The sequence below is a fragment of the Massilia sp. Leaf139 genome (genome assembly GCF_001424165.1).
Lineage (GTDB): Bacteria > Pseudomonadota > Gammaproteobacteria > Burkholderiales > Burkholderiaceae_D > Telluria.
In genome coordinates this window covers 168,639-1,076,573 of record NZ_LMOJ01000001.1, presented here as the reverse complement: position 1 = coordinate 1,076,573, position 907,935 = coordinate 168,639, and the positions used below count along the sequence as shown (strand labels likewise).

At 66.1% G+C, this 907,935-nt stretch carries 794 protein-coding genes, 17 tRNA genes, 3 pseudogenes and 4 riboswitches (2 of these 818 running past the window's edge); of the genes and pseudogenes, 314 read left to right on the top strand and 500 right to left on the bottom strand.

Features of this window, described 5'->3' with window-relative positions:
• The 5 genes from ASF77_RS04740 to ASF77_RS04720 all read left to right on the top strand — a co-directional run.
• Window positions 1-201: the end of a tripartite tricarboxylate transporter substrate binding protein BugD gene (locus tag ASF77_RS04740; protein WP_056335126.1), read on the top strand. Its footprint begins 774 nt before the window's first position; 201 of the gene's 975 nt are visible here — the last part of the coding sequence; its start codon lies beyond the left edge, outside the window; it ends in the stop codon at window positions 199-201.
• Between the two features lie 153 nt (window positions 202-354).
• Window positions 355-825 carry a tripartite tricarboxylate transporter TctB family protein gene (locus tag ASF77_RS04735; RefSeq protein WP_056336407.1) on the top strand — a complete coding sequence of 157 codons (471 nt, stop codon included), beginning with the start codon at window positions 355-357 and terminating at the stop codon, window positions 823-825.
• 12 nt (window positions 826-837) lie between these two features.
• A complete protein-coding gene (locus ASF77_RS04730) occupies window positions 838-2,340 on the top strand; it encodes a tripartite tricarboxylate transporter permease (protein WP_056335122.1) in 1,503 nt (500 codons plus the stop codon).
• 305 nt (window positions 2,341-2,645) lie between these two features.
• Window positions 2,646-3,731 (top strand): porin, encoded by a 1,086-nt coding sequence (locus ASF77_RS04725; RefSeq protein WP_056335117.1) that lies wholly within the window; start codon window positions 2,646-2,648, stop codon window positions 3,729-3,731.
• Window positions 3,732-3,812: 81 nt separating this feature from the next.
• Window positions 3,813-4,286, top strand: coding sequence for a PaaI family thioesterase (locus ASF77_RS04720; protein WP_162244826.1), 474 nt, complete (start codon window positions 3,813-3,815; stop codon window positions 4,284-4,286).
• 71 nt (window positions 4,287-4,357) lie between these two features.
• Here ASF77_RS04720 and ASF77_RS04715 read toward each other — a convergent pair whose 3' ends face one another.
• Window positions 4,358-4,768, bottom strand: a complete 411-nt coding sequence (locus ASF77_RS04715) for a hypothetical protein (protein ID WP_156648725.1) — start codon at window positions 4,766-4,768, stop codon at window positions 4,358-4,360.
• A gap of 164 nt (window positions 4,769-4,932) precedes the next feature.
• Window positions 4,933-5,373 carry a hypothetical protein gene (locus tag ASF77_RS04710; RefSeq protein ID WP_056335104.1) on the bottom strand — a complete coding sequence of 147 codons (441 nt, stop codon included), beginning with the start codon at window positions 5,371-5,373 and terminating at the stop codon, window positions 4,933-4,935.
• A gap of 31 nt (window positions 5,374-5,404) precedes the next feature.
• On the opposite strand from ASF77_RS04710, the gene ASF77_RS04705 reads away from it, so the two are divergent.
• Complete coding sequence (locus tag ASF77_RS04705; protein WP_056335100.1) at window positions 5,405-5,851, top strand: hypothetical protein; 447 nt, start codon at window positions 5,405-5,407, stop codon at window positions 5,849-5,851.
• A gap of 95 nt (window positions 5,852-5,946) precedes the next feature.
• On the opposite strand, the gene ASF77_RS04700 is transcribed toward ASF77_RS04705, so the two are convergent.
• Complete coding sequence (locus tag ASF77_RS04700; protein WP_082493554.1) at window positions 5,947-6,765, bottom strand: IclR family transcriptional regulator; 819 nt, start codon at window positions 6,763-6,765, stop codon at window positions 5,947-5,949.
• 511 nt (window positions 6,766-7,276) lie between these two features.
• Here ASF77_RS04700 and ASF77_RS04695 point away from each other — a divergent pair.
• From ASF77_RS04695 to ASF77_RS04675, 5 genes are all read left to right on the top strand, one after another.
• On the top strand, window positions 7,277-8,140 hold the full coding sequence (locus ASF77_RS04695; protein ID WP_056335097.1) for a branched-chain amino acid ABC transporter permease: 864 nt from the start codon (window positions 7,277-7,279) through the stop codon (window positions 8,138-8,140).
• Window positions 8,140-9,162, top strand: coding sequence for a branched-chain amino acid ABC transporter permease (locus ASF77_RS04690; RefSeq protein ID WP_056335094.1), 1,023 nt, complete (start codon window positions 8,140-8,142; stop codon window positions 9,160-9,162). Before ASF77_RS04695 ends, ASF77_RS04690 begins: the two co-directional genes overlap by 1 nt.
• Window positions 9,155-9,919 carry an ABC transporter ATP-binding protein gene (locus ASF77_RS04685; RefSeq protein ID WP_056335090.1) on the top strand — a complete coding sequence of 255 codons (765 nt, stop codon included), beginning with the start codon at window positions 9,155-9,157 and terminating at the stop codon, window positions 9,917-9,919. The genes ASF77_RS04690 and ASF77_RS04685 overlap by 8 nt, the downstream gene beginning before the upstream one ends.
• On the top strand, window positions 9,906-10,613 hold the full coding sequence (locus ASF77_RS04680) for an ABC transporter ATP-binding protein (RefSeq protein WP_056335087.1): 708 nt from the start codon (window positions 9,906-9,908) through the stop codon (window positions 10,611-10,613). Before ASF77_RS04685 ends, ASF77_RS04680 begins: the two co-directional genes overlap by 14 nt.
• An 83-nt stretch (window positions 10,614-10,696) precedes the next feature.
• The gene (locus tag ASF77_RS04675; RefSeq protein WP_082493553.1) at window positions 10,697-11,878 is read left to right on the top strand and encodes an ABC transporter substrate-binding protein; all 1,182 of its coding nucleotides are present in this window, start codon (window positions 10,697-10,699) and stop codon (window positions 11,876-11,878) included.
• Between the two features lie 3 nt (window positions 11,879-11,881).
• Here ASF77_RS04675 and ASF77_RS04670 read toward each other — a convergent pair whose 3' ends face one another.
• From ASF77_RS04670 to ASF77_RS04640, 7 genes are all read right to left on the bottom strand, one after another.
• Window positions 11,882-12,271: a CzcE family metal-binding protein gene (locus tag ASF77_RS04670; protein WP_229445235.1), complete on the bottom strand. Its 390-nt coding sequence runs from the start codon at window positions 12,269-12,271 to the stop codon at window positions 11,882-11,884.
• A gap of 349 nt (window positions 12,272-12,620) precedes the next feature.
• Entirely contained in the window at window positions 12,621-13,826 is a 1,206-nt protein-coding gene (locus ASF77_RS04665) for a CaiB/BaiF CoA-transferase family protein (RefSeq protein ID WP_056335085.1), read from the bottom strand.
• A 45-nt stretch (window positions 13,827-13,871) separates the two neighbouring features.
• On the bottom strand, window positions 13,872-14,663 hold the full coding sequence (locus tag ASF77_RS04660) for an oxepin-CoA hydrolase, alternative type (protein ID WP_056335083.1): 792 nt from the start codon (window positions 14,661-14,663) through the stop codon (window positions 13,872-13,874).
• A complete protein-coding gene (locus ASF77_RS04655; protein ID WP_056335081.1) occupies window positions 14,660-15,799 on the bottom strand; it encodes an acyl-CoA dehydrogenase family protein in 1,140 nt (379 codons plus the stop codon). Before ASF77_RS04655 ends, ASF77_RS04660 begins: the two co-directional genes overlap by 4 nt.
• 10 nt (window positions 15,800-15,809) lie before the next feature.
• Window positions 15,810-17,018 carry an acyl-CoA dehydrogenase family protein gene (locus ASF77_RS04650; protein ID WP_056335078.1) on the bottom strand — a complete coding sequence of 403 codons (1,209 nt, stop codon included), beginning with the start codon at window positions 17,016-17,018 and terminating at the stop codon, window positions 15,810-15,812.
• 10 nt (window positions 17,019-17,028) lie between these two features.
• Window positions 17,029-18,210 (bottom strand): acetyl-CoA C-acyltransferase, encoded by a 1,182-nt coding sequence (locus ASF77_RS04645; RefSeq protein ID WP_056335077.1) that lies wholly within the window; start codon window positions 18,208-18,210, stop codon window positions 17,029-17,031.
• A gap of 24 nt (window positions 18,211-18,234) precedes the next feature.
• Window positions 18,235-20,427 (bottom strand): 3-hydroxyacyl-CoA dehydrogenase NAD-binding domain-containing protein, encoded by a 2,193-nt coding sequence (locus ASF77_RS04640; protein WP_082493552.1) that lies wholly within the window; start codon window positions 20,425-20,427, stop codon window positions 18,235-18,237.
• A gap of 248 nt (window positions 20,428-20,675) precedes the next feature.
• Here ASF77_RS04640 and ASF77_RS04635 point away from each other — a divergent pair, with 248 nt between their 5' ends.
• From ASF77_RS04635 to ASF77_RS04580, 12 genes and pseudogenes are all read left to right on the top strand, one after another.
• Window positions 20,676-21,482: an IclR family transcriptional regulator gene (locus ASF77_RS04635; RefSeq protein ID WP_056335071.1), complete on the top strand. Its 807-nt coding sequence runs from the start codon at window positions 20,676-20,678 to the stop codon at window positions 21,480-21,482.
• A gap of 155 nt (window positions 21,483-21,637) precedes the next feature.
• Complete coding sequence (locus ASF77_RS04630; protein WP_056335067.1) at window positions 21,638-22,810, top strand: ABC transporter substrate-binding protein; 1,173 nt, start codon at window positions 21,638-21,640, stop codon at window positions 22,808-22,810.
• 165 nt (window positions 22,811-22,975) lie between these two features.
• The gene (locus ASF77_RS04625) at window positions 22,976-23,848 is read left to right on the top strand and encodes a branched-chain amino acid ABC transporter permease (protein WP_056335065.1); all 873 of its coding nucleotides are present in this window, start codon (window positions 22,976-22,978) and stop codon (window positions 23,846-23,848) included.
• Entirely contained in the window at window positions 23,845-24,798 is a 954-nt protein-coding gene (locus tag ASF77_RS04620) for a branched-chain amino acid ABC transporter permease (protein ID WP_056335060.1), read from the top strand. Before ASF77_RS04625 ends, ASF77_RS04620 begins: the two co-directional genes overlap by 4 nt.
• Complete coding sequence (locus ASF77_RS04615) at window positions 24,785-25,498, top strand: ABC transporter ATP-binding protein (RefSeq protein WP_056335057.1); 714 nt, start codon at window positions 24,785-24,787, stop codon at window positions 25,496-25,498. The genes ASF77_RS04620 and ASF77_RS04615 overlap by 14 nt, the downstream gene beginning before the upstream one ends.
• Complete coding sequence (locus tag ASF77_RS04610) at window positions 25,491-26,192, top strand: ABC transporter ATP-binding protein (RefSeq protein ID WP_056335052.1); 702 nt, start codon at window positions 25,491-25,493, stop codon at window positions 26,190-26,192. Before ASF77_RS04615 ends, ASF77_RS04610 begins: the two co-directional genes overlap by 8 nt.
• A gap of 40 nt (window positions 26,193-26,232) precedes the next feature.
• Window positions 26,233-26,435 (top strand): annotated as a pseudogene (locus ASF77_RS23505) (acyl-CoA dehydrogenase family protein); the annotation flags it as partial.
• 20 nt (window positions 26,436-26,455) lie between these two features.
• Window positions 26,456-27,630, top strand: a pseudogene (locus ASF77_RS04600) (acyl-CoA dehydrogenase); the annotation flags it as partial.
• A gap of 332 nt (window positions 27,631-27,962) precedes the next feature.
• On the top strand, window positions 27,963-30,842 hold the full coding sequence (locus tag ASF77_RS04595) for a diguanylate cyclase domain-containing protein (protein ID WP_056335044.1): 2,880 nt from the start codon (window positions 27,963-27,965) through the stop codon (window positions 30,840-30,842).
• Window positions 30,843-30,924: 82 nt separating this feature from the next.
• Complete coding sequence (locus tag ASF77_RS04590) at window positions 30,925-31,677, top strand: DUF2076 domain-containing protein (RefSeq protein ID WP_056335041.1); 753 nt, start codon at window positions 30,925-30,927, stop codon at window positions 31,675-31,677.
• A 69-nt stretch (window positions 31,678-31,746) separates the two neighbouring features.
• Window positions 31,747-33,093, top strand: a complete 1,347-nt coding sequence (locus ASF77_RS04585; RefSeq protein ID WP_056335038.1) for an MBL fold metallo-hydrolase — start codon at window positions 31,747-31,749, stop codon at window positions 33,091-33,093.
• On the top strand, window positions 33,090-33,797 hold the full coding sequence (locus ASF77_RS04580; RefSeq protein ID WP_056335035.1) for a hypothetical protein: 708 nt from the start codon (window positions 33,090-33,092) through the stop codon (window positions 33,795-33,797). The genes ASF77_RS04585 and ASF77_RS04580 overlap by 4 nt, the downstream gene beginning before the upstream one ends.
• Before the next feature lie 127 nt (window positions 33,798-33,924).
• Here the strand turns inward: ASF77_RS04580 and ASF77_RS04575 are convergent, their stop codons facing one another.
• Complete coding sequence (locus ASF77_RS04575; protein ID WP_056335033.1) at window positions 33,925-35,142, bottom strand: YeeE/YedE family protein; 1,218 nt, start codon at window positions 35,140-35,142, stop codon at window positions 33,925-33,927.
• Between the two features lie 385 nt (window positions 35,143-35,527).
• On the opposite strand from ASF77_RS04575, the gene ASF77_RS04570 reads away from it, so the two are divergent.
• A complete protein-coding gene (locus ASF77_RS04570) occupies window positions 35,528-35,839 on the top strand; it encodes a hypothetical protein (protein ID WP_056335028.1) in 312 nt (103 codons plus the stop codon).
• An 86-nt stretch (window positions 35,840-35,925) separates the two neighbouring features.
• Here the strand turns inward: ASF77_RS04570 and ASF77_RS04565 are convergent, their stop codons facing one another.
• From ASF77_RS04565 to ASF77_RS04550, 5 genes are all read right to left on the bottom strand, one after another.
• Entirely contained in the window at window positions 35,926-36,456 is a 531-nt protein-coding gene (locus ASF77_RS04565) for a GNAT family N-acetyltransferase (RefSeq protein ID WP_056335024.1), read from the bottom strand.
• A gap of 100 nt (window positions 36,457-36,556) precedes the next feature.
• Window positions 36,557-37,165: a PH domain-containing protein gene (locus ASF77_RS04560; RefSeq protein ID WP_056335021.1), complete on the bottom strand. Its 609-nt coding sequence runs from the start codon at window positions 37,163-37,165 to the stop codon at window positions 36,557-36,559.
• A 70-nt stretch (window positions 37,166-37,235) separates the two neighbouring features.
• The gene (locus tag ASF77_RS24025; protein ID WP_156648724.1) at window positions 37,236-37,376 is read right to left on the bottom strand and encodes a hypothetical protein; all 141 of its coding nucleotides are present in this window, start codon (window positions 37,374-37,376) and stop codon (window positions 37,236-37,238) included.
• Window positions 37,373-37,978 carry a hypothetical protein gene (locus tag ASF77_RS04555; protein ID WP_056335018.1) on the bottom strand — a complete coding sequence of 202 codons (606 nt, stop codon included), beginning with the start codon at window positions 37,976-37,978 and terminating at the stop codon, window positions 37,373-37,375. The genes ASF77_RS24025 and ASF77_RS04555 overlap by 4 nt, the downstream gene beginning before the upstream one ends.
• The gene (locus ASF77_RS04550) at window positions 37,978-39,807 is read right to left on the bottom strand and encodes an acyl-CoA dehydrogenase (RefSeq protein WP_056335014.1); all 1,830 of its coding nucleotides are present in this window, start codon (window positions 39,805-39,807) and stop codon (window positions 37,978-37,980) included. The genes ASF77_RS04555 and ASF77_RS04550 overlap by 1 nt, the downstream gene beginning before the upstream one ends.
• Window positions 39,808-40,002: 195 nt before the next feature.
• Between ASF77_RS04550 and zwf the strand changes: the two genes are divergently transcribed.
• From zwf to ASF77_RS04535, 3 genes are all read left to right on the top strand, one after another.
• A complete protein-coding gene (zwf, locus tag ASF77_RS04545) occupies window positions 40,003-41,475 on the top strand; it encodes a glucose-6-phosphate dehydrogenase (RefSeq protein ID WP_056335011.1) in 1,473 nt (490 codons plus the stop codon).
• A 329-nt stretch (window positions 41,476-41,804) separates the two neighbouring features.
• Complete coding sequence (locus tag ASF77_RS04540; protein WP_229445233.1) at window positions 41,805-44,840, top strand: M12 family metallo-peptidase; 3,036 nt, start codon at window positions 41,805-41,807, stop codon at window positions 44,838-44,840.
• Window positions 44,841-44,920: 80 nt separating this feature from the next.
• Window positions 44,921-45,487, top strand: coding sequence for a cohesin domain-containing protein (locus ASF77_RS04535; RefSeq protein ID WP_082493606.1), 567 nt, complete (start codon window positions 44,921-44,923; stop codon window positions 45,485-45,487).
• A gap of 52 nt (window positions 45,488-45,539) precedes the next feature.
• On the opposite strand, the gene ASF77_RS04530 is transcribed toward ASF77_RS04535, so the two are convergent.
• Window positions 45,540-46,109, bottom strand: a complete 570-nt coding sequence (locus ASF77_RS04530; protein WP_056335005.1) for a hypothetical protein — start codon at window positions 46,107-46,109, stop codon at window positions 45,540-45,542.
• A gap of 539 nt (window positions 46,110-46,648) precedes the next feature.
• Here ASF77_RS04530 and ASF77_RS04525 point away from each other — a divergent pair.
• Window positions 46,649-47,344 carry a trimeric intracellular cation channel family protein gene (locus tag ASF77_RS04525; protein ID WP_082493551.1) on the top strand — a complete coding sequence of 232 codons (696 nt, stop codon included), beginning with the start codon at window positions 46,649-46,651 and terminating at the stop codon, window positions 47,342-47,344.
• A 7-nt stretch (window positions 47,345-47,351) separates the two neighbouring features.
• On the opposite strand, the gene ASF77_RS04520 is transcribed toward ASF77_RS04525, so the two are convergent.
• Window positions 47,352-48,254 (bottom strand): cupin-like domain-containing protein, encoded by a 903-nt coding sequence (locus ASF77_RS04520; protein ID WP_056335003.1) that lies wholly within the window; start codon window positions 48,252-48,254, stop codon window positions 47,352-47,354.
• 94 nt (window positions 48,255-48,348) lie between these two features.
• Window positions 48,349-50,145, bottom strand: coding sequence for an amidohydrolase (locus ASF77_RS04515; protein WP_056334999.1), 1,797 nt, complete (start codon window positions 50,143-50,145; stop codon window positions 48,349-48,351).
• A 114-nt stretch (window positions 50,146-50,259) separates the two neighbouring features.
• Between ASF77_RS04515 and ASF77_RS04510 the strand changes: the two genes are divergently transcribed.
• The 5 genes from ASF77_RS04510 (at window position 50,260) to ASF77_RS04490 (ending at window position 55,182) form a co-directional block, all read left to right on the top strand.
• Window positions 50,260-50,934 carry a hypothetical protein gene (locus tag ASF77_RS04510; RefSeq protein ID WP_229445232.1) on the top strand — a complete coding sequence of 225 codons (675 nt, stop codon included), beginning with the start codon at window positions 50,260-50,262 and terminating at the stop codon, window positions 50,932-50,934.
• 256 nt (window positions 50,935-51,190) lie between these two features.
• Complete coding sequence (locus ASF77_RS04505; RefSeq protein WP_056334994.1) at window positions 51,191-51,946, top strand: hypothetical protein; 756 nt, start codon at window positions 51,191-51,193, stop codon at window positions 51,944-51,946.
• A gap of 12 nt (window positions 51,947-51,958) precedes the next feature.
• Window positions 51,959-52,837 carry a DUF3365 domain-containing protein gene (locus tag ASF77_RS04500; protein ID WP_056334991.1) on the top strand — a complete coding sequence of 293 codons (879 nt, stop codon included), beginning with the start codon at window positions 51,959-51,961 and terminating at the stop codon, window positions 52,835-52,837.
• Window positions 52,838-52,850: 13 nt separating this feature from the next.
• Entirely contained in the window at window positions 52,851-54,317 is a 1,467-nt protein-coding gene (locus tag ASF77_RS04495; protein WP_056334988.1) for a serine/threonine-protein kinase, read from the top strand.
• Window positions 54,318-54,333: 16 nt separating this feature from the next.
• Window positions 54,334-55,182, top strand: a complete 849-nt coding sequence (locus tag ASF77_RS04490) for a PP2C family serine/threonine-protein phosphatase (protein ID WP_082493550.1) — start codon at window positions 54,334-54,336, stop codon at window positions 55,180-55,182.
• 7 nt (window positions 55,183-55,189) lie between these two features.
• On the opposite strand, the gene tagF is transcribed toward ASF77_RS04490, so the two are convergent.
• The 7 genes from tagF to ASF77_RS04455 all read right to left on the bottom strand — a co-directional run bounded on the left by tagF (window position 55,190) and on the right by ASF77_RS04455 (window position 66,088).
• Window positions 55,190-55,858 (bottom strand): type VI secretion system-associated protein TagF, encoded by a 669-nt coding sequence (tagF, locus tag ASF77_RS04485; RefSeq protein WP_082493549.1) that lies wholly within the window; start codon window positions 55,856-55,858, stop codon window positions 55,190-55,192.
• The gene (tssM, locus tag ASF77_RS04480) at window positions 55,855-59,412 is read right to left on the bottom strand and encodes a type VI secretion system membrane subunit TssM (protein WP_056334985.1); all 3,558 of its coding nucleotides are present in this window, start codon (window positions 59,410-59,412) and stop codon (window positions 55,855-55,857) included. Before tssM ends, tagF begins: the two co-directional genes overlap by 4 nt.
• A gap of 71 nt (window positions 59,413-59,483) precedes the next feature.
• The gene (gene icmH / locus ASF77_RS04475) at window positions 59,484-60,797 is read right to left on the bottom strand and encodes a type IVB secretion system protein IcmH/DotU (RefSeq protein WP_056334982.1); all 1,314 of its coding nucleotides are present in this window, start codon (window positions 60,795-60,797) and stop codon (window positions 59,484-59,486) included.
• Window positions 60,798-60,803: 6 nt separating this feature from the next.
• Window positions 60,804-62,135, bottom strand: a complete 1,332-nt coding sequence (gene tssK, locus ASF77_RS04470) for a type VI secretion system baseplate subunit TssK (RefSeq protein WP_056334980.1) — start codon at window positions 62,133-62,135, stop codon at window positions 60,804-60,806.
• A gap of 52 nt (window positions 62,136-62,187) precedes the next feature.
• Window positions 62,188-63,714 (bottom strand): type VI secretion system-associated FHA domain protein TagH, encoded by a 1,527-nt coding sequence (gene tagH / locus ASF77_RS04465; RefSeq protein WP_056334977.1) that lies wholly within the window; start codon window positions 63,712-63,714, stop codon window positions 62,188-62,190.
• Window positions 63,715-63,764: 50 nt separating this feature from the next.
• Window positions 63,765-65,684 carry a type VI secretion system Vgr family protein gene (locus tag ASF77_RS04460; protein ID WP_056334970.1) on the bottom strand — a complete coding sequence of 640 codons (1,920 nt, stop codon included), beginning with the start codon at window positions 65,682-65,684 and terminating at the stop codon, window positions 63,765-63,767.
• Window positions 65,685-65,698: 14 nt separating this feature from the next.
• A complete protein-coding gene (locus ASF77_RS04455; RefSeq protein WP_056334966.1) occupies window positions 65,699-66,088 on the bottom strand; it encodes a DUF4280 domain-containing protein in 390 nt (129 codons plus the stop codon).
• Between the two features lie 111 nt (window positions 66,089-66,199).
• Here ASF77_RS04455 and ASF77_RS04450 point away from each other — a divergent pair, with 111 nt between their 5' ends.
• Window positions 66,200-67,540, top strand: coding sequence for a tetratricopeptide repeat protein (locus tag ASF77_RS04450; RefSeq protein WP_056334964.1), 1,341 nt, complete (start codon window positions 66,200-66,202; stop codon window positions 67,538-67,540).
• A gap of 47 nt (window positions 67,541-67,587) precedes the next feature.
• On the opposite strand, the gene ASF77_RS04445 is transcribed toward ASF77_RS04450, so the two are convergent.
• From ASF77_RS04445 to ASF77_RS24020, 13 genes are all read right to left on the bottom strand, one after another.
• Window positions 67,588-67,815 (bottom strand): hypothetical protein, encoded by a 228-nt coding sequence (locus tag ASF77_RS04445; protein WP_056334961.1) that lies wholly within the window; start codon window positions 67,813-67,815, stop codon window positions 67,588-67,590.
• A 16-nt stretch (window positions 67,816-67,831) separates the two neighbouring features.
• Window positions 67,832-68,314, bottom strand: coding sequence for a hypothetical protein (locus tag ASF77_RS04440; RefSeq protein ID WP_156648723.1), 483 nt, complete (start codon window positions 68,312-68,314; stop codon window positions 67,832-67,834).
• 61 nt (window positions 68,315-68,375) lie between these two features.
• On the bottom strand, window positions 68,376-68,873 hold the full coding sequence (locus ASF77_RS04435; protein WP_056334956.1) for a hypothetical protein: 498 nt from the start codon (window positions 68,871-68,873) through the stop codon (window positions 68,376-68,378).
• 20 nt (window positions 68,874-68,893) lie between these two features.
• Window positions 68,894-71,602 (bottom strand): type VI secretion system ATPase TssH, encoded by a 2,709-nt coding sequence (tssH, locus tag ASF77_RS04430; protein ID WP_056334953.1) that lies wholly within the window; start codon window positions 71,600-71,602, stop codon window positions 68,894-68,896.
• Between the two features lie 30 nt (window positions 71,603-71,632).
• Window positions 71,633-72,676: a type VI secretion system baseplate subunit TssG gene (gene tssG / locus ASF77_RS04425; RefSeq protein ID WP_082493547.1), complete on the bottom strand. Its 1,044-nt coding sequence runs from the start codon at window positions 72,674-72,676 to the stop codon at window positions 71,633-71,635.
• Entirely contained in the window at window positions 72,661-74,535 is a 1,875-nt protein-coding gene (gene tssF, locus ASF77_RS04420) for a type VI secretion system baseplate subunit TssF (RefSeq protein WP_056334950.1), read from the bottom strand. The genes tssG and tssF overlap by 16 nt, the downstream gene beginning before the upstream one ends.
• On the bottom strand, window positions 74,532-75,041 hold the full coding sequence (gene tssE / locus ASF77_RS04415; protein WP_056334946.1) for a type VI secretion system baseplate subunit TssE: 510 nt from the start codon (window positions 75,039-75,041) through the stop codon (window positions 74,532-74,534). The genes tssF and tssE overlap by 4 nt, the downstream gene beginning before the upstream one ends.
• On the bottom strand, window positions 75,034-75,870 hold the full coding sequence (locus ASF77_RS04410) for a type VI secretion system accessory protein TagJ (protein WP_056334942.1): 837 nt from the start codon (window positions 75,868-75,870) through the stop codon (window positions 75,034-75,036). The genes tssE and ASF77_RS04410 overlap by 8 nt, the downstream gene beginning before the upstream one ends.
• A gap of 104 nt (window positions 75,871-75,974) precedes the next feature.
• Window positions 75,975-76,472: a type VI secretion system tube protein Hcp gene (locus ASF77_RS04405; RefSeq protein WP_056334939.1), complete on the bottom strand. Its 498-nt coding sequence runs from the start codon at window positions 76,470-76,472 to the stop codon at window positions 75,975-75,977.
• Between the two features lie 72 nt (window positions 76,473-76,544).
• Entirely contained in the window at window positions 76,545-78,035 is a 1,491-nt protein-coding gene (gene tssC, locus ASF77_RS04400) for a type VI secretion system contractile sheath large subunit (protein WP_056334937.1), read from the bottom strand.
• A gap of 17 nt (window positions 78,036-78,052) precedes the next feature.
• The gene (gene tssB / locus ASF77_RS04395; protein ID WP_056336379.1) at window positions 78,053-78,562 is read right to left on the bottom strand and encodes a type VI secretion system contractile sheath small subunit; all 510 of its coding nucleotides are present in this window, start codon (window positions 78,560-78,562) and stop codon (window positions 78,053-78,055) included.
• A 112-nt stretch (window positions 78,563-78,674) separates the two neighbouring features.
• Window positions 78,675-79,745: a type VI secretion system protein TssA gene (gene tssA / locus ASF77_RS04390; protein ID WP_056334933.1), complete on the bottom strand. Its 1,071-nt coding sequence runs from the start codon at window positions 79,743-79,745 to the stop codon at window positions 78,675-78,677.
• 209 nt (window positions 79,746-79,954) lie between these two features.
• Window positions 79,955-80,128 carry a hypothetical protein gene (locus tag ASF77_RS24020; RefSeq protein WP_156648722.1) on the bottom strand — a complete coding sequence of 58 codons (174 nt, stop codon included), beginning with the start codon at window positions 80,126-80,128 and terminating at the stop codon, window positions 79,955-79,957.
• Window positions 80,129-80,179: 51 nt separating this feature from the next.
• Here ASF77_RS24020 and ASF77_RS04385 point away from each other — a divergent pair, with 51 nt between their 5' ends.
• On the top strand, window positions 80,180-81,961 hold the full coding sequence (locus ASF77_RS04385) for a serine/threonine-protein kinase (protein ID WP_156648721.1): 1,782 nt from the start codon (window positions 80,180-80,182) through the stop codon (window positions 81,959-81,961).
• Window positions 81,962-81,996: 35 nt separating this feature from the next.
• On the opposite strand, the gene ASF77_RS04380 is transcribed toward ASF77_RS04385, so the two are convergent.
• The gene (locus ASF77_RS04380) at window positions 81,997-82,551 is read right to left on the bottom strand and encodes an OmpA family protein (protein ID WP_162244825.1); all 555 of its coding nucleotides are present in this window, start codon (window positions 82,549-82,551) and stop codon (window positions 81,997-81,999) included.
• A gap of 434 nt (window positions 82,552-82,985) precedes the next feature.
• On the opposite strand from ASF77_RS04380, the gene ASF77_RS04375 reads away from it, so the two are divergent.
• Both ASF77_RS04375 and ASF77_RS04370 read left to right on the top strand, forming a co-directional pair.
• Window positions 82,986-84,551, top strand: coding sequence for a ShlB/FhaC/HecB family hemolysin secretion/activation protein (locus ASF77_RS04375; protein ID WP_162244824.1), 1,566 nt, complete (start codon window positions 82,986-82,988; stop codon window positions 84,549-84,551).
• Window positions 84,552-84,612: 61 nt separating this feature from the next.
• A complete protein-coding gene (locus ASF77_RS04370) occupies window positions 84,613-89,745 on the top strand; it encodes a YDG domain-containing protein (RefSeq protein ID WP_082493545.1) in 5,133 nt (1,710 codons plus the stop codon).
• Between the two features lie 21 nt (window positions 89,746-89,766).
• On the opposite strand, the gene lldD is transcribed toward ASF77_RS04370, so the two are convergent.
• From lldD to ASF77_RS04330, 8 genes are all read right to left on the bottom strand, one after another.
• A complete protein-coding gene (gene lldD / locus ASF77_RS04365) occupies window positions 89,767-90,900 on the bottom strand; it encodes an FMN-dependent L-lactate dehydrogenase LldD (protein WP_056334915.1) in 1,134 nt (377 codons plus the stop codon).
• Window positions 90,901-90,996: 96 nt separating this feature from the next.
• Entirely contained in the window at window positions 90,997-92,313 is a 1,317-nt protein-coding gene (locus ASF77_RS04360; RefSeq protein WP_056334911.1) for an MFS transporter, read from the bottom strand.
• A 288-nt stretch (window positions 92,314-92,601) separates the two neighbouring features.
• Complete coding sequence (locus tag ASF77_RS04355) at window positions 92,602-93,987, bottom strand: HlyD family efflux transporter periplasmic adaptor subunit (RefSeq protein ID WP_056334908.1); 1,386 nt, start codon at window positions 93,985-93,987, stop codon at window positions 92,602-92,604.
• Window positions 93,984-95,528 carry an FHA domain-containing protein gene (locus ASF77_RS04350; protein ID WP_056334905.1) on the bottom strand — a complete coding sequence of 515 codons (1,545 nt, stop codon included), beginning with the start codon at window positions 95,526-95,528 and terminating at the stop codon, window positions 93,984-93,986. The genes ASF77_RS04355 and ASF77_RS04350 overlap by 4 nt, the downstream gene beginning before the upstream one ends.
• 15 nt (window positions 95,529-95,543) lie before the next feature.
• Window positions 95,544-97,001 (bottom strand): efflux transporter outer membrane subunit, encoded by a 1,458-nt coding sequence (locus ASF77_RS04345; protein ID WP_056334901.1) that lies wholly within the window; start codon window positions 96,999-97,001, stop codon window positions 95,544-95,546.
• 17 nt (window positions 97,002-97,018) lie between these two features.
• Entirely contained in the window at window positions 97,019-98,992 is a 1,974-nt protein-coding gene (locus ASF77_RS04340; RefSeq protein ID WP_156648720.1) for an HD domain-containing phosphohydrolase, read from the bottom strand.
• Window positions 98,993-98,999: 7 nt separating this feature from the next.
• On the bottom strand, window positions 99,000-99,419 hold the full coding sequence (locus ASF77_RS04335) for a DUF4399 domain-containing protein (RefSeq protein WP_082493544.1): 420 nt from the start codon (window positions 99,417-99,419) through the stop codon (window positions 99,000-99,002).
• A gap of 16 nt (window positions 99,420-99,435) precedes the next feature.
• Window positions 99,436-99,918: a DUF4399 domain-containing protein gene (locus ASF77_RS04330; RefSeq protein ID WP_082493543.1), complete on the bottom strand. Its 483-nt coding sequence runs from the start codon at window positions 99,916-99,918 to the stop codon at window positions 99,436-99,438.
• A gap of 129 nt (window positions 99,919-100,047) precedes the next feature.
• Between ASF77_RS04330 and ASF77_RS04325 the strand changes: the two genes are divergently transcribed.
• Window positions 100,048-101,130: a formylglycine-generating enzyme family protein gene (locus tag ASF77_RS04325; protein WP_056334894.1), complete on the top strand. Its 1,083-nt coding sequence runs from the start codon at window positions 100,048-100,050 to the stop codon at window positions 101,128-101,130.
• 10 nt (window positions 101,131-101,140) lie between these two features.
• Here the strand turns inward: ASF77_RS04325 and ASF77_RS04320 are convergent, their stop codons facing one another.
• Window positions 101,141-103,168, bottom strand: a complete 2,028-nt coding sequence (locus ASF77_RS04320; RefSeq protein ID WP_056334891.1) for a serine/threonine-protein kinase — start codon at window positions 103,166-103,168, stop codon at window positions 101,141-101,143.
• A 348-nt stretch (window positions 103,169-103,516) separates the two neighbouring features.
• Between ASF77_RS04320 and ASF77_RS04315 the strand changes: the two genes are divergently transcribed.
• The 10 genes from ASF77_RS04315 to ASF77_RS04270 all read left to right on the top strand — a co-directional run bounded on the left by ASF77_RS04315 (window position 103,517) and on the right by ASF77_RS04270 (window position 107,678).
• A complete protein-coding gene (locus tag ASF77_RS04315; RefSeq protein WP_056334886.1) occupies window positions 103,517-103,810 on the top strand; it encodes a hypothetical protein in 294 nt (97 codons plus the stop codon).
• A gap of 53 nt (window positions 103,811-103,863) precedes the next feature.
• Entirely contained in the window at window positions 103,864-104,139 is a 276-nt protein-coding gene (locus ASF77_RS04310) for a hypothetical protein (protein ID WP_056334884.1), read from the top strand.
• 15 nt (window positions 104,140-104,154) lie between these two features.
• Complete coding sequence (locus ASF77_RS04305; RefSeq protein WP_056334877.1) at window positions 104,155-104,406, top strand: hypothetical protein; 252 nt, start codon at window positions 104,155-104,157, stop codon at window positions 104,404-104,406.
• Window positions 104,407-104,485: 79 nt separating this feature from the next.
• On the top strand, window positions 104,486-104,692 hold the full coding sequence (locus ASF77_RS04300) for a hypothetical protein (RefSeq protein ID WP_056334873.1): 207 nt from the start codon (window positions 104,486-104,488) through the stop codon (window positions 104,690-104,692).
• Window positions 104,693-104,940: 248 nt separating this feature from the next.
• Complete coding sequence (locus ASF77_RS04295; RefSeq protein WP_056334870.1) at window positions 104,941-105,138, top strand: hypothetical protein; 198 nt, start codon at window positions 104,941-104,943, stop codon at window positions 105,136-105,138.
• A 430-nt stretch (window positions 105,139-105,568) separates the two neighbouring features.
• Complete coding sequence (locus ASF77_RS04290) at window positions 105,569-105,844, top strand: hypothetical protein (protein ID WP_056334868.1); 276 nt, start codon at window positions 105,569-105,571, stop codon at window positions 105,842-105,844.
• Window positions 105,845-105,909: 65 nt separating this feature from the next.
• Window positions 105,910-106,161, top strand: coding sequence for a hypothetical protein (locus ASF77_RS04285; RefSeq protein WP_056334863.1), 252 nt, complete (start codon window positions 105,910-105,912; stop codon window positions 106,159-106,161).
• 51 nt (window positions 106,162-106,212) lie between these two features.
• Window positions 106,213-106,500, top strand: a complete 288-nt coding sequence (locus ASF77_RS04280; protein ID WP_056334859.1) for a hypothetical protein — start codon at window positions 106,213-106,215, stop codon at window positions 106,498-106,500.
• A 95-nt stretch (window positions 106,501-106,595) separates the two neighbouring features.
• The gene (locus ASF77_RS04275) at window positions 106,596-106,880 is read left to right on the top strand and encodes a hypothetical protein (RefSeq protein ID WP_056334856.1); all 285 of its coding nucleotides are present in this window, start codon (window positions 106,596-106,598) and stop codon (window positions 106,878-106,880) included.
• A 39-nt stretch (window positions 106,881-106,919) separates the two neighbouring features.
• Window positions 106,920-107,678, top strand: a complete 759-nt coding sequence (locus ASF77_RS04270) for a PP2C family serine/threonine-protein phosphatase (protein ID WP_056334854.1) — start codon at window positions 106,920-106,922, stop codon at window positions 107,676-107,678.
• A 10-nt stretch (window positions 107,679-107,688) separates the two neighbouring features.
• Here the strand turns inward: ASF77_RS04270 and ASF77_RS04265 are convergent, their stop codons facing one another.
• Genes ASF77_RS04265 through ASF77_RS04255 form a run of 3 tightly spaced genes read right to left on the bottom strand, consistent with a single transcriptional unit; the run spans window position 107,689 to window position 112,813 of the window.
• Window positions 107,689-108,966, bottom strand: coding sequence for a sigma-54-dependent Fis family transcriptional regulator (locus ASF77_RS04265; RefSeq protein WP_056334851.1), 1,278 nt, complete (start codon window positions 108,964-108,966; stop codon window positions 107,689-107,691).
• A gap of 7 nt (window positions 108,967-108,973) precedes the next feature.
• Window positions 108,974-112,036 carry a peptidase domain-containing ABC transporter gene (locus ASF77_RS04260; protein ID WP_056334850.1) on the bottom strand — a complete coding sequence of 1,021 codons (3,063 nt, stop codon included), beginning with the start codon at window positions 112,034-112,036 and terminating at the stop codon, window positions 108,974-108,976.
• A gap of 15 nt (window positions 112,037-112,051) precedes the next feature.
• Window positions 112,052-112,813, bottom strand: coding sequence for a peptidylprolyl isomerase (locus ASF77_RS04255; protein WP_056334842.1), 762 nt, complete (start codon window positions 112,811-112,813; stop codon window positions 112,052-112,054).
• On the opposite strand from ASF77_RS04255, the gene ASF77_RS24015 reads away from it, so the two are divergent.
• Window positions 112,794-114,341 carry a patatin-like phospholipase family protein gene (locus ASF77_RS24015; RefSeq protein WP_162244823.1) on the top strand — a complete coding sequence of 516 codons (1,548 nt, stop codon included), beginning with the start codon at window positions 112,794-112,796 and terminating at the stop codon, window positions 114,339-114,341. The genes ASF77_RS04255 and ASF77_RS24015 overlap by 20 nt on opposite strands.
• Window positions 114,342-114,720: 379 nt before the next feature.
• On the top strand, window positions 114,721-115,506 hold the full coding sequence (locus ASF77_RS24010; RefSeq protein ID WP_156648718.1) for a hypothetical protein: 786 nt from the start codon (window positions 114,721-114,723) through the stop codon (window positions 115,504-115,506).
• A gap of 38 nt (window positions 115,507-115,544) precedes the next feature.
• Here the strand turns inward: ASF77_RS24010 and ASF77_RS04245 are convergent, their stop codons facing one another.
• The 10 genes from ASF77_RS04245 to ASF77_RS04200 all read right to left on the bottom strand — a co-directional run bounded on the left by ASF77_RS04245 (window position 115,545) and on the right by ASF77_RS04200 (window position 127,974).
• The gene (locus ASF77_RS04245) at window positions 115,545-117,143 is read right to left on the bottom strand and encodes an NAD(P)/FAD-dependent oxidoreductase (protein WP_056334837.1); all 1,599 of its coding nucleotides are present in this window, start codon (window positions 117,141-117,143) and stop codon (window positions 115,545-115,547) included.
• Between the two features lie 85 nt (window positions 117,144-117,228).
• On the bottom strand, window positions 117,229-118,188 hold the full coding sequence (locus ASF77_RS04240; RefSeq protein WP_056334834.1) for a glycoside hydrolase family 43 protein: 960 nt from the start codon (window positions 118,186-118,188) through the stop codon (window positions 117,229-117,231).
• Between the two features lie 145 nt (window positions 118,189-118,333).
• Entirely contained in the window at window positions 118,334-121,090 is a 2,757-nt protein-coding gene (locus ASF77_RS04235) for a TonB-dependent receptor (RefSeq protein WP_162244822.1), read from the bottom strand.
• A 165-nt stretch (window positions 121,091-121,255) separates the two neighbouring features.
• Window positions 121,256-122,413 carry an ABC transporter ATP-binding protein gene (locus ASF77_RS04230; protein ID WP_056334829.1) on the bottom strand — a complete coding sequence of 386 codons (1,158 nt, stop codon included), beginning with the start codon at window positions 122,411-122,413 and terminating at the stop codon, window positions 121,256-121,258.
• Window positions 122,414-122,429: 16 nt separating this feature from the next.
• Complete coding sequence (locus ASF77_RS04225; protein ID WP_229445231.1) at window positions 122,430-123,272, bottom strand: carbohydrate ABC transporter permease; 843 nt, start codon at window positions 123,270-123,272, stop codon at window positions 122,430-122,432.
• On the bottom strand, window positions 123,269-124,195 hold the full coding sequence (locus ASF77_RS04220) for a carbohydrate ABC transporter permease (RefSeq protein ID WP_229445230.1): 927 nt from the start codon (window positions 124,193-124,195) through the stop codon (window positions 123,269-123,271). Before ASF77_RS04220 ends, ASF77_RS04225 begins: the two co-directional genes overlap by 4 nt.
• Window positions 124,196-124,206: 11 nt before the next feature.
• Window positions 124,207-125,514, bottom strand: a complete 1,308-nt coding sequence (locus ASF77_RS04215; protein ID WP_229445228.1) for an extracellular solute-binding protein — start codon at window positions 125,512-125,514, stop codon at window positions 124,207-124,209.
• A 31-nt stretch (window positions 125,515-125,545) separates the two neighbouring features.
• Complete coding sequence (locus tag ASF77_RS04210) at window positions 125,546-126,541, bottom strand: glycoside hydrolase family 43 protein (RefSeq protein WP_056334823.1); 996 nt, start codon at window positions 126,539-126,541, stop codon at window positions 125,546-125,548.
• A 130-nt stretch (window positions 126,542-126,671) separates the two neighbouring features.
• Window positions 126,672-127,622, bottom strand: coding sequence for a LysR substrate-binding domain-containing protein (locus ASF77_RS04205; RefSeq protein ID WP_056334821.1), 951 nt, complete (start codon window positions 127,620-127,622; stop codon window positions 126,672-126,674).
• A gap of 154 nt (window positions 127,623-127,776) precedes the next feature.
• Entirely contained in the window at window positions 127,777-127,974 is a 198-nt protein-coding gene (locus ASF77_RS04200; RefSeq protein ID WP_056334817.1) for a hypothetical protein, read from the bottom strand.
• Window positions 127,975-128,244: 270 nt separating this feature from the next.
• On the opposite strand from ASF77_RS04200, the gene ASF77_RS04195 reads away from it, so the two are divergent.
• The 3 genes from ASF77_RS04195 to ASF77_RS04185 all read left to right on the top strand — a co-directional run bounded on the left by ASF77_RS04195 (window position 128,245) and on the right by ASF77_RS04185 (window position 131,095).
• Window positions 128,245-129,633 carry an ethanolamine ammonia-lyase subunit EutB gene (locus ASF77_RS04195; RefSeq protein ID WP_056334815.1) on the top strand — a complete coding sequence of 463 codons (1,389 nt, stop codon included), beginning with the start codon at window positions 128,245-128,247 and terminating at the stop codon, window positions 129,631-129,633.
• A gap of 11 nt (window positions 129,634-129,644) precedes the next feature.
• Window positions 129,645-130,454 carry an ethanolamine ammonia-lyase subunit EutC gene (eutC, locus tag ASF77_RS04190; protein ID WP_056334813.1) on the top strand — a complete coding sequence of 270 codons (810 nt, stop codon included), beginning with the start codon at window positions 129,645-129,647 and terminating at the stop codon, window positions 130,452-130,454.
• Between the two features lie 74 nt (window positions 130,455-130,528).
• The gene (locus ASF77_RS04185) at window positions 130,529-131,095 is read left to right on the top strand and encodes a gamma carbonic anhydrase family protein (RefSeq protein WP_056334810.1); all 567 of its coding nucleotides are present in this window, start codon (window positions 130,529-130,531) and stop codon (window positions 131,093-131,095) included.
• A 21-nt stretch (window positions 131,096-131,116) separates the two neighbouring features.
• On the opposite strand, the gene ASF77_RS04180 is transcribed toward ASF77_RS04185, so the two are convergent.
• The 6 genes from ASF77_RS04180 to ASF77_RS04155 form a co-directional block, all read right to left on the bottom strand.
• Entirely contained in the window at window positions 131,117-132,562 is a 1,446-nt protein-coding gene (locus ASF77_RS04180; protein ID WP_056334808.1) for an NAD-dependent succinate-semialdehyde dehydrogenase, read from the bottom strand.
• 154 nt (window positions 132,563-132,716) lie between these two features.
• Complete coding sequence (locus ASF77_RS04175; RefSeq protein WP_056334803.1) at window positions 132,717-134,036, bottom strand: VWA domain-containing protein; 1,320 nt, start codon at window positions 134,034-134,036, stop codon at window positions 132,717-132,719.
• Window positions 134,037-134,069: 33 nt separating this feature from the next.
• Window positions 134,070-134,753, bottom strand: a complete 684-nt coding sequence (locus tag ASF77_RS04170) for an SOS response-associated peptidase (RefSeq protein WP_056334800.1) — start codon at window positions 134,751-134,753, stop codon at window positions 134,070-134,072.
• Between the two features lie 177 nt (window positions 134,754-134,930).
• Window positions 134,931-137,486 (bottom strand): prolyl oligopeptidase family serine peptidase, encoded by a 2,556-nt coding sequence (locus ASF77_RS04165; RefSeq protein WP_082493541.1) that lies wholly within the window; start codon window positions 137,484-137,486, stop codon window positions 134,931-134,933.
• Between the two features lie 206 nt (window positions 137,487-137,692).
• Window positions 137,693-139,888 carry an OsmC domain/YcaO domain-containing protein gene (locus tag ASF77_RS04160; RefSeq protein WP_056334797.1) on the bottom strand — a complete coding sequence of 732 codons (2,196 nt, stop codon included), beginning with the start codon at window positions 139,886-139,888 and terminating at the stop codon, window positions 137,693-137,695.
• A 128-nt stretch (window positions 139,889-140,016) separates the two neighbouring features.
• Window positions 140,017-140,685, bottom strand: coding sequence for an NUDIX domain-containing protein (locus tag ASF77_RS04155; protein WP_056334792.1), 669 nt, complete (start codon window positions 140,683-140,685; stop codon window positions 140,017-140,019).
• Window positions 140,686-140,832: 147 nt separating this feature from the next.
• Between ASF77_RS04155 and ASF77_RS04150 the strand changes: the two genes are divergently transcribed.
• From ASF77_RS04150 to ASF77_RS04120, 7 genes are all read left to right on the top strand, one after another.
• Complete coding sequence (locus tag ASF77_RS04150) at window positions 140,833-141,885, top strand: hypothetical protein (protein ID WP_056334790.1); 1,053 nt, start codon at window positions 140,833-140,835, stop codon at window positions 141,883-141,885.
• A gap of 10 nt (window positions 141,886-141,895) precedes the next feature.
• Window positions 141,896-142,810 (top strand): VWA domain-containing protein, encoded by a 915-nt coding sequence (locus ASF77_RS04145; RefSeq protein WP_056334788.1) that lies wholly within the window; start codon window positions 141,896-141,898, stop codon window positions 142,808-142,810.
• Between the two features lie 2 nt (window positions 142,811-142,812).
• Complete coding sequence (locus ASF77_RS04140) at window positions 142,813-144,021, top strand: adenylosuccinate synthetase (RefSeq protein ID WP_056334785.1); 1,209 nt, start codon at window positions 142,813-142,815, stop codon at window positions 144,019-144,021.
• 127 nt (window positions 144,022-144,148) lie between these two features.
• Window positions 144,149-145,426 (top strand): sterol desaturase family protein, encoded by a 1,278-nt coding sequence (locus ASF77_RS04135; protein ID WP_082493540.1) that lies wholly within the window; start codon window positions 144,149-144,151, stop codon window positions 145,424-145,426.
• 176 nt (window positions 145,427-145,602) lie between these two features.
• Window positions 145,603-146,193, top strand: a complete 591-nt coding sequence (locus ASF77_RS04130) for an HD domain-containing protein (protein WP_056334782.1) — start codon at window positions 145,603-145,605, stop codon at window positions 146,191-146,193.
• 25 nt (window positions 146,194-146,218) lie between these two features.
• Complete coding sequence (locus ASF77_RS04125) at window positions 146,219-146,977, top strand: class II aldolase/adducin family protein (RefSeq protein ID WP_056334777.1); 759 nt, start codon at window positions 146,219-146,221, stop codon at window positions 146,975-146,977.
• A gap of 33 nt (window positions 146,978-147,010) precedes the next feature.
• On the top strand, window positions 147,011-147,892 hold the full coding sequence (locus ASF77_RS04120; protein WP_056334774.1) for a bile acid:sodium symporter family protein: 882 nt from the start codon (window positions 147,011-147,013) through the stop codon (window positions 147,890-147,892).
• 46 nt (window positions 147,893-147,938) lie between these two features.
• Here the strand turns inward: ASF77_RS04120 and ASF77_RS04115 are convergent, their stop codons facing one another.
• Window positions 147,939-150,155 (bottom strand): molybdopterin-dependent oxidoreductase, encoded by a 2,217-nt coding sequence (locus ASF77_RS04115; protein WP_056334771.1) that lies wholly within the window; start codon window positions 150,153-150,155, stop codon window positions 147,939-147,941.
• A 219-nt stretch (window positions 150,156-150,374) separates the two neighbouring features.
• On the opposite strand from ASF77_RS04115, the gene ftsZ reads away from it, so the two are divergent.
• The 8 genes from ftsZ (at window position 150,375) to ASF77_RS04075 (ending at window position 160,997) form a co-directional block, all read left to right on the top strand.
• Entirely contained in the window at window positions 150,375-151,574 is a 1,200-nt protein-coding gene (gene ftsZ / locus ASF77_RS04110; RefSeq protein WP_307180130.1) for a cell division protein FtsZ, read from the top strand.
• A 1,006-nt stretch (window positions 151,575-152,580) separates the two neighbouring features.
• Window positions 152,581-154,101 carry a pilus assembly protein TadG-related protein gene (locus tag ASF77_RS04105; protein ID WP_082493539.1) on the top strand — a complete coding sequence of 507 codons (1,521 nt, stop codon included), beginning with the start codon at window positions 152,581-152,583 and terminating at the stop codon, window positions 154,099-154,101.
• The gene (locus tag ASF77_RS04100) at window positions 154,098-154,586 is read left to right on the top strand and encodes a TadE family protein (protein ID WP_056334769.1); all 489 of its coding nucleotides are present in this window, start codon (window positions 154,098-154,100) and stop codon (window positions 154,584-154,586) included. The genes ASF77_RS04105 and ASF77_RS04100 overlap by 4 nt, the downstream gene beginning before the upstream one ends.
• A complete protein-coding gene (locus tag ASF77_RS04095) occupies window positions 154,573-155,175 on the top strand; it encodes a TadE/TadG family type IV pilus assembly protein (RefSeq protein WP_082493538.1) in 603 nt (200 codons plus the stop codon). The genes ASF77_RS04100 and ASF77_RS04095 overlap by 14 nt, the downstream gene beginning before the upstream one ends.
• 1,258 nt (window positions 155,176-156,433) lie before the next feature.
• Window positions 156,434-156,808 carry a hypothetical protein gene (locus ASF77_RS04090; RefSeq protein WP_056334761.1) on the top strand — a complete coding sequence of 125 codons (375 nt, stop codon included), beginning with the start codon at window positions 156,434-156,436 and terminating at the stop codon, window positions 156,806-156,808.
• 44 nt (window positions 156,809-156,852) lie between these two features.
• The gene (locus ASF77_RS04085; protein ID WP_056334758.1) at window positions 156,853-157,479 is read left to right on the top strand and encodes an integrase domain-containing protein; all 627 of its coding nucleotides are present in this window, start codon (window positions 156,853-156,855) and stop codon (window positions 157,477-157,479) included.
• A gap of 1,226 nt (window positions 157,480-158,705) precedes the next feature.
• Window positions 158,706-159,719 (top strand): hypothetical protein, encoded by a 1,014-nt coding sequence (locus ASF77_RS04080; RefSeq protein WP_056334755.1) that lies wholly within the window; start codon window positions 158,706-158,708, stop codon window positions 159,717-159,719.
• Between the two features lie 144 nt (window positions 159,720-159,863).
• A complete protein-coding gene (locus ASF77_RS04075; protein WP_056334753.1) occupies window positions 159,864-160,997 on the top strand; it encodes a diguanylate cyclase in 1,134 nt (377 codons plus the stop codon).
• Between the two features lie 52 nt (window positions 160,998-161,049).
• On the opposite strand, the gene ASF77_RS04070 is transcribed toward ASF77_RS04075, so the two are convergent.
• The 3 genes from ASF77_RS04070 to ASF77_RS04060 form a co-directional block, all read right to left on the bottom strand.
• Window positions 161,050-161,535, bottom strand: coding sequence for a universal stress protein (locus ASF77_RS04070; RefSeq protein WP_056334751.1), 486 nt, complete (start codon window positions 161,533-161,535; stop codon window positions 161,050-161,052).
• A gap of 164 nt (window positions 161,536-161,699) precedes the next feature.
• A complete protein-coding gene (locus ASF77_RS04065; protein WP_056334747.1) occupies window positions 161,700-162,137 on the bottom strand; it encodes a universal stress protein in 438 nt (145 codons plus the stop codon).
• Between the two features lie 343 nt (window positions 162,138-162,480).
• A complete protein-coding gene (locus ASF77_RS04060; protein ID WP_056334745.1) occupies window positions 162,481-165,219 on the bottom strand; it encodes an EAL domain-containing protein in 2,739 nt (912 codons plus the stop codon).
• Between the two features lie 203 nt (window positions 165,220-165,422).
• On the opposite strand from ASF77_RS04060, the gene ASF77_RS04055 reads away from it, so the two are divergent.
• The 8 genes from ASF77_RS04055 (at window position 165,423) to ASF77_RS04020 (ending at window position 174,367) form a co-directional block, all read left to right on the top strand.
• Entirely contained in the window at window positions 165,423-165,884 is a 462-nt protein-coding gene (locus ASF77_RS04055) for a universal stress protein (protein ID WP_056334742.1), read from the top strand.
• Window positions 165,885-168,434 (top strand): cation-translocating P-type ATPase, encoded by a 2,550-nt coding sequence (locus tag ASF77_RS04050; protein WP_056334737.1) that lies wholly within the window; start codon window positions 165,885-165,887, stop codon window positions 168,432-168,434.
• 41 nt (window positions 168,435-168,475) lie between these two features.
• A complete protein-coding gene (locus tag ASF77_RS04045) occupies window positions 168,476-169,300 on the top strand; it encodes a universal stress protein (protein WP_056334734.1) in 825 nt (274 codons plus the stop codon).
• Between the two features lie 171 nt (window positions 169,301-169,471).
• Window positions 169,472-169,768 (top strand): hypothetical protein, encoded by a 297-nt coding sequence (locus ASF77_RS04040; protein WP_156648715.1) that lies wholly within the window; start codon window positions 169,472-169,474, stop codon window positions 169,766-169,768.
• A gap of 15 nt (window positions 169,769-169,783) precedes the next feature.
• The gene (locus ASF77_RS04035; RefSeq protein WP_056334729.1) at window positions 169,784-170,626 is read left to right on the top strand and encodes a universal stress protein; all 843 of its coding nucleotides are present in this window, start codon (window positions 169,784-169,786) and stop codon (window positions 170,624-170,626) included.
• A 33-nt stretch (window positions 170,627-170,659) separates the two neighbouring features.
• Complete coding sequence (locus ASF77_RS04030; protein ID WP_056334726.1) at window positions 170,660-171,715, top strand: NAD(P)-dependent alcohol dehydrogenase; 1,056 nt, start codon at window positions 170,660-170,662, stop codon at window positions 171,713-171,715.
• A 29-nt stretch (window positions 171,716-171,744) separates the two neighbouring features.
• Entirely contained in the window at window positions 171,745-172,569 is an 825-nt protein-coding gene (locus tag ASF77_RS04025) for a universal stress protein (protein WP_056334723.1), read from the top strand.
• 10 nt (window positions 172,570-172,579) lie between these two features.
• Entirely contained in the window at window positions 172,580-174,367 is a 1,788-nt protein-coding gene (locus tag ASF77_RS04020; protein ID WP_056334720.1) for an alpha/beta hydrolase, read from the top strand.
• A 4-nt stretch (window positions 174,368-174,371) separates the two neighbouring features.
• On the opposite strand, the gene ASF77_RS04015 is transcribed toward ASF77_RS04020, so the two are convergent.
• The 5 genes from ASF77_RS04015 to guaB all read right to left on the bottom strand — a co-directional run bounded on the left by ASF77_RS04015 (window position 174,372) and on the right by guaB (window position 184,028).
• Window positions 174,372-174,959 (bottom strand): NAD(P)H-dependent oxidoreductase, encoded by a 588-nt coding sequence (locus ASF77_RS04015; RefSeq protein ID WP_056334716.1) that lies wholly within the window; start codon window positions 174,957-174,959, stop codon window positions 174,372-174,374.
• Window positions 174,956-177,652, bottom strand: a complete 2,697-nt coding sequence (locus ASF77_RS04010; RefSeq protein WP_056334713.1) for a bifunctional acetate--CoA ligase family protein/GNAT family N-acetyltransferase — start codon at window positions 177,650-177,652, stop codon at window positions 174,956-174,958. Before ASF77_RS04010 ends, ASF77_RS04015 begins: the two co-directional genes overlap by 4 nt.
• Window positions 177,653-178,014: 362 nt before the next feature.
• Complete coding sequence (locus ASF77_RS04005) at window positions 178,015-180,480, bottom strand: DNA polymerase II (RefSeq protein WP_082493536.1); 2,466 nt, start codon at window positions 180,478-180,480, stop codon at window positions 178,015-178,017.
• A gap of 263 nt (window positions 180,481-180,743) precedes the next feature.
• Window positions 180,744-182,354 (bottom strand): glutamine-hydrolyzing GMP synthase, encoded by a 1,611-nt coding sequence (gene guaA, locus ASF77_RS04000; protein ID WP_056334710.1) that lies wholly within the window; start codon window positions 182,352-182,354, stop codon window positions 180,744-180,746.
• A 213-nt stretch (window positions 182,355-182,567) separates the two neighbouring features.
• A complete protein-coding gene (gene guaB / locus ASF77_RS03995) occupies window positions 182,568-184,028 on the bottom strand; it encodes an IMP dehydrogenase (protein ID WP_056334701.1) in 1,461 nt (486 codons plus the stop codon).
• Between the two features lie 173 nt (window positions 184,029-184,201).
• Between guaB and ASF77_RS03990 the strand changes: the two genes are divergently transcribed.
• Window positions 184,202-184,705 (top strand): DUF4124 domain-containing protein, encoded by a 504-nt coding sequence (locus ASF77_RS03990; protein WP_229445224.1) that lies wholly within the window; start codon window positions 184,202-184,204, stop codon window positions 184,703-184,705.
• Window positions 184,706-184,717: 12 nt separating this feature from the next.
• On the opposite strand, the gene ASF77_RS03985 is transcribed toward ASF77_RS03990, so the two are convergent.
• From ASF77_RS03985 to ASF77_RS03975, 3 genes are all read right to left on the bottom strand, one after another.
• The gene (locus tag ASF77_RS03985; protein WP_056334693.1) at window positions 184,718-185,902 is read right to left on the bottom strand and encodes a GGDEF domain-containing protein; all 1,185 of its coding nucleotides are present in this window, start codon (window positions 185,900-185,902) and stop codon (window positions 184,718-184,720) included.
• 176 nt (window positions 185,903-186,078) lie between these two features.
• Window positions 186,079-186,387 (bottom strand): RnfH family protein, encoded by a 309-nt coding sequence (locus ASF77_RS03980; protein WP_200934124.1) that lies wholly within the window; start codon window positions 186,385-186,387, stop codon window positions 186,079-186,081.
• Window positions 186,380-186,811, bottom strand: coding sequence for a type II toxin-antitoxin system RatA family toxin (locus tag ASF77_RS03975; protein WP_056334689.1), 432 nt, complete (start codon window positions 186,809-186,811; stop codon window positions 186,380-186,382). The genes ASF77_RS03980 and ASF77_RS03975 overlap by 8 nt, the downstream gene beginning before the upstream one ends.
• A 110-nt stretch (window positions 186,812-186,921) precedes the next feature.
• Between ASF77_RS03975 and smpB the strand changes: the two genes are divergently transcribed.
• Complete coding sequence (smpB, locus tag ASF77_RS03970) at window positions 186,922-187,371, top strand: SsrA-binding protein SmpB (protein ID WP_056334686.1); 450 nt, start codon at window positions 186,922-186,924, stop codon at window positions 187,369-187,371.
• Between the two features lie 220 nt (window positions 187,372-187,591).
• Here the strand turns inward: smpB and ASF77_RS03965 are convergent, their stop codons facing one another.
• The gene (locus ASF77_RS03965) at window positions 187,592-188,758 is read right to left on the bottom strand and encodes a multidrug effflux MFS transporter (protein ID WP_056334682.1); all 1,167 of its coding nucleotides are present in this window, start codon (window positions 188,756-188,758) and stop codon (window positions 187,592-187,594) included.
• Window positions 188,759-189,053: 295 nt separating this feature from the next.
• Here ASF77_RS03965 and ASF77_RS03960 point away from each other — a divergent pair, with 295 nt between their 5' ends.
• Window positions 189,054-189,461: a hypothetical protein gene (locus ASF77_RS03960; RefSeq protein ID WP_056334676.1), complete on the top strand. Its 408-nt coding sequence runs from the start codon at window positions 189,054-189,056 to the stop codon at window positions 189,459-189,461.
• Window positions 189,462-189,472: 11 nt separating this feature from the next.
• Here ASF77_RS03960 and lepB (ASF77_RS03955) read toward each other — a convergent pair whose 3' ends face one another.
• The 3 genes from lepB (ASF77_RS03955) to ASF77_RS03945 all read right to left on the bottom strand — a co-directional run bounded on the left by lepB (ASF77_RS03955) (window position 189,473) and on the right by ASF77_RS03945 (window position 191,591).
• Window positions 189,473-190,144, bottom strand: coding sequence for a signal peptidase I (gene lepB / locus ASF77_RS03955; RefSeq protein ID WP_056334674.1), 672 nt, complete (start codon window positions 190,142-190,144; stop codon window positions 189,473-189,475).
• A 92-nt stretch (window positions 190,145-190,236) separates the two neighbouring features.
• Window positions 190,237-190,422, bottom strand: coding sequence for a hypothetical protein (locus ASF77_RS03950; RefSeq protein WP_056334670.1), 186 nt, complete (start codon window positions 190,420-190,422; stop codon window positions 190,237-190,239).
• Between the two features lie 2 nt (window positions 190,423-190,424).
• The gene (locus ASF77_RS03945; RefSeq protein ID WP_056334667.1) at window positions 190,425-191,591 is read right to left on the bottom strand and encodes a PepSY domain-containing protein; all 1,167 of its coding nucleotides are present in this window, start codon (window positions 191,589-191,591) and stop codon (window positions 190,425-190,427) included.
• Between the two features lie 124 nt (window positions 191,592-191,715).
• On the opposite strand from ASF77_RS03945, the gene ASF77_RS03940 reads away from it, so the two are divergent.
• Window positions 191,716-193,923 carry a TonB-dependent siderophore receptor gene (locus ASF77_RS03940; protein WP_056334664.1) on the top strand — a complete coding sequence of 736 codons (2,208 nt, stop codon included), beginning with the start codon at window positions 191,716-191,718 and terminating at the stop codon, window positions 193,921-193,923.
• Window positions 193,924-194,299: 376 nt separating this feature from the next.
• On the opposite strand, the gene ASF77_RS03935 is transcribed toward ASF77_RS03940, so the two are convergent.
• The 5 genes from ASF77_RS03935 to ppsA form a co-directional block, all read right to left on the bottom strand.
• The gene (locus tag ASF77_RS03935) at window positions 194,300-195,109 is read right to left on the bottom strand and encodes an SDR family oxidoreductase (RefSeq protein ID WP_056334661.1); all 810 of its coding nucleotides are present in this window, start codon (window positions 195,107-195,109) and stop codon (window positions 194,300-194,302) included.
• Window positions 195,106-196,026, bottom strand: a complete 921-nt coding sequence (locus ASF77_RS03930) for an SPFH domain-containing protein (protein ID WP_056334658.1) — start codon at window positions 196,024-196,026, stop codon at window positions 195,106-195,108. Before ASF77_RS03930 ends, ASF77_RS03935 begins: the two co-directional genes overlap by 4 nt.
• Window positions 196,027-196,065: 39 nt before the next feature.
• A complete protein-coding gene (locus tag ASF77_RS03925) occupies window positions 196,066-196,488 on the bottom strand; it encodes an NfeD family protein (RefSeq protein ID WP_056334655.1) in 423 nt (140 codons plus the stop codon).
• A 9-nt stretch (window positions 196,489-196,497) separates the two neighbouring features.
• On the bottom strand, window positions 196,498-196,890 hold the full coding sequence (locus ASF77_RS03920) for a hypothetical protein (protein ID WP_156648714.1): 393 nt from the start codon (window positions 196,888-196,890) through the stop codon (window positions 196,498-196,500).
• A gap of 1,170 nt (window positions 196,891-198,060) precedes the next feature.
• Window positions 198,061-200,496, bottom strand: coding sequence for a phosphoenolpyruvate synthase (gene ppsA / locus ASF77_RS03915; RefSeq protein ID WP_082493535.1), 2,436 nt, complete (start codon window positions 200,494-200,496; stop codon window positions 198,061-198,063).
• Between the two features lie 179 nt (window positions 200,497-200,675).
• Here ppsA and ASF77_RS03910 point away from each other — a divergent pair, with 179 nt between their 5' ends.
• On the top strand, window positions 200,676-201,524 hold the full coding sequence (locus ASF77_RS03910; protein ID WP_056334644.1) for a pyruvate, water dikinase regulatory protein: 849 nt from the start codon (window positions 200,676-200,678) through the stop codon (window positions 201,522-201,524).
• Window positions 201,525-201,565: 41 nt separating this feature from the next.
• Here the strand turns inward: ASF77_RS03910 and ASF77_RS03905 are convergent, their stop codons facing one another.
• Both ASF77_RS03905 and ASF77_RS03900 read right to left on the bottom strand, forming a co-directional pair.
• Window positions 201,566-203,971 carry an ATP-binding protein gene (locus tag ASF77_RS03905; RefSeq protein WP_056334641.1) on the bottom strand — a complete coding sequence of 802 codons (2,406 nt, stop codon included), beginning with the start codon at window positions 203,969-203,971 and terminating at the stop codon, window positions 201,566-201,568.
• Between the two features lie 33 nt (window positions 203,972-204,004).
• Complete coding sequence (locus ASF77_RS03900) at window positions 204,005-205,438, bottom strand: S41 family peptidase (RefSeq protein WP_229445222.1); 1,434 nt, start codon at window positions 205,436-205,438, stop codon at window positions 204,005-204,007.
• 274 nt (window positions 205,439-205,712) lie between these two features.
• Here ASF77_RS03900 and ASF77_RS24005 point away from each other — a divergent pair, with 274 nt between their 5' ends.
• Both ASF77_RS24005 and ASF77_RS03895 read left to right on the top strand, forming a co-directional pair.
• Entirely contained in the window at window positions 205,713-205,886 is a 174-nt protein-coding gene (locus ASF77_RS24005) for a hypothetical protein (RefSeq protein WP_156648713.1), read from the top strand.
• A gap of 62 nt (window positions 205,887-205,948) precedes the next feature.
• Window positions 205,949-206,932 carry an HDOD domain-containing protein gene (locus tag ASF77_RS03895; RefSeq protein ID WP_056334636.1) on the top strand — a complete coding sequence of 328 codons (984 nt, stop codon included), beginning with the start codon at window positions 205,949-205,951 and terminating at the stop codon, window positions 206,930-206,932.
• A gap of 10 nt (window positions 206,933-206,942) precedes the next feature.
• On the opposite strand, the gene fdhD is transcribed toward ASF77_RS03895, so the two are convergent.
• Complete coding sequence (gene fdhD, locus ASF77_RS03890) at window positions 206,943-207,788, bottom strand: formate dehydrogenase accessory sulfurtransferase FdhD (RefSeq protein ID WP_056334633.1); 846 nt, start codon at window positions 207,786-207,788, stop codon at window positions 206,943-206,945.
• The gene (locus ASF77_RS03885) at window positions 207,785-210,088 is read right to left on the bottom strand and encodes an FdhF/YdeP family oxidoreductase (protein ID WP_056334630.1); all 2,304 of its coding nucleotides are present in this window, start codon (window positions 210,086-210,088) and stop codon (window positions 207,785-207,787) included. The genes fdhD and ASF77_RS03885 overlap by 4 nt, the downstream gene beginning before the upstream one ends.
• Window positions 210,089-210,265: 177 nt before the next feature.
• Here ASF77_RS03885 and ASF77_RS03880 point away from each other — a divergent pair, with 177 nt between their 5' ends.
• From ASF77_RS03880 to ASF77_RS03870, 3 genes are all read left to right on the top strand, one after another.
• Window positions 210,266-211,093: a metallophosphoesterase gene (locus ASF77_RS03880; RefSeq protein WP_056334629.1), complete on the top strand. Its 828-nt coding sequence runs from the start codon at window positions 210,266-210,268 to the stop codon at window positions 211,091-211,093.
• Between the two features lie 242 nt (window positions 211,094-211,335).
• Window positions 211,336-213,795 carry a PAS domain-containing methyl-accepting chemotaxis protein gene (locus ASF77_RS03875; RefSeq protein WP_082493534.1) on the top strand — a complete coding sequence of 820 codons (2,460 nt, stop codon included), beginning with the start codon at window positions 211,336-211,338 and terminating at the stop codon, window positions 213,793-213,795.
• 2 nt (window positions 213,796-213,797) lie between these two features.
• The gene (locus ASF77_RS03870; protein ID WP_056334623.1) at window positions 213,798-215,117 is read left to right on the top strand and encodes a chemotaxis protein CheW; all 1,320 of its coding nucleotides are present in this window, start codon (window positions 213,798-213,800) and stop codon (window positions 215,115-215,117) included.
• On the opposite strand, the gene ASF77_RS03865 is transcribed toward ASF77_RS03870, so the two are convergent.
• The 18 genes from ASF77_RS03865 to rpsB form a co-directional block, all read right to left on the bottom strand.
• Complete coding sequence (locus ASF77_RS03865; protein ID WP_056334620.1) at window positions 215,107-215,694, bottom strand: DUF6151 family protein; 588 nt, start codon at window positions 215,692-215,694, stop codon at window positions 215,107-215,109. The two genes, ASF77_RS03870 and ASF77_RS03865, sit on opposite strands and share 11 nt — an antisense overlap.
• 35 nt (window positions 215,695-215,729) lie before the next feature.
• Complete coding sequence (locus ASF77_RS03860; RefSeq protein ID WP_056334613.1) at window positions 215,730-216,926, bottom strand: EAL domain-containing protein; 1,197 nt, start codon at window positions 216,924-216,926, stop codon at window positions 215,730-215,732.
• Between the two features lie 85 nt (window positions 216,927-217,011).
• Window positions 217,012-217,794: an RNA methyltransferase gene (locus ASF77_RS03855; protein WP_056334611.1), complete on the bottom strand. Its 783-nt coding sequence runs from the start codon at window positions 217,792-217,794 to the stop codon at window positions 217,012-217,014.
• A complete protein-coding gene (gene rnhB, locus ASF77_RS03850) occupies window positions 217,791-218,462 on the bottom strand; it encodes a ribonuclease HII (RefSeq protein ID WP_056334608.1) in 672 nt (223 codons plus the stop codon). The genes ASF77_RS03855 and rnhB overlap by 4 nt, the downstream gene beginning before the upstream one ends.
• Before the next feature lie 114 nt (window positions 218,463-218,576).
• A complete protein-coding gene (gene lpxB / locus ASF77_RS03845) occupies window positions 218,577-219,749 on the bottom strand; it encodes a lipid-A-disaccharide synthase (protein ID WP_056334605.1) in 1,173 nt (390 codons plus the stop codon).
• Window positions 219,724-220,512 (bottom strand): acyl-ACP--UDP-N-acetylglucosamine O-acyltransferase, encoded by a 789-nt coding sequence (gene lpxA / locus ASF77_RS03840; RefSeq protein ID WP_056334603.1) that lies wholly within the window; start codon window positions 220,510-220,512, stop codon window positions 219,724-219,726. The genes lpxB and lpxA overlap by 26 nt, the downstream gene beginning before the upstream one ends.
• Complete coding sequence (gene fabZ / locus ASF77_RS03835; protein WP_056334600.1) at window positions 220,512-220,994, bottom strand: 3-hydroxyacyl-ACP dehydratase FabZ; 483 nt, start codon at window positions 220,992-220,994, stop codon at window positions 220,512-220,514. The genes lpxA and fabZ overlap by 1 nt, the downstream gene beginning before the upstream one ends.
• Window positions 220,987-222,075, bottom strand: coding sequence for a UDP-3-O-(3-hydroxymyristoyl)glucosamine N-acyltransferase (gene lpxD, locus ASF77_RS03830; protein WP_229445220.1), 1,089 nt, complete (start codon window positions 222,073-222,075; stop codon window positions 220,987-220,989). Before lpxD ends, fabZ begins: the two co-directional genes overlap by 8 nt.
• A 2-nt stretch (window positions 222,076-222,077) precedes the next feature.
• Window positions 222,078-222,620, bottom strand: coding sequence for an OmpH family outer membrane protein (locus ASF77_RS03825; RefSeq protein WP_056334598.1), 543 nt, complete (start codon window positions 222,618-222,620; stop codon window positions 222,078-222,080).
• A gap of 41 nt (window positions 222,621-222,661) precedes the next feature.
• A complete protein-coding gene (gene bamA, locus ASF77_RS03820) occupies window positions 222,662-225,019 on the bottom strand; it encodes an outer membrane protein assembly factor BamA (protein ID WP_056334594.1) in 2,358 nt (785 codons plus the stop codon).
• Between the two features lie 90 nt (window positions 225,020-225,109).
• On the bottom strand, window positions 225,110-226,447 hold the full coding sequence (rseP, locus tag ASF77_RS03815) for an RIP metalloprotease RseP (protein ID WP_056334591.1): 1,338 nt from the start codon (window positions 226,445-226,447) through the stop codon (window positions 225,110-225,112).
• A 27-nt stretch (window positions 226,448-226,474) separates the two neighbouring features.
• Window positions 226,475-227,653 (bottom strand): 1-deoxy-D-xylulose-5-phosphate reductoisomerase, encoded by a 1,179-nt coding sequence (gene ispC, locus ASF77_RS03810; RefSeq protein WP_056334588.1) that lies wholly within the window; start codon window positions 227,651-227,653, stop codon window positions 226,475-226,477.
• A 14-nt stretch (window positions 227,654-227,667) separates the two neighbouring features.
• The gene (locus ASF77_RS03805) at window positions 227,668-228,501 is read right to left on the bottom strand and encodes a phosphatidate cytidylyltransferase (protein ID WP_056334585.1); all 834 of its coding nucleotides are present in this window, start codon (window positions 228,499-228,501) and stop codon (window positions 227,668-227,670) included.
• An 8-nt stretch (window positions 228,502-228,509) separates the two neighbouring features.
• A complete protein-coding gene (gene uppS / locus ASF77_RS03800; protein ID WP_056334582.1) occupies window positions 228,510-229,268 on the bottom strand; it encodes a polyprenyl diphosphate synthase in 759 nt (252 codons plus the stop codon).
• Window positions 229,269-229,446: 178 nt separating this feature from the next.
• On the bottom strand, window positions 229,447-230,007 hold the full coding sequence (gene frr / locus ASF77_RS03795) for a ribosome recycling factor (protein WP_056334580.1): 561 nt from the start codon (window positions 230,005-230,007) through the stop codon (window positions 229,447-229,449).
• Window positions 230,008-230,040: 33 nt separating this feature from the next.
• Window positions 230,041-230,757 carry a UMP kinase gene (pyrH, locus tag ASF77_RS03790; RefSeq protein ID WP_056334576.1) on the bottom strand — a complete coding sequence of 239 codons (717 nt, stop codon included), beginning with the start codon at window positions 230,755-230,757 and terminating at the stop codon, window positions 230,041-230,043.
• A gap of 211 nt (window positions 230,758-230,968) precedes the next feature.
• A complete protein-coding gene (tsf, locus tag ASF77_RS03785; protein ID WP_056334574.1) occupies window positions 230,969-231,877 on the bottom strand; it encodes a translation elongation factor Ts in 909 nt (302 codons plus the stop codon).
• A gap of 171 nt (window positions 231,878-232,048) precedes the next feature.
• Window positions 232,049-232,798 (bottom strand): 30S ribosomal protein S2, encoded by a 750-nt coding sequence (gene rpsB / locus ASF77_RS03780; RefSeq protein ID WP_056334571.1) that lies wholly within the window; start codon window positions 232,796-232,798, stop codon window positions 232,049-232,051.
• 389 nt (window positions 232,799-233,187) lie between these two features.
• Here rpsB and map point away from each other — a divergent pair, with 389 nt between their 5' ends.
• The 5 genes from map (at window position 233,188) to ASF77_RS03755 (ending at window position 239,883) form a co-directional block, all read left to right on the top strand.
• Complete coding sequence (gene map / locus ASF77_RS03775) at window positions 233,188-234,012, top strand: type I methionyl aminopeptidase (protein ID WP_056334568.1); 825 nt, start codon at window positions 233,188-233,190, stop codon at window positions 234,010-234,012.
• 5 nt (window positions 234,013-234,017) lie between these two features.
• Window positions 234,018-236,597 (top strand): [protein-PII] uridylyltransferase, encoded by a 2,580-nt coding sequence (locus ASF77_RS03770; protein WP_056334566.1) that lies wholly within the window; start codon window positions 234,018-234,020, stop codon window positions 236,595-236,597.
• Between the two features lie 27 nt (window positions 236,598-236,624).
• Window positions 236,625-237,371 (top strand): pseudouridine synthase, encoded by a 747-nt coding sequence (locus tag ASF77_RS03765; RefSeq protein WP_056334563.1) that lies wholly within the window; start codon window positions 236,625-236,627, stop codon window positions 237,369-237,371.
• A gap of 257 nt (window positions 237,372-237,628) precedes the next feature.
• Window positions 237,629-239,128, top strand: coding sequence for a peptide MFS transporter (locus tag ASF77_RS03760; protein WP_200934123.1), 1,500 nt, complete (start codon window positions 237,629-237,631; stop codon window positions 239,126-239,128).
• Window positions 239,129-239,352: 224 nt separating this feature from the next.
• A complete protein-coding gene (locus tag ASF77_RS03755; protein ID WP_056334560.1) occupies window positions 239,353-239,883 on the top strand; it encodes a GNAT family N-acetyltransferase in 531 nt (176 codons plus the stop codon).
• Here the strand turns inward: ASF77_RS03755 and ASF77_RS03750 are convergent.
• From ASF77_RS03750 to ASF77_RS03740, 3 genes are read right to left on the bottom strand one after another with little or no spacing between them, the layout of a single operon-like run.
• The gene (locus ASF77_RS03750; RefSeq protein ID WP_056334557.1) at window positions 239,880-241,223 is read right to left on the bottom strand and encodes an ATP-binding protein; all 1,344 of its coding nucleotides are present in this window, start codon (window positions 241,221-241,223) and stop codon (window positions 239,880-239,882) included. The two genes, ASF77_RS03755 and ASF77_RS03750, sit on opposite strands and share 4 nt — an antisense overlap.
• A 12-nt stretch (window positions 241,224-241,235) precedes the next feature.
• Window positions 241,236-242,705: an ATPase domain-containing protein gene (locus ASF77_RS03745; RefSeq protein WP_056334553.1), complete on the bottom strand. Its 1,470-nt coding sequence runs from the start codon at window positions 242,703-242,705 to the stop codon at window positions 241,236-241,238.
• A complete protein-coding gene (locus ASF77_RS03740) occupies window positions 242,706-243,119 on the bottom strand; it encodes a hypothetical protein (protein WP_156648712.1) in 414 nt (137 codons plus the stop codon).
• 212 nt (window positions 243,120-243,331) lie between these two features.
• Between ASF77_RS03740 and ASF77_RS03735 the strand changes: the two genes are divergently transcribed.
• Window positions 243,332-245,134: a DUF885 family protein gene (locus tag ASF77_RS03735; protein ID WP_056334548.1), complete on the top strand. Its 1,803-nt coding sequence runs from the start codon at window positions 243,332-243,334 to the stop codon at window positions 245,132-245,134.
• Between the two features lie 392 nt (window positions 245,135-245,526).
• Here the strand turns inward: ASF77_RS03735 and def are convergent, their stop codons facing one another.
• The 6 genes from def to ASF77_RS03705 form a co-directional block, all read right to left on the bottom strand.
• Entirely contained in the window at window positions 245,527-246,063 is a 537-nt protein-coding gene (def, locus tag ASF77_RS03730; protein ID WP_056334545.1) for a peptide deformylase, read from the bottom strand.
• Window positions 246,050-246,949: a UTP--glucose-1-phosphate uridylyltransferase GalU gene (gene galU, locus ASF77_RS03725; RefSeq protein WP_056334542.1), complete on the bottom strand. Its 900-nt coding sequence runs from the start codon at window positions 246,947-246,949 to the stop codon at window positions 246,050-246,052. Before galU ends, def begins: the two co-directional genes overlap by 14 nt.
• A 25-nt stretch (window positions 246,950-246,974) precedes the next feature.
• Complete coding sequence (gene ligA / locus ASF77_RS03720; protein ID WP_056334539.1) at window positions 246,975-249,305, bottom strand: NAD-dependent DNA ligase LigA; 2,331 nt, start codon at window positions 249,303-249,305, stop codon at window positions 246,975-246,977.
• 49 nt (window positions 249,306-249,354) lie between these two features.
• On the bottom strand, window positions 249,355-250,497 hold the full coding sequence (locus tag ASF77_RS03715) for a cell division protein ZipA C-terminal FtsZ-binding domain-containing protein (protein ID WP_056334536.1): 1,143 nt from the start codon (window positions 250,495-250,497) through the stop codon (window positions 249,355-249,357).
• Window positions 250,494-254,018, bottom strand: coding sequence for a chromosome segregation protein SMC (gene smc / locus ASF77_RS03710; RefSeq protein WP_082493532.1), 3,525 nt, complete (start codon window positions 254,016-254,018; stop codon window positions 250,494-250,496). The genes ASF77_RS03715 and smc overlap by 4 nt, the downstream gene beginning before the upstream one ends.
• Before the next feature lie 125 nt (window positions 254,019-254,143).
• Window positions 254,144-256,492 (bottom strand): DUF1631 family protein, encoded by a 2,349-nt coding sequence (locus tag ASF77_RS03705; protein ID WP_056336344.1) that lies wholly within the window; start codon window positions 256,490-256,492, stop codon window positions 254,144-254,146.
• A 251-nt stretch (window positions 256,493-256,743) separates the two neighbouring features.
• Between ASF77_RS03705 and ASF77_RS03700 the strand changes: the two genes are divergently transcribed.
• Both ASF77_RS03700 and ASF77_RS03695 read left to right on the top strand, forming a co-directional pair.
• Window positions 256,744-258,051, top strand: coding sequence for a methyl-accepting chemotaxis protein (locus ASF77_RS03700; RefSeq protein WP_056334532.1), 1,308 nt, complete (start codon window positions 256,744-256,746; stop codon window positions 258,049-258,051).
• A 226-nt stretch (window positions 258,052-258,277) separates the two neighbouring features.
• On the top strand, window positions 258,278-258,592 hold the full coding sequence (locus ASF77_RS03695; RefSeq protein WP_056334530.1) for a hypothetical protein: 315 nt from the start codon (window positions 258,278-258,280) through the stop codon (window positions 258,590-258,592).
• 283 nt (window positions 258,593-258,875) lie between these two features.
• Here ASF77_RS03695 and ASF77_RS03690 read toward each other — a convergent pair whose 3' ends face one another.
• Window positions 258,876-259,436, bottom strand: coding sequence for an ATP-dependent Clp protease proteolytic subunit (locus ASF77_RS03690; protein ID WP_056334527.1), 561 nt, complete (start codon window positions 259,434-259,436; stop codon window positions 258,876-258,878).
• A gap of 170 nt (window positions 259,437-259,606) precedes the next feature.
• A riboswitch (glycine riboswitch) is annotated at window positions 259,607-259,693 on the top strand.
• 16 nt (window positions 259,694-259,709) lie between these two features.
• Window positions 259,710-259,815, top strand: a riboswitch (glycine riboswitch).
• A gap of 67 nt (window positions 259,816-259,882) precedes the next feature.
• Here ASF77_RS03690 and gcvT point away from each other — a divergent pair.
• The 3 genes from gcvT (at window position 259,883) to gcvP (ending at window position 264,422) form a co-directional block, all read left to right on the top strand.
• Window positions 259,883-261,001: a glycine cleavage system aminomethyltransferase GcvT gene (gene gcvT / locus ASF77_RS03685; protein WP_056334523.1), complete on the top strand. Its 1,119-nt coding sequence runs from the start codon at window positions 259,883-259,885 to the stop codon at window positions 260,999-261,001.
• Between the two features lie 36 nt (window positions 261,002-261,037).
• Window positions 261,038-261,418: a glycine cleavage system protein GcvH gene (gene gcvH, locus ASF77_RS03680; RefSeq protein ID WP_056334520.1), complete on the top strand. Its 381-nt coding sequence runs from the start codon at window positions 261,038-261,040 to the stop codon at window positions 261,416-261,418.
• Window positions 261,419-261,521: 103 nt separating this feature from the next.
• Complete coding sequence (gcvP, locus tag ASF77_RS03675; RefSeq protein WP_056336341.1) at window positions 261,522-264,422, top strand: aminomethyl-transferring glycine dehydrogenase; 2,901 nt, start codon at window positions 261,522-261,524, stop codon at window positions 264,420-264,422.
• 173 nt (window positions 264,423-264,595) lie between these two features.
• On the opposite strand, the gene ASF77_RS03670 is transcribed toward gcvP, so the two are convergent.
• Window positions 264,596-266,317 carry a methyl-accepting chemotaxis protein gene (locus ASF77_RS03670; RefSeq protein ID WP_082493531.1) on the bottom strand — a complete coding sequence of 574 codons (1,722 nt, stop codon included), beginning with the start codon at window positions 266,315-266,317 and terminating at the stop codon, window positions 264,596-264,598.
• 320 nt (window positions 266,318-266,637) lie between these two features.
• Between ASF77_RS03670 and ASF77_RS03665 the strand changes: the two genes are divergently transcribed.
• Window positions 266,638-267,618, top strand: coding sequence for a DUF3108 domain-containing protein (locus ASF77_RS03665; RefSeq protein WP_162244821.1), 981 nt, complete (start codon window positions 266,638-266,640; stop codon window positions 267,616-267,618).
• Between the two features lie 9 nt (window positions 267,619-267,627).
• On the opposite strand, the gene ASF77_RS03660 is transcribed toward ASF77_RS03665, so the two are convergent.
• From ASF77_RS03660 to ASF77_RS03615, 10 genes are all read right to left on the bottom strand, one after another.
• Window positions 267,628-269,799: a TonB-dependent siderophore receptor gene (locus ASF77_RS03660; RefSeq protein WP_082493530.1), complete on the bottom strand. Its 2,172-nt coding sequence runs from the start codon at window positions 269,797-269,799 to the stop codon at window positions 267,628-267,630.
• Window positions 269,800-270,015: 216 nt separating this feature from the next.
• Window positions 270,016-271,695 carry a peptide chain release factor 3 gene (locus ASF77_RS03655; RefSeq protein WP_056334512.1) on the bottom strand — a complete coding sequence of 560 codons (1,680 nt, stop codon included), beginning with the start codon at window positions 271,693-271,695 and terminating at the stop codon, window positions 270,016-270,018.
• A gap of 146 nt (window positions 271,696-271,841) precedes the next feature.
• Window positions 271,842-276,455: a pilus assembly protein gene (locus tag ASF77_RS03650; RefSeq protein ID WP_056334508.1), complete on the bottom strand. Its 4,614-nt coding sequence runs from the start codon at window positions 276,453-276,455 to the stop codon at window positions 271,842-271,844.
• Between the two features lie 55 nt (window positions 276,456-276,510).
• The gene (locus tag ASF77_RS03645) at window positions 276,511-277,095 is read right to left on the bottom strand and encodes a hypothetical protein (protein WP_229445218.1); all 585 of its coding nucleotides are present in this window, start codon (window positions 277,093-277,095) and stop codon (window positions 276,511-276,513) included.
• 11 nt (window positions 277,096-277,106) lie between these two features.
• Entirely contained in the window at window positions 277,107-278,264 is a 1,158-nt protein-coding gene (locus ASF77_RS03640) for a PilW family protein (RefSeq protein ID WP_056334505.1), read from the bottom strand.
• A 13-nt stretch (window positions 278,265-278,277) separates the two neighbouring features.
• Entirely contained in the window at window positions 278,278-278,706 is a 429-nt protein-coding gene (locus tag ASF77_RS03635; protein WP_056334503.1) for a hypothetical protein, read from the bottom strand.
• Window positions 278,703-279,323 (bottom strand): Tfp pilus assembly protein FimT/FimU, encoded by a 621-nt coding sequence (locus tag ASF77_RS03630; protein WP_056334501.1) that lies wholly within the window; start codon window positions 279,321-279,323, stop codon window positions 278,703-278,705. The genes ASF77_RS03635 and ASF77_RS03630 overlap by 4 nt, the downstream gene beginning before the upstream one ends.
• Before the next feature lie 8 nt (window positions 279,324-279,331).
• Window positions 279,332-279,745: a type IV pilin protein gene (locus ASF77_RS03625; protein ID WP_056334498.1), complete on the bottom strand. Its 414-nt coding sequence runs from the start codon at window positions 279,743-279,745 to the stop codon at window positions 279,332-279,334.
• 141 nt (window positions 279,746-279,886) lie between these two features.
• The gene (locus tag ASF77_RS03620; RefSeq protein ID WP_056334496.1) at window positions 279,887-281,206 is read right to left on the bottom strand and encodes an ATP-binding protein; all 1,320 of its coding nucleotides are present in this window, start codon (window positions 281,204-281,206) and stop codon (window positions 279,887-279,889) included.
• Window positions 281,203-281,874 (bottom strand): response regulator transcription factor, encoded by a 672-nt coding sequence (locus tag ASF77_RS03615; protein ID WP_056334493.1) that lies wholly within the window; start codon window positions 281,872-281,874, stop codon window positions 281,203-281,205. The genes ASF77_RS03620 and ASF77_RS03615 overlap by 4 nt, the downstream gene beginning before the upstream one ends.
• A gap of 277 nt (window positions 281,875-282,151) precedes the next feature.
• On the opposite strand from ASF77_RS03615, the gene ASF77_RS03610 reads away from it, so the two are divergent.
• On the top strand, window positions 282,152-282,961 hold the full coding sequence (locus ASF77_RS03610; protein ID WP_056334488.1) for a Crp/Fnr family transcriptional regulator: 810 nt from the start codon (window positions 282,152-282,154) through the stop codon (window positions 282,959-282,961).
• A gap of 127 nt (window positions 282,962-283,088) precedes the next feature.
• On the opposite strand, the gene ASF77_RS03605 is transcribed toward ASF77_RS03610, so the two are convergent.
• The 11 genes from ASF77_RS03605 to ASF77_RS03555 form a co-directional block, all read right to left on the bottom strand.
• Window positions 283,089-284,564 (bottom strand): CHASE3 domain-containing protein, encoded by a 1,476-nt coding sequence (locus tag ASF77_RS03605; RefSeq protein ID WP_082493529.1) that lies wholly within the window; start codon window positions 284,562-284,564, stop codon window positions 283,089-283,091.
• Between the two features lie 262 nt (window positions 284,565-284,826).
• Window positions 284,827-285,459 carry a response regulator transcription factor gene (locus tag ASF77_RS03600; RefSeq protein ID WP_056334485.1) on the bottom strand — a complete coding sequence of 211 codons (633 nt, stop codon included), beginning with the start codon at window positions 285,457-285,459 and terminating at the stop codon, window positions 284,827-284,829.
• Window positions 285,460-285,733: 274 nt separating this feature from the next.
• Complete coding sequence (locus tag ASF77_RS03595) at window positions 285,734-286,147, bottom strand: MerR family transcriptional regulator (RefSeq protein ID WP_056334482.1); 414 nt, start codon at window positions 286,145-286,147, stop codon at window positions 285,734-285,736.
• A gap of 47 nt (window positions 286,148-286,194) precedes the next feature.
• Window positions 286,195-286,554, bottom strand: coding sequence for an integration host factor subunit alpha (locus tag ASF77_RS03590; protein WP_056334478.1), 360 nt, complete (start codon window positions 286,552-286,554; stop codon window positions 286,195-286,197).
• Between the two features lie 109 nt (window positions 286,555-286,663).
• A complete protein-coding gene (pheT, locus tag ASF77_RS03585; RefSeq protein ID WP_056334475.1) occupies window positions 286,664-289,090 on the bottom strand; it encodes a phenylalanine--tRNA ligase subunit beta in 2,427 nt (808 codons plus the stop codon).
• A 131-nt stretch (window positions 289,091-289,221) separates the two neighbouring features.
• The gene (gene pheS, locus ASF77_RS03580; RefSeq protein WP_056334472.1) at window positions 289,222-290,238 is read right to left on the bottom strand and encodes a phenylalanine--tRNA ligase subunit alpha; all 1,017 of its coding nucleotides are present in this window, start codon (window positions 290,236-290,238) and stop codon (window positions 289,222-289,224) included.
• Window positions 290,239-290,418: 180 nt separating this feature from the next.
• Entirely contained in the window at window positions 290,419-290,778 is a 360-nt protein-coding gene (gene rplT / locus ASF77_RS03575) for a 50S ribosomal protein L20 (protein ID WP_056334468.1), read from the bottom strand.
• Between the two features lie 20 nt (window positions 290,779-290,798).
• Window positions 290,799-290,996 (bottom strand): 50S ribosomal protein L35, encoded by a 198-nt coding sequence (gene rpmI, locus ASF77_RS03570; RefSeq protein WP_026354218.1) that lies wholly within the window; start codon window positions 290,994-290,996, stop codon window positions 290,799-290,801.
• Window positions 290,997-291,356: 360 nt separating this feature from the next.
• Window positions 291,357-291,902 (bottom strand): translation initiation factor IF-3, encoded by a 546-nt coding sequence (gene infC / locus ASF77_RS03565; protein ID WP_267875179.1) that lies wholly within the window; start codon window positions 291,900-291,902, stop codon window positions 291,357-291,359.
• A gap of 27 nt (window positions 291,903-291,929) precedes the next feature.
• The gene (thrS, locus tag ASF77_RS03560; protein ID WP_056334463.1) at window positions 291,930-293,840 is read right to left on the bottom strand and encodes a threonine--tRNA ligase; all 1,911 of its coding nucleotides are present in this window, start codon (window positions 293,838-293,840) and stop codon (window positions 291,930-291,932) included.
• A 206-nt stretch (window positions 293,841-294,046) separates the two neighbouring features.
• Window positions 294,047-294,123 (bottom strand) — tRNA-Val (locus tag ASF77_RS03555).
• 150 nt (window positions 294,124-294,273) lie between these two features.
• Here ASF77_RS03555 and ASF77_RS03550 point away from each other — a divergent pair.
• Window positions 294,274-295,227 (top strand): cation diffusion facilitator family transporter, encoded by a 954-nt coding sequence (locus ASF77_RS03550; RefSeq protein WP_056334459.1) that lies wholly within the window; start codon window positions 294,274-294,276, stop codon window positions 295,225-295,227.
• Between the two features lie 69 nt (window positions 295,228-295,296).
• The gene (locus tag ASF77_RS03545) at window positions 295,297-296,244 is read left to right on the top strand and encodes an NAD(P)/FAD-dependent oxidoreductase (RefSeq protein WP_056334454.1); all 948 of its coding nucleotides are present in this window, start codon (window positions 295,297-295,299) and stop codon (window positions 296,242-296,244) included.
• A gap of 72 nt (window positions 296,245-296,316) precedes the next feature.
• On the opposite strand, the gene ASF77_RS03540 is transcribed toward ASF77_RS03545, so the two are convergent.
• The 6 genes from ASF77_RS03540 to ASF77_RS03515 are packed head-to-tail and all read right to left on the bottom strand — an operon-like array spanning window position 296,317 to window position 302,275.
• The gene (locus ASF77_RS03540) at window positions 296,317-296,949 is read right to left on the bottom strand and encodes a hypothetical protein (protein WP_056334451.1); all 633 of its coding nucleotides are present in this window, start codon (window positions 296,947-296,949) and stop codon (window positions 296,317-296,319) included.
• Window positions 296,946-297,875, bottom strand: coding sequence for an MlaD family protein (locus ASF77_RS03535; RefSeq protein ID WP_056334448.1), 930 nt, complete (start codon window positions 297,873-297,875; stop codon window positions 296,946-296,948). Before ASF77_RS03535 ends, ASF77_RS03540 begins: the two co-directional genes overlap by 4 nt.
• 10 nt (window positions 297,876-297,885) lie before the next feature.
• Window positions 297,886-298,692, bottom strand: coding sequence for an ABC transporter permease (locus tag ASF77_RS03530; protein ID WP_056336335.1), 807 nt, complete (start codon window positions 298,690-298,692; stop codon window positions 297,886-297,888).
• A gap of 52 nt (window positions 298,693-298,744) precedes the next feature.
• A complete protein-coding gene (locus ASF77_RS03525) occupies window positions 298,745-300,982 on the bottom strand; it encodes a bifunctional (p)ppGpp synthetase/guanosine-3',5'-bis(diphosphate) 3'-pyrophosphohydrolase (RefSeq protein WP_056334445.1) in 2,238 nt (745 codons plus the stop codon).
• A gap of 13 nt (window positions 300,983-300,995) precedes the next feature.
• Window positions 300,996-301,346: a RidA family protein gene (locus ASF77_RS03520; protein ID WP_056334442.1), complete on the bottom strand. Its 351-nt coding sequence runs from the start codon at window positions 301,344-301,346 to the stop codon at window positions 300,996-300,998.
• Window positions 301,347-301,384: 38 nt separating this feature from the next.
• Window positions 301,385-302,275, bottom strand: a complete 891-nt coding sequence (locus tag ASF77_RS03515; protein WP_056334441.1) for an alpha/beta fold hydrolase — start codon at window positions 302,273-302,275, stop codon at window positions 301,385-301,387.
• 166 nt (window positions 302,276-302,441) lie between these two features.
• Here ASF77_RS03515 and ASF77_RS03510 point away from each other — a divergent pair, with 166 nt between their 5' ends.
• Together ASF77_RS03510 and ASF77_RS03505 are read left to right on the top strand one after the other, a co-directional pair.
• Complete coding sequence (locus ASF77_RS03510; RefSeq protein ID WP_056334438.1) at window positions 302,442-303,236, top strand: 3-hydroxybutyrate dehydrogenase; 795 nt, start codon at window positions 302,442-302,444, stop codon at window positions 303,234-303,236.
• A 168-nt stretch (window positions 303,237-303,404) separates the two neighbouring features.
• On the top strand, window positions 303,405-304,049 hold the full coding sequence (locus ASF77_RS03505; RefSeq protein WP_056334436.1) for a CatA-like O-acetyltransferase: 645 nt from the start codon (window positions 303,405-303,407) through the stop codon (window positions 304,047-304,049).
• Between the two features lie 10 nt (window positions 304,050-304,059).
• Here ASF77_RS03505 and ASF77_RS03500 read toward each other — a convergent pair whose 3' ends face one another.
• Window positions 304,060-305,127: a DUF5694 domain-containing protein gene (locus ASF77_RS03500; RefSeq protein WP_056334433.1), complete on the bottom strand. Its 1,068-nt coding sequence runs from the start codon at window positions 305,125-305,127 to the stop codon at window positions 304,060-304,062.
• Window positions 305,128-305,298: 171 nt separating this feature from the next.
• Between ASF77_RS03500 and ASF77_RS03495 the strand changes: the two genes are divergently transcribed.
• The 3 genes from ASF77_RS03495 (at window position 305,299) to ASF77_RS03485 (ending at window position 308,100) form a co-directional block, all read left to right on the top strand.
• A complete protein-coding gene (locus tag ASF77_RS03495) occupies window positions 305,299-305,880 on the top strand; it encodes a TetR/AcrR family transcriptional regulator (protein ID WP_056334429.1) in 582 nt (193 codons plus the stop codon).
• 90 nt (window positions 305,881-305,970) lie between these two features.
• Window positions 305,971-306,675 carry an SDR family oxidoreductase gene (locus tag ASF77_RS03490; protein WP_056334427.1) on the top strand — a complete coding sequence of 235 codons (705 nt, stop codon included), beginning with the start codon at window positions 305,971-305,973 and terminating at the stop codon, window positions 306,673-306,675.
• Between the two features lie 12 nt (window positions 306,676-306,687).
• A complete protein-coding gene (locus tag ASF77_RS03485) occupies window positions 306,688-308,100 on the top strand; it encodes an MFS transporter (protein ID WP_056334423.1) in 1,413 nt (470 codons plus the stop codon).
• Here the strand turns inward: ASF77_RS03485 and ASF77_RS03480 are convergent, their stop codons facing one another.
• The gene (locus ASF77_RS03480; protein WP_056334418.1) at window positions 308,101-309,627 is read right to left on the bottom strand and encodes a tetratricopeptide repeat protein; all 1,527 of its coding nucleotides are present in this window, start codon (window positions 309,625-309,627) and stop codon (window positions 308,101-308,103) included.
• A gap of 95 nt (window positions 309,628-309,722) precedes the next feature.
• Here ASF77_RS03480 and ASF77_RS03475 point away from each other — a divergent pair, with 95 nt between their 5' ends.
• The 3 genes from ASF77_RS03475 to ASF77_RS03465 all read left to right on the top strand — a co-directional run bounded on the left by ASF77_RS03475 (window position 309,723) and on the right by ASF77_RS03465 (window position 313,115).
• Window positions 309,723-311,021: an amidohydrolase family protein gene (locus ASF77_RS03475; protein ID WP_056334414.1), complete on the top strand. Its 1,299-nt coding sequence runs from the start codon at window positions 309,723-309,725 to the stop codon at window positions 311,019-311,021.
• 152 nt (window positions 311,022-311,173) lie between these two features.
• Entirely contained in the window at window positions 311,174-312,475 is a 1,302-nt protein-coding gene (locus ASF77_RS03470) for a dicarboxylate/amino acid:cation symporter (protein ID WP_056334411.1), read from the top strand.
• Window positions 312,476-312,662: 187 nt separating this feature from the next.
• Window positions 312,663-313,115: a YciI family protein gene (locus tag ASF77_RS03465; RefSeq protein ID WP_056334407.1), complete on the top strand. Its 453-nt coding sequence runs from the start codon at window positions 312,663-312,665 to the stop codon at window positions 313,113-313,115.
• Window positions 313,116-313,161: 46 nt separating this feature from the next.
• On the opposite strand, the gene ASF77_RS03460 is transcribed toward ASF77_RS03465, so the two are convergent.
• A complete protein-coding gene (locus ASF77_RS03460; protein ID WP_156648711.1) occupies window positions 313,162-313,455 on the bottom strand; it encodes a hypothetical protein in 294 nt (97 codons plus the stop codon).
• Window positions 313,456-313,554: 99 nt separating this feature from the next.
• A complete protein-coding gene (locus tag ASF77_RS03455; RefSeq protein ID WP_056334398.1) occupies window positions 313,555-314,271 on the bottom strand; it encodes an SIMPL domain-containing protein in 717 nt (238 codons plus the stop codon).
• A gap of 163 nt (window positions 314,272-314,434) precedes the next feature.
• Between ASF77_RS03455 and ASF77_RS03450 the strand changes: the two genes are divergently transcribed.
• The 3 genes from ASF77_RS03450 to ASF77_RS03440 all read left to right on the top strand — a co-directional run bounded on the left by ASF77_RS03450 (window position 314,435) and on the right by ASF77_RS03440 (window position 316,826).
• Window positions 314,435-314,830 (top strand): BlaI/MecI/CopY family transcriptional regulator, encoded by a 396-nt coding sequence (locus ASF77_RS03450; protein ID WP_056334393.1) that lies wholly within the window; start codon window positions 314,435-314,437, stop codon window positions 314,828-314,830.
• The gene (locus tag ASF77_RS03445; protein ID WP_056334389.1) at window positions 314,827-316,098 is read left to right on the top strand and encodes a M56 family metallopeptidase; all 1,272 of its coding nucleotides are present in this window, start codon (window positions 314,827-314,829) and stop codon (window positions 316,096-316,098) included. The genes ASF77_RS03450 and ASF77_RS03445 overlap by 4 nt, the downstream gene beginning before the upstream one ends.
• Before the next feature lie 110 nt (window positions 316,099-316,208).
• Complete coding sequence (locus ASF77_RS03440; RefSeq protein ID WP_056334385.1) at window positions 316,209-316,826, top strand: hemolysin III family protein; 618 nt, start codon at window positions 316,209-316,211, stop codon at window positions 316,824-316,826.
• On the opposite strand, the gene ASF77_RS03435 is transcribed toward ASF77_RS03440, so the two are convergent.
• The 4 genes from ASF77_RS03435 to ASF77_RS03420 form a co-directional block, all read right to left on the bottom strand.
• Window positions 316,801-317,187, bottom strand: coding sequence for a hypothetical protein (locus tag ASF77_RS03435; protein ID WP_056334383.1), 387 nt, complete (start codon window positions 317,185-317,187; stop codon window positions 316,801-316,803). The genes ASF77_RS03440 and ASF77_RS03435 overlap by 26 nt on opposite strands.
• Window positions 317,174-317,707: a hypothetical protein gene (locus ASF77_RS03430; protein ID WP_156648710.1), complete on the bottom strand. Its 534-nt coding sequence runs from the start codon at window positions 317,705-317,707 to the stop codon at window positions 317,174-317,176. The genes ASF77_RS03435 and ASF77_RS03430 overlap by 14 nt, the downstream gene beginning before the upstream one ends.
• Before the next feature lie 112 nt (window positions 317,708-317,819).
• Complete coding sequence (locus ASF77_RS03425) at window positions 317,820-318,470, bottom strand: 3-oxoacid CoA-transferase subunit B (RefSeq protein ID WP_056334378.1); 651 nt, start codon at window positions 318,468-318,470, stop codon at window positions 317,820-317,822.
• A gap of 20 nt (window positions 318,471-318,490) precedes the next feature.
• Window positions 318,491-319,189, bottom strand: a complete 699-nt coding sequence (locus ASF77_RS03420) for a CoA transferase subunit A (RefSeq protein WP_056334376.1) — start codon at window positions 319,187-319,189, stop codon at window positions 318,491-318,493.
• A 185-nt stretch (window positions 319,190-319,374) separates the two neighbouring features.
• On the opposite strand from ASF77_RS03420, the gene ASF77_RS03415 reads away from it, so the two are divergent.
• Complete coding sequence (locus ASF77_RS03415) at window positions 319,375-319,935, top strand: PAS and helix-turn-helix domain-containing protein (protein WP_056336332.1); 561 nt, start codon at window positions 319,375-319,377, stop codon at window positions 319,933-319,935.
• Window positions 319,936-319,993: 58 nt separating this feature from the next.
• Here ASF77_RS03415 and ASF77_RS03410 read toward each other — a convergent pair whose 3' ends face one another.
• Window positions 319,994-321,010 carry a LacI family DNA-binding transcriptional regulator gene (locus ASF77_RS03410; protein ID WP_056334373.1) on the bottom strand — a complete coding sequence of 339 codons (1,017 nt, stop codon included), beginning with the start codon at window positions 321,008-321,010 and terminating at the stop codon, window positions 319,994-319,996.
• Between the two features lie 270 nt (window positions 321,011-321,280).
• On the opposite strand from ASF77_RS03410, the gene ASF77_RS03405 reads away from it, so the two are divergent.
• From ASF77_RS03405 to ASF77_RS03380, 6 genes are all read left to right on the top strand, one after another.
• On the top strand, window positions 321,281-323,725 hold the full coding sequence (locus ASF77_RS03405) for a TonB-dependent receptor (RefSeq protein ID WP_056334370.1): 2,445 nt from the start codon (window positions 321,281-321,283) through the stop codon (window positions 323,723-323,725).
• A 71-nt stretch (window positions 323,726-323,796) separates the two neighbouring features.
• Entirely contained in the window at window positions 323,797-325,131 is a 1,335-nt protein-coding gene (locus tag ASF77_RS03400) for a GH1 family beta-glucosidase (protein ID WP_056334369.1), read from the top strand.
• Window positions 325,132-325,172: 41 nt separating this feature from the next.
• Entirely contained in the window at window positions 325,173-326,228 is a 1,056-nt protein-coding gene (locus ASF77_RS03395) for a glucokinase (protein WP_056334366.1), read from the top strand.
• Window positions 326,215-327,546, top strand: coding sequence for an MFS transporter (locus ASF77_RS03390; protein WP_056334362.1), 1,332 nt, complete (start codon window positions 326,215-326,217; stop codon window positions 327,544-327,546). The genes ASF77_RS03395 and ASF77_RS03390 overlap by 14 nt, the downstream gene beginning before the upstream one ends.
• Window positions 327,543-329,753 carry a heme-degrading domain-containing protein gene (locus ASF77_RS03385; RefSeq protein ID WP_056334358.1) on the top strand — a complete coding sequence of 737 codons (2,211 nt, stop codon included), beginning with the start codon at window positions 327,543-327,545 and terminating at the stop codon, window positions 329,751-329,753. The genes ASF77_RS03390 and ASF77_RS03385 overlap by 4 nt, the downstream gene beginning before the upstream one ends.
• On the top strand, window positions 329,753-330,742 hold the full coding sequence (locus ASF77_RS03380) for a Gfo/Idh/MocA family protein (protein WP_056334355.1): 990 nt from the start codon (window positions 329,753-329,755) through the stop codon (window positions 330,740-330,742). The genes ASF77_RS03385 and ASF77_RS03380 overlap by 1 nt, the downstream gene beginning before the upstream one ends.
• A 60-nt stretch (window positions 330,743-330,802) precedes the next feature.
• Here the strand turns inward: ASF77_RS03380 and ASF77_RS03375 are convergent, their stop codons facing one another.
• Complete coding sequence (locus ASF77_RS03375; protein WP_056334352.1) at window positions 330,803-331,222, bottom strand: thioesterase family protein; 420 nt, start codon at window positions 331,220-331,222, stop codon at window positions 330,803-330,805.
• An 80-nt stretch (window positions 331,223-331,302) separates the two neighbouring features.
• Complete coding sequence (locus ASF77_RS03370; protein WP_056334349.1) at window positions 331,303-332,079, bottom strand: SDR family oxidoreductase; 777 nt, start codon at window positions 332,077-332,079, stop codon at window positions 331,303-331,305.
• A gap of 186 nt (window positions 332,080-332,265) precedes the next feature.
• Here ASF77_RS03370 and ASF77_RS03365 point away from each other — a divergent pair, with 186 nt between their 5' ends.
• The gene (locus tag ASF77_RS03365; protein WP_200934122.1) at window positions 332,266-333,942 is read left to right on the top strand and encodes an electron transfer flavoprotein-ubiquinone oxidoreductase; all 1,677 of its coding nucleotides are present in this window, start codon (window positions 332,266-332,268) and stop codon (window positions 333,940-333,942) included.
• 277 nt (window positions 333,943-334,219) lie between these two features.
• On the top strand, window positions 334,220-335,413 hold the full coding sequence (locus ASF77_RS03360) for a porin (RefSeq protein ID WP_056334345.1): 1,194 nt from the start codon (window positions 334,220-334,222) through the stop codon (window positions 335,411-335,413).
• Between the two features lie 83 nt (window positions 335,414-335,496).
• On the opposite strand, the gene ASF77_RS03355 is transcribed toward ASF77_RS03360, so the two are convergent.
• The 7 genes from ASF77_RS03355 to ASF77_RS03325 form a co-directional block, all read right to left on the bottom strand.
• Window positions 335,497-336,162: an amino acid ABC transporter permease gene (locus ASF77_RS03355; protein ID WP_056334342.1), complete on the bottom strand. Its 666-nt coding sequence runs from the start codon at window positions 336,160-336,162 to the stop codon at window positions 335,497-335,499.
• Between the two features lie 3 nt (window positions 336,163-336,165).
• Window positions 336,166-336,987 (bottom strand): transporter substrate-binding domain-containing protein, encoded by an 822-nt coding sequence (locus tag ASF77_RS03350; protein ID WP_082493603.1) that lies wholly within the window; start codon window positions 336,985-336,987, stop codon window positions 336,166-336,168.
• 76 nt (window positions 336,988-337,063) lie between these two features.
• On the bottom strand, window positions 337,064-337,471 hold the full coding sequence (locus tag ASF77_RS03345; protein ID WP_056334338.1) for a hypothetical protein: 408 nt from the start codon (window positions 337,469-337,471) through the stop codon (window positions 337,064-337,066).
• Window positions 337,472-337,553: 82 nt separating this feature from the next.
• Complete coding sequence (locus ASF77_RS03340) at window positions 337,554-338,015, bottom strand: metallophosphoesterase family protein (RefSeq protein ID WP_056334335.1); 462 nt, start codon at window positions 338,013-338,015, stop codon at window positions 337,554-337,556.
• Window positions 338,016-338,034: 19 nt separating this feature from the next.
• Window positions 338,035-338,328, bottom strand: a complete 294-nt coding sequence (locus ASF77_RS03335) for a DUF378 domain-containing protein (protein WP_082493527.1) — start codon at window positions 338,326-338,328, stop codon at window positions 338,035-338,037.
• A 131-nt stretch (window positions 338,329-338,459) separates the two neighbouring features.
• Window positions 338,460-339,101, bottom strand: a complete 642-nt coding sequence (locus tag ASF77_RS03330) for a DUF882 domain-containing protein (protein WP_056334332.1) — start codon at window positions 339,099-339,101, stop codon at window positions 338,460-338,462.
• Between the two features lie 70 nt (window positions 339,102-339,171).
• Window positions 339,172-339,693 carry a GNAT family N-acetyltransferase gene (locus ASF77_RS03325; RefSeq protein WP_056334330.1) on the bottom strand — a complete coding sequence of 174 codons (522 nt, stop codon included), beginning with the start codon at window positions 339,691-339,693 and terminating at the stop codon, window positions 339,172-339,174.
• 225 nt (window positions 339,694-339,918) lie between these two features.
• Between ASF77_RS03325 and ASF77_RS03320 the strand changes: the two genes are divergently transcribed.
• The 3 genes from ASF77_RS03320 (at window position 339,919) to ASF77_RS03310 (ending at window position 342,644) form a co-directional block, all read left to right on the top strand.
• Window positions 339,919-340,932 carry a sulfate ABC transporter substrate-binding protein gene (locus ASF77_RS03320; protein WP_056334327.1) on the top strand — a complete coding sequence of 338 codons (1,014 nt, stop codon included), beginning with the start codon at window positions 339,919-339,921 and terminating at the stop codon, window positions 340,930-340,932.
• A gap of 267 nt (window positions 340,933-341,199) precedes the next feature.
• The gene (locus ASF77_RS03315) at window positions 341,200-342,198 is read left to right on the top strand and encodes a serine hydrolase (protein WP_373961564.1); all 999 of its coding nucleotides are present in this window, start codon (window positions 341,200-341,202) and stop codon (window positions 342,196-342,198) included.
• Between the two features lie 182 nt (window positions 342,199-342,380).
• Window positions 342,381-342,644, top strand: coding sequence for a hypothetical protein (locus ASF77_RS03310; protein WP_056334319.1), 264 nt, complete (start codon window positions 342,381-342,383; stop codon window positions 342,642-342,644).
• A gap of 245 nt (window positions 342,645-342,889) precedes the next feature.
• Here the strand turns inward: ASF77_RS03310 and recD are convergent, their stop codons facing one another.
• The 4 genes from recD to ASF77_RS03290 form a co-directional block, all read right to left on the bottom strand.
• Window positions 342,890-344,830 carry an exodeoxyribonuclease V subunit alpha gene (gene recD, locus ASF77_RS03305; RefSeq protein ID WP_056334316.1) on the bottom strand — a complete coding sequence of 647 codons (1,941 nt, stop codon included), beginning with the start codon at window positions 344,828-344,830 and terminating at the stop codon, window positions 342,890-342,892.
• Window positions 344,831-344,833: 3 nt separating this feature from the next.
• Complete coding sequence (gene recB, locus ASF77_RS03300; protein ID WP_056334314.1) at window positions 344,834-348,487, bottom strand: exodeoxyribonuclease V subunit beta; 3,654 nt, start codon at window positions 348,485-348,487, stop codon at window positions 344,834-344,836.
• Window positions 348,484-351,894 (bottom strand): exodeoxyribonuclease V subunit gamma, encoded by a 3,411-nt coding sequence (gene recC / locus ASF77_RS03295; RefSeq protein WP_056334311.1) that lies wholly within the window; start codon window positions 351,892-351,894, stop codon window positions 348,484-348,486. The genes recB and recC overlap by 4 nt, the downstream gene beginning before the upstream one ends.
• 92 nt (window positions 351,895-351,986) lie before the next feature.
• Window positions 351,987-355,049: a CHASE domain-containing protein gene (locus tag ASF77_RS03290; RefSeq protein ID WP_056334308.1), complete on the bottom strand. Its 3,063-nt coding sequence runs from the start codon at window positions 355,047-355,049 to the stop codon at window positions 351,987-351,989.
• A 159-nt stretch (window positions 355,050-355,208) separates the two neighbouring features.
• Between ASF77_RS03290 and ASF77_RS03285 the strand changes: the two genes are divergently transcribed.
• Window positions 355,209-357,230, top strand: a complete 2,022-nt coding sequence (locus ASF77_RS03285) for a prolyl oligopeptidase family protein (protein ID WP_156648753.1) — start codon at window positions 355,209-355,211, stop codon at window positions 357,228-357,230.
• Window positions 357,227-357,742 carry a GNAT family N-acetyltransferase gene (locus ASF77_RS03280; protein WP_056334303.1) on the top strand — a complete coding sequence of 172 codons (516 nt, stop codon included), beginning with the start codon at window positions 357,227-357,229 and terminating at the stop codon, window positions 357,740-357,742. Before ASF77_RS03285 ends, ASF77_RS03280 begins: the two co-directional genes overlap by 4 nt.
• A gap of 340 nt (window positions 357,743-358,082) precedes the next feature.
• Here ASF77_RS03280 and ASF77_RS03275 read toward each other — a convergent pair whose 3' ends face one another.
• Entirely contained in the window at window positions 358,083-358,697 is a 615-nt protein-coding gene (locus tag ASF77_RS03275) for an acyl-homoserine-lactone synthase (RefSeq protein WP_056334300.1), read from the bottom strand.
• Between the two features lie 210 nt (window positions 358,698-358,907).
• Between ASF77_RS03275 and ASF77_RS03270 the strand changes: the two genes are divergently transcribed.
• Window positions 358,908-359,129 carry a hypothetical protein gene (locus ASF77_RS03270; RefSeq protein WP_373961751.1) on the top strand — a complete coding sequence of 74 codons (222 nt, stop codon included), beginning with the start codon at window positions 358,908-358,910 and terminating at the stop codon, window positions 359,127-359,129.
• Here ASF77_RS03270 and ASF77_RS03265 read toward each other — a convergent pair.
• Window positions 359,104-359,817, bottom strand: coding sequence for a LuxR family transcriptional regulator (locus tag ASF77_RS03265; protein ID WP_229445215.1), 714 nt, complete (start codon window positions 359,815-359,817; stop codon window positions 359,104-359,106). The two genes, ASF77_RS03270 and ASF77_RS03265, sit on opposite strands and share 26 nt — an antisense overlap.
• A 397-nt stretch (window positions 359,818-360,214) precedes the next feature.
• Here ASF77_RS03265 and ASF77_RS03260 point away from each other — a divergent pair, with 397 nt between their 5' ends.
• Together ASF77_RS03260 and ASF77_RS03255 are read left to right on the top strand one after the other, a co-directional pair.
• The gene (locus tag ASF77_RS03260) at window positions 360,215-365,140 is read left to right on the top strand and encodes a HAMP domain-containing protein (protein WP_056334294.1); all 4,926 of its coding nucleotides are present in this window, start codon (window positions 360,215-360,217) and stop codon (window positions 365,138-365,140) included.
• Window positions 365,128-365,991, top strand: a complete 864-nt coding sequence (locus tag ASF77_RS03255; RefSeq protein WP_229445213.1) for a CheR family methyltransferase — start codon at window positions 365,128-365,130, stop codon at window positions 365,989-365,991. Before ASF77_RS03260 ends, ASF77_RS03255 begins: the two co-directional genes overlap by 13 nt.
• Window positions 365,992-366,152: 161 nt before the next feature.
• Here the strand turns inward: ASF77_RS03255 and ASF77_RS03250 are convergent, their stop codons facing one another.
• Window positions 366,153-366,779, bottom strand: coding sequence for a glutathione S-transferase family protein (locus tag ASF77_RS03250; RefSeq protein WP_056334291.1), 627 nt, complete (start codon window positions 366,777-366,779; stop codon window positions 366,153-366,155).
• Between the two features lie 77 nt (window positions 366,780-366,856).
• Window positions 366,857-368,407, bottom strand: a complete 1,551-nt coding sequence (glpD, locus tag ASF77_RS03245; RefSeq protein ID WP_229445212.1) for a glycerol-3-phosphate dehydrogenase — start codon at window positions 368,405-368,407, stop codon at window positions 366,857-366,859.
• Between the two features lie 178 nt (window positions 368,408-368,585).
• On the opposite strand from glpD, the gene ASF77_RS03240 reads away from it, so the two are divergent.
• Window positions 368,586-369,218 (top strand): hypothetical protein, encoded by a 633-nt coding sequence (locus ASF77_RS03240; protein ID WP_056334285.1) that lies wholly within the window; start codon window positions 368,586-368,588, stop codon window positions 369,216-369,218.
• 67 nt (window positions 369,219-369,285) lie between these two features.
• A complete protein-coding gene (locus tag ASF77_RS03235; RefSeq protein WP_156648709.1) occupies window positions 369,286-369,651 on the top strand; it encodes a hypothetical protein in 366 nt (121 codons plus the stop codon).
• Between the two features lie 384 nt (window positions 369,652-370,035).
• On the opposite strand, the gene ASF77_RS03230 is transcribed toward ASF77_RS03235, so the two are convergent.
• Window positions 370,036-372,177, bottom strand: coding sequence for an ATP-dependent helicase (locus ASF77_RS03230; protein ID WP_056334280.1), 2,142 nt, complete (start codon window positions 372,175-372,177; stop codon window positions 370,036-370,038).
• Window positions 372,178-372,663: 486 nt separating this feature from the next.
• Complete coding sequence (locus tag ASF77_RS03225; protein WP_056334277.1) at window positions 372,664-372,879, bottom strand: hypothetical protein; 216 nt, start codon at window positions 372,877-372,879, stop codon at window positions 372,664-372,666.
• 184 nt (window positions 372,880-373,063) lie between these two features.
• On the opposite strand from ASF77_RS03225, the gene ASF77_RS03220 reads away from it, so the two are divergent.
• The 8 genes from ASF77_RS03220 (at window position 373,064) to ASF77_RS03185 (ending at window position 379,604) form a co-directional block, all read left to right on the top strand.
• Window positions 373,064-373,258, top strand: a complete 195-nt coding sequence (locus tag ASF77_RS03220) for a hypothetical protein (RefSeq protein WP_056334274.1) — start codon at window positions 373,064-373,066, stop codon at window positions 373,256-373,258.
• Between the two features lie 44 nt (window positions 373,259-373,302).
• Window positions 373,303-373,875: a chromate transporter gene (locus ASF77_RS03215; RefSeq protein WP_056334272.1), complete on the top strand. Its 573-nt coding sequence runs from the start codon at window positions 373,303-373,305 to the stop codon at window positions 373,873-373,875.
• Window positions 373,872-374,465 (top strand): chromate transporter, encoded by a 594-nt coding sequence (locus ASF77_RS03210; protein WP_056334269.1) that lies wholly within the window; start codon window positions 373,872-373,874, stop codon window positions 374,463-374,465. The genes ASF77_RS03215 and ASF77_RS03210 overlap by 4 nt, the downstream gene beginning before the upstream one ends.
• Window positions 374,466-374,554: 89 nt before the next feature.
• On the top strand, window positions 374,555-375,394 hold the full coding sequence (gene fghA, locus ASF77_RS03205; RefSeq protein WP_056334265.1) for an S-formylglutathione hydrolase: 840 nt from the start codon (window positions 374,555-374,557) through the stop codon (window positions 375,392-375,394).
• A gap of 93 nt (window positions 375,395-375,487) precedes the next feature.
• Entirely contained in the window at window positions 375,488-376,063 is a 576-nt protein-coding gene (locus ASF77_RS03200) for an Hsp20/alpha crystallin family protein (RefSeq protein WP_082493524.1), read from the top strand.
• 90 nt (window positions 376,064-376,153) lie between these two features.
• Window positions 376,154-376,882: a phosphoribosyltransferase gene (locus ASF77_RS03195; RefSeq protein ID WP_082493523.1), complete on the top strand. Its 729-nt coding sequence runs from the start codon at window positions 376,154-376,156 to the stop codon at window positions 376,880-376,882.
• Window positions 376,879-378,075 (top strand): SRPBCC family protein, encoded by a 1,197-nt coding sequence (locus ASF77_RS03190; protein WP_056334258.1) that lies wholly within the window; start codon window positions 376,879-376,881, stop codon window positions 378,073-378,075. The genes ASF77_RS03195 and ASF77_RS03190 overlap by 4 nt, the downstream gene beginning before the upstream one ends.
• Window positions 378,076-378,251: 176 nt before the next feature.
• Entirely contained in the window at window positions 378,252-379,604 is a 1,353-nt protein-coding gene (locus ASF77_RS03185; RefSeq protein ID WP_056334255.1) for an erythromycin esterase family protein, read from the top strand.
• 279 nt (window positions 379,605-379,883) lie between these two features.
• Here the strand turns inward: ASF77_RS03185 and ASF77_RS03180 are convergent, their stop codons facing one another.
• Window positions 379,884-380,540, bottom strand: coding sequence for a zinc ribbon domain-containing protein (locus ASF77_RS03180; RefSeq protein WP_056334252.1), 657 nt, complete (start codon window positions 380,538-380,540; stop codon window positions 379,884-379,886).
• Window positions 380,541-380,811: 271 nt separating this feature from the next.
• Here ASF77_RS03180 and ASF77_RS03175 point away from each other — a divergent pair, with 271 nt between their 5' ends.
• Complete coding sequence (locus tag ASF77_RS03175; RefSeq protein WP_056334249.1) at window positions 380,812-381,294, top strand: (2Fe-2S)-binding protein; 483 nt, start codon at window positions 380,812-380,814, stop codon at window positions 381,292-381,294.
• Entirely contained in the window at window positions 381,291-383,537 is a 2,247-nt protein-coding gene (locus ASF77_RS03170; RefSeq protein ID WP_056334245.1) for a xanthine dehydrogenase family protein molybdopterin-binding subunit, read from the top strand. The genes ASF77_RS03175 and ASF77_RS03170 overlap by 4 nt, the downstream gene beginning before the upstream one ends.
• A gap of 26 nt (window positions 383,538-383,563) precedes the next feature.
• Here the strand turns inward: ASF77_RS03170 and ASF77_RS03165 are convergent, their stop codons facing one another.
• A complete protein-coding gene (locus ASF77_RS03165; protein ID WP_056334243.1) occupies window positions 383,564-383,905 on the bottom strand; it encodes a hypothetical protein in 342 nt (113 codons plus the stop codon).
• 255 nt (window positions 383,906-384,160) lie between these two features.
• Between ASF77_RS03165 and ASF77_RS03160 the strand changes: the two genes are divergently transcribed.
• The 5 genes from ASF77_RS03160 to ASF77_RS03140 all read left to right on the top strand — a co-directional run bounded on the left by ASF77_RS03160 (window position 384,161) and on the right by ASF77_RS03140 (window position 391,763).
• Window positions 384,161-385,315, top strand: coding sequence for a pyridoxal phosphate-dependent aminotransferase (locus ASF77_RS03160; protein WP_056334240.1), 1,155 nt, complete (start codon window positions 384,161-384,163; stop codon window positions 385,313-385,315).
• A complete protein-coding gene (locus ASF77_RS03155; RefSeq protein ID WP_056334237.1) occupies window positions 385,312-387,558 on the top strand; it encodes an ATP-binding protein in 2,247 nt (748 codons plus the stop codon). Before ASF77_RS03160 ends, ASF77_RS03155 begins: the two co-directional genes overlap by 4 nt.
• 240 nt (window positions 387,559-387,798) lie before the next feature.
• Window positions 387,799-389,439, top strand: a complete 1,641-nt coding sequence (locus tag ASF77_RS03150; protein WP_056334234.1) for a Na+/H+ antiporter — start codon at window positions 387,799-387,801, stop codon at window positions 389,437-389,439.
• 82 nt (window positions 389,440-389,521) lie between these two features.
• Window positions 389,522-390,643: a DNA topoisomerase IB gene (locus ASF77_RS03145; RefSeq protein WP_056334231.1), complete on the top strand. Its 1,122-nt coding sequence runs from the start codon at window positions 389,522-389,524 to the stop codon at window positions 390,641-390,643.
• A 28-nt stretch (window positions 390,644-390,671) separates the two neighbouring features.
• Entirely contained in the window at window positions 390,672-391,763 is a 1,092-nt protein-coding gene (locus ASF77_RS03140; protein WP_056334229.1) for an L-dopachrome tautomerase-related protein, read from the top strand.
• Between the two features lie 111 nt (window positions 391,764-391,874).
• Here ASF77_RS03140 and pncB read toward each other — a convergent pair whose 3' ends face one another.
• Together pncB and ASF77_RS03130 are read right to left on the bottom strand one after the other, a co-directional pair.
• Window positions 391,875-393,077, bottom strand: a complete 1,203-nt coding sequence (gene pncB, locus ASF77_RS03135) for a nicotinate phosphoribosyltransferase (protein WP_056334226.1) — start codon at window positions 393,075-393,077, stop codon at window positions 391,875-391,877.
• A 16-nt stretch (window positions 393,078-393,093) separates the two neighbouring features.
• Window positions 393,094-393,585, bottom strand: a complete 492-nt coding sequence (locus ASF77_RS03130; RefSeq protein WP_056334223.1) for an SET domain-containing protein — start codon at window positions 393,583-393,585, stop codon at window positions 393,094-393,096.
• Between the two features lie 225 nt (window positions 393,586-393,810).
• On the opposite strand from ASF77_RS03130, the gene ASF77_RS03125 reads away from it, so the two are divergent.
• A complete protein-coding gene (locus ASF77_RS03125) occupies window positions 393,811-394,170 on the top strand; it encodes a nuclear transport factor 2 family protein (protein ID WP_056334220.1) in 360 nt (119 codons plus the stop codon).
• Between the two features lie 245 nt (window positions 394,171-394,415).
• Window positions 394,416-395,321 carry a helix-turn-helix domain-containing protein gene (locus ASF77_RS03120; protein WP_162244819.1) on the top strand — a complete coding sequence of 302 codons (906 nt, stop codon included), beginning with the start codon at window positions 394,416-394,418 and terminating at the stop codon, window positions 395,319-395,321.
• Between the two features lie 21 nt (window positions 395,322-395,342).
• Here the strand turns inward: ASF77_RS03120 and ASF77_RS03115 are convergent, their stop codons facing one another.
• From ASF77_RS03115 to ASF77_RS03035, 18 genes are all read right to left on the bottom strand, one after another.
• The gene (locus ASF77_RS03115) at window positions 395,343-397,019 is read right to left on the bottom strand and encodes an AMP-binding protein (RefSeq protein WP_056334216.1); all 1,677 of its coding nucleotides are present in this window, start codon (window positions 397,017-397,019) and stop codon (window positions 395,343-395,345) included.
• Window positions 397,020-397,164: 145 nt separating this feature from the next.
• Window positions 397,165-397,695: a hypothetical protein gene (locus ASF77_RS03110; RefSeq protein ID WP_156648708.1), complete on the bottom strand. Its 531-nt coding sequence runs from the start codon at window positions 397,693-397,695 to the stop codon at window positions 397,165-397,167.
• A gap of 36 nt (window positions 397,696-397,731) precedes the next feature.
• Entirely contained in the window at window positions 397,732-399,402 is a 1,671-nt protein-coding gene (locus ASF77_RS03105) for a 4Fe-4S binding protein (RefSeq protein ID WP_056334210.1), read from the bottom strand.
• A gap of 85 nt (window positions 399,403-399,487) precedes the next feature.
• Window positions 399,488-400,273 carry a DUF3306 domain-containing protein gene (locus ASF77_RS24000; protein ID WP_056334208.1) on the bottom strand — a complete coding sequence of 262 codons (786 nt, stop codon included), beginning with the start codon at window positions 400,271-400,273 and terminating at the stop codon, window positions 399,488-399,490.
• An 8-nt stretch (window positions 400,274-400,281) separates the two neighbouring features.
• Complete coding sequence (locus ASF77_RS03095; RefSeq protein ID WP_056334205.1) at window positions 400,282-400,722, bottom strand: DUF3305 domain-containing protein; 441 nt, start codon at window positions 400,720-400,722, stop codon at window positions 400,282-400,284.
• Entirely contained in the window at window positions 400,722-401,408 is a 687-nt protein-coding gene (locus ASF77_RS23995; RefSeq protein WP_156648752.1) for a hypothetical protein, read from the bottom strand. Before ASF77_RS23995 ends, ASF77_RS03095 begins: the two co-directional genes overlap by 1 nt.
• Window positions 401,408-401,869, bottom strand: a complete 462-nt coding sequence (locus ASF77_RS03085) for a hypothetical protein (protein ID WP_056334200.1) — start codon at window positions 401,867-401,869, stop codon at window positions 401,408-401,410. Before ASF77_RS03085 ends, ASF77_RS23995 begins: the two co-directional genes overlap by 1 nt.
• Before the next feature lie 8 nt (window positions 401,870-401,877).
• Entirely contained in the window at window positions 401,878-402,978 is a 1,101-nt protein-coding gene (locus ASF77_RS03080) for a formate dehydrogenase subunit gamma (RefSeq protein ID WP_229445211.1), read from the bottom strand.
• 9 nt (window positions 402,979-402,987) lie between these two features.
• Window positions 402,988-403,206 carry a hypothetical protein gene (locus ASF77_RS03075; RefSeq protein ID WP_056334197.1) on the bottom strand — a complete coding sequence of 73 codons (219 nt, stop codon included), beginning with the start codon at window positions 403,204-403,206 and terminating at the stop codon, window positions 402,988-402,990.
• Window positions 403,203-403,886 carry a formate dehydrogenase FDH3 subunit beta gene (gene fdh3B / locus ASF77_RS03070; protein WP_056334196.1) on the bottom strand — a complete coding sequence of 228 codons (684 nt, stop codon included), beginning with the start codon at window positions 403,884-403,886 and terminating at the stop codon, window positions 403,203-403,205. The genes ASF77_RS03075 and fdh3B overlap by 4 nt, the downstream gene beginning before the upstream one ends.
• A gap of 22 nt (window positions 403,887-403,908) precedes the next feature.
• On the bottom strand, window positions 403,909-406,728 hold the full coding sequence (locus tag ASF77_RS03065) for a formate dehydrogenase subunit alpha (RefSeq protein WP_056334193.1): 2,820 nt from the start codon (window positions 406,726-406,728) through the stop codon (window positions 403,909-403,911).
• Between the two features lie 19 nt (window positions 406,729-406,747).
• On the bottom strand, window positions 406,748-407,020 hold the full coding sequence (locus ASF77_RS03060) for a twin-arginine translocation signal domain-containing protein (protein WP_229445210.1): 273 nt from the start codon (window positions 407,018-407,020) through the stop codon (window positions 406,748-406,750).
• The gene (locus tag ASF77_RS03055; RefSeq protein WP_082493518.1) at window positions 407,013-407,708 is read right to left on the bottom strand and encodes a molecular chaperone; all 696 of its coding nucleotides are present in this window, start codon (window positions 407,706-407,708) and stop codon (window positions 407,013-407,015) included. The genes ASF77_RS03060 and ASF77_RS03055 overlap by 8 nt, the downstream gene beginning before the upstream one ends.
• A 118-nt stretch (window positions 407,709-407,826) precedes the next feature.
• A complete protein-coding gene (locus tag ASF77_RS23485; RefSeq protein WP_082493517.1) occupies window positions 407,827-407,949 on the bottom strand; it encodes a DUF2474 domain-containing protein in 123 nt (40 codons plus the stop codon).
• Window positions 407,949-408,956 (bottom strand): cytochrome d ubiquinol oxidase subunit II, encoded by a 1,008-nt coding sequence (gene cydB / locus ASF77_RS03050; RefSeq protein WP_056334187.1) that lies wholly within the window; start codon window positions 408,954-408,956, stop codon window positions 407,949-407,951. Before cydB ends, ASF77_RS23485 begins: the two co-directional genes overlap by 1 nt.
• Window positions 408,957-410,411, bottom strand: a complete 1,455-nt coding sequence (locus ASF77_RS03045) for a cytochrome ubiquinol oxidase subunit I (RefSeq protein ID WP_056334184.1) — start codon at window positions 410,409-410,411, stop codon at window positions 408,957-408,959. It abuts the gene before it with no gap.
• Window positions 410,412-410,517: 106 nt separating this feature from the next.
• The gene (locus ASF77_RS03040) at window positions 410,518-410,946 is read right to left on the bottom strand and encodes a VOC family protein (RefSeq protein ID WP_056334182.1); all 429 of its coding nucleotides are present in this window, start codon (window positions 410,944-410,946) and stop codon (window positions 410,518-410,520) included.
• Between the two features lie 233 nt (window positions 410,947-411,179).
• Window positions 411,180-413,027 (bottom strand): DUF885 family protein, encoded by a 1,848-nt coding sequence (locus tag ASF77_RS03035; protein ID WP_056334180.1) that lies wholly within the window; start codon window positions 413,025-413,027, stop codon window positions 411,180-411,182.
• A 202-nt stretch (window positions 413,028-413,229) separates the two neighbouring features.
• Here ASF77_RS03035 and ASF77_RS03030 point away from each other — a divergent pair, with 202 nt between their 5' ends.
• From ASF77_RS03030 to ASF77_RS02990, 9 genes are all read left to right on the top strand, one after another.
• Complete coding sequence (locus ASF77_RS03030) at window positions 413,230-413,631, top strand: TraR/DksA family transcriptional regulator (protein WP_056334177.1); 402 nt, start codon at window positions 413,230-413,232, stop codon at window positions 413,629-413,631.
• Between the two features lie 267 nt (window positions 413,632-413,898).
• Window positions 413,899-415,116: a metal-dependent hydrolase gene (locus ASF77_RS03025; RefSeq protein WP_056334174.1), complete on the top strand. Its 1,218-nt coding sequence runs from the start codon at window positions 413,899-413,901 to the stop codon at window positions 415,114-415,116.
• A 174-nt stretch (window positions 415,117-415,290) separates the two neighbouring features.
• Window positions 415,291-416,613, top strand: coding sequence for a sigma-54 dependent transcriptional regulator (locus ASF77_RS03020; RefSeq protein WP_056334171.1), 1,323 nt, complete (start codon window positions 415,291-415,293; stop codon window positions 416,611-416,613).
• A gap of 622 nt (window positions 416,614-417,235) precedes the next feature.
• Window positions 417,236-419,260 (top strand): hypothetical protein, encoded by a 2,025-nt coding sequence (locus ASF77_RS03015; protein WP_056334168.1) that lies wholly within the window; start codon window positions 417,236-417,238, stop codon window positions 419,258-419,260.
• 95 nt (window positions 419,261-419,355) lie between these two features.
• The gene (locus ASF77_RS03010) at window positions 419,356-419,814 is read left to right on the top strand and encodes a hypothetical protein (RefSeq protein WP_056334165.1); all 459 of its coding nucleotides are present in this window, start codon (window positions 419,356-419,358) and stop codon (window positions 419,812-419,814) included.
• Entirely contained in the window at window positions 419,811-420,497 is a 687-nt protein-coding gene (locus ASF77_RS03005; protein ID WP_056334162.1) for a C39 family peptidase, read from the top strand. The genes ASF77_RS03010 and ASF77_RS03005 overlap by 4 nt, the downstream gene beginning before the upstream one ends.
• An 8-nt stretch (window positions 420,498-420,505) precedes the next feature.
• A complete protein-coding gene (locus ASF77_RS03000; RefSeq protein ID WP_056334159.1) occupies window positions 420,506-421,021 on the top strand; it encodes a hypothetical protein in 516 nt (171 codons plus the stop codon).
• Window positions 421,022-421,045: 24 nt separating this feature from the next.
• The gene (locus tag ASF77_RS24795; protein ID WP_229445206.1) at window positions 421,046-422,533 is read left to right on the top strand and encodes an acetate kinase; all 1,488 of its coding nucleotides are present in this window, start codon (window positions 421,046-421,048) and stop codon (window positions 422,531-422,533) included.
• Window positions 422,534-422,762: 229 nt separating this feature from the next.
• On the top strand, window positions 422,763-423,458 hold the full coding sequence (locus tag ASF77_RS02990; protein ID WP_056334156.1) for a hypothetical protein: 696 nt from the start codon (window positions 422,763-422,765) through the stop codon (window positions 423,456-423,458).
• Between the two features lie 57 nt (window positions 423,459-423,515).
• On the opposite strand, the gene ASF77_RS02985 is transcribed toward ASF77_RS02990, so the two are convergent.
• Together ASF77_RS02985 and ASF77_RS02980 are read right to left on the bottom strand one after the other, a co-directional pair.
• On the bottom strand, window positions 423,516-424,532 hold the full coding sequence (locus tag ASF77_RS02985; RefSeq protein WP_056334152.1) for a chemotaxis protein CheB: 1,017 nt from the start codon (window positions 424,530-424,532) through the stop codon (window positions 423,516-423,518).
• Window positions 424,533-424,700: 168 nt separating this feature from the next.
• Window positions 424,701-425,867: a 4-hydroxybenzoate 3-monooxygenase gene (locus ASF77_RS02980; RefSeq protein WP_056334149.1), complete on the bottom strand. Its 1,167-nt coding sequence runs from the start codon at window positions 425,865-425,867 to the stop codon at window positions 424,701-424,703.
• A 126-nt stretch (window positions 425,868-425,993) separates the two neighbouring features.
• Here ASF77_RS02980 and ASF77_RS02975 point away from each other — a divergent pair, with 126 nt between their 5' ends.
• Entirely contained in the window at window positions 425,994-426,905 is a 912-nt protein-coding gene (locus ASF77_RS02975) for a helix-turn-helix domain-containing protein (RefSeq protein WP_056334147.1), read from the top strand.
• A gap of 247 nt (window positions 426,906-427,152) precedes the next feature.
• On the opposite strand, the gene ASF77_RS02970 is transcribed toward ASF77_RS02975, so the two are convergent.
• A complete protein-coding gene (locus ASF77_RS02970; protein ID WP_056334144.1) occupies window positions 427,153-427,926 on the bottom strand; it encodes an IclR family transcriptional regulator C-terminal domain-containing protein in 774 nt (257 codons plus the stop codon).
• A gap of 67 nt (window positions 427,927-427,993) precedes the next feature.
• Here ASF77_RS02970 and pcaH point away from each other — a divergent pair, with 67 nt between their 5' ends.
• The 5 genes from pcaH (at window position 427,994) to ASF77_RS02940 (ending at window position 434,254) form a co-directional block, all read left to right on the top strand.
• The gene (gene pcaH / locus ASF77_RS02965; RefSeq protein ID WP_082493516.1) at window positions 427,994-428,761 is read left to right on the top strand and encodes a protocatechuate 3,4-dioxygenase subunit beta; all 768 of its coding nucleotides are present in this window, start codon (window positions 427,994-427,996) and stop codon (window positions 428,759-428,761) included.
• Window positions 428,762-428,786: 25 nt separating this feature from the next.
• The gene (locus ASF77_RS02960; protein WP_056336302.1) at window positions 428,787-429,308 is read left to right on the top strand and encodes a hypothetical protein; all 522 of its coding nucleotides are present in this window, start codon (window positions 428,787-428,789) and stop codon (window positions 429,306-429,308) included.
• A 17-nt stretch (window positions 429,309-429,325) separates the two neighbouring features.
• Window positions 429,326-430,723, top strand: coding sequence for a 3-carboxy-cis,cis-muconate cycloisomerase (pcaB, locus tag ASF77_RS02955; protein ID WP_056334138.1), 1,398 nt, complete (start codon window positions 429,326-429,328; stop codon window positions 430,721-430,723).
• Window positions 430,724-430,726: 3 nt separating this feature from the next.
• The gene (gene pcaD, locus ASF77_RS02950; RefSeq protein WP_056334136.1) at window positions 430,727-432,004 is read left to right on the top strand and encodes a 3-oxoadipate enol-lactonase; all 1,278 of its coding nucleotides are present in this window, start codon (window positions 430,727-430,729) and stop codon (window positions 432,002-432,004) included.
• A gap of 1,824 nt (window positions 432,005-433,828) precedes the next feature.
• The gene (locus tag ASF77_RS02940) at window positions 433,829-434,254 is read left to right on the top strand and encodes an ankyrin repeat domain-containing protein (protein WP_082493515.1); all 426 of its coding nucleotides are present in this window, start codon (window positions 433,829-433,831) and stop codon (window positions 434,252-434,254) included.
• A gap of 255 nt (window positions 434,255-434,509) precedes the next feature.
• Here ASF77_RS02940 and ASF77_RS02935 read toward each other — a convergent pair whose 3' ends face one another.
• Both ASF77_RS02935 and ASF77_RS02930 read right to left on the bottom strand, forming a co-directional pair.
• Window positions 434,510-435,466, bottom strand: coding sequence for a PDR/VanB family oxidoreductase (locus tag ASF77_RS02935; protein ID WP_056334127.1), 957 nt, complete (start codon window positions 435,464-435,466; stop codon window positions 434,510-434,512).
• The gene (locus tag ASF77_RS02930; RefSeq protein WP_056334124.1) at window positions 435,463-436,506 is read right to left on the bottom strand and encodes an aromatic ring-hydroxylating dioxygenase subunit alpha; all 1,044 of its coding nucleotides are present in this window, start codon (window positions 436,504-436,506) and stop codon (window positions 435,463-435,465) included. Before ASF77_RS02930 ends, ASF77_RS02935 begins: the two co-directional genes overlap by 4 nt.
• 239 nt (window positions 436,507-436,745) lie before the next feature.
• Between ASF77_RS02930 and ASF77_RS02925 the strand changes: the two genes are divergently transcribed.
• Window positions 436,746-437,243 carry a MarR family winged helix-turn-helix transcriptional regulator gene (locus tag ASF77_RS02925; protein WP_056334121.1) on the top strand — a complete coding sequence of 166 codons (498 nt, stop codon included), beginning with the start codon at window positions 436,746-436,748 and terminating at the stop codon, window positions 437,241-437,243.
• Between the two features lie 125 nt (window positions 437,244-437,368).
• On the opposite strand, the gene ASF77_RS02920 is transcribed toward ASF77_RS02925, so the two are convergent.
• The 8 genes from ASF77_RS02920 to ASF77_RS02885 form a co-directional block, all read right to left on the bottom strand.
• Complete coding sequence (locus tag ASF77_RS02920; protein WP_156648750.1) at window positions 437,369-438,484, bottom strand: ABC transporter substrate-binding protein; 1,116 nt, start codon at window positions 438,482-438,484, stop codon at window positions 437,369-437,371.
• Window positions 438,485-438,753: 269 nt separating this feature from the next.
• Window positions 438,754-439,455: an ABC transporter ATP-binding protein gene (locus ASF77_RS02915; protein ID WP_056334116.1), complete on the bottom strand. Its 702-nt coding sequence runs from the start codon at window positions 439,453-439,455 to the stop codon at window positions 438,754-438,756.
• Window positions 439,448-440,200, bottom strand: a complete 753-nt coding sequence (locus ASF77_RS02910) for an ABC transporter ATP-binding protein (protein ID WP_056334113.1) — start codon at window positions 440,198-440,200, stop codon at window positions 439,448-439,450. The genes ASF77_RS02915 and ASF77_RS02910 overlap by 8 nt, the downstream gene beginning before the upstream one ends.
• Window positions 440,197-441,174 (bottom strand): branched-chain amino acid ABC transporter permease, encoded by a 978-nt coding sequence (locus ASF77_RS02905; RefSeq protein WP_056336298.1) that lies wholly within the window; start codon window positions 441,172-441,174, stop codon window positions 440,197-440,199. Before ASF77_RS02905 ends, ASF77_RS02910 begins: the two co-directional genes overlap by 4 nt.
• A 74-nt stretch (window positions 441,175-441,248) precedes the next feature.
• On the bottom strand, window positions 441,249-442,115 hold the full coding sequence (locus tag ASF77_RS02900; protein ID WP_056334110.1) for a branched-chain amino acid ABC transporter permease: 867 nt from the start codon (window positions 442,113-442,115) through the stop codon (window positions 441,249-441,251).
• Between the two features lie 83 nt (window positions 442,116-442,198).
• Window positions 442,199-443,401 (bottom strand): 3-oxoadipyl-CoA thiolase, encoded by a 1,203-nt coding sequence (pcaF, locus tag ASF77_RS02895; protein WP_056334107.1) that lies wholly within the window; start codon window positions 443,399-443,401, stop codon window positions 442,199-442,201.
• A 15-nt stretch (window positions 443,402-443,416) separates the two neighbouring features.
• Window positions 443,417-444,055, bottom strand: a complete 639-nt coding sequence (locus tag ASF77_RS02890) for a CoA transferase subunit B (RefSeq protein ID WP_056334105.1) — start codon at window positions 444,053-444,055, stop codon at window positions 443,417-443,419.
• On the bottom strand, window positions 444,052-444,717 hold the full coding sequence (locus ASF77_RS02885) for a 3-oxoacid CoA-transferase subunit A (RefSeq protein ID WP_056334102.1): 666 nt from the start codon (window positions 444,715-444,717) through the stop codon (window positions 444,052-444,054). Before ASF77_RS02885 ends, ASF77_RS02890 begins: the two co-directional genes overlap by 4 nt.
• 191 nt (window positions 444,718-444,908) lie before the next feature.
• On the opposite strand from ASF77_RS02885, the gene ASF77_RS02880 reads away from it, so the two are divergent.
• Window positions 444,909-445,769: an IclR family transcriptional regulator C-terminal domain-containing protein gene (locus ASF77_RS02880; protein WP_056334101.1), complete on the top strand. Its 861-nt coding sequence runs from the start codon at window positions 444,909-444,911 to the stop codon at window positions 445,767-445,769.
• A 233-nt stretch (window positions 445,770-446,002) separates the two neighbouring features.
• Here the strand turns inward: ASF77_RS02880 and ASF77_RS02875 are convergent, their stop codons facing one another.
• Window positions 446,003-447,109 carry a porin gene (locus ASF77_RS02875; protein WP_056334097.1) on the bottom strand — a complete coding sequence of 369 codons (1,107 nt, stop codon included), beginning with the start codon at window positions 447,107-447,109 and terminating at the stop codon, window positions 446,003-446,005.
• Window positions 447,110-447,329: 220 nt separating this feature from the next.
• On the opposite strand from ASF77_RS02875, the gene ASF77_RS02870 reads away from it, so the two are divergent.
• Window positions 447,330-448,502 (top strand): ABC transporter substrate-binding protein, encoded by a 1,173-nt coding sequence (locus ASF77_RS02870; protein WP_056334095.1) that lies wholly within the window; start codon window positions 447,330-447,332, stop codon window positions 448,500-448,502.
• Window positions 448,503-448,692: 190 nt separating this feature from the next.
• Window positions 448,693-448,926: a DUF4142 domain-containing protein gene (locus ASF77_RS24790; protein ID WP_056334092.1), complete on the top strand. Its 234-nt coding sequence runs from the start codon at window positions 448,693-448,695 to the stop codon at window positions 448,924-448,926.
• Window positions 448,927-449,072: 146 nt separating this feature from the next.
• On the opposite strand, the gene ASF77_RS02860 is transcribed toward ASF77_RS24790, so the two are convergent.
• Genes ASF77_RS02860 through ASF77_RS02845 form a run of 4 tightly spaced genes read right to left on the bottom strand, consistent with a single transcriptional unit; the run spans window position 449,073 to window position 452,884 of the window.
• Window positions 449,073-449,417 carry a hypothetical protein gene (locus ASF77_RS02860; RefSeq protein ID WP_056334089.1) on the bottom strand — a complete coding sequence of 115 codons (345 nt, stop codon included), beginning with the start codon at window positions 449,415-449,417 and terminating at the stop codon, window positions 449,073-449,075.
• Window positions 449,418-449,424: 7 nt separating this feature from the next.
• Window positions 449,425-450,324, bottom strand: coding sequence for an alpha/beta fold hydrolase (locus tag ASF77_RS02855; protein WP_056334085.1), 900 nt, complete (start codon window positions 450,322-450,324; stop codon window positions 449,425-449,427).
• 12 nt (window positions 450,325-450,336) lie between these two features.
• Window positions 450,337-451,554, bottom strand: coding sequence for a PAS domain-containing sensor histidine kinase (locus ASF77_RS02850; RefSeq protein ID WP_056334082.1), 1,218 nt, complete (start codon window positions 451,552-451,554; stop codon window positions 450,337-450,339).
• Window positions 451,544-452,884, bottom strand: a complete 1,341-nt coding sequence (locus tag ASF77_RS02845; protein WP_056334081.1) for a sigma-54 dependent transcriptional regulator — start codon at window positions 452,882-452,884, stop codon at window positions 451,544-451,546. Before ASF77_RS02845 ends, ASF77_RS02850 begins: the two co-directional genes overlap by 11 nt.
• Window positions 452,885-453,096: 212 nt before the next feature.
• Between ASF77_RS02845 and ASF77_RS02840 the strand changes: the two genes are divergently transcribed.
• The 3 genes from ASF77_RS02840 to ASF77_RS02830 are packed head-to-tail and all read left to right on the top strand — an operon-like array spanning window position 453,097 to window position 457,509.
• A complete protein-coding gene (locus ASF77_RS02840) occupies window positions 453,097-454,383 on the top strand; it encodes an efflux RND transporter periplasmic adaptor subunit (RefSeq protein WP_229445204.1) in 1,287 nt (428 codons plus the stop codon).
• Window positions 454,384-454,408: 25 nt separating this feature from the next.
• Window positions 454,409-455,089, top strand: coding sequence for an ABC transporter ATP-binding protein (locus ASF77_RS02835; RefSeq protein WP_056334078.1), 681 nt, complete (start codon window positions 454,409-454,411; stop codon window positions 455,087-455,089).
• Window positions 455,086-457,509, top strand: coding sequence for an ABC transporter permease (locus ASF77_RS02830; protein WP_267875165.1), 2,424 nt, complete (start codon window positions 455,086-455,088; stop codon window positions 457,507-457,509). Before ASF77_RS02835 ends, ASF77_RS02830 begins: the two co-directional genes overlap by 4 nt.
• Window positions 457,510-457,550: 41 nt before the next feature.
• Here the strand turns inward: ASF77_RS02830 and ASF77_RS02825 are convergent, their stop codons facing one another.
• Window positions 457,551-458,360, bottom strand: coding sequence for an alpha/beta fold hydrolase (locus ASF77_RS02825; RefSeq protein ID WP_056334074.1), 810 nt, complete (start codon window positions 458,358-458,360; stop codon window positions 457,551-457,553).
• Between the two features lie 126 nt (window positions 458,361-458,486).
• On the opposite strand from ASF77_RS02825, the gene ASF77_RS02820 reads away from it, so the two are divergent.
• From ASF77_RS02820 to ASF77_RS02805, 4 genes are read left to right on the top strand one after another with little or no spacing between them, the layout of a single operon-like run.
• A complete protein-coding gene (locus tag ASF77_RS02820; RefSeq protein WP_056334071.1) occupies window positions 458,487-458,864 on the top strand; it encodes a cupin in 378 nt (125 codons plus the stop codon).
• Window positions 458,865-458,881: 17 nt separating this feature from the next.
• Window positions 458,882-459,556 (top strand): cupin domain-containing protein, encoded by a 675-nt coding sequence (locus ASF77_RS02815; protein WP_056334068.1) that lies wholly within the window; start codon window positions 458,882-458,884, stop codon window positions 459,554-459,556.
• Window positions 459,557-459,610: 54 nt separating this feature from the next.
• Complete coding sequence (locus tag ASF77_RS02810) at window positions 459,611-460,237, top strand: FG-GAP repeat protein (protein ID WP_056334064.1); 627 nt, start codon at window positions 459,611-459,613, stop codon at window positions 460,235-460,237.
• Between the two features lie 39 nt (window positions 460,238-460,276).
• The gene (locus ASF77_RS02805; protein ID WP_082493513.1) at window positions 460,277-461,335 is read left to right on the top strand and encodes a serine hydrolase; all 1,059 of its coding nucleotides are present in this window, start codon (window positions 460,277-460,279) and stop codon (window positions 461,333-461,335) included.
• 16 nt (window positions 461,336-461,351) lie between these two features.
• Here the strand turns inward: ASF77_RS02805 and ASF77_RS02800 are convergent, their stop codons facing one another.
• Window positions 461,352-461,771, bottom strand: coding sequence for a MarR family winged helix-turn-helix transcriptional regulator (locus ASF77_RS02800; RefSeq protein ID WP_229445203.1), 420 nt, complete (start codon window positions 461,769-461,771; stop codon window positions 461,352-461,354).
• 164 nt (window positions 461,772-461,935) lie between these two features.
• Between ASF77_RS02800 and ASF77_RS02795 the strand changes: the two genes are divergently transcribed.
• From ASF77_RS02795 to ASF77_RS02775, 5 genes are all read left to right on the top strand, one after another.
• Complete coding sequence (locus tag ASF77_RS02795) at window positions 461,936-462,772, top strand: p-hydroxycinnamoyl CoA hydratase/lyase (protein WP_056334055.1); 837 nt, start codon at window positions 461,936-461,938, stop codon at window positions 462,770-462,772.
• A gap of 112 nt (window positions 462,773-462,884) precedes the next feature.
• Complete coding sequence (locus ASF77_RS02790; protein ID WP_056334051.1) at window positions 462,885-464,330, top strand: aldehyde dehydrogenase; 1,446 nt, start codon at window positions 462,885-462,887, stop codon at window positions 464,328-464,330.
• Between the two features lie 12 nt (window positions 464,331-464,342).
• Window positions 464,343-466,199, top strand: coding sequence for a feruloyl-CoA synthase (locus ASF77_RS02785; protein WP_056334048.1), 1,857 nt, complete (start codon window positions 464,343-464,345; stop codon window positions 466,197-466,199).
• Between the two features lie 33 nt (window positions 466,200-466,232).
• Window positions 466,233-467,399 carry an ABC transporter substrate-binding protein gene (locus ASF77_RS02780; RefSeq protein ID WP_056334045.1) on the top strand — a complete coding sequence of 389 codons (1,167 nt, stop codon included), beginning with the start codon at window positions 466,233-466,235 and terminating at the stop codon, window positions 467,397-467,399.
• Window positions 467,400-467,505: 106 nt separating this feature from the next.
• Window positions 467,506-469,242: a tannase/feruloyl esterase family alpha/beta hydrolase gene (locus ASF77_RS02775; RefSeq protein WP_056334041.1), complete on the top strand. Its 1,737-nt coding sequence runs from the start codon at window positions 467,506-467,508 to the stop codon at window positions 469,240-469,242.
• A 653-nt stretch (window positions 469,243-469,895) separates the two neighbouring features.
• Here ASF77_RS02775 and ASF77_RS02770 read toward each other — a convergent pair.
• Window positions 469,896-471,413 (bottom strand): BCCT family transporter, encoded by a 1,518-nt coding sequence (locus ASF77_RS02770; protein WP_056334038.1) that lies wholly within the window; start codon window positions 471,411-471,413, stop codon window positions 469,896-469,898.
• A 327-nt stretch (window positions 471,414-471,740) separates the two neighbouring features.
• On the opposite strand from ASF77_RS02770, the gene ASF77_RS02765 reads away from it, so the two are divergent.
• On the top strand, window positions 471,741-472,091 hold the full coding sequence (locus tag ASF77_RS02765; RefSeq protein WP_056334036.1) for a DUF4148 domain-containing protein: 351 nt from the start codon (window positions 471,741-471,743) through the stop codon (window positions 472,089-472,091).
• Window positions 472,092-472,188: 97 nt separating this feature from the next.
• Window positions 472,189-472,686, top strand: a complete 498-nt coding sequence (locus tag ASF77_RS02760; RefSeq protein ID WP_056334032.1) for a MarR family winged helix-turn-helix transcriptional regulator — start codon at window positions 472,189-472,191, stop codon at window positions 472,684-472,686.
• Window positions 472,687-472,701: 15 nt separating this feature from the next.
• Here ASF77_RS02760 and ASF77_RS02755 read toward each other — a convergent pair whose 3' ends face one another.
• From ASF77_RS02755 to ASF77_RS02745, 3 genes are read right to left on the bottom strand one after another with little or no spacing between them, the layout of a single operon-like run.
• Window positions 472,702-472,917 carry a DUF2783 domain-containing protein gene (locus ASF77_RS02755; protein ID WP_056334030.1) on the bottom strand — a complete coding sequence of 72 codons (216 nt, stop codon included), beginning with the start codon at window positions 472,915-472,917 and terminating at the stop codon, window positions 472,702-472,704.
• Window positions 472,902-474,584, bottom strand: coding sequence for an FAD-dependent oxidoreductase (locus ASF77_RS02750; RefSeq protein ID WP_056334026.1), 1,683 nt, complete (start codon window positions 474,582-474,584; stop codon window positions 472,902-472,904). Before ASF77_RS02750 ends, ASF77_RS02755 begins: the two co-directional genes overlap by 16 nt.
• Before the next feature lie 26 nt (window positions 474,585-474,610).
• A complete protein-coding gene (locus ASF77_RS02745) occupies window positions 474,611-475,573 on the bottom strand; it encodes an MBL fold metallo-hydrolase (protein ID WP_056334023.1) in 963 nt (320 codons plus the stop codon).
• 92 nt (window positions 475,574-475,665) lie between these two features.
• On the opposite strand from ASF77_RS02745, the gene ASF77_RS02740 reads away from it, so the two are divergent.
• The 3 genes and pseudogenes from ASF77_RS02740 to ASF77_RS25185 form a co-directional block, all read left to right on the top strand.
• A complete protein-coding gene (locus ASF77_RS02740) occupies window positions 475,666-476,592 on the top strand; it encodes a LysR family transcriptional regulator (RefSeq protein WP_056334021.1) in 927 nt (308 codons plus the stop codon).
• A 70-nt stretch (window positions 476,593-476,662) separates the two neighbouring features.
• Window positions 476,663-476,896, top strand: a complete 234-nt coding sequence (locus tag ASF77_RS02735) for a hypothetical protein (RefSeq protein WP_056334019.1) — start codon at window positions 476,663-476,665, stop codon at window positions 476,894-476,896.
• A gap of 23 nt (window positions 476,897-476,919) precedes the next feature.
• Window positions 476,920-477,132 (top strand): annotated as a pseudogene (locus tag ASF77_RS25185) (homogentisate 1,2-dioxygenase); the annotation flags it as partial.
• 58 nt (window positions 477,133-477,190) lie between these two features.
• On the opposite strand, the gene ASF77_RS23985 reads toward ASF77_RS25185, so the two are convergent.
• From ASF77_RS23985 to lepA, 21 genes are all read right to left on the bottom strand, one after another.
• Window positions 477,191-477,349 (bottom strand): hypothetical protein, encoded by a 159-nt coding sequence (locus ASF77_RS23985; protein WP_156648705.1) that lies wholly within the window; start codon window positions 477,347-477,349, stop codon window positions 477,191-477,193.
• A gap of 33 nt (window positions 477,350-477,382) precedes the next feature.
• The gene (locus ASF77_RS02725) at window positions 477,383-479,614 is read right to left on the bottom strand and encodes a TonB-dependent siderophore receptor (protein ID WP_156648704.1); all 2,232 of its coding nucleotides are present in this window, start codon (window positions 479,612-479,614) and stop codon (window positions 477,383-477,385) included.
• Window positions 479,615-479,728: 114 nt separating this feature from the next.
• Window positions 479,729-480,472, bottom strand: a complete 744-nt coding sequence (locus ASF77_RS02720) for an LrgB family protein (protein WP_056334008.1) — start codon at window positions 480,470-480,472, stop codon at window positions 479,729-479,731.
• Entirely contained in the window at window positions 480,465-480,815 is a 351-nt protein-coding gene (locus ASF77_RS02715; protein WP_056336287.1) for a CidA/LrgA family protein, read from the bottom strand. Before ASF77_RS02715 ends, ASF77_RS02720 begins: the two co-directional genes overlap by 8 nt.
• Window positions 480,816-480,936: 121 nt before the next feature.
• Window positions 480,937-481,110, bottom strand: a complete 174-nt coding sequence (locus ASF77_RS23980; RefSeq protein ID WP_156648703.1) for a hypothetical protein — start codon at window positions 481,108-481,110, stop codon at window positions 480,937-480,939.
• Window positions 481,111-481,241: 131 nt separating this feature from the next.
• Entirely contained in the window at window positions 481,242-481,493 is a 252-nt protein-coding gene (locus tag ASF77_RS02710) for a hypothetical protein (RefSeq protein WP_056334005.1), read from the bottom strand.
• Window positions 481,494-481,565: 72 nt separating this feature from the next.
• Window positions 481,566-481,639, bottom strand: a tRNA-Cys gene (locus ASF77_RS02705).
• A 78-nt stretch (window positions 481,640-481,717) separates the two neighbouring features.
• Window positions 481,718-481,793: transfer RNA gene (locus ASF77_RS02700), tRNA-Gly, on the bottom strand.
• A 28-nt stretch (window positions 481,794-481,821) separates the two neighbouring features.
• Window positions 481,822-481,897 (bottom strand) — tRNA-Gly (locus ASF77_RS02695).
• Between the two features lie 39 nt (window positions 481,898-481,936).
• Window positions 481,937-482,012 (bottom strand) — tRNA-Gly (locus ASF77_RS02690).
• Between the two features lie 86 nt (window positions 482,013-482,098).
• Window positions 482,099-482,174: transfer RNA gene (locus tag ASF77_RS02685), tRNA-Gly, on the bottom strand.
• 88 nt (window positions 482,175-482,262) lie between these two features.
• Window positions 482,263-482,841, bottom strand: coding sequence for a CDP-diacylglycerol--glycerol-3-phosphate 3-phosphatidyltransferase (pgsA, locus tag ASF77_RS02680; protein WP_056334001.1), 579 nt, complete (start codon window positions 482,839-482,841; stop codon window positions 482,263-482,265).
• A 209-nt stretch (window positions 482,842-483,050) separates the two neighbouring features.
• A complete protein-coding gene (gene uvrC / locus ASF77_RS02675; protein ID WP_229445202.1) occupies window positions 483,051-485,159 on the bottom strand; it encodes an excinuclease ABC subunit UvrC in 2,109 nt (702 codons plus the stop codon).
• 26 nt (window positions 485,160-485,185) lie between these two features.
• Window positions 485,186-485,590 (bottom strand): holo-ACP synthase, encoded by a 405-nt coding sequence (acpS, locus tag ASF77_RS02670; protein WP_056333997.1) that lies wholly within the window; start codon window positions 485,588-485,590, stop codon window positions 485,186-485,188.
• Window positions 485,587-486,357 carry a pyridoxine 5'-phosphate synthase gene (pdxJ, locus tag ASF77_RS02665; protein WP_056333994.1) on the bottom strand — a complete coding sequence of 257 codons (771 nt, stop codon included), beginning with the start codon at window positions 486,355-486,357 and terminating at the stop codon, window positions 485,587-485,589. Before pdxJ ends, acpS begins: the two co-directional genes overlap by 4 nt.
• A gap of 26 nt (window positions 486,358-486,383) precedes the next feature.
• Window positions 486,384-487,178 carry a DNA repair protein RecO gene (gene recO, locus ASF77_RS02660; protein ID WP_056333991.1) on the bottom strand — a complete coding sequence of 265 codons (795 nt, stop codon included), beginning with the start codon at window positions 487,176-487,178 and terminating at the stop codon, window positions 486,384-486,386.
• Window positions 487,179-487,212: 34 nt separating this feature from the next.
• Complete coding sequence (gene era / locus ASF77_RS02655) at window positions 487,213-488,268, bottom strand: GTPase Era (protein ID WP_373961526.1); 1,056 nt, start codon at window positions 488,266-488,268, stop codon at window positions 487,213-487,215.
• Window positions 488,269-488,287: 19 nt separating this feature from the next.
• The gene (gene rnc / locus ASF77_RS02650; protein ID WP_229445201.1) at window positions 488,288-489,058 is read right to left on the bottom strand and encodes a ribonuclease III; all 771 of its coding nucleotides are present in this window, start codon (window positions 489,056-489,058) and stop codon (window positions 488,288-488,290) included.
• Between the two features lie 185 nt (window positions 489,059-489,243).
• Complete coding sequence (locus tag ASF77_RS02645) at window positions 489,244-489,669, bottom strand: DUF4845 domain-containing protein (RefSeq protein ID WP_229445200.1); 426 nt, start codon at window positions 489,667-489,669, stop codon at window positions 489,244-489,246.
• A 6-nt stretch (window positions 489,670-489,675) separates the two neighbouring features.
• Window positions 489,676-490,593 (bottom strand): signal peptidase I, encoded by a 918-nt coding sequence (gene lepB / locus ASF77_RS02640; protein WP_056333984.1) that lies wholly within the window; start codon window positions 490,591-490,593, stop codon window positions 489,676-489,678.
• Window positions 490,590-492,383: a translation elongation factor 4 gene (lepA, locus tag ASF77_RS02635; protein WP_056333981.1), complete on the bottom strand. Its 1,794-nt coding sequence runs from the start codon at window positions 492,381-492,383 to the stop codon at window positions 490,590-490,592. Before lepA ends, lepB (ASF77_RS02640) begins: the two co-directional genes overlap by 4 nt.
• A gap of 41 nt (window positions 492,384-492,424) precedes the next feature.
• On the opposite strand from lepA, the gene ASF77_RS23975 reads away from it, so the two are divergent.
• Entirely contained in the window at window positions 492,425-492,658 is a 234-nt protein-coding gene (locus tag ASF77_RS23975; protein WP_156648702.1) for a hypothetical protein, read from the top strand.
• A gap of 127 nt (window positions 492,659-492,785) precedes the next feature.
• Here the strand turns inward: ASF77_RS23975 and ASF77_RS02630 are convergent, their stop codons facing one another.
• The 13 genes from ASF77_RS02630 to ASF77_RS02570 form a co-directional block, all read right to left on the bottom strand.
• Window positions 492,786-493,046 (bottom strand): glutaredoxin family protein, encoded by a 261-nt coding sequence (locus ASF77_RS02630; protein ID WP_056336262.1) that lies wholly within the window; start codon window positions 493,044-493,046, stop codon window positions 492,786-492,788.
• Window positions 493,046-494,494, bottom strand: coding sequence for a DegQ family serine endoprotease (locus ASF77_RS02625; protein ID WP_056333977.1), 1,449 nt, complete (start codon window positions 494,492-494,494; stop codon window positions 493,046-493,048). The genes ASF77_RS02630 and ASF77_RS02625 overlap by 1 nt, the downstream gene beginning before the upstream one ends.
• Window positions 494,495-494,720: 226 nt before the next feature.
• Window positions 494,721-495,020 carry a sigma-E factor negative regulatory protein gene (locus tag ASF77_RS02620; RefSeq protein WP_056333974.1) on the bottom strand — a complete coding sequence of 100 codons (300 nt, stop codon included), beginning with the start codon at window positions 495,018-495,020 and terminating at the stop codon, window positions 494,721-494,723.
• A gap of 109 nt (window positions 495,021-495,129) precedes the next feature.
• Complete coding sequence (gene rpoE, locus ASF77_RS02615; RefSeq protein WP_056333972.1) at window positions 495,130-495,732, bottom strand: RNA polymerase sigma factor RpoE; 603 nt, start codon at window positions 495,730-495,732, stop codon at window positions 495,130-495,132.
• Window positions 495,733-495,792: 60 nt separating this feature from the next.
• A complete protein-coding gene (locus ASF77_RS02610; RefSeq protein ID WP_056333969.1) occupies window positions 495,793-496,281 on the bottom strand; it encodes a protein YgfX in 489 nt (162 codons plus the stop codon).
• A gap of 204 nt (window positions 496,282-496,485) precedes the next feature.
• A complete protein-coding gene (fabF, locus tag ASF77_RS02605) occupies window positions 496,486-497,733 on the bottom strand; it encodes a beta-ketoacyl-ACP synthase II (RefSeq protein WP_056333966.1) in 1,248 nt (415 codons plus the stop codon).
• A gap of 36 nt (window positions 497,734-497,769) precedes the next feature.
• The gene (acpP, locus tag ASF77_RS02600) at window positions 497,770-498,009 is read right to left on the bottom strand and encodes an acyl carrier protein (RefSeq protein ID WP_020653257.1); all 240 of its coding nucleotides are present in this window, start codon (window positions 498,007-498,009) and stop codon (window positions 497,770-497,772) included.
• A gap of 191 nt (window positions 498,010-498,200) precedes the next feature.
• The gene (gene fabG / locus ASF77_RS02595; RefSeq protein WP_056333963.1) at window positions 498,201-498,938 is read right to left on the bottom strand and encodes a 3-oxoacyl-ACP reductase FabG; all 738 of its coding nucleotides are present in this window, start codon (window positions 498,936-498,938) and stop codon (window positions 498,201-498,203) included.
• 41 nt (window positions 498,939-498,979) lie between these two features.
• Window positions 498,980-499,918 carry an ACP S-malonyltransferase gene (gene fabD / locus ASF77_RS02590; RefSeq protein WP_056333960.1) on the bottom strand — a complete coding sequence of 313 codons (939 nt, stop codon included), beginning with the start codon at window positions 499,916-499,918 and terminating at the stop codon, window positions 498,980-498,982.
• Between the two features lie 41 nt (window positions 499,919-499,959).
• Window positions 499,960-500,943, bottom strand: coding sequence for a beta-ketoacyl-ACP synthase III (locus ASF77_RS02585; RefSeq protein WP_056333957.1), 984 nt, complete (start codon window positions 500,941-500,943; stop codon window positions 499,960-499,962).
• A 29-nt stretch (window positions 500,944-500,972) separates the two neighbouring features.
• Window positions 500,973-501,995: a phosphate acyltransferase PlsX gene (gene plsX, locus ASF77_RS02580; RefSeq protein WP_056333954.1), complete on the bottom strand. Its 1,023-nt coding sequence runs from the start codon at window positions 501,993-501,995 to the stop codon at window positions 500,973-500,975.
• A gap of 188 nt (window positions 501,996-502,183) precedes the next feature.
• Window positions 502,184-502,366: a 50S ribosomal protein L32 gene (rpmF, locus tag ASF77_RS02575; RefSeq protein ID WP_028104096.1), complete on the bottom strand. Its 183-nt coding sequence runs from the start codon at window positions 502,364-502,366 to the stop codon at window positions 502,184-502,186.
• 179 nt (window positions 502,367-502,545) lie between these two features.
• The gene (locus tag ASF77_RS02570) at window positions 502,546-503,043 is read right to left on the bottom strand and encodes a DUF177 domain-containing protein (protein ID WP_056333951.1); all 498 of its coding nucleotides are present in this window, start codon (window positions 503,041-503,043) and stop codon (window positions 502,546-502,548) included.
• Window positions 503,044-503,258: 215 nt separating this feature from the next.
• On the opposite strand from ASF77_RS02570, the gene ASF77_RS02565 reads away from it, so the two are divergent.
• Together ASF77_RS02565 and ASF77_RS02560 are read left to right on the top strand one after the other, a co-directional pair.
• Window positions 503,259-503,894 carry a Maf-like protein gene (locus ASF77_RS02565; RefSeq protein ID WP_056336259.1) on the top strand — a complete coding sequence of 212 codons (636 nt, stop codon included), beginning with the start codon at window positions 503,259-503,261 and terminating at the stop codon, window positions 503,892-503,894.
• Between the two features lie 15 nt (window positions 503,895-503,909).
• A complete protein-coding gene (locus ASF77_RS02560) occupies window positions 503,910-504,659 on the top strand; it encodes an SAM-dependent methyltransferase (protein WP_056333948.1) in 750 nt (249 codons plus the stop codon).
• Between the two features lie 39 nt (window positions 504,660-504,698).
• Here the strand turns inward: ASF77_RS02560 and ASF77_RS02555 are convergent, their stop codons facing one another.
• The 8 genes from ASF77_RS02555 to aceA form a co-directional block, all read right to left on the bottom strand.
• Window positions 504,699-505,973 (bottom strand): EAL and HDOD domain-containing protein, encoded by a 1,275-nt coding sequence (locus ASF77_RS02555; RefSeq protein WP_056333945.1) that lies wholly within the window; start codon window positions 505,971-505,973, stop codon window positions 504,699-504,701.
• Between the two features lie 207 nt (window positions 505,974-506,180).
• Entirely contained in the window at window positions 506,181-507,413 is a 1,233-nt protein-coding gene (gene rlmJ / locus ASF77_RS02550; protein ID WP_229445199.1) for a 23S rRNA (adenine(2030)-N(6))-methyltransferase RlmJ, read from the bottom strand.
• A 220-nt stretch (window positions 507,414-507,633) separates the two neighbouring features.
• Window positions 507,634-508,332, bottom strand: coding sequence for a hypothetical protein (locus ASF77_RS02545; RefSeq protein ID WP_056333942.1), 699 nt, complete (start codon window positions 508,330-508,332; stop codon window positions 507,634-507,636).
• Entirely contained in the window at window positions 508,329-508,775 is a 447-nt protein-coding gene (locus ASF77_RS02540) for a hypothetical protein (RefSeq protein ID WP_056333938.1), read from the bottom strand. The genes ASF77_RS02545 and ASF77_RS02540 overlap by 4 nt, the downstream gene beginning before the upstream one ends.
• A 1-nt stretch (window position 508,776) precedes the next feature.
• Window positions 508,777-509,928, bottom strand: coding sequence for a hypothetical protein (locus ASF77_RS02535; protein WP_162244818.1), 1,152 nt, complete (start codon window positions 509,926-509,928; stop codon window positions 508,777-508,779).
• Window positions 509,909-510,541: a penicillin-binding protein activator LpoB gene (locus ASF77_RS02530; protein WP_056333933.1), complete on the bottom strand. Its 633-nt coding sequence runs from the start codon at window positions 510,539-510,541 to the stop codon at window positions 509,909-509,911. The genes ASF77_RS02535 and ASF77_RS02530 overlap by 20 nt, the downstream gene beginning before the upstream one ends.
• Window positions 510,542-510,554: 13 nt before the next feature.
• A complete protein-coding gene (locus tag ASF77_RS02525) occupies window positions 510,555-511,070 on the bottom strand; it encodes a hypothetical protein (protein ID WP_056333930.1) in 516 nt (171 codons plus the stop codon).
• A 266-nt stretch (window positions 511,071-511,336) separates the two neighbouring features.
• A complete protein-coding gene (aceA, locus tag ASF77_RS02520; protein ID WP_056333927.1) occupies window positions 511,337-512,635 on the bottom strand; it encodes an isocitrate lyase in 1,299 nt (432 codons plus the stop codon).
• A 450-nt stretch (window positions 512,636-513,085) separates the two neighbouring features.
• On the opposite strand from aceA, the gene ASF77_RS24775 reads away from it, so the two are divergent.
• Entirely contained in the window at window positions 513,086-514,021 is a 936-nt protein-coding gene (locus tag ASF77_RS24775) for a PEP-CTERM sorting domain-containing protein (RefSeq protein WP_156648700.1), read from the top strand.
• Between the two features lie 61 nt (window positions 514,022-514,082).
• On the opposite strand, the gene ASF77_RS02510 is transcribed toward ASF77_RS24775, so the two are convergent.
• The 3 genes from ASF77_RS02510 to ASF77_RS02500 form a co-directional block, all read right to left on the bottom strand.
• Complete coding sequence (locus ASF77_RS02510; protein WP_056333921.1) at window positions 514,083-515,285, bottom strand: MFS transporter; 1,203 nt, start codon at window positions 515,283-515,285, stop codon at window positions 514,083-514,085.
• A gap of 268 nt (window positions 515,286-515,553) precedes the next feature.
• Window positions 515,554-518,160 carry an ATP-dependent chaperone ClpB gene (clpB, locus tag ASF77_RS02505; protein WP_056333919.1) on the bottom strand — a complete coding sequence of 869 codons (2,607 nt, stop codon included), beginning with the start codon at window positions 518,158-518,160 and terminating at the stop codon, window positions 515,554-515,556.
• A 114-nt stretch (window positions 518,161-518,274) separates the two neighbouring features.
• On the bottom strand, window positions 518,275-519,168 hold the full coding sequence (locus ASF77_RS02500; protein WP_056333917.1) for a LysR family transcriptional regulator: 894 nt from the start codon (window positions 519,166-519,168) through the stop codon (window positions 518,275-518,277).
• Window positions 519,169-519,277: 109 nt separating this feature from the next.
• Here ASF77_RS02500 and ASF77_RS02495 point away from each other — a divergent pair, with 109 nt between their 5' ends.
• Window positions 519,278-519,694, top strand: coding sequence for a TerB family tellurite resistance protein (locus ASF77_RS02495; RefSeq protein WP_056333913.1), 417 nt, complete (start codon window positions 519,278-519,280; stop codon window positions 519,692-519,694).
• Window positions 519,695-519,697: 3 nt separating this feature from the next.
• Complete coding sequence (locus tag ASF77_RS02490; protein ID WP_056333912.1) at window positions 519,698-520,678, top strand: TerC family protein; 981 nt, start codon at window positions 519,698-519,700, stop codon at window positions 520,676-520,678.
• Between the two features lie 51 nt (window positions 520,679-520,729).
• Here the strand turns inward: ASF77_RS02490 and yiaA are convergent, their stop codons facing one another.
• The 7 genes from yiaA to ASF77_RS02455 form a co-directional block, all read right to left on the bottom strand.
• On the bottom strand, window positions 520,730-521,155 hold the full coding sequence (yiaA, locus tag ASF77_RS02485) for an inner membrane protein YiaA (protein ID WP_056333909.1): 426 nt from the start codon (window positions 521,153-521,155) through the stop codon (window positions 520,730-520,732).
• A gap of 179 nt (window positions 521,156-521,334) precedes the next feature.
• Window positions 521,335-521,733: a fluoride efflux transporter CrcB gene (crcB, locus tag ASF77_RS02480; RefSeq protein ID WP_229445197.1), complete on the bottom strand. Its 399-nt coding sequence runs from the start codon at window positions 521,731-521,733 to the stop codon at window positions 521,335-521,337.
• Complete coding sequence (moaE, locus tag ASF77_RS02475; protein ID WP_056333906.1) at window positions 521,730-522,200, bottom strand: molybdopterin synthase catalytic subunit MoaE; 471 nt, start codon at window positions 522,198-522,200, stop codon at window positions 521,730-521,732. Before moaE ends, crcB begins: the two co-directional genes overlap by 4 nt.
• Window positions 522,197-524,869: a DUF349 domain-containing protein gene (locus ASF77_RS02470; protein WP_056333903.1), complete on the bottom strand. Its 2,673-nt coding sequence runs from the start codon at window positions 524,867-524,869 to the stop codon at window positions 522,197-522,199. The genes moaE and ASF77_RS02470 overlap by 4 nt, the downstream gene beginning before the upstream one ends.
• Window positions 524,870-524,968: 99 nt before the next feature.
• Window positions 524,969-525,559, bottom strand: a complete 591-nt coding sequence (locus tag ASF77_RS02465) for a hypothetical protein (RefSeq protein WP_056333900.1) — start codon at window positions 525,557-525,559, stop codon at window positions 524,969-524,971.
• A gap of 262 nt (window positions 525,560-525,821) precedes the next feature.
• On the bottom strand, window positions 525,822-526,802 hold the full coding sequence (locus tag ASF77_RS02460) for a DUF2804 domain-containing protein (RefSeq protein ID WP_056333898.1): 981 nt from the start codon (window positions 526,800-526,802) through the stop codon (window positions 525,822-525,824).
• A complete protein-coding gene (locus ASF77_RS02455; RefSeq protein ID WP_056333895.1) occupies window positions 526,799-528,037 on the bottom strand; it encodes a winged helix-turn-helix domain-containing protein in 1,239 nt (412 codons plus the stop codon). The genes ASF77_RS02460 and ASF77_RS02455 overlap by 4 nt, the downstream gene beginning before the upstream one ends.
• 131 nt (window positions 528,038-528,168) lie before the next feature.
• Between ASF77_RS02455 and ASF77_RS02450 the strand changes: the two genes are divergently transcribed.
• The 9 genes from ASF77_RS02450 to ASF77_RS24480 all read left to right on the top strand — a co-directional run bounded on the left by ASF77_RS02450 (window position 528,169) and on the right by ASF77_RS24480 (window position 538,707).
• The gene (locus tag ASF77_RS02450; protein ID WP_056333892.1) at window positions 528,169-529,410 is read left to right on the top strand and encodes an exonuclease SbcCD subunit D C-terminal domain-containing protein; all 1,242 of its coding nucleotides are present in this window, start codon (window positions 528,169-528,171) and stop codon (window positions 529,408-529,410) included.
• Window positions 529,407-533,168, top strand: coding sequence for an AAA family ATPase (locus ASF77_RS02445; RefSeq protein ID WP_056333890.1), 3,762 nt, complete (start codon window positions 529,407-529,409; stop codon window positions 533,166-533,168). Before ASF77_RS02450 ends, ASF77_RS02445 begins: the two co-directional genes overlap by 4 nt.
• An 87-nt stretch (window positions 533,169-533,255) precedes the next feature.
• Window positions 533,256-533,465: a hypothetical protein gene (locus tag ASF77_RS02440; protein ID WP_056333887.1), complete on the top strand. Its 210-nt coding sequence runs from the start codon at window positions 533,256-533,258 to the stop codon at window positions 533,463-533,465.
• Window position 533,466: 1 nt separating this feature from the next.
• Window positions 533,467-534,618 (top strand): class I SAM-dependent methyltransferase, encoded by a 1,152-nt coding sequence (locus ASF77_RS02435; RefSeq protein WP_156648699.1) that lies wholly within the window; start codon window positions 533,467-533,469, stop codon window positions 534,616-534,618.
• 65 nt (window positions 534,619-534,683) lie between these two features.
• Window positions 534,684-534,760: transfer RNA gene (locus tag ASF77_RS02430), tRNA-Met, on the top strand.
• 68 nt (window positions 534,761-534,828) lie between these two features.
• Window positions 534,829-535,062: a hypothetical protein gene (locus tag ASF77_RS02425; protein WP_056333881.1), complete on the top strand. Its 234-nt coding sequence runs from the start codon at window positions 534,829-534,831 to the stop codon at window positions 535,060-535,062.
• 28 nt (window positions 535,063-535,090) lie between these two features.
• Entirely contained in the window at window positions 535,091-536,497 is a 1,407-nt protein-coding gene (gene dbpA / locus ASF77_RS02420) for an ATP-dependent RNA helicase DbpA (RefSeq protein WP_056333878.1), read from the top strand.
• Window positions 536,498-536,690: 193 nt separating this feature from the next.
• Entirely contained in the window at window positions 536,691-538,217 is a 1,527-nt protein-coding gene (locus ASF77_RS02415; RefSeq protein WP_056333875.1) for a hypothetical protein, read from the top strand.
• A gap of 10 nt (window positions 538,218-538,227) precedes the next feature.
• Window positions 538,228-538,707, top strand: a complete 480-nt coding sequence (locus ASF77_RS24480) for a TssQ family T6SS-associated lipoprotein (RefSeq protein ID WP_082493510.1) — start codon at window positions 538,228-538,230, stop codon at window positions 538,705-538,707.
• A 50-nt stretch (window positions 538,708-538,757) separates the two neighbouring features.
• Here the strand turns inward: ASF77_RS24480 and ASF77_RS02405 are convergent, their stop codons facing one another.
• From ASF77_RS02405 to apbC, 13 genes are all read right to left on the bottom strand, one after another.
• The gene (locus tag ASF77_RS02405; RefSeq protein WP_056333872.1) at window positions 538,758-540,356 is read right to left on the bottom strand and encodes an amidase; all 1,599 of its coding nucleotides are present in this window, start codon (window positions 540,354-540,356) and stop codon (window positions 538,758-538,760) included.
• Window positions 540,357-540,510: 154 nt separating this feature from the next.
• Complete coding sequence (locus ASF77_RS02400) at window positions 540,511-541,086, bottom strand: elongation factor P (protein ID WP_056333870.1); 576 nt, start codon at window positions 541,084-541,086, stop codon at window positions 540,511-540,513.
• 68 nt (window positions 541,087-541,154) lie between these two features.
• Complete coding sequence (gene earP, locus ASF77_RS02395) at window positions 541,155-542,321, bottom strand: elongation factor P maturation arginine rhamnosyltransferase EarP (protein WP_056336238.1); 1,167 nt, start codon at window positions 542,319-542,321, stop codon at window positions 541,155-541,157.
• A gap of 71 nt (window positions 542,322-542,392) precedes the next feature.
• Window positions 542,393-542,468, bottom strand: a tRNA-Glu gene (locus ASF77_RS02390).
• Between the two features lie 44 nt (window positions 542,469-542,512).
• Window positions 542,513-542,588, bottom strand: a tRNA-Glu gene (locus ASF77_RS02385).
• Window positions 542,589-542,640: 52 nt separating this feature from the next.
• Window positions 542,641-542,716 (bottom strand) — tRNA-Ala (locus tag ASF77_RS02380).
• A gap of 88 nt (window positions 542,717-542,804) precedes the next feature.
• Window positions 542,805-542,880, bottom strand: a tRNA-Glu gene (locus ASF77_RS02375).
• A gap of 29 nt (window positions 542,881-542,909) precedes the next feature.
• A tRNA-Ala gene (locus tag ASF77_RS02370) sits at window positions 542,910-542,985 on the bottom strand.
• Window positions 542,986-543,097: 112 nt separating this feature from the next.
• Window positions 543,098-544,501, bottom strand: a complete 1,404-nt coding sequence (gltX, locus tag ASF77_RS02365; RefSeq protein WP_056333867.1) for a glutamate--tRNA ligase — start codon at window positions 544,499-544,501, stop codon at window positions 543,098-543,100.
• Window positions 544,502-544,531: 30 nt separating this feature from the next.
• Window positions 544,532-548,257, bottom strand: coding sequence for an AMP-binding protein (locus ASF77_RS02360; RefSeq protein WP_082493509.1), 3,726 nt, complete (start codon window positions 548,255-548,257; stop codon window positions 544,532-544,534).
• Complete coding sequence (locus ASF77_RS02355) at window positions 548,250-549,632, bottom strand: aminotransferase class I/II-fold pyridoxal phosphate-dependent enzyme (protein WP_156648698.1); 1,383 nt, start codon at window positions 549,630-549,632, stop codon at window positions 548,250-548,252. The genes ASF77_RS02360 and ASF77_RS02355 overlap by 8 nt, the downstream gene beginning before the upstream one ends.
• A gap of 41 nt (window positions 549,633-549,673) precedes the next feature.
• Window positions 549,674-552,223 (bottom strand): diguanylate cyclase domain-containing protein, encoded by a 2,550-nt coding sequence (locus ASF77_RS02350; protein ID WP_056333864.1) that lies wholly within the window; start codon window positions 552,221-552,223, stop codon window positions 549,674-549,676.
• Window positions 552,224-552,656: 433 nt separating this feature from the next.
• Entirely contained in the window at window positions 552,657-553,745 is a 1,089-nt protein-coding gene (gene apbC / locus ASF77_RS02345) for an iron-sulfur cluster carrier protein ApbC (protein WP_056333861.1), read from the bottom strand.
• Window positions 553,746-553,893: 148 nt separating this feature from the next.
• Between apbC and metG the strand changes: the two genes are divergently transcribed.
• The 6 genes from metG to ASF77_RS02315 all read left to right on the top strand — a co-directional run bounded on the left by metG (window position 553,894) and on the right by ASF77_RS02315 (window position 560,429).
• A complete protein-coding gene (gene metG, locus ASF77_RS02340) occupies window positions 553,894-556,038 on the top strand; it encodes a methionine--tRNA ligase (RefSeq protein WP_056333860.1) in 2,145 nt (714 codons plus the stop codon).
• 129 nt (window positions 556,039-556,167) lie between these two features.
• The gene (locus tag ASF77_RS02335; protein ID WP_056333857.1) at window positions 556,168-557,484 is read left to right on the top strand and encodes a hypothetical protein; all 1,317 of its coding nucleotides are present in this window, start codon (window positions 556,168-556,170) and stop codon (window positions 557,482-557,484) included.
• A gap of 73 nt (window positions 557,485-557,557) precedes the next feature.
• Window positions 557,558-557,758, top strand: coding sequence for a DUF3460 family protein (locus tag ASF77_RS02330; RefSeq protein WP_056333854.1), 201 nt, complete (start codon window positions 557,558-557,560; stop codon window positions 557,756-557,758).
• 66 nt (window positions 557,759-557,824) lie between these two features.
• Window positions 557,825-558,658, top strand: a complete 834-nt coding sequence (locus ASF77_RS02325) for a ScpA family protein (RefSeq protein WP_229445268.1) — start codon at window positions 557,825-557,827, stop codon at window positions 558,656-558,658.
• Between the two features lie 41 nt (window positions 558,659-558,699).
• Complete coding sequence (panC, locus tag ASF77_RS02320; RefSeq protein WP_056333851.1) at window positions 558,700-559,539, top strand: pantoate--beta-alanine ligase; 840 nt, start codon at window positions 558,700-558,702, stop codon at window positions 559,537-559,539.
• A 131-nt stretch (window positions 559,540-559,670) separates the two neighbouring features.
• Window positions 559,671-560,429 (top strand): PilZ domain-containing protein, encoded by a 759-nt coding sequence (locus ASF77_RS02315; protein WP_082493507.1) that lies wholly within the window; start codon window positions 559,671-559,673, stop codon window positions 560,427-560,429.
• Window positions 560,430-560,837: 408 nt separating this feature from the next.
• Here ASF77_RS02315 and ASF77_RS02310 read toward each other — a convergent pair whose 3' ends face one another.
• From ASF77_RS02310 to flhD, 15 genes are all read right to left on the bottom strand, one after another.
• Window positions 560,838-562,043 carry an EAL and HDOD domain-containing protein gene (locus ASF77_RS02310; RefSeq protein ID WP_056333848.1) on the bottom strand — a complete coding sequence of 402 codons (1,206 nt, stop codon included), beginning with the start codon at window positions 562,041-562,043 and terminating at the stop codon, window positions 560,838-560,840.
• Window positions 562,044-562,095: 52 nt separating this feature from the next.
• Window positions 562,096-562,755, bottom strand: coding sequence for a protein phosphatase CheZ (cheZ, locus tag ASF77_RS02305; RefSeq protein WP_056333845.1), 660 nt, complete (start codon window positions 562,753-562,755; stop codon window positions 562,096-562,098).
• Between the two features lie 2 nt (window positions 562,756-562,757).
• The gene (cheY, locus tag ASF77_RS02300) at window positions 562,758-563,150 is read right to left on the bottom strand and encodes a chemotaxis response regulator CheY (RefSeq protein WP_056333842.1); all 393 of its coding nucleotides are present in this window, start codon (window positions 563,148-563,150) and stop codon (window positions 562,758-562,760) included.
• 134 nt (window positions 563,151-563,284) lie between these two features.
• The gene (locus ASF77_RS02295; protein WP_056333839.1) at window positions 563,285-564,346 is read right to left on the bottom strand and encodes a chemotaxis response regulator protein-glutamate methylesterase; all 1,062 of its coding nucleotides are present in this window, start codon (window positions 564,344-564,346) and stop codon (window positions 563,285-563,287) included.
• Between the two features lie 27 nt (window positions 564,347-564,373).
• Window positions 564,374-564,976 carry a chemoreceptor glutamine deamidase CheD gene (gene cheD, locus ASF77_RS02290; RefSeq protein ID WP_056333836.1) on the bottom strand — a complete coding sequence of 201 codons (603 nt, stop codon included), beginning with the start codon at window positions 564,974-564,976 and terminating at the stop codon, window positions 564,374-564,376.
• A 21-nt stretch (window positions 564,977-564,997) separates the two neighbouring features.
• Complete coding sequence (locus ASF77_RS02285) at window positions 564,998-565,864, bottom strand: CheR family methyltransferase (protein WP_056333832.1); 867 nt, start codon at window positions 565,862-565,864, stop codon at window positions 564,998-565,000.
• Window positions 565,865-565,926: 62 nt separating this feature from the next.
• Complete coding sequence (locus ASF77_RS02280; protein WP_056333829.1) at window positions 565,927-566,421, bottom strand: chemotaxis protein CheW; 495 nt, start codon at window positions 566,419-566,421, stop codon at window positions 565,927-565,929.
• An 18-nt stretch (window positions 566,422-566,439) separates the two neighbouring features.
• On the bottom strand, window positions 566,440-568,587 hold the full coding sequence (gene cheA, locus ASF77_RS02275; RefSeq protein WP_056333827.1) for a chemotaxis protein CheA: 2,148 nt from the start codon (window positions 568,585-568,587) through the stop codon (window positions 566,440-566,442).
• A 39-nt stretch (window positions 568,588-568,626) separates the two neighbouring features.
• Window positions 568,627-568,992: a response regulator gene (locus tag ASF77_RS02270; protein WP_056333823.1), complete on the bottom strand. Its 366-nt coding sequence runs from the start codon at window positions 568,990-568,992 to the stop codon at window positions 568,627-568,629.
• 61 nt (window positions 568,993-569,053) lie between these two features.
• Window positions 569,054-569,602: a hypothetical protein gene (locus tag ASF77_RS02265; protein ID WP_056333818.1), complete on the bottom strand. Its 549-nt coding sequence runs from the start codon at window positions 569,600-569,602 to the stop codon at window positions 569,054-569,056.
• A gap of 17 nt (window positions 569,603-569,619) precedes the next feature.
• A complete protein-coding gene (motB, locus tag ASF77_RS02260) occupies window positions 569,620-570,552 on the bottom strand; it encodes a flagellar motor protein MotB (protein WP_056333815.1) in 933 nt (310 codons plus the stop codon).
• A 44-nt stretch (window positions 570,553-570,596) separates the two neighbouring features.
• On the bottom strand, window positions 570,597-571,457 hold the full coding sequence (gene motA, locus ASF77_RS02255) for a flagellar motor stator protein MotA (protein ID WP_056333813.1): 861 nt from the start codon (window positions 571,455-571,457) through the stop codon (window positions 570,597-570,599).
• 154 nt (window positions 571,458-571,611) lie between these two features.
• Window positions 571,612-572,373, bottom strand: a complete 762-nt coding sequence (locus ASF77_RS02250) for a trans-aconitate 2-methyltransferase (protein WP_156648697.1) — start codon at window positions 572,371-572,373, stop codon at window positions 571,612-571,614.
• A gap of 8 nt (window positions 572,374-572,381) precedes the next feature.
• Complete coding sequence (flhC, locus tag ASF77_RS02245; RefSeq protein ID WP_056333810.1) at window positions 572,382-572,966, bottom strand: flagellar transcriptional regulator FlhC; 585 nt, start codon at window positions 572,964-572,966, stop codon at window positions 572,382-572,384.
• A 111-nt stretch (window positions 572,967-573,077) separates the two neighbouring features.
• The gene (gene flhD, locus ASF77_RS02240; RefSeq protein ID WP_047826184.1) at window positions 573,078-573,395 is read right to left on the bottom strand and encodes a flagellar transcriptional regulator FlhD; all 318 of its coding nucleotides are present in this window, start codon (window positions 573,393-573,395) and stop codon (window positions 573,078-573,080) included.
• A gap of 610 nt (window positions 573,396-574,005) precedes the next feature.
• Here flhD and kynU point away from each other — a divergent pair.
• The 4 genes from kynU to ASF77_RS02220 all read left to right on the top strand — a co-directional run bounded on the left by kynU (window position 574,006) and on the right by ASF77_RS02220 (window position 577,940).
• Window positions 574,006-575,265, top strand: coding sequence for a kynureninase (gene kynU, locus ASF77_RS02235; protein ID WP_056336212.1), 1,260 nt, complete (start codon window positions 574,006-574,008; stop codon window positions 575,263-575,265).
• Between the two features lie 9 nt (window positions 575,266-575,274).
• Window positions 575,275-576,114, top strand: coding sequence for a tryptophan 2,3-dioxygenase (gene kynA, locus ASF77_RS02230; protein ID WP_056333807.1), 840 nt, complete (start codon window positions 575,275-575,277; stop codon window positions 576,112-576,114).
• 58 nt (window positions 576,115-576,172) lie between these two features.
• Window positions 576,173-576,718 carry an alpha/beta hydrolase gene (locus tag ASF77_RS02225; RefSeq protein ID WP_056333805.1) on the top strand — a complete coding sequence of 182 codons (546 nt, stop codon included), beginning with the start codon at window positions 576,173-576,175 and terminating at the stop codon, window positions 576,716-576,718.
• An 88-nt stretch (window positions 576,719-576,806) separates the two neighbouring features.
• Entirely contained in the window at window positions 576,807-577,940 is a 1,134-nt protein-coding gene (locus tag ASF77_RS02220) for an acyltransferase (protein WP_056333801.1), read from the top strand.
• 366 nt (window positions 577,941-578,306) lie between these two features.
• Here the strand turns inward: ASF77_RS02220 and htpG are convergent, their stop codons facing one another.
• Window positions 578,307-580,226 (bottom strand): molecular chaperone HtpG, encoded by a 1,920-nt coding sequence (gene htpG, locus ASF77_RS02215; protein WP_056333799.1) that lies wholly within the window; start codon window positions 580,224-580,226, stop codon window positions 578,307-578,309.
• 134 nt (window positions 580,227-580,360) lie between these two features.
• Between htpG and ASF77_RS02210 the strand changes: the two genes are divergently transcribed.
• The 3 genes from ASF77_RS02210 to ASF77_RS02200 all read left to right on the top strand — a co-directional run bounded on the left by ASF77_RS02210 (window position 580,361) and on the right by ASF77_RS02200 (window position 583,729).
• A complete protein-coding gene (locus tag ASF77_RS02210; RefSeq protein ID WP_056333796.1) occupies window positions 580,361-580,822 on the top strand; it encodes a RidA family protein in 462 nt (153 codons plus the stop codon).
• A 98-nt stretch (window positions 580,823-580,920) separates the two neighbouring features.
• Window positions 580,921-582,114 carry a PLP-dependent aminotransferase family protein gene (locus tag ASF77_RS02205; RefSeq protein ID WP_056333793.1) on the top strand — a complete coding sequence of 398 codons (1,194 nt, stop codon included), beginning with the start codon at window positions 580,921-580,923 and terminating at the stop codon, window positions 582,112-582,114.
• A 256-nt stretch (window positions 582,115-582,370) separates the two neighbouring features.
• Window positions 582,371-583,729, top strand: a complete 1,359-nt coding sequence (locus ASF77_RS02200; protein WP_056336209.1) for a diguanylate cyclase — start codon at window positions 582,371-582,373, stop codon at window positions 583,727-583,729.
• Here the strand turns inward: ASF77_RS02200 and ASF77_RS02195 are convergent.
• From ASF77_RS02195 to ASF77_RS02185, 3 genes are read right to left on the bottom strand one after another with little or no spacing between them, the layout of a single operon-like run.
• Window positions 583,726-585,291, bottom strand: a complete 1,566-nt coding sequence (locus ASF77_RS02195) for an FGGY-family carbohydrate kinase (RefSeq protein ID WP_056333790.1) — start codon at window positions 585,289-585,291, stop codon at window positions 583,726-583,728. The two genes, ASF77_RS02200 and ASF77_RS02195, sit on opposite strands and share 4 nt — an antisense overlap.
• Window positions 585,288-586,886, bottom strand: a complete 1,599-nt coding sequence (locus ASF77_RS02190; protein ID WP_056333787.1) for a glycerol-3-phosphate dehydrogenase/oxidase — start codon at window positions 586,884-586,886, stop codon at window positions 585,288-585,290. Before ASF77_RS02190 ends, ASF77_RS02195 begins: the two co-directional genes overlap by 4 nt.
• On the bottom strand, window positions 586,883-588,475 hold the full coding sequence (locus ASF77_RS02185) for an FAD-binding oxidoreductase (protein WP_056333784.1): 1,593 nt from the start codon (window positions 588,473-588,475) through the stop codon (window positions 586,883-586,885). The genes ASF77_RS02190 and ASF77_RS02185 overlap by 4 nt, the downstream gene beginning before the upstream one ends.
• Window positions 588,476-588,549: 74 nt before the next feature.
• Here ASF77_RS02185 and ASF77_RS02180 point away from each other — a divergent pair, with 74 nt between their 5' ends.
• The 4 genes from ASF77_RS02180 to ASF77_RS02165 all read left to right on the top strand — a co-directional run bounded on the left by ASF77_RS02180 (window position 588,550) and on the right by ASF77_RS02165 (window position 593,054).
• On the top strand, window positions 588,550-589,596 hold the full coding sequence (locus tag ASF77_RS02180) for an AraC family transcriptional regulator (RefSeq protein WP_056333782.1): 1,047 nt from the start codon (window positions 588,550-588,552) through the stop codon (window positions 589,594-589,596).
• A gap of 113 nt (window positions 589,597-589,709) precedes the next feature.
• On the top strand, window positions 589,710-590,921 hold the full coding sequence (gene dapC / locus ASF77_RS02175; protein ID WP_056336206.1) for a succinyldiaminopimelate transaminase: 1,212 nt from the start codon (window positions 589,710-589,712) through the stop codon (window positions 590,919-590,921).
• Window positions 590,922-590,936: 15 nt separating this feature from the next.
• A complete protein-coding gene (dapD, locus tag ASF77_RS02170) occupies window positions 590,937-591,761 on the top strand; it encodes a 2,3,4,5-tetrahydropyridine-2,6-dicarboxylate N-succinyltransferase (RefSeq protein WP_056333779.1) in 825 nt (274 codons plus the stop codon).
• Window positions 591,762-591,914: 153 nt separating this feature from the next.
• The gene (locus ASF77_RS02165; protein ID WP_056333777.1) at window positions 591,915-593,054 is read left to right on the top strand and encodes a PilT/PilU family type 4a pilus ATPase; all 1,140 of its coding nucleotides are present in this window, start codon (window positions 591,915-591,917) and stop codon (window positions 593,052-593,054) included.
• A gap of 3 nt (window positions 593,055-593,057) precedes the next feature.
• Here the strand turns inward: ASF77_RS02165 and ASF77_RS02160 are convergent, their stop codons facing one another.
• The 4 genes from ASF77_RS02160 to ASF77_RS02145 all read right to left on the bottom strand — a co-directional run bounded on the left by ASF77_RS02160 (window position 593,058) and on the right by ASF77_RS02145 (window position 595,936).
• Window positions 593,058-593,303 carry a hypothetical protein gene (locus ASF77_RS02160; protein ID WP_056333774.1) on the bottom strand — a complete coding sequence of 82 codons (246 nt, stop codon included), beginning with the start codon at window positions 593,301-593,303 and terminating at the stop codon, window positions 593,058-593,060.
• Between the two features lie 56 nt (window positions 593,304-593,359).
• Window positions 593,360-593,659 (bottom strand): antibiotic biosynthesis monooxygenase, encoded by a 300-nt coding sequence (locus tag ASF77_RS02155; RefSeq protein WP_056333771.1) that lies wholly within the window; start codon window positions 593,657-593,659, stop codon window positions 593,360-593,362.
• A gap of 118 nt (window positions 593,660-593,777) precedes the next feature.
• Entirely contained in the window at window positions 593,778-594,554 is a 777-nt protein-coding gene (locus ASF77_RS02150) for a class I SAM-dependent methyltransferase (protein ID WP_056336203.1), read from the bottom strand.
• Window positions 594,555-595,018: 464 nt separating this feature from the next.
• Window positions 595,019-595,936 (bottom strand): LysR family transcriptional regulator, encoded by a 918-nt coding sequence (locus ASF77_RS02145; protein ID WP_056333768.1) that lies wholly within the window; start codon window positions 595,934-595,936, stop codon window positions 595,019-595,021.
• A gap of 96 nt (window positions 595,937-596,032) precedes the next feature.
• Here ASF77_RS02145 and ASF77_RS02140 point away from each other — a divergent pair, with 96 nt between their 5' ends.
• On the top strand, window positions 596,033-596,668 hold the full coding sequence (locus tag ASF77_RS02140; protein WP_056333765.1) for an NAD(P)H-dependent oxidoreductase: 636 nt from the start codon (window positions 596,033-596,035) through the stop codon (window positions 596,666-596,668).
• A 31-nt stretch (window positions 596,669-596,699) separates the two neighbouring features.
• Here ASF77_RS02140 and ASF77_RS02135 read toward each other — a convergent pair whose 3' ends face one another.
• Complete coding sequence (locus tag ASF77_RS02135) at window positions 596,700-597,740, bottom strand: OmpA family protein (protein ID WP_082493503.1); 1,041 nt, start codon at window positions 597,738-597,740, stop codon at window positions 596,700-596,702.
• Between the two features lie 212 nt (window positions 597,741-597,952).
• On the opposite strand from ASF77_RS02135, the gene ASF77_RS02130 reads away from it, so the two are divergent.
• The 4 genes from ASF77_RS02130 to ASF77_RS02115 are packed head-to-tail and all read left to right on the top strand — an operon-like array spanning window position 597,953 to window position 602,398.
• Window positions 597,953-598,309 (top strand): arsenate reductase, encoded by a 357-nt coding sequence (locus tag ASF77_RS02130; RefSeq protein WP_056333757.1) that lies wholly within the window; start codon window positions 597,953-597,955, stop codon window positions 598,307-598,309.
• Window positions 598,306-599,445: a succinyl-diaminopimelate desuccinylase gene (gene dapE, locus ASF77_RS02125; protein ID WP_056333754.1), complete on the top strand. Its 1,140-nt coding sequence runs from the start codon at window positions 598,306-598,308 to the stop codon at window positions 599,443-599,445. The genes ASF77_RS02130 and dapE overlap by 4 nt, the downstream gene beginning before the upstream one ends.
• Window positions 599,446-599,488: 43 nt before the next feature.
• A complete protein-coding gene (prmB, locus tag ASF77_RS02120; protein ID WP_056333752.1) occupies window positions 599,489-600,379 on the top strand; it encodes a 50S ribosomal protein L3 N(5)-glutamine methyltransferase in 891 nt (296 codons plus the stop codon).
• Window positions 600,380-600,397: 18 nt separating this feature from the next.
• Window positions 600,398-602,398 carry an ATP-binding cassette domain-containing protein gene (locus ASF77_RS02115; protein WP_056333747.1) on the top strand — a complete coding sequence of 667 codons (2,001 nt, stop codon included), beginning with the start codon at window positions 600,398-600,400 and terminating at the stop codon, window positions 602,396-602,398.
• Between the two features lie 101 nt (window positions 602,399-602,499).
• On the opposite strand, the gene ASF77_RS02110 is transcribed toward ASF77_RS02115, so the two are convergent.
• From ASF77_RS02110 to ASF77_RS02100, 3 genes are all read right to left on the bottom strand, one after another.
• Window positions 602,500-602,976, bottom strand: coding sequence for a chemotaxis protein CheW (locus tag ASF77_RS02110; protein WP_056333744.1), 477 nt, complete (start codon window positions 602,974-602,976; stop codon window positions 602,500-602,502).
• A gap of 94 nt (window positions 602,977-603,070) precedes the next feature.
• Window positions 603,071-604,966: a flagellar assembly protein A gene (locus tag ASF77_RS02105; protein WP_056333740.1), complete on the bottom strand. Its 1,896-nt coding sequence runs from the start codon at window positions 604,964-604,966 to the stop codon at window positions 603,071-603,073.
• A gap of 205 nt (window positions 604,967-605,171) precedes the next feature.
• On the bottom strand, window positions 605,172-605,606 hold the full coding sequence (locus ASF77_RS02100; protein WP_056333737.1) for a hypothetical protein: 435 nt from the start codon (window positions 605,604-605,606) through the stop codon (window positions 605,172-605,174).
• Between the two features lie 262 nt (window positions 605,607-605,868).
• Between ASF77_RS02100 and ompR the strand changes: the two genes are divergently transcribed.
• The 5 genes from ompR (at window position 605,869) to ASF77_RS02075 (ending at window position 609,866) form a co-directional block, all read left to right on the top strand.
• Window positions 605,869-606,570 carry a two-component system response regulator OmpR gene (gene ompR, locus ASF77_RS02095; protein ID WP_229445267.1) on the top strand — a complete coding sequence of 234 codons (702 nt, stop codon included), beginning with the start codon at window positions 605,869-605,871 and terminating at the stop codon, window positions 606,568-606,570.
• A gap of 47 nt (window positions 606,571-606,617) precedes the next feature.
• Window positions 606,618-607,952, top strand: a complete 1,335-nt coding sequence (locus ASF77_RS23960) for a sensor histidine kinase (RefSeq protein WP_056336200.1) — start codon at window positions 606,618-606,620, stop codon at window positions 607,950-607,952.
• Between the two features lie 18 nt (window positions 607,953-607,970).
• The gene (locus ASF77_RS23955) at window positions 607,971-608,948 is read left to right on the top strand and encodes a threo-3-hydroxy-L-aspartate ammonia-lyase (protein ID WP_056333731.1); all 978 of its coding nucleotides are present in this window, start codon (window positions 607,971-607,973) and stop codon (window positions 608,946-608,948) included.
• The gene (locus tag ASF77_RS02080) at window positions 608,948-609,328 is read left to right on the top strand and encodes a RidA family protein (protein WP_056333728.1); all 381 of its coding nucleotides are present in this window, start codon (window positions 608,948-608,950) and stop codon (window positions 609,326-609,328) included. The genes ASF77_RS23955 and ASF77_RS02080 overlap by 1 nt, the downstream gene beginning before the upstream one ends.
• Window positions 609,329-609,461: 133 nt before the next feature.
• Complete coding sequence (locus tag ASF77_RS02075; RefSeq protein ID WP_082493599.1) at window positions 609,462-609,866, top strand: DUF4124 domain-containing protein; 405 nt, start codon at window positions 609,462-609,464, stop codon at window positions 609,864-609,866.
• A 132-nt stretch (window positions 609,867-609,998) separates the two neighbouring features.
• Here ASF77_RS02075 and ASF77_RS02070 read toward each other — a convergent pair whose 3' ends face one another.
• The 4 genes from ASF77_RS02070 to ASF77_RS02055 form a co-directional block, all read right to left on the bottom strand.
• The gene (locus ASF77_RS02070; RefSeq protein WP_056333721.1) at window positions 609,999-612,869 is read right to left on the bottom strand and encodes a bifunctional diguanylate cyclase/phosphodiesterase; all 2,871 of its coding nucleotides are present in this window, start codon (window positions 612,867-612,869) and stop codon (window positions 609,999-610,001) included.
• A gap of 169 nt (window positions 612,870-613,038) precedes the next feature.
• On the bottom strand, window positions 613,039-613,797 hold the full coding sequence (locus ASF77_RS02065; protein ID WP_200934121.1) for a hypothetical protein: 759 nt from the start codon (window positions 613,795-613,797) through the stop codon (window positions 613,039-613,041).
• Between the two features lie 203 nt (window positions 613,798-614,000).
• A complete protein-coding gene (locus tag ASF77_RS02060; RefSeq protein ID WP_056333716.1) occupies window positions 614,001-614,864 on the bottom strand; it encodes a PhzF family phenazine biosynthesis protein in 864 nt (287 codons plus the stop codon).
• Window positions 614,865-614,936: 72 nt separating this feature from the next.
• Window positions 614,937-615,860 (bottom strand): pirin family protein, encoded by a 924-nt coding sequence (locus ASF77_RS02055; RefSeq protein WP_056333713.1) that lies wholly within the window; start codon window positions 615,858-615,860, stop codon window positions 614,937-614,939.
• A 160-nt stretch (window positions 615,861-616,020) separates the two neighbouring features.
• Window positions 616,021-616,204, top strand: a riboswitch (yybP-ykoY riboswitch).
• Here ASF77_RS02055 and mntP point away from each other — a divergent pair.
• Entirely contained in the window at window positions 616,205-616,777 is a 573-nt protein-coding gene (mntP, locus tag ASF77_RS02050; RefSeq protein WP_056333708.1) for a manganese efflux pump MntP, read from the top strand.
• Between the two features lie 16 nt (window positions 616,778-616,793).
• Here mntP and ASF77_RS02045 read toward each other — a convergent pair whose 3' ends face one another.
• Together ASF77_RS02045 and ASF77_RS02040 are read right to left on the bottom strand one after the other, a co-directional pair.
• The gene (locus ASF77_RS02045) at window positions 616,794-617,258 is read right to left on the bottom strand and encodes a VOC family protein (protein WP_056333704.1); all 465 of its coding nucleotides are present in this window, start codon (window positions 617,256-617,258) and stop codon (window positions 616,794-616,796) included.
• A gap of 123 nt (window positions 617,259-617,381) precedes the next feature.
• The gene (locus ASF77_RS02040) at window positions 617,382-618,278 is read right to left on the bottom strand and encodes a LysR family transcriptional regulator (RefSeq protein WP_056333701.1); all 897 of its coding nucleotides are present in this window, start codon (window positions 618,276-618,278) and stop codon (window positions 617,382-617,384) included.
• Window positions 618,279-618,377: 99 nt separating this feature from the next.
• Between ASF77_RS02040 and ASF77_RS02035 the strand changes: the two genes are divergently transcribed.
• Window positions 618,378-619,580 (top strand): MFS transporter, encoded by a 1,203-nt coding sequence (locus tag ASF77_RS02035; RefSeq protein ID WP_056333698.1) that lies wholly within the window; start codon window positions 618,378-618,380, stop codon window positions 619,578-619,580.
• 20 nt (window positions 619,581-619,600) lie between these two features.
• Window positions 619,601-620,410, top strand: coding sequence for a 2,5-didehydrogluconate reductase DkgB (gene dkgB, locus ASF77_RS02030; RefSeq protein ID WP_056333694.1), 810 nt, complete (start codon window positions 619,601-619,603; stop codon window positions 620,408-620,410).
• A 90-nt stretch (window positions 620,411-620,500) separates the two neighbouring features.
• Here dkgB and ASF77_RS02025 read toward each other — a convergent pair whose 3' ends face one another.
• Window positions 620,501-621,199, bottom strand: coding sequence for a glutathione S-transferase (locus ASF77_RS02025; RefSeq protein ID WP_056333690.1), 699 nt, complete (start codon window positions 621,197-621,199; stop codon window positions 620,501-620,503).
• Window positions 621,200-621,469: 270 nt separating this feature from the next.
• Here ASF77_RS02025 and ASF77_RS02020 point away from each other — a divergent pair, with 270 nt between their 5' ends.
• A complete protein-coding gene (locus ASF77_RS02020; RefSeq protein ID WP_082493502.1) occupies window positions 621,470-622,429 on the top strand; it encodes a DUF535 family protein in 960 nt (319 codons plus the stop codon).
• Window positions 622,430-622,560: 131 nt separating this feature from the next.
• Window positions 622,561-622,659: riboswitch (TPP riboswitch) on the top strand.
• 83 nt (window positions 622,660-622,742) lie between these two features.
• Window positions 622,743-624,872 carry a TonB-dependent siderophore receptor gene (locus ASF77_RS02015; protein ID WP_056333687.1) on the top strand — a complete coding sequence of 710 codons (2,130 nt, stop codon included), beginning with the start codon at window positions 622,743-622,745 and terminating at the stop codon, window positions 624,870-624,872.
• Here the strand turns inward: ASF77_RS02015 and ASF77_RS02010 are convergent.
• Both ASF77_RS02010 and pnuC read right to left on the bottom strand, forming a co-directional pair.
• Window positions 624,869-625,393, bottom strand: coding sequence for an AAA family ATPase (locus tag ASF77_RS02010; protein ID WP_056333685.1), 525 nt, complete (start codon window positions 625,391-625,393; stop codon window positions 624,869-624,871). The two genes, ASF77_RS02015 and ASF77_RS02010, sit on opposite strands and share 4 nt — an antisense overlap.
• Complete coding sequence (gene pnuC / locus ASF77_RS02005; protein WP_056333682.1) at window positions 625,390-625,983, bottom strand: nicotinamide riboside transporter PnuC; 594 nt, start codon at window positions 625,981-625,983, stop codon at window positions 625,390-625,392. The genes ASF77_RS02010 and pnuC overlap by 4 nt, the downstream gene beginning before the upstream one ends.
• A 277-nt stretch (window positions 625,984-626,260) precedes the next feature.
• On the opposite strand from pnuC, the gene ASF77_RS02000 reads away from it, so the two are divergent.
• The 6 genes from ASF77_RS02000 to ASF77_RS01975 are packed head-to-tail and all read left to right on the top strand — an operon-like array spanning window position 626,261 to window position 633,463.
• Entirely contained in the window at window positions 626,261-627,508 is a 1,248-nt protein-coding gene (locus ASF77_RS02000) for an efflux RND transporter periplasmic adaptor subunit (RefSeq protein ID WP_056333680.1), read from the top strand.
• A 19-nt stretch (window positions 627,509-627,527) separates the two neighbouring features.
• A complete protein-coding gene (locus ASF77_RS01995; protein WP_056333677.1) occupies window positions 627,528-628,190 on the top strand; it encodes an ABC transporter ATP-binding protein in 663 nt (220 codons plus the stop codon).
• Between the two features lie 9 nt (window positions 628,191-628,199).
• Window positions 628,200-629,447, top strand: a complete 1,248-nt coding sequence (locus ASF77_RS01990; RefSeq protein ID WP_056333675.1) for an ABC transporter permease — start codon at window positions 628,200-628,202, stop codon at window positions 629,445-629,447.
• Window positions 629,447-630,646 carry an ABC transporter permease gene (locus tag ASF77_RS01985; RefSeq protein ID WP_056333672.1) on the top strand — a complete coding sequence of 400 codons (1,200 nt, stop codon included), beginning with the start codon at window positions 629,447-629,449 and terminating at the stop codon, window positions 630,644-630,646. Before ASF77_RS01990 ends, ASF77_RS01985 begins: the two co-directional genes overlap by 1 nt.
• Before the next feature lie 31 nt (window positions 630,647-630,677).
• Window positions 630,678-632,099, top strand: a complete 1,422-nt coding sequence (locus ASF77_RS01980; protein ID WP_056333669.1) for a sigma-54 dependent transcriptional regulator — start codon at window positions 630,678-630,680, stop codon at window positions 632,097-632,099.
• Window positions 632,096-633,463, top strand: a complete 1,368-nt coding sequence (locus tag ASF77_RS01975; RefSeq protein ID WP_056333664.1) for a PAS domain-containing sensor histidine kinase — start codon at window positions 632,096-632,098, stop codon at window positions 633,461-633,463. Before ASF77_RS01980 ends, ASF77_RS01975 begins: the two co-directional genes overlap by 4 nt.
• 80 nt (window positions 633,464-633,543) lie before the next feature.
• On the opposite strand, the gene ASF77_RS01970 is transcribed toward ASF77_RS01975, so the two are convergent.
• Window positions 633,544-635,682, bottom strand: coding sequence for a S46 family peptidase (locus tag ASF77_RS01970; protein ID WP_056333661.1), 2,139 nt, complete (start codon window positions 635,680-635,682; stop codon window positions 633,544-633,546).
• A 186-nt stretch (window positions 635,683-635,868) separates the two neighbouring features.
• On the opposite strand from ASF77_RS01970, the gene ASF77_RS01965 reads away from it, so the two are divergent.
• Together ASF77_RS01965 and ASF77_RS01960 are read left to right on the top strand one after the other, a co-directional pair.
• Entirely contained in the window at window positions 635,869-636,897 is a 1,029-nt protein-coding gene (locus ASF77_RS01965; protein ID WP_082493501.1) for a bile acid:sodium symporter family protein, read from the top strand.
• Between the two features lie 96 nt (window positions 636,898-636,993).
• Entirely contained in the window at window positions 636,994-637,974 is a 981-nt protein-coding gene (locus ASF77_RS01960) for an SDR family oxidoreductase (RefSeq protein WP_056333658.1), read from the top strand.
• A 138-nt stretch (window positions 637,975-638,112) separates the two neighbouring features.
• On the opposite strand, the gene ASF77_RS01955 is transcribed toward ASF77_RS01960, so the two are convergent.
• From ASF77_RS01955 to ASF77_RS01920, 8 genes are all read right to left on the bottom strand, one after another.
• Complete coding sequence (locus tag ASF77_RS01955) at window positions 638,113-639,513, bottom strand: efflux transporter outer membrane subunit (protein WP_056333655.1); 1,401 nt, start codon at window positions 639,511-639,513, stop codon at window positions 638,113-638,115.
• Between the two features lie 7 nt (window positions 639,514-639,520).
• Complete coding sequence (locus tag ASF77_RS01950) at window positions 639,521-642,811, bottom strand: efflux RND transporter permease subunit (protein WP_056333652.1); 3,291 nt, start codon at window positions 642,809-642,811, stop codon at window positions 639,521-639,523.
• The gene (locus tag ASF77_RS01945) at window positions 642,808-645,906 is read right to left on the bottom strand and encodes a multidrug efflux RND transporter permease subunit (RefSeq protein WP_056333650.1); all 3,099 of its coding nucleotides are present in this window, start codon (window positions 645,904-645,906) and stop codon (window positions 642,808-642,810) included. Before ASF77_RS01945 ends, ASF77_RS01950 begins: the two co-directional genes overlap by 4 nt.
• Window positions 645,907-646,042: 136 nt before the next feature.
• Window positions 646,043-647,416, bottom strand: coding sequence for an efflux RND transporter periplasmic adaptor subunit (locus ASF77_RS01940; protein WP_056333647.1), 1,374 nt, complete (start codon window positions 647,414-647,416; stop codon window positions 646,043-646,045).
• A 282-nt stretch (window positions 647,417-647,698) separates the two neighbouring features.
• Window positions 647,699-649,555: a signal peptide peptidase SppA gene (sppA, locus tag ASF77_RS01935; protein ID WP_056333644.1), complete on the bottom strand. Its 1,857-nt coding sequence runs from the start codon at window positions 649,553-649,555 to the stop codon at window positions 647,699-647,701.
• Window positions 649,556-649,581: 26 nt separating this feature from the next.
• A complete protein-coding gene (locus tag ASF77_RS01930; protein ID WP_056333641.1) occupies window positions 649,582-651,051 on the bottom strand; it encodes a sodium:solute symporter in 1,470 nt (489 codons plus the stop codon).
• A gap of 185 nt (window positions 651,052-651,236) precedes the next feature.
• On the bottom strand, window positions 651,237-651,668 hold the full coding sequence (locus tag ASF77_RS01925) for a hypothetical protein (protein WP_056333638.1): 432 nt from the start codon (window positions 651,666-651,668) through the stop codon (window positions 651,237-651,239).
• Between the two features lie 122 nt (window positions 651,669-651,790).
• Complete coding sequence (locus tag ASF77_RS01920) at window positions 651,791-653,287, bottom strand: NYN domain-containing protein (protein ID WP_056333635.1); 1,497 nt, start codon at window positions 653,285-653,287, stop codon at window positions 651,791-651,793.
• Between the two features lie 365 nt (window positions 653,288-653,652).
• On the opposite strand from ASF77_RS01920, the gene ASF77_RS01915 reads away from it, so the two are divergent.
• Window positions 653,653-655,311, top strand: coding sequence for a phosphoethanolamine transferase (locus tag ASF77_RS01915; RefSeq protein ID WP_056333633.1), 1,659 nt, complete (start codon window positions 653,653-653,655; stop codon window positions 655,309-655,311).
• Window positions 655,312-655,320: 9 nt separating this feature from the next.
• On the opposite strand, the gene ASF77_RS01910 is transcribed toward ASF77_RS01915, so the two are convergent.
• Window positions 655,321-655,740, bottom strand: a complete 420-nt coding sequence (locus tag ASF77_RS01910) for a DUF1810 domain-containing protein (RefSeq protein WP_056333630.1) — start codon at window positions 655,738-655,740, stop codon at window positions 655,321-655,323.
• Window positions 655,741-655,802: 62 nt separating this feature from the next.
• Between ASF77_RS01910 and ASF77_RS01905 the strand changes: the two genes are divergently transcribed.
• The 5 genes from ASF77_RS01905 to ASF77_RS01885 all read left to right on the top strand — a co-directional run bounded on the left by ASF77_RS01905 (window position 655,803) and on the right by ASF77_RS01885 (window position 660,723).
• On the top strand, window positions 655,803-656,018 hold the full coding sequence (locus tag ASF77_RS01905; protein WP_056333627.1) for a DUF3820 family protein: 216 nt from the start codon (window positions 655,803-655,805) through the stop codon (window positions 656,016-656,018).
• 107 nt (window positions 656,019-656,125) lie between these two features.
• Complete coding sequence (locus ASF77_RS01900; protein ID WP_056333624.1) at window positions 656,126-656,521, top strand: response regulator transcription factor; 396 nt, start codon at window positions 656,126-656,128, stop codon at window positions 656,519-656,521.
• Window positions 656,518-657,570, top strand: coding sequence for a HEAT repeat domain-containing protein (locus ASF77_RS25095; RefSeq protein WP_056333621.1), 1,053 nt, complete (start codon window positions 656,518-656,520; stop codon window positions 657,568-657,570). Before ASF77_RS01900 ends, ASF77_RS25095 begins: the two co-directional genes overlap by 4 nt.
• Before the next feature lie 22 nt (window positions 657,571-657,592).
• Window positions 657,593-659,044 (top strand): glycosyltransferase family 2 protein, encoded by a 1,452-nt coding sequence (locus ASF77_RS01890; protein ID WP_056333618.1) that lies wholly within the window; start codon window positions 657,593-657,595, stop codon window positions 659,042-659,044.
• 41 nt (window positions 659,045-659,085) lie between these two features.
• Entirely contained in the window at window positions 659,086-660,723 is a 1,638-nt protein-coding gene (locus ASF77_RS01885) for a hypothetical protein (protein ID WP_056333616.1), read from the top strand.
• A gap of 16 nt (window positions 660,724-660,739) precedes the next feature.
• Here ASF77_RS01885 and ASF77_RS01880 read toward each other — a convergent pair whose 3' ends face one another.
• On the bottom strand, window positions 660,740-663,073 hold the full coding sequence (locus tag ASF77_RS01880) for an ATP-binding protein (protein WP_056333613.1): 2,334 nt from the start codon (window positions 663,071-663,073) through the stop codon (window positions 660,740-660,742).
• 166 nt (window positions 663,074-663,239) lie between these two features.
• Here ASF77_RS01880 and ribA point away from each other — a divergent pair, with 166 nt between their 5' ends.
• The 3 genes from ribA to ASF77_RS01865 all read left to right on the top strand — a co-directional run bounded on the left by ribA (window position 663,240) and on the right by ASF77_RS01865 (window position 666,368).
• Window positions 663,240-663,890, top strand: coding sequence for a GTP cyclohydrolase II (ribA, locus tag ASF77_RS01875; protein ID WP_056333610.1), 651 nt, complete (start codon window positions 663,240-663,242; stop codon window positions 663,888-663,890).
• Between the two features lie 83 nt (window positions 663,891-663,973).
• A complete protein-coding gene (locus ASF77_RS01870; RefSeq protein ID WP_229445194.1) occupies window positions 663,974-665,398 on the top strand; it encodes a serine protease in 1,425 nt (474 codons plus the stop codon).
• Window positions 665,399-665,408: 10 nt separating this feature from the next.
• Window positions 665,409-666,368 carry an FHA domain-containing protein gene (locus tag ASF77_RS01865; RefSeq protein WP_056333606.1) on the top strand — a complete coding sequence of 320 codons (960 nt, stop codon included), beginning with the start codon at window positions 665,409-665,411 and terminating at the stop codon, window positions 666,366-666,368.
• A 156-nt stretch (window positions 666,369-666,524) separates the two neighbouring features.
• On the opposite strand, the gene ASF77_RS01860 is transcribed toward ASF77_RS01865, so the two are convergent.
• From ASF77_RS01860 to ASF77_RS01845, 4 genes are all read right to left on the bottom strand, one after another.
• Window positions 666,525-667,124: a phasin family protein gene (locus ASF77_RS01860; protein WP_056333603.1), complete on the bottom strand. Its 600-nt coding sequence runs from the start codon at window positions 667,122-667,124 to the stop codon at window positions 666,525-666,527.
• Window positions 667,125-667,425: 301 nt separating this feature from the next.
• A complete protein-coding gene (locus ASF77_RS01855) occupies window positions 667,426-667,980 on the bottom strand; it encodes an NADPH-dependent FMN reductase (protein ID WP_056333600.1) in 555 nt (184 codons plus the stop codon).
• A 78-nt stretch (window positions 667,981-668,058) separates the two neighbouring features.
• Window positions 668,059-668,367 carry a hypothetical protein gene (locus ASF77_RS01850; protein WP_056333597.1) on the bottom strand — a complete coding sequence of 103 codons (309 nt, stop codon included), beginning with the start codon at window positions 668,365-668,367 and terminating at the stop codon, window positions 668,059-668,061.
• A gap of 3 nt (window positions 668,368-668,370) precedes the next feature.
• Window positions 668,371-669,630 (bottom strand): MFS transporter, encoded by a 1,260-nt coding sequence (locus tag ASF77_RS01845; RefSeq protein WP_056336188.1) that lies wholly within the window; start codon window positions 669,628-669,630, stop codon window positions 668,371-668,373.
• 386 nt (window positions 669,631-670,016) lie between these two features.
• Here ASF77_RS01845 and ASF77_RS01840 point away from each other — a divergent pair, with 386 nt between their 5' ends.
• Window positions 670,017-670,247, top strand: coding sequence for a hypothetical protein (locus ASF77_RS01840; RefSeq protein ID WP_056333595.1), 231 nt, complete (start codon window positions 670,017-670,019; stop codon window positions 670,245-670,247).
• A gap of 67 nt (window positions 670,248-670,314) precedes the next feature.
• Here ASF77_RS01840 and sugE read toward each other — a convergent pair whose 3' ends face one another.
• The 24 genes from sugE to ASF77_RS01720 form a co-directional block, all read right to left on the bottom strand.
• Window positions 670,315-670,632 carry a quaternary ammonium compound efflux SMR transporter SugE gene (gene sugE / locus ASF77_RS01835; protein ID WP_056333591.1) on the bottom strand — a complete coding sequence of 106 codons (318 nt, stop codon included), beginning with the start codon at window positions 670,630-670,632 and terminating at the stop codon, window positions 670,315-670,317.
• Window positions 670,633-670,764: 132 nt separating this feature from the next.
• Window positions 670,765-671,277: a 2-C-methyl-D-erythritol 2,4-cyclodiphosphate synthase gene (gene ispF / locus ASF77_RS01830; RefSeq protein ID WP_056333588.1), complete on the bottom strand. Its 513-nt coding sequence runs from the start codon at window positions 671,275-671,277 to the stop codon at window positions 670,765-670,767.
• A gap of 7 nt (window positions 671,278-671,284) precedes the next feature.
• A complete protein-coding gene (ispD, locus tag ASF77_RS01825) occupies window positions 671,285-672,001 on the bottom strand; it encodes a 2-C-methyl-D-erythritol 4-phosphate cytidylyltransferase (protein ID WP_056333585.1) in 717 nt (238 codons plus the stop codon).
• Window positions 671,998-672,711 (bottom strand): hypothetical protein, encoded by a 714-nt coding sequence (locus tag ASF77_RS01820; protein WP_056333582.1) that lies wholly within the window; start codon window positions 672,709-672,711, stop codon window positions 671,998-672,000. Before ASF77_RS01820 ends, ispD begins: the two co-directional genes overlap by 4 nt.
• Before the next feature lie 19 nt (window positions 672,712-672,730).
• Window positions 672,731-673,288, bottom strand: a complete 558-nt coding sequence (locus ASF77_RS01815; protein ID WP_056333579.1) for an NUDIX domain-containing protein — start codon at window positions 673,286-673,288, stop codon at window positions 672,731-672,733.
• Between the two features lie 30 nt (window positions 673,289-673,318).
• Window positions 673,319-673,639, bottom strand: coding sequence for a DUF2818 family protein (locus ASF77_RS01810; protein WP_056333575.1), 321 nt, complete (start codon window positions 673,637-673,639; stop codon window positions 673,319-673,321).
• 10 nt (window positions 673,640-673,649) lie between these two features.
• A complete protein-coding gene (gene nuoN, locus ASF77_RS01805; RefSeq protein ID WP_056333572.1) occupies window positions 673,650-675,152 on the bottom strand; it encodes an NADH-quinone oxidoreductase subunit NuoN in 1,503 nt (500 codons plus the stop codon).
• 15 nt (window positions 675,153-675,167) lie between these two features.
• Window positions 675,168-676,670, bottom strand: coding sequence for an NADH-quinone oxidoreductase subunit M (locus ASF77_RS01800; RefSeq protein WP_056333568.1), 1,503 nt, complete (start codon window positions 676,668-676,670; stop codon window positions 675,168-675,170).
• 22 nt (window positions 676,671-676,692) lie between these two features.
• Window positions 676,693-678,807 (bottom strand): NADH-quinone oxidoreductase subunit L, encoded by a 2,115-nt coding sequence (gene nuoL / locus ASF77_RS01795; protein WP_056333565.1) that lies wholly within the window; start codon window positions 678,805-678,807, stop codon window positions 676,693-676,695.
• Between the two features lie 41 nt (window positions 678,808-678,848).
• Window positions 678,849-679,157: an NADH-quinone oxidoreductase subunit NuoK gene (gene nuoK, locus ASF77_RS01790; RefSeq protein WP_056333562.1), complete on the bottom strand. Its 309-nt coding sequence runs from the start codon at window positions 679,155-679,157 to the stop codon at window positions 678,849-678,851.
• Window positions 679,154-679,825, bottom strand: coding sequence for an NADH-quinone oxidoreductase subunit J (locus ASF77_RS01785; RefSeq protein WP_056333559.1), 672 nt, complete (start codon window positions 679,823-679,825; stop codon window positions 679,154-679,156). Before ASF77_RS01785 ends, nuoK begins: the two co-directional genes overlap by 4 nt.
• A gap of 23 nt (window positions 679,826-679,848) precedes the next feature.
• Complete coding sequence (gene nuoI / locus ASF77_RS01780) at window positions 679,849-680,337, bottom strand: NADH-quinone oxidoreductase subunit NuoI (RefSeq protein ID WP_056333554.1); 489 nt, start codon at window positions 680,335-680,337, stop codon at window positions 679,849-679,851.
• A gap of 14 nt (window positions 680,338-680,351) precedes the next feature.
• On the bottom strand, window positions 680,352-681,437 hold the full coding sequence (gene nuoH / locus ASF77_RS01775) for an NADH-quinone oxidoreductase subunit NuoH (protein ID WP_082493500.1): 1,086 nt from the start codon (window positions 681,435-681,437) through the stop codon (window positions 680,352-680,354).
• Window positions 681,437-683,773, bottom strand: coding sequence for an NADH-quinone oxidoreductase subunit NuoG (gene nuoG / locus ASF77_RS01770; RefSeq protein ID WP_056333552.1), 2,337 nt, complete (start codon window positions 683,771-683,773; stop codon window positions 681,437-681,439). The genes nuoH and nuoG overlap by 1 nt, the downstream gene beginning before the upstream one ends.
• 21 nt (window positions 683,774-683,794) lie before the next feature.
• Window positions 683,795-685,090: an NADH-quinone oxidoreductase subunit NuoF gene (gene nuoF / locus ASF77_RS01765; protein ID WP_056333549.1), complete on the bottom strand. Its 1,296-nt coding sequence runs from the start codon at window positions 685,088-685,090 to the stop codon at window positions 683,795-683,797.
• Window positions 685,087-685,575, bottom strand: a complete 489-nt coding sequence (nuoE, locus tag ASF77_RS01760; protein WP_056333546.1) for an NADH-quinone oxidoreductase subunit NuoE — start codon at window positions 685,573-685,575, stop codon at window positions 685,087-685,089. The genes nuoF and nuoE overlap by 4 nt, the downstream gene beginning before the upstream one ends.
• Before the next feature lie 20 nt (window positions 685,576-685,595).
• On the bottom strand, window positions 685,596-686,849 hold the full coding sequence (locus tag ASF77_RS01755) for an NADH-quinone oxidoreductase subunit D (RefSeq protein ID WP_056333543.1): 1,254 nt from the start codon (window positions 686,847-686,849) through the stop codon (window positions 685,596-685,598).
• Window positions 686,849-687,442, bottom strand: a complete 594-nt coding sequence (locus ASF77_RS01750) for an NADH-quinone oxidoreductase subunit C (protein WP_056333539.1) — start codon at window positions 687,440-687,442, stop codon at window positions 686,849-686,851. The genes ASF77_RS01755 and ASF77_RS01750 overlap by 1 nt, the downstream gene beginning before the upstream one ends.
• Window positions 687,443-687,458: 16 nt before the next feature.
• The gene (locus ASF77_RS01745; protein WP_056333529.1) at window positions 687,459-687,938 is read right to left on the bottom strand and encodes an NADH-quinone oxidoreductase subunit B family protein; all 480 of its coding nucleotides are present in this window, start codon (window positions 687,936-687,938) and stop codon (window positions 687,459-687,461) included.
• A gap of 3 nt (window positions 687,939-687,941) precedes the next feature.
• A complete protein-coding gene (locus ASF77_RS01740) occupies window positions 687,942-688,301 on the bottom strand; it encodes an NADH-quinone oxidoreductase subunit A (RefSeq protein WP_056336180.1) in 360 nt (119 codons plus the stop codon).
• 169 nt (window positions 688,302-688,470) lie between these two features.
• Window positions 688,471-688,555, bottom strand: a tRNA-Leu gene (locus tag ASF77_RS01735).
• A 268-nt stretch (window positions 688,556-688,823) separates the two neighbouring features.
• Window positions 688,824-689,309, bottom strand: coding sequence for a preprotein translocase subunit SecG (secG, locus tag ASF77_RS01730; RefSeq protein WP_056333526.1), 486 nt, complete (start codon window positions 689,307-689,309; stop codon window positions 688,824-688,826).
• Between the two features lie 75 nt (window positions 689,310-689,384).
• Window positions 689,385-690,137: a triose-phosphate isomerase gene (gene tpiA / locus ASF77_RS01725; protein ID WP_082493499.1), complete on the bottom strand. Its 753-nt coding sequence runs from the start codon at window positions 690,135-690,137 to the stop codon at window positions 689,385-689,387.
• 148 nt (window positions 690,138-690,285) lie between these two features.
• A complete protein-coding gene (locus ASF77_RS01720) occupies window positions 690,286-691,266 on the bottom strand; it encodes an NAD(P)H-quinone oxidoreductase (protein ID WP_056333520.1) in 981 nt (326 codons plus the stop codon).
• Window positions 691,267-691,526: 260 nt separating this feature from the next.
• Here ASF77_RS01720 and ASF77_RS01715 point away from each other — a divergent pair, with 260 nt between their 5' ends.
• Window positions 691,527-692,897, top strand: coding sequence for an SGNH/GDSL hydrolase family protein (locus ASF77_RS01715; protein ID WP_056333519.1), 1,371 nt, complete (start codon window positions 691,527-691,529; stop codon window positions 692,895-692,897).
• Window positions 692,898-693,093: 196 nt separating this feature from the next.
• Here ASF77_RS01715 and ASF77_RS01710 read toward each other — a convergent pair whose 3' ends face one another.
• From ASF77_RS01710 to ASF77_RS01700, 3 genes are all read right to left on the bottom strand, one after another.
• Window positions 693,094-695,952, bottom strand: a complete 2,859-nt coding sequence (locus ASF77_RS01710; RefSeq protein ID WP_082493498.1) for a pitrilysin family protein — start codon at window positions 695,950-695,952, stop codon at window positions 693,094-693,096.
• Window positions 695,953-696,272: 320 nt separating this feature from the next.
• Entirely contained in the window at window positions 696,273-696,893 is a 621-nt protein-coding gene (locus tag ASF77_RS01705) for a tetratricopeptide repeat protein (RefSeq protein ID WP_056333516.1), read from the bottom strand.
• A gap of 63 nt (window positions 696,894-696,956) precedes the next feature.
• Window positions 696,957-697,724 carry a GIN domain-containing protein gene (locus ASF77_RS01700; protein ID WP_056333513.1) on the bottom strand — a complete coding sequence of 256 codons (768 nt, stop codon included), beginning with the start codon at window positions 697,722-697,724 and terminating at the stop codon, window positions 696,957-696,959.
• Window positions 697,725-698,114: 390 nt separating this feature from the next.
• Here ASF77_RS01700 and ASF77_RS01695 point away from each other — a divergent pair, with 390 nt between their 5' ends.
• Together ASF77_RS01695 and ASF77_RS01690 are read left to right on the top strand one after the other, a co-directional pair.
• Window positions 698,115-699,542, top strand: coding sequence for a pitrilysin family protein (locus tag ASF77_RS01695; protein WP_229445190.1), 1,428 nt, complete (start codon window positions 698,115-698,117; stop codon window positions 699,540-699,542).
• A gap of 11 nt (window positions 699,543-699,553) precedes the next feature.
• Window positions 699,554-700,972 (top strand): pitrilysin family protein, encoded by a 1,419-nt coding sequence (locus ASF77_RS01690; protein ID WP_056333508.1) that lies wholly within the window; start codon window positions 699,554-699,556, stop codon window positions 700,970-700,972.
• Between the two features lie 451 nt (window positions 700,973-701,423).
• Here ASF77_RS01690 and ASF77_RS01685 read toward each other — a convergent pair whose 3' ends face one another.
• The 7 genes from ASF77_RS01685 to ASF77_RS01655 all read right to left on the bottom strand — a co-directional run bounded on the left by ASF77_RS01685 (window position 701,424) and on the right by ASF77_RS01655 (window position 708,485).
• On the bottom strand, window positions 701,424-702,380 hold the full coding sequence (locus ASF77_RS01685) for a hypothetical protein (RefSeq protein ID WP_056333505.1): 957 nt from the start codon (window positions 702,378-702,380) through the stop codon (window positions 701,424-701,426).
• Between the two features lie 115 nt (window positions 702,381-702,495).
• Window positions 702,496-704,385 (bottom strand): response regulator, encoded by a 1,890-nt coding sequence (locus ASF77_RS01680; protein ID WP_056333501.1) that lies wholly within the window; start codon window positions 704,383-704,385, stop codon window positions 702,496-702,498.
• A gap of 25 nt (window positions 704,386-704,410) precedes the next feature.
• Window positions 704,411-705,736 (bottom strand): sensor histidine kinase, encoded by a 1,326-nt coding sequence (locus tag ASF77_RS01675; RefSeq protein WP_229445188.1) that lies wholly within the window; start codon window positions 705,734-705,736, stop codon window positions 704,411-704,413.
• 10 nt (window positions 705,737-705,746) lie between these two features.
• A complete protein-coding gene (locus tag ASF77_RS01670) occupies window positions 705,747-706,778 on the bottom strand; it encodes an ATP-binding SpoIIE family protein phosphatase (RefSeq protein ID WP_056333495.1) in 1,032 nt (343 codons plus the stop codon).
• Window positions 706,766-707,245, bottom strand: coding sequence for an anti-sigma regulatory factor (locus ASF77_RS01665; RefSeq protein ID WP_056333492.1), 480 nt, complete (start codon window positions 707,243-707,245; stop codon window positions 706,766-706,768). The genes ASF77_RS01670 and ASF77_RS01665 overlap by 13 nt, the downstream gene beginning before the upstream one ends.
• On the bottom strand, window positions 707,242-707,601 hold the full coding sequence (locus tag ASF77_RS01660) for an STAS domain-containing protein (RefSeq protein WP_056333488.1): 360 nt from the start codon (window positions 707,599-707,601) through the stop codon (window positions 707,242-707,244). Before ASF77_RS01660 ends, ASF77_RS01665 begins: the two co-directional genes overlap by 4 nt.
• Before the next feature lie 17 nt (window positions 707,602-707,618).
• On the bottom strand, window positions 707,619-708,485 hold the full coding sequence (locus tag ASF77_RS01655) for an STAS domain-containing protein (protein ID WP_056333485.1): 867 nt from the start codon (window positions 708,483-708,485) through the stop codon (window positions 707,619-707,621).
• Between the two features lie 367 nt (window positions 708,486-708,852).
• On the opposite strand from ASF77_RS01655, the gene ASF77_RS25090 reads away from it, so the two are divergent.
• Window positions 708,853-708,984, top strand: a complete 132-nt coding sequence (locus ASF77_RS25090) for a hypothetical protein (protein ID WP_267875156.1) — start codon at window positions 708,853-708,855, stop codon at window positions 708,982-708,984.
• Window positions 708,985-709,062: 78 nt separating this feature from the next.
• Here ASF77_RS25090 and pnp read toward each other — a convergent pair whose 3' ends face one another.
• Complete coding sequence (gene pnp, locus ASF77_RS01650) at window positions 709,063-711,165, bottom strand: polyribonucleotide nucleotidyltransferase (RefSeq protein ID WP_056333482.1); 2,103 nt, start codon at window positions 711,163-711,165, stop codon at window positions 709,063-709,065.
• Between the two features lie 188 nt (window positions 711,166-711,353).
• Window positions 711,354-711,623 (bottom strand): 30S ribosomal protein S15, encoded by a 270-nt coding sequence (gene rpsO, locus ASF77_RS01645; protein WP_056336174.1) that lies wholly within the window; start codon window positions 711,621-711,623, stop codon window positions 711,354-711,356.
• 178 nt (window positions 711,624-711,801) lie between these two features.
• Between rpsO and ASF77_RS01640 the strand changes: the two genes are divergently transcribed.
• Together ASF77_RS01640 and ASF77_RS01635 are read left to right on the top strand one after the other, a co-directional pair.
• On the top strand, window positions 711,802-712,308 hold the full coding sequence (locus tag ASF77_RS01640) for a hypothetical protein (protein ID WP_056333479.1): 507 nt from the start codon (window positions 711,802-711,804) through the stop codon (window positions 712,306-712,308).
• A gap of 66 nt (window positions 712,309-712,374) precedes the next feature.
• Complete coding sequence (locus ASF77_RS01635) at window positions 712,375-712,974, top strand: choice-of-anchor J domain-containing protein (RefSeq protein ID WP_056333477.1); 600 nt, start codon at window positions 712,375-712,377, stop codon at window positions 712,972-712,974.
• Window positions 712,975-712,976: 2 nt separating this feature from the next.
• Here the strand turns inward: ASF77_RS01635 and ASF77_RS01630 are convergent, their stop codons facing one another.
• Window positions 712,977-713,855, bottom strand: a complete 879-nt coding sequence (locus ASF77_RS01630; protein WP_056333474.1) for an alpha/beta hydrolase — start codon at window positions 713,853-713,855, stop codon at window positions 712,977-712,979.
• Between the two features lie 99 nt (window positions 713,856-713,954).
• Between ASF77_RS01630 and ASF77_RS01625 the strand changes: the two genes are divergently transcribed.
• Window positions 713,955-714,674: a hypothetical protein gene (locus ASF77_RS01625; RefSeq protein ID WP_056333471.1), complete on the top strand. Its 720-nt coding sequence runs from the start codon at window positions 713,955-713,957 to the stop codon at window positions 714,672-714,674.
• A 49-nt stretch (window positions 714,675-714,723) separates the two neighbouring features.
• Here ASF77_RS01625 and ASF77_RS01620 read toward each other — a convergent pair whose 3' ends face one another.
• The 10 genes from ASF77_RS01620 to ASF77_RS01575 form a co-directional block, all read right to left on the bottom strand.
• Window positions 714,724-716,268, bottom strand: a complete 1,545-nt coding sequence (locus ASF77_RS01620) for a 2-isopropylmalate synthase (protein WP_056333468.1) — start codon at window positions 716,266-716,268, stop codon at window positions 714,724-714,726.
• 61 nt (window positions 716,269-716,329) lie between these two features.
• Window positions 716,330-717,193, bottom strand: a complete 864-nt coding sequence (pssA, locus tag ASF77_RS01615) for a CDP-diacylglycerol--serine O-phosphatidyltransferase (RefSeq protein WP_056333465.1) — start codon at window positions 717,191-717,193, stop codon at window positions 716,330-716,332.
• A 151-nt stretch (window positions 717,194-717,344) separates the two neighbouring features.
• Window positions 717,345-718,109, bottom strand: coding sequence for an SIMPL domain-containing protein (locus tag ASF77_RS01610; RefSeq protein ID WP_056333462.1), 765 nt, complete (start codon window positions 718,107-718,109; stop codon window positions 717,345-717,347).
• Between the two features lie 192 nt (window positions 718,110-718,301).
• Window positions 718,302-719,318: a ketol-acid reductoisomerase gene (gene ilvC / locus ASF77_RS01605; protein ID WP_056336171.1), complete on the bottom strand. Its 1,017-nt coding sequence runs from the start codon at window positions 719,316-719,318 to the stop codon at window positions 718,302-718,304.
• 70 nt (window positions 719,319-719,388) lie between these two features.
• Entirely contained in the window at window positions 719,389-719,880 is a 492-nt protein-coding gene (ilvN, locus tag ASF77_RS01600; RefSeq protein ID WP_056333459.1) for an acetolactate synthase small subunit, read from the bottom strand.
• Window positions 719,881-721,611 carry an acetolactate synthase 3 catalytic subunit gene (locus ASF77_RS01595; RefSeq protein ID WP_056333456.1) on the bottom strand — a complete coding sequence of 577 codons (1,731 nt, stop codon included), beginning with the start codon at window positions 721,609-721,611 and terminating at the stop codon, window positions 719,881-719,883. It lies immediately after the preceding gene.
• A 534-nt stretch (window positions 721,612-722,145) separates the two neighbouring features.
• Window positions 722,146-723,033 (bottom strand): ABC transporter permease, encoded by an 888-nt coding sequence (locus tag ASF77_RS01590; protein WP_056333453.1) that lies wholly within the window; start codon window positions 723,031-723,033, stop codon window positions 722,146-722,148.
• Complete coding sequence (locus ASF77_RS01585; RefSeq protein WP_056333451.1) at window positions 723,030-723,875, bottom strand: ABC transporter ATP-binding protein; 846 nt, start codon at window positions 723,873-723,875, stop codon at window positions 723,030-723,032. Before ASF77_RS01585 ends, ASF77_RS01590 begins: the two co-directional genes overlap by 4 nt.
• A 13-nt stretch (window positions 723,876-723,888) precedes the next feature.
• The gene (locus ASF77_RS01580) at window positions 723,889-724,896 is read right to left on the bottom strand and encodes an ABC transporter substrate-binding protein (RefSeq protein ID WP_082493497.1); all 1,008 of its coding nucleotides are present in this window, start codon (window positions 724,894-724,896) and stop codon (window positions 723,889-723,891) included.
• A 13-nt stretch (window positions 724,897-724,909) separates the two neighbouring features.
• Entirely contained in the window at window positions 724,910-725,785 is an 876-nt protein-coding gene (locus tag ASF77_RS01575) for a TauD/TfdA family dioxygenase (protein ID WP_056333441.1), read from the bottom strand.
• Between the two features lie 240 nt (window positions 725,786-726,025).
• Here ASF77_RS01575 and ASF77_RS01570 point away from each other — a divergent pair, with 240 nt between their 5' ends.
• The 4 genes from ASF77_RS01570 to ASF77_RS01555 are packed head-to-tail and all read left to right on the top strand — an operon-like array spanning window position 726,026 to window position 728,295.
• Window positions 726,026-726,595 (top strand): RNA polymerase sigma factor, encoded by a 570-nt coding sequence (locus tag ASF77_RS01570; protein ID WP_056336168.1) that lies wholly within the window; start codon window positions 726,026-726,028, stop codon window positions 726,593-726,595.
• Window positions 726,592-726,993, top strand: coding sequence for a DUF3619 family protein (locus ASF77_RS01565; protein WP_056333438.1), 402 nt, complete (start codon window positions 726,592-726,594; stop codon window positions 726,991-726,993). Before ASF77_RS01570 ends, ASF77_RS01565 begins: the two co-directional genes overlap by 4 nt.
• On the top strand, window positions 726,990-727,775 hold the full coding sequence (locus ASF77_RS01560) for a DUF3106 domain-containing protein (protein WP_056333435.1): 786 nt from the start codon (window positions 726,990-726,992) through the stop codon (window positions 727,773-727,775). Before ASF77_RS01565 ends, ASF77_RS01560 begins: the two co-directional genes overlap by 4 nt.
• Entirely contained in the window at window positions 727,762-728,295 is a 534-nt protein-coding gene (locus ASF77_RS01555; RefSeq protein ID WP_056333432.1) for an RDD family protein, read from the top strand. Before ASF77_RS01560 ends, ASF77_RS01555 begins: the two co-directional genes overlap by 14 nt.
• Before the next feature lie 93 nt (window positions 728,296-728,388).
• On the opposite strand, the gene ASF77_RS01550 is transcribed toward ASF77_RS01555, so the two are convergent.
• The 12 genes from ASF77_RS01550 to ASF77_RS01495 all read right to left on the bottom strand — a co-directional run bounded on the left by ASF77_RS01550 (window position 728,389) and on the right by ASF77_RS01495 (window position 737,763).
• Window positions 728,389-729,123, bottom strand: coding sequence for an rRNA pseudouridine synthase (locus tag ASF77_RS01550; RefSeq protein WP_056333429.1), 735 nt, complete (start codon window positions 729,121-729,123; stop codon window positions 728,389-728,391).
• On the bottom strand, window positions 729,120-730,151 hold the full coding sequence (gene ltaE / locus ASF77_RS01545) for a low-specificity L-threonine aldolase (protein ID WP_056333425.1): 1,032 nt from the start codon (window positions 730,149-730,151) through the stop codon (window positions 729,120-729,122). Before ltaE ends, ASF77_RS01550 begins: the two co-directional genes overlap by 4 nt.
• Window positions 730,152-730,156: 5 nt before the next feature.
• Window positions 730,157-731,062 carry an SAM-dependent methyltransferase gene (locus tag ASF77_RS01540; protein WP_056333423.1) on the bottom strand — a complete coding sequence of 302 codons (906 nt, stop codon included), beginning with the start codon at window positions 731,060-731,062 and terminating at the stop codon, window positions 730,157-730,159.
• Complete coding sequence (gene iscX / locus ASF77_RS01535; protein WP_056333420.1) at window positions 731,049-731,243, bottom strand: Fe-S cluster assembly protein IscX; 195 nt, start codon at window positions 731,241-731,243, stop codon at window positions 731,049-731,051. Before iscX ends, ASF77_RS01540 begins: the two co-directional genes overlap by 14 nt.
• Window positions 731,244-731,257: 14 nt before the next feature.
• Window positions 731,258-731,599: an ISC system 2Fe-2S type ferredoxin gene (gene fdx, locus ASF77_RS01530; RefSeq protein ID WP_056333418.1), complete on the bottom strand. Its 342-nt coding sequence runs from the start codon at window positions 731,597-731,599 to the stop codon at window positions 731,258-731,260.
• A gap of 63 nt (window positions 731,600-731,662) precedes the next feature.
• Window positions 731,663-733,552, bottom strand: coding sequence for a Fe-S protein assembly chaperone HscA (gene hscA, locus ASF77_RS01525; protein ID WP_056333415.1), 1,890 nt, complete (start codon window positions 733,550-733,552; stop codon window positions 731,663-731,665).
• Window positions 733,553-733,731: 179 nt separating this feature from the next.
• Window positions 733,732-734,247, bottom strand: coding sequence for a Fe-S protein assembly co-chaperone HscB (hscB, locus tag ASF77_RS01520; protein WP_056333412.1), 516 nt, complete (start codon window positions 734,245-734,247; stop codon window positions 733,732-733,734).
• Between the two features lie 7 nt (window positions 734,248-734,254).
• Window positions 734,255-734,578 carry an iron-sulfur cluster assembly protein IscA gene (iscA, locus tag ASF77_RS01515; protein WP_056333409.1) on the bottom strand — a complete coding sequence of 108 codons (324 nt, stop codon included), beginning with the start codon at window positions 734,576-734,578 and terminating at the stop codon, window positions 734,255-734,257.
• A 27-nt stretch (window positions 734,579-734,605) separates the two neighbouring features.
• Entirely contained in the window at window positions 734,606-734,992 is a 387-nt protein-coding gene (gene iscU, locus ASF77_RS01510) for a Fe-S cluster assembly scaffold IscU (protein WP_056333406.1), read from the bottom strand.
• 24 nt (window positions 734,993-735,016) lie between these two features.
• Complete coding sequence (locus tag ASF77_RS01505) at window positions 735,017-736,273, bottom strand: IscS subfamily cysteine desulfurase (RefSeq protein WP_056333404.1); 1,257 nt, start codon at window positions 736,271-736,273, stop codon at window positions 735,017-735,019.
• 13 nt (window positions 736,274-736,286) lie between these two features.
• Window positions 736,287-736,778 (bottom strand): Fe-S cluster assembly transcriptional regulator IscR, encoded by a 492-nt coding sequence (gene iscR / locus ASF77_RS01500; protein WP_056333401.1) that lies wholly within the window; start codon window positions 736,776-736,778, stop codon window positions 736,287-736,289.
• A 214-nt stretch (window positions 736,779-736,992) separates the two neighbouring features.
• Window positions 736,993-737,763, bottom strand: a complete 771-nt coding sequence (locus tag ASF77_RS01495; protein ID WP_056336165.1) for a hypothetical protein — start codon at window positions 737,761-737,763, stop codon at window positions 736,993-736,995.
• Between the two features lie 145 nt (window positions 737,764-737,908).
• On the opposite strand from ASF77_RS01495, the gene ASF77_RS01490 reads away from it, so the two are divergent.
• A complete protein-coding gene (locus tag ASF77_RS01490; protein ID WP_056333395.1) occupies window positions 737,909-738,349 on the top strand; it encodes a CBS domain-containing protein in 441 nt (146 codons plus the stop codon).
• A 115-nt stretch (window positions 738,350-738,464) separates the two neighbouring features.
• Here ASF77_RS01490 and maiA read toward each other — a convergent pair whose 3' ends face one another.
• Together maiA and ASF77_RS01480 are read right to left on the bottom strand one after the other, a co-directional pair.
• Window positions 738,465-739,109 carry a maleylacetoacetate isomerase gene (maiA, locus tag ASF77_RS01485; RefSeq protein ID WP_056333391.1) on the bottom strand — a complete coding sequence of 215 codons (645 nt, stop codon included), beginning with the start codon at window positions 739,107-739,109 and terminating at the stop codon, window positions 738,465-738,467.
• The gene (locus ASF77_RS01480; protein ID WP_056333385.1) at window positions 739,106-740,146 is read right to left on the bottom strand and encodes a fumarylacetoacetate hydrolase family protein; all 1,041 of its coding nucleotides are present in this window, start codon (window positions 740,144-740,146) and stop codon (window positions 739,106-739,108) included. Before ASF77_RS01480 ends, maiA begins: the two co-directional genes overlap by 4 nt.
• A gap of 110 nt (window positions 740,147-740,256) precedes the next feature.
• Between ASF77_RS01480 and ASF77_RS01475 the strand changes: the two genes are divergently transcribed.
• From ASF77_RS01475 to ASF77_RS01440, 8 genes are all read left to right on the top strand, one after another.
• Window positions 740,257-741,177 carry a LysR family transcriptional regulator gene (locus tag ASF77_RS01475; protein WP_056333384.1) on the top strand — a complete coding sequence of 307 codons (921 nt, stop codon included), beginning with the start codon at window positions 740,257-740,259 and terminating at the stop codon, window positions 741,175-741,177.
• A gap of 71 nt (window positions 741,178-741,248) precedes the next feature.
• Entirely contained in the window at window positions 741,249-741,812 is a 564-nt protein-coding gene (locus ASF77_RS01470) for a gamma-glutamylcyclotransferase (RefSeq protein WP_056333382.1), read from the top strand.
• A 101-nt stretch (window positions 741,813-741,913) separates the two neighbouring features.
• The gene (locus tag ASF77_RS01465; protein ID WP_056333380.1) at window positions 741,914-742,990 is read left to right on the top strand and encodes a trypsin-like peptidase domain-containing protein; all 1,077 of its coding nucleotides are present in this window, start codon (window positions 741,914-741,916) and stop codon (window positions 742,988-742,990) included.
• Window positions 742,987-744,102 (top strand): effector-associated domain EAD1-containing protein, encoded by a 1,116-nt coding sequence (locus ASF77_RS01460; RefSeq protein ID WP_056333378.1) that lies wholly within the window; start codon window positions 742,987-742,989, stop codon window positions 744,100-744,102. Before ASF77_RS01465 ends, ASF77_RS01460 begins: the two co-directional genes overlap by 4 nt.
• A gap of 70 nt (window positions 744,103-744,172) precedes the next feature.
• Window positions 744,173-747,097 carry a hypothetical protein gene (locus ASF77_RS01455; protein WP_056333375.1) on the top strand — a complete coding sequence of 975 codons (2,925 nt, stop codon included), beginning with the start codon at window positions 744,173-744,175 and terminating at the stop codon, window positions 747,095-747,097.
• Window positions 747,098-747,163: 66 nt separating this feature from the next.
• Window positions 747,164-747,412, top strand: coding sequence for a hypothetical protein (locus ASF77_RS01450; protein WP_056333372.1), 249 nt, complete (start codon window positions 747,164-747,166; stop codon window positions 747,410-747,412).
• A 91-nt stretch (window positions 747,413-747,503) separates the two neighbouring features.
• Entirely contained in the window at window positions 747,504-747,866 is a 363-nt protein-coding gene (locus ASF77_RS01445; protein WP_056333368.1) for a hypothetical protein, read from the top strand.
• A gap of 43 nt (window positions 747,867-747,909) precedes the next feature.
• Window positions 747,910-750,312: a PAS domain-containing hybrid sensor histidine kinase/response regulator gene (locus ASF77_RS01440; protein ID WP_162244817.1), complete on the top strand. Its 2,403-nt coding sequence runs from the start codon at window positions 747,910-747,912 to the stop codon at window positions 750,310-750,312.
• Window positions 750,313-750,339: 27 nt separating this feature from the next.
• Here the strand turns inward: ASF77_RS01440 and ASF77_RS01435 are convergent, their stop codons facing one another.
• The 4 genes from ASF77_RS01435 to ASF77_RS01420 form a co-directional block, all read right to left on the bottom strand.
• Window positions 750,340-751,518, bottom strand: a complete 1,179-nt coding sequence (locus tag ASF77_RS01435; protein ID WP_056333363.1) for a PA0069 family radical SAM protein — start codon at window positions 751,516-751,518, stop codon at window positions 750,340-750,342.
• 56 nt (window positions 751,519-751,574) lie between these two features.
• Window positions 751,575-752,195 (bottom strand): tRNA-uridine aminocarboxypropyltransferase, encoded by a 621-nt coding sequence (locus tag ASF77_RS01430; protein WP_056333360.1) that lies wholly within the window; start codon window positions 752,193-752,195, stop codon window positions 751,575-751,577.
• Between the two features lie 34 nt (window positions 752,196-752,229).
• A complete protein-coding gene (locus tag ASF77_RS01425; RefSeq protein WP_056333358.1) occupies window positions 752,230-752,796 on the bottom strand; it encodes an NADPH-dependent FMN reductase in 567 nt (188 codons plus the stop codon).
• 99 nt (window positions 752,797-752,895) lie between these two features.
• The gene (locus ASF77_RS01420) at window positions 752,896-755,103 is read right to left on the bottom strand and encodes a response regulator (RefSeq protein WP_056333354.1); all 2,208 of its coding nucleotides are present in this window, start codon (window positions 755,101-755,103) and stop codon (window positions 752,896-752,898) included.
• 249 nt (window positions 755,104-755,352) lie between these two features.
• Here ASF77_RS01420 and ASF77_RS01415 point away from each other — a divergent pair, with 249 nt between their 5' ends.
• Window positions 755,353-756,618, top strand: coding sequence for a dienelactone hydrolase family protein (locus ASF77_RS01415; RefSeq protein ID WP_056333351.1), 1,266 nt, complete (start codon window positions 755,353-755,355; stop codon window positions 756,616-756,618).
• A gap of 131 nt (window positions 756,619-756,749) precedes the next feature.
• Window positions 756,750-757,922, top strand: coding sequence for a triacylglycerol lipase (locus ASF77_RS01410; protein WP_056333349.1), 1,173 nt, complete (start codon window positions 756,750-756,752; stop codon window positions 757,920-757,922).
• A 3-nt stretch (window positions 757,923-757,925) separates the two neighbouring features.
• On the opposite strand, the gene ASF77_RS01405 is transcribed toward ASF77_RS01410, so the two are convergent.
• Both ASF77_RS01405 and ASF77_RS01400 read right to left on the bottom strand, forming a co-directional pair.
• Window positions 757,926-758,861, bottom strand: a complete 936-nt coding sequence (locus tag ASF77_RS01405) for a pyridoxal-phosphate dependent enzyme (protein WP_056333346.1) — start codon at window positions 758,859-758,861, stop codon at window positions 757,926-757,928.
• A gap of 7 nt (window positions 758,862-758,868) precedes the next feature.
• Window positions 758,869-760,773: a PAS domain-containing sensor histidine kinase gene (locus ASF77_RS01400; protein ID WP_056333344.1), complete on the bottom strand. Its 1,905-nt coding sequence runs from the start codon at window positions 760,771-760,773 to the stop codon at window positions 758,869-758,871.
• Window positions 760,774-761,014: 241 nt separating this feature from the next.
• Between ASF77_RS01400 and ASF77_RS01395 the strand changes: the two genes are divergently transcribed.
• Window positions 761,015-763,273, top strand: a complete 2,259-nt coding sequence (locus ASF77_RS01395; protein ID WP_056333341.1) for an ATP-binding protein — start codon at window positions 761,015-761,017, stop codon at window positions 763,271-763,273.
• A 14-nt stretch (window positions 763,274-763,287) separates the two neighbouring features.
• Window positions 763,288-763,743: a response regulator gene (locus tag ASF77_RS01390; protein WP_056333338.1), complete on the top strand. Its 456-nt coding sequence runs from the start codon at window positions 763,288-763,290 to the stop codon at window positions 763,741-763,743.
• A gap of 19 nt (window positions 763,744-763,762) precedes the next feature.
• Here ASF77_RS01390 and ASF77_RS01385 read toward each other — a convergent pair whose 3' ends face one another.
• Window positions 763,763-765,424: a response regulator gene (locus ASF77_RS01385; RefSeq protein ID WP_056333336.1), complete on the bottom strand. Its 1,662-nt coding sequence runs from the start codon at window positions 765,422-765,424 to the stop codon at window positions 763,763-763,765.
• A 168-nt stretch (window positions 765,425-765,592) separates the two neighbouring features.
• On the opposite strand from ASF77_RS01385, the gene ASF77_RS01380 reads away from it, so the two are divergent.
• Together ASF77_RS01380 and ASF77_RS01375 are read left to right on the top strand one after the other, a co-directional pair.
• On the top strand, window positions 765,593-765,886 hold the full coding sequence (locus ASF77_RS01380) for a hypothetical protein (RefSeq protein WP_200934119.1): 294 nt from the start codon (window positions 765,593-765,595) through the stop codon (window positions 765,884-765,886).
• Between the two features lie 73 nt (window positions 765,887-765,959).
• Complete coding sequence (locus ASF77_RS01375) at window positions 765,960-767,456, top strand: amidase (RefSeq protein ID WP_056333330.1); 1,497 nt, start codon at window positions 765,960-765,962, stop codon at window positions 767,454-767,456.
• Window positions 767,457-767,620: 164 nt separating this feature from the next.
• Here ASF77_RS01375 and ASF77_RS01370 read toward each other — a convergent pair.
• Window positions 767,621-767,696: transfer RNA gene (locus ASF77_RS01370), tRNA-Asn, on the bottom strand.
• Window positions 767,697-767,830: 134 nt separating this feature from the next.
• Between ASF77_RS01370 and purT the strand changes: the two genes are divergently transcribed.
• From purT to ASF77_RS01355, 3 genes are all read left to right on the top strand, one after another.
• Window positions 767,831-769,042 carry a formate-dependent phosphoribosylglycinamide formyltransferase gene (gene purT, locus ASF77_RS01365; protein ID WP_056333327.1) on the top strand — a complete coding sequence of 404 codons (1,212 nt, stop codon included), beginning with the start codon at window positions 767,831-767,833 and terminating at the stop codon, window positions 769,040-769,042.
• A gap of 145 nt (window positions 769,043-769,187) precedes the next feature.
• Window positions 769,188-771,305 carry a TonB-dependent siderophore receptor gene (locus tag ASF77_RS01360; RefSeq protein WP_082493495.1) on the top strand — a complete coding sequence of 706 codons (2,118 nt, stop codon included), beginning with the start codon at window positions 769,188-769,190 and terminating at the stop codon, window positions 771,303-771,305.
• A 13-nt stretch (window positions 771,306-771,318) separates the two neighbouring features.
• A complete protein-coding gene (locus ASF77_RS01355) occupies window positions 771,319-772,455 on the top strand; it encodes a PepSY domain-containing protein (protein WP_056333324.1) in 1,137 nt (378 codons plus the stop codon).
• A 41-nt stretch (window positions 772,456-772,496) separates the two neighbouring features.
• Here ASF77_RS01355 and ASF77_RS01350 read toward each other — a convergent pair.
• The 3 genes from ASF77_RS01350 to ASF77_RS01340 all read right to left on the bottom strand — a co-directional run bounded on the left by ASF77_RS01350 (window position 772,497) and on the right by ASF77_RS01340 (window position 774,037).
• Window positions 772,497-772,572: transfer RNA gene (locus ASF77_RS01350), tRNA-Asn, on the bottom strand.
• A gap of 125 nt (window positions 772,573-772,697) precedes the next feature.
• A tRNA-Asn gene (locus tag ASF77_RS01345) sits at window positions 772,698-772,773 on the bottom strand.
• Between the two features lie 52 nt (window positions 772,774-772,825).
• Window positions 772,826-774,037, bottom strand: coding sequence for an amino acid aminotransferase (locus ASF77_RS01340; RefSeq protein WP_056333322.1), 1,212 nt, complete (start codon window positions 774,035-774,037; stop codon window positions 772,826-772,828).
• 115 nt (window positions 774,038-774,152) lie between these two features.
• Between ASF77_RS01340 and uvrB the strand changes: the two genes are divergently transcribed.
• Together uvrB and ASF77_RS01330 are read left to right on the top strand one after the other, a co-directional pair.
• On the top strand, window positions 774,153-776,258 hold the full coding sequence (uvrB, locus tag ASF77_RS01335; RefSeq protein WP_056333320.1) for an excinuclease ABC subunit UvrB: 2,106 nt from the start codon (window positions 774,153-774,155) through the stop codon (window positions 776,256-776,258).
• Between the two features lie 103 nt (window positions 776,259-776,361).
• Window positions 776,362-776,652: a hypothetical protein gene (locus ASF77_RS01330; RefSeq protein ID WP_156648695.1), complete on the top strand. Its 291-nt coding sequence runs from the start codon at window positions 776,362-776,364 to the stop codon at window positions 776,650-776,652.
• Window positions 776,653-777,111: 459 nt separating this feature from the next.
• Here ASF77_RS01330 and ASF77_RS01325 read toward each other — a convergent pair whose 3' ends face one another.
• The 20 genes from ASF77_RS01325 to ndk form a co-directional block, all read right to left on the bottom strand.
• Entirely contained in the window at window positions 777,112-777,573 is a 462-nt protein-coding gene (locus ASF77_RS01325) for an RES family NAD+ phosphorylase (protein ID WP_056333314.1), read from the bottom strand.
• 121 nt (window positions 777,574-777,694) lie between these two features.
• On the bottom strand, window positions 777,695-778,135 hold the full coding sequence (locus tag ASF77_RS01320; protein WP_056333310.1) for an FKBP-type peptidyl-prolyl cis-trans isomerase: 441 nt from the start codon (window positions 778,133-778,135) through the stop codon (window positions 777,695-777,697).
• Between the two features lie 206 nt (window positions 778,136-778,341).
• The gene (locus tag ASF77_RS01315; protein WP_056333307.1) at window positions 778,342-780,384 is read right to left on the bottom strand and encodes an ATP-binding protein; all 2,043 of its coding nucleotides are present in this window, start codon (window positions 780,382-780,384) and stop codon (window positions 778,342-778,344) included.
• A gap of 1 nt (window position 780,385) precedes the next feature.
• The gene (locus tag ASF77_RS01310; protein WP_056333302.1) at window positions 780,386-780,982 is read right to left on the bottom strand and encodes a MarC family protein; all 597 of its coding nucleotides are present in this window, start codon (window positions 780,980-780,982) and stop codon (window positions 780,386-780,388) included.
• Between the two features lie 157 nt (window positions 780,983-781,139).
• Window positions 781,140-781,679: a phosphoribosyltransferase gene (locus ASF77_RS01305; protein ID WP_056333298.1), complete on the bottom strand. Its 540-nt coding sequence runs from the start codon at window positions 781,677-781,679 to the stop codon at window positions 781,140-781,142.
• Between the two features lie 150 nt (window positions 781,680-781,829).
• On the bottom strand, window positions 781,830-783,146 hold the full coding sequence (locus ASF77_RS01300) for an adenylosuccinate synthase (protein ID WP_056333295.1): 1,317 nt from the start codon (window positions 783,144-783,146) through the stop codon (window positions 781,830-781,832).
• A 3-nt stretch (window positions 783,147-783,149) separates the two neighbouring features.
• Window positions 783,150-784,304, bottom strand: a complete 1,155-nt coding sequence (locus tag ASF77_RS01295; RefSeq protein ID WP_056333292.1) for an ATP phosphoribosyltransferase regulatory subunit — start codon at window positions 784,302-784,304, stop codon at window positions 783,150-783,152.
• A 355-nt stretch (window positions 784,305-784,659) separates the two neighbouring features.
• Window positions 784,660-785,535: a protease modulator HflC gene (gene hflC / locus ASF77_RS01290; RefSeq protein WP_056333287.1), complete on the bottom strand. Its 876-nt coding sequence runs from the start codon at window positions 785,533-785,535 to the stop codon at window positions 784,660-784,662.
• On the bottom strand, window positions 785,535-786,833 hold the full coding sequence (gene hflK / locus ASF77_RS01285; RefSeq protein ID WP_056333281.1) for an FtsH protease activity modulator HflK: 1,299 nt from the start codon (window positions 786,831-786,833) through the stop codon (window positions 785,535-785,537). The genes hflC and hflK overlap by 1 nt, the downstream gene beginning before the upstream one ends.
• Before the next feature lie 5 nt (window positions 786,834-786,838).
• Window positions 786,839-788,065: a GTPase HflX gene (gene hflX, locus ASF77_RS01280; RefSeq protein WP_056333278.1), complete on the bottom strand. Its 1,227-nt coding sequence runs from the start codon at window positions 788,063-788,065 to the stop codon at window positions 786,839-786,841.
• 5 nt (window positions 788,066-788,070) lie between these two features.
• Window positions 788,071-788,307: an RNA chaperone Hfq gene (hfq, locus tag ASF77_RS01275; protein ID WP_019141241.1), complete on the bottom strand. Its 237-nt coding sequence runs from the start codon at window positions 788,305-788,307 to the stop codon at window positions 788,071-788,073.
• Between the two features lie 186 nt (window positions 788,308-788,493).
• The gene (gene der / locus ASF77_RS01270) at window positions 788,494-789,837 is read right to left on the bottom strand and encodes a ribosome biogenesis GTPase Der (protein WP_056333274.1); all 1,344 of its coding nucleotides are present in this window, start codon (window positions 789,835-789,837) and stop codon (window positions 788,494-788,496) included.
• A gap of 9 nt (window positions 789,838-789,846) precedes the next feature.
• Entirely contained in the window at window positions 789,847-791,001 is a 1,155-nt protein-coding gene (gene bamB, locus ASF77_RS01265; RefSeq protein ID WP_056333271.1) for an outer membrane protein assembly factor BamB, read from the bottom strand.
• Between the two features lie 88 nt (window positions 791,002-791,089).
• Window positions 791,090-791,755, bottom strand: coding sequence for a tetratricopeptide repeat protein (locus tag ASF77_RS01260; RefSeq protein WP_056333266.1), 666 nt, complete (start codon window positions 791,753-791,755; stop codon window positions 791,090-791,092).
• 53 nt (window positions 791,756-791,808) lie between these two features.
• Window positions 791,809-793,146 (bottom strand): histidine--tRNA ligase, encoded by a 1,338-nt coding sequence (gene hisS, locus ASF77_RS01255; RefSeq protein ID WP_156648694.1) that lies wholly within the window; start codon window positions 793,144-793,146, stop codon window positions 791,809-791,811.
• A 120-nt stretch (window positions 793,147-793,266) separates the two neighbouring features.
• A complete protein-coding gene (gene ispG / locus ASF77_RS01250; protein WP_056333257.1) occupies window positions 793,267-794,541 on the bottom strand; it encodes a flavodoxin-dependent (E)-4-hydroxy-3-methylbut-2-enyl-diphosphate synthase in 1,275 nt (424 codons plus the stop codon).
• Window positions 794,542-794,648: 107 nt separating this feature from the next.
• On the bottom strand, window positions 794,649-795,689 hold the full coding sequence (locus tag ASF77_RS01245; RefSeq protein WP_056333253.1) for a RodZ domain-containing protein: 1,041 nt from the start codon (window positions 795,687-795,689) through the stop codon (window positions 794,649-794,651).
• Between the two features lie 7 nt (window positions 795,690-795,696).
• Entirely contained in the window at window positions 795,697-796,482 is a 786-nt protein-coding gene (gene pilW / locus ASF77_RS01240; protein WP_056333248.1) for a type IV pilus biogenesis/stability protein PilW, read from the bottom strand.
• Between the two features lie 23 nt (window positions 796,483-796,505).
• The gene (gene rlmN / locus ASF77_RS01235) at window positions 796,506-797,675 is read right to left on the bottom strand and encodes a 23S rRNA (adenine(2503)-C(2))-methyltransferase RlmN (RefSeq protein WP_056333242.1); all 1,170 of its coding nucleotides are present in this window, start codon (window positions 797,673-797,675) and stop codon (window positions 796,506-796,508) included.
• 100 nt (window positions 797,676-797,775) lie between these two features.
• Window positions 797,776-798,189: a nucleoside-diphosphate kinase gene (gene ndk / locus ASF77_RS01230; RefSeq protein WP_056333238.1), complete on the bottom strand. Its 414-nt coding sequence runs from the start codon at window positions 798,187-798,189 to the stop codon at window positions 797,776-797,778.
• Between the two features lie 259 nt (window positions 798,190-798,448).
• Here ndk and ASF77_RS01225 point away from each other — a divergent pair, with 259 nt between their 5' ends.
• On the top strand, window positions 798,449-799,135 hold the full coding sequence (locus ASF77_RS01225; RefSeq protein WP_056333233.1) for a Bax inhibitor-1/YccA family protein: 687 nt from the start codon (window positions 798,449-798,451) through the stop codon (window positions 799,133-799,135).
• 49 nt (window positions 799,136-799,184) lie between these two features.
• Here the strand turns inward: ASF77_RS01225 and ASF77_RS01220 are convergent, their stop codons facing one another.
• The 8 genes from ASF77_RS01220 to ASF77_RS01185 form a co-directional block, all read right to left on the bottom strand.
• Window positions 799,185-800,831, bottom strand: a complete 1,647-nt coding sequence (locus tag ASF77_RS01220; protein ID WP_156648693.1) for a hybrid sensor histidine kinase/response regulator — start codon at window positions 800,829-800,831, stop codon at window positions 799,185-799,187.
• A 133-nt stretch (window positions 800,832-800,964) separates the two neighbouring features.
• The gene (gene rlmD, locus ASF77_RS01215) at window positions 800,965-802,314 is read right to left on the bottom strand and encodes a 23S rRNA (uracil(1939)-C(5))-methyltransferase RlmD (RefSeq protein WP_056333224.1); all 1,350 of its coding nucleotides are present in this window, start codon (window positions 802,312-802,314) and stop codon (window positions 800,965-800,967) included.
• Between the two features lie 173 nt (window positions 802,315-802,487).
• Window positions 802,488-803,519, bottom strand: coding sequence for an RNA polymerase sigma factor RpoS (gene rpoS, locus ASF77_RS01210; protein ID WP_056333221.1), 1,032 nt, complete (start codon window positions 803,517-803,519; stop codon window positions 802,488-802,490).
• Between the two features lie 51 nt (window positions 803,520-803,570).
• Window positions 803,571-804,500 carry a peptidoglycan DD-metalloendopeptidase family protein gene (locus ASF77_RS01205; protein WP_056333215.1) on the bottom strand — a complete coding sequence of 310 codons (930 nt, stop codon included), beginning with the start codon at window positions 804,498-804,500 and terminating at the stop codon, window positions 803,571-803,573.
• Window positions 804,501-804,555: 55 nt separating this feature from the next.
• Window positions 804,556-805,434, bottom strand: coding sequence for a protein-L-isoaspartate(D-aspartate) O-methyltransferase (locus ASF77_RS01200; RefSeq protein ID WP_056333211.1), 879 nt, complete (start codon window positions 805,432-805,434; stop codon window positions 804,556-804,558).
• Window positions 805,431-806,168, bottom strand: coding sequence for a 5'/3'-nucleotidase SurE (gene surE, locus ASF77_RS01195; RefSeq protein ID WP_056333206.1), 738 nt, complete (start codon window positions 806,166-806,168; stop codon window positions 805,431-805,433). Before surE ends, ASF77_RS01200 begins: the two co-directional genes overlap by 4 nt.
• A 136-nt stretch (window positions 806,169-806,304) precedes the next feature.
• Complete coding sequence (locus ASF77_RS01190; RefSeq protein ID WP_082493494.1) at window positions 806,305-808,926, bottom strand: tetratricopeptide repeat protein; 2,622 nt, start codon at window positions 808,924-808,926, stop codon at window positions 806,305-806,307.
• A gap of 8 nt (window positions 808,927-808,934) precedes the next feature.
• The gene (locus ASF77_RS01185) at window positions 808,935-809,543 is read right to left on the bottom strand and encodes a toll/interleukin-1 receptor domain-containing protein (protein WP_056333200.1); all 609 of its coding nucleotides are present in this window, start codon (window positions 809,541-809,543) and stop codon (window positions 808,935-808,937) included.
• Window positions 809,544-809,724: 181 nt separating this feature from the next.
• Here ASF77_RS01185 and ASF77_RS01180 point away from each other — a divergent pair, with 181 nt between their 5' ends.
• Complete coding sequence (locus ASF77_RS01180; RefSeq protein WP_056333194.1) at window positions 809,725-810,699, top strand: NADPH:quinone oxidoreductase family protein; 975 nt, start codon at window positions 809,725-809,727, stop codon at window positions 810,697-810,699.
• Between the two features lie 83 nt (window positions 810,700-810,782).
• Here the strand turns inward: ASF77_RS01180 and ASF77_RS01175 are convergent, their stop codons facing one another.
• Together ASF77_RS01175 and ASF77_RS01170 are read right to left on the bottom strand one after the other, a co-directional pair.
• Window positions 810,783-812,813 carry an ATP-dependent DNA helicase gene (locus ASF77_RS01175; RefSeq protein WP_056333190.1) on the bottom strand — a complete coding sequence of 677 codons (2,031 nt, stop codon included), beginning with the start codon at window positions 812,811-812,813 and terminating at the stop codon, window positions 810,783-810,785.
• A gap of 34 nt (window positions 812,814-812,847) precedes the next feature.
• Window positions 812,848-813,048, bottom strand: coding sequence for a YdcH family protein (locus tag ASF77_RS01170; RefSeq protein WP_056333185.1), 201 nt, complete (start codon window positions 813,046-813,048; stop codon window positions 812,848-812,850).
• A gap of 186 nt (window positions 813,049-813,234) precedes the next feature.
• On the opposite strand from ASF77_RS01170, the gene ASF77_RS01165 reads away from it, so the two are divergent.
• Window positions 813,235-814,032, top strand: coding sequence for a PP2C family serine/threonine-protein phosphatase (locus ASF77_RS01165; RefSeq protein WP_056333180.1), 798 nt, complete (start codon window positions 813,235-813,237; stop codon window positions 814,030-814,032).
• Window positions 814,033-814,079: 47 nt separating this feature from the next.
• Here ASF77_RS01165 and ASF77_RS01160 read toward each other — a convergent pair whose 3' ends face one another.
• The 6 genes from ASF77_RS01160 to ASF77_RS01135 form a co-directional block, all read right to left on the bottom strand.
• Window positions 814,080-814,769 carry a hypothetical protein gene (locus ASF77_RS01160; RefSeq protein ID WP_056333175.1) on the bottom strand — a complete coding sequence of 230 codons (690 nt, stop codon included), beginning with the start codon at window positions 814,767-814,769 and terminating at the stop codon, window positions 814,080-814,082.
• 33 nt (window positions 814,770-814,802) lie between these two features.
• A complete protein-coding gene (zapE, locus tag ASF77_RS01155) occupies window positions 814,803-815,900 on the bottom strand; it encodes a cell division protein ZapE (protein ID WP_056333172.1) in 1,098 nt (365 codons plus the stop codon).
• 122 nt (window positions 815,901-816,022) lie between these two features.
• Window positions 816,023-817,456, bottom strand: a complete 1,434-nt coding sequence (lpdA, locus tag ASF77_RS01150) for a dihydrolipoyl dehydrogenase (protein WP_056333166.1) — start codon at window positions 817,454-817,456, stop codon at window positions 816,023-816,025.
• A gap of 14 nt (window positions 817,457-817,470) precedes the next feature.
• Window positions 817,471-817,842, bottom strand: a complete 372-nt coding sequence (locus ASF77_RS01145) for a PspC domain-containing protein (protein ID WP_056333161.1) — start codon at window positions 817,840-817,842, stop codon at window positions 817,471-817,473.
• A gap of 126 nt (window positions 817,843-817,968) precedes the next feature.
• Window positions 817,969-819,237: a 2-oxoglutarate dehydrogenase complex dihydrolipoyllysine-residue succinyltransferase gene (odhB, locus tag ASF77_RS01140; RefSeq protein ID WP_056333156.1), complete on the bottom strand. Its 1,269-nt coding sequence runs from the start codon at window positions 819,235-819,237 to the stop codon at window positions 817,969-817,971.
• A gap of 78 nt (window positions 819,238-819,315) precedes the next feature.
• Complete coding sequence (locus tag ASF77_RS01135) at window positions 819,316-822,180, bottom strand: 2-oxoglutarate dehydrogenase E1 component (protein ID WP_056333151.1); 2,865 nt, start codon at window positions 822,178-822,180, stop codon at window positions 819,316-819,318.
• Window positions 822,181-822,563: 383 nt separating this feature from the next.
• Here ASF77_RS01135 and ASF77_RS01130 point away from each other — a divergent pair, with 383 nt between their 5' ends.
• The 9 genes from ASF77_RS01130 (at window position 822,564) to ASF77_RS24605 (ending at window position 832,562) form a co-directional block, all read left to right on the top strand.
• Window positions 822,564-823,232, top strand: a complete 669-nt coding sequence (locus ASF77_RS01130) for a PepSY-associated TM helix domain-containing protein (RefSeq protein ID WP_056333147.1) — start codon at window positions 822,564-822,566, stop codon at window positions 823,230-823,232.
• A gap of 31 nt (window positions 823,233-823,263) precedes the next feature.
• Window positions 823,264-823,788 carry a DUF2271 domain-containing protein gene (locus ASF77_RS01125; RefSeq protein ID WP_056333143.1) on the top strand — a complete coding sequence of 175 codons (525 nt, stop codon included), beginning with the start codon at window positions 823,264-823,266 and terminating at the stop codon, window positions 823,786-823,788.
• A 12-nt stretch (window positions 823,789-823,800) separates the two neighbouring features.
• A complete protein-coding gene (locus tag ASF77_RS01120) occupies window positions 823,801-824,628 on the top strand; it encodes a DUF4198 domain-containing protein (RefSeq protein ID WP_056333138.1) in 828 nt (275 codons plus the stop codon).
• A gap of 7 nt (window positions 824,629-824,635) precedes the next feature.
• Window positions 824,636-825,640 carry an FAD:protein FMN transferase gene (locus ASF77_RS01115; protein WP_056333135.1) on the top strand — a complete coding sequence of 335 codons (1,005 nt, stop codon included), beginning with the start codon at window positions 824,636-824,638 and terminating at the stop codon, window positions 825,638-825,640.
• A complete protein-coding gene (locus ASF77_RS01110; protein WP_056333130.1) occupies window positions 825,637-826,971 on the top strand; it encodes a sulfite reductase subunit alpha in 1,335 nt (444 codons plus the stop codon). The genes ASF77_RS01115 and ASF77_RS01110 overlap by 4 nt, the downstream gene beginning before the upstream one ends.
• Window positions 826,972-827,464: 493 nt before the next feature.
• The gene (locus tag ASF77_RS01105) at window positions 827,465-829,762 is read left to right on the top strand and encodes a catecholate siderophore receptor Fiu (protein ID WP_056336159.1); all 2,298 of its coding nucleotides are present in this window, start codon (window positions 827,465-827,467) and stop codon (window positions 829,760-829,762) included.
• Between the two features lie 168 nt (window positions 829,763-829,930).
• Window positions 829,931-831,457, top strand: a complete 1,527-nt coding sequence (locus ASF77_RS23950; RefSeq protein ID WP_056333126.1) for an ATP-binding protein — start codon at window positions 829,931-829,933, stop codon at window positions 831,455-831,457.
• Complete coding sequence (locus tag ASF77_RS01095; protein WP_056333122.1) at window positions 831,454-832,107, top strand: response regulator; 654 nt, start codon at window positions 831,454-831,456, stop codon at window positions 832,105-832,107. The genes ASF77_RS23950 and ASF77_RS01095 overlap by 4 nt, the downstream gene beginning before the upstream one ends.
• A gap of 83 nt (window positions 832,108-832,190) precedes the next feature.
• On the top strand, window positions 832,191-832,562 hold the full coding sequence (locus ASF77_RS24605) for a hypothetical protein (protein ID WP_056333117.1): 372 nt from the start codon (window positions 832,191-832,193) through the stop codon (window positions 832,560-832,562).
• A gap of 43 nt (window positions 832,563-832,605) precedes the next feature.
• Here the strand turns inward: ASF77_RS24605 and ASF77_RS01085 are convergent, their stop codons facing one another.
• Complete coding sequence (locus ASF77_RS01085) at window positions 832,606-833,862, bottom strand: hypothetical protein (protein WP_056333114.1); 1,257 nt, start codon at window positions 833,860-833,862, stop codon at window positions 832,606-832,608.
• A gap of 152 nt (window positions 833,863-834,014) precedes the next feature.
• On the opposite strand from ASF77_RS01085, the gene ASF77_RS01080 reads away from it, so the two are divergent.
• Together ASF77_RS01080 and ASF77_RS01075 are read left to right on the top strand one after the other, a co-directional pair.
• A complete protein-coding gene (locus ASF77_RS01080; protein ID WP_056336156.1) occupies window positions 834,015-834,476 on the top strand; it encodes a DUF421 domain-containing protein in 462 nt (153 codons plus the stop codon).
• A 217-nt stretch (window positions 834,477-834,693) separates the two neighbouring features.
• Window positions 834,694-835,284: a CHRD domain-containing protein gene (locus tag ASF77_RS01075; protein WP_056333109.1), complete on the top strand. Its 591-nt coding sequence runs from the start codon at window positions 834,694-834,696 to the stop codon at window positions 835,282-835,284.
• Here ASF77_RS01075 and gluQRS read toward each other — a convergent pair.
• Window positions 835,281-836,174 carry a tRNA glutamyl-Q(34) synthetase GluQRS gene (gene gluQRS / locus ASF77_RS01070; protein WP_056333105.1) on the bottom strand — a complete coding sequence of 298 codons (894 nt, stop codon included), beginning with the start codon at window positions 836,172-836,174 and terminating at the stop codon, window positions 835,281-835,283. The genes ASF77_RS01075 and gluQRS overlap by 4 nt on opposite strands.
• A gap of 147 nt (window positions 836,175-836,321) precedes the next feature.
• Window positions 836,322-836,816 (bottom strand): nuclear transport factor 2 family protein, encoded by a 495-nt coding sequence (locus ASF77_RS01065; protein ID WP_056333100.1) that lies wholly within the window; start codon window positions 836,814-836,816, stop codon window positions 836,322-836,324.
• Window positions 836,817-836,937: 121 nt separating this feature from the next.
• On the opposite strand from ASF77_RS01065, the gene ASF77_RS01060 reads away from it, so the two are divergent.
• Window positions 836,938-837,318: a hypothetical protein gene (locus ASF77_RS01060; protein WP_056333097.1), complete on the top strand. Its 381-nt coding sequence runs from the start codon at window positions 836,938-836,940 to the stop codon at window positions 837,316-837,318.
• 9 nt (window positions 837,319-837,327) lie between these two features.
• Here ASF77_RS01060 and rnk read toward each other — a convergent pair whose 3' ends face one another.
• The 8 genes from rnk to ASF77_RS01020 all read right to left on the bottom strand — a co-directional run bounded on the left by rnk (window position 837,328) and on the right by ASF77_RS01020 (window position 844,443).
• Entirely contained in the window at window positions 837,328-837,735 is a 408-nt protein-coding gene (rnk, locus tag ASF77_RS01055; protein WP_056336153.1) for a nucleoside diphosphate kinase regulator, read from the bottom strand.
• Window positions 837,736-838,217: 482 nt separating this feature from the next.
• The gene (gene gltA, locus ASF77_RS01050; protein ID WP_056333092.1) at window positions 838,218-839,519 is read right to left on the bottom strand and encodes a citrate synthase; all 1,302 of its coding nucleotides are present in this window, start codon (window positions 839,517-839,519) and stop codon (window positions 838,218-838,220) included.
• Window positions 839,520-839,575: 56 nt separating this feature from the next.
• Window positions 839,576-839,839: a succinate dehydrogenase assembly factor 2 gene (locus ASF77_RS01045; protein WP_056333088.1), complete on the bottom strand. Its 264-nt coding sequence runs from the start codon at window positions 839,837-839,839 to the stop codon at window positions 839,576-839,578.
• A gap of 285 nt (window positions 839,840-840,124) precedes the next feature.
• Window positions 840,125-840,835, bottom strand: coding sequence for a succinate dehydrogenase iron-sulfur subunit (locus ASF77_RS01040; protein ID WP_056333085.1), 711 nt, complete (start codon window positions 840,833-840,835; stop codon window positions 840,125-840,127).
• A 53-nt stretch (window positions 840,836-840,888) separates the two neighbouring features.
• On the bottom strand, window positions 840,889-842,670 hold the full coding sequence (gene sdhA / locus ASF77_RS01035; protein ID WP_056333084.1) for a succinate dehydrogenase flavoprotein subunit: 1,782 nt from the start codon (window positions 842,668-842,670) through the stop codon (window positions 840,889-840,891).
• A 2-nt stretch (window positions 842,671-842,672) separates the two neighbouring features.
• Window positions 842,673-843,041 carry a succinate dehydrogenase, hydrophobic membrane anchor protein gene (sdhD, locus tag ASF77_RS01030; protein ID WP_056333081.1) on the bottom strand — a complete coding sequence of 123 codons (369 nt, stop codon included), beginning with the start codon at window positions 843,039-843,041 and terminating at the stop codon, window positions 842,673-842,675.
• A 2-nt stretch (window positions 843,042-843,043) separates the two neighbouring features.
• Window positions 843,044-843,466, bottom strand: a complete 423-nt coding sequence (gene sdhC, locus ASF77_RS01025; RefSeq protein WP_056333078.1) for a succinate dehydrogenase, cytochrome b556 subunit — start codon at window positions 843,464-843,466, stop codon at window positions 843,044-843,046.
• Window positions 843,467-843,675: 209 nt separating this feature from the next.
• Window positions 843,676-844,443, bottom strand: a complete 768-nt coding sequence (locus tag ASF77_RS01020; protein WP_056333075.1) for a GntR family transcriptional regulator — start codon at window positions 844,441-844,443, stop codon at window positions 843,676-843,678.
• Window positions 844,444-844,744: 301 nt separating this feature from the next.
• Here ASF77_RS01020 and ASF77_RS01015 point away from each other — a divergent pair, with 301 nt between their 5' ends.
• The 5 genes from ASF77_RS01015 to ASF77_RS00995 all read left to right on the top strand — a co-directional run bounded on the left by ASF77_RS01015 (window position 844,745) and on the right by ASF77_RS00995 (window position 850,993).
• Window positions 844,745-845,734, top strand: a complete 990-nt coding sequence (locus tag ASF77_RS01015) for a malate dehydrogenase (protein ID WP_056333072.1) — start codon at window positions 844,745-844,747, stop codon at window positions 845,732-845,734.
• 150 nt (window positions 845,735-845,884) lie between these two features.
• Entirely contained in the window at window positions 845,885-846,874 is a 990-nt protein-coding gene (locus ASF77_RS01010; protein ID WP_056333069.1) for a CoA ester lyase, read from the top strand.
• Window positions 846,874-847,428: a hypothetical protein gene (locus ASF77_RS01005; RefSeq protein ID WP_056333067.1), complete on the top strand. Its 555-nt coding sequence runs from the start codon at window positions 846,874-846,876 to the stop codon at window positions 847,426-847,428. Before ASF77_RS01010 ends, ASF77_RS01005 begins: the two co-directional genes overlap by 1 nt.
• A 111-nt stretch (window positions 847,429-847,539) precedes the next feature.
• On the top strand, window positions 847,540-850,248 hold the full coding sequence (acnA, locus tag ASF77_RS01000) for an aconitate hydratase AcnA (RefSeq protein ID WP_056333065.1): 2,709 nt from the start codon (window positions 847,540-847,542) through the stop codon (window positions 850,246-850,248).
• Between the two features lie 259 nt (window positions 850,249-850,507).
• The gene (locus ASF77_RS00995) at window positions 850,508-850,993 is read left to right on the top strand and encodes a hypothetical protein (RefSeq protein WP_056333062.1); all 486 of its coding nucleotides are present in this window, start codon (window positions 850,508-850,510) and stop codon (window positions 850,991-850,993) included.
• Between the two features lie 128 nt (window positions 850,994-851,121).
• Here the strand turns inward: ASF77_RS00995 and ASF77_RS00990 are convergent, their stop codons facing one another.
• Together ASF77_RS00990 and ASF77_RS00985 are read right to left on the bottom strand one after the other, a co-directional pair.
• Window positions 851,122-851,802, bottom strand: a complete 681-nt coding sequence (locus ASF77_RS00990; protein ID WP_056333059.1) for a Fe2+-dependent dioxygenase — start codon at window positions 851,800-851,802, stop codon at window positions 851,122-851,124.
• 90 nt (window positions 851,803-851,892) lie between these two features.
• Complete coding sequence (locus ASF77_RS00985) at window positions 851,893-854,223, bottom strand: TonB-dependent siderophore receptor (protein WP_056333056.1); 2,331 nt, start codon at window positions 854,221-854,223, stop codon at window positions 851,893-851,895.
• Window positions 854,224-854,513: 290 nt separating this feature from the next.
• Between ASF77_RS00985 and ASF77_RS00980 the strand changes: the two genes are divergently transcribed.
• Entirely contained in the window at window positions 854,514-855,770 is a 1,257-nt protein-coding gene (locus tag ASF77_RS00980) for a DUF2863 family protein (protein WP_056333053.1), read from the top strand.
• Between the two features lie 74 nt (window positions 855,771-855,844).
• Here ASF77_RS00980 and ASF77_RS00975 read toward each other — a convergent pair whose 3' ends face one another.
• The 5 genes from ASF77_RS00975 to ASF77_RS00955 all read right to left on the bottom strand — a co-directional run bounded on the left by ASF77_RS00975 (window position 855,845) and on the right by ASF77_RS00955 (window position 859,519).
• A complete protein-coding gene (locus tag ASF77_RS00975) occupies window positions 855,845-857,002 on the bottom strand; it encodes a serine hydrolase (RefSeq protein ID WP_056333049.1) in 1,158 nt (385 codons plus the stop codon).
• Entirely contained in the window at window positions 856,999-857,475 is a 477-nt protein-coding gene (locus tag ASF77_RS00970) for a CYTH domain-containing protein (protein ID WP_056333047.1), read from the bottom strand. Before ASF77_RS00970 ends, ASF77_RS00975 begins: the two co-directional genes overlap by 4 nt.
• A 2-nt stretch (window positions 857,476-857,477) precedes the next feature.
• The gene (locus ASF77_RS00965; protein WP_056333043.1) at window positions 857,478-858,599 is read right to left on the bottom strand and encodes a M14-type cytosolic carboxypeptidase; all 1,122 of its coding nucleotides are present in this window, start codon (window positions 858,597-858,599) and stop codon (window positions 857,478-857,480) included.
• 70 nt (window positions 858,600-858,669) lie between these two features.
• The gene (locus ASF77_RS00960; RefSeq protein ID WP_056336149.1) at window positions 858,670-859,032 is read right to left on the bottom strand and encodes a hypothetical protein; all 363 of its coding nucleotides are present in this window, start codon (window positions 859,030-859,032) and stop codon (window positions 858,670-858,672) included.
• 196 nt (window positions 859,033-859,228) lie between these two features.
• Complete coding sequence (locus ASF77_RS00955) at window positions 859,229-859,519, bottom strand: KGG domain-containing protein (RefSeq protein WP_056333040.1); 291 nt, start codon at window positions 859,517-859,519, stop codon at window positions 859,229-859,231.
• A 351-nt stretch (window positions 859,520-859,870) separates the two neighbouring features.
• Between ASF77_RS00955 and ASF77_RS00950 the strand changes: the two genes are divergently transcribed.
• From ASF77_RS00950 to ASF77_RS00930, 5 genes are all read left to right on the top strand, one after another.
• Window positions 859,871-860,770 (top strand): hypothetical protein, encoded by a 900-nt coding sequence (locus ASF77_RS00950; RefSeq protein ID WP_156648692.1) that lies wholly within the window; start codon window positions 859,871-859,873, stop codon window positions 860,768-860,770.
• A 360-nt stretch (window positions 860,771-861,130) separates the two neighbouring features.
• Entirely contained in the window at window positions 861,131-862,129 is a 999-nt protein-coding gene (locus tag ASF77_RS00945; RefSeq protein WP_229445173.1) for a glycosyltransferase family 2 protein, read from the top strand.
• Between the two features lie 7 nt (window positions 862,130-862,136).
• A complete protein-coding gene (locus ASF77_RS00940; protein ID WP_056333029.1) occupies window positions 862,137-863,450 on the top strand; it encodes a glycosyltransferase in 1,314 nt (437 codons plus the stop codon).
• A gap of 22 nt (window positions 863,451-863,472) precedes the next feature.
• Entirely contained in the window at window positions 863,473-864,057 is a 585-nt protein-coding gene (locus ASF77_RS00935; RefSeq protein ID WP_056333025.1) for an HAD-IIIA family hydrolase, read from the top strand.
• A complete protein-coding gene (locus ASF77_RS00930) occupies window positions 864,032-865,096 on the top strand; it encodes a glycosyltransferase family 9 protein (protein WP_056333022.1) in 1,065 nt (354 codons plus the stop codon). The genes ASF77_RS00935 and ASF77_RS00930 overlap by 26 nt, the downstream gene beginning before the upstream one ends.
• 60 nt (window positions 865,097-865,156) lie before the next feature.
• On the opposite strand, the gene ASF77_RS23945 is transcribed toward ASF77_RS00930, so the two are convergent.
• The 3 genes from ASF77_RS23945 to ASF77_RS00920 form a co-directional block, all read right to left on the bottom strand.
• Window positions 865,157-865,498, bottom strand: coding sequence for a hypothetical protein (locus ASF77_RS23945; protein WP_156648691.1), 342 nt, complete (start codon window positions 865,496-865,498; stop codon window positions 865,157-865,159).
• A 229-nt stretch (window positions 865,499-865,727) separates the two neighbouring features.
• Window positions 865,728-865,804: transfer RNA gene (locus ASF77_RS00925), tRNA-Pro, on the bottom strand.
• Window positions 865,805-865,909: 105 nt separating this feature from the next.
• A complete protein-coding gene (locus ASF77_RS00920) occupies window positions 865,910-867,796 on the bottom strand; it encodes an MFS transporter (protein ID WP_056333019.1) in 1,887 nt (628 codons plus the stop codon).
• A gap of 284 nt (window positions 867,797-868,080) precedes the next feature.
• Here ASF77_RS00920 and ASF77_RS00915 point away from each other — a divergent pair, with 284 nt between their 5' ends.
• Complete coding sequence (locus ASF77_RS00915) at window positions 868,081-868,293, top strand: hypothetical protein (protein WP_056333017.1); 213 nt, start codon at window positions 868,081-868,083, stop codon at window positions 868,291-868,293.
• Between the two features lie 10 nt (window positions 868,294-868,303).
• On the opposite strand, the gene ASF77_RS00910 is transcribed toward ASF77_RS00915, so the two are convergent.
• Both ASF77_RS00910 and ASF77_RS00905 read right to left on the bottom strand, forming a co-directional pair.
• The gene (locus tag ASF77_RS00910) at window positions 868,304-869,623 is read right to left on the bottom strand and encodes a homoserine dehydrogenase (protein WP_056333014.1); all 1,320 of its coding nucleotides are present in this window, start codon (window positions 869,621-869,623) and stop codon (window positions 868,304-868,306) included.
• Between the two features lie 24 nt (window positions 869,624-869,647).
• Window positions 869,648-870,874 carry a pyridoxal phosphate-dependent aminotransferase gene (locus ASF77_RS00905; RefSeq protein WP_056333012.1) on the bottom strand — a complete coding sequence of 409 codons (1,227 nt, stop codon included), beginning with the start codon at window positions 870,872-870,874 and terminating at the stop codon, window positions 869,648-869,650.
• A gap of 156 nt (window positions 870,875-871,030) precedes the next feature.
• Between ASF77_RS00905 and ASF77_RS00900 the strand changes: the two genes are divergently transcribed.
• From ASF77_RS00900 to ASF77_RS00890, 3 genes are all read left to right on the top strand, one after another.
• The gene (locus ASF77_RS00900; RefSeq protein ID WP_056333009.1) at window positions 871,031-871,417 is read left to right on the top strand and encodes an Mth938-like domain-containing protein; all 387 of its coding nucleotides are present in this window, start codon (window positions 871,031-871,033) and stop codon (window positions 871,415-871,417) included.
• A 175-nt stretch (window positions 871,418-871,592) separates the two neighbouring features.
• On the top strand, window positions 871,593-872,063 hold the full coding sequence (locus tag ASF77_RS00895) for a peroxiredoxin (RefSeq protein WP_267875153.1): 471 nt from the start codon (window positions 871,593-871,595) through the stop codon (window positions 872,061-872,063).
• A 254-nt stretch (window positions 872,064-872,317) separates the two neighbouring features.
• A complete protein-coding gene (locus ASF77_RS00890) occupies window positions 872,318-874,096 on the top strand; it encodes a PhoH family protein (RefSeq protein ID WP_056333007.1) in 1,779 nt (592 codons plus the stop codon).
• 176 nt (window positions 874,097-874,272) lie between these two features.
• On the opposite strand, the gene ASF77_RS00885 is transcribed toward ASF77_RS00890, so the two are convergent.
• From ASF77_RS00885 to rpsF, 7 genes are all read right to left on the bottom strand, one after another.
• Window positions 874,273-875,283, bottom strand: a complete 1,011-nt coding sequence (locus tag ASF77_RS00885; RefSeq protein ID WP_056333004.1) for an inorganic phosphate transporter — start codon at window positions 875,281-875,283, stop codon at window positions 874,273-874,275.
• A 24-nt stretch (window positions 875,284-875,307) separates the two neighbouring features.
• Complete coding sequence (locus ASF77_RS00880) at window positions 875,308-875,934, bottom strand: DUF47 domain-containing protein (RefSeq protein WP_056333001.1); 627 nt, start codon at window positions 875,932-875,934, stop codon at window positions 875,308-875,310.
• 87 nt (window positions 875,935-876,021) lie between these two features.
• Window positions 876,022-877,407 (bottom strand): replicative DNA helicase, encoded by a 1,386-nt coding sequence (locus ASF77_RS00875; RefSeq protein ID WP_056336142.1) that lies wholly within the window; start codon window positions 877,405-877,407, stop codon window positions 876,022-876,024.
• A 119-nt stretch (window positions 877,408-877,526) separates the two neighbouring features.
• Window positions 877,527-877,979 (bottom strand): 50S ribosomal protein L9, encoded by a 453-nt coding sequence (rplI, locus tag ASF77_RS00870; protein ID WP_056332999.1) that lies wholly within the window; start codon window positions 877,977-877,979, stop codon window positions 877,527-877,529.
• A 36-nt stretch (window positions 877,980-878,015) separates the two neighbouring features.
• Window positions 878,016-878,306 carry a 30S ribosomal protein S18 gene (gene rpsR / locus ASF77_RS00865; protein ID WP_056332995.1) on the bottom strand — a complete coding sequence of 97 codons (291 nt, stop codon included), beginning with the start codon at window positions 878,304-878,306 and terminating at the stop codon, window positions 878,016-878,018.
• 41 nt (window positions 878,307-878,347) lie between these two features.
• Window positions 878,348-878,641, bottom strand: a complete 294-nt coding sequence (gene priB, locus ASF77_RS00860; protein ID WP_056332993.1) for a primosomal replication protein N — start codon at window positions 878,639-878,641, stop codon at window positions 878,348-878,350.
• A 44-nt stretch (window positions 878,642-878,685) separates the two neighbouring features.
• Window positions 878,686-879,075, bottom strand: a complete 390-nt coding sequence (rpsF, locus tag ASF77_RS00855; RefSeq protein WP_056332990.1) for a 30S ribosomal protein S6 — start codon at window positions 879,073-879,075, stop codon at window positions 878,686-878,688.
• 232 nt (window positions 879,076-879,307) lie between these two features.
• On the opposite strand from rpsF, the gene lexA reads away from it, so the two are divergent.
• The gene (gene lexA, locus ASF77_RS00850) at window positions 879,308-879,955 is read left to right on the top strand and encodes a transcriptional repressor LexA (RefSeq protein ID WP_056332987.1); all 648 of its coding nucleotides are present in this window, start codon (window positions 879,308-879,310) and stop codon (window positions 879,953-879,955) included.
• 82 nt (window positions 879,956-880,037) lie between these two features.
• Here lexA and ASF77_RS00845 read toward each other — a convergent pair whose 3' ends face one another.
• From ASF77_RS00845 to ASF77_RS00755, 20 genes are all read right to left on the bottom strand, one after another.
• Entirely contained in the window at window positions 880,038-880,811 is a 774-nt protein-coding gene (locus ASF77_RS00845; RefSeq protein ID WP_056336139.1) for a tetratricopeptide repeat protein, read from the bottom strand.
• Between the two features lie 96 nt (window positions 880,812-880,907).
• Window positions 880,908-882,158, bottom strand: a complete 1,251-nt coding sequence (locus tag ASF77_RS00840) for a cystathionine gamma-synthase family protein (protein ID WP_056332982.1) — start codon at window positions 882,156-882,158, stop codon at window positions 880,908-880,910.
• A gap of 12 nt (window positions 882,159-882,170) precedes the next feature.
• On the bottom strand, window positions 882,171-883,697 hold the full coding sequence (purF, locus tag ASF77_RS00835; RefSeq protein ID WP_056332980.1) for an amidophosphoribosyltransferase: 1,527 nt from the start codon (window positions 883,695-883,697) through the stop codon (window positions 882,171-882,173).
• 50 nt (window positions 883,698-883,747) lie between these two features.
• The gene (locus ASF77_RS00830) at window positions 883,748-884,236 is read right to left on the bottom strand and encodes a CvpA family protein (protein ID WP_056332977.1); all 489 of its coding nucleotides are present in this window, start codon (window positions 884,234-884,236) and stop codon (window positions 883,748-883,750) included.
• A gap of 16 nt (window positions 884,237-884,252) precedes the next feature.
• Window positions 884,253-885,227, bottom strand: coding sequence for an SPOR domain-containing protein (locus tag ASF77_RS00825; protein WP_056332975.1), 975 nt, complete (start codon window positions 885,225-885,227; stop codon window positions 884,253-884,255).
• Between the two features lie 11 nt (window positions 885,228-885,238).
• On the bottom strand, window positions 885,239-886,537 hold the full coding sequence (folC, locus tag ASF77_RS00820) for a bifunctional tetrahydrofolate synthase/dihydrofolate synthase (protein ID WP_056332971.1): 1,299 nt from the start codon (window positions 886,535-886,537) through the stop codon (window positions 885,239-885,241).
• Between the two features lie 74 nt (window positions 886,538-886,611).
• Window positions 886,612-887,484 carry an acetyl-CoA carboxylase, carboxyltransferase subunit beta gene (gene accD / locus ASF77_RS00815; protein ID WP_056332968.1) on the bottom strand — a complete coding sequence of 291 codons (873 nt, stop codon included), beginning with the start codon at window positions 887,482-887,484 and terminating at the stop codon, window positions 886,612-886,614.
• Between the two features lie 264 nt (window positions 887,485-887,748).
• Window positions 887,749-888,024: a hypothetical protein gene (locus ASF77_RS00810; protein ID WP_056332965.1), complete on the bottom strand. Its 276-nt coding sequence runs from the start codon at window positions 888,022-888,024 to the stop codon at window positions 887,749-887,751.
• A gap of 120 nt (window positions 888,025-888,144) precedes the next feature.
• Window positions 888,145-888,945 carry a tryptophan synthase subunit alpha gene (gene trpA, locus ASF77_RS00805; RefSeq protein WP_056332962.1) on the bottom strand — a complete coding sequence of 267 codons (801 nt, stop codon included), beginning with the start codon at window positions 888,943-888,945 and terminating at the stop codon, window positions 888,145-888,147.
• A 124-nt stretch (window positions 888,946-889,069) separates the two neighbouring features.
• Window positions 889,070-890,347: a tryptophan synthase subunit beta gene (gene trpB / locus ASF77_RS00800; RefSeq protein WP_056332959.1), complete on the bottom strand. Its 1,278-nt coding sequence runs from the start codon at window positions 890,345-890,347 to the stop codon at window positions 889,070-889,072.
• Window positions 890,298-891,023, bottom strand: coding sequence for a phosphoribosylanthranilate isomerase (locus ASF77_RS00795; protein ID WP_056332956.1), 726 nt, complete (start codon window positions 891,021-891,023; stop codon window positions 890,298-890,300). The genes trpB and ASF77_RS00795 overlap by 50 nt, the downstream gene beginning before the upstream one ends.
• A 113-nt stretch (window positions 891,024-891,136) precedes the next feature.
• Entirely contained in the window at window positions 891,137-891,937 is an 801-nt protein-coding gene (gene truA, locus ASF77_RS00790; RefSeq protein ID WP_056336136.1) for a tRNA pseudouridine(38-40) synthase TruA, read from the bottom strand.
• A gap of 8 nt (window positions 891,938-891,945) precedes the next feature.
• Window positions 891,946-895,023, bottom strand: coding sequence for a FimV/HubP family polar landmark protein (locus tag ASF77_RS00785; protein WP_162244816.1), 3,078 nt, complete (start codon window positions 895,021-895,023; stop codon window positions 891,946-891,948).
• 439 nt (window positions 895,024-895,462) lie between these two features.
• The gene (asd, locus tag ASF77_RS00780) at window positions 895,463-896,590 is read right to left on the bottom strand and encodes an aspartate-semialdehyde dehydrogenase (protein ID WP_056332949.1); all 1,128 of its coding nucleotides are present in this window, start codon (window positions 896,588-896,590) and stop codon (window positions 895,463-895,465) included.
• 27 nt (window positions 896,591-896,617) lie between these two features.
• Window positions 896,618-897,715 (bottom strand): 3-isopropylmalate dehydrogenase, encoded by a 1,098-nt coding sequence (leuB, locus tag ASF77_RS00775; protein WP_056332946.1) that lies wholly within the window; start codon window positions 897,713-897,715, stop codon window positions 896,618-896,620.
• Between the two features lie 8 nt (window positions 897,716-897,723).
• The gene (gene leuD, locus ASF77_RS00770; protein ID WP_056332943.1) at window positions 897,724-898,371 is read right to left on the bottom strand and encodes a 3-isopropylmalate dehydratase small subunit; all 648 of its coding nucleotides are present in this window, start codon (window positions 898,369-898,371) and stop codon (window positions 897,724-897,726) included.
• 34 nt (window positions 898,372-898,405) lie between these two features.
• On the bottom strand, window positions 898,406-898,528 hold the full coding sequence (locus ASF77_RS25085) for an entericidin A/B family lipoprotein (protein WP_156648690.1): 123 nt from the start codon (window positions 898,526-898,528) through the stop codon (window positions 898,406-898,408).
• Between the two features lie 30 nt (window positions 898,529-898,558).
• Window positions 898,559-899,959, bottom strand: coding sequence for a 3-isopropylmalate dehydratase large subunit (gene leuC / locus ASF77_RS00765; protein ID WP_056332941.1), 1,401 nt, complete (start codon window positions 899,957-899,959; stop codon window positions 898,559-898,561).
• Window positions 899,960-900,190: 231 nt separating this feature from the next.
• Window positions 900,191-902,086: a chemotaxis protein CheA gene (locus ASF77_RS00760; protein ID WP_056332938.1), complete on the bottom strand. Its 1,896-nt coding sequence runs from the start codon at window positions 902,084-902,086 to the stop codon at window positions 900,191-900,193.
• Entirely contained in the window at window positions 902,086-902,958 is an 873-nt protein-coding gene (locus ASF77_RS00755; RefSeq protein ID WP_056332935.1) for a protein phosphatase CheZ, read from the bottom strand. The genes ASF77_RS00760 and ASF77_RS00755 overlap by 1 nt, the downstream gene beginning before the upstream one ends.
• A 387-nt stretch (window positions 902,959-903,345) precedes the next feature.
• On the opposite strand from ASF77_RS00755, the gene ASF77_RS00750 reads away from it, so the two are divergent.
• From ASF77_RS00750 to ASF77_RS00740, 3 genes are all read left to right on the top strand, one after another.
• Entirely contained in the window at window positions 903,346-903,813 is a 468-nt protein-coding gene (locus ASF77_RS00750; RefSeq protein WP_056332932.1) for a universal stress protein, read from the top strand.
• 78 nt (window positions 903,814-903,891) lie between these two features.
• Window positions 903,892-904,536: a response regulator transcription factor gene (locus tag ASF77_RS00745; RefSeq protein WP_056332929.1), complete on the top strand. Its 645-nt coding sequence runs from the start codon at window positions 903,892-903,894 to the stop codon at window positions 904,534-904,536.
• 448 nt (window positions 904,537-904,984) lie between these two features.
• Entirely contained in the window at window positions 904,985-905,782 is a 798-nt protein-coding gene (locus ASF77_RS00740; RefSeq protein WP_056332926.1) for a Crp/Fnr family transcriptional regulator, read from the top strand.
• Between the two features lie 240 nt (window positions 905,783-906,022).
• On the opposite strand, the gene ASF77_RS00735 is transcribed toward ASF77_RS00740, so the two are convergent.
• From ASF77_RS00735 to ASF77_RS00725, 3 genes are all read right to left on the bottom strand, one after another.
• On the bottom strand, window positions 906,023-907,138 hold the full coding sequence (locus tag ASF77_RS00735) for a glycine zipper 2TM domain-containing protein (RefSeq protein WP_056332921.1): 1,116 nt from the start codon (window positions 907,136-907,138) through the stop codon (window positions 906,023-906,025).
• A gap of 81 nt (window positions 907,139-907,219) precedes the next feature.
• Complete coding sequence (pdeM, locus tag ASF77_RS00730) at window positions 907,220-907,870, bottom strand: ligase-associated DNA damage response endonuclease PdeM (RefSeq protein WP_056332917.1); 651 nt, start codon at window positions 907,868-907,870, stop codon at window positions 907,220-907,222.
• A protein-coding gene (locus ASF77_RS00725; protein WP_056332913.1) for a ligase-associated DNA damage response DEXH box helicase crosses the window boundary here: on the bottom strand, window positions 907,867-907,935 show its 3' end. 2,388 nt of this gene lie beyond the right edge of the window; 69 of the gene's 2,457 nt are visible here — the last part of the coding sequence; its start codon lies beyond the right edge, outside the window — the gene reads right to left on this strand; its stop codon occupies window positions 907,867-907,869. The genes pdeM and ASF77_RS00725 overlap by 4 nt, the downstream gene beginning before the upstream one ends.

Here is a 907,935-nt window from a genome sequence, read left to right as displayed (position 1 = left end):
CCGAAGCCGATCGTCGACACCCTGGCAGGTGCCCTGCAGACGGCGCTGAAGGATCCGACCGTCAAGCAGCGATTCGCCGACCTCGGCACCGAGCCGGTCGCGGAATCGCGCGCCCGTCCGGAAGCCCTGCGCGCCCACGTCAAGGCCGAAATCGAGCGCTGGCAGCCGATCATCACCAAGGCCGGCGTCTACGCCGACTAAACCGACGGCAAGCAAGCCGCGAACCGCCACGCCGCAGCATGGGCGTGGCCGGTTCGCTGCGCGTGCGCCGTGGGACTGCGATCCCGCCGGCGCATCCGCATGCAGCACAGCATTCAAGAGCAACGCATCAGCAATAACAAGAAGGAGCGCGCAGTGGCATCATTCATCCGCCATCCAAAGGATTTTTGGATCGGCATCATTTTCCTGTTCTTCGGCATGGCCGCGGTCGTCATCGGCCTCGACTACCCGATGGGCACGGGCCGGCGCATGGGCCCGGCCTACTTCCCCACCGCGCTCGGCGCACTGCTCTGCCTGGTGGGCCTGGTGGGCGTGATCCGCTCCTTCCTGCGGGAGGGCGAACCGGTCGGCAAGTTCCACATCCGCGAAATCGTCCTGATCCTGCTGGCCGTCATCCTGTTCGGCTTCCTGATGCGCAATGCGGGCCTGGTGCCGGCGGCGCTGGTGCTGGTGCTGCTTTCCGCCTACGCCAGTCCCAAGTTCACCTGGGGCCCGTCGCTGCTGCTCGCGGCCGGCCTGGCCGCGTTCGCGGTCATCGTCTTCGTCAAGCTGCTCGGCTTGCCGATGCCCATCCTCGGCCCCTGGTTCGGCCAGCTCGGCATGTAAGAAAAAGAAAACATGGAAATCTTTGCCAACCTCGGACTGGGCCTGGAAACGGCCTTCACCCTTACCAATCTGGCCTATTGCCTGATCGGCGTGTTCGTCGGCACCGCCGTCGGCGTGCTGCCGGGCCTGGGCCCGATCGCGACCATCGCGATGCTGCTGCCGGCCACCTTCGGCCTGCCGCCCGTCTCGGCGCTCATCATGCTCTCGGGTATTTACTACGGCGCGCAGTACGGCGGCTCGACCACAGCCATCCTGGTCAACCTGCCCGGTGAATCCTCTTCGGTGGTGACTGCGATCGACGGCTACCAGCTGGCGCGCCAGGGCCATGCCGGCAAGGCGCTCGCCACGGCCGCGCTCGGTTCTTTCTTCGCAGGCACCGTCGCCACCATCCTGCTGGCCCTGTTCGCGCCGCCGCTGGCCGACCTGGCCCTGAAATTCGGCCCGGCCGAATATTTCGCCCTGATGGTGCTGGGCCTGGTCGCCTCGGTCGTGCTGGCCAGCGGCTCGCTCCTCAACGCGATCGGCATGGTCATCCTCGGCCTGCTGCTGGGCCTGATCGGCACCGACGTCAACTCGGGCCAGGCGCGCTACACCTTCGACATGCCTGAACTGGCTGACGGCATCAATTTCGTGATCGTCGCGATGGGCATGTTCGGCATCGGCGAAATCATCCGCAACCTCGAGCACGACGAGTCGCGCACCGTGATGATGAAGAAGGTCAAGGGCCTGATGCTGACCAAGGACGACTTCAAGCGCATCATCGCGCCGGTGCTGCGCGGCACCGGCCTCGGTTCGGCGCTCGGCATCCTGCCTGGCGGCGGCGCCATGCTCGCGTCCTTCGCCGCGTATTCGATCGAGAAGAAGATCTCGAAGAACTCGGCCATGTTCGGCAAGGGCGCGCTCGAAGGCGTGGCCGCGCCCGAAGCAGCCAACAATGCCGGCGCCCAGACCTCGTTCATCCCGATGCTGACCCTCGGCATTCCGTCGAACCCGGTGATGGCGCTGATGATCGGCGCGATGATCATCCAGGGCATCCAGCCGGGCCCGGCCGTCATGACCGAGCAGCCGGCGCTGTTCTGGGGCCTGATCGTCTCGATGTGGTTCGGTAACCTGTTCCTCGTCGTGCTGAACCTGCCGATGATCGGCCTCTGGGTCAAGATGATCACGGTGCCCTACCACCGCCTGTATCCGGCCATCCTGATGTTCTGCTCGATCGGCGTCTTCAGCCTGAACAACAACGAGTTCGACGTCTGGCTGATGGCCCTGTTCGGCCTGTTCGGCTATATCTGCGCGAAGCTGGGCGCCGAGCCGGCGCCGATGCTGCTCGGTTACATCATCGGCCCGATGATGGAGGAATACCTGCGCCGCGCCCTGCTGCTCTCGCACGGCGACCCGATGGTGTTCGTCCAGCGTCCGATCAGCGCCACCATGCTGGCCCTGGCGGCGCTGGCGATGATCATCGTGCTCTTGCCGTCCCTGCGCAAGAAACGGGAAGAAGCCTTCCACGAAGAGTAATTGCAAAAAACCCGGCATGGCGATGCCGGGTTTTTTTTCGCGCGCACGCAATATGACTATCACGCGGCGTGCGCATTCACCTGCTTGCACCCTGATCTATCTCATCTTGAACACACTTCTTGTGCGATTTTGCACAAAGACTTCGCAAGTGAGATTAAGTCGTTGACAATATTGACCCAAGAAAATACAGTTTCATTATAGATGGCACAGTTCCACCAAGAGAAACGCCGCCGCTATACCCGAAGTACCTTGCCGTCCGGCCTCGTCGGGGCCGGAGCACCTCGAAAACCCAGGAGACCGCATTAATGAAGAAGACCATCCTTGCAATGGCCGTGCTCGCTGCTTGCATGTCGACCGCGTCGGCGCAGACCAGTGTCACCATCTACGGCATCGTCGATGCCGGCCTTACCCACACGACCAATGATGGCCCGATCGGCGACCGCACCACGGTCGAAGCCGGCCAGCTGCAAGTCTCGCGCTGGGGCTTCAAGGGTACCGAAGACCTGGGCGGCGGCCTGAAGGCCCGCTTCGGCCTCGAAGGCACCCTGCTCAACGACACCGGCGCCGCCGGCGTCGCGACCGGCGCCGTGCCGACCACCGCCCTGTTCGACCGCGAAGCCACCGTCGGCCTCAGCGGCGCCTTCGGCTCGATCGACATCGGCCGCCAGAACATTCTCGGTATCGGTTCGGTCGGCCTGGCCGACCCGCTGGGCCTGGCTTTCGCGGCCACCAGCCCGAACGTGCTGTTCGGCGGCATGAACCACGCCGGCGTCTACGGTGCCTACGGCGCCAACGGCAGCGGCAGCGCCCTGCGTCAGAGTAACTCGGTCAAGTATGTCTCGCCGACCTTCAGCGGCCTCGGCTTCGCCGTGATGCGCGCCTTCGGCGAACAGGGCGCCGGCATCCAGAAGAGCTCCTACCAAGGCGCTTCGGTGTTCTACAACGCGGGCCCGTTCGGCGTCGCCGGCGCTTACGCGCGCATGAAGAACAACCTCGATACCGACCTGCTGACCTCCTACGGCGTCGGCCTGAAGTACAGCCTGCCGGCGGCCGTCATCAAGGGCACCTACATCGCCAACAAGTTCGATGTCAGCCAGCGCAAGATCGCCGTCATCGGCGTCGGCGTCGACGTGCCTGTCGCACCGGCCGTGACCCTGACCGGCGCGTTCTACAACACCAAGCGCTCGGGCGACCTGCGCGACGATTCGCAGCAGTACCACGCGATCGCCAAATATGCCTTCAGCAAGCGCACCGTGGCCTACGGCGCCTACAGCCGCGCCAACACCGACGCGGTCGTAACCGCGACCGGCATCAACCTGGCGCAAGGCTTCGTGGCTGTCGGCAGCGACCAGGCAAATCGCTTCACCGCCGGCGTGATGCACATGTTCTAATGCTGGACGGTTCGGCAAGGTAAGATGCAACACCACGGCGGCCCTCGGGTCGCCGTTTTTTTTGGCTACACAGATTCAACCATGACAACACAAGACAAGGACGGCCACGACGTGGCCTCAGTATCCGTACCAGCGGGATTCGAGCGCCTCAAGCGGGGCGGCCCCTACATGGCCAGCCTTGGCGACCTGTACTGCCGGCGCGAGGGCGACGCCATCACCATCGCGATGCGCATGGCCGACCAGCACACCAACATGCGCGGCATCGTCCACGGCGGCATGCTGGCCAGCCTGGCCGATTCGGCCCTCGGCCTCGGTTTGACCATGTCCTGCGAGGGCCGCAACTCCTTCGTGACCGTCAACCTCGGCAGCGATTTTCTCGATGCGGCCCGCCCCGGTGACTGGGTCGAGGCGCACGTGCGCATCGGCCGCATCGGCGCGCGCGTCGCCTTTGCCGAATGCGACCTGATGGTGGGCGAACGGCGCATCCTGCGCGCCAGCGGCGTGTTCGCGGTAATGAAGGCCTTGACGGCAGCCCAGCTCGACGCGGGTTACTAGCCGCCCAAGGTCAGCGCGCGCAAAAAAGCCGCGCACCTTGCGATGCGCGGCTTGGCGTGGAGCGATCCGCCTCAGCGGCGGCAGCTCAGGCGCAGCGTGTCGTTTTCGCGCGTGCTGACCTGTTGCGGCTGATCGTCGCCGCAGCGGTAGACCACGGTCAGGCGCTTGCCAACACCGATGGCCGGATCGCCGCACAGTCCGTTGTCGGCGCGCACGGCGCCGCCGTTGCGCTCCATCTCCTGACGCACGGCCCGGCGTGCATCGCACATGGCGCCGCGCGCCCCGTATTCCGCGCGTTCGATGTGCAGGCGGTTACCGCCGCCCGGGCGGCCGTAATCGTCGCGCCCCGCGCGCTGGCCGGCGGCAAAGCCATCGTCATAGCCGCGGCGGTACTCGGCGCTTTGGGCAAAGGCGGACGCCGACGCGGCGCCCAGGGCCAGGACGGCGACGAAACGCATCAGGTGTTGGCGAGCGAGTGACATTTTTTTCTCCCGGATTAAAGAATATCGTGCCGGATCGATTCCAGTTCGGCTTGCACGTAGGGGCACAGTGTGTCACCGAATCGCAGTGGAAGCTGTTGAAGGCGCTGTAAGACAAGTATCAATCTGTAAGTAGAACGAAGAGCCCGCGGGGAAGAGGCCATGCATCATACGGAATGATCCTCGATACGCTGGAGATACCAGCAACCGGCACGGCGCACGAAATGATAGGTCAGCAGCCAATCCGTGTCCGGCTTTTCGATCCGCACCGTCGCACTTCCCGCACTTCCCGCACTTCCACTGCCTTTACGCACGCTGGATGTGCTCAGCTGCAAGCCATTATCGCGGGCGTAGCTTCTCATCGTCGGCAAGGCCGCGTCATCTTCTCTCGATAGCGGCGTCGCGACCGTTTCGTCGATGACCTTTCCGTCTTCATAGCCGATTTCGTGTCGCAGGATGGGCATCGGATACAGCGTGCGCGCAAGGGCAAAAGTTTTATCGCGCGCAAAAGCGTCGATGAAGCGGGCGAATGCTTCGGGTGCGCCGGGTTTGCAGCCGGCCAGCGCATTCAAGGGCAGGAGCAGGCTCAGTAAGATCAAATAAGGCATCGATGGCGGCTTTCGTTCATTACAATGCAGTATGAACGCGAAGTATTACCCATTCGGTGCAGAAATGGCTACCCTCGATTTAAGCTGGTTCGATTCTCCGGAGGACGAATTCCAATTACAAAGATTGGACGAATCCATTTCCTACTTATCGGGCCGGGATACGGATCGCCGGGATATCGAGGCGCTGTTGGCCATATTCGAGCGTTTTCCCGAGCATGACGGTTTCGGCGTGTTCTGGGCCATCCTCCATTGCCTGGAACGCCTGCCCGGCTATGAACCGGCATTGCTGGAATCGGTGCGCCGTACACCAGGCAACTTCAATCTGCTGATGATCAAGCGCATGCTCAACAGCGGGATCACGCAAAGTGGAGACCAATCGCTGGCCGAACTAATACAGGAGATCGCGGACTCGCATCACGCGGGCGAGCGCGCACGCCAGATTGCGAAGCGCTTGCTGCCCCCCTCCGGTAAGGCATAACAAATGCATGGCTGGTACCAGCAAGCGTTTCACCTCGCCGGCGCCTCACTATGCTTTGCCCGGCAGACCACTACCCCCATAGGCGCGTTCCGTCCTCAGGACTCCAGCCGCGCCGCGATCTCGATCAGGCGCGGACGCACTTCCTCGAGCAGGAAGGCCTGCGACACGCTCGAGGACGGCCCGCCGCAGTTGATCGACATGAGCTGGTTGCCGCCGATGGGAACGAAGCCGGCGGCGATGCCGTTGACATCCTTCTGCCACTCGCCGAAGGAGGTGGTGCAGCCGTACTGCGCATAGTCGCGGGTGCCGCGTTCGATCGCGTCGAGCAGGGCCTTGTAGGCCATCTCGTCGATCTCCTGGTAGCGATCCAGGATGTCCTTGCGCTCCTGTTCAGTGGCCTTGACCAGATAGGCGCGGCCGATCGCCGATACCGCCAGCGGCATGCGCGAACCGACCTGCAGCGACAGCGCCAGGGCGGCCGTGCTGCGGCAGACTTCGATGGTGATCATCGACAGGCGGTCGCGCACGGCGATCGAGACCGTGGTGCCGGAAAAGTCGGCCAGCTCCTGCATCATCGGGCGCGCCAGCTGGCGGATGTCGAGGCGGGCCAGCATCGCGCTGCCCAGGCCGAGCGTTGCCGTGCCGAGGACGAAGCGGCCGCCGCTTTCCTGCACCAGGTAGCCCAGGCGCGTGAGCGTGTAGGTAAACCGGGTGACGGTGGATTTGGGCAGGCCGCAGCGTTCGGCGATCTGCTGGTTGGTCAGGCCCTTGTCGGCCGAGCGAAAGCACGACAGCACCTCCAGCCCGCGCGCTAGCGCCGTGATGAAGTAGCGCTCCTCGTTCTTGCGCGCAGCGTCGAAGCCGTCGGCGCCATCGGGATCGATCCCGCTCGTATTCGTATCGCTCGACTGCATCGATGCACCCCGGTTTGGATGTTGGAAAGCGGCCTGGCCGTCTTTCTCGTGAAAAGAGGCTTTGCCGCTGGACGCAAGGCATGGCACACTGGCCTTGCCTTGCCGGCAGATGAGTTGCCGCAACACATATAGTTTCGTTTTGTGCTGGCTCACCAGCGTTGGTGTTTGTGCCTCGACAACAAAACGTTGCTACTCATCTGAAATTATCGTATCCTTTTTTTGTTCCATTTTACACCCTGTAGTTTCGCAGAGTAAAACCAAAATCGCTGAATCCATCGGGAGCGCAGCTTGCGCGCCCACTTCGAGGAGTCGCATGTTCACGCATCATGTGTTGGCGAATACCACGGCGGGCCGCCCGGCCCGCACTGGCGCAGTCCGCGGCGCCATGCCCTCCCCGTTCCCCCGTTCCAAGCCACGAGGTGCGCGTATGCCGTAAGCACGTCTCGTCCCCGCAGCATCCAAATCAAATAACGACGCACCAAGCGCTCACACCAATAATGGAGACACGATTTTGGAGCTTTTCCTGCAACAAGTCCTCAACGGGCTGACCCTTGGCGGGGTCTACAGCCTGGTCGCACTCGGGCTCACTCTCGTCTACGGCATCCTGCACGTACCGAACTTCGCGCATGGCGCCTTCTACATGGCGGGCGCCTATTCGGCCTTTTTCATCATGACCAAGCTGGGCCTCGGCTACTGGTGGGGCATGCTGGGCGCGGCCGTCGTCGTCGCCCTGATCTCGGTGCTGTCCGAGCGCCTGGTGTTCCATCCGCTGCGCAAGGCCCCTTACCTGCACCACATGATCGCCTCGATCGGCATCCTGCTGTTCCTGGAAGCCGGCGCCCAGGCCATCTGGGGCGCGGACTTCCACCGCATGGAGACACCCTATAACCAGCTGATCGAATTCGGCGGCCTGACCCTGCCGGCGCAGCGCCTGCTGATCATCGCCGCGGCCTTCCTGCTGGTCGCACTGCTGCAGCTGTTCCTGAAAAAGACCATCACCGGCGCTACGATCGTCGCCATGGCCCAGAACCGCGAAGGCGCGGCCCTGGTCGGCATCGACGCGACGCGCGTAGCGATGCTCACCTTCGCCATCGCCGGCGCGCTGGCCGGCGTGGCAGCCGTGCTGTACGCGCCGATCAACCTGGTCTACACCTCGATGGGCAACCTCGTGATCACCAAGGCCTTCGTGATCATCGTGCTGGGCGGGATGGGCAGCGTGCCGGGCGCCATCGTCGGCGGCCTGATCCTGGGCTTCGCCGAAGCCTTCGGCGCCTTCTACATCTCGACCGACTACAAGGACATCATCGCCTTCGCGATCCTGGTGCTGATCCTGTCCGTGCGCCCGCAGGGCCTGTTCGCCAAGGGAGCCCACTGATGAAACTCTTCACTCCTACCGTCGGCTGGAGCCTGCTGCTGGTGCTGGCCGTCGCCTTCCCCTACCTGGCGGGTAACGACTACCACCTCACCGTGATGTCGACGGCCTATATCTACGCCATCGCCACCATCGGCCTGAACCTGATCACCGGCTACACCGGCCAGTACAACCTGGCCCACAGCGGCTTCATGGCGGTCGGCGCCTACACGGTCGGCATCCTGACGGTCGACCATCAGGTGCCGTTCTGGATCGCCTTCGCCCTGTCCGGCGTGTTCGCGGCCATCCTCGGCTTCTTCGTGGGCCTGGTGTCGCTGCGCCTGAAGACCCACTTCTTCTCGATCTTCACCCTGTGCGTAGGCTACATCATGTACCTCGTGATCGAGAAATGGGAAAGCCTCACCCACGGCACGGTCGGCATCATCGGCATCCCGGCGCCGGAGTCCTTCGCGGGTCTCGATTTCTCGTCGCCACGCCCGCAGTACTACCTGGTGCTGTTCTTCCTCGTCGCCAGCCTCTGGATCATGCACCGCATCGTGCGCTCGCTGCTGGGCCGCACCTTCATGGCGATCCGTAACGGCGACGACCTGGCCCAGGCGCTCGGGATCAACCTGATGCGCAACAAGCTGCTCGCCTTCATGCTGTCGGTCTTCTTCTCGGGGCTGGCGGGCGGCCTGTACGCGGGCTTCGTCCGCTTCATCGGCCCAGGCGTGGCCAGCGTCGAGCACACTTTCGACATGACGATCTACATGCTCGTCGGCGGCATCGGCACCCTGCTCGGCCCCCTGCTGGGCGCGATCGGCATGCCCTGGCTGACCCAGTACCTGCAGGTGCTGCAGGACTACCGCTTCGTCGTCTTCGGCCCGCTGCTGGTGATCCTGGTGATCTTCCTGCCGTACGGGATCGTCGGCACCTACATGAACCGCAAACGCCGCAAAGAAGCGCAGGCGGCACAAGCCGCCGCGCCGGCGGCCCCGGCCCCGGTCTCGACCCTGAACACCGCGAAAGGAGCGACCCATGCTTGAAATCGATTCGCTCACCAAGCGCTTCGGCGGACTGGCGGCCGTCAACGACGTCAGCGTGAAGTTCGCACGCGGTACCATCAATGCCATCATCGGCCCGAACGGCGCCGGCAAGACCACCTTCTTCAACCTGGTCAGCGGGGCGATCGTCCCGACCAGCGGCAAGGTGGTCTTCGACGGCAAGGACGTGACCGGCCTGCGTGCCGACCAGGTCGCGCGCCTCGGCATGGCGCGCACCTTCCAGAGCACGACCCTGTTCGACACGGCCACCGTGCTCGACAACCTGATCGTCGGCCACCGCCTGCGCACGCAGTCCGGGCTGCTCGACGTGATCCTGGGCTCGAAACGGCTGAAGGATGAAGAACGGGTCTGCCGCGAAAAGGCGCGCGCCGCGCTCGATTTCGTCGGCCTGTCGCACGTGGAAAACCGCATTGCCGGCGATATCTCGCAGGAAGAAAGAAAACGCGTCGCCTTTGCGCTGGCGCTGGCCACCGACCCGACCCTGCTGCTGCTGGACGAACCGGCCGGCGGCGTCAATCCCGAGGAGACCGTCGGCCTTGCGCGCCTGATCCGCAAGATGGCCGACAGCGGCCTGACGGTCTGCCTGATCGAACACAAGATGGACATGATCATGAATCTCGCCGACAAGATCCTGGTGCTGAACTATGGCGAGAAGATCGCCGAAGGCACGCCCGCCGAAATCCGTGCCAATCCGGTCGTGATCGAAGCCTACCTGGGGAGCGAACATGCTGCGGCTTGACAAGGTCTCCCTCTCCTACGGGAGCTTCCGCGCCCTGCACGACGTCTCGATCCACGCCGACGAGGGCGAGCTGGTCGTCCTGCTCGGCTCGAACGGCGCGGGCAAGAGCTCGATCTTCCTCACCATGAGCGGCCTGCAGAAAGCCAGCACGGGCAGCATCCGTTTCGCCAATCACGAGCTGGTCGGCCGCAAGCCCTCGCAGATCGTGGCCGACGGCCTGGTGCACTGCCCGGAAGGCCGCAAGCTCTTCCCCGGCATGTCGGTGCTGAAGAACCTGACGCTGGGCGCGTATGTGCACCGGCGCGATGCCAAAGGTACGCAGAAGTCGCTGGAAGAAGTGTTCGCGCTGTTCCCGATCCTGCACGAGAAGAAGGACATGCCGGCCGGTTCCCTCAGTGGCGGCCAGCAGCAGATGGTGGCGATCGGCCGCGCGCTGATGGGCCGCCCGAAGGCGCTGCTGCTGGACGAGCCTTCGCTGGGCCTGGCGCCGCTGGTCGTCAAGCAGATGTTCGAGGTGATCGCGCGCATCAACAAGGCCGGCACCACGGTGCTGCTGGCCGAGCAGAACGCGTATGCTGCGCTGAACATCGCCAGCCGCGCCTATGTGATCGAACAGGGCCGCATCGTGATGGAAGGCGGCCGCGACGAGCTGCTGAATAACGAGCAGGTACGCAAAGCATATATTGGAGCATAGATTCACGGAGCATAGATTCACGGCGCATAGACGTCGAACCCACCGTAGCAACCACAACAAGTAAATCTTCAGGAGACACAAAGATGAAAGTGCAAGCCAAGTTCACCCGCCGTACCCTGCTGGCCGCCGCGGCCGCCACCCTTGCCTTCGCCGCCGGCGGCGTGCAGGCGCAGGAAGTCATCAAGATCGGTTTCTCGGGGCCCCTCTCCGGTGGCGCCGCCCTCTACGGCAAGAACGTCCTGAGCGGCATGGAGATGGCCGCCGCCGAGATCAACGCCAAGCCGCTGCAAATCGGCGGCAAGAATTACAAAGTCGAGATCGTTTCGCTGGACGACAAGTACAACCCGGCCGAGACCGGCATCAACGTGCAGCGCCTGGTGCAGCAGCACAAGACCGCCGCCGTGCTGGTACCGCACTCGGGCGGCGTGTTCGCGGTGCAGGGCATGAACGAGAAATCGAACCTGCTGCTGCTGGCCTACACGAGCCTGCCGCAGGTGACCGAGCGCGGCAACAAGCTGACCATTCGCATCCCGCCTGATTTCACCGGCTACATCGGCCCGTTCACCAAGGCCATGATGAGCAAGCACGGCAAGAACGTCGCCATGGTGCAGGCCGACCACGATTACGCCAAGGCCTGGGCTGCCCTGTTCAAGCCGGCCTGGGAAGCCGCCGGCGGCAAGGTCGTCGCGGAAAACCCGATGTCCTACAACAAGGCCACCGACTTCTACTCGGGCGTGTCGCGTGCGATGCAGGCGAAGCCGGACGTCATGTTCATCGGCGGCGCCTCGGAGCCGACCGCACTGGTCGCCAAGCAGGCGCGCGAGCTGGGCTTCAAGGGCGGTTTCATCATCCTCGACCAGGCCAAGATCGACGAAATGGCCAAGGTGGTCGGCGGCATCGCCCCGCTGGAAGGTTCGATCGGCGTGATGCCGCTGGCAAACGACGACCGTCCGGAAGCCGTTGCCTTCACCCAACGCTACCGCAAGCTGAACCCGGGCAAGGATCCAAGCACCGAGATCAGCCTGAACTACTCGGCCGTGCACGCGACCGTGGCCGCCATGAAGCTGGCCGGCACCACGACCGACGCCACCGCGATCCGCGCCCAGATGGAAAAGGCCTTCACCACCCTGCCGGCCATGTACAACCCGAACGACATCGACGGCCTGGACAGCAAGGGCGGCACCATCGCCAATACCATCCTGGGTACGGTCGAGGGCGGCAAGATCAAGGGCCAGTTCCTGCGTGCTTTGAATGCTGGCAAATAAGTCTTAACGGATCACCGTCGGGAGCCTGGTATCCCGGCGGTCGTGATCGTTGAACTGCGCCCGTTCCGAGTAGAGCGGATTGGGCGCGACGTACACCCGCAATGGATGTCCCAGGGCGCCGCTCGGCGCCACCTGGTTCAGGTCGAACACCTGGACGAGCGGGCTGACATCGAAACTCCAGCCGAACTCGCCGCTGCCATTCACGAAGCGAATGGTATCGCCGGCCACCACATTAATCGAATGCATGTTCGGACTCAGGTTGACCGTACGGGTCGCGGCCGAGGCCGGCACGGGCGTCCCGAGCAGATCGGCGCGCGGCGTGACCGCGGTGGCCGACATACAGGCCGTCAGCAGGGTGACGATGACGGCGGGAAGGAGCGGACGGGCTGACATGATGCTTCCTCCAAAGCGGGTGGATCTTCCATCAATCTAGCCCGTGGCGCGCGGAATGAAAGCGCGGCAGGAGGAAATAATTTGGGGTGTTGGTATGGGGAATTCGTGAAGGTTTGCATGGGGACGTAACGTAGGGCGGGCATGCCCGCGTAACACCACCCGCACCGACGCGGCGGTAATGACGCCACGTTCGTTCACATACCATCGGGGCGCATGCATTCGGGTCGCGGCATGCGTTGCACCATGCATACGCACGTACGCGTGGGCATGTCCACCCTACGGTGCTACGGGCGGTGGCGTACCGTAGGGCGGGCATGCCCGCGTTAAACCGCCCGCCCCCACGCGGCGCTCAAACGACCCCGCGCTCCTTCAATCCCGCGAGCTTCTCTTCCGACAGCCCCAGCAACTCGCCGAGCACATCGTTCGTCCCCTCCCCCAGCGTCGGCGGCGCCCGCCGCACCGGGAGCCGCTCGCCATTGAAGCGGTAGGGCGAGGCCATCACATCCACGCTGCCCGCCACCGGATGCGCCATCTTCGTCACCAGGCCGGCATCGACCGCGCGCGGCGAGGTCATCGCCTCGTGCAGGCCCGCCACCTCGCCGCAGGGAATGCCGACCCGCGCCATACGCTCGAGCAGATCCTTGCGCTTGCGCGCGAACACGGCGTCGCGCAGCTTGGGCGCCAGTTCCTCGCGGTGGATGGTGCGCTCGAGATTGGTCTTGAAGCGTTCGTCCTCGGCCAGATCCGGCCGCTCGATCACCTCGGTGCAGAAGCGCAGGTACTGGCCGTTATTGCCGACGGCGATGACCAGCGGCCCGTCCGCCGCCTCGTACACGCCGTAGGGCATGATCGATGGGTGGGCGTTGCCGTAGCGCGGAGGATCGTTCCCGCGCAGCAGGGCTTCCAGGCCGTAATACGCCGTGATCATCAGGCCGCAGTCGAACAGGGCCATGCCGACGTGGCGGCCGACGCCGGTTTTCTCGCGCTCATACAGCGCGGCCAGCACGCCCTGGGCCGCGTACATGCCGGTCATCATGTCGACCGCCGCGACGCCGAATTTCAGCGGCGGCTGGGTCGGTTCGCCGTTCAGGGCCATCAGGCCGGTCTCGCCCTGGATCACCAGGTCGTAGCCGGGCCGCGCCGCCTCCGGCCCGGTGCGGTCGTAACCGGTAATGGAACAGTAGATCAGGCCCGGCTGTTCCTTCACCAGTTCGTCGTAGCCGAGGCCGAGACGTTCGATGTCGCCGAACTTGAAATTCTGGATGACGATGTCGCTCTTGCGGATCAGGTCGCGCGCGATCTGCTGGCCTTCAGGGGTCTTCAGATCCAGGCAGACCGAGCGCTTGTTGCGGTTGACGCTGTTGAAGTAGGCCGTCTCGGTGTTCCCGACGCGCATGCCCCAGTCGCGGGTGTCGTCGCCGCGCACCGGGTGCTCGACCTTGATCACCTCGGCACCCATGTCGCCCAAGACCATGGCGCACCAGGGCCCAGCCAGCACCCGCGACAGGTCGAGAACGCGCACGCCGGCCAGCGGCAGTGAGGATGTGTTTGTCACGATGAGTCTCCTGTACGGCCGGGCGCCGATGCCCCGGCCTTTTTTCTAGTGCTTCCCGCGCAGCGAAGCGAAATCCGGCGCGCGTTTCTCGAAGAAGGCGCGGATGCCTTCCTGCGCCTCGTCGTCGCCCTGCGATTCGGCCATCAGCGCCGCTTCCAGGTCGAGCTGCTCGCCCAGGCTGGCGTGGCCGGCATTCTCGCACAGGCGCTTGATGCGCGCGGCCGCGTTGGCTGGGCCGCCTGCGATGCGCTCAGCCAGGCGCAGCGCCTCTTCGACCGCCGTGCCGGGCTCCACCAAACGGTTCACCGCGCCCAGCGCATACAGGCGCGCTGCGGGAATCCGCTCACCCAGCAGGCACAGTTCCATCATCTGCTGGCGCGGCAGGAATTGCGAGAGGAAGGCGGTGGCGCCGCCGTCTGGGCTCAGGCCGACCTTGATGTAGGCCATGGTGAAGAAGGCGTCCTGCGCCGCGACCAGCATGTCGCAGGCCAGCGCCAGCGACATGCCGGCGCCGGCCGCCCCGCCCTCCACCGCCGCGATCACCGGCTTCGGACAGGCGCGCAACGCGCGGATCTGGTCGTGCAGGCGGCCGATCTTTTCCAGCCGCTCGGGGATTGTCAGGTCGCGCCGCGTGGCCAGCTGGCGCAGGTCGCCCCCGGCGCAAAAGAAGTCGCCGTCGCCCGCGAAGACGATGGCGCCAATGGCCGGATCAGCCGCCGCTTCGTTCAGAGCGGCAGGCAGCGCGTCATACAGCTCTGGCGTGATGGCATTCCTCGCCGCCGGATTGCTGTTGACGAGGATGCGCACCGCACCCTCGGTGCGAACGAGGAGGCTCATGCAGCCTGCCGTCCGAGCGCGATGTAGCGCTCGAGGTGGTGATCCTCGTCGCCCAGCTGGTGGTCGATCATCACCAGGCGCTTGGCGTAGTGGGCCAGCGGCAGTTCCCAGGTCATGCCGATGCCGCCGTGGAGCTGGATGCATTCTTCAGCCACCAGGGCGCCGATGCGGCCGATGCTCATCTTGGCGGCGGACAGCGCGCGCTCGCGCGTGATCCGGTCCGCGTCCAGGGCGGCGGCCGCGTTGATGACGGCGGAACGCGCCTGCTCGATTTCCAGCAGCAGATCGGCCATGCGGTGCTGCAGGGCCTGGAAGCTGCCGATCGGGACGCCGAACTGCTTGCGGGTGCGCAGATAGTCCAGCGTGGCCGCTTTGGCCGCTTCCATCGCGCCCAGCGCTTCCGCGCACAGGGCCAGGATGCCGCGCCCGGTGGCGCGTTCCAGCGTGGCGTAGCCTTCGCCCTCGGCGCCCAGGAGCGCGCCGGCTTCCAGCAGCACCTCCTCGAAACGCAGCTCGGCCACATGGCCGCCGTCGATGGTCGGCGTGCCGCGCACGGACAAGCCCGCGGTGCCCGACGGCACCAGGAACAGCGAGATGCCGGCTTCGTCGTCGACCGCGCCGGCCGTACGCGCCGAGACCACGAAGAGACCGGCCTGCTCGCCCACCGGCACGACGGACTTGACGCCGTTGAGCACCCAGCCCTCGCCGTGGCGCGTCGCGATCAGGCCCACGCGCGCCAGTTCGTAGTGCGTGTCCGGCTCGTCGTGGGCGAAGCTGGCGATCGTGCTGCCGTCGGCGATGCCGTCAAGGAGCGCTCGCTGCCCTTCGTTGCCGGCCGTGGCGATCGCTTCGCCGGCCAGCACGGCGCTGGCAAGCAGGGGTTCCAGCACCAGGCCGCGGCCCAGGGCTTCGAAGACGACGGCGATGTCGAAGCCGCCGCCGCCGAAGCCGCCGTCTTCTTCGCGCAGCAGGGCGCCGATGACGCCCAGTTCGGCGAAGTGGTTCCACATCTCGGCCGAATAGCCTTCCGCGCTGCCGGCGATCTTGTTGCGGACTTCAAAACCATAGCGCTCGGCGATGAAGCGGTTCAGGCTGTCGGCGAGCATGCGCCGTTCTTCGGTGTGTTCGAAATTCATGGTCGTTCCCTTACAGCCCGAGGATCATCTTCGAGATGATGTTCTTCTGGATCTCGTTGGAGCCGCCGAAGATCGACAGCTTGCGGTTGTTGAAGTACTGCGCCGAGGCGGCCGCCGCGAAATCGGGGCCGAAGGGCTCGCCCGTGTAGTCGGCGTCGAGCATGTTCTGGGTGAAAGGACGCGCATGCACGCCCATCGCACGCCGCGCCAGCGAGGTGATCTCCTGGCGGATCTCGGTGCCGCGGATCTTGAGCATCGAGCTCTCCGCACCCGGCACGCCGCCGCCGGCCACCGCCGCGATCACGCGCAGGTTGGTCGTCTTCATGTTTTCCAGGTCGATCTCGACACGCGCCAGGCGCGCGGCGAAACTCGGATCTTCGAGCAGCGGCTTGCCGTTACGGGTCTGGCGCGCGGCAATCTTCTTCAGGCGCGCCAGGGCCGCCACCGAGAAGCCGACGCCGGCGATGTTGGTGCGCTCGTAGGTCAGCAGGTATTTGGCGCAGGTCCAGCCGGCGTTTTCCTCGCCCACCAGGTTTTCAAGCGGGACGCGCACGTCGGTGAAGAAGACCTCGTTGACTTCATGCTCGCCGTCCAGGGTGATGATCGGGCGCACCTCGATGCCGGGCGAGGTCATGTCGATCAGCAGGAAGCTGATGCCGGACTGCTTCTTCGCCTCGCGGTCGGTGCGCACCAGGCAGAAGATCATGTTGGCGTGCTGGCCGAGGGTCGTCCAGGTCTTCTGGCCGTTGACGATGTAGTGCTCGCCCTGCACGTCCGTGCCGCGCACGGCGGTCGTCTTCACGGCCGCCAGGTCGGAGCCGGCGCCCGGTTCCGAATAGCCCTGGCACCACCAGTCGGAGCCGTCCAGGATGCGCGGCAGCCAATAAGCCTTTTGCGCCTCGTTGCCGTACTTGATCAGCACGGGGCCGAGCATGTTGACGCCGAAGGGCACGATGCGCGGCGCGTGGGCGATGGCGCTCTCGTTCTCGAAGATGAACTTTTCGACGGCGCTCCAGCCCGGGCCGCCGTACTGCTCGGGCCAGTGGTTGGCCAGCCAGCCGCGTTCGTTGAGGATGGCGTGCCATTCCTCCATGTCGGCCTTGGTCAGGTGTTTGCCCTCGGCGACCTTGCTGGACAGGCGTTCGGGGAGCTTCTCGGCGAGGAAGGCGCGCACTTCGGCGCGGAAGGCTTCTTCTTGCGGGGTGAAATTCAGATCCATAAAGGCTTCCTCAGAAAATCTCGAACAGGCCGGCGGCGCCCATGCCGCCGGCGATGCACATCGTGACGACCGCGTACTTCGCCTTGCGGCGGCGGCCTTCCAGCAGGATGTGGCCGGCCAGGCGGGCGCCGGTCATGCCGAAGGGATGGCCGATCGAGATCGCGCCGCCGTTCACGTTCAGGCGCTCCTCGGGAATCCCGAGCTTCTGCTGGCAGTAGATCGCCTGCGAGGCAAAGGCTTCGTTCAGCTCCCACAGGTCGATATCCTCCACCTTCAGGCCGAAACGCGCCAGCAGTTTCGGCACCGCGAACACGGGGCCGATGCCCATCTCGTCCGGCTCGCAGCCGGCGACCGCCATGCCGCGGAAGGCGCCCAGCGGCGTCAGGCCGAGGCGCTCGGCCTCTTTCGCTTCCATCATCACGCAGGCCGAGGCGCCGTCCGAGAGCTGCGAGGCATTACCGGCCGTGACGAATTTGCCTTCGCCCATGACCGGCGCCAGCTTGGCGAGACCCTCGTAGGTGGTGCCGCGGCGGTTGCAGTTGTCCTCGCTGACCGTCACCTGGCGCTTGGTGACTTCCTTGGTTTCCTTGTCGGTGACGGCCATGGTGGTAGTGCAGGCGACGATTTCGTCGGCATAGCGGCCGGCCAGCTGGGCTTCCTCGGTCTTGCGCTGGGATTCGAAGGAGAAGCGATCCTGCGCCTCGCGCGAGATGCCGTAACGCGCGGCGACGATGTCGGCGGTCTCGATCATCGGCATGTAGAGGGCCGGCTTGTTCTCGAGGATCCACGGATCCATGCCGGAATCACCCGAATCGCGGGTGCGGATCTGCGAAATCGACTCGACACCGCCCGCGATCACGGCCGGGGCGCCGTCGACCACGATGCGGCCGGCGCCGATGGCGATCGCCTGCAGGCCCGAGGCGCAGAAGCGGTTGACGGTGGTGCCGGCGATGCTGATCGGCAGGCCGGCCCGGATGATGGTCTGGCGCGCGACGTTGCGGCCGGTCGTGCCTTCCGGATAGCCGCAGCCGAGGATGGCGTCCTCGATCCGGGCCGGGTCGATGCCGGAGCGTTCGACGGCGGCGCGCACGGCGAAGGCGGCCAGTTCCGGGCCGGTGGTGATGTTGAATTCGCCGCGGTGCGCTTTCGTGAGCGGAGTACGGGCGGTTGAAACGATGACGGCTTCGCGCATGGCGAGTCTCCTAGATTGATTCTGTTATTTGTTCAGGCTGGCGAAGTTCTCGCCGCGTTCGACCAGCTCGACCAGCAGCGGCGACGGCTGCCAGAACAGCGGGTCTTCCTTCGCGAATTCGCGGATATCGGCCAGGATCTTGTCGAGGCCGACCGTGTCGGCGTAGTGCATCGGGCCGCCGCGGTAGCGCGGGAAGCCGTAGCCGTGCACAAAAGTCACGTCCACGTCCAGCGGGCGCAGCGCGATCTTCTGGTGCACGACGTTGGCGCCTTCGTTGATCATCGCGGCCAGGTAGCGGCGCACGATCTCCTCGTCGCTGAAGGTCTTCGGCACGATGCCGGCGCGCCGGCGTTCGGCGTCGATGATGGCTTCGACTTCCGGATCGGGCGTGCCGACCCGGGCGCCTTCGGGATACAGGTAGTAGCCGCGGCCCGTCTTCTGGCCGAACCAGCCGCGCTCGCACAGGCGATCCGGGATCTGCACATAGCGCGCCTCCGGGTTGCGGGTAGCGGCGCGGCGCTTGCGCGTGGCCCAGCCGATGTCGCCGCCGGCCAGATCCGAGACCTGGAAGGGCCCCATCGGATAGCCGAAGTCGCGCACCGCCTTGTCGATCTGGTAGGGCGAGGCGCCGTCTTCCATGATCGCCTGCGCGGCGGCGCCATACACGGCCAGCACCCGGTTGCCGATGAAGCCGTCGCAGACGCCTGCCCGCACCGCCGTCTTCTTCAGCTTTTTCGCCAGCTCGAAGGCGGTGGCGACGACGTCGGCCGCCACCTTCGCCGGTACCACGATCTCCAGCAGCTTCATGATGTTTGCCGGCGAGAAGAAGTGCAGGCCGATCACGTCCTGCGGGCGGCCGATGCTGGCGGCGATCTCGTCGATGTCGAGGTAGGAAGTATTCGTGGCCAGCACGGCGCCCGGCTTGCAGACGCGGTCGAGTTCCTTGAACACGGCCTGCTTTACCGCCATGTCTTCGAACACGGCTTCGATCACCAGGTCGGCCTGGCCGAGGGCGTCGTAGCGGCTGCTACCCGAAAAACGCGCCATGATGGCGTCCTTCGCCTCGGGCTTGATGCGGTTCTTGGCGATCAGGCCGTCGTAGACCTTTTCGACGTTGGCGCGGCCGCGCGCCAGCGCCTCGTCGTCGCGCTCGATCATCACGACCGACAGGCCGGCATCGAGCACGGCCACCGCAATGCCGGCGCCCATGGTGCCGCCGCCGACAATGCCGACGCTCTTGACCTCACGCGGCTGCGCCGAGCGGGTCTCGGGTGCCTTGGCCGCTTCGCGTTCGGCGAAGAAGGCGTGCACCAGGCCGGCGCGCTGCGGCGATTCCAGGCATTCGATGAAGAGCTTGCGCTCGAGCGCCATGCCTTCGTCGAAAGGCAGGTCGAGCGCGCCCTGCACGGCGTCGACGATTTTCAATGGCGAGAACAGGCCGCGCGCTTTCTTGGCCGTCTCGGCACGGGCGGCGTCAATGGCGCCTTGCGTGGCGGCGCGGTCGTCCAGGGCCGATGCCTGACTGGTGCGGCGCGGAGCGGCGCCAGCGGCGACCAGTTCGCGCGCATAGGCCAGGCCGGCGGCAGCTGCGTCCTCGCCTTCGGCCAGCTTGTCGACCAGGCCGAGTTTCTCTGCTTCCCTGGCGCCGATGTGGCGGCCGCTGAGCATCAGTTCCAGCGCCGCCTGGGCGCCGATCAGGCGCGGCGTGCGCTGGGTGCCGCCGGCGCCGGGCAAGAGGCCGAGCAGCACTTCGGGCAGGCCCAGTTTCGCGCTGCCGAGCGCGACCCGGTAGTGGGCACCCAGCGCCACTTCCAGGCCGCCGCCCAGGGCCGCGCGGTGAATCGCGGCGATGACCGGCTTGGCGCAGGCTTCGATGCGATTGCAGACGTCCGGCAGCGCGGGAGCCTGGGGCGGCTTGCCGAATTCGCGGATGTCGGCGCCGCCGAGGAAATTGCGGCCAGCGCCGGCGATGACGACCGCCTTGACGGTGGAATCCGCGTCGGCGGCTTCGATCGCCGCGAGCAGGCCACGGCGCACGTCGACGCCGAGCGCGTTCACGGGCGGGTTGTCGATCGTGACCAGAAGGATGTCATCGATGCAGGTCTGTGCGACGCTGGCAGGTGCGGCGGTGGTGTTCAAGCCTGTCTCCTTGGTGATGTTCGCTTGGCGTTTCGCTGTGCGAAATGGTGTTTTGCAAATCTTGGCGAAATCAACCATACATAAGTTTGGCCGGCCTGTAAATCCCCTTTTGTGGACAGGATTTCCGGTGTAATTACGCCCCGTGAAGGAGGCTTTCCGATTTCCACGCCTATCGATGCTTCATAGGACAGCGGAATATTCGTTCCGCAGTGCGAACGGCAATTTCACTAAACTGTTGACACTTTTCTTCCGGCTGTGTGAATATCCGCTCAGACCCGGCCCCAGACGCAGGGCACCGGGACAACGCAGTCGCAGCAAAGGAAGCCATGCAAGACGAGATCGAATCATTCGAAGACGATGCAGCCAAAGACCGCCAGTTCGTGACGGCCCTGGCGCGCGGCCTGGAGATTTTGCGCTGCTTCCGCCCCGGCGAGACCTATCTGTCGAACAGCGAAATGGCCAAGCGCACCGGCATGCCGAAGCCGACGATCTCGCGCCTCACGTATACGCTGACCCGCCTCGGCTACCTCACCTATTCTCCCGACCAGGGCCGCTACCAGCTGGGCGCCGCCGTGCTGGCCCTCGGCTACACGCTGCTCGCCAACCTCGACGTGCGCAAACTCGCGCGTCCGGCGATGCAGGCCCTGGCTGAATACGCGCAATGCAGCGTGGCGATCGGCATCCGCGACCGCCTGTCGATGGTGTATGTGGAGGCTTGCCGCGGCAGCGCCGCCGTGACCTTGCGCCGCGACGCCGGCTCGCGCATCCCGCTGGCGACCACCGCGATGGGCAAGGCCTACCTGTGCGGCCTGCCGCAGAACGACCGCGACTTCCTGATGGATCACATCCGCCTGCAGACCGAGACCAACTGGCCGAACATCAAGGCCGACCTCGAACAGGGTTTCAGGGATTACCAGGATCGCGGTTTCGTGATGTCCTCGGGCCTGTGGGACGCGAACATCAGCGCGGTCGGCGTGCCGCTGGTCGATCCCGATCCGGCCAAGACCATGGCCTTCAATTGCGGCGGCCCCTCCTTCCTGCTCCCGCGCGAAAAGCTGGTCGAGGATCTGGGCCCGCGCCTGGTGCAGCTCGTGCGCGGCGTCGAAATGAGCATGGGCCGCAACCTCGGCTGAGCAGCATCCCGATATATGCCGGGCCGCAGCGCGGCCTGGCGCCCCCGGCCTTGTCCGGACAGTTGAAAAAGGCAGTAAAGACCTTGCCGGCGGCGCGCGAACACCGCAACGCCGGCTGCAGCAAACCCCGTGAACATTACTGAAAAGGTGGAGACATGAAGAAGGCAACAAGCATCGTCCTGGCAATCGTGGCGGCAAGCGGCGCGGCAGCCACAGTGAACGCTCAGGCGGAAGAATTCAAGGTCGGCGTGCAGATCCCCCTGACCGGCCCGCTGGCGCGCGTCGGCATGGGCACGCAGGAAGGCATCCGCGTCGCCGCGGAAGTCTTCAACAAGACCAACGGCAAGCACACCATCAAACTGGTGACGGTGGACGACGAGTCGGCCCCGGCCAAAGCCGTGGCGGCCGTCGAAAAGCTGGCCAGCGAAGGCGTGGTCGCCGTCACCGGCGGCTACGGCTCGAACAACATCTCGCCCGCGTCGGACGCTGCGGGCAAGCTGGGCCTGGCCTACATTACCTCGGGCGGCGTCGACGACGGCCTGGTGCAGGCCGGCCGCAAGAATTTCTTCCGCATTAATAACACCGCCGGCTACCAGAAAGCGCTGGTCGGCCTGATCTCCGACCTGGGCGTGAAATCGGTCTCGATCATCTACTCGACCAAGGACGCCACCGAAGGCCTGGCCACCGACGTCCAGAAGACCCTCGGCGCCAAAGGCATCAAGGTCGGCATGCACGCTTTCGACCCGGCCATCACCGACTTCAAGCCGATCATGAACAAGGTCAAGCTGCAAGACCGTTCGGAATTCATCGCCATGGTCGGCTACGAGAACGACTACGTCGGCATCCTGCGCGCCGCCCGCGTGCTGAAACCGACCTCGGTCAAGGCGATCGCCGGCGTCTGGTCGCTGGCCACGCCGAAGATGGCGGCCGACTTCCCGGATCTGATGCCGAAGGTGTACGGCACCGCCGTGCTGCCCTTCCCGGTGAACTTCACCACGCCTGAAGGCAAGGCTTTCGGCGAAGGCTACAAGAAGCTGCACAACAAGGAGCCGGATTACCTCGGCCAGTTCGGCTACGTGCAGTCGATGCTGCTGTTCCAGGCGATCGCACGTGCGGCCGACGCCGGCACCATCAAGAAGGGCGGCGTGATCGAAGAGCTGCGCAAGACCGACACCCAGACCCTGATCGGCCGCGTGCAGTTCAACGCCGGCGGCGACAACCCGAACTTCGTTCAGCGCATGGGCCAGCACCAGGGCAAGGAAGTCGTGCTGGTGTGGCCGAAGGATTCGGCCAACGGGAAACCGCAATATCCAGGCGTGCCTTGGTGATGGAACCTCGATAAACCTACTGCGCGTTGTCCTGGCGGTCTGCGATGCTCGCCGTACTACTCGTACGGCTGCGCTTCTCGACCGCCAGGCCTGCCGCTCGCTACGGTTTCTCGAGGCTCCGTGACGTGCGTAGGTAATTAGCATGAAACAGATTGGAATGCAGACATGACGGAATTAATCTTGCAGTCCGTGTACTCCGGGCTGCTGCAGGGCGGCTCCTACGCCCTGATCGCCCTGGGCCTGGCGCTGGTGTTCGGCGCCATGAAGGTGATCAACCTGGCGCACGGCGAATTGGTGCTGCTGGCGGCCTATATTGCCTACACGGTCGAAACGAAGCTGGGCTGGAACCCGGCGATGGCCATCCCTGTCGCGGTGCTGGTCGTCACGATCACCTCCGCCCTCCTCTACTTCGTCGTTGGCCAGATCAAGACCAACCGCGAAATCAATTCGCTTACCCTCACCTATGGCGTGGGCGTGATCCTTACTAACCTGGTGCTGATGATCTGGAGCGCCGACGTGCGCGCCACGAGCTCGTCCTGGATGCAGGAAGCCTTCATCGTCGGCGACCTGTACAGCATGCGCAGCGAAGTGCTGTTCTTCGGCGTCTCGATCGTGCTGATCGTCGGCCTGTGGTGGTGGCTCTCGCGCAGCTGGTATGGCCGCGCCGTGCGCGCCGTCTCCAGCAACCGCGACGCCGCCAAGCTCATGGGCATCAACCCGGGCCGCACCGAACTGGTCTCCTTCCTGGTGGCCGGCCTGCTGGCCGCCTTCGCCGGCGTGGCCCTGTTCAGCTATGGCGTCATCAGCCCGGCCACCGGCAGCGTGCTGACCGTGAAGGCCTTCATCATCACCGTGCTGGCCGGTATCGGCTCGATTCCCGGTGTGCTGATCGGCGCGGTACTGCTCGGGATCGCCGAGTCGCTGACGGTGACCCTCGCCAGCTCGGCCCTGCAGGAACTGGCCGGCATGGGACTCTTCCTGCTGGTTCTCTTTGTCATGCCTAACGGCTTGTTCGGTGCTGCCCGGAGGCGCGGATGAAACTCAACAAACTCCTCATCGTTATCCTGGCCGCCACCTATGTCGGCGTGCCGCTCCTGCTGGGCGGGAACGCCTATGTGATGAGCCTCGTGATCGCCTCGCTCGTCATCGGCGGCATCGCCCTCTCCTGGGCGCTGCTGGGCAACCTGGGCGGCATGGTGAGCTTCGGTCACGCGGCTTTCTTCGGCGTCGGCGCCTATACCTCGGCGGTGCTGTCGATGCAGCACGGCGTGCCGGTGTTCGTCGGTCTCGTCATGGGGGGCCTCGGCGCGGTGGTGGCGGCCATCACCATGCTGCCGGTGCTGCGCCTGCGCGGACCCTACTTCGCGCTGGCGATCCTTGCCTATGCCCACATCTTCCGCATCCTCGCCACCGAGTGGCAGTCGGTCACGGGCGGCTCGGGCGGCATCGCCAGCATTCCGCGCCTGCCTGAATTGTTCGGCATCGACTTCAGCGGCAAGGTCGGCAACTACCTGGTAATCCTGACTATCGTGCTGCTGTTTGCCTGGGTCTACGACATCATCCGCCGCAGCCCGCACGGCCTGGCCCTGCGCGCCATGCACGACAGCGAGGACGCGACCCGCGTCGTCGGCGTCAACAACACGCTGCTCAAGGGCCTGATGCTGCTGGTCTCGGCCTTCATGTGCGGCGTGGTCGGCGCCTTCAATGCCCACTACATCAATTTCCTGGAGCCGGACTACGCCTTCTCCGCCGGCTGGGTGACGATCCCGATCGTCGCGGCGATCTTCGGCGGCTACCGCACGATCACCGGCCCGCTGGTGGGCGCCGTGGTGGTGTATCTGGTCGACCAGCTGTTCGTGAAGAACATCATGCCGACCGGCCACCAGCTGGTGCTGGGCGTGGTGCTGGTGGGGATGATCATCGCCAGCCCGGATGGCCTGTTCGGCCTGGTGAAGAAGTTCATGAGGAAAAAAGATGCTACAGCTTGAAAACGTGACCGTGCGCTTCGGCGGCCTCACCGCCGTCAATGACGTCTCGCTCAACATCGGCACCGGCGACGTCGTCGGCCTGGTCGGCGCCAACGGCGCCGGCAAGACCACGCTGTTCAACGCCATCTCGGGCCTGGTGCGCCCGACCGCGGGCCGCATCGTGTTCAACGGCGTCGACGTGCTGAAGGCGCCGATGTACCAGCGTGCCCGCATGGGCATCGGCCGCACCTTCCAGATCCCGCAGCCGATGCACGAACTGACCGTACGCCAGAACCTGCAGGTGTCGCAGCGCTTCGGCACCGGACGCATCGACCCTGCCCGCATCGAGGAGATCCTCGCCTTCACGGGCCTGACGGCCAAGGCCGAACGCGACGCCTCCACGGGCCTGGCGCTGACGGAACTGAAGGCGCTGGAAGTGGCGAAAGCCCTCTCCACCGACCCCAAGCTGCTGCTGCTGGACGAAGTGCTGGCCGGCCTCGAGACCAACGGCAAGCGCGCCTTCATGCAGATGCTGAAAGGCCTGCACCAGAAGTTCCAGGTCGGGATCTGCATCATCGAGCACGACATCGAGACCATCAGCAACCTGTGCGAGCGGGTCGCGGTGCTGAACTTCGGCCAGCTGATCGCGGAAGGCACGCCGTCCGAGGTGTTCAGCAATCCGGAAGTCGTGAAAAGCTACACGGGAGCAGACCATGCTTGAGATTAGCAACCTGCGCGCCGGCTACGGCGCCATCAACGTGCTGTGGGACTTGTCGCTCAGCGTACAGCCGGGCAAGCTGACCACCATCATCGGCCCCAACGGCGCCGGCAAGACCACGCTGCTGCGCGCGATCATGGGCCTGGTGCCGGTCAACCAGGGCACGATCACCCTGAACGGCAAGCCGCTCAACGGCACGCCGACCTGGGAAATGAACGACGTCTCGATGGCGATGATCCCCGAGGGCCGCATGGTGTTTCGCGACATGACGGTCGAGGAAAACCTGATGATGGGCGCTTTTGCGCCCCAGCACCGGGCCAGCGCCAACGCCAACCTGGAAAAGTCGTATCTCATGTTCCCGCGCCTGCGCGAACGCCGCAAGCAGCTGGCCGGCTCCCTCTCGGGCGGCGAAGCGCAGATGCTGGCGATGGCGCGCGGCCTGATGAGCGACCCGAAGCTCCTCATCATCGACGAGCCGTCGCTCGGCCTGGCGCCGGTGATGGTGAACGAATTGTTCGAGATCCTTGGGCGCCTGAAGGGCGACGGTCGTACCATCGTGCTGGTGGAGCAGAACACCCAGCGCGCAGTCGGCGTCGCCGACCACGTCTACCTGATGCAAAGCGGGAAAGTGGTGCTGTCGCAGGCGGCTTCCGAGGTCAGCCTCGACCACCTGCACGACCTGTATTTTGCACGCTGATTTCGCGCGCTGATTCTATCTATATATTGAAGAGACCATCATGACCAAGACCGCATTCCACTGGGACGATCCGCTGCTGCTCAACAGCCAGCTCACCGACGACGAGCGCATGATCCGCGACGCCGCCGCCTCCTACTGCCAGGACAAGCTGCAGCCGCGCATCCTGGAAGCCTTCCGCCACGAGGCGATGGACACGACCATCTTCCGCGAGATGGGCGAACTCGGCCTGCTCGGCCCGACCATNAACCGAGACCAGGACATCCATGAACCATTCCGATTCGCCACGCAAGGCCGCCTTCCACTGGGACGATCCGCTGCTGCTCAACAGCCAGCTGACCGACGAGGAACGCATGATCCGCGACGCCGCCGCTTCCTACTGCCAGGACAAGCTGCAGCCGCGCATCCTGGAAGCCTTCCGCCACGAGGCGATGGACACGACCATCTTCCGCGAGATGGGCGAACTCGGCCTGCTCGGCCCGACCATTCCCGAACAATACGGCGGCCCCGGCCTGAACTATGTGGCGTATGGCCTGATCGCGCGCGAAGTCGAGCGCGTCGATTCGGGCTACCGCTCGATGATGAGCGTGCAATCCTCGCTCGTGATGGTGCCCATCTACGAATTCGGCAACGAGGCGACCAAGCAGAAATACCTGCCGAAGCTGGCCACCGGCGAATGGATCGGCTGCTTCGGCCTGACCGAACCGAACCACGGCTCCGATCCGGGCTCGATGGTCACGCGCGCGCGCAAGGTCGACGGCGGCTATGCGCTGACCGGCAGCAAAATGTGGATCACCAATTCGCCGGTCGCCGACGTGTTCGTCGTCTGGGCGAAGGACGATGAAGGCGCGATTCGCGGCTTCGTCCTCGACAAGGGCATGGAAGGCCTGAGCGCTCCTGCCATCCACGGCAAGTTCGGCCTGCGCGCCTCCGTCACCGGCGAAATCGTGATGGACAATGTGTTCTGCCCCGAAGAAAACGCCTTCCCCGACGTGCGTGGTTTGAAGGGCCCGTTCACCTGCCTGAACTCGGCGCGCTACGGCATCGCCTGGGGTGCATTGGGTGCAGCGGAGGCCTGCTGGCAGACGGCGCGCCAGTACACCATGGATCGTCACCAGTTCGGCAAACCGCTGGCGGCGAACCAGCTGGTGCAGAAGAAGCTGGCCGACATGCAGACCGAGATCACCCTCGGCCTGCAGGGCTGCCTGCGCCTGGGTCGGATGAAGGACGAGGGAACCGCCGCTGTCGAGATCACCTCGATGATGAAGCGTAATTCCTGCGGCAAGGCGCTCGACGTGGCGCGCGTCGCGCGCGACATGCTTGGCGGGAACGGCATCTCCGATGAGTTCGGCATCATCCGCCACATGGTCAACCTCGAAGTCGTGAACACCTATGAAGGCACGCACGACATCCACGCCCTGATCCTGGGCCGGGCGCAGACNAGTTCGGCATCATCCGCCACATGGTCAACCTCGAAGTCGTGAACACCTATGAAGGCACGCACGACATCCACGCCCTGATCCTGGGCCGGGCGCAGACGGGTATCGCGGCGTTCTGACGCCGGACGCGTGGACGGCGGAGCCGTCCACGCTTCGACACAAGCGGCGAACTTGCATTCCGGGCATGGCCGAACCGGCAAGCTGTCCCATCCAGGCGACAGAACGATGCCGCCTTGCCATCGCCAAGGACGCCCTGCGCGGCAAGACCGTTTTGCCTTTGAAATACCCATGGTAAGCTGCTGAGCTGCAATTTTCTTGCTTACCGCAAACACCCATGTTGTCTTCTTTCCGTTCGGGCCGCCTGGCCCTGGCGCCCGCCCTCGCCGCCGTATCGGCCGCCATCGTGCTCCTGATGACCCTGATCACGCTGCAACTGGTCGGGCAGACCCTGGCGAAACAGGCCGAAGCCGACATCGGCCAGACCCTGGCCGAGCTGGCCTTCCAGACCACCGACAAGCTCGACCGCGGCATGTACGAGCGCTACCGGGAAGTGAAGCTGATGGCCGAGCGCCACGGCATCACCGACCCGGCCGTGCCGGTCGAAGTGAAGCGCGCCGCCCTGCAGAGCATGCAGAGCACCCACCCGTATTACGCCTGGATCGGCATGACCGACAACCGCGGCACGGTGCGCATCGCCACGGGCGGCCTGTTGGAGGGCAAGGACGTGTCGAGCCGCCCCTGGTTCGCGGCCGCCTACGAAGGCGTGCACCTGCACGACGTGCATGAGGCGGTGCTGCTGGCCAAGCTGCTGCCGAACCCGACGCGCGAGCCGAAGCGTTTCTTCGACATCGCCTTTCCCTACCGCGGCCCGGACGGCGTCATTCAGGGCATCTTCGGCACCCACCTGAGCTGGCAGTGGGCGGCCGCGGTGGAGCGCTCGGTGCTGCGCCCGCTCGCCGCGCGCGAATCGGTCGATACCCTGATCCTGAGCCGCAACGGGGTGGTGCTGCTGGGGCCGAAAGACTACGCCGACAAACAGCTGAACCAGGAGAGCTTCCGGCGCGCGCTGCGCGGCGGGAACGACTCCGTCATCGAAACCTGGCCGGACGGCAGGCGCTACCTGGTCGGCTACAGCCGCAGCGTCGGCCACGAATCCTATCCGGGTTTGGGCTGGGTGGTGGTCGTGCGCCAGCCGCTGGAGCGCGCCTTTGCGCCCGTGGCCGAGCTACGCGAGCAGATCCTGTGGGCCGGCCTCTGCGCTGCAGCCATCGTGTCGCTGCTGGTATGGGCCTTCGCCCGCGACCTCGCACGTCCCCTGCAAACGCTGGCGCGCCAGGCCGATGCGCTCCGTAGCGGCGACGCGCGCACGCTGCCGCCCCTGTCCAGCCGCCTGACCGAAGTGCAGATCCTGCGCAGCGCCTTCGATGCCCTGCTCTCCAAGCTGCTCGCCAACGAGCAGGGCCTGCGCGAACTGAACGCGGGCCTGGAAGCGCGCGTGGGCGAGCGCACCGCGGAACTGCACCGCGCCATCGAGGAGACGCGCAAGGGCGAAAGCCGTGTCAAGGCCATCATCGATACGGCGCTCGACGCCTTTGTGGGCATCGACAGCGACAACCGGATCACGGACTGGAATCCGCGCGCCGAGGAGATCTTCGGCTGGACACGTGCGGAAGTGTTAGGCCGCACCGTGTCGGAAACGATCATCCCGCAACGCTTCCGCCAGGCCCACGAAGCCGGCATGCGCCGCTTCGCGGCGAGCGGCAGCTCGGGCGTGGTAGGCCAGCGCATCCAGTTGTCGGCGCTGCGCCGCATTGGCGAGGAATTCCCGGTCGAAATGACCATCGGCCAGATCCACGCGGGCGAAGCGTCCTTCTTCGGCGCCTTCATCCAGGACATCTCGGAGCGCAAGCGCATCGAGGACGAACTCGCGCGCGAACGCGAACTGCTGGGCGCCGTACTCGACTCGATCGACGTCGGCGTGGTGGTCTGTTCCAGCGCCGGCGAGATCACCCTGTTCAACCGCGCCGCCCGCGACATCCACGGCTTGCCGCCGGCACCGCTCGCGCCTGAGGACTGGGGCGGCCATTACCGGCTGTTCGACGCCGACGGCGAAACCCCGCTGTCGGCGGAGCAGATTCCGCTGTTCCGGGCCCTGCACGGGCAGCTGGTCGAAAACAGCGAGTTGACCGTGAAACCGCTGGACGCGCCGCCGCGCTTCCTGTTCGCCAGCGGCCGCGCCCTGCATGCCGCCGACGGAACCGGCATCGGCGCCGTCATCGCCCTGAAGGACGTGACGGCCCTGAAGGAGTCGGCACGCCGCCTGGAGGCGAGCGAGCGCAGCCTGCGCACCATCACGAACAACCTCCCGGTGCTGATCGGCCATGTCGGCCGCGACGAACGCTATCGCTTCGCGAACGCGACCTACGCAAGCTGGTTCAAGGTGCCGCCGGAGGAAATCGTCGGGTGTTCGATCGAGGAGGTCATGGGCGGCGCGCTCTATCGCGAGCATGCGCCCGTGCTCGAGCGCAGCCTGGCCGGAGAAACCGTGCGCTTCGAGGTTGAGCTGCCGATGGACGACGGTATGCGCACCGTCGAGATCACGCGCATTCCCGACATCCACGACGGGGTCTACAACGGTTTCTATGTGCTGGGCGCCGATGTCACGGCCGCACGGCGCCACGAAGAGGAGCTCTCCAGGCTGGCACGCGTCGACACCCTGACCGGCCTGCCGAACCGGCGCGCCTACCACGAGCACCTCGAGGCAGCCTTGCAGCGTGCGCGCCGCGCCGGCAGCGGCGTGGCCCTGATGTTCCTTGACGTCGACCGCTTCAAGCAGGTCAACGACACCCTGGGCCATGCCGCCGGCGACGCTGTGCTGCACGAGTTCGCCGGGCGCGTGCGTGGCGCCGTGCGCGCGACCGATACGGTGTGCCGCCTGGCGGGCGACGAATTCACCGTCATCCTCGAAGGACTGAAGTCGCCGGGCGAGGCGGCCCTGGTGGCGGCCAAGATCCTGAAGGCTTTCGAGGCGCCCTTCCTGCTCGAGAGCGGCGCGCGCACCGTCTCGACCAGCATCGGGGTGGCCTATGCCGACGTCCACCCGGCCGACACGGCCCTGCTGGGTGCGGAAGCGGACAAGGCCCTGTACCAGGCCAAGAGCGCGGGACGGGCGCGCTTCGCGGTGTCGCGCCTGGAGGCGGTTCCCGTCTGCTGACCCGTCGCGTCGCCACCCGCGCGCTTGAAAGCACCCGAACTGGTGCAAAATCGACCAATCAAGCCAATGTGGAGGTGACACGATGAGTCCGCAAGATGCGCAGCTACTCCAGGATTTCCTGAACCAGCTCGTCCAGGCCCGCGGCCTGCCGAAGGATCCCGAGGCCGAGGCCATGATCGCGAAGGCCGTCTCCTACCAGCCCGACGCGGCCTACCTGCTGGTGCAGCGCGCCCTGCTCCAGCAGCAGGCGCTCGACAACGCCAAGGCCGAGATCGCGCGCCTGCAAAGCCAATTGCAGGGCGGCCGGCAGACGGGGGGCTTCCTCGATCCGAACGGCTGGGGCAACAGCGCAGGCCAGCGCCAGCCCGCACAGGCCTATGGGGGCCAGGTGCAGCAGCAGCCGTATCAGCAGCCGCCACAGCAACAGCACTATCACCAGCCCTCGATGTCGAGCCGCCTGGGCGGATTCTTCCGCGGCGGCGGTCTCGGGGGCATGGGCGGCAGGATGGGTGGCGGCATGGGCGGAGCGCTCGGGAACATCGCCTCGACCGCGGCGGGCGTGGCGGCCGGCGCTTTCCTGTTCCAGGGGTTGGGCAACCTGTTCGACCGGGACAACCACGACGGCAACGGCTTCCTCGGCGATAACGACAGTTTTACTTCGCTGACTTCGCCGGTCGACGAGGGCAACCTGAACGCGGGCGGCAATACCGACAGCCTGATCGGCGACAGCGGCGCCGGGGACAACAGCTCCATGCTCGACGACCTCGGCATGGACAGCGACAACTTCGCCGGCGATAACTACGACGGCGGGTCGGACGACAGCGGTTACAGCTGAACCACAGGGCGGGCCGGGGCAGGCGTGTTAACATGGCGTCCGCCCCACCCCACCTTTTTTGCAGAATCTATGACGCTTCACATTTCCCGGATCCTGCACGCCGGTTACGTCTTCGACTGCGAAGGCACGCGCATCGCCTTCGATACCATTTTCGAGAACCCGTTCAGCCGCAACTGCCACGCCTTCCCCCCGGTGCGTTTCGAACGCGAGCAGATCCGCCGGCTGCGGTTCGACGCCGTCTTCATCTCGCACTTCCACGACGACCACTGCTCGCTCGACAGCCTGGATCTGTTGGAGCGCACCACGCCGATCCACATCTACTGCCAATTCGACGAACTGTTCGCCATGGTGCGCGCGCTCGGCTTCGTCGACGTGCATCCCCTGACGATCGACCTGCCGGTGCGGATTGGCGCGATCACGGTCACGCCGCGCGTCGCCATGGATCCCGACGTCGATTCGATGTTCCAGGTCGAGGCCGCGGGCGTAAAAGTGCTGAACGTGGTCGATTCGTGGATCGATCCCGACACCCTTCCTGCACTAGCCGCACACGGCCCCTGGGACATGGTGCTCTGGCCCTTTCAGACCATGCGCGAGATCGAGGTGCTGTCGCCCTCGCGCGCCACACCGGCGCCGGCGCATCTGCCGGAGGAATGGATCGACCAGCTGCGGGCGTTGAAGCCGCGCTACGTCGTACCCAGTTCCTGCCAGTTCCTGCAGGAGGAATGGTCGTGGTACAACCGCAGCTTCTTCCCGGTCAGCTACCGCCAGTTCGCGCAGGAAGTCGAAGCGGCGCTGCCGGATGTGCGCGTGGTGCGCATGAACCCCTCGGTCTCGTTCCGGCTCGAACCCGGCGCGCTGGCGCCGGCCGCGCCGCTGGACTGGGTCGTACCTGTGGGCGAACAGGATGTCGACTACGCCTACAATCCGGACGCGCTACCACCGGCCACGGGCGAGATCGCACGCCGCTTCCCGGCCCTGAGCGACGCGCAGCGTGCGTTCGTGGAGGCCTGGTGCGACGGCGGCATGCTCGACAAATACCGCGGCATGGAATTGCCCGAGGACAGCTATTTCGAGACGCCGCGCCTGTGGCGCCTCTCGGTCTTCGATCACGAGGGCGTCGAGACGCGCCGGCACTACCGCGTGCAGGGCGACAGCATCGAAGCGGCCGCTTTCGATGCGGCGCCGCTGGCCTGGACGACCGAGATCCCGCTGGCCAAGCTGTATGCCGGACTGGCCCTGGGCGAATCGCTCACCTCGATGTACATGCGCATCAACGACACCCGCTTCGACGCCGCCATCGAAGCAGAGCTGGCGACGGCGGAGCTGGTCGACGACCCGCTGATCCGCTGCCTTTTCAACGACGCCTTCGGCGCCTACCAGGCCGCGCAACTGCGCCGGCTGAAAGACCTGGAATGACCATCACCATCCTGCCCTACCGCGCCACCCTCGAACAAGCCTGCGACTGGCTCGCGCAACAGACCGAATCGCCATGGAACCTGGCGCGCCTGATCGAGCACGGCGTCACGCCCTATGTCTGGCTCGACTACGATGCGGCCTACCCGGAAATCTTCGGCGACGCCAACGGTGGTTATGCCGCGCCGATCTTTTATGAAGGCGACACCGCGCGCCTGGCCGCCGGCAGCGACGACGTCCTGATCACGCGCACGAAGGACGCCTACAAGATCGTGACCGCGCTGCCTGCGCCGGGCTTCCGGCGCGAACTGCACGAACTGCGCTTCCTGAAAAAGGATCTGGAAAAGCTGGTGAAAGCGGTGAAGCGCGCGGCCCTGCCGCCGCCCGAGCCGAAAGCGGTAGCCGAGTCGACTGCCGGCATCTACAAAGAGGAAGCGCTCGTTGCCTTCGGCTCACTGGTGAAGATGGATCTGGACAAAGCGTTAACGGGAGGCGGCGGCATCTTCGGCGACGACGGCGCCCGCATCAAGGCCAGCACGAAAAAGGCGAAGTCGAAGATCGTCTGGAACCCTGTCGTGCTGGCGCTCGGCCTGCACGACGTCTACCGCGTACCCCTGCGCGGCCTGTCGCGCGCGTTTTCAGCCCACGATTTCCTCGACCCGTGGCGCGACGAATGGGAGCGCAGCCTCGCGCTCCTGGGCCACTAACGATTATCAAACCGTAGGGTGGGCACCCCGTGCCCACGCGGACGTTCGCACTGCGTTGCTACCGAACGCGCTAACGGCTCAATCAAACCACCCCGCAACGCCGCGGATCATTCGAATCGTGCGGACATCAACACCCCGACGCCTTCACCCGCTCCACCTCCAGCCCGAACAGCGGCCGCAGGCGCGTCCCCAGCACGTTCCCGATGAACGCAAACACCAGCCACAGCCACCCATGCAGGCTGCCCGACACGATGCCGCTGAAATAGGCGCCGATATTGCAGCCATACGCCAAGCGCGCCCCATACCCGAGCAGCAGGCCGCCGACGACGGCCGCAATCAACGACCGCAGCGGCAGGCGCCAGACCGGCGCATAGCGCCCGGCCAGCGCAGCCGCCAGCATCGCACCGAGCACGATGCCGATGTCCATCACCGTCGTCACGTCCTGCGACAGCGGCGCGGCCAGCGCGGCGGCATTCGCCTTGGTCGACCAGTAAGTCCAGCTGGCGACGTCGATGCCAATCGCGGACGCCGCCTTGGCGCCCCACAGGGCGAAGGCCGAGGTCACGCCCCAGGGCCGGCCGGCAAGCGCCAGCGTCGCGAAGTTCAGCAGCACCAGCGCCAGCGCACCGGCCACCAGCGGCCACGGGCCGTACACCCAGGGCGAACGATCGGCATGGCGCATGACCGGATCGACCAGGCGGCCGTGACGGCGCTTCTCGACGACGACCGTGATGGCGGCGATCGCCGCGAACACGGCCCAGTTCAGCGCCAGCGCCGGCGTCAGGCCCAGGGTCTTGACCAGCGAGATCGGCGCCAGCTGAGGCAGCGAAGTCCAGAACGGCATGTGGGCAGTGGCGATCAACGAGCCGACGATGAAGAAGAACAGCGTTACAAGCATGCGCGTGCTGCCGCCGCCGACCGTGTACAGCGTGCCCGAGGCGCAGCCGCCACCCAACTGCATGCCGATGCCGAAAATGAACGCACCGACGATCACCGACGTGCCGGCCGGCGAGACCAGCCCGCTCACCGGGTTGCCGAACAGGGTGCCGCTGGCGAGCGCCGGGAAGAACAGCGCCACGCCGACGGCCAGCATCAGCATCTGCGCGCGCAGGCCGGCGCCGCGCCCATCGGCGATGAAGACGCGCCAGGCGGAGGTGAAGCCGAAGGCGGCGTGGTACAGCGACAGGCCGAGCAGCGCGCCGACGACGAACAGGAGCGCCTGTTTGGGGCCGACGTTCGTCGTCAGGAACCAGGCCCCGAGGGCGATCAGGAACAGGGACACGGCGAACGGCTTCGGATTGATGGCGGCGCCGGGACGCAGGGTCGGGGAAGCGGGAGTGGACATGGCGGGAAAGGCGGTTGACGGCGAAGCCCGCCATTCTCGCGCATTTCGGCGGGGCTTGCAGGAGACGGCGAGGTTCGGGGCGACGGTGGATGGACTGCACACGCGGCGCGAGCGAAGACGGTATGCCTCGGCGACGCGGGTTCCATACCTCGCCAAAATGTCTGGTATCACGAGAAAAAATTAGCGCGCGATGCTGCACTGCAGCATAATTCGGCTGTCTCCTCTATTTTGGCATGCAAGATAGCTTCCGCCCGCTACACTGCTAGCGGGATTTTTTGTCCAGAACACCAGCGTCTGCACCACCCACCGCGAGCGCTGCCTCCCGAACGAATCGGCGCATCCCGGCCCTGCAGCACCATCCGTCTCGCGTCATCTCGAACCGATCATGAAGAAATCAATCGCGCTATTCTGCTTCGCGCTGTCCACCGCCCCCGCCTCGGCAGCGCAACCCGCCGAGGACAGCACCGCATTCTGCACCCAGCTCGCTTCCGACATCGCTGCCCGCAGTGCGCTCTTTTCGACCGTCGTCCACACGACGCCGGGACTGGCGGACATTGGTCCGTCGGCACCGGCGGACATGCGCCAACGCGCGCACGACAAGGAAGTCGCACTGCACGACATCGCCAAGGAAATCTGGTCGCTGCGCACGCGGATGGCTTACCTGGACTGCGCCCAGGCCAGGACGTTCACCTACTAAGAGCACCTGACAACGCTGCCATGGCTGCGTTGCCGGCCTTGCCCTGACAGTGTCGTCAGGCGCTTCAAGCCTGGCGTGCTGCAGGTTCAGACCGCAAAGCCTTCGCGCTCGCGTGTATACACGCCGACCGACTTCCCGTACAAGGGCATGTCCGTTTCATAGGCCATGCCAAGGCGCATGGCAACGCGGCGCGACGAGACATTGTCCGTATCGATGAGCGCGCGCACTTTCGGTTCGCGCCGGGTCTCGAAGGCATGGCGCAAGACTGCCGCCGCCGCTTCGTTCGCGAATCCCCGGCCCCAGAAGGCGCGGTAGGTATTCCAGCCGAGTTCCATCATGGTGGCGTCCTCGCGAAAGAACGCACCGATATGCCCGATGAGCCGGCCGGTTTCCTTCTCTTCGAGCGCCCACCATCCGGCGCCATGGATGAGCCATAAGCCTGCTTGCGACGAGAAGATCCGCCATGCGCCCTCGCGGTCGACCGTACCCAGGTGGGCGGCGCTGACCGGGTCGGCGAGATGCGCTGCGAACGCCGCGAAGTCTTCGCGCCGATATTCACGGAGCACGAGACGATCCGTGTAAAGGTAGGGAACAGTTGCCTTGAATTCGCTTTGCATGCGCTCGATTCCAATGTGGTCGATTCCAAGTGCTCGATTCCATGTGCTGCTGGATAAGCACCTGTTGCCGGCGATGAGTGCGGTGCGCGTCCGGAGCGCCTCAGTTGTGGATGTACTTCGTGAACACGTCACTGAAATCGCGCTTGGTATGCGTCTCCAGCATCGCCTTGTTCAACGCGCCCAGGAGCTCCTCGAACTGGCTCACCAGGCCGCCCGCGCCGGGCGCGATATTCAATTTGTGTACCGAGGCCGTCGCATCGAGCGTGCGAAGCGCGTTATCGCGTCCCACCGCGTCGCGGTGCTGCTGCTTGCCGATCGTGATCAGGGCTTTATAAATGTCCTTGAGCTGCTCGATGAAAGTCTTCTTGACGTCGATCGAGAAAGCCGTGGTGTCCATCCGGAATTTGAGCTCGATGTCCATGTCCAACGTGCCGGCCGTTTCGATGCTCACGCCGGAGACCTGGTGCGCGGCATAGTCGTAGCGCTTGATGGTGCGCTTCGAGGACACGGCCGAATCGCCGTCGACGTGGATCAGCGCCAGGTTGGTGAAGCAGTATTCGTCCTTCTTGCTCTTGATGAGGAAGAAGATCTGCTCACCGTCTTCGCTGAACAGATAATCGTCCGCATCGACCTTGTTGTAATCGGCCGGCCCGATGATGACGCCGATATCGCTGATGCCCAGTGCTTCCGCCGCCAGTTTCTTGAACATGATCGTCCTCGTATGATGAAAAAAGCCACATTACCACTATTTAACTGCAGCAAGTAACTCTTCAGTGCCCTTACTCGCGCCGATCGGTGTCGTCGGCAAGGTCTTCCTCGAGTTCCTTTTCGAAGCGCTTGCGGTCGCGCGCATTGGTGACCAGCACCCAGACCAGGACGGCAAGCGCCAGGATGGCGAAGAGCACGACGACGCCACTCATGATGAGGCCGCCTCGAAGGCCGACTTCGCCGCCAGGAAGCGGCGCAGCGCCGTTTCCGGGTCGAGCCCGGCCATCACCAGGTTGACGACTTCCCGCTTGTCGCCCGAGGTAATGTTCTTGCAGGCCTCGCGGTGGGCGCAAAAATAGGCATACCAGGACACTTCGGCCGGGCGCTCCTTGCGCGGCTTGAAGCGCGCCGGCACCGCCGCGCGTGCGCCGCGCACGTAGTCAGGCAACGCCGCCAGCGCGGGCGTCCAGTCGAAGGCGGCGACCGCTCCGCGCGCCGCTTCCCAGTCGCCGGCAAACGCCGGCGCCGGACGCATGGTCGCCGGATGCACGGCCAGGCAGGCCAGATCCGGATAGCCGCCCTCGAGGCAGAACGCGCTCACGAACCGCAGCTTGGCGGCGATCCCGAGTACCTCGGCGCGCGCCATTGCCGCGTCGTGCGGATCGAGGAAGCGTCCGAGTTCGAGCAGCTCGGCATACCCGATCGGCGCGGCGCCGTTCTTGCGCACGTGATGCACCAGCGCCTCGGCCAGGCGCGCGCCGATCTCGATGTCGTTCAGCGTGAGCTGACCCGCCGGGTCGAAGGGTTCGGCCATCAGAACCACGCGTCCTGCATGTCGAGCGTGGTCGTGTCGACCGTTTCCAGCAGGTCGAGCTGCTGGGCCGCCTTCGGCAGTTCCCAGTTGAAGAAGTAGCGGCAGGCCTGCAGCTTGCCGCGATAGAAGTCATCCGCACCCTTTTGCGCCACCATTGCCTGCTCCAGCCACATCCAGGCGATCACCGCGTGGCCCACCGCCTCCAGATACAGGCTGGCGTTGGCCAGGGTCTTGTTCATGTCGCCGGCGCCGTACAGCGTCGCCGTCACCTTGCCGATGCGCCCCCAGAGCGCCTCCAGCTGGCCGGCATAGGCGCCCAGGCCGGCGTCGTCGAGCGCGCGCGCACGGGCGATGCTGGCCGCGACCTCCTCGCCCACCGCCTTGAACAGGGCGCCGCCCTGGATCGCCACCTTGCGGCCCAGGAGGTCGAGGCCGTGGATGCCGTGCGTGCCTTCGTGGATCGGGTTCAGGCGGTTGTCGCGGTAGAACTGCTCGACATTGTATTCGCGCGTGTAGCCGTAGCCGCCGTGCACCTGGATTGCCAGGCTGTTGGCCTCGGTGCACCACTGCGACGGCCAGGACTTGGCGATCGGCGTGAGGAAATCGAGCAGCATGCCGGCGCGGGTCTGTGCCTCGGGCGATTCACCCGTGCGCTGCTCGTCGACCAGGCGCGCGCAGTACAGGATCAGCGCCAGCGCGCCTTCCGTGTAGGCCTTCTGGGCCAGCAGCATGCGGCGCACATCGGTGTGCTCGATGATCGCGACCTGCGGCTTGGCCGGATCCTTCTCGGCCGGATGGCGCCCCTGAGGGCGGTTGCGCGCATAGTCGAGCGCGTGCAGGTAGCCGGTCACGCCGAGCACGGTGGCGCCCAGGCCGACGCCGATGCGCGCCTCGTTCATCATGTGGAACATGTTGGCCAGGCCCTTGTGCGGCTCGCCCACCAGGTAGCCGATGGCGCCGGCGCGGCCGCCCGGCTTGAACTTGCCCTCGCCAAAATTGAGCAGGCAGTTGGTGGTGCCGCGGTTGCCCATCTTGTGATTCAGGCCCGCCAGCGCGATGTCGTTGCGCTCGCCGAGCGAGCCGTCCTCGTTGACCAGGTACTTCGGCACGATGAACAGCGAGATGCCCTTCACGCCGGGGATCAGCTTGCCGTCCGGGCCGGGGATCTTGGCCAGCACCAGGTGCACGATGTTCTCGGCCAGTTCGTGTTCGCCGGCCGAGATCCACATCTTGTTGCCAGTGAGGCGATACTGGCGCTCGCCCTCGGGGCCGTCGACGGCGTCAAGCTCGGCGCGGGTCGTGATGTCGGACAGGCTGGAGCCGGCCTGCGGCTCGGACAGGCACATGGTGCCGAAAAAACGTCCGGCCAGCTGCGGCCGCACGAAGCGTTCGACCTGGCGCGGCGTCGCCGTCTTGAGCAGCGTGTTGGCGTTGCCCATCGTGAGGAAGGTGTAGGCGGAGGTCGCCACGTTCGCGGCCGTGAAGTACGCCGCGATGGCGCGGTCAACGACGTACGGCAGCTGCATGCCCTCGTAGTCGTAGTCCTGGCCTGCCGCCATGAAGCCGGCCGCGCAGAAAGCGTCGAGCGCCGTCTTGACTTCCGGGATCATGGCGACGCGCTCGCCGTCGAAGTGCGGCTCGTTGGCGTCGCTCTTCTTGTTATGCGGCGCGAACAGGTCGGTCGCGATCTGCTCGGCCGTGTCCACGGCCGCGCTGAAGGTCTCGCGGCTATGGTCGGCGTAGCGCGCGCGGCGCGTCAGGGACTCGACGTCGAGCCATTCGTAGAGCAGAAAATCGATGTCGCGGCGGTTCAGGATGGTGGATTGCATGGCGTCCCCTCGTTGTTATCGTTTGGTCTACTGCAAGGATAACCGATCCGCGGATTCTCGCGAAGCCGCCGCCTTGGGGCCAGCCCGGCGCGCGCCGTGCCATCCGGGTTTGCGATCTAGGCTATAGTATTTGACACCCGAACACGCTCGCGTTTTGCCGCCGAGCGTCGATCACAAATTCTAAAGGTTGAAACCATGACCCCACCGACCGCGCCCGCAGCCAATTCCGCCCTCCCCCTCGACATGACCATCTTCGGCGGCATGGGCGACCTGGCCATGCGCAAACTCCTGCCGGCGCTGTACATGGCTTACCTGCACGGCAACCTGCCGCCCTCGACCCGCATCCTTTCCACCGGCCGCCAGCAGCTCGACCGCGACGCCTACCTGGCCCATGTGGAAGCGCATTCGCGCGGCTTCATCGCCGCCGCGAACTTCAACGACAAGACCTGGGACGGCTTCCTGCAGCTGCTCGAATACGTCATGCTCGACGTGCAGGCGGCGCCCGACTTTTCCAGCCTGGCCGCGGCCTCGCGCCCGGGCGCCGAGCGCGTGTTCTACCTGTCGACCGCGCCCGCGCTGTTCACCACCATCTGCGACAAGCTCGCTGGCTCCGGCCTGGTCGACGCCAACGCGCGCGTGGTGCTGGAAAAGCCGCTGGGCACCGACCTCGCCTCGGCGATCGAGATCAACGAAGCCGTCGGCAAGCACTTCGCCGAATCGCAGATCTACCGCATCGACCATTACCTCGGCAAGGAGACCGTGCAGAACCTGATGGTGCTGCGCTTCGGGAATTCGATCCTGGAGCCGATCTGGCGCGCGCCGAACATCTCGAGCGTGCAGATCACGGTGGCCGAGGAAGTCGGCGTGGGCAGCCGCGCCGGCTTCTACGACGGCACCGGCGCCATGCGCGACATGGTGCAGAACCACCTGCTGCAACTGCTGTGCATCGTGGCGATGGAGCCGCCGACCTCGCTCGCGCCCGACGCCGTGCGCGACGAAAAACTGAAGGTGCTGCGTTCGCTGCGGCGCCTTGGCCTGGCCGACATCGCGCGCGACACCGTGCGCGGCCAGTACGGCCATGGCGTCAGCGGCAACCAGGAAGTGCCGGGCTACCTGGAGGAGAAGAACGTCCCGCCCGACACCAGCACCGAGACCTTCGTCGCCCTGCGCGCCCACATCGACACCTGGCGCTGGTCGAAGGTGCCCTTCTATCTGCGTACCGGCAAGCGCATGGCGCGCCGCTCTTCGAAGATCGTCATCGAATTCGCCAACCCGCCCTTCCCGCTGTTCCCGGGCGCGCCCGGCGGCGTCGCCAACCGGCTGGTGATCGAGCTGCAGCCGGAAGAGGCGATCAAGCTGCAGATCATGGCCAAGGAGCCGGGCAGCGGTATGCAGATGCAGCAGGTCGCGTTGAACCTCGACCTGCAGTCGGCCTTCCAGCAGCGCCGCGCCGAAGCCTACGAGCGGCTCCTGATCGACGTCGTGCGCGGCCGCCTGACCCACTTCATGCGCCGCGACGAACTCGAAGCGGCATGGTCTTGGGCCGATCCGATCATCGACGGCTGGGCCACCCTGGGCGAGAAGCCGCATGCGTATGCGGCCGGTTCCTGGGGGCCGCCGGAAGCCTTTGCGCTGCTCGCGCGCGACGGCTTCAGCTGGGTCGAATAAGTCCCTGATCACCGCAAGGCGTGGCGCCGTCCGCGGCCACGCCGCTCGCACTCTTCCCTTCCCGCACGCGCCCGCGCGGTGCCCGCCCGCTCCCGCTCCGCACCGGGAGCGGGCTCACTATTCCCTAACCGCACCGTTTTTGCACCGCGCCGGGACGCTTTGCGAAATATTAATTAATTTCTTGCGTTAAATATAATTTCGGCAATATTATCGATCCAGCGTTGTTGCATTGTTTGCATCGAACGAGGGACATACTCCTTGCGAACTGGCAGCGCCCGCATGAGACGCACGAAGCCATCGGATCCAGAACCCATCGTAAAGGATATTGCATGAGCAAGAAAGCCTCGACCCCGCCGTCCGGCGGGTTGCAACAGATGCGTACTTCCCCCGGCAAGCCCCGCACCCTCGCGCTCTGCATGGCGCTCGCCCTGTGCGGCGCCGTGCCGCTGGCGCAGGCGGCCGCCGTCCACGCGCCGGTGACGAACCAGCGCGCCGCAGCCCACTGGCAGGATGTCGCCTTGCCGGCCGACGCCGCCGGCGCACCGACGGCGAAAGCGGCGACGGCCGCCACCGCGGGCGCCGCGGCGCGCACGCCGGCCCTCAAGCTGCGCCGTGCGCGCGGCGCCGTGCTCGACCTGGCCGGCATGCAGTCGCTCACGGCGGGCGCCCCGGCCGAACGCAGCAGCCGCGCCATGGCCAGTCCGCTGACGGTCGACCTGCCGCACCCGGACGGCGGCTACCAGCGCTTTACGCTGGTCGAGTCCTCGATCATGGAACCAGGGCTGGCGGCCAAGCATCCCGGCATCAAGACCTATAAGGGCCGCGGCATCGACGATCCGGCTGCGACCCTGCGCATGGACATCACGCCGCTCGGCCTGCATGCCTCGGTGCGCTCGCCGAACGGCGGCTGGTATGTCGACCCCTACTACCAGCACGACACCAGCGTCTACGCCAGCTACAGCCGCGCCGACCTGATCAACCAGCACGGCCCGCTGGTGGAACGCGCGGCGCCCGACGCGCAACTGAGCCTGTCGCGCTCCTTCTACAAGCAGGGCGACGCGGTCGAAGTGCGCGGCGCGGGCTTCGCACCCGGCGCCAGCGTCAGCCTGTCCGTGCGCGGCGCGGACGACACGCCCGCGCTCCACACGGCCAGCGCCACGGCCGACAAGAACGGTGCGATCGCCGTCATGCTGCCGGCAGGCGCCAGCCGCACCGGCGCCTTCGAGGTGAGCGCCAGCGCGAACGGGCAAACGAGCGCCGCGCCCTTCCAGGTGGTCGACGCCGCCATGGCCGCGAACGCGATGGCCGGCGGCCAACTGCGCACCTACCGCCTGGCCCTGGTGACCGATCCGAGCTACGCGAACTATTTCGGCGGCGGCGCCAACGTCACCGCGGCCAAGGTCACGCTGATCAACCGCGTCACCCAGATCTACGAGGACGAGACCGCGATCCGCCTGGTGCTGATCGACGCCACCGATGCCCTCAATCTCGACACCGACGCCCAGATGACCGGCGCGAACGGCCCCTGCGGCGCGGCCGCCTGCTACACCCCGGCCCAGGCCTCGACCTGCGGCAGCAGCCTGCTGTCGCGCAACCGCATCGTCGCCGGCCTGCTGGCGGGCGCCAGCAACTTCGACGTCGGCCACATCGCCCTCGGCCTCGATGGCGGCGGCATCGCCAGCCTCGGCGTCGTCGGCGGCAATGCGAAAGCGCAGGGCTGCACCGGCCTGCCCTACCCGACCGGCGACTTCTTCGCGGTCGACTACGTGGCGCACGAGCTGGGCCACCAGTTCTCGGGCAACCATACCTTCAACGGCGTCACCGCCAACTGCGCCGGCACCAACCGCAGCGCGGCCAATTCGGTGGAGATCGGCAGTGGTTCGTCGATCATGGCCTACGCCGGCATCTGCAGCACCGACAACCTGCAGACGCACAGCGATCCGTACTGGTCGCAGCGCAGCTTCGACGAAATCGTCGCCCATACCTCCGCCGCGGAGACCATCGTCAACGAAGTGCAGGTGGCCGCGCTCACCGGCTTCAATACCGATGGCCGCCAGTTCCAGCTCGCCTGGAACGGCGCCCTGTCGGCGCCGATCGTGCGCGGCACGAACTACACCGCGCTGGGGGTGAAGGCGGCGATCGAAGGCATGGCCGGCTGGCCGGCCGGCGCGATCGCGACCGTCTCGGCGCTCAGCGACGCCGCCTTCACGGTGACCTTCGGCGGCGCGCTGGCGGGCACGAACGTCGCCCAGCTGACGCTCGAGAACTGCAGCGGCTGCAGCGGCTATGTCGGCGAGATCGCCGTCGGCGGCCCCACCACGCGCCGCGGCGCCGTCTCGGCCATGGAGAACAATGCGCCAAGCGTCACTGCACCGGCCGGCTACACCATCCCGGTGCGCACGCCCTTTGCCCTGACCGGCAGCGCGCTCGATCCCGACGAGGACCCGCTCACCTATATGTGGGAGCAGAACGACCGCGGCGGCGCCGCCGGCACGGGCCTGGTCAACAACACCAAGCTCAATGGCCCGCTGTTCCGCCAGTTCGGCACCCGCGCGGTCGTCGTCGGCCTTGACACGCTGGAATACAACTCGCCCGGCGAAAACCACACGACGGCCGATCCGACCCGGGTCTTCCCCGACATGGCGCAGATCCTGGCGAACAACACCAATGCGCGCAGCGGCGCTTGCCCGGCCGCGAGCACGCCGCCGACGCCCGCGCAGATCGAGTGCTTCTCGGAGTTCCTGCCGACCGCCGCCTACGTCGGCCTGGTCAACGTGAATGCCGCGCCGGCCGCGCTGAACTTCAAGCTCACTGCGCGCGACGGCCGCGGCGGCGTCAACAGCGCCACCACGAAACTGGTGCTGGCGCCATTGGCCGGCCCCTTCCTCGTGACCGCGCTGAACACGCCGGCGACGCTCGACACCGGCTCCACCCAGAACGTGACCTGGAGCGTGGCCAACACGGACGTGGCGCCGGTCGATACCGCCAACGTGAAGATCAGCCTCTCGGCCGACGGCGGCAAGACCTGGCCGTACGTGCTGGCCGAGTCGGTGCCGAACAACGGCAGCGCAAGCGTCAAGCTGCCGGCGGTCGTCACCCAGGCCGCGCGCATCAAGGTGGAGGCGGTCGGCAACGTGTTCTTCGACGTGTCCGACGCCGACTTCGCGATCCGTCTCGGCGGCGACGCCAACGGCGACGGCATCGTCGACTGCGCCGACCTGGCGCTGGTGAAAGCCTCGCTCGGCAAACGCAGCGGCCAGGCCGGCTTCGATGCACGAGCCGATCTCAACGGCGACGGCATCGTCGACCTGCGCGATGTGAGTTATGTGAACCAGCGTCTGCCGAAGGGCACGAGCTGCGCATGAACGGTGTGCCGGCCGGGGACGAACCGGCCGGCACGCATGAACGAATTTCAGACAAACACATGTTTATCAAGGACAAACAAATGTCGAAGTGGAAAAATGTAATCGCCGCCGCCCTGCTCGCCGCCAGTTCCCAGGCCTGGGCCGTGCCGACCCTGTCGACCGAAGTAACGCCGAACCCGGCCACCGTCGGTTCGAGCGTCGATGTCGACGTGCGCATCGCCGATGTGACCGACCTGTACGGCTACCAGTTCACGCTGAACTACGATGCCAGCGTGCTGCGCGCGATCGGCTACGGTGAAGGCGCCTTCCTCGGCACGGCCGGCACGACCGACAGCTTCGGCGGTTTCGTCGATAACGGCGCGGGCACGATCTCCTTCGTCTACGGCTCGCTGGTGGGCGCGATTCCGGGCGCGAGCGGCAGCGGCAGCCTGGCGCAGTTCCGCTTCGAAGCCCTGCGCGCCGGCAGTTCGACGCTGAGTTTCTCGGATCTGCTCTTCCTCGACAGCAGCCTGCGCGACATCGCCGTCACGCTCGATGCGCCGGCCGAAGTCGGCGTCGTTCCGGAGCCTGCCAGCCTGGCCCTGTTCGGCATCGGCCTGGCCGGCGCCGCGGCCCTGCGCCGCCGCCGTCCGTCCGCTCAGGCCTGAAATCCGCGCCCCGCAGCGCCGGGGCGTTTTCCAGGCCGGCGTTACGCGCTCGTCACATGCACGTCACATGCGCGTCGCGCCGCGGCGTCCACCCCAGGCGCGCTTCGATCAGGCGCCGATAAGGTGTGTCGATGTGGGCCGGCGTGCGCCGCACGTATTCTTCGGCGGCGGCGCGGCGTTCGGGGTCGAGCCCGTCAAGACGGGCCACGACTTCCGTGGCCGAGGCGACCCGCCCGTTTTTCCCGCCGAACTTGGCGGGGAGCGCCGTCCATACGGCCGCATCGATACCGCGCCCGCGCAGCCAGTCCTTGATACGGGCATCCTCGACAGCGCCGTCGCGCGCCGGAATGCTGCCGATCCAGTCCGGCCGTGCCGCCGTAATCTTCTCGCGCGCACCCAGCATCGCGCGCGCCGCATCGAGGTCGCCCGTCGCCAGATAAGCCCAGTAGGTCGGCATCAACTTCGCCTCGTCGCACAGCACCAGCGCCACTTCGGCGCTGTCGTCGCTGTCGCGCGCGAATTCGAGCGGCAGGCGCGGGCCGCCGGGATGCCAGCCGGAAGCCAGGCGCAGGGGGTGGGGTTTCCACAGGAGCGAACCCCAGGCGATGCAGACGATGTTCATGGTAGGCCGATCAAATAAGGAGGTGTCCAGTCTAGTCCGCCTGAGGGAAACGGCGAGCACGGCTTTACAAGGTATGCCTCCTCCCGTGGCCTGCCGCATCGCCCTCAGGCCAGCGAGCGCGCGATCCACCTCCTGATCCAGGCCTTGCGTGTCGTTTCCGTGTCGCAGGTGCTTCCCTCGACAACGGTCAATCGTAGTAAGGACATTTCTTGCGTCTGCACGGAGATCAATTTCCAATGGGAAATACACTCGCCAGCCAACACCCCACTCCGACTCGAAAGGAAGGCAAACGATGTCACCCTCAAGGAAACTAATCATTCCCGGCATCGCAATGCTCCTGGTGGATCGCCTTCATACCTGATCCTCGGCGCCAGGTATGCCGCCTGTTGTATCTTGCGATCCCGCCCAGGCGGTGGCGCGGAAGTGAGGTGGGCACTTGTACCCACCTAAAATAACGCGCCACCGCCAAGGTTCCCTCCTCCGTACAGACACGCTATCATGGCGGGTTCCGCAGCCGTTCCCCAGCAAAGGTAGTCACAGTGTTTGACGTTCTCTCGCTCGACATGGGCGCCGCCATGAAGACCCTCGTGCTCACGCTCGACCTGGTCGGCACCTTCGTCTTCGCCCTCAGCGGCGCTACCGCCGGCGCCCGCCGCCGCCTCGACATCTTCGGGGTGCTGGTGCTGTCCTTCGTCGCCGCCAACTCGGGCGGTATCGTGCGCGACCTCCTGATCGGCGCCACGCCGCCGGCCGCGATCAGCGACTGGCGCTACCTCGCCGTCTCGATGCTGGCCGGCGTCGTCATCTTCTTCTGGTACCCCGTCATCAACCGCCTGCGCTCGCCCGTGCTGTTCTTCGACGCCGTCGGCCTGGCCCTGTTTTGCGTGGCCGGCGCCCAGAAGGCGCTGGTCTACGGCCTCGCGCCCGGCATGGCCGCCCTGCTCGGCATGTTGACCGGCATCGGCGGCGGCATCGCCCGCGACGTGCTGCTCTCGAACGTGCCGGCCGTGTTCAGGTCGGACATCTATGCCGTTGCCGCGCTGGCCGGCGCCGGCGTCGTCGTCCTCGGCGACGCCCTGCAGTTGCCGACCACGGCCACCGCGGTGGCCGGCGCGCTGCTGTGCTTCGGCCTGCGCATGGTCGCCGTCAAGTACGACTGGCATCTGCCGCGCGCGCGTATCCCGGAACACACGTCCGGTCAGCGCGAAGTCGACGAGCGCGACGACAATCGCTGATCCGGATTCAGGGAGAGGCGTGTAGCAGCGCCAATGGCATGGTGCGCGACCAGCGGTTCGACGACAGAGAAAAGCTCAGCGAACGCACCTGGTGGAACCAGCCGGCCGGCACGTACAGCATGTCGCCCGGCTGCACGACCAGTTCCACCAGCGCCGCCTGGCGCGCCAGCGGGAAGCGTTCGTAGTCCGGCGCTTCCGGATCGAAAGGAGAGCCGAACAGCAGCGCGTTCGCTTCGCGCGGATAGAGGAATGCGTCATGGTGCGGCGGGGCCAGGAAGATCCGCTTCGATCCCCAGATCTGCACGAACAGGTTGTCGTCGTAATCGGCATGCAGCGGCGTCACCGTGCCCGCCGGGCCGAGCCAGAAACGCGGCGGGCCGGGCTTGGTGAAATAGGCGGGCCAATGGCAGAAGCGGTTCAGTTCACGCAGTTCCAGATTGCCCAGGTAAGGCGGCAGGCCTGCCGCGCCGCTGTCGGCCAGCGCCAGGTACTCGCGCATCGACATGTCCCGCATCGCGCGGTCGGACGCAAAGGCCGTGTTGACGTAGTCGCCGACGCGGGCCCGCACCGGCAGCGCGCTGAAGCGTTCGCGCAGGGTCTGCGGAGTGAAGGAGGCCAGCGGCCAGCGGCTGGCCACGCCCGCCATCAGAAAGGGCATGCCTCCCGCGGCCCGCGCCAGGAAGCCGGACGCGTCGAGCCTGCCCAGGCGCGGGATCTGCGTGAACGGCGGCAGCCGCTGCGCGCCCCCCTTGATCGCCGCCCGCATGGCGTCGATCGAGGACACGCCGCGCATGTCGGCATCGCGCCGTTCGCGCGCCGCCTTGCGCGCCGCCGTTTCCTCCGGCGTCAGGCGCGGCGGCAGGCGCTGCAATTGCGCCTGGCCCGCCTGCACATCATCCTTTTCTACCATCTCACCACCCTGCGACACCTTCGATTCATCGTCCCGCCATTCGAGACAGGCGACAGGATAGCGTATCGCGCGGCGAACCGCGCAAGCGGCGGCGCTAGGACTGCGGTGTCCGGACGAGATCTCCGGCCTCGTAGACGACTTTTCCACCCACCACAGTCTGCACGACCTTGATGTTAGCGATCTCGTCTTCTGGAACAGTGATGACATTCCGGTCGAGGACAATCAGGTCGGCCAGCTTGCCCACTTCCAGCGACCCGGTCGACTTCTCCTGGCGCAGCGTGTAGGCCGCGTCGATCGTGGCCGCGCGCAGCACGGCGGCGCGCGGCATGCCGGGTTGCGACGTCAGCCTGCCGGCGAATTCGGGGCCGGCATCAGGCGCAGCGCGGCGGGTGACGGCGACCTTGAAGGCGAACGGCAGGTTCAGCGGATCGACCGGCCAGTCGCTGCCGTAGGCGACACGGGCGCCGGCGTTCAGCAGCACGGCCTGCGGTTCGACGCGGGCATGGCGCGCCGGGCCAAGATAGTCGCGCAGCGCGCCGACCGTGTCGGGCGCCGGCTTGGCCCACTGGAAGGACACGACCGGCGTCGTGCCGAGGCGGGCGAAGCGCGGGTAGTCGGCTGGGTCGACGATTTCGGCGTGCGCCAGCGCCGGCCGCATCTCGAACCCGGGGCGCCCGGCGCGCAGGCGTTCGATGGCGTCGAGCGAGGCGCGCACGGCGCGGTCGCCGTCGGCGTGGATGTGCGCATCGATGCGCGCGTTCGCCAGATCGGCCAGCGTGGCATCGAGCGCGGCCGGGGGAAAATAGTCCGCCGGCCCGCGATTGGCGCCGGGCCGCCAGTCCGGCCGCCCGGCCGTCCCCATGTCGGCCAGATAGGGTTCCAGCATGGCGCCGGTAAAGGCCGGGGCGGCGATCACGCCGTCCATGAAGAGTTTGGCGTGGCGCACCTGCATCGACGGCCGCACGCGCGTCGGCCCCTGGTCGAAGCGCTTCTTCTGCGCCAGCAGCGCGGCAACGGCGCTGCGCGGGGTGGCGCCCTTGTCGAGGTCGATCAGCGGCGCGAAGTGTGCGCGCGCGCTCAGCCTGCCCTGGCGCTGCAGCTTCCTGAAGGCCGTCATGGTCTCGACGTCCGTCCAGGCGTCGAGGAAGCTGGTAATGCCCTGCCGGCGCATCGCGTCCAGCGCGGCGGTGGACGCCGCCAGGTTTTCGGCCGCGGTCAGCGGCGGCAGCCGGCGCATGGCCAGTTCCTGGGCGGCGTCTTCGAGCAGGCCGGTGGCGTGGCCGTGGGCATCGCGTACGATTTTGCCGCCGGCCGGATCGGGCGTGCCGCGGGCGATGCCGGCCAGGGCGATGGCGCGCGCGTTGAGCAACACAGAGTGGCCGAAGGAAGAACGCACCAGGATCGGGCGCCTCGTGCGCAAACCCGCCAGCGTTGCCGCACTGGTGCTGACGCCGTCCGGCTGCATCCCCTGCTGGAACCAGTTAACCACCACCAGCGGGCGATCCGGCTCCTTCGCCGGCTCGCGATCCAGGCAGGCCTGGATGCGCGCCTGGAACTGCGGCACGCTCAGGCGCGCGTAGTCCAGGCTGCAGTCGAGCAGGCGGCTGCCGCCGGACTGCGGATGCATGTGGGCGTCGACCAGGCCAGGCATCAGCATGCGCCCCTGCAGGTCGATCACGCGCGTGCTTTTCCCTGCCAGGGCCAGCGCGCCGGCGTCGGCGCCGACGTGGACGATACGTCCCGCGCGGACGGCCAGCGCCTGGTGCACGCTGTCCTGCGCGTCGACCGTGTGGACATGGCCGTTGTGGTAAACCAGGTCGGCCGGCGGCGCCGCATGCGCCGGGATGGGCGCGGCGGCGAGTGCGAAGACGAGAACGGCGATGGGGTACATGGGTCTCCCGGTCGGCTGCGGTCGAGGAAGGCGAGGAACGCGCATGAACCACTTTACGCACACGCGGCTTGCTTCTACTATGCACGGCTTCACCGTCCCGCTCAAGAACCCATGATGTCCGCATACCTGCCATCCTTTTTCGCACGCCTGCGCGCCTGCCTGCTGCTGCCGCTTCTGTTATCCCTGCTGCTGCCCCTGCAAGCCGCCGCGGCCGACCCCAGCCACGGCGTCCACGGCATGGTGCTCTTCGGCGACCGCGATGGCCTGTACGCCGCGCACCTGCCGCTGTTCCGCGCGCCGCACGACAGCCAGATCGTGCTGAAGCTGCGCTTCGCCGACGCCGAACAGGAGCGCGCCATGCGCGCGCGCCTGGACGGCAAGACGGCCTTGTGGACGATCGAACCCGAACACTTCGCCTTGCGCCGCCTGGCGCCGGATGCGGCGGCGCCCCTGCGCGAGTTCAGGGCCAGCATCGTCGAGGGCCATTTCGAGCGCGGCGGCGCGGTGCGCCTGAAGGATGCAGCGCTCGTGGTCGAGCGCGTGGTGCTGCACCGCGGCCTGTCGGCGCAGCCGGCGGTGCGGGCAAGCGCACGCTACGAGCCGATGGGCCGCTTCCTGGTCAAGCTGGTCGACAGCCGCCCGGACTTCGACCATATCGTGCTGCTCGAACGCGCAGCAAGCGCGCCGATCGAGGTGCCGAAGCACGGCGTCGAGGCCAACCTGACGGAACTGGCGCGCCATGTCCCGCTCGTCGGCACCGTCTATTACGACACGGCCGACCTGCGCTGAGCCGCGCCGGATGGCCTCGCGGCCCGCGGAAAAACCATGAACAACTGTTCAATTTTTTCTTGCGAGCGCGATGTGCACATGCTAATTTTGCTCCGTGCTGTTGCGTCCGGCATACAGGCGCCAATGACCGCACCTCGCCGTTGTTCGTTGCTATAAAATAATTGATCACCCGGTGCGCGCCCTCATCGGCGCGCACGATCCTCGATGTGCCGGAGCAATGGGAGCCACAGTGTCGCGACACCTGCATGCGCTTGTTTTGCTTGCTCTGCTCCTGCTTGCGCTTCCCTGCTTCGCCGCGCGGGCCGCGCCGCCCTCGTCCCCCATCGTCATCACCTACGCCGAGCAGGCCGCGCGTATTGCGCGCGACACCAGCCTGTACCGGGCCGGCCGCGGCGTCGCCCTGCGCGAGGACGACCTGCTCGAATCCGGCAGCGGCGCGCTCCAGTTCGACGCCGGCGGCGCCAGCTTCGCGCTCGGCCCCGCCTCGCGCATTTTCATCGACAAGGGTGGCGAGATCGTGCTGCTCGAGGGCTGGCTCAAGCTGCGCGGCCTGCCGGCCCGGCCGCTCGCGGCCGCCACCGCCCACCTGCGGCTGGCCAGCAGCGGATCGACCGTCATCCTGCATGCCGGCGCCGCCGCCAGCGAGCTGTTCGCCGAAGCGGGCGAGGTCGTCGTGCACGAAACGGGGACGGGCAAGCGCAGGCCTGGCGCCAGCGTCCCGCACGAACACTTCGCCGTCCGCGCCGGCATCCTGCCGCTGCGCCTGGCCGAACGCGCCCCGCCCGACTTCCTCGCCGCCATGCCGCGCGGTTTTCGCGACGAACTGGTGCCGCTCGCTCTGAATGGCCCGGCGACCCAGCCGCGCCGTGAACGCGGCGCGCGCTTCGCCGAGCTGGCGCCCTGGGTGAACGGCCATCCGCTGCTGCGCCAGCGCCTCCAGGCCAGATTCGAACCACCTCCATCGCCGCGGCCGGCGCGCCCGGCGCCCGCGCTTCCCTCCACCATCCAGTGACAAGGCCAGGCCATGAGATTGTCGATCGCGGCAAAATTCAACATCGTCTTCCTGTCGATCTTCGCCGTCGGCTTCGGCGCCGCCAGCCTGGTGACGAACCACCTGCTGCAGCAGAACGCACGTGAAGAGACGCTGCAGAACGCGCGCCAGCTGATGCAGTCGGCGCTGGCCGCGCGCAGTTACACGGCGGCCCAGATCGCGCCGCTGCTGGAGACCCAGCTCAAGTACAAATTCCTGCCGCAGTCGGTGCCCTCCTTCGCCGCGACCGAGCAGCTCGGCCAGCTGCTCAAGCAGTATCCCGACTTCAGCTACAAGGAAGCCACGCTCAACCCGACCAACCTGCGCGACCGCGCCGCCGATTGGGAAGCGGATCTGATCAACACCCTGCGCGCCAAGCCGGCGCTAGCCGAACTGGTGGGCGAGCGCAGCACCTCGATCGGCCCGGCGCTGTACGTGGCGCGGCCGCTGCAGATCAAGAACGAGGCCTGCCTGCGCTGCCACAGCGTCCCCGACGCGGCGCCCAAGACCATGCTCGACATCTACGGCCGCAACAACGGCTTCGGCTGGAAGCACATGGAGGTGGTCGGCGCCCAGGTGGTGTCGGTGCCGATGGAGGTGCCGCTGCGGCGCGCCAGCGCCATGCTGCACACCTACATGCTGTCGATGCTCGGCATCTTCGTGTTCCTGTTCATCGCGCTTAACCTGATGGTGCATTACTTCGTCACGCGCCGCATCACGCGCATGTCGCGCCTGGCCGACCAGGTAAGCCTGGGCCAGTTCAACGACGAGGAGTTCGAGGTGAAGGGCAACGACGAACTGGCGACGCTGGCGCGCTCGTTCGCACGGATGCGTTCGAGCCTGGCCTCGGCCATGAAGATGCTGGACGAGTGAAGGACGCGCCCGCATGATCGCGCAGCTCGGCAAATACCGGATCGACGGCATCCTCGGCAAGGGAGCGATGGGCATCGTCTACAAGGCCTTCGATCCGGGGATCGAGCGCGTCGTCGCCCTCAAGACGATCCGCAAGGAGCTGTTCAGCGAGGGCGAACAAGCGGAGCTCATCGGCCGCTTCAAGAATGAAGCGCAGGCCGCCGGGCGCCTCAGCCACCCCGGCATCGTCACCGTCTACGATTACGGCGAGGATTCCGACTCGGCCTATATCGCCATGGAATTCGTCGAGGGCACGGCGCTCGACACCCTGCTCGCGCCCGGCCGCCCGACGCCGCCGGCGCGCGTACTGGCCTGGATGGGCGACCTGCTGGCGGGGCTCGAGTACGCCCACGCGCGCGGCGTCGTCCACCGCGACATCAAGCCGGCCAACCTCCTGATCACGGCCGCCGGCGGGGTCAAGATCACCGACTTCGGCATCGCCCGCATCGAATCCTCGACGCTGACGCAGGCCGGCTCGATGATCGGCACGCCCAGCTACATGTCGCCCGAGCAGTTCCGCGGCGAGCCGGTGGACGGGCGCGCCGACGTCTTCTCGGCCGGGGTCGTGCTCTACCAGCTGCTCACCGGAGCACGCCCTTTCAGCGGCTCGGCCTCGATCGTGATGCAGCAGATCCTGAACGAAGAACCGGCGCCGCCGTCCGCGCTCCTGCCCACACTGGGCGCCGGCTTCGACGCGGTGCTGGGGCGCGCCCTGGCCAAGGCGCCGGAGGCGCGCTACCCGTCGGCGCGCGCCTTCCACGATGCGCTGCTGGCGGCCGCGCGTGCCAGTGGACGGGATGCCGGCGCCGACCCCGATGCCACGATGCTGGCCGACGACGACCGCACCGTGCTGGCACCCGTCGACGCCCCGCGCACGGCGGCGCCGGCCGCCGAGGCCACCGGCACCGGCACCATCGATACCCTCACTCCGTGGAAGCGGGAAGCCCTGCCCGAGGTCGAGGCGAGCCTGGCGCGCCAGATCGGCCCGATGGCCAGGTTCCTCTTGACGAAGGTGGCCGACAAGGCCGACGGCCTCGACGCCCTGGCCGAACTGCTGCTGCCGCATATTCCGTCCGATCTGGGGCGCATCCAGTTCCAGCAGTCCCTGGCCCAGATCGGCAAGAAGCTCGACGCCACGGGAACCGGCACTGGCGCCGGCGCCGTGCGCACGCCGACCCAGGCCGGCACGGCCACGACGACGCGCAGCCTCGCGTCCGCTGCGCCGGCCGCGGCCGCCGCGGTTTCGGAAGGTTTCGACGAGGCCTATGCCGCCGCCACCGGCGACAAGCTGGTGGCCATCATCGGCCCGATCGGGCGCGTGCTCGTCAAGCGCGCCATGAAGCAGACCGGCGACCGGCTGGCCTTCCTCCAGCTGCTCGCCAGCCACATCGACAACCCGGGCGAACGCAGCCGCTTCCTCCTCGAAGCCGGCGCCCGCTGAGGACAGGAGCCATGCCATGACCGCGCCGATTCCCCTCTCGCCGCCGCGCCTGCACCAATTGCCGGGCACCCTGGTGGCCGGCGCCACCGATGTCGGCCCCGTCCGCAGCAGCAACGAGGACAACTACCTGCTCGACGAGGCGCTCGGCCTGGCCATGCTGGCCGACGGCATGGGCGGGCACGCCGCCGGCGAGGTGGCTAGCGCCGGCGTCCTGAGCGAGCTGCGCGCCTACCTGGCCGAGCACGCGCCCGCCCTGCCGGCGGCGATCGCCGACCCGCAGCACGCGCTCGATCCCGACGCCACCTGGTCCGATCCGGCGGCGGGCGCCATGCGCCTGCTGCACGCGGCCGTCACCCATGCCAATGCCCGCCTGTACGCACAGAACCGCGCGCGCAACCGCGCCGACGGCGGCGGCATGGGCAGCACCCTCACCGGCTTCTGGCGCCCCTCCGCGATGGCGCCCCTGGTCGCCTTCCATGTCGGCGACAGCCGCCTGTACCGCCTGCGCGGCGGCGTGCTGGAACAGCTCACGCGCGACCAGACCCTGTACCAGCAGGCGCTCGAGAGCGGCATGTTCGACCGGCTGCCCGCGCGCAACCTGCTGCTGCAGGCGGTCGGGCCCTCGCCCGCCGTCACGGCCGAGGTGCGTTCGCACCTGGTCGTTGCGGGCGACGTGCTGATGCTGTGCAGCGACGGTCTGCACGGCAGCGTGCCGCATGGAGACATCGAGGGCGCGCTGGCGCTGTCCACCGTCCACAACCTCGATGCGGTCTGCGCACGCCTGATCGAGATGGCGAAGGTGTATGGCGGGCGCGATAACATCACGGTGGTGGTGGCGCTCTGCACGGGCGGCCACGAAGGCTGATGGCGCCTCAGGGCCGCCGGTCGTCCCAGCCGTGCACCGCCCAGCGGCCGTCGAGCAACGCCGCGAACGCGTGCCGCGGCGGCAGGCCGGCGCAGATCGCCAGGCACGGCGCGACCTGAACCGAGCCCTCGCTCCACCATGCGCTTTCGCCGCTTCCCGGCCGGTCGCCGCCATCCACAAGGGTCACACGCGGTTCGCCTGCCGCGCGGGCATGCAGCGGCGCGTGAGCGGCGGCCGACGGCGGGCCGCCCAGCGCCATCAGCGCCGCATCGAAGGCATCCAACGCGAAATCCTCGTCCAGCACCGACAAGGCCAGCGCTTCGAGCCCTTCGAACCAGCCCGCGTGCACGTCAAGGAGGGACGGCGCCCCGTCGAACGCGGCCGCCAGCAGCAGCGGAAAGCAGCGTCCGACCCGGTCGTGGCTCGGCATCATGACGCCCGCCCAGGCCTGCGCGCCGCAGACGCCGGGGGCCGCCACGAAGCGCCACAAGGGGCTGCTCAGCCAGGTCGGCAGCCAGGCCTCGCCGAGGTCTGCCCTGCTCTGCAGCAGGCCTTCCTGCAACCAGGCGTCGAAGCGGTGGCGCACGGCTGGCGGCATCCGGCGCGCGACGAAGTCGCCATGGCTGGGCAGCTTGCCGAAGAAGCCCGGGGCCGTTGTCTGCGAACGCGCGCTCACCAGCCCGCCGGGCAGCGGAAGCCCTCCAGGGTCTCGCGCCGGAACGGGTTGATCACGCTGCTGGCGGTCAGCTGATAGCTCATCCTGCGCCCGTCGAGGTCGAACCCGAGCGTGTAGCGCTCGCCCTGGGCGCCCGGCTGCAGCGTGCCCTTGTCGATCATGCGGAACCAGGCCCAGGGCCCTTCGCTGCGCAGCTCCGTGCGCAACGGCGGCGTCGCTTCGAACTGCACCTGGCCGCCGCCCTTCCCGGAGGGCAGCGTCACCGGCACCGGGCGCGCCGGGGTGCCGGGCGCGTACACCACCTGCTGGCCGTCGATGTCGAGCACCACCTTGGCGAGCGCCGGGTCGCCCGCCTGCGGCGCCAGCTCGAAGCGCAGCGAAGGCTGGCGGCCGCCGCCGCTGAAGAACATCTCGCGCACGCGGGCCGCGCGCTGGAAGGCGTTCAGCACGTCCTGGCCGATACCGAGCGGCGCACTTCCCGTGTCGCGCCAGCGCCACTGGGCGCCCGCCATGTCGACCTGCGCGGCCAGGTTCTTGGTGAAGAAGTCGTCCATCAGGCCGCCCGGGCCGAAGAAGCGCCCGAAGTCCTCGAGTGTGGCGTCGCGGCCGGCGCCGCGCACCAGCGGGTACCGGCCGGCGATGGCGTCGCGGCAGAAGTTCGCGCCCTCGGCCGCCCACAGCGCGCGCAGGCGCGCCCGCTCGCTGCCCAAGGTCAGGTTCGAGCCTGCGCTGTCGACGTTCTGCAGCATCTCGCCCAGCGGCGGCGGCGTGCCTTCGGCGGCGCGCTTGATCTTCTGTAGCGCCTCCCCGCCCGGCGCCGGCGTGCCGGCGCGGCGCGCGCGGTCGGCGGCGTCGAAGAACTGCGAGGCATCCTTCAGCAGCGCCAGCTGGGCGTCGAGCGGCCCCGGCGCATCCGGCGTGCCGACCAGCTTGTGCAGCGGGGCGAAATGGCGGTCGACCGGATTGGCCGACTCGGGCTCCGGCGGCGGCGCCTCTTCGGCGCCGAGCGCCGCCTCGAGCTTCTTGCGCGCCTCGGACAGCTTGTTGCGCACCGTCGCGTCGAGCGCCACCGGCGACTTCGCCGCTACCGACTCCAGCTTGGTTTCGCGCGCCGCCACCGTGAGGAAAGCCTTGAGGGGCGAGTCGGCGCCGGCCAGCGCATTGGTGATGCGCGCGCCCTGGTCGAGCGAGGAGAACGGCGCGATGCGCACGTCGCCCAGCAGCGCATCCCAGGCCCGGATGTAGTCCGCGTAGTAGAGGCGCAGCACGGCCGCGTTCATCTGCTCGCCCGTGAGGGCGCCGAGCGCGCCTTCGGCCTCGCGCCGGTCGAGCACCCAGCTGTCCTTGGCGATGTCGGCCAGCGCCGCCGGCGCGCCCGCGAGCAGCGCCCGGTAGCCGGCCACGCTGTACAGGCCCGGCACGCCGCGCGTGAGCGCCTCGCCGCTTTTCCGCGCCAGGAGCGCCGAGACATCGCGCCCGGCCGCGCGGTTGACGCTGATTTCCGGCAGGCGCGCGGCCGCCACCTTGCGTTTCAGGCGGTTGTAGACGCGCTCCGGCAGCGGCATCAGCGCCAGGGTCGAGCGCACCTTGGCCACCAGGGCGGTGTCGAGCGCGGGCGGCGCGGCCGCGGCATTGGCAGGGTCGAGCAGCGCGCCGATGTGGGCGGCCAGCTCGTCGCGCTGGGCGGGTGTCGCCTGGGGCAGGCTGCGGCGCCAGTCGACGTCGAACCAGGCCTGCACCGATTCGGGTTCGAGGTGATTCGGCTGGCCCAGCATCAGGTAGACGCGCAGGGTTTCGTAGAGCTGCTCCTGGTTGTTGGCGTCGCCGCGGCGCAGCACCTCTTCCAGCCGCTCGGTCATGCGCGGCAGCAGGGCCGAGCGCAGCAGGCGTCCATAAGCCAGGCGCGCGCCGGCGCCGAGCTTGTCGCTCTGGTTCAGGCCGAAGCGGTCGAGCAGCGGCGGGCCAACCAGGCGTTCCTCATAGCCGCCGGGGAGCGTGCGCGCGGTGTTCAACATCGGCAGCGCGTCGAGCACCGTGCCGCCGCTAGGCGCCGAGGCCACCAGTTTGGCCAGCGCATCGGTGCGGGCATCGACTTCGTTCACGGTGCGCAGGTTGCGCAGGTAGCTGGTGGCCAGCGCGGCGCCGAGCAGCAGCACGGCCAGGGCGGCGGCCGCGGCGCCGATCCAGCGCAGGCGGCGGCGCCGCTCTTCGAAGCGCGGGTCGATGCCGGCCAGGCCCGCCTCCTTGAAGATCAGGTCGCGCAGCAAGGCGGTGATGAAGTAGCTGCGCCCGCTGACCGCGTTCGGCGGCAGCACCTTGCGGTCGAGCCCGAAGCTCGCGGCCAGCGCGCCCATCACGCGGTCGATCGGATTGCCCTCTTGCGTGCCGCTGGTGAAGTAGACGCCGCGCAGCTGCGCGCCCTGCTCGAAGCGGGTCGGCTCGAACACGGCGTCGAGGAAGCCCTTCAATACCTCGCCCAGGCCGGCGAACTGCTGCGGGAAGCGGTACAGCAAGGCGCGCCGCTGCAGGTCGCGCTCTTCCTGCAGGCGGTTCAGCACGCGCGCCTGCAGGCGCTGCTCGAGTTCCAGGAAGCGCGCCGGGAAGGCGGCCAGCGCGGCCGCGCCGGCGCCCTCCCTGGCGTCGAGCGGAAAGGTCACGCCCCAGACCTGGGCCCGCTCCTCGCGTCCCAGCGTATCGAAGAACTCCATGAAGCCGGCCAGCAGGTCGCACTTGGTCACCGTGACGTAGATCGGGAAGCTGCTGCCGAGGCGTTCGTGCAGCTCCTTGATGCGGGCCCGGATCGCCAGCGCCTGCGCCTGGCGCGCGGCCGGCCCCTGCTGCAGCAGGTCGGCCACGCTCAGGGCGACGATGATGCCGTTGATCGGGCGGCGCGGCCGATGTCTTTTTAACAGCCCGAGGAAGCCGTGCCAGCCGGCCTGGTCGACCTGGGCATCGCTGTCCTGGGTCGTGTAGCGCCCCGCCGTATCGAGCAGGACGGCGTCGTCGGTGAACCACCAGTCGCACTGGCGCGTGCCGCCGACACCGCCGATGGCGCCCGGCCCCATGCTGTCGGCCAGCGGAAAGCGCAGGCCGGAATGGAGCAAGGTCGTGGTCTTGCCGCTGCCCGGCGCGCCGACGAACATGTACCAGGGCAGCTGGTACAGGTACTGGCTGCCCCACGGCTGCTTGCCCGGCGCAGCCTTGCGCAAGACCGCCATCGCCTGCTGCATGCGCTGCTGCAGGGCCGCCTGCTCCTGCAGGGCGGCCGGTGCGCTCGCAGGCGAATCGGCCGGCGCCAGTGTGTTCGCGGCCGCCAGGCTTGCCATCAGGCGCCGGTTCGCCAGGTGCGCGGACAAGGCCTTGCCGCCATACCAGAGCGCCCAGGCCGCGAACATCAGCAGGATGAAGAACCAGCGCACGCTCGACGAGGCAAAGGGCTCCTTGCCGTCGAAGGCGAGCAGCGGCGCCTCGAACCAGAACACCAGCGCCAGCAGCGCCACGCCGATCAAGGCGAGCACCGGGCGCTTGAACAACGGGGAAAACAGACGTTTCATGATCTTCCGCCGCAGCGGCCAGTAGTCTAAAGAACGGTTCGGTATGCAGCGCCAGGGTTGGCTAGGGTTGGCTAGGGTTGACTCACTGGCGCCAGCACCACCACGTCCACGCGGCGGTTGCGCGCGCGCCCGGCCGGGCTGTCGTTCGGCACCAGGGGTTCTGCGTCGCCGCGCGCCTCGACGCTGTAGCGCGACGCCGGGCCGGCGCGTGCCGCCAGCGCATCGAGCACGCTCTGGGCGCGCGCTTTCGACAGGTCGTAGTTCGACGGGAAGCGCGCCGAGACGCCGGGCCGCGTATTGTCGGTGTGGCCGATGACGATCACCTTGCCGGGCAGGGTCGCCAGCGCCTCGCCGATGCGCGCCAGCAGCCCCGTCATGCCGGCGTTGACCTCGGCGCTGCCGGAACCGAACATGCCCTCGCCGCGCAGGGTGATCATGGTGCGCCCCGCCGTCTCGCTGACGGTCACCAGACCCTGCGCCACCTCCGGCGCCAGGAAGCCGGCCACGCGTGATGGCGCCGCCGGCGCGGCAGGTGTCACGGGCGCGGCCGGCGCACGCTCCTGGCGCAGCGCGGAGAGCTTGGCGAACACCGGGTCGGAAGCGCGGTTCAGGATGGTGGAAGCCGTCAGGTGCGCCGCCAGCAGCAGCACCCCGGCGACCGCGGCCAGCACCCAGACCGGCGTGCGCCGCAGCGGCGAGGCGCTCGGGGCGGCGGCGCCGCGCCAGTGCGGCGACAGGTCGGTTTCCAGCGGGCCGCGGTGCTGGCGGATCAGGGCCAGCAGGCGCTCGCGCAGGGTCGCCAGCTGCGCCTGGCCGCCCTCGACCAGGCGGAAGCGCCCTTCCAGGCCGAGGGCCAGGCACAGGTACATCAGCTCCAGCAAATCCAGGTGCTGAGCCGGATCCTGGCTCAGGCGCTGCAGCACGAGGAAGAATTTTTCGCCGCCCGAGGCCTCGTTATGGAAGGCGACCAGCAGGCTGCGCGAACCCCAGACCCCGCTGCCCCAGGCGGTGCCGGCGATCGCCTCGTCAAGCAGGGTGCAGAGCGCGTAGCGCGCGGCGGCGATGGCTTCGAGCGGCACTTTGGCGGCGCGCGCCTCGGTCTCGAAAGTGCGGATGGCCTGGGCCAGCCGTTCGCGTAGCTGGCCCAGATCGGGCGGCTGGGCGGTGAAGCGCAGCGGGACGACCAGGTCGAGCAGCGGGTTGGCCGCGCGCACCAGCGGATTGAGGCCGCTGTCCGGCGGCACCGCATGCACCGGCACCGCGGTGTCGGGCGGCGGCGGCGTGGCCGCTGCGGCCTGCGCCGGCGCGCGCCGTCCGCCAGGATTCAGCACCAGCATGGTCGCATCCGGATCCTGCTTCGGTACGGGTGGCTCCTGTGTGCTCATGGCGCTCTATCTCCTGATGGCCCAGAACTGCATCTGCAAACCCGGGAAGTCGCCGGCCACGTGCATCGCAAAGCCGGCCGACTGGTGCAGGTGCTGGAAGTATTCGCTGCCGCTGTCGAGTTCGAAATAGGTATGGCCGGCATAGAACGGCAGCTGGCGCGGCGCCACCGGCAAGGGGCGCAGCCCGATGCCGGGCAGCTGCAGGTTGACCAGGTCGCGGATCTTTTCCACCGAGCCGATCTTGACCTGGGCCGGAAAGGCGCCGCGCAGGGCTTCCGGCGGCATGTGCGCGTTCACCACCAGCACGAAGACCGCCGAACGCAGCAGCTCGCGATCCGGCACCACCGCAACCCGGATGCCGAACTGGCGCTCGTCGAGCGGAATCGGCACGGCGCCGGTGTCGAGTACGGTCGAGAGCGCGCGCCGCAGGTCGGCGATCACGGGCGCGAAAGTCTCGCCGAGCGCGTCATGGCGATAGATCGGGTAGGCGGCAGCGCGCTTGCCTGGTTCGGTGAAAGTGGCCAGCTCGCCGGCCAGCGAGACCAGCGTCGCATACAGGGTCTCGGGATGGATGCCGCTGGCCCCGGCCAGGTGGATCATCAACGGCTCCACCCGGTTCAGCAGCTGCAGCAGCAGGAAATCCTTGATTTCGGCGGCGCCCGCGGTGCCGGGCTGCGACAGGCGCGCCGCCAGCAGGTCGCCACGCGCATGCAGCAGGCCCACCAGCTCGTCGGCGAAGGCCGCCAGACGCGGCGCGGCGCGGTAATCCAGGCACGGCGGGCTGTACTCGGGATCGATCACCAGCCGGTCGTCGGTGCGGCGCTCGACGATGCGCGCGACGCCCAGCGTGGCATAGGCGTTGGCCACTTGCGGCGCCAGCGCCAGGCGCAGGCGCAGCTTGCCGATCTGGACGGAGGCGCTGTTGTCCAGGCCATTGCTGTCCCAGACCTCGTAGTCGTCGCTGCGGTGGCGTGCGAAGTTGTCGACACCGTCGCCGTCGGCCACCTCGGCGACGCCGTGGCGGCGCAGGGGCAAGGCCAGCACCACCGCCACGTTGCGCGCATCCGGCGGCAGGTCGAGCGGCAGCGGCAACTCGTCGTCGGCAGGCAGCATGAAGGGCGTCCCGTCGGGCAGCACGCCGCTGCAGGAGCGCAGCGCCAGCTTGCCCAGCGCCAGCTGGTGCTCGTCGATCTGCAGCTCCGAGAAGCCCCAGCTATAGGGGCGCAGCGCGCCGACCCGGGTCTCGAGCTGGCTTTGCCAATAGCGGTCGTGCTGCTGCAGGTGCTGCGGCTGCAGCAGCATGCCTTCGGACCAGACCACCTTGTTCTTCCACGCCATGGTGCCCTTTCAGATAAGGATCAATGCGAATGAATGAGGAGGACTGCGACGCTCACCCCTTGGCCGCGCGCAGGCGCGCTACCTGCTGCTCGTAGGCCTCCGAAAATCTTTCGCCGTACAGGCGCTGCAGGTCGTCGTCGGCCTCGCGCGCAATCTCGCCGTACAGCTCCACCAGCCGATCCCACATCTTCGCCTTGCGGTTCGAAGACAGCATCTTGTCCATCACGGTCGGCACGGCCAGGCGCGCCTCGATGCGGGCCGGGTCGAAGCGGTGCAGCACCGCGCCCAGGGCCGCGCGCATGCCGGCGATGACGGCCAGCTCGTGGGCACGCAGGTCGTCGAAGGCGCTTGCCATGGCTTCGCGCGGCGGCATGTAGCCGGCCATCGCGCCCGTCAGCATCTGGGTCAGCGCCGCGTCGGGATTTGGGAAGAACTTGAGCGGGTTGTTGGAGCGGATCGACAGCATGGTCATCTCGATCCGGCTTTCCTTCTTCGTGAGCGCGCGCGCCATCAGCACGTCGATGGTACCGGCGGTGGCCTCGCGCAGCATGGCGCCGACCAGTTCGGCGACTTCGGTGGCTGGACGCTGCAGCTTGAGGTCGGGCAGGCCCAGGCCGCGCAACAGGGCTTCCAGCACGGCGTCGTCGGCACCGGCGGATGCAGGCGGCGCGGATTGTACGGGAGCGGCCGCGGGTGCAGGTGCAGGTTCAGGTGCAGGCACGGCCGGCGGCTCCGGCGCCACCACCGCGGTGGCATCAAGATCCGTCTCGACCGGGAGCGGCGCCGGCGCGGGCACGGGTGCGGATGCAGCCGGTGGCGCTACCGGAGCGGGCGCCGCCGCCGGCGCGGCCGGGAAGAAATCGGCCAGCGGATCGTAGTTGTCCGGGATGGCGAAGCCGCCGGAGGATGGGGCCATCGCGGGTGCGGGTGCCGGCGTGGGCGCCGGCGCGAGCGGCATGGCCGCCAGCTCCGGCGACACATGGTCGCTCTCGGCCGCCCGCCGCGGCGCTTGCGGTGCCGCGCCGAACAGGTTCAGGCCGAGCGGATCGCCGCCCGCCCCCTGGCCGGGCCCGACGTCGAGGATGCTGGCGTACGCCAGCGCATCGACATAGGCCGGCGCCGCGGCCGGCGCCGGCGGGGCCGGTGCAAAGGCGCCGAAATCCAAGGGCGGCAGCTGCACCGGCGCCGGCGGCGGGGGCGGTTCGAACAGGGGCAGCGCGGCGTCGTTGACGGGCGCCGGCGCCAGCGGCATGGCCGGCGGCGCCGCCTCGATCACCGCCTGCAGAAGATAGTCGCCGATCAGCACGCGGTCGCCGTGGGCCAGCGCCACCTGGCTGCCCTTGCCGAGCGGGCGGTCGTTGACCACGCTGGCGTTGCTGCCCAGATCCTCCAGCATGAAGCTGCCGCCCTGCGCGAACACCCGCGCATGCACGCGCGAGATGAACTTGCTGGGGTCGTCCAGCACCAGCGCGTTCTCGGGCGAGCGGCCGATGCTGCCGCCCGCCTCGGTGAAGCGCACGGCGGGCGCCGGCGGCACCGGCTGGTTACGGAAGGTGAGAATACGCAGGGTCAGCGGCATCGTGTCTCAGGGTTGCTCAGGGTTAGCTACGCGCACTCGCGCGAAAAACATTAATTGATCTGCACCAGCGCGCCGCCGATCGTCATCACGCCGCCGGCCTTGATGTCCATCATCGCGCCCGCCGAGACCTTGGCGTTGGCGTCGGCGGCGACCTCGATCTCGGGCGCCTTGATCGTGATCTTGGCGGCCTCGATCTTGATGCTGCTGCCGCCTACCTTCAGTTCGATCGAGGTGCCCGCCTCGATGACGATGGTGGTGCCGACCTTGACGTCCTGCTTGCCCTTGATGTCCACGCTCTGGTTGTTGTCGACCGTTTCGAACTGGTCGTGGCCCACCTTCAGGGTCTGGTCGTTCTTGATGTCGATGGTCTGGTTGCCCTTGTCGGCGGTCTCGAAGCCGACCTTGAGGGCATCGTTGTTCTTCACCACGCGCAGGAAGTCGCGCTCGGCGTGCATGAAGATTTCCTCCTTGTCCTTCTTGTCTTCGAAGCGCAGCTCGTTGAAACCGGCGCCGCCTTTCGAGGACTGGCTCTTGACGGTCGATTTGGTCTGCTCTCCCGGGAGTTCGTATGGCGGCATGGCGTCCGAGTTGTAGACGCAGCCCGTCACCAGCGGCCGATCCGGGTCGCCTTCCAGAAAGCTGACCACCACTTCCATGCCGATGCGCGGCACCGCCATCGCGCCCCAGCCCTTGCCGGCCCAGCCCTGCGCCACGCGCACCCAGCACGAGCTGTTCTCGTCGTCCTTGCCCAGCCGATCCCAGTGGAACTGCAGTTTCACGCGGCCGTACTTGTCGGTCCAGATCTCTTCGCCCGCCTTGCCGACCACGATCGCCGTCTGCGGCCCGTGCACGATCGGACGCGCGACCGTGGCGGTCGGCCGGTAGGGGAAATCGTGTCCGATCGCGCTCAGGCTGCAGCTCACCTCCAGCGCTTCCGCGTCTTCGCCGCTGCCGTAGCCGCCGTCGCTGATGTGGTAGCGCGCAGCCGTGACCAGGTACCGGCGTCCGTCCGCGCCGCCCGGATCGTGGTCGAGCGCGAACAGGCCGCCCGGATACAGGCCGCGCGCGTCGGTAGTGGCCGCGATCTCCTCGGTCTGGCCGTGCAGGCGCTGCAGCCGCGCCTTGGCGAGCACGTCGCCCTCGCGCGCCTCGGCGTACCGGCCCGGGTAATCGTAGACCTGGTAGTCGGCCTGGCCGAAGCCGGCTTCGATCTGCGCGCTCGCCTGCAGGCCGCCGCTGATGCTGGCGCCGGCCTTTTCATAATTGAAATCGTTCAGCACACATTGGCTCGACTGGATCTCGCCGGACGCGCTCCATTGGGTCACGCTCTCCTCGCGCAGGCCGGTACGGTTGCGCTCGGGCGCGAACTTCAGGCTGTCGTAGCCGTCGATCGGCGCATGGGTGTTCGAGGCGTCGCACAGCACCATCGTGTGGCTGTCGGCCGTATAGGTGAAGTGAAAATAGATGCCGGCGTCTTCCAGCAGGCGGCAGACGAAATCGAAATCGGTCTCGCGGTACTGCACGCAATACGGCAGCGCCGCGTAGTCGCCGGTCAGGCAATGGAGGTCGAGCGAGGCCGCGCCGCCGTACTGGGCGCACACTTCCTTGACGATGTCGGGCACCGACTTGTCCTGGAAGATGCGCGAATCGGCGCGCTTCTTCAACAGCCACAGCCAGGGATGCACGACGGCCTCGTAGGCGGCCAGGTCGCCGCTGGCGCCGAGGGCGCCGAAGCGCGTGACGATGCCGTGGAAGTGGCGCGACCCGCCGCCAGTCAGCTCCATCTCGACGCCCATCGGTTTGCCCAGCACGTCGGCGATGGCGATGGCGCTGTCGGTGCTGAGCAGCTGAATGCGGAAGACCGGCAGGCGTCCGAGCCGCTCGTCGGTCGTCATCGAACGAAACAGCAGAGCGTCGGGGCCGAGGGCGGACGTGACGGCAATCTGGCGATGCGCTTGGATGGGTCGCATGGTGTCGGCGCTGGTCAGGGGATCATGGTCTTGGCGGTGCCCGGCGTGCTGAAGGCGATCACGCCGCCGTAGTTGCACAGGCATTTCGACACGTTGTCGAGCGCCGGCATCTTCCCGATCGTGACGGTCGGTGCGCCGGTCACCCAGGGCGAGGCCGTGGCGGGCACGCAGGGCATCGGCGTGAGCACGCCCTGCGCGGCGGCGGTGGCGGCGGCGACCGCCGGATTGGCCATCGAGCTGCAGACGCCGAAGGGCTGGATGTTCACCAGCGGTTTGTGATCGAGGATGTTGGCCGCGGGCGGGCCTTCGCACAGCACCTTATTGGCGGGCAGGACGACCAGCGAGGACGGCGCCGCGCCGAAACTGCAGGTCATCATCGCTCCCATCGACACCTGATTCGGCATGTCCTGTCTCCCGTACGCCGCACCCCATTTGTTCAATAAGTATGGGGGAAGATGTACATCGTTGCAATATTTTGATTTAAGCTCGCAGCATCTTCTTCGGCAGGAGTGCACATGTCCAGAAAACCGCATACCGCCCGTACGCATGCGCGCCGAGCCCCGCTCGAGACAGCCCTGCGCGAGGCCATCGGTGCGCACCGGAGCGGCCGGCTGAACGAGGCCGAGCGGCGCTACCGCGCCCTGCTCGCAGCGGCGCCCGATCAACCGGATGCGCTGCACTTCCTCGGCGTGCTGCTGCACCAGCAGGGCCGGCGCGAAGCCGCGCTCGCGCTGATCGGGCGCGCGCTCGCCGCGGCGCCCGGCTACGTCGACGCCCGCAACAACCTCGGCAACGTGCAGAAGGAACTCGGCCTGGCCGATGGTGCGGAACAGAGCTTTCGCGCGGTGCTCGCCGCCCGTCCGGAATATGCGCCGGCCTGGAATAACCTGGGCGTCGTGCTCAAGGCCCAGAATCGCGGCCGGGAAGCGGTCGAGGCCTACCGGCGCGCGCTCGCGCTGGCGCCGGACTTCGCCGACTGCTGGGCCAACCTCGGCAACGCGCTGCGCGCTCTCGGCGACCTGCAGGAGGCGATGACGGCCTATTGCAAGGCCATCGAACTGGCGCCGCAAAGCATCGACGCCTACCACAACCTCGGCCAGGCCCTGGTGTCGAGCCGACGCACGGCCGAGGCGCTGGAGGTCTACCGGCGCTGGCAGGCGCAGCAGCCCGACAACCCGGCGATCGCGCACATGATCGCGGCCGTCGGCGGCGACCCGGCGCCCGGCCGCGCCAGCGACGCCTATGTGCAGACGACCTTCGACCGTTTCGCCAGCAGCTTCGACGAGGTGCTGAGCAGCCTCGATTACCGCGCGCCGGCGCTGTGCGGCGCGCTCGTGGCCGAGCTCGCCGGCGCGCCCCAAGGATTGCTCGACGTGCTCGATGCCGGTTGCGGCACTGGCCTGTGCGCGCCAATCCTTGCGCCCTGGGCGCGCGCGCTCGACGGCGTCGACCTGTCGCCGAAGATGCTGGAAAAGGCGGCCGCGCGCGGCGGCTACCGCCGCCTGGACGCGGCCGAGCTGACCGCCTGGCTGGCGACGCACCCGGCTAGTTACGACCTGGTCGTCTCGGCCGATACCCTGTGCTATTTCGGCGCGCTGGAAGACGTGAGCACGGCCGCCGCGTGCGCGCTGCGGCCCGGCGGCCTGCTGGTCTTCACGGTCGAGGAATGCGCGGGCGACGGCGCGCCGCCCTTCCGCCTGAATGCGCACGGCCGCTATAGCCATGGCGAGGCATATGCGCGCGGCGTGTTCAAGCAGGCCGGCCTGGAGGTGGCCGCGCTGCGGCGCGCCGTGCTGCGCACCGAACTGGACGCACCCGTGGGCGGGCTGGTGATCGGGGCGCGCCGGGCGGCCTGAGCCGGCGCGGCGCCGCCGATGCGGGTAATTGCGGCGGCCATCAGGGGCTACTCGTCGTCTCGCTGCACCAGCCGTTCGTAAGGCGGCAGGTTGACGATCGACTTGGCCGCCTCGGCGTACACGTCCTCGAGATCGTCGGCCGCGATCTCGTACTGCAGCAGCAGTTCCTCGTCGCCCGGCACCACCCGGTCGTCGGGCAGCGTGCGCAGCCTGCGTATCTCCGCATCGATTGCCTGCACCGCGAGGGCAAGCGTCTTTCCACTGATTTCCGGCATGGCAGTTCCTTATCGTTTATTTGACCGCTTTTGCAAGCGCGATGCTGCGCACCACGGCCGCGCGCGCGAAGGTGTCGAGCGCCCCCTTGAAGGCATCGACCGTCATCGGGATCTTGGGCTCGATCTGGTAGTGCGTCGCCCTGACCGTCCTGGCCCGGTTCTGCTTCGCTCCCTTGCCCTTATGGAGCACGATCCCCTCAGGATAATCGGTTCCGTTCGGGATCTGGAAGTAGCGCCAGTCGTCGTGGCCGAACCAGCCGCTCTTGTCGTGCAGCGAGGTGCCGCCCTTCGTCTGCACCTCGAGTTCGCCGCTGACGTCGTTGCGCTTGATGTCGATGTCGGCCTGGCTGACGCGCTTGACCTTGTCGGCATCGTAGTATTCGGTCGCTTCGAAGCGCGGATAGAGGAGGCCGTCGCGCGCCACCCCCTCGATATGGAACTCGCCGTCGGATTGGCCGGTCTTCATGGCCCGGAACAGATCTGTCTTCGTCGTTGGCATGCCGTTTCCTTCCTCTGAAAAGCGTTGTATGAAATACGTCCCCGCCCGCCCGCGCGCCGGCTTACTGTCCGATATCCTTCCTCTCCAGATAGCCATCCGGCACCGCATACTCGAAATGCGTGTGGGTGCCGCAAGGCGTGACGATCACCTTCTTCATCGTCGCGACGATGTCGACACCTTTCGGACAGAACTTCGCCGTCGTCCGCAAGGGCAGCGTGCCGTCGGCCTGCGCCGCCGTCCAGATCGCGCTGACGACGCTGTCGTACCAGTTCGACTCGCCGATCGTGATCACGGTGCAGGGCCCATCCGGGCTGTTGAGACGGCGGTGATTCGCCAGCACCAGCTCCCACACATAGCGCCCGGCAATGTCGTAGTTCGGATCGGCCGCATTCGGCAATTGCGAGCCCATGTGCCCGCCGACAGCTGCCTTGTCGCCCACGATCACCAGGGCGCAGCAGGAGTCCACGTGCGGAAAATACAGTTCGTCGTCCTCGTTGGCCCATCCGGCATACGCCTTGCCGCCCACGGCCAGTGCTGGTTCGTACAAGCTCACGCGCATCGCATCTCCTATCCGGGTGATCAGTCGGCAAAATCGTAGGTGAACTCTCCGCCCTCGGCCCCGACGCGCACGCCGCCCACGGCTCCTCCGCTCATCATCCGCGTCAGGAAGGCGCGCGAGATATCGGGCAGCATGGTGTTGGTGAGAATGGCGTCGATCATGCGCCCGCCCGACTCCGACTCGGTGCAGCGCGACACCACCAGGCGCACCACCTCATCGGTGTAGGCAAACGGGATCTTGTAGCGCGCCTCGACGCGCTTCTTGATGCGCTCGAGCTGCAGGCGCACGATCTGGCCGAGCATCGCGTCCGAGAGCGGGTAATAGGGGATCGTCACCAGCCGTCCCAGCAAGGCCGGCGGGAACACCTTCAGCAGCGGCGCGCGCAGCGCCTTGGCCATCTCCTCGGGCTCCGGCATCAGCTCCGGATCCTTGCACAGGCCGGCGATCAGGTCGGTGCCGGCGTTGGTGGTGAGGATGATCAGGGTGTTCTTGAAATCGATGAAGCGCCCTTCCCCGTCTTCCATGAAACCCTTGTCGAAGACCTGGAAGAACATCTCGTGCACGTCGGGATGGGCCTTTTCGACCTCGTCGAGCAGCACCACCGAATAGGGCTTGCGGCGCACCGCCTCGGTCAGCACGCCGCCTTCGCCATAGCCGACATATCCCGGCGGCGCGCCCTTCAGCGTGGAGACCGTGTGCGCTTCCTGGTACTCGCTCATGTTGATCGTGATGAGGTTCTGCTCGCCGCCGTACAGCGCCTCCGCCAGCGCCAGCGCCGTTTCCGTCTTGCCCACGCCCGAGGTACCGGCCAGCATGAAGACGCCGATCGGTTTGCTCGGATTGTCCAGGCCCGCGCGCGAAGTCTGGATGCGCTTGGCGATCATCTCCATCGCATGATCCTGGCCGATCACGCGGCTGCTCAATGTGCGCGCGATGTTGAGGATGGTCTCCATCTCGTTCTTCGCCATGCGCCCGACCGGAATGCCCGTCCAGTCGCCCACCACCGAGGCCACGGCCTGGTAGTCCACGGTTGGCAGGATCAGCGGATGCTCGCCCTGCAGTCCGGACAGGCCCGCCTGCACCTCCTTCAGTTCGGCCATCAGGGCGCCGCGTTCTTCGGGCGCCATGGTCGGCTCGGCGCCAGCTGCGACTTCGAGCCGGCTGCCGGTGCCCTCGACCGGCTGGCCGCCGTCGCGCAGCCGCGCGCGCAGGGCCAGCAGCTTGTCGACCAGGACGCGCTCGCCGTTCCAGCGCGCTTCCAGGTTCGCGAGGCGCTCGCGCTCGAGCGTCAGCAGGTCGTTGGCATCCGCCGCGCGTTTTCCCGTCTCGATGCCGATCGCGCCCTCGCGCCGGATGATCGCCAGCTCCGTCTCCAGCGCCTCGATGCGCTTCCTGCTGTCGTCGACCTCGGCCGGCGTGGCGTGCAGGCTGACCGCCACCCGCGCGCAGGCGGTGTCGATCAGACTGACCGATTTGTCGGGCAGCTGGCGCGCCGGGATATAGCGGTGGCTGAGCCGCACCGCCGCCTCCAGCGCCTCGTCGAGGATCTGAACCTGATGGTGCTTTTCCATGGTCGAGGCGACGCCGCGCATCATCAGGATCGCCCGCTCCTCGCTCGGCTCGTCCACCTGGATGCTCTGGAAGCGCCGCGTCAGGGCCGGATCCTTCTCGATGTGCTTCTTGTATTCGGCGAAGGTGGTGGCGCCGATGGTGCGCAGGGTGCCGCGCGCCAGTGCGGGTTTCAGGAGGTTGGCGGCGTCGCCGGTGCCGGCCGCGCCGCCGGCGCCGACCAGGGTATGGGTTTCGTCGATGAAGAGGATGACCGGCTTGCTGCTGGCCTGCACCTCGTCGATCACCGAACGCAGGCGCTGCTCGAACTCGCCCTTCATGCTGGCCCCGGCCTGCAGCAGGCCGACGTCGAGCGTGCGCAGTTCCACTTCCTTCAGCGAGGGCGGCACGTCGCCGCGCGCGATGCGCTGCGCGAAGCCTTCCACCACGGCGGTCTTGCCGACGCCGGCCTCGCCTACCATGATCGGGTTGTTCTGGCGGCGCCGCATCAGGATGTCGATCATCTGGCGGATTTCGTCGTCGCGCCCGACGATCGGATCCATCTTGCCGCTCCTCGCCTGCTCGGTCAGGTCGACCGTGAATTTTTTCAGGGCTTCCTGCTTGCCCATCGCGGCCGGAGCGATGGCGCCCGAGGCCTCGCCGGGGGCGGCGGCGTTGAAACCGTCGGTCGCGGCCATCGCGCTTTCCGGCGACTCCTTCAGCAATTTGGCGAAATTGTCGCTCAGGTGTTCCAGCTTGATCTTCTCGAACTGGCGTGACATGCCGTACAGGGCATTCCTGAGGCCCGTCGTCTTGAGCAGGCCGACGATCAGGTGGCCCGAGCGGATCTGCGACTCGCCGAACAGCAGGGTGCCGTAGACCCAGGCCCGCTCGACCGATTCCTCCAGCTGCGACGAGAGATCCGTGACCGAAGTCGAGCCGCGCGGCAGGCGATCGAGCGCGGCGGTCAGGTCGCGCGCCAGCGCCGCCGGGTCGAGCTCGTACTGGCGCAGGATGCGCACCAGATCCGAATCCTGCAGCTGCAGCAGCTGGTGCATCCAGTGCACCAGTTCCACGTACGGATTCCCGCGCAGCTTGCAGAACACGGTGCTGCTTTCGATCGCCCGGTAGCACAGGCTGTTGAGCTTTCCAAACAATGCCACACGACTGATATCGGCCATGACGTCCCCTCCCTGGTATTCCCGCGTTGGTTATTCTCTTGTGTGTTGCTGCCTCTGCGTGCCCCCGTGATCGATGCGGTCGGGTTGGATCAGCATCCCGTCGGGATCGCGGCAAGCCGGGGTGCTCGCCACCCAGCTGCTCCAGCCGATCCGGGTCGGGCCGCCCAGGCGCAGCGGCGGCCGTTCATCTTTTCTGAGCACCAGGCGCAGATCCCAGTCGAGGCCCATGCCGGCATAGCTGCGTACCCAGTCGCGCAGGCGGCGCAGGCTGTCCCCGCCCGGCAGGAAGCGCTCGTAGTCGGCGTAGCCCACCGGGCCGATCACGATGCGGAACTTGTGCTGGCAATCCCAGACGCTCTTGCCGAGCACCAGCGACCTGCCCAGGCGGTTGCCGTCTTCCGGCATACCGATGCGGCTCTGCACCTCGGGCGGCAGCCGCATCCAGTGGCCGACGAACTGTTCGATCCGCACCGGCAAGCCGAAATAGCTGCGCAGGATGGTGACCAGGCTTGCGGCCGGGCGCGTCTTGTTGGCCAGCAGGCCGGCGAAATGGAGCTTGGCGAAGTCGCCGATCTCGTCGCGCTCGCGCAGGGCCGGGGCGCCGATGCCGAACAGGCTGCCGACAAAGGCGGAAAAGCGGTCGCCATCGTCGCGGTCGAGGCTGATCACCGGTTCGCTCGCCGCCCGTGCGCGGTAGAACAGCGAGACCATGCGGTGGTGGAAGACGTCGAGAAAGGCCAGCATGGTGGCGTCGCCGCCCTGGCGCAGGCGGTCGCGCACGTATTCCGTAATATGCAGCGGCAGCGGGCCGTTGGCGCCCATCAGGCCGAAGAAGTTGACGGCCAGGCGCGCCCGGCCCTCGCCGTCGGCGCGCTTGAAACCCGCCAGCGCGCCCGGATGGAACACCAGTTCCGCATCCTGGCCGAAGCGCACCGCATCGTCGCGTGGACGCAGCGAAGTGCCGATGCGCGGCAGCTCGGGCCGCGCGTTCTCGATCAGGCGCAGCACCTGGTAGAAATCCATGCGCGCCGCCTCGCGTTCGAGCAGCAGCGCCAGCTCTACAGGATCGCGCATGCGCCCGCCTTTGCCGGCCAGCGCATGATCTCGCCGCGCCCCACAGTCCGGATGGTCGTTTCGGTGAACGCATTGATCGACGCGTACTGGGCGAAGAATTCGCTCAGCACGGCCCCCAGCACGAAGGCGCCGCTGCCCTCGAAGGCGGCGTCGTCGAGCGTGACGGTGATGCCGATGCCGCGCCCCACCGCGATCGGCCCGGGCGAAGGCATGCGACGCGTGACCGCTTTCGAGGAAATCGAACGCACGCCCTCGACCTGGCGCTGGGCGTTCAGGTCGGAGCGGTGGCAGTACAGGGCCAGCATTTCGCGCAGCGCGACCGCGCCCTGGTCGGGATCGGTGTCGAGCAGCGACAGGTAATTGAGCGAGAGCCCGTTCAGCAGGCGCCAGGCCACGCTGCCCTCGGCGAACGAGGGATAGGGCTGGCTCGGCCCGGCGACGCAGCGCACGGCCGTCACCGGGGCGCCGTCGTCGAGGATGAAATCGGTCTTTCCGACGCCGATCGGCATCGATAGCGGCAGGTCGCGGTTGGTGCACCAGACCGACAGGCCGAGCTGGCGCAGGTCGGCCGAGTATGGCGCTTCGGCGGCGTCGACGATGGCGATGAAGGCTTCGCTGCCGACATAGCTCGAACGCGGCCCGTCGCGGCGCTGGCGCTGCGACAGCTGGCGTGGCTCGCGCCGCAGCTGAAAAAAGGCCCGCCCCCGCTGCGGCATGCCGATGTCGCGCGCCTCGTAGAAGGGCTGGAAGGACTGCTCGGCGCCGGGGCCGGTGCCGTAGCCGGTTACCGACTCGACCTGATAGACCTCGTAGTCGAGCGGACGGGTGCGGTCGACCAGCACGTGGTATTCGAACTGCTCGCCGCTGACGTTGATGCGGTCGGCGCGGCGCTGGAACAGGTTCACGGCCGGGGTGCAGTGCAAGGCGAGGTTGGAGGCGTCGAGCGTCTTTTCCAGCTGCGGGTCGAGCCGGTTGAGGAGGATGGTGAGTTCGATCTCCTTGTCCGGACAGCCGCGCAGCGCCGCCTGCAGGCCGCCGATCTCGACGAACTGGAAGCGCTGCGGGAAGGCGAAGTATTCCTGCAGCAGGCGGTAGCCCGCGAAGCTGCGCTCGCCGCTCGGCAGCAGCGCCTCGTCCTCGGCGAAGCCGGGCTGGCGCAGCGCCGTCTTCGGCAGCAGCCGGTGCCAGGCAGCGGGCCGCGTCACCGGCGTCGCCAGCACGCCCTCGACGCCGGCCAGGAGCGACTCCAGGATCCGCACCGGCATCTCGTCGGCGCCGCGCAGGTGCAGGCTCAGGACGTCGAGCGGCAGGTCGCGAAAGGGCGCGCCGCTGCTGCGCAGGCGCAGGCGCAGCCCGGCCTTGGCCTGGGCCGGCAGCTGCAGGTTCAGGCCGGCCTGGCTGCCGCCCAGGGCGAACAGCTTGGCTTCCACCAGTTCGATCGGCCACAGGGTCAGCGCGTGCGCGGTGCGGTATTCGCAAGCCGTGTTGTCGCCCTTGCCCAGCACGCTGCGCATGGCGCTGCCGCGCGGGACGACGAAACCCTTCTGCAGGGCCGGATTGGCGAAGTCGGGCTGGAGCTGCACCACCGTCATCGACGGCGTCGGCGCCAGCAGGTGCGGATAGACCAGCTCTGCCAGGTGCTGGGTAAAGCGCGGGAATTCGGCGTCGAGCTTCATCTGCACGCGCGCGGCCATGAAGCTGAAGCCTTCCAGCAGACGCTCCACATACGGGTCGGCGCATTCGAAGCCGTCCAGGCCGAGGCGGCCGGCGATCTTCGGGAATTCCTGGGCGAACTCGCCGCCCACTTCGCGCAGGTGCTGCAGCTCCTGGCTGTAATAGCGCAGCAGGCGCGGGTTCATGCGGCGCTCCTGCCGCTCATCTCCGACACCAGCACGGCGCCCCGCTCGAGGTCGAGTTCGGTCTTCAGGTAGAGGCGCTCCGGATAGGGCTGGGCCCAGAGGTCGGCTTCGATGTCGAAGGTCAGGGTGTTTTTGTCGGCGCTGGCCATGCGCGCCTTGACGCTGACCGTATTGCGGATCAGGCGCGGCTCGAAGTCCCAGATCGCCTGGCGGATGCCGCGTTCGAGCTGGGCGACGTTCAGGCTGCCGACCGCGTGGCCGGACATGGCGGGAATGCCGTAGTTGAGCACCGAGTTCGCGACGTGCGGCAGGCTCGCCGTGCCGGCCACCGAGAGCAGGTTGGTCGTATTCAGGAGCCAGGCCAGGTCGCGCAGCACGCCCGCACGCAGGGTGCGCAGCGACAGCACGCGCCGGTCGCGCGGCTCGCTGCTGGCGCCGGGTTCGTCGTCGCTGAGGCGGTCGAGAAGGCTCGGCTGCAGGCGTTCGCGCGGCGCCAGTTCAGCCATGGACTGCTCCGCCCTCTCCCGCGGCGATCTCCGTTTCGGCCTCGGCGTCCGGTTCGAACTCGATCAGGCGTACGTCCATCAGCGCGTAATCGCCGGCGTCGCTGGCGAACATGCGCTGGCCGACGCCGGCGTCGCCCGCGCCATGCGCCACCCATTCGGTGCGGCGCGCCAGCAGCAGGGCGTCGTCCTGCAGCGCCAGCGTTCCCTCGTAGCGGGTCGGAATCAGGCCGACCGTCTGCGCGCCGTTGGCCCAGGTGAAGCTGGCCGCGCTCCAGACGGTGTCGCGCAGGTCGCTCGGGGCCTCGAGTTCGATGCGGCGGATGCGGCAGAAGGGAATCCAGAAATAGCGGCCGTTGACGATGGCCTCGAGCACCGGGCCGAGGCGGCTGTCGGCGTCGCCCAGCCAGGCGAAAGGTGCGCCGTCGATGCTGCCGGGCGAGGCCGGCGCGCACTCGAAGGCTTGGGCGCGGGCCGCCGCGGCGCGCGCCGGATCGCTGCGGTCGTGGCGCAGCGCGTCGATCAGCTGGGCCAGCCAGGGCTGGGGCTCGCCGAAGATCAGCGGCGCGCGCTTGCCGGCGAAGATGTCGGCGCGCAGCGCCTCGCACTGGATCGCTTCGCGGTAGGTCTGCACCATCGGCAGCGTGGCTGCGTCGAGTTCGCCGGCCACGTTCAGCTGGGTCAGCGCGCGTTCCCATTCGCCGCGCACGCACAGCAGCTGGAACAGGAATACGCGCAGGCGGGCGTCGCTGCCGTTCTTGCGCACCTCGGCCTGCAGCGCGGCCAGGGCGCCGCCGAGGTCTCCATCACGAATGAGCTGTTGCGCGGTCATGCGGTGCTCCTCCGCCGGCGGTCGGCGGCGAAAAAAATCGGTGGATACGTGAAAGGTGCCGCCGCGGCGGGCGCGGCGGCACGATACTGCAGCTCAGTGCATGCTTAGGCCACGTCGCCGTGGTTCTCGGCGATGTCCCAGGTGAAGGTCTTGTCGCCCGCCACGGTACCCTTGGCGTCTTGCGGCGTGTAGGCGAAGCTGACCTTGGCGAAGTTGAGCGTGACGTTCTCGGTCAGGCGATCCTCGCCGCCGCTGCCGCCGGTCGAAACCGAAGTCACCAGCACCTCCTCCATCGTGATGCCGATGTACTTGGTCTGGCCCTCGCCCGCCTTGCGTGCCATGAGCACGCACTTCTCGATGTGGGTGCCCTTGGCCAGCGCGTTCATCAGCGCATGGCTCGAACTGTCGACATACTTGGTGAACGACAGATCCTGGAAGTTGGCCTTGCCGGCGCCCCCGCCCCCGCCCATGTGGGTCGTGCCCGACTGGCTCATGCCCCAGCTCCAGGCCAGAACGTCGATGTCGCCTTTCGGGCCCTGCACCTTGTCGCGCGACTCGCCCTTGATCTTGGCGCCCATGTTGATGAACATATCCAATGCCATGTCTTCTCTCCTCTGAGGCCGGTCACCCATGGACCGGCGTTGGTTGAACATCCCGAGTTAGGTTCTTTGTACTCAAGCCGCTTTCGCCGACGGCAGCTTCGACACCAGGCGCAGCGACACGGTCAGGCCTTCGAGCTGGTAATGCGGGCGCAGGAAGAACTTCGACGTGTAGTAGCCCGGATTGCCTTCCACTTCCTCCAGCACCACCTCGGCTGCCGCCAGCGGCTTCTTCGCCTTGGTCGATTCGCTCGAACTGGCAGGATCGCCGTCGACGTACTGCATGATCCATTTGGTCAGCCAGCGCTGCATCTCGTCCTTTTCCTTGAACGAGCCGAGCTTGTCGCGCACGATGCACTTCAGGTAGTGCGCGAAGCGCGTGGTCGCGAACAGATAAGGCAGGCGCGCCGCCAGGTTGGCGTTGGCAGTGGCGTCCGGATCGTCGTATTCAGCCGGCTTGTGCAGCGACTGGGCGCCGATGAAGGCGGCGAAATCGGTGTTCTTCTTGTGCACCAGAGGCATGAAGCCGTTGGCCGCCAGCTCCGCTTCGCGCCGGTCGGAGATCGCGATCTCGGTCGGGCACTGCATGTCGACCCCGCCGTCGTCGGTCGGGAAGGAATGCACCGGCAGGCCCTCGACCGCGCCGCCGGACTCGATGCCGCGGATGCGCGAGCACCAGCCGTACTCCTTGAACGAGCGGTTGATGTTGACGCCCATCGCATAGGCCGCGTTGGCCCAGGTGTAGTTCTTGCTGCCGGGCGCCGCGGTGTTTTCCTCGAAGTCGAATTCGTCGACCGGATTGGTGCGCGCGCCGTAGGGCTGGCGCGCCAGGAAGCGCGGCATGGCCAGGGCCACGTAGCGCGAATCCTCGGATTCGCGGAAGGAGCGCCAGGCGGCATGCTCGGGGGTCTGGAAGATCTTGGTGAGGTCGCGCGGATTGGCCAGCTCCTGCCAGGATTCCATCAGCATCACCGAGGGTGCGGCGGCGGCGATGAAGGGCGCGTGGGCGGCGGCGGCCAACTTCGACATCGACGCGAGCAGCTCGACATCGGGCGCGCTGTTGTCGAAATAATAGTCGGCGACGATGGCGCCGTAGGGCTGGCCGCCGAACTGGCCGAACTCCTCCTCGTACATCTTCTTGAAGATCGGACTCTGGTCCCAGGCCGTGCCCTTGAACTTCTTGAGCGTCTTGCCCAGGTCGTTCTTCGAGATGTTCATCACCCGGATCTTGAGCATCTCGTCGGTCTCGGTATTGTTGACGAGGTAGTGCAGGCCGCGCCAGGCGCCTTCGAGCGACTGGAATTCCGGCGTGTGCAGGATCAGGTTGATCTGGTCGGACAGCTTCTTGTCGAGGGCGGCGATCAGGCTCTCGATCGTCGCGAGGACGTCGCCGGAAACCAGCTTGCTGCCGACCAGGGCCTGCTCGGCCAGCGTACGTACGGCGTTCTCGACCGACTCGCGCGCCTTGTCCGATTGCGGCTTGAATTCCTTTTGCAGCAGGCTGCCGAAGTCGCTCAGCTCCAGCGTGCCGCTGTCCCGTTCCATCTGTGCTTGTTGTTCAGCCATCGTGTCCTCCGCCGGTCTCAGGATTGTTGTTCTTGCGGCTTGGGCGCCGAAGTCAGGGCCTGCATGAGGGCAGGTTCGGCGAGCAGCTTGGCGATCAGTTCCTCGGCGCCGGTCTTGCCGTCCATGTAGGTCATCAGGTTCGAGAGCTGGGTGCGCGCCTCCAGAAGCTTGTTGAGCGAGCCCACCTTGCGCGCCACGGCGGCCGGGGTGAAGTCGTCCATGCTCTCGAAGGTCATCTCGACCGCCAGGTTGCCCTCGCCGGTGAGCGTGTTCGGCACCTGCACGGCGACGCGCGGCTTCATGGCCTTCAGGCGCTCGTCGAAGTTGTCGACGTCGATCTCGAGGAACTTGCGCTCGGCGACCGGCGCCAGCGGCGCGACCGGCTGGCCGGACAGGTCGGCCATCACGCCCATCACGAAGGGCAGCTGCACCTTCTTCTCGGCGCCGTAGACTTCGACGTCGTACTCGATCTGCACGCGCGGCGCGCGGTTGCGTGCGATGAACTTCTGGCTACTCTCTTTGCCCACGATTGACACCCCCTTGAATGAACGACACGGTTGTTTTTTTCCGAACCTCTGCGGTTCCAACGTTCCAACGTTCTGCTGTTCTGTGGTACTGCGCGAATCCGCCGCCGGCGGCCTAGTAGTCGCTGGCCTGCTCCGTGCCGTCCGGCCCGCGGATGACGTTCAGTTGCGGGACGCCGTCCGGCGCCAGATCCTGCATGAGTTCGAAGAAGTTCATCGGCACCAGGCGCTTGGCGCGCGCGAGCAGGATCGGGATCGGGCTCGATGGTTCATGGCGGGCGTAGTAGTCGGCCAGCTTGTCGAGCATGCGCAGCACGTCCTCGCGGCTGTCGATGTCGCCGCTGATGCCCATGCGCGCGCCGCGCGGCACGGCCCCGCCGGGAACGGCGATCGCGCCCGCCGCGGGGAGCGCGTCGGACGCGGCGTCCCCTTCCGCCTGCGCTCCCGCGCCGCCCTGGCGCGCCAGGAAATCGTGGGCCTTGCGCAAGGGACGGCTGAGGGCGTCGAGATTGAGCGCCTGCGAGCTGCCGACCTGGCGCACCAGGATCACTTCGATATTCACCACGCTGTCGAGGGCGCCCTTGACGGCGGAGACGGCGGCGGCCAGCTTCTCCGGATCGAGGTCGGCGATCGCGCTCTCGAGCGAGGCGGTGGCGATCTTTTCCTGCCCGGCCGGCGGCGCCTGTTCGCCGTTGGCGACTTCGAGCAGCTTGATGGTGAGCGGGCCGAGGCCCGGCAGCACGACCAGCGTCGCCTCCTTCAGTTCGCGCACCAGGGTGCCGCTGTCGGCGAGGATCGCCAGGGAATTGATGCGCAGGGTCGGATCGTTGCCGTCGTCGGCGTCGAGCAGCGGATGGACGCTGTCCCAGCGCGTGTCGAGCAGGCGCTCGATCAGGCGCAGGCCGTCGGCCAGGCCGGCGATGCCGGACAGGGCAAGGTTCGCGCGCAGCAGGTGGATCGCCAGGCGCAGGTCGCGGCTGCGTTCGAGCAGCGCGGCGGCCATGCGCCGCACGACCTTCCAGTCGGGCGGAACGGCGGGGGTGATGGTCTCGCCATACTGCACTTCGGGCTTGCCGAGTGCTTCCTGTTCCAGGGCGAGAAAGGCCGGGTCGTATTCCAGATCCGGCCCGCAGGGCGTGTCTGGGCCGATCTCCAGCAACAAGGCATCGACATCGATAGTGCTCATCCGTACTCCGGCAACATGCAGCGTTAGCGTTACATGAATAGAACCGTGTAGCTGTTTATGCGCACCCGTTACATAGACGCGTGCGCCACCTGGATGGCGCCCGGCCCGCCTGTTTGTAGGTTGACCGGGAGATCTTGGACAGAACAAATACTAAACGAACTACCAAGAATAAATACACAAAAATTATCGTTTTTTTCAAAAATAGTTGTTTATTCGAGCACGCGGCCATACGCCTCGGCGCCGGCCCATGCACGCCGCGTGGCGCAGGCGCGTTCGGCATACGGCCCGCAGGAACAGGCGTCCTGCGAAGGCGCCGGAAAATCGGCGCTGCCTTGCGTGTCCATCGCATCGCGCGCCAGCCTTGCCATGGAAGTTGATGACAAGCCGCCGCCGAGTGGCACATAATGAATAATCCAGTCCGCGATCGACCACCCATGAGCCATCCGCCCGACGACGACCGCACCGTTCTCTCCATTTCCGGCACGGCGCCGCCGCCGAACGCGCACGAGCGCGGCAATGCGCTGCCGGCCGGTACCCGGCTGGGCGAGTTCGAGATCACGGGCGTGCTGGGCGAAGGCGGCTTCGGCATCGTCTACTGCGCGCTCGACACTTCGCTCGAACGCCAGGTCGCGCTCAAGGAGTACATGCCCTCCTTCGCGTGGCGCGCGACCCAGGCCCACGTCAGCGTCATCTCCAGCCAGAACGCGGACAGCTTCGAAGCGGGCCGGCGCAGCTTCATCAACGAGGCGCGCCTGCTGGCCCAGTTCGACCATCCCTCGCTGGTCAAGGTCTACCGCTTCTGGGAAGCGAACGGCACCGCCTACATGGTGATGCCGTATTACCGCGGCCCGACGCTGAAGGAAGCGCTCAAGGCGCGCGCCGAGCCGCCTGACGAAGCCTGGCTGCGCGCCCTGCTCGCGCCCCTGCTCGACGCGCTCGAGGTGATCCACCAGCACCAGTGCTTCCACCGCGATATCGCGCCTGACAACATCCTGATGCTCGAGGAAGGACGCCCGCTGCTGCTCGACTTCGGCGCGGCGCGCCGCGCGATCGGCGACATGAACCAGGCCTTCACCGTCATCCTCAAGCAGAACTACGCGCCGATCGAACAGTATGCCGAGATGCCGGGCATGCGCCAGGGCGCCTGGACCGACCTGTACGCGCTGGCCTCGGTGGTGCACTTCGCCATCGCCGGCGAGGCGCCGCCGCAGGCCGTGGGGCGCATGCTGGCCGACCCGTATGTGCCGCTCGCGGCGCGCTACGCCGACCGCTACAGCCGCGCTTTTCTCGAGGCGATCGACCGCGCCCTCGCCTTCCGGCCCGAGGAGCGGCCGCAAAGCGTGGCCGAGATGCGCGCGCTGCTGGGCTTCGATGCGGCGCCGCGCGAGAAGACCGAAGCACGGCCGGCGCCGGCGCATGCGCCGGCACCTGCGCCCGCCTCTATGGCTGCAACTACGTCTGCATCCACGCCTGCCGCGTCCCCTGCCGCCGCAACGCAACGCAAGGGCCGAAGCACCATGCTCCTGGCGGGGCTCGGCGTCGCCGTACTCGGCGCGGCCGGGCTATTCGCCTACCTGCAGCGGGAGGCGCCGCCGCCCGTCCCGGACAGCACGCCCGCGGCCGCAACAGAAGCAGCGCCCGCGCCATCCGCACCACCGGCGCCGCCCGCGCCCGCATCCACGCCGGCAGTCACCCCCGCATTCACGCCCAACGGCGCTCTCGACGCCCTGCTGGCCGGCGCCAGCCCGGAGCGCAAGGTGAGCGTCGAGGTGCCGAACACGCGCCTGCGGATCGACCGCGACCGCTTCAGCTTCTCGATCCGTTCCTCGCATCCGGGCCACGTCTACGTCTACATGGTCGGAACCCGTGGCGACGACTTCCACCTGCTGCTGCCGAACGCAGTGGACAAGGACAACCGCATCCGGCCCGGCGAGGTACTCAGCCTGCCGCGTGCGAAATGGAAGTTCGTGGCCTCCGGGCCGGCAGGCACCGACCGCTTCGTGGTGATGGTGTCGGATGCGCCGCGCGACTTCGGCGCGACGGGCCTGGGCGCGGGCGACCCTTTCCCCGCCTTTCCGCTCGAGCGCGCGGCCGCCTTGCAGCGTGCCCACACCGGCGCCGCCCCTCTGTACGCGGGCGTTCCCAGCTGCGCATCGGCGCCCTGTCCGGCCGCCTACGGCGCGACGGCATTCACCATCGACGAGGTGGCGAACTAGCCCAAGCCGCCAGCCAGGTACGCCTTGGCAAACGATCAGCGCGACAGGTTGACGATGGTGACGCGGCGGTTCTCGGGCGCGTCCGGATTCTGCCGATCGATCGGTTCGCTGTCGCCCTTGCCGACCGCGTCCAGCCGCGCGCGGTCGATGCGCGCGGTGTCGACCAGGTAGTCGCGCACCGATTCGGCCCGCAACTGAGACAGCTTCAGGTTGGCGGCGGACACTCCGCGCGGATCGGCATGGCCCTCGATGGCGAAGCGCGCGGCCGCCAGCTTCTCGGACGCCAGCGCCTGCCCGACGACGTCGAGCGACTGGCGCGCACGCGGGGTCAGGTTGGCGGAGTTGGTGTCGAAGGTGATCGTCAGCGAGACCTTGGCCGGCTTCGACGATACCGGCGCGGTGCCAACGTCGTCGCGCACCATGCGGATGCTGCGGGTACGGACGGGCGGCTTGGGTTCCGCTGGCGCCAGGGCATCGACCAGGGTGCCGACGTCGACATGCCCTTCCTTGAGCACCGGGCCTTCCTGGGCCAGCGCGGGCAAGGCAACGGCCAACGAAGCCAGGGCGGCCAGCAGCGAACGTGCATTCATGTCGAACTCCTCGGTCATTAATGGTTCCAGGGAAAATCGATGCGCCGCAGCGGCCGGCGGCCGCTTGGAGCGGACTTGTCAGGAATCGTAGCCGACCCCGACCCAATGTTCAATGACTTTGCGTTGCCGTCTGCCGGCGGGCCGGCACCGGCTCGACCGGTTGCGCCTTCACCACACGTTCAAAATCAATTTACCAACAATTAAATTTAGCGCACTATCTTAAAAACTATTTATCTAGTTATCGGCCGCGTTGTTGCCGGCCGTCGAGATCACCGGTCGCGCAAGCGGAACCACGACCGCCCCTGCAAGTCGAGGGACGGCAAGCATCCCTGCTGCCGTCCTACAGGAGAATACCGATGGCCAGGTCTGCCCGCGTTCCAGGTTTGCCGCGTTTTTCGCCGCGTCCTTCGCCGTGTCTTTCGCCGATCTTGCGCGTGCTCTTGCAGGCAGGCGCCCTGTGCTTTGCCGTCCCTGGGTTCGCCGCAGGCCAGCAGGGCGCGGCGCCCATTTCCGGCGTTCGCGTCGAGGGCAACACCCTGCTGCCCGAGCCTCGGCTGGCGGCGCTGACGGCGGGCCTGGCCGGCACCCGGCCCGGCATGGCGGAGCTGGAAGCGCTGGCGCTGCGCATCCAGAACGCCTACCGCGACGCCGGCTACGGCGGCGTCGTCGCCTATGTGCCGGCCCAGGAGAGCACCGACGGCATCGTCGTGGTGCGCGTGGTCGAGGGCAAGCTGGCCGCGGTGCGGGTCAGCGGCAACGCCCACTTCGACACGGCCAACGTGCGCGCCGGGCTCCCCAGCCTGCGCGAAGGGACGACGCCGCTGGTGCGCGCGGTCGACCGCGAGATCCAGCTCAGCAACGACAATCCCGCCAAGCAGGTGCAGGTGACGCTGGCGGCGGGCGCGCGCCCCGGCGAGATCGACGCCGAGGTGGGCGTCGCCGACAGCAACCCGCTGCAGTACCTGCTCGGCTACGCCAATACCGGCACCCGGAGTTCGGGCCGGCACCGCATCAGCGTCGGCGTCCAGAACGCCAACCTGTTCGGCCGCGACCACGTCGGCACCCTGCAATTCCAGACCTCGCCGGAGAACCCCGACCGCGTACGCATCTTCAGCGCCGGCTACCGGCTGCCGCTGTATGCGCAGGCCGCTTCGATCGACGCCTTCGTGGCCCACTCCACGGTCAGCATCGGCACCACCCTGACGACCGCCGGCCCGCTCTCCTTCACCGGCAAGGGAACGGTTGCCGGGCTGCGCATGAACCGCCATCTCGACCGGATCGGCGAATACGACCATCACGTGACGGTCGGGCTGGACTGGCGCGACTACGACGACGAGTGCTCGGTCGGCGACTTCGGCGCGGCCGGCTGCGGCGCCGCCGCCGTCGATCTGCGCACCGTCCCGCTGAGCATCGCCTATGGCGGCCAGCGCGACGGCAAGCTCATCGACTACGGCGTTCATGCGGCCCTGTCGGTGAACGCCGGCGGCAGCGACGGAGCCGCGTTCGAAGCGGCGCGGCGCGGGGCGCGGCGCCATTACGCGATCGCGCGCCTGACCGGCTTCGTCGACCGCAGCGTCGGCGTGTTTTCCATCGCGGCGCGCGTGGAACTGCAATACAGCCCGCACCAGTTGATCGCGGCCGAGAAGTTCGGGCTGGGCGGCGCGGCCAGCGTGCGCGGCTACCTGGATCGGGAAGTCAGCGGCGACACCGGCTACCTGGTGCGTCTGGAAGCCTCGGCGCCCATGCCCGGCCTGGCCGAGGGCCTGCGCCTGCGGCCTTTCGTCTTCCTCGACCATGGCCGCGTACGCAACCACGGCGACGCGCCCTGCCGCGACCTCGCCACCCGTTCCTGCGACCTGAGCGGCGCCGGCATCGGCACCCGCGTCGCCTTCCGGCGCAACGCCAGCGCCAGCGTCGACATCGGACGCGCCCTCTCGCGCGGCACGTCCACGTCCGCGCGCGACGTGCGCGGCCACGTCGCCATCAACCTCGTTTTCTGAAAGGCGCTGCTCGCGGCGCCCTCCTTCATCGAACCACGCCACCGAACCGACAGGCCCCATCATGAAACCCTCTTCCGGATTACGCGCAGTCCACTCCGTGCGTTGCGCCAGCTTCCGCCGGCATGCGGTCGCGGCGGCCGTCGCGGCGGCCTTCGGTACCGCAGCACCCGCATGGGCGCAGTTGCCGACGGGAGCGACGGTCGTCAACGGCGCCGCCGACATCGCCACCCGCGAGGGCCAGATGACGGTCAGGAACACGCCCAACGCCGTCCTGAACTGGGAGAGTTTTTCCATCGGCGCGAACAACGGCGTGCACTTCGAACAGGCCGGCGCGGCCAGCAAGGTGCTCAACCGCGTGGTCGGCAATGACCCGTCCAGCATCCTCGGCAGGCTGTCCTCGAACGGCGCGGTGTGGCTGCTCAATCCGAACGGCGTGCTCTTCGGCGAGAACGCGCGGGTCGACGTCGCCAGCCTGGTCGCTTCCACCCTCGCGCTGTCGAACGAGGACTTCCTGGCCGGGCGCCACCGTTTCGAAGCGACGGGGCTGCCCACCGCATCGGTGCTCAATGGCGGCGAGATCCGCACCAGCTTCGGCGGCCATGCCTGGCTGCTGGGCGGCACGGTGCGCAACAAGGGCCTCGTCCAGAGCCCCGGCGGCCAGATCGTGCTGGCCGCCGGCGACAGCATCGAGCTGGTCGATTCGGGCATGCCGCGGGTTGGGGTGCGCGTCAGCGCGCCCGCCAACGAAGCGCTCAACGTCGGAAGTCTGCTGGCCCCGCGCGGCGGCAGCATCGACGTCCATGGCGGCATCGTCAACCAGCAGGGCATCGTGCGCGCCGACAGTATCGGTACCGATCCGGCCGGGCGCATCCTGATCCGGGCCCAGGGCGACGTTAATCTGTCCGCCGCCAGCCAGGTCGGTGCCGACGCAGCCGGCGGCAGCCGCGGCGGTGACGTCAGAATCGAATCGGCGGGCGGTACCGCGCTCGTCGACGGCAGCGTGACGGCCACCAGCGCCGGCGGGCTCGGCGGGCGGCTGCAACTGCTGGCCGAGCGGATCGGACTGGTCGGGGAGGCTGCGGTCGATGCCTCGGGCGCAAGCGGCGGGGGCGAAGTGCTGATCGGCGGCGACCTGCAGGGCGCCAACCCGGCCGTGCCGAACGCGCAGGCGGCGTTCGTCGGGCCCGGCGCGACGATCAAGGCCAATGCCACCGGGGCCGGCGACGGCGGCAAGGTCGTGGTCTGGGCGAATGCGGCGACCCGGGTCTACGGCGGCATCGAGGCCAAGGGCGGGGCCGCAGGCGGCGACGGCGGCTTCGTCGAGACCTCGGGGCTGTACCTGGAGGCGCATCCGAAAACGCTCGACGTCAGCGCCCCGCAGGGCAAGCAAGGAACCTGGCTGCTCGATCCGGGCGACATCGCCATTACCGATACCACCGCCACCGTGTTGAGCGACTCGGCTACTTTTACGTCGTCGACGGATTTCACGACCATTGGGGCGCCCGAAATCTCAGCGAAGCTGAGCGCGGGCACGAATGTCATCATCAGCACTGGGGGCGGCACTTTTCCCGACCAGGACGGCGGGTTCCGACAGGGCAATATTTCAGTCGAAGCCGATATCTCTCCCGGGGACGCTGACGAGCCCGGTTCGCTGACCTTACGCGCCCACAATGACATCATCCTGCGTGAAGACGTGCAGATCGCGAGCATTGGCGGGCCAATGGGGGTGACCCTGGTCGCCGACCTGGACGGCGTGGACGGCGGCGGGATTACGCTCGAACCCGGGAGCGAAATTCTCTCGGCGGGCGGCGACATCCGGCTCAATGGAGGCCGAGTGCTTATTCAAGACCCCGGCGACAACTTCTTCCAGCAATTGCCGACGAGGAGGATTTCGATTCAGGGTGCCAGCCTGAACTCCGAACAAGGCGTTATCGACCTTCACGCTGACACTATTGAACTCGATAACGCAACCCTGTCCTCGTCGAACTCAGAAGATGCGATCGTGATAAAGACAGGCACGTTCTCAAACAACGGCAGCCAGCTGCAACCCGGCCCCGGCCGCTGGCTGATCGAACTCGACGGCGGCTTCGATCAATTAGCGCAGACGACGTTCGGAGGAATCAGCTACGACTTCATCCAGGTCGGCGGAGACTCCGGTTTCATGGAGAACAACATCGACAACGGCGTGGTGTTAGGGAATGGGCTTGAGATGCGCATTACGCTCAACGCCACGCGCTTTTACGACGGCACGACGACCGCCACCTTCACCGACGCGCTTGTCAATAGCTGGCCCAATGACCTCGTGCTTACGCCGAGCAGTAACGGCGTGCCTGTTCGGGGCACTTTCGACAACCGGAACGTAGGGCAGGCGAAGTCCATCTCCTACACGATCAACGGCAACAGGGCCGACTTCTTCGAGGTCTCGCGCAACGGCATACCCGTGTACGGCGTCGACCAGGTCTACCTTGGAGAAATTACGCGCAGGGAGGTCGGCTACGCCATTGCCGCTTCTGACAAAGACTATGATGGCAACCGTACGGCCCAAGTGAGAGGCAGTGTCCCTGGCCTGCTCGCTGGCGATAATGTCGCCTTGACCGGGCTGAACGGCCTGTTCGACACGAAGGATGTGGGCACGCGCAAGACGGTCACGGTCACCGGCGCCGCGCTGACCGGGACGGACGCCGGCAACTACACCTTGACGGGCCCGACGACGACGACTGCCGATATCACGCCACTGGAAGTCAACTACACGCTCTCCGCAGCCAACAAGGTATACGACGCCACCCGCACTGCGCCGATCTCCGGTGTCGTCTCGGGCCTGCTGGCCGGCGACGACGTTTCCTTCGCCGTCTTTACCGGCCTGTTCGACACGAAAACCGTCGGCACCGGCAAAACGGTGACGGTGACGGGCGCCGCGCTGGCCGGCGCCGACGCCGGCAATTACTCCCTGACTGGGCCAACCACGACCACGGCCGACATCACGCCGAGGCCGGTCGGCTTCGACATCAGCGCGGCCAACAAAGTCTACGACGGTACCCGCGCGGCCACCGTGTCCTACAATCTCCCCGGCCTGCTCGCCGGAGACGACATCAGCGTCACCGGCTTGAGCGGCCTGTTCGATACGAAGAATGCCGGCACCGGCAAGACGGTGACGGTCAGCGGCGGTGTGCTGACCGGGGCGGATGCGGCCAACTATACCTTGTCGGCATCGGCCACGACCATTGCCGACATCACGCCGCGCCCGACCACGGCCAACATCACCGGCGCCGACAAGGTCTACGACGGCACGCGCCGCGCCTGGATTTCGTTCGGCGCATTCCCGAGCGTGCTGCCCGGCGATTTCGTCACGATCGGCACCAGCGAAATCCTATTCGAGGACAAGAACGTCGGCGCGGACAAGCTGATTACCTTCACGACCAGTATCATGACCGGCGCCGACGCCCCCAACTACGTGCTGACCGGGCCGCTCACGACGCGCGCCTCGATCACCCCGCGGCCGCTGGAAATCGGCATTGCCGGCCAGGTCAGCAAGGAGTATGACGCGACCACCGGCGCCAGCCTGGCCGGCGTCCAGTACATCCTGAACGGCGCGATCGCGAACGACGCCCTCACCGTTGCCGGCCCCGCCGTCGGCAGCTACGACTCCGCCAACGTCGGCCAGCAAAAGCGCGTCAGCGTCAGCGGCTTCACCGTCGCCGGCGCCGACGCGCCCAACTACAGCGTCGGCGGCGTACGCCTGGCCAGTACGGCCTCGAATCCGGTGGAGGTCACGGCGGGCGCCGATATCGGCACCATTACCCCGGCCACCCTCACCTACCGCGCCACGCCTGCCGTGCGCGAGGCGGGCCAGGCGGGCGCGCCCCTGGACGGCACCGTGACCGGCTTCAAGGGCGGCGACAGCCTGGCCACCGCCACCAGCGGCAATCTGCTGTGGACGAGCGGCGCGGCGCCGCAGGCGGCGCCGGGCAGCTATGCCATCGAGGGCGGCGGCCTGCTCGCGGCGAACTACCTGTTCGTCCAGGCACCCGAAAACGCCGCCGCGCTGGTGGTGCGCCAGACCGTCTTCCCGACCGCCGCCGTGCAGACCGCGAACGCGAGCGGCAACACGGCGATCGAGTCGGCCGTCCAGTCCGCGCAGATCCTGCCCGACACCGCCGGCGAGGCGAGCGGTCTCCTCGACGCCTCGAGCCCGGCGGCCACCCGCGGTTTCAAGGCGGTGCGCATCGGCGCGATGGGCCAGGACGAGCTGCGGCGCATGCTCGACGAGCGGCGTGACTTCAAGAAAAAGCTGTTCGCCAACGCGGTGCACAAGCTCGAACTCGATCCGAGCCTGGCCGACCTGCGCCCCTGCACGACCGTCGTCGAGGCCAGCTCGGGCGCCTGCCGCATCACGGCCGCCCAGCTCGACCTGATGCACGCTGCGAAAAAAGGGGCGCCCGCGCCGGCCAGGAAGGTGCTCGCGAAAACGGCGACCCTGCCGCAGATCGAACGCAAGATCGCGCTCCTGGTCGGGATCAACGAGTATGCCGACAAGACCATTCCGCAGCTGGAGAATGCGATCCCCGACGTGGACGCCATTGGGCGCCTGTTCGCCGAAAAGCTCGGCTACGAGGTGCGGATCCTGCGCAACCCGGACAAGGCGGAAATCGTGCGCAGCCTGAACGCGCTGTCGACGGAAATCGACGGCTCGGACAGCGTCGTCGTCTACTACGCTGGCCATGGCTATTCGCTGGAGAAGGACGGCGCCGGCTACTGGCTGCCCAGCGATGCCTCGGCCAGCGATCCACGCCAGTGGATCTCGAACAGCGACATCGCGCAGCTGCTCTCGAACGTGCGCTCGAAGCAGCTGGCCCTCATTTCCGACAGCTGCTATTCGGGCGCCTTTGCGCGCGAGGGCATGGAAGCGGTCGGGCGCAACGTCAGCGCCGACGATGTGCTGGCCAAGCGTTCGGTGGTCGTGCTGTCCTCGGGCGGCGACGAACCGGTGGCCGACGAGGGCAAGGGCAACCACTCGATCTTCGCCTGGAACCTGATGCAGGTGGTGGGCGGGGTGGCCAACTGGAAGCCGGGCAGCACGGTCTTCGACGACGTGCAGGCCGGCGTGCGCAAGGAATTCCCGCAGACGCCGAAGTACGGATCGGTGACGGCGGCCGGCCACCAGCGCGGCGGCGACTACCTGTTCGAGCTGCGCTGAAGCGCTGCGCGGGCGGCCGCCTTATTCGGCTAGCAGGTGCGGCCCGATCTCGCGCACCGACTTCACGCCGGTCAGCACCATGTTGGTACGCAGGTCTTTTTCCATGATGGCCAGCAGGCGTTCGACGCCGGCCTGGCCGCCGTGGGCGAGCGCATAGATGAAGGCGCGGCCCAGCAGCACGCCGTCGGCGCCCAGCGCGAGCATGCGGAACACGTCGGTGCCGGTGCGCACGCCGCCGTCGGCGAAGATCGCCAGCTTGCCCTTGACCTGCTGCGCGATCGCCGGCAGCACCCGCGCCGAGGACAGCGTGCCGTCGAGCTGGCGCCCGCCGTGGTTCGACACCACGATGCCGTCGGCGCCGAAGGCCAGCGCGTCGCGCGCGTCGTCCGGGTCGAGGATGCCCTTGATGATCATCTTGCCCTGCCACTCGTCGCGGATCCACTGCAGATCCTTCCAGGCGATCTCGGGATCGAAGTTGGCGCCCAGCCAGCCGATGTAGTCGGTCAGTCCCGTGGCGTGGCCGCGGTAGGCGGTGATGTTGCCGAGATCGTGGGGACGGCCGTGCACGCCCACATCCCAGGCCCAGCGCGGATGCAGCATGGCCTGCAGCACGCGCCGCAGCGGGCCGTTGGCGCCGCTCATGCCGCTGTGGGCGTCGCGGTAGCGGTTGCCCGGCACCGGCATGTCGACCGTGAACACCAGGGTGCGCGAACCGAGCTCCCAGGCGCGCCGCATCACGTCGCGCATGAAGGCGCGGTCTTTCAGCACGTACAGCTGGAACCAGATCGGCTTCGAGGCCTGGGCCGCCACTTCCGCCAGCGGACACACCGAGACGGTCGACTGGATGAACGGGATGCCCTGGCGGCAGGCGGCGCGCACCGCCTGCACTTCGCCGCGCCGCGCATACATGCCGGCCAGGCCGATCGGCGCCAGCGCCATCGGCAGCGCATAGTGCTCGCCGAACCAGTCCACGCCCAGGTCGAGCTGCTCGGAGCCGCGCAGCACGCGCTGGCGCAGGCGCACGGCCTGCAGGTCGTCGACATTGCTGCGCAGGGTCTGCTCGGCGCCGGCGCCGCCGTCGAGATAGTGGAACAGGAAAGGCGGCAGCTTGCGCCGGGCGGCTTCGCGAAAATCGGTGGCGGACGAAATGATCATGAGGGTCAGCGATGCGGGTGATGCTTGAGCTTACGGCAACGCATGCCCCTCTGGCAACAAAAATCCCCGCCGCGCGGGCCGTCCCTAACCTCGTCCTTACTCCAGCGCGCGGTTGCGCGACTCGACGTCGACGCAGGCAATGGCCAGCGCGCCGACGACGAGGAAAGCCGCCAGCATCGCCAGCGAGAGCGTGAAGCGGGTCGCCATCACCGGCGCCACGATGGTCGGCGCGAACAGGCCGCCGAAGCGGGCCACGGCGCCGGCCATGCCCATGCCGCTGGCGCGCAGGTCGGTCGGATAGACCTCGGGCGTGAAGGCATACAGCGCCCCCCAGGTGCCCAGCAGCGCAAAGCTCATCAGGAGGGTCGAGCCGACCACCAGCGCCGTCGACGTCCCCAGGCTGTAGCACATGCAGCCGACGGCGCTCAGCAGCAGGAAGCCGATCAGGGTCGGCTTGCGGCCCCAGCGCTCGACGCCATAGGCCGACAGCGCGAAGCCCGGCAGCTGGACGACGGCCAGCAGGATCAGGAATTCCTGGCCGCGCATGAAGCCGAAGCCTTCCGCGCTGAGCTTGACCGGCAGGTAGACGAAGACGCCGTAATAGGCGATCGAGATCAGCGCCCAGGCCACGCACAGGGCGATGCTGCGGCGGCGCAGGACGTTTGAAAACAGCGCGCCCAGCGAACGCTTGACGTGTGCGTCGGGCGCCAGCGCGGGAATCGCAGCATCGCGCCCGTTCACCGCCGCCACCCTGGCCAGCACGGCGCGCGCCGCTTCCGGCTGGCCGCTGCGGTTCAGGTACATCGGCGACTCGGGAATGAAGAGGCGCAGCACGACCCCGACCAGGGCCGGCAGGCCGGTGACGAAAAAGATCACGCGCCAGGCGTCGTCGCCCCAGCGCACGGCCACCAGGGCCAGCACGGCGAGGAAGATGGTGCCGACCGCCCAGAAGGATTCGAGCAGCACCAGCCAGCGCCCGCGCCGGTCGCTCGGCAGGAACTCGGCCATCATCGTGTAATCGACCGGCAGCGTGCCGCCGACACCGATCCCGGTCAGGAAGCGCAGGGCCAGCAGCCAGGTGAAGTCCGGAGCAAAGGCGGACGCGACACCGAACACGGCGTCGATCACCACCGCCCCCATCAGCACCGGCCGCCGCCCGATGCGGTCGGCCAGGCGGCCGAAGACGAAGGCGCCGACCAGCATCCCAACGAAGAACAGGGTGCCCGTCTGCAGCGCCTGCGGGACGGGAATGCCGAAGGTCTTGGCGATCGAGGGCGCGGAAAAGCCGATCGACAGCACCTGCATGGCGTCGGCCATCCAGACCAGGCCGAAGATCATGAACAGGCGGTACTGGAACTTGCCGACGCCTGCGGTCTGGATGCCCTGCTCAACGGTAATGGGGGCTGTCGCCATCCTGTATCCTCTTGGTTTAGCTGTTCTTATGTTTTTGTGGAAAAACGTAGTTTTGCTTAAGGTAGGGCGCATTGTGCTGCTTGTGCAGGCGAGTGTGCACAAAAGTTGTAAGGAGAACAGTGCAATGGGAGACATAAGGAGGACAAAAAAAACGGGCGGAGCGGCGTTTTCAAGATGCGGGTTGTTTAACGCGGGCATGCCCGCCCTACCTTAAGCGGCGGTTTCGATTTGTAGGGCGGGCATGCCCGCGCGTACGTACCGCCGCGCACCCCACCGTGTCCCGTACCCTCACCCGCCGATATTCCTGAACGGATCGAGCGCCAGGTCGATCAACCTCCGCTCGCGCACGACGATTTCCGCAATCGCCGTCATCCCGTAGCGCAGCGGATAGGTCGTCTCCCCGACGCGGTACTGCGCCTGCTCCAGCGACACCCGCCCCTCGTACACCGGCTGTTTGGTCTGCAGCGACGGCTTGGTCGCGGGCGAGATGTATTGCAAGGTGCCGCGAATCAGCCCATAGCGCTGGTAGGGAAAGGCATTGAACTTCATCTGCACGGCCTGCCCCTCGCGCAGGAAGCCGCGGTCGTGCTCGGCGATTTCGATTTTGAGGATCGGCCGCGCATTCCTGGGCGCGATGCCGCCCAGCGGCGCGTTCGCCTGGATCTTGTCGCCCGGCTGGGTCGAAGTGACGTCGGTGATCACGCCATCCACGGGCGCGACGATGCGCAGGAAGTTCTCCTTGTCGATGTTCTCGAACTTGATGCGCGCGGCGGCGTCGGCCACCAGGCGCGCGGTCTGCACCTGCAGGCGCAGCTTGTCCTCGGCGTTGGCAACTTCGCGCTCGGCAGATTCCGCCTGCAGGCGCAGCTTCTCCAGCTCCTGGCCGCTGGTCTCCAGGCTGGATCGGGCCTGGGTCGACTCCAGGCTCTGGCGCGCCGCCAGCTCGGTCACGCGCGCCTGGGCCACGCGCAGGGCGTTTTCGGCGGCCAGCAGCTCGTTCTTCTTGCTCTCCACCTGCAGCTGCGAGACCCCGCCGCCGCCCGGCAGCGCGAACAGGCGCGCGAACTTGTCGGCTTCGAGCCGGGCGGCGTCGCGCGCGCGCTGGGCGTCGGCGACGTTCGTGCGCGCCTCCTGCTGCTGGGCGCTCTGGCCCTGGGCCAGGCTGGCCGTGCCCTCGGCCAGGCGGCGGCGGTGCTGGCGCTCCTCGACTTCGGTCGCTTCGCGCAGGGCGGCGGCGTTGCGCTCCAACAGCGCCTTCTTCTCCGGGAATTCCTTCCACTCGCGCTCCGCATCCTCGAGCTTCAGGCGCGCTTCCAGGGCGTTGCGCGCCGCCTCGATCGCGCCGCGCGCATAGATCCGGGCCACCACGTCGCCCGCCTTGACCGGCTGGCCCTCGGCGATGTAGATGTTACTCAGTTCGCCGTCGATGGGCGCATACAGGCGCCGCACCTCGGAAGCCGGCGCCAGGGTACCGTTAGCCGTCACCAGCACGTCGGCGTGGCCGAAGAAAGACCAGAACAGCGCCGCCAGCACCAGCCCGACCATCGCGTACACCAGCGCCTGGGTGAAGCGCCACGGGTTGGCGGTGAGGATCGAAATCCCTTCGGCGCTATGCTCTTCCAGCGCTTCGGACAGGGGCGTCAGCCCCTGCGGCTTGATCCAGTCCGGTTTCATGGCGCACTCCTGGCCAGCGCCAGGCGGCGCAGGTCGCTGAGCGCCGTGGCGTAGGTGTCGCGGTAGGCCGGCACGTGGGCCGAGATGGTTTCGAAGGCGCGCTGGTAAGCCTCGTTACGTTCGTCCCACTCTTTTAATAGCTGCGCGATGCGGGCGGCGTCGGCCGCACCCGCCACGGGCGCGCCGGCCCCGCCGCGTGCCGCGACAAAACCTTCCAGGCCGGTGATCCAGTCCAGCGCGTCGAGCAGGGGCGGCAGCTCCGGGTTGTAGCGGCCACCGGCGCGCAGCACCGTGACCTGACGCGCCGCCCTGTCGAACTGCCTGGCTTCGAGCGCCGCCATCCAGGCGGGCAAGTGCGCCTTGAGCAGCGCTTCGGTCGACAGCGCGCGCAGGCGCGCATTGCCCGGATCGTCGGCCAGTGCGGCACTTGCCCGCGCCGCGGCCTGCGGGTAGGCACGCTCGGCCAGCAGGTCTTCCACCGCGCGCTCGGCGCTGCCGATGCCGAGCCCCGCCCACACCAGCGCGCCGGCGACAATGACGACGCCGACCAGCGACAGGCGCAGGCGGCGCCGGTTCAGCCGGCCGCTGCCGCCCAGTGCCGCGTACAGGCCGTCGAGCATGACGCCGGCGCGGTTCTGGGGCGGCACGGTGGCGTCCTCGGCATCTAGTATCGGCGCGGCGTCGGGCGCATCCGCCGGCGCCGGATCGACGCAGAAGATGTCGAGGAAGGAATCGGCGGCGGCGACAAAGGTCGTGCGGTCGGCGGCCGCCGCCGGATGAAGCGCGCCGATGCGCGTCAGGGTCGGGTCGCGCGCCACCGCCTCCCATTCCAGGGCGACGCGGTAGACGAAATGGCGTCCGCCGAAGGCGAGGACGTCGCCTTCCTGCAGCGCCACCGCGTGTTCGTCCAGCCGCACGTCGTTCACAAAAGTGCCGTTGGTACTGCCCAGGTCTTCGATGTGGAGCTGGCCGCCGCGCAGGAACAGGTGGGCATGGCGGCGCGACAGGTAGTTCACCTGGGCCGGATCCATCTCCTTGTAGCGGGCAAAGGCGTCGTCGGCCTTGCTGACCATGAAGGGGAATTCGGTGACGACGATCGGCTGCATCCCGGCGCCGCCTTCGGGCACCAGGGTCAACGAGGCCAGCCGCGCCTGCGATGTCTGCGGCGCGTGGCCCGCGCCCGCTTCCATCTGCACCCGGAACACGAGCGTCTTGCCGAGCCCAAGCAGGTCGCCGTCGTGCAGCGCGGCGATGGCCTGGCGCACCGGGACGCCGTTGACGGTGCTGCCGTTCTTGCTCCCCAGTTCGGCAAAATACACGGCGCCATGCTCGCAGAAGATGCGCGCATGGCGGCGCGAGAGGTCGGCGGCGAGATCGTTCGGATAGCTGTCGAAAGGCGCCTCGGTGCGGCCGATGGCGAACAGGTTGTCGTGGATGCGGATCGGGCCCAGCTCCGGGTGCGAGACCGGCGCCAGCACGATCATCAGCCGCCCGGCGGGCGCGGCGCGCGGCGCGGCGAGCATCGCATCCGAGGCGCTCATGCTGCGCCTCCCCGGTCAGCGCGCCGACGGATCGCGCACCGCATTCTGCACCGCATTTTGCACCGCATTCTTCACATTCACCGGCGGCCAGCCCCCGCCCAGCGCCTTGTACAGCGTCACCGTATCGGACAGGATCTGCTGGTGGTTCGCCAGCAGCGCCAGCTGCGAGGCCAGCAGCGTGCGCTGGGCCTCGAACACTTCCAGCTGCGACACCATCCCTTCCTTCAGCTGGGCCTCGACCTGGGCCGCGACCACGCCCAGGCGCTCGGCCTGCTGTTCAAGCTCGACGCGCTGGCGCCGGTGCGCATCCAGGTTCACCAGCGCGTTCTCCACTTCCTCGAAGGCGGCCATCACGACGCGCCGGTACTCGCCCTCGGCCACTTCGGTGCGCGCCTCGCTGGTCTTCAGGCGCGCCTTGACGCTCGGGTCGAAGATCGGGAAGTTGATACTCGGGAGCAGGCCGAAAGTGAAGGATTTCAGCAACGAGCCGAGCGCGAAGCTGGAACTGCCGCCGCGCCCGGTCAGGCTGATCGAGGGCAGCTGGGCCAGTTTCGCCTGGCCGACCAGGTCGTAGGCCGCCAGCACCCGGTATTCGGCGGCCACCACGTCCGGGCGCCGTTTGAGCAGCTGCGAAGGCAGGCCTTCGGGCACCGTGGGCAGCTGCACCCTGCCCTGCAGCGATCCGGCGGGCACGCTGAAGTCGCCGGCCGGCGTGCCGAGCAGGGTCGCCAGCGCATTCCCGGCCAGGGCGCGCAGGCGGCCCAGTTCGATCAGGTCGCGGCTCAACTGGTTGATTTCCGCGCGCTGCTGCAGCACGCGGGTCTGCGGGATCAGGCCCTGCCCCATCATCGCCTCGTAAGTGGACAGGATCGCCCGGTTCTTTTCCAGGGTGAGCTCCTGCTGGCGGATCTGCTCGTCGAACTGCATGATCTGGAAATAGGTCGTCGAGACGTCCGACACCAGCGACAGGTAGCCGGCGCGCCAGTCCGCCTCGGTGGCGTTGAAGGCGGCCGTTTGCGCCTCGACGCCCTTGGCCACCTTGCCCCAGACGTCGATCTCCCAGTTCACTTGCGTGCCGAGGTTGAACTGCTTGCTGAACTTCTGGCCGGTGCTCTTTTCGAAGCTCGCCCCCGCGCCGGCGTCCAGGGTCGGCAAGGCGCCGGCGCGCGCCTCGCCGATCTCGGCGCCGGCCACGCGGATGCGCGCCGTCAGCACCTTCAGGTCGAAGTTGGAAGCGAGCGCGCGTTCCACCAGGCCGTCGAGGTAGGGATCGCGGAACTGCTTCCACCAGTCGGGCGCGATCATCTCGGCTGGCGCCACCGGCAAGCCCTGCTGGCTCGACCAGGCCGTCTTGGCCGGGGTCTCCGGCGTCTTGAACGGCTTCATGCTGACGTCGGCGCAGGCGCACAGCAGCGCCGCGATGGCGGCCAGCGCCGCGCGGTGCAGATTGAGCCTGGTCGGCAGCGGTGTCATGACGGCCTCCGGCGCCCTCACGCGTGGGCGCGCGCCTCCCATCCTTTGGCCTCGACGAATACCTTGAACAGGCGCGCATCCAGGTGGCCGGCGCGGCATTCCTCGCCGATCAGATCCAGCGCGCGCTCGACCGGTACCGCCTCCTTGTAGGGCCGGTCGCGCGCCGTCAGGGCGTCGAAGATGTCACTGATCGTCAGGATGCGCGTCTGCAGGCTGATCTCGGCGCCCTTCAGGCCCATCGGATAGCCGGAACCGTCGAGCTTTTCGTGGTGGCCGTGGGCGATCGCCGGTACCCCGGCCAGTTCGCGCGTCCAGGGAATCAGGATCAGGAAGGAATAGGAATCGGCGACGTGGGCCTCGATCTGGCGCCGCTCGTCCGGTGTCAGGCAGCCCTTGCCGATGCTGAGCGCGCCGAACTCGTCGTCGCTGAGTAGGCGAAAGTCCGGGTCCTCGTGGCCGGCGCAGGCATGGTGGCGGATCGCTTCGAGCTCGGGCAGCGGATTGCTGTGCGAGACCGAGGGCTCGTTGGCGCGCACGATGGTGGCGAAGAAGGCGTCGAGCCGCATCCGCTCCTCGCGCAGTTCGTGTTCGATGCGCTCGCATTCGCGGCGGAAGGCGGCCATCCCGAGTTCGCCTTCCAGGTGGCGCCGCGCCAGGCCGCGCCAGGCATGGCGTTCGAGGCAGGCGTGGGCGTAGCGGAAGCGCTGTTCGAGCAGGCGCATGTCGGCGTGGTGCAGCTTCTTCTCTTTGCGCAGCACGTGCTCGCGCACGCCCACCTTGCCGAAGTCGTGCAGCAAGGCGGCGTAGCGGATTTCCTGCAGCTGGGCCGGCGAAAAGGCGGCGCGCCGCAGCGTGGCGTCGTCAGCGCGCGCCATCGCCATCGCCAGGTTTTCGGCATAGTCGGCCACGCGGAAGGAGTGGCCCGCCGTCACCGGGTCGCGCTCCTCGATCGCCTGTACCGAGGCGCACACAAAACCGTCGAGCAGGCCCTTGATATCCGAGTACAGTTGAAAATTCTTCAGGGCCACCGCGGTTTCGGCGCAGACCCCGCTCAGGATCTCGAGGTCGGCCTCCTGGAAGGCGTGCGGGTCGGACGAGGTGTCGACCTGGATCAGTCCCAGCACGTCCTCGCCCAGGATCAGCGGCACGCACATCACCGAGAGGATGGCCTGGGACACGATGGATTCATGGGCGGCGTAGTTGCGGTCGGCCAGGGTGTCGACCGAGAGGATGGCGCGCTTTTTCACCAGCACCTGGTCGACGATGGTGCGCGAGATGCGCACCTGGGCCGGGTCTTCCACGCCGCCGCCGCGGCGGCGCGCGGCCACCGGGCGCGGCGCTTCGCCGGGGCGCAGTTCGCCATCGCTGTCGCACAGCATGATGAAGGCGCGCTCGGCCGGCGGGAACAGGTCGAAGATAAAATTCATCAGCTTTTCGATCAGCGTCGCCTGGTCGGTGACGGCGCCCAGGGCGATGCTGACCTGGGCCATCGCGTGCAGGCGGTGCACGGTTTTCTCGAGATCGGTGCGCTCGGCATGCGCGGCGTCGACCACGGGTGCGAAGCGGGTGGCGTCGACCGAGCGCGTGATCACGGTGGCGGCGTTGGCCTGCTCGGGCAGCATCAGCGAGTGGAATATCAGCTGGGCCGAGGCCAGGGCCAGCTCGTCGCCGTCGCGCAGCACATGCCAGGCGCCCGGCGCCAGGCGCTCGCCGCAGACGAAGGTGCCGTTGCGCGAGTGCAGATCCTCGACAAAATACTGCGCACCGCGGCGGCGGATGCGCGCATGGCGGCGGCTGATCGTCGGCTCGGGAATGCAGATGTATCTATTCGAGGCCAGCGCATCCTGGCGGTCGCGCCCGAGCACGGCTTCGTCGTGCAGCGCGAAGACGGCGCCCGCCGGTTCCGCCGCGCCCATCCACTCGACATAGGCGCGCACCGGGTCGCTGGAAGCGGCGCTCCCCGTGGCGGCGAATGCGGGTGTGGGTTCCATGATGTCCCTAGCGCACGGTGATCGTGATCTTCTTCGAGGTCACCGGCGGCACGTGCGGCACGTGGTTCTCGTCGCCCATCAGCAGTTGCAGCGTGTGCTTGCCGGGCGGGAGCTCGATCATGGTCTCGGTCTCGCCGGCGCCGTAGTGCAGGTGATTCCGGTCGGACGGGATCGGCTGGCCGGCGGCCGGCAGCTCGGTGTCGATCAGCAGGTGGTGGTGGCCGGTGTTTGGAAAGGCGACGCCCTTGGGCGCCACGCCCATGTGGCGCAGGCCGAACCAGACGCGGAAGGGCTTGCCGGCCGCGAGCACCTGACCGTCGAGCGGCCAGCCGATATAGCAGTAGGCGTTGGCGGGCGCGGTGGCCGAGCCTGCCGTGCCGCTTGCGAGCGCGGCCACCAGAGCGAGGACGGCGAAAGATGTGCGCATGATCGTCTCCGCCGCCTCAGCGCACCGTGATGGTGATCTTCTTCGACATCACGGGCGGCTTGTGCGGCACGTGGTTCATGTCCCCCAGCAGCAGCTGCAGGGTATGGGTGCCGGGGGGCAGTTCGATGCGCGCCTCGGTCTCGCCCGCGCCGAAGTGCAGGTTGTTGCGGTTGTTGGGGATCGGTTCCGTCATCGACGGCAGCTCGGTATCGATCAGCAGGTGATGGTGGCCGGTGTTCGGCACGTTCGCGCCCTTGGGTGCGACGCCCATGTTGCGCAGTCCCATGCGCACCCAGAACTTGCCGCCGGTGATGACGGTGCCGTCGTAGGGCCAGATGAAGTACAGGTAGGCGTTGTTCGGGTTCGCGGGAGGATTTACAGATGCGTTCACAGGCGCGCCTGCGGCCGGCCCCGCCGCGACCTGGGGCGCGGCGGGGCCATGAACACTTGCTGCCGACAGCGCAAGCAGCAGCGCAAACAGGCAGGCGATGGGGCGCATGATGAAAACTCCAGCCGAGGTCGTATGGATGTGCGCATCGATACAGTAAATCTGTCACACTCTCAGTCAGATCGCAAGTCAAATCCTGTGTCAAATCCTGTCATATGCAGCGTGGACGAGGAGCCATTTATGCGGCACAAGCTGTTAATGGTATGCGTACTGGCCGGGCCCGCTTTGACGCTTTCCGGCACTGCCCAGGGCTTCATGCAGGCGCCAGGCATCGTCCCCAAAGCGAGCCCCGAACAGTTCGAACTGGCGTTCTGGAATTCGATCAAGGACAGCACCCACGCCAGCGATTACGAGGCCTACCTGAAGGCTTATCCAAAGGGGCGCTTCGCGGCGCTGGCGCAGTCCCGCATGGCGCGTCTGAAGGCGCCGGCGGCGCAGGCCGGGACGCTGTCAGCTGTTCAGCCGCCGGCCGCGGTGCAGGCCCCGCCCGCCAAGGCGCCCGCGCCCGCCGCGTCAAGCCCCGCCCCGGCGGCCACCGTCCGCGCGGGCGGCGAGTTCAAGGATTGCGCCGCCTGCCCGCCGATGGTCTCGCTCCCCGCGGGGGTGTTCACGATGGGGAACGACGCGAGCGACCCGAGCGAGAAGCCGGCGCACCGGGTCGGCATCGGCGCGCCCTTCGCCATCGGTAAATACGAAGTCACGGTGCAGCAGTGGAATGCCTGCGTCGACGCGCGCGGCTGCCAGCGCATCGCGCAAGCGCCGAACACGGCGCCGAATGCGCCGATCCGCGACGTCAGCTGGGACGACGCCCAGCAGTTCGTGCGCTGGCTGAGCGCCGTCAGCGGCAAGCCCTACCGGCTGCCGAGCGAAGCGGAATGGGAATTCGCTGCCCGGGGCGGCACCACGAGCGCCTACTGGTGGGGCGCCCAAATGGCGCCGGGCAAGGCCAACTGCAAGGATTGCGGCGCGCCCTACAGCGCCGAGCGGCCGGCCAATGTCGGCAGCTTCGCCGCCAACCCCTTTGGCCTGCACGACACCAGCGGCAGCGTCTGGGAATGGGTAGCCGACTGCTGGCACAACAACTTCAAGGACGCCCCTGCAGACGGCCGCGTCTGGGACGCGCCGAATTGCCGCGTGCGCGTGATCCGCGGCGGCTCCTGGCGCGAAGGCACCGCCTACATGGTCGCCTCGACCCGCTTCAAGTACGACGCCGGGGTGCGCCAGTCGCAGAACGGGTTCCGGGTGGCGCGCAGCCTGAAGTAATGACAGCAGCTCATTCGCGGGCGCGCGTGGCGACCGGCAGGAATTCGACGCCGATGGCACCGGCGCTGCTGCGCGCGCGGATCTGCTCCAGGCTGGCCGCGACGCCCGCCAGGTAGTCGGGCGTCGCCTCGGTCTCGCGCCGCAGCGTGCCGAACAGCGGTTCCGGCGTCGTCACCAGCACCACCACCAGGCCGGCGCCGGCTGGTTTGCCGATCTGCCAGTCGCCAGGCCTGCCGATGGTGACGCTGTGGCGCGGCGGCGCCCGGTTGTCCAGGGCGAGCGCGTTCGGCAGCAGGTGGATCACGCCGGCGGGGGGCAGGTAGGCGTCGACGGTCATGAAGGAGGCGGCGTTCGGCGTCGTCACGGCGACCATCAGCGAATCGCCCTCGCTCAGGCCGGCCTCGGTCGCCCCGGCCAGGCGCAGCGCGGCGCCTCCGCCCGCCTGACGATGCGCCAGCCAGTAAGGCGCGAACGCCGTCACCACCGGGCACAGCGCGGGATCGACTTCGCGCACGGCCAGCTCGATCTTCGCCACGCCGGGCAGCGCCTGCAGCGGCGCGCGCACGCCCGCTTCGCCGATTGCCGCCGAGACCACGCCCTGCACCTGCACCGAATCGGCGCCGGCGCTGGCGAGCAAGGCCGCGCAGGGAATGCCGGCCAGGGCCGCGGCCAGTGCCTCCGGCGTGGGCGGCGCAGTAGCGGCCGCCACCGGCGCCGGCTCGGCCTCGGCCGCCGGGGCCGTCGCGGTCGCCGCCGCCGGCGCCGCAGGAGAGCGCCCGAACAGGTACCAGCCGCCCACCGCCAGCGCGGCCAGCGCCACCGCGGCGGCGCTCGAGACCGCCACCAGTTTGCCGCGCGTCTTCGTTCCGCTCGCGCCGAAGTCGGCCAGGAAGCGCGCCACCGTCTGCGTACGCGCCTCGCGTTCCAGCGCCAGCGCGCAGCGCAGCGCCTGCCACTGGCTGCGTCCCAGGCCCGGCGGGCGCTGCGGCTTCATGCCGGCGCCGCGCGCCTGCGCCGAAGACAGGCGGTTGAAGGGATGGCGGCCGGTCAGCAGCTCGTAGGTGATGCAAGCCAGTGCGTAGATGTCGTCGCGCGGATCGGGCTCGCGCTGCTCCAGCATTTCCGGGCTGGCATAGGCCGGGGTGAGCGCGCCCAGGCTGCCTGGGTCGAAGACGGTAACGTCGACGTCGGCCTCGGTCTTCTGGAACACGCGGGCAATGCCGAAATCGATCACCTTCACGGCGCCGCCGGCGGTGACGATCACATTGCCCGGCTTGAAGTCGCAGTGGACGAAACCGCGCCCGTGGGCGTAGGCCAGTGCATTGCCCATGCCGTTGACGATGGGCAGCACCTGGGCATAGAGCATGCCCGCGAAACCGGGCGCGCGCAGCACCTGGCTCAGGGGTTTGCCGGGCAGGTATTCCATGGTGAGATAAACCATCGGCCCGTCGCGGTCGAAATCGTAGACCGAGACGATGTTCGGATGCGCCAGCGCCTGCGCCTTGCGCGCCTCGCGCTGCAGGGCGATCAGCGACTTCGGGTGGCCGCGGAACTGCACGTTCAGCACCTTGATCGCGATATACGGATTGCGATCGGAGGCTTCAAGTTTACGCAGGTCGAGCGCTTTATAGACGGTGCCCATGCCGCCGAAGCCGATGCATTCCTCCAGGACGAAGCGGCCGTTGAGGGTCTCGCCCACGCCCTTCATGCGCTCGGGTTCGTTCGCCAGCTCGTCCTCGATGCGCGGTGCTGGTGGCGAAGCTTGCGGCGCCGCATGCGCGCCCGGCCGGGTCTGCACGAACGTGTCGTCGCCGCCGAGGCGCTGGCGCGCCGCGATCAGGCGGCCGATGCGCAATTGCACTTCCTTGTAAAGCTCGCCGGGAAGCGGGGCGCGCGCGTGCTCCTCGCTCAGCAGCTCGAGCAGGCGGCCGGGACTTTCGGGCGCGCTCTCCAGCACCCGGTCGAGCTGCGCCAGGAATTCGGGATGCTGCAAGGCGCCGCTCTGCAACTGCCGGAGCGCGTGCGCGAAACTGTCCATGATGTGAGGTATCGGGAGGTCTCAATGCGGGCCGCTAGCTTGAGACTAGCATGAAGCGCTCGATGATCAAGCCTTTGCGGCACCTCAATCCGGCCGGGCAGTTCGATGTGTTGGATACGACCCGACAGGCAGGCGACAACTGTCGGATGGCGCCGAACAGCCTTCGCCTCCTGCGCTCTCCCAGCGCTTTCGCAACCCCTGAGTAGTAACGATATAAACCGTTTGCATTCAAGGACTTGTTGGCGCCGAGGCGGCCCTGGCGCATACCTGGCACGCCTTTCGCTACATGTCCATCGAGCGCACAACACTGCCTCGACACCAAACCACTTACCAATCAGGAGAATCACCATGAAAACCTTGATCATCGCAGACCTGGCCCGTACCGAACAACTCGACCGCAGCGCCATGGCCGGCGTGCGCGGCGGCTTCAAGATGGGCATGCCGTCGTATTCGCCGTCCTACTCGCTCGGCAACGTGAACTACGCGCCCAGCTTCGATTCCTCGATCACCGCCACCCAGAACCTGGCGCAGATGCAGGAAGTCGTGACCGCCACCGCCAACGGTTCGGCCTTCCTGAACGGCGTGCACGTCGACAGCGATGTCGACCAGCGCGGCGAAAACAAGATCATCCGCCACGGCTGATCGTCCAGCCAAGATTCCACCATTCACCATCCACGCATTCAAGGAGCATCATCATGAACAAACTCACCATCACCGACCTGGCCTCGACCCAGGAACTCGACCAGCGCAGCATGGCCTGCGTCCGCGGCGGCTGGAGCATGGCCGCGCCCTACTGGAAAGCCGGCGACCTGACTTATGCGCCAGTGCACGACTCCTCGATCACGGCCACGCAGAGCCTGCTGCAGGGACAAAGCGTGACCACGGCCACCGCCAACGGTTCGGCATTCCTGGGCGGCGTCCATGTCGACAGCGACGTCGACCAGCGCGGCGACAACAAGATCATCGGCTAAGCGAAGGACATCGTCATGTCATCCATCGCCATCGCGGATCTGGCGCACAGCGCCGAACTGGACAACCGAGCCATGTCGGTCGTACGGGGCGGCAGCGGCTTCGGCCAGGACGTCAACGTGAACGTCAACCTCAAGCAGCAGATCGGGCAGTTCCAGCAAATCGGCATCAATGTCCTCAATGGAAACGGCGTCATCGGCGCCGGGTTCAAAGGGCCGGAGATCGACCTGGACGCCGTGCTGCGGGCGGAAAACAACGTGCTACTCTGACCGCACGCCGTCCGCTGATTCAACTCTCCATCCCGGCAACGGGATGGAATCCGTTAACGCTTTATTCCCAGGAGGCCCCATGGCTACCATCGTCATCAAGGATTTACCGGAAAGTAGCGAACTCGATCGGCAGGCGATGTTCGCCATCGCCGGCGGCTCGCGCCTGCGCGCGGGCGGCGCCGGCCGCGCTGCCGGTGCGCACGCGCAGGCGCATGGGCGGCGCATGCGCCTGTTCGACCTGGCGCCCGCTGCAAGAAGCAGCCAGGCGCCGACGCGGCCGCGCTGACGTCAAGCCTGCCACGCGAAACCGTCCAGTCGATGGCTGGACGGTTTTTTTTTCGTCCGCGGCTTTTCGATGAGTGTTGGGCTGCAGCCGTCAGCGCTGCCGGCCTGTTGGTGTGAGGCCGACGCTTTGCGGTGCTCGCGCCCTGCCTTCCCCCGTGGCCAGGGCTGGCACGCCGCATGCTCTATCGGAATCGTGAGCCAAACAAGCGCTCCGCACTTTTCGAAACCAGCCATCAAGGGGAACACATCATGAACATCCACAAACACATGGAAGCCATTTTCGTCGTCGCGCTCGTGGCGGTCGGCGTGGGGACGTTTGCTTACGACAGCCTGCCGCAGGCGAATGCGGTGGGGTCGGCGGCGAAGTCGGCGGCGGTGACGCGCGATGCGGTGTCGGATGCGCGGGCGATCGTGGTGCGGGCGCCGACCATGCCGCGGCGTGCGTGAGCGTCGGGGGCGGCTGCGTGCAATGCGTGGCCGCCCTGGTTTTGTGGGTGGCAACTATTTGTAGTCTCCCCGTCTCTTCTGTTTTGTTCATGGGCCCTTTGGGGCCTTTTTTATTTTCTGCTGCCGGTGGTGTGGAGGACGCGGGCGGAGACGCGGCGGTGCGTAACGCGTGGGCATGCCCACCCTACGGGTCTGTTGGGTGGGTGACGACAGCGCTGCGAAATGTGTTGGATTGGGGCCGTCACTGGACGTGTCCGTGCGTCTTTGTCGACGCGATGCGAAAGATGCAGGTGGCTTCGCGAATCTTATATAAACCAATGACTTACGCGCGCCGCAGCGGATTTCGAGGCTCCTGGCACGCCTCTCGCTATATGTCCATCGAGCGCAAACGAATTGCCTCACCAACCCAAACCACTTCAGGAGAATCACCATGAAAAGCTTGATCATCACCGACCTGGCCCGCACCGAACAACTGGATCGCCATGCCATGGCAGGCGTGCGCGGCGGCTTCAAGATGGGTACGCCCGGCTATGCCTTCGGCGACGTGAACTACGCACCCAAGTTCGACTCGTCGATCACCGCGACCCAGAACCTGGCGCAGATGCAGGAGGTGGTGACCGCCACCGCCAACGGTTCGGCCTTCCTGGGCGGCGTCCACGTCGACAGCGATGTCGACCAGCGCGGCGAAAACAAGATCATCGGCTAATGCGATTGGCTGCGCAGCGGCGAACCCGCCGCGCATCCTCCGCCACCCACATCAAGGAGAACACCATGTCATCCATCGTCGTCAAGGATCTCGCCCACAGCGCCTCACTCGACCAGGGCGCCATGGCGCTGGTCTCGGGCGGTAACGCCTTCGGCCCCAAGGTCAACGTGAATCTCAACATCGACCAGGAGATCACCCAGTTCCAGCAGATCGGCATCAACGTCCTCAACGGCAACGGCGTGATCGGCGCCGGCTTCAAGGGCCCCGACATCGACGTCGCCGCCAAGCTGTTTGCCGCGAACAACGCCGTGTTCTAAGCCCCTATCCAAACCAGATCCGTCCATATCATTCATTTCAGGAGAACCATCATGAACACCTTGACCATCACCGACCTGGCCCGCAGCGAGCAGCTCGACCGCCCGACCATGGCCGCCGTGCGCGGCGGCTGGAAAGTGGCCGCAGCTAGCTACACTACCGCCTACAGCTACGGCGACCTCAAGCTGGCCGGCAGCTATGATTCCTCGATCACCGCCACCCAGAACCTGGCGCAGATGCAGGACGTCGTGACGGCCACCGCCAACGGCCCGGCCTTCGTGAAAGGCGTACACGTCGACAGCGACGTCGACGGGCGCGGCGAGAACAAGATCATCGGCTAATCTGCCACCGGTGCCAAACATGATCTACACTGGGGAGACCAGCCCCTCTCCCCAGTGGCGATCGTTTTTTTAGAACATCTACGCGGAGACGCATCATGGCGAAGATTACGATCAGCGACCTGCCGGCCAGCACCACCCTGGATCGCAAGGCCATGGCGGCGATCCGCGGCGCCGGTGCGCCCTGGGTCTTCGGCTGGATCCGGCCCTTCGTGCCGGCCTCGCCGAGCCAAGTCCCGGTCATCAATTTTTACCAGATCAATAATTTTGCCGACCAGATGATCAACCAGTTCCAGACGGTGTCGATCAACACCTCCGGCGCCGGCGCCGCGGTCAACGTGGTCGTCGACGAGAGCAGCGTGAACAATGCGCTGCTGCGCTAGCAGCCAGACAGGAGCGCAGCACCCAACCCGGACGATGCGATGGCCATGGATAGCCAATTGCACTGGACGTGCGCCGCGCACAGCGACGTCGGCCTGGTGCGCAGCCGCAACGAGGATGCCTACCTGGCGCAGCCGCAGCGCGGCCTGTGGGCCGTGGCGGACGGCATGGGCGGCCATGCCTTCGGCGACCTCGCCAGCCATGCCGTGGTCGACGCCCTGGCCGCCCTGCCGGCGCCCGCATCGCTGGCCGACTTCATTGCCTTCGCACGCACGCGGCTCACGGGCGTGAACGAAGCGCTGCGCCTGGAGGCACGCACGCGCCAGGTGCCCGTGATCGGCAGCACCGTCGTCGCCCTGCTCGCCTTCGGCATCGAGGCCGCCTGCCTGTGGGCCGGCGACAGCCGCGTCTACCTGTACCGCCAGGGCCGCCTGCAACAGCTCACGCGCGACCACAGCCAGTACGAGGCCTTGAAAGCCAGCGGCGCGGATCTCGCCGCCGCCGCGGCCAGCCCCAACATGATCACGCGCGCGGTGGGCGCAGCCGACGCCATCGAATTCGACGTGGCGCCCCTGACGGTGCGCGACGGCGACCTGTTCCTGCTCTGCAGCGACGGGCTCAGCACCCCGGTCGAAGAGGCCGCGATTGCGGCCACGCTGGCCGCGGGCGACTGCACGGCGGCCGCCCACGAACTGGTGAACCTGGCCCTGAACAAGGGCGGGCGCGACAACATCACGGTGGTCGTGGTGCGCGTCGATGACCTATCGAGCGACAAGACCGTCGTCAATCCCGCCCTGTGAGCGCCGCCGCTCAGTGCTTGCGGAAGTCCTTCGAATGCAGGCCGTGCTTTTTCAGCAGGATCTGCAGGTGCGAGCGGTTCATGTCCCAGCGCCGTGCCAGCTCGGCCACCGTGCCGCCCACTTCTTGCAGGCCGCGCTCGAGGCAGCTGCGTTCTGCCTCGTCGCTGGCCAGGCGTTTGGCCTCGGCCATCGAGGTGCTGGCCGCCACGGCTTCCTGCGCGACGGCGGCGCCCTGTGTCGCCGGCCGGATGTCTTCCGGCAGGTGCGCCAGATCCGCCGTCTCGCCGGCCAGGCAGGAGATGCGGTACATGATATTGCGCAGTTCGCGGATATTCCCGGGATAGGTATAGCGCAGCAGGAACTCGCGCAGGCGCGGGCTGAGCGCAACGGGCCGCCGTTTCAGGGCCTCGGCCGACTCGTCGCCGTAATACGCGATCAGCAGCGGAATCTCGTCGGCGCGCTCGCGCAGCGGTGGCAGGGTCACGTGGATCACGCTGAGACGGTAGAACAGGTCCTCCCGAAACGTCCCCTGTTCGATCAGCTTGCGCAGGTTCTTGTTGGTCGCGGCAACGATACGCGCATCGACCGAGATGGTTTCGTCGGAACCGACGCGCTGGATCTCGTGCGACTGCAGCACGCGCAGCAGTTTCACTTGCCCTGTCAGCGGCAATTCGCCGATCTCGTCGAGGAAGATCGTGCCCTTGTGCGCGCTTTCGAACTTGCCCTTGCGGTCCTTGTCCGCGCCGGTAAAGGCGCCGCGCTTGTGGCCGAACAGTTCGGATTCGAGCAGGTTGTCGGGAATGGCGCCGCAGTTCACCGAGATATAGGGCTTGTCGACGCGTGAGCCGTTGGCGTGGATGACCTTGGCCATCAGCTCCTTGCCGGTGCCGCTTTCGCCGTCGACCAGCACCGGCAGGTCGGTCGGCGCCGCCTTTTCCGCGATTTCCAGCGCGTCGAGCAGCTTCGGGTTGTCGCCAAACGTCCCTTCGAAGACGAAGCTGCGCGCCAGCAGCGCCTGGCGCCGCTCGCCGGTGGACAGTTCGGCCACGGGTTCGGCCGGCATCTCGACGCGGCGTTCCGTCCCGATTGCCTGCACGAAGCGCTCCTTGTGCGACAGCCCCATCACTTCGTCGCGCAGGGTGTTCGCCTGGCGCAGCAGCTTTTCGATGTCGGGCCGCTCGATGCGCGTGGCCCAGCGCAGGGTCGAGCGCATGATCTCGATCTTTTCCAGCAAGGCCGCGTACGACATGGCCGAGCCGCGCTCGCCGCCTGGGTCGTAGAGTTTCATTGCAGTGTCACTCGCTGCCCAACTGCTTCTGCACCAGTTCGTAGTACATGCCGCGCCGCGCCAGCAGTTCCTCGTGGCGCCCCTGCTCGACGATCTTCCCTTCGTAGAGCACGACGATCTTATCGGCCCGCATGATGGTGCTGAGCCGGTGCGCGATGATGACGGCCGTGCGCCCGGCCAGGATCGCTTCCATGTTGGCCATGATGTTGCTCTCGGACTGGGTGTCGAGCGCCGACGTCGCCTCGTCGAAGACCAGCAGGCGCGGGTCGTGGTAGAGCGCGCGGGCGATGCACAGGCGCTGCACCTGCCCGCCGGACAGCCCGATGCCGCGCTCGCCCACCACCTGCTCGTACCCGAGCGGCATCTTGGCGATGAAGGCATGGGCGTCGGCCATCTTCGCCACCTCCTCGATTCGCCTGCGGTCGGGACTGTCGTCGCCGCTGGCGATGTTCTCGGCAATCGTCCCCGAAAACAGCAGATTGCTCTGCATGACATAGCCGACCTGCGCCCGGTAGTAGTCCTTGTCGATGGCGCTCATCTCGTAGCCGTCGACGATGATTTTTCCTTCGGAAGGCGGATAGAAGCCCACCAGCAGCTTGGCCAGCGTGGTCTTGCCCGAACCGCTGCGCCCGACGATGGCGACCAGCTCGCCCGGCTTGATGTCGATGCTGATGTCCTCCAGCACCCAGGGCGTATCCTCGCCGCCATAGCGGAAGTACAGGCGTTCGAGCTTCAGTTCGCCCTGCAGGTCGGGCAGGATCACGCGCGAGGCGAGATCGGCCGGCTTCTGCTCGGGTTCGATGTCGAGCACGTCGCCCAGGCGCTCCATAGCGACCGTGGCGTCGGCCATGCGGCTCCACAGGCCGACGAGGCCCATGAGCGGGCCGAGCACGCTGCCCATCAGCGCATTGAAGGCCATCAGCTGCCCGATGGTGAGTTCCCGCGCCAGCACCAGCGTGGCGCCGGCCCACAGGATGACGATGGTGGTGGCCGAGTTCAAGATCTGGCTGGCCAGGCCGACCAGGATGTTGAAGGACTGCGAGCGGTACTGCACTTCCAGCGCCTTGACGTACTTCTTTTCCCATTTCAGGCGCACCGGACGCTCGCTGCCCATGCCCTTGATGGTCTCGATGCCGCCCAGCGCCTCCATCAGGAAGGACTGGGCATCGGTCGAGACATTGAACACCTCGCGCGCATAGTCCTTGATCTTCGGCGTCACCAGCACAGTGAGCGCGATGATCGGGATGACGAAGCCGATCAGCAACAGGGTCAGCTTGACGTTGTAGAGGAAGAGGATGGTGAAGTAGATGAAGACCATCAGCAGATTCAGGAGCGTCGTCACCGTCGACTCGGTGAGGAAGGCGCGGATGGTCTGATTTTCGGAGAAGCGCGCCAGGATGTCGCCCGTCTTGCGCTTGGCGAAGAAGGAATACGGCAGCGACATCGTGTGCTTGAAGAACTGGGCCATCATCGAAAAATCGAGATTGCGCACCATGTAGTTCGACAGGTAGGCGCGCAGGGTCGACATGATCTGGCTGAACACGGTCGAAATCACCAGGCCCAGGATCAGCAAGTGCAGCAGCCCCAGGTTCTGGTGCACCAGGACGCCGTCGAGGATGTTCTGGATGATCATCGGCGGCACGATGCCCAGCATCTGGATCACGAAGGTGGCGAGGAAGAGCTGCAGCAGGATCTTTTTATACGGCTGCAGGTAGCTGACGAAGCGCAGCCAGGGCGAACGAGCCGCTTCGAGCCGCACCAGCTGCTGGCCGGGCGTGAACACGAGGCAGGTGCCGCTCCAGCCGCGCTCGAATTCTTCCACGCTCATCTTGCGAAAACCCACCGCCGGGTCGGCCATCCACACCTGGTTCGGGGAGATGCCATACACGATGACGTAGTGGTAGCCCTCCCAATGCGCGATGAAGGGCAGCTCGAAGCCGAGCAGTGCGTCGAAGGTGCACTGCACGCCGCGCGCGCCGAAGCCCAGCGCCTCGCCCGCGCGCGCCAGGCTGTCGAGCGTGGCGCCCTGGGTGGTGACGTTGGCCAGTTCGCGCAGCTTACCGAGGGTCATGTTGATGCCGTAGTGGCGGCACAGCATGGCCAGGCAGGCGGCCCCGCAATCCATCTCCTCGGCCTGCTCGACCCAGGCGAAGCGCTTGATGATCTTTTCGCCGGCCTTGGGTGTGGAGGCCAGATCCAGCACGACCGGACGCTTGCGGCGCTCGGCCAAGCGCTTCTGGCGCTGCAGCTCGCGTTCGAAAAAGCGCACGCGCTCCTCGATCACCTCGCGGAACTTCGCATTGCGCTCGAGGATGAAGTGGGCCGACTTTTCCGGAATGACGAGCAGCACCGCCTCGCCGGCGGCGACGACACTGGCCGGCTGCTCCTGGCGCATCAGGCAGGCCTTTTCGCCGAAGATCTCGCCGGGGCCGAGCGTGGCCAGCACATAGTCGTCGCCGCCGTCGTGCACGACGACGCGCACCTGCCCCTGGCGCACGACATACAGGCGGCGGTCGTCGCGCGCGTTCTGCTTGAGGATTTCCGTGTCCGGCTTGACGCGCTTGACGCCGACGCTGCGTACGAACTCGTCGAGCTCGGATTTGTCGACCTTGCCGCGCAGTTCGAACAGGCGCGCCACCAGGCCGCCGGCCGAACTGATGGCCACGTAATTGTTGATGAACTCCAGCGCCGCCAGATTGCGCGCCAGGAGCGGCTCGATCGCGCCGCGCGGGATGAACCACAGCTCGGTCTTGAGCGCGGCGCGCGCCGACAGCTCGTGGCGGTAGGGGCGCAGCATGGCGACTTCGGCGAACACCTCGCCGGTCTTGCGCACCCCCATGCTGAATTCCTTGCCGTGCTCCTCGCTGAACACGCGCACCGAGCCGGACTTGATGACGACCAGGCCTTCGGCCAGGTCGCCGGCGCTGCAGATGGCGTCGCCAAAGGCATACGAACGCGACTCGATCGATTCGGCCAGCGCGTCGAGTTCTTCCGGCGTGAAGCCCGACAGGATCTCGACCGAGGACAGGAAGGCCGCCGCCGTATTCCCCTGTTGCGTCGATTGCTCCATCTGACGCCTTGTCGATCAGCGCGCGGGACAGGCTTCGATGATGTGTTCCTGCGCCCGCGCCGCCAGCCAGTCCTCGCGCAGCAGGCGGCGCACCTCGACCGCCGTTTCCTCGTCCAAGGTGGCCGGATACTTGGCGTTGACGGCGTAGATCTCGAACAGGCCGGGCGCGCCCGCCGGGAACGGCCCCAGCAAATCGCCGGCCGCGGCATTGAAGACGCGCGCCTCGAGGTCGGGCCGCAGCGAACCGCGCAGCACCTTGCCGATCACGCCGCCATTCTCGCGGGCCTCGCCCACCGAATGCTCGGCCACCATCTCGGCGAAGCTGTCCGGATCGTCGGTCAGCGCCGACATCATCTCCTTGGCCTTGTTTTCGGAGTCGAGCACGATATGGCTGATCTCGACGCTGTCGAAGCGCGGCGAATTCAGCTTGAAGTACTGTTCGACCGCCTTCTCGCTGCAGACTTGGGCCATCATCTTCTCGTGGTACAGGCCGTCGGTGATGAAGTCCTCGAACTCGTCCAGGCTCACGCCCAGCGCATCGAGGTAATGATTCATGTCGGCCGCCCGGTGCAGCCCGCCGATGCGGCGGAACTGGTCGGCGCGCTCCTGGATCTCCTCGGGCGCCAGCGCCACCCCCGCTTTGCGCGCGGCGTGCACGGTCAGCTTCTCGCGTACCAGCTGCTCGACGAGTCCCTCGAACTGTCCGGTAAGCTTGAGTGTCCTGATGAAGTAATCGGTATCGATGATCTCGTCGTCGATGCGCACGATCCCGGCCATATCTCCCCCTGGCGTTATCCCTTATGTGTGGGACTGCCTGGCGCGCGATTTGTTCAATCGGCCGGTGATGGCTGCCATGCGCGAGTGCGAAAATTGCCGCACCGGGTTTTCGCGCGAGTTGAAGTATCTGAAACACAGTAGCGTGCTTACCAGGGTTACAGTGCATGCCCAGCAGCCGAGGCATAAAGGCGCACCTGCCGATGGGCTTTGTACGCTGAAATCCCGTGCGGATGAAACGTCGCGATATGTAATCGATAAGCGTACGCTACGGAGTATTTCCTCGAAACATAAACCAAGTTATCATCTTGAAAATATGACACAAGGGAATGGCATGGTCAGGAAGTTCAAATTTGTATCATTATCCGGCGGGGGATATAGAGCTGCCCTATATAACGCAGGTGTACTGCGTGCCCTGCATGCCGCTAATATCCTCTATGACGCCGATATGATTGTCAACGCAGTCTCCGGCGGCTCGATTCCAGCAGTGCTGTGGAGGCACTACCTGAAAGCCGGGCCGAATTGGCCGACGTATTGGCCAGAAGATGCACTCCTTGAGCTTGTGTCCTCGACGCCGAGGCTCGGTGGCCGATTTAACTGGACTCTACGAGGGCTGCACTTCCGATCTACTAAAGCATGGCAGAAATTTCTGGAAAATTGGTGGGCGCGTCTTCCTACTTTACCTAAAGGCTCGGGAGGCGAGCCCACTTTCCTGATCGAAGCGTTGAACTACCATACTGGAGAGTTTTGGTCGTTCGACCGGCATGGATTTGCCCCGGCTACACGGAATTATCTCAAAACAAGGACGTCGATCGACGCGATAGCGATGTCAGAGATTCAGGCAATTGCTGTCGCAACAGCTTTCCCCATTTTGTTCCAAGGGCTGAGCACGCATTATCCCCGCAACCCACATCGGACTGTCCACTTGAAGGATGCAGGCTTGGTCGACAACATGGCGATCATGCCGCTTTTGCCGATACTCCGTCACGATCACGTTCATTCTCCTGTCGGAACCGTGGAACGCTGGATTCTTTCGAACGCAGGATCTCCCCTGGCTGTGACCTCTAGTTTCGAGGGCGCTTTCATGCCGGGCGGTTTGGGTCGGCCTTCCAAGATTGGCCTGATCGATCATTTATTCAGGCTGACGGGCGATCTTGCACAGCCTGCATTTGTCCACCAACTCGCCGGAATCCTGCGGGATTATGCCGGTGTCAAATTCATTGGCGTCGCTCTGGGAACCAGCGCTGACGGTGAGGCGCCCTGGTGCGTCAATTCCCGCTTCAAAGCACCGTCGAACATGTCCACGCACCTCGGTTACGTTTCGAAAGCCGCGGCGCTGTGTGTGATGGCGGAAGGTGCGCAAGCAATGAGTAAGGCATTGTTGTTGAACGGGCTGATCAACCCAAATCAGCGATCGAATCTCGAACAATTCATGACTGAGCTTGCTAACTCTGTTGGCCGAACTGCTCTACCTAGCAAACTGTCGGCGAATTACTGGATACAACGCTTTAGAGGAGCCTCACGCAGTTAGACAATACGGATGAGCCCGCAATTACCGTGTCGCGCAGATCGTTTCGGCATCAGCCAATCAGTTGACCCGCTCCATGCAAATGAAACAAGGCGCGTATCTTGTTAATTCTGCCGGACGAGGCTGGTTCGGAAATTGACGCAGCGGACTTGCTGGCATGCGCCGCAGCAGGCTCGGTCGACGGAATAATTACCACGGTGTCGAGCTCGATCAATTCCGACGTTGGTCGGGATTTTCCACGACACATCGGCGGGCTAATTACGCTTAAGTTGGCTGCGGAGTTTCTGCGATGAAACGACGATTACAACAAGTTTGCAATATGGCTGTTCAGACTGGGCCGACTTGATATGATAATCATTCGTCGCACACAGGATAATCGTAAATGAAAAGCAATTTAGTAGTAGTAGCACCTGACGAAGTGGTTGCCGCTGCGCGGGCAGCCGAAACCGACGGCGAAGAAGCATCGAATCTATCAAAAGTCTCAAAAGCGCTGGGACGTTACCTCTTCTATGGCCCGGGCGTGCTGATACTCGATGGTGCAGAAGCGCTCGCAGCTTGGGTGAAAGCGCGGCAGAATGGCGTCAACGTCACCCAAATCAGCGCTTCGGAAGCATCGGACTTTACATTTCCTCCAGGCCACCCAAGAGACGGTGTCCTGTACGTCGCTCATCCTGCAACGAGTGGCGTTTACTTTACTGTCGCTTCATTTCATCGGCTCGCTTTTGAGCACAAATTTTCCGAGGCTGTCGATTTGCTAATGCATCTGGGTGCAACCGAGATCAAGGTCAAGCATGTCCAGGGCTGGTCGCGCGAATTTGCAGCCAAGATGGCGGGGCCTCTTTCCGCTACCGAGGTGGATATACAGGTATCGTCGCAAAAAGCCAATGCGTCCTCCCTTCTTTATGAAGCTCACTTGGAAGGCAATACGCAACCTAGGATTCCTGACTCCCTCGTCTGGTATCAACACGAGCCAACTTGGCAGTCGATCGCCAAAGGGAGGATCGAATTTGGACTGACCGAATTCTCGCTTACGGTCAATTACGAGGATGACTTCGGAGTCAACGCTGGCTTGAAGCTTAATGCTGGAAAAGCAGGCCTCGATCTCGGCGGCACATTCGAGGATCATCAGGCGACAACCTGGCAAATACATGGGAAGTTCGCGAAATAGTCTTTCGCTGAGCCGTTAGAAGGAACCCCGCCAACGTCTCAACGCGGACTCGCGAAATCCCGCAACACCTCGCGCGCCGCGTTATGCCCCGGCGCCCCGGTCACGCCCCCGCCCGGATGCGTCCCCGACCCGCAGGTGTACAGCCCCGCCACCGGCCCGCGGTAATCGGCATGGCCCAGCATCGGCCGCGCGGCGAACAGCTGGTCGAGGCCAAGGGCGCCGTGGAAGATGTCGCCGCCGACCAGGCCGAAGGTGCGCTCCAGGTCGAGCGGGCTCATGATCTGGCGGCCGAGCACGGCGCGCTTGAAGTTGGGCGCGTAGCGGTCGACCGTGTCGATGATCAGGTCGGCGACCTCCTCGCGGTGCGCGTCCCAGCTGGCGCCGTCGGGCAGCTGCGGCGCGACGTGCTGGCAGAACAAGCTGGCCACGTGCCGGCCCGGCGGCGCCAGGGTCGGGTCGAGCGTGGACGGGATCAGCAGCTCGACGATGGGCGCGCGCGACCAGCCGAAGCTGCGCGCATCCATGTAGGCGCGCTCCATGTACCCCAGGCTGGGCGCGATGATGATGCCGCTGCCGTGGTGCTCGGCCGCTTCCTTGCCCGGCAGGCAGCTGAAGTCGGGCAGCTCGGACAGCGCCACGTTCATGCGGAAGGTGCCGGAACCGCAGCGCCAGGCGCGCATGCGGCGCAGGAAGTCGTCCGGCAACGCGCCCGGGTCGACCAGCTTGGTGTAGAGCAGGCGCGGGTTGAGGTTCGAGACGACCACCTTCGCATCCAGCCGTTCGCCCTTGGCTGTGACGACGCCCGTGGCTCGGCCTCCTTCCATCAGCACCTCGGCCACCGGGCAGCCGGTGCGGATCTCGACGCCGAGCGCCTCTGCCGCCCTGGCCATCGCCTGGGTGATGGCGCCCATGCCGCCGATGGCGTGGCCCCAGGCGCCCTTCTTGCCGTTGACCTCGCCGAACACGTGGTGCAGCAGGACGTAGGCCGAGCCCGGCGTGTAGGGGCTGGCGTAGTTGCCGACCACGCTGTCGAAGCCATAGGCCGCCTTGATCGGCGCGCTGTCGAACCAGCCGTCGAGGTAGTCGCCGGCCGACTTGGTGAACAGGTCGAGCAGTTCGCGCTGGCTGGCGAGCGAGAGCTTGCGCATGCGGTTGCCGAGTTTGCCCGCCTTGATCAGTTCGGGCAGCGCGGCGAGCCAGGAGCCGTCGACGCGGTTGGGCGGCGTTTCGAGCACCAGCTCGCGCAGCAGGTCGGCCGCGCTGTCGAGGTGGGCGCTGTAGGCGTCCAGGCGGTCGGCGTCGCGCTGCGAGAATTTCGCCACCTCGGCATGGGTCTTGCCGGCGCCGAGCTTGAGGTAGCTGCCGTCCTCAAAAGGCAGGAAATTGGACAGGGGCCGCTCGACGATGCGCAGGCCATGCGCGGCCAGCCCCATGTCGCGGATGACCTTGGGGTTCAGCAGCGAGACCGTGTAGGCGGCGACCGAGTTGCGAAAGCCGGGATGGAATTCCTCGGTCACCGCGGCGCCGCCGACGACCTCGCGCGCCTCGAGCACCGTCACCTTCAATCCGGCGCGGGCCAGGTAAAAGGCGCATACCAGGCCGTTATGGCCGCCTCCGATGATGACTGCGTCGCGCATCCGCTTGCCTCCGTGGGGAACACGGCCATTTTGCGCCTTGCCGCGGCAAAGCGCACCTGCCAGGATGATGAGGTAGGCGCGCGCTTCAGCGCGCCGGCGCCGGCTGCGGCCCGCTGCTCGGGCCTCCGGTCACGGGCCGGTCGCCTTCCCAGTCGAGGCGGTCGATGCACATGCGGCGCGTGGTCTGGGCCACGTCCCAGGCGTGATACACGATCCAGGTTTCGCTGCCGTCGGGCGAGGTGGTGAAGGAATTGTGGCCGGGGCCGATGACGGCGCCGGGCCGGCTGCGCATCACCAGCGCCTCGTGACCGCCTTCGGGGCTGCGGTAGGGGCCGAGCGGATGGTCGGCCACGACATAGCTGATGCCGTAGTTCTCGCGCTCCCAGGCGCCGCCGCTGTAGAAGCAGTAGACCTGGCCGCCGTGGGTCTGCACGAAGGCGCCCTCCACCGTGTGCCAGTCGTAGACTTGCCCGTACATCGTGCGCCCCTTGCGGAACACGTGCCAGTCCTGGTGCGGGCGCACCACCACCTGCGGCTTGCCCTCCAGGGTGCGCATGTCGACCAGGCGGTCGACCACGATGCCGGTGCCGACCCGCTGCTCGCCCTCGATCTCGAGGAAGTCGACGCAATAGAACAGGTACCACCCGCCGTCGCTGTGGCGGTACGGGTGGGCGTCGATCGAGAACAGCTGATCCGGCACCAGGATGCCGCCCGTGTCCTCGAAGGGCCCGGCCGGATCGTCGGCGACCGCCACGCGCAGCTTCTGGTCGGTGCCTTCCGGCGCCGAGCCCGACGAGTAATACATGTAGAAGCGGCCCTCGTGAAAGGCGACTTCGGGCGCCCAGTAATGCTCGGCGCCGTTGGGCAGCAGCGCGTGGCCGAGCGCTTCCCATTCGACCAGGTCATGCGAACGCAGCACCGGGATCTGGCGTCCGTCCGCGCCGCCGGGCGCAGTGCCGTAGGCATAGTAGACGCCCTCGTGCTTCAGCACGAAGGGATCGGCCATGGTGTCCGGGTAGACCGGGTTTTGATAAGTGCGCTGCATCGTCTCTCCTCTTACATCGGCTTAACGGGGGCGCGAGAAACCGTAGCGAGCGGAAGAAGTCTTGGCCGAGAAGCGCAGCTGTACAAGCGTACAGCGAGCATCGCAGGCCAAGAATTCGGCGCGCAGCAGGTTGATCGCGCCTCCGTTACATTTTGTAGCGCAGGCTCAGTCCATAGGTGCTCTGGTTGTAGCGGATGTCGCGCGGCTGGTAGGGGCCGAGCGAGCTTTCGAACTTCTCGCGCGTCAGGTTGATGCCGTCGAAGTGGATCGACAGTTGCGGCGTGATCTCGTAGCCGATCGACAGATCGACGAAGGTGGCCGCCTTGACGATCCGATCCTGGAAGAACGGCGGCTCCTGGATCTCCTCGACGTAATCGCCGCGGCGGGTCGCGGCCAGGCGGCCGGTGATGCCGTGCCCCTCGTACAGCAGCGCCAGGTTGTAGTTCTTCTTCGCCACGTTCAGCAGCGCCGTGTCGACGAAGTTGTCGCCGCCGGCGATCGTCCGGCTCTGGTTCTTGCCCGAGATGTGCGTGTAGTTGAACTGCGCACCGAAATTGCTCCACGGGCCGGGCAGGAAGTCGAAGAACTTCTGCACGCTCAATTCGGCGCCGCGCAGCGAGCCTTTGCCCGAGTTCTGCGGCCGGGTGACGCGGTAGGTCTGGCCGTTGATGGTCTCGTCGCGGGTGAAGGTCTGCAGGTAGCCGTCGATGTCGCGGTCGAAGAGCGCGATCTGGGCATAGCCGTTCTTCGCGAAATAATATTCCAGCGTGGCGTCGAGGTTGGTCGAGCGGGTCGGCTTCAGGTAGGGATTGCCGGCGCCGCCGCTACCCGGCGCATTCACGGTCGGCGGGATCAGCGACAGGGCCGGATTGAGGAGACCGAAGTCCGGACGGGTAATGGTCTTCCCGACCGTGAAGTGCGACTGCAGCCCTTCGCTCCAGCTGACCACCGCCGAGGCGCTCGGGAGGAAGTTCGTTTCCGAGGTCTTCATGTCGACATCGGTCACCACGTCGCCGATGCGGTTCTGGCCGCGCAGCTCGCGGTTCAGGCGGATGACGCGCGCGCCGACTTCGCCGTTGACCTCGACCCCGGCCAGGTTCGTCTTCCAGCGTCCGGCCAGGTAGAGGGTGGCGCTGCGTTCGCGCTGGTCGAACAGGCGGGTCGGGTCGTCCGGCACGCGGCCGCTGGCCACGCCGTAGCCGTTGCGCACGCGGTCGGCCTGGTCGATCAGGAAGTCGGACGATGGCGTGTACCACGGGCCGCCAAGCCGATCCAGGCCCGGCACGAGCTGCTCGAAGTCGGGGCCGAAGGCGCCGATCGGAGTCGGACGCGTACCCGTGAAGTCGGCATGCCCTTCGCCGCTGTGGTAGCTGGCCTTGCGTGCCGACAGGCGCACGCCGCCCAGCAGGGTCGTGAACAGGCCGTCGCCGCCCAGGCGGTACACGCCGTCCGAGCGCCACTGGAACTGGCTGCCCAGGTCTTCGCGCCAGTTCTGCACCAGGCCGCGCAGCACGAACTGGCTCGGGTCGCGCAGGGCGTTGGGGCTGGTCGGCGTCGAGACCGAGCTGTAGCCGCCATGGCCGTCGGCGCCATAGGCGAACACGCCGGAACTCGCGCCCGGAATCTGCTGGTCGACGATGATGGTGTCGTTGACGAACTTCGAGCGCGTATAGCCCAGCTGGGAATTGACCGTGACCGGGCCGTTGGCATACTTCAGGCCGAGGCTGAGGTAGTGCGTCGTGGTGCGTTCGTCCTGGCCCCAGGTGCTGGTGGCGGTGAACGGATCCCAGTCGTAGGGGCCGCCGAACTGCGCCGCCGCGGCATTCGCCGACAGGATCGGGCAGATGGTGCCCAGGCGGGTGTTGCAGTGCGCGCCCTGGGGCGCCAGCACCACATTGGTCAGGCGCGGCGCCCAGGTGACGATGTCGAGGATGTAGTTGACCGCGTTGCGGCCCTGGTAGCCCATGCCCAGGTACTGGGCGCTCGCCTCCAGGTTGCGGTTGATCTTCCAGCCGAAGGCGCCGTGCACGCTCTGGCGTTCGCGTTCGCCGCTGTTGTAGATGCCGCCGATGTTGGGCAGCTGGCCCAGCACCTCGCCCGGCGCCGCCGCGAAGGGCGGCGTGTTGCCGATGCGGGTGGCGGTGCCGTCGGGACGCACCGAGAACACATTGGTCGGGCGGTCGACCCATTGCACCGGGTAGCCCCAGTTCTCGCGGTTGACGTGGACGTCGAACAGCGCGCCCATCTCGCCCATGCTAGTTTGCCAGCGGTTGCTGACGGCGAAGCCGCCGCCCGGATTATGCTTGTCCTTCGTTGCGCTGCTGCCGGACACCTTGTTCAGGCGATCCTCGATATAGCCGCTGGCCGAGAAGCCTTTCGCATCGAAGGGCGAGCGCAGGCGGATGTTGACGGCGCCGGCCATGCCGCCCTCGAACTGGCTGACGCTGGCCGATTTATAGACTTCCATGCCGCCGATCGACTGCACCGGCATGTCCTGGTAGGCCAGGCGGCGGCCGGCGGCGGTGAAAATCTCGTTGCCGTCGAAGGTGGTGGCGACGTCAGGCAGGCCGCGGATGATGACGGTGCTGGTCTGGCCGCGGTCGCGCTGCACCTGCACCCCGGCCACGCGCTGGAGGGCATCGCCGGCCTGGCGGTCGGGGAACTTGCCGATGTCCTCGGCGTTGATGGCGTCGACCACCTGCAGCGAATCGCGCTTGATCTGCTCGGCCGACCGCAGGGCCTGGCGCATGCCCGTCACCTGCACCACGGCGGGCGCCGGCTGGGCGGCATCGCCGGTGGCGCTGGCGGTGGCGTCGGGGGTGGTTTGCGCCAGCGCCTGCGTCCCGTATGCCGACATCAGCATGATGGCGGCGCAGATCGGCTTGACTTTCAATCGTGTCATGCATGTCTCCTGGGTTTTATGGAAAGGGATCACATCGAAGGGATCGCACCGCCTGCCGGTCATTGCCGGCTTCGGCCGTAACACATCTTAAAAGAGCCAAACAGGCGTCACCAATAACGAAACGCGCTGGAGCTATCCGAAATCGTCATGGCATGCACAGCGCATTCACGGCCGGGCCGGCTGCGCCAGCGGTTCGGCCGTGCTCTCCACCCATCCGGGGTCGAACACGCGGCCGTCGGCGTCGAACAGGAAGGCGCGCGTGGCCGGGAATACCAGTTCGACCTGGCTGCCGGTCTTGGGCGGCGCGGTATCGGCGTCGCACTTCACCGCCACCATCTCGCCGGCACCCGCGACCTGGGCATAGACCAGGGTCACGTCGCCCAGGTATTCGACCAGGGCGACCGTGGCCTGAATTCCGGCTCCAAGACCGCCGCCCTGCCCGCCGGGACGGGCGATCTGCAGGTGCTCGGGACGCACGCCGAGGGTGACGCGCGCGCCCGCCTGCGCCCGCGCGACGTCGGCCGCGACCTGAACGCGCGCGCCGTCGGCCAGCAGTACGCCCGCGCTGCGCCCGCCGTCGGCGGCCAGGGTGGCCTCGAAGAAGTTCATGCGCGGCGAGCCGAGGAAGCCGGCGACGAATTTGTTGGCCGGGCGTTCGTACAGGTCGAAGGGCGTGCCGACCTGCTCGATGCGCCCGCCGTTCAACACCACGATCTTCTGCCCGAGGGTCATCGCCTCGACCTGGTCGTGGGTCACGTAGATCATGGTGCTGTTCAGTTCCCGGTGCAGGCGCGCCAGTTCGACGCGGGTCTGGCCGCGCAGGGCCGCGTCCAGGTTCGAGAGAGGCTCGTCGAACAGGAAGACCTCGGGCTTGCGCACGATGGCGCGCCCGATCGCCACGCGCTGGCGCTGGCCGCCGGAAAGCGCCTTCGGCTTGCGCTCCAGCAGATGCCCGATCTGCAGGATCTCGGCGGCGCGCCCCACCCGCTCGGCGATCTCCGCCTTCGGCACCTTGGCCAGTTTCAGGGCAAAGCCCATGTTCTCGGCCACGCTCATGTGCGGATACAGCGCATAGCTCTGGAACACCATTGCGATGCCGCGCCTGGCCGGCTCGATCGTGTTGCTGACGCGCCCGCCGATTTCCAGCGTGCCCTCGGTGATGTCTTCCAGGCCCGCGATGATGCGCAGCAGGGTCGACTTGCCGCAGCCCGAGGGGCCGACGAAGACGACGAATTCGCCGTCCTCGATGTCGAGGTCGATGCCCTTGATGACGCTGTTGTTCTCGTACTGCTTCTTGATGCCGCGAAGGCTAACCGATGCCATGTTCTCTCCTGAATGTTCAGCCCTTGAGGCCGCTCGCGGCGAGGAAGCCTTGGGTAACGCGGCGCTGGAAAATCACATACGTCAGCCCCACCGGCAGCGCCCCGATCAGGGCCGCCGCCATCAGCTGGGCGTAGCGCACTCCGAACGCGTCGTAGGTCTGGGTCAGTCCCAGCGGGATCGTCATCATGTCGTTCGAGGTCACGATGATGAAGGGCCAGAGGAAGTTGTTCCAGGCGCCGATGAAGGTGACGATCGCCATCGCCCAGACGATGTTCCCGGACAGCGGCAGGTAGACGCTCCACAGCACCCGCAGCGGGTTGGCGCCGTCCATCACGGCCGCCTCGCGGAAGTCCGCGGGAATCGCGTCGAAGAACTGCTTGAAGACGTAGATCACCACCGGCGACACCACCTGCGGCAGCACCAGCCCGGCATAGCTGTTGATCATGCCGAGCTGGTTCATGGTACGGAACAGCGGCACCAGCAAGGCCTCGAAGGGCAGCAGGAAGGCCAGCATGGCGACCCCGAACAGGAGCGAGCGTCCGCGGAAACGCAGCTGGGAAAAGGCATAGGCCGCGCCCAGGCTGATCGCCATCGTCACGACCGTCACCAGGAAAGCCACCAGCGCGCTGTTGAACAGCCAGCGCGGCAGGTTGCCGGCGCTGAGGGTCTTGGCGAAGGCGTCCAGCGTCCAGGTCTGGGGCAGCCAGTGGAAGGTGGCGGAGACGGTTTCGTGCTCGGGCCGCAGCGCGGTGGACACGGCCCACAGCAACGGGAACATCCAGAGGGCGGCCAGCACCACGGCGGCCGTGACGGCGGCGATGCTCCAGCCGAGTTGCGAGCGCTTGGTGTTCATGCTCATGCCGCCCTCCTCGCCACCAGGCGCGCCAGCAGCGACAGGGCGATCACCACAAAGACGAAGGCCATCGCGATCGCGGCGGCGTAGCCGGCGTCGCTCTGGGTAAAGGCGGTTTCGTACATGTAGTGCAGGGTCACGCGGGTGGTGTTGAAGGGGCCGCCGGTCGTCAGAATATAGGTCTGCCCGAACACCTTGAGCGAGGCGATCAACTGCAGCAGCAGCGCCGTGCCCATCACCGGACGCAGGGCCGGCCAGGTAATGGCGCGAAACAGCGTGAAGCCGCGCGCACCGTCGAGGGCGGCGGCTTCGTACTGGTCGGCCGGGATGTTGCGCAGGCCCGCCAGCAGCATCAGCATGTTGAAGCCCACAGTCCACCAGACGGTGCCGATGGCGACGGCCGGCATGGCCCAGTGCAGGTCGGCCAGCCAGGCGCGCTGGCCGCCGACGATGTGGTTGACGATGCCGGACGACGGCTGCAGCATCCAGTCCGCGATCAGCGTCATGACGGAAATCGGCAGCACGAAGGGCAGGAAAAAGGCGCCCTGCAGCCAGGATTGAAAACGCACGAAACGGTGCACCAGCAGCGCCATCACCAGGCCGAGCGCGGCGAGCGGAATCACGGTGAGCAGCGCGAACCAGAAGGTATTGCCGAGCGAAGCCCAGAACGAGGCGTCCTGTACCAGGGTCGCGTAATTGGCCAGGCCGACGAAGGCGTTGGTGCGCGTGAGGCTGCTCTCGGTCAGGCTCAGATAAAAGGTCTGCAGCGCGGGCGCGAGGAAGAACAGCAGGAAAGCGATCACGAAGGGCGCCAGCAGCAGCGCGGCGGGCAGGCCTTCGGTGCGCACGCCGCGTTTCGCGGCCGCGCGGCTGGGCGCGATTTCAGCGGGGGCCAGGGGTGCGGCAGGATTCGACAAGGGCATCGGCATCGGCATTTCCTTCAATAGCGCGGCGGCGGCTTGCGCAGCAGGCGCGACGCTTCTTTTTCGAACATCGTGAGCGCCTGGATCGGGGTCAGCTGGCCCGAGAGCGCCGCCGGCAGGAACTTCGAGGCCATCGCCTGCACCGGCCCGGCGGCGCCCATGTACCAGCCGCCCGGGTCGTAGACCACGTTCTGGGCGGCGGCCGCATACAGGGCGTTGGGCATCAGGGCCAGCGCCTGCGGCGACTCGGCCACCGGGCGGTAGGCCGGCACGTGGCCGCCTTCGGCCCAGCCCATCGAATGGCGGCTGATCCAGGCCATGAAGGCGAGCACCGCCCTCGCCCTGCCGGGCGCCATCGGGCTGCCCTCGTTGGCGGGAATGGCGAAGGCGTGCGAATCCGTCCAGGCGCTGGCGTCCTGGTACAGGCGCGGCAGCGGCACGATGCCGTAGTCGAAGCCGAGCGTGCCGGCTTTCGAGGCACGCACCAGCTCCGGCACTTCCCACACGCCGTTTAGCATGAAGCCGGCGCCGCCGCCCATGAACTGGCTGGTCGAGGCCGGGTAATCGAGGCCGGCCTGGGCGTAGCCGCGCGTAAACCAGGCGCTAATCTTGGCGAGTTCCTCGACGCCGGCGCTGCCATAGGCGAAGCGGCCGTTCTCGATCACGGCCACCTTGCGCTGGGCCAGCAGCGACAGGCACAAGCGCCAGATCGCGTACGAACTCTGGCTCGCCTCCATCGCGAGGCCGGCCTTGCCGGTACGCTCGCGCACACCGCGGAAGGCGGCGGTAAGGGCTTCGTAGCCGACGATGGGTTTGAGTTTGCCGGCGCCGTCGAGCAGTCCGGCCTGGCTCGCCAGGTTCTTGTTGTAGTAGAGGACGAGCGGGTGCAGGTCGAGCGGGATGGCATAGCTGGCGCCCTTGTAGCGCGACTTTTCCCACTGGCGCGGGAAGTAATCGCTACCCTTCAGCCCGGCCGCGGCCAGTTCCGCCTCGCTGATCGGACGCAGCACGCCGCCTCCGGCCAGGTTCGGCAGGCGCGAGAGGTGGACGGTCGCCAGGTCGGGGCCGGCGCCCACCACCGACGAGGTGATCAGCTTGGTATAAAAGGGTTCGCCCCACTTGAGCGTGGTGCTGACCACGCGCACCGCGCCCTGGCTGGCGTTGAACTCGTCGATCAGGGCGCGCATGCGCGCACCGTCGCCGCCGCTCAGGAGCGTCCACAGCCGCAGCTCGATCCGCGCGGGCGGTTGCGCCAGCGCCGGCCTGCCCGACATCCCCAGCCCGGACAGCACCGAGGCGGCCATCAAACGTCTGCGTTGTACCATGGTCTCCAATCCCGAAACTCCATTATCGCCCTTAGCGGATCAGGGTCGTGCCTTGCACCACCGGTTTTCCGTCCACCCACTCGAGCCGGTCGATGTAGAGGAAGCGGCGCTCGGCGCGCTTGCCGTCGGGTTTCAGTTCCCAGGCGTGGTAGGCGATGTATTCCTGCCCGTTCGCCTCGAACACGGCTTGGTGGCCCGGCCCGAACAGCTTCGCTTCGCGGCTGGTCTTGAGAAAAGGGCCATCGCCGACCGGCTCGCAGGGCCCGACCGGGCCCGCGCAGGTGGCGTAACCCGCCGCATAAGTGCCGTCGCCGAAATCGTTGGCTGAATACAGGAGCACGTATCTACCGCCACGCTTGACCATGGTCGGCGCCTCGATCACCTTGCCTTCCCAGGTGCGGCCGTTGGTCAGCAGGCGGGTCGGCTGGCCGACGACCTGCAAGCCGTCGGGCCGCAGTTCCTGGGCGAAGATATGGGTCGGCTGCTTGCAGCAGTTGCCGTCGCTTTTAAAGTAGAGGTAGAGGCGGCCGCCATCGAGGAAGGGGCTGGCGTCGATGGTGCCGCCCAGCTCGGCCTGGCAGACCAGCGGCTTGCTGGCCTTGTCCACGAACGGCCCGGCGGGCGAACCGGCCTCCGCCGCGCCGATGCACTGGCGATCCGAGGCCAGATCGTGCGCCGTGTAATACAGCACGTAGCGCTCGCCCAGCTTGATGACTTCCGGCGCCCAGACGTGCGGCACCTCCTTGCGCACCCAGGACGCCAGGGCCGGCATGGCGTCGGGCAGCGGGCGCCAAGTACGCAGGTCTTCCGAACGCAGCAGCTGCACATTCTTGTTGTTGGCGTTGGTCGCGTAGGCGTAGTAGGCGCCCTTGTCGGGCAGGACGAAGGGATCGGGGAAGTCGCCGATGGTGCTGATGTCCGGGTTGGCGGCTGCGCTGGTGGCGGCATCCTGATGGGCGCACCCGCCCGCAAGCAGCGCGCCTGCGCCCAGGGCGGCCAGATTGAATAAGCGGCGTAAATCGTTCATGGACGGCGGTCTCCTCGCTGTGCGCATCGTGTGCGTCTGGTATGGAAGAGATCATACTGAGCACGGCACGCGCTTTCCAATAACGAAATACGCGGGAGATATGCCAAATCCGTATTCGTCAGGGTCGACATCATGTGCGCTGGCGCGGGCCGAGGCCGGCGGCTTCGCGCAGCGCCGCCAGCATGGCCTCGGCCGCGGGCGACAGGTGGTGGCGTTTGCGCGTCACGATGCCGTAGACGTCGGTGCGCAGATCGATGGCGAAGAGCAGCACGGCCAGGGTGCCGGCTTCGAGCGCCGGCTGCACCAGCGCGCGCGAGAGCGGCACGATGCGGTCGCTGCCCGCCAGCAGCGGCGGCACCAGCGGCAGCGAGACGGTTTCGACGATGTCGTAGGGCTGCTCCAGCCCGCGCGCGATGAAGAGCGCCATCAGCTGCTCGCGCACCCGCCCGGCCGCGGGCAGGATCCAGGCGGCGCCGGCCAGGTCGTCCAGCGTCAGGTCGCTGCGCCCCAGCCACGGATGGCCGGCGCGCACGATCAGGCTTTGCGGCTCGTCGGCGAGCGGCTCGAAATCGAGTTCGGCCGCCGAGGACGGATCGACGATGCGGCCGATGACGATGTCGAGCTCGCCGCCGCGCAACTGCTCGACCATGGCCTTGCTGGTGTCGACCGAGACCGCGACCTGGGTGCGCGGACTGCGTTCCTTGAGCAGCTTGACGGCCCGCGGCACCAGGGAGGCTGCGGGCGTCAGGACGCTGCCGACGCAGACGCGCCCGCCGACGCCGGCCACGCCCTGCATGATCTCCTGGTGCGCCGCGTCCATCTCGGCCAGCGCGGCGCCGGCGCGGCGGATCAGCACCTCGCCATACCAGGTCGGCACCACCCCGCGCGGCAGGCGCTCGAACAGGGCGACGCCGAGCGCGTGCTCCAGTTCGCCGATCAGCTTGGAGGCGCCGGGCTGGGTCAGGCCGGCCGCTTCCGCCGCATGCACGATCGAAGCGTGACGGCCCAGCTCCACCAGCAGCACCAGGTGGCGCGTCTTGAGGTGAAAGCGGATGAAGCGGGTCGAGGACGAGTCGCGCATACCACATTGTGAAATTTCTATTAATAAATCATAAAGCATTGCTCCAGCGAAGGTCAAATGCGCGCGTGCGCCGTGTCACCATTCGGCAACGCTGCACTAGCCGGATAAACAAAAAGCCCACCGAGGTGGGCTTTCCGTATCGATGCGCCTGGCGCTAGTTGACGACCGTGACCCCGATGTCGCCCTTGAAGATCGCCATCTGCAGGTCGAAATCGTCGACCACGCCGCCGGGGCGGCCGTCGACCAGCACGGAAATCGCGCGCCCGCCTTTTAGTTGTTGCATTTCTTCCTGCGACAGCGCGCGGGCGGCGCCGCTCTCGTGTGCCAAGTCCTTGATAACCAGGGTGTTCATGATCGTGCTCCTCGATATGGTGGATGATGAAAAATGAGCTTGCGAAGGCGCTCGCCATGAACGTTGCATGGAGCGTGCCAGGCGCTGCATGCCCGCGTGGACTGGGTCGCGGGACGCAATGTCGGCTTGCAGCCAACAACGCGGCCCACTCTGTTGGGCGCGGCCGGCCACACTTGAACCATGCCGGTGCTGACAGATGGTGCCCGACTGTGGCAGGATCGATTCCGATGTCGAGGCAGCGCGCAGACCTTCAATAAGGAGACGCAAGCCATGAGCCGGATCACCCATGGAGTCGGCGGTCGCACATACATCTTCGCCGGCCTGCGCGAACTGCTGGCCAAGGCCACGCCCGCGCGTTCGGGCGACCACCTGGCCGGCGTGGCGGCCGGCAGCCTTGAAGAACGCGTCGCGGCGCAGATGGCGCTGGCCGACCTGCCCTTGTCCACCTTTCTCAACGAGGCGGTGGTGCCCTACGAGCTTGATGAAGTCACGCGCCTGATCCTGGACAGCCACGATGCCGCGGCCTTCGCGCCGATCCGGCACCTGACGGTGGGCGGCCTGCGCGACTGGCTGCTGGGCAATGCGGCAGACGCGGCGACCCTGGCGCAGGTCGCGCCCGGCATCACGCCGGAAATGGCGGCCGCCGTCTCGAAGATCATGCGCATCCAGGATCTGGTGCTGGTCGCGCGCAAGTGCCGCGTGATCACCCGCTTTCGCGGCACCATCGGCCTGCCCGGCACGCTCTCGACCCGCCTGCAGCCGAACCACCCGCGCGACGATACCTCCGGCATCGCGGCCAGCCTGTTCGACGGCCTGATGCACGGCAGCGGCGACGCCGTCATCGGCATCAATCCGGCCACCGACAACGTCCAGCAGGTAGTGAAACTGCTCGGCATGCTCGACGAGATCATCGCGCGCTATGCCATTCCCACCCAGTCCTGCGTGCTCACCCACGTGACCACCACCCTGGCCGCGATCGAGCGCGGCGCGCCGGTCGACCTGGTGTTCCAGTCGATCGCCGGCACCCAGGCCGCGAACGCCAGCTTCGGCATCGACCTCGCTCTGCTGCGCGAGGCGCAGGCGGCTGCCATTTCGCTCGGGCGCGGCACCGTGGGCGAGAACCTCATGTATTTCGAGACCGGCCAGGGCAGCGCCCTGTCCAGCAACACCCACCACGGACTCGACCAGCAGACCTGCGAGGCCCGCGCCTATGCGGTGGCGCGCGCCTTCCAGCCGCTGCTGGTCAATTCGGTGGTCGGCTTCATGGGGCCGGAATACCTGTACGACGGCAAACAGATCGTCCGCGCCGGCCTGGAAGACCATTTCTGCGCCAAGCTGCTCGGCCTGCCGATGGGCGTGGACGTCTGCTATACCAACCACGCCGAGGCCGACCAGGATGACATGGACGTGCTGCTGACGATGCTGGGCGCGGCCGGCTGCACGTTCGTCATGGGCGTGCCCGGCGCCGACGACATCATGCTGAACTACCAGACCACCTCCTTCCACGACGCCCTGTATGCGCGCCGCGCGCTCGGGTTGCGGCCGGCGCCGGAGTTCGAGGCCTGGCTGCGCGGCCTCGGCATTTTCACGGGCGACGCGCAAGCGACGCTGGGCGGCGCGGTGCCGCTGCCGTTCCGGCACGCGCTGTCTTTCACCTGAAGGAGCCCATCATGTCCGACATCAGCACCGATGGCGATCCCTGGCGGATGCTGCGCCAGTTCACGGCCGCCCGCATCGCCCTTGGCCATACCGGGATCAGCCAGCCTACCGGCGCCCAGCTCGACTTCCAGATGGATCACGCGCGGGCGCGCGACGCGGTTCATGCGGCGCTCGACAGCGCGCGCTTGGCGGAGGATCTCGCGGCCGTGTGGCCGGCGGCCGAGCCGCCGCTGGTGCTGCACAGCGCGGCAAGCGACCGCCATGTCTACCTGCAACGGCCCGACCTGGGCCGCAGGCTGGACGAGCGCTCGCGCGCCCTGCTCGCGGCGCGCGGTGCCGAGGCCTCATCTCCCTGCGACCTGGCGCTCGTGGTGGCCGACGGCCTCTGCGCCCTCGGCATCGGCCAGCATGCCGCGCCCCTGCTGGCGGCGCTGCGCGCGGAACTGGCGCAGGAGCCGTGGCTTGTCGCGCCGCTCGTCATTGTCGAACAGGGCCGCGTGGCGATCGGCGACGAGATCGGAGAATTGCTGGGCGCGAAGATGGTGGCGCTGCTGATCGGCGAGCGGCCGGGCCTGAGTTCGCCCGACAGCATGGGCCTGTACCTCACCTGGGCCCCGCGCGTGGGACTGACCGACGAGCGCCGCAACTGCATATCGAACATCCGGCCGGCCGGGTTGAACATGCTGGATGCGGCGCGCAAGCTGCACTACCTGCTGCGCGAGGGCTTCCGGCGCGGGCTCACCGGCGTCGAGCTCAAGGACGAGATGGAGGACGATGTCAAAGCGCTGGACGGCGATGGAGCACGCGCCTTCCTGTTGTGATTGCGCTGCCCAGCGGTGCGCGGCCAGGGGAGCAGGCATGCGTAGAATGGGCCATACTACTGCGGAGGCTTGCCATGTCCATCAGCAGCTACCTGAGTTTCGTACCCACCATCGGCGCCCTCGCCTACGTACACGAGTCGGCCCAGGTGATCGGCGACGTGCGCATCGGCGAGGACAGCTCGATCTGGTGCAATGCCGTCCTGCGCGGCGACGTCAACCACATCGAGGTCGGGCGCTGCACCAACATCCAGGATTTCACGATGGGCCATGTCTCGCACCGGCGCGAGCAGAACCCGGACGGCACGCCGCTCATCATTGGCGATTACGTCACCATCGGCCACGGGGTGATCCTGCACGGCTGCAGCATCGGCAACGATTGCCTGATCGGCATGGGCGCGATCCTGATGGACGACGTGGTCGTGCAGGACCGGGTCATGCTCGGCGCCGGCAGCCTGGTCGCGCCGGGCAAGGTGCTGGAAAGCCGCTACCTGTACATGGGACGGCCGGCACGGCAGGCGCGCGCCCTTACGGCGGAGGAAATCGCCTACCTGCGCTATTCGGCCGAGCACTACGTCCGGCTCAAGAACAATTACCTGATGCCGGAGAAGGCAGCGCCGGGGGTGGCGCTGCCCGCGGACTGAACGGCTTATTTTCCGGCCGGATCAGATCCCGACCATCGACACCGCCTTGGTGTTGAGGTAGCCTTCCATCGCCTCCGGGCCGCCCTCGGTGCCGTAGCCCGAATCCTTGATGCCGCCGAAGGGCATCTCGGCGCTCGGCGTGGCCGGCTGGTTGATCCACACCATGCCGACCTCCATGCGGTTCATCAGGAGCTGGGCGTTCTTGATCGAGCGCGTGAAGGCATAGCCGGCCAGGCCGTAAGGCAGGCGGTTGGCTTCGAGGATCGCGTCCTCCAGGCTGTCGAAGCCGCGGATCGCCGCGACCGGGCCGAAGGGCTCGTCGTTGAACACGCTCGCTTCCAGCGGCACGTCGGCCAGGATGGTCGGCGCGAAGAAGTTGCCGGCCTCGCCAATGCGCTGGCCGCCGAAAGCGAGCGTCGCGCCCCTGGCCTGGGCGTCTTCCACCACTTTCGACATGGCGGTAACGCGGCGCGCATTGGCCAGCGGGCCGAGGGTGGTGCCCTCTTCCAGGCCGTTGCCCAGCTTCAGGCGCTCGGCATGCGCAACGAAGGCGCGGGTGAACTCGTCCTTGACTGCGTTATGCACCAGGAAGCGGGTCGGCGAGATGCAGACCTGGCCGGCATTGCGGAACTTCGCGCCGCCGGCCGCCTTGACGGCCAGCGCCACGTCGGCGTCCTCGGCCACGATCACCGGCGCATGGCCGCCCAGCTCCATCGTCACGCGCTTCATGTGCGCGCCTGCCAGCGCGGCCAGCTGCTTGCCGACCGGGGTCGAGCCGGTGAAGGTGACCTTGCGGATGACCGGGTGCGGGATCAGGTAGCTGGAAATCTCGGCCGGATCGCCGAACACCAGGCCGACGACGCCCGGCGGCAGGCCGGCGTCGACGAAGCACTGCAGCAGCGCGGCCGGCGAAGCGGGGGTCTCTTCCGGCGCCTTGCACAGGAAGGAGCAGCCGGTGGCCAGCGCCGCGCCGAGCTTGCGCACGATCTGGTTGATCGGGAAGTTCCATGGCGTAAAGGCGGCAACCGGGCCGACCGGTTCCTTCAGTACCAGCTGCTGCGCGGCCGGATTGCGCGAAGGGACGATGCGGCCGTACACGCGCATGCCTTCGGCCGCGAACCAGTCGATGATGTCGGCGCCGGCCATTGCCTCGCCCTTGGCTTCCACCAGCGGCTTGCCCTGCTCCTGGGTCAGCAGGCGCGCGATGTCGCCGGCGCGCTCGCGCAGCAGCTGCGCCGCGCGGCGCATCAGGGCGGCGCGCTCGGCCGCCGGCACGGCGCGCCAGGTCTCGAAGCCTTTCTGCGCCGCCGCCAGGGCGCGGTCGAGGTCGGCGATCGACGCGTGGGCGACGGTGCCGATCGGCTGGCCGGTGGCCGGGTTAACCACGGAGATCGTCTTGCCGCCGGTGGCGTCGAGCCACTCGTTGGCGATCAGGAGGCGGGTATCTGGGTAGCTGGACGTGGTCATGGCGGGTGGATTCCTGTGTTTGGAAAAAAGCTATCTTAACCCGACTGCAACGGCCTTGCAGCGCCCCGGATGATGGCGGCAGGGCTGAGGGCGGCGGTCGCCTTCGGCCGGGCCATCCTGGCCGCGCCTGGGAAGAGCGGCGCCGGCGTCCTTATCAGCCGATCAAGCCGGCCCGGGTAGCCTGCGCGACCCAGCCCGGATACTCTGTCATCAGCAGATCGTACAGCGCGGCGTCGGAATGCTCGTCCGGACTGGCGACCGAGAAGAAATCGGCGTTGTCGATCAGGCGGCCATCGAGATCGTCGAGCTTTTCCAGGAAGGGAAAGTCCGAGTCGGCAAAGCTGGCGAGGCGTTTGCTCTTCGATTTCCTGCCTTTGCCGATGCCCATGAACTGCCAGAAGATCGGCTCGCGGCTGGCCCAGCGCAGCTGGCGTTCGGTAAAGGCCTGGTCGGAGGTGCCGCCGTCGGTGACGAACATGACGTACACCGGCAGCGCCGCCTTGCATGGCGTGCTGCGCTCGCCGCCACCGCCATCGGGAAAATAATGGCGCCGCACCGCTTCCATCGCCGCGCCATAGCGGGTGTCGCCTTCGAGCGGATGGCGGGCGATCATGCCGGCGACATAGCCCGACCAGTTGCCGAGGCCCATGGCCTCGCCGCGATGCACGTTGCGGCCGAACAGGAACACGTCGATGGCGCCATCGTCGTCGAACTGGCAGCCGAGCGCCAGGATGCGTTCTGCAAAACGCTGCACCAGACCCTTGTGGTACAAGCCGCTCATCGAGCCGGAGATGTCGAGCACCAGGCACACCCGGGCGCGGTGCGCCGCGAGTCCCGCCTTGGCCAGGGACACGCCCGCCGACTTGACCAGGCTGACCAGTTGCGGTGCGGCCTGCTCGACCCGCTTCTCGAGGTTCACGACGGGTGCCTTCGCCGCCGGCGGCGCCGTTTGCGTCTGGGCGACGTCGGCGCCGAAATGCGTCACCAGCGCCGCCAGTCCGCCATCGAAGCCCTGGCCGACCGCCGCGAAACGCCATCCCCCGTCCCTGCGGTAGAACTCGCCGAGCATCACCGCCTGTTCGGATGCGAAGTCGCGCCCGGTGAAATCGAAGCGGGCGAACTCGCCATCCTGCGCCACCAGACGCAGGTGTCCCGCCTGCAGTTGCGCCAGGCTGCCGGCGCCATCGACGCTGGCCGTGATCACGACCCGTTCCACGGCCTGCGGAAGCCGCCCGAGCTGGAACGCGAACCCGTTCGCATCGCCGCCGACGGCGCTGCTGCGCACGCCGCCGCATGGCGTGGCCGGCTGGTTAAAGAAGGTCATGTAGGGCTCGCCGAACAGCTTGCCCCGCCCATCGAGGGAAAAGCAGGCGAAGTCGAGCGCCACACCCCGCGCCGACACGCCGGCCTGCACACCGCCATCCGCTGCGAACCCGGCCAACTGCAGCCGCTCTCCTCTCGACAGTTGTTTCATGCATCCTCCATGTGGACAAGACGTCTCGGTTGATCAGAACAGCTCGAGGTTCGATGATGCCGGCACCGCCTTGCGCGCGGCCGCTGGCGCCGGCCAGTCGCGCATGCCTGAAGCCGGATAGTGGCGCAGGAAGCTGCGCGCCAGTTCGAGGTCGGTGCAGGCCAGCCAGTCGCCGACCTCGTCCTGCGGCAGGATCACCAGCGAGCGCTTCTCGTCGTCGGGCTTGTGCATGCGACGCATCAGCGGGTGCGTGTCGGCGTTGATGGTGATCTGGGTGAAGGAGGTCTGCGTGCCGCCGTCTTCCTCCGCCCACTCGCGCCACAGCCCGGCCACATAAAACAGCGACTCGTCGCGCATGCCGATCGCATGGCGCACGGCGCGCCCGCTTTCGTAGCAGGGCTCGAAAAACCAGGCCATCGGCACCGCGCACAGCTGCAGGCGGCGCCAGGCGGGCGCGAAGGAGCGCCGCTCGCCGAGCGATTCGGCGCGCGCGTTCATGGTGTCGAAGGGCTTGATCTCGGGCGGGATCCGGCGCCGCGGCACCATGCCGTAGCTCGCCAGGCAGGCGGCCGGACGGCCATCCGCATCGGCGCGCAGGATCGGGGCCAAGTAGTCCTTCCAGGTCTCTTCCGGCCAGCGCCAGTCGGCCGGCAGGTCGCTGAAGGCGCCAAGGGTGCCGAACTGCTCGGGGGTGGGCGGGCGGTAGTTGACGCACATGGGGAAATCTCCGTCAGAAAACGCCGGGCACGGCGTGCAGGCGGGCCGCGCTGGACGTTAACGCGCACGCCGCGCCGTGGACGACGATTATGCCACGGCGCGTTTGAACTGGATGATGGCGGCAGGACGAAAAAAAGCCCGCCGAAGCGGGCTTTCCTGTCCGGGCAACGCCCAGGATCAGCGGCTGGCCGTCTTCTGGCCGGTCGGCGCGTTCTTCACGTAGCGGTCGAACCAGTTCAGCATCTCGTACACCAGCTGCTCGTTCGACTCGCGCGCCGCGTACCAGTGCGGCTCGTAGGGCAGCATCACCAGGCGCGTGACGCCGCCGTTGCCGCGGATCGCCTCGTACAGCTTGGTCGACTGCAGCGGCGTGGTGCCCGGGTTGGCGTCGTCGCCGCCGTGCACGATCAGGAGCGGGGTCTTGAGCTTGTCGGCGTAGAAGAAGGTCGAGGCCTTGGTGTAGACGTCCGGCGCTTCCCAGACCGAACGCCGCTCGTTCTGGAAGCCGAACGGCGTGAGCGACTTGTTGTACGAGCCGCTGGTGGCCGCGCCGGCGCGGAACAGGTTCGAATGCGCCAGCAGGTTCGCCGTCATCAGCGCGCCATGGCTGTGGCCCGTCACGCCGACGCGCTCCGGATCGGTCACGCCCAGGCGCACCGCTTCGTCCACCGCCGCCTTGGCGTTGGCCACCAGCTGCTCGGTGTAGGTGTCGTACGCCTTGCGCGGATCGCCCACGATCGGGAAGGCGGCACTGTCGATGATCGCGTAGCCCGACAGCAGCAGCAGGCGGTACTGGCGCAGGCGGGTGAAGGTGGCCTGCGAACCGGTGGTCTGCCCTGCCTTGGAGGCGTCCGCGTAGTCGAGCGGATAGGCGTTCAGGATGGTCGGCAGGCGCGTGCCTTCCTTGTAGCCCGGCGGCGTGTACAGGGTGAAGGACAGGTCGACGCCGTCGGCGCGCTTGTATTTCACCAGGCGCTTCTTGATCTCGCGTACCTGGGGCACCGGGTCGACCAGGCGCGTGAGCTGCACGCTCGTGGACGCATAGCCCGGCTCGCCCTTCTCGGCCGCCGTGCCCGCACCCACCGTGCGCACGAAGGCGTTCGGCGTTTCCGCCGCCGACTGGTACCAGGTCAGCAGGCGGTTCGGTTCGTTGTTGGCGAAGCCGATGAAGTACTCGTACGCGTTCGCGCTGCTGCGGAACAGGCGTTCCGTTGCCTGCGTCTTCAGGTTGAACTTGTCGAGGAAGGGACGATCGCCGGCCGGCGAGGAACCGGCGCCGGACATGAACATCGTGTCGCCGTCGACGCGGATGACCGAGAAGCCGTTGGCCAGCTGGCGGCGCACCGGCGCGCCCGGATCGGCGTACTTCTCGTCGCTCGACATGTCCCACAGCAGTCGGCGCGAATTCTGCGCGTCGTCGACGTTGATCTGCCAGGTGCGGCGCCATTTGCGGTTGACGTCGTAGTCGGACAGCAGGGCCACTCCGGGCTGCTCGCTCCAGTTCAGGCCCGCGTAGCGCTGCTGGGTGCGGGTGATTTCCTTCGGCGCCGCGTTGAACGGGGCCTTCAACATCATCAGCTTGTCGCGTTCGGCCGCCTGCACCTTCGGGTCGCCGCCGTCGAGCGCTTCGGCCCAGACCAGGGTCGCCGCATCCGTCGGACGCCAGCTGAAGTTGCGCGGGCCGACCGGCACGCCGCGGTTCGGCACGCGGTCGGCCAGCGGCAGCGATGCCAATTCGCGCACGACCGGATTGGCGCCCTTGGCGCCGCGCGCGGCCAGATCCCACAGGCCGATCTGTTTCGGGAAGCGGTCGAAGGTGGTCACGTACGAGTACGGCGGACGGATCTCGGTCACGACCGCATGGCGGCCATCGGGCGCCACGGTGAGTTCCTCGTACAGGCCGGGCTTGCCGACCGAGGTGATCTTGCCGGTGGCGGCATCGACCAGCGCCAGCTGCGAGGTGCCGTAATGCTCGAACAGCGCTTCGTCGTGGCGGTTGCGCAGGGTGTCGCGGTTTTCATAGGTGCTGCTGGTGCCGGTGGCGCCCAGGGATTCCTGGATGCCGGGACCGTCCGAACCCGGCGGCGCGGCCGGCGGCGCCTTTTGCGCGTGCACCAGCTTGACCAGCAGGCTTTTTTGATCGGGCATCCACTGCATCTGGTCGCCGAACATCTGGTTCAGGCGCACACCCGGCAGGCGGCGCACGGCGCCGGTCTTGGCGTCGCCGACCCAGAGTTCGACGGCGCTGGTCGTGATGTTCTCGAAGGCGAAGCGCTGGCCGTCGGCGCTCCAGACCGGGCGGCGCGGGCAGGCCCCGGCCGGCAGTTTCACCGCAGTCTGCTTGCCGTCGGCGACCTGCACCAGGTCGATCGCGCTCACGCAGGGCGGAATGCCGTAGCCGCCCGGGGTGTCGTGCTGGCTGTGGTTGCCCGGCTCGATACGCACGCCGGCCAGGCGCAGGAAGGGCGTGGCCACCTTGGCGATCGACGGATAGTCCTCCATCGTCACCAGCATCAGCTTGTCGCGGGTCGGGCTCAGCGACGGCGACGGCGAGGCCGGGGCGCGCATCACATCGAGGATTTCCTTCGGCGGCTGGTTGTAGACGCTGGTAGCGGGGGCGCCGGCAGGCGCATTTGCAGGGGTGGCTGCCTTGGGTGCGGCGACCGCGGTGGACGCCAGGCCGGCGGCGAGCGCGGCGCTGACCAGGCCGGATAACAGGTGCTTCTGCTGCATATCTTCTCCGTCGTTTGAATGATGTGACCACGGAGAGGCAACACCCCACGCGTGATGCCTGACATTGCCATACAACTATTTCCATAGCAACATCAAACGGGGGCTGGAAAACTTACGATACAAAACTCTTTACGGATGACGCAAGGAGCAGGCCGCAGCGGTTCGTAGGGTGGACGGCTCCGCCGTCCACGCGCCACGACCTCAGGTCAACGAGCCGCCTTCGCCCGCGCCGCATGCAGCTTGCGGTAGCTGTCGATCAGGCGGTGATGGCGATCGAGCCCTTCGAGCTTCATGCTGGTCGGCGTCAGGCCGAAGAAGCGCACGCTGCCGTCGACCGAGCCGAGCGCGGCATCCATGCGCGCGTCGCCGTACATGCGGCGGAAGTTGTGGACATAATCGCTAAGCTCCAGCTCGTCGTCGAGCACCACCTCCAGCACCACGTTCAGCGCCTGGTAGAACAGGCGGCGCTCGACGGTATTGTCGTTGTACTGCAGGAAGGCGCCGACCAGGTCGTGCGCGTCTTCGAACTGTTCCAGCGCGAGGTGGATCAGCAGCTTCAGTTCGAGCACGCTGAGCTGGCCCCACTCCGTGTTCTCGTCGAACTCGATGCCGATCAGGCTGGCGATGTCGGAATGCTCGTCGAGCTCGTTGTTCTCGAGGCGGTCGAGCAGCGCGGCCAATTGGTCGTCGTCGAGGCGGTGCAGGTTCAGGATGTCTTCGCGGAAGAGCAGCGATTTGTTCGTGTTGTCCCAGACCAGGTCTTCGACCGGGTAGATTTCCGAGTAACCCGGCACCAGGATTCGGCAGGCGACCGCACCGAGGTCGTCGTAGACCGCCGTATAGACCTCCTTGCCCATCTCTTCCAGGATGCCGAGCAGGGTCGCGGCTTCCTGGGCGTTCGAATCCTTGCCCTCGCCCGAGAAATCCCATTCGACGAAATCGTAGTCGGACTTGGCGCTGAAGAAGCGCCACGACACCACGCCGCTGGAATCGATGAAGTGCTCGACGAAGTTGTACGGCTCGGTCACGGCCTCGCTGGCGAAGGTCGGCTGCGGCAAATCGTTCAGGCCTTCGAAGCTGCGCCCCTGCAGCAGTTCGGTCAGGCTGCGTTCCAGTGCGACTTCGAAGCTCGGGTGCGCGCCGAACGAGGCGAAGACGCCGCCGGTACGCGGATTCATCAGGGTGACGCACATCACCGGATACAAGCCGCCCAGCGAGGCGTCTTTTACCAGTACCGGGAAGCCCTGCTCTTCGAGGCCCTGGATGCCGGCCACGATGCCCTGGTACTTCGCCAGCACCTCTTGCGGCACGTCGGGCAAGGCGAGCTCGCCTTCCAGGATTTCGCGCTTCACGGCGCGCTCGAAGATCTCGGACAGGCACTGCACCTTGGCCTCGACCAGCGTGTTCCCGGCGCTCATGCCGTTACTGGCGTACAGGTTCTCGACCAGGTTCGATGGGAAGTACACGGTCGCGCCGTCGGACTCGCGCACGAAGGGCAGCGAGACGATGCCGCGCTTGGCGTTGCCCGAGTTGGTGTCGACCAGGTGCGAGCCGCGCAGCTCGCCGTCCGGATCGTAGATCGGCAGGCAGTACTCGTCGAGGATCTCGGCCGGCAGCTTGTCGCCGCGTCCCGGCTTGAACCAGCGCTCGTTCGGATAATGCACGAAGTCCGCGTCGGCGATGTCCTCGCCCCAGAACACGCCGGCATAGAAGTGGTTGTTGTTCAGGCGCTCGATGTATTCGCCCAGGGCCGAGGCCAGCGCGCTTTCCTTGGTCGCGCCCTTCCCGTTCGTGAAGCACATCGGCGAATGCGCGTCGCGGATATGCAGCGACCACACGTTCGGCACGATGTTGCGCCAGGAAGCGATTTCGATCTTGATGCCCCAGCTGGCCAGCTTGGCCGACATGTTGGCGATGGTCTGCTCCAGCGGCAGATCCTTGCCGGGGATGAAGGTCTGCGCGCCGGCGTCCGGCTGAAGGGTCAGCAGGGCCTGGGCGTCCGCGTCGAGGTTCGCGACCTCTTCGATCACGAACTGCGGCCCTTCCTGCACGACCTTCTTGACGGTGCAGCGTTCGATCGAGCGCAGGATGCCCTGGCGATCCTTGTCCGAGATGTCGGCCGGGAGCTCGACCTGGATCTTGAAGATCTGCTTGTAGCGGTTTTCCGGGTCGACGATATTGTTCTGCGAAAGGCGGATATTCTCGGTCGGGATATCGCGGGTATTGCAGTACAACTTCACGAAATAGGCCGCGCACAGGGCCGACGAAGCCAGGAAGTAGTCGAAGGGGCCCGGCGCCGAGCCGTCGCCCTTGTAGCGGATCGGCTGGTCGGCGATGACGGTGAAGTCGTCGAACTTGGCTTCGAGGCGCAGCTTGTCGAGGAAGTTGACTTTGATTTCCATGGAAGACATCCAAATAATAGTGTGCAAAACACGAAGCCCTGTCGGGACAGGGCTTCATGACGCGCGATTGTCTCACATCGGCGCACCCCGTGTCTGCGGCGACGGCAGCGGCGCGCGCCAGCCAAGCGCTAGATCGTCCGCTTCAGCTCCTGCAAGCCGGTGCCCCTGCGCCGGTACAGATCCGGCGCCCGGTGCTGCCCGCCCTTGCGGCGCTGGCCGGTCGGCTCGATCATCCCTTCGTCCAGCACCTTCTTGCGGAACGCGGCGATGTTGGTCGTCGAGCCGGTCACCTGCTCGTACACCGCGTGCAGTTCGGGAATCGTAAATTCCGGCGGCAGCAGGAAGGTCAGCAGCGACGAATAGGTCGACTTGCTGCGCAGACGCGCGATGGCCATGGCGGCGATGGCGTTGTGGTCGAAGGGCAGACCGGGAATCGCGTCGGCCGGCACGAATTCCAGCCCTTCGATGGGCGTCTCTTCCAGCACCTGCTCCGGCACCAGCGAGTAATACGCGACCGACAGCGACCAGCGGCGCGGGTCGCGCGTGCGGCCGGAGAAGGTGTAGAGCTGCTCCAGGTAGGGCGGATCGATGCCGAGTTTGGTGCGCACGACGCGCCGGGCCGCATCCTGCGCGTCCTCGTCCTCGTCGGTATGGATGGTGCCGCCCGGCAGCGCGAGGGCGCCGCAATACGGCTCCTGCGCGTTCTTGCGCGTTGCGAGCAGCAGCGACAGGCGCCCGTCCTGGATGGTGAAGAGCGTCACATCGACCAGGGCCAGCGGATCTTCGTATCGATTCATGATTTTAGTCAGCTGCCATTAACGTCAGGATCATACGATACGGCGTCGCCGTTGCACATAGGACAAAAGTGCTGGATCGGCTCGTTTGTTGTTAGTTGCATTTTACGATAAACATGTTAAGCTGCTCGCATCGATGGGAGAACCAGGATGAATACCGACTTCGCAACGCTGTCCGCCGCTGCCTTGCTTGCCATTCCCGAAGACCGGCCCGAGCGTCTCTTCAAGGGCGGCCTTGACGAGGCCAAGAAGGCCTACCGCCTGCTGGCGATGCGCTGGCACCCGGATCGCAACCGCGACCCGAGCGCGCTGGCCGTGTTCCAGCACATCGGGCGCATGCTCGGCAAGGCGGAAGAAAAGATCGCGCTCGGCGCCTGGCCCGGCCGGGGAAGCCTGCAATTCGCCGCCCGCGACGGCAAGGCCTACGAGATCAACTACCTGCGCCGGCACCGCTTCGAACTGGGCACCATGTATGTGGCCGGCAGCGTCGTCGCCTTCGAGATCGAACGCGTGCACGCCGACCTGATCGACAACGCGGAGCGCGTCATCAAGGGTTTTGCTTATGCCGACGACGGCATGCGCGAACAGATCGCCCGCCACCTGCCGCCCTTCCCCTTCGCCGCTGCGTTCGAGACCACAAATGCGTACGTCATCGTCATGCGCAAGCGCTCGGATCTGCTGCTGCTGCGCGACGTGCTCGACCACTTCGACGGACGCATGGATCCGCGCCACGTCGCCTGGATCGTCAGCGCGCTCCTCAACCTGTGCTGCTACTTCGACTATGCGGGCGTCACGCACAACGCGCTCTCGCCCGATACCTGTTTCATCTCGCCGGAGGAACACAGCGTGTCCGTCCTGGGCGGCTGGTGGTACGCGGCCCGCAGCGGCGAGCGCATGGCGGCGGCGCCGGCACGCACCCTCGACTGGGCGCCGCACCAGCTGCTGGCCACCAAACGGGCCGACATCCGCACCGACCTGGAACTGGTGCGCGCGCTAGGTCGCGAACTGCTGGGGGACATCGGCGGCACGCGCCTGGGACGGGAGCACACCGCCAGGCAGGCCATGGTCGACTGGCTGCGCCTGCCCGCATCCGGCGACCCCATCGAGGAATACCGGATCTGGCGAACCCAGGTTCTGCACGACAGTTTCGGCGCACGTCGCTTCGCCGAACTGCCGCTCACACAAAGCGATCTGTATCGTTAAGGAGAACATCATGGGTGGAGCACGTTGGGATGCGGACGACTGGAAACGCGCCTCGAAGGCCACGGCGGGCAAGCGCACCGAGGACATCTTCACGTCCTCGGGCATGCATCCGAGCCTGAATCCGTACGGGATGCTGCGCGAGTCGCGCGACTCGCTCGTCAATCCGAATTCGAATGCGATCATCATCGCGCTGGACGTCACCGGCTCGATGGGGATGATTGCCGATGCGATGGCGCGCGAGGGGCTGGGCACGCTGGTCGAAGAGATCCTCAAGCGGCAGCCGGTATCCGATCCGCACATCCTCGCCTGCGGCATCGGCGATTCCTATTACGACGAAGCGCCGCTGCAGGCGACGCAGTTCGAGGCCGACATCCGCATCGCCGACCAGCTCAAGATGATCTGGCTTGAGAAAGGCGGCGGCGGCAACAGCCACGAGGGCTATCACCTGCCCTGGTATTTCGCCGCGCAGCACACGCAGATCGACTGCTTCGAGAAGCGCAACAGGAAGGGCTACCTGTTCACCGTCGGCGACGAGGAACCGCCGGAAGAACTGCTGGCCGCGCATGCCAAGGCGATCTTCGGCGACTCGCTGCAGCGCGACCTGTCGGCGCAGGAGCTGCTGACGCTGGTCTCGCGCATGTACCACGTCTTCCATGTCGTGGTCGAGGAAGGCAACCACGCGCGCGCGCACCTGCCGCGCGTGCTGAAGAAGTGGAACGCCCTGCTCGGCCAGCGCGTGCTGCGCTTGAAGGACTACCGCAGGCTGGCCGAGGTGGTCGTTTCGGCGATCGAAGTCAACGAGGGCCGCGACCGCGAGACGGTGGCGAAGAGCTGGTCGGGCGACACCTCGGTCGTGGTCGCGCATGCACTTGGGTCGCTGCCGGCCAGCCGCATTCAGTCGCTCCTCGGCCTGGTGAGGTTCTAGCCATGGCGCGCACCGCGAAAGCCGTCATCGGCGCCAACTACGGCGACGAAGGCAAGGGCCTGATGACCGACTACCACGTGGCTCCCGCCGGCGCAAAGGGCATCGTGGTGCGCTTCAACGGCGGCGCCCAGGCGGGCCACACCGTCACCACGCCGGGCGGCACGCGCCACGTGTTCTCGCACATCGGCAGCGGCGCCCTCGCCGGCGCCGCGACCTACCTGGCGCGCCATTTCGTCTGCCATCCGACGATGTTCTTCAAGGAGCTCGCGACCTTGCCGGCACCACCGCAAGTCTTCGTCGACGACCGCGCGCCCGTATCGACCCTGTACGACATCCTGATCAACCAGATCGCCGAGCGCCACCGCGGCAATAGCCGCCACGGCAGCTGCGGGATGGGCTTCGGCGAGACCATCGAACGTAATCTCGATCCGGCGTTCGCCCTGACGGTCGCCGACCTGCGCCAGGGCGCCGGCTACCTGCTGCACCGCCTGGCCGCGATCCGCAGCAGCTATGTGCCGCGGCGCCTGGCCCAACTCGGCATCGATACCCTCGACACCGAAGCGACCGAGTGGCTTGCCAGCGACGTTGCCATGCAGGGCTACGCCCATGCCGCCATGCGGTTCTGCCGCGCCACCCAAGCAGCGCGGCCGGACGTGCTCGCGGATTACGATCAGGTCGTCTTCGAGGGCGCCCAGGGCCTGCTGCTCGACCAGGAACGCGGCGCCTTTCCGTATGTGACGCGTTCGCATACGGGCGTCCGCAACGCATTCGAGGTCGCCGCGGAGGCCGGCATCGATGCGATTGACGTTACGTACGTCAGCCGCGCCTATCTCACCCGGCACGGCGCCGGGCCGCTGGCGCGGGAGCTGCCGGGCAGACCGTATGCGGGCATTCGGGACGAGACCAACGTGCCGAACGAATTCCAGGGGGCGCTGCGGTTTGCGCATCTGGATCTGGATTTGTTGGAGCGGACGATTCGCACCGATTTCAGGGATGCGTTGATTTATTCCGCCATCACCGCGCGCCTGGAGCTCGCGATCAGCTGTCTGGATCAGGTTGGTTCGAGCGTTTCGTATTTCGAGGATGGGGAGTTGAAGGCTGCGGCGCCTGAGGCGATGGCCGCGCACCTGGCGCGACGTCTTTGCGCCAGTGCCTTATATACGACTTGGGGGCCGGGTCGGGAAACAGTCAATCGCACCGAAGCCGTTTAGAACTCCCGCTTTATCTTAATTACCACGGTTCGCTTCGACGTAAAACAAAGATGTTTCCGCTGAGCTAGTTTTCTAAAAGAAACTAATGTAGCCTGCTCTGCCGATTGAACACTTTACTTTAATCCCTATGTCGAACCAGACTCCCGATCCAGCGCCGAGTACGTCCATCTCGACTGCCGCGCTCATTCCCCGCGTCGGTGATATCGTCGACGACGCCGCCGGCTTACTCAATGCCGACGGCGAACTCACACCGGGTAAAAGCATGATCACGACGGTGATCGCCTTGAGCTTGGGCTTTCTGAGTTTCATGGGCGTGCTGGCATTTCTATTTCCGCAGTATCTGATGACACCGGAACTGCGCAAAGCCTATAACGTCGACTGGTGCCGCGCGCTGCTTTTCGCGGGCCTGCTGGTTTCCGGCACCCTGTCGCTCTTCAATATCGTTTTCAACCGGCGCCGTAACGTGAACGTCCTTGCGTTTGCGTTTGTATTGATCACGATTGCGCTGGGGGGCTCCAAAGTCCCTGTCGGCGATTTTCCCGACCACACGCCCTATCTCGGAATGGACTGGCTGGTGCTCGACCTGCTCGGCTCCACCACCGTCTTCGTAATTCTCGAAAAGCTGTTCCCGCTGTATAAAAACCAGCCGGTTTTTCGCAAGGAATGGCAAACAGACCTCATCCATTTCGGCGTGAATCACTTGCTGGTCGGTTTGATGCTGTTGATCGTGAACTTCTTCATCCACCGCGCGCAAATCATCGTGATCGGCGAGGAAGGACTCCAGCAATTCATCAGCTCGATCGGCTTCCTGCCGCAGCTGTTGCTATGCCTGCTCGTTGCCGACCTGGCCGAATATGCCGTGCACCGGGCTTACCACGAAGTGCCCTGGCTGTGGAAAGTCCATTCCGTCCACCACAGCGTGAATACCCTGGACTGGCTGGCCGGCTCCAGGCTGCACATGCTGGAGATCATCGTTACCCGGATCGGCGTTCTCACGCCGCTGTTCCTGCTCGGTTTCGACAAGAGCGTCGTCGACATGTATATCGTCATCGTCGGTTTCCAGGCCGTGTTCAACCACGCCAACGTGCACATCCCCTGGGGCCCGTTGAAATACCTGATCGTGACGCCTGATTTTCACCATTGGCACCACAGCAGCGAAAAGGTAGCTATCAACAAAAACTACGCAGCCCATTTTGCCTTCATCGATTACCTGTTCGGCACTGCAGTGAAGACGGATCAGCGGTTTCCGAAGACTTATGGGGTGGTCGGTAGCAAGATACCGGATGGGTATTTGAAACAGCAGGCGTATCCGTTCGAGAAGCTGCAAACGAAAACCGTGCTCCAGACTCCGGATGCCATGCAAATGGCAGAGGAAGAACAGAAGCCTGCCGAGCACGTCAGCTGAACCCGCAGCCGGTTTACTTGCAAAGCTCGCCAAGGCGAGCTTTTTTATTTGCTCGGCCTCTGTATTGGTATCAAACGCCTCTGCAATAAAAAAATTTTAATCTGACAGCGCGTCTTGTCATACCATCGTCATCGAACCCCAGCGGTTCTTCCTAGAAAAAAGAACAGGAGACGACGATGAACACGCGTGCAAGTTTCAGCAATATGAAGGACAGCACCCGCGACGACTGGCAGCTGATCGGCCAGGAATTCGCGCCCTATGCCAAAGCCCTGCCCGACCGCATTCTGGCGCACCTGAAAATCCTCGAGGGCGACTACGGCGGCTTTCCGGTCGACCGCTACACGCATTCGCTGCAAACCGCGACCCTGGCATTGAAGGACGGGCGGGACGAGGAATATGTGGTGTGCGCCCTGCTGCACGATATCGGCGACACGCTGGGCAGCTTCAATCACCCCGATATCGCGGCGGCCATCCTCAAACCCTTCGTGAGCGACGCCAATCACTGGATGGTGCAGAACCACGGCATATTCCAGGGCTATCACTTCTTTCATCACCTGGGCCTGGATCGCGAAATGCGCGAGCAGTTCGCGGGCCATGCGTTTTACGACATCACCGCCGAATTCTGCGACCTGTACGATGCGCCGGCATTCAACCAGGCAGGCGAAACGCTGCCGCTCGCCGAATTCGAGCCGATGGTGCGCCGTGTGTTCGAAAGGCCGCGCCGCAGTATTTATAGCGCCGCCAAACCTGCCGCACAAACCGCCTGAACTCAACTCGCCGGAGGAACCCGCCATGCACATCCCTTCCATGAAAGACCAGGTCAGCGCCGACGAATGGCAACTGCGCTGCGACCTGGCCGCCTGTTACCGGCTCGTCGCGATGTACGGCTGGACGGACTTGATCTTCACGCACATCAGCGCCCGGATTCCCGGGCCTGAGCATCACTTCCTGATCAACCCCTACGGCATGATGTTCGACGAGATCACCGCCTCGTCGCTGATCAAGGTCGACCAGGACGGCAACAAGCTGTCCGAGTCGGCCTTGCCGGTCAACCGCGCCGGTTTCGTCATCCACAGCGCCATCCACGCCGTGCGCGATGACGCGGCCTGCGTGATCCACACCCATACCCGCGCCGGGGTGGCGGTCAGCGCCCAACGGAATGGCGTGCTGCCGATCTCGCAGCAATCGATGTTCGTGCTCGCCTCGCTGGCCTATCACGACTACGAAGGCGTGGCGCTGCACGATGCGGAAAAGCCGCGGCTGCAGGACGACCTGGGCAGGGCCCACTTCCTCATGCTGCGCAACCACGGCATGCTGACGGTCGGCCCCAGCATCGCGGACGCCTTTCTCTCGATGTACATTTTCGAGACCGCCTGCCAGATCCAACTGGCCGCGCAGGCGGGCGGCGGCGAGCTGCTGATGATTCCAACGGAGATCCTTGGCAGCACTGCTGAATCGATGCGGGCCCAGACCTCGGGACAAGGCGGCGCGTTCGCGTGGCCTGCCCTGATCCGCAAGCTCGATCGCGTCGACGAGAGCTATCGCACCTGAGCGGTCACCCACTACAACAACAAGGAGACATCAATGAACGACTTCATTACGCTGCTGCCGACCCTCTTGATCGGCGCCCTCGCCCTGATCATGTTCGGCCTGGGCCTGTCGCTCACCGTCGGCGACTTTCGTCGCCTGCTCGGCCACCCGAAACCGGTGGTGCTGGCGCTCGTGCTGCAGGCCTTGGTGCTGCCCGCGATCTGCTATGGCCTGATCCTGGCGTTCGACGTATCGCCGGTCTATGCCGTCGGCCTGATGCTGCTCGCCGCCTCGCCGGGCGGCGTTTCGGCGAATTTATACAGCCATCTGTTCGGCGGTAACGTCGCGATGAACATCTCGCTCACCGCCATCAACACGGTGCTGTCGATCGTCAGCCTGCCCCTGATCGGCAACTTCGCGATCAATACCTTCGCCAAGACGGGCCAGGTCGTGCCGATGCAGACAGGGAAGGTGATCGAGGTGATCGGCATCGTGCTAGTGCCGGTCTTGATCGGCATGTTCGTGAAAAGCCGCGCGCCCGCCTTTGCCGCCCGCGCCGAAACGCCGATGAAGCGCTTCTCGATGGTGGTGCTGGCCGCGCTGGCGCTGATCGCCATCGCCAAGGAGTGGACGGCGCTGACCGGCTCGTTCGCGTCGATCGGCCTGGCCGTCATCGCCTTCAACGCGCTGAGCCTGGGACTGGGCTACTACGTGCCGCGCATGATGGGACTGGACAAGCCGAATGCGATCGCGATCGGCTACGAGATCGGCATCCATAATTCGACGCTGGCGATTTTTGTGGCGGTGTCGGTGCTCGGCGACTTCCAGCTGATGGTGCCGGCGGCGATCTACTCGGTCAGCATGTATGTGCTGGCGACGGCTTTCGGATTCTTGGTGTTGGGGAGGCAGCCGGCTGCGGTTGCGGCCCGGGCCTGACGAATGACCCGTAGCGTGGGCGGGTTTCCCGCCCACGCTACAAGTACTACAAAGGCGCCATTTCGACCGGCACGCCCGACAGCACCGCGTTCCCCGACAAAGGATCGCGCAGATTCTCGTCCAGCAGCGCGTTCAGGTTAACCCCCGGCCGTTCGGCCGCTACGCCCAGCCGGATGCCCTCGAGGTCATGGCCCCAGCCATGCGGCAGGCTGACCACCCCGGGCATCATCTCGTCGCTCACTTCCACCTGCACCTCGATGCGGCGCGCGCCGTTACGCAGCTGCGCCATGCCGCCGTCGGCCAGGCCGAGACGGGCGGCGTCGAGCGGATGCACCAGCGCCGTGCAACGGTAGGCGCCCTTGGCCAGCACTGGCAGGTTGTGCATCCAGCTGTTGTTCGAGCGTAGCTGGCGCCTGCCGACGATCACGAGATCCGGTGCGGGCGCGGCGAGGTCGGCCGCCACCCTTTCCAGGTCGTCGAGCAGCATGGCCGGGGCCAGTTCGATCTTGCCGGAGGGCGTACGCAAGGCTTCTGGAATCCGCTGCGTCATCGGCCCCAGGTCGATCCCGGACGGCGCCTGCCGAATCTTCTCCAGCGTCAGCCCGCCCGGCGCCTGGCCAAAGCCGTCGCCGTAAGGGCCGGTGCGCAGCGCCAGGTCGAGCATGCGTTCCGGCCCGCGCTGCGGCGCCAGCGCCGTCATTATCTGCGGAGCAGCCGCTCCGAAACCCTTGTCCAGTTCCTGCGCCAGGAGGGCGTCGTCGAAGGCCGCGATGTCGGCTCCAACCCCCTTCCCCTGTGCGATCGCGGCGATACGCAGCAGGCTCTCCCACTCATCGGGCATATCCGGCTGGCGCGCCAGCACCGGCGGGCTGTAGCGCGCGTGATTACGGTGCGAGAACTGGGTGAAGGTGACGTCGTAGTGCGCGTCCTCCAGCGGCGACGGCCCCGGCAGGATCACGTCGGCGTGGCGCGAGGTCTCGTTGAGGTAGATGTCGAGGCTGACCATGAACTCCAGCTTGTCCAGGGCGGCGGCCAGGCGCGGGCCGTTGGGGCTTGATAGCACCGGATTGCCGGCAATCGCGATCAGGGCCTTGATCTGTCCCGGGCCGGGCGTGTCGATTTCCTCGGCCAGGCAGGTGATCGGCAGCTCGCCCGCCACCTCCACCGCGCCCGATACGCGCGAGCGATGGCGGCCGCTGACGACCCCGCGCCCGACGCCCGGCTTGCCGCGCGTGTTCGCGGCGAAGGCCGCGGCCTTGGGGAACATGGCGCCACCCTCCTCGTCCAGGTGGCCGGTCAGGACGTTGAGCACATCGATCAGCCACGAGCACAGGGTGCCATACTCCTGGGTGCAGGTGCCGATGCGGCCGTAGATGGCGGCGCGCGGCGTCGCGGCGAGCGTGCGGGCCAGGCCGCGGATGGTAGCCGCATCGATGCCGCAGCGCGCCGCGACGCGCTCGGGCGCGTAGTCCCGCACCGCCGCGGCAAGTGCTTCGAACCCGTTGCAGTGCGCGGCCAGCCGGCCCGGGCGCACCAGGCCTTCGTCGAACAGCGTGTGCGCCATCCCGAGCAGGAAGAAGACATCGGCGCCGGGACGGATGAAATGGTGGGCATCGGCGACATCGGCCGTCTCGGTACGGCGAGGATCGACCACGACCATCTTGCCGCCGCGCGCCCGCAGCGACCTGGCCTTGCCGCGGAAGTCCGGCACCGTCCACAGGCTGCCATTGGAGACCATCGGATTGCCGCCCAATATCAGCAGAAAATCGCAGCGTTCGATATCGGGCACGGGCACCGACAGCCAGCTGCCGAACATGAGTCCAACGGAGAGCATTTTCGGCACCTGATCCACGCTCGACGCCGAGAACATGTTGCGGGTGCCCAGCGCCCGGGCCAGGCGCGGGAAGTAGAGCATCAGGCTCATCTTGTGCGAGACCGGATTGCCCAGCACCGTCGCCACCGCGTCCGGCCCACCGGCCGCGATGATCGGCGGCAGGCGCCGCGCGATCTCCGCATAGGCTTCGCTCCAGCTGGCTTCGACGAACTTGCCGTCGCGCTTGATGAGGGGCACACGCAGGCGGTCGGGGTCGTCGTGCAGATCCTTCAGGCCGATGGCCTTGGGACAGAGGAAGCCTTTCGAGAAGACGTCATCCTGATCGCCGCGGATGCGGACGACGCGGCCCGCTTCCACGTCCAGTTCGAGGCCGCAACTGGCTTCGCAGAAGGGGCAGATGCGGTGGGCAATTGCGGTCGAAGCTGTCATGGCGATCCCTGAGGAAGGAAAAATCGAACGTTCGTACGATTCTGAGTCAGGGAGGAGACGGCTGTCAAGCAGGCCAGGACGGTCGGCATGTTCCGCTGCGAGAACGTAGGCGTGCCACCCTTTTACGGTACATGCACGCAGTCTTACAAATCGTTGCGATTGAAACGATTTTAGCCTATCGTGCGCGGCCCGACAGCAAGTAGGCTAACGGGCTCGGTGTTGCCTGGCAGTCAGAGCGACAAGTCCACGGACATCCGACCGCAATTTCTTCATACGGAGTTTCCTTTGTCCGAATCAAAACTTCCCCATGCGCAGACGGTTATCAAGGTCATCGGCGTCGGCGGTGCCGGCAGCAACGCCATCAACCGGATGGCTTCAATCGGCCTGCATACCTTCGACTTCATTTGCGCCAATACCGACGCGCAAGCGCTGGCGGCAACCGCAACCGACAAACGCATCCAGCTCGGCGAGAGCGGTCTCGGCGCCGGCAGCGACCCGGCGGTCGGGCGCGATTGCGCGACCCGCGAACGCAGCCTCATCGCTGATGCCCTGAAAGGCGCGGACATGGTGTTCATCACCGCAGGCATGGGCGGCGGCACGGGTACCGGCGCCGCTCCCGTGGTCGCGGAGGTGGCGCGCGAGCTGGGCATCCTGACCCTGGCCGTTGTATCGAAACCCTTCGAATTCGAAGGCCCGCGGCGCATGCGCGTGGCGGAAGAAGGCATCGCGGCGCTGGCACGCTGCGTCGACTCGCTGATCATCGTCCTGAACAGCCGCCTCGAAGAGGTGCTGGGCGAGGACGTCACACAAAAGCAGGCGTTTGCCGCCGCCGACGAGGTGCTCAGCAAGGCGGTGACCGGGATCGCGGACATCGTTGCCGTGCCAGGCATGATCAACGTCGACTTCGAAGACGTGCGCACGGTTATGCGCCAGACCGGCATGGCGATGATGGGCACTGCCCAACACGCCGGCGACGACCGTGCCGTCAAGGCCGCCGAAGAGGCGATCGCTTGTCCGCTGCTCGACGGCCCGAACCTGCGCGCAGCGCGCGGCGTGCTGGTCAACATCGCGGCATCCGAGGAAACGCTGAAGCTGCGCGAAACCAAGCTCGTGATGAACGCCATCTGCGGACAGACCAACGAAGACGCGATCATCAAGTTCGGCGCGGTGTTCGACGAGACGCTGGGCGATGCCATGCGGGTGACGGTGGTTGCGACGGGATTGAATCGGCCCAGCGACTTTACGCTGGGGACGCGGCGGTCGCCGACGCCGCGCGTAGGTGCCCAGCCGCACTCGGTGCTGCGCCAGACGGCATTGCCTGGATCGGTTCGTCCGACATCGGCACAGCATGAGCAACGGTCGGGATCGCTGTCACGCCAGTCGGCTTCGACGAGCGGTGACGAGTGCCAGCAAGGCTAAGGGAAGCATGCTCGACAACGCACGCTGCGGATCATTCTCCCGATCCGTAGCCTCTTCAGACCAACTGCCGCCGTCGCCGGTCTCGACCTTGGGTCACGTCGATCCAGGCCCGTCACGGTCATCGATCGCATATTCCATATCGGGTTGAGGCGTCTCCATTACCCTCGTTCAGAGGAAACCGCTTCACCATTCTGTCCCAGGCGCCGGAAGCCTTCATCAGAACACGATTGATTTCTGAAACTACGTCCTCCGCCTCGTCGAATTGTCCTTCACGCGCCAGGCTCTCGGATTCGCGCAGTGCGTCTCTAACGGGTTCGTACATGCAGATCTTCTCAAGAGCCGGCGCTAGTTCTTCCAGCGCTTCTCGAAAGCGCAGATAGCTTATCTCGAATAAGTAGTCAGTTCGTTATTCTTGGCATCATAAGTGATGATGCCCTGCACCCCTACCAGGTCGATTTCAAATTCCACGATCGTCATTTTGCGCGGCAAATCCATTCCTTCGTATCAGCTGAATCTTGGGTTGCAGCTAAAGGTTTATACTGCCCACACAGAACAGCATTACCACCACGTTCGCTCGCGCAATCCAGGAAGTCCCTGGAGTTCTGCAAGCTGAAGATCTGCACCAACGTCACACCTATTCATCCAGCTGCCACACCTAATCGAAAATGAAGCATTGATTTCGCTGGGGTGGCACTTCGGTTTAAAAAAGCCTCATGAATACGGGGGTCTTATCATTCCAGCGGATTTCGTATATTGCCGCGCTGGCAATCACTCCCACTCGTAGCTCCTACACGCGATTGCACGGCTCGCTGGCGACGGTTGCGGCAAAGTTCAGCAGCTCGGCTACCCAATGCGAGAGTTCGCTGTGCACTTCCCTTCGTCTGCCGAACGTTCGTCTCCCATCCAGCTGCAAGCTCAAGTTGTTGCTGATAATCAATTACTTCGTTGTAGGTACTCCTAAAATCGAGGTGCACCACGCTCCCGTTGTGTAACCCGAGGCGGACCTATGTTCACGTGTGAGCAATCAACAGCAAGACCAAGCTACGCCCAAAGCGTCGGGCGCCGGTATTCCGGCTCACTTCGTTTGCCCTTCCGCCGCCAGGAAGGCGCCTTCGCTATCATGTGTGCCGGCTCCTTGATCGTGATGCTCGGCATGTGTGCTGTAGCCCTCGACCTGGGGCAAATGTATAACCGGAAGGCCGAGCTCCAGGGCATGGCAAAGGCGGTTGCGTTAGCAGCAGCGGGCCAGCTTGACGGGACGGTAGTGGGCGTTACCAGTGCGTTGACGAAGGCTGCTGCGATCGCGGCTACTTACCGCCATACGTATGGCAGCTCGTACACCTGGACTGATTCGGCCGTTCGGTTCAGCAAATCGCCGGCGCCCGCGGGCGACTGGATAAGCGCGGAAGGAGCAAAGGCCCAGCCTGCAGAAGTTTATTATGTGGAAGTTGACACGACTCGCTTGAATGATGGTTCCGGAACCGGCACCACCTTCATGGCAGGCGTGCTATCCCCTGCCCTCTCCTCGTTCACCATTAGTGACCGTGCAATAGCAGGACGGGCAAACTTGAAGATTACGCCGCTGGCGATCTGCGCAATGTCACCGGATCCAGGCGGGCTGCGAACGAATCCTGGCCCGCCCCCACTCGCCGAGCTGGTGGAATTCGGATTCCGCCGAGGCGTGAGCTATGACCTGATGGCGCTCAATCCGAACGGTACCGGCGGCGAAAACTTCGTCGTCGATCCCTTCGCTTTGCCTGGAAAGCCATACTCCAGTGCGAACACGACGCCTTCGAAAGTCGGCCCGTCCGTGTGTGCGGGAAAAATTTGGGCCCCAGGAGTAATGGGCGCACCGATTCATGTATCGCGTCCATTTCCGCTTGCGTCGCTCTTTAATCAGCTGAACTCCCGTTTCGATGACTACGCGAGCGGCGAGTGCAATCCGAACGGGGCACCGCCGGACTTCAACATCAAACCGTTCAGCAGAGCCACCGTAGCCTGGATGGGCCATACCGGCAACCAAACGGCGAAGCCATATACCGACGGCGGACGCGCGGAAACGGTGGCGGATCCCCTCGCTACGCCAGCCGGTACCACTGCAGACAATTACGGCGTGCTGTGGTCGTACGCGAAGCCTGCGAAGTACATCTCGTATTCAGCTGGCAGTAGCGAGCCGAAAAATGGCTACGCCACCTTCGGCACGAACGACTGGGGAAGTTTATACAAGCCGAAGCCGACCGTTTCAAATTATCCGGCCGGATCGAACACACCGTACCAGGCGACCTTCGGGAACAACTACAGCGCCCCAGCCGCGGCGCGCTTGGCGATGTCGCAGGTCGGACGCAGGGTGCTGAACATCCCCTTGCTGTCCTGCCCTGTTCCTGCTGGCGCCGATGTGACCGCTACGGTTCTGGGCATAGGGCGCTTCTTCATGACGATCCCGGCCACGAGTACGACGATTAGTGCGGAATTCGCAGGCACGATCCCCGAGTCTGCGCTCGTCGGCAAGGTGGAGCTATTCCAATGAGCAACGACATCACGAACCCAGGGCGCCGGCAAAAGGGTGCTGCGGCGGTTGAACTTGCCGTGATACTTCCGATCTTGCTTGTCTTCTTTACAGCGCCATTGTTCTTTGCGATCTATTTTTGGCACTACACCGTGGTGCAGAAGGCCGCACAAGATGGGGCACGCTATCTCTCGACTATATCCGAACAGGAAATGCGTGATCCGACCCTTGCACTCGCTGCAGCGGACACTGCCCGAGGAATCATCAGGTCGCAACTTACCGAACTGATCCCCGCCCCAAACAGCATCACCGTCGTCCTGCATTGTGGGACATCTGCCAATGGCATGATCAATCTGTGCACCGGGGTCGAGGACGGCCCGTTGCCCGAGAACGTCGACGTCGGCATTCAGTTCCGTTTGAAGGATCAGTTTTTTGGTTTAGTCAATACCGGAAGATACGGCTGGCCGGTTTCCGCAGTTGCAACGGTGCCCTATGTCAGCAATTAAGCTTCCCCGTGCCTTGCCGCAGAAAACGCACCAGCGTGGTGTTGCTGCGGTTGAATTTGCGCTCTTGATACTGGTGTTCCTCTCATTCGTGTTATGCATCATCGAACTTGCCCGCATTATGTATCTGTACAACACTTTCCAGGAAGTGACGCGCAGTGCTGCGCGCGGCGCGTCGTCAGCGAACTTCCAGGATCAGACCGCGCTCGATCGCATACGCTACCTTTCCATATTCCGCCAAATGCCTGGCGAGCTCCCCCTCGGCATGCCAGTTACGCATGAGCACGTCCGCATCGATTATCTGGCGCTCGTGCGCGACGCAGACGGAACCCTGACCCCGACAAGAATCGACCGGGGCGCCTTGCCGGCGAGTCCTGCGGCGAATCGTCAGACATGCCACACGAATCCGAACGCTCCCACATGTGTAAGACTGGTGCGAGCACAGATTTGCAACCCGGGAGTTCCTGTCGAATGCGAGCGGGTTCAGTACCAGATGCTGTTTCCACTGCTCAGGCTGACCATACCCCTGCCTCGCGCGACGACCACTGCCACCGCAGAGTCACTCGGGTATGTGCCTGGCGAGGCGCCATAAGTAACCGCTTTACGACCTTCGTCAGTAAGCTAGCGGATGACCATCGTAGGCAGAATGTCACAAGCCACGCTTACCCCTAGTCCAACGATGCGTAGCCGCACTTTCGGTGCGCTTGCGGCCGGGATTCTTGGTCTTGCCCTGCTCGAGACTGGGTGCTTTCTCGTCGGTGCACCGGCAGCGGCTTACATGCTTGGCTTAGCGATGGGCGGCACACTCGTTACCGTAATGTCTCTACGTTTTCTACGGTACTGGCCCAGCGGCCACCAGCTGGCAGCAAATTGTAGCGACGGGAGGCCATTTCAAATGCCGCGCGTAATCTACCTGATGGCATGTGCGCTCATCGGTGCCGCTGGATCCCTTGCCGCAGATGCTCTGGCGAGCGGTCTGGCTCTCGCCTTTTTCTTATTCGTGTTTGGAGTAGCGTTCCTGCCATGGGCGAAGATCGCACGAACTCGCGCGCACTGCTTCGGATATGGAGCAGCCGGAGGTCTTGGCATCAGCGGGGCACTACTATCCGGATACGCTCAGCTAAATCCCTTAATGCTCGCTGCAGCGGCCTGGGTTTTGTGGTTGACCACAATTGCCGCTTGGATCCAAATAGTTGTTGAGGAGAAGCGGCAACAGCGGCGCGTGCCCATAAAATCGTTAGCCCGACCTCACTTAGTACCAGCGCCTGACGATGTCCCCCAGTACTAATACGGCTGCGGACAGACATCTGATGCGTATCAATCCGGAACGCCGCACGCTCAGGCCGTCTGGATTAGTACGAGACCAGTCACCTTCCTTGCCGTCGACATCAGACACGAACCGCGCTGCAGCCTGCCGACCAAAGCGGCAGTGATCTGCACTTCCTAAGAGAAAACATGTTCCAGCCCGACGTCACCGCCTTGCGGTGGCCTGTCGCTCCCGGCACTAGAGGCCGGGGCGACAGGTGAACTGGGCAATCGTCCGTGCGGCCCGGTGGGAGGGCCGAAGGATAGCGGCGAAGGAACATGACTTGATATCCAAGCAGGGCCTGCCACGGCAACATTGGCAGGGCTCGCCGCGACGCGAGTCGTCGCGGATCCGCTTCGGCGGGGCAATGCTCACTGGCGAAAGCTCAACGCATTGTAGAAGCACATTTTGAAGACTCCCAGGCCGCGAGGCCACTCTATCCGCTGACGCGCCCGGGCCGTGTGTCAGGTTCTCTACCCAAGCCTGCCGTGCTGCGTCGCCAGAACGCGGCACTATGAAATGCCCGGCGCTTACAGGAGTGGACATGCGACACAAGAGCAAACATTCAGGCGGCTGGAAGCGTCAGCTGCAGGCGCTCATCGACGCTCACAATGGAATGCACGCGAAGCGCGGCAAAGTGATTTCATACAAGACGCGTGCGGAGCAGGCAGCTTCCTTGTTCCGGATATTCACGAGGCTGCGCGAGCTCGGTTTCCGGCTCGACAACCCAGCCCACCTCGGAGGCCGCCACATCGGGTTTCTCATGCGCGACTGGACGGCCGATCCAACACTGCCAGCCGAGCTGGCGGGCCACGGTGTTAGGTACGAGGCGCACGAGGCTCCGGCAAGGCCGGCATACATCCAGCAACAACTCAGTTTTTACGTGCCCTTTCCACATGGATCGGCAAGCCGGGACTAGTGCAACGGGCAGACACCTATGTCGCAGCAGAACTGGTGACCCGGATGACCACGGCGCAAGCCGGCCGCAGTTGGGAAGGCAACGGCATCGACGCTGAAGCCGTACTAGTGGCAGTGGCGAAACGCGACCCGCGCACGGCAGTGATCCTGGAGGTTATGCTCGCGTTCGGGCTGCGGCGCAAGGAAGCAGTGATGCTCGTGCCCAGGCTGGCCGAGGTGCCTGCCCACGCCCTACCCGCCTCGGCGTCCCCTGGCTCCTACCTGGCGTTCTTGCGAATTAAGCGCTGCAGCAAAGGCGGCCGCCTGCGCTACACTGCTATTCGCAACCCGGCACAGACGCGGGCTCTGTCACGCGCGCTCGAAGCCGCGCCGCACGGCTCCCACATCGGGCACCCGGGCCTGTCATTGAAACAAGCTCTGAGGCGCTTTTCCAACACGCTGCATCGAGTTGGCGTGAACCGACGGGTGCTGGGCGTCACCGGTCATGGCCTACGCCAACAGTTCGCGGCTGATCTGTACGTCGAGCTCACAGACTTCGCACCGCCGGTACGAGGCGGCGATGTAATCGATTCCGCGACGATGCAGGCTGCGTATCTTGCCGTAACCGAGCAGCTTGGTCATGGCAGGCCCCAGATTGCGGGGGGTACCTCGGGCGTCGGGACGGCCGGATAGCTCGTGTACCTGTCGTTCCTGCTCTGGCCGCAGTACGCGTCGATGACTGAACAGTTCGTCGTGCGTACGTGGAGATCTGACCAGATTGCCAAGCGGCCCCGTCGCATATAAGGTCTCAAGAGGACGGCGCTGGCGCCCCAGTCTGCAGCTAGCAGCTCCTGCGCGTTGATCGCTCTTTCTCCTTGTAGTCCCGTTCGCCAGCTTCGCTACGTTCGTTGTGGCGCTCCCAACGAGCCGGCAAGCTTGACCGGTTAACTCTCCAAGGCAGGCAGTCGGCCACAGTTATCGGGTCGATAACGCCTCCCTCTCCGCAGCGTGGGCCAACTCTTTCTGCTCATGTCCTTCTTTCTTTACGCCCCCACGACCTTTCACGCCTTCCACGACCATGACGACAGGTTCTGCCCTGTTCCTCATCCTCGCGACTCGTTCCCGAAAGGATGGTAACGCATTGATTTCGCACTCATCCACCGTATTGCAGTGGGCAGTCTGGCCAGCGAGCCGCGGAACCAGAGGTACCTCCACCATCATGCGTCGTCGAGCGAAAACGCCTACTATCGAAGGGGGTGAAAACACCAATTCCCCACCAGTGAGAAATTTTCGGCCTGCGGTTCCGGATACCCTGTGTGCGGACTAGGCAGAGGTGCGATGTCGGCCGCCACTGACGCGAGTGCCGATCCCTTGACGGTGATGACTACCAGATCCTGCATGCCCAGTTCCCGGGCACTGGCAGATACCGCCGCCAGCAGGGCCAGGAGCAGCGCATTACCTTTGCACAGGCGCCAGCCACGCTCGTTGAGTGCCGCGAGCTTGGCATCGTAGGTGCATGCACTCACTTGCGCTCAACTTCCCGGCTGACTACTGGCGGCAAGCCGTGTGCCGATGAAGTTGCCGATGGTGCAGGCGCAGGCGCCGACGATACCCACTTCACTCGTCTACGGGGCTTGCCGAAGACGCAAAAAAGCGGCGACGGATTTGCTACGGCGGGACATTGCTCATCCTCGAAAGCTGGGCGCATCGAAGGAGCACATGTATATAGACTCCCAGGCCGGAAGGCGGAACACTATCCACCGACACTCCTGAACCACGTATCAGGTTGCATCCAAACTCACCATGCTTCGCTAGTTGTGGTTAAGCAAGCGATGCCTTTCTGATTTCGATCAATCTGTCCAACCAGGACGCGCAATAGCCTCGGAATTCTTCTTCATTTCTTGTGCAAGGGAGTTGACATGAACAGGTGCGCTAAGTCGTTTATTACCAGTGCAGCGGTACTGGTGGCAGCTCCGGCCTTCGTTGCAGCCCAGGACACTGAGCGCGCCGGCGTCCTGTACCGCGTCGTCGTGCCCGATCCGCCGCTTCACGACATCAATAACCGGGGCCAAGGGATCGGCAACTTCGTGACGCCAAGCGGCGTCACCCACGGCTTCATCGATACCGACGGCGTGCGTACCGACCTCGGCTCGCTCGGGGGCTTCAGCACCGCTGGCGCCATCAACGACCGCGGGGAGGTCGCCGGGCTGTCGCTCGGGGTCGACGGCCGCGTCCACCTGTTCCTGTATGCGCGCGGCGTGATGCGCGACCTCGGCGCCGTCGGCGAAGACGCCAGCGTATCCGGTATTAACAATCGCGGCGACATCACCGGCAACCACACACCGGCGAACGGTCGTAACGTTCCATTCCTGTACACGAATGGCGTCTTACGGGATATTCCAGCCTACGATCCGGACTATCCCGCATATTCGCGCGGGATCAACGACCGCGGCCAGGTGGTCGGCTTCGCCGGCCCGGAGCAGGCCGTGGTCTGGGCACGCGGACGCGTGCGGGTAATCGGGCCCCGGATTGCTCACTGGAGTCTGCCGGAAGATATCAACGAACGCGGCGACATCGTCGGTGCAGCCGGACTGCCGGGCTCGGCAGGGCGATCCGATGGACGTGCTTTCCTCTACAGAAATGGTCAGACCACGGATCTGGGCACCCTGGGCGGACCGTTTGCGTTTGCCGTGGCCATTAACAATCGCGGACAGGTGGTTGGCGGCGCAAATATCCGCTGGCTCGAGACAGGCGCTTTTCTTTATGAGCATGGCAGACTGACCAACCTCAGCGAGCGGCTGATACCCGGGAGCGGCTGGCAACTTGAAGCCGCAGTGGATATCAACGACCGTGGGCAGATCCTGGCCTGGGGATTTCGGGACAACCAGTACCGGATTGTCCGCCTCGATCCCGTTGGGCGCCATAGGCACTAGGGTTAGGGCTGGCGCGGATTGCCGTTGGTCGTGCAGCCCGGAGCGATCCGTGTCTGATGGCGGTTGCCGTTCCCGTGTGGGATTGGCGCCACGCCAGTGACCAGTCGATGCTGCGTTCAGGTCGACCGCCTGTGTGGAGGGGTCATGCACACAGTCGAACGGGGCGATAGCGGCCTGGAGGAACTTCAGCGCCTGTTCCAGCCGCTCGAAGGCGAGCTCGAACAGCATTTCGACGCCCAGGTGGATGCCGGTCTGGCGCAATTGCTGCCTGTGCTCGGCCCGGTCTTCGGCGTGTTCGTGATCCTGTTCGCCGCCTGGGACGCCTGGCTCGATCCGGAGCGCGCCCTGCTCACGGTGTGCGTAAGGATCGCCATGGTGCTGCTCGGCGCGCTGGCCTATGCGGGCGGGCGGCTGCGCTGGAACGCCGCCTGGCGCTGTGCCTGGCTCTATGCGACGCACGCTGGCGCAATGGTGATCTGCGCCACCCTGGTCGCGCGCGGCCTGGTGCTGGCGCTGCCGGGCCTGACCGGCGCCCTGTTCCTGCTCGCGCTCATCGAACCGCGCCCGCACCGCTTCCTGCTCGCCACCTTGCCATCCTCGATGCTGCTGGCGCTGCTGGCGTCGCTGACCCTGGCCCCGGCAATGTTCCTGAACACGCTGTTGCTGTACGGGCTTTCCTGGCCTCTGGCCTTCGGCGTGGCCCTCGCCAACCTGCACCTGCGGCGGCGCCTCTTCCTGGCCGAGCAGACGGTGCTCGATGCAGTGCGCCACGACAGCCTCACCGGCGCGCTGTCACGCGCCTACGTGACGGAGCTGGCGCAGCACGACCTGCTGCTGGCCCGGCGCCATGGCCGTCCGCTTGCGGTAGCGATCCTCGACATCGATCACTTCAAGCGGGTCAACGATACCTGGGGGCATGCTGTCGGCGATCAGGCCCTGTGCGCGATGGTGAAGGCCTGCAAGGGCAGCCTGCGCGCAAGCGACTACATCGGCCGCATCGGCGGCGAGGAGTTCGTTTGCGTGATGCCCGAGACCGGCGCGGGCGACGCGCTGGCCTGTGCCGAACGCATGCGCACTGCGGTCGCGGCAGTGACTCTTGCCAGCGCGGCGGAGCCGCTGCGTTTCAGCATCAGCGCTGGCGTCGCCGTGCTCGACTCTGGACATGCCTCCTGGAACGACCTGCTGCGCGAAGCCGACGGTGCCCTTTACGTGGCGAAGGAAACCGGCCGTAACCGGACAGCACTGGCGCCTCCAGCGGTGCCTAGGGCGCCGGGTTGAAGGCCTGTATGTCGCGGTCGATCGCGGCCCGGACTTCGGCCCTGTCCCATGCTCAGGGCGACGGCGACTGGCCGAATTCGGGTAGCGCCGCATCGCGCGGATCGCGCAACAGCAGCACCGGTATCGAGGACCAGGCCAGCACATGCTGGGCGACGCTGCCGGTGAACAGCGTGTTGGCGTCGAAGGGGCCGTGCGCACCCATGACGATAAGGTCGCAACCGTGCTCCTTGGCCGCCTTGACGATCTCGCGCCCCGGTGCGGAGCCGATCCGGGTGGCAGTGGAGCAAGCGACGCCGCCGTGCGCGGCGATGTGGGCGACGGTAGCGACGTGCGCATCCGCGGCCCCGGTGGCCCGGCGCAGTTCGGCGCCCGCGTCGACGGATGCGAGCGTGTCGGAGGGCAGTGAAAAATGCGGTTGCGCGACCGAGAACGCGACGATCCGGCGCGCCCCCGTACCGGCCAGCAGCACCGCGACCTGGGCGGCACGCAAGGCCAGATCAGAGCCGTCGGTGGCGACGAGTATTTTTTCGATGATCATGATGAAGCTCGGGTTCGTGGGAGAGGAGTCCACACTGGTGAGAGCGGGCGGCGCGGACAGCGCTTAGCGCCGGCTCGCATCTCAGGCATGACCGATCCGATAGCCGCTGGCAGGACTGGCATCCAGGGGCTCTCGACATCGCTGCAGGCCGGCTTGCTCTTTCTTCAGCGATACACCATCACCGGTATCGCACTGTGTACCAGCACCTTCTGCGTTTCGCTGCCCAGCAGCAGGCCCTTGATCCCTTTGTGGCCGTGCGAAGCCATCAGGATGAGGTCGCATCCCCTGTCGCGCGCGGTCGAGATGATCGCCTCGTGGGCACTGTCTCCGCTGGCCTGCACGACCGTGCAGGGAACGCCTGCCTCCAGCGCGGCCTGCTCGACATCGCCCAGGATGCGACGGGCGCGCCGGGCCGCTTCCTCCTCGTAGCTTTCCGGGGTCGCCTCCAGCATCTCGGGCCTGAACGTCAACGAATGGAACGGCGGTATGACCGTCAGCCCGATCACGGCGGCGCCCGTCTCCCTGGCCAGCGCGACGCCAGCCAGGATCGCCCGCTGCGAAGCGGACGAGCCGTCGGTGGGGATCAGAATACGCTTGAACATGGCAGCTCCTCCATGAAACCCTGCGTGCACCGGTATCGTCACGGCCCATGGCCGGAGTTACCCTGTCGCGCAGAACGAGCACCGGGAGGGGAGGACGAGCGCGAACATGTCGGCAAATGACTCCCACCAGAAGCGTCGTCACCGCGCGATCGCCGTGCGCGCGCATTGATGTAGATCAGGATGGCCCTGGTAGTCAGTACAAGCAATGATGTAGATCAAACCTACAAACTGTAATTTCACGGTTTCTAGACGACCATGTGTACCTGGACGTCGACTTCCCGCCAGCGTCGCCCTCCGCGGACCATCTCCGCCGGGGCCGAGGAACGGCCCCCGCAGGAAACGCTCAGCCAGCCCGCGCGTCTTCGGATACGCCGGCAAGTCCGGCATCGTCCGGATCGGCCGTATCGCCGGCGGTCGCCCAAATCTCGCGGCTACCCAGCAATGACAGCGCCGCAGCCTCTTCCAACGGACGGCTGAGCAGAAATCCCTGGTACTGGTCGCAGTCCATTTCGCGCAGGATCGACAGCTGCGCCTCCGTTTCGACGCCTTCGGCAACGACCTGCAAGCGCAGGCCACGTGCAAGGTTGACGATCGAGCGTGCGATCGCCGCGCTGTCGTCGTCCCTGTCCAAGTCGCGCACGAATGCGCGGTCGACCTTCAGGCGGGAGACCGGGAAGCGCTTCAGATAGGCAAGGCTCGAGTAGCCTGTGCCGAAGTCGTCGATCGACAATTCGACCCCGAGCGCCCGGATCGCATGCAGCAGGCGGTCGACCTCTTCCTCACGGCTCATCAGCGCGGTCTCGGTGATTTCGAGCTCGAGGCAGCCGGGCGACACGCCGTGGCGCTCGAGCGAGCCACCGATGGTAGCCAGCAAGGATTTTTGGTAGAACTGCCGCGGCGACAGGTTAGCCGCGATCTTGACGGGACGTCCCAACTGGCGCGACCATTCGCCAATCCGGCGGCAGGTTTCGTCGAGCACCCAGGCCCCGATCGGGAGGATGAGGCCGGAACGCTCGGCCACCGGAATGAACTGGGCGGGAGAAACCTCGCCCAGGATCGGATTGCTCCAGCGCAGCAGCGCTTCGAAGCCGACGACCTGGTTGCCATGGACGCTTGCCTTGGGCTGGAACACGAGACGCAGTTCCCCGAGCTCGAGTGCGCGGCGCAGGTGTGCTTCCAGCGTCAAGCGCTGGTCGAGATCGGGCTGCATGTGCGGAGAAAAAAAGTGGATCGCTTCTGCCAGTTCGACCCCGTGCCCGCCGCATGCCCGCTGGGCACAGCCGTAGAGCGCCTCGGCGTTGCCGGCATCCTGGGGAAACAGGGCCGCTCCCAGCACGGGGCCGAGAAAGAACTCGCGGCCATCGAGCGCCAGCGGCGCCGCGCACTGTCCAAGCAGCCGGCTGGCAAAGGCTTCCACGCTCGCCCTGCCCTCGCGGGCATCGACCAGCAAGGCAAACTCGGCACCGCCCATGCGCGCCGCCACGGCCCGGTCATCGGTGAGCATTTTCAGGAGTTCGCCGATCTTCGCCAGTGCCCGTTCGCCGGCAGCATGGCCGAGCAGGTCGGCAACCTCGTGCAAGCGTTCGAAAACGAGCACCAGCACCGCGAGCGGGGCCCCTTCGGTGCCGGCAAGCGCCATCCGTCCTGCGAGCAAGTGGGCGAACCGGGCCCGGTTGGGCAGCCCGGTCAGGACGTCGAACTCCGCCAGATACCTCAGCCTTGCCTCGGCGCGCTCGCGTTCGGTGATATCGGTCAGCACGTTCACCAGCTGTACCTCGCCGGGCTCCGCCACCAGCCTGGTCGTCAGCTGGATGACGGTACGCGTCTCGCCGCTTCCATCGCGCATCGGGCCGACCGTCTCCGCACGCGCGCCGTCGGCAAGCAATGCCTGGTACCGGACACGCCGCTCCTCCGCCGATGCGCCGAACACGCATTCTTCGCCCGCTCCGATCACCTCTTCTTTCGCGCGCCCCGCCAAGCGGGCAAAGGCCGAGTTCGCCATGACGATGCGTAGTCTGGCGTCCAGCACCCAGACCGGTGTTCCCACCGCGTCGATGATGGACGAAAGGTAGGAGAAGCTGTTACCGAGCCGGGCCTCGCTGGCGGACAGGCGCCCGATCAGCCGCTGCTGCCGGCGCGCGTCGCGCGCCACGCGCCAGGCAAGAAAGGAGAGCACGGCGGCAAGGAGCACGAAGAAGGTCACGGCCGTCCAGAGCCGGCCGTACCATGAAGCGAGCGCCGCGCTGCGGTTCATGCCGGCAATGACCACCAGCGGATACGCACTGACTGCGTCGTACCCGTAGAGGCGGTCGATACCGTCGAGCGGGCTGCCCGTCGCGAACGTCCCGCGCGCGGCGCGAGGCAGCCGTTCGCGGAACAGCGGGGTATCGAGGAAGGAACGTCCGATCCCGGCGCCGAATGCCGGCCCGCGCACGAGCATCGTGCCATCGCGGTGAAACAGCGTGACCGAACCGCCGGCGCCGAGCGCGACCAGGCTGTATAGCCGCTGGAACTGATCCGAGTCGACCTGGGCGATGACCGCCCTGCCGGGTCTGCCGTCGCGGGCGGTCAAGGGACGCACGAAGTTGATGAAAGCACGTCCGGACGCGGGATCGATGTCCGACACGTGGATCGACACGCCGGCCCGGGACTGCACAGGAACCGGCAGGCGTGGCACCGGCGGCAGCGCGGGGCCGGCCGAACCGGGAGGAACGACGCTTGCCAATACCTGTCCGTCAACATCGACCACGGCAAGCCTGCTGAGATAGTCGAGGGCGCCGCCGGAGTGCTCGTCGCGCAGGATCTCCTCGACGCCGGCAGCGCCACGAAACCGGAAAATGCTGGCGGCCCGTACCGTCGTCCCGTCGACGGCTTTGGCCACGCTCAGCGTCTGGGCGGCGAAGGCCACTGAAATATTGCGCAGCGAATTCTCCTGCGCACGCAGCGTGTCGCCGTAATTGGCGCGCAGGATCGATACCGTCAGCAGCCCAAGTGCAAGGATCAGTCCGCCTGTGACCAGCACCAGCCGCGCCAGGGGATAGCGCGGTTGGTCGTGCGGTGCCGGGCGTTCCGGTGCAGTCATGGGGTTCCTGTCGATAACGTCTGGAGTGCGCCCCGATTGTACAGCACCCCGGTTGCGTCCCAGACACGGCGGCGTACCGGCGCGTCACGCGCACTGGCAGGCTAGGTGTTTTTGATCTACGTCAAGGACGTACCAAGTCGCGGCCCCCAATCTGGCTTTGGTGCGCCTTGACACAAACAATGCGGGCCGACAAGGAGAACGCTATGTATCACCGGATTCTCGTACCGACTGATGGTTCCGAACTGGCCATGGCGGCCGTCAGCGCCGCGGTCGACTTCGCACGGGTGTGCGGCGCCGACATTGTCGCGCTGGCCGTCGCTTATCCGGAGCCTGTGCTGCTCTCGGCCGAGGGTGCGCTCGCGGCCGGTGGCGACGGCGGCGTCGATGTGCTGCTGGAACAGGCGCAGCGCCACGTCGCGTGGGTGGCAGATGCGGCCCGCGCCGCCGGCGTTCCATGCACGGCCATGACCGCCTACAGCGCCACGCCGGCGGACGAGATCGTCGCGCTTGCCGGTGCCAGGCACTGCGACTTGATCTTCATCGCGTCCCATGGACGGCGTGGACTGGGCCGGCTGATTGCCGGCAGCGTGACGCAGCAGGTGCTCGCGCGTTCGCCGGTGCCCGTCATGGTCTACCACCCGCCTGCCACCCACACGCCGGCCTGAATGAACACGCCCGACGCCCAGGCCGGACTCAGCGCCGACGAAGCGGCCCGCAGGCTCGCTCGCGACGGCCCCAACGGGTTCCCGGACGCCGCGCGGCGCGGCTGGCATCTCCTCGTCTGGCAAGCCGCGCGCGAGCCAATGTTCCTGCTCCTGTTCGCGGCAGGGCTGCTCTACCTGTTGCTCGGCGAGCTGCACGAAGGAGTGCTGATGTTCGCGCTCGTGCTGGCGACGCTCGGCATGACCTTGTACGAAGAAGCAAAAGCGCAGCGCGCGCTCGATGCACTGCGTGATCTGAGCACCCCGCGAGCCTTCGTCATCCGCGACGGACGCAGGCTGCAGGTCGACAGCCGGGAAGTGGTCGTCGGCGACCTCTGCGTCATCGGCGAGGGCGACCGCGTGCCGGCCGATGGCGTCCTGGTCGCGGGCCAGGAGATCCAGGCTGACGAGTCCCTCCTGAGCGGCGAATCCGAGCCGGTTTCCAAGCGTCCTGGCAGCCCCGAGGCCACGGAGCCCGCCCGGCCAGGGATGGAGGCGCCTTCCTTCCTGTTCTCGGGTACGCTGGTGGTGCGCGGGCACGGCCTGTTGCGGGTCGCGGCAACCGGCGTCAACAGCGCCATAGGCGGCATCGGCCGGTCACTGGCTGGCCTGGCGCCGGCGCAGTCGCCCCTGCAGCAACAGATGGCCGCCGTGATCGCCCGCTTCGCCCTCGCCGGTGCCGCGATCAGCCTGCTGCTGGTCGTGTACTACATGGCGCAGGGCGCCGCCCTGCTGCAGGCGCTGCTGGCCGGGCTGGCGCTGGCGCTGGCCATGCTGCCGGAAGAATTCGCGGTCGTGCTGGCCCTGTTTCCGGCCTTGGGCGCGTCGCGCCTGGCCCGCGCAAATGTCCTGACGCGCCAGTTGAGCGCGATCGAAACGCTCGGCGCCACCACCGTGCTGTGCGTCGACAAGACGGGCACCCTGACCGAAAACCGGATGAGCGTGGCGGCCATGTACGCCGATGGCGTCGAGTGGCAGGCCGGCATACCGGCCGGCGGGATCTTGCCCGGCACGCTGTCCGCCCTGCTCGACGCCGGCATGCTCGCCAGCCGCGCGGACGGCTTCGAGCCGATGGATCAGGCCCTGCACCGCCTCGGGGCCGAATTCGCCGAGACCGGCGGAGCGGCCCGCGCCGGCTGGACACTGGCGCGCGAGTACGGGATGAGCGCGCAGATGCGTGCGGTCGCACACGGCTGGCATCCCGGAGCGGGCGCGAGCGGCGTGGTGGCAGCCAAGGGTGCCCCGGAGGCCATTGCCGACCTGTGCCACCTGGCGCCCGCGGCGGCGGCCCCCCTGCTCGCCGCCGCCGACGCCATGGCCGCGCGCGGCCTGCGGGTGCTGGCCGTGGCGCAGGCGGGGCACGACGCGGCGCCCTGGCCGGATGCAATCCACGACTTCGCTTTCGTCCCGCTCGGGCTGGTCGGATTCGCCGACCCGCTGCGTGAAGGCGTCCCGCAGGCGGTGGCCGAATGCAGGGCCGCCGGCATGCGCGTCATGATGATTACCGGCGATTACCCGGCGACCGCCCTCAACGTCGGGCGCCAGGCCGGCCTGGCAGGAATGGCGCCGCTGAGCGGGACGCAGATAGCGTCGATGGACGACGACGGGCTGGCGCAGGCCTTGCGCACTACCGACGTCTGCGCGCGCGTCGTCCCTGACCAGAAGCTACGCATCATGCGCGCCCTGCAGCGCACCGGCGAGGTCGTCGCCATGACCGGCGATGGCGTGAACGACGCTCCGGCGCTGCAGGCGGCCCACGTCGGGATCGCAATGGGCATGCGCGGCACCGACGTTGCCCGCGAGGCCGCCGACCTGGTGCTGACCGACGACCATTTCGCCTCCATCGTGCGCGCCGTGCGTCTCGGCCGCCACATCTACGCGAACATGCGCAAGGCGATGGTGTACATCGTTGCAATCCATGTGCCGACCGCCGGCCTCGCGCTATTGCCGGTCATGCTAGGCTGGCCGGTCGTCCTGCATCCGATCCATATCGTGTTCCTGGAGCTGGTGATCGACCCGGCCTGCGCACTGGCTTTCGAGAACGAGGCCGAGGAGCCCGACCTCATGCGCCGTCCACCGCGCCGGCGCGATACGCCCCTGCTCGACAGGCAAACCCTGGTATTGGCCCTGGCGCAGGGACTGGTCGTGCTCGGCACGGTCATCGCGGCCTATGCCTGGGCACTGGCCGCGTTGCCCGTGGGACAGGCGCGGGCCTTTGCCTTCGCCGCCCTCGTGGCGGCCAACGTCGGCCTCATCTTTGGCAACCGTTCGCGTACGCTGACCCTGCTCGAAGCCCTGCGCCGGTCGAACCGCGTTGCCTGGATCGTGTCCGGCGCGGCGCTATGCGCCCTGGCCGCGGCACTGTATGCCGAACCGCTGGGGCGGCTGTTCCAGTTCGAGACGCCGCCGCTGCGCCATGCGTTGGCCGCCGTGGGACTCGGGCTCGCGGCCGCGCTTCCCTTCGACCTGCTTAAGCTGGCGCGGCGACGTGCGTCGCATGCCGTACCCGCCTGAGCGGCAGAAACCCTGCACCCGATCAGCCAACGGAGGCTTTCATGGACTACCAGACCATCCTGGTACATGTCGACGCTTCAAGGCGCGCCGATACCCGCATCGCCCTGGCTGCGCAGCTGGCGCTGCGCCACGACGCCCATCTCGTCGGTGCCGCGCTCACTGGCGTATCGCGCTACTACTACCGAGAAGGGGGTGCCGACCTGGCGCGCACCGTGCTCGCGCCGCACATGGACGAGATCTACCGCAAGACCGAACGCGCGCTCGACGATTTCACGCGCATCGCGACCGGCGCCGGTGTCCGTTCGCACGAACGGCGCCTAGTGGACGACGAGGTTGGCGCTGGCCTCGCATTGGCCGGGTGTTACGCCGACCTGCTGGTGCTGGGGCAGTCGGCCCCGGATGCGCGCCCGGCGCCCACCGGCGGCGACCTGGCGGCCCATGTGCTGCTCGCCTGCCCACGTCCGCTGCTCGTGGTTCCCTACATCCAGCGCGAGACGGCGATCGGGAGCCGGGTGCTGGTTGCCTGGAACGGCAGCGCGGAGGCGGTGCGCGCCCTGGTCGCGGCGCTGCCCCTTCTACGCCTGGCCGACAGCGTCACCGTGGTCGGATTCGGCCCGCCTGACGCACCTGCTGCCGAACCGGACTTATTGCCGTATCTGGCGCGCCACGGCATCGCGGCGCAGTTGCTGTCCGAGTCGCCACGCCTCGACAGCGGCGAACCCTTGCTGTCGCTCGCGGCCGACTGCGGAACCGATCTGCTGGTGATGGGCGGCTACGGCCGCGCTCGGCTCAGCGAGCTGCTGCTCGGCGGCGTGACAAGGTCGATCCTGCAGGCCATGACGGTTCCCGTACTCATGGCGCACTGATCCGAGGCCATCATGCTGCGCTGCCGTCCAGCCCTTTGCGCAAACGTGCGACGGGATGAACTTGATCTGGATCATAGCCATCGCCGGCCAGGGCGCCAGACTTTGTTAGGTATGGCGCTGCTTCACTTGCGTCGATGTCCCATCCGGTATCGCGAGCCTTGGGAGGCGCGCATGGCAAGACGAACTTTCGATCCAGTAGACGGCTCCACTGCGTCGATGGCCACTGTCGATCACGCCGTCGGTTTCGCGCACGACTGCGGTACGCGGCTCGTCGGGCCGCACGTCGCGCCCCTGCCGCCACGCCTGAGCGAAGGCATCGCCGAGGTCGTGCATGGTCTCGGGTGCGGCCTCGCCGTCAAAGCCCCCCACGGTAAAACGGCGGGACATGCCATGCCGGGCAGCCAGACGACAGCGGCGCTGTCGCACAGCCCGGTTCCCGCGCTGGTGCTGCCGCCTTGCCGCGCCTGACACGACGAGTTGGCCATGCGTTTCAAGACCGTTCTCGTCCATGTGGATCTGTCGCGTCATGCCCCCGTCCGCATCGCGCTCGCCGCCGCCCTTTGCGCGGAGCATGGCGCCCACCTGATCGGCGCTGCCATGACCGGCATTTCGCGCACCGTCTTCCCGCGCGGCTACGACGCGCCCGCCGGCACCCTGCTGGCCAGCTACGTCGATCCGCTGGTTCAGACCGCGCGGCGCGCGCTCGGCGACTTCGAGGACATTGCGGGTCGCCGCGGCGTCTCGCACGAGTCGCGCCTGGTGAGCGACCAGGCGCCCGAGGCGCTGGCCCTGCTGGCGCGCTTCGCCGACTTGGTGGTGGTCAGCCAGGATGATCCCGACGAGAGCCTGGGCTACCTGCCCTCCGCCTCACGCATGCCCGATTTCGTCGTGTTCAACGCGGCGCGCCCTGTGCTGGTGGTACCGCGCGCCGCCACTCAGGGCGCCGGCCCGCGCCGGGTGCTATTGTGCTGGAACGGCAGCCGCGAAGCGGCGGTGGCGCTGGCGTCCGCCGTACCCCTGCTCCAGCGGGCCACCTACGTAGGCCTGGCCGTGTTCACGCACGTCTTCCCGGGCGAAAGCGCCGGCGGTGCGGAACTCGACGATGCACTCGCTTTCCTCAAGCGCCACGCGGTGCGCGCGGAACGGGTGCTGCGCGACCCCGGCCGCGACACCGGCCGCGCCATTCTCGCGCTGGCCGCAGAGCTGGGCTGCGACCTGGTCGTGATGGGGTGCTTCGGCCATTCGCGATTCGAAGAGCTGCTGCTCGGCGGCGCCAGCAGGACTGTCCTGCAGGAGGCGGCGCTGCCCGTGCTGATGGCGCGCTGACCCGCCAGTCTTCCCATACCACAGGAGAACGCGATGACGAACATGAACGCAGCGGTATTCACGGGGCCCGGGCGGATCGTGCTCGGCCGCAAACCGGTGCCGCACGCCGGCCCAGGCGAAGCGATCGTCAAGATCACCATGACCACGATCTGCGGCACAGACATACATATCCTCAAGGGCGAGTATCCCGTTGCCGACGGCCTGACGGTCGGGCACGAGCCGGTCGGCACGATCGCGGAGCTGGGGGCCGGGGTGACCGGCTATACCATCGGACAGCGTGTGGTCGCCGGCGCGATCAGCCCCTGCGGCCAGTGCTTTTCCTGCCTCGACGGCCACCAGGCCCAGTGTGGCGGTCATGCCATCGGCGGCTGGCGCTTCGGCAATACCATCGACGGCTGCCAGGCCGAGTATGTCCGGGTGCCCTTCGCCATGGCCAACCTGGCGCCGATTCCGGACGGCCTCACCGACGAGCAGGTACTGATGTGCCCGGACATCCTGAGTACCGGCTTCGGCGGCGCCGAGAGCGGCGGCATTCGGATCGGCGACACGGTGGCGGTGTTCGCCCAGGGGCCGATCGGCCTGTGCGCGACCGCCGGCGCACGCCTGCGCGGCGCTTCGCGCATTATCGCCATCGACAAGGTGCCGGAACGGCTGGCCATGGCGCGGCGCCTCGGCGCCGACCACGTCGTCGACTACAGCGAGCGCGATCCGGTCGAGGAAATCATGCGTCTCACGGACGGCCTGGGCGCCGACGTGGCCATCGAGGCGCTCGGTACCCAGCAGACGTTCGAGAGCTGCCTGCGCTGCCTGCGCCCCGGCGGCACCCTGTCCAGCCTCGGCGTGTATTCGGGCAAGCTGACCATGCCGGTGGACGCCTTCTCCGCCGGCCTCGGCGACCACCGCATCGTGACGACGCTGTGCCCGGGCGGCAAGGAGCGCATGCGGCGCCTGATGAACATCGTCGCTTCCGGGCGGCTCGACCTGCAGCCGCTGGTGACGCATCGGTTCCCCCTGGAGCAGATCGAGGCAGCCTACGAACTTTTCGCCAACGGGCGCGACGGCGTCCTGAAGGTGGCCATCGTTCCCTGAGAGGCGCCCGTCGCCGAGAAAGGATTGTCATGTACAAAACCATCGTTGTCCACGCCGACGACAGTCCCGCCATGGAGGCGCGCCTGCGCGCCGCGGCTTCGCTCGCCGACGCCCACGGTGCGCACTTGGTCGGTGCCGCCACGACCGGCGTGTCCTGGGCCAACTGGGCCATGCTGACGAGCGCGATGCCGGTCATGCCGGGCGACGATTTCGACGTGCTGCGGGCGCAGGGCCGGAAAAGCCTGGAGCGCTTCAGCGAAGGTGCGCGCCGGCTCGGGGTGGCCTCGTTCGAGGAGCGCTTGGTCGAGGACGAAAGCGGCAGGGCCCTGCTGCTGCAGTCGCGCTACGCCGACCTGGTCGTCGTCGGCCAGCTTGGCGCCGGCACCTCCACGGTCAGCGGCTTGCCCCAGTACCTTGCGCTGCACGGCCCGCGGCCGGTGCTGGCCGTGCCGGATGCTTACGCCGGCGCGCCGCTGACCGACAGCATCGTGGTCGGCTGGGACGGCAGCGTGCCCGCGCTTCGCGCGATCGCCAGCGCACTGCCGCTGCTGGCCCGCGCCCGCAGCGTCCGGCTGGCGCTGATCAATCCGGAACGCGAGACGGGCTTGCATGGCGATGAACCGGGGGCTGACATGGCGCTCTACCTGGCGCGCCACGGCGTCCCGGTCGAGGTGCTCGTCGAGCGCACCGAATGGCCGGCCGGCGAGGCCCTGCTGCGCCTCGCCTACGATCACGATGCCGGACTGCTGGTCAGCGGCGCCTTCGGCCACAGCCGCTACCGCGAGATCGTGCTGGGCGGCGTGACGCGCGTCCTGCTCGAACGCGCCCCGCTTCCCGTCCTGTTCGCCCACTGAAGGATCGAATATGAACCAGCCAGGATTTCCGACCGCCGCCCAGCGCGAACGCGACGCCAGCGCCTGGCAAGGTACGCATCACCATTATCCTGAGGCCGCGGTCGAGCACGCGGCGGCCGACCTGGCGCTCAATGCCTGGATCGGCCGCTTCACGGGGCATGTGTCGCCGGCGGCACTGGCGCTTGCCTGGCTCGACTGGAGCAGCCACCTGCTGCTCTCGCCTGACAAGCAGGCCGAGCTGGCGACGCATGCCGTCTCCGCCGCCTGGCGCTGGCTGGAGTATTGCGGCGGCGCCCTGGCAGCCAGCCCGACTAATCTTGCCGGTCCGGTGGCGCCGCTGGCCCAGGACAAGCGCTTCGTCGATCCTGCCTGGGAACACTGGCCCTGGAATGCGCTGAGCCAAGCTTTCCTGCTGCAGCAGCAATGGTGGCACCGCGCCACCAACAGCGTGCGCGGCGTCTCGCAGCACCACGCCGACGTGGTCACGTTTGTCACGCGCCAGTTGCTCGACGGCGTGGCGCCATCGAACTTCGTGGCAACCAATCCGGTCATTCAGCAAGCCACGCTCGAACGACACGGCATGAACCTGGTAGCCGGCGTGGCCCACGCAGCCCAGGACGCCTGGCGCGCCGCAAGCGGCCAGGCATCCCTTCCCGGCCTGCTTCCCGGGCGCGAGGTGGCGACAACGCCTGGCAAGATCGTGCTGCGCAACCGCCTGGCCGAACTGCTGCGCTACGATCCGGTCACGCCGCAGGTGCATACGACGCCGCTCCTGATCGTGCCGGCCTGGATCATGAAGTACTACATCCTCGACCTCTCGCCGCACAATTCGCTGGTGCGCTACCTGGTCGGGCAGGGGCATACCGTGTACGTCATCTCGTGGAAGAACCCGGGATCGGCCGAGCGCGACCTGGGCCTGGACGATTACCGCCGGCTCGGCATCATGGCCGCCTTAGACGCGATCGTACGCGAGACCGGGGCGCCCCGGGTGAACGCCTGCGGCTACTGCCTGGGCGGTACGCTGCTGGCGATTGCGGCCGCCGCGATGGCGCGCGACCATGACCGGCGCCTCGCGAGCCTGACCCTGCTCGCAGCCCAGGTCGACTTCACCGAGCCTGGTGAACTGTCGCTGTTCATTGATGAGAGCGAAGTGAGTTTTCTCGAAGCCACCATGTGGAGCCAGGGCTACCTCGACACCCGCCAGATGGCCGGTGCCTTCCAGCTGCTACGCTCGAACGACCTGATCTGGTCGCGCCAGGTGCGCCACTACCTGCTCGACGTGCCGGAGCGCCAGACCGACCTGATGTCCTGGAACGCCGACGCCACCCGCATGCCCTACCGCATGCATTCCGAATACCTGCGCCGGCTGTTCCTGGACAACGACCTGGCCAGCGCGCGCCTGATGGTCGACGGCAGGCCCGTGGCCCTGCCCGATATCGCGGCCCCGATCTTCGCGGTCGGCACCCGTACCGACCACGTCGCGCCCTGGCGCTCGGTGTACAAGGTCGGGCTACTCACCGATGCCGAAGTCAGCTTCCTGCTCACCTCGGGCGGTCATAACGCCGGCGTCGTCGCGCCACCGGGCGAGGCCGGCCGTAGCTACCAGATGGCAACCCAGGCGCCAGATGCACCCTACATTGATCCCGAGCGCTGGCAGCACGAAACGCCGGTGGTCGAGGGCAGCTGGTGGCCGGCCTGGGAAGCCTGGCTGGCGCACCATGCGGGGCCGCTTGTGGCGCCACCTGCGCCGGTGCAAGGCGGCGAGAGCGCGCCAGGCCGCTATGTGATGGAGGCTTAACCCTTCAGCGCGCCGCGGCCCCCAGCTGGCGCATGTGCGCGCACCAGCGTTCGACGCGCTGCGGCGTCAGCGCGCCCGCCCCGCCGACCAGGCTCGTACGCACCGGCCCGATGCCGGCGAAGCCGAGGATATTGCGCTGCAGGGCCTTCAGGCTGTGCGCACGGTAAAACACGCGGTACACCGCGGCGGGCATGCCCATGGTCACGATCACGCGCGCACTGCGCCCGCCCAGCAGGCCCGCGTGGAGGGGATTGCGCGCATCGGGCGCAATCGCGAAGCCCGGCCGCGCCACCTGCTCGAGAAAGCCTTTCAGCATCGCCGGCATGTCGCCCAGCCACAGCGGGTAGACCAGCACCAGGTGGTTCGCATGCGCGATTGCGCCCTGCGCCGCTTCCAGTTCATGCGGCACCGGGCCGTGCTGCCAGTCTTCCGCGCTGCGCAGCAGGGGGAAGTCGATGCGCGCAGGCTCGATCGTTTCGACCGCGTGGCCCGCGCCGCGCGCGCCGTCAGCATAGGCCTGCGCCAGCACGTGGCACAGGTGCCGCGCGTGGCAGTCGGGATGGCCCTGCACGATCAGGATGCGCCGGCTCATCGCGCCGCCCGTTCCGGGTCGAGGACGCAGCGCAAACCTACCGCGCCGTCGCCGTCCGGCTGGATCGTAAAGCCATGATGCCGCGCCAGCGCCTGCATGCCCAGGTTCTCCGCCAGCGCGACGCCGGTGATCTCGCGCAGACCACGCGCGCGGCAGTAATCGACCAGCGCCGCCATCAGGAGCGTGCCCAGGCCCTTGCCCTGCAGGTCAGAACGAACCACGATCGCGAATTCGCCCGCGACGTTGTCGGGATCCGTCACGACCCGCACCACCCCGAGCGTCTCGCGGCCATCCGCGGTCGGGCGCGTCAGGATGAAGGCCATCTCGCGCGCGTAGTCGATCTGGGTGAAGCGCGCCAGCTGGGCGTCAGACAGCTCGCGCGCACTGCCGAACATCCGGAAATGCACGTCCTGCGGTGTCAGGGCGCGGAAGAAGGCCTGGTGCGCCGGCGCGTCTTCCGGGCGGATCGGGCGCAGGGTCAGCACGCCGAGGCCGGTATCGACCTGGCGCTCGAGCGCATCCGGGTAAGGCAGGATCGCCAGCCGCGCCAGCGGATCGGCCCCTGCGCCGGTGTCAGTGGACAGCGCCAGCCGCATGCGGGCGTCAAGAGCGAGCACGCCGGCGCTGTCTGCCAGCAGCGGATTGATGTCGAGTTCGCACAGCTCGGGCAGGTCGGCCGCCATCTGGCCGACCCGCACCAGCACGTCGCAGACGGCGTCGAGGTCGGCCGGCGGCGTGTCGCGAAAGCCCGCCAGCAGGCGCGCCACGCGGGTGCGCGAGACCATGTCGCGCGCCAGCACCCGGTTCAGCGGCGGCAGCCCGACCGCCTGGTCGGCATTCGCTTCCACCGCCACCCCGCCCTGGCCGAACAGGACGACCGGACCGAACACCGGATCGACCGAGAGGCCGACGATCAGTTCCAGCGCATGCGGGCGCCGCGCCATCGCCTGAACCGTAAAGCCGAACAGGCGCGCTTCCGGGCGCAGGGCCTGCACACGTTCGCGTATCTGCGCCAGTGCCGCCGACAGGGCCGCGGCGTCGCCGATATCGAGCACCACCCCGCCGACGTCCGACTTGTGGGGAAGGTCGGGCGAGACGATCTTCAGCGCGACCGGGTAGCCGATCCGCGTTGCCGCCGCCAGCGCCTCGACTTCGTCCGGAACCACTTCGGTGACGACCGAAGGGATGCCGTAGCAGGTCAGGATTTGCTTGGCGCCGGCCTCGCCCACGGCTGCGCAGCCGGCCGCGAGCAGGCGCGCCACCTGGGCGCGTGCGCCGGCCCGGTCGGGCGGAGCGAGGCGCCCGGCGGCAGGGGCCTGCATCAGCAACGCCTGGTTGCGGCCGTAATCGACCAGTTGCATCAGGGCGCGCACCGCTTCCTCGGGCGTGTCGAACACCGGCAGGCCGGCGTCCAGGCACAGCCGGCGCGCCTCGGCCACGCTGGCGCCGCCCAGCCAGCAGCACAGCACCGGTTTCGCCGCCGTACGCAGCAGCGGCAGCAGCACCCGCGCGACCTCGGCCGCCGGCACGATCGCGGTCGGCGCATGGATCAGCAGCACGGCGTCGGCATCGGGTGCGGCCAGCAGCACCTCCAGCGCATGGCGGTAGCGTGCCGCCGGCGCGTCGCCGACGATGTCGACCGGATTGGCGCGCGGCCAGTTCGCCGGCAAGCCTTCGTCCAGCCGTGCCAGGGTGGCCTCTCCCAGGCGCGCCAGGGTACCGTGGGCGTCGGCCAGGGCGTCGGTCGCCATCACGCCGGGGCCGCCGCCGTTGGTCAGGATGGCCAGCCGGCCGGTGCCCGGACGCAACCGGTGCGCCAGCATCGCGGTGGCGTCGAACAGTTCGGCCGTGGTATGCACGCGCAGCATGCCGGCGCGGCGCAGGGCGGCGTCGACCACCAGGTCGGCCCCGGCCAGCGCGCCGGTATGGCTGAAGGCCGCGCGCGCCGCTTCCGGCGCCCTGCCCGCTTTCACGATCACCGTCGGCTTGGCGCGCGCCGCGCCGCGCGCGGCCGACATGAACTTGCGCGCCTGGCGGATCGTCTCCGCGTACACCAGGATCGCGTCGGTGCCCGGGTCGCCAGCGAGGTAGTCGAGCAGGTCGCCGAGGTCGACGTCGGTGCCGTCGCCCAGCGAAATGAAGGAAGAAAAACCGATGCGGCGTTCGCGCGCCCAGTCCAGTACGGCCGTCACCAGCGCGCCGGATTGGGCGACAAAGGCGAGGCGTCCAGGCAGCGCCGCGGCCGGCGCGAAACTGGCGTTCAGCCCGATCCCAGGAACCAGCAAGCCTACGCAATTCGGGCCGAGGACGCGCAGCAGCCAGGGCCGCGCCGCATCGAGCATGGCCTGGCGCAGGCTCGTGCCGTCCGGCCCCGGGGCCTCGAGCCCGGCGCTGAGCACGACCACGGCGCGGCAGCCGCGGGCTCCCAGCTGCCCGATGATGCGGGGCACCGTGATCGCCGGCGTGCACACGACCGCCAGCGCCGGCGCGCGCGGCAGGCGCGATACATCGGAAAACACCTCCATCCCGAGCAGCTTGCGGTACTTCGGATTGACCGGCCACACCGGGCCCTCGAAGCCGCCGCTGACCAGATTGGCGAGCACCGTGGATCCAACGCTGCCAGGTCGCGCAGAGGCACCGACCAGCGCTACGGAATCGGGTTTAAAGAAGCGGCTCAGGTTGCGGACGCTCATCGGGTTCTCCTGCGCGTGAACAAGGTGACCAAGTGCGAGCTTAACTCCGCAGCACGACAAAGAACGGGCCGCTATTTGACTTGCATCAAACGCACACACAATGGGCGGGCCAGGTGCGGCGCAGAAGAGCATCTCTCGCCCCGCGTACATGAATCGCTCCCTTCCGGCGTTTACGTAGCACCATACTCCGCACATTAGCAAATGCCATCGGCATGTGAGCATGGCAATGGGGCGTTGCGCCAGTGCGCTGCCTGGCAGCAGGCCTGTGTGGCCTCCGCGTGGGGTTCGGCCAGGTGAAACATGGTTCGATCCATTGACCGCACTAATTCAACGCGCGCGGTGTGGCAAATCCGGAAATATCGTCAGAACAACGCCCCCTGCGGGCTGGTAAGGCGCGCAAAACTGTCGCCGACAAAAGGCAGGATGCCGTCGGCGACGGGTTCCAGTTGCTTCGTCAGGTAGTGTTCATAGTCGATCGGCGAGCGCTTCCCTTCCGTCCAGGCTTCCATCGGTTGGGGCCCGGCCGTCGTCATCAGGTAGCGAATCCAGCCGCCGTTGCGGTATTGCGCGCCCCGGCCGCGGGCGATATGGAAATCGTCGGCGATGCGGGCGGCGCGCACGTGGGGCGGCACGTTGCGCTCATAGTCCTGGAGCGGCCGGCGCAGGCGCTTGCGGTAGACGAGCAGGTCGTCGAAGTCCCCGCGCAGGGTGCACGCCACGTAGTCGCGCACGTAATCCTCGTAGGGTTCGCGCCGGAAAATGCGGCCGTACAGGCCCTGCTGGAACTGCTGCGCCAGCGGCGTCCAGTCGGTGCGCACCGTCTCCAGGCCCTTGTACACGATTTCCTCGCCACCGCCGGGTGTGCCGGCCAGGCCGGCATAGCGCTTCTTGCTGCCTTCGTCGGAGCCGCGCACGGTCGGCATCAGGAAGCGCCGGAAATGAGTATCGTACTCAAGCTCGAGCGCACTCTCGAGTCCGAGCTCTTCGCGCAGGTGCTTGCGCCACCAGCCATTGACGTGCTCGACCAGTTCGTTCCCGATGCGCAGCGCGTCAATGTCGGCGTGGGCGCCGCCGAGCCATACGAACGTGGAGTCCGTGTCGCCGTAGATGACCTGGTAGCCGCGCGCCTCGATCAGCTCGCGGGTGCGGTGCATGATCTCGTGGCCGCGCATGGTGATCGAGGACGCCAGCCGCGCGTCAAAAAATCGGCAGCCGGTCGTCCCGAGCACGCCGTACATGGCGTTCATGATGATCTTCAGCGCCTGCGACAGCGGCTGGTTGCCGGCGCGCTTGGCCGCCTCCCGCCCCTCCCACACGCGCGTGACGATGCCGGGCAGGCAGTGCCGGGTGCGCGAGAAGCGCGCGCCGCGAAAGCCCGGCACGGTGTCGGGCTCAAGCTCCTCCAGGCCCGCGACCAGTCCCACCGGATCGATCAGGAAGGTGCGGATGATCGACGGGTACAGGCTTTTGTAGTCGAGTACCAGCACCGAATCGTAGAGGCCCGAGCGCGAATCCATGACGAAGCCGCCCGGGCTGTCGGCACCGGGCACGTCGCCGATGTTGGGCGCCACCCTGCCCAGGCGGTGCATGAGCGGAATGTACGCGTGCTCGAACGCGGCGACCGATCCGCCGCTGCGGTCGGCCGCCAGGCCCGTGACGCTGGCGCGCTCCAGCAGGAAGGCCATCAGGTCGGTCTTCTCGAAAATACGGGTGACCAGTTCGCAGTCCTTCAGGTTGTAGCGCGCCAGGGCCGGTTTGTCCTGCGCGAACATGCGGTCGATGGAGGCCATGCGGTCGTAGGGATTGTCGATCGCTTTGCCCTCGCCCAGCAGGCTTTGCGCCACATTCTCCAGGCTGAACGAAGGAAAGCTCCAGGTGGCCGAACGCAGCGCCTCGATGCCGTCGATGACGAGCCGTCCCGGGAGGCACGCAAAATAGCGCGAATCACGGTCCGTGCCACGCTCCCCGCCGGCCTTGGCATTGGCATTCGCGTTGATCCGCCACTCCATCGACGCACCGCCGCGGCCGATGCGCAGGGGATGCCCTAGGCGCTCGGCGTGCTCTTGTAACACGCGCAGGTCGAACCCGATCACGCTCCAGCCGATGATGGCGTCCGGATCGTGGCGTGTCATCCACGCTTCGAGCTTCTCCAGCAAGGCCAGGCGGCTGTCGCAATACTCCAGCTCGAAGTCGAGGCCCGTCGGATCGCCGTTCGGCGGCCCCAGCATGTACACCTGGCGCTGGCCGCAGCCTTCCAGGCCGATCGAGCGCAGCTCGCCATGCATGGTGGTCTCGATGTCGAGCGAGACGGTGCGCAGCCGTGGGCGGTAACCAGGCGCCGGTTTCATGTGCGCGGCCAGCAGCAGTGCCGGGTCGCCAGGGGCCGGCGTCCCCGTGAACGCCACCGGCGCCGTGATGAAGCGCTCCATCAGGTAGCGCTCGGGCGGACGAATGTCCGCCTCGTAGACGTCGACCCCATGCTCACGCAGGCGCTTCTCCAGCCGCAACAGATGGCGGTAGTGGCGGCAGTACAGTCCAAGTACAGGACGCCCGCGGAAGTCGCACAAGGCCAGCGGGCGCAGTTCGACACCACGTTCCCGCTGCAACAAACTTCTTGCCGCCGCTTCCTGCTCGGCCGGGACGAAGGCGACCGCCTCCGCCGCCGGCAGGCGCAGGCGGCATGGGCCGTCGTCGGTGGCGAGCCAGAGCTCGACCTCGACGCCGCCGTTACCATCGTCGCCTTGGTTGCCGCCGTGGTCGCCGCCGTGGCCGCCGATATCGCGCCAGTGGCGCGTCAGCAGGAAGCCCGTCCTCGCTGTGTCACTCATGAATGCTTATGTGGTGCGATGCGACCCATCGGGCAAAGGCGGCAGTTTATCAAATCCCTCGGAACGTCTGACAAAACTGCGAAACCGCTTTCTGCAACCCTGCGTCCCAGAAGCTTTTTCCTGCAGAGGTTCGCCGATCGCGAAACCCAACAAAGCTGCCCGCTCATGGCCTGCTGCCGAACTGAACAATAAAAAAGCCCCTGATATCAGGGGCTTCGGTCTGCACTATTGCCTGAACTTGCCAGTCATTGCCGAGCCATTCATTATTCCCACTCGATCGTCGCCGGCGGCTTCCCCGAAATATCATACACAACGCGATTAATCCCACGCACCTCGTTGATGATCCGGTTCGACACCTTCCCCAGCAGCGAATGCGGCAAATGCGCCCACTGCGCCGTCATGAAGTCCAGCGTCTGCACCGCGCGCAGCGCGACCACGTATTCGTAGGTGCGGCCGTCGCCCATCACGCCGACCGATTTCACCGGCAGGAAGACGGCGAAGGCCTGGCTGGTCGCTTCGTACCAGTTCACCGGCGCCTTGCCGGCGTCGATGCCGGCCACCGGCGGCAGTTCGAACGGGGTGTTGCGCAGTTCTTCGATGAAGATGGCGTCGGCTTCGCGCAGCAGGTCGGCGAATTCCTTTTTGACTTCGCCGAGGATGCGCACGCCCAGGCCCGGGCCTGGGAACGGGTGGCGGTAGACCATGTTGTGCGGCAGGCCCAGCGCCACGCCGAGTTTGCGCACTTCGTCCTTGAACAGTTCGCGCAGTGGTTCCAGCAGCTTCAGGTTCAGGGTTTCCGGCAAGCCGCCCACGTTGTGGTGGCTCTTGATGGTCTGGCCTTTCTTGCCCTTGCCTGCCGACTCGATCACGTCCGGGTAGATCGTGCCCTGGGCCAACCATTTGGCGTTGGTCAGCTTGCCGGCTTCGACCTGGAAGACTTCGACGAATTCGCGGCCGATGATCTTGCGCTTCTGTTCCGGGTCGTTCACGCCAGCGAGGTGGCCGAGGAACTGGTCTTCGGCGTCGATGCGCAGCACTTTCACGCCGAGGTTCTTCGAGAACATGTCCATCACCATCTTGCCCTCATCCTTGCGCAGCAGGCCGTGGTCGACGAAGACGCAGGTCAGCTGGTCGCCGATGGCGCGGTGGATCAGGGCGGCGGCGACGCTCGAATCGACGCCGCCGGACAGGCCGAGGATGACTTCATCGGTGCCGACCTGCGCGCGGATCTTTTCGACGGCTTCGCCGATATAGTCCGGCATGTTCCAATCGGATTTGCAGCCGCAGATCTCGTGCACGAAGCGGCCGATGATGGCTTCGCCCTGGGTGGTGTGCGTGACTTCCGGGTGGAACTGCAGGGCGTAGAAGCGGCGTTCCTCGTCGGCCATGGCGGCGACCGGGCAGCTGTCGGTGGAGCCCATCAGCTTGAAGCCTTCCGGCATTTCCAGCACCTTGTCGCCGTGGCTCATCCAGACCTTCAGCATGCCGTGGCCCTCGCTTGTCACGAAGTCGTTGATGCCATTCAGCAGCTTGGTGTGGCCGCGCGCGCGGACTTCGGCGTAGCCGAATTCGCGTACCTTGCCGTTTTCGACCTTGCCGCCGAGCTGGGCGGCCATGGTTTGCATGCCGTAGCAGATGCCAAGCACGGGCACGCCGAGTTCGAAGGCGGCTTGCGGGGCGCGTGGGGAGTCGCCTTCCAGGGTCGAGTTGTGGCTGCCGGAGAGGATGACGCCGGAGGCGCCGTAGTTGCGCACGAAGTCGTCGCCGATGTCGTAGGGGAAGACCTCGGAGAAGACGCCGGCGTCGCGGACGCGGCGGGCGATGAGTTGGGTGACTTGGGAGCCGAAGTCGAGGATCAGGATTTTGGAGTGCATGTGGCCGATATAAAGAAGTAATTCAGATTCAGGGCAGCGCGTGGCGTCGCGTAAGATCGGACGGTGCGAACGCGTGGGCACGGGTGCCCGGTGAAGCCGTCGGTGAAGCCATTGGCCTCACCGACCCCGTACGGTGCGCAGCCGATCCAGGCGAGCCCGGACGGCGGCGGAAGCATATAAAGAAAGCGGCCACGAAGGGCCGCTTTCCACGCATTATTCCGAACGGTAGTTCGGCGCTTCCTTGGTGATCTGGACGTCGTGGACGTGCGACTCGCGCATGCCCGCCGAGGTGATCTCGACGAATTCCGCCTTTTCGCGCAGTTCGTCGATCGTCGCGCAGCCGCAGTAGCCCATCGACTGGCGCACGCCGCCGACCAGCTGATAGATGATCGCGAGCACGCTGCCCTTGTAGGCGACGCGGCCTTCGATGCCTTCCGGGACGAATTTTTCGACCTTGGCCGACGCTTCCTGGAAGTAGCGGTCGGCCGAGCCTTCGGCCATCGCGCCCAGGGAGCCCATGCCGCGGTAGGACTTGTAGCTGCGGCCCTGGTAGAGGATGACTTCGCCCGGCGCTTCTTCGGTGCCAGCGAACATCGAACCCATCATGACGGTCGATGCGCCCGCGGCCAGTGCCTTGGAGATGTCGCCCGAGAAGCGGATGCCGCCGTCGGCGATACAGGGCACGCCCGTGCCTTCGAGGGCTTCGGCCACGTTCGAGATCGCGGTAATCTGCGGCACACCGACGCCGGCGACGATACGGGTGGTGCAGATCGAGCCGGGGCCGATGCCAACCTTGACCGCATCCGCGCCATGCTCGACCAGCGCTTTCGCAGCGGCCGCGGTGGCAATGTTGCCGCCGATGACGTCCACGTGCGGATAGGTCTGCTTGATCCATTTCACCGCGTTCAGGATGCCCTGCGAGTGGCCGTGGGCGGTGTCGACCACCAGCACGTCGACGCCGGCGGCGACCAGAAGCTCGACGCGTTCCTTGTCCTTCTCGCCCACGCCGACCGCCGCACCCACTAACAGCTTGCCCTGCGCATCTTTCGATGCAAACGGGTGCTCGTGCGACTTCATAATGTCTTTCACGGTGATCAGGCCGCGTAGCTCGAAGGCGTCGTTGACGACCAGCACGCGCTCGAGGCGGTGCTTGTTCATCAGGCGCTTGGCCTCTTCGGTATTCGCTTCCTCATTGACGTACACGAGTTTCTCGCGCGGCGTCATCTTGGTGCGGGTTTCGGCGTCGAGGTCTTCTTCGAAGCGCAAGTCGCGGTTGGTGATGATGCCGACCACCTGCTTGCCTTCGACGACCGGGAAGCCGGAGAAGCCGTGCTGGTGCTGGAGGGCGATGACGTCGCGGATCTTCATCGTCGGCGGGACGGTGATAGGATCGCGCAGGACGCCCGCTTCGAAACGCTTGACGCGCGCTACTTCCCGGGCCTGGTCGGCCGGGCGCAGGTTCTTGTGGACGATGCCGATGCCGCCTTCCTGCGCCATCGCGATCGCCAGGCGGGCCTCGGTCACGGTGTCCATCGCGGCCGAGAGCAGCGGGATGTTGAGCGTGATGTTGCGAGTCAGCTTGGTGCGAAGGGAGGTGTCGGCCGGAAGAACATTGGAGTAGGCCGGGACGAGCAGCACATCATCGAACGTGAGTGCTTTTTGAAGTAGACGCATAGCATTTTCCTATAGGCGCAAAAGCGAATTATACAGAATGCAGCGAAAGTCGTCGCACGTTGCCTAAAAATGACCCTGTTTCAGCCGTTCTATCGCCGTTCCACAGCCGTTCATTGACAGCCACGGTGAATCGTGAGGAAATCATGAATCGTGTCCACAGGAAATATTTGCCCATGTCTTCCCCGCATCTCCGGCACCTGGCCGGCGCCCTCCTGCTCTGCTGCGCCGGCTTTGCGCAGGCCCAGTTCGTCTGGATCGGCCCGAACGGCAACCGCGTCTATTCCGACCAGCCGCCGCCGCCCGGCACGCCGGCTTCGAAGATCCTGAAGGCGCCCGGCCGCCCTGCCCCGGCGCAAGAAGCACCGGAATCAGCGGCAGCGCAAGAAGCCGACGCGCCCGCCAAGCCGAAGCCGGGCGCGACGCTGGCCGAACGCGAAGCCGACTACCGCAAGCGCACCAAGGCGCGCGAGGAAACCGACGCCAAAGCCCAGGCCGAAGCGAAACGCATGGCGGCACGCGCCGAACATTGCGAGGGTGTGCGCAAGAATGCGCGCCTGTATCAATCGGGCATCCGCATTGCCGACATCGGCCCGGACGGCCAGCGCCGCTTCCTGAGCGAGGCCGAACGCGCGGCCGCCGCCGAGCGCAATGCGCAACAGCTGGGCGAGTGCCGCTAGCATGCGCAACACTCAGCCGCGCTGCGCACTCGCTGAGCTGCGCGGCGGCATGGGCGCGCTGACCACGCGGTTGCGGCCGTCGGCCTTGGCCGCGTACAAGGCAGCGTCCGCCCTTTCCATCATCCCTGCCAGCGTTTCATCCGGCGCCAGCGTGGCGACGCCGATGCTGACGGTATAGGCGATCGGCAGCGTCGCCGGCCCCAGCGGCAGCGACCGGTCGAGCGCGGTGCGCAGGCGCGCCGCCACCTCCAATGCCGTCTGCCCATTCGCGTCGGGCAGCAGCACGGCAAACTCCTCGCCGCCCAGGCGTCCGCAATAATCGATCTTGCGGATCACTTCCTGCGCGTGCGTCACGATGTCGCGCAGCACACGGTCGCCGCTGGCATGGCCGTGGGTGTCGTTGATGCGCTTGAAATTGTCGGCGTCGAAGACCAGCAGCGACAGGCTGCTGCCTTTGCGTGCGGCGCGCGCGTGCTCGTGCTCGGCGAAGGTGAAGAAGGCGCGGCGCGACCAGGCGCCGGTCAGGTGGTCGTGGTCGGCGGCGTAGGCGGTGTCGTGCAGCACGCGGGCGTTGGCCATCATCACCGCGCCCAGGGTCAGGGCCGGCAGCGCCAGCGCGCCGACGGCGAAAAAGGCGAGGTTCACCGGCGCCGGATCGAGAAAACCGATGGGCGTGCCCACCTGCAGGCCGTAGAACAAGCCGCGCGCCGCGTGCACCGAACCGAGCACGAAGGCGGTGCGCCGGGTGAACAGGAACGCGTAGCGCAGGCGCGGCTCCTGCACCGGCATGATCGTGCGTCCGATGGCGACGTAGACCGAGGCATGGAAGATCGACACCAGCACTGAGCGCAGCGGCAGCGAATCGACGCCGAAATGGAAGAAGCTCAGGCCGGCCATGACGGCCAGCATGCCTCCGACCAGGGGCTTTATCGGCACCGGCAGGCCCAGATGGCGGCGGAAACCGGCCAGCATCAGGGCGACGGAACCGAGGAAGAGCGCGTTGGCCAGCTCGATCGAGAGCAGGTCGGGCACCACGCCGCGCGCGGCAAACAGCAACAGCGACAGCACGGCGGCGGCATTGGCCTGGCCCCATTCGCGGATGCCCTCGAGCTTGCTGTGACGCAGCGAGGCCAGCACGAACAGCATCACCGCCGACAGGGCGGTCGTCACCAGCAGGAGACTCAGGGCACTCAGCATCGTACCTCGGCAGACAAGAGAACAGAGCAAACAGCGGCGACGCCGCACGGAGCTCTCAAGCCGGGTCGATCCTGGCGCCCGCCAGGATAATGCAATGCGGATGAAAGCGCGCCATCTTAGCAAAGATTGACGCGCACCACACACTCGGTTAGAACGCCGTCACTACAAGCAATGTCTTATTGAGCCGGCTTCGACGCAACGGCTTCTTTCTTGGCAGCGCGCTTGCGGCGCGAATCCTTGGGGTCGGCCACCAGCGCGCGGTAGATTTCGATGCGGTCGCGCGCGCGCAGCACGGTGTCGAGCGTCTTTTTCTTGGCGTAGATGCCGACCGGCTGGGTGACCAGATTAATCTCCGGAAATTCCGTGAGCACGCCGCTGGCTTCGATCGCCTGGCCGATGGTCGTACCCTCCTCCACCTCGAGCGCGCGCAGGAATTCCTGGCGCGGCGTGGCGTAGCTGACGACGACGGCCAAACGCTCAACCATAGACGACCTCGGCGCGCTTGCAGAAGGAATCGACCATGCTGTTGGCAATCATGCCGAAGACCGGGCCGACCAGCTGCTCCAGGATGATGCTGGAGAACTCGTAGTGCATGTCGAAGTCGATCTTGCAGGCGTCCGCACGCAGGGCCTTGAAGTTCCAGGTGCCTTCCAACATCTTGAAGGGGCCGTCGACCAGATGCATCTTCATCTGCGTCGGGCGCAGGTTGTGGTTCGAGGTGGTGAAGCTCTGCTTGACGCCGTGGAAGTTGATGCCGAGGCTGGCCACGAGCTTGTCCTCGCTGCGCTCGATCAGCTTGACGCCGTTGCACCAGGGGAGGAACTTTGGATAATCTTCCACTTTCGCCACCAGATCGAACATCTGTTCAGCGCTATAGCCCAAGAAAACTGATTTGTGCACTACTGCCATTGGTCAACCGTTTGTTATGATGTTGGACAAGTTGCAATTTGCGCCTTGTGGTTTTGAAAACCCAGGCGCGATAGCTGTAGTTTAACCGACCCGCGGATTTTCGCTATTTCATGAGCATCGCTGACAACAAAAAAGCATTTTTCGACTACTTCATCGAGGACCGTTACGAGGCGGGCCTGGTGCTCGAGGGCTGGGAAGTCAAGGCCATCCGCGAAGGACGCGTCAACATCAAGGAGGCGTACGTGGTCGTGCGCGGCGACGAGCTGTTCCTGTTCGGCTGCCACGTGAGCGCGCTCACCACCGCCTCCTCCTTCAGCCACCCCGAGGCGCTGCGCACCCGTAAGCTCCTCCTGCACCGCGCCGAGATCGACAAGCTGCGCGGCAAGGTCGAGCGTTCGGGCTATACGCTGGTGCCCTTGAACCTGCATTACAAGGGCGGACGCGTGAAGTGCGAAGTGGGCCTTGCCAAGGGCAAGAAGCAGCACGACAAGCGCGCCACGGAGAAGGATCGCGACGCCAAGCGCGAAGTGCAGGCAGCGATGAAGACCAACAAGCGTTGACCGGTGCGCGCCGTCGTCATGGCGGCGCGGTATGCAATAGGGTCAGGCCGTGTAAGGTAGGGCGGGCATGCCCGCGAGTGATCGCCCGCGACCGTAACGCGTGGGCTCGGTGAGCCCACCGTACAGTGCACAGCCGATATCAGTGAAGATGATGTTGGCGGTCGAGTAACGTAGGGTGGGCTCCCCGAGCCCACGCGTAACCGCCGAGCAGCCACCTGCCTCAAGCCAGCTTACTGGCCCGCCACGCCCCAAAACTCAGCACCAGCCCCACGCCGACGCCGCACGCCAGCTTGAACGCGCTGTCGAACAGAATCGGCGCCACCAGCCCCGATACCAGGGCGAATGACATCATCTGGATAAACCCCAGCATCGACGAGGCCAACCCGCGGTTGTCCGGGAACAGCTCCAGCGCATTCATCTGGATCGCCGGCATCGCCACCGCGAGACCGAAGGTATAGATCGCCAGCGGCAGCACCGCCCAGGGAATCGCAGCCGGGAAGACGGCGTTGTAGCCGATGTTGAAGGCGACGGCGACCGCCATGGTGCCGAAGCCGATCCATTTCAGGCGGCCCGGCGCCATGTGCGCGGCGCGCTTGCCGCCCCAGGCCGAGCCGAGCACCATGCCGCCGATCAGCGGGATGAACATCCAGGCAAAGGCGGTTTCCGGCAGGCCCAGGATCACCATCACGAAGTTCGCCGCCGAGCCGATATAGAGCGAGAGGCCACCGAAGGCCATGCCCACCGACAGCGAGAGCAGCAGGAATTGCGGATGGCGCAGCACCTTCAGGTAGTTGCGCGCGATCGTGCCGGGATGGAAGTCCTGGCGCTTCTCGACCGGCAGGCTCTCCGGCAGCAGGCGCAGGGTCATGGCGATCAGCAGCAGGCCGAAGGCGGCCAGGAAGACGAAGGTCGAACGCCAGCCGAAATGCACGTGCAGCCAGCCGCCGACGATGGGCGCGATGGCCGGCGCCAGGCCGAACACCATCATAATGTGCGACATCATCTTCTGCGCCTCGGCGCCCTTCAGCCGATCCTGCACGATGGCCTGGCCGATCACCGAGCCGGCGCCGGCCGACAGGCCCTGCAGCGCGCGGCAGGCCAGCAGCCAGCCGAAGGTGGGCGCAAACGCAGCGCCGACCGAGCCGATCGTGTAGAGCACGAGGGCGACGAGGATCACGCGGCGCCGGCCGAAGGAGTCCGACAGGGTGCCGTAGAACAGCATCATGAAGGCGAAGGTAAACAGGAAGACGGAGAGCGTCTGCTGCACGGCGACCGGCCCCACACCGAAGTCGCGGCCGATGGCCGGCATCGAGGGCAGATAGGTATCGATCGCAAGGGCGCCGGCCATGCCGAGGCAGGCCAGGACGACGGTGAGGGTTCTGTACATCGGGGACTTTCGGTGAAACGCCCGCTGCAAGGGGCGGCGGGCAAGGCCGGAATTGTACAGAGATTTGCGTGGGGCGATCGGGAGCCGGGCCGTTTTGCCTCCCGCGACACGATACGAAAATCGCCGTATCGAGCCGAATCGCGAGTCATGCCGCCTGCATCTGCCTTTTCCCGAACCGAGACAGTTTCGTGATGCCCGCGCTTAGTTCCCTTGTGCCCGCTTGCACCGCTACTAGACTGAAGATGTCCGCCAGCGCCAGCGTGCCATGGCGGCCCATTCTTGCGAAGGAACCATCATGCGCCCGCTTCCCCTCCTGCTTTCCGCTTTACTGCTGCCCTGCGTCGCCTTTGCGCAGACCGATTCCAGCGCCCTGCCCGACCCGGTCTCGACCGTGCAGGTGACGGCCCCCGTCAAGACGATGCGGATCCAGCCCGACCAGGCCAAGGATCTGATCGGCTCGTACGCCATGTCCAATGGCTGGACCATGAAAGTGCGCCCGAGCTCGCGCTTCATCGACGCGGCCATCGACGAGCGGCAGCCGATCCGGCTGGTGCAGGTGGCGCCCTACCGCTTCGTCTCCAGCGACGGCAACGTCACCATGAATTTCAAGGAAGGCGATGGCGAGGACATGACGATGAGTTATGTGCCGGATCGGCGCCTGGCACAGGTCGTCGTCGTCCGGGCGCGCATGGCGCAGCGCTGATTCCTCTAGGGTCAATCGCGCAGCGACATCCCGAAGCGCTCGAAGCGCGGCGCCCAGTTGCCCAGCGTATCGGCCGAGACCAGCACCCGCTCGGCGCGGCCGATCAGCAGGTTGCGCGGCACGAAGCCGTAGTAGCGCGAATCGATGCTGTTGTCGCGGTTATCGCCCAGCATCATGTACTGGCCGGGCGGCACCGTCACCGGGCCGAAGTCGCGCAGCGGCGTGTCGATGCGCGGGATCAGCTGGACGCGGCGGGTGCGGCCGTCGCTATGTTCGACCAGGCGCAGCGCCGGCACCTGGGCGGCGCCGAGCGGCTCGGTCACCTGCTGCACGCTGTCGTAACGGGCGGGCTGGCCGTTGATGACGAGGACTTCGTCGCGCATCTCGACCACGTCGCCCGGCAGCGCGATCAGGCGCTTGATCAGGCGCGTGCCATCGCGCGGCGAGCTGAAGGTGACGACGTCGCCGCGCTGCGGCTCGCCGGTCTCGGTAATCACGTGGTCGGTGAGCGGCACCTTGACATTGAAGGCAAGACGATTGACGAAGACGACGTCGCCTTCGAGCAGGTTGGGCCGCATCGAGGCCGAGGGAATCGGGTTCCAGTCCGCGACGGCCGTGCGGAACACGCCGAACAGCAGCATGAACAGAATAAAACCCTTGTTTGCGCGGATGAAGCCCTTCATTGCAGTCTCCCGATGATTGTGGTTGGTGTGACCACGTTTATACGGGGCAATCCTTTAGGGAGACTTAAGCTTCAGGCAACTTAAGTCTGGCCTCAGCGAGTCCTCGGGTCACCCTTGCGCAGGCTGTGCCAGCCTCCAACGGCGACCGGCACGCCCAGCGCGAAAGCGGACACGATGTCCCAGATCCCGTCGCCCAGCAAGGCGCTGACCAGGCCGATGGAAGTGAGCACGCCGAGCAGGATCGGCATGCCCCACAGGTGCAGGAAGCGCTTGTTCATCTTCAATCTCCGGTACGGACGAGGGCCGGCGTGGCCAGCGGTGCGCCACTCTGCGCGACGGCCTGGGCATGGCGCTTGACGGCGCGGCCGCGCTGCACCCACAGGTACAGGCCGCTGCCCAGCACGACGATGGTGGCGATGTCGAGCAGCGCCCACAGGAACTGCATCCAGCCGCCGCCGTAGTCGCCGAAGTGCAGCGGCTGCGAAATCAGGAGCGCCGTCAGGTACCACGGCAGGTCGCGGTGGTCGGTAATGGCGCCGGTCTGGGCGTCGATCAGCACCGGCTTGTACAGGCGCGACGAGAAGGCCTCGTTCCCGCGCATGTAGACGCCGTAGTGATGCGGGCTGGCGAAGGGCGTGCCGGGGAAGGCGACAAAGGCGACCTGCATGCCGGGCGAGGCGCGCTCGGCCAGGCGGACGGCGTCCTCCATCGAGGCGAGTTTGGTCGGCGGCGGCGCGCCGTGGTAAGGCGCGAGCATCTCGGCGATCTCGGTCGCCTGCCAGTACTTCAGCAGCACGTCGGCCCAGGTGTTGACCATGCCGGTCGCGCCGACCACCAGCGCCCACACCAGGGTGACGATGCCGAGCAGGTTGTGCAGATCGAGCCATTTCAGGCGGCTGGTACGGCCGTGGCGCACGGTGCCGAAGTCCTGCTTGCGCATGAAGGGCGCGTACAGCACCACACCGCTGACGATGGCGACCAGCAGCAGCAGGCCCATGAAGCCGAGGAAGAGTTTACCCGGCAGGCCCGCGAACAGATCCACGTGCAGGCGGAACATGGTCGACATGAAGGCGCCGCCCTCGAAGGCCGGCTCGGTGATGACCTTGGCCGTGCGCGCGTCGACGGCGATCGGCTTGTAGTGTTCGTCGGTCGGATGGTCGCCCAGGGTGACGTTCCAGATATTCGGCTCGTCCGCCTCTTGCGACATGTACATCATGATCTTGTTCGGATACAGGGCGCGGCCGGCGGCGATGACCTCGTCCAGGTTGGCGCGGCCAACCTTCGGATCGACGGCGGGCGCCTCCACGTCGTTGCCCAGCAGGTGGCCGATCTCGTGGTGATAGATCAGCGGCAGGCCGGTCAGGCATAGCAGGAGCATGAAGACGGTGCAGACCAGGCTGCTCCATTTGTGGATCCAGCTCCAACGGCGTAGGGATTGCGAGGACATGGGTGTGATGGTAGATGCTGAGCCCAGATAATAATGGTTCTCATTTACAGCCGCAAGCTTTGCGCGCATAATAATGATACCTATTCTCATCTAGTAATTATTTAGTCAAGAAAAATATCGCCCCATGAACCAGCCCCGCTTCAGCCCGACCTTTGCCCTCACTCCCCTCGCCTTCGGCGCCGCTCTCCTGGTTGCTGCGCAAGCCAACGCCCAGACCACCGCGCCGGAAACGCCCGAGCAGCCGATCCAGACCGTCGTCGTGACCGCCTCCGCCGACGCCTCGGCCCAGGGCCTGCCCAAGGATTACGCCGGCGGCCAGGTCGCGCGCGGCGGCCGCCTCGGCCTGCTCGGCAATGTCGACTTCATGGACGCGCCTTTCAACACCACCAATTTCACCCACGCCCTGATCCAGGATCAGCAGGCGCGCAGCGTGGCCGACGTCGTGCAGAACGACCCGTCGGTGCGGGTGGCGCGCGGCTTCGGCAACTACCAGGAGCTGTACGTGATCCGCGGCTTCGCCGTCAACTCGGACGACCTGGCCTATAACGGTTTATATGGTTTGCTGCCGCGCCAGTTCGTCGCCTCCGAACTGCTCGAGCGCGTGGAAGTGTTCCGCGGCGCGAACAGCTTCGTCAACGGCGCCGCGCCGGGCAACGGCGGGATCGGCGGCATGATCAACCTGCTGCCCAAACGCGCGCCGAACAAGCCGCTGAACCAGGTCACGCTCGGCGTCGAAAGCGGCGGCCAGGCCTATGCCGCCGCGGACGTGGCGCGTCGCTTCGGGCCCGAAGGCCGCGCCGGCCTGCGCATCAATGCCGTGCGCCGCGACGGCGAAACGGCGATCGAGGGCGAAGAGCGCGAACTGGGCGTGTTCTCGATCGGGGCCGACTACCGCGGCCGCGACTTCCGTGTCTCCGCCGACGCCGGCTACCAGAACCACAAGCTGATGAACGCGCGCCCGAGCGTGACCGTCAACGCCGGCCTGCCGATCATCGCAGCGCCCGACGCCGACAGCAACTGGGCCCAGCCCTGGACGGAATCGAAGGAACGCGACGTCTTCGGCACCCTGCGCGCGGAGGTCGACCTGCCGGGCGGCGCGGTGGCATGGGCCGCGCTGGGCGCGCGCAAGGGCAACGAATCGAACGTGCTGTCTTCGGCCACCGTCACGGCCCTCGACGGCGGCGCCGTCATGACCCGCTTCGACAACGTGCGCGTCGACCGCGTGCGCACCGGCGAGATCGGCGCGCGCACCGAACTGCGCACCGGGCTTGTGAAGCACAATGTCGCGGCCACGGTGTCGGCCAACTACAACGAGCAGTACAACGCCTATGCGATGAGCGATTTCGCCGGCTTCGCGACCAACATCTACCGTCCGATCGTCAGCGCCGCGCCCTCGAACACCTTCTTCACCGGCGGTAACCTGGCCAACCCGGTACGGATCCAGCGCACCATCCTCAGCAGCGCTGCGATCGCCGACACCCTCGCCTTCGCGGACGATAAAGTGCTGCTCACGCTCGGCCTGCGCCACCAGCGTATCCGCGACGCCGCCTTCGCCTACGGCACCGGCGCGCCGACCCCCGACTACGACTCCACGGCGAACACGCCGGTAATCGGCCTGGTCTACAAGCCGATCCCGGGCCTGTCGCTGTACGCGAACTATATCGAAGCGCTGCAAAAGGGTGTGGTCGCCAGCAACGGCGGCTTCGGCCCGCGCCTGAACAACCAGGGCGCCGTGTTCGCGCCCTATGTCTCGCGCCAGAAGGAAGTCGGTGTGAAGGTCGATGCCGGCAAGTTCGGCGCCAGCGCAGCCCTGTTCACGACCGGCCAGCCGCAAACCTATGTGTCGAACAATACCTTCGGCCTGTTCGGCGAGCAGCGCAACCGCGGGCTAGAACTGTCGGTCTTCGGCATGCCGGCCAAGGGCCTGCGCCTGCTGGGCGGCGCCACCCTGCTGGAAACCCAGCAACGCCGCACCAATGGCGGCCTGACCGACGGCCGCGAAGCCATCGGCGTGCCGGAAATCCAGCTGAACCTGGGCGCCGACTGGGACGTGCCGGGCGTGCCGGGCCTGGCCCTGAACGCGCGCGCGGTGCACACCGGCACCCAGTTCGCCGACGCCGCCAACCTGCAGAAGCTGCCGTCCTGGAACCGCCTCGACATCGGCGCGACCTGGGCCACGCGCCTGCTGGAGCGCGACGTGACGCTGCGCGCGCGCATCGATAACGTCGCGGACAAGAATTATTGGGCGTCGTCGGGTGGGTATCCGAACTTCGGGTATCTGGTGGCGGGTGCGCCCCGGACGATCACGGTGTCGGGGTCGGTGGATTTTTGAGCGACGTGTGATGGTGCGGGAGCCGGAGCGGATCAAGCGACCTAACGCGTGGGCTCGGGGAGCCCGGTGAACCCGTCATGGAGGCCATTGGCCTCCATGACCCCGTACCTTATGCCACGGTCTCGATTTTTACCGCGACGGTTGTGCACCACGCGTTCAAACAGCCGCATCAACGCGGCTCGACGTCATCCGTCAACGCCGCTAATGCGATCCGCCCCCCCGTTTTCGGATACGACGGGTGCGGATTATTGGCAAACGCCGGAACCGATCACGCGAAGAACGCGGGCATGCCCGCCCTACGGTACACAGCTGTCTCGACAAGAATCGAGACCGTTCCATAACGTAGGGCGGGCATGCCCGCGTTCACACCCTCGCATCAACGCGGCTTGACGTCATCCTTCAAGGCCGCCAACGCAATCCGCTCTACCATCCCCGGCGCCAGCAGCTTGAGGAAGCGCCCCAGCTTCCCCTTCGCCGTCATCACCACCTCGCGCCGGCGCGCATCCATCCCCTCGATGATCAAGCGCGCGCATTCCTCCACGCTCATCGCATCCTCTTCCTTCAAGCCGCTCGCACCGGCCGTCTCGCCCTGCGCATTGAAGCCGCGGTAGCGGATTTTCGTGGCGACCACGCCCGGATAGGCCGTCGTCACGCTCACCCCCGCACCCTTGAGCTCCGCCCGCAGCGCCTCGAAAAAGCCCGTCATCGCGAACTTGGTCGCGCTGTAGGCAGTTCGTCGCGGCACGCCCACCAGCCCGGCCAGCGACGACACCGCGACGATGCTGCCGCGCATGGCCTTCAGATGCGGCAGCGCGGCCTGGGTGCACCAGACGCTGCCCCACAGGTTCACCCGCATCAGTTCTTCGTACCAGCCCAGATCCTCGACCTCCTCGAACAGCGCATGCGCCGAACGGCCCGCATTGTTGACCAGGACGTCGATGCGCCCGAAGCGTTCGACGGCGCTGATGACCAGCCGGCGGCACTGGATCTGCACGCCGACGTCGGTCGGCACGCACAGCGTCTGCGCACCGAAGGCGGCGCATTCGGCCGCAACGGCGTCGAGCTGGGCTGCATTGCGGGCGGCCAGCACCAGTGCGACGCCCGCGCCCTCTTTCGCCGCCAATTGGCGCGCGATCTCGGCGCCGATGCCGTCCGAGGCGCCGGTAATCACGATGACGCGGCTCATTTCTGCGTCTTCACGATGTGCAGCGCGCTGGCGATCAGGCCGCTCATCTCGCCCAGGTTGGCCGGCACGATGATCGAGTTATTCGTCTTGGCCAGGTTGCCGAAGGCGTCGACATAGTGCTCGGCCACGCGCAAATTCATCGCGTCCTCACCGCCCGGTTCGCGGATCGCCGCGCCCACCTGGCGCAGCGCGGTGGCGCTGGCTTCGGCCAGGGCGACGATGGCGTTGGCCTCGCCCTGGGCGCGGTTGATCGCGGCCTGGCGCTCGCCTTCCGAGCGTGCGATGGCCGCTTCGCGTTCGCCCGAAGCGATGTTGATCTGTTCCTGGCGCCGGCCTTCGGACGCGGCGATCAATGCCCGCTTCTCGCGCTCGGCCGTGATCTGGCGCTGCATCGAATGCAGGATCTCGGCCGGCGGCGTCAGATCCTTGATCTCGTAGCGCAGCACTTTCACGCCCCAGTTCGCGGCCGACTCGTCGATGGCGTTGACGATGGTGGTGTTGATGTGGTCGCGCTCCTCGAAGGTTTTATCCAGTTCCATCTTGCCGATCACCGAGCGCAGCGTCGTCTGCGCCAGCTGGGTGATGGCCTGGATGTAGTTCGAGGCGCCGTAGGAGGCGCGCATCGCGTCCGTCACTTGGAAGTACAGGATGCCGTCCACCTGCAATTGCGTGTTGTCCTTGGTGATGCAGACCTGGGGCGGCACGTCGAGCGGGATTTCCTTGAGCACGTGCTTGTAGGCGATGCGATCGACGAAGGGAATCACGATGTTCAGGCCCGGCGCCAGCGTTGCGTGGTATTTGCCGAGGCGTTCGACCACCCAGGCGTGCTGCTGCGGCACGACATTGATCGTCTTGAAGACGAACACGATGGCAATGACGAAGATGACAAGTGCGACGATCTCGAACGAAAATTCCATGAGGATCTCTTATAGATGAGTTACTTGTATTAGTTTTACTTATGAATTGGAAACAATCAGGCGATTGCCGCGCACCTCGACGATACGGTAATCGCCCGCTTCCGGCAGCGCGCCCGGCCCCAGTTCCACATCCCACAGCGCGCCGCGGTACATCACGCGGGCGCGGCCGTCCTGCCAGCCCGGCACGGCGACGCGCGCACCGATGTCGAGGTTGACGTTCCGGTCACGGGTGGCATCGGTCTTGGCCGGCCGCCCGAAACGGCTGCGGTGCAGGATGGCGGTGGCGACCAGGCCGACGGCGGCCGCGACCAGGGTCTGGAGCGCACCGCTCATGCCCAGCAGCGCGGCGACGCCGCCAAAGGCCAGGCCGATGGCGATCATCAGCAAATAGAAGGTTCCGGTGAGCAGTTCGGCGATCACCAGGATTCCCGCGCCCACCAGCCAGTTCATCCAGTCGGACATGCTGTCTCCTCAGCCGCTCTTGCGCGGCGTGTAAATCGGCGACACCGGCGCCTTGGCCTCGGGTGCCTTGCACGAACGCTCGCAGCGCCCGTACGCCGTCTCGCAGGCGGCGGTGCGCTGGATACGGCGGTTCGCCACGGCCGTCTGTTCGCCGGCCTTGACTGGTATCGACGTCGGTGCGCCCGTGCGCGATGCGGTGCGCGCCAGCTGGTTCTTTTCCTGCATCACCAGCAAGCCCTCGCCGTCTTCGGCAGCCAGTTGCGCCACATCGGCTTTGCAGGCACGACGCTCGCTGTCGCAGACGGAGTGGCAGAAGCCGGGATCGGCGGCGACTGCACCGGTGGACAGCAGCGAGCCGGTCAAGGCAAGCACCAGGGATGCAATGCGGGATGCTAGGCGCATGAAGGTCTCCAGTCTTGGTGAGCATCCCTCGCCACTGGGAAGGTAGCGAGAGTTTCCAAAAGTCTAACTAGTTCTGAGGATGAGTCAAGCACTTTGTTGCCATTAGGCTATTTCCTTATAAGGGCAATGCGTTAGCGCCCAGGCACGCCTCGCTCAGCAATGCCGTCTGCGGTTGCCGGTTGGCGCAAGGCCCGTCGGAAATACTTACAAAGATGGGCAAGAGGTAGCGTCACTCAGCACTTAAACCCTTGAAAAGCTTCGTTAATTTTCTCTGGATTCCGATCGGTACGGAATTTGCATTACTGTCGCTGATTGCAATGACGGCATCGGCATAGGTAAGAAGATAATCATGAAAATACGCACACGACATATTCGTTCAGTTCGATCGAAGCCTGAGCGCACGACCCTGAATCGGTTTCCCCTGGTCGGTCTTGCGATCGTACTGGCCAGTGCAGCGCTAGCATACGGCATCCTCCGCTTTTGTTTTTCTTTCGCAAGCTCGTGAGCACAAATACTGTCTATTCAGCACCCGGCCAACAATCGCTGGTGAGGTCGCAATTGAGCGCCTTTATGATCATATTTGCACTACCATAGCCATGCTTCACAGGTAGCCATTCGCGACTCTTTGCCCGCGATCCGGGTCCGCCAAAAATACAAGGTAATCAATTCGTCCTGCTGCCATATTGGCCGCGCAGGTAGCTATGTTTCGCTCCGATTTTGCCGCGTAATTCCATATACGGGTCGGTAGCGTGACTCACCGCAAGGTTTCGGTAAACGGTAGTTCGGCTGAAAGATGAATCATGTTAATGAACGAGTTATCGAGGGCCATTGGTACAATCGATGGTACCCCTGCAACACCCCTGTCTCCGAACACACATGGCTATGTTCGAAATAACGATGGTCTGACAAAAATTGTGTACCGGGCGCAGTTGATTCGGCGTCTGGCCGGCACGGGCGCGGCGCGCATCTTTTTGAGGTGCATGGGTGTCGAGGCCTCGCTGACCGCACGCGTCGTCTCGTCGTCACTCTCCAACCTGAGACGTTAGTCCAGCATCGATTGTCGTCGAGAAGTTTTGTAGAACGCTCATAAAAAAACCCCGCGACCGTGAGGAAAACGGGGTTCGTTCATGCAGCCTGACAACGCAGGCTGCATGCTTACTTGGCTGCCACTTACTTGGCTGCCAGCTTCTGCCAGGTATCGATGACCGAATCGGGATTGAGCGACATCGACTCGATACCCTGCTCCACCAGCCACTCGGCGAAATCGGGGTTGTCCGACGGCCCCTGGCCGCAGATGCCGATGTACTTGCCCTGCGCGCGGCAAGCCTTGATGGCCAGCGACAGCATGGCTTTCACGGCCGGGTCGCGCTCGTCGAAGTCCTTGGCCAGCAGCTCCATGCCGGAGTCGCGATCCAGGCCCAGGGTCAGCTGCGTCAGGTCGTTCGAGCCGATCGAGAAGCCGTCGAAATACTGCAGGAACTGCTCGGCCAGGATGGCGTTCGATGGCACTTCGCACATCATGATGACGCGCAGGCCGTTTTCGCCGCGCTTCAGGCCGTATTTCGCCAGCAGCTCGATCACCTTCTCTGCCTGGCCCAGGGTACGCACGAACGGGATCATCAGCTCGACGTTGGTCAGGCCCATCTCTTCGCGCACGCGCTTCATGGCGAGGCATTCCATCTCGAAGGACTCGGCGAAGTCCTCGGCCAGGTAGCGCGCCGCCCCGCGGAAGCCCAGCATCGGGTTCTCTTCGTCCGGCTCGTAGCGCGAACCGCCGATCAGCTTCTTGTACTCGTTCGACTTGAAGTCGGACAGGCGCACGATGACCGGCTTCGGCCAGAAGGCGGCGGCGATGGTCGCCACGCCTTCGGCCAGCTTGTCGACGTAGAAGGCCTTCGGCGAAGCGTGGCCGCGCGCGACCGATTCCACTGCCTTTTTCAGGTCGGCGTCGATGTTCGGGTACTCGAGGATGGCCTTCGGGTGTACGCCGATGTTGTTGTTGATGATGAATTCCAGGCGCGCCAGGCCGACGCCGTTGTTCGGCACCGACTGGAAGTCGAAGGCCAGCTGCGGATTGCCGACGTTGAGCATGATCTTGGTCGGGATCGGCGGCAGTTCGCCCCGCGAAACCTCGGTGATCTCCGTTTCCAGCAGGCCGTCGTAGATCTTGCCTTCGTCGCCTTCGGCGCAAGAGACGGTGACAAACGTGCCGTCCTTCAGGGTTTCGGTCGCGTCGCCGCAGCCGACGACGGCCGGCACGCCCAGTTCACGCGCGATGATCGCCGCGTGGCAGGTGCGGCCGCCACGGTTGGTGACGATCGCCGAGGCGCGCTTCATGACCGGTTCCCAGTTCGGGTCGGTCATGTCGGCCACCAGCACGTCGCCCGGCTGCACGCGCTCCATTTCCGAAGGGTCGGTGATGACGCGCACCGGGCCGGCGCCGATCTTCTGGCCGATGGCGCGGCCGTGGGTCAGCACGGTGCCGGTGCCTTTCAGGCTGAAACGCTGCTGGGCGTCGGTCGCCTTCTGCTGCGATTTCACGGTTTCCGGACGCGCCTGCAGGATGAACAGCTTGCCGTCGCGGCCGTCCTTGCCCCACTCGATGTCCATCGGACGGCCGTAGTGGTTCTCGATGATGACCGCATACTTGGCCAGCTCGACCACTTCCTCGTCGGTCAGCGAATAGCGGTTGCGCAGTTCGATCGGCACGTCGACCGTCTTCACCGAACGGCCGGCTTTCGCCTCACTGGTGAATTCCATCTTGATCAGTTTCGAGCCGATGTTGCGGCGGATGACGGGCTTCTTGCCCTGTGCCAGCATCGGCTTGTGGACGTAGAACTCGTCCGGATTGACCGCGCCCTGCACCACCGTTTCGCCCAGGCCGTAGCTGGAGGTGATGAAGACCACGTCCTTGAAGCCCGATTCGGTATCGATCGTGAACATGACGCCGGCGGCGCCGACATCCGAGCGCACCATGCGCTGCACGCCGGCCGACAGCGCGACCTCGGCGTGGGTGAAGCCCTTATGGACGCGGTACGAGATGGCGCGGTCGTTGTAGAGCGACGCGAAGACGTGCTTCATCGCTTCCAGGATGTTGTCGATGCCGACCACGTTCAGGAAGGTCTCCTGCTGGCCCGCGAAGGAGGCGTCCGGCAAGTCTTCGGCGGTGGCCGAGGAACGCACGGCGAAGGACATCTCGGCGGTGGAATCGGCAACCAGGCGTTCGTAGTAGCTGCGGATTTCCGCTTCCAGGCGCGGCTGGAACGGGGTGTCGATGATCCACTGGCGGATCTCGGCGCCGGCGGCGGCCAGCGAGCGGACGTCGTCGATGTCCAGGCCTTCGAGGCGGGTGGCGATGCGTTCGGCCAGCGGCGCGCCGCCGTCAATGGAGTGCTCGAGGAAGTCGCGGAAGGCCTGCGCCGTGGTGGCGAAGCCGGTCGGCACGCGCACGCCGGCTTCGGCGAGCTGGCTGATCATTTCGCCGAGCGAGGCGTTCTTGCCGCCGACCGATTCGACATCGGTCATGCGCAGGTTCTCGAACGGGGCAACGTAAACACTTGTGCCTTGTTCGGGATCCTTCAATGCTGCGTTGGACAGGTTTGTCATGGTGAAACACCCTTACTTGATGATAGAAATCTGTACGAGCAGGCCGCGGCGTGCGTTCTTGTTATTCTTGGCGCCGTGCAGCACAATGCAAAAAACCGTTGCCGAGCATTCTACCTTGTGTGCCCCCGATTCACATCGCACAACACTGCAAACCTGACAGCATTCCTTAAAAAAATACCATGACAGTTGAAGGCCGCCCTCCGCTTCCCCCGCCGACCCGCACCGTGTTTTTCGTGTCCGACGGCACCGGCATCACCGCCGAAACCTTCGGCCACGCGGTGCTGAGCCAGTTCGAAATGCGCTTCCGCCAGATCCGCATTCCTTTCATCGACACGATCGAAAAGGCCAAGGACGCCGCGCGCCGCATCAACGAACACTACGCCGCCGACAACCAGCGCCCGATCGTGTTCTCGACCCTGGTCAAGCACGACCTGTCGGGCGTAATCCGCGCCTCGAACGGCATGCACATGGACCTGTTCCAGACCTTCGTCGCCCCGCTCGAGATGGAGCTCGGCGTGAAGTCGACGCACACGATCGGCCGCATCCACAACGTGGTCGATTCCGAGGAATACAAGAACCGCATCGAGGCGATCAACTTCTCGCTGGCGCACGACGACGGCCAGTCGCACAAGAACCTGGCCGAGGCCGACGTGATCCTGGTGGGCGTGTCGCGCTCCGGCAAGACCCCGACCAGCCTGTACCTCGCCATGCAGTACGGGATCAAGGCCGCCAACTATCCGCTCATCCCCGACGACTTCGAGCGCGGCAAGCTGCCCTCCTCGCTGCCGCCTTTCAAACACAAGCTGTTCGGCCTGACCATCACGCCCGAGCGCCTGGCGCAAATTCGCGAGGAACGCCGTGCCGGCAGCAAGTACGCCTCGATCGAGAACTGCCGTTACGAAGTCAACGAGGCGGAGATGATGATGAAGCGCGAGGGAATCCGCTGGCTGTCGTCGACGACCAAGTCGATCGAGGAGATCTCGACGACGATTCTTCAGGAGATCAAGCCGGATCGGCGCGAGTACTGACGAGGAGACGCCGGCCTCACGCGTGGACTTGAAAGTCCAGCCTACCCGCCTCCGCGCACCGCCCCCAGCACCTGCCCCAGCCGCTCGATGTTCATCGGCTTGACGAAGTGGTGCTCGAAGCCGCTCGACTTCGACAGGATGCGGTCGTGCGCCTGGCCGTAGCCGGTGAGGGCGACGAACAGCGCGCCGCCGGTGGCCGGGTCGGCGCGCAGGCGGCGCGCCAGTTCGTAGCCGTCCATCTCGGGCAGGCCGATGTCGAGGATGAAGACCTCGGGCGGCTCGCGCCTAGCGCTCGCCAGCGCCTGCAGCGGATGGGCTTCCACGCGCACCTGGTGGCCCTGCGCTTCGAGCAGGACGGCGAGCGACTCGGCGGCGTCGACGTTGTCGTCGACGATCATGATGCGCAGCGGCGCCGGGCCGGCCAAGGCGCCTTCGCGCGCCGCCCCTTCCAGGCGCTCGCGCGTGCCCTGGGCCACGGCCGGCAGGCGGATCGTGAAGGTGCTGCCGGCGCCGGGGCCGTCGCTGGCGGCCGTCACGCTGCCGCCGTGCAGCGCCACCATCGTCTTCACCAGCGCCAGGCCGATGCCGAGGCCGCCCTGGGCGCGATCCGGCGTGCGCTCGGCCTGGGTGAACAGCTCGAAGACATGCGGCAGCAGCCGGGCGTCGATGCCGATGCCGTTGTCGATCACGGCGATGTCGACCCAGTCGCCTTGCGCGTGCACGGCCAGCGTGATCTCGCCGCCCTGCGGCGTGTACTTGGCCGCGTTGTTGAGCAGGTTGGCGATGGTCTGCACCAGGCGCGTGCGGTCGCCCAGCACGGTCGCCTGCGAGGCGTCGGTGCGCACGGTGAGCGCGTGGTGGCGCGCCTCGATCAGGGGCCGCGCCTGCTCGACGGCGTTGACCACCGCACCCTTGATGTCGACCAGTTCCTTGTCCAGCTCGACCAGCCCGCGGGTGACGCGCGAGACGTCGAGCAGGTCGTCCACCAGCGCCGTCATGTGGCGTACCTGGCGGCTGATGACTTCACTCGCCTTTTTGGTGCGCGGGTCGGCGGAGTTCGTCAGGCGCAGCATCTCGGCGGCGGTGCTGATCGGCGCCAGCGGATTGCGCAGCTCGTGCGCCAGCATGGCGAGGAACTCGTCCTTCTTGCGGTTCGATTCGCGCAGCTCGAACTCGGCCTGGTAGCGATCCGAGACATCGACCGTCACGCCGCGGATGCGCAATGGCTTGCCTTCGGCGTCGAACTGCACCTTGCCGCGGCTGTCGAGCCAGACCTGGCGGCCGTTGTCGGGACGGATGAAGCGCAGCACTTCCTGGTAGGCGCCGGCGCCGGCGATCGCATCGCGGTGGGCGCGTGCGATCCGCTCGCGGTCGTCGGGATGGATGTGCTGGCCCACGCCGCCCATCTGGTCGGGCGCGAAACCCATCACGGCCGCGCCGTTGTCCGAATACACCAGCTGGCCGGTCGCGAGATCCCAGTCCCAGACCACCATCTTGGCCGCGTCCATGCCGTCGCGCAGGCGCTCCTCGCTCTCGCGCTTGGCCTGCTGCGCCTCGATCGAATCGGTGACGTCGTAGCCCTGGGCGAAAATGCCGATCGTGGTGCCGTATTGGTCCTTGTAAGGCTGGTACATCAGGTCGACCCAGCGCTGCACCAACGGGCCGTCGGGCTCGTACTGCACCTGGAGCGGCATGGCGCGCGTCGTCCAGGGTTGGCCGGTGCGATAGACCTGGTCGAGGAATTCCTCGAAACCCTGGCCGGCCACCTCGGGCAGCGCTTCCCACACGGCCTTGCCGACCAGTTCGCGGTGGCCGACCAGCTGGTAATAGGCTTCGTTCACCATCTCGAACACGTGCTTCGGCCCCATCAGCACCGCGACGAAACCGGGCGCCTGGTTGAACAGGCTGCGCAGGTGCTCGCGCTCGTTGTTCAGGATGCGCGAGAGCGCCTCGTGCATCTGGGCGCGGTTGAAGTTGCCGGCATTGCTGTCGCTCGGCGGCGTCAGCTGCAGGGTAGCGACCTCGGACTGCTGGTCGAAGCGATACAGCTCGGTGACGTCGACCGGGTTCTGGAACACCAGGATCGGCTCGCCGTCCGGCCCCAGCACCGGCGTGTGCACGGTGCTCCAGTAGCGTTCCTCGTACTTCTTCCCGGTAGGCGTATCCACCTCGACCGCATAGCGCACGAATGCGGTGGTATCGGGCTCGCCCTTGGCCAGCGCGCGCAGCAGCGAGGCCTTGACCTCGTCGATGTTGGTCGCCTCCGGATTGTCCGGCTCGGCCGGGAAGGCTTCGAAGACATAGCGGCCGACGATCTCTTCCTCGGTGCGCTGTACCGAACGCAGGTAGGCGCCGCTGGCGCCGACGATCGTCAGATCCGGCGACATCACGAGGTACGGATAGGGCGAGGCGCGAAACAGCGCCTGGTAGTCCGATAGGGTCATCATGCGCGCGATTGTCGCATGGATGACGGCGCGCGCCTAACTGGACGGGGCTTTCACGCGCGAGTCCGCCAGATCCGCTTCCACCGCCTTCAGCAGCGCCGCGTTCGACCACACCACGTCGCGCACCTCGATGCGCGGCCGGTAGAACTCGCCGTTGCCGCGCTTGCGCTTGACATAGACCTTGTTCGGCACGATTACCCGCGCCAGGCCCGAGTCCACATCCGCGCTGCGCACTTCCATGTAGGTCGAGTCGGCCGAACTGGGCGCGCCGACCAGGGTCGTGTTCGGGAAGCGCGTGAACACATCGATCGCATCGAGGCAGGCGCTGGCGCAGTTGCCCGGCACGATGACGTAGACGGGACGCGTAAAGGGCGGCCCGTCCTCGGCGGCGGCGGCCGTGGCGGGCACGGGGGTCTCCTCCTTTTCGACATAGAAGCGCTTGCCCTGCGCGAGCGCCATGCGCATGCCTTCTCCATGGGTTCTGGCCCAGTCGGCGCCCTCCGGATTGCCCTCCTTTTCCAGCCGCCCGACGATCGACAGCATGTAGGCCGTATTGTCGGGCGAGGCGCGCCACCACACCTCCACGCCCGCGTCGTAGGCCGCACTCGCCTGCGTCACGCGCGCCTTGCCCCACAGGGCCTGGGCGAACCACAGGCTCCAGTCGGAATTGCCGCCCTGGTTCTTGCGCAGGTCGATCACGACCGCATCGAGCGCCAGCCAGCGCGCACGCCGGGCGGCAACGTCGGCAAACATGGCGCGGTAGGCCGCGCGTTCCTTTTCGTCGGGCTGGAAGGTCGGCATCGAGACCCAGTACAGGTTCTTGCGCGGCTCGGCCACGCCGACCGGGCCGCCCTCGCCCCAGCTGCTGTCGGCCAGCCAGCGCTCGCCCTCGGCATCGAAGGCGCGCCAGGACAGCGCGTGTTCCGTCACCTGCCCGCCCAGTTCGAAACGGCAGCGCTGCGGCAGCGCGACGAAGGGATTGTGCTTGTCGATGAAAACGCGGCGCGCGGCCGACCACCACTGGCCGTCCTCCTTCACACGCCCCTGGAAGCTGAACACGTTGTCGCGGATGAGTTGTTGCGCATCCTTGCCGTCGCAGCCGAGCAGCCTGCTGCCGGCGGCGGGCGCACCCGGCTGGGCCGAATGGACATACAGGGCATCGCCGCGCCAGACGCTGACAAAACCCGGCCAGCGCGCGGGCGGCAGGCTGGCCTCGTCGATGCGCGGGTAGGCGCCGGCATGGCCGTCGCCGATACGGACATTGAAGCCCATTATCGCCGCCATGTAGCCTGGGGCGTCGACCACGCGCTCGGCCAACGCCAGACCGTGCACGCGCGCCGCTTCGAGGTTCGGCCCGAAGGCCGGATTGTGCGGGTCGTGCGGCCCGGGATGGTTCTCGCGCGTGATCCGTACGGCGGCTTCGATGTCGGCGCGGGCGGCGGCGCGCCAAGCCTGCGGCGAATCCGGCAAGGCGGGGGCCGCTGTGGCAGCGAACGAGCCGAATAAAACCGGAAGGCCAAGGGCGATCAGCCGGCGGAGACGGCCTTGGGGTGACGAAGTGGCGCGCATCGAGGATCCATGATCAGGCAAATAAGTTGCCAAATCATAATCACATAGTTTTGGTTCAGCAACAATTTTTACGCCCTAAACCCCTTGTGACAATCCGCGTATTTGTTGCCGATTTTTAAGTCTATACTGCCGGGCTGCGTCATCACCCGGATGCGCTTTTCAAGGAATTATTCCCATGCTTGAAACCATCGCCCTCCAGGCCCAACTCATCGGTCTTGTCATGCTGGGCTTCGGCTACCGCAAGTCGAGCGAGAGCATCATGCTCGGCGGGGCACTGTGCCTGCTGCTTGGCGGCGGTATTCCCGATTTCGTGGCCGGCTTCATCGACGGCCTGAACGCCGCGGCCTGAAGCCTCTCCGCCGCCCGCCTCCTGTAGAATCAAGGTTTACAGGATTTTTACGGCAGCGGCACATGGGTTGGCTGGACAAACTGTTGGGTGGCGAAACGACTGCACGGCCTGCGGCCGGCCTGGCGTCCGCGCAGCGGCAGCTGCACGGTTCCGATCCGGCCACGAGCGCCGAGATCGACGCCGCCTTCTACCGCTGGCTGGCGGCGGCGCGTCCGCCGCGCGCCACGCAGCAGGTCGAGGCGCGCATCCTCGACGAGCTGGCGCGCCTGGCCGCCTCCCCGGTCGCCGGCGCCGCGCTGGTGCCGCGCATCCCCGAGATCATTCCCCAGCTGATGCGCACCCTGCGCGCCGACGACATGAACGCGGCCGAACTATCGCGCCAGCTCAGCGCCGATACCGTGCTCGTGGCCGAGGTCTACCGCGAAGCGAACCGGCCGGCTTATCTGCCGCGCTACCATTCCGGCCCGCCGGTCAACAGCATCCAGTCTGCGATCATGCTGCTCGGGCAGAACGGCATGCGCATGCTGCTGGCGCGCGTCGCCTTCCGTCCGATCGTCAGCATGCAGAACGGCGTGCTGGCCCGGCGCACCGCGCCGGTCATCTGGCGCCAGTCGGAAAAGAGCGCGCTCGCAGCCAGCCTGCTGGCCCCTGGCCTGCGCGCCAACGCCTTCGAGGCCTACCTGGCCGGGCTGATGGAAAACGTCGGCCTCGTCGTCGCCTTTCGCCTGATCGACGGGATCTGCGGCGACGCGGCCCTGCCCTGGTCGGATTCCTTCATCGCCACCCTGTTCGCACAGTCGCGCCTCCTGTCCGCGCGCATCGCCGCCCTGTGGGAGTTTCCGGACAGTGTGAGCGAGGCGATCGAAGGCGCCGGCCGCGACGACGCCGGCGCGCTGGCCGGGGCGCTGGCCCTGGGCGACCGCCTGGCCAAGCTGCGCATGCTGGTCGACGGCGCCGAATATGGCGCCGACGATCCTTTTGTGACCGAGGGCCTGGGCGAAGCGGCGCTGGCCGTGTTCGAGAAATTGGGCGACGAGGAAGAGTAAGCGCGCCGGTTCAGGGCAGCAGCCGCTGCGGATGGCTGTAGACGACATGGCGGCCGCCGCGCACGAAGCCGGCCAGGATCAGGCCGGCGCCCTCGGCCATGCGCACGGCCAGCGCCGTCGGCGCCGAAATCGCGCCCAGCAAACCGAAGCCGGCGCGCGCCGCCTTCTGCACCATCTCGAAACTGGCGCGGCTGGTGACCACCGCAAAGCCCCCGTCAAGCGCGCTGCCGGCGCGCGCCAGCGCCCCGACCAGTTTGTCGAGCGCGTTGTGGCGGCCCACGTCTTCGCGCACGCACAAGAGCGTCCCATCGGGCGCGGCCCAGGCGGCGGCATGCACGGCGCCGGTCTCCTGGTGCAGACGCTGGCGCGCGGCCAGCTCGCCCATCGCGTGGTGCAGGGCCGCGGCGCTGAAGCTGCCTGCGGCCGGCAGCGGCCGGCATGGGTCGGGCAGGCAGGCGTCCTGCTCGAAATAATCGAGGCTGTCGACGCCGCACAGGCCGCAGCCGGTTTTGCCGGTACGCGCCATGCGCGCACCCTTCAGGCGCGCCATGGCGCCCGCCGCGATGCGCAGCTCGACCGTGACGCCGCGGGCCGTGTGCGCGACCTCGATGTCGTAAACGTCGCGCGGGTGGCGCACGATGCGCTCGCCCAGCGTGAAGCCGAGCGCGAAGTCTTCCAGGTCGAGCGGCGAGGCCAGCATCACGGCCTGGGTGATGCCGTTGTAGACCAGGGCGACGGGCACCTCCTCGGCCACCAGTTCGCTGCCCTCTTCCACCCGGCCGTCCGCGCAACGGCTGGCGGGAAGGCGCCGCGTCCCTTCGGGCGCGGCGCCGAGGAAGGGTTCGGCCGCGTTCATGCCGCGCTCCCGCTGCGTTCGACCAGCACGTCGATCGCCTTCGCCGCCGGCACCTTGCTCTCCTTGGCGTGATGCCAGAGCGGGATCAGCGGATTACATTCGGGGAAGTAGCCGGCGATCGTCCCTTGCGGGATATCGTAGGGCACTACCGCCAGGCCGCCGACCTCGCGCGCCACGCCGTCGCCGCCGGCGCCGCGCAGGGTCACCAGCTCGCCTTGCGCGAAGCCGCGTTCGGCCATGTCGGCGCGGTGCATGAAGACCACCCTGCGGCTGCCGTAGACGCCGCGAAAGCGGTCGTCGTGGCTGTAGATCGTGGTGTTGAACTGGCCGTCGCTGCGCACCGTGAACAAGCGCATGGTGGCCGGGCCGCCCTTCAGGTCGGGGTTGCCCTGCAATTCTTCCGGCACCGTGAACTCGGCCTTGCCGCTCTCCGTCTTCCAGACCCGGTGCGCCGCACCGACGGGTTTGCGAAAGCCGCCCGGCGTCCACATGCGCGCGTTAAAGTCATGGAAGATGTCCGGGTAGGTCTCGGCGATCGCCTCGCGGATGCGGCCGTAGTCGTCCACCCAGCCCTGCCAGTCGGCGCGCGGGTTCGCGTCCAGCGTCGCCTGCGCGATGCCGGCCACGATGGCCGGTTCCGACAGCAGCGTGTGCGCCGCCGGTTCGGCCATCCCGCGCGAGCCGTGGATGCAGGCCGTGCTGTCTTCGATCGTGACCGATTGTTCGCCGCCGCGCTGGCGGTCGATTTCGATCCGGCCCAGGCAAGGCAGGATGTAGGAGGCCTTGCCGTGGATGACATGGTTGCGATTGAGCTTGGTGGCGATCTGCACCGTCAGCGGAATCTCGCGCCAGGCCGCTTCCATCAGCACGGTCTCCGGCACCGCGCGCAGAAAATTACCGCCGAGGGCGATAAAGGCCGGCACCTGCCGCGCCAGGATCGCCTCGCAGGCCTCGACCGTGTTCATGCCCTTGTCCCGCGGCGGCTCGAATCCGTATTGTTCCTTCAGCTTGTCGAGCGGCGCCAGCTCGGGCTTTTCGGTGATGCCGACCGTGCGCTGGCCCTGCACGTTCGAGTGCCCGCGCACCGGACAGACGCCGGCGCCGGGCTTGCCGATGTTCCCGCGCAGGAGCAGCAGGTTGACGATCATCGCCACGTTCTGCACGCCGTTGCGGTGCTGGGTCAGGCCCATGCCGTAGACGCCGAGCACTGCGCCGGCGCCAGCGTACACGGCGGCCGCGCGTTCGAGTGCCACGCGTTTCAAACCCGACTCGGCTTCGATCGCGTCCCAGCCGCAGGCGCGCACGGCCGCTTCGAAGTCGGCGAAGCCGTGGGTGTGCTCGGTCAGAAAAGACATGTCGAGCACGCGCTGTTCGCCCTCCGCCAGGGCCGCGTCGTCGAGTGCGAAGACCGCCTTGCACAGTCCCATGATGGCGGCCGTGTCGCCGCCCGGTTTCACCTGATGGTACTGGGTGCTGATCGCCGTCTCGCTCCCGCTCAGCATCTCGGCGGGCGACTGCGGGTTGGTGAAGCTCACCAGCCCGCGCTCGCGCAGCGGATTGAAGGTGATGATCTGGACGCCGCGGCGGCGCGCTTCCTGCAGCTGGTGCAGCATGCGCGGGCTGTTGACGCCGACGTTCTGGCCGAAGAAGAAGATGCAGTCGGTCTGGGCGAAGTCGTCCAGCACCACGGTGCCGACGCCGTCGCCGATGGTCTTCTGCAGCGCCACCGAGGTGCTCTCGTGGCACATGTTGGAACTGTCGGGCAGGTTGTTGTTGCCGTACATGCGCGCCAGCAGGCCGTACATGTAGGAGGTTTCGAGCGAGGCGCGGCCGGAACTGTAGAACACCACCTTGTCGCGCGCGGCCGCCTTGAGCTGCGCGCCGATCTCGGCAAACGCCGTCTCCCAGCTGACGGCGCGGTACTTGTCGCTGGCCGCGTCCCAACGCAGCGGCGTCGTCAGGCGGCCCTGGCCTTCGAGCTCGTGGTCGCTCCAGGCTTCCAGTTCCGTCACCGTATGGCGCTCGAAGAAGTCGGCGCCGATACGCTTGCTGGTGGTTTCCCAGGCGGTGGCCTTGGCGCCGCTCTCGCAGAATTCGAAGGGATGCGGATTGGCCGGCTTGGCCCAGGCGCAGCTGACGCAGGCATAACCGTCGGTCTTGTTCTGTTTGAGCAGCAGCGCGCTGTCCTTGAGCGCCGCGCGCTGGTCGAACAGGATGTGCGCCACCTCGCCCACCGAACCCCAGCCGCCGGCCGGCATCGTCGCCGGCTTGATACGTAGATTGTCCGCGTCCTTGCTCATGCTGTCCCCTGCTTTCGCCTGTTCGATGACGCACCCTAGCCGGTGTCGCGGCCGGCCTCTGTGCGCTTGCGCACCGAGGGCGAGCAAGGCTGGCCGGAGCCGGGTCGAAGCCGGGTCGAAGCCGGGTCGACTCTCAGGCCGACGGCAAGGCCCGTCCAACCCGGCTATACTGCCGCCATGCGCATCCAGCTGTTTTCCGACCTTCACCTCGAACGCTATCCGGCCTTCCAGCCCGCATTGGCGCCGGACGCCGACGTGATCGTCCTCGCCGGCGACATCGGCTCCTACCAAGCCGGTTCGCGCTTGGGCGGCAGCGACTTCGGCCTGGAACGCTTCGCCCCGGCGCTCGGCGCAACGGGCGCGCGGGTGCTCTACATCCCCGGCAATCACGAATTCGACGGCCTCGATTTCGAGGAAACCCATGCGCGCCTGCGCGCCACCTGCGAGCGCCTCGGGATCACCTGGCTCGACCGCGAGACCGTCGCCATCGGCCACGTGCGCTTCATCGGCACCACGCTCTGGGCCGACTTCGATGCGCTGGCCGCAGGCCACGAGTTGACCCGGCAGCTGCAGCTGCGCGAGAAGGCCATGCGCGCCGCCAACTACTACCTCAACAAGAACACGACCCTGCGCGCCGGCGAACCGGTGCTGGCCGATGGCTGGCGCGCGATGGCGCTCGACTGCCAGGCCTGGCTGCGCGCGGCCCTCGCCGTTCCCTTCGACGGGGTCACGGTCGCCGTCACCCATTTTGCCCCGAGCCTGCAGAGCGCCGATCCGCGCTACGGCGTCACGCCCGGCACGGCGGGCTTTTGCAATGCGCTCGACGACCTGCTGCCGCTGGCCGACGTCTGGATGCATGGCCACCTGCACTGCATGAACGATTATGTGGCCGCAGGGAATGTGGACGGCCGTTCCTGGTCGTGCCGGGTAGTCGCCAATCCGCTGGGCTACCTCAGCAAGGGCGAACAGGAAGGCTTCCGCCCCGGGCTCATGATCGAACTCTAATGCGCCCCGGCGCTTGCCCGGTCGAGCGTTGCTGCGCGGCAACATTGTGCGCATTTGCGTAAATTGATGATTGCCCGCAAGGGTGTCAAAAGATACAATCCTATTTCCGTATGGAAACTGATTGATTTGGGCGTTCTGCCTTCACTCGGTTTCCATTTTCCGTTTCGGCGTGGCCAGCGCGGTGCAATTTCGCCTGGGATCAGCATACCGCCGCCGGGCCAACCACTTTCGACCGTCCATCCATGCACGCACCTGCCGATCAGACCCAGCCGCCCGTCACCTGCACACGCCTCGACCTCGCATTAGCCGCTCTCGACGCCATCCACCGCGTGCAGGCGGTGGTCGAATTCGACTTGAACGGCAACGTCATCCACGCCAACCACAACTTCCTGGAGGCGATGGGTTACGCGCTGGGCGAGGTCGTGGGCCAGCATCACCGCATGTTCTGTGCCCGCGACTTCAGCGCCTCGAACGCCTACCGCGACTTCTGGGACGAACTCGGCCAGGGCCATCCGAGCAGCGGCGAGTTCATGCGCTTAGGGAAGAACGGCCGTCCGGTATGGCTGCAGGCCTCCTACAACCCGGTGTTCGACGGCGAGGGCCGTCCCGTCAAGGTGATCAAGTTCGCGACCGACATCACGGCCGCCAAGCTGCAAAGCGCCGACAACGCTGCCAAGATCGACGCCATCAACCGCGTGCAGGCCGTGATCGAATTCGGCCTGGACGGCCGCATCCTCGACGCCAACGACAACTTCCTGGGGACGATGGGCTACACGATCGAGGAGATCCGCGGCCAGCACCACCGCATCTTCTGCGCAGCCGATTACGCCGCCGCGCCAGCCTATGCCGAGTTCTGGGAACACCTGGGCGCGGGCGAACTGCATGCCGGCGTCTACAAGCGCCGCCACAAGAGCGGGCGCGACGTCTGGATCAACGCCTCCTACAATCCCGTGTTCGGCCCGGACGGCAAGCCGATGAAGGTCATCAAATACGCCACCGACGTCACCGAACGCATCCAGCGCAATGCCGACGTCAACGGCCGCATGGCCGCGATCGACCGCGCCCAGGCTGTGATCGAGTTCGACCTCGAGGGCCGCATCGTGCACGCCAACGCGAACTTCCTCGACACCCTCGGCTACAGCCTGGACGAGGTGGTCGGCCAGCACCACGCGATCTTCTGCGAAGAGGCCTACGGCCGTTCGCACGAGTACCGCAGCTTCTGGAAGCACCTCGCCGCCGGCGAATTCCACAGCGGCGAATTCAAGCGCGTGGCCAAGGACGGCCATCCGGTCTGGATCCAGGCGACCTACAACCCGATTCTCGACGCCGACGGCAAACCGGTGAAGGTGGTGAAGTTCGCCACCGACATCACGGCCGTCAAGGCCCGCAACGCCGACTTCGAAGGCAAGAACCAGGCCGTCGACCGGGTACAGGCCGTGATCGAATTCGACCTGCAGGGTAAGGTGCTGCACGCGAACGAGAACTTCCTGAAGGTGATGGGCTACGGGATCGACGAGGTGCGCGGCAACCACCACCGCATGTTCTGCGACCAGGGCTTTGCCCACTCGCCGGAATACCTGGCATTCTGGGACCGTCTCGGCCGGGGCGAGTACAACGCCGGCGAATACTGCCGCATCCGCAAGGACGGCAAGCAGGTCTGGATCCTGGCCTCCTACAATCCGATCTTCGACGCCGAGGGCAAGCCGGTGAAGGTCGTGAAGTTCGCGACCGACATCACGGCGCAAAAGCGCATGGCCGCCGAGATCAAGGGCAAGCTCGATGCGATCGGGCGTTCGCAGGCCGTGATCGAATTCGACATGCGCGGCAACGTGCTGGCCGCGAACGACAACTTCCTGCGCACGATGGGCTATGCCGAGGAAGAAGTGCTGGGCGCGCACCACAGCATGTTCTGCGAGACCGAGCACGTCAAGAGCGCCGCCTACCGCCACTTCTGGGCCAACCTGGCCCAGGGCCAGTTCCAGTCGGGCCGCTTCAAGCGCCGCGGCAAGCACGACGCCGACATCTGGATCCTGGCCACCTACAACCCCATCCTCGACGTCAACGGCAAGCCCTATAAAGTCGTGAAGTTCGCGATGGACGTCACCGACCAGGTGCACCGCGAGGAGCTGGTGAGCGCCAAGGTCAAGGAGATTTCAAGCGTGCTCGCGTCGCTCTCGCAGTCGATCGGCGAGATCGCGCGCGGCTCGCAGCAGTCGGCCGAGATGGCCGGCCGCGCCCAGGGCGACGCCGCCGCCGGCAGCAAGCTGCTGGGACGCTCGCGCGACGCCATCGGCGCGATCCAGAAGGCGTCCGGCGACGTCCACGAAATCATCGAAACCATCGGCGACATCGCCGGCCAGACCCATCTGTTGGCCTTCAATGCCGCGATCGAAGCGGCCCGCGCGGGCGAACACGGCAAGGGCTTCTCGGTCGTCGCCAACGAGGTGCGCAAACTCGCCGAGAAATCCGCCCTGGCGGCGCGCGAGATCTCCAAACTGATCAACGAAACCGTGACCCGCGTCGGCGAAGGCACGCGCCTGTCGAGCGAAGTCGAGGACGCTTTTGCCCGCATCGTCGATTCGATCACCCGCACCAGCGGCTCGGTGGCGGCGATCCACGCCTCGACCAGCGCCCAGGCCGGCGCCACCCACGACGTGTCCTCGCTGCTGGCCGAGCTGGAACGCATCGCGACGGAACGCTGAGCGTGGGCGCTCCCCTCCCTCATCCCACCCTGCGCCTGGCCGCGGCGCACGTCGGCGCGGTGCGCCTTGGCATTCCGGCCGAGGCCGTGGTGCAGGCCATTCCCGTGCCGGCCCAGCAGGCGCTGCTGCCGCGGCGCCAGGGGGCGCTGGCCGGCGTCGTGCTGCACGAGGGCGCGCTGGTGCCGGTGGTCGACCTGGCGCGCTGGGTCGATGTCGGCCAGCCGCGCGGCGAGCGCCTGGGCAGCGCGCGCATCCTGGTGCTGCGCCAGGACGGGCGCACGCTGGGCCTGCAAGTGGACAGCGTCGACGGCCTGGTCGAGGTGCCCGGCGCGGACGTCGCGCGCCTGCACCACGACGAAGACGCGGAAGAAGTTTTTCATAGCGCCGCGCGAGTGCCGGACAGCGGCATTATCCTCAGCGTGCTCGACGTCGGCCACCTAGCGGCGCTGGCGGCCAGCTGGCACCAGGCCGCGCCACCGGTCGACATTCCCGCGACCGAGCAAGCCGGGACGCCCGCGGGACGCGACTATGCGCTGCTGCAGCTGGACGATGTCCTGCTCGGCGTGCCGGCCGGCGATCTGGTCGAGGTGATGCGCATGCCGGCACTGGAGCGCTTCGGCGCCGGCATCGACAGCGCCTGGTGCGGGTGGCGCGGCCGCCACCTGCCCGTGTTGGCGGGCGGCGCCCTGCCCGGCTTGCCGTCGGCGGATGTTGCGCCGCTGCTGGCAGTGCTCGAACATGGCGGCCTGGCGCTCGGCCTGCCGGTGCGCTCCGCCCTCGCGCTGCGCTCCTTCGCGACCGAAGGCGACGGCGAACTCGTCGCGACCGTCTACGACGAGGACGGCCAGGAAGTGCGCCTGCTCGCCACCGCCGCCCTATTCGCGCGCTTCCCGGAAGCACTGCTCAGCAAGCCGGAGGAAACCGGCGGCGCCAGGGCGGCGCAGGATGGCGGCGTGCCGAACGAGGAAGCCTACATCGTGTACGAGGCCGGCCAGCCGGCGGCGACGCCGATCGGCGCGGTCGAGCAGATCGTGCCGTTGAGCGCGGGCGGCGGCGCGACGATGCCCTGGGACGGCGGCGCCCTGCCCCTGGTCGATCTACGTCCGGTTCAGGAGGCGGGCATGCCGGGACATGTGCTGGTCGCATCGCATGGCGAAAGGCGCACCGGCTTCGTGGTGACCCGGGTCGCGCTCCTGATCCCGGCCGGCAGCGCCAGGCTGTACCGCCTCGGCGCCGGGCGCGGTTTCGTCACGGTCGACACGGCCGCCGGCCAGGCCAGCTACCGGATCGTCGACCTGGCGGAAACCACCGTCAAGGGGTGACGGCGGCGCGCTCCTCGCGCGTCAGCACGCGCGGCGTGCGCACCGGCGCGCCGGCCGTGTCGAAGAAGGGATTGTCGCGCCAACCGCCATCCAGGCGCGCCTTGACCAGCATGGTGCCGAGGCTGGCGACGGCGAACACGGTCGCCACCGGCGTGGTCTTCGCCGGCCCATGGGCCGAACCGGTGTTGGCCGTGATGTGCGAGCGCCCCAGCCGCCGGTCCAGTTCCTCGTCCGGTGCGGCCAGGCAGGTGCGCACCAGGCCGAGGTAGGCGGCTTTCGGATTGCGCGGCGTGTTGCCGACCGGCGTATCGCAGCAGGACGCATACCAGCGGTAGATACCCTTCGGGCTGAGAGACAGGCAGGCCAGGTGCTCCAGGCCCTTGGTGAAGCGCACGCCGCTCGGCAGCATGGCCTCGACCTCGGTGCCGCCCGACGCATCGAGCACGGCATCCTGCGCCTTCAGGAAGCGCGCAAAGGCCTGGCAATCCTTGCAGTAGCAAATCGCCCGCGCCTTTACGCGCGACGCATCGACTTCGCCTTCGAGCTTGCCGCAACGGCAGCGCAATGGAATGTTCATCCGCCTTCTCCTTCAGAGTGAGAAAACCGAAGCCTTCAGAAGAAATGCCGCCAATCCTCTAACCAGCCCGGGAAGGCGGAGGCCTCCATCGGATTGGCGATGTGATAGCCCTGCGCATAGGTGCAGCCCAGGCCCTGCAGGAAGTCCCAGTCCTGGCGCGTCTCGACGCCCACGGCCACCGACATCCGGTCCAGGCTGTGCGCCAGGCTCAGGCAGGAGCGCAGCACGGTGCCCAGCGGGCGGCGCTTCGACGCACCGTCGACGAAACTGCGGTCGATCTTGAGCTCCGTGAACGGGATGCGCGCCAGCAGCTGCAGGTTCGAGCGGCCGGTGCCGTAGTCGTCGATGGCGAGGCCGAAGCCCATCATGCGCAGGCGCACCAGGCGCTCGATGAAATTCGGGTCGGTGTTCAGCACCGACGACTCGGGCATCTCGAAGGTGATGTAGTCGGGCAGCACCGCGTGGCGGCCGAGGCAGGCGGTGATCTGGCGCAGGAAGGCCGGGTGGGCCAGCGTCTCGGGCGCCAGGTTGATCGAGATGGACATCGGCGTGCCCTGGTCGTGCAGCCAGCGGCAGCGCTCGACCGACAGCTCGATCATGCTCCAGTCGAGGAAGTCGATGCGGTTGTTCTGCACCAGGGCGTCGATGAAGGCCGAGGGCCCGAGCAGGCCGTGCTCAGGATGGCGCCAGCGGGCAAAAGTTTCCAGGCCCTTGACCTGGCCGGTCGCGAGCTCGATCTTCGGCTGGAAGAAAGGTTCGAACTGGCGCTTCTGCAGGCCGCTGCCGATCTCGGCGAAACTGAAGCGCGGCGTCGGCTCGGCCGCGCCGGGCGCGGGGCCGGGTGCGTAGTTGTCGATCAGCGGCTTGAGCTTGGCGGCGGTGACGGGCTTGCTGACGGAGCCGAGCAGGTCGATGCCGTAGACCTGGGCCAGGGTCTCGACCGAGAACAGCAGGTTGGCCGGCTGGGCGCCGGTGACGATCAGGCTGATGCCGGCGTCGAGCCCGGCCAGGTTGCGGATCAGTTCCAGCCCGTCCATGCCGGGCAGCGCCAGGTCGATGACGGCCACGTGCACGCGCGGCGTGAATCCGGCCTGGAAGGTGCGCAGCGCCATGTGCCCGTCGGGCACCTCGGTGACGCGGCTGGCGCCGAGCCGTCCGAGCATCTCGACCAGTGCGGCGCGCTGCGCGCTGTCGGCTTCGGCTACCAGAAAATGCAAATGCGCGATGTCCATCTCTGCTCCACGGGGTTGTTGGCCCGAGCTTACCCTACCGGCCTCATTGCCGTCCATCCTGCCGTCGATTGTATCGTTACGCCGGCTAGGCGCGCTGGCGCAGCTGCTCGAAGAAGCAGACCGCGGCCGCGGCAGCCACGTTCAGCGACTCGACCTGGCCCGCGTGCGGAATCACCACCTGGTGCGTGGCGCGGCCCATCAGGTCGTCCGCCACGCCCTGCCCTTCGTGGCCCAGCAGCCAGGCCACCGGGCCGCGCAAATCGACTTCCCACAGCTTCTGCTTGGCATAGCCGCTCATCGCGAGTACCGGCATGCTGGACGCGTCGATCAGCGCGGCGAGGTCGGCATTCTCGAAAATCTCGAGCACGAAGTGCGCGCCCATGGCCGCGCGCAGCACCTTGGGCGACCAGCAGAAGGCCGTGCCCGCGCTGCAGAACACCTGGGTGATGCCGGCCGCGCCGGCGCTGCGCAAGATCGAGCCGACATTGCCCGGATCCTGCACGCCGTCGAGCAGCACGGCCGAGACGGTCAAGGCCTGCGGCTGCGCCGGGACGGGCGTATCGACCAGGAACAGCAGGTTAATCCCATGCTCGACCTGGCTGAGGGCGCCGAACAGCGCGTCCGGCAGCGCCGTCACGTGCGCGCGCAGGCCGTCGCAGCGCGCAACGATCTCGGCCACCTCCGGGTTGTGCAGCGCTTCCTCGGACACCACGCAGTGCGCCGGCGCGCCGCGCAGGTCCAGCCAGGACTGGCACAGGTGCACGCCGTCGAGCAGCGTACGCCCGGCCTTGCGGCGCGCCTGCGAGCTGGCGGCCAGGCTTTTCAGTTCCTTGTAGAAGGGATTGTCGCGCGAGGTGACGGTCTTCATGCGCAGGCCGCCGCTTCGTCCGCGGGCGCTCCGAACAGATCCACCTGCAACAGGTTGCGCACCGGCGCGAACGAACGGCGGTGCACCGGCGAGGGGCCGTGCAGGCGCAGGCGCTCCAGGTGCAGCGCGGTCGAATAACCCTTGTGCTGGTCGAAGCAGTATTCCGGATACTGGGCGTGCAGGCGCACCAGCTCGGCGTCGCGCGCCGTCTTGGCCAGGATCGAAGCAGCCGAAATCGCATGGCACTTGTCGTCGCCCTCGATGACGGCGTGGGCGCGGATCTGCATCGGCGGGCAGCGGTTGCCGTCGATCAGGGCAATGGTCGGCATCGTGTGCAGGGCTTCCACGGCGCGGCGCATGGCCAGCATCGTTGCGTGCAGGATGTTCAGGGTGTCGATCTCTTCGCACGAGGCTTCGGCGACGGCCCAGGCCAGCGCGTATTCGCGGATCTGCGGCGCCAGTTCGTCGCGGCGCGCCTCGGTCAGCTTCTTGGAGTCGCGCAGGCCGTCGATCGGACGCTTGGGGTCGAGGATGACGGCGGCGGCGTACACGGGCCCGGCCAGCGGGCCGCGCCCGGCCTCGTCGACGCCGCAGACGATGTCGAGGTCGGTGAACGGGCGCAGCCGCGGAGGCAGGCCGGGGTAGAAGTTGACGCGTTTTTTGCTCATGGTGCTGGTGTTATTGATTCAATGGTCACGAAATGCGATTCGACCGGGACACGTGCGTAACGCGGGCATGCCCGCCCTACAACGGCGGTGCACCGTACGGCGGGCATGCCCGCGTTACGGTCGTATGATCCGTAATACGGCCTCGGCACTCAGGGCCGCGCTGTCGCGCAGGAGGCTATGATGCATCTCCGTGAAGCGCGCCGCAAGCCTGTCGCGCCCTGCGGCGTCATTCAGTTGCGCCCACACCGCATCGGCCAGCGTTTCCGGCGTGACGGCATGCTGCAGCAGCTCGGGCACCAGGAATTCGCGCGCCAGGATGTTCGGCAGGCCGATCCAGGGCTGGTAGCCCATGTGGCGCATGATCTCCCAGGACGCGCGCATGACCTTGTAGGCGATCACCATCGGCTTCTTGAACAGCGCCACTTCCAGCGTCGCCGTGCCCGAGGCCACCAGCACCGCGTCGGCGGCGGCGATCGCCGTATGCGAATCGTCCACCAGCTGCAGGTCGATGCCCTGCAGACCCGCCTTGGCCACGATCTCGTTAAAGTAGATGCGCTGCTTCTCGCCCGCCATCGGCACGACAAAACGCAGACCGGGGTCGCGTCTGGCCAGCAGGCCGGCGGCGCGCACGAAGGGCTCGGCCAGGTATTTCAACTCGCCCATGCGGCTGCCCGGCATCACGGTCACCACGCGCGCCGAGTTGGGCCCATTCGGCGCCAAACCCAGGGCCGCACGTGCCGCAGCCACGTCCGGCACCATCGGGATGGTCTCGGCCAGCGGGTGGCCGATATAGGTCACCGGCACGCCGGCATCCCGATAGATCTGTTCCTCGAAGGGGAAGATCACCAGCATGTGCGAGACCGCGCGCTGGATCTTCTTGATGCGCCCGCCGCGCCAGGCCCAGATCTGCGGGCCGACGAAGTGCACGGTGGGGATGCCGGCGGCGCGCAGCTGCTCTTCCAGCCCGAGATTGAAACCAGGGTAGTCGGCGCCGATGAAGGCGGCCGGACGCTCGGCGATCAAACGATCCCGCAGGCGGTTCTGGATGCCCTTGATCTCGCGGTAGCGCGGGATGATCTCGAACAGGCCCCGCACCGTCAGGGTTTCGATCGGCACGCTTGAAACCAGGCCCTGCGCGATCATGCGCGGGCCGCCGATGCCGTGGAAGCGGGCGTCGGGGAGATGCGGCTTCAGCCCGGCCATGAGGCGGGCGGCGAGCATGTCGCCGGACACCTCGCCGGCGACCAGGGCGAGGGAGACCTTATCGGACGATGCCACGGGTGGCATTGCCGAGGAATTCGCGCATGGCGCGGATGACGTCCGCGGCTTCCAGGTTCTCCGCTTCCTCGCGCGCCAGGGCGGCCTTGGCCTCCTCCAGCGTCAGGTTCGAGCGGTAGATATGCTTGTAGGCGGCGCGGATGCCGTCGATCTGCGGGCGCGTGAAACCGCGGCGCTTCATGCCTTCGATGTTCACGCCGCGCGCGCCGGCCGGATTGCCCGACACCAGCACGAAAGGCGGCACGTCCTGGGTCAGGCTGGTGTACATGCCGATGAAGGCATGGGCGCCGATCTTGCAGAACTGGTGCACGCCGGCATAGCCGGACAGGATGGCATGGTCGCCCACGTGCACGTGGCCGGCCAGCTGCGCGTTGTTCGAGAAGATCGTGTGGCTGCCGACCTGGCAGTCGTGTGCCAGGTGGACGTAGGCCGAGATCCAGTTGTCGTCGCCGAGGCGGGTGACGCCTGCATCCTGGGTGGTGCCCAGGTTGAAGGTGACGAATTCGCGGATGGTGTTGCCGTTGCCGATCTCGAGGCGGGTCGGCTCGCCCTTCCATTTCTTGTCCTGCGGCGCGGCGCCGATCGAACCGAACTGGAAGAATTTGTTGTCCTTGCCGATCGTCGTATGGCCTTCGATGACGACGTGCGGGCCGACGACGGTGCCGGCGTCGATGCGCACGTTGGGGCCGATGATCGAATACGGGCCGACCTCGACCGAGCTGTCCAGCTCGGCCTTCGGATCGACGATCGCGCTAGGATGGATCTTGTTCATTACTGCCCCGCGTTGTTCTCATTGGCCCGGATGGTGCACATCAGTTCACCTTCCACGGCGACCTTGCCGTCGACGCTGGCCGTGGCCTTGTACTTCCAGATGCCGCGCGAGACGCGCAGGATCTCGACGTCCATCACCAGCTGGTCGCCAGGCCCGACCGGGCGCTTGAAGCGCGCGTTGTCGATACCTACGAAATAGACGACCGAGTTCTCGTCCGGCTTCACGTCCATCGTCATGAAGGACAGGATGGCCGCGGTCTGCGCCATCGCCTCGATCATCAAGACGCCCGGCATCACCGGCTGATGCGGGAAGTGTCCATTGAAGAATTCCTCGTTGACGGTGACGTTCTTGATGGCGGTGATGCGCTTGCCCACTTCGACGTCGAGCACGCGGTCGACCAGCAGCAGCGGATAGCGGTGCGGCAGGTATTCCTTGATCTCGTTGATGCCGAGGGTGCGCTTTGCGGTGGTGGTTTCAGTCATTTTCGAGTCTGCTCTGTTCTGTAATCGTTTTAATTGTTTTTTCCAGGCTGCGGATCTTGTCGCGCATGGTGTTCAGGTTGCGCACGATCGCGGCCGACTTCTCCCATTCGGCGTTCTTCGCCAACGGATAGAAGCCCGTGTACTGGCCCGGTTCGAGCACCGAGCGCGAGACCATGCTGCCCGACGAGATGTGCACGTTGTCGGCGATTTCGAGGTGGCCCAGCACCATCGCCGCGCCGCCGAAGGTGCAGCGGCTGCCGATCTTCGCGCTGCCGGCCACGCCCACGCAGCCGGCCATGGCCGTGTGCTTGCCGATGTGGCAGTTGTGGCCGATCTGGATCTGGTTGTCGAGCTTGACGCCGTCTTCGATGACGGTGTCGGCCAGGGCGCCGCGGTCGATCGAGGTGTTCGAGCCGATGTCGACGTCGTCGCCGATCACCACGCGCCCGGTCTGCGGAATCTTGATGTAGACGCCTGCTTCCATGGCGAAGCCGAAGCCGTCGCCGCCGATCACCGCGCCCGAATGGACGATACCGCGCGCGCCGATGACGCATTTGCGGTGGAAGGTGACATTCGCGAAGAAGTGCGTGCCCTCGCCCACCACGCTTTCCTTGCCGATGAAGCAGCCGTGGTCGATGACCGCGCCGGCTTTCACGACCGCACCGGCCTCAATGGTCACGTGCGGCCCGATGTGGGCGCTTTCGTCCACTTGCGCGGAAGGATCGACGACCGCGCTCGGGTGGATGCCGGGGCTTGGGGCGGCTTCTTCCAGCGACACGAAGTATTGCGCGGCGCGGGCGAAATAGGCGTAGGGGTTGGTCGTGACGATGCGCGCGCCCGCATAGGTGGCGGCGACCGAGGGATCGTCCAGCGGCGAGAGGATCAGGGCCGCGGCCTCGCTTTGCGCCGCCAGGGCGCGCAGCTTGCTGTTGCTGAGGAAGCTGATCTGGGCCGGGCCGGCGCTGTCGAGCGGCGCGATCGAGGCGACCGTCAGGTCGGGGTCGCCCGCCAGCTGGCCGCCGAAACGCTCGACCAGGTCGCCGAGGCGAACCCCGGCGCGTGTTTGTTCGCGATGTTCCAAAATTACTTGTCCAGCAGTTTCAGGATGCGGTCGGTGATGTCGATGCGCGGGCTCGACCACGCCGCCTCCTGCAGCACGGCGTCGAGCTTTTCCTGCTCGGCGATCTGTTCGATCAGTTTATAGGCCTTGGTGGCGATCGCCGCGCGTTCCTCGCTCTTCCTCTGCATGAGGTCTTCGGTGAACTCGCGGTTCATGCGCTGCACGTCCTTTTCCATGTCGAACAGTTCGCGCGCACGGCGGGTGCGCTCGATGTCCGTCAGGCGCGGCGCGTCGTTGTCGAACTTCTCGCTCATCTGCTTGAACTTGGCGACCATCTCCTCGTTCGTCTTCTGGCGCTTCGAGAATTCGGCCTGGATCTTGGCGTCGGCGGCCTTGGCCATCTTCGACTCGGTCATCAGGCGCTCGGTGGTCACGAAGCCGATGCGGCTGGGCGCCGTCTGCGCCGAGGCCAGCGAGGCGCAGGCGCACAGGGCCGCCAGCACGAGCGCCTGGGGCAGCGCGCGCGTCACGCTGCGCGGCAGGGAGGCTATCGGATTTTTCAACATGGTTCTCCGCGATGAAAAGGATGAAGCCGACGGACGCCGGGTCAGAAGCCCGTGCCCATCTGGAACTGGAAGCGCTCGAGCTGGTCGCCCGGTTTCGCGTTCAGGGGCTTAGCATAACTCAAGCGCAGCGGTCCGACCGGGGAAATCCAGGACAGGCCGATACCGGCCGAGTAACGCAGCTCGCCGAGCATGATCTTCGACTTCTCCTGGAACACCTGGCCGCCGTCGGCGAAGGTGAACCAGCGCAGGCTGCGATCCTTGGTATTGCCCGGGAACGGGAACTGCAGCTCGACGTTGCCGATGACGCGCTTGGCGCCGCCGATGGCGTCGCCGAAGACCGGATCGACCACACCCAGCGTCGAGCTCTCGTAGCCGCGCACCGAACCGATGCCGCCGGCGTAGAAGTTCTTGAAGACCGGATAGGAGCTGCCGCCGATGCCCTTGCCGTAATCGAACTCGCCGCGCAGGGCCAGCGTCATCCACGTGGTCAGCGGACGGTACCACTGGTGTTCGTAGACGACGCGGAAGTACTTGGCGTCGCCGATGGCGTCGACCTCGAAGTTGGCGCGCTGGTAGCGGCCGATGCTCGGGGTCAGCGCGCTATCGCGGCTGTCGCGGCCCCAGGCCACGGTCAGCGGGATCGACATGCTCTTGCCGATACCGATACCGAAGGTGTCCTGGTCGTTTTCGTTGTTCGGGCCGCCGTTCTGGGCCACGAAGTTGCGGTACAGCAGCGGGCTGGTCGAATCGGTCTCGAGCGTGGTGCGCTCCAGGCCCGCGCCGAAGTAGACGGTATCGGTTTCCGAGAACGGCACGCCGAAGGTCATGTTGCCGCCGTTCTGGCGCACCGTGTAGGAACCGATGTTCGACAGCGGCGGACGCGTCGTGCGGTGGTAGAGCTGGAAGGCGCGCGAAACGCCGTCGTCGGTGAAGTACGGGTTCGTGTTCGACAGCGCGACCGTGCGGCTGTACTTCGAGGTGTTCAGGTCGATGCCGACGGTCTGGCCGCTGCCGGCGAAGTTCGCCTGCTGCACCGAGGCCGTGAAGGTGAACTTCTCGGCCTGCGAGAACGAGCCGCCGACCATGAAGTTACCGGTCGGTTTTTCTTCGACCGTCAGGTTGATGTCGACCTGGTCGCTGGTGCCCGGCGACTCCGGCGTATCGACCTTCACGTCCTTGAAGTAGCCGAGACGGTCGACGCGGTCGCGCGAGAGCTTGACGCGGTCGGCGTCGTACCAGGCACCTTCGAACTGGCGGAATTCGCGGCGGATGACCTCGTCGCGGGTGACGGTGTTGCCGAGGATGTTCACGTGGCGCACGTAGGCGCGCTTGCCCGGATCGACAACGAAGGTGAAGGCGACTTCGCGCTTTTCGCGGTCGACCTGCGGGTCGGCGTTCACGTTCGCGAACGCGTAGCCGAAGGTGCCCAGGCGCTGAGAGATGCGCTTGCTGGAAGCTTCCTGCAGCGCGCCCGAATACGGTTTGCCCGGCTGCAGGACGATCAGCTGGCGCAGTTCCTCTTCGCGGCCGAAGGTCTCGCCTTCGAGCTTGACGCTCGAGACGGTGTACTTCTCGCCTTCGGTGATGTTGATGGTGAGGTAGATGTCCTTCTTGTCCGGCGTGATCGCGACCTGGGTCGACTCCACCGTCGCTTCCAGGTAGCCGCGGTCGAGGTAATACGACTTGATCGCTTCCAGGTCGCCGGTCAGCTTGGTCTTCGAATACTGGTCGGCCTTCGAGTACCAGGTCAGCCAGCCGGAAGTCTCGAGCTGCAGCACCTGGCGCAGTTCCTTGTCGCTGAAGGCCTTGTTGCCGACGATGTTGATGGCGCGGATGCGCGCCATGTCGCCTTCGTCGACGTTGAACATCACGTTGACGCGGTTGCGCTCGATCGGCGTGATGGTGGTCGTGATCTTCACGCCGTACAGGCCGTGCGAGAGGTACTGGCGCTTGAGTTCCTGCTCGGCGCGGTCGACCGCGGCCTTGTCGTAGATCTTCGCTTCGCCGACGCCGATATCCTTCAGCGCCTTGACCAGCATGTCCTTCTCGAATTCCTTGGTGCCGGTGAAATCGACGGTGTTGATGGCCGGGCGTTCCTCGACCAGCACCACCAGCACGCCCTTCTCTTCCTCCAGGCGGATGTCCTTGAAGAAGCCGGTCGCGTACAGGGCCTTGATCGCGGCGACGCTCTTGTCGTCGTCGAAGGTCTCGCCCACGCGCACCGGCAGGTAGCTGAACACGGTGCCGGCTTCGGTGCGCTGGATGCCTTCGATGCGGATGTCCTTGATGACGAAAGGCGTGACGGCGAGCGCAGGTGCGGCACACAGGGCCAGCACGGCCGCGCCGATCAGGCTGCGGCGAATGAACGGCAGGGCAATACGATCTGGTTGTGATTTCATTGGCTAGTCAGTCATTGGACAACATACATTTTTCTTCGGCGCTTCTTGTTTGGCGGGCGGCGCGCTGTCGCGGCACGGCGGGTCGATGCCCTAGAGCCGCTGCGACAGGTCATTGAAGATGGCGAGCGCCATCAGCATGAACAGCAGGGCCACCCCCGCGCGCTGCGCGAATCCCTGGATTCGCTCGGACAGGGGACGCCCGGTCAAAACTTCCAGCGAATAATACAACAAATGCCCCCCATCCAGCACTGGAATTGGTAACAGATTCATTACACCAAGACTCACGCTGACGACCGCAATGAAGCCCAAAAAGGTCGCCAGGCCCATGCGTGCGGTCTGTCCGGCGTAGTCGGCGATGGCGATCGGGCCGGTGATGTTCTTCAGCGAAGCCTGCCCCGTGACGATCTTGCCGATCATCTTGAACGTCAGCGTCGTCATCTCCCAGGTGCGGCGCGCGCCCTTCACGATCGCCTCGACCGGCCCCGACTGCACGGTCACCCGTTCCAGCGCCGGGGAGAGCTGCACGCTGGCCAGGCCCTGCCCTTTCGGATCCTTCTCCGGCGTCAGCGGCAGGCTCACCACCTGGCTGCCGCGGCGCACCTGGATCTGCAGGGTGCGCCCCGGGGCGGCGCGCACGGTCTGCACGAAGTCGGCCGCATGCGCGAAAGGCTTGCCGTCGGCGCCGAGCACGACGTCGCCCTTCTGCAGGCCGGCGCGCGCACCGGCGCCGCCGGCCACCGCGTTCTCGACCACCGGCATGCCGATCCAGACGTCCAGGCCCAGTTCTCCCATCAGGTCGCCCTCGGGGCCCGGCTCCTTGATGGCGGCGGCGGGAATCGTGGCCGCGTACTGGCTGCCGTTGGCGGCGCGCACGTCGAGACGGGCGTCCTGCTTGTCGACCGCCAGCGACATGATCTGCCAGCGCAAGTCCGACCAGCCCGTTACGGGTTCGCCGTTCACGGCGGTGACGCTGTCGCCGCCGCGCAGGCCGGCGGCGTAGGCCGGGGTATCGGCGGCCATCGGGCGCAGCTTGGTGCCGGGCTCTTCGACGCCATGCATGAAGAGCGCGCCGAACAGCGCGATCGCCAGCAGGAAGTTGGCCGTCGGGCCGGCGGCGACGATGGCGATGCGCTTCCAGACGCTTTGCCGCACGAAGTCGCGCGCACGCTCGGCCTCGTCCTTTGGCGCCGTTTCGGGGTCGCGGCTGTCGAGGAACTGGACGTAGCCGCCCAGCGGCAGCGCCGAGATCGCCCACTCGGTGCCATCCTTGCCGAAGCGGCGCGACCAGACCACCTTGCCCATGCCGACCGAGAAGCGCAACACTTTCACGCCGCAGGCGCGCGCCACCCAGTAGTGGCCGAGCTCATGGAAGATGATGAGCGGCCCCAGCGCCAGCAGGAAGGCGACCGCGGTGTAGAGAAAACTCATGATATGTGTGCTTCCGCGGATTTCCGCTTAGTGTCGGACGATGCCGGCGACGATGGTCGAGGCCGCCTGGCGCGCGCGCGCATCCTGGGCCATCACGGCGGCGATGTCGTCGGCGGCGCCGTGTTCGTTTTCGTCCATCACGCGGCGCACGACGCGGTCGATGTCGCGGAAACCGATGCGCTCGTCGAGAAAGGCTTCGACCGCGATTTCATTGGCCGCGTTCAGCAGCGCCGGCGCCGTGCCGCCCGCGCGCAGGGCGTCGAAGGCGAGCGCCAGGCATGGGAAGCGGGCGTAATCCGGCTGGTAGAACTGCAGCGCGCCCATCGTCGTGAGATCGAGCTGGGCCACGCCGGACGCGATGCGCTCCGGGTAAGCGAGCGCATGCGCGATCGGGGTGCGCATGTCGGGGTTGCCGAGCTGGGCCAGCACCGAGCCGTCGACATAGGACACCATCGAATGGATCACGCTTTGCGGGTGGATCACGACCTCGATCAGCTCGGCCGGCGCGCCGAACAGCCAGTGCGCCTCGATCACTTCCAGGCCCTTGTTCATCATGGTGGCCGAATCGACCGAGATCTTGCGGCCCATCGACCAGTTCGGATGCTTGCAGGCTTCCGCTGGGGTCACGGCTTCCAGGGTCTCGACGGCGCGGTTCAGGAAAGGCCCGCCCGACGCGGTCAGCAGGATCTTGGCCACGCCCGATTCGCCGGGCGCGCGCGCGTACTGGCTCGGGAGCGACTGGAAGATGGCGTTGTGCTCGCTGTCGATCGGCAGCAGGGTCGCCTTGTGCTCGCGCACAGCGTCCATGAACAGCTGGCCCGACATGACCAGCGCTTCCTTGTTGGCCAGCAGGATCTTCTTGCCGGCGCGGGCGGCGGCCAGGGCCGGGGCCAGGCCGGCGGCGCCGACGATGGCGGCCATGACGGTATCGGTGTCGGGACTGGCAGCGATCTCGCACAGGGCCGCTTCGCCGTAGGCCACGTCGACCGGCAAACCTTCCAGCAGCCGGCTCAATTCGGCGGCGGCCTCGGCCGTGCCGACGACGGCGCGTTGCGGACGAAACTGGCGGCACTGCGCGGCCAGTTCGGCGACGCGGCCATGCGCGCTGAGGGCATAGACCTGGTACTGCTCGGGATGGCGTGCGAGCACGTCGAGGGTCGAGACGCCGATCGAGCCGGTGGCGCCCAGGATGGTGATGCGTTGCATTTTAAAAAAACTCCTTACAGCCAGGCGCCGATCAGTGCCGCCAGCGGCAGTACCGGCACCAGGCCGTCGATGCGATCGAGCACCCCGCCATGGCCGGGCAGCAGGTTGCTGCTGTCTTTCATGCCGGCGCGGCGCTTGAGCTGGGATTCGAACAGGTCGCCGACGATGCTGCCGGCGACGATCAGGCTTAGCACGAGCCAGGTGACGGCCCAGCCGAGGCTGGCCTGGACGCGGGCCGGGAAGGTGTTGGCCAGTGCCTCGCCGCCGAAGGCGATCGCCAGGGTGGCGACGACCAGGGTGACGATGCCGCCGCCGATCGCGCCTTCCCAGGACTTGCCTGGCGAGATCGAAGGCGCCAGCTTGCGCTTGCCGAAGCTCTTGCCGCAGACATAGGCGAAGATGTCGGCGCACCAGACGATGGCCAGCACCGACAGCAGGTAGAGCGGCGAATAGGCGTAGAGCGCGACGATCGCCGCGAAGCAGCCCACCAGGGACACCGCATAGGTCAGGCTGAGCAGGGTGTTGGCAACGCTGTCGAGCGGCGGCAGGCCGGTTTTCAGCGAGGGCACGAAGCGCAGCACCCACACCAGCAGGCTGATGACGAACCAGAAGCTCTGCGAGGCGCCGCTGTCGTTGACGAAGAAAGTCCAGGCGAAGGCCGCCGTCCAGAAGGCGGCCACGACGACGGCCTTGCCGGATGTCGGATTGAAGAGGCGGAAGGTCTCCCAGACGGCGGCCCCGAAGAAGGCGGTCGCCACCACCGCGAAGGCCGTGAAGTTATTGGAATACAGGACTGGCAGGAGCACTGCCAGCAGCACGAGCGCGGTGAGGATCCGGGTTTTAAGCATCAGCCTGGTTAAGCCTTATTTGTTTTGTTGGCCACTTGTTCGCCGGTGCGGCCGAAACGGCGCTCGCGGCTCTGGTAGGACGCGATCGCGGCGTCCAGCGATTCGACCGAGAAATCCGGCCAGTAGGTATCGGTGAAGTACAGCTCGGAATAAGCCAGCTGCCACAGCAGGAAGTTGGAAATGCGCTCTTCCCCGCCGGTGCGGATGAACAGATCCGGTTCCGGCGCGTAGGCCATGGCCAGGTGCGGCGCCAGCATCTCTTCGGTGAATTCGGTCACGCCGGGGTTGGCGGCGACCATCTTGCTCGTCGCCTGCATGATGTCCCAGCGTCCGCCGTAGTTGGCGCAGACCGAGACCGTCAGGCGCGTGTTGCCGGCCGTGCGGCGCTCGGCGTTGGCGATCATCTCGCGCAGTTTGGCGTCGAAGCGCGACAGGTCGCCCACGACTTTCAGGCGGATGTTATTCGCGTGCATCTTCGAGACTTCACGCTCGAGCGCGGTAACGAACAGGCGCATCAGCAGCGAGACTTCTTCTTCCGGGCGGCGCCAGTTTTCCGAAGAAAAGGCAAACAGGGTCAGGTATTCGACCCCGCGCAGCACGCAGGCTTCGACCACGCCGCGCACCGCTTCCACGCCCTTGACGTGCCCGGCGACGCGGGGCAGCAGACGTTTCGTCGCCCAACGGCCATTGCCGTCCATGATGACGGCGATATGGCGCGGGACGGCCGGCACATCGGGAACTACGGTCGTGGAACTCTTAAAGATCATAAATCCAATGCCATGATGGCTGCGGGTACTGTAAACGAGCGTAATACGGGTAATAAAGCAGCCCCTGCAGGATTGTGCCCCGCAATGTTACGGGTACTGCCCTCGGTTACGTCTGCTTACTTCTTTGGAGGCGACGCCGGCGCATTGCATACGTGCACGCAATGCGCCGGCACGCATCTTACACGGTCAGGACTTCTTTTTCCTTTTCCGCGACCATCTTGTCGATGTCGGCGACGAATTTGTCGGTCAGTTTCTGCACTTCGTCCGAAGCGCGGCGCTCGTCGTCTTCCGAAGCGGTCTTGTCCTTGACCATCTTTTTCAGCTGCTCGTTGGCGTCGCGGCGGATGTTGCGCACGGCGATCTTCGCATCTTCGGCTTCCGACTTGACCAGCTTGACCATTTCCTTGCGGCGCTCTTCGGTCAGCGGCGGGGTCGGTACGCGCACCAGTTCGCCGAAGGTCGACGGATTCAGGCCCAGGTCGGAATCGCGGATCGCCTTTTCGATGGTGCTCAGCATCTTCTTCTCGTACGGCTGCACGCCGATGGTGCGGGCATCGAGCAGGGTCAGGTTGGCGACGCCGGAGAGGGGCGTCGGCGAACCGTAGTAGTCGACCATGATGTGGTCGAGGATGCCGGTGTGGGCGCGGCCGGTGCGCACCTTGGCCAGATCGGCACGCAGGGTTTCGATCGATTTGGTCATGCGCTCTTGCGCATTCTTCTTCACGTCAGCTAGGGACATGCTGCTCTCCTGTTATTCAGTATTTCAGTGTTATTAAACGTGCACCAGGGTACCTTCGTCTTCGCCCATGATGACGCGCTTGAGGGCGCCGGGCTTGACGATCGAGAACACCTTGATCGGAAGTTTCTGGTCACGGCAGAGGGCGAACGCGGTGGCGTCCATCACCTGCAGCTGCTTCGAGATCGCCTCGTCGAACGAGATCGACTCGTAACGGGTGGCGCTCGCATCCTTCTGTGGATCCGCAGTATAAACGCCATCGACCTTGGTGGCCTTCAGGACGATCTGCGCACCCACTTCGGCGCCGCGCAGGGCGGCCGCGGTGTCGGTGGTGAAGAAGGGGTTGCCGGTGCCGGCCGCGAAGACGACGACCTTGCCTTCTTCCAGGTATTGCAGCGCTTTCGGACGCACGTAGGGCTCGACCACCTGGTCAATGCCGATCGCCGACATCACGCGCGCGGTGACGCCGACATGGCGCATCGCGTCGGCCAGGGCCAGCGCATTCATGACGGTGGCCAGCATGCCCATGTAGTCGGCGGTGGCGCGGTCCATGCCCTGCGCACCCGGCGCGACGCCGCGGAAGATATTGCCGCCGCCAATCACGACCGCCAGCTCGACACCCAGCTTCGCCACTTCCGCGACGTCGGCGACCATGCGGTCGATGGTGGCGCGATTGATGCCGAACTGATCGTCGCCCATCAGCGCTTCGCCAGACAGTTTAAGGAGGACTCGTTGGTAGGCTGGTTTTGTCATGATGAAGCGCTCTCCTATGTGTGTGATTCGAATTCGGGTCTGGCCGCGGGCGGTGCCCGGGCCTCATCTGCAAGAGTACAGATGGCGGCGAAACCGGCGCGCACGCTCCGGGGAGCGCGGCCGTTCGCGTGCGCGCGGCGGCCGGGCCGCCGCGCACCCGCCGCGACAAAACGACGGGTTAAAAAAACGGGCCTTGCGGCCCGCTTTCACATTACTGCTTGTTTGCAGCCATCTGGGCTGCAACTTCCGCTGCGAAGTCGTCGACCTTCTTCTCGATGCCCTCGCCCACGACGTACATCGTGAATGCCTTCACGGTGGTGTTGGTGGCCTTGAGCATTTGCTCGATCGACTGCTTGTCGTTCTTCACGAAGGTCTGGTTCAGCAGCGACACTTCTTTCAGGTACTTCTGCACCGAACCTTCGAGGCGCTTGGCCAGGATTTCCGGCGACTGGGCAGGCTTGCCTGCGGCAGCGGCGGCGTCCGCATCTTCCTGGGCCTTCAGCTGGGCGACCGAACGCTCTTTCTCGATCAGTTCGGCAGGCACGCCTTCCGACGACAGGGCGACCGGCTTCATGGCGGCGATGTGCATCGCGACGTCCTTGCCGACTTGTTCGTCCGCGCCTTCGTACTCGACCATGACGCCGATACGGGTGCCATGCAGGTAGGAGGCCAGCTTGCCGGTGGTTTCGAAGCGCTGGAAGCGGCGCACGGTCATGTTCTCGCCGATCTTGCCGATCAGGGCCGAACGCAGTGCGTCGAAGGTCTGGCCGCCGATGTCGAGGGCCGACAGGGCTGCGACGTCGGCAGGGTTCTGCTCGGCGACCAGCTTGGCTGCCAGGTTGGCCATGGCCAGGAATTCGTCGTTCTTGGCGACGAAGTCGGTTTCGCTGTTGATTTCAACCAGCGCGCCGACGTTGCCGGCGATGTAAGACGCAACCACGCCTTCGGCGGTGACGCGTGCCGATGCTTTCGATGCCTTGCCGCCCAGCTTGACGCGCAGGATCTCTTCGGCACGGCCCATGTCGCCTTCGGCTTCGGTCAGTGCCTTCTTGCATTCCATCATCGGCGCATCGGTCTTCGCGCGCAGTTCGCCCACCATCGCTGCAGTAATCGCTGCCATGTTTTTCTCCCAAAATATGTTCAGTGTCGCGGATGTCCGGACCGGACACCCACACGATAATTTCTTGCTAATTCTGTGTTTAAAAAAAGGGGTGCGCAGCCACGGCCCAGCACCCCTGATTTAAATACCGGACGACAGCCCGCGGCAAGCCGCCGGCGGTCGTCCTTTTATTTAAGCCTGCTCGGAGACTTCGACGAAGTCATCGCCGCCGGCCTTCACCATCTCAACGACTTCGTTGGTGGCGTTGGCGCGGCCTTCCAGGATCGCATCGGCGACGCCGCGTGCGTACAGGGTGATGGCCTTCGACGAGTCGTCGTTGCCAGGGATCACGTGGGTGACGCCTTCTGGCGAGTGGTTGGTATCGACCACGCCGATGACCGGGATGCCCAGCTTGCCGGCTTCGGTGATGGCGCCCTTGTGGTAGCCGACGTCGACGACGAAGATTGCGTCAGGCACGCCGCCCAGGTCCTTGATGCCGCCGATCGATTTCTGCAGCTTGACCATTTCGCGCTGGAACATCAGGGCTTCTTTTTTCGACAGCTTCTCGACCGAACCGTCCTCCACTTGCGCTTCCATGTCCTTCAGGCGCTTGATCGAGGTCTTGATGGTCTTGAAGTTGGTCAGCATGCCGCCCAGCCAACGCTGATCGACGTAAGGAACGCCGGCGCGTGCTGCTTCAGCGGCGATGATGTCGCGGGCCTGGCGCTTGGTGCCGACCATCAGGATGGTGCCGCGGTTGGCCGAGATCTGCTTGATGGTCTTCATCGCATCCTGGTACATCGCCATGGTCTTTTCCAGGTTGATGATGTGGATCTTGTTGCGATGACCGAAGATGAACGGTGCCATCTTTGGGTTCCAGAAACGGGTCTGGTGGCCGAAGTGAATACCGGCTTCCAGCATTTCGCGCATAGTAACGGACATGTAATTCTCCAGGGTTAAGTCTTGAATAACGGCCAGTCACCCTATTGGGCACCCTTGTCGGCCGGATTCGCGATTTGAGTAAATAAATAGACTACTAAAATGAACAACTGAGCAACATTGCTGAACCTCAGTCCAAGCAACCCGAGATTCTAGCGGGATTCGGGCATTAATTCAAGCCTTGCGTGTTCGCTGGCGGTGTAACGCGGGCATGGCCGCCCTACGTTACGCCACGGCTCCATGAACTTGCTACGGGCGGTGGTGCGCCGTAGGGCGGGCATGCCCGCGCGTTCCGGCGCATGATCATTGCCGCAGCATCCCCCGCCCCGCAATGCCGGGGCACATCCCTTATAATGGTCGACATATTTACCGTTCACGCGAACCGCCCATTTATGTCCATCTCCATCAAGACCCCCGAAGAAATCGAAGGCATGCGCCTGGCCGGCCGCCTCGGCGCCGAAGTGCTCGACTACATCACCCCCTTCGTCAAGGCGGGCGTCACCACGGGCGAACTCGACCGCCTGTGCCACGAATACATGACCAATGTCCAGGGCACGATCCCGGCGCCGCTGAACTACGCCCCGCCCGGCTACCCGCCTTTCCCGAAAGCGGTCTGCACCTCGATCAACGACGTCATCTGCCACGGCATCCCGGGCGACAAGGTGCTGAAGAGCGGCGACGCCCTGAACATCGACGTCACCGTGATCACCAAGGATGGCTTCCACGGCGATAACAGCCGCATGTTCCTGATCGGCGAACCCTCGATCCTGGCGCGCCGCCTGTCCGAAGTGACCTATGAATGCATGTGGCTCGGCATCTCGAAAGTCAAACCCGGCGCGCACCTGGGCGACATCGGCTACGCGATCCAGCAGCACGCCGAAAAGAACGGCTACAGCGTGGTGCGCGAGTTCTGCGGCCACGGTATCGGCCGCGTATTCCACGAAGAGCCGCAGGTTCTGCATTACGGCAAGCCGGGGACGCTCGATAAACTCGAGCCGGGCATGATCTTCACCATCGAGCCGATGATCAACGCCGGCCGCCGCGAGATCAAGGAAATGCCGGACGGCTGGACGATCAAGACCAAGGACCGCAGCCTGTCGGCCCAGTGGGAACACATGATCCTGGTGACCGAGACCGGCTACGAGATCCTGACGCAGTCGGCCGGCACCCCGCCGCCGCCGGCCATCGTCGCCAATAAAGAAGCCGTTCCGGCTTAAATCACATGTCCGCCGCGCAGCTCGACCAGGCCCGTCCCGAACTCAAGGGGCGCCTCAAGGCCGAACGCCAGGCCCTGTTCCACGCCTTTCGCGAGGACGGCAAGCCGGAAAAGCTGCTGCGCGGCCTGCGCCAGAGCGTCGACGCCATCCTGGTCGAGGCCTGGCAGGCGGCGCGCCTGCCGTCCAATACCGCCCTGGTGGGCGTGGGCGGCTATGGCCGCGGCGAACTCTTTCCGTATTCCGACGTCGACCTCTTGATCCTGCTGGGCGCGCCGCCGGACGCCATCACCCAGGCCAAGCTGGAAAGCCTGGTGCAGCTGCTGTGGGATCTGGGCCTGGAAATCGGGCACAGCATCCGCACCGTCGACGAATGCATGCAGGAGTCGGCGGCCGACATCACCGTCCAGACCTCGCTGCTGGAAGCGCGCCTGGTCGCGGGCGACGGCGGGCTCTTCGCCCAGCTGGAAGAGCGCTACCGCGCCGCTCTCGATCCGCAAGCCTTCTTCCAGGCCAAGACCGCCGAGATGCGACTGCGCCATGCCAAGTACGAGTACACCGCCTTCGCGCTGGAACCGAACTGCAAGGAGAGCCCGGGCGCCCTGCGCGACCTGCAGGTGATCCTGTGGGTGGCCAAGGCGGCCGATCTCGCCAGTTCCTGGGGCCAGCTCGCCACGCGCGAACTGATCACCCAGGACGAGGCGCGCCAGCTGATGGAAAAGGAGCGCGCCTTCAAGGACATCCGCGTGCGCCTGCACCTGCAGACGGGCCGGCGCGAGGATCGCCTGCTGTTCGACGTGCAGACGGCGATCGCCGAATCCTTCGGCCTGGTGTCCGATCCGTCCGGCCCGGGCGCGCGCCGCGCCAGCGAATACCTGATGCAGCGCTACTACTGGGCCGCCAAGACGGTCACCCAGTTGAACACCATCCTGCTGCAGAACATCGAAGCACGCCTGTTCCCGCAGCCGACCGTGCCGGTGCCGATCAACCATTGCTTTAACAATGTCGGCGGCTTCATCGACATTGCGCGCGACGATACCTTCGAGACCACGCCCTCCTCGGTGCTCGACATCTTTGTCGCCATGACCGAGCGCCCCGACATCAAGGGCATGACGGCGCGCACCACGCGCGCGCTCTGGCATGCGCGCAACCTGATCGACGACGCCTACCGCGCCGACCCCGTCAACCGCGCCAACTTCCTGCGGATTCTGAAAGCGCCGGTCGGCCTGGTGCACGCGCTGCGGCGCATGAACGACTTCGGCGTGCTGGGACGTTACCTGCCGAGCTTCCGGAATATCGTCGGCCAGATGCAGCACGACCTCTTCCACGTGTACACGGTGGATCAGCACATCATGATGGTGGTGCGTAACCTGCGCCGCTTCACGATGGCCGAACACGCGCACGAATACCCGTTCTGCAGCGGCCTGATCGCCAACTTCCGCGACCGCTGGCTGCTGTACGTGGCGGCGCTGTTCCACGACATCGCCAAGGGCCGCGGCGGCGACCATTCGGAACTGGGCAAGCAGGACGCCGAAGCGTTCTGCCGCGACCACGGCATCGCGCCGGAAGACACCGAGCTGGTGGTGTTCCTGGTCGAGCAGCACCTCACCATGTCGCAGGTCGCGCAGAAGCAGGATCTGTCCGACCCGGACGTCATCGGATCCTTTGCCGCCGTGGTGAAGGACGAGCGCCACCTGACGGCCTTGTACCTGCTGACGGTGGCCGACATCCGCGGCACCAGTCCCAAGGTGTGGAATGCCTGGAAGGCCAAGCTGCTGGAAGACCTGTACCGCATCACGCTGCGCGTGCTGGGAGGCGAGCCGCATTCGGCCGACCGCGAACTGCGCATGCGCCAGCAGGAAGCGCTGGCGACCCTGCGCCTGTTCGGCCTGCCCGAAAACGCGCACGAAGCCTTGTGGGATCAGCTCGACGTGGTGTATTTCCTGCGCCACGACGCCTCCGACATCGCCTGGCAGACGCGCTGCCTGTACGACAAGATCAAGAGCGCGAAACCGGTGGTGAAGGCGCGCCTGGCGCCGATCGGCGCCGGCCTGCAGGTGGCTGTCTACCTGAAAGACCAGCCCGACCTGTTCGCGCGCATCTGCAGCTATTTCGACCGCAAGAATTTTTCCATCCTCGACGCCAAGATCCACACCACGCGCGACGGTTATGCGCTCGACACCTTCCTCGTCACCGCCGAGAACTTCGCGCGCAACTACCGCGACATCATCAGCCTGATCGAACACGAGCTGTGCGAGCTCTTGACCTCGAACGCGCCGCTGCCGCCGCCGACCCGCGCGCGGCTGTCGCGCCTGTCGCGCCACTTCCCGGTAGCGCCGAGCGTGGAACTGCGCCCGGACGAACGCGGCCAGCACTATCTGCTCTCGATCTCGGCCAACGACCGTACCGGGCTGCTGTACGCGATCGCCGCGGTGCTCACGCGCTACCGCATCAACCTGCACACGGCGAAGATCATGACCCTCGGCGAGCGCGTCGAGGACGTCTTCCTCGTCGACGGCCCGAACCTGAACAACCCGCGCGTGCTGGTGCAGCTCGAAACCGAGCTGCTGGACGCGCTGGCGATCTGAAACACTTTATCTCACTTATCCCGACCAATGACCGAACCGCTCCGCCTCTCCAAACGAATGTCCGAACTGGGCCTGTGCTCGCGCCGCGAAGCCGATGAATGGATCGCGCGCGGCTGGGTGCGGGTTGACGGCAAGGTCGTCTCGGAGCTGGGCAGCAAGGTGCTCCCGAGCCAGCGCATCACCGTCGAGCGCCAGGCCGCGGCCGAGCAGTCCAAGCGCGTCACGGTGCTGATCAACAAGCCGGTCGGCTATGTCTCCGGCCAGGCCGAGGACGGCTACACCCCGGCCGTCGCCCTGATCAAGCCGGAAAACCGCTGGCCGGACGACCCGTCGCCCGAGCAGTTCCACCCGACCCAGCTGCGCTCCCTGGTGCCCGCCGGCCGCCTCGACATCGACTCGGTGGGTTTGCTCGTGCTGACCCAGGACGGCCGCATCGCCAAGCAGCTGATCGGCGAGACCACCTCGGTCGACAAGGAATACCTGGTGCGGGTCGAGTACACCAAGCCGGGCAAGCTGCCCGAATCCGACCTCAAGAAGCTGAATCACGGCCTCTGGATGGACGGCAAGCCGCTGCTGCCGGCCAAGGTGCGCTGGCAGAACGAGGATCAGCTCAGCTTCACCCTGAAGGAGGGCAAGAAGCGCCAGATCCGCCGCATGTGCGACATGGTGGGGCTGAAGGTGATCGGCCTGAAGCGGGTACGCATCGGGCGCGTCAAGCTGGGGGATTTGCCGGTGGGGCAGTGGCGGTATCTGCTGGCGGACGAGCAGTTTTAAATTGCCGGTTTGCCGGCGTTTCCATCGGGGCTTGCCGTTAGCGCTGCGCCGATTCCGCGCCCACGCGTTCGCGCCATTCGCACCGCGCCGACGCGCGCTCCGGACGGATCGCGTCCGCCCCGCGCACAGTTGACTTCATACGGAACGCCCACCCCATCTCCTGTCAGGATTGCATTGTCGATTGCCCTCGCGTAGCATGCACCGGATTGCTTCTGGTCACGAGCCGGGAGCGAAGGCCAAACAATCAAGGAGAAAATTTGAAAACGGAAATCCTCCCGTACAGCCAGACCCGCTCGTTCGTCACCGTGTGGATGATCGAGCTATGGGAGCGCTTCGGCTATTACGGCATGCAGGCGCTCATCGTGTATTTCATGGTGCAGCGCATGGGCTTCGAAGACACCCGTGCCAACCTGGTCTGGGGCGCGGCCGCGGCCCTGATCTACGTCGCCCCGGCCATCGGCGGCTGGATCGGCGACAAGGTGCTCGGCACCCGGCGCTCGATGCTGCTCGGCGCCATCATCCTGTCGCTCGGCTACGCCCTGATGGCGGTACCGACGACCAATACCTGGTTCCTGTTCTCGGCCCTGGGCGTGATCGTGGTCGGCAACGGCCTGTTCAAGCCGAACACCGCCAACCTGGTGCGCAAGATCTATGAAGGCGACGATTCGAAAATCGACAGCGCCTTCACCATGTACTACATGGCCGTCAACGTCGGCTCGACCTTCTCGATGCTGGCCACGCCGGCGATCAAGGACTATTTCAACGCCACCCACGGCAACGAAATCGGCTGGCACATCGCCTACGGCGTCTGCAGCGTCGGCCTGATCATCGGCATCTTCACCCTCCTGATGATGCGCGCCACCATCCGCCACGTCGGCTCCCTGCCGGACGAGCGTCCGCTCGACATGGGCAAACTGGCCATGGTGCTGGGCGGCGGCGTGGTCGCCGTCGGCCTGTCGGCCGTGATCCTGCAATACCAGAGCATCGCCCGCGTCTTCGTCTACCTGGCCGGCGTCGTGGTGCTGGGCATTTTCGTGCACCTGATCCGCAAGAGCGAACCGAGCGAGCGCGCCGGCCTGATCGCGGCCCTGGTGCTGACGCTGCAGACCGTGTTCTTCTTCATCTTCTACCAGCAGATGAGCACCTCGCTGTCGCTGTTCGCCCTGCGTAACGTCGACCTCGAATTCAAGGTGCTGGGCGCCCACCTGTGGACCTGGTCGCCAGGCCAGTTCCAGGCCCTGAACGCGATCTGGATCATGGTGCTCTCGCCTGTCCTGGCCGTGATCTACACCCGCGCCGGCCGTACCGGCAAGGACCTGTCGATCGCCGGCAAGTTCGCGCTCGGCTTCATGGTGGTCGCCGCCGGCTTCTTCACCTACGGCTTCGCCGGCACCTTCGCGGTGAACGGCCTGACCTCGTCGTGGATCATGATCGCCGGCTACGGCCTGTATTCGCTGGGCGAACTGCTGGTCTCGGGTCTGGGCCTGGCCATGGTGGCGCGCTATGTGCCGGCCCGCATGGGCGGCTTCATGATGGGCGCCTACTTCGTCGCCACCGGCATCTCGCAATACCTGGGCGGCGTCGTCGCGAACTACGCCAGCGTCCCGCAAGGCATGACCGACCCGCTGCAGACCCTGCCGATCTACACCAGCCTGTTCAACAAGCTGGGCATCGCAGCCGTGATCTGCACCCTGATCGCCCTGTCGGTGCTACCGCTGATGCGCAAGCTGACGGCGACGCACCACGCGCACCAGTAAGCGCGCGTTGTCGAGGAAGGGCCGGTTCGCCGGCCCTTTTTTGTTGGCCCACGGTCTCGATTCAGTAGCGTAGGGTGGGCGCCCCGTGCCCACGCGGTACAGCGTTCGATTCGAGACAACGTATCCACAAATGTGCGGGCAATCACAGGCACAGTTGATTTCCGCGTCATGCACGCGTTGTAACCGCGTGGGCACGAGTGCCCACCCTACGAATTTCGGAACACATGACGATACTGAGCACCGAACGCCTGCGCCTGGAACCGATCGACGACCGCCACTTCGACGGCCTGCAGGCGATGAACAGCCAGTCCGAGGTCATGCGCTTCATCAGCGGCCAGCCCGAGACGCCCGCACAGACACGCCACATGATCGAGCTGGTAAAAGGCCGCTGGGCCCAATACGGCTTCTCGTGGTGGGCCTTCATCGAAAAGGAAACGGAGCGGCTGGTCGGCGCCGGCTGCATCCAGTACCTGGGCCGCGATCCGGCCAACCCGCACGAGATCGGCTGGCGCCTGGTGCCGGATCGCTGGGGCATGGGCCTGGCCTCGGAAGCGGCGCACGCGATGGCGGCCTGGGCCTTCGATCATCTGGCGGCGCCGACCCTGGTGGCCGTGCGCCTGCCGGAGAATACACAATCGGCGAAGGTGATGGATCGCCTCGGCCTGCGCTACCGCGGCGTGGAAACCTGGTACGAACGGCCGCATGCCGTCCACGAGCTCACCCGCGCCGATTGGCGGGCGCAGCAGGCAAGCTAGACCCGCGCCGCAACCAGCGCCAGCAGCGCGTCCGGACTGACGGGTTTCACGAGGTAGTGGTCGAAGCCGGCCCCGGTCGCGCGGGCGCGGTCTTCGCTCTGGCCGTAGCCGGACAAGCCGATCGCCACCGGATGCGCACCGCTCTCTGACGCACGCAGACGCCGCATCACTTCCAGGCCGTCCATGCCGGGCAGGCCGATGTCGCAGACGACGACGTCGAAGCGCTCGACCAGCAGTGCATCGAGACCCGCCGGGCCGTCGTGCGCCATGCTGACCTTGTGCCCTTCGAGATCGAGGAAGGCCTTCAGGGTTTCGGCGGCATCGAGGTTGTCCTCGATGATCAGTACCCGGCAGCGGCTGGCAGCGGCACAGTGCGCGTCGCCCTGCGGCGGCGCGGCTTCCGGCAGCGCGCAGGAAGGCAGACGCAGGGTGAAGCGGCTGCCCTGCCCCACGCCCGGGCTCTCGGCCGTGATGGCGCCGCCGTGCATCGACACCAGGTTGCGCACCACGTTCAGGCCGACCCCGAGTCCCCCTTCCGAGCGGGCCAGCGAGCGCGGCCCCTGGGTGAACAGGTCAAAGATATGCGGCAGCACCTCGGGCGCGATGCCGGTGCCGTTGTCGCTGACGGTGATGACGATGTCCTCGCCCTCGCGCTTGGCTTGCAGCGCGATGCGCCCGCCGTCGCCCGTATATTTCGAGGCATTGCCGATCAGGTTGGCCAGCACCTGGGTCAGGCGCACGCGGTCGCCGCGGATGCCGAGTGATTCGGGCGGCAGGTCGAGATCGAAGCGCTGGCTGCGCTCGCCGATGCGCGGCAGGACGGTCTCCAGCGCCTGGTCGACGGTGGCGGCCAGCGGCAGCGCTTCCAGGTTGAGGGTGATCTTGCCGCTGCTGATGCGGGCGGCGTCGAGCAGGTCGTCGAGCAGGCTGGCCATGTGGTCGACCTGGCGCCGGATCACCTTGGTGAAATTGAGCAGCTGCGGGCTGGCATTGACCGAGCGTTCCAGCAGCATCGACGACATGCTGATCGGCACCAGGGGATTGCGCAGCTCGTGCGCCAGCATGGCCAGGAATTCGTTCTGGCGCCGGTTGGCCGCCTCGGCGTCGTCGCGCAGGCCCTGGGCGCTGATCGCGGCCACCACCAGGTGTTCATTCGCCTCGCGCAGGCGCTCCACACTCTGCTCGAGTTCTTCCCGGTCCTTGAGGGCCGCACGCAGGCGCGCGACCTCCTCTTCCAGGCTGCCGACATGGCGCAGCAGCGCGCCCGTATACGCGTCGGGCTGCACCTCCGAAGTGTCAAAGGAACGTTGCATCGAGCCGCTTTCGTCTTCGTGGAACATTCCTCATTCTCCTCAGGTCGGCGCCAGGCCGCGCGCCGAGGCGCCGCCAAGCACGCCGCTCACCTCGGTCGGCAATTCGTCGACCTCGAGACCCTCGTCGGTAATCCGATAGGCCCGCAAGTCGTTGCTGTGGCTGCACCCGCGTACCTTGACGACCGATATGAACTTTTGCAGGCGGCCGTCGACCTCCGCATAGCGCAGGGCGATGACGCCGTCGGCCAGGAAAGGAATGTTCGCCTCGCCGAAGCGCAGTTCGGTGAACACGTCGCTCAGTCCGATCGTCACGATGGCGCTCACGCCCAGCTTGGCCACCTCGGTCAGCAGACGGAACACGGCCAGGCGCAGATCCGCGTGGAATTCGGGCGCCATGTAGAGGCCGAATTCGGACAGCGAATCGATCACCAGGCGGCGCGCGCCGGTGCGCTGCAGGGTCTGCACCAGGCCGTCGATCAGTTCGTCCACGGTCAGGTCGAGCAGGCGGCTTTCGACCACGGCCACGTCGCCGCGCTGCACCAGTTCGGCCAGCTCGGCATTGCGCAGGCGCGGCGTGCCCTTCTCGAAATACAAGGCTACGCCCTTCTCGCCGACGCGCGCGCCCTCCTGCAGGAAACGGGTGGCGATGATGGTCTTGCCCGATCCGGTCGGGCCGGCCACCAACATCGTGTGTCCTTGCGGCACGCCGCCGTGCAGCAGCGCGTCGAGGCCGGGCACCCCGGTCGCGATGCGGCGCGGCTCGCGGTCGATCGGGGTGCCCGTCTGGCGATCGTCGGCCAGCGGCGGCAGGATGCGCGGATAGGCGCGCAGGCCGTCGTCGGTGATGCGGAAGTTGTGCGAGCCGGCCAGGTGGGCGCGGCCACGCATCTTGACCACGCGCATCTTGCGCACCACGGTGCTGTGCTCGTGCACCTGGGTCAGCGACAGCATGCCGTCGGCCACCGTCATGATCGGATTGGCTTCCGGGTCGGCATTGTTGTACTCGCCGATCAGGAAGGTGGTCGCCTGCCAGCTGGTCATGCGCGTGCCCAGTTCCTGGATGAAATACTGCAGGTCGGCAACGCCCTCGTTCCCCGTTTTCGCGGTCTGCACCACCGAGCGGAAGGAATCGACGAACACCAGCGAGGGCGAGAAGGCCTCGACCTCGACCATGATGCGCTCGAGCACGCCGCTGAAGTCGCCCGTGCGCAGGCTTTCGCTCAGGTTGACGTAGCGGATCGCCGGGCCGACCTTGGCCATGTCGAAGTAGGAGAACTGCTGCTGGTAGCGCAGCATCTTCAGGGGCGGCTCGCCCAGTACGGTGAAGAACAGGGCGCGGCGCTCGGGGGTGGCGAGCGCGAACATGATCTGGTGCGCCAGGGTCGTCTTGCCGCTGCCCGGCGGGCCGGCCAGGAGGTTGAACGAAAACTCGGGCAGGCCGCCGCCAAGTAGCGTGTCCAGTCCCGGCACACCTGTTTGCAAAAGCCCCAAGGCTACTTTGTCGTTCATTTACATCTGCTCCTGTCCATGCTTCTGCCCGTCCGCGCCTTGTTGTGCGACGTGTAACAGCTGTTTTGTTAGCGCTTCGCCGATCAGGCTACCCAGCAGCGTGGTGAATGTGTCGAGCAGGGCGCCGTTGGCGGCCTCCGCCTGCTCGGGCCCGATCTCGTTCAGGATTCTGGTCAGGGACATCAGGACGTCGGCCACCGGCCGCGCACTGCTGCAGTCGGCGAGCCGTTCGAAGCGCACGGCCGACAGGCGCAGCGCGCGTCCGAACAGCGCGCAGAAGCCGCTTTCGCCGATCAGGGGCGTGAGCTGTTCGCTCAGGTGCAGCCAGGCCTGCGCCATGTCGGTCGTGCCGGCGCCGCCGGCCGTCTCGGCACCATGGGGCAACCGTGGCCGAGAACCTTCTTGTTGGTTCATGCTCGCTGTTCAGGTGGCGTTTATTATGATGCGGCCCCTCAGGTGGCGGGCCGAAGCACGATTATAAAGGTTATACGGTCAAGTTTAATAAATTCACATGTAGATCGGATGAATTTCGCCGCCGCCCCGGTTCTCGAACGCATGAAGTGTCTGGCGGCACCTGCCTTGCTAGGACATAATGCCCTTAGAAAACTCAAAGCGGAGACAGGTAGATGATGAAACGACGCGTGGCCGGGGCGCTCTGCGCCGCCGGCTTGATGATGGCCAGCGGAGCGCCGGCCTTCGGCCAGAAACCTGTTGCTGCCCGCGCTGCACCGACCGCCGCGCTGCGTGCCGCGGCGACCATGGATGCGCGATTTTCCGCGATCCACCGCGCCGAATGGCAGTGGCGGATCAAGGAAGGCCTGGCGCGCGACGAGTCCGCCCGCGGCGAGGTCGATCCCGGTTTCGCCCGCGTCGACGCCGCCGCCCAGGCCGCGCGTCTAAAGCACTGGCAGGGCGTGCTGCGCCAGCTCGACGCCCTCGATCCGGCCGCCCTGTCGGCGCCGGAACGCATCAACTACCAGGTCTACCGCGCCCAGATCGCCGCGTTTGTCGACGAACTGCGTTTCCGCGAATACGAGCAGCCGGTCAACGCCGACAGCGCCTTCTGGACGGACGTGACCTACGGCGCACGCCAGCCATTTGTCCGCATCGAGGACTACCGCAGCTACCTGCTGCGCCTGCGCGCCCTGCCGCGCCACTTCGCCGAACAGGTCGAGAACATGCGCGCGGGCCTGGCGCGCGGCTTCACACCGCCGCGCGTCACGCTGCAGGGGCGCGATGCGGCGCTGGCCTCGATCGTCGACGCCGCACCCGAAGACACCGTGTTCTACACGCCCTTCAAGACCATGCCGGCCGCGATTCCTGCGGCCGAGCAGGCGGCCCTGCGCGCGCAGGCCGTTGCCGCCATCCGCGAACATGTGCAGCCGGCCTACGCCAGCACCCTCGCCTTCGTGCGCGGCCAGTACATTCCGAACGCACGCACGGCGCTGGCCGCCGAGAGCCTCCCCGACGGCAAGGCCTATTACCAGTCGAAGATCGTCGAATTCACGACGACGAACATGGCGGCCGAGGAAATCCACCGCATCGGCCTGGCCGAGATGGCGAAGATCCGCGCCGAGATGTCGGCGACGATCGCGAAATCCGGCTTTCGCGGCGACTTGCCGGCTTTTCTACAGTTCCTGCGCACCGATCCGCAGTTCTACGCCAGGAGCGCCGACGAACTGCTGATGCGCGCGGCCTGGATCTCGAGAAAATTCGACGCCAAGGCCGGCCAGTACTTCGGCTACCTGCCGCGCCAGCGCTTCGCGATCCGCCCTGTGCCGCTCGACCAGGCGCCCTATTACACGGCCGGCCGCGGCGGGCCCGGCGTCTACCTGGTCAACACCTACAATCTGCCTGCGCGCGCCCTGTACAGCCTGCCGGCGCTGACCCTGCACGAGTCGGCGCCCGGGCACGCCTTCCAGATGCCGATCGCGCTCGAACAGAAGGGAGTCCCGCCCTTCCGCCGCGCCTACATCTCCGCCTTCGGCGAAGGCTGGGCGCTGTACACCGAACGCCTGGGTACCGAGATGGGCATCTACGAGACGCCCTACGAGGAGTTCGGCATGCTCAGCTACCAGGCCTGGCGCGCCTCGCGCCTGGTGGTCGACACCGGCATCCATGCCAAGGGCTGGACGCGCGAACAGGCGCAGGCCTACCTGCGCGAAAACACGGCGCTGTCCGAGCACGAAGTGACGACCGAGGTGGACCGCTACATCTCCTGGCCGGGCCAGGCGCTGTCGTATTACCTGGGGCAGATGGCGATCATGGAAGCGCGCGCCAAGGCGGAGAAAGCGCTGGGCGCGAAGTTCGATATTCGCGCCTTCCACGACACCGTGCTGCAACTGGGGTCGGTGCCGCTGCCGGTGCTGGCGAGCCGGATCGACCGCTTCATTGCGGAGGGTGGGAAGAGCCCGTATCCGAAGGAGTAGCCGCGACCAGCGGCGCCTGTCCTGTCGTTGACGGCCGCGCAGCGTGGGGTGGGCTCCCGAGTCCACGCCTTGCGTGCGCATGCTTTCGCAAACGTGCTCGAAGTACGCGTGAACCGCCCTGACGGGTTTGCGTGAGCACGTAACGCGTGGGCGGTGCCCACCCTACGGCGCGCGGCCGTTGCGGGTCGACGATCCGGTCATCGGGCAGCGGCGTCTGCCTTGTCGTTGACGGCCGCGCAGCGTAGGGTGGGCTCCCGAGCCCACGTCTTGGGTGCGCACGCTTTCGCAAACGTGCTCGAAGTACGCGTGAACCGCTCGCTGACGGGTGTACATCAGCGCGCAACACGTGGGCGGTGCCCACCCGACGGAGGCAGCGGTTCCGGGTTAAGGATTCAGTCGTCGGCGGCGGGGTCGAGGCCTGGGAACATCACTTCGGTAAATCCGAAGCGGCTGAAATCCTTGATCCGCATCGGATACAGGATGCCCAGCAAATGGTCGACCTCGTGCTGCACCACGCGTGCGTGGAAGCCTTCGGCCTCGACCCGGATCGGCTTGCCATGCTGGTCGGCGCCCTCGTAGCGCAGGCGCGTGTAGCGCGGGACGCTGCCGCGCAGGCCGGGCACCGAGAGGCAGCCTTCGAAGCCCTCTTCCATCTCGTCGCTCAAGGGCGTCAGCACGGGATTGAGCAGCACCGTTTCCGGCACCTGGGGCGCGTCCGGGTAGCGGGCGTTTTTAGCGAAGCCGAAGATCACCAGCTGCAGGTTGACGCCGATCTGCGGCGCGGCCAGGCCGGCGCCGTTTGCCGCGTGCATGGTGTCGAACATGTCGGCCACCAGGGCCGCCAGTTCGGGCGTGCCGAATTGCGTCACCGGTTCGGCCACCCGCAATAGGCGCGGGTCGCCCATCTTCAGGATCTCACGTACGGGAATAACCGCTCTCCTTCGCCAGCTGCTCCAGGAAGCTGCTGAAACCGGCGGCCGTTTCAGGATGCTTGAGTCCCATCGCCGCCGTCGCCTGCAGGTAGCCCAGCTTCGAACCGCAATCGTAGCGCTGGCCGCTGTAGCGGTAGGCGAGCACGCGCTCGGCCTGCATCAGGGCGGCGATGCCGTCGGTCAGCTGGATTTCGCCGCCGGCGCCCTGCCCCAGGTTTTCAAGGTGCTCGAAGATGGCGCCGGAGAGCACGTAGCGGCCGACCACGGCCAGCGTCGAGGGCGCCTCGGCCGGCTGCGGCTTCTCGACGATGTTCGACACCAGTTCCAGCGCCGGCCGGTAGGGCGCGGCCTTGACGATGCCGTACTGGCGCGTGTTCTCGCGCGGGACGTCCTGCACCGCCAGCAGGCTGCACTTCTCGTAGCCGTAGACCTCGGTCATCTGGGCCAGCACCGGCGCGGTGCCGGCGTCGGTGGCCATGAAGTCGTCGGCCAGCAGCACCGCGAACGGTTCGCTGCCGACCACGGGACGCGCGCACAGCACCGCGTGGCCCAGGCCCAGCGGCGCCGACTGGCGGATGTAGATGCAGGTGACGTTCTTCGGAATCACGCCCCGCACCAGTTCGAGCAGCGCCTGCTTGTTGGCCGCTTCCAGCTCGGCCTCGAGCTCGTAGGCCTTGTCGAAATGGTCTTCGATGGCGCGCTTGTTGCGGCCGGTGATGAAGATCATCTCGGTGATGCCGGCGGCGACCGCCTCTTCGACGGCGTACTGGATCAGGGGCTTGTCGACGATCGGCAGCATCTCCTTCGGCTGCGCCTTGGTGGCGGGTAGGAAACGGCTGCCGAGGCCAGCGACGGGAAAGACGGCCTTGCGGATCTTGTTCATGTGCTGTCCTCGTGTCTTGAATTCGTTAGTTGGCCGGCACCGACGCCAGCAGCGCCAGCAGGCCCGCTTCGTCGAGCACGGTCACGCCCAGCGACTCGGCCTTGGCCAGCTTGCTGCCGGCCTCGGCGCCCGCCACCACATACGAGGTCTTCTTCGACACCGAACCAGACACCTTGCCGCCCGCCGCCTCGATCAGCGCGCCGGCCGCGTCGCGCGACATGGTCGGCAGCGTGCCGGTCAGGACGAAGGTCTGGCCGGCCAGCGGCCCCGCTTCGCCGGCCGCTTCCTCGGGCAGCTTCGCCAGCAGTTCCGTGCGCAGGGCTGCCAGCGCCGCGATGGTGTCGCGGTTCGCGGGCAAGGCCATCCAGGCCTCGAGCGCGGCGACCACGTTGTCGGGCAGGCCGAAGACGCTGAATACGCGCAGGTGCGCCAGGTCGTCCAGCGTGCGCCCGGCCAGCAGCTGGCGCGCGCGCGGCTCGGTCAGCCTGGGGATGCCGAGCGCGGCCAGCAGCGCCACCTCGTCCAGGCGTTCGCGCAGCGCCGCTTTCGGCGCGTGCTCGCCCTGGGGCGCAACGCCGGTCGCCAGCAGCGCATCGAGCGCGGCCTGGTTCTTCGGTTCGGCGAAGAAGTCGGCGATCGACTCGGCCACGGTGCCGCCGATGTCGGGCAGCACGCGCAGCAGTGCGCTCGGCGCGCGGCGCACCAGCGCCAGCGATCCGAGCCAGTCGGCCAGGGTCTTGGCGGTCGACTCGCCGACGTGGCGGATGCCGAGCGCGAACAGCAGGCGTTCCAGCGGCGGCTGCTTGCTGGCTGCGATGGCCACCAGCAGGTTGTCGGCCCACTTGGTGGCGACCTTGCCGCCTTTGACCGTCTCCGGGGTGGTACCGTCGCGCTCGTCGGCAAGGCGTTTCATCTTGAGCAGGTCGTCCAGCGTCAGCGTGTACAGGTCGGCCACGCCGTGGATCAGGCTGCACTCGACCAGGCTGTCGATGTAGCGGTCGCCCAGGCCTTCGATGTCCATCATGCGGCGGCCGGCAAAGTGGCGGATCGCCTCCTTGCGCTGGGCCGCGCAAGACAGGCCGCCCGAGCAGCGGGCCACCGACTCGCCCTCTTCGCGCACCACGTGCGAGCCGCAGACAGGGCAAGTACTTGGGAGCGTGTACACGTCCGGTTCTGGCTGCGGCCGGCGCTCGAGCACGACCGACAACACCTCGGGGATGACGTCGCCGGCGCGGCGCACGACAACGGTGTCGCCCACGCGCACGTCTTTCCTGCGCACCTCGTCTTCGTTGTGCAGGGTGGCGTTGGTGACGGTCACGCCGCCCACCGAGACCGGCACCAGGCGCGCCACCGGCGTGATCGCGCCGGTGCGGCCGACCTGGACGTCGATCGCCGAGACGACCGTCAGCGCTTCCTCGGCCGGGAATTTATGGGCCAGCGCGAAGCGCGGCGCGCGCGAGACGAAACCGAGCGCGCGCTGGTCGGCCAGGCGGTCGACCTTGTACACGACGCCGTCGATCTCGTAAGGCAGCGCAGAACGCTTCGCCCCGATGCTGCGGTAGTAATCGAGCAGACCGTCGCGCCCCGTCACCACTGCCCGCTCCTTCGACACCGGCAGGCCGAGGCGGTCGAACCAGTCGAGCACCTTCGAATGCGACTCCGGCATCTCGGAACCCTCCAGCAAGCCGATGCCGTAGGCAAAGAAGCGCAATTTGCGCTGGGCCGTGATGCGCGCGTCGAGCTGGCGCAGGCTGCCGGCGGCGGCGTTCCTCGGATTGGCGAATTCCTTCTGGCCGGCGTCGCGCTGGCGCTGATTCAGCTTGGCGAAATCGTCCTTGAACATCAGGACTTCGCCGCGCACCTCGAGCACGCTCGGGATGTCGCTGCCGTGCAGGCGCAGCGGAATCACACGCACGGTGCGGATATTGGCCGTGACGTCCTCGCCCGTGTAACCGTCGCCGCGGGTGGCGGCCTGCACGAACACCCCGTTCTCGTAGCGCAGGCTCATGGCCAGGCCGTCGAACTTCAGCTCGGCCGCATAGGCGACCGCGCCCGCTGCCGAGCTCAGATCCAGGCCGTCGCGCACGCGGCGGTCGAAGTTGTCGACATCCTCGTCCTGGAAGCCGTTGTTCAGCGAGAGCATCGGCACCGCGTGGATCACCTGCTTGAACTCGGGAATGGGCGCGGCGCCCACGCGCGAGGTCGGCGTGTCCGGCGACACCGCTTCCGGGTGCTCGGCTTCCAGCGCCTGCAGTTCGCGGAACATGCGGTCGTACTCGGCGTCGGGAATCGTCGGCGCGTCGAGCACGTGGTAGTTGTAGATGTGGCGGTTCAGCTCCTCGACCAGTGCCGCCATCCGCGCGAGGTAGTCTCCTTGTTCGCTCAGGGGTTTATTCACTGCGGCCTCAGCTGAACAGGCGCAGCGCGCGCGTCGAACCGGCCGGGATGTCGGCCGCTTCCATCTCGGTGTAGAACTCCTTGACCTGGCCGGCGATCTCGTCGAGCGTCGAATCGAGCAGCGGCTGCTCGAAGTCGTCGACGATCTGGGCATCCAGGCGCAGCATCAGGTCTTTCGCGCATTTCACCATCGCGCCGAAACCGTCCCGGCTCGGGGCCACGCAAGGCACGTCGAGCAGCAGGGTCAGGCGGTCGGTGGTATCGGCGCCCATGTTGACGTTGGTCGAGAGCGTGAACAGCACGCCGCCCGCACCGTCGGGCATGGCAAAGCGGCCGTCGGGGCGCACGTCGAAACCGGCGTTTTCCAGGGCGCCGATCAGGGTCGACATCGCCCACGGCGCGCCATTGGATTTCAGGTTGACGCCGAGCTGGGCGTCGTGGCCGGCGACGAACTTGTGCAGGGTGCGGGCATCGCTCATCACCTCGATCATGTCCGGCACTTCCGGCTCGGCGCCGATCTCGTCGGCCACCGCGCGCAGGCGCGTGACCAGTTCCGAGTATTCGAGTTCGTTCAGTGCCGTGGTGCGCGTGGCCATCTGCACGCCGGCCTGCAGCTTGGTATAGACGCCGCCATGGGTGATCGGTTCCCAGTCGCCGCTCACGGCCAGGCCGATGAAGTGGATCGGCTTGTTGCCGACCCGGCGCAGCTTGAGCAGCGACGGCAGGATCTTGTCGCCGCGCGCCGCGCCTTCCAGCGCCAGCGGAATCATGCAGTCGATCAGCGGGTCGACCAGGTTCTCGGCCAGTTCGGCCGGCGGCGTGTCCGGCGTGGTGCCGGGCAGCGGCGCGGCCGGCGCCAGCGAAGCCGGGGCGTCCGCGCCGCCGGAAGCCGTGCCGCTCGCAACGGCACCAGCGCCGGCGCCGAAGCTCGGCTCGATCAGGCCCGTGGGTGGCGTGGCGCCGATGTCAAGCACCGGCTCGCTGCGTTCGGCCGGGGTGCCGTCGGCGCGCATGAGGACGTCGTCGTGGTCGGAGGCGAAGGCGCGCTCGACGCTCTTTCTCGCCTTGTGCTCCTGCCACTTGTTGTAGGTGATGACGCCGACGACGAATACGCCGCCCGCCGCGATCAGGCTCATTTGAAGGTCTGTCATGCTGCTTGTGCCTCTTGTGCGAAGTGGGCGGCGGACTCCATGTCCACCGCCACGATGCGCGATACGCCCTGCTCCTGCATCGTCACACCGATCAGTTGATTGGCCATTTCCATCGCTATCTTATTGTGGCTGATGAAAAGGAATTGGGTATGTTCGGACATGCGCTTGACCATGCGGCAGAAGCGCTCGGTATTGGCGTCGTCCAGCGGCGCGTCGACCTCGTCCAGCAGGCAGAATGGCGCCGGGTTCAGGCGGAACATCGAAAACACGAGGGCCGTGGCCGTCAGCGCTTTCTCGCCGCCCGAGAGCAGGTGAATCGTCGCGTTCTTCTTGCCCGGTGGCTGGGCCATGACCTGGACGCCGGCGTCCAGGATCTCGTCGCCCGTCATCACCAGCTTGGCATTGCCGCCGCCGAAGAGGATCGGGAACAGTTCCGAGAAATGCGTGTTGACGCGCTCGAAGGTATCCTGCAGCAGGTCGCGCGTTTCCTTGTCGATGCGGCGTATCGCGTCTTCCAGCGTGGCGATGGCTTCGTTCAGGTCGGCGTTCTGCGAATCGAGGAAGCGCTTGCGTTCGGTGGCGGTGGCCAGCTCCTCGACCGCGGCCAGGTTGACCGCGCCCAGGGCGGCGATCGCATTCGTCAGGCGGGTGACCTCACCCTGCAGGTATTGCGGCTTCAGCTCCGGATCGAGTTTCTGCGATAGCTGCACCTCGTCGGCGCCGGTGGCTGCCAGGGCCTCGGCGAACTGTTCCTGGTTCAGGCGCGCGGCCTGTTCCTTCAGCTGCATTTCCGTGATGCGGTCGCGCTGCGGCTGCAGGCTGCGCTCGGAACCCATGCGCGACTCTTCCGCATGGCGCAGCTGCTGCGCCACCTGGTCGAGTTCATGGCGCGCATCCGACAGCGCCTTTTCCTGCGCCGTGCGCCGCTCCAGCAGTTCCTGCAGTCCCTCGTGGGCGGTGCCAGCTTCCAGCGCCGCCAGTTCCGCCTGGCCGCCGCTGAGCGCCTCGGCCACTTGCGCCGCCTGCTGCCGGGCGGTGGCGATGCTGCGCCGCAGTTCCTCGATGCGGGCGCGGCCCGTCTTCTCGGCGAACAGGGCTTCCTGGGCGCCGCGTTCGAGTTCGCGCAGCTTGTCGCGCGCTTCGGCCAGCGCGCTTTCCCGCTGCAGGAACAGGGTCTGGCCATCCTCGAAGCCACCCTGCAGTTCGGCCAGCTCCATGTCGAGCTGTTCGAACTGCTGCTCGGCCTCTTGCTGCACCATGCGCTGCTCTTCCTCCTGGGCCGCGATCTCGGAAAGGTCGACGTCGATCTGGCTGCTGCGCTGGTTGAAGCGCGATTCGACTTCGTTCTGGCGCACCACCTCGATCTGCAGTGCATGCGTTTCGCGCTGCAGCGTGGCGATGCGCGCGCGCGCATCCTGCAGGCGGCGCGTGAGTTCGGTGACCAGCGCGTCGGCGCGCGTGGCGCGGGTGCGCGCCTCGTCGAGCAGCAGCGACTGGGCGCGCAGCCCCTTGCCGATGTTGTCGATCTCATGCTGGCGCGCCAGCATGCCGTCCTGCTCGGCGTCGGCGGCATAAAAACGCACGCTGGACGCCGTGATCACATGGCCCTGGCGCGTGACGAAGGAGCCGCCCTGCGGCAGGCGCGCGCGTTCGGCAAAGGCTTCGGTCGCCGTCTCGGCGGCGAACACCAGGTGCAGCCAGTCGTTGAGGACGCCGCGCAGGCCGGGGTCGTTCAGTTTCAGGAGCGTGGCGAAGGACTTCAGGCCGACGACATCGGGCGCCGGCGGGGCCGAGGGCGCGGGCGCGTACAAGGCCAGGCGCGCGGGCGGCGCATCGCCGACAAAGGCCTTGGCCCAGTCGATGTTGGACAGTTCGAGTGCGCCGGCGCGTTCACGCAGCACGGCTTCCAGCGCCGTCTCCCAGCCCTCTTCGATGTTCACCTTCTGCCACAGGCGCGGCAGGCCATCGAGTTCGTGTTTCTTCAGCCAGGGCGCGACCTTGCCCTGGGTTTGCACGCGCTCCTGCAATTGCTTCAGGGCCGACAGGCGCGCTTCGAGCTGGGCGTTGGCGGCGGACTCGCGCTGCGACTGGGCATGTGCTTCGCGGCGTTCGGTCTCGGCCGCGTCCTGTCCCGCCGCCGCTTCTTCCTGCAGCAGGGTCTGTTCTTCCAGCGCCTGCTGCTTTTCCTCGAGCTGCAGGCGCAGGTTGGCAAGGTGGGCGCTGTCGGGCGGCGCCAGCGCTTTTTTCTCCGCTTGCAGGCGCTCGCGCCGGGTGGCCAGGCCATTCAGGATGTTGCCGGCGTTGCGGCCATGGGCGGCGGCCAGCTCGATGCGCTGGCGTACTTCGCCGATGCGGGCGCGCGCTTCGTCGCCGCGCCTTTGGGCTTCGCGCCAGGCGGCGTCGAGTTCGGGCAGGCGCTCGTTCTGCGCTTCGACCGCGATCTGGGCGCCCTCGGCGCGCGCGGCCAGCTCCTCGACCTGATACGTCGCTTCCTCGATCCCCTCTTCGTATTCCTGCGCCTGCGCCAGCCACCCATCGCGCTGGGCGGTGAGCGTGCCGAGCTGGTTCTGCAGGCGGGTGCGCGACTCGATCACGAACTTGATCTGCGCTTCCAGGCTGCCGATCTCGGAATTGGTCTGGTAGAGCGCGCCCTGCGCCGTGTGCAGGCGGTCGCCGACGGCGAAGTGGTGCTGGCGTAGATGCTCGAGTTCGAGTTCGACGTTGCGCAGCTTGGCCGTCTGCTCTTCCAGGCTGTTCTGGGCTTCTTCCATCTCGCGGAACCAGCGCGTCTGCTCGGCCTTGGCTTCGTTCTTGCGCAGCAGCCAGAGCAGCTTCTGCTTTTCTTCCTGGTCGGCCTGCAACTGGTGGAAGCGGGTCGCGACCGCGGCCTGCGCTTCGAGCTTTTCCAGGTTGGCGTTCAGTTCGCGCAGGATGTCTTCGACGCGCAGCAGGTTCTCGCGCGTGTCGGACAGGCGGTTCTCGGTTTCGCGCCGGCGTTCCTTGTACTTCGAGACGCCCGCGGCTTCTTCCAGAAAGACGCGTAGTTCTTCCGGGCGCGATTCGATGATGCGCGCGATCATGCCCTGGCCAATGATGGCGTAGGCGCGCGGGCCCAGGCCGGTGCCGAGGAAGATGTCCTGGATGTCGCGCCGGCGCACGGGCTGGCTGTTGATGTAGTAGGTGGAGGTGCCGTCGCGCGTGAGCGTGCGCTTCACCGCGATTTCGCCGTACTGGCCCCACTGGCCGGCCGCCTTGCCCAGGCTGTTGTCGAACACCAGTTCGACCGAGGCCCGGCCCGAGGCCTTGCGGTGGGTGGAGCCGTTGAAGATCACGTCCTGCATCGACTCGCCGCGCAGTTCCGACGCTTTCGATTCGCCCAGCACCCAGCGCACGGCGTCGATGATGTTCGACTTGCCGCAGCCATTCGGGCCGACCACGCCGACCAGTTGCCCAGGCACCTGGAAATTGGTGGGATCGACGAAAGACTTAAATCCCGACAATTTAATGGAGGATAGTCGCACGTTGCTTCGGCTACTCGGGAATCGATAAAGGAGGCATCATACCATCTGTTGCTTGCTTTTCGGCCAAGTTTGCGAGCAAACGGAAGCGTGCGGCGCGGGGAACGGAAGGATGTGCGCGGCGCGGCTCAGCCGGCCGCGGAGAGCGGCGCCGGATCCGCAGTCGGATCCGCAGTGGCATCATTCACCGCCTGCAGGGCTTCGGTCAGCACGCGGCCGACCACGCCTTCGGGCGCGACCACCCGGATGCTGCCCGTGCGCAGCGAGGCGGCCAGCTTTTCGACCGGCAGCGAGAACGACTCCTGGCGCTGGCCGCCCGAGAAGATGAAGAGCGTGCGCAGCGGGCTGACCCAGGCCAGCTTGACCTTGCGTACGCTGCCGTCGGGCTGGCTGAATTCGAGGCGCATGCCCCGCGCCAACGCATCGATGCCGGCTGCGGCTTCGTCCTGCGCCGGCGCTTCCTCCTGCGCAGCCGCGCTTTGCTCCAGTGCGATGCGGCGCAGCGCGTCCTGCCGGGCCGCTTCCACGGCCAGTTCGAGCTGGCGTTCGGGCGAGAGCTCGAGCGGCGCACGCACGATCGACAGGTGGCATTTCGCCAGCTCGGCGAAGAACTGCAGGCGCTCGGCGTCCTGCCACTTGACCGCGTCCAGCCATTTATTGAGCGCGGTGAGGAGACCGGGCAGCTTGGCGATGAGGGCCTTGCGCTGCTCCTGCGTCGCCTTCGGTTTCACCGTCCACACCAGTTCGTCCATGGTGCGGGTCGCGTTGTCGACCGCGCCGGGGCGCTCGTCCTCGATCAGCCAGGCGAAGGTGAGCACGTCGACCCAGCGCTGTTCGAGGAACTGCGAGACCACGGCGATCAGTTCGCCGTCGGCCGTGCGCAGGCTGACCGCCTGGCGCGCCGAGCGTGCCGCCACGGTCTGGCGTTCGATCCTGGTGGCGCGCGCGATCGGCGCGGCGATGGCTTCCTCGGCCGCGCGTTCCTCGACGGCCAGCTGGGCTTCCAGTTCGGCCACGGCTTCGGCGAAAGCGGCCGGCTGGGCGTCGGCCTCGCGCCCGATCCGCTCGACACCGCGGTGCATGGCCTGCACCAGCGGATCGTCGCCGCCTTTTCTGCCTTCCCAGCCCATGTGCGAGAGCAGGTCGATCATGCGCCGCGCCGGATGCGCTTCCTCGAAGAAGAAGTTCTGGTCGAGCAGCGCCGCCTTCAGCACCGGCACCTGCAGGAAGCGGATCAGTTCGCGCGTCTCCGCAGGGATGCTCTCGTCCAGCAGCACGGTTTCAAAGATGCGCGACAGCAGGTCGAGCGTGTGCTCCTCGCCGCGCGACAGGGCGCCCTGGGGCAGGCTCTGTTTCAGGCGCGGCAGGTAGACGACATTGTGGGGCGCCGTGGGCGATGACGCATTCGCGGCGCCGCTCGCGGGGAGCTGCAGGCTGGCCAGCAGATCGAGCAGGGAGGCGTGCTGGGCGCCAGGAGGGAGCGCCGCGCCGCCCGTTCCGACAGGCGCAACGGCGAAGCCCGCGGCGGGAACGGCGGCCGCACCCTGCCCCGCAGCGAAACCGGGATACGCGGCCGTGCCTTGCACGCCCTGCGCCACGCCGGCCGCAGCCGCGCCGGCCGCCGGCGCCGCGCCGAACCCGGCGGCGGAACTCGGCCGCCAGCCCTGCCCCTGCGGCATGTTCGGCAGATCCGGCACCAGGGCGACCTGCTCGCCGTCCGCGCCGCCCAGCAGATTGCGCAGTTGCTGGGCCAGCGCGGCGTCCATGCCGGCCTTGCGCGCATGCGCGGCGTCGCTGGTTTTACTGATGTGGAAGCGCTCGCGCGCCTGCTTGCTGCGCGCGCGCAGGCTGGCGTCGAGCGCCTCCAGCAGCGGCGCCAGGTCGAGGAAAAGTTCGGGGCGCAGCAGCGGCAGCAGCAGCGGATGGTCGTCCGCCTCGGGCGTAAAGGCGCGCCAGGCATCGTGCACGGCGCTCAGGAACACCTCGGGGCGGAACGGGTTCTGTCCGGGACGCAGCAGCTCGCGCCCGAGCAGCTGGCCGATGCGCACGCACAGGCTGGCCAGCAGTTCCGAATGGGCGATGTCGAAGGGCCGGCACAGCGCGCCGAACGCGACTTTATTGTCCATCACCTCCATCGGCACCAGCGACAGCGAGATGGCGTCGGCACGGGTTTTCGCGCCCGGCACCAGCTCGTCGACCGCCTCGCGCAACGCGCGTTCGACCGCTTCGCCCGCCAGGTGGACGAAGGCGTAGGTGTTCGCCTGCAGCAGCTTGCCGGCCTTGGCGCGGCGGTAGGCGGCCTGTGGGTCGAGACCGGCCGTGGTCATGTCGGCCAGCGCGGCCACCAGGCGGTTGGCCATGCCCGTCAGCTGCGCGTTGACGGCGCCGCAGGCGTCGCGTACGAGCTCGGCCAGTACCTCGCGCGGAAGCGCGGGCGCGGCGGCAGGTGCATGCGGGCTGGCGGAGGCGTGGGCCATGAATTTGTCAGTGTGTGGTTGCGTGGCGCAGCGCGCCGACACGGTATTGTTGCACATTATTTCCGAAAGGCAATACTTCGGCGCGAAAAACATACACTCCCGGGCCGATGCGGGGCTTCGCCACCCCTCTCTTCCATTCACGGCATGTCCGGGCCGTATCTTTAACGTTGCGGCTACGCAAACGGACTCCGGATTTGTTTCCATAACATAACAGAGGCCCTTTTCTCCCATCCCGCCCAAGGAAGCTTCCCATGAAACAGATTCGTCAACTCGACACCCGGTTCAAGATCGCGGGCGCCTTCACGCTGCTGTTCGTCCTCGGTGCCGGCGCCATGTCCTGGCTCCTGTCCCAGCTCGGCGAGGCGGCCGCGCCGGTGCGCGGCGGCGCCCTGCTCTGCCTGGGCACCGGCCTGCTGGTGACTGTCTTACTGGCTTCCTGGGCGATGCGCGAAGCCAGCCGGCCCCTGCGCGAGGCGCTGGCGCTCGTGCAGCGGATGGCCGAAGGCGACCTGCGGGTGCGCACCATGCCAGGCAGCGCCGATGCCGGTGCCAAGCCGGCCGGCGAAGCGGCGGCCCTGATGGCGGTCCTCGGCATCCTGGCCGCCAAGCTGGCCGGCATGATCGGCGAAATCCGCAGCGGCGCTGCAGGCATCGGCACCGGCACCACCGAAATCGCCAGCGGCAACATGGATCTGTCCAAACGCACCGAGCAACAGGCCGCCTCGCTGGAAGAAACCGCCTCCTCGATGGAAGAGCTGACGGCCACCGTGCGCCAGAACGCCGATTCCGCCAACACCGCCAGCAAGCTCGCCCTGTCCGCTTCCGAAGTGGCGGTCAAGGGCGGCGCCGTGGTCACCGACGTGGTCGGCACCATGGCCTCGATCAACGATTCCTCGAAGCGCATCGCCGAGATCATCGGCGTCATCGACGGCATCGCCTTCCAGACCAACATCCTGGCCCTGAACGCGGCCGTGGAAGCGGCGCGCGCCGGCGAACAGGGGCGCGGCTTCGCCGTGGTGGCCTCCGAGGTGCGCAGCCTGGCGCAGCGCTCGGCGGCGGCGGCCAAGGAAATCAAGGCCCTGATCGACGACTCGGTGGCCAAGGTCGACGCCGGCACCCTGCTGGTCGACAAGGCCGGGCGCACGATGGACGAGGTGGTCAGCAGCGTCAAGCGCGTGACCGACATCATCGGCGAGATCGCCGCCGCCAGCGCCGAGCAGACGGCCGGCATCGAACAGGTGAATGGCGCGATCACGGCGATGGACCAGGCGACCCAGCAGAACGCCGCCCTGGTCGAGCAGTCGGCCGCGGCAGCGGCGGCGGTGCGCGAGCAGGCCGGCGCCCTGGCGCGCGCGACGGGCGGCTTCGTGCTGGCCGGCGAGGGTGAGGCCAAGGGCGAGGCGCAGGCTGGCGCCGCGGCGACGGTGCGCAAGCTGCCGGTGGCGCCGAAGGCCGCGCCGCGCAAGGCCGCCGCCGAATCCGCACCGGCCGCGGCCAAGACCGTAACCCCGATCCGCCGCGCCGTCACCAAACCCGATATGGATTGGGAAGAGTTTTAAAAGACCGTTTGAATGGCGATTTTGAAGATCGCTAACGAAAAACATTGACACATTCGCAGCATGGATTATTTTCAATGTGTAGGAACCCATCCTACACAGGCTCAGGTGGTCATCCGATACCGGTTCAACAGTACGGCTCGCATGATTGCAACACCGAGATTACTGCTGACAGAAAATCAGTCATTCGGCGAGCAGGCATATTTCTACACATTGAAAGGAAATAATCATGGCCTCGAATCAGAAAAAAGGTACCCAGGGCGGCACGCCTGAGCAACACGCGGAAGCCGGTCGTCAAAGCCACAAGAACGACGCGAACAAACAGTCCGGTTCGAGCTCGGGTTCGCGTTCCGGTTCCAGCTCGAGCTCGCGCAGCGGCTCGGCCCAGGAACAGAACCTCGAACTGGGCCGCGAGGGCGGCAACAAGCAGTCCGGCTCCGGCTCGGGCTCGCGTTCCGGCTCCGGTTCGGGCACCCGCGGCGGCACCCCCGAGCAGCATGCCGCTGCCGGCCGCCAAAGCCATAAAAACGACCCGAAGAAGTAATCGTGTCGCATTCGTCGCCTGCGGGTGACGAATATTGAAGAGCCCGGCGCTAATGCGACCGGGCTCTATTATTATGCAGCGTCGATATTCTCTTGCCGCTACGCTTTATTTAAGCCGATAATCCGAAAACTTATTGCTGAGTTATCAAAAATGGCCGGTTCAAAACCGGGTCACCATTCATCGAGATAATGTGGCTTCATGCAAACAAGATTTGCACGGCGGCTTATTCAGCCTGATTTAATTTGCACGCAACGCACGCACAAAATGACGCGGCCGTACGAAATCAAATATTGCGCAGAAGCGCGCCTTTCGGCGGCGAGAAGTCGACGACGTCGTTGATCATGCCAGCCGTCTTGGCGTCGCGCGAATTGAGGTGCAGGTCGGAGTACTGGTGGATCGCCCACTGCTCGGGCGTCAGCTCGACATGCTTGCGCAGGATCGATTCGGTGCGCGCGTCGTCGGCGCGCAGGCCCTCGACGATGATGTTGAGCGCATCGGGCCGCGAACCCGGCGAGGCCGTCGCGTGCGACTTGTGCACCATGAAGCGCGCCGTCTCGCTGGCGTAGCGGCGCGTGCCCGACAGGTACATGATGACGGCGATCGAGGCCACCGCCCCGCCGTTGTACATCACGAATTCGATCGGCGACTTCGACAGGAAGTTGTACAGGCACAGGCCGTCGCTGACATAGCCGCCGTTCGACTGCACCAGCACGTGGGCGGTCTCGATGCCGTCTTCCGTCATGTGGCCCACCGCTTCGAATACCCGGTGCACCATGTCGCTGTTGACGTCGCCCGACAGGGTGAACCACGCTTCCTTGCTCTGTTTTGCTTGATCTTCGCTCATGGTCTGTCTTTGTCCGCAAAGTGTGAACACCAGTTTAGCAAATCGAGGAAAAAGCCTGCGCGCATGCATGCCAACGGTGCGCGGCCACCCGCCCGGGCTGGACGGTACCGGATGGGCGTCTCCGCCAGCCTTCCAACATTGACACGGATTCAAGGCTGGCATATTCTCCACAGTCTTGACCGGGAGAGCGCCGCTACGCGTGGCCGCCGAAGGGGCATCACCCAAAAACTCTCAGGCAAAAGGACCGGTCAGGGGTCGGCGCGCACGGCGTGCAGGATCAACTCTGGAGAGCGGCCCCGGTAATCGCCCGGGCCCACCGAAGGGGCAGGCGGCCACACAGGGCTGCTATCTCTCAGGTACCAAGGACAGAGGGGCGCGCAGCGCACGCAGGCATTCGCCGGCGTGGCGGCTCCCTTATTCACTGCCCTTTCTGCCCTGAGGATTCCATGACGCTCAAAGCGACCCCGCTCAATTCCGCACACCGCGCACTCGGCGCCAAGATGGTCGATTTCGGCGGCTGGGACATGCCCGTCAACTACGGCTCGCAGATCGAAGAGCACCACGCGGTTCGTACCGATGCGGGCATGTTCGACGTCTCGCACATGTGCGTGGTCGACCTCGAAGGCGCGAACGTGCGCGCATTCCTGCGCGGCCTGCTGGCCAATAACGTCGACAAGCTGCAGGTACCGGGCAAGGCCCTGTACTCGTGCATGCTCAATCCCGAGGGCGGCGTCATCGACGACCTGATCGTCTACTTCTTCCGCGAAGACTGGTTCCGCCTGGTGGTCAACGCCGGCACCGCCGAGAAGGACATCGCCTGGATGCGCCAGCAGAACGAGGCCACCAACAGCGGCCTCACGATCACCGGCCGCCGCGACGGCGCCGATGCGATCGCCCTCGTCGCCGTGCAGGGCCCGAACGCCCGCGCCAAAGTCTGGGAAGTGCTGCCGGCGGCGCAGGCCGCCACCCAGGACATGAAACCCTTCAACGTCGCGATCGTCGCCGACACCGCCTTTGGCGAAGCCATGGTCGCGCGCACCGGCTACACCGGCGAAGACGGCTTCGAGATCGGCGTGCCGGCAACGCAGGTCGAGGCGCTGTGGAATGCGCTGATTGCGGCCGGCGTCAAGCCCGCCGGCCTGGGCGCACGCGACACGCTGCGCCTGGAAGCGGGCATGAACCTCTACGGCCAGGACATGGACGAGTCGGTCAATCCGCTCGATGCCGGCCTGGCCTGGACGATCGACCTGGTGTCGGAACGCGACTTCGTCGGCAAGGCCGCCCTGCAGAGCAAGGGCCAGAACGCCAACTTCATGGGCCTGATCCTGCGCGAAAAAGGCGGCATCCTGCGCGCCCACCAGAAGGTCGTCGCCGCCTCCGGCGCGTTCGGCGAAATCACCAGCGGCACCTTCAGCCCGTCGATGCAGCAGGCGATCGCCCTGGCGCGCGTGCCGATGGACGTCGCCATCGGCGACACCGTGCACGTCGAGATCCGCGACAAGAAGCTGGCCGCGACTGTCGTCAAGCTGCCTTTCGTCCGCAACGGCAAAGTCCTCGCCGTCTAATATAATTCCGCCCTATATCAACCTGGAGCCTTGTACATGAACATCCCTACCGACCTGAAATACACCGAGTCCCATGAGTGGGTGCGCCGCGAAGAAGACGGTACCCTGACCGTCGGCATCACCGACTTCGCCCAGGACGCGCTCGGCGACATCGTGTTCGTCGAACTGCCGCAGGTCGGCAAGGCCCTGACGGCCGGCCAGGACGCCGCCGTGGTCGAGTCGGTGAAGGCCGCCAGCGACATCTACGCGCCGGTCGCCGGCACCGTCACGGAAGTCAATCAGGCCACCGCCGACGCGCCGGACTCGATCAATACCGACGCCTTCGCCGCCTGGCTGTTCAAGCTCAAGCCGACGGACGCCGGCGCCTACGACGGCCTGATGGACGCCGACGCCTACGGCAAGTCGACCGGCAACTGACCACGTTTGTCCCGCCGTACTGCGCACCGCTTGCGCAGTACGGCTTGTACCGGCACCGCGCATCCCCATCTCCGCTCTTTAGTCCCTCTATTTGGCCCTCACCATGACCCGCACCAGCCTCACCCAACTCGAAGCCCGCGATTCCTTCATCCCGCGCCACATCGGCCCGTCGACCGCCGAGGAAGCGGCGATGCTGGCCTGCCTCGGCTACCCGTCGCGCACCGCGCTGATCGATGCCGTCGTTCCCGCCAACATCCGCCGCAAGAACCAGCTCGACCTGGGCGAGTTCGTCGAGCCGCTGCCGGAACAGGCCGCGCTCGCCAAGCTGAAAGCCATCGCGTCGAAAAACAAGGTGATGAAGTCGGTCATCGGCCAGGGCTATTACGGCACCCACACGCCGCCGGTCATCCTGCGTAACATCTTCGAGAACCCGGCCTGGTACACCGCCTACACCCCGTACCAGCCGGAGATCTCGCAGGGCCGCCTGGAAGCGATCCTGAACTTCCAGCAGATGATCACCGACATGACGGGCATGGGCATCGCCAACTCGTCGATGCTGGACGAAGGCACGGCCGCCGCCGAGGCGATGACGCTGATCCAGCGCGTCGGCAAGTCGGCCTCGAAAGTCTTCTACGTCGCCGACGACGTGCTGCCGCAGACGCTGGAAGTGGTGCGCACGCGCGCCGAGCCGATCGGCGTCGAAGTGCGCACGATCGCCGCCGCCGACATCGAGAAATTGGAGAAGGGAACGCTTGAACTGAGCTGCTTCGGCGTGCTGCTGCAATACCCGGGCGTGAACGGCGAAGTGCGCGACTACAGCGCCGCCGTCGAAAAACTGCACGCGGCCGGCGCGATGGTGATCGTCGCCGCCGACCTGCTGTCGCTCACCATGCTGACGCCGCCGGGCGAATGGGGCGCGGACGTGGTCGTCGGTAACAGCCAGCGCTTCGGCGTGCCGCTCGGTTTCGGCGGCCCGCACGCCGGCTACCTGGCCACCCGCGACGAGTTCAAGCGCTCGATGGCCGGCCGCCTGGTCGGCGTCACCGTCGACGCCCAGGGCCAGCCGGCCCTGCGCCTGGCGCTGCAGACGCGCGAACAGCACATCCGCCGCGAAAAGGCGACCTCGAACATTTGCACCGCCCAGGTGCTGCTGGCCGTGATGGCCGGCATGTACGCGGTCTACCACGGCCCGGACGGCCTCACCCGCATCGCCCGCCGCGTGCACCGCATGACCGGCATCCTGGCCGCGGGCCTGCAGGGGATGGGCTACGAACTGGCGAACGCCACCTTCTTCGACACGCTGACGGTCAAGACCGACCGCGCCGCCGAGCTGCACGCCGCCGCGAACGAGCTTGGGGTCAACCTGCGCCGCGTCGACGACGCGCACGTCGGCCTGTCGCTGGACGAGACCACGACCCGCGAAGACGTCGCCCTGCTGTTCTCGATCTTCGCCAATGGCCAATCGGTGCCGGACGTGGAAGCACTGGACAAGGATGCCGGCGACGCCTTCCCGTCGACCCTGGCCCGCACCAGCGCCTTCCTGACCCACCCGACCTTCCACCGCTACCACGCCGAGCACGAGATGCTGCGCTACCTGCGCAGTCTGGCCGACAAGGATCTGGCGCTCGACCGCACCATGATCCCGCTCGGTTCGTGCACGATGAAGCTGAACTCGACCTCGGAAATGATCCCGGTCACCTGGCCCGAGTTCTCGAACATCCACCCCTTCGCGCCCGAGGAGCAGACCATCGGCTACCGCGAGATGATCGGCCAGTTGGAGGCCATGCTGTGCGCCGTCACCGGCTATGCCGCGATCTCGCTGCAGCCGAACGCCGGTTCGCAGGGCGAATATGCCGGTCTGCTCGTGATCCAGAAATACCACCAGGCGCGCGGCGAAGGCCACCGCAACATCTGCCTGATCCCGTCCTCGGCGCACGGCACCAACCCGGCATCGGCCAACATGGTCGGCATGCAGGTGGTCGTCACCGCCTGCGACGAGAACGGCAACGTGGATCTGGCCGACCTGAAGAAGAAGGCCGAGCAGCACAGCGCGAATCTGGCCTGCGTGATGGTCACCTACCCGTCGACCCACGGCGTGTTCGAGGAAGGCATCCAGGAACTGTGCGAGATCATCCACAGCCACGGCGGCCAGGTCTACATCGACGGCGCCAACATGAACGCGCTGGTCGGCGTGGCCGCGCCGGGCGCCTTCGGCGGCGACGTCAGCCACCTGAACCTGCACAAGACCTTCTGCATCCCGCACGGCGGTGGCGGCCCCGGCGTCGGCCCGATCGGCGTCGGCGCCCACCTGGCGCCGTTCCTGCCGAACCAGCGTTCGACCGGCTATGTGCGCGGCGAAGAAGGCATCGGCGCGGTCAGCGCGGCGGCCTACGGCTCGGCGTCGATCCTGCCGATCTCGTGGATGTACATCGCGATGATGGGCGCCGACGGCCTGACCAACGCCACCGAAACGGCCATTCTGAACGCGAACTACATCGCGCGCCGCCTGGCCCCGCACTATCCGGTGCTCTACACGGGCCACGACGGGCTGGTTGCGCACGAGTGCATCATCGACCTGCGTCCGCTGCAGGACAAGACCGGCATCTCGAACGAAGACGTCGCCAAGCGCCTGATGGACTTCGGCTTCCACGCGCCGACCATGAGCTTCCCGGTGCCGGGCACGCTGATGATCGAGCCGACCGAGTCGGAATCGAAGGTCGAGATCGACCGCTTCATCGAGGCGATGATCACGATCCACGCCGAGATCGTCAAGGTCGAGCGCGGCGAGTACGACAAGATGGACAATCCGCTCAAGGGCGCGCCGCACACGGCGGAAGTGGTGACGGCCGACGACTGGCAGCACACCTATTCGCGCGAAGTGGCGGCCTTCCCGGTGGCCTCGCTGCGCAAGAAGAAGTACTGGCCGCCGGTCGGCCGTGCGGACAACGTGTATGGCGACCGCAATCTGTTCTGCGGTTGCGCGCCGATTTCCGACTACGAATAATTGTCGGTAGGTGAATGAACGGCGGCGCGGGGAGCGATCCCGGCGCCGCCGTTTTTTTGGGGTGTGCCTTTGTGCGGGCTTCACGCGTGGGCTCGGAGAGCCCACCCTACGTTACGCATCGGTCTCGATCAAAAATGGAGCCCACGCGGTACACCGTTCGATCCGTCGAAACGCTAATTCCCCAAATCCCGCCGCGACGCCAAGCGCAAATGCGGCCGCGGCAGCTTCCTGCGCTCCACCTTCGGCGCGATGCTGGCGTCGCGCCGGCCATCCTTCAACACCTCTCGCATATCCGGCTCTGCCACGCTCGAGCTGCGCGGCGGCGGCTCCGGCGGCAGCACCGCCTCGTCGAGGCGGAAGGTCGCCACCGCGCGCGACAGGGTCAGGGCCTGCATCTGCAGGGTGCGCGCCGCTTCCGCCGCCTCTTCCACCAGGGAGGTATTGCGCTGGGTGACCTGGTCCATCTGCACGATCGCCTCGCTCACCTCTTCCAGCCCGCTGGCCTGCTCGGCGCTCGCGGAACTGATCTGATTGATGATGTCGCCCACCTGCTGCACCGACTCGGCGATCGTCGCCATGCTGCTGCCGGCCTGGGCGGCGAACGCGGTGCCGCCTTCGATCTCGGCCACCGACTGGTTGATCAGTTCGCGGATCTCGCGCGCCGCGCTGCCGGTGCGCAGCGCCAGCGAGCGCACCTCGCCCGCCACCAGTGCGAATTCGCGCCCGTGTTCGCCAGCGCGTGCCGCTTCCAGCGCCGCGTTCAATGCCAGCGTGCCGGTTTCCACTGCGATGGCGTCGATCTGCTGGGTGATCTCGGCCGCGCGGCAAGCGCTGCTCATCACGGAGGCCATGGTGGTGACCAGGCGGTCGGCCACGTTCTCGCCCTGCTGGGCGACGTTCGATGCCGATTCGGTAAGGCGGTTGGCGGCTTGCGCACTGTCGGCGGTGAGGTTGACGGTGGCGGCCAGTTCCTGCATCGAGGACGCCGTGTGTTCCAGCGAATTGGCGCGGAAGACGGCGCGCGTGGTCAGGTTCAGGTTGCCCAGCGCCAGGTCGCGCGAAGCCGAGCCGATCGACTGGGCCGACTGCAGGATGGTGCGCAGGGTGCCGTTCAGGTTGCGGATGCTCGCGTTCAGGGCGCGCGAGGTTTCCGCGATCTCGTCGTTGCCGTAGACCCGATCCTTGACCGTCAGATCGCCGCTGGCCAGGTCGACGGCGGCCGCGCCGATGCCGCGAATTTCGGAAAGCAGCGCGCGCCGTACCGCCACCGTGATGCGCAGCGAGACGCCGATCGCCAGCAGGATCACGCAGGGCATCAGCCAGGTCATCGCGCGAAAGTCGGCGGCGGCGCTGTTCGACGCCTGCTGCGACAGCATCTGTTCGAGCTGGGACAGCGCGTTCAGGCGCTGGGCCACGTCGGCGAAGGCGCTTTCGGCCTTGCTCATGGCGTTGGCGCTGATCGACTGGTCGTCGCGCGCCAGTTCGATCACGTCGCGCACCGCCTGGATGTAGCGGGCATAGGCCGTGGCGGCGCCGTCGACGTAGCGGCGCTCGTCGCCGTTGGGCGGCGTCATGCCCGCCAGCCGCTGCAGGCCGGCGGTGGTCAGCGCATGCTGGCGGTGGATGTCGCGGATCAGCGGCTCGATCCGGCTCTTCGGGAAGCTGCCGCCGATCCAGCTTTGCAGCTGGTAGATCTCGGCATGCCCGCGCTGCGCCGAGAACACCAGGTCGCTGGCGGCGCGCATGTGGGCGGCGCGCCTGCCGACGATGTCTTCGAGCGAGGCGTTCTGGCGCACCATCGCGTACCAGGCGCCGCAGGACAGCAGCACCAGCAGCACCAGCACGACACCGGGAGCCAGCAGGAGTTTGGGGCCGATCTTCAGGCGTGACAGCATCTCAGCGCTCCTCGGCTAGGTAGAAAGATGCGGGATGAATGGCCGCGGCGGGGAAACGCTGGTGCATGATCATGGAGCCCTCGCAAAGTCGAGAATGCGCGATATTTCTTTAACGCATTCGACCAATCTACGGCATCGTCCCGGGCGCACCCTTGCGCGAGATCAACACCCTCCAGCCGAGCGGGCGAAAAAGCTGCCAGGGCAAGGCGCATCGTCGAAGACAGTACGCTAGTACGGCGAGACGCATGCAACGCAGCCATGGCGGCTTGTTCGCCCGCTCGCAGGTGGACAATTGCAGACAGGTCGGCCAAACTAATGCCATGAAGATCGCCGTCCAACTGGCCCGGCACCGGCGCCTGGTGGCGTGGGTCGGTCTGTCCCTCTTGCTGCACCTGCTGGCCCTGGCATCGTTGGATGTCCTGATCGCGCCGCCGGCGCCCGCTATCGGCGCACCGTTTGCCCTGCGCCTGGTGCGCGAGCGGCCGCCGGCTACGCAAGCGAGCGCGCAGCCAAGCGCAGCGAGGCCCGAGGCCGTACCGGAACCCGAGCAAACGCCCCCCGCCCTGCCCCCGATGCGCCCCGTCCTTCCCGCCGCCGCCACGACGGCCGACGCCTCCCCGCGTCCCGCGTCCGCCACGCCCGGCGCCGCACCGCTGCAGATGCCCGGCCGCTACCGCGTGCGCCTGCCCCCGTCCGCGCGTCTGCGCTATGCCGTCACGCGCAGCGCGCCCGGCCAGCCGGCCCTGAGCGGAGAACCGGCGCAGCTGGTCTGGGAGTCGGACAACGGTGCCTACCGCCTGCGCCTCGACGGCGTGCTAGGCCAGCTCGAGAGCGAAGGCGGCGAGGACGATGCCGGCATCGCGCCGCGCCAGGCCAGCGAACCCGGCCCGGCAGGCGGCACGCGCGCGACACGTTTCAATCGCGAGGAACGGCGCATCGAACACGCGGGACTGGGGGCGAGCGAGCCGCTGACGCTGGGCAGCCAGGATCGGGGATCCGCCTTGATGCAGCTGGCAGCGATCGGCCTGGCCGAGCCGGATCAGGTACAGGATACGATCGACCTGGTGGTCGCCGACAGCGGCGGCGCGCGCATCGTGCGCTGGCAGGTGGCGGGCCACGAGCAGCTGGCCACGCCCGCCGGCGTCCTCGCCGCCGTGCGGCTGGTGCAGCTCGCACCCGCCGGCCAGGCCCGCGTCGAACTCTGGCTCGCGCCCGAACGACACTGGCTGCCGGTGCAGTTACGGGTGACGCAGCCGGACGGCACGGTCGAAAGTCAAACCGTCACGAACATCGAAATGTAGGCAGCGCGCTCAGAAGTTCATTTCCAGCGTCGTGCGCAGCTTCGGTCCTTCGGGATACAGGAAACCGCGCTTCTCGACGCCGCTCGCCGGGTCGGCATAGCTGGCCTCGAAGTGGTTATCCTCGCCCAGCAGGTTCGCCACGGCCACGCGCAGTTGGATCTTCGGATTGAACTTCCACAGCGCATAGGTCTCGAGGTCGGTGCGCGCATGGCTGTAGAAGCCGCGGTTCGCGGCGACCCGCACCGGCCCGCCACGCCGGTGCGCCAGGCTGGCGCCGGCCGATAGCGCGCCCGACGTGTAGTCGATGCCCAGGTTCGCCGTCAGCGGCGTCTGCTGCTCCATGCGGTTGTCCGGCCCCGGTACCGACGCCACGCGCGACCAGTTGCGGCTGACCCCGGCGCGCAGGTCGATCGCGGGCGCCCCCTCGACCAGTGCCGCCAACGGGAACTTGGTCTCTATGTCGAGCGTGCGCACGGCGGCGCGGTCTTCGTTAAAGGGCGTGAAGATCCAGCGCATGCCGTCGAAATAAATGCGGTTGCTGGTGTAGTTGTCGATGCGGCGCAGCGTCGTGCCGACCGAGACCATCGCGCCTTCGGCCCAGTAATGCTCCCAGGCCGCGTCGACGCCCCAGGCCAGTTCCGGCCGCAGGGCAGGATTGCCCTGGAAGTCGGGTTCGGTGGGGCTGTTGTTTTCCCAGGCGTTGCGGCGCGGGACGAGGCTGTACAGATCCGGCGCCTTGTAGGTGCGGCTGAGCGCGAGGCGCAGCTGGTGGCTGCTCTTCTCACTGTCCGTTCCCGGCAGCTTCCACAAGGTTTGCAGGATCGGACTGAACACGTTCGAGCGCACCCGGGTCGGCGCGACCGTGTTGCCGCTGACGCGCGTGCGCACGCCTTCCCAGCGCGCGCCCAGGTAGAGCGACCACGCCGGTGTCAGCGTCCATTCGTCCTGCGCGTAGACGGCGGCGCGCGCGACCCGCGCCGTGAAATTCTCCACGGGCGGCTGGCCGGGCGGCAGCACCCGGATCGCATCGTATTCGGCGCGCAGGTCGCGGCTGTCGTTCAGGCCCGCATCCCAGCCCAGCGCCAGCACGTGGCCGCCGCCGAACGCGCGCGTGTATTTGCCGGTGCTGCCGGCGCCCTTCGCGTCGGATTCGTTGCGCACGCCGCCCTCGGCGGCGGGGCGGCCGGCGCCGTCGATGCCGCTGCGCCGCTCCAGGGTCTCGCGGCGCGTGCGCTCGACGCCGAGCTTGGTCTCGAGCCTGGCCTGCGAAGCCAGTGCGCGCGTCCAGCGCAGGTCGGACTTGAGCATGCGGTCGTCGAATTCGCCGCGCGTGACCAAGTCGGGCACCGGCGGCGGGTCGCCGACCGTGGTTGCGATCACGCCATGACCGAGGTTACGAAAACTGCTGCCATTGGCGACGCTGTCCCATTCGAGGCTGTCGCCGTTCTCCAGCGTCCACTTGAACTGGGGCGCGAGGTTCAGCCGGTTCATGCGCCCGTCCTCGCGCGTCACTAGGTTGCGGCGCATGTCGATGATGCCGTCGGGCCGGGTATTGATCTGGTAGCCCGTCCATTCCCGCCCCAGCTTGTCGTGGTTGCCGCTGAGGGCGAGCGACCAGGACGCACGTTCGCCGCGGTCGGCCAGCTGCGCGCTGAAGTAAGGCCCGCGGAAGTCTTCCGACAGCAGATAACCAAGCTTCGCTTCGCGCTCGCGCTTGCGGATCTTCTTGCGCAGTACGAGGTTGATGGTGCCGGCCACCGACTCGGTCGAGAATTCGGCCGTCGCCGTGCGCAGCACCTCGATCCGCTCGAGCATCTCGGGCGAGACCGATTCGAGCGTGAAGCCGGCCGGCGCACGCTCGCCATTGACCAGCACCTGGGTGTAGCCGCCCCCCAGCCCGCGCATCCGTACTTCGGTGCTGCGACCCGACCCCGTGGTCACGGTCACGCCGGGAATGCGCTTGAAGACATCGAACACGCTGGCGTCGCCATAGCGCTCGATCTCCTCGCGGCCGATCACGAACTTCGACGCCGTATCGTCGCGGCGCGGGTCGTAGGCGGCTGCCCCTCCTCTGACTTCGACCTGTGCCATCCCTGGCTCGGTGGCCGCCTGCTGGGCAAACGCGGGCGCGGTCAGCCCGGCCATGAGGGCGGCCAGGTAGCGAGGTCGAAGCAGATGCATGAATTGATCTCCAATCGTTTATTCGTCTTGTGCGAACAACTATATGCCAGCGATGAGCATAAAGGAAATATTTTAGAGAATTATTTTTTGCTAGCATATAGCAATATGAAATGCCGGCTTGAGGATATCCGCGTGAATGCGCCGGCGCTGGGCGAAAAAAAAAACGGACCCACGTTAACCGTGAATCCGTCCGGAACAGCGTTGGAGCGAGGCTGCTTAGTCGAGCTTGGCCGCGTGCTCGCGGGTCGCGTGGAAGGTCAGCTTTGGCCAGCGTTCCTGGGTTAGGCGCAGGTTCACGCCCGAGGTCGCGAGATAGGCCAGGTTGCCGGCCGCATCATAAGCCACGTTGTGGCCGAGCTGGGTTTCGAAGTCGGCCAGCGACTTCTTGTCGCTCGAGGACACCCAGCGCGCGCTGCTGATGCTCGAGCTCTCGAAGACGGCGTCGACGCCGTATTCATTGAGCAGGCGGCTCGCCACGACTTCGAACTGCAGCACGCCGACCGCGCCCAGGATCAGATCGGAGCCCAGCACCGGCTTGAAGACCTGCACCGCGCCCTCTTCGCCCAGCTGCTGCAAGCCCTTGTGCAGCTGCTTCATCTTCAGCGGATTGCGGATGCGCACCGTGCGGAACAGATCCGGCGCGAAGTACGGAATGCCGGTGAAGGTCAGCATCTCGCCTTCCGAGAAGCTGTCGCCGATCTGCATGTTGCCGTGGTTCGGCAGGCCGATGATGTCGCCCGCGTAGGCTTCCTCGACCTGTTCGCGCGAGGAGGCCATGAAGGTCACCACCGACGACAATTTGACTTCGCGGCCCAGGCGCAGGTGCTTGACCTTCATGCCCTTTTCGAAACGCCCCGAGCACACGCGCAGGAAAGCGATGCGGTCGCGGTGGGCCGGATCCATGTTCGCCTGAATCTTGAAAACGAAGCCGGTGAACTTCGGTTCGCTCGGCTCGACGGCGCGCACGGTGGCGTCGCGCTCGCGCGGGCCCGGCGCCCAGTCGACCAGGGCCGAGAGGATCTCGCGCACGCCGAAGTTGTTGATGGCCGAGCCGAAGAAGACCGGCGTCTGCACGCCCGACAGGAAGCGCTCCAGGTCGAACGGGTGGCTGGCGCCGTGCACCAGTTCCACTTCCATTTTCAGCTGCTCGATCTCGAGCGGGAACATCTCGGCCAGCTTCGGATTGTCGATGCCCTTGATGATCTCGAAGGCGCCGTCGGCCTTTTCCTCGCCCGCCTTGAACAGCATGATGGTGTCGTTCAGGAGGTGGTAGACGCCGCGGAAGTTCTTGCCCATGCCGATCGGCCAGGTCACCGGCGCGCACTCGATCTTCAGCACCGATTCCAGTTCGTCCAGCAGTTCGAGCGGATCGCGCGTTTCGCGGTCGAGCTTGTTCATGAAGGTGACGATCGGCGTGTTGCGCATGCGGCAGACGTCGAGCAGCTTGATGGTCTGCGCTTCCACGCCCTTGGCCGCGTCGATCACCATCAGCGCCGAGTCGACGGCGGTGAGCACGCGGTAGGTGTCTTCCGAGAAGTCCTGGTGGCCGGGGGTGTCGAGCAGGTTGATGACGTGGTCGCGGAACTCGAACTGCATCACCGAGGACGCGACCGAAATGCCGCGCTGCTTCTCGATGTCCATCCAGTCGGAGGTCGCGTGGCGACCGCTCTTGCGGCCCTTGACGGTACCGGCGAGCTGGATCGCGCCCGAGAACAGGAGCAGCTTTTCGGTCAACGTCGTTTTACCGGCGTCGGGGTGGGAAATGATGCCGAAGGTGCGGCGGCGCGCTACTTCGCGCGCGATCGCGGCGGGTGCGCGGGTCGTGGCGGAAGCGCTGGCGTCGGCGGACTCGGTGCCGGCGACGTCGTTGGCGAGGATGTCAGGATCGTTGGACATAGTCGAGCCCCATTGGCCCAGATGAAGAAAACCCTCGATTTTACCGATTCCGGCGCCGCTCGTGTGAACTGAATCTCGGCTGCGCAATGCGGCCGGACGGGGCGCTACCACCCTCGCCCGGCCGCATTGGATCCCGTCCGCCCGGATTATTCGCGCACGCGGCGCCAGCCGCCGCGCTTGGCCGGCGCCGAGATGGCCGCGTGCACGGCCGAGTCGCCCACGGTGCCGTCGGCGTAGGTGGTCACCCGGCGCGCGTTGCCCTTCGGGAGGGTGATGAAGGTGTCGCCGACGGCGGCCGCCGAATTCGACAGGGTCTGGCCGGCGATCATGACCGGGCCGCTGGTGCCGTCGACCGTGATCGAGGTCAGCGGCTCGCCGGTGCAGATGTTCACCTGGTAGGCATTGCTGGTACCGCCCACCTTGCAGCTCGACGAGGAGCTCGGCGTGTTCGTCACCACGTTCAGGCTGCCGTAGATGATCTGCGGATCGAGGTTGACGCGCTCGCCGGCGTTCAGGTTGAAGTCGACGTACCAGCCCTGCTGGGTGTTGAGGTCGATCGGCACGCCGTTGATCGTGTAGGCGGTGCTGGTGCCCTGCACTTTCGCCAGGCTCTGCTTGGCCATGTTCGAGGCGCCGCGCCACTGGGCCGCGCTGATCGGCAGGCCGGTGTCCTTCAGCACATAGGTGCTCTGCACGTCGGTGTTGCCGACGTCCGGCAGGTCGAGCAGGCGTCCGGTGCCGAAGGCGACCACGCGGTGCAGCGTGCTGGTCTCGGTGCCGTCCGCGGCCACGCCGCTGACCTGGCACATGGTCACGTCGGGGCGGGTCGTGATCGGCTGCTTGACGCCGGCGTCGCCCATCTTGACCAGCTTCGGCGAGCCTTGCGCCGTGAAGTCGAAGCGCCACATCTGGCCGAGGTTGTCGCCGCCGTAGACATAGGTCACCAGCGGATCGGTATGCGGATTGTTCGAGATCGCCGTGATGCGTGCGAAGCCCGAGGGCGTGGTGGTGTCGCCCGAACCGGTGCCCAGTTTCGAGAGCACCCGGCCGCTGGCGATGTCGACCACGTACAGAAAGCCCTTGCCGCTGCCGCCGGCGACGCCGTCCGTGCCCGGCACGTTGTTATAGCCCGAGCTTACGAAGGCGACCCAGCGCTCGACGCCGGCGCCATCCTTCCAGGTGCCGATCTGGGCGCTGCCGAAGGTGAGGCCGATGTCGGCGTCGAGGTTGTCGCCGCTGCAGACGGTGGCGTCGGCGCACAGTTCCCACAGCGCGGACGGGTTCTCCGGGTCGGTGACGTCGAGCGCGTAGTAGCCGCGCCCGCCCGCGTTCAGGCCGGCCACCAGCACCGAGCGCCACTGGCCGCCGATTTTCACGTCCGCCACTTCGGGCGAGCCGTCGACCGTGAACTGGTGGCTGGTCGAATAGGTGGTGCTGGCCTGGGCGTACAGCTTCTTCATCGTGATGCGCGGCGCATAGGCCCACATCTCCTCGCCCGTCGCGGCGTTAAAGGCGTGCAGCATGCCGTCATTGGCGCCGACGAACACGGTCGGCTGGCGGTCGGTGTGCTCTTCCTTGAAGTCGGCGTACGGCTGGTCGGTGTAGAGCTTACGCGGATCGCGCTGGTAGGCCGGCTTTGACGAGGCGATATCGCCCAATACGATCGGCAGCGGCCCCGCGGCGCCGGCCGGGATATGGCCGGTCTTGGTATAGGCGCGCAGCAGGACGTCGTTGGCGTGCTGCTGCTGGCCGCGCAGCCAGTTGACGATGTTGGCGCCGCTGTCGACGATCTTGCGCTCGGCCGTGCTCAGGGTCGCGCATTGCGACAGCGAGCTGCACTTGTTGTCGAACCAGCTGCGCTCGAGGGTGCTCATGGCCGTGTAGCTGAAGTCCTTCAGACCGCCGTCCTCGACGTCGAGCATCAGGATGCGGCGCGTGTCGCCGGCTGCGTCGACCTTCAGGCCGACGGTGTCGGAGGAACTCCAGGTCGCCTTCGGCAGCACCGCGCCGGTGACGATGTCGATCTTCTTGCCCTGCAGCTCGCCGTACCAGCGCACGGTGGTGAAGGTGGCGGCGAAGATGTCGTTGTCGGCTTGCGAGATGTTCGGCGTCGAGGTGGCCGCCGCGGCGGCGGCGCCGATGCGGATCTCGATGTTGGAGAGCGCCGCGCGCAGGCCTTCGATCACCTGCAGCGGTTCGGAGGCGCTGAAATACTTGCCGTGGCCGTTGATGGCCGCATGCCAGAGGTCGTCGACGCGCGACTGGTAGGTGGCGCCGCCCGAATTGTCCTCGGTGCTTGGGTTCGGCCAGACATAGGTGCCGCCGCCGTTCCACGGGCAGCCGCTGGCGCCGGTGATCAGCTTGTAGAAGTCGCTGCCGGGTCTCGGCGCCGTGTCGTATTTCGGGTCGTAGGTCATGAGGCCGTCCACGCCCAGGCCGAGCGTGTAGGTGTTCATGTGCAGGCGCGTGTTTTCGCCGGCGGCCGCGGCCACCAGGCCGTCCGGGTCGTTCCAGTTCTCGAGCGAGGGGCGCAGCGAAGTCACCGTGTCGTTCGAGCCGCCGTTGTACCAGTACAGGGCGATGTCGGCCAGCGAGTTGCCGACCTGGGCGCGCGGGTCGACGCAGCCGGTGCCGCGCGCGCAGAAGCGGGCCGTGCTCTCGACGTTGTCGTTGTTGACGACATCGGCGGCGGCGGCGCCGTTCCAGTAGCCGTCGGTGGTGACGAAGGTGAAATTCTGCTGGCACGGGAACTGGATCACCTCGTTGCCGGCCGAGTAGTTATAGGGCGAACGGTTCGCATACATCTTGCCGATCGCATGCAGCGCCTGGCGGATCGGGGTCGAGCCGCTCGGCGACATGCCATACAGGGCGCTGTACCAGGCGGTGCGGGTCGAGCCGGTGAAGGGTTTGGGCGCCTTCATCGTGCCCTCGGCTGCGGCCACCGACAGCGCCACGATGCCGACGTTGTAGTTGTCGCCGATCGGCTGGAAGGCCTGGCCGACGGCCGTCTTCATCATCTGGTTGCGCGTCTTGTAATACGCGTACCAGTTGGCGAAGTTGGTCATCTCCTCGTCGTAGGTGCAGGCGGCGCCCGCGCAGTCGGTGCGCGCAGCCACCTTCGGATAGCTGGTGCGGGTCGACACGATGTCGGTGCGCACGAACACGGAGGCGCCGAGCGGCGTCACGCCGGTGGGCACGCCGTCGGTCATGCCGGTGCTGGCGCCGAAACTCAGATAGGTCGTGCCGCTGGCCGAATTGTTCGAGAGCGAACCGAGCGCGATGTTGTCGCCATCGGCATCGAGCGAGGTTGTGACCAGGCAGACGACATTGCTGGCGGCGGCCGCGCACAGCGGCGACACACTGTTACCGCCGGTGTAGGCCTTGATGCTGCCGCCGGTACCGATCTTGTTCTTGATCGCCGTCGCCACCGCGCTGGCGTTCACGCCGCGCGAGAAACTGAGGCTGCTCGAGAACAGCTGCACGCCGCCGAAACTCAGGCCGCCGAGCACCTGGGTCTTGCTGGGATTGGTGCTGCCACCCACGGTCAGCAGCGCCGTCACCGAGCTGCCCGAGTTGACGACCAGGTCGCGTCCGGCGCGGCTGCCGTCGGTGACCAGGGTGCAGGGGCCGACCGCCTTGCTGGTGGTGTTGGCCGGGCAGCTGATCGGCACGACCGCCACCACGCTGTTGCTGTCGAGGGTGATGCCGAAGCTCGAGCAGGCCGGCACGCCGCTGACGCTCGGCGTGCGCACGCAGGCCGTGTACTGTGCGGCCAGGCCTGTCCTGGCGATGATGGACGCGGCCAGCGCGTTGGCGACGGCAGCCTGCTTGGTTGCGGTATTGGTGCCGCTGCTGGCGGTGACGGCGGCATTGGTCAAGGTGAAGGTGCCGTTCGGCTCGACCACGGAGACGCTGTCGATGCGCATCGACGTGGCGTAGCCGGAAGCGCCGATCGCGATGGTGCCGTACCAGTCGGGATTACGGTTCGGGTCGGAGAAGCGCGGATACTTGAAGTTGCCGACGTACTTGGCCTGGCAGTTGGTCAGCGCGCGGCTGTCGCACCAGCGCACGCGCGCCGGTTCCGGGTAACCTGCCGGGGCCGGGGCATTCACGGCCGTGACGCGGCAATTGGTCAGGGTCGAATCGGTGCAATACTCGGCGACGTTGATCGTGTAGTAGTAAGGGTTGGCGGTGAAGCTCTGCGCCGTGGTGCGCACGTCGTTCGGATAGGCGTAGCCGCTGGTGTTGTAGCCGCAGCTGCCGTTGGCGTCGCACCAGCGCAGGTCGGGAAAGCCCGTCACCAGGTTGGTCTTGTCGACGTTGTTACCCAGCAGGTCGGTGTTGTCGACGTTGAAGGCGTCGGTCGTGACCGCCGTCCAGCCGGTGGTATAGGCGCGCGTCATCGATTCGAAGGGCACGCCGGCGCTCGTCACCGGCGGCAGGTAGCGCACCTTCGGGTTGTAGTACTGCTTGTTGAAGTCGGCGGCGGCGAATGGCGGGTCGCCGATGCGGCAGCTGCGGGTGCCCCCGGCCATCGTCGCGCGCGAGCGGCAGGTGCTGGTATCGTCCACGTAGTCGGGCGTGAAGGTGCTCGTCATCGAGCCCGAGTTATCGTAGAGGAGCATCAGGTTCGGCTTGACGGTGCCGGAGCCGGTGATGTTCAGCAGCGGCAGCTGGGAGATGCCGGTCGGCGCCGCATGGGCGAGCGGTGACAGGAGCACCAGCAGCAGCGGGACAAACAGGGAAAGAAGACGATTCATGCTGTTTCCGTTTCGTGGGCCTCGGGCCTGGGGCCCGGTTCGGTGCACGGCGGCGTCAGCCGCCGATCAGCACCACCATCTGGTTGACGACGTTGCCGCCGCGCGCGCCGTTCATGCGCGCGGTGATCAGGTAGTGCACGCGCGGCACGTCCGCATAGCGCGCCGTCGTGATCGCCATGCTCGCGCCCAGCGCCAGCGGCGCGCCCTTGGCGGACGGGTTGTCGCTGGTCTGGACGCAGGAGTTGTTCTTGTCGTTGTAGGGCAGCGGCCGGTCGCACATGCGGTGGATGACGTATTCGACGCGCTGGTTAGCCACCGTGACGATGCGCGAACCGGCCCAGAAGCCGGGCGCGCGCACGCTCAGGGTCGTATCGTAGCTGGCGTTGTAGCCGCCGGTTCCGACGTTGGTGTCGAGCAGTGCCTTCTTCGACAGCGAGGTCGCGCGCAGCCACTGGTAACCCTGGTGCAGGCCGTAGTCCACGGCGCGGCTCTGGGCCGAATCGTAGGCCAGGTTCGAGGCCGTCAGGGTCGTCGTGTTGCTCGACTTGAGCAGGTAGATGCTCGAGACCAGCATCACCGCCAGGATGATCAGCATCACCGGCAGCGCGATGCCCGCCTCGGAGCGAACAGGTGGTTTCATCATGGGCTTCATCATGGCTTCCAGTCCGCGTTGCGCAGCGCGACCACGGTTTCGAAGACGCGGTAGCGGTAGCAGCGCCAGTCGGTGCTGTCGTTGGCGACGGCGACATCGACGGCCATCGATACCGGCGCCACGCCCGCGGGCTCGGCGCTGGCGAACACGGTCGGCCGGCTCGCGGTGCTGGTGCAGGTTCGGCCCGCGGCGGGACGCTCGCGCGTCTTGCTGCGCGCGACCACGGCGATGCGCAGGGCCGCGATATGTTCGTAGTCGCCGGCGCTGCCGGTCACGCCGTCGGCATCGGCGTCGATCATCGTCGGCGACCAGCTGCCCACGCGCAGGCCGGTGCGGTTCGCAAACGCGCTGCCCGTGCGCGTATCGAAGCCATATTGGGCCTTGATCGAGACGATGTTGTCGGCCACCGTCGCCGGCGCCGCGCCGGCGCCGGCCATGTCGGTTGCACGCAGGCGCAGGAAGCCGTTGTTCACCGACCAGGTGTGCAGCGACAGCGAGGCGGCCGGCCCGAGGTTGAAGACGCGCGCCTTGCTGCCCTTGAAGTTCGTGCCCAGCTCGCCTCTGTTGTAGCGGAAGTTGGCGCCGCCGGCGACCATCACGAAGGTCTCGGTGCCGGGCGTGCGCGAGATCTGCGCCAGCGCGCAGTCGTCCGTCCTGTCCTCGGGCGCGACCACGACCACGTCGCCTTCCTTGAAGCCGTAGGCCTGGCGGTCGGTGTTCAGGCGCGTGCCGCCGATGTAGTCGGTGACCACGCGCAGGGTGCCGGTGCCGGTCAGGGAGCTGCCCGAATACAGCGAGATGAGGTCGGGCGCGCTGCCGTTCGACTCGATGATGGCCGGCGCCAGCGGGCGCGCCGTGCCGGCGCCGCGCGGCGCCTGGGCCAGCATGTAGCCGGCGTTGTCGGCGAAGCGGGTATTGCAGCCGACCAGGATCGGGTCGTTCAGGCCGAAGCCGGCCTGCTGGGCGTCGCCGCTGATCGAGAACATCGCCAGCATCCCGTTCTGCATCGAGTCCGAGCCGCCCAGCGCCGACTGCTTGCTCGACTCCGAACCCGTGATCAGGCGCGTGGCGAAGATCAGCGCCAGCAGGCCGATGGCCACGCTGACCAGCAGCTCGACCACCGAGAAGCCGCGCGCGTGCATTCGTGTCATTCGCATGCCCTTTCCTCTCCTAGATCCAGGCACGCAGGGTGTGCGTGTTCTTCGCGTCGCCCGCCTTGCGCTGCCAGCTTATGGCGATCGTCACGTTCGACGGCGCGTTGACGCCGCCCGCGGCGACCGTCACCACCACCTGCGCGCCGGGGATGTTCTTGCGGGTCGCGCCATACCAAGGCGCCAGGCGCGCGCCGGGCGTGCCGCCGGCAGCCAGCGCATACGAGGTCAGGCTGCCCGGATCGGCAGCCATCACGCCCAGCAGGCGTTCGGCGGCGATGGTCGCTTCGGCGCGCATGCCGGCTTCCGACAGCGCCGAGTAGGCCCGCGCCTGCAGGCCGATGGTGCCGAGCAGGCCGATGGCCAGCAGCACGGCCGCGATCAGCGCTTCGAGCAGCGCGACGCCGCCCTGGCGGCGCTTGAGACTGGACATGCGGATCGATTTCATGGCGGGCACCTGTGGGGATCGCTGCTGGCGACCTGCGGCTTGCAGCGGATGGCATTGCCGGCCAGGGTCAGCACGACGGCCGTCTCGGCCGCGTCCTTGGCGTGCTTGCCGGCCGGCGCCAGGCCGATGCGCTCGAGGCGCGGATTCATGGCCGGGTCGACCCAGCCAAGCGGCGTGAAATACACGGAGCGTGCATCGTCCGGCCCGGCCGTCGGCGCCAGTTCGGCCACCGGCGGCAGCGCGTCGGCGCGCCGCAGCAGCGACTTGAAGCCGCTCACGCCTTTCGGGTCGCGCGTGGCGGCCGTGGTCGTCGTCGACCAGTTGGCGCTGCCCTCGTCGCAAGGCTCGTCCGAACGCGGGAAGCAGATGTCGATGCGCCAGTCGAACTGGCCGTTAGTCGGGTTCGTGCTCAGCACGAGGCGGCTGGTGCCGTTCTGGGTCAGCGCCTGGTTGCGCGCCATGGCGAAGCCTTCGGCATAGAACTGGCCGGCGCCGGCGACCTTGCTGGCATACAGCCAGGCGCTCATGCGCGGCATGCCGATCGAGAGCACGATGCCCAGGATCGCGAGCGCGACCATCGCCTCGATCAGGCTGAAGCCGCGTGCGGCGCGGCGCATCGCGTGCGTCACCCGCTGCACTTGCCGCCCTTGTCGCGCACCCAGCAGCTGGTGCTGGTCGTCCAGCCGCTCGGCACGCCGGTCGTGGCGCGCGAGCCGTTCTGGTCGATCGTGAAGACGAAACCGGCCGCCGCATTCTTGCCAGTGGCGGTGACCGTGTAGGTGCTGTCGTTGGCGTCGGCCAGGGAGAAGGTGAAGTTCTCGGTATTGGCCGGCATGTTGGCGAAGCCGGTGTAGGTGTTCGTGTTGGCCCAGTGCTGTTCGGCCGCCGGCTGCACGCCCGCCAGGCCGGAATAGGCGTCGGTCAGGCGCGTGCGCAGGATGTAGCTGCCGTAGGTCGGCACGGCGATCGCAGAGAGGATGCCGACGATGACGACCGTGATCATGAGTTCGATGAGCGTGAAGCCAGCCTGCGTTTTCATGTCGGTTCCCGAGGATGAGGCATGGCGCAGGGAGCGCATCACGCCGGAAATAAAAGTTGCCTTGGGAGAATAATACCGCAGCAAGCTTGCATTACCCTGAGGAAATGCTGACGGGAAGCTGACAATCGCGCGGCGTGCGCTTCAGGGAAAGGCGACGGTAAACAGCGCGCCGCCGCCCGGCGCATCGGCGAGGCTCAGCTCGGCGCCATGTAGGTTGGCGATGTCGCGCACGATGGCCAGGCCCAGGCCGCTGCCGTGGGTTCCTTCGTCCAGGCGCACGAAGCGCTCGAACACCTGTTCGCGCAGGTGGGCCGGGATACCGGGGCCGTTGTCCTCGACCCGCAGCAGGCTGCCGCCGCCGGCCAGCGCGGCGCAGCCGACGGTGACGCGCCCGCCGCGCGGCGTGTAGCGCAGCGCGTTGTCGACCAGGTTGTCGACCAGGTCGCGCAGCAGGAAGCGGTCGCCGTCGACGATGGCCCGCTCGAGTTCGAAGCCGAGGTCGATGTCGCGGCTGGCCGCCTGTTCGACGAACCCCTGGATGCTGCCGGCCACCAGTTCGGCCAGGTCGAGCGGCGCCAGGCGGGCGCGCGCGAAGCGGTTCGGCTCGGCCCGCTCGAGCGACAGCAGCTGGTTGGTTTGGCGGATCATGCGCTCGTTTGCGCTCAACATCAGGTCGACCGAGCGGCGCGTTTCCGGATCCTGCGCATGGCGCGCGGCCAGCCATTCGAGCTGCAGGCGCAGCCCGGCCAGGGGCGTGCGCAGCTGGTGCGCGACGTTGGCGCGGAAGTCGTCCTGGGCGCGGGCGCCGGCGGCGATCCGGCCGAGCAGCGCGTTGAAGGCGTCGACCACCGGCAGCAATTCGCGCGGCATGGCGCTGTCGTCGAGGGGCGCGAGATCGGTGCTGCCGCGCGCGTCGAGGCGGGCGCGCAAACGGGCCAGCGGCGCCAGGCCGTTCCCGACCGAGAACCAGACCAGGCCCACCAGTGCCAGGCTGAATAGCACTTCGAGCAGCACCAGCGAGCGCACGATGGCCGCTTGCACGCCCTGGCGCGCGCGCGTGGTGCGCGCCACGCTCAGGCGCTGGCCGTTCGATGCGGGCACCTCGGCGACGGCGACGCGCACGGCCTCGCCGGCCAGGCGCGCGTCCCCCATGCCGATGCGGCGCGGCGCCGCCAGCAGCGGCGAACCGGCCAGCAGCCGGCCGTCCCCATCGTGCAGGGCGGCCCAGTTCGACTCGCCCTCGCCCGCGTCGACGCCGGCCGCCGCCAGCGCCGATGGGCCGCCGGCGCGCACGCGCGCGGCCAGGGCGGCGGCGTCCAGGCGCAGGCCTTCGTCGAACGCGAGCTGGGCGGGCGTCCAGGCCAGCACATAGGTCAGGGCCGCGGCGCCCAGGTTGACGACCAGGATCGGGCCGACCAGCCACTTCAGCAGCCGGATACGGATGCTGGGAAGTCCGGTCATGCGTCCGGCGCGGCTTCCAGCAGGTAGCCGAAACCGCGGATGGTGCGCAGGGCCAGGCCAGCGCCCTCGAGCTTGATGCGCAGGCGCGAGACATAGACTTCGACCGCGTTCAGGGTCAGGTCTTCGCCCCAGGGCGCGATAGTGTCGATGATCTGCTGCTTCGAGACCACCCTGCCCGCTTGCTGCAGCAGGTATTCGAGCACCGCCCATTCGCGCGCCGACAGTTCCAGCGCGCGCTCGCCGATGCGGGCGCGCCGCGCGCTCGAGTCGAACACCAGCTTGCCGAGCGTAAGAACTCCCGTCTTCGGCGCGTTGCGGCGCGCCAGCGCGCGGATGCGCGCCACCAGTTCCGGGGTGGCGAAAGGCTTGACCAGGTAATCGTCGGCGCCGGTCTCGAGGCCGCGCACCCGGTCTTCGACGGCGTCGCGCGCAGTGAGCAGCAGAACGGGAGTGGCGTCGCCGCGCGCGCGCAGGCGGCGCACGACTTCGAAGCCGTCGATGCCGGGCAGGCCGATGTCGAGCACGGCCACTTGCGGGGGATTACGCTGCAGCTGGAGGTCGGCCTGGAGGCCGTCGGTGGCGAGTTCTACCTGCATTCCGTGGCCCTGCAGGGTGCGGGTCAGGCCGTCGGCGAGGACGGCATCGTCTTCGACGAGCAGGACATGCATGAGTAGGAGGAAAAAAAATGGTTGCGAACGCAGCCATTATGGGGGAAATCCTTGCGCTGCCGCCAAAAAAGCCCTGATTTTTGGCATCTTTCCCAGTAGGACTGGACTGACACGACACCATGCATACTGCCTACACGGGGGCAACCCCTAATCTTATGTTCGGCAACAGACGGAAGCCTTATCGTACACACATCGCGATTGAGACATTTACAACAAAGTCTCCGACCAAGATTCCAAGATCGCACTCCATGCAGCAAGTCAGATAAGAGGACAGAAAATGAACAACGCTCAACTCGGTGGTGTCACGCAAAAAACACAATCGGTCAACCAGCTTCTTTCGACCAAAGAGGATATCAAAGCGGCGTCCCGTCCAGTTGTCAGTTTCAGCGGCACCCAGCAAAACGAATTGCTGGCCGCCCTTCCCCGCCAAGACCTGGAAACCCTGTTCGAACACCTCGAACTGGTGCCTATGCCATTCGGCAAGGAATTGTTCGAGTATGGCAGCAAACTGGAATACGTGTATTTCCCGACGACTTCAATCGTGTCGCTGCTGTACGTAATGGAAGACGGCGCCACCACCGAGATCGCCGTTGTCGGCCATGAAGGCGTGGTCGGCGTGTCGCTCTTCATGGGCGAGCGCGCCATGTGCAGCGCCGTGGTGCAAAGCGCCGGCTACGGCTATCGCCTGAAAACCCAATACCTGCGCGACGCCTTCAACCGCGGCGGCGCCCTGCCCCAGCTACTGATGCGCTACACCAACGCGCTGTTCGCCCAGATGGCCCAGAACGCCGTCGGCGGCCGCCACAGCTCGATCGAACAGAAGCTGTGCCGCTGGCTGCTCGACCGCCTGGACCGTTCGCCAGGCAACGAGCTGAAAGTGACCCAGGAACTGATCTCCATCATGCTCGGCGTGCGCCGCGAAAGCATCACGGCCGCCGCCGGCAAGCTGCAGGACGAAGGCCTGATCCAGTACCGCCGCGGCAACATCACCGTGCTCGACCGTGCTGGCCTGGAAGAATATGCGGGCGAATGCTACAAGGTCGCCAAGACCGAATACGACCGCCTGCTGATGGACGTGGCGCGCTGATCGATCGAAGCATCAGACGTAGGGTGGGCGGCTCCACCTTACCGTCCGAGTTAAGACGGCCTACGCGCCGCTCACGTGTTCAACGCCCGCTTGCCTGGCGCTAAACCTTACGAAGCCGAGCAAAGTTTCACGCAGCACACTTCCCCAGATCGTCGTGACCCACCGCCGGCACCACCGGCGATGGGATCGGCGGCACCGCGACGCCCTCCGCCGCTGCCGCTGCCGCTGCCGCCGCGGGAATCCACGCACGCACGCAAGTTCCCACACCGTTCACGCCGCGCTCGACATCGAGCTTCCCGCCCAGCAGCAAGGCACGTTCGCGCATGCCCAACAAGCCGTGCGACTTCGAGCGCGTGAGCGCATCCGGTGCGATGCCGACGCCGTCGTCCGTCACTTCCAGCGCCAGCGTTCCGTCTTCGCGCGCCAGGTGCACGATCACGCTGCTCGCACGCGCATACTTGGCGATGTTGTTGAGCGACTCCTGCACGATGCGGAACAGCGCGATCGCATGCATCGGCCCGACGCTGTCGACCTCGCCGTCGATCAGCACATCGCAGTCGAGGCCGGTGATGCGGGCGTAATCCTCGCAATAGCTCTGCAGGGCCGCGGCAAGTCCCAGGTTGTCGAGCAGGCTCGGGCGCAGGTCTTCGACGATGCGGCGTTTCAGCTGCACGGTGTCGACCAGGGTGGCGCGGGCGCGCCCCAGCATCATGGCCAGTTCGGGATGGCTGGTGCGCAGTGCTTCGCCGACGGTGGCTAGATCCATGCCGATCGCCGTCAGATTCGCGCCCATTTCGTCGTGCAGTTCGCGCGCCAGCCGCGACTTTTCTTCTTCCGAGACATGGATCAGGTGACGCGACAGCACCGACAGCTGTTCGGTACGGCGCGCAACGGTCGACTCGAGCTCTTCGTTGGCAACCTGCAGAGCCAGTTCGGCGCGGGCGCGCGCGGCGAAGCTGCGCTGCACCAGCTGATAAAACAGGAGCAGCACCATGATGGCGGCCGCATTGATGCCCAGTCCCAGGATCACCGCATGACGGTACTGGTCGTAGAAGGCGGCGCTGCGCGCGGTCAGCAATTCGTTCTGTTCGCTCAGCATGATCACAACCTGGAGGCGGATCTCGTCGCTGTCACCGTCCGAGGGCGCGCCGGTGATGGTGAGGATTTCCTTCAGCCCGCCGTCGCGGTAGATGGTCAGCGCCTCGTTCATCATGCGCAGCTGGTGTTCGACGAGCGCACGCAACTGGACGAGGTTCTTTTGCTGCGAAGGATTGTCGGCAAGCAGCGTGCTCAGTTTGCGCAACTGATCGTCGATACGGGCCGGAGCGCTCTGCACCGTGCCCAGATAGCTGGAGGAACCCGAGAGGAAATAGGCGCGCAGGTTGCTTTCCGCATCGGTGACGAGCAGGTTCAGGTGCTGCAGCTCATCCGTTACTTTCGCGGTCTGGTCTTGCAGGGAATTGGCCGCCTTCATGCCGTCCAGGTTGCGCAGCAGGCTGATGCCGTTTACCAGCAGAATCGCCACCACGGCAAAGCACAGGAGCGTCTTGTAGAGAGGGAGCGAGCGCACGCGCATGGAGCGGGGGTCGGTGGAGAAGTACATCTGCTGGGTTCCTTTCGGCAACTTACCGCACCGGGCAGATTATAGTCCCTGTAGGACATTAATGCACCGCAGCAATTTCGTTGTGTAGGAGGGATAAGACAGATGTGCGGCTTGTCGCCGGCCCCGTTACTTTTCCGATCACAGATTAACGGAGGGGCGGAGGTCGCGCGGTGACGCTCGGGCGGCGGAACCGCCACGCCGGCTGATAGTAGCCGACAAGGGCGAGCGCCGGGCAGCGCTCGCGAGCCTGCATATTCGGTTATTAGTCGAGCAGGTTGTTCTTCATGGCGTAATAGGTCAGGTCGCTGTTCGACTGCAGGCCCATTTTCTCCATGATGCGGGTACGGTAGGTCGACACGGTCTTGATCGACAGCGACAGCGCATTGCCGATGTCGGAGACGGTGGCGCCCTTGGCCAGGCGCAGGAAGACCTGGAATTCGCGATCCGACAGCTCGGTATGCAGGGCCGTGTTCGGGTCGCGGTCGAAGCTTTGCGCCAGCAATTCTCCGACGGTCGAGCTCACGTAGCGGCGTCCCTGGAACACGGTGCGCACGGCCGTTTTCAGCTCGTCGGCATCGCATTCCTTGTTCAGGTAGCCGTTGGCGCCCATCTTGAACAGGTTCAGCGCGTACTGTTGGGCCGGATAGCCGGAGAGAATCAGCACCGGCAGGTTCGGCTGACCCTGGCGGATGGTACGCAAAATGTCGATCCCGCTCTGGTCGGGCATGGCGATGTCGAGCAGCAGCACGTCGCAGATTTCGCGACGGGCAATGTCCAGCGCCTCGCGGCCGGTGGCGCCTTCAGCGACGACTTCGAAATCGCCGGACGAGGAGAAAATCTGTTTGAAACCTGCTCGAACTATCTGGTGATCGTCACAAATGGCAACGCGTATCATTGTCTTCCCTTAAATTTTCCTGGCACAGGAAAGTGCCGGGGAAAGCTCACCCGGCTATCGTGCGTTGAATTACCTAAGCCGCATGTAACATTTTAGCACTCATGCGCCCTTCTACAACAGCGCACGACTGCCCAGTTAACACAACCTTAAGCGCAGAGTCACGATCAAACCTGCTGCGCGTTGGACTTTCGACCTGCGATGCTCACTGTACATGCGTACAGCGAGCACTGTCCCCTTGGAGGCTCGGCCGAAATTCCTGCCGCTCGCGACGGTTTTATCGTGACTCTTGATGCCGCACGCTCTGTTTACAGAGGGCGACGATATCGAGCAGATCCGCGCGCAGCTTCGCCGTATCGATGACCGGTGCTTCTTCGACCTGGATTTCTTCAATGCCGCCGGCCAGGCTGCTGGCGCGGCTGTCGAGCTTGTTGCGGGCGCCGCTGATCGTGAAGCCCTGTTCGTAGAGCAATTCGCGGATACGCCGGATCAGCAGCACTTCGTGGTGCTGGTAGTAACGGCGGTTACCTCGGCGTTTGACTGGCTTTAGCTGAGTAAATTCCTGTTCCCAGTAGCGCAGCACGTGCGGTTTGACCCCACACAATTCGCTGACTTCGCCGATCGTGAAGTAGCGCTTCGCCGGGATCGGCGGCAGCGCGGTCAATTCAATCTTGTTCGGGCGATCGTTCATGGCTCACTTATCAGAGGCACTTGCATGACGCAATGATCCTTGCGGAATCAGGCAGCGCGGGCCAGCGAAGACGGTGGCGGGCTGGTCTCTTCGACCATGCTCTTCAGTTTCTGGCTGGCGTGGAAAGTCACGACGCGACGCGCCGTGATCGGGATCTCTTCCCCGGTTTTCGGATTGCGGCCCGGCCGCTGGGGCTTGTCGCGCAACTGGAAGTTGCCGAAGCCCGACAGCTTGACGGCCTCGCCGCGCTCGAGCGCATTGCGGATCTCGTCGAAGAAGGTCTCGACCATGTCCTTGGCTTCGCGCTTGTTCAAGCCGACCTGCTCGAAGAGCAGTTCGGCCAGCTCGGCCTTCGTCAGGGTCGGCAGATCCTTTTCCGCTTCCTTCCGTACCCGCGCCACCTGCATCGCACGATGCAGGTCGGCCGCCAGGGCTTCCTGGAATACGGCCGAATCAACGTCGTTATTATTAATTTTGAAGCCCTGCCTTCGAGTTGGACATGTTTGGACAAACAGCTTAGCCGCGCAATTTTGCGCTGTGTTTTTCTATTGCAGCCTCAGCCACGGAAGCCATCACGGCCTCCACGACATCGTCCTGCAAGGTCGATTGAGTATCTTGCAAGCTAAAGCGGAAAGCAAGCGATTTTTCGTCTGCCTCTAAACCTTTGCCGCGGTATTCATCAAATAAAACAATGGCTTGCACGATCTTGCCATTTGGATGAGCGGCAGCCGCGGCGGTGAAAGCGTCGATCACGGCCTGGGCCGGAACCGCCTGTTTCAGCACCAGCGCCAGGTCGCGCGTCGCGCCCGGGAACTTGGAAATTTCGGTGTAGGCCGGGACGACGCGCTCTTGCAAGGCGGCGGCATCGACCTCGAACAGCACCGGCGCCTGCGGCAGGTCGTATTTCTGCAGCCAGCGCGGATGCAGCTCGCCGATGAAACCGACAATGCGGCCATCGAGCTCGACATTCGCGCAGCGGCCCGGGTGCAGCGCCGGGTGCTCAGCCTTGACGAAGCGTACCACACGCGGCGCGAACAGCGCTTCCAGGTCGGCCTTGAGGTCGAAGTAGTCGACCGCACGGGTCGCCATGCCCCACTGCTCGTCCACCGCCGGGCCGTAGGCCATCGCGGCGACGCGCTTGGGCTGGTCGAAACCGGCCACCGTCAGGGCGCCGTCGGCCACCGCCGCGTCGCGCTTGAACACGGCGCCCACCTCGAACACGCGCACGCGCCCCGCCTTGCGGTTCAGGTTGTAGCGCACGTTGGCCAGCAAGCCGCCGATCAGGTTCGAGCGCATGGTGCTCATCTGGCTGGCGATCGGGTTCTGCAGCTTGATCGGGTCGACGTTGGCAGCGAAGTCTTGCTCCCAGGCGCTTTCCACGAAGCTCATGTTCACCACTTCCTGGTAGCCGAGATCGGCCAGCACGTGGCGCACGGCGAACAGCGAGCGGGTGTTTTCCGGCTCGATCAGCATGGCGCTCGGGGCGACCGGCGGATTGGCGGGAATGTTCTCGAAACCGTAGACGCGCGCGACTTCCTCGATCAGGTCTTCCTCGATCTCGATGTCGAACCGGTAGGACGGCGCGGTCACCGAGAAGCTGCCGGCCTCGTGGGTGAACGGCAGGTGCAGGCGGGTGAAGATGTCGGCCACCATTTCGTCGGTGATCGGCACGCCGATGACCTTCTGGGCGCGCGCCGTGCGCAGTACGACCGGCTGGCGCTGCGGCAGGTTCGCGACCTGGTCGTCGATCGGGCCGACCTTCGTTTCAGGCGTGCCGCAGATCTCCAGGATCAGCGCGGTGATGCGCTCGATGTGCTCCACGGTCGTGGCGTAATCGACGCCGCGCTCGAAGCGGTGCGCCGCATCGGTCGAGAAATTGTATTTGCGGGCACGGCCCTGGATCGCGTTCGGCCACCAGAAGGCCGCTTCCAGGTAGATGTCGGTCGTGTCCAGGGTCACTGCGGTGGAGTCGCCGCCCATGATGCCCGCCAGCGATTCGATTTCTTTTTCGTCGGCGATGACGCCGACCCACTCGTCGACCTCGACCGTATTGCCGTTCAGAAGCTTGAGCGTTTCGCCCTTCTTGCCCCAACGAACGTCCAGGCTGCCGTGGATCTTGTTCATGTCGAACACGTGCGAAGGACGGCCGACTTCGAGCATCACGTAGTTCGAGATGTCGACCAGGGCCGAGACCGAACGCTGGCCCGAGCGCTCCAGGCGCCCTTTCATCCAGTCCGGGGTGGCGGCTTTCGCATTCAGGCCGCGGATCACGCGGCCGGTGAAGCGGCCGCACAGATCCGGCGCCGAGATCTTCGCCGGCAAAATTTCATCGCTGGTGACCGGCACCGGCACCGTGGTCGGCAGGTGCAGCGGTGCGCCGGTCAGCGCCGACACTTCGCGCGCCACGCCCAGCACCGACAGGCAATCCGCCTTGTTCGGGGTCAGCTTGATGGTGAACTTCAGGTCGTCCAGGCCGAGATAATCGCGGATGCTCGTGCCGACCGGTGCATCGGCCGGGAGTTCCATCAGGCCGCTGCTCTCTTCCGAAATTTTCAGCTCTTTCGCCGAGCACATCATGCCCTGCGATTCCACGCCGCGCAGCTTGCCGACCTTGATCTCGAAGGGCTTGCCGTCGGCGCCCGGCGGCAGCACGGCGCCGGCCTGGGCGCAGATCGCCTTCATGCCCGCGCGCACGTTCGGCGCCCCGCAGACGATGTTCAGGAGCGTACCGGTGCCGACGTCGACCTGGCAGACGTTCAGGCGATCCGCGTTCGGGTGCTTGGCCACCTCGACGACTTCGGCCACGACCACGTTCGAGAACGGCGGCGCGACCGGCTCGACCTCTTCGACTTCCAGGCCGGACATCGTCAGCAGATGGGACAGCTCGTCCGACGTCATCTTCGGATCGACCATGGAACGGAGCCAGTTTTCGGAGAATTGCATAATCTTTTGCCTTGTCGCTGCAGGTATTTGTCGTAGGGTGGACGGCTCTGCCGTCCACGCGGGATAGTGATCGTTAGCGTTCGCGTTTAGCGTCTGTTAACGCGTGGACGGCAGAGCCGTCCACCCTACCCTCAATTGAACTGCTTCAGGAAGCGGAGATCGCCCTCATAAAAGAGGCGCAGGTCGTTGATCCCATAACGCAGCATCGTCAAGCGCTCGAGGCCGGAGCCGAACGCGAAGCCGATGAACTTTTCCGGATCCAGGCCGAAGTTCCGTACGACCGTCGGATGCACCTGGCCGGCGCCCGACACTTCGAGCCAGCGGCCCTTCAGCGGGCCCGAACCGAAGGCGATGTCGATCTCGGCCGACGGTTCCGTGAACGGGAAGTAGGACGGACGGAAACGCACCTGCAGGTCGTCGGTCTCGAAGAAGGCCTTGACGAAATTCAGGTAGACGCCCTTCAGGTCGGCGAAGGAAATGTCCTCGCCGATCCACAGGCCTTCGACCTGGTGGAACATCGGCGAGTGGGTGGCGTCGCTGTCGACGCGGTAGGTGCGGCCCGGCGCGATCACCTTGATCGGCGGCGTATGCGCGCGCGCGTAGCGCACCTGCATCGGGCTGGTGTGGGTGCGCAGCAGCAACGGCTTGCCGGTGCTGTCCTGGCCCTCGATATAGAAGGTGTCCTGCATGGAACGGGCCGGGTGGTTTTCCGGGCTGTTCAGGGCGGTGAAGTTCGTCCAGTCGGTTTCGATTTCGGGGCCGTCGGCCACGTCGAAGCCGATCGAGCGGAAGATCTGCTCGACGCGTTCCCAGGTGCGCATTACCGGGTGGATGCCGCCCATGGCGCGGCCGCGGCCCGGCAGGGTGACGTCGATCGCTTCGGCGTTCAGGCGCGCGGCCAACTGAGCGCTCGCCAGCGCCTCGCGGCGAGCCGTCAATGCGTCCTCGATCTGGCCCTTCGCGGTATTGATCAGGGCGCCCTGCGCCTTGCGCGCGTCAGGGTCGAGCTTGCCGAGGCTCTTCATCAGTTCGGTTACCTGGCCGGTCTTGCCGAGGTACTTCGCTTTTGCGTTTTCCAGCGCGGCCGCATCCGGCGCGGCGCCAAAGTCAGCCTGGGCCGATACGACGAGTTCTTCGAGCGAGTTCATGCTTTGTTCTTTTCCTGGATTAGGTGGCAGGAGCCACGGGGCATTGATGAATTGTCGCGGAAATGCTACGCGTTAGCAAATTCACAGCAGCCCAGAATCAAAAACGGGGCATAGGTCTGAACCGATGCCCCGCTCTTTTTGCGCTGCGTTGCCGCAGCGCTGACTTGCAAACCGGATGCTTTAGGCAGCCAGCTTGGCCTGGACGGCAGCGACGATCGCAGCGAAAGCTGGCTTGTCGTGCACGGCCATGTCGGCCAGAACCTTACGGTCCAGTTCAATCGCGGCTTTTTTCAGGCCGTTCATGAACGCGCTGTAGGTCATGCCGTGCGAACGCGAAGCCGCGTTGATACGGGTGATCCACAGTGCGCGGAAGACGCGCTTCTTGTTGCGGCGGTCGCGGTATGCGTACTGGCCAGCGCGCATGACTGCTTGCTTGGCAATACGGAATACTTTTGAGCGACGGCCACGGTAGCCTTTGGCAAGCTCAAGAACTTTCTTATGACGGGCACGTGCAGTAACCCCACGTTTTACTCGAGGCATATTAGCTCCTTAGTGTGAGATTAAGCAGATGGCATCATGCGGTAGACGCTGGTCACGTCCGACGCATTGATGTTACGGGTGCCGCGCAGCTGACGCTTGTTCTTGGTGGTCTTCTTGGTCAGGATGTGACGCTTGAACGCCATACCCGATTTCACAGTACCGCCCGGACGCACGCGAAAACGCTTCTTCGCGCTGCTTTTGGTTTTCATTTTTGGCATAGTCATCTGTCCTCGCGGACAGCCTCATATGTGACAGGATTGCAGGTGGCAGCAACGCTGCTCTTGGATGCCTACTTTCACTTGTCTTGCAGCAGGAGCTAGCCTGCTACAACCTGCTTCGAAAAACAGGAACCGCAGATTCTAACACAGTTTGATGAGGAAAGTGTTGCTGAGGGATCGGTTTTGAATGGTGGGCACGGGGCGCCCACCCTACGAACTGAGCAGGGGTCGCAGGGTGGGCGCCCTGTACCCACCAACACAGTACGGCAACGGAACCACAAACGACACAAGGCCGAGCCCGGCATTACAGCTAACGCTGCAACACCGGGCCCGGCCCTGACGCACTACGAAACCGGAGAATTACTTCTTCTTTTTCGGAGCAATGATCATGATCATCTGGCGGCCTTCCATCTTCGGGAACTGCTCGACCTGGCCGAATGGCTCCAGATCACCCTTCAGACGTTCGAGCATGCGGAAGCCGATGTCCTGGTGCGCCATTTCGCGACCGCGGAAGCGCAGCGTGATCTTGGTCTTGTCGCCTTCTTCCAGGAACTTGATGAGGTTACGCAGCTTGATGCTGTAGTCGCCTTCATCCGTGCCCGGGCGGAATTTGACTTCCTTGACCTGGATGATCTTCTGCTTCAGCTTGGCTTCGTGGGCCTTCTTCTGCTCCGAGTACTTGAACTTGCCGTAATCCATGAGGCGGCAGACCGGTGGAACCGCGTTCGGCGCGATTTCCACGAGGTCGACGTTCTTTTCCTCGGCCAGACGAAATGCCTCAGCCAGGCTCACAATGCCCAGCGGCTCGTTGTCCACCCCGGAGAGACGCATTTCCGGGTAAGTGATTTCGCCATTGATGCGATGCGACTTGTCAGTAGCTATGTTGTTTCCTTTTAATGTCTGAATAACCGGCCGGCTATAAACCCGGGGGACTTATTTAGCTTTCGAAGCGACTTCGCCCACGAGGCGCTCGATCAGGGCATCGACGGACATCACGCCCAGATCGACATTGCCCCGCGCACGCACGGCCACGGTGTTTGCTTCACGTTCCTTGTCGCCAACAACTAAGATATATGGCAATTTTTGGACGGAATGTTCACGTATTTTATAGGTAATCTTCTCGTTCCGCAAATCAGCGTGAACACGCAGGCCAGCCTTCTTCAGCTTGGCTTCCACCTCTTTCACATAGCTCGCCTGGGCGTCCGAAATGTTGAGCACTGCCACTTGTACTGGAGCGAGCCAAAGCGGCAGCGCGCCGGCATAGTTCTCGATCAGGATGCCGATGAAGCGCTCCATCGAGCCGACGATCGCGCGGTGCAGCATTACCGGTACTTTGCGGGTATTGTCTTCCGCGACATACTCGGCGCCGAGGCGTCCCGGCATCGAGAAGTCGACCTGCATCGTGCCGACCTGCCATGGACGGCCCAGGCTGTCCTTCAGGTGGTACTCGATCTTCGGGCCGTAGAAGGCGCCCTCGCCCGGCAGCTCCGTCCACTCCACGCCACAGGCGCGCAGGGCCGAGCGCAGCGCTTCTTCCGCTTCGTCCCAGATCTCGTCGGAACCGATGCGGCTATCCGGACGCAGGGCCAGCTTGACGTCGATGTTGTTGAAGCCGAAGTCGTCGTAGACCTGCATCGCCTGCGAATGGAAGGCGGTGACTTCGGACTCGATCTGCTCTTCGGTACAGAACACGTGGCCGTCGTCCTGGGTGAAGCCGCGCACGCGCATGATGCCGTGCAGCGCACCCGACGATTCGTTGCGGTGGCACTGGCCGAATTCGCCGTAGCGCAGCGGCAGGTCGCGGTAGCTCTTCATGCCCGAGTTATAGATCTGCACGTGGCCCGGGCAGTTCATCGGCTTGAGCGCGTAAGAACGGTTCTCCGACTCGGTCGTGAACATGTTCTCGCGGTAGTTGTCCCAGTGGCCGGTCTTCTGCCACAGGGTCACGTCGAGGATCTGCGGCGCCTTGACTTCGTCGTAGCCGTTGACCTGGTATTTATGGCGCATGTACTGCTCGACCTGCTGCCAGATCGTCCAGCCCTTCGGATGCCAGAAGATCAGGCCCGGCGCTTCTTCCTGGAAGTGGAACAGATCGAGCGCCTTGCCGAGCTTGCGGTGGTCGCGCTTTTCCGCCTCTTCCAGCATGTGCAGGTATTGCTCCTGGTCTTCCTTCTTGGCCCAGGCGGTGCCGTAGACGCGCTGCAGCATCTCGTTGTTCGAGTCGCCGCGCCAGTAGGCGCCGGCCAGTTTCATCAGCTTGAAGACCTTCAGCTTGCCCGAGGACGGTACGTGCGGGCCGCGGCACAGATCAGTGAAGCTGCCTTCCGAATACAGCGACACGTCCTCGTTGGCCGGGATCGAGGCGATGATCTCGGCCTTGTACTCTTCGCCGATCGATTTGAAATAGGCGACCGCTTCGTCGCGCGGCAGCACCTTGCGGGTGACGGGCTCATCCTTCTTGGCCAGTTCCGCCATCTTCTTTTCGATCTTCGCCAGGTCGTCCGGAGTGAAGGGGCGCTTGTACGAGAAGTCGTAATAGAAACCGTTTTCGATGACCGGCCCGATCGTCACCTGGGCGTCCGGGAACAGCTCCTTGACCGCGTGCGCCAACAGGTGGGCGGTCGAGTGGCGGATGACGTCCAGGCCTTCCGGATCCTTGTCGGTAACGATGGCCAGATCGGCATCGGACTCGATCAGGAAGGAGGTGTCGACCACCTTGCCGTTCACCTTGCCGGCGAGCGCGGCCTTGGCCAGGCTGGGGGCGATGCTGGTCGCCACCTGGGCGACCGTCACGGGGCCGTCGAACTGACGGCTGGAGCCATCGGGAAGTCGCACGTTAAGCATAGTGATCTCCTGTGGCGCGGACGCCGCTAATGTTGAGAATATTGAAACTTGAATTCAATGGACGAAAAAAAACGCGCACTAGGCGCGTTGTTTTCAGTGTGTTGAGCAAAAGAACACCATACCGCGTCTAGCGATTCCCCCACAACTTCGTTGTAGTTCGCGGTGTCATAACCGTAGGTGCCTTTCTCGCTCTTACTTAAATGTTCTGGTGGGCGGTGCAGAATTCGAATCTGCGACCCCTTGGATGTCGACCAAGTATTCTAACCAGCTGAACTAACCGCCCAATGACGTGCATTATAGGGGGTGCCTTCGTCTCGCGCAAGGCTTGCACGGAATTAAGTGGCAAAGGAGCAAAGTTGCTGCAGGTTTCGCTCTCCTCGGCCCTGCCCGTTATCCATTACACTGCGGCCTGTCCCCTATTCCCGCTCGCTCCATGTCCGACCACGCCGCACCGACCTCCGAACACCTGCACGCCCACCTCGACGGCGACGCCAGCCATGGCCATTTCATCGAGGCGCGCAGCCAGAAGGCACTCGCCATCGCGCTGACGCTGACGCTGCTGTTCGCCGTGATCGAGGTCGTCACCGGCTTCATCTCCAATTCCCTGGCCCTGATCTCGGACGCCGGCCACATGGTGACCGATGCCGCCGCCCTCGGCCTGGCCGTGCTGGCCCAGCTGATCGCCAAGCGCCCGCCTTCCTCGCGCCACTCCTTCGGTTTCGTGCGCGCCGAGGCCCTGGCCGCCTTCGTCAATAGCCTGGCGATGCTGGCCCTCGTCGCCTGGATCGTCTACGAGGCCGTGCAGCGCCTGACCCACCCGGAACCGGTGCAGGGCGGCGTGGTGCTGGTGGTGGCCGCCATCGGCGCCTGCATCAACCTGCTGGTTGCATGGGTGCTCTCGCGCGACACGCAAAGCATCAACACGCGCGCGGCCCTGGTCAACGTCATGGGCGACCTGCTCGGATCGCTCGCCGCGATCGCCGCCGGCGCCATCATCTATGTCACCGACTGGGTGCGCATCGACCCGATCCTGTCGATCTTCGTGTCGCTCCTGATCCTGAAATCGACCTGGGGCATCCTGCGCGAGTCCTACCACTTCCTGATGGAAGGCGTGCCGCAGGGGATCGATTACCTGCAGGTGGGCGCCGACCTGGCCGAGGTCGACGGCGTGCTCTCCGTGCACGACCTGCACGTGTGGGACATGTCGCCCGGCCACCCTGCCCTGATCGGCCACCTCGAGATCCGCGACCTGGCCGAATGGCCGGCTGTGCTGGAGCGCGTGCGCAGCATGCTCCTGGCGCGCCACGGCATCGACCACGTCACTCTGCAGCCCGAAGCGCTGGACGGCCTGCCGCTCGATGCCGGCCACTGCAAGCACCGGGTGTAAGCCTGCGCTTACCCGGCCTGGGCACGCGCGCCGATAGGCGCTGTTTCGGCCTTTCCAGATAATCGCTCCATGAGCGAACTGACAGAACGCGTATTCGATACCCTGGTCGTCGGCGGCGGCCCCGGCGGCCTGACGGCCGCCATCTACCTGCGCCGCTTCACGCGCAACATCGTCGTGGTCGACAAGGGCAACAGCCGCCTGTGCCTGATTCCCGTGTCGCACAACTATCCCGGCTTTCCCGAAGGGGTACCCGGCGGCCAGTTGCTGAAGAACCTCACCCACCAGTTGCGCAACTACGGCGGCGAGGTGCTGCACGGCGAGATCACCGACCTGCGCCTGGAAGATGGCCATTTCATCGGCGACTACCTCGACGACGCCGGCGACACGCATTCCATCCGCGCCTTGACCGTGCTGATCGCCACCGGCGTGGCCGATGCCGGCCTGCCGATCGAAAATTGGCATGAAGCGGTCGCCAGCGGCGCCGTGCGCCTGTGCCCGGTCTGCGACGGCTTCGACGTCATGGATCGGCGCATCGCCGTCGTCACCAACGACACCAACCCGGTCGGCCATGCCCTTTTCATGCGCTCCTTCAGCGCCGACGTCACGCTGTTCGACCGCAGCCAGGAACCGATGCTCAGCGACGAGGAGCGGCGCCAGATCGCGGCGGCCGGCGTGCGCTATATCGAGTCGCCGCTGCTGGGCGTGAGCATGAGTCCGGACATGAAGCCGATCCTGAACACGGCCGACGGCGAAAGCCGCGAGTTCGACGTGTTCTATCCGATGCTGGGCGAATCGGCGCGCTCGACCCTGGCGTCGAAGCTGGGCGTGGAGACGGCCGAATGCGACAAGATCGTGGTGGACGACCACCAGCGCACGAGGGTGCCGGGGCTGTTTGCCATCGGTGACGTGGTGCGCGGGCTGAACCAGATCGCGGTGGCGGCCGGGCAGGCGGCGATCGCGGCGACCACGATCCATAATGCCTTGCCGTGGGCCTTGCGGCAGAAAAAAACGACGTAGCGAGGTTGCGTACGATGTAGGGTGGGCGGGTCTCCCGCCCACGCGCTCAACGCACGGCAACGCACCACTTAACTACTTCTGTCCCGATGCTAACGCAATCCGCCGCTTGATCCGCTCCACCGCCGCCCCATCCCCACCAGCCTCCGCCCGCTTCTGCGCCACTCCCAGCCACATCAACAGCGGCCTGCGCCACCCCTGCGACGACGCCGTCTCCGCCGCCATCTCGATATCCCCCGGCGTGATCCGTCCCGCCTTGAACAAGGCCCCCGCCGCCACCAGCTTCGACAGCGGATCCACCACCCCGGCGATCGACCCGCTCCCCACCACCGCCCGATGCTGCTCCGGCAGCGCCCCCAGATCCAGCCCTTCCCAACGTCCGGCCAGATAGGCCGCATACGCCCGCTGCTGCGCCGTCGCATCCGGCGCCAGCGCGGAAAAGCCCGGACAATCGTCGAATTCGAGCGCCGCCGCCAGCACCCCACAGCGCACCAGCTCGACCTGCGCCACCAGGTCGGCACGCCCGGTGCTGGTGGTCTCGCGCCGCGCCCGCGCGTATTCGGCATTGGCGGCGGCCGTGTTCCCGCGCAGGTAGTCGTCAGTAAAACCGTCGAGTGCATCCTTCGCGTTCGGCTGCCAGGCGGGCGGCGCGGGTTTGCTGGCGCAGGCAGCGAGCAGCAGCGCGCCAATGAAAGCTGGGATTCTCATGGCAGCTTGATCTCCTCGTTCTTGCCGGCGAACGGCCACTTGCGGTTGATCTGGTCGACCAGGCGGTTCACCTTGCGCAGGCTGGCGTCGACCTCACCGCGCAAGGCGCCCAGGTCTTCGGTCGCCACGCGCGCGTTCGCGCCGACGGCCTGGGCCTCGACCAGCACCGCGTCGACTTTCTTGAGCGTGCCGCGCGCATCCTGCAGCACGCCCTGCAGCTCGACCACCGCGGCCTGCGCATCGTCGACCACGCCCTTCTTGCCGTACAGGCGCTGGTCGGTCTTGGCCAGCAGCGCGTCCAGCCGCTGCAGGGTGCCGACGAACTTCTTCGCCTCCTCGTCGCCCAGCGCGCCGCTCAGCAAGCCATACTTACCCGACAGGCGCCCAGTGAGGGTATTCAGGTTCTCCAGGCTGCCCGACATGCTGGAACCCTCGGCCGTCATGTTCTGCAGGTTGTCCAGCAGCTGCTTGGCGGTGGCGACCAGGCCGGGGATTTCGGCCGTCACGTCGCCGCGCAGGATCGGGCGCACCGCGCCATCCGGCAGCGGCGCGTCGTCGAGCACGCCGGTAAAGGCGCGCAGGCGCGTCTCGCCCACCACGCTGCGTTCCAGCGTGAAGACCGACGAGGCGCGCAGCCATTTCGCATCGGACTTCGAGACGTCGACCAGCACCTGCACCTTGCCATCCTTGGCCAGGTCGACCAGGCGCACGCGCCCGATCGGGAAGCCGGCGAAGGTCATGTCCATGCCGGGAATGACGCCTTCGGAATTTTCGGTGGTGAGCACCAACTTCTGGGTCGGCTCGAACACGCCGCGCGCGTACATCACGTACAGGACGAAGGCGATGATCAGGGCGGCGACGAGTCCCAGCAGGATCATCGCCTTGGTTTCGACATGGGCTGGCTCGTCAGGTGTGGGTTCGATCATGGGCAAGTTGTCAGATGTATTTGAGGGCAAGCGAGGCGCCTTCGATCAGGAGCAGCACGAACAGCAGGCGCAGCGCGCCCGGCTGCACGCTCGAGGCCAGGCGGCGCGGATAGCGCTGCAGTTCGAGGATGGCGGCGGTCGGGATCACGGCCACCGCGAGGCCGAACAGCACGGTCTTCAGGACGAAGCCGATCGCGACCACGGGTTCGAATACGCGCCCCACCGTGCGCGTGTAGTCGGACATGCCCCAGGGCGACAGTCCGTACACGTTCAGGTAGGCCAGCAGCAGCACGATGGTCGAGCTGACCATGGCCAGGCCGAGCACGGCAAAGGCATTCGCGAACAGCTGCGGCACCAGGTCGCGCCGCAGGCGGCGCAGGGCTTCGGCATTGACTTCGGCCGTGGGCAGGCCGGCGCGCGCCAGGCCCAGGGCAGTGGCGTCAAAGGCCATGCCCGAACGCAGCGCCGCGAACAGCGCAGCCGACAGGGGAATCAGTTCCAGCACCAGCACCCGCACCACCATCTCCAGCGCATAACGCGACAGGCCGTAGCTCATGGCGGTGACCAGCACGATGCGGATGATGACGAGGCTGATCAGGGCCGACAGGAGCGTGAACCAGGGCAGCACCTGCCAGGTGCTGGCGTGGATGTAGCGCGCCGTCGTCAGGCGGTTGCTGCGGTTGTAGGTCGAGGGCGAGAGCGCGGTGACGACGGCGACGGCGCCGAGATGGAACATGTACCACCAGCTGCGCAGATAGCGCACGAAGGCGAAGCCCCAGAGGCTGGGGCGGCTGGCGAGGTGCAGGGAGCGGCGCATGGTCATATGATACGGTTTCGGCAATTATGCATGGGTTTTCGTATCATGATTTTTACGACCTGCGCGCCTCCTGCACGCCGCTGACTTCGGCGATCGCGCTCAAGGCCTTCTGCAGCTGCGCCGTCGCCCCGATCTCCGCCGTGAACACCATGCGCGCCTGTCCCTTGGTCGTTTGCGTATTCACGCCGGTGACGTTGATCTTCTCGCGCAGGAAGGCATCCGAAATATCGCGCAGCAGACCCTGGCGATCCACCGCGAGGATGAAGATGTCGACCGGGTACACCGTATCGAGCACGCCGCGGCCCCACTCGGTCTGGATCACGCGCTCGGGCGCCTTGCTGCGCATCTCGGCGAAGTTCTTGCACGAGAGCCGGTGGATCGAGACGCCCTTGCCGCGCGTGACGAAGCCGACGATCGGATCGGGCGGCGCCGGCTTGCAGCACTTGGCCAGCATCGTCATCAGGCCCTCGGTGCCGACCACCAGCACGCCGGACTTGGCGCCCTGCTCCACGCTCGAGGCGCGGCTCTTGTTGACGACAGCCGCATCGTCCGGCGGCGGCGCTTCCACCGTCTCGTGCAGCGCCGCCTCCACATGGCGCAGGCTGAACTTCTCCTTGCCGACGGCGACGAACAGGTCGTCGACCTTGGCGAAGCCCAGTTTATGGGCCAGCGCTTCCAGGTTGACCGCGGTCTTGCCCTCGCGTTGCAGCGATTTTTCGACCAGCGCCCGCCCGGAAGCCAGCGTCTCGGCCAGCTCCTGCGCATGGAACCACGCCCGGATCTTGGAACGTGTACGGCTGCTGACCGTGTAGCCCGGGCTGAGCCAGTCGCGCGACGGCCCCTGGCTGCCGGCCGGGCCTTTCGCCGTGATGATCTCGCAGGTCTGGCCATTCTTGAGCGGCGTATTCAGCGGCACCATGGCGCCGTCGATCTTGGCGCCGCGGCAGCGGTGGCCGACTTCGCTGTGCAGGTGGTAGGCGAAGTCGATCGGCGTCGCGCCCACGGGCAGTTCCAGCACGCGCGCCTGCGGCGTGAGGACGAAAATGCGGTCGTCGAGCGTGGTGGCTTTCAGCTTCTCGACCCATTCCTTCTGGTCTTCCTCACCCGCCACCGAATCGGTGACGTCGCTCTTCCAGGCCAGCAGCTGGCGCAGCCAGGCGATCTTCTCGTCGTACTTCTGGCTCTTGAAGTTGGAGCCGCCCTCCTCCTTGTAGCGCCAGTGCGCTGCCACGCCGTACTCGGCGAAGTTGTGCATCTCTTGCGTGCGCACCTGCACTTCGAGCGGGCGCCCGTCCTCGGCCGTGACGACCGTGTGCAGCGAGCGGTAGCCGTTCGCCTTGGGGCGCGCGATGTAGTCGTCGAACTCGGCCGGGATCGGCGTCCAGATGTTGTGCACCAGGCCCAGCACCGTGTAGCAGGTCTTCTCGTCCCCTACGATCACGCGGAAGGCGCGCACGTCGTAGAGCGAGGAAAAATCCAGATCCTTGCCGCGCATCTTGTTGTAGATGCTGTAGATGTGTTTCGGGCGTCCGCTCACCTCGGCCTTGATGCCCGCCGCATGCAATTCACGCTGCAGGCGCTCGATCGAGGAGGCGACGAAGCCCTCGCGCGCCATGCGCTTTTCCTCGAGCATCTTGGCGATGCGCTTGTAGGTTTCGGGCTCGAGGAAGCGGAAGGCCAGATCTTCCAGCTCCCATTTGAGCTGCCAGATGCCGAGCCGGTTGGCCAGCGGCGCATACAAGTCCATCACCTCGCGCCCATAGTCGCGGGTCAGCTCGTCGAAGCGCTTCTGCTCGGCGAACCAGCGCAGCGTCGTCACGCAGGAGGCCAGGCGGATCAGCACCACGCGCATGTCGGTCGCCATCGCGAGCAGCATCTTGCGCAGGGTCTCGACCTGGGCCACGGCCTGCTGGGCCGCGCCCTTGCCGCGTCCGACGGTCTGCTGGCCGACGGTCAGGTCGCGCAGCCGGATCAGCTGCTGCACGCCGCGCACCAGGCTGGCCACCTCGGGCCCGAACAGCTGCTCCAGCGTTTCCACCAGCGCCGGCTCGACGATGACGAGTTCGAACAGCAGGCCGGCGATGCGCGTCTCGACATCGCTGCGCAGGTAGGCCAGCGTGCCGGCCACGCCGAGCGAAAACTCGAAGGCGTTCTGGCCGGACGAGCAGGCGCGCTCGCCATAGGCCGCGGCGGCATAGTCGAGCGCGTGCTGCACGCGCACGCATTCCTCGGGACTGAGACCGTGGATCAGCTGAGTGGTGGCGTCGCCGAGCGCGGCGGTGGAAACCATCGGGTAAAACTGCTCAGCGCAGGGCGGCGGTGACGACGATCTCCACCAGGCAGGCCGGATTGGCAAGCTTCGCTTCGACGGTCGCGCGCGGCGGCGTGTGGCCAGCGGCCACCCATTCGTCATAGACGGCGTTCATGCCGGCGAAATGGGCCATGTCGGCGATGTAGATCTGGCACATGAGGATGCAGGTCTTGTCGCTGCCGGCTTCCTGCAGCAGGCGGTCGACGTGGCCCAGCACCTCGCGCGTCTGGCCTTCGATATCCTGCGTCGTGTCTTCGGCGATCTGGCCGGCCAGGTAAACGGTGCCGTTGTGGATGGCGGTTTCGGACAGGCGCTTGCCTACGTGAAGTCGTTTGATTTCCATGTTCTCTTTCGTGTTTTCGTCGTGTTTTCGTATGGGGCTCAGGCGCCCGTTAAAAATTCGCGTGCGATTGCGACCTGCTCGGGCTGGACGAAGGTCGGTGCATGGCCGACGCCGGGGATCTCCACCAGGCGCGGTTTCGGCCCGCGCGTCGTCATCAGTTGCGCCGTTTCGTGCGAGAGCAGGTCGGACAATTCGCCGCGCACCAGCAGGGTCGGGCAGGCGATCGCATCCCAGGCGCGCCAGAGCACCGCCTCGTCCTGTCTGGCGCGCTCCACGCCCATCGCCTTGAAGGGCTGGGCCAGCGCCAGGTCGTAGTGGCGCACCCATTCGCCGTTGGCTTCCTGGCGCAGCACATCGCTCGCCAGCTTGTGCCACTGTTCGTCGGTGTGCGGCCCGAACGAAGCCGAGACCTCGCGCACGAAGCGCGCCCCGCTCTCGAAATCGGGGAAGCGCAGATCCTGGCCGATGTAGTCGGCGATGCGGTTGAGCGCAGCGCCGTCGAGGGCCGGGCCGATATCGTTGAGCAGCAGGCGCTTGACCGGCGTGCCTTCCAGCGAGGCCAGCACCATGCCGATCAGGCCGCCCATCGAGGTGCCGAACCAGTGCACGCTGCCGTCGCCATTGGCGGTCACGCGGGCGATCAGGGTCACCATGTCGGCCACGTACTGCGGCAGCGCGTACAGCTGCGGGTCGCGCAGGCGATCCGAGCGCCCGCGCCCGGCCACGTCGGGACAGACCACGCGGTAGGTATCGCACAGGGCGCGCGCCAGCGCATCGAAGTCGTCGGCCACGCGCGTGACGCCGTGCACGCACACCAGCACGCGCGGATTGGCCGGGTCGCCCCACTCCTTGTAGGCAATCCGGTGCAGGCCGGCGGGGGAGCTGCACTGCACGCTGTTGATGCGCGGGTTGATGTTCGCTTCGCTCATGGCGACTCCGGCTCCGGAAGACAAGATTGGTACGTTGAATTGACAGCTCGATTGGCAGCCGAATTGACAGCTCATTCAGCCCAGCCTCACATTTTAACCGCCCGAGCGATTAGAATTCTACCAATTCCGTGCAAGAACCCCGCTCACCTACCCTTCAGAGGAACCAATGAAATCCAGTATGCTCAGTGGTAAAACTGCACTCGTCACCGGCTCGACCTCGGGCATCGGCCTCGGCATCGCACGCGCACTGGCAGAACAGGGCGCCAACCTGGTCTTCAACGGCTTCGGCGACGCCCAGCAGATCGAGAAGCTCTACACCGACATCGGGCAGGAGTTCGGGGTGCAGACGGCCTACCACAATGCCGACATGTCCAAGCCCGAGCAGATCGAGGCGATGATGTCCTTCGCCCAGGAAAAGTTCGGCGGCGTCGACATCCTGGTCAACAACGCCGGCATCCAGCATGTGGCCGCCGTCGAGGATTTCCCTGTCGAGAAATGGGATGCGATCATCGCCATCAACCTGACCTCGGCCTTCCACACCACGCGCCTGGCCCTGCCCGGCATGAAGGCGAAAAACTGGGGCCGCATCATCAACCTGGCCTCGGTGCACGGCCTGGTGGGTTCAAGCCAGAAGTCGGCCTATGTCGCGGCCAAGCACGGGCTGGTCGGCTTCACCAAGGTCACGGCGCTGGAGACGGCGCAGACGGGCGTCACCTGCAACGCGATCTGCCCGGGCTGGGTGCTGACCCCGCTGGTGCAGAAGCAGGTCGACGACCGCGCCGCGCGCGAGAGCCTGTCGAACGACGAGGCGCGCCGCGCCCTGCTGGCGGAAAAGCAGCCGTCGGGCGAATTCGTGACGCCGGACGAACTGGGCGCGCTGGCGGTGTTCTTCTGCTCGCCGGCCGGGGCGCAGGTGCGCGGCGTGGCGTGGAACATGGATGGGGGTTGGGCGGCGCAGTAAGGGCGGATCCGGTCGGACGCGGCGCCGCTTCATGTGGGGCGCCGCTGAACGACCGGTGATCCCGCCTGGGCACGGGTGCCCAGTGAACCGGTCACCGAGGCCATTGGCCCCGATGACCCCGTACGTTACGCCACCTCTTCCCTCCTCCGTTTCAACGGTTCCAACCGCATGCAAAACTTCGAACACCGGCGCGACCGCTTCGAGCTCTTCGACCGCATGGACAGCCCCGCGGTCAATCTCTGCTTCACCCTCGATCTGCCCGACTACCGGCCCTGGTGCAAGGAGCATGGCCTGCCGCCTTTCCACGTGCTGCTGTGCGCGGTGCTGCGCGCCGTGCTGAAGATCGAGAACTTCCGCTACCGCGTCTTCGAGGGCGAGGTCATCGCGATCGACCGCCTGATGCCCTCGTTCACGGTCGTCAACCAACACAATGACCTGAACTTCGCCCTGTTCGACTGGAGCGACGACCTGCGCGAATTCGTCGCGCGCGGGATTGCGGCGCGCGACCAGGCCTGCGCCATGACGGAACTGAACAACGCGTACGCCGCCCTCTCGCCGCGCCAGTGCAAGGATCAGGTCTTCATCACCTGCATTCCCTGGCTCGACTTCACGTCCATCCAGCACCCGGCGGCGGCGCTCGGCGCGCCCGACATCCCCTCGCTGGCCTGGGGCCGCTTCAGGGACGGCCCGCCCGGCCGCCTGCTGCTGCCGTTCTCGGTACAGGCCCACCACGGCTTCGTCGACGGCTTCCACATCCACCAGCTGGCCCAGCAGATCGCGGCCGAGCTGACCGGGTTCATGGAAAACGCATAGAGCCGCGGCGCTACTTCAGCAGCGCCGCCGCATCGACGACATCGACACCCTGCAACTGCCCCAGCCAGCTGTCGAACCAGGGCTTGTGCGAAGCGCCGACGATGGTGAGCACGCGTGCGCCCGGCCGTTCGCGGAAGGTCTCGCGGATGTTGGCGACCATGCGCAGGTTGCGGATCTCCCAGCCGGCCACCCACATCTGCGGATAGCCTTCCTTCGATTGCGCACGCATGGCCGGCACGACGTTGGCCTCGGCCAGGATGCGCAGGCCTTCCGGGTCGTTGACGGCGCGGTAGAGCGGCAGCAGGTCGGGCGCGCGCATGAGCGCTTCCTCGCCCTGCTGGCGCGCCTTCAGGGCCGCGCCGCCCGCCGCCCATGCCGCTTCGACCGATTGCAGGAAGGCCTTCTTGTCGGCGACGTCGATCTGGTCGCCCGTGTGGTTGTCGACCGCGTGCACGCGCGTCAAACCGAGGCGCGCGGCCAGGCGGGCGGCGATCATGAAGCTTTCGTCCTTGCGCCCTGCGAGCTTGCCGAGCTGTTCGACCAGGGCGGCGTCCAATCCGTCGCCGGCGCGGCGCTCGTTTGATGGCAGCTGCAGCCACTGTACATAGGCCGAGGCGCGGTCGTAGGAGGCCAGGAACAGCGCCGCCAGGCGTCGGCGCTGCCCCGGCGTCGGCTGCGCCGGCCAGCTTTTGAGCAGCTGACTCACCTCGGCCAGCGCGGCCGGTGCATCGAGCCCGGTGGCGGCGCGCGCGGCCGCCGTCGAGGCGCAATAGTCGGCGCCGTACTTCGCGGCATGGCGCGCGGCCAGGTCGCATTCCTCCCCGTTCTCGGTTTCAATGGTGACGATCTCGGGCTTGAAGGCCGCCAGCCGTTCGAGCAGCGGGTCGAGCGCGGCGGGGTCGAAGCCGGCCGGCATGCCGCGCAGGTGAACCGTACCGAGCACCAGCACCTGGGCGCGCGGGCCGGCCATGTCGCGATCAAACGCCGTCAAGTCGGCCTGGGCCCGGGCCGCCGCGGGCAGCATGAGGGCAAGCAGGCAGGCTGCGGCGAGACGATTCTTCAGACGGCGCTTCTCCATCGGGTTCCTCCAGACCGTGATCGAAAGGAAGAATGTAAATAAGGCAAGCCGCAGCGGCAAGGCTGACCCGACAGGCGGTGGGAATGGCGCACTGCAATGTAAAAGAAAGCGCTTGACTCGGAAATATGATGGTCATAATATGAGAGCCATCATATCTGTCTGTCCCTCATCATGAACGCCGATACCAAGAGCAGCCGCCGCGAACAGTCGCACCAGCGCATCCTCGAAGCCGCCGCCCGCGCCGTGCGCCGCCAGGGTTATGCCGGGGTCGGCGTGGCCGAGGTCATGAAGGAAGCCGGCCTGACCCACGGCGGCTTCTACGCCCACTTCAAGTCGCGCGACGCCCTGCTCGCCGCGGCCATCGAACACGCCGCCGCCGACAGCACGCGCAGCCTGTCGCGCACGATCCGCGCCCTGCAGGACGCCGGCGCCAGCCCGGTGCGGGCGCTGGTCGAGGCCTACCTGGCCGACAACCACCTCGCCACGCGCGAGCGCGGCTGCGTCGTCGCCGCGCTCGGCTCCGAAATGCCGCGCCAGACCGACGAATTGCTGGACGTCTCGCGCGCCCGCGTTGCCGCCCTGGTCGAGCGCGCGCGCAGCGCTCTGGCGCCGGATGCCCCGCTGGAACGCGCCTTCCTCCTCGCCAGCAGCCTGGTCGGCGCCTTGCAGATGGCGCGCGCGCTCGGCGACGAAGGCCGCGCCCTGCTACCGGCCACCCGCGCCGCGCTCATCAATCAGTACGACACGCCCTGAACCGTACCGACGCGATCCGTCCGCGATCTTCGTTACCCAAAAATATGATGTCCGTCATATTCTAGAAAACCTGTCCTGAAAGGAAGCATCATGCAACTCCAGAACGCCACCGTCCTCGTCACCGGCGCCAACCGCGGCCTCGGCCTCGCATTTGCGCGCCACGCCCTCGCCCACGGCGCGCGCAAGGTCTACGCCGCGGCGCGCGACCCGAGCACGGTCACCCTTGCCGGCGTGGTACCGATCGCCCTCGACGTCACGGATGCCGGCCAGGTGGCGGCGGCCGCGCGCGACTGCGGCGACGTCACCCTGGTTGTCAACAATGCCGGCATCGCCAGCGTCGGCGGCCTGCTGGCCGAGGACAGCGTCGCCGCTACCGCACGCATGATGGACACCAATGTCTACGGCCTGCTGCGCGTCAGCCAGGCCTTCGCGCCGGTGCTGGCGGCCAATGGCGGCGGCGCCCTGCTCAATGTGCTGTCGATCGCGAGCTGGCTGAGCGCACCCGTGCTGGCCGCCTACGCCGTTTCGAAAGCGGCCGCCTGGAGCGCCACCAATGGCCTGCGCAACGAGCTGCGCGCGCAGGGCACGCAGGTGCTCGGCATGCATGTCGGCTTCATCGACACCGACCTCACGCGCGGCATGGACGTGCCCAAGCTCGCGCCCGAACTGGTCGCCGCGCGCGCCTTCGAAGCGCTCGAACAGGGCGCGAGCGAAGTCGCCATCGACGAGCTCACACGCCAGATCAAGGCCGGCCTGTCGAACGAGCCGGGCATCTACATCGACTTCCAACGCTGATCGAGGATCGCCATGACCACCCCCAGCCTCGCCCCCGCTCCCGCCATCGACGCGGCGGCTCATGCGCCGAGTTCGCCCTGGCCCACCTTCTGGATCGCCTGTATCGCCGTCTTCCTGGTGTCGATCGACAGCACCGTGCTGTTCGCCGCCTTCGGCGCCCTGCAAGGCGCCTTCCCGGCCGCGACGCCGGCCGACCTGTCCTGGGTGCTCAACGCCTATACGGTCGTCTACGCGACCATGCTGATTCCCGCCGGCGGCCTGGCCGACGCCCATGGCAGGAAGCGCGTGTTCCTCATCGGCGTCGCCCTGTTCCTGGCTGCCTCCTACGCCTGCGGCATGGCCGGCAGCGTGGGCTGGCTGATCGCGGCGCGCATCGTCCAGGCCCTGGGTGCGGCGCTGTTGACGCCCGCCTCGCTGTCGATCATCCTCGACGCCTTCCCCAAGGAGAAGCGCGCCGTCGCCGTCAGCCTGTGGGGCGCGGTCGGCGGCCTGGCCGCCGCCATCGGGCCGAGCCTGGGCAGCAGCATCGTGGAACACCTGGGCTGGCCCTGGGCCTTTTACATCAACCTGCCGCTGGGCGCGGTCTCGCTCTGGTTCGGGGCGACGCGCCTGCGCGAGGCGCAGATCCCGGGCAAGCGCGCGCGCATCGACCTCGTCGGCATGGCGCTCCTGATCGCGGCCGTCGGCGCCCTGGCGATGGCGATCACCCAGCTCGACTCGCCGTACTGGAGCCGGCTGAAACTGGGCGCGCTTGCCGCCGCGGGCCTGGCCGCGGTCGGCGTGTTCGTGGCCTGGGCGCGCATCAGCGCTGCGCCCCTGGTCGACCTGGCCCTGTTCGCCAACCGCAGCTACAGCGCGGTGAATCTGGCGACCTTCGCCTTCGGCACGGCGTTCGCGATGATGTTCTTCGCCTTCTTCACCTACATGACGCGCATCTGGCATTTCAGCCTGCCGCTGGCCGGCCTGGCCGTCACGCCGGGCCCGCTGATGGTGGTGCCGACGGCGATCGTCGCCGGCCGCATCGCCGCGCGCAGCGGACACCGGCCGGTGCTGGTGCTCGGCTCGCTGATCTATGCGGCCAGCGGCTTGTGGCTGCTGCTGGTGCCGGGCCTGGAACCGGCCTACCTGACGGATTGGCTGCCGGGCCTGTTCCTGAGCGGGATCGGGGTGGGCATGGTGCTGCCTTCCCTGTCCGGCGCCGCCGTGGCGGGCCTGCCGCCGGCGCAGTACGCGGTCGGCAGCGCGGTCAACCAGGCAACGCGCCAGCTCGGGTCGGTGCTGGGCGTGGCGGTGACGGTGCTGCTGGTCGGGCACGCGAGCGTGACGCGCGCCGACTTCCTGCCGCTGTACGGCATGCACGTGGTGCTGGCGCTGGTGACGGGGGCGCTGTGCCTGGCCGTGAAAACGCGCCCGGCGCCGAAGTGATCAGGCGGCCCGCAATACCAGCAGGTGACCTTCGATGCCGGCGCCGTTCTCGCGGCGCAGCACCGCGCGCGAGGCGTCGAGCACGGTGAAGCCGTGCGCGGCGGCGAGCCGTTCCAGGTAGGGCAGCGCGTGCGCGTAGCGGTTCGAGGGCAACAGGGTATAGCCTTCGCCCTCGCCCGCTTCGGTCGAGAAGCAGAACCAGCCGCCCGGCCGCAGCGCGGCGCGCACCGCGGCGAACAGACCGTCGAGCGCGCCGAAATACACCAGCACGTCGGCGGCCACGGCGAGATCGAAGGCCGCTGGACGGCCGGCCAGCCAGTCGCCGATGTCGGCGCAGGCCAGTTCGTCGTACAGCCCGCCCGCACGGGCCTGCGCCAGCATCCGCTCGGACAAGTCCACGCCCGCCAGGCTGCGCGCGAGCGGGCGCAGGACGGGCGCGCACAGTCCCGTGCCGCAGCCGAGGTCGGCCACGGCGAGCCCGCCGGGTTCGACCAGGCGATCCACATGGCGCCCGATCGCCTCGCCCAGCAGCGCCGGCGTGCGGTAGCCCAGCACGCCGGTCAGGTGTTCGTCGAAGTGGCCGGCATAGCCGTCGAACAGGGCTTTCACGTAGGCGCCGGGCGCCCGTTCGGGTGCGGCGCCGACGCCGAGCGCGGCCAGCGCGAAGTCGATATCCGCGCTGTCCTGACCGGCTTCCCGCGCCAGTGCCTGCGCCTCCTGGTAAGCGGCGATGGCGTCTTCGCGCCGCCCGAGGGCCAGCAGCGCGTCGCCGCGCTGGCGCTGCCCCTGCGGGTACGCTGGCCGCAGCGCGAGACTCGCTTCGGCACTGCCCAGCGCCTCCTGCGCGCGCCCGAGCTTCAGGAGCGCGAGGGCGCGTCCGCCGTGCGCCTCGGGCGCCTGCGCATCGGCGGCGATGGCGTCGTCATAGCTGTGCAGGGCGGCCTCGAAGTCGCGCAGCTGGTACAGGGCGTTCGCGCGCACGCACAGGGCCTGCGGGTACGGCCGCCGCAAGCGCAGCGCCGCTTCCGCACTTTCGAGCGCTGCCTCGGCCTGGCCCAGGTCGAGCAGCGCGATGGCGCGGTTGCACCAGGCCTCGGCGTTGTCCGGACGCAGCGCCAGGGCGCGCTCGTAGCTGTCGACCGCCTCGGGCAGGCGGCCGAGCTTGCGCAAGGCGTTGCCGCGGTTGCTCCAGGCGAGCGCGTAGTTGGGGTTCAGGGCGAGGGCCGTGTCGTAGCTGGCCAGTCCGTCGGCGGCGCGGCCCAGATCCTGGAGCGCGGCGCCGAGGTTGCAGTGCGCCGTTGCCTGCGCGGGGTCGACGGCGAGCGCCTGCCCGATCAGATCCGCGGCCGCCTGCGCATGGCCTTGCTGGCGTTCGGCCACGCCCGACAAATGGAGCGCGTCGAACTGGCGCGGCGCCAGCGCCAGCACCTGGCGGTAGCGCGCCTGCGCCTCGGCCAGCTTGCCCGACTGGTGCAGCGCGACCGCTTCCTTCAACAGCGCCGTGACGCGAAGATCCGCCTGACCCATCTGCTTCTCGTTCGAAAAATGAAGGCGCCAGCATACCGCACGCAAGCGGTGCCGGCTCCGCTATGATGGTCTTCCCATAATAAAAAGGAAGACACATGCGTTCCTGGACTCGCATCCTTGCCCCATTCGCCCTCGTCACGCTCGGCTACACCGCGACCATCAATGCCCACGCGGCCGATCCGCGCAGCCTCCTGCTCAGCGCCGACCGCGTCTGGACGGGCGAAGGCCAGGGCCACGCCGGCTGGTCGGTGCTGGTGGTCGACGGCCGCGTCAAGGAAGTCGGCCCGAGTGCCGCGGTCAATGCGCCGGCCGACGCCGAGCGCATCGCCCTCCCCGGCAAAACCCTGATCCCGGGCCTGATCGACCTGCATTCGCACGTGCTGCTTCACCCATATAACGAAACCACCTGGGACGACCAGGTGATCAAGGAGCAGGTCGAGTACCGCACCCTCCTCGCCGGCAAGCATGCCGCCGATACCCTACAGGCCGGCTTCACGACCCTGCGCGACCTCGGCACCGAAGGCGCGAACTATGCCGACGTCGGCATCAAGCGCGCGATCGAACAGGGGGTGGTGGCCGGCCCGCGCCTGCTGATCGCAACCAAAGCCATCGTCGCCAGCTACAGCTACGGCCCGGCCGAGCGCAGCTACCGGCCCGACATGGAGATTCCCTACGGCGCCCAGCCGGCCTCCGGCATCGACGAGGTGACGAAAGCCGTGCGCGAACAGAGCGCGCGCGGCGCCGACTGGATCAAGGTGTACGGCGACTACCGCACCGGCATCGACGGCAGCAGCCGCCCGACCTTCACCCTCGACGAACTGAAGGCGATGGTGGAGGCGGCCCACGTCACCGGCCGCAAGGTGGCGGTACACGCCAGCACCGACGCCGCGATCCGCCTGGCGACGCTGGCCGGCGCCGACACCATCGAGCACGGCTACGGCGCCAGCGAAGCGACGCTGCGCCTAATGAAGGAGCGCGGCACGGCCTATGTGCCAACCCTCACCGCGCCGGAAGCGATCGGCGAATACTTCCAGAAGCACGTGCGCGGCGGCGCGCCGACGCCGTCGATGCAGGAGGCGGCCCGTGCCTTCCGCCTGGCGCGCAAGGTCGGGGTCGTGATCGGCAACGGCAGCGATGTCGGCGTCTTCACCCACGGCACCAATGCGCGCGAGCTGGAGTGGATGGTGCGGCTGGGGATGACCCCGACGGAGGCCCTGCGCGCGGCCACCGCGGTGGCGGCCAACATCCTCGGCAAGGGCAAGGAGCTGGGACGCCTGGCGCCCGGCGCGCTGGCCGACGTCGTTGCGGTCGAGGGCGATCCGACGGCGGACATCGCGGCGCTGCGCAAGGTGGCGTTCGTGATGAAGGGCGGGAAGGTGTATAAACGGCCGTAATGCCGCATATTTCGGTACCGTATGACGTGCAGGTGGGCGCATATCAGCTCAGCGCATGACCGTCATTCACCGTGTTGGGGATATCCACAATAGCGGGCGATGTGAGATTTCGTGATCATGGCGACACCATCAACCTCTCGTGAAGAGTTGTCATGAAAAAGCCTTTCTACAAAATCCTGTACGTCCAGGTGCTGTTCGCCATCGTGCTCGGCGTGCTGCTCGGCGTGTTCTATCCCGAGCTCGGCACCAAGATGAAGCCGCTGGGAGACGGGTTCATCAAGCTGATCAAGATGATCATCGCCCCCGTCATCTTCTGTACCGTCGTCGCCGGTATCGCCGGCATGCAGGACATGAAGAAGGTCGGCCGCGTCGGCGGCAAGGCACTGCTCTACTTCGAGGTCGTCTCGACCTTCGCCCTCGTGATCGGCCTGGTGGTGGCCAACGTCGCCAAGCCCGGCGCCGGCTTCAACGTCGATCCGGCCCACCTCGATTCGAGCGCCATCGCCCAGTACACGGACAAGGCGAAGTCGCAGTCGACGGTCGACTTCCTGATGAACATCATCCCGAATACCTTCATCGATGCCTTCGCCAAGGGCGACATCCTGCAGGTGCTCCTGATCGCGATCCTGTTCGGCGTGGCACTGTCGATGCTGGGCGAGCGCGGCCGTGCCACGACGCGCATCATCGAAGACTTCTCGCACGTGATCTTCGGCGTCGTGAACATCGTCATGAAGCTGGCCCCGGTCGGCGCCTTCGGTGCGATGGCCTTTACTATCGGTAAGTACGGCCTGGAATCGCTGGTGCCGCTGGCCAAGCTGATGGGTTCGTTCTACCTGACCTGCGCGCTGTTCGTCTTTGTCGTGCTCGGGACGATTGCCCGCATGACCGGCTTCTCGATCTTCAAGTTCATCGGCTATATCAAGGAAGAACTGCTGATCGTGCTCGGCACTAGCTCCTCGGAATCGGCCCTGCCGGCCCTGATGCGCAAACTCGAAAAGCTCGGCTGCTCGAAGTCGGTGGTGGGCCTGGTGGTTCCGACCGGCTACTCGTTCAACCTGGACGGCACCAACATCTACATGACGATGGCCGCCCTGTTCGTGGCCCAGGCCACGAACACCGAACTGACGCTGATGCAGGAACTGACCATCCTCGCGGTCGCCATGCTGACCTCGAAGGGCGCCTCGGGCATCACCGGCGCCGGCTTCATTACCCTGGCGGCGACGCTGGCCGTGGTGCCGACCATTCCGGTGGCGGGCATGGCCCTGATCCTCGGCATCGACCGCTTCATGAGCGAATGCCGCGCCCTCACCAATTTCGTCGGCAACGGCGTGGCCTCGGTGGTGGTGTCGAAGTGGGAAAACGAACTGGACAAGGATCGCATGAACGCGGTGCTGTCGGGGACGTATGTCGAGGAAGATCCGAAGTCGCTGCAGAAGGTACGCGAAGCGGCCTGATTCGCGTAGTGGTCGTTCTCGGAAAACCGCGCTTCGGCGCGGTTTTTTTTCGACTGGCATGCGTTGTGACGCGTGGCGTCCTGACTCCACGCGTACGTTTAGCTGAATACCCCGGACTCACCTCCGCCGTTGCCGCCCGCGTAGCGCCATGCTACCCTCGCGCCCATAACTAAAACGGAGACCCACAATGCACCTGCCCACCCTCGTCCTCGCCGCCCTGCTCGCCCTGCCCTTCGCCGCCAGCGCACAAACCACGGCCCCGGCCTACGACGCCGAACTCGCCAAGTCCCTCGGCGCCGACGAGCGCGGCATGCGCCAGTACGTGCTGGTCATCCTGAAGACCGGCCCCAGCAAGATGGCCGCCGGCGAAGCGCGCACCAAGATGTTCGAGGGCCATTTCGCCAACATGGGCAAGCTCGCCGGCGAGAAGAAGCTGGTCGTCGCCGGCCCGCTCGACGGCAAGGAAGGTCGGCGCGGCATCTTCGTCTTCAATACGCCGGACATCGAGGCGGCCAAGGCCTGGGTCGCCACCGACCCCGTCATCATCAACGGCGAGATGGTGGCCGAGTACCACAAGTTCTACGGCTCGGCCGGGCTGATGATGGTGAACGAGGTGCACGGGAAGATCGAGAAGAAATAAGACGACGGCCACGCAGCGGATCGAACCGATTCGCTGGGATGGTGCTTCAGGTCTTGTCCCGTGGCCCATCCGTCCTGGTGTTGTTCAACTCGCGCGTGAGCTCCGCGCGCAGCCGGTCTCCGGCCGAGGACGTGTCACCACAGAGTGGGCCGAGGTGCTTCGCACAGTGATCCTCCCGAGGGATGGACAGGCCCTCAATGACCGCCACCCGCCTTCCCTGCGCATCGTTCTCGAACACAGGGGGTGCCGCTTCTTTGTAATCGTTGGCCAGCGTGTCGCGGATCGCTTTTTCGAAGGGCTCTGGTGGCAGGCCATCGGGCAGTCTGAGGATCAAGGTCATATCAGTCCTTTCGTCAATGTCACAGCGAGTGGATGGCCAGTGTACAAACCAGCTCATCCTCTTAGCAAGAAGTAATCGAACGGCTTACCCGGTTTCCGTTCACTCCAGCCTGAACACCACATCCACCGGCTGCACCAGCTTGATCGCATCGACCGACAGGAAGTTGCGTGAGTCGACGTTCGAGGCCGCCTTTACCCGCGTGAAGCCGATATCGGCGCGTACTAGCCCAATGGTGGCGCCGACGTTCTTGACGCCGGCCGGGGTCACGGCCGTGACCGCGCCGAGCTTGCGCTTCGCACCCTTGGCGATGATCTCGGCGCGGCGCCGCGCATCGCGCAGGGCGTCGGCCATCAGGTCGGCTTCGAACTGCTCGCGCTCGACGATATCGAAGGAGGTCGCGAAATCGACCAGGTTCGGCTTGTCGAGCAGGGGTTCCACCACCGCGCGCCATTTCGACAGGTCGCGCACGATCAGGTGCACGCTCACGCGCAATTCCTGCGCCGTCGCCTCGCCCGCCCGGTTCCTGCCCGGCTCGCGCCGCACGTCGCGCGTTTCCAGATCCTCGAGCGGCACGCCCTGCTCCTGCAGCAGCGCGCGCACTTCCGCGATCCGCGTTTCCACCGTGGCGCGCGCCTGGGCCGGATCGGGATCGGGCGCCGCGATCACGAAATCGAGGGCGCCGATGTTCGGCGTGGTGTAGCGCGAAGCCTCCGCGTTCACGTGCACGAAGGGGTAGGCAGGCAAGGGCGAGGCCTGGGCCGCGGCAGGGATCGCGGCGGCGGCGAGCGCGGCGGCGAGGACAAGCTGTTTCAGCATGAAGTCTCCGTTCGATGTTCTTGAACAGGAAGCATAGGCTGTTATAGACAATCTTGTCTATAATTTTCTGCGGCTGCCCCGGCCACCGGAAAATTACCTAGACAGTCATTTCTAGACAAGATAATCTAGGCGTCAGTCATTCTGCATCAGTCAAGGAAGCGCCATGCCCACCTCTCCGGACATCCCGAAGCCCACCGCGGCAGAACTCGATTTACTCCAGACCCTGTGGCCGCTCGGCGCCGCCACCGCGCGCCAGGTGCACGAAGCGATGCAGTCGACCCGCCCCGAAGTCACCTATGCCACCGTGCTGCGCCTGATGCAGATCATGCATACCAAGGGCCTGCTCACGCGCGACGAGAGCGAACGCTCGCACGTCTACGCGCCGGCCCAGCCCCAGGATTCGCTCCAGAGCAACCTCATCAAGGATCTGATGCAGAAAGCCTTCGCCGGCTCGGCCAAGGCGCTGGTGATGGCGGCCCTGAAAAGCGGCATCTCGAAAAAGGAACGCGCCGAGATCGAAAAGCTGCTCAAGGACGAGCAGCCCGGGGACAAGCGATGACCGGCCAGGAACTGGTCGGCCATATCGGCGCCACCCTGCTCGACTCGGTCTGGCAGTGCGCCCTGATCGGCCTGGAAACGGCGATGGCGATGATCGGCCTGCGCCGCGCGCGTCCGCAGGCGCGCTACCTGGCGCTCTGCACCGGCATGCTGCTGTGCCTGCTCTGGCCGCTCGTCGAGCTCGTCGCGCGCCTGCAGGGCGGCGCGGCCGGGGCGAGCGGCACCCCGGTGCTGGTGCAGATGCTGCCCGGCGCCGCCGGCACGGGCGCCAGCTGGCAGGCTTTCCTGCAGGCGCACCTGGCCTGGGTGGTCGGCGGCTGGGCCGTCTGCGCCGGCGCACTGGCGCTGCGCATGGCCCTGGGCCTGGCCTGGATCGAACGTTCTACCCGCAGCGAGCGCATCGATGCCCACTGGAGCGCCCGCCTGGAAAGCATGGCGCTGGGGATGGGCATCGCCCGCGCCGTGCGCCTGCGCGTGACCGCTTCGCTGGCCAGCCCGGTGACCGCCGGCTGGTGGCGCCCGGTCGTGCTGGTGCCGGCCTCGCTCGTGGCCGGCATGCCGCCGCAGCTGCTGGAAGCCCTGCTGGCCCACGAGCTGGCCCATGTGCGGCGCCACGACTACCTGGTCAACCTGGTGCAGAGCGCGATCGAAGCGATCCTGTTCTACCACCCCGTGGTCTGGTGGATCTCGCACCGCATCCGCGTCGAGCGCGAACTGATCGCGGACGATCTCGCGGCGGCGCAACTGGGCGAACCGCGGCGCCTGGCGCAGGCCTTGTCCGAGCTGGAGCGCATCGGGTTTTCAAGCCACCGCCTGGCCCAGGCCGCCAACGGCGGCGACCTGCTCTCGCGCATCCGGCGGCTGGTGCGTGCGGACACGCCGGCATCGAACTGGAAAGCCGCCGTGCCGGTGCTGGCGATGGCCGTGGCCTGCCTGGCCGGTTGCGCCGGCACCATTGCCTCGCGCAGCGAAGCGGTCGAGCAGGAGGCCCTCACCCGGCGTCCGATCGCCCAATTCAACACCTGCGCCAAGCCGGACTACACCCCGGAGGCGATCGCCAGCCGCGCCCAGGGCACGACCACGCTGCGCTTCCTGATCGATACCGACGGCAGCGTGGCCGAAGCGGCCGTCACCAGGTCGAGCGGCGACCGTTCGCTCGACGAGGCGGCCCGGGTCGCCATCGCCAAATGCCGCTTCACGCCGGCCGTGGCGAACGGCAAGCCGGCGCGCGCCTGGGTGCCGGTGCAGTACGTGTGGTCGCTGGGGTAAAAAAGCGACACGGCCGCACGCCTTCCCCTGCGCGACAAGGGCCAGGTGAACTCCCGCGCTAGAATGAAGACGCGGCCGACTGCCGGCCGCGCTGTCATCAAGGGGGTGCCATGGATAGCGGCGAAAAGCTCAACACCTTTACCCACCTCGGCGGCGCCGTGCTCGCGTTCGGCGCCAGCATTCCGCTGCTGGCGCGCGCCTTCGACGCCGACGGCCGGCTGGGCCTGGCCAGCACGGCCGTGTACGCCCTCTCGCTGATCCTGATGTACGCCTGCTCCACCGCCTACCACGGCGCCAGCGGCGCTCTCAAGACACTCTTGCGGCGCCTCGACCACCTCAGCATCTACCTGCTGATTGCCGGCAGCTACACGCCCTTCTGCATGCTGATGCTGACCGGCAGCGAGTCCTGGATTTTGCTGGGCGTGGTGTGGGGACTGGCGCTGGTCGGCATCCTGCAGGAAACCCGTCCGCGGCAAGGCGCGCGCGTGCTGTCGATGCTGGTCTACCTGGCGATGGGCTGGTCGGCTGCGACAATGATCGGGCCGCTGCACGCCGGGCTCGGCACGGCCGGCTTCGCCTGGCTGCTGGGCGGCGGCCTGGCCTATACGGCCGGCATCCTGTTTTACGTGCTCGATCACCGCATGCGCCACGCGCATGGCATCTGGCATCTGTTCGTACTGGCGGGCAGCGCCGCGCATTACGTCACGATCTACTGGTACGTGCTGTAGGCCGGCGCCGCCACAATAGCCTTACGCTTGCCATGAACAGCGCCGCGGCGAATGCGTTGACGATCAACACGCCTGCGGGCAAGTGCACGACAAAGGCCAGGCTCAAGGCGCCGCGCAAAGGGTACACGGTCGTTAAATCGTAGGAATGGTAGCCCGCGAGCTGGAAGGCGTAGAAGACCACGCCTGCCGCATGCCCGGTCAAGCGCCCGCGCCAGGCAAGGCCGCCCGACAGCAGGCCGAGCAGCGCGAGCGGCAGCAGATGCTGGCCCGTGAACAGCCCGACGGCCAGGCCCAGTACGGCGCCGATGAGCGTGAGCATGGCGACGATGCGTTCGATCCGACCCCAATCAGCGGCGATCAAGGAAACCCTTCACGAAACGGGAGAGGCTGCGCAGTGCGCGTGCCTCCAGGGCCAGCAGTCGCGTCACCCAGGCCGGCAAATTCACATCCCGCCCCAGCTTCCCGGCAATTTCCTCGGGCGTGATGTCGGACGTGAAAATCGCCTTGTAGAAGCGGAATAGCAATCCGATCTCGGCCAGGACGAGCACCCCCACCGCCGCCGGGCGCAGCCAGCCGAGCGCGTTGAGGATGTGCTGGTGCTCGAGCGGAATCAGGTAACTGGTGATCCATACGCCGAGCGAGGCGAGACCGAGCACCGGCAAGAGCAGCTTTCTACCGCGAGCGCGGTAGCACCAGCAATACAGCAGCGGCAGCACGAGCGCCAGGTCGAACAGCACGGCGCCCTCGAACACGCGGCGCTGCGTCCAGTCCTGGAAGTGCAGCGCACCGGCGTCGCCCAGGACGATCGCCAGCGCCAATGGATAAAACCAGTGCTTGCGTAACCAGGCTTGCGCCGTGGATCTTTCTAGGGAGATCAGCATCACGGTCTTCCTTCACAGTGAACGGGAACGCCACCGAAAAAAGCCCGGCACGGGCCGGGCTTCTGGATTTCCCAGGGAAACCGGCCGGGGCCGGCTTCCGCTATCGCGGACTTCAGACCGCCGACACGTCCAGCTCGGCCGCCGTCGCTTCCACCACCTGCTCCTTGGTCACGCCCGGCGCCAGCTCCACCAGCTTCAAGCCGTTGCCGGTCACGTCGATCACGCCGAGGTCGGTGATGATGCGGTCGACGACGCCGACGCCGGTCAGCGGGAGGTCGCATTTCTTGAGGATCTTGTAGCTGGTCGAGCCATCCTTGGCGGTGGCGACGTGTTCCATCACGACGACCACGCGCTTGACGCCGGCCACCAGATCCATCGCGCCGCCCATGCCCTTCACCATTTTGCCGGGAATCATCCAGTTGGCCAGGTCGCCGCGTTCGGAGACCTGCATCGCGCCCAGGATGGCGAGGTTGATCTTGCCGCCGCGGATCATGCCAAAGGAATCGGCCGAGCTGAAGTAGGCGGCGCCCGGCAGCGCGGTGACGGTTTGCTTGCCGGCGTTGATCAGGTCGGCGTCGACCGCATCATCGGTCGGGAACGGGCCGATGCCGAGCAGGCCGTTTTCCGATTGCAGGAAGACTTCGATGTCCTGCGGCACATAATTGGCAACCAGGGTCGGCAGGCCGATCCCCAGGTTCACATAGAAGCCGTCCTGCAGCTCTTTCGCCGCGCGCGCGGCCATTTCATCACGAGTCCATGCCATGTTCTGTCTCCGGTCTGTTCTTAGTTCGGGCGCACGGTGCGCTGTTCGATGCGCTTTTCCGGCGATGGATTGTGGACGATGCGGTGCACGAAGATGCTCGGGGTATGCACCTGGTCCGGATCGATCTCGCCGATCTCGACCAGCTCCTCGACCTCGACGATGCAGACCTTGCCGGCGGTGGCGACGTTCGGGTTGAAGTTGCGCGCGGTCTTGCGGAACACCAGGTTGCCGGCCTTGTCGGCTTTCCAGGCTTTCACGAGCGAGACGTCCGGCACCAGCGCCAGTTCCATCACATAGTGCTCGCCGTTGAATTCGCGCGTTTCCTTGCCGTCGGCGACGATGGTGCCGTAGCCGGTTTTCGTGAAGAAGGCCGGGATGCCGGCGCCGCCGGCGCGCAGCTTCTCGGCCAGCGTGCCTTGCGGGGTGAATTCGAGTTCGAGTTCGCCGGCCAGGAACTGGCGTGCGAATTCCTTGTTCTCGCCGACGTAGGACGCGATCATCTTCTTGATCTGGCGCGTTTCCAGCAGCTGGCCGAGGCCGAAGCCGTCGACGCCGGCGTTGTTGGAAATGGCGGTGAGTTGCTTGACGCCGGAATCGCGCAGCGCTGCGATCAGCGCTTCCGGAATGCCGCACAGGCCGAAGCCGCCGACGGCGATGGTCTGGCCGTCTTGCACGATACCGGCCAGCGCCAATGCCGCGTCAGGATACACTTTGTTCATACCCGTCCCTTTTATGAAGTGAGCCAATGCCCGATGTTGGAATCCCGTGCTCCCGGCCTGCATGGATGCCCGGCGTTCCTTTATGTACCGCAGAGTAGAATCCCAGCATAAAATAGGCCGATTCAAAGCACAATACCGTAGAACTACCGGCCATGGCCCTGCCCCTGCTTCAAGAACCGCCCCAGATGAATCCATCATACGCCATCGATTACGAGATGATTTTCCAGCATGCCCCGGTGGGCATGTGCATCTCGGTCAACCGCGTGATCCAGTCTTCCAACATGGCGCTGACCGACATGTTCGGCTACCCCCAGGGCCAGCTCGACGGCCAGTCCTTCGCCGTGCTGTATCCGACCATGGACGAGTTCCTGCGCACGGGCGACCGCATCGTTCCCATCATGAATGCGAAGGGCCGCTATTCCGACGAGCGCATCATGCGCCGCGGGGACGGCGAGCTGTTCTGGTGCCACGTGACGGGGCGCGCCCTGAACGCGGCCGAGCCCTTGGGCGCGGGCGTGTGGACCTTCGAGGACGTAAGCGAGAAGCGGCCGGTGACGGCGGAGCTGACGCCGCGCGAGCGCGAGATCGCCGCGCTGCTGGTGGAGGGCAAGACCAGCAAGGTGATCGCGCGCGAGACCGACCTCAGCCCGCGCACCGTGGAGATGCACCGGGCGAAACTGATGCGCAAGTTCTCGGCCTCGACCTCGTCGGAACTGGTGCACAAGCTGGTGGGCGTGGCGCGCTGACTGCGAACGCGTGGACGGCCGAGCCGTCCACGCGGTGCCCGCGGCGATGGTTCGGCTCTCAGAGCCGGCGCACGGACTCGCGCACCACCAGGCTCAGCGCCGGCATGTCCATCGGCGGCTGCGGATGGCCCAGCATGTCGAGCATGCGGTGGCCGATGTTCATCCCGACCTCATATAGCGGCTGGCGCACCGTGGTCAGCGGCGGCGTCGTGTACATCGAACTGTGCAGGTCATCGAAGCCGATGATCGAGATATCGTCCGGCACGCGGATGCTGCGCCGGTACAGGGCCAGGCGCGCGCCGTAGGCCGTCAGGTCGTTGCTGGCGAAGATGGCGGTGAAGCGCTGGTTCGAGGCCAGCAGGCCGTTCACCGCCAGCAGGCCGCCCGATTCCTGGAAGTCGCCCGGCACCACCAGGTTCGGGTCAAGTTCGATCTTGTGGCGCGCCAGCGTGTCGCGGTAGCCGGCCAGGCGCGCCCGCGCATCCTCGTGATCCTCGGGCCCGGTGATCATCGCGATACGGCGGTGGCCCTGGTTGATGAGGAATTCGATCGCCTCGCAGGCGCCGCGGTAATTGTCGAGACTGAAGCCCAGCACCCGCTCCCCCGCCACCTGGCGCCCGAAGGCGACGATCGGCACCCGCTTCGAGAAGCCGAGGATCTGGCTGTCGCTCAGGTTCCCGGTCAGGATCGCCACGCCGTCGACGCGGCGCGCGATCAGCAGTTCGACGCGCTCGGCCTCCTCGTCCGCATGCCAGTGCCCGCTCATGATCAGCAGCGCATAACCGGAGGCCTTGACGGCATCCTCGATCCCCACCATCGCGCGGTTGAAGTAGCCGCTTTCGAGCGACTGGGTCAGCACGCCGATAGTGCGCGTGCTGCCCATTTTCAGGCTTTGGGCGAGGCGGTTGGGCTTGTAGTTGAGTTCCTCGATGACGCGCTCCAAGGCCTTGCGCTTGTCGTCGGACACCTTGGCGGTGCCGTTCAGGAAGCGCGACACCGTCGCCGGCGAGACCCCGGCTGCCTGGGCGACCTGGTGCAAGGTGGTGGTGCTGCTGAAACTCGCGTCGTTTTTCATAAGGTCGTGTATTCAGCGCTCGTTGGCGCCGCCGGGCTGTTTCATGAAGTGTAACACGTCGCAGCCTCGCTCCGCCGCCTCATGAAAAGTTTTCATGGCACCTGCCAGCCCGATTCTCCTTAGCGTAACCGCAAAATTCTTTCAAATTCTGTTTGACATCCCGTCATTTGCGAACATACCATGAAACCGTTTTCAAGAATTATGAAATCGATTTCTTGGAAAGCTGCAAACAGGCAACATAAATCAAATAATTCAAATTTTGGAGACAGCATGACAACCTCTGCATCGCAGCGCCGGCGCGCGCTCGCCCCGATCCAACTCGCCGTCCTCAGCTTCGTCGCCAGCCTCGCCAGCCTCGACGCCGCCCACGCGCAGACCGGCGCCGCCGGCGCCGCGGCCGACGCCGCGACCACCCAGGCCCCCTCGTCGGTCTCGACCAGCGCCGACGGCCAGCCGGTCGCCGAAGTGCTGGTCACTGCGACCAAGCGCTCGACCTCGCTGCAAAAAACCCCGATCGCCGTCACCGCGCTCTCCGCCGCCACGCTCGCCAACAACCATGTGCAGACCATGCTCGACGTGGTGGCGCTGGTGCCGGGCTTCCAGGCCACCGCCCAGGGCGACCACGGCGTCACCACCATGACCCTGCGCGGCATCGGCAACGACAGCGCCAAGACCCAGTACGCCGACCCGGAAGTCGCCTCCTTCGTCGACAACGTCTATTCGCCGCGCGCCGAAGGCGCAACCGCCCTGCTCTTCGACGTCGACGGCATCGAGGTGCTGCGCGGCCCGCAGGGCACGCTCTGGGGCCGCAATTCGACGGTGGGCGCGGTCAACATCCAGACCACCAAGCCGACCCTGAACAGCCGCGCCGGCTATGTCGAAGGCGGCATCGGCGACTACAACCGCTACGGCATGCGCGGCGCCTTCAACGTGCCGCTCTCGAACACCGCCGCCCTGCGCGTGGCGGTCGTGCACGAGCAGCACGACGGCTATGTCGATTACCAGAAATTCCCGGGCGTGCCGCTCGAGCAGCAGCGCGCCGCCTTTGCCGCCGCCGGCGGCGCGGACGCCGCCTTCCGCCCGATCAACGCCAACGACTTCGCCGTCGGCGACCGCAAGTACAACGCCCAGGACCAGAGCGCCGCGCGTATCAGCCTGCTGTGGCAGCTCGCGCCGAACCTGCGCTGGGACGTCGCCTACGAAAAATTCGTCGACCGCGGCACCCCGAACGCCAACCTGATGCAGACCCCGCGCCCCGGCCAGGATCACTGGTCGATGCTGAGCGACAGCGCGCCCTGGATCGAACGCGACAGCCACAACGTGCGCAGCCGCCTGAGCTGGGACATCAATGCCGACATGGCCCTGCACTACATCGCCGGCTTCTCCAAGTACAAGGGCACGATGCGCTTCGACCAGGACGGCGGCGCCACCGTGCCGACCTCGATCATCTCGGGCGCCAAGTGGCAGGAGCACACCACCACCGATTCGAACTTCCGCAGCCAGAGCCACGAGATCGAACTGCAGTCGACCGGCACGCGCACCGTCGACTGGCAGGTCGGCCTCTACTACGGCGGCGAGAAGAACAGCATCCGCTTCGACATCCCGATCATGAACGGCACCCAGGACGGCGGCAGCGTCGCCTGGCAGGGTTCCTTCATCCAGCCGAAGGAGACCGTCGACTCGACCGCCGCCTTCGGCCAGGCCACCTGGAACGTCACCAACCGTCTGCACCTGACCGGCGGCCTGCGCTACACCCACGACAAGCGCGAGAACGTCGGCGGGCGCGCCTATACCTGGCGCGGCGGCGCGGTGCCGCAGGTGCCGCTCAATCCATCGATCGATCCGCGCGTGCAGCCGGGCTTCGCCGCCGACGTGCCGGGCAACGACGGCAAGTTCACGGGCAGCAAGGTCACCGGCCTGGCGCGCGTCAACTACGACCTCAACCGCGACCACATGGTGTATGCCAGCGTCTCGACCGGCTACAAGTCCGGCGGCACCCAGGATCGCGGCCTGACCTACGAGCCGGAAACGCTCACCAACTATGAACTTGGCTCGAAAAGCTCCTTCATGGGAGGCGCCCTGCGCGTCAACAATGCGCTGTTCCACATGAATTTCAAGGACTTCCAGTTCAGCTCCCCGGTTAACTTCACCGACAGCAGCCGCGGCCTGTCGATCTCGAACGCCGAAGGCGCCAAGGTCTACGGCCTGGAGTCGGAAATCGCGGCGCGCCTGTCGGCCAAGGATCGCCTTTCGGTCAGCTTCGCCCTGCTGCGTGCGGAACTGGGCTACCTGATCGCCGGCTCCAACGACTACACGCTGCCGACCTGCACCACGCCCAACAGCAGCGCGTCCGACACCTGCCTCGACGTCACCGGCAACAAGATGCCGCACGCGCCGCGCTTCTCGACCACCGTCATGTACCAGCACACCTTCGATCTGGCCAACGGCGCGACCCTGGTGCCGCGCATCACGGCGCACTACGAGACCGACGCCGAGCTGAGCGTGTTCAACCTGGGGCCGGAAGACCGCCAGGAAGCCTACGCCACCGCGGATCTCGGCCTGCGCTACCAGAACAAGGGCTGGTGGGTCGACGCCTTCGTGCGCAACGTGAACGACAAGAAGATCAAGACCAGCGCCTTCAACGGCTTCGGCCCGTGGCTGGCCCAGTACAAGCCGCCGCGCACCATCGGCATCAATACCGGCTTCGATTTCTGAGCCGGCGCCGCGGCGGGTTGCAGACGCCCGCCGCGGCATATTTTTCACATGCCGCATCCTTCCTACCGCCCATGAACAATCGCACCACATTCGACACCCGCAACGATTTCCCGCCTGATTTCACCTGGGGCGTCGCCACCTCCGCCTTCCAGATCGAAGGCGCCTCCACGGCCGACGGCAAGGGGCCGTCGATCTGGGACACCTTCTGTGCCGACCGCGCCAACATCAAGGACGGCAGCGACGGCAGCGTCGCCTGCGACCACTACCGCCGCTACCGCGACGACGTCGCCCTGCTCGCCTCGCTCGGCGTCGACGCCTATCGCTTCTCGATGGCCTGGTCGCGCGTTCAGCCCCAGGGCCGCGGCGCATGGAACCCGGCCGGCTTCGATTTCTACGACCGCCTGCTCGACGAACTGGCGCGGCGCGAGGTCAAGGCGCACCTGACCCTGTACCACTGGGATCTGCCGCAAGGCCTGCAGGACGAGGGCGGCTGGCTGAACCGGGACACTGCGTATCGCTTCGCCGACTATGCGCACGAGGTGACGCGCCGCTTCGGCGACCGCATCGAAGCCATTGCCACCCACAACGAACCCTGGTGCACGGCCAACCTCGGCTACGGCAACGCCCAGTTCGCGCCCGGCGTCGCCGACCTGAAGCAGTCGATCCAGGTCTCGCACCACCTGCTCCTGTCGCACGGGCTGGCGATGACGGCCATGCGCGGCCTGCACAGCCCGGCCAAGCTGGGCATCGTGCTGAACCAGTGGACGGCCGACCCGGCCACCGATTCGCAGGCCGACCGCGACCTGGCCGCCTTCGAATATGCGCGCTCGACCCAGTGGTTCATGGATCCGATCTTCAAGGGCCATTATCCGGAACTGGCCCTGCGCGCGCATGGCGCCAACGCGCCCGAGGTACGCAGCGGCGATTTCGACATCATCCAGCAACCGATCGATTTCCTGGGCTGTAATTACTACTTCCGCGCCTGGTGCAGCGCCGCCACCCCGCCCGTGCCGATGCCGGCCGCCCAGGGCCTGACCGACATGGGCTGGGAAATCTACCCGCAAGGTCTGCCGGAATTGCTCGTGAAGCTCAATGAAGAGTACGATCTGCCTCCGATCTACATCACCGAGAACGGCATGGCGAACGCCGACGTGCTGGAGGGCGGCCAGGTGCACGACGCGGCGCGCATCGCCTTCGTGCAAAGCCACCTGGCGGCGCTGCGCGAAGCGATGGCGGCCGGCGTCGACGTACGCGGCTACTTCCTCTGGAGCCTGCTGGATAATTTCGAATGGAATTCGGGCTACGAGAAGCGCTTCGGCATCGTCCACGTCGACTATGCGACCCAGCAGCGCACCTTGAAGGACAGCGCGCTGTGGTACCGCGACTTCCTGGCGGCGCGGCGCTGACACGTTCCCGTAGCAGCTCTATAAAAATACAAGGAGGAGACATGCAGATTCATCCCGACGGCCCGCGCCTGCTGGCCGACATCGGCGGCACCAACGCCCGCTTTGCGCTCGAGACGGCGCCCGGCAAGCTGGCCGCCACCATGACCCTGGCCTGCGCCGACTATCCGCGCTTCCAGGACGCGGTGCACGCCTATTTGGCCAACTGCGGCGTCCAGGTGGCGCACGCCGTGATCGCCATCGCCAATCCGGTCGACGGCGACGCCATCCGCATGACCAACCACCACTGGGCCTTCTCGATCGAGGCCGCGCGCGCCGAACTGGGCCTGGCCACGCTGCTGGTGGTGAACGATTTCACCGCGCTGGCGATGGCCCTGCCCAGCCTCGGGGCGGCCGACTTGATGCAGGTCGGCGGCGGCCAGGCGCGCGCCGGCTGCGCCATCGGCCTGGTCGGCGCCGGCACCGGCCTCGGTGTCTCGGGCCTGGTCGCCGACGAAGGCCGCTGGGTCGCGCTGCACAGCGAAGGCGGCCACGTCGCCTTTTCCCCATCGGACGAGCGCGAAGTGGCGGTGCTGCGCTACGGCTGGCAGCGCTACGAACACGTCTCGGCCGAACGCTTCGTCTCCGGCCCCGGCATCGCCCTGATCCGCGAGGCGATCGCCGCCAGCCGGAATGAATCGGTCGACCTGGGCCTGACGCCAGCCGACATCGTCGCGCGCGGCCTCGCCGGCGCCGACCCATTGTGCCGCGAGGCGATCGACTGCTTCGCCGGCATGCTGGGCACGGTGGCGGCCAATCTCGCCGTCACGCTCGGCGCCCATGGCGGCATCTATATCGGCGGCGGCGTGGTGCCGCGCCTGGGCGACTATTTCGCCACCTCGCCCTTCCGTGCCCGCTTCGAGAACAAGGGCCGCTTCAGCGCCTTCACCGCCCGCATCCCGACCTGGGTGATCACCGCATCGCACCCGGCCCTGGCCGGCGCCGCCAACATCCTGGCCGCGCACCTGGCGCGCGAGACCACCCCTGCGCGCCGCGTGCGTGCCGGCGCGGCCGCGGCGCGCCTGACGCAATCGGGGCAGGCCAGCCATGCGCCGCGCTGACGCCGCGGCCTCGCCGCTCCTGTGGGTGCCGACCGGCTACTTCACGATGGCGCTCGGCTACGTCATGCTCACCAGCGTCACGGCCATCATGTTCAAGAACCTGGGCATGGACAACGGCCGCGCCGCGCAGTATTCGAGCCTGCTGATCCTGGCCTATACGGTCAAGCCGCTGTTCGCGCCCTTCGTCGAGATGTACCGCACCAAGAAATTCTTCGTGCTGTGCGCCCAGGTGCTGATCGGGCTCGGCTTTGCCGGGGCCGCGCTGGCCATGGGCCTGCCGGGCTACATGGGCATCCTGATGCCGGTGTTCTTCGCGCTTTCTTTTGTGGGCGCGACCCAGGACATCGCCAGCGACGGCGTCTATGTCACCTCGCTCGACAGCCGCAAGCAGTCGCTGTACTGCGGCATCCAGAGCCTGTCCTGGAACATCGGCCCCATCGTCGCCGCCGGCGGCATGGTCTACCTGAGCGGCTACCTGCACACGCAGGTGTTTGGGCATGACCCGAAGGTCTTCGGGCCGGCCTGGATCGAGGCCTGGCGCGTGATATTCTTCCTGGTCGCGGCCCTTACCCTCCTGATGGCGGCCTGGCACTGGCGCTTCATGCCGGAAGGCGCGCGCGCGGCGGATACGCCGGCCAACGTGCGCGGCGCCGGCCGCATCCTGGTCGACGCCTTCGTCACCCTGTTCCAGAAGCCCGGCGTGTGGCGCATGATCGCTTTTGCCTTCCTGTTCCGGCTCAGTATCGGCTTCCTGGAAAAGATCGGCCCTTTCTTCATGGTCGACCCGGCGGCCAAAGGGGGCCTCGGCCTGTCGAACGAGATGCTGGGCCTGATCTACGGCACGTACGGCCTGGCGGCGGTGCTGCTCGGATCGCTCCTCGGCGGCCTGTATGTGGCGCGGCGCGGGCTGAAGGCCACGCTCTTTGTCCTCTGCTGCGCGGTCAACATCCCGAACGCGACCTTCCTCCTGATGAGCGTCTACCTGCCCACCAGCCTGGTCGCGATCACGGCCGGCGTCGTCATCGAAAAATTCTTCTTCGGCTTCGGCGCGGTCGGCTTCATGATCTACCTGATGCAGCAGCTGGCGCCGGGCAAGTACACGACCACCCACTACGCCTTCGGCACCGGCGTGATGGGCCTGTGCGGCCTGGTCACCGGCGTGATCAGCGGCCACCTGCAGGAGATGATGGGCTATGTAAGCTATTTCGTGTTCGTGATGGTGGCGACGATTCCCTCCTTCCTCGCCACCTGGTTCGCGCCCTTCCCGCACGACGACGGCAGCGAGCCGGTGGCGTGCACGCAGGCGGTGCCGGCATGAGGCGCCTGTCGCTATCGCTTCTGTGCCTGGCCGCCGGCGCCGCCTGCGCGCAGACCGACCCGTCGGTCAAGGTCAACGGCATCGGCTTCCTGCCGGACGCGCACAAGCTGGCGGTGGTGCCCGCAGGTGTGCCAACCAGCGCGGGCGCGCGCTTCGAAGTCGTCGAGGATGCCGGCGGCAAGCCCGTGCTGGCCGGCGCGCTGGCCGCGCCGCAGCGCTGGGATCCCTCCGGCGAAACCGTGCGCATCGCCGACTTCAGCGCCCTGCGCAAGCCGGGCCGCTATCGCATCAAGGCCGAGGGCGCGCCCCCGTCCGCCCCGTTCACGGTGGGCGCGGACAGCTATCGCGCCCTCGGCACGGCCGCGCTGAAGGCCTTTTACTTCAACCGCACGGCGCTGGCGCTGGCGCCGAAGCACGCGGGCGCCTGGGCCCGGCCCGCCGGCCATCCGGACGAGCGGGTGCTGGTGCACGCGTCGGCAGCGTCATCGGCCCGCCCGGCCGGCACCGTCATCGCCAGCAGCAAGGGCTGGTACGACGCCGGCGACTACAACAAATACATTCCCAGTTCCGCCATCTCGACCTATACGCTGCTGGCGGCCTACGAACACTTCCCGCGCTGGTTCGATGCGCTCGAGGCGAACATCCCGGAGTCCGGCAACGGCGTGCCCGACGTCGTCGACGAGGCAATGTGGAACCTGGAATGGATGCTCTCGATGCAGGATCCGGCCGATGGCGGTGTGTACCACAAGCTGACCAACCTGACCTTCGATGCGATGGTGATGCCGCACCAGGCAATGAAGGCGCCGCGCTACGTGGTGGCGAAAAGCACCTCGGCCGCGCTCAATTTCGCCGCCACCATGGCGGTCGCCAGCCGCGTGCTGGCGCCCTACCAGAAGCAGTATCCGGGCATGGCGGCGCGAATGCTGGCGGCAGCAGAGCGCGCCTGGGAATGGGCGGCTGCGCATCCGGCCCTGCTGTTCAAGAATCCGCCGGATGTCGTCACCGGCGAATACGGCGACGCGCGGGTCGACGACGAGCGCGCCTGGGCCGCGGCCGAGCTGTACATCAGCACGGGCAAGGACGGCTACTACACGGCGCTGCAGCCGGAGACGGTGTCGAACACCTACCCGGCCTGGGACGACGTGCGGGGACTGGCCTGGGTCTCGCTGGCGCACCACCGCGCGCGCCTGACGCCGCTGGCCGACCGCGGCCTGATCGCGGCCCGCGTCGACGGCCTGGCCGCGCGCCTGGCACAGGAATGGAAAAGCTCGGGCTACCGGGTGCCGATGCGCGGCGCCGACTTCGTCTGGGGCAGCAATGCCGTGATGCTGAACCAGGCGCTGATGCTGGTGCAGGGCCATCGCCTGAACGGCAAGCCCGAGTATCTGGCGGCGGCCCAGTCGGCGCTCGACTATGTCCTCGGCCGCAATGCCTTCGGGCGCTCCTTCGTCACCGGCTTCGGCGTGCACCCGCCCTTGCATCCGCACCACCGCCCCTCGCAGGGCGACACGGTGGCCGCGCCGGTGCCGGGCTGGGTGGTGGGCGGGCCGCAGCCCTTCCAGCAGGACAAGGCCGAGTGCCCGCCCTACCCAAGCGCCCTGCCCGCGCTGTCCTGGCTCGACCACGTCTGCAGCTATGCCAGCAACGAGGTCGCCATCAACTGGAACGCGCCGCTGGTCTACCTCACGGCGGCGCTGTCCGAACTCACGCCACAGGCGAACGCCATGACCCATACGACCACGCCCCTCGACGCCGTGCGGCGCCAGGAACAGCTGCTGCAATTCGACAGCTTCAGCAACAAGGCGGCCCTCGACATCGGCCTCGAACTGGTGGAACGCGCGCGGGCGCGCAAGGCCGTCGTCAGCGTCGAGATCGCGCGCAACGGCCAGACCCTGTTCGCGCACGGCATGGACGGCGCGCCGCCCGATCACGCCCACTGGATCCGGCGCAAGAGCAATCTCGTCAACCGCACCGGCCACAGCTCCTACTATACCCACCTCGAGGTGGTGCAGAACGGCGGCGACTATGAAGCCATTCCCACCTTCGACGCGCGGGAGTATGCTGCCCATGGCGGCGCTTTTCCGGTCGTCGTCAAGGGAACGGGACAGGTCGGCACGATCACGGTATCGGGCCTGCCCGGCCCGGAAGATCACGCACTGGTCGTGGGCGTGCTCAAGGACTACCTCGCTATCAAGGGAGAACTCTGATGGACAGTGCGGTCAGGTGGGGCATCCTCGGCACCGGCGGCATCGCGCGCGCCTTTGCCCTGGGCTTGAAGCACGCGCCGGGCGCGGTGCTGGCGGCGGTCGGCTCGCGCAGCCAGGCGAGCGCCGACGCCTTTACGCGCGAGACGGGCGCGCAGGCTGCTTACGGTTCCTACGAGGCGCTGGCGGCGGCGCCCGGGGTCGACATCATCTATATCGGCACGCCGCACCCGCTGCATGCCGAGAACACCCTGCTGGCTCTGAACGGCGGCAAGGCCGTCCTGTGCGAGAAACCCTTCGCCATGAACCGCAGGGAAGCCGGCGCCATGGTGGCGCTGGCGCGCTCGCGCGGCCTGTTCCTGATGGAGGCGATGTGGACGCGCTTCCTGCCGGCCCTGGCCGAGGTCAGGCGCATCATGGCTTCCGGCGAGATCGGCGCCGTGACGCTGGTACAGGCCGACTTCGGCTTCGCCGCCACGCGCGACCCCGAGCACCGGGTGAACAAGCGCGAACTCGGCGGCGGCGCCCTGCTGGATCTGGGCATCTATCCGTTGTCGATCGCCTGCGCCCTGCTCGGGCCGGCCGAAAGCGTGCGCGCCCAGGCCGTCATGAGCGAGACCGGGGTCGATGCGACGACGGCCTTCACCATCCGCCACGCGGGCGGCACGCTGTCGAGCAACAGCTGTTCGCTGCGCGCGCGCTCGAGCTGCGAGTTGGTCGTCTCTGGGGAGGAAGGCAGCATCCGCATGCATCGGATGTTCCACCTGGCCGACAGCATCACGGTCGAGGTGCATGGGCAGGCGCCGCGCGTTGTGGCGACGCCGTATCTCGGCAATGGCTATACGCACGAGGCGATCGCGGCGGGCGAATGTTTGCGGAACGGGCTGGTCGAGCATCCGCTGATGCGACATGAGGAAACGCTGGCGCTGATGGAGGTGCTGGACGAGATCCGGGGACAGATCGGGTTGCGGTATCCGGCGGATGAGGTATGACCCAGCGTGCACACGATGTCCCTCCGTGAAGTCGGGACTCCACGAAGGTAATGCATGCGATCACCCCATCGGCAGCAACCCGCGCACCTCATCCGGCAAGGGCACCGACTTCTCCGCCGCGAAATCCACCCACACCACCTTCGCCGCGCCTTCGGCATGCAGGGCGCCGGCCTGGCCGTCCGCGCCCACCAGGCGGATCTCGTGCATCACCTCGAAGCTCGATCGCCCCGGCGCGCAGGCAAACGAGGTGACCTCGATCTCGGCCGGATACTTCAACTGCTTGAGAAAGGAGCAGCGCGCGTTGATCAGCACCGGCCCGACGCCATTCGGATCGGGCAGCGCCCCGATCTGTTCCAGCCAGGCGATGCGCGCCGTTTCGATGTAGCGGAAATAGACGGTGTTGTTGACGTGGCCCATCGCGTCCATGTCGCCCCAGCGCACCGGCATGCGCATCGTGTGGATCAGTTTTTTGTCGCTCATGCGTGAAACTCTGCGCTTGCCTGTTCAGTTAAAAAAAATGGCGCCGCTGCCGGCGCCACCTATCCATTTTACGACAGGGCTTACTGCGCCGTCATGCCGTCGTCCGCCGTGATGATGGCGCCGTTGATGAAATGCGCTTCCTCGGCCGCAAGCAGGAGCAGCAGGCCGTCCAGGTCTTCCGGCCGGCCGGGGCGCTTGCGCGGCAGCAGGTCGATCAGTTTTTTCCCCTGCTCGGTGCCGAAATAATCCTCGTTCATCTCGGTCGAGATGTAGCCGGGGCAGATGGCGTTGACGTTGATGCCGTACTTGCCCCATTCGACCGCCATCGCCTTGGTCATCTGCACCACGCCGGCCTTGCTCATGCAGTAGACGCCGATCTGCGGCAGCACGCGCAGGCCGCCCACCGAGGCGATGTTGACGATGCGGTGCTGCTTGCGCGGATCGCCCTTGGCACGCTGGATCATGCGCTTGGCCGCCTGCTGGGCGACGAAGAAGGCGCCGCGCAGGTTGGTGTCCATGATGTACTGGTAGTCGTCCTCGGTCACGTCGAGCAGGCGCTGGGTGCTCTGCACGCCGGAGTTGTTGATCAGGATGTCGATCGGGCCGGCCTCAGTCTCGGCGTGGGCGATCGCCGACTTGATGCTGGCCATGTCGGTGACGTCGAGGTTGACGACGTGGGCGGCGCCGCCGTCGGCTTCGATCTCGGCGCGCAATTCCTTCAGGCGCTCGGTGCGGCGCGAGGCCAGCACGACCTGGGCGCCGGCGCCGGCCAGCGCTTTCGCGAAGCGTGCACCGAGTCCGCTCGAGGCGCCGGTGACCATGGCGATCTTCCCTTCAAAATTTACTTCGATGCCCACGTTCGCTCCTGTCCTGTCGTGCTCCGGCACGGGTGATGTCGAAGGCATAATGATGTCACAGATTGCAGCGATTAGATTGCCGAGTCTAATAATCGGCCTAAACAGCCCAAAAACGGCCTCCGAAGTTGCATTCAAGCCGGAAAACCCGCACACTCGTGCTTAAATTTTTTTAACCATACCAAGACCATGACAGACGCAACCAACATCCTCGAACAATACGGCCCGCGCGAAGCAATGGAGTACGACGTCGTGATCGTCGGCGGCGGCCCGGCCGGCCTGTCGGCGGCCATCCGCCTGAAGCAGCTGGCCGCTGAAAAAGGCCAGGAAGTGTCGGTCTGCGTGCTCGAAAAAGGCGGCGAAGTCGGCGCCCATATCCTGTCGGGCGCGGTCATGGATCCGATCGCCCTGAACGAACTGTTCCCGAACTGGAAGGAACTGGGCGCGCCACTGAATACCGAAGTCACCGAAGACCGCGTCCTGTTCCTGACCGAGACCAAGGCCATGGCCACGCCGAACTTCATGGTGCCGAAGATGCTGACCAACCACGGCAACTACATCATCTCGCTGGCGAATCTCGTGCGCTGGCTCGGCCAGCAGGCCGAAGCCCTAGGCGTCGAAGTCTTCCCGGGCTTCCCGGCGGCCGAGATCCTGTACAACGAGGATGGCTCGGTCAAGGGTGTCGCCACCGGCAACATGGGCGTGGACCGCGAAGGCAATCCGACCGACGCCTTCCAGCTCGGCATGGAACTGCACGCGAAATACACCTTCTTCGCCGAAGGCTCGCGCGGCCACCTCGGCAAGCAGCTGATGGCCAAGTACGACCTGAACCGAGGCAAGGATCCGCAGACCTACGGCATCGGCATCAAGGAACTGTGGGAAATCGACCCGGCGCTGCACAAGCCGGGCCTGGTGATCCACACGGCCGGCTGGCCGCTCGACAAGGACACCTACGGCGGCTCCTTCCTCTACCACCTGGAAAACAACCAGGTCGCTGTCGGCTTCGTGGTCGGCCTGTCCTACCAGAATCCGTATCTCTCGCCCTATGAGGAATTCCAGCGTTATAAAACGCACCCGGAAATCCGCAAGTTCTTCGAAGGCGGCAAGCGCCTCTCCTACGGCGCGCGCGCCATCACGGCGGGCGGCCTGCAATCCTTGCCGAAGACCGTGTTCCCGGGCGGCGCCCTGATCGGCTGCGACGCCGGCTTCCTCAACACCAGCCGCATCAAGGGCAGCCACGGCGCGATCAAGACCGGCATGCTGGCCGCCGAAGCGGCCTTCGAGGCCCTGGGCGCGAGCCGCCAGCACGACGAGCTGACCGCCTACCCGCTCGCCTTCGAGAAATCCTGGCTGTACGACGAGCTGCACCGCGCGCGCAACTTCAAGCCATGGATGAGCCGCGGCCTGTACCTGGGCACCTTCATGACCGGCGTCGACCAGATGGTCTTCCGCGGCAAGGCGCCATGGACGCTGCGCCACAAGCACGCCGACCATGAATGCCTGCGCCCGGCCTCGGACTTCAAGCCGATCGTCTATCCGAAGCCGGACGGCAAGCTGACCTTCGACCGGCTGTCGTCGGTGTTCATCTCGAACACTAACCACGCCGAAGACCAGCCGGTACACCTGACGCTGAAGGACGCCAGCATCCCGGTCGAGGTCAACCTGGCGAAATACGCCGGCCCCGAGCAGCGTTACTGTCCGGCGGGCGTGTACGAGTACGTGAAGACGGACGCCGGCCAGGATCGCCTGCAGATCAACGCGCAGAACTGCGTGCACTGCAAGACCTGCGACATCAAGGATCCGACGCAGAACATCGTGTGGGTGACGCCGGAAGGCGGCGGCGGGCCGAATTATCCGAATATGTAAGAGTTGAAACGGGCGCCGCTAGCGCCCGTTTTTTTCGGGCTCTGTTCATCGGCACGAAACGGAGTCGGGACTCCACCCTACATCGCTTGCCATTCGTAGGGTGGAGTCCCGACTCCACGGCCGTTCGACATTCGATAGCCGAAACACACAACGCCGCCAGGTTCGATTAAACACTTGTTGTTTTTGGGCAACTAAAAGATACCCATACGACTGCCCAGCATTCCGTAAGAGATTTCCTACATGTAATAATCGCGCATCGCATTCTCGCCAAAACCACATGCCACGTTCCACCCTGCTCTGCGCCCTGCTTGCCACCGCTTTTGCTACCTCCGCCCACGCCGACACCCAGTCCTACCTGATGAACCGCTTGTCCCAGCTGCCCGAATACAGCGGCGGCGGCGACAGCGTGCGCATCTACGGCACGCTCGACCTGGGCGCCATGTATGCGCGCGCCGACAAGGCACAGGGCAGCTGGCAGCAGCAAAGCGGCGGCAACTACAGCTCCAAACTCGGTTTCTATGCTTCCGAAGACCTGGGCAATGGCCTGAAGGCGGAAGCGAAGCTGGAAGCGGGCATCCATGCCGACACCGGCGCCCAGCAGGCCAGCGCCCTGTTCAACCGCGAATCCTGGGTCGGCCTGCGTTCGAGCACCCTCGGCACGCTGCGCTTCGGTAACCAGATCAACGCCATGCTGCCGCTCTTCGTCGACCCCTTCATGCTGGTGCAGACCAATTCGGTCTATACCTGGGTCGGAGGCGGCGCCATGCAGGGCCCGCGCGGGGTCGGTGCGAATACCGATCTCGGGCCGGGCGCCGGCACGATTCCAGTGCGCGTGCCGAAGTCGATCACCTATGCCACCCCACGCGTGATGGGCGTCGCCGCACAGGCCATCTATGCCAGCAATCCCTACGGCACGCGCGAGCCGAAGACCGGCACGCGCGGCGGCGTGGTCTCGTTCACCGACGGCCGCTTCTACCTGGCGGCCAGCCTGACGCAAACCTGGAGCAGCCCGGTGACGGTCGCCGCCGGCCAGCCGGCGCAAGCCGTGCGCACCGACATTCCGGCGATCGGCGGCATCTACGACAGCGGCCGCGTCGTGCTGTCGGCCTCCTATGCCCGCATCAGCCCGCAGCTGGACAATGGCGGCGAAGCGCAGCTGGCGACGCTAGGCGCGATCCTGAACCAGGATCGCCTGTCCTGGCGCGCCTCGCTGGTGCACCGCGATACCGAAGGCGCACGCAATTCCCTGGGCGCGGCGGTCGAGTCCTCCGCCCTGGGCCTGATGCTGGGCGTCGACTACGAGCTGTCGCGCCGCACCGCCCTGTACGCGCGCGCCGGCTCGGTGCGCAACTTCGGCGCTTCGACCATCATCCTCAATAGCGTGGCCCTGCCCTTCCAGGCCGGCTCCACCTTCCCGCAGACGGGGATCGAGACCCGGACTTATTCGGTGGGCGTCACGCACCACTTCTAAATAATAGAAGGCGCCGCTCTTTCGGCCGGCGCCTTTTCTTCGGCCCTTTTTTCTCGCCCACGGCGACTCGCCGTGCATGCGTGCTAGCGCGCCGTCCCGTGGGCCCGGTTCAGGCGCCGCTCGGCCAGGCGCTGCAGCCCCTCGAACCCGAGGCTGAGCAGCCAGTAGATCGCGGCCGCGGCCAGGTAGAGCGGCAGCGGCTGGAAGGTGGTCGCGATCACCTCTTTCGTCGCCAGCATCAGCTCGGTCACGGTGATCACCGACACCAGCGAGGTATCCTTGATCAGGCTGATGAGGGTATTGCTCATCGACGGCACCGCCACCCGCAGCGCCTGCGGCAGCACCACGTGGGCCAGGGTCTGGCCGTAGCCGAGGCCAAGGCTGAAGGCGGCGCGCCACTGATCCTGGCGCACGCTGCCGATGGCGCCGCGCAGGCTCTCCGACAGGTAGGCGCCGCTGTTGAGCGACAGCGCCAGCACCCCGGCCGTGACCGGCGTGAACTCGATGCCGACGCCGGGCAGGCCATAGTAAATCACGAAGATCTGCACCAGCAGCGGTGTGCCGCGCATCAGGCTCACATACAACGCCGCCGGCCAGCGCAGCCACCGCACCGGCGCAATGCGCATCAGCGCCACCGGCAGTCCGAGCGCCAGACCGCCGACCATCGCCGCCAGCGCGAACACCAGCGTATAGCCGGCGCCCTGCAGCAGCACCGGCGCCGCCTCGCGCAGCAGCGCGAACAGCTCCATCGTTCAGGGCGCCGGACGCGAGGCGTCGGTGCCGAACCATTTCAGGGACATCGCTTTCAGGCTGCCGTCGGCCTGCAGGTCGGCGAGCGCCCCATCGACGGCCGCCTTGAACTTCGGACTGCCCTTGCGGAAGGGGATGCCCATGCGTTCGGGCGCGCCGACGCGGGCGCCGGCCTTGATCGGCAGCTGCGAATGCTTGAGCAGGTAGCCCACCATCAGGCTGTCGTTGAGGGCCGCGTCGATGCGCCCGAAGGCGAGATCCTGCAGGTTTTCGGGCGCGGCCGGATAGCTCTTCACGGCGATGCCGGGGACTGCCTTGGCCTGCTGCTCGAACACGCTGCCCTGCCCCACGCCGACCGTCCTGCCCTTCAGGTCTTCCATGCGCGCATACGCCGCGCCGTCGTTGCGGCGCACGATGAGCTGGGGGAACGAATAGGTATATGGCTGGGAAAAGTTGAAGGCCTGTTCGCGTTTCGCCGTGATGCCGACCTGGCTGACGATGACGTCGTACTTGCCGGCAGCCAGTCCCGCCAGGATCGCCGCCCACTCGGTGGTGACGAATTCGGGTTTCAGGCCGAGCTTCGCGGCCACCGCCCTGGCGACGTCGACGTCGTAGCCGGCCAGTTGCCCGCTCCGGGCCTGCTTGAAGTTAAACGGCGGATAGGTGCCTTCCATCGCGATGCGCAGGGTGCCGCGTGCCTTGGCGGTATCGAGCAGGTCGGCGGCGCTGGATGGCCCGGCGCAGCCCAGGGCCAGCAGAACCGGCAGAACCGGCAGAATCGCGCCGGCGCGAAGGACGCGGCGGCGCGCGGAAGGTGAACGCATGCGCATCTGGATTGCTCTCCGTTAAAAAGCGTATGTCGCTTTTATAACCGAAAAGCCCGCCGTCGGGCGAGGATACTCAGCCGATGCGCATCCGGCCGCGCGAGCCGAAGCGGTGGCCGACCACCAGGGTCGTGCTCGCGACCAGGCTCGACAGGCCGATGATCAGCTGCACCAGGCGGTCGGCCGGCAGCAGCCAGTAGGCGCCGCGCGGGATCTCGGCGCCGGTGGCGGCCACGATCAGGGGCGCGATCCAGGCCGCGTCGTCGTCGACGTCGAGCACGACCGCGTCCTCGGCCGTCTGCATGTAGATGTTGCCGCCTTCGGCCAGCGTGAAACAGATGCCGTAACCGGTTTCCTGGGGCTTGATCAGCTCCTGCATGGCCTGGTCGTGCTCCGCGATCCAGAGTTCGACGTCTTGCGGCGTTTCGAGGTGGATCCAGGGACGGGGACGGAAGCGTGGCGGCGTATCGGGTGTTGCGGTCATCGGCGAAAAGATTGGGCGGCAAAACGAGCATCCTACGGCATTTCAGGGCGCCCGTGTTGAGGGGCGAAGCGGGCGTGCGGCCTCAAGCTTCGACCAGGGTGACGATGCGCGGACGTACGCTTTGCCCGTCGACGATCAGTTCGGCCGCCGAGATCGGCAGGCTGAAACGGCGCCGCCCGGCGCTGCCCGGATTGATGTAGAGGACGCCGCCGCGCTCGACGCAGGAGGGCTTGTGCGAGTGGCCCGAGACGACGACGCGCACCCCGGCGGCGGCCGGGGCTATGTCGAGTTCCTTGATGTCGTGGATCGCGTGCAGCACCACCGGGCCGAAGCTCAACGTGGCGCTGATGGGAATGGATCGCGCCCAGGCCTCGCGGTCGTTGTTGCCGCGCACGACCGTCAGCGGCGCGATGGCCGCCAGGCGTTCGAGGATGGCCGGGTTGCCGATGTCGCCGCCGTGGACGATGCGGTCGCAGCCGGCGAGGAAGTCGAGCGCCTCGGGACGCAGCAGCCCATGCGTGTCGGAAATCAGGCCGACGCGCAGTGGCTTGCCGGCGGCCGCCTTAGCGATGGCGCTTCGCCCCAGCCATCTTCGCCGTGGTGTAGATCGAATACAGCGCGGCCAGGCCGACCAGCACGTAGATCAGGCGGGTGGCCGGGCTGCCCGGGCCGAAGATGGTGGCGACCATGTCGACCTCGAACAGGCCGACCAGCGCCCAATTCAGGCCGCCGATGATCAGGAGCGCCATCGCCAGATAGTCGAGGGCCGACATGGCCGAGCGGCCGCCTTCGCGCACGTTGCTGCGGCGCTCGGGGCCGGTGCGGCGATCCATGGTGGGTGCGTTCATCGTTGCCATCGCGTCCTCCGTCGAGAGTTCAGTCGAGATCCAATGCCGGCAATGGGGACATTGCCAGTGCAGATCTCACGATAGCAAAAACGCGCGCATCGGGGCGCCTGACAACGACGTCAGGGATGCTGCCGAGGGGCTTAGCCTTTCCAGGTGCGGTTCAACCCGGTGTCGGCGTGAATCCAGCCGCCTTTCGGCCCGGAGCGGTAGTAATAGCCGACGCCGCCCTGGCGGAAGCTGCGGATCAGGCCACCGAGGACTTCCTCGTTCAGGCTGGCGATGCGGATGTCGGCCGCCTTGCCTTCCATGTGCAGCGACTTGCGCGCCGCCGGGATGCCCTGCTCCTGCAGACGCGCGTTCGAGGCGGGCGTGCGGTAGCCCGACAGGATCTCGAGCGGCTGCTCCATGCCGTAGCGGGCGATGAAGGCCTGCGTGCCCCACAGCATTTCCAGCAGCTTGGGGTCGATCGCCATGGTGGCGCGGCCGTTCACGTCGCGCAGCAGGTGGCACAGCTGCTCGTAGGCGGAATCGATCATCTCGCCGTCTTTCCAGTACAGCACCTTCGCGCGCTCGCCGCTTTGCGGGCGCGTCACGGACAGGGTGCGCGGCTTGACCCAGAAATCGAGGTCGAGCAACTGGGCGTCGAACAGGTCGGGGGGCGGAGTCAGGTCGGCGGGTGCGGCTTGCGGCGCGGCGGCTGCCTCACTCACCAGGGTCGGGGCAAGTACGCCGAGGGCGGACAGGCGCATGCCATGCTGGAGGAAATCTCTACGGGAAGGCATAAAACACTCATCTTTGCGAAGCCCGTACTATAACTGAACGGGTTGCGCGACAGAAGACGTGTTCTGTTGCTTATTCGGCGCAGTTGCAAAAGCGTTTGCGCTTGGCTTCCGACTGCGCATCGGCATCGAGCTGCTTCCACATCAGGCTGCATTCGAGACCGAAGCAGGATTTTTCCAGGCCCGCGTTCGCATAGCCGTGGCGCTCGTAGAACTGGGCCGAGCTTTCCGGGCTGTGCAGATGCAGCTTGCGGATGTTCCAGGCGCGCGCCTGTTCCTCGACCGCCGTGATCAGGGCGCGGCCGACGCCGACGCGCAGGGCGCCCGGCTCGACATAGCACAGGGCCAGCTTGCCGGCCTGGGTCAGGAGCGCCAAGCCCAGCAGTTTCCCGTCGCGCTCGGCGACGATGGCGTAGTTGGTCGGGGACGCGAACCAGGCGGCGACGGTGTCCGGGGTCTTGTTGGACAGCCAACTGTCGAGGATCTCGGGGCGGCCGCGGTGATCGGGGGCGCATACCTCCTCGATCGAGCGGCGCAGCAGATTGCAGGCGGAAACGGCGTCGGCCGGTGCTGCTTTGCGAATGTCGATACCCATGAACTTCTTACCCAGTGATCCGTAATGACTGTTTCTATTGCACGACGGCACGCTTTTGGCGGCGCCGGCGAATGTGCGGACTATACACCGAAAGCCGCAGAGCTTGCCGGAGGCCATGCATACCTCATGCCGCTTCTAAGCATATGACGAAAGTATTCTTCCGTTTTCCCGTGAATAAATGGAACATGCACGATGTTTCCATTGTATTTAAAAAGCGAGAACAATATGCCCAGCACGCACTTCAATTCCCTGCGCCGCCTCATGCTGGCGCTGGCCGTCGGCGCCGCCCTGCCTCTGTCGGCAAGCGCCGCCACGCCCGAGTTGCTCAACGTCTCCTACGATGTGGCGCGCGAATTGTACAAGGACGTTAACCCGGCCTTCATCGAGAGCTGGAAGAAAAGCGCCGGCGAAACTGTGACGATCAAGCAGTCGCACGGCGGCTCGAGCAAGCAGGCGCGCGCCGTGGCCGACGGCCTGGAAGCGTCGGTGGTGACGATGAACCAGGCCAACGACATCGACATGCTGGCCGACCGCGGTCTGGTGACGAAGGACTGGGCCAAGAAGTTCCCGAACAACGCGGCGCCCTACTACTCGACCATGGTGTTCCTGGTACGCAAGGGTAATCCGAAGGGCATCAAGAATTGGGACGACCTGGCCAAGCCGGGCGTGCAAGTCATCATCCCGAACCCGAAGACCGCGGGCAACGGCCGCTACACCTACCTGGCGGCCTGGGGCTCGGTGCTGAAGAAGAAAGGCACGGAAGCGCAGGCGCGCGACCTGGTGGGCCGCATCTTCAAGAACGTGCCGATCCTGGACGCCGGCGGCCGCGCGGCGACCACGACCTTCACCCAGCGCCAGATCGGCGACGCGCTGGTCACCTTCGAGAATGAAGTAAGCATGGTGCGCGCCGAGTTCGGCGACAATTTCGAGGTGGTGTATCCGACCGTCTCTATCCTGGCCGAGTCGCCGGTGGCCGTGGTCGACAAGGTGGTCGACCGCCGCGGCGTGCGCAAGCAGGCAACCGCCTACCTGAACTTCCTGTACACCCCGGCAGGCCAGGAAATCGGGGCGAAGCACTTCATGCGCGTGCGTAACGAAGCGGTGATGAAGAAGTTTGCGGGCAACTACAAACCGATCTCGCTGTTCTCGGTCGACGAACTGTTCGGCGGCTGGCGCAATGCCCAGAAAGTCCACTTCGACGACGGTGGCGAATTCGACAAGATCTACCAGTCGAAATAAGGATCGAATGCCGTCGCCGAGCTAACTGCTGAGTTCGCGCTGTTTCGCAAAAAAGCAATGTAATTGCTTGAATACAAAGGCCCTGCTACAACGCAGGGCCTTTTTGTTACGAAATTCCACAGTTGTGTTCGTTTTTTCCTGTGCGCCATAGACATGCGGAAATGCGAGTGCTAACCTTCGTTCTTTGGTGTGCCCTAGAGCAAGTAAACACGCGGCGCCCTACCGGTGCCTTGCCCTTCAACTTTGACACCTGACCTGACACCCATGATGAAAAAACTGTTCGCCGCCGTCCTGTTGTCGATCTCGTCTGCTGCCGCACTCGCGGTGCCCTTCGGTTCGCAATCGGTGCTGGTGGTCGAAGATGATACCGGCAAGATTTTGCTGGAAAAGAACGCCGATGCGGTGATGCCGATCGCTTCGCTGACCAAGCTGATGACCGCCATGGTCATCCTCGACGCCAAGCAGGACATGAACGAGCTGATCGAGATCGACCGCAGCGACGTCGATACCTTGAAGCACAGCAGCTCGCGCGTGCCGGTTGGCGCCAGCATTCCGCGCCGCGACGTGCTGCAGCTGGCGCTGATGTCCTCGGACAACCGCGCCGCCGCCTCGCTGGCACGCACCTATCCGGGCGGCTTCCTCGCTTTCAAGGCCGCCGTGCGCCGCAAGATCGCCGCGCTGGGCATGCACAACACCGTGATCGAAGAGCCGACCGGCCTGTCGCCGAACAACCGCTCGAACGGCCCGGATCTGGTCAAGATGGCGCGTGCTGCCGCGGCCTATCCGGAAATCAGCGAGCAGACCACAGACGCCAAGAACATCATCAACATCAACGGCCGCGGCATCGAGTACCGCAACACCAACCGCCTGGTCGGCGCCAAGGGCTGGGACATCGGCCTGTCGAAGACCGGCTACACCCGCGAAGCGGGCCGCTGCCTGATCATGAGCATCAAGGCCGCCGGCAAGAACGCGACCATGGTGCTGCTCAACGCCGGCGCCTCGTCGGCGCGCATCCTCGACGCCCTGAACGTGCGCCGCCACATCGCCGGCGAAGAAGCGCCGGTGGTGCGCATCGCCAAGGCGGCGCGCACCGCGAAGGTCATGAAGGCCGGCAGCCGCTCGCCGCGCATCAAGGCCAGCAGCCGCGCCCCGGTGATCAAGGCCGCCAGCGGCCGCATCGTCAAGGTAAAGACCGGCGTGCGCGCCAAGGCCAAGGTCGTGCCGACCAAGAAGAAGGTCGTCGTGGTGCGCAAGCGCCGCAACTGATCTTGTTTGGTTCGTCCGCCGCTCCGTGCGGTGGACAGATAATAAAAAACCGCCTCAAGGGCGGTTTTTTGTTTTCCTGCGGCGGGCCGCTTACCGGCGCATGACGTGCCATGGAAGGCCCGGGCGCTGTAGGCGCCGCAACGCAGGTAGAATGCGGCTCGACCACACTTTGAAAGCCAGCGATGAAGAAGACCGACCTTGCCAAGAGCGACGCCAAGAAGATCATGAACCAGATGAGCGCCCGCAACGCCAGCTTTGGCGGCGCCGCCGCCGCGCCGGTCGACAAGCGCGAACAGCGCGAGCGCGATCGGGCGCTGGGGCTGGTGCCGTTTGCGGTGAAGCTCAATGGGGAGCTGGTGGCGCAGCTGCAGGCGCTGGCCATGGAGCGCGGCGTCGATATGAACCAGCTGGTGGATGAGCTGGTGCGCAAGGGCTTGGAGGGGTGAATCGCGGCGGCGCACGGCCCCTGGATTTGCATGCGGGCTCGTGGCCTTGTTCTTGGCTGCGCTAGCGGCGGAACGCGTGGGCACGGGGTGCCCACCCTACGGTAAACGTCTACCGCGGGCAAGATCGAATGCTTGGTGGTTGGCACGCGGCGATATCGCAGCCATTGGCCGGTGCGTAACGTAGGTGGGCACCCTGTGCCCACGCGTTCCGGCGCCCGAACGGTGACGGCACACGACAACGCCCATTACCGCTCGATCAAGTGCCTCAACCCACTTGCCCGATGCGTGCGCCGCGCCACCGCTTCGGCCAGCACGGCGGCATTCGGCGTCACCAGCGTGAACTCCGCGCTGGCGCGGGTGATCCCCGTATAAACGAGCTCGCGCGTGAGGATGCCGTGGCGGTCCTCGGGCAGCACCAGCACCGTGTGGCGGAACTCCGAGCCCTGCGATTTATGCACCGTCATCGCGAACGCCGTCTCGACGCTGCGCAGGCGCGTAGCCAGCACGCTGCGCACCTCGTCGCCTTCGAGGAAGTAGACGCGCAGCGAGCCGGGACGGGCCGGGTCGGCCAGGGTCAGGCCGATGTCGCCGTTGAAGACGCGGGTGCCGTAGTCGTTGCGGGTCACCATCACCGGGCGCCCGACATACCATTCGCCGGCGCGGCGCAGGAGGCCCGCCGTCTGCAGGCTGGCTTCGATGGCCGTGTTCAGGCCGCCCACGCCCCACTCCCCTTCGCGCACGGCGCACAGGATGCGGAAGGCCTCGAAGCGCTGCAGCACCGCGCGCACCCAGTCCTCGTGCCCCCCGTCCGGCCCCGCGCGCAGCAGTTCCAGGTAGGGCTGGTAGCCGGCCAGCGCCAGACTGACCACCTGGTGCTGGTGCGCGCCCTCGATCCAGCGCAGCACACCCTCGCCGCCGCCGCGCAGCACGGCCTCGGCCGCAGTCGCATCGCCGGCGTTGACGGCCAGCGCCAGCTGGCCGATCGGGCCGCCGAAGCGGCGGCTGTGGCGCAGCATGACGGTCTGCTGGGCCAGCGGGCCGGCCGCGCCCAGGTATTCGGACGGCAGCTCCTCGCCGCTCGCCTCGCGCACGTAGTCCGCCGTGGCCTGGCTGTAGCCGCCGGCCTGGGCGTCGTGGCAGAGGTCGCCCAGCACCGCGCCCGCCTCGACCGATGCCAGCTGATCCTTGTCGCCCAGCAGGATCAGCGTGGCGCCGGCCGGCAGCGCCGCCAGCAGGCTGGCCATCATCTCCAGGTGCACCATCGAGGCTTCGTCGACGATCAGCACGTCCACGTCGAGCGGGTTGCCCGCATGGTGGGCAAAGGCGCGGCTGTCGGGGCGCGCGCCCAATAAACTGTGCAGGGTGCGCGCAGCGCCCATGCGGGCGGTCAGTTCGCGCAGCGGCAGCGCCTCGCCCACCCGTTCGGCGAGGTCGGTCAGGGCCTTGTCGATCGACTGCTTCAGGCGCGCGGCGGCCTTGCCGGTCGGCGCGGCCAGGGCGATGCGCTGGCGCTCGGCGTCCGGCGCCACCGCGAACAGCAGCGCCAGCAGGCGCGCCACCGTGTAGGTCTTGCCGGTGCCGGGGCCGCCCGTGATGATCGCCACCGAGCCGCGCAGCGCCACCGCGCAGGCGAGCTTTTGCCAGTCCGGCTTTTCCTGGGCACGCTGCGAAGCGAACAGCAATTCGAGCCAGGTGCGCACCTGGTGCGATTCCACCGGCCGCGCCGCCAGCGCGCGGGCGCGGATGCTGTCGGCGACCAGGGTCTCGTCGCGCCAGTAGCGGCGCAGGTAGAGGCGCTCGCTGTCGAAGACCAGCGGCGCGCCGAAGTCGAATGTTTCGACCTGCCAGACCTGCTCGCAGGCGGCCAGCTGCGCGGCCCAGGCCTTCGCGTTTTTAGGGAGCGGCGCCACCGTGCCGGCCAGGCCCTGCCATTGCTCCTTCGTCCAGCCGAGCAGGCCGGCCGGATCGTGCGCCAGGTCGGCCATCTGCAGGCAGCTGTGGCCGCACCCTTCGAGCTCGGACAGCAGCAGCGCCGCCAGCAGCACCGGCGGCGCGACCGGCCCCAGCGAATCGACGAAGCGGGCGAAGGCCGTCGACAGGCGCCGCAGCTCGCCCGCTTCGGTCAGGCGCGCGGCCTCCTCCCACAGGAGGGCTGGCGACACCGTCGTGTGCGCGTCGTGTTTCATTTGTCAGCTTCTCCCCAGCAGGCGATCGAGGCCGTCGAGCAGTTCGACGTCCGGTTCGAGCAGGCAGCAGCCGTGCGTCGAGGTGTTGGCGATCCCGCGCAGGAACAGGAAGACGGCGCCGCCCAGCTGCTGCGCCGGATCGTAGGTCTCGCCCAGGCGGCTCTGCAGCAGCCGGTGCAGGGCCAGCATGTAGATCGCGCCCTGGATGTCGTAGCGGTGCCCGGCCATGCCCTCTTCCATCGCGCGCTTCGTGTAGGCGGCGTCGTTGGGGCCCAGCGCATTCGACTTGTAGTCGAGCACCCAGTACTTGCCTTCGTGTTCGAACACGAGGTCGGCGAAACCCTTGAGCATGCCGTGCAGGGCGCGCTCGGGCAGGCCCGGACGCACGGTCTTGCCGAGCAGGCGGCGCCGGCATAGGCGATCGAGTTCGGCGAGGTCGAGCCCTTCGCTCGGGAACCAGAACTCCATCTCCGGCACCGTATTCGTCAGCTCCGACAGGCTGGCGCCGACCGGCGGCAGGCGCGTGGCGACGACGAGGCGCAGCCAGGCAAGCGTGTCCTCCAGGCGGTGGCCCCAGCCGGCGCGCTCGACGCGTTGCGCCAGGCGGGTGTCGAAATTCGGGTCGTCGACGATGTCGAAGCCCTCCTGCCCGATCCATTCGAGCTGCTCGTGCAGGAAGTTGCCCGGCACCGAGCCGCGCGGGAAGCGGTGCCAGGGCGCGTCCTCGATGCGCAGCGCCGGCGCCGGCTCTTCGTCCTCGAGCAGCGTTTCCTCGGCCGCGCGCATCGGCGGCGCCGTCGTGTGGCGGGTGATCGAGGTGAAGGAACCGACGGCCCAGTTGCGCTCGAAATCGGCCTCGAAGGGCGCCGGCTCGACCAGGGGTGCGCGCTCCTCGACACGGTCGTACATGGTGCAGCCGTCGAGCGGGTCGAGCACGTGCAGCTCGATGCCGCCGCAGTGCCCGCGCAGGCGGCCCAGGTGCTCGTGCACGGCGCTGGTGGGCACCGGCTCGCCGCCCGTCATCAGGTAGCCCAGCGCGGATTCGTGCAGCTCGTTCTCGTCTTTCTTGCGGGCCGAAGCGGAGGCGGCCGCCGCCACGCCCAGCCACAGGAAGTGGCGCGAGCGCGTCAGCGCCACATACAGCAGGCGCAGGTCTTCTTCCAGGCGCGCCCGATCCACCGCCTTCAGCGCTTCTTCCGACAGCGCCAGGTCGATGCGGCGTTTGCCGTCCTCGCCGACGTATTCGAAGAAGCTGCGCCGGCGCCGGCTCGTCTTGCGCGTGCTGGCGGCGAACGGCAGGTAGACCAGCGGGTATTCCAGGCCCTTCGACTTGTGCACGGTAACGACTTTCACCAGCTTGGCGTCGCTTTCCAGGCGCAGCACGCGCTCGTCGCCCGCTTCGCCCAGGCCTTCGACCTGCTCGGCGAACCAGCGGATCAGGGCCTGCTCGCCGTCGAGCTGGGTGCTCGCTTCCTGCAGCAGCTCGGCCAGGTGCAGCAGGTTCGTGAGGCGCCGCTCGCCGCCCGGCTCGCGCAGCAGGCGCGCCGGCAGGCCGAGTTCGTGGACGAAACGGCGCAGCATCGCCAGCACGCCCTGGCGCTGCCAGGTGACATGCAGGGCCTTGAGCTGCTCGACCCGTTCTTCCCACACGGTTTCGTCGCCCGAGAGCCGGGCCAGTTCGCCCAGCGGCAGGCCGGCCGTGCGCGTGGCCAGCGCCGCGCGCGCCAGCGTGCCGTCGAGCGGGCTGGCCACGGCGTTCAGCCAGCGCAGCACGTCGGCCGCCTCTTCGCTCTCGACCACCGAATCCTTGTCCGACAGGTAGACGCTGGCGACCCGGCGCCGCATCAGCGCATGGCGAATCGCAGCCGCTTCCCTGCGGTCGCGCACGAGGACGGCGATGTCGGCCGGCTGCAGGCGCACGAAGCGCGCGCCAAGATCCTCGGGGTCGGGCTCGGCGAAGCCGACTTGCGGGTCGTTCAGCAGCGTGACGATGTGTTCGGCGCAGTGGTCGGCGAAGAAGGCGCGCTGGGCATCGGCGTCCATCTCGTCGCTGCCCGCCACGCACATCGCCAGCGCCTGGTAAGGGCCGTCGACGCCGACCAGGTGGGCGCCCAGGCCCGCCGCGCGCACCGCGTCGAACGGCAGCGGATTGACGTGGCCGCGCCGGAAGCGGAAGGCGCCGGCTGCGTGGCCTGTGTGCTCGCCATGGCCCTCGGCATGGCGGAACAGCTGGTTGACCGCCTCGACCAGCGCCGCCGTGGAACGGTAGTTGGTGCCGAGCTGGTAATGGCGGCCCTCGGTGGCGCGCCGCGCGTCGAGGTAGCTGTGGATGTCGGCGCCACGGAAGCCGTAGATCGACTGCTTCGGGTCGCCGATCAGGAACAGGCCCTGGGCCGGATCGTTCGCCTCGACCTTGTACAGCAGGTCGAAGATGCGGTACTGCAGCGGCGAGGTGTCCTGGAACTCGTCGATCAGCGCCACCGGGAACTGGGCTGCGATGCGCTGGCGCAGGGCCTCGCCGTTGGCGCCCTCGAGCGCGTCCTTCAGGCGCGCGAGCATGTCGGCGAAGCCGAACTGGCGCTTGGTCGCCTTCAGCTCCGTCATGCGCCGCGCGATGTGGCCGGCCGCATGGCGCAGCAGCGCATGCTCGAGCGGCGCGACTTTGGCGAGCGCCGCGCGCAGCTCCTCGGTGCAGCCGAAGCATGCTGGCACGTCGGCATGGAAGCCCTTGCCGAAGGCGCCTTCGATGCCATGCGGGGTCAGGCGCTTCCAGGCGGCGTCGGTGATGTCCGGCGCGACCAGCAGCGGGTCGGCAGCCCAGGTGCGCAGCGACCGGAACCAGTTGTCGAGCCAGTCCTGGCGCAGCTTCGTGCCATTGAAGGCTTTCGCACTGCGTTCGCGCTGCTGCGCGATCCACCCTTCCATCTCGTCGACGCGTTCGCTCCAGCCTTCCTTCAGGCGCGCCAGCTGCGCCGTCAGCTCGCGTTGCACCCGTCCGACCAATGCGCCCAGCGGCTCGGGATCGGGGACACCGAGCGTGTCGGTACGCCCGACCAGGTCGCGTACGGCCGTCTTCAGGGCCCGCACGTCGCTCCAGCAGGCCAGCACCGGCGCCAGCCGGGCGCTGTCGAGCGGATAGACGTGCTGGCGCCAGTAGTCGTGGGCGGCATCCTCGAACAGCGCGCGCTCGTCGCTGACGAGCTCCTCGTCGAACAGGCTGCCGCTGTCGAAGGCGTGTTCGCGCAGCATGCGCTGGCACCAGGCGTCGATCGTGAAGATCGCCGCTTCGTCCATCGTCTCGGCCGCCAGCACCAGGCGGTGCGCAGCCAACTGCCGTTCGCTGTCGCTGGCGTAGCTGCCGGCCAGCGCTTCCAGGTAGGGATCGGACTCCTTGGCCTCGCCGCGGAAATAGGCGGCCGCGCCGACCAGGCGTTCGCGCACCCGGTTCGACAGCTCGCGCGTGGCGGCGCGGGTGAAGGTCATCACCAGGATCTGCGAGGGCAGCAGCGGACGCGGGAAGGCATCGGCGCCGCCATGCCCGAGCACCAGGCGCAGGTAGAGCGCGGCGATCGTCCAGGTCTTGCCGGTGCCGGCGCTGGCCTCGATCAGGCGCGAGCCGTGCAGCGGGAACGTGAGGGCGTCGAGGAGCTGGCTCATGCGGCTTCTCCGCCGGCCGGCTTGTCGTGCGGCTCGACCTCGATCTGCTCGGCCATCCAGTGGGCCAGTCCCCCGTACAGCGCTTCGGCCAGCTCGGGCCAGTCGCCGGCGGCGGACAGCTGGGCGAAATCGGGCCACAGGCGCGCCAGGCAGGGTTCGCGTTGCACCTCGCCCGCCACTTCGTGGTCGTCGCCCTCGTAGACCGTGCGCGCATCGCGCCCGGCGAGCTGGGCCAGCGCCGTCCTGCAGGCCACCGGCAGCGGCGCGTCGAGGTTACGCCGCCAGAGGCCGGCGAGGTAGGCCAGCACGGCGCGCGCTTCCTCGGCTTCGATCGGCGCCATCGTCACCAGCGCGTCGCGCGCGACCAGGTAGCCGGTGATGCGCGCGCCGGCGGCGCTCGCGGCCAGCTGGCGCAGCCAGGCATCGATCAGCTTTTCGCCGCGCGGCGCATCTTTCTTGTCCAGCACCTTGGACGAGATTTGCATCAGCCAGGCGGTTCGCTCGCCGTTCGTGCGCAGGCGGTCGATCCAGTCTTCCAGCACGATGCCGTCGAAGGCGAGGCTGACCGCCAGCTTCGGCGCAGGCTCGGGGAAATCCGCGCCGAGTCTGAGCCAGCAGCGGCGCACCGGCACCAGGCCCTCGACCAGCTGCTGCTGCCACTGGCGCCCGACCAGGCCGATCGGCAGCACGCCTTCGCGCGCCAGGCGTTCGGCGCGGGCGTCAAGCATCTGGCGCACCTCGTCGAGCGCCTCGGCCTCCCCGGCGTCGTCGAGCAGGCTGTCTTCCAGGAAGTAGCGATCCAGTGCGTCGAGCGAGAACGGTTCCTCGTCCTCGCCGATCACCTCGGCCGCGTTGAAGATCACGCCCAGGCGGTGCCGGAAGAAGTAGCGCGACGGCTGCTTCAGGAAGCTGCCCAGCTGCGTCAGCTTCAGTCGGAAGTCGGGTTCGAGTTCGTAAGGCGGCAAGCTGTCGATGGCGCGTTCGCCCTCCCCCTCGCCTTTGCTGTGCGCCGTGCGCCATTCGCGCGCATAGGTCAAGAGGCCGCCCTTCTCGAAATAGCGGCGGCTGAAAGGCTGCAGCGCGTGTTCGACCGTGAGGGTGGACAGGTCGATGTTCCAGCCCGCGTGCAGATAGTCGCGCAGCTGCGCCACCAGCACCGAGGGCGGCTGCTCGCTATTGTCGCGCACGTTGCGCCCGACCCAGCTCACGTAGAGCTTGTCGCGCGCGGCCAGCAGGGCCTCCAACATCAGGTAGCGGTCGTCGTCGCGGCGCGAGCGGTCGCCCGGGCGGCCCATGCCGGGCATGGCGAGCAGGTCGAAATCGTTCTGCGCCGCGCGGCGCGGAAAGTCGCCGTCGTTCATGCCGAGCAGGCAGACGGCGCGGAAGGGCACGGCGCGCATCGGCATCAGGGTGCAGAAGGTGACGCCGCCCGAGACGAACTGGTGGTTCAGCGTCGGCTGGTCGATCTGGCCGAGCCAGGCTTCGCGCAGCACGGCCAGCGGCACCGGTTCGTCGAAGCCGCCCGCCTCCGTCATCTCCAACCAGCAGTTCAGGGCCTCGCCCAGCTGGGCCAGGGTGATGCGGTCGTCTTCCTCGCGGCCGTCGAAGAAGGCGGCCAACAGCGCCCGCGCCTGCACGCCCCATTCCTGCGGGGTGCGCGGCGTGGCCAGGCGCGCGCGCCACTCGAGCAGGCATTCGACGAACTGGGCCAGCGAGCCGGCCAGGGCCGCGTCCAGCCCGCCCACTTCGCCGTAAGGCTCGATGTCGCCGAAGCGCGCGCCGGCGCCGCTGGCATAGCCGAGCAGCATGCGCCGCACGCCGAAGATCCAGGCGTTCTGTTCGCCCGCCGCGCCGAGGCCGAGGCCGGCGCGGTGCTCGCGGTCCAGGCCCCAGCGCACGCCGGCGCCGTCGATCCAGGCGCCCAGGGTCGGCAGGTCGTCCTCGTGCAGGCCGAAGCGGGTCGCCACCGCCGGCACGTCGAGCAGGTCGCGGATCTCGCTCTGGCGGCAGCGCTGCTGTGGCAGGCGCAGCAGCCACTCCAGGGCGACCAGCAGCGGATTGACGCTGCGGTCGCGCGTGTCGCCGATCTCGAAGGGGATGTAGCGCGGATCATTGCGGCGGTGCTGGTCGAACACGGCGTGGATCGCGGCCGAGAAGGTGTCGATGTCGGGCACCATCACGACGATGTCGCGCGGGCGCAGCGTCGGATCGCGCTCGAACATGGCCAGCAGCTGGTCGTGCAGGGCCTCGACCTCGCGCTGGGTGCTGTGGGTGACGTGGAATTCGATCGAACGGTCGGAAGCCGGCGGCGGGACATGGGGATGCTCGGACAGCGGGCGCAGGTCGCGCACGGCGGCCTGCACCTGCTGCAGCAGGGTCTCGCCGTCGCCCTCGGAGAACAGGTCGACCCGCAGCTTGGCGATGGCATCGAGTTCCGGGCGGCCGGCTTCGTTGTCGAATTCGTCGAGCATGCGCACGAAGTCGCGCCCCTGACGGCCCCAGCTCGCCAGCAGCGGATGGCTGTGCGCGTGCAGTTCCTCGATCGGCAGCGTGGCCAGATCGACGCCTTCGCGCGCCGGCTGGCGTTTATGGGCCGCCTTCAGCAGCTCGCGCCCCTCGATGATGTCGCCCCAGTAGAACTGGCAGGGGTTGGGCACGGCCAGCAGCACCTGCGTGTGGCGCGAGAGCGCGGCGATCGCCTGCAAGGTCTGGTAAGGCAGGGCCGACATCCCGAACAGCACCACCCGGCGCGGCAGGCGCGAAGTCGGCGGGTCGCCCGAGAGGATCTTGGCGACGAAGACTTCGTGGATCGCGGCGCGCCCGCTGCCGCGCTGCATCGGCGGCACGCTGTCGTGCACTGCGCGCCAGAGGCGCGCCTGCCAGCACTGGTCGGGGCCGAGCGGCACCGGGTCGCCGCCGGCGCGGCGCAGCTGGTCGCGCCCGATCTCCCAGTCGGTCAGCCAATCGGCGCGGTAGACCTGGTACTGGTCGAACAGGTCGGCCAGGCGCTCGGCCAATTGAAGGCGGCGCTCGGGGCAGCCGTCGCGGAGAAAATGGCGCAGCGGCGCGAACACGGGTTCCTGCAGCAGCGCCGGCAGGAGCCGCATCAGGCGCCAGGTAAGCGGATCGCGGTCGAAGGGCGAGCGGCTCGGCACCCGCTCGCGCCCGAGCATGGCGCGGTAGGCTTCCCAGAGAAAGCGTGCCGGCAGCGCGACACGGGTAGCGGCGCAGACCCCGAGTTCCTCGGCCAGCGCGATTTTCAGCCATTCGGCGAACCCGTTCGACTGCACCAGGATCGTCTCCTGCTCCAGCGGCCCGAGCGGATGGTTGCGCAGCCAGTCGAAGACGGCTTCGCGCAGCATTTCCATCTGGTTGCCGTGCAAAATCAGGAGGCCGGGGGTAATCATGGGGAACGTCGGGGTGGTGTTTGGAGAGCTCAGGCGCAACAGGATACTCTCTTTGGCCGCGCCGTGAAAGGTAGAAGCGGGCGCAAGAGCGCTTAGCGGCCGTCCGTGGCGCGCGCGCCAAGTTCCGCTGCGATCGCCGCTTCGAGCCGCGCAAAGATGCTGTGCAGATGTGCCCCCAGGGCTTTTGCCTGGGCTTGCTTGACGGGATCGCCCGCCGTCGCATCTCCGTCCAGCCGCTCGAGCTCGGCGCAGAGGTCGGCGAAGCCCAGCGCGCCCACCGCCCGCGCCGAGGATTTCAGGCGGTGCGCCACGGCGCCGACGCGCGCCAGGTCGTGCGCGGCCAAGGCTGCATCGATTTCCGCCAGGCCCTCGCGCGCGCTGTCGAGGAACATGAAGCCGAACTTGCGCATCTTGCCGGGGTCGGCGCCGAAGGTGGCGGCGAGCACCCCGGTGTCGAGCAGCGGAGACGCCGCCTCACGCCCGATGGCGCGCGCGATCGTTGCCGCCAGCCGGGCGGGCGCCACTGGCTTGGTAAGGAAATCGTTCATGCCGACCGCCATGCAGCGGGCCTGGTCTTCGACGCCGGCGTTGGCCGTCATCGCGATCACGACCGTGTCGCGCAGGGCGGCGTCGGCACGTATGCGGCGCGTGGCCTCGAAGCCGTCCATGACCGGCATTTGCACGTCCATCAGCACGCAGTCGGCGCGCTCGCGCCGCAGCAGGTCGAGCGCCTCGCTGCCGTTGGCGGCGACGCGCACCGAGGCGCCGGCGTTTTCCAGCAGCTCACGCCCCACCTGCTGGCTGAAGGCATTGTCCTCGACCAGGAGGATGCGCGCCCCGTCCAGGCGCTGTCCGGGCGCCACCGGCACCGGCGCCGGCCGGCGCACGTTCGTCTCGTCCTGCGCCCCGCCCTGCCCCAGGCGCGCCGTGAACCAGAACAGGCTGCCGCGCCCCTGCTCGCTCTCGACGCCGACTTCGCCGCCCATCAGCTCGGCCAGCTGCTTGCTGATCACCAGGCCCAGCCCGGTGCCGCCGTAGCGCCGCGTGGTCGAGCGGTCGGCCTGGTGGAAAGGCGTCGTAAACAGCTGCGCCAGCTCGCCGGGGGCGATGCCGATGCCGCGGTCCTCGACCTCGAAGCGCACCAGGGTGTCGGCGCCTTGCGCCACCAGCGTGCGCGCCCGGATCGTCACGGTGCCGCGTTCGGAAAACTTGATGGCGTTACCGACGAAGTTGAGCAGCACCTGCTCCAGGCGCAGCGGATCGCCGCGCAGGGGCCGCGCCAGTTCCGGCGCCACCTCGAATCCGAGGCGCAGGCCGCGCGCCGCAGCGGCTTCGCCGAGCTGGGTTTCGAGATTGTCCATCAGGGCGTCGAGACGGAAATCGAGCAGCTCCAGTTCGAGACGGCCGGCCTCGATCTTCGAGAAATCCAGGATGTGGTCGATGATGCCCAGCAGGTGCTGGCCCGAATGCCAGATCTTCTGCAGGTAGTCGCGCAGCTTCGGTTCGTAGGCCAGCGCGCGCGTCGAGCCCAGGGCCAGGTGGGTCATGCCGATGATGCTGTTCATCGGTGTGCGGATCTCGTGGCTCATGTTCGACAGGAAGTCGCTTTTCGCCTGGTTGGCGGCGTCGGCGGCGGCCTTGAGCTGGTGCAGTTCGGTGACGTCGGTGGCGACGCACAACACGCCGCTCACGTCGCCGTCGAGGCGCACAGGCACCTTCACTTCCCACAGCTGGCGCGGCGCGCCGTCCGGCAGCCGGATCTCGACCTGGCTGGCGCGGCGGGTGCCGTCGAACACGGCGCGCTCGCGCTCCCAGGCGGCGTCGGCCAGTGTGGCAGGCATGACCTCGCGGTCGGCGCGCCCGACGATGCGCTCGGCGCCCTGGCCGAGCGCCAGCGCCATCTTCGCGTTCACGTAGCGGAAGCGGCGGTCGCGATCCTTCATGAAGACGAAGGCGTCGAGGTTGTCGAGCACCGTGTCGAGCAGGGTGCGGCCCTCGATGGCGACGCGGCGCGACCAGTACAGCGACAGGAACAGGCTGTAGACGAGCAGCGTGGCGGCGAAGCCCACCGCCAGCGCGATCAGGGGCAGGCGATGATCGCTGGGCAGGAACATCGCGCTCTTCGGCGCGCTGAAATGGGCCTTCCACAGGCTGCCGCCGAAGTCGACCGGCAGCACGGCCCTGAAATTGGCGGCGTCGTCGAAGACGCGGGTACGCACCGCGCCGTCGCCGTAGAGCAGGCGGTCGCCCGAGGCGACGGCCAGCGGCGCGCCGGGGGTAGCCGCCTTTCTCCCCGAACCTGCCGCAGGGGGAGCCGCAGGGGGAGCCGCAGAGGGAGCCGCAAACAGGGCCAGCGCCATGGCGTCCCGGTTCTGCGCGCCGAGCGCGCCTTCGACCAGGGCCGGCACCGAGAACGACACGCCGACCCCGCCGAGATAGGCCGCGCGCCGCTCGGCGACGGTGGCCGGCAGCGTGCCGCCGCGGTAAACGGGCGCGCGCATGTTGAGGGCGATGTGGGGCTTCGGCCCGCCGACCTGGGTCGGGTGGCCGGAGGCGCTGATGCCGCCGCGGTCGCGCGCCTGCGCCATCGCCGCGGCCGGCGCGGGATTGGCGGCGATGTCGAGCCCGAGTTTGCCGTCCATCATATGGGCCGGCTCGATATAGGTCAGCACCGTGTAGCCGGGACGGCGCGCGGCAGGCTTGATGGCGAATTCCGGATAGCCGCGCGGGTCGAGGCTGCGGTCGGCGCGCACCGCGCGCTCGAAGGCATCGCGTTCGGCGTCGCTGACGATGCGGGCATAGGTGACGGCATCGACCGCCGGATAATGGCGCGCCAGGTCGAGCGCGGCCACATAGCGGTGGAACTGCAGGCGCGTGACGGGACTGTCCGCATCTCCGTTGGCCGCGAACAGCGACACCAGCGCGCGCGTGAGGTCGGTATACGATTTGATGGCGCCGGCCAGGCGCTCCTGGGTGGCGCGGGCCTGATCCTCGAAGCGGCGCCGCGCTTCTTCTTCCACCGCGCGCGAGGCGGCCATGTGCAGCATCGCCCCCACCAGCAGCGCCAGCCACAGCCCGGCGCCCCACAGCACCACGCGCGTGGTGCCGCGCGCGCCGGCGGCTGCGCCTATGCTGCGGGTGATCGACAGGGCCATCGACGTCTGCAAGCCTCGGGTAAGGAAAGATTGTTGATAATATACGCTATCGGCCTGCCCGTGGGGCGCCGGACACGGAGGAATCGGATGCGTAAAACGGCGGCAGAAGTAGTCTTGGGTGTGGCGGCGCTGGCCGGCGCCGAAGCGGGTGCACAGGGTATGGGAACGACGCCGCCCGACCCGCATGCGTGGCTGGAGGACGTCAGCGGCGAGCGCGCATTGGACTGGGTGCGCGCCCACAACGCGGTGTCGGAGGGCAGCCTGGGCGGGCCCGCGCACGAGGCCCTGCGCGCGCGGCTGCAGGGCATCCTCGACGCCAAGGAGCGCATCCCGTACGTCAGCAAGCATGGCGACCACCTGTATAACTTCTGGCGCGACGCGGCCCACGAGCGCGGCATCTGGCGCCGCACCACGCTGGACGAATACCGCAAGCCGGCGCCGCAGTGGGAAACGGTGCTCGACCTCGACGCGCTGGCCAAGACGGAAAACGAGAACTGGGTCTGGGCCGGCGCGGCCTGCCTGCAGCCGCGCGGCACGCGCTGCCTGGTCTCGCTCTCGCGCGGCGGCGGCGACGCCGACGTGGTGCGCGAATTCGACCTCGAGACGCGCGCCTTTGTCGCCGGCGGCTTCGCCCTGCCCGAGTCGAAGGGCAGCGTGGCCTGGATCGACCGCGACACGCTGTTCGTGGCGACCGACTTCGGGCCCGGCTCGATGACGGCCTCGGGCTATCCGCGCATCGTCAAGGAGTGGAAACGCGGCACGCCGCTGCAGGAGGCAAAGCTCGTCTTCGAAGCGGCGCCGGACGACCTCTCGGCCTCGGCGCGGCGCGACCTGACGCCCGGCTTCGAGCGCGACATGGTCACGCGCCAGATCGGTTTCTACAGCAGCGAAGTGTTCCTGCGCGAAGGCGGCAAGCTGGTCAGGATCGACAAGCCGATGGACGCCAACGCTTATGCGGTGCGCGACCAGCTGATGATCGAACTGCGCTCGGATTGGCAGGTCGGCGGGCGCACCTGGCCGCAGGGCAGCCTGCTGGCGATCGATTTTGCCGCCTTCCTGCGCGGCCAACGCAATTTCGAGGCCTTGTTCACGCCGACTTCCACCAGTTCGCTCGACGGCGTGGCCGTCACCCGCAATGCCCTGCTGCTCACCGTGCTCGACAAGGTGAAGAACCGCCTGGTCGAACTGCGCCGCGACAGTGGCGAATGGCAGCGGCGCGAGGTGGACACGCCCGGCATCGGCACCCTGGGCGTAGCCGCCCTCGACGAGATCGAGTCGGACGACTATTTTCTGAGCGTGACCGACTTCCTGACGCCGACCACGATGTACCTGGGCCAGGTTGGAAGCGACGGGCGCGAGCGCCTGAAGGCGATGCCGGCCTGGTTCGACGCCAAACCGTACACTGTGTCTCAGTTCGAGGCCAAGTCGAAGGACGGCACCCTTGTCCCCTATTTCGTCGTGCAGCCGCGCGGCGCCCGGCTCGACGGCAAGAATCCGACGGTGTTATATGGTTACGGCGGCTTCGAGGTGTCGCTGAAGCCCGCCTACAGCGGCATGATCGGCGCCGGCTGGCTCGAACGCGGCGGCGTGTACGTCCTGGCGAACATCCGCGGCGGCGGCGAATTCGGGCCGCGCTGGCACCAGGCTGCCTTGAAGGAGCAACGCCAGAAGGCCTTCGACGACTTCCTGGCGGTGGCCAAGGATCTCATCAAGCGCAAGGTGACCAGCCCGCGCCACCTCGGCATCATGGGCGGCAGCAATGGCGGCCTGCTGGTGGGCGCCGCCCTCACCCAGCGCCCGGATCTGTTCAATGCGGTGGTGTGCCAGGTGCCCTTGCTCGACATGCGGCGTTATCACAAGCTGCTCGCCGGGGCTTCCTGGATGGGCGAATATGGCGACCCGGACGATCCGAAGCAATGGGAATTCATCGGCAAGTACTCGCCCTACCATAACGCCTTCAAGGACAAGCACTATCCGAAAGTGCTGTTCACGACCTCGACCCGCGACGACCGCGTGCACCCGGGCCATGCGCGCAAGATGGCGGCCCTGATGGAGACACAGGGTCATGCCGTGCTGTATTGGGAGAACATGGAGGGCGGCCATGCCGGCGCGGCCAACAACACGCAGCAGGCGCGCATGTGGGCGCTGACCTATTCCTTCCTGTACGCCCAGCTGAAATGACGGACGCGCAGGCCGTGCGGGTACGCATCCTGGATGGGCACGAGTGGCCGCTGTACCGGGCGCTGCGCCTGCGCGCGCTGGCGGATGCGCCGGAGGCGTTCGGCAGCACCCTGGCCGAAGAAGAAACCCGCGTCGATGCCGACTGGGCCTGGCGCCTGAAGCTGGGCGCCACGTCCGGACGCGACCGGCCGCTGGTGGCGGAGCTTGCCGGCGCGTCAGCGGGCATGGCCTGGGCCAAGGTGGATGCGGCCGAGCCCAGGCAGGTGAATCTGTTCCAGGTGTGGGTCGCACCGGAATGCCGGGGACATAGCGTGGCGGCCGCCCTGCTTGACGCTGCGCTGGTCTGGGCGCGCGCCATCGGTGCCCGGTCGATGCAGCTCGGGGTCGTATGCGGCAACGCCGCCGCGCGCCGTCTGTACGAGCGCGCGGGGTTCGTCGACGTCGGCGAACCGGAGCCGCAGCGGCCGGGGTCGGAGCGGATGGAGCAGATCATGCGATTCGACCTCGTTTGACGACATGCCGTGGGCTCGGGGAGCCCACCCTACGGATGGTGGTGGACTGTACGGGGTCATGCAGGCTAATGGCCTTCATGACAGGTTCACCGGGTTCTCCGAGCCCACACGTGCACGATCAAGCGCAGCCGCAGCACCATCGTAATCGCCACGGCCTGCAATCCGGCTTTACTGCGGCAAGCCCGCATACCCGCGCTGCTTGCTCGCCCCGAAGTTACGCGGTATCCGTAACCGGAGCTTGCGGCCGTCGTGTAACGTAGGGTGGGCGCCCCGAGCCCACGCGTGCACGATCATGCACGGCCGCAGCGCCATTGCCATCGCCACGGCCTGCAATCCGGCTTTACTGCGGCAAGCCCGTATAGGCCCGCTGCTTGCCCGCCCCGAACTTCACCACGGCCGGATAGCTCGCGTCGATGTCCACATACAAGGCCACCGCCGTCTCGACCCCGATCACCAGCGGCGCGCCGAGGCGTTCGGTGACGATGCCGGCGCGGCGCAGCAGGCGCTCGATCGCCGTCGTGGTCACGGTGACGTATTTCTGGATCCCATGTTCGTAACCGTAGCGGGTGATGGCGGCGAAGGATTCCATCGTGATCTCGGAGAAGCCGAACTGGCCGCTGCCGCCGGTTTCGATGGCAAAGCGCGACAGCTCCCAGATGTGCTCGTCGCAAGGCGCCGGCTGCCCGTGCAGCAACTGCGGGAAGGAATCCTTCAGCATGTAGGGGCCGTCGGTCGGCAACAGGCGCCAGCAGCCGCGCAGGATGCCTGCGCCAGGCTCGCGCATCATCATGTAGTGCGGCTCGAGGGCATCGTAACCATCGATTTCCATCCCCGACAGAACCGGCACTTCCCAGCCCAGACGGCCCTGGAAGACTTTTGCGCGAAGAGTATGCATTTCCCACAGATCGCGGGATTGGAATTCGCGCCGTGCTGCGATATCGATTTGCAGTGCCATGTCGTTCTCCCTGTATGTTGATGAAAATATCTATGCGACAGGCATGAAGCGTCATGCAATTTGGGCACTGGTGGTACTAGCAGGTCTGCTAGGTGGCGTGGAAGTGACACAGTGGAATACTAAGTTTTTCACCCGTTCAACAAGGAGACTGCCATGCCAAACGACTTCGTCAGCGAATCCATGCTTGCCCGACCAGGCATGCCCGCAGCCATGCCTGCGGTGATGCCGCTACCCATGCGCGCGCCGCATGCCGACCTGCGTCAGTTCCGCATCAGTAAGCGTGAAAGTCAGGAAAAGTTCTGGGGACGATTCGGCGTCACGCAATCGAGCGGCAGCCGTTTCGAGACGGGCCTGGCAATCCCGGCGCCGGTGGCGATCCTGTTGAAGCTCTATGTCAATGGCAAGCTCAACGATGGCGATCTTCAGGGATGAGTAATCCCAGGGCAATTGCCTTGACCACCGCCTGCTGACGTGTGTTGACATTGAATTTCTGACGCACGTTGGCCAGGTGGAAGTTAACAGTCGCTTCCGAACAGCGGTTGATCATTGAAATTTCCCATGACGACTTGCCCGCCATGACCCAATTGAGCACTTCCAGCTCGCGCCGGGTCAGGCGCGGCACCTCCGCATGCCCGTCCATGTGCGAGAACGGCAGCGAGGCGGCGAACGCGTAGTCGCGGATCAGCGTCAGGCTGGCCATGCGCTGTCCGATATCGCGCGCGAAGGCCGCGCCCGGCGCCGCATCCGAAGCCAGGCCGAGCAGCCCGACTTCGCCGCCCGGCCCATGGATCGGCAGGGTCACGCCGGTACGCATGCCATGAAAGCTCGCTTCCTCGTAAAGGATGCGCGCTCCTTCGCTGCCGAAGGCTTCCGGCTCCCAGACGATGGGCAGCGTACTGGTCAGGCAGTGGCTGACGGTCGGATCGACATAGGCGAAGCGTTCCGCATCGTAGCGCTCGCGCCACTCCTCCGAATAATTCGTCTGCACGAAGGCATTTTCGTACTGCGCGTGGCGCGAATGCACCACTGCGTACATCACCTTATCCAGACCGAGCGAATGCGTCAGCTCGAACAGCGCCTGGCGCCACGCTGTGGCGTCTGTCGCTTCCAGCAGCTGCACTAGCTGTGCAGTTTCAATCATAGCGGTCGCTCGCCTGGTCGGATGAACGGAACATGCAATTTGCATGCGGCACATAAAGAGTGCGTACTAGAAATTTTAACAACGATAGCGCGAGTTTGTCCCGGTATTTTTGTAGTAATTATGCAACGTGCACTAAAAATCACAAGAGCAATCGTGCGCTAAAGAAATCGATTTTCCGCTACCCTCCTGCGCTGGCGATTTAACATTCCAGTAGGAAATATTTATTCTTGTTGCAGAGCTTGACTTGATCTCGCACAAGAGTATCGTTTCACCTTTCCGCCTATTGCCTTTTAACAGTTTCCCCAACGCGAAGCCGATAGGCCGCCGCGACGACAAGAACGCCGTACCCATTTTCCAAAACAAGGATAGAACGTCGATGAACACAATGACCGACATGGCCGAACAGCTGGACGTCAAGCTCCTGCTGGCAACGCTGATGGCCCTGAAAAAGGGTGACTTTTCGGTACGCATGCCTTCTGACTGGACTGGCGTGTCGGGCAAGATCGCCGACACCCTGAACGACATCATCGAAACCAAATCGAAGATGGTCGAAGCCGTGACCGAAGTGTCGCGCGTCGTCGGCCGCGAAGGCCACCTGACCCAGCGCGCTGACGTGCCGGGCGTGGTCGGCGGCTGGAGCACCATCATCAGCTCGGTCAACACCCTGATCGACGACCTGGTGCGCCCGACCACCGAAATGGCGCGCGTCATCGGCGCCGTGGCAAAGGGCGACCTGTCGCAGACCATGGCGCTCGAAGTCGACGGCCACCCGCTGAAGGGCCAGTACCTGCGTGCGGCAACCACCGCGAACACGATGGTGGAACAGCTTTCCTCCTTCTCTTCCGAGGTGACGCGCGTGGCGCGCGAAGTCGGTACCGAGGGCAAGCTGGGCGGCCAGGCGCAGGTGAAGGGCGTCGCGGGTACCTGGAAGGACTTGACCGACTCGGTGAACTCGATGGCGGGTAACCTGACGTCCCAGGTGCGTAACATTGCGGAAGTGACCACCGCCGTGGCGAACGGCGACTTGTCGAAGAAAATTACCGTCGACGTGCGCGGCGAGATCCTGCAGCTGAAAGACACCATCAACGTCATGGTGGATCAGCTGCGCTCCTTCGCATCCGAGGTGACGCGCGTGGCGCGTGAGGTGGGTACCGAGGGCAAGCTGGGCGGCCAGGCCTATGTGCCGGGCGTGGGCGGCACCTGGAAGGACTTGACCGACAACGTGAACTTCATGGCCTCGAACCTGACGGGCCAGGTGCGTAACATCGCGGCGGTGACGACCGCGGTGGCGAACGGCGACTTGTCGAAGAAAATTACCGTGGACGTCAAGGGCGAGATTCTCGAACTGAAGAACACGATTAACGTTATGGTGGACCAGCTGTCCTCCTTCGCATCCGAGGTGACGCGAGTCGCCCGTGAGGTGGGTACCGAGGGCAAGCTGGGCGGCCAGGCGCAGGTGAAGGGTGTCGCGGGTACCTGGAAAGACTTGACCGACTCGGTGAACTCGATGGCGGGTAACCTGACGGGCCAGGTGCGTAACATTGCGGACGTGACCACCGCCGTGGCAAACGGCGACTTGTCCAAGAAGATTACGGTGGACGTGAAGGGCGAGATTCTCGAGCTGAAGAATACCATCAACGTCATGGTCGACCAGCTGAACTCCTTCGCATCCGAAGTGACCCGAGTCGCACGGGAAGTGGGTACCGAGGGCCGACTGGGCGGCCAGGCAAACGTGCCTGGCGTTGCAGGTACCTGGAAAGACTTGACCGACGGCGTGAACTCGATGGCGGGTAACCTGACCGGCCAGGTGCGTAACATTGCGGACGTGACCACCGCCGTTGCAAACGGCGACCTGTCCAAGAAAATTACCGTGGACGTCAAGGGCGAGATTCTCGAACTGAAGAACACGATTAACGTCATGGTCGACCAGTTGTCCTCCTTCGCATCCGAGGTGACGCGAGTCGCCCGTGAGGTGGGCACCGAAGGTAAGCTGGGCGGCCAGGCCTACGTGCCGGGCGTGGGCGGTACCTGGAAGGACTTGACCGACAACGTGAACTTCATGGCCTCGAACCTGACGGGCCAGGTGCGTAACATCGCGGCGGTGACGACCGCGGTGGCGCGTGGCGACTTGTCGAAGAAAATTACCGTGGACGTGAAGGGCGAGATTCTCGAACTGAAGGACACGATCAACGTCATGGTCGACCAGTTGTCCTCGTTCGCATCCGAGGTGACCCGCGTCGCCCGTGAGGTGGGTACGGAAGGTAAGCTGGGCGGCCAGGCGAACGTGTCCGGCGTGGCCGGTACCTGGAAGGACTTGACCGAGAACGTCAACCAGCTGGCGGCAAACCTGACCAACCAGATGCGCGCGATCGGTGAAGTGGCAACGGCGGTGACCCGTGGTGACCTCTCGCGTTCGATTCAGGTCGAAGCGCGCGGCGAGGTGTCCTACCTGAAGGACAACATCAACGAGATGATCCGTAACCTGAAGGAGACCACGCAGAAGAACGCGCAGCAGGATTGGCTCAAGACCAACCTCGCCCGCTTCACGCGCCTCCTGCAGGGCCAGCGCGACCTGGGCGCGGTGACGAAACTGATCCTGTCCGAGCTGGCGCCGCTGGTGTCGGCGCACCACGGCGTGTTCTACATGATGGACTCGCAGGAAGCCGATGCACGCCTGCGCATGATCGCCTCCTACGGCTATCGTTCCAGCCGCAAGCTGCCGACCTCGTTCTCGCCGGGCGAAGGCCTGGTGGGCCAGTGCGCACTCGAAAAAACCCGCATCTGGCTGACCGACGTGCCGCGCGATTACATCGTCGTGTCCTCGGGCCTGGGTTCGGCGCCGCCGAACAACATCGTCGTGCTGCCGATCCTGTTCGAACAGCAGGTCAAGGCGGTCATCGAGATCGCATCGCTGGATCGCTTCACGGAAACCCACCTGTCCTTCCTCGACCAGCTGATGGAATCGATCGGCGTCGTCCTGAACACGATCGAGGCGAACAGCCGTACCGAATCGCTGCTGACCCAGTCGCAATCGCTGGCGCAGGAACTGCAGCAGACCAACCAGGAACTGGCCGAAAAGGCGCGCCTGCTGTCCGAGCAGAACATCGAGGTGGAACGCAAGAACCGCGAGGTGGAGCAGGCCAAGCTGGCGCTGGAAGAAAAGGCGACCCAGCTGGCGCTGTCCTCCAAATACAAGTCCGAGTTCCTGGCTAACATGTCGCACGAACTGCGTACGCCATTGAACTCGCTCCTGATCCTGGCGCAGCAGCTCTCCGATAACCCGGAAGGCAACCTGTCCGGTAAACAGGTCGAATTCGCGAAGACCATCCACGGCTCCGGTTCCGACCTGCTGACCCTGATTAACGACATTCTCGACCTGTCGAAGATCGAGTCCGGTACCGTCACGCTGGACGTGTCGGAATACCGCTTCGCCAACCTGCGCAACTACGTCGACCGCACCTTCCGCCACATGGCCGAAGCCAAGCATCTCGGCTTCACCGTCGATCTCGCGGAAAACCTGCCGACCGCGGTGATGACCGACACCACGCGTCTGCAGCAGGTGCTCAAGAACCTGCTGTCGAACGCGTTCAAGTTCACCAGCCACGGCCAGGTCGCGCTCAACATCAGCCTCGTCACCAGCGGCTGGACGGCGGATCACCCGCACCTGCTGCATGCGGACGCGGTGCTGGCCTTCTCGGTCAGCGACAGCGGCGTCGGCATCCCGTCCGACAAGCTGCAGCTGATCTTCGAAGCCTTCCAGCAGGCCGACGGTTCGACCGCCCGCAAGTACGGCGGCACGGGCCTGGGCCTGTCGATTTCACGCGAACTGGCGCGCCTGCTAGGCGGCGAGATTCGCGTCGAATCGACCGTCAACGTCGGTTCGACCTTCACCCTGTACCTGCCGTACAACCGCGCCGGCTTCATCAACTACGAAGCGACGCGCCAGCCGCAGCCTGCGCGCCTGCTGGCGCCGAGCGCCGCGCCGGCGTCTTCCTCGGCACCAGTTGTGTATGCCCTGCCCGACGCAACCGAGAACGGCAGCGTGGCGACCATCGAAGTACAGGCGCCGACCAACAGCAATCTGGTCGAATACGCCTCGATGCTGGACGACCGCGGCCTGATCGCCCCGGGCGACCCGTCGGTGCTGATCGTCGAGGACGACGACCGCTTCGCCAAGACGGTGCTGGAATTCGCGCGCGAGAAGAACTTCAAGGGCATCGTCACCCACCGCGGCGACTCGGCCCTGTCCCTCGCGCGCGACTACCTGCCCTCGGCGATCCTGCTCGACATCGACCTGCCGGACATCGACGGCTTCACGGTGCTCGACCGCCTCAAGCGCGACCCGAGCACCCGCCACATCCCGGTGCACGTGGTTTCGGCGCTGCGCGAGCGCGAACGTGCGCTGCGCCAGGGCGCGATTTCCTTCATCAGCAAACCGGTCGACCGCGAGGCGCTGAGCGAAGAGTTCACCCGCATCCAGAAATTCCTGGTGGGCGGCAAGCGTAGCCTGCTGGTGGTGGAAGACGACATGGCCCAGCGCGAGTCGATCGTGGCCCTGATCGGCGACAGCGACCTGCACATGGTGACCGTCGAAACGGGCGCCGCCGCGATGGAAGCGCTGGAGTCGCAGCATTTCGACTGCATGGTGCTCGACCTGACGCTGCCGGACATCTCGGGCTTCGACCTGCTCGACGCAATCGGCAAGAAGCCGGCCCTGCGCGACCTGCCGATCGTGATCTACACCGCGCAGGAACTCTCGCGCAAGGAAGTCACGAAGCTCAAGAAGTACGCCAAGACCATCGTCATCAAGGACGCCCGTTCGCCGGAGCGCCTGCTCGACGAAACGGCGCTGTTCCTGCACCGTTCGCACGCCTCGCTGCCGGAACTGCAGCGCAGGATGCTGGAGGAAATCCACGCGGCCGACGGCGGCCTGGCCGGGCGTAAAGTGCTGATCGTCGACGACGACCTGCGCAACATCTTCGCCCTGTCCTCGCTGCTGGAGCGCCAGCAGATGCAAGTGCTCTTCGCCGAGAACGGCCGCGACGGCATCGAGGTGCTGGAGAAGGATCCGAGCATCGAGATCGTCCTGATGGACATCATGATGCCGGAGATGGACGGCTACGACACGATGCGGGCGATCCGCCGCATTCCGAAGTTCAAGTCGCTGCCGATCATCACCCTGACCGCGAAAGCGATGAAGGGCGACCGCGACAAGTGCATCGCCGCCGGCGCTTCCGACTACATCACCAAGCCGGTCGATGTGGCGCAGCTGCTGTCGCTGATGCGAGTGTGGCTGCATTGACCGCCTTTGCCGCCTTCGCTCAGTTGGCACACCCTTCGCTCGCCGTCGAGGAGCTGGAGATCGACCTGTTGCTGGAAGCCTTGTTTCAGCGCCACGGCTACGATTTCCGCGACTACGACCGCGCGCTGGTCAGGCGAAAACTGCTGGGCGCGATGGCCGCGCGCGAGCTGAAGACGCTCTCCGCGCTGCAGGAACGCGTGCTGCACGAACCGGGCGCCGCATCGAACCTGCTGCGCGCGCTGGCGCTCCAGCCGGCTGCCCTCTTCGACGATCCGGCCTGGGCAAGGGAGGCACGCGCAGTGCTGGGAAAGTCGCTGCGTTCGGCCCCCGTGCCGCGGGTCTGGCTGGCCGAATGCGCCGGCATCGGCGAAGCCTGGACGCTGGCCATCCTGCTGCATGAGGAAGGCCTGCTGGCGCGCACCGAGATCTTCGCAACGGTAGCCAACGACGAACTGCTGGCCGAGGTGCGCGAAGCATCGATCGACGCCGCCACGCTGCCCGCGCTGCAGGAACGCTACCTGCAGGCCGGCGGCAGCGGCAACCTGGCGGATTACCTCGAGCTGCGCGATGGCCGCGCCGTCCTGCTGCCGCGCCTGCGCGCCCGCATCACCTGGGCCGGCTACAACCTGGTGACGGACGCCTCGTTCAACGAGTTCCAGGCCATCCTGTGCTGCCGCGCCCTGGCCGACTTCGGCCCGATGCTGCGCCAGCGCGTGCTGCGCCTGTTTCACGACAGCCTGGCGCGCTTCGGCGTGCTGGCGATCGACCGCGAGCTGGCGCCGGGCGATGCGCATGCGGGGGTGTACCAGGCATTGTCGGAAACCTTGCCGTGGTATCGAAGGGTGGGGTGAATCCGGTGTGATGGAGGGCGGCCTTGCCGCCCTTTTTTATTGGCGGGAGCGGCTCCGCTTTCGTACCCGACGATCTCGCCGCCAAGGATCACCGCGTGGGTGGCGCGTGCGGTAGGTTCGTTCATTCGCTGGTGGTGGAGCCGCCCACCCTACTTCGAGGCTTATTTCGATCCGATCGCACTCGGCCGCTCGGCAATCCGGTCGCGCCAGGCCTGCAGATGGGTCATGCCCTCCTCGCCCGGACGGAAGCGCAGCAGGCCGCGGCCGAATTCAAGGGCGCAGAAAGCGGTGATGTCGGCGATCGTGAAGCGCTCGCCGGCGACATAGGCCTGGCGCGCCAGCAGCTGATCCAGCCAGCGCGCGGTGATGCGCATCTTGTCGGCCTGGGCCGCGCCGAAGTCCTTGAACTGGGGCTGCTCCAGCACGGCCAGCGCCGGGTGCGTGTGGCGCGCGCTGCTGGCCGTTTCGAGCAGCAGGTGCAGTTCCATACGGCGGTCGGCCATCTCGATGAAGGCGCGCTCCTCGTAGTCGGCGCCCATCAGGTTCGGCTCCGGATAGCGGCCTTCGAGCCAGGTGCAGATCGCGCGCGTCTCGCTCAGCACGCGGCCGTCGTCGAATTCCAGCGCGGGCACGCGGCCGAGCGGATTCTTGGCGATGAAGCGTTTGCTGCGGTGTTCGCCGGCCATCAGGTCGATCATCTCGGTCTCGATGCCGGTGATGCCCTTCTCCAGGATGAACATGGCGACCCGGCGTGGGTTCGGCGCGTGGCTGCTGATGTAGAGTTTCATGGGTCTCCTTCGGGTTATTGTCATGGGTGCCACGAAGGATGATAGCGGCAATTGCGCCGCTACGGCTGACTCGTGAATCAGAGCGCCGGCACGCCCTGGCGCGCGCCGAACCATTCGTCGAGCAGCGCCGCGCTGCCGGGCGCCACGTGCAGGCCCAGCTTGGTGCGGCGCCAGAGGATGTCGGTGCTGCTCCTGGCCCATTCGTGGGTGGTCAGGTAGTCGATCTCGGCCTCGTACAGGCCGGGCAGAACCTCGAGACCCAGGTCGGCCATGCCATTACGGCGCGCCAGCAGGGTGTGGATGCGGGTGCCGTAGGCGCGCGCGTAGCGGGCCAGCAGCGCCGGCGGCAGCCAGGGATAGCGGCCCGCCTGGCGCGCGCGCCAGCCGTCGAATTCGAGCACGCCGCGCTTGCCCGGTTCGGGGCCGTAGAGGTCGCCGCCCGGCAGGCAGGCGCCGGCCGTCCAGGCGGGCGCGGCGTGGCCGAGCGCGGCGCCGATCCAGTCGACGGCCTGCTCGGCCAGCTTGCGGCTGGTGGTGATCTTGCCGCCGAAGACGGACAGCAGGGGCGCACCCGCCATGTCCGGCTCGAGCCGGAAATCGCGCGTGGCTTGCGCCGCACTGGCCGCTTCGTCCTCGACCAGCGGACGCACGCCGGCATAGCTCCACAGCACGTCGGCCGGCGTGATCTGGCGCGTGAAATAGCCGTTCACCAGTTGGCACAGGTAGCGCGTTTCCTCGGCGCTGATCGCCACCTTGTCGAGTTCGCCGCGGTAATCGACGTCGGTGGTGCCGACCAGGGTGAAGGCGCCCTCGTAGGGCAGCGCGAAGACGATGCGCCCGTCCGCATGCTGGAAGATATAGGCGTGCGGATGCTCGAACAGTCGCGGCACGACGATGTGGCTGCCCTTGATCAGGCGCAGGGCGCGCCTGCCGCCAGCGTTGGTGGCGCCCTGCAGGAAGCGCGCGGCCCAGGGTCCGGCGGCGTTGACCAGGCAGCGTGCATGAATGTGGATGTGCGCCTGCCCGTGCCCGCCCTGGCTGTCCAGGGTGGCGCTCCAGCCGTCCGGCTGGCGCTGCAGGGCGGCGCAGCGGGCATGGGTGAGGACGACGGCGCCGCGCTCGTGGGCGTCAAGTGCGTTGAGCACGACCAGGCGCGCATCGTCGACCCAGCCGTCGGAATACATGAAGCCGCGCGTGAACTGCGGCAGCAGGGGCAGGCCGGCCGCATGGTCGCGCAGGTCGATCGCCTCCGAACCCGGCAGGAATTCGCGCCGCGCCAGGCGGTCGTAGAGGAATAGGCCGGTGCGGATCAGCCAGGCCGGGCGCGCGCCCTTCCCTTTCCCCCCCATGTGCGGCATCACGAAGCGCAGCGGATGCATGATGTGAGGCGCGCTGCGCAGCAGGGTTTCGCGCTCGATCAGGGCCTTGCGCACGAGGCCGAACTCGTAGTGCTCGAGGTAGCGCAGGCCACCATGGATCAGCTTGCTCGACGCCGACGAGGTGTGCTGGGCCAGGTCGTCCTTTTCGCACAGCACGACGCGCAGGCCGCGTCCGGCCGCATCGCGGGCAATCGCCGCGCCGTTGATGCCGCCGCCGACGACCAGCACGTCGCATTCGAACCGTTTCACGAGCTCATCCACGCCGCCTCCTGGAAAAAACAAACCGATCCAGTGTATGCCGCCTCCATTTCGCCATATTCGCATGGATCAATGCGGCCGGGCCGGGAACGTGCCGGCACAACGGACGCGTCCGTCCGCCCGCCCTGTGTAGAATCGACGCCATGACCACGACACCCCTCCGCCGCTGATGGCCCAGCAACGCGCCTGGGTGCGCATGCCTTCAGGCAAGCGCCTCGACCTGCTCAACCCGACCCCCTTCGACTGGGACGACGCCGACCTGGCGCTCGGCCTGGCGCGCACCTACCGCTGGGGCGGGCATTCGGCCTGGCCGCTGCCGCTGTCGGTGGCCCAGCATTCGATCACGGTCATGCTGCTGCAGCGCGCGGCGCTGGGCGGGCGGATCGATCCCCTGACTGAACTGCGCGAGCTGCTGCACGACGCCGAGGAGGGCCTGCTCGGCTTCGACGCGCTCTCGGTGATCAAGCCCTTCCTCGGCGAAGGTTTCCGCGAATTGTCCAAGCGCCTCGAATACGCGGTGTTCCTGCGCTACGGCCTGCCTTCCTGGACCCCGGTCGAGCATGCCCGTCACAAGCGCGCCGACCGCCTGGCCGCCGCCAGCGAAGCCGTGCACGTGGCCGGCTGGTCGCGCGAGGAAGTGCGGGATACGCTCAAGATCCGGGCCGCCGTGCTGCGCGACGATCCGCTGGCAGGCGCCTACGGCGGCACGCCTTGGGAGCCATGGCCGCCGGCGCTGGCCTGCGAGCGCTTTCTGGCGGAACTGGCGCGGCTCACCGAGCTGATCAAAGTCGGAGAGCGCTGACGACCGTCATGTAAGCTCCCCTCGCCATGCCGGCACAAACATCTGCACTGTCATGAAGGAGTCACACATGCGACGGATACTCGGCCTGATAGCAGCCAGCATCTTCGCTCTGCCCGCTTCGGCCGCCTGCCCCGCGGCCGACCGGCTCGTGAGCGAATACGGCATCAGCTTTTCGGGTTTCAAGAAGCAGATCCCGAAAGTGGCGCGGCCGATCGAACGGGGTACGCGAATCGACGACCTGCGCGTGCTGCGCTTGCCGAACCCGAAGGGGCATGTGCCGGACGGCTTCACCCATGCGGCGGTGATCAACAAAGCGACGATGCAGGCTTGGATACGGCGGCGCGGCGGCTTCGTGTATGTCGAGGAGTGGTATGGGCCAATGGAACTGCGCCAGCGCGACATGACGGCTTGCACGCTCGAGCCTTACCGCTGAGCTATAGGGCTGAACATCATGAGCGAAATGTGTTGCAATTTCGCTCACCCCACCCCATCTGCATAAGCTCGTTGCGGGTTTGATTAATCGCAAACACCCGCGCCTAAGCCATTGATTTCATTCAGCTTACACCGATATCCACAAGAAATGTGGATAACTATGTGGACAAGGCCCTCTTGACAAGCCGCAAGCGCAGTATTGATGCGGGTTTCAACAAAATGCCCATTCTACAGGCAGAAATTCTGTCCTTAAAAATCAATGGCTTGCACGCCATGTGGTTTCGTGAACGGACTCAGCATCAGAAGATTCCTACAATGTCCTACAACAGGGGATAAGTCATCCGGGCGGACATGGTTTGCCATCATTGTCAGATCATTCCAGGTCTCATTTCCACGCATTGCGTGCCCGGTCGCGCACCAGCATCCGCACGCTCTCGGGCATCGGTTTCTTCGATTGCGCCGTGTCGGCCGTGATCCAGACGCACTCCTCGAAATGCTTGAGCATGGCGGGCGTCACGAAACGCGTGCGCGCCGCGTACACGTGGCGGTCGCCCATCTGCGCCTGCTGCTTGATGAAGAAGCGGTTCGGCACCACCAGGTGCAGGTGCTCCTTGGCGCGCGTCATCGCCACATAGAGGAGGCGCCGCTCTTCCTCGATGTCTTCCGCGCTGCCGGTGCTCATGTCCGACGGGATGCAGCCGTCGACCACGTTCAGCACATGCACCGACTTCCATTCCTGCCCTTTCGAGGAATGGATGGTCGACAGGATCAGGTAGTCCTCGTCCAGCAAAGGCGGGCCGGCGCGGTCGCTGGTCGCTTCCGGTGGGTCGAGCGTGATCTCGGCGAGAAAACTTTCGCGTGTGCCGTGGCCGCCCGCCAGCTGGGCTAGCTGGGCGACGTCGGCTGCGCGCACGGTGGCGTCGTCGTGCAGGCGCTCCAGGTGCGGCAGGTACCAGTCGCGCACCAGTTCAATGTCGGCCGGCCAGCGCAGGCCAGGCGTGCGCAACCTGCGGTACAAGGTCACGAAATCCTGCCAGTCGCCCTGACTTTTGCCCGGCGCCGCGAAAGCCTCCACCGCGTCGCAGGCCTCGGGTGCTTCGGCCACCGCGTCCAGCAGGCGCGTGGCCGTGGCCGGGCCGATGCCGGGAATCAGCTGCAACACCCTGAAACCGGCCATGCGGCCATTCGGGTTCTGGGCGAAGCGCAGCACGGCCAGCACGTCCTTGATGTGCGAGGCTTCCAGGAACTTCAAGCCGCCAAATTTCACGAAGGGGATATTCCGGCGCATGAGTTCGAGCTCCAGCGCCGCACTGTGGCTGGCGGCGCGAAACAGCACGGCCTGGGTGGTGAGCTTGATGCCGGCTTCGCGGTGTTCGAGGATGCGGTTGCAGACCCAGCGCGCCTGCTCGGCCTCGTCGGGGATGAGCACCAGCTGCGGCAGCGTGCTGGCCGCCTTGTCCGTCCACAGCGTCTTGGCGTGGCGCTCGAGCGCGGCGGCGATCACGGCGTTGGAGGCGTCCAGGATCGGCTGGGTCGAGCGGTAATTGCGGTCGAGCGTGATGGTGCGCGCCGGCTGGCTGAACTGGCAGGGGAAATCGAGAATGTTGCGCACCGTCGCGCCGCGGAAGGAATAGATCGACTGGGCGTCGTCGCCGACCACCATCACGCCGGCGCCATCGGGCTTCATGCCGGTGACGATCGCCGCCTGCAAGCGGTTGGTATCCTGGTATTCGTCAACCAGCACGTGGTCGAACAGCGCCCCGATCTCCGGCCCCAGCTCGGGGTCGGACGCCATCTCGGCCCAGAACAGCAGCAGGTCGTCGTAGTCGAGCACGTTCTGCTCCTGCTTGGCGTCGACATAGGCGCCGAACAGGCGTTTCAGGTCGGCTTCCCATTCGCAGCACCAGGGAAAGGTGCTCTGCAAGACCTGGTCGAGCGGCTCGCGCGCATTCACCACGCGCGAATAGATCGACAGGCAGGTGCCCTTCAGCGGAAAACGCTTGGCGGTCTGGGTCAGGCCGATCTCGTGGCGCACCAGGCCCATCAGATCTTCGGAGTCGCCGCGGTCGTGGATGGTGAAGGATTCGTCGAGGCCGATGCGGCCCGCGTACTCGCGCAGCAGGCGCGCGCCGATGCTGTGGAAGGTGCCGGCCCAGGGCAAGGTGGCGACCTCGCGCCCGCCACTCATGGAAGCGCTTTTGAAGACCCGCTGCAGGACATTGCCGGCGCGCTGGGTCATCTCGTTGGCGGCGCGGCGCGAAAAGGTCAGCAGCAGGATGCGCTGGGGATCGGCGCCCTGCATGATCAGGCGCGCGACACGGTGCGCCAGCGTGTTCGTCTTGCCGGAACCGGCGCCGGCCACCACCAGCAGCGGGCGCGTCGCCGTCGCGCCGATGTCGTGCTCGACCGCAGCGCGCTGCTCGGGGTTGAGCGCGGCGAAAGGATCGTCGGACGCCGGCTCTATAGCAGACTCGAGAGCGGAATCTTTGGTGGATTCTGGAGCGGATGCAACGGCGGCAGCGGACATGAAGAAGTAGCAACGAGTGTCAGGGTAGAAACACTGCCACTGTACATTTGTCCAGTGAGCCTCCGCAAGTGCATTTTGCCTCGTTAAGGTCGAGCTTGTCGTGAAAAGCGGACAGGAGAGTGGAGTACAGTTCGCGTATTACGCGATCGTCCTGCGCTAAGTGGCCGTAACTAAAGAACTTTTCCGGATATCCACAAAGTCTGTGAATAACTTTGTGGAAAAGCCGGGGCTTGACAGCGCGAAATGCCGTCCGCATGCGGCTTTCAACAACTTGCCCAATCCACGGGCAGGCTTGAACTCACGAAAAATCAATGACTTGCTAGATCATGTGCAAGGCCAAGCTGAAGCGTACGAAAGATAAAAAAAAGAAATTAATGTGTATAAGCGGTGGTCGCGACGCGCAACAAACATGACGCTTTGATATCGAAAAAAGCTGAGTGAGGGAAACTTTCGGGGGCCCTCACCGTGCCCGCCTCAAGCGCGGCTTCAGCTACCCGAGCGGCGCCGGTGCGGCTCGAGCAGGACACGTTCGATCACGTGGGCCCGGATGTCGCGGGTTCGCAGGTACTCGACGGCGGACATGGTATTGCTGCTGCCCTGCACGGCAATGCCGGCATCGACGATGACGCGCTGCTGCGCATCGGTACGGGCCTCGATCATGCTGGGCTGCAGGGTCGTCCGCTCGACGTGGGGATGTTTCATCCGTGACCTCGTTTGTCAGGTTGATGTTTTGCCTTAACGAGTATTCATCAATACGCTTCGATGTCAATGTCAACTTCCCATCGAAAACACTAAATAGTTGTACAGACGCCTTCCTCAAGAGCGCGCCACCCGGCAGGTGATTTGCCTAATATGGCCGTGTCGTCCAACCACCTGCGAGGCGTTCATGAGCACCGATTCCACACCCGCCAAACCTGTCCAGCCCGACCTGAACCCCGGCGACGAAGCCTCTCCCGGCACGCCCGGCGCCGGCGAAGACGTTTGCGAAGCCTGCTCCGGCAGCGGCAAGCTGGCCGATGGCAAGCAGTGTCCGCAGTGCGGCGGCAGCGGGCGCGTCATGCGCGGGATCGGGGGCGGCTGAGTCGTCCGCGTGACAGGATGCCGGGCGGCGGCGATAATCGTGGGATGACCGCGCCAGCCCCCGCCGCACATCCACACCCCAGTTCCCTGTTCGACCTGTTCCTCTCCTTCACTGTCCTGGCCTTGCAGGGCTTCGGCGGCGTGCTGGCCGTCGTCCAGCGCGAGATGGTCGAGCGCAAGCGCTGGCTGACCCAGGACGAATTCATCGAGGACTGGGCCGTTGCGCAGATCATGCCGGGGCCGAACGTCGTCAACCTGTCGATGATGATCGGTGCGCGCTACTTCGGCCTGCGCGGCGCGCTCGCTGCGCTGGCCGGCATGCTGACCGTGCCGCTGGTATTGATCCTGCTGCTGGCGATCCTGCACGCCCAGTTCGCCGACAACGCCCGCGTGGCCGGCGCCCTGCGCGGCATGGCGGCGGTATCAAGCGGGCTGATCGCGGCCGCCGGCCTGAAAATGGCGGCGTCCCTGAAGCGCAGCCCGGCACCCCTGCCCTGGTGCCTGGCGCTCGGCGCCGCCGGCTTCGTGCTGGTCGCGCTCCTGAAATTCCCGCTCTTCTACGTCTTGCTCGGCCTGGGCAGCCTGGGCTGCGTGCTCGCTTACCGGAACCTGCGATGAACGCCACCGCAACCGCCCTCCACATCACCCTCGACTGGCACGACTGGCTGAACCTGTTCGGCCATTACCTGCTGCTGTCGCTGATGTCGCTCGGCGGGGCGATCTCGACCACCTCGGAGATGCACCGCTTCCTGGTCGAGCAGCACGGCTGGCTGACCCAGGCCCAGTTCAACGAATCGATCGCCCTGGCCCAGGCCGCGCCGGGGCCGAACGTGCTGTTCGTCGCGCTGATGGGCTGGAAGGTGGGCATGAACGCGGGCAGCGTCGCGGCCGCCTTCCTCGGCGTGGCGACGACGATGTTCGGCATCCTGCTGCCCTCGACCATTTTTACCTACCAGGTCGCCCAATGGGGCCACCGCAACCGCCATCTGCGCGGCGTACGCGCCTTCAAGCAGGGCATGGCGCCGGTCGTGATCGCGCTGCTGCTGTCGACCGCCTGGATCCTGGCGAGCTCGACCGGCGGCGAGGGCGTGCACTGGCCGCTGTGGCTGCTGGCGCTGGCCAGCTGCCTGCTTGTCTGGCGCACCCGCCTGCACCTGCTGTGGCTGCTCGGCGCGGGCGCGCTGCTGGGCGCTTTCGGCATCGTGTAGCACGCGGCTTCATGTACCCGGCCCGGCACGAGGCTTGCCGAACTGGCATACTTGCAGCATCGACCACAGCGCGACCAACCGGAGCCACCATGTTAACTCTCCTTAGCGAACACGCCTGTTTCGGCGGCGTCCAGCGTTTCTACCAACACGAGTCGCAGGCCATCGGCCTGCCGATGCGTTTTTCGGTCTACCTGCCGCCCGGCTTCGAAGGCAAGGGCTTGCCGGTGCTGTTCTACCTCGCCGGCCTTACCTGCACCGAAGAGACCTTCGCCATCAAGGGCGGCGCCCAGCGCGTGGCGGCCGAGGAAGGCCTGGCGCTGGTGATGCCCGACACCAGCCCGCGCGGCGCGAACGTCCCCGGCGAAACCGACAGCTGGGACTTCGGCGCGGGCGCCGGCTTCTACCTGGATGCGACCGAGGAGCCATGGGCGCGCCACTACCGCATGTACAGCTACATCCTGGAACTGCGCGAACTGGTGCTGCGCGAATTCGGCCTCGACGCGCAGCGCTGCGGTATCTTCGGCCACTCGATGGGTGGGCACGGCGCGCTGGTGCTGGCGCTGCGCAACCCCGAGCTGTTCCGTTCGGTCTCGGCCTTTGCCCCGATCGCCGCCCCCAGCCGCTGCCCTTGGGGCGAAAAGGCTTTCGGCGGCTACCTCGGCGCAGAACGCGAGGGCTGGCGCGCCTGGGACGCCACTGAACTCGTGGCTTCAGGCCCGGTGCGCTTCCCGCAAGGCATCCTGATCGACCAGGGCCTGGCCGACAAATTCCTGCCGGATCAGCTCAACCCCGAGGCCTTCGAGGCCGCCTGCGCCGGCGCCGGCCAGCCGCTGACCCTGCGCCGCCACGCGGGTTACGACCACGGCTACTACTTCATCTTGACCTTCGTCGAAGACCACCTGCGCCTGCACCGCCGCCAGCTCGGCTGATCGCATCCTTCCAGTTCGACCGCCGGAACACCCCCCGGTTCCGGCCGGTTGCAGCGCTTCTGTCCGCGCGCAAGGGCGCCTGCACGCGGCCGCATGCAGCCTCCCCACACCCTTGAAATTGCCTCCGCGCTGCCCTATAAAACAGGTGTGGCGCACGCCGCGTTCATCGTGAAAACCTGTGAAGAATGGAGGCTCACCATGAATCTCGTCAGGAGAAACAACATGCCCCTGTCGGCCTACCGGCCCGGCGCGGTCGAGGACGGGTTCGGCCGCCTTGTCGAAAGCATGTTCGACGATTTCTTCGCACCCCTGGCCGCGAGCGGCCGCCGCCTCGACGACGGGGCCAGCATCCCGCGCCTCGACCTGCGCGAAACCGAGCAGGCTTATGAAATCGAGGCCGAGATGCCGGGTGTGGAGAAGGCCGACCTGAAGGTCGCCATCGAACACCAGCGCGTCAGCATCGAAGGAGAATGCCGCAAGGCAAACGAGCGGCGCGAGGGCGAAAACGTGGTGTATTCTGAACGCTCAGCACGGAAGTTCATGCGCAGTTTTACCTTGCCGTCCGAGGTCGACGACGGCGCCGCGCAGGCCACGCTGGAAAACGGTGTGCTGCACCTGACGCTGCCTAAGAAACAGGGCGGCGCGGCACGGCGCATCGAGATCCAGTAGGCGGCCGCAAGGCGCCGGGCGCCACGGAAGGCCGGGTTAGCCTAGGGCGCACGCCAGGCCGCAAGGCCGGGTGCGCCGGGATCGATCGCGATGGCCGACGTTCGCCGTTTCAAGAACCGCGCGCAGGCCGGCAAGCTGCTTGCGAAAGCGCTTGGCGCCTACGCCCACCAGCCCGACACGATCGTGCTGGGCTTGCCGCGCGGTGGCGTCCCGGTGGCCTTCGCCGTGGCGATGTCGCTCGAGCTCGCGCTCGACGTCCTGCTCGTGCGCAAGCTGGGTTTGCCCTACCAGCCCGAGTATGCGATCGGCGCCGTCGGCAGCGGCGGCGTGCGGGTGCTCCAGCCCGGCGTGCCAGGACTGATGGGTGTAACGCAGGAACAGGTCGACGCGATTGCCGCGCGCGAGCTGAGCGAGATCGAACGGCGCGCCCGCCTCTACCGGGGCGGACGCCCCCAGCCGCCCCTGGCCGGGCGCACGGTGCTGGTCGTCGACGATGGCATTGCCACCGGATCGACGATGCAGGCCGCAGTCGAGGTCGTGCGCTCCCAGGGCGCACGGCATGTCGTCGTGGCCGCGCCCGTGGCGCCGCCCGAGACGCTGGCGGCGCTGGCGCCGCTGGCCGACGAGCTGGTCTGCCTGGCCGCGCCGCCGTTTTTCCGGGCGGTCAGCCAGTGGTACGACTGCTTCGACCAGACGGGCGACGAAGAAGTGCAGGAATTGCTGACAATGGCCTGGCGCGCCGAACTGGATCGCCGGCCCGATATCCAACTGCGGCAACCGCAGCAACTGCGACAACCCAACAGAGAGGACGAAACATGAGGCATACCACCACCACCGACAACAGCATCGAAGCGAGCGATCTGGCCAAGCTGCTGGGCGGGGCCGCCGCGGGCGCCCTGCTGATGTACATGCTCGACCCGGATCGTGGCAGCGCACGACGCGCCACCTCGACCACGGCGATCCGCAACGCGGGTTCGCGCACCGGCAGTGCGCTCGGCAATGCCTGGCACGGCATTGGCGAACGCATCGGCCTGGCCGCACGCCAGGCGGGCGACGCCGCCGGCGACATGCTCGAGGAAGCCGGCAAGACCGGCGGCAAATACCTCGACGAAGCCGGCAATCGCGCCGGCCGGTACATGGACGAGGCCAGCACCAGCGCCAACCGCGCCTACGACGCCGTCCGTCCCAACGGCGCCGTGCGCCATGCCTACGACGACACCGTCGACAGCGCCTCGCGCATGATCGACTCCGCCTCGAGCAGCGCCAGCGCCGCCGCTTCGCGCCTGAGCCGCATGGCCAGCGACGCCGCAGGCAGCGCCATGGGCGCCCTTCACCTCGACAGCCGCTCCGACCTGTCGGCCCTGCTGCGCAATCCCGCCGTGGTCGGCGGCGGCCTGCTCGGCCTCATCGGCCTGTTCCGGCGCTCGCCGCTGGCGGCTGCCGTCGGCCTGGCCGGCCTGGCGCTGGCCGCGCGCGGCGGAGAGTCCTCGTCGGGCCTGGCGTCCAGTCTGTTCGGCGGCCGCGCCCGTCCCATCGACCTCGAGAAAACCATCCGCATCGATGCCTCGCCGTCCGAGGTCTACGAGATGTGGAACAACTACGAAAACTTCCCGCGCTTCATGTCGCACGTGGTCGAAGTGCGCGACATCGGCCATCGCCGCTCGCACTGGGTCGTCCAAGGCCCGGCCGGCAGCCAGTTCGAGTTCGATTCGGTGCTCACCGAGCAGACCAAGAACCGCCGCCTGGCCTGGCGCAGCGAACCGGGCGCGCAGATTCCGAACTCCGGCTCGGTCGAGTTCGAGCCCTACCGCGGCGGCACCCGCGTCACCGTGCGCCTGTCCTACTCGCCGCCGGCCGGCGCCCTCGGCCACGCCGCCGCATCGCTGTTCGGTTCCGACCCGAAAGGCCAGATGGACGACGACCTGGCGCGCATGAAGCACTACATCGAACGCGGCGCCATCCCGCACGATGCGGCCCAGCGCGAGAAATCGGGCAGCCGGTTCCTGCACTGAGAACCTGTTTCTGTAGGGAGGAGGAAGTTGATGATGATGCATGACAAGGGGGAGCAAGGCGCGAGGAGACCGCATGGCAAACCACGAGTTGACCGAATACGCGACGAGCAACGCAGCACCCGCTTGTCAGGCGCATCAGCAATGACCCATTCCCTGCAGAGACAGGTTCGAATGTCATGACGGCCGCAGTCGATATCAGCGCGGCCGCATTGGCGGCCGCCGCCCGGCCGCTCGATGGCGGCGCGGGCGACTACGACGCCCTGATGAAGCTCGTGGGCGACGCCCGCTTCGTGCTGCTCGGCGAAGCGACGCACGGCACCCACGAGTTTTACGAGGAACGTGCGCGCATCACCCAGCGCCTGATCCGCGAAAAGGGTTTTACGGCGGTGGCGGTCGAGGCCGACTGGCCCGACGCCTACCGCGTCAACCGCTATGTGCGCGGCGAAGGCGGCGACGCCAGTGCGGATCTCGATGCCAATGGAGCGCTGTCGGGCTTCGAGCGCTTTCCGGCCTGGATGTGGCGGAACACGGATATCGTCAACTTCGTCGACTGGCTGCGCACGCACAACGCGGGCGTGCGGGCGGGCCCAAAAGTCGGCTTCTACGGACTGGATCTGTACAGCCTGTTCACTTCGGTACGCGAAGTGCTGAACTACCTCGACGCCGTCGATCCGGTCGCCGCCGAGGAAGCGCGGCGCCGCTACGCCTGCTTCGACCACTACGACGAAGACAGCCAGCACTACGGTTATGCCACCGGCGTCGGGCTGTCCGAATCCTGCCAGCAAGGCGTGCTGACCCAGCTGCAGGAACTCCAGCAACGCGCCTTCGATTACATGCAGGCCGACGGCGCCTCGAGCGAGGACGCCTTTTTCTACGCCCAGCAGAACGCGCGCCTCGTGAAAAATGCCGAGGAATACTACCGCACCATGTTCCGCGGCCGGGTCTCGTCCTGGAACCTGCGCGACAGCCACATGGCGGAAACGCTGAGCGCGCTAGAGCGCCACCTTTCGAAGGATGGCACGCCCGCGAAGATCGTCATCTGGGCACACAACTCCCATCTAGGCGACGCCCGCGCCACCTACATGGGCGCCCTCGGCGAATGGAATGTGGGCGAGCTGGCGCGCAAGGCCTACCCCGGCCAGACCTGCCTGATCGGCTTTTCCACCTACGACGGCCATGTGACGGCGGCCTCGGAATGGGACGGCCCGGCCGAGCGCAAGCGCGTGCGCCCCGGCATGCCGGGCAGCTACGAGGAATTGCTGCACGCTGTCGGCCTGCCACGCTTCTACCTGAACCTGCGCGACGAAAGTCCAGCGCGCCGCCTGCTGCTGGAAAAGCGCCTGGAACGGGCAATCGGCGTGCTCTACCTGCCGCGCACCGAACGCCAGAGCCATTACTTCAACGCCCAGCTCGCCGAGCAGTTCGACGCCATCATCCATATCGACCGCACCAATGCCCTGACTCCGCTCGACGCGACGAGCGGCTGGCATTCGGGCGAACCGCCGGAGACCTATCCCGAGGGGATCTAGAGAGCGATACGGCATGTATCCATTAGGGCCGGCAAGCGCACCGTGACCGGAGGCGGCCCGCTGCCTGGCCTGCGTAGGGTGGACTCCCGAGTCCACGGCTCTGGAGCGCACCGACCCGTGACGCTGGAGAACCAGCCGCGGTGCAAGCGATCCCGAGCTGGGGTTGCACGCGCAAGCCTGTGGACTCCGGAGTCCGGCGAACCCGTCATTGTGGCTAATGGCCACAAGGCTCCGGACAGTCCGCGGCGCACATCCGCCGCGGGTGCATACCGGCCAGGCTCAGGTGCCCGGCTGACGCTGCCCACATTCCGTACAAAACTTGGTACCCGGCTGCAGCGCCGTCGAACAGCCGGTGCACTGCACCTGCTGCGCCATCCGGTAGCCGCATTGCGGACAGAATTTCGCCCCATGGGTCTCGGTGCGGCATTCCGGGCAGACCAGCTGCATCTCCTCGCGCACATCGTGGTTGGCGCCGCGGGCGCGTCCCTCGACGTCCGCCCGTTCCGACGCGCCCTGCACTTCGCCGCGGGCCCGCGCCTGGGTGATCGCCACCTTGACGTTCGGCGCGCAGTTGAAGCACAGGCCGTTGGCGCGGTCGAAGCACGGCGCGCACACATAATTATGGCAATTGCCGCAGCGGTCGAAGTGGGCCTTGCCGGCCGCAACCGCTTCGGTGAACGCCTCGTCGCGCGCCGAATGCCAGCCGGCCTGGGCCATGCCGTTGAGGACGCTGCTGGCGTTGCCGAGCAGCCCGCCGAACATGCTCGCGCCCTTCTGCAGCCAGCCCGAAGCCTGGCCGCTGCGGTAGGGTTTGTAATGGGTGCGCCAGCGGTCGCTGCAGCGCTGGCAATAGAATTCGAACTGGAAGCCGGCGTCGACGCCGGACTGGTTGCTCAGATCCCTGTAATTATTGGAAAACTGCATCTCGGCTGACATGGGCGCCTGTGTCGGTGATCGCAAAGCGCCGATTATATAGTGTTAGCAAAAAAACACCATTGGAAAGCACTGGGCACTGGGCAGGCCGTCGCGGCGCCGCCACGCCGCCGGCCGCCTTCGTCCGGATGGCCGGCAAGCTGCATCCCTGGAAAGGCCTGCGCAGCCGCCTCCATGACAACAATTCGCTAACAATATACTTTCCTCTGACCACCCTTTTCCCTGCTGCATTTTGCTACGATGCTCGGGTTTATATCCAGGCAAGGAAAAGTCGATGAGTAAGTACACCCTGAACATCAACGGCAAGCCGCGCCAGGTCGACGTCGACGCCGACACCCCGCTGTTGTGGGCGCTGCGCGATTCGCTCGGACTGGTCGGGGCCAAGTATGGCTGCGGCGCCGGACAGTGTGGCGCCTGCACCGTGCACATCGACGGCGCGCCGACGCGCTCCTGCCTGCTGCCGGTGTCCGGCATCGGCAAGGCCAGGATTACGACCATCGAAGGCCTGCATCCGCAACACCAGCATCCCCTGCAGCAAGCCTGGCAGGAACTCGACGTGCCGCAGTGCGGCTACTGCCAGTCGGGCCAGATCATGAGCGCCTGCGCCCTCCTGAAAGCGCACCCGAAGCCGACCGACGCCCAGATCGACGAAGCCATGGCCGGCAACCTGTGCCGCTGCGCGACCTATACCCGCATCCGCGCCGGCATCCACCGCGCCGCCGAGATTGCCGTCACCACCAAGAAAGGCAAGGCATGAACGCGCCCCGCTCTCCCGCTCCCCTTTCTCCAGCGCGCCGCGGCTTCCTGCGCACGGCCGGCGCCGGCGCCCTCGTCATCGGCATGGGCCCGGGCGGCGTGCTCGCGGCCCAAGGCGCGGCCGATGCCGGCGCCGCCGAATTCTCCCCGAACATCTTCATCCGCATCGGCCGCGACGGCGTCGTCACCCTGGTATCGAAGCAGCCGGAAATCGGCCAGGGCATCAAGACCTCGCTGCCGATGGTGATTGCCGAGGAACTCGAGATCGATTGGAAGGACGTGCGCATCGTCCAGGGCGGCCTGAATCCGGCCTACGGCAGCCAGGGCGCCGGCGGCTCGACCTCGACCCCAACCAACTACAACGATTTCCACCGCCTGGGCGCGACCGCACGCACCGTTTTGGTGCAGGCGGCAGCACAAACGTGGAATGTTCCAGCTGCCGAATGCCGTGCGGCCCACGGCGCCATCCATCACACCCCGAGCGGACGCAAGCTCGGCTATGGCGCACTGGTGCCGGCCGCCGCCAAGCTGCCGCTGCCCGAGGCAGCCCAGGTACAGCTGAAGGATCCAGCCACTTACACCCTCCTCGGCACCCGCATCGGCGGCGTCGACAACGGCGCCATCGTCAGCGGCAAGCCCCTGTTCGGCATCGACGTGCAATTGCCCGGCATGCTGTACGCCGTGTACGCGAAGTGCCCGGTCTTCGGCGGCAAGCCGGTGGGCGCCAACCTGGCGGCCATCAAGGCAATGCCCGGCGTGAAGGATGCCTTCATCGTCGAAGGCACCGAGAACCTGAACGGCCTGCGGCCGGGCGTGGCGATCGTCGCCACCTCGACCTGGGCCGCCTTCAAGGCGCGCCGCGCGCTGGAAGTGAAATGGGACGAAGGCACGGGCAGCACGCACAGCTGGGCCGATTTCGCCGCCCAGGCCAAGGCCGCTGCCGGCAAGCCGGGCACGACCGTACTACGCAAGGATGGCGACGTTGGCGCGGCGTTTGCCGGCGCGGCGAAAACCGTCGAAGCCAGCTACACCTATCCCTTCATCTCGCACGCGAGCATGGAGCCGCAGAACTGCACGGCCTGGTTCAAACCGAGCGAGGGCACGCTCGAACTCTGGGCCCCGACCCAGAATCCGGGTTCGGGCCAGGCCCTGGTCAGCACGACCTTCGGCATCCCGAAGGAAAAGATCGTCCTGCACATCATCCGCAGCGGCGGCGGTTTCGGCCGGCGCCTGTCGTCGGACTTCATCGTCGAGGCCACCGCCATCGCGCAAAAGGTCGGCGCGCCGGTGAAACTGACCTGGACGCGCGAAGACGATTTGCAGCACGACCATTTCCGTCCGGGCGGCTTCCACCACCTGCGCGGCGGCGTCGACGCCAATGGCAAGCTGGTCGGCTGGCACAACCATTTCGTCACCTTCGCCAACCGCGTCGAGCGCGAAGGCAAGAGCATCCTGCAGCCGGGCAGCGGCGGCAGCCTATCGGGCGACGAATTCCCCGGCCGCTGGCTGGCCAACTGCCTGCTGGAACAAACCGCGCTCGAATGCCGCATCCCGATGGGGCCATGGCGCGCACCGGGCAGCAGCGTGTTTTCCTGGGTCTTCCACAGCTTCATCGACGAGCTGGCGCATGCGGGCGGACGCGATCCGGTCGAGTTCCGCCTGGAACTGCTGGGCGACAAGGACATCGTGCCGGGCACGGGCGAACGCGGCCAGCCCTACAGCGTCGCGCGCATGAAGAATGTCCTGCGTGAAGTCGCGGCCAAGTCGGGCTGGGGCAAGAAGAAATTCGCGCGCGGCCAGGGCGCCGGCGTCGCCTTCCACTTCAGCCACCGCGGCTATGTGGCCGAAGTCGCCGAGGTCACGGTCTCGAAGTCGGGCGAGCTGAAGGTCGACCGGGTCGTGGTGGTGACCGACATTGGCGCCCAGATCGTCAACCTGTCCGGCGCCGAGAACCAGGTGCAGGGCTCGGTGATCGACGGCCTGTCGACGCTGATGCATCCGGAGCTGAACATCGAGGGCGGCCGCGTCGTGCAAAGCAATTTCCACGACTACAAGCTGCTGCGCATGCCGGAGACGCCGACCAAGATCGAGATGCACTTCCTGAAGACCGATTATCCGGTGACGGGACTGGGCGAACCGGTGCTGCCGCCGCTGGCGCCGGCCGTCTGCAACGCGATCTTCGCCGCCACCGGCAAGCGCGTGCGCGAGCTACCGCTCAGTAAAACCGACCTGAGCTGGAGTTAAGCGACGCCAGAACGCCTGGTGAAGCGTCAGGCGTTGCGACGGGCGGCGAGATGGGCGGGGTCGATATCGATCCCGCCGTTATGTTCGAGAATGGCCGCCACCCGCTCCAGCTGCGCTTCACTGGTGACCGTCACCGTCATCATGCACAGGTCGCCGCGCTCGGCGGGCTTGAAGACGTCCTCGTAGTCGGTTCCACCCTTCACTTCAGGCGAATCTCCCACATAGAAATTGCTCTCGGCCGGGCCGGCTTCGTCGGTGGTCACGTTGACGTCGATGCCGTTGGGGTCGAAGCCTTCGTCCAGCAAGCCCTTGCGCGCCGCTTCGGCGGCTTCGAAATTGGGCAGCATGCGTACGATCTGATGGTTCATGGTTGCTCCATTGTTGCAGTTATGACTACCGTACCAGAATCCTTCTCGCCGCGGCGCTCGCTCACTCCGGCAACCGCGCCCCAGGCGCCTGATGACGATCCGACATGCGTGAAACGGAACGTCCCGGTGACCGCCATTCGCGCTCGCCTAAACGTAAATGTTTAGTACAATCAGGAAATGTTGTGGCAAGCGGAAGCCACACTGAGACACAGTGTTAATCATTTACCCACGTCGCATCGACCAGCACATAATAAGATGAAGATTTCACGCCGTATTGCCGCTTCCCGCCCCCTGGCCACGACCGCCATGCATGGCCGCGTCGAAGCCTTCCGCAACGAGGGGATGGGCATCATCGATTTCTCGATCGCGATCTCCCACTTCTCGCCGCCCGCCCCGGTGCTCGACGCCGTCACGCGCGCCGTGCAGGAAGAACGCACCATGCCCTACACCGGCGTCGCCGGCGCGCTCGACGTGCGCCGCAGCCTGTGCGCCAAGCTCGAACGCGAAAACGGCATCGCCGCCGAAGCCGACGAGATCATCGTCACCAACGGCGCCAAGCAGGCGCTGTACCAGGCCCTGTACGCCATGACCGATCCGGGCGACAGCGTGCTGATCTTCAAGCCGCACTGGCCGGCCTATGTCACCACCTGCCAGCTGCTCGGCCTCAAGCCGATCCTGGCCGACCTGCCCGACACCCTCACGCCCGAGACCCTGGCCGCCTGCCCGCGCGCCGATCTCGTCATCGTCAACAACCCGCACAACCCGACCGGCAAGGTCTACGCGAAGGAAGAACTCGGCCACCTGTGCGCCTGGTCGCATTTAACCAAGGCCCAGGTGATCGTCGACGAGAGCTACGAACACCTCAGCTTCGGCCCGGCCCACACCAGCTTCGCCACCCTGTGCGACTGGCGCGCGCTGGGCGTGGTGACGATCTTCTCGGCCTCGCAAAGCTACGCGATGATGGGCTGGCGCCTCGGCTTCGCCCTTGGCCCCGCCGCCATCGCCGAGGCGATGCAGACCCTGCAGGGCCCGATCACGGCGGCCGCTTCGCACCTGGCCCAGGTCGCCCTGGTCGCCGCCTTCGACAGCGGCCCGCAGCAGCACATGATCGACGAATACCGCGAACGGCGCGACACGGTGCTGCGCCACCTGGTCGAGGTGCCGTGGATCGAGATGCGCTGTCCGGATTCCGGCCCCTACCTGTGGGGCGACGTGCGTTCGCTGACGACCGACACCGAAGCCTTCGCCGAAGCCCTGCTGGCCGAGGAAGGCGTCGCCATCATGCCTGGCGACGCGCTCGGCGTGCCCGGCTTCATCCGCATCGGCTACATCTGCGACGACCCCGTCACGCTGATGGAAGGCGTACGGCGCCTGGTCGCTTTCGGCGACCGGCTGGCGGCGGACAAATGAAAGCGGCCGCGCCGCTCTTCCGGCTGAGCAGCCTGCGCAGCCGCCTGATGCTGCTCGTCGCGCTGGCGATCCTGCCGCTGGCGCTGATGACGATCCTGGGCGGCATGCGCGAGCGCGAACAGGCGATCGAGGCCTCCGAAGACAACCTGCGCCGCCTGACCAACCTGGCCGCCGCCAACGAGGCGCAATCGGTCGAGCGCGCGCGCCAGATCCTGGTCGACCTGGCCAGCGTGCCCGACCTGCTGGGCGAAACGCCGCGCTGCAACGCGCTCCTGGCCGATGTCCTCGACCGCAACGAGGGCTATGTGAACTTCGGCCTGATCCAGCTGAACGGCGACGTCAGCTGCAGCGCCGTGCCGATGCTCCACCCGGTCAACCTGGGCGACCGCAGTCACTTCAAGCGCGCCATCGCCGAGCGCCGCTTCATCGCCGGCGACTACGTGTTCGGACGCGTGATCCGGCGCCACACGATCAACCTCACCTATCCCGTCATCGACCGCGGCGGCAAGGTCGTCGCCGTCGTCTTCGCGGCGATGGATCTGGCCGGCCTCGACACGTTTGTGGCCGACATCAACCTGCCGCCCGGCTCGGTGCTGGTGACGACCGACGCCAACGGCACCATCATCTCGCGCCGGCCCGACCCGGAACGCTGGTTCGGCCAGAAGGTCTCGACCCTGATGCGCGACGCCATGCGCGAGTCGATCAAGGGCGGCAACCGCAAGGCCGTCGTGATCCGCGACGACGACGATATCGAACGCCTGCACACCTTTGCGCGCGTGGGCGCGCCGGCGCTGTCGGACTACATGGTCACCATCGGCATTCCGGTCGAGACAGTGACGGCCGGCGCGCGCCGCGCCCAGCTGATGTCGTTGATCGGCCTGGCCGCCACCACCATGCTGGCCCTGCTCGCGGCCTGGCTGGCGGGCGACGTGCTGATCGTGCAGCGCGTGCGCAAGCTGAAGGACACGGCGCGCCGCATCGCCGCCGGCGACCTCGATGCGCGCTCGGGCATCGCCTACGAACGCGAGGAAATCGGCCAGCTGGCCGAGGCGCTCGACGAGATGGCGGCCACCCTGCAGAAGAAGGAAGCGGCGCGCGGCCTGGCCGAGCGCGAACTGCGCGCGGCCGACCAGCGCAAGGACGAATTCCTGGCCATGCTGGCGCACGAGCTGCGCAACCCGCTGGCGCCGATCAGCACCGGCGCGCATCTGCTGAAACTCCTCCACTCTGACAACGCCCAGATCACCCAGACCTGCGCCATCATCGCGCGCCAGGTCGAGCACATGACCGGCCTGGTGGACGACCTGCTCGACGTCTCGCGCGTCACGCGCGGCCTGGTCTCGATCTCGACCCAGGTACTCGACCTGCGCAAGGTGATCGACGACGCGGCCGAGCAGATCCGGCCCTTGATCGCCACCCGCCGCCACAGCGTCGTGCTCGACCTGCCCCCCGGCAGCGCCACCGTCAAGGGCGACCACAAGCGCCTGGTGCAGGTGGTGGCCAACCTGCTCAACAACGCCAACAAATACACGCCCGAGGGCGGGCGCATCGAACTGGCCCTGGTCGAAGACGGCCCGGAATACGTGCTGACCGTGCGCGACGACGGCATCGGCATGGAGCCGCAGCTGGTGGCGCGCGTGTTCGACCTGTTCACCCAGGCCGAGCGCACCCCCGACCGTTCGCAGGGCGGCCTGGGCCTGGGCCTGGCGCTGGCGAAAAGCCTGGTCGAACTGCACGGCGGCACCGTGCAGGCGGCCAGCGCGGGCCTGGGCCAGGGCAGCATCTTCACGGTGCGTCTACCGCGCCACACCCAGGACGTGCTGGTGCCGACGCCCCAGCATGCCAGCCATGCGCAGCCCGTCAAGCCGCTGAAGGTACTGCTGGTGGACGACAACCTGGACGCCGCCCACACGCTGCAGTTGTTCCTGGCCGCCGCCGGCCACCGGGTCGAGCTGGCCTATTGCGCGGCCGACGCGGTCGACCTGGCGCGCGTGTTCGCGCCCGACGTCTGCCTGCTCGACATCGGCCTGCCCGACTTCGATGGCAACGAACTGGCGCGCCGCCTGCGCCGCCTGCCGCAGGCCACCAACGCCACCCTGGTCGCGATGACCGGCTACGGTCGCCAGCAGGACCGCGACGCGGCGATGGCGGCCGGCTTCGACCAGTACATGGTCAAGCCGGTCAATACGGTGGAGCTGTCGGATCTGCTGGCCGACGCGGCGGCGGAGAAGCATCCGCGCTAAGCCGGGATTCGTTCGCGTGCGCGGCCGGTCGCGGCAGCGTGTGTCGATGCGCACATGACGCGGGCATGCCCGCCCTACGTAAACCGACGGCGACGCAGCGGGCCGTTGGGACGAATGCTCATGCATCCGTTACGATATGCCGGGGCATTGCGTAGGGCGGGCAAGCCCGCGTGACGTACCGCTGCGCACCCGTCCCGCCGCATTCCCGTATCATGCCAACCTGACATCAAGGGAGCATGAATGGAATCGGTCGGCGTAGTCCTTGCAATGATGCTGGCGGTGATCGGCAGCGGCTATCTGGTGCGGATGCTGCCCGTTGCGATCCCGCTGCCGCTGGTGCAGATCGCGCTGGGCGCGGTGATCGCCGGGGTGTTCGGCCATGGCGTCGCGCTCGATCCCGAAATCTTCTTCCTGCTGTTCCTGCCGCCCCTGCTCTTTCTCGACGGCTGGCGCATCCCGAAGGTCGGCCTGTTCCGCGACAAGGGCACGATCCTGGAACTGGCGCTCGGCCTGGTCATCTTCACGGTGCTCGGCGCCGGCTTCCTGATCCACTGGCTGGTGCCGACCATGCCGCTGCCCGTCGCCTTCGCCCTGGCCGCGATCGTGGCGCCGACCGACCCGGTAGCCGTCGGTTCGATCGCGGCGCGGGTGCCCATCCCGCACCGCCTGATGCACATCCTGGAGGGCGAGTCGCTCCTGAACGACGCCACCGGCCTGGTGTGCTTCCGCTTCGCCGTGGCCGCCGCCATGACCGGCGCCTTTTCGCTGGCCGACGCCTCGCTCACCTTCCTCTGGGTCGCGCTGGGCGGCATCGCCTGCGGCGTCGTCATCACGGTGTCGGTTGCGTTCGTGCAGCGCGTGGCCGGGCAGCGCTTCGGCGAGGAGCCGGGCTCGCCGATCCTGGTCAACCTCCTGATTCCCTTCGGCGCCTATCTCGCCGCCGAGCACCTGCACGCTTCCGGCATCCTGGCCGCGGTGGCCGCCGGCATCACGATGAGCTATGTCGAGCTGTCGGGCCGGGCCCTGGCGTCCACCCGCGTGCGCCGCGCCGTGGTCTGGGACACGGTGCAGTTCGCACTCAACGGCGTGATGTTCGTGCTGCTCGGCGAGCAGCTGCCCGACATCGTCGCGCGCGCCATGCGCCATGCCCGGCTCGCAGAAAACATGACGGAATGGACGCTGCTCGGCACCGCCCTCCTCATCAGCCTGGGCCTGATCCTGCTGCGCCTGATCTGGGTATGGGTCTCGCTGCGCCTGACGATATTGAAGGCGCGCCGCCACGGACGCCAGGTCTACACGCCCAACTTCCGGCTGGTGGTGGCCACCTCGCTGGCCGGCGTGCGCGGCGCGATCACGCTGGCCGGCGTCCTCACGCTGCCCCTCGCCTTGCCGAGCGGCGCGCCCTTCCCCGGACGCGACCTCGCCATCTTCTACGCCAGCGCCGTCATCATCGTCTCGCTGCTGGTGGCCAGCATCGGCCTGCCGCGCGTGCTGCGCGGGCTGGAAGTGCCGGAGGAATCGAGCGAAGCCGCCGAGGAAGACCGCGCGCGCCACGACGCGGCGGTGGCGGCGCTGGCCGCCATCGAGAAGGCGGCCCATTCGCACCTGGACAAGGAACACGAGGGGGAGCAAGTGCGCGACGTTCACGCCAGCGCCGTCGACCACGTGCGCGGGGTCTACGAGCACCGCCTCGGCGGCGCCGGCCTGTACGACCCGTCGCGGGTGCGGGTGGCCGAACAGGCCGAGCGCGAATACCGCCTGGCCGCGCTCAAGGCCGAACGCCAGGCCATCCTGGCGCTGGTGCATGGGCGCCAGTTGTCGGACGAGATCGCACGCAGGCTGCTGCGCGAGATCGACCTGGTCGAGGCCCGCTACGGGTAAGTCCCTGCGTTAGGTCGCGAACGGTGCGGCCTGCCAGAAGGCGTAAGATCGGTGCGGCCAGTTTCACTTACGAGCCGCCACCATGACCCTCGATGCCCAGACGCCGGCCGACCCGGCACCGCTCTCCGACCCGCCCGCCGCCGCAAAGGCGGCCGGCCTGCGCTATGTGCACGACGACCGCCCCGGCATCCGGCGCGAACCGGCCAAGGAGGGGTTCAACTATTTCTCGCCCAAGAACGAGGCCATCGAGGACGAGGCGACGCTCAAGCGCATCCGCTCGCTGGCCATTCCCCCGGCCTGGCAGGAAGTATGGATCTGCCCCCAGGCCAACGGCCACCTGCAGGCGACCGGGCGCGATGCGCGCGGGCGCAAGCAGTACCGCTACCACCCGAAATGGCGCAGCGTGCGCGATGAAGTGAAATACGAGCGCATGATCAACTTCGGCAAGGCCCTGCCCGCCATCCGCGCCGAAGTCGACCGCGCCCTGAAGCTGCCCGGCCTGCCCCGCGAGAAGATGCTGGCCACCATCGTCTACCTGCTGGAAGCGACCATGATGCGGGTCGGGAACGAGGAATACGCGCGCACCAACAAATCCTTCGGGTTGACCACCTTGCGCAACCGCCACGTGAAGGTCGACGGCAGCGACGTCGAATTCAAATTCCGCGGCAAGAGCGGCGTCTATCACAAGATCCACGTGCACGACCGGCGCCTGGCGCGCATCATCCGCAGCACACGCGACCTGCCCGGCCAGGAGCTGTTCCAGTACATCGGTGAGGACGGCGAGACGCACAGCATCGACTCCTCCGACGTCAACGACTACCTGCGTTCGATCACCGGCGAAGACTACACGGCCAAGGACTTCCGCACCTGGTCGGGCACCGTGCTGGCGGCGCTGGCCCTGCAGGAATTCGAGAAGTTCGACTCCGAGACCCAGGCCAAGAAGAACGTCGTGCGCGCCATTGAATCGGTCGCCCAGAAGCTCGGCAACACGCCCTCGGTCTGCCGCAAGTGCTATGTGCACCCGGCCGTGCTCGACGCCTACATGGAGGGCGCTGTCATCGAGGCCATGCGCGAGCGCACCGAACAGGAACTGGTCGAAGACCTGCACGCCCTCCAGCCCGAGGAAGCCGCCGTGCTCGCCATGCTGCAGCAGCGCCTGGCGCACGAGGCCGAGGCCGCGTCCAGCCAGCGCAAGGCAGCCTGACCCCTTCACTACTTTTACAAGGACTTTCATGAACCAGCAACGCACCGACTCCGGCGTCGACCTCCAGGAAGGCCGCACCACCATCGAGCTCGTCGCCCGCTTTGAGCACCAGGTGACGGGCGTCACCGTCTCGGAAGACAATCGCATCTTCGTGAACTTCCCGCGCTGGACGGAGGACACGGCCGTGTCGGTGGCCGAGCTGCGCGGCGACGGCAGCATCGCGCCCTATCCGGACGAGGAATGGAACAGCTGGCGCAATGCGCGCAAGGACGAGGTCTCGCCCGAGGATCACTGGGTCTGCGTCCAGAGCGTCGTCGCCGACGGCCGCGGCAGCCTGTGGGTGCTCGACCCGGCCGCGCCCGCGCAAAGCCACCTGGTCGACGGCGGCGCCAAGCTGGTGCGCATCGACCTGGCCACCAACAAGGTCGCGCACACCATCGCCTTCGACGAGGAAGCCGCGCCCCAGGGCTCCTACCTGAACGACGTGCGCTTTTCGAACGATGGTGCCTTCGCCTACATCACCGACTCGGGCGTGCAAGGCGCGATCCTGGTGGTCGAGATCGCGAGCGGCAAAGCCAGGCGCGTGCTCGACGGCGACGACTCGACGCAGATGAAGAAGGGCCTGAACGTGAAGGCCGACGGCGAGGAGCTGCGCCGTCCGGACGGACGCGGCGTCGAGTTCTCGGCCGACGGCATCGAACTGTCGGGCGACGGCCGCTACCTGTACTGGCAGGCGATCAAGGGAGACACCCTGTATCGGATCGCCACCGAACAGCTGCGCGGCGCCGGCATGCGCGGCGAGGATGTCTCGGGCGCGGTCGAGCCCTATGGCCTGAACGGCGTCAACGACGGCCTCCTGATCGCGCGCGGCACCAACCGCATGCTGCTCACCAGCGTCGAGAACGATGCGATCCGCATGCGCGATCTCGACGGGGGCGCGGAGGCGCCGCTGCGGACGCTGGTGCAGGACAAGCGCTTGCGCTGGCCGGACACCTTCAGCCAGGGGCCGGACGGCACGGTGTATGTGACGACCTCGCACATCCAGGATGCGGCGTTTTTCAAGCCGGATGCGCCGGCGGCATTGCCGACGGAGTTGTGGAAGTTGTGCGCGAAGGATTAAGCCGCGCCGCGTGTTTGGATGCGATCGAACAGGTGGGCTCGGAGCGCCCACCCTACGTCACTGACGGCGGCGTAACGTACGGGGTCACGGGGCTCTCCGAGCCCACGCGTGTCAATGCACGCCACCCTCCTCCGCGACCCCGAACACCTGCCGCAAGTACGCCAGGAAGGTCTCATCCGTACACATCGACTTGCCCGGCGTATCCGACAGCTTCGCCACCGGCTGCCCATTACACCGGGTCAGCTTCATGACGATGTTCAGCGCCTTGTACGGCGTGTCGTTGGTGAGCTGGGTGCCGATGCCGAAGCCCGTCATGGTGCGGTCGGCGAAGTGACGGTACAGGCCCAGGGCCTTGGGCACGGTCAGCGCGTCGGAGAACACGAGGCGCTTGGTGCGGGCGTCGATGCGCAGTCTCGCGTAATGCGCCAGCGCCTTTTCGCCCCAGGCGACCGGGTCGCCCGAGTCGTGGCGCAGGCCGTCGAAGAGCTTGGCGAAATACAGGTCGAAGTCGGCAAGGAAGGCGTCCATGCCGACCACGTCGGTGAGCGCGGTGCCGAGGTCGCCGCGGTATTCCTGCACCCAGTCCTCCAGCGCCGCTTTCTGGAATTCGCGCAGGCGCACCGGGAAGGCCTGGAAGGCCTGCAGGTACTCGTGCGCCATGGTGCCGATCGGTACCAGGTTGTACTTGCGCGCCAGGTGCACGTTCGAGGTGCCCTTGAAGTACTGCGGCAGCTCGCGCGCCAGCGTGGAGACGACTTCGTCCTGCCACTCGCCCGAGAAGCGGCGGCGCACGCCGAAGTCGAAGAACTCGAAGGGATTGGCGCGCTTGGGTTCCTTGTCGAATTCGCGGAACTGCGCGATCTTCAGCGCCAGGCGCTCCCGCGCCACCTCGATCGCGGCGGCCTGGTCGAAGCGGCGGAAGTACAGCTCGTTGACGATGTAGAGCACATAGATTTCGAAGCCCATCACGTGCACGATCGGGCCGCAGGCGCGGATGCGCAGGTGCGGGCCGTCGGCCTCCACGGTGATGAACTTGCGCTGGAAGCGGAACACCGTGAGGAAGTCGGCGAAGTCGCTCTTGATGAAGCGCAGGCCGCGCAGGTAGGCGATCTCGTCGTCGGTAAACAGCATCTCGCACAGGTGGTCGAGTTCGCGTTCGACCTCTTCCTTCAGCTCGGCCAGCGGATAGTCGGGCTGGTTGCGGCACAGGAATTCGTACTCGCCGTGCGCGTTCGGGTGGCGGTGCAGCAGTGCCTGCCACATCGTGAATTTATAGAGATCGGTCTCGAGCAGGCTGCGGACAATGGGCGTCATGGGAAGTCTCGGAAGCTTAGGCCGTTTTTTTCTTGGCGCGTTTTTTCGGGGCCAGCATGGTACCGGTGCAGCCGGGCGTGCCGCAACGGCATTCGAAGAGTTTTTTCAGGGCCGGCGTGTGGCGCTCGTCGTAGATCAGCGCGTAGTTGTAGTTCAGTTCCTGGCCCGGCTCGATCGGATGCAGCGCGTGGATGTAGACGCGGCCCTCGTCCTCGTAGGCTTCGCAGTTGGGCGAGCAGGCGTGGTTGATCCAGCGCGCATCGTTGCCGCGGCGGCCGCCGTCGATCACGCGGCCGTCGTGCAGGCTGAAATAGAAGGTATGGTTGATCGGACCGCCCCGCTCTTCGGCGCGGCGGGTGGCGTCGTCCCAGCTGATGCGCTCGCCGCGGTATTCGATGATGCGTTCGCCGGCATCGATGTGGCGCCGGGCGAAGACGCCGTTGCCGTGCACGGGGGATTTCTTGACTTCGTAGGCCGGTTCGGCCTTGGCTGCTGGTTTGGTGGGCATGAAGGTTCAGGTGGCGAAAGGAGCGCAGTGCGCGAATGGCATCCTTACCATTATGGTACGTTTTTGGCGGCTGTGCCGCACATGAGTTGTCGTCCGCAAAAAAATCGCAGGCCCGCCGCGACGTGCACGCGCGGCCGGCGATTACCTGTGAGGTAATCGCCGGCGGCAGTGTCTTTCCGGAGAATCGCTTCCGTCACCTCGACGCACAACTCACCGGAGAAGACCATGGAACACGCACAGACCCTCGCCCGCCAGTACCTGTCCACCTGGAACGAGCGCAATGCACCCGCGCGCCGCGCCCAGGTGGCGCGCCTGTTCGCGCTCGACGCCGCCTACCTCGACCCGATGATGGAAGGCGCCGGCCACGACGGCATCGACGCGCTGATCGGCGCCGCCCAGGCGCACTTTCCCGGCCACCGCTTCGAGCTGGCCGGCACGCCCGACGCCCACCACAACGTGCTGCGCTTCGCCTGGACGCTGCACGCCCCCGACGGCGCCGAGGTCGTGCGCGGCCTGGATGTGGCGACCGTCGCCGCCGACGGCCGCCTGGCCAGCGTCACCGGCTTTCTCGACCGCGTGTCCTGAGGAGGCCACCCTGACGCCCGATCCGATCAACGGTGCGCCGCCCTTGTAGGGCGGGCATGCCCGCGTACCTGCCTGCGCGTTGGCATACGGCCCCCATCATCGGCACGCATGCGCACCGGTTGTGGTGCGGGTTTGCATACGCCCTCGCGCGGGCATGCCCGCCCTACGCGGCACAACGCACGATCCCGCACGCCAGCGCGCAGCCTGGCGCGACGCTACACTTGATCGAAGGCGCGCCGCACGGCATGCTCCTCACGCACCGGGTGCGGGTGAACACCATCGTGCTCGATTTCGGGGCGCACTTCAACACAGCCGGGAGGAAGATGATGGACACGAGCGCGGCCACGGCTTACTTCAGCGACTTCGGCGCGGCGCTGCGCTACTGGCGGGCCAAGCGCGGCTACAGCCAGCTGCGCCTGGCGCTCGACGCCGGCATCTCGCAGCGCCACCTGAGTTTTCTGGAGACCGGCCGCGCCCAGCCGGGGCGCGACATCATCGTCAAGCTCGGCATCGTGCTCGACATCCCGCTGCGCCAAAGGAATACCATGCTGCTGGCGGCCGGCTTCGCCCCGGCCTACCGCGAGCGCGCCCTGAGCGATCCGGAGATGGACGCCGTCAAGGGCGCGCTCGACTTCATGCTGGCCCAGGCCGCGCCCTATCCGGCCCTGGTGGTCGACCGCCTGTGGAACCTGCTGATGCACAACGAGCCGGCCGCGCGCATGCTGAGCTTCTTCCTCGGCCTGCCTGCCGGCGCGCCGATTCCCGGCGGCGGCGCGGTCAACGTCCTCCGGCTCACGCTCGACCCGGACGGCCTGCGGCGCTGGATCGTCAACTGGGAAGACGTCTGCACCGACCTGCTGCACTGGGTGCAGCGCGAAGCGATGGGCGACGGCCCCGGCAGCGAAGCGACGCGCCTGCTCGACGAGCTAATGGCCCTGCCCGGCATCGCGGCCGCTGCCAGCGCGCCGAATCTCGATCGCCGCGCCCTGCCCTTCCTGCCGGTTCGGTTGAGCCGCGATGGCGTCGAACTGAACCTGTTCACCACCATCACCACGCTCGGCACGCCGCACGACGTGACGGTGCACGAGCTGCGGCTGGAGTCGTTTTTCCCGGCGGATGAAGCGAGCCGCCAATGGTTTCAGTCCGTGTAGGACGGGCAGGCCCGCCCTCCATCAGCCGACATCGTCCTCGCGGAACTCGACGCCTGTGCCCGATTCCGTCCCGCGCGCCGCTTCCTCCTTGCGCAGCTCGACCCGGCGGATCTTGCCCGAGATCGTCTTCGGCAGCTCGCGGAACTCGATGCGGCGGATGCGTTTATAGGGCGCCAGGCGCTCGCGGGCGAAGGCGAAGATCTCGCGCGCCAGCTCGCGGCTCGGCTCGACGCCCTGGCGCAGCGTGATGAAGGCCTTCGGCACCGACAGGCGCAGCGGGTCGGGGCTCGGCACGATCGCCGCTTCCAGCACCATTTCGTGCTCGATCAGCACGCTTTCGAGCTCGAAGGGGCTGATCCGGTAATCGCTCGACTTGAACACGTCGTCGTTGCGGCCGACATAGAAGTAGTAGCCGTCTTCGTCGACCTGGGCCGTGTCGCCCGTGTGATAAAAGCCGGCGCGCATCACGTCCGCCGTCTTGTCCTCGTCGCCCTCGTAGGCCAGCATCAGGCCGAGCGGACGTTCGGCCAGCCGTACCGAGATCTCGCCCTCCTGCGCCGGCTGGTCGTCGAGGTCGAGCAGCGCCACCGCATAGCCCGGCAGCGGGCGGCCCATCGAACCGGGCTTCACGGGCTGGCCCGGCGGGTTGCCGATCTGGGCGGTGGTCTCGGTCTGGCCGAAGCCGTCGCGGATGCGGATGCCCCATGCTCGTTCGACCTGTTCGATGACTTCCGGATTGAGCGGCTCGCCCGCGCCCACCAGCTCGCGCAGCGGCGGCTGCCATTGGGTCAGGTCTTCCTTGATCAGCATGCGCCAGACCGTCGGCGGCGCGCACAGCGAGGTCACGCCGCAGCGCTGCACCGTTTCCAGCGCGGCCTTGGCGGAAAAGCGCTCGTAGTTGTAGACGAAGACGGTGGCGCCGGCGTTCCAGGGCGCGAAGAAGCAGCTCCAGGCGTGCTTCGCCCAGCCCGGCGAACTGATGTTCCAGTGGACGTCGCCCTTCTGCAGGCCGATCCAGTACATGGTCGACAGGTGCCCGACCGGATAGCTCTGGTGGCTGTGCAGCACCAGCTTCGGACGCGCCGTCGTGCCCGAGGTGAAGTAGAGCAGCAGCGGGTCGCCGGCGCGCGTTTCGCCCTGCGGCGCGAACACGCTCAACACGCGCCGGCAGTCGTCGAAGTCGTGCCAGCCGTCGATGCTGCCGCCGACCGCGATGCGGGTGAAATTGCCGGTCACGCCTTCGAACTTGTGGGCTTCCGACACCTGGGCGATCACGTGGCGCACGCGGCCCCGTTCCATCCGGTCCTGCAGGTCGGCGGTGGAGACCAGCATGGTGGTCGGCACCAGCACGGCGCCGAGCTTGATCCCGGCCAGCATGATCTCCCACAGCTCGACCCGGTTCGGCAGCATCAGCAGCACGCGGTCGCCGCGTTCGACGCCGCACTGCTGCAGGTATTGCGCGACCTGGCTGGAGCGCGCCGACATGTCGGCGAACGAGATCTTCTGTTCGCGGCCATCCTCCTCGACCACCCACAGCGCCGGCGCATGGTTGTCCTTCGCTTCCTGGTCGAAGAAATCGAGCGCCCAGTTGAAGGTGTCGAGTTTCGGGGCCTGGTAGCCGCGATAGGCCGTGTCGTAGTCGGTACGATGCTGTTGCAGGAAGTCGCGCGCCTGCGCGAAACGCTGGTAAGGGGTCATGTTGTCTCCTGTGCGGTGATGACGATGGCCGGCCGGGCGCGCCGTGGGCGCAGGCCGGCGCGGCTGCTTCTTATTGTCTGTTTGCGCACATTGTGCCACGGGTTCGCCATGGCGGCGGGCGGTTCGCGTGGCGTGCCGCCGCGGCTTACTGGTGGCCGCCCACCTTGGCGATGCAGGTGAACGCGTACGGGGTCGATGCCGGCGTCACCTTCCCCGTGCGCATGTCCGGCATGCCCCGGGTGACCATGTAGTGGCGCTCCTCGCCCTCCATGGACAGCATCATCTCAGGCATCCTGGCATCCGACGCCTTCTCCAGCCGAACGCCGGCGCCGGCCAGCGTGTCGGTGAAATCGTCGAGGCGGGTGTTGCAGATTTCCCCCTGGACGAACACGACCCCGAAGCCGCCCGACATCGTGACGTTCTTCATGCAGGCCTTCCCCAGCTCGACCGGGCCGGCCAGGCGCAGGCCGCCGTCGCCGGGAAGGGCCTGCGCCGCCACGTTGAACCACTCCGTCGCCGCCTTGCCGCCGGCCGGACTCATGGCCGGCATGTCGCAGGCCAGCAGGCGCAGCTTGTCCGTGTCCGGCGGCGCCTCGGCGGCGCCGGCCATCATGCAGGTGCCGAGGGCGGCTGCCAGCAAGGGCAGGCGCAGCCATGCGTGATGTCGTGTCTCCATGGATCCTTTTATCGGCCAAGGGGCGCAGGAGCCGGTTCAGCGCGGACGCCGCAGCGGCACCGCGAGTTCGCCTTCCGGCCGCATCATGTCGATCACGCGGCAGTCGCCGCACATCTTGAGGCGATCGAGGTTGCCGGCGAAGGCGCTGTGCTGCGACAGGCGCGAGAGCATGTTCTCGATCATGTGCAGGGTGCCGAAAGGTTTACTGCAGCGGATGCAGTGGAAAGGCTGCGATTCGTTGAGCACGCGCGTCGCCTTGCGCGTTTCGCCGAAGGCCATGCGCGGCACCAGGGTGATCGCGTTTTCCGGGCAGGTGTTGGCGCACAGGCCGCACTGGACGCAGTTCTGCTCGACGAAGCGCAGCTGCGGCGCGGTCGGCGTGTCCATCAGGGCCGAGGACGGACAGACGCCGACGCAGGCCATGCACAGGCTGCAGGTTTTCTGGTTGACGGCGACCGCGCCGAAGGGCGCGCCGACGGGCAGCGGCACGGCCTCGGGCTGCTGGCGCGCGTGCTGGAGCAGGTGCTCGAGCGCGTAGTCGAGGGTGTTGCGCTTGTCCTGGGCCAGGTTGAAGGTGGCGGGCTGGGCCGGCGTTTCGCCGCGCGGCGCGTGCTGCAGGGCGACGGCGAGTTCCTGCGCGCTGCCGACGCGCAGCAGCTGGAAATGCGGGCCGGCGTAGCCGAGCCCGTCGAGCACGGCCTGGGCCACGCCCATCTGGCCGTCGAGCGCCTGGGCGTATTGCGGCGCCTCGGCATGCGTCATCAAGACCGTGATGCCGGCCGCGCCATAGGCCAGCGCCGCCAGCCAGACGTCGATGCCGACCGACGCCGTATGGTGCACGCCGACCGGGATCACGCGGCCCGGCACGCCGCCAGCCTCGCCTTCGAGCGCGCCCAGCAGCGGCTCACCGCCCTCGCTGTGCAGCAGCAGCACGGGATCTTCGCCGCCGGCCTCGTGGTAAGCGCGCAGCGCCGCCTTGACGCGGCTGCCCGTGTGTTCGGCGGCCGGATAGGCGTAGCGGATCGCACCCGTCGGGCAGACCGTGCCGCAGGCGCCGCAGCCGGCGCAAAGAAACGGATTGACCTTGATGCGGTCGCCGTCGCCGACGATCGCCTTGGCCGAACAGATCTCGATGCAGGCGTTGCAGCCCGTTTGCCCGTTGCGGCTGTGGGCGCACAGGCGTTCCTTGTAGGCGAAATACTTGGGTTTCTCGAAGTCGCCCGTCATCTCCAGCAGCTCGGCGGCGGCCGTGCGGCGGGCGGCGTCGTCCGGGCCGGGCGCGTAATAGCCGTGCGGGCTCTGGTGGGTCGCGATCAGCGGGCTCGGGCTAAGGTCGAACACGAGGTCGAACTTGCCCTGCCCCACCGGCTCGCCCGGCGCCTGCCAGCGCGCCTCGAAGGCGCCGAGCCATCCGCCCACGGCCACCGTGCGCGCCACGAACACCGGGTAGGGACGCGCGCCGACCTCGGCATTGTCGAGCAGGAGCAGGGTCACCGGCAGGCTGGCGGCCAGGTGATCGGCCCAGGCCAGGGCCTGGAGCGAGCTGCCGACGACGAGGGTGCGCCCGTTGGAGCGGTAACTGACCGAGCTGCCGGGTTCGGGCGTGGCGATGGCGTCGAGTGCCAGGATGGCGGCGGTCTTGGCAAGGGCGTTGCGGCGTTCCTGCAGCGGATCGCCGGCCTGCCCTTCCAGAAATCGGATGTTCATGCTTGCCTTCGGAGTGATGCGTTTTGGATGGATGCGCCTGGCGCAGGCGGTCGGACTGGATCGCAATCGTGCCGCTGCCAAGTGCTTATGGGCGCGCTTCTGTATTGTGCGCGCGCACGATTGTTAGCGCAATGGCATCTTTATCGTGCGGGCGGGCGTGGATGGGTGCGGCGATGGGCTCCTCGGCGGCGGGTGCCGGGGCCGGAATGGCGGACGCGATGCCGGCATCGGCCGGCGCCTCAACGGTGGGATCGCTGTCGTCGCCCGTCTGCGCCGCGCCGATATCGGCTTCGGCGTCGGCGTCGGCGTCGGCGGGCAGCACTGCCCCGTCATGGGGCTCGGTCGCCGCGTCCACCGCGGCAAGGCCGGGATCATCGGCAGCCGCGGCCCGCGCCGCTTGCGCTGCCTGCGCCGCGTCATCGCGCGCGGCCAGGCGCGCCAGCTCGGCCTGCACCTCCTCAGGCCGGCGCAGGGCGCTGCGCGCATGCTGGAGGCCGGCCAGCATGGCGGCCGATACCGGGTCGGGCTTGTTGTAGTCGTCCATGTACATGTCCAGCCGGTCGGGCACGTTGAAGTGCGGATCGGAGAACAGTTTTTTCAGGGCCAGGCGGCGCACGTCCTTGTCCACGGCCCCGTTGACGAAGGCGGAAAAGTCGGAGGCGGGCGTGAGCCGGGCGGCGTCCTCGAGCGTCAGCGCGCGCTCCGGGGCAGGCGCGGCGTGTGCGCCGTCGGCGCCGGCCTGCGCCGCGGTGGGTGCCGGGATGGGCGCTGCGGCGGGTACGGACGCGGCAGGAGGCGCCGCCTCGGCCACGGCCTCGCCGCCGCTTGCCTTGACGCGCGCCCAGCGGCGCAGGAATCCTTCTTCAGGCATGCGGCTCCTTATCCGTGCTGGCGGCCGCGGCGCGGCTTCGGCGTGTAGTGCTGGCGCAGGTAGCCCGCGACCCAGGCGTAGATCTCGGCCGGCATCGTCACGCCGTCGGCCGGTTCGCCGGAATCGAACATGCGCGTGCCTTCGACATAGCTGACCGAGGCGCGCGCCGGGATGGCCCTGCCCTCTTCCATGCGCCACAGCACGAAGACCTTGGATTCGGGCGCCATCACGTTCTCGTAATAGCCCTCGTTCTCGTCGGTGTACAGCTCCAGTTCCAGGCCCGACACCAGGTAGTAGTCGCGCTCGGGGCTCTCGCTCAGCACCTGCAAACGCGGCAAATTGCCGCGGTCGGGGACGACGCCCACGGCCGACCAGGCCTCGTCGGCCCAGCGGTGCTGCAGCGCGCGGCGCTGCATGATCACCGCGATCGGCATGCTCGCCATTTTCATCAGTTCTTCACTTCCTTGGCATTGCCCCTGTCGACCGCCGGCGAGGCGCCCTTGGGCATCGCCTTCGTCTGCTCTTTCTTGACGTCGGCGCTCGGCGTAGCGGTGCCGTGCTTCTCGCTCTTGATCGGCACGTTGGCCGACTGCAGCGCCTGCGGGCTGCGCGGCGCGGCGCCGCCGCCCGGCGAGGCCGCCGCATTGCCGGCCGGGGTGCCGGTCAGGGTATTGGCCTGCACGCCAGTTACACGCGGCGCCACGCCCGGCATCGGCGTGCCCGTGGTCGCCACGCCCGTGGTCTGCACGGCGGCCGGCACCGCGCCGCTCAGGGGCGTGCCCGGCGGCGCGCCGGTGGCCGAGGGGCCGGGCGCCGGTACGCCGGCCGCGGTGACGCCCGCCGTCGGCGCGCCTGCGGGAGGCACTGCGCCAGGCGCGGGCGCCGCTGCGATCGCCACCGGCGCATTCGTCTTCCAGCCCTGGCTGGCGGCGCGTGCGCGCCAGCGCGAGCTGAGCGCATCCATCGAGGCGGCCAGCTGTTCCTTGGCCTTGGCCGCATCGGCGTCGGCGGCCGCCTTCTTGGCGGCGGCGGCCTGCTGCTGCGCCGGGGTCGGCGCCGGCAAGGCGGCCCAGGCCAGGCCGGCACTGGCGGCGCAGGCCGCGGCCAGCACGTATTTCAATAAACGGCTACGCATCATTTGTCCCCCGTCAGCGTGCCCGGCGCCGCGGCCGGCTTGCTGTCCTGGTTGGTGGCGGTGCCGGCGCCCACCGGAGTGACACCCGCGGCCGGCGCGTTGGCCGGAGGCGCCCCGTTGTCGCCCTGCGGCTTGTTGCCGCCCTGCGCCGCGCTGGCCGGCGTCGTCGCGCCCTGCGACGGGCCCTGCCCGGTTTCGGTGACGGTGCCGCCCAGGGCGGCGCCGCCGGTCGTGCCGCCGGCGCCGCCGGCGATGCCCGGGGTGCCGCCCGCATAGGCCGCATTGGTTTCCGGCTTCGCGCTCTTCGCCATGATCTGGCCGCTGGTCAGGCCGCCGGCCGTGACCTGCCCCGGAAACTTGGTCTGGATAACGCCGTCCTTCGGATTGGTGTGGCCGCGGTCGCAGCCTGCCAGTGCGGCGCAGGCGGCAAGTAAGCCAAGAGCGAGTGTGCTTGCTTTCATCGATGACCTCAGTGTGCGGGATCCGGACGCGGCGCGGCCGGCGGCGTCGAGCCTGGACGCGGACCGGTGCTTCCCGGTGCGGCGCCCGATTTCACTTCCTCGTACCACAGCGCATGGTGCGCCTTGGCCCAGTTCTCGTCGACGCTGCCTTCGCGCATGGCCTCGTAGGCGCCCGGCGAACCCAGGGTGCCGAGATAGATGTGGCCCATGGCGGCGACCATGTACAGCGTCCCGCCGACGACGTGCAGGATGTTCGCGACCTGCATCACGTAGCGGGTCTGGCCGAAGGTGACGAAGTCGAGGATCAAGCCGGTGACCGACATCACCACGCCCAGCAGCACCACGCCGCCCCAGAACCAGGTCTTCTCGCCGGCATTGAAGAAGCCCGCGGGTACGTGCTTGTGCGAGATGAGTCCGCCGCCCGCCTTCACCCACTGCCAGTCGATGCGGTTGAAGAAGTTACGGCGCAGGAAGGTGAAGACCATCAGGATCGAGCACAGGATGAACACCGGCCCCACCACGTTGTGCACGTATTTCGAAATGATCGCCACCCAGGAAAACAGCGTGTGGCCCATCCACGGCAGCAGGATGTTCTTGCCGAACATGATGATGATGCCGGTGACCGCGAGCGCGATGAAGGTATAGGCCGTGGCCCAGTGCACGGCGCGTTCCCAGGCCGTGAAGCGGCTGATGCGGCGGCCCGTATTCGAGGGCTGCAGCGCAGGTGGACGGAAGGCGCGCCAGAAGATGAAGATCAGCAGCGGCACGGCCAGCAGGATGGTGCCGGTGGCCAGGGCCAGCGGGCCGTTGCGCAGGATGCGCCAGGTGTTGCCGCCGCGCTGGACGATGACGTTGCCCTCGTTGTCGCCGTACTGGCCCAGGAAGTGGCGATCCATGTGGACGCGGCCCGAGGCGCTCGATCCCATGCCCGGTTCGGGCGCGCGCGAATCGCCCTCGATCTGGAGCATGGTCTGTTCCTCGGCATAGGCCGGCTTGGCATCCTTGTTCGGCACGCCCGCCCAGCTCGGGGCGGCACCCAGCGACAGCACCAGCGCGCACAGCAGGCCCAGGATGACGCGCAACATGTTCAGGTTCGCTCGCATCGACATGGATGGCTCCTAGGGATTGGCCCGGTTGTACTCGTTCTGCTGGTTGTTGCGATTGACGATCGCCGCATTCCAGGAGAGCTTGTCGTTATGGAAGAGCGTCTGGTAATGGCGCGGGTCTTCCTTGCCCGCGTATTCGCCCTTGATCCAGGCCGGATGCTGTTCCACTTCGAGGCAACCCGACAGCGCGAGTGCCAGCGGCAAGGCCGCGATGAGTTTGAATGGTTTCATGTCGGTAGCTTCCCCGGAATGTTCTGGCTGTCGCCGATCTTCTGGTTTTCCCGTGGCAGGTCGCCCGTCGCTTTTCTCTGGCCGCCGCGCTTGTTGGGGCCGTAGGCGATCTTCCAGCCCCACAGTTCGGGGCCGTAGCCGCGGGTCTCGACGCGCTGGCGGTAGATGTCGGCGATCAGGTTCGCCTCGCCGCCCAGCAAGGCCTTGGTGCCGCACATTTCCGCGCAGGCCGGCAGCTTGCCTTCGGCGATGCGGTTGCGGCCGTACTTCTTGAATTCGGCTTCCGAGGTATCCGGTTCCGGCCCGCCGGCGCAGAAGGTGCACTTGTCCATCTTGCCGCGGTGGGCGAACAGGCCCGTCTCGGGGAACTGCGGCGCGCCGAACGGACAGGCGAAGTGGCAGTAGCCGCAGCCGATGCACTGATCCTTGCTGTGCAGGACGATACCGTCCTCGGTGTGGTAGATGCAGTTGGTCGGGCACACCGCCAGGCAGGGCGCATCGGTGCAATGCATGCAGGCGATCGAGACCGAGCGCTCGCCCGGCACGCCATCGTTGATGGTGACAACGCGGCGCCGGTTCACGCCCCAGGGCGTCTCGTGTTCGTTCTTGCATGCGGTAACGCAGCCGTTGCAGTCGATGCAGCGCTCGGTATCGCAGATGAATTTCATCCTTGCGGACATAACGTTCTCCTAAACAGATTCGTCAGGCGCGCACGAGGCGGCACAGCGATACCTTGGTTTCCTGCATCATCGTGACGGCGTCGTAGCCATAGGTCCAGCCGGTATTGATCGCCTCGCCGCGCACCGTCGGCGCCCCGTCTTCCGGATAGTGGCGCTCGAGATCCTCGCCCATCCACCAGCCGCCGAAGTGGAACGGCGCCCACACCATGCCGACCGGCACCCGCTCGGTGACCATCGCCATCATCTTCATGCGCGCACCGGTGGGTGTTTCGACCCAGACGTAGTCGCCGACCCGGGCGCCGATCTGCACGGCATCCTGCGGATTGACTTCGACGAACATGTTCTGCTGCAGCTCGGCCAGCCAGGGGTTGGAACGGGTTTCCTCGCCGCCGCCCTCGTACTCGACCAGGCGTCCCGAGGTCATGATCATCGGGAAGTCCTTCGAGAAGTCGACTTCCTGCACCGATTTATAGAGGGTCGGCAGGCGCAGGAAATTGGCCTTGTCGTCGTAGGTCGGGTACTTGGCGACCAGGTCGCGCCGCGGCGACAGCAGCGGCTCGCGGTGGGTCGGGATCGGGTCGGGGAAGTTCCATACGTGGGCACGCGCCCGGGCATTGCCGAACGGGGCGCAGCCGTGGGCGATGACGACCCGGATGATGCCTCCCGAAGGGTCGGTTTTCCAGTTCTTGCCTTCGGCCAGGGCTTGCTCCTGGGGCGTGAGCTCGGCCCACCAGCCCAGCTTTTTCAGGAACACGTGGTCGAATTCCGGGTAGCCGGTGTCGAGTTCGGAATTCTTGTTGGTCGAGCCGTCGGCCGCCAGCAGGCTCTGGCCGTTGTGCTCGACGCCCCAGTTGGCGCGGAACGGCAGGCCGCCCTCGGCCACGGTCTTGTTGATGTCGTACAGGATCGGCGTGCCCGGGTGCTTCATCTCCGGCGTGCCCCAGCACGGCCACGGCAGGCCGTAGTAATCGCCCTTGCAGGGGCCGGACTCGGCGCGCATCGTGGTCGGGTTGAAGGTGTGCTTGTTCTCCATGTGGAGCTTCAGGCGCTCCGGCGAGCAGCCGGTGTAGCCGATCGTCCAGCACGAACGGTTGATTTCGCGGAGGATGTCCTCGATCACCGGCTCGTTCATGACCACCTTGATGTTCTTGCACAGTTCGTTATGGAAGCCGAACTTCTTGGCGAACAGGTACATGATCTCGTGGTCGGTCTTGCATTCGAACAGGGGCGCGATCACGCGTTCGCGCCATTGGATCGAACGGTTCGACGCCGTGCACGAACCGTGGGTCTCGAACTGCGAGGCGGCCGGCAGCAGGTAGACGCCGTCGGTGCGGCCGTGCATCGCCGCCGTCATGCTCGGATACGGATCGATGACCACCAGCATGTCGAGCTTTTGCATGGCCGCCTTCATGTCCGGCAGGCGGGTCTGGCTGTTCGGCGCGTGGCCCCAGTAGATGCAAGCCTTGAGGTTGGCCGGCTGGTCGACGTACTGGTTCTGCTCGTTGACGGCATCGAACCAGCGCGAGACGGTGATGCCGGGCTTTTCCATCAGCTCCTTCGAGCCGAAGCGCGACAGGATCCAGTTGTAGTCGACGCCCCAGGCGTTGGCGAAGTGCTTCCACGAACCCTCGGCCAGGCCGTAGTAGCCGGGCAGCGAGTCGCCGTTGGGGCCGACGTCGGTCGCGCCCTGCACGTTGTCGTGGCCGCGGTAGATGTTGGCGCCGCCGCCGGGCACGCCGATATTGCCCAGCGCCAGCTGCAGGATGGCCAGCGCGCGCACGTTGGCGGTGCCGACGTGGTGCTGGGTGATGCCCATGCACCAGACCACCGACGAGGGCTTGTTCTTCGCCAGCATCTCGGCCGCCATGCGTACCGAGGATTCGGGCACGCCGGTGATGTCCGAGACCTTATCGGGCGTCCACTTCGCGACTTCCTTGCGCACGTCGTCCATGCCGTAGGTGCGCGCGGCAATGTAGGCCTTGTCTTCCCATCCGTTGTTGAAGATGTGCCAGAGCATGCCCCAGACCAGCGGGATGTCGGTGCCCGGACGCACGCGCACGTAGTGGTGCGCGAAGCGCGCGGTGCGGGTGAAGCGCGGGTCGACCACGATCATCTTCGCGCCCAGTTCCTTCGCATGCAGGAAGTGCAGCATCGAGATCGGGTGCGCCTCGGCCGGATTGGAACCGATGAACATCACGGCCTTGCTGTAGTGCAGGTCGTTGAAGGAGTTCGTCATGGCGCCGTAGCCGAAGGTCTGGGCCACGCCGGCGACCGTGGTCGAGTGGCAGATGCGCGCCTGGTGGTCGCAGTTGTTCGAGCCCCAGAAGGCCATGAACTTGCGCAGCAAATAGGCCTGCTCGTTGTTGTGCTTCGAGCTGCCGATGAGCATGAGCGAATCGGGGCCGGACTGCTGGCGCAGTTGCAGCAGCTTGTCGCCGATCTCGTTGATCGCCTGATCCCAGGAGATGCGCGTGTACTTGCCGTTGACCAGCTTCATCGGGTAGCGCAGGCGGTGTTCGCCGAAGCCGTGCTCGCGCACCGATGCGCCCTTGGCGCAGTGGGCGCCCATGTTGATCGGCGAATCGAAGGCCGCTTCCTGGCGTACCCAGACGCCGTTGCTGACGATGGCGTCGACCGAGCAGCCGACCGAGCAGTGGCTGCAGACGGTGCGCTTCAGTTCGGTCTTGACGGGCTCGGCGGCGGCCTGCTGGGCCTGTGCCGGCTCGATCACGTTCAGGGGCAGCTGGCGCGCCAGTGCGCCGGCCCCGGCCGCGACGCCGGCACCGACGAGGAACTTGCGGCGCTTCAGACCTTTGTCACTGGAACTCTTCACTAAAGACATGGCGGGTCTCCGGGTACGCTCACCAGTAGGCGGCGGTTTTGTAGTAGGTGCGAATGTGCTCGGTCTCGTGGTAGCCGCGCTTGACGTCCGGCTTGGCGGCCTCTACCGGCGCCAGTTCCGGCTTCGCCTCGGCGCCGCCGGCCACGGCCGCCAGCGCGCCCAGCGGCGCGGCTTTCAGGAAGCTGCGGCGGGATGGATCGGGTTTCGGCTCCGCCGCCTTGCTGTGCTCGTTTTCCATCGGATGTGCCTCGTCGGTTCGATTGAAAGTCGGCTTATGGATCAGATCAGGCATCGAAGTCCTCCACCGCGAAGGCTTCGGCTTCGATCGCCAGCAGCGCAGCGACGAAGGCCGCGATCAGCCGGTAGAAATTGGCGCCTTCCGCGCCCCGCATGTCGTTCAGGCAGCGCGCATACCAGGGTGCGATACGGGCTTCGAAGAAGGCCTTTTGCTGGGCCAGGCCCTGGCGGCGGATGCCGGGGCCGCCGGCGATCAGCACGCGCATCGTTTCGCAGAGGGCGCCCAGGTGGTCTTCGGATTCGAACACCCCGCGCACGCGCCCGATGCCGAAGCGCGCCAGGTCGGCGCGCAGTTCGGCCAGCGGCGTGTCGTTCATGAAGCCCGACAGGTAGAGCGAGCCATAGGGGTTGAGGACGGGCGTGCCGCTGCTGACGAAGAGCGTGTCGAATTCTTCGGCCACGGCGGCAGGATCCATCACGCTCGCCGCCAGCACCAGTTTTTCCCAGGCGTCGGCAAGGGCATGGTCGCCGCCCGCGGCCTCGATCGGGTCTGCCGCCGCGAGGGCGGACAGCAGCGCCGCATCGGGCGGAGCCAGCAGCAGCCTGGCCGCCAGCGCGTAGAGGTCGCTGCGCGCCTGGTCTTCGGCCGCCAGCGGAAGCGAGACCGCAACCGTACCGGAAGCGCCGGCAGGGACAGCGCCAGGCGCCGCGGGAGAAGAGAACGTGGGTGATGCAGACTGCATGGACACTGGCGGCGCTCCGTTAGTAAATCTTCATCGAAAGTGTAAGCTTTCCTCTACCAAAGGGCGCGCACGGTTGAACCCGGACTTGCCCCGTGGCGCCGGGGCGCGTCCCGCATGGCTAGCGCATGCCGGCCGCATGCATGATCAGCCGGATCAGGCCGGCAACCAGGAACAGCGCCAGCACCCCACCCGCCCAAAGCCCGGCCAGCCAGCCCAGGCGCCGCAGCCAGAGCCGCTTCATCAGTGGTACCCCGCATCGGCCTTGACCTTGCCGCGAAACACCCAATACGACCAGACCGTGTACATCAGGATGATGGGCAGGATGAACAGCGTGCCCACCAGCGCAAAGCCCTGGCTGCTCGGCGGCGAGGCAGCTTCCCAGATCGTGATGAAGGGCGGCACGATGTGCGGCCAGATGCTGATCGCCATGCCGGTGTAACCGAGGAAGACCAGCGCCAGCGCGGCAACGAAGGGCCAGCGGTGCGGCCGCCCCTTGAGCGAGCCGAGCAGGAGCGCGATCGAGAGCAGCACCAGGATCGGCACCGGTGCCAGGAAGACGATGTTCGGGAAGGTGAACCAGCGGTCGGCCACGGCCGGGTCGCGCAACGGCGTCCAGATGCTGACCACCACGATGGCGGCGAGCAGCATCAGCGCGAAGGGTTTGGCCACCTGTACCATGCGCCCGTGCAGCTCGCCCTCGGTCTTCATGATCAGCCAGGTGCTGCCCAGCAGGGTGTACGCAATCATCACGCCGATGCCGGCCAGCAGCGGAAACGGTGCGATCCAGTCGAGCGGGCCGCCGGCATAGCTGCGCCCGGACACGGCGATGCCGTCGAGGAAGGCGCCGAGCGAGACGCCCTGGAAGAAGGAAGCGACCGCCGAGCCGCCGATGAAGGCCTTGTCCCACAGGTGGCGCCCGCCCTCCTTGGCCTTGAAGCGGAATTCGAAGGCGACGCCGCGGAACACCAGGCCGACCAGCATGAAGATCAGGGGTAGATACAGCCCGGACAGGATGATCGAATAGGCCACCGGAAAGGCGGCCAGCAAGCCCTCCCCGCCCAGCACCAGCCAGGTCTCGTTGCCGTCCCAGACCGGCGCCACCGTGTTCATCATGGTGTCGCGGTCGCGTTTGGCCTTTACGAAGGGAAACAGCATGCCGATGCCGAGGTCGAAGCCGTCGAGCAGCACGTACATGAAGACGGCGAAATAGATGATGACGGCCCAGACGACCGAGGTGTCGATGCCCATTCAGCCTCCCTTGCCGTCGTGGCCGGCGCCATGTCCGTCGCCGAGGTCATCGTCGTTGGCCACGTCCGCCGCCGACATCGGCCGCATCGGCGTGCGCTCCTCGCCCGGCCCGCCGGCCGTGGCCCGGTGCAGTTCGAAGGCCTGCGGCCCCTTGCGCATCATGCGCAGCACATAGGCGGTACCGGCGCCGAACACGAAGAAATAGGCGATGACAAAAATGCCCAGCGTCAGCGCCAGCGCCCCGGCCCCGTGCGGCGAGACGGCGTCGGCCGTGCGCAGCACGCCGTACACAACCCAGGGCTGGCGCCCGACTTCGGTGGTCACCCAGCCGGCCAGGATGGCGACCAGGCCCGCCGGCCCCATCCACAGGGCCGCGCGCAGGAAGGTGCGCGACGTGAAGATGCGCTCTCGCCTTCGCAACAGGAAACTCCAGAGGCCAAGCGTGATCATGAGCAGGCCGAGCCCCACCATCACCCGGAAGCTCCAGAATACGATCAGGGAGTTGGGACGGTCTTCGCGTGCGAACTCCTTCAGGCCGGGAATCTGGCCGTTCCAGCTATGGGTAAGGATCAGGCTGCCCAGGTGCGGAATGCCGACCGCGTAGCGGGTCTGTTCGGCCTCCATGTCGGGAATGCCGAACAGCAGCAGCGGCACCGCCTCGCCCGGTTCGTTTTGCCAATGCCCTTCCATCGCCGCCAACTTGGCCGGCTGGTACTTGGCCGTATTAAGGCCGTGGAAGTCGCCGATCACGGCCTGGATCGGGGCGACCAGCAGGATCATCCACATCGCCATGGAGAGCATCTTGCGCACGGCCGGGTTGTCCCTGCGTTTCAGTAATTGCCAGGCCCCGACCGCGCCGACGATCAGCGCGGTGCACAGGTAGGCGGCCGCTACCATGTGCAGCAGCCGGTAGGGAAAGGAGGGATTGAAGACGATCGCCAGCCAGTCGGCCGGTACCATGCGGTTGCCTTCGATGGCATAGCCCTGGGGCGTCTGCATCCAGCTGTTGGCGGCCAGGATCCAGGTGGCTGAAATGAGCGTTCCGACCGCCACCATGCAGGTGGCCAGGAAATGCAGGCCGGGGCCGACCCGCGTCCAGCCGAATAGCATCACGCCGAGGAAACCCGCCTCCAGGAAGAAGGCGGTGAGCACCTCGTAGGCCAGCACCGGGCCCATGATGGAGCCGGCGAACTCGGACATGTAGCTCCAGTTGGTGCCGATCTGGTAGGCCATCACGATGCCCGAGACCACGCCCATGCCGAACATGACGGCGAAGATCTTCAGCCAGAAGTGGTACAGGTCGACATATACCTGGCGCTTCGTGCGCAGCCAGGAAAACTCGAGCACGGCCAGGTAGCTTGCCAGGCCAATCGTCACTGCCGGAAACAGGATGTGGAACGACATCGTGAACGCGAACTGGATGCGCGCCAGATCCAATGCCGACATTCCGAACATGTGCTCTCCTCATGCCATGAGTGTGCTCGATGGGTGTCCAGAATCTAGCATGAGTGAAGCCGCGCACGATTGGCGATCGTGCGCAACCGAGACAGGGTGTTTCAGTTCAGAAGGTGACCTTGACCGAAGCCGCGCTGCGTTTCGCCTCGCCGTGGTAGACGGCTTCGATGTTGTTGCCGTCGGGGTCGAGCACGAAGGCGCCATAGTAGCCGGGGTGGTAATCGCGTTCGCCGGGGGCGCCGTTGTCGTCGGCGCCGGCCTGTCGTGCGGCCTGGTAAAAGGCGTCGACCATGGCGCGGTCGCGGGCCTGGAAGGCCAGGTGGTGGCGGCCGGTGAGCTTGCCCTGGGCGGCCCCGCTGGCGGGGCTGGAGACGAACAGTTCGTCGTACCAGAAATAGTCGTCGCCCTCGCCGCCGAGGGGTATTTGCAGGACGTCGAAGATGGCGCTGTAGAAGCGTCGGGAGGCGGACACGTCCTTGACGACCAGCTGGATGTGGTCGATCAGGCGGCCGCGGTGGAGTTCCTGGGTTTCCATGGTGTGCTCCTTGTTGACAGCTTGTCGGTCGGGAGATTATGCCATTGGGTTGACGGGGTTCGCGTGCGGTGTTGGGTGTTTCATACGTCGGGTATATCGGCGACACGCACGCGTGGGCTCGGTGAGCCCACCCTACGGTGCGCCACCGCCATGTGCAAGTTCATGGAGCCGTAGCGTAACGTAGGGTGGGCTCCCCGAGCCCACGCGTTTCGGCAGGTGCCTATACGCGACAGTTACGCCTTCGCCTTTTCCTTCGCAATCCACCCATCCACCAGCTGCCCCAGCACATCCAGCGGCACCGAGCCCGCGCCCAGCACCATGTCGTGGAAGCCCGGCAGCGAGAACTTCGGCCCCAGTTCCGTTTTGGCCTTCTCGCGCAGTTCGAGGATGCGCAGCATGCCGATCATGTAGGCCGTGGCCTGGCCCGGCCAGACGACGTAGCGGTCGACTTCCTCGACGTTGATGCCGTAGTCGACCGCCTGCTGGCGCGTCCAGCCCTTGGTGTGCAGGCCGGTGTCGACCACCAGGCGGCGGGCGCGGAACAGTTCGGAGCCGAGCGCGCCGAGCAGGCCGGGGACGTCGTTGGCGTACCAGCCCTGCTCCACCGCCAGGCGCTCGGTATAGAGCGCCCAGCCTTCGCTATGGGCGCTGCCGCCGCTGAAGATGCGCTGGCTGCGGTATTTCGGGATGCCCGACAGTTCCTGCTGGATCGCCAGCTGGAAGTGGTGGCCCGGCACCGCCTCGTGGTAGGACAGGCTGCGCATGCGGATCATGTTGAAGGTCGGCCCGCGCAGCGGCACCCAGAACACGCCCGGACGGCTGCCGTCCGGCGCCGGCAGGCTGTAGTGGGCTGCGGCCGAGGCTTCGGTCAGCGGCGGCTCGCGCAGCACGTCGACCGGGGCGCGCGGCTTCAGGTTGAACAGCGACTCGCTGCGCGCCTGGGCGTCCTTCACCATCTCCTTGTATTTGGCCAGGATCGCCGGGCGCGGATCCTCGTCGCCCTTCGGCTGGAAGGTGGCGTCAAGCGCCTTCATGCGGCTCTCGATGTCGCCATCCTTGAAGCCGAGCGCGCGCAGGTGCTTGTCCATCTCCGCTTCCAGGCGCGCCACTTCACGCAGGCCGATGGCGTGGATCTCGTCGGCGGTGAGCGTGGTGCTGGTGAAGTTGGCGATCGCGCGGTCATACGCTTTCAGCCCGCCTTGCAAGCGCGAGATGCCGGCCGTGTCGTTCGTCTTCGGATGCAGTTCGGCCATGAAGCCCTGCACGCGCACGTAGGCCGGGCGGATCTTCTCTTCGACGATGCGCGTGGCGCGGGCGATGGCGGCAGTACGCGCTTCCGGCGCCAGATCCTTCAGCTCGGCGCTGCGTTTTTCCAGCGAGGCCACCAGCACGTTCTGCGCCGCGGCGGGTTTCAGGAAGGTGTCGACCTGGAACTGGGCGCGCTCCAGGATGAAGCGCGGCGGGATCATCTTGCGCTCGGTGGCGCTGCGGGCGCGGGCCAGGGCCTCGTCCATGCGCGTGCCGACCTGTTCCAGGCGCGCCAGCCAGCTGTCGACGTCGGCCGCGGTGCGCATCGGGTGGGTCTGGGTCATGTAGTTGACGAGGCCGACCTGCGGCCCGCCGAACTGCGAGAACACGAAGTTATAGTCTTCGAAGGGCTCGTTGGCGATCACGTTGGTGAGCGACCAGCGCATGACCGAGGCCGAGATCTTCTGGGTCTCGTCGAGCGGGCCGGCCAGGAACTTGTCGAGGCGGGCGACGCCGGTCTTGGCCAGGGCCACCATCTTCTTGCGCTGGGCTGGAGTCTGGGGCGTGAGCTGGCGGTCGAGCGCGGCCTGTTCTGCGCCGCTGAAATACTGGGTGCTGCTGGCCAGCTGCGGGTTCATGCGCACCCAGTCGTTGGCGAAGCGCTCGGCCCAGGTGTCGAAAGCGGCGTTCGGCTTAGTTGTCCCATCCTTGGCCGCAGTTTTCGCCGCCGGCGCGGCCAGGGCGGCGTCCGGCAGCATGGCGGCGCCAAGCGCGAGCGGGACGAACAAGGTGGCGAGGGCGGCGCGCAGGCTGCGCTGGGAGGAAATCGGCATGGTGTCTCTTCTGGTTTATCGTTCGCTGATTGGATGGCTGCTGCCGTGGCGAATCTAACATGGAAGAGTTCGGGTGGACAATCTTTACAGGGCGGCCACCGGCGCCATCCCCCAAGCTGGCGCGCGCATCCGTCGTAATCGGCTAGAGTATTTCCGAGACTGCTATTTTGAAAACCTTCACACTTTGACATCAGGAAATCGCATGCCCATCTCGCAATCCCTACACGAGCAAGTCGCCAAGCAACTGCAGGAAGCCCGCGAGGCTGCACTCGCCACCGTGCGCGCCCGTACCGACCAGGAGCCGAGCGGCGACGAGCCGCCCGTCATCTCGCCGCGCGCCCACCTCGTGCAGAACGACGACGCGCCGACCGCTGAAATGATCGCCCACGACGAGGAACACTTCGCCGACCACGAAACCGCCCTGCTGCACGAGATCGACGCCGCCCTCGGCCGCCTGGAGAACGGCGGCTACGGCATCTGCGAATCCTGCGGCTGCGAGATCCCCGAGGCGCGCCTGCTGGCCACGCCCACGGTGCATACCTGCGTGCCCTGCCAGGAACGCATCGAGCAGGAAGAAGGCACGGGGCGCGGGCCGACGATGTAGCAGCGCGTCAGCCTTTCAGCATCCCAGCGCCGGCACGCATCGAAGGCCAGGCGTCGGCAATACCCGGCGCCTGCCGCTGATCTCGCCCGATCATGGTCGATTACTCCTCACAGCGGTGCATGCCAGAAACCTACAATCCGCCATCGAAGGGCATGGCAGGATCGGGTTCCTCGAGCGCCTTCAGGAAACGCAATTCGCCCCTGACAGTTCGAAACCACCAGTTTGTGTTGGGTTCGCCACAGGCGGGCTGGGTGCTAACATTGCAACATGGACAATCTCACCCACTCCCTGGTCGGCCTCGCGCTCGGCGAACTCACCCACCGCCTGCTGCCCGTCGAGCCTGATGCGCAGAAGGCCTCCACGCGGCGCCGCCTGCTGCTCACGAGCGCCGCCCTGGCCAGTAATTTCCCCGACCTCGACCTGGTGTTGACACCGCTGGCCCCGGCGCCGCTCGGCTACCTGCTGCACCACCGCGGCCATACCCACACCCTGCTCTACGCGCTGCCGCAGGCCTTGCTGTTGCTGGCCGCGCTCTGGCTGTTCTGGCCGGCTGCGCGCACGCTGCTGCGCACGAGCCGCTCCGCGCGCCTGGGCCTGGCGGCCGCCGTCCTCGCCGGGCTGCTGCTGCACTTCGGGATGGATGCGCTGAACGTCTACGGCATCCATCCGTTCGCGCCCTTCGATCCGCGCTGGTATTACGGCGACATGGTGTTCATCGTCGAACCGGTGTTCTGGCTGGCGCTCGGCACGCCGCTGGCCGCGCACGTCGCCAGCCGCGCCTGGCGCCGCCCCCTGCTGGGTTTGCTGCTGCTGGTGCCGGCGCTGTTCACGCTGGCCGGCTTCCTGCAATGGGGCTCTTTCCTCGGCCTGGCGGCGGTATGGGCGCTGGCGCTGCTGCTGACGCGCCGCCTGGGCGAGCGCAGCGCCCTGCTGGCCGGGGTGGCCGTGACCGCCGGCTTCGTGCTGCTGCAAGGGGCGATGGCCGAACGCGCACGTGGAGAACTGCGGGCCGCGCTGCACGCGAGCGACCCGCAGGCCCTCGTCCTGGATCTGCCGCTCTCGGCCTTTCCCGCCAATCCGCTGTGCTGGGGCGCGATCGCCGTCACGCGCGAGGGGCCGGACGGCTACCGCGTGCGCCGCGGCGTGCTGAGCCTGGCGCCCGCCGTCACGCCGGCTGCATCATGCCCGGCGGCGATCGGCGGCCTTGCGGTCGCGCCCGGCCCGGCGCCGCTGGCCTGGGCCTGGGACGAGCGCGGCTCGATCGCCGCCCTGCGCGCGCGGCGCCTCGACTGCCGCTTCGATGCCTGGCTGCGCTTTGCGCGCGCGCCTTCGCTGGCCGGCGGGGGCGCCACCGACCTGCGTTTCGGGCCAGCCGGTTTGCCGAACTTCTCAACCTTGCCGATCGTCCGGAATACCGTCCAGCCCTGCCCGGTTAACGTACCGCGCTGGGGTTATCCGCGTGCCGACCTTCTCGGCCTGCCCTAGGAAAGACGCGCCGTCAAGCCCCGCACATTGTCGAGTTGGTAACGAAACACGGCAATTTCAATTGTCGGGCATACAACATGAATAATGCAGTATGCTTACTCGCAGTTACAGGGTTTTCAGGCGAGGCCAGCAGGCGTTTGCCTTGTCCGCGGTTTCCACGAACGAGGAGAATGGATGGTTCCGAAGCGATTACTTTGCATTGCACCCGATGACCTCAGCGCGGTCGACGTGCTGCGCGCGGAAATGCCGGAATGGCAGATCCGCACCGTGCGCAGCCTCGACGAAGCCCGCTCCGAGCTGCGCCAGGATGCCTACCTGGTCGGGTTGCTGATGCATGTGATCGGTTCGCGGCCGCCGCTCGAGGTCGAACGCTTCCTGCGCCAGCACAGCCAGGTGCAGTGGGTTGGCGCGTTCCGCGCCGAGGCCATCGCGGCGCCGGCCTGGCGCGATATCGTGGCCGACTACCTGTGCGACTACCATACCCTGCCGCTCGACACCCGCCGCCTCGTCCACACCCTCGGCCATTGCCACGGACACGCGCTGCTGCGCCGGCCGCGGCCGCGACCCGGCAATGCGCCCTCGGCCCTGATCGGCAGCTGCGACGCCATGCTGCGCCTGCGCAGCCAGGTCGAGCGCGTGGCCAAGGTCGATGCGCCGGTACTGATCTGGGGCGAAAGCGGCAGCGGCAAGGAACTCACGGCCCAGGCCATCCACCGCCAATCGCTGCGTTCCACCGGGCCCATGGTGCCGATCAATTGCGGCGCCATCGCTCCCAACCTGATCCACTCCGAACTCTTCGGCTACGAGCGCGGCGCCTTTACCGGCGCGGCGCGCGACAAGGTCGGCTTGATCGAATCGGCCAACGGCGGCACCCTCTTCCTCGACGAGATCGGCGACCTGCCGAAAGACCTGCAGGCCAACCTGCTGCGCTTCATCCAGGACAAGACTATCATCCGCCTCGGCGCCACGCGCGCCATTCCCGTGGACGTGCGCGTGATCTCGGCCTCGCACGTGAACCTGCAGCAGGCCGTGGCGCGCGGCGATTTCCGTGAGGATCTGTACTACCGTTTGTCGGTGCTGCCGGTCACGGTGCCGGCCCTGCGCGAGCGGCGCGAAGACCTGGTCGAACTGGCCGAGCACTTCTTCCACCTGTATTCTGCCGACAAGTCGCCGCGCCTGAAAGGCTTCAGCAACCGCGCCGTCGCCGCCATCGCCGCGCACGACTGGCCAGGCAATGTGCGCGAGCTGATCAACCGCGTACGGCGCGCGATGGTCATGGCCGACGGCAAATGGATCGAGCCGGACGATCTCGACCTGGTCATGCCCTCGCCGCCGATCGAAGCCGTGCTCGACGACGCCCGCTGCAGCTCCGAGCGCCTCGCGATCCGCGCCTGCCTCGACCGCACCGGCCAGAACGTCAGCCGCGCCGCGCGCGACCTCGGGGTGTCGCGCACGACGATGTACCGGTTGCTGGCGAAGCACGGCATGCGGCCGTAGTTCTCTTCGTTCGGATTCTTTCTCGCGTAGGGCATGCCCGCCCTACCTTACCTCGACGTCTCGACTTTCAATGTTGACCGTTGCGCACCGTAGGGCGGGCATGCCCGCGTTACGTCCAGCGGCATACCGTACGAGTCGCACCCGCCTCGAGCCGATCATCATCCCATCGATCCGTTCGCAAACGCCGCGGCTTTGCATATGCGGCACGCGGGAATGCCCGCCCTACGGAGCACTTTCCCACACACTCTTTACCGTCCAGCTCAGGCACAAGATTTTCTCGTCTTCCGGTAGGCGTCCTCTGACGTTCAAAGCCAGCATCCATGCCGCTCGCGCGCGGTCGAATGGGCACGGCCGCCATACCGTCCGGTGAGCTCAAGTGCACAGTGTCCGCACCCAGCTCAGCCAAACGTTACACAAATGTTCCGATTCCGGTACACCCCGATTCCCTTAAATTCCTAACAACAATGCAAATGCGCAATTTCGTCATTTCCGAGAAGAATTGTGCTTATCTATCAATGATTTGAGCATATCTATACTGGGGCTGGCATTACTCTTGCATAGGAAGAGGTTCAGCTGGTACGACCGCCAGTCGAACTCAACCACACACCCTAGGGGAATTTGCATGAACAAGACTTTGCTCGTTACTGCCCTGTCGCTCGCTTTCGGCCTGAATGCTCAAGCCCAGACGACGGATCCATCCACCGACAATTCCGACAATTCGACCGTCACCCGTACCGTGACGACCGATAACTCGAACCAAGGCAACAACTCGTCGACCAACACGACGGACAACTCGAACCAGGGCAATAATTCCTCGACCAACACGGCGGACAACTCGAACCAGGGCAATGACGCGTCGACCCGTTCCAACATGAACAACGACATGTCGAGCCGCGACAATTCGAACCAGGGCAACAACTCGTCGACCACCGACAACTCGAACCAGGGCAACGATTCGTCGACCCGTTCGAACATGAACAACGACATGTCCTCGCGCGACAGCTCGAACCAGAACAACGATTCCTCCTCGCGCGACAGCTCGGGCCAGAACCGCAGCAGCGGCAATGCCGCCGCGAGCGCGGCCGGTGCTGCGTCCGCCAATAACGGCGGCACTGCAACTTCGACCTTCTCGAATTCCTTCAACACCTCGAGCGCCACGGCCAACAGCACGCTGAACGGCACCGTGACTGGCAACCAGATCAGCAACATCGGCAACGTCGCCACCAACGTCGGCAACGCCAACGGCGCCAGCGCCACCGGCGGCGCAGGTGCTGCCGCAACGGGCGGCGCGGCACGCGGCGACGGCGGCGCGGGCGCCTCGGGCACCGGCGGCATGGCCGCTTCGGGCTCGACCGGCGGCGTGGCATCGACCGGCAGCGCCAGCACGGGCAGCGCAACGGCAGGCGCGGCATCGGCCGGCGCCGGCGGCGCGGGCGGCCTGGCATCGAATGCATCGAGCGGCGCGGGCGCGGACGGCGGCTCGGGCGGCTCGGGCGGTGCGGGCGGCTCGTCGGGTAACGCCGGCGGCGGCGTGGGCGGCGCAGGCGGCATGACCGGCGCCGGCTCGGGCGGCGCAGGCGGCATGGCCAGCGGCAACGAAGGCGGCAACGGCGGCAACGCCGGCCGCGTGGCGGCCGGCAACGGCGGCGCCGGCGGCGCAACCGGCTCGGCAACGGGCGGCATGGGCGGCAACGGCGCCGAAGGCGCAGCCGGCGGTGCGGGCGGCGCGGGTGCAGCAGGCGGCCGCGGCGCGGCTGGCGGCATGGTCACCGTGGGCGGCGCCACCTCGACCGGCGACTCGTCGGGCGCAGGCGCTGGCAGCAGCGGCAACATGGCATCGAGCGGCAGCGGCGCTTCGACCCCGGATTCGACCGGCGGCGCCAGCGGCGCGGCTGACGGCGGCACCGCGGGCAGCACCGGCGGCACCGTGACCGGCGCCTCCAACACGGCCTCGGCAGGCACGGGCACCGGCGGCGCCGGCGGCGCGGGCGCGGCAGGCGGCGCCGGTGCGGCAGGCGGCGCAGGCGGCGCAGGCGGCACGGCAGGTTCGGGCGCGATGGCGACCAACACCTCGGGTTCGGGCGCGGCTGGCGGCACGGCCACCGGCGGCACGGGCGGCGCGGGCGCAGCCCTGTCGAGCACCGGCGGCGCGGCAGGTAGCGGCACCAGCGGCGCAGGCGGCGCGGGCGGTTCGGCAACGGCCGGCACCAGCACCGGCGGCGCTGGTGCTGCAGCGGGCGCGGGCGGCGCGGGCGGCTCGACCGGCATGGCATCGAACACCGGCGGCGCCGGTTCCTCGGGCGGCGCAGCCACCTCGGGCAGCGCCACCAACGGCTCGACCTCGTCGGGCGCGGCAACCGGCGGCGCCGGCGGCGCTGGCGGTTCGGGCGGCACCGGCACCGGCGGCATGGGCGGCGCTGCGGGTTCGAACGTGGCAGGCACTGCGACCGGCGGCAACGGCGGCGCGGCAACTGGCGGCAATGGCGGCACCAACACCGTCAATGCTGGCGCCTTCGACATGTCGAACGCCATGACCAACGTCGGCCAGTCGGCTGCAGGCGTGATGGTGGTTAGCCAGAACAACGGCTTCTCGTCCCTGATCCAGCAGAGCGTCAACGTCCAGAGCAACCTGGCCGTCGGCCCGTAAGCTGAACCACGAGTAATCACTCGGTAGGTCGGACTGCCGCGCCAGGGATCGCAAACGACCTCGGCGCGGCAGTTTTCCGGATTCAGGGAGACACGATGAACAAGCTTTTCGCAATGCCCGCAGTACCCCGCGCCTGCGCCCTGGCGCTGGCAGCCGCCTGCACCGGCCATGCCATCGCGGCCGAACCGGTGCCGCTCACCGCCGAGCAGATCGGCGCGCCGGCCATCGAGCGTATCGAACAGATCGTGCTGGCCGCGCCAATCCAATTGGCAGCACCCGAGCAAGCGCCTACCCTCTCCATCGGCGGCGCGACCGTCCATGCGGTCGACCTGGGCGAGCTCGAACACGAACGCGGCCGCGCCGACAGCACCGTCCAGGACACCAAGCTCAATGGCGACGTGGCCAACAACAGTGCCTTCAACGTCCAGACCGGATCGAACACGATCGATTCCGGCTCGTTCGCCAACATGTCCGGTATCCCGGTGGTGATCCAGAACAGCGGCGCCAACGTGCTGATCCAGAACGCGACGGTCATCAACCTGCAGTTCCAATGAAACCACGTAATTTTGCTTTCTCGCTTGTCCTGCTCTTCGGCGCGTCCGCGGCCGGCGTCGCCGCGGAGCTGTCGCTCCCGAGCGGCATGCGCGTGGGCAGCATGCCGGTCAAGAGCATGAAGGATCTGCGCTTCCAGGCCACGCTGCGCCAGCAGTACGACTTCAGCTGCGGCTCGGCCGCGCTGGCCACGCTGCTGACCCATCACTACAACGTGCCGACCACGGAGCAGGTCGCGTTCCAGGAGATGTTTACGACTGGCGACCAGCAGAAGATCCGGCGCGAAGGCTTTTCGCTGCTCGACATGCAGCGCTTCCTGAAGAACCGCGGCTTCACCGCCAACGGCTTCCAGCTCCCCCTCGACAAGCTGATCGAGGCGAAGCTGCCGGCCATCGTCCTCATTTCCGACAACGGCTACCACCACTTCGTCGTGGTGAAGGGGGCCGAGGACGGGCGCATCCTGATCGGCGACCCGTCGCGCGGCACGCGCCTGATGGCGCGCGAACGCTTCGAATCGATCTGGGCCAACCGCATCCTGTTCGTGATCCACGAAGGCCCGAACAAGCCCGGCTTCAACCTGGCCTCCGACTGGCGCAACGCGCCGCGCGCCCCGCTGGACGAAGGGGTCAGCCGCACCCTGGACAGCGTTTACGGCCTGCCGAAATTCGGCCCCGGCGATTTCTAAGGACACCCATGCGCATACTTCATTCCCTGCCCTTCCTGCTGCTGTCCATGGCGGGTCTGGCCAGCGCCGCGGACGCCGGCGCCGATGCCGCTCCACCGGTTCTGTTCGACGCCGCCAACGCCGTCGACGAGACAACCCTGGACGCGGCGCGCGGCGGCTTCATCACGCCCGACGGCCTGGTCGTGACGCTCGGCCTGGAGCGCCTGGTGAGCATCAACGGCAACGTGCTCGAGCGCACCCAGATGCAGCTCGGCGACATCGGCAAGCTGGCGCGCGGCGAAGCGGCACTCTCGCGCGAGGCCCTCGGCGAACTGCGCCTGATCCAGAACGGCGACGTGCGCACGCTGGCCGGCAATGCCGACAACCTGCTGGGCGGCACCGTCATCCAGAACTCGCTGAACGACCAGCTGATCAACAACCAGACCTCCATCAATGCCACCGTGAACACGGCCGGAATGTTACGTGCGCTCAATTTTGGCACAAGCCTGAATAATGCTTTGTCAACAGCCGTCGCACCCCGCTGACGGTCTACAACCATGGAGAACTAAATGCAGAAGATCCCGGCGTTATGTGCTGGCGCCCTGGCCGTCAGCACGGCGTTCTGCGTCTTGCCGGCGCAGGCCCAATCCGTCGAGGAATTGGTCGAGCAGGTCAAGGCGATGCGCCAGCAGCTCGACTCGCAGCGTGCGCGCATCGATGAACTCGAGCGCGACGTGCGCACCGCCCGCGGCACGCCGCCCCCGGCCGCCCCAGCCAGCGCCGCCGAGCCGATGCTGGCCGGCGCCGTCTCCAGCGATGCGCTGGCCAATGCCCGCGGCACCGGCAATGCGCCCCCGAACGCCGCCGCCAGCTCGCCGCTGGCCGCCGGCCTGGCCTTGCCGAGTTCGGCCGCCCAGCTCGACGCGATGCGCGGCACCGGCGGCCAGGCGGTCGCCCAGCAGCCACAGCAGGCGCAACAGCAGCAGCAGCAACAGCAGCGTCCCGCCGCGCCCGCCGCCCCGGTCGGCGGCCCGGCCAGCGCGCCGACCGCCGGCACCAATACAGCCGCCGCCGTCGGCCGCGCGCCGTCGGGCGACAGCCGCACCCGCGAGATCGCGCCGATCTTCGAGCAGCCGGGCGTGCTCACGCCGCGCGGCAAATATGTGTTCGAGCCGGCCATCCAGTACGGCTATTCGTCGAGCAACCGCGTGGCCCTGGTCGGCTATACCGTGATCCCGGCCCTGCTGATCGGCCTGATCGACGTGCGCGAAGTCAAGCGCAACACGACCACGGCCACCGCAACCCTGCGCCGCGGCTTCACCAACCGCTTCGAGATGGAAGCCAAGCTGCCTTATGTCTACCGCAGCGACGCCACCGTCAGCCGCGAGGTCTTCACCGGCACCGCGGTCGAGCGCGCCTTCGAGACCAGCGGCAAGGCGCTGGGCGACATCGAGATCGCCGGCCGCTACCAGCTCAACGATGGCGGCGTCGACAAGCCCTTCTTCATCGCCGGCATGCGCTTCAAGTCGCGTACCGGCAAGGATCCGTTCGAAGTCACGACCGACTGCCAGCGCCGCTGCGTCGGCGAGAACATCACCGGCAGCGGCCTGCCGCTGGAATTGCCGACCGGCTCCGGCTTCTATTCGCTGCAGCCGAGCGTGACCTGGCTGTTCCCGTCCGACCCGGCCGTGTTCTTCGGCAGCTTCAGCTACCTGCACAACTTCAAGCGCGAAGTCTCGCGCACGGTGCTCGGCGGCGTTCAGGAATCGCTGGGCGAGATCGCCCCCGGCGGCGTGATCGGCTTCAATTTCGGCATGGGCCTGGCCCTGAACGACAAGGCCTCGTTCAGCGTCGGCTACGACCACAACTCGGTGGCGCGCACCAAGCAGTCCGGGCGCACGGTGCCGGGCTCGGTGCGCATGCAGCTCGGCACCCTGCTGATCGGCTATTCCTACCGCCTGAGCGACAAGAAGACGCTCAGCGTGGCCGTCGGCGCCGGCCTGACCCGCGACACCCCGGACGTCAGCCTGATGGTGCGGGTACCGATGTCCTTCTAATGCCGTTCTGAGCTCCACTCGATGCGGCCAGCGCTACCGTCCGGCCGCATCGTTCTCCCTCTCCTCCGAACCTGTCCCGGTTTGCGCAAGATCAGCACCTGCGCGGAACTGTTCAGTTGTTTGTGACTCTGACTTGACAAGCGCATCGAACTGACGTGTGCCTCTGGTGCGACCAACATCGCAAACATGAGGAGAATTCATGGAAACGTCCAAACGATTAGCACAATTAATGGAACAGGCCCGTCGCCATGCGCGCCTGGTGCTTGAACTGGCGCGCCTGCCCGTGGCGCGGCTACGCTTCGAGGAGCGGCGCAACCCGGAAGGCATCCGCCGCGCGCACGCCCTGTTCACCCGCCGCCACCCGCGCTACAAGCTCATTCGCAACAAGACCATGGGCATCGCCCTGATCGACCTCAGCGCCTTTGGCGGTCAGCCGGGAGGCTACCTGCACCTGGTGCGGCGCAGCGGCCATGCCGGCCCGCAGAGCCGCAAGGCCGCCGCACGCGGCTACCAGCTGCGCCGGATCGACCGCAACGAGCACGTCGACGAGATCCATGCCATCCATACCTCTTGCGAACAGCGCCAGGGCCGGCCGATGGATCAGTCCTACCTGGTCAGGAAAGAGCGCTTCGAGAACCCGCCCCACTTCGAATGCCACGGCGTCTTCGACGCGGCCAACCGTCTGGTCGCCTATTGCAGCATGGGCCGCTACGGCAATTTCGTTGCCACCGACCAGCTGATGGGCTACAAGAGCCAGGACGGCATCATGTACCTGTTGCTGGCGAAAATCATCTGCCGCCTGATCGAGGAGCGCGAGGTCGATTACTTCATGTACGACACGTTTTTGGGCGCGCAGCCGGGACTGCGCGACTTCAAGCGCCGGGTCGGGTTCCGGCCGTACCGGGCGCGCTACGAGCTGGCATGAGCGTTGACACCGCCGCCGTCCGGCGGGATCGGCACACATCGGGGCACGCCGGCGCGCTCAGGATGTCTCGGGTTTGACGAGCGCCGCGCTGGCGATCACCTCGCGCAAGGACTGCGCCTGCCTTTTCGCACGCGCGGCTTTTGCCTCGTATTCGGCGGCGGCGGCGGGGCCGCCCAATTGCAGTGCCTTTTCCCGCATCGTGCTGAAGAGCCGCTCCTGTTCGTGCAGTGCCCGGATCGCGCCCCACAGCGCATCCTCGACCGCTTGGCTTTGCAGCGACGCCAGCACCCTGGCGGTGAAGGCATGGCCGGTATGGCAGCGGTAGCGCGGCGGGCCGTCGAGCCGCAGTTCCCACAAGGCGCCATTGCATTCCGGGCAAGTGAGTGCCGACCGAGCCCCGAGTTGCTCCAGGTCTTCCATCTCGCTGCCCCTGTCTTGAATCCGGTTTTCGATATCGATCCAGTCCGCCGCCCCCGACCCGGCGTTCATACCGTCTCCCCCCTTGGCGGCAGTCACCAGCTCGACCAGGGCCGCGCCGATGCCGGTGACGCCGAGCGTGCGGTCGATCTCCACATGCCTGAGTGCGCTGGCGGGCATGTCGGGCGCCGCGGCCTCGGCCGGATTCTGCGCGATGGCGATCCCGCCGCGTGCCTTGACCGCCTGCAAACCGACGGTGCCGTCGTCCAGGTAGCCCGTCAGGATGACCCCGATCGTATGGGCGCCATAGGCCGCTGCGGCACTGCGGAACAGTGGATCGATCGCCGGCCGGCAATGGTTTTCCTTCGGTCCATGCAGCAGGCGCACATAGCCGCGGCCGCCTTCCCCGACGACCGTCAAATGTTCGTCGGGCGGCGCCAGCAGCACCCGTCCGGGCAGGATCGGTTCGCCGTCGATCGCATGCCGCACCGGCAGTCGCGCGCGGCGGCCCAGGATTTCCGGAAGCATGCTGCCGTGCGAGCCGATATGCGTGACGATCAGGATAGCGCCGGGGAAGTCTTCCGGCAAATCGGCCAGGATGATCTTGAGCGCCTCGAGGGCGCCGAACGAACCGCCGATAACGACAATCTTGGACATGGGAACCGCGCAGGTGGACGAAGCAGTCACACTAGCGCAAAGCGTCGAAGCATGGCGCAGGCGAGGGGCTGTCGCCGCGCCAAACGATCGCGCATACGGCTGCGCGCCCGCCGCCTTTTTCCGGCAGGCGGACGAGCAGGTATCGGTGCACCGTGGATCCGCTCGCTCTCAGAACGCGCCGACGTAGTTCTCCGCCAGCGCCATACGCATTGCGCGCGAGGACACCACGTTCTCCAGTTCGGCGCGCTGGATGCGGCGTTCGAAGGCCGAGGCATCGTCGAAGGTGTGCAGCAGGCGCGTCATCCACCACGAAAAATACTCGGCGCGCCAGACCCGCTTCAGGGCGGTCTCCGAATAGCCGTTCAGGCCGTCTTCGCTGCCCGTGCGGTAAAAGGATTCCAGTGCCTGCGACAGGATGCGTACGTCGGAAATGGCGAGGTTCATGCCCTTGGCGCCGGTCGGCGGCACGATGTGGGCGGCGTCGCCGGCCAGGAACAGGCGTTGGTAGCGCATCGGCGCGCATACGAAACTGCGCATGCCGATGATCCCTTTCTGGAAGATCCGGCCTTCCTTGAGCTTCCAGCCGTCCTTGTGCTCCAGGCGCGCATGCAGTTCCGACCAGATACGGTCGTCCGACCAGGCCTCGACCTTGTCGTGCGGATCGCACTGGAAGTAGAGCCGCTGCACCGTCGGCGAACGGGTGCTGACCAGGGCGAAGCCGCGCTCGTGCTGGGCGTAGATCAGCTCATCGGACGAGGGCGCCGACTCGACCAGGATGCCGAACCAGCCGAAGGGATAAACGCGCTGGAAATCCTCGCGCGTCCCGGACGGGAACATCGGGCGCGCGACGCCGTGGAAGCCGTCGGCGCCGATCACGAAGTCGGCCTCGATGCGCCCCGCTGCGCCGCCATGCACGAAAGTGACCGAGGGCGCGGCGCCGTCGATGTCGTGCAGCGCCACTTCGCTCACCTCGAAGCGCAGGTCGCCGCCGGCCGCCAGGCGCGCCGCGACCAGGTCGATGATGACTTCGTGCTGCGGGTAAACCGTGATCGCGTGGCCGGTCAGTTCGGTCAAATCGATGCGGTGGCGCTCGCCGCCGAAGGCAAATTCGAAGCCATGGTGGAGCGCGCCTTCGCGGCGCATGCGTTCGCCCACGCCGGCCTGGTTCAGGATGTCCATGCTGCCCTGCTCGAGCACGCCGGCGCGGATGGTCGCCTCGATGTCGGCGCGGCTGCGCATCTCGAGGACGATCGATTCGATGCCCTGCAAATGCAGCAGGTGGGAAAGCAGAAGGCCGGCCGGGCCGGCGCCGATGATGGCGACCTGGGTGCGCATGAGGGTGTCTCCGATGGTGTTGTCGTTCACATCATCCTAATGGGCCGGCGCGCATTCAGGAATGGATCAAACCCGGAAATACTTGTACTATTTTCTCATTCACCCATCCGGCCAGAACCGACCGCCATGCCCGCCACTGCCACTGCCAGCGCCTCCGCCCTCTTCCCCAGCATTCCCGAGTTCGCCCTGTACGGCGAGGCCACGCGGGGCAAGGATGCCGAAGGCGTGCACATCGAGCTGATCGAGACGCGCAGCCGCAAGTACGACTGGCACATCGACACCCACACCCATGCCGGTCTGTTTCAGGTACTTTTTTTACTCGGGGGACAGGTTCGCGCGAACATCGACGGCGCGCTCTGGGAATGCGAAGGGCCGGTGGCGCTCACCATCCACCCTTCGCTTGCGCACGGCTTCGATTTTTCCGAGGAAGCCCACGGCTATGTGCTGACGGTCGACCAGAACATGCTGTTCGCGGCCAGCGGTCACGAAGGCGATCTGTTCTCTTCGCTGTTCGTGCAGCCGCTGGCGATCGGGCTCGGCGCCGCGCCCGAGATGGTCGCGCGCATCGAGGCGCTGCTGCACAACCTGATCCTGGAAGCCGCCTGGCCGCGCCACGGCCACGCCTTGATGCTCGAATGGCTGGCGCGCAGCGCGCTGCTGTTGCTGGTGCGGGTGCAGGCCGAACGGCAGATCGTCGATACCTCCGGCCGCGGCGACTTCGAGCTCTTCAGCCGCTTCCGGGTCGAGGTCGAGCGCCATTACAAGGGAGGCTGGCAGGTCGGCCAATACGCCGACGCCCTGCGCGTGGCGCCCGCGCGGCTGAACCGGCTGTGCCTGAAGCTGGCCGGCAAATCGGCCTTCGACATCACGCAGGAGCGCCTGATGCTGGAAGCCTGCCGCAAGCTGACCTATGTGCCGGCCGGTGTTGCGAGCATCGCCTATGAGCTGGGCTTCCAGGATCCGGCCTATTTCAGCCGTCTGTTCAAGAAGCTGGTGGGAATGACGCCGAAGGAGTACCGCCAGCAGGCGAAGTCGTAGGGCGTGGTCGAGGCCAGTGGCCTCGACCACGCGTTCAACGCCGGTATCGGGCGGCGGGCGGCTAGCCGAAGCCGCTTGAACGCGTGGGCGGCGCCAACGTCGCCGATGTGCACGCGATCGGGTTGAGCCGCCCACCCTACCGTAGGGTGGGCGGCTCGACTCTGACGGTCGCAACCATGCACCGGGTGCGCCACCCACGCGTTCAACACAGGCATGAGGCATCGCGGAGCTGGCCTCAGGCGACCACCTACAGCAACGCCCCCAACTCCACCTGAATCTTGATCATCGCCGGCAAACAGCGCTCGACCATCTGCCCGATCGGCAGCCTTCCCGCGTGCACGCTGACATTCATGGCCGCCACCACCTCGCCCCGGAAATTCTTCAAAGGGACGGCGATCGTGCGCAGGCCCAGTTCCAGCTCCTGGTCGACCAGCGCATAGCCCTGGGCGCGGGAGCGGGCGATTTCCAGTGCCAGGCGTTCTCGCGAGACGATCGTGTGCTGGGTGATGCCTTCCGGCTGCGCGCGTTCGAGATACGCCTCGATCTGCGCCTGCGGCAGGCTGGCCAGCAGCATGCGTCCGTTCGCGGTGCACCAGGCCGGCACCCGCGTGCCCGGCTGCAGGGTGGCCGAGACCAGCTGGCCGGCGCTGACGGCGGCCACGCACACGAGCTGGTCGTGGTCGAGCACGCCGACCGAGGCCGCCTCGCCCAGCGAGTAGGCCAGCCGGTACAGCAGCGGCTGGGCGATGCGCGGCAGGCGCGCCGAGTGCAGGTAGCTCTGGCCCAGGCGCAGCACGGCCGGGGTCAGGGAAAACAGCTTGTTCTCGTGACGCATATAGCCGAGATGGGTCAGCGTGATCAGGTAGCGGCGCGCAGCGGCGCGCGTCAGGCCGGTGGCCTCGGCAACCTCGGCGATGGTCAGGCGCGAGCGCTCCTGATCGAAGGCTTCGATCACCTTCAAGCCTTTCTCGAGACCGGCGACGAGGTCGCGCTCGAGCGGAATTTCCTGCGCAGTCGCCATGAGAATAAAAAGAACATCGATTTGTGCGAGTATCGCACAAACGGTGCGCACTGCGGACGCGACGTCGATGTCGCCGCTTGCCGCAGCGTCAACGCAGGCCTACCATTTTCGCTATCGACAAGATTCACCAAGGAGACAGGCCGTGAAATTCGACGTCATCGAGCCGGGCATCTGGCCCGAGCTGATCTATCCCGCCTATAAATCGACGGTCGCGCGCGGGCCGCAGCAGCCGAACCTGCGCATCGAGGCGCCGGTGCCGGTCACGCAAAACATCGTGACCACGCCGCGTCTGCTGCTGCCGAACGATACCGACCTCACCAAGCATGGGCAGGGCGAGCCGCTGGGTGAGAAGATCGTCGTCACCGGCCGCGTGCTCGACGAGGACGGCAAGCCGGTGCGCAATTCGCTGGTCGAGGTCTGGCAGGCGAATTCGGCCGGCCGCTACTGGCACAAGAAAGACCAGCACGCCGCGCCGCTCGATCCGAATTTCTACGGCGTCGGCAAGATGCTGACCGACGACGAGGGCCGCTACCGCTTCGTCACGATCAAGCCCGGCCCCTACCCCTGGGGCAACCACGACAAGGCCTGGCGCCCGGCCCACATCCACTTCTCCCTGTTCGGTAACGTCTACGCCCAGCGCCTGGTGACGCAGATGTATTTTCCGAGCGACCCGCTGTTCGACTACGATCCGATCTTCCAGAGCGTGCCCGACGAGGCCGCGCGCCGGCGCCTCATCTCGCGTTTCAGCATGGAGGAAACCGTGGGCGGCGAGATGCTCGGCTACGAATTCGACATCGTCCTGCGCGGACGCGACGCCACCCCGATGGGCCTGTAAGGAGAACCGCATCATGAGCAAAACGATGAGCCAGATCACCACCTCGCAAACCATCGGCCCCTTCTCGCACGAAGCCTGGCAATGGGCGGTCGACGCCTGCACCCCGGCCAACGTGAAGTCGAACGCGCCGACCATCAACATCAGCGGCGTCATCTACGACGGCAACGGCGCGCCCATCAACGACGCCCAGATCGAAGCCTGGACGCCGGCCGGCGCCGCGTCCGAGGCCGAACATGCGATTCCGGGCTTCCGCCGCGTGCCGAGCGGCGAGGCGGGTGAGTTCTCGATGTGCATCTCGCAGCCGGAGTCGGCCACGCGCGGCGAGCCGGTCATGTACGTCACCGTCTTCGCGCGCGGCCTGGTAAAACACCAGTTCACGGCCGTGTTCCTGGAAGACGATACGGGCCTGGCCCAGTCTGCGATACTGAACCAGGTGCCGCAAGCGCGCCGCGCCACCCTGCTCGCGCGCAAGACCGGCGACAATGCCTACCGCTGGGACATCTGGATGCAGACCGAGAAGGAAACCGTCTTCTTCGACTACGTCTGAACACACGACAGGAATCCATGAGCGTATCGATTTTCGACAGTTTTCTCACTACGCCGGAAAGCATCGCCGTCTTCGACGACGCGGCGGTCGTGGACGCGATGTTCCGCTTCGAGGCCGCGCTGGCACGGGCCCAGGCCGAGGAAGGCTTGATCCCCGCCGCCGCGGCAAGCGCGATCGCCGGCGTCTGCAAGGCCGAGCTCTACGACATCCCGGCCTTGATTACGGCCGGACGCCGCGCCGGCAGCCTCGCCATCCCGCTCGTCAAGGAGCTGACCAGGACCGTCGCCCTGTATGACGCGGAGGCGGCGCGCCACGTCCATTGGGGCAGCACCAGCCAGGACGTGATCGACAGCGCCATGGCGCTGGTCACGCGCGACGCCCTGCGCCTGCTCGACGACGAGCTGCAAACCCTGTGTGCGCACTTGCTGGCGCTGGCCGGCGACCACCTCGCCACGCCGGTGCTGGCGCGCACCCTGATGCAGCCGGCCCAGGTGACGAGCTTCGGCTTCAAGCTGGCCGGCTGGCTGGCGCCGCTGGTGCGTGCGCGTGCTTCCCTGCGCGCGGCGGCCGCACGCGCCCTGCAGCTGCAGCTGGGCGGCGCGGTCGGCACACTGTCGGTGATGAAGGATCAGGGGGCCGCGGTGGCCACGCGCGTGGCCGCGCAGCTCGGCCTGAAGGTCGCCGACGCCGCCTGGCATACCCAGCGCGACGAATGGGTGCGGCTCGGCCTGGAAGTGGCGGTGTTGACCGGCAGCCTGGGCAAGCTGGCCACCGACCTGAGCCTGATGGCCCAGGGCGAAATCGCCGAACTGGCCGAACCCTCCGGCAACGGGCGCGGCGGCTCCTCGGCCATGCCGCACAAACGCAATCCGGTGTCGGCGATGATCGCCCTGGCAGCGGCGCGGCGCACGCCCCAGCATGCGGCGGCGCTGCTGTCCTGCATGGATCAGCAGCACGAGCGGGGCCTGGGCAACTGGCAGGCGGAGCTGGCCGAATGGCCGCCGCTCTTCCTCTCCGCCCACGGCGCCCTGCAGGCGCTGAACCAAGCCTTTGCCGGCTTGAGCGTCGACCGCGCGCGCATGCGGCGCAATATCGACGCCTTGCAGGGGCTGGTTTTCGCCGAGAGCGCGTCGAGCAACCTGGCCGGCGCCATCGGCCGCCCCGCCGCGCACGCGCTCCTGGAACGGCTCACCGTGCGCGTGAGCGCGGAGGGGCGGCCGCTGGACGCTTTGCTGCTGGACGCCGTACAGGCCGATCCGCAGCTTGCCGCCCACGTCGACCAGCAGCATCTCGCCACCTTGTTCGACCCGGCGGCCGCACTGGCGCCGGCACGCCGCCTGGCCGAAGACCAGCTCGCGCGCCTGCGTTCCACCATGGTCGAGCTGGACGCCACCCACCCTTTTCGAGAGCAGTGACGCATGAGTTTCGATCCGATAGACCATGATTTCGAGCGCGGCCTGCAGAACCGCCGCAGCGTGCTGGGCGACGAATGGGTCGACCGTTCGCTGGACAAGGCGACCGGCTTCAACGCCGACTTCCAGAACCTGATCACCCGCTTCGCCTGGAACGAGATCTGGGGCCGCCCCGGCCTGGATCACAAGACGCGGCGCGCGATCGTCCTCTCGATCACGATCGCGCTCGGCCGCTGGGAGGAATTCGAACTGCACGTGCGCGCCGCCCTGCTCGGGCCTGATGACAGCCGCCTGACGCCCGACGAGATCAAGGAAATCCTGATGCAGTCGGCGATCTACGCCGGCGTGCCGGCCGCGAACACCGCCTTTACCCACACGCTGGCGATCCTGCGCGAGGTCGGCGAGCAGATCGGCTATGTGCTGGAACCCGCGGCGCCTTCCGCCGCCGCCCACAGTGGCAGCGGCCACGAGGGCCGTAGCGCCAGCACCCCGGCCCTGCACTACAGCGTGCGCGAACCGCGCAACGGCAAGGCGCCGCGCCACACGGTGGTGCTGAGCCACGCGCTGGGCTGCGACCTGACGATGTGGGACGCGCTCGCCAACCAGTTGGCGCTCGAGAACCGCGTGATCGCCTACGACCACCGCGGCCACGGCAGCTCTGACGCACCCGACGCGCCCTACACGATGGCCGACCTGGCCGACGACGCCGCGCGCTTGTTACAGGAATTAAACACTGAGCTCGATACGGGCCCCGTGGTCTGGGTCGGCCTCTCGATGGGCGGCATGGTCGGCCAGGAGCTGGCGCTGCGCCACCCTGCCCTGGTGCGGGCGCTGGTGCTGGCCAACACGACGAGCGCCTATCCGGACGCCGCGCGCGCCGTGTGGGAGCAGCGCATCGCGACCGTGCGCGCCGGGGGCATCGAAGCGGTGGCCGATGCCGTCATGGGGCGCTATTTCCACGACGCGTTCCGTGCGCAGAAACCGGCAACCGTGGCGCGCTACCGGCGCCGGCTGGTTGCCACCGATGCCATCGGGTATGTCGGCTGCTGCAAAGCGGTGGGCAATGTCGATACCACCGCGCGGCTGGGGCAGATCGCGGTGCCGGTGCTGGTGATTGCGGGCGAGCTCGACCAGGGCACGCCGGTCGCCATGGCCGAGACCCTGGCCCAGACCATCCCCGGCGCGCGCCTGGAGGTATTGAAAGATGCCTCGCACCTGAGCGCTGCCGAGCAGCCGGAAGCGTTTGCGGCGTCCGTGACGAGGTTCGTCGCGGGGCTGTCCTAATGAAGCGTAACGCCACCGCCTGCTCTTGAACGGATGCAGCCGCCAGCTGTCGACCCACAACGATCCAATCAGGGTCGCATAATGCGAACAGCGCCCTTTTCTATTCCGATAGGTCGTTGTCCCCGATCGCCGCGGCATCTGGACGCTCATCAATGAAAAACCTGGCAATCCGGATCGCTTGGTCTCTCGCCTCGCCAACCGTATTGGACGATGGCTCGGTGGTGAAGCATGGTGCCATCGCCACGGCGCCAATCCGGCTTATCTGAATGGAAGAGTGCCATTTTGGCGTTTTCCGTTCTCCATTCGAGTGCAGGGTTACCGCGATACGGTAACCGCGGTATGTGCCTAGTCGATCCATGGCGCGTCTCCTTGCGGAAGAAACTTCGGAACAGGATGCTCTGGCACCGTTCCGAAGGATATCCGCTGTAGCGAGCGGCTCGCTTCGGTACACCGAGCGCATTCTGATGCTCTCTATCGGCTAAAGAGAAGGCCTCGTGCCGTCATACAATGGTCTGACTTCCGCTTTTCGGCGCAGCGTTGGTCGAGTAAGCACGCGCAATGCAACACGAATCGGGACTTTGCCGGCTGCCAAGGCACGTGCAGCGCCTGCAAGATTTTGGCTTGAATAGTTACGCAACACAGCGTCGATAAGGATGGCAGTAAGGCGATCCATGCGGTTGAACATCGGCACCTCCGAATCTGCAAAAGCTTGATGCCAATAAATATTGCTGCTTGACGGAACGCACGCTGCAATCGTTGGAGGAATGCTGGCCTGGCTTCTGTCAAACGATACGGCCGGACTTGCTTGCAGCCCGGTTGCCACCTAGCCCGCTCGTCAGCGCTGTCGGGGTATATGGCCAGATCAATTTGCAAACCGGGCGGCCGGGTCTGAAGATGCGGCCCTGGACGCATAGCTGTTCAAACGAATCAGGAAGATACTCTGGCGTAAACTCGGCGGGACGACTGCTGTGTGAGGAGATCGGATAGTTCGAAGAACAACAGACACTATGCGCTTCATTTCGAGCGCACAGTTGAAAGAGAGAAGAATCTTTAGCGAAAGCTGCTTCCGGTATCGTTGAGAACCGCTGCCTTTGGCCGGCAACTGAGCGGCGATATGGATTGACTATCGACTGAACGCCTTGGCAATCATTCCTCAGGTCGCCTTGAACAATGATTGAACTTTCCATGCACCCATCAACGAGGCCGCACGGATGTCGAAACTCAGATACAGAAGATGATCGCAAAAAGCGAACCGTAAAATAGTAGCGAAGTAGCCGCTATCAGACACAATCCTACGAGCACAGGTATATCCACCCGGCCCTGCTCGATTTTGCTCCTTGAAAGACCATAAATGTCAGTGTAACTCATGAGAGCGCCCTCCTTGCGTTGGCCAATGGCTTCCATCATGGAGTAAGCAATGATCGCGCCACGAACAAATCTGCTTTAAAAACAAGTGCTTGGATTGAAGCGCTGCTCGGGAATCGGATAGTTGTAAGTTTTCGTCCCATTTTTGAGCGTATCCGTGAATAAATACGTTTCTGCTGGCTTACGCTGCAATAATTAGCTGCATGCACTGTTCTTCGAACTGCCGATTCAGCAGGGTGGGCGTGCGGGCGTGGATTGGTGAGTCAAGCTGGCCTGGCTCCCGACGCTGTTTGTGACGGGCCTTGATGCCGGCTGCTTTGATCAGTCGCGCCACGCGGTTCTGGCTGCAGGAAAAACAGTGTCGATAAGGTCGCGCGCCAAGATCACCTTGAAACCCGTCGTGTATCTAGTATTGTGTAATAGACGGCAGACTCGGCACTGGCGTCGAGGACGGGCGAAGTGGATATCTTTACAGCAGTGGAACGCAAGAACCTGCGCGAACTGCAGCGGATCCTCAAGAGCGATCCGACTGCGCCGCGGAGAACCGATTGTTGGGGACGCACAGCCCTGATGCTGGCCTGCGTTGAGGGCGAGGAGGAGTTCGTCAGGCTGCTGCTCCCACTGAGCGATCCACAGGCAAGCGACCGCGACGGGGAGACGGCTCTGATGCTGGCTTCCTTTGGCCACCCGAGCTGCGTCGAGTTGCTGCTGCCGGTCAGCGATCCGCATGCGCAGGACGGAGACGGCTGGACGGCCCTGATGTGGGCTGCCTCCAGCGGTAGTCAAACCTGCATCGACATGCTGCTGCCCCACACTGATGCGGGCACCGTCTTCATGGTACCGCGTAAAGCCTTGAACGATAGGCCCGCGCCTTCTCTCGATTGACTCTGCTGCGCGCTTGCAGCGAAGACCCCACCAAGCGCAGTAACAGGTCAGCCGGCACGATTTACATGCCCCCATCCCTGTTATGCTTGGCCGTGCCTGCCGTAAAAGCAAGTTACGAGCATGCTGCTGGGCGTGTGTCTTTTCTGGCCAGCGATAGCGCGGCAGATACGCCGTTACCCCGTGGATACAAGTGGCCCACCCTGCACACCAGTCCCTGACGCATACGTCAATGCAGCATGCGCCGAGACCGCTGCATCACAAATCCAGCACCAGCACCTTCGTCTTCGACCGCGAACAGCACGGCGTGAACTGGTCGTTCGCCGCCTGCTCCTCCTCCGTCAGATACATGTCGCGGTGATCCGGCACGCCTTCGAGCACGCGCGTGAGGCAGGTGCCGCAGACGCCCTCCTCGCACGAATACGGCACCTCGACGCCGGCCTCGAGCAGCACCTTGATCACGGTCTGCCCCGGCGGCACGGTGACCACCTTGCCGCTCGAGGCCAGCCTGACGTCGAAGGGCTGGTCGCCGGTGGTATCGACCGCCGCCGCGCTGAAGTACTCCACGTGCAGCTGTGCTTGCGGCCAGCCCTGGGCCTTGGCCGTGTCCAGCACGTAGGCGATAAAGCCCTGCGGGCCGCAGACGTACAGGTGGGTGTCCGGCTGGGGATTGGCAAGCAAGGCCGCCATGTCGAGCTTCTGCGCCGCGTCACCGCTGTCGTAATGGAAATGCACCAGGTCGCGCAGGTGCGATTCGCCCAGGCGCTGCTTGAAGGCCGCCTTGTCCGGCGAACGGGCGCAGTAGTGCATCTCGAATTGCGCACCTTTGGCGGCCAGGGTTTCGGCCATCGCCAGGATCGGCGTGACGCCGATGCCGCCGGCCAGCAGCAGGGTGCGCCCCGCGTCCACCAGCGGGAAGTGGTTCTTCGGTTCCGAGACGGTGAGCACGGTGCCGACCTCGATGCGGTCGTGCATGGCCTCCGAGCCGCCGCGCGAATCGGCGTCGCGCAGCACGCCGATCTGGTAGCGGTGGGTTTCGCCCGGCGCGTTGCAGAGCGAGTACTGGCGCACCAGGTTGCCCGGCAGGTGGACGTCGACGTGGGCGCCGGCCTCGAAGCCCGGCAGCGGCGCGCCGTCCACGCGCACCAGCTCGTAGCTGCAGATGCCGTCGGCCTCGTTGTGCTTGCCGGCGACCTTCACTTCGAACGTGTTCATGGCGCGAACTCCTTCATCTGTTCTTTCGACAGCCATTGTTCGATGATGCGGCGCGACTGCACGCCGCCGGCGTCGATGTTCAGCATCAGCAGCTTGCGCTCGGGATGGCGCAGGATGTTCTGCTGCTGTAGTTCCAGCATCTCGCGGTCTTCGCCGAAGATCTTGCCCTGGCCTTCGCGGATGGTCTTCGTCAGCTCGGCATCTTCCGGCTTGAAGTTGCGCGCCATGCCCCAGAAGTACCAGTGCGAAGTCTCGGTCTCGGGCGTGATGAAGTCGACCACGATCGACGACGCCTTGTGCTCGGCTGGCGCGTGATAGCCGCCCTTGCCCGCATGCGCGACGCCGACCTCGATCATCACGTGGCTCGGGGCGTTGAAGCGGCAGATCTGCCAGCGGTCGACCGGGACCTTGTCGGCCAGGCCGTTGCCGCGCAGGGCCGCCTGCCAGAACGGCGGCGGCATGATGTTCTCCATGAAGCGGCTGGTGACCACTTGCTCGCCCTCGACCTTGGTCGTGACGGGCGCCTCGTCGATTTCCTTCTGGCCGATCGAGGACGCGTGCACATAAGTCTCGTGGGTCAGATCCATCAGGTTGTCGACCATGAGGCGGTAGTCGCAGTTGATGTGATACAGGCCGCCGCCGTAGGCCCACTCGGGGTTGTCGGCCCACTCCAGGTGGTGGATGGTGGCCGGGTCGGCCGCTTCCTTGTCGCCCGTCCAGACCCAGATGAAGCCGTAGCGCTCTTCGACCGGATAGCTGCGAATGCAGGGGAAGCCGCGCACGCGCTGGCCCGGCATGCTGATCGCCTTGCCCTCGCAGCCCATCTCCAGGCCGTGGTAGCCGCAGACCAGGTTGCCGTCGCGGACGAAACCAAGCGAGAGCGGCGCGCCGCGGTGCGGGCAGAAATCCTCGACCGCGGCGACCTTGCCGCCTTGGCCGCGGTAGAACACGATCTTTTCGCCGCAGATCTGGCGGCCGAGCGGCTTGCCTTCGATTTCATCCGGGGTGCAAGCCACGTACCAAGCGTTTTTCGGGAACATCTCCGTCTCCTTATGAGCGTCGAACAAAGCCGCCATGGCTGCGTTGCATCGTCTTGCCGTACAAGCGTACTGTCTTCGACGATGCGCCTTGCCCGGATGGCTTTGTTAGACGCTCTTGATTAGATTATTCGATATTCAGTACACTGAATGTGAGAAAAGTATCACGCGTTTGCGGTGCGAAGTAAACTACGTTCTCGAACTTTTTTAATGGTGCGCCGCACCACGTAACCTCAAGAAATATGTCGACAGAAAAAGCAGCCACCGGCCCGGGCGCCATGCTCGATTTGTACAACCATCCGGGCCATTTGCTGCGGCGCGCCCAGCAGATTTCGGTGTCGATTTTTTACGACGAAATGGGCGGCGAACTGACGCCGGTGCAGTACGCGATCCTCAGCCGGCTGGCCGAGCATCCGGGGATCGACCAGGTCTCGCTGGCCGGGCTGGCGGCGATCGATACTTCGACCGGGGCCACCGTTTGTGCGCGGCTGGAGGAAAAGGGACTGCTCGAACGGAAGGTGATTCCGCATAACCGGCGCCAGCGGGCATTGAACATCACGGCCGCCGGCCAGGCCCTGCTCGATGCGCTGGCACCAAGAGCGCAGCGGCTGCGCCAGCGCCTGCTCGAACCCCTGAGCCCGCAGGAGCAGGAGGTGTTCATGGGTCTGCTGGCGAAGCTGGTGCACGAGAATAACGAGCAGAGCCGGGCGCCGCTGGCGGTGCGGGTCGGCGACAAGTAATCGGCGCCGATACCGCTCGCATGCGCGCGTAGGGCGGTCGCCTGTCCGGCTATCGGTGTATCGCGGCCCTACGCGGGCATGCCCGCCCTACGGACACGGGGTTGCTCCCTGTGTCCGGCATGCCTTCACTCCACGCCCGGATCCTTGAATTTCTCGACCTTGTCGAATTCGACGTTGAACACGCCGCCATCGCCCTGCTCGGCCTTGCGGATGTAGACCGTCTGGACGATGTCACGGGTGGCCGGGTCGATCGTGACCGGGCCGCGCACGCTGTTCCAGGACTGGCCCTTCATTGCTTCCAGCAGTTTCGGCCCGGCGCTGTCGCCATTGGTCTTCTTCAGCGCGGCGTACAGCAGGTGCATGCCGTCGTAGGCGCCGACCGCGTGGAAGTTGGGGCGCATGCCCTTGTTGGCCTTGGTGAAGGCGGCTACGAAGGCCTTGTTTTCCGGCGACGGGTGCGCGGCCGAATAGTGGTGGCTGCTGACCACGCCCAGGGCGGCCGGGCCGATGCTCGGCATCAGGTCGTCGTCCAGCACGTCGCCGGTAGCGATCAGGCGGATGCCGGCCTGCGCCAGGCCGCGGTCGGTGAACTGTTTCAGCACGGCGGCGCCCTCGCCCGACGGCACGAACACGAACAGGGCGTCCGGTTTCGCATCCTTCACACGCGCCAGGAAAGGCGAATAGTCCGGGTTGCGCAGCGGTGCGCGCAGCGAGGCGACGATTTTGCCGCCAGCTTTCGTGAAGTCCTTGACGAACACCTTTTCGGCGTCGATGCCGGGGCCGTAGTCGGAGACGAAGGTCACCACCGACTTGATCTTGTTCTTGGCCGCCCACTGCGCCATCGGCGCGGTGACTTGCGCCAGCGTGAAGCCGGTGCGCACGATGTAGGGCGAACGCTGCGGGATCACCGAGGTGGCCGCGTTCATGACGATCATCGGCACCTTGGCCTGCGTGGCGACCGGCGCGGCGGCAAAGGCGAGCGGCGTCAGGCCGAAGCCGGCCAGCACCTGCACCTTGTCGCGCGCGACCAGTTCCTGGGCGATGCGCTTGGTGACGTCGGGCGAGACGCCACCGTCGTCCTTCAGGATGATCTGCACTTCGCGGCCGGCGACGGTGGCGCCGTTCTGCTGCAGGAAGAGCTTCACCGCGGCGTCGACCTGGCGGCCGGTGGAGGCGAAGGGGCCGGACATGGGGACGATCAGGCCGACCTTGATCGGGTCGGCGGCGTGGGCCAGGCCCATGCCGGCGCTGGCGAGTGCGGCGCCGATCAGGATGTGGCGGCGGGTTTTGTTCAGGTTTTTCAACACGTTGGTCTCCTCATTTTTGTGTGAACGCTTTTGTAGGGGTGGGCGATGCCAATGGCATCGCCTACGGTTTCACCGGGCGGCTTCGCCGCCCACCCTACGAATATGTTTTCCTTTGTAGGGCGGGCATGCCCGCGTGATACGTGGCGGCGAGATCGTCGAGCACGATATCGGAACCGGTACGTATCGACGCGGGCATGCCCGCCCTACGCAACAGCGACTAACCGGTCGAGCTTTTCGCCATCGGCCAGCAGGCTGGCGCTATCGGAATCATGGACGATGCGCCCGCGATCGAGCACGATCGCCCGCGAGGTCAGCGACAAGGCCAGCCTTGCGTGCTGCTCGACCACGATTACCGACATGCCCTCCTCCGCCACCAGCTTGCGGATCACCCGCACCAGTTCCTGCACGATGATCGGCGCCAGGCCTTCCATCGGCTCGTCCAGCAGCAGGATGCGCGGGTTCGTCATCAGGGCGCGGGCAATGGCCAGCATCTGCTGTTCGCCGCCCGAGAGCTGGTTGCCCATGTTCGCGCGCCGCTCGTACAGGCGCGGGAAGATCTCGTAGACCTTGGGCAGATTCCACGGCCCCGGACGCGCGACCACCGTCAGGTGTTCCTCGACCGTCAGGGACGGGAACATGTGGCGCTCCTGCGGCACCCAGCCCAGGCCCGATTGCGAACGTTTATAGGTCGGCACGCGCGCGATGTCGGCGCCGCTCCAGCGAATCGAGCCCTTGTGCAGGCGCGTCAGCCCCATCAGCGTGACCAGCAGGCTGGTCTTGCCGACGCCGTTGCGGCCCAGCAGGGCCAGGCTGTCCCCCTCGTTCATCGTAAAGGAGACGTCCTCCAGCACGATCGATTCGCCGTAGCCGGCGGTGACTTTGTCCAATGCCAGCAATTCAGCCATGTTCGGCCTCCCCCAGATACACTTCTTTCACGCGCGGATCGGCGGCGATTTCTTCCGGCGTCCCTTCGGTCAGCACCTTGCCGCCCACCAGCACCGTGATCCGGTCGGCGAAGCGGAACACCAGGCCCATGTCGTGCTCGATGAAGAGCACCGTGACGTCGCGCGGCAGGCCGGCGATGACTTCGAACAGCTCTTTGCTCTCGGCCGACGGGATGCCCGCCGCCGGCTCGTCCAGCAGCAGGATCTTCGGCTTCGTGGCCAGGGCCAGCGCGATCTCGACCAGGCGCTGCTTGCCGTAGGCCATGCTGCGCGTGATGGAGTTCGCTTCTTTCGTCAGCTTCAGCGTGGCCAGCAGCGCCATCGCTTCCTCGACCACCTCGTCGTGCTTCGCGACCGTCTTCCACCACACCTTGTGCAGGCCGCGCCGCTCGCAGATCGCCAGCACCACCGATTCGAGCACGGTCATGCCCGCGAACAGGGTGTTGATCTGGAAGGTACGCGTCATGCCCAGTTTCACGCGCTCGTGCTGCGGCAGCTTCGTGATGTCCTGGTTGCCCATGTACACCGCGCCGCTGGTCGGCGGGAAGCCGCCGGTCAGCAGGTTGATGAAGGTGGTCTTGCCGGCGCCGTTCGGGCCGATCAGCGCGTGGCGTGCGCCCGGCTCGAAGTTCAGCGAGATGTCGGTATTCGCCTTGAAGCCGCCCCACTGTTTCGAGAGGCCTTCGGTGCGCAGAGTGTTCGTCATGCTGCCTCCTTGCGTTTGAACTTGGCCATGATCTTTTCCGCGCCGCCCATGATGCCGCCCCGTGCGAACAGCACGATCAGCACCAGGAACAGGCCGATGTAGAACTGCCAGTAGGCCGGGTCGAGGCCCGAGATCTTGTCCTGCGCGACCATGAACACGGCCGCGCCGATCAGCGCACCGTACAGGCGGCCGGTACCGCCCAGCACCAGCATGATCAGCAGTTCCGCCGAGCGCGGGAAGCCCAGCACGTCCAGGCCGACGAACTGGGTCGTCTGCGCCAGCAGCGCACCGGCCACGCCGGCGATCGCGGCGCTGACGGTGAAGATGGCCTTCAGGCGGCGGTCGACGTGGGCGCCGATGGCCGGCATGCGGCGTCCGCCTTCGCGGATGCCGCGCAGCGACATGCCGAAGGGCGAATTGACCAGACGACGCATGAACACGAACAGCAGGAACAGCACGCCGAAGCTGTACCAGAAGGCCGTCTTGCCGTACAGGTCGAACTCGAAGGCGCCGAACAGGTTCCCCATCACCATGCCCGACAGGCCATCGACGCCGCCGGTGATGAAGGCCGCCTTGTTCGCCGCTTCGAACAGCATCAGGCCGATGCCCAGCGTGACCATCAGGCGTGCCAGATCCTGGCCGCGCACGACGAGAAAGCTGACGATGAAGCCGACCACGCCGGCTACAACGCTTGCTGCGAACAGGCCCGAGATCGGCTCGCCCCAGCCATGCACCGACAGCAGGCCCGCCGTGTAGGCGCCGAGCCCGAAGAAGGCCGCGTGGCCGAGCGAGACGATGCCGGCATAACCCAGGATCAGATCCAGCGAGAGCGCGAACAGGCCGATGATCATGATCTGGCTGATCAGGACGAGGTAGTCCGGGAAAAGGAAGTAGGACGCCACCGGCAGCAGCCAGAACACGATTTCGAGCGGCTTCCAGCGGTCGTTCGGCAGGCGCAGGAGGGATTTGTCCATGGTCGTCGCGGGTTGGTTGGCATCGGCGGCACCGGCGGCATGCTTGGCCTTGAGGGCCGAGGTCGAATAGGCGTTCATGCTTTCCTCCGTACGAGGCCGAACGGGAACAGGATCAACAGGACGACCATCAGCGTGTAGATGACGAAGGCGCCCACTTCCGGCACATAGTATTTGCCGGCCACATCGAACACACCCAGGATCAGCGCGGCGATCAAGGGGCCCTTGATGGAACCGGCGCCGCCCACGGCCACGACCAGCAGGAAGTAGACCATGTACTTGACGGGGAAGCTCGGATCGAGGCCGAGCACGTCGATGCCGAGGCCGCCGCCCAGGCCGGCCAGGCCGGAACCGAGGGCGAAGGTCAGCGAGAAGACGCGGCTGACGTTGATGCCGAGACCGGCGGCCGCGGTCTGGTTGTCGACCGAGGCGCGGATCTGGGCGCCGAAGCGGGTGCGCTCGATCAGAAGGTAAAGGCCGAGCGTGACCAACACCACGACGGCGATCAGGAACAGGCGGTAGGAACCCAGGTCGAGCCCGAGCACGTGCACCTGGCCGCGCAGCCAGTCCGGCAAGTTGACCGGCTGCTGCGTCGGGCCGAACAGGAAGGTGGCGCCGGCCACCGCCATGAAGGTCAGGCCGATCGAGAACAGCACCTGGTCGAGATGGGTCGCTTGATACAGCTGGCGGTACAGGGTGCGTTCCAGCACCAGGCCGACCACGGCCGCGACGAGGAAGGCGACCGGCAGCGTGGCCAGGAAAGGCATGCCCAGCTTTTGCAGCAGGCTCACGCAGACATAGCCGCCGACCATGGCAAAGGCGCCGTGCGCCAGGTTAATGAAGTTCATCAGGCCCATCGTCACCGAGAGGCCGACGCTGATCAGGAATAACAGGCTGCCGTAGGCAATCCCGTCGAAGAGCACGCCGATGAAATTCCCGATCATGGCTGCCTCCCTTGTCGTCCGTACTGTTTCATGCTTTGTCTCCTGCTATTTATCGTTCTGCTGCCAAGTGATGCCCGAACGGCTCAGACCCGTTCGATCACCATCGCAATCCCCTGCCCCACGCCGATGCACATCGTGCACAGCGCGTAGCGTCCGCCCGTACGGTGCAGCTGGTACGTCGCGGTGGTCACCAGGCGAGCGCCGCTCATGCCCAGCGGGTGCCCGAGGGCGATGCCGCCGCCGTAAGGGTTAACCCTTGGATCGTCGTCTGCAATGCCCAGTTCGCGCAACACGGCCAATGCTTGCGATGCGAATGCTTCGTTCAATTCGATGATGTCGATCTGGTCGAGGTTCATGCCCAGCTGCGCCATCAGTTTTTTCGTGGCCGGGGCCGGACCGATGCCCATCACGCGCGGCGGCACGCCGGCGGTGGCCATGCCGACGATGCGGGCGCGCGGCGTCAGGCCGTGCTGCGCGGCCGCTTCCTTGCTCGCGATCAGCACCGCGCAGGCGCCGTCGTTCACGCCCGAGGCGTTGCCGGCCGTGACCGAGCCTTCCGGATGGACGACTCCCTTCAGCTTGGCCAGCGCTTCGATGCTCGTTTCGCGCGGGTGCTCGTCCTGGACGAAGGCGATGTGGTCGCCTTTCTTTTGCGGGATATGCACCGGCACGATCTCGTCCGCGTACAGGCCCTGGCGCCATGCCTCGGCCGTCTTCTGCTGGCTGCGCAGCGCGAACTTGTCCTGGTCTTCGCGCGAGACCTTGTAGTCGACCGCGACGTTCTCGGCCGTCTCCGGCATCGAATCGGTGCCGTACAGGTGCTTCATCTGCTTGTTGACGAAGCGCCAGCCGATCGTGGTGTCGTAAATACTGGCCTGGCGCGAGAAGCTTGACTCGGCCTTGCCCATCACGAAGGGCGCGCGTGTCATCGATTCGACGCCGCCGGCGATCATCAGGCGCGTCTCTCCGGCCTTGATGGCGCGCGCGGCGATGCCGATCGCATCCATGCCCGAGCCGCACAGGCGGTTCACCGTGGTGCCCGGCACGTCGGCCGGCAGGCCCGCCAGCAGGGACGACATGTGGGCCACGTTGCGGTTGTCCTCGCCGGCCTGGTTGGCGCAGCCGAAGATCACGTCGTCGACCTGCGTCCAGTCGACGCCCGGGTTGCGCTTCATGAGTTCGCGCAGGGGCACGGCGCCGAGGTCGTCGGCGCGCACGTCCTTCAGGGCGCCGCCGTAGCGGCCGATGGGTGTGCGAATCGCGTCGCAGATGTATGCGTCAATCATGGTGTTCCTCTCGAATCAAGGTGCCAGCAAAGGTGCCGACGTGACGGCTTGCAGCGCGTCGAAGCTGAGGCCCGGCGCCATCTCGACCACGCGCAGGCCTTCGGGGGTGACGTCGAGCACGGCGAGGTCGGTGAAGATGCGGTTGACGCAGGCGACGCCGGTGAGCGGATAGGTGCATTCGGGGACGATCTTGCTCTCCCCGGTCTTGGTCTGGTGATCCATCATCACGAAAACCTGCTTGGCGCCGATGGCCAGATCCATGGCGCCGCCGACGGCCGGAATCGCATCCGGCGCACCCGTGTGCCAGTTGGCGAGATCTCCCTTGGCCGAGACCTGGAAGGCGCCCAGCACGCAGATGTCGAGGTGGCCGCCGCGCATCATCGCGAAGGAGTCGGCGTGATGAAAATAAGAGCCGCCGGTGAGGACGGTCACCGGCTGCTTGCCGGCGTTGATCAGGTCTTCGTCCTCCTCGCCCTCGGCCGGCGCCGGGCCCATGCCGAGCAGGCCGTTTTCGGAGTGCAGGAAGACTTCGCGGTCGGCCGGCAGGAAGTTGGCGACCTTGGTCGGCAGGCCGATGCCGAGGTTGACATAGGCGCCTTCGAAGATATCCTGGGCGACACGTGCTGCGATCTGGTCACGGGTAAATTTGCTCATGCTGCCTCCTTCACCACGCGCTGCACGAAAATGCCCGGCGTGACGATGTTTTCCGGATCGAGTTCGCCCAGCGGCACGATCTCGGCGACCTGGGCGATGGCGACCTTGGCGGCCATCGCCATGATCGGGCCGAAGTTGCGCGCGGTCTTGCGGTACACGAGATTGCCCCAGCGGTCGCCCTTTAACGCCTTGATGAGGGCGTAGTCGGCGTGGATGGGGGATTCGAGCACGTAATGGCGGCCGTCGATCAGGCGCGTTTCCTTGCCCTCGGCCAGGAGGGTGCCGTAGCCGGTCGGGGTGAAGAAGCCGCCGATGCCGGCGCCGGCCGCGCGGATGCGTTCGGCCAGGTTGCCCTGCGGGGTCAGCTCGAGCTCGATTTCGCCGGCGCGATACAGGGCGTCGAAATGGTGCGAGTCGGTCTGGCGCGGGAAGGAGCAGATGATCTTGCGCACGCGCTTGGCGGCGAGCAAGGCGGCCAGGCCGGAGTCGCCGTTGCCGGCGTTGTTGTTGACGATGGTAAGTTCGCGGGCGCCCTGCTCGATGAGCGCATCGATCAGCTGGGACGGCATGCCGGCGTTGCCGAAGCCGCCGATCATGACGGTGGCGCCGTCGGGCACGTCGGCGACGGCCCGCTGCAGCGATTCGTAGGTTTTGTCGATCATGTCTCCACCTTGGTGTTTCACCTTGGCATGCGCCGGCATGGAAATCCGCCCGCGCACTTGAAATGTTGTTGCCGTTGTTCGATAATCGAACTAATGTTTGATTACCGACCAACCAAGTGTAGTAGCACGCTGGCCGAAAGGTCAAGAAAAAAGACCAATCAAGTCGTCCTCCGCTGCATTAAAATCGCGCCATGACAAAAACGACCCACGCAGCATCGGCTTCATTGCCGGATTCGAGTACCGACAAGCAAGAAGTTGACGAACGCGAACCGACGATCGCCGAACAGATCGACGCCCTGACCGACCCCAGCTTCATGACCTCGCTCGCGCGCGGCCTGGCGGTAGTGCAGGCCTTCAGCGATTCGCGCAAGCCCCAGACCATCGCCCAGATCAGCCAGAAAACCGGCATCCCGCGCGCCGCCGTGCGCCGCTGCCTGTACACGCTGCAGCAGCTCGGCTACGTGGACGCGGAACTGAACAATTTTTCGCTGCGCCCGAAGGTGCTGACGCTCGGCTATTCCTACCTGTCGTCGACGCCGCTGACCGTTTCCAGCCAGCCCTACCTGAACGCCATCAGCCAGCAGCTGGGCGAATCCTGCTCGCTGGCCGTATTCGAGGACGGCGAAGTGCTGTACGTGGCGCGTTCGGCGGCGTCGCGCGTGATGTCGGTGGCCCTGAACACCGGCAGCCGGCTGCCGGCCTACTGCACCTCGCTGGGCCGCGTGATGCTGGCCCACCTGGCGCCGGCCGAGCTCGACGCCTACTTCGCCAAAGCGCGGCTGAAAGCCATGACCGACAAGACCGTGACGAGCCAGAAGCGCCTGCGCGAAACCCTGCTGCAGGTGCGCCGGGACGGCTATGCGATCAACGACGAGGAACTGGAACTGGGCCTGCGCTCGATCGCCGTGCCGGTGCGCGGCGCCTCCGGCCAGGTGCTGGCCGCCCTCAACGTCGGCGCCCAGGCCGGCCGCGTCAGCGCCGAACGCATGCGCGCGGAGTTCTTGCCCGTGCTGCAGCGCGGGGCGCAGGAGTTGGCGGTGTTGTTGCCGTAGAGTCGGCGGGATTGATGACGGCTCCGATGTCGTGCTCGACGTTCGGGCTTCGCGTATCCCCACGCGGGCATGCCCGCCCTACGATGCACCACCGCCCGTAGCAAGTTCAAGGCACCGTCGCATTACGTAGGGTGGGCATGCCCACGCGATAAGCGGCGGCTCCGTTATCGTGCTCGACGATCTCGCCGCCGCATATCACCGCGTGGGCGGGAGACCCGCCCACCCTACATCGATCAGAAATGATGGCGGAGGCCTACCATGACGCCATTCTGCGCCAGCCCCGCCCCCACCGTTCCGCCCGCATCCAGCGCCACCGCCGACACGCCGTCGTTGTCCATCCGCCCGATCGCCGAATACACGAAGGTGCGCTTCGACAGCGCGTAGGTCACGCGCGCGACCAGCATGTCGACGTCGTTGTCGGAGTTCTTGGTGTCGCGGCGTGCGACCTGGGCGTCGACGACGAAGGGGCCGAACGGGTGGCTCACGCCGAAGTAGAACAGGTTCGATTCCGAGAAGCCCGTGGCCGGATTGGCGTTGGTCTCGCGTGCGATCACGCCGGCGCCGAGCTTCGTCGGGCCCAGCATCAGGTAACCGTTGACGGTGCGGCGCACGTCGGTGTTGATGCTGCTGGTCAGGCCGCCGGCGGCGCCGGTGTTGCCGCGCAGCTGATCCCAGGAGGCATTCAGGCCCCAGGCCTTGGTTTCGTAGCCGATCAGGCCGGTGATCTGGCGGCAGGCTTCCGAGTCGCCGCCCACTTCGCCGGCGCAGTTGGTGGCGGCCGGGCCGCCGGCGTTCGAGGCGTCGCGGCCGAAGCTGTAGGTCGCGCCGACGACGAAGCCGCCGAAGTTGCCCATGTAGCCGATGGCGTTATCGCTGCGCGCGTTCGGCAGGTAGGGATCGATGCTGCCGATGGCGAACAGGTGCGGGCCGAGCACGTCGGTCTTCAGGCCCGAGATGTAGGTCATGTTCTGCTGGCGGCCGAGCGTGAGCGTACCCCAGGCGCCTTTCAGGCCGACGTTGGCGTTGCGCCCGAAGATGCGGCCGCCCTGCTGGGCGGTGCCGGTGTCGAGCGCGAGGCCGTTTTCCAGCACGAAGAACGCCTGCAGGCCGTTGCCCAGATCCTCGGTGCCGCGGAAGCCGATGCGCGACGGGAAGGAGCTGGTGAGCGACGGTATCTTGGTGTTCGAGTCGCCCGCACTATTGACGTTCGTCAGGTGGGCGACACCGCTGTCGACGATACCGTAGATCTGAACCGAGGTCTGGGCAGAGGCCGAGGTCGTGACCGACGCGGCGGCCAGGCCGCACATCAGCGCGACGGCGCTGCGGATGGTGTTCTTCATGTTGTCTCCGGGGTTATAGCAAAGCATTAGCAAAGCATTTTATGGGAAGCGTGTGCGATTACCGAACAAGAGGTTGTTAATCGAACGCTATTTGGATACTATGGTTGTCACGGAAGCTTGTCAACAATATGATCACGACGGCCATGATGCAGTTGTGATAACGATACGGCGGCGCCAATGCCACCCAGGCTTACCGACATTCCAACCACAGGAGACAAGCATGAAGTTCACCACGATCGCCGCCGCCTTCGCCAGTACCGCCGTATTCGCCTTCGCGCCCGCTGCGCAAGCCCAGGACACCATCAAGGTCGGCGTGATCGCCGCCTTCTCCGGCCCCTTCGCCGACTACGGCAAGCAGATGCAGGGCGGCATCAAGGCCTGGATGGCCCAAAACGGCGACACGGTCGCCGGCAAGAAGATCCAGATCATCTACAAGGACACCACCGGCCCGGCGCCGGAAGTGGCCAAGCGCCTGGCGCAGGAACTGGTGGTGCGCGACAAGGTCGACTTCCTGGCCGGCTTCGGCCTCACGCCCGAAGCGCTGGCCGTCGCCCCGATCGCGCAGCAGGCGAAAAAGCCGATGATCATCATGAACGCGGCCACCTCGGTCATCACCACCAAGTCCGACTACATCGCGCGCTTCTCGATGACGCTGCCGCAGATCTCGGCGCCCATGGCTGACTGGGCCGACAAGAACGGCATCAAGTCGGTGGCGACCGTCGTGGCCGACTACGGCCCCGGCATCGACGCCGAAAAAGCCTTCAGCGACCGCTTCGTGAAGAACGGCGGCAAGATCGCGGAAAGCATCCGCGTCCCGCTGCGCAACCCCGAGTTCGCGCCTTTCATCCAGCGCATCAAGGACGCCAAGCCGGACGCCGTGTTCGTCTTCGTGCCGGCCGGCGAACAGTCGATCGCCTTCATGAAGGGCTACCGCGAGCGCGGCCTGCAGGCGGCCGGGATCAAGGTCATCGCCACCGGAGATTTGACCGACGACCACGTGCTGCCGGCCATGGGCGACAACACCCTGGGCGTGATCACCACCTTCCACTATTCAGCCGCGCACAAGTCGCCAGAGAACGACGCCTTCCTGAAAAGCTTCGCGTCCGCCAACCCGCAAGGCGGACGGCCGAACTTCATGGCGGTTGCCGCGTATGACGGCATGAACGCGATCTACCAGGTCAGCCAGAAGCTGAACGGCAAGATCGACGGCGACAAGGCGATGGCCGTCCTGAAAGGCATGAAGATCCAGAGCCCGCGCGGCCCGATCAGCATCGACCCGGCCACGCGCGACGTCGTGCAGACGGTCTATGTGCGCAAGGTCGAGAACGTCAACGGCCAGCCCTACAACGTCGAGTTCGACCAGTTCGCGAACCAGAAGGATCCGGGCAAGTAAAACACCGGATCGGCGTCACGCATCATCCGAAGGTGAGCATTCCATGCTCACCTTTTTTTTCTCGGCCCCTGCTGATTCGCGCTCGGAACGACGCTGCCATCCACGCCGGGCGCGCTCAGGCAGGCGGCATAGCGACGATGGTCACGGATCACACCGGCGTCAACAAGCGGGCCACGGCGCACGTGAAGAAATGCAGAACCTGAAACAGTGCGGCGCCGACAACCTGGCCGAGCTGAAAGGCATGAAGGGCAAGGACTTCGACAAGGCGTATATCGCCAACGAGGTGACCTATTACCAGGCCGTGCTCGACGCCCTCGACAAGACCCTTATCCCGAACGCCAAGGATGCCGAGCTCAAGGACACGCTGGTCAACAAAATGCCGTGGACTCGGGGAGTCCACCCTACGTACTGCAATGCACGATGACGGGGGTGCTGGTGGCCAAATGGGTGCAGCGGACATCCGTAGGGTGGACTCCCGAGTCCACGGCCTTACCGATGCGCACCGCCGCAGCTGCGCGTTGCGTTTCGACATGCGAGGGAAATGCCGTGGACTCGGGAGTCCACCCTACCTTAGCTCGGCGCGGCGTCCGCTTCGAGGGCCGCATACCATGCGGCGTAGGGCGTGTTGGCGGCCAGCTTGCGGTTGTAGTCGGGCGAGCCGTCGCTCCACCACACGGGGCCGCGCTCGCCCAGGCCGCGCTTGGCGGCGTCGACCTCGGCGCGGGCCTGGCGCTCGGCCTCCTTGTCGCCGGCCTTCAGCGCCAGGCCGACCTGGCGCCTTGCGCGCATGAGACGGTTCACCAGCTGCTGGCGCTCTTCCGGCGGCAGATCGGGATTGCTGCTGCGCCAGAGACGGCCCCGCACGACGAAATAGCGGCCGTCGGGCGTGTCGGGATACTTGGCGGGCGATGGCATCGCCCTGCTACACCGAAGACGCGGCCAGGAAAGGCAGCACCTGCGCCAACAAGGCGTCCGGCGCCTCCTCGGCGATGTAATGCCCGCAAGGCAGCGCGCCGCCGCGCACCTCATGGGCCACCGCGCGCCACTCCTTCAACGGGTCGAAGCAGCGCCCCACCACGCCCTGCTCGCCCCACAGCACCATCAGCGGCATGGCCAGGCGCAGGCCGGCGGCGCGGTCGGCGCGGTCGTGTTCCAGGTCGATGCCGGCGGCGGCGCGGTAATCTTCGCACAGGCCGTGGGCGGCGCCCGGCTGCGCCAGGCAGCGCTGATACTCGGCCAGCGCGCGCGGGTCGAACACCTTCAAACCGCCGCTGCGCCGGCCCATGACGTCGGTGACATAGGCGGCTGGATCGGCCTGAATGAGGCGCTCGGGCAGCGGCGCCGGCTGGATCAGGAAGAACCAGTGCCAGTAGGCGCGGGCAAAGGTCTCGCCGGTCTGCGCATACATGGCGAGCGTGGGCGCGATGTCGAGCAGCGCCATGCGCCGCACCGCCTGCGGATGATCCGCCGCCAGCCGGTGCGCGACGCGCGCGCCGCGGTCGTGGGCCAGCACGGCGAACTGCTCGAAGCCGAGGGCGCGCATGACGGCCAGCGCATCGCCCGCCATGGCGCGCTTGCTGTAGTTGGCATGGTCGGGGTCGCCCGCCGGCTTCGCCGAGTCGCCGTAGCCGCGCAGGTCGCAGGCCACCACCGTGAAGTGTTGCGCCAGCACCGGTGCGACGCGGTGCCAGATCGCGTGGGTTTGCGGGTGGCCGTGCAGAAGCAGCAGCGGCGCGCCGCTGCCGCCGACGATCGCGTTGATCTCGACGCCGGCAGTGACGGCGAAGCGCTCGTTGCGGAAGTTGGGGAACAGGGTCGTCATGGGGTTCCTTGGTCAGAAGCTGAGCACGAAGCGCGCGCCGCCGGTTACCGGCCGCACGTGGCGCACGGTGCCGCCGTTGTTGTGCACCAGCTGGCGCACCAGTGCCAGGCCGATGCCGCGTCCGCCCTTCTTGGTCGTAAAGAACGGCGTGAAGATATTCGCCAGCAGCGCCTCGGGCACGCCCGGGCCATTATCGCTGACATCGATGCGCAGGCGCGCGCCGCGCACCAGGCGCGCATGCACGGTCGCCTGCGGCGCCGCCATGCCGGCGGTGGCCTCCAGCGCATTCTTGAGCAGGTTGATCAGCGCTTGTTCGAGCTGGCCGGCATCGGCCACCAGCGCCAGCGAGCCCGGTTCGACCAGCACCCGCAGCTCGCCGCCGCGCTCGCGCCAGGCCGGGCCCACGAGCGTGGCCAGGCGCGCGAACAGTTGCGCGAGCTCGATCCGTTCCGGCGCCGGCGGCGCCATCCCGGACAGGCTGCGGTAGCTGCCGACGAAATCGGCGAGGCTGGCGGCGCGGCGCGCGATCGCGTCCAGCGCGGCCTGCAGATCCGCGCCGGCTTCATCGTCGATCCGCGGCTGGAGTTCAGCCAGCAGGCCCTGCGCCGTGGCCGAGAGCGAGGCCACCGGGGTGAGCGAATTCATGATCTCATGGGTGAGCACCTGCACCAGCTGGCGCCAGGCGTTCAGGGTTTCCGATTCGAGTTCGCTCTCCACCGGCAGCAGCGCCGCGATGCGCTGCGCGCGGCCTTCCAGCGTCAGCGCGGACACCGCCACCATGGCGCGCTCGGAGCCGCGTTCGGTGTCGAAGGCGATCAGCGCGCGTCCGCTGGCAGGCTGCGCTGCCAGCAGTGCGAACAATTGCGCGCGATCGGCCACGCGGCCGGGGGCGATCAGCTGGCGCGCGTTGGCGTTGAGCGGCGCTACCTCGCCTGGACTATTCGCCGGCGCCAGCACGAACAGCGCCACCGGCGCGTGTTCGAGCCGGGCTTCGAGCGCCAGCGCCTGGCCGGCCTGCGCGAGGGGCGGCAGCTGCGGCGCGGCCGTCTGCACGGGCGGCGCCGCCAGCCGCGCCAGCACGCGCCACAGCAGCCAGGCCGGTGCGACGGCCGCCAGGGCGCACAGGGTCAGCAGGCGCGGCGCGGCGCTTGCGGCGCCGGCCATTCCCGCCAGTATCACCAGCGCGAGCACGGCACCCAGCGCCGTCCAGCGCAGGCGGCTAGAGGCCATGCTTTTCCAGCTTGCGGTACAGGGCCGCGCGGCTCAGGCCGAGGCGGCGCGCGGCCTCGCTGATATTGCCCTTGGCCTGGGCCAGGGCGGCGGCGATCGCGCCGCGTTCGAGGTCGCCCAGGGTCTGGTCTTCAAGCGCCTGCGCGTTCGGCGGCGGCGTGACCGTGTCGGGCGTCCCCAGGCCGAAGTCGGCGAATTCGTAGGCGGCGCCCGCGGCCAGGATCACGGCGCGCTCGCAGGCATGGCGCAGGGCGCGCACGTTGCCGGGCCAGTGCCACTCGAGCAGCCGCGCCTGCGCCGCCGGCGCCAGGCTGCGCGCGGGGCGGCCATAGTGGCCTTCGTAATGCGCCAGGTAATGGCGCAGCAGGCCCGGAATATCGCCGCGCCGTACGCGCAGCGGGGGCACCCGGATCACGATGGTATTCAGGCGAAACAGCAAGTCCGGACGGAACACGGCCGGATCGAACAGGCTCGCTTCATCCAGATTGGTGGCGCTGACGATGCGCACGTCGACCGCCTGCGGCCGGTCGGCGCCGAGCGGCGTCACTTCGCGCCGCTCCAGCGCGGCCAGCAGCTTGGCCTGGTTCGGCAAGGGCATATTGCCGACTTCGTCGAGAAAGAGCGTGCCGCCGCGCGCGGCCTGGAAGCGGCCGTCGCGGTCGGTCTTGGCATCGGTGAAGGAACCGCGGCGGTGGCCGAACAGTTCGCTCTCGAAGGTCGCCTCCGGCAGCGCGCCCATGTCCACCGCCAGGAAGGCGGCGCCGGCGCGCCGGGAAGCGGCGTGGATGGCGCGCGCGACCAGCTCCTTGCCGACACCGTTCTCGCCCAGGATCAGCACGTTCGCCTCGGTCGGGGCGACGCCCGCGACCATGGCGCGCACGGCGCCCATCTCGGCCGACTCGCCTATCAGGGTCGACCCGGCCGCCGCCACCGGCGTGGCCGCGCGGCGCGCCAGGGCCGTGTCGACGGCCGCCAGCAGGCGCGCGTTGTCCCAGGGCTTGGTGATGAAGTCGCCGGCGCCGCGTTTCAGCGCTTCCACGGCGAGCGGCACGTCGGCGTAGGCGGTCAGTGCGATCACGGCGGGCGGCCGGGATTGACCCCGCAGCAGGTCGAGCACGGCCAGGCCTTCGGCGCCGTCGGTGCGTCCCGGCGTGAAGTTCAAGTCGAGCAGGACGACATCGAACGTGCTTTGCGCCAGCAGTGCGGGCAAGGCGGCCGGCTCGTGCAGCACGATGATCTCGCCATGGCGCCGGCGCAGCAGCATGCGCGCGGCAAAGGCGACGTCGGCGTCGTCGTCGAGGATCAGGATGCGGGCGGTGCTGGGCTGCATGTCGGTCTTTGCTGCATTGGAGTCGGGGCATTCTAGCAGCGAAGATGCGCTGGCGAAACGACAAGTTCGGCGCGCGCGGCCACCTGTCCGGAATCGGACAGGTGGCCTGTTCGGGAGTGAACAGATACGCCGCGAAAGGCCGCCGAAACGGCGAAAACGGCCATGGCACGGCACTTGCAATGACAGCGTCGTCACCACTCGAATCGCCTCCTATGTCCTTACACCTGAAGCACCAACCGGCCACCGGCGCCGCGATGGACACCATCGTGCCGCGCAAGCGCGGCCGCCGGATCGCGCTGGCTTGCGCCGCGCTCGCCCTGCTTGAGGCGGCCGCCGTCGCCGCCTGGCAGCAGGTTCCGCGCGGCCTGCGCGTCGCGCGCGCCGACCTCGCCATCGCCGCCGTCGAACACGGCATCTTCCGCGACGAACTGGTCGTGCGCGCCAGCGCCGAGCCGCTCGATTCGGTCATCCTCGATTCGGTCGAATCGGGCCGCATCGAGGAAGTCTTCGTGCGCGACGGCGAGCAGGTGACCAAGGGACAGCTCCTGTTCCGCATCGCCAATCCGCAGCGCAACCTGGAACTGCTGGCGCGCCAGGCGGAACAGGCGCAGCAACTGTACAACCTGTCGAACCTGCGCCTGGCGCAGGAATCCGACCTCAGCACGCGCCAGCGCCGCCGCGACGAACTGGCCTTCCAATTGGAGCAGGCGCGCAAACGCCACGCCCGCAACGAACGGCTGGCGGCGCAGGGCTTCATCTCGCAGGTGGCGCTGGAAGAATCGCGCGACGCGCTCGACAAGGAGCAGCGCGCGCTCGAACTCGAGCAGCGCAGCGCCGCGCGCGACGCCGGGGTGCGGGTGCCGGCCCTGACCCAGCTGGAACGCGCGATCGCCGGACTCGATACCGGCCTGCAGCTGGTGCAGGGCACGGTCGACGCGCTGGTGGTGCGCGCGCCGGTGGCGGGCCGCCTCACCGATTTCCGCATGCAGGTCGGGCAATCGATCACGACCGGCAGAAACGTCGGCCGCATCGACGATCCGGCGCGCTTCAAGCTGGCCGCCCGCATCGACGAGTTCTACCTGAACCGCGTAGCAAACGGGCGTCCCGGATCGGTCGAGCACGAGGGCCGCCGCCATCCCGTGAAAATCGCCAGCGTCTACCCGCAGATCAAGGACGGCCGCTTCCTGGCCGAACTGCTGTTCACGGACGGGCAGCCGCCTGGCCTGCGTCCCGGCCAGAGCCTCGATGCCCAGCTCACCCTGGGCGAACCGGCACGCGCCCTGCTGCTGCCCGCCGGCGCATTTGTGAACGACAGCGGCGGCGCCTGGGCCTTCGTGCTCGGGCCCGGCGGCGACACGGCCATCCGGCGCCCGATCCGCCTCGGGCGGCGCAGCAATGCCCAGGTCGAAGTGCTGGACGGGCTGCGGGCAGGCGAACGCGTCGTCGTGTCCAGCTACGCGGCCTACGGCAACTCGACCACGCTCAGCATTTCGCAGTAATCTCTCACACCACTCAAGGAAGCACATGCTCAAACTCTCAGGCGTCAGCAAGACCCACGTGGCGGGCGAAGTCCACACCACGGCCCTCGACCGCATCGACCTCGACATCGAGGCGGGCGAATACGTGGCCATCACCGGCCCTTCGGGCTGCGGCAAGTCCACCCTGCTCGGCCTCCTCGGCCTGCTGGATGTGCCGAGCAGCGGCGACTACTGGTTCGAGGGCGAGAACGTCGCAGGCTGGAGCGAAGCACGCCTGAATGCGCTGCGGCGCGGCCGCATCGGCTTCATCTTCCAGAGTTTCAACCTGATCGACGAACTGAACGTGTTCGAGAACGTCGAACTGGCGCTGGAGTACACCGGCATGAAGGCGGCCGAGCGGCGCGAGCGGGTCGGCGCCATGCTGGAGAAACTGGGCGTGGCGCACCGCGCGCGCCACAAACCCTCGCAGCTCTCGGGCGGCCAGCAGCAGCGCGTCGCGATCGCGCGCGCCCTGGTCGCCGGCCCCGCCCTGCTGCTGGCCGACGAACCGACCGGGAATCTCGACACCGCCCACGGCGACGAAGTGATGCGCATGCTGCGCACGATTAACCTCGAGGGCACGACGGTGGTGATGGTGACCCACTCGCCCGCGCATGCGGCGCAGGCCTCGCGCACCCTGAACCTGCTCGATGGCCGCATCGTCGTCGACGCGCTGAGGGCCGCATGATGGGCGCGCCGAACTTCACGCGCGACTTTCGCATCGGCTGGCGCCAGCTGCTGCAGGAACCGGGCTACTCGGCCGTCACCGTGCTGGGCCTGGCGGTGGCCGCCGCAGCCTGCTTCCTGCTGCTCGGCTTCGTCGCCTACTGCCTGAACTACAACAGCCACGTGCCCGACGGCGAGCGCGTCCACGTGGTCAAGCAGCGCATCAACTTCTTCCCGCGCCCGGACTGGAACACGCGCGCCACCGCGGTGCTGCGCGACGTCGCCATCAAAAGCGGGATGGTGGAGCAGGCTGCTATCGCCGACCCCATGCTGCAATCGGTGCGCGTGGGCGAGCACCTGCACGAGGCGCGCCTGTACGCGGCCGACCCGGCGCTCGCTTCCATCTTCGGCATCAAGGCGCTGGCGGGCGACCTGGGGGCGGCCCTGACGCGCCCCGACGGCCTGGCCCTCACCCGCGAGACCGCCCTGCGCTTGTTCGGCACGACCGACGCGCTGGGCAAGACGGCCAGCATCGCCGGCGAGGCGCTGCAGGTGCTGGCCGTGATCCCGGATCTGCCGGCGAACGTCACGCACCGCTGGGAAGCGCTGACCGGTGCGCTCAGCCGCGCGCGTCCGCTGGAAAAGCGCAGCCTGCACCCGGGAGAACAGGAGCGCGGCCACGTCTTCCTCAAACTCCGTCCCGGTGCCGATGTGGCCCGTCTGACAGTGCTGCTGCAGGACGCCGTGGAAGCCCTGCCGATGAACCAGCGCTTTCGCGCCGGGCCGATGGGCAAAACCCTGACCGGCAACGGCGTCGACGTCCGCCTGGTGTCGATGCGGGACGCCTATTTCGACGCCGATCTCGCCAGCGGCCGCGACGCGCGCAATTACGGCCAGCGGGGCACCACGCTGGCGCTGGCCGGGGTGGCCCTGCTGATCCTGGCGCTGGCCATGACCAACTGGATCAACCTGGCCACCGTGCGCACGCTCAAGCGCCAGCGCGAGATCGGCATGCGCAAGGTGCTGGGCGCGAGCGCGGGCCGCGTGGCCGGCCAGTTCCTGTTCGAATCCGTGCTGGTGGCCCTGATCGCCACCGGCCTCGGAATCGTGCTGGCCTGGCTGCTGCTGCCGGTCTTCGCCGACCTGGTGCTGCGCACGCTGGACGGCTTCTTCAGCCCGGCGCGGCTGGCGCTGGCGCTGCTGCTGGCCGTCTCGGCGGGCCTGGCGGCCGGCCTGTATCCGGCCTGGACGGCGCTGCAGGTGCGCGCCTCCACCGTGCTGGCGGGCCGCGACAGCAGCAGCGAGACGGCCTCCAACCTGTGGCTGCGGCGCGCCCTCACCGTGCTGCAGTTCGCCACCGCGATGGCGCTGGCCGGCATCACCGTGGCTGTCGGCTGGCAAACCTGGTACGCGACCAATGCCGACCCCGGCTTCGATCCGTCCGGCCTGACCCTGCTGCACATGCCGGTCGCCACCGACGAGCAGGTCAGCGGCTTCGTGAAGGCGGTGGCGCGGGTGCCTGGCATCGAGGGCTCGGCCGTGTCGGCCGAAGCGATCGGGCGCGATGCGAACAAGATCATCGTCGGCTACAACCTAAGGAAGGGAGGCGAGATGCGCATCGAGATGAAGCGCGTGTCGCCCGAGTTCTTCGACCTGTACCGCATCCGCCCGGTCGCCGGCCGCCTGTTCAGCGCGGGCCGCGACGACGCCAAGTCGACGGTGGCCGTGCTGAACCTGGCCGCCGCCCAGGCCCTCGGCTACGCCACGGCGCAGGATGCCATCGGCAAGATGCCCTTCGCCGGAGAAGCGGACAACGCCGACCAGGTGCGCATCGTCGGCATCGCACCCGAAGTGCGCCACCAGTCGATGCGCGACCAGGCCGGCGCGCTCATCTATGTGCTGACCGATTCCGACAGCGTCGTCACGGTACGCACCGCATTCGACCAGGAGGCGCTGGCGCAGGCGATCGGCCCGGTCTGGCGCCAGTACTTCCCGAACGGGATCATGATGATGCAGAGCGCGGCCAGCATCTTCGGTGAGAGCTACCGCCACGACCTGCGCATGGTGAAGATCCTGGGCGCGGCCAGCCTGGTGGCGCTGGCGCTGGCCGCCTTCGGCATCTATGTGCTGTCGGCCTACACGGTGCAGCGCAGCCGGCGCGAGATCGTGATCCGCAAGCTCTACGGCGCCAGCAACGGCGCCATCGCGCGCCGCCTGGGCCGCGAATTCGGGCTGACGGTGGCGGTGGCGGGCCTGATCGGGCTGCCGGTGGCGGCGCTGGCGATCCGCTACTACCTGGCCGGCTTCGCCGAACATGCGCCTTTCGGCCAGTGGCCGCTGGCGGCGGCGGTGGCGCTGGCCGTGCTGGCGGCTCTGGGGGCGACCGCGCGGCATACGGCGGCGGCCATCCGGATGAATCCGGCGCAGGCGCTGCGCACCTGATCCGGCGCCGGGCCCTGCCGGCGGGCCGCGCGGCGTGCGCGCTAGGGGACGGTGCGAAGAAAGTCGCGCACCAGATCCACCACCCGATCCGGCTGCTCGCGATGCGGCAGGTGGTGAAGATCGCGCAGGATCTCGACCCTGACCGCGGCGCCGCACCACTCGCCGATCAGGGCCGGATGGCGGGTCGAGCCGTATTCGTCCTCGCCGCCATGGATGGCCAGGGTCGGCGCCGCGACCCGGGGCAGCACCTCGCGCAGCGTCCATGCGGAGAAGCGCTCCGACAGCCAGGTGCCCGTCCATGCCTCCAGCACCCAGCGCGCCTTGTCGCCGTGGTATTTTTCGAGCCGGCCGAACTGCTCGCCATCGGCGAACTGCAGCTTGGCGGCGCGGACGCCGGCCAGGGTCGTCTGCTCGGCGAAGACCTGCGCCGACTCGGTGACGAGCGCCGCGCAATCGTCCTGGTAACGCGCGGCGCAGTGGATGGCCATGGCGCCGCCGACGCTGTGGCCGAAGACGACGAAGCGGCGAATGCCGAGCTGTTCGCGCAGGGCCGCGAAGCCGGTTGCGGCCTCGTCGCCGATGAAGGACGGCGTCAGCACGTCTGCGCGCGCATCGGATTTTCCGAAACCCAGGCGGTCGTAGGCAATGACGGTGCGGCCCGTGCCAGCCGCCAGGCGCGCGGGAAAGTCGCGCCAGAGGTCGACGCTGCCGAGCGAATCGTGGAGCAGGACGATGGGCGCGAGATCGGGCGCCGCTGCGCGGTTCGTCCAGGTGCGCACGAACATCCGCGCATGCGCATGCATGACCCAGCGATCGGCGGCGGCGACGTGTGAATGGGATGGGGGCGCCATGAAAAGATCCCTGCACTTGAAAAGGGTAACGGCTCGTCAGGATAGCAGAAGCCGGCACCGATTCTTGCTGAAGCGCGGATGCCTTGGTGATAGGATGATTCGACCGTTACCCGATCACGAACCGCCATGTCCCTGAACCCCCAACACACCTATGTGCACCTCGCCGAAGACGGCGCGGCGCGGGAGCTGCCGGGCACAGCCTTCTGGCAGCTGCCCGAGGCGGAAGCCGCGCGCTACGGCCAGGGCTGGCTGGTCAGCGAGTTCGCCTTCACCGAGGACTGGCCGAGCTGGGAAATGCACCCCGAGGGCGACGAGTTCGTCTACCTGCTCTCGGGCGCCGTCGACCTGCTGCTGGAACAGACCGGCGGCATTGTCACGATCGCCTTGAACGGCAGCGGCGCTGCCGTGGTGCCGCGCGGCGTCTGGCATACGGCGAAGGTACATGCGCCCAGCCGCATGCTGCATGTGACGCGCGGCGCCGGGACGCGCAACCGGCCGGTCTGAGGTGCTGGAGACCTCCCATGCGCATCAATGCCGATTTCTCGCAGCCCGTCATCGTCACGCCGCGCCAGCACGCGTGGCTGGCTTCGCCGCAGGCCGGCGTCGAGCGCGTCATGCTGGACCGGATCGGCGCGGAACAGGCGCGCGCGACCAGCCTGGTGCGCTATGCCCCGCAGTCCTTCTTCCCCGTCCACACGCACCCGGCCGGCGAGGAAATCCTGGTACTGGAAGGGACGTTTTCGGACGAGGACGGCGACTACCCGGCCGGCTGGTACCTGCGCAATCCGCCCGATTCCGCCCACCAGCCATTCAGCCGCGAAGGCGCCCTCATCTTCGTCAAGCTGCGCCAGATGGCCGCAAGCGACAGCGCGTGCGTGCGCATCGACACCCGCGATCCGGCGGCCTGGCAGGCACGCGGCGACCGCGTCGTCTGCCCGCTGTTCGCCTCCGCCGACGAGCAGGTGGCGCTGCAACGCCTGGCGCCGCATTGCCCGCTGCTGCCAGAGGCCGTGGAAGGCGCCGAGCTGCTCTTGCTTCATGGCGAACTGGCGTTCGGTGGACAGCGCCACGCGTGCGGCACCTGGATACGCCTGCCTGCCGGCGCATATCCGGGGCTGGCCGCCGGCCCGCGGGGCGCGACCGTCTACCTGAAAATCAGCCGCCATCCTGCGGCATCGCACGAAGACCTGGCATGAATGTGGGCCGGCGCCGCTGCATAATGGACAAGCCTCGACGACCTGGAGAATGCCTTGCTGTGGACGAAATACACGCTCGCGCTGCTGTGCTGCGCTTCCCTGCCCGCCTGGGCGGCCGATCCCTGGTGCAGCGCGCGGGGGAAGCCCGCACTCACGTTCGAATGGGTGCCGAAAGATCAGGCCGACCCGAAACTCGGCAGCGTGCGCATCAAGGATGTCTCCGGCAAGACCGTCCAGGTGATCGACGAGATGGAGAACTATTACGGCGACAGCGAATCCGACAGCGAATCCTTCGACACCCGCACGGATTTCAATAACGACGGCTGTCCGGATCTGGTCGTCACCGGCAGCATCGCCGGCATCGGCAACGAAAGCCAGGTGGTGTTCCTGTACGAGCGCCGGACGCGGCGCTTCGCAGCGAATGAGGCCTTGTCGAACATCGGCGGGCTGGAGCTCGACCCGAAGGACAGGAATTGCGTGGGCGGCTCCTGGAAAAGCGGCGCCGACAGCGTCTATACCTCGCGGCATTGCTGGAAGAATGGCAAGCTCGTCATGACAAACGAGTACAGGATGTCGCCACGCCTCTCTCCCGCAGGCGAGTTCGCCTGTTACGAGCACGTCGAGACGGAGTATCGGGACGGCAGGAAGCGCACGAAGACCAGCTGTACGAAGACCTACTGAGCCGATGCACTCGCGTCAAATTTTCCCCGTCCGATCACGATGCATATAACACGCCGAAACCTCCTCGCCGCGACTACCCTTGCGCCCTTCATCTCGTCCTGCGCCGTCACGCCGCCGCACTCCCGCGCGGACACCGTCGACGCGCTCGCCGGTACACTCGGCATCGACGCGGCCTATGCCACCCTCTCCGCGGCGGAGGCCGCGTCCCCGGTCGCCGTGTCGCCCCGGTCGAGCATGCATCCCGTCCACCCGGATTCATTGTTCCAGGCGGCCTCGCTGACCAAACCCCTTGTCGCGTTCGTCGCCCTGACCCTCGCGCGGGCAGGCAAACTCGATCTGCACGCGCCCGTTTCGCAGTATCTCCCTGATGGGTACCGACATCGTCAACATCCGATCGCACGTGACGCGGACGTCGACCTGGTGGAAGCGGACACCTTGGCCCGCATTCCGGTGGCAAGCCTGCTCAACCATACGTCGGGCTTGCCGAACTGGACGAGCAGTGCACTGCGGCCCGAGTCCGCAGCCGGCGAGAAATGGCGCTACTCGGGCGAGGCCTATGTCCTGCTGCAGGCGGTCATCGGCGCGGTCACCGGGCTCGATACGCAGGCGTGCCTGCAGCGCTATGCGTTCGACCCGCTGGGGATGCGTCACTCGCGGATGTGTTTGACGGACGAGGTGCGCGGGCGGCTGGCAGTCGGCGCGTCACTGCTCCCCTGGGATCGCCCGCTCGACTTCGTCGAGCCGAATGCGGCCGCGTCGCTGTACACGAGCGCCGGGGATTATGCAAAGCTGGTGGCGCACTGGCTGCGCGACGACGCCTTGCTGGCGCTGACCTTGTCGCAGCCCGTGCCGGTCGACCCGGGCCTGGGCCTGTCGTGGGGCTACGGCTGGGGCGTCGAACAGGCCGCCGGCGGCCCCTACCTCTGGCACTGGGGGAACAACCCCGGTTACCGCGCCTTCGTCATGGTGTCGGCTTCCTCCGGAAACGGCTTCGTCCTGTTCACCAGCGATGCGCGCGGCCTGGCCTTGGCGCAGCCGCTGGCGCGCTCGACGATCCCGGCCGAGCACCGCGTGTTCGACTTTCACATGCTGGCTTGAGCTAGCGGCGGGCGCTTCAGATCCCCTGCACGCTCAAGGCCCGTACCGCCCCCCGCAACTGCCCCAGCAGCGCCACCCTGCCCGCCTCGTCCAGCTCCGGAAACATGGTGCGCTCGACCTCGGCCACGCGCGCGTCGCATTCGGCCAGCACGGCTTCGCCGGCATCCGTCAGGCTGATCTGGATGATGCGGCCGTGCGCCGGGTCGGGCGTGCGCGCGATCCACTCCTTCGCTTCCATCTGCTTGACCATCTCATTGGCCGACTGCGGCGAGACCATCGTGCGCGTGGCGAGCTGGGCGTTGGAGAGCGAGCCGTGGGCGCGGAAGACGGACAGGGCCGTGTACTGCGGCACCGTCAGGCCGGCCGGGGCCAGGCTGTCGCGCAGGCGCGTCTTCAGTACATGGTCGAGGCGGCCGACCAGGTAGGCCAGGCCCATCGGCTTATGCGCCGAGGATGAAGCTGTGTTCGCTGTCGAAAGTTTTTTTGAAGTCGTCATAAAAAAGTGCTTGTCAGGCCAATCGGTTCAGGCATAGTATAAGCCACATATCAGGCAGCCTGATAAGCATTCGATAATTAAGCTTACAACCGAGGAGACATTGTATGTCCAAATACGAAGCGCGCTGGAAGACCGTCAAGGTCGATGTGGAGGACGGTATCGGCTGGATCACCCTGAACCGTCCGGAGAAGCGCAACGCGATGAGCCCGACGCTGAACCGCGAGATGATCGACGTGCTCGAGACGCTCGAGCTGGACGACGATGCCCAGGTCGTGGTGCTGACCGGCGCCGGCGACGCCTGGACGGCCGGCATGGATCTGAAGGAATATTTCCGCGAGACCGACGGCAAGCCCGAGATCATGCAGGAACGCATGCGCCGCGACTGCTCGCAATGGCAGTGGAAGCTGCTGCGCATGTACAGCAAGGCGACCATCGCGATGGTCAACGGCTGGTGCTTCGGGGGTGCGTTCTCGCCGCTGGTGGCCTGCGACCTGGCGATCGCGGCCGACGACGCCGTGTTCGGCCTGTCGGAAGTGAACTGGGGTATCCCGCCGGGCAACCTGGTCAGCAAGGCCGTGGCCGACACCATGGGCCACCGCCAGGCGCTGCACTACATCATGACCGGCGACACCTTCACCGGCAAGGAAGCGGCCGCCATGGGCCTGATCAACAAGAGCGTGCCGAAGGAACAGCTGCGCGAAGCCGTGATCGAGCTGGCGGGCAAACTCCTGGAAAAGAATCCGGTGGTGCTGCGCTACGCGAAGATCGGCTTCAAGCGCTGCCGCGAACTGACCTGGGAACAGGGCGAGGACTACCTGTACGCCAAGACCGACCAGTCGAACCAGCGCGATCCGGAGAAGGGCCGCAAGGAAGGCCTCAAGCAGTTCCTGGACGATAAGACGATCAAGCCGGGGCTCCAGACCTACAAGCGGCCCAAGTAAGCACGCACTAAGCACGCACTAAGCACGCACGGCACAACAAGAGAATAATAACGGCGGCGGCATCCGTGAGCGGATAGCCGCCTTCCAATCCAACTGACAGAGGAGACCTCTGATGTTCCAAGCAGATCTGCTGTTGAACGGCCAAACCCGGGCCGCATCGAATGGCGCCACCTTCGAGCGCCGCAATCCCGCCAGCGGCGAAGTCGCCACCCGCGCCGCCGCCGCCACCCTGGACGACGTCGATGCCGCCGTCGCCGCCGCGCAGGCCGCCTTCCCCGCCTGGTCGACGATGGCCCCGGGCGCACGCCGTGCGCTGCTGCTGAAAGCCGCCGACAAGATGGAAGCGCTGCGCAGCCAGTTCGTCGAAGCCGCCGTCGAGGAATGCGGCGGCGCGCCGATGTGGTACCAGTTCAACGTGACCCTGGGCGCGAACATGCTGCGCGAAGCGGCCGCCATGACGACCCAGATCGCCGGCGAAGTGATCCCCTCCGACGTGCCCGGCTCGCTCGCGATGGGCGTGCGCCAGGCCTGCGGCGTGGTGGTCGGCATCGCGCCGTGGAATGCGCCGATCATCCTCGGCACGCGCGCGGTGGCGATGCCGCTCGCCTGCGGCAATACGGTGATCCTGAAGGCGTCGGAGATGTGCCCGGCCCTGCACCGCCTGATCGGCCAGGTCTTCGTGGACGCCGGCTTCCCGGAAGGCGTCGTCAACGTCATCACCAACGCGCCCGACGACGCGCCGCAGATCGTCGAGCGCCTGATCGCCGCGCCCGCCGTGCGCCGCGTGAATTTTACGGGCTCGACCAAGGTCGGCCGCATCATTGCCCAGACCGCGGCAAAACACCTGAAGCCCGTGCTGCTCGAATTGGGCGGCAAGAACCCGGTCGTCGTGCTCGACGACGCCGACCTCGATGCGGCCGTGGAAGCGGCGGCCTTTTCCGCCTTCTTCAACCAGGGCCAGATCTGCATGTCGGCCGACCGCATCCTGGTCGACCGCAAGATCGCGCCGGCCTTTGTCGAGAAGCTGGCCGCCAAGACGGCGACCCTGAAGGCCGCCCGCAGCGACGCGCCGCTGGCCGGCATGGTCGACCCGGGCGCCGCCGCGCGCGTCGAAAAAATGCTGGAAGACGCGCGCCAGCGCGGCGCCAAGGTCACGCAATCGGGTGTCAGCGTCGATGGCAACATCATGCAGCCGGCCATCGTCGACGACGTCACGCCGGAGATGCTGGTGTACCAGGAAGAGTCCTTCGGGCCGATCGTCTCGGTGCTGCGTTTCGATAGCGACGAGGAAGCGATCCGCATGGCCAACGACAGCGAATACGGCCTGTCCTCGGCCGTCTTCTCGCGCGACATCGGGCGCGCGATGGCGGTGGCCCAGCGCATCGAATCGGGCATTTGCCACATCAACGGCCCGACCGTGCACGACGAGGCGCAGATGCCTTTCGGCGGCGTGAAGGGCAGCGGCTACGGACGCTTCGGCGGCAAGGCGGCGATCGCCGAATTCACCGACCTGCGCTGGATCACGGTGCAGACCACGCCACGCCACTTCCCGATCTGAATGGGAGCCGCCATGAACGAGGTTCCAATGGCGGCGGAGAGCGACAAGCGGCGCCAGGTCGCCCTCGGCAATCCCGAGGTCGCGGCCTGGCAGGAAGACGGCGTCTGGCATGTCGACGCCGTCACGCCGCTGGCGCCCTTCCCCGTACGCTTCACCGACCGCCTGGTCTCGGGCGCGCACGAACACCCCGAGCGCACCCTGGTCGCGCGCCGCGGCCCGGACGGCGAATGGATCCGCCTCTCGTATGCCGACGTGCTGGGAAGCGCGCGCCGCATCGGCCAGGCCCTGCTCGACCGTGGTCTGTCCGCGGAGCGCCCGCTCGTGATCCTGTCGGGGAACGACCTGGAACACTTCCAGCTGGCGCTGGGCGCGATGTATGCCGGCATTCCCTATTCGCCGCTCTCGCCCGCCTATTCGCTGGTGGCCACCGACCCGGCCAAGCTGCGCGACCTGATCGAGCAGCTCACGCCCGGCGCCCTGTTCGCCTGCGACGGCACGCCTTTTGCCCGCTCGATCGAGGCCGTGCTGCCGCCTGATGCGGAACTGATCCTGGCGCGCGGCGAAGTACCGGGCCGTACGGCCACCCGCTTCGACTCGCTGCTGGCCACCGAGCCGACCACGGTCGACGCCCGCAACGCGCAGGTCGGCGCATCGACCATCGCCAAATTCCTATTCACCTCCGGCTCGACCAAGAAGCCGAAGGCGGTGATCACCACCCACGGCATGCTCTGCGCGAACCAGCAGATGCTGCTGCAGACCTTTCCCTTCTTCGGCGAGGAGCCGCCCGTGCTGCTCGACTGGCTGCCCTGGAACCATACTTTTGGGGGCAGCCACAACGTCGGCATCGTGCTCTACAACGGCGGCACCATGTACCTCGACGACGGCCGCCCGACCCCGAAGGACTTCGCCGCCACCCTGCACAACCTGCGCGAGATCGCGCCCACCGTCTACTTCAATATTCCGGTGGCCTGGGAGATGCTGGCCGAGGCGCTGGAAACCGACGACGATCTGGCGCGAACCTTCTTCTCGCGTGTGAAGTTGTTCTTCTGCGCGGGCGCCGGCCTGTCGCAGGCGGCCTGGGAACACCTCGATGCGGTGGCATTAAAACGTTGCGGCGAATCGATCCGCATCATGACGGGCCTGGGCATGACCGAAACCTCGCCGTCCTGCACCTTCGGCACCGGGCCGATCAGCCGCGCCGGTTATGTCGGCGTGCCGGCGCCGGGCTGCAAGGTGAAGCTGGTGCCGATGAACGGCAAGCTGGAAGCGCGCTTCCACGGGCCGCACGTGACGCCCGGCTACTGGCGCGCGCCGCACCTGACGAAGGAAGCTTTTGATGCCGACGGCTATTACTGCACCGGCGACGCGCTGCGCTTCGTCGACGAGGCCAGGCCGGAGCTGGGCTTCATGTTCGACGGCCGCATCGCCGAGGACTTCAAGCTCAGCTCGGGCACCTTCGTCAGCGTCGGGCCGATGCGGGCGCGCGTCATCAGCCAGGGCGCGCCTTTTGTACAGGACGCGGTGGTGACGGGCCTCGACCGGCACACGATCGGCCTGATGATCTTCCCGCGGCTGGACAACTGCCTGGCGCTCTCTCAACTGCCGCCCGGCACGCCGGCCGCCGAGATCCTCGCGAGCGAACCGGTACGCGCCTTTTTCCGGCAACTGCTCGAGACCCTGAACGCCGGCGCCAGCGGTTCGTCGACCAGGGTGGAACGCCTGCTGCTGTTAGCCGAGCCGCCCTCGATCGACGCGCGCGAGCAGACGGATAAGGGCTCGATCAACCAGGCGGCAGTGCTGGCGCGGCGCGCGGCGCTGGTCGATGCGATGTACGACGGAACGGATTCGAACGTGATACTTGCCGCATGACGTAAAAAAGAACGTACAACACAAGGAGACAGCATGAAACTGAAGACCCTCGCCTGCATGACCCTGGCAATCCTGCCCTTCGCCAGCGGCGCCGCCTATGCCCAGGACACGATCAAGATCGGCGTCATCGCCGCCCTGACCGGCCCCTTCGTCAACATCGGCAAGCCCTTCGAGGACGGCATCAAGACCTATATGAAGCTCAATGGCGACCAGGTCGCCGGCAAGAAGATCCAGATCATCTACCGCGACGATGGCGGCAGCAACGTCGAGCTGTCCAAGCGCGCCGCGCAGGAGCTGATCGGGCGCGAGAAGGTCGACTTTCTGATCGGCTTCTCGCTGACGCCGAGCGCGCTGGCGGTGGCACCGGTGGCCACGCAAGGCAAGGTGCCGATGATCGTCATGAACGCCGTCACGACCGGCATCACGGCCAGGTCGCCCTACATGCTGCGCACCTCGATGACGATGCAGCAGATGACCGAACCCTTCGGCACCTGGACGGCGCAGAACAAGATCGGCCGCGTGTACTCGCTGGTCTCGGACTACAGCACCGGCCACGATGCCGAGAAGCTGTTCGCAAAAGGTTTTACTGAAGGCGGCGGCAAGATCATCGGCTCCTCGCGCACGCCGCTGGCCAATCCCGACTATTCGCCCTTCGTGCAGCGCGTGAAGGATGAAAAGCCGGACGCCCTGTTCTTCTTCGCGCCCGGCGTGGAAGACGGCATCGGCCTCTTGAAAGCCTACAGCGACAAGGGACTCGATAAAGCCGGCATCAAGTTCCTCGGCGTGGGCGACATGACGAGCGACTCGCCAACCCTGGAAGCGCTGGGCGAGCGGGCGCTGGGCGCGGTCACGGTGCTGAACTACTCCACGGCGCTGGACAACGAAGCCAATAAAACCTTCCTCAAGGCCTATGCGGACGCCAACCCGAACCGTCCGCCGCCGACCTTCGTGACCGTCGCGGCCTACGACACCATGGGCATGATCTACGAGACGATCAAGCGCCTGAACGGCAAGGTCACCGGCGAAGCGGCCGTCAAGACCCTCTCAGGCATGAAGTGGAACAGCCCGCGCGGCCCGATCAGCATCGATCCGAAGACCCGCGACATCGTGCAGAACATGTACATCCGCGAGGTCAAGCGCGTCAACGGCAAGCTGGTGAACCAGCCGATCGGCACGCTCAAGGACGTGATGCCGGACTGAGTCCGTCCGCTCCACCCGTTCGCATCACCCGCGCGGCCGCAGGCGGCCGCGCCACCTTCCCATCGCTTTGACTTGATCTGTTTTCCCAGCAGAGGAGTACTTACGCATGAACGCTTCGAAACTCACCTCCTTGGCCGCCGCCCTCGCCGTGCTGGCCCTGACCGGCTGCGGCGACAACGACAAGGACCACGGCCCGGTCGTCGCACCGCTGCCACCGGTGCAGCCCGCGCTGCCCATCCCGCAGCTGGCGCCGGCCGTCGGTACAACCCTGGGCGCCTGCGAAGCCCTGGCCGCGCGCATCAGCTATCCGGAAGCCGTGATCACGGGCGCCACCTCGGTGCCGGCCGGGACGCTCAGCATCGCCGGCAAACCGATCGGCCAGCATTGCCTGGTCACCGGCCAACTGGCGCGCCGTACCAGCCCGGTCGACGGCCAGGCCTATGCGATCGGCTTCGAGATGCGCCTGCCGGTGAACTGGAACGGCCGCTTCTTCTACCAGGCCAACGGCGGCGTCGATGGCAGCGTGGTGACCGCCACCGGGCCTGTGGGCGGCGGCGGCCCGCTCGACAATGCGCTGAACCAGGGCTTCGCCGTGATCAGCTCCGACGCCGGCCACCAGGCGCCGACGCCCTTCTTCGGCATCGATCCGCAGGCCCGCCTCGACTACGGCTATCAGGCGGTGGGCAAGCTGACGCCGATGGCCAAGAACATCATCCAGACGGCCTACGGCAAGGGCCCGGATCGCTCCTATATCGGCGGCTGCTCGAACGGCGGGCGCCACGCGATGGTGGCGGCGGCGCGCTACGCCGACCAGTACGATGGCTACCTGGTCGGCAATCCCGGCTACCGGCTGCCGCTGGCGGCGATCGCCAACATCGCCGGCGGCAAGACCTATGCCGCGCTCGCGTCGACGCCGGGCGACCTGAGCACCGGCTTCACCACGGCCGAACGCCTGCTGGTCTCGAATGCGGTGCTGGGCAAATGCGATCCGCTCGACGGCGCGGCCGACGGCCTGATCCAGGACACCGGCGCCTGCCAGCGCGCGTTCGACCTGAGCCGCGACGTGCCCACCTGCAGCGCCACGCGTGACGGCAGCTGCCTGAGCGCGGAGCAGAAGACGAAGATCGCCGGCCTGTTCACGGGCGCGAAGACAGAGAGCGGCGCCACGATCTATACCAGCTTCCCCTGGGACGCGGGCCTGGCCACGAACGGCTGGGCGAGCTGGAAGTTCGGCGCGCCGATCGACCGCGATTCGGGCGCGGCCGCCTTCATCTGGTCGGTGCCGCCGAGCGACCGGGCGACCTTCAACGGCCGCGAGTTCGTCCTGAACGCCAACCTGGACGCTCTGCTGGCGCGCATCAACGCCACCAACGCGACCTATCCGGAAAACGCGATGTCCTTCATGACGCCGCCGAACGCCAGCAAGCTTTCGACCCTGAAGAACCGCGGCGCCAAGATGGTGGTCTACCACGGCACCAGCGACCCGATCTTCTCGAGCGACGACACCACGACCTGGTACGAGCAGCTGCGCGCGGCAAACGGGTCGGACGCCTCGAACTTCGCGCGCTTCTTCCGCGTGCCCGGCATGAATCACTGCTCGGGCGGCCCCGCCCTCGAACAGTTCGACATGCTCACGCCGCTGGTGAACTGGGTCGAAAAAGGCCAGGCGCCCGACAGCGTGACGGCGAGCGCGCGCGGCGCCGGGAATGCGGGCGGCGTGAACGCCGACCTGCCGGCGACCTGGGCGGCGAATCGCACGCGGCCGCTGTGCGCCTATCCGAAACTAGCGCGCTACAAGGGGAGCGGCAGCCTGGAGGATGCGGCCAGCTTCAGCTGCCAGTAACCATAAAACATCGCCCGCATATCATCCAATGGCCACATGATGACGTGCGGGCGAAAATTTGCCGCCGCGGACTGCGGATAGGCTCCCAGCCGCGTGGGCACTGGGCGCCCGGCGCAACCGTGGTCGAGGCCATTGGCCTCGACCACCCCTACAACACCCGCATCGATCGCCGCTTAGCGTATTGCCAGCTCGCGTGATCACCGTAGGGTGGACGCTCCGTGCCCACGCGGTATGGACGCCTCCATTTGCCCCCAAAGCGTGACACAGCGCCCGCACGTCATCCAATGGCCACGTGATGCCGTGCAGGCGGACATTCGCCGCTGCGGACTACGGATAAGTTTCTAACCGCGTGGGCACGGGGCGCCCACCCTACAACACTATCCGAAAGTAGCGCGCTATAAGGGGAGCGGCAGCCTGGAGGATGCGGCCAGCTTCAGCTGCCAGTAGGCGTGAACCTCGCCCGCACATCATCCGATGGCCACGCGATGCCGTGCGGGCGAAGATTTGCCGCCGCGGACTGCGGATAGGCTCCCAGCCGCGTGGGCGCGGGGCGCCCACCCTACAACGTAAGGATCGCCGCTATCGCGCAGTAACCGTAGGGGTGGTCTAGGTCGTTGGCCTCGCCCCCCCTACAAAGCCCGCATCGATCGCCGCTAACGCACCGCCATCTCGCGCAGCTTGCGCCGCGTCTCGCGCTCGCGCCGTGCCTCTTCCGCCAGGTCTTCGCGCAAGGCGCGCCACAAGGCCACCACCATCAGCACGATCACCGCCGCGAAGGGCAGCGCGAACAGGATGGTCGCGCTCTGCACGGCGTTCAGCCCGCCGGCCAGCAGCAGGCTGATGGCGATGCCCGCGATCAGCACGCCCCAGACCAGCTTGCTGCGCGTGGACGGATTCGGATTGCCGCCGCTGCTCATCATGCCCAGCACCAGTACCGCCGAATCGCCCGAGGTGATGAAGAAGACCGCGACCAGTACCGTCGCCACGACCGACATCAGCTGCCCGAAGGGCATGGCCCCGAACAGCGTGAACAGGCCCGTGGCCAGGTCGGCCTTGACGGCGGCGGCCAGCGGCACATGCTGCCAGATCTCCATGTGGAGGGCAGTGCCGCCGAAGATCGCGAACCAGAGGAAGGCCGCCAGCGAAGGCGCCAGCACGGTGCCGAGGATGAATTCGCGGACGGTGCGGCCGCGCGAGACGCGCGCGATGAACAGGCCGACGAAAGGCGACCAGGAAATCCACCAGGCCCAATAGAAGATCGTCCAGTTGCCGACCCAGGTGCTGCCGCTGAAGGGTGTGGCGCGCAGGCTCATGCGCACGAATTCGCTCAGGTAGCTACCCAGCGTGTTCGAGAAGGTGTCGATGATCGCCACCGTCGGCCCGAGCACGAAGACGGCCAGCGCCAGCGCCGCGGCCAGGCCCATATTGAAGTTCGAGAGCAGCTTGACGCCCTTGTCGACGCCCGACACGGCCGAGGCGATGAAGACGGCCGCGGTGAGGACGATGATGAGCACCTGCGCGCGATCGCCGACTTCCAGGCCGAATACGGCGTGCAGGCCGTTGTTGATCTGGAGCGCGCCCACGCCGAGCGAGGCGGCCACGCCAAAGGCCGTGGCGACGATCGCCAGGCCGTTGAACAGGCCCGCCATCCGCTGGATCGGCAGCCAGGGCAAGGAACTCGTGACGGTGCTGATCATGGGCGTGCCGCCGCGCCGGTACTGGAAGAAGGCAATGGCCAGGGCCACCACGCTGTACACCGCCCATGGATGCAGGCCCCAGTGGAAGAACACATAGCGCATGGCGGCGTTGGCCGCGGCCGGAGTGTTCGGCTCGACGCCGGGCGGCGCGGTGGTGTAGTGCGAGATCGGTTCGGCCACGCCCCAGAAGACGAGGCCGATGCCCATCCCGGCGGCGAACAGCATGGCGAACCAGCTGCCGACGCTGAACTCGGGCTCGTCGTCTTCGCCGCCGAGCTTCAGGTCGCCGTAGCGGCTGAAGGCGACAAAGGCGGCGAACAGGACGAGGCCGAGCACGACCCACAGATAGAACCAGCCGAAATTGCGGGTCAGCGAAGCGAGCAGGGTTTCGAATACCGCCGACATGCCAGCGGGAGCGATGATGCCCCATAACACGATCAGGAAGATGAAACCTGCAGAGAACAGCATTTGCATGGGATTTCCTTGTGAATGGTACTGCCTGCGCCGGCGCAGCGCGTGATGCCGGGAGGACGAACGGTCGGAAGTGCAGACAGCGGTAGATGCAGGCCGGTGCGCCGTGTGTCATCACGCATCAGTCCGCAAATGGGACGGGAATTGTATCACAAGCAATACATTTGTCCAAATGGAGATGTTGGCGAGCTAACGAAACGAGACCCTGCTTACCTTGGAAATGGCCTCGATAGCCTGAAATTCGGCACATACTTCACTAATGAAGTATTCAGTAGTAAAATACGCTGATGGCGCCGATTGTCGGCGCACCACGAACCTCAGGAGCATTTCATGTCTGTTAAATTCCTCGTCCCCGCCGTCCTCGTCGCCCTGCTCGCAGGCTGCGCTTCCAACCCGATCGCTTCCAGCACCGACCCGGTACGCGCGCGTGTCCTTGCCGACCTCGCACAGGCGCGGGAAAACGGTACGTATCCGCCCTCGGAAGCCGATTACGTGACGCCGAACTGGATCAAGATCGCCAACCCGGCCGGCACGCTGATGACCGACGGCCACCCGGAGACGGAACGCGCCGTGACCGTCGCGGCTGCCCCGGCGCGCGCCACCGTCGTCGCGGCGCCGGCGGTTACCATCATGACGGACGCGTCGTCCGGCACCGGCAAGGGCAGCGATTCGGCGCAGTGAACGGCCTCTTGCCCGCGGCGCAGGTGAAGCTGGAGGCGAGACTCTACCGGCGCGGGGCTGTCGGAGTTACAATCTGGCATTTCATGCTGGAGCGTCCATGAGCGAATTCGAGCCGACGGAAAAACGATTGCGCAACATCGAGGCACGCGTGCCTGGTTTTCCGTTCGCGCCGATCCTGCTGGTGCGCCTCGGCCACCACTTGCAGAAGCGCCTGCGCGACCGCACCAATGCCGCGCTCAAGCCCTACGACATGGCCGACACCGGCTACATCGTGCTGGCCATCCTGTACGGCAGCGTCGACGAAACCTCGACCGCATCGGAGCTGTCCGAAGCGTCCAATGAGAAGCCCGCCAACCTCACCCGCGTCTGCGACGACCTCGCCGCGCGCGGCCTGATCGAGCGCGGCACTCGCGCCGGCGACCGCCGCACGGTCTTGATCTCCCTCACCGCCCAGGGCCGCGCCCTGATCGAACGTCTGCTGCCGGAAGTCTCGGGCAAGCTCAGCGCCGCCTATGCCGGCTTCTCGCCCGCCGAGCTGCAGCAGTTCGCCGGTTTCCTGGGGCGGGTGCTGGGCAACCTGGACAAGGCCGGCTGAGCGCCGGCGTTCACCTCATCCCGCCTGCGCCGGCGCCACGTTGGCGCGCGCGATCGCGAAGGCCTCGCGCAGCACATCCATGTCGCCGATATGGTTTGCCAGCAGCAGGATCAGCTGGGCGTTGAGCATCGCGCTCGCCTCCTCGCTCAAGTCCTGGTGGCTGTCGACCAGCAGCTGGTAGAAGGCGTCGGGATCAAGCAGGTTCAATGCGACGTTCAAGCGCTGGTGCATGCGGGCTCCCGTTCGGTGATGGTCTGATTGCAGCTGGCGCGCGCGACCGCACCGCGCACGGCCTGGAGGTCAAAGCCACGCCAGCGGGCGCAGACGTGCTGGTCGGGCCGCAGCAGGTAGTAGCTGCCTGCGGTGGCGCCGTAGCGTGCGGCGACCAGGCCGGCGCTGTCTTCCAGCAGGCCGGGGCCGCCCTGCCCCGGCGGCGCGATGAGCAGGGTGAGTACCGGCAGCGGGTCGCGCGCCAGCTGCACGGCGTGTTCGAAGGCTTGCGCATCGTGCGCACCGCCGGCGAAATACAGGCCGGTGAAGACGCCGCCGGTGTGGCGCAGCAGCCAGCCGGGTACGCCGGCCGCCGTCACCGGCGCATCGCTGGCGGGCGCGCCTGGACACGGGCCGTGGGCGAAGTCGTCCGCATCCGGCGTGTTCAGGGCCGAATCCAGATAGGTCGACGGCGTCGACAGGCGCCCGCTGTTGACCAGCCTGCGCGCGAAGGGCTGCGCCTTCGCCAGTTGCAGCGCGGCGTCGCGAAACAGCCGGCTGGCCGCGCTCTTCGGGGTGATGAAGTCGGTGGAGCGGGTCGAGGCGAGGATGTTCTCGTCGGCGGCCTGTTCGCGTTCGCGCGCATAGCTGTCGAGCAGCGTATGCGGCGCTTTTCCTTCGACCACCAGGCGCAGCTTCCAGGCCAGGTTGTCCGCATCCTGCACGCCGCTGTTGGCGCCGCGCGCGCCAAAAGGCGAGACGCCGTGGGCGGAATCGCCCGCGAACAGCACGCGGCCATGGCGGAAGGCGTCCATGCGCAGGCAGCAGAAGGTGTAGATGCTGACCCAGGCGAGTTCGAACTGGACGTCTTCCCCCAGCAGCGCCCGGATGCGCGGGATCACGCGTTCGGGCGCTTTCTCCGCCACCGGGTCGGCGTCCCAGCCGAGCTGGAAGTCGATGCGCCAGAGATTGTCCGGCTGGCGGTGCAGCAGCACCGACTGGCCGGGGTGGAAAGGCGGATCGAACCAGAACCAGCGTTCGGCCGGGAAGTCGGCCGTCATCTTCACGTCGGCGATCAGGAACCGGTCGCGGAAAGTGCGGCCATGGCTTTCCAGGCCGAGCAAGGCGCGCACGCTGCTCTTGCCGCCGTCGGCCGCGACCACGTAGTCGGCCTCGATCCCGTAGGTGCCTTCGGGCGTGTCGACGGTCAGCGCGACGTGGTCGGCGTGCTGCACCAGGCCGACCACGCGGCTGCGCCAGCGCAGATCCAGCTGCGGCAAGGCCTGCACCCGTTCGTGCAGGTAGCCTTCGACATAGTACTGCTGCAGGTTGACGAAGGCAGGCCGTTCGTGTCCCTCTTCCGGCAGCAGGTCGAAGCTGTAGACCTCGTCCGCGCGATGGAAGACGCGCCCGACGTGCCAGCGCACGCCCTTGTCGGCCATGCGCTGTCCGCAGCCGAGGCGGTCGAAGATCTCGAGCGTGCGCTTGGAAAAGCAGATAGCGCGCGAGCCGTGCGACAGCTTGTCGTCGTCGTCGAGCAGCAGCACCCGTACGCCGTTCTGCGCCAGGTCGATGGCGGTGGCCAGGCCGACCGGGCCGGCGCCGACCACGACGACCGGATGGCGCTTCGGTTCATGCGCCGCGCGCGGCGTATAGGCGAACTCGCAGGCCTGGTAATCAATGTCCATGTTCGAACCCAATCGGCGCGGCCGGTTCAGGCCTGCAGCGCGTGCCACATCTCCTTGTCGCGCTCGGCCGTCCAGATGCGCGGGTGCTTGATGCCCTTCGCTTCGTCGTAGGCGCGGGTGACGTCGAAAGGCAGGCAGTGCTCGTAGATGAAGACGTGGCGGAACTTCGGATCCATCTTGCTGCGCACATGGGCCATGGTCTCGCTCAGCGACATGTTTTGCGCCACGGCCTCCTTCGCGCTGTCCAGCAGCGTGGTGACGAAGTCCTTGGTGTAGTCGATGCCCTCGTTGACCTGCTGCGGCGTGACCAGGGCCTCGCCGCGGCCGGGCACGAGCTTTTCGGCCCCGAGCGCGCGCAGCGCCTCCAGCGTGTGCGGCCATTCCTCGAGCTGGGCGTCGCCGGTATAGGCGGCGGCGCCGTATTCGACCAGGTCGCCCGAGAAGCAGATCTTCTGCGACGGGATCCAGGCGATGGTGTCGCCCTTGGTGTGGCCCATGCCGATATGGGCCAGCTTCACTTCCAGCTTCCCCATGAAGATGGTCATCTCGCGGTCGAACACCATGGTCGGCCAGGACAGGCCCGGCACCGATTCGACGCCCGCGAACAGGCGCGGGAAGCGCTCGATCTCGGACTGCATGTCCTGTGCGCCGCGTTCGACGATCAGTTCGTAGGTGCCTTTCGAGGCGATGATCTGCTCGGCCCCTTCGGCGAAATAGGCCGAGGCGCCCAGCACGCGCACCGCGTGGTAGTGCGAGAGCACGACGTACTTGATCGGCAGGTCGGTCACGCCGCGGATGTGCTTGATCAGCGCCTGCGCCATCAGCGGCGTGGCGGTGGTGTCGATCACCATCACGCTGTCGTCGCCGATGATTACGCCCGAATTCGGATCGCCCTCGGCCGTGTAGGCATAGGCGTTGTCGGACAGCTTGATGAAGCTGGTCTTCTTCTCGTCCAGGTCGGCCTGGGATGCGAATGTTTTCTCGGTCATGGCTGTCTCCTCTTTATTTTGGCATGTAGGTCGATACCGGAACGATACGAGCTGCCGTATCATCTGACAATCGTCATTCATCGATAGGCGTTATGAACGATATCCATAACGGTGGACTGGATCTGAACCTGCTGCCCGTGTTCGAGACCCTGGTTCGGGTGCGCAACGTCAGCCGCGCGGCCGAGGAGCTGGATATGTCGCAGAGCACGGTCAGCCATGCCTTGAAGCGCCTGCGCGCATTCTTCGGCGACCCGCTGTTTTTAAAAACCGGCGCCGGCATGCAGCCGACCCCGCGCGCGCTGGAACTGCTGGCGCCGGTGCGGGCGGTGATGGAGACGGTGCGCGGCGAACTGCTCGTGCGCGAAGGCTTCGACCCGGCCAGCGCGCGGCGCAGCTTCGGCCTCTGCCTGACCGACATGGGCGAGCTGATCTTCCTGCCGCGCCTGATCAAGGCCCTGCGCCGCGCGGCGCCCGGCTGCACGCTGCGCACGCTGCAGGCGCCGGTGCAGCAGATCGGCGCCCTGCTCGACAGCGGCGCGGCCGACCTCGCGCTCGGCTCCCTGCATTCGGTGCCGGAAGGCCTGTTCCAGCAGCAGCTGTTCACGCGTTCCTTCGTCACCATCGTCAACCGCGGCAACCGCGCGATCGGCGAGACGCTCGCACGTGAACAGTTCTTCGCGATGGAACACATCGTCGTCTCGCTTTCGGGCCGCACCGAAGACGCCTACGACAACGTGATCGACGCCGGCGCCGGCCCGCGCCGCCGCATTTATCTCACCACGCCGCACTTCCTGACGGTGCCGATGATCATCGAGCAGAACCCGGAGCTGATCGCTACCGTACCGCGCGAACTGGCGACCAAGTTCGCGCGCTACCGCAGCATCCGCATGGTCGAGACGCCGGTCGCCGTGCCGCCCTTCGGCATCCGCCAGTTCTGGCACCCGCGCTACCAGCACGACGCCGCCAACGCCTGGCTGCGCACGCTGGTGAAGGAGACCTTCGACGCCGACCTGGAGTGAGCGCGTGCGCCCTCGGCCGGGCTTCTTGGGTAAGATCGGGCCATACAAATAACGTCAAGGAGAAGCCGACATGCCCCGAGGAGCCAGTCCGCGCCGCGAGCGCGAAGCCAAGAAGCTGGAACGCAAATTCAAGAAAGAGAAGCGCTATAAGGGCCGCGAAGACGAAGTCGCAGCGCGCATCGTCAACAAGCAGCGCGCAGCGGCCGGCGAGACCAAGACGGCGCACAAGCCGGCGCGGCGCACGACCTCGCGCCGTAAGCATCGCACGCGCCGTAGTCCGCGGCGGGCGGCCAAGAGCAGCTAAGGGAACGCAGCGTCCGCTATCGGGCCGATGCAAATCTTCGCACCCGGCTCGTGCCGCAGCAGGGCCGCCTGTCGATCGCGACCGAGCTGGCGATGGCGGACGTCGAGGCGCAGGAGATCGCCGTGAACCCGCGCGGCATCCGCTTCCAGGTGCACCTGCCGGCATGGGGCCGATCGGCTCGAACGGCCCACGCGCCGTCCTCGCTGCAGCTGCCGCCGGACTTCTTCCAGTGCTGACAGGGCTTTCGCAAGCAGTTCGATCCGGAGCGGCCATGAGCATGGCCGATCGGGGAGATCAGGCGTCGGGCGCTTTCTTGTTGTAGCAGATGTATTCGCATTTCTGCTTGTCGTTCAGATCGTCCATGCAGCGCTTGTAGCAGACCTTCGGATCATAGCCGGCGAAGCTGGACGACGAGACGGTCACGACGACCAGCAAGGCGAGGAATTTTTTCATGGTGTCTCCTGTGTTTGGGTTGAAATGGGTGCGTCAGAATCGTTGTTCGAGGCGCAGTCCGACCGTGGGCACCCTGCTCCGGTCGGTGAAACGGAGCGCCCCGCCATCGGCTGCGAAGAATTCTTCCCGGCTGCGCAGCGATGTGCTGCCCAGGTTGTCCAGGTTCAGCCGCAGCTTGAGCGCCGGACTGAACGTCCAGGCGCCGTCCATGCTCAGGTCGACGCGCCGATCGTGGTAAGTGCGCCGCGCAAGGCTGGTACGGATCCAGCCCGCGGGCGTCGTGTTCAGGTCGACGTTGACTTTCAGCGGTACGCTGTTCAAGGCGTAGCCGCCGCCCAGCTTGGCCGTCCAGGGCGACTGGTTCGCGATGCGGTTGTCCGGGCCGGGCACGGTCGAAATACGGGAACGCGCCACCGTGAGCGCGCCGCGCAGTTCGAGCTTGGGCGCGCCCGCCCAGAGGTCGGTGGCCAGCATCTGCAGCTCCACGCTGGCGCCGAGGCTGCGCGCCGTGCCGAGGTTTTCCGGACGCAGGACGTAGCGCGGGGCCTGCGCCCAGGGCACGTCCAGCAGCACCAGGTCGGTGCCGATGGCGTCCGTGATCCGGCGCGCGAACAGTTCGACCGTGACGACGGTATCGCCGGCGATATAGCGCTCGAGCGCCAGGTTCAGGCCCAGCGCTTTTTCGGGTTGCAGGTTCGGGTTACCCGTGCGGTCGGCAAAGGCCGCGCTGTTGGCGCCGCACAAGGTCGTGCTCGCGCATGGCGCCAGGGGATTGATCTCGGGCCGCAGCGTCAGCTGATCGCTGAAGGGCGCGTTGAAGGTGCGCGCTACACCAAGGCGCACCTGATGCTTCGACGCCGGGTCGGGCCGCCAGCTCAGGTTGGCGGACGGCGACAGGATCGAGTGCGCGGACGTGCTGCGCAACGCCCCTTCACGGATGCGCGCCTTGCGGGTTTCGAAGGTGACGCCCGCATTCGCGCCCAGGGTCGTCGTCAACTGCGCCGTATCCTGAATGTAGACGTTGAGCCTGCGGTCAGTAATCGCCCTGTCGGCGCCGAGCCGGGCCAGGCTCGGGTCTGGCGCACCATCGACGAGGCTCTCGAAACGCGTGTCCTCGGTATTGCGGCCGACCGTCGTGCCCAGCTTGACCGTATGCTGCGCGCCGACTTTGGTCGTGTAGTCGGCCTTGAGGAAATCGGCGCTGCGCTCGGATCGTTCGTCGCGTGCGCGGCGCTCCACGTTGGACGCGAACGCGTCCGTCCGGTCGACATCCCGGCGCACGGAGAAGCGCGTCGGCGACAGCGACAAGGCCACGGTCGAACGATCGGCAAACACCTTGTTCCATCGAAGCGGCATGGAGATCGAGCGGAAGGGACTGCGCGCGGATTGCGTCGATCGCAAGGCGCCGGTATGCGGTGGAATCCAGGCGTGGTCGTTGTGGCTGTCGACGTCGATATCGAGGGCCATGAAGCCGGGTTCGATACTGAGCTTGTCGGTTGAGGTGGCCTGCCAGGTGAGCGTCGCGCCGCCGCTCACTCGGGCGCTATCGTTATCGATACCGGCCTTACCACGTTCGCGCAGCCTGGCCATGCGGCCCGCCTCGATATCGAACAGCGTCGATTTTTCCTCTGAGAGTTGATGGGTCTTGCCGGCGGAGAGCTGCAGTGCATAGCTGATCGGCGAACCGTCCGTCGAACGGTTGGTCGACCAGGCGACACTCGCCCCGCCATCGCGTTCGCCGCCGCTCAATCCAGTGCGCAGCTGAGTATTGCTGCGGCGCGTGATCTTGCGCGAGACGATATTGATGGTGCCGGCGCTGCCATACGGCCCGAATTCAGCCAGCGCGGATTTGACTATTTCAATACGCTCGATATGGACGACGTCGGTATCAAGCGGATTTTTGCCTGCTACCGGCGCGACGCCGTCGATCAGGATTTGCGTATAGCCTGGCATCCCCATCAGGCCGAGACGGCCATTCGAAGAGACGGTAATCGAGGGTTGGCGCTTCAGCAGTTCGTGGACGGTGGCGACGCCGCTTTCCTCGATCGCCTTGCGTCCGACGACGATTTTCCCGGCTATCGACTCACGCCGCGCGTCGAGGTCGGAAACGCTGCCGCTGACCGTCACCTGCGCCGGAGCATTCGGCTTGTCGGTGGAAACGGCTGCAATTGTTGAAGCGTCGTTCTTTTGCGCGCCGTGCGCGTCGTAATGAAAAAGAAGTCCTGCCGTGATGACGACGATTGCGCTGCTTCTATTACTGCTCACCAAACATCCTGCGTCAATTTGTTGTTATAAATAAACGTTTATATTAGACAATAATAAATATTAATTCAATGAATTAATAGATAAATATGGCTAATGTAGGGTGGTGCTGAAGATCTAGAACCAAGCGTAAAAGCGCAGCACCAGCGGCACCAGCCAGGGCGCCAGCAAGGCGGTCAACACGCCATTCAGCCCCATGCCGAGACCGGCGAAAGCACCCATCTCGGCGCTGACCTGGAAAGCGCGCGCCGTGCCGATGCCGTGCGAAGCCACACCCAGGGCGAAGCCGCGTGCGGCGGGAGAGTCGATGCGCAAGGCGTTGAAGAGAAAACGCGCCGTGACGGCGCCGAAGATGCCGGTGCCGATCACCAGCACGGCCGTCAGGGCCGGCGCGCCGGCCAGGCGCTCGGCCACCGCCATCGCGATCGGCGTGGTCGCCGACTTCGGCCCGACCGTGCGCGCCAGCTCGGCCGAGCCGCCCAGCAGCAGTACGACGGCGACGGCCGAGACGATCGCCGTCACGCATCCCGTCAGCAGGGCCGCCAGCAGCGGCAGGAAAGCGCGCCGCATGCGCGGCAGCTGGCGCGCCAGCGGCACCGCCAGCGCCACGGTGGCCGGGCCGAGCAGGAAGTGGACGAACTGGGCGCCCGCGAAATACCGTTCATACGACATGCCGCTGGCGAGCAGCGCCAGGCTGACGAGGAGGATCGCGATCGCCACCGGATTGGCCAGCGGAGAATAGCCGCAGCGTGCATAGACGCCCTGCGCCGCGACATAGGTGCACAGGGTAATGGTCAGCCCGAGCAGGGGCGAGGCGGAGAGATAGACCCAGAAGTGGCTCAGCCCGGCAAAATCAGGCATCGCCCTCTCCTTCCGGCTTCATCCCGCGCAGCACGAGGGCCGTGACGGCCAGCGTGAGCATCGTGCTGACGACCAGCGAAGCGATGATCGCCAACCAGTGGCCACTGCCGCTGCCGGCCGCGGCGACGATGCCGACGCCGGCGGGGACGAAGAGCAGTGACAGATGGCGCAGCAGTTCGTTGGCGGCGGCTTCGCTGCGCGTTTGCAGCGCGGGCCAGACCAGCAGGGAGACGAACAGAAGGATCATGCCGGCGACGGGGCCGGGTACCGGCAGGCCGAGCAGGAAGACGGCGCCTTCGCCGAGGCATTGGAAAAGCAGCAGGATGGCGAATGCGGGGAGCATGGCGGCCTTGTCCTCGAAGTGACGCTGCCGTGCACGCGAAGGCGACACGGGTTCCCTTCGATCTTACGCCACTTCGGCTCCCGGCCGAGCACGCCCGCCTGGGAAGCGGGCGCTGGAGGTGTTACTGCGCGCGGGCGCGCCGAGCAAGGTTCTCGACCACGGCCGGGCTGAGCGAATCGGCATTGCCGACCAGGCGGTACAGTCGCCAGACGTCGGCGCTCTGGGTTATGGCGGCGGCGATGGCGGTTGCGGCCGAGCGCAGTTTGGCGGATAACGGAAGCGATTTGGTCGACATGATGGTTTCTCTCTGAAGTTGTTACCTTACAGTATGGACTTCTTCAGATAGAAATCAAATTGCGATCCATGATGATAGTCATTCACAAAACACATGACGTCCATTTCCATGTGCCAAGCGATAGCTCAGCTCTAAATAAATGGCCAGCTCAGCTTGCGCTTGACGTGCAACACCGAACGCGCCGCGACATAGGCAATCGCGAAACCAAAGGCAAGCAGGCTGCGCAGGTCGTGCAGGACGGCCAGCCAGACGCCGCCGACGGTGGCGACGGCGACCAGCACCATCAGAGCCAGTTCGATGCTGAGGAAAAATGTAGCGGCATTGCGCCAGATGCGCAGCGCGAGAGCACGCGCGTCGCGGAAGATGTGGATGTCGTGACCCATGGTCGATTCGCTAAGATGGTGAAGACCCAGAAATGCAAAAATCGCCAACGAGTGGCGATTTCGGCTGTGTTCTGGAGGCGAGGACGGGAGTCGAACCCGTCTAGACGGCTTTGCAGGCCGCTGCATAACCGCTTTGCTACCTCGCCAGTAGGTATAATACGACTGCTGAGCTGGACGGTTATGATCCACATCAACAGGAGAAGGGAAATGTCTTCTCTGAATTCTGGAGCGGGAGAAGAGTCTCGAACTCTCGACCTCAACCTTGGCAAGGTTGCGCTCTACCAACTGAGCTACTCCCGCTTAGGAGTTACTGCTATGACACGCCTTATGGAGCGGGAGAAGAGTCTCGAACTCTCGACCTCAACCTTGGCAAGGTTGCGCTCTACCAACTGAGCTACTCCCGCACGGAGTGTGTTTCTATCCTTACTACTGCTGCTCCAAACTGGAGCGGGAGAAGAGTCTCGAACTCTCGACCTCAACCTTGGCAAGGTTGCGCTCTACCAACTGAGCTACTCCCGCATGCTTGAAACATCGATTATCTCAGAATTTGTTGCGATTTCCAAGACAACCCGTACTGCGCATTGCCACTGACATCTATGAACGTTTGGAGCGGGAGAAGAGTCTCGAACTCTCGACCTCAACCTTGGCAAGGTTGCGCTCTACCAACTGAGCTACTCCCGCTTTGTCGTTCGTTTGTTGCGATGTCGTCACAACAGGCAAGCATTATAGATGATCTGATCCGTACGTCAAGGATGACAGAGAATTAATCTTACAAATTCCCGCCTTTTTCCTTTATCACTGGCCAGGCGCGGCGCAGGTAGTAGAACATCGACCATACCGTCAGCACACCCGCCACCCACAACAGCAGCTCGCCCCAGAAGTGAATGTCGATGCCGAAGATGCTGTCATGGAACAGCAGCATCGGGATCGCGGCCATCTGGGCGGCGGTCTTGACCTTCCCCAGCGAGCTGACGGCGACCGACTTGCGCGCGCCGATTTCGGCCATCCATTCGCGCAGGGCGGAAATAGTGATTTCGCGGCCGATGATGATGAAGGCGATGACGGCGTCCACGCGCTGCAGCTGGATCAGGATCAGGAGTGCGCCGGCGACCATCAGCTTGTCGGCGACCGGATCGAGGAAGGCGCCGAAGGCCGAGGTCTGGTTCCAGCGCCGCGCCAGGAAGCCGTCGAACCAATCGGTGACGGCGGCAATGATGAAGACGAGGGTCGCCGCCAGGTTCTGGTCGGCATGCGGCAGCCACTGTTCGGGAAGGTAGTACACGCCGACAACGAGAGGAATGAGTGCTACACGTAACCAGGTCAGGAGAATCGGGATGTTGAAAGGCATAAGGGCGTGATCTGGCTTACCGTTGAAAAATGCGTGCGCCGCTAGTCTACATGGGTATTGCTTTTTAAACTAGGTGAGCTCAACGGTGGGGATCACGCATGCGAAGTCCGGGTCAGGCCGCGACGACGCCGTGCCCGGCCGGCACTGGCATCATCCATTGTTCAGTACAGCTGGCGCTTAGTGGAGCTGGCGCTTAGTGCAGCTGGCGCTTAGTGCAGCTGGCGATATATCTCTTCCGCCAGCGCGGTCGAGATGCCTTCCACGCTGCACAGATCTTCGACGCTGGCGTCGACCACCCCGCGCAGGCCGCCGAAGCGCGCAAGCAGGCGCTGGCGGCGCTTGGCGCCGATGCCCTCGATCTCTTCCAGGCGCGAGGCCTGGCGCGTCTTGGCGCGCTTGGCGCGCATGCCGGTGATGGCGAAGCGGTGCGCCTCGTCACGGATCAGGGCGACGAGCATCAGCGCGGCCGATTCCTTGCCCAGCTCCTGCGGCGCGCGGCCGTCGGCGAAGATCAGCGTCTCGAGGCCAACGCGCCTGCCCTCGCCTTTCGCCACGCCGACGATCTGGCCGATGTCCAGGCCCAGCTCGGAGAACACCTGGCGCGCCATCTCGACCTGCCCCTTGCCGCCATCGACCAGCACGATGTCGGGCATGACGCCCTCGCCGCCCGCGACCTTTTCGTAGCGTCGCATGAGCACCTGGCGCATGGCCGCGTAATCGTCTCCCGGCGTGATGCCGTTGATGTTGTAGCGGCGGTATTCCGAGTTCTGCATCGCGTGGTGGTGGAAGACCACGCAGGATGCCTGCGTGGCTTCGCCCGCCGTGTGGCTGATGTCGAAGCATTCGATACGCAGGCTGTCGAGATCCGACGCGTCCAGCGACAGGGCCTCGGCCAGCGCGCGCGTACGCGACTGCTGCGACCCTTGTTCAGACAGCAGGCGGGCCAGGGAGATCTCGGCGCCCTTTTGAGCGAGCTCAAGCCACTGGCGGCGCTGGCCCTGGGGCTGGAAGATCAGGTTGATCCGGTGCCCGCACTGCTCGATCAGGGCCACCATCAGTTCCGGCTGGTCGAACTCGATGTTCAGGATCAGGGTGCCGGGAATGAATTTGTCGGTGTAATGCTGTACCAGGAAGGCGGCCAGCACTTCGCATTCGATCGAGAGCTCGGCGATCGCCTCGTTCACCTGGGTCGGGAAATAGGCGCGGTCGCCCAGATGGCGTCCGCCGCGCACCATGGCGAGATTGACGCAGGCGCGTCCGCCCTGCACCACCACGGCGATGATGTCGACGTCGGCGTCGCCGGTCGTCTCCATGCTTTGCTGGTGGAGCACACGCGAGAGCGACTGGATCTGGTTGCGCACGCCGGCGGCCTGCTCGAACATCAGCTTTTCGGCAAAGCCCTGCATCTTGCCTTGCAGGTCTTCCATGACCTCGGTCTGGCGCCCGCGCAGGAACTTCGCGGCGTTCTCGACGTCCACCTTGTACTCATCCTTGTCGATGAGGTTGACGCAGGGCCCGCTGCAGCGGCCGATCTGGTGCAGCAGGCAGGGGCGCGTGCGGTTGGCAAACACGCTGTCCTCGCAGGTGCGCAGCATGAAGACCTTTTGCAGGATCTGCATCGACTCCTTCACCGCCCAGGCGCTCGGGAAGGGGCCGAAGTACTGGTTCTTGCGATCGAGGGCGCCGCGATAATACGCCATGCGCGGGAAGTCACCACCCGTGATCTTCAGGTAGGGATAGCTTTTGTCGTCGCGGAACAGGATGTTGTAGCGTGGCTTGAGCGCCTTGATCAGGTTGTTTTCCAGGATCAGGGCTTCGGCTTCGCTGTGCGTGACCGTCGTTTCCAGGTGCGCGATCTGGCCCACCATCATCGCAATGCGCGGGCTCGACAGGTTCTTCTGGAAATAGCTCGACACGCGGTTCTTCAGGTTGCGCGCCTTGCCGACATAGAGCACGTTCCCGTTGGCGTCGAAATAGCGGTACACGCCCGGCAGCCCGGGCAGCTTGGCGACCGTCGCCAGCACCTGCTCGCGCGCGGTGGCGCTGGGCTGGACGGGGCCGGCGGCGTCTTCCTTCAGGGTCGCCGTCAGCTCTTCCTTCATGACCTGCCAGGTATCGGGACGGGCGCGCGGCGTCGGCGTGGCGTCGGCCTTGGCGCCGCGGCCGCGCTTGGGCTTGTCCTCGACGGGATGGGGCGCGGGCATGGCCGCTCCGCCCGCCGCCACGTAGGCGACCGGTGCTTCCGCCACATGGTCGGGCGAGGTGTCGGCTGGCGCCGGTTGCTCCGGCAGTTCGGGGGATTGCACTTCCTTGGTCACTGAGAGTTCGCTTGCCTAATGGTTGCTTACGGTGCCGCCGCGTCCTGCGTCACGATCACGAAGGCGACGCCATAGTCGGCCTCGTCGCTGATCGTCACCTGGGCGGCCAGTCTGTTCTGCTGCATGAATTCCTCGAGCGCGCCGCTGCAGACGATGACCGGCTTGCCGCTCGGGGCGTTGAGCATCTGGGCCGAACGCCAGGTCATGGGCATGCGCATGCCCAGGCCGATGGCTTTCGAAAACGCTTCCTTGGCCGAGAAGCGCGTGGCCAGGAAACGCAGGCCGCGCACTTCGCTGCGCGCGCGCCGCGCATGGTATTTCTCGAGTTCCTGCGGGCCCAGGATCTTTTCGGCGAAACGCGGGCCGCTGCGTGCGAGGGCCGCCTCGACACGCGAGATCTGGACGATATCGGTGCCGATGCCGTAGATCATTTTGCCCCCAGGGTCACGCCGAGGCGCGCCGCGACCATGATCGCCTTCATTTCGCGCACGGCGTTTTCCCAGCCGGCAAACAGCGCATGCGCCACGATCGCGTGGCCGATGTTCAGCTCGGCAATCTCGCGGATCGCGGCCACCGGCTGCACGTTCGTGTAGTGCAGGCCGTGGCCGGCGTTCACGACCAGCCCGTTGCGCACCCCGGCCAGCGCGCCGGCGCGGATGCGTTCCAGTTCGCGCGCCGCTTCCTCGCCCTCGGCTTCGGCATAGCGGCCCGTGTGCAGCTCGATCACGGTGGCGCCGGCCTGGGCCGCGGCGGCGATCTGCCCTTCGTCGGCATCGATGAAGAGCGAGACGCGGATGCCCTCGCCTTTCAGCTGCTTCACGGCCGTCTCGACTTCCTTGTAGTAGCGGATGACGTCGAGGCCGCCTTCGGTCGTGACTTCCTCGCGCCGCTCGGGCACCAGGCACACGTCCTGCGGGCGCACCTGGCAGGCGAAGTCGATCATCTCCTGCGTGACGGCCGCTTCCAGGTTCATGCGCGTGGCCAGTTGCGGGCGCATCGCCAGCACGTCGGCGTCCTTGATGTGGCGCCGGTCTTCGCGCAGGTGCAGCGTGATCAGGTCGGCGCCGGCCTGCTCGGCGAGCAAGGCCGCGCGCAGCGGATCCGGATAAACGGTGCCGCGCGCATTGCGCACGGTGGCGATGTGGTCGATGTTCACGCCCAGGTCGATGACCTGGCCTACGGGTTGCAGGAAGCTCATGGTTGTCTTGTTCTTCGGTTATGTGACTACAGCTGCATCAGGTCGATCAAAATCTGGCGCGTGTTGAGCGGCACGCCGCCCAGGTGGTGCGCCAGCAGGAAGCGCATCAACTGCTTGCTCTGCGCCTGCGTCGCCGGGTCGGCGTAATCCTCGCGCTCCATGTCGAGCAGGGTCTTGCCGGACACCACGGGCCAGACGTCGGACACGCGGGCTTCGCGCGCGCCGCGTTCCGGATCGACCACATAGTCGAGGTTCGCCTCGACCGTCTCGCGCGTCGTCGTCGAGCGTTTTAGATCGGCGGCGACGCCTGTTTCCTTAAGTAAGGCCCGTTCGAACTTTCGCAAGGCAATTTGTGCCGGTTCGTCGTGCGCCAGCTCGTTGAGCGTCGAAATGTAGTGGTCGAACAGCGCGCGGTGCGGGTCGTCGCGCGCCAGCAGTTTCACCAGCAGTTCGTTGAGGTAGAAGCCGCACAGCAAGGCGGTGCGTTCGATGGGGAGCATGCCGCCCACCCATTCGGCATCGATCAGGGTACGCAGTTCCTGCTTGCCGCTCCAGGACACGGACAGCGGCTGGAAGGTCTGCAGCACGCCGCGCAGCTTGGACAGCGGCCGCTTCGCGCCCTTGGCCACGACCGCGATGCGGCCATGGTCGCGCGTGAACAGGTCGACGATGAGGCTCGTCTCCTTGTACGGGTAGCTGTGCAGGACGAAGGCCGGCTGGCCATTGATCCGGGTGTCACGTACAGGGACGCGGCTGCGCCGCGGAGCGGGCGCTTCAGGGGCCCCGGTGGCAGGGGCGAGATCGGGGTCGAGGCTCGTCATGCGGTGGGATCATCCTCCGGCGCTTCGCTCGCGCTTATTCGTAACCGTAGGCGCGCAGGCCCGCTTCGTTGTCCGCCCAGCCCGACTTGACCTTGACCCAGATCTCCAGGTATACAGGGCCGCCGAACAGTTTTTCCATGTCGAGACGCGACTGGGTCGAGATTTCTTTCAAGCGCGCCCCCTTGTTACCGATGATCATCGATTTATGGGTATCGCGCTCGACCAGGATGGCGGCGAAGATGCGGCGCAGGTTGCCTTCTTGCAGGAACTGCTCGATGAGCACTGTGCTCGTGTAGGGCAATTCGTCGCCCAGCAGGCGGAACACTTTTTCGCGCACGATCTCGGCGGCCAGGAATTTCTCGCTGCGGTCGGTGATGTCGTCCGGGCCGAAGACGGGCGGATTTTCTGGCAGGTGGTTGCGGATCTCGCGTTCGAGCGCGTCGACCTGGAAGCGCAGCTTGGCCGAGACCGGGACGATGGCGGTGAAGTCGCGCAGCGCTGCGACCTTCTGGGCGAAGGGCATCAGGGTCGCCTTGTCCTTCATGCGATCGGACTTGTTGATCACCAGGATCACCGGCACGTTCTTCGGCAGCAAATCGAGCACCTGCTGGTCGGCCGGGCCGAAGGTACCGGCCTCGACGATGAAGAGCACGACATCCGACGCCGTCAGCGTATTCGAGACAGTTTTATTCAGCGTTTTGTTCAGTGCGTTCGCATGACGCGTCTGGAATCCTGGCGTATCGACGTAGATAAACTGGGCGTCGTCATGGGTCTGGATGCCGGTGATGCGGTGGCGCGTGGTCTGCGCCTTGCGCGAGGTGATCGACACCTTGGCGCCGATCAGCACGTTCATCAGCGTCGATTTGCCCACGTTCGGGCGGCCGACGATGGCGATGTAGCCGCAACGGAAGCCTTCTGCCGAGGTGCCGTTGCTGATGTCCTTGCGGTCGGCGAAGAAGGCGTTGAGGTCGACTTCCTGGCCGCTCTCGTTGGCGCCGGTCGCTGCGTTGTCGTTCGCGTCCGTGTCCGCGTCGTTATTCGCGTTATGAACGGGATCGATATTTTCGTCGGGATTATTTACGGTATTCATACTTCGCTTATGCCTGATGTCATGCCTGTTTGGTGGGAGCGGACTGCGCGCCTGGCGCATCCTCGCCCTGGATGGTGGCGATACCGGCCAGCTTGAGCTGGGCGGCACGCGGCTTGGCCTTGCGGCTGGCGGCCGGAGTCTTGCGCAGCGCCTGTTCGGCCACTTCCAGCGCCAGGCGGGCAGCGGCCTGTTCGCCGGCACGGCGGCTGCCGCCGCGCCCGAAGACCTGGATATTGAGCTTCGGCACCAGGCATTCGATCTCGAATTCCTGGCTGTGGGCGGCGCCGTGGGTGGCGATCACGTTATAGGTCGGCAAGGAGATCTTGCGGCTTTGCAGGAATTCCTGCAGCAGGGTCTTGGCGTCCTTGCCCAGGGTGCGCGGGTCGACCGTGTCGAGCAGGGGAATATAAAAGGCGCGGATGGCGTCGCGCGCGGCGTCGAAGCCGGCGTCGAGGAAGATCGCGCCCAGCAGGGCCTCGAGGGTGTCGGCCAGGATCGAGGGACGGCGGAAACCGCCCGATTTGAGTTCGCCTTCGCCCAGGCGCAGGAACTGCGACAGTTCCAGCTTCTGGGCGATCTCGTAGAGCGATTGCTGCTTGACGAGGTTGGCGCGCAGGCGCGACAGGTCGCCCTCGTCGAGGTGGCTGAAGCGTTCGTACAGGATCGAGGCCACGACGCAGTTCAGGATCGAGTCGCCGAGGAATTCGAGGCGTTCGTTATGCAGGCTGCTATGGCTGCGATGCGTCAGGGCCTGCTGCAGAAGGCCAGCATCCCGGAACGTGTAACCCAAGCGCGTTTGCAATAACTGAAGATTCATTGTCGATGTATTGTAGTACGGCCGCTGCGAAGGCGGCGCTTCCTGCTCGGTTGGACGGCGCCGGCCGGCGCGCGCCATGGTGATGTGCCCGCTTCCGGCGAGGGGCACCGGGAGCGGTGAGCCGCCCTGCCCCGCTGCTGGAGCGCGGCCGATGCGGATCAGTCCGCGCCGTCCGCCTTGGCCGCCACGACGCCGCTCGGGTCGGTCGTGCCGTCGTAGGTGATGACGAGGGTGGCGCGCTCGGTCAGGGGGATGCGCTTCTCGTAGGCAAAGCTGATCTCGGGGCTGGCGCCGTCGTGGCTGATCACCAGGTCGCGTCCGCGGATCGCCTCGACATCGTTAACTTCGGCAAACTTGTCGAAACTCTGCTGCATCTCGACGATACTGCCGCCGGCTGCCTTGGCGCGTACGATGCCGTCGTGTACGGCGCGGTATTCGAGGAAGGACGGCACGATCTTGATGGCCAGCAGGGCAAAAGCGCCCAGCACCATCAGCACCAGGATCAGCCCGGTGAGCGACATACCGCCCTGCTTGCTGCCCACTACCCGTTTGCGCTCGACCATGTTGGTTTCTCCGGTTTGCACGACGCGTTACTGGATGCCGCCGATGCGCTTCGGATCGCCGAAGTTCATCCACACCAGGAAGGCCTTGCCGACGATATTCCTGTCCGGCACAAAGCCCCAGTAACGGCTGTCCGCGCTGTTGTCGCGGTTGTCGCCCATCATGAAGTAATTGCCTGCCGGGACGGTACAGGTGAATTTATCGTAGGAGTAATCGCAGGCTTCGCGCAGCGGGAAGTTCTCCACGCTATCGAGGTTGAACGAACGCGCCGGTTCCGTGTTTAGGATGCGGTGCTCGCTGCCCGGCAGTTTTTCGATGAACTGCTTGTGGTAGACCGGACGCTCGTCGTCGAGGTAATCGTCCAGCGCCGTGTACTGCACCGGCACGCCATTCACGCTCAGGCGCTTGTTTTCGTAAGTGATCTTGTCACCAGGCACGCCGATGACGCGCTTGATGTAGTCCTGGCTCATGTCCTTCGGATACTTGAAGACCATGACATCGCCGCGCTGCGGGTCGTTGAGGTCGATGATCTTCTTGTTCACGATCGGCAGGCGAATGCCGTAGGTGTACTTGTTCACGAGGATCAGGTCGCCCACCAGCAGGGTCGGCACCATCGAGCTCGACGGGATTTTGAACGGCTCCCACAGGAAGGAGCGCAGGAAGAAGACCGCAGCGATCACGGGGAAGAAGCTGCCCGAATACTCAACCCAAGTCGGCTGGCGCAGGATGTCGGCTTCGATCTCCGCGCGCTTGGCCTGGTTGTCGGGCTTGATACCGTCGGCGGTCAGCTTGCTGCGATGGGCGTCGTAGGCGGCCAGGGCGGCGTCGGCCGCGGCGCGGCGCTGCTTGGACAGAACGAAAACATCCCAAAACCAGATGACGCCCGTGACCACCATGAGCACGAACAAAATGAGCGCAAAATTCCCCAGGATCGTTTGCAGGTTCATTTATCTTCCACTTGAAGGATGGCGAGGAAGGCTTCCTGTGGAATCTCCACCGAACCAACCTGTTTCATGCGTTTCTTACCAGCTTTTTGCTTTTCCAACAGTTTCTTTTTGCGGCTGATGTCGCCGCCGTAGCACTTGGCCAGCACGTTCTTGCGCAGCGCCTTGACGTTCTCGCGCGAGATGATGGTGGCGCCAATCGCCGCCTGGATCGCCACGTCGAACATCTGACGCGGAATCAGTTCGCGCATCTTGGCCGCCACCTGGCGTCCGCGGTACGGCGCATTCGCGCGGTGCACGATGATGGCCAGCGCATCGACCTTCTCGCTGTTGATCAGCATGTCGACTTTCACCACGTCGGCCGAGCGGTTTTCCTTGAACTCGTAGTCCATCGAGGCATAGCCGCGCGAGGTCGACTTCAGACGATCGAAGAAGTCGAGCACGATTTCCGCCATCGGGATTTCGTAGTGCAGCTTGACCTGGCGGCCGTGGTAGGCCATGTCCATCTGGATGCCGCGCTTGGAGGTACATAACGTCATCACCGAGCCGACATATTCCTGAGGCATGTAGAGGTTGACGTCGACGATCGGCTCGCGCACTTCGTTGATCTTCGAGGGCTCCGGCATCTTCGACGGATTGTCGACGCGGATTATGGTACCGTCGCGCATCTCGACTTCGTAGACGACGGTCGGCGCGGTCGTGATCAGATCCATGTCGAACTCGCGCTCGAGGCGTTCCTGCACGATCTCCATGTGCAGCAGGCCGAGGAAGCCGCAGCGGAAGCCGAAGCCCAGCGCCTGCGACACTTCCGGCTCGTACATCAGCGCGGCGTCGTTGAGCTTCAGCTTTTCCAGCGAGTCGCGCAGCGCGTCGTACTGGTTCGCTTCCACCGGGAACAAACCGGCGAACACCTGCGGCTGGACTTCCTTGAAGCCCGGCAGCGGCGCGGGCGCAGGCTTGCTGGCCAGGGTGACGGTATCGCCCACGCGGGCGGCGGTCAGTTCCTTGATGCCGGCGATGATGAAGCCCACCTGGCCGGCCTTCAGTTCCGGCAGTGAGACAGAGCGCGGCGTGAACACCCCGATGTTCTCGACCAGGTTCACGGAACCGGTCGCCATCAAGAGGATCTTGTCCTTCGGACGCAGGGTGCCGTTGACCACGCGCACCAGCATCACGACGCCGACGTACGGGTCGTACCAGGAGTCGACGATCAGCGCCTGCAGCGGTGCATCCGCGTCGCCTTTCGGCGGCGGCACGCGCTTGATCAGGTCTTCCAGCACGTCTTCGACGCCGAGGCCGGTCTTGGCCGAGCAGGTCGTCGCTTCCGAGGCGTCGATGCCGATCACGTCCTCGATTTCCTTCTTGGCGTTGTCCGGGTCGGCGTGCGGCAAGTCGATCTTGTTCAGGATCGGCACCACTTCCACGCCCAGGTCGAGCGCGGTATAGCAGTTGGCGACGGTCTGCGCCTCGACGCCTTGCGACGCGTCGACGACGAGCAGTGCGCCTTCGCAGGCCGACAGCGAGCGCGAGACCTCGTAGCTGAAGTCGACGTGGCCCGGGGTATCGATCAGGTTCAGGTTGTAGACCTGGCCGTCGCGCGCCTTGTATTGCAGGGCAGCGGTCTGCGCCTTGATGGTAATGCCGCGCTCGCGCTCCAGATCCATCGAGTCGAGCACCTGCGCATCCATTTCGCGGTCGGACAAGCCGCCGCAGAGCTGGATGATGCGGTCGGCCAGGGTCGATTTACCGTGGTCGATGTGGGCGATGATGGAGAAGTTACGTATGTTGTTCATTAACAAAGCTCAAAACCAAAAAGGGGCGAAGCCGCCGGGCCGTGCCGGGCGGCGCCGCGAACTGCCGGCGCAATACGAAAAAGGCGCTTCGTGTGGGGCTGTTCTCCCCAGGCGAGCGCCCTCATTCAACCAAGCTCAAGGTGATTGGCCGCTGTGCCGGCAAATGTGCTGGCAACAACGGCTTTTCCAAGCCAGGCATTTTACCGGATTTCAAGGTAGAAAGCCCGGTTTCTGTGGGAGCGGTGGACTTCGCCGCCGAATCGGCCGTAGGGTGAACGGCTTTGCCGTCCACGCGCGATCGTTGCCGGATGCATGCCGGGGAAGGGCCGCCACCGGCGCAACGCTGCCCGGGCAGACGTCTGTCGGTTGAACGCGTGGGCGGCAGAGCCGCCCACCCTGCGTCTATGCCGCCGGTGCGGGCGCGCGCTCGAGGTAACGGCGCACGGCCGCTTCGTCGAGGAAGTAGTGGCACAGCTCGGGTTCGTCGAGCCGGCCGTAGAGCACCGGCACCAGCTCGTCGAAGCGTTCGACCAGGGCCGGATCGGCATCGACGTCGATGACGTCCACCGCGAAGGCCTGCCCCGGCGGCGCCAGCGTCTGCAGCGCCGCCAGCATGTCTTCGCACAAGTGGCAGTAGCTGCGCGAATACAGGGTAAATCGCATCACTTGGCCGGCTTGATGACGAGGTACTGGGTGACGTTTTCGCGCCGCACCAGCACGGCCACGCTCTTCTTCGGATCGAGCTTGGCGGCCAGGGCGTTGAACTGGGTGGCGTCCTTGATCTCGACATTGTCCATCTGCAGGATCAGGTCGCCCGGACGCACCCCGGCGACCGAGGCGCGGCCGGTCGAGGCGTCGACCACGACGCCGCCTTCGAGCTTCAGGCTGCGGCGCTGCTCGGGGCTCAGGTTCGACACGTGCAGGCCGAGCGCGTTCGGCGCCGCACCCGGGGCCGGCTTGTTCGGCTGCGGCTTGGCGACGGCCGCCTTTTCGTCTTCCAGCGCGACGATCGTGACCGGCACGTCGAGCTGGGCGCCGCGGCGCCAGACGGTGACGGTGGCGCGGGTGCCGATCTTGGAGGCGCCGACCAGGCGCGGCAGGTCGCGCGTCGTTTCGATCGGCTGGCCATTGAATTTGAGGATGATGTCGCCGACCTTGATGCCGCCCTTCTCGGCCGGCCCGCCCGCTTCCACCATCGACACCTCGGCGCCGCGCGCCTTGCCGAGACCCAGCGACTCGGCCACGTCGCGCGTGACTTCGCTGATCTGTACTCCCAGGCGTCCACGCGTGACGCGGCCGGTTTTCTTGAGCTGGTCGGCCACGCGCATGACTTCGTCGATCGGTACCGCGAAGGAGATGCCGTTATACGCGCCGGAAAGCGTGGCGATCTGCGAATTGATGCCGATGACTTCGCCGCGCATGTTGATCAGGGGGCCGCCCGAATTGCCGGGGTTGACCGCCACGTCGCTCTGGATTAGCGGCAGGTATTCGCCGGTATCGCGCGACTTGGCCGAGATGATGCCGGCGGTGACGGTATTGTCGAGGTTGAAGGGCGAACCGATCGCGATCACCCATTCGCCGACGCGGATCTTGCTCGAGTCGCCCGTGCGCAGATAAGGCAGGCTGGTGGCGTTCACCTTCAGCAGGGCGACGTCGGAGCGGCGGTCGGAACCGAGCACCTTGGCCTTGAATTCGCGGCGGTCGGTCAGCGTGACCGTGACCTCGTCCGCGCCCTCGACCACGTGGGCATTGGTCAGCACGTAGCCGTCGTCGGAGATGATGAAACCGGAACCGACGCCGCGCTGCACTTCCTGCTCCTCCTGCTGCGGCTGGGGCGAACGGCGGCGCGGGATCGGCTGGCCGAAGAAGCGGCGCAGGAATTCCTGCATCTCCTCTTCGCCCGGCCCGCCCTGCCCCAGGCGCACGCGCTCGGTGGTGCGGATGTTGACGACCGCAGGGCCGGCCTTGTCGATCAGGTCGGAAAAGTCGGGCAGCCCCGTTACCACCGGTGTCGGGACGGGTGCGGCGGCATGCGCCACGGAGGAAACGGACAGGCTGGCGCCCGTCCACAGCAGGGCCGACAGGACTACGCGCGCAAATGTGCTGGTCATGAGAGTCAGGAGGTGAGGACGGGATTGACGTTATGGTAAGCCAAAACCCGGCCTCTTGTCGCGCATGCGGATGAGGGCGCGCGTGGGCGCTGCGGCGGCGGGTGCGGATGCACCCGGGAGGTGGGGCGCGGCGCCGGGCGGGTGGCGCCGGCGCGCTTTCTGGAGACGATGGCGGACTATGCAGCCGCGGCGGTGGACGCGGTGTGGGGTGCGGCGGCCTCGCGCCTCAGGTGGACGGCGTCGACGCCGCCAGCGCAACCGGCTTTGCGTGCTCGAGCTCTCCCGCCGGACGGCGCGCGTGCAGCGGCTCCTCGGCCAGGCGGGCGGAAAGGCGCGCCGCGAAGCCGGGCGAGAGGTCGGCAGACTCTCCCGTGCGCAGCACGTCGCCGATCAGGTGATACACTTCCCACGCTGCTATTCCATCGGCCGTGCGCAAAGCTGCGCAGGCCAGCTCGTGGTCGTCCTTCGGCAACGCGTCGTCGCTCAGGGCGGAAATACGTTCGCGGTTCTTTTTGTTCGTGTCCATCGGTCGTTCCAGTAGCTATGTGATCCAAATAAATGTCCAGGTATCAGGGAACCTGGATTAACCCGTTGCCCCGCTTACCCGGGACACTGGCTTTTTACGCTCACGCTAGCTACCGACGTTTGTCAGCAGGAAAATCAAGCAAGGGCTTCAATTTTTCGGCAATGACTTCGCGGGCGCGAAATATTCTGCTGCGCACTGTGCCAATGGGACAGGCCATCACTTCGGAAATTTCCTCGTAGCTCAAACCCTCAATCTCGCGCAAGACAATCGCCGTCCGCAATTCCAGCGGCAAGGCTTCCATCGCCGCATTTACCGTGTAGGCGATCTGCTTGCTCGCCAGCACCGACTCCGGCGTGTTTATGTCGCGCAAGCTATCCGCATCGTCAAACCCTTCGGCACGTTCCGTATCGGCCTCGGTGGAGGTCGGTGCGCGCCGCCCTTGTGTGACAAGATAATTCTTTGCCGTGTTAATACCGATCCGGTAGAGCCAAGTATAAAACGCCGACTCGCCGCGGAAATGCCGCAAGGCCCGAAACGCTTTAATAAACGTTTCTTGCACAACATCCTCGGCCTCGGCGGGATCATGGACAAGGCGTGACACCAGGCGCATCAGCCTGCGCTGATACTTCGCCACTAACAAGTCGAACGCCTGCCTGTCACCGGCCTGGACGCGTTCGACCAGCAATTGATCACCCTCGCGTTCTGTTGTCACTGACAGGATCCCGTTAGCAGCAGACCGTCACTACATAAGAGTTGGCCTGCTGCAATAAGTTCAAAGTATTTCGAGTGTCGGTGCCGCACGTTCATGGCGCCGCGACAAGCTGCCGATTGCAACGCGCAGAGCCCGGTATTCGGCCGGCGCCAGGCTGTCCCGCAGCACCGGGACGATGCGCCTGTTGCCGGCCTCGTCAAGCAGATGCAGGAGCAGCATCGAGGGCCAGATGAGTGTGGCGGGCAACAGCGTCACGACGGTATCGGCGGACGCCGTCGCTTCGGCTTCCATCTCCTGTTGTACCGTCAGGTGCAGTGTGCCGGTTCCAGATACATCAATCCCGTGCGTCTTTGTCGCGCCCGCCCATCCGTGCAGAGAACAGAGTGCTGCAAGCAGGAAAAAAGCCGCGCAGACGGGTGCGCCGGCGAAGCGCTCGGGCAACAAAATGCCGACAAAAAAAGCCGCGCATAACTGCGCCAGCGCGAACAGCAGCAGCGCTGCGCGCAAGCGGCGTGACGGCGCAACGCGTGCGGACACGGCAATTGACATCGGATGAGGGGGAAGGTAAAACGGAACGCCTGCCGCGCGCGGGGTGCGGCAGGGTCAGGCGCCCGATTCTTTAGACAGAACCAGGCGCGGCAGGTTCATCCGAACGCATGAAAACCTTCATGGCTACGTTGCATCACCGCGCCGTACTTGCGTACTGTCTTCGACGATGCGCCTTGCCCTGAAGGCTTTCAAACGCCCGGCAATTTAAACCTTGGCGAAAACGAGGGTACCGTTGGTACCGCCGAAACCGAACGAGTTCTTCACGGCATAGTCGATCTGCATGTCGCGGGCGGTGTTCGCCACGAAATCGAGATCGCAGGCCGGATCCTGGTTGAACATGTTGATCGTCGGCGGCGACACCTGGTTATGGATCGCCAGCACCGTGAATACCGACTCGAGGCCGCCGGCGCCGCCCAGCAAGTGGCCGGTCATCGACTTGGTCGAGTTGACCACCAGCTTGTGCGCATGGTCGCCGAAGGTGCGCTTGATGCCCTGCACTTCCGCGAGGTCGCCCAGCGGCGTCGAGGTGCCGTGCGCGTTCACATAATGCACCTGGTCGGCGTTGATACCGGCATTCGCCATGGCGGCCACCATGCAACGGCTGGCGCCGCTGCCGTCTTCCATCGGCGCGGTGATGTGGTAGGCGTCCGCGCTCATGCCAAAGCCCAGCAGCTCGGCGTAGATCTTCGCGCCGCGCGCCTTGGCGTGCTCGTACTCTTCCAGCACCATGACACCGGCACCCTCGCCCAGTACGAAGCCGTCGCGGTCGCGGTCCCATGGACGCGAAGCCGTTGCCGGATCTTCATTGCGCGACGACAGCGCGCGTGCCGAGGCGAACCCGCCCAGGCCCAGCGGCGAAATGGTCGACTCGGCGCCGCCGGCGATCATCACGTCGGCATCGCCATATTCGATCAGGCGTCCAGCCGCGCCGATGCAATGCAGGCCGGTGGTGCAGGCCGTGACGATGGCCAGGTTGGGGCCGCGCAGGCCGTATTTGATCGAGAGGTCGCCCGAGATCATGTTGATGATCGAGGCCGGCACGAAGAACGGCGAAATGCGGCGCGGGCCGCGCTTGTCGTACTCGTCCTTCTGCTCTTCGATCCGCGGCAGACCGCCGATGCCCGAACCGACGATCACGCCGATACGGTCGGCATTTTCCTCGGTGACGACGAGACCCGAATCCTGCAGCGCCTCGATACCCGCCGCCATGCCGTAATGGATGAAGGTATCCATGTTACGGGCTTCCTTGGCGGGGATGACATCCTCGATATTGAAGCCTTTGACTTCACCCGCGAAACGGGTCGAAAACGGCGAGGCGTCGAACTTGGTGATGTTGGCAATGCCCGACTTGCCAGCCAGCGCCGCGCTCCACGCTTCGGTAATCGAATTACCGATTGGTGAAACGCAGCCCAGGCCGGTAATGACGACGCGGCGGTTGCGTGAACGGCTCAAGCGATTCTCCCTAAAACTAAGACAGCTTCGGCCCGCTTAGGCCTTAACGTGCGCAGTTGCGTAGTCGATAGCCTGCTTGACGGTGGTGATTTTCTCAGCCTGCTCGTCAGGGATTTCCATTTCGAACTCGTCTTCCAGGGCCATCACCAGTTCGACGGTGTCCAGGGAATCTGCGCCGAGATCGTCAACGAACGACGACTCGATTTTGATGTCGGCTTCTGCAACACCCAGTTGCTCAGCGACGATTTTTTTAACGCGTTGTTCGATATCCGACATGTTATGGCTCCATTAGGTATGTGTTGCGGAAAGTGCGCGCATTTTATCAGGTTTGCGCGCTGAAAAACTATTTTCGGCGTCTGACGCTAATTCGGCCGAAACTCCTGCTAAAAGATGAGATTCTGTCGCGATGTAAAACGGGACGATTCAATCGTACGCCCCGTACGATCGACATCGGCCCATTCCCGCGATTAATTCATGTACATGCCGCCATTCACGTGCAGGGTCGTGCCGGTGACATAGCTGGCAGTCGGGCCGGCCAGGAAAGCCACCGCATGGGCGATGTCTTCCGGCTGGCCGAGGCGGCCCAGCGGAATTTGGGTAAGCAATGCCTCGTGCTGGCCTTCGCCGAGTCCCTTGGTCATGTCGGTATCGATGAAACCGGGCGCGACGCAGTTGACGGTGATGTTGCGGCTGCCGATCTCGCGCGCCAGCGCACGGGTCATGCCGGCCACGCCCGCTTTGGCGGCGGCGTAATTCATTTGGCCCGGGTTGCCGGACGAACCGACGACCGAGGTGATGTTGATGATGCGGCCGTGTTTGGCCTTCATCATGCCGCGCAGCACAGCGCGCGACAGGCGGCCGACGGCCGTCAGGTTGGTCGCGATGACGCTGTCCCACTCCTCGTCCTTCATGCGCATGGCCAGGTTGTCCTGGGTGATGCCGGCGTTATTGACGAGAATGGCGACGGCGCCGAAGCTCTTCTGGATCTCGTCGATGACGGCCGTGCAGTTGGCCGCGTCGGTGACGTTCAGCACCAGGCCCTTGCCGCCAAATTCGGCGAGGTAGTCGGTGATGGCCTGCGCGCCGCTGTCGCTGGTAGCTGTGCCGACGACTTTTGCGCCTTGACGGGCCAGCTCGAGGGCGATGGCCTTGCCGATGCCGCGTGAGGCGCCGGTGACGAGAGCGACTTGGTTTTCCAGATTCATGTGGTTCCTGTTCTATCTAAAACGTCGGGCACGCGCCCTTCTCAGTTGCCTTGCACGGCGGCCAGCACACGTTCGAGCGCGGCCTGGTCCGTCAGCGCTTCGCCGACCAGCACCGGATCGATGCGCTTGGCCATGCCGATCAGGGTCTTGCTCGGCGCGCATTCGATGACCTGGGTGAGGCCCGTGGCGGCCATCTTCTGCATCGTTTCGACCCAGCGCACCGGGCCAGCGGCCTGGCGCACCAGGGCGTCCTTGATCGCGTCCGGATCGTTCTGGATCGCGACATCGACATTGTTAATCAAATCGATGCGCGGCGCATGGAAGGTGAGTGTGGCCATGTAGTCGCGCAGTCGATCCGAGGCCGGTTTCAGCAGCGAGGAGTGGAACGGCGCCGAGACGGACAGCTTCATGGCGCGCTTGGCGCCCTTGGCCTTGGCGATCTCGCAGGCGCGGTCGATCGCGGCAGCGTGGCCGGCGATCACGATCTGGGTCGGCTCGTTGAAATTGACGGCCTCGACGACCTCGCCCTGGGCGGCTTGCGCACACACGGCGTGCACATCGTCGGCGGACAAGCCCAGCACGACGGCCATGCCGCCCTGCCCGACCGGCACCGCGTCCTGCATCGCCTGGGCGCGGAAGCGCACCAGCGGCACCGCGTCCTTGAAGTCGATCACGCCGGCGGCCACCAGGGCCGAGTATTCGCCCAGGCTATGGCCGGCAACGAGCGATGGCGCCGGGCCGCCTGCGGCGATCCAGGCGCGGTAGACAGCCACGGCCGCGGTCAGCATGACGGGCTGGGTATTGGTGGTGAGATCCAGTTCTTCCTTCGGGCCTTCGGCGATCAGCTTGCCGATGTCCATGCCCAGCGCGTCCGAGGCTTCGGCCACGGTCTGCGCGACGACGGCGTTGCCGGCGAAGCCATTGAGCATGCCGACCGCTTGCGCGCCCTGGCCGGTAAACAGGAATGCGAATTTGTTCATTTTCTTCTTCTCCTAAACTGACTTGCGGGGCCCCGGCGGACTTACATGCGCGCCAGGATCGCGCCCCAGGTAAAGCCGCCGCCGACGCCTTCCATCAGGATATTGTCGCCTGCTTTGATGCGGCCGTCGCGCACGGCAAGGTCGAGCGCCAGCGGAATCGAGGCGGCCGAGGTATTGCCATGCTCGTCGACCGTGACGACCATGCGTTCGAGCGGCAGGCCGAGCTTCTTGGCCGTGCTCTTCATGATGCGGATATTCGCCTGGTGCGGAATCAGCCAGTCGACGTCGGACGCCTGCATGCGCGCGGCGCCGAGCACCTCGGCCGCGACCTCTTCCAGCACCGTGACGGCCAGCTTGAACACGGCCTGGCCATCCATGTGCAGGAAGCCGCCGCTGGCGGCGCTGCCGGCCGGGTTCGGCGGAATCGAGAGGATGTCGGCATGGGTGCCGTCGGCGTGCAGCTTCGAGGCCAGGATGCCCGGCTCGTTCGAGGCCGTCATCACCACGGCGCCGGCGCCGTCGCCGAACAGCACGCAGGTGGTGCGGTCTTCGAAATTCAGGATGCGCGAGAACACTTCCGCGCCGATCACCAGCACCGTCTTGTGCATGCCGGCGCGGATAAAGGCGTCGGCGGTCGAGACCGCATACACGAAGCCGCTGCAGACGGCCTGCACGTCGAAGGCGGCGCTGTGGTTGGTCATGCCCAGCTTTTGCTGGACGACACAGGCGGTGCTCGGGAAGCTGCCCTGGAAGTCCGGGGTCGAGCTGGCGACGATCACCATGTCGATGTCGAGCGCCGACTTGCCTGCCATCTCGAGCGCACGCCGCGCCGCCTCGACCGCGAGATCCGACGAATTCTGATCGGCCGCGGCGTAGTGGCGCGCCGAAATGCCGCTGCGCGACACGATCCATTCGTCCGAAGTCTCGATGCCCTTGGCGGCGAGCTCCGCCGCCAGTTCGTCGTTGGTGACCCTGCGCGCCGGCAGGTAGCTGCCGGTGCCGATGATTTTGCTGTAGACAGTCATTACGTCTCCACCCGAGTTTCCGTCGTCAATCAAACCTGGCGCTGTGCGTCAGGGGTTTCCGGCATCAGTTCGGCGATCATCGCCGACAATTGCTCTTGTACATTATATTTCGCTGCGTCGAAAGCGCGGCGGATTGCCCATTCGAAAGCATAGGCGTTGGCGCCGCCATGGCTCTTGAAGACCATGCCCTTCAGGCCCAGCAGGCCGGCGCCATTGTAGCGTTCGGGATTGAGCTTCTTGAGGGCACCGCGCGCGATCAGCGCGCCCAGCATGGACAGCCAGCTTTGCTTGAACACCGTTTTCATGAAGCGCGACAGGCCTTCGATCGCCTTCAGGGTGACGTTGCCGACGAAACCGTCGCAGACGACGACGTCGGTCGTGCCCTTGAAGATATCGTTGCCTTCGACGTTGCCGTAGAAATTCAGGGCGCCGCGCTCGTGGTCGGCGCGCAGCAAGACGGCGGTCTCCTTGACTACCTCGTTGCCCTTGATCTCTTCGGTGCCGACGTTCAGCAGGCCGATGGTAGGCTTGCGCCCTTCCATGGCCGCGAACAGCACGGCGCCCATGATCGCGAACTGGTGCAGGTGATGCGGGCTGCAGTCGACGTTCGCGCCGAGGTCGAGCATGTAGGTCGGGCCGTTCTTCTGGTTCGGCAGGATCGAGCAGATCGCCGGACGGTCGACGCCGGCCATGGTTTTCAGGACATAGCGCGAGACGGCCATCAGGGCGCCGGTATTGCCGGCCGAGACGCACACGTGGGCGCTGCCCTCTTTGACGAGCTCGACCGCGACGCGCATCGAGGAATCCTTCTTGCGGCGCAGCGCGACTTCGATCGGGTCGTCCATCGCAACGACTTCGGAAGCGTGCTTGATCGTCAGGCGCGGATTCGCGTCGGCGTGGTGCTTTTTCAGTTCCGCGCGCACGATGTCCTCCAGGCCGACGAGGATCAGTTCCGCGTCTGGCTGCTGCTTGAGGAAGGCGAGTGCTGCCGGAATGGTAACGGAAGGACCATGGTCTCCGCCCATGCAGTCGATGGATATTTTAATTGTCATCTTTGGGAACGATACCGCGGCTTAAACGACGAGCGCGGGAAGATGCATGCGCTCTGCGGCGCGATGCCGGTTTGGAACTTCAACCGTGATGGTGCTCGAAATCGGGCAGCCGGGGACAATAAAAAAGCGGCGCCACGCACTCAACATACGTTGCACCGCTTTCATGGTACAGAAAAACAAGACGGCGATTACTCGTCGTTCTTGGTCTTCAGGACTTTGCGACCACGGTAGAAGCCGTTCGGGCTGATGTGGTGACGCAGGTGGGTTTCACCGGTCGTTGGCTCGACTGCCAGGTTAGGGGCAACCAGGAAATCGTGCGAACGGTGCATACCGCGCTTCGATGGGGACTTCTTATTCTGCTGAACTGCCATGATGACTCCTAATACTAAAGTTCTAAAATTCTAACACAATCGATTTGCAAAAACATGCACATCGAGTATCCCACCGGCAATCTCACGATTGCCGGAATATTTGAAACGCTGCCCTGACATACTCGACTGTGCGCGCGTTTGACTACAACTGCCTACTACGACTTATTTGCCAATACGGCTTATTCGGATTTCAGGTTCTTCAAGCCGGCGAACGGCGATACCTTTTCAGACTTCAGGTTATCGAGGGGCGTGGCGCCCGGACATACCTCGTGTTTCGGCGCCTGCGGCAGGGCCAGCAGCGCTTCGTCCTCGAGCAGCTCGCGGATATCGGCAGTGTGGCTGCCGACGATCACGTCGATGCTCTCGTCGTCGAGGACTTCTTCCATCCCGTCGGCTTCCTCGTCGTCGCGTCCCAGCACCAGCTGGGTGGACGAATCGATGCGGTAGTCGAACGGGGCCAGGCAACGCTGGCATACCAGCTGCACCGGGCCGGCAACCGACAGGGTCATGGTCGGATAGCCTTGCGGCGTCGTTCCGCCCTGGATCGACCAGGCGATCTCGCCGCTGTCGTTGGCGCAGTCGGCAGCCAGGCGGGTCATTTCCGTGACTGGGGTCACCCCTTCGCGAAAGCCGCCGGTGCGGCAGAATTCAAAGGCGTCGATGACAAATGCACTCATTGCAGAAAACGTCCCCGGAAAACCTGCGATAATAACAGGGTTATCCGCGTGCAGTCAAAGCCTTGCCGCGTTTTTTTGCCGCGGCGGCGCGATCTGTTGCAGCGATCCACGGCGCGCTGCGGTATGTTGCGCTTTGCATCGCCCATTCATCGGCATTGCTTGCCGGGATGCGACATCGATCAGTTTTTCTTATACTTCTGCTTTTGACCGCGCACATGATACCAAGTTCTTCTGCATCGCGCCCGACCTTGCGCCTGATTCTTGCATCGAGCTCCAGCTACCGTCGCGAACTGCTCGGACGCCTGCAGCTGCCCTTCGAAGCGATTGCCCCGCACATCGACGAAACGCCCCTGCCCGGCGAGGCGCCGCAGGACACCGCCCTGCGCCTGGCGCGCGCCAAGGCCGAGGCGATCGCCCGTCTCCACCCGGGCGCGCTGGTGATCGGCTCCGACCAGGTCGCGACCCTGGATGGCGAACAGATCGGCAAGCCGGGCGACCATGCGCGCGCCCTGGCGCAACTCCGGCAGATGCGCGGGCGCGAAGTGGTGTTCCATACGGCGCTATGCCTGTGGGACGGCCGCGTGGCCGATGCCGCGCAGGCGGCGCAGGTCGCGCAGGTAGAGAATGTACAGGTCTTCGTCCGCTTCCGCGACCTGCCGGACGCCGAACTCGACGCCTACCTGCGCATCGAGCAGCCCTACGATTGCGCCGGCAGCGCCAAGAACGAGGGCCTGGGCATCGCCCTCCTCGAACGCATCGATTCTTCCGACCCGACCGCCCTCACCGGCCTGCCGCTGATCGCCCTGACGGGCATGCTGCGCCGCGCGGGCGTCGCTTTCTTCGGCCTCTAATTTATTTCACCATCCATGCCCGGCACCCTTTACCTGATTCCGAACACCCTTGGTCCCACCGACGCTGCTCCCGGCGCCCTGTCCCACGTCCTGCCCGGCCAGGTGCAGGCGATTACTTCGCAACTGAGCTATTTCGTCGCCGAAAACGCGAAGACGGCGCGCGCCTTCCTGAAACTGGTCGCAATCGACCATCCGCTGGCCAAACCCTTGCAGGAAATCCGCATCACCGAACTCAACGTCAATACCCCGGCCGCGGCCCTGGCGCAACTGCTCGAGCCACTGCTGGCGGGCGAGGATGCCGGTCTCGTCTCGGAAGCGGGCGTGCCCGCCGTGGCCGACCCCGGCGCCGATCTCGTGCGCCTGGCGCACCAGCATGGGGTGACGGTGCGGCCGCTGGTCGGGCCCTCGTCGCTGCTGCTGGCCGTGATGGCAAGCGGCCTGAACGGCCAGAGCTTCGCCTTCAACGGCTACCTGCCGACCGATGCGGCCGCGCGCACCAAGCGCATCCGCGAACTGGAATCACGCTCGCGGGCTGAAAAGCAGACCCAATTGCTGATCGAAACGCCGTATCGCAACGGGCAGATGCTCGAAGCCCTGGCCGGCGCCTGTCAGCCGGGCACCCTGATCTGCGTCGCGACGGATCTGTCGCTGGCGAGCGAGTCGGTGCGCACCTTGACTGCCGCCAAGTGGAAGGCGCAGCTGGCGGGCGGGAAGATGCCGGATTTCCATAAGAAGCCGACGGTGTTTTTGTTCCTCGGTCAATAAGTTTGTTCGTCGGTGCCGGCGTGATTCAACCCACGTCGATCAAGCCGCGTCGTGCACCAGCTCGCGCACCCAGTCGAAGGCGGCCAGCTCGATTTCGCGCACCTGCTTCGAGGTCAGGTTCAGGCGGCGCAGGGCGGCGCTGAACTGGCGGCCGGTATCGGCGTTTTCCAGGCGTTCGACCACGTCGAGCATCGCCCCCAGATCCCCTGCCCGGCCCAGTAGCGCGGCGCGCACGTCGTCGGCCAGCTCGACGTTGTCGAGGATGTCGGGCATCGGTATCGAGAACAGGGCGTCGGCCAGCGACATGATGCCGACCGTGAAGGCGCGCTCAGCGCCGACGACGTCGCCCGGCCGCACCTGCAGCGACATCAGCTCGAGCAGCTTCCCGCGCGTGGTGGCCAGCTGCAGCAGGGGCGATGTGAGCTCGACCTTGCTGCCCGGCGCGGCAAACATCAGGATCTGCAGCCAGCGCCGCAACTGCTTGCGCCCCAGCTGGGTCAGTGCCTCGGCCACCGACTCGATGCGGCGCTCGGGCCCGGCGGCGCGGCTGTTCACCAGGCGCAGCAGGTTCAGGCTGATGAGCGGATCGCGCTTGACGGCGGTCTCGATGGTGGCGTCGTCGGCATCGGAATTGATCAGCTTTTGCAGGTGCAGGATGCCCATTTCGGAAGGCGTGATCTTGCGTCCGCTGAGGATCACGGGCCGCGCGAAATAATAGCCCTGGAAATAATCGAAGCCGAGTTCCTGGCACAGGCGGAATTCCTGCTGGGTTTCGACCTTTTCCGCCAGCAGCTTCTTGCCGCTCTTGCGCAGGGAAGCCGTCAGATGCCCCAGCGCCGCGTGCGCCACACCCTGCAGGTCGATTTTCACCACGTCGACCAGGCCCAGCAGCTTGTCGACCTCGGCGCTATGGTCGACGACATCGTCGAGCGCGAACTTGAAGCCGAGTTCCTTCAGCTCGGCCACGCGCGCCAGCAACGGCTCGGTCGGCTTGACGGTTTCGAGGATTTCGAGGATAACCTTATGCGGTGGCAGGAAGCGAACGAAATCGCTCATCAGGACAACGTCGTCGACGTTGACGAATGCCAGCTTGTTGCCCACGACCTGCTCCAGGCCGAGCTGGGACGCATGGGAAATGACGGCCGCGGTCGCCGCGGCGCCGTCGGTGAGGCGTGCGTCGTCATGCTCGCCGGCTGCACGAAAGAGCAGCTCGTAAGCAATCAGGTGCTGGTCGCGGCCCAGGATGGGCTGGCGCGCCAGGAAAAATTCGTCGGACAGCATCGGTGCCGATACCGCCCTCACTTCGGCAAGCATGTAGACTCCTGAAAACCCTTGCGACAGACACTTGCTTCATAGCAGGCGCGGGAAGGCGCACGCATCGTTTGCGCACCTCTACCGACTATACACCATCGCGCTAATCTTTACATTTTTACATCGAAACGAACGCGCTGCCGCGTTGCGCAAATGCGCCGCCCACGCCCATCCGGACGTGCTGCGGCAGGTGATGGACAGGCGCAAACCTCAGCCGCGCTTGCGCGGGCCGGCGGGGCCGCGCGCATCCGGACGCCCCGCCGTCGGGCGCCCGCTGGCGGCGCGTGCCGGACGCTCGTCGCTGTAGCGGGCACGCGGCGCCTTCGATGGCTCGCGGGCCGGATCGAAACGCTCGTCCGGACGCTCGCCGCTATTGTCGCGGCGGCGCGCCGGACGGGCCTCGCCCGTCGGTACCGCCTCTTGCGGACGAGAGAAGCGGCGCGCGCGCTCGGCGGCGCCGACCTTGGTCGCGGCAGCGCCATCCGGACGGCGCGCATCAACCGGCTCGGCAGGCGCACGCACCGGCGCGGCCTGGCCCGGCAGGCGCAGGCTGCCGGCACCCGACAGCGGGCTGGCGCGGCGCGCATTGCCGACCGGCTGGCGCGCGCTACCGCCGGCGCCGACGCGGGCGGCGGCCGCCCCCGTGACCTGGGTGCCGCGCTCGATCACGAAGCTGGCGCCCGCATCCTTGCCCAGCACCTTCACCAGGTAGGGCATCACTTCGCGCAGCATGGGTTCCAGCGTATACGGCGGATTCAGGATGAACATGCCGCTGCTGTGCAAACCGAAGCCGTCCGGCCCCGGCGTCGACACGGTCAGCGTCACGTTCAGCCATTCCTTGGCCGGCAGGCGTTTCAGGCGGTCGGCGAACTGGCGCGATTCCATCCGCTGCAGCACCGGATACCAGACAGCGAAGATGCCGCTCGGGAAGCGCCCCAGGGCTTCTTCCAGCGCATCCTTCACCTTGCGGTAATCGTCCTTCATCTCGTAGGGCGGGTCGATCAGCACCAGCGCGCGGCGCGACGGCGGCGGCAGCAGCGCTTTCATGCTGAGGAAACCGTCGCCGCGCTCGATCATCACGCGCTTGCCGCGCGAACGCTCGCCCTGCTCTGCCTTGTGCGCTTCCGCCTTGCGGAAATTGTCGGCAAGGATCTTGCTGTCGGCCGGATGCAGTTCGAACAGGCGCAGGCGGTCGTCCGGACGCGTCATCTGGTCGGCCACCCAGGGCGAACCCGGGTAGTAGCGCATCTTGCCGCTCGGGTTCATGCCTTTCACCAGGTCGACGTAGGCGGCCAGCGCCGGCGGCAGGTCGGTGCGGCCCCAGAGCGGGCCGATGCCGGTGTCGAACTCGGCGTTCTTGGAGGCAAAGCTGCTGTCGAGCGCATACACGCCGGCGCCCGAGTGGGTGTCGATGTAGGTGTAGGCGGTGTCCTTTTGATTCATATACTCGTGCAATTGCACTTGGACAAAATGCTTGAGGACGTCGGCGTGGTTACCCGCGTGAAAGGCGTGGCGGTAGCTCAACATAATCTGGGAATCCTAAATAGAAAGCGCCGGCGGGAAGCCGGCGCGGGGGGCGTGGCTCCGGGGAAAATGCCGGCAAGATGCCGCCATTATCGCCCAGAACCGCCGGGCCGCCCAAATCGGCGGCCGTGATGCGAATTTATCCGACGTTTGCCTGCAGCAGGCGCGCGATCAGGCTGCGGCTGGCGCGATCCATCGCCGAGCGCGAATCGATGGCGTCGAATGGCAGGTTGACGGTGGCGACCAGGGCGCCGCTCCGGATGTCCTTCAGCGCGCCGACCATTTCCCAGTTGCCGTTCAGGTTCAGCAATTCGACTTCGAAGACGAAGCGCGCGGCCGCGTTCAGCGAAGCGTACTCGACGTCGCCACCCTTGCCGCTGCCGGCATGCTTGCGCTGCAGTACCGAGCCGTCGAGCACGGTCAATTGCTGGCGCTTCATTTCCTGCTGCAGCGACTGCTGGAACAGCGCAGCGAACTGCGAGGTCGGGGCCTCGCTGGCGACGTTATGCTCGACGCCGACGGTCACGTTGCGCTTCGATTCCTTGCCGTCGACCAGGCGCTTGTCCTCGATGTGCAGGCGGCTGGCGCCGCGCCAGCCCGGCGGCAGCTGCGCGAGCTTGCGCTCGAAGTACAGCACCACGCCCGGGCGGCGCTGGGCGGCGTACCAGGTGCGCAGGCTGCCGGCATCGCTCGGCGCGGCCATCACGCCGGTGTCCATCGGATCGGACACGCCGGGCGCGGCCTGGATTGGGGCCAGCGCGCGCGGTGCGCTCAGGTTCTGGGCCGGGGCCAGGATGCTGACCGCCATCAGGGCGGCGAACAGGCTAGGCTTGATCACCGCGCCTCCCGCACTTCGACGTAGTAGTGGGCGACATTGGCCGCGCCGAGCGAGCTTTCCTGGTAGTGGCCGACGCCGTTGGCGTCCAGGTGCAGGCGCGTCCAGGCGGACGGTTTCTCGGTCGGGCCGAAGCCGCTGTCGAAATAGCTGGTGCGCAGTTCGAGGGTCTGGGTGAAGTCGGTGCGGTTGCGCACGGCGACGGTCACCTTCAGGGTGCCGGTGGCGGTGCGGCTGGCGCCCTGGCCTTCGATGGCGATCTTGCCGGTGCTGCCGTTCTGCAGCACCTTGTCGAGGATGACGACCTGGTCGTACATGATACGCGCGGTGGGCGCGTTGGCGTCGTCGACGCGCACGCCCATCTTGGCGCCTTCCTGCGAGACGGTCTGGCAGCCGGCCAGCAGCAACAGGCAGCCGGCGGCGATGATGGTTTTCACTTGGTTCATTTCAATTCCTGGTTTTGATCCAGACCAGCACGTTGCCGCGCTTGTCGATCCATTTGTGTACGCGCACGTTCTCCGCGGCGACCGGCTGGCCGGCCTCGTCGAACAGCGCGACCTCGATCTTGCCGGGCAGGCCGTCGTGGCGCAGCGCCGTCATGTGCACGGTCTCGGGCAGGTTGGCCCAATAGCGCACGTCGGCGCGCGGCTTGACGTTGACCGCGACCAGCGAGGCGATCGCGCCCACCGCCGCGACCGCGCCGAGGGCGTTGCCGCTGCTGGCGCCGGACGCCGCGTTCCACACGCTCAGGTCGGAGGCCAGCGTGCCGGCGACTTCGCCGATGCCGCCGGCCACGTTCTGGAACGCGACCTTGCCGGCGATCAGGCGGTCGACCGGACGGCCGCCGCGGGTCGTGGCCTGGTAGAAGACGTCCTCGGCCTGGGCGATGGCGACCGGCTTGCCGTCGATCTCGATACGCAGCGATCGTTCGGGCATGCGCTTGGCCTTGCGGTAGACGATCTCGTGGTTGCCGATGCCGTCGCCGACCTTGCGCGGGCTGCCGCCCAGTTCGGCGATCACCAGCATGTTGGCGTCCTTCGCCGGCAGCTGGAAGCCGGGGCGCAGGCGCGCCACTTCCCTGTAGGCGTCCTCGGCCTGGCCCTTGTCGCCGTTGAGCTGGTTGGCCCAGCCCTCGAGCAGCATCAGGGAGGCGAAGTCGCTGCGGTGCTGCTGTTCCTCGGCAAAGGCGTCCTGCAGGATGCCGCCGCGGAACGAGGCGCGCGCGTTCTCGTAGTCGCCGCCCGCCAGGTACAGCAGGCCGCGGTAGTAGAAGGCCATCGCCCGCTCGTAGGGTTCGCCCTTGTAGTCCTTGGCGCCCTCCTCGTACCACAGCGAGCGCGCTTTCGCCGCGCCCTCGGTGTTGGCGAACATGCCTTCGATGCTGGCCAGGGCCGTGTCGAACAGCTCGCTCGATTCGGCCTGGCGGTTCTCGGCCAGCGCCGCCACGCCGGCCTGCAGCGTGTACAGCGTGGCGTCCTTGGCGGGCGCGCTGCGGATCTTCGCAGCTTCGCTGGCATAGTCCGCGTGCGCCGGGGCAGCCAAAACGGCCATGGTCAGCATGGCCGCCTTCAGATACCGATTAGCGGTACAGGACGTCATCCTGCGCTTCCTTCTTGAATTCGAACAGGCCGCTCCAGGCGATCGTTTCGTATTCGAGGTCGATCAGTTCGAAGCTGATCTGGTGGTAGCGCGACAGCGTGCCGGTTTGGGCCGAGTTGGCGTCGAGCGAAGTGATGCGTCCGCCCAGGCGGAAATCGGCGCCGGCCTTGGCCTTGGTGGCGCGGATCGTGCCCTTGTCGGTTTCGCCGCTGCGCTTGGCATCGCGTTCCTTGGCAACCATGTCGCCGTAGTGGCGGGCGACGAACACCAGGCGGCCTTGCGCTGCGCGGTTCAGCTCGATGCGCAGGCGGTCGGTGATCAGGTTCTTGTTGATGCGCGAGGAGCTGTCGTTGGCGAAGTACTCGGAATCGATGATGATGCGCGGCGGCGTGGCGCGGCCGGCGATCTGCGGCGTGGCCAGGATGTCGCGGATCATGCGGTCGGTCATCGAGACCACGTCCTGCGATTCGACGCCGACGCCGGCGACGCGTTTCGAGGTCGTCGAGACGTCCTGGTAGACGACGGCGCGGCCGGCCGAGTTGTCGAGATTCGGCGTGGCGCAGCCAGCCAGCACCAGGGCAGCGAGCGCCCCTGCGAAGAGTTTGATCGTCATATCGGCTCCCTGCTTAGTTCACGCCGACGGACGCGTTGATGATCGCCGGGTAGTAGGCGGTCTTCAGTTCCGGGTAGATGTCCTGGGCCAGCTTCAGGGCTTCGGCGAAGTCCTTGTGGGTCGAGTTCTTGGCGTACATGTAGACGGCCATCTCGTTCACGGTGTTGAACGACAGATCCGAGTTGGCGCGGATGAATTCCTCGCCGCCGGCCATCTTGATGGCGATCGCGCGGCCGGCGGTTTCGCCCAGTTTCTGGCCGATCAGGCCGCCGACGAACGGGATCTGCTCGGCCACTTTCTGGCCGGCCTGGGCGCCGACGAAGCCGCCGAGGTTGGCGCCGATGCTGGCGTTGCGGCCCTTCTCCACCCACGCGGCCACGGTGCCGTCTTCGGTGTACGGCGACATGAACTTGCCGCTATTGCCGACGATCGGCTGCGGCGCCTTGATCAGGTTTGGCGCGGCGATACGGGGAGCGCTGGCGCAGGCGGTCAGCATCAGGGCGAGGACGAGGGCGGAGATTTTTTTCATGGGAGATCCAAAGTTTTAGAAAGGCAGTCCCGTCATTGCGGGCCGCTCATTTATGCGAGGAAGCGGGCGCCTCCATCGTTGTGCAAACAGGTAACTTTATTTGCGAAGCAGCAATTTACATAAAGACAGGTTAGAAAGCAAATTGGAAAGTTTGCGCTTGTTGTAATGACACAACCGACAACAACAGATGCAATAAGCATAAAAAAAGCACCCGCGAACGGGTGCTTGGGACAGCCATTTTCGGCCGCGCGAGCGCGGCAGTTCGTTTAGGCTACTTTCTTCTCGTCGAAGAATTGTTCGTCCTCGGTCGAACCATGCAGCGCCGTGGTCGAGCTCTGGTTCTGCTGAATGGTCTGGGTCACGGCATCGAAGTAGCCGGTGCCGACCTCGCGCTGGTGCTTGACCGCCGTGAAGCCCTTCTCGGCGGCGGCGAATTCGGCTTCCTGCAGTTCGACGAAGGCCGACATCTGGCGGCGCGCATAGCCGTGCGCCAAGTTGAACATGCCGTAGTTCAGCGCGTGGAAACCGGCCAGGGTAATGAACTGGAACTTGTAGCCCATCGCGCCCAGTTCTTTCTGGAACTTGGCAATGGTCGCATCGTCCAGGTTCTTCTTCCAGTTGAACGAAGGCGAGCAGTTATAGGCCAGCATCTTGCCCGGGAACTTGGCATGGACGGCGTCCGCGAATTTCTTGGCGAATTCCAGATCCGGTTTGCCGGTTTCGCACCAGACCAGGTCGGCGAATGGGGCGTAGGCCAGCGCGCGCGAGATCGCCTGGTCGATGCCTGGACGCACCTTGTAGAAACCTTCGACCGTGCGCTCGCCGGTGCAGAATTCCTTGTCGTTGTCGTCCACGTCCGAGGTCAGCAGGTCGGCCGCTTCGGCGTCGGTACGGGCGATCACCAGGGTCGGGGTGCCCATCACGTCGGCCGCCAGGCGCGCCGCGGTGAGTTTTTCGACGGCTTCGCGCGACGGTACCAGCACTTTGCCGCCCATGTGGCCGCATTTCTTGACGGAGGCCAGCTGGTCTTCGAAGTGGACGCCGGCGGCGCCTGCTTCGATCATCGATTTCATCAGTTCGAAGGCATTCAGCACGCCGCCGAAGCCGGCTTCGGCATCGGCCACGATCGGCGCGAAGTAATCGATGTCGTCCTTGCCTTCCGACCACTGGATCTGGTCGGCGCGCTGGAAGGTGTTATTGATGCGGCGCACGACCATCGGCACCGAGTTCGCTGGGTACAGCGACTGATCCGGGTACATTTCGCCGGCCAGGTTGGCGTCGCCGGCAACTTGCCAGCCCGACAGGTAGATCGCCTTCAGGCCAGCCTTGACCTGCTGCATCGCCTGGTTGCCCGTCAGCGCGCCCAGGGCGTTGACGAAAGGCTCGTTGTTGACCAGATCCCACAGCTTCTCGGCGCCGCGCTTGGCCAGCGTGTGCTCGATCTGGAGCGAACCGCGCAGGCGCACCACGTCCTCGGCGGTGTAGTTGCGTACGACACCTTTCCAGCGCGGGTTGTTGTCCCAGTCGTTTTGCAATGCTGCGATCTGCTGTTCACGAGTTGCCATGTTGTTTCTCCTGATAGTGAAGGTAGTGCTCAGTTGCTCTAGGTTGCGAAGTGAAATCTGTTGGATAAATCATAGCCCAGGTTGCGCAGCGCACAATCACTCTTATATAAGACATCTGATTATTTTTTTCTTCTTTATATTCAGATGTTTACCTGGCGTTTTCCATGATACGGAAAGGAATTTCTCAGCATGGAAGCCGTTTTGCGGCCCCGTCTGCTGCGGCTTTTCACGCAATGGTGCCTGCGTTTCACATGGTGAAATGTCGACATGCACAGGTAACCCTCGAGAGTTCCTCACCTACACGCCGGCATATTGCGCAATGTTGCTAAAAGGCTAGATTTATTGCTTTATTCAATTTATTGTTGACTTGAATCGGCAAAATCGGCAACATTCGTCCGGCTTGATTAAAATTTATCGAATTCGCCGACAGCGGCAGACAAGGACATGCACGTGAAACCTATTTTTCGCAACATCAGCTTGGCACTCGCGCTGGCGGCCGGATTCGGCCCAGCGCACGCCGGCGTACTCAGCTTCCAGGATGTTGTGTTCACGACCACCTGGAAAAACAATGTGTTGACGCTCGAGATCGACGCCGCCAAACACAGCGGCGACTGGAGCAGCGCGACCATGCTCGGCGCGCTCAGCCTGAAGGACATTGGCAGCTTCCGCAGCGTAGCGGTGACGGCGGCGCCGAAAGGCGTCGAAGCCTGGAAGTTGAATGCGAAGGAACTGACCGCCAACGGCTGCGCCGGCGGCAGCGGACGCGGCGGCAAGGGCCTGTGCCTGACGGGTGCGCCGATCGCGCTGACCGACAACATGGTGTTCACCTTCACCTTCACCGGCGGCACGCCGGATCTGGACGAACCTCACCTGAAGGTCAATTTCCTCGACGCGTCGAAGAACAAGGTCGGCGACCTGCTGTCGAAGACGATCAGCGCGGCGCCGGTGGTGGCTGCGCCGCCGGCCGCACCAGCGCCTACGCCAGCTCCGGCTCCGGCTCCTGTGCCAGCGCCGGCTCCCGCCCCTGTACCAGCCCCAGCGCCCGCTCCTGCACCAGCCCCAGCGCCCGCCCAACCGGCCCCAGCCGCTCCCGCGCCGGCGCAGCCGGTCGTGGAAACAAGCGCACCGACGCCCGCAGCAACCCCGGCAACGACCGCACCCTCGGTCGGCAATACCACGGTGCCGACCGAGAACGTGGTCGCCGTGCTGCCCTTCGAGCCGGTTCCGATCCCGGCGCCGGCGCCGGCGCTACTGCCGCGGCCGCAACCGGTGCTCGAATTGGTGGCAGAGACCGAATCCGCCGCCGAGGTGCCGGAACCGCACACGGCCGCCCTGCTGCTCGGCGGCCTGCTGCTGATGGGTGCGGCCCTGCGCAAGCGCGGCTGACCGCACCGACACAAAGAAAGCGCGGGCCGTGATGGCCCGCGCTTTTTTCGTTTCTATTCCATTACGCCTTGTGCGGCAGCGGCGCCCTGCCCTTGCCGCCGGCACCCACCGCGGTGGCGATCGCCAATGTCTGGAACAGGGCGACGCCGATGAACAGGCCGGCCGGGTGGCCGCCATCCATCAGCATCCCGAACAGCACCGGGCCGACGGCCATGCCGCTGTCCAGGCCCGAATACACGACGCCGAACACGCGTCCGGTGGCGTTCGGCGGCGCCGCGGCGCGGATCAGCAAATCGCGCGAAGGCGCGGCCACGCCGCTCGCCAGGCCGATCGCACCCATGACCGGCACCACCAGCGCGCCCGGCAGGATCGCGCTGGAAAGCAGCAGCGCCAGTGCCGCCGCGAACAGGAAGGAAATCGCGATCGTGCGGTCGTAGCTGCGCGCGCGCGCCGCCAGGAAGCCGCCCGCTACCATGCCCGCCGCCGAGCACAGCATGTAGGCCGTATAGGCGCTGGCCGCGGTCGGCAGCGAGATCGGGTACAGGGCCGTCAGGCTGGTCGACGAAAAGGCCTGGATCCCGCCCAGCGCCACCGAGGTCAGGAAGAAGAAGCCGAAGCACATCCAGACCGCCGGCAGGCGCAGGAAGTCGAGCGAGCCGCCGCCCTGCGCGGCCGCCGGCGCCGGCACACGCGCGCCCAGCACCTTGCGGTTCAGGAACAGCGTCAGCAGCATCAATGCCGGAATGGCGGACGCCGCCAGCAGCGCCGTGCGCCAGCTCGACAGGGTCGCCACGGCCGCCAGGAACAGGGGTGCGGCCGCCCAGCCGATATTGCCCGAGATGCCATGCACCGAGAACGCATGCGGCAGGCGCTCCTTCGACACGTTCTGGTTCAGCAGGGTGTAGCCGGCCGGGTGGAACACCGCGTTGCCGCAGCCCGCGATCAGGGAACCCAGCAGCAGCACCGAATAGTTGGGCGCGCTCGCCAGCACCAGGGCGGCGCCGCCCAGCAGTGCGTGCCCGGTAAACAGCACACGGCGCGCGCCGACGCGGTCGACCAGGAAGCCCGACAGCGCCTGGCCGACGCCGGAGACGACGAAGAACACGCTCATCAACAGCCCCAGCTCCGCATACGACAGGGCGAAGGCGGTCTTCAGCCAGGGGAACAGGCCGGCCAGGATCAGGTGATAGAAGTGCGATACCCCGTGCGAGACGCCGACCAGGCCGATCACGCGCGCATCCTGGCGCAAGCTTGTTGTGCTCATGGTGTTACTCGTTGAGATACGAAAGGGATCAGTGTAGTCAAAACCGATGCGCTTTGCTGGCGGAGGGATATTCTCGTGGCCGCGTGTTTACGTAGGGCGGGCATGCCCGCGTGCGTACACGTGCATGCCGCACCGTCTCCGGTAACTGTGCGGTATGCATCGGTACGTACGCGGGCATGCCCGCCCTACGCCCCTTCGATCATCATCCGCGATCGTGCAAAGAAAAAGGGGCGCATCGCTGCGCCCCTCTTCTGTCGGGTGAACCGGCTTACTTCGCCAGCTCCACCTGCTCGCCGAACACCAGCTGCCCCGCCCGCACGCGCACGGGAATGGTGTCCTTCGGCCCGAAGCGGCCCGACAGGATGGCCTTCGACAGCGGGTTCTCGATCTGCTGCTGGATCGCGCGCTTCAAAGGACGCGCGCCGTACACCGGATCGAAGCCGGCTTCGGCGATCTTCTGCAGCGCCTCGTCGTCGATGTCCAGCAGCATCTCCATCTTCGCCAGTCGCTCTTCCAGGCCGCGCAGCTGGATCTTGGCGATCGCGCCGATGTTCTTCTCGTCGAGCGCATGGAAGACCACGATGTCGTCGATACGGTTGATGAACTCCGGACGGAAGTGCCCGCGCACCTCGGCCATCACGGCCAGCTTCACCACGGCCGGCTCGTCCGAATCCATCGACTGGATCTTGTGCGAGCCCAGGTTCGAGGTCATGACGATGACCGTGTTCTTGAAGTCAACGGTGCGGCCCTGGCCATCGGTCATGCGGCCGTCGTCGAGCACCTGCAGCAGCACGTTGAACACGTCCGGATGCGCCTTCTCGATCTCGTCGAGCAGGATCACGCTGTAAGGCTTGCGGCGCACGGCCTCGGTCAGATAACCGCCCTCCTCGTAGCCCACATAACCCGGCGGCGCGCCGATCAGACGGGCCACGGAATGCTTCTCCATGAATTCGCTCATGTCGATGCGGATCAGCGACTCCTCGGTGTCGAACAGGAAGCCGGCCAGCGCCTTGCACAGTTCCGTCTTGCCGACGCCGGTCGGGCCCAGGAACATGAAGGAGCCATACGGCCGGTTCGGATCGGACAGGCCGGCGCGCGAACGGCGGATCGCATCCGACACCGCCTCGATCGCCTCGTCCTGGCCGACCACGCGCTCGTGCAGCTTCTCTTCGATATGCAGCAGCTTGTCGCGTTCGCCCAGCATCATGCGCGAGACAGGGATGCCGGTCGCGCGCGAGACCACTTCGGCGATCTCCTCGGCGCCTACTTGCGTGCGCAGCAGCTTCGGCTTTTCAGCCTCGCCGTCCTCGCGGCCCGCGGCTTCCTCGGCATGCCTGAGCTGCGCTTCCAGTTCCGGCAGGCGGCCGTACTGCAGCTCGGAGACCTGCTGCCAGTTCGACTGGCGCTTGGCCTCTTCCATCTGGTGGCGCAGGCGCTCGATCTCTTCCTTGATATGGGTAGTGCCCTGCACCGCCGCCTTTTCCGACTTCAGGATCTCCTCGAAGTCGTTGTACTCGCGTTCCAGACGCGCGATCTCCTCGCCGATCAGCTCCAGGCGGCGCAGCGAGGCCTCGTCGGTCTCCTTGCGCACGGCCTCGCGCTCGATCTTCAGCTGGATCAGGCGGCGCTCGAGCTTGTCCATGACTTCCGGCTTGGAGTCGATCTCGATCTTGATTTTGGAAGCCGCTTCGTCGATCAGGTCGATGGCTTTATCGGGCAGGAAGCGGTCGCTGATGTAGCGGTGCGAGAGCTCGGCCGCGGCGATGATGGCGGGGTCGGTGATCTCGACCTTGTGGTGCAGTTCGTACTTCTCCTGCAGGCCGCGCAGGATGGCGATGGTCGCCTCCACGCTCGGCTCGTCGACGATGATCTTCTGGAAGCGGCGCTCGAGCGCGGCGTCCTTCTCCACGTACTTGCGGTATTCGTCGAGCGTGGTCGCGCCGACGCAGTGCAGCTCGCCGCGCGCCAGCGCCGGCTTCAGCATGTTCCCTGCATCCATCGCGCCCTCGGCCTTGCCGGCGCCGACCATGGTGTGGATCTCGTCGATGAAGACGATGGTCTGGCCCTCGTCCTGCGCCAGCTCCTTCAGGACGCTTTTCAGCCTCTCCTCGAATTCGCCGCGGTACTTGGCGCCCGCCAGCAGGGCCGCCATGTCGAGCGAGAGCACACGCTTGCCCTTGAGCGAATCGGGCACTTCGCCGTTGACGATGCGCTGGGCCAGGCCTTCGACGATGGCCGTCTTGCCGACGCCCGGCTCGCCGATCAGCACCGGATTGTTCTTGGTACGGCGCTGCAGCACCTGGATCGCGCGGCGGATCTCGTCGTCGCGGCCGATCACGGGGTCGAGCTTGCCCAGGCGCGCCCGTTCGGTGAGATCGAGCGTGTATTTTTTCAGGGCTTCGCGCTGGCCTTCGGCGTCCTGCGAATTCACGTTCTCGCCGCCGCGCACGGCGGCGATCGCCGACTCCAGTGATTTGCGGGCCAGGCCGTGTTCGCGCGCCAGGCGGCCGGCGTCGGACTTGTCTTCGGTCAGGGCCAGCAGGATCATTTCGCTCGACAGGAACTGGTCGCCGCGCTTCTGCGATTCGCGATCGGCGAGGTTCAGCAGCGACACCAGCTCGCGCCCGACCTGGGTTTCGCCGCCGGTACCGGACACCTTGGGCAGGCGCTCCAGGCCGCCCTTCAAGGCGTTGGTCAGCCCGCCGACGTTCACGCCGGCGCGCTGCAGCAGCGAACGGGCGCCGCCGTCGTCCTGGTTCAGCAGGGCGACGAGCAGGTGCACGGGCTCGATGTACTGGTTATCGTTACCGACCGCCAGGCTCTGGGCGTCCGCCAGCGCTTCCTGGAGCTTGGTCGTCAATTTGTCTTGCCGCATATGTGTGCTCCCTAGTGAGTGTTCTTGACTGTGAAACAAGATAGGGGCCGCACGGCGCATTTCAAGATCTGGCCGTCGTCCGGTCAGCGTCCTCCTACGCGACGCCCGATGCGATCAGGCCGCGGCGAAGACGCTGCCGGCCTGGCGCAGGATGCGCTTGACGGCCGGGTGATCGAGCTGGCGCTCGACGGTGACGGCATGGAACTGCTCGGCGATCGTGCCGGCGACGCCGACGTCTTCCAGGCCGTATTCGACGGCGACCGTTGCCGCCACCGCGGTCGGCGCGACCATGAAGCCGGCGCCGGCGCGCGCAAAGGCTTTCAGCAGGGCGCCGTCGTCGAATTCGCCCACGACGACGGGGCGCAGGTCGTGCTCGTCGAACCAGGCCTGCAGCTGGCTGCGCACGGCCGCCTCCAGGCCCGGCAGCAGGAAGGGCGCCTCGCGCAGGCGGCCGGGAAAATCGCCGCTCCAGGCGCGGCACAGCTCCGGGTGGCCCAGCACGCTCAAGGTGGTCGAACCCAGCAGATGCGAATAGGCGCGGATCGCGCCGCCGGGCGCCGGGCCGCGGTCGGCCAGCACCAGGTCGAGCCGGTGCGCGGCCAGCTCGACCAGGAGTTCGTCGAAGCGGCCTTCGCGGCAGATCAGGCGCATCGCCATGCCCGCTTCGCGCGCGGGCTGCAGCAGGCGGAAGGCAATCGTCTTGGGCACGATGTCGCAGATGCCGACCCGCAGCGTCTCCGGCACCGGGGCCGCGCCGCGCCGCATCGTCTGCTCCAGCTCATTGCCCAGGTCAAAGATGCGCCCCGTGTACTGGAGCACGATCTTGCCGGCCTCGGTGAGTTCCAGCCCCCGTCCCTTCTTCCGGAACAGCGGCGCGCCGAAGCGTTCCTCCAGCAGGCCGAGCTGGGTGCTGATGGCCTGGGCCGTGACGTGCAGCTGGGCGGCGGCGCGCGCGATCGAGCCGCTCGTGGCCACCGCATGGAAGTACTGCAGATGCTTGTAGTTCATGGCCGCACAGCTCCAGAAAAATTGAGGATCGCGAAAGATTAATCGATTTTTCTTTCATGGCTCGCTCCTCTAAGCTGCAGTTCATCAATCACACCCTTGAGAGGACACAATGAGAACCTACCCACTTGATAGCAAGAACGCCGTTTGCAGGCTGCTAGCCCTGTCGATGATCGTCGACGGCCACATGGCGCCCTCGGAACTGCGGGCAATGGAGCACAGCGCCATCCTGGAGCGGGTCGGCGCCGATGCCGACACCTTCGACGCCGTGGTGCAGCAACTGTGCGAGGACATGCTGGCGAACGCCACGCGCCTGGACAGCGCCGAGATCGAACTCGACCGGCACGCGATCGACGGCCTGCTGGGCGAGGTCGCCGATCCCCTGCTGCGCATGTGCACCCTGAAGGCGATGCTTGACGTGGTTCACGCCGACCGCCTGATCGACAGCCGCGAGCACCTGCTGATCCAGCGCGCGCTGCGCGTCTGGTCGACGCCGGCCGATAGCGGCGACGTCTTGCGGAGGGCCTAAGCCATGGAATTCCTGCACGCTATCTGGATGAGCGCGCCGGTCTGGATGTGGCTCGTCTTCCTGGCCGTGGTCGTCCTGCTGCTGGCCTTCGACCTCGGCGTCCTGCACCGCGACGACCACGTCATCGGCGTGCGCGAAAGCCTCAAATTGTCCGCCCTCTACCTGAGCGCCGGCCTGTTGTTCGGCCTTTGGGTATGGCACGGCTTCGGCAGCGAAAAGGCGCTGCACTTCTACACCGGCTTCCTGATCGAGAAGAGCCTCTCGCTCGACAACATCTTCGTCATCTCGCTGATCTTCGCGACGCTGGCCATCCCGCCGGCCTACCAGCACCGCGTGCTGTTCTGGGGCATCCTGGGCGTGATCGTCACGCGCGGCGTGATGATCGGCGCCGGCGCGGCCCTGGTGGCGAGCTATGCGTGGGTGCTGTATCTGTTCGGCGCGATCCTGGTCGTCACCGGCATCAAGATGTTCTTCGCCAGCGAGAATCCGGACGCGGTACGCGACAGCGCCGTGCTGGCCTGGCTGCGGCGCCGCCTGCGCGTCACCGATGAGGTGCACGGCAACGCCTTCCTCGTCAAGCAGGCGCCGGCGAACGGGGCCGGACGCGCACTCTGGCACGCCACGCCGCTGTTCCTGGCCCTGTGCATGGTCGAGATCACGGATCTGATCTTCGCGGTCGACAGCGTGCCGGCGATCTTCGCCATCACCAGCGATCCCTTCATCGTGTACACCTCGAACATCTTCGCCGTGCTGGGCTTGCGCGCCCTGTATTTCGCGCTGGCCGACATCGTGCAGCGCTTCCGCTACCTGAAGTATTCGCTGGCGGCGGTGCTAGTCTTCATCGGCTCGAAGATCTTCCTGGGCGACTTCGTGTTCGACGGCAAGGTGCCGGCCGGGCTGTCGCTGGCGGTGACCGCGACGCTGATCGCGGCCGGGATCGGGTATTCGCTGTGGCGCAGCAGGATCGAAGCGCCGGCCCGATGAATGAAAAAGGCGCCGCGACGTGCGGCGCCTTTTTTATGATGGCCTGTGGATTCAGCTGTGGTCAGCCATGGCCAGCCCGCCTTCCTTGACGCTGCCGAGGTCGCGCACGTTCTTCTGCACAGCCACCACCGCGAACAGGCTCAGCACGAAGGACATCGCATAAAAGCCTTTTTCGCTCGGCTGCAGCGTGGCGTTCCACAGGCCCACCGTCAGCAGCACGAAGACCGTGCACAGCGACACCCAGCACAGGCCGAAATACAGGCCGGTCACGGCGATGCCCTCGCTGCGGTCGCGCACCGATTTCTGCAGGGAGATGGCGGCGAACAAGCCGTACAGGAGCAGGCTCAGGTAGTAGCCCTTCTCGTTGAGCTGCATCTGGGCATTCCACAGACCCCACAGGAAAGCACAAGCGCCGATGCACAGCGCGCTCCAGGAAGCGCCGACGAAGGCGGCGGTCGGTCGTTGAACGGTGTTCATGCTTGGCTCCGGTTAATTATCCGGCAGCAAGCGTAGCACTGGAATTTTTGGGATGCTTGCGAAACGGCAGAAGTATCGTCTGGTGGTACTTTGCGGGTCATCGCGATATGTAGGGGTGGGCGATGCCAATGGCATCGCTCACGGTTTCACCGGGCTCTTGAGCCCACCCTACATAAAGCTTAACCGCGCAGCGCGCGCCAGGTCGCAAACCCGGCAATACACAACAGGATCGACCCAACCAGATGCAGCAAGGTATGCACCAGCGCCCACCCATAATCGCCCCGCTGCAGCAGCGCTACCGACTCGCCCGAAAAACTGGAAAAGGTCGTCAGCCCGCCGAGAAAACCGGTGACGACAAACAGCCGCCACTCCGGCGTCAATTGCGGATGCTGCGAGAAGAAGGCCAGCGCGAGGCCGACCAGGTAGCCGCCCACCAGGTTGGCCGCCAGTGTGCCCGCCTGCACGTAGGCATGCAGGGAACCCAGCCACAAGCCCAACCCCCAGCGCAGCCAGGCGCCGAGCGCGGCGCCGGCCCCGACCGCCAGCCAGCTCGAGCCCGCGGTCACGCCCGCAGTCAAGCCATGCTCCACTTGGCCTTGGCACTGTCGTCGGTGATGCGCGCGTCGACCCAGCGCGCACCTTCCGGCGTCTGCTCCTTCTTCCAGAACGGGGCGTCCGTCTTCAGGTAGTCGATGATGAACTCGCAGGCGGCAAAGGCTTCGCCGCGGTGCGCCGCGCTCACCGCCACCAGCACGATCTGCGCCAGCGGCGCCAACGGCCCGACGCGGTGGATGACGAGCGCGTTATAGAGCGGCCAGCGCGCCCGCGCCAGCTCCACGATCTCCTGCAACGCGCGCTCGGTCATGCCGGGATAGTGTTCGAGCTCCATCTCGGACACGGACGCGCCCTCGTTCATGTCGCGCACGGTGCCGACGAAACTGACGACGGCGCCGACGCGCGCATCGTTCGCACGCAAGCGCGCCAATTCCTGGCCGAGATCGAAGTCTTCCGTCTGCACCCGGACTTCAGGTGCGCCGCCCGTCATTTGCCCTCCCGTGCCGTGCGCATGATCAGCTGCTCGATGCGGTGCGCGCTGCGTTCGTCGACCAGGGCCGGCAGCGCGCACAAGGCGTGCAGGGCCGCATGGCGCCCGGCCGGCTTGTTGCCCGCCTTGAGGGTCGACTGCAGGGCTTCCACTTGCAGCTTGAGCCGGTCGCGCGCGAACTCGGCGCCGCTGTCGATGCCGGCCGCGACTTCCTGGCGCAGCAGCTCGGCCAGCAGGGTAGAACGGTTCGCCTCGAGCAGGCGCGCATAGCCGCCGCGGTCGAGTTCGAGGGCATTCAGCGCCGCCTCGAAGCGGGCGTCGAGCACGGGATCGTACTCGGGGCCGGCCGCCAGCAAGGCCGCCCAGCGCGCACGCCAGTCGGCTTTCGATATTTCTTGCTCCGGCTGGGCCAGGGAGTCTTCGAGTTCCTGGCAGGCGCGCAGCTTGTCGCGCAGGGCGCCGGCCAGGGCCAGTCCGGCGGCACGGCGCGACAGGTCGGCGTGGTGCTGCACCTTGGCCACGGCTTCGTGGTAGCGCTTCTCGACGCGGGCTTCATGGGCGCGCGGCACCGGGCCGATCGCATGCCATTCGGCGGCCGCCTCGCGCAGCAGCTTTGGCGCGCTGGCGGCAGTGGCGTCCGGCGCGGCCGCTTCCAGACGCGCGCTGACGGCCTCCTTGGCCGCTTCGTGGGCGCGCCGTTCGGCATCGAGCGCATGCGCGGTTTCCTTGCGGCGCGCGAACAGGTCGTCGCAGGCGGCGCGGAAGCGCTGCCACAGTGCCTGCTCGGCCTTGCGTTCGAGCGGCAGCGCGCGCGCATGTTCCTGCCAGCGCGACTGGATGTCGCGCAGGTGGTCGACCGCGTGGCGGTCGTGTGGATCGATCGCCAGGACTTCCTCGATCAGTTCCTCGCGCCCGGCGACTTCGGCCTTGCGCTGTTCTTCCAGCGGCCCCTGCAGCGTCGTGAGGGCCGCGCCGAACAGGGTATCGAGGCGCTTCTTGTCCTTGCGGTCGATGGCGCCGAGGTGGCTCCAGGCCAGGCGCAGGCGCTGGACGGTGCCGGCCACGTGCTTCCAGTCGGCTTCGCCCGATGCCAGGCGCGCGATCTCGGCCTGGGCCTCCTGCACGATCGCCTCGCCTTTCGCCGCGTTGGCATGGCGCTCGTCGGCCAGGTGGCGGAAATGGGCCGCGGCCGGGGCATAGGCCACGGTGCAGGCATGGTCGAAGCGTTCCCACAGGCTCTTCGGAGCCGCGCCCGACAGGCTGTCGAGCGCCTTCCAGCGCTCGCGCATGCTGCCGACTTTCTTCGCCAGCTCGGCCATCGCCAGGTTCTGGGTCGGCAGCGCTTCCACCGTCTTGATCAGTTCCTCGCGCGAGACGTTGCCGCCCCAGCGCGCCCAGTCGGACAGGCGTTTCAGTTCGGCTCGCAGATGCGCTAGGCGGTCGGCCTGGGCGCTCGTCAGGCGCATGCCCTTGCCCTTGGTGTCCTTCAGTACCTTGTCGAGTTCGGCGGCATGGGCGAGCGAACCCTGCTGCAAGGCCGCTTCCAGCGCATCGAGGTTATCGAGGAAGGCCTGGTCGGCGCCCTTCGGCACTTTCGGCGCACGGGCTTCGGCGCCCGCTGCATCCGCGGCGCGCGGCTCGGGCGCGGCCTTGCGCACCGGCTGCGGCAAGCTTGCCAGCAGCGCGTCGAAACGCGTCTGCAAGGCGCTGCCGGCGGCGCCCTCGGGCAAGGCCGGCAGTTTTTGCCACGCGCGGCGCAGGGAGTCGGCGCTCAGATCGGCGACCGGCTGCGCCTGCCATTCGGCGAGCGCGGCTTCGCGCGCGGCCAGGGCCGCCTGCGACTGTTCGAGCGTGGCCAGGGCGCCGGAGAGGCGTGCGTGCTCGGCGGCGAATTCCGCCACCAGCGCGCGCGGGAGCGAAGCGTGTTCCGGCGCCGCCAGGGCCGCGCCCTGCTCGCCCCGCATCTGTTCCAGGCTGGCAGCCATGTCCGCCGCGTTCAGGCCGGCCGCTTCGAGCCGGCGCAGGGCGGCCAGGCGGTCGATCATGGCGCGCTGCAGCTGCACCTGGGCCTCCAGACGGGCGCCGAGCCCGGCCCGTACAGGTGCGAATTCTCCCTGCAGCTCGGGGGCGGCGATGATCGCCCATTTGCGGTCGAGATCGGCGACCTGGTTCGGCGTCAGGTGCTCGTCCGCCAGCAAGGCGCGCGCCTGGGCCAGCGTGGCCTGGCCGCGCGCCAGTTCGGCGTCATGGTGGCGGATCGCATCCAGTCTCGCCTGCATCAGCTTGGCGACGCGGCGGTCGAGGTTGCGCATTGCCGTGTGCACGCGTTCGAGCGCGGCGCGGCTGTGCACCAGCTCGGCGGCGGCCAGGCGCAGCTCGGAAAATTCGCAGGCAAGGATGAAGTCGACGGCGCGGTTTTCGTCACCGTCGAGCGCTTTCAGCTGCAGGGCTTGCTGCTCGCGCAGGGCGGCGCCGGCACGCGCCGGTGCGCTGCCTGCCGTGGACGGCGCACCGCCCTTGTTCGAGGAAGCGCCCCCTTCACCGGCCGGCGCTGGCGGCGAATTTGACTTGACCGGCGTCGACTTGGCCGGCGTCGACTTGGCCGGCGCCTGCGCGCCGCGTCCATTGCCCGACTTGTCGCCCTGGCGCTTGAATAGGAATTCGAACATGGAGAAGACCCACTTGCAAAACCCTCATCATAGCAAAGAACGATCACGGTTTTTTCTGGCGTCCCCGGCATGGCCTTAGTGCACGCAGCTGATGCACGCCTAGTGCATGTAGTAGGCGGACACCCCTTGCCGATGGGCATGTTCGGCACGGCTGAAGCGGTTGGCGGGCGGCGGCGTGCGCGCGCGGTGCTCTTCGCGGTAGGCGTCGTGGGCCAGCATCTGGTTGGCCACCGCGAACCAGGCGTCGCCGGCGATCGCCGCGCGCGCGACCGGAAACAGCTCGCGCTCCTCGCGGTCGAAGCGCTGTTCGAGCGCCGTGCAGAAGCGCTCGACGGCGCCGCAGAAGGCATCGACGCCCTCCTCGTCCTCGATGCCGCCGGCGGCCAGGCGGCAAGCCGTACCGAGCGCCTCGGCCGCGCCGCGGCTGAGCAGGTCGAGCTCGCACAGCAGCGACTCGGTGGCGGCGCCCGTGCGGCGCAGGGCCGGCAGCAGGAAACGGTCGAGCTTGCGGCCCTGGCAGCCTTCGTAGAGGCCGCGCAAGGTGGCGCACACATAATCGGCCTGACCCTCCGTCAACGCAGTCTGGCGGGCATAGCTCTTCTTGACGAGCTGTTGCACGGCATGCAGGCTGACCCGCATATTGGTTTGTTCGACGGAAAGCGCAACGAGGGTATAGGTCGCGGTCAGCATTCGGATCTCCTCTCGGCGTCGTCAGCACGAGCGCATGCTCCGCAGGGGAACACGGCAGGCTGGACGCTATGGTTTTTTGGACAAGCCGGGCGGATGTTTTTCTTCTCTTCGGCCTGAAGGAAGGTCTAGTTTACGGAGCGCCAACCTTGCGACTTTGATCTTGATCAAACTCGGGGGATACGGCCGCGCTGCGATCGTCAACCGCCGCAGGCGCCATGCGTTACGGCCAGACCAGGTGATGGGGAGTACGGACTGCAGCCTTTCACCAGCGCGCGCGGTAATCCTCGGCCAGGCCCGCCAGCCCCGCGACCGGGTGGCGCGGCCCCTCTACACTGCCCTTCACCCAGCCGTCGAACCGGCCCACGTGCTGGCGCATGCGGCTGCTGGCCACCAGCAATTGCTTGTCGTCGCAGCGCGTGCCCTCGGGGGTAAAACGCATCGCCAGCAGCCCGCACAGGGTGCGCATCGTCCAGCAACCATCGGGCAAGACCTCCACCTCGACCCGCCCCAGCGGCACGAGCATGCCGTCCAGCCAGAGCGCGTTCTCGGCGTCGCCGAAATAGCCGCACTGCAGATTGAAGCCGAGGCGTGGGCCGTGCGCAGAGATCCAGCGCCAGGCCGTGCGCCGTCCGAGCAGGCCGTTCGAAAAATCGTAGCTGGCCACGCCGCCGTCGAGCCGGTAGCCGCGGCCGCCGGCCTGCAGCTCTCCAAACAGCGCCAGCCCGGGCGACTTTTGCGTCGTGTGGACGCTGCCGCCGTCGAAGGTCGGCCCGACCGCCAGCAGGCGCGGCCCTGCGCCGCCGTAGCGGGCGTCGATCCGGAATCCGGGCGCGCGCAGGCGCAGCCGGTGGCCATGCGCGCCATCCGCCTCGATCGCGATGCGCCGCCCCGGCATGGCAAAGCGGGCGCCCTCGCCCACGGTGGCGCCGACCCGCGCCGTCAGGCCCGCCACCCCGAGGGGGGAAAAGGCGGCCACGACCCGGCGTTGGGCCCGATCGAAGACATAGGCGAAGCAGGTGTTGCTCCAGCCGATGTCGACGATTGCCACGCCGCAGAACAGCTCTTCGGTGACGAGGGCGACGAAATGCCAGCGCTTGTGGTGCAGGCGGCGCCAGAGCGCGCCACGGGCCCGGGGCGGCGCCAGCCTGGCCCAGCCGGGGGCGCCGGCCAGCCCCTGGTAGCGCCCGGAACGAAGCAGCCCGTCCGGGCCGACCGCGTCGAGGGGCGCCGGCGGCAGCATCATGCGGCGGCCGCGCCCGGCATGGCGCCGAGCAGTTCGGCCAGCCGCGCACCCGGCACGGCCGGCTCGCTGCGGCCGAGCGCGACCTGCGCGCAGCCATGCCAGCGCGCGCAGCGCAGCACGGCACCGGCCACGTCGCGCAGCAGCGCATCGCTGGTGCGCACGCCGGGCTCGAAGAACACGGCCTTGACCTCGAACACGCCGGCGCGCCGGTGCGCCTTGGCGTCGATGCGGGCAGCGAGGGCGCCGCGGCGCAGCACCGGCAGCGTGAAATAGCCGTAGCGGCGCTTGGGCGCCGGCGTGTAGCACTCGAGCCGGTAATCGAAGCCGAACAGTTCCAGCGCGCGGCGCCGATCCCAGACCACCGGGTCGAAGGGCGACAGGATGGTGGTCAGGGTCGGCGCCAGCGCGCCGCTTGCCGCCTGCCGCGCCAGTTCGGCATGATCGGGGTGGATGTAGACCGGATCGTCCCAGCCCTCGACGCGGGCGCGCAGCAGCAGGCCTTCGACGGCCAGCTGGGCGGGGTCGACATGCGGGCGCCGCGTGCGGTGGTAGTCGGGGATCCAGTGCGCGCGGGCCAGTCCCAGCGCCCTCACCGCCCGCAGGGCCAACGTGCGCTGCACGTCCGTCAGCGCCGGCATGCGGGCATCGTCCCATTCGGGATGGACGCGTTCGGCCAGATCGTAGACGCGCTGGAAGTTGTGGCGGCGCGCGATCATCAGGGCACCGGAGGTGAACAGCACTTCCAGCGAACGCTTCTCCGGCTTCCATTCCCACCAGCCGCCGGCCTTGCCGTCGCTGCGCTCGAAGTCCGACGAACGCACCGGCCCATGGGTGCGGATATGGGCCAGCAGCGCCGCCACTTCGCCGGCGCGCTCGCGCATCCAGTTGGCCGAATACTTCCAGCCCATGGCGCTCGGATCGAGCATGCGGTGGCGGTAGAGGCCGTAGTCCTCGCGCGGGATGAAGCAAGCCTCGTGGGCCCAGTATTCGAAGAGCTCCCCCTCGACCAGCGCCGCGTCCAACCACTCGGACGGATAGTCGCCGAGCCGGCTCCACAGTACGAGATACGGGCTGCGCGCGACGACATTGATGGTGTCGATTTGCAACACGCTCATGCGGCGGATCGCGTCCATGACGTCGGCCTGGACGGCCTTGCGGCGGCGCGGCTGCAGCAGGCCCTGCGCGCCCAGGTGCAGGGCGCGCGCAGCGCCCATCGAGAGAATAATGTCGCTCATATAAATATTCTAATGAGGTTTCGGCAAGCCGCGCATGTCCTGCCGGAATTTTTTTGCAGCGCGTTTTGAAGCGCCGGCCCAGCTGCGCTATAGTGCAGCCGATCTCCATCTCTCTTTTCCCCAGATTCCGCATGCGGCTGCTGCACACTTCCGACTGGCACCTCGGCCAGACCCTGCACAACTACGACCGTAGCTACGAACACCAGTGTTTCCTCGACTGGCTACTCGACACGCTCGTCGAAGAAGAGGCCGACGCGCTCCTGATCGCAGGCGACATCTTCGACAACGCCAATCCGTCATCAAGCGCCCAGCGCCAACTGTATGGCTTCCTGCAGCGGGCCAAGGCGCGCGCGCCGCACCTGCAGATCGTCGTCATCGCCGGCAACCACGACTCGCCCAGCCGCCTGGAAGCGCCGGGGCCGCTGCTGGAAGCGCATGGCACGGTCGTGATCGGCAACGTGGTGCGCGGACGCGACGGCGAGATCGACCTCGAGCGCCTGGTCGTGCCGCTGAAGGACAAGGCGGGCGACATCCGGGCCTGGTGCCTGGGCGTGCCCTTCCTGCGTCCGGGCGACGTACCGAAGGCGGAGGTCGAAGGCGACGCCTACCTGAACGGCATCGCCCTGCTCTATCAACAGGCCTTCGCCCTCGCGCAATCGCGCCGCGAAGCGCACCAGGCAATCCTGGCCATGGGCCACTGCCATATGGTCGACGGCCAGTCTTCGAACGATTCCGAGCGCCGCATCGTCATCGGCGGCACCGAGGCGCTGCCGGCCTCGATGTTCGCGCCCGAGATCGCCTACGCGGCGCTGGGCCACCTGCACCTGGCCCAGCGCGTCGGCAAGAAGGAGCACCTGCGCTATTCGGGCAGCCCGCTGCCGCTGTCCTTCGCGGAAGTCGGCTACCAGCACCAGGTGCTGCGCATCGACCTCGACGGCCCGGTGGCGAAGGAAGTCACGCCGCTGCTGGTGCCGCGCGCGGTCGAGCTGCTGCGCGTGCCGCCCAAGCCGGCGCCGCTGCCGGACGTGCTGGCCGCGCTGGAGGCGCTCGAACTCGACCCGGAGCTGCCGCCGCAATGCCGTCCCTACCTGGAAGTGCGGGTGCTGCTCGACGGCCCCGAGCCGAGCCTGCGCGCCCAGGTGGAGGCCGCCATTGCCGGCAAGCCGGTGCGCCTGGCGAAGATCGAGCCGACCCGCAAGGTCGTCACGCGCGAGGACGGCGCCGACGCACTGACCCTCGACCAGCTGGCCCAGCTGCAGCCGGACGACATCTTCCGCCGCCTGTGGCAGCAGCGCTTCGGCGAAGACGCCCCCAACGAGCAATTGACGGCCTTCGCCGAACTGATGCTGCCCGGCGACGCGGAGCGCGCATGAAGATTCTGCGGATCGCGGGACGCAACCTGGCGTCCCTGGCGGGAGACTTTTGCGTCGATTTCGAGAGCGAGCCGCTGGCCAGTTCCGGCCTGTTCGCCATCTGCGGCCCGACCGGCGCCGGTAAAAGCACCCTGCTCGACGCCCTCTGCCTGGCTTTATATGGCAACACGCCGCGCCTGCAGCAGCGCAGCAGCCGCGGCGCCCTGCCCGATGCCGGCGGCGAATCCGTCTCGACCAGCGACGCGCGCAACCTGCTGCGCCGCGGCGCCGCGGAAGGCTATGCCGAAGTCGACTTCATCGGCAACGACGGCGTGCACTACCGCGCGCGCTGGAGCGTGCGCCGTTCGCGCAACAAGGTCAGCGGCCTGCTGCAGGCCTCGAACATGACCCTGCACCGCCTGCCCGAAGGGATAGCGCTGGGCGGCACCAAGACCGAGGCGCAGCTCGAGATCGCGGCGCGCATCGGGCTCTCCTTCGAACAGTTCACGCGCTCGGTGCTGCTGGCGCAGAACGAATTTTCCGCCTTCCTGAAAACCGACGAGAACGAGCGCGGCGAGCTGCTCGAGACCTTGACCGGCAGCGCCGTCTACAGCGAGATCTCCAGGCGCGCCTACGAGCGCTACAAGCAGGAACAGGATGCCGTGCGGCGCCTGACTTCGCGCCTGGCCGACCACGCGCCGCTGGCGCAGGAGACGCGCGCCGAGCTCGACGCCGAGCGCGCCGCCGCCGACGTGGCGCTGCAGGCCGTCGACGTGCGCCGCGCCCTGCTCGAAGCGCAGCTGCGCTGGCACCAGGAACGCGAACGCCTGCGCCAGAGCGAAGGGCAAGCCGAGAGCCTGCTGGCCGAAGCGGGCGCGCGGGTGGAAAGCGCGGCCGAGCGCCGCAAACGCCTGGCCATGCTCGACGCGGTGCAGGCCGCGCGTCCGCTGATGGCGGAACTGGCGCGCCTGGATGCCGAGCGGGTGCAGATCGAGGCGACGCTGGCCAACGGCCAGGGAGAACTGGCGCGCGCTGCCGAAGCGGCGCGCCAGGCTGTCCAGGGCGTGCAGGAAGCCGGCGCCGCGCTGGAAGCGGCGGAAAGCGCGCAGCTGGACGCCGCCGCCCGGCTCGACGCGGCCAAGGCGCTCGACGCGACGATCGGCACCCTGGCCGGCGCCCATGCCCAACTGGCGCAGCGGCGCGACGCGACCGCGGCCGAGGCGGTGCGCACGCGGGCCCTGCTGGCCGAGGCCGAGGCGCGGCTCGGCCAGACCCGCGAAGCCGAGGCGCGCAGCGCCGGCTGGCTGGCGGCGCACGGCAAGCACGCGGCCCTGGCCGGCCAGTGGCTGCGCTGGGACAAGCTGTTCACCCAAGCCGCAAACGCCGCCGCGCTCGAAGAGGCGAACCTGGCCGCGCTGGCGAAAGCCGACCGCGCCCGCGTGAACGGCGCTGCCACCGCCCAGGCCACGCTGGAAGCGGCCGAACGGGCAGCCGCCCGCATCGCCGAACTCGATGCTGCGCGCCAGGCGGCAAGCGCCGCGCTGGCCGGCTTCGATCCGGAGGCTCTGCACGCCGAACGTCAGCGTTTCGAGGCGCGCCGCGAACAACTGGCGGCCGCCACCCGCATCGCCAAGGGCCTGCACCTGGCGCGCGAACGCCTGGCCAAGCTCGACACCGAACGCGAACGCATACGCAGCGGGCATGCCGGCGCCGAGACCGCGCTGGCGGCGGCGCTGGCCGCCGCGCCGCAGCTGGCCGGCGCTGCCACCCAGGCCGAGCATGCACTCGCCGCCGCCGAACTGGCCTGCGCCGACAATGTCGAGGCGCTGCGCGGCGCCCTGGTCGAGGGCGACCCCTGCCCGGTCTGCGGCAGCGAGGCCCACCCCTACGCCCACCAGGACGCGCGCCTGCATGCCGTCTTCGAGCTGCTGCGCACGCAGGTGAACGAGCGCCGCGCCGAAGTGCAGCGCAACCTGTCCGAGCAGGCGACCCGGCGCGCCCAGCTGGAATCCGGCGGCGAGCGCCTGGGAGCCCTCGACGAGGAACGCAGGGCACTGGCCGCCGACCTCGGCGAACTCGAGGAAGCGTGGGCGGCCAATCCGGTGTCGATGGAGGCGCCGGCCGCGGGCGAACGCCAGCCCTGGTTCGAGGCGCAGTCGGGCACGGTGCGCGAAGCGCTCGCCGCCATCGATGCGCGCGAGCAGGATGCGCGGCGCGCCACCCAGGCGCGCGCCGCCGCGCAAACCGCTTTCGAGGCGGCGACGGCCGAACACCTGTGCCAGCGCGAGGCCGCGCAAAAGGCACAGGCGGCGCTCGTCACGCTCGAGAACGAGCACAAGACGATCGCCCTCCAGCTCGAGCGGGATCGTGCAGCGGTCGATGCCGTACTGGCCGAACTCGATCCCGTGCTGGTGGAGTCGAACGGCGACGGCTGGCAGGCGCTGTGGCGCCGCAATCCGAAACAGTGGCAGGCGGCGCGCGCCGCCGAAGCGCAGGCCTGGACGGCGCAATCGCAGCAGCTGGCCGAGCAGCGCGCCGCCCTGGCGGCGCTGGAAGCGGCGCAGCGCGAGGCCGCCGTGCGCGCCGAGCATGCGCAAGAGGCAGCGGCGGCGGCGCAGGAAGCCAGTGCGCGCAGCGAAGCCGAACTCGATGAACGGCGCTCGGCCCGCGCCGCCCTGTTCGAAGGCCGCGCCGTGGCCGAGGTCGAGACGGCGCTGCGCAGTGCGGTGACGAGCGCGCGCGAGCTGCTGGCCGCGCGCCAGCTGGTCGCCGCCGAGGCGGCCCAGCGTGAAACGCAGGTGCGCAGCACCCTGACGCAGGCCCAGGAACGCATCGGATCGCTGCAGGACGACGCCCGCGACGCGGCGGCGCGCCTGGCCGACTGGATCGAGGACTATGCCGCCCACCACGGCGAGCTGGAACCGGTGGAAAGCCAGGCGCAGCTGGCCAGCCTGCTGAACGTCGGCGCCGCCTGGCTGGCCGCCGAGCGCAGCGAGCTGGCCGAACTCGACGCGGCCCTGGCCCGCGCCTCTGTCGTGCTGGCCGAGCGCAAGAACCAGCGCGCCCTGCACGAGGAAAGCGCCTCGCCCGACGGCGCGATGCAGGACGGCGCCGCCGTCGCCGACGCCCTGCAGGCCGTGCTGGAAGAGCGCAGCGCCGTGCACGAACGGGCCACCGCCCTGCGCCTGCAGGCCGCGCAGGACGACGAGCGCCGCACCAAGGCGCAGTCGATGCTGGCCGAGATCGAGCGCCAGCAGGCGATCGAGGCGCGCTGGGGACGGCTGTCGGAACTCATCGGTTCGGCCGACGGCAAGAAGTTCCGCAACTACGCCCAGCAGTTCACGCTCGACGTCCTGCTCGGCTACGCCAACAGCCACCTGAACCAGCTGGCGCGGCGCTACCGCCTGGAACGCGTCGACAACGCCGGCGCCCCGTCGCTGGCGCTGATGGTGCGCGACCAGGACATGGGCGGCGAAATCCGCTCGGTCAACTCGCTCTCGGGCGGCGAATCCTTCCTGGTCTCGCTGGCCCTCGCCCTGGGCCTGGCCTCGCTGTCCTCGAACCGGGTGCGGGTCGAGTCGCTCTTCATCGACGAGGGTTTCGGCTCGCTCGACAGCGACACCCTCGGCGTCGCCATGGACGCCCTCGACGCGCTGCAGTCGATGGGGAGGAAAGTCGGCGTGATCTCGCACGTGCAGGAGATGACGGAGCGGATCGCGGCGAAGATCCAGGTGCGGCCGACGGGCGGCGGCAGCAGCGCGGTATCGGTCGGCACGTAACGGGTTTTGTCGGGTGGTCACGGAGTGCCCACCCGACAAAACCAGCGTTGTACAATGACGCCCTTTGCACATTCACGCCAATTTCACATGAAACCCGCCCGCACCCTCACCTTCAAATGCGCCCAGTGCGCGAAAAACGTCACCGTCTACCTGCAGAAAGTCTCGGCCTGCTCGCACATCCAGCCTTACCAGGGCATCTGCGGCTGCGGCGAAGTGCGCCGCCATGCGACCGGCAATCCGGATGCGGTGAAGTCCTTCCTCGAGTCGGGCGACGGCAACTGGCATCACCATCATTGAGATGACGCGCATCGAATGGGAAGAAGGCGGCCAGCGGCGCTCGGCGCTGTGGCGTTCGGAGAGCGGCTGGCCGGCGCCTAAAAAGGTCGTGATCGCCGACGACACGATGGCGGCCGATACCGCGTATCGCCTCGCGCTGGACGGCACCGCCCTGCTCTGGCGCGGCGACTTCCAGAATGCGCGCCAGCTGGTGCAGGCGCTGGCGCGCCGCATCGATCATAAGCCGGCGCGCGCAAGACGTGCAAACAGCGGAGCCAAAGCCGGTGCGGCCGCGCCGACGCTGACCGAACAGTTCCACCGCCATCGCCTGGCGCAGCTGCAGCGCGCGCGCACACTGGCGATGCTGCTGATTCCCTTCGATGCCGATTACGCGATTCCGCTGCGGCGCGCGCCCGACGTGCGCCAGGCCTGCAATGAAGCCTATGGTGCCGCGACCGAGCCCTTCGTCGTCTCGCTGCGCGAGCTGCTGGGACTGATCGGCGCGCATGAGTGGCGCAGCAAGGGCGTGCATATTCCCGCGCTCGATGCGCGCATCCATCCCTGGTATGGCGTGTTCTCGCCGGTGCGCGGTGAATACGTCGAGCTGGTGGCGCAGGCGCCGCTGCCGCAGGGCGCGACGACCGCCTTCGATATCGGCGCCGGCACCGGCGTGCTGTCCGCCGTGCTGGCGCGGCGCGGCCTGCGGCAGGTGGTGGCCACCGACATGGATGCGCGGGCGCTCGGCTGCGCGCGCGAGAACATCGCGCGCCTCGGCCTCGACGCGCAGGTCGAGGTCATTCAGGCCGACCTCTTCCCCGAGGGCCAGGCCGGGCTGGTCGTCTGCAATCCGCCCTGGCTGCCGGGCAAGCCGAGTTCGGCCATCGAATACGCGATCTACGATCCGGACAGCCGCATGCTGCGCGGCTTCCTCGCCGGTCTGAAGGCGCACCTGACAGCCAACGGCGAAGGTTGGCTGATCCTGTCGGATCTGGCCGAGCACCTGGGCCTGCGTTCGCGCGAGCAGCTGCTGGGCTGGATCGCGTCCGCGGGCCTGGCCGTCGCCGGCCGCCACAACGTGCGTCCGACCCATGCGAAGGCAAGCGACGCCGACGATCCGCTGCATGCCGCGCGCTCGCAGGAAGTGACTTCGCTGTGGCGCCTGCGCGTCGCGTAAAGCCCGAAATCACCGGGCACTCCCCCCGCATTTGCATCCTGGCGCACGAAGCAGTACAATAGCGCTGCGGGGTGGAGCAGTCTGGCAGCTCGTCGGGCTCATAACCCGAAGGTCACAGGTTCAAATCCTGTCCCCGCAACCAAACACTCGTATTGAAAGAAGCCCGACTCTCGTAGCCGGGCTTTTGTTTTCTGGGCCCAGCGACGCCGGATGAGAGACAAGAAAGACAACGCCACGATCGACCTGCCGGGTTTCGAACCGGCCGCCCCGCTCGAAGCCGTCGCTCAGCCCGAGTCGAAACGTGCACCCCGTCCCCGCCGCACAGGCATGAAGCAGGAACAGATTCCCCTGCTCGAAGAAACCGACACCACCGGCCTGCCCGTCTGGCGCCGCGACGATAAACTTGATTTGACCGGCTTGCCGGTCTGGGCGCCGGACTCCTGACTCCGGCTTTTACCCGGCTGGAGGCCGCATGACCATTTCCTTCTCCGCGCTGCCGCTGGCACCGCAATTCCTCGCCAACCTCGACACGCTCGGCTACCACAGCATGACGCCGATCCAGGCCGAAAGCCTGCCCTCGGTGCTGCAGGGCCGCGACCTGATCGCGCAGGCGAAAACCGGCAGCGGCAAGACCGCGGCCTTCGGCATCGGCCTGCTGCAGAAACTGAACCCGGCCTGGTTCGCCGTGCAGGGCCTGGTGCTGTGCCCGACGCGCGAACTGGCCGACCAGGTGGCCGGTGAATTGCGCCGCCTGGCGCGCGGCGTCGGCAACGTCAAGATCCTGACCCTGACCGGCGGCGTCGCCATGCGCCCGCAGATCGCCTCGCTCGAGCACGGCGCCCATATCGTGGTCGGCACCCCGGGGCGCATCCGCGATCACCTGGGCCGCGCGACGATCGACCTCTCGAAAGTGCAGACCCTGGTGCTGGACGAAGCCGACCGCATGACCGACATGGGTTTCTATGACGAGATCGCCGGCATCGTGTCCGCCTGCCCGCAGCGCCGCCAGACCCTGCTGTTCTCGGCTACTTATCCGGATGACATCCGCCACGCCACGGCCGGCTTTCTGGTCGACCCGGTCGAGATCGCGGTCGAGAGCCAGCACGACGATTCCAAGATCGAGCAGCGCTTCTACGAGGTCGGCTTCGACAACCGCGACGAGGCCGTGGCGCGCCTGCTGCGCCACTACAAGCCGGTGTCGACCCTGGCCTTCTGCAATACCAAGGCGCACTGCCGCGAACTGGCCGACTCCCTGCGCGACCAGGGCTTCTCGGCCCTCGCCCTGTACGGTGAACTCGAACAGCGCGAGCGCGACGAGATCCTGATCCTGTTCGCCAACCGCAGCTGCTCGGTGCTGGTGGCCACCGACGTCGCCGCGCGCGGCCTCGACATCGCCAACCTGGAAGCGGTGATCAACGTCGACGTCTCGAAGGACGCCGAAGTCCACGTGCACCGCATCGGCCGCACCGGCCGCGGCGAGGAGACGGGTCTAGCCCTGTCGCTGTGCGCGCCGAACGAAAAGAAGTGGGTGCGCGCGATCGAGGAATACCAGAACGCGCCGGTCTCCTGGTACAAGGTCGACGACCTGGGCGACTCGGTGCTGCCGGCCGAGCCGGCGCCGATGGTCACGCTCATCATCGCCGGCGGCAAGAAAGACAAGCTGCGTCCGGGCGACGTGCTGGGCGCGCTGACGGGCGACGCCGGCTTGACGAAGGAACAGGTCGGCAAGATCAACGTCACCGAGTTCCAGACCTATGTGGCGCTGGCGCGCGACGTGGCCGATGCCGCTTACCGGAAGCTCAACGGCGGCAACAAGCTGGGGCCGGACTTCGGCAGCTTCAAGGGGCGCAGTTTCAAGATGCGTTTCCTGGACGTCTAACTATATTACAGACGCCGGTGCGCCTGGCTGCCTCTCAGGCAAGGCGCATCGTCGAAGACAGTACGCTAGTACGGCGAGACGGTGCAACGCCGCATGGGAGGCGGCCAGGCGCGCCGGCGCGCACGATTGATTCGTTGAAAACACAGATGCTGTAAATCTGGCATAGTTTTGCTAAAAATAAACGTTTAGCAAAATGACCAGCCAGAATACAACGATCTACACCCCGTTCGCGGACGGGCGTCCGGTGCGCGACATCGTCGAGCACACGCCGGCGTTGGTGAACGAGACCTGGTGCCGCAATCTGCTGCGCCACACCCTCGATTCGCTCGAGCGGCAATACGCGAGCGGCGCGCCGCACCGGGCGATCACGCCCGACACGCTGGTCATGCTGGCCAATGGCGAAGCCTTGCTGCTGCCGGCGGCCGAGGACGCGGCCCCCTCTTCCGATCTCCCGGCCGACCTGCACGCGCTGGCGCTGGTCGTCCACTACGCCATCACGGCCGAGCTGCCGCCGGAAGGCCCCCTCGGGCCACGCCTGTACGACAACTACAGCGAGCAGCTCACCAAGGGGCTGGACTCCTGCCTGGGGCCGAACCGCAGGCTGCGTCCGGCGACGGTCGACGCCATGCGCACCCTGCTGGGTGTCGAGGCCTCGGCCGGGGTGCTGGCGCCGGCTGTGCGGCAGGGCGATGATGAACAGTTTGTTGAACCCGTCGGGCAGACCGAGACTACGGCGCCCGTCGAAAGCGTTGCGCCGCCGCCCGCCGTGGATGCCCCGGAGACCGTTTCACCGCCGAACGAAGATGCGCACGGCGGCGATTTCTCCGCGCCAGCCATCGCGCCCGCACCCGTCGAAAATCCGGTTCCGGAGCCGGTGGCGATCGCCGCTCCCGAGACCGCCGTGCCGGACAACCTGGAGCCGACGCCGGCCGAACCGCTCAGCCTGCGCGAAAAAACCGAAGCCGGCATGTTGCGCAAGCCTGCCAGCCAGTCAGCCGGCGAACCGCCGCCGCGTGCCACCGAACATGTTGCGCCACCGCCGCCGCCCCAGGCCAGTGCCGAAGCGCCGCGCGCCGCACCGCGCAAGCCGTCCGCGGGCATCCCGCCGGGCGCACAGCCGGCCGGCGCCACCCAGGCTCGCCTCGCCGCGGGCCGCAGCGGCCGCGCCCAGCGCTGGGGCATGATCGCCGGCGCCGCCATCGTCGTGCTGGCGGCCGGCGGCGCCCTCGTCTCCTACTTCCAGCAGAACGATGCGCGCGACGTCATGCCTTTGAGCCTGCCGCCGGCCGAACGCGCGCCCGGCCTCGATGCCGGCGAGACCGTCGTCGCCCCGCCAGCCGAGGCCGTTGCGACCGACCAGCCGGCGGGTGCGCAGCCGGCCGACAGTCCGCTCGACGCCACCACAGGCGCGGCGCCGGAATCCGAACCGGGCCTGCCGGTCACGGCAGCGCCAGTCATGCCGGCGGCAGCGGGCACAGGAGCCGCTGGCGCGGTCGTCAACGGCACCACCTATAAACTCCTGATCAAGCCCTGGGGCACTGTCTATGTCGACGGCGTCGACCGCGGCGTCAGTCCGCCGATCAAGCGCCTGACGCTGGCGCCGGGCCCCCACACGATCCGGATCGCCAACCCGAACTTCCCCGAACACACCATGACGGTCGACGCGGGTGCGCGCGAGTCGGGCGTCATCGAACACGATTTCACGGCGCAAGCCCAATAAGGAGGCAGCCATGTCCCGAACCCTTCCTCCCAAGCTGCTCGCCACCCTCCTGGCAAGCGCCCTGCTGGCCGGCTGCGCCGAACTGGCGCCGCTGTTCGAGCGCAAGCCGGATCGCACCCATGTGCGCACGCTGCCGCGTGCCGCTCAGGACGACGACCGCCCGGCCGCGCGCAGCGAGCCGAAAGGCGACACCCAGCCCGGACGCGACCAGGCCGCGCTGCGCGAAGGCATCCGCCTGTACAACGAGGGTGATTTCAACGGGGCCATCAAGCGCCTGAATTCGAACGACATCCGCAACGGCTCGCCGGTACGCATCCGCGTCGCGGCGCTGAAGTACACGGCCTTCAGTTATTGCGTGACCTCGCGTCCGAAGCAGTGCGAGCAGGCCTTCGAAAAGGCATTGAAGATCGATCCGGACTTCACGCTCGAGGCAGGCGAACAGGGCCACCCGCTGTGGGGCCCGGCTTTCGAGCGCGCCAAGCGCGGCTGAGCTTCAAGGAAGATGGAGCAAACAAATGTTGGCTCCGCCCAAACAATTGTTTAGGCCTTGCGGTTGACCGAGGCCGGATAGCGCGGCGCCCGACGGCGCTTCGATGCCTGCTCGTAGGCATAGGCCATGCCGATCAGGGTCGCCTCGCTGTAGGCGCCGCCCACAAAGGAAATGCCCACCGGCAGCCCATGCGCGAAGCCGGCCGGGACGGTGATGTGCGGATAGCCGGCCACGGCAGCGGGCGACGAGAAGCTCATGCCGTAGTGGTCGCCGTTGATGTAGTCGGTCAGCCAGGCCAGGCCGCCGGTCGGCGCCACCAAGGCGTCGAGCTTTTCCTCACGCATGATCTTGTCGATACCCTCTTCGCGCGAATAGCGGCGGTTGTTCGCCAGCGCCTCGCGGTAGGCTTTCGAGTCGAGCCCATCTTTCTGCTGCGAGGCGATCAGGTGCTCCTGGCCGAAATGCGGCATTTCGCGCGCCGCATTCTTCTCGTTGAAGGCGATCACGTCGGCCATGTTCTTGACCGGCGCATGCGGCGCATAGGCAGCCAGGTAGGCGGCCAGATCCGGCTTGAATTCGCACAGCAGCACTTCGACCTCGGTCTGGTTGTACTTGTTGGTGTTCGGCACCTTGACGTCGACCAGGATCGCGCCCTGCGCCTTCAGGATGGCCAGTTCCTTTTCGACCACCTCGTCGACCGCCGTGCTGCCGCCGAAGAAATTGCGTGCGACGCCAATGCGCTTGCCGCGCAGGCCGTCAAGGCGCAGGGCCGCGGCGTAGTCGGCCACCTTGCCCTGGCTCTCCTTGGTGACGGCATCGTCGCCGTCGACGCCGGTCATGGCGGCCAGCATCAGGGCGGCGTCGGCCACGCTGCGGGTCATCGGGCCGGCCGTGTCCTGGGAATGGGCGATAGGGATGATGCCGCTGCGGCTGACCAGACCCAGGGTCGGCTTCAGGCCGACGATGCCGCAGCTCGAGCTTGGCGAGACGATGGAGCCGTCGGTCTCGGTGCCGACCGCGAGCGTGGCCAGGCTGGCGGCGATGGCCGCGCCGGAGCCGGAGCTCGAGCCGCTGGTGTTGCGGTCGAGGGCGTGCGGGTTCTTCGTCTGGCCGCCGCGCGCGCTCCAGCCGCTGACGGAATTGGTCGAGCGCATGTTGGCCCATTCCGACAGATTCGTCTTGCCGATGATGACGGCGCCAGCGGCGCGCAGGCGTTCCGTCACGAAGGCGTCGCGGGTGGCGCGCACGCCGTCCAGCGCCAGCGAGCCGCCGCTGGTGCTCATCTTGTCGCCCGTGGCGATGTTGTCCTTCAACAGCACCGGAATCCCGTGCAGCGGGCCGCGCAGCTTGCCGGCCGCGCGCTCGCGGTCGAGTTCGGCGGCAATCTTGAGTGCGTCGGGATTGAGTTCGATGACGGAATTGAGGCGCGGGCCGGCCTTGTCGACGGCGGCGATGCGCGCCAGGTAGCGCTTGACCAGTTGCTGCGAACTCGTCTTGCCGGCCGCCATGGCCGCACCCTGCTCACGCACGCCGGCCTCGAGCAGGTCGTCGGCGCCTGTCGCCGCTTTCGGCGCCGCCGCCACGCTCCCCGCCACGCCCACCACGGCGCCGGCTGCTACGCCGAGTCGAACGAAATCCCTGCGATCCATGCTGTCCCCATCTTATTTATTAGTAAAGCATTAGCATAGCAGTGCTTTCTCTTCAGCACCATTTCCAGCGGGAGCGCAGGGACGAAAAAAAAACGCTGCCGGTGAGGGCAGCGTTTTTTCGCAGAACGTGCTACAGCAGTGTCTTAGTTACGGCTTAGTTGCGTACAACGCGCTTGTATTCGTTGGTGCGGGTGTCGATCTCGATGGTGTCATCCTGGCTCACGAACAGCGGCACCATGACGATGTGCTGGTGGGCTTCGATGGCGTTTTCGATCTTGGCTTCCTTCAGGACGTTACCCGAGGTGTTGCCCTTCACCGCAGGCTCCGAGTACACAACCTGGCGTGCGATCGTGGTCGGCAGTTCGACCGAGATGGCCTTGCCGTCATAGAACACGGCTTCGCATTGCATACCGTCTTTCAGGTAGTGCAGTGCATCGCCCAGGTTCTCTTCTTCGATTTCGAACTGGTTGTACTCTTCGTCCATGAAGACGTACAGCGGATCGGCGAAGTACGAGTAGGTCACCGGCTTCTTGTCCAGCACGACGACGTCGAACTTGTCATCGCCACGGAACACGTTTTCCAGCGGAGCGTTGGTCAGAAGATTCTTCATCTTCCACTTGTAGGTGAAGCCCGTGCGGCTCGAGCCGTTGACATCGGAACGCAGCACGATAAAAGGCTTCTCATCAACCATGATGATGTTGCCGACACGGATCTCTTTTGCGGGTTTCATAGGAGTATGAGTAATCTAAAAAAGGGGTTGCAGTAACCGAGCATGATACCACGTAACGCGGGCCGTGCCTAACGAAGTGAAGCAGCAAAGCGCAGCAGGTTGGATGCCAGGTCGCCATTGCGCGACATTGCGTCCTGCCATTCCTCGGAACGGCGCTCGATCTGCGCCTGATCGGCCAGCAGTGCCGCCCATAAGGCAGGCCAGTCGGCTGGGCCCGTGCCCGCTCCGTTCCATTCCAGCATCAGCGCCTGCAGGCTGGCGATCTCGGGCGCATAGCGTGCCAGGAAAGCGCGTAATTTCTTGTGGTGCAGGTTCTCGTCTTGCGGATAAATGTGCCAGACGAAAGGCTTGCCGGCCCACTGGGCACGCACCCAGGAATCCTCGCCGCGCACGAAATTCAGGTCGCAGGCCCACAGCAGGCGGTCGTAGTGGGGCTGGGGCACGAACGGCAGTACGCGCACGGTCAGCGCGCCGCGGGTGGCAACGGCGCCTGCGCGCGCTCCCGTTCCCAGGAAGGCTGCGACCGCTTCCGATGCGACCCCTTCCGGCACAAGGCAGGCGACCTTGCTGGCCCCGCCCTGCCAGGCCGCGAACAATTCGGCGACCGGGGCATGTGGATAGCAAAACAGCGACACTTTCAGGGCATCGAGTTCGCCGTCCGTCAGGCCGAGGGCGCGCAGGAAAGTGCGCGTCCCTTGCGGATCGGCCAGGAAGGCGCGCCGTTCGCGCTCGAGGCCGGCTTCGCGCAGCAGCCCGCCGGTTTTTTCAGTAAAGCCGGGGAAGAAGAAATGTTTGGTCAGCTTCAGGCGCGGATGCATGGACGGCAAGGCATGGCAGCCTTCGACCCACTCCTCCGCCGTCAAGCCTTCCAGGTTCAGCCACACGGGCTTGGGCGTGCGCGCGGCCATCGCCTCGATATACCGGGGCGGAATGTCGCAGGCGAAAAATTCGATGACGATGTCGGCGACCTCGTCCGGGGTGTAGTCGTCGTCCTGGCCGCGCCAGTGGCGCACCGCGACGCCCGCCACCTGCTGAATGGACGCTGCCGGATCGACTTCGGGGCAGATCCGGCGGAAGCTGACCAGGTCGTCGACCCAGAGCGTGACCGCAACCCCATGCTCGATGTGCAACTGACGCGCGAGGCGCCAGCAGATGCCGATGTCGCCGTAGTTGTCGATGACCTTGCAGAAGATCGCCAGCGATGGCGTGGAACAGGCGCTGGGGGAAGTGGACATAGGCGGGATGGTCGAGAAAAACAAAGTGGAAAAGCAAAAAGCCGCTTTTCAGCGGCTTTTTTTGCTTTGACTGGCGTCCCCACGGGGATTCGAACCCCGGTACTCACCGTGAAAGGGTGATGTCCTAGGCCTCTAGACGATGGGGACCTAAAACTGTTCCGACTGCTAATGTACTACTGCTGCCAAATTCTTGGCGTCCCCACGGGGATTCGAACCCCGGTACTCACCGTGAAAGGGTGATGTCCTAGGCCTCTAGACGATGGGGACCCTGGAACTACCGATACTGCCTGCTACGCGATTTACTGCGTATTCTTCAACGTGGTGGAGGTAAGCGGGATCGAACCGCTGACCTCTTGCATGCCATGCAAGCGCTCTCCCAGCTGAGCTATACCCCCCACGGGTAAAACAACATCATACCATATTGCCACTGCTTCTACTACCGCTGCCGCTGGCGCAGCGTCCGGCAAACCTCTGCCGGCATCTTGGCGTCCCCACGGGGATTCGAACCCCGGTACTCACCGTGAAAGGGTGATGTCCTAGGCCTCTAGACGATGGGGACCCTGAACTACCGATTACAACACTTCAACTTGGTGGAGGTAAGCGGGATCGAACCGCTGACCTCTTGCATGCCATGCAAGCGCTCTCCCAGCTGAGCTATACCCCCGTACTGCTGAAGTGCGAGCATTATAGCGGGGGTTCTTGCATTACGCAAATACCGTTTTGAAGAAGATCAAACGGATTGCAGTCGCGAACGACAAGCCCGCATTACGTCCGAATTACAGTCCCTTCCCTACACGGGCCAACACGGTCTCACGGCCGAACAGTTCCAGCACTGCGTCGATGGCCGGCGTCTGCAGCTGGCCGGTGACCAGCAAACGCAGCGGCATGGCGATCTGCGGCATCTTGAGCCCGTGCGCTGCCAGTACTTCCTTGAGCATGGCGGCCAGCGCGGCCTTGTTCCATTCGACCGTCTGACAGCGCTCGGCGAACGCGGCCAGCGCAGGACGCACCGTATCGGTCAGGTGCTGGCTCAGCAGGGCCGCGTCCGGCTGCGGCTGGCGGTAGAACAGCATGGCCGCGTCGGCCAGCTCGTTGATGGTGTTGGTGCGATCCTTCACCAGCGCCAGCACGCCCGGCAAGGCGGGAGCGCCTTCGAACTGCGCGCCCTGGCTGTCCATTTTCGGACGCACCAGCGCGGCCAGGCGTTCGTTGTCGGCCGCCTTGATGTAATGGTTGTTCAGCCAGGCCAGCTTTTCCGGATTGAACTGGGCCGCCGAGGCGGTCAGGTGCTCGAGGTTGAACCACTCGGTGAACTGTTCCATCGTGAAGATTTCGTCGTCGCCATGGCTCCAGCCCAGGCGCGCCAGGTAGTTCAGCATGGCTTCCGGCAGATAGCCCTGCTCCGGATACTGCATCACGCTGACGGCGCCGTGGCGCTTGGACAGCTTCTGGCCATCCGGGCCCAGGATCATCGGCAGGTGGCCGTATTCCGGCAGCTCGGCACCCAGGGCGCGCAGGATGTTGATCTGGCGCGGGGTGTTGTTGACGTGGTCGTCGCCGCGCAGCACGTGGGTGATCCGCATGTCCCAGTCGTCGACCGAGACGCAGAAGTTATAGGTCGGCGTGCCGTCCGGACGCGCGATGATCAGGTCGTCGAGCTCCTTGTTGGCGATCGTGATCGGGCCTTTGACGACGTCGTTCCAGGTTACTTCGCCGTCCAGCGGATTCTTGAAGCGCACCACCGGCTTCACGCCTTCCGGCACGGCGGGCAAGGTCTTGCCCGGCTCGGGACGCCAGGTGCCGTCGTAGCGCGGTTTCTCGCCGGCTGCGCGCATGCGCTCGCGCATGGCTTCGACTTCTTCCGGCGAGCAGTAGCACAGGTAGGCGGTACCGGCTTCCAGCATGCCCTTGACGACTTCGCGGTAGCGATCCATGCGCTGCATCTGGTAGAACGGGCCTTCGTCGTGCGCGAGGCCCAGCCACTGCATGCCGTCCAGGATCGCCTGCACCGCTTCCGGCGTCGAGCGCTCGAGGTCGGTGTCCTCGATGCGCAGGATGAACGTCCCGCCGAAATGGCGGGCGTAGGCCCAGGAATACAGCGCGGTGCGGGCGCCGCCGAGGTGGAGATAGCCGGTCGGGCTGGGGGCGAACCGGGTACGAACAGGGGTGCGGACGGTCATGGCGAAAAGCGTAATGATAAAGCGGCTATTCTACCCCGATGCGCCCGATGCGGCGGCGATCCCCTCCTCTGCTTGCGCACACGTGGCGCCGTCCTGTGCGTCGTCCGCCACGTCAGCCTGCGCGTCACGATCCGCATCGTGCCGTGGATCGCGCTGCCGGTCGCGCGGCTCATTGCACTGTGCATCGCGCAGTTCGTCGTGCTGTTCGTCTATATACCCGGCCAGCAAGCGCACCGTCGGATAATCGTAGAGCAGCTCGGCGGTGACCGGCACCCCGCTGGCCTGCTCGAGTTCCAGCGCCAACGGCACCGAGGCCAGCGAATCGATGCCGATGTCGCTGAAGGGCGTGTCGACGTTCCAGCCCTCGATCCCTGGCGCACCCTCGCCCGTACCGCCTTCGCGCAGCCAGCGCTGCAGGCAGGCGTGCACCAGCTCCAGGCTCGACAGCGCCGCCGCTGCCGCCGGCGCCACGGATGCAGCAGGCGTCAGCAGCGCGGGCGGCGCGGCCAACGGGGCCGGGGCGGCCGGTGCGGGTGGCGCCTCCGGCAGCGCCTGGCGCAGCAGCGCATCGAGCCCGCCGGCCTCGCCCGGCGCGCTCTGCTCGATGTCGCCGATTGCCAGCGCATGCTGCGCCACCCGTGCCAGCAAGGCGCTGCCCGACGGGCAGTCGTCGACGGCCGCGCCCTCGGCTTCCACCTCCCGGCGCAGCGCATCCAGGCGCCGCGCCGCCCAGGCTGCGGCTTCGCCCCGTGCGGCGGCGGCCAGCAGCGTCCAGGCGGCGAATTCGCCGTTGCGTCCGTCCTGCCAGACGCCAAGGCCCTGCGCCGGCAGGTTCGCCAGCAGCGCCAGGTAATCGAAGGCGCCCAGGCGCGCGACCGTTTTCGCGATCGGATTGCCCGGCACGCGCACCACCGCGCCCAGGTGGACATACAGGGCTTCGCTCGGGCCTTCCAGGATGCGCAGCACGCGCGCGTCGCGCAGCAGTTGCGGCGCAAGGTTGGTCTCGAGGTAGCCGCGTCCGCCCAGCATCTGCATCAGGTGGTCGGCCGCTTCCCACAGCAGTTCCGACAGTACGCACTTGCAGGCGCTGAAGGCGTCCAGCGGCAGTGGCCCCTGCTCGTCCATGCAGGTTGCCAGCGCGTCGACCAGGGATTCAGCGGCCTTGATGGCGCAATCGAGTTCGTGCAGGCGCAGGAGGGTCACCGGGTTGTCGAGCAGGCGCCCGCCGGCGACGTCGCGGCGCGCGCTGTAGCGCGCCATCAGCTGGGCGCAGCGCTTCATCGCCCCCACGCACAGGGCGCCGATGCCGAGGCGCGCGAAGCCCATCGCGTCCTGGGCCACGTCCATCCCGGCGCCCGGTTTGCCCAGCACCTGGGCATCGGGCACGAAGACGGCGTCGAAACGCACCGCGCTTTGCGGCATGGCGCGCATGCCCATCGTCAGCGCTTCCGGCCCCAGCACCAGGCCCGGCGTCTCGCTCGGCACCAGCAAGGCCACGGTGCCGAGCGCCTTTCCGCCGGCATCGAAGGCGCGCGCGAACACGGTCAGCACGCCGGCCCAGGCCACCAGGCCGATCAGGTGCTTCTCGCCATTGATGCGCCAGCCGCCCTTGACACGGTCGGCGCGGGTGCCGATCGCGCGCGGATTCGATCCGGCCTGCGGCTCGCTCAGTGCAAAGGCGGCCAGCTGGCGGCCCGAGGCCAGCTGGAGCAGCCACTGCGCGCGCAGCTGCTCAGGCGCGAAGCGCAGCAGTGGCCGCAAGCCCAGGCCGTTGTGCACGCCCACCATGGTGGCCAGGGTCAGGTCGATCGCGGCCAGCTGCGCCATCACGCGTACCAGGTCGCCCGTTGCCAGGGCCAGGCCGCCGCTGCCCTGCGGCGCCTGCAGGCCAAGCAGGCCGCGGGCGCCGAAATCGAGCAGCACGTGGGGCGCGAGCGAACGGCGCTCGTCGGCCAGGCGCGAATCGAGCCGGCGCTGCGCATAGCTGCGCAGCCAGGCGATGACGGCGTCCGCGCGCGCGCCGCCGTCCCCGATGCCGGGCGAGCGCATGGCCAGCAGCGGCAGGCTGCCCCGCTGCAAGGCCTCCCGGCAGCGCGCGCGCTGCACCTTGCCGCTGGTCGTGCGCGGGAACACGCCCGGTGCGACAAAGGCGAGCGTGTGCAGCGGCATGCCCGTGCCCAGCACGACCGCCGCGCGGATGCGGCGCGCCACCGCGTCGATGTCGCCGCCGCGCGCCAGCGCCCGCGGCGCCTCGACCACCAGCGCCATGCACTCGCTGCCCTCTCCCTCCAGCGCAAAGGCGGCGCAGCTGTTGGGCGCCAGTTCGGGGCAGGCGTCCTCCGCCAGCGCTTCCACGTCGCGGGCGTGGATCTTGCGCCCATTGATGACGATGACGTCCTTGCGGCGGCCGGCAATATAGATTTCGCCGTCGCGCACGAAGCCGAGGTCGCCGCTGCGCAGCCAGCGCGCTCCAAGCAGCGCCGCGGGCGCATCCGCCACGCGCAGGCCGAACAGCCGGGCACTGTCCTGGGCGCGGCCATGGTAGCCGCGCGCGACACCGGCTCCCGCGATCCAGAGCTCGCCGATCACGCCCGGGGCGGCCGGAATGCAGCGCGCCGGGTCGATCACGGCCACCTCGACGCCGGGCGCCGCCGGGCCGCAGCTGACCAGGGCGCGGCCCTGGCTTGATGCCGCCTCGCACACGGCGCCCTGCTCGAGCGCCGCGCCGTCCAGATGGAGGATGCGCGGCGCGCGGCCGCGCGGCCCGCCCGCCACCAGCAGCGTCGCCTCGGCCATGCCGTAGCAGGGGAAGACCGCCTGCGGCCGCAGCCCGCAGGGGCCGAAGCTCTCGATGAAGCGCGCCAGCGTCTGCGCGCGCACCGGCTCGGCGCCGTTGTAGAACACGTCCAGGCTCGACAAGTCCAGCCCCGCCTTTTGCGCGTCGCTGACGCGCCGCAGGCACAAATCCCAGGCGAAGTTCGGCCCGCCGCTGCAGGTGGCGCGGTAGCGCATAATCGCTTCCAGCCAGGCCGCCGGGCGGCGCAGGAAGGCCCCGGGCGCCATCAGCACCGAGCGGAAGCCGTGCGCCAGCGGCGCGGCGATGCTGCCGATCAGGCCCATGTCGTGGAAGGGCGGCAGCCAGCTGACCATGACCGTGTCGACCCCGAAGCCGAAGGCGCTGCCGATCGCCGCCACGTTGGCGGCGATGTTCGCATGCGTGACTTCGACGCCTTTCGGCTGGCCGGTCGAGCCGGAGGTATATTGGAGAAAGGCGACCGACGTACCGGATGGCGCGGGCAGGACGGCCGCCGCGGCAGCGCCTGCGCCGCACAGCATGGGCGCCGTGCAGCCCACGTGCGCCAGCGCCGCGGCGGTTGCGGCCTGCGTCTCGGGCGCGCACAGCACCAGCGCCGGGGCGGCGTCGCCGGTCAGCGCCGCCAGGCGGGCGCTATCGCGCGCGCGGTTGGCCGGCGCCGCCGGCACAGCGACCACGCTGGCCGCCAGACAGGCGAAAAAGGCGACGATGAAGTCGATCCCCGCCGGATACAGCAGCAAGGCGCGCGCGCCCGGACGCAGCTGCGCCAGCATCTGCGCCGCCAGGGCGTCGACGCGCGCGGCCAGCTCGGCATAGCAGATGTCGTGTTCGCTGCCGTTCTCGCGCAGGAAGGTATAGGCGATGCGGCCCGGCGTGCGCCGCGCGCGTTCGCGCAGCTGCTGGACAAGGGGCATGTTCGCGGGGTCGGAAGCGTCAGCCACGGGCGCGCTCCCTCGGGCTGGGCTGGCGCGCCGGTTCGACGCCGAGCGCCGCGCCGGCCCCGCTGACCGCCGCGCCGATCATCCGTGCTCCCTGCCGCAGCTGCGCCGGCCGGTGCGCCGCCATCACCTGCAGGCGCAGGCGCGCCGCCCCGAGCGGCACGCCCGGATACTCGACCGCGTTGACGAAGACGCCCTCGCGCGCCAGCGTGCGCCCCGCCAGGCGCGCCACCTGCTCGCTGCCGATCCAGAGCGGCACGATGGCCGATGGCACGCCCAGGCAGCGCATGCCGGTTTCGGCCAGGTTGGCGCGCAGCGCCACGGCATTGCGCAGCAGCGCCTCGCGCAGGGCGTCGCCCTCGCCGCTGGCGACGATGCGCAGCGATTCGAGCACGCAGGCCGCCTGCACCGGCGAGAGCGCATTCGAGAACAGGTGCGGGCCGGCGAACAGCTGCAGCTGGCGCTTCACCGCGCGCGAGGCGCAGGCGACGAAGCCGCCGTTCGAGGCGAAGGTTTTCGAGAAGGCGCCCATCACCAGGTCGACCTTGCCCAGCATGGCCTGCTGGCCCAGGCTGCCGGTGCCGCCCGGCCCGAGCGCGCCCAGGTCGTGCGCCACGTCGACCAGCAGGGTGGCGTTGTACTCGCGGCACAGGTGCTGCATCAGCGGCAGATCCGGGCAATCCGCGTCCATGCTGAACAGGCCTTCGGTGACGACCAGGATGCCGTTCTCGGTATCGCGCGCGCGAATCGCGGCCAGCAGTTCACGCACGTGGCCGGTGTCAAGATGGCGATGCAGCGCCACGTTGCGGGTGGCGGCGTTCGCACCCTGGCGCAGCGAGGCATGCGCGAGCTGGTCGACCAGCACGTAGTCGCGCGCCCCGACCAGCGCCGTGATGACGCCGAAGGCGGCGCCCCAGCCGGTGGGGAACAGGGTCACGTGTTCCATCTGCAGCAGCGTGCCGAGCGCCTCTTCCAGGCGCAGCGACAGGCGGCTGTTCCCGAGCAGTACCGCTGAGCCGGCGCTGTGCGGGCCGGCCTCGACCAGGGCCGCCTGGGCCGCTTCGCGCACGGTCGGGTGCGAGGCCAGCGACAGGTAGTCCTGGGACGCGAAATTGATGCCGCGGGTGCCGGTGCCCGGCAGTTCGCCCTCCTCGTGCACGCTCGACTCCGGCGTCGGCGCGCCGTCGATGGCGCGCGCGTACTGCCAGACGCCATGCGTGGTGCGCAGCCGGCACCAGGCGTCGAGCGCCTCGGTACGGCGCAACAGGTTGGCGCCGCGCGGCTGCGCGAACTGGGCGACGCTGCCGCGCAGCGCGCCGCTAACTTCCAGTTCGGCGATGTCGGCGGCCCGCTCGAAGACGATCGTTTCCTCGTGCACGGTGTACTCCTCGCTATGGGAATGAAAAGGGGGAAGAAAACTCAGGCTGGCACCATGCTCGCCTGCTGCGCGGCCTGGCGCGCCAGCAGCACGCCGACCTGCTCGGCGGGCAGCGGACGGTGGAACAGGTAACCCTGGGCTTCGTCGCAGCACATGGCGCCCAGGTCGCCCAGCTGCTCGCCCGTCTCGACGCATTCGGCGATCACCTTCAGCTCGAGCCGGTGCGCCATCGCGACGATCGCTTCGGCGATCGCATACGGCCGGGCGCGCGCGCTGCCGCCCAGGCGGCGCACGAACAGGCCATCCATTTTGAGGATGTCGACGGGCAGCTCGGAGAGGTAGTTCAGGCTCGAATAGCCGGTGCCGAAATCGTCGATCGAGACCAGCACGCCGGCGGCGCGCAGCGCGCCTAGCACCTCGCGATTTGCAGCGAGATCCTCGATCAGCACGCCTTCGGTGATTTCGAGATCGAGGCAGGCGCGCGGCAATGCCGCGCCCTGGACGATTTCCATTACGCGCGCGGCGATGCCGGGATGGCGCAGCTGGCGCGCCGACAGGTTCACGGCCGTCTTCACGCCGGGCAGGCCGGCATCGCGCCAGGCGCGGTTCTGGGCGCAGGCGGTGCGCAGCACCCAGTCGCCGATCGGCACGATCATGCCGGTCTCCTCGGCCAGCGGGATGAAGCGGCCCGGATCGATGCGGCCGTAGAGCGGATGCTGCCAGCGCACCAGCGCCTCGACGCCGACGATGCGGCGCGTGCCGAGATCGACCTGGGGCTGGTATTCGAGGAAGAGCTGGCCGCGCGCGAGGGCTTCGCGCAGGCCGTTCTTGAGCGTCAGGCGCTCGCTCTTCGGTTCGCCTAATTTTGACCATCCGGCGCTCGAATACACCTGTACGCTGTTCTCGCCCCAGGCGCGCGCGCTGCGCATGGCGATGTCGGCGCGCTTGAGCAGCGCATCGAGGTCGCACTCCTCGGCCGGATACAGGGCCACGCCCACCGACAGCGTGACGAAGCATTCACGCTCGCCGGCGTTCAGAGGGAGCCCGAAGCGGTCGAGGATCTTCTCCGCCACCTGGCGCGAATCGCCTTCGGCGGCCAGGTCTTCCAGCAGCGCGACGAATTCGTCGCCGCTCCAGCGCGCCACCGTGTCGGAGTCGCGCAGGCACTGGCGGATGATGGCGCCGGCCTGCACCAGCAGCGCGTCCCCCGCTTCGTAGCCGAGGGCGTCGTTCACTTCCTTGAACTTGTTGATATTCAGGAGCAGCAGCGCCACCGGACGGCGGTTGCGGTCGGCGCGATCCATGGCGTGGCGCAGGCGGTCGCGCAGCAGGCGGCGGTTGAGCAGGCCCGTGAGCTGGTCGCAGTGCACGCCGTCGAGCATCCGGCCGACGCTCACGCCCAGGTCTTTCAGTTCGACGGTGGCCGGCGCATTCGCGCGCAGCGCCAGCGCCAGCGGTTCCTCGTCCTGGCCGTGGCAGACCACCCGGTTGCGCCCGCTCGACTTGGCCAGGTACAGGGCCTCGTCGGCGCGTCCGACCGCCAGGCCGACCGCCTCGCCCATGCGGTACTCGGCCACGCCGATCGACACCGTCAGCGCGATCTCGCTGCCACCCTCCATGCAGCGCATTTTTTCGACGGCGGCGCGCACGCGGCCGGCCAGCACCATCGCGTCGTCCGCGCTCGTTTCCGGCAGCATCAGGAGGAATTCCTCGCCGCCGTAGCGCCCGAAGCTGTCGCTGCCGCGCACCATGCCCTGCACGGTGCCGGCAAAGGCGCGCAGCACGGTGTCGCCGGCGCTATGACCCCAGGTGTCGTTGATCCGTTTGAAGAAATCGATGTCGAGCAGGCAGAGACAGAAGGCGCGGCCGTTGCGGTCGCTGCGCTCCTTTTCCTTTTCGATCAGGCGCATCAGGTAGCGCCGGTTATGCACGCCCGTCAGCTCGTCGCGGATCGCCAGCTCGTTGATGGTACCCAGCGCCTGCTCCAGCTTCACGAAACCGCGGTTCTTGGTCAGTTCGAACAGCAGCGCGAACACCAGCACCACCACGAACAGGCCGAGGTGGCACACCAGGTACAGCAGCGCCATGTCGGCCACCGGATGCGCCGGGAGCGGATAGCCGGCGCCGGGCAGCGCATAGATGACGACGGCGGCGGTGCAGCTGAGCGCGAGCCAGAACAGGGCGCTGGCTACCCCGCCGAGGAACATGGCGACCAGGGGCGCCGTGATCAGCCAGCTCGCGGTGGGCGCGCCGATGCCGCCCAGGTTGAAGCTGAGCCAGGTGAAGTTGAAGAACAGCGCGCACAGGAAGAGTTCGCGCGCGGCCCAGATGCTGCCGCTGGCGCGCAGCAGCAGCGGCGAGGCCAGCATGCAGGCGCAGCACAGCAGGATCTCGACGGCGGCCGCATCGAAGCCCATCAGGTGGTAGGCGAGCGCATAGAAAGGGCCGGCGGTGGCCGCGAGCAGGGCCGCATTGACGACGTTTTCGGCGCGGGTACGGGCGTTCGCGGCCTGATCCAACAGGTCGGCGGGGATGAACCAGTGGTTCGCGCCCAGGTAACGGTCGCTCCATCGCGCGCAGGTGCTGTTCATGTGTCCTTGGTGCGGCTTTCGGCCGCTTGGCGAATGAGGTCAACCGCCAGTGTAGGAAGGAAATTTCCTACAGACTTTATTTTTAAACAGATGCAAGACGGAAAAACATGCGCGCAACGCTTGACAAGAAAAACTGTCGTGTTGGCTTGGGAGAAACTTCAGGCGGGCTGCAGGTGGATTGCAGCGCCGGCTTGGTGGTGTGCAGCGTCAGCCAGCGGGGGTTTCGCGCGGCCCTGCACCCGGTCGTGCAGGGCGCGCGCCCTGGTATTCGGGAAGCGCTCCCAGGCCGGCGAGCCGTCCCCGACCAGCGCTGATGTATTACTTACTCACGCTTGGAGCGACCGGCCAGTTCCAGGGCAAGGCGCATTCGTCGCAGACAAACCTTGGTACGGCAAGACGGATGCAACCCAGCCATGGGACTCGTTAGCCGCTCTTAGTCGTTCTTGACCACGATGCTAGGGAATTTACTGGTCATGTCCTTGGCCTTTTCCGCGACCTTGACCGCCACCTTGCGCGCGATCTGCTTGTAGACCGAGGCGACGGCGCCATCCGGATCGGCGACCACCGTCGGCCGGCCCGAATCGGCCTGCTCGCGGATCGACATGGTCAGCGGCAGCGCGCCCAGGAAGTCGACGCCGAAGTCCTTGCACATCTTCTCGCCGCCGCCGTGGCCGAAGATCGCTTCGGTATGGCCGCAGTTCGAGCAGACGTGGGTGCTCATGTTCTCGACGATGCCGATGATCGGGATGCCCACCTTTTCGAACATTTTCAGGCCCTTGCGCGCGTCGAGCAGGGCAATGTCCTGCGGCGTGGTGACGATCACGGCGCCCGTGACCGGCACTTTCTGCGACAGGGTCAGCTGGATGTCGCCGGTGCCGGGCGGCATGTCGACGATCAGGTAATCCAGGTCGCGCCAGTTGGTCTGCTCGAGCAGCTGCTGCAGCGCCTGCGTGACCATCGGGCCGCGCCAGACCATCGGCTCGTCCGGATCGATCATGAAGCCGATCGAGGAGACCTGCACGCCGTGGTTTTCCAGCGGCTCCATGGTCTTGCCGTCGGTGCTTTCCGGACGCGCGTTAATCCCGAGCATCATCGGCTGCGAAGGGCCGTAGATGTCGGCATCGAGCACGCCGACGCTGGCGCCTTCGGCGGCCAGGGCCAGGGCCAGGTTGACGGCCGTGGTCGACTTGCCGACGCCGCCCTTGCCCGAGGCGACAGCAATGATGTTCTTCACGTTCGGCATCACCTTCAGGCCGCGCTGCACGGCGTGCGACAGGATTTTTACCTGGACGCTGACGCTGACGTTGCTGACGCCCTCGATCGCTTTGACCGCGTTCACCACCAGCGAGCGCAGCGGCGCCACCTGGCTTTTCGCCGGATAGCCGAGTTCCAGATCAAAGGCGACGTCGCCCCCGTCGACCTGGATGTTCTTGACCGATTTGGAGGACACGAAGTCCTTGCCCGTATTAGGATCGATGACCTTTGCCAGTGCCGCCTTGACGTCGTCCGCAGTAATGCTCATGTGTTTCTCCGAATGTGATGCGCGCAGTGTAGCAAAAAATGCCTCGCTCCCTCTTGTCAGTATGGCAAATCCCGGGAATACCCCCTGCGCGTTCAGGGCCATCCGCTGGTAAAATGTTCCTTTTACTATCCTACCGAGCGTTTCGACCATGACCCGCAAGCTGTTCGTCACCACCGCCCTGCCCTACGCGAATGCCGCCTTCCACATTGGCCACATGATGGAATACATCCAGGCCGACATCTGGGTCCGCTTCCAGCGAATGCAGCGCGACGGCGATAACAGACGCCAGGTGCACTTTGTCTGCGCCGACGATACCCACGGCACGCCGATCATGATCGCCGCCGAAAAGGAAGGCATCACCCCGCAGGAATTCGTGGCCAAGATCGCCGCCGGCCGCGCCCAGTACCTGGACGGCTTCCACATCGGTTTCGACAACTGGTATTCGACCGATTCGCCGGAAAACGTCGAGCTCTCGCAGGGCATCTACCGCAAACTGCGCGACGCCGGCCTGATCGTCACGAAAACCGTCGACCGCTTCTTCGACCCGGTCAAGGGCATGTTCCTGGCCGACCGCAACATCAAGGGCGAATGCCCGCAATGCCACGCGAAAGACCAGTACGGCGACAATTGCGAAGTCTGCGGCGCCGCCTACCAGCCGACCGAGCTGATCAATCCGTACTCGGTGTTCACCGGCTCCACGCCCGTGCTCAAGCCGTCGGAACAGTATTTCTTCAAGCTGTCCGACCCGCGCTGCTTCCACTTCCTGAAGGAGTGGCTGAACACGCCGGGCCGCCTGCAGCCGGAGATGGTCAATAAAGTCTCGGAGTGGCTGGGCGAATCCGGCGAAAAGCTGGCCGACTGGGACATTTCCCGTGACGCGCCCTATTTCGGCATCCCGATACCCGACGCGCCAGGTAAATTCTTCTATGTCTGGCTGGACGCGCCGGTCGGCTACCTGGCCTCGCTGAAGAATTATTTCGACAAGCAGGGGCTCGATTTCGAGGCCTTCCTGAACGATCCGCACGCGGAGCAGGTGCATTTCATCGGCAAGGACATCGTCTCCTTCCACCTGCTGTTCTGGCCGGCGATGCTGAACTTCTCGCAGCATCCGATCATCGACAAGCTGAAGGTTGCCGTCCACGGCCACCTGACGGTGAACAACGAAAAGATGTCGAAGTCGCGCGGCACCGGCATTTCGCCGCTGCGCTACCTGGAACTGGGCATGAACCCGGAATGGCTGCGCTATTACCTGGCCTTCAAGCTCAACGCCAAGGTCGAGGATCTGGACTTCAACGGCGAGGACTTCGTCGCCCGCGTGAACAGCGACCTGATCGGCAAGTACGTGAATATCGCCAGCCGCTGCGCCGGTTTCATCACCAAGAAATTCGACGGCAAGCTGGCTGCAAACCTCTCGGACAACGCCAAGGCGTGGATCGCCAAGGCCCTGACTGTCGACGGCGCCGAGCGCCAGGCCAGCATCGCCGCCGCCTTCGAAGCGCGCGAGTTCGGCAAGGCGCTGCGCGAGATCATGGAAATCGCCGACGTGACGAACCAGTTCGTCGACGAGAACAAGCCATGGATCCTGGCCAAGGACGAGACCAAGACGGCCGAGCTGCACGACGTCTGCACCACGGCCCTGATCCTGTTCCGCCAGCTGACGATCATGCTCTCGCCGGTGCTGCCGCAGGTGGCCGCGCGCGTCTCCGAATTCCTCGGCGACGGTGCCCTCAGCTGGGCCGACACCCAGGGCGAGGCGGGATCGAGCGCCATGCTGGGCCGCACGATCGGCGCCTACAGCCACCTGATGCAGCGCGTCGACGCCAAGATGGTCGAGAACCTGTTCGACAAGCCGGCCGCCCCGGCACCGGCTGCCGTCGTGTCCGATGCCAGCCTGGCCGTTGCCGCGACCGCTCCAGTGGACGACGACGCCGCCGACATCGAAGAACTCGCCCCGGAAATCTCGATCGACGATTTCACCAGGATCGACCTGCGCGTGGCGCGCATCGTCAACTGCGAACACGTCGAAGGCGCCGGCAAGTTGCTGCGCCTGACGCTGGACGTGGGCGAAGGCCGCCACCGCAACGTGTTTTCGGGCATCAAGTCGGCCTACAAGCCGGAAGAACTGGTCGGCAAGCTGACGGTGATGGTGGCCAACCTGGCGCCGCGCAAGATGAAGTTCGGCGTCTCGGAAGGCATGGTGCTGTGCGCCTCCGCTGCCGACGAGAAGACCAATCCGGGCCTGTACCTGCTCGACCCGATGCCGGGCGCGACGCCGGGCATGCGCATCCGCTGATCCAGCAACAGCGTCACAGCCCCGGAACGAGCACTTTCCGGGGCGCACGGCGGCGTTATAATGCCGTTTTTCGTCAAGAAACACGCGCTCGAGACGCCCCTACAAACTCCTTGAGAGGTAGAAAATAACATGACCGAACTCACTCCCCTCCGCCACATCCCCACCGCCAACGTGTTCCGCAAGGGCGACGTCTTCGTCCTCTTCGGCGAACTGTTCGGCCGCGGCTATGTGAATGGCCTCATCGACGAGGCGCGCGACGCGGGCATGACGATCGTCGGCATCACGGTCGGCCGTCGTGACGAGAGCGGCGCCCTGCGCGCGCTGACCGCCGAGGAACACGCGGAAGCGGAAGAAAAACTGGGCGGTCGCATCATCAACGTGCCGCTGATGGCCGGCTTCGACATGGACGCTCCGGAAGGCGAACAGAACCCGACCGAATTGCTGGCGGGCGTCAAGCTCAAGACCTGGCAGGAAGACAAGCTGGACTGGGAAAAGATCGAGCGCTGCCGCGAAGCCGGCGTGCGCCGCTTCACCACCAGCGCCGCCCAGGCGATGGCCGAGATCGACAAGCTGATTCCGGAAGGCGCGAACGTCTTCTTCGCCCACACCATGGCCGGCGGCATCCCGAAGATCAAGGCCTTCCTGGCGATCGCCAACCGCATCTACAAAGGCCGCGGCGAGCGCTTCGAATCCTCGCGCGCCCTGCTCGACAGCGACCTCGGCAAGCTGATCCTGATGAACTTCGACGAAGTCACGGCCAACACGCTGAAATACCTGTTGGATGCCTCCGCTCCGATCCGCGAGCGCGTGACCAAGGCTGGCGGCGAAGTGCGCTACACCGCCTATGGCTACCACGGCACCGAGATCCTGATCGGCGGCGAATACCAGTGGCAGACCTACACCAATTACACCCAGGGCTACGCCAAGATGCGCCTGGAAAGCATCGCCGAAGCCGCCTGGCAGCAGGGCATCGCCGCGACCGTGTTCAACTGCCCGGAAATCCGCACCAATTCGTCGGACATCTTCGTCGGCGTCGAGCTGTCGCTGTTCCCGCTGCTGACCGCACTGAAGAAGGAAGGCGGCGGAGAATGGGCAGAGAAGCAATGGGCAATCTGCCAGGAACTTTTGGGCGAAGGCACCTCGCTGCAGTCGCTGCTCGACACCATCGAGAAGTACAACAACGACGCCACCAGCGCCCAGTTCCGCAACTTCGAAGCCTGGCCGATGGACAACACGCCGGCCCTGGCCGACGTGATGATCGGCACCTCGGAAGCCATCACCGACCTGCACAAGGATCGCAAGGCCCTGATCACCGACCACCTGTCCTCGCTGGTGCTGGAAGGCGCCGGCCCGCTGATGTTCCACGGCGCCTCGGAGCGCATCGCCCCGGTGCTGTGGCTGAACCACGACATCATCGCCCGCCAACTGAACGCGCTGCACCCATAAACCTTGACGCCGGGACGCCCTGGGCAGAACAATCTGCCTCGCCGTTCCGGCTTCATTTCTACCTCTCAATCAAATGCCTAAATTCACCGGTTACGTATCCGATCACACCAAGTTCATCGAAGAGCTGAAGGCCAAGACCCCGGGCATGGAAGAGCGCCAGCAGGAAGGCCGCTCGCTCCTCTGGGACAAGCTGCCGATCTCGCTCGACGAGGAAGCGCGCATCAAGGAATCGCGCCTGCGTCAGAACGCCTATCCGTACCAGACCAAGTTCTAAAGGCCGCCAGGCATGCTGCCGGAGCAGGCCGCGCCGGAAGGGGCGGCCGCGGCAATGATCGATTCAATGATCGATGAAGGCGCCCAGGCGCCCGATCCCGCGCACCTCGACGAGGTCGCCGCGGCCGCGATCGCGCGCCTGTACGGCGAGCCGCTGCTGCGCATGCCGAACGACCTGTACATCCCGCCCGACGCCCTCGAGATCTTCCTCGACGCCTTCGAAGGCCCGCTCGACCTGCTGCTCTACCTGATCCGCAAGCAAAACTTCAACATCCTCGACATCCCGATGGCGCAGGTGACCCTGCAATACCTGGAATACGTGGAGCAGATCCGCAAGAGCAACCTGGAGCTGGCGGCCGAATACCTGCTGATGGCGGCGATGCTGATCGAGATCAAGTCGAGGATGCTCTTGCCCAAGCGGCAGGACGACCTGGTCGAGGATGCCGGCGACCCGCGCGCGGAACTCGTGCGGCGCCTGCTGGAGTACGAACAGATCAAGCTCGCCGCCGTGCGCCTCGGTGCGATCCCGCAGGAAGGGCGCGATTTCCAGCGTCCGTCGCTGACGGTGGAACAAAGCCTGACGCCGGTGCTGCCGCAGGTCGATCCGCACGACCTGCAGCGCGCCTGGCTCGATGTGCTGCGCCGCGCCAAGCTGACCCAGCACCACCGCATCGGGCGCCAGGAGCTCTCCGTGCGCGAGCACATGTCGGCGATTTTGCGCACCCTGCAGTCGCAGCGCTTCGTCGAGTTCGGCGAACTGTTCGCGGGTTCGGCCTCGGTGCCGATCGTCGTCGTGCACTTCGTCGCCCTGCTCGAACTGGCCAAGGAAACCCTGGTCGAAATCACCCAGGCCGAACCGTTCGCGCCGATTTACGTGCGCCTGGCATACTCGCCGGTGTAGGCTGGCAGTCAGCGCGCGCCAACAACCTTACGTATTCAATTATGAAAATCATCACGACCATTGACGAACTGCGCGACCAGATGCGCGGCCAACTGCGCACCGCATTCGTGCCGACGATGGGCAACCTGCACGAAGGCCACTTGTCGCTGATGCGCCTGGCGCGCAAGCACGGCGACCCGGTGGTCGCCTCCATCTTCGTCAATCGCCTGCAGTTCGGCCCGAACGAGGACTTCGACAAATACCCGCGCACCTTCCAGGCCGATGTCGAGAAGCTGGAAAAGGAAGGCGTCTACGTGCTGTTCGCGCCGACCGAGAAAGACCTGTACCCGGAGCCGCAGGAATACCGCGTGCAGCCGCCTGACACCCTCGGCAATACCCTGGAAGGCGAGTTCCGCCCCGGCTTCTTCGGCGGCGTGTGCACGGTCGTGACCAAACTGTTCTCCTGCGTGCAGCCGCGCGTGGCCGTGTTCGGCAAGAAGGATTACCAGCAGCTGATGATCGTGCGTAACATGGCGCGCCAGTTCGCGCTGCCGACCGAGATCATCGGCGCCGAGACCTACCGCGCGGAAGACGGCCTGGCCCTCTCTTCGCGCAACATGTACCTCTCGCCGGAAGAACGCGCGGAGGCGCCGGCCCTGTACCAGGGCTTGAATTTCGTCGCCAACGAGATCCGCGGCGGCCACCTCGACATCTTCTCGGTCGAACGCGAAGCGATGGCGCAACTGTCCGCGCGCGGCTGGAAGCCGGACTACATCTCGGTACGCAAGCGCATCGACCTGCAGCCGCCATCGGCCGGCGACCTGGCTCAAGGCGCACCGCTAGTGGTGCTGGCCGCAGCCAAGCTCGGCACCACGCGCCTGATCGACAATCTGGAGATCTGACGCAAATTCGCCACGGCGGGCCTGCTTTTTTGCAAACAATTCTTAACTTTTTGCAACAACAAGCCCAGCCGTTTATACTGGCGCTTGCCCGGCGACGTGCCGGGCAGTTTTTCGCCGCAAGGATTGCAGCCGTGACCGAAACTCCCCTCCGCCCGCCCCGCAAAGGCGCGCCCCGCCCCACCGACGCCATCGGCCGCATCCACGCGGGCGCCGCGCCCCACGAAATGCGCGACCCCTTCGACATCGGCGAGACCTTCACCGCCCTGGCGGAGTCCGGCGAACCCCTGAGCATCTATTCGGCCAGCCTGGCCGACCCGATCCTGGCGCGGATCGACACCGTGCACCCGGAAGAGCCGCACTTCACGTTGGACGTCGTCGGCGAGCTCCCGCCCGGCCGCGCGACCTTCGTTGCGGCGCTGGGCGGCAATGCCAAGCTGCAATTCGACCTGGTGAGCGACTGGGTTGCCAGGCCCGGTTTTCCTAACCTGGTCGCGGCCGAATTTCCGGAAACCTGCCTGGTGCTGAACCGCCGCACCGCACCGCGCCTGGACACCCCCATCAACGGTGCTTACGCCGCGACCTTTACGCTGTTTAACAAGCAGTTCGAGCTGCCGCTGTGCGATTATTCGCTCGGCGGCGTCGGCCTGCGCGCCACGCCGGATCAGGCGACGGAACTGTATATCGGCAAGAAAATCAAGAGCGTGCGCCTGCAGCTGGGCCCAGCGCTGGCGATCGTCGCCGACCTCGAGGTGCGCTTGCTGCGCCCCTTCCGCAGTTTTCTTCTGGGCGAACAGGTGCAGGTAGGGTGCAGCATCGACAATATCGAGATGCAGATGCGGCAGAGTCTGGAGCGGCTGGTGACCTCGAACCGGGGGCGGTCGGCAGCGTAAGACCGCGCGCCGCGTTTCGATATGCGGACGCAGCACGCGGGCGTGCCCGCCCTATGTTGCGCCACGATCCGATGAACTTGCTACGGGTGGTTGTGCACCGTAGGGTGGGCATGCCCACGCGTTCGCACCATGTGCCAAGCGGCGCAGCCACTCATCGATGACGACGCCTGATAAATGGCGCGCCAGAGCGCAACTTACTGCGTCACCGCCTGCGCCCACGCCAGCGCCGACCGATATGCGGACGCAGCACGCGGGCATGCCCGCCCTACGTTACGCCACGGTTCGATGAACTTGCTACGGGCGGTTGTGCACCGTAGGGTGGGCATGCCCACGCGTTCGCACCATGGGCCAAGCGGCGCAGCCACTCATCGATGACGACGCCTGATAAATGGCGCGCCAGAGCGCAACTTACTGCGTCACCGCCTGCGCCCAGGCCAGCGCCGACAGGTGCGCCTTGTTCACCTCCAGCGGACTGATATCGAGCGCGCCGGCCAGCGAGCCGACCAGGTTCGAGCTCAGCTCACAGGCCTCGGCCAGCGCCAGGTACCGCCCGTACATGCCCTCGCGTGCCATCAGGGCGCGCACGACTTCGGGCGGCAGCGGGATGGTTTCCAGCACCTCCTTCATCGGCAAGCCCAGCAGGCGGTCGAGCAGCGAGAACATGCCGGCGACGAACAGGTTCTCTCCCTCCCCCTTCGGCAGCGCATGCAGGCCCAGCAGTTCGGTCAGGCGCCCGCGCACCACCGCCGTTTCCATCAGCACGGGCGAGTAGCCGCTCGCGCTGGCGCTGGCCAACAGCATGGTCAGCCAGCGGTACAGCGGCGCATAGCCCATCAGGCTGATCGCCTGGCGGATCGACTGTACTTCGCGGCCCGCCCCGAAGCCGGCCGAGTTGATGTTGCGCAGCAGCTTGTAGGTGAGCGCCGGATCGCGCTTGAGCACGCTTTCCAGCTTGGGGATGTCCTCGTTGTTCTGCACCATCTGCATCAGTTGCAGGATGATGGTCTGGGCGGGATTGAGGCCCTTGACCGGGTTGCCCGGACGCGGGGTCAGGTGCAGTTTGCCGACGAAGGCGTCGAGGCCGAGGGCGGCGCAGGCGTCGTAGTCGATCCAGTTGGTCACCGGACGGCCCACCATGCGCAGCGCGGACTGCTTGGCGGCGGCATAGGTGCGCGCCTGGGCGGCGACGTCGATGCCGGCGAAGCGCATTTCGACGTGCGAGGCATAGGGCGCGAGCGCCGGGGTCAGGTGCTTGACGTCGAGGCCGCGCAGCGAGATGCCGACGCCGCCGGCGCGCACGGCCTGGATCGCTGCGCGCGCGCCCGGATCCATCAGGTGGCGCGCCTGCAGGCTGAGGACGGTGCGCTCGGGCGGCAGGTCGAACAGCGCGTCGGTCGAGAGCATGGCCGGGACGGCGTCGAGGAAGAGCTGCTTGTCGCGCAGCAGCCAGCCGTGCTCGCCGTGGTTGACGTGTTCGGCGACGAAACCGACCAGTTGCTCGAGCTCGGCGTCAGGGACGGCCTGGCCGCCCTGCTTCCACAGCAATTCGTAGCCGATGACGCGCTGCGCCGGATCGAGCAGCGGTTCGCGAACAATATAGTTGGTGTGATGCATGGGAGGCCGCAGTAGAACAATGGCGAACGATGGCGGCGGGCGCCGCCCTGATTCAGAAGCCCAGGCTGTCGAGCAGGTCGTCGACCTGGCCCTGGTTCGCTACCACCTCGGTGTTGTTTTCCGGCTTGATCTGCGGGCCGTTCAGCAGGCCGCTGTCGAGCTCGCGGCGGATTTCGCTCGGGGCGAAATCGATCAGCACCTGCACCAGCTGCTTTTCCAGATCCTGCGCGATCGAAGTGATCTTGCCGATCACCTGGCCGGTCAGATCCTGGAAGTCCTGCGCCAGCATGATGTTCATCAGCTCGGCACGGGTGGCGGTGGCGGCGCGTTCGTTCTCGGCCAAGAGCGCGACGCTGCGCTCGGCCAGCGCGCGCCAGTCGGCTTCGCCGCTGGTTCCGTTATCCTTGTCCTTGTCCAGAAGCGCCTGCCAGGAAGCGCGCAGATCCGCGCTGCGGCTCTCGACCGCGTCCTGCAGGGGGCCGGCGGCGTCGGTCGCGTCGAGCACGCGCTTGGCGGCCTGTTCCGATAGACGCGCCACGTAATCGAGGCGATCGCGCGCATCCGGAATGTCGCTGGCCGCTTTTTCGACCAGCTTGTCCAGGCCGAGGCCGCGCAGGCTGTCGTGCAGCGCGCGCGTCATGTGGCCGACCCGGATCAGGACTTCATCGTTTGCAACGGAGTCAGAAGCAACTGCGGCGATCGGCTCAACCATGATCAGGCATTTCCCATTTTCTCGAAGATCTTGTTCAGCTTCTCGTCGAGGGTTGCGGCGGTGAATGGCTTCACGACATAGCCGCTTGCGCCGGCCTGGGCCGCCGCGATGATGTTTTCCTTCTTGGCTTCGGCGGTCACCATCAGCACCGGCAGCTTGGCCAGTGCGGGATCGGCACGAATGTTCTGCAGCATGGTCAGACCGTCCATGTTGGGCATGTTCCAGTCGGAGACCACGAAGTCGAATTGTTCGCTGCGCAGTTTGGCCAGCGCCATCACGCCGTCTTCCGCTTCGTCGACGTTGGCGTAGCCCAGTTCTTTCAACAAGTTCCGGACGATGCGGCGCATCGTCGAGAAATCGTCAACAACCAGGAAACGCATCTTTGGATCAGCCATGAATTACTCCGTTGATTCTTTTACTAATGGTTAGTGTGGCTTGAGTCGCTGACATTCGCAACGTCGAGCAAACTCAAGAATAGCATTTTTGTTGCCGTACGGCGATAAAACCAGCCGAAAAGCCGCGATTCGGATCAAACGCGCAACGCTCTGCCGCCGTGCGCCGCCAGATGGCCGAGCACCAGGCCCGGCAAGGCCGTCAGCGGCGCCACCTCGTGGGTCGCGCCGATGGCGATCGCCTCGCGCGGCATGCCGAAGACGACGCACGAAGCTTCGTCCTGGGCGAAATTCTGCGCACCGGCGTTTTTCATTTCAAGCATACCAGCAGCGCCGTCTTTTCCCATGCCCGTCAGGATCACGCCGACCGCGTTTTTACCAGCGGCAACGGCTGCCGAGCGGAACAGCACGTCGACGGAAGGCCGGTGCCGGTTGACCGGATCGGTCTGCTCGATCCTGGTCATGTAGTTGGCGCCCGAGCGCGCCAGCAGCAGGTGCGAGTGGCCTGGCGCAATGTAGGCGTGACCAGGCAGCACGCGCTCGTTGCCGGCGGACTCGACGACGCTGATCTTGCACAGCGAATCGAGGCGGCGCGCGAACGAGGTCGTGAACCCTTCCGGCATGTGCTGGGCGATCAGGATGCCCGGGCAATCCGACGGCATCTGCATCAGGAATTCGCGGATGGCTTCGGTGCCGCCGGTCGAGGCGCCGATGATGATAAGCTTTTCCGACGAGATCAGCGGGCTGCGCATCGAAGGCAGCGACGTGGTCGGGGCGGCGCTCGCCACCGTGCGTTTCACGCGCGCGCGGGCGGCGGCGCGGATCTTGTCCGTGATGAGGTCGGTGTACTCGCGCATGCCGCTGCCGATCGAAATCTTCGGTTTCGTCACGAAGTCGACCGCGCCCAGCTCCAGCGCGCGCATCGTGATTTCCGAGCCGCGTTCGGTCAGCGAGGACACCATCAGCACCGGCATCGGGCGCAGGCGCATCAATTTTTCCAGGAAGTCGAGGCCGTCCATCTTCGGCATCTCGACGTCGAGCGTGAGGACGTCGGGATTGTGTTTCTTGATCAGTTCGCGTGCGACGAGCGGATCGGGCGCGGTGGCTACCACTTCCATGTCGGCTTGCGAGTTGACGATCTCGCTCATGACACTGCGGATCAGGGCGGAATCGTCGACGATCAACACCTTGGTTTTCATAGGGCTATCCTTTGCGGATCAAAACAGTCAGAACAGGTCGATGGCGCCGCCGACGGGCTCGACCTTCAGGCGCTTGGCGTAGTCGAGCTCGCGCTTGGCCAGCGTATCGTTCTGGGTCTGCATGAGTTTTTTGACGAGTACCTTGCCCGTCTTCGGGAAGAAATACACCTTGCGCGGGTGGATGTCGTTCAGGTCTTCGGCCAGCACCGGGATGCGTTCCGTTTTGAGGAACTGCATCACGAAGGCGGCATTGCGCTCGCCCACGTTCATCGCCGTGAAGCCGCGCAGCACGGCGCCGCCGCCGAAGACCTTCGCTTCCAGGTTTTCGCGGCGGGCGCCGGCCTTCAAAAGATCGTTGATCAGCACTTCCATCGCGAAGGTGCCGTAGCGCATCGACGCCGAGACCGGGCTGCCGCCGTCGCCGCCGCCGTCGGGCAGCATGAAGTGGTTCATGCCGCCCAGGCCGGTGACGCGGTCGCGGATGCAGGCCGACACGCAGGAACCGAGCACGGTCACGATCAGCATGTTCTTGCCGGTGTAGTAGTACTCGCCCGGCAGGATCTTCGCGGCGTCACAGTCGAAGGTGCGGTCGTAGTAGACGTTGGTGGCGAACTGGCTATTCGAATGCATGGTAGTTCCGAGGTGCAGGGCTTACGCGCGGCGGTCGTTAAGTTCGTAGACGGTCTTGCCGCGCAGGCGCAGCGCGTCGGAAACGTAGAGGAAGTTTTCGGAGTGACCCGCGAACAGCAGCGCATGCGGCTTCATCAGCGGCACGAAGCGCGCCAGGATCTTGCGCTGCGTTTCCTTGTCAAAATAGATCATCACGTTGCGGCAGAAGATCGCATCGAACTGGCCACCATTGGGCCCGCCAAGCGGCCACGAGTCGGACAGCAGGTTCAGCTGGCGGAAGGTGACGAGCTGGCGCAGCTCCGGGCGCACGCGCGCCATGCCCTCGTGGCGGCCCTTCCCTTTCAGGAAAAAGCGTTTCAGGCGCTCGGGCGCCATCTTTTCCAGGCGCTCCATGCCGTACACGCCTTCGCTGGCCGTGGCCAGCACGTTCGTGTCGATGTCGGTGGCGATGATCTGCACCGGCGGCGTGAGCGAATCGAAGGCTTCGCACAAGGTCATGGCGATCGAGTACGGCTCTTCGCCGGTCGAGCTGGCCGAGCACCAGATGGTGAGCGGTTCCTTGCCATGCCCGCGCAGGCCGTTCACGTGGTCGGCCAGCAGCGGGAAGTGGTGGGCTTCGCGGAAGAACGAGGTCAGGTTGGTGGTGAGTGCGTTGGTGAACGCCTCCCACTCTTCGCCCAGGCGTCCCGCTTCCAGATCGTCCAGGTATTTGCCGAAGGATTGAATACCGGTCGCGCGCAGGCGCCGCGCCAGGCGGCTGTAGACCATTTCCTGCTTGCTGTCGGCCAGCGAGATGCCGGCGCGGCGGTAGATCAAGGCGCGCACGCGCTCGAAGTCGGCGCGCGTGAAGTCGAATTCCTTGACGGTGTCAGATGTGTGTAACGGCACTTTGCCTTACCTATGTTTCGTTGCCGGCAGAGCCAGCGAATGTTTGCTCGGTGCCGTTCGTCTTACGCTGCCAGCTTCGTATCGATCAGGCCCATTTCGGCCGAGGACATCAGGCGGTCGATGTCGACCAGGATCAGCATGCGCTCGTCGACCGTGCCCAGGCCGATCAGGTAGTCGGTGGAAAACGCGCTGCCCATGTCCGGGGCCGGCTTGACCTGATCCGGGGTCAGGGTGGTCACGTCGGAGACGCTGTCGACCACCATACCCATCACGCGGCCGCCGATGTTCAGGATGATGACGACGGTGAACTGGTCGTAGGTCGGCGTGCCGAGCTTGAACTTGATGCGCATGTCCACCACCGGGATGATGATGCCGCGCAGGTTGATCACGCCCTTAATGAATTCGGGCGCGTTGGCGATGCGGGTCACGGCTTCGTAGCCGCGGATTTCCTGCACCTTCAGGATGTCGATCCCGTACTCCTCCGAGCCCAGCGTGAAGGCGAGGTATTCGTTGCCGGCGCCGTCGGTGGCCTGGGAAATGGTCTGGGTCATGGACATGAAATGATTCCTAATGAGTTATAAGGCCAATGCCTCGTCGGCCAGCTGGCGTGACGAGCGCACCAGCGCCGCCACGTCGAGGATCAGGGAGACGCCGCCGTCGCCCAGGATCGTGGCGCCGGAAATTCCGGCGACCTTGCGGTAATTCGCTTCCAGGTTCTTCACCACCACGTGCTGCTGGCCGACCAGGTCGTCGATCAGGAGCGCGGCGCGCTTGCCTTCCGATTCCAGGATCACGACGATGCCTTCGCTCGGATCCTGCACGCGGGAAGCGATCCCGAACACGCCATGCAGGGCGATCAGCGGCAGGTATTCGCCGCGCACCTTCAGCACCTGGCCGCGGCCGGCGATGTCGCGCACGTCTTCGCGGCGCGGCTGCAGCGACTCGACGACATAGCCTAATGGAAGGATATAGATTTCCTCACCGCAACGTATAGTCATCCCGTCCAAAATAGCGAGAGTGAGCGGTAAAGAGATCGAAATCGTGGTGCCGAAACCACGGGCGGAGCGGATGTCGACCGAGCCGCCCATCGAAGTGATATTACGTTTGACAACATCCATGCCCACGCCGCGGCCCGACACGTCGGTGACCACGTCGGCCGTGCTGAAGCCCGGCGCGAAGATCAACTGCCAGACTTCGGCGTCCGTCATGTTATTCGATACCGGCAGGCCGTTCTGCGCCGCCTTGGCGAGGATGCGCTCGCGGTTCAGGCCGCCGCCGTCGTCAGCCACTTCGATGACGATGTTGCCGCCCTGGTGGCCGGCCGACAGGAACAGGCGCCCCGCTTCCGACTTGCCGGCGGCCGCGCGGGCGGCCGGCATTTCGATGCCGTGGTCGATCGAATTGCGCACCAGGTGCGTGAGCGGATCGACGATGCGCTCGATCAGGCCCTTGTCCAGTTCGGTCGCGGCGCCGTGGGTGATGAAATCGACCTTCTTGCCGAGTTTGCTGGCCAGGTCGCGCACCATGCGCGGGAAACGCGAGAACACGAAGTCCATCGGCATCATGCGGATCGACATCACGGCCTCCTGCAGCTCGCGCGTGTTGCGCGTCAGCTGGGAGACCGAGGACAGCAGGCGCTCGTGCAGCATCGGGTCGAGCCCGCTGGAGCGCTGTTCGATCATGGCCTGGGTGATCACCAGTTCGCCGATCAGGTTGATCAGTTGGTCGACCTTCTCGACCGAAACCCGGATCGAGGACGACTCGGCGCCCTTCTCGTCCTTCTTGCTGGCCTTTTTCTCGATCGCGTCCAGCACGTCAACGGTGGCGGTGGCGGCGGTGGTGGCGGCAGACTTCTGCGGCGCCGCGTCGACGCCGGCCAGCGCGCGGATCTCTTCGATCGGCTGGAAGAAGCCATAGCCGCGCTCGTCGTCGGACAGGTCGGCCTCGGGATTCGGCGCGTCGTCGGCCGGATCGAAGAAGCCGTAGCCCTGCTCTTCCTCGATGCGGGCGCGCTCGCGTGCTTCGATCGCACGCTGCTCGGGCGTGAGCGGCGGCGCCTCGAAGATCTTCAGGTCGTTCGGGTCGAGGACAAAAGAGCAGATGGCGACGATGTCGTCCAGGCTCTCGTGGGTGGTGATGATCAGCGCGCTGCGCCCGCCGTCCAGGGGCGTGACGGAGACGCGGCCCATCAGGCCCAGCTCGTCGACCAGGGCGTTCACGTCGCGCTGTTCGACGCTCGGCAGTTCGATCTTGTAGCGGTGTGCGCCCTCGCCCGTCTGCGCCTTCGGTTCGGCGTGCAGGAAGGAAGGCGCAACCAGGGAAGCGGCCGGCACCAGGCCCTCGGACAGGTCGTGCAGCATCATGCGCACGTTGGCGACCGTGTCCTGGTCGACGTGGGCGCCATTGCGGTGGCCGTCGAGCTGCATCTTGAGCGTGTCCTTGGCCGCCAGGAAGGCGTCCACATGCTGGCTCGTGAGGGCCATTTCGCCCTTGCGGATGCGGTCGAGCAGCGACTCGAGCACGTGCGTCACCTCGCTCATGTCGGTGATGCCGAAGGTCGAGGCGCCGCCCTTGACGGAGTGCGCGGTGCGGAAAATCGCGTTCAGGTCTTCGCTGTCCGGGGCGGCCACGTCGACGCCCAGCAGCAGCCGTTCCATTTCGGCGAGCAGCTCTTCGGCCTCGTCGAAAAAGACCTGGTAAAACTGGCTGATGTCGATCGTCATGTTTGCATCCTGCGGAGATTCGCGCGCTGCCTCATCGCCTCAGCCGATCACTTTCTTGACGACTTCGATCAGGCGCTGCGGGTCGAAGGGCTTGACCAGCCAGCCGTTCGCGCCGGCCGCACGGCCCTTCGATTTCATTTCGTCCGAGGACTCGGTGGTCAGCATCAGGATCGGCACCTTCTGGTACTCGGGCAGGCCGCGCAGGTGCTTGATCAGCGACAGGCCGTCCATGCGCGGCATGTTCTGGTCGGTCAGCACCAGGTCGACGACCTGGTTCCTGGCCTTGTCGAGGCCGTCCTGGCCGTCGACCGCTTCCACCACCTGATAGCCTGCCGCCTTGAGGCTGAACGCCACCATCTGGCGCAGCGAGCTCGAATCGTCGACCGCGAGAATTGTTTTAGCCATGTTGTGCTCCTGCTGTTTTCCTGGTTTCTTGGGTAAGTGCGCGCTGAATCGTCTGACCGTGTCAGAACAGTTCGATGTCGCCGCTTTCGAGATGCTGTTGTTCGACCGACTTGCGCAGCACGCTGCGCAGTTCGAGCGACTGGATCGCCAGCGCCATGCTGACCTTGCCCAGGCGCTCGACGATTTCGTCGCTGCCCGTTTCCGGCTGGATGTCTGCGCCATGCTCGTCGAGCGTGCCGAGGAATTCGCGCAAGCCCGTCACGCGCTTCAGGGTACGCTCGATCAGCTGGCTCGTCATGTCCTGGAACTGCATGCTGGTGATCGCCGTGTTGACGTGGGTGCCGATATCGCCCGACATCGCCGACAGGGTCGCCGTGTCTTCCGGGCTCAGGGCGCCGCCCGCGAGCAGGCGGTCGATCGCTTCCTGGCGCGCGCCGACCGCGCTGTGGATCGCCATGAAGCTGCTGGTGAGCTTGTCGACGGCTTCTTCCAGCAGCAATTCGGTCTGCAGGAGGTCGGTCTCGACTTCGCTCAGGTGACGGCGGCCGTGCGCCGACACGCCCGACAGCAGGCGCTTCACGTGCGAACCCAGAATCTTTTTTCTTGTCATGTCGTGCTCCTGACTTCTTATTTGGCGGTCGCAGCGACCACTGCCTGTGCCGCCGTCTTGCCGTCCTCGGCCGGCACGTCGAGCGTGGCGGCGTCGCGCATGACGGCGTCTTCGGTGCGCTTGTTCATCACGATGATGCTGATGCGGCGGTTGATCGGATTGAAGGGGTCGGCGCGGTCGAGCGGCGCGGCCGCGGCCAGGCCGACCACACGCAGGATCTTCTCGTCGGCCAGGCCGCCCACGACCATCGCGCGGCGCGAGGCGTTGGCGCGGTCGGCCGAGAGTTCCCAGTTGCTGTAGCCGGCGTCGCTGAAGTACGGCGTCGAATCCGTGTGGCCCGACAGGCCGATGCGGTTCGGGACGTCGTTGAGCACCATGCCCAGCACGTGCAGGATGTCGCTCGTGTAAGGCTGCAGCGTGGCCTTGGCCAGCGCGAACATCGGACGGTTCTGCTCGTCCACGATCTGGATGCGCAGGCCTTCGCTGGTGATGTCGAGCAGCAGCTGGTTCTGGTATTTCTTCAGCGTCGGATTGGCTTCGATGACGGATTCGATCTTCGCCTTCAGCGACTTCAGGCGCTCGCCCTCGGCCTTTTCGAGCGCGGCGCGCGCGTCGTTCAGGTCGTAGGTCTTCTTGTTGGTTTCGGTATCGCCCTTCTTCACCTGGCCGTTGCGGCGCGTGAGGTCGGTACCGCCGCCCTTGATGACGGAGGAGCTGTCGCCGGAGCCGTCGCCGCCCGCCATCGCCACCTTCAGCGGGTTCTTGAAGTGTTCGGCGATGCCCTCGAGGTCGCCCTTCGAGGTCGAGCCCAGCAGCCACATGAGCAGGAAGAAGGCCATCATCGCCGTCACGAAGTCGGCGTAGGCGATCTTCCAGGCGCCGCCATGGTGCCCGCCGCCGCCTTTCTTGATCCGCTTGACGATGATCGGGCGTTGTCCTTCGTCAGCCATGGCGATTCCGTGGAGTGTTCAAGGGATGAGTAGGCTGGAGCAAATTATTTGCTCTTCGACTTCTTGATGTGCTCTTCGAGCTCGGCGAAGGTCGGGCGCTCGGTCGAGTACAGCACCTTGCGGCCGAATTCGACGGCCAGGGCCGGGGCGTAGCCGTTCAGGCTCGCCAGAAGGGTCACCTTCACGCACTGGAACATCTTGCTCGACTCGTCGAGCTTCTGTTCGAGCAGGCTCGACAGCGGCGCCACGAAGCCATAGGCCAGCAGGATGCCGAGGAAGGTACCGACCAGCGCCTTGGCGATCAGGATGCCCAGTTCCGCCGGCGGGATGCCGACCGATTCCATCGTGTGCACCACGCCCATGACGGCGGCCACGATGCCGAAGGCCGGCAGGCCGTCGCCCAGCTTGGCGATCACGTGCACCGGCACATGGCCTTCGTGGTGGTGGGTCTCGATCTCGTTGTCCATCAGGTTCTCGATCTGGAAGGCGTCCATGTTACCGGACACCATCAGGCGCAGGTAGTCGGCCATGAATTCGACGATGTGATGGTCGGCCAGCACCAGCGGGTATTTCGAGAACAGCGGGCTCGCTTCCGGCGATTCGATATCGCCTTCGATCGACATCAGGCCTTCCTTGCGGACTTTCGAGAGCACGTCGAACAGCAGCGACATCAGCTCCATGTACATCTCGCGCGTGTAGGGCGAACCCTTGAGCACGCCCGGCAGCGCCTTCATGGTCGCCTTGATCGACTTGCTGTTGTTACCGACGAAGAACGCGCCGACGGCCGCGCCGCCGATCATCAGGAGTTCGATCGGCTGGAACAGGATGGCCGCGTGGCCGCCGGCCATGATGAAGCCACCGAACACCGAAGCACAGACGACGACGTAACCAATAATGACTAACAAGAACAGGCTCCAGAAGGCGGCGAATCCCGGCTTGCACGAAGCCAGGAATCCGAGACAATGTATCTCAGAAAAAATATTTACTTGGGGAACTACAACAGCTGGAACAATAGCTTGAGAATGGCCCTGGAGCAAGTAAAAAGGCCCGATTTGTGGCCTAAAAGTGCCATATGTAGAGAGTTCGACCAGTATCTTGTAGATAGAGCGATATGGTCGGTGGTGCTTCTGATATCGCAAATTCGTAACTCATCAGCATGCTGCCCGGACGCATCTCGCGCTGCGCCTTGTGCCACAGCGCCGTCATCGCCGCCGGCGACAGGTAGGCGAAGACGGCGTCGTACTTGCCGAAGTCGAGCGACGCATAGTCGCCGCGCAGGAAACGGGCCCGGCTGCCAGTCAGGCGCGCGCGCACGGCGCTGGCGAACCAGGGCAAGGGTGCGAGCTCGATGCCGCTGGCCTGCGCGTCCGGACGGCGCCGCGCCACATCCAGCACCAGTCCACCCAGGCCGCTCCCGATATCGATAAAGGAGACCGGCCTGCCCTGCGGCAGCTGCTCCGCCACCGCATCCCAGGCCGGCTTGCCGGACGGGTAATACGGCACCTGGGTACGAAAGGTCGACCAGTACAGCACCAGCATGAAGAGAAAGACGGCGAGGAAGAGCCAGGGCGGCAGGGCGAGCCCCTGCGCGCCGTACAGCGCCAGCGGAAACAGCAGGCAGATCGCGATCCACCACGGCGCCAGGCGCCAGCGCCAGGTGAGCAGCGCCGCGAAGCCGCCTTGCAGCAGCGCCGCGGCCAGGTAGCCGGGCGCGGCGCCGGCGCGCGCCAGCAGGAACACGGCCAACAAGGTCAGGGGGAAAGCGGCGAGCTGGCAGAGCAGCGCGCGCACGGCAGGTGCGCGCAGGAGTTCCAAACCCACGGCGCGGCTCAGGCCTCGCCCGCGGCGTCCTCGCGGGCCGCGGCGTCGGCAGCTTCCTGTGCAGCTGCGTCCTTGGCCTTGCGGGTCTTGCCGGCGCGCGAAGGCATGTGGCACAGGCCGCAGAGATAATCGCGGTTCAGGTCGAGGGCGTTGACGACGAACTTGCCTTTGCACTTGCCGCAGGGCGCCAGCGCCAGCATATTGCTTTGGAAGAAACGCACGAGCGTCCAGGCACGCGTCAGCGAGAGCAGCGGCTCTTCGCCGGGCGCGGCCGGCATCTGTTCGAGATAGAGCTTATAGGACTTCATCACCGCCTGGACACCGCTGGCGCCGGCGTGTTCGACCAGGAAGTTATAGATATTGATGAACAGCGAGGAATGGATGTTCGGCTGCCAGGTCAGGAACCAGTCGGTCGAGAAAGGCAGCATGCCCTTGGGCGGCGAGACGCCCTTCAGTTCCTTGTACAGCTTGATGAGGCGCTCGCGGGACAGCGAGACTTCGCTCTCGAGCAATTGCAGGCGGGCGCCCAATGTGATCAGCTCGATGGCGAGCTGGATTTCCTGCGCTTCGGATACGACGCTTTTTTTACTCATCCCACGGCTCCGGCTTGTGTCCCGGTATCCTACACTATCGGCCAGAGCTCAGCGGGATTTTACAATGTGTCTCGGTAGAAATATTCCGCAGACGCTTCTGCAGACGCTTCTTTAAGCAATCTCTTCAGCAGGCTGGCCAGCCATCAGGATCGCTGCATGCGATTGGGCCAGGGCGCGATCCTTGCTGTGGCTGGTGAGCATCGACAGGATCGCGGTGTCGTCGAAGCGGAAGCGGGCCAGCATCATGTTGCCGCCGGCGAGCTTCAGGATCTGGGCATTGCTCATGCCTTCGATCAGGTCGGCGATGTCGGCCGAGATACCCAGGCGGAAGATAGCGGTGACTTTATCGGCACGGATCATTTGCTGGGCCAGCATCAGGTAGCTCAGGTTGGCGTCGCGGATTTCAGCCATCATGTCGTTTGCAGTCATCATTTTCTTCTCCATCTTCCCGTTAGCCTGGCTGTTTGTGTTGCCAGTGAGATAGATTCTGACTGTAGAGAAATATTAGGGGAATCGGACGGACGCTGTATTTTACGTCCGGCAAACGCGAGTGTGCCTGTAGGAGTTTGTCTGACAAACCCAGGCCAATGAGGGAGGCGCTCCTATGAAAACGGAGGCGAATTTGAATTTTCGAACTGCTCTGGCGCAACATCTTTGCCAGCGAGGCAAATCGTCCATGTGTTGGTTTACGTCAACCAAAACCAGAACTTTAGGGTTGTTTGAAAATATTTTTCAGTACCCTTTGTTGCCTGCTGCACCTTTAACGGCAGCGTTGCGGGGAACTTTAGGGTGATTTCAAAATATTTTTGAAGTATTTTTCGTCACCGCTTTTCTGCCCTGCTGAATCCTTTACGGCAGGGCTCGCCAGAACTTTAGGGTCGCCGGCAAAATATTTTGAAAAAAGTGCAAAAAGACCGGTGCACGAGGGAAGTCCAGGCCAAAACATGGCAAAGCGTCATCGATCGCTTGTCGCCGCCCACGCTTTTCTTGCTACACTCCGCCCCGGACAGACCACCACCACTTCCCTATATATATGAGCATGAGCGAACTTTCGATCACCCGCGCCGACTGCCTCGCGCGCGATGCCCAGGATCCGCTGGCGCCGCTGCGCGAGCGCTTCGACCTGCCGGCCGATGTCATCTACCTCGACGGCAACTCGCTGGGCGCCCGTCCGCGCACGGCGCTCGAACGCGCCGGCCAGGTGGTGGCGCGCGAATGGGGCCAGGATCTGATCAAGAGCTGGAACACGGCCGGCTGGTTCGACATGCCCAAGCGCCTCGGGCAACGCCTGGCGCCGCTGATCGGCGCACGCCCCGACGAAGTGGCCGTTACCGACACCACGTCGCTGAACCTGTTCAAGGCGCTGGCCGCGGCAGTTCGTATTCAATCAAAGGGCGCCGCCGCGGCGCGGCGCGTCATCGTCACCGAGCGCAGCAACTTCCCGACCGATATCTACATGGCCGAGGGCCTGGCCGAGTGGCTCGACCGCGGCTACCGCGTGCGCCTGGTCGATACGGTGGAAGAGCTGCCGGCGGCGATCGACGGCGACTGCGCCGTCGTCATGCTGACCCACGTGAACTACCGCACCGGCTACCAGCACGACATGGCGGCGCTGACCCGCCACGCGCACCAGAACGGCGCCCTGATCGTCTGGGATCTGGCCCATTCGGCCGGCGCCGTGCCGGTGAACCTGAACGCGGCCGAAGCCGACTTCGCGGTCGGCTGCACCTATAAATACCTGAACGGCGGCCCAGGTTCGCCGGCCTTCATCTGGGTGCCGCAGCGCCACCAGGCGCAGTTTGCGCATCCGCTCACCGGCTGGTGGAGCCACGCCAAACCCTTCGCCATGGCGCATGGCTTCGCGCCTTGCGACGGTATCGGCCGCGCCCTGTGCGGCACGCAGCCGGTGGTCTCGCTGGCCCTGGTCGAATGCGGGCTGGAAGTGTTCGAGGCCACCACGATGGAGGCCATCCGCGCCAAGTCGCTGGCCCTGACCGACCTCTTCATCGAACTGGTGGAGGCGGCCTGCGCCGGCCACCCGCTGGGCCTGGTCACGCCGCGCGAACATGCGCGCCGCGGCAGCCAGGTCAGCTTCACCCATCCGCACGGGTATGCCGTGATGGCGGCCCTGATCGCGCGCGGCGTGATCGGCGACTACCGCGAGCCGGAAATCATGCGCTTCGGCTTCACGCCGCTGTACACGCGCTTCGTCGACGTGTGGGACGCGGTGGCGATCCTGAAGGACATCCTCGACCGCGAAGACTACGACGTGGCCGCCGAACGCGGCGCAGTGACCTGAAGGGCGCACATGAACGACGACAAAAAACCGGCCGACTGGCATGGCGCAAAAATGGACTTCAAGGAGTCCATGAGCTACGGCGACTACCTGGGCCTGAACCAGATCCTGTCAGCCCAGCACCCGCTCTCGCCGAACCATAACGAGATGCTGTTCATCATCCAGCACCAGACCAGCGAACTCTGGGTCAAGCTGATGCTGCACGAACTGCATGCCGTGCGCGTGCACCTGCGCGCGGGCGAACTCGATCCTGCCTTCAAGATGCTGGCGCGCGTGGCCCGCATCATGGACCAGCTGGTGCACGCCTGGGACGTGCTGGCGACGATGACCCCGTCGGAGTACACGGCGATCCGGCCCTATCTGGGTGCCTCCTCGGGCTTCCAGTCGCACCAGTACCGCGAGCTCGAATTCATCCTCGGGAACAAGAACGCGGCCCTGCTGGCCGTGCACGAAAAGAATCCGCCGGCCCATGCGATCCTGGACGCGGCCTTGCGCACGCCCTCGATCTACGACGAGGCCGTGGCACTGCTGGCGCGCGGCGGCTTCGCGATCGCGCCCGAGCGCCTGGCGCGTAGCCCAAGCGAGCCGACCGCCCACGACGACTCGGTGCAGGCCGCCTGGCTCGCCGTCTACCAGGATCCGGAACAGCACTGGGGCCTGTACGAACTGGCCGAGAAGCTGGTCGACCTGGAGACGGCCTTCCGCTTCTGGCGCTTCCGCCACGTCACCACAGTCGAGCGCATCATCGGCTTCAAGACCGGTACCGGCGGCACCGCGGGCGTGAGCTACCTGCGCAAGATGCTCGACGTGGTGCTGTTCCCGGAACTGTTCGCGCTGCGCACGGCCCTGTAAGCGAAAGCGGCGCATCCGCCAACCCGCGTAGAATGGCCTCATCGACAAGGGAGGCCCCATGGATGGCGACGTACTGATTCTTTCCGGCTTGTGGGATTCGGGGCCGCAGCACTGGCAGTCGCACTGGGAAGCGCGCCATCCGGAATGGCGCCGCGTCGATCACCGCGACTTCAACGACCCGGTGAAGGATGAATGGGTGGCCGAACTCGATGCGGCCATCGCCGCCTGCACTGGCGCGCCGGTGCTGGTCGCGCACAGCCTGGGCTGCATGCTGGCCGCGCACTGGGCGGCGTCCGGCTCGCCCCTGCGTGCGGCCGGCGCCTTCCTGGTCGCGCCCAGCGACGTCGACGCGCCTTCCTACCCGATCGATCCCAAAGGCTTTGCGCCTGTGCCTTTCGCCCCCCTGCCCTTTCCCAGCCTGGTAGTGGCCAGCACGAACGACGCATTCGTCAGCCGCGAACGGGCGCAGGCCTTTGCCGCAGCCTGGGGCAGCCGCTATGTCGAGATCGGCGACGCCGGCCACGTGAACGCCGACGCCGGCTACGGCGACTGGCCCGAGGGCGAGCGCCTGCTGCTGGAATTTCTGGCGCAGCTGCGCAAATAAGCGCATCACGCCAGATTGGCAACACCCGTTGTATTTTTTATAGTTTGCCGTACGGCATGAGGTTATGATGGCGTCTGCAAACCCAGGCATGACCATGGCAGACCCGGCGCCCTTCCTTCCCCGTCCATTTTCGCTCTACCTCGACTGCTGCCGCTTCCTGGCGGCGGTACTGGTCGTGGCCAGCCATTTCGGCCCGTTCGGCGCCATCGTCGCCCCACGCGGCAGCTGGTGGCTGAACCTGGGGCGCGAATCGGTCGTCGTCTTCTTCGTCCTGTCGGGCTTCGTGATCGCCTACACGACCGAGCGCAAGAACGCCGGCCTGCGCGACTATTGCGTGGCGCGCTGCACGCGCATCTATTCGGTCGCCCTGCCCCTGGTGCTGCTCGGCTTCGCCATCGCCGCCGTGCTGGTGCTGACGCAGCAGGCGGCGCCGGGACAGTTCTACCAGCTGGCCAAGCCCTGGCTCTACCTGCCGCTGCACCTGCTGTTCATGGGCGAACTGTGGACGGTGTCCGAGCCGCCGCCGCTGCTCGGCCCCTACTGGTCGCTCGGCTACGAGGTCTGGTACTACGTGCTGTTCGGCGCCGCCTTTTACCTGCGCGGCCTGCGCCGGCTGGCGGTGGTCGGCTCGCTGCTGGTTTTCGTCGGCCCCAAGCTGTGGCTGCTGTTGCCGGTGTGGCTGGCGGGCGTGGCCAGCTACCACTGGCAAAAGACGCACACGATCGCGCGCCCGCTGGCGCGCGCCGGCTGGATCCTGTCGCTGGCGCTGCTGGCGGCCTACAAGATGAACGGCCTCGACGCGACGCTGCGCGCGCTGGCCCTGAGCAGCTGGCCCTTCCCTGACCTGCCCCTGAAGAGTGCCGACCGCTGCCTTGCCGACTACCTCGTCTGCAGCCTGGTCGTGCTGAACTTCCTGTGTGCGAAGAACGCCGATTTCCGCGGCCTGCTGCGGGTGGAAAGGCCGGTGCGCTGGCTGGCGTCGTACACCTTCACGCTGTACCTGGTGCACGCGCTGGTGATGCAGGTGTGGCTGATGGTGTATCCGCACCGGCAGTCGTCGGCGGGCGATGTGCTGGCGCTGGTGGCGGCGATCGTAGGGGCGACCTTGTTGATCGGGCAGTTGACGGAGCGGCGCAAGGGGTGGTTCGAGACGGTGTTCGCCTGGCTGGCGGCGCGGCTGCCATCTTCGGGGGGAACCGATGGTGCGAAACTCATACGATGAACACGTGGGCTCGGGGAGCCCACCCTACGTTACACTCCAGCCGTTGGCAGAGGCGTAACGTAGTGTGGGCACCGCCGATCATTCGCGGCGCATCGATTCAACACGAGACGTAAAAACGCCCATTCATGGATCGAAGCGGCGGTGCGGAATGCATGCGGTCACCGCGGGCATGCCCGCCCTACGGTGCGCGACAGCCATTGCCAGATGCGTACCGTACGGGGTCATTGAGGCCAATGGCCTCAATGACGGGTTCACCGGGCACCCGTGCCCACGCGTTACGCACCGTTGAACATTCGGCCGCGTTCATGGGCCCGACAAGCATAAAAAAACCGGGCGCAAGGCCCGGTTCTTACTACACGCCGACGCTTATTTGCCCGACGCCAGCAGCATCTCGTTCAAGCGCTTCACAAACGCCGCCGGATCGCTCAGGCTGCCGCCCTCGGCCAGCATCGCCTGGTCGAACAGGATATGCGACCAGTCGGCGAAGCGCGGGCTGCTCGCGTCTTCGTACTTCAGACGCGTCACCAGCGGGTGGTTCGGGTTGATCTCGAGGATGGGCTTCGATTCCGGCGCGTTCTGGCCCGCCGCTTTCAGCATGCGCACCAGGTTGGCCGACAGCTCGTGTTCATCCGCCACCAGGCAGGCCGGCGAATCGGTCAGGCGGTGCGTCACGCGTACGTCCTTGGCCTTGTCCGTCAGGGCGCCCTTCATCTGCTCGACCAGTTCCTTGTACTGGGTCTCGGTCTCTTCGTGTTCCTTCTTCTCGGCTTCGTCTTCGAGCTTGCCGAGATCGAGGCCGCCCTTGGCCACCGAGGTCAGCTCCTTGCCTTCGAACTCGGTCAGGAAGGACAGCATCCATTCGTCCACGCGGTCGGTCAGCAGCAGCACTTCGACGCCCTTCTTGCGGAAGATCTCGAGGTGCGGGCTGTTCTTGGCGGCATTGAAATTATCGGCCGTGACGTAATAAATCTTGTCCTGGCCTTCCTTCATGCGCGCGACGTAGTCCGCGAACGAGACGGTCTGTTCGTCCGAGTCGTTCTGGGTCGAGGCAAAGCGCAGCAGCTTGGCGATGCGATCCTTGTTGGTCGCGTCCTCGCCGATGCCTTCCTTGAGCACCTGGCCGAATTCCTTCCAGAAGGTGACGTACTTGTCCTTCGTTTCCTGCTCGTCCGCGTTCGCCAGTTCTTCCAGCATGCCCAGCACGCGCTTGGTCGAGCCTTCGCGGATCACCTTGACGTCGCGCGACTCCTGCAGGATCTCGCGCGAGACGTTCAGCGGCAGGTCGGCCGAGTCGATCACGCCCTTGATGAAGCGGAGATAGGTCGGCATCAGCTGCTCGGCGTCGTCCATGATGAAGACGCGTTTTACATAGAGCTTGATGCCGCCGCGCTTGTTGCGATCCCAGAGGTCGAACGGAGCGTGGCTCGGCACGTACAGCAGCTGGGTATATTCGCTGCGGCCTTCGACGCGGTTGTGCGTGTAGGTGAGCGGTTCCTGGAAGTCGTGCGAGACGTGCTTGTAGAACTCGTCGTACTGCTCTTTCGTGATGTCCGCCTTGTTGCGGGCCCACAGGGCGCTGGCCTGGTTGACGGTCTCGAACTCGTCCTTCAGGACGGTGGCTTTCTTCTCTTCGTCCCACTCTTCCTTCTGCATCAGGATCGGCAGCGAGATGTGGTCGGAATATTTGCGGATGATCGATTTCAGCTTCCAGCTCGAGAGCAGCTCTTCCTCGCCCGCGCGCAGGTGCAGGATCACGTCGGTGCCGCGGCCCACCTTCTCGATCGATTCGACGCTGTAGTCGCCTTCGCCGGTCGACTCCCAGCGCACGCCTTCCGACGCCTCGGCGCCGGCGCGGCGGGTCTCGACCGTGATGCGGTCGGCCACGATGAAGCCCGAGTAGAAGCCCACGCCGAACTGGCCGATCAGGGCCGCATCCTGCTGCTGGTCGCCCGACAGGCGCGAGAAGAATTCCTTGGTGCCGGACTTGGCGATGGTGCCCAGGTGCGAGATGACTTCCTCGCGGCTCATGCCGATGCCGTTGTCGGAAATCGTGACGGTCTTGGCGTCCTTGTCGAAGTTGACGCGGATTTTCAGTTCGTGGTCGTTGCCGTACAGGGCATCGTTGTTGATTGCCTCGAAGCGCAGCTTGTCGGCCGCGTCGGACGCGTTCGAGATCAGTTCGCGCAGGAAGATCTCCTTGTTCGAATACAAGGAGTGGATCATCAGTTGCAGCAGCTGTTTTACTTCAGCTTGAAAGCCAAGGGTTTCTTTTTCGGCGTGCGCCATCTTGTTCCTCGTGGTGGTTCGGATTAAACATACGGGTTGAACGGATTGCTGCAATATTGGGGTACTGTCATGAGTTTCAAGAGCTTTCTGGCTTGCCGTACAATACCGGCTTCATCCACCGCATTGGAAATTCCATGTCCGTCTACGACAAACTGAAGGAACTCGACATCACCCTGCAGCAGGCCGCCGCGCCAGCTGCCGCCTACGTCATGTACGTGCAGACCGGTAACCTGGTCTTCATCTCGGGCCACATCGCCAAGAACGCGGACGGTTCGGTCAACGTCGGCCAGCTGGGCAAGGACAAGACGACCGCCGACGGCCAGGCCGCCGCACGCGCCATCGCCATCGACCTGATGGGCACGCTGCAGGACGCCTGCGGCGGCGATCTGACCCGTGTGAAGCGCATCGTCAAGCTGATGAGCCTGGTGAACTCGACCCCGGACTTCACCGAGCAGCACCTGGTCACCAACGGCGCCTCGGAACTGTTCGGCGAAGTCTTCGGCGACGCCGGCAAGCATGCCCGTTCCGCCTTCGGCGTGGCCCAGATCCCGCGCGGCGCCTGCGTCGAGATCGAAATGATCGTCGAAGTGGCCTGAGCCATTCGTTCGCAGGGCCGGGTCACAAGCCCGGCCCTTTTTCCATCAGCGGCTTATCCAGCCCTCAGTGACCCTCAGTGAACATCAGTGAGACCAGCATGAAAATCGAGAATCCGAATCCCATCCAGTGGCAGTTTTCCGAGCGCGCGCAGGGCCTGCAAAGCTCGTTCATCCGCGAGATCCTGAAGATCACCCAGCGTCCGGAGATCATCTCCTTTGCCGGCGGCCTGCCTTCGCCCGCCACCTTCCCGGTCGAGCGCATGAAGGCGGCCTACGACAAGGTGCTCAGCGAAACCGGCAAGGTGGCCCTGCAATACGGCCCGACCGACGGCTTCGCGCCGCTGCGCGAATGGATCGCGAACTCGCTGTCGACGGAGGGCACCAAGATCCTGCCCGAGCAGATCCTGATGACCTCGGGCTCGCAGCAGGCGCTCGATTTGCTCGGCAAGGTGCTGATCGACGAAGGCAGCCGCGTGCTGGTCGAAACCCCGAGCTATCTGGGCGCGCTGCAGGCCTTCTCCGTGTATCGCCCGGAGTTCGCCTCGGTCGCCACCGACGACGACGGCCTGGTGCCCTCCTCGATCGAAGCCGTGGCGAAGGGCGCGCGCTTACTGTATTCGCTGCCGAACTTCCAGAACCCGACCGGCCGTTCGCTCTCGATCGCGCGCCGCCAGGAACTGGTCGAAACCTGCGCCAGGTTCGGCCTGCCGCTGATCGAGGACGATCCCTATGGCGCCCTCTCGTATTCGGGCGAGCCGATGCCGAAGATGGTGGCGATGAACCCGGACGGCGTCATCTACATGGGTTCGTTCTCGAAAGTGCTCACGCCCGGGATCCGCCTCGGCTATGTGTGCGCCCCGCCGCCGCTGGTGCGCCGTCTCGAGCTGGCCAAGCAGGCGGCCGACCTGCACACCGCGCAGCTGACGCAGATGGTCGTGCACGAGGTGGTCAAGGACGGCTTCCTCGACGAGCATATCCCGACGATTCGCAGCCTGTACGGCAAGCAGTGCCAGGCCATGCTGGACGCGATGGCCGAACACTTCCCGGCCGGCGTGACCTGGACGAAGCCGGAAGGCGGCATGTTCATCTGGGTGACCCTGCCGAAGAGCATCGACGCCATGAAGCTGCTCGACACGGCGATCGCCTCGCGCGTCGCCTTCGTGCCGGGTGCGCCTTTCTATGCCAATGAAGGCGAGACCAATACGCTGCGCCTGTCGTTCGTGACGGTGCCGCCGGAGCGTATTCGTGAGGGGATTGCGATCCTGGGCAAGCTGATTGCAGCGATGTTGTGAAATGTAGGGTGGACGGATCTTCCCGTCCACGCGTCTTGGTCGCATGCGTCGACGCGTGGACGGGGAACCCGTCCACCCTACAGCTAACTTTGCACCATTTTGGTGCAAAAAAACTACAGGTCATTTGCGATACCACACCGGGCAGTTGTGGCATTCCAACAATAAAGACTAGCTCTAAGGCAACAAAAATTCCCCTCCGCGCCGACATCAGGGTATGATTTTGAACGAGATCAAACCCGTCACCGCGATTCCCGCAATGTCCATTTCAGCTCTCGCCCCTGCGGCAACGACGCGCCAGGCCGCCATCCTGATCGTCGACGACGCTCCCGCCCAGCTCGGCGCGGTGCGTTCCATGATGCTGGATCAGGGCTACCAGACCTTCGTCGCCAACAGCGGCGAACGGGCGCTGGCCATTGCCCAACGCGCGCGGCCGGATCTGATCCTGCTCGACATCGTCCTGCCGGGCATGGACGGCATGGAAGTCTGCCGCCGCCTCAAGCTGCACCCGGCCACCTGCAACATCCCCGTCATCTTCATGAGCGCGCGCACGGAGACCGACGACATCGTCGCCGCCTTCGACATCGGCGCGGCCGACTACATCCCCAAGCCCTTGCGCCTGGCCGAGGTCTGCGCCCGCGTGCGCGCCCAGCTCCAGTTCCGCCGCACCAGCCTGTCGCAGCAACAGCAGGCCGAACGCCTGCGCCTGATCGTCGACGGCATGGACGAGGGCCTGATGGTGATCGAGCCGTCCGGGCGCATCCAGTACACCAATCCCGCCTGCGACCGCTATCTCGGCTATGCGCCCGGCGAGCTGGCCGGCGCCGCGCTCGACGACCTGCTGGCGCCCTCGGTGGCGCAGGAATACCTGGAGCTGTTCGGCCAGGGCGCGTTCGATGCGGCGGGCGCGCACTGCCGCGGCGCGCGCGAAGTGCTGATCCGCCAGCGCGACGGCAGCCTGCGCGCGATGGACTTCACGCTCACGCCGATGGGCGACGAGCAGCCGCTGTTCATCGCCCTGCTGCACGACATCACCCACCACAAGCAGTCTGAAAACGCCCTGCAGCGCGCGGCCCTGCTCGACCCGCTGACGAAAATCGCCAACCGGCGCCACTTCGACGCCTTCATGGACAAGGAGTGGCAGCGCGCCATCCGCTCGAGCCAGCCGCTGTCGCTGGTCGTGCTCGACGTCGACCACTTCAAGGGCTACAACGACAGCCTCGGCCACGTCGCCGGCGACGCCTGTTTGCAGCAGGTGGCGATGGCGCTGCAATCGCATGCGCTGCGCGCTACCGATCTCGCCGCGCGCTACGGCGGCGAGGAATTCGTTCTGCTGTTCGGCGAGACCGGCTTCGAGGCCGCCTGCGCCCTGGCCGAGGCGATCCGCGCCCACATCGAGTCGCTCGGCATTCCCAATCCGCGCTCGCCGACCTCGCACTGGGTCACGGCCAGCCTGGGCGTGGCCACCATCGTGCCGACCCAGCTCGACGACATCAAGGAATTCTTCGTGCAGGCCGACCGCGCCATGTACGCGGTCAAGGAAGCCGGCCGCAACGGCGTGCGCGCGCTGCAGACCGGCGCCGCCTTCGCCCCCATCGCGCGGGCGATTGGTTCCTAGGACTGCTGCGGGTAGCCGGTAATCTCCGCGATCTCGCGGTACAGCGGCTGCAACTGGCGGTACATCCGGCGGTACACCTGCTTATAAAGCTTGTCGTAGATGGCGCGGTTGGCGGGGATCGGCTCGAACACGCGCCCGACCCGCGTCATCGCCTTCACGGCGGTGGCGAAATCCGGATACAGCTGCAATCCCACGGCGGCGTCGATGGCCGCGCCCAGGCCCGAGGTTTCGTAGACGTGCGGGCGCGCCGTCGGCAAGCCGAAGATGTCGGCCGTCAGCTGCATGGCCGCGTCGCTTTGCGAACCGCCGCCGGAGACGCGCAATTCGGTGATGCGCACGCCGCTGCGCTTCTCGATGCGCTCCTTCCCTTCGCGCAGCGCATAGGCCAGCCCCTCCAAAATCGCGCGGTAGACGTGGGCGCGCGTGTGGACGTCGCCGAAGCCGACGATCGCCCCCTTCGCTTCGCGCCCCGGCACGCGGATGCCGGGCGTCCAGTAGGGCTGCAGCATCAGGCCCATCGAACCGGGCGGCACCGATTCAGCCAGCTGGTCGAACAGCTGCTCCGGCGCCAGGTCGCCCGCCAGCGCGCGCAGCTGCTCGTGGTGGCCGAACTGCTCCTTGAACCAGTTGACCATCCAGTAGCCGCGAAACACCTGCACCTCGGTGCTGTAGGCGCCGGGGATCGCCGACGGATACGGCGGCACGAAGGGCGTCACCTCGACATAGCGGCGGCTGGTGGTATTGATGGTGGCCGTGGTGCCGTAGCTGAGGCAGCCGACCTGCGGCTCGACGCAGCCGGCGCCCAGCACTTCGCAGGCCTTGTCGGCGGCGGCGGCGAACAGCGGCGTCCGGAGCGGGATGCCGGTCTGCGCCGCGGCTGAGGGATCGATCTCGCCCAGCCGGGTGCCGGGCGCCTGCAGTGCGGGCAGCATGCGCGGCTCGACCGCCAGCGCCTGCCATTTCCAGTCGCGACGCGCGGCCCAGGTATGGCGCCTGTAGTCGAACGGCAGATAGGCCACCTGCGAGCCGCTCGAATCCGCGAAGCGCCCGCACAGCCGCCAGTTCAGGTAGCCCGAGAGCAGCAGGAACTTGTCGGTGGCCTGCCAGACCTCGGGCTGGTGGGCGCGGATCCAGTTGATCTCGGCCTCGCCGCGGAAGAAATCGATGGTCTTGCTCACCCGCGCCAGCTTGAAGGCGGCGCGCCAGAAGGGGCCGATCGGCGGCACGGTGTCCGTCCTGCGCTGGTCGAGCCAGGTAATCGCGGGACGCAGCGCTTTGCCGTCCGCGTCCAGGTTGACGACGGTGCCGCGCTGGGTCGTCACGGCCACAGCGCGCACCGCCGCCTTGTCCACGCCCGCCTGCGCCCACAGGCCCTGGCAGGCGCGGCAGACGGCTTGCCAGTAGTCTTCCGGTTCGTGTTCGGCCCAGCCGGGGTGGGTCGAGAAATAGGCTTGCAGCGGCACCTGGCATTTGGCAACGATGTTCCCGCGCAGGTCGAACAGCAGCGCGCGCACGCTCTGGGTGCCGTTGTCGATGGCGAGGATCAGCGGTTCGGTCGTCATGCGCGTGGTTCCATGTGCGTTTGCGCTTGCGGCAGGCTGTAGTGGTTCATCCATGTCGTTTCGTAGGCGGCGAATTCTTCTTCCCAGCGCGCGTCGTTCCAGCCCAGCTCCGGCTGGCAGATGGCGCGGATGCGTGCCAGGTGTTCGATGCCGCCGCGGCGCAGCAGCAGGCCGATGCGGGTGCGGCGCAGCAGCAGGTCGTCCAGATGGGCGATGGCTTCAGCGCGCGCGGCCCAGCGCAGTTCGGCCCAGAGCGTTTCGGTGCCGGGGATGACCTCCAGTTCGTCCGGCTGCGCCGCGTCGAGCAGCGCCTGCGCCTGTGCGCCGTGGCGGCCGGAGAGGCGGCGCAGGGGCGGTGCCGGCAAGCGGCGCGGCGCCGTCGGCAGCGGCACCGGTTCGTAGATGCGGCACGGCGCCAGCGTGTCCGTCCAGCCGGGCAGCTGGGACTTCGCCACGCGCAGCACGTCGAGCGCGATCGCACGGAAGGTGGTCAGCTTGCCGCCGGCGACGCTCACCAGGCCCGGCTTCGCGAACACCGCGTGCTCGCGCCCGGCCTGCGAGGGCGCATGGGCATCGCCACTGGCGATCACCGGCCGCACGCCGGCATAGGTGGCGACGATATCGGCCTCGCGCAGGTCGAGCTGCGGGAACTGGGTTCGCAAGGCCGCCATCAGGTAGTCGAGTTCCGCGCGCGTGATCGCCGCCTCCTTCGTGAGCCCGTCGGCGTGGTCGACGTCGGTCGTGCCGACCAGGGTCGCGCCCTCCCAGGGAAAGGCGAACACGGGGCGGCCGTCATGCGGATGCATCAGGCTGATCGCCTGCGCCAGCGGCAGGCGCCAGGCCGGGAGGATCAGGTGGCTGCCGCGCAAGGGGCGCAGACGCGGGCCGTCGGCGCCGAGCGTGCCGCTCCAGGCGCCGCCGGCGTCGATCACGAGGCGCGCGCGTACTTCCATTTGCACGCCCTCCTCCATATCGCGCAGCCGCGCGCCGGCGACGCGGCCGGCCTCCGACAGCAGCGCTTCGGCTTGGACATAGTTGATGGCGACGCCGCCATGCCGGCGCGCCTCGGCCAGCGTGCGCAGCACCAGGCGCGCGTCGTCGGTCTTGGCGTCGAGGTAGACGATGCCGCCGGCCAGCTGCGGACTCACCGCATTCGGCGCCAGCATGGCGAAGTCGGGCGCGTTGCGCCAGTGCCGTTCGCGCCGCCCGGCGAACAGGTCGTACAGCGCCAGGCCGGCCAGCATGGTGCGGCGCTTGCGTTTATTGCCGTGGTCGGGGAAGGCGAAGCCCTGCGGCTCGACCAGGCCGGGCGCGTCGCGCAGCAGCGCCTCGCGCTCGCGCACCGCTTCGCGCGTCAGCTTCAGGTGGCCCTGCGCCAGGTAGCGCAAGCCACCATGCACCAGTTTGGAGGAGCGGCTCGAGGTGCCCCAGGCGAAGTCGCGCCCCTCCACCAGCAGCGCGCGCAAGCCGCGGCGCGAGGCTTCCAGCAGGATGCCGGCGCCGGTGATGCCGCCGCCGATGACGAGGATGTCCCATTCCCGCGCGGCCAGTTCGGGCAGCGCCGCCCGCCAGCCCCGCGGCCAGAGCGCGCTCACGGCAGCACCAGCTTGCCGGGGTTCATGCACCCGTCCGGGTCGAAGCGCCCGAACAGCGCGCGCATCGCTTCCAGACCAAGTTCGCCCTTCTCGCGTTCCAGCCAGGGCGCGTGGTCGCTGCCCACGCCATGCTGGTGGCTGATGGTGCCACCGCTGGCGACGATCGCCTCCGAAACTGCGTGCTTGAGGCCGCGCCAGCGCGCCAGGTCGGTGTCGTAATCGCCCGCCAGGCGGTACACAAACGTGGAATACACGCTCGCGCCTTGCGGATACAGGTGCGACAGGTGGGTGTAAGCATGCACCCGCTCGCCATGCTCGGCGAAAGCGCGCGCGGCCGCGGCTTCAATGGCAGCCATGGCCGGCGTGACGCCAGGCCAGTCGACGGCCGTTTCCACCGTGTCGATGGCGTAACCGTGGCGCCAGGCGCTGTTGCGCATGTAGACGTTGCGGAAGCGGTTCTTGCGCCAGCGCTCGCCCAGGCCGCGTCCCATGTGCACGCCGGCTTGCGTGCGGCAGAGCGCGAAGGCTGCGGCCAGGGCCGCGCGCGCCTGGCGTTTGGCGCCGCTGGCGCCGACCAGCAGCATGCACTTGCCCTCGCCGCAGCCGCGCAAACCCAGCCAGCGTTCCAGCAGGCCGACCAGGCGCTTGTGGCCGGCCAGCGCCAGCATGGTCTGCGTCTCCACGCCGTTCGACAGGCGCAGCATCGACAGCGGCAGGCGCGCCTGCGCCAGGCTGCGGACGGCCTGCACCGCGCGCTCCCAGTCGGGGAAGAACACGGCGTGGAAGGCCTCGAATTCCGGCAGTTTGCTCACCCGCACCGTCGCCTCGGTCAGGATGCCCAGCCGCCCTTCGGAACCGAGCACCATCTCGCGCAAGTCGACGCCGGCGCTCGACGCCGGAAAGGTGGGAATGGTCAGCGTGCCGCTCGGGGTCTCGACCTGGCCGCCCGCGAACAGCTGCTCGATGCGGCCGTAGCGCAGCGATTGCTGGCCGGAGGAGCGCGTGACGACCCAGCCGCCCAGGGTCGAATAGTCGAAGGATTGCGGGAAGTGGCCGAGCGTGTAGCCATGGGCGCGCAACTGCGCTTCCAGATCCGGCCCGGCGACGCCGGCGCCGAAGGTGGCCAGCTGTGATTCGCGGTCGAGCGCCGTCATGGCGCGCAGGCGTCCCATGTCGATGCACAGCGTGGGCCTGCCCTCGCCCACCGTCAGGTGGCCGGCGACGCTGGTGCCGCCGCCGTAGGGAATCACGGCGGCATCGTTCTGCGCCGCATAGGCCAGCAGCGCACGCACTGCTTCTGCGCTTTCAGGAAAGGCGACACCGTCGGGCACCGCGCCCAGGCGGCCGTGGCGCAGGCGCAGCCAATCCGACAGGCTCTGGCCCAGCGCATGCAGGGCGCGCACGTTTGGCGCGGTGTCGACCAATGCATGCGGCGCTAGGCGGCTCGCGGGAATCGCCGCGCAGGCCTCCTCGAAACTGGCATCCTGCGGCGCCTTGCCGGGGCCGATGCGCGCCTCCAGGAAGCCCAGCGCGTCCGCGTTCAGCGCCACATCGATCGATTCCTCGCCCCAGCCATTCCACCGTTTCATGCGCGTTCCCTTTATACTCCGTGTTGACATTCATGCCAGAGTAAGCGGGAACGCCCGCCATGTCTTGCTCCTTTATGACACAGCCTTGCTCGATCGCGCCACCGGCCGCCGCCAACGCGGGACGGGTCACCGGCGCTTACCTCCAGCCCCTGTTCGACGCCGCCCTGGCGCGCGGCGTCACGCCCGCCATGCTCGCGCATGCGGCCGGGCTGCCGGCGGACGCGCTGGCGCCGCTGCCCGACTCGCTGGCGGCGAGCGACTATCTGCGCCTGCTGGATGCCGGTGCAGAATTGGCGCAGGATCCGCACTTCGGCCTGCACGTCGGCGAATGCGTGAAGCTCGGCACCTACAGCGTGTATGGCCTGGTGCTGCTGGCCTGCCGCGACTTCGGCCAGGCGCTCGATCAGACGATGCGCTACGAGGCGCTGGCGCACGATCTGGGGCGCTCGCACCTGCGGGTCGAGGCAGCGGACGCGCACTACGAATGGATCAGCCACTACCCGCAGGCCAGCCGCCACCTGGCCGACAGCGTCTTCGCCGGCATCCAGACCTTCGGGCGCTGGCTCGCGGGCGGCCAGCTGCCGCCGGCCGAGATCAGCCTTACCCACGCTGCTACCGGCGACACCGCCGAATACGAACGCATTTTCGGCAAGCTGCCGCGTTTCAAGGCGCCGGCCAACAGCGCGCGCTTCGCGGCCAGCCTGCTGGCGCTGCCGCTGCCGAACGCGGACACCACGCTGTATCCGGTCTTGCAGCAGCACGCTGAACGCCAGCTCGGCCAGCTCAGCCGGCGCGTCGAGGCGCCGCCCATCGTGGCCGAGGTGCGCGCGGCCGTCGTCCGCAACCTGGCGCACGACCGCGTGCGCCTGACGACGATTGCCGCTGAACTGAAGCTGTCGCCGCGCACCCTGCAGCGCAAGCTGGCCGAGGCCGGCGCCACTTACCAGGGCGTGCTCGACGAGGCCAGGTATGCGCTGGCGCGCGACTACCTACGTCAGCCCCACCTGTCGCTGCTGGAGATCGCCTTCCTGCTCGGCTACCAGGAGCAGAGCGCCTTTACCCACGCGTTCAAGGAATGGTCGGGCACCAATCCCGGGGCCTGGCGCGAGCGTGCGCCCTGAGTGCGTTCTGATTCAAGCAGCGAAGTCATGGGCCTGGGTTATGGGCCTATAATGGACGTTTTCGCATCGCGTTACTCATCTCGACCGCCGTGAATCCCGCCGTGAATCCTGCCGTGAATCCTAATCTCGACAAACTCCATCCCTACCCCTTCGAAAAGCTGCGCGAGCTGTTCGCCGGCGTGACCCCGAACAGCAGCCTGGCCCCGATCAGCCTCGGCATCGGCGAACCGAAGCACCCGACGCCGTCCTTTATCGAAAAGGCCCTGATGCATGCGGTGGCCGGCCTGTCGAACTACCCGAGCACGGTCGGCAGCGAGCCGCTGCGCGCGGCGATCGCCGGCTGGCTCGAACGCCGCTACGGCATTCCGCATCCCGACCCGGCGACGATGATCCTGCCGGTGAACGGCTCGCGCGAGGCGCTGTTCGCCATCGCCCACGCGGCCGTCGACGCCAGCCGCCCCGATCCGCTGGTGCTGTGCCCGAACCCCTTCTACCAGATCTACGAAGGCGCGGCCTACCTGGCGGGCGCCACGCCGTACTTCGTGAACTCCGACCCGGCGCGCAACTTCGCGCCCGACTACAGCGCCGTGCCGGGAGAAGTCTGGGCGCGCGTGCAGCTGCTGTACGTCTGCTCGCCGGGCAATCCGACCGGCGCCGTGCTGACGCTGGACGATTGGCGCGAACTGTTCGAGCTCTCCGACCGCTACGGCTTCGTGGTCGCGGCCGACGAATGCTATTCCGAGATCTACACGGGTTCGGCGCCGCCGCTGGGCGCGCTGGAAGCGGCGCACCAGCTGGGCCGGCCGGCGTACAAGAACCTGATCGTGTTCTCCAGTCTGTCGAAGCGCTCGAACGTGCCGGGCATGCGTTCCGGTTTCGTCGCCGGCGACCCGGCCCTGATGAAGCGCTTCCTGCTCTACCGCACCTACTGCGGCGGTGCGATGTCGCCGGTGGTGCAGGCGGCGTCGATCGCGGCCTGGAACGACGAGACCCACGTGCAGGACAACCGCACGCTGTACAAGGAAAAGTTCAAGCTCATCACGCCGCTCCTGCGCGAGGTGATGGACGTCGAACTGCCGGATGCCGGCTTCTACCTGTGGGCCGACGTGCGCCGTACCGGCTTGTCGGACACGGACTTCGCACGCCGGCTCTACGCCGAATATAATGTGACGGTTTTGCCAGGATCGTATCTCGCGCGCGACGCGCACGGGATCAATCCGGGCCGCAACCGCATCCGCATGGCACTGGTGGCGGGCGTCGACGAAGGGCTGGAAGCGGCCAATCGCATCGTCCAGTTCTGCCAGTCCCTACGCACAGCTTCCTGAAACGAGAACATCATCATGACCCAACAACTCCAGAACATCATCGACTCCGCGTGGGAACAGCGCGCGGACTTCAGTCCATCGACCGCCCCGGCCGACGTGCGCAGCGCCGTGGCCGAAGTGCTGGCCGGCCTCGACGCGGGCACCCTGCGCGTGGCGCAAAAGGAAGGCGGCGAGTGGATCGTCAACCAGTGGATCAAGAAGGCCGTGCTGCTGTCCTTCCGCCTCGAAAACAACGTCCCGGTCGAAGGCGGCGGCATGCAGTTCTACGATAAAGTCCCGACCAAGTTCGTCGACTACACGCCCGAAGATTTTGCCAAAGGCGGCTTCCGCGTGGTGCCGCCGGCCGTCGCCCGCCGCGGTTCCTTCATCGGCAAGAACGTGGTGCTGATGCCGTCCTACGTCAACATCGGCGCCTATGTCGATGAAGGCACCATGGTCGACACCTGGGCCACCGTCGGCTCCTGCGCCCAGATCGGCAAGAACGTCCACCTGTCGGGCGGTGTCGGCATCGGCGGCGTGCTCGAGCCGATGCAGGCCAACCCGACCATCATCGAAGACAACTGCTTCATCGGCGCCCGCTCGGAGATCGTCGAAGGCGTGATCGTCGAAGAGAACTCGGTGATCTCGATGGGCGTGTACATCGGCCAGTCGACCAAGATCTACAACCGCGAAACGGGCGAAGTGACGTATGGCCGCGTGCCTTCGGGTTCGGTCGTCGTGTCGGGCTCCCTGCCCTCGGCCGATGGCAAGTACAGCCTGTATTGCGCGGTGATCGTCAAGCGCGTCGATGCGCAGACGCGCTCGAAGACGGGCATCAACGAGCTGCTGCGCGGGATTTGATTTTCCGTTTCGACGGATCGAACGCCGGTTGACGCGTGGACGGCAGAGCCGTCCACCCTACGATCGCAGCTGTAGGGTGGACGGGTCTCCCGTCCACGCGTTCGACGTTCGCCTGATCTGCCGCACCATCCAAAGCACCCCGGGGAGACACACATGGCCATGGATCGCCTGTTCCAGCTCATGAAGGAAAAAAACGCGTCGGACATGTTCTTCGCGGTGAATTCTCCCGTCCACATCAAGATCAACGGGAACCTCATCCCGATCAACCAGCACAAGCTCGACCCCGACAACATCGATTCCCTGCTGGGCGAAGTCATCACGCCTGAGCAGCGCGCTGAGCTCGACCGCACCAACGAACTGAACATGGGTGTCTCGGTTCCCAACCTGGGACGCTTCCGCCTGTCGGCCTTCCGCCAGCGCGGCAGCGTGTCGGCCGTGTTCCGCTTCGTGCCGGCCACGATTCCGCCGCTGGCCGAACTGGGCCTGCCGCCGGTGCTGTCCGAACTGATCATGGAAAAGCGCGGCCTGCTGCTGGTCGTCGGCGCCACCGGTTCCGGCAAGTCGACCACGATCGCCTCGATGCTCGACTACCGCAATGAACAACGCACGGGCCACATCCTGACGCTGGAAGACCCGATCGAATACCTCTTCAAGAACAAGAAATCGATCGTCAACCAGCGCGAGATCGGCAGCGACGCACCCGACTTCGCGCTCGCCCTGCGCAACAGCCTGCGCCAGGCGCCGGACGTGATCCTGATCGGCGAAATCCGCGACCAGGCCACCATGGGCGCGGCCCTCGCCTATGCCCAGTCCGGCCACCTGGTGGTGGCCACCCTGCACGCCAACAACAGCTACAACGCGCTGAACCGCATCATCGGCTTCTATCCGGTCGAGAACCGCCCCGCCCTGCTGCAGGATCTGGCCTCGGCCACGCGCGCCATCGTCTCGCAGCGCCTGGTGCGCGCAGCGGCCGGCGGCACGCGCCAGCCCGCGGTCGAGGTGATGCTCAACACCCGCTACATCGCCGACCTGATCGAAAAAGGGGAACTCAGCGCGATCAAGGAAGCGATGGACAAGAGCTTGTCGCCCGGCTCGCAATCCTTCGAAGGCGCCCTGCTGGCGCTGGTGCAGGCGGGCCTCGTGACCCAGGAAGAAGCGCTGGCGAACGCCGACTCGGCGACCAATTTGCTCTGGCTGCTCAACAACGGGCCGGCGCAGGGGCAGGAGGAAGCGGTACGCAAGAAAGATGAGCCGCCGGAGGCCTCGTTTACCGAATTTACCCTCAATACCTGAGGCTCAACCCCTAGGCGCCTTGAGCGCTTCGACGAAGCGGTCATGGCTGGCCTGGAACGCATCGGCGCCCGCGTGCTTGGCGAAGAATGCCGCATACAGGTCGGCAGGCACCGCCTCGACGCCGACGGCCGGCCGCGCATGACCAAGATCGTCAGCCATCCAGCGATGGACGTCCACGATGTCGCCGCCGTGCCGGTATGCGCTGTAGATGAAGCGGCCGATCTGCTCGAAGTGATGTTCTTCAGTCATTGGTGTTTGCGGGTTTGATGTGCTTGCTTGTATTGGGTGTCGATTAAAACCGGAAACTACGATACCAGGAGGTCGGCAACGACATCGCCTCGTAGCGGGCCATCGACGAGTTCAGCGCATTCACCCATCCGATGTCGCAGCGCGGCCATGCGTGCGCCAGGTTCGGGCTGTGCAGCCCATACGACTTCGGACGGCCATTGGGCATAGGCGAAATAGTGGCCATCGGCGCACCGATGCAAACGCGAGCCCAGACCGCCCCGCTCGTCGCGTACCAGCTCGGTCAGTTCCCGCCAGGCTTGCTCGAAGTCCGCCTCTCGACCCGAGGTGACTTTCCATCTGAAGTAAATCGCGTGCATGAGAACTTGTCCGATTGTGGGTCGGCAACGTGTCGCTCCTGGCCGATGGCCGACGCATTGTAGCGTCCCCTGTCGAGCCGAGGCGAAAATCCCATTCCGCCAGCGAGGCCTGCTGCGTTCAGGGCTTGCGAAACACGATCGCATGCTGGATCGGCAGCGATCCGATGCTGCGTTCCCATTTCAGACCATGCGCCGTGGCCTCGCGCCGTACCTGACGCTCGCTCATCTTGTGCAGCGGCTTGATCGCGACTGCCGGATCCTCGGCCCGGTATTCGACGAAGACGACGCGTCCGCCCGGTTTCAGGGCGGCGACGATGCTGTCGAGAACCTCCGCGGGATAGGCGAGCTCGTGATAAACGTCGACCATGATGGCCAGGTCGACGCTGGCCGGCGGCAGCTTGACGCTCGTTTCGCTGCCCAGCACCGAGACCACGTTGCGCACGCCGCGCTTCGCCATCTGCCTGTCGAGCATGCGAATCATTTCCGGCTGCACGTCGACTGCATACACACGTCCGCCGGGCCCGACCCCTTTCGCCAGCTGCCAGGTGTAGTAGCCGGTGCCGGCGCCGATGTCGGCCACCGTCATGCCGGGCCCCAGCGCCAGTTCCCGCAGCAGCAATTCCGGCCGCTCCTCGCGTGCGCGGCTTTCGCGCTCGAGCCATTGCGCGCCCTCCCACCCCATCACGCCGGCGATCTCGCGCCCCATGTAGCGCTTGCCGATGCCATCCGGGCTAGGTACGACGCGTTCATAGCGCGTATCGGTCGCCGCCGCCTGTGCCGCGGTATCGAGACTGGCGGACGATGGCTGCGCTAGCATCGACAGGCAGGCCAGCAGGATGGCTAGTCTGGGGTGAGTGCGGGAGGTACGGCAATTACGCGAGCGGGTGCGGAGCATGATCGAATTCCGTAAGAAGTCGCTGCCTGCCATGGCGCCGGCAGGCTTGCGGTGAATGGAAACGATCAGTGTAGCGGCCTTGGCTATCCGGCGCGCACCGCTTGCATTGGAATTTCCCTGCCAGATCGCGTTGGCTGGGCGCTTGCCGATCGCGCTATCATTCGCGGCCTGTCCGGCGACTGACCGAGGCATCGACTCTCGATGCCTCGTTTTCACGCAGCAAACGGTCGAATAGCTCGGTTGAGCTCTCCTTGCGCAGCGCACGCTTCATTGCCGCTTTTTCGTCATCGGAAGCAGGCGTAGGTTGTGGCACACGAGAATTATCTGATCCGTCAGGCGTTGGCATTGTTACCCCTCAGCTTTGCACCTTCTGTCAAAACTGTATTCGTGTCAACGACTGTTTGCCGGCCTACGCCGTCGGCGACATGGTTCCGCAGATCCTGCCTCTCTTGCGTGCCGGTGCGCTACGTGCGGCCTGCCCCGTCCCGCGCCGCCACCAGCATGTCGATCAGCGCCCGCGCCGCGGCCGACAAGCCGCGGTGGGCCGGATAGACGACCGAGAACGGGCGCGTCCGTCCACCCAGCTGCGGCAGCACCTCCACCAGCCGCCCCGCCGCCAGGCTGGCTTCTGCGAACAGGCGCGGACACAGTGCGATGCCCATGCCCTGCTCGGCCAGCCAAATGACGCCCATCGCATCGCTCGACACCGTCACTGATGCCGGGGGGATCCAGTCGATGTCGCGCTCGCCGTCGCGCAGCTGCCAGGAAAATACCCTCCCGGTGTTGGGCCGGACGAAGGCGATGCACTGCTGGCGCGCCAGGTCGTCCAGCGTCGCGAGCGGTTCGGCCGTCTCCAGGTAAGCCGGGGCGGCCAGCAGGCACAGCGGCGAGGCTTCCAGGTGGCGCGACGCCATCGTGCTGCTCGGCAGCGGGCCGGAGCAGATCGCCAGGTCGAAGCCCTCGGCCACCAGATCGACGTTGCGGTTGGTGATGTCGACGTCCAGCTCGACCAGCGGATAGGCGCGCGCATAGGCGGCCAGCACCGGCGGCAGGCGCTGCAGGCCGTATCCGGTGGACACGCTCATGCGTACCTTGCCGCTCAGTTGCGCCGTCGTGCTGCGCATGGCCTGCTCGGCCTGACCGAGCCGGGCGAAGGCGTCGCGTGCCTCGTCGGCGTAGCGCTGGCCGGCATCGGTGAGGCTAAGGCTGCGCGTCGTCCGGCGCAAGAGTTGTGCGCCGAGCCGCGCCTCAAGCCGCGACACGGCCCGGCTCAGCACCGACGGCGTGGTCGACAGCACGACCGCGGCCGCGCTGAACGAACCGTGCTCGACGACGCTGAGAAACACCTCGACGTCGGCCAGGTGATCGAACTTCCGCCCCATCTTGCTCCCTCAAGAACAAATCATTTGCCAGAATCGTAGTTTATCAATCTGCCGAGAAAAAATACAATAATGCATCTTTAATCGAAAGGACTTTCCATGGAATTGCTCGACAAACTGAAATGGCGCTATGCCACCAAGGCGATGGAGCCGACGCGCAAGGTGCCGCAGGATAAGCTCGACCGCATCATCGAAGCGGCGCGCCTGGCGCCGACCTCGTCCGGTCTGCAGCCGTATGAAATCCTGATCGTGAACAATCCGGCGCTGCGCGCCGAGATCCGCGAAGTCGCCTGGAACCAGGCGCAAGTCGTCGACGCCTCGCACCTGCTGGTGTTCGCCGCCTGGGACGACTACACGCCCGAACGCATCAACCACATGTTCGACCTCACCAACGAAGTGCGCGGCTTCCGCAACGAAGGCTGGGAAGCCTACCGCCAGCAATTGCTGGCGACCTACCCGGGCCGCGGCGCCCAGGTGAACTTCGAGCACGCTGCGCGCCAGGCCTATATCGGCTTCAGTGCGGCGGTCATCGCGGCTGCCTTCGAGGAAGTCGATTGCACGCCGATGGAAGGCTTCGATCCGGCCGCCGTCGACCGCATCCTGAACCTGGGCGAGCGCGGCCTGCGCAGCGCGGTCATGCTGCCGCTGGGTTACCGCAAGGCCGAGCAGGATTGGCTGGTCAACCTGCCGAAGGTGCGCCGCCCGCTCGGGCAGTTCGTGAGCGAGATCGACTGATTCCAATCCTGCCGCAACCGGCTGGCACGGGTCAGGCCTTGACCAGTTCCACCCGCCGGTTGCGCCCGCGCCCTTCCTCGCTGGCGTTATCGGCCAGCGGCTTGTCCGCACCCACGCCGATGGCCTGCAGGCGGCTGCCGTCGATGCCCAGGCCGGTGACGGCGCGCACCACCGATGCCGCGCGCTGGCGCGACAGTTCGCGGTTGTGTGCAGCGTCGCCGGAGCTGTCGGTATGGCCTTCCACTTTCAGCTTGAGCTGCGGATCGGTGCGCAGCAGTCGGGCGATTTCCTCGACGACGGGCTTGCTGTCGGCGCGGATGGCGTCGCTGTCCGTGTCGAAGTTCAGGTACAGGGCGATATGTCCGTCCTTGCCGAGCGCGCTCGCCATCTCGTCGGCCTTGACGAAGGCAACGCTCTGCTGCATCGCCTTTTCTTCCACCGTCATCAGGCTGACGTTGTTGCCGTCGTCGAAGACGGAAAAACTCAGCCATACGTTCGTGTCCGGCGTACGCAGCAGGTATTGCGCGTAGGCGGGCACATCCCCCGGCAGTTCGCGCGGCAGGTTCGGCAGCCGCAGCCGCTTCAGCAAGGCTTCCTTGCCGCCGTTCTGTTCGATGAAAGCCGGATCGGCAGGATTTGCCGTGTCCACGCGAACCGCACCGAGCGCGCGAAACGCATTGTCGTAGTTGCGGTAAGCCTCCAGCAGCGACATCTTGGCCGCGCGCGGCGGGAACCAGCGCTGCTGGTAATGGCCTTCGACGGGGCGCAGTTCCTTGCCGGCGATGACGTAGATCCGGTCGAACTGCTGTTCCTCGTTGTGGTAGCCCTCCATGTCCTTCGGGCGCTCGACGTAGGGGAATGGCGGCAGCTTGGCACTCGAGACGGGCACGCTTTGCAAATCGAATGGCGCGACGGCGGCTGGCGCAGCCGCCAACGCGGGCGGCACAGCCGGCTCCGAAGCGGCAGGCGGCGCCGGGGTCGGTTCCGCCGGTGCGGCCTCCTTGCGCTTGCAGGCGCTTAACAGGACAAGTGCAACGAGTACCGCTGCTGTGATATTGGTGCTTGTAGTCATCAATGGGTTCCTTGCAGGGCCTGCGATTTAAGGTGATCGGCAAGTTTATCTTATTACAAGCTTGATAAACTCACACATAGTCACCGCTGCCCTGCCCCGATCCTGAACTGCCCTGTGCGACATCTCCGACCAGGATGCGCATATGCTATCCTCTCGCCCTCCCCGAACCACCGCGCTCCCGGCAACTCTTTTGCCGAACATTATTTACGCCCATGAAAAAGACGCTCTACGGTATTCCCAATTGCGACACCGTCAAGAAGGCCCGCACCTGGCTCCTTGAGAACGGCCACGACTTCGTTTTCCACGACTTCAAGAAGCAAGGCCTGAGCCGCGAGACGGCGGCGCGCTGGCTCGCGGAACTCGACTGGGAAACCCTGGTCAACCGCAAGGGCATGACCTGGCGCAATCTGCCGGACGAGCGCAAGGCGCTTGTGGTCGACAAGGCCTCGGCACTGGAGCTGATGCTGGAACATACCTCGGTCATCAAGCGTCCCGTATTGGAAGGCGACGGCGCGCTGTCCGTCGGTTTCAGCCCGGATGCCTATGCCCGACTGACGGGGGCCGCATGATCAAGACCTCGCGCACCCAGGAGCTCGCGGCCGAACTGATCGCGCTCGATTCGATCACGCCGAACGACAAAGGCTGCCAGCAGCGCCTGTCCGAACTGCTCGCGCCGCTCGGCTTCGTTTGCGAGCGCATCGAGTCGAACGGCGTCACCAACCTGTGGGCGCGCAAGGGCACCGCGTCGCCGGTGTTCGTGTTCGCCGGCCACACCGACGTGGTGCCGACCGGCCCCGTGCAGCAATGGTCGTCGGAGCCGTTCACGCCGACCGTCCGCGACGGCAAGCTCTATGGCCGCGGCGCGGCCGACATGAAGACCTCGATCGCGGCGATGGTGGTCGCCTGCGAGGAGTTCGTCGCCAGCCATCCCGACCACAAGGGCTCGATCGCCTTCCTGATCACGAGCGACGAGGAAGGCCCGGCGGTCGACGGCACGGCGATCGTCTGCGACCTGCTGGAAGAACGCGGCGTCACCCTTGACTACTGCCTGGTAGGCGAGCCCACCTCGGCCCACATCCTGGGCGACATGATCAAGAACGGCCGCCGCGGTTCGCTCTCGGGCGTCCTTGTCATCAAGGGCGTGCAGGGCCACATCGCCTATCCGCACCTGGCGCGCAACCCGATCCACCAGGCCGCGCCGGCGCTGGCGGAACTGGCGGCCGAGGTCTGGGACGAAGGCAATGAATACTATGCGCCGACCTCGTGGCAGGTGTCGAACATCCATGCCGGCACCGGCGCCAACAACGTCATCCCGGGCCAGCTGACGCTGGAATTCAACTTCCGCTTCTCGACCGCGAGCACGGCCGAAGGGCTGGAAGCGCGCGTGCACGCCATCCTCGACCACCACGGTCTCGAGTACGACCTGGAGTGGACCTTGTCCGGCCTGCCCTTCCTCACCCCCAAGGGCACGCTGTCGGATGCAGTGTGCAGCGCCATCAAACACGAGACCGGCGTGGCGACCGAACTGTCGACCACGGGCGGCACCTCGGATGGGCGCTTCATCGCCCGCATCTGCCCCCAGGTGATAGAATGCGGCCCACCAAACGCCAGCATCCACAAGATCGACGAACACGTCGAACTGCGCTTCATCGATCCACTGAAAAACATCTACCGCCGCACGCTGGAGAATCTGCTGGCCGCTTGATCAACCCAAAGCACAACCAGAGCCCGGAACGCGAGGACACGCCATGACCACGACCACTTTCAGCACCCCGCGCGATTTGCTGCGCTACGCCGTCACCCGCTTCAACGCCGCCAAGCTGTTCTTCGGCCACGGCAGCGCGGAAGCCTACGACGAGGCCGCGTATCTCGTCCTGCATACCCTGAAGCTGCCGCTCGACCGGCTCGACCCCTTCCTGGATGCGAAGCTGTTGCCGGAAGAAGTGCTGCAGGTGCTGTCCGTGATCGAGCGCCGCACCGTGGAACGCGTGCCGGCCGCCTACATCACCAACGAAGCCTGGCTTGGCACCTATGCCTTCTATGTCGACGAGCGCGTGCTGGTGCCGCGTTCCTTCATCGCCGAGCTGATCCCGAACTTCTTCAGCCCGTGGGTGAGCAACCCGTTCGAAGTGGAGAACGTGCTGGAACTGTGCACGGGTTCGGGCTGTCTGGCGATCATGATGGCCGACGTCTACCAGAACGCGGTGGTCGACGCGGTCGACATCTCGAAGGACGCCCTCGCTGTCGCCGAGCGTAACATCCGCGACTACAAGCTGGAAGGCCGCGTGAATCCGATTGAGTCCGACCTGTACGAGAACGTCCCGTTTAAAAAATACGACCTGATCGTCACCAATCCGCCGTACGTCAACGCCGACTCGATGAGCAAGCTGCCGCCGGAATACCTGCGCGAACCGCAGATCGCCCTGCATGGCGGCGCGGACGGCATGGATTTGGTGCGCAAGATCGTGGCCGGCGCCGCTGAGCGCCTGACGCCGGAAGGCATTCTGGTCGTCGAGATCGGCAACGAGGCCGAATACGCCGAAGCCGCCTTCGGCCACCTGGGCCTGACCTGGCTCACCACGAGCGCCGGGGACGAGGCGGTGTTCCTGCTCACCGCCGAGCAGCTGCAAAACGCCTAAACAAAGTAAAGACTACGCATGATCCGCTTCCTGAACGTCAGCCTGATGCGCGGCATAAAGCCGCTGCTGGAAAACGCCGACCTGACCCTGAACCCCGGCGACAAGATCGGCCTGATCGGCGCGAACGGCGCCGGCAAATCCAGCCTGTTCGCCATGCTGCGCGGCGAACTGCATGCCGACCAGGGCGAGATCGATTTCCCCGCCAAGTGGCGCATGGCCTATGTGGCGCAGGAGACGCCGGCGCTGGATCGCCCGGCGCTGGAATACGCGATCGACGGCGACGTCACCCTGCGCCGCCTGCAGGCCGAACTGGAAGCGCTGGAAGCGGCGCCGCACACGCACGACAACGGCATCGAGATGGGCAACGTGCACGGCGCCCTGATGGATGCCGACGCCTACACGGTGCAGTCGCGCGCCGAACAGCTGCTGCTGGGCCTGGGCTTCACGCTCGACCAGATGCAGCAGCCGGTGGCGAGCTTCTCGGGCGGCTGGCGCATGCGCCTGAACCTGGCGCAAGCGCTGATGTGTCCTTCCGACCTGCTGCTGCTCGACGAACCGACCAACCACCTGGATCTCGATGCGATCATCTGGCTGGAAGACTGGCTGAAACGCTATCCGGGCACCCTGGTCATCATCTCCCACGACCGCGACTTCCTCGACGAGATCGTCAACGTGGTGGTGCACATCGACGAGCGCAAGCTGAAGCGCTACTCGGGCAATTATTCGTCCTTCGAGCGCCAGCGCGCCGCGGCGATGGTGCTGGCCGCCAGCGCCATGGAAAAGCAGGCGCGCGCACGGGCCCACCTCGAGTCCTTCATCGACCGCTTCAAGGCCAAGGCCAGCAAGGCGCGCCAGGCCCAGAGCCGCATGAAGGCGCTGGCGAAGATGGAAGAACTGGCGCCGCTGCGCGCGGCCGCCGAATTCTCCTTCGAATTCCGCGAGCCGCTGGCCGCGCCGAACCCGCTGCTGGTGATGGAAGCGGTGGACGCCGGCTACCCGATCCTCGACGGCCATGGCGACAAGGTCGGCGCCAAGACCATCGTCAAGCACATCAACTTCTCGCTGCAGATCGGCCAGCGCATCGGCCTGCTGGGCGTGAACGGCGCCGGCAAATCGACGCTGATCAAAACCATCGCCGGCGAACTGGCGCCGCTGACGGGCAACGCGACCCTGGGTAGAGGCCTGTCGATCGGCTATTTTGCCCAGCACCAGGTCGAGATGCTGCGCCACGACGAGTCGCCGCTGTGGCACCTGGCGAAGATCGCGCCGACGGTGCGCGAGCAGGAGCTGCGCAACTTCCTGGGCAGCTTCAACTTCCCCGGCACCATGGTCACCAGCCCGATCGCGCCCTTCTCCGGCGGCGAAAAGGCACGCCTGGCGCTGGCCCTGATCGTCTGGCAGCGTCCGAATCTGCTGCTGCTCGATGAACCGACCAACCACCTGGATCTGGAAACGCGCGAGGCGCTGACCATGGCGCTGGCGCAGTTCGAGGGCACGCTGGTCGTCGTCTCCCACGATCGCCACCTGCTGCGCGCGACCACCGACCAGTTCATCATCGTCGCCGACGGCCGCCTGCAGCCTTTCGACGGCGACCTGGACGACTACAAGGACTGGCTGTTCAAGACCAAGCTCGGAAAAGGCACCGACGCCCTGCCCGGCGCGAAAGCCGCCCCGGCCCCTGTCGCTGCGCCGGTGGCCGCACCCGTCGCCGTGCCCGCGGCGCCGGCCGGCGACCGCAAGGAACAGAAGCGTCTCGGCGCCGAGGAACGCCAGCGCGTGGCCGCCCTCAAAAAGCCGATCGAGAACCGCCTCAAGCGGGTCGAGGAGCAGATGGCCAAGCTGAACGCGAAGAAGGCCGACATCGACGCGCGCCTGCTGGAGCCGTCGATCTACGATGCCGACAAGAAGGAAGAGTTGAAGACCCTGGTCGCCGACCAGGCCTTCTGCGCGCGCGACCTGGGCACGCTGGAAAACGAGTGGCTGGAGTTGCAGGAGCAGCTGGAAGGCCTGGCGGCGTAGATTGGTGGGCTCGGGGCGCCCACCCTACAACGACCGGATCGCGACTTGTGCTGTAGGGTGGGCGCCCCGTGCCCACCACCCGCGCATGCATCGATAAAGCGTCAAGCCACCTGGCGCGCCGTTGCGCTCTTGTTAATCGACATCAGGCGATCGATGTCCACCAGGATCAGCCGCCTCCCCTCGCTCGCGCCCAGTCCGATCAGGTAATCGATCGTCCCGCCGTCGGTGCCCGGAATCGGCGAAATCTGCGCCGGTTCCAGCGTCACCACGTCGGTGACGCCGTCGACCACCATCCCCATCACGCAGGTCGACAGTTTCAGGATGATGACGTCGGTCGTCGGCGTGGTCGCCACCGGGTGGCCGCAAAAGGCGGCGCGCATGTCAACGATCGGCATGATCACGCCGCGCGAGACGGCCACGCCTTCGACGATGGCGCCGTCGGTGGCGAAGCGTTCGAGCGAGCGCAGGATGCGCAGTTCCTGCACCTTGCTGAAGTCGAGCCCGTATTCGAGGCCGCCGAGCTTGAAACTCAGGAACTGATTGCCCGCCGGGCGGATTGCCGCGATGTCTTTGTGCATGATGGATCCTTTCGGTAACAGCCACCATGCTACGTTTCACCGGCTCTGCACCCGTTGAGTGCAGTCAACATTTCCTTACGCCATTATTACAGGCTCAGGCTGACAAGCCGAGACTGGCATCGCTACCGCCCCAGGCATAGCTGCCACTGGCGCCGCTGTGCAGCGGCGTGCCGGCATTGCCGCGCAGGCGCGCCTTGATGTCGCGCGCGGCCTGGTCGTAGAAAGGGGCGCCGTCCGGATCGAAGGGCAGCTGGCGCACCTGCGTGTCGCCCTTTAGCTGGCGCAGCGTCAATTCGCTGCCGGCGGCGCGTTCCCGGCGCTGGGCGGTGAACCGATCGAACAGCGCCTGGCCCTCGGCCTTTTCGGCCTCGGCGGCCTTGCGCGCGTTCGACACTTCGCCGATGCGCGTGAGGTCGGCCGCCACGGCCTGCCCCATCAGCTTGAACTGCTGGGCCTGGGGCGGGGTCAGGAGCGTCTCGCCGCTGCGCACGCGGCCGGCGATTTCCAGGTATTTGCGCACCGCGGGCTGGGCGCACAGGTGCGCCAGTTCAGTCTTGTGGCCGTTGATGGCGGCGTCGAACTGCATCAGGCGCGCGCCGATCTGCCCCAGCACCTCGTCGATGCGGCTGCAATCGGGCGCCATCAGGTAGACCAGCATCTCGCTGGCATGCCAGGGCGCGGTGCTGTCGATGCTGATGCGGCGAGCGGCCAGTGCGCAGCCTTCGGCGCTGCCGATCGAGATGTCGTCGGCGATGATCTCGCAATTGAGAGCCTGCTCGATGCGCACCCGCGTGCCCGACACCACGCAGTTCTCGGCGCGTTGCAGCGTCACCGTGCCGGCCGTGGCCTGCAGGATCGCGTTGGCCGTCACGCCGTCGACCTGGATGTCGCCGCGCTTGTTGTGGGCGCTGCCGCCCACCAGGTTGGCGCGCAGACGCACCATGCCGCCGCGCGAGACGATCTCGCCGTACACGTTGCCGTGCACCGTGATGCCGTTGCCTTCGATGACGCGCTTTTCCTGGACGTCGCCGAATTCCTCGTAGTCGCCGGTCAGCTGCAGGTTGCCGGTGGTCTTGGCGCTGACGCCGTCGCGGCTGACGATCTTGTCGCCCACTGCAATCCGGCGCGTTCTGGAATCGACGTTCAGGAAACCGGTGCGCGCGGCGACCAGGTAGTCCCCGGCGGCGCTCCTGTCGATACTGGTGCCCTCGCCCGCATAGGCCGAGAAATCGAGGTCGGCCGGCGCGCTCGGCTCGATGCGGATGCCGGACAACTCGAAACCCGGCTTGCCGACCTTGCTCGGCAGCTTTTGCAGCAGCCGGGTGCCGCCCTGCACTTGCGGGAAGCGGTTCTGGAAGGACATCAGGTCGAGCTTGCCGTTCGAGAGCTGGCGCGGCGCGTCGCTGCGGTGGATGTCTTCCGACACTTCGACCACGCTGGCGTCAATGCCGGCCTGCGGCTCGAGCCGGCGCGCCACGACGCTGCGGCCCAGGCTCGGATTGGCGATCCCGGCGCGCACGGTGGCCACATCGATGCCGAAGCGGATCCCTTTCATCCACATGTCGGCCACGAATTCGTCGAGGTCGAGGCGGGTCGCGATCTCGCCGCTGCCGTCGGGCCCGGCGAGGAAGACCGGTTCGAAGCAATATTCGGCCTCGCCGCCGGCGATGCGCACCGAACGGTACAGGCTGCGGCGCTGGAGGTTGAAGGGAACGATGTCGTTCGCCAGGCGCACCAGCGGCCGGCCGTCGGGCCCGTTCGGCAGCGCCGGGCCGCTGTCGTAGATCGCCTTGATCAATACCGAATAATCGATCCCGCTGAGGATGCTGCCGGAGCGGAAGATGCCGTCGATGGCGGCCAGCACGGTCGTTCCCAGCACGGCCGGGTCGGCGTAGACGCCGTCGGGCCGGCGCACGATGCAGTGCTCGGGGCCGTTCGAATCGAAACGGACGGCAGGCGCAACGGGATTGGCAACAGCGGTATCGGACACGTTCGCACTCCAGGAGTTGGATTGCACGCTTGACAAAGCGCCAAGGGTCAACGCATCAGCCTACCATGTTGTTAGACGTAAATAAATAAACTTTGGCAACAATTAGTGAGAATCGTCATTAAAAATGACGATGGACGGCGCGGTGGCGATCGGTAACCAAAGAAAAAGCCGGGACATGCCCGGCTCCGTTTCGATGGACTGGGGATCAGCGCCGCTGCGCGTTCGGATAGATGTCCGCACCCGCTTCGTTGATCTGGCGGCGCAGGTCGCGCCGCTCGTCCGGCGTCAGGCGCCCGGCGCGGCGGCCGCCTTCGCGGTTGCCTTCGCTCTGCATCTGCACGGACTGGCGCCGCTGTTCGTCGTAGATGCGCTGCTGCTCGCGTTGCTGGTCGCGCTGCTGTTCGTACAGGCGCTGTTCGCGCGGCTGTTCGATGTGCGGGCTGGGCACCGGCAGGCGTTCGGCACGGGCATTCGGCGGCTGCGGCAGCTGCGCATCGTCGCGGCGGCCATGGTATTGTGCCTGGGCGGCGCCGATGCCGGCACAGGCGAGCAGGCACACGGCCACACCATGGCGCGCCAGGCGGGCGAGCCGGCCCTTGGCCTGGGCTGCTGCATTGGTTTTGTCGAGCGCGTTTGTCATGGTGTTCCTCTTCCGTGGTGCTGTATAAACGGATAAGCTGTACTTCATTGGTAGCCAGTGTATGTGGAACTGCGCCGGGGTATAAGCCTAATTGGGTAAAGTTTGTAACACAATGTAATGACCTGTCTGTAAAGCCCAAAACGGCGCGGACAGAAGTTACCATAGCGATATGAATCTGACAAATTGACAGCATATGAATTCTGCCTCCACTACCCCGAATAACGCCGGCGCCGGCGCCACCGGCGGCCATAGCGCCAAGATCATGGTCGTCGACGACGACGTGCGCCTGCGCGACCTGCTGCGCCGCTATCTCACCGAGCAAGGCTTCCAGGTCGTCACCGCCGAAAGCGCGCCGGCGATGAACAAGCTGTGGCTGCGCGAGCGCTACGACCTGCTGGTACTGGACTTGATGCTGCCCGGCGAAGACGGCCTGTCGATCTGCCGCCGCCTGCGCGGCGCCGGCGACCAGACGCCGATCATCATGCTGACCGCCAAGGGCGAAGACGTCGACCGCATCGTCGGTCTCGAGATGGGCGCCGACGACTACCTGCCCAAGCCGTTCAATCCGCGCGAACTGGTGGCCCGCATCGGCGCCGTCCTGCGCCGTAAAGGCCCCGACGAAATCCCGGGTGCGCCCTCGGAAACCCCGCAAAGCTTCGAGTTCGGCCAGTTCGTGCTCGATCTGGGCACGCGCACCCTCAAGAAAAACGGCGAGACCGTGCCCCTCACCACCGGCGAATTCTCGGTGCTGAAGGTGTTCGCGCGCCATGCGCGCCAGCCGCTCTCGCGCGAGAAGCTGATGGAACTGGCGCGCGGGCGCGAGTACGAAGTCTTCGACCGCTCGCTCGACGTGCAGATCTCGCGCCTGCGCAAATTGATCGAACCGGATCCATCGAGCCCGCTCTACATCCAGACCGTCTGGGGCCTGGGTTATGTCTTCATTCCGGAAGGCCAGCCGCGCTAGTGTTCGCATCGTCGCTTGCATCCTTCCTCCCGGCGCGCGCCAAGCGCATGGGCTGGGCCAGGAGCGGCCTGTTCTGGCGCACCTTCTTCCTGCTGTCGCTGCTCACGACCCTGTCCATGGGTTCATGGATCGGCATGCTCAACGTGTTCCAGCGCGGCCCGCAGGTGCAGCAGACGGCGGAACTGGTGGTCTCGGTGGTCACGCTGACGAAAGCGGCGCTGACCCACTCGGCGCCGGAACTGCGGCGCGAACTGATGTTCGAACTGGTGTCCAACGAGGGCGTGCGCATTTTCACGCTCGAAGACACCGACGTGGTCGACCCGCCGCCGGCCAATCCCCTGATGCCCGAGATCGCCGCCGCCGTGCGCGAAAAACTCGGCGCCCAGACCCGCTTTTCCAGCCGCGTAAACGGCATGGCGGGCTTCTGGATCAGCTTTAACATCGAAGACGACCAGTACTGGCTGATGCTCGAACGCGAACGCATCGCCGGCCTGACGCGCATCCAGTGGCTGGGCTGGGCCAGCGTGGTGGGCGTGCTGTCCCTGCTGGGCGCCGCCTTCATCTCGAGCCTGATCAACCTGCCGCTGGCGCGCCTGACGGCTGCGGCGCGGGCCATTGCCAAGGGCGAGCGCCCCACCCCGCTACCGGAAAAAGGCTCGAAGGAGATCATCGAGGCGAACCGCAGCTTCAACCAGATGGTCGAAGACCTGGCGCAGGTGGAAAAGGACCGCGCCGTGATTTTGGCCGGCATCTCGCACGACCTGCGCACGCCGCTGGCGCGCATGCAGCTCGAACTCGAAATGGCGAACCTGTCGACCGACGCGCGCGAAGGCATGCAATCGGATATCGCGCAGATGGACGCCATCATCGGCCAGTTCCTCGACTACGCCAAGCCGACCGAGGCCGCCAGCTTCATCGAGGTCGAGATCTCGCACCTGCTGGCCGACTGCGCCCAGCACGCGACGCGCCTGCCCGGCATGCGCGTGACCACCGACCTGGAAGACGGCGTGCGCGTGCTCGGCAACGAGACGGATCTGCGCCGCGTGATCAACAACGTCGTCGAGAACGCGCGCCGCTATGCGCGCACGCCCGGCGAGGACTACACCCAGCTCGATTTCGCCTGCCACGTGCGCGCCACGCCCCAGGGCCGGCGTGCGGTGGTCGAGATCGCCGATCACGGCCCCGGCGTACCGGACGACCAGATCAACCAGCTCCTGAAACCATTCACGCGGCTCGACACGGCGCGCGGCCAGGCCAACGGCGCGGGCCTGGGCCTGGCCATCGTCGAACGCGTCGTCACCCGTCACAACGCCGAACTGACCGTGCGTAACCGCGACGGCGGCGGCCTGCTGGTGCAGCTGGCGCTGCCGCTCGCTCCTTAATTCTCATCCCTCGATTCCATGACCGATATCGTGACACCTAGCGCCACCCTCACCTATAGCGACGTCGAACAGGCCGCCGCGCGCCTCCAAGGCGCCGCCCACCGCACGCCGGTGCTGACCTCCACCACCGCCGACGCGCGCGCCAAGGCACAGCTCTTCTTCAAGTGCGAGAACTACCAGCGCATGGGCGCCTTCAAGTTCCGCGGCGCCTATAACGCGATCGCGCGCTTCACCGAAGCCCAGCGCGCGGCCGGCGTATTGACCTTCTCGTCGGGGAACCATGCCCAGGCGATCGCCCTCTCGGCGCGCCTGGCCGGCATCAAGGCCACTATCATCATGCCGAGCGACGCGCCGGCCCTGAAAGTCCAGGCGACGAAAGAGTACGGCGGCGAAGTCCTGTTCTACGATCGCTATACCGAGAACCGCGAGGAGATCGCGGCCCGCCTGGCGAACGAGCGCGGCATGACCCTGATTCCGCCCTACGACCATCCGGACGTGATCTGCGGCCAGGGCACAGCGGCGAAGGAGCTGTTCGAAGAGGCCGGCCCGCTCAACATGCTCTTGGTGCCACTCGGCGGCGGCGGCCTGCTGGCCGGCTGCGCGCTGGCGGCCAGCAGTTTATCTCCGGATTGCAAGGTGATCGGCGTCGAGCCGGAAGCCGGCAACGATGGCCAACAGTCGCTGCGCAAGGGAGAGATCGTCCACATCGGCGTACCGAAGACGATCGCCGATGGCGCGATGGTGACGCATGTGGGCGAACACAATTTCGAGGTGATCCGGCGCCGCGTCGACGACATCGTCACGGTCACCGACGCGCAACTGGTCGAGACCATGAAGTTCTTCGCCGAGCGCATGAAGATGGTGGTCGAGCCGACCGGCTGCCTGGGCGCCGCAGCGGCCCTGTGCGGCGTGGTGCCGGTAGCCGGAAAACGCGTCGGCATCCTGATCAGCGGCGGCAACGTCGACCTGTCCCGCTTCGCCCAACTGGTGGCCTGATGGAATTCATCCAGTCGAGCGAACTGCCGCCGCCCGCGGGGCATTATTCGCAGGCGGTGGCGGCCGGCGGCCTGGTGTGGGTGTCGGGGATCCTGCCGGCGCGCGACAGCGTCGCCGCAGACGCCTCCTTCGAGGCCCAGTGCGATTCCGTGTTCGCGCAATGCGAACAGGTGCTGCGCGCGGCCGGCTGCGGTTTCAGCGACGTCGTGCAGTGCACGGCCTACCTGGCCGGCGTCGAGCACTGGCCAGCCTTTAACGCCCTGTATGCGCGCGTGTTCGGCGCGCATAAACCGGCGCGCGCGGTGGTGCCGGTGCCGGCGCTGCACTACGGCTTCCTGGTCGAGCTCCAGCTGGTCGCCCAGCGGCCCCTGAGCGGCTGAGTGAAAGGCTGAATGAAAGGCTGAGTGAGCTCATGCGTGGTTTTTTTGACAATGTCCGCGCACCGTGAAGCACCGAACATACTGAGACAGCCTCGGCCGGGACAATGGTTCCATCGAATCGATGGAGCGTGCCATGAAGCGCCTAGCAGCCCAGCTGAGCCTTGTCCTGGCGGCCGCAGCCGCCACCCCCGCCGTGCTGGCGGGTTCCGACATCCTGAAATGCGTCGACGCCGGCGGCCATGTGACCCTGACCGACCAGCCCTGCGCCAGCGGCACCCGGGCCACGCGCCTGGTGAGCAACGCCGCGCCCGCGCAGGCAGTCGACAGCGAGCCTGTGCCCGTGGAGGCGCAGCCGGTCGCCGTCCAGCGCTACGAGGCGCCGCCGGCCATGCTGCACCAGCAGAACTGGCGTCCCCGCGTTCCGCAGCGCGACCGCCCGCTGGCGCGCGACGTCGCTACCCTGAAGGCGGCGCGTGCCCAGTTGCTGTTGATCGATGCCGACCGCACAGCGCGGCCGACGCTGGCGACGATCCAGTAATGTAGCGTGGACGGCTGTGCCGTCCACGCGTGCGGTAAGCAGTGCTCCCACGCGCCGGCTCTTTGGAATGTGTTCGTTGAATGCGTGGACGGGATACCGTCCACGCGTACGCACGCTCGGAGCGCGTACCCGTCAGTACAGCCGCATAAACCCCTGCAAATCCAGCGCCGCGCCCTTGCCAAGGTTCGGCAGCATCTCCAGCAATTCCGGATCGGTGATGAAGCTGGCCGCCGAGGCGGCGGTGAGGAGGCGTTCCGGCGGCTGCGAGCGCGCCACGGCCCAGCCCTGGACGTAATCGACGCCGATCTCGGCCAGGGTCTGCACCGTGGCCGCGTCTTCCGCCCACTCGGCGATCGTCTTCATGCCGAGGTTCACCGCCAGGCTGACGATGGCCTCGACGATGGCGACGTTGGCCGGATGGGCGTTGATGTTGACGATGAAGTTGCCGTCGATTTTCAGCACGTCGGCCGGCAGTTCCTTCAGGTAGGAGAAGGAGGTATAGCCGGCGCCGAAGTCGTCCAGCGCGACCTTGACGCCGAAGTTGCGCACCTGGTCGATGAAGCGGCGCGTGTTGTCGAGGTCGTGCAGGGCGACGCTCTCCGTGATCTCCATGCACAGGCGGCCCGCCACATGCACGTGGCGCGCCAGGATCTCCAGCGTGTCGGCGACAAAACGCTCGTCGTTGAGCGAGGCGCCGGACAAGTTCATGCAGACGAAACGGGTGTTCGGCAGGCGCCCGATATTGTCGGCGATCCAGCCCAGAGTCGTACTCAGCACCCAGCGGTCGATCATGCCCGCGCGGCCGCATTTCTCGGCCGCGCCGATCAGCGGGCCGGCCGGCATGATGCGCCCGTCCGGGCCGCGCATGCGCAGCAGCACCTCGAAGTTGAGCGAGTCGTGCGGGTTCTTCAGCGACATGATCGGCTGCATCTCGATGAACAGGCCCTCGGTCGCGCTCGGCCCCTGCAATTTGGCGACGAGGTTCAGCTCGGCCTCGCGCTCGTGGAAGGCGGAGGCGTTGCGCTCGTAGACGACCAGGCCGTCACTGGCGTCCTTGGCTTCGCGGCAGGCGCGGTCGGCGGCCGAGATCGCGTCGCGCATCGGCATGCCGCTCGAGACTTCGATCAGGCCGACCGAGCCGCGCACATGGAAGGCCTTGTCGCCCACCCGATATGGCGTGCCGCCGATGCGCTCGACGATGCCGCGGCAGATCAGCGACGCCAGCGGGATGGCGGTGTCGGGCATGACGATCACGAATTCGTCGCCGCCGACGCGGCCGATCTGCTGACCGCCGGCCAGCATCATGGCCATGCGCTCGCACACCTGCTTGAGCACCTCGTCGCCGGCGCCGTGGCCGAACAGGTCATTGATCAGTTTGAAGCGGTCGAGGTCGATATACGCGATCGCCATCGGCTTGCCGGCCGCGAGCGAAGTGGCCGCGCCCTCGAACATCTTCTCGATGCCGCGCCGGTTGTAGACGCGGGTCAGCGGATCGTTGTTGGCCATGAACTGCAGCTGCTCGGTGGCCTTGGTCTTTTCGGTGATGTCTTCCAGCACGCCCTCGATGCGGCCATGCGCCAGCGTCGCGCGCACCAGGAAGCGGCGCTCGCCCGTGCGGTCGGCGAGTTCGAGCTCGGTCGTGGTTTGCTGGTGCACCTGTTCGCGCAGGTGGAACCAGGAGGCGTCGGCGAAGAACTGCTGCCACAGCGTGCGGTTCTGGGCCAGCACCTCGTAGCCGAGCATGCGGCTCAAGGCCGGATTGGCCGACAGGAAGGCGCCCTGCAGGTCGAGCGTGAACAGGCCGACCGGCATCGCCTCGTAGGCATGTTCGAGTTCGGCCTGGACCGCGATGCGCTTCTGGGTCTCCAGGCGCATCTGCTCGGCCACCGCCAGCGCCGCCAGCAGGCTCGAGGCCAGCGCGGCCGTGACGCTGTTGACCACGCCCAGCATCTCGCGCATGCCCAGCGCGGCCGACAGTACCTCGGCCAGGGTCGAGAGGAAGGTGACGGCAAACGAGGCGGCGAACCACATCGCGACGCGCGCCTGGGTATGGCGCATGACGCCGAACAGGCCCAGGGTCATCAGCGCCAGGCCCGGCGCCACCAGCAGCCACATCACCGGCAGGTAGATCCCGAACGGCAGCAGGATCGCCATCGGCAGCAGGCACAGGCATAGCGCCTGGGCCACGCGCAGCGGCGCGGCCAGGCGGCTGCTGGCGAGGTCGGCGCCGAACAGCTTCATGTAGAGGGTCATGGTCGCGATGCCGTACAGCGCGGTCGTCATCGCCCGGCTCGGCGCCAGCCAGTCCTGGGGCAGCGTCTGGCCCAGCCATTGGATGTCCCAGCCGGCCGAGATCGCGCCGACGCGCAGGTTCAGGATCAGCCAGACGGCGAACTGCAGGTAGAGCAACTGGCGGTTGATGAGGGCGGTGATCAGGATGAACAGGCTGAGCACGATCATGCCGCCGTCGAGCAGGCCCGACTTGCGGTGGAACTGCTGGATCGAGAGCGTCATCTCCTCGGCCGGCCACTGCACGGCGCTGACGCGGGCCGGGCCCGTGAAGCGCGCGCGGCACAGCACTTCGACCGGCAGGACGCGCGGCTGCAGCACGAAGCCGGCCTTGGCCGCCGACAGCGCGCCGCTGGCGGCCTCGTGCGAGGCGCTGCCCAGCGCCTGCAGGGTGGCGCCGTCCCAGCAGGCGATCTCGATGGCGTGGCGCGAAGGGAATTCGATGACTTGCCGCCCCTCGCCCTGGTTGTGGCTGTGCAGGCTGAACCAGACGGGCGCTTCGGAAAGGTGGGTGTCGTAGCGTTCGACGCCGGGCACGCGGGCTAGCTGGCGCAGGGCCGCCTCGGGGGTGAGCGGCGTGCCCTTCTCGGCGACCACGCGCAGCGGCAGGACGACGTCGTCGTTGGCGACGTAATGACTGTTCCAGGACACCAGCGCCAGGATGGAGACAAGTGCGACGCCGATCGGCACCAAATAGACCGACAGCAGACGCATGGCCGCCGTCAAGAGGCGGTCGAAAGAAGATGATTGCGGTTGTCGGTCAGGCTTGGGCGGCTGGGGCATGGGCTGGTCAATCGGGCTGGCAAAACGCCAGCCTGCTGCCAGCGCGTTTTCACCCCGTAAGGATACAAGCTCCGCGTGATGCTGTCATGCAATATTTCGCTCAGGCGGCGGCCAGCTGGGCCTGCTGATCCAAAATCAGGGCGCGCACGGCGGCCGGCGTGGCCGCCATACCACGGCGCGGTGCCACGCCGACATCGATGTCCGGGTGGTGCGTGTGGCGGAAGAACTTCAGCATCGGGTGGTTCGCCTCCGTCCAGCGCTGCTCGCCGGTAGCGATCTCGAAGGCCATCACGCGGTGCGGCATGTTGCCCGCGTGCGCCAGCGGCACCATTTCCTTTTCGCCGAAGACGTCCGTGAACATCAGCTGTTCGTACTGGCGGTCGACCGGGGCGCGGCCGGCGATCACCGCGTATTCGATGCCGGTCTTTTCGAAGTAGTCGAAGAAGGCCTTCACCAGCGCCACCTTCACCATGCGGCCGATGCGGCCTTCGCCCACGCCCAGGCGCTCGACTTCGCCCAGGGCGCGGCCCTGCAGCCACTGCGGCAACACAACCGATTCCTCGATGTGCAGCGGATGGTGCACATTGGTGCGGATGCGCGCAGTGCCCAGCGCCGTGCCGTCGAGCTTGGATTCGGCAAGCAGCACGACGGTGTCTTCTTCGTAGTCGCAGGCTTCCGGCAGGGCCAGGGTGCGGGCGAACTCCGGTACGTGGCGCGCATAGGCCGCATGGCGGATGGCCACGGCTTTCTTCAGGCTATCTTCGGTCTCGACCCGGCGGATGGTAAATGGCAGGCGCTCGGTGGACATTTCCGGACGCGAGAAGGTGGCGGAGAGGACGGCGGGGTTGCGCATTTCCATGACGGGAGTTCCTTGTTGATAGTTGGCTAACGACATCTGTGTTGACCATTATCAATCTTTTAAAAACTTCCTAAACCTCAAGGAAAGGCGCTTTTTACCCTCAATTCATGAATTCCGAGCAAATCCCTGCTACAGATTAAGCAGTAAACGGAGGTATCAACTCGGCATTAAGCCCTTGTTTCCATGGATAAATCCATGCAGCCTTACATGAAACGCGCCGTGCCCGACACCCGGATCGAGCCGCCCGCCTCCGCCCCGATCTCGGCGCGCAGGCGCGAACGCATGCCCATGTCCTCGCCTTGCACCACATCGATGGCGCCGCCATGCGGCCAGCCGATGTCGCGCAGGTAGCCGGCCAGGGCAGCCGTGCCGGCGCCGGTCGCCGGATCCTCGTAGACGCCGCCGGAAGCGAAGGGATTGCGGGTATGGAACAGCGTGTCGCTTTCGCTCCAGGCCAGCACGACCGTGACGAGGCCATGCGCGCGCATGAAGCGCCGGCCCGCATCGAGTTCGTAGCGCATGGCCGCCAGCAGCGCGCGCCTGCGCAGGGCCAGCACCAGGTGGTCGGCGCCGCCATGGGTCAGCGCAGGCGGAATGCGCGGATCGAGGTCGCCGGCTCCATAGCCGAACAGCGCCAGGGCCTCGTCGACGAGCGCGGCGGGCGCCGGCGCGCTGCGCGTGGGCGGCGACTGCAGCGCAGCCGAGCTCAGCTTGGCGCCGTCGGGCGCGGTCGACTGCCGGCCCTCGACCGTAATCGCCGCATCGTTCAGCGCCAGTGCGTACACGCCGTCGCCGCGGCTGGCAGCCAGCGCGGCGCCCAGCGCAATCGTGGCGTGGCCGCAGAACGGCACTTCGGACTCCGGCGAGAAATAGCGCACGCGCCAACCCTGGCCCTGAGGCGCGGCGAAGGCGGTTTCCGAATAGCCGACGTCGTGGGCGACCTGCTGCATGACGGCGTCCGCCGGCAAACTGTCTCCGATCCAGACCCCGGCCGGGTTGCCGCCCGTGCCGCCGTCGGAAAAAGCGGCGATGCGTTGAACCTCGTCGATCGCTTGCTGTGCGCTCATGAATTGCCTCTCAGAAATAAATGAGGCTCAATCTTACCTCGATTGCAACGCCTTTGCCGACCGACCCATAATCTATGGATAACGCACGGGCTTGCCCTGCTGCTCGGGCAGCGGAATGAATTCCGTCTCGCCCGGCACCTGGGGAAAGGCGCCGGCCTGCCAGTCGCGCTTGGCCTGTTCGATGCGCTCTTCCGAACTGGCGACGAAATTCCAGGACAGGTAGCGCGGGCCGTCCATCGGCTCGCCGCCGAGCAGCATGATGCGCGTCGGCCCCGGCCCGGGCGCGCCCAGCACCACTTCGGCGCCGGGTTTCAGCACCACCAGCTGGCCGGAATCGAAGACGCCGTCGCGGCCAAGGTCGAGCCGGCCTTCGACGATATAGATGGCCTGCTCGGGGTACTCCGGCGGCATCGCGATGCGCGCGCCGGCCTTCAGCCTGACGTCGACATAGAACATGTCGGACAGGGTCGCCACCGGGGCGCGCCGGCCCCAGAAGCTGCCCGCAACCACGCGCGCCTCGACCCCCTCGCCTTCGATGAAGGGCAAGGCGCCCGCCTCGATGTGGGCGAAAGCGGGATCGGTCTCCTCGTGCTTCGACGGCAGCGCCACCCAGCACTGCAGGCCGAACAGGCCGGACTGTCCCTGGCGCAGCACGCTGTCGGTGCGCTCGGAATGGACGATGCCGCGCCCGGCTGTCATCCAGTTGACTTCGCCGGGACGGATCGCCTGCACGCTGCCCAGGCTGTCGCGGTGCAGGATCTCGCCGTCGAACAGATAGGTCACGGTGGCCAGGCAGACGTGCGGATGGGGCCGTACGTCGAGCCCGCGCCCGGCGTCGAAGACGTGCGGGCCCATCTGGTCGAGGAAGACGAAGGGGCCGACCATGCGCCGCTGGCGGCTGGGCAGCGCACGCCGTACCTTGAAACCGTCGCCCAGGTCGTGGGTGGGCGGTACGATCACGATGTCGAGTGCGCCGATGTCGTCATGCTGATCCAAGCTGTTCTCCTTGTCGGGTTCGCTTACGCGGCGGCGGCGTGCCGGCGCGTGCTGAGTGATCGAGCCAGTCTACGTCGCCGAAGGGTCTTGTGCAAATGACCACGTTCGCTCCTGTGCGCGGCCTTTTGCTGAGCTTTCCGCCCCGCGCTCGGTTACAATATCGCCATCCATTGGGGAGTAGCCTGCTTCCGCATCGCGCGGAAGTTCCCGTATCAACATACTCGGCGCCATCCATCCGGCGCCGTGGTACGGGCAGCCGTCCGGTTGGCAAGACCTTTGGCATGCCTGCGTGCGAGTTCGGGCCGCGCGGGCTTGCCTTCGCGTATGCCCGACGGAACGATCCCATGAATGTCGCCGCCACCGCCTCGCTCGCCCTCGCCATGTCCACCGACGCTTTCGCCGCCGCTGTTGGCAAGGGCGCGGCCCTGCAGCGGCCGCAGCTGCGCGAGGCGCTGCGTACCGGCCTGATCTTCGGCGTGATCGAAGGCCTGACGCCCCTGCTCGGCTGGGCGCTGGGCAACGCCGCCGCGCCCTATGTGCAGGCCTGGGATCACTGGATCGCCTTCGTGCTGCTGGGCGCGCTCGGCCTGCGCATGATCCACGAAGGCTGGGGCGAACCCGAGATCGAAGAAGACAAGCCGAACAGCCACTCTTTCCTGCGCCTGGCCGTGACCGGCATGGCGACCAGCGTCGACGCCCTCATCGTCGGCGCCGGCCTCGCCTTTATCGACGCGAACATCTTTGTCACGGCCGCCGCGATCGGCTTCGCCACCTTCGTCATGGTCACGCTCGGCGTCATGCTGGGCCGCGGCCTGGGCGCGCTTGTGGGCAAGCGCGCCGAGATCGTCGGCGGCGTGGTGCTGATCGTGATCGGCAGCCTGATTCTTTACGACCACCTGGGGGCGGCGCCGGTCTGAGCGGCTAATCCTTCGCTCAGGCACACTCCTTCTTCATCGCCTCTTCCATCTCTTCCGGCGAGACGTCGCGGATGTGGGTCGCCATCGACCATACGTGACCGAACGGGTCGACGATCTGGCCGTAGCGGTCGCCCCAGAACATGTCGGCCAGTTCCATGCGCACGGTGGCGCCGGCGGCCTTGGCGCTTTCCCAGATCGCGTCCACGTTCGGCACCGACAGGTGGATGGTGACCGGCGAACCCTTCAGGGTCAGCGGGCCGAAGGAGCCGTAGTCCGGGAATTCGTCGGCCAGGAAGATGGGCGAATCGCCGATGCGCAGCATGGCGTGGCCGACGCGGCCGTCGGGCATGGGCGAGCGCATGACTTCGACGGCGCCGAAGGCCTTTTTGTAGAACTCGATCGCCTCGTGGCAATTGGCGCACACGAGGTGCGGCGTAACGGTATGCATGCCCTCTTCGACCGGCTTGACCTCTGCACTCATGACATGTCCTTTCAGGATGGTTGATGGTTTTTTTGTACCTGCTCTATTGAGCGTAGCGCCTGCCTGAAGTTCACGCAATGCTTGCGTGTGCTGCGCTGCGCCAAGCTGGGGTGCTATCGATGTTCAGTTTTCCAGGACAGTCCCCAATTCGCGCGCCAGAAAATCCACCAGCGCGGCCACCCGCGGCGCGAGTCCGCCCTGCTTGTAGAACACGGCCCAGACCGGCTGCGACCAGGGCAGCGCGGCCGCTTTCAGCACCGGCACCAGCGTGCCCGCGGCCAGGTCGGCGCGGGTCATGAAATCCGACAGCGAAGCGATGCCGGCGCCGGCCAGGGCCAGGTGACGCACCGTCTCGCCGCTCGATGCAGTGACTTGCGGGTCGATCGTGTAGCCCTCGGCGCCGCCGTGCTCCAGCGGCCAGGTGTTCAGCGAAGCCGGCGCCGAGAAGCCGAGCAGGCGGTGCTGCGCCAGTTCGGCCACGCTCGCCGGAGCGCCGTGGCGTTCCAGATAGGCCGGCGCGGCCAGCACGCGGATGCGGCTGCTGCCGAGGCGGCGCGCGTTCAGGGTCGAGTCCGGCAGATTGCCGATGCGGATCGCCAGGTCGGCGCGCTCTTCGATCAGGTCGACGACCGTTTCGCCGCTGGTCAGTTCCAGCTGCACCAGTGGATAGGCGTCGAGAAAGGCGGGAAGCAGCGGCGCCAGCAGGTGGCCGAGGGCGGGCGTCGCCGCATTCACGCGCACCAGGCCGGCGGGTTGGGAACGGCGCGCCGCCGCTTCGGCTTCGGTATTGGCGAGATCCGCCAGCAATGCGCGGGCGCGCTCCAGCAGCCAGGCGCCCTCGTCCGTCAACTGCAGGCGCCGCGTCGTCCGATGCAGCAAGGTCAGGCCCAGGTGCTCTTCCAGGCGCGCGATGGTGCGCGACACGCCCGAAGGCGTCTGGCCGAGGCGCGCGGCGGCCTTGGTGAACGAGCCCGTATCCATGACGGCAGAGAAGGTAATCAACGCCTCCACATCGATCATTCGTGATCCCCAGTCAAAAGTCTATTGTAGCCCAGGGGATTTTTCCGCGAGCTCGCATCGATCAGACTGCATGCCTGTCTTGTTACCTCTGGAGTCACCATGCCACTTGCCCTCTGGGCGCTCACATTGAGCGCCTTTGCCATCGGCACCACCGAATTCGTCATCGTCGGGCTGATTCCCGACGTCGCCGCCAGCCTTGGCGTCTCCGTCCCGTCCGCCGGCCTGCTGGTGAGCGTGTATGCGCTCGGCGTCGCGGTCGGCGCGCCGCTCCTGACCGCCCTCACCGCCCGCGTGCCGCGCAAGCAGCTGCTGATCGGCCTGATGCTGCTGTTCACGGCCGGGAACCTGGTCGCCTCGATCGCGCCCGGCTATGCCGCCCTGATGGCCGCGCGCGTGCTGACGGGCCTGGCCCACGGCGTGTTTTTCTCGATCGGCTCGACCATCGCCACCAGCCTGGTGCAGAAGGAAAAAGCCGCCAGCGCCATCGCCCTGATGTTCACCGGCCTGACGGTGGCGCTGGTGACCGGCGTGCCGCTCGGTACCTGGATCGGCCAGCAGTTCGGCTGGCAGTCGACCTTCCTGGCGGTCGCGGCGCTCGGCATCGTCGCCATGATCGGCAGCGCCATCCTCGTACCGAAGTCGATCGGCGGCGCCAGGCCGGCCAGCCTTGCCAGGCAGTTCGCTGTCTTGAAACAACCGCGCCTGCTGCTCGTGTATGCGATCACCACGCTCGGCTATGGCGGCTCCTTCGTCGCCTTTACCTATCTTGCGCCCATCCTGCAGGACGTGGCCGGCTTCGCGCCCGGCAGCGTCGGCCTGGTGATGCTGGTGTACGGCGTCTCGGTCGCTGCCGGGAATATCTGGGGCGGGCGCCTGGCCGACCGCAAGGGGCCGGTGCGGGCGCTGCAGATCGTGTTCGCGCTGCTGGCCGCCGTGCTTGCCATACTGAGCTTCACGGCGCCGCATCCGGTGCTGGTGGTGGCCACCGTGCTGGCCTGGGGCGCGGTCGCCTTCGGCAACGTGCCGGCCCTGCAACTGTACGTCGTGCAGCGCGCCGAGCTTGATGCGCCGCAGGCAGCCGACATGGCGTCGGGCCTGAACATCGCCGCCTTCAACCTCGGTATCGCGCTCGGCGCCTGGGGCGGCGGCCTGATCGTCGGCCACCTGGGCGTGATGGCGACGCCGCCGATCGGTGCCCTGGTCGTGCTCGGCGCGCTGGCCCTGACCACCTTCGCCGGCCGTCTCGACAAGCGCGACCTTGTCGTCAAGCCGACCGCCGTCAAGCAAGCCGCACCCGTTTAATCACTGAAAAGGAACACACCATGACCATGCCATCCATCGGCGCCGGCACCTTCCGCCTGCAAGGCCAGAGCGCCATCGACAGCGTCGCCAACGCCCTCGACCTCGGCTACCGCCACATCGATACCGCCCAGATCTACGGCAACGAGGAGCAAGTCGGCGCCGCGCTGGCCGCCAGCGGCGTGCCGCGCAACGAGGTCTTCGTCACCACCAAAATCTGGACGGCGCACCTGGCGGCCGACGCCCTGATCCCGAGCCTGAAGGAGAGCCTGCGCAAGCTGCGCCTCGAGCAGCTCGACCTGACGCTGATCCACTGGCCCTCGCCGAACGGCGCAGTGCCGGTGGCGGAATCGATGGCGGCGCTGCTGGAGGCGCGCGAGCGCGGCCTGACGCGCGCCATCGGCGTCTCCAACTTCACGATCCCGCTGATGCGCGAAGCGATCGACGCCATCGGCGCGGCCAACATCGCCACCAACCAGGTCGAGCTGCATCCCTACCTGCAGAACCGCGCCGTGGCCGACTTCGCGCGCGAACAGGGCATTCCGGTGACGGCCTATATGCCGCTCGCCTACGGCAAGGTGCTCGATGACCCGATCATCGGCGCCATCGCCGCGCGCCTGAATGCGACGCCGGCCCAGGTCACGCTGGCCTGGCTGCTGGCGAAGGGACATACGGTCATTCCGTCCTCGACCCGGCGCGCGAACCTGGCCAGCAACCTGGCGGCGCGCGACCTCGTGTTGGGCCGCCAGGACATCGCCGCCATCGATGGCCTCGATCGCGACGAGCGCCTGGTCAGCCCCGACTTCGCGCCTCACTGGGACACGAGCACCTGACAAGACCGTCATGGCTGCGTTGCAGCGCCTCGCCGTACTACCGTACTGTCTTCGGCGCCGCGCCTTGCCCTGACGGTCTTGTCAGGCGCTCTACGTGTCCAGTTCGGGATAGCGACGGAAGATACCCTCTTCATTGAAAGGAATCCGGCGCGGCGAGCTTAGATAGGCGGCGATGCGCGGACGTGCGGCCACGCGCCGGCGCAGCGCGTCCAGGTTCGGATGCTGCGCCAATGCGCGCGCCGTCGCCTTCGGGAAGGCGTACGCGAGGCCCTCGATCGTCTGGAACAGCGACAGGTCGGCGTAAGTGACATCGCTACCGAGCAGATAGTCCTGATCGCCCAGCACATGGCCGAAATAGGCGAAGAACTTCGGGATGCGCGCAGCCGTGAAGTCGCTCGACCTGCGCCGCGCTTCTTCCTGCTGGTCTTCGTAATACAGGCCGCTGCCGACCGGATGGTGGGTGTCGTGCGCCTCGTTCACCAGGTCGGCGATCGTCAATTGCAGTTGGTGCGTCCACAGGCGCCCCGCCGTATCCTGCGGCGCCAGGCCGTGGCGTTCGCCGATCAGCATCAGGATCGCTGCGGTCTGGCCGACCGTCATGCCGTCCACGCGCAGGAAAGGCGGCGCGAAGCTCGGCGTCGAGCCTTCCTTCAGCGCCGCCATCAGCGCGTCGACGCCGCCCGGGCCGCGTGCCACGTCCTCGTAATCCTCGCCCGCTTCTTCCAGCGCCAGGCGGACGTATTCGCCGCGTCCCTGAATGCTGGGCCAATAGAACAGTTGGTATGCCATCGTGTCCTCCTCTGTCGAGAACCCAGTATGGAACGGAATTTCGTGATGCCGCGCGCGGGTCGTGCTAATCTTGCAACTAGGAATGTTTGTTCAAGATAATAAAGCGATCCGGAAGGGAACACGATGCTGTCGATGCGCACGGAAGACGAAGAAGAGTCTACCGAAAATATTGCCCCAAAGAATCTATTTCCCTTGAGCAATCGCACCGCCGGGAGCGACCGGTTGGGACACCATGAGCCTGTCCGCAACCCGTCCTCCACGGAACGCCCCATGATCTTTGCTCATCTTACCCGTTACTGGCGCGCGCGCCGCAGCGAGCTGCCCTTCTCTTCCTGGCTGCTGTCGGTGCTGCGCAGTGCGCGCGTGCTGCGCTTCTACCGCGATCAGGCCGCGCTGTGCGAGCTCGACGTCTACCGCAACCACGTGATGACGCCGCCGAACGACGACCCTTTCCACCACCTGAGCCACGCCGGCTATCTGGTACAGGGACTGAGCGCGCGCCAGCGCGTGCAGTGCGTGCTGTCGCATTACCGCTTCGAAGAGGCGACCTACGATACGGCCTATAAGGCGGCCGTGTATGCGGGCGGCGGCCTGCAGCTGTGGCAGCAGACGGTGGGCGAGCACCACTTCCTGATCCGCCTCGAGATGGCCTCGCGCACGAATGCCGAGGGCGACCTGACGATCGCGCTGGTCGCCGACGGCAAGGTGCTGCACCGCCTGTCCTTCTCCTGGATCGACGGGCACATCGCCGGGGTGCGCTCGCCATTGGTTCCCTTCGTGGCCCGCAACCAGGGCCGCTGGACGGAGTCGGGCGAGGCCTTCGACGCCTTCGAGACCTGCTTCCCGAACAACTCGCCCAGCTTCTTTTGCTTCGCCGCGATGCAGGGCCTGGCGCAGGCGGTCGGCATGGAGCAGGTAGTGGCCGTCAAGTGCACCGCGCACATCGCCTACGACCCGGAAGAAATCAAGCACTTCGCGAATGCTTACGACGGCTTTTGGAAGGTGCTGGGCGGTGTCGAGCTGCCGGGCGACACCTGGCTGATCGCCCTGCCCTTCTACTTGAAACCGCTGGCCGACATGCCCTCCAAGCACCGCAAGCGCGCCGCCCAGCGCCGCGACAACTGGCGCGCCATCGAAGGCAGCACGCGCGCGACGCTGCAGCGCCACCTGCTGCATGCGCGGTTACACCACGAGCATGCGGCGCCCTTGCGGGAGACGGTGGACGTTTGAACGGCCACGAAGGCGCGTGACCGCGGGGTCATCGGGACGAACGGTTCCGATCACCCCGCGCTGCGTTTACCGTCGACACCGCAGCCTGCATTGCCAGAACCACCACACCACGCATCACCCGTGTTACACTCGCGCCTCGCTAGGGGTCCTGGAACTGTCGTTCCGGGTGAGAGATACCCTTCGTACCTGATCTGGATAATGCCAGCGAAGGAAAGCGCGCCAAGCAGTTCACACCTTGTTTGCCCTTCCCCCACGTTGGCTCCGGTTGTATTCAAGCGGTCGCGCATGCGTCGCCCAAACCACGAGCAAACCAATGAAACCCGTCTTCAAGCATTCCCTCATCGCCTGCGCCCTCGCGCAAGCGTTCGCCGTCCAGGCCCAGACCACACCTACGACTGAGCCGGTCGCCTCGGTCTTCGTCACCGCCAGCAAGTGGACGGTCAGCGACCGCGCCAGCATCGGCGGCTTCGCCGACCTGCCGCTGATGGACATCCCGGCCTCGGTCGTCGCCATCGGCCGCAGCCAGATGCAGGATCTGTCGATCCGCTCGGCCAGCGACGCCGTCCAGTACGACGCCTCGGTCGGCGACGCCTACAACGCCGTCGGCTATGCCGAGCAGTTCTCGGTGCGCGGCTTCAAGCTCAATAACAACTCGGGCTACCGCAAGGACGGCATCGCGATCGCGGCCGACACCCAGATCCCGCTCGAGAACAAGGAGCGCTTCGAGCTGCTCAAGGGCGTGGCCGGCCTGCAGGCGGGCCTGGCCGCGCCAGGCGGCTTGCTGAACTTCGTCACCAAGCGTCCGACCGCTACCCCGCTGCGCTCGGTCACCGTTGAAGCGCGCGAGCGCGGCACGCTGCACGCGGAAGCCGACATCGGCGGCCGCTTCGAGGACACTCGCTTCGGCTACCGCATCAACGCCGCCGCCGACCGCCTGCGTTCGTATGTACGCGGCGCCGACGGCAAACGCCAGTTCGCATCAGGCGCTTTCGACTGGCAGATCACGCCCGACGCACTGCTGCAGGTCGACATGGACTTCCAGCACAAGGAGCAGTTCACGGCGCCCGGCTACCAGCTCGTGCGCGGCGTCGACCTGCCCACCAACATTTCGCCGAAGCTTCTGCTCAATGCCCAGCCCTGGACGAAGCCGGTCGACACCGACAGCGCCAACCTCGGCCTGCGCTTCGCCTACCGCCTGAACGCCGACTGGAACGCCCTCGTTACCGCCAACAAGCACTGGTTCAAGCGCGACGACTTCACCGCCTTCCCTTACGGCTGCAGCAACGAGGGCGAGGGCTACTATCCGGGCTACTGCGGCAATGGCGATTACGACGTCTACGATTACCAGAGCGTGGGCGAGCGCAAGACCCCGTTCGGCGCACAAGCCCAGTTGCAGGGCCGCTTCCAGAGCGGCGGCGTGCGTCACCTGCTGACGATCGGCGCCAACTACGCCGAGCGCCACAACAGCTATGGCGACTACGTCTATGACTACGCCGGCTACAGCAATATCTACAACCCGCTGGTCACCGATCCGGCGCCGGGCAATCCGGCGACCGGCCCTGTCTACGAACGCTTCCGCGACCGCGAACGCGGCCTGTACGTGCAGGACATCCTCACCCTGTCGCCGCAAGTGACGGTGCACGCCGGCGTGCGCTACGTGAAGATCGACAGCGCCCAACAGCCGGAGTCGGAACTGCCGTGGGCCACGGACAAGGCCTCGTTCGCGCTGCCGAACGTCTCGCTGGTGTACAGCCCGACGAAGAACTGGAATGTCTACGGCACGCTGGCCTACGGCCTGGAATCGGGCGGCGTGGCGCCGATCGAGACGACCAATGCGAACGAAGACCTGGGCCCGAACCGCTCGAAGCAGATCGAGTTCGGCCTGAAGGGCATCGCCGGCGCGGGCGTGTCGGTGAATGCCGCCATCTTCCAGATCACGAACGGCCTGGAATACACGGACGCGAACGACACGTTTGTCCGCAACGGCGAACGCAACCACCGCGGCATCGAACTGTCGGCGCAGCGCGCCGCGAACGGCCTGGCCTACGGCGCCTCGCTGATGGCGCTGCGCGCCCGCCAGCAGGATACCGGCGACGCCACCCTGGACGGCAAGCGCACCACCAACGTGCCGAAGCTGAAGACGACCGTCTGGGGCGAATACGCGGTCGCCGCCGTGCCGGGCCTGAAGCTGAACGCCCAGTGGCAGTATGCCGGCAAGAAGACCTTCGATCCTGAAAACACGGTCGACGTGCCGGGCTACCACGTGGTCGGCCTGGGCGCCGCCTACGGCATGAAGGTCGGCGCGAACCGCGTCACGCTGCGCGCACGGGTCGACAACCTGTTCGACAAGTTCTACTGGCGCGACGTGACCCAGGATCTGGGCGGCTACCTGCTGCCGGGCGCGCCGCGCAGCTTGCGCCTGTCAGCCCAGGTCGACTTCTAAGCCGGCGTCAAGACTTTCAGGGCCGCTTCGACCTGCCGCAGTCTGTGCGGCAGGTCGCCGTCGACCAGCACGAAGCGGATGCCGCGCGCGTCCAGCTCCCGCACCAGCATGGCGAACACCTGCTGGCGCACTTCTTCCGATTCGCGCATCAGGCCGTCCGGTATCCAGGGCGTGTCCGGCGCCGTCACCAGGGTCAAGGCATAGTCGTGGGTGGCCGCCAGCTGCGCCAGAGCGGCGTCGACCCGGCCCCAGTACACGCGGCTGTAGAGTGCCGTCATCAGCGGCGTGGTATCGCAGAACAGCAGGCCGTTAGCCTCGAGGGCGGCCGCGTCCTCGCGCGCGCGCTGGGTGCGGGCGATGCCGAATTGGTCGTGCTCGTAGGGCACGCGCCCCTGCGTGTCGACGAATTCGCGCAGGTACTCGGGCACCCAGACGGTGTCGTAGCGCCGCGCCAGCGCGCCGCACAGGGTCGACTTGCCCGAGGATTCCGCGCCCAGCACGGCGATGCGGCGCACGTTCATGCCTTCACCCCTGCTAGCTTGCTCCAGGCCTGCAGCCCGCGCGCGGCCAGCAGCACGAAGACCGCATACAGCACGGCCGTCACGTGCAGATCCTTGTAGATGTAGAGGCCGACGTAGAGCACGTCGACGACCAGCCACACGTGCCAGTTCTCGACCTTCTTGCGGGCCAGCAGCAGCTGGCCGACCAGGCTGCCCGCGGTGAGGAAGCCGTCGATGTGGGGCACGTCGGTGTTCGTGTACGTCCTGAGGAACCAGGACAGGATCAGGAAGGCGCCCGCCCAGCCGGCCAGCGCCCAGGCCCAGCCCGTGGGCGTCAAGCGCGTCACCACCAGGCGCGTTTCGGCGGTGCCGCGCAGCCACTGCCACCAGCCCCAGCCTGAGGCCGCGATGAAGACCAGCTGCAGGCCGCTGTCGCCGTACAGGCGCGCGTCGAAGAAGACAACCGCATAGGTGGCGGACGAGGCGATCGAGAACAGCCAGGCCCAGTGGTTCTGGCGGATGTTGAGCAGGACGGTCGTGGCGGCGAGCGCGAACGAAATCAGTTCGAGCGGCGTGGTGGAGAAACCGTAAAAGGGGAGCGTGTCGTTCATGCGCGGCGGCGGGCTGGCGCGGACGCCGGGACGGGAAAGTGGAGGAAAAAGGAGCGGCTCATCGGGCTGGCGAGTATGCACGCTGCGCCGCCAATATGCAACGAGCGTGCAACGAGCGGCCCCCGCTCCACAGCCCGAGTGCCCGGATCCGGACACCTCTGCCCGCAGGCGGGCACGGTGCGCGCCGTCATTCCCTTCTCCACGGGGCAAACGGGGCTGGCACGGCGCTTGCAATAGAGACAGCGAGACCTATTACAAGACCCACAGCCCGACGATCATGGATCAAGCCCTCGACCCCGCCTACCTGCAACACCGCCGCCGCATCCACCTGCTGCTTGCCGCCCTCCTCGTCTCGAGCCTGGCCGGCGCGGCCTGGGGCGTGAACCGCGTGCTGCGTCCCAGCGTGGACGGCGCCGACATCAGCGTCGCCGCCGTGCGCCGCGGCGACGTCGCCAACACCGTCAACGCCGCCGGCATCGTCATCCCGGTGCACGAGGAAGTCGTGGCCAGCCCTGCCGCCAGCCGCGTGGCGAAAGTGCACGCCAAGCCGGGCCAGCAAGTGAAGGCGGGCGAGCTGCTGCTCGAACTCGACGACCGCGAGATCCGCCTGGCGCTGGAGCGCCTGCAGGAACAGCTGGCCCAGCAGGAGAACCGCGTCCAGGCGCTGGCCCTCGAACTCGACGGAAAGCGCAAGGGGCTCACCAGCAGCATCGAGCTGCTCGAACTCGACCTGCTGTCGGCGCGCGCCCGCCACGAACGCAACCAGAAGCTGCGCGTGAGCGGCCTGGTCTCGGGCGAAGACCTGCTGGCGGCGGAGCTGAACGTCAAGCGCACCGAGATCCAGCTGCGCCAGCACCGCGAACAGATCGCCGATGCGCGCCGCGCCACCAGCGGCAGCGTCGATGCCGCCAACCTGCAAAAGGCGATCCTGCACAAGCAGATCGCGCAGCAGGAACGCCTGCTGGCCCAGGCCCGCGTGACGGCGCCCTTTTCCGGCATGCTCACCTTCCTGGCGCAGGAAGAAGGCGCCAGCGTCGGCGCCGGCCAGCTGCTGGCGCGCGTCTCGGAACTGAACAACTACCGGGTCGAGGCCACCCTGTCGGACTTCCATGCGCGCCTGCTCGCGCCCGGCCAGCAAGTGCGGGTTGAACAGAACGGCGAGCGCCTGGCCGGCACCGTCCACACCATCCTGCCCGAGATCCAGAACGGCACGGTGAAACTGCTGGTCGACCTGGCGCAGCCGCACAACCCGCTCCTGCGCAACAAGATGCGGGTCGACGTGAACATCGTCACCGCACAAAAGAACGGCGTGCTGGTGCTGGACGCGGGCGCCGCCTTCAACGGCAGCGGGCGCCAGGAAGCCTTTGCCGTGGCCGACGGCGTGGCCACCCGGCGCATCCTGGAACTGGGCAGCAGCGACGGCAAGCTGGTCGAAGTGGTCGCCGGCGCACGCCCGGGCGAGCGCTTCATCGTCTCCGACATCAAGGCTTTCGCCCAGCAAGACAATATCCGCATCACCGACTAAAACACACACTGAGACCGCCATGATCCGACTGAGCAAAGTAAGCAAGACCTACCGCACCGACAAGGTGGAAACCCTGGCCCTGAAGGACGTCGACCTGCACGTCAAAAAGGGCGAGTTCGTCGCCATGATGGGCCCCAGCGGCTGCGGCAAGAGCACCCTGCTCAACCTGATCGGCCTGCTCGACCGGCCCGGCCAGGGCAGCATCGAAGTCGAGGGTATCCCGATCACGCGCTACCGCGACAAGCAGGTCGCCAGCCTGCGCAACAGCACCTTCGGCTTCATCTTCCAGAGCTTCCACCTGATCCCGGATCTGCGCGTGATCGACAACGTCGAGCTGCCGCTCCTGTACCGCAAGATGGCGGCCGGCGAACGGCGCCGCCTGGCGCGCGAGGCGCTCGAAAAAGTGGGCCTGGGCGCGCGCATGGACCACTTCCCGAACCAGCTTTCGGGCGGCCAGCAGCAGCGCGTGGCGATCGCGCGCGCCATCGTCGGCCAGCCGCAGGTGCTGCTCGCCGACGAGCCGACCGGCAATCTCGACAGCAAGATGGGCGAGGAAGTGATGGACATCCTGCTGAAGCTGAACGCCGAGGGCACGACGGTGGTGATGGTCACCCACGACGAACGCGAGGCGCGCCGCACCAGCCGCATCGTGCGCGTGTTCGACGGCCAGCTGGTCGCCTGAGGAGAGACCATGTTCCGCAACTACCTCGTCACCGCATGGAAGGTCTTCATGCGCCGCAAACTCTTCACCGCCATCAACCTGCTCTGCATCGTGCTCACCCTGGTGGTGCTGATGGTGATCGCCTCGCTGCTGGAGACGGCCTTCCGTCCTTCCGGCGTCGAAGGCAAGAGCGACCGCTTCCTGCAAGTGGCCATGGTGCGCATGGACAGCCCGAGCGGCGACAGCCGCAGCCGCACCGCGCCCGGCTTCAAGCTGATCGACAAATACCTGAAACCGCTGCCGGGGGTCGAGCGCGTCGCCGCCGTCACCGTGCCGACCTCGGTTTCGGTCTACCAGGGCGCGACCGTAAGCGAACTGGAGATGCGCCGCGCCGACGCCGATTACTGGAAGGTGCTCGACTTCCGCCTGCTCGCCGGACGCTTCCCCACCGTCGAGGACGACGCGCGTGGACGCATGATCGCGGTGCTCAATGCCAGCAGCGCGCGGCGCCTGTTCCCCGGCACCCCGCAAGCGGCGATTGGCCAGCGCATCGACGTCGCCGGCCAGAGCTTCGAGGTCGTCGGCGTGGTCGAGGATGCGATGCACGTGAACGCCTTCGCCGACATCTGGGCGCCGATCTCCACCTATGCCTCGAGCGACTACCGCAACCAGCTGACCGGCCTGTTCACGGCGCTGGTGCTGGCCGAACGCGCCGAGGATCTGCCGCGCATCCAGCGCCAGGTGGCGCAGATCGCCAAGGGGGTCGTCCACGACGACCCCAAGCAGTGGAAGACGATCTACTTCTGGGCCGACAGCAAGCTCGATCTGTTCGCGCGCATTCTGACGGAAAGCGACGACGTACCCAACTCCGGCGCGGGCAAGCTGCTGGCCGGGATCGCAGTGGCGATGGTGCTTTTCATGCTGCTGCCGGCACTGAACCTGATCAATCTGAACACCGGCCGCATCCTCGAGCGGCGCTCGGAAATCGGCGTGCGCAAGGCCTTCGGCGCCACCAGCGGCCAGCTGGCGCTGCAGTTCGTGATCGAGAACGTGCTGCTCTGCCTCGCGGGCGGCCTGATCGCCCTCCTCGCCACCGCCGGCGTGCTGGCCTGGCTGGAAAGCGCCAACCTGATTCCCTACCTGCAGGTCGACCTGAACCTGGCCGTCTTCGGCTGGGGCATGCTGATCGCCACCGTCTTCGGCCTCGTCTCCGGCGTCCTGCCCGCCTGGAAGATGTCGCGCCTCGATCCCGTCCACGCCCTCAAGGGAGCCCTCTGATGTTCCGCCATTTGTTGAAACTGACCTGGAAGCGCAAGTCCAGGAACCTGATGCTGAGCCTCGAGATCCTGCTTGCATTCGCGATCGTATTCGCCGTCGCCGCCTTCGGCCTGCGCTACGCGCAGCTGTACCGCATGCCGCTCGGCTTCGACGGCACCGACGTCTGGTCGGTGACGGTGCTGGCCGGGGACAATGGCAAGAACGCCTTCGACGAGGCCGTCTACGACAGCCTGCGGCGTGGCCTCGCCGAGCTGCCGGAGGTGCGCGTGGTCGGTTTCGCCAGCTTCGAGCCGTATGCGATGTCGACCATCTCCAGCGACCTGCGGCGCGATGGCGCCAGCCCCCAGGTGCATACCGAGCTGCTCGACGCCGACGACCGCCTGGCCGAGGTGCTGGGCCTGACGCTGGTGGAAGGCCGCTGGTTTTCGCCGCTCGACAACGGCAGCGCGCACCGTCCCACCGTCATCAACCGGCGCATGGCCGAGGCCATGTTTCCGGGCGAGCACGCGGTCGGCAAGCAATTCATCGACGGCGAAGGCCCGAAAACGGTGGAGACCTACCGCGTGGTCGGCGTGGTCGACGAGTACCGCGCCAAGGGCGAGCTGGCGGCGCCAGTCAACTTCGCCTTTACCCGTCTCCAGCCCGGCAAGCACGACCGCGACGCGCGCACCATCGTGTTGAAGGTAAACCCCGGCACGACGCGTGCATTCGAACGGCGCCTGAACGCGCGCCTGAAACTGATCCGCAACGACTGGTCGTTCCAGATCGCGCCCTTGTCGAGCGCGCGCAGCCTGGCGCTCAAGACGCGCACCGTGCCGCTGATCGTGGTCGGCGTGATCGCCGGCTTCATGCTGCTGATGGTCGCCTTCGGCCTGTTCGGCGCGCTATGGCAGAACACCACCCAGCGCATTCCCGAGATCGGCCTGCGCCGCGCGATCGGCGCCAGCGCCGCCGACATCTATCGCCAGATCGTCGCCGAACAGTTCATGCTCAGCTCGATCGCCATCGTCCTCGGCCTGGCGCTGCTGGTGCAGCTGCCCCTGACCGGCGCGCTCGGCGAAAGCCTGAACTGGACGGTCTTTGCCGGGGCCGCGGCACTGTCGATGGCCGTGATCTATCTGCTATCCTTGCTGTGCGCGGTCTATCCGGGCTGGCGCGCCAGCCGCCTCTCGCCGACCGAAGCGCTGCATTACGAATAGCCTCCCTACAAAGACACACAAGACACCCACGATGCAAGTATCGACATCTCCGCGCATCCTCGTTGTCGACGACGATGGCGCGGTCCTGGTCTCGCTGGCCCTGCTGCTCAAACAATCCGGTTTCGAACCGTTGCGCGCTGCCGGCGCGGCGCAAGCGCTCGACCTGCTGGCGCGCGAAGAAACCGAGGGGCGGCCCGTCGACCTGGTACTGCAGGACATGAACTTCTCGCTGCAGACCGGCGGCGAGGAAGGCCTGGCCCTGCTGGCGCAAGTACGCGAACGCCATCCCGCCCTGCCCGTGCTGCTGATGACGGCCTGGGGCTCGATCGGGCTGGCGGTGGCCGGCATCAAGGCCGGCGCCGCCAACTTCTTCACCAAGCCCTGGGACAACGCCCAGCTGGTCGAACTGGTGCGCGCCACGCTGGACTTGAGCGCTCCGGCCAGCGGGCCGAGTGCATCATCACGGCGCGCGCTCGACGAGCAGTTCGACTTCCGCGACATCGTCGGCGAGCACCCGAAGCTGCTGCGCGTGCTGGCCACCATCGGCCAGGTCGCGCGCACGCGCGCGCCGGTGCTGATCCTGGGCGAGAGCGGCACCGGCAAGGAGCTGGTGGCCGATGCGATCCACCGCAACAGCCCGCGCGTGGAAAAACCGATCGTCAAGATCAACATGGGCGCGATCACCTCGACCTTGTTCGAGAGCGAACTGTTCGGCCACGTGCGCGGCGCCTTCACCGATGCGCGCGCCGACCGCAAGGGCCATGTAGCCGCGGCCGAGGGCGGCACCCTGTTCCTCGACGAGATCGGCGAACTCAATCGCGGGGACCAGGTAAAACTCCTGCGCGTGCTGCAGGACGGACGCTACCAGCCGGTCGGCGCCAGTCACAGCGAACAGGCCGACGTGCGCGTGGTCTCGGCCACCAACCGCGAGCTGGCCGAGCTGGTGGCCGCCGGCGAATTTCGCGAAGACCTGTTCTACCGCCTGAACCTGATCACGATCCGCCTGCCGCCGCTGCGCGAGCGGCGGGGCGACATCCCGCTGCTGGCGCGCCATATCGTCGCGAAAGTCGCTGCCAGCTACGGGTTGGGCGAGGTGTCGCTCAGCGGCGGCGCGCTCGACTGGCTCTCCAGCCAGGCCTGGCCGGGCAACATCCGCCAGCTGCGGCAGACGCTGGAGCGCACCCTGCTGCTGGTCGACAAGATCCAGCTGACCCAGGCCGACTTCATCAGCGCCGGCCAGCTCGACGAGGCCGCCGGCGGCGCGCGCCTCGGCGTGGACGGCATGACGCTGGAGCAGGTCGAACGCCACATGATCGAACAGGCGCTGGCCCAGCACACGGGCAACATCTCGCGCGTGGCCAAGACGCTGGGCCTGTCGCGCACCGCGCTGTACCGGCGCCTGGAGCGCCATGGCCTTGGGGACAGCGATGGAGACGCCGGAGACGCCACGTGAAGCTGGCGCGCCGGCTGGGCGCCTACATCGTCGCCCTGCACCTGGCGCCCTTCGCCTGCGCCTTCCTGCTGCTGCCCGAACGCCCCCTGCTCTTCGTCGGGGCCGAACTGGCGCTGCTGGCCAGCCTCGCCATCGGCTGGCGCCTGGCGCGCCATGCCCTCGAACCGCTCGACTACACGCGCCGCTTCCACGACCTGCTCCAGGACCAGCACTACGCGAACCGGCTGGCGCCGCCCGCCTCGGGCGAACTGGGCGAGCTGGTCGCGATGTTCAACACCATGCTCGCCGCCCTGCACCGCGAACGTCTGATGGTCGGCGAGCAGCAGGGCCTGCTCGACCGCCTTCTCGAAGCGACGCCGAGCGCGGTGCTGGTCTTCGACTTCGACGGCGCCGTCAGCCTGGTCAACGCCAGCGCCTCGCGGCTGCTGGGAGTGGAACGCCCGCAAGGCCAGCCGCTGGCGCACTGGCTGAAGGCGTGGCCGGCCGCGGACACGGGCCGCGAGGCCGACCGCGCGCGCGACATGATCGCCCAGCTCGACACGCTGGTTCCGGGCGAGAGCCGCCTGCTGACCGACCTCGATGGCCGCCGCTACCGCGCCCAGCGCGGCCAGTTCTACGACCGCGGCTTCGCGCGCCACTTCCTGATGGTCGAGGAACTGACGGCCGAACTGGAAGACTCGGAGCGCGCCACCTACGCCAAGCTGGTGCGGGTGCTGGCGCATGAGGTCAACAACACGGTGGCCGCCACCTGCTCGGTACTCGACTCGCTGCTGTTCTACCGCGGCCAGCTGGCGGCAGCGGACGCCGGCGACTTCTCTACCGCCATCGACGCCGTCAAGCGGCGCAACGTCAGCCTGGGCGAATTCATCGACCGATTTACAAGGGTGGTGAAAATGCCCGAGCCGGAGCTGCGCCCGGCTAGCCTGCGCGCGATCGTCGACGACATTTTATGGCTCAACCGCGAGGCCTGCGCCGCGCGCGGCATCGCGCTCGGCTGGCGCCGCTGCGACGAGATCGGCATGACCCCGATGGACGCCCAGCTGATCGAACAGGCGCTGCTCAACGTGGTCAAGAACGCGATCGAGGCGGTGGACGCGCGCCAGGCGCAGGGTGTGGCCGGCGGCCACGTGCAGGTGTCGCTCGAGAACCGGGACGGCGCGGTGCTGCTGTCAGTGTCCGACTCGGCCGACCTGCTGGGCGAAGTCGCGCCGCGCCAGCTGTTCACGCCCTTCTTCACCACCAAGCGTGGCGGCCAGGGCATCGGCCTGATGTTCGTGCGCGAGGTGCTGAACCGGCATGGGTTCGCGTATACGCTCGCGGCGACCGGGGACGGCGAGACGCGCTTCGAGATCCGCTTCGCGTAGCGTGGGCGGGAGCCCCGTCCACCCTACAAAAAAAGCCGCGGCCGGGTTTCCCCGGCTGCGGCTTTATCAAGGTAGTGCGCTTACTTCTTCTTCGGATACTTGATCGTCATTTCCTTGAGCAGGTTGTCGGCATGGTCGACTTCCTTCATCACCCACAGCATGTAGCGGATATCGACGTGGATTGCGCGCGTGATGGCCGTGTCGAAGTACCAGTCCTTGGTGATCGACTCGTAGGTCGAATCGAAGTTCAGGCCCACCAGTTCGCCGCGCTTGTTCATCACGGCCGAACCGGAATTGCCGCCGGTCGTGTCCGCGCTCGACAGGAAGTTCACCGGCACCGTATTGAGCACCGGATCCTTGAACACGCCATAACGCTTGGCGCGCACCGCTTCGGTCAGCGCAGCGGGTACCAGGAACGGATCCTTGTCGGTTGCCTTCTCGACGATGCCCTCGACGGTCGTGAACGGGCCCTTGACCAGGCCGTCGCGCGGTGCGTACGGCGAGACGGTGCCGTAAGTCACGCGCAGCGTCGAGTTGGCGTCCGGGTAGACCGGCTTGCCCTGCGACTTGCGGTAGGCGATCACGGCCGCCATGTACTGCGGAATGGTGCGATCGAGGTTGCCGTCGACTTCCTTGCGGCGCTCTTCCAGGTTTTTGGCTACATCGTTCAGGCGCACGGCCAGCACGATGAATGGGTCGCTCGATTTTTCGAAGGCTGCGGCATCCTTGCCGATCCAGGCCAGGCGCTTGTTGGTGTCACCCAGTTCGGTACCCATGTAGAGCGCATCGAGGCTGCTCGGCGCCGGTGCGAGCGCATCCAGGCCCTGCGGACGCAGCTTCATGTCGATCTTGGCATAGCGGTTCAGGGCAGCGGCATAGCGTGCCTGGTCGACCTTCGGCACGAAGGACTGCTCCAGGCGGGTCAGGCGTGCCTTGATGAAGGAGAGGTCGCGTTCCTGGTAGCCGCTCTCGCGCTGGGCGTCCGGCTTCTGGCGTTCCTGCGCAAGGCGGTACAGGGTGCGCGCGCTTTTCAGCAGGTCGCTGTGGGTCGCCTCGGCATAGGCGCCCTCTTCGCGCGAGAGCGCCATGTCGGCGGCGATCACGGCGTCCAGGTTCGCCAGCAGGGTCGCGTCCTTGCCGTTCTTCGCATACCAGGCGCGGAACTCGGCGTCCTGCACGTCCTTGATGGCGGCGATGTCCTTGCGCGCGAAGCCGTCGAGCAGGCCCTGGCTCTTCTTCAAAACGTTGTTCAAACTCTTGGCCACGCTGGCGTAGCGCACGTCCCAGGCGGCATTGCCCTTGGTGGCCTGGGCGATGACGTCGAGGTCGGCGGTGATGGTGGCGGCCTTGCCCGGCAGGTCGACGTCGCGCGCGAAGCGCACTTCGGACGGCAGCTTGTAGCGGCTGGTGCGGCCCGGATAGCCGGCCAGCAGGATCGGGTCGCCGTTCTTCAGGCCTTCGGCCGAGACAACCAGGAAGTCCTTCGATTTATACGGCACGTTGTTCGGCGACGGGTCGGCCGGACGGCCGTCCGGGCCGACGTAGGCGCGCAGGAAGCTGTAGTCGCCGGTCTGGCGCGGCCACTCGTAGTTGTCGATGTCGCCGCCGAAGTTGCCGATCTTGTCGGACGGCGCGTAGACCAGGCGCACGTCGCGGATCATCAGCTGGCGGATGCGGTAGTACTCGAGGCCGCGGTGGAAGGCCGGCACCGAGCAGCGGTAGGCCTTGTCGCTCTCACACTCGGCGATCAGGGCTTTCACGCGCGCGGAGATCGCCTCGTTGCGCTGGCGGCCGGTCAAGTTCGGGCCCAGGTCTTTCAGCACGCGGTCGGTGACGTTCTCGACCTTCTCGGTCACGTAGACCAGGGTGTTCGGGCCGCCCGGCAGTTCCTCGGCGCGGGTCTTGGCCAGGAAGCCGTCGACGATGTAGTTCTTTTCCGGGGTGGCGTTGCGCTGGATGGCGCCGTAGGCGCAGTGGTGGTTGGTGACCACCAGGCCTTCGGGCGAGACGAAGGAGGCCGAGCAGCCGCCCAGCGACACGATGGCGCTCATCGGATGCTTCGACAGGTCGGCCAGCTTCTCGGCCGGCATCGTGATGCCGATGCGTTTGAGTTCGGATTTCAGCTGCGGCAGCTGGTGCGGCTGCCACTGGCCTTCGTCGGCCACGGCGTGGAACGCGACGCCCGCGAGGGCGACAGGAAGAACGATCGATTTGAACAAGGCAGTCCCCGGATGAGAAAAATTCAAGCGGGGAGTATAGCCCGGTTGCCAATGCCGGGACACCGATTTTTCGCCGTCAATACAGGCGCCGCGACGTTTGCGCTCGCATGCGCCGCGGCGGCTTCCGGCACGCAAGCGTCTGGGCGGCTAGAATGGTCGTTTTCCCCCGACAGGCCGCCAGAACCCATGGGACGCTTCGCCTCCTCCGTTTCCACCCTCATGCGCCGCCTCGCGCTCGACGCCTTCACCGTCGGCCTGATGCTGATGGTGCTGCTGGCCAGCCTGCTGCCGGCCAGTGGCCAGGCCGCCGCCGTCCTGGGCGACGTCACCACCGTCGCCATCGGCCTGCTGTTCTTCCTGCACGGCGCCAAGCTCTCGCGCGAAGCGCTGGTCGCGGGCCTGACCCACTGGCGCCTGCACCTGCTGGTCTTGGCCAGCACCTTCGTCATGTTTCCGCTCATGGGTTTGGCGATCGAACCCCTGGCGCTGATGGTGCTGACGCCCGAACTCACCATGGGCATCCTGTTCCTGTGCGTGCTGCCTTCCACCGTGCAGTCCTCGATCGCGTTTACCGCGCTGGCGCGCGGGAACGTGGCCGCCGCCGTGTGCAGCGCCTCGGCCTCGAACTTCCTCGGGATTTTTCTCACGCCCGTGCTGGTCGGGGCCCTGGTGCTGCAGGGCGCGCAGGCGGCCGGCGGCTCGGGGCTGGCCCAGATCTGGACGATCGTCGAACAGCTGCTGCTGCCGTTTATCGCCGGCCAGCTGCTGCGCCCCTGGATCGGCGCCTTTATCGACCGCCACAAGCCGGTGCTGCGCTATGTCGACCAGGGCTCGATCCTGCTCGTGGTCTACGCCGCCTTCAGCGAATCGGTCACCGAGGGCCTGTGGCAGCACATCTCGGCCACGACCTTGATCGCGCTGATCGTGCTGTCCTGCGTGATGCTGGCGATCGCCCTCGGCCTGGCCGCCTGGACGAGCCGGCGCCTGGGCTTCTCGAAGGAAGACGAGATCACGATCGTGTTCTGCGGCTCGAAAAAGAGCCTGGCCAGCGGCGTGCCGATGGCCAAGGTGCTGTTCGCGCCCTCGGCGCTGGGGATGATCATCCTGCCGCTGATGCTGTTCCACCAGATCCAGCTGATGGTGTGCGCGGTGCTGGCGCAGAAGTGGGCGCGGCGCGAAGAACGGGGCGAGGCGGTGCCGGCTGACGCCGGCTAGCGTCGAGCCGTGCGACCGAAAATCGGGTAATTGGGCACCATGAGCTGGCAGAAGGCCGGCAGGGCCAGAACCGACAACCCACGAAAGGCGAGCACGATGAATCCCACCAGCATGAGCACCAGCGCCCGCGTCGTCATCACCGGCGCCTCCAGCGGCATCGGCGCCGCGACCGCAATCGCTTTCGCTAGGGAGGGCGCGATGCTGGTGCTGGCCGCGCGCGGCAAGGAGGGGCTCGACGACGTCGCGCGCCAGTGCCGCGAAGCCGGCGGCAGCGCCGAGGTGCGCGTCGTCGACGTCACCGAGCCGCAAGCAGTCGCCGCCTTTGCGCTCGAGGCACAGGACATCCTGGGCGAGATCGACCTGTGGTTCAGCGACGTCGGCATCGGCGTGGTCGGCAAGTATGCCGAGGTGCCGCTGGAAGACCACCGGCGTGTGATCGAGGCCAACCTGCTCAGCCACATGCACGACGCGCATGCCGTGCTGCCCCTCTTCCAGCACCAGGGCCACGGCATCTGGGTGAACATGATTTCCTTCGGCGGCTTCGTCGCCTCGCCCTGGTCGGCGGCCTATGCGGCCAGCAAATTCGGCCTGCGCGGCTTCAGCGAAGCCCTGCGCGCCGAGCTGCACGACCAACCCAATATCCACATCTGCGACGTCTACCCGACGTTTGTCGACACGCCGGGCTTCAGGCACGCGGCCAACTACACGGGCGCGAAGCTGTCCTACCCGCCCGGCACGCTGGCGCCGGAAAAAGTCGCCGACGCCGTCGTCGCCCTTGCCCGGCATCCGCGCAACACGACCGTGATCGGCGCGCCCGCGGCCATGATGAAGATCAGCGAGCTGGCCGCTCCCCTCCCCGCGATGCTGCTGGGCCGCTTCATGGACGCCTGGTCGAAACGCGCCGACCGCACGGGCGACACCATCGGGGCGCTCTACGAACCGCAGCCCGGCGCGAGCGGCGTCCACAGCGGCCAATACCAGCCGCAGGAGCGCAACACCGCGCTGATGGTCGGCGCCGGCCTGGCCCTCGGTGTGCTCGGCTGGCAGCTGATGCGCCGGCGCGAGCAGTCGGACTGACCGCGCCGCTTGAAAGCGCCTGACAACATGTTCAGAGCAAGGCGCGGCGACGAAGGCAGTACGACTGTACGGCAAGGAGCTGCAACGCAGCTATGGACACGCGCGCGTAGCGGGCGTCGCTTTGTTTTGTTAGGCGCTTTAAGGCTGGGCGCCTGCCTGCCAGCCGCCGCCCAGCGACTGGATCAACGCCACCGCCACCGTCTGGCGGTCGCTCTGCACTTGTACCAGCGATCGGCGCGCGTTCAGGGCCGTGACCTGGGCCTGCACCACCTCGGTATAACCCACCTGCCCCGCGCGGTAGCGGTTCAGGATCTGCTGCTCGACCAGGTCGGCCGCCTCGGAGGCCTGGCGCCGCAACTCCTGCTGCTGAGTCAGCACGCGCGTGGCTGTCAGCTGGTCTTCGACGTCGGCAAAGGCGTTCAGCACCGTCTGCCGGTAGCGCGCCACCGCCGCCTGGTGGCGCGCCTCGGCCCCGGCGACGGCGGCGCGCGTGGCGCCGGCATTGAAGATGGACTGCGCCGCCGACAGCCCGAACGACCAGGCCGCGTTCGAGGCCGAGAACAGGTCGCCCACGCGGCTGCCGCCCGTGCCGAGCGAGCCTGACAGGCCGATGTTCGGGAAATAGGCCGCGCGCGCGATGCCGATCTCCGCGTTGGCAGCAGCCACGTCGCGCTCGGCGGCGGCAATGTCCGGACGGCGCTGCAGCAGCGTCGCCGGCACGCCGACCGGAACATCGGGCACCTTCACCGTCCATTCGGCGCGCGGCGCCAGCGCGAATTCGCTCGGCGCCTTGCCGACCAAAATCGCGATCGCATGCTCGAACTGGGCGCGCTGGCGCGCCAGCGTCAAGGCGTCGCTGCGCGCGCTGGCGAGCTGGGTTTGCGCCTGCAGCACGTCGGTGCGGGCGGCGATGCCGACATTGAAGCGGTTCTGCGTGATCTGCAGCTCGCGCTCGTAACCGGCGATGGTGCGTTCCAGCAGCGCGCGCTGGGCGTCGAGCGCGCGGATGGTGAAATAGTTCGACGCCAGTTCGCCCTGGGCCGACAGCCGGGCGCTGGCCAGATCGGCGGCGCTGGCCTCCGCCCCCGCCTGGGCACTGGTAACGCCGGCGCGCAGGCGGCCCCAGACATCGGGTTCCCAGCTGCCGCCCAGGTTCAGGCGATAACTGTTGTCGGCGCCCTGCGAACGTACGCCGGCGCGTTCGCCCGAGAGGCCGAGCGACACCGTCGGGAACAGCGCCGCACGCTGCTGGGCCACGGCGGCGCGCGCCTGTGCGTAGTTGGCGATGGCTGCCGCCACGTTCTGGTTCGAGACCTCGACGCCGGCGACGAGCGCGTCGAGCTCAGTGTCGCCGAACAGCTGCCAGCAGGGCCCGCGTTCGAGCGCGTCGGCCGGCGCCGCCGGCACCCAGCCTTCGAGCTCCTTGAATGCGGTCGATGGGGGTGCCTCCGGACGCACGTAGGCGGGGCCGACCGCGCAGCCGGCGAGGCCGAGCGCGAGGATCAGCAGGGTCGGTCGGAAGGTCTTCGTTTTCTGCATACAAATCTCATTTCGAAATGGAGGGGACGGCTTCGTCCTCGAGCGGGCGGCGCGCCAGCTCGTGCTCGTCGGGCTTCTTGCTGCGCAGCTTGTCGAGCAGGACGTAGACCACCGGCGTGGTGAGCAGCGTCAGCAACTGGCTGGCGATCAGGCCGCCGATGATGGCGATGCCAAGCGGGCGGCGCAATTCCGAGCCTTCGCCGAAGCCGATCGCCAGCGGTAGTGCGCCGAGGGCCGCGGCCAGGGTCGTCATCAGGATCGGGCGGAAGCGCAGCAGGCAGGCCTCGCGCACCGCCTCCAGGGCCGAGACGCCCTTCGAACGTTCGAGGTCGAGCGCGAAGTCGATGATCAGGATCGCGTTCTTCTTGACGATGCCGATCAGGAGGAAGACGCCGATCAGGGCGATGATCGAGAACTCCATGTTGAACATCAGGAGCGCCAGCACCGCACCCACCCCGGCCGAGGGCAAGGTCGAGAGCACCGTGATCGGGTGGATCAGGCTTTCGTACAGGATGCCGAGCACGATGTAGATGACGACGATGGCCGCCAGGATCAGCAGCGGCTGCTCCTTGTTCGATTCCTCGGCCGCGCGCGCCGTGCCCTGGAAGCTGCCGCGCACGTTCGAGGGCATGGCGATGTCGGCTTCGGCCTGTTTTACTGCTGCCTTGCCGTCCTCGAGGTTGGCGCCTTCGGCCAGGTTGAACGAAACGGTCGTCGCCAGTTCGCCGTCCTGGTGGTTGACCGAGGTCGGGGTCGAACTCTCGGCGAAGCTGGCGATGGCGGACAGGGGCACCATCGTAGTGGCGCTGTTCGACAAGGCCGCGCCGCTGGAAGCGTCGCGCGTGGCCGTCAGGCTCGACGCCGGCGCCGGGGTGCCCGCCGTGGTCGTGGTACCGCTGGCGGCGCCACCGGTGGTGCTCGCGGCGACCGGCGCGGTCGCCGCGGGAGCCGTGCCGCTCGTCGGGCGCGCCGGCACGTACACATCCTTCAGCGCTTCCGGCGACTGCGCATATTTCTGCGCCACGCCCATGATCACGCTGTACTGGTTCAGCTCGTCGTAGATCTTCGAGACCTGGCGCTGGCCGAAGTTGTTGTACAGCGCATTGTCGACGTCGCGCGTGTTCACGCCCAGGCGCGCAGCGCTGTCCTTGTCGATGGCGACGAACATCTCGACGCCGTTCTCGGCCTGGTCGGTGTCGACGTCGACCAGCTGCGGCTGGCGCTTCATGGCGTCGCCCAGCTTCGCGGCCCAGGCCTTCAGATCCTCGGCGTTGTCGCTTTTCAGGGTGTACTGGTAGGTGGAGTTGCTGGAGCGCCCGCCCATGCGCAAGTCCTGCACGGGGTTGAGGAAGAGCGAGACGCCGGTCACGCGGGCGAGTTTCGGCCGCAGGCGCGCGATCACGGCCTGGCCTTTGTCGGTGCGCTCGGAGGCGGGTTTCAGGTCGATGAACATGAAGCCGCCCCCCGCCCTGCCGCCGCCCGTGAAGCCGACCACGGTATTGACCGCCGGGTCGCGCTTGATGATGTTGACCAGCTGGCGCATCTTGCCCTGCATCGCCTGGAAGGAGATGCTCTGGTCGGCGCGGATACCGCCGCTGATCTGGCCCGTGTCCTGCTGCGGAAAGAAGCCCTTCGGCGCCGCCGAGAACAGGTATACGTTCAGGCCGATCACGAACACCAGGATCACCATCACCAGGCCCATGCTGCCGAGCGCCCAGTCGAGCGAGCGCTCGTAGCCGCGCAGCACGCGGTTGAAGCCGGCCTCCGACCAGCGGGCAAAGCGTCCCGGCGGGCGCTCGATGGTGTGGCCTTTCTTGAGCAGCCAGGCGCACATCATCGGCGTCGTGGTCAGCGAAATCACCAGCGAAATCATGACGGCGGCCGACAGGGTGACCGCGAACTCGCGGAACAGCCGTCCCACTTGCCCGCCCATGAACAGCAGCGGAATGAAGACGGCCACCAGCGACAGGCTGATCGAGAGCACCGTGAAGCCGACTTCGCGCGCGCCGACCAGGGCCGCCTGCATGCGATCCATGCCGGCCTCGATGTGGCGCGCGGTATTTTCCAGCACCACGATGGCGTCGTCGACGACGAAGCCGGTGGCCACCGTCAGCGCCATCAGCGACAGGTTGTTCAGGCTGAAGCCCAGCAGGTACATGACGCCGAAGGTGCCCAGCAGCGAGACAACCGTCGCCACCGCCGGGATGACGGTCGCGCGCACGCTGCGCAGGAAAACGCTCACCACCAGCACCACCAGCAGGATCGAGAGCATCAGCGTGAATTCGATCTCGTGCAGCGAGGAGCGGATGGAGTTGGTGCGGTCGGACGCCACCTGCAGCGTCACGTCGCTCGGCAGCTGGGCCTGCAGCGAGGGCAGCAGCGCGCGTACGCCGTCTACGGTTTCGATGACGTTGGCCGCCGGCTGGCGCGTGATCAGCACGATGACGGCCGGTTCGCCGTTGAACAGGCCCAGGGTATTGATGTTCTCCGGGCCGTCGATGACCTGGGCCACGTCCTGCAGGCGGATCGCGGCGCCGTCGCGCCAGGCGACGACGAGGTCGCGGTAGTCGGCGGCGGTGCGGCCATTGGTGGGCGTGTCGGCCTGCGAATAGATCTGCAGGCGGTTGCCGTCGAGTTCGAGCGCGCCTTTCGGGCGGTTCGGATTGCTCGACTGGATGGCGGCGCGCACGTCCTCGGCCGAGACGCCGTAGCGGTTCAGCGAATAAGGAACGAGCTCGACCCGTACCGCCGGCAGCGAGCCGCCGCCGATCTCGACCTCACCCACGCCCGGCACCTGCGCCACGCGCTGCTGGACGATGTTCGAGACGGCGTCGTAGATCTGGCCGGGCGTGCGGCTTTTCGAGGTGAGCGCCAGGATGATCACCGGCTGGTCGGATGGATTGGCCTTGCGGTAGGTCGGGTTGCTGCGCAGGGTCGCCGGCAAGTCCGCCCGCGCGGCGTTGATCGCGGCCTGCACTTCGCGCGCGGCCGAATCGATCTTGCGGTTCAGGTCGAACTGCAGGCTGACGCGGGTCGAGCCATTGCCCGAGTTCGAGGTCATTTCGTTGACGCCGGCGATCACGCCCAACCTGCGTTCGAGCGGCGTGGCGACGCTGCTGGCCATGGTCTCGGGGCTCGCGCCCGGCAGCGAGGCCGACACCGAAATGGTCGGGAAGTCGACCTGGGGCAGTGGCGAAACCGGCAGCACGAAGAAGGCGCCGATGCCGGCCAGCGCCAGCCCGAGCGTCAGCAGGACGGTTGCGATCGGGCGCTGGACGAAAGGCTTCGACAGGTTCATGCGCCGGCCTCACGGGGCTTGGCCGGCGCCTTGCCGCCCCAGCGCCGCGACACGCGGTCGAACGCGAGGTAGATCACGGGCGTGGTGAACAGCGTCAGCAGCTGGCTGAGAATCAGGCCGCCGAAAATGGCCAGGCCCAGCGGCCGGCGCAGCTCGGCGCCCTCGCCCCAGCCGAACATCAGCGGGATCGCGGCGAACAGCGCGGCCAGGGTCGTCATCAGGATCGGGCGGAAGCGCAGCAGCGCCGCCTGGCGGATCGCGTCCAGCGGGCTCATACCCTGGTCGCGCTCGGCCTCGATCGCGAAGTCGATCATCATGATCGCGTTCTTCTTGACGATGCCGATCAGGAGGATGATGCCGATGATGCCGATCACGCCCAGCCCCTGCCCCGTGACCCACAGCGCCAGCAACGCGCCCACGCCGGCCGAGGGCAGCGTGGAAAGGATGGTGAGCGGGTGGATGTAGCTCTCGTAGAGCACGCCGAGCACGATGTAGACGCAGACCACGGCGGCGAGGATCAGCCACAGCTGGTTCGAGAGCGAGTTCTCGTAGGCGCCCGAGGCGCCGAGGAAGCTCAGGGTGACCGAAGCCGGCAGCTTGATGTCGGCGGCGGCCGCGCGGATCGCGTCGACCGCCTGGCCGAGCGAGGTGCCGCTGGTTGTGTCGAAGCCGATGGTTGTGGCCGGGTATTGCGCGACGTGGGTCACCTGCAGCGGCGCCTGCTCTTCGCGGATGGTCGCCACGGCGGACAGGGGCGTCGGCTCGCCGGAGCTGGTGCGCAGCTGCAGGCGGCCCAGGGCCTGCAGCGACATCGCCTCGTCCTGCTGCGCTTCCAGGATCACGCGGTACTGGTTGGTCTCGGTGAAGATGGTCGAGACGATGCGCTGGCCGAAGGCGCTGTAGAGGGCGTCGTCGATGCTGGACGCCGTGATCCCCAAGCGCGAGGCGGTGTCGCGGTCGATGTGGACGACGGCCGCCGCACCCACCGCGCCGGCGTCGGTGGTGACGTTCCGCAGTTGCTTCTGCTCGGCCATGCGCGCGACCAGCTTGCGTGCCCAGGCGACGACGGTGGCGTTGTCGGCGCCTTCGAGCGAGACGCGGTACTGGGTCGGGCCGCTTTCGGCGTCGATGGTCAGGTCTTGCGTCGGCTGCAGGTACAGCGTCAGACCGGCCACGTTCGCCACGCGCCGCTTCAGGCGGCTCATGATCTCGTCGGGGTCGCCGTCGCGGTCGGGCTTCAGGTTGATCAGCATGGTGCCGGTGTGGAGCATGCTGTTGTTGGCGGCATCGACGCCGACATTCGAGGCCAGGGACTCCACTTCCGGATCTTCCAGGATCGCCTTGGCGGCAGCCTGCTGCATCTCGGCCATGCGCTCGTAGGAAATCGCCTGGCGCGCCTCGACGCGGGCCTGCAGCTGGCCCGTGTCCTGGGTCGGGAACAGGCCTTTCGGGATGAACGCCCACAGCAGGGCGGTCAGCGCCAGCGTGGCCAGGGCGACGATCAGGGTCAGGCCCTGGCGCGCCAGCACCCAGTCCAGGCCGCGGTCGTACCTGTGGATCACGCGGTCGAAGAAGGCCTGGGTCTTGATTGCCCACTTGCCCGGCTTTTCTTCCTCGTGGCTGCGCAGCCAGCGCGCCGACATCATCGGCACCAGGGTCAGCGAGACCAGGCCCGAGATCAGGATCGTGATCGCCAGGGTGACCGCGAACTCGCGGAACAGGCGTCCGACCACGTCGCCCATGAACAGAAGCGGGATCAAGACCGCGATCAGCGACACGGTCAGTGAGATGATGGTGAAGCCGATCTGCGCCGCGCCCTTGATCGCCGCGGCCATCGGCTTTTCGCCCTCTTCGATATAGCGCGCGATGTTCTCGATCATGACGATCGCGTCGTCGACGACGAAACCGGTGGCGATGGTCAGCGCCATCAGGGACAGGTTGTTCAGGCTGTAGCCGAGCAGGTACATGACGCCGAAGGTGCCGATCAGCGAGATCGGCACGGCCAGGCTGGCGATCACGGTGGCGCGGATGCTGTGCAGGAAGGCGAAGATCACCAGCACCACCAGCACCACGGCCAGCAGCAGTTCGATCTGCACGTGGTGCACCGACGCGCGGATGCCGGTGGTGCGGTCGGACAGCACGTCCAGGCGCAGCGACGCCGGCAGACCCGCCTGCAGTTCCGGCAGGCGCTCCTTGATCGCGTCGACCGTGGCAATGACGTTGGCGCCCGGCTGGCGCTGGACGTTGAGAATGATCGCCGGTTTCAAATTGGCCCAGGCGCCCAGGCGCACGTTCTCGGCGCTGTTGACGACCTGCGCCACGTTCCCGAGGCGCACCGGGGCGCCGTTGCGGTAGGCGACGATCAGGTTTTTATAATCCTCCACCGTCACCAGCTGGTCGTTGGCGTTGATGGCGTAGGCGCGGGTCGGGCCGTCGAAGCTGCCCTTGGCGCTGTTGGCGTTGGCCGCCGTGATCGCGGTGCGCAGCGAGTCCAGGCCCATGCCGTAGGAAGCGAGCGCCTCGGTATCGGCCTGGATGCGCACGGCAGGCCGCTGCCCGCCCGATAGCGTGACCTGGCCGACGCCGGAGACCTGGCTGATCTTCAGCGCCAGGCGCGTGTTGACCAGGTTCTGCACCTCGGTCAGGGGCACGGTGTCGGAGGTGATGGCAAGCGTGAGCACCGGCGCGTCGGCCGGATTGACCTTGGCGTAGACCGGCGGCGCCGGCAAGTCGGCCGGCAGCAGCGAGCCGCCGGCATTGATCGCGGCCTGCACTTCCTGCTCGGCGACGTCGAGCGTCTGGCCGAGGCCGAACTGCAGGGTGACGATGGAGACGCCGGCCGCGCTGGTCGAACTCATGCGCGTAAGGCCCGACATCTGGCCGAACTGGCGCTCCATCGGCGCCGTGACCGTGCGTGCCATGACCTCGGGGCTGGCGCCGGGGTAGAGGGTCTGCACCTGGATGGTCGGGAAGTCGACCTGGGGCAGCGCCGACAGCGGCAGGAATTTATAGCCGACCAGGCCGGCCAGCACGATGGCGAGCATCAGCAGGGCCGTGGCGACCGGGCGTCGGATGAATGGGCCGGAGGGGCTCATCGCGGCACCCTGTTCCGGTAGGGTGGGCGCCCCGTGCCCACGCGGAAACACGCTTGTGTTGAATGAACCGCCATCGCATCTGCTAACACGACGCAAAAATCCGCGTGGGCACGGAGCGCCCACCCTACCGTGGCGATCATTGCGACGCTCCCTCGCGCTGCTGGCGGCGCGGACGTTCGCCCTGCGCACCCTGCCCGCCCTGGCGCCCGCCCTGCGCGCCCTGCGCCGGCCGGTCGCCCGGTAGCGTCACCTTGGCACCATCCTTCAAGCGGTCGGCGCCTTCGGTGATCACCTGTTCCCCGGCCTTGAGCCCGGTCGCCACCTGCACCTTATCGCCGCTTGCCTGCCCGCGCGTCACGCTGCGCAGGGAGACGGTGCGCGCCTCGGGATTGAGAACATAGACGAAATCGCCGTTGGCGCCATGGCGCAGGGCGTTGACGGGCACCACGACGGCGTCTTCGACCGTGCGCACCTGCAGGCGCAGGTTGACGAACTGACTCGGGAACAGCTTGTTGTCAGCGTTCTCGAAACGCGCCTTGGCGCGCACGGTGCCGGTCTGGACGTCGACCTGGTTGTCGAGCGCGGCGAAGCGGCCCGTGGCCAGCGCGGTGCTGCGCGTGCGGTCGAGCGCCGTGGCCGGCAGCTGCGCGTTCTGGGCGATACGCCCCTGCAGTTCCGGCACCTGATCCTGCGGCACCGCGAATTCGACGTCGATCGGCGAGAACTGGGTGATCACGGCGATGCCGTTGGCGTCGTTGCTCCCCACCAGGTTGCCGATATCGACGGTGCGCAGGCCGACACGGCCCGCGATCGGCGCCTTCACCTGGGTGTAGCTGAGGTTCAGGCGCGCCAGGTTCTCGGCCGCGGTGTCGGTCTTGACCGTCGCTTCGAGCTGCTTGACCAGGGCCGCCTGGGTGTCGACTTCCTGACGCGCGATCGAATCCTGCTCCAGCAGGGTGCGGTAGCGCGACAGGGTCAGGCGCGCGCTTTCCAGCTGGGCTTCGTCGCGCTGGCGCTGGCCGGTCGCTTGCAGCAGCGCGATTTCGGAGGAACGCGGGTCGATCGTCGCCAGCACCTGGCCGGCGCGCACGATCTGGCCTTCGGTGAAGTTGATCTTCTGGAGGACACCCGAGACTTGCGGGCGCACGGTGGCGATCGCCGCCGGCGTCACCGTGCCCAGGGCCTCGAGCGTGACCGGGATGTCGACCTGCTCGGCCGTGGCGACGCCGACCGTGGTCGCCGGCGCGCCGCGCCGTCCGCCTCCGCCACCGCCTGGGCCGCCACCGCCACCGCCGCCAGGGCCGGCAGCGGCACCACCCCGCGCCCCCGCCCCCGCGGTGCCCGGCCCGGCGCCACCGGCGCCCTGCGGCGTCCGGTGGGTCAGGTACCAGGCCAGCGCCGCCAGCGCCACCATGGCGAGCACGGCGATGATGCTGCCGATGCGCTTGCTGCGCTTCTTGCGGGCGGTTTCCGGGTTCGGGGTCTTGTTCGGGGAAACGGTGGAATCCATACTTATCCTTGATGTTCGGCTTGCTGACAAATGCACAAGTAATCAGCTTGGAATGTAGCACGGCACGCAGGATGGATATGTTTCGTAACGTACATAGCGCCGGTGCCAGACCGGCCTCGCGCGGACAGGGTCGGGACAGCCTTTACACCGCTTCACACCGTAGGACGCCATTCGCTGCCATGCATGAAAAACGGGCGCCGGAATGATTCGGCGCCCGTTCGGGAGCTTGCACAACTTGTAACAGCGGATACAAATCCGCTACATGGTTTTACCCGCCCGCGCTCATGGCAGCTCGCATAGGCAATGGGTGACGGCCGCGAATGGTTTCTTGCCGTCGCTCAGGTCGGCCAGCCAGCCCAGGTCTTTGGCGACGCCGGACATGGCGGCGGGCGGGATCGCATCCGGCAGGATGCCGAGCTTGACCTGGATGTTCAGGGCCTGGACATCCGAGACGCCCAGCATCGACAGGAATTGCTCGAAGGCCGTGCCCGGACGCTCGACATAGGCGACGCGGAAGTCGTCGCCCAGCTTGGCCCGCTTGGCCGCCGAACGCAGCGCGTCGCCGTAGCTGCCCAGGCGGTCGACCAGGCCGCGTTCCTTGGCCTGCGCGCCCGTCCAGACGCGGCCCTGGCCGACTTCGTCGATCTTGGCCGCGGTGGTCTTGCGCGCGGCGGCGGCCTTGGTGGTGAACTCGCGGTAAACGTTGTCGATGCTGGCCTGCACCAGCTGGCCGAAGCGCGGATCGAGCGGGCGCAGCGGGTTGTAGGCGTCGGCCAGCCAGGTGGTGGTGACGCCGGCCGTGCGCACGCCCAGCTTGTCGGCGACCTTGTCGGCCGTCGGCAGGATGGCGAACACGCCGATCGAACCGGTGATGGTGGCCGGGTCGGCGATCACCTCGTCGGAGGCCATCGAGATCCAGTAGCCGCCCGAGGCGGCCACGCTGCCCATCGACACCACGACCGGCTTGCCGGCCGCGCGCGTCAGTTCCAGCTCGCGCCGGATCAATTCCGAACCGTAGGCGCTGCCGCCGGGCGAATCGACGCGCAGCACCAGGGCCTTGACCGAGTCGTCTTCGCGCGCGCGGCGGATCATGGCGGCGGTGGAGGTGCCGCCCACCACGCCGGGGCCGCCCTGCCCTTCGGTGATCTCGCCGGCGGCGACGATCACGCCGACCGCGTCGCCGAAGGCCTTTTGCGGATTACGCGCGAGGTACTCGTTGTAGGAAACCTGGCGGAAGCTCTTGATCGATTCGTCGTACTCGCCGCGCTTGATGAACATGGCGCGCACCTCGTCGCGGGTCTTGATGCCGTCGACCAGCTTCTGGTTCAGCGCCACCTGCGCCGCGTTGCCGCCGGTCGCCTGCATCAGTTGCGGCAGCTGCTCGATGCCGCGCGCCACGCTGCCGGCCGCCAGCTTGCGGTTCTTCTCGACGCTGGCGGTATAGCCCTGCCACAGGGCGCCGTACAGGAAGGCGTCCGCTTCGGTGGCGGCCTGCGACGGGCCGTTGCTGATGTACGGTTCGGCGAAGCTCTTATAGGTGCCGACCTTCATCAGGTTGACGGTCACGCCGAGCTTGTCGAGCGCGTCGCGGTAGTAATTGCGGTGGCGGCCGAAACCTTCGATCAGCACCATGCCCATCGGGTGCACATAGACTTCGCTCGCGTGCGACGCCAGCAGGTAGCGCTTCTGGTCGAAGTTGCCGCCCCAGGCGATGACGGGCTTGCCGGCCGCCTTGACGCGGTCGATCGCTGCGCCGACCTCGTGCAGCATGGCCAGGCCGGCGCCATCGAGTTCGTCGAGCATCAGGTAGACGCTGCCGATGTTCTTGTCCTTGGCGGCCGCGTCGAGCACGGTCAGCAGGTCGCGCAGCTCGATCATGCGCCGCGTATTGCCGCCCACGTTCGACAGCAGGGTGTCGCGCAGGGCGCTGCTGTGCTCTTCGACCAGTTCGCCGCGCAGTTCCAGCACCAGCGCGGTCTTGGCGGTGAGCGGCTTGGCGCCGCCGCTGAACAGCGCCCACAGGAAGGCGATCAGGATCAGCAGGAACAGGCTGTTGAGCACGAAGCGGCGGGTCGCGTCGAGACCGCGCCAGAAGATGCCAAAACCGCGGCGCAGGGAAGTCATGGGCTTGAAGGACATCGGAACTCCACTAGGGTAAGAAAATGTCAGGCGGTGACGGCAAGTTTGTCTGCCGCCTCTTTGTGCGAAATCGCATACAGGCCAACGAAGACGAGTATGCCATTGACCATCAGCAGTTCGAGACCCAGGCGATAGCTGCCGAGCAAATATTGCTGATAGAACTCAAGGATCGCGCAAAGAACGGGGGCGCCGATTGTCACGAAAGGCACGAGATGGTCGGTCAAACCACGCTTCGTCAGCATGCCGAAAGCAAACAGGCCCAGCAGCGGGCCATAGGTATAAGCGGCCAGTTTCAGGATTACCACGATCATGCTCGGTTCGTCGATCCACTTGAAGCCCAGCACCAGCAGCAGGAACAGCGCCGCGAAACCCAGGTGCACGTGGCGGCGCAGGCGCTCCTGGGCGGCCACGTCGAGATCGGCGCGGCGCTTGATGCCGAGGATGTCGATGCAGAAGGTGGAGGTCAGTGCCGTGATGGCGCCGTCGGCGCTCGGGAACAGGGCCGAGACCAGTGCGATCAGGAAGATGATCTGCACCGCCGCCGGCAGATGGCCCATGACCACGGCCGGGAAGATCTTGTCGCCCGTGGCCGCCACGCCGGCCAGCGGCGCGTACAGGTACAGCAGGCCGCCCAGGAACAGGAAGGACGAGAGCACCACTACCAGCACCGCGGTCAGGCTCAGCAGGTTCTTTTGCGAGTCGGCCAGGGTTTTGACGGAAATCGTCTTCTGCATCATTTCCTGGTCCATGCCCGTCATCGTCAGCACGATGAAGATGCCGGCGACGAACTGCTTCCAGAAAAAGTTGGGGCTGTCGACATCCCAGGTGAAGATGCGCGCCAGGCCCTGCGACTGCATCGCATTCAGGCTGTCCGGGATCGACATGCCGAGTTCGTTCAGCAGGAACCAGACGCAGGCGAACAGGCCGAACAGCATGCAGCTCGTCTGCAGGGTGTCCGTCCAGACGATGGTTTTGACGCCGCCCTGGTAGGTGTACATCAGGATCATGGCCAGGATCACGAGGGTCGTGACCCAGAACGGGATGCCCAGGCTGTCGAGGATGATGGCCTGCAGGATGTTGACGACCAGGTAGAGCCGCGCCGTCGAGCCGAGCAGGCGCGAAACGATGAAGAAGCCCGCCCCGCTCTGGTAGGCGCGCCGTCCCAGGCGCACGTCCAGGTAGTGGTAGATCGAGGTCAGTTTCAGGCGGTAGTACAGGGGCAGCAGGATGTAGGCGACCGCGATGTAGCCGAACACATAGCCGATCAGGATCTGGCCGTAGCCGAAGGCGTCCTTGCCGACCGCGCCGGGCACGCTGATGAAGGTCGCGCCGGACAAGGTGGTGCCGACCATGCCGAAGGCGACCAGCATCCAGTTGGAACTCTTGTTACCGATGAAGAAGCTGTCGTTGTTGGCGTTGCGGGAGGTCGCCCAGGCGACGCCGAGCAGCAGCGCGAAATAGCCGATGAGGATGCAGAAAAGTAGAACCGGGGACATGTGTTTTTAGTGGGGTGGTGATGACGCGCCCAGCAATATACACCTAGATAACGGTAGGGTGGGCATTCATGCCCACCGGTGATACCTGGCAGCTCCGATATCGTGCCGGATGATCTCGCTGCTATTTAATCACCGCGTGGGCGGGAGACCCGCCCACCTTACGTTACGGAGCCACCGGCAGATGCTTATGCTTCCTCGCCCTCTACCCGCTCGAAGGGCCCGATGCAGGCTTCCATCGTCTCGTCGCTGCACATCAGGAACAGCGCCCCCGAGGGGTGGAAGCGCAGGAAATTCGTGGCCTGGGTGCCGACCTCCATGATCTCGCCCGAGCAGTCCTGCTTGCCGTTGTCCTTGACGATGCGGTCTTCGAGCTTGTAGAAGCCCTTGGGGCTGGGCTTGTCGGGGATGCGGTATTCGCTTTCGGAGATTTCTTCCTTGCTCGTCACCAGGGTGGTGCCGTCGCCGCGGAAGCGGTAGGTTTCGACGCAGCGCAGTTCGGGCAGCGCCAGGCGCCAGATGCCGAGAATGGGGTGGTTCGCCGCCGGCGCCGGCGGCGCGGCCTGGGCCAGCGGTGTCAGGACAACGAGGGAGACCAGCAGCTTGGACAGCGCACGCATGACAGCTCCTTTCACCAAGGTTGTGATCGATCGCTTCCGGCCCGCCAGGGGCCGGGGTGCTGCATGCTGCGCCGGCCCTGGCGGCCGGCCTGGTTCGATCGTATGCCCGATTTTATGCCAACTTAGCCGTTGTCCGTCGTCCCCTTGCCCTTGGCCGGACGGCGGCTACGCGCGGCTGGCTTGCGTGCCGGACGGCTGGAACCGCCACGCGCCGGTTTCGCGCGTGCAGCGCCCTCGCCCGGGGCGACATTGCCGTTGACGTCGTCCGGCAAGACATAGTCGTCCTCGTCCTCGGCAGCCAGGGCCGCGGCGGGGGCGGCGATCTCGGCCACCGGCACCTGGGCCGGTTCCGGGGCCGCATCCACCGGCGCTGCGTCCACGGGCGCGGCCTCCGGTGCGCCTTTCTTGGCGGCCGGCTTGCGCGGCGTGCGGCGGCGTTCCTTCTTCGCCGGGGCGGCCTCCTCCACCGCGATTTCGGCTGCCTCTCCGGTCGCTGGCTCGACCGCTGGTTCGGCCACTTCCGTCGCCTGCGTCGCGGTCTCGACCGGCGCGGCCTCTGGCGTGTCCTGCACCGATTCAAATACCACCGCCTCGGCCGCCTCGTCCGGCGTCACCGCCACAAACGGCGCGTCGCCGCGCGTGTTCTTGCGGCCGCGTCCGCCGCGGGTGCGGCCCTTGCCCTTGCCTTCGTCGCGCGCCTCGGCCGGCGCCGCGGCCTCCTCGCCCTCGGTCACGGCATCGGCAGCCGGCGCCATGCTCTCGGCGGCCGGCGCTTCCAGCGGCAGCGCGGCAGCGGCGCCGCTGCTGCGGTAGACATAGGTGCCGGACTTTTCGTCGCGGCCGAATTCGAACAGGCCGCGTACCTGCGCCTCTTCCAGCAGGTTGCCGAAGGTGCGGAAACCGTAATACACCTCCGAGAATTCCGGACGTCGGCGCTTGAGGGTGTCCTTCAGCAGCGAAGCCCAGATCTTGCCGGTGTCGCCGCGCTCGGACACCAGCGCATCGAAGGTCTCGGCGACCATCTCCAGCGCCTGGGTCTTGCGCGCTTCCAGTTCTTCCTTGCGGCGGTCGTCGCCCCCCTGGCGCTTCGGCTGTTGCGGCGCGGCCTTGCGCTCGTCCCTTTTGGCGGCGGCGCGCCGCACTTCGCGCACCAGGTCGTCGTAGAAGATGAATTCGTCGCAGTTGGCCACCAGCAGATCCGAGGTGGACTGCTTCACGCCCACGCCGATCACCTGCTTGGCGTTCTCGCGCAGCTTCGAGACCAGCGGCGAGAAGTCGGAGTCGCCGCTGATGATCACGAAGGTGTTGACGTGCGACTTGGTGTAGCACAGGTCGAGCGCGTCGACGACGAGGCGGATGTCGGCCGAGTTCTTGCCCGACTGGCGCACGTGCGGGATTTCGATCAATTCGAAATTCGCTTCGTGCATCGTCGATTTGAAGCCCTTGTAGCGATCCCAGTCGCAGTACGCCTTCTTGACGACGATGCTGCCCTTGAGCAGGAGGCGCTCGAGTACCGGCTTGATGTCGAACTTCTCGTAATTCGCGTCGCGCACGCCCAGGGCGACGTTTTCGAAGTCGCAAAACACCGCCATGCTGATGTTGTCGGAGGATGAAGCCATAAATTCTTTATTTTCTGTTTTGATAAGGGAGGACGGATACCCGGCGGATTATACGCATAACCTCGTTTCTCCCCGCGCAAGCCCGCGCTGCGACGGCGCAGAGGCGATGTCATTATTGCCACACTGAAAAAATATGGCCAAGCTGATGTGCATACACCTCCCAACGGTATACACTTGCCCCAACGCATAGACAGGTTCTTCCTGTAATGCAACACCCAGCAAATGCAACATCAGATTGTAATAACGAGATACGAGCCTGCATGAAGCCATCGAAGCAAATCGACGTTCGCCTGCGACTTCCACACCATCCCCCGCGCCAAGCCGGCGCCCCCGCCTGCCCCTTCTGCAGTTTCTGACGCGCGCATATGCATTCCAGCGTCAACGAGCGCGAACGGCTCGCGCAAGCCGCCCTGCCGGCGCGCCTGTCCCCGGCCCTGCGCGCCGCGCTGGCGCCGCTGCTGGCCTGCGCCGTCCTGGCCGCGGCGATCTGCCTGGGGCACGAGGGCACGCGCCGCTGGCAGGTGCTGGTGCTGGCCATCCCGGGCCTGGCCTGGCTGTGGTCGCCGCTGCGTGCGCGCGGCTGGCGCCTGGCCCAGGGCCTGGCCTGCTTCGGCATCGGCCTGGGCTTCATCGTCGACGGCGCGCTGCGCGGTTTCCTGCTGTGCGCCTACGAGGCCCTGCCCAACAGCGCCATGGTGCTCAGCGCCGTGGCCAACACCACCGACGAGGAAACGCGCGAATTCCTCAGCATGTACTGGCGCGACCTGCTGGCCTGGGCGGCCTTCGCGCTCGCCTGCGCCGCCGTGCTCGGCGCCGCCCTGCTGCGCTGGTGGCGCTCGCCCCCGGCGCCGCTGCGCCCGCGCGGCTGGAAGCTGGGCGTCATGGCGCTGCTGGCAGTGCTGGTGGCGAGCGCCTTCGTGAGCAATCCGTGGCGCCGCCACCACCCCGTCGCCTTCTGGCCGCACTGGGTGAAGGACGTCGGCACCCTGCGCCACCAGTGGGAAGGCTTCGGCCGCCAGCGCGCGGAGCTGCTGGACGCGGCGGCCGCCGTCAAGCCGGTGCTGTCGGCGGCAGGGCCGGACACCCTGGTGCTGGTCATCAGCGAGAGCCTGAACCGCGGCAACCTCAGCAACTACGGCTATGCGCGCGCGACTTCGCCGCACCTGGCCGCGCGCGAACTGGAACTGGGCGGGCAGCTGCAGGTGTTCCGCCATGCCTGGTCGGTCAATGCCTCGACCGTGCCGGCGCTGCGCAACCTGTTCTACTTCGGAACCCCCGAAGCCAGCGGACGCATGCACCTGCTGGCGCTGGCGCGCGCTGCCGGCTACCGCACTTTCTGGATCAGCAACCACAATGATCTCGCCATCGAGCAGGAACATGCGCGCCTGGCCGACGAGGTGCGCCTGCTGAACAACACCCCCGGCCGCGCCTCGCGCGCGCTCGACGAGCAGATGCTGCCGGCCGCGCGCGCGGCCCTGGCCGACCCGGCGCCGCGCAAGCTGATCGTGCTGCACATGCTCGGCCTGCACCCGCATTACCGGATGCGCCATCCGGACGGCATGACCCCGTTCGCGCATGCCATCGACCGGGTCGACGCGCGCCTGCGCAGCGAAGGCCGCCCGGCCTGGCTGCGCGAGCTGCGCAACGACTACGATTCGGCCGTGCGCTACCACGACAGCACGGTCGCGGCCACGCTCGACCTGTCGCGCCAGGCGGCCGGCAAGCAGACCTGGGTCTTCCTGTCCGATCACGGCCAGGAAGTGGGCCACACGATCGACCGCGCCGGCCACAGCGCCACGACGCCCGACGGCTACCGCATTCCGCTGATGGTATGGAATTCCTTCGACAGCCCGGCCTCGAGCCAGGCCTTGACGGCGCCGGTGCGCAGCGACTGGTTCGGCTTCAGCCTGGCGCGCCTGCTCGGCATCGGCTGGCGCGGCGCGCAGCCGGATCAGGACGTGCTCGACCGCCGCTACCGCTGGCAGGCGCCTGCCCTGCCCGTCAAGATCGACTACGGCACCTAGAGCGCTCTGCTATAGACGCGCCAGCGTGGCCGGGTCGGGCCGCCCATCGAAAAACTGGTCGAGGCAGGTCTGGAACACAGCCTCGTCGGGCGCGGTATCGCTGAACAGGGTCATCGAGGAATGGAATTTGCGGTCGTCCGGATCGCCGAAGATCTCGCCGATCTCCATGTCGCGGTGGGTGGCGACCAGGCGCGCGCATTCGCGCAGGCGCGGGCCGAGCACGGGGTGGGCCAGATAGGCGGCGGCTTCGTCGCTCGACGAGATCGCATAGGTGCGCGCCATCTCGCTCTGGCCCAGGCCCGCGATCTGCGGAAACACGAACCACATCCAGTGCGTGCGCTTGTGGCCGGTGCGCAGTTCGGCGAGGACATCGGAATATACGGGATCCTGGGCGCTGACGAAGCGGTCGAGGTTGAATTCGTTGTCCATGGCAGTCTCCCCAAGAGTGTCCATGCTACCCCTTTCGCCGTTTTTGCTAAAGTGGCGCCACGATGAAACCAGAACACCTGTCCCTGCTGCTGACGCGCGAGATGCCCTATGGGAAATATGAAGGGCGCAAGATCGCCGACCTGCCCGGCCATTATCTCGGCTGGTTCGCCCGGGAAGGCTTCCCGCGCGGCGAACTGGGCGAACTGCTGGCCCTGATGTACGAGCTCGACCACAACGACCTGCGCGGCCTGCTCGACCCGCTGCGGCGCGGCCGCTAGGCCCTCACCAGGCGCAGCCACCGCGCGTTGCCGCTCAGCAATCAAACGGGCGGCGCGGCCGCAGCCCTTTGGCTATAATCGGTTCAGGCTCACTATATTGACAGCGCATGCAAGCAGATCCGGCCGCGGCCCCCCGTGTCCTCCTCGTCGAGGATGACGAACATATTTCGCAAGTCCTGCGTTTCATGCTCGAACGCCAGGGTTACCAGGTCGAACACATGGCCGACGGACGCGCCGCGTCGCATCACGTCGCCGCCTCCGATCCGCCGGCGCTGGTACTGCTCGACGTGATGCTGCCGTATGTCGACGGCTTCGAGATCGTGCAGCTGATCCGCGCGCAGCCGGCCTGGCGCGAGGTGCCGGTGCTGATGCTCACCGCGAAGAACACCGAACGCGATACCGTGCGCGCCCTCGACGCCGGCGCCAGCGATTTCATCATCAAGCCCTTCCAGCCGCAGGAATTGCTGGCCCGGGTGCGCCGCTACCTGCGCCCAAGCGCGTGACGCCGGCCACCCATCCCGACGCTTTCATTTCCGCCGCCCTCTGGACGGGCTTCGCGGCGCTCGTCCTGACCCTGCTGCTGGGCCTGCAGATCATCGCCATGCGCATGCTGCTGCGCCAGCGCCAGCGCAGCGATGCGCGCGCACTGGCGCGCTGGCGTCCGCTGCTCAACGCCGCCATCGTCGGCGACATGCCGCAGGCCCTGCCGCCGCTGCGCCGCGGCGAGCGCCTGCCCTTCCTGCGCCTGTGGGCGCACCTGCAGGGTTCCCTGCGCGGGGAAGCCAACGAGGCCCTCAACGAGGTCGCGCGCCGCCTCGGGATCGACGCCTACGCGCGCGGCCTGCTCGTGCGCGGCAACCGGCCGGCGCGCCTGCTGTCGGCCCTGGTGCTGGGGCACCTGCACGACCGCGAGGCCTGGCCTGCCCTGTTGCGCATGGCCGCGCAGCCCGACAACACGGTCTCGCTCACGGCCCTGTGGGCGCTGGTGCGGGTCGATCCGCCGGCCGCCGCCGACTACATGGTGCCGCTGTTTATCGAACGCGAGGAATGGGCGCTGTCGCTGGCCGCCGGCGTGCTGCAGCAGGCGACGGAAGCGGCTGCCGCCGCGCTGGCGCGCACCCTGCCCGCCCTGCCCCAGGAAAAGCTGCCGCGCGCCCTGCGCATCGCCGAAGCGCTGCATGCGACGCTGCCGGTCGGCGTGCTCGGCGCGGCGCTCGCCAGCGCGTCGATGCCGGTCGTGATCGCCGGCCTGCGCGGGGTGCGCACGCCCGAGACCCTGCCCCAGGTACGCGCGCTGCTGGCGCACGAGGACTGGCAGGTGCGGGTGCAGGCGGCGCGCGCGCTCGGGCGGGTGGGCGAACGCGCCGACGCCGAGCGCCTGGCGGCCCTGCTCGGCGACCGCGAATGGTGGGTGCGCTACCGCGCGGCCGAGGCCCTGCTGGAACTGCCGGCGCTCTCGCGCGCCGACCTCGACGCACTGCGCGCCTCGCTCACCGACCGCTTTGCCGCCGACATGCTGTCGCAGGCGATGGCCGAAAGCGAGACTAAATGAGTACTGCGAATGAACACCGCGCATGAATACCGATAACCTTCTTGTCGCCTTCGTCACCTGGTTCGTGCTCTGCTTTTTCGTGGCGCTGAACGGCGGCTACCTGCTCCTGAACCTGTTTTCGCTGCGCGCCCTGCACAGGCGCGGCCAGGAGCAGTTCCTGGGCGACCTGCCGCGCGCCTACTCGGGCCTGGAGCCGCCGGTGAGCATCCTGGTGCCGGCCTATAACGAGGAAGCGACGATCGCCGCCTCGATCCGCTCGATGCTGCAGCTGACCTACGCCGAATTCGAGATCGTCGTCATCAACGACGGCTCGAAGGACAAGACCCTGGAGGTGCTGCAGCGCGAATTCGCCCTGCTGCCCTTCCCCGAAGCCTACCGCCGCACGATTCCGACCAAGGAGGTGCGCCAGATCTACCGCTCGACGCGCTACCCGAACGTGCGCGTGATCGACAAGGTCAACGGCGGCAAGGCCGACTCCCTGAATGCCGGCATCAACGCCTCGCGCTATCCGCTCTTTTGCGGCGTGGACGCCGACTCGATCCTGCAGCGCGACAGCCTGGCCAAGGTCACCGAGCCCTTCCTGCGCGACCCGACCATGGTCGCCACCGGCGGCACCGTGCGCGTGGCCAACGGCTGCGAGGTGTCGGGCGGCTTCCTGACCAAGGTCGGCCTGCCGCGCAGCGCGCTGGCGCTGTTCCAGGTGGTCGAATACCTGCGCGCGTTTCTGTTCGGGCGGCTCGGCTGGTCGGCGCTGAACGGCATGCTGATCATTTCCGGCGCCTTCGGCATCTTCAAAAAGGACGCGGTGGTGCTGGCCGGCGGCTACCGGCCCGACACCATCGGCGAGGACATGGAACTCGTGGTACGCATGCACCGCACCCTGCGCGAGAAGAAGCAGCCCTACCGCATCGAATTCGTGCCCGACCCGGTGTGCTGGACGGAGGCGCCCGAAGACATGGCCACCCTCAAGAACCAGCGCGTGCGCTGGCAGCGCGGCCTGGCCGAGAGCCTGAACGCGAACTGGGGCCTGATGTTCTCGCGTAACGGCGGCGTGGCCGGCTGGGTGGCCTTTCCGTTCATGCTGTTCTTCGAGTGGCTCGGGCCCGTGATCGAACTGGGCGGCTATATCTTCATGGTCTTCGCTTTTCTCACCGGCGCGATTTCCTGGGAAGCCTTCGGCGCCTTCCTGTTCGTCGCGCTCGGGCTGGGCATCCTGCTCTCGGCCTCGGGCCTGCTGCTGGAAGAGATGTCCTTCCACCTCTACCCGCGCGGCAAGCAGCTGCTCATGCTCGGGCTGATGGTGATCCTCGAGAACTTCGGCTACCGCCAGCTGAACACCTGGTGGCGCCTGGTGGGCCTGTGGCGCTGGCTGCGCCAGAAGGAATCGACCTGGGGCGCCATGAAACGCAAGGGCATCGGCGAGGCCGAACCCGGCGCGAAGCCGGACATGAAACCGCCCACGCGCACGCCATGAAGCGGCTGCCGGCACTACTGAGTTTACTCATTTCTCTGCCCATGTCGACTTCCGTCCATGCCGGCACCCTGCACCTGTGCCCGGCCGCGCAGGCGCCGCGCGATGGCCAGCGCGCCACCCTGGCCGACGGCAGCGTGCTGGTGGCGCACGCCAGCCCGCAACTGCCCGGCTGCCGTCCGGCGCCGCTCGGGGTCGATGCCGCGCTCGTGGCCGGTGTACATGCGCTACGCCCGGGCGACACGCCGGCGCGCACCATCCTGCTCTACGGGCCGGCTGGCGCCTCGCCCTTCGCCATCGCCAGCCACGAGCTGCCGCAGCCGGAGCGCGCCGGCGCCGCGCCGGCGCCGCGTCCGGTGCCGCTGCGCGCGAACCTGCTGCCTGATGCGCGCGTGCGTGCGTTCGGCGTCGAGGAGCGGGTGCGCGTCGAGCTGGCCGGCGGCCGGCTGCAAGTGCGCTGCGAAGCGGGCGAGCGCGCGGCCGGGGTGCTGATCGACGGCCCCTGGCAGCTGCCGCTGGCCGCGCTGCGCCTGGCGGCGCGCTACGGCGCCAGCGCCGACTTCGCACTGCAGGCGGCCGATGCCGCCTCCGCGGCGCGCGAAAGTGCGCACGGCCTGGGGACACTCGCCGCCGCCGGCCGCGAAGCCGCGCTGCCCCTGCCGGAAGCGCTCGACCGCGCGGGCTGGCGCCAGTTCGTGCTCCAGTGCCCGGCGCAGGCCGCGACGCTCTCCTTGGACTACCTGACGCTGGAACCGCTGCCGGCGATGGTGAAAAACGCCCAGCCGCGCGCCGCCTGGATCTGGGAGCGCACGGCCTGGCGCGACGGCGCCGACGCGCTGCTGGCCTGGGCCGGACGCGAAGGCGTGCGCGAACTGTTCATCGTGGTGCCGCTCGATGGCGCCAGGGTGCGCGAGCCGGCGCGGCTGGCCGCCTTCGTGCGCCGCGCGGGGCGCGTCGGAATCGCCGTCACCGCCGTCGAGGGCGACCCGCACATGGTGCTGCCCTCGCAGCGGGCCGCCACCGTCGACCGCGCCCGCGCCTACGCCGCCTACAACCGCGCCGCCAAGCTTGAGGAGCGGCTGCGCGCGATGCAGTTCGACGTCGAGCCCTATCTGCTGGACGACGCGGTGCTCGACCCGAAGGCGCACGACCGCGAATACCTGGCGATGGCGGGCGCGCTCCATGCGGCCGCCGGCGGCATGCCGCTCGAATTCGTGGTGCCCTTCTGGTGGGACGACAAGCGCGCCCTGCTCGACCAGTTGGCGCGCGTGTCGGACGGGCTCGCGGTGATGGACTACCGCACGGATCCGGAACAGATTGTCCGCTTCGCCGTGCCCTTCCTCGACTGGGGCACGCGCCACGGCAAGCGCGTGCGCATCGCCCTGGAAGCCGGCCGCGTGGCGCCCGAACTGCAGCGCCGCTACGTTCGCGCCGAGGCGAATGAGGCAGGCACGCTGCTTCTGGCGCGCGCCGGCGAGGCGCAGGCGCTGGTGCTGCTGCGCCAGCCGGTAACCCAGGCCGCCGGCACGCTGTACCGCCTGTCGGGCGAACGCAGGTTGGAAGGCGACGCGACCAGTTTTCATGGCGACCGGGAGGGATTGCGCAAGCTGCTGCCGGCGCTGGAACGCGACTTCAGCGCCTGGCCGTCCTTCGACGGCATCGCCCTGCACGGCTGGCGCTAGCGCGCATGGCGCGCGTTCAGGCCAGCGGCAAATCCACGCGGAAGGTAGTGCCGACTCCCTGCGCCGTCTCGAAGCTGATCTGCCCGCCATGCTCCTCGACCAGGCTGCGGCTGATCGACAGGCCCAGGCCTGTGCCGCCCTTCTGGCGCGTGTCGGCGCCGTCGGCCTGGGCGAAGCGCTGGAATACACGCGGCTGGAAGGCTTCGGGAATGCCGCCGCCCTCGTCGCGCACCGACAGGCGCGCCCCGCCCGCGTGCGCGCACAGCGCCAGCGTCACGGTTGCGCCGCGTGGCGAGAACTTGATCGCATTCGACAGCAGATTGGTCAGCACCTGCACCAGGCGGTCGTGGTCGATCGCGGCGCTCAGGCTGCGCGCTTCCTCCTCGCAGTCGAGCCGCAGCTTCACGCCCATCTGCTCGGCATACGCCTGCATGCCCTCCAACGCGTGCTCGGCCACCGGCAGCAGCGGCTGCGGATGGCGCTCGAACTGCATGCTGCCCGCTTCGATCTTCTGGATGTCGAGCACGTCGTTCACCAGGCGCACCAGGCGTTCGCAGCTCTGGTGCGCGATCTCGACCAGGCCGGCGATGTCGGGCGGCAGCTCGCCGGCGATGCCGTCGGCCAGCATCGAGAGCGAGGCGCGGATCGAGGTCAGGGGCGTGCGCAGCTCGTGCGAGACCGTCGCCACGAATTCGCTCTTGAGCCGGTCGACCTTGCGGCGTTCGGAGATATCGTGCAGGAAGACGGCGAAGAAGCTGCCCTCGCTGCCGCTGGCGAGACCGGCCGTCATCTCGATCGGGAACTCGACGCCCTGGCGGTTGATCACGATGCGCTCCAGACGCCGCTCCAGCAAGGGGCTATGGCCCATGCTGCGCACCACCTCGATGGCGCGCCAGGTGCTGGGACGGAAGCGTTCGGGCACGATCAGTTCCGGCATCGGCCATCCCAGCACTTCGGAGCGCTTCCAGCCGAACATGCGTTCGGCGGCGCTGTTCCAGTCGGTGACCAGGCCGCGCATGTCGACGCCGACAAAGGCATCTTGCGCCGCTTCGACGATGGCGGCGACGCGCTGTTCGCTTGCCTGCACCGCGGCCAGCGCGCGTTCGAGCTCGCGGGTGCGCGCCTCGACCCGCGCTTCCAGCGTGGCATTCACGCCCTTCAGTTCGTGGCGGCGCTGGCGCAGGTCGGTCAGCAGGGCGTTCAGGGTCGCCGACAGGGTCTCGACCTCGACATAGCTGCCGGCGCCCGAGGCCAGCCATACGTTCTCGCCGCCGCGGATGCGTTCGGCCTCGCGTACCAGCCGGCCCAGCGGGCGCGTGATGGTGCGCGCCAGGAGCACGCCGACCAGCGAGAACACCAGCGCCAGCCCCACGCCGCTGAGAAGCGCCCGCTGGCGCAAGGCCTGGGCCGGCGCATAGGCGTCGGCTTCGGCCTGGCGCACCAGTACCGTCCAGCCCAGGCCCGGATAGGCGTCGAAACCGCTGCTGTGGCTGAAACCGACGAGATAGGAGGCGCCATCCGGCCAGCGCTCGACCAGGTAGCCGGCGTCCTGGCGCTCGGCCGCGCGCAGGCTGGGCAGGTCGAGCTTGCGACCCTGCAGGGCGGCGGGGCCGAGCAGCACGCTGCCGTCCGCGCCCACGATCAGCGCCTCGACCTTGCCGCGCGTGGCAAGCGGCGCGATCACCGAGCGCTCGACCGAGCGCGCCCACCCCCATGACAGGTGCACGCCCAGCACGCCGAGCGTCCTGCCGTCGGCATCGGCATAGGGGAAGGCGACGTCGACGAAACGGCGCGGTTCCCCGCCATCGCGCGGCAGCAGCTTGGCCAGCAGCACGGCCTCGTGCACGTCGCCGACATGGATGCCCTTGAGCGCATTGCGGAACCAGGGCCGCTGCGACACGTCCGCGCCTTCGAGCAGGCCGCGTCCGGCCGCCTGCACCCGGCCGTCGACGCCGGCCATGCCGATCCAGTCGTAGTAGCCGTAGGATTGCTGGATCGTGTCGAGCACCGCGCGCCGCTGTTCGGGCGTGCCGCCGGCCAGGTCGCGCCGCTGCGCCAGCAGCTTCACTTCACGGTAGCGCTCGTACATGCCGCGGTCGAGCTTGTCGGCGGTCTGCTGGGCCAGGTCGCGCAGGCCCTGGCCGATGCTGGTCTCGACCTGGCCGGTGGAGGCGACGTCGACCACTTCGACCATGAGCACGGTGATGACGATCGACAGCAGCGAGAAGGCCAGCGCCAGCCAGCTGCCGAGCCCAAGCCGGGCGCGGCGCCGCGGCGCATTGCCGGGAAGCGCGTCGGCGGCCGGCGCCTGGGGCTGGTGTGCGGGAAGGGAATTCGGAGAGCGATCCATTGGTTGTCGGTGATGTTCTGTGCCGCCAGAGTACCATGCGGACAAGCAGGCGGCGACTGGCGCGGCCCGCTGCGGCCCGCTGTGGCCCAGTATGGACAGGCAGCGCACGGCCGCGGCCGATTTCTCTTATACTTACCGGTTACATCATCCGCACCAGACCACAGCAATGTCCAACACCGCCACGCCTGCCGCTCCCCTGCTCGACTACGTCACGTCCTGCGCGCTGCCCACGCCCTGGGCCCAGTTCACGCTGCACGCCTTCGTCGAGCACAGCACGGGCAAGGAGCACCTGGTGATGGCGCTGGGCGACATCGGCGACGGCGAGCCGGTGCTGGCGCGCGTGCACTCGGAATGCCTGACCGGCGACGTGCTGTTCTCGCAGCGCTGCGACTGCGGCGCCCAGCTCGAAGGGGCATTGAAGCGCATCGCCGCCGAGGGCCGCGGCGCCCTGCTCTACCTGCGCCAGGAAGGCCGCGGCATCGGCCTCGTCAACAAGATCCGCGCCTACCGCCTGCAGGAAGCCGGCGCCGACACGGTCGAGGCAAACCTGCAGCTGGGCTTTCATGCCGACGCCCGCAACTACGAACTGTGCCTGCCGATGCTGGAGCAGTTCGGCATCAGGCAAGTCAAGCTGATGACCAACAATCCGCGCAAGATCGACGCCCTGAGCCGCCTCGGCATCGAGGTGGTCGAGCGGGTGCCGCTGCTGGTCAACCGGAATGCCTTCAACAACAGCTATCTCGACACCAAGCAAGCCAAGCTCGGCCACATGATGGCGCAGCCCGACGCCCTCGTGCGCGAGGATGGCGAACTGTAACGTTCTGCAGACAACTACTTAGAGTGGCAAGATAGCAGCTAACCACTGCTATCGATGGGGGGGCCGCCCCTGCGCCTGCTCGCATGAAATTTTTCGCCAGCCTGCTCCTGTTCTGTTGCCTCGGCATGGCCATCGCGGCCCCTGCCGGTGCACCTGTTCGCCCTCAGCCGGCCGCCGCCCCGGCGGGCAAGGAAGCGCCGCCCGCCCTCGCCATTCCGCCAGCCACCCCGCCCGGCACCACGCCGCCCGCGCCCGGCCCTGGCGAACTCGACACGACCACGACCCTGCCGCCGCCCTCCTCGGCTGCGCAGCAGCTGTATTCCGCGGCCCAGGCCGACCTGCTGCAGATCCGCATGCTGCTGCGCAATGGCCGTACCCAGTCGACAGTCGGCTCGGGCTTCCTGGTCGGCACCAGCAATCTTGTCCTTACCAACTACCACGTGGTGTCGCAGATGGCGCTCGACCCGGCGGTGTACGCGGGCGAATACGTCGACACCGACGGCAAGCGCGGGCCGGTGGAACTGCTGGCGGTGGACGTGCTGCACGACCTGGCCGTGCTGCGCGTGAACCGCAACGGCAGCGGCTTTTTCATCGTGCCGGAAGCGCCGGTGAAACTGCGCCAGGGCCAGGATCTGTACTCGCTCGGCAATCCCCTCGACCTGGGCTTCGCCATTTCGGAAGGCGCCTACAATGGCGTCGTCAGCCGCAGCTTCTACGACCAGCTGATCTTCAGCGGCCCCATCAACTCCGGCATGAGCGGCGGGCCGAGCGTGACCGCCGGCGGCACCGTGGCCGGCATCAATGTCTCGAAACGGCGCGACGGCGAGGCGGTGAGCTTTCTGGTGCCGGTGAAATACGCGCAGGAACTGCTGCGCCGGGTGGCCAGCCAGCGGGCGGTGCCGAAGGATTTCAATCCCCTCATCGCCGAGCAGTTGCTGGCGCACCAGCGCGCCATGGTCGGACGCCTGCTCGACACCCCGCTCTCGATCAAGAACATGGGCCCTTACCTGGTGCCGGTGCGCGAATCGGGCCAGGTACGCTGCTGGGGCCGCTCGAACGCGATGCTGGAAGCGAGCTTCAGCACCGATACGCTCAGCTGCGCGATGGAGTCGGCAATCTACGTGTCGGACACCCAGCAGACCGGTCAAGTCTCAATGACCCACCAGTACCTGCGCTCGGCCAACCTGCATCCGCTGCGCTTCGCGGCCCTGGCCAGCAGCCAGTTCGGCGTCGACCGCCTCGGCAAGACGCGCGACGCCCGCCTGACGGGGCCGCTGTGCAGCGAGCGTTTCGTACACTCGAACACACTGCCGCTGCGTGCCGTGACCTGCGTGCGCGCCTACCGCAAGTTCCCGGGTCTGTACAACTTCACCCTGCTCACTGCCAGCACCGACAATGCCCAGGCCAGCCTGCAGAGCCGGCTCGACGTGTCCGGCGTGTCGTATGACAACGGCATGCGCGTGGCGCGCGCCTTTCTGAATGCGCTCGGGCGCAGCGGAAAATTGTGATGAAGCGCGTATGACGGGCCCATGGTTCATCGAAACCCTCGCGCGCAACGGCGACGTGCTGCACCGGCACCGGGTCGATACCTTGCCGATCCGCATCGGACGCGGCTACGACAACGATTACATCCTCGATGACGCCTATGCCGCGCCGCGCCATGCGCTGGTCGAGGCCGACGCCGACGGCGCCCTGCTGCTGAGGGATCTGGGCACCCGCAACGGCATCAACCATGCGGGCAAGCGCTGCGCCCGCCTGCCGCTGGACGGCAATACGGTCGTGCGCCTGGGCCACACGACGCTGCGCATCCGGGCGGCCGATTTCCCCGTGCCGGCGGAACTGGTCGACCGCACCATGCACGGCTGGGAAGGCGTCCTGCCGGGCCTGGCCGGCGCCCTGCTGGTGGCGATCGTCGCCCTGTTCACGATGTGGCTGGCCGATACCCAGCCCTTCCGCCCCTTCCGCTACTTGCTGGCGCTGGCCTACGGCCTGGGCGCCGGGCTGCTCTGGAGCGGCCTGTGGGCCTTCGGCAACCGCTTGTTCGGGCGCCATGCCCGGCTCGGGCGCCACCTGTTCGTGTTCGGCTGCGGCATTGCCGCGCTGATGCTGTTCCGGCTGGTCTCCTCCGCCCTCGGTTATGCGTATTCGATCGAAGTGTTCACCCGCTATGGCTCGCACGTGGCGATCCTGATGGTGGCGGGCATGGTGTATTTCCACCTGAGCACGGTGAAGCCCGAGCCGCGTAAGCGCTACGCGATCGTTTGCGCGGCGCTGGCGCTGCTCGGCTCGGGCCTGGTGCTGGTCAGCAACGAGCAGCGCAACGGCCGCCTGGCGGACGAACTGTATATGTCGGTGCTGCTGCCGCCCGAGATGCGCGCCACATCCGACGACAGCGTCGACGAATTCCTGGCGGACGTGGCGGCCATGAAGGAAAAGCTCGACCGCGAACGGCAGGATGGCGACGTGGAAGGGGGCTAGGTGGCGGCCTGGCGCTGGCAAGGCGTCCAGGTATAAGCACCGGCGCCGGCCAGGCGTCTGATGGCGGGAGCAGTACGGGAGCAATACGGCAGCCGGCCGGACTGCCTTTCCTCCCCGCCGCGGCGCCCTGTCCCGGCGCCCTACCGCCGCCCGGACTCAGGCGCCGTGTTGCGCGCCGCGTCCGGCTTGCGAACCGGCCGGGCTGCCATCCGGCCGGCCCGTGCCCGATCCCGATCCTGAACTGGCGCTTTGCATGCTGGCGCCGGCGCCGGCATTGCCCTGCGCACGGTCATGGCCATTGCCGCTTGCGAACGGGTCGACGAAACGCTGTAGCGTGTCCTGGCCCTGGCGCAGGCCGCGCTGGGTTTCCTCGGAAGCGGTACGCGCCACCTCATCGGCCAGCTGGCGCGCGGTCTGGGTTGTTTTCTGCACGTGCTGCTCGGTCACGCGAGCCAGCTCGACCTGGGCGTCGGCCGCGACGCGCGAGATGTGCTGCTGGTAGGCGCGCAGCTTTTCGGTGGTGGGCTGGGCGCGCGAAGCGGCGGCGCTCAGCACTTCGGTCTGGCGGTCGGCCGTCAGGATTTGCTGGCCGGCCAGGGCGGTTTCCTCGAGCATGGTCTGCACCAGCTGGATGTTCAGGTTGCACATCTGCTGGAAGGACTGGAACAGCGACTTGGACATGTCGTTCATGAAGGCGGTCTGTGCGTCCAGGTGGGTACGCACGGCAGGAGTTACCGATTGGGAAAATGGATACATGCGTTGCCTCATTCATGGGTTAGTGGTTATTGGAATGAATCGTCCGGCGCACGGCCCCGGGGCCCGCGCCGGCGTCTCGCGCGTGGCTCCGATCCGGCCTGGATCTGGCCCGTTTCGCGCGAAGCCTCAAGGCTAGGGCAGCACCATGTCGTCAGTTTGCGATGGATCAAACGTGCGAGGCCAAGCCAGCTCGTGCGGCGGGCTCGGAAAAAATCATGGGGGAAATAAAAACGGCCCCGTTCCCTGTCGGGTACCGGGGCCGCGGGGCCGTCGACAAGTCCGCTGGCGCGGCCGTAAAACCTCAGCCGGCGTGGCGCTCGACCCAGCCGGCGAACGTGTCGACGAAGGTCTGGAGGAAGGCGCGCAGCGAGGCGTCGGTCAGCTGGTCGCCCTCGAACTTGTCGGCGATGCCGCCGAGATAGGCTTCCGGCGCGGGCATGGCCGGCATGTTCAGGAAAGGCAGCATCTGGCGCAGGTGGTGGTTGGCGCCGAAGCCGCCCAGCGCGCCCGGCGACTGGCTGACGATGGCGCAGGGCTTGCCCGTCCACGCGGCCTTGCCGTAGGGGCGCGAGCCGACGTCGATCGCGTTCTTCAGCGCGCCCGGCACCGAGCGGTTGTATTCCGGCGTGATGAACAGGATGCCGTCGGCGGCGCGGATGCGCTCGCGGAAAGCGGCATAGGCCGGCGGCGGGGTCTCGGTGTCGAGATCCTGGTCGTACATCGGCAGGTCGCGGATCTCGACGACTTCCATGTCGAGCTTGCCGTCGGCCAGCTGGCTCATCACCCTGGCGAGCTTGCCGCTATACGAGTCCTTGCGCAAGCTGCCCACCACGATTGCGACTTTTTTCGATGCCATGCGATCCCCTTTTTAGTGTTTGCAAAATCTCGATGGTAACCATTTCGGTAGGCGCCACGCGCGCGCCTCGCGCACGGCTCAGATACGACCGCGCCTGAATGCCGCGAGAAATTTTCGCGCCTGGGCCGCGCTCAGCACCTGTACCGGATCGCCGTGCCAGGCGAACAGGAAAGGTTCGCCGCCGAGGCGGTCGCTGAGCTTGGCGTTCAGCAGGAACCGCGTGCCGGCCGGATAGCGCTGCGGGTCGCTCAGGGCGCGCGCGCACTGCACCCGCATCGAGGGCGCGAAGGCCTGCCCCGGCATCGGACGAATCAGCAGACGCCCGGTGCGCGCATCCGGCACCGAATGCACGGCCACTTCGCGGTAGGCCCAGGTGTCGCGCGCCACGGTTCAAGCCTTGGCCAGCGGCACGCCGGCGCGCGCCACGGGCGCTTCGCGGATCGGCAGGTTGACCAGGGCCGCGGCCAGCGCCAGCGCGATGTCGGCGTACCACATCCAGCTGTAGTCGCCGAAGCGCACGAACGAGAGGCCGCCCAGCCAGGCGCCGAAGAAGCCGCCGACCTGATGCGACAGCAGCGTCAGGCCGAACAGCGTGGCCAGGTAGCGCGTGCCGAAGAGCTTGCCGACCAGGCCGGCCGTCGGCGGCACCGTGGCAAGCCAGGTGAAGCCGAGCGCGGCTGCGAGAATATAGAAGGTCAGCGCGGTTTTCGGTGCGATCAGGTAGAGGGCGATGATCAGCGCGCGGCTGAAGTACATCAGGGCCAGCAGGTTTTTCATGCGATAGCGTGTCGACAGCGCGCCGGCCGTCAGGCTGCCGGCGATGTTGAACAGGCCGATCAGGCCGAGGGCCGTGCCCGCCACGCCGACCGGCAGGCCGCACAGCGCTACTTCTCCCGGCAGGTGGGTTACAAGAAAGGCGATATGGAAACCGCAGGTGAAGAAGCCCGCATGCAGGCACAGGTAGCTGCGGTCGCGCAGGGCTTCGCGCAACTGCTGGGTCAGGCCGATGCCGACGGCCGGCGCAAGCACGGGGGCGGCGCCCGCCGCAGCCACGGTCGGCTGCGCCGCCTTGCGGCCGCGCATCAGCCAGGCCAGCGGAATGGTCAGCAGGGTCGTGGCCGCCATCGTCAGCATGGCGACGATCCAGCCCGGGCCGGCGATCAGGAACTGCATCAGCGGCGAGAACACGAACTGCCCGAAGGAACCGCCCGCGTTGATGAAGCCCGAGGCGAACGGCCGCCGCGCGGCCGGCAGGCGCTGCGCGGTGGCGCCGATCAGGATCGAGAAGCTGCCGGCGCCGGCGCCGGCGGCCGAGAGCACGCCCATCGTCATGAGCAGGCCCCACTCCGAGCTCACGAAAGGCGTGGCGGCCAGGCCGCCGGCCAGCAGCAGCGCGCCGAGCACGATCACGCGTGCTGGGCCGTACTTGTCGGCAATGGCACCGAACACGGGCTGCGAGGCGCCCCACATGAACTGGCCGACCGCGAGTGCGAAGCTGATCGTCGCCACGCCCAGGCCGGTGGCCGTATTCAGGGGAGACAGGAACAGGCCGGTGGTCAGGCGCGCGCCCATCGTGATCATCAGGATCGCGCTGGCGGCGAGGATCAACAGCCAGGCGGCGCGTGGCTCCATGTCGGTGTGGGTGCTCATCATCATCCCTTTATTGTTCGCCGCGCGCACCAGCGAGCGGTAATAGGATGAGAGTTTAACAACGAAGCGCGCGGCTTGCTGGCCACCCCGGCATTTTTGCCTGAATGGCGCAGGTGGCGAACTGCTGACATCGCGCAAGCGCGGCCGGGATCGAAACCGGATTGTTCCGGTCAAACGATGCGTATGGGGCGTGCGCTTGCAAGGTTCGGGCGCGCGCACGATCGATGCACGGAGCGACAGCACACAAGAAAGCCACCAGCATGCATGAACAGACGACGAAACCGACATCATCAAGAAAGCCTCAGACCCGTGGCGCGAGCCTTGCACAGAATGGCCCGCCGCCACGCGATCCCACCCACCCCGCCACACGACGCGGAGACGACGATATGGAACCGAGAATCGTAAGGCTGGAAACCTTTGGCGACGAATGCCGCAGAGAACTGCGCTCCGTGGACGTGCGCCTGGCCACCATCGAAACGGTGACGGATTCGCTCGCCAGGAACGCCGCGACGAAGGCGGACGTCGCCCAGCTTGAAGCCACCCTGATCAAATGGTTCGTCGGCACCTCGACCGTTGTCGCCGGGCTTGCGTTCGCGGCCGCGCGCCTGGTGCATTGAGCGGCACGGAACCGGCATGCCGCCATCGGCTGGAGCGCCGTCCGGCAGCGGTGGCGCGGGCGATGCCCTATTCCGCCGACAGCTTCATCAACACCAGGCCGCAGACAATCAGCGCGGCGGCCAGGATGCGCGTGGCGTTCACCTGCTCGCCCAGCACGGTTATGCCGACGATGAAGGCGCCGACGGCGCCGATGCCTGTCCAGACCGTGTAGGCGGTACCAAGGGGAATGCTGCGCATCGAGAACGACAGCAGGGCGAAACTGGCCACCATCATGACGATGGTGACCAGCGAGGGAACGAGGCGTGTGAAGCCATCGGACTGCTTCATGGCATACGCCCACACGACTTCGAGTACTCCCGCAACAAGCAAACTAATCCAGGCCATGACGGCTCTCCTTGAAAGAGCCGGGCCGTCCCGGACCTTGAATCCCATGCTTGGGGGGAGGTCGTCCTCCCGATGATGCGCCTCTGACAGAACCGCGAGGGCTGCGTCACAGGCGCGGAGTATATGGCGCGCTTAGCCGCCCGCCTTGATGAGCAATGCCACCGCTTCTGCCGCCATGCCTTCTTCCCGGCCCAGGTAGCCAAGCTTTTCGTTGGTCTTGGCCTTGACGTTTACCTGCTGCGGCGACACGCCCAGGTCTTCGGCGATACGCGAGACCATCTGCGGGATGTGCGGCGCCATCTTCGGCTGCTGGGCGATGATGGTGGCGTCGATGTTGCCGATGGTGTAGCCGGTGGCGACCACGCGCGTGGCCGCTTCGCGCAGCAGCGTGCGCGAATCGGCGCCCGCGAACATGGGGTCGGTGTCGGGGAAATGCTTGCCAATGTCGCCCAGGGCGGCCGCCCCGAACAGGGCATCGATGATCGCGTGCAGCAGGACGTCGGCGTCGGAGTGGCCGAACAGGCCGAGCCGGTGCGGAATGGTCACGCCGCCGACGATGAGTTTACGCCCTTCGACCAGGCGGTGGCAGTCATAGCCGGTGCCGATGCGAAATGGCGGGGTCGGATTGTAGGATGCGAGTGCCATGGTGTGCTTACAGTAATTCGGGTTGGGCCGTGGCCAGGTACATCTCGGCGATGCGCAGGTCGCTCGGCAGCGTCACCTTCATGTTACGCGGATGGCCTTCGACCAGTTTCGGCGACAGACCCAGGGCTTCCACGGCCGAGGCGTCGTCGGTAATCATTTTCGGATCGCGCGCCGATTCGCTTGCAAACGCCAGCGCGTCGCGCAGCAGTTTATACCGGAACATCTGCGGCGTCTGCGCCAGCCACAGTCCTTCACGCGAAACAGTGCCGACTTCGCCGGCAATGCTGCGCTTGACCGTGTCGACCACCGGCAGCGCCAGCAGGCCGCCGACCGGGTGTTCGCCGGTGCTGGTGATCAGCTTTTCGATGAGGGCGTTGTCGAGTCCCGGACGAGCCGCGTCGTGCACCAGCACCCAGTCGTTCTCGCGCAGGGTCGGCGCCAGCGCAGCCAGGCCGTTGCGCACCGATTCCATGCGGGTGTCGCCGCCGCAGCGCAGCACGGTCACGCCGTGGCTGGGAACGATGCTGTCGATGATGGGGTCGTCCGCGCTGACCACGACATAGGTGTGCGCGATCAGTTCGCTGAACAGAAAGGCGTCGATGGCATGGCGCAGCATCGGTTTGCCGCCGAGTTTCAGGTATTGCTTCGGGCCGCTCGCGGCCATGCGCGCCCCGACGCCGGCGGCGGGGATCAGCGCGAAATAACGTGGTGCCTGGGAATTCATGTGTTTCGTTGTCTTTTTGCCGGTCTGATAAGAGACTGTACCTCACCTGCGCAAATTTTGCCGAGACGTGCGTACTCCTGCGGGGTATCGATGGCCGCCTGCAGGCGCTCGACTTTCGTCATTTCGGCCTTGATGAAAGGCAGCCAGGCGCTGTCGATCTCGCGCTGCAGCAAGCTGCGCACCTGGCCGGCCGGCGCGTACAGCGGTTTGCCCTGGAAGCGGCGCGCCAGGGCGGCGCTCACCACCTTCTCGGCGCGCGGCAGGTAATCCAGATAGATGTCGCGGTGGCGCAGTTCGTGCGCCAGGATCTCGCGGTAGGCGCAGGTGCCGGGCGCAAACTCGCGGCCGACATACACCACGATCGGCAGATAGGTCAGCTTCACCTCGAGGCGTGGCGCCACGCATTCGTAGCCGCTGGCCGGATCGCTCAGCATGCGGCCCTGCACGCCGACCATGACGCGCGATTCGGTGCGCGTCAGACCCAGCACATAGCTGCCGGGAGCGCGATTGCCTTTCATGCTCGACAGACCGTGGTAGGAATAGCTGTTATCGATGCGGTAGCCGTTCTGCTGGGAGGTCAGTACCGAGACGCTTTGTCCGATCGTGTCCTCGCAGCGCGCCTGGAAGGCCGTGCGCGCGCTGGCCGGCGCCTGCGCCTGCACCTGCCCGCTAAGCGCGCACAGCAACAGCCACGCGGACGGCAGTTTCATGGTTCAGCCTGGCGACCACTCAACCCGGAGCCCAATTTCCGGCGACGATTTTTTCCAGCCAGAAGGCGCCGATGATGGTCTTCACGTCGGTCACCTGCCCCGTCTTGACCATCTCCAGCAGCTCGGGCACGGTGGCGGTGAAGGTTTCCAGGAATTCGCCCTCGTCGAGCTGCGCTTGTCCGGCGGTCAGGCCGCGCGCCAGGAACAGCTCGAGGTGCTCGTCCGAATAGGCGATCGCATTGTGGATGGTGCAGACGAAGCGCCAGTCGGTGGCCGTGTAGCCGGTTTCCTCGACCAGTTCGCGCTTGGCGCAGTCCAGGTGATCCTCGCCCGGATCGATTTTACCGGCCGGAAATTCGATGAAGACCCGGTCGTTCGGGTAGCGGAACTGGCGCTCGAGCAGCACGCGGCCGTCGTCGAGCAAGGGCAGGATTACCACGGCGCCCGGATGGCGGATGTATTCGCGGTGTGAGATTTTGCCGTCAGGCAGTTGGATGCGGTCGCGCGAGACTTTAAGGAACTTGCCGTCGTAGGCGACCTCGCCATCGAGGCGAATTTCCTTCAGATTCGAATCCATTGGACTCCTGAGTAATGCGTTGATTGAAAATCAGCGGCGCTTACGCAGGTAACGAATGACAAATCCTGGAAACGCCAGCACGAGGAACAGGCAGCCGGTCACCGCGTAGAATTCCCAGCCCTGGGCAAATACATTGCCGATGCGGGATTCCAGCAGATAGGCGACGGCGCCGACGAGGAAGTATAGAACAAGGAGCTCGAGCAGGCGCGCAAGGAAGGACTTGCTGCGCACCTGCCCGTTTTGTGTGGCCTTCAGGGACAGAAGGCCGAACACGCGCTCGTTCGCAAACGGAAGGTTGGCAGCCGCGAGGGCGACCAGTACCACGATCCAGCTTGCGAACGAGACGTCCATCGATGACCGCTTACGACTTCAGGGTCAGCTGGATGGCCTGCAGGCAGGCGCCCAGCAACGCGCCCGGGATCAGGCCCAGCACCACCACCGCCACGCCGTTCAGCGACAGCGCCACGCGCATGTCGGTCGGGGTCACGATCGGGCTGGTGTCGACGGCTTCGTCGAACCACATCGTCTTGACGACGCGCAGGTAGTAAAAGGCGCCGATCAGCGAGAACATCACGGCGACCACGGCCAGCCAGACGGCGCCGGTATTCGCGACGGCCTGCAGCACTGCCCACTTGGCCATGAAGCCCATCATCGGCGGCACGCCGGCCAGCGAGAACATCAGCACCGTCATGACGACCGCGAACCACGGGCTGCGGCGGCCCAGGCCCTTGAAGTCGGCGATCTGCTCGGCTTCGAAGCCCGAACGCGCCAGCATCATGATGATGCCGAAGCTGCCCAGCGTGGTCAGCACGTAGGTGATCGACGAGTACATCGCGGCGCTGTACGCAGCCGGCATGTTGCTCGTGTCGTCGCCGACGACGCCGGCCATCATGCCCAGCAGCACGAAGCCCATCTGCGCGATGGTCGAATAGGCCAGCATGCGCTTGAGGTTCGTTTGCGCGATCGCGGTCAGGTTACCGATCGCCAGCGACAGCACGGCCAGCACCAGCAGCATCTGCTGCCAGTTGTAGGCCATGCCCGGCAGCGCTTCGACCAGCAGGCGCATCACCATGGCGAAGGCGGCCAGCTTCGGCGCGCCGCCCAGCAGCAGCGTGACCGCGGTCGGCGAACCCTGGTAGACGTCCGGCGCCCACATGTGGAACGGTACCGCGCCCAGCTTGAAGGCCATGCCGGCCACCAGGAACACCAGGCCGAACACGAGGATGGTCTGGTTGGCGCCGGTGGCGGCGACGCGGGCGATATCCGGCAGGTTCAGCGAACCGGTGGCGCCGTAGATCATCGAGATACCGTAGAGCATGAAGCCCGAGGCGAGCGAACCGAGGATGAAGTACTTCATCGCCGCTTCGGTCGAGGTCGCGTGGTCGCGGCGCAGCGCCACCAGGGCGTACAGCGAGAGCGACATCAGTTCCAGGCCCAGGTAGATCGACAGCGTGCTGTTACCCGAGATCATGATCATCTGGCCGAGCATCGTGAACAGCGCGAGCACGTAGAACTCGCCGCCCAGGTTACCCGACAGCATGCCGCGCTCGGTGACGTACTTGCGCGAATACACCAGGGTCAGGCCGACGGCCACGTAGGTGAACAGCTTGAGCAGGTTCGACATCGGGTCGGACACGTACATGCCGTTGAACGTGTAGACGGTCGCCTGATCGGCGAAGTCGGCGCCGGTCAGCACCGCGCAGCCGACCAGGGTCAGCAGCGACAGGTAATAGGTCACGTCGCGGCGCGACCCTTTGAGGTACATGTCGATCAGCAGGATCGCGGAAGCCGCGATCAGGAGAAAGATTTCGGCGTAGACGGGCACCAGGTTGGTGTCGACTGCCGCTAGCAAAGTGTTGTTCATGGCGTCTATTTCAAATTATTGAGGCAGCTTGCTGACCGAGACGTGTTGCAGCAGGTCGGTCACCGAGGTCTGCAGCGTCTCGGCGATCGGCGCTGGATACAGGCCCATGTACAGCGTGGCGATTGCCAGCACGGCCAGGATCGCGAACTCGCGCTTGTTCAAATCGCTCAGTTCGGCGACGTGCTTGTTGCCGACCGGGCCGAAGACGACGCGCTTGACCATCCACAGCGAATAGGCGGCGCCCAGGATCAGCGCGGTCGCGGCCAGCAGGCCCGTCCAGAAGTTGAACTGCACGGCGCCCAGGATGACCATGAATTCGCCGATGAAGCCCGAGGTGGCAGGCAGGCCGGCATTGGCCATCGAGAACAGCACGGCGAAGGCCGCGAACTTCGGCATCGTGTTGACGACCCCGCCGTAGTCGGCGATTTCACGCGAGTGCACGCGGTCGTACAGCACGCCGATGCAGAGGAACATCGCGCCCGACACGAAGCCGTGCGAGATCGACTGCATGATGCCGCCCTGCACGCCCATGTCGTTGAAGATGAAGAAGCCGAGGGTGACGAAACCCATGTGGGCGATCGACGAGTAGGCGACCAGTTTCTTCATGTCCTTCTGCACCAGGGCCACGAGGCCGATGTAGATGACGGCGATCAGCGACAGGACGATGACCATCGGCGCCAGGTAGTGCGAGGCGTCCGGGGTGATCGGCAGCGAAAATCGGAGGAAACCATATGCGCCCAGCTTCAGCATGATCGCGGCCAGCACGACGGAACCGCCAGTCGGCGCTTCGACGTGGGCGTCCGGCAGCCAGGTGTGCACCGGCCACATCGGCACCTTCACGGCGAAGGCCATGAAGAAGGCGAGGAAGATCAGGATCTGTTCCTTCATGCCCAGCGCCTGGGTATGCCACTTCTGGATGTCGAAGGTGCCCGAGACGTTGTACAGGTAGATGATCGCGATCAGGGTCAGCAGCGAGCCAAAGAACGTGTACAGGAAGAACTTGAATGCCGCGTACACGCGGTTAGGGCCGCCGAAGACGCCGATGATGATGAACATCGGGATCAGGGTCGCTTCGAAGAAGAAGTAGAACAGCACGCCGTCCAGCGCCGCGAACACGCCGATCATCAGGCCCGACAGCAGCAGGAAGGAACCCATGTACTGGGCCACGCGCTCCTCGATCACTTCCCAGGCCGCCACCACCACGATGATGGTGATGAAGGCGGTCAGCGGGATGAACCAGAGCGACAGGCCGTCCACGCCGAGGCGGTAGAAGATGTTGAAGCGCTCGATCCACGGCGCCACTTCATAGAACTGCATGCCGTGGGCGGCGTTGTCGAAGCCGGTGATCAGCGGGATCGTCACGAGGAAGCTGACGACCGCGCCGGCCAGCGACAGCAAACGCACGAAACCGGCGTTCTTGTCGCGGCCGACGGCCAGCACGAGCACGCCGAACAGGATCGGCAGCCAGATCGCCAGGCTGAGGTAAGACGAAGTTGTTGAGATCGTTGATTGCATCATTTGTCTTTTTCTATGCCTGTGATTAGCGCCAGAACGGGAAGAAGTACAGCAGGGTCGCCATGATTCCGACGATCATCACGAACGCGTAGTGATAGATGTAGCCGGTCTGGAAGGTACGGGTGATCGTCGAGAACCAGCCGATCATCTTGGCGCTGCCGTTGACCAGCAGGCCGTCGATCAGCGCGCGGTCGCCGCCCTTCCACAGGCCGGTACCGACAGCGCGGGCGCCGCCGGCGAACACGGCCTGGTTGAACTTGTCCATGTAGTACTTGTTGTCCAGCAGGGTGTGCAGGAACTTGAACTTGGCATAGAACCAGGCAGGAACGCGCGGGTTGACCATGTAGCAGTAGTAGGCAAATGCCACGCCTGCCAGCGCCAGCCAGAACGGTGCGGTCTGCAGGCCATGGATCGCCATCGCGGCGGCGCCGTGGAACTCTTCGCTCAAGGTGCGCATCGCGGTGTGGTTCTCGCCAACGAAGATCACGTCCTTGAAGAAGTCGCCGTGCAGCATCGGGCCGATCGCCAGGTAGCCGATGATGACCGACGGGATCGCCAGCAGGATCAGCGGCAGGGTCACCACCCATGGCGACTCGTGCGGCTTCTGGCCAGGGGCCAGGCCGTGGTGATGGTCGCCGTGCGAATCTTCCTCGTGGTGGGCGTCGGACTCGTGCGTCGCCAGCGGATCGTCATGCTCGTGACCATGGGCGACGGCCTGCTTGTGGTCGTCGTGGGCGTGGCTGTCATGCGCGTGGGCTTTACCGAAGCGCTCTTCCCCGTGGAACACCAGGAAGTACATGCGGAACGAGTAGAAGGCCGTCACGAAGACGCCTGCCAGGACGGCGAAGTTGGCAAAGCCGGCGCCCGGGATGTTCGACGCGTGCACCGCTTCGATGATCGAATCCTTCGAGTAGAAGCCCGAGAAGAACGGGGTACCGATCAGGGCCAGCGAGCCCAGCAGCGAGGTAATCCAGGTGATCGGCATGTACTTGCGCAGGCCGCCCATGTTGCGCATGTCCTGGTCGTGGTGCATGCCGATGATGACCGAACCGGCGCCCAGGAACAGCAGCGCCTTGAAGAACGCGTGGGTCATCAGGTGGAACACGGCCACCGAGTAGGCCGATGCACCCAGGGCGACGGTCATGTAGCCCAGCTGCGACAGGGTCGAGTAAGCGACGACGCGCTTGATGTCGTTCTGGATGATGCCCAGGAAGCCCATGAACAGCGCGGTGATCGAACCGATGACGATAATGAAGGACAGCGCGCCGTCCGACAGTTCGAACAGCGGCGACATGCGCGACACCATGAAGATGCCGGCGGTAACCATCGTCGCGGCGTGGATCAGTGCCGAGATCGGGGTCGGGCCTTCCATCGAGTCGGGCAGCCAGACGTGCAGCGGGAACTGCGCCGACTTGCCCATCGCACCGATGAACAGGCAGATGCAGGCGGCGGTCAGCAGCGGCCAGGACAGGCCGGGCACGGTCATGCCGGCCAGCTTGTCGGCCTGGGCGAAGGTCTCGCCGTAGTGCATGGTGCCGGTCGCGGCCAGCAGCAGGCCGATGCCGAGGATGAAGCCGAAGTCACCGACGCGGTTGACCAGGAAGGCCTTCATGTTGGCGAAGATCGCGGTCGGACGGGTGTACCAGAAGCCGATCAGCAGATACGACACCAGGCCCACCGCTTCCCAGCCGAAGAACAGCTGCAGGAAGTTGTTCGACATGACCAGCATCAGCATCGAGAAGGTGAACAGCGAGATGTACGAGAAGAAGCGGTTGTAGCCTTCGTCCTCGGCCATGTAGCCGATCGTGTAGATGTGCACCATCAGCGAGACCGAGGTCACCACGCACATCATCATTGCCGACAGCGTGTCGATCTGGAAGCCGACCGCCAGTTTCACGGTACCGACCTGCATCCAGGTGTAGATGTCCTGGTTGAAGGATGCGCCATCGAGCACCGCCATCAGGGTCTGCACCGAGATGATCAGGGCGATCAGGACGCCGAGGATGGTGGCCGTGTGGGAGACCTTGCGGCCGACCACGTTACCCAAAAACTTGGTACCGAGCAGGCCGGCAATTGCCGAGCCCGCCAGCGGCGCCAGGGGCACCGCGAGTAGGAGTGAGGAAGAAAGCTGCTCCGCCATGTTGAACCTTATTTCGTTATTGTTTATCGAGCCGAACCGGATCAGCCCTTGAGGCTGTCGAGGTCTTCCACGTTGATCGTGTCCAGGTTACGGAACAGGACCACCAGGATGGCCAGGCCGATCGCCGATTCGGCGGCGGCCACGGTCAGGATGAAGAACACGAAGATCTGCCCTGCCGCATCACCGAGGTAGTGCGAGAAGGCGATGAAGTTCAGGTTCACGGCGAGCAACATCAGTTCGATGGCCATCAGCAGGATGATGATGTTCTTCCGGTTCAGGAAGATGCCGACGATCGAGATCGCGAACAGGATCGCGCCCAGGACCAGGTAGTGTGCGAGCGATAAAGTCACGAGTTCTGCTCCTTGTTCTGCGCGGCTGCGCTTGCAGCGGCCGCGGCGGCCACGTTGGCCTCGTCGATGGCGCGCTGGTTGACCGCGTCCATCTTGACGATGCGCAGGCGGTCGTTACGCTGGACGCGCACGGCGGCGCCCGGGTCGATGGCCTTGCTGTCCTTGCGCTTGCGCAGGGTCAGGGCCACGGCGGCGATGATCGCCACCAGCAGGATCACGGCGGCGATTTCGAAGCCGTAGATGAACTTGGTGTAGATCAGGCGGCCCAGCTCCTTGGTGCCGCCGATGTTCAGCGCGGCCGCTTCCGGCGTCTGGGCGAAGTTGCTGTAGCCGTTCCACAGCACCAGCGCCATTTCGATCACGACGACGGCGCCGATTATGGACGCCATCGGCACGTAGCCGAGGAAGCCTTCGCGCATGCGGTCGACGTTAATGTCGAGCATCATGACGACGAACAGGAACAGCACCATGACGGCGCCGACATACACCAGCACCAGCACGATGGCGAGGAACTCGGCCTTCAGCAGCAGCCAGATGCCGGCGGCGTTGAAGAAGGCGAGCACGAGGAACAGCGCGGCGTGCACCGGGTTCTTCGCAGTGATGACGCGCAGCGCGGACAGCACCATGATGGCCGCGAAGACGTAGAACAATCCAGTTGTAAATTGCATGACTGTACGAGACCTTTTTCTTGTTAACGGTACTTCGCGTCAGCGGCACGCGCAGCCGCGATGTCGGCTTCGTAACGGTCGCCCACGGCCAGCAGCATCTCTTTGGTGTAATAGAGATCGCCGCGCTTTTCGCCGTGGTATTCCAGCACGTGGGTCTCGACGATCGAGTCGACCGGGCAGGACTCTTCGCAGAAGCCGCAGAAGATGCACTTGGTCAGGTCGATGTCGTAGCGCGTGGTGCGGCGGGTGCCGTCCTCGCGCTGCGCCGATTCGATCGTGATGGCCATGGCCGGGCATACCGCTTCGCACAGTTTGCAGGCGATGCAGCGCTCTTCCCCGTTCGGGTAGCGGCGCAGCGCGTGCAGGCCGCGGAAGCGGTTCGACATCGGCGTCTTCTCTTCCGGGTACTGCACGGTGATCTTGCGCGACAAGGCGTACCGGCCCGTCAGGGCCAGACCCTTGAACAGTTCGGACAGCATCAGGCTGCCGAGGATATCTTTAATTCGGTTCATTTGAATGTGCTTCCTTACTTCCAGATATTCCAGGACGTCTGCATGACGCCGGCCACCAGCACCAGCCAGATCAGCGTGATCGGAATGAACACTTTCCAGCCCAGGCGCATGATCTGGTCATAGCGGTAACGCGGGAAGGTACCGCGCACCCAAATCATCAGCGAGACCAGCAGGAACATCTTCGCGAACAGCCAGAAGAAACCGCCGAATGCGCCGCCGAATTCGAGGAACGAGAACGGTGCGTGCCAGCCGCCCAGGAACATGATCGACGCCAGGGTCGCGATCAGGATCATGTTGGCGTATTCGGCCAGCATGAACATCGCGTAGGACATGCCCGAGTACTCGACCATGTGGCCGGCGACGATCTCCGACTCGCCTTCCACCACGTCGAAGGGGTGGCGGTTACATTCGGCCAGGCCCGAGACGAAATAGATGACGAACAGCGGCAGCAGCGGCAGCCAGTTCCACGACAGGAAGTTCAGGCCGTTCGACGCTGCCATGCCGACGGCCTGGCCGGCGACGATGTCCGAGAAGTTCAGGCTGCCCGAGACCATCAGCACCACGACCATCACGAAGCCCATCGGAATTTCGTAGGAAATCATCTGGGCCGAGGCGCGCATGGCGCCCATGAACGAGTACTTCGAGTTCGACGACCAGCCGGCGATGATGATGCCGTAGACTTCGATCGAGGTGATCGCCAGCAGGAGCAGCAGGCCGGCGTTGACGTTGGCCAGCGCCGCGTCCGGGCCGAAAGGCACGACCGACCAGGCGGCCAGCGCCGGCATGATCGTCATGATCGGGCCCAGCACGAAGAGCTTGGTGGTGGCTTTCGCCGGGATCACGATCTCTTTCAGCAGCAGTTTCACTGCGTCGGCGATCGGCTGCAGCAGGCCCATCGGGCCCACGCGGTTCGGGCCCACGCGGATCTGGATCCAGCCGATCAGCTTACGTTCCCACAGGGTGGCGTAGGCGACCAGGCCCATCAGCGGCAGCAGCACGCAGAGGATCTTGATCACGGTCCAGATCACCGGCCAGACCGGAGCGATCGGGCTGGACGCGCCGAACTCGTAAAAATTATCGATAAAACCGGGCGTTGCCATTACTTGCCCTCCCCTGCTTTTTCAACATTAATCGAACCGAACATCGCGCCCAGCGTCGCGGTCGCCGGGTGGGCGGCGGCCACGCGCACGACGTTCGCCGGCAGGCGCGCGTCGATGTCGGCGACGAGCAGCGCGCTGCCGTTGCCTTGCGTGACCTTGACGACGTCGCCGGCCTTCACGCCGAGGCGCTCGGCCAGGGCTTTCGGCAGGCGTGCAAGCGGCTGCTGGCCGTCGGCCGTACGCAGCAGCGGTTCCGAACGGCGTGCGATGGCGTCGGCGAAATAGATCGGCACGTCCGCGATGCGTTGCAGCGCGCCTTGCTCTTCCGAGCGGCTTGCTGCTTGCGGCGCCAGCTTGGCGACGTTGTTCAGCCTGGCCGACAGATCGGTCACGCCCTTGCCCAGCGCTTCGTCGCGGATCGATTCGGCGGTGTCGTAATCAAAGCCTTGCAGGCCTAGCAGGTTGCCCAGCACGCGCAGCACTTTCCAGGCCGGACGGGTTTCGCCCAGCGGCTTGACGGTGCCGTTGAAGCTCTGTGCACGGCCTTCGCAGTTGACGTAGGTACCGGCGGTCTCGGTGAACGGCGAGATCGGCAGCAGCACGTCGGCGTACTCGAAACCGTGCTTGAACGGCGACATGGCGACGACCATCTCGGCGCCGGCCAGGGCGGCGAGCGCCTGCTGCGGATTCGCGGCATCGAGTTCCGGCTCGGCGTTAAGCAAGACATAAGCCTTCTTCGGTACGCTGAACAAATCGGTATTGGTCGTTGCGCCCACCAGGTGGCCGCCGACCGTGTTCGCCGCTTCGACGAAATAGCCGAACTTGGCGCCGGTGGCGTTGGCGATCCACTGCGCGGCAGCGTGGATCTGCGAGGCTTGCGGATGGTGCGACACCGAGTTACCCAGCAGGATCGCGCCCGGCACGTCGCCGTCGATCGCAACCAGGGAAGCAGCGATGGCTTTCGCCACGTCGCCGGCCTGCACGTTCTCGAAGCCGGCAGGAGCAGCGGTTTCCTTGGCGGCGGCAACGGCCGACACGACTTCCGACAGCACGGCCAGCCAGTCGCTCGGCGCGGCGATCAGTTTATTGGCGGTCGGGATCAGGTTGTCGTCGTCGGCGCCGTGCAGGATCGACAGCTTGGCGCCGGCCTTGACTGCGGTACGCAGGCGGGTCGCGACCAGCGGGTGATCCTTGCGCAGGAAGGAACCGATGACGAAGGCGCGCTTCAGGTTCGACAGTTCGGCGATCGGCATGCCCAGCCATGGCGTGACGCTGCCGTCCAGGGCGAAATCGCTCTGGCGCAGGCGGAAGTCGACGGCGTTGACGCCGAAGCCGCGCATGGCTTTGTTTAGCAGGAACAGTTCTTCGACGGTTGAGTGGGCGGTGCCGACGGCGGCGATGCTCTCCGCGCCGTGCTCGTGGCGGATGTTACGCAGGCCATGGGCCACGTATTCCAGCGCCGTCTGCCAGTCGGTTTCCTGCCACACGCCGCCCTGCTTGATCATTGGATTGATCAGGCGGTCGGCATTGTCCAGCGCTTCGTAGGAGAAGCGGTCTTTATCGGACAGCCAGCATTCGTTGATGTGTTCATTTTCCAGCGGCAGCACGCGCATCACCTTGCCGCCCTTGACCTGGACGATCAGGTTGGTGCCGAGCGAATCGTGGGGCGATACCGACTTGCGGCGCGACAGTTCCCATGGACGTGCGCTGTAGCGGAAAGGCTTGCTGGTGAGCGCGCCGACCGGGCACAGGTCGATCATGTTGCCCGACACTTCCGAGTCGACGGTCTTGCCCACAAACGTAGTGATTTCCGAGTGCTCGCCGCGGCCCAGCATGCCGAATTCCATGACGCCGGCCACTTCCTGGCCGAAGCGCACGCAACGGGTGCACTGGATGCAGCGCGCCATCTCTTCCATCGAGATCAGCGGGCCGGCTTCCTTCGGCGCCACCACGCGCTTTTCTTCGTTGTAGCGCGAGTTGCTCTTGCCGTAGCCGACGGCCAGATCCTGCAGCTGGCATTCGCCGCCCTGGTCGCAGATCGGGCAATCGAGCGGGTGGTTAATCAGCAGGAATTCCATGACCGACTTCTGCGCGGCCACGGCCTTGTCGCTGTGGGTACGCACGATCATGCCCGGCGACACTGGCGTGGCGCAGGCAGGCATCGGCTTCGGTGCTTTTTCCACTTCCACCAGGCACATACGGCAGTTGGCCGCGATCGACAATTTCTTGTGATAGCAGAAGTGCGGAATATAGGTTCCGAGTTTGTTTGCGGCGTCCATCACCATGGAACCTGGTGCGACTTCGACTTTTTTGCCGTCTAATTCAATTTCAACCATTTGATCGTTACCTGACCTGGCTTAAAGGTATGCGGGCACAACGCATTGCTTGTGCTCGATGTGATGAATGAATTCCTCACGGAAGTTCTTGATCATGGCTTCGACCGGCATCGCGGCGGCTTCGCCGAGTGCGCAGATCGTACGGCCCTTGATGTTGAACGCGACATTGTTCAGCAGCTCGATGTCTTCCGGACGGCCTTGTCCGTTTTCGATACGGTGCACCATGCGGTACAGCCAGCCGGTGCCTTCGCGGCACGGCGTGCACTGGCCGCAGGACTCTTCGTAATAGAAATAGGACAGACGCAGCAGCGACTTCACCATGCAGCGCGTCTCGTCCATGACGATGACGGCGCCCGAACCCAGCATCGAGCCGGCTTTGGCGATCGAATCGTAGTCCATGTCGGTTTCCATCATGACTTCGCCACGGATGACCGGTGCCGACGAACCGCCTGGAATCACGGCCTTGATCTTTTTGCCGCCGCGCATACCGCCGGCCAGCTCGAGCAGCTTGGCGAACGGGGTGCCCAGCGGGATCTCGTAGTTGCCAGGACGCTCGACGTCGCCCGAGATCGAGAAGATCTTGGTGCCGCCGTTGTTCGGCTTGCCCATGCCCATGTAGTTCTCGGGGCCGACGTTCATGATGAACGGCACGGCGGCAAAGGTTTCGGTGTTGTTGATCGTGGTCGGCTTGCCGTACAGGCCGAACGAGGCCGGGAACGGCGGCTTGAAGCGCGGCTGTCCCTTTTTACCCTCCAAGGACTCCAGCAGCGCGGTTTCTTCGCCGCAGATGTAGGCGCCGTAGCCGTGCGCGGCGTGCAGCTGGAAGCTGAACGTCGAACCCATGATGTTATCGCCCAGGAAGCCGGCAGCGCGCGCCTCTTCCAGCGCTTCCTCGAAGCGCAGGTATTCCTGGAAGATCTCGCCGTGGATGTAGTTGTAGCCCACGGTAATGCCCATCGCGTAGGCGCCGATGGCCATGCCTTCGATCAGCGCGTGCGGGTTGTAGCGAATGATGTCGCGGTCCTTGAACGTGCCTGGCTCGCCTTCGTCGGTGTTGCAGACGAGGTATTTCTGGCCAGGGAACTGGCGCGGCATGAAGCTCCACTTCAGACCGGTCGGGAAACCGGCGCCGCCGCGGCCGCGCAGGCCCGAGGCCTTCAGGTCGGCGATGACCTGTTCCTGGGTGACGCCACCCTCGAGGATACGGCGCAGGGCCGAGTAGCCGCCGCGCTTCACGTAATCTTCCAGGTGCCAGTTTTCGCCGTTCAGATCCTTCAGGATCAGCGGATTGATGTGACGGTCGTGCAGGCTGGTCATTGCTTCGCTTCCTTCAATTCTTCCACCAGGGCGTCGATTTTCTCGAGGCTCATGAACGAGCACATGCGGTGGTTATTCACCAGCATGACCGGCGCATCGCCGCAGGCGCCCATGCACTCGCCTTCGAGCACGGTGAACTGGCCGTCTTCAGTGGTGCCGCGGAACTCGACGCCGAGTTTCTGCTTCAGGTGGTGCGCCGCGCGCTCGCCGCCCGACAGCGCGCACGGCAGGTTGGTGCACACGGTGATCTTGTGCTTGCCGACCGGGCGGGTGTTGTACATGTTGTAGAAGGTCGCGACTTCCTGCACGGCGATGGCCGGCATGCCGATGTAGTCGGCGACTTCCTGCATGGTATCGGGCGACAGCCAGCCCAGTTCGACCTGGGCGTGGGCCAGCGCGGCCATCACGGCCGACTGGCGCTGGTCGGCCGGGTACTTGGCCAACTCGCGGTCGATTTTTTTATAGCACTGCTCGGATAACAACATAATCTTTTCTGCCTTTGAGCTTATCGGTCAATAGAGCCGAACACGATGTCCTGGGTGCCGATGATCGTGACGGCGTCGGCGATCATGTGGCCGCGCGCCATCTCGTCCAGGCTCTGCAGGTGCGCATAGTCCGGGGTACGGATCTTCAGGCGGTATGGCTTGTTGGCGCCGTCGGAGACGATATAGATGCCGAACTCGCCCTTCGGATGCTCGACCGCGGCATAGGCCTCGCCCGGCGGGACGTGGAAGCCTTCGGTGAACAGCTTGAAGTGGTGAATCAGCGATTCCATGTTCGACTTCATCTCTTCGCGCGCAGGCGGGACGATCTTGTGGTTGTCGATCATCACCGGGCCCTGGTTCGCACGCAGCCAGGTAATGCACTGCTTGATGATGCGGTTCGACTGGCGCATCTCTTCCATGCGCACCAGGTAGCGGTCGTAGGAGTCGCCATTGGTGCCGACCGGGATGTCGAAGTCGAGCTTGTCGTACACGGCGTAGGGCTGGGTCTTGCGCAGATCCCACGCCACGCCCGAACCGCGCAGCATGGCGCCGGTGAAGCCCATCGCCTTCGCATCCTCGGGGCTGACCACGCCGATGCCGACCGTACGCTGCTTCCAGATACGGTTATCGGTCAGCAGGGTCTCGTATTCGTCGACATAGCCATCAAAACGTTTCGTGAACGCTTCGATGAAGTCGAGCACCGAGCCCTGGCGGTCTTCGTTCAGCTGGTCGATCGCCTTCTTGCTGCGGATGATCGATTCCTTGTGCTGCGGCATGCGGTCCGGCAGGTCGCGGTAGACGCCGCCCGGACGGTAGTAGGCCGCGTGCATGCGCGCGCCCGAGACGGCTTCATACACGTCGAACAGGTCTTCGCGGTCGCGGAAGGCGTACAGGAAGGGGCCCATGGCGCCGATGTCGAGCGCGTGCGCGCCCAGCCACATCAGGTGGTTCAGCAAACGGGTGATCTCGTCGAACATGACGCGGATGTACTGCGCGCGCACCGGCGCTTCGATGCCGAGCAGCTTTTCCACGGCCAGCACGTAGCCGTGCTCGTTGCACATCATCGACACGTAGTCGAGGCGGTCCATGTACGGCACCGACTGCAGATAGGTGCGCGTTTCGGCCAGCTTCTCGGTGCCGCGGTGCAGCAGGCCGATGTGCGGGTCGGCGCGCTGGATCACTTCGCCGTCGAGTTCGAGCACGAGACGCAGCACGCCGTGCGCTGCCGGGTGCTGCGGACCAAAGTTCAGGGTGTAATTCTTAAGCTCAGCCATTATTTCATCCCGTAGGTTTCTTCGCGGATCACGCGCGGAATGTTTTCACGCGGCTCGATCGTCACGGGTTGGTAGATCACGCGCTTCTGCTCGGGGTCGTAGCGCATTTCGACATAGCCCGAAATCGGGAAGTCCTTGCGGAACGGGTGGCCGATGAAGCCATAGTCGGTCAGGATGCGGCGCAGGTCGCCGTGTCCGTCGAACAGGATGCCGTACAGGTCGAAGGCTTCGCGCTCGTACCAGTTGGCGGCGCGCCAGATGCCGGTGATCGACTCCACGATCGGCATTTCGTCGTCGGGCGCGAACACGCGCACGCGCACGCGCCAGTTGTTCGCCAGCGACAGCAGGTGGGTGGTGACCGCGTAGCGCGGGCCGTCCCAGGTGCCTTCCCCATATTGGGAGTAGTCGACGCCGCACAAGTCGATCATTTCCTCGAATGCGAGGCTCGGATCGTCGCGCAGGGTCTGCATCGCCTTGAGGTAGTCGGCGGCCTTGACCACCACGGTCACTTCGCCGAGCGCCGCCGAAATGGCAGCGCCCTCGCCCAGGGCTTTTTCCAGGGCGAGTTGGAGGACTTCGATTTTTGTCGTCATGGTGTTTCCGGCAGTATTAACGCGCGATGGTGTTGGTGCGCTTGATCTTGTTCTGCAACTGCATGATGCCGTACAGCAGCGCTTCCGCCGTCGGCGGGCAGCCCGGCACGTAGACGTCGACCGGCACGATGCGGTCGCAGCCGCGCACCACCGAGTACGAGTAGTGGTAGTAGCCGCCGCCGTTGGCGCAGGAACCCATCGAGATCACCCAGCGCGGCTCTGCCATCTGGTCGTAGACCTTGCGCAGCGCCGGCGCCATCTTGTTGCACAGCGTGCCGGCGACGATCATCACGTCGGACTGGCGCGGGGATGGACGGAACACAATGCCGAAGCGGTCGAGGTCATAGCGGGCTGCGCCCACATGCATCATCTCGACCGCGCAACAGGCCAGGCCAAACGTCATCGGGAACATCGACCCGGTACGCGCCCAGTTGATCAGCTTATCGGCTGTGGTGGTAATAAAACCTTCGTTTAGAACGCCTTCATGAATAGCCATGGCTTATTCCCAATCAAGGGCACCTTTCTTCCAGATGTACCAGAAACCGACGACGAACTCGGCGATAAACACCATCATCGTGATGAAGCCGGTCCAGCCCAGTTCGCGCATGGAGACACCCCATGGGAAGAAGAATGCCGTTTCCAGATCAAACAAAATAAACAGAATCGCGACCAGATAGTAGCGGACGTCGAATTTCATGCGCGCGTCTTCGAAAGCTTCGAAGCCGCATTCGTAGGGAGAGAGCTTTGCCGCGTCGGGACGCTGCGGCCCGAGCAGGTACCCGAGCACCTGAGGTGCGACGCCGACACCGACGCCGATCAGGATGAAGAGAAGAACGGGGAAGTAATTTTCGAGGTTCACGATGGAGCCTATTTGAACGATCGGTTGATGAAACCACTGCATGCCTGCAGCGCCGTATCGCGCAATCCTGGCCACGTGCCACCAGGATCGTACGACTGATCCTCGTGAAAAAGCCAGCTTAGGCATGAGAGCAATTGCTCGTTTGCCCTTGCTGGCTTTTTCTGTATCTTGGTGCCGACGGCGAGACTCGAACTCGCACAGCTTGCGCCACTACCCCCTCAAGATAGCGTGTCTACCAATTTCACCACGTCGGCTGGAGACCAGTATTCTACCCTGCTTTAGCACCTTTTTTCAATGCACAAATTGAGGCATCTCAAGGAAAAACAGGGTTTTTCTCAAACTTTCCTTCGTTATGCCTTTGAAAACATGGCGAAAGAGGCATGAGAGCCGGACAACTGCCTTGGTCGGGCACATGCCGGGGTGTTACGAGGAACGACCAGGGGCTTGCGACCCCGCTTTGCAACCGCTATCAACTGGCCGGCTGCACGCGTGGACGATGAAGCCGCCCACCCTACACAAACCTTACTTGGCCGGGCCTGGTTCCGATTGCGCGGCTGGCGCCGGGGCCACGGTCGCTGGAACGGTTTCGGCTGGGCCTGCAGGCGGCACGTCGGCCGTCGGCGCGGCCGGCACGCCGGCGGTCGGCGCAGGCGCGTCGGCCGGGGTGGTCGTGGCCGGCACGTTGGCGCCGGCATTCGCCGGAACACCATTGCCCGGCGCAGCCATGCGCTCCATCACGCCGCCGCTCGGGGCGGCCGCGCCCGGGGTGCGGTTGTTGCTCATGTAGGCCAGCGACAGGGTCGAAGCGAAGAAGATGGCGGCAGCCACCGCGGTCGACTTCGACAGGAAGTTCGACGAACCGCTGGCGCCGAACAGACTGCCCGAGGCACCGGAACCGAAGGCGGCGCCCATATCGGCACCCTTACCGTGCTGCAGCAGCACCAGGGCAATGATTGCCAGTGCGGAGATAACCTGCACGACAATAACAAGATTGAACATCACGCTCATACCAATTCCATTCCAAGTTTAACTACGTTGCAAATTACGAATTCTGAAATCGCCGCCGCCAGTCAGGCGACCGCCTTACGCCGCCTGTATGATCGCCAGGAAGTCGGCCGCCTTGAGCGCCGCGCCCCCGATCAGGCCGCCGTCGATGTCGGCCTGGGCCAGCAGTTCGACCGCGTTGTCCGGCTTCATGCTGCCGCCGTACAGGATCGCGACCTTGTCGGCTGCCGCTGCGCTGCGCGCGCGCAGCTGGCTGCGCAGTTGCGCGTGCACTTCCTGGGCCATGGCCGGCGTGGCCGTCTTGCCAGTACCGATCGCCCAGACCGGCTCATAGGCGACCACGATACGCTCCACCATGCCTTCGTCAAGCAGTTCCAGCACGGCGGCCATCTGCTTGCCGACGACGGCATTCGTTTGTTCCGCCTCGCGCTGCGCGAGCGTTTCGCCCACGCAGACGATCGGGGTCAGGCCGGCGTTCAATGCCGCCAGCGCCTTTTGCGCCACCAATTCGTCGCTCTCGCCATGGTAGGCGCGGCGTTCGGAGTGGCCGACGATCACATAGCGGCAGCCGAAATCGGCCAGCATCGCCGCCGCGACTTCGCCCGTGTAGGCGCCGCTCGCATGCACAGACACATCCTGCGCGCCCCAGGCCAGCGGGGCGCCGGCGAGCGCATCGGCGCATTGATGCAGATAGGGTGCCGGCACACATACGGCTGCACTCGCCTTGCCGTTGCCCTGGCCGAGACCCTCGACAATACCAGCCAGCAGCGTCGCGTTGTTCGCGCGGCTGCCATTCATCTTCCAGTTGCCTACAACGAGTTTGGGACGCATATTACCCCACAGTCAAATAACCCGCTATTCTAGCTGCCGTTACTGGGACGGTCAAACAATGGCTGAGCCGGCGTATTGAAAAGACGTCAATGGATTTGAACCGGCGCCACGATTGATCCGGCGAACAGCCGCTGCGCAGCCGCGCGCCTCACACCACCTGCAACACGATCTTCCCCACATGCGTGCTCGACTCCATCAGCGCATGCGCCGCGGCCGCCTCTTCCAGCGGGAAGGTTTTGTAGATCACCGGCTTGACCTTGCCGGTTTCGAGCAGCGGCCACACCCGCTCGCGCAGCTTTTGCGCGATCGCGCCCTTGAAGGCGACCGGCCGCGGCCGCAGGGTCGAGCCGCTGATGCTCAGGCGCCGGCGCAGTACCTGGCCCAGATCCACATTCGCCTTGGCCCCGCCCAGCAGCGCGATCAGGGCGATGCGGCCGTCATCGGCCAGGCAGTCGATCTCGCGCGCGACGTAGTCGCCGGCCACCATGTCGAGCACCACGTCGACGCCCTTCCCGCCCGTGAGCTCCTTCACCACCGCCACGAAATCCTCGCTGCGGTAGTTGATCCCGCGCTCGGCGCCGAGTTCTTCGCAGGCGCGGCACTTCTCGTCGCTGCCGGCGGTGGCGAACACGCGGTGGCCGAGGGCCGTGGCGAGCTGGATGGCGGTCACGCCGATGCCCGAGGTGCCGCCCTGCACCAGCAGCGTCTCGCCCTGCGCCAACTGCGCGCGGTCGAAGACGTTCGTCCAGACCGTGAAGAAGGTTTCCGGCAGCGAAGCCGCTTCCGCCATCGACAGGCCTTGCGGCACCGGCAGGCATTGCGCCAGGGGTGCGGCGCAGTATTCGGCATAGCCGCCGCCCTGCACCAGCGCGCAGACCATGTCGCCCCTGACGAAGCCGCTGCCCTCCAGGTCGCCGTCGACGATCTCGCCCGCCACTTCCAGCCCCGGCAGGTCGGAGGCGCCCGGCGGCACCGGATAGTGCCCCAGGCGTTGCAGCACGTCGGGCCGATTGATGCCCGCCGCGTGCACCCGGATCAGGACTTCGCCGGCCTTCAGTTCCGGCATCGGCCGCTCGCAAGGCTGCAAGACCTCGGGTTTGCCCGGCTGGGTGATTTCGATGGCGCGCATGGTTCGGTCTCCCTTGAGAAAACAACAATTGTACGTCAGCGCAGGCATTCCCGTTTCTGTTGCCGGAAGGAGAATATATGTTCTATTTATATGCTCAAACGCAAACAAATTCTTTAATGCATGAGCTTTTAGGGGAACTTTAGAGCTAGCACAACGATCTCGTCCGTCGCCTCCTTGTCCGGCTTATCCCTGCCGCATAGATTGGAGGACGCGAGCTCAGCCAGTCGAGCCGTCCCTACCAATTTTCGAGGAGCACGATCATGCATCCGACATCGTCCGCCCTGTCCGACCTTGTCCGCCGCACGGCGGCGCTGTTTTCCCGTCCCACGTTGGAAAGCCGACCGCGCCGCGGCCTGCTGCTCGGCGGCGCCGCGCTCGCGGTCGCGCTCGCCCTGCCCGGACAGTACGCCGGCGCCCAGGACTGGCATACCGAGCGCTGGACGGGTACCTGGGGCGCGGCGCCCTCCGGCCCGCCGCCAGCAGCCAATCTGCAGACCTTCACCGACCAGACCCTGCGCCTGATCGTCCATACCAGCATCGGCGGCAACCGCGTGCGCATCCGCCTGTCGAACGAGTTCGGCACGACGCCGCTGCGCATCGGCGCGGCCCGCATCGGCCTGCGCGCCGGCGGTTCCGACGTCGCCCCCGGCACCGACCTCGCCCTCACCTTCGGCGGCAACACGGCGATCACGGTCCCGCCCGGCGCGCCTATCCTGTCGGATCCCGTCGAACTGAACGTGCCGGCCCTGTCGGATCTGGCCATCAGCCTGTATTTGCCGGGGACGGTCGAGGCCAACACGATCCACAACGTCGGCTCGCAAACCAACTACATCTCGCTGCCGGGCGACTTCACGGCCGCTGCCACCCTGCCCGTGCAGCGCACGGTCACCTCCTGGCCCTTCCTTACCGAAGTGGACGTGGACGGCGCCGGCGCCGCGATCGTGACCCTGGGCGACTCGATCACCGACGGCACGCGCAGCACGCCCGACACCAACAATCGCTGGCCCGACTGGCTGGCGCGGCGCCTGCAGACCGTGCGCGATCCTGTGCTGGGCATCAACGGCCGCCTGGGTTTGGTGAATCGCGGCATCAGCGCCAACCGCCTGCTGAGCAATCCGGTGAACCTGCTGGGTGGGCGCAGCATCCTCGAACGCTTCGACCGCGACGTCCTGGCCACCGCGGGCGTGCGCTACATGACGCTGATGATCGGGATTAACGACATCGGCAACAGCCCGGCCACCAGTCCAATCCCGGCGGCCGACCTGATTGCCGGCTACCGCCAGGTGATCGCGCGCGCCCACGCCAAGGGCATCGCCGTGTTCGGCGCGACCCTGACGCCCTTCGAAGGCGCGGGCTATTACTCGCCCGAGAAGGAAGTCGTGCGCCAGGCCGTAAACAACTGGATCCGGTCGAGCGACGAGTTCGACGGCGTGATCGACTTCGACCTCGCCACGCGCGACCCGGCGCACCCGACGCGCTTCCTGCCGGCCTACGACAGCGGGGACCATCTGCATCCGAACGATTTGGGGTATCAGGCGATGGGCAATGCGGTGCCGCTGGGTTTGTTCAGGTCCTTGGGGGCGGCGGCGGTGAAGCCGCTGAAGCAGAAGGGGGAAAGCGTGGTGCAATAGCTTGAGACGGTACGGTATTCGACCGCAGGTACGCGTGGGCTCGTTGAGCCCACCCTACGGTGCACCACCATCCGTAGCAAGTTCATGGAACGGTGGCGTAACGTAGGGTGGGCTCCCCGAGCCCATGCGTGATACGTACCGGCTCCGTCATCGTGCCCGATGATCTCGCCGCTACGTATTACAAATCGCCGGGCGATTATTTGCTGATCAACACCGGCTCATCAAGCCCCAGCGCCTTCATCCGCGGCAGCTGGGTCTTCGCATCGCCCACCACCAGCCACACCATCTTCGACGGATCCAGGTATTTCTCCGACAGCGCATGGATGCGCGGCAGGGTCATCGCCTTGACGATCTGCTCGCGCTCCTTCACGTAGTCCGGGCGCCAGCCGTACTTGCTGATGTTGTCCAGCATCCCCAGCTTGGCCGCGGCCGTCTCGAAGGCGCGGGCGTTGCTCTTGACGAGGAAGTTGCGGGTCGTCTCGAGGTCGGCTGCCGAATAGGTGCTTGGGTAGGTCTGCAGGATCTCCTTCACCAGCTGCGCCGATTCCAAAGTCACGTTGCTGCGCACGCCGCTGGCGATGATGAAGGGCCCGGCGCTCCCGGTGCCCGAGAAGCTCGAATTGATGCCGTAGGTGTAGCCCTTGCCTTCACGCAGTTGCTGGGTCAGGCGCGAAGCGAAGCCACCGCCGCCCAGGATGTAGTTCATCACGGTCGCCGGGTAGTAGTCGGGATCGGTCACGGCCAGCGCGCGGTAGCCCACGTGCAGCACCGACTGCTTGGCATCCGGCACGTCGACGAAATAGACCTTGGCCGGCGCGCCGCTCGCCACCTTCGATGGCGCCGGCAGCGCGACCGGCTTGGCCTTCCAGGCGCGCTCCAGCTTCGCGAGCGAACGCGTGACGGTCGCCTTCGGCAAGGCGCCGACCACATGCATGCGCGCGTTCGACGGGGTCAGGTTGGCGGCGTAATAGGCCTTCAGGTCGTCGATGGTGATCGCGTTCACGGTCTCGGCGGTGCCCAGGATGTTGCGCGAGCGGAGATCGTCCTTCGCATAGACCAGCTTGGCGAAATTGATGCTGGCCAGGGCATTCGGATCGGCTTCCTGCTGGCGGATCTGGCTCAGCACGCTTTGCTTGATGAGGGCGAATTCTTTTTCGTCCCAGCGCGGCTGCAGCAGGATCTCTTGCACCAGATCCAGGGTCGCGGCGTAGTTGCGCGCCAGGGTCGTGACGCTGATGCGCACGTCCTCGGTACGGGCAGTCACGTTGATCGTCGCGCCCAGCTGCAGGATCGCCTCTTCCAGTTCCTGCGGGGTCTTGGTCGCGGTGCCCTGGGTCATCAGGCGCGCCATCAGGTTGGCCACGCCGACCTTGTCGAGTTTATCGAGCAGCAGGCCGCCGTCGATGGCGATGTCGAACTGCACCAGCGGCACTTCGCGGTTCTCGATGCCGGCCACGCGCATGCCGTTGGCGAGCGTCGTGTTCCACACGGCCGGCACCTTCACGGCAGGCGTCTCGCCGTAGGGCGGCTCCTTGCTGCGGTCGAAGCTGGACGGGGTCTTGGCGTACTCCGCGTTCGCGCTCGGATCGACCGCGTTCTCGGCGCCCTGCACCACTTTCTCTTCGACGACCTCGGCCTTGCTGGAGCCCGTCAGCGCCAGCGCCAGCTTGCCTTTCGGGACGAAGCTGGTGGCCACGAAAGGCTTGCCCTTGATGTAGGTGTCGTACACGCGGCGCACGTCGGCGCCCGTCACGGCCAGGGTCTTTCTGACGCCTTCGCTCACATAGCCCGGATTGCCGGTCAGGTAGTTGTACTCGGCCAGCAGCGCCGACTTGCCGAGCACGCTCGACACCGAGTTGTAGAAACGGGTTTCCAGGCCAGCCTTGATGCGGTTCAGGTCTTTCTCGGCGATGCCCTCTTTCTCGAACTTGGCGAAGGCCTGGTCGACCGCGCCCGCCACCTGGTCGAGGGGTTTATTTTCGAAGGCGCGGATGCGCAGCATGAACTGGCCCGCCAGTTCCGAGGCCTGGTTGCCGATCTGGACGTTCGGCGCGAGTTTGGCGTCTTCCACCAGCACCTGGTAGAAGGGTGCGCGCTTGGTCTGCGACAGGTATTCGGCCAGCACCTCCAGCGCGTACGAATCCGGATGCAGGTCTTCGACGGTCGGCCAGGCCATGGTCAGTTCCGGCAGCTTGGCGAAGTTGTCCTCGTGCGCCAGCTTCACGGTCTGCTTGACGACGCCCGGACGCTTGACCATCGGCTTCACCGCCTCGCCGCGCTTGATCTCGGAAAAATACTTCTCGACCCATTTGCGCGCCTGGACGGGATCGAAGTCGCCGGCCAGTACCAGGGTCACGTTGTTCGGCACGTACCAGAGGCGGAAGAATTCCTTGACGTCGTCCAGGGTCGCGTTCTGCAGGTCGTCGAGCGAGCCGATCACCTGCCAGTTGTACGGATGGTCGGCCGGGTACAGGGCCTTGTTGATGACGTAGCGGGTGTGTCCGTAAGGCGCGTTGTCGACGCCCTGGCGTTTTTCGTTCTTGACGACCTGCTTTTCCTTGGCCAGCACCGGATCGGTCACGGTGTTGATGAACCAGCCGAGCTTGTCCGCTTCGGCCCAGATCATCTTTTCCAGCGCGTCCTTCGGCACCGTCTGCAGGTAGTTGGTGCGGTCCTGCGAGGTCGAGCCGTTGGCGCCGGAGCCGCCGATGCGCGCCGTCATCTTGTCGAGCCCGCCCTTGCCGAGGTTTTCCGATTCCAGGAACAGCAGGTGTTCGAACAGGTGGGCGAAGCCCGTGCGCCCCACCTTCTCGCGGCTCGAGCCGACGTGGGCCGTCAGGTTGACGGCGACCACCGGATCGGAACGATCGATGTGGAAGATCACCTCCAGGCCGTTGGGCAGCGTGAACTTCTGGAAGTCCACCTTCAGCGCGGGTGCGGCGGCTTTCGCGGCTGCTTTCTGTACGGCAGCGGCGTGGGCCGGCGCCGCTGCGGTTCCCGCGAAGGTGGACGCCACGCAGGCGGCCAGCAGGAGGGTCGGGCTAACAATCTTCATGCAATCAATTCCTCACAAGAATACGAACGGTCGGCGCGCGGTCGGCCGGCACGCCCAAGGTTCTGGATACTATTGCAATTTCCTGATTGCTACAACGTGTTCATGACCGTGTGGGCGCGAGGCACAGACCCGTAGAGCGTGTGAAAAAATCGTCAGGGCAAGGCGCATCGTCGAAGACAGTACAAAGGTACGGCGAGACGATGCAACGCAGCCATGGCGATTTTTTCACACGCTCGTAGGGTGCGCGGCTTGACCCTTCGCCCGGCGCACTGGCGACGTATGCGCCGCCCACCCTACTGTCCAGAGTAACCAGTGCGGGATCAGCCTCCACCCGTCTTCGACTGCGACGGTAGCGGCGTCCCCACCTTCCAGGTGCGCGACAAGGCCTGCGCCTCCTCGATCTGCTCCTGCGTCATGGTCTTGGCGATGGCCGCGCGCTGGCCCACCGCATTGTGGTTGCCGCCGGCCGCGGCCAGGTTCCACAGCATGTAGGCGATCACCGGGTCGCCCGGCACGCCGGCCACGTGATAGCGGTACATCAGCCCGAGCGCGTGCTGGGCTTCGCCGTGGCCCTGCTCGGCCGCCTTGCGGAACCAGGTGACGGCATGCTTCTGGTCTTGCGGCACGGCGTTGCCGGTGTAGTACATGGCGCCCACGACGTACTGGGCGTCGGACTTGCCCTGCTGCGCTGCCTTCAGGTGCCATTGGAACGCCTGCTTGTAATCGCGCGCGACGCCGCGGCCCATGTAATACATCAAGCCCAGCAAGTGCTGGGCATCGGCGTGGCCGGCGCGCGCCAAAGGCGCGATTTCCTTCATCGCCTGCGCGTAATTGCGCGCGTTGTAGGCGCTGGCTCCCTCGGGGAAGCCCGCCTGCGCCGTGCCGGCCAAGCCGAAACTCAGCCCCAGCGCCAGCAGGATCGCTACTGTGAATTTTTTCATTGTCTCTGTGCGTAGATCGGTCTTTCGCCTACCTTTACTGCCATTTTTTAGACACGCAATCGATTACTTCCAGCTGACCTTGCCCAGTCCGTCGACGCTCACCCGGCGATTGAGCGGCTTGCCGTAGACTGTGACCGAACCCATGCCCGACAGGTTCAGGTTCGCGCTCTGGTGCGCCGTGACCGTGGCGTTGCCCAGGCCCGACAGCTCCAGCGTCACGCTGTCGGCCGCGAACTGCTGCGCATCGAGTCCACCCAGACCGCCCAGTTCCGCTTTCAGCATCTTGCTGCGCCCGACCAGGGTCACGTAGCCGGCGCCCTGCAGGTCGAGCGTGATGCGTTCGCTGTTCATGCCGGCCAGCCGCATGCTGCCCACGCCGCCCAGGCTGGCGGAAATCAGGCGGAAGTCCGCGTTCACGTTCATCGAGCCGGCGCCGTCGAGCGAGAGTTCCAGCTCCTCGCCGCGGAAACCCGTGATTTCGGTCATGCCGACGCTCTCCGAACTCACTTCGCGCAGGTTCGGCATCACGATCTCGGCGCGCACGCCATTCCTGCGGTTCATGCGCGTTTCGCGCGCTTCGGTGCCGATCACGACCGTGTCGCCGCTTTGCAGCGTCGTCATCTGCGCGATCCAGCGCGGGTCGCCGGTGAGCACCAGCGTGGCTGGATTGCCCTGGCGCACCCGCAGGTCGACCACGCCATCGATCTTGATGCGCACCACGCGCGCGTCCAGCGGGCGGGTTTCAGTAGTGGTCTCCGGCGCGGCCGATGCCATGCGCACCAGCGCCAGCAGTCCGAGGGCCGCCAGGCCGAGCTTGAAAAATTTGGTCATGTGCTTCTCCGCTTCCGTTGCATGTTCTTGTTCGTGGCCCTGCCGAGTCTTTTCAACATCCTGTCAATACAGACTGCGTCGCGCGCCACCCTACCAGCAAGCCTTGCCGGTTTCCAGCAAAACCGTGATTACCCGACAATTTTTGTACAGTTTGCCAATGAGATCACTATAGCAAGCGCCTCATGCAGAGCAGCCCGGATTGCGACAGACTGCCGATTCCGGGGACAGGACGACAAATCGGCGTCGTGTTCGTCCGGCACAGGGCCGGCATGCATATATAAAAAAATTAATGAATTGCATGTCCTTGCGCTAAGATTGAATGCTCCCCGCACGTGCCCGCGCGGTGGATTTTCATTCGACTCAGCCATCTATTCGAGGTCATCAATGCGCATGCGCCAACTTCCCGTCCTGCTGGCCGGGCTCGGCTTGTCGTTCTCCGTCCTTGCCGCTCCCGCAGCGGCGACGGGCGACAAGTGGGATCTGCCGGTCCACACCAGAAAACTCGACAACGGCCTGACGGTCATCGTCACCGAAGACCACAGCTCGCCCACCGTCGGCGTCTCCGTCGTCTACCACGTCGGCATGCGCCTCGAGCCGAAGAACCGCACCGGCTTCGCCCACCTGTTCGAGCACCTGATGTTCCAGGGCACGCCGAACGCGCCGAAGGGCGTCTTCGACAAGACCATCACCGGCGGCGGCGGCCGCAACAACGGCTCGACCCGCGCCGACTTCACCAACTACATCGAAACGGCGCCGGCCTCCTCGCTCGAACCGATCCTGTGGCTGGAAGCCGACCGCATGAAGACACTCGACTTCAACAAGGAAACGCTGAAGAACCAGCAGGACGTGGTCAAGGAAGAAATCCGCGTCAACGTGAAGAACCAGCCTTACGGCGGCTTCATGTGGATCGACATCGGCCAGCACGCCTTCCAGAAGTGGGAGAACAACCACGATGGCTACGGCAGCTTCGAAGACCTGGAGAACGCCAGCCTGGAAGACGTGCGCGCCTTCCACCGCGACTACTACGGCCCGAACAACGCGGTGCTGGCGATCGCCGGCGACGTCACCCCGGCGCAAGGCTTCGCGCTGGCCCAGAAATACTTCGGCGGCATTCCGGCGCGGCCGGTGCCGAAAGGCGGCGACTTCTCCGAACCGCTGAATAAGGTCGAAAAGCGCATCGAGCAGAGCGACGCCCTGGCCCAGGTGCCGGCGCTGGCCGCCGCCTGGAAGATGCCGGAGCGCGGCAGCCCTGACCAGGCGCCGATGGCCGTGCTGGGCGAACTGCTGGCCGGCGGCGACGCCTCCGTCCTGTACCAGGGCCTGGTCAAGGGCCGCGAACTGGCGCTGAACACCGACGTCCTGTTCGGTCTCACCAGCCCGTGGGAATTCGACGGCCCCACCCTGTTCACCGTCTACGCGATGTACAAGCCGACGACGAACGCCGACACCATCCTCAACGCGATGGACGAGGAGATCGCCAGGATCGTCACGAACGGCGTCGACGACGCGACCCTCAAGCGCGTCAAGACGCGCATGCTGGCGGACTGGAACAACGGCCTGGAAAGCTTCATCAGCCGCGCCGACACCCTGGCGCGCCTGCAGACCCTGTGGGGCGACGCGAACGTCGTCAACAAGATCCCCGGCTGGATCGAAGGCGTGAGCTCGAAGGACATCCAGCGCGCCGCCTCGATCTACCTGGTCAAGAACAACCGCACCGTCATCGACCGCAAGCCCGTCGCCAAGACCGCGGCTGCCGGTGCCCAATCTGCGCCGGCTGTCGGCGCACAAACCAAGCCGGCTGCCGGCGCACAGAAGTAAGGAGCGCATCGATGAAAGCACTGATGCTGACACTGGCCGTCTCGCTGGCCTTCGCCCCACATGCGTTCGCTGCCGACGCACCCGCCGCCGCCAAGGCCAACGCCATGCCGCCCTACGGCAAGGACAAGCCGATCCCGACGCCGAAGATCGTCAAGAAGACCCTCTCCAACGGCATGATCGTCTGGGTCGTGCCGCGCCAGGGCCTGCCGCGCGTGGACTACGTGCTGGCCGTGCGCGGCGCCGGCTATGCGGCCGACGACAAGGCGCATCCCGGCTTCGCCAGCCTGCTGGCCTCGATGGTCAACGAAGGCAGCGCCAAGCGCGACTCGCGCGCGATCGCCGAAGCGGCCCAGGGCATGGGCGGATCGGTCGCCGCCGGCGCGGCCTCGGACGGCATCTTCGTCCAGGCCAATGCGGTGGCTTCGCAGGCCGGGAACATGATGTCGCTGCTGGCCGAAGTGGCGCGCACGCCGAACTTCCCGGCCAAGGAAGTCGAGCTGGCCAAGGCCAACGCGCTGCAGGCCCTGCGCGCGGCCGAAGCCACCCCGCGCTTCCGCGCCGAACGCGCGATCAACCAGGCCGTGTACGGCGAGCACCCGTACGGCTACACCCAGCCGACCGAGGCCTCGATCACCACCACTACCCAGGAACTGCTGCGCCTCGAACACGCCAAGCGCTTCCGTCCCGATCGCGCCCTGCTGGTGATCACCGGCCGCATCGGCGAGGCCGAGGCGATGAAGCTGGCCCAGGCCGCGTTCGGCGACTGGAAGGCCGCAGGCCCGGCGCTGGCCGACACGGCGCCGGCGCCGCGCGCGGCCAAGCCCGCGCGCATCCTGCTCCAGCGCGGCGGCAGCGTGCAGTCGACCATCCGCGTCGGCGGCCCCGGCATCCAGGCCAGCGCCGACGAACAGGTGCCGCTGCGCCTGGCCAGCACCATCCTCGGCGGCGGCTTCTCCAGCCGCGTCAACATCAACCTGCGCGAGCAGAAGGGCTATACCTACGGCGCTTCGGCCGGTGCGCGCATGAACCGCGTCGGCGGCGCCATCGTCGGCGGCGCCGACGTGCGCAACGAAGTCACGGGCGCGGCGCTGACTGAATACATGAACGAGTACAAGCGCATCGGCAGCGAACTGGTGCCCGCGGACGAAATGACGATGAACAAGCGTTATGTCGCCGGCGGCTACCTGATCAGCAACCAGCTGCAGGGCGCCGTGGCGAGCACGCTGGCGCAGAACTGGCTGATCGGCCTGCCGCCCGAGTTCCTCGGCCAGTACGTGCCGCTGATCCAGAAGGTGACGCCGCAGCAGGTGCGCGACGTGTCGAAGAAGTATTTCGCACCGGAGGCGCAGTCGATCGTCGTGGTCGGCGACCCGGCGGCGGTGGCCGAGCAGTTGAAGCCCTTCGGCGAGTTCACGGTGCGCGAGAAGTAAGACGCATTGTCCGGATCGATGCCCGCCAAGTGCGGGCATTTTTTTTGCGGCCGGGTATGCACGGACACGAAACGCGGGCATGCCCGCCCTACGTGCAACGACCGGTAACGGTGACGAACCGGGTTCACCGGCATGTCCACGGGCCTACGGGCGCGCTCGAACGGCCACCGCGTGCAGGCATTATTTTGGCGGCCGGGTGGGCATCGACACAAAACGCGGGCATGCCCGCCCTACGTGAAACGACCGGTAACGGTGATGAACCGGGTTCACCGGCATGTCCACGGGCCTACGGGCGCGTTCGAACGGCCACCGCGTGCAGGCATTATTTTGGCGGCCGGGTGGGCATCGACACAAAACGCGGGCATGCCCGCCCTACGTGAAACGACCGGCAACGGTGGTGCACCGTAGGGCGGGCATGCCCGCGTTACGGCGTTCGCAAAACCGCGGCGCCTCACTGCAAGAGCGCACTCCCCCGCTCGCGCCGGAGCGCACTCATTACCTCGCGCACCGGCAAGTGGTACGCCAGCTCCGTATTCGTGTGGTGCCACGCATTCTTCGGCCGCACCTCGACCTCGATCGCTGGATTCGAATTCATCGCACCGAACCAGTCTGCCTCCCCCATCACGTCGACGATCCAGCGGTAGCGCGGCGGCATGGCGATCGCGGCGGAGACGGTGACGATGCCGACACCGCCCAAGTGCCCGTCGGCCCCGGCTTCGCGCAGCGCGTACAGCGCTTCCGAGATCACCAGGTTGCCCTTCGAATGCCCGGTCAGGAGGCCGAAGCGGAAGCGCTCGTCCGTCAGCAGCGCGCACAGCGTGCGTGTGTCGAGGCTGGCGTGGGCGACGTTCGGCATGTCGGGACTGAGGTCGAACACGGTGCCGCGCGTGAGGTCGTCGAGCTGCTCGAACGCGTGGCGCATGCGGTTGAGCGTGCCGAACCAGAACCAGCCGCCCAGCGCCTCAGTGAACAGGTCGGCCAGGCCGTAGCCCGACACCAGCGCCGCCACCGGTTCGCCGAAAGCGTCGGCGACGTTGCGGGCATAGGCGGCCGTGCCCAGCGCGGAACTGCCGACACCGGCCACGGCGAGGATGCGCACACGCGCGCCGCCGGCCTGCGCGAAGTCCTCGATGTCCGGGCACATGCGCAGGCTGCCTGCGCCCGAGGGCGGCACGATCAGCAAGGCGCCCTCGCAGGCCAGCCAGGGCGCCAGCGCGGCGGCCTCGGCGGGCTCGATGACTTTCAGGTCGTAGAAGATGGCGTCGAGCGCCGTGTTGCGGCGGCGCCAGAGTTCGAGCGAGGCTTCGCGCAAGGGCGACTTCGCCCCGGCCAGCGCGGCTGGGGTATTGCGCTGCAACTGGGCGGAGGCAAGTACGAGCGGGGTCTCGAGCGGCGACAGCGGGGGCATGGGGCTTCCTCGGTAGCGTCCGGCCGGCGTCGGGATGACGCCGCGGCTCACGCTAAGAGGCGGCGCGCGGCCCGAAGTTCACCGCTGCGCCCGCTGCACAGCGCAAACCAGCAGCTCAGCCGCGCAGCGCCTTTTCCAGGTCGTCCAGCTCGGCCGGCTTGACCAGGTGGGCGTCGAAGCCCGCCTCCTGGGCGCGGCGCCGGTCTTCGGGAGAGCCGTAGCCGGTGTGCGCCACCAGGCGGACGTGCTTCAGTTGGTCGTGCGCCTTGAGCATGCGCGCCAGCTGATAGCCGTCCGCGCCCGGCAGGCCAATGTCGAGCACGATCACCTGCGGCCGGTGGCGCAGCGCCAGCGCCTCGATCTGGCTGGCGTCCGAAGTCGTCCAGGTCTCGTGGCCCATCTCGGCCAGCAGGAAGCCCATCATCTCCATGGCGTCGACGTTGTCGTCCACCAGCAGCACGCGCAGGCCGCTGCCGGCATTGTCCGCTTCGCTTGCCGCGTCCACCGCGCATGCGGCGCCCGTCGTGCGCAGCACCGGCAGCTCCACCGTGAAGGTGCTGCCCAGGCCGATGCCCGGGCTGTCGGCGCGCAGCTGGCCGCCGTGCATCTCGAGCAGGCGCGACACCAGCGACAGGCCGATGCCCAGGCCCTCCGGCGCCCGATCCGGCGGCACCGCCGCCTGCGCGAACATGCCGAAGATGCGCGGCAGGTTGTCCTCGGCGATGCCGATGCCGTTGTCGGCCACGGCGATGTGCACATGATCGCCGTCGAGCGACACGGTCAATGCGATCTCGCCGCCCTTCGGGGTGAACTTGGCGGCGTTGTGCAGCAGGTTGCCCATCGATTGCGCCAGGCGCACCGGGTCGCCGGCGACCCAGATCTGGCACTCGGGCTGGTGCAGGTCGAGCTTGTGGCCGCGCGCCGCGATCAGCGGGCCGGCCGTTTCCAGCGCCTGTTCGATGACGGCGCCCAGGTTCACCTCTTCGCGGCGCAGCACGATCTTGCCTTCCGAGATGCGCGCCACGTCGAGCAGGTCGTCGACCAGGTGCGCCAGGTGATCGACCTGGCGCAGGATGACTTCGCGCGCGCGGCCCTGGCGCTCGGCCGCGTTTTCGCCGCCCACGCCGAGGAGCGTCGCGGCATTGCGGATCGGGCTTAGAGGATTGCGCAGCTCGTGCGCGAGCGTGGCCAGGAACTGGTTCTTGTTGGCGTCGGCCGCGCGCAGCAGCGCTTCCATTTCCTTGCGCGCCGAGATGTCGCTGGTGACGCGCGCCACGCGGTAGACCTCGCCGCGCGCGTTCCTGACCGCGAACACGCGGTCGCGCACCCAGCGCATGGCGCCGTCGGGCATTACCAGGCGGAATTCCTCGTCATAGTGCGGCTGGGTCGCCAGCGCGGCCCAGCGCCCGGCCAGGCGCGCGCGGTCGTCCGGATGCACGACCTCGAGCCAGCTGCCGTGCTGGCGCTTGAGTGTCTCGACGCTGCGGCCCCAGATGGCCGCATAGGCCGGGCTCACGTAGGCCAGCAGGCCGTCAGGCACCGAGAACATCCAGAACACGTCCTCGATGTTGTCGGTCAGCTGGCGAAAGCGCTCCTCGCCCTCGCGCAGCGCGTCCTGGGTCTGGCGCATGCGCAGCAGCGCATTCACGTTGGCGATCAGCTCGTCGGCCTCGATCGGCGCGGCCAGGTAGTTATCGGCGCCGCCTTCCAGGCCGCGGATCTTGTCGGCGCGCCCGGTCAGCGCGGCCGAGGTCTGCAGCACCAGCACGCCGTTGGTGTCGGGGTCGGCCTTGATGCGGCGGCAGACCTCGATGCCGTTGATGTCGGGGAGCTTCACGTCCAGCAGCACCAGCGCCGGATCGTCCTCGCGGACCATCGCCAGCGCATCGGTGCCGTTGGCCGCTTCCAGCACCCGGAAGCCCGCGCTTTGCAGGATACGGGTCTTGGCGTAGCGGGCGCCGTCGTTGTCGTCGACGTTGAGGATGATGGGGGGATTGGCTGTCATGGTTCGGTCTTGTCAGGCGGTCTTGTCAGGCGTTATCCGGCGGAGGGGGCAAGTGTCGGGGCAGCGTCAGCACGAAGGTCGAACCGACACCGGGGCGGCTGGTGACGTCGACGCGTCCGCCCAGCAGTTCGGCCAGGCGCCGGCACAGCGGCAGGCCCAGGCCGGTGCCCTTGCTGCGCCGCTGCAGCGGATTTTCGACCTGGGTGAACTCTTCGAAGATCAGCTGCAGGTGCTCGGCGTCGATGCCGATGCCGGTATCGGTCACGGCGAAGCGCAGCGTGTCGCTGGCCTCGTCGCGCTCCGCGCTCACGCGCACCGAGCCCTGCTCGGTGAATTTCAGTGCGTTCGAAATGAAATTGCGCAGGATCTGGGACAGCATGCCCTCGTCCGATTCGAACGTTTCCTCGACGGCGTTGTCGAAAACGAGCTCGACCCGCTCGCCGTCCACCAGCGGGCGCATCATGCCTTTCAGGGCGCGGAACAGGTTTTCCACCACGACCGGCGCACCCTGCGCCTCCACCCGCCCGGCCTCGATCTTGGCCAGGTCGAGCAGGTCGTTGACGAGCTCCGACATCTCGGTGGCCGTGCGCTCGATCAGGTAGACCTGGCGCTCCTGCTCGGGCGTGAGCTCGCCGTCCATGCGGTCGAGCAGCAGCTTCGACAGCGCACGGATCGAGGACAGCGGCGTGCGCAGTTCGTGGCTGGTATTCGACAGGAAGCGCGACTTCATCTCGTCGGCGCGGCGCAGGCGCTCGGCCTTGTCCTCGATTTCGGCATACAGGGCGACGATGCCGCGGTTGGTGTCTTCCAGTTCGCGCGTCAGTTCGAGCAGATCCTCCTGGCGCTCGCGCAGTTCGGCCAGGGTTTCGACCAGCTCGCGGTTCTGCTGCTGCATTTCCTCGTACGAGTTCGAGGCCGGCGTGGCCGCCAGTTCGGTGGCGATCTGCGCCAGCAGGGTCGGGCTGACCGGCGCCTGCGGCGGCAGCGCCTTGCGCATGCGCACCGCGAATCCGGCGCCCTCGTCGCGCACGCAGCCATCCATCAGGCGGTGCGCGGTGACCAGCGCCTGATCCACGATGGCCGCGGCCTCGCTGCCGGCGGCCTCCACGCCGCCCGCGCTCACGGTGACTTCGAGCTGCTGGCGCGCATGGCCGTCGGCCAGGACGAAGACGGCGCGCGCATTGCAGCCGCCATGGCAGGCCGCGCGCGCCACTTCCGAGACCGCCGTGGCGATGCGCACCTGATCCTGCTTGGCGAAACCGAGCAGCTTCGACACCTGGCGCGCACGCTGGCGCACCAGCACGACATCGGTATCGCCCTCGAGGGCGACGTTCAGGATGCGCTGGCTCACGGCAATCCCCTCATGACAGTCCGTGCAGGCGTCTGACGACGAGCACCATGGCGTCGTCGCGGCGGCGGATGAAGTCGCGCATCAGCATCGCGGCGATCAGGGCCGGACTGTGCGCGAGCAGGCCCGGATACTTGTCCAGGTTCCACTGAGTCTGAATGCCGTCCGAGTGCAGGATCACCAGCGCGCCGGGCGGACAAGGCACGCTGAATTCCTGCACCTTGCGCATGTTGTGACCGACGATGCCGTTGTGCGAGACCAGCGCGCGCCGGCTCTCGCCGTCGATCACATAGGCGCCGATGTTGCCGACGCCGGCGAAGCGCACGCTGTCGGCGCCGAAGTCGATGCGTGCGCAGGCCAGCGCAGCGCCGCGCGTGACGCGCAGGGCTTCGTGCGCGGCCGCCACCAGCGCCGCCGGCTCCGCCGACGGACGGTGCGCCAGTTCGCCCACGGCGGCCTTCGACGCCACTGCCGCTTCCGGGCCATGGCCGAGGCCGTCGGCGGCAAGCAGGGTGGCGCCGCCGCCGTCGCAGGCCAGGCCCCAGGCGTCGCCGCATTCGTCCTCGCCCGCCAGCGGCACGGTGATGGCGCCAACTTCGACCCGGCACAGTCCCGGCGCCGCGGCGTCGCGCCACAGGCGCATGTGGAACAGCGCGCCCGCGCCCGGATGCGAATACACGTCGAATTCGTCGGACAGCCGGCGCAGCGCGCCCAGGCCCGTGCCCGCGGTGCCGGCGGTCGACACGCCGTCGCGCAGGCAGGCGTCGATGTCGGCAATGCCGGGGCCGCTGTCGACCGCCAGCACGTCGATCCCGGGCACGCCCTCGGCCTGCGACACGTTCAGGTAGAGCACGCCCTCGCCCGCATGCTTGAGCAGGTTGGTACCGGCCTCGGTGACGATCAGGGCGAGCGTCGCGGCGCGGGTTTCGTCGAAGCCCAGGGCGAGCGCCAGCTTCTGCCCGGCGCGGCGCGCCGCGGCGATGTCGCTGGCGTGCAGGATCGGGTAAGTGTGCTGCGCGTCGAGAGAACTGATCAGCGTTTCCATTTCACGACCGCGATCGCGGTGCCCTCTCCCGGCCGGGTATCGATGTCGAATTCGTCGACCAGGCGCTTCGAGCCGCCCAGGCCCAGGCCCAGGCCGCCGCCGGTGGTATAGCCGTCGCGCAACGCCAGGTTCAGATCCGGGATACCGGGGCCAGCGTCGACGAAGACCAGGCCCACGCCCTGGCGCAGTCCGTCCACCAGTTTGTCGAGGCAGGCGCCGCCGCCGCCGCCGTACTTGATGGTGTTGCGCGCCAGCTCGCTGGCGGCGGTGATCAGCTTGGTCTGGTCGACCAGCGACAGCCCGATCCCGACGGCGCGCTCGCGCACCTGCTTGCGCAGGTTGACGACGTCCTCGTCGCTGCGCAGCGGCAGCTGCACCCGCTCGACACGCGAGCGGGCATGGCGCTCGATGAGGTCGGTCTCGAATCCACCCGCGAATTGATTCACAGCGTCAGCCGCGGTACTCATCTGTTCACGTTCTTTCCAAGCAGGGCCATGCCCTTCTCGACGTTCAGCGCGGTCTTCACGCCATGCAGGGTCAGGCCCAGCTCGACCAGGGTGATGGCGACGGCCGGCTGCATGCCGACCACCACCGTCTGCGCGTCGAGCACGCGCGCCATCGCCGCCGTGTTGCTGATCATGCGGCCGATGAAGGAATCGACCAGGTCGAGCGCCGAGATGTCGATCAGCACGCCCTTGGCGCTATCGCGCACGATACGCTCGGTCAGGTCGTCCTGCAAGGTCATGGCCAGGCGGTCGTGCATGTCGACCTGAATGGTGACGAGCAGCAGGTCGCCCATGCGCAGAATAGGAATGCGTTCCATCGTCTGTCGCGCCTCTATCAGTTCTTCTTATGGATGGTGACCGACGCGCCCGTGCGTTCGAGGGCGACCAGGAAGGCATCGGCCAGGGTCGCCTTGGTGACCACGTCTTCCAGGTTCACGCCCAGGTGGACGATGGTCTGGGCGATCTGCGGACGGATGCCGCTGATGATGCAGTCCGCGCCCATCAGGCGCGCGGCGGCGATCGTCTTCATCAGGTGCTGGGCGACGAGGGTGTCGACCATCGGCACGCCGGTGATGTCGATGATGGCGATCTCGGCGCCGGTGTCGACGATTTTCTGCAGGATGTTTTCCATCACGACTTGCGTGCGCGCCGAATCGAGGGTGCCGATCAGCGGCAGCGCCAGGATGCCGTTCCACAGCTTGACGACCGGCGTCGACAGTTCGAGCAGCTCCTGCTGCTGGCGCACGATGATCTGGTCTTTCGCCTTCTGGAACACTTCGATCGTGTACAGGCCGAGCTTGTCGAGCAGCGAGCTGACCGACCAGGACGCCGAGGCCAGCGCAGCGGAGTCGTCGGCGAAGCCGGCCGTCAGCTGGCCGAACAGCGGCTGCTTGAGCGAAAACACGAAGCTTGCCGTCTCGCTCGGGGTCGAACCGGATTTAGCACGGGATGAAGAGATCTCGGCCAGCAGGTCGCGCACCTCGTCCCAGGAGCGGTGCTCGACGTTTTCCAGCTCGCCGCTGCGGGTGGCGGCTGCAAAAGCGGCCAGGAACTGCTGGCAGTGGCTGCGCAGCTGCTCTTTCGCGCTGCCGCTGCTGCGCACCATCAGGGCTTCGAGCTGGGCGATCCATTGCGAACCGATCTCGGCCTCGTGTTCCTGGATGAGCTGGCTGATGCGGGCGGCGTTGTCCTTGGTCGTCATCGGTACATTCCTTGTTTTGGGGTCGGTATCGTGGATGCGCCCGAATTTTTGACGAGCTGCTCCACCATTGGAGAATCACTAACTATAACACTTTCTCATTGGAATTCAGGAAACGTTTGACCCGCGCGCCGGCCTCCTCGGCGGACGGTCGTGCCTGCGAAACTGATGCGTGTGGCACTGGCATTGCCCGATCCGGGCTTGATGGGTTGCACTGGCTTGGCTATCCTTCTGAAACCTTGATTATGAGCAAGGATCTGACACGAAGGACTGGTTAGCCTGATGTCTTGCGCCAGCACAGTGCGGCCATCGATGCTAACCGTGCAAGGTTTCATTTGGCGCAACCCTCTTCACTTCAGGGAGCAGCCTCATGAAATTCATGTTCGGTCGGCGTGAAAAATTTTTGTACCGGCGCAACCCGATGTTTTCCAGTTTTATGGCGGGCACCAAGTTCGGGCTGCTCATGGCGGGGCTGGTGCTTCTGTATATCAAGCTCATCTGACAAGAGCAATAAAAAACCGCCAGGCTCACGCACTGGCGGTTTTTGTTTTCGACAGCGGCGACCCGCTGCGAAGATCGATTACTGCGCCGCGCCTTCCACAGGATCGGCAGCCTTCATCGACAGCTTCAGGCGGCCGCGCTCGTCGGTCTCGAGAACCTTCACACGCACTTGCTGACCTTCCTTCAGGTAGTCGGCGACGGCGTTGACGCGCTCGTTGGCGATCTGCGAGATGTGCAGCAGGCCGTCCTTGCCTGGCATGACTTGCACGATGGCGCCGAAGTCCAGCAGCTTCAGCACGGTGCCGTCGTAGGTCTTGCCTACTTCGACCGAGGCGGTCAGTTCTTCGATGCGACGCTTGGCTTCCTGGCCGGCGGCGGCGTCGACCGATGCGATGGTCACGACGCCTTCGTCGGTGATGTCGATCTGGGTGCCGGTCTCTTCGGTCAGCGCGCGGATGACGGCGCCGCCCTTGCCGATGACGTCACGGATCTTCTCAGGATTGATCTTGATCGTGATCAGGCGTGGGGCGAAGTCCGACAGTTCGGTCTTCACGCTCGGCACGGCCTTCTGCATCTCGACCAGGATGTGCTGGCGGGCTTCCTTGGCTTGCGCCAGTGCCACCTGCATGATTTCCTTGGTGATGCCCATGATCTTGATGTCCATCTGCAGGGCGGTGATGCCCGCAGTGGTACCGGCGACCTTGAAGTCCATGTCGCCCAGGTGGTCTTCGTCACCCAGGATGTCGGTCAGGACGGCGAACTTGCCGCCTTCCTTGATCAGACCCATGGCGATGCCGGCGACGTGCGCCTTCATCGGCACGCCGGCGTCCATCAGTGCCAGGCAGCCGCCGCAAACCGAGGCCATCGACGAGGAACCGTTCGATTCGGTGATTTCCGACACCAGGCGCACCGAGTAGCTGAACTCTTCCGGCGATGGCAGCGCAGCAACGAGTGCGCGCTTGGCCAGGCGGCCGTGGCCGATTTCGCGGCGCTTCGGGGTGCCCACACGGCCGGTTTCGCCGGTGGCGAACGGAGGCATGTTGTAGTGCATCATGAAGTCGTCGGTGTACTCGCCCATCAGCGCGTCGATCTTCTGGCTGTCACGGGCGGTGCCGAGGGTCGCGATGACCAGGGCCTGGGTTTCGCCGCGGGTGAACAGGGCCGAACCGTGGGTGCGCGGCAGCACGCCGGTACGGATCTCGATCGGGCGCACGGTGCGGGTGTCGCGGCCGTCGATGCGCGGCTCGCCGTCCAGGATCTGCGAACGCACGACCTTGGCTTCCATGTCGAACAGGATGTTGCCGACGTCGGCTGCATTCGCCTCGACGCCTTGCTCCGCCAGGGCGGCCATGACTTCCGACGACAGCGACTTCAGCTTCTGCTGGCGTGCCGACTTTTCGCGGGTCTGGTAGGCTTCGCGCACTTTCGCCGAGGCCAGTTCCGAGACTTGGGCGATCAGGGTTTCATTCTTGGCCGGCGCAGTCCATTCGACTTCCGGCTTGCCGCCTTCTTCGACCAGGGCGTGGATCGCGTCGATGACGGCGCGCATCTGGTCGTGGCCGAAGACGACCGCGCCCAGCATGATTTCTTCGGACAGCTGCTGCGCTTCGGATTCAACCATCAGCACGGCCGTTTCGGTGCCGGCGACGACGAGATCCATCTGCGAGGTTTTCAGTTGGGTGGTGCTCGGGTTCAGGATGTACTGGCCGTTGGCGTAGCCGACGCGGGCGGCGCCGATCGGGCCGTTGAACGGGATGCCGGCGACGCACAGGGCAGCCGAGGCGCCGATCATCGCAGGGATGTCCGGATCGATTTCAGGGTTGACCGACAGCACGTGGATGATGACCTGGACTTCGTTCAGGTAGCCTTCCGGGAACAGCGGGCGGATCGGACGGTCGATCAGGCGCGAGGTGAGCGTTTCTTTTTCGGAAGGACGGCCTTCGCGCTTGAAGAAACCGCCCGGGATTTTACCGGCAGCATACGTTTTTTCGATGTAATCGACGGTCAGCGGGAAGAAGTCCTGGCCTGGCTTGGCGTCTTTCTTGGCGACGACGGTAGCCAGCACGACCGTGTCTTCGACCGACACCATGACGGCGCCGGATGCCTGACGGGCGATTTCACCGGTTTCCAGGGTGACGGTGTGTTGACCGTACTGGAAGGTCTTCGTAACTTTATTAAACATTGGTAATCCCTTTCTATTTGCCGACAGATTTTCAGGAGCTGTCGTTCACCTCTCACCACGACGGCGTCAGAACGGGCGATACGCCCCGCCGCTTTACTACGAAAACTACGGACGGCTCAAAACAAAAAATGCCCGCGACAGTGGCACTGACGCAGGCATTTCATGACTTAAGCAGTCGGGCGCAACAATTACTTACGCAGGCCGAGCTTGGCGATCAGGTCGCGGTAACGGTTCAGGTCTTTGCGCTTCAGGTAAGCCAGCAGGCTCTTACGACGGTTGACCATCATGATCAGGCCGCGGCGCGAGTGGTGGTCTTTCTGGTGGGCTTTGAAGTGGCCGTTCAGTTCGTTGATGCGTGCGGTCAGCAGTGCGACCTGGACTTCCGGCGAACCGGTATCGTTCTGGCCACGTGCGTTGTCGGCGATGATTGCCGACTTGTTGATGTTTTCTACGGACATGATGTTACCTTTCACATGCGGTGCAAGAGTCGTAACCCAGCGCACCGTGATTTGATTAAAAAAACCTGCCCTTGCGGACAGACCCGCCAGTATATGCGAAAACAGTTGGCGTCACCAGCTTTTGCTGCGGCTCCGATGGGGCATGATGGGGTTTTCGGACTTTTTAACGGGGCTCGCAATGAATAAATTGCTCAGAATTACAACGCTGTGTGCGGTGCTTGCCGTGGCCGGCTGCGCGAATCCCCTCTTCTACGAGGCGCCCGCCGTGGGCCAACCGGTGGCGGCCGTGATCGCCAAGCGCGGCCAGCCGACCGCCACCTATCCCGCCCTGGACGGCGGCCAGATGCTCGAATACGCAACCGCCCCCTTCGGCCAGTTCACCTGGATGGCGCACATCGGGCCGGACGGCCGCCTGCTGAGCTACGAGCAGGTGCTCACGGGTGAAAAATTCGCGACGATCAAGGTCGACCAGGCGAACAAGGGCGACGTGCTGCGCACCATCGGCCACCCCGCCGAGCGCTCGCGCGTGGCGCTGCGCAACTACGAGGTCTGGTCGTACCGCTATAAGGAAGCAGGTGTGTGGAATTCGCTGATGCACGTGCATTTCGACGAGGCGGGCGTCGTGCGCCAGATGATGAATGGGCCGGATCCAATGTTCGATGTGCGGGACAGGTTCACGTGGTGACCGATCGCCGGTAACGCCGAGCGAGCGCAGCGCGGTTCGCGCCGGGTCGGTGTCCTTCCCCTATCCATGCCGCTGACTCAGCGGCATTTTTTTTCCGCTGCCTGCATTTCCCCGCTTGCCAAGGGTTTAAACCGACGCTATCCCGGCACTTCCGCAGATCGTCCCTTCTCTTTCCGCATCCACAACAGTAAGCTCGTCAGTTTCTGGCAAACGCTGCTTGCCGGTTTCGAATCCGGCGCCGTTTCCTGGAACGGCGGCAGCGGCATCATCAACAATGCAACGGGCACGCCGGCGCACAGCGGCAGCTGGAAGGCGAAACTGGCCGGCACCGGCGCCACCCGCACTGACAACCTGTACCAGCAAGTGGCGATTCCCGCGACGGCCGTCAGCGCCACCTTGTCGTTCTGGCTGCAGGTGACGACGGCGGAAACCACGACCAGCCGCGCCTACGACACGCTGAGGGTACAAGTGCGCAACAGCGGCGGCACGATCCTGGCGACGCCGGCGACCTACTCGAACCTGAACAAGGGAAGCGGCTACGTGCAACGCAGCATGGATCTGTCGGCCTACAAGGGGCAGACGGTACAGGTTTTCTTCGTCGGCGCCGAGGATGCGTCGCTGCAGACGACGTTCCTGGTCGACGATGTCGCCTTGACGGTGCAGTAGGGTCAGCGCGACGCGGCCTGCGCTTCGTCCACACCGCGAACGAAGGCCTCGACCTCGGCCAGCGTCGGCGCCAGCCCCTTCAGCGAAGTCGACAGCGAGGCGACCAGCGTCGTGTGGCTGACGCCGTCGTAATACCGCTCGCGCACCGGCACCTGCCGGGCGCGCAGGCTGGCCGCCATGCCGCCGGTGTTGCGCGCCGGGTCGACCAGCTCGTCTTTCCTGGCCGCAATCAGCAGCGCCGGTGGCGAGGCTGCGCTCACGTGGCGCAGCGGCTGCGAATCGGCCGGCGTGTCGGGCGCGTCGAACACGGGCCGCGTGGTGCGGTTCTGTACCGGCAGGAAGTCATAGGGACCGGCCAGCCCGATCCAGCCGCGCAGCAGGCTTGGCTTCAACCCCTCCTTGCCGAGCCAGCGCGCATCGAGCGCCAGCATCGCCGCGTTGTAGGCGCCGGCGCTGTGGCCCATCAGGAAGATATTCTCCGGGTCGCCGCCATGCCGGTTTATTTCACGCACGGCCCAGGCGACGGCGGCCGCGCCGTCGATCAGGAAGTCCGGATAGCGCACTTGCGGATACAGCCGGTAGTCGGGCACGACCACCACGAAGCCGCGCGCGGCCAGGGCACGGCCGACGAACGCGTAATCCGCACGATCGCCGCTGACCCAGTTGCCGCCGTAGAAAAAGACGATGACCGGGGCCTTGCCGGCCTGCGCCGGGGGACGGTAGATGTCGAGCATGTTGCGCAGATCGCTGCCATAGCGGTTCGCCGTGCTGGACTGCACGGCGCCGGCCGGCGACACGGCGTTCAGCACCGACAGCGGCGAACAGGCGGCCAGCGCCGCGGCCAGCAGCAGCGCGGTGGTGCAGTAGATGAGTTTGCTCATGCGCCGAGTATGGGCTTGACGTCGGGAACGCGGCGCGCCCTTCGCATGCATATGCGTTTGTTTCCACAAAAACAATAGGCGAACGTATACTGCAGGCCTATGGCCAGCGCACAACCGACCTTCCAGCAACCGCGTCCTTTCGCCGGCATCGGCGTCTCGCTGGCCGTGCATGCGCTCTTGATCGGACTGTGGCAGCTATCGCGGCCGCTGCCTGTGCAGGAGACCAGCGAAGCGCCGCGCGTGCAGTTCTTGCGGCTGGTGCCGACGCCTGCCGCCGAGCGGGCAGTGCCTGCTGCTGCAGCGCGTGCTCCTGCCATTCCCAGGGCCTCGGCAGGGCCGGCGGCGCGTCAGCCTGCGGCGCGCGAACCGGTAGCTGCGCCTGTCGAATCGGCGACCGAGGTCATCGCCCTGCCCGCGCCGCAGGCGGCCGAGACGCCTGCCCAATCCGCCGCCGACCTGCTGCGCAGCGCCAGGGCCGCCGTCGGCGACATCGACCGCACGCTGCGCAAGGAGAACCCGCGGCGCGGCATCGAGGCGCCGATCGAGACGGCGCAGATGAAGCTGGAGCGCGGCATCGCCCAGGCCGCCGAGATGGCGCCGAACAAGTGGTACCAGGCGCCCAAAACCCAGGAGATTCTCGATCCCGGCGGCTACGGCCGCAGGCGCTACCGCGTGATCACGGCAAGCGGCACCTATTGCGTCACCTACGAATCGAACCACGCGCCGGATGGGATCGACACGATGCGCAATGGGATCAAGCCGAAGATGACCAATTGCGATGAGGATGAGGGGCCGGCGACGAAGCAGAAGTGGAATTGAACCGCCGGCGTTATCGACGTCGACCCCGTACGTTACGCGGCGGTCTCGATCAGAGTTGCGGGTGTGCCCTCTCCACCTTCGAATGCAGCTTGTTCAAGCCCGACAAATACGCCTTGGCCGAGGCCACGACGATATCCGGATCCGCCCCCACCCCATTCACGATCCGCCCCTGGCGCGACAGCCGCATCGTTACCTCCCCTTGCGACTCGGTGCCGTTGCTGATCGCATTGATCGAGAAGAGGATCAGATCCGCGCCCGTCCTGGCCTGGCTTTCGATGGCGTTCACGGTGGCGTCGACCGGGCCGTCGCCGGAACCCTCGCAGGCGTATTCCTGGCCATCGATCGCGAACACGACGCGCGCATGCGGCAGTGCGCCCGTCTCCGAGCGCTGCGCCAGCGAGATGAAGCGGAAGTATTCGCCGCCCGAGGCATGTTCCTCGGCCGAAACCAGCGCCAGGATGTCCTCGTCGAAGATTTCGCTCTTGCGGTCGGCCAGCTCCTTGAAGCGGGCGAAGGCGGCGTTGACCTCGCCTTCGGACTCCATTTCGATGCCCAGCTCCTGCAGGCGCGCCTTGAAGGCGTTGCGGCCCGAGAGCTTGCCGAGCACGATCTTGTTGGCGTGCCAGCCGACGTCTTCGGCGCGCATGATCTCGTAGGTCTCGCGCGCCTTCAGGATGCCGTCCTGGTGGATGCCGGAAGCGTGGGCAAAGGCGTTCGCGCCCACCACCGCCTTGTTCGGCTGCACCGCAAAGCCGGTGATCTGCGAGACCATCTTCGAGGCCGGCACGATCTGCGTGGTGTCGATGCCGACGGTGAGCTTGTAGTAGTCGGCGCGGGTGCGCAGCGCCATCACGACTTCTTCCAGCGCCGTGTTGCCGGCGCGCTCGCCCAGGCCGTTGATGGTGCATTCGATCTGGCGCGCGCCGCCGATGGCCACGCCCGCCAGCGAGTTGGCCACCGCCAGGCCCAGGTCGTTATGGCAGTGCACCGACCAGATGGCCTTGTCGGAATTGGGCACGCGCTCGCGCAGGCGGCGGATGGTGGCGCCGAAGACTTCGGGCGTCGCGTAGCCGACCGTGTCGGGGAAGTTGATGGTGGTGGCGCCCTCGGCGATCACGCCTTCCAGCACGCGGCAGAGGAAATCCTCTTCCGAGCGGCTGCCGTCTTCGGGCGAGAACTCGATGTCGTCGGTATGGTTGCGCGCGTAGCGCACGGCCAGCTTCGCCTGCTCCAGCACCTGCTCCGGCTCCATGCGCAGCTTCATCTGCATGTGCAGCGGAGACGTGGCGATGAAGGTGTGGATGCGCTTCCTTGCGGCCGGCTGCAGGGCCTCGGCGGCGCGTGCGATGTCGCGGTCGTTGGCGCGCGAGAGCGAGCAGATGGTGGAGTCGCGCACGCTTGCTGCGATGGCGCGGATGGCCTCGAAGTCGCCCGGGGAAGCGGCGGCGAAGCCGGCTTCGATGACGTCGACCCGCAGCCGTTCGAGCTGGCGCGCGATGCGGACTTTTTCGTCCTTCGTCATCGAGGCGCCCGGCGATTGCTCGCCGTCGCGCAGGGTGGTGTCGAAAATGATGAGGCGGTCAGGGTCGAACATGGCTGCTACTCCGATAGGCGCTTGTTATCCAAGAGCGCCACCGGTCGACCCCAACGGGGGATCAGCGGCGCTCGCTGTCTTCGATTGGTTCGTCGGTCGGAATGATGCTCACCTTCTTGCCGCGGGCGCGCTGCAGCACAAACACCACATAACCCGACAAACCGTACACTACAAAAATCGGCCACAGGACTTTCGGCGGATCGATCGCCACCAGCGCGAAGCCGAGGGCGATCAGGAACACCACGATGAACGGCACCGACTTGCGGAAGTTCACGTCCTTGAAGCTGTAAAACGGCACGTTCGACACCATCGTCAGGCCGGCGAACACGGCCAGGCACCAGCTCACCCAGTCCACCTGGCGCGCGCTGATATTGATGTCCGGGTCGGTCATGAACATGATGAAGCCGACCACCACACCCGCCGCCGCCGGGCTGGGCAAGCCCTGGAAGAAGCGCTTGTCCACGACCTCGATGTTCGTGTTGAAGCGCGCCAGGCGCAGCGCCGCGCCCGCGCAGTACACGAAGGCGGCGATCCAGCCCAGTTTTCCCAGGCCGCGCAGCGACCACTCGTAAATCACCAGCGCCGGTGCCGCACCGAAGGAGACCATGTCCGACAAACTGTCGTACTGCGCGCCGAACTCCGACTGCGTGTTCGTCAGGCGCGCCACGCGTCCGTCCATCGCATCGAGAATCATCGCAATGAAGACGGCCCAGCAGGCGTGCTCGAAGCGCTGGTTCATCGCCATCACGATCGCGTAGAAACCGCAGAACAGCGCCGCGGTCGTGAAGGCGTTCGGCAACAAATAAATGCCACGCCCGCGCGTGCCGCCCTTGTCTTCCGCCCGGCGTCCAAAACGCTTCAGGCGGGCAAATCGTGGCGCGCGGGGCGCTGTTCCATTTTTCTTACGTCGTGGAAAGGCTGGCATAAGGTTCCGTATCAAGTAGTGTTCGCGCTGCCTCTACGTTGCAGCGCCGTTCTCCGCATTATAGGGGCGGAAACGGCATGTTAGCGAACGGATACTATTGAAACTGTCTCAACAGCAATATCTCAGTGGGACAAGCTGTCGTGGCGGTTTCTTACTTGAACTTCACCTTTCCCACCAGACGCATCTGCAAGGTCGTTTCCCCCGGCTCGAAACTTGGTTCCGGCATGACATCGTCGGCCGCCTTCATGCGCGAACCCGCTACCATTACCGACTGCATCTCCGGCCGCCCGCCGTAATTGCCCGACCCCTCGAAGTCGACCGTGTCCAGGGTCGCGTCCGCCGGCTGGCGTCCCATCGCGCGCGCGATCGAAACGATGCGCTCGTTCAGGTTGCGGTAGGTCTCGGCGATGCGGCGGTCGTCCAGCATCTTCTCGGTCGCCGGCGCCAGGCCGAAGCTGATGCCGTTGATCTGCAAGACCTTCTGCGCCGCGGCCGCCGTCTTCGGCAATTCCCCCAGGTTCGTCGTCTTTACCTCCAGGTACTGCCCAACGCGCCAGCCGCTCGGCACCGGCTTGACCGGCGCGCGCGTCGCCGGCAGCGGCTGCACCGGCGGTTCCGGATAGACCGGGTAGGTGTAATACCCCTGCGTCTTCAGCTCGGCCTTCGGATCGGCGCGGCGCACGATCTCGGTGCCCTCCTTCATCTTGCGGTTCACGCGCGCGGCGGCCGCGTTCTTGTCCTTGTCGAATTCCTCGACGGCGAAGGTGACGATCGCCTGGTCGTTGGCATGGCGAACTTCACCGTTGGCCGGCACGATGACCATGGTGCCGGCGGTCGATGGCACCGGCAGCGTTTGCGCGCCGGCATGTGCGCTTGCCAGCAGGCTGGCGACGAGGATCAGTTTGGGAAGGGACATGTGGTTCTCCAGGCTAAGTAAAAGTGGCATTACTTATACGATACCGTCGCGTCGCTTTCCGTCGTGAATTTGTAATGGAAAGTTGCATTTGATACCGTCCTGACGACATGTCCCCGCGCTGTAGGGTGGACGGATTTCCGTCCACGCGTTTAGTCTGCAACGGGTGGACGGCAAAGCCGTCCACCCTACGGCTTAGTTCTTCGACTGATCGACCAGCTTGTTCTTCGCGATCCACGGCATCATCGCGCGCAGCTTGGCGCCGACTTCCTCGATCTGGTGTTCTGCCGTCAGGCGGCGGCGCGAGATCAGGGTCGGTGCGCCGGCCTTGTTTTCGAGGATGAAGCTCTTCGCGTACTCGCCGGTCTGGATGTCCTTCAGGCACTGGCGCATCGCATCCTTGGTGGCCGCCGTGACGATGCGCGGGCCGGTGACGTATTCGCCGTATTCCGCGTTGTTCGAGATCGAGTAGTTCATGTTGGCGATGCCGCCTTCGTAGATCAGGTCGACGATCAGTTTCAGCTCGTGCAGGCATTCGAAATAGGCCATCTCCGGCGCGTAACCCGCTTCGGTCAGGGTCTCGAAGCCGGCCTTGATCAGCTCGACGGCGCCGCCGCACAGGACGGCCTGCTCGCCGAACAGGTCGGTCTCGGTCTCTTCGCGGAAGTTGGTCTCGATGATGCCGGCGCGGCCGCCGCCATTCGCCATCGCATACGACAGCGCAATGTCGCGCGCGGCGCCGGACTTGTCCTGGTAGACGGCGATCAGGTGCGGCACGCCGCCGCCCTGGCGGTAGGTGCCGCGCACGGTGTGGCCCGGCGCTTTCGGCGCGATCATGATGACGTCGAGGTCGGAACGCGGCACGACCTGGCCGTAGTGGACGTTGAAGCCGTGGGCGAACGCCAGCACGGCGCCCTGCTTGGCGTTCGGCTCGACGTTTTCCTTGTAGACCTGGGCGATGTTCTCGTCCGGCAGCAGGATCATGATGATGTCGGCGTTCTTGACCGCGTCGTCGACCTCGGCGACCTGCAGGCCGGCCTGCTCGACCTTGTTCCAGGAGGCGCCGCCGCGGCGCAGGCCGACGGTGACGTTCACACCCGATTCCGACAGGTTCTGGGCGTGGGCATGGCCTTGCGAGCCGTAGCCGATGATGGCGACGTTTTTGCCCTTGATGAGGGAGAGGTCGCAGTCTTTGTCGTAGAAAACTTTCATGGTCATTCCTTGATTTTGTATGTTCGTTGTATGTGCGTTGTAGGGTGGGCGCCCCGTGCCCACCAGAAGTTCAGACCTTGAGGATGCGCTCGCCGCGGCCGATGCCGGAGCCGCCGGTACGGACGGTCTCCAAAATGGAGGCGCGGTCGATGGCATCGATGAAGGCGTCGAGCTTGCTCTTGGCACCGGTCAGTTCGATCGTGTAGGTCTTTTCCGTGACATCGATGATGCGGCCGCGGAAGATGTCGGCGGTGCGCTTGAGCTCTTCGCGTTCCTTGCCGACGGCACGCACCTTGATCAGCATGAGCTCGCGCTCGATGTGCTGGCCTTCGGTCAGATCGACGACCTTCACCACTTCGATCAGGCGGTTCAGGTGTTTGGTGATCTGCTCGATGATGTCGTCCGAGCCGGAGGTGACGATGGTCATGCGCGACAGGGTCGCGTCTTCGGTCGGCGCCACGGTCAGGGTTTCGATGTTGTAGCCGCGCGCCGAGAACAGGCCCACCACGCGCGACAGGGCGCCGGCTTCGTTCTCGAGGAGAACCGAGATGATGTGTCTCATTTACAGATCCTCCGAGCCGAGCAGCATTTCGGACAGGCCGCGGCCCGCCTTGACCATCGGCCAGACGTTCTCGCTCTGGTCGGTGATGAAGTTCATGAACACGAGGCGATCCTTCATGCCGAAAGCTTCGCGCAGCGAACCCTCGACGTCGCCCGGCTTCTCGATGCGCATGCCGACGTGGCCATAGGCCTCGGCCAGCTTCTCGAAGTCCGGCAGCGAATCCATGTACGACTCGGAATAGCGCGAGCCGTAGTCGATCTGCTGCCACTGGCGCACCATGCCGAGGAAGCGGTTGTTCAAGAGGATGATCTTCGGCGTCAGGTGGTACTGCTTGCAGGTGGCGAGCTCCTGGATGCACATCTGGATCGAGCCCTCGCCGGTGACGCAGGCGACCGTCGCATCCGGGTTCGCCATCTGCACGCCCATCGCGTACGGCAGGCCCACGCCCATCGTGCCCAGGCCGCCGGAATTGATCCAGCGGCGCGGCTTGTCGAAGGGGTAGTACTGGGCCGCCCACATCTGGTGCTGGCCGACGTCGGAGGTGATGAAGGCGTCGCCTTTCGTCACCTGCCACAGCTGTTCGATGACGGACTGCGGTTTGATGACGAGGTTCGAATCCTCGTACTTCAGGCAGTCCTTGCCGCGCCATTCGTCGATCTGCTTCCACCAGTCGCGCAGCGGTTCCGGATTGGCGCGCACGGCCCCAGCGGCGTCGAGCTGGGCCAGGAATTCGGTCAGCACTTCCTTGACGTTGCCGACGATCGGGATGTCGACCTTCACCCGCTTCGAGATCGAGGACGGGTCGATGTCGATGTGGATGATCTTGCGCGGATGGCTGGCGAAGTGCTTCGGGTTGCCGATCACGCGGTCGTCGAAGCGGGCGCCGATCGCGATCAGCACGTCGCAGTGCTGCATCGCCATGTTCGCTTCGTAGGTGCCGTGCATGCCGGGCATGCCGACGAAATGCTCGCTGCTCGAGCGCGAACCGCCCAGGCCCATCAGCGTGTTCGTGACCGGTGCGCCGACTTTCTCGACCAGGCGGTTCAGTTCGTTTGAAGCGTTGGCGAGGATGACGCCGCCGCCGGCATAGATCATCGGCCGCTCGGCGCTTTGCAGCAGCTGCACGGCCTTGCGGATCTGGCCGGTATGGCCCTTGTCGACCGGCTTATAGGAACGCATCTCGATTTCGCGCGGATACTCGAACATGCACTTGTGCATGCTGATGTCCTTCGGGATATCGACCAGCACCGGGCCGGGACGGCCGGTACGGGCAATGAAGAAGGCCTTCTTGATGGTGGAGGCCAGTTCCTTCACGTCCTTGACCAGGAAGTTGTGCTTGACCACGGGGCGGGTGATGCCGACCGTGTCGCATTCCTGGAAGGCGTCCTGGCCGATCGCATGGCTCGGCACCTGGCCGCTGATCACCACCATCGGAATCGAATCCATGTAGGCGGTGGACAGGCCGGTGACGGCATTGGTGACGCCCGGGCCGGAGGTGACGATGGCGACGCCGACCGTGTTCGAGCTGCGCGAATAGGCGTCGGCGGCGTGCACGGCGGCCTGTTCGTGGCGCACCAGGACGTGCTGGAATTTGTCTTGCTGGAAGATGGCGTCGTAGATGTACAGCACTGCGCCGCCAGGGTAGCCGAAGACGTGTTTCACGCCTTCCTCGGCCAGGCAACGGACGACGATTTCGGCGCCCGTGATGGGGGCCGCTGCTTCGTTATTCATGAATCATTCCTTTCAAGACCCAGAGGGAGTTTGATCGGATGCCCGTTCCTAACGAAATACGGTTTGCCCCACAGCGCCTTCAGCTTCCCTTCTTTCTGCGGTCGCGTCGAACTCCCGGCATCAATAGATGCCTTTGGAACGGCGCTGGGCGCAACTCGTTTGGCTGAGTGTCTGTAGCGGCTCGACGCATCTCTCGCGCTTGTGGCGCGGGTTGGAGCAAACTGCCTACAAATGAAAGCGTGCCAGAACAGTCCAGGCCTTGTGTGCCGGTCCGACTGACGTTGAAGCTTCGGGGGTGCAAAGCGTGAGGAACACCTTACTGCGTTGCACCATTTTGGTCAAGATAAAAAAAAGAAAAGACAACACGCACCAGTTGGGTGCGTGTTTTGAGGGATCGTGCAGTGCAACGATGAGGCCGATTGTGTTGGTATGCGGGCGGTGAACGCGGGCATGCCCGCCCTACCTTACGCAACGGCCAACGCCGGTCTTGCACCGTAGGGCGGGCATGCCCGCGTTCCGTGCCCACGCATACCATCAACGCTCCATCCCCCACCGCCGCACCGTCACCCGCGCCAGGCTCTGGAACACGATGTTCTCCACCGCCAGCCCGATGATGATCACCGCCGCCAGCCCCGCGAACACCTTGTCCGTGAACAGCTCGTTACGGCTCTGGAAGATGAACCATCCGAGCCCGCCCTGCCCCGAGGTCGTGCCGAACACCAGCTCGGCCGCGATCAGGGTACGCCAGGCAAAGGCCCAGCCGATCTTCAATCCCGACAGGATCGCCGGCAGCGCCGCCGGAATCAGGATCTGCAGCACCAGGCGCAGCCCGCCCAGGCCGTAGTTGCGCCCCGCCATGCGCAGCGTCTCGGGCACCGCGCGGAAACCCGCGCTCGCGTTCAGGGTCAGCGGCCACAGCACCGAATGCATCAGCACCATGATCAGGCTGCCCTTGCCGAGCCCGAACCACAGCAGCGCCAGCGGCAGCAGCGCGATCGCCGGCAGCGGGTTGAACATCGAGGTCAGGGTTTCGATCAGCTCGCGCCCGACGCGGTTCGAGACGGCCAGCCAGGTCAGCAGGAATGCCCCGGCGACGCCCATCAGGTAGCCCTGGGTCAGCACCGCGAACGAGACGGCGATATAGCCGAACAGCTCGCCCGAAGCCAGGCCGTCGACCAGCGCGCGCGCCGTCTGCAAGGCCGTGGGCAGCAGCAGGTCGTTGTCGTACCAGCGCGCCAGCACTTCCCAGAGGATGGCCAGCACCAGCAGCATGCCGGCCTTGCGCAGCCAGGACAGACCGCTCAGCGCGGCCTGGCGCAAGGTCGTGGGCTGGCCTGTCGGCTGCGGCGCGAGACCGGCCTGCGGCACGGCCAGCGCCAGTTCGTATTCCGGGCGGATGGGCGGATCGCGGAAGCCGTTCATGAATGCACCGCCACGGCCTGAGGTGCTGAGGTAGGTGTTGCAGCGGCGCGCGCCGGCGCCTCGCCGAACAGCAGCCGGTGAATGCGCTCGTTCGCCGCCTGGAACTCGGCGCTGCCGGCGCTCGCCAGGTCGAACTGGTGGCTGTTGATCTCGGCGCGCACCCGCCCCGGATGGGGACTGAGCAGCAGGATGCGGTTGCCGACCACCAGCGCCTCCTCGATCGAGTGGGTGACGAACAGCATGGTGAAACCGACCTCGTCCCACAGGCTCTGCAACTGCTCCTGCATGGTGCGCCGGGTGAGCGCGTCGAGAGCGGCGAAGGGTTCGTCCATCAGCAGGATATCCGGCTGCATGGCCAGCGCCCGCGCGATCGCCACGCGCGCCTTCATCCCGCCCGACAGCGTGTGTGGATAGGCGTTCGTGAAGCCGGCCAGGCCGACCTTGCCCAGCCAGTGGCGGGCACGTTCGCGTGCCTCCGCCTTTTTCATGCCGCCCGCCAGCAGCGGGAACATGACGTTGTTCTCCACCGTCTTCCAGGGCGGCAGCTGGTCGAATTCCTGGAACACGACGATGCGATCCGGCCCCGGCCCGGTGATCGGCTTGCCGGCCAGGCGCAGGCTGCCGGCGCGCGGGGCAATGAAACCGCCCACGGCTTTGAGCAGGGTCGACTTGCCGCAGCCCGACGGCCCGAGCAGCACGAAGCGGTCGCCGCGGTGGACGTCGAAGCTGACGTCCTCGGTGGCGCGCACGCTGCCTTGCGCGCCGGCGTATTCGATCGTCACGTGTTCGGCGCGCAGCAGGGGGCCGGTGGGCGGCACGACCTGCAATGGAGGCGTATTCATTTCAGCTCGCATCTCAGCTCCCGGAGGCGAGCGCCGGATGCTCGAAGAAGTAATCCTTCCAGCTGGCCGGCTTCTTCTTGATCGCGCCGACCTCGAACAGGAACTGCGCCAGGCCGAGCGTGTTCTGCGGCGCCACCTTGAACTGCACCTTCGGATTTTTAATGACTTGCACCAGCAGCGCACGGTCGATCCCGCCCTTGTTCACGCGCAGGTAGGCGTCGGCTGCCGCTTCCGGATTGGTGGATGCCAGCTGGGCCGCCTCGATCAAGGCATCGAGGAAGGCGCGGTAGGTCTTTGGATTTTCCTTCACATATTTTTCGGTGGCGTACAGCACCGTGGCCGAGGCCGGGCCGCCCAGCACCTGGTAGGAGTCGAGCACGATCTTCGCCTTCGGATTGGCGGCCAATTCCTGTTCCTGGAACGGCGGATTGGCGAAGTGGGCGTTGATTTCGGTGCCGCCGGCGATGACCGCGGCGGCCGCGTCCGGATGCGGCACGGCTTGCGTGAGCGGGTCGAGCTTCTTGAATTCGGCTTGTCCCCACTGCTTGCTGGCGGCCATCTGCAGGATGCGCGCCTGCACCGACACGCTCACGGCAGGCAGCGCGATGCGATCCTTCGGCCCGAAGTCGGCGATCGACTTCACGGCCGGGTTGGTGCTGACCAGGTAGTAGGGGAAATTGCCGAGCGAGGCGACGGCGCGCACGTTCTGCTTGCCGGCGGTACGATCCCAGATCGTCATCAGGGGGCCGAGGCCGGCGCCGACCACGTCCACCGAATTCGACAAGAGCGCGTCGTTGACGGCCGCCCCGCCGGAGAGCTTTACCCAGTCGACGTCGATCTCGACGCCATGCTTCTTTCCGTGCTTTTCGATCAGTTTCTGGTCTTGCGCCACGTTCAGCAGCAGGTAGACCACGCCGAACTGCTCGGCGATGCGGATCTTGCCTTCGGCCTGGGCGGCGGGGACGGCAGCGGCCAGGGACAGGGCCGCCAGGGCGGCGGCGAATGTACGGCGTTTCAACATGGTTTCTCCTGGCTCAGAACGGGACATCGCCCGCGATCGTGGTGCGGTACAGCTTGCGGCGCTGCTCGGGCGGGCAGCCGGCCGCCAGGTGCATCAGCGAGCGGTTGTCCCAGAACACCATGTCGTGCGGTTGCCACTGGTGGCGGTAGATGAACTCGGGCTTCGTACTGTGCTCGAACAGGGCGTCGAGCAAGGCGCGGCTGCGCGCTTCGGGAATATCGAGGATGCGCGTGGTGAAATGCTCGCTGACGAAGAGCGCGCGCCGGCCCGTTTCCGGATGGGTGCGCACCACCGGATGGCGCACCGGCACCACCTCGTCGATCTGTGCCTGGGTCAGTGCGGGACGGTAGGGATTGAGCTTGCGCAGATCCTCGTAGCGCGCCAGGTAGCTGTGCTCGGCCTGGGCGAATTCGATTTCGCGCTTGAGATCCTCGGGCAGCGTATCCCAGGCCAGGTGCTGGTTGGCGAACAGGGTGTCGCCGCCCTCGGCCGGCAATTCCTGCGCATGCAGCATCGAGCCGAGGCTGGGCGTGGCCTTGTAGGAGAGATCGGAATGCCAGAGGTGGCCGGCGTCGCCCAGGCCGATCGGCTGATCGTTTTCGCGGATGTTGGAAATGACCAGCACTTCCGGATGCCCGGCCAGCTGGTACTGGCGCAGCACGTGGATCTGCAGCTCGCCGAAGCGGCGCGAGAATTCCACCTGCTGGGCCGGGGTGATGCGGGTGTCGCGGAAGACCAGCACGTGGTGGTCCAGGTGGGCGCGGTGCACCCGCGCCAGGTCGGCGGTGCTCAGGGGGCGCGTGAGGTCGAGGCCGAGCACTTCGGCGCCGAGCGGGGCATGGAGGGGCCGGATGTCGAAGTCCTGGCGCGCAGCGGTATCGAGGGGCATGATGTGGAAGCTGGAGGCTGAGTTGATGTCAGGTTCAGGTTAGCCAGCCGATGTCGAGGCGACAACGAATCATTTCGAGGAAGCTCATACGTATTTCGATGATGCGTTTGAAGGCAGATCCGCACCTCCCTTGCCCGACACTGAGCAATAACGATGCAGATCGGGGGGATTTTTGCTAGGATTCGTGAGTTTTCCATAAAGCACAGGCCAAGTACCTGCGCGCATCACCCTCCTCAGCGCATGGCGACAGACAAAGAACTAGGCGACTTCCTCGAGAATGTCGAACGGCGGGCGTTCAAGCAGGCCGTGTACGCGGTGCGCAAGGACGAGGCGGCGCTCGACATCGTGCAGGACGCGATGATCAAGCTCGCCGAAAAATACGGCGACAAGCCGGCCGCCGAACTGCCGATGTTGTTTCAGCGCATCTTGCAGACCACCATCCTCGATTACTTCCGCCGCGAAAAGGTGCGCAACACCTGGGTCAGCCTCTTCTCCGGCCTCGGCCGGCGGGAAGGAAGCGACGAGGACTTTGATATACTCGAATCGTACGAAGCGGAGGAAGGATCCGCGGCGGCCGAGTCGAGCATGGACGAGGTCGAACGCACCCAGACCCTGCGCCTGATCGAAGCGGAGATACAAAAGCTCCCGGCGCGTCAACGTGAAGCCTTCCTTATGCGTTACTGGCAGGATATGGACGTGGCTGAAACGGCCGCGGCGATGGGATGCTCCGAGGGCAGTGTGAAAACGCATTGCTCTCGCGCGACGCATACCCTTGCCGATGCCTTGCGGGCCAAGGGAATACAACTATGAATACCGACGACATCAACCTGGCGTACAAGCTGCGCCACGCCCTGAACGAAAACCTCGACGCGCTGCCGGCGTCCACCACCGAGCGCCTGGCCGCCGCGCGCGCGCTGGCGCTGTCGCGCAAGAAGGCCGACGCGCCGGCCACGGCCCAGCCTGCGCGCCGCCGCTTCTTCGATGTCGACTTCCGCTTCTCCGGCGCCGGTCTCGGCCGCCTCGGTGTGGCCATTCCCCTGCTGGCGCTGGTGGTCGGCCTGGGCGGGCTTTACCAGTACGACCAGCAGCAGCGCATCGCCGAGCTGGCCGAACTCGACGCGGCCGTGCTGGCCGACGAATTGCCGCTGACGGCCTACCTCGACCATGGCTTCAATGCCTACCTGGAGTCGCAACAGCGCCACCAATGAGGACACCCCCTTCCAAGCCCCGCCGCCTCGGCTGGATCGCCGCGCTGGCGGTGGTGCTGGCCGGCCTCGCGGCCTGGGCCGTCTGGCAACTCGCAGGGGACGATGGCGCAAACGGTGCGCGCAGCGCCGCCACGGCCGCCGGCGCGCCGGGTACCCCCGTCAAGATCCCAGGCATGCAGGACAAGCCGCTCTGGCGCGACCTGTCGCCGGCCCAGCAGATCGCCCTGGCCCCGCTGCGCTCCGAATGGGATGCGCTCGATGGCCTGCGCAAGAAAAAATGGCTCGAGATGTCGCGCCGCTTCGCCTCGATGGATGCACCAGAACAGGCGCGCGTGCACGAGCGCATGCGCGAATGGATGCGCCTGACGCCGGCGCAACGCAGCCTGGCGCGCGAGAACTACAACAAGGCGCGCAAGCTCGCGCCGGGCGAGCGCGCCGCCAACTGGGAAAACTACAAGCAGCTCACGCCGCGCGAGAAACAGCGCCTGGCGCAGTCGGCCGCCCGCAAGAACCCGGCCGCGCCGGCCAGCCCGCCGGCGGCGAACACCGTTGTCACTCCGACCAGCTGCCCGGCCGGCACCACGCGCCGTGGCGCCTCCTGCATCTCGTTGCAGGCGCCCGCGGCGATTCCGGCGGCGCCCGTGATCACCCAGCCGGCGCCGCCCGCCGCGACGCCGCCCGCATTGACGCCACCGGCCGCGCCTGCCCCGGCCGTGCCGCCAGCGCCCGCCCCGACCGCCCAACCCGCCACCGCTCCCGCGCCATCGAATGCAAACGGTTAATCCAACGGCAATACCCGCCTCTCCCGTCATCGGCACGCCGAGCGTCCGGCGCCGCGTCATCGCCATGGTCTACGAAGCCTTCCTGCTGGTCGCGGTCGAGGCGCTGGCCGTCTTCCTCTTCATTTTCGCCACGGGCAACCGCCAGGGCCCGGCTTTCCGCGCCGCCTTGATGGCCTTCCTGTTCCTGGTGACGGCCGCCTATTTCGTGCACGCCTGGAGCGGCAGCGGCTTCACGCTGGCCATGAAAACCTGGCGCATCAAGGTGGTCAAGGTGGGTGTTTCAAAGGTGCCCTTCAGGAATGCGGCAATCCGCTACCTGCTGGCCTGGGGCTGGTTCGCGCCGGCCCTGGCCGTGGGCGCGCTGCTCGATTTGCACCGCGTCGGGGAATGGACGGTTGTCCTGCTGCTGGGGATGCTGGCCTGGGGGATGACGGCCTTCCTGGACAAGGATCGGCAGTTCCTGCATGACCGGATCGCGGGGACGCGCTTGATCGAATTGCCGAAGCCGGCGAAGAAGTAAGCGTTACGCACGCGCCGTACCGCGTGGAGTCAGGACTCCACCCTACAAACGGCGGTACACGTAGGGTGGAGTCCCGACTCCACGAGGGTACACCTAGAACCGCTCGTAGTCCGTCAGGTAGCGCCACTGCCCCACCGCCAGCCCAGCCATCGACATCCGCCCCACGCGCAGGCGCTTGATGTCGGTGACGGTCAAGCCCACTTGCGCGCACATGTGCTCGATCTGGCCGGCGCGCACGCCCTTGGCGGCGAAGCGCAGGCGCCCTTCGCTCTGCCAGCTGACCTTCATCGGATTGATCGGCTTGCCGCTGAAGCTCAAGCCGTGGTTCAGCAGCGCCAAACCGCCTTCCCTGATGCCGCCCGAGACCTCCACCACATACTCGTGCTCGACGCGCTCGCCGTCGTCGAGCAGCTTGCGCACGACCCGAAAATCCTGCGAATAGACCAGCAGGCCGCTGGCGTCGGTTTCCAGTGGCGTGCACAGCGTCAGGCGCGCCAGGTGGCGCTTCAGGAAGCGCGGCTGGCCGTGGCCGCCGACCACCAGCGTCTCGGGCGACAGGCAGGCCAGCGCGTTCTCGCCGCGCATGCCGACGCCCGAATTCATGCCTTCCGGCTTGTGCAGCAGGATGGTGACCGGCGGCGCCTCCGCGGCGCTGGCGCCGGGTAGCAGCACCACGCTCTGCGCCGGCGTCACGCGCGTGGCCGGATCCTCGACGGTGGCGCCGTCGACCGTCACGCCGCCGTTGGCAATGTAACGCTCCGCTTCGGCGCGCGAGCAGGCGGCCAGTTCGGCCACGCGCTTGGCCAGGCGGATTCCGTCGTCACTCATGCTTGCCAGTTCTTGAAAAAGGTTTTGAAAGCGGCGACGACGGTGTCGACGTCGGCGCGCGTGATGTCCAGGTGGGTCACCAGGCGCGTACGCGGGCCGATCGAGGCGCGGATGCCCTGCTCCGCCAGCGCGGCGCGCAGCGGTTCGCAGGCGGCGGCCGGGATGTCCATCCAGAAGATGTTGGTCTGCGGGGTGCCGACGCTCAGGGCATCGATCTCGGCCAGGCCGCGCGCCAGCAGGGCCGCGTTCTCGTGGTCTTCCGCCAGACGCGCCACATTGTGCTGCAGCGCGTGCTGCGCGGCCGCCGCCAGCACGCCGGCCTGGCGCATGCCGCCGCCCAGCATCTTGCGCCAGCGCTTGCCCTGCTCGATGAAGGCCTTCGGGCCGAGCAGCACGGAACCGACCGGCGCGCCCAGGCCCTTCGACAGGCAGACCGACACCGTATCGAAGCCCTTGACGACCTCGCGCAGACTGATGCCCTGCTTGACGGCGGCATTGCAGACACGCGCGCCGTCGAGGTGGGTGGCGAGGCCCTTCGCATGCGCCAGCGAGGTGGCAGCGGCGATGTAGTCCTGGCCGAGCACGCGGCCGCCGATGGTGTTTTCCAGCGCCAGCAGGCGGGTGCGCGCGAAGTGCATGTCGTCGGGCTTGATGTAGGCCTCGATATCGGCCAGCGCGATCGAACCGTCCGCCTGATTGGCGATCGGCTGCGGCTGGATCGAACCGAGCACTGCGGCGCCGCCGCCTTCGTACTTGTAGGTGTGCGCTTCCTGGCCGACCAGGTATTCGTCGCCGCGACCGCAGTGGGTCATCAGCGCGATCAGGTTGGTTTGCGTGCCGCTCGGCGCGAACATGCCTGCCTCATAGCCGAACAGGTCGGCCGCGTAGTCCTGCAGGCGGTTGACGGTCGGATCGTCGGCGTAGACGTCGTCGCCGACTTCGGCGGCGGCCATCGCGGCGCGCATTGCCTCGGACGGTTGGGTGACGGTGTCGCTGCGCAGGTCGATCCAGGTGATTTTTTCGCTCATGGTCTTCAGTCGTCGTTGGTGACGGCGTCAAGCTGCGCCGTTCGAGAAGCATAGAAACGCTGGCCCATCTCTTCCAGGCCCAGCGTGGACAGCACTTCCTGCAGGCGCTCGCTCGGACGCCGGCGCGGCAGGTTTTTATATGTCGCCACGATCAGCTCGTTTTTCATCGAGTGCTCCCAGCCCACCAGTTCCGTCACCGTCACCTGGTAACCGTGGGCTTCCAGCTGCAGGCAGCGCAGCACGTTGGTCACCTGGCTGCCGAATTCGCGCGTGTGGATCGGATGGCGCCAGATTTCGGTCAGCGCGCTCTTGCCCAGATCCTTGCCCTTGTTCTTGCGCAGCACGGTCGCTACTTCGGCCTGGCAGCACGGCACCAGCACCATGTGCTTGGCCTTTTTCTTCAGCGCGAAGTCGATGGCGTCGTCGGTCGCGGTATTACAGGCATGCAGCGCGGTCACGATGTCGATCGTCTCGGGCAGCTGGCTTGAGGTGGTCGACTCGGCCACCGACAGCGGCAGGAAGGACATGTTGGTAAAGCCCAGGCGCGCCGCCAACTCGGTCGATTTCGCGACCAGCTCGTCGCGCGTCTCGATGCCGTAGATGTGCGAAGCGTCTTGCAGGCCCTTGAAGAACAGGTCGTACAGGATGAAGCCGAGGTAGGACTTGCCGGCGCCGTGGTCGACCAGGGAGACGCTGCCCTTCTCCGCGCGCACGTCTTTCACCAGCGGCTCGATGAAGTTGATCAGGTGGTAGACCTGCTTCAGTTTGCGGCGGCTGTCCTGGTTGAGTTTCGCGTCGCGCGTGAGGATGTGCAGTTCCTTGAGCAGTTCGATCGACTGCCCGGGACGCACCTCTGGAGGAAGCTCCAGCGGTGCCGGGGCTTTGGTAATGATTTGTTTAGCGTGCTTCATCGATCCATGCCGCCTGAATGGCTTCCAGTACGCGCTCGCCGCCGCGCGTGCGGTCGTCGTCGAAGCCCTCGAGTCCGACGACCCAGTTGTGGAGGTCGACGAAGCGTACGGTCGCGGGGTCGACGTCCGGGTACTTCTCGAACAGCGCTTCGGCGATGGCCGTCACCTCGTTCCACTTCATGGCAGTTTCCGTTGTCAGTGGTTCTTCTCGGCTGCGTGGTTGATCGTGTATTTCGGGATCTCGACCACGAGATCCTCTTCCGCCACGATCGCCTGGCACGACAGGCGCGAATTCGGCTCCAGGCCCCAGGCCTTGTCGAGCATGTCTTCTTCTTTTTCTTCCTGCTCGTTCAGCGACTCGAAGCCCTCGCGCACGATCACGTGGCATGTGGTGCAGGCGCAGACGCGGTCGCAGGCGTGTTCGATCTCGATGTCGTTTTCCAGCATGACGTCGCAGACGGACTTGCCGCTCGGCGCGTCCAGGACGGCGCCGTCTGGGCAGAAGACCGGGTGCGGCAGGATGACGATTTGTGGCACTTTGTTACCTCTTCAATTATTTATATCGTTCTTGTATGGTGGGCACGGGGCGCCCACCCTACGTCACACTTCGTTCAAAGACTTGCCGGCCAATGCCATGCGCACGCTCTTGTCCATGCGCCGCGCAGCGAATTCCTCGGTGCCGTGGGCCAGGGCCTGCACCGCGTCGTGCAGCGCGTTCTGGCGCAGGCCCGGTTCGATCGCCGTGTCGTTCGAGGTGGCGATCGCATCGCGTACCGCCTGCAGCAGGCCGGCAACTGCGCCCTGCTCCGTTTCGTCGAGCAGCCCGGCATCGCTGTCCAGCGCCGACTGCGTCGCCAGCAGGATGCGCTCAGCCTCGACCTGCTCTTCGCGCAGCGCGCGCATCTGCATGTCGACCTGCGCCGAGCTGTACGAATCCTGCAGCATGCGCGCCACCTCGTCATCGGCCAGGCCGTACGACGGCTTCACGGTGATCGAGGCTTCGACGCCCGAACGCGTCTCGCGCGCGGCGACCGACAGCAGGCCGTCAGCATCGACCTGATAGGTGACGCGAATGCGCGCCGCGCCCGCCGCCATCGGCGGAATGCCGCGTAGTTCGAAACGCGCCAGCGAGCGGCAGTCCGACACCAGCTCGCGCTCGCCCTGCACCACGTGCACGGCCAGGGCCGTCTGGCCATCCTTGAAGGTCGTGAACTCCTGCGCGCGGGCGCAGGGAATCGTCGAATTGCGCGGGATGATTTTTTCCACCAGCCCGCCCATGGTCTCGATGCCGAGCGACAGCGGCGTCACGTCCAGCAGCAGCCAGTCGTCGCCCGCGGCGCGGTTACCGGCAAGCAGGTTCGCCTGGATGGCGGCGCCCAGCGCCACCACCTTGTCCGGGTCGATGTTCGCGTGCGGGATGGTGTGGAAGAACTCGGAGACCGCGCGCCGCACGTGCGGCATGCGCGTCGCACCGCCGACCATCACGACGCCGTCCACGTCCTCGACGCTGACGTTGGCGTCGCGCATGGCCTTGCGGATGGCGTTCATGGTCTTGCCGACCAGGTGCTTGGTGATCTCGGCGAAAGTCTGCGCGGTGAGGTTCACGTGCACCAGTTCGCCCGAGTTCAGCACGGCGTCGATCGTCGTTTCGTCGTTGGTCGACAGCAGTTCCTTGGCCTGGCGCGCTTTCACCATCAGGGTGGCCGTGTCTTCTTCCGACAGCGGAGCGAGCTTGGCCTGCTCGGTGACCCAGCAGAACAGGCGGTGGTCGAAGTCGTCGCCGCCCAGGGCCGAATCGCCGCCGGTGGACAGGACTTCAAACACGCCCTTCGAGAGCTTCAGGATCGAGATGTCGAAGGTGCCGCCGCCCAGGTCGTAGACGGCATATACGCCTTCGGAACCGTGATCGAGCCCGTAGGCGATCGCGGCGGCGGTCGGCTCGGACAGCAGGCGCAGCACGTTCAGGCCGGCCAGCTGGGCCGCGTCCTTGGTGGCCTGGCGCTGGGCGTCGTCGAAGTAGGCGGGCACGGTGATGACGGCGCCGACCAGGTCGTCCCCTAACGAATCCTCGGCCAGCTGGCGCAGCGTGGCCAGGATCTGGGCCGAGGTCTCGACCGGGCTTTTCACGCCGGCCACGGTGCGGATCTGCACCATGCCTTCGCCGTCGACGAAATCATACGGGAGGTTCTCGGCGTGGGCGATGTCCTTGAGGCCGCGGCCCATGAAACGCTTGACCGAGACGATGGTGTTCTTCGGGTCGAGCGTGCGCTGCGCCTGTGCCTTGCGGCCGATGTGGGCGTTGCCGTTGGGGAGATAACGCACGACCGATGGCATCAATGCGCGGCCGTCCTCGTCGCTGAGCACTTCAGGAATCCCGCTGCGCACGGTGGCGACGAGGGAGTTGGTGGTGCCCAGGTCGATGCCCACCGCCAGCCGGTGCTGGTGCGGTGCGGTCGACATGCCGGGTTCGGAGATCTGCAAAAGTGCCATGTTCGTGTTACCTGGTTGTTGTTCTGTGTGGTGCCAGTCGGGCGGGATGCGTGATTGGTCTCACGTTTGTAGGGTGGGCGCCCCGTGCCCACGCGTGAAGCATGCGTCGTGTTGGCGCATCGTTCCGCGTGGGCACGGGGCGCCCACCCTACGTCCCTTCGGCACGACGTGCCGCTGTTCTACCCTTCGATCGCCTCGAACGCGTACTGTACCTCGTCGCCGAATTTGTCGAGGAACATCAGCGCGCGCACGCCTTCGGCGGCCTGCTGGAAGTCGCCCGCGTCGAGCTGCGTGCCGACCCGCTTCAGCATCGCCTTGCGCTCGCCGCGCACCTGGGCGTCGAGGGCGTCGAGCGCCGCGCCATCCTTGGCCGCGCGCGCGTCGCCGAGTGCTTCGCGCCATTCCATCTGCTGCATCAGGAAGGCCATCGGCATCGCCGTGTTCGATTCGGTCTGCAGGTCGACGCCGTTCAGCTCGCACAGGTACTGGGCGCGCTTTTGCGGGTGCTTCAGCGTCTGATAGGCTTCGTTCGCGCGCGTGGCCCATTGCATGGCGACGCGCTGCTCGGCGCCGGTGGCGTTGACGAAGCGATCCGGGTGCACGCGCCCCTGGACTTCACGATAGGCCGCGTCCAGCGCGGCCATGTCGACGTCGAAGCGGGCCGGCAGCCCGAACAGCTCGAAGTGATTCTGCATCACCGGCTTAGATCCGGAAGCTCTCGCCGCAACCGCAATTGTCCTTGACGTTCGGGTTGTTGAAGCGGAAGCCTTCGTTCAGGCCCTCGCGGGCGAAATCGAGCTCGGTGCCATCGATGTAGGGCAGGCTTTTCGGGTCGACGAAGACCTTCACGCCGTGCGACTCGAAGACGTTGTCCTCGGCCGCCGCCTCGTCGACATACTCCAGCTTGTAGGCGAGACCCGAGCAGCCGGTGGTGCGCACGCCGAAACGCAGCCCGAGGCCCTTGCCGCGGCGCTCGATGTAGCGATTGATGTGCTTCGCCGCTTTTTCGGTCAGTGTGATTGCCATGCGTTCTTCTCCAGCTCCGGTCTAACTTTACGCAGTTGCGTGCTTGGTCTTGTAATCGGCGACAGCGGCCTTGATTGCGTCTTCGGCCAGGATCGAGCAGTGGATCTTCACCGGCGGCAGCGCCAGTTCTTCGGCGATCTGCGTGTTCTTGATGGCCAGCGCCTGATCCAGCGTCTTGCCCTTGACCCATTCGGTCACCAGCGAGCTCGAGGCGATGGCCGAACCGCAGCCATAGGTCTTGAACTTCGCGTCTTCGATCAGCCCCTGCTCGTTGACCTTGATCTGCAGCTTCATCACGTCGCCGCAGGCCGGTGCGCCGACCATGCCGGTGCCGATCGATTCGTCGCCCTTGTCGAAGGCGCCGACGTTGCGTGGATTCTCGTAGTGGTCGAGGACTTTATCGGAATATGCCATGGTAGTGCTCCTTGAATTCTTGAATTAGTGTGCGGCCCATTGGATCGAATTCAGGTCGATCCCTTCCTTGAACATGTCCCACAGCGGCGACAGTTCGCGCAGTTTGCCGACCTTCGACTTCAGCAGTTCGATCGTGAAATCGATGTCCTCTTCGGTCGTGAAGCGGCCGATGGTGAAGCGGATCGAGCTGTGCGCCAGTTCGTCGCTGCGACCCAGGGCGCGCAGGACATACGATGGCTCCAGCGAGGCCGAGGTGCAGGCCGAACCCGACGACACGGCGATGTCCTTGATCGCCATGATCAGCGACTCGCCTTCGACGTAGTTGAACGAAACGTTCAGGTTGTGCGGCACGCGGTGTTCCATGTCGCCGTTGATGTAGACCTCTTCGATCTCCAGCAGGCCCTTGGCCAGGCGGTCGCGCAGCGCTTTCACCTTGACCAGTTCGGCGTCCATCTCTTCCTTCGCGATGCGGAAGGCTTCGCCCATGCCGGCGATCTGGTGCGTCGGCAGCGTGCCCGAACGCAGGCCGCGCTCATGGCCGCCGCCGTGCATCTGCGCTTCCAGGCGGATGCGCGGCTTGCGGCGCACGTACAGGGCGCCGACGCCCTTCGGGCCATAGGTCTTGTGCGCGGTGAAGGTCATCAGGTCGCACTTGGTCTTTTCCAGGTCGATGTGCACCTTGCCCGTCGCTTGCGCGGCGTCGCAGTGGAAGATGATGCCCTTCGAGCGGCACAGTTCGCCGATGGCGTCGATCGGCTGGATGACGCCGATCTCGTTATTGACCAGCATGACCGAAACCAGGATCGTGTCCGAGCGGATGGCCGCTTCGAGCTGTTCGATCGTGATCAGGCCGTTGTCCTGCGGCTCGAGGTAGGTCGCTTCGAAACCGACGCGCTCCAGCTCGCGCACGGTGTCGAGCACGGCCTTGTGCTCGGTCTTCACCGTGATGATGTGCTTGCCCTTCGTTTTATAGAAATTGGCCGCGCCTTTGAGCGCCAGGTTGTTCGACTCGGTCGCACCCGACGTCCAGATGATTTCGCGCGGATCGGCGCCGACCAGGGCGGCGACATGGCCGCGCGCCTCTTCGATCGCGGCTTCCGCCGACCAGCCGTACATGTGGCTGCGCGAGGCGGGATTGCCGAACTGCTCGCGCAGGAACGGGATCATCTTGTCGGCCACGCGTGGGTCGACCGGCGTCGTCGCCGAATAATCCATGTAGATCGGGAAATGCGGCGCAGTCACGAAGCTCTGCTCGATTTTTTTGTCCAAAGGCGCGTTCATCAGTTCACTCCAGTCATACTTCAGTTTGTGCGGTGGCGGTGGCGGTAGTAGGGGCACGGTGCACCACCACGACGTTCTGTTCTTTCTGCTTCTGCTGGTCGACCAGGTCTTGCAGCGAGACCGAGTCCAGGTAGTCGACCATCTTGGCGTTCAGCGTCGTCCAGAGGTCGTGCGTCATGCAGCGGATGCCGCTGGCGGCGTCCGCGCCGTGGCAGTTTTCCTTGCCGCCGCATTGGGTCGCATCGAGCGGCTCGTCGACGGCGATGATGATGTCGGCCACCGTCACCTTTTCCGCCGGACGCGCCAGGCTGTAGCCGCCGCCCGGGCCGCGGATCGATTCGACGATCTCGTGGCGGCGCAGCTTGCCGAACAGCTGCTCCAGGTAGGACAGCGAGATGGCCTGGCGCTGGCTGATGCCCGACAGCGTGACCGGACCGTTACCCTGGCGCAGGGCAAGATCGATCATCGCAGTGACAGCAAAACGGCCTTTGGTGGTCAGACGCATCACAACCCCGGTAATGTTAAAATATTGCTCTTGTTCATTTCTCATCCCCTTTTCACAGGTCTTCGGTGCTGAAGCTGAAAGACCGGATTAGTTGAACGATTTAGTCAAGTATAGCAAATTCCGGGGGGCTTGTCTTGGCGGGCCCAAAAACGGTGGACGTGGTTTTGTCGTGGGTAGCGGTGCGTTTTCGACCGGTTGAGGGCACGACGCTTCCCTATCGTGCCCGCAGCAAGCGCATCGGCCCGAACAGCGTCTGCATCCCCTCGTGCCCAATAAAGCTCAGGTTATACGGATGCTCCGCCACCACCTGCGGCAGCCCGGCCGTCTCCGGCAGCTTGCGCAGCTGCTCCGCGATCTTCCCCCACAGCACCAGCGTCGGCGCCGCCGGCTGCGCGGCGAGCACGGCCAGCACCGTCTGCAGGAAAGGCAGCCAGCCGCGCGCATCGAGCGCCGGGGCCACGTGCTTGCGAAACACCAGCGCCGCGTTCAGCAGGAGAAACCCCTCGGCCGTCAGGTTGTCCTGCAGTTGGGCCAGCGTCCGGATCGAACTGCCCTCGCGCGCCGCCCTCGCCACCGGCGCCAGCGCCGCGCCGCCGGTATCCTCGACCTGCAGCTGGCCGTCGGCCACCAGCAGCATCTTCATGAAATTGCGCAGCGAGGTCGCCCGATTGACGGGCTTCGATAGTCCGGTTTCGCTCCACAGTTCGCCCACGGCGCCGTCCATGAAGCAGACCCCGGTCGCGCTTTCGGCGCGCGGATACGGCCCCTCCCCCACCAGCACGTAGCGCACCCGCTCCAGGGGCTGTGCAAAGGCGGCGAACAGGCGGCCGTGGGTGGGCAGGTAATCGTCCGCGGCGAGCGCGGGCAGGTAGGCCGGATCGGCCTCCGCGACCGCTTCCAGGCCGCGCAGCAGGTGCGGCCGCCAGGAGGCGTCGGCCCGGTCGAGCGCGTCGATGAAGGCGGGAGGAATGGGGGCGCAAGTCATGGTCGGGACGGTCGAAAAAAGAGGCGGATTGTAGCGCAGGCCGCGGCCGGCGGGCGCGGCCATTCCGCGCGTCAAGCTGGCGTGGCGGTTTTAAAATTCGCGGCATAGTGGTCGCCCCATCCACCCAACCACAAGGAGACCGACGATGCAAACGATCCAGGACATCATGACCCGCGACGTGCAAACCATCTCGCCACAGGAAACCGTGCAGCGCGCCGCGCAGCTGATGGACGAACTGAACGTGGGCGCCATCCCCGTGCTCGATGGCGAGCAGCTGGTCGGCATGATCACCGACCGCGACATCACCGTGCGCTCGGTCGCGGCCGGCCAGAACCCGGTCACGACGAAGGTGAACGAAGTGATGAGCATTGACGTGCGCACCTGCACCCCGAACCAGAGCGTGGACGAGGTGCTGGCGCAGATGGGCGACGTCCAGATCCGCCGTATCCCCGTGCTCGACGAGGCGTCGAAGGTGATCGGCATCGTCTCGCTGGGCGACGTCGCGACCAAGCATTCGGCCGACGTCGACCGCACCCTGGACGAGATCTCGACGCCGTCGGAGCCGGATCGCTCGACCCAGCAATAAATCGTCCACCGTCAGAGCGCCTGAGAACACTGCCAGAGCAAGGCGCAGCGCCGAAGCCAGTACGACAGTATGGCGAGGCGCTGCAACGCAGCCATGGCTGTGTTGTCGGGCGCTCTTACTCCGCGTCCGGCTGCTTCGATGGGTGCGCGGCCGCGAAGGCCGGCAGATCCACGCACAGCGCATAAATGCGGCTGATGTTCGGATATGCACCGATGTCGATATCGAAGCGCTGGGCGTTGAACACCTGCGGCACCAGGAAGCAGTCGGCGATCGTCGGCGACTGGCCGTGGCAGAACGGGCCGGCGGCCGGATCCCGCGCCAGGTGGGCTTCCAGCCCTGCCAGGCCTTCGCGGATCCAGTGGCGCACCCATTCGGTCTTCTGCTCTTCGCTCAGCTTGAGCTCATTGACCAGGTGCTTCAGCACGCGCAGGTTGTTCAGCGGGTGGATGTCGCAGGCGACGATCTGGGCCAGCTCGCGCACGCGGGCGCGGCCCGGGGCGTCGTGCGGCATCAGGGGCACGGCCGGGTAGCGCTCGTCCAGGTATTCGATGATCGCCATCGACTGGGTGAGCGTGATGCGCTCGTCCTGGAAGGCCGGCACCAGGCCGCTCGGATTGATGCGGCGGAACTCTTCCTGGCGCTGCTGGCCGCCGTCCTTGAGCAGGTGCACCGGCAGGGCCTCGTAGTTCAGGCCCTTTAGGTTCAGGGCGATGCGCACGCGATAGGCGGCCGAGCTGCGGAAATACGTATAGAGCTTCATTCTTTCCTCCCGTGGTGATGGGCGCCGTGGTAATGCGCCACCTCATGGTCGATGGCGCCGAAGATGCTCGCGCCGGCGGCGTCCAGCATCTCGATGCGCACGCTGTCGCCGAAGCGCAGGAACGGCGTCTGCGGCGCGCCGTGTTCGATGGTTTCGTACATGCGCACCTCGGCCAGGCAGCAGTAGCCGACGCCGCCGTTGGCGATCGAGGAGCCGTGCAGGTTGCCCTGCTTGTTCGACACCGTGCCCGAGCCGATGATGCTGCCCGCGCCCAGTTCGCGCGTCTTGGCCGCGTGGGCGATCAGCTGGGCGAAGCTGAAGGTCATGTCTTCGCCGGCGTGGGGTTTACCGAAGGGCGCGTCGTTGATCGTGACCAGCAGCGGCAGGTGCAGCTTGCTGTCGTTCCACGCGTCGCCCAGCTCGTCCGGCGTGACGGCCACCGGCGAAAAGGCGCTTGCCGGTTTCGACTGGTAGAAGCCGAAGCCCTTGGCCAGTTCGTTCGGGATCAGGTTGCGCAGCGAGACGTCATTGACCAGCATGACGAGGCGGATTGACTGCGCGGCTTGCTCGACGCTCGCGCCCATCGGCACGTCACCGGTGACGACCGCCACTTCCGCTTCCAGGTCGACGCCCCAGTCCTCGCTCAGCACCGCGATCGGATCGCAGGGGCCGATGAAGGAGTCGCCGCCGCCCTGGTACATCAGCGGATCGGTGTAGAACGAGGCCGGCACGTCGGCGTTGCGCGCCTTGCGCACCAGCTCCACGTGGTTGATGTAGGCCGAGCCATCGGCCCACTGGTAGGCACGCGGCAGCGGCGAATGGCATTCCATCTCGATGAAGGATTCGGCCTTGTCGGCGCTGCCGGCGTTGAGGCGCTCGTAGACGGCCTGCAGCTTCGGGGCCGCCTCGTCCCAGTCGTCGAGCGCGCATTGCAGGGTGCGCGCGATCTTCGGGACGGCCTGGCAGGTGACGAGGTCACGGCTGACGACAACCAGCGTGCCGTCGCGGCCGCCGGTTTTGAGTGTGGCGAGTTTCATGGCGTTTTCCTTCGTCGTTTTGTTGTAGCGGATACCGCGGTATCAACATTACAAATGAATTCGGACTATCATACAAACAATATTTTTCGCCCGATTTATCGGATTGTCTTATGAATCCCACCCTGCGCCAGATGCGCGCCTTCGTTGCCGTCGCCAAGACCGGCAACTTCACCTCGGCGGCCCAGTACCTGCACGTCACCCAGTCGGCGCTCTCGGGCCTGATCAAGGAGCTCGAACAGACGCTGGGCACGCGCGTGGTCGACCGCTCCACCCGGCGCATCGTCCTGACGGAGATCGGCCGCGAGCTGTATCCGCTATTTAGCCAGATGATCGATGACCTGGACGGTGCGCTGGCGAACGTGGCGGATCACACGCGGCTGCGCAAGGGCGTGGTGCGCATCGCCGCACCCCAGCTGATGTGCTGCACCCTGGTGCCCGAGGCCGTGGCCGCCTACCGTGCCGATTTTCCGGACATCGACGTCCGCGTGGCCGACAGCGCGGTCGAGAACGTCATCGCGCGCGTGCTCTCGGGCGAGTCCGATTTCGGCATCGGGCCGGAACGCGAAGCGGCGCCGCAACTGGAGGCGCGCGAGCTGTTCGAAATGCCCTTCTCGCTGGTCTGCCCGCAGGATCATCCGCTGGCTTCGAACGAGCGCGTCACCTGGCAGGACGTCGCGCGTTATCCGTTCATCGCGCTGCAGGGCCAGTTCACCGCGCGCCTGCTGGCCGACATGCAGGCGCTGCTGCGCGAGGTGCCGCTCAAGCCCGCCAACGAGGTGACCTTCATGACGACGGCGCTGGCGATGGTCAGCGCGGGCCTGGGCATCACGGTCTGCCTGCCCTACGCCGAGCCGCTGGTACGCCTGCACCGGCTGCACATGCGCCCGCTCGAGGAACCGCGCCTGACGCGCCGCTTTTTCGTGTACACGCGCGCCGGACGCTCGCTGTCGCCGGCGGCGGAGAGCTTCATCGACTTCCTGTTTCCCTATGTGGAGGCCAAGCGCAGCCTGGCGCGGGAGCAGCCTGTCTGAGCAGGCCGCCGCCTGCACCGCTCGCCGCGCTGGGCTAGAATCGGCGCATCGTTTTCGCCGGAGTTCCACAGATGTCCCTCAACACCATTGCGATCAACGGGCGCATGGACACCTTCGACGGCCACCACCAGGTCTGGCTGTTCGGTTACGGCTCGCTGATCTTCAAGGCCGACTTCCCCTACCTCGAACGGCGCCCTGCCAGCATCGGCGGCTGGACGCGCCGCTTCTGGCAGGGCTCGCACGACCACCGCGGCACCGAAGCGGCGCCGGGGCGCGTCGTCACCCTCGTGCCCGCACCCGGCGCCGTCTGCCACGGCATGGCCTACCTGGTCACGCCCGAGGAATTCGCCCACCTCGACCACCGCGAAAAGAACGGCTACCTGCGCCTGGCGGTCGACATCGGCTTCGAGGACGGCAGCAGCGTGCTCGGCCTGGTGTACATCGCGACCGAGGACAACGCCGCCTTCCTCGGGCCGGCGAGCGAGCGCGAGATCGCACAGCAGATCGCTGGCGCACACGGGCCGAGCGGGCCGAACCGCGAGTACCTCCTGGAACTGGCCAGCGCGCTCAGGGACTTGGGCAAGCCGGACGAGCACGTGTTTGCGATCGAACGGCATCTGGCGGGGATCGCGTGACGGAAAGCTGACCGGGATCACGCCCGGTGTCCATGGCGGGAATCGGGTCGAACTTTGCGCCTCTAAGCATAGGTAGCGAAAACCTCGACCAGGAGACTGCCATGCCATTTGTGGGCAAGCCACGCGAAATGCTGCGGAAAGGACTGGAGGCCGGCTTCCAGACCAATGAGTCGCTGGGCCGCTTCACCGCCGAGGCCTTGGAGCTTCCGCTGGCAAACATTGGAGGCGGCAATGACTCGCTCTCCAACCTGGTCGACCGCCTGATCACGGCAATGGATCAGGACGACCGGATTCCCGACCTGGTGGCGGCGGCGCGCACCGAACGGCCGCGCAATGTCCTACTGCGCGATGTCGAGGAAATGCTCGACCTCAATTTCCGGCCTTTCGACGATGTGCGCAGTCCACCGCCCGCGGTCGAGCGGAAAATCGTCGCCCAGGGCGTCGAACGCACGATCGTCGAAGCCGCTGGCTTCCCGGCAGCAGCGCCCTTCATCGCCGAACTCGGCGAGGCCGAATACCGGGTCTGCCTGATCAGCTATCGCATCGAAAAAGGCAAAGCGGTCTACGGCACAGGCTTGCTGGTCGCCGATGACCTGGTGATGACCAATCATCACGTTATCGCGTGCGCCCAGCCTCCGGAAAGCGCCGTAGTGCTACCCGGCAGCAAGATATCAATCACCTTCGGCTTCCGGAACTTCAATTCGGAAACCCAGGTGTACAAGCTGGTCGAGCAGGACTGGCTGGTCGCCAGCGATCCCTATAAGCGGCCGGACAAGTCGCCAGGCCTCGACTACGCCCTGCTGCGCCTGGCCACGGCAGCCGGCAAGGACAGGATCGGCAGCAGTTCAGCGGCGGCCGTGCGCGGCCACTTTTCGCCGGTTGCCTATGTCCCGCAGCCGGACGAGCCCCTCCTCATCCTGCAGCACCCGTTCGACCGGCTCGATGCGCGGCCTTCTCCCATGCGCCTGACGATCGGCTTCGTCCTCGATGTGGATGGCCCCGCCATACGGCATACGGCGAACACGTCCGAGGGCTCGTCCGGGTCGCCCGTATTCGACTCGCGCATGGATCTGATCGCCCTGCACTTCTGGGGCGACACCGGCTTTAACAAGGCAATCCAGATGGGCGACATTCTCGCCGACCTCGAGCGGCGTGGACTCGGCGGCCTGGTGACGTGAACCACCTCACCCCTGCCATCATGCGACTCGATCCCCAACAGCGTCTGCGCCTGAAGGCAGTCATGGCCGAGGCCTTCCAGAGCCCTGAAGCGCTGCAACGGTATCTCGCCGAAAAGTGCATGATCCACTTGGGCGCGATCAGCAGTCCCGACGCCGGCACGAAAGCCAATATCGCCGCCCTCATCGAGGCCGCCGAGAACAACCAGCCCATGCTCGACCGGCTGCTCGACGGCCTGCAACTGCATCCGCGGGCCTCGCTCAAAAGCATTGCCGCGCAGGTCGCCACGGAGCGCAAGGCCGCGTTGATGCTGCAGGGCTTGCCGGTGAACGCCCCCCTCAACGCCCTGTTCCTGGCGCAGCGCGTCTGCTTCATCGGCCGCGATGGACTTCGCGACGCCCTGCACGAGATGGAGACCCGGCATTCGGGCATCGTCGTACTCGTCGTCAGCGGCAATTCCGCTTGTGGCAAGAGCTACACCTACCAGTTGCTGCGCACGCTGGATCAGCTCAAGCCCGATAACATTGTCGCCAAGATCGACTTCAAGGATTTCGTCAGCGGCGCCCTTGCCAAGCGCTACCAGGACATCGTGGAGGCGATCAACCTGCGCATGGAAGTGCCGCGCGCGCGGCTGCCGAAAGGGCTGACGACGGAACCGAAATGGTTTGCCAACTGCATCCAGAAGTTCGACCTGGTGGCCAAGAACAACCAGCAGCTGCTGTGGCTGGTATTCGATCACGTGAGCACCCCCGGCATGCTCGACTCGGCCATGTCTGAAGCCCTGGCCAGGGTGCTCACCTATGCCTGCGACCGCAGCCAGAACCTGCGCATCGTCCTGATCGATATGAAGCCCACCGATTTGCTGCTGCTGCAGGAGCCGCACATCCGGCTGCGGCTCGGCCAGGACACGGCCGTACTGCCCGGCCGTGACGACATCAAGGCTTTCCTCCAGAAGCTCGGCGCCCAGTCGGGCCAGCAGCTGGCGCCAACGGCCCTGGACGAAGCCGCCGACAAGATCCTGGCCGACATCGCCAAGGTCATGCCGCAGAAGGATGCACCCTACGCCTATTCCACCCTTACCTGGTTGCATGCCCATGAGCTACATCTCATCTGAGAACGATCCAGAGCCGACCAGGTACTTGAATGGTTTCGTCCCCCTGGCAGTGCGGTTTGGCGCGGAGGCAATGTCCCTGCACCGCGACGGGTACGTGCTGGCCGCGTCCGTCCTGGACAGTTTCGATCCAGACTCGCTCGTTCCATTTCCGGGTGGCAGCGTCGATGCCGAGGAAGGGCCGACTCCGGAACCCGATCTCGCGCGCCTGCTGGAAGTGGCCATCGTCAAGGAAACCGACGACGGCAAGTTCATATGGCGCCTGCCCGACGACCTGCGCCGGCAAGCCTTGCGGATCCTGGGCAAGCGTGACGACCTGCGCCGCGCGCTTGCACTCAACGACAGGAACGACAAAAGCACCTACCAACAAGTGTTCGAACGCTATGTGGCAGGCGACATGCTGCCTTTGGACGAACATCCAACGCTCGACGACTTGCAGGCCAGTCTGCAGGCGATCCGGCTGCTGCGCGGCATCGTCCCCGGATTGCCGGATGAACAGGCCGTCACCGCGCTGGCGCAGCGCGAAGCATTCCTGCAACAGTTCCGGGTGCTGGCCGACAAGCACTTCGTTGGCCGCGTCGCCGAGTTCAGGAAACTCGAACGCTTCGTCGACACCCTGCCGACGTCCAGCCTGCAACAGGCGCGGCGCGCGGCCGTCAAGTTCGCCAGCAGCTTCAAGTCGCTGGAGGGACTGGCCCATGCAAAGCCGATCCTGATTCACGGCGTAGGCGGCATCGGGAAATCCGCCTTCCTCTCGAAATTCCTCCTCGACTACATCGAACGCGCGTCAGGCAAAGACTTCGCCTTTGCCTATATCGATTTCGACCGCGCCACTATCTTGCAGGATGAACCTTTGTCGATACTCGCGGAAATCGCGGCGCAGATGGCGATGCAGGTGCCGGCCTGCGCTGCCGGCTTCACCCAGCTGCAGCAGGACATCCTGAGGGACCTGTCCGGCGGACACAATTACAACGCGGAGTTCGATTCGCTCGAGTCGATCAACAACGCCAGCCAGAGCGAACGCCGCGAGTCGCGCCACCTGTCCCGCTACAAGAACCTGATGGCAAGCGCCTTCCCCGCCAGCCGCACGCTGACCCTGCTGCTGGTCTACGACACCTTCGAAGAAGTCACGCAGCGCGCCGGCGCTCGCCTCTTGGTGTTCTGGAAATTCCTCGAAGAGCTCAGGGAAATCACACCGTGGGTGCGCGTGATCCTGGCGGGGCGCACCGAGCTACCCCCGTGGATCGCGCGTGAGCGGCTCGATCTCGACATGCTGCACGACGCCGACGCGGCGCAGCTGCTTCGATCCTACGGTGTCGAACGGGAAGATGCGATCGCGACGGTCGTCGAACGGGTTCACGGCCATCCCTTGAGCCTGAAGCTGACCGTGCAGCTGATCGACACCATTGCGAAGCGCGCAGGCAAGCGCCTCGACGAAGTGTCGGGCGATGAGCTGTTCGGTTCGGAGTGGGACGAGCATCTCGCGGAAGGCATTCTTTACCGGCGCTTCATCGACCATATTCCCGACCCGCTGGTGCAGCGGCTGGCCAATCCCGGCTTCGTGCTGCGCGAGCTCACGCCGCGCCTCATCCTCGACGTGCTCAATGTTCCCTGCGAGCTCGGCCTGCACACCGAGGACGAAGCGCGCATGCTGTTCGAACGGCTAGCCATGTACAGCTCCCTCGTCAGCCAGCGCAGCGAATGGGTGCTGCGACACCGTCCCGAGGTACGGTCGATGCTGCTCGAACTGATGGTCAAGAGCGAACCAGAGCTGTGCAGGTCGATCCGCGAGAGCGCTGCGCGCTTCTATGCCGGGCGCGACTCGCTACGCGCGCGGGCCGAGGAAATCTACTGCCTGATGATGCTGGACACGCCGCCCGACATCCTGTCGCAGCGCTGGCAATCGGGGGTCGAGAAATACCTGGCGAGCGCACGCGACGAACTGCCGCCGCGCGCGCGCGACCTGCTCGACTACCAGACCCTGCTGGCCGAAAGCGGGCGTACCCAGGCCAACGAACTGCAGGGCGACGTGCGCACCCTGCGCCAGGCCGAGGAAATGAAACTGCTGCTGGCGCGCGGCAGCCCGCGCAGCGCGCTGGCGAAATACAAGGAGTTTGCCGGCGGCGCCGATCCGGAACCGTCGAGCCCGCTGTTCGTGCTGGTCACGCGCGCGCTGGCCCAGGCCGGCAAGGCGAGCCGTGCCCTCAAACTGGTGCAGGCCGGGCTGCAGTACTACGAAAGCGAGGACAGGACCGAGCAGCCCGACTACCTCGACCTGCTGCTGCTGATGTGCCAGTTGTCGATGGGCATGGACGCCAGGCCGATGTTCCGTTCCCCTGGCATGAGGGCAGAGGAACTGTGGCGCCGTTTCGAACAGGCCACGCAGGATCTGCCGCGCAACTACCAGGTTTTCCGGGTGGCGGTACACATCCTCGAGCTCACCGAGATCGAAATCGGACGCGGCCTGCAGACCATCGGCGCCGTCGGGGCGGAAGCGGCGCCCAAGCCCGACGTCGAGCGCTACGCGCTGCCGGCCGATCCCTTGTACCGGGCTTGCCTCGACCGGGTCAGAACCGATATCGAAACGCTTCGTTTCGGCAGCGACGACGTCGATGCGATGCTGCTCCTGCGGGCCTTCGGCTCGGTTGCCCCCTACTTTCCGGATAACCTGGCGGTGCGTGGGCTGCTGGCACTGGGCTCTCTGCAGGCCATCCTGGTGGCCGAATTCGGCGATCTCTGGATCCAGCTGCTGCAAGCCGGCAAACAGCTCGGGCTGGGAAAACTCGACACGCTCGCCGCACAGCTGCGCGACATCGATCCCCACCTGCTATGGCAACTGGTCGAGCGTGTCCTTTCCAACCGCGACATCGTGCATTTCGCTCTGCTGGTAAAACAGGAGATCATTCGACGTAACAAGCGGCTGCAAAGCTCCCTCTCAGGCGCGGCGCAATCGAAGCCATCGCCATCGCACTTGTCCGGGAAGGGGGCGACGTCGTAGTCTCCCGTTCCGCCGCAGCGCGCATCCCGGTAGAATGCGCCCTGCTCCCACTTTCACCCGTACCTCATGGATATCAACGATCAGCGTTACCTCGTCCAGCAAAACAAGATCGCCGACGGCGAATCGAAACCGCCCGTGTTTGCCCGCGTCATGCGCAGCAAGGAGGGCAAGTTCGAAGGCGTCTCCTTTATCAAGAACAAGGAAAAAGCCACGGTCATGACAGTGGCCGAGGCCCAGGAAGTCATCGACTGGGCGGCGAGCAAGAAAAGCAATGCCAAGGAATACGCGACCAAGATCATTTGCGTCGGCCAATGACGCATTGGGGATGGCAGGCCAGTTGTGCTAGGCTGGCACCCACCGATTCCCCGTTGACAGTTTGCTGCCCTTTTTATCCTTACCAAGACCCATGTCGATCGTCGAACAGGCCGTGAACCCGGCCGGCGCCACGCTCTCGCGCTCCTGCCGCGCCTGCGCCTTCTTCCACCTGGAAGAAGAAGCCTATCGCGTACGCATGCCTTTCGACAAGGAGGCGTTCGAACGTGGAGTACGGGCTTTCCACGTCGCCGATCCGGCGCCGCAGCTGGCGCACCTGACTGGCCTGGAGCAGGACGGCATCGACGCCGCCACGGCGCAGGCGCCCGGCGAGCGCATCGTCGGCGGCATCCTGCGGAACCATCCGTTCCACGTCGCGGCGCCGCAACCGCCGCAACTGCTGCAGGCGCTGCGGGTGCGCCAGGCGGGCGTTGGCGCCGTGACGGTGGCGGTATAAGGCCATGGCGGAAACCGGGACAAGCACTGCCGAGCTCGAGAACTTGCGCCAGACCACACGCGACCTCGTCGCGCTGACGGCGCTGTCGGCCGGCTGGGCGGATCTCCCCGCGCAAGACATCATCGCCAGCCTCGCCGCCGTGCTGTCGAAAACGCTGGCGCTCGATTTCGCCGCGATCGAAATCCATGGCGCAGCCGACGGCAGCGTGCTCGCCGCCCTGCGCAGCACGCCTTCGGGCAGCGAGGCGCTGTTCCTGCCCCTGGCGCGGAGGGTGCGCGATGCCGCTGCGACAGCAGCCGGGCTCGGGGAAGCGGCAACCCTGGCGCATCCGCTCAGTGGCGAGGCACTGCGCGTCAGCCTGGTACCGTTCGGCATCGGCAGCGAGCTGGGCACGCTGGTCGCCGGGTCGCGCCGGCCGGATTTCCCGACCCAAAACGAGCACCTGCTGCTGACCGTCGGCGCCAACCAGGCGACCACGGTGCTGCAGCGTCATTTCGCGAAACAGGCGCTGGAACGTAGCGACCTGCGCTTCATGGAAGTGGCCAATGCGGCGCCGGCCATGCTCTGGGTAACGGAGGCGGATGGCAGCTGCTCCTTCCTGTCGCGCGGCTGGCATGAGTTCACCGGCCAGGACGACAGCGAAGGCCTGGGCTTTGGCTGGATCGCGGCGATCCATCCCGACGACCGGGAGGCTGCGCGTCAGGCTTTTCTCGAGGCAAACGATCGGAAAAGCGCGTTCAGCCTTGAACACCGGCTCCTGCATGCCGATGGCTGCTACCGCTGGGTCATCGATGCCGGCCGCCCCCGTCATGGCGCCACCGGACAGTTCCTGGGCTTTGTCGGGAACGTCCTCGACATCAGCGACCGCAAGCAGGCCGAACAGGCACTCGACCAGACGCGCATCATGCTGTCCGCGGTCTTCGAAGCCTTGCCGGTGGGCGTGGCCGTGGTCGACCGCACGGGCAAGGTTATCCTGTCCAACCACGAAATGCATCAATACCTGCCCACCAATGTCCTGCCCTCGCTGGACGAGGCACGGCAGGTGCGCTGGCAGTCCTTCCACACCGACGGCAGCCGCGTCGCACTGAGCGACTTCGCCGGAGCGCGCGCCTTGCGCGGCGAGCGGGTCGTGCCGGGCATGGAAGCGCTCTACCAGCGCGACGACGGCAGCGACCTCTGGACGCAGGTGGCGGCGGTGCCGCTGCACGACAGCGACGGCACGCCCGCCGGCCAGGTCACGGTGGTGATGAACATCGATGCCTTCAAGCGCACCGAAGCGGCGCTGCGCCTGGCCGAAACGAAGCAGCGCGCCCTGTTCGACGAAGTCGCCCGCTCCAACAAGAACCTGAGCGAGTTCCTGGCAGTGCTCGCCCATGAACTGCGCAACCCGCTGGCGCCGATCCTGACCGGCCTGGAAATCATCCGCCTGCGCTCCGGCCATACCGACACCGTCATGAACGTGCGCGGAATGATCGAACGCCAGGTGAAGCAGTTGTCGCATCTGATCGACGATCTGCTCGACATTGCGCGCGTCACCAACGGCAAGGTCGAGATCAGGAAGGAAGCGGTCGATTTAAAGTCCATCGTGTCGAACGCGGTGGAAACCAGCCTGCCCCTGATCGAAAAAGGGCAGCATGAACTGACGCTCAGGCTGGACGATGCGTCCCTGCCCGTGCTGGCCGACCCGGCACGTATCGCCCAGGTCATCGGCAACCTGCTCACGAATGCGGCCAAGTACACGCCGCAAGGCGGCCGCATCACATTGACGATGGCGCGCGAAGGCGACCAAGCCCGTATTTCCGTGACCGACAGCGGCATCGGCATTCCGGCCGATGCGCTCGACTCGGTCTTCGACATGTTCAGCCAGGTCGGACGCAACATGCAGCATTCCCAGGGCGGTCTGGGGATCGGCCTGTCGCTGGTGCGCCAGCTCGTCGGCCTGCACGAAGGCAAGGTGGAAGCCCTGAGCGACGGCGTCGGCAAGGGCAGCAGCTTCGTCGTGCGCCTGCCCCTGGATCTCGCCAATCCGTCCCCTCGGGCCGCGGTCGCCAGTCCCGGCTCCATCACCCCGGCGGGCAAGCGCTTGCGCATCCTCGTTGCGGACGACAACGCCGATGCGGCGCTGACCCTGTCCTCGCTGCTGAGCATGTCCGGTCACGAACTGCGCGTCGCGCACGATGGACAGACAGCGCTCGCGCTCGCGGAACAATTCCGCCCGCATGCGGCCTTCCTCGATATCGGCATGCCCGGACTCACCGGCTACGACGTGGCGCGCCGGATCAGGGACAATCCCGCCCTGGACGGCTGCATCCTGGCCGCCGTATCCGGATGGGGAACGAGTGAAGACCAGCAGCGCTCGCAAGAAGCCGGATTCGACAGGCATTTCACCAAGCCGGTCGCCCCAGCGCATGTGATGGCGTTTCTCGATCTGCTAGTGCTGGACTGAGCCTCGCTCCAGCGCACGCGGCGAGATTCAGAACAGGGCCATCTGCCCCGCCCCCTTCGTTCCCGCCTTGCCCACCGCCGCCGGCACCACCAGCGGACGCCGGAACCGGCTGGTGTCGAGCCGCTCGAAGCGGCTGCCCAGCTTGCCCAGCCCCAGCCGCTCGACGGTCTTGGTGAAGCGCTGGCGGATCAGGTCGGCCCAGACGCCTTCGCCCTGCATGCGCTTGCCCCATTCGCTGTCGTAGTCCTTGCCGCCGCGCATGTCACGCACGCGGTTCATGACGCGCTGGGCCCGTTCGGGGAAATGGGTTTCCAGCCACTCCTGAAACAGCGGATTCACCTCGAAAGGCAGGCGCAGCACGGTGTAGTGCGCGCTCACGGCGCCGGCGTCGCGCGCCGCTTCCAGGATGCGTTCGATTTCAGGTTCCGTTACGAACGGGATGACCGGCGCCACGCTGACGCTGACCGGGATGCCGGCCTCGGTCAGGGTGCGGATGGTGCGCAGGCGCCGCGCCGGCGCGGCCGCGCGCGGTTCCAGCGTGCGCGAGATTTCCGAGTCGAGCGTGGTCAGGGTAATGGCGGCGATGGCCTGGCCCTTGGCGGCCATGGGCGCCAGCAGGTCGATGTCGCGCTCGATCAGCGAGGACTTGGTGATCATGCCGACCGGATGCTGGCATTCGCTGAGCACCTCGAGCACCTGGCGCGTCAGGCGGTACTCGCGCTCGCAGGGCTGATAGGCGTCGGTGTTGACCCCGATGGCGATGTGCTCGGGCTTGTAGCCGGGATGGGCCAGCTCGCGCCGCAGCAGCTCGGCCGCGTTCACCTTGGCGAACAGCCGGGTTTCGAAGTCCAGCCCGGGCGACAGGCCGAGGTAGCTGTGCGTCGGCCGAGCGAAGCAGTAGATGCAACCGTGCTCGCAGCCGCGGTAGGGATTGAGCGAGACCTTGAAGGGAATGTCGGGCGAGGCGTTGCGCGAGAGGATGCTTTTCGCCATCTCGTCCGTCACCTGGGTTTTGAAAGGCGCAGCGTCGCCGAGCGCGATGCCAGCCTCCCAGCCGTCGTCGAATTCCTCGCGGCCGTTCACTTCGTAACGCCCTTGCAGGTTCGACACGGCGCCGCGCCCCTTGCGCGCCGCGTGGGGACGCGGTACCAACACAGGCTGTTCGGCACTGTATTCCCGATCGATGCTTCGTTCGCGCAGTTCCATGAGGATACCTTGTACTGTATATTTATACAGTATAGTACGCCGCTCTTTTGAGGAACTCAAGTTTGGCGCGTGCGTACAACACTTCCAGGCACAAAAGCTGCCTGCTGCGCAACGAATTGATCAAACGCGTCGAACAAGGGCGCCACCACCACCATGTCGCCCGTCACCTGCCCCAGCGCATGGGCGCCGGCCTCCAGGCTCGACAGCTGATCGGGCGCGTGGGCCTTGCGGATGCGGTAGTTCGATGCCGGCATTTCCACCAGCGCCAGGCGCGGCAGCGTTTGCAGCGCTGGGTTCAGATGGAGCATCTTGCGGCTCTTGCGCCAGGTGGCGTCGAGCAGGACGATGCGCAGCCGCGCGGGCGGCGGCAGGCAGGCGGGCGCCATGGCGGCCGCGCCTGGCGTCTCCGGATACAGCAGCACCGGCGTGCGGCCGTCGGCGTGGAGCATGGCGTCCAGCGCCGCCGCATCGAAGGCCTCGCCCACTTCCAGGCGGCTGCCGATCACGCACAGGTGCAGCAGGCGTGCGCTGTTCTTGGCATTGGCCACTTCCAGCGGATGCTGCAGGATGAGCAGTCCGGCGTCGAGCGCGACCGGGCGCACCCAGGCGCAGATGCAGGTGCGTTGCGCGCGCAGGCAGGCCGCGCAGGTTGCGCGGCGGACGGGTGAATCGGTCATCGTGGAAAGGGGCGCAAAAGGCGCCGATTGTAGCCTAGCCCGGGTTCTGGCGAAGCGGCGCCAGCGCCCTGCTCCAGGCCACCACCTGGTCGAGCATGGCATTCACGGAACCGGTGTGGTGCGCGGCCGGCTTGAAGGTGGCGAAATTCTCGAAGTCGGTGAACAGCGAGAGCATGACCTGGGCGCGCACGTCGGCCACCATCAGTTCGCCCATCACGAGGCGCAGGCTTTCGATGGCGCGGGCCCCGCCGGCGCTGCCATAGCCGACGAAACCGGCGGCCTTGTTGTTCCATTCCTTGTAGAGGAAGTCGATGGCGTTCTTCAGCGCGCCCGAGGTGCCGTGGTTGTACTCGGGCGTGACGAAGACGAAGCCGTCGTAGCCGGCGATTTTCTCGGCCCAGGCGATCGTGTGCGGCTGCGAGTACTGGCCCATCGAAGGCGGTACCGGCTCGTCCAGCAGGGGCAAGTTGAAATCCTGGATGTCGACCAGTTCGAATTGCGCATCGCTTCGTTTGCTGGCCGTCTCCATCACCCAGCGCGCCACATCGAGCGCCTTGCGCCCTGGACGGGTACTGCCGACAATCACCGCCACCTTGACCATGTTCGTCTCCTGACAAGTCCGGGAACAGCCCCGCCGCCGATTCTAGTCAAGTCGGGTGACGGGGCGCGCCGCTTTGCCGTCGAGCTATTGGCCACCCGGCTAGTCGTGCGCCACCAGGCCGTCCAGCAGCTTGACCGCCTGGGCGATGTCGTAGGGCTTGGCCAGGATCGGCACGTCCGGCAGCGCGACGCGGCGCTCGGTGTAGCCGGTGGCCAGCACCACCGGCAAGTCCGGCCAGCGCCGCCGTATGGCGCGCGCCAGGTCGATGCCGCTGAGGTCGCCGGGCATGACGACGTCGGAGAACACGATGTCGATCGCCAGCCCGCCATCGAGCAGCGCGAGCGCCTGGTCGCCGCTCTCGGCCACGCGTACCGCGAAGCCGGCCTGGCGCAGTCCGCCGGCCACGGCCTCGCGCACCAGCGGGTCGTCCTCGACGAAGAGCACGCTGCCGCCGGCCTGGCAGAGGGTGGCCGGCTGTTCCGCCACGCTCGGCGCCGGCGGACTGTCGGCGCGCGGCAGGTAGATATGGACGCGGGTGCCGCGCCCCGGCGCGCTGTCGAGCGTCAGCAGCCCGTGCGCCTGGGCCGCGAAGGCATAGGCCTGCGGCAGGCCGAGCCCCGTGCCCTCGCCCGGCGCCTTGGTCGTGAAGAAGGGATCGAGCGCCTGCGCCATGACCTCGGGCGCCATGCCGGCGCCGGCGTCCGACACCGTCAGGTGCAGGTAGTCGCCCGGCGCCAGGCCCTGAGGCGGTGCGGCGAGCGAGACGTTGCGCGCGCAGATGCGCAGCACCCCGCCGCCGTCCATGGCGTCGCGCGCATTGATCGCCAGGTTCAGCAAGGCGAGGTCGAACTGCAGCGGTTCGACCGTGACCGGCCACAGCTCGGGGGCGAAATCGGTATCGATGGCGACCGCCTCGCCCACCCCGCCGCGGATCAGCTGCAGCGCGCTTTCCAGCTGCAGTTTCGGGTCGACCGTCAGCAGGCGCCCTTCCTGCACGCGCCCGAAGGAGCCGAGCTGGCCGGTGAGCTTGGTGGCGCGGCCGACGGTGCGCTTGCAGGTATCGATCAGGCTCTGCAACTTCGGATCCTTGGCCAGCATCGCACCCAGCTGCAGCGCGGTGGTCAGGGTTTGCAGCAGGTTGTTGAATTCGTGCGCGATGCCGGCCGTCAGGCGCCCGAGCGACTCCAGGCGCTGGCTTTTCAGGAGCGCGCCCTGCGCCTGTTCGGTGGCGCGGATCGCCTCGCTCACGCGCTGTTCGAGTTCGTGCTGCGCGCGGCGGATCTGCTTGCTCGCCTCGGTCATGCGGCGGGCCACGTTGTCGATCTCTTCCAGCCCGTGCGGATGGTAGGCGACCTCTTCGCCATTGCCGAGGCGGTCGGCGCAGCGCCCCAGGTATTCGATCGGCGCCGTCGCCCGTCCGGCGAACCAGCGCCCCGCGGCCAGGGCCGCGACCAGCAGCACGGTCATGATGCCGCCCAGCAGCGCCGCCGCTTCGAGCGGGACGCGGCGGATCTCGGCGGTGGGGATGTTCAGCAAGACCTTCCAGCCCGTCTTCGGCACGGTGGTGACCATGGCGCGCACCGGGATGCCGTCGAGCGTGCGGCTGTCGAAGACCATGCTTTCGTGGGTGGCGGCGATGCGCCGGCGCGTCTCTTCGCGCAGCAGCGTGCCGACATAGCGGCCGCCGCCGTGCGAACGGGCGACGACGCGCCCGTTGCGGTCGACCACTGTGGTGATCCAGGTTGCCGGGAAATGCTGCCGGGCCAGCAATTGCTGGATAAGGCCCGTGCTCAGGCCGAGCAGCAGGTGGTAGCGCACCTGGCCATCGATGCGTACCGGCACCTGCATCATGAAGTCGTAACGGCGTACCGGCGGTGCGTAGAAGATGTCGGAGACCAGGGTATCGGCCGCGCCGAAGCGCTGGATCAGCGCCGGCAGGTTCGAGGGATCGCGCCCCGGAATGACGCTGCCGAGCGGACGCCGCGTATTCAGCACGGTCTTGCCCGCCATGTCGTACAGGATCGCCACCGCACCGATGCCTTCCGCGGCGCGTCGAGCATGCGCGTAGAACTCGTCCATATCGTCTTCGGCCAGGGCCGGCGACGCCGCCAGCGTGCGCAGGATGCCTTCGTGGTGCCGCATCTCGTTGTCGATCAACAACGCAAACGTATGGCCGGTCTCGGCGATGACGCGCTCCTGCTTGTCCTGTTGCTCGGCATAGACCCAGGCCACCGCCAGCGCCGCGCCGATGAAGACGGGCACGAGGATGGCGACGACCAGGATCAGCAGGCGGTTACGGAAGCGCATACGTCAGATTCCGTCATGCCGAACGAGGCTGTGAAAACAGCAAGCTTTCCCCTACGCCAAGGCTTTACGGGGCCTGGGGCGCCACATAAGCGGCATTCGTTATTGATGTAGATAAGCATCTTTACCACACTCAAAAATTTAGCTCTGGAATTGCCTAAACGGATATTGCCCTGGCCCTACGAGGTGCCTAGAATCAATTCATTCCTTCCAGCAATTCTGTCGCATCGGCAGGCTTTTCCAGAGTTTCCCATGTTTAGAGTTCGCCCCACCGTTCGCAAGATCACCGCCGCCCTGCTCGCCAGCCTGGCCATGTTGCCTGGCATCGCGATCGAGCAGGAACTGGAACTCGACTACCGCATGAACGAGCAGATTGTCCAGGTGCCGGCCGGTGTCGACAACCGCGCCATGCTCGAGACGACGGTGTTCCGTCCGAACGGCCCCGGCCCGTTCCCGCTGCTGGTGATCAACCACGGCAAGGATCCCGGCCGCCCGAGCGCCCAGCCGCGCGACCGCTTCTATCACATGGCCACCGCCTTCGTGAAACGCGGCTATGCGGTGATGGTGCCGATGCGCCAGGGCTTCGCCAACTCGACCGGACGCTACCGCGACCGCGGCTGCGACATGACGGCCAACGGCTACCTGCAGGCGGACGACATCCGTTCGACGGTCGAATATGCCCGCACCCAGTCCTGGATCGACAAGGAGCACATCGTCGTGGCCGGCCAGTCCTACGGCGGCCTGGCGACGATGGCCCTGGGCACCCAGGCGCTGCCGGGCGTGCGCGGCCTGATCAATTTTGCGGGCGGCCTGCGCGACGACAGCGACCGCTGCGCCTGGCGCTCGGCGCTGGTCTCGGCCTTTGCCGAGTACGGCGCCAACAGCAAGGTGCCGAGCCTCTGGATGTACGGCGAGAACGATTCGCTGTTCGGCCCGGATCTGGCCAACCGCCTGCACGAAGCTTTTGTGCAGGCCGGCGGCAAGGCGCGCCTGGTCGAGTTCCCGTCGTTTAAGCGCGATGCCCACGGCATGCTGGCCAGCCGCGACGGCGAAAAGATCTGGCTGGATGACACGATGCGCTTCCTGAAGGGCCTCGGCATGCCGACCGAGGTGATCCACAAGGTGCCGGCGCGCCCGACCCCGCCGCGTACCGAGTACGCGCAGCTGGACGATATCGAGGCCGTGCCCTTCCTGTCGGAAAACGGCCGGCGCGCCTATGCCGATTATCTGACCAAGATGACGCCGCGCGCCTTCGCGGTCTCGCCGAGCGGCGCCTGGACCTGGGCCGAGGAAGGCGAAGCGCCGGACGCGCGCGCCCTGGCCACCTGCTCGGCCAAGAGCAGCGAGCCGTGCAAGCTGTACTCGATCGACGACTACATCGTCTGGAACGGCAACCGGATCGATGCCGCCGAGAAGGCCAGCATGACCGCCTCGATCGCCGCGCCGGCCGATGCCAACGCACCGGGCGCCGTGGGCAGCACCGTGCCGCCGGCGAACACTGTTCCGACGGCACAGTAATTCATTTCGTCAAGCCGACGGCGCACCACATTGGTACGTCGCCGGCGTGTTCCCTGCGCCCGCTCGACCTGGCGCAAACGCCTTCCCTTCCGCCGCTCCGACAATGAGGCACTCGACCTTCCGGAGTGTCCATGCTGCGCCCCTTCCGCTTCCTGTTCGCCGTCTTGTTCTGCAGCCTGCTGCCGATGCATCCGGCGCGCGCGGCCAACAACGATCCGGTGGTGCTGGTGCACGGCTTCCTCGGCTTCGGCCCCGACCAGTTCCCGCGTAGCGGCTTCCTGTACTGGGGCGGCCGGGGCGACATCGCCGCCCACCTGCGCGCCTACAAGGGGCCGCGCACCGTCTTCACCGCCGTCGTCGGCGCCGTCGCCAGCAACCGCGAGCGTGCGGCCGAGCTGTATGCCCAGCTCAAGGGCGGCTGCGTCGATTACGGGGCGCACCGCATCGGCGCCGACGGTACGCCCAAGGCCGTGCAATGCTGGGCGGCCAATCCCTTCGAGAATCCGCGCGGCTATCCGCCCGCCCTGTATCCGGCCTGGAACGAGAAGCACCCGCTGCACATGATCGGCCACAGCCAGGGCGGCACCACGATCCGGGCGCTGGTCGAATTGCTGGAACACGGCGATGCGGGGAGCGGCGATGGCGAGCTCTACCGCGGAGGCAAGACCGGCTGGATCAGGAGCGTCACCACGATCGCGGCGCCGCATAACGGCACGACCTTGCGCGACGCCGTGCTCGACATCCTGTCCGAGCTGCGCTCGCCGCTGCGCAACTGGCTGCTGGCCGACGCCGCCAACTGGGAACTGGCGCCCGACGGCGCCCGTCACTTCAACGCCTGGGCGCGCACCTCGCCCCATGTCTATTATTTTTCGGTCGGCACGCAAGCCACCGAGGCCGGCGCGCCCTGCTGCAACGAGACCGACCGCCGCATCGCGCCGCTGCAGAACCGCCATTACCAGTACCCGCGTGACGACATGTTCGCCTATTACAAAACCTATGCGGGGGAATGGATCGTGCCTTCGATGCTGCAGCACGGGATGGGCGGCTACACGCAGGATGCGCCGGGACGGGTGCGTGTCGACCGAACCTGGTTCGCCAACGACGGCGTGGTCAACACCAGCAGCATGCGCGCACCAGGCGGTCATCCGGCGCGCGATTTCGACGGCACGCCGGTGCCGGGAACCTGGAATTACCTGGGCACCTGGCGCGGCTACGACCACTTCGACATCCTGAACTGGCCGAACAAGGGGCCGTCGGCCGATCCCGTCTACGAACGGATCAGCGACATCCTGTTCGCCTTGTAGAGGCTAGGCCCGTAACTGGGCGTCCCAGGCCTGCAATTGCGCCACCGTCGCCGTGGCGCCGCCGCAGACGATGACGAGCACGTTCCTGAAGGCGGCGAGCGGGCCCTCCTCCCGGTAGGCCAGCGCCAGCGCGGCGCCGCAGGCCGGTTCGACCACGACGCGGTGATCGTCCATGAAGCGCAGGCAGGCGGCGACGGCTTCGTGGTCGCTCACCACGACCGGGGTGATCGGATGCGTGCGCGCCAGTTCGAAGGCGTGCTGCGAGACGGTGCGCGCGCCGAGCGAGGTGGCGATGCTGGCGATGGCCGGCAGTTCGATCCGTTCCCCGGCCGCCAGCGAGCGGGCGTAGGAATCGGCGCCGCTTGTTTCGACCGCGAACACGGGAACGGTGTTCCAGCCCTGGCGGCGCAGGCCGGCCACGACGCCGCTCAGCAGCCCGCCGCCGCCGACGGCCAGCACGACGGCGTCGAAGCGCACGCCGCCCGGCAGGACGTCGGCGGCCGCCTCGTCGATCATGCTCGCATGGCCTTCCCATAGCAGCGGATCGTCGAAAGGGTGGATGAAGGCGTCGCTGGGGCCGAGCAGCCCGTGGGCATGGGCGTTCGCCTCCTGGAAGGAACTGCCGTGGATGCAGACTTCCGCGCCCTCGCGCGCCAGCAGGGTGCGCGCACGTTCGCTGGTCGTCTCCGGCACCACGACCAAAACGGGCAGCCCGAGCCGGCGTCCGGCATGGGCCGCCGCCAGGCCGGCGTTGCCGCCAGAGGAAGCGACGATGCGGCGCGCTCCGCGTGCAGCCCAGGTCGCGCAGGCATGACCGATGCCGCGCAGCTTGAACGAGCCGCTCGGCTGCAGCGCCTCCATCTTGAGCCAGACCCGGGCGCCGGGCCGCACCGGAAACGCGGTCGAGGCCAGCAGCGGCGTGGCGATATGCAGCGCCATGGTGGCCCTAGGAGGCGGTGCGCAGCGCGCGCGCCAGATCCGACAGGCGGTAGGGCTTGTGGACGAAGGCGAAATCGGACAGCTTGGCGTCCTCGATCTTCAGCGCCGGCAGCGGATAGCCCGAGGCCAGGATGATTTTCACCTGCGGATGGTGCTGGCTGGTGTAGGCCGCCAGCTCGAGGCCGTTCATGCCCGGCATGATGATGTCGGTGAAGAGGATGTCGACCTCGCGGCTGTCGAGCAGGCTCTTGGCTTCGCGCGCGTCCGAGGCCGTGACGACCTCGTAGCCCATGCTGATGTAGAGCGCCACCGCCACGTCCATCAGGTCGGGTTCGTCCTCGACGATCAGCACCAGTTCGGTGTTGTCGCGCTGCGCGCTGCCATGCTGTCCCGGCGCGGCCGGCAGGAAGATGGAAATCGCGGTGCCTTCGCCGGGCGAGGTGCCGATCACGACTTCGCCGCCGGACTGCTTGATGAAGCCGTAGACCTGGGACAGGCCCAGGCCCGTTCCCTTGCCGACTTCCTTGGTCGTGTAGAAGGGTTCGAAAGCGCGCGCCGCCGTTTCCGGCGACATGCCGGTGCCGGTGTCGGACACCGTCACCCGCACATAAGGCCCCGGCGCCAGGCCGCGCACTTCGCGTTCGGCCAGGTCGACGTTGGCGGTCTCGATCTGCAGGTGGCCGCCGTCGGGCATGGCGTCGCGTGCATTGACGACCAGGTTCAGGATGGCCGACTCGAAGCGCGCGCTATCGATGACGGTGTTGTGCACCTGCGGATCGAGGCGCAGCTGGAAATCGATCGAGGCGTTCACGGCGCGCCGCAGCACCGACTCGAAGCCGGAAATGAGGCGGTTCACGCTGCGCGTTTCCGGCTGCAGCGGCTGCTGGCGGGCAAAGGCGAGCAGCTGCTGGGTCAGGGTGGCGGCGCGTTCGACCGCGCGCCGCATGCTGTCGAGCGTCTTGCTGTCGCCGTTGCCGTCGCGCTTGAGCGTCAGCAGCTCGAGGCCGCTCGTGATCACCGACAGCAGGTTGTTGAAGTCGTGCGCGATGCCGCCCGTCAGCTGGCCGATCGATTCCATCTTCTGCGCCTGGAACAGCGCGGCGTTTGCCTCGGCCAGCGCGGCGTCGGCCTTTTTCTTTTCGGTCAGGTCGCGCGTGATCTTGGCAAAGCCGATCAGTTCGCCCATGTCGCCATGGACGGCATCGATCACGACGTGCGCCCAGAAACGGGTGCCGTCCTTGCGTACGCGCCAGCCCTCGGATTCATAGCGCCCTTCGCGCGCGGCGGTGCCGAGCGCCCGTGCGGGCAGTCCACCGGCGCGGTCTTCGTCGGTGTAGAAGGTCGAGAAATGCTGGCCGACGATCTCGTCGTAGCTGTAGCCCTTGATGCGTTCGGCGCCCACGTTCCAGTTGGTGACCGTGCCATCGGGGGCGAGCATGTAGATCGCATAGTCAGTCACGCCCTGCACCAGCAGGCGGAAGCGTTCTTCGCTGGCGCGCAGCGCCTGCTCGGCCTGGCGCTTGTCGGTGATATCGCGCGTGATCTTCGCGTAGCCCAGCAGCGTGCGGTGCTCGTCGTAGATCGGGTCGATCACGACGCTGGCCCAGAAGCGGGTGCCGTCCTGGCGCATGCGCCAGCCTTCGGCTTCGTACTTGCCCTCGGTTAGGGCAGTGGCGAGGGCCCGCTTGGGCAGATCCACGGCGCGGTCTTCGGGGGTGTAGAAGCGCGAGAAATGCTGGCCCAGAATTTCCGGCGCCAGGTAGCCCTTGAAGCGCTGGGCGCCGGCATTCCAGCTGCTGACATGGCCTTCCGGGTCGAGCATGTAGATCGCGTAGTCGCTGATTCCGGAGATCAGGTACTGGAAGCGCTGCTCGTCGGTCAGCTTTTTCTTGGGGGCGACACTATTGTTCATGAACACGGGGCAGGCATTGGCAAGGTAAGCCCCATGATAAACCGAAACCGCCGCGACCGGCCACGCGCCACTTGCTTTTGTGAACATGTCTTTACCCCTAGGTCAAGCGCCGATTGCCTCAAAAACGTACCGAATCGTGCTGGCAGTGTCCTCGTTGCAACTGGGGGCCATCCAACATCCGGAAGCTTGCCTTTCACGCTAGAATGTCGCTTTGTCACCCAGTCCGTCCTGTCCGCGCCTCATGACTCCAGCTCCAATTGCAACGCTCGACCTGTCCGGTTGCGACCGGGAACCGATCCGTACGCCCGGCAGCATCCAGCCGCATGGTTTCCTGCTGACGCTGTCGCACGAAGGCGTTGTCCTGCAGGCGAGCGCCAACCTGGTGAGATGGCTCGGCATCGAGGCCGAAGCCGTCTGCGGCCAGCCGCTGGCGGAGGTGATCGGCCAGGCCGCGGCCGCCCGCGTGCTGCCCGCGCTGACCGGCGACGCCCTCGGCAACCGGCCCTTCTACCTGGGCACGGTCACGGCCGCCAACGGCTGCCATTTCGACGCGCTCGGCCATGCCTGGGACGGCGTGCTGGTGCTCGAATGCGAAGCCGTCGAGCGCGCCGAAGCGCCGGACTTTCGCCACCTGTATCCGCTGCTGGGCGACTTTCTCCTTAACGTGGACGAGTCGCAATCGGTCGAATCGCTGGCCGCACTGGCGGCCCGCCACGTGCGCATGGTCACCGGCTACGGCCGCGTGATGGTCTACCAGTTCGACCGCGACGGCCACGGCCATGTGATGGCCGAGTCGAAGGAAGAGTCCTACCATTCGTACATGGGCCAGCGCTTCCCGGCCTCGGACATCCCGGCCCAGGCGCGCGATTTGTACGCCTTGTCGCGCATCCGCCTGATCCAGGACGCCAACTACGTTCCCTCGCCGCTCGTGCCGGCCGAGAATCCGGTCAGCGGTCGACGCAACGATCTCTCGTTCGCCGCCCTGCGCAGCGTCTCCCCGGTGCACCTGCAATACATGCGCAACATGGGGACGCTGGCCTCGATGTCGGTCTCGCTGATGGTCAAGGGCAAACTGTGGGGCCTGATCTCCTGCCATAACGAGACGCCCTGCCCGGTCGCTTTCGAAAAGCGTACCGCCTGCGAGCAGCTGGGCCAGGTGCTGGCGCTGTGCATCGAGTCGCGCGAGGATGCGAGCGAGCTGCAGTTCCGCCTCGAAGTGCGGCGCATGATGGTCGCCATGCTGGGCAACCTCACCAAGGGCGCCGACGTCATCGACAACATGAGCGTCGTCTTCCCCGAGCTGCTGCGCTTCGCGCGCGCGGGCGGCGTGGCGGTGGTGGCCGACGAACGCGTGCTGACCTACGGCGACACGCCCGAGGTCGCGGCGATCCGCAATCTGGTGTCCTGGCTCGAACAGGAAGGCCATGGCACCGAAGTCTTCCATACCGATGCGCTCTCGAACATCTATCCGCGCGCCGCTGCCCTCAAGCGCAATGCCAGCGGCCTGCTGTCCATGCCGATCTCGCGCCTGCACAAGCACTACCTGCTCTGGTTCCGTCCCGAAGTCGTGCACACCATCGAATGGGCCGGCAATCCGCACGAGAAGGCGGCGCGCAGCGACGCCGACGTACCCGGCACCCTGGTGCAGCTCACGCCGCGCACCAGCTTCGCCACCTGGCGCGAGACGATCCACGGCGTCAGCCTGCCCTGGCACGTCGCCGAGATCGAACTGACGGGCGAATTTCGCAGCGCCCTGCTCGGCATCGCGCTCGAACGCGCCGAGCAGATGGCCGAACTGGCCGAGGAACTGGGCCGCGCCAACAAGGAGCTCGAAGCCTTTTCGTATTCGGTATCGCACGACCTGCGCGCGCCGCTGCGCCACATCGTCGGCTTTTCCGACCTGCTGCTCGAGTCGAGCGGCAGCGAGGATGCGACCATGCGACAGCGCTTCCTCACCAACATCAAGGAATCGGCGCGCTTGGCCGGCAAGCTGGTCGACGACCTGCTGAGCTTTTCGCAGATGGGCCGCGCCGCCCTGCGTCCGGTCGATGTCGACATGTCGAAACTGGTTGCGTCCTGCATCGACAAGCTAGGCCTGGACATCGGCAAGCGCAATATCGAATGGCACCTGGCGCCGCTGCCGCGCATCACCGCCGACCCGACCTTCCTGCACCTGGCGATGATGAACCTGCTGTCGAACGCCGTGAAGTTTACCGGCCAGCGTGACCCGGCGATCATCAACGTCCGGGCCGACCAGGACGAACACGAAACCGTCTTCCACGTCGCCGACAACGGCGCCGGCTTCAACATGGATTACGTCCACAAGCTGTTCGGCGTGTTCCAGCGCCTGCACCGCATGGAAGACTTCCAGGGTACGGGCATCGGCCTCGCCAACGTGCGCCGCATCGTCGAGCGCCACGGCGGCCGGGCCTGGGCCGAGTCGATTCAAGGCCAGGGCGCCACCTTCTCCTTCAGCATCCCGCGAACGCTCGCACTTTAAACGCATAGCCAATCATGCTCAAACCCATCCTGCTGGTCGAAGACAATCCGCACGACCTCGAACTGACCCTGGTGGCGCTGGCGCGCAGCCAGCTGGCCAACGAGGTCGTGGTCGTGCGCGACGGCGCCGAAGCGATCGACTACCTGCTGCGCCGCGGCGAATTCGCCGAGCGCCCGGAAGGCAATCCGGCCGTTACCCTGCTCGACCTGAAGCTGCCGAAAGTCGACGGCCTGGAAGTGCTGGCGACGATCCGCAAGACCGACAAGCTGAAAAGCATGCCGGTCGTGATGCTGACCTCGTCGAAGGAAGAACAGGATCTGATCCGGAGCTACGAACTGGGCGTGAACGCCTATGTCGTCAAGCCGGTCGACTTCAAGGAATTCGTGCGCGCGATCGCCGATCTCGGCATCTTCTGGGCGGTGCTGAACGAACCGCCGCCGGGCTCGCAGCGCTACGTGCGTCCTTCCTGAGGCGACGCGCCGGTGCCGGTCAGGCGGCCCGCGAGGTTTCCGCGCCGGTTTGATCTGCGCCGCCGGACTGCTTCCCGCGGCGCAGCAGGTGACGGATGCGCGCGCTGAGCGCGTCCGGATGATAGGGTTTCTGCAGCAGGTGCACCGAGGCGTTGACCTTGCCTTCATGGGCCAGGACGCCTTCCGCATACCCCGAGGTATATAAGATCTGCGCATGCGGCAGATGCTTCTGCACCGCCTCGCCGAGCTGCAGGCTGCTCACCGGCCCCGGCATCACCACATCGGTAAACACCAGGTCGATATGGCGGCCGCTTTCGATCATCTCGACCGCGCTGGCGGCATCGCAGGCCTCGAGCACCTGATAGCCGAGCGCGGACAGGATCGCGCAGGTCGCGCTGCGCACGTCTTCCTCGTCTTCCACCACCAGTAGCGTTTCCAGCCCGCCGTAGAGCGGTACGTCGGGCTGCTCTGCCGGCTGCACCGCATCGGTCTCGCTGCGCGGCAGGAAGATGCGCACGCTGGTGCCGCGCCCGACTTCGCTGACGATGGCGATGTCGCCGCCGGTCTGCTTGACGAAGCCATAGGCCATCGACAGGCCCAGACCCGTTCCCTGCCCCACCGGCTTGGTCGTGAAAAAGGGTTCGAAGACGCGCCGCAGCACTTCCGGCGGCATGCCCTTGCCGCTGTCGGCGATCTCGATGAAGACATAGTCGGCGGCCGGCACGCCCACCGGAAGTTCGATGCCGGCGGCCGGCGTCGCGCCGCCGACATTACCGGCGCGGATGTGCAGGGTGCCGCTGCCGCCCATCGCGTCGCGCGCATTGATGGCCAGGTTCAGTAGCACGTTGTTGAGCTGGTTCGGGTCGGCGACCGTGCTCCACAGCGAGGGATCGATGTCGGTGACGATGCGTGTATTCGGCCCGAGCACGCGGCGCACCATGTCGTCCATGTCGCGCAGCAGGTGGCCCGGGTTGAGCACGACCGACTGCAGTGGCTGGCGCCGGGCAAAGGCGAGCAGGTGCGAGGACAGCTTGGCGCCGCGCTCGACGCCGGCCAGCGCCATCTCGACGCGCGTACGCGCCATCTCGTTCAGGTTGCCGACGAGCTTGAGCAGCTGCAGATTGCCGCCGATGATCTGCAGGACGTTGTTGAAGTCGTGGGCCACGCCGCCGGTGAGCTGGCCGATGGCTTCCATCTTCTGCGCCTGGTGCAGGGCCGATTCGCTGGCGGCCAGCTGTTCCTGACTCACGCGCAGCGAGGCAAAGGCGGCGTCGCGCTCGCGGCGGGCGATGCAGGCGTCGTTGTGGTACTGCACCCGCGCCACCAGCTCGCGCGGGTCGGGCCATTTCACCATGTAGTCGTTGACGCCCGCGGCAAAGGCCTGCGCCTTGATTTCCGGGTCGTCCTCGGAGGACAGCATGATGACGGGGACGTGCTCGGTGGCGGGATTGGCGCGCAGACGGCGCGTGAATTCGAAGCCGTCGAGGTCGGGCATGCGCAGGTCGACCAGCACCACGGTGATGTCGAGCTCGCTTACGAGCTGCACAGCGCGCGCCGCGTTCGATTCGTAACGCAGCACATGCTTCACACAGGTTTTCAATCCGTGCTCGATGATTTGCTGTGCAAACGGCTCGTCATCGATCAGCAAGATGGAACAGCTATGGGAATCGTCTTCGATCATCGATATCTCGCCCCGTTTTGCCGACTGCGCGGAGGCCAAGTTGCTTTTTGTGAAGCGTTGATTCTACACCAATGTGAATAGCAGGTTCATCAAATTCACTATTGTGCTTGCCTCCCGGCCTTTCATCCCCACATCGTATTGACAATGTATTTGTCATGCGAGAACGACGTGCCAGACCATCCATGTCCCCTGTGCGGCCGCGAACTGGGCACCGTGAACATCGACCGCCATCACCTGGTGCCGAAGACGTTCAAGGGCAAGGAACAGTTCCCGATCCATAAGATCTGCCATCGCAAAATCCACTCGGCCTTTACCGAGCGCGAGCTGCTGCGCAGCTATCACACTTGGGAGGCGCTGCGCGGCCACGAGGAGATCCGCGCCTTCATCGACTGGGTGGCGAGGAAGCCGCCCGACTTCTACACGCGCACCTACACCTCGAACGACAAGAAGCGGCGAAAATGACGGATTTGATTTTAACTTGACAATGTTGCGTTAAGGCTATTTCATGTTGGGCAAAACCTCCACAGGGCGCCCCATGGATTTCAAGGAATACCTGCAACACGACGCGACTGCGCTGGCCGCGCTCGTCCAACGCGGCGACACCACGCCCGCCGCACTGCTCGACCTCGCCCTCGCCCGCAACGCCGCCGTACACGGCCGCATCAATGCCGTCTGCCGTTTGCTGGAACCGCAGGCGCGCGCGCAGCTGGATCACCTCAATCTGGGGCCGCTGGCGGGCGTACCCTTCCTGATCAAGGACGGCATCCAGGATTACGCCGGCCTGCCCACCACCTTCGGCAGCCGCTCCATGCGCAACTATTTGCCGACCGAGCACGCGGCCGTGGTGCGGCGCTACCTGGACGCCGGGCTGGTCATCTTCGGCAAGACCAACCTGCCGGAGTTCGCGCTGAAGGCCGTCACCGACCCCGTGCTCAACGGCCGCACCAGCAATCCCTGGAACCTGGGCCATACGCCGGGCGGCTCCAGCGGCGGCGCGGCGGCGGCGGTCGCGGCGGGCATCGTGCCGATGGCGGCGGGGAACGACGGCGGCGGTTCGATCCGCATCCCGGCCGCCTGCTGCGGGCTGTTCGGGCTGCGCGCTTCGCGCGGACGGGTCTCGTCCGGCCCGGCGATCGGCGAAGTCTGGTTCGGCGCCTCGAGCGAAGGGGTGCTCTCGCGCAGCGTGCGCGATTCGGCGCTGGCGCTGGACATCCTGGCCGGCCGCGAGCCGGGCGACCCTTTCGACATCGCTCCGCCGGCGGCGCCCTATCGCGAGCTGATGCGGCGCGATCCCGGCAAGCTGCGCATCGGTTATTCGACCGTTTCTCCGATCGGCACCGAGGTGCATCCGGAAGCGGTGGCGGCCGTACACCGCACCGTCGAACTGCTGCGCGGGCTCGGCCACGAGGTCGAGGAAGCCGCGCCCGAGGTCGACGGCGCGGCGCTGGCCGAGAGTTTCCTCCACATGTATTTCGGCCAGGTGCCGGCCATCGTCGCGCGCGGCCGTGCGCTCGGTGCGCGTGCGGGCGACGTCGAACTCATGAGCCGCCTGCTGCTGACGCTGGGGAACAGCGTCCCGGCCGGGCGCCTGACGACGCAGCTGGCCAAGTGGAACGAGTTCGCACGGGCGCTGGCGCGCTTCCATGCGCGCTACGATTTGCAGCTGACGCCGACGCTGGCCCATCCCCCGATCCGCCACGGCCAGGGCGAGCCGCCACGCGGCGAACAGTGGGTGCTCGACCTGCTCCAGCGCAGCGGCCTGCTGGGCATCCTGGCGCGTTTGGGTCTGCTGGAGGGCACCGTCAACAAGATCGCCCGCGACAGCCTGCGCTATGTACCCTTCACCCAGCTGGCGAACCTGACGGGCGTGCCGGCGATGTCGGTGCCGCTGCACTGGACGGCGCACGGCTTGCCGCTGGGCGTGCAGTTCGTGGGGCGCTTCGGGAGCGAGGATGTGCTGCTGCAGCTGGCGCGGCAATTGGAAGAGGCGGCGCCGTGGTTTGACAGGTTGTCGCCGCTGGCAAGGGACTGATTTTGTAGGGTGGGCTCTCCGAGCCCACGCGGTCGTACCGATGCGTACCCACCGCGTCGGAAAAGCCGCCGCATATCAAGCGCCGTACCGCGTGGGCTCGAGAGCCCACCCTACAAACCACCAAAACGAAAAAGGCCGCGTCATCGACGCGGCCTTCTGAATTCTGGCTCCCCGACCTGGACTCGAACCAGGGACCTGCGGATTAACAGTCCGTCGCTCTACCGACTGAGCTATCAGGGAATTGAGGCAACATTATAGCGGGCGGATCGCGGTTTGGCGAGTCCCGTACGAAAATTTCAATTTCGGGGCCGTGGCGCACCCGCTGCGCCGCCCTTTGCTATAGTCGCGGCACTCCTATCACCGTCCACACGACCATGACCACTTCCCGCATTTTCGGCACTCCCCTCTCGCCTTCCGCCACGCGCGTGATGCTGCTCGGCTCAGGCGAACTCGGCAAGGAAGTCATCATTTCCCTGCAGCGTCTCGGCGTCGAAGTCGTCGCCGTCGACCGCTATCCGGACGCGCCTGGCCACCAGGTCGCGCACCGTGCCCACGTGATCGACATGACCGACGGCGCCGCCCTCGCCGCCCTGATCGCGCAGGAGCAGCCCGATCTCGTGATCCCCGAGATCGAGGCGATCGCCACCGATACCCTGGCCGCGCTCGAAGCGGCGGGAACCATCACCTGCATCCCGACCGCGCGCGCGGCGCAGCTGACGATGAACCGCGAAGGCATCCGCCGCCTCGCCGCCGAAGAGCTGGGGCTGGCCACCTCGCCCTACCGCTTCGCCAGCAGCCTGGCCGAGCTGGAAGAGGCCTGCGCGGCCGTCGGCTTCCCCTGCGTGGTGAAACCGGTGATGTCGTCCTCGGGCAAGGGCCAGTCGAAACTCGACAGCGCGGCGGATGTGAAAGCCGCCTGGGACTACGCGGCCGCCGGCGGACGCGTCGACGCCGGGCGCGTGATCGCCGAAGGCTTCATCGATTTCGACTACGAGATCACCCTGCTGACCGTGCGTTCGCGCGGCGCCAACGGTGAAATCGTCACCAGCTTCTGCGAGCCGATCGGCCACAAGCAGGTGCAGGGCGATTACGTCGAATCCTGGCAGCCGCACCCGATGAACCCACTGGCCTTGGCACGCTCGCGCGAGATCGCGGAAAAGGTCACGGGCAATCTGGGCGGCCTGGGCGTGTTCGGGGTCGAGCTGTTCGTCAAGGGAGATTTGGTCTGGTTCTCGGAAGTGAGCCCGCGTCCGCATGACACCGGCATGGTGACGATGGCGACGCAGGTGCAGAGCGAATTCGAGCTGCACGCCAAGGCCGTGCTCGGCCTGCCGGTCAACACGGCGCTGCGCGCCCCGGGCGCCTCGGCAGTGATCTACGGCCAGCTCGACGCCAAGGGAATCGCCTTCGAAGGCGTGGCCGAGGCCTTGCTGGTGCCTAGCACCGATGTCCGCTTGTTCGGCAAGCCGGAATCCTTTGCGCGCCGCCGCATGGGCGTGGCGCTGGCGACCGCGGGCGACGTCGAGACCGCACGCGAGCGCGCGCTGGCGGCCGCGTCCAAAGTGAAACCGGTGGCAGGCCGCTGAGCATCTCCACCTCGCAGCATCCGGATGGCGCCTTCGTGGCGCCTTTTTTTCGTCCGTTACCTCGCGCCCGCCCCGGCTGGTTGACATCCTTGATATCCTTATTGATAATGATTCGCATTACCATTCTCAATACAAAGAAGAAACGATGTCTACCTCCCCTCACTTCCCCCTGCGTCCGCTCGCCCTGCTGGTCGCCCTCGCCTGCTCCGGCCTGGCCAGCGCTCAGGAACAAAGCGCCGATCCCCTCCAGCAAGTCGTCGTCACCGGCACCGGCTACCGCACCACCGGCACCAAGTCGACCCTGAAGCCCATGGACGCGCCGATGAGCTACGAGGTCTACGACGCCGAGCTGCTGGCCGCGCGCCAGGCCGACAGCGTCAACGAAGCGCTGCGCTATGTGCCGGGCGTGACGCCGGAGAGCCGGGCGACGGTGACGATCTTCGACCAGTACACGATCCGCGGTTTCGAGAGCTACCGCAACTACTACGACGGGCTGCCGCTGCAGTACAACGGGCTGTGGAACCTGGTGCCGCAGATCGACGCCTTCGCCACCGAAAGCGTCGAGATCCTGAAAGGCCCGACCTCGGTGCTCTACGGTTCGGCGCCGCCGGGCGGCATGGTCAACCAGACCGCCAAGCAGCCGCGTTCGCAGCAGGAGACCGAAGCACGCTTCCGCTTCGGCAGCAACAACCTGCGCGAACTGGGCATCGACAGCACCGGCGCGCTGACGCCGAACGTCGACTACCGCATCGTCGCCCTGATCCGCAAGCGCGACGGCCAGCAGGAGACGACGCGCGAGGCGCGCAACCTGGTCGCGCCTTCGCTCACCTGGCGCATCGCACCGAGCACGCGCCTGAACCTGAACCTCTATCACCAGGTCGACCCGTCCCTGGTGCCCTCGACGCCGCTGCCGGCCGTCGGCACCCTGTTCCCGGCGCCGTACGGGAAGCTCGACAGCGACGCTTTTGCCGGCGACGCGCGCTGGTCGGGCATGAAGCGTAAGGCGACGCTGGGCGGCTGGAAGTTCGAGCACGGCTTCAATGAGGACGTGAAATTCCTGCAGAACTTCCGCTACACGAAGGCGGCGGGCTTCCAGCGCAATACCTATAACCTCGGCCTGGACGCGGATAACCGCAGCCTGGCGCGCGCCGCCTATTTCACCGACGAGGAACAGGACGGCTATGTGGTCGACAACCAGCTCGCCATCAAGGCGCGCACGGGGCCCGTCAAGCACGCGCTGCTGGCCGGCGTCGATTACCAAAAGATGGATTCGCATGTGCGCTACGGCGACACGCTCGGCACCGGCACGCCCGCGATCGACCTCGGCAACCCGAACCACTGGCTGCTCGAGCCGGCCACGCTGCCGCTCGACCTCTACACCGAGCGCCACCGCATCCGGCAGTCGCAGCTCGGCCTGTACCTGCAGGACGAACTGGCCTGGGGCCCGCTGACGGTCATCGCCGGCCTGCGCCGCGACCGCTACCGCAGCGAGGACGTCAACGATTCGAGCTACGACGGCACGCCCTCGAACAGCAGCACCCGCATCCGCCAGGGCCGCACCAGCGGGCGCCTGGCCGCGATCTACAAGTTCGCCAATGGCCTGGCGCCCTACCTGAACTATTCGACCTCGTTCGAGCCGACGTCCGGCGTCGATTCGCTCACCGGCAGCGCCTTCAAGCCGACCACGGCGAAGCAGCGCGAGGCCGGCATCAAGTACCAGTCGCCCGACAAACGCACGCAATTGACCGCCGCCGCCTTCGACATCCGCAAGCAGAACGTGGTCGTCAACACGCCGAGCTTCAACCAATACACGCAGAACGGCGAAGTGCAGTCGAAAGGCGTGGAGATGTCCTGGCGCCAGGGCGTGCTGGACGACCTCGATTTCACGCTGGCCCTGACGCGCCTGGACATGAGCGTGACCGAGAACGAACTCGATCCTTCGCTGGTCGGCAAGACGCCGGTCTGGGTGGCCGACAAGCAGGCCGCGCTCTGGATCAACTGGGCGGCGCAGCCGCAGCTGGACCTGTCGGCCGGCGTGCGCTATGTCGGCAAGAGCCAGATGGACGCGGCCAACAGCGCCACCGTGCCGTCCTACACCGTGTTCGACGCGGCCGCGCTGTACCGCGTGAGCGACACGCTGCGCATCGGCCTCACGGCCAGCAACCTGGGCGACAAGCGCCACGTGGGCGCCTGCTTCAGTGCGCGCAACTGCTGGATGGGCGCCGAGCGCAGCATCGAGCTGAGCATCCAAGCGTCGTTCTGAACGGAGGGTGCCCATGTCGTTTCGCACCTGGTACGCCGTCCATAAATGGACGAGCCTCGTGTCCACCCTGTTCCTGCTGATGCTGTGCGTGACGGGGCTGCCGCTGATCTTCTCGCACGAGATCAACCACGCGCTCGGCCATAGCGTCGAGGCGCCCGCGCTCGCTGCGGGATCGAGCGGCCGTGCCGACGTCGACGCCATCGTCGCCGACGCCGCCGCGCGCCGGCCGGCCGACGTGCCGCAGTTCCTCGTGGCCGAACCGGACGAGCCGGATCTGCTCTACGTGCGCCTGGCCGAGCGCGTCGATTCGCCCGGCCTCACCGCCTTCTACACCTACGATGCGCGCAGCGGCGCTTTCCTCAGCGCGTACCCGCTGGGCCAAGGCTTCATGGACTTGATGCTGCGCCTGCATACGGACATGTACCTCGACCTGCCGGGAACCCTCTTCCTCGGCTTGATGGGACTGCTGCTGGCAGCCTCGATCGTCTCGGGCATCGCCGTCTACGCGCCCTACATGAAGAAGCTGCCTTTCGGTACCGTGCGGCGCGAGCGCGTGCGGCGGCTGAAATGGCTCGACCAGCACAACCTGCTGGGCATGGTGACGCTGGTGTGGCTGCTGGTGGTCGGCGTCACCGGCACCATCAACGCACTCAACCGGCCGATCTTCGGCCAGTGGCAGACAACCGAGCTGCAGGCCCTGGCCGCGCCCTACCGCCACCTTCCGTCCGTGACGGGGAAGGTTTCGGCCGGCGCCGCGCTGGCCGCGGCGCAGCAGGCCCAGCCTGGCATGTCGCTCAGCTTCATGGCCTTTCCCGGCAACGACTTCAGCACGCCGCAGCACTTCATGGCTTTCATGCAGGGCAATACCGACGTGACCTCGAAGCTGCTGAGGATCGTCATGGTCGACGCGCGCACGGGCGCGGTGGCGGCCACGGGCGAGATGCCCTGGTATGTGTCGACCCTGATGCTGTCGCAGCCCCTGCATTTCGGCGACTACGGCGGGCTGGCGCTCAAGCTGCTGTGGACGCTGCTCGACCTGCTCAGCATCTGGGTGCTGTGGGGTGGGCTGGTGCTGTGGTGGAAGCGGCGCCATGTGTCGGCCGAGCAGAAGCTGGCCGCCTTGCGCGAGCGGCAGACGGCACAGGCGTGAAACGAAAAAGGCCGTGTCTTGCGACACGGCCTTCTTTATTCTGGCTCCCCGACCTGGACTCGAACCAGGGACCTGCGGATTAACAGTCCGTCGCTCTACCGACTGAGCTATCAGGGAATTGAGGTTGGCATTATAACTGCTCAGCGATATTGCGCAAGGGTCAATGAACGTGAACCGTGCGCGGCCCACCATGCACAAACGAAAAAAAAGAGCGCCGATCACTCGGCGCTCTTTCTGAATTCTGGCTCCCCGACCTGGACTCGAACCAGGGACCTGCGGATTAACAGTCCGTCGCTCTACCGACTGAGCTATCAGGGAATCGTGTTGCTCTTTGCTGCCAAACAAAGTTCAGCAGCGAAGAGCCAGGATTTTAGAGGACTTTAGCGATTGCGTCAACGACGAGATCGATGTTCTTCGAATTGAGCGCGGCCACGCAGATGCGGCCGGTGTCGACGGCGTAGATCGATTCCTCGCGCAGCTTGCCGACCTGCTCTTTCGTCAGGCCCGAATACGAGAACATGCCGACCTGCTGGCGCACGAAACCGAAGTCGCGCCCAGGCGCCTTGTCGGCCAGCTTCTGCACCAGCGACTCGCGCATTTCCTTGATGCGCACGCGCATGCCGGCCAGTTCCTCTTCCCACAGCTGCCGCAGCTCGGGCGTCGACAGCACGGTCGCCACGACCTTGCCGCCATGCAGCGGCGGATTCGAATAGTTGGTGCGCACCACACGCTTCACTTGCGACAGCAGGCGCGCCGCTTCCTCGGCGCTGGCGGCCACGATCGACAGCGCGCCGACGCGCTCGCCATACAGCGAGAACGACTTCGAGAAGGAATTCGACACCAGCAGTGGGCCGCCGGCCTCGACGAAACGGCGCACGACCGCGCCATCTTCCGGAATGCCCGCGCCGAAGCCCTGGTAGGCCATGTCGAGGAAAGGCACCAGGCCGCCGGCCTGCACCGCCTCGATCACCTGGCCCCACTGCTCCTGCGTCAGGTCGGCGCCGGTCGGGTTGTGGCAGCAGGCGTGCAGCACGACGATCGAGCCGGCATCCATCTTGCGCAGCGACGCCAGGAAACCGTCGAAGTTCACGCCGTGGGTGGCCGGGTCGTAATAGGTGTAATTGTTGACAATGAAACCGGCGCTCTCGAACAGGGCGCGGTGGTTTTCCCAACTCGGGTCGCTGATGAAGACCTGCGAGTCCGGCGAAAAACGCTTGAGGAAATCGGCGCCGATTTTCAGGGCGCCGGTGCCGCCGATGGCCTGCACGGTAATTGCGCGCTTCTCTTGAATTACGGCGCTGTCGGCCCCAAATACAAGCTCTTGCACAGCCTTGTCGTACGCAGCCAGACCTTCGATTGGAAGGTAGGTGCGCGGCGATTGCTGTTCCATCAACTTCGCTTCTGCCCGCTGGACGCACTGCAGCAGAGGAACCTTGCCATTATCGTCGTAATAAACGCCGACCCCCAGGTTGATCTTGGCCGGGTTGCCATCGGCGTTGAATGCTTCGGTAATGCCCAGAATCGGGTCGCGCGGGGCCATGTCGATGGCGCCGAAGAGGCTGGCGGAGGCGTTGGAAGTCATCGTGATAAACTGGTTTTGTCGGTGGATCGCGACAGTTGTATAGACTGCGGTACCTCAGCGATTCCTCTGCTGCAGTGCCGCAAACGAATCCCTATTCTAACAAAGGTCTCGAAACATGGCAGATGTATCACTCGCAACCAGCCCGGAACCGACAGTCATCACCTTTCCGGGCTCGCCTTTCAAACTGCACCAGCCCTTCCCGCCGGCCGGCGACCAGCCGACCGCGATCGATGGCCTGGTTGAAGGCATCGAAGACGGCCTGATGTACCAGACCCTGCTGGGCGTGACGGGCTCCGGCAAAACCTACACGATGGCGAACGTGATCGCCCGTGCCGGCCGTCCCGCGATCGTCTTCGCGCCGAACAAGACCCTGGCCGCCCAGCTGTATTCGGAATTCCGCGAATTCTTCCCGCAAAACGCGGTCGAGTATTTCGTGTCGTACTACGATTACTACCAGCCGGAAGCCTATGTGCCGCAGCGCGACCTGTTCATCGAAAAGGACTCGTCGATCAACGAGCACATCGAACAGATGCGCCTCTCGTGCACCAAGTCGCTGATGGAACGGCGCGACGTCGTCATCGTCGCCACCGTCTCGGCGATTTACGGTATCGGTAATCCGAACGAATACCACAAGATGATCCTGACGCTGCGCCACAAGGACAAGGTGGCCCAGCGCGACATCATCGCGCGCCTGATCCAGATGCAATATTCGCGCAACGAGATGGATTTCGGCCGCGGCACCTTCCGCGTGCGCGGCGACACGATCGACATCTTCCCGGCCGAGCACGCCGAGCTGGCGATCCGCGTCGAGATGTTCGACGACGAGATCGAATCGCTGCAGCTGTTCGACCCGCTGACGGGCCGCGTGCGCCAGAAGATCCCGCGCTTCACGGTCTATCCGGGTTCGCACTATGTCACGCCGCGCTCGACGGTGCTGCGCGCGGTCGAATCGATCAAGGCCGAGCTGAAGGATCGCCTCGAAGAATTCCGCCAGCAAAACAAGTTGATCGAAGAGCAGCGTCTGGAACAGCGTACCCGCTTCGACCTCGAGATGATGGCCGAGATCGGTTTCACGAAAGGCATCGAGAACTATTCGCGCCACCTGTCCGGCGCCATGCCGGGCGAACCGCCGCCGACCCTGGTCGACTACCTGCCGAAGGACGCGCTGATGTTCATGGACGAGTCGCACGTGCTGGTCGGGCAGTTGTCCGCCATGTACAACGGCGACCGGTCGAGGAAGACCAACCTGGTCGACTACGGCTTCCGCCTGCCCTCGGCGCTGGACAACCGGCCGCTGAAGTTCGAGGAATTCGAGAAGAAGATGCGCCAGACGATCTTTGTCTCGGCAACGCCGGCCGAGTACGAGAACTCGCACGCGGACAACGTGGTCGAGCAGGTGGTGCGTCCGACCGGCCTGGTCGACCCGGTCATCATCGTGCGCCCCGCCCTGTCGCAGGTCGACGATGTGATGAGCGAGATTAACGACCGCATCAAGAAGAACGAGCGTGTGCTGATCACCACGCTCACCAAGCGCATGGCCGAGCAGCTGACGGAATACCTGTCGGATCACGGCATCAAGGTGCGCTACCTGCACAGCGATATCGAGACCGTCGAGCGCGTGGAAATCCTGCGCGACCTGCGCCTTGGCACCTTCGACGTGCTGATCGGTATTAACCTGCTGCGCGAGGGCCTGGACTTGCCGGAGGTGTCGCTGGTGGCCGTGCTGGATGCCGACAAGGAAGGCTTCCTGCGCTCCGAGCGTTCGCTGATCCAGACCATCGGCCGCGCCGCGCGTAACCTGAACGGCGTGGCGATCCTGTATGCCGACCACGTGACCGACTCGATGCGCCGCGCGATCGACGAAACCGAACGCCGCCGCGCCAAGCAGATCGCCTTCAACGAGGCGAACGGCATCACCCCGGTGGGCGTGCAGAAGAAGATCAAGGAACTGATCGACGGCGTCTACAGCAACGCCGCGCAGAAGGCCATGGTCGAGGGCGCCGGCTCCCTGGCCGATGCCGAGGCGACGGCGAAGGTGGAGTCGATGAGCGAGAAGCAGATCTCGAAAGAGATCAAGCGCCTCGAAAAGCTCATGGTCGACCACGCCAAGAACCTCGAGTTCGAAAAGGCGGCCCAGGTGCGCGACCAGCTGCATGTGCTCAAGCAGCAAGCCTTCGGGGCGCCGGGGGCGGACAACGTGGTGTCGATGTTGGGCAAATAATTTGCAAAACGGCGCCGATGGCGCCGTTTTTTGTCGGCTCGCAATTTCGATCACGGTATTCGTTGCCAATATCCGATGTTGGCAACGACTACCGGAGTTCGGGATGGACAATCAACGAAACAAACGGCTGGCGTGGGATTTGGCGGTATCGGGTTTTACCATTGCCTTGGCATCGGTTCTGATCCCTGCCCTGTTTCCTGAAACGATAAGCGTGTCACCGCTTGTCGTGTTCGGCATCGTCTTCACGACGAACACCGTACTCGGCATGATCCCGGATAAGGAATCGAACACCGGATCCGCAATGTTCGGACACGTGTTTTTCACGCGGCTCGCGGCTGCACTTTTACTTGCGGTCTTGCTCATCCTGATTGAAACGTTTGCGCACACGCTGTGAAGGCCGGCGCCTCTGTTTACATGGTGAGAACGCGGGCACGTCCAGTGAATCGGTAATTGGTAGCAAGTTCACGGAACCTGGCGTAACGTAGGGCGGGCATGCCCGCGTTATACCGTCCGCATCACGGCGAAACGCTTACTGCCTTACCGCTTGAACATCCTCGGATCAAACCTGGACGTTCATGAAATGCTGAGCTTTACCGCTTCATACGCATGGATGCGCCGGATTGATCACAAGCGCGGGACGGACAACGTGGCGTCGATGTTGAGCAAGTAAAAAATGGCGCTTCGGCGCCGTTTTTTCGTATGCGGGACACGTCGCGGTATGGCACCCGGTGAACGCGGGCATGCCCGCCCTACGTTACACGGCGGTTCCATGAACTTGCTAAGTACAGTGGTGCACCGTAGGGCGGGCATGCCCGCGCAAACCGCCCGAATTTTCGCGAACCGCTTCGCTGCCCTACCGCTTGAACATCCTCGGATCAAACCTGAACGTCCGCGCAATGCTGAGCTTTACCGCTTCATACGCATGATGCGCCGGATTGATCACGAGATTCACGCCCTCCCCCACGATCACCGACGGCACGCGCATGTACAGGTGTTCGCGCTTCTTCAGGAAGGCCGTCCCGAAGGCCGCCGCGCTGCCGCCGTCGTCGAGCGCATCCCATCCTTGCGGAAGATCCTCCGCCGCCACATCCAGCCCCAGCCCCGGATCGTCCGGCAGGTCGATCGCCACCAGCACCAGCGGCTCCTCGTCGACTTCCTCGGTGTGCACGAATTTTTCCAGTACCGCCAGCTCCACCGTCATCGCCGCGTACAGGGCCGGCACGCCCTCGCTGTGCCAGTGGCCGCCGCTTTCGCGGGCGCCCTTGCATTCGCGGTCGAGGGCGGCTTTTTCGATTGCAATTCTCCAGGTTCTCATCGTATGCGCGTCCTTACATAGGTAATCTCAGCATACAACGTGAACCCACCCCCGCCGCGCACGGAAGCCGAATAAAAAACGGCCCGCAGGCCGTTTTCCTCACACGCAAACCGATGCGCGCTTACTTCACGTCGATCAGCTCGACATCGAACAGCAGCGTCGCGCCCGGCGGGATCACGCCGCCGGCGCCGCGTTTGCCATAGCCCAGTTCCGCCGGGATGATCAGGGTACGCTTGCCGCCGACCTTCATGCCGGCCACGCCCTGATCCCAGCCCTTGATGACCGCGCCCATGCCGAGCGGGAAAGTGAAGGGTTCGCCGCCGACCGAGCTGTCGAACTGCTTGCCGCGCCCCTTCGGCGACTTGGGCGCGTGCAGCCAGCCGGTGTAGTGCACGACGACCGTGTTGCCGCTGGCGGCCTGCTTGCCCTTGCCGACGACGGTGTCGGTGATTTGCAGCTGCGCGGCGCGCGCGGCCGGTGCGGCCGGGGCGGCAGGAGCGGCGGCGGCGGTGCCGGCGGCCAGGAACAAAGCGAGGCCGAGGGCCGAGATTTTCTGGATCATGTGTTTTACCTAGTAGGGGATGGAGGCGCAGCGCCGCAGGAACGATGATGCGGCCGTGCGGCAGTATTGCCGAATCGCGCTGTTCGCACAAGGCGGCGAAACTTAGAGCGCCTAACAAAACTGCCATGGCTGCGTTGCAACTCCTCGCCGTACCTTCGTACTGTCTTCGGCGCTGCGCCTTGCCCTGACAGTTTTGTTAGGCGCTCTTAAGCCCGAGCGCGCGGCACCTGCGCAAGGATCTCGGCCACCCGCGCCAGGTCGGCCGGCTTGACGAGATGATGGTCGAAGCCCGCCTCCTCGGCCTGGCGCCGGTCTTCGTCCTGGCCGTAGCCGGTCAGCGCGATCAGGGTCGCGTCATGGGTTTCGGACATCGCGCGCAGCTGGCGCGCCAGGGCATAGCCGTCGGTGTCGGGCAGGCCGATGTCGAGCAGGACGACCTGCGGCCGCTCGGTGCGCGCACGCTGCAGCGCGCCGCGGCCGTCGAACTCCACCGAGACCGCATGGCCCTGCACTTCCAGCAGCATGGCCAGCATCTGCGCCGCGTCCTGGTTGTCGTCGACGACCATCACGCGCAAGGGCTCGGTCTGAACCGTGTCCTCGTCGCCGGCGCTTGCGTCGGGCGCCGCCTCAGGCACACTCAGGCGCGGCAGGCGGATCTCGAACTGGCTGCCCTTGCCCGGCCCCTCGCTGCGCGCCTCGACGCTGCCGCCGTGCAGCGCCGCCAGGCTTTTCACCAGCGCCAGGCCGATGCCGAGGCCGCCCTGCGAGCGATCCGGCGTGCGCTCGGCCTGGGTGAAGAGATCGAAGATATACGGCAGCACGTCGGGCTCGACACCGATGCCGTTGTCGGTCACGCAGACCACGACGTCGTCGTCCGGTGCGCTTACTTTCAGCCTGATGTCGCCGCCCGACGGCGTGTACTTGGCGGCGTTGTTCAGGATGTTCGACAGCACCTGCACCAGGCGCGTGCGGTCGCCCAGCACGTGTACCGGCTCGCCCGAGAGCTGCATGGTGAGCGAGTGGCGCTTCGATTCAATCAGCGGGCGCACCTGTTCCAGCGCGCCGGCGACCACCGCATTCACGTCGAGCTCTTCCTTCTCCAGCGTGACGAGGCCGCGCGTGACGCGCGAGACGTCCAGCAAATCGTTCACCAGGTCGGTCATGTGCTCGGCCTGGCGCGCGATGATGTCGCTGGCGTTGCGCACGGCCTTGGCGTCGAGCGTGCCGAGCTTGAGCAGCTGGGCCGCGGTGGTGATCGGCGCCAGCGGGTTGCGCAGCTCGTGCGCCAGCATGGCGAGGAACTGGTCTTTCTGGCGGTTGGCCGCGCGCAGCTCGTCCTCGACCTGCTTGCGCACGGTCATGTCGCTGCCCTCGACGAAGATGCCGACTACCGCACCGGCGGCATCGCGGATCGGCTGGTAGATGAAGTCGAGGTAGCGGCGCTCGAGCGGAGCGTCGGGCCCGCGCGTCAGGTCGAAAGGTACTGCATGGCCGACGAAGGGCTCGCCGCTGGTATAGACCTGGTCGAGCAGCTCGAAGAAGCCCTGCCCTTCTACATACGGCAGCGCTTCGCGTGCCGTCTTGCCGACCAGGTCTGTGCGGCCGATCAGCTGCATGTAGCTTTTGTTCGTGATTTCGAATACATGATCCGGCCCCCGCACGACGGCGATGATGCCGGGCGCCTGTTCGAACAGGGTCATCAGGCGCTGGTTCTCCTCGTCGCGGTAGCGCTCGGCCTGCACCTGTCCCGTCACCTCGACGCAGGCGCAGTGGACGCCGGCCACGTCGCCGTCGTCGTCGCGCGCGGGAGAATACGAGAACGTGAAGTAGGTCTGCTCGTCGTAGCCATGACGGTGCATCACCAGCGGCAGCTTCTCCATGTAGGTCGCCTGGCCGCCGAGCGCGCGCTCGATGAGCGGATGGATGTCGTCCCAGATCTCGGCCCAGATATCGTGGAAAGGCGCGCCCAGCGAGGCCGGGTGCTTGTCGCCGAGGATGGGAATGTAGGGATCGTTGTAGAGGAAGCCCAGATCCTTCCCCCAGGCGCAGAACATCGGGAAACCCGAGCCGAGCATCAGCGAGACAATGGTGCGCAGGGCCGCCGGCCAGGTCGCGGGCTCCCCCAGCGGCGAGCGCGACCAGTCCTGCGAACGCATCAGCGCGCCGACCTCGCCGCCACCGCTGAGGAAGCGCAGCGACGGTTCCTGCCCGTCGTCCGGTATGTCTGCCGCTGTGCCCCGGTCGCTCATGTCAGAGGGTCTTCACGAATTCGCGGATACCGCCGAGCAGCATCTCGACCGACATCGCCGTCAGGATCAGGCCCATGAGGCGCTCGAAGGCAGTCATCACCTGCGGCCCGAGTTTTTGCTGGAGGCGCTCCGCACTAAGGAACACCGCCAGCCAGACCACGCCGACGGCCGCCAGCGCCGCCACATGCACCATCGTTTCCGACAGCGACTCGGAACTGAACAGCAGCACGGTGGCCAGCGCCGACGGCCCGGCCAGCGCGGGAATCGCCAGCGGCACGATGAAGGGCTCGCCATGCTCGCTCTTGCCGAGCACCCCGTCGGGATGCGGGAAGATCATGCGGATCGCGATGATGAGCAGAATGACGGCGCCGCCGATGCGCAGCGCGACCGGGCTCAGGTGCAGCGCGGACAGGAAGTGCTGGCCGAAGAACATGAAGAGCAGCAGCAGCAGGAAAGCGATGGCGCACTCGCGCACGACGACGCGGCCGCGGCGGTGCACCGGGGTGTCTTTCAAGGCGGTGGCAAACAGGGGAACGTTGCCGAAGGGGTCAGTGACGAGGATGAGCAGGATGAAGGTCTGGAAAAAACTTTGGGTCATGGTTGTTCTTGTTGTTGGTTCCTGGCATGCGGCAGGTGTAACAATCTTACCTGATTCGCAAAGTCGCCGGAGCACGATGCTACGGTAAAGAAAAAAGGCCAGAGCGCCGGGACGCTCTGGCCTTTTCGCATTGCCGGCGCGAAGGCCGTGGCTGCGATTACTTCTCGAACTTCTTCATCCACGCCGCCAGCTGGTGCGGGCGCAGGCCGTCGTAGTCTTCGAAGGGCTGGTGGATCCACGGGTTGTGCGGCAGGTCTTCCAGGTGGTAGTCCGGCTTGAAGGCCGAGGTGCCCTTCACCCAGATGACGGCCGAACGGACTTCGCTGACGTCCGGGTAGTTGGTCTGCAGGTGCTCGCGCACGCGCTGCAGGGTCACGCCGGAGTCGGCCAGGTCGTCGACCAGCAGGATGCGGCCGGCCAGCGGACCCTTGGTCATCGTCATGTACTTGGCGATGTCCAGGTTGCCCTGCTTGGTGCCGGCTTCTTCGCGATAGGAGCTGGTCGACAGGATCGCCAGCGGCACGTCGAAGATGCGCGAGATCACGTCGCCAGGACGCACGCCGCCGCGCGCCAGGCACAGCACCATGTCGAACTTCCAGTTCGATTCGTACACTTGCAGCGCGAGGCGCTCGAGCAGGCGGTTGTATTCGTCCCAGGAGACCCAGAGGTCTTTTTCGGTCGATGCAGGGGTGTTCATTTCAGTCATTCCTATTTTTGGAACCTCGGAAAACCTACTGCGCGTCACATTGTCGGCCTGCGATGCTCGCTGTAAGTCCGAACAGCTGCGCTTCTCAGCCAACACTGCTTCCGCTCGCTACGGTTTTTCGAGGTTCTGTTTCTATTTAAATTACGCTGCGAACGGATGGCGCAGGACGATCGTTTCTTCGCGATCCGGGCCGGTCGAGACCATGTCGACCGGGATGCCGACCAGTTCTTCGATACGCTTGATGTAGGCGCGGGCGTTGGCCGGCAGTTCGTCCATCGACTTGGCGCCGACCGTGGTTTCCGTCCAGCCCGGCATTTCTTCGTAGACCGGCTGGCACAGGGCGGCTTCTTCGGCGCCGACCGGGAAGATGTCCACGTCGCGGCCGTCGATCTTGTAGCCGGTGCACAGCTTCAGGGTCTCGATGCCGTCCAGCACGTCGAGCTTGGTCAGGCACATGCCCGACACGCCGTTGATCTGCACCGAGCGGCGCAGCAGCGCGGCGTCGAACCAGCCGCAGCGGCGGGCGCGGCCCGTCACGGTGCCGAACTCGTGGCCCACGCGCGAGAGGTGCTCGCCGACGCCTGCGTCGGTCGGCAGTTCGGCCGGGAACGGGCCCGAACCGACGCGGGTCGTGTAGGCCTTGGTGATGCCCATGATGTAGTGCAGCATGCCCGGGCCGACGCCGGCCCCGGCGGCGGCGTTACCTGCCACGCAGTTCGACGAGGTGACGAAGGGATAGGTGCCGTGGTCGACGTCGAGCAGCGAACCCTGGGCGCCTTCGAACAGCAGGCTGCCGCCGGCTTTATGGGCCGCGTACAGTGCGGAGGAAACGTCGCCGACCATCGGACGCAGGCGCGGCACCAGGGCCATCGCGTCGTCGAAGGTCTTCTGGAAGTCGATCGCTTCGCCGCCCAGGTAGTTGGTCAGGACGAAGTTGTGGTACTCGAGGTTTTCCTTGAGCTTCTCGGCGAAACGCTCTTCGTTGAGCATGTCGGCGATGCGGATCGCGCGGCGCGCGACCTTGTCTTCGTAGGCCGGGCCGATGCCCTTGCCGGTGGTGCCGATCTTGTTGACGCCGCGCTTGGCTTCACGGGCCTGGTCGATGGCGACGTGGTAAGGCAGGATGACCGGGCAGGCCTCGGAAATCTTCAGGCGCGACACGACTTCGACGCCGGCCGCGGCCAGCTTGTCGATCTCGCGCATCACGTCCGGCACCGAGACGACGACGCCGTTGCCGATGTAGCAGGCCACGCCTTCGCGCATGATGCCCGAAGGGATCAGCTGGAGGGCGGTCTTCTGGCCCTTGATGACCAGGGTATGGCCGGCGTTATGGCCGCCCTGGAAACGGACGACGCCCGCTGCGTGATCGGTCAGCCAGTCGACGATCTTACCTTTGCCTTCATCGCCCCACTGGGTGCCGATGACAACGACGTTCTTTGCCACGTTTGTATTTGACATCACTTAACCTAAGTTTTTGAGAATCCAATTTCCATCTTCGAGGACGAGTACGCGGTCGCACTCGAACTCGTCCTGAACATTATCGTGACCCGGCATGGACTGGATCACGACTTCGCCTGCCTTGCGCAGGTCAGCGATTTTTTCGCGCAGTTCGAGCGCATTGCCCCAGGGGGCGCGGATCGAATGCTTGCGTTCGGCCGTCGGCAGCAGGCGCGCCAGCTCGCGCAGATCCAGCGAGAAACCGGTCGCCGGACGCGCGCGGCCAAAGGCCTCGCCGACATGATCGTAGCGGCCGCCGCGCGCCACCGCGTTCGGCAGGCCCGGCACGTAGAGCGCGAACATGGCGCCGCTTTCGTACTGGTAGCCGCGCAGGTCGGCGAGGTCGATCGCCACCTGGGCGCGCCCGATGGCGCCGGCGGCCAGCGCGGCCAGTTCGGCCAGCGCACGGGTGACGCCCGGCAGCGGCGGCAGGATTTCCTTCGCGCGCTTGAGTACTTCAACGTCGCCGTACAGGTTCGGCAGCGCCAGCAGGGCGTCGCGCGTGGCCTGGGCATAGCCGCGGGTCAGTTCGTTAAGGCCAGGGACGTCCTTGGCGCGCAGCAGCGCGGTGATCGCGGCTTCGTCTTTCTTCGCAACGGCGTCGTCGTCGAGCAGCGCGCGCAGCACGCCGACGTGGGCCATGTCGAGGCGCACATCGAGGAAGCCGGCAAGCGCGACCGAGGCCAGCGCCAGCTCCTGGATCTCGGCGTCGGCTTCCAGGCCGGCGTGGCCGTAGATCTCGGCGCCGATCTGGATCGGCTCGCGGGTGGCGTGCAGGCCCGATGGACGGGTATGCAGCACGCTGCCGCAATAGCACAGGCGGGTGATCGAATCGCGGTTGAGCAGGTGGGCGTCGATGCGCGCGACTTGCGTCGTCATGTCGGCGCGCAGGCCAAGCAGGCGGCCCGAGAGCTGGTCGACCAGCTTGAAGGTGCGCAGGTCGGTATCGGCGCCGGCGCCGGCCAGCAGCGACTCGACGTATTCGAGCAGCGGCGGCATCACCAGCTCGTAGCCGTACAGGCGGAAGGTGTCGAGCATCTGGCGGCGCAGGTCTTCGATCTTGCGCGCTTCCGACGGCAATACGTCGGCGATATTCTCAGGCAAAAGCCAGTTCGGCATGGGCGACAGCTAAATTGTAAATGAGGGAATTGTTAAGAATGATGCAACGAACAAAGCAACAGCGCGCGCCCGTGCAGGACGAAGTCGGCGCCGAATCGGCAATTTTACTCGAAAATGGGACGGGGCTGGGGGTGGATGCTGGAGGATGGGCGTGGAAGTTGGCGGTTTGCCACTAAAACTGGGCTATACAAGCTAGGGTGGGCGAGGAATGTTAGTCCGGGGGACTGAAATCCCGCCCACGTGATCGTTGCCGGCTCTCAAATCGTGGCGGATGACCTCGCTGCTATGTATCACCGCTTGGACGGCAGAGCCGTCTACCCTACAAAAAACGCCGCGGGATACGCGGCGTTTTGGCTTACTTGCTGCTTCCCGGATTCCTGAAGTACTTGAAGAACTCCGAATTCGAATCGATCACCATCACGTCGCCATGGGCCTTGAAGCTGGCGCGGTAGGCTTCCAACGAACGGTAGAACTTGTAGAACTCAGGGCTCTTGCCAAACGAGTCGGCGTAGATCGCGGAGGCTTTCGCATCGCCCTCGCCCTTGATCTTCTCGGCTTCGCGGAAGGCTTCGGCCAGGATCACGGTGCGCTGGCGGTCGGCGTCGGCGCGGATTTTTTCGCTTTCGGCGGAACCCGTCGAACGCAGCTCGTTGGCCACGCGCACGCGCTCGGCGCGCATGCGGTCGTAGACCGAGGCGTTGATCTGCTCGATGTAGTCGACGCGCTTCAGGCGCACGTCCACGATGCCGACACCGATCTGCTTCGCTTCGGCGATGACCTTGTTCTGCACCGCCTGCATCACGGCGCCGCGCTCGCCGGAAATCACCTGGCGCACAGTGCGCTTGGTAATCTCGTCGTTCAGGGCGGCCTTGATGATCTGCGACATGCGGTTCGCGGCGGCGCGCTCGTCGCCGCTGAAGCTGACGTAGTACAGGCGCGGTTCGACGATGCGCCATTTGACGAAGGCGTCGACCAGGATGTTTTTCTTCTCGGCCGTGATGAAGCGGTCGGCGTCGGGCGTGTCCAGGGTCAGGATGCGCTTGTCGAGATAGATGACGTTCTGGAACGGCGGCGGCAGCTTGAAGTGCAGGCCCGGCTCGGCGATCACTTCTCGTACCTCACCGAGGGCGAAAACGATGGCGAAGCGGCGCTGGTCGACGACGAAGACGGTCGAGGACAGCAGCATCAGGGCAATGAAGCCCGCCACGAAAATGGTTACGAGGCGGTTCATTAACGGCTCTCCCGGTCACGTGAGGAATCGCGCGCGCGGCTGTCGCGCTGGCGCACCTGTTCAATCGTCTGCATCACTTCCTGCGTCGGCGATGCACCCTGCTCTTGCGGCAGCTGCACCGGGCCGGAACGGGCGCTGCCCGTGGCGGCGTCGTTGGCGGCGACCTGCGCGATCAGCTTGTCGAGCGGCAGGTACAGCAAATTGGAGCCCGACTTGGCGTCGACCATCACCTTGCTGGTGCTGCTAAAGATCTGCTGCATGGTGTCGATGTACATGCGGTCGCGGGTCACGCCCGGCGCCTTGGCATATTCCGTGACGACCTGGTTGAAGCGCGAGGCGTTACCGGTCGCGTTCTCGACCACCATCGAGCGGTAGGCTTCGGCATCCTGAAGCAGGCGGAAGGCGGCGCCGCGCGCACGTGGGATCACGTCGTTGGCATAGGCTTCGCCTTCGTTGCGGGCACGGGCGCGGTCCTGGCCGGCCTTCACGGCATCGTCGAAGGCGCTTTGCACCTGCTCCGGCGGCTGCACGTTCTGCATGGTCACGTTGGTGATCAGGGCGCCCAGCTTGTAGCGGTCGATGATCTGCTGGATCATGTTGTGCACATCGAGCGCGACCTTCTCGCGGCCCTCGTACAGCACGAAGTCCATCTTGCTCTTGCCCACCACTTCGCGGATGGCCGTCTCGGCCACCTGGTGCACGGTCGTATCCTGGTCGCGGTTGTTGAAGACCCAGGCCACCGGATCCTTCAGCGTGTACTGCACGGCGAACTGGATATCGATGATGTTTTCGTCGTCGGTCAGCATCAGCGCCTCGGCGCCCTGCTTGTTGCGCACGTTGTCGCGGTAGCCGATTTCGGCCGTGCGCACCTGCGAGACGTTGACCGTCTCGTGCGACTGGATCGGGGCCGGCCAGCGCCAGTTGAAACCGGCGCCGGTGGTGTGCGAGAGGCGGCCGAAGGTGGTGACCACGCCGACCTGCCCTTCCTGCACGATAAAGGCGCCGGAAGCGAGCCAGATCAGGAGCACGATGAAGCCGATGACGGAGGCCGTGATGCCGGCGCCGCGGCCTTCGCTGCGGTAAGGGCCGCCGGCGTCGCCGCCGCCGTTGTTGCCGCGGCTGCCGAACAGGCGGTTCAGGCGCGCATTAAAGTCGCGCCACATCTGGTCGAGATCCGGAGGGCCTTCGCCGGGGCGGCGGCCTTCCTGGGCTTTATGGTCGCCTTCGGGATTTTTGCCCCAGCGTGGATCATTCAGCGACAGTTTGACGCCGAATCGTTTAAATAAGGAAACAAGCATAGGCTTCAATGTGGCCCGACATGGGTGGAGGTTGGATTACTTTCGCCGGCTTCGTCGTACTGCAAGGCCAGCGCTGCATCGTCCTGCTCTTCGTTTTCAGGGCTCGATCCCGGCGCACCATGGGTACGCGACGAGGCCGCCGAACCGGCTGCCTCGACGATCGCATCGCGCAGCAGATCGAGGCCGGCGCCGTTCCTGGCGCTGATAAAAACGCGGCTGATTTTATCATGTTCATCACGCTCGACCCCAGGCTGGAGGTCGGCCATATCAATCTTGTTCCACACGAGGATCTGGGGAATATGGTCGGCCCCGATCTCGCGCAAGACCTCGTTGACCTGCTCGATCTGTTCCATGCGCGTGGGCGAGGAACCGTCGACCACGTGCAGCAGCACGTCGGCGTGGATGGTCTCTTCCAGGGTGGCGCGGAAGGCGGCGACCAGCTGGTGCGGCAGTTCCCGGACAAACCCGACGGTGTCGGAAATGACGACACTGCCCGTTGCGTCGCCCAGGTAGAGGCGGCGGCTGGTGGTGTCCAGGGTCGCGAACAGCTGGTTGGCGACGTAGACGCCGGCCTTGGTGAGCGTGTTGAACAGGGTCGACTTGCCGGCGTTGGTATAGCCGACCAGCGACACCGAAAACGTGTTGTTGCGTCCGCGCGCGCGGCGCTGGGTCTCATGCTGCTTGCGCAGCTTGGTGAGGCGGGCGCGCAAGGCCTTGACGCGCTCGCCGATCAGGCGGCGGTCGGTCTCGAGCTGGGTTTCGCCCGGGCCGCGCAGACCGATACCACCCTTCTGGCGTTCCAAGTGAGTCCAGCCGCGGATCAGGCGCGTGGCCAGGTGCTGCAGCTGCGCCAACTCCACCTGGAGCTTGCCCTCGTGGCTCTGGGCGCGCTGGGCGAAGATGTCGAGGATCAGGCTGGTGCGGTCGATGATGCGCAGTTCGAGGCGGCGCTCGAGGTTACGCTGCTGCGCCGGGGACAGCGCGTGATTGAAGATGACGAGTTCCGCGCCCTGGGCCTTGGCGGCGACGCCGATTTCGTCGGCCTTGCCGCTGCCGACGAAGTAGGCGGGATCGGGGGCGTTGCGCTTGGCCGTGATCGTATCGATCGGCTCGGCGCCGGCTGAGCTGGCCAGCAAGGCCAGCTCTTCGAGGCTGGCCGTGAAATCGACCGCGCCAAAATCGACGCCGACGAGGACGGCGCGCGTGCTGTTGGTGCCGGGGGCGTCAGCCATCGGCCTTACTCAGCTTCGGATTCGAGGTTGAGATTGACGGCGCGAGCCGGTACGACGGTGGAAATGGCATGCTTGTACACCATCTGGGTCACGGTGTTGCGGAGCAGGACGACGTACTGGTCGAACGACTCGATATGGCCTTGCAGCTTGATCCCGTTGACGAGGTAAATCGATACCGGGACGTGCTCTTTGCGCAAGGCATTGAGGAATGGGTCTTGTAACAGTTGCCCTTTGTTGCTCATAACAGCTCCGTAATGTTGTTGTAGTTTAAAAGTTGGAGGCGTTAGCCCCCATTTCAAGTGCACGGGGCAAGATTCAGCTTTGCGAACGATGGCCTGGGCTTACTGTAACCTGTTTTACGCCTTCTTGTCGTACTGCTACGCTTAAGAAAGAATTAAACCGGCCGCGTCCGCCGCCCGGCACCCTCCTTAATTTGCGTCCTTGGCGAACGGGTTCTTCCCGCTGCGCAGCTCGATCCGCAGCGGCGTGCCGACCAGGTTGAAAGTCTCGCGGAAATGCTTTTCCAGGTAGCGCTTGTACGGCTCGGTGACGCCGTCCAGGGCATTACCGTGGATGACGATGACCGGCGGGTTCTGGCCGCCCTGGTGGGCATAGCGCATCTTCGGACGGGTGCTGCCCTTGCGCTTCGGTTCCTGCTTCTCGATCGCTTCCTGCAGCGCGCGCGTCAGGCGCGGCGTCGACAGGTTGGCGGTCGCGGCGGCATAAGCCGTGTTCACCGAGGCCATCAGCTGCTTGATGCCGGTGCCCTTCAGCGCCGAAATGAAACGCGTCTCGGCAAAGCCCAGGAAGTCGAGCTTGCGGTCCATGGTGTTCTTGACTTCGTCGCGCTGGTCGCTCGTCAGGCCGTCCCACTTGTTGACCGCCACCACCAGGGCGCGGCCCGATTCCAGGATGAAGCCGGCGATGTGGGCGTCCTGCTCGGAGATGTCCTGCTGGGCATCTAACATGAGGACGACGACGTTCGCCTCCGACACCGACTGCAGGGTTTTGACGACCGAGAACTTCTCGATCGCTTCGAACACCTTGCCGCGGCGGCGGATGCCGGCCGTGTCGATCAGCGTGTACTTCTTGCCCTCGCGCTCGAACGGCACTTCGATCGAGTCGCGGGTGGTGCCCGGCATGTCGAAGGCGATCACGCGCTGCTCGCCGACCAGGGTATTGATCAGCGTGGACTTGCCGACGTTCGGACGGCCGACCAGGGCGATCTTGACGCCGTAGTCCTGGCTTTCCAGTTCTTCTTCCTCGTGCGGACGCGAGGCGAAGGCCTGGTCGAGCGCCTCGTTGACGAGGTCGTGCACGCCGTCGCCGTGGGCGGCCGAAATGACGTACGGATCGCCCATGCCCAGTTCGTAGAACTCGGCGGTGACCGAGGTGTACTTCATGCCCTCGGACTTGTTAATGACGAGCATGACCTGGCGGCCGGACTTGCGCAGGAAGTCGGTGATCGTCTTGTCGTGCGGGGTCAGGCCCTGGCGGCCGTCGACGATGAAGACGACGATGTCGGCTTCCGCCACCGCCTGCTTCGTCTGCAGCGCCATCTCGTGCATGATGCCTTCCTTGGCGACGGGCTCGAAACCGCCCGTGTCGATCACCAGGAACGGCCGCTCGCCGATACGCCCTTCGCCGTAGTGGCGGTCGCGCGTCAGGCCAGGGAGGTCGGCCACCAACGCGTCGCGCGAACGGGTCAGGCGGTTGAATAGGGTCGACTTCCCGACGTTCGGGCGACCAACGAGTGCAATTACCGGCTTCATGTAGTTATTCTATTCGACCGCGATGGCGGTCACAGTTCCATTTTGTGTTTGAAAAATCAGGTTCGAGCCCGCGACGAGCGGGGTACCCGTGACGGCGCTGCCGTCGGTGGCGGCGCGGGCGAGGAAGCTGCCGTCCTCGCGCGACAGGAAGTGCACATAGCCTTCGTAGTCGCCCACCGCCACCGCGCGGCCGTAGGAGACCGGGGTAGACAGGCTGCGGAAGGCCAGCTTGTCGTTCTTCCAGGCGCTGGCGCCGCCGTCGCGGTTAAAGGCGTGCAAGGCGCCCTTGTCGTCGGCGGCGAAGACGAAGCGCTGGTCGACGGCCACGCCAACCGTCGAGGAGAAATCGCGCGACCAGCGCTGGGTGCCGCTGGCCACGTCGTAGCAGGCGACGCGGCCCTGGTAGGCCACGGCGCAGACATCGGATTCGAAGATGGTCGGCGCGCCGCCGAGGTCGGTCACGCGCTCGAGTTCGGTGGCGCCGCGTGCGGTGCCGACCTCGACTTCCCAGCGCGGGGCGCCGGTGGCGAGCAGGAAAGAACCGAGCTTGCCGGCCGGCTGGGCGATGATGACGTCCTTGTCGGAGACGAGCATGCCCGGCGCGGTGCGCAGGGTCAGTGCCGGCGCGGTGCGCTGCACCGTCCACTTCTTCTGACCGGTGCTCGCGTCGATGCCGACGATGCGGTTGTCGATCGAGCGCGCCACGACGATGCCCTGCCCCACGGCCGGCGCGGAGAGGATTTCGCTCGACAGCTGGTTCTTCCACAGCGCCTTGCCGTCCATGTCGAAGGCCATCAGGACGCCGTCGGCGGCACCGACGACGATCACGTTGCCGTCGGTGCCGACGCCGGCGGTCAGTTCGCTGCCGGCCTTGATGCGCCAGAGCGGACGGCCGTCGGCGGCCTCGACGCGCGCGATGCTGCCGTCGCCGCCGGCGACGACCACCGTATTGCCGGCCAGCACAGGCGAGAACTGGAAGCCGCGCGACTTGCCCAGATCGAGTTTCCAGGCGGTGCGCACGGCCATCGTGCCCTTCAGTTCGACGAGTTTGGCCGGCTCGGCGCCCTTCGATTTCGATGCGAACGGATTGAGCGAGCTCAAGGTCGAGCAGCCCGTCATCAGGGCCAGGACACCGACACCAACCAGCTTACGGGTAATACGCATTTTTCTTTTACCTTGTTCTAAGTCTGAAAAGGAAGCAAAGCCCGCGCCCGCCAGGGCGGCGGGCGCGGGCTATCGATCAGTCTGCGGCTTAAGCGGCAGCCTTCGGCGCACCGGGTGCGGCCGGGGCGGTGCCGCCGATGGCTTCGAGCTTGATGCGCACCAGCTGGGTGCCCGGATGCTTCGGGCCCATGGCGGCCAGCGCGGCGACGTAGGCGGCGCGGGCATCGGCGATCTTGTTCTGGGCCACGAGCACGTCGCCCTTGCGGTCGGCCACTTCGGCGCTGAACTGCGGCAGGTGCTTTTCGTTCAGCAGCTTCATCGCGCCGTCGAAGTTCTTCTCGTCGAGCAGGACGCCGGCCAGGCGCAGCTGGGCCACCGACTTGTATTCGTCGTTGCCGTTGTCGATCACCCATTGCAGCTGCGTCTTGGCGGTCTTCAGGTCGTTTGCCTCGAACGCGGTCTTCGCCGCGGCCAGCGCGCTCATCTGCGCGTAGGTGGTGCGCTTGAACTTCGACTGGATGTCGGAGGCGATGCGCTGAGACTTGGCGTTGTCCTTGGCGGTGACGGCATCGGTCAGCTCGTCGTACAGGGCCGAGGCCTCCACTGCCTGCTTGCGCGTATGCGAATTCCAGAAGTTGTAGGCAGCAAAGGAGCCGAGGGCGAGGATGAGCACCCAGGTGATCAGGTTGCCGTACTTGGACCAGAAAGCCTTGAAGGTGGCGATCTGTTCTTGTTCTTCGAGGTCGTATGCCATGTCGTTCGTCTAGATGGTTATGGGGTGAATCGGTCGGTCTCTGCTACGGCTGCTTATGGATGGTAATGCACGTGCTCGTGGTCGTGGTCATGGTCGCCGACGATGGCGTCGACGATGTGGTCGACCACGGCGTCGAAGGCGACGGTCGCTTGCTGCTGCTCGCCGACTTCGCCGCGGAGGGACTTCACGGCCGCCACCTTGTTCGCCACTTCGTCCTCGCCCATGATCACGGCGAACGATGCGCCGCTGCCGTCGGCCTTCTTCATCTGGCTCTTGAAGCTGCCCGCGCCAGTTGGCGTTGCGCAATGTAACACAACGTCAAGGCCGGCATCGCGGAGGCGCTCGGCCAGGATGAAGGCCTGCACCTGCGCTTCTTCGCCCTGGTGCACCATGTAGACGTCGCATTGGCTCGGCTGTGCCGGTTCGCCAAGACCCTTCATCAGCTCGATGATACGCTCGATGCCCATCGCGAAACCGACGCCCGGCGTGGCCTTGCCGCCGAACTGCTCGATCAGCGGATCATAACGGCCGCCGGCGCAGATGGTGCCCTGCGAACCGAGTTCCTCGGTGACCCATTCGAACACGGTGCGGTTGTAGTAGTCGAGGCCGCGCACCAGGCGCGGGTTGACCGTGTACTGCACGTTGTTACGATCCAGCAGGCGCTTGACGCCGTTGAAGTGGGCCAGCGACTCTTCGCCGAGGTAGGACAGCAACTGCGGCGCGCCGTTCACCATCTCCTGCATGGCCGGGTTCTTGGTGTCGAGGATGCGCAGCGGGTTGCTGTGCAGGCGGCGCTTGGCTTCGGCGTCGAGGATCGCTTCGTGCCCTTCGAAATAGGCGATCAGGTCGGCGCGGTGGCGCAGGCGCTCCTCGGCATTACCGATGGAATTGAGTTCCAGGCGCACGTTCTGCAGGCCCAGGTCGTCCCACAGGCGGCGGCACAGCATGATCAGTTCAGCATCGATGTCCGGGCCGGCAAAGCCGACCGCTTCCGCGCCGAACTGGAAGAACTGGCGATAGCGGCCGCGCTGCGGACGCTCGTGGCGGAACATCGGGCCCTTGTACCAGAGGCGCTTCGGGCCGTCGTAGACCATGTTGTGCTCGAGCACCGCACGCACGACGCCGGCCGTGCCTTCCGGACGCAGGGTCAGCTGGTCGCCGTTCATCGAATCGGTGAAGGAATACATTTCCTTCTCGACGATGTCGGTGACGGCGCCGATGGCGCGCGCAAACAGGCCGGTTTCCTCGACGATCGGGGTGACGATTTTCTGATAGCCATAGCTTTTCAGAATGGTCTCTGCGGTATTTTCGAACAATTCCCACAGCGGCGCGTCGCTTGGGAGGATGTCGTTCATGCCTTTGATGGCGACGATTTTTTCTGGTTTGGACATGTTGATATTCTTCGATTCTGAAGGGTGGAGTCCTGACTCCACGCGGTACGGCATTTGATGAGCGGTGCGGCATGCATAGGCACGAACGCGTGGAGTCAGGACTCCACCCTACTTCTACGGTTAAACGATGATCTCGCCCTGGTGGCCGTAATTCTTCTTCACATATTCCAGCACGATGTTCTGGAACTCATCCACGATCCGCTCGCCGCGCAGCGTCGCCACCTTCTGGCCGTCGACGAACACCGGCGCGGCCGGCGATTCGCCGGTGCCCGGCAGGCTGATGCCGATATTGGCGTGCTTCGATTCGCCCGGACCATTGACGATGCAGCCCATCACGGCCACGTTCATCGCTTCCACGCCCGGATAGGACTTCTTCCATTCCGGCATCGAATCGCGCAGGAAGGTCTGGATGTTGTCGGCCAGTTCCTGGAACACGGTCGAGGTCGTGCGGCCGCAGCCCGGGCAGGCGATCACCATCGGAGTGAACTTGCGCAGGCCCATGGTCTGCAGGATTTCCTGCGAGACCACGACTTCTTTCGTGCGGTCGCCGCCCGGTTCCGGCGTCAGCGAAACGCGGATGGTGTCGCCGATGCCCTCTTGCAGCAGCACCGACAGGGCCGCCGTCGAGGCGACGATGCCCTTGCTGCCCATGCCGGCTTCGGTGAGGCCCAGGTGCAGCGGGTAGTCGCAGCGGCGCGCCAGTTCGCGGTAGACGGCGATCAAATCCTGTACCGCCGAGACCTTGCACGACAGGATGATCTTGTCGCGCGCCAGGCCGACTTCCTCGGCGCGCACGGCGTTCTCGATGGCCGAGGTGATCAGGGCTTCGTACATCACGGCTTGGGCGCTGAACGGATTGGCGCGCGCGGCGTTCTCGTCCATGATGCGCGCCAGCAGCGACTGGTCCAGGCTGCCCCAGTTGACGCCGATGCGCACCGGCTTGTCGTGCTTGATGGCCACTTCGATCATCTGGGCGAACTGGGTGTCGCGCTTGGCGCCCTGCCCCACGTTGCCCGGATTGATGCGGTATTTCGACAGCGCGGCCGCGCATTCCGGGAAATCGCGCAGCAGGATGTGGCCGTTGTAGTGGAAATCGCCGACCAGCGGCACGTCCACTTCCATGCGGTCGAGCTGTTCGCGGATCAGGGGCACGGCGGCGGCCGCTTCCGGCTTGTCGACGGTCAAGCGCACCATTTCGGAACCGGCGCGCGCCAGCTCCTTGATCTGGATGGCGGTGCCGATCACGTCGGCGGTGTCGGTGTTGGTCATCGACTGCACCACGATCGGGGCGTCGCCGCCGATCCAGACCTTGCGCTCGCCATGCTGCACCAGCACGCGGCGGCTTGGGCGGCGCGCCATCGGGCCCGAAGGAATTGGCAGGTTCGTAGAAGTCATTCGTTGTTCGTCCGTCGTTGTTTCTGACTGTCCGTCGGGGCGGGCTGTCTTCTCTCGGCGGTGCCGAGGCTACACGTTGTTTGGGTATTGCGGTTGTCTTTGTTTGGCTATTGCGCTTGTTTCAGCGTGACGCGCGAAATCGTCTTGCCCGGCACCGGCGGCAATGCGAGCGCAGCGCCGCGCAGCGTGGCCGAGACGCCGGTCGGGTTGCCGACCACCAGGGTTGCCGTGCCCGGCACTTCGATCGTCTCGGTGCTGCCCGCGCGCACCAGGCGCGAGATCAACGCGCGGCCGCCCTGCGGTTTCACCTCGATCCACGAATCCTCGCGCACGCTCAGCACCAGGGTGTTGGCGCCGGCGGCCGGCGCTGCGGCCGGCGTGGCCGGCGTTGCCGCGGGCGGCGTGGCGGCGGTCACCGTTGCCGGCGCCGTGCTCGCCGTGCTGCCGGTCGCGGCCGGTGGCGTAGCCGCAGCGGGCGCAGCCGGCGCCGGCGGCGTGGCCGCACCCGTTGCCGCGCCCGTCACCGGGGCGGCGCCGGCCGGCGCGTTCGGGTCGGCCGGCACCGGCACCGAGATCAGCGGCACGGTCGGGTTGTGCACCGTGTCGACGGCCGGGGCATTGGCGCCGACCGTGTCCGCCGGGGCGGTCAGGATGGCGTTCTCGCCCGTGGCCGGCGTCGTGCTGCCCGGCAGCGACACCAGGCCGAAGTGCCAGGCCGCGGCGCCGGCGGCGGCCACGACCACGACGCCGGCGATCCAGGCCAGCGGCAGGCTGGAACGCTTGCCGTGGGTCGGATAGCGCGAATGCGAGAACGACGTGGGGCGCGAGGCTGGACGGTTGCCGCGCACGGCGCTGCCCGACTCTTCCATCGCCGGCGTATCCATCGGCACCATTGCCACCAGCGGGGCCGGGTCGAGCCGCAGGATCTTGGCATAGGCGCGCACGAAACCGCGCGTCACGGCGGGACTCGGCAGGGCCGCATAGTCGCCCGCTTCGATCGCCACCACCTGGCGCACGGCCAGCTTGAGCTGCTCGGCCACCTGCTCGACCGTCCAGCCCATCGCTTCGCGCTGGCTGGCCAGGGTCGCGCCCGGGTGGCTGTGGTGGTTGTCCGAAGTGGCGCTTCCCTCTGTGCGCTCTGAAGTCATTGTCGTCTCACTCATCGAAAGCCCCGCGCTCGTACGCCAGATACTCGGGCGAGCCCGGGAAGCGCCGCCGCAGCTGCGCCACCAGGCTGGCCTCCATCGAGCGATCGCCCAGTTTGCGCTGCACCCGCAGGGCGAGCCACAGCGCATCGGCGGACAGGTTGTCGAGCTTCGACGACTCTGTCAGGCGGTTTATGAAAAAACCGGCGCGGGTAAAATCGCGCCGCTCGAAATAGACCCGCGCCAGGCCGCTGGAGACGGCCGGCAGTTCGGGGTTATAGCGCAGTGCGTCGAGCAGGTAGCGCTCGGCCGCATCGATATTTTTGGTCTTCAAGCTACAGACGCCCGCGTTCACGAGCGCGCTCACCGGCGTCTTGTAGGTCGGGTTCTTGAGCGCGGCGTCGAACTGGCGGATCGCCTCGACGGGCTTGTTCGCCGTCTGGCACAGGAAGGCGCCGTAGTTGTTGGCCAGTTCCGGATTGCGCGGCGCCAGGCGCAACGCGGTGCGGTAGTTCTCGTCGGCCAGCGGCACCTCGCCCATCGCCGTGTAGATCAGGGCGCGCATGCCGTAGGCGTCGGCATAATCGGGGTCGGCGGCGAGCGCCTGCTTGATTTCGTCGAGGGCGATGTCGTACTTGCCCTGCTGGTAGTAGCCGACCGCCAGCTGCAGGCGGATGTTGGCGCGCTTTTCCAGCGCCGTCTGGTCGGAGGCGGTCTTCAGTTCGCGGCCGCTGTCGCCAGGCGCGGCGCAGGCCGCCAGCACGCCGAGCGCGAACGCTGCGGCGAGGCGTGCCATGCTCCGGCCTGGCTTCCCGTCTTTCAAGAAGGAATCTCCACGATGCGCCCGAAATCGGCGCCGAATTTCTTCTGGTACTCGACCATCTTTTCCATGCGCTGGGCGACCTTGGTGCGATCCTGCACTTCGCCGGCCAGCTGGCCGCAGGCGGCATCGATGTCGTCGCCGCGCGTCTTGCGCACGGTGGTGACAATGCCGGCGTTCATCAGCACCTCGGCGAAGGCCTTGATGCGGGGGTTCTTCGAACGCGTCAGGCCCGATTCCGGGAAGGGATTGAACGGAATCAGGTTGAACTTGCAGTTCACGCCCACCACCGGATCGTTGACCAGCGCGATCAGTTCACGCGCGTGCTCGTCGCTGTCGTTGAACTCGTGCAGCATGCAGTATTCGAAGGTGATGAAGTCGCGCGGCGCGAATTCGAGATAGCGCTTGCAGGCGGCCATCAGTTCGCGCAGTGGGTATTTCTTGTTCAGCGGCACCAGGATGTCGCGCAGGGCGTCGTTCGACGCGTGCAGCGACACGGCCAGCGCCACCGGCACGTCCTGAGCCAGCTTGTCAATGTTCGGCACGACGCCCGAGGTCGACAGGGTCACGCGGCGGCGCGACAGGCCGTAGGCGTTATCGTCGAGCATCAGCTTCAAGGCGGTGGCGGTCGGCTCGTAGTTCAGCAACGGCTCGCCCATGCCCATCATCACGACGTTGGTGATCTGGCGCTCGCCCTTCGGGCCGGGCTCGATGCCCTTGGTGCGGCGCAGCTCGAACTCGGCCATCCATAGCTGGCCGATGATCTCGGCCACGGTCAGGTTGCGGTTGAAGCCCTGCTTGCCGGTTGAGCAGAAACGGCAATTGACGGCGCAGCCGGCCTGGGTCGAGATGCACAGCGTGCCGCGGTTTTCTTCCGGGATGAACACGGTTTCGACCGCATTGCCGTTACCGACGTCGACCAGCCACTTGCGGGTGCCGTCGGTGGACGTGTGGTCGCTGATGATGCCAGGGGCCGTCACGGTCGCGCGGGTTTTCAGTTTTTCGCGCAGCGACTTGGCCAGATCCGTCATGTCGTCGAAGTTGCTCGCTCCGAACTGGTGGATCCAGCGCTGCAATTGCTTGGCGCGGAACGGCTTCTCACCCAAGTCGGCGCAATAAGCGACGAGTTGCGCGGGATCGAAGTCCAGCAGGTTGGTGAGAGTCGTCATGATTGTCCTGTGTATTTCCAAATAACCCCGCTCGCGCCGGCCTTGGGGCCGCGGGCGAGCGGTTCTTGATGCGGCTATGCTTGCTTACTTCGGCAAGCGATTACTTCAGTTCTGGGAAGAAGTAAGCGATTTCGACTTGTGCGGCTTCGACAGCGTCCGAACCGTGGACGGCGTTAGCATCGATCGAATCGGCGAAGTCGGCGCGGATGGTGCCTGGCGCTGCTTTCTTCGGATCGGTCGCACCCATCAGGTCGCGGTGTGCCAGGACGGCGTTCTCGCCTTCCAGAACCTGGATCATGACAGGGCCCGAGACCATGAAGGTGACCAGGTCGTTGAAGAAACCGCGCTCTTTGTGGGCAGCGTAGAAGCCTTCAGCCTGCTCGCGCGACAGCTGGGTCATACGGGCTGCGACGATCTTCAGGCCAGCGCCTTCGAAGCGGCTGTAGATTTGGCCGATCACGTTTTTTGCAACTGCGTCTGGTTTGATGATCGACAGGGTGCGTTCGATTGCCATGTAAAAACTCCAATAAAAAGAAAGGTTTAAATCGAGAAGAAGAGAACTCAATCAACCTTTGATTTTACCATACCTCGCCCCATATAGCCGATATTGCAGCGGCGAGCGGCAAAGTGGTAGAGTGGCGGCGAAAAACCGCCTTGTCAAATGCCGCGCCATGGTCGGTGGACTTCCTTATGCAGCGCTTAAGAGGAGGCTTTCCATCTTGGCGCCGTGCTATGCTTGAGTGGCAATACATATTTATCCAACTGGAGGCAACATGAATCCCATCCTGCAAAAGCAACCCGCTTACGACGTGGCCGTAGGCCAGGTCGCGCGCAACAAAGTCCTGCGCAACACCTTCTGGCTGCTCGCGCTGTCGATGATCCCGACCGTGCTTGGCGCCTTTGTCGGCGTGACCATGGGCGTCCCGATGCCCGCCGGCTTCATGGGTTTCATCGTCTTCATGGCGATCGCCTTCGGTTTCATGTGGGCGATTGAAAAAACCAAGGAATCGGCGACCGGCGTTGCCGTGCTGCTCGGCTTCACCTTCTTCATGGGCCTGATGCTCACGCCCCTGCTGCGCCACACGCTCGGCTACTCGAACGGCGGCTCGCTGATCATGACCGCCTTCGGCGGCACCGCCTGCGTGTTCGCGGTGATGGCCAGCATTGCCACCACGACCAAGCGCGACTTCTCTGGCATGGCCAGCTGGCTGACCGCCGGCGCCGTCGTGATCCTGCTGGCGATTGTTGCCAACATCTTCCTGCAGATCCCGGCCCTGACGATCGTGATCTCGGTGCTGATGATCGGCGTGTTCTCGGCCTTCATCCTGTACGACGTGCAGCGCGTCGTGAACGGCGGCGAGACCAACTACATCACTGCCACCCTGGCGATCTACCTGGACGTGTTCAACGTCTTCACCGCCCTGCTGCGCCTGCTGGGCATCATGGGCGGCGACGACTGATCGCTTCCTCGTGAATAGAAAACCGGCCTGCGGGCCGGTTTTTTTACGTCTACAGTTCGGGCCGGCGCCGCTTCAGCGCCTCGGCCAGCGCGGCCAGGGTCACCGGCTTGACGATGTGCAGGTCGAATCCGGCTTCCAGCGCCGTCTTGCGCACGGCCGCCGAGCTGTAGCCGGTCAGGGCCACCAGCTGCGGGGCCTCGCGCCCGAGCGCCTGGCGGGCGCGGCGCGCCACTTCGAAGCCGTCGATGCCCGGCAGGCCGATGTCGACGATCGCCACTTCCGGGCGCTGCGCCAGGATCTGCGCCAGCCCGTCGTCGCCGCTGGACGCCTCGATGACCGTATGGCCGGATGCGGCCAGCAGGTCGCGCAGCGTGTGGCGCGCATCGGCATTGTCCTCGACGACGAGCACATGGCGGCGCTCGCCCGGCGGCGGGACGAAGCGCAGCGCGACCTGCTCGGCCGGCAGCGTGGCCTCGCCGGCAGTCAGCAAGGGCAGCTCGACGACGAAGACGCTGCCCTGCCCCAGGCCCGCGCTCTCGGCATGGACGCGGCCGCCGTGCAGCTCGGCCAGCGAACGCACCAGGGCCAGGCCGATGCCCAGGCCGCCGCGGGCACGGTCGATGCAGGTGTCGACCTGGACGAAAATGTCGAAGATCGCGTCCAGTTTATCCGGCGGAATGCCGCGCCCCGCGTCGCGCACGGCGATCCGCGCCCAGGGCTTGCCATCGGCCTCGAAAGCCTCGAGCAGCACCTCGACCTTGCCGCCGCGCGCGCTGAACTTGGCGGCGTTGTTCAGCAGATTGGCGAACACCTGCTCGAGCCGGGTGCTGTCGCCCAGGATGGGGCAGGACGCCGGCGCCAGGTGCGCGCTGAGTGTCACCTCGTTGCGCTCGAACAGCGCACGGGCGGCCTGCAGCGCACTGCCCAGCACGTCCTGCAGGACGAGCGGCGTGCGCCGCAGTTCGACTTCGCCGCGGGCGATGCGCGCCATCTCCAGCAGGTCGTCCACGAGGCGCGTCAGGTTGCCGACCTGGCGCTTGCAGACGGCCAGCACGTCCTGCTGGCGGCGGGCGTCGGAACCGATCAGCTCCCATAGCTGTAGCGCCGAGGAAATCGCGGCCAGCGGGTTGCGCAGCTCGTGCGCCAGCATCGCCAGGAATTCGTCCTTGCGCTCGGCCTCCTCGCGCGCCGCGCGGGCGTACTCCGACAGCGTGGCGTTGGCGTCGCGCAGGCTGCCGTTGAGCCGGTCGAGCTCGCGGCTGCGCTGCACGACCTCGGCTTCCATCCTGCGCTTGTCGGACGTCAGGCGCTCGCTCTCCTCGCCCAGCAGGACGTATTCGGTGACGTTGTCGACCCGGTGCACGATGTAGAGTAGCTCGCCGTCCTCGTCCAGCACCGGGGCGTTGACGGGACTCCAGTAGCGCAGCTCGAAACCGGCGCCGTCCTCGCGCGGGACGTCGTAGCGCTGCACCGCCATCACGTCGGCGACGCGGGTCGCGCGCACGCGCTCGAGCGAGCGCCCGAGGTTGCGCGTCGAATTCGCTTCGGGCGTCAGGGGATTGTCGGGGAAGACTTCGAAGACCGGACGGCCGACGATTGCTTCGCGGCGCTTGAGCGTGCCGCGCAGGTACTCGTCGCTGACGCCCGCGATCGTGAAGCCGGGATCGGGGCGCAGCAAGAGGAAGGCTCCCGTCACCGCTTCGAAAATCCGCCGAAAATGCTCGGGAGGAAGTTTTGTTTTCACAGTTTTTACCGACTGACAGCCGGCGATCGGGCCATCCTGCCAGAGTGCAACGGCCTTACGGCCGTGTCAATCGGCGCACGCGCCGTCAGGCGTCGGCCAGTTCGAACACGCCGATCGACTCCACGTGCGAGGTATGCGGGAACATGTTGACCACGCCCGCCTTCTTCATCACGTAACCGGCGCGGTGCACCAGGACGCCGGCGTCGCGCGCCAGGGTCGAAGGGCTGCACGAGACATACACGATGCGCCGCGGCAGGTACTCGGCCTTGCCGCCTTCGCGCAGCTCGGCCATGGCCAGCGCCAGGGCGATCGCGCCGTCGCGCGGCGGGTCGACCAGCATGCGGTCGAACTTGCCGAGGGCGACCAGGTCATCGGCCGTCACTTCGAACAGGTTGCGCGTGTAGAAGGTCGTCTTCTCCGACAAGCCGTTCGCTTTCGCGTTTTCCAGCGCGCGCGTGGTGAGCACGGTGCTGCCCTCGATGCCGACCACCTCTTTCGCCTGGGTCGCCAGCGGCAGCGTGAAGTTGCCGAGGCCGCAGAACAGATCGGCCACGCGGTCTTCCGGCTGCACTTCCAGCAGGGTCAGCGCCTTGTGCACCAGGGCGCGGTTGATCTGGTGGTTCACCTGGGTGAAATCGGTCGGCTTGAAAGGCATGCGCACGCCGAACTCGGGCAGCGTGTAGTACAGCTCCTGGCCGAGCGGGTAGAAGGGATAGACCGTGTCCGGGCCCTTCGGCTGCAGCCACCACTGGATGCCCCACTCGTCGGCGAAGGCTTTCACCAGCTCCTCGTCCTTGGCGGTGAGCGGCGCCATGATGCGCAGCACCAGGGCCGTGGTTTCCTCGCCGACCGCCACTTCGATCTGCGGCATCTGGTTGTAGATCGACAGCGAGCCGACCAGTTCGCGCAGCGGCATCAGCATGCCGCCCAGATGCGGCGGCAGGATGTGGCAGTAGCGGATGTCGGCCACATAGGACGAGGCGCGCTCGTGGAAGCCCACCAGCACGGTGCCCTTCTTCTCGACGTGGCGCACCGAGAGGCGCGCGCGGAAGCGGTAGCCCCAGGTCGGCCCGTACATCGGGCGCATGATGTTTTCCGCTTTGACCTTCGAGAGGTGCCAGAGGTTGTCTTCCAGCGTGCGCTGCTTGATCGCGACCTGGGCGGTCGGTTCCAGGTGCTGCATCGAGCAGCCGCCGCAATAGCCGAAATGCTCGCAGCGCGGTTCGACGCGCATCGAGGAGGCGCGCTGCAGCGTGACCATGCGCCCCGCTTCCCAGTTCTTCTTCTTGCGCTTGACCTCATAGCTGACGCGCTCGCCCGGCAGGGCGTCCTCGACGAAGATGACCTTGCCCTGGCTGCCGTCCTCGTTCTCGAGGTGGCCGACGCCGCGCGCATCCGCGTCGAGCGACTTAATTTCGATAAAAGTTTCTTGCATAGAAATAGGGTGAGCACTCCGTGCCCACACAAAAGCGTAAGAATGAGGGGAATCGTAGGGTGAACGGCTATGCCGCTTCGCGTAATTCAGGCCCCCGGCCTGAATTACTCCACGCGTTCAAGCTGCGCCTGCCACTGTTCAAGCGTCGAAAACGCGGCAGCAAATCCGCCGCATCATAGCAAGGAATCGCGCACCACGCCACGGGCCGCCATCGCCCGCTTCAGCTTGACCAGCGCTTCCTGCTGGATCTGGCGCACGCGCTCGCGGGTCACGCCCATCTCCTCGGCCAGGGTTTCCAGGGTGGCGGGGTCGTCGTTGTCCAGCCCGAAGCGCCGCATCACGACCAGGCGCTGCTTTTCCGGCAGGCGCGTCAGCCAGTCGCGCACCAGTTCGGTCATCTCGTGCTGCTCGGCACGCGCGTCGGGGCCGTCGTCGAGTTCGCCCGGCAGCATGTCCATCAGGCTCGAACCGGGATCGTTGTCGAGCGGCGCGTCGAGCGAGGCGGCGTGCTCGGACAGCGCCAGGATGTCCTGCACCTCTTCCGCCGGACGCCCGACCAGGCTGGCGATGTCCTCGACGCTGGCGTCCTTGCCGTCGTGGTGCTGGGCCTCGAGGTGGTATTTGGCGCGCAGCACGCCGTTCAGTTCGCGCACCATGTGCACCGGCAGGCGTACCGTGCGCGCCTGGTTCATGATGGCGCGCTCGATGCTCTGGCGGATCCACCAGGTGGCGTAGGTGGAGAAACGGAAACCGCGCTCCGGCTCGAACTTGTCGATGGCGCGCATCAGGCCGATGTTGCCCTCCTCGATCAGGTCGAGCAGGACGACGCCGCGGTTGATGTAGTGCTTGGCGATCGAGACGACGAGGCGCAGGTTATGCTCGATCATCTTCTGGCGGGCGTCGAAGTCGCCTGCCTTGGCCAGGGTCGCGTAATGCGACTCCTGCTGGGCCGACAGCAGCGGCCGGGTGCCGATCTGGTTCAGGTAGTGCTGGGTGGTGTCGGTGGAGAGCTCGGCGGCGAGCACTTTCTTGAGTTCGTCGACGCTGTCGACCTCGGCGGCCGCGCCCGGGAGCAGCGGCTCGGCGTCGGCGCCGTCGCGGCCCGCGCCGTAGCCCGACGCGGCCTCGCCGTCCAGATCGTCAGGCAGTTCGTCTGTCTGTGCGTCGGAAACGTCTCGATCCCGTGAGTGCGGCGGCAGCGTCATTGGCCCTCTCTACAAGCATGTTACCAAATCGCCATGACGTGCTTACACGCTCTATCGGCTGGGCAGGAACCTCGACGGATCGACTGGCTTGCCCTGCTGGCGAATCTCGAAATGCAGCTTCACCGTCTCGGCATCGGAATCGCCCATCTCGGCGATCACCTGCCCCTTGGCCACGTTGTCGCCTTCCTTGACGACGATCGCGCGGTTATGGGCATAGGCCGACAGCAAGCTGTTGCTGTGTTTGACGATGACGAGGTTACCATAACCTCGGATGCCGCTACCAGCGTACATTACTTTGCCGGCGCCCGCCGCCATGACTTGCTGTCCCGCGCGCCCGGCAATATCGATGCCCTTGTTCTTGCCTTCGTCGAAGGTGGCGATGATGCGTCCATCCGACGGCCACATCCAGCTCAGCTTCTCGTCGTCGGTGGCGGTGACGGTGGCGCCGACGCGCGAACCGGTCACGGCCACGGCGGCGGCCGGTGCGGCGGCATTGGCCGCGGCGACCGTTTCGGCGCGCTCGCCGGCCTTGTCGCTGCGCGCGTCGGCCATGTCTTCGCCAACGGTCTTCTTGTCGGCGCGCGGCGTGGTCTTGCGCGGTACCGTCGGACGGGTTTCCGGCGGCATCGGCACCGGCTGGGTCACGACGACCGAGCTGGACTGGCGCTCGTTGGGCGCGACGCGTAGCACTTGTCCGACCTTGATGTCGTCCGGATCGGCCAGGTTGTTCCAGGTGACAAGGTCGCGATAGCTCTGGCCATGGTCGAAGGCGATGCGCAGCAGCGTGTCGCCGCGGCGCACGGTATAGGTGCCCTTCGCGTCCTGGCGCGGCTCCTCGGTGCGCACCGGCGCCGGGCGCACTTTCGCGGTAGAGGAACCAACGGGGCGCTCGATGACCGGCGCCTGGCGGGAGGTGGTGGTACAGCCGGCAACCAGGCCGAGCGTGAGCGTCAATAGGACTAAGCGGGGTGTTTGTTTCATTCTCATCTAAAAATTCTTACTTGCTGTGCAGCGCTGAAACCAGGCATTACCAGAGCTAAGCGGTGCCCGGGCGCAGAGGCACGAAATGGCAGGCTTCCAGGGTTTCGCTGATCCACTCCGACTTGCCGGTGCGGGTGATGCGCTGCAGGTGTTGAACCTGGCCGCCGACGGGGGCCACCAGGCGCGCGCCGATGGCGAGCTGTTCGAGCAGGGCGCGCGGTACTTCCATCCCGGCCGCGGCGAGGATGATACCGTCGAATGGCGCAACCTGCGCGAGCCCGAGCATACCATCTCCGTAGTGCAAGCGCAGATTGGCCAGGCGCAACGAACGCAAATTCGCCTTCGCCAGCTCGTGCAAGGGCTTGATGCGCTCGATCGAATACACGTCCTGCGCCACCCGCGCCAGCACCGCCGCCTGGTAGCCGCAGCCGGTGCCGATTTCGAGGACGCGGTTCAATTGCTTGCCGTCGCGCATTGCCTCAATCATGCGGGCGACGATATACGGCTGCGAGATCGTCTGGTGATGGCCGATCGGCAGCGAGGCGTCGATGTACGCCTGGCTCGACAGCGCCGGCTCGATGAACAGGTGGCGCGGCACGGCGTCCAGCGCCGCCAGCACCACCTGGTCGCGCACGCCCTGGTTTGCCACCCGCGTCACCATTGCGCGGCGGATCGCTTCGGTCGCCATCAGATCCGAGCGCTGCGCCGTAGGCGCGCTCTGGGTGGTCGAGGCGGCGTAGCCGGGCAGCTTCGGGCCGGGCTGCGGGGCCTTGGGCGCCTGGGCGCCGGCGACGGCGTGCGCGGCGTTGCGGGTCGCGGTCTGCGGTGTGGCAACCGGCGCCTGCGTTCCGGATTTACGCGCGCCGCCGCCGGTCACCGACGACAGCGGCAAGGGAAAGGTGCCGCGCCCGGGCGGATTGGAGCGGTCGCTCATGCGAGTCCCTGTGCCAGCAAGGCGAGCTGGGTCTTGTGGGTCAGATCCACCTGCAACGGCGTAATGGACACCATGCCATGCGAGGTCGCATGGAAATCGGTGCCTTCGCCGGCATCGCGGCAGGCGCCCGGCGCACCGATCCAGAAGATCTCGCGCCCGCGCGGATCCTGCGAGCGGATCACCGGTTCGGCCTGGTGGCGGCGCCCGAGGCGGGTCGGGGTCAGCGCTCCGATCGCTTCGTAGGGCAAATTCGGAATGTTCACGTTCAGCAGGTAGGGCGAGGGCAGCATGTCGAACCGGCGCTGCACGACATCGCGTGCGACGCGGGCCGCGGCGTCCAGGTGCTCCCAGCCGTGGTTCACCTGCGAGAAGGCGATCGCCGGGATACCGAACAGATAGGCTTCGGTGGCAGCGGCGACCGTGCCCGAATACAGCGTGTCGTCGCCCATGTTCTGGCCATTGTTGATGCCGGAGACGACCAGGTCGGGCGGCGCGTCGCCCATGCCGGTCAGGGCGATGTGCACGCAGTCGGTCGGCGTTCCATTGACGAAATAGAAACCGTTGGCAGCGCGCGTGACCGTCAGCGGACGGTCGAGCGACAGCGAGTTCGACGCGCCCGAGCGATTGCTGTCGGGGGCGACCACGATGATTTCGGCGATGCTCGCCAGGGCGTCGGCCAAGGCGTTGATACCAGGGGCGAGATAGCCGTCGTCGTTACTGATAAGAATTCGCATCCGACGATTTTACCTGAAGCAACGCTTTGAACGCGCATTCGCGCGACATAATTTCGGGCGCACGGGGCATAGCGACTGCGTGGCGGCGTTGCGCTGGAACGACGCCACGCCCCGGTCTTGCCTGACCGCCAAGCCGTCAGCGCAGGGCCAGCGGACGTCCGCCGGCGGCCTCGATCAGCGCACCTTCGAGCGATGCGACCTCGTCTTCGGCAAAGGCCAGCAGCGCATCCTTGTCGCCGTCGTCCTGGTAGACCTGCTTGATCAGGGCCACCCCGCGCCGCCGCAGCGGCTGGGCCACCGTCGGCCGCAGGATGATTTCGCGCAGGCTGTCGGCAAGCTGGCGCGCTTCCCGCGCCCGCCCGCCTTGAACCAGCTGGTGCAGCTGCCCGAGCTTGTGTTCGAGCGGCTCGTGGCTGCCTTGAGCGTTCGCAGCGCGCGCGCCCGGCGGCCTGGCCGTGCCCTGCCCGCCGGCCCTCGGCAAGGCCGGGGCCGGCATGCCGCCCGGCGCGTCGTACGGGCCGGCCGACATCGCGCGCAGCTGCATCAGGCGGTGCCCGCCCTCCTCCACGCTTTGCTCGAGGCGGCGCGCATCGGCGCTGTGGCCCTGGCTGGACAGGGTCTGGGCCAGCATCTGCTTGCTGCGCAGGGTTTCCTGGTCGTCCATGCCGCGCAGGCGCTCGTGCAGATTGACCACGTGCTGCTGCAGGCGCCGCGCCTCTTCGAGTTCGCCCTGCTGACTCAGCGTCGAGGCCAGGCGCAGCAGCACGCCGAGGGTGTCGGGATGTTCCGAGCCGAGGCGGCGCTCGCGCGCCATGGCGAGTGACTGCTGCATGTCGCGCACCGCGCCCAGGTCGCCCTGGGCGGCGAAGATCTCGGCCAGCGCTTCGCGCGCCTGCAGGGTCAGCGCGCCGTCCATGCCGGCCTGGCGCTCGCGCACCCGCACCACGCTTTCCTGCAATTTGCGCGCATTGCCGAGGTCGCCCATGTCGCGCAGCAGCGCGGCCAGCTGCTGGGTGCAGCGCAGCGTGTCCTCGTGTTCGGTGCCGAGCACGCGCTGGCGGCCTTCCAGCACCCGCTCGTAGAGCATGCGCGCACGCGAGTATTCGCCCTGCAGCGCCAGCGTGCGCGCCTGGCCGGCGACCGCGTCGAGGGTGGCGATGTGGTTCGGGCCGTAGAGTCGTTCGCAGACATCGAGCACCAGGTCGTGCAGGCCGAGGGCCGCGGCAAACTCGTCCTGGCGCGCCAGTGTGGCGGCCAGGCCGGAGCGCGCCGCCAGGGTTTCCGGATGATCGGGCCCGGCGGCGCCGAGGCAGCCCTCGAGCAGCGCTTCGTACTGCTGGCGCGCCTCGCCCAGGCGGCCGCTGTCGCGCAGCACGGCGGCGAGCGCGGCGCGGCTGGCGCGGGTGTCGGGATGGTCGTCGCCCAGCAGGCGCTGGCGCAAGGTGGTGCTCTCGGCGAAGCAGTCGCAGGCGCCTGCCAGGCGTGCGCCGTGCAGGTACAGCTCGCCCAGGCGGAGCAGCTCGCGCGCCAGCAGCACCGCGTTCGGATCGAAGGCCGAGGGCGCAGTGCCGCGCCGTTCTCCCAGCGCCAGGCGCGCGCGCGCCGCTTCGACGGCGTCGAGCAGCTCGATTTCCAGGCGCGACTGCCAGGGGAAATGGCCGGACGCCGCCCAGCCGAGCAGCGCTTCGACGGCGCGCGTTTGCGAGAGCCGGTCGCCGTCGCGCTCGGGCAGCATGCCCAGGTGCTGGGCGACGCCGCTGGCGATCGCGCCGTGCAGCTGGACTTCGTCGAAATAGCTGTCGAGCGAGACCTGCGCCAGGCCGTAGCAGTCGCGCAGCAGTTGTTCGAGCCGGGGCTGGTAGCCGGCGACGCCCTTGTGCGGGTCGCCGCGCCGCCACAGCAGGCGCCGTTCGGCATCGACGCCGTCGGCGCCGCAGGGCACCGGATACACCAGCAGCGGACGCTGGGCTTCCTCGTGGCTGCAGCGGTACTCGATGGCGCGCATGACGACGCCGGCCAGGCCTTCGAGGCTGCGGCTGTTCGGCGTGAACAGCCCGACCAGGCGATCCGGCAGCAGCGTGGTGCAGACGCTCACCGCCGCCGAACGACCGCCGCGGCAGTCGATCAGCACGTGACGGAAGTGGCGCGTCAGGTGGGCGGCGAAGGCACGGAACAGCGCCGGGCAGGCGGCGAACAGGCCGTCCCAGTCCATGCGGTCGGCGCGCTCGCCGAAGCTGTCGTCGAAGCGGCCGGCGCGCATCAGGTACAAGGTCCGGCTCTGGTCGACGCGTTCGACGTAGGCTTCCCAGTCGATCGCCTCGAGCACCAGCCTGGCGCGTTCCTCGTGGTCGTCGCCGCAGGTGCGGCCCAGGGCCTTGAGCTGCTCGCGGCAGGCCTCGAAGTATTCGAGCAGGCCGGGGCGGCCGCCCTCGAGGCGGGCTTCGCCGCGCGCCGCCTCGGGCCGGCCCGCCGGGGCGCGCCCGGCCCCGGCACGCTGCGCGTTGCGGCCCTCGTCGCCATGCGTAGCGTCGTAGCTGGGGTAGCGCTCGTCGCGGGTCGGGAACAGGTGGTGCAGGCCGGGCGCTTCGGTGTCCCAGTCGATCATCAGCACCGGCATGGTCGCATTCTGGCGCCCCGCCAGCAGCACGGCGCTGTCGGCCAGCGCGATGCTGCGCGCGGCGCCGCTCTCGAAGCTGTAGAAGGTGGTCACTTCGCCGGGGCCGCCGGTAGGCGGCAGTGTCAAACGGTTGATTTCCATGGAGCCCCTCATTTTTTTGGGAAAGTGAGATCCGGGACGGCTCGCCACTCGGGTGGGACATCGGGGAGCACGAATTGGTTGCAGTCGTGCCCGGGCGGCATGTACATTTTCTGGTACTGATAGTGGGTAGCGATCCGCTTCACCATCTTGCCGATATCGGGCAGAAAATCCGGGTTCGATTTCAGGTCGGCCGTGGCCATCGTGAAGTGCGAGAAGTCGACGTAGAAGGTCGAGTTCGAGATCTGGGGCGGCAGCCGGTCGGGGTGCTGGGTCATGATGACCGGGATGATCAGGTGGCTGGGCAGCGTGTACCACTTGCTGCGCTCGGCCTCGATCAGGCGCATCGCCTCGTATTCGCGGCGGGTGTAGGCGTGGGCTTCGTACTTCGGCGTATAGATGAGCACCATGCACACGCTCTCGCACATCGCGCGCGCGATCTTCGCGTCGAGGTCGTCCCCGCCGCCGAGCTGCTCGGTGTCGACGAACAGTTCTTCCTCGGTGTCGAAATAGGGTTCGAGATAGCAGTGCAGCGCGTCGGCCAGTGCCGTTTTAAAACGCTGCATCAAGGCGTGCTTGCCGTGCGCGTAGCTGAAGAAGCAGCCATACCGAATCGCCATTGCCATTCCTCCAGTCAAGACGCCCCGCCTCGCAGACGCATCCACCACTCTAGCGCCCCGCCCCCTCATCATTTTGCGGACGCACAAACGCGTCCTCGTCACGGGGCATAATCCCGGAACCACCGTTCACTGAGGCATAATCGGATTCGATTCAATAAGCAAAACCAACAAAGGAGATGTCATGCAAGCGATCGTATGCAAGGAATGGGGCCCGCCGGATAGTCTCGAACTGCAGGAACTGGCCGACCTGGTGCCGGGCCCGGGCCAGGTGGTGGTCGATGTGCGCGCGGCCGGGGTGAATTTCCCCGACGTGCTGACGGTGCAGGGCAAGTACCAGGTCAAGCCGCCGCTGCCCTTCACGCCCGGCAACGAATTCGCCGGCGTGGTGCGCGCCCTTGGCGAAGGCGTGCGCGGTGTGAAGGTCGGCGACAGCGTGATCGGCTTCACCCAGACCGGCGCCTTTGCCCAGCAGGCGCTGGCGCCCGCAGCAAGCCTGATGCCGATGCCGCCCGGAATGGACTTCGACACCGCCGCCGCGATCACCCTCACCTACGGCACCTCGCACCAAGCGGTGGTCGACCGCGGCCAGCTCAAGGCGGGCGAGACGATGCTGGTGCTGGGCGCGGCAGGGGGCGTCGGCCTGGCGGCGATCGAGATCGGCAAGGCCCTGGGCGCGCGCGTGATCGCGGCCGCTTCCAGCCCCGAAAAGCTGGAGGTATGCCGTGCGCACGGCGCCGATGTCCTGATCGACTACACCAAGGAAGACCTGCGCGAGGCACTGAAGGCGGCCACCGAAGGCAAAGGCCCGGACGTAATCTACGATCCGGTCGGCGGCCCCTACAGCGAACCGGCGCTACGCTCGATCGCCTACCGCGGCCGCCATCTCGTCATCGGCTTCGCCGCCGGCGACATCCCGAAGCTGCCGTGGAATTTGATGCTCCTAAAAAGCGCCTCGGTGGTCGGGGTCTTCTGGGGCGACTTCGCACGGCGCGAGCCGCAGAAGAACCTGGCGGCGATGCGCGAGATGCTGGGCTGGATGGCGGAGGGTAAATTGAAGCCGCTGGTGTCGAAGCGCTACGCGCTGGGCGAAACGGCGCAGGCGCTGAACGACATGGCGGCGCGCAAGGTGACGGGGAAAGTAGTGATCGTGCCGTAACCCGTAGGGTGGGCGCCCCGAGCCCACCGGGACGCTGGCGCGACGCGAACGTTTGGTGGGCACGGGGCGCCCACCCTACGGACTTATGCCACCGGCGGCTTGAAGAAGGCGATGACTTCTTCCTGCACCCGCGTCCGCTTGAACGGCGGCAGGCTTTGCCAGATGCGGCGACCGTAGGGCTTGCTGATCAGGCGCGGGTCGCAGATCATCAGCACGCCGCGGTCGTCCACGTCGCGGATCAGGCGGCCGGCGCCCTGCTTCAGGGTGATGATCGCTTCCGGCAATTGATGGTGCATGAAGCCGTTCATGCCCTGCTTCTCCATCACCTCGATGCGCGCCGCCAGCACCGGGTCGTCCGGCGGGGCGAAAGGCAGCTTGTCGATGATGACGAGCGAGAGTGCCTCGCCGCGTACGTCGACGCCTTCCCAGAAACTCTGGCTGCCGACCAGCACGGCATTGCCGGCATTGCGGAACGAATCGAGCAGTTCGGTGCGGCCGCGTTCGCCCTGCACGAACAGAGGGAAGTCCAGGCCGCGCTCGGCGAATTCCGTGCGCAGGCGTTCGGCGACGCGGTTCACGGCGCGGATCGTCGTGCACAGGAAGAAGGTGCGCCCGCCCGCCGCCTCGATCACCGGCAGCGCGCAATCGACCACGGCGTCCGTGTAGCCCATCGAGTTCGGCTCCGGCAAGCCGGTCGGCACGTACAGCACGCCCTGCTCGCCATAGTTGAACGGGCTCGGCCAGGTACGCGCCGGCTCGCCCGTTAGCCCCATCTGGTCGGCGAAATGCTTGAAGTCGTTCTTCACCGCCAGCGTCGCCGAGGTGAAAATCCAGCTGCGCTTCGTGCCTTCGCGCTGGCTCTGGAAGATCGGTGCGATCGACAGCGGCGTCTTGTGCAGCTGCAGCGAGGAATTGAAGGCCTCGACCCACAGCACGGCCTGTTCGCCCTCCGGCACTTTCGCTTTCGGATCGGCGCGCCAAGCATCGTAGGCCGCCTTCAGCTCGACCGCGCGGACGCGGCAGGCTTCCAGGGTTTCGGCGCGTTCGGCCTGCTCTTCCAGCACGTCGATCAGGCCGTCGAGCTCGTCCTTCAGGGTCTGCAGGGCCGGGAAGAAATTCGAGGTCGGCGGCACTTGCGGCAGCGACAGGCGCGTGCCGCCTTCCGGGAAAGTCAGGCGCAAATCGCGCGCGGCCTTCTCGACCACGGTGACGACCTTGGCCCAGTCGGGGCCGCGCGCATGGGCCAGGCCTTCGGCCAGCACGTCGCGGCACAGTTCCAGCACTTGCGAGGTCGAGACCGACTGGCCGAAGAACAGGGTCGCCGTGTCGGGCAGCTGGTGCGCTTCGTCGAAGATGACGGTGTTGGCCGAGGGCAGCAGCTCGGCCACGCCCGTGTCCTTCAACGCCACGTCGGCGAAGAACAGGTGATGGTTGACCACGACCACGTCCGCCTGCTGGGCTTCGCGGCGCGCTTTCATGACGAAGCAGTCCTGGTAGTACTGGCACTCGGCGCCCATGCAGGTGTCGCGCGTCGAGGTCACCAGGTTCCACACCGAGGCGTTTTCCGGCACCTTGGCCAGTTCCGCCTTGTCGCCCGAGTTCGTCATCTTGATGAAACGGGAGATTTCGCGCAGGTGGCCGACGTCGTCGCGCGAGGTCAGGCGCCCGTTCTGCAGCGTGCGCTCGAGGTGGAAGTGGCAGACGTAGTTCGAGCGGCCCTTCAGCAGGGCTACCGACACCGGCGCCTTGAGCGCCTGGCGGATGGTCGGGATATCGCGCAGGAACAACTGATCCTGCAAGTTCTTGGTACCGGTCGAGACGATGGTCTTGCCGCCCCAGAGCAGGGCCGGCACCAGATAGGCGAAGGTCTTGCCGGTACCGGTGCCGGCCTCGGCCATGAGCACTTTCTGGCCATCGATTGCGGTGGCGATGGCCTTGGCCATTTCGGTCTGCGAGGTGCGCGGCTTGAAGGTGCCGACGGCGGGCGCGAGCGGGCCGCCGAAGCCGAACAGGCGGTCGAGCTCGGCGTCGTACTTGCCGGCGGGCTCCTGGTTGGGTTCGTCGGCAGGCAGGTCGGCGCCGGCGGCGCCGGGCACGGGAAGATGATCGGTCAAAATGAACAGTAAATGAATGCGGGAAGTGGAGGCCTCAGGCCGGCACGTCCGGCACGAGTTGCATTTTCAGCAGGGTGATATGGTCTTTCAGCTGCAGTTTACGCTTTTTCAGGCGGCGCAGCTGGAGCTGGTCGGCATGACCGTCCGCGGTCAGCATGGCAATGACTGCGTCCAGGTCGCGGTGCTCGACGTCGAGTTCAATAATGCGGCGCTGGATGTCTTGGACATCGGTCATGATGGCGGTTCCAATTGAGTTTTTCAACAGGCGGGGCGGTGGCACGGTGCAGGCGGCGCCGGGCCGGATCGCGCTGCGTCGTCCTTGCGGCTTGCAACACGGAGGCTTCTCGGTGCATAGTTTAATCTACCATGAGGTTGCCGCCAACAAAGATTGGCTCCTGAGCCACGGAAAGCATCAAAGTTTATGAATCTCTTCAAGATCGAAGCGGGAACCGCGCAACACATCGGCAACCGTCCGCGGCAAAACGACCGGGTCGCCCTGCTCACCGGCGCGCGCGCCCCAGGCCACGTGCTGGCCGTGCTGTCCGACGGCCTCAACGGCCCGGCCGGCGCCGACCAGGTGCTGCATACGGCCAAGCAGGTCTTCGACAGCTTCAAGCCGGGCGACACCCCGAACCCGGAGCGGCTGGTGCAACTGCTGCGCGAGATCGTGCAGGAGACCCACCTCGTCATCAAGATGAATGCCGTCACCACCGGCGAGGAAGCCCACGCCAGCTTCGTGGGGCTACTGCTCTCGCCGCACGGCGAGGCGGTCTGGGCGCATGTGGGCGACTCGCGCCTCTACCGATTCGAGAACGGCGAGCCGAAGCTGCGCACGGACGACAGCGCCTATATCGAGCACCTGGTCGGCACCGACAAGCTGGCCCTGGAAGCGGCGCGCAACCACCGCCGCTCGAAGCTGCTGCTCAACGTGCTCGGAAATAGCCGCAAGGAACCTTTCGTTACCGTCGGCTGGCAGATGGGGATGGCGCCGGGCGACCAGTTCCTGCTCTGCTCGGACGGCCTGTGGCATTTCTTTACCGATGCGGAACTGGGCGCGGCGCTGGCGCGCTCGACGCCGCGCCAGGCGTCGGAGATGTTGATCGGCAAGGCGGCCGAGCGCTCGCAAGGCAAGGGCGGGAATTGCTCGATGGCGATCGTGAAACTGGTGAAAGCGCTGCCGGAAGGCGCCGGCGTTTTCGGAGCGCCAACGCGGGCTTAAACGTCAGCGGCGGCATCGACGCCATCGGCGTCAATGCCCTCTCCGCTTTACTTTGCCGGCGCCGCCTTTTGCGCGGCGGCCGCCTTGTCCTTCTCGGCCTGTTCGGCGGCGCGCTTGGCCGCGCGTTCGGTCTTGCGCTGGGCGACTTCGCGCTGGCGTTCTTCCGACTTGCGGCGTCGCTCCTCGAAGGCGGCGGCGTTCGCGGCGCGGGTGGCGGCATTCGCCGGTTCGGCCGCGGCTTCCTGGGCGGCGCGCGCGTTGCGCTTGGCGATGCGATCCGGCACCGTCGACTTGCGAGGCGGCGGCACCGGCGCGATGACCTTCGGCGGCGTGCTCGGCTGGGCGGCCGCCGCCGCTTCCTCGGCCTGGAACTTCGCTTCCGCTTCGGCCAATGCCTTGTCGCGCTCTTCGACCTTGTTCTTGCGAATGAAGTATTCGGCTTCGACCTCGATCGCGCGCTGGGCGGCGAGCGCCACGCGGCGCCGTTCGCGGGCTTCGTCGAGACAGTTATTCACGAAGAATTTGTCGTAGCAGACGATCTCGCGCTCGGTAAAACGCGCTTCGATCGCGGCGCGTTCGAGCGCCACCGCGGCCAGGCGCTCGTCGGCCTGGGCCACCGAGGTGGTCGGCGCCACCGCCGTGGCGACGGCGGCCGGACGCTGCCCGGCGCAGGCGGCCAGCAGGCTGGCCAGGACTAGGGCGCCGCCATGGCGCAACATCGACTGTGCTCTGGTCATCTTCTTCCTTGTTCTTGTTTGGGCTGATTGCACTCAAGCGATGGCGTCGGCCGCCCCGCGCCGTTCGGCGAGCATGTACTCGCGCGACTGCATCTCGATGATACGCGAGACGGTGCGGTGGAATTCGTTCGCCAGCATACCCTGGGTGTAGAGCAGTTCCGGCTCGACCGCCGCCGACATGATCAGCTTGACCTTGTGGTCGTAGAACACGTCGATCAGCCAGGTAAAGCGGCGCGCCTCCGACGACTGTCCCGCCGACATGGCCGGAATGCCGGACAGGATCACGGTATGGAAGCGCGTCGCCAGCTCCAGGTAGTCGTTCTGCGAGCGCGGGCCGCCGCACAGGGTCGCGAAGTCGAACCAGATCACCCCGCCCGCATGGCGCAGGGCACGGATCTCGCGGTTCTCGATGTGGACGATCGGGCTTTCGTCGGCGGTGTCGGCGACTTTCGCATACGCTTCGCGCAGCGCGTGATCGGAGGCGGCATTGAGCGGCGTGTAATAGGCTTGCACCTGCTCCAGGGCGCGCTTGCGGTAGTCGTTGCCGGCGTCGACGTTCAGGATGTCGAGCTTTTCCTTCAGCAGCGCGATGGTGGGCAGCATGCGGTCGCGGTGCAGCCCGTCCGGGTACAGCGTCGAGGGCTCGTAGTTCGAGGTCATGACGAAGCTGACGCCGTTGTTGAACAGGGCCGTCAGCAGGTTGTACAGGATCATCGCGTCGGCGATGTCGGAGACGTGGAATTCGTCGAAGCAGATCAGGCGGTACTTCTTGGCGATACGCTTCGCCACTTCGTCGAGCGGATCGGCCACGCCCTTGAGTTCGTCGAGCTGGCCGTGTACGGCGCGCATGAATTCGTGGAAGTGCAGGCGCGTCTTGCGCACCACGGGGACGACGGAATAGAAGCTGTCCATCAGGAAGGACTTGCCGCGCCCGACGCCGCCCCACATGTAGACGCCGCGCGGCACGTCCGGACGGTTGAGTAGACGCTTGAAAGCGGACGACCGCTGGGCCTTGTAGTCGACCCAGTCGTCGTACGCCTGCTGGAGGCGGTCGACCGCGGCCTGCTGGGCCGGATCGCTCTTGAAGCCGCGCTCGGTGAGGGCGTGCTGGTAGTACTCTTGGACGTTCATGTAGTGCAATCGTTAAAGTAGGGTGGGCGCCCCGTGCCCACGCGGGAAGTAGCGCAGCGTTGACGCCGCTTCCGCGTGGGCACAGGGCGCCCACCCTACAAGGCTATGTCGATGCGAGCGTTTTAGAAATTCAGCGAACGCTTGTCCACCGCCAGTGCCGCTTCCTTCACGGCTTCCGACAGCGACGGGTGCGCGTGGCAGATGCGGGCGATGTCTTCCGACGAGGCCTTGAACTCCATCGCGACGACGGCTTCCGAGATCAGTTCCGATGCGACCGGGCCGACGATGTGCACGCCCAGGATTTCATCGGTCGTGGCATCGGCCAGGAATTTCACCATGCCCGAGGTGTCGCCCAGCGCGCGCGCACGGCCGTTGGCCATGAACGGGAAGGTGCCGGCCTTGTACGCCACGCCTTCGGCCTTGAGCTGCTGCTCGGTCTTGCCGACCCACGCGATTTCCGGCGAGGTGTAGATCACCCATGGAATCGTGTTGAAGTTGACGTGGCCGTGCTGGCCGGCGATGCGCTCGGCGACGGCAACGCCCTCTTCCTCGGCCTTGTGCGCCAGCATCGGGCCGCGCACGACGTCGCCCACCGCCCACACGCCCGGCAGGCTGGTGCGGCATTCATCGTCGACGATCACGAAACCGCGCTCGTCCAGCGGCAGGCCGACGGACTCGCCGTTCAGGCCGATCGTGTTCGGTACGCGGCCGATCGAGATGATCAGGCGGTCGAAGGTGGCGGTCTGTTCGGCGCCGGTCGAGTCGGCGTACTGCACCGTGACGTCGTTCTCGCCCTTGGTGATGGCGCCGATCTTGCAGCCCAGGTTGATCTTCAGACCCTGCTTGACGAAGAGCTTGTGCGCTTCCTTGGCGATCTGCTCGTCGACCGCGCCCAGGAAGGTCGGCAGGCCTTCCAGCACGGTGACGTCGGCACCGACGCGGCGCCACACCGAACCCATTTCCAGGCCGATGACGCCGGCGCCGATCACGCCCAGCTTCGACGGAACCGCGTCGATGGCCAGTGCGCCGGTGTTCGACAGGATCAGCTTCTCGTCGAATTCCGCGCCCGGCAGCTGGCGTGCGTTCGAACCGGTGGCAACGACGACGTTCTTGGCCGTCAGCGTGTCGGTGGTCGGGCCGGTCACGTTGATGGTGTAGCCGCCTTCGGCCTTGCCGGCGAAGGCGCCGCGGCCGTGGAAGAAGGTGACCTTGTTCTTCTTGAACAGGTACAGGATGCCGTCGTTGTTCGCCTTGACGACCGAATCCTTACGCTTGAGCATCTGCGGCAGGTTCAGTTCCAGACCCGACACGTTGATGCCGTGCTCGGCGAAGGCGTGGCCGGCGTGCTCGAAGTGTTCCGACGACTGCAGCAGCGCTTTCGACGGGATGCAGCCGACGTTGGTGCAGGTGCCGCCCGGGGCAGGCTTGCCGGCGGCATTGCTCCACTCGTCGATGCAAGCGGTCTTGAAGCCCAGCTGGGCTGCGCGGATGGCGGCGATGTAGCCGCCAGGACCGCCGCCGATGACGACGACGTCGAATTGTTTTTCGTTACTCATGAATGATTCCTTATTTATTCTTCTGGGACAAAAATCCACATCAGCAGATAAACCAGGGCGCCGAACCCGGAGGTGAGGATGGTGAACACGGTGAAGACCAGGCGCCAGATCCAGGTGTCGAGACCCAGGGTACCGGCCAGTCCGCCGCACACCCCGCCCAGCCAGCGATCCGCGCGCGACCTGCGCAGCGACGAGAAGTCGCCGGCGCCGCGCCGCGTGTCGAAGCCATAGCCGCCCGCAGCACCGCCGCCATCCTTGTCGAGGCTGACTCGCTCGCCCGGACTGGCGCCGGCCAGGACTTTCGCCTTGGCCCGTTCGAATTCCTCGGTAGTCAACGCACCCGCCTGGTGCAGTTCGTGCAGGCGCCGGATTTCATCGGAGATCATGGTCGTGCTCCCAATGTTGAGAACCTCTCCCACCTGGGACAGGTTCCAGTGGACGCGCCGCGAAATGGGCGCGTCCACTCCCTGAGATGACTTCTACAGCCGAAAATACAAGCTGTTTACCGTGGATTACAGATCCAGCAGCAGGCGTGCCGGATCTTCCAGCGCATCCTTCATGGCGACCAGGCCCAGCACGGCTTCGCGGCCGTCGATGATGCGGTGGTCGTAGGACATCGCCAGGTAGTTCATCGGACGGATGACGATCTGGCCGTTCTCGACGACGGCGCGGTCCTTGGTCGCGTGCACGCCCAGGATGGCCGACTGCGGCGGGTTGATGATCGGGGTCGACAGCATCGAGCCGAAGGTGCCGCCGTTCGAGATCGAGAAGGTACCGCCCGACAGGTCTTCCAGGGTCAGCTTGCCTTCTTTTGCCTTCTGGCCGAATTCGCCGATCTTCTTCTCGATCTCGGCGATCGACATCTGGTCGGCGTTGCGCAGGATCGGCACCACCAGGCCGCGCGGCGAACCGACGGCGATACCGATGTCGAAGTAGCCGTGGTAGACGATGTCGTTACCGTCGACCGAGGCGTTCAGGATCGGGTACTTCTTCAGTGCGGCAACAGCGGCCTTGACGAAGAAGGACATGAAGCCCAGCTTGACGCCGTGCTCTTTCTCGAACTTGTCCTTGTACTTGGCGCGCAGATCCATCACCGGCGCCATATTGACTTCGTTGAAGGTCGTCAGGATGGCGTTGGTCGACTGCGATTGCAGCAGGCGCTCGGCGATACGGGCGCGCAGGCGGCTCATCGGCACGCGCTCTTCCGGACGGTCGCCCAGTTGCGCGACCGGTGCGGCCACTTGCTGGAGGGCTGGCTTCGGTGCGGCCGGCGCAGCTGCTGGCGCTGGTGCGGCGGCCGGCTTGTTGGCCACTGCGCTCAGGGCGTCGCCCTTGGTGACGCGGCCGTCGCGGCCCGAGCCGTCGATGCCGGCGGCGCTCATGTTGTTGTCGGCCAGGATCTTGGCGGCGGCCGGCATGGCCACGCCCGAGTGCGAACCGCCGGTAGCGGCTGGCGCGGCGGCAGGCGCAGCCTGGATCGGCGCGTTCGGCGCGGCCGACGGGATCGCCTTGACTTCCAGCGGGCTGGTCTGGGCCGATGCTTCGGTATCGATGATGGCGATGACTTCGCCGGCGACGACGGTGGCGCCGTCGGCTTTCAGCAGTTGCACGATCACGCCTGCGCTTGGCGCCGGCAGCTCAAGGACCACCTTGTCGGTTTCGATGTCGATCATGTTTTCGTCGCGCGTGACCGGCTCGCCGACTTTCTTGTGCCACGACAGCAGGGTTGCTTCAGCGACCGATTCCGACAGTTGGGGAACCTTGACTTCGATTTGTGCCATGTAAAACTCCGTTTGATTATTTTGTGCTGTCTGCGAAAACGCCCGGCCAGTCTTGGGGCCGGCCGGGCGTGGACGATATTACTTAGTCAGGATGAAGCCTTTGAGCTTCGAGAACGCCGTGTCGAGCAATTCCTTCTGCTGCGCCACGTGCTTGTCCGAGTAGCCGACGGCAGGTGCTGCCGAAGCCGGGCGACCGGCGTAGGCCAGGCGCTGACCTTCGTCCATGTTTTCGAAGATGTTGTGCTGGATCTGGAACCACGGGCCCTGGTTCTGCGGCTCGTCCTGTGCCCACACCACTTCGGTCGCGTTGCTGAACTTCTTCAATTCGGCGGCGAACGACTTGTGCGGGAACGGGTACATCTGTTCCATGCGGATGATCGCGACATCGCTCACGCCGCGCGTCTTGCGGGCGCCGACCAGGTCGTAGTACACCTTGCCCGAGCAGACGATCACGCGCTTGACCTTCGAGGCTTCGATCTTGTCGTCGGTTTCGCCGATGACGGTCTGGAAGGCACCCTTGGCCAGGTCGGTCAGCGGCGAACCGGCGTCCTTGTTGCGCAGCAGCGACTTCGGCGTGAAGATGACCAGCGGCTTGCGGAACTGGCGCACCATCTGGCGGCGCAGCAGGTGGAAGATCTGCGCGGCCGTGGTCGGCTGCACGACTTGCATGTTGTTGTCCGCGCACAGTTGCAGGAAGCGCTCGATACGGCCCGACGAGTGTTCCGGGCCCTGGCCTTCGTAGCCGTGCGGCAGCATCATGACCAGGCCCGAGGCGCGGCCCCACTTCACTTCGCCCGAAGCGATGAACTGGTCGATGACGACCTGGGCGCCGTTGACGAAGTCGCCGAACTGGGCTTCCCAGATGGTCAGCGTGTTCGGTTCCGCGGTCGAGTAGCCATACTCGAAGCCGAGCACCGCTTCTTCCGACAGCACCGAGTCGATGACCGTGAACTGCGCCTGGTTTTCCGACACGTTGGCCAGCGGCAGGTAGATGCCCTGATCCCAGCGCTCGCGGTTCTGGTCGTGCAGCACGGCGTGGCGGTGGACAAACGTGCCGCGGCCGGCATCCTGGCCCGACAGGCGAATCGCGTAGCCCGAGGACAGCAGCGACGCGAAGCCCAGGTGTTCCCCCATGCCCCAGTCGAGGTTCATCTCGCCGCGGCCCATGGCGGCGCGGTCGGCCAGCACTTTTTCGACCAGCGAGTGCGGTTTGAAGCCTTCAGGCACCTTGGTGATGCGTTCGGCCAGGCGCTTCAGTTCGGTCATCGGCACGGCGGTATCGGCCGCGTCAGTCCACTTCTTGTTCAGGAACGGCGCCCAGTCGACGGCGAACTGGTTCTTGAAGTTGGTCAGCACCGGATCGACCGTGTGCTTGCCCGCGTCCATCGCGTCGCGGTAGGCGGCGACCAGCTTGTCGCCTTCGTCGGCGGCCACGGTGCCCTGCGTCGACAGCTTTTCCGCGTACAGCTTGCGGGTGCCTGGGTGCTTGGCGATCTTCTTGTACATCAGCGGCTGGGTCAGCGCAGGCGTGTCCTGCTCGTTGTGGCCCAGTTTGCGGTAGCAGATGATGTCGACGACGACGTCCTTGCCGAACTCGACGCGGTAATCCAGCGCAATTTGCGTAGCAAGAACGACGGCTTCAGGATCGTCGGCGTTCACGTGGAAGACCGGCGCTTCGATCATTTTCACGACGTCCGAGCAGTACAGCGTCGAACGGGCGTCGCGCGGGTCGGAGGTGGTGAAGCCGATCTGGTTGTTGATGACGATGTGCACCGTGCCGCCCGTGCCGTAGCCGCGGGTCTGCGCCAGGTTCAGGGTTTCCATGACCACGCCCTGGCCGGCGAACGCGGCGTCGCCGTGCACCAGGATCGGCAGCACTTCCTTGCCCTTGCGGTCGCCGCGGCGTTCCATGCGCGCCTTGACCGAGCCTTCGACGACCGGATTCACGATTTCCAGGTGCGATGGGTTGAAGGCCAGCGACAGGTGCACCGGGCCGCCCGGGGTCGAGACGTCGCTCGAGAAGCCCTGGTGGTACTTCACGTCGCCCGACGGCAGGTCGTCGGCGTGCTTGCCTTCGAATTCTTCGAACAGGTCGGCCGGGCTCTTGCCCAGGGTGTTGACCAGGACGTTCAGGCGGCCGCGGTGGGCCATGCCGATGACGATTTCCTGGATGCCCTTTTCACCGGCGCGCTGGATGGTTTCGTCCATCGAGGCGATGAAGGACTCGCCGCCTTCGAGCGAGAAGCGCTTGGCGCCGACGTATTTGGTGTGGAGGTAGCGCTCCAGGCCTTCGGCGGCCGTCAGGCGCTCGAGGATGTGGCGCTTCTTCTCGGCCGAGAAGGTCGGGGTCGAACGGATCGACTCGAGGCGCTCCTGGATCCAGCGCTTTTCGGTCGGGTCGCTGACGTACATGAACTCCGCGCCGATCGAGCGGGTGTAGGTGTCGCGCAGCATTTGCAGCAAGTCGCGCAGGGATGCGTCTTCGCCGCCGAAATAGGTGTTCGAGATGTTGAACTTGGTGTCGAGGTCGGCATCGGTGAAGCCGTAGAACGACGGATCGAGTTCCGGGATCGACGGGCGCTCCTGGCGCTGCAGCGGATCGAGGTTGGCCCAGCGCGAACCGAGGTAGCGGTAGGCGGCGACCAGCTGGGTGACGGCGACGCGCTTGCGTGCCATTTCCGGATCGGCTTCGCCGGCGCTGGCGGTGACGGTGCGGATCGCGCCCTGCTTGGCGCGCTCGGCGAAGGAGGCGATGACCGAGGAGTGGATCACGTCAGGACGGCTGCTGCCGTCGACGGCAGGCACGTTCTGCATGCTGTCGAAATAGGCGCGCCAGTTGTCGGGCACCGAGCCTGGATTGTTCAGGTAGGCTTCGTATAACTCTTCCACATACGGCGCATTACCGCCGAACAGGTACGAGTTAGCAAATTGTTGTTGCATCATTCTTGCTCACCTTTTCTTCGCGCTTCGCGAGTTTGGCGGGTTAATCTAACCTTCCGCGACACGGCCTGACCGGTTAGCGGATCGCACTACTACTCAGTTGTGGGGGGAAGGACAGATGGGGTCTTCATCAACCTACTGCGCGTCGGCTGGCCGGCTTGCGATGCTCGCCGTACTCAAGTACGGCTGTGCTTCTCAGCCAGCCATCCTTCCGCTCGCTACGGTTTCTGAAGACCCCATGTTATTGAGCAAATCACCTGACTTACCGCAATATCGGGGGCTATTGTAACGCAACATACGGCACGCATAAGGGGTGAACCAAATTTTGTTGACCGTCTAAATGATAATAGTTATCATTTGCGTTGTGTACTCAACAGGAAGCTTGCATGTCTGTCCAGAACCCGCCGCGTACGGCCCACTCCGCTCCTAGCGCCCTGCCCGGCGCGCGGCGCTCGATGTGGCTCAAGACGCTGCACCAGTGGCACTGGATCAGCTCGGCCATCTGCCTGACCGCAATGTTGCTTTTTAGCATCACCGGCTTCACCCTGAACCACGCGGCGCAAATCGAATCGAAACCGCAGGTCACGCGCACCAAGGCCGAAGTGCCGGCCTCCCTGCTGCCGGTGCTGCGCAGCTATGCCGAGAAGCATGTCGACGGCGAGGCGCCGGTGCCGACCCAGCTGGCCGAATGGGCCAAGGACGCCTTCCCGGTCGACCTGCGCGGGCGCACCGCGGAATGGAGCGAGGAAGACGCCTATGTCGCCCTGCCCCGCCCGGGCGGCGACGCCTGGCTGCGCGTCAGCCTCGACGGCCAGGCCGAATACGAAGTCACCAGCCGCGGCGCCATCTCCTGGCTCAACGATTTACATAAAGGCCGCAATACCGGCCCGGTGTGGAGCTGGTTCATCGACATCTTCGCGTTTGCCTGTCTGGTGTTCTGCATCACCGGTTTCCTCATCATGAAGATCCATGCGGCCAACCGGCCCTCAACCTGGCCCGTGATCGGCTTCGGCATCGTGCTGCCGGCCGTACTCGCCATTCTCTTTATTCACTGAATCGTCTACCTCTCTATATAGAAGGCATTGCATGAAACTGTCCTCCTCGCTGGCACTGAGCCTACCGCTGACCCTGCCGCTGATGTCCGGCGGCGCCGTGGCCGCCGACCTCTCGGTGAAGTTCGAACTGCCGCAGCTGAACGTGGCCGAGTACCACAAGCCGTATGTCGCGATGTGGATCGAAAAGGGCGACGGCGCCGTCGCCTCGACCCTGGCCGTGCTCTACGACGTCAAGAAGAAGGACAATGCCGGCGAGAAGTGGGTGAAGGACATGCGCACCTGGTGGAGAAAAGCCGGCCGCGAAGCCCAATTACCGATCGACGGCGTCTCGGGCGCGACGCGCGCCGCCGGCACCCACACGATGAGCTTCGGCCCGGCGCGTACCGGCATCGACAAGCTGCCGGCCGGCGACTACAAGCTGGTCGTGGAAGCGGCGCGCGAAGCGGGCGGACGCGAACTGGTGCGCGTGCCCTTCACGCTGCCGGCCAAGGGCAAGGTCGCGGCAACCGCCAACGGCAAGGAAGAACTCGGCGCAGTCTCCCTCAACATTCAATAAGAAAGCGGCATCATGGAAAATTCATTCGTCAAACATGGTGTTTTGGCCCTGATCCTGGCCGCCACCGCCGGCGCCGCCAGCGCGCACCGTCCCTGGATGCTGCCGACCTCGACAATTGTCGAAGACAAGGGCTGGGTCACGATCGACGGCGCCGTCTCGGAAGGCCTGTTCGACATCGACCACATGCCGCTGCGCATGGACGGCCTCACCGTCACCGCCCCAGACGGCAGCACCGCGCCAGCCCCGGCCGCCGTGATGGGCAAGATGCGCTCCTCGGTCGACCTGCCGCTGCCCCAGGAAGGCACCTACCGCATCGCGCTCGTCAGCAACAACGCGATGGGCAGCTACAAGGTCGGCAATGAGGTGAAACGCTTCCGCGGCAGCGAGGCCGATTTCGCCAAGCAGGTGCCGGCCGGCGCCACCGAGGTGCGCAAGACGCTCACCCACCAGCGTATCGAAACCTTCGTCACCTCCAAGAAAGCCAGCGACGGCGCCCTCAAGCCGACCAACGCCGGCCTGGAAATGGTGCCGCTGACCCATCCGAACGACCTGCGCGCCAACGAGACCATGCGCGTGCGCTTCCTGCTCGACGGCAAACCGCTGCCGAACCTGCCCTTCAGCCTGGTGCCGGGCGGCGTGCGCTACCGCGGCGTGGCCGGCGAAATCCGCCTGACCACCGATGCCAAGGGCGAGGCCAGCTTCACGCTGCCGGCCGCGAACATGTACTGGATGAACGCGGCCTACCCGCCGAATCCGGGCAAGGGTCCCGGCCCGGACAACGGCCCGGCCGAAACCCGCCGCTACGCCTACACGGCCACGCTCGAAGCCCTGCCGGAGTAAGCGGCTCTTGCAACACTCGGTGCTCGTTCCGCTGTCTATCGATCCTGCCGTCGTCCCCGACGGCAGCGTGCTGCACGACGCCTCCGGCGCGACGATGGGGACGAGCTGGTCGGCGCGCCTGCTGCTGCCGCCCGGCGTGCGTAGCCAGCTCGGGCTGCAGCTGCAGGCGGAACTCGACGGCATCAATACCGAGATGAGCCACTGGGATCCGGACTCCGTCCTCGGCCGCTACAACCGCGCTCCTGCCGGCAGCTGGCATGCGCTGCCGCCGCGTTTCGTCGCCGTGCTGGACTATGCGCTGCAGGTGGCGCAAGACAGCGGCGGCGCCTACGATCCTTTTGCCGGCGCGCTCGTGAACCTGTGGGGCTTCGGGCCCGAGCGGCGCTACAACCAGCCCGGCTTTTATACCCCCGCGCCGGATGCGGTGCGCGCAGTGCTGGCGCAACGCGCGGCGCTCGATCCCACTTTCGACCGTGAAGGCGGCCGCCTGCTGCAGCCGGGCGGCGCGCTGCTCGATTTCTCTTCGATCGCCAAGGGCTATGCCGTCGACCGCCTGGCCTGGTGCCTGGAACGGCACGGCATCCGTCACTACCTGGTCGAGATCGGCGGCGAGCTGCGCGGCGCCGGCATGAAGCCGGACGGCCAGCCCTGGTGGGTCACGCTCGAAGGCGTGCCCGGCATCGACAGCGCGCCGACCGTCGCCGCCCTGCATGGCCTGGCGATCGCCACCTCAGGCGACTACCGCCGCTATTTCGAGCATGGCGGCCTGCGCGCCTCGCACACGCTCGATCCGCGCAGCGGCTATCCGGTCGCCAACGAGGTCGCCTCCTGCACCGTGCTGCACGAAACCTGCATGGCGGCCGACGCCCTCTCGACCACGATCACCGTGCTCGGCCTTGACGCCGGCCTGGCCTTTGCCGAGGAACGCGGCCTGGCCGCGCGCCTGCTGCTGCGCCGCCCCGGCGCCCTCGAAGAAAACACGACCAGCGCCTACCGCGCCATGCTGCAATGATGACCATCGATCCCGTGCGCTGGAGCGGCGCCCTGTTCCTGATCCTGGCCTGGGGCGGCCTGTGCGCGGCGATGCTGCGCCGTCCTTCCGTGGCTGCTGCCACCGGCGTGGCTGATTGGCTGGTGGTCTACGCCAGCCAGACCGGCAACGCCGAATACCTGGCGCAGCAGACGGCAAGCACCCTGTCGCTTGGGGGCCTGTCGGCGCGCGCCCTGTGCATCTCGCAGCTCGACGCCGCCACCCTGTCCGGCGCCACGCGCGCCCTCTTCATCGCAAGTACCTATGGCGAAGGCGATTCGCCCGACGCCGCCGCGCGCTTCGCCGGCGTGACGATGGCCGATGCGCCAGATCTCTTTGCCTTGCATTACGCCGTGCTGGCACTGGGCGACAGCAGCTACACCAATTACTGCGGCTTCGGCCGCGCCTTGGATGCCTGGCTGGCCGCGCGCGGCGCCACCGCCCTGTTCGGCCGCATCGAAGTCGACCGCGGCGACGCCGAGGCCATCGGCGCCTGGCAGCACCAGCTGAGCCACCTGGCCGGCACCAGCGACATGCCGGACTGGGAAGCGCCGGCCTACGGCCAATGGCGCATCCTCGAGCGCACCCAGCTCAACGAAGGCAGCGCCGGCGCGCCCCTGTACCGGATCGCGCTGATCCCGGCCGAGGGCGCCTTGCCCGATTGGGAAGCGGGCGACCTGGTGCAGGTCTGCGCGCCGAGCGACCCGGATCTGCCGCGCGAATACTCGATCGCCTCGGTTCCGGCCGAGGGCCGCATCGAATTACTGGTGCGCCTGCAGCACCACGCCGACGGCAGCCTGGGCGCCGCCTCCGGCTGGCTGTGCCGCGAAGCGACGGGTCGCGACGCCGTTCATCTGCGCGTGCGCACCCATGCGCGCTTCCGCCTGGGCGAGAACGCCGCGCGGCCCCTGATCTTGATCGGCAACGGCACTGGCCTGGCCGGCCTGCGCGCCCACTTGAAGGCGCGCATCGACGCCGGCATGCACGACAACTGGCTGGTGTTCGGCGAGCGCAATGCGCGTCTCGACTTCCTCTGCCGCGACGAACTTGAACGCTGGCGCGACAGCGGCCGCCTGGCCCGCCTCGACGCCGTCTTCTCGCGCGACGGCGCCACGCCACGCTATGTGCAGCACCTGCTGGCCGAGCAAGGCGAGCTTGTACGCGGCTGGATCGCCCGCGGCGCCGCGATCTATGTCTGCGGCAGCCTGCAAGGCATGGCGAGCGGCGTGCACGAGGCGCTGGCGTCTGCGCTCGGGCCGGAGGCGCTCGACGAGCTGGCGGCACAGGGGCGCTATCGGCGCGACGTGTACTGAGTGTGCGTGACTACGCATGCCGCACGCATGCACGATTCTTGAGCGCAACTGCAATCTTGATATAAATCAAGCACTTGCCGGCTGAGCGCGGCAGTGCCGCACAGTGTTATCCACAATTTCTGTGCAAAACTTTTTGACTTGCTGGCTGACCGGCCAACGATCTCTTACTTCGTACGGTTGCGTCCGTAGGGTGGGCACCCCGTGCCCACGCGGTCGTGCTCGTGCATTGGTACATCGTCGCCGTGAAGCCGCGGACGCCCCCATCCCAATTCATCGCGGCAATCGGCGAGCATCCCTTGCGCCGCGTGTGCGCATATGCCGTACCGCGTGGGCTCGGAGAGCCCACCCTACGATACCCACCGACTTCAATTGAACGCGAATGATAACAATTCTCATTTACAAAACGCAAAACGCTCACTAGAATGCTGGTCAGTTCAACAAGAAGCGCCCGCGCCAAACGGGTGTCCTCCAACGAGAGAAAAACAGGATGACCATGCAATCGATCAAAAGCCGCAAGCACGCCACCAGCCGTTTCAACCAGCACATGAGCGCCGCCCTGGCGACCATGCTGCTGCCGCTCGCGGCGCAGGCAGCGGATACCAGCACCCCACCCGCACTCGACGACGCCGCCAGCGCGCCCGTCTCCAAGGTCGAAGTCGTCGGCAGAACCGAGAATGACTTCAAGGCCGAGCGTGCGAGCTCGCCGAAGTACACGGAAAAGCTGGTCGACACGGCCCAGTCGGTGCAGGTCATCAAGAAGGAACTGATCGAGCAGCAAGGCGCCCTTACCCTCACCGAAGCACTGCGCAACACGCCCGGCGTCGGTGCCTTCTTCCTCGGCGAGAACGGCAACACGAATACCGGCGACGCCATCTTCATGCGCGGCTTCGATACCTCGGGCAGCATCTTCGTCGACGGCGTACGCGACGTCGGCTCGGTCTCGCGCGACGTCTTCAACCTGGAACAGATCGACGTCGTGAAGGGCCCGGCCGGCACCGACAACGGCCGCGGCGCGCCGACCGGCTCGGTCAACCTGGTGACGAAGAAAGCGCACATGGCCGATGCCATCTCCGGCTCGGTCACCGGCGGCAGCGCCTCGCAGAAGCGCCTCACGGTCGACGCCAACAAGGTCTTGAACGCCGAGCGCGGCATCGCCCTGCGCCTGAACGCGATGGGCCAGGATTCCGGCGACGCCGCGCGCGACGTCGTCAAGGACAAGCGCTGGGCCATCGCGCCGAGCCTGGGCTTCGGCCTGAACGGCCCGACGCGCGTGGTGCTGGACTACCTGCACGTCGACCAGGACAACATCCCGGATGGCGGCGTGCCGACGATCGGCCTGCCCGGCTACTCCAGCCCCGACCGCACCCGTCCGCAGATCGGCAATGCGCCGACCGTCGACCCGCAGAACTTCTACGGCTCCAACGCCGACTACGACAAGATCAAGGCCGACATGGCGACCGTGCGCATCGAGCACGACTTCGCGCCCGGCTTCAAGCTGCATAACATTTCGCGCTATGGCCGCACCAGCCAGGACTACCTGCTCTCCGCCTTCATGGGCACGGCGGCCAACATCGGCACCACGCCGGCCACGCTGAACGACCCTGCATCCTGGACGCTGGTGCGCAACACCCGCACTGTCAAGGATCAGCAGAACAAGATCATCACCAACCAGACCGCGCTGACCTCCCAGTTCGACACCGGTTCGCTGCGCCACACGCTGGTGACGGGCCTGGAGCTGACCAGCGAAAGCCAGATCACCTACGGCCTCACTGGCCTGGGCACGGTCGGTATCGACGGCCGCACCAGCCTGTACAACCCGGATCCGGGCGCGCCGCTGATCGGCTACGCGCCACGCCGCACCGGCGCCTACAACGACGCCACCGTCGACACGCAAAGCCTGTACGCCTTCGACACCATCAAGATCGGCGAGCACTGGATCATCAACGGCGGCCTGCGCGCCGACCACTTCAGCGGCGACTACACCGTGGTGGCCGCGCCGACGGCAACCGTCGGTCCGGTCGCCACCCACTTCAAGGTCGGCGACACCTTCGTCAACGGCAAGCTGTCGGTGCTCTACAAGCCGACCGCCAACAGCAGCGTGTATGCGATGGCCGCCAGCTCCAAGCAGCCGCCGGGTTCGAGCTTCACGGTGTCGGGCAACCTCAACAGCGCGCAGAACCCGATCTACGATCCGCAGGAAACGATGACCACGGAACTGGGCGGCAAGCTCGACCTCTTCAAGCAGAAGCTGTCGCTGTCGGCCGCACTGTTCCGCACCGAGGTGAAGAACGAAGTCGAGCAGGATCCGGTCGACCTCAAGTACTACCAGACCGGCAAGAAGCGCGTGCAGGGCGTCGAGCTGGGCATGGTCGGCGAAGTGGCGCGCAACTGGCTGGTCAGCGCCGGCTACCTGTACATGGACACCAGCGTCGAAGCAGGCAAGGTCATCACCGCCGGCGGCGAGAACGCCCTGACCTACACGCCGAAAAGCTCGTTCACGCTGTGGACGTCCTACGACCTGCCCTTCGGCCTGAAGGTCGGCGGCGGCGCGCGCTTCTCCGACCGCCTGCTGCGCGGCACCGACGGCGCCATCGGCACCCCGGCCTATGCCGATTCCTACTGGGTGTTCGACGCGATGGCCTCGTATGCCGTCACCCCGAACCTCGACATCCGCCTGAACGTCTACAACGTCGGCGACGAGCGCTATGTCGCGGCGATCAACAAGAGCGGCTACCGCTACACGCCGGGCACGCCGCGTTCGGCCAGCCTGACCGCGAATCTCCGCTTCTGATCTGCGCTCCTGATTTGCGCTGATCATCAGCGCCACAGTTCTGCTCCTCCAGCAGCGCATCGGCTTCAAAGCACGCCCTTCGCCTCGCGGTGACGGGCGTCTTTTTTTTCGTCTTCCGGGACGAGGCTTGGCCTAGAATGGCATGCCACCACCACCCATGCACACCTCTTGAAGATATCGATCGGCCTTCGCCTGTTTGCCTCCGTCCTGCTGGCCATCCTGGCGGTGGCGGCGAGCGCCGTCTGGCTGCTGCGCCAGAACGTGCTCGAGGGCTTCGGCGACTATGCCGTCCAGATCGAACTCGATCGCCTGGAAGAACTGTCGAACGCACTCGCGCGCCGCCATGCCCGCCACGGCGGCTGGGATTTCATTCCGGCCGACGGCAGGCGCGACTGGATCGCACGCGAACTGGCGCGCCTGCAGGCCGAGCGCGAGGCGCGCGCAGTCGCAGTGGCGCCCGCGCCAGCGGCACCGGTTGCGCCGGCACCGGCCCTGCCCGCGCCGCCCGCCGCGCCCGCTCCGCCGGCGCCACCGGCTCCGCCCTTGCCGCCGCTGCCGCCGCTGCCCTTGCCTTCACTGCGCGCGATCCCCGTCGACGCCGAGCCGGGCGACGCGCCCCTGCAGTCGCGCATCACCCTGTTCGATGCCGCCGGCAAGTTCGTCGCCGGCCGCCCGCCCGGCACGCTGCCGCTGGCGCGGCGCCCGATCCTGTTCGAAGGCCGCACCATCGGCTACCTCGCCGTGGCGCGCACGGCGCGGCCGACCGACGCCCTCGCCTATGCCTTCCTGCAGCAGCTGGGCGCCAGCCTGTGGCCGATCGCCGCCGCAGGCATGCTGCTCAGCGCCCTGGTCGCGACCCTGCTCGCCCTGCACTTCCGGCGTCCGATCGGCCGCCTGGCCACTGGCGCGCGCCTGCTGGCCGACGGACGCTTCGAGACCCGCCTTGAAGAAAACCGCAGCGACGAGCTGGGCGAACTGTCCGGCCATTTCAATGCGCTGGCAGCGCGCCTGCAGGGCGCCGAGGAGGCGCGCCGCCAGTGGGTAGCCGATACCTCGCACGAGCTGCGCACGCCGCTGGCCGTCCTGCGCGCCCAGCTGGAGGCGGTGCAGGATGGCGTACGCAGCGCCGACCCGCCGCAAGTGGCGGCCATGCTGCGCCAGGTGCTGGCGCTCTCGAAACTGATCGACGAACTGTATGCGCTGGCGCGCGCGGACGTCGGCGCCCTCGACTTGCGGCGCGAGCCGGCCGACCTGTGGCAGCTGGCCTGCGACGAGGCCGAGGCTTTCGGCGAACGCCTGCGCACGGCGGGCCTGACGCTTGACATTGCCGCCGCGCCGCCGCGCGCGACCGTCCTGCTCGACCCAGACCGCATGCGCCAGGTGCTGTGCAACCTGTTCGAAAACAGCCTGCGTTACACGAGCGCGCCGGGGCGCGTGCTGCTCTCGGCGCGCGCGGACGGCGGACGGTTCGCATTGACCGTCGACGACAGCGCGCCCGGCGTGCCCGACACCGCCCTGGCGCGCCTGGGCGAACGCTTCTACCGTGTCGACGCCTCGCGCAGCCGCGCCGGCGGCGGCGCCGGCCTCGGCCTCGCGCTGTGCCGGCGCCTGGTCGAGGCGCAAGGCGGCCAGCTCGAATTCGCGCACGCGCCGACGGGCGGCCTGCGCGTCACCCTCGGTTTTCCGCTCGCATGAACACCATTTACATCGTCGAGGACGAACCCGAACTGGCGGCCCTGGTGGCCGACTACCTGCGCGCGGCCGGCTTTGTGCCCACGGTGTTCGGCGACGGCGCCGCGGCGCTGGCCGCGATCCGCGCCGCGCCGCCCGCCCTGGTCGTGCTCGACCTGATGCTGCCCGGCCTCGACGGCCTGGCGCTGTGCCGCGAGGTACGCAGCTTTTCCGAGGTGCCGGTCGTGATGACGACCGCGCGCGTCGAGGAGATCGACCGCCTGCTGGGACTGGAACTGGGCGCCGACGACTACCTCTGCAAACCCTTCAGCCCGCGCGAACTGGTGGCGCGCGTGAAAGCGATCCTGCGCCGCGCGGGCGTGCCGGCGGCGCCGTTGGCCATCGATGCCAGAGCACGCCGCGCCAGACTGCGCGGGCAGGCGCTGGAATTGACGCCGACGGAATTTGCCCTGCTGGCCGCGCTCGCGCGCCGACCGGGCCAGGTGCTGTCGCGCGCCCAGCTGCTGGCGCAGGCGCACCAGGACAAGCTCGAGGTGACGGATCGCGCCGTTGACAGCCACATCAAGAACTTGCGCCGCAAGATCGCGCTGGCGACGCCGGAGTACGAGCCGATTCGCTCGATTTACGGACTCGGTTACCGGTTCGAGCCGTAGCGCCTCCATTCTTTCTCCACATTCGCGGCGGATGATGCGTCATGTCGGCGCCAGCTTGGGCGCCTCACCATCAGGAGAACGACATGCATGCTCGCTTCATCTTTTTCGCCGCCCTGCTGATCGGCGCCGGCGCCGCCGACGTGGCCGCCCAGGAGAGGACGTCTTCCTACGTCGCGCCGCCGGCCCCGCCTGCGCCACCGGCGCCACCGGCGCCGCCGATGCCATCCGATCTTCCCGCGCCGCCGGCCCCACCCGCGCCGCCGCCGCCAGCGGCCATTCCGGCGCCGCCGCCGCTGCCCGAGGTACCGGCCGAGGCCCACGCCGCCTGCGCCGGCAAGACCGACGGCAGCCGCCTGCGCTTCACGCCCGGCCCGGGCGAAACCATGAGCGGCCTGTGCAAACGGGTCGACGGCCGCATGGCGTTCCAGCTGCGCAGCTACAGGAAAGACAGCTGAGGGAAGCGCAGTTTCTCAGCGCCAGTTCCTCAGTGCCAGTTTCTCAGTGCCAGTTCTGGTCCGGCTGCATGTTCAGCCGGTGCGCCGCATCGACCACGTCCTGCAATTCGACCGGGTCGCTATAGGGATCCTCGTCCAGCCGGGTGACCCGGTTCAGCTCCTTCTGCCAGCGGCGCAGCTCGTCGACATAGCCCTGATCGGGCACCCGCCGCAAGTCGCCGCTCGGTTCGCCAACTTGCTCGACCAGGTCGCAGATGCCGTTGTGCAGCCACTCGCCCGTGTGCCAGTCCGGCATGTCCACCGCGGGGAACAGGCAGATGCCCTGCAGATCCATGCCGAGCCGCACGGCAGCCAGCGCTTCGCCCATCACGTCGCGCAGCCACTCCGCGCGGCCGCGGCCGAAGCCGCTGGTCTCGCCGATGATCATCGGCCGGCGGTAGCGCTCCCACACCGTGCGCAGCATGTCGCACAGGGGCGCGATGCGCTCGTCGCCGGGCGCCAAGGCCGCGTGCGGCCCGCTCTCGCGGTACTCCATCTGGCCGAAGGAATAGTTGTTGGCGCCGACGATATCGAGGATCTCGGGTGACCCGCCGAATTCGGGATGGGCGCGGCCGCAGATGATGTCCCAGGCCAGGAAGGTGTCGACTTCGGTCTCGTGGCGCGCGGCCTCGATCTGGTCGGGACGGTCGCGCGGCGCCACCACCCGTACCAGCGGGTCGATGTGCACCATGCGCGCTTCCGGATCGACTTCGCGGATCGCCTTGACGCCGGCAATCGCGGCCCGGCACAGCGCCAGGCGCAGGCGCAGTCGGTCTTCGCGGCTGCAGCGGTAGGGCGCGGCCCAGGCCCACTCGCCGGCGCAAAAGGAGAAAAAGGTGATTTCGTTGATCGGTGTAAAAAAGTGCGGGCCGCGCACCTTCGGCAGCACGTATTCGGCGGCGGCGCGGCAGTAGGCGGCGAAACGCGCGGTGAAGGCATCGCTGAACGGATCGAGATCGTCCGGGTAGCCGTAGTGGCAGAGATCCCAGATCGGGCTGACCTTCGCCGCGTTCATGGCGTCGATGTAGGGATCGAGCATGGCAAAGTCGTACGCGCCGCCGCGGTCTACCAACGGCCAGGGAATCCCTTCGCGCGCGACGGCGATGCCGAGGCCGGCCAGCATCCGGTAGTCCTCGGCGGCGTGCCGGTCGTGCCCGGTTTCCGCGACCAGGTTACGCCGCACCCTGTCCTTCCAGAGGAAGTTCGAGCATTCGAAGCCGGACAGAAAGAATGTAGGGAATATCCCAGGATGCCTTGCCATGCGATCCTCCTCTCGAGAGCCAGGCAAGCATACTCCTCTCCCGAATATGCCTGTGTTTGTTACGAGCGCGCGGGGCTGGTGCGTATCGGACGGCATCTTGTTAGCAAAATGATTAGAATCGGCCCCATCAGCGTATGTTCAATGGGGCGGTCATGTTCGATATGGATCTGGCGTGGTGGGAATTCATCGTGCGCGGGGCGGTCGTCTACCTGACGCTGCTCGTCATGGTGCGCCTGTCCGGCCGGCGCACGGTCGGCCAGTTCACGCCTTTCGATTTGCTGGTGGTGATGCTGCTGTCGGAGGCGGTCTCGAATTCCCTGTCCGGCGGCGACGATTCGGTGGGCGGCGGGCTGATCGTCGCGGCCACGCTGATCGTGCTGAACACGGCAGTGGCCATGCTTTCCACCTACAGCAAGCGCGCCTCGATCATGCTCGACGGCACCGCGGTGCTGATCGGGCGCGACGGCCAGTTCTTCGATAAAGTCGTCAAGCGCTGCCGCATCACCGAATCCGACCTGGAGCAGGCGCTGCGCGCAGCCGACTGTTCGCGTGCGGACATGCAATGCGCCTTCCTCGAGGCCGACGGCGAGATCACGATCCAGCAAAAGAAATAGGCGGCCTGGCCGTCGACATGATTCACCCTGGGGCGAATGCCCTGGAATCCGTATCACATTCCGCGCATTTTTTCGCTCGTTCCATTTCCCTGAGTGCTTATTGCTCAGCGGCTCCTGCCCATCCGTACCGTGTGGGACGTCGTCCATTCATGTGCTAATTTTTTCGGCAGCGTCACGGCGTGGCGCGTTGGATTCTTTCCTAATCAGGAGGTCTGCCATGAAACAGAACTTGTCCCTGCTGGCGCTGGCGGCGGCGCTCGCGCTCGTGCCCGCGGCCAGCCAGGCCCAGACGACGATCATCAAGGCCGTGGCCAGCGGCCCGGCGGAAAGCCCGCCGAACGGCTCGCCCGGCTCGAGCGTCGCCAGCTTCGAGATCGACGGCAACCTGATGCGTGCCGAGGTGCCCTTTCGCGACCTGCTGGGCACCGTCGTGGCCGCCCACATCCACTGCTGCACCACCGCCGCCTTCACCGGCACCGCTCCGATCGCCCTGCCCTTCGACGACTTCCCGACCGGGGTGACCAACGGCCTGTATTCGCAAGCCTTCGATCTGACCGATGCCTCGATCTACGCGCCGGATTTCCTGGCCGCATTCGGCGGCACGCCGGCTGCGGCCAGCACGGCGCTGATCGATGCCATCACCGCGAATACGGTTTACCTGAACATCCATACGACCGAGTTTCCGGCCGGCGAAATCCGCGGCTTCCTGGTGGCGGCGCCGATTCCGGAACCGGCGACCTGGGGCATGCTCGGGCTGGGGCTGGCGGGGATGGGGCTGATGGCGCGGCGCCGCGCCGGGGTGCGCTAACGCGCGCCGCGCTCGTCCAGCAGGCGCGACCAGGCGGGGATCGCCGCCGCCCAGAAGGCGGCGAGCGAGTCCGGCCGCTCCAGGGGCAGGCCCAGGAAACGCGCGGCGGCGAGCAAGGCCTGGACCGCCGCCGTTTCGTCCCCAGGCAGCACGGCCAGCGCGCCGGTCTGCTTCGACAGCTTTTCGCCGTGCTCGTTGCGCACGACCGGCACGTGAAGGTAGCGCGGCGTCGGCACGCCCAATACGCGCTGCAGGTAGATCTGGCGCGCCGTCGAATCGATCAGATCAAAGCCGCGTACGATGTCGGTCACGCCCTGCTCGGCGTCGTCGACCACCACCGCCAGCTGGTAGGCCCAATAGCCGTCGGCGCGCTTGAGAACGAAGTCGCCCGACTCGCTCGCCAGGTGCTGGGTCATCGGGCCGGCGAAGCGGTCGACGAAGGAGATCGCGTCCGCGCCGGGCTCGGGCACGCGCAGGCGCAGGCTGCGCATGCCGCGTCCGGGCGCGAGGCCATGGCGGCAGGTGCCCGGATAGATGGCCGCGCCGTCGGGCGCAACGCCCAGGCGCGAATCGAGGATCTCGCGGCGATTGCAGCCGCAGGGGTAGGCATGCGCACCGAGGCGCTCGGCCGCCGCCGCGTAGAGGGCTTTGCGGCGGCTCTGCCACACCACTTCGCGATCCGAGTGCATGCCGAGCGAATCGAGCAGCGCGAGGATGGCCCCATCCGCGCCGGGGACGCTACGGCCTTCGTCGATGTCCTCGATGCGCACCAGCCACTCGCCCCCATGGGCACGTGCGTCGAGATAGCTGGCCACGGCCGCGACCAGCGAACCGGCGTGCAGCGGGCCGGTGGGGGATGGCGCAAAACGGCCGATGTAGGTGGTGCTCACGGTGTTACAGGTAGAGCGTGTGAAAAATCGTCAGGGCAAGGCGCATCGCCGCAGACAGTACGGGCTACGGCAAGGCGATGCAACGCCGCCATGGCGATTTTTTCACACGCTCGTAGAGTGGAACGGGGCCACACGATACCACAGGGCCTATCTAGGGCCGCCCTTCCAGCCATCCTTCTCCTCGAAATCGCGAATCAGGCGTGTCACCTGGCTGCCGACCTCGTTCGGCACCGCCATCGACAGCTGGTAGTGAACGATCTCGAAGCTGTCGCCCTTGCGGCGCATGACGCCGCTGGCCTGGCAGATGCCCATCTGCGTGTCGAGCAGCTCGTCGAACCAGATGACCGACCGGTCGTCCGAAAAATACACGTTGCGGCGCAGCGTCTTGAAGGCCCAGGCCGACTTGCGCTTGAAATGGGGCTTGGCCCATGCCTTGAACTCGTCGCGGCGCCAGCGCTCGCTCTTGTCGGTGCCGATATAGATGCCGTCCTTGGCGATCTTGTCGAAATAGGCCGGACGCGCATGCGCGGCGTCGCTATGCCAGCGGTCGACGAAGGCGTTCACCTGCTTCTTCAGCACAGGATCGGCGTGCGCCACGAGGGCGCACAGCAGCAGCGAGCAGGCGAGCAACAAACGTTTCATGAGTGTGCTGAATGTTGACTGGAAAATCACATTCTACACAGCCATATGTAACCAAGTGTTCAAATTGCCAAACATTTACAATTGAGGTATACATTTGGCAACATCACATTTTCCAGCCGCCATGCGCTCACTCCTGTTCTGCGTGCTCAGTTTGCCTCTCCTGGCCCATGCAGCGCCGGAAGCGGCGGCGCCCGCGCAACCGGAGGAGGCGGCGCCGGCCACGAAGCTGGCGCTACAGCTTCCTCTCCGTCATCGGCTGGACAAGGACACGATCCGCGCCGCGATCGCCGCCGCGCCGGCAGACACCGAGCGCACCCGTCGGCGAGACGGCCAGATCCTGAGCGCCACGCCCTACGAAGGCTTCGCCCGGGATTTCGCAGGTGCACGCCTGCCCGACTGCCTGCATGCCGACGGTCTGCGCAATCAACCCACCTTTTTCCTGAACGGCGTACTCGCCCTGCCCTTCATCGCCGTGGCCAAGCTGCGCGGCGTCTGCCGCTGAATCGCCCGCTCAGCGGTGCAGCTCGCCGGCCCGCTCCGGCTGGTAGACGATCTCGCGCACGGTGACGTCGAAGCGCGCGCCGTCCGGCCGCGTCCAGTCGATGCTGTCGCCCACCTTCAGTCCCAGCAGCGCGCTGCCGACGGGCGTCAGTACCGACAGCTTGTCGGGCGCGCCGTCGACATCCTTCGGGTAGGCCAGCAGCATGTCGAATTCCCGGGGCGCGTCATCGAGCACGAAGCGCACGCGCGAATTCATGGTGACGACATCCTGCGGCATGTCGTGGGGCTCGACCAGCTCGGCGCGCGCCAGTTCGTCCAGCAGGGTCGCGCGCACGCCGGCCTGGGCGGCGGGCAGCGAATCGAGCAGGTCTTCAAGGCGCTCCATGTCGAGCGAGGAAACGACGATCGGTGGTCTCATGATGTACTCCATGTGTGGCCGCATGGTGCGGCCGGCAAAAGGGAAATCCTCCGCGCGCTGCGGAAGAAGGTCGATGCGGTGGAGGAGGCTCGGGAGGACGGATGGCGCGAGGCCGGCCGAAATCCTCACCGAGCCCGATAGAGCCAGGCGAGATCTCGCACGCACGCCGGCGGCGTGCAGACGAACGGCACGGACGAACGACGACCTCCCTCGTTCAGGGGCGAACCACAAAGCTGCAGGCAGTAGCTCGATGAATTCATAATGAAGGTCGCAAACCAATAATCGTAGGGGGGGCTCTCCGAAGAAGAGCCGTCATGGCGGCCATTGGCCCCCATGACCCCACGCGGTACACAACTTGCATACCGCAAAGCCGTCAACGGCCAAACCTCAGTATAGCCACATCACCCCATTCGTCAACCACACGACGGTTAACGAAAAAAGCGGGCCGTAGCCCGCTTCTTCATCAAACCGCCTAAACGGTATTAACGCTTGTCCAGCGACGGCACATCGCGCACCGGCGAACCGATGAACAGCTGACGTGGACGGCCGATCTTCTGCTCCGGATCGGCGATCATCTCGTTCCACTGGGCGATCCAGCCGATGGTGCGGGCCATGGCGAAGATACCGGTGAACAGCGAGACCGGGATGCCCAGAGCCGACTGCACGATGCCCGAGTAGAAGTCGACGTTCGGGTACAGCTTGCGCGAGACGAAGTATTCGTCTTCCAGCGCGATGCGTTCCAGTTCCATCGCCAGCTTGAACAGCGGGTCTTCCTGCAGGCCCAGCTCTTCCAGCACTTCGTGGCAGGTTTCGCGCATCAGCTTGGCGCGCGGGTCGAAGTTCTTGTAGACGCGGTGACCGAAGCCCATCAGCTTGACGCCCGAGTTCTTGTCCTTGACCTTGGCGATGAAAGCCGGGATGTTCTCGACCGAGCCGATTTCCTTCAGCATGGTGAGCGCGGCTTCGTTGGCGCCGCCGTGGGCAGGGCCCCACAGGCAGGCGATACCGGCAGCGATACAGGCGAACGGGTTCGCGCCCGACGAGCCGGCCAGGCGGACGGTCGAGGTCGAGGCGTTCTGCTCGTGGTCGGCGTGCAGGATCAGGATGCGGTCGAGGGCGCGCACCAGCACGTCGTTGACCTTGTACTCTTCGCACGGGTTGGCGAACATCATGTGCATGAAGTTGGCGCTGTACGACAGGTCGTTGCGTGGGTACATGAACGGCTGGCCGATCGAGTACTTGTAGGCCATCGCGACCAGGGTCGGCAGCTTGGCGATCAGGCGAATCGCCGAGATTTCGCGCTGCTTGGCGTCGTTGATGTCGAGCGAGTCGTGGTAGAACGAGGCCAGGGCGCCGACGGTACCGACCAGCACCGACATCGGGTGCGCGTCACGGCGGAAACCACGGAAGAAGAAATTCATCTGCTCGTGGATCATCGTGTGCTTGGTCACGGTGTCGCTGAAGGTTGCCTTCTGCTCGGCGTTCGGCAGTTCGCCGTTCAGCAGCAGGTAGCAGGTTTCCAGGAAGTCGCAGTTCTCGGCCAGCTGTTCGATCGGGTAGCCGCGGTACAGCAGTTCGCCCTTGTCGCCGTCGATGTAGGTGATGCTCGAGTTACATGCCGCGGTCGACATGAAGCCCGGGTCGTAGGTGAACTTGCCGGTCTGGCCGTACAGCTTGCGGATGTCGATGACGTCCGGGCCGATCGTGCCCTTGTAGATCGGCATGTCGACCGATGGGCTGCCGTCGGAGAACGACAGGGTGGCTTTGGTATCAGAGATATTCATGGCACTTCCTTCTTGGGAGTGGATCTTAAAATAGTAAAACGAAACCGGTGTCTCGCTCACGCTTGACGCAGGCGCGCCAGCAAGGCGTGCACGTGCGGCAGGTCGACTTCGCCTTCGGGCTCGGCGCGTGCCAGCAGCAGATCCATCAGCGGATTGTCCGCCAGGTCGAGCAAGCGGGTCAGCGCATCGACCTCGTCATCGCTCAGATCCGCCTCGTGCGCATCGAGGAAGCGCGTGAGGATCAGGTCGTTTTCGAGCAGTCCACGGCGTGCACGCCAGCGCAGGCGGGCACGGTTGGCGGGGTCGGATTGATGCGTCACTCTAGAGTCCGTTGTTGGGTCAACACTATACTCCGGCTGCCCGGAATGGGCAGTACCGTACTTCTACTGTATTTATTGCAATACTTTGGGCGCAATGCGGGGGAGGATATCCGAAATTGCGCTTGCATGCGGTGTACCACGTGGGCACGGGGCGCCCACCCTACAACTACGCGTCGCGATTGCTCGTACGCTTGTTGAAACGTCGGCCGTTGCGTAACGTAGGGTGGGCGCCCCGTGCCCACGCGTTCACGGCCAGCATGACTGCGCCAGCCGCGAACGACCAACTTAGATTGCGCGGCGAACCAGCAATTCCTTGATCTTGCCGATCGCCTTGTTCGGATTCAGGCCCTTCGGGCAGACGTCCGTGCAGTTCATGATCGAGTGGCAGCGGAACAGGCGGTACGGGTCTTCCAGGTTGTCCAGGCGCTCGTTGGTGGCTTCGTCGCGCGAGTCGGCGATGAAGCGGTAGGCCTGCAGCAGGCCGGCCGGGCCGACGAACTTGTCCGGATTCCACCAGAACGACGGGCATGAGGTCGAGCAGCAGGCGCACAGGATGCACTCGTACAGGCCGTCGAGCTCTTCGCGCTCTTCCGGCGACTGCAGGCGTTCTTTTTCCGGCTTGATCGAGTCGTTGATCAGGAACGGCTTGACCGAGTGGTACTGCTTGAAGAACTGGGTCATGTCGACGATCAGGTCGCGCACGACCGGCAGGCCCGGCAGCGGACGCAGCACGATCGGCTGGGTCAGTTCGTTCAGGTTGGTGGTGCAGGCGAGACCGTTCTTGCCATTGATGTTCATCGCGTCCGAACCGCAGACGCCTTCGCGGCACGAGCGGCGCAGGGCCAGCGAATCGTCGACGTCCGACTTGATGCGCTGCAGTGCGTCGAGCAGCATCTTGTCGGTGTCTTTCAGTTCGACGGTGACGTCTTGCATGTAAGGCTTCGAATCCTTGTCCGGATCGTAGCGGTAGATCTTCAGGTGGACTGTGCGTGCCATGTTTTACCTATGTTTTCTTGAGCCCGGGGCACTGCCCCGAACCGTAACAATATTTAGAAAGTACGGGCCTTCGGCTTGAAGGTCTCGACGGTCAGCGGCTTCTGGTTCACAGCCTTGTACTCGAGGCGGTTGCCTTCCGAATAGAACAGGGTGTGCTTCATCCAGTTGGCGTCGTCGCGCTGTTCGTAGTCGCTGTGCGCGTGGGCGCCGCGCGACTCTTTACGGGCCTGGGCCGAGACGATGGTCGCTTTCGCGGTTTCGATCAGGTTGTCCAGTTCGAGCGCTTCGACGCGCGCGGTGTTGAACACTTTCGACTTGTCCTTGAAGGCGACGTGCTTGCGGCGCTCGTCCAGCACCATGATCTCTTTCACGCCTTGCGTCAGCAGCGCGTCGGTACGGAACACGCCGCAGTACTTCTGCATCGTGGCGCGGATGTCGTTGGCGACGTCCTGCACTTTTTCCGAGCCGGTCGAGGTCTCGAGGCGGTTCAGGCGATCCATCGCGAAGTCGGCGGCGTCCTTCGGCAGCGGCTTGTTGGCCTGCTGCTTGAGGTTCGAGGCGACCACGTGATTGCCGGCGGCACGGCCGAAGACGACCAGGTCGAGCAGCGAGTTGGTGCCGAGGCGGTTGGCGCCGTGCACCGAGACGCAGGCGCATTCGCCGATGGCGTACAGGCCATTCACGACCTTCTGGCCGCCGTTGACGACGTCAGGCGTGACGACCTGGCCGTGGATGTTGGTCGGGATGCCGCCCATCTGGTAGTGAATCGTTGGCACGACCGGGATCGGTTCCTTGGTGGCGTCGACGTTGGCGAACTTGTGGCCGATTTCCAGGATCGAAGGCAGGCGCTTCTTGATGGTGTCGGCGCCGATGTGACGCAGATCCAGCAGGACGTGGTCCTTGTTCGGGCCGCAGCCGCGGCCTTCCTTGATTTCCTGGTCCATCGAACGCGAGACGAAGTCGCGCGGCGCCAGATCCTTCAGGGTCGGCGCATAGCGCTCCATGAAGCGTTCGCCGTTCGAGTTGATCAGGATACCGCCTTCGCCACGGACGCCTTCCGTAATCAGCACGCCCGCGCCGGACACGCCAGTCGGGTGGAACTGCCAGAATTCCATGTCCTGCAGCGGCAGGCCGGCGCGTGCCGCCATGCCCATGCCGTCGCCCGTGTTGATGAAGGCGTTGGTCGATGCGGCGAAGATACGGCCTGCGCCGCCGGTGGCGAAGATGGTGGTCTTCGCTTCCAGGATCATCACGTCGCCGGTTTCCATTTCCAGTGCCACCACGCCGACGACGTCGCCTTCGGCATTGCGCACCAGGTCGAGGGCCATCCACTCGACGAAGAAGTGGGTACGGGCGCGCACGTTACGCTGGTACAGCGTGTGCAGCAGTGCGTGGCCGGTACGGTCGGCCGCGGCGCAGGCGCGCTGCACCGGCTTTTCGCCGAAGTTGGCGGTGTGGCCGCCGAACGGGCGCTGGTAAATCGTGCCGTCCGGGTTGCGGTCGAAGGGCATGCCGAAGTGTTCGAGCTCGTAGACGACCTTCGGTGCTTCACGGCACATGAATTCGATCGCATCCTGGTCGCCCAGGTAGTCGCCGCCCTTGACGGTGTCGAACATGTGCCAGTACCAGTCGTCCTCGCTCATGTTGCCGAGCGAGGCGCCGATACCGCCCTGCGCCGCGACGGTGTGCGAGCGGGTCGGGAAGACTTTCGACAGCACGGCGACGTTCAGGCCGGCTTCAGCCAGCTGCAGCGAGGCGCGCATGCCGGAACCGCCGGCGCCGACGATGACCGCGTCGAAGCGGCGGGAAGGGATTGCAGTTTTAATTGCTGCCACGATTACACACTCCAGAGAATTTGCACAGTCCAGGCGGCGCAGGCCAGCAGCCAGAGCACGGTAGCGAACTGCAAGGCCAGCTTGATACCGGCGTTTTTGACGTAGTCCATCCAGATGTCACGGACGCCGACCCAGACGTGGTAGTACAGGCCGAGGAAGGTCACGAGGGAGAAGAGCTTGAACCACTGGCGCGAGAACAGCGACGCCCAGCCTTCGTAAGTGAAATTTTGTGCAGTCAGGAAGGTGCCCAACAAGATCAGGGTGTACACCACCATCAGGATGGCGGTCACGCGCTGCGCCAGCCAGTCGCGCACACCATAGTGGGCGCCGACGACGAGGCGGCGCTGGCCGATATTATTCTTGCTTGCCATAATTAGAATACTCCGAACAGTTTCAGGCCACAGAGGGCGGTCAAAACCAGGCTGATGACCAGCACCCAGCGTGCGGTCTTCTGGGCGGCGTCCTTGTCCAGGGCCATGTGATTGTCCATGAACAGGTGGCGGATACCGGCGGTGAAATGGTGCGCGTAGGCCCAGATCAGTCCCAGCAGGATGATCTTGGTGAAGGCGTTGTCGACGATGCCGCCGAAGTGGTAATACGAGATTTCCGAACGCAGGCTTTCCTGCAGCAGGTAGAGCAGGAACGGCAGCATCAGGAACAGGACGAACCCGCTGATGCGGTGCAGGATCGATACGATCGCCGACGGCGGCTGGCGATACTTCAACGTGATGTCCGTAATGTGGATATTACGGATCGGCTGTCCTCTCTTTTGCTGCTTTGTTATCGCTTCGGACATACAACACCTCCCTTGACTGACAAAATGTGATTAACCCTTAATTTTCGCCGATTTTTTGCGTTGCACCAAGACGCGATCCCAGAATATTCGTGGGTCAAACGTGGAACCGGATATTGTTCGGCGCTTTCTTCTCAACAACATATTTTATACGCATAGCAGCGAACCTGCAGCGGGCGGCGCAAGAACCGCCGGCCACGGCCCGTGCGTCCTTACGACAACTCGTTCTGGTAATGATGCTGCGCCGTCAAATACAGCCCGCGCCGCAGCTCCACCGGCCGGTCGCCATAGGTAAATGAGACCCGGTCGGCGCAGAGCAATGGCGTTCCCTCAACAACATGCAAATAATGCGCGGCCGCGGCGTCGGCCCCGACGGCGCGGATCTTTTCCGTGGCGCGGATCATGCGCGTGCCGAACTCGGATTCGAACAGCCCGTACATCGGCCCCTTGTACTCGACCAGGCGCTCGGCCGTCAGTCCCTTGAACACCTGCCCTGGCAGCCACAGCTCTTCCAGAATCGTCGGCGCGCCGTCGAAGGACATCACGCGCTTGATGTACACGACCGCGTCGCCGGATTTCAGTTCGAGCAGGCGCGTCACCTCGGCCGGCGCACGGATGCGCTTGACTTCGATGATGCGGTTGTCGGGATGGTGGGGAACGCCCTCGTCGGGCATCAGCTTGAGGAAGCGGAAGTGCGCGCGCTCTTCGTGGTGGGTGGCGACGAAGGTACCCTTCCCTTGCCGGCGCACGACCAGGTTCTCGGCCGCCAGCTCGTCGATGGCCTTGCGTACCGTGCCCTGGCTGACCTTGAAGCGCGCGGCGAGTTCGACCTCGCTCGGCATCAGCTCGCCCGGTTTCCACTCCCCCGATTGCAGGCTCTGCGTGATCAGCCCCTTGATCTGCTGATACAGCGGCCGGAACGACGGCGAGGCAGTGCTGCCTGGCGCTTCGCCGGAAGGGTTGGTCGGGACGGAATTCATAGACCACGATTTCACCACAAAAGCCCCCCTTCCGTCCAGTGTACACCCGGCAACATATGTGTCTTATATAAGACATATGATATGGATTGACGGGACGACAAGCGAGGACTACACTCGCGGTCGATCGGGCGTCCGTGCGGGCCGCGCGCCGCGCGCAAAGACAGATTGGCGCGCAGTTGCTCGCTATGGCTTTCTACCGGACACCCCCAGGATCCATGTCCGTTTTGGTATCATTGCAGTTTCCCTAAACAGGCGTATCCTCGGCTTCGACCGTTTTCATTCCCACTTTTGGAGATTCATCATGGCTAAAACCCCAATGCGTGTTGCCGTTACCGGCGCCGCCGGCCAGATCGGCTACTCGCTGCTGTTCCGCATCGCTAACGGCGACATGCTGGGCAAAGACCAGCCGGTCATCCTGCAGCTGCTCGAGATCGACAACGAAAAAGCACAGAAGGCCCTGAAGGGCGTTATGATGGAAATCGACGACTGCGCCTTCCCGCTGCTGGCCGGCATGACCGCGCACAGCGATCCGATGACCGCCTTCAAGGATGTCGAGTTCGCCCTGCTGGTCGGCGCACGTCCACGTGGCCCAGGCATGGAACGCAAGGATCTGCTGGAAGCCAACGCCCAGATCTTCACCGTGCAGGGCAAGGCGCTCGACGCCGTCGCTGCGCGCAACGTCAAAGTCCTGGTCGTCGGCAACCCTGCCAACACCAACGCCTACATCGCCATGAAATCGGCGCCTAACCTGCCGGCGAAGAACTTCACCGCCATGCTGCGCCTGGACCACAACCGCGCCCTGTCGCAAGTTGCCGCCAAGCTGGGCAAGCCGGTCGGTTCGATCGAGAAGATGGCCGTCTGGGGCAACCACTCGCCGACGATGTACGCCGACTACCGCTTCGCCACCATCGACGGCCAGTCGGTCAAGGAAGCGATCAACGACGACGTCTGGAACCGCGACACCTTCCTGCCGACCGTCGGCAAGCGCGGCGCCGCCATCATCGACGCACGCGGCGCCTCGTCGGCCGCTTCGGCCGCCAACGCCGCCATCGACCACATGCACGACTGGCACCTGGGCACGGGCGGCAAGTGGACCACGATGGGCATCCCATCGGACGGTTCGTACGGCATCCCTGAAGGCACCATGTTCGGCTTCCCGGTCACCGTCGAAAACGGCGAGTACAAGATCGTGCAAGGCCTGGAGATCGACGAATTCTCGCAAGAGCGCATCAACCTGACGCTCAAGGAACTGACCGAAGAGCGCGAAGGCGTGGCGCACCTGCTGGCCTAAGCCCGAGGTGTAAGCGTAAAGTCGGCGAACATGGATCCGGCCAAGCCGCCCCTTCGCCGCACCCGCCGTGTTGCCGCAAGCGACACGGCGGTTTCTTCGTCCGCATCCGCCATTTCCGCCCCATCCGTACCGGCACCGACTGAACCGACCATGCACCCTTCCGAGGTTTTATTCCAGGGCAAACGCCAGCCGCTCCTGCTTCCCGCCTGCGATCATTATTGCGGCTCGGAGAAGCTGATGCGCAAGTCGATGGCCCTGCAACAAGAGCTTGGCCCCGTCTTCGACATTACCTTCGACTGCGAGGACGGCGCCGCCGCCGGCAACGAAGCCGCGCACGCCCAGCTGGTGGCCGCGCTCCTGACCAGCGAAGACAACCGCTTCAACCGCATCGGCGTGCGCCTGCACGACATCGACAGCCCGCATTTCGTGGGCGACGTGGTCGCCATCGTCGGCGCGGCGGCGTCGAAGCTGGCTTATGTCGTACTGCCGAAACCGAACGGCATCGAGGACGTGCGGCGCGCCCTGGAAATCATCAACCGCGTCGCCGTGCCGAACGGCCGTCCGGCTTTGCCGGTGCACGTGCTGATCGAAACCCACGGCGCCCTGCACGATGCCTACGAGATCGCCGCCCTGCCCCAGGTCGAATGCCTGTCCTTCGGCATCATGGACTTCGTCTCTTCGCACTTCGGTGCGATCCCGGCCGCCGCGATGCGCACTCCCGGACAGTTTACGCACCCATTAGTTGTCCGCGCCAAGCTGGAGATGGTTGCGGCATGTCATGCGCACGGCAAGGTGGCCTCGCATAATGTGACGACCGAGATCAAAGACAGCGCGATTGTGGCAAACGATGCACAACGCGCCGGCGCCGAATTCGGTTTTACGCGCATGTGGAGCATCCACCCAGACCAGATCAAACCGATCGTCAAGGCGTTTACGCCCCGTCTGTCGGAAGTAAACGAAGCCACCAACATTTTGCAGGAAGCGATGGCGGTGAACTGGGGACCGATCGCTCAGCATGGGCGCTTGCACGACCGCGCCAGCTACCGATATTATTGGACCGTTTTGCAGCGCGCGAAGCTGGCCGGCCTGGTGCTGCCCGAAGCCGCGGCGGCAATCGTCAACCCAACGGAACTCCACTAATGTCCTCCTCCCCCAAACACCTGTTCGCCGCCGGCGCTTTCGCGCTCGCGGCCCTCGGCCTGTGCAACGCTTCCGCGTTCGCGGCTCCCGAGAAAAACCACCCGAAAGCCGAAGACGTCCTGAAGGCCAAGAAATCCTCGTCGAAGTCGAAGACGAAGAAGGCCGCCGCCGGCGCCACCGCCGCTGCCGCCACCACCGCGGCCGCCGACGACGCCTGGGCGCCGAAGGACGAGGCCGAGCCGGACATCACCGACACCAAGGTCACCGAGTACGCTTGCGAACTCAACAACAAGGTCACGATCTACACCAACGAAGGCGACGATTCGCACATCGCCTTGCGCTGGAAGAAGCGCCTGCACCGCATGGAACGGGTCGGCACGACCACCGGCGCCATGCGCTTCGAGAACACCAATTTCCGCCTGATCTGGATCGGCATCCCGTCGAAGGGCATCCTGCTCGACTCGCGCCTGAACCGCCAGCTGGCCAATGAATGCAAGAATGCCGAGCAAAGCAAGCCACTCGTGGCTGCCGTGTCGGAAGAAAAGAAAGGCTGACGCCCGCGTCAGCACCTATAGAGCGTGTGAAAAAAGCCTCCGGGGACAGCCACGGAGGGGTTTTTTCACACGCGACATGCAATAACAAGAGACCCCACTGAAGGAGAGCTTATGTCTCGCAACACCCTGAACACGCTGAAGGATTTCCCGCTGAGCGCGGGCCAGTCCGGCCAGTTCTATTCGCTGCCGGCGCTGGGCGAAAGCCTGGGCGTGAACCTGTCGCGCCTGCCGGTGTCGATCCGTATCGTCCTCGAATCCGTGCTGCGTAACTGCGACGGCAAGAAGGTCACCGAAGAGCACGTCCGCCAGGTCGCCAACTGGGCCGCGACCGCCGAGCGCACCGACGAGATTCCTTTCGTCGTGGCCCGCGTCGTGCTGCAGGATTTCACCGGCGTGCCGCTGCTGGCCGACCTGGCCGCGATGCGCAACGTCGCCGCCAAGACCGGCGCCGATCCGAAGAAGATCGAGCCGCTGGTGCCGGTCGACCTGGTCGTCGACCACTCGGTCACCATCGACCACTTCCGCGAGCCGGGCGCGCTCGACCTGAACATGAAACTGGAATTCCAGCGCAACAACGAGCGCTACCAGTTCATGAAGTGGGGCATGCAGGCCTTCGACACCTTCGGCGTCGTGCCACCGGGCTTCGGCATCGTCCACCAGGTCAACCTCGAGTACCTGGCGCGCGGCGTCATGAAGCAAGGCGAGACCTACTACCCTGACACCCTGGTCGGCACCGACTCGCACACCACCATGATCAACGGCGTCGGCGTCGTCGGCTGGGGCGTGGGCGGCATCGAAGCCGAAGCCGGCATGCTGGGCCAGCCGGTCTATTTCCTGACCCCGGACGTCATCGGCGTCAACCTGACCGGCAAGCTGCGCGAAGGCTGCACCGCGACCGACCTGGTGCTGACCATCACCGAACTGTTGCGCAAGGAAAAAGTCGTCGGCAAGTTCGTCGAGTTCTTCGGCGAAGGCACCCGTTCGCTGTCGACCACCGACCGCGCGACCATCGCCAACATGGCGCCGGAATACGGCGCGACCATGGGCTTCTTCCCAGTGGACGAAGCAACCGTCGACTACTTCCGCGGCACCGGCCGTACCGAAGAAGAAATCGCCGCCTTCGAGAACTACTATAAGGCGCAAGGCATGTTCGGTATTCCGCAAGCCGGCGAAATCGACTACACCCGCGTCGTCTCGCTCGATCTGTCGACCGTGACCCCATCGCTGGCCGGCCCGAAGCGTCCGCAAGACCGTATCGAACTGGGCAACGTGAAGAACAACTTCACCGAACTGTTCAGCAAGCCGACCACCGAGAACGGCTTCAACAAGGCGCCTGAAGACCTGTCGAAGGTCTACGAGACGACCAACGGCGTGCGCGTGAAGAACGGCGACGTCCTGATCGCCGCCATCACCTCGTGCACCAACACGTCGAACCCGAGCGTGTTGCTGGCCGCCGGCCTGCTGGCCAAGAAAGCCGTCGAGCGCGGCCTGACCGTCGCCCCGCACATCAAGTCCTCGCTGGCTCCTGGCTCGCGCGTCGTCACCGAGTACCTGACCGCCGCCGGCCTGCTGCCTTACCTGGAAAAGCTGGGCTTCGGCGTGACCGCCTACGGCTGCACCACCTGCATCGGCAACGCCGGCGACCTGACCCCGGAACTGAACGCCGCGATTGTCCAGAACGACATCGTCGCCTCGGCCGTCCTGTCGGGCAACCGTAACTTCGAAGCACGTATCCACCCGAACATCCGTTCGAACTTCCTGGCCTCGCCACCGCTGGTCGTCGCTTACGCGATCGCCGGCAACATGACGAAGGATCTGATGAGCGAGCCGGTCGGCAAGGACACCAACGGTGTCGACGTCTACCTGGGCGACATCTGGCCGTCGAGCCAGGAAGTGGGCGAGCTGATGCGCTTCGCGATGAACTCGGACGTGTTCAAGAAGAACTATGCCGACGTCAAGGGCAACCCGGGCGAACTGTGGGAGCGCGTCTCCAGCACCGAAGGCCAAGTGTACAACTGGCCTGAGTCGACCTACATCGCCGAGCCGCCGTTCTTCGCCGACTTCGAGATGACCCCGAAGGCAGCCGCTACCGGCATCCAGGGCGCGCGCGCACTGGGCGTGTTCGGCGACTCGATCACGACCGACCACATCTCGCCAGCCGGCTCCATCAAGGAAGACGGCCCGGCAGGCAAGTGGCTGAAGGATCACGGCGTGCTGAAAGCCGACTTCAACTCCTACGGCTCGCGCCGCGGCAACCACGAGATCATGATGCGCGGCACCTTCGCCAACGTGCGCATCAAGAACAAGATGATCCCGGCCAAGCCTGACGGTTCCGCGGTCGAAGGCGGCATCACGATTCACCAGCCGACCGGCGAACAGATGTCGATCTACGACGCGGCCATGAAGTACGTGGCCGAAGGCACCCCGACCATGGTGTTCGGCGGCGAAGAGTACGGCACCGGCTCCTCGCGCGACTGGGCAGCCAAGGGCACCCAGCTGCTGGGCGTGAAGGCGGTCGTCGTGCGTTCGTACGAGCGCATCCACCGCTCGAACCTGGTCGGCATGGGCGTGCTGCCGCTGCAATTCATCGGCACCGACAGCGTCGAAACGCTCGGCATCACCGGCAAGGAAACCTTCGACCTGAAGGGCCTGGAAGGCGAGATCAAGCCGCAACAGCTGGCCACCCTGGTGATCCACCGCGAAAACGGCGAATCGCAGGAAGTGCAAGTGCTGCTGCGTATCGACACCCCGATCGAAGTCGATTACTACAAGCATGGCGGCATCCTGCCGTTCGTGCTGCGCCAGCTGCTGGCTGCGTAATTGTCTCCGGCCCGCTGCAAGGCGGGCTGTGGATGACAAAAGGGCTGGAACCTCGATGGGTTCCAGCCCTTTTCTTTTGTAGCGTGGGCGGGGGAAATCAGTCCAGTGGACTGATTCCCGGCCCACGCGTTCAAGGCACGGTCGAACACCACAATCCGACGCTCAGCATACATACCAGATTTTGCTTGCTCATTCGTCAATAATCCGGAGAATGGACACAAACAACATAGGGGGTGCTATGCGGTCGAAAGCTACTGTAATGGTGACGCTGGTCATGGCCGCGATCCTGGGCGTGCAGCACGTCAACGGCGGCGTGCCGGCGCACCACCTGCTGGCCGACCCAAGCCTGCCGGTGCTGTCGAACTGGTGGGGCCTGCTGACCCTGCCCCTGCTGGCCTGGTTCCTGCTCGGCCGCATCGAACGCCGGCGCAAGGCCAATCCGCTCGCCGCCCATGGCGATTTCGCCGCCTTCACCGGCGCGCTGGTGTTCGGCGCCGTGCTCTCGCTGCTGTTCACGGCCGGCCAGAGCAGCGCGACCGAGACCATGGTGCTGTCCCTGGGCCTGCTCGCCGTGTTCTACCCGATCCACCGCGCCGCCTGCGTGCTGGGCTTCGTGATCGGCATGACCTGGACCTTCGGGGCGGTGCTGCCGATGATCGCGGCGGCCATCTTCGCGGCGGCGGGTGCGGCGATCTGGTACGGCGTGCGCTTCGTCTATGCGCGGGCGCTGGTGCTGCGGCGCTGATCTTCCGTCACGTATCGACGCGTGGACGGCAAAGCCGTCCACCCTACATCGAGCGCATACCGTAGGGGTGGTCGAGGCCAATGGCCTCGACCACGGTTCGACCGGGCGCCCCGTGCCCACGCGCTTACCTACACCTCCGCCCACATCCTGAGCAGGTTGTGATAATGCCCGGTTAGCCCGACCGTCGCATCCGACTCCCCATGCGCGGCGCGCAGCTTCTGGATATTGGTGTCCAGTTCGAACAGCAGCGCGCGCTTGCCGTCGTCGCGCACCATGCTTTGCGTCCAGAGGAAGGAGGCGATGCGTTCGCCGCTCGTTACCGGCAGCACCTGGTGCACGCTGCCCGACGGATAGACGATGGCGTCGCCGGCCGGCAGCTTGACCTCGTGGGTGCCGTAGGCGTCGACCACGACCAGTTCCCCGCCCTCGTATTCGTCCGGCTCGCTCAGGAACACCGTGGTCGAGACGTCGGCGCGGATTGCCGGCAGGCCGGGACGCTGGGCGCGGATCGCGCCGTCGACGTGCAGGCCGTAGTGCTCGCCGCCGCCGTAGCTGTTGAAGTAAGGCGGCAGGATGCGCAGCGGCAGCACGCTGGAGAAGAATAGCGGGTGCGCCATCAGGGCCGCGCTCACCATCTGGCCGAGTTCGACCGCGAGCGGCGAGCCTTCAGCCAGCTGGCGGTTGCGCTTCACCTGCGCGCCCTGGGCGCCGACGCTGGCGCGGCCGTCGATCCAGTCGGTGCTTGCCAAGCGCGCGCGCATCTGCGTCACCTGCTCCGCGTTCAGTACGCCCGGGATATGGAGCATCATGCTGTGATTTCCTTTGCCGAAAATAACACGACCCTCCCCGCTTCAAGCAAGGAGGGCCGCGCGTGACAGGTGAGAACCAGTGTCGAGAAGTTAGAACTTCAGGTTCGCGGTCAGGCTAGCCGAACGGCCTGCGCCGACGCCGGCGTAGTGCGGCGAGGAGACGCGGTCGAAGTAGAGCTTGTCGCCCAGGTTCTGGATGTTCAGCTGCAGCGAGATGTTCTTGTTCAGGTTGTAGCTGGCCATCGCGTCGAAGCGGGTATAGCCCGGCGCGTACTTCGTGTTGTTGACGTTGGCGTAGACCTTGCCGACGTGGTTCAGGCCGATGCCGGCACTGAAGTCCTTGTTGAACGCATACGAGGTCCAGAGCGAGGCGCTGTGCTCCGGCGTGGTCGGGAACACGTTGCCGTTGTACGGCGAGACGACGTAGACCGGTGCCGCCGCGGTGCCGGCGTTGATGTAGCCGTTGTCCGCCAGCACGCCGTCCAGCCAGGTATAGCCGCCGAACACTTGCCATGCATTGGTCAACTTGCCCGAGAAGCCGAGCTCGACGCCTTTCAGTTCCTTGCGGCCGACGTTTTGCGTGGTGCCGTCCGGCGCGGTGACGCGGGCGTTGTTCATCTCGCTCCTGAACACGGCGGCGTTCAGCGACAGGCGGCTATTCAGGACTTCCCACTTGGTGCCGAGTTCGAAATTCTTGCTTTCCTGCGGCTGCAGGTTCTGCACGGCGACCGTCAGCGCATCGAAGCCGTCGCCGCCGTCGTTGCCCGGCGGGGTGGCCGAGGTGGCGTACGAGACATATACGCTGCCGTTCGCGCTCGGCTTGTAGACCAGGCCGGCCTGGTAGGTGTCGAAGCTGGTGTCGACGCGGGCGCGGGTGGCGGGCGTGGTGCCGTTCGCCGCCGTGTCGAGCGCGGTCTTGAACTCGTCCCAGCGCGCGCCCAGGTTCAGCATCAGCTGCGGGTTGAACTCGATGGTGTCGAAGGCGTAGATGGCGCGGGTATTGGTCTTGACCTTCGTCTGCGCCGGCGACACGCTGCGGGTGTAGACCCACGGATCGTACGGGTTCGGGTTGTTGACCGTGGTGCAGTTGTACAGGGTCGCCGCACCCGAGGTCGGGCAGGTGAAGGTATTGGTCAGCGGGTTATTCGTGCCCGGCGCGAACAGGTAAGACGAGCGCTCGGTCGACTCGCGGCTGATCTCGACGCCGACGTTGTAGCTGTGCTTGATCGAACCCGTGGTCAGCTTGCCCGTCAGGCTGGTCGCGTTGGCCATCGTCTCGGTGTCGGTGACGCGGGTGTTGGCGCGGCGCCAGACGGTGCCGTACAGCAGCACGTTGCCCTTCGAATCGTCAGGCTGCGTCCAGACGAAGTCGTTGGTCGACTTGCCGTAGCGCGTGACGTTGCGCAGCACCAGGTCGTTGCCGAAGTCGTGGCGCAGGTCGATCGTGCCGATATCGGTCTCGGTGTCGCGGAAGTCGCGGTTCGCCAGGCCGTAGAAGGTTTCGCGCGCGACATTGAGCGGCGTGCCGTTGCCGTTGCGGGCGACGTTCGGGCCGCTGGAGAACGGGTTGTTGAACGGGATGCCGGTGTCCGGAATCTCACTCGACTCCATGTGGTAGTAGCTGAGGATGGCTTTCGTCGGGCCGCTCATGCCGAAGGTGACGGTCGGCGCGATGCCCCAGCGGTCGCCGCCGATGACGTCGCGGCCGGCCACGTTCGCCTCGTGCGCCATCACGTTCAGGCGGAAGGCGGCATTGTTGCCCAGGGTGCGGTTGATGTCGCCGGTGACGCGGCGGTATTTGTCGGTGCCGAGGCCGACGGTGGCGTTGTTGAAGTTTTCCAGCTGCGCCGACTTACTCACCAGGTTGATGCCGCCGCCTGCCGAGGAACGCCCGCCGTAGGCCGAATTCGGGCCTTTCACGACTTCGACCTGTTCCAGGTTGAAGATTTCGCGCGATTGCGAACCCGAGTCGCGGATGCCATCGACATAGGTATCGGTCTGGGCGTTGTAGCCGCGGATGAAGACGTTGTCGCCGACCGGATTGCCGCCCTCGCCTGCGCCGATGGTGATGCCCGGCACGGTGCGCAGCGCGTCGGTCAGCGTGACGGCCGCCGTCTGCGAGATGACTTCCTGCGGAATGACGGTGACAGCCTTCGGGGTGTCGAGCAGCGGCGCAGTGAACTTGTCCGAGCTGGAGGCGATCGGCGCCTGCACGTCGCGGCGCGCGGCGCCCGAGACTTCGACCTTCGGGATCGTCGGATCGATGTCCTTGTTGGCCTCGGCCTGGGCCAGGGGCGAGACCAGGGTGGCCAGCACTGCCAATGCAGAACCCGTGAGGCAAGGCGCGGCGGCGCGCGTGTGCTTGCGGCTACGGATGAAGGAACTTGCGGTTGGCGCTGCTGGGCTTGCGGTCTTGGTCATAATCGCCTGGCGAAATCGGAGAAGTAATGAGAACGATTCGCATTATGATTTCTATTGATGAATTTGGCAAGTCATCATTACGGATACGAATGAGAAGTAGGCCGGGTTTGTGCTGTAGCAAGCCAGAGCGTGGGCTTCGCACTACATTGAATCCGGAGCAGCACCTAGCCCTTGTGTTCATGGCATGTAGCCGAATCAACTACAATACCGGGGATAAGGGTTTATCATGACCCCTCGCACCTCGAGCCTTCCCTTTCGATCATCACCATTACAAGAGACTCTCCAGCGCCATGCGTCGTCCTTCCAAAGATTCATCCAACAAACTTTCCGCAGAAAGCCAGCGTCTCTCCAGCATCGCCCAAGCCATCGTGCAATCCGCCAGCCGCGTCGAAGAGCGAACCTGGGAGCGCCAACTGGATGCGCAGCTGCAGAAACTGCTCAAGACCAATCATCAGGAAAGCATCGACGCCGCACTCAACGCCCTGTTCAAGGACGACCTCGCGGCCTACGATGTGCTGATGGATGGCGTCGAGGCGGTCAGCGAATCGTCGACGATGGTCGAGCAGGCCAACGACGGCGCCGAAGTCGCCTGGCAAGCCCTGCTGGTGGCCGCGCCGATCCTGGCCTGGACGCGCTTCTCGATCGGCTCGGGCACGATTCCCGCCGAGCTGCTGACCACGCTCTCGGCCCACTTCTCGGCCCACCTCCTGGCCGAGGGCACGCAGATGGCCATGGCGCCGACCCTGTACGCGATCGACCAATTGCCGCGCACCCATGCCGAAACCTATGGCCTGACCCACAAGCTGGCGCAGGCCGCGCACAAGGGCACGAGCGTCAAGCCGGCCGTGCGTACGCCGGAAACGGCGCCCTTCCTGGCCGACACGCGCTACCTGCTGGTGGCCCTCGTCGCCCCGGCCGGCGCGCCGCTGTTCCGCTGGCAGGAGCCGCAGCACCAGGTCGATTTCGAAAAGGAACGCAACAACGCCCTCGCCGCCTGGCGCGAGCAGGCCACGGCGAATGTCGCGCGCTTGCTGCCGGGCTGCGGCGTCGAGTTGCTGCTGCCGGAAGCGTATTACGTCGCCTGCCGCGAAGCCGACAAGGCGATCCGCCCGATCTCGATCCGCGCCGCCGTCCACTACCTGACCAATACCCTGGATCTGGAGGCCTCCGACCTGCGCGCCGTGATCGCCGGCTTCGGCGAGGAAGCGGCCGACGGCCAGATCGACGAATACCGCGTCGGCTTTACCTTGCGCCAGAGCGCCGAAGTCGTCTACGGCATCGTTTGGCCGCTGTACGGCCAGGAAGACGAGGAAGGCACGCCAATGGAAGGCCCCGCCGGCCTGCTGCCGGCCCCGCTGACCCCGATCAACGAGATCATCGCCCACCTGAACGAAGCCGGCGTCACCCACGTCAAACGCATCAACGAGGTGTATGTCGCCGAATACTGCGACGACTGCGGCTCGCCCCTGTTCGCCGACCCGACCGGCGAATTGGTGCATGCCGAGATGCCGGAAGATACGCCGGCGGGTACCGAGCACTTCCACTGATCGATTAGTTTCGACGCATGAAAAACGGCGCCTGATAGGCGCCGTTTTTCATGAAGATGATTGATGCGTTGACATCAGCGGATCGCCCCGATCACCCGCTTGCCGAACTCGGCGACATTCCCCGCATGCCAGCGCCAGACGATCACCAGGTCGTGATCCGGCGAGACCAGCACCGTGTTGCTGCCGGCGCCCAGCGCCGCATAGGCGTTCGTCGGCAGGCCTGGCAGGTTCTTGCCCTTGGTATTGAGCCACCAGAGATAGCCGTAGTCCGGCCCGTGCGCGCTCGGTGCGAGGGCTTCCTTCACATACGCCGCCGGCACTACCTGGCGCCCGTTCCAGGCGCCGCCGCGCAGCCACAGGTAGCCGAAGCGCGCCATGTCCCAGGAATTGATCCACATGCCGCCGCCCCAGCGCGTGCCGCCGCTGACGGAAGGCGCCTGCTTGCCGTTCAGCTCGACATAGCTATTGGTGTAGGGCACCCACTTCCAGGTGTTGGAGGCGCCGATGACGTCCATCACCTCTTCCTGGAACACCTGCGGCACCGGTTTTTCGAACACGCGCAGCAGCGACAGCGCAAAGCGGTTGATGCGCACGTCGTTGTATTCGTAGAAGCTGCCCGGTGCGCCAAGCTGGCGCGGCTTGCGTTCGCCGGCGCCGAACTGTTCCTTACCAACGAAGTCGGCGTTCTTGCTCCACAGGCTGCCTTCCCACTCGGTTTCCTGCTGCAGGTGCTGGCGCCAGGTGACGAGCGCGTTGCGCGGCGAGGAATAGCCGCCGTCGTTCACGCGCTTGCCCACCGGCTCGTCGAGCTTGCCGATGCGGCCGTCGCGCTGGGCCACGCCGGCGACCGTCGCCAGCATGCTCTTCGCCACCGAATAGGTCGGATCGACAAAGGCCGTGTCGCCGAACTCGGCGACCACATAACCCTTGTAGATGACGAGGCCGTTGGTGCGCGCGCGGCGCGTCGGCATCGAACCGAGGCGGCTGCCGAAGGTCGCTTCCTGATCGGAAAAATCGACGGCGCGCGTGGTTTCGTGGCTCTGCGCATATTGCACGGCAGCGGCCAGCGCCGCCGCGTCCATGCCCAGCTCGGCAGGCGCCTTGCGCGCCCAGTCGCCACTCGGCGGGAAGTAGGCGGCGGCCGGTGCCGGCTGCGCGGCGTGCAGGCTGCCGCTCGCCAGCAGCGCGGTGAAGCCAAGGACGAGCGCGCTGCGCCAGGTCAGGTCGGTCATATTCGGTCTTTCCAGGAAGAATACGGATGGCGGATCAGGTTGGAATTGAAATAGCGGACGTCGTCGGTGACTTCAGGGCCGATCCACTCGGGCTTCTCGAAAGCCTCGTCCTCGCTCGCCAGTTCGATCTCGGCCACGACGAGGCCGGCATTCGCGCCCAGGAATTCGTCGACTTCCCAGGTATGCGCGCCGACAGGAATGCGGCGCCGGTATTTCTCGATCAGGGGCGGCGGGCATAGGGTGTCGAGCAGCTCGGCCGCCTCCGCCACGGGAATCGGATATTCCCACTCGCCGCGCGTTGCGCCCTGGTTCTTGCCCTTAATGGTCAGGAAGGCGCGCTCGCCCTCGATGCGCACGCGCACGGTGCGCGCCGGATCGGTGCTGAGATAGCCCTGGCGCAGCAGGACGGGCTCGCCCCCTTCCCGCCAGCCGTCGCCAGCCGGCAGGAATTTGCGCTCGATTTCTATACCCACGGTCAGTCGAGCGACTGCAGGATCGGCTGCAGCAGCGCGGCGCCCAGGGCGGCGCTGCGTGCGCCATTCCAGCCGGTGTAGCTGTTGAGCAGGTTGGCGTTGTCCTTGAACGGCATTTCCAGGGTCAGCGACAGGCATTTGAAGGTGTGGCCGATGTACTTCGAGGCCAGGGTCAGCAGTTCCTCGTTGTACTTGCTGGCCGCATAGCCGTAGACGTTCTGGAAGTCGGGGCTGGCCGCCATGTACTGCGCCACGAAGGCTTTCTGGCGCGCTTCGCGCTCGGGCGTGAAATCGGCCAGCATCTCGTTGCCCGCCACGAAGTTGTACGGCAGGGCCTCGTCACCGTGGATGTCGAAGAACATGTCGACGCCAGTCTCGTGGATCTTGTTTTTGACGCACAGCACTTCGGGGCTGCGCTCGAGCGACGGCGTCATCCATTCGCGGTTCAGGTTGGCGCCGGCCGCGTTGGTGCGCAGGTTGCCGCGCACCGAGCCGTCCGGGTTCATGTTCGGCACGATGTAGAACACGGCGCGCTGCAGCAGCCTGGTCGCGATCGGGTTGGCGTCGTCGAGCAGCGCATCCATCAGGCCTTCGACATACCATTCGGCCATGGTCTCGCCCGGATGCTGGCGCGCGATGACCCAGATCTTCTTCTCGGCGGCCGGGTTGCCGATCACCACCAGGTTCATGTCGCGGCCGTCGAGCGTAGTGCCGATGTCGTGCACGCGGGCGATCGGGTTCTCGGCCACTTCGCCCAGCAGGCGCAGGTGGCGCTCCCAGGTGTAAGGCTCGAAATAGGCGTAATAAATGCTGTCGAGCTCGGGGGTGTGATTGACCGTCATGACCTGGCCGTCGAAGCTGGTCGGCACGCGGAACCAGTTCTCGGTGTCGTAGCTGGCGGCGACCTGGTAATCCTCGAAGCCCTTCGGATAGGTGGCCTGGCCGGCATTCAGGAAACGGATCGTGCAGGCCTGGCCGCGCGCGCCCTGCAGGCGGAAGTGGAACCACTGGTGGATGTCCGCGTTGTTATCGCGGCGCAGGTTCAGGTCGATCTGTTTCGCGTTCTCGGCTTGCACCACCTCGATGGCGCCCGAATCGAAATGCTGGCTGATTTTGATAGGCATGGCTGATCCTTTTATGGTCACTTCGCGAGTGGGGATGATACCGGATTTGACTGGGCGTCCAGGGCCGCGTTCAGGCGTCGAGGTCGATCAGTTCGGCGGTGTACATGGCCATGATCTGGCGCATCAGTTCGACGTTGCTGCGGTCGAGGACGAGCACCAGGCTGCCGCGCTCGAGGTTGAACTGCATGCGCAGCTTGCCCGGCAGTTCGCGGCAGTTCAGGGTCAGCGCGCGCGGGTTGGCCGGGTTCTGCCAGTCATACTGGGTGATCTGCGGCGGCGGCGAGGATGGCGGCTGCAGGGTCGGATCCTGGTTGACCGGCATGTGCTTGAGCAGCCAGAACACGATGGTCGCCGGGATGTGCAGGCAGACATCGTTTGCGCCCTGCGTGCTGAACTTGGCGAGCAGCGAATTGCCGACCCGGTCGCATGACATGGACATGCTCTTGACTTGACGAATGACCGCTTCTTTCACCACGATGTTCCTCAGGGAGTTGTTAAAAAGGCGCAGCGATTCTACCCCGTTTGCTGTAACTATGGAAAGAAAACGGGGAGCGAATACGCTCCCCGTGCATGCTTCCATGTCGCCCCGCAGCGTCCGCCGGCAGCGGACGGCGAGGCGCAGCGGACGCTTACTCTTTCGAGCTGCGGCCGCCGCTCTTCGAGGAGCTGCGCGAGCTGCTGCCCGAACCGGCGCTGGCCGATTGACGATTGCCGTGGCTCATGCTGCCGGCGCGGCGTGCTTCCTCGGAGGTGAATTCGTGCGCGGTGCCTTTCTGGTGAGCCGCCTTGCCACCCTGGCTGGCGATTTCACGCTGACGCTGTGGATCCATCGATGCGAAACCGCGGTTGCGAGTGCCGCCCGCGCTTTGGCTGTTGGATTGGTTACCGCCCTGCTTGTTGCCTTGGTTACTCGAAGCCATGATCGTGTTCTCCCTGTTCACTTATAAAACCGCCGCGTCCTGCGGCAGGCTTGGCCCTCGCCCATCCATGAACGCAGATGAGCGAACGTCGAATTCATAGTAGGCATGCGAATTAGATGAGGGTATAGGACATTTTCAGATGACTTTGTAGGACTACAGGCGACAGAAAATGCACTTACGAAATAGACTGCTTTTCATCACTTTCCCCATCAGTATTAGTCCTACACACTACCGCTGCGTCTTCCTATACTGAACCTGGGCATGCGCGCGCATCATGGCAAGATCGGGGCGACGCCGGCGGCATCCTGCCTCCTTGCCTTCGCCAGCAAAACCGTTTTGAAAGGACATGACATGGACGCGAACCAACGCAGCGAAATGAACAACCAGACGAATAACGGCGGCAACGAAAAGTGGAACAAGAACGCCAAGTGCAAGACAGCGCCCGACGCCCCGCTGGATCACACCTATCCGCAGGGCGCCTCGCAGCAGCAGGGCCGCCAGGGCATCGACCAGATGGGTACCCAGCAGAGCGGCATGGGGCCAGGCCAGTTCGCCGAGGACAGCAGCCGCTGGGATCTGCCCGGCGGTTCGATGCAGACCCAGCAGAGCGGCGGCAGCGGCCCCCAGCAGGGCATCACCGACAGCCACCAGCGCCAGATGGAACAGCGCTCGGTCGCCTATGGCCAGCTCGAACAGCCGGTGGGCCACCGTCCGGCCGACAGCGGCACCGACCTGCTCCACTACGAAGGCGCGCATGCCGGCAACACGCAGGCGGCCGCACGCATGAATCCGCAGGATCCGCGCCAGCCCGAACTGCAGGGCGGCTCGCTGGGCCATCATCATCGCGGCGGCGACTCGATGCAATCGAGCCAGCCGCAGTCCGGCGGCGGCAGCTTTGGCGGCGGACAGCAAAGCCTGAACGCATCCCAGCAAGCGGGCGCCGGCGGCGCCGCGCAAAGCACCGACCGCGCCGGTTCGCAGACGGGCGAAGCGGGCCGCGAAGGCGGCGCCGAAGAGGCGCAGATGCACCAGTCGAACGACTCCACGGGCGGCCTGCCGCGCAGCCCGGGCAATTCGGGACCGCGTGGCGACAATCCCGGCTGGAAACCGGGCGGCAGCATGCAGCAGGATCCGGATCGCGTGCACGAATCGAACGACGCGGCCGGCGGCTATCCAAAGAGCCCGGCCGGCGCCAACCGCCTGGCGGGCGATCGCAAGATGGACGACGACACCGGATTTTCGCGCGGCTGACCGGACTTGTCCTAGCCAACCTCTCCAGTCCGGCAGCGTGTGAGCGCTGCCGGCGCACCTCCCTGCCCGCCGTCGCGCGGGCTTTTTTTTTCGTCCATCCATTACCCATCGTCATGCCCATTGCATGAGTTCGCTGTAGGACGAGTCCTTCGCTCACCGAGCAATGGATGCGGCCGCCGTCAGCCTGCCGGCCGGCACGCTCCCTTTCTTTCCGATGCTGCCCGACGCCGTCCAGGCGACGTCGGCGCTTGATCCAGATTCAGCGCCGGTTATCGGGCCGGAACTCAGCCATTCCCCGCGCAATCGAACCACTCTCATCAGGGAAACATCGTTCACTTATCGGAGAGCAGCATGCCAGTAATGACGCCAAGGACAGCCAGCGGCACGGTCAAGCTCTCGGTCGTCGTCCCGACGGGCGGGCGGATGGATCTGCTCGACCGCTGCCTCGACGCCCTTACCCGCCAGACCCTGCCCGGCACTTCCTACGAAGTCATCGTCGTCGACGACGAACCCAATCACAATACGCTGCACCTGGTGGCCGGCTGGCGCACGCGCACCCTCGAGCGCGGGCCGCGCCTGGTCTACCTGCCCAACTCCAACCGGCACGGTCCGGCCGCCGCCCGCAACCTGGGCTGGCGCAGCGCCCAGGGTGCGATCCTCGCCTTTACCGACGAGGACGCGGTGCCCGCGCCCACCTGGCTGTCCCAGGGCCTGGCCGGCATGCACGACCATGTCGACGTGCTGTGCGGACGGCTCGACATGCGCCTGCCGGCGCGGCTCACAGAGGACGCGCATCACGTCCCCCAGGCCCATGACGACGAATTCAGCATCGCCAACTGCTTCTGCCGCAAGAGCGTGCTCGAGCGGGTCGAAGGCTTCGACGAACGCTTCGAACAGGCCAGCCACTGCGATGCCGACCTCCACTTCCGCCTGTTGGCGCTCGACGCTCGCATTGCCCATGCGCCCGAGGCGCTGGTCGTGCTGCCGCTGCAGCCGGCGCCCTGGGGCGCGAGCCTGGTGCGCACCCGCGCGGCCGTGTTCGACGCCCTGCTCTACAAGAAGCATCCGCAGCTCTACCGCGAACGCATCGCCGCCGCGCCACCCTGGGATTACTACCTGGCGGCGGCCGTGCTGCTGGCCGCGCTCGGCGCCCTCGTTGCCGGCCACAACGCCCTCGCGCTGCTGGCCGGGCTCGGCTGGCTGGCGCTGACGGCGCGCCTGTGCCGGCAGCGCCTGCGCGGCAAACGCTACCGGGCGGCGCAGATCGCCGACGTCATCGTCACCTCGGCGCTGATTCCGCCGCTGGCCGTGTTCTGGCGCCTGACCGGCGCCATCCGCTACCGCGTGCGCTTCACCTGAGGCCGCCATGAAACTGAACGAGCAGCTGCCGCGCAGCGGGCCCGCACACCGGTTCGGCCACGTCGCCCTCATCAGCGAGCATGCTTCGCCGCTGCCCGCACAGGGCGGTGCCGCTGCCGCTGCCAATGTCGGGGGCCAGGATGTCTATGTCGCGAACCTGGCGCGCGAACTGGCGCTGGCCGGCGCCCGCGTCGATATCTTCACGCGCCGCGACGCGCCCGGTCAAAACAAGATCGTGCACCTGGGCGAAGGGATACGACTCATCCACGTGCCGGCCGGCCCCGCCCAGCCGCTGCCGAAGGAAGCGCTACTGCCCCACATGGACGCATTCGTCCGCTTCGTGATCCGCTTCGCGCGGCGCCTAGCCGTGCCCTACGACATCGTGCATGCGAATTTTTTCATGTCCGGCCTGGTCGCCCAGCAGCTCAAGCTGGCACTCGGCATTCCCTGGGTGATCACCTTTCATGCACTGGGCGACATGCGCCGCCTGGCGCACGGCCCGTTCGATGCCTTCCCACCCGAGCGCATCCGGCTCGAGAAGGCGCTGATGCGCCAGGCCGACCGCATCATTGCAGAATCGCCCCAGGAGCGGCTCGACATGGAACAGCTGTATGGCGCCGATCCTGGTCGCATCACGGTGGCGCCGCGCGGCTTCGATCCGAACGAACTCTGGCCCGTCCCACGCGCCGTGGCGCGCGCGCAGCTGGGCCTGGCCCCGGAGCGCTTCACCGTGCTGCAGCTGGGGCGCCTGGCGCCGCGCAAGGGCATCGACACCGCGATCCAGGGCCTGGCCATGCTGCGCGACCGCCATGGGGTCGATGCCGACCTGCTCGTCGTTGGCAGCGGTGGCGATGGCGGTGAGGAGGAACAGGCGCGCCTGCGCGCCCTCGCCCAGCAGCTCGGCGTCGACGACCAGGTGCGCTTCGCCGGCCAGCAGCCGCGCGCCGCCCTGCGCCTGTGGTACGGCGCCGCCGACGTCTTCGTCAGCACGCCCTGGTACGAGCCCTTCGGCATCACGCCGGTGGAAGCCATGGCTTGCGCACGCCCGGTCATCGGCGCCGAAGTCGGCGGAATCAAGAGCACGGTCGTGGACGGGTTGACCGGTTTCCTGATCCCTTCGCGCGACCCGCGTGCGCTGGCCGCGCGCCTGGCCGCCCTCCATGCCGACCCGGCGCTGGGCAAGCGCATGGGCGAGGAAGGCCTGCTGCGCGCCTGGCGCCACTACACCTGGCGCGCCGTCGCGCAACAGGCCTGCGCCGTGTACGCGACGGTGCTCGACGAAACCCGCGCCGGCGCAGCGTCCGGCTTCACCCCGTTTTAGGAGCAAGCATGGTGGTTGCGGCATGAAAGCGATTTTCTTCGACACCGACGGCGCGCTCGTCGACAGGCAGCAGCAGGAAATGGCCGCTTTGGCGCCGCGCCACATCCGACTCGGCAGCGGCGCCGGCCCTGCCCTGCGCCTGCTGGCCCGGCTCGATTACCGCTTCTTCGCCATCGGCAACCATGCCGGCGTGGCGCAGGGGCAGTTGCCTGAAGCGGCCGTGCAGGCCGTCGGCCATCGCCTGGGCGACCTGCTGTTTCGCGAAAACCTCATCCTCGACGGCTTTTATTACTGCCCCCACGATCCGCAGGGCACAGTCGCGCCCTATGCCGTGGCCTGCCACTGCCGCAAGCCCCAGCCTGGCCTGCTGCTGAAGGCCTCGCTCGAACACGCGATCGACCTGCGTTCGTCGTGGATGATCGGCGGCCTCCTCCACGACGTCGAGGCCGGCAACCGTGCAGGCTGCCGCACGGTGCTGCTCGACAACGGCACCGAGACGGAATGGCGGCTCGGCCCGCGCCGCATCCCCACCCGCATGGCGCCCGACCTGTATGCCGCCGCCGTCCTGATCGCCCGCCACCATGAAGATGCGCACGATGACGAATGAATGGAACGGTGCGCCGCACCTGCTCTGCGTCCAGCTCGGCGCGCCTGCCGATGTCCTCGCCTGCACGCCGGCACTGCGGGCCCTGCGCGCCCAGTGTCCGGAGCGCCGGCTGACACTGCTCGCCGCGCCCGCCGGCGCCGCCCTTGCGCCTTGCCTGCCGGACGTCGATGCCGCGTTGGCCTACGCGGCGCCCTGGACGGAAGGCGGCATCGCTGCTACGCCAGGGACTCATCTGGATTGGATCTCCCGACTCGCCGCCGAGCGCTTCGACGGCGCCGTCATTTTCACGCGTCCCGGTCGTAGTGCCCTGCCCGCGGCCCTGCTGTGCCGACTGGCCGGTATTCTCCTGCGCGCAGGCTGGTGCCGTGACGATCCCTCGGGCCTACTTACGCACTGGATCGCCGATCCCGAGCCGGGCGCCCTGCGGCGCCACGCCGTGCAGCGCCAGCTCGACCTCGTACGCCATCTCGGTGCGGAAACAGCCGACGAGCGCCTTGCCTTTGTCCCGTCGAACGCCGACGCGGCGGCCATGCGCAAGCGCTTGCAGGCCGCCGGTATCGATCCCGCACGCCGCTGGCTGGCACTGCATCCCGGCGCCGGCGCCCAGGCCCGGCGTTATGCTCCGCAGCAGTGGAGCGAGCTGATCGCGGCGCTGCATGCGCGCATCGGCTGTCCATTCGTGCTCACCGGCAGCGCGCGCGATTTGGCGGCGCTCGATGCTATCGCCACCCCGTTGGGGGCGCAGGTTCATGTGCTGGCGGGCGAAGTCGGTATCGGGGAACTAGGCGCGCTGCTGGCGCAGGCGTCCCTGGTGGTCAGCAGCAACGCCGAATCGACGCAACTTGCGGCTGCGGTCGGCACGCCGGTGGTCAGCCTGCTGGCCGATCCGGAGTATGCGCCCTGGCAGGTGCCGGGCCGGGTGCCGGGTCACGGGATCGATGGCCTCGATACGCTGGAATCCACGCGGGTTTGCGACTGCGTTTGCAGCCTGCTCAAGCAGACCGAGACGGAGCGGATCAGGGAGGCAGAGCTGGAGTAAAACGAAGAAAGCCAGTCTGACGACTGGCCTTTGCATATTCCCGATGCCGGAAGTCGATTCTTAATCGTCGGGGTTCGCGAATTTGCGGCTGCTGCCGGCCGGACGAGCATCGTAGACAACCTCATTGGTGCCAAAGCAGGACGGATAAGACCAGGATCCTCCGGGCTGTACGCCCCATTGCACGCCGCAATCCCATTTGTCGCGCGTGGTGCGAATACAAATTTTGATATCCACCGGCTTGTCGCAGCGGTTATGAATCCTGGCGGAATTCCCGTTCGGGCAATTCGGATTCTTGCCGATCTGCGGCGGCGTCACACAATTTTTTGCATCGTCCGCAGCAGAGGCGGACAGTGTGAATCCAGAACACACCAGAGAAAGAATCAATGACGAAATTTTGCGCATGTTGTCCCCTTTAAATGATTTTATAAGACCAGCTATTCGATTCGGTATGCAACCGATGCATTGAACCTGTTTCATCGACATCGGATGTGGTTTCGTCTTGCCGGTCAAAAATACGAGAGACGTATTTACATGTCAATCCCCAAATAATCACCACGAATACGGTTAAGGACAAACATGACACAGAAAAGAAAAAGGCCAATCCGTAGATTGGCCTTTTTCTTTGATTCTTTGGTCGGGGCGAGAGGATTCGAACCTCCGACCCCGTGCACCCCATGCACGTACGCTACCAGGCTGCGCTACGCCCCGACTTAGCCAGCAATTATACCTGAGACAAAAAAATTTTCTCAGGTTTTTGTGATGTCTAAAGCAAGTTTAAGCGCGGGGGCGATGTGGATCAAGTCCCGCGCCGCCTTACTTCCAGTCCCCGCGCAGCTCCCGCACCTGTTCGTGCAGGTATTCCGGCGTCGCTTCCTGCGGCCCCACCGGCATGCCGACCGCCAGCGCCAGCTTCGAGCGCAGGCCGCGCGAGAAGGAGCGCCCGAACAGGTTGCCCGGGTCGCGCGTGAACACGCTGCCCCAGAGGCCGCGCAGCGCCATCGGGATCACAGGCACCTTGCTGCGCTCGACGATCTTGGCGACGCCGCCGCGGAATTCGTTCATCTCGCCCGTCGTCGTCAGTTTGCCTTCGGGGAAGATGCAGACCAGGTCGCCCTGGTGCAGCGCTTCGGCGATGTCGACATAGGCGCGCTCCATCATGAACGGGTCTTCCTTGGCCGGGGCGATCGGGATCGCTTTCGCGGTGCGGAAGATCCAGCCCAGGAACGGCGTCTTGAAGATGCGGTGATCCATCACGAAGCGGATCGGGCGCGGGCTGGCGGCGCCGATGACGATGGCGTCGACATAACTGACGTGGTTACATACCAGCACCGCCGGGCCCTCGTCCGGAATGCGCTCGACGTCGACCGTGTTCACGCGGTGAATGGTGTGGATCAGCAGCCAGGCCAGGAAGCGCATCAGGAATTCCGGCACCAGCGAGAAGATGTAGACAGCGACGGCCGCGTTCAGCAGGGCCGTGACCAGGAACATCTCGGGAATCGAGAAGCCCTGCCCCAGCAGCACGATGGCGACGCCGGCGGCAGCCACCATGAACAGGGCGTTCAGGATATTCATGCCGGCGATCGTGCGCGAGACGTGCTTCGGGTCGCAGCGGGTCTGGATCAGGGCAAACAGCGGCACGATGAACAGGCCGCCGAAGACGCCGATCAGTACCAGGTCGGCCAGGATGCGCACCGCGCCCGGCTGGGCAATGAGCGCGAAGGCGTCGACCGTGGCCGTGTTGGTGTAGGCCATGCTGGCAAAATACAGGTCGATGCCGAACAGCGACAGGCCGATCGAGCCGAAGGGCACGAGACCGATTTCGACCTTGCGACCGGACAGTTTTTCGCACAGCAGCGAGCCGACGCCGATGCCGAGCGAGAACACGGTCAGCAGCAGTACGAAGACGCTGTGGTCGCCGTGCAGGTAGTCCTTGGCATACACCGGGAATTGCGACAGCACCAGGGCGCCGTAGAACCAGAACCATGAATTGCCCAGCATCGAGAGGAAGACCGTGCGGTTGCCGCTGGAGAAGCGCAGGTTGCGCACCGACTCGGTGATGAAGTTGTAGTTGATCTTCAGCTCGGGCGCCGGCGCCGGCGAGGCCGGGATGCGCCAGCTGGCCGCCAGGCCGAGCAGCGCCATCAGCAGGCTGGCCCCGGCGACGAGTTCGATACCGAAGGGTTTATGGGCGACCAGCAAGGCGCCCGCCACTTCGCCCAGCAGGATGCCGACGAAGGTGCCCATCTCGACGACACCGTTGCCGCCGACCAGCTCTTCCGATTTCAGGTGCTGCGGCAGGTAGGCGTATTTGACCGGGCCGAACAGGGTCGAATGCACGCCCATGCCGACCACGGCTGCGATCAGGAGCCACAGCGTATGCGTCATCCAGCCGACGGCGGCCAGCAGCATGATGCCGACTTCGAGCAGTTTGACGAAGCGTGCCAGCTTGCCCTTCTCGACCTTGTCGGCGATCTGGCCGGCGGTGGCGGAGAAGATGACATACGGCAGGATGAACAGGCCGGGAATCAGGTTGTTCAGCAGGCCCGGATCGAGCGTCGTCCAGGACAGGGCGTCGTAGGTCAGCGCGACCAGCAGCGCCGTCTTGAACAGGTTGTCGTTGAAGGCGCCCAGGAACTGAGTCCAGAAGAAAGGCGCGAAGCGGCGTTGCGACAGCAGGGAAAACTGGCTCGACTGACTCATGAAAGTGGCCCGTGGTGGAGAGATGCGTAATTTACAACAGGGAGGAGCGCGTAACAATCATTTTGTTGCCCAAAATCATCAGCCTAAGATGCTAACGCGAAGTATTGCGGAGCGAGACGAACGGTAGCAAGAAATGCGACGACACCGGTACGACACCGACATCGCGCAAGTCCAAGTGTTGTTCATAAAAGCAATTAGAGTGTGCGCAGGAAATGCGCTTGATGGGGCGCAAACCTGTAGTGTCGATTGCTTGTTGTGCAGCGCAGCGTGAGTAGAATGCTCGGATGAATTCGCCCAAGCTCCCTACCCTCCGGCCCGGCGCGCTCGACGCGCTGTGCGACGACATCGAGCATGCGCTGCTCGATCTCACCACCGCTTCGCTCGACGACGAGGATGGCTTGCCCGCCCCTACCGTCGACGAGTTTGCGCTCGAATTCCTGATCGAATCGAAGCACCCACCCTGTCCGGGCGGAACCGAACGCAGCACAGGTTATTGAGCGCTGGCTGCTAGCTCAGCGTTTCCAGCCTGATCCGGATCACCTTGCCGACCACCGAAGCAAGTGCCTCGATGCGCGCAATCGCCGCTTCGACCTTCTTCTCGCGGGTCTCGTGGGTGATCATGATGATGTCGGTGCACTTGTCGCCGCGTGCGCCCTTTTGCAGCACCGCGTCGATCGAGATGCCGGCATCGGCCAGGATGCGGGTCAGGTCGGCCATTACGCCGAGCTGGTCGTTCACATAGACGCGCAGGTAGTAGCTGGTCGTGATGTCGGCCATCGGCAGGATCGCCACGTCCGTCATCTCGTTCGGCTGGAAGGCCAGGTGCGGCACGCGGCAATACGGGTCGACCGTGGCCAGGCGCGTCACGTCGACCAGGTCGGCGATCACTGCGGAAGCCGTCGGCTCGGAGCCTGCGCCCTTGCCGTAGTACAGGGTGGAACCGACGGCGTCGGCCTCGACCAGCACCGCGTTCATCGCGCCCTCGACGTTGGCGATCAGGCGCGCGGCCGGAATCAGGGTCGGGTGTACGCGCAGCTCGATACCCTCGACGCCGTCGACCGTGGCGCGGCGCGTGATGCCGAGCAGCTTGATGCGGTAGCCGAGCTGTTCGGCGTAGCGAATGTCGTCGGCCTGCAGTGCGCTGATGCCCTCGACGTGCGCCTTGTCGAACTGCACCGGGATGCCGAAGGCGATCGCCGACATGATCGTCAACTTATGCGCCGCGTCCACGCCTTCGATGTCGAAGGTCGGGTCGAGCTCTGCGTAGCCGAGTTCCTGCGCCTGCTTCAGCACGACGTCGAAGTCCAGGCCCTTGTCGCGCATCTCGGACAGGATGAAATTGGTGGTGCCGTTGATGATGCCGGCCACCGATTCGATGCGGTTGGCCGTCAGGCCTTCGCGCAGCGCCTTGATGATCGGCACGCCGCCGGCGACGGCCGCTTCGAAGGCGACCATCACGCCCTTTTCCTGGGCGGCGGCGAAGATCTCGTTGCCGTGCAGGGCCAACAAGGCCTTGTTGGCGGTGACCACGTGCTTGCCGTTGGCGATGGCGCGCAGCACCAGTTCGCGCGGCAGCTCGTAGCCGCCGATCAGTTCGACGACGATGTCGACGTCCGGGCTGTCGACGACCTGGAAGGGATCGTCGACGATCTGGCAGTTGCCGCCGGTCAGGCGCGCGGCGCGTTCGGTGTTGCGGGCGGCGACCATCGTGATCTCGATGCCGCGGCCGGCCCGGCGGCGGATGTCTTCCTGGTTGCGTTGCAGCACATTGAAGGTGCCCGCACCGACGGTGCCGATGCCGAGGAGGCCAACTTTGATGGGTTTCATGGTCGATTCACAGGGTGATTTAGCTTAGCGGGCGTGGCGTCGTCGGTAGCCGTCGAGGAAGCGTGCGATGCGGCCGCAGGCGTCGGTGAGGTCGTCGGAATTGGGCAGGAACACCAGGCGGAAGTGATCCGGCGAATGCCAGTTGAAGCCGGTGCCCTGCACCAGCAAGACCTTTTCCTCGCCCAGCAGTTCGCAGATGAACTGCTGGTCGTCGGCGATCGGGTACATGGCCGGATCCAGGCGCGGGAACATGTACAGGGCCGCTTTCGGCTTGACGCAAGTGACGCCCGGAATGTCGGTCAGCAGCTTGTGCGCCAGGTCGCGCTGCTTGAGCAGGCGCCCGCCGGGGCCGACCAGGTCGTTGATGCTCTGGTAGCCGCCGAGCGCGGTCTGGATCGCGAACTGCCCGGGGGCATTCGCACACAGGCGCATCGAGGCCAGCATGTTGAGGCCTTCGATATAGTCCTTCGCATGGCGCTTCTCGCCCGAGATCACCATCCAGCCGGCGCGGTAGCCGCAGGAGCGGTAGTTCTTCGACAGACCGTTCAGGGTCACGAACAGCACGTCGTCCGCCAGCGATGCGATCGAGTCGTGCTGGTGGCCGTCGTAGAGTACCTTGTCGTAGATTTCGTCGGCGTAGACGATGAGGCTGTGCTGGCGCGCCAGCTCGATGATGTCGAGCAGCACCTCACGTGGGTATAGAGCACCGGTCGGGTTGTTCGGGTTGATGACGACGATCGCGCGCGTGTTTGGCGTGATTTTCTTGCGCATGTCGGCGATGTCCGGCATCCAGCCGGCCCCTTCATCGCAGATGTAGTGCACGGGCGCGCCGCCGGCCAGGCTCACGGCCGCCGTCCACAGCGGATAGTCGGGTGCCGGCACCAGCACCTCGTCGCCGTTGTTGAGCAGGCCCTGCATCGCCATGACGATCAGTTCCGAGGCGCCATTGCCCAGGTAGATGTCGTCGATCTTGACGTTGGCGATCTTCTTTTGCTGGGTGTAGTGCATCACCGCCTTGCGCGGTGCAAACATGCCCTTCGAATCCGTATAGCCGGCCGCGCCGTGCATGTTGCGGATCATGTCCTGCATGATCTCGTCGGGCGGATCGAAACCGAACACGGCCAGATTGCCGATATTGAGCTTGATGATCTTGTGGCCATCGTCTTCCATCTGGCGCGCCTGCTCCAGCGCCGGGCCGCGGATCTCGTAGCAGACGTCGTCGAGCTTGTTCGATTTCAGAATCGGTCGCAAATTGTCACTCCCAGGTTGCCCGCATGTTGCAGTGCGAAAAATACCATTCTGCCGAAAGCGAACAATTTAAGCAACCTTGCATACTACGTAGGTGCGCCGACCGAAAACGGAACAAAAGCTTACAATGGCAAGCCCTTCGCCTAACGCATTCGACCGATGAAACTCCATTCCGACAGCACCCAGCAATACCAGACCGTCACCGGCTACGACGCCTCGGGCGTGGAAATCAATGCCCAGCGCTTCAACCACAGCCTGCTGGTGATGCCGGAAGTGCCGCCGCGCGCCTGGGACGTGACGCGCTTCGAGGATCTGCAGCCTGGGCATTTCGAGCAGATCGCCGCCGACGCGCCGGACGTCGTCATCCTCGGCACCGGCGAGCGCCAGCGTTTCGTGCATCCACGCCTGATCGCCAGCCTGTCGGCGCGCCATACCGGGGTCGAGTCGATGGACAGCCAGGCCGCCTGCCGCACCTATAACGTGCTGATGGGCGAAGGCCGCAAGGTGACCCTGGCGCTGATCATCGAAGGCACTGCACCGGCCTGAGTCAGCTGCAGCCTCCGGCTGAAACTTGCCCTATTGAATGTCGCCGCGCCGGCCCCATATCGGATCGGCTATTGACATATCGGCATGCTAGAGTGGCACTTGCCGCGATCGCCGATTATCATGAGCGTACCGCAGGATGGCACGTGGCCGATCCTGCCCCTACCAGGAGAAACCCGTGGCCGACAGCCCCAGCGCAGCAACCGTAGAGAACTTTTCCGCCGCCATGACCGGCGACCAGACTTTCCAGCTTGGCGGGCGTCCGGCCAAGTACACGGTGCTGTATTTCTACCCCAAGGACAATACGCCCGGCTGCACCACCGAGAGCATGGCTTTCCGTGACAAGCACGACGAATTCCTCGCCGCCGGCGCCGAAGTATATGGCATCAGCCGCGATTCGCTGCGCTCGCACGAAGGCTTCAAATCCAAGCTCGGCCTGCCCTTCGAACTGATCTCCGATCCTGACGAATTGGTGTGCAACCAGTTCAATGTAATGAAGAATAAAATGATGTACGGCAAGCAAGTCCGGGGGGTCGAGCGCAGTACGTTTGTCGTTGACGCTCACGGCCGATTGGTGAAAGAATGGCGTGGCGTGAAGGTCAACGATCACGTCGATGAAGTGCTGGAATTTGTGAAGCGCCTGCCTTAATCAGGCTCGAGCCGATCGTACGCTCCAGTCCGACAACCTTCTGGACGAACCCTGTCATTTTGAGTCGATCCGTTTTATATCAGCACCATTTCAATCCGGCTGCCTGCCGCGCCGCCCTCGCGGCCCTGGCCCGCGCCCTTCAAGTTGTATCCAAGCTGTCATTCACGTTGTACCCAGTTGCATCTACTCCGCCCGCCAGTGCCGTTCACGCGCACTGGCGCGAGCGTCCTCCACTTTTCTAGATTGAGAACCTGATGCCACTACCGAAAATGCCTACGAAGCCGGCCACGCTGCTGCCGGTAAACGAATACCCCAAAGCCGAACCCGGCAAGTCCCCTGTGCGCGCGCTGGCCGCAGCGCCGGTGGCAGCCGATCCCGTCGAAGACCTGATCAGCGGCAAGGCCGTCCCCGCTTCCAAATCGAGCCGTGCACGCAAGGGCAAGGCCGCTCCCCTGGCCGCCGTGCCCTCGCCGCAAGGCGAAAGCGCAACCTGGCCAACCCGTGCCGAGACCGGCACCAATGCCAGGCTCAAGGAAACCGACCAGGACGAACCGCATCCGGCCAAGCACAAGCCGGTCGAAGTCACGGTCAAGTCCTCGACCAGCCGCAAGGCCGACCGCTCGGGCAAGACCAAGGTCTTCGTGCTCGATACCAACGTGCTGATGCACGATCCGACCAGCCTGTTCCGTTTCGAGGAACACGACGTCTACCTGCCGATGATGACGCTCGAGGAACTCGACGACCACAAGAAAGGCATGTCGGAAGTCGCCCGCAACGCGCGCCAGGTGTCGCGCACCCTGGACGCCCTGATCGCCGACATCGACGACGACGGCATCGAGGCCGGCATCGAACTGGCCAAGCTCGGCAACAAGGATGCCAAGGGCCGCCTGTTCTTCCAGACCAAGCTGCAAAGCGGCCCCCTGCTGCCCGAAGGCCTGCCGGTCGGCAAGGCCGACAACCAGATCCTGGGCGTGGTGAAGGCGCTGGCCGCCGAGCAGCCCGAGCGCGCCATCGTGCTGGTGTCGAAGGACATCAACATGCGCATCAAGGCGCGCGCCCTGGGCCTGCCGGCCGAGGACTATTTCAACGACCACGTGCTGGAAGACACCGACCTGCTGTACTCGGGCATCGTCCAGCTGCCGGACGACTTCTGGGACAAGCACAGCAAGAACATGGAGTCCTGGCAGGAAAACAAGAACGGCAACAACGCGACGTTCTATCGCGTCAACGGCCCTTTCATTCCGAGCCTGCTCACCAATCAGTTCGTGTTCCTCGAGCCCTCGGGCGGCGAGGCGCCGATGTATGCGCAGGTCAAGGAAATCAACGGCAAGACCGCCGTGTTCCAGGTGCTGCGCGACTATAGCCACACCAAGAACAGCGTCTGGGGCATTACCGCGCGCAACCGCGAGCAGAACTTCGCGCTGAACCTCTTGATGAACCCGGAATGCGATTTCGTCACCCTGCTCGGCCAGGCCGGCACCGGCAAGACCCTGCTGGCCCTGGCCGCCGGCCTGGCGCAGGTGCTGGAAACCAAGCTGTACAACGAGATCATCGTCACCCGCGTCACGGTGCCGGTCGGCGAGGACATCGGCTTCCTGCCGGGTACCGAGGAAGAGAAGATGTCGCCGTGGATGGGCGCGTTCGACGACAACCTGGAAGTGCTGAACAAGTCCGATTCCGACGCCGGCGACTGGGGCCGCGCCGCGACGCAAGACCTGATCCGCTCGCGCATCAAGATCAAGTCGCTCAACTTCATGCGCGGCCGCACCTTCGTCAACAAGTTCCTGATCATCGACGAGGCGCAGAACCTGACGCCGAAGCAGATGAAGACGCTGGTCACCCGCGCCGGCCCCGGCACCAAGATCCTGTGCCTGGGTAACATCGCGCAGATCGACACGCCATACCTGACCGAGGGTTCGAGCGGCCTGACCTATGTGGTGGATCGTTTCAAGGGCTGGAGCCACAGCGGCCACGTGACGCTGGCGCGCGGCGAGCGCTCGCGCCTGGCGGATCACGCGAGCGACGTGCTGTAAGCGTTTTCGCTTCCGTAAAACCTGCGCGCTTTGCGGCTCGCAGGTTTTTTTTCGTCCGCCGGAACGCGTTCGGTATCGCTGGCTCTACCTATCGACACACGCACATCCGCACCGCACCGCACAAACAAAAACGCCCGGCACATTGGCCGGGCGTCCTCATCGGTATCGAAACCGATTTACATGATGTGCTTGCCGATCCACCAGGCAATCGCCGCCATGAAGGCCGAGGCCGGAATGGTGAAGATCCAGGCCCAGACGATGCTGCCCGCCACGCCCCAGCGCACGGCCGAGGCCTTTTGCGAGGCGCCCACGCCGACGATGGCGCCGGTGATGGTGTGGGTGGTCGAGACCGGGATGCCGAAGAAGCTGGCCATCAGCAGCGTCATCGCACCGCCGGTTTCGGCGCAGAAGCCGCCGACGGGTTTCAGCTTGGTGATCTTCTGGCCCATGGTCTTGACGATGCGCCAGCCGCCGAACAGCGTGCCGAAGGCGATCGCCGCGTAGCAGGAGATGATCACCCAGGCCGGCGGATGCGCGTCGGCCGGATTGGTGTAGCCGGCGGCGATCAGCAGCATCCAGATGATGCCCATGGTCTTTTGCGCGTCGTTGCCGCCGTGGCCCAGCGAATAGCCGGCGGCCGAGGCCAGCTGCAGGCGGCGGAACCAGACGTCCACTTTACGCGGCGTCGACTTCACGAAAATCCAGGACACCAGCAGCATGATGACCGAACCGAGCACGAAGCCCAGCAGCGGCGCCAGCACGATGAACATCACGGTTTTCATCAGGCCGCCGGCGATCAGCGCGCCGGTGCCCGACTTCGCCACCGCGGCGCCGACCAGGCCGCCGATCAGGGCGTGCGAGGACGAGGACGGGATGCCGTAGTACCAGGTGATGATGTTCCAGACGATGGCCCCGACCAGGGCCCCGAAGATCACGTAATGGTCGACCACCGCCGGGTCGATCGTGCCCTTGCCGATGGTTTGCGCCACCTTCATGCTGACCACGAAAATGGCGATGAAGTTAAAGAAGGCGGCCATGGCGACGGCCGATTGCGGTTTCAGCACGCCGGTCGAGACGACGGTCGCGATCGCGTTCGCCGAATCGTGGAAGCCGTTCATGAAGTCGAAAATCAGTGCCAGCAACACGAGGGCACCCAGCACATAAATGCTGATAGTTAAATGTTCCATGATTATTCTTGTTCTGCGACCGCGTTACGCGTTCTCGACGATGATGCCTTCGATGATGTTCGCCACGTCTTCGCAGCGGTCGGTCACGGTCTCGAGGATCTCGTAGATCGCCTTCATCTTGATCAGGTTGCGCACGTCCGGTTCGTCGCGGAACAGTTTCGACATCGCTGCGCGCATCACGTGGTCGGCGTCCGATTCCAGGCGGTCGATCTCTTCGCAGATGGCGACGATCTTCTGGGCGTTGCCCATGTCGTGCAGCAGGCCGACGGCCGCTTGCACGCGCTCGCAGCAAGCCAGGCACAGCTCGGCCAGGCGCTTGGCTTCCGGCGTCACGGCGTGCAGGTCGTACAGGGAGATGGTCTGGGCCGCGTCTTCCATCATGTCGAGGATATCATCCATGCGCGTGATGAGCTTGTGGATGTCGTCGCGGTCGATCGGGGTGATGAAGGTCTTGTGCAGCAGGTCGACGCACGCGTAGGTGACTTTGTCCGCCTGCTTTTCGATGCTCTCGACGGCGTGGGTGCGGGTTTCCAGGTCGTCGAAGTTGGTCATCAAACCAACCATTTCTTGCGCACCCTTCACGCACAGCGCGGCGTGCTGGTTGAACAAATCAAAAAACTTGCCCTCGGTGGGCATCAGGCGTCCAAACATTAAAGATTCTCCGTGATAAAACTCTTGGGACTGCGATGGGCCGGAACCAGCGGTTCCGGCGCCGCAATATCGGCTCGCATTTTCGGCTTAGTCGCCCTGGTAGACGGCGAGGTTACCGCTGTAGTTGCCAAACTTGGTGTACTGGCCGATCCAGGTCAGGCGGATTGCGCCGATCGGACCGTTACGCTGTTTGCCGATGATGATTTCGGCGGTGCCTTTATCGGGCGAGTCGGGGTTGTAGACCTCGTCGCGATACAGGAAGATGATCACGTCCGCATCCTGTTCGATTGCGCCCGATTCGCGCAAGTCGGACATCACGGGACGTTTGTTCGGGCGCTGTTCCAGGGAGCGGTTCAGCTGCGACAACGCGATGACCGGGCAATGCAATTCTTTCGCCAGGCCTTTCAGCGAACGCGAGATCTCGGAGATCTCGGCGGCGCGGTTGTCGCCCGGCTGACTGCCCTGCATCAGCTGCAGGTAGTCGACGATGATAAGGCCGAGCTTGCCACACTGGCGGGCAAGGCGGCGCGCACGTGCGCGCATCTCGATCGGGTTCAGCGCCGGCGTCTCGTCGATGTAGAGCTGGGCGTCGTTCATCTTCTGGATCGCATGCGTCAGGCGCGGCCAGTCCTCGTCGTTGAGGCGGCCGGTACGCAGGCGGTGCTGGTCGAGCTGGCCGACCGAACCGAGCATACGCATGGCCAGCTGGGCGCCGCCCATCTCCATCGAGAACACGGCGACCGGCAGGCCCGCTTCGATCGCGACGTTCTCGCCGATGTTGACGGAGAACGCGGTCTTGCCCATCGACGGACGGCCGGCGACGATGACGAGGTCGCCCGGCTGCAGGCCGGAAGTCATGCGGTCGAGGTCGATGAAGCCGGTCGGCACGCCGGTGATCTCGCCCTGGTTCTCGCGCGAATAGAGTTCGTCGATGCGTTCGACGACTTGGGTCAGCAGCGGCTGGATCGGATTCCAGCCCTGGGCGCCGCGCGCGCCGGATTCGGCGATGGCGAAGATCTTCGATTCGGCTTCGTCAAGCATCTGCTTGACTTCCTTGCCTTGCGGGTTGAACGCGTTGCCCGAGATTTCGTCGGCGACGGTGATCAGCTTGCGCAGGATGCCGCGGTCGCGCACGATCTCGGCATAGCGGCGGATATTGGCGGCGGACGGCGTGTTCTGCGCCATCGCGTTCAGGTATTGCAGGCCGCCCACGTCCTCGGCCTTGCCGAGCGAGACCATGGCCTCGTAGACGGTAATCACATCGGCCGGCTTGCCGCTGTTAATCAGGCGCACCATCTGTTCGAAGATGATGCGGTGGTCGTAGCGATAAAAATCGTCCGCGTGCATGAAGTCGGCAATACGATCCCAGGCCGCATTGTCGCGCAGGAGACCGCCGATGACGGACTGTTCTGCTTCGATGGAATGCGGGGGAATGCGCAGCGATTCGATTTGCGGATCTGCGGGGGTATTCATGGCGGGCATTATAACCCTTCCGGTCACACGCCTGAAATAATTGGCGAGTTTCCAAGAATAAAAAAAGCCGGGCGAACCCGGCTTTTTCCTTATTACAACAGTACCCGAAGGGGTATTGCTTAGGCAGCTTCGCCCACGACAGCGATCGTGATTTCCACGACGACGTCGGTGTGCAGCGCGACGGCAACTGGATGCTCGCCGGTGGTCTTCAGCGGGCCGGTCGGCAGACGCACTTGCGCCTTTTCGACTGCGAAACCTTGCTTGGTCAGGGCTTCGGCGATGTCGAAGTTGGTGACCGAACCGAACAGACGACCGTCGACGCCGGCTTTCTGGGCGATGGTGATGGTCATGCCGCCCAGCTTTTCGCCTTGGGCTTGCGAAGCCGACAGCTTTTCAGCAGCAGCTTTTTCCAGCTCGGCGCGCTTGGCTTCGAACTCGGCCTTGGCCGATTCGGTTGCGCGGCGGGCCATCTTTTGCGGGATCAGGAAGTTACGTGCGTAACCGTCCTTGACCTTGACGACGTCGCCCAGGTTGCCGACGTTAACAACTTTTTCCAAAAGGATAACTTGCATATTTTTCTCCAGGATGTTCTGAACTGTACGACGCGATTAAGCGTTGTGCAGGTCGGTGTACGGCAGCAGCGCGAGGTAGCGTGCGCGCTTGATCGCGGTATCGACCTGGCGCTGGTAGTGCGCCTTAGTGCCGGTCAGACGTGCTGGCATGATCTTGCCGTTTTCCTGGACGAAGTCCTTCAGGGTGTCGACGTCTTTGTAATCGACCTGTTCCACGTTTGCAGCGGTGAAGCGGCAGAACTTCTTACGCTTGAACAGCGGGTTTTGCTGTTTGCGCTTGAGTTTTTCTTTTGCCTTGTTTTTGTCGAACTTTTTACCGAATGCCATTTTGAGGCTCCTGACTATCTAAAAGGTGGGCCGCTATGTATTTAAGCGGCGGCACTGAAATCAATGATGTGAAACACCAGGGCTTTACTGTTGCGATTCTTCCTGGCCAGAAATCCTGTGAACTGGTGTGCGGCGCCGAGTTCCGCGCTGGCGAAGCGGCCCGAAATTTCTCCCGCGGCGAACGCGGCAATTTCGAACTGCACCTGCCTCCCGACCCCTGCCTCGACCTGCTGCGAACTGTGCATCAGGATCGCCGAAACGACCGGCACGCCGGCGGGGGTATAGCGCAGTACGTCGCGTTCAGCGATGGTGGCGACGACTTGTAACTGGTTCACTTCACACCGGGCTTGCGCCCGTCACGTTTCCTGGCAAGAAAAATTTAGGCAGCAGCTTGGGCCGGGGCGGCAGCCGGGGCTTCCGCACGGTGGCTCTTGGCCGCGTCTTCGCGCTGAACCGACTTCATCATTGGCGATGGAGCGGTTTCAGCTTTCTTCATCTTCACGGTCAGATGACGCAGCACGGCATCATTGAACTTGAATGCGGTTTCCAGCTCGACCAGGGTCTCGTTGTCGCACTCGATGTTCATGCAGATGTAGTGTGCCTTCGGCAGCTTCTGGATCTGGTAAGCCATCTGGCGACGGCCCCAGTCTTCCACGCGATGGATGTTACCGCCGCGGCTCGTCACCGTGGTCTTGTAACGCTCGATCATCGCCGGGACTTGCTCGCTTTGGTCCGGGTGGACGATAAAAACGATTTCATAATGACGCATGCAACACTCCTTGAGGACGTTTAAACAAATGCCCACCTCGGCGTCAAGACGAGTGTGGGAAGGGAAAGCCGGCAATTATAACGCGGATGGCAGGGCGGCGCAATCGCCAGGCAGCGTCTCTCTGCGACGACACCTTTCTAAGAGGAAATCAAGAAAAATCGTCGATTTCCCTTGCATTCGTCGAAATACTGTACAAAAATACAGTCTACTCATACAACCGTTTCGCATCACCATGCTCAAGCTCACCGCAAGGCAAGAACAGATCCTCAACCTGATCAAGGAAGCGATCGACAATACCGGCTTCCCGCCGACCCGCGCCGAAATCGCGAAGGAGTTGGGCTTCAAGTCGGCCAACGCCGCCGAAGAACACCTGCAGGCCCTGGCCCGCAAAGGCGCGATCGAGATCGTCTCGGGTACCTCGCGCGGCATCCGCCTGATCGGCGCCTCGGTGCCGGAACCGGTGCCGCCGCATTTGCCAACCATTCCTGCTGCCCTGCTGATGTCGCTGCCGCTGGTCGGCCGTGTCGCCGCCGGTTCGCCGATCCTGGCCCAGGAACACGTCGAGGCCACATACAACGTCGACCCGGCCATGTTCGGCGCCCGTCCCGACTTCCTGCTGAAGGTGCGCGGCTGGTCGATGCGCGACGCCGGCATCATGGACGGCGACTTCCTCGCCGTCAAAAAGATCGACAGCGCCAAGAACGGCCAGATCGTCGTGGCCCGCATCGGCGAAGACGTCACCGTCAAGCGCTACCGCAAGACGGGCGAGACGATCGAGCTGCTGCCGGAAAATCCGGACTTCAAGGTCATCCGCGTGGAACCGGGCGACGAGTTCGCGCTCGAAGGCCTGGCGGTCGGCTTGATGCGCAGCTGGCACTGATCACGTTGCAGGTTTGCACCAAATCGGTGCATCCAGGAAGAAAGCCGCTTGGAGCGGCTTTTTTTACGTCCTGACGTTGTCCTTACTGCGCCCCCGGTCGCGGCGCGGCGCCGATCGGGCGGTCGAAGTCGTACAACTTTACCGACGGGCTGGCGGCGACGATGGCGTTGTGTTCCTTCACATAGGCCTCGGTCGCGCTGCGCCAGGCGGCGAGATCGGCCAGGATCAGCTTCGCGCCGACGCGCGCTTCTTCCGCCAGGTTCTCCTGCACCAGCGCCAGGCGCTCGTTGGCGCGCGTGGTCTCGGCCAGGTTCATCAGCTTGGCGATGTCGGCCGGAATACGCTTGGTCAAGGGCGAAGCGGCATTCAAATGGCTCACATAGCCGTTGTAGCAATCCTGCCACTTAGTGACGGCGGCGCTGACGCGGGCGATCTCCTCGCTCTGCTTCGAGATTGCGGGAATGCGCGGCGCCTTGCAGTCGAACTGGCCCGTTTTGAGGTCTTCGCCCTGGTAGTGTTCGACCCAGTGGGCGATCTCGGCGCGCCGTGTCGTGCGCTGCTTCATGACCTCGAGCGAGGCAATCGCCACCGCATTGCCCTTCGCGGCCGCCTTGCGGAACCAGGCTTCGGCCTTCGCCTCGTCGACGGCGCCGGCCTCGCCATACCAGTACATCTGGCCGAGCTGCTGCTGGGCCTCCACATTGCCCGCGTTGGCGAGCTTGGTGTAGGCGGCAAGCGCTTGCGGATAGGCCTTGCTGGCGAACAGGGCATTGGCATCGGCGAGCGGGTCGGCCGGGGCGGCTGAGCAGGCAAGCGAGCAGGCAACTAAGCAGGCGGCGAGGAGAAGACGCTTCATGATGGCAAAAAGGGAAGGAAAACCCATGATACCGCGGGCTCATCCTTCCCTCAACTGCCCGCGCCCGGATTTACTCGTGGGCGCGAGCGCGTGGTGTTACCCCTGCGCGCCGTCCAGCGCCGACCTGAAATCCTCGAGCAGGTCGTCCGGATCCTCGATGCCCACCGACACCCGGATCAGCGACTCGGCGATGCCCATACTGGCGCGGCGCTCGGCGCCCATCTCGAAGAAGATCGTGTGGGCGACCGGAATCACCAGCGTGCGCGTGTCGCCCAGGTTGCTGGCCGGGATGCCCAGCTGCAGACGATTGAGGTAATCGAAGGGATCGATGTCCTCGCGCAGCTCGAAACTGAGCAGCGATCCGCCGGCGCGGAACAGCTCCCTCGTAATGCCATGCTGCGGATGCGAGGCTAGCCCCGGATAGTGGACGGCCGAAACACGTTCGTCGGCGTCGAGCATCCGCGCCAGCGCCAGCGCATTCGCGCAAGTGCGTTCCATGCGCAGTGCCAGCGTCTCGGCGCCGACGGCGATGTGGTGCGCCGCTTCCGGACCCAGGGCGGCGCCGAAGTCGCGCAGGGCTTTGGCGCGCAGCTGCGCCATGCCCTGGGCGGAGCCCGGCTGCTTGCGGAAGTTGGCGGCGATGTTTGGATACGCGCTCCAGTCGAACAGGCCGGTGTCGGTCAGCGCGCCGCCCAGCGCGATGCCGTGGCCGGCAATCGATTTGGTCAGCGAATTGACGACGAGACCCGCCCCCACCGCTTTCGGGCGGAACAGATACGGCGTCGTCATCGTGTTGTCGACCACGTAGAGGATCCCGCGCGCACGGCACAGTTCGCCGATGCGCGCCAGATCCGCCACTTGCGTGCGCGGGTTGGCGATGGTCTCCACAAAGACAAGGCGCGTGTTTTCCTTCAGCACCGCTTCGACCTTGGCAACGTCGGTCGCATCGACGAAGTCGACGGCCACACCCTGCCCCGCCACCGTCTGCCACAGGCTGTTGGTATTCCCGAACAGGAAGCTCGAGGAGACGATGTGGTCGCCTTCCTTCAAGAGCGCCTGGAACAGCGCACCGATGGCGGCCATGCCGGTGCCGAAGCACAGCGAGGCCACGCCATCTTCCATCTTCGTGATCTTGTCTTCCAGCGCGGCCACCGTCGGATTGCCCTGGCGGCCGTAGCGGAAGCCCGGCTCCTTGCCCTGGAACACCGACGCCAACTGGCGCGCGTCGCCGTAGCCGAAGGCGACCGAGGTATGGACGGGCTTGTGCAGCGAGCCCTGCTCGATCGCCTTGCGGCGGTCGTTGTGCAGGATGGTCGTCGTGAAACCGTAATTCTTCTTGTCGCTCATGGTGCGTATGGCTTATTCCGCTGGAACGGCCGGGTTCAGGTTCAGCTGGGTGCGCACGACGTCTTCCTGCGAGACGCCCTTGCCGCCGTTGTGGCGCGCCGTTTCCAGGTTGTCGAGGTAGGCGGGCGTCACGTCGCCGGTCACATAGATGCCATCGAAGCAGGAAGCCTCGAAGTTGGTCAGCGCCGGGTTCACGTCCGAGATCGCGCGTTTCAGGGCGTCGATGTCCTGGTACACCAGGCGATCGGCCGTGATTTCCGCGCACACTTCCTCGACCGTGCGGCCATGGGCGATCAGCTCGTCGCGGGTCGGCATGTCGATGCCGTAGACGTTCGGGAACAGCACCGGCGGCGCGGCCGAAGCGAAGAAGACTTTGCGCGCGCCCGCTTCGCGCGCCATCTGCACGATCTCGCGGCTGGTGGTGCCGCGCACGATCGAATCGTCGACCAGTAGCACGTTCTTGCCCTTGAACTCGGAACCGATGGCGTTCAGCTTCTGGCGCACCGACTTCTTGCGCATGCCCTGCCCCGGCATGATGAAGGTACGGCCGATGTAGCGGTTTTTAATGAAACCTTCGCGGTACTCGACGCCCAGCTTCAGGGCCAGCTGGATCGCGGCCGGACGCGAGGAATCGGGGATCGGCATGACGACGTCGATTTCCTCGACCGGGATCTCTTGGCGGATCTTGTCGGCCAGGTATTCGCCCATCTTGAGGCGGGTGGCATACACCGAGGCGCCGTCGATGACCGAGTCCGGACGCGCCAGGTAGACGTATTCGAAGGCGCACGGATTGAGCGACGGATTCTCGGCACACTGGCGCTCGTGGAAGCTGCCGTCGTCGCCGATGAACACGGCCTCGCCCGGCGCGATGTCGCGCACGAACCGGAAACCGATGCCTTCCAGCGCCACCGATTCGCTGGCGACCATGTATTCGACGCCGTTCTCGCCTTCGTTCATGCCCAGGCACAGCGGACGGATGCCGTAGGGGTCGCGGAAGGCCAGCATGCCGTGACCGGCGATCTGCGCCACGACGGCGTAGGCGCCGCGCACACGCTTGTGCACCACACCGACCGCCTTGAACAGGGCTTCGGCGTCGAGCGAATAGCCATTGGCCGCTTCCTGCACCTCGTGCGCAAGCACGTTCAACAACACTTCCGAATCGGAATTCGTGTTGATGTGGCGGCGGTCGTTGCGGAACAGCGCTTCCTTCAGCTCGGCCTGGTTGGTCAGGTTGCCGTTGTGCGCCAGGGTGATGCCGAAGGGCGCGTTCACGTAGAACGGCTGCGCCTCTTCCTCGCTCGAGGAGCCGGCGGTCGGGTAGCGGCAGTGGCCGATCCCGGTATTGCCTTGCAGCGAGCGCATGTTACGGGTACGGAACACGTCGCGCACCAGGCCGTTGGCCTTGTACATCGAGAACATGCTGCTGTGATTGGTTGCAATACCCGCCGCGTCCTGGCCGCGGTGCTGCAGCAGCAACAATGCGTCATACAACAACTGGTTGACGGGAGTTTGCGAGACGACGCCGACGATGCCACACATGGTGCGCTCCTAAGAACTGAATGCTGTTACGGAAGATTTCAAAACGAGAATTAAAATTTCACGTGCTGCGCCAGCGCAGCAGGGAGAAAGGGCTTGACGGTGCGCGCTCCGGCCTCGGCCAGGGGGGACAGCAGCGCGTCTTTCCAGAATGCTTGTTGGGGAATGGCGGTCATCGAACACAATATGACGGCGGCCAGCACGATTACAATCCCGCGCGCCAGGCCGAACAGCCCGCCCAGGCCCCGATCGGCCAGGCTCAGGCCGGCCGCCTCGATCAGCGCGCCGATGGCCAGCGACAACAGGCCCATCAGGATACGCACGCCCAGGAACAGGGCGATGAAGGCAACGATCAGGCGTGCCATGTCGCCGGGAATCATATCCGGTAACAGCGGCGCCAGGCGCGCGCCATACGCATTCGCGACCACAAAAGCGACAACCCAGCCTGTCAGCGACAGGATCTCTTTTACTAAACCACGCATGGTGCTGATCACAACCGAGGCCACCAGCACGAACAACACCAGGTAATCGAAGATCGTCACGCAGTACCTGGAAGCATCAGACCGGAACCAGGAAACCCGCCAGGCCCAGGCTACCGAGCTTGGCTTTCGTCTTGTCGGCCTCCTCGCGGCTGCCGAACGGGCCAACCTGCACCTTGATCAGGGAACCGGACTTCTTCGTGAAGGAAGAGATGCCGCCGGCACGCAGGCGCGCCTGCAGTTCGTCGACTTTCTCCTGGGTCGCCAGCGCGGCCACCTGCACCACGAAACGCTGTTGGGCATCAGCCTTGTCCTCGGCGCGCGGATGCGGCTCGGCCGCCTTGGCTGCGGGCTTGCCTTCGAGCAGGGCCAGGGCGCGGGCCGCTTCGCTGTCCTTCGGCTTCAGCGTGACCGGTTTTTCTTCCGGCTTCTTCACCGCAGGCTTCTCGACAGGCCTCTCGGCCAGCTTGCGCTCGGCCGGTTTCGGTTCCGCCTTGTGCTCGACGGGCTTCGGCTCGGGCTTGTGCTCAGCGACTTTCGGCTCCGGCTTCGGTACCGGCGCGACGGGCTTGGCCGGGGCTTCGTCGAGCATTTTCAGGGGCGGCGGTTCGGCCACGCGCGGCGCTGCTGCAACTGGGGCGGAGGGAGAGGCCGGAGCGATGATTTCCTCGCCCTGGTCGACGCTGTCGGCGGCCGGCACCGGATTGGCCGGCATCGGCAACGGGGGCGCTTTTTCTTTCGACGGGATCTGGATGGCGATATCGCCGTTCAGCGGACGCGGTTCGGAATCGAGCAGCATCGGCAGGCCGACCGCGGCGGCCAGCGCCAGCGCGACCGCGCCGACCAGGCGGCGCCGGGCGCGCTTCTTTTCCGGCAGCATCGGGTCGCCGCCGCTGCGGCTGCGCCGCGAACCGCCCTGTCCGCTTTCGTTGGCGTAGGACGCGCGCTTGGCGCGGGCACGTTCGCCGAAATCCTCATCGTCGCGGGAAAAACGGCCGCTGTCCTGGGCGGTACTGTCCTGCTTGTTTTTGCTGAAAATCGAGAACAAGCCCATGCGTCTGTATGTCAGTGAAGAGAGTTTTTCCGGGCCGCCATCACGCCGGCGACGGTGTAGAACGAGCCAAAGACCACAATTCTATCATTCTCCTCGGCACGGCTCACCGCATTTGCGAATGCGGCGGCAGGGTCGGCAAACGCGGTGACCGAAAAATCGCCCTCTTTCGCGCCCGCGGGACGCAGCGCGGCCAGCTTTTCCGCCAGCTCGGCGCTCTGCGCCGAGCGCGGCGACGGCAGGTCAGCCACGCACCAGTGGTCGATGATGCCGGCCATCGGCGCGATCACGCCCTCGATGTCCTTGTCTTCCATGATGCCGAACACGGCATAGGTGTAGCGGTGAAAGCCCATGTTGCCCAGGTTCTGGGCCAGGGTCGCCGAGGCATGCGGATTGTGGGCGACGTCGAGCACCGTGGTCGGGCGTCCCGCCAGCACCTGGAAGCGGCCCGGCAGCTCCACCAGGGCGAGACCCGTGCGCACTTCCTGGGCGCCGGCCGGCAGCTGCATGCGCAGCGCTTCCAGCGCCGCCAGCGCGGCCGAGGCATTCAGGAGCTGGTTGGCGCCGCGCAGGGCCGGATAGGCCAGCGAGTTGCGGCGCTGGGTGCGGCCGCCATAGCTCCACTGCTGCTGGTCGCCCTGGTAGTTGAAATCGCGCCCGATCAGCCAGAGGTCGGCGCCGATGTCGGCCGCGTGCTGGATCAGCGACTGCGGCGCCAGCGGATCGCTGCAGATCGCCACCCTGCCGGCACGGAAAATGCCGGCCTTCTCGAAACCGATTTCCTCGCGCGTGTCGCCGAGATAGGCCGCGTGGTCGATGTCGATGCTGGTGACGATGGCGACGTCGGCGTCGATCACGTTCACCGCATCCAGGCGTCCGCCCAGGCCCACTTCCAGGATCGCCACGTCGACGCCGGATTGGGAGATCAGGTGCATGATCGCCAGCGTCGTGAATTCGAAATAGGTCAGCGCGATGTCGCCGCGCTGGGCTTCGACGAAGTTAAAAGCGTCCACCAGCACCGCGTCGCTCGCCATCTCGCCATTGATGCGCGCGCGCTCGTTGAAGTCGAGGAAGTGCGGCTTGATGTAGAGGCCGACGCGGTAGCCGGCGTGCAGCAGGACGGATTCGAGCATGGCGCAGGTCGAACCCTTGCCGTTGGTGCCGGCCACCATGATGACCGGACAGGCAAATTGCAGATCCATGCGCTCCTTGACCGCGCGGACGCGATCCAGGCCCATGTCGATATGGGTTTCGGCGTGGCGCGACTCGAGTAGCGCCAGCCAGTCGGGCAAGGTGGTGGGAAGATTGGACATGGTGAACTTTTAAGAACAAACGGCCGACGGCCCGCAGAGCGGACAGCCGGCCGTAATACGGGTAGGAGCGCTAATTAGGCGATGACTTCGACGGGCTGATTCTGCAGCAGGGCCAGCAGGCGCGCGATCTCTTCGCGCATCTTGCGGCGATCGACGATCATGTCGACGGCGCCCTTCTGCACCAGGAACTCGGCGCGCTGGAAGCCTTCCGGCAGCTTTTCGCGCACGGTGTTCTCGATCACGCGCGGGCCGGCAAAGCCGATCAGCGCCTTCGGTTCGGCGATCACGACGTCGCCCATGAAGGCGAACGAAGCGGAGACGCCGCCCATGGTCGGGTCGGTCAGCACGCTGATGAAGGGCAGCTTTTTCTCCGACAGCTTGGTCAGCATGGCGGTGGTCTTCGCCATCTGCAGCAGCGACAGCAGGCCTTCCTGCATGCGCGCACCGCCGGTGGCGGTGATGCAGATGAACGGCACTTTCTGTTCGAGGGCGATCTGGGCGCCGCGGGCGAAACGCTCGCCGACGACCGAACCCATCGAGCCGCCCATGAATTCGAATTCGAAGCAGGCGACCACGACCGGCAGGCTCATGATCGAACCGCCCTGGACGATCAGCGCATCGGTTTCGCCGGTGGCGTCCATCGCGGCCTTGAGACGGTCGGGATATTTCTTGCTGTCCTTGAACTTCAGGGTGTCGACCGGCAGGGCTTCCTGGCCGATTTCATAGCGGCCGCCTTCGTCGAGCAGCGCATCGAGGCGCTCGCGGGCGCGGATGCGCATGTGGTGGTCGCATTTCGGGCAAACATGCAGGTTCGACTCGAGGTCGGCGCGGTAGAGCACCGCTTCGCAGGATGGGCACTTGACCCACAGCCCTTCGGGCATGGTCTTGCGGTTGGCGGCATCGGAGCGCTGGATTCGTGGGGGCAGCAGTTTTTCCAACCAACTCATGTTCTCTCCTTTGCGGCGATTCTTGACAGGCGCGTAGTGTAGCCGCTAGCGCCGGGCTTGTCACCGCTTGCTTGTCTGGCAATCAATTGTTGCCGAACTCGCCCGGCGGGAGCACGGCGCTGCCATCCTGTTATACACCGATGCGCCGCAGGGATGGAGCACGAATCCGCGCAGAATCTGGAAACCGGAAAGGGAAAAATGGAAACGCCGACGGTGGCGGTGGCCACTGCCGGCGCGATCGTTAAGCAAGCTGCGCAAACGAACTCAGTTGTGCGTGACCTCGGCGGCCGTGAATTCGAACCCGCCGACGAAGGAGGCGACCAGGTTGTAGACCAGGGCGCCGATCAGCGTGAAAACGAAGCCGCTGACGACATAGGCGACGGCGAAGGTGACCATGGCGACCAGCGACATGCCGGCCTGGTTTGCCACGCTCCCGAAAACCGCCATGACCGCCAGCAGCGGCAGGGACAGGACGAGATAGAGCGCGGCCATCATCTTCGCATTCTGTACCAAGGAAACACTTTTGATTCGCTTCTTCATGCAAGGCTCCACGAAATGTTGAGGTACGGAAATTGAATGTACCCCAAGCACTGGCCTCGCCCTATGCACGCGCCGCCGCTTTCCGCTTGAGCGAACGCAGGAAACCTGCGGCGCGGATGCCTACTGGCTGTCGAGCGCCGTCCGGATGCCGGCCACGAAGGCCTGCACCGCTGGCACCGCCGCCTGCGGGCCAACGTTCTCAATCTCCTGGATGATGCGGCTGCCGATCACGACCGCATCGGCCACCGAGGCCACCGCCTTTGCCGTCGCCGCGTCGCGGATGCCGAAGCCGACGCCGATCGGCAGGCTGACGTGTTCGCGGATCGCGGCCACGCGGCGCGCCACGTCGTCGGTATCGATGCTGCCGGCGCCGGTAACACCCTTGAGCGAAACGTAATAACTGAAGCCGCTGCCGTAGCGCGCCACCTGGCGGATGCGTTCCTCGGTCGAGGTCGGCGCCAGCAGGAAGATCAGATCCAGGTCGTTGGCGCGCATGGCGTCGGCAAAGGCTTCGCACTCTTCCGGCGGGTAGTCGACGACGATGGCGCCGTCGGCGCCGGCTTCCTTGGCCAGGCGGATGAAGTTGTCGGGGCCGATGCGCTCGATCGGATTGGCATAGCCCATCAGCACGACCGGGGTGTCCGGGTCGGTCTGGCGGAATTCACGGACGTAGTTAAAGACGTCTTTCAGGCCGACGCCGAATTTCAAGGCGCGCTCGCAGGCGCGCTGGATGACCGGGCCTTCGGCCATCGGGTCGGAAAACGGCACGCCCAGTTCCAGGACGTCGGCGCCGCCCGCGACCAGGGCGTGCATCAGCGGAACGGTGAGATCGGGGCCGGGGTCGCCCGCGGTGATGAAGGTGACGAGGCCGGTTTTGTTGTGCGCGCGCAGGGCGGCGAAGGTGTGTTCGATGCGGGACATGGTGTTTTTGATGTTGGGTGATCGATGGCGGTCGGATATGCGTCGGGTCGTTGAACGCGTGGGCGGGGAACCCGTCCACCCTACGGCTGTAGGGTGGACGGCTAAGCCGTCCACGCGTACGAACTCAACTGAAGTCGAGCCCCATCCTCTGCGCCACCGTGTGCATGTCCTTGTCCCCCCGCCCCGACAGATTCACCAGGATCAGCTGATCCTTCGGCAGCGTCGCCGCCAGCTTCACGCCATACGCGATCGCGTGCGAGGATTCCAGCGCCGGAATAATGCCCTCGATGCGGCAGCAGTCGTGGAAGGCCGCCAGCGCCTCATCGTCCGTGATCGACACGTACTCGGCGCGCGCCGAATCCTTCAGCCAGGCGTGCTCGGGGCCGACGCCCGGATAGTCTAGCCCCGCCGAGACCGAATGGGTCTCGATGATCTGGCCATTGTCGTCCTGCAGCAGATAGGTGCGGTTACCATGCAGCACGCCCGGGAAGCCGGCCGTCAGCGAGGCCGAATGCTTGCCCGAATCGAGCCCCTCCCCCGCCGCCTCCACGCCGACCAGCTTCACGCCCGGCTCGTCGATGTAGGGATAAAAAATTCCCATCGCGTTCGAACCGCCGCCAATGCAGGCGACCACGTAGTCCGGCTGGCGCCCGGTCATTTCCGGCATCTGCACGCGGCATTCCTCGCCGATCACCGACTGGAAGTCGCGCACCATCATCGGATACGGATGCGGCCCGGCCACGGTGCCGATGATGTAGAAGGTGTTTTCGATGTTGGTGACCCAGTCGCGCATCGCTTCGTTGAGCGCGTCCTTCAAGGTCTTGCTGCCCGACTCGACCGGCACGACGGTCGCGCCCAGCAGCTTCATGCGGTAGACGTTCTGGGCCTGGCGCTTGACGTCCTCGCTGCCCATGTAGACCACGCATTCGAGGCCGAAGCGGGCGCAGATGGTCGCGGTGGCGACGCCGTGCTGGCCGGCGCCGGTCTCGGCGATGATGCGCTGCTTGCCCATGCGCCGCGCCAGCAAGGCCTGGCCGATCACGTTGTTGATCTTGTGGGCGCCGGTATGGTTCAGGTCTTCGCGCTTGAAGAAGACCTGGGCGCCGCCGGCGAGTTCCGACCAGCGCTTGGCGTGGTAGACGGGCGACGGACGGCCGACGAAATGGGCCAGTTCGTAGCGGAATTCTTCGAGGAATTCAGGGTCGTGCGAATAGCGGGCGTAGGCGTCGTTGAGCTCGGCCAGCGCGTGGGTCAGGGTTTCGGCGACAAAGCTGCCGCCGTAAGGGCCGAAGTGGCCCTTGGCATCGGGAAATTGATAGTCGGTGGTCTGGAACAGCGCGTTGACCGAGCGTTCAAGGACGGCTTCCTGGCTCTCCAGGGCTGCTTCCTGTACTGTTTTCATGGGGGTGCTCGCTTTCAATGATGGCATCGGCGGCCCGCACGGCGGCAATGAAATCCGCGATCTTGCGGGCGTCCTTGATCCCCTTGGCAGCCTCGACACCACTGCTGATGTCGACGGCATAGGGGCGTACGCGTGCGACCGCGCTAGTCGCGTTTTGCACGCTCAAGCCACCACTCAAAACGACCCGAGGCGCGAGCTCTTTTGGAATAAGAGACCAATCGAAGACCTTTCCAGCGCCGCCGTAGGCATCCACATAGGTATCGAGCAAGAGGCTCGCGAACCAGGGACTGGCGGCGCGGTATGCGAGTTCGCATTCTAGCAAATCCATCGGCGCCGTGTCCGGCTTGACGCGGTAGGCGTGGACGAAAGGACGCTTCACGATCCCGGCGATGCGCGCGCACTCCTCTGCCGTCTCGTCGCCGTGGAACTGCAGCAGTGCGACCGGCGCCGCATCGACCACCGCTTTCACTTCTTCCACGCTCGCGTTGACGAACAGCGCCACCGAGCTGACGTAAGGCGGCAAGCCCTTGGCCAGTTGTGCGAAGCGTTCGGGCGCCACGTAGCGCGGGCTCTTCGGATAGAACACAAAGCCTAGCGCGTCGGCGCCGGCGGCGACGGACGCGCGCAGGTCTTCCTCGCGGGTGATGCCGCAGATTTTGATGCGGGTACGGTGCATGACTAATCCTTTAGAGCGTCTGAGAAAGCCGTCAGGGCAAGGCGCATCGTCGAAGACAGTACGCTAGTACGGCGAGACGATGCAACGCCGCAATGGCGGCTTTATCGGACGCTCTACAGCCAGGGTAAGGGGGAGATCGCCTCCTGCGGCAATCCCCACTTCGGATCGTAATCGATTTTCGCGAAATACAGGCCATCGGGCATGAAGGTCGGGGCGGCGGCGTCGCGGTTGCGCGCGGCCAGCACCTCGGCCATCCAGTCCGGCTCGTTGCGGCCGGTGCCGACGTAGATCAGCGCGCCGACCAGGTTGCGCACCATGTGGTGGAGAAAAGCGCTGGCGCGCACGGTGAAGACGATGATGTCGCCGCGCCGCTCGATGCTAATTTCCTGCATGTCCTTGACCGGCGTGTTGGCCTGGCAGCCGGAAGCGCGGAAGGAGGAAAAATCGTGCAGCCCGATCAGGTGGCGCGCGGCAAGCCGCATGCGCTCCACGTCCAGCGGACGGAACACCCAGCCGGCGCGCCCGGCCAGCAGCGCCGACGGGTTCGGGTTGTTGTACAGCACGTAATGATAGGTGCGCGAACGGGCCGAGAAGCGGGCGTGGAAGTCCTGCCCTTCCGCATCCGGCGCCACCTCGGCCGCCCAGCGCACCGAGACCGAATCGGGCAGAAAGGTATTCGTGCCGCGCACCCAGCTCTGCATCGGGCGCGTCAGTTCGGTATCGAAGTGCACCACCTGCTCGACCGCGTGCACGCCGGCGTCGGTGCGGCCGGCGCAGGTCGTGGCCAGCTTGGTGCAGGCGAACTTCTCGAGGGCGATCTCGAGGGCGTCCTGGATGGTGTCACGGCTCGGCTGTTTTTGGTATCCATTCCAGCCGGTGCCGACGTACTGGAGTCCGAGTGCGATGCGCCTCACGCAACGCATTACGCCAATTGCGCGCGCATGGCGCTGGCGCGGCTGGACTGTTCGACGTTGCCGCCCTTGATGACTTCGTCGAGCAATTCGCGCGCACCTTCCTTGTCACCGATCTCCTGGTAGGCGATCGCGAGATCGAGCTTGGTTTCCATCTCCATCTGCGCCGCGCTCAGCTCGGCGGGGGCGCCGACCGAAGCCGCATCCGGCTCGGTCAGGGCGAACTCATCCTTCGGCAGGTCAAGATCCATGCCGGACAGGTCGAAGCGCGGCACCGGCGTGCCCGGGTTCGGAATCGCAGGCACTTCATCGAGTGCGAACGGATCGTCCTGAGGCGCAGCCGGTGCGGCCGGCTGGCCGAAGTCCATCATGTCGAGGTCGAACAGCGGATCCTTTTCCTGCGTCGCTGCGAACGCCGGCGTGTCCTGTGCCATGCTCTGCGCCAGCGGTTCGGCGCCCGGCGGCGTCAGGTCGAGGTCGGTCGAGCCGAAATCGAAGACCGGTTCCTCGCGCGCGCCCACCGGTGTCACTGGAGTGGCCGGGTTCGCGTCGAGCATGCCGAAGTCCATCGCGTCGAGGTCGAACAGCGGATCCTTCAGGTCGGAGGCCGGGGGTGTGGCGGGTGCTTCCGGCAGCGGCGGCAACTCAAATTCGCGGGCCAGCTGCGCCATGTCGATGTCGGTGTTCGGGCCGCTCTTGGACAGGTCGAGCACGAAGGCGTCGTCCTCGTCGATCGGCATGGCCGCCGGCGCAGATGCAGGCGCATTCGCCGCCGGGGTGTCGAAATTCATGTCGAAGGCCAGCTCGTCCAGGCTGGCGCTGTCGGTGACGGCCGGGGTGCCGGATGCCGGTTCGAGCGGCGCGAAGGGCTCCATGTCGAACTGCAGGTCGGGCACCGCGGTCGGGTCGTCGTGCACGGCGTTCTCGGTGCCGGCGACGGCGACTGGCTCGAACGAAAGACCGCCGAGATCGAAGTCCAGAAGGTTGTCATCGGCCTTGGCGTCGGCCTGCACCGCTTGCGGCAGTGCGGTCGCGTCGTTGTCGAGGCCCAGGCTGCCCAGGTCGAAACCCTTGTCGAGCGGTGCGCCGGTGACGGCGTCGACGGTCGCGGCAGGCTCGATGATCTCGGTGTTGTCGCCACGGCTGCGGAAGGCCTGTTCGAGCTGCTGCGACAGCATCGTCTGCGGGCCGCCGTCCTTGTCGAGCGTGACCGCGGCCAGGCCGGCGCCGGCTACGGCCGCACCAGCCGCACCCGCGGCCACAGCCGCGCCGCCGCCCATGCCGGCCGCTTGCGCGTACATCGGATTGGCCGGATCGAGCGTGTGGCCGAGCGCGGCGGCTTGCGCCCACTCGTCGCCCTTGCCGCCGGAGAGGCTGTAGAGCTCCGTCGCCTGGGTCTCGAAGGCACGCACGTCCTTGCGCGCCGCGTAGATCTCGAGCAGCTTCAGGCGCACCGGATGACGGTACGGGTCGTTGCGCAGCGCTTCCTTGAGGATGTCTTCTGCCTGGGTGTCGAAGTTATAGGCGAGATACAGCTCGGCTTCGGCCAGCGGATCGACTTCGTTCGTGTCGAGCTGGCTGGCCGATGGCGCGAAGCTCGAATTGAACACGCTGTCGTGGGTGTCGACGCTCTGCCCGCCCGTTTCGGCGAACATCGCTTGCGCCGGCTGGGCCGCGTTGCCGAGGATGGTCGGCGGGTTCGGCGTGGTCGTGGTCACGACCTTGCGCTTGCGGCGCTGCGACAGGCCGAGCGCGGCCAGCAGCAGCACGGCGGCGCCCGCGCCCAGGTAGACGATGTTGTCCATCAGCGTGTCGGCCAGGCTGGTCTCGGCCGGCTCTTCCGGCGCGATCGGCTTCGGCGCGGTCTTGATCTTCGGCGCGGCTTTCGGCGCGGTATCGGCCTGGGCCACGACCGTCGGTGCGGCCGGGACGAGCGGCGTCGACGGCGGCGTCGTGGTGGCAGGCGCATCGGCCGCACGCTGGGTCGCGGCGGCGCCGGTCTGGCTCTTGACCGTGATCAGGTTCTCGAGATCGTTGACGTTCTTTTCCAGCTCCTTCACGCGGGTCTGGGCGTCGGCCAGTTCCTTCTCCTTGGCCAGCACATCCTCGGCAGTCGCCGCGCCGGTAGACGGACGCGCCGGCGTCGCCTTCGACAGGCGCAGCTGGTCTTGCGATTCGTTGGCGGCGGTCGGGCGTTCCTCGACCTTGGCCGTGATGCGGCCGGTGGCGCTCTGCCCTGCCGCGGCCTCGCGCGCCGGCGCGCTGGTGGCGACCTGACCGGCCAGCTTGGCGCGGTAGGCGTTGAAGTCAGCCGCGTGGGCGACGACGGTGCCGTGGGCTTCGCCGGCGTCGAGTCCGCGCAGGCTGTCGCTGCCCGGCACCGACAGGATCTGGCCCGACTTCAGACGGTTCATGTTATTGCCGATGAAGGCGTCGGGATTGGCGCGGTACAGCGCGACCAGCATCATGTCGAGCGAGACATCGACCGGTTTCAGTTTGCCGGCGATGCGGCTGAGCGTATCGCCCGATTTGACGCGGTAGCGCGATGCCGCAGCCGCACTCGCAGCTTCGCCCGCCGTTTCGTCGGCGCGCGCGGCGCGTTGCGGACGTGGCGCTTCCGTGGCCGGGCTGGCCGCACCGGTGCGCGCGGCGCGTCCGTTCGCGGCCGGCGCCGGCGTCACCTGGGCCGATTGCGTGCTGCGCAGTTCGGCCGGGTCGAGCAGGAAGGTGTATTCGCGCACCAGGCGGCCGTTGTCCCAGGACAGTTCGAGCAGCAGGTCGACGAAGGGCTCGTTCAGCGGCTGCGGCGAAGTGATGCGCACGAACTGGCGTCCGCCGCGCTGCTCGACCGCGAAGCGCAGCGACAGCAAAGCCGGATTGAATTCGACGTTGGCGGCGCGGTAGGCTTCCGGGCTTGCCAGCTTCGCGACCAGGTTCGCCGCTTCTTCCTGCGAGACGGCGGTCAGTTCGATCTCCGCGCGCAGCGGCTGGCCGAGGCTCGACAAGACGGTCAGCTTGCCCAGTCCCGCCGCGTTCGCCACCGAAGTCAACAACACTGCACTGGCGACCGCTGCGGTAAGCGTTTTCAACGCGGACGACATGATCTGAGGGCGGCGGTTCAGTGGCATAGGGTTGGATGCGAAGATGGATGGTTGGCAGGAGGGAAAGGACGGTTTCCCGGAAGTCTCAACATATCATCATGCACTAGAGCATGCAAGCTCTACGGGGCGTAGAGGGGTGAATCTGTGGGATGGATGAGTTATCGATAATGTTTCGATATCGTATCTCGGCGCAGAGATTATCGGCGCGCTAACAGGTGTGGTTGGAAGGTTAAGAGTATCGTTAGCGGTGGTGCATCGTAGGGTGGGCACCCGTGCCCACGCGGGATACGTGACCAGAAGATCGTCGAGCACGAGATCGGAGCCTGTGCGTATCACCGCGTGGGCTCAGAGAGCCCGGTGAACCCGGCCTTGAGGCCATTGGCCTCAAGGCCCCCTACGAAAACGCCCGCATCTGCGAGCGCTAACTTTATTTATCGAGTACGATCCGCAGCATGCGCCGCAGCGGCTCGGCCGCGCCCCACAGCAGCTGGTCGCCGACGGTGAACGCCGACAGGTAATCCGGCCCCATCGACATCTTGCGCAGGCGGCCCACGGGAATCGTCAGGCTGCCCGTCACGGCTGCCGGCGACAGCTCGACCATCGACGCTTCGCGCGTGTTCGGCACCACCTTCACCCATTGATTGTGCGAGGCGATGATGTCGTTGATCTCGTCGAGCGGCACGTCCTTCGTCATCTTGATGGTCAGCGCCTGCGAGTGGCAGCGCATGGCGCCGATGCGCACGCACAGGCCGTCCACAGGGATGGCCGAGCTACCGAAGCCTTCGCCGCGGCCGAGGATCTTGTTGGTCTCGGCGCCGGCCTTCCACTCTTCCTTCGACTGGCCATTGCCCAGATCTTTGTCGATCCACGGAATCAGGTTGCCGGCCAGCGGCACGCCGAACTGCTTCGTCTCGTCCGCGCTGAGGCCATGCTGGGTCGCCAGCACCGTGCGGTCGATCTCGAGGATGGCGGACGCCGGGTCGTCCAGCAGCGGTTTCACGGCGCCGTTGATGGTGCCGAACTGGGTCAGCAGCTCGCGCATGTGCTGGGCGCCGCCGCCCGATGCCGCCTGGTAGGTCATGGAGGTCATCCACTCGACCAGGCCCTGCTCGAACAGGCCGCCCAGACCCATCAGCATGCAGGAGACGGTGCAGTTGCCGCCGACGTAGTTCTTCACGCCGCGCGACATCGCATTCTTGATGACGTCGAGGTTGACCGGGTCGAGCACGATCACGGCGTTGTCCTTCATGCGCAGGGTCGAGGCGGCGTCGATCCAGTAGCCGTTCCAGCCGCTGGCGCGCAGCTGCGGGAACACGTCGCTCGTGTAATCGCCGCCCTGGCACGAAATGATGATCTCGCATTTGGACAGCTCGGCGATATCGAACGCGCTCTTGAGCGTCGTTTCGTTCTTCGCCATTTTCGGTGCGGCGCCGCCCGCATTCGAGGTGGTGAAGAACACCGGCTCGATGTGGTCGAAATCGCCCTCGTCCTGCATGCGCTGCATCAGAACCGAACCCACCATGCCGCGCCAACCTACCAGGCCTACCAATTTCATTTTATTTCCCGTTTGTTTTGTAAAAATTTAGCCGAGCGCGCGCACCACGGCGTCGCCCATTTGTTCCGTGCTTACGCGCTGCGTGCCATCCTCGAATATATCCGCTGTGCGCAATCCTTGCTGGAGGACGCGCTTCACGGCGGCCTCGACGCGCTCGGCCTGTTCAGGCTTGTTCAGCGAGAAGCGCAGCATCATCGCAGCCGACAGAATCGTCGCCAGCGGGTTCGCAATGCCCTTGCCGGCGATGTCGGGCGCCGAGCCGTGCGAGGGTTCGTACAAACCCTTGTTATTGGCGTCGAGCGAGGCCGAGGGCAGCATGCCGATCGAACCGGTCAGCATCGCGGCTGCATCCGACAGGATGTCGCCGAACATGTTGCCGGTGACGATGACGTCGAACTTCTTCGGCGCGCGCACCAGCTGCATGGCCGCGTTATCGACGTACATGTGTTCGAGTTCGACGTCCTGGTACTCCTTGTGCACGTCGGTGACGATGTCGCGCCAGAACTGGAAGGTCTCGAGCACGTTGGCCTTGTCGACGCTGGTCACCCTCTTATCGCGTTTCTGCGCGGCCTGGAAGGCCACGTGGGCGATGCGGCGGATCTCGCCTTCGGCATAACGCATCGTGTCGAAGCCTTCGCGCTGGCCCTTGAAGGGCCCGTCGGGACATTCGCGCACGCCGCGCGGTTTGCCGAAATAGATGTCGCCGGTGAGCTCGCGGATGATGAGGATATCGAGTCCCGACACGACCTCCGGCTTGAGCGTCGAAGCGCCCGCCAGTTCCGGATACAGGATCGCGGGACGCAGGTTCGCGAACAAGCCCAGCTCCTTGCGCAGGCCGAGAATGGCCTGTTCCGGCCGCAGCGCGCGCTCGAGCGTGTCGTACTGGTAGTCGCCGACGGCGCCGAACAGCACGGCGTCCGCTTCCTTCGCCAGTTTGAGTGTCGATTCCGGCAGCGGATGGCCGTGCGCGGCATAGCCGGCGCCGCCCACGTCCGCGCGTTCCATCTCGAAGGATTCGCCGAGCGCCTCGAGTACGCGCACGGCTTGCGCCATGATTTCGGGGCCGATGCCGTCGCCCGGCAGGATAGCGATTTTGCTTGGATGCGTGCTTGGATGCGTTGTCATGCTGCCTTTCAGATGGTATTGGCCAGCCAGGGCTGGCGTGCCAGGTGGCGTTCCTCGAAGGCGCGGATCTCGTCGGCGTGGCGCAGGGTCAGGCCGATGTCGTCCAGGCCGTTCAACAGGCAGTACTTGCGAAAGTCATCGATCGCAAACTCGAAACCGATGCGTCCGTCCGGCGTGCGCAGCACCTGGCTTTCCAGGTCGACCACGAGCTTGAAACCGATGGTCGCTTTCACCTCGTCGAACAGCTGGTCGATTTGCGCTTCGGTGAGCACGATCGGCAGCAGGCCGCTCTTGTAGCAGTTGTTGAAGAAGATGTCGGCAAAGCTCGGCGCGACGATGGCGCGGAAACCGTACTGCTGCAGTGCCCAGGGTGCATGCTCGCGCGAAGAGCCACAGCCGAAGTTCTTTCGCGTCAGCAGGATCGAGGCGCCCGCGTAGCGCGGCTGGTTCAGCACGAAGTCCGGAATGAGCGGGCGGTTCGTGCAGTCCTGGCCCGGCTCGCCGTGGTCGAGATAGCGCCACTCGTCGAACAGGTTCGGGCCGAAGCCGGTCTTGCGGATCGACTTCAGGAACTGCTTCGGGATGATGGCGTCGGTATCGACGTTGGCACGGTCGAGCGGCGCCACCAGGCCTTCGTGTACGGTGAATTTGTCCATGTCATGCTCCCGAAGTTGGTTCGCTTTGTTTGCCTTATTTGCCGCCGGCGCCGGTGACGACCTGGCCGACTTTCTGCACGTCGCGGCCGATGCCGGAAATCGTGTTGCAGCCTGCGAGAACGATGGCAACGAGGGAGAGGGCGAGTACTTTTTTCATGATGGTGTTGAAGTAATGAGTGGTAAAAAATCAGAGTGCGCGGACGTCGACGAAGTGGCCGGCGATACCGGCTGCAGCGGCCATGGCCGGCGACACCAGGTGGGTGCGCCCGCCCTGCCCTTGCCGGCCTTCGAAATTGCGGTTCGAGGTCGAGGCGCAGCGTTCGCCCGGTTCCAGGCGGTCGGCGTTCATCGCCAGGCACATCGAGCAGCCCGGCTCGCGCCATTCGAAGCCGGCGGCCTTGAAAATCTGGTCGAGGCCTTCGCGTTCGGCCTGTTCCTTCACCAGGCCGGAGCCCGGCACGACCAGCGCCAGCTTGACGTTCGAGGCGCGCTGGCGGCCGCGCACCACGGCGGCGGCGGCGCGCAGATCCTCGATGCGCGAATTCGTGCAGGAGCCAATGAAGACCTTGTCGATGCGGATGTTCTCGATCGGCGTGTTCGGCTGCAAGGCCATGTAGGTCAGCGCCTTTTCCATGGCGTCGCGCCGCACGGCATCCTTTTCCTGGTCGGGATCGGGCACGCGGCCGTCGATGGCGGTGACCATCTCGGGCGAAGTGCCCCAGGTGACTTGCGGGCGGATCTGCGCCGCGTCGAGCGTGACGACCAGGTCGAACTTCGCGCCCGGATCGGTATGCAACGTGCGCCAGTAGGCCACGGCCTGTTCCCACTGCGGGCCGACCGGCGAAAACGGCCGGCCTTTCACGTAGTCGATCGTGGTGTCGTCCACGGCTACCATGCCGGCGCGCGCGCCCGCTTCGATCGCCATGTTACAGACCGTCATGCGCCCTTCCATCGACAACGAACGGATGGTCGAGCCGCCGAATTCGATGGCATAGCCGGTGCCGCCGGCGGTGCCGATCTTGCCGATCACGGCCAGCACGATGTCCTTGGCCGTGACGCCCTTGGGCAGCACGCCGTCGACCTGCACCAGCATGGCTTTCGACTTCTTCGCCAGCAGCGTCTGCGTCGCCAGCACGTGCTCGACTTCCGAGGTGCCGATGCCGTGCGCCAGGCAGCCGAAGGCGCCGTGGGTGGAGGTGTGCGAGTCGCCGCAGACCACGGTCATGCCGGGAAGCGTCGCGCCCTGCTCCGGCCCGATCACATGGACGATGCCCTGGCGCTTGTCGTTCATGTTGAAGTAGGTGAGGCCGAAGCTCTTGGCATTGCTGTCGAGCGTTTCCACCTGCAGGCGCGAGGTCGGATCCGCGATCCCTTCGCGGCGGTCAGTGGTCGGCACGTTGTGGTCGGCCACGGCCAGGTTGGCCGCATTGCGCCAGAGTCCCCGCTTCGCTTCGCGCAGGCCTTCGAAAGCCTGCGGACTGGTGACTTCGTGCACCAGGTGGCGGTCGATGTAGAGCACGGTCGTGCCGTCCGCATCGGCGCGCACGATGTGCGATTCCCAGAGTTTGTCGTAGAGCGTTTTTAACATGCTTGTTGCCTGTAGAACCGGCCCGTCTGAATAGGGGATTTTGATTATGCCATAATTGTGCACTGCGGCAGTAATGGGGCCATTTTGCACGATCCTGCTCATTTATATCGTCGTAGACGAACAAGATTTGCACTACGCTCTTAAAATGCAAATAAAAAAAGCCTGCGCATCGGCTGCGCAGGCTTTTATTGGAAGGGCTGATTGCGCCCTTTTTCACCGGTTCAGTGCGTTTTATGCCGCCATGCGCACCGTGCTGCGGCAGCCGTCCATCAGGAAGGACAGGCCCACGACCAGCACCAGTTCGCCTTCGGCCGAACGCGCGGTACCGGTGATGCCCTCGACGGTCAGCGCCGTCATCGGCTTGATCACGAGGTCGGCCGTGCCATCGACCGCTTCCACCGCCAGGATGTAAGGCTGCGGCGCGTTGATGACGATGCCGACGCGTTCGACCGCCTCTTCGTAACCGAGCGAACCGGCCAGCGAGCGCACCGGCAGCGGACGGCCCTGGTCTTTCAGCACCGGAGCGCCGCCGACCATCGAGAAGGTTTCCGGCAGTTCGACCACGCGCTCGACCACCGCCATCGGCAGCGCCAGCGAAGCGCCCGACGTGGAGACCAGCATGGTCGGCACGATCGACAGTTCGATCGGCAGACGGATGGCGAACTTGGTACCGTGGCCGAGCGAGGAATCGATGCGGATCGCGCCGCGGTTCTTTTCCACCGCCGTTTTCACGACGTCCATGCCCACGCCGCGGCCCGAGACCGAGGACGCCACTTCCTTCGTCGAGAAGCCCGGCAGGAACACGAGTTGATACGCATCCTCGTCGCTCTGGGCACCGTTCTCGCCGATCAGGCCCTTGTCGATGGCTTTGCGGCGCAGTTTGATCGGATCCATGCCCTTGCCGTCGTCCTGCAGCACGATCATGACGCTGTTGGCTTCCTGCCAGGCTTTCAGCAGGATGAAGGCTTTCGCCGGCTTGCCGGCGGCGACACGCTCCTGCGGCGACTCGACGCCGTGGTCGAGCGCGTTGCGCAGCATGTGCACCAGCGGATCGTAGAGGCTGTCCACGACGACGCGGTCGACTTCGGTCTCGGCGCCTTCGATGGTCAGCTCGACGTCCTTGCCGAGGTCTTTCGCCAGTTCGCGCACCAGGCGCGGGAACTTCTGGAACAGGCGGCCCACCGGCTGCATGCGGGTGGCCAGCGTGGCGCGCTGCAGTTCGGCCGAATAGCGCGAGGCGCGTTCCAGCGTTTCGGTGAGCGTGGCCATCAGGGTGGCGGCCTGCCCTTCGAACTTGAACTGCGACAGGCGTTCGAGCAGCACGGCGGCCTGGTTGGCGGCCTGCACCGATTCGCCGGCCACTTCCAACAGCGCGTCGAGTTTGACGGCATCGATACGGATGCTTTCGTCTTTCGCCGGCGCGGCGGCGGCGGCCTTGCCTTCGCTGCCGCGGCGGTCGACGCCGTCCCAGCCTGCCTTGGCGGCCGGTGCGGCAGCTTCGGCCGCGGCTGCGGGTGCAGCTGCGGGTGCAGCTGATACGGCAGCAGCCGGCGCCTCGGGCGCGGCCACGGCCGGCGTTGCAGCGATGGCGGCGCTGGCCGGCACCACGGCGTTGTACATCGCAGGCCAGTCGAGGCCATCCTCACCGACGGCTGCCACGGGGGCGGCCGGGGCGGCGACCGGAGCTGCGGCAGGAGCCGCCACCGGTGCGGCCGGCGCGGCGGCGGCAGGTGCCGCTTCCGACTTGCCCTCGATCGCGTCGGTCAGGATGCGTTCCAGGTCGGCCGGCATCGGCGCCAGCTGTTCCGGCGTCGCACCGTTGTTCAGGTCGTTGAGCTGGTCGGCCACGAAACCCGAAGCCTGCAGCGCCGCCTCGATCGACAGCGGCGTGACCGGCGCGGCGCCCGTGCGCAGGGCGTCGAACAGGTTTTCCGTCAGGTGGCAGGCCGCGACCAGCGCAGGCAGGCCCATGAAGCCGGCGCCGCCCTTGATCGTGTGGAAGGAGCGGAACACCGCATTGAGCGTTTCCTTGTTTTCCGGATCGCGTTCGAGGCGCAGGAGGTGTTCTTCAACATTGACTGCCAGATCCATCGCCTCGACGACGAAGTCCTTGAGCATATCGTCCATTAGAATCCCAGATCGGCAAGAAGGTCGTCGACGTTATCCTGGTCCAGCGCCGCGGACGGCACGGACGGGCCCGACATCAGCTGCACCGGAGCAGCTTCTTTTTCAGCCAGCTTGGCGCGCGTTTCTGGCGGCGCATTGTCGCGCAGCAGCTGGGCCAATTCGTTTTCCACGGTCTTGGTGATCGTGACCACTTTCTTGATCAGCTGGCCGGTGATGTCCTGGAAGTCCTGGGCCATCATGATTTCCAACAGGCGGGCTTTTTCCGCCTCGGTCGCTTCCGACACGGCCTGCGAGAACTGGCGCGAGTCGCCGGCCAGAGCCTTGAACTCATCCAGGCTCAGCTTGCCTGCGAACAGGGCGTCCCAGCGGCCCGACATGTCCTGGGCCTGCTTGGACAGCTTGTCCTGCGCCGGCATGCCTTCGTCCAGGGTGTTCAAGACCTTATTGGCGGCCTGCTCGGTCAGCGTGGCGACGTATTCCAGGCGATCCTGGGCATCGTTGATCTGCGAGGACGCTTCGGTCAGCGCGCGGTCGTAGCCGAGCTCGCGCAGCGAGTCGTGCAGCAGGCGCACGATACCGCCCAGGCGTTCGTACATGTTCTTGTCGCCCTCGACACCTTCGTCGGCGGCAACCGATGCCATGGCAACGCTAGCCACAGCGGCGGTGGCGACAGCGGCGGCCGGCGGATTCGCCGGTGCGGCCGGCTGGCTCGAGGCGACCTGGTCGAACAGGGCTTCCAGGTCGTCTTCATCGGCGGGCGCAGCTGCCGGCGCGGCCGCTGCAGCCGGGGCGGGTGCGGGGGCCGGCGCGCTCGCGCGCTGGGCTGCCACTTCCTCGAATAAGGCGTCGAAATCGTCGGCGGCGTCGGTCATAATCCCTGCTTCTCCATAATATGAATGTGTCGCAATTGTTGCGTGCTTCGGTCCGTGGGGTGGGACTTCCGCGCGCGTCATGCAGTCGCTGGAAGCCCGAAAAATCAGTAAGCGAGTTTAGCAGCGTAGTTGCCGTAGGTAAATCTCGGAAAAAGCAATACGACGAAATGGACAAGGAATCTTAATTCCGCGACAATAAAACCGTGCAGTTCCTGAATATTTTCGCAAGTCAGGTGTTGTTTTGTGGTCGCGTCGATTGTGCATCTTTTTTCGAGGCGTTCCGGTGCAGGCGAGTTCGTGTTTGAGCAAAGTCAACAGGTTGCGCTATCGCAAGCCCGGAACCGGCAACAGCAGCCACAATGGCGTGGCGTTTGGAGGGGGCTCATCATGTACCGAAAAATCCTGATCACCACTGACGGTTCGGCCGTGTCGCAGCATACGGCCTGCGCCGGCGTCAAGTTCGCGCACCAGATGGGGGCCGAAGTACTGGCCCTGTTCGTCGCACCGGAATACCAGTATCCCGTGTACGTCGAAATCATCCCTCCCTCCTACCCCAGCGAGGACGACTACATCGCCCAGATGCGGCGTACCGGCGAAGACTACATGGGCAAGATCATGCGCTCGTGCCAGCAAGCCGGACTCAATCACAGCTGCATGACGGCGTTTTCCGACGCCACCGCACTCAAGATCGTCGACGTGGCCGAGCAGGAAGCCTGCGACCTGATCTTCATGGGTTCGCACGGGCGCAGCGGCTGGGGCCAGATCCTGCTGGGCAGCGTCACGAACAAGGTGTTGTCGCACACGACCAAGCCGGTACTGGTGCACCGGCTGATCAACGAGCCGGCCGCAAGCTAGAGCCGGTGCCGGCACGCCGCGCCGCGGCGTGCACTATATAGAGCAGCCGCGGCAGGCCGCGGCGCGGGGGATGGGACAGTGATTAGAATCGTCATTGCAGATGACCATACGATCATGCGCGAGGGACTCAAGCGTATCCTGGACGGGGCGCTCGACGTCGAGATCGTGGGCGAGGCAACCAACGGCTTCGAAGTGTTGTCGTTAGTACGCCAGGGCGGCTTCGACCTGTTGCTGCTCGATCTGTCGATGCCCGGACGCAGCGGCGTCGACCTGATCCGGCAAGTGCGCAGCGAGGCGCCCAAGCTGGCGATCTTGATTCTCACCATGCACGAGGAAGAACAGTATGCGGTGCGCGCGATCCGCGCCGGCGCCCAGGGCTATCTGACGAAGGAAAGCGCGGGCACCCAGCTGGTCGGCGCGATCCGCAAGGTCGCCTCGGGACGCCCCTATATCAGTACCGAAGTGGCCGAGCAGCTGGCCCTGAACATCATGGCGCCCAACGAGCAGCTGCTGCACAAGCAGTTGTCCGACCGGGAGTTCGAGGTGTTTTCGCTATTGGTGGGCGGCAAGTCGATCACCGAGATCGCCAACAACCTGCACCTGTCGGTAAAAACCGTTAGCACCCACAAGACGCGCATCATGCAGAAAATGGGGATGACCTCGCTGTCGGAAATGGTGCAATACGCTGTCGCCCATCGCCTGCTGGCGCCGCTGAAAGCCTGACCCTACCAAGCCGGACTGGGCCGCACGGCCCGCCGTCCGGCGCATTATGCTTGGACAGCGCCAGGTGTCCATTTGTGCCTTGCCCGCCACGCTCCCGTAGGACTCCCCCCGCAGTTTCGTCAAGCCCCGGCGGGAGCGCTTTTCCAGCGACGCCCCGCTGCGGTAAGAAAATTCCTACAGTCCTACCATCCCTCCTACCTACACATTCAGCCATTGCTGATACCAATGCCGAACTCGTGTTGGCATACTGAATTCAGCGTATCGACTTGCTTGCGATCTAATTTTTCTCCGTAAGCCAAGCCTGCCGCTTGACGAATCCTATTGAAGCACCCGGTAGTGGCACCCGCAGCAAGCCACACCAGCCAGATTTCTTCACTGGAGAAAAAGCATGCAGTCCCAGCCAACGCCAGAACAACGCAATGCCACGTCGACCATGCACTCCACGCCAATGGAGGCAGGCCGCCAGCGCCAGGGCCGTCTGTGGTCCAACCTGAAAGAAGTCTGCGACCTCCTGCACATCCCGGCCGCCGTCTCGATCAATTCCGAAGAACTGCTGTTCCAGCACGTACAGTTCAAGACCGGCCAGCGTGTCCACACCATCGGCCAGGCCTTCGACACCTTGTACATCGTCAACTCCGGCTTCCTGAAAACGGTGCTGATCGACGAGTTCGGCAACGAACAGGTGCTGAGCTTCCCGATGAAGGGCGACATGCTCGGCGTCGACGGCATCCACACCCGCCACTACGCCTCCGAGGCCGTGGCCCTGTCCGACTGCGACCTGATCCTGCTGCCGTTCAAGAAGCTGACGGCGCTGGGCCGGGTGCACATGGAACTGGAAAATCTGATGTACGGCGTCATGAGCCGCGAGCTGGTGCGTGAACAGGCCATGATCGGCATGCTCGGCGCCCTTTCCGCCGAGGCCCGCGTGGCCCGCTTCCTGGTCTCGCTGGCCGACCGCTTCGCCGCCATGGGCTACTCGAGCAAGCTGTTCAACCTGCGCATGACGCGCCACGAGATCGGCAGCTACCTGGGCCTGACGCTGGAAACGGTGAGCCGTACCCTGTCTGCCTTTAACGAAATCGGTCTGATCACGGTGGATCAGCGCACGATCGGCATCAAGGATCCGGAAGCCCTGAAAACCCTGCGCCGCCTGCCACCGTCGCGCTCGCGCACCAAGGCGGCCGGCGCCAAGCAGAAGGCCGAGCTCGACGCGGCTGGGGACGACCAGGTGCTGGCCACGGCGTAACCTGATTTGCCGGCGAGCGCCGGCAACGCAAAACGGCTCCGACGTGTCGGAGCCGTTGTTGTTTGTAGGTTGGGCGGGTTCTCCCGCCTACGCGTTCAACGCACACTTGCATGCCCGGATGCTCTTTGCACCGATGCATTGAATGACCTGCGTTCCAAATCCAGTCCGACAACGCAACCGCTGGTTGAACGCGTGGGCGGGAAGACCCGCCCACCCTACATCAGTATTTTCGACGCCCCTTTACTGATCCCGCGACAGCACCCCATTATTGACGCGCACCGCATCCCCCGCCCGGAAGCCCGGATCGTTCTCGTACTGCAGCGTCTGCGTCGCCCCGTTGCCTGCATAGCGCACGACGACTTCGTAGCGTTGCGAGCGGCGCTGGTTGCGTTCGATGTTGTTGCCGACCATCGCGCCACCGACGGCGCCGGCCACCGTCGCCGCCGTGCGGCCGCTGCCGCTGCCGACCTGGTTGCCGAGCAGGCCGCCGACCACGGCGCCGCCGACCGTGCCGAGGTAGTTGCCCTGCCCGCTGACTTCCACCACGTTCACCGCTTCTACCGTGGCGCAGTTGGTGCAATAGCGCGCGGTGCGCGGCGCACTCGTCGCGACGGCCGGGCCGGCCACCGGACGCGGCCCGCCGGCCAGCAACGGACGGCCCAGCACCTGGGTCGTGAAGCGGCCGTTGGCGCGGATCGTCGCCGTCACCCGGCTGTCGGGCGCAATGCGGTCGTTGCGGCGGATCGTGTAGTCGGCGGAATATTCGCCCGGACGCACTTCCGGCAGGAAGAACACGCCGCGCGCGCCGACCATCGTCAGCTCGACGCGTGCGCCCGGCGTACCGAAAACGGTGAAGCCGAGATCGTTGCCCGGCGCCAGCTCGTCGCTGGCGCGCACTTCGAAGCGTTCGATGCGCGGCACCGAGGCCAGGTCGCCGCGCCGGTTCGGACGCGGCGCGCCGTCGCGCACCACCGATTCGCTCAGCACGTCGGTCGCGACGCGGTTGCCCACGCGCAGGTTGGCGGTGACGGCGCTGGTATTCGCGATGCGGTCGCGCGCACCGATGACATAGGTGCCGACGTACTGGCCGGGTTCGGTTTCCGTCATGTGGACATTGCGCGTGGCGCCGTCGATCCGCAGCGTCGCGGTGCCGCCGGGCGTGCCGTACAGGTCGAAATGCAGTTCCACGCCGGGCGCCAGGCGCCGCACTTCCTCGACATTGAAACCGCGGATGATCGGGCTGCCGCCATTTTCGCGTGCATATTGCTGGGCTTGCGCGGCGGCCGGCGCCAGGGTCAGGGAGCACAGCGGCAGCAGCGCGATCAGCGTGGTGCTCAGGGTGGCTCTCAGCTTCATGATGTCTCCTCTTCGATAGGGCGCGACAAATGTCTTCAACGTACTTACACAGTACGCCGCTGCCAAAAAGGAAACAGTGCGCTAACGTACGCTGTGCACGGCCTCGCCTGAGGTGACGAAAATGGCGTCGCCCGCCTCGCGCGTGACGACGTGGCCGCCGGTGAACGAGCCGAAGGAAGGCAGGATCATGCGCTCGCTGCCGACGACGAAGCACGGCAGGCGCAGCGAATCGAAGCGGGTCGCCAGCACCCAGGCCGGATGCACGTGGCCTGCCAGTGCATAGCCCCCCGTGTCGAGGTCGGGATGATGGCAGAACGCGAACGGCCCTACCATGTGCGGCTCGTCCACCAGTTCGATGCCGAGGGTGGCGGCCGGATCGCCCGCGTGCTTGTCGTGGTTGCCGCGCACCAGGGTCAGGCGCAGGTCGCGGCGGCGCTCGCGCCAGGCCAGCATCGCCTGCTGGGTGCTGGACGCGTGGGCCGCGCGCGCATGAAGAAAATCGCCCAGGAACACGACGTGGCGCGCGCCGTGGGCGTCGATCAGGGCGTCGAGCCCGAGCAGGTTTTCGGTAGTGGTGCCGCGCGGCACCGGGATGCCCTGGGCGCGGAAGGAGGCGGCCTTGCCGAAATGGATGTCGGCAATGATCAGCATCTTTTCGGCCGGCCAGTACACGGCTTTTTCCGGCAACAGCAACAAACGTTCACCAGCAACTTCGACAACAGAACCCGTCATACGGCAGCAGCCTTCTCCAGTTCGCGCACCATGCGCGCTACGCGGTCATTCAATTTCTCGGTACT

What these genes read in the sequence shown, in the direction of transcription:
- ASF77_RS04730 (WP_056335122.1), top strand. Translation starts at nt 838, where the DNA reads ATGGAAATCTTTGCCAACCTCGGACTGGGCCTGGAAACGGCCTTCACC.
- ASF77_RS04725 (WP_056335117.1), top strand. Translation starts at nt 2,646, where the DNA reads ATGAAGAAGACCATCCTTGCAATGGCCGTGCTCGCTGCTTGCATGTCG.
- ASF77_RS04720 (WP_162244826.1), top strand. Translation starts at nt 3,813, where the DNA reads ATGACAACACAAGACAAGGACGGCCACGACGTGGCCTCAGTATCCGTA.
- ASF77_RS04715 (WP_156648725.1), bottom strand. Translation starts at nt 4,768, where the DNA reads ATGTCACTCGCTCGCCAACACCTGATGCGTTTCGTCGCCGTCCTGGCC.
- ASF77_RS04710 (WP_056335104.1), bottom strand. Translation starts at nt 5,373, where the DNA reads ATGCCTTATTTGATCTTACTGAGCCTGCTCCTGCCCTTGAATGCGCTG.
- ASF77_RS04705 (WP_056335100.1), top strand. Translation starts at nt 5,405, where the DNA reads ATGAACGCGAAGTATTACCCATTCGGTGCAGAAATGGCTACCCTCGAT.
- ASF77_RS04700 (WP_082493554.1), bottom strand. Translation starts at nt 6,765, where the DNA reads ATGCAGTCGAGCGATACGAATACGAGCGGGATCGATCCCGATGGCGCC.
- ASF77_RS04690 (WP_056335094.1), top strand. Translation starts at nt 8,140, where the DNA reads ATGAAACTCTTCACTCCTACCGTCGGCTGGAGCCTGCTGCTGGTGCTG.
- ASF77_RS04685 (WP_056335090.1), top strand. Translation starts at nt 9,155, where the DNA reads ATGCTTGAAATCGATTCGCTCACCAAGCGCTTCGGCGGACTGGCGGCC.
- ASF77_RS04680 (WP_056335087.1), top strand. Translation starts at nt 9,906, where the DNA reads ATGCTGCGGCTTGACAAGGTCTCCCTCTCCTACGGGAGCTTCCGCGCC.
- ASF77_RS04675 (WP_082493553.1), top strand. Translation starts at nt 10,697, where the DNA reads ATGAAAGTGCAAGCCAAGTTCACCCGCCGTACCCTGCTGGCCGCCGCG.
- ASF77_RS04670 (WP_229445235.1), bottom strand. Translation starts at nt 12,271, where the DNA reads ATGTCAGCCCGTCCGCTCCTTCCCGCCGTCATCGTCACCCTGCTGACG.
- ASF77_RS04660 (WP_056335083.1), bottom strand. Translation starts at nt 14,663, where the DNA reads ATGAGCCTCCTCGTTCGCACCGAGGGTGCGGTGCGCATCCTCGTCAAC.
- ASF77_RS04655 (WP_056335081.1), bottom strand. Translation starts at nt 15,799, where the DNA reads ATGAATTTCGAACACACCGAAGAACGGCGCATGCTCGCCGACAGCCTG.
- ASF77_RS04650 (WP_056335078.1), bottom strand. Translation starts at nt 17,018, where the DNA reads ATGGATCTGAATTTCACCCCGCAAGAAGAAGCCTTCCGCGCCGAAGTG.
- ASF77_RS04645 (WP_056335077.1), bottom strand. Translation starts at nt 18,210, where the DNA reads ATGCGCGAAGCCGTCATCGTTTCAACCGCCCGTACTCCGCTCACGAAA.
- ASF77_RS04640 (WP_082493552.1), bottom strand. Translation starts at nt 20,427, where the DNA reads ATGGTTGATTTCGCCAAGATTTGCAAAACACCATTTCGCACAGCGAAA.
- ASF77_RS04635 (WP_056335071.1), top strand. Translation starts at nt 20,676, where the DNA reads ATGCAAGACGAGATCGAATCATTCGAAGACGATGCAGCCAAAGACCGC.
- ASF77_RS04630 (WP_056335067.1), top strand. Translation starts at nt 21,638, where the DNA reads ATGAAGAAGGCAACAAGCATCGTCCTGGCAATCGTGGCGGCAAGCGGC.
- ASF77_RS04625 (WP_056335065.1), top strand. Translation starts at nt 22,976, where the DNA reads ATGACGGAATTAATCTTGCAGTCCGTGTACTCCGGGCTGCTGCAGGGC.
- ASF77_RS04620 (WP_056335060.1), top strand. Translation starts at nt 23,845, where the DNA reads ATGAAACTCAACAAACTCCTCATCGTTATCCTGGCCGCCACCTATGTC.
- ASF77_RS04615 (WP_056335057.1), top strand. Translation starts at nt 24,785, where the DNA reads ATGCTACAGCTTGAAAACGTGACCGTGCGCTTCGGCGGCCTCACCGCC.
- ASF77_RS04610 (WP_056335052.1), top strand. Translation starts at nt 25,491, where the DNA reads ATGCTTGAGATTAGCAACCTGCGCGCCGGCTACGGCGCCATCAACGTG.
- ASF77_RS04595 (WP_056335044.1), top strand. Translation starts at nt 27,963, where the DNA reads ATGTTGTCTTCTTTCCGTTCGGGCCGCCTGGCCCTGGCGCCCGCCCTC.
- ASF77_RS04590 (WP_056335041.1), top strand. Translation starts at nt 30,925, where the DNA reads ATGAGTCCGCAAGATGCGCAGCTACTCCAGGATTTCCTGAACCAGCTC.
- ASF77_RS04585 (WP_056335038.1), top strand. Translation starts at nt 31,747, where the DNA reads ATGACGCTTCACATTTCCCGGATCCTGCACGCCGGTTACGTCTTCGAC.
- ASF77_RS04580 (WP_056335035.1), top strand. Translation starts at nt 33,090, where the DNA reads ATGACCATCACCATCCTGCCCTACCGCGCCACCCTCGAACAAGCCTGC.
- ASF77_RS04575 (WP_056335033.1), bottom strand. Translation starts at nt 35,142, where the DNA reads ATGTCCACTCCCGCTTCCCCGACCCTGCGTCCCGGCGCCGCCATCAAT.
- ASF77_RS04570 (WP_056335028.1), top strand. Translation starts at nt 35,528, where the DNA reads ATGAAGAAATCAATCGCGCTATTCTGCTTCGCGCTGTCCACCGCCCCC.
- ASF77_RS04565 (WP_056335024.1), bottom strand. Translation starts at nt 36,456, where the DNA reads ATGCAAAGCGAATTCAAGGCAACTGTTCCCTACCTTTACACGGATCGT.
- ASF77_RS04560 (WP_056335021.1), bottom strand. Translation starts at nt 37,165, where the DNA reads ATGTTCAAGAAACTGGCGGCGGAAGCACTGGGCATCAGCGATATCGGC.
- ASF77_RS24025 (WP_156648724.1), bottom strand. Translation starts at nt 37,376, where the DNA reads ATGAGTGGCGTCGTCGTGCTCTTCGCCATCCTGGCGCTTGCCGTCCTG.
- ASF77_RS04555 (WP_056335018.1), bottom strand. Translation starts at nt 37,978, where the DNA reads ATGGCCGAACCCTTCGACCCGGCGGGTCAGCTCACGCTGAACGACATC.
- ASF77_RS04550 (WP_056335014.1), bottom strand. Translation starts at nt 39,807, where the DNA reads ATGCAATCCACCATCCTGAACCGCCGCGACATCGATTTTCTGCTCTAC.
- zwf (WP_056335011.1), top strand. Translation starts at nt 40,003, where the DNA reads ATGACCCCACCGACCGCGCCCGCAGCCAATTCCGCCCTCCCCCTCGAC.
- ASF77_RS04540 (WP_229445233.1), top strand. Translation starts at nt 41,805, where the DNA reads ATGAGCAAGAAAGCCTCGACCCCGCCGTCCGGCGGGTTGCAACAGATG.
- ASF77_RS04535 (WP_082493606.1), top strand. Translation starts at nt 44,921, where the DNA reads ATGTCGAAGTGGAAAAATGTAATCGCCGCCGCCCTGCTCGCCGCCAGT.
- ASF77_RS04530 (WP_056335005.1), bottom strand. Translation starts at nt 46,109, where the DNA reads ATGAACATCGTCTGCATCGCCTGGGGTTCGCTCCTGTGGAAACCCCAC.
- ASF77_RS04520 (WP_056335003.1), bottom strand. Translation starts at nt 48,254, where the DNA reads ATGGTAGAAAAGGATGATGTGCAGGCGGGCCAGGCGCAATTGCAGCGC.
- ASF77_RS04515 (WP_056334999.1), bottom strand. Translation starts at nt 50,145, where the DNA reads ATGTACCCCATCGCCGTTCTCGTCTTCGCACTCGCCGCCGCGCCCATC.
- ASF77_RS04510 (WP_229445232.1), top strand. Translation starts at nt 50,260, where the DNA reads ATGTCCGCATACCTGCCATCCTTTTTCGCACGCCTGCGCGCCTGCCTG.
- ASF77_RS04500 (WP_056334991.1), top strand. Translation starts at nt 51,959, where the DNA reads ATGAGATTGTCGATCGCGGCAAAATTCAACATCGTCTTCCTGTCGATC.
- ASF77_RS04495 (WP_056334988.1), top strand. Translation starts at nt 52,851, where the DNA reads ATGATCGCGCAGCTCGGCAAATACCGGATCGACGGCATCCTCGGCAAG.
- ASF77_RS04490 (WP_082493550.1), top strand. Translation starts at nt 54,334, where the DNA reads ATGACCGCGCCGATTCCCCTCTCGCCGCCGCGCCTGCACCAATTGCCG.
- tssM (WP_056334985.1), bottom strand. Translation starts at nt 59,412, where the DNA reads ATGAAACGTCTGTTTTCCCCGTTGTTCAAGCGCCCGGTGCTCGCCTTG.
- icmH (WP_056334982.1), bottom strand. Translation starts at nt 60,797, where the DNA reads ATGAGCACACAGGAGCCACCCGTACCGAAGCAGGATCCGGATGCGACC.
- tssK (WP_056334980.1), bottom strand. Translation starts at nt 62,135, where the DNA reads ATGGCGTGGAAGAACAAGGTGGTCTGGTCCGAAGGCATGCTGCTGCAG.
- tagH (WP_056334977.1), bottom strand. Translation starts at nt 63,714, where the DNA reads ATGCCGCTGACCCTGCGTATTCTCACCTTCCGTAACCAGCCGGTGCCG.
- ASF77_RS04460 (WP_056334970.1), bottom strand. Translation starts at nt 65,684, where the DNA reads ATGCGACCCATCCAAGCGCATCGCCAGATTGCCGTCACGTCCGCCCTC.
- ASF77_RS04455 (WP_056334966.1), bottom strand. Translation starts at nt 66,088, where the DNA reads ATGCCGAATCAGGTGTCGATGGGAGCGATGATGACCTGCAGTTTCGGC.
- ASF77_RS04450 (WP_056334964.1), top strand. Translation starts at nt 66,200, where the DNA reads ATGTCCAGAAAACCGCATACCGCCCGTACGCATGCGCGCCGAGCCCCG.
- ASF77_RS04445 (WP_056334961.1), bottom strand. Translation starts at nt 67,815, where the DNA reads ATGCCGGAAATCAGTGGAAAGACGCTTGCCCTCGCGGTGCAGGCAATC.
- ASF77_RS04440 (WP_156648723.1), bottom strand. Translation starts at nt 68,314, where the DNA reads ATGCCAACGACGAAGACAGATCTGTTCCGGGCCATGAAGACCGGCCAA.
- ASF77_RS04435 (WP_056334956.1), bottom strand. Translation starts at nt 68,873, where the DNA reads ATGCGCGTGAGCTTGTACGAACCAGCACTGGCCGTGGGCGGCAAGGCG.
- tssH (WP_056334953.1), bottom strand. Translation starts at nt 71,602, where the DNA reads ATGGCCGATATCAGTCGTGTGGCATTGTTTGGAAAGCTCAACAGCCTG.
- tssG (WP_082493547.1), bottom strand. Translation starts at nt 72,676, where the DNA reads ATGCGCGATCCTGTAGAGCTGGCGCTGCTGCTCGAACGCGAGGCGGCG.
- tssF (WP_056334950.1), bottom strand. Translation starts at nt 74,535, where the DNA reads ATGAACCCGCGCCTGCTGCGCTATTACAGCCAGGAGCTGCAGCACCTG.
- tssE (WP_056334946.1), bottom strand. Translation starts at nt 75,041, where the DNA reads ATGGCTGAACTGGCGCCGCGCGAACGCCTGCAGCCGAGCCTTCTCGAC.
- ASF77_RS04410 (WP_056334942.1), bottom strand. Translation starts at nt 75,870, where the DNA reads ATGACCGCGCAACAGCTCATTCGTGATGGAGACCTCGGCGGCGCCCTG.
- ASF77_RS04405 (WP_056334939.1), bottom strand. Translation starts at nt 76,472, where the DNA reads ATGGCATTGGATATGTTCATCAACATGGGCGCCAAGATCAAGGGCGAG.
- tssC (WP_056334937.1), bottom strand. Translation starts at nt 78,035, where the DNA reads ATGGCTGAACAACAAGCACAGATGGAACGGGACAGCGGCACGCTGGAG.
- tssA (WP_056334933.1), bottom strand. Translation starts at nt 79,745, where the DNA reads ATGAGCACTATCGATGTCGATGCCTTGTTGCTGGAGATCGGCCCAGAC.
- ASF77_RS04385 (WP_156648721.1), top strand. Translation starts at nt 80,180, where the DNA reads ATGAGCCATCCGCCCGACGACGACCGCACCGTTCTCTCCATTTCCGGC.
- ASF77_RS04380 (WP_162244825.1), bottom strand. Translation starts at nt 82,551, where the DNA reads ATGAATGCACGTTCGCTGCTGGCCGCCCTGGCTTCGTTGGCCGTTGCC.
- ASF77_RS04370 (WP_082493545.1), top strand. Translation starts at nt 84,613, where the DNA reads ATGAAACCCTCTTCCGGATTACGCGCAGTCCACTCCGTGCGTTGCGCC.
- lldD (WP_056334915.1), bottom strand. Translation starts at nt 90,900, where the DNA reads ATGATCATTTCGTCCGCCACCGATTTTCGCGAAGCCGCCCGGCGCAAG.
- ASF77_RS04360 (WP_056334911.1), bottom strand. Translation starts at nt 92,313, where the DNA reads ATGGCGACAGCCCCCATTACCGTTGAGCAGGGCATCCAGACCGCAGGC.
- ASF77_RS04355 (WP_056334908.1), bottom strand. Translation starts at nt 93,987, where the DNA reads ATGAAACCGGACTGGATCAAGCCGCAGGGGCTGACGCCCCTGTCCGAA.
- ASF77_RS04350 (WP_056334905.1), bottom strand. Translation starts at nt 95,528, where the DNA reads ATGAGCGCCTCGGATGCGATGCTCGCCGCGCCGCGCGCCGCGCCCGCC.
- ASF77_RS04345 (WP_056334901.1), bottom strand. Translation starts at nt 97,001, where the DNA reads ATGACACCGCTGCCGACCAGGCTCAATCTGCACCGCGCGGCGCTGGCC.
- ASF77_RS04340 (WP_156648720.1), bottom strand. Translation starts at nt 98,992, where the DNA reads ATGGAACCCACACCCGCATTCGCCGCCACGGGGAGCGCCGCTTCCAGC.
- ASF77_RS04335 (WP_082493544.1), bottom strand. Translation starts at nt 99,419, where the DNA reads ATGCGCACATCTTTCGCCGTCCTCGCTCTGGTGGCCGCGCTCGCAAGC.
- ASF77_RS04330 (WP_082493543.1), bottom strand. Translation starts at nt 99,918, where the DNA reads ATGCGCCCCATCGCCTGCCTGTTTGCGCTGCTGCTTGCGCTGTCGGCA.
- ASF77_RS04325 (WP_056334894.1), top strand. Translation starts at nt 100,048, where the DNA reads ATGCGGCACAAGCTGTTAATGGTATGCGTACTGGCCGGGCCCGCTTTG.
- ASF77_RS04320 (WP_056334891.1), bottom strand. Translation starts at nt 103,168, where the DNA reads ATGGACAGTTTCGCGCACGCGCTCCGGCAGTTGCAGAGCGGCGCCTTG.
- ASF77_RS04315 (WP_056334886.1), top strand. Translation starts at nt 103,517, where the DNA reads ATGAAAACCTTGATCATCGCAGACCTGGCCCGTACCGAACAACTCGAC.
- ASF77_RS04310 (WP_056334884.1), top strand. Translation starts at nt 103,864, where the DNA reads ATGAACAAACTCACCATCACCGACCTGGCCTCGACCCAGGAACTCGAC.
- ASF77_RS04305 (WP_056334877.1), top strand. Translation starts at nt 104,155, where the DNA reads ATGTCATCCATCGCCATCGCGGATCTGGCGCACAGCGCCGAACTGGAC.
- ASF77_RS04300 (WP_056334873.1), top strand. Translation starts at nt 104,486, where the DNA reads ATGGCTACCATCGTCATCAAGGATTTACCGGAAAGTAGCGAACTCGAT.
- ASF77_RS04295 (WP_056334870.1), top strand. Translation starts at nt 104,941, where the DNA reads ATGAACATCCACAAACACATGGAAGCCATTTTCGTCGTCGCGCTCGTG.
- ASF77_RS04290 (WP_056334868.1), top strand. Translation starts at nt 105,569, where the DNA reads ATGAAAAGCTTGATCATCACCGACCTGGCCCGCACCGAACAACTGGAT.
- ASF77_RS04285 (WP_056334863.1), top strand. Translation starts at nt 105,910, where the DNA reads ATGTCATCCATCGTCGTCAAGGATCTCGCCCACAGCGCCTCACTCGAC.
- ASF77_RS04280 (WP_056334859.1), top strand. Translation starts at nt 106,213, where the DNA reads ATGAACACCTTGACCATCACCGACCTGGCCCGCAGCGAGCAGCTCGAC.
- ASF77_RS04275 (WP_056334856.1), top strand. Translation starts at nt 106,596, where the DNA reads ATGGCGAAGATTACGATCAGCGACCTGCCGGCCAGCACCACCCTGGAT.
- ASF77_RS04270 (WP_056334854.1), top strand. Translation starts at nt 106,920, where the DNA reads ATGGCCATGGATAGCCAATTGCACTGGACGTGCGCCGCGCACAGCGAC.
- ASF77_RS04265 (WP_056334851.1), bottom strand. Translation starts at nt 108,966, where the DNA reads ATGAAACTCTACGACCCAGGCGGCGAGCGCGGCTCGGCCATGTCGTAC.
- ASF77_RS04260 (WP_056334850.1), bottom strand. Translation starts at nt 112,036, where the DNA reads ATGGAGCAATCGACGCAACAGGGGAATACGGCGGCGGCCTTCCTGTCC.
- ASF77_RS24015 (WP_162244823.1), top strand. Translation starts at nt 112,794, where the DNA reads ATGCGCACGATCCCGGCCATATCTCCCCCTGGCGTTATCCCTTATGTG.
- ASF77_RS04255 (WP_056334842.1), bottom strand. Translation starts at nt 112,813, where the DNA reads ATGGCCGGGATCGTGCGCATCGACGACGAGATCATCGATACCGATTAC.
- ASF77_RS24010 (WP_156648718.1), top strand. Translation starts at nt 114,721, where the DNA reads ATGAAAAGCAATTTAGTAGTAGTAGCACCTGACGAAGTGGTTGCCGCT.
- ASF77_RS04245 (WP_056334837.1), bottom strand. Translation starts at nt 117,143, where the DNA reads ATGCGCGACGCAGTCATCATCGGAGGCGGCCATAACGGCCTGGTATGC.
- ASF77_RS04240 (WP_056334834.1), bottom strand. Translation starts at nt 118,188, where the DNA reads ATGCAGCGCACTTATCAAAACCCGGTCTACCCGGACACCATGGCCGAT.
- ASF77_RS04235 (WP_162244822.1), bottom strand. Translation starts at nt 121,090, where the DNA reads ATGACACGATTGAAAGTCAAGCCGATCTGCGCCGCCATCATGCTGATG.
- ASF77_RS04230 (WP_056334829.1), bottom strand. Translation starts at nt 122,413, where the DNA reads ATGGCATCGGTTAGCCTTCGCGGCATCAAGAAGCAGTACGAGAACAAC.
- ASF77_RS04225 (WP_229445231.1), bottom strand. Translation starts at nt 123,272, where the DNA reads ATGAGCATGAACACCAAGCGCTCGCAACTCGGCTGGAGCATCGCCGCC.
- ASF77_RS04220 (WP_229445230.1), bottom strand. Translation starts at nt 124,195, where the DNA reads ATGCCGATGCCCTTGTCGAATCCTGCCGCACCCCTGGCCCCCGCTGAA.
- ASF77_RS04215 (WP_229445228.1), bottom strand. Translation starts at nt 125,514, where the DNA reads ATGGTACAACGCAGACGTTTGATGGCCGCCTCGGTGCTGTCCGGGCTG.
- ASF77_RS04210 (WP_056334823.1), bottom strand. Translation starts at nt 126,541, where the DNA reads ATGAACGATTTACGCCGCTTATTCAATCTGGCCGCCCTGGGCGCAGGC.
- ASF77_RS04205 (WP_056334821.1), bottom strand. Translation starts at nt 127,622, where the DNA reads ATGCGCGACTCGTCCTCGACCCGCTTCATCCGCTTTCACCTCAAGACG.
- ASF77_RS04200 (WP_056334817.1), bottom strand. Translation starts at nt 127,974, where the DNA reads ATGAACACCCTGGTTATCAAGGACTTGGCACACGAGAGCGGCGCCGCC.
- ASF77_RS04195 (WP_056334815.1), top strand. Translation starts at nt 128,245, where the DNA reads ATGAGCCGGATCACCCATGGAGTCGGCGGTCGCACATACATCTTCGCC.
- eutC (WP_056334813.1), top strand. Translation starts at nt 129,645, where the DNA reads ATGTCCGACATCAGCACCGATGGCGATCCCTGGCGGATGCTGCGCCAG.
- ASF77_RS04185 (WP_056334810.1), top strand. Translation starts at nt 130,529, where the DNA reads ATGTCCATCAGCAGCTACCTGAGTTTCGTACCCACCATCGGCGCCCTC.
- ASF77_RS04180 (WP_056334808.1), bottom strand. Translation starts at nt 132,562, where the DNA reads ATGACCACGTCCAGCTACCCAGATACCCGCCTCCTGATCGCCAACGAG.
- ASF77_RS04175 (WP_056334803.1), bottom strand. Translation starts at nt 134,036, where the DNA reads ATGAAACAACTGTCGAGAGGAGAGCGGCTGCAGTTGGCCGGGTTCGCA.
- ASF77_RS04170 (WP_056334800.1), bottom strand. Translation starts at nt 134,753, where the DNA reads ATGTGCGTCAACTACCGCCCGCCCACCCCCGAGCAGTTCGGCACCCTT.
- ASF77_RS04165 (WP_082493541.1), bottom strand. Translation starts at nt 137,486, where the DNA reads ATGCAGCAGAAGCACCTGTTATCCGGCCTGGTCAGCGCCGCGCTCGCC.
- ASF77_RS04160 (WP_056334797.1), bottom strand. Translation starts at nt 139,888, where the DNA reads ATGGAAATCAAAGTCAACTTCCTCGACAAGCTGCGCCTCGAAGCCAAG.
- ASF77_RS04155 (WP_056334792.1), bottom strand. Translation starts at nt 140,685, where the DNA reads ATGAATCGATACGAAGATCCGCTGGCCCTGGTCGATGTGACGCTCTTC.
- ASF77_RS04150 (WP_056334790.1), top strand. Translation starts at nt 140,833, where the DNA reads ATGAATACCGACTTCGCAACGCTGTCCGCCGCTGCCTTGCTTGCCATT.
- ASF77_RS04145 (WP_056334788.1), top strand. Translation starts at nt 141,896, where the DNA reads ATGGGTGGAGCACGTTGGGATGCGGACGACTGGAAACGCGCCTCGAAG.
- ASF77_RS04140 (WP_056334785.1), top strand. Translation starts at nt 142,813, where the DNA reads ATGGCGCGCACCGCGAAAGCCGTCATCGGCGCCAACTACGGCGACGAA.
- ASF77_RS04135 (WP_082493540.1), top strand. Translation starts at nt 144,149, where the DNA reads ATGTCGAACCAGACTCCCGATCCAGCGCCGAGTACGTCCATCTCGACT.
- ASF77_RS04130 (WP_056334782.1), top strand. Translation starts at nt 145,603, where the DNA reads ATGAACACGCGTGCAAGTTTCAGCAATATGAAGGACAGCACCCGCGAC.
- ASF77_RS04125 (WP_056334777.1), top strand. Translation starts at nt 146,219, where the DNA reads ATGCACATCCCTTCCATGAAAGACCAGGTCAGCGCCGACGAATGGCAA.
- ASF77_RS04120 (WP_056334774.1), top strand. Translation starts at nt 147,011, where the DNA reads ATGAACGACTTCATTACGCTGCTGCCGACCCTCTTGATCGGCGCCCTC.
- ASF77_RS04115 (WP_056334771.1), bottom strand. Translation starts at nt 150,155, where the DNA reads ATGACAGCTTCGACCGCAATTGCCCACCGCATCTGCCCCTTCTGCGAA.
- ASF77_RS04105 (WP_082493539.1), top strand. Translation starts at nt 152,581, where the DNA reads ATGTTCACGTGTGAGCAATCAACAGCAAGACCAAGCTACGCCCAAAGC.
- ASF77_RS04100 (WP_056334769.1), top strand. Translation starts at nt 154,098, where the DNA reads ATGAGCAACGACATCACGAACCCAGGGCGCCGGCAAAAGGGTGCTGCG.
- ASF77_RS04095 (WP_082493538.1), top strand. Translation starts at nt 154,573, where the DNA reads ATGTCAGCAATTAAGCTTCCCCGTGCCTTGCCGCAGAAAACGCACCAG.
- ASF77_RS04090 (WP_056334761.1), top strand. Translation starts at nt 156,434, where the DNA reads ATGCGACACAAGAGCAAACATTCAGGCGGCTGGAAGCGTCAGCTGCAG.
- ASF77_RS04085 (WP_056334758.1), top strand. Translation starts at nt 156,853, where the DNA reads ATGACCACGGCGCAAGCCGGCCGCAGTTGGGAAGGCAACGGCATCGAC.
- ASF77_RS04080 (WP_056334755.1), top strand. Translation starts at nt 158,706, where the DNA reads ATGAACAGGTGCGCTAAGTCGTTTATTACCAGTGCAGCGGTACTGGTG.
- ASF77_RS04075 (WP_056334753.1), top strand. Translation starts at nt 159,864, where the DNA reads ATGCACACAGTCGAACGGGGCGATAGCGGCCTGGAGGAACTTCAGCGC.
- ASF77_RS04070 (WP_056334751.1), bottom strand. Translation starts at nt 161,535, where the DNA reads ATGATCATCGAAAAAATACTCGTCGCCACCGACGGCTCTGATCTGGCC.
- ASF77_RS04065 (WP_056334747.1), bottom strand. Translation starts at nt 162,137, where the DNA reads ATGTTCAAGCGTATTCTGATCCCCACCGACGGCTCGTCCGCTTCGCAG.
- ASF77_RS04060 (WP_056334745.1), bottom strand. Translation starts at nt 165,219, where the DNA reads ATGACTGCACCGGAACGCCCGGCACCGCACGACCAACCGCGCTATCCC.
- ASF77_RS04055 (WP_056334742.1), top strand. Translation starts at nt 165,423, where the DNA reads ATGTATCACCGGATTCTCGTACCGACTGATGGTTCCGAACTGGCCATG.
- ASF77_RS04050 (WP_056334737.1), top strand. Translation starts at nt 165,885, where the DNA reads ATGAACACGCCCGACGCCCAGGCCGGACTCAGCGCCGACGAAGCGGCC.
- ASF77_RS04045 (WP_056334734.1), top strand. Translation starts at nt 168,476, where the DNA reads ATGGACTACCAGACCATCCTGGTACATGTCGACGCTTCAAGGCGCGCC.
- ASF77_RS04040 (WP_156648715.1), top strand. Translation starts at nt 169,472, where the DNA reads ATGGCAAGACGAACTTTCGATCCAGTAGACGGCTCCACTGCGTCGATG.
- ASF77_RS04035 (WP_056334729.1), top strand. Translation starts at nt 169,784, where the DNA reads ATGCGTTTCAAGACCGTTCTCGTCCATGTGGATCTGTCGCGTCATGCC.
- ASF77_RS04030 (WP_056334726.1), top strand. Translation starts at nt 170,660, where the DNA reads ATGACGAACATGAACGCAGCGGTATTCACGGGGCCCGGGCGGATCGTG.
- ASF77_RS04025 (WP_056334723.1), top strand. Translation starts at nt 171,745, where the DNA reads ATGTACAAAACCATCGTTGTCCACGCCGACGACAGTCCCGCCATGGAG.
- ASF77_RS04020 (WP_056334720.1), top strand. Translation starts at nt 172,580, where the DNA reads ATGAACCAGCCAGGATTTCCGACCGCCGCCCAGCGCGAACGCGACGCC.
- ASF77_RS04015 (WP_056334716.1), bottom strand. Translation starts at nt 174,959, where the DNA reads ATGAGCCGGCGCATCCTGATCGTGCAGGGCCATCCCGACTGCCACGCG.
- ASF77_RS04010 (WP_056334713.1), bottom strand. Translation starts at nt 177,652, where the DNA reads ATGAGCGTCCGCAACCTGAGCCGCTTCTTTAAACCCGATTCCGTAGCG.
- ASF77_RS04005 (WP_082493536.1), bottom strand. Translation starts at nt 180,480, where the DNA reads ATGAGTGACACAGCGAGGACGGGCTTCCTGCTGACGCGCCACTGGCGC.
- guaA (WP_056334710.1), bottom strand. Translation starts at nt 182,354, where the DNA reads ATGCACTCCAAAATCCTGATCCTCGACTTCGGCTCCCAAGTCACCCAA.
- guaB (WP_056334701.1), bottom strand. Translation starts at nt 184,028, where the DNA reads ATGCGTCTACTTCAAAAAGCACTCACGTTCGATGATGTGCTGCTCGTC.
- ASF77_RS03990 (WP_229445224.1), top strand. Translation starts at nt 184,202, where the DNA reads ATGTCTTCCCCGCATCTCCGGCACCTGGCCGGCGCCCTCCTGCTCTGC.
- ASF77_RS03985 (WP_056334693.1), bottom strand. Translation starts at nt 185,902, where the DNA reads ATGCTGAGTGCCCTGAGTCTCCTGCTGGTGACGACCGCCCTGTCGGCG.
- ASF77_RS03980 (WP_200934124.1), bottom strand. Translation starts at nt 186,387, where the DNA reads ATGGTTGAGCGTTTGGCCGTCGTCGTCAGCTACGCCACGCCGCGCCAG.
- ASF77_RS03975 (WP_056334689.1), bottom strand. Translation starts at nt 186,811, where the DNA reads ATGGCAGTAGTGCACAAATCAGTTTTCTTGGGCTATAGCGCTGAACAG.
- smpB (WP_056334686.1), top strand. Translation starts at nt 186,922, where the DNA reads ATGAGCATCGCTGACAACAAAAAAGCATTTTTCGACTACTTCATCGAG.
- ASF77_RS03965 (WP_056334682.1), bottom strand. Translation starts at nt 188,758, where the DNA reads ATGTACAGAACCCTCACCGTCGTCCTGGCCTGCCTCGGCATGGCCGGC.
- ASF77_RS03960 (WP_056334676.1), top strand. Translation starts at nt 189,054, where the DNA reads ATGCGCCCGCTTCCCCTCCTGCTTTCCGCTTTACTGCTGCCCTGCGTC.
- lepB (WP_056334674.1), bottom strand. Translation starts at nt 190,144, where the DNA reads ATGAAGGGCTTCATCCGCGCAAACAAGGGTTTTATTCTGTTCATGCTG.
- ASF77_RS03950 (WP_056334670.1), bottom strand. Translation starts at nt 190,422, where the DNA reads ATGAACAAGCGCTTCCTGCACCTGTGGGGCATGCCGATCCTGCTCGGC.
- ASF77_RS03945 (WP_056334667.1), bottom strand. Translation starts at nt 191,591, where the DNA reads ATGTCCTCGCAATCCCTACGCCGTTGGAGCTGGATCCACAAATGGAGC.
- ASF77_RS03940 (WP_056334664.1), top strand. Translation starts at nt 191,716, where the DNA reads ATGAACCAGCCCCGCTTCAGCCCGACCTTTGCCCTCACTCCCCTCGCC.
- ASF77_RS03935 (WP_056334661.1), bottom strand. Translation starts at nt 195,109, where the DNA reads ATGAGCCGCGTCATCGTGATTACCGGCGCCTCGGACGGCATCGGCGCC.
- ASF77_RS03930 (WP_056334658.1), bottom strand. Translation starts at nt 196,026, where the DNA reads ATGGAATTTTCGTTCGAGATCGTCGCACTTGTCATCTTCGTCATTGCC.
- ASF77_RS03925 (WP_056334655.1), bottom strand. Translation starts at nt 196,488, where the DNA reads ATGTCCGACTGGATGAACTGGCTGGTGGGCGCGGGAATCCTGGTGATC.
- ASF77_RS03920 (WP_156648714.1), bottom strand. Translation starts at nt 196,890, where the DNA reads ATGCGCCTAGCATCCCGCATTGCATCCCTGGTGCTTGCCTTGACCGGC.
- ppsA (WP_082493535.1), bottom strand. Translation starts at nt 200,496, where the DNA reads ATGACAAACCTGTCCAACGCAGCATTGAAGGATCCCGAACAAGGCACA.
- ASF77_RS03910 (WP_056334644.1), top strand. Translation starts at nt 200,676, where the DNA reads ATGACAGTTGAAGGCCGCCCTCCGCTTCCCCCGCCGACCCGCACCGTG.
- ASF77_RS03905 (WP_056334641.1), bottom strand. Translation starts at nt 203,971, where the DNA reads ATGATGACCCTATCGGACTACCAGGCGCTGTTTCGCGCCTCGCCCTAT.
- ASF77_RS24005 (WP_156648713.1), top strand. Translation starts at nt 205,713, where the DNA reads ATGCTTGAAACCATCGCCCTCCAGGCCCAACTCATCGGTCTTGTCATG.
- ASF77_RS03895 (WP_056334636.1), top strand. Translation starts at nt 205,949, where the DNA reads ATGGGTTGGCTGGACAAACTGTTGGGTGGCGAAACGACTGCACGGCCT.
- fdhD (WP_056334633.1), bottom strand. Translation starts at nt 207,788, where the DNA reads ATGAACGCGGCCGAACCCTTCCTCGGCGCCGCGCCCGAAGGGACGCGG.
- ASF77_RS03885 (WP_056334630.1), bottom strand. Translation starts at nt 210,088, where the DNA reads ATGAGCAAGGACGCGGACAATCTACGTATCAAGCCGGCGACGATGCCG.
- ASF77_RS03880 (WP_056334629.1), top strand. Translation starts at nt 210,266, where the DNA reads ATGCGCATCCAGCTGTTTTCCGACCTTCACCTCGAACGCTATCCGGCC.
- ASF77_RS03875 (WP_082493534.1), top strand. Translation starts at nt 211,336, where the DNA reads ATGCACGCACCTGCCGATCAGACCCAGCCGCCCGTCACCTGCACACGC.
- ASF77_RS03865 (WP_056334620.1), bottom strand. Translation starts at nt 215,694, where the DNA reads ATGAACATTCCATTGCGCTGCCGTTGCGGCAAGCTCGAAGGCGAAGTC.
- ASF77_RS03860 (WP_056334613.1), bottom strand. Translation starts at nt 216,926, where the DNA reads ATGGACATCGCGCATTTGCATTTTCTGGTAGCCGAAGCCGACAGCGCG.
- ASF77_RS03855 (WP_056334611.1), bottom strand. Translation starts at nt 217,794, where the DNA reads ATGAAGACCGTCACCTCGCGCGACAATCCCTTCTACAAGGAACTGAAA.
- rnhB (WP_056334608.1), bottom strand. Translation starts at nt 218,462, where the DNA reads ATGAGCAAAAAACGCGTCAACTTCTACCCCGGCCTGCCTCCGCGGCTG.
- lpxB (WP_056334605.1), bottom strand. Translation starts at nt 219,749, where the DNA reads ATGCCACCCGTGGCATCGTCCGATAAGGTCTCCCTCGCCCTGGTCGCC.
- lpxA (WP_056334603.1), bottom strand. Translation starts at nt 220,512, where the DNA reads ATGAACAAGATCCATCCTAGCGCGATCGTCGATCCGAAGGCCGAGCTG.
- fabZ (WP_056334600.1), bottom strand. Translation starts at nt 220,994, where the DNA reads ATGACTGAAACCACCACCGCAAAGCGCACCCTCGGCATCAACGAGATC.
- ASF77_RS03825 (WP_056334598.1), bottom strand. Translation starts at nt 222,620, where the DNA reads ATGTTGAAAAATCCGATAGCCTCCCTGCCGCGCAGCGTGACGCGCGCG.
- bamA (WP_056334594.1), bottom strand. Translation starts at nt 225,019, where the DNA reads ATGAAATCACAACCAGATCGTATTGCCCTGCCGTTCATTCGCCGCAGC.
- rseP (WP_056334591.1), bottom strand. Translation starts at nt 226,447, where the DNA reads ATGAGTTTTCTCTACACCGCGGTCGCCTTCCTGCTGGCGCTGGGGCCG.
- ispC (WP_056334588.1), bottom strand. Translation starts at nt 227,653, where the DNA reads ATGCAACGCATCACCATCCTGGGCGCCACCGGCTCGATCGGCGTCTCG.
- ASF77_RS03805 (WP_056334585.1), bottom strand. Translation starts at nt 228,501, where the DNA reads ATGCTTAAAACCCGGATCCTCACCGCGCTCGTGCTGCTGGCAGTGCTC.
- uppS (WP_056334582.1), bottom strand. Translation starts at nt 229,268, where the DNA reads ATGATCTTTAAGAGTTCCACGACCGTAGTTCCCGATGTGCCGGCCGTC.
- frr (WP_056334580.1), bottom strand. Translation starts at nt 230,007, where the DNA reads ATGTCCCTAGCTGACGTGAAGAAGAATGCGCAAGAGCGCATGACCAAA.
- pyrH (WP_056334576.1), bottom strand. Translation starts at nt 230,757, where the DNA reads ATGACAAAACCAGCCTACCAACGAGTCCTCCTTAAACTGTCTGGCGAA.
- tsf (WP_056334574.1), bottom strand. Translation starts at nt 231,877, where the DNA reads ATGGCAGCGATTACTGCAGCGATGGTGGGCGAACTGCGCGCGAAGACC.
- rpsB (WP_056334571.1), bottom strand. Translation starts at nt 232,798, where the DNA reads ATGTCCGTTACTATGCGCGAAATGCTGGAAGCCGGTATTCACTTCGGC.
- map (WP_056334568.1), top strand. Translation starts at nt 233,188, where the DNA reads ATGTCCATCTCCATCAAGACCCCCGAAGAAATCGAAGGCATGCGCCTG.
- ASF77_RS03770 (WP_056334566.1), top strand. Translation starts at nt 234,018, where the DNA reads ATGTCCGCCGCGCAGCTCGACCAGGCCCGTCCCGAACTCAAGGGGCGC.
- ASF77_RS03765 (WP_056334563.1), top strand. Translation starts at nt 236,625, where the DNA reads ATGACCGAACCGCTCCGCCTCTCCAAACGAATGTCCGAACTGGGCCTG.
- ASF77_RS03755 (WP_056334560.1), top strand. Translation starts at nt 239,353, where the DNA reads ATGACGATACTGAGCACCGAACGCCTGCGCCTGGAACCGATCGACGAC.
- ASF77_RS03750 (WP_056334557.1), bottom strand. Translation starts at nt 241,223, where the DNA reads ATGTTCCACGAAGACGAAAGCGGCTCGATGCAACGTTCCTTTGACACT.
- ASF77_RS03745 (WP_056334553.1), bottom strand. Translation starts at nt 242,705, where the DNA reads ATGAACGACAAAGTAGCCTTGGGGCTTTTGCAAACAGGTGTGCCGGGA.
- ASF77_RS03740 (WP_156648712.1), bottom strand. Translation starts at nt 243,119, where the DNA reads ATGAACCAACAAGAAGGTTCTCGGCCACGGTTGCCCCATGGTGCCGAG.
- ASF77_RS03735 (WP_056334548.1), top strand. Translation starts at nt 243,332, where the DNA reads ATGATGAAACGACGCGTGGCCGGGGCGCTCTGCGCCGCCGGCTTGATG.
- galU (WP_056334542.1), bottom strand. Translation starts at nt 246,949, where the DNA reads ATGAACAAGATCCGCAAGGCCGTCTTTCCCGTCGCTGGCCTCGGCAGC.
- ligA (WP_056334539.1), bottom strand. Translation starts at nt 249,305, where the DNA reads ATGGCGGCACTGGTCGAGGAGCTGAACCGCCACATCTACAACTACCAC.
- ASF77_RS03715 (WP_056334536.1), bottom strand. Translation starts at nt 250,497, where the DNA reads ATGACAGACCTTCAAATGAGCCTGATCGCGGCGGGCGGCGTATTCGTC.
- ASF77_RS03705 (WP_056336344.1), bottom strand. Translation starts at nt 256,492, where the DNA reads ATGGCCCACGCCTCCGCCAGCCCGCATGCACCTGCCGCCGCGCCCGCG.
- ASF77_RS03700 (WP_056334532.1), top strand. Translation starts at nt 256,744, where the DNA reads ATGAAACAGATTCGTCAACTCGACACCCGGTTCAAGATCGCGGGCGCC.
- ASF77_RS03695 (WP_056334530.1), top strand. Translation starts at nt 258,278, where the DNA reads ATGGCCTCGAATCAGAAAAAAGGTACCCAGGGCGGCACGCCTGAGCAA.
- ASF77_RS03690 (WP_056334527.1), bottom strand. Translation starts at nt 259,436, where the DNA reads ATGAGCGAAGATCAAGCAAAACAGAGCAAGGAAGCGTGGTTCACCCTG.
- gcvT (WP_056334523.1), top strand. Translation starts at nt 259,883, where the DNA reads ATGACGCTCAAAGCGACCCCGCTCAATTCCGCACACCGCGCACTCGGC.
- gcvH (WP_056334520.1), top strand. Translation starts at nt 261,038, where the DNA reads ATGAACATCCCTACCGACCTGAAATACACCGAGTCCCATGAGTGGGTG.
- gcvP (WP_056336341.1), top strand. Translation starts at nt 261,522, where the DNA reads ATGACCCGCACCAGCCTCACCCAACTCGAAGCCCGCGATTCCTTCATC.
- ASF77_RS03670 (WP_082493531.1), bottom strand. Translation starts at nt 266,317, where the DNA reads ATGCTGTCACGCCTGAAGATCGGCCCCAAACTCCTGCTGGCTCCCGGT.
- ASF77_RS03665 (WP_162244821.1), top strand. Translation starts at nt 266,638, where the DNA reads ATGAAGATCGCCGTCCAACTGGCCCGGCACCGGCGCCTGGTGGCGTGG.
- ASF77_RS03660 (WP_082493530.1), bottom strand. Translation starts at nt 269,799, where the DNA reads ATGCATCTGCTTCGACCTCGCTACCTGGCCGCCCTCATGGCCGGGCTG.
- ASF77_RS03655 (WP_056334512.1), bottom strand. Translation starts at nt 271,695, where the DNA reads ATGTCCAACGATCCTGACATCCTCGCCAACGACGTCGCCGGCACCGAG.
- ASF77_RS03650 (WP_056334508.1), bottom strand. Translation starts at nt 276,455, where the DNA reads ATGAATCGTCTTCTTTCCCTGTTTGTCCCGCTGCTGCTGGTGCTCCTG.
- ASF77_RS03645 (WP_229445218.1), bottom strand. Translation starts at nt 277,095, where the DNA reads ATGAAACCACCTGTTCGCTCCGAGGCGGGCATCGCGCTGCCGGTGATG.
- ASF77_RS03640 (WP_056334505.1), bottom strand. Translation starts at nt 278,264, where the DNA reads ATGCGAATGACACGAATGCACGCGCGCGGCTTCTCGGTGGTCGAGCTG.
- ASF77_RS03635 (WP_056334503.1), bottom strand. Translation starts at nt 278,706, where the DNA reads ATGAAATCGATCCGCATGTCCAGTCTCAAGCGCCGCCAGGGCGGCGTC.
- ASF77_RS03630 (WP_056334501.1), bottom strand. Translation starts at nt 279,323, where the DNA reads ATGCGCCGCGCCGCACGCGGCTTCAGCCTGATCGAGGCGATGGTCGCG.
- ASF77_RS03625 (WP_056334498.1), bottom strand. Translation starts at nt 279,745, where the DNA reads ATGAAAACGCAGGCTGGCTTCACGCTCATCGAACTCATGATCACGGTC.
- ASF77_RS03620 (WP_056334496.1), bottom strand. Translation starts at nt 281,206, where the DNA reads ATGACCGGACTTCCCAGCATCCGTATCCGGCTGCTGAAGTGGCTGGTC.
- ASF77_RS03615 (WP_056334493.1), bottom strand. Translation starts at nt 281,874, where the DNA reads ATGCATGTCCTGCTCGTCGAAGACGATGCCGTCCTCGCCGACGGCCTG.
- ASF77_RS03610 (WP_056334488.1), top strand. Translation starts at nt 282,152, where the DNA reads ATGAACAACGCTCAACTCGGTGGTGTCACGCAAAAAACACAATCGGTC.
- ASF77_RS03605 (WP_082493529.1), bottom strand. Translation starts at nt 284,564, where the DNA reads ATGTACTTCTCCACCGACCCCCGCTCCATGCGCGTGCGCTCGCTCCCT.
- ASF77_RS03600 (WP_056334485.1), bottom strand. Translation starts at nt 285,459, where the DNA reads ATGATACGCGTTGCCATTTGTGACGATCACCAGATAGTTCGAGCAGGT.
- ASF77_RS03595 (WP_056334482.1), bottom strand. Translation starts at nt 286,147, where the DNA reads ATGAACGATCGCCCGAACAAGATTGAATTGACCGCGCTGCCGCCGATC.
- ASF77_RS03590 (WP_056334478.1), bottom strand. Translation starts at nt 286,554, where the DNA reads ATGCAGGTGGCGCGGGTACGGAAGGAAGCGGAAAAGGATCTGCCGACC.
- pheT (WP_056334475.1), bottom strand. Translation starts at nt 289,090, where the DNA reads ATGCAATTCTCCGAAAACTGGCTCCGTTCCATGGTCGATCCGAAGATG.
- pheS (WP_056334472.1), bottom strand. Translation starts at nt 290,238, where the DNA reads ATGAACTCGCTCGAAGAACTCGTCGTATCGGCCCAGGCTGACTTTGGC.
- rplT (WP_056334468.1), bottom strand. Translation starts at nt 290,778, where the DNA reads ATGCCTCGAGTAAAACGTGGGGTTACTGCACGTGCCCGTCATAAGAAA.
- rpmI (WP_026354218.1), bottom strand. Translation starts at nt 290,996, where the DNA reads ATGCCAAAAATGAAAACCAAAAGCAGCGCGAAGAAGCGTTTTCGCGTG.
- thrS (WP_056334463.1), bottom strand. Translation starts at nt 293,840, where the DNA reads ATGCTTAACGTGCGACTTCCCGATGGCTCCAGCCGTCAGTTCGACGGC.
- ASF77_RS03550 (WP_056334459.1), top strand. Translation starts at nt 294,274, where the DNA reads ATGTCCGACCACGCCGCACCGACCTCCGAACACCTGCACGCCCACCTC.
- ASF77_RS03545 (WP_056334454.1), top strand. Translation starts at nt 295,297, where the DNA reads ATGAGCGAACTGACAGAACGCGTATTCGATACCCTGGTCGTCGGCGGC.
- ASF77_RS03540 (WP_056334451.1), bottom strand. Translation starts at nt 296,949, where the DNA reads ATGAGAATCCCAGCTTTCATTGGCGCGCTGCTGCTCGCTGCCTGCGCC.
- ASF77_RS03535 (WP_056334448.1), bottom strand. Translation starts at nt 297,875, where the DNA reads ATGATCGAACCCACACCTGACGAGCCAGCCCATGTCGAAACCAAGGCG.
- ASF77_RS03530 (WP_056336335.1), bottom strand. Translation starts at nt 298,692, where the DNA reads ATGCGCCGCTCCCTGCACCTCGCCAGCCGCCCCAGCCTCTGGGGCTTC.
- ASF77_RS03525 (WP_056334445.1), bottom strand. Translation starts at nt 300,982, where the DNA reads ATGGTTTCCACCGCCGCGCTCGGCGACGCCACCACTCAGCTGATCCAC.
- ASF77_RS03520 (WP_056334442.1), bottom strand. Translation starts at nt 301,346, where the DNA reads ATGGAAATCAAACGACTTCACGTAGGCAAGCGCCTGTCCGAAACCGCC.
- ASF77_RS03515 (WP_056334441.1), bottom strand. Translation starts at nt 302,275, where the DNA reads ATGAGCGAAGCGAACATCAACCCGCGCATCAACAGCGTGCAGTGCAGC.
- ASF77_RS03510 (WP_056334438.1), top strand. Translation starts at nt 302,442, where the DNA reads ATGAAATCCAGTATGCTCAGTGGTAAAACTGCACTCGTCACCGGCTCG.
- ASF77_RS03505 (WP_056334436.1), top strand. Translation starts at nt 303,405, where the DNA reads ATGCAAAACTTCGAACACCGGCGCGACCGCTTCGAGCTCTTCGACCGC.
- ASF77_RS03500 (WP_056334433.1), bottom strand. Translation starts at nt 305,127, where the DNA reads ATGGAGAAGCGCCGTCTGAAGAATCGTCTCGCCGCAGCCTGCCTGCTT.
- ASF77_RS03495 (WP_056334429.1), top strand. Translation starts at nt 305,299, where the DNA reads ATGAACGCCGATACCAAGAGCAGCCGCCGCGAACAGTCGCACCAGCGC.
- ASF77_RS03490 (WP_056334427.1), top strand. Translation starts at nt 305,971, where the DNA reads ATGCAACTCCAGAACGCCACCGTCCTCGTCACCGGCGCCAACCGCGGC.
- ASF77_RS03485 (WP_056334423.1), top strand. Translation starts at nt 306,688, where the DNA reads ATGACCACCCCCAGCCTCGCCCCCGCTCCCGCCATCGACGCGGCGGCT.
- ASF77_RS03480 (WP_056334418.1), bottom strand. Translation starts at nt 309,627, where the DNA reads ATGGGTCAGGCGGATCTTCGCGTCACGGCGCTGTTGAAGGAAGCGGTC.
- ASF77_RS03475 (WP_056334414.1), top strand. Translation starts at nt 309,723, where the DNA reads ATGCGTTCCTGGACTCGCATCCTTGCCCCATTCGCCCTCGTCACGCTC.
- ASF77_RS03470 (WP_056334411.1), top strand. Translation starts at nt 311,174, where the DNA reads ATGAAAAAGCCTTTCTACAAAATCCTGTACGTCCAGGTGCTGTTCGCC.
- ASF77_RS03465 (WP_056334407.1), top strand. Translation starts at nt 312,663, where the DNA reads ATGCACCTGCCCACCCTCGTCCTCGCCGCCCTGCTCGCCCTGCCCTTC.
- ASF77_RS03460 (WP_156648711.1), bottom strand. Translation starts at nt 313,455, where the DNA reads ATGACCTTGATCCTCAGACTGCCCGATGGCCTGCCACCAGAGCCCTTC.
- ASF77_RS03455 (WP_056334398.1), bottom strand. Translation starts at nt 314,271, where the DNA reads ATGCTGAAACAGCTTGTCCTCGCCGCCGCGCTCGCCGCCGCCGCGATC.
- ASF77_RS03450 (WP_056334393.1), top strand. Translation starts at nt 314,435, where the DNA reads ATGCCCACCTCTCCGGACATCCCGAAGCCCACCGCGGCAGAACTCGAT.
- ASF77_RS03445 (WP_056334389.1), top strand. Translation starts at nt 314,827, where the DNA reads ATGACCGGCCAGGAACTGGTCGGCCATATCGGCGCCACCCTGCTCGAC.
- ASF77_RS03440 (WP_056334385.1), top strand. Translation starts at nt 316,209, where the DNA reads ATGGATAGCGGCGAAAAGCTCAACACCTTTACCCACCTCGGCGGCGCC.
- ASF77_RS03430 (WP_156648710.1), bottom strand. Translation starts at nt 317,707, where the DNA reads ATGCTGATCTCCCTAGAAAGATCCACGGCGCAAGCCTGGTTACGCAAG.
- ASF77_RS03425 (WP_056334378.1), bottom strand. Translation starts at nt 318,470, where the DNA reads ATGGCATGGACTCGTGATGAAATGGCCGCGCGCGCGGCGAAAGAGCTG.
- ASF77_RS03420 (WP_056334376.1), bottom strand. Translation starts at nt 319,189, where the DNA reads ATGAACAAAGTGTATCCTGACGCGGCATTGGCGCTGGCCGGTATCGTG.
- ASF77_RS03415 (WP_056336332.1), top strand. Translation starts at nt 319,375, where the DNA reads ATGAATCCATCATACGCCATCGATTACGAGATGATTTTCCAGCATGCC.
- ASF77_RS03410 (WP_056334373.1), bottom strand. Translation starts at nt 321,010, where the DNA reads ATGAAAAACGACGCGAGTTTCAGCAGCACCACCACCTTGCACCAGGTC.
- ASF77_RS03405 (WP_056334370.1), top strand. Translation starts at nt 321,281, where the DNA reads ATGACAACCTCTGCATCGCAGCGCCGGCGCGCGCTCGCCCCGATCCAA.
- ASF77_RS03400 (WP_056334369.1), top strand. Translation starts at nt 323,797, where the DNA reads ATGAACAATCGCACCACATTCGACACCCGCAACGATTTCCCGCCTGAT.
- ASF77_RS03395 (WP_056334366.1), top strand. Translation starts at nt 325,173, where the DNA reads ATGCAGATTCATCCCGACGGCCCGCGCCTGCTGGCCGACATCGGCGGC.
- ASF77_RS03390 (WP_056334362.1), top strand. Translation starts at nt 326,215, where the DNA reads ATGCGCCGCGCTGACGCCGCGGCCTCGCCGCTCCTGTGGGTGCCGACC.
- ASF77_RS03385 (WP_056334358.1), top strand. Translation starts at nt 327,543, where the DNA reads ATGAGGCGCCTGTCGCTATCGCTTCTGTGCCTGGCCGCCGGCGCCGCC.
- ASF77_RS03380 (WP_056334355.1), top strand. Translation starts at nt 329,753, where the DNA reads ATGGACAGTGCGGTCAGGTGGGGCATCCTCGGCACCGGCGGCATCGCG.
- ASF77_RS03375 (WP_056334352.1), bottom strand. Translation starts at nt 331,222, where the DNA reads ATGAGCGACAAAAAACTGATCCACACGATGCGCATGCCGGTGCGCTGG.
- ASF77_RS03365 (WP_200934122.1), top strand. Translation starts at nt 332,266, where the DNA reads ATGACAGACGCAACCAACATCCTCGAACAATACGGCCCGCGCGAAGCA.
- ASF77_RS03360 (WP_056334345.1), top strand. Translation starts at nt 334,220, where the DNA reads ATGCCACGTTCCACCCTGCTCTGCGCCCTGCTTGCCACCGCTTTTGCT.
- ASF77_RS03355 (WP_056334342.1), bottom strand. Translation starts at nt 336,162, where the DNA reads ATGGAGCTGTTCGCGCTGCTGCGCGAGGCGGCGCCGGTGCTGCTGCAG.
- ASF77_RS03350 (WP_082493603.1), bottom strand. Translation starts at nt 336,987, where the DNA reads ATGCGTTCACCTTCCGCGCGCCGCCGCGTCCTTCGCGCCGGCGCGATT.
- ASF77_RS03345 (WP_056334338.1), bottom strand. Translation starts at nt 337,471, where the DNA reads ATGACCGCAACACCCGATACGCCGCCACGCTTCCGTCCCCGTCCCTGG.
- ASF77_RS03335 (WP_082493527.1), bottom strand. Translation starts at nt 338,328, where the DNA reads ATGGCAACGATGAACGCACCCACCATGGATCGCCGCACCGGCCCCGAG.
- ASF77_RS03330 (WP_056334332.1), bottom strand. Translation starts at nt 339,101, where the DNA reads ATGCCTTCCCGTAGAGATTTCCTCCAGCATGGCATGCGCCTGTCCGCC.
- ASF77_RS03325 (WP_056334330.1), bottom strand. Translation starts at nt 339,693, where the DNA reads ATGGGTATCGACATTCGCAAAGCAGCACCGGCCGACGCCGTTTCCGCC.
- ASF77_RS03320 (WP_056334327.1), top strand. Translation starts at nt 339,919, where the DNA reads ATGCCCAGCACGCACTTCAATTCCCTGCGCCGCCTCATGCTGGCGCTG.
- ASF77_RS03315 (WP_373961564.1), top strand. Translation starts at nt 341,200, where the DNA reads ATGAAAAAACTGTTCGCCGCCGTCCTGTTGTCGATCTCGTCTGCTGCC.
- ASF77_RS03310 (WP_056334319.1), top strand. Translation starts at nt 342,381, where the DNA reads ATGAAGAAGACCGACCTTGCCAAGAGCGACGCCAAGAAGATCATGAAC.
- recD (WP_056334316.1), bottom strand. Translation starts at nt 344,830, where the DNA reads ATGAAACACGACGCGCACACGACGGTGTCGCCAGCCCTCCTGTGGGAG.
- recB (WP_056334314.1), bottom strand. Translation starts at nt 348,487, where the DNA reads ATGAGCCAGCTCCTCGACGCCCTCACGTTCCCGCTGCACGGCTCGCGC.
- recC (WP_056334311.1), bottom strand. Translation starts at nt 351,894, where the DNA reads ATGATTACCCCCGGCCTCCTGATTTTGCACGGCAACCAGATGGAAATG.
- ASF77_RS03290 (WP_056334308.1), bottom strand. Translation starts at nt 355,049, where the DNA reads ATGGCCCTGTCGATCACCCGCAGCATAGGCGCAGCCGCCGGCGCGCGC.
- ASF77_RS03285 (WP_156648753.1), top strand. Translation starts at nt 355,209, where the DNA reads ATGGGAACGACGCCGCCCGACCCGCATGCGTGGCTGGAGGACGTCAGC.
- ASF77_RS03280 (WP_056334303.1), top strand. Translation starts at nt 357,227, where the DNA reads ATGACGGACGCGCAGGCCGTGCGGGTACGCATCCTGGATGGGCACGAG.
- ASF77_RS03275 (WP_056334300.1), bottom strand. Translation starts at nt 358,697, where the DNA reads ATGGCACTGCAAATCGATATCGCAGCACGGCGCGAATTCCAATCCCGC.
- ASF77_RS03270 (WP_373961751.1), top strand. Translation starts at nt 358,908, where the DNA reads ATGCCTGCGGTGATGCCGCTACCCATGCGCGCGCCGCATGCCGACCTG.
- ASF77_RS03260 (WP_056334294.1), top strand. Translation starts at nt 360,215, where the DNA reads ATGAACACAATGACCGACATGGCCGAACAGCTGGACGTCAAGCTCCTG.
- ASF77_RS03250 (WP_056334291.1), bottom strand. Translation starts at nt 366,779, where the DNA reads ATGAAACTCTACATCAGCAGCCACGCGCCGAACCCACGCCGGGTCGCC.
- ASF77_RS03240 (WP_056334285.1), top strand. Translation starts at nt 368,586, where the DNA reads ATGGCCCAGCAACGCGCCTGGGTGCGCATGCCTTCAGGCAAGCGCCTC.
- ASF77_RS03235 (WP_156648709.1), top strand. Translation starts at nt 369,286, where the DNA reads ATGCGACGGATACTCGGCCTGATAGCAGCCAGCATCTTCGCTCTGCCC.
- ASF77_RS03230 (WP_056334280.1), bottom strand. Translation starts at nt 372,177, where the DNA reads ATGTCCGCTGCCGCCGTTGCATCCGCTCCAGAATCCACCAAAGATTCC.
- ASF77_RS03225 (WP_056334277.1), bottom strand. Translation starts at nt 372,879, where the DNA reads ATGAAACATCCCCACGTCGAGCGGACGACCCTGCAGCCCAGCATGATC.
- ASF77_RS03220 (WP_056334274.1), top strand. Translation starts at nt 373,064, where the DNA reads ATGAGCACCGATTCCACACCCGCCAAACCTGTCCAGCCCGACCTGAAC.
- ASF77_RS03215 (WP_056334272.1), top strand. Translation starts at nt 373,303, where the DNA reads ATGACCGCGCCAGCCCCCGCCGCACATCCACACCCCAGTTCCCTGTTC.
- ASF77_RS03210 (WP_056334269.1), top strand. Translation starts at nt 373,872, where the DNA reads ATGAACGCCACCGCAACCGCCCTCCACATCACCCTCGACTGGCACGAC.
- fghA (WP_056334265.1), top strand. Translation starts at nt 374,555, where the DNA reads ATGTTAACTCTCCTTAGCGAACACGCCTGTTTCGGCGGCGTCCAGCGT.
- ASF77_RS03200 (WP_082493524.1), top strand. Translation starts at nt 375,488, where the DNA reads ATGCAGCCTCCCCACACCCTTGAAATTGCCTCCGCGCTGCCCTATAAA.
- ASF77_RS03195 (WP_082493523.1), top strand. Translation starts at nt 376,154, where the DNA reads ATGGCCGACGTTCGCCGTTTCAAGAACCGCGCGCAGGCCGGCAAGCTG.
- ASF77_RS03190 (WP_056334258.1), top strand. Translation starts at nt 376,879, where the DNA reads ATGAGGCATACCACCACCACCGACAACAGCATCGAAGCGAGCGATCTG.
- ASF77_RS03185 (WP_056334255.1), top strand. Translation starts at nt 378,252, where the DNA reads ATGACGGCCGCAGTCGATATCAGCGCGGCCGCATTGGCGGCCGCCGCC.
- ASF77_RS03180 (WP_056334252.1), bottom strand. Translation starts at nt 380,540, where the DNA reads ATGTCAGCCGAGATGCAGTTTTCCAATAATTACAGGGATCTGAGCAAC.
- ASF77_RS03175 (WP_056334249.1), top strand. Translation starts at nt 380,812, where the DNA reads ATGAGTAAGTACACCCTGAACATCAACGGCAAGCCGCGCCAGGTCGAC.
- ASF77_RS03170 (WP_056334245.1), top strand. Translation starts at nt 381,291, where the DNA reads ATGAACGCGCCCCGCTCTCCCGCTCCCCTTTCTCCAGCGCGCCGCGGC.
- ASF77_RS03165 (WP_056334243.1), bottom strand. Translation starts at nt 383,905, where the DNA reads ATGAACCATCAGATCGTACGCATGCTGCCCAATTTCGAAGCCGCCGAA.
- ASF77_RS03160 (WP_056334240.1), top strand. Translation starts at nt 384,161, where the DNA reads ATGAAGATTTCACGCCGTATTGCCGCTTCCCGCCCCCTGGCCACGACC.
- ASF77_RS03155 (WP_056334237.1), top strand. Translation starts at nt 385,312, where the DNA reads ATGAAAGCGGCCGCGCCGCTCTTCCGGCTGAGCAGCCTGCGCAGCCGC.
- ASF77_RS03150 (WP_056334234.1), top strand. Translation starts at nt 387,799, where the DNA reads ATGGAATCGGTCGGCGTAGTCCTTGCAATGATGCTGGCGGTGATCGGC.
- ASF77_RS03145 (WP_056334231.1), top strand. Translation starts at nt 389,522, where the DNA reads ATGACCCTCGATGCCCAGACGCCGGCCGACCCGGCACCGCTCTCCGAC.
- ASF77_RS03140 (WP_056334229.1), top strand. Translation starts at nt 390,672, where the DNA reads ATGAACCAGCAACGCACCGACTCCGGCGTCGACCTCCAGGAAGGCCGC.
- pncB (WP_056334226.1), bottom strand. Translation starts at nt 393,077, where the DNA reads ATGACGCCCATTGTCCGCAGCCTGCTCGAGACCGATCTCTATAAATTC.
- ASF77_RS03130 (WP_056334223.1), bottom strand. Translation starts at nt 393,585, where the DNA reads ATGCCCACCAAACCAGCAGCCAAGGCCGAACCGGCCTACGAAGTCAAG.
- ASF77_RS03125 (WP_056334220.1), top strand. Translation starts at nt 393,811, where the DNA reads ATGGAACACGCACAGACCCTCGCCCGCCAGTACCTGTCCACCTGGAAC.
- ASF77_RS03120 (WP_162244819.1), top strand. Translation starts at nt 394,416, where the DNA reads ATGCTCCTCACGCACCGGGTGCGGGTGAACACCATCGTGCTCGATTTC.
- ASF77_RS03115 (WP_056334216.1), bottom strand. Translation starts at nt 397,019, where the DNA reads ATGACCCCTTACCAGCGTTTCGCGCAGGCGCGCGACTTCCTGCAACAG.
- ASF77_RS03110 (WP_156648708.1), bottom strand. Translation starts at nt 397,695, where the DNA reads ATGGAGACACGACATCACGCATGGCTGCGCCTGCCCTTGCTGGCAGCC.
- ASF77_RS03105 (WP_056334210.1), bottom strand. Translation starts at nt 399,402, where the DNA reads ATGAACATCCGATTTCTGGAAGGGCAGGCCGGCGATCCGCTGCAGGAA.
- ASF77_RS24000 (WP_056334208.1), bottom strand. Translation starts at nt 400,273, where the DNA reads ATGCCTGAAGAAGGATTCCTGCGCCGCTGGGCGCGCGTCAAGGCAAGC.
- ASF77_RS03095 (WP_056334205.1), bottom strand. Translation starts at nt 400,722, where the DNA reads ATGAAAATGGCGAGCATGCCGATCGCGGTGATCATGCAGCGCCGCGCG.
- ASF77_RS23995 (WP_156648752.1), bottom strand. Translation starts at nt 401,408, where the DNA reads ATGCGTAGCCGTTTATTGAAATACGTGCTGGCCGCGGCCTGCGCCGCC.
- ASF77_RS03085 (WP_056334200.1), bottom strand. Translation starts at nt 401,869, where the DNA reads ATGAAAGCAAGCACACTCGCTCTTGGCTTACTTGCCGCCTGCGCCGCA.
- ASF77_RS03080 (WP_229445211.1), bottom strand. Translation starts at nt 402,978, where the DNA reads ATGTCGATGCGAGCGAACCTGAACATGTTGCGCGTCATCCTGGGCCTG.
- ASF77_RS03075 (WP_056334197.1), bottom strand. Translation starts at nt 403,206, where the DNA reads ATGAAACCATTCAAACTCATCGCGGCCTTGCCGCTGGCACTCGCGCTG.
- fdh3B (WP_056334196.1), bottom strand. Translation starts at nt 403,886, where the DNA reads ATGTCCGCAAGGATGAAATTCATCTGCGATACCGAGCGCTGCATCGAC.
- ASF77_RS03065 (WP_056334193.1), bottom strand. Translation starts at nt 406,728, where the DNA reads ATGTCTTTAGTGAAGAGTTCCAGTGACAAAGGTCTGAAGCGCCGCAAG.
- ASF77_RS03060 (WP_229445210.1), bottom strand. Translation starts at nt 407,020, where the DNA reads ATGCCTGATCTGATCCATAAGCCGACTTTCAATCGAACCGACGAGGCA.
- ASF77_RS03055 (WP_082493518.1), bottom strand. Translation starts at nt 407,708, where the DNA reads ATGCAGTCTGCATCACCCACGTTCTCTTCTCCCGCGGCGCCTGGCGCT.
- ASF77_RS23485 (WP_082493517.1), bottom strand. Translation starts at nt 407,949, where the DNA reads ATGAAGCGGCTCTGGCTGCGGCGCCTGGGCTGGCTGGCCGGGCTTTGG.
- cydB (WP_056334187.1), bottom strand. Translation starts at nt 408,956, where the DNA reads ATGGGCATCGACACCTCGGTCGTCTGGGCCGTCATCATCTATTTCGCC.
- ASF77_RS03045 (WP_056334184.1), bottom strand. Translation starts at nt 410,411, where the DNA reads ATGTTCGGAATGTCGGCATTGGATCTGGCGCGCATCCAGTTCGCGTTC.
- ASF77_RS03040 (WP_056334182.1), bottom strand. Translation starts at nt 410,946, where the DNA reads ATGGAAACCCAGGAACTCCACCGCGGCCGCCTGATCGACCACATCCAG.
- ASF77_RS03035 (WP_056334180.1), bottom strand. Translation starts at nt 413,027, where the DNA reads ATGCCGATTTCCTCCCAGCGCAGCCTGCGCGCCGCCCTCGCCACCTTG.
- ASF77_RS03030 (WP_056334177.1), top strand. Translation starts at nt 413,230, where the DNA reads ATGCCCATCTCGCAATCCCTACACGAGCAAGTCGCCAAGCAACTGCAG.
- ASF77_RS03025 (WP_056334174.1), top strand. Translation starts at nt 413,899, where the DNA reads ATGGACAATCTCACCCACTCCCTGGTCGGCCTCGCGCTCGGCGAACTC.
- ASF77_RS03020 (WP_056334171.1), top strand. Translation starts at nt 415,291, where the DNA reads ATGGTTCCGAAGCGATTACTTTGCATTGCACCCGATGACCTCAGCGCG.
- ASF77_RS03015 (WP_056334168.1), top strand. Translation starts at nt 417,236, where the DNA reads ATGAACAAGACTTTGCTCGTTACTGCCCTGTCGCTCGCTTTCGGCCTG.
- ASF77_RS03010 (WP_056334165.1), top strand. Translation starts at nt 419,356, where the DNA reads ATGAACAAGCTTTTCGCAATGCCCGCAGTACCCCGCGCCTGCGCCCTG.
- ASF77_RS03005 (WP_056334162.1), top strand. Translation starts at nt 419,811, where the DNA reads ATGAAACCACGTAATTTTGCTTTCTCGCTTGTCCTGCTCTTCGGCGCG.
- ASF77_RS03000 (WP_056334159.1), top strand. Translation starts at nt 420,506, where the DNA reads ATGCGCATACTTCATTCCCTGCCCTTCCTGCTGCTGTCCATGGCGGGT.
- ASF77_RS24795 (WP_229445206.1), top strand. Translation starts at nt 421,046, where the DNA reads ATGCAGAAGATCCCGGCGTTATGTGCTGGCGCCCTGGCCGTCAGCACG.
- ASF77_RS02990 (WP_056334156.1), top strand. Translation starts at nt 422,763, where the DNA reads ATGGAACAGGCCCGTCGCCATGCGCGCCTGGTGCTTGAACTGGCGCGC.
- ASF77_RS02985 (WP_056334152.1), bottom strand. Translation starts at nt 424,532, where the DNA reads ATGTCCAAGATTGTCGTTATCGGCGGTTCGTTCGGCGCCCTCGAGGCG.
- ASF77_RS02980 (WP_056334149.1), bottom strand. Translation starts at nt 425,867, where the DNA reads ATGCGCACCCAGGTCGCCATCATCGGCGCCGGCCCGGCCGGCCTTCTG.
- ASF77_RS02975 (WP_056334147.1), top strand. Translation starts at nt 425,994, where the DNA reads ATGCCCGCCACTGCCACTGCCAGCGCCTCCGCCCTCTTCCCCAGCATT.
- ASF77_RS02970 (WP_056334144.1), bottom strand. Translation starts at nt 427,926, where the DNA reads ATGGCGACTGCGCAGGAAATTCCGCTCGAGCGCGACCTCGTCGCCGGT.
- pcaH (WP_082493516.1), top strand. Translation starts at nt 427,994, where the DNA reads ATGTCGCCGCTTGCCGCAGCGTCAACGCAGGCCTACCATTTTCGCTAT.
- ASF77_RS02960 (WP_056336302.1), top strand. Translation starts at nt 428,787, where the DNA reads ATGAGCCAGATCACCACCTCGCAAACCATCGGCCCCTTCTCGCACGAA.
- pcaB (WP_056334138.1), top strand. Translation starts at nt 429,326, where the DNA reads ATGAGCGTATCGATTTTCGACAGTTTTCTCACTACGCCGGAAAGCATC.
- pcaD (WP_056334136.1), top strand. Translation starts at nt 430,727, where the DNA reads ATGAGTTTCGATCCGATAGACCATGATTTCGAGCGCGGCCTGCAGAAC.
- ASF77_RS02935 (WP_056334127.1), bottom strand. Translation starts at nt 435,466, where the DNA reads ATGAACACGTTCGAAGTGAAGGTCGCCGGCAAGCACAACGAGGCCGAC.
- ASF77_RS02930 (WP_056334124.1), bottom strand. Translation starts at nt 436,506, where the DNA reads ATGTTCCCGAAAAACGCTTGGTACGTGGCTTGCACCCCGGATGAAATC.
- ASF77_RS02925 (WP_056334121.1), top strand. Translation starts at nt 436,746, where the DNA reads ATGTCGACAGAAAAAGCAGCCACCGGCCCGGGCGCCATGCTCGATTTG.
- ASF77_RS02920 (WP_156648750.1), bottom strand. Translation starts at nt 438,484, where the DNA reads ATGGGCCTGGCCCACGCCGCCGACCCGATCAAGGTCGGCCTGATCGTC.
- ASF77_RS02915 (WP_056334116.1), bottom strand. Translation starts at nt 439,455, where the DNA reads ATGGCTGAATTGCTGGCATTGGACAAAGTCACCGCCGGCTACGGCGAA.
- ASF77_RS02910 (WP_056334113.1), bottom strand. Translation starts at nt 440,200, where the DNA reads ATGACGAACACTCTGCGCACCGAAGGCCTCTCGAAACAGTGGGGCGGC.
- ASF77_RS02905 (WP_056336298.1), bottom strand. Translation starts at nt 441,174, where the DNA reads ATGGACAAATCCCTCCTGCGCCTGCCGAACGACCGCTGGAAGCCGCTC.
- ASF77_RS02900 (WP_056334110.1), bottom strand. Translation starts at nt 442,115, where the DNA reads ATGATCGGGAATTTCATCGGCGTGCTCTTCGACGGGATTGCCTACGGC.
- pcaF (WP_056334107.1), bottom strand. Translation starts at nt 443,401, where the DNA reads ATGATTGACGCATACATCTGCGACGCGATTCGCACACCCATCGGCCGC.
- ASF77_RS02890 (WP_056334105.1), bottom strand. Translation starts at nt 444,055, where the DNA reads ATGAGCAAATTTACCCGTGACCAGATCGCAGCACGTGTCGCCCAGGAT.
- ASF77_RS02885 (WP_056334102.1), bottom strand. Translation starts at nt 444,717, where the DNA reads ATGATCGACAAAACCTACGAATCGCTGCAGCGGGCCGTCGCCGACGTG.
- ASF77_RS02880 (WP_056334101.1), top strand. Translation starts at nt 444,909, where the DNA reads ATGACAAAAACGACCCACGCAGCATCGGCTTCATTGCCGGATTCGAGT.
- ASF77_RS02875 (WP_056334097.1), bottom strand. Translation starts at nt 447,109, where the DNA reads ATGAAGAACACCATCCGCAGCGCCGTCGCGCTGATGTGCGGCCTGGCC.
- ASF77_RS02870 (WP_056334095.1), top strand. Translation starts at nt 447,330, where the DNA reads ATGAAGTTCACCACGATCGCCGCCGCCTTCGCCAGTACCGCCGTATTC.
- ASF77_RS24790 (WP_056334092.1), top strand. Translation starts at nt 448,693, where the DNA reads ATGCAGAACCTGAAACAGTGCGGCGCCGACAACCTGGCCGAGCTGAAA.
- ASF77_RS02860 (WP_056334089.1), bottom strand. Translation starts at nt 449,417, where the DNA reads ATGCCATCGCCCGCCAAGTATCCCGACACGCCCGACGGCCGCTATTTC.
- ASF77_RS02855 (WP_056334085.1), bottom strand. Translation starts at nt 450,324, where the DNA reads ATGACGACCCTGTTCCCCAACTTCCGCAACGAGCGCTTCGCCGTCACT.
- ASF77_RS02850 (WP_056334082.1), bottom strand. Translation starts at nt 451,554, where the DNA reads ATGGCCTCTAGCCGCCTGCGCTGGACGGCGCTGGGTGCCGTGCTCGCG.
- ASF77_RS02845 (WP_056334081.1), bottom strand. Translation starts at nt 452,884, where the DNA reads ATGCAGCCCAGCACCGCCCGCATCCTGATCCTCGACGACGACGCCGAC.
- ASF77_RS02840 (WP_229445204.1), top strand. Translation starts at nt 453,097, where the DNA reads ATGTCCTTACACCTGAAGCACCAACCGGCCACCGGCGCCGCGATGGAC.
- ASF77_RS02835 (WP_056334078.1), top strand. Translation starts at nt 454,409, where the DNA reads ATGCTCAAACTCTCAGGCGTCAGCAAGACCCACGTGGCGGGCGAAGTC.
- ASF77_RS02830 (WP_267875165.1), top strand. Translation starts at nt 455,086, where the DNA reads ATGATGGGCGCGCCGAACTTCACGCGCGACTTTCGCATCGGCTGGCGC.
- ASF77_RS02825 (WP_056334074.1), bottom strand. Translation starts at nt 458,360, where the DNA reads ATGGCGCCCCCATCCCATTCACACGTCGCCGCCGCCGATCGCTGGGTC.
- ASF77_RS02820 (WP_056334071.1), top strand. Translation starts at nt 458,487, where the DNA reads ATGTCCCTGAACCCCCAACACACCTATGTGCACCTCGCCGAAGACGGC.
- ASF77_RS02815 (WP_056334068.1), top strand. Translation starts at nt 458,882, where the DNA reads ATGCGCATCAATGCCGATTTCTCGCAGCCCGTCATCGTCACGCCGCGC.
- ASF77_RS02805 (WP_082493513.1), top strand. Translation starts at nt 460,277, where the DNA reads ATGCATATAACACGCCGAAACCTCCTCGCCGCGACTACCCTTGCGCCC.
- ASF77_RS02800 (WP_229445203.1), bottom strand. Translation starts at nt 461,771, where the DNA reads ATGGGCCTGGCCTACCTGGTCGGCCGCCTCGACCATGTACTGAAGACG.
- ASF77_RS02795 (WP_056334055.1), top strand. Translation starts at nt 461,936, where the DNA reads ATGTCCAAATACGAAGCGCGCTGGAAGACCGTCAAGGTCGATGTGGAG.
- ASF77_RS02790 (WP_056334051.1), top strand. Translation starts at nt 462,885, where the DNA reads ATGTTCCAAGCAGATCTGCTGTTGAACGGCCAAACCCGGGCCGCATCG.
- ASF77_RS02785 (WP_056334048.1), top strand. Translation starts at nt 464,343, where the DNA reads ATGAACGAGGTTCCAATGGCGGCGGAGAGCGACAAGCGGCGCCAGGTC.
- ASF77_RS02780 (WP_056334045.1), top strand. Translation starts at nt 466,233, where the DNA reads ATGAAACTGAAGACCCTCGCCTGCATGACCCTGGCAATCCTGCCCTTC.
- ASF77_RS02775 (WP_056334041.1), top strand. Translation starts at nt 467,506, where the DNA reads ATGAACGCTTCGAAACTCACCTCCTTGGCCGCCGCCCTCGCCGTGCTG.
- ASF77_RS02770 (WP_056334038.1), bottom strand. Translation starts at nt 471,413, where the DNA reads ATGCAAATGCTGTTCTCTGCAGGTTTCATCTTCCTGATCGTGTTATGG.
- ASF77_RS02765 (WP_056334036.1), top strand. Translation starts at nt 471,741, where the DNA reads ATGTCTGTTAAATTCCTCGTCCCCGCCGTCCTCGTCGCCCTGCTCGCA.
- ASF77_RS02760 (WP_056334032.1), top strand. Translation starts at nt 472,189, where the DNA reads ATGAGCGAATTCGAGCCGACGGAAAAACGATTGCGCAACATCGAGGCA.
- ASF77_RS02755 (WP_056334030.1), bottom strand. Translation starts at nt 472,917, where the DNA reads ATGCACCAGCGCTTGAACGTCGCATTGAACCTGCTTGATCCCGACGCC.
- ASF77_RS02750 (WP_056334026.1), bottom strand. Translation starts at nt 474,584, where the DNA reads ATGGACATTGATTACCAGGCCTGCGAGTTCGCCTATACGCCGCGCGCG.
- ASF77_RS02745 (WP_056334023.1), bottom strand. Translation starts at nt 475,573, where the DNA reads ATGACCGAGAAAACATTCGCATCCCAGGCCGACCTGGACGAGAAGAAG.
- ASF77_RS02740 (WP_056334021.1), top strand. Translation starts at nt 475,666, where the DNA reads ATGAACGATATCCATAACGGTGGACTGGATCTGAACCTGCTGCCCGTG.
- ASF77_RS02735 (WP_056334019.1), top strand. Translation starts at nt 476,663, where the DNA reads ATGCCCCGAGGAGCCAGTCCGCGCCGCGAGCGCGAAGCCAAGAAGCTG.
- ASF77_RS23985 (WP_156648705.1), bottom strand. Translation starts at nt 477,349, where the DNA reads ATGAAAAAATTCCTCGCCTTGCTGGTCGTCGTGACCGTCTCGTCGTCC.
- ASF77_RS02720 (WP_056334008.1), bottom strand. Translation starts at nt 480,472, where the DNA reads ATGCCTGATTTTGCCGGGCTGAGCCACTTCTGGGTCTATCTCTCCGCC.
- ASF77_RS02715 (WP_056336287.1), bottom strand. Translation starts at nt 480,815, where the DNA reads ATGCTCCCCGCATTCGCCATCCTGCTGCTTTTCCAATGCCTCGGCGAA.
- ASF77_RS23980 (WP_156648703.1), bottom strand. Translation starts at nt 481,110, where the DNA reads ATGTCGACCAAATCGCTTCCGTTATCCGCCAAACTGCGCTCGGCCGCA.
- ASF77_RS02710 (WP_056334005.1), bottom strand. Translation starts at nt 481,493, where the DNA reads ATGGGTCACGACATCCACATCTTCCGCGACGCGCGTGCTCTCGCGCTG.
- pgsA (WP_056334001.1), bottom strand. Translation starts at nt 482,841, where the DNA reads ATGCCTTTCAACATCCCGATTCTCCTGACCTGGTTACGTGTAGCACTC.
- acpS (WP_056333997.1), bottom strand. Translation starts at nt 485,590, where the DNA reads ATGATCTACGGCATCGGCACCGATATCGTCCAGATCTCGCGTGTCGAG.
- pdxJ (WP_056333994.1), bottom strand. Translation starts at nt 486,357, where the DNA reads ATGAGCTTCCTGCAACCCGTAGGCCAGGTCATCGACCTGGGCGTGAAC.
- recO (WP_056333991.1), bottom strand. Translation starts at nt 487,178, where the DNA reads ATGACGAGCCTCGACCCCGATCTCGCCCCTGCCACCGGGGCCCCTGAA.
- era (WP_373961526.1), bottom strand. Translation starts at nt 488,268, where the DNA reads ATGAATACCGTAAATAATCCCGACGAAAATATCGATCCCGTTCATAAC.
- lepB (WP_056333984.1), bottom strand. Translation starts at nt 490,593, where the DNA reads ATGAACCTGCAAACGATCCTGGGGAATTTTGCGCTCATTTTGTTCGTG.
- lepA (WP_056333981.1), bottom strand. Translation starts at nt 492,383, where the DNA reads ATGAACAACATACGTAACTTCTCCATCATCGCCCACATCGACCACGGT.
- ASF77_RS02630 (WP_056336262.1), bottom strand. Translation starts at nt 493,046, where the DNA reads ATGCGATTTACCCTGTATTCGCGCAGCTACTGCCACTTGTGCGAAGAC.
- ASF77_RS02625 (WP_056333977.1), bottom strand. Translation starts at nt 494,494, where the DNA reads ATGACCAGCACATTTGCGCGCGTAGTCCTGTCGGCCCTGCTGTGGACG.
- ASF77_RS02620 (WP_056333974.1), bottom strand. Translation starts at nt 495,020, where the DNA reads ATGGACACGAACAAAAAGAACCGCGAACGTATTTCCGCCCTGAGCGAC.
- ASF77_RS02610 (WP_056333969.1), bottom strand. Translation starts at nt 496,281, where the DNA reads ATGTCAATTGCCGTGTCCGCACGCGTTGCGCCGTCACGCCGCTTGCGC.
- acpP (WP_020653257.1), bottom strand. Translation starts at nt 498,009, where the DNA reads ATGTCGGATATCGAACAACGCGTTAAAAAAATCGTCGCTGAGCAACTG.
- fabG (WP_056333963.1), bottom strand. Translation starts at nt 498,938, where the DNA reads ATGAATCTGGAAAACCAAGTCGCTCTCGTCACCGGCGCCTCACGCGGC.
- fabD (WP_056333960.1), bottom strand. Translation starts at nt 499,918, where the DNA reads ATGAACAAATTCGCATTCCTGTTTACCGGCCAGGGCGCGCAAGCGGTC.
- ASF77_RS02585 (WP_056333957.1), bottom strand. Translation starts at nt 500,943, where the DNA reads ATGACTGTCTACAGCAAAATCATCGGCACCGGCAGCTACCTGCCGGCG.
- plsX (WP_056333954.1), bottom strand. Translation starts at nt 501,995, where the DNA reads ATGACAATTAAAATATCCATCGACTGCATGGGCGGAGACCATGGTCCT.
- rpmF (WP_028104096.1), bottom strand. Translation starts at nt 502,366, where the DNA reads ATGGCAGTTCAGCAGAATAAGAAGTCCCCATCGAAGCGCGGTATGCAC.
- ASF77_RS02570 (WP_056333951.1), bottom strand. Translation starts at nt 503,043, where the DNA reads ATGAGTGCATTTGTCATCGACGCCTTTGAATTCTGCCGCACCGGCGGC.
- ASF77_RS02565 (WP_056336259.1), top strand. Translation starts at nt 503,259, where the DNA reads ATGATACCAAGTTCTTCTGCATCGCGCCCGACCTTGCGCCTGATTCTT.
- ASF77_RS02560 (WP_056333948.1), top strand. Translation starts at nt 503,910, where the DNA reads ATGCCCGGCACCCTTTACCTGATTCCGAACACCCTTGGTCCCACCGAC.
- ASF77_RS02555 (WP_056333945.1), bottom strand. Translation starts at nt 505,973, where the DNA reads ATGCTTGCCGAAGTGAGGGCGGTATCGGCACCGATGCTGTCCGACGAA.
- rlmJ (WP_229445199.1), bottom strand. Translation starts at nt 507,413, where the DNA reads ATGAATCAAAAGGACACCGCCTACACCTACATCGACACCCACTCGGGC.
- ASF77_RS02540 (WP_056333938.1), bottom strand. Translation starts at nt 508,775, where the DNA reads ATGAACCAAGTGAAAACCATCATCGCCGCCGGCTGCCTGTTGCTGCTG.
- ASF77_RS02535 (WP_162244818.1), bottom strand. Translation starts at nt 509,928, where the DNA reads ATGACGTCCTGTACCGCTAATCGGTATCTGAAGGCGGCCATGCTGACC.
- ASF77_RS02530 (WP_056333933.1), bottom strand. Translation starts at nt 510,541, where the DNA reads ATGACGATCAAACTCTTCGCAGGGGCGCTCGCTGCCCTGGTGCTGGCT.
- ASF77_RS02525 (WP_056333930.1), bottom strand. Translation starts at nt 511,070, where the DNA reads ATGAAAAAAATCTCCGCCCTCGTCCTCGCCCTGATGCTGACCGCCTGC.
- aceA (WP_056333927.1), bottom strand. Translation starts at nt 512,635, where the DNA reads ATGGCAACTCGTGAACAGCAGATCGCAGCATTGCAAAACGACTGGGAC.
- ASF77_RS02510 (WP_056333921.1), bottom strand. Translation starts at nt 515,285, where the DNA reads ATGAGCACAACAAGCTTGCGCCAGGATGCGCGCGTGATCGGCCTGGTC.
- clpB (WP_056333919.1), bottom strand. Translation starts at nt 518,160, where the DNA reads ATGCGGCAAGACAAATTGACGACCAAGCTCCAGGAAGCGCTGGCGGAC.
- ASF77_RS02500 (WP_056333917.1), bottom strand. Translation starts at nt 519,168, where the DNA reads ATGAACTACAAGCATCTGCAGTACTTCCATGCGGTGGCCACGAGCGGC.
- ASF77_RS02495 (WP_056333913.1), top strand. Translation starts at nt 519,278, where the DNA reads ATGAGAACCTACCCACTTGATAGCAAGAACGCCGTTTGCAGGCTGCTA.
- ASF77_RS02490 (WP_056333912.1), top strand. Translation starts at nt 519,698, where the DNA reads ATGGAATTCCTGCACGCTATCTGGATGAGCGCGCCGGTCTGGATGTGG.
- yiaA (WP_056333909.1), bottom strand. Translation starts at nt 521,155, where the DNA reads ATGAACACCGTTCAACGACCGACCGCCGCCTTCGTCGGCGCTTCCTGG.
- moaE (WP_056333906.1), bottom strand. Translation starts at nt 522,200, where the DNA reads ATGACGGGCGGCGCACCTGAAGTCCGGGTGCAGACGGAAGACTTCGAT.
- ASF77_RS02470 (WP_056333903.1), bottom strand. Translation starts at nt 524,869, where the DNA reads ATGTTCGAATTCCTATTCAAGCGCCAGGGCGACAAGTCGGGCAATGGA.
- ASF77_RS02465 (WP_056333900.1), bottom strand. Translation starts at nt 525,559, where the DNA reads ATGCTGACCGCGACCTATACCCTCGTTGCGCTTTCCGTCGAACAAACC.
- ASF77_RS02460 (WP_056333898.1), bottom strand. Translation starts at nt 526,802, where the DNA reads ATGATGCTGCCGCCGGCGCCCCTCGACGCGGTCGGCCCGGACGGGCTG.
- ASF77_RS02455 (WP_056333895.1), bottom strand. Translation starts at nt 528,037, where the DNA reads ATGAGCGACATTATTCTCTCGATGGGCGCTGCGCGCGCCCTGCACCTG.
- ASF77_RS02450 (WP_056333892.1), top strand. Translation starts at nt 528,169, where the DNA reads ATGCGGCTGCTGCACACTTCCGACTGGCACCTCGGCCAGACCCTGCAC.
- ASF77_RS02445 (WP_056333890.1), top strand. Translation starts at nt 529,407, where the DNA reads ATGAAGATTCTGCGGATCGCGGGACGCAACCTGGCGTCCCTGGCGGGA.
- ASF77_RS02440 (WP_056333887.1), top strand. Translation starts at nt 533,256, where the DNA reads ATGAAACCCGCCCGCACCCTCACCTTCAAATGCGCCCAGTGCGCGAAA.
- ASF77_RS02435 (WP_156648699.1), top strand. Translation starts at nt 533,467, where the DNA reads ATGACGCGCATCGAATGGGAAGAAGGCGGCCAGCGGCGCTCGGCGCTG.
- ASF77_RS02425 (WP_056333881.1), top strand. Translation starts at nt 534,829, where the DNA reads ATGAGAGACAAGAAAGACAACGCCACGATCGACCTGCCGGGTTTCGAA.
- dbpA (WP_056333878.1), top strand. Translation starts at nt 535,091, where the DNA reads ATGACCATTTCCTTCTCCGCGCTGCCGCTGGCACCGCAATTCCTCGCC.
- ASF77_RS02415 (WP_056333875.1), top strand. Translation starts at nt 536,691, where the DNA reads ATGACCAGCCAGAATACAACGATCTACACCCCGTTCGCGGACGGGCGT.
- ASF77_RS24480 (WP_082493510.1), top strand. Translation starts at nt 538,228, where the DNA reads ATGTCCCGAACCCTTCCTCCCAAGCTGCTCGCCACCCTCCTGGCAAGC.
- ASF77_RS02405 (WP_056333872.1), bottom strand. Translation starts at nt 540,356, where the DNA reads ATGGATCGCAGGGATTTCGTTCGACTCGGCGTAGCAGCCGGCGCCGTG.
- ASF77_RS02400 (WP_056333870.1), bottom strand. Translation starts at nt 541,086, where the DNA reads ATGAAACCCGCAAAAGAGATCCGTGTCGGCAACATCATCATGGTTGAT.
- earP (WP_056336238.1), bottom strand. Translation starts at nt 542,321, where the DNA reads ATGTCCACTTCCCCCAGCGCCTGTTCCACGCCATCGCTGGCGATCTTC.
- gltX (WP_056333867.1), bottom strand. Translation starts at nt 544,501, where the DNA reads ATGACCGTCCGCACCCCTGTTCGTACCCGGTTCGCCCCCAGCCCGACC.
- ASF77_RS02350 (WP_056333864.1), bottom strand. Translation starts at nt 552,223, where the DNA reads ATGAACAGCACCTGCGCGCGATGGAGCGACCGTTACCTGGGCGCGAAC.
- apbC (WP_056333861.1), bottom strand. Translation starts at nt 553,745, where the DNA reads ATGAGCATTACTGCGGACGACGTCAAGGCGGCACTGGCAAAGGTCATC.
- metG (WP_056333860.1), top strand. Translation starts at nt 553,894, where the DNA reads ATGACCCGCAAGCTGTTCGTCACCACCGCCCTGCCCTACGCGAATGCC.
- ASF77_RS02335 (WP_056333857.1), top strand. Translation starts at nt 556,168, where the DNA reads ATGACCGAACTCACTCCCCTCCGCCACATCCCCACCGCCAACGTGTTC.
- ASF77_RS02330 (WP_056333854.1), top strand. Translation starts at nt 557,558, where the DNA reads ATGCCTAAATTCACCGGTTACGTATCCGATCACACCAAGTTCATCGAA.
- ASF77_RS02325 (WP_229445268.1), top strand. Translation starts at nt 557,825, where the DNA reads ATGATCGATGAAGGCGCCCAGGCGCCCGATCCCGCGCACCTCGACGAG.
- panC (WP_056333851.1), top strand. Translation starts at nt 558,700, where the DNA reads ATGAAAATCATCACGACCATTGACGAACTGCGCGACCAGATGCGCGGC.
- ASF77_RS02310 (WP_056333848.1), bottom strand. Translation starts at nt 562,043, where the DNA reads ATGCATCACACCAACTATATTGTTCGCGAACCGCTGCTCGATCCGGCG.
- cheZ (WP_056333845.1), bottom strand. Translation starts at nt 562,755, where the DNA reads ATGGTTGAGCCGATCGCCGCAGTTGCTTCTGACTCCGTTGCAAACGAT.
- cheY (WP_056333842.1), bottom strand. Translation starts at nt 563,150, where the DNA reads ATGGCTGATCCAAAGATGCGTTTCCTGGTTGTTGACGATTTCTCGACG.
- ASF77_RS02295 (WP_056333839.1), bottom strand. Translation starts at nt 564,346, where the DNA reads ATGAAAACCAAGGTGTTGATCGTCGACGATTCCGCCCTGATCCGCAGT.
- cheD (WP_056333836.1), bottom strand. Translation starts at nt 564,976, where the DNA reads ATGCATTCGAATAGCCAGTTCGCCACCAACGTCTACTACGACCGCACC.
- ASF77_RS02280 (WP_056333829.1), bottom strand. Translation starts at nt 566,421, where the DNA reads ATGTCCATGACCCAGACCATTTCCCAGGCCACCGACGGCGCCGGCAAC.
- cheA (WP_056333827.1), bottom strand. Translation starts at nt 568,587, where the DNA reads ATGACGATCGACATCAGCCAGTTTTACCAGGTCTTTTTCGACGAGGCC.
- ASF77_RS02270 (WP_056333823.1), bottom strand. Translation starts at nt 568,992, where the DNA reads ATGGCTAAAACAATTCTCGCGGTCGACGATTCGAGCTCGCTGCGCCAG.
- ASF77_RS02265 (WP_056333818.1), bottom strand. Translation starts at nt 569,602, where the DNA reads ATGACAAGAAAAAAGATTCTGGGTTCGCACGTGAAGCGCCTGCTGTCG.
- motB (WP_056333815.1), bottom strand. Translation starts at nt 570,552, where the DNA reads ATGGCTGACGAAGGACAACGCCCGATCATCGTCAAGCGGATCAAGAAA.
- flhC (WP_056333810.1), bottom strand. Translation starts at nt 572,966, where the DNA reads ATGAGTAAAAAAAGCGTCGTATCCGAAGCGCAGGAAATCCAGCTCGCC.
- flhD (WP_047826184.1), bottom strand. Translation starts at nt 573,395, where the DNA reads ATGACTGCAAACGACATGATGGCTGAAATCCGCGACGCCAACCTGAGC.
- kynU (WP_056336212.1), top strand. Translation starts at nt 574,006, where the DNA reads ATGAGCGAACTTTCGATCACCCGCGCCGACTGCCTCGCGCGCGATGCC.
- kynA (WP_056333807.1), top strand. Translation starts at nt 575,275, where the DNA reads ATGAACGACGACAAAAAACCGGCCGACTGGCATGGCGCAAAAATGGAC.
- ASF77_RS02225 (WP_056333805.1), top strand. Translation starts at nt 576,173, where the DNA reads ATGGATGGCGACGTACTGATTCTTTCCGGCTTGTGGGATTCGGGGCCG.
- ASF77_RS02220 (WP_056333801.1), top strand. Translation starts at nt 576,807, where the DNA reads ATGACCATGGCAGACCCGGCGCCCTTCCTTCCCCGTCCATTTTCGCTC.
- htpG (WP_056333799.1), bottom strand. Translation starts at nt 580,226, where the DNA reads ATGGCGCACGCCGAAAAAGAAACCCTTGGCTTTCAAGCTGAAGTAAAA.
- ASF77_RS02210 (WP_056333796.1), top strand. Translation starts at nt 580,361, where the DNA reads ATGTCCGTCTACGACAAACTGAAGGAACTCGACATCACCCTGCAGCAG.
- ASF77_RS02205 (WP_056333793.1), top strand. Translation starts at nt 580,921, where the DNA reads ATGAAAATCGAGAATCCGAATCCCATCCAGTGGCAGTTTTCCGAGCGC.
- ASF77_RS02200 (WP_056336209.1), top strand. Translation starts at nt 582,371, where the DNA reads ATGTCCATTTCAGCTCTCGCCCCTGCGGCAACGACGCGCCAGGCCGCC.
- ASF77_RS02195 (WP_056333790.1), bottom strand. Translation starts at nt 585,291, where the DNA reads ATGACGACCGAACCGCTGATCCTCGCCATCGACAACGGCACCCAGAGC.
- ASF77_RS02185 (WP_056333784.1), bottom strand. Translation starts at nt 588,475, where the DNA reads ATGAAACGGTGGAATGGCTGGGGCGAGGAATCGATCGATGTGGCGCTG.
- ASF77_RS02180 (WP_056333782.1), top strand. Translation starts at nt 588,550, where the DNA reads ATGACACAGCCTTGCTCGATCGCGCCACCGGCCGCCGCCAACGCGGGA.
- dapD (WP_056333779.1), top strand. Translation starts at nt 590,937, where the DNA reads ATGACCCAACAACTCCAGAACATCATCGACTCCGCGTGGGAACAGCGC.
- ASF77_RS02165 (WP_056333777.1), top strand. Translation starts at nt 591,915, where the DNA reads ATGGCCATGGATCGCCTGTTCCAGCTCATGAAGGAAAAAAACGCGTCG.
- ASF77_RS02160 (WP_056333774.1), bottom strand. Translation starts at nt 593,303, where the DNA reads ATGACTGAAGAACATCACTTCGAGCAGATCGGCCGCTTCATCTACAGC.
- ASF77_RS02155 (WP_056333771.1), bottom strand. Translation starts at nt 593,659, where the DNA reads ATGCACGCGATTTACTTCAGATGGAAAGTCACCTCGGGTCGAGAGGCG.
- ASF77_RS02150 (WP_056336203.1), bottom strand. Translation starts at nt 594,554, where the DNA reads ATGCTCCGCACCCGCTCGCGTAATTGCCGTACCTCCCGCACTCACCCC.
- ASF77_RS02145 (WP_056333768.1), bottom strand. Translation starts at nt 595,936, where the DNA reads ATGGGGCGGAAGTTCGATCACCTGGCCGACGTCGAGGTGTTTCTCAGC.
- ASF77_RS02140 (WP_056333765.1), top strand. Translation starts at nt 596,033, where the DNA reads ATGGAATTGCTCGACAAACTGAAATGGCGCTATGCCACCAAGGCGATG.
- ASF77_RS02135 (WP_082493503.1), bottom strand. Translation starts at nt 597,740, where the DNA reads ATGACTACAAGCACCAATATCACAGCAGCGGTACTCGTTGCACTTGTC.
- ASF77_RS02130 (WP_056333757.1), top strand. Translation starts at nt 597,953, where the DNA reads ATGAAAAAGACGCTCTACGGTATTCCCAATTGCGACACCGTCAAGAAG.
- dapE (WP_056333754.1), top strand. Translation starts at nt 598,306, where the DNA reads ATGATCAAGACCTCGCGCACCCAGGAGCTCGCGGCCGAACTGATCGCG.
- prmB (WP_056333752.1), top strand. Translation starts at nt 599,489, where the DNA reads ATGACCACGACCACTTTCAGCACCCCGCGCGATTTGCTGCGCTACGCC.
- ASF77_RS02115 (WP_056333747.1), top strand. Translation starts at nt 600,398, where the DNA reads ATGATCCGCTTCCTGAACGTCAGCCTGATGCGCGGCATAAAGCCGCTG.
- ASF77_RS02110 (WP_056333744.1), bottom strand. Translation starts at nt 602,976, where the DNA reads ATGCACAAAGACATCGCGGCAATCCGCCCGGCGGGCAATCAGTTCCTG.
- ASF77_RS02100 (WP_056333737.1), bottom strand. Translation starts at nt 605,606, where the DNA reads ATGACAAACGCGCTCGACAAAACCAATGCAGCAGCCCAGGCCAAGGGC.
- ompR (WP_229445267.1), top strand. Translation starts at nt 605,869, where the DNA reads ATGGTCGTCGACGACGACGTGCGCCTGCGCGACCTGCTGCGCCGCTAT.
- ASF77_RS23960 (WP_056336200.1), top strand. Translation starts at nt 606,618, where the DNA reads ATGGGCTGGGCCAGGAGCGGCCTGTTCTGGCGCACCTTCTTCCTGCTG.
- ASF77_RS23955 (WP_056333731.1), top strand. Translation starts at nt 607,971, where the DNA reads ATGACCGATATCGTGACACCTAGCGCCACCCTCACCTATAGCGACGTC.
- ASF77_RS02080 (WP_056333728.1), top strand. Translation starts at nt 608,948, where the DNA reads ATGGAATTCATCCAGTCGAGCGAACTGCCGCCGCCCGCGGGGCATTAT.
- ASF77_RS02075 (WP_082493599.1), top strand. Translation starts at nt 609,462, where the DNA reads ATGAAGCGCCTAGCAGCCCAGCTGAGCCTTGTCCTGGCGGCCGCAGCC.
- ASF77_RS02070 (WP_056333721.1), bottom strand. Translation starts at nt 612,869, where the DNA reads ATGCGTCTGCTGTCGGTCTATTTGGTGCCGATCGGCGTCGCACTTGTC.
- ASF77_RS02065 (WP_200934121.1), bottom strand. Translation starts at nt 613,797, where the DNA reads ATGGAAATGCGCAACCCCGCCGTCCTCTCCGCCACCTTCTCGCGTCCG.
- ASF77_RS02060 (WP_056333716.1), bottom strand. Translation starts at nt 614,864, where the DNA reads ATGAGCGCACAGCAAGCGATCGACGAGGTTCAACGCATCGCCGCTTTT.
- mntP (WP_056333708.1), top strand. Translation starts at nt 616,205, where the DNA reads ATGAATGTCGCCGCCACCGCCTCGCTCGCCCTCGCCATGTCCACCGAC.
- ASF77_RS02045 (WP_056333704.1), bottom strand. Translation starts at nt 617,258, where the DNA reads ATGAGTGCAGAGGTCAAGCCGGTCGAAGAGGGCATGCATACCGTTACG.
- ASF77_RS02040 (WP_056333701.1), bottom strand. Translation starts at nt 618,278, where the DNA reads ATGATCGATGTGGAGGCGTTGATTACCTTCTCTGCCGTCATGGATACG.
- ASF77_RS02035 (WP_056333698.1), top strand. Translation starts at nt 618,378, where the DNA reads ATGCCACTTGCCCTCTGGGCGCTCACATTGAGCGCCTTTGCCATCGGC.
- dkgB (WP_056333694.1), top strand. Translation starts at nt 619,601, where the DNA reads ATGACCATGCCATCCATCGGCGCCGGCACCTTCCGCCTGCAAGGCCAG.
- ASF77_RS02025 (WP_056333690.1), bottom strand. Translation starts at nt 621,199, where the DNA reads ATGGCATACCAACTGTTCTATTGGCCCAGCATTCAGGGACGCGGCGAA.
- ASF77_RS02020 (WP_082493502.1), top strand. Translation starts at nt 621,470, where the DNA reads ATGATCTTTGCTCATCTTACCCGTTACTGGCGCGCGCGCCGCAGCGAG.
- ASF77_RS02015 (WP_056333687.1), top strand. Translation starts at nt 622,743, where the DNA reads ATGAAACCCGTCTTCAAGCATTCCCTCATCGCCTGCGCCCTCGCGCAA.
- ASF77_RS02010 (WP_056333685.1), bottom strand. Translation starts at nt 625,393, where the DNA reads ATGAACGTGCGCCGCATCGCCGTGCTGGGCGCGGAATCCTCGGGCAAG.
- pnuC (WP_056333682.1), bottom strand. Translation starts at nt 625,983, where the DNA reads ATGAACGACACGCTCCCCTTTTACGGTTTCTCCACCACGCCGCTCGAA.
- ASF77_RS02000 (WP_056333680.1), top strand. Translation starts at nt 626,261, where the DNA reads ATGGATCAAGCCCTCGACCCCGCCTACCTGCAACACCGCCGCCGCATC.
- ASF77_RS01995 (WP_056333677.1), top strand. Translation starts at nt 627,528, where the DNA reads ATGATCCGACTGAGCAAAGTAAGCAAGACCTACCGCACCGACAAGGTG.
- ASF77_RS01990 (WP_056333675.1), top strand. Translation starts at nt 628,200, where the DNA reads ATGTTCCGCAACTACCTCGTCACCGCATGGAAGGTCTTCATGCGCCGC.
- ASF77_RS01985 (WP_056333672.1), top strand. Translation starts at nt 629,447, where the DNA reads ATGTTCCGCCATTTGTTGAAACTGACCTGGAAGCGCAAGTCCAGGAAC.
- ASF77_RS01980 (WP_056333669.1), top strand. Translation starts at nt 630,678, where the DNA reads ATGCAAGTATCGACATCTCCGCGCATCCTCGTTGTCGACGACGATGGC.
- ASF77_RS01965 (WP_082493501.1), top strand. Translation starts at nt 635,869, where the DNA reads ATGGGACGCTTCGCCTCCTCCGTTTCCACCCTCATGCGCCGCCTCGCG.
- ASF77_RS01960 (WP_056333658.1), top strand. Translation starts at nt 636,994, where the DNA reads ATGAATCCCACCAGCATGAGCACCAGCGCCCGCGTCGTCATCACCGGC.
- ASF77_RS01955 (WP_056333655.1), bottom strand. Translation starts at nt 639,513, where the DNA reads ATGCAGAAAACGAAGACCTTCCGACCGACCCTGCTGATCCTCGCGCTC.
- ASF77_RS01950 (WP_056333652.1), bottom strand. Translation starts at nt 642,811, where the DNA reads ATGAACCTGTCGAAGCCTTTCGTCCAGCGCCCGATCGCAACCGTCCTG.
- ASF77_RS01945 (WP_056333650.1), bottom strand. Translation starts at nt 645,906, where the DNA reads ATGAGCCCCTCCGGCCCATTCATCCGACGCCCGGTCGCCACGGCCCTG.
- ASF77_RS01940 (WP_056333647.1), bottom strand. Translation starts at nt 647,416, where the DNA reads ATGGATTCCACCGTTTCCCCGAACAAGACCCCGAACCCGGAAACCGCC.
- sppA (WP_056333644.1), bottom strand. Translation starts at nt 649,555, where the DNA reads ATGTCCTTCAAGCCCATGACTTCCCTGCGCCGCGGTTTTGGCATCTTC.
- ASF77_RS01930 (WP_056333641.1), bottom strand. Translation starts at nt 651,051, where the DNA reads ATGTCCCCGGTTCTACTTTTCTGCATCCTCATCGGCTATTTCGCGCTG.
- ASF77_RS01925 (WP_056333638.1), bottom strand. Translation starts at nt 651,668, where the DNA reads ATGCGTGCGCTGTCCAAGCTGCTGGTCTCCCTCGTTGTCCTGACACCG.
- ASF77_RS01920 (WP_056333635.1), bottom strand. Translation starts at nt 653,287, where the DNA reads ATGGCTTCATCCTCCGACAACATCAGCATGGCGGTGTTTTGCGACTTC.
- ASF77_RS01915 (WP_056333633.1), top strand. Translation starts at nt 653,653, where the DNA reads ATGCATTCCAGCGTCAACGAGCGCGAACGGCTCGCGCAAGCCGCCCTG.
- ASF77_RS01910 (WP_056333630.1), bottom strand. Translation starts at nt 655,740, where the DNA reads ATGGACAACGAATTCAACCTCGACCGCTTCGTCAGCGCCCAGGATCCC.
- ASF77_RS01905 (WP_056333627.1), top strand. Translation starts at nt 655,803, where the DNA reads ATGAAACCAGAACACCTGTCCCTGCTGCTGACGCGCGAGATGCCCTAT.
- ASF77_RS01900 (WP_056333624.1), top strand. Translation starts at nt 656,126, where the DNA reads ATGCAAGCAGATCCGGCCGCGGCCCCCCGTGTCCTCCTCGTCGAGGAT.
- ASF77_RS01890 (WP_056333618.1), top strand. Translation starts at nt 657,593, where the DNA reads ATGAATACCGATAACCTTCTTGTCGCCTTCGTCACCTGGTTCGTGCTC.
- ASF77_RS01885 (WP_056333616.1), top strand. Translation starts at nt 659,086, where the DNA reads ATGTCGACTTCCGTCCATGCCGGCACCCTGCACCTGTGCCCGGCCGCG.
- ASF77_RS01880 (WP_056333613.1), bottom strand. Translation starts at nt 663,073, where the DNA reads ATGGATCGCTCTCCGAATTCCCTTCCCGCACACCAGCCCCAGGCGCCG.
- ribA (WP_056333610.1), top strand. Translation starts at nt 663,240, where the DNA reads ATGTCCAACACCGCCACGCCTGCCGCTCCCCTGCTCGACTACGTCACG.
- ASF77_RS01870 (WP_229445194.1), top strand. Translation starts at nt 663,974, where the DNA reads ATGAAATTTTTCGCCAGCCTGCTCCTGTTCTGTTGCCTCGGCATGGCC.
- ASF77_RS01865 (WP_056333606.1), top strand. Translation starts at nt 665,409, where the DNA reads ATGACGGGCCCATGGTTCATCGAAACCCTCGCGCGCAACGGCGACGTG.
- ASF77_RS01860 (WP_056333603.1), bottom strand. Translation starts at nt 667,124, where the DNA reads ATGTATCCATTTTCCCAATCGGTAACTCCTGCCGTGCGTACCCACCTG.
- ASF77_RS01855 (WP_056333600.1), bottom strand. Translation starts at nt 667,980, where the DNA reads ATGGCATCGAAAAAAGTCGCAATCGTGGTGGGCAGCTTGCGCAAGGAC.
- ASF77_RS01845 (WP_056336188.1), bottom strand. Translation starts at nt 669,630, where the DNA reads ATGAGCACCCACACCGACATGGAGCCACGCGCCGCCTGGCTGTTGATC.
- ASF77_RS01840 (WP_056333595.1), top strand. Translation starts at nt 670,017, where the DNA reads ATGGAACCGAGAATCGTAAGGCTGGAAACCTTTGGCGACGAATGCCGC.
- sugE (WP_056333591.1), bottom strand. Translation starts at nt 670,632, where the DNA reads ATGGCCTGGATTAGTTTGCTTGTTGCGGGAGTACTCGAAGTCGTGTGG.
- ispF (WP_056333588.1), bottom strand. Translation starts at nt 671,277, where the DNA reads ATGGCACTCGCATCCTACAATCCGACCCCGCCATTTCGCATCGGCACC.
- ispD (WP_056333585.1), bottom strand. Translation starts at nt 672,001, where the DNA reads ATGAATTCCCAGGCACCACGTTATTTCGCGCTGATCCCCGCCGCCGGC.
- ASF77_RS01820 (WP_056333582.1), bottom strand. Translation starts at nt 672,711, where the DNA reads ATGAAACTGCCGTCCGCGTGGCTGTTGCTGTGCGCGCTTAGCGGGCAG.
- ASF77_RS01815 (WP_056333579.1), bottom strand. Translation starts at nt 673,288, where the DNA reads ATGGATTCGAATCTGAAGGAAATTCGCCTCGATGGCGAGGTCGCCTAC.
- ASF77_RS01810 (WP_056333575.1), bottom strand. Translation starts at nt 673,639, where the DNA reads ATGGACGTCTCGTTCGCAAGCTGGATCGTGGTACTGGTCGCCCTCGCG.
- nuoN (WP_056333572.1), bottom strand. Translation starts at nt 675,152, where the DNA reads ATGAACAACACTTTGCTAGCGGCAGTCGACACCAACCTGGTGCCCGTC.
- ASF77_RS01800 (WP_056333568.1), bottom strand. Translation starts at nt 676,670, where the DNA reads ATGATGCAATCAACGATCTCAACAACTTCGTCTTACCTCAGCCTGGCG.
- nuoL (WP_056333565.1), bottom strand. Translation starts at nt 678,807, where the DNA reads ATGGCGGAGCAGCTTTCTTCCTCACTCCTACTCGCGGTGCCCCTGGCG.
- ASF77_RS01785 (WP_056333559.1), bottom strand. Translation starts at nt 679,825, where the DNA reads ATGCAATTTACAACTGGATTGTTCTACGTCTTCGCGGCCATCATGGTG.
- nuoI (WP_056333554.1), bottom strand. Translation starts at nt 680,337, where the DNA reads ATGAACCGAATTAAAGATATCCTCGGCAGCCTGATGCTGTCCGAACTG.
- nuoH (WP_082493500.1), bottom strand. Translation starts at nt 681,437, where the DNA reads ATGGCAACGCCCGGTTTTATCGATAATTTTTACGAGTTCGGCGCGTCC.
- nuoG (WP_056333552.1), bottom strand. Translation starts at nt 683,773, where the DNA reads ATGGTTGAAATTGAATTAGACGGCAAAAAAGTCGAAGTCGCACCAGGT.
- nuoF (WP_056333549.1), bottom strand. Translation starts at nt 685,090, where the DNA reads ATGACCAGCCTGCACGACCGTCACATCAATCCGCTGATCCTGAAGGAT.
- nuoE (WP_056333546.1), bottom strand. Translation starts at nt 685,575, where the DNA reads ATGTTGTTATCCGAGCAGTGCTATAAAAAAATCGACCGCGAGTTGGCC.
- ASF77_RS01755 (WP_056333543.1), bottom strand. Translation starts at nt 686,849, where the DNA reads ATGGCTGAGCTTAAGAATTACACCCTGAACTTTGGTCCGCAGCACCCG.
- ASF77_RS01750 (WP_056333539.1), bottom strand. Translation starts at nt 687,442, where the DNA reads ATGACGACAAAAATCGAAGTCCTCCAACTCGCCCTGGAAAAAGCCCTG.
- ASF77_RS01745 (WP_056333529.1), bottom strand. Translation starts at nt 687,938, where the DNA reads ATGGCTATTCATGAAGGCGTTCTAAACGAAGGTTTTATTACCACCACA.
- secG (WP_056333526.1), bottom strand. Translation starts at nt 689,309, where the DNA reads ATGAGCGTGATGTTCAATCTTGTTATTGTCGTGCAGGTTATCTCCGCA.
- tpiA (WP_082493499.1), bottom strand. Translation starts at nt 690,137, where the DNA reads ATGCGTCCCAAACTCGTTGTAGGCAACTGGAAGATGAATGGCAGCCGC.
- ASF77_RS01720 (WP_056333520.1), bottom strand. Translation starts at nt 691,266, where the DNA reads ATGCGCGCCATCGAAATCACCCAGCCGGGCAAACCCGAGGTCTTGCAG.
- ASF77_RS01715 (WP_056333519.1), top strand. Translation starts at nt 691,527, where the DNA reads ATGCATCCGACATCGTCCGCCCTGTCCGACCTTGTCCGCCGCACGGCG.
- ASF77_RS01710 (WP_082493498.1), bottom strand. Translation starts at nt 695,952, where the DNA reads ATGAAGATTGTTAGCCCGACCCTCCTGCTGGCCGCCTGCGTGGCGTCC.
- ASF77_RS01705 (WP_056333516.1), bottom strand. Translation starts at nt 696,893, where the DNA reads ATGAAAAAATTCACAGTAGCGATCCTGCTGGCGCTGGGGCTGAGTTTC.
- ASF77_RS01700 (WP_056333513.1), bottom strand. Translation starts at nt 697,724, where the DNA reads ATGACCAAATTTTTCAAGCTCGGCCTGGCGGCCCTCGGACTGCTGGCG.
- ASF77_RS01695 (WP_229445190.1), top strand. Translation starts at nt 698,115, where the DNA reads ATGCGCCAACTTCCCGTCCTGCTGGCCGGGCTCGGCTTGTCGTTCTCC.
- ASF77_RS01690 (WP_056333508.1), top strand. Translation starts at nt 699,554, where the DNA reads ATGAAAGCACTGATGCTGACACTGGCCGTCTCGCTGGCCTTCGCCCCA.
- ASF77_RS01685 (WP_056333505.1), bottom strand. Translation starts at nt 702,380, where the DNA reads ATGCCCCCGCTGTCGCCGCTCGAGACCCCGCTCGTACTTGCCTCCGCC.
- ASF77_RS01680 (WP_056333501.1), bottom strand. Translation starts at nt 704,385, where the DNA reads ATGACAGCCAATCCCCCCATCATCCTCAACGTCGACGACAACGACGGC.
- ASF77_RS01670 (WP_056333495.1), bottom strand. Translation starts at nt 706,778, where the DNA reads ATGGAAACGCTGATCAGTTCTCTCGACGCGCAGCACACTTACCCGATC.
- ASF77_RS01665 (WP_056333492.1), bottom strand. Translation starts at nt 707,245, where the DNA reads ATGAGTACCGCGGCTGACGCTGTGAATCAATTCGCGGGTGGATTCGAG.
- ASF77_RS01660 (WP_056333488.1), bottom strand. Translation starts at nt 707,601, where the DNA reads ATGGAACGCATTCCTATTCTGCGCATGGGCGACCTGCTGCTCGTCACC.
- ASF77_RS01655 (WP_056333485.1), bottom strand. Translation starts at nt 708,485, where the DNA reads ATGACGACCAAGGACAACGCCGCCCGCATCAGCCAGCTCATCCAGGAA.
- ASF77_RS25090 (WP_267875156.1), top strand. Translation starts at nt 708,853, where the DNA reads ATGAAATTCATGTTCGGTCGGCGTGAAAAATTTTTGTACCGGCGCAAC.
- pnp (WP_056333482.1), bottom strand. Translation starts at nt 711,165, where the DNA reads ATGTTTAATAAAGTTACGAAGACCTTCCAGTACGGTCAACACACCGTC.
- rpsO (WP_056336174.1), bottom strand. Translation starts at nt 711,623, where the DNA reads ATGTCCGTAGAAAACATCAACAAGTCGGCAATCATCGCCGACAACGCA.
- ASF77_RS01640 (WP_056333479.1), top strand. Translation starts at nt 711,802, where the DNA reads ATGAATAAATTGCTCAGAATTACAACGCTGTGTGCGGTGCTTGCCGTG.
- ASF77_RS01635 (WP_056333477.1), top strand. Translation starts at nt 712,375, where the DNA reads ATGCCGCTGACTCAGCGGCATTTTTTTTCCGCTGCCTGCATTTCCCCG.
- ASF77_RS01630 (WP_056333474.1), bottom strand. Translation starts at nt 713,855, where the DNA reads ATGAGCAAACTCATCTACTGCACCACCGCGCTGCTGCTGGCCGCGGCG.
- ASF77_RS01625 (WP_056333471.1), top strand. Translation starts at nt 713,955, where the DNA reads ATGGCCAGCGCACAACCGACCTTCCAGCAACCGCGTCCTTTCGCCGGC.
- ASF77_RS01620 (WP_056333468.1), bottom strand. Translation starts at nt 716,268, where the DNA reads ATGTTCGACCCTGACCGCCTCATCATTTTCGACACCACCCTGCGCGAC.
- pssA (WP_056333465.1), bottom strand. Translation starts at nt 717,193, where the DNA reads ATGCCAGCCTTTCCACGACGTAAGAAAAATGGAACAGCGCCCCGCGCG.
- ASF77_RS01610 (WP_056333462.1), bottom strand. Translation starts at nt 718,109, where the DNA reads ATGTCCCTTCCCAAACTGATCCTCGTCGCCAGCCTGCTGGCAAGCGCA.
- ilvC (WP_056336171.1), bottom strand. Translation starts at nt 719,318, where the DNA reads ATGAAAGTTTTCTACGACAAAGACTGCGACCTCTCCCTCATCAAGGGC.
- ilvN (WP_056333459.1), bottom strand. Translation starts at nt 719,880, where the DNA reads ATGAGACACATCATCTCGGTTCTCCTCGAGAACGAAGCCGGCGCCCTG.
- ASF77_RS01595 (WP_056333456.1), bottom strand. Translation starts at nt 721,611, where the DNA reads ATGAATAACGAAGCAGCGGCCCCCATCACGGGCGCCGAAATCGTCGTC.
- ASF77_RS01590 (WP_056333453.1), bottom strand. Translation starts at nt 723,033, where the DNA reads ATGAACGGCTTCCGCGATCCGCCCATCCGCCCGGAATACGAACTGGCG.
- ASF77_RS01585 (WP_056333451.1), bottom strand. Translation starts at nt 723,875, where the DNA reads ATGAATACGCCTCCATTGCAGGTCGTGCCGCCCACCGGCCCCCTGCTG.
- ASF77_RS01580 (WP_082493497.1), bottom strand. Translation starts at nt 724,896, where the DNA reads ATGTTGAAACGCCGTACATTCGCCGCCGCCCTGGCGGCCCTGTCCCTG.
- ASF77_RS01575 (WP_056333441.1), bottom strand. Translation starts at nt 725,785, where the DNA reads ATGCCCCTCGATACCGCTGCGCGCCAGGACTTCGACATCCGGCCCCTC.
- ASF77_RS01570 (WP_056336168.1), top strand. Translation starts at nt 726,026, where the DNA reads ATGGCGACAGACAAAGAACTAGGCGACTTCCTCGAGAATGTCGAACGG.
- ASF77_RS01565 (WP_056333438.1), top strand. Translation starts at nt 726,592, where the DNA reads ATGAATACCGACGACATCAACCTGGCGTACAAGCTGCGCCACGCCCTG.
- ASF77_RS01560 (WP_056333435.1), top strand. Translation starts at nt 726,990, where the DNA reads ATGAGGACACCCCCTTCCAAGCCCCGCCGCCTCGGCTGGATCGCCGCG.
- ASF77_RS01555 (WP_056333432.1), top strand. Translation starts at nt 727,762, where the DNA reads ATGCAAACGGTTAATCCAACGGCAATACCCGCCTCTCCCGTCATCGGC.
- ASF77_RS01550 (WP_056333429.1), bottom strand. Translation starts at nt 729,123, where the DNA reads ATGAGTGACGACGGAATCCGCCTGGCCAAGCGCGTGGCCGAACTGGCC.
- ltaE (WP_056333425.1), bottom strand. Translation starts at nt 730,151, where the DNA reads ATGAGCGAAAAAATCACCTGGATCGACCTGCGCAGCGACACCGTCACC.
- ASF77_RS01540 (WP_056333423.1), bottom strand. Translation starts at nt 731,062, where the DNA reads ATGAAGCACGCTAAACAAATCATTACCAAAGCCCCGGCACCGCTGGAG.
- iscX (WP_056333420.1), bottom strand. Translation starts at nt 731,243, where the DNA reads ATGAAGTGGAACGAGGTGACGGCCATCGCCGAAGCGCTGTTCGAGAAG.
- hscA (WP_056333415.1), bottom strand. Translation starts at nt 733,552, where the DNA reads ATGGCACTTTTGCAGATCTCCGAACCCGGCATGTCGACCGCACCGCAC.
- hscB (WP_056333412.1), bottom strand. Translation starts at nt 734,247, where the DNA reads ATGCAGAATCACTTCGAGCTGTTCGGGCTGCCGGCCCGCTTCGACGTC.
- iscA (WP_056333409.1), bottom strand. Translation starts at nt 734,578, where the DNA reads ATGGCAATCACACTGACCGAAAAAGCGGCGAAGCACATCAATCGCTAC.
- iscU (WP_056333406.1), bottom strand. Translation starts at nt 734,992, where the DNA reads ATGGCATATTCCGATAAAGTCCTCGACCACTACGAGAATCCACGCAAC.
- ASF77_RS01505 (WP_056333404.1), bottom strand. Translation starts at nt 736,273, where the DNA reads ATGAACGCGCCTTTGGACAAAAAAATCGAGCAGAGCTTCGTGACTGCG.
- iscR (WP_056333401.1), bottom strand. Translation starts at nt 736,778, where the DNA reads ATGCGTCTGACCACCAAAGGCCGTTTTGCTGTCACTGCGATGATCGAT.
- ASF77_RS01495 (WP_056336165.1), bottom strand. Translation starts at nt 737,763, where the DNA reads ATGACTTGCGCCCCCATTCCTCCCGCCTTCATCGACGCGCTCGACCGG.
- ASF77_RS01490 (WP_056333395.1), top strand. Translation starts at nt 737,909, where the DNA reads ATGCAAACGATCCAGGACATCATGACCCGCGACGTGCAAACCATCTCG.
- maiA (WP_056333391.1), bottom strand. Translation starts at nt 739,109, where the DNA reads ATGAAGCTCTATACGTATTTCCGCAGCTCGGCCGCCTATCGCGTGCGC.
- ASF77_RS01480 (WP_056333385.1), bottom strand. Translation starts at nt 740,146, where the DNA reads ATGAAACTCGCCACACTCAAAACCGGCGGCCGCGACGGCACGCTGGTT.
- ASF77_RS01475 (WP_056333384.1), top strand. Translation starts at nt 740,257, where the DNA reads ATGAATCCCACCCTGCGCCAGATGCGCGCCTTCGTTGCCGTCGCCAAG.
- ASF77_RS01470 (WP_056333382.1), top strand. Translation starts at nt 741,249, where the DNA reads ATGTCCCTCAACACCATTGCGATCAACGGGCGCATGGACACCTTCGAC.
- ASF77_RS01465 (WP_056333380.1), top strand. Translation starts at nt 741,914, where the DNA reads ATGCCATTTGTGGGCAAGCCACGCGAAATGCTGCGGAAAGGACTGGAG.
- ASF77_RS01455 (WP_056333375.1), top strand. Translation starts at nt 744,173, where the DNA reads ATGTCCCTGCACCGCGACGGGTACGTGCTGGCCGCGTCCGTCCTGGAC.
- ASF77_RS01450 (WP_056333372.1), top strand. Translation starts at nt 747,164, where the DNA reads ATGGATATCAACGATCAGCGTTACCTCGTCCAGCAAAACAAGATCGCC.
- ASF77_RS01445 (WP_056333368.1), top strand. Translation starts at nt 747,504, where the DNA reads ATGTCGATCGTCGAACAGGCCGTGAACCCGGCCGGCGCCACGCTCTCG.
- ASF77_RS01435 (WP_056333363.1), bottom strand. Translation starts at nt 751,518, where the DNA reads ATGGAACTGCGCGAACGAAGCATCGATCGGGAATACAGTGCCGAACAG.
- ASF77_RS01430 (WP_056333360.1), bottom strand. Translation starts at nt 752,195, where the DNA reads ATGACCGATTCACCCGTCCGCCGCGCAACCTGCGCGGCCTGCCTGCGC.
- ASF77_RS01425 (WP_056333358.1), bottom strand. Translation starts at nt 752,796, where the DNA reads ATGGTCAAGGTGGCGGTGATTGTCGGCAGTACCCGTCCAGGGCGCAAG.
- ASF77_RS01420 (WP_056333354.1), bottom strand. Translation starts at nt 755,103, where the DNA reads ATGCGCTTCCGTAACCGCCTGCTGATCCTGGTCGTCGCCATCCTCGTG.
- ASF77_RS01415 (WP_056333351.1), top strand. Translation starts at nt 755,353, where the DNA reads ATGTTTAGAGTTCGCCCCACCGTTCGCAAGATCACCGCCGCCCTGCTC.
- ASF77_RS01410 (WP_056333349.1), top strand. Translation starts at nt 756,750, where the DNA reads ATGCTGCGCCCCTTCCGCTTCCTGTTCGCCGTCTTGTTCTGCAGCCTG.
- ASF77_RS01405 (WP_056333346.1), bottom strand. Translation starts at nt 758,861, where the DNA reads ATGGCGCTGCATATCGCCACGCCGCTGCTGGCCTCGACCGCGTTTCCG.
- ASF77_RS01400 (WP_056333344.1), bottom strand. Translation starts at nt 760,773, where the DNA reads ATGAACAATAGTGTCGCCCCCAAGAAAAAGCTGACCGACGAGCAGCGC.
- ASF77_RS01395 (WP_056333341.1), top strand. Translation starts at nt 761,015, where the DNA reads ATGACTCCAGCTCCAATTGCAACGCTCGACCTGTCCGGTTGCGACCGG.
- ASF77_RS01390 (WP_056333338.1), top strand. Translation starts at nt 763,288, where the DNA reads ATGCTCAAACCCATCCTGCTGGTCGAAGACAATCCGCACGACCTCGAA.
- ASF77_RS01385 (WP_056333336.1), bottom strand. Translation starts at nt 765,424, where the DNA reads ATGATCGAAGACGATTCCCATAGCTGTTCCATCTTGCTGATCGATGAC.
- ASF77_RS01375 (WP_056333330.1), top strand. Translation starts at nt 765,960, where the DNA reads ATGGATTTCAAGGAATACCTGCAACACGACGCGACTGCGCTGGCCGCG.
- purT (WP_056333327.1), top strand. Translation starts at nt 767,831, where the DNA reads ATGACCACTTCCCGCATTTTCGGCACTCCCCTCTCGCCTTCCGCCACG.
- ASF77_RS01360 (WP_082493495.1), top strand. Translation starts at nt 769,188, where the DNA reads ATGTCTACCTCCCCTCACTTCCCCCTGCGTCCGCTCGCCCTGCTGGTC.
- ASF77_RS01355 (WP_056333324.1), top strand. Translation starts at nt 771,319, where the DNA reads ATGTCGTTTCGCACCTGGTACGCCGTCCATAAATGGACGAGCCTCGTG.
- ASF77_RS01340 (WP_056333322.1), bottom strand. Translation starts at nt 774,037, where the DNA reads ATGACTTCCAACGCCTCCGCCAGCCTCTTCGGCGCCATCGACATGGCC.
- uvrB (WP_056333320.1), top strand. Translation starts at nt 774,153, where the DNA reads ATGGCAGATGTATCACTCGCAACCAGCCCGGAACCGACAGTCATCACC.
- ASF77_RS01330 (WP_156648695.1), top strand. Translation starts at nt 776,362, where the DNA reads ATGGACAATCAACGAAACAAACGGCTGGCGTGGGATTTGGCGGTATCG.
- ASF77_RS01325 (WP_056333314.1), bottom strand. Translation starts at nt 777,573, where the DNA reads ATGAGAACCTGGAGAATTGCAATCGAAAAAGCCGCCCTCGACCGCGAA.
- ASF77_RS01320 (WP_056333310.1), bottom strand. Translation starts at nt 778,135, where the DNA reads ATGATCCAGAAAATCTCGGCCCTCGGCCTCGCTTTGTTCCTGGCCGCC.
- ASF77_RS01315 (WP_056333307.1), bottom strand. Translation starts at nt 780,384, where the DNA reads ATGAGCGACCGGGGCACAGCGGCAGACATACCGGACGACGGGCAGGAA.
- ASF77_RS01310 (WP_056333302.1), bottom strand. Translation starts at nt 780,982, where the DNA reads ATGACCCAAAGTTTTTTCCAGACCTTCATCCTGCTCATCCTCGTCACT.
- ASF77_RS01305 (WP_056333298.1), bottom strand. Translation starts at nt 781,679, where the DNA reads ATGAACACCCCTGCATCGACCGAAAAAGACCTCTGGGTCTCCTGGGAC.
- ASF77_RS01300 (WP_056333295.1), bottom strand. Translation starts at nt 783,146, where the DNA reads ATGTCAAATACAAACGTGGCAAAGAACGTCGTTGTCATCGGCACCCAG.
- ASF77_RS01295 (WP_056333292.1), bottom strand. Translation starts at nt 784,304, where the DNA reads ATGCCGAACTGGCTTTTGCCTGAGAATATCGCCGACGTATTGCCGTCG.
- hflC (WP_056333287.1), bottom strand. Translation starts at nt 785,535, where the DNA reads ATGAACCGCCTCGTAACCATTTTCGTGGCGGGCTTCATTGCCCTGATG.
- hflK (WP_056333281.1), bottom strand. Translation starts at nt 786,833, where the DNA reads ATGCTTGTTTCCTTATTTAAACGATTCGGCGTCAAACTGTCGCTGAAT.
- hflX (WP_056333278.1), bottom strand. Translation starts at nt 788,065, where the DNA reads ATGGCTGACGCCCCCGGCACCAACAGCACGCGCGCCGTCCTCGTCGGC.
- hfq (WP_019141241.1), bottom strand. Translation starts at nt 788,307, where the DNA reads ATGAGCAACAAAGGGCAACTGTTACAAGACCCATTCCTCAATGCCTTG.
- der (WP_056333274.1), bottom strand. Translation starts at nt 789,837, where the DNA reads ATGAAGCCGGTAATTGCACTCGTTGGTCGCCCGAACGTCGGGAAGTCG.
- bamB (WP_056333271.1), bottom strand. Translation starts at nt 791,001, where the DNA reads ATGCGTATTACCCGTAAGCTGGTTGGTGTCGGTGTCCTGGCCCTGATG.
- ASF77_RS01260 (WP_056333266.1), bottom strand. Translation starts at nt 791,755, where the DNA reads ATGGCATACGACCTCGAAGAACAAGAACAGATCGCCACCTTCAAGGCT.
- hisS (WP_156648694.1), bottom strand. Translation starts at nt 793,146, where the DNA reads ATGTCCAAACCAGAAAAAATCGTCGCCATCAAAGGCATGAACGACATC.
- ispG (WP_056333257.1), bottom strand. Translation starts at nt 794,541, where the DNA reads ATGACTTCTACGAACCTGCCAATTCCTTCGGGCCCGATGGCGCGCCGC.
- ASF77_RS01245 (WP_056333253.1), bottom strand. Translation starts at nt 795,689, where the DNA reads ATGACTTCAGAGCGCACAGAGGGAAGCGCCACTTCGGACAACCACCAC.
- pilW (WP_056333248.1), bottom strand. Translation starts at nt 796,482, where the DNA reads ATGGCACGCCTCGCCGCAGCGTTCGCGCTCGGCGTGCTGGCGGCCTGC.
- rlmN (WP_056333242.1), bottom strand. Translation starts at nt 797,675, where the DNA reads ATGACGACTCTCACCAACCTGCTGGACTTCGATCCCGCGCAACTCGTC.
- ndk (WP_056333238.1), bottom strand. Translation starts at nt 798,189, where the DNA reads ATGGCAATCGAACGCACCCTGTCGATCATCAAACCAGACGCAGTTGCA.
- ASF77_RS01225 (WP_056333233.1), top strand. Translation starts at nt 798,449, where the DNA reads ATGAATCCCATCCTGCAAAAGCAACCCGCTTACGACGTGGCCGTAGGC.
- rlmD (WP_056333224.1), bottom strand. Translation starts at nt 802,314, where the DNA reads ATGCAAGAAACTTTTATCGAAATTAAGTCGCTCGACGCGGATGCGCGC.
- rpoS (WP_056333221.1), bottom strand. Translation starts at nt 803,519, where the DNA reads ATGACGCTGCCGCCGCACTCACGGGATCGAGACGTTTCCGACGCACAG.
- ASF77_RS01205 (WP_056333215.1), bottom strand. Translation starts at nt 804,500, where the DNA reads ATGAAACAAACACCCCGCTTAGTCCTATTGACGCTCACGCTCGGCCTG.
- ASF77_RS01200 (WP_056333211.1), bottom strand. Translation starts at nt 805,434, where the DNA reads ATGAGCGACCGCTCCAATCCGCCCGGGCGCGGCACCTTTCCCTTGCCG.
- surE (WP_056333206.1), bottom strand. Translation starts at nt 806,168, where the DNA reads ATGCGAATTCTTATCAGTAACGACGACGGCTATCTCGCCCCTGGTATC.
- ASF77_RS01190 (WP_082493494.1), bottom strand. Translation starts at nt 808,926, where the DNA reads ATGGAAATCAACCGTTTGACACTGCCGCCTACCGGCGGCCCCGGCGAA.
- ASF77_RS01185 (WP_056333200.1), bottom strand. Translation starts at nt 809,543, where the DNA reads ATGGCGATTCGGTATGGCTGCTTCTTCAGCTACGCGCACGGCAAGCAC.
- ASF77_RS01180 (WP_056333194.1), top strand. Translation starts at nt 809,725, where the DNA reads ATGCAAGCGATCGTATGCAAGGAATGGGGCCCGCCGGATAGTCTCGAA.
- ASF77_RS01170 (WP_056333185.1), bottom strand. Translation starts at nt 813,048, where the DNA reads ATGACCGATGTCCAAGACATCCAGCGCCGCATTATTGAACTCGACGTC.
- ASF77_RS01165 (WP_056333180.1), top strand. Translation starts at nt 813,235, where the DNA reads ATGAATCTCTTCAAGATCGAAGCGGGAACCGCGCAACACATCGGCAAC.
- ASF77_RS01160 (WP_056333175.1), bottom strand. Translation starts at nt 814,769, where the DNA reads ATGACCAGAGCACAGTCGATGTTGCGCCATGGCGGCGCCCTAGTCCTG.
- zapE (WP_056333172.1), bottom strand. Translation starts at nt 815,900, where the DNA reads ATGAACGTCCAAGAGTACTACCAGCACGCCCTCACCGAGCGCGGCTTC.
- lpdA (WP_056333166.1), bottom strand. Translation starts at nt 817,456, where the DNA reads ATGAGTAACGAAAAACAATTCGACGTCGTCGTCATCGGCGGCGGTCCT.
- ASF77_RS01145 (WP_056333161.1), bottom strand. Translation starts at nt 817,842, where the DNA reads ATGATCTCCGATGAAATCCGGCGCCTGCACGAACTGCACCAGGCGGGT.
- odhB (WP_056333156.1), bottom strand. Translation starts at nt 819,237, where the DNA reads ATGGCACAAATCGAAGTCAAGGTTCCCCAACTGTCGGAATCGGTCGCT.
- ASF77_RS01135 (WP_056333151.1), bottom strand. Translation starts at nt 822,180, where the DNA reads ATGATGCAACAACAATTTGCTAACTCGTACCTGTTCGGCGGTAATGCG.
- ASF77_RS01130 (WP_056333147.1), top strand. Translation starts at nt 822,564, where the DNA reads ATGTCTGTCCAGAACCCGCCGCGTACGGCCCACTCCGCTCCTAGCGCC.
- ASF77_RS01125 (WP_056333143.1), top strand. Translation starts at nt 823,264, where the DNA reads ATGAAACTGTCCTCCTCGCTGGCACTGAGCCTACCGCTGACCCTGCCG.
- ASF77_RS01120 (WP_056333138.1), top strand. Translation starts at nt 823,801, where the DNA reads ATGGAAAATTCATTCGTCAAACATGGTGTTTTGGCCCTGATCCTGGCC.
- ASF77_RS01110 (WP_056333130.1), top strand. Translation starts at nt 825,637, where the DNA reads ATGATGACCATCGATCCCGTGCGCTGGAGCGGCGCCCTGTTCCTGATC.
- ASF77_RS01105 (WP_056336159.1), top strand. Translation starts at nt 827,465, where the DNA reads ATGCAATCGATCAAAAGCCGCAAGCACGCCACCAGCCGTTTCAACCAG.
- ASF77_RS01095 (WP_056333122.1), top strand. Translation starts at nt 831,454, where the DNA reads ATGAACACCATTTACATCGTCGAGGACGAACCCGAACTGGCGGCCCTG.
- ASF77_RS24605 (WP_056333117.1), top strand. Translation starts at nt 832,191, where the DNA reads ATGCATGCTCGCTTCATCTTTTTCGCCGCCCTGCTGATCGGCGCCGGC.
- ASF77_RS01085 (WP_056333114.1), bottom strand. Translation starts at nt 833,862, where the DNA reads ATGGCAAGGCATCCTGGGATATTCCCTACATTCTTTCTGTCCGGCTTC.
- ASF77_RS01080 (WP_056336156.1), top strand. Translation starts at nt 834,015, where the DNA reads ATGTTCGATATGGATCTGGCGTGGTGGGAATTCATCGTGCGCGGGGCG.
- ASF77_RS01075 (WP_056333109.1), top strand. Translation starts at nt 834,694, where the DNA reads ATGAAACAGAACTTGTCCCTGCTGGCGCTGGCGGCGGCGCTCGCGCTC.
- ASF77_RS01065 (WP_056333100.1), bottom strand. Translation starts at nt 836,816, where the DNA reads ATGAAACGTTTGTTGCTCGCCTGCTCGCTGCTGCTGTGCGCCCTCGTG.
- ASF77_RS01060 (WP_056333097.1), top strand. Translation starts at nt 836,938, where the DNA reads ATGCGCTCACTCCTGTTCTGCGTGCTCAGTTTGCCTCTCCTGGCCCAT.
- rnk (WP_056336153.1), bottom strand. Translation starts at nt 837,735, where the DNA reads ATGAGACCACCGATCGTCGTTTCCTCGCTCGACATGGAGCGCCTTGAA.
- gltA (WP_056333092.1), bottom strand. Translation starts at nt 839,519, where the DNA reads ATGAATATCTCTGATACCAAAGCCACCCTGTCGTTCTCCGACGGCAGC.
- ASF77_RS01040 (WP_056333085.1), bottom strand. Translation starts at nt 840,835, where the DNA reads ATGGCACGCACAGTCCACCTGAAGATCTACCGCTACGATCCGGACAAG.
- sdhD (WP_056333081.1), bottom strand. Translation starts at nt 843,041, where the DNA reads ATGGCAAGCAAGAATAATATCGGCCAGCGCCGCCTCGTCGTCGGCGCC.
- sdhC (WP_056333078.1), bottom strand. Translation starts at nt 843,466, where the DNA reads ATGTCCGAAGCGATAACAAAGCAGCAAAAGAGAGGACAGCCGATCCGT.
- ASF77_RS01020 (WP_056333075.1), bottom strand. Translation starts at nt 844,443, where the DNA reads ATGAATTCCGTCCCGACCAACCCTTCCGGCGAAGCGCCAGGCAGCACT.
- ASF77_RS01015 (WP_056333072.1), top strand. Translation starts at nt 844,745, where the DNA reads ATGGCTAAAACCCCAATGCGTGTTGCCGTTACCGGCGCCGCCGGCCAG.
- ASF77_RS01010 (WP_056333069.1), top strand. Translation starts at nt 845,885, where the DNA reads ATGCACCCTTCCGAGGTTTTATTCCAGGGCAAACGCCAGCCGCTCCTG.
- ASF77_RS01005 (WP_056333067.1), top strand. Translation starts at nt 846,874, where the DNA reads ATGTCCTCCTCCCCCAAACACCTGTTCGCCGCCGGCGCTTTCGCGCTC.
- acnA (WP_056333065.1), top strand. Translation starts at nt 847,540, where the DNA reads ATGTCTCGCAACACCCTGAACACGCTGAAGGATTTCCCGCTGAGCGCG.
- ASF77_RS00995 (WP_056333062.1), top strand. Translation starts at nt 850,508, where the DNA reads ATGGTGACGCTGGTCATGGCCGCGATCCTGGGCGTGCAGCACGTCAAC.
- ASF77_RS00990 (WP_056333059.1), bottom strand. Translation starts at nt 851,802, where the DNA reads ATGATGCTCCATATCCCGGGCGTACTGAACGCGGAGCAGGTGACGCAG.
- ASF77_RS00985 (WP_056333056.1), bottom strand. Translation starts at nt 854,223, where the DNA reads ATGACCAAGACCGCAAGCCCAGCAGCGCCAACCGCAAGTTCCTTCATC.
- ASF77_RS00980 (WP_056333053.1), top strand. Translation starts at nt 854,514, where the DNA reads ATGCGTCGTCCTTCCAAAGATTCATCCAACAAACTTTCCGCAGAAAGC.
- ASF77_RS00975 (WP_056333049.1), bottom strand. Translation starts at nt 857,002, where the DNA reads ATGACCGACCTGACCTGGCGCAGCGCGCTCGTCCTTGGCTTCACCGCG.
- ASF77_RS00965 (WP_056333043.1), bottom strand. Translation starts at nt 858,599, where the DNA reads ATGCCTATCAAAATCAGCCAGCATTTCGATTCGGGCGCCATCGAGGTG.
- ASF77_RS00960 (WP_056336149.1), bottom strand. Translation starts at nt 859,032, where the DNA reads ATGTCATGCGACCGGGTCGGCAATTCGCTGCTCGCCAAGTTCAGCACG.
- ASF77_RS00955 (WP_056333040.1), bottom strand. Translation starts at nt 859,519, where the DNA reads ATGGCTTCGAGTAACCAAGGCAACAAGCAGGGCGGTAACCAATCCAAC.
- ASF77_RS00950 (WP_156648692.1), top strand. Translation starts at nt 859,871, where the DNA reads ATGGACGCGAACCAACGCAGCGAAATGAACAACCAGACGAATAACGGC.
- ASF77_RS00945 (WP_229445173.1), top strand. Translation starts at nt 861,131, where the DNA reads ATGACGCCAAGGACAGCCAGCGGCACGGTCAAGCTCTCGGTCGTCGTC.
- ASF77_RS00940 (WP_056333029.1), top strand. Translation starts at nt 862,137, where the DNA reads ATGAAACTGAACGAGCAGCTGCCGCGCAGCGGGCCCGCACACCGGTTC.
- ASF77_RS00935 (WP_056333025.1), top strand. Translation starts at nt 863,473, where the DNA reads ATGAAAGCGATTTTCTTCGACACCGACGGCGCGCTCGTCGACAGGCAG.
- ASF77_RS00930 (WP_056333022.1), top strand. Translation starts at nt 864,032, where the DNA reads ATGAAGATGCGCACGATGACGAATGAATGGAACGGTGCGCCGCACCTG.
- ASF77_RS23945 (WP_156648691.1), bottom strand. Translation starts at nt 865,498, where the DNA reads ATGCGCAAAATTTCGTCATTGATTCTTTCTCTGGTGTGTTCTGGATTC.
- ASF77_RS00920 (WP_056333019.1), bottom strand. Translation starts at nt 867,796, where the DNA reads ATGAGTCAGTCGAGCCAGTTTTCCCTGCTGTCGCAACGCCGCTTCGCG.
- ASF77_RS00915 (WP_056333017.1), top strand. Translation starts at nt 868,081, where the DNA reads ATGAATTCGCCCAAGCTCCCTACCCTCCGGCCCGGCGCGCTCGACGCG.
- ASF77_RS00910 (WP_056333014.1), bottom strand. Translation starts at nt 869,623, where the DNA reads ATGAAACCCATCAAAGTTGGCCTCCTCGGCATCGGCACCGTCGGTGCG.
- ASF77_RS00900 (WP_056333009.1), top strand. Translation starts at nt 871,031, where the DNA reads ATGAAACTCCATTCCGACAGCACCCAGCAATACCAGACCGTCACCGGC.
- ASF77_RS00890 (WP_056333007.1), top strand. Translation starts at nt 872,318, where the DNA reads ATGCCACTACCGAAAATGCCTACGAAGCCGGCCACGCTGCTGCCGGTA.
- ASF77_RS00885 (WP_056333004.1), bottom strand. Translation starts at nt 875,283, where the DNA reads ATGGAACATTTAACTATCAGCATTTATGTGCTGGGTGCCCTCGTGTTG.
- ASF77_RS00880 (WP_056333001.1), bottom strand. Translation starts at nt 875,934, where the DNA reads ATGTTTGGACGCCTGATGCCCACCGAGGGCAAGTTTTTTGATTTGTTC.
- ASF77_RS00875 (WP_056336142.1), bottom strand. Translation starts at nt 877,407, where the DNA reads ATGAATACCCCCGCAGATCCGCAAATCGAATCGCTGCGCATTCCCCCG.
- rplI (WP_056332999.1), bottom strand. Translation starts at nt 877,979, where the DNA reads ATGCAAGTTATCCTTTTGGAAAAAGTTGTTAACGTCGGCAACCTGGGC.
- rpsR (WP_056332995.1), bottom strand. Translation starts at nt 878,306, where the DNA reads ATGGCATTCGGTAAAAAGTTCGACAAAAACAAGGCAAAAGAAAAACTC.
- rpsF (WP_056332990.1), bottom strand. Translation starts at nt 879,075, where the DNA reads ATGCGTCATTATGAAATCGTTTTTATCGTCCACCCGGACCAAAGCGAG.
- lexA (WP_056332987.1), top strand. Translation starts at nt 879,308, where the DNA reads ATGCTCAAGCTCACCGCAAGGCAAGAACAGATCCTCAACCTGATCAAG.
- ASF77_RS00845 (WP_056336139.1), bottom strand. Translation starts at nt 880,811, where the DNA reads ATGAAGCGTCTTCTCCTCGCCGCCTGCTTAGTTGCCTGCTCGCTTGCC.
- ASF77_RS00840 (WP_056332982.1), bottom strand. Translation starts at nt 882,158, where the DNA reads ATGAGCGACAAGAAGAATTACGGTTTCACGACGACCATCCTGCACAAC.
- purF (WP_056332980.1), bottom strand. Translation starts at nt 883,697, where the DNA reads ATGTGTGGCATCGTCGGCGTCGTCTCGCAAACTCCCGTCAACCAGTTG.
- ASF77_RS00825 (WP_056332975.1), bottom strand. Translation starts at nt 885,227, where the DNA reads ATGGGCTTGTTCTCGATTTTCAGCAAAAACAAGCAGGACAGTACCGCC.
- folC (WP_056332971.1), bottom strand. Translation starts at nt 886,537, where the DNA reads ATGTCCAATCTTCCCACCACCTTGCCCGACTGGCTGGCGCTACTCGAG.
- accD (WP_056332968.1), bottom strand. Translation starts at nt 887,484, where the DNA reads ATGAGTTGGTTGGAAAAACTGCTGCCCCCACGAATCCAGCGCTCCGAT.
- ASF77_RS00810 (WP_056332965.1), bottom strand. Translation starts at nt 888,024, where the DNA reads ATGAAGAAGCGAATCAAAAGTGTTTCCTTGGTACAGAATGCGAAGATG.
- trpA (WP_056332962.1), bottom strand. Translation starts at nt 888,945, where the DNA reads ATGTCCCGCATCGAACACACCTTCGCCGCCCTGCGCGCGCACAACAAA.
- trpB (WP_056332959.1), bottom strand. Translation starts at nt 890,347, where the DNA reads ATGAAAACAGTACAGGAAGCAGCCCTGGAGAGCCAGGAAGCCGTCCTT.
- ASF77_RS00795 (WP_056332956.1), bottom strand. Translation starts at nt 891,023, where the DNA reads ATGCACCGTACCCGCATCAAAATCTGCGGCATCACCCGCGAGGAAGAC.
- asd (WP_056332949.1), bottom strand. Translation starts at nt 896,590, where the DNA reads ATGAAATTGGTAGGCCTGGTAGGTTGGCGCGGCATGGTGGGTTCGGTT.
- leuB (WP_056332946.1), bottom strand. Translation starts at nt 897,715, where the DNA reads ATGACAACGCATCCAAGCACGCATCCAAGCAAAATCGCTATCCTGCCG.
- leuD (WP_056332943.1), bottom strand. Translation starts at nt 898,371, where the DNA reads ATGGACAAATTCACCGTACACGAAGGCCTGGTGGCGCCGCTCGACCGT.
- ASF77_RS25085 (WP_156648690.1), bottom strand. Translation starts at nt 898,528, where the DNA reads ATGAAAAAAGTACTCGCCCTCTCCCTCGTTGCCATCGTTCTCGCAGGC.
- leuC (WP_056332941.1), bottom strand. Translation starts at nt 899,959, where the DNA reads ATGTTAAAAACGCTCTACGACAAACTCTGGGAATCGCACATCGTGCGC.
- ASF77_RS00760 (WP_056332938.1), bottom strand. Translation starts at nt 902,086, where the DNA reads ATGGACGATATGCTCAAGGACTTCGTCGTCGAGGCGATGGATCTGGCA.
- ASF77_RS00755 (WP_056332935.1), bottom strand. Translation starts at nt 902,958, where the DNA reads ATGACCGACGCCGCCGACGATTTCGACGCCTTATTCGAGGAAGTGGCA.
- ASF77_RS00750 (WP_056332932.1), top strand. Translation starts at nt 903,346, where the DNA reads ATGTACCGAAAAATCCTGATCACCACTGACGGTTCGGCCGTGTCGCAG.
- ASF77_RS00740 (WP_056332926.1), top strand. Translation starts at nt 904,985, where the DNA reads ATGGAGGCAGGCCGCCAGCGCCAGGGCCGTCTGTGGTCCAACCTGAAA.
- ASF77_RS00735 (WP_056332921.1), bottom strand. Translation starts at nt 907,138, where the DNA reads ATGAAGCTGAGAGCCACCCTGAGCACCACGCTGATCGCGCTGCTGCCG.
- pdeM (WP_056332917.1), bottom strand. Translation starts at nt 907,870, where the DNA reads ATGACGGGTTCTGTTGTCGAAGTTGCTGGTGAACGTTTGTTGCTGTTG.